At 62.4% G+C, this 922,746-nt stretch carries 887 protein-coding genes, 9 tRNA genes, 1 pseudogene and 4 riboswitches (2 of these 901 only partly in view); of the genes and pseudogenes, 494 read left to right on the forward strand and 403 right to left on the reverse strand.

Features of this window, described 5'->3' with window-relative positions; genetic code table 11:
• Positions 1-219, forward strand: partial view of a hypothetical protein gene (locus H351_RS07760; RefSeq protein WP_029256262.1) — the 3' portion only. Its footprint begins 972 nt before the window's first position; only the last 219 of its 1,191 coding nucleotides appear in the window; the start codon falls outside the window, past its left edge; its stop codon occupies positions 217-219.
• Between the two features lie 8 nt (positions 220-227).
• On the opposite strand, the gene H351_RS07765 is transcribed toward H351_RS07760, so the two are convergent.
• The 4 genes from H351_RS07765 to casG are packed head-to-tail and all read right to left on the reverse strand — an operon-like array spanning position 228 to position 3,774.
• Positions 228-737, reverse strand: coding sequence for a nuclear transport factor 2 family protein (locus tag H351_RS07765; RefSeq protein ID WP_029256261.1), 510 nt, complete (start codon positions 735-737; stop codon positions 228-230).
• Between the two features lies 1 nt (position 738).
• A complete protein-coding gene (locus H351_RS07770) occupies positions 739-1,635 on the reverse strand; it encodes a TIGR03619 family F420-dependent LLM class oxidoreductase (protein WP_029256260.1) in 897 nt (298 codons plus the stop codon).
• A 10-nt stretch (positions 1,636-1,645) separates the two neighbouring features.
• Positions 1,646-2,116: a nuclear transport factor 2 family protein gene (locus H351_RS07775; protein WP_029256259.1), complete on the reverse strand. Its 471-nt coding sequence runs from the start codon at positions 2,114-2,116 to the stop codon at positions 1,646-1,648.
• A complete protein-coding gene (gene casG, locus H351_RS07780; protein ID WP_003940339.1) occupies positions 2,113-3,774 on the reverse strand; it encodes a steroid-24-oyl-CoA synthetase in 1,662 nt (553 codons plus the stop codon). Before casG ends, H351_RS07775 begins: the two co-directional genes overlap by 4 nt.
• Before the next feature lie 254 nt (positions 3,775-4,028).
• Here casG and casI point away from each other — a divergent pair, with 254 nt between their 5' ends.
• From casI to H351_RS07795, 3 genes are read left to right on the forward strand one after another with little or no spacing between them, the layout of a single operon-like run.
• A complete protein-coding gene (gene casI, locus H351_RS07785) occupies positions 4,029-5,660 on the forward strand; it encodes a steroid-22-oyl-CoA synthetase (protein WP_029256258.1) in 1,632 nt (543 codons plus the stop codon).
• Positions 5,657-6,487 carry an SDR family NAD(P)-dependent oxidoreductase gene (locus H351_RS07790; RefSeq protein ID WP_020909144.1) on the forward strand — a complete coding sequence of 277 codons (831 nt, stop codon included), beginning with the start codon at positions 5,657-5,659 and terminating at the stop codon, positions 6,485-6,487. The genes casI and H351_RS07790 overlap by 4 nt, the downstream gene beginning before the upstream one ends.
• A complete protein-coding gene (locus tag H351_RS07795; protein ID WP_029256257.1) occupies positions 6,484-7,365 on the forward strand; it encodes an LLM class F420-dependent oxidoreductase in 882 nt (293 codons plus the stop codon). The genes H351_RS07790 and H351_RS07795 overlap by 4 nt, the downstream gene beginning before the upstream one ends.
• Before the next feature lie 85 nt (positions 7,366-7,450).
• Here the strand turns inward: H351_RS07795 and H351_RS07800 are convergent, their stop codons facing one another.
• Positions 7,451-8,014 carry a GtrA family protein gene (locus H351_RS07800; RefSeq protein WP_029256256.1) on the reverse strand — a complete coding sequence of 188 codons (564 nt, stop codon included), beginning with the start codon at positions 8,012-8,014 and terminating at the stop codon, positions 7,451-7,453.
• Between the two features lie 65 nt (positions 8,015-8,079).
• Entirely contained in the window at positions 8,080-9,285 is a 1,206-nt protein-coding gene (locus tag H351_RS07805) for an enhanced intracellular survival protein Eis (protein WP_020970797.1), read from the reverse strand.
• A gap of 133 nt (positions 9,286-9,418) precedes the next feature.
• Here H351_RS07805 and H351_RS07810 point away from each other — a divergent pair, with 133 nt between their 5' ends.
• Positions 9,419-10,639, forward strand: coding sequence for a fatty acid desaturase family protein (locus tag H351_RS07810; RefSeq protein ID WP_003939858.1), 1,221 nt, complete (start codon positions 9,419-9,421; stop codon positions 10,637-10,639).
• A gap of 4 nt (positions 10,640-10,643) precedes the next feature.
• Here the strand turns inward: H351_RS07810 and H351_RS07815 are convergent, their stop codons facing one another.
• The 4 genes from H351_RS07815 to H351_RS07830 all read right to left on the reverse strand — a co-directional run bounded on the left by H351_RS07815 (position 10,644) and on the right by H351_RS07830 (position 13,754).
• A complete protein-coding gene (locus tag H351_RS07815) occupies positions 10,644-11,312 on the reverse strand; it encodes a methionine ABC transporter permease (protein ID WP_021345548.1) in 669 nt (222 codons plus the stop codon).
• A complete protein-coding gene (locus H351_RS07820) occupies positions 11,309-12,310 on the reverse strand; it encodes a methionine ABC transporter ATP-binding protein (RefSeq protein ID WP_020970795.1) in 1,002 nt (333 codons plus the stop codon). Before H351_RS07820 ends, H351_RS07815 begins: the two co-directional genes overlap by 4 nt.
• Before the next feature lie 12 nt (positions 12,311-12,322).
• Positions 12,323-13,180 carry a MetQ/NlpA family ABC transporter substrate-binding protein gene (locus H351_RS07825; protein WP_029256255.1) on the reverse strand — a complete coding sequence of 286 codons (858 nt, stop codon included), beginning with the start codon at positions 13,178-13,180 and terminating at the stop codon, positions 12,323-12,325.
• Positions 13,181-13,295: 115 nt separating this feature from the next.
• Positions 13,296-13,754: a nuclear transport factor 2 family protein gene (locus tag H351_RS07830; RefSeq protein ID WP_019745302.1), complete on the reverse strand. Its 459-nt coding sequence runs from the start codon at positions 13,752-13,754 to the stop codon at positions 13,296-13,298.
• 130 nt (positions 13,755-13,884) lie between these two features.
• Here H351_RS07830 and H351_RS07835 point away from each other — a divergent pair, with 130 nt between their 5' ends.
• The 6 genes from H351_RS07835 to H351_RS07860 are packed head-to-tail and all read left to right on the forward strand — an operon-like array spanning position 13,885 to position 19,549.
• On the forward strand, positions 13,885-15,051 hold the full coding sequence (locus H351_RS07835) for an acyl-CoA dehydrogenase family protein (protein WP_020970792.1): 1,167 nt from the start codon (positions 13,885-13,887) through the stop codon (positions 15,049-15,051).
• Positions 15,048-15,995 (forward strand): bifunctional MaoC family dehydratase N-terminal/OB-fold nucleic acid binding domain-containing protein, encoded by a 948-nt coding sequence (locus H351_RS07840; RefSeq protein WP_029256254.1) that lies wholly within the window; start codon positions 15,048-15,050, stop codon positions 15,993-15,995. The genes H351_RS07835 and H351_RS07840 overlap by 4 nt, the downstream gene beginning before the upstream one ends.
• A complete protein-coding gene (locus tag H351_RS07845) occupies positions 15,995-17,110 on the forward strand; it encodes an acyl-CoA dehydrogenase family protein (protein ID WP_029256253.1) in 1,116 nt (371 codons plus the stop codon). The genes H351_RS07840 and H351_RS07845 overlap by 1 nt, the downstream gene beginning before the upstream one ends.
• Complete coding sequence (locus H351_RS07850; protein WP_020909133.1) at positions 17,107-17,535, forward strand: MaoC family dehydratase; 429 nt, start codon at positions 17,107-17,109, stop codon at positions 17,533-17,535. Before H351_RS07845 ends, H351_RS07850 begins: the two co-directional genes overlap by 4 nt.
• Entirely contained in the window at positions 17,535-18,713 is a 1,179-nt protein-coding gene (locus tag H351_RS07855) for a lipid-transfer protein (protein ID WP_020909132.1), read from the forward strand. Before H351_RS07850 ends, H351_RS07855 begins: the two co-directional genes overlap by 1 nt.
• A 14-nt stretch (positions 18,714-18,727) precedes the next feature.
• Positions 18,728-19,549 (forward strand): MaoC/PaaZ C-terminal domain-containing protein, encoded by an 822-nt coding sequence (locus tag H351_RS07860; RefSeq protein WP_037120558.1) that lies wholly within the window; start codon positions 18,728-18,730, stop codon positions 19,547-19,549.
• Positions 19,550-19,659: 110 nt separating this feature from the next.
• Here H351_RS07860 and H351_RS07865 read toward each other — a convergent pair whose 3' ends face one another.
• Positions 19,660-20,436: an SDR family oxidoreductase gene (locus H351_RS07865; RefSeq protein ID WP_003940546.1), complete on the reverse strand. Its 777-nt coding sequence runs from the start codon at positions 20,434-20,436 to the stop codon at positions 19,660-19,662.
• Between the two features lie 198 nt (positions 20,437-20,634).
• On the opposite strand from H351_RS07865, the gene H351_RS07870 reads away from it, so the two are divergent.
• The gene (locus H351_RS07870; RefSeq protein WP_020909130.1) at positions 20,635-21,396 is read left to right on the forward strand and encodes an SDR family NAD(P)-dependent oxidoreductase; all 762 of its coding nucleotides are present in this window, start codon (positions 20,635-20,637) and stop codon (positions 21,394-21,396) included.
• Between the two features lie 15 nt (positions 21,397-21,411).
• Here H351_RS07870 and H351_RS07875 read toward each other — a convergent pair whose 3' ends face one another.
• From H351_RS07875 to H351_RS07885, 3 genes are read right to left on the reverse strand one after another with little or no spacing between them, the layout of a single operon-like run.
• A complete protein-coding gene (locus H351_RS07875) occupies positions 21,412-21,756 on the reverse strand; it encodes an SDR family NAD(P)-dependent oxidoreductase (protein WP_019745294.1) in 345 nt (114 codons plus the stop codon).
• Position 21,757: 1 nt separating this feature from the next.
• Positions 21,758-21,937: an SDR family NAD(P)-dependent oxidoreductase gene (locus H351_RS32485; RefSeq protein WP_020909129.1), complete on the reverse strand. Its 180-nt coding sequence runs from the start codon at positions 21,935-21,937 to the stop codon at positions 21,758-21,760.
• Complete coding sequence (locus tag H351_RS07885; protein ID WP_021345538.1) at positions 21,934-22,572, reverse strand: hypothetical protein; 639 nt, start codon at positions 22,570-22,572, stop codon at positions 21,934-21,936. Before H351_RS07885 ends, H351_RS32485 begins: the two co-directional genes overlap by 4 nt.
• A gap of 188 nt (positions 22,573-22,760) precedes the next feature.
• On the opposite strand from H351_RS07885, the gene H351_RS07890 reads away from it, so the two are divergent.
• A complete protein-coding gene (locus H351_RS07890) occupies positions 22,761-23,669 on the forward strand; it encodes a LysR family transcriptional regulator (RefSeq protein WP_029256251.1) in 909 nt (302 codons plus the stop codon).
• A 32-nt stretch (positions 23,670-23,701) separates the two neighbouring features.
• Here H351_RS07890 and H351_RS07895 read toward each other — a convergent pair whose 3' ends face one another.
• Both H351_RS07895 and H351_RS07900 read right to left on the reverse strand, forming a co-directional pair.
• A complete protein-coding gene (locus H351_RS07895) occupies positions 23,702-24,556 on the reverse strand; it encodes an AraC family transcriptional regulator (protein WP_158510638.1) in 855 nt (284 codons plus the stop codon).
• A gap of 19 nt (positions 24,557-24,575) precedes the next feature.
• Positions 24,576-25,478 carry a siderophore-interacting protein gene (locus tag H351_RS07900; protein ID WP_081051142.1) on the reverse strand — a complete coding sequence of 301 codons (903 nt, stop codon included), beginning with the start codon at positions 25,476-25,478 and terminating at the stop codon, positions 24,576-24,578.
• Positions 25,479-25,619: 141 nt separating this feature from the next.
• On the opposite strand from H351_RS07900, the gene H351_RS07905 reads away from it, so the two are divergent.
• From H351_RS07905 to H351_RS07920, 4 genes are read left to right on the forward strand one after another with little or no spacing between them, the layout of a single operon-like run.
• Positions 25,620-26,651 carry a protein kinase family protein gene (locus H351_RS07905; RefSeq protein WP_029256248.1) on the forward strand — a complete coding sequence of 344 codons (1,032 nt, stop codon included), beginning with the start codon at positions 25,620-25,622 and terminating at the stop codon, positions 26,649-26,651.
• Between the two features lie 5 nt (positions 26,652-26,656).
• Positions 26,657-27,643, forward strand: coding sequence for a hypothetical protein (locus H351_RS07910; RefSeq protein WP_029256247.1), 987 nt, complete (start codon positions 26,657-26,659; stop codon positions 27,641-27,643).
• Between the two features lie 9 nt (positions 27,644-27,652).
• Positions 27,653-28,942 carry an adenylosuccinate synthetase gene (locus H351_RS07915; RefSeq protein WP_029256246.1) on the forward strand — a complete coding sequence of 430 codons (1,290 nt, stop codon included), beginning with the start codon at positions 27,653-27,655 and terminating at the stop codon, positions 28,940-28,942.
• Positions 28,939-29,589, forward strand: coding sequence for an NUDIX hydrolase (locus H351_RS07920; RefSeq protein WP_020909123.1), 651 nt, complete (start codon positions 28,939-28,941; stop codon positions 29,587-29,589). Before H351_RS07915 ends, H351_RS07920 begins: the two co-directional genes overlap by 4 nt.
• A gap of 6 nt (positions 29,590-29,595) precedes the next feature.
• Here the strand turns inward: H351_RS07920 and hppD are convergent, their stop codons facing one another.
• Complete coding sequence (gene hppD / locus H351_RS07925; RefSeq protein WP_019745286.1) at positions 29,596-30,801, reverse strand: 4-hydroxyphenylpyruvate dioxygenase; 1,206 nt, start codon at positions 30,799-30,801, stop codon at positions 29,596-29,598.
• A gap of 195 nt (positions 30,802-30,996) precedes the next feature.
• On the opposite strand from hppD, the gene H351_RS07930 reads away from it, so the two are divergent.
• A complete protein-coding gene (locus H351_RS07930) occupies positions 30,997-31,509 on the forward strand; it encodes an Lrp/AsnC family transcriptional regulator (protein ID WP_003939810.1) in 513 nt (170 codons plus the stop codon).
• Here the strand turns inward: H351_RS07930 and H351_RS07935 are convergent.
• Entirely contained in the window at positions 31,497-33,041 is a 1,545-nt protein-coding gene (locus H351_RS07935; RefSeq protein ID WP_029256245.1) for an MFS transporter, read from the reverse strand. The genes H351_RS07930 and H351_RS07935 overlap by 13 nt on opposite strands.
• A gap of 56 nt (positions 33,042-33,097) precedes the next feature.
• On the opposite strand from H351_RS07935, the gene H351_RS07940 reads away from it, so the two are divergent.
• Positions 33,098-33,748, forward strand: a complete 651-nt coding sequence (locus H351_RS07940; RefSeq protein WP_019745284.1) for a TetR/AcrR family transcriptional regulator — start codon at positions 33,098-33,100, stop codon at positions 33,746-33,748.
• A gap of 4 nt (positions 33,749-33,752) precedes the next feature.
• Here the strand turns inward: H351_RS07940 and H351_RS07945 are convergent, their stop codons facing one another.
• Positions 33,753-34,853 (reverse strand): adenylate/guanylate cyclase domain-containing protein, encoded by a 1,101-nt coding sequence (locus H351_RS07945; RefSeq protein ID WP_021345531.1) that lies wholly within the window; start codon positions 34,851-34,853, stop codon positions 33,753-33,755.
• A gap of 206 nt (positions 34,854-35,059) precedes the next feature.
• Here H351_RS07945 and H351_RS07950 point away from each other — a divergent pair, with 206 nt between their 5' ends.
• Together H351_RS07950 and H351_RS07955 are read left to right on the forward strand one after the other, a co-directional pair.
• Positions 35,060-35,779: a DUF6319 family protein gene (locus tag H351_RS07950; RefSeq protein WP_029256242.1), complete on the forward strand. Its 720-nt coding sequence runs from the start codon at positions 35,060-35,062 to the stop codon at positions 35,777-35,779.
• 74 nt (positions 35,780-35,853) lie between these two features.
• Positions 35,854-36,510, forward strand: a complete 657-nt coding sequence (locus H351_RS07955) for a chymotrypsin family serine protease (RefSeq protein WP_020970777.1) — start codon at positions 35,854-35,856, stop codon at positions 36,508-36,510.
• A gap of 13 nt (positions 36,511-36,523) precedes the next feature.
• Here the strand turns inward: H351_RS07955 and ilvD are convergent, their stop codons facing one another.
• On the reverse strand, positions 36,524-38,218 hold the full coding sequence (gene ilvD, locus H351_RS07960; RefSeq protein ID WP_020970776.1) for a dihydroxy-acid dehydratase: 1,695 nt from the start codon (positions 38,216-38,218) through the stop codon (positions 36,524-36,526).
• Positions 38,219-38,360: 142 nt separating this feature from the next.
• Between ilvD and H351_RS07965 the strand changes: the two genes are divergently transcribed.
• The 3 genes from H351_RS07965 to H351_RS07975 all read left to right on the forward strand — a co-directional run bounded on the left by H351_RS07965 (position 38,361) and on the right by H351_RS07975 (position 41,765).
• Positions 38,361-38,702: a hypothetical protein gene (locus tag H351_RS07965; RefSeq protein ID WP_019745280.1), complete on the forward strand. Its 342-nt coding sequence runs from the start codon at positions 38,361-38,363 to the stop codon at positions 38,700-38,702.
• A 103-nt stretch (positions 38,703-38,805) separates the two neighbouring features.
• Entirely contained in the window at positions 38,806-40,494 is a 1,689-nt protein-coding gene (locus H351_RS07970; protein WP_020970775.1) for an alkaline phosphatase D family protein, read from the forward strand.
• Positions 40,491-41,765 (forward strand): alkaline phosphatase family protein, encoded by a 1,275-nt coding sequence (locus tag H351_RS07975; RefSeq protein WP_029256241.1) that lies wholly within the window; start codon positions 40,491-40,493, stop codon positions 41,763-41,765. Before H351_RS07970 ends, H351_RS07975 begins: the two co-directional genes overlap by 4 nt.
• Here H351_RS07975 and H351_RS07980 read toward each other — a convergent pair.
• Entirely contained in the window at positions 41,762-42,319 is a 558-nt protein-coding gene (locus H351_RS07980; protein WP_029256240.1) for a TIGR03086 family metal-binding protein, read from the reverse strand. The genes H351_RS07975 and H351_RS07980 overlap by 4 nt on opposite strands.
• Positions 42,320-42,420: 101 nt before the next feature.
• Between H351_RS07980 and H351_RS07985 the strand changes: the two genes are divergently transcribed.
• From H351_RS07985 to H351_RS08010, 6 genes are all read left to right on the forward strand, one after another.
• Positions 42,421-43,416 carry an aldo/keto reductase gene (locus H351_RS07985; RefSeq protein ID WP_019745276.1) on the forward strand — a complete coding sequence of 332 codons (996 nt, stop codon included), beginning with the start codon at positions 42,421-42,423 and terminating at the stop codon, positions 43,414-43,416.
• 45 nt (positions 43,417-43,461) lie between these two features.
• Positions 43,462-44,733 (forward strand): MFS transporter, encoded by a 1,272-nt coding sequence (locus H351_RS07990; RefSeq protein WP_029256239.1) that lies wholly within the window; start codon positions 43,462-43,464, stop codon positions 44,731-44,733.
• 70 nt (positions 44,734-44,803) lie between these two features.
• Positions 44,804-45,232: a DUF6325 family protein gene (locus tag H351_RS07995; protein WP_020909115.1), complete on the forward strand. Its 429-nt coding sequence runs from the start codon at positions 44,804-44,806 to the stop codon at positions 45,230-45,232.
• A 24-nt stretch (positions 45,233-45,256) separates the two neighbouring features.
• Positions 45,257-45,577, forward strand: coding sequence for an SHOCT domain-containing protein (locus H351_RS08000; RefSeq protein ID WP_019745273.1), 321 nt, complete (start codon positions 45,257-45,259; stop codon positions 45,575-45,577).
• Positions 45,578-45,645: 68 nt separating this feature from the next.
• Entirely contained in the window at positions 45,646-47,553 is a 1,908-nt protein-coding gene (locus H351_RS08005; RefSeq protein ID WP_029256238.1) for an alkyl/aryl-sulfatase, read from the forward strand.
• A gap of 114 nt (positions 47,554-47,667) precedes the next feature.
• Entirely contained in the window at positions 47,668-48,906 is a 1,239-nt protein-coding gene (locus tag H351_RS08010) for an HNH endonuclease signature motif containing protein (RefSeq protein WP_029256237.1), read from the forward strand.
• Positions 48,907-48,975: 69 nt separating this feature from the next.
• Here the strand turns inward: H351_RS08010 and H351_RS08015 are convergent, their stop codons facing one another.
• Together H351_RS08015 and H351_RS08020 are read right to left on the reverse strand one after the other, a co-directional pair.
• A complete protein-coding gene (locus H351_RS08015; RefSeq protein WP_051636504.1) occupies positions 48,976-49,971 on the reverse strand; it encodes an endonuclease/exonuclease/phosphatase family protein in 996 nt (331 codons plus the stop codon).
• A 67-nt stretch (positions 49,972-50,038) separates the two neighbouring features.
• Complete coding sequence (locus H351_RS08020) at positions 50,039-51,460, reverse strand: short-chain fatty acyl-CoA regulator family protein (RefSeq protein WP_029256235.1); 1,422 nt, start codon at positions 51,458-51,460, stop codon at positions 50,039-50,041.
• 167 nt (positions 51,461-51,627) lie between these two features.
• On the opposite strand from H351_RS08020, the gene prpD reads away from it, so the two are divergent.
• From prpD to H351_RS08050, 6 genes are all read left to right on the forward strand, one after another.
• Complete coding sequence (gene prpD / locus H351_RS08025; protein ID WP_029256234.1) at positions 51,628-53,130, forward strand: 2-methylcitrate dehydratase PrpD; 1,503 nt, start codon at positions 51,628-51,630, stop codon at positions 53,128-53,130.
• Positions 53,130-54,047: a methylisocitrate lyase gene (gene prpB / locus H351_RS08030; RefSeq protein WP_029256233.1), complete on the forward strand. Its 918-nt coding sequence runs from the start codon at positions 53,130-53,132 to the stop codon at positions 54,045-54,047. Before prpD ends, prpB begins: the two co-directional genes overlap by 1 nt.
• On the forward strand, positions 54,044-55,165 hold the full coding sequence (locus H351_RS08035) for a bifunctional 2-methylcitrate synthase/citrate synthase (protein WP_020909098.1): 1,122 nt from the start codon (positions 54,044-54,046) through the stop codon (positions 55,163-55,165). The genes prpB and H351_RS08035 overlap by 4 nt, the downstream gene beginning before the upstream one ends.
• A 189-nt stretch (positions 55,166-55,354) precedes the next feature.
• Positions 55,355-56,137, forward strand: a complete 783-nt coding sequence (locus H351_RS08040) for an enoyl-CoA hydratase (RefSeq protein WP_029256232.1) — start codon at positions 55,355-55,357, stop codon at positions 56,135-56,137.
• A gap of 60 nt (positions 56,138-56,197) precedes the next feature.
• Positions 56,198-57,058, forward strand: coding sequence for an SDR family NAD(P)-dependent oxidoreductase (locus H351_RS08045; protein ID WP_029256231.1), 861 nt, complete (start codon positions 56,198-56,200; stop codon positions 57,056-57,058).
• Between the two features lie 10 nt (positions 57,059-57,068).
• Entirely contained in the window at positions 57,069-57,542 is a 474-nt protein-coding gene (locus tag H351_RS08050) for a MerR family transcriptional regulator (protein WP_029256230.1), read from the forward strand.
• A gap of 6 nt (positions 57,543-57,548) precedes the next feature.
• Here the strand turns inward: H351_RS08050 and H351_RS08055 are convergent, their stop codons facing one another.
• The gene (locus H351_RS08055; RefSeq protein WP_029256229.1) at positions 57,549-58,061 is read right to left on the reverse strand and encodes a MarR family winged helix-turn-helix transcriptional regulator; all 513 of its coding nucleotides are present in this window, start codon (positions 58,059-58,061) and stop codon (positions 57,549-57,551) included.
• Positions 58,062-58,156: 95 nt separating this feature from the next.
• On the opposite strand from H351_RS08055, the gene H351_RS08060 reads away from it, so the two are divergent.
• Positions 58,157-59,125 (forward strand): NAD(P)/FAD-dependent oxidoreductase, encoded by a 969-nt coding sequence (locus H351_RS08060; protein WP_029256228.1) that lies wholly within the window; start codon positions 58,157-58,159, stop codon positions 59,123-59,125.
• On the opposite strand, the gene H351_RS08065 is transcribed toward H351_RS08060, so the two are convergent.
• Together H351_RS08065 and H351_RS08070 are read right to left on the reverse strand one after the other, a co-directional pair.
• Positions 59,083-60,003, reverse strand: a complete 921-nt coding sequence (locus H351_RS08065) for a TIGR01777 family oxidoreductase (protein ID WP_029256227.1) — start codon at positions 60,001-60,003, stop codon at positions 59,083-59,085. The genes H351_RS08060 and H351_RS08065 overlap by 43 nt on opposite strands.
• A complete protein-coding gene (locus H351_RS08070; RefSeq protein ID WP_029256226.1) occupies positions 60,000-60,677 on the reverse strand; it encodes a TetR/AcrR family transcriptional regulator in 678 nt (225 codons plus the stop codon). Before H351_RS08070 ends, H351_RS08065 begins: the two co-directional genes overlap by 4 nt.
• A gap of 142 nt (positions 60,678-60,819) precedes the next feature.
• On the opposite strand from H351_RS08070, the gene H351_RS08075 reads away from it, so the two are divergent.
• Positions 60,820-61,224: an EVE domain-containing protein gene (locus H351_RS08075; protein WP_029256225.1), complete on the forward strand. Its 405-nt coding sequence runs from the start codon at positions 60,820-60,822 to the stop codon at positions 61,222-61,224.
• Positions 61,225-61,236: 12 nt separating this feature from the next.
• Complete coding sequence (locus H351_RS08080; RefSeq protein ID WP_029256224.1) at positions 61,237-61,683, forward strand: MarR family winged helix-turn-helix transcriptional regulator; 447 nt, start codon at positions 61,237-61,239, stop codon at positions 61,681-61,683.
• A 6-nt stretch (positions 61,684-61,689) separates the two neighbouring features.
• On the opposite strand, the gene H351_RS08085 is transcribed toward H351_RS08080, so the two are convergent.
• A complete protein-coding gene (locus tag H351_RS08085) occupies positions 61,690-62,343 on the reverse strand; it encodes a TetR/AcrR family transcriptional regulator (RefSeq protein WP_029256223.1) in 654 nt (217 codons plus the stop codon).
• A gap of 93 nt (positions 62,344-62,436) precedes the next feature.
• Here H351_RS08085 and H351_RS08090 point away from each other — a divergent pair, with 93 nt between their 5' ends.
• The 9 genes from H351_RS08090 to H351_RS08130 all read left to right on the forward strand — a co-directional run bounded on the left by H351_RS08090 (position 62,437) and on the right by H351_RS08130 (position 72,195).
• Positions 62,437-62,898 (forward strand): MaoC family dehydratase, encoded by a 462-nt coding sequence (locus H351_RS08090; RefSeq protein ID WP_020909091.1) that lies wholly within the window; start codon positions 62,437-62,439, stop codon positions 62,896-62,898.
• 28 nt (positions 62,899-62,926) lie between these two features.
• Entirely contained in the window at positions 62,927-64,099 is a 1,173-nt protein-coding gene (locus H351_RS08095; protein ID WP_029256222.1) for an acyl-CoA dehydrogenase family protein, read from the forward strand.
• 9 nt (positions 64,100-64,108) lie between these two features.
• Complete coding sequence (locus tag H351_RS08100) at positions 64,109-65,242, forward strand: acyl-CoA dehydrogenase family protein (protein ID WP_029256221.1); 1,134 nt, start codon at positions 64,109-64,111, stop codon at positions 65,240-65,242.
• Positions 65,243-65,373: 131 nt separating this feature from the next.
• Positions 65,374-67,302: a molecular chaperone HtpG gene (htpG, locus tag H351_RS08105; protein ID WP_020909088.1), complete on the forward strand. Its 1,929-nt coding sequence runs from the start codon at positions 65,374-65,376 to the stop codon at positions 67,300-67,302.
• A 158-nt stretch (positions 67,303-67,460) separates the two neighbouring features.
• On the forward strand, positions 67,461-68,000 hold the full coding sequence (locus tag H351_RS08110) for a DinB family protein (RefSeq protein WP_029256220.1): 540 nt from the start codon (positions 67,461-67,463) through the stop codon (positions 67,998-68,000).
• A 92-nt stretch (positions 68,001-68,092) separates the two neighbouring features.
• A complete protein-coding gene (locus H351_RS08115) occupies positions 68,093-69,673 on the forward strand; it encodes an FAD-binding oxidoreductase (RefSeq protein ID WP_024487438.1) in 1,581 nt (526 codons plus the stop codon).
• Entirely contained in the window at positions 69,670-70,587 is a 918-nt protein-coding gene (locus H351_RS08120; protein WP_003940547.1) for a diacylglycerol kinase, read from the forward strand. The genes H351_RS08115 and H351_RS08120 overlap by 4 nt, the downstream gene beginning before the upstream one ends.
• A gap of 46 nt (positions 70,588-70,633) precedes the next feature.
• Positions 70,634-71,461, forward strand: coding sequence for a potassium channel family protein (locus H351_RS08125; protein WP_029256219.1), 828 nt, complete (start codon positions 70,634-70,636; stop codon positions 71,459-71,461).
• 47 nt (positions 71,462-71,508) lie between these two features.
• Positions 71,509-72,195 carry a TetR/AcrR family transcriptional regulator gene (locus H351_RS08130; protein ID WP_021332017.1) on the forward strand — a complete coding sequence of 229 codons (687 nt, stop codon included), beginning with the start codon at positions 71,509-71,511 and terminating at the stop codon, positions 72,193-72,195.
• A gap of 6 nt (positions 72,196-72,201) precedes the next feature.
• Here the strand turns inward: H351_RS08130 and H351_RS08135 are convergent, their stop codons facing one another.
• Positions 72,202-73,386 (reverse strand): metallophosphoesterase, encoded by a 1,185-nt coding sequence (locus tag H351_RS08135; RefSeq protein WP_029256218.1) that lies wholly within the window; start codon positions 73,384-73,386, stop codon positions 72,202-72,204.
• Between the two features lie 123 nt (positions 73,387-73,509).
• Between H351_RS08135 and H351_RS08140 the strand changes: the two genes are divergently transcribed.
• A complete protein-coding gene (locus H351_RS08140) occupies positions 73,510-74,139 on the forward strand; it encodes a GyrI-like domain-containing protein (RefSeq protein ID WP_029256217.1) in 630 nt (209 codons plus the stop codon).
• 3 nt (positions 74,140-74,142) lie between these two features.
• Here H351_RS08140 and H351_RS08145 read toward each other — a convergent pair whose 3' ends face one another.
• From H351_RS08145 to H351_RS08170, 6 genes are all read right to left on the reverse strand, one after another.
• Positions 74,143-74,535, reverse strand: coding sequence for an RNA-binding S4 domain-containing protein (locus H351_RS08145; protein WP_029256216.1), 393 nt, complete (start codon positions 74,533-74,535; stop codon positions 74,143-74,145).
• Positions 74,536-74,559: 24 nt separating this feature from the next.
• Complete coding sequence (locus H351_RS08150) at positions 74,560-75,435, reverse strand: oxygenase MpaB family protein (protein ID WP_029256215.1); 876 nt, start codon at positions 75,433-75,435, stop codon at positions 74,560-74,562.
• A 165-nt stretch (positions 75,436-75,600) separates the two neighbouring features.
• Complete coding sequence (locus tag H351_RS08155) at positions 75,601-76,449, reverse strand: 3-hydroxybutyryl-CoA dehydrogenase (RefSeq protein ID WP_003940434.1); 849 nt, start codon at positions 76,447-76,449, stop codon at positions 75,601-75,603.
• Positions 76,450-76,541: 92 nt separating this feature from the next.
• Positions 76,542-77,699, reverse strand: coding sequence for an acyl-CoA dehydrogenase (locus H351_RS08160; protein WP_003939784.1), 1,158 nt, complete (start codon positions 77,697-77,699; stop codon positions 76,542-76,544).
• Between the two features lie 159 nt (positions 77,700-77,858).
• Positions 77,859-78,551, reverse strand: coding sequence for a TetR family transcriptional regulator (locus tag H351_RS08165; RefSeq protein ID WP_024487439.1), 693 nt, complete (start codon positions 78,549-78,551; stop codon positions 77,859-77,861).
• A 72-nt stretch (positions 78,552-78,623) separates the two neighbouring features.
• A complete protein-coding gene (locus H351_RS08170; protein ID WP_021345503.1) occupies positions 78,624-79,244 on the reverse strand; it encodes a TetR/AcrR family transcriptional regulator in 621 nt (206 codons plus the stop codon).
• Between the two features lie 91 nt (positions 79,245-79,335).
• On the opposite strand from H351_RS08170, the gene H351_RS08175 reads away from it, so the two are divergent.
• Positions 79,336-80,703, forward strand: a complete 1,368-nt coding sequence (locus tag H351_RS08175; RefSeq protein WP_029256214.1) for a cytochrome P450 — start codon at positions 79,336-79,338, stop codon at positions 80,701-80,703.
• Between the two features lie 15 nt (positions 80,704-80,718).
• Here the strand turns inward: H351_RS08175 and H351_RS08180 are convergent, their stop codons facing one another.
• The gene (locus H351_RS08180) at positions 80,719-82,323 is read right to left on the reverse strand and encodes an acyl--CoA ligase family protein (RefSeq protein ID WP_029256213.1); all 1,605 of its coding nucleotides are present in this window, start codon (positions 82,321-82,323) and stop codon (positions 80,719-80,721) included.
• Between the two features lie 131 nt (positions 82,324-82,454).
• Between H351_RS08180 and H351_RS08185 the strand changes: the two genes are divergently transcribed.
• From H351_RS08185 to H351_RS08200, 4 genes are all read left to right on the forward strand, one after another.
• A complete protein-coding gene (locus H351_RS08185) occupies positions 82,455-83,321 on the forward strand; it encodes a helix-turn-helix transcriptional regulator (protein ID WP_029256212.1) in 867 nt (288 codons plus the stop codon).
• A 114-nt stretch (positions 83,322-83,435) separates the two neighbouring features.
• Entirely contained in the window at positions 83,436-84,863 is a 1,428-nt protein-coding gene (locus H351_RS08190; protein ID WP_029256211.1) for an amidase, read from the forward strand.
• Positions 84,864-84,988: 125 nt separating this feature from the next.
• Complete coding sequence (locus H351_RS08195; protein WP_019745239.1) at positions 84,989-85,444, forward strand: DUF6069 family protein; 456 nt, start codon at positions 84,989-84,991, stop codon at positions 85,442-85,444.
• Between the two features lie 13 nt (positions 85,445-85,457).
• Positions 85,458-86,426, forward strand: a complete 969-nt coding sequence (locus tag H351_RS08200; protein WP_020970736.1) for a TIGR00341 family protein — start codon at positions 85,458-85,460, stop codon at positions 86,424-86,426.
• Between the two features lie 75 nt (positions 86,427-86,501).
• On the opposite strand, the gene H351_RS08205 is transcribed toward H351_RS08200, so the two are convergent.
• Positions 86,502-87,743, reverse strand: coding sequence for a DUF1254 domain-containing protein (locus H351_RS08205; RefSeq protein ID WP_197941546.1), 1,242 nt, complete (start codon positions 87,741-87,743; stop codon positions 86,502-86,504).
• Positions 87,744-88,101: 358 nt separating this feature from the next.
• Here H351_RS08205 and H351_RS08215 point away from each other — a divergent pair, with 358 nt between their 5' ends.
• Genes H351_RS08215 through H351_RS08230 form a run of 4 tightly spaced genes read left to right on the forward strand, consistent with a single transcriptional unit; the run spans position 88,102 to position 95,066 of the window.
• On the forward strand, positions 88,102-89,298 hold the full coding sequence (locus H351_RS08215; RefSeq protein ID WP_029256208.1) for an NAD-dependent epimerase/dehydratase family protein: 1,197 nt from the start codon (positions 88,102-88,104) through the stop codon (positions 89,296-89,298).
• Complete coding sequence (locus H351_RS08220) at positions 89,295-91,211, forward strand: hypothetical protein (protein WP_051636503.1); 1,917 nt, start codon at positions 89,295-89,297, stop codon at positions 91,209-91,211. The genes H351_RS08215 and H351_RS08220 overlap by 4 nt, the downstream gene beginning before the upstream one ends.
• 13 nt (positions 91,212-91,224) lie before the next feature.
• Positions 91,225-93,129, forward strand: coding sequence for a glycosyltransferase family 2 protein (locus tag H351_RS08225; RefSeq protein ID WP_051636605.1), 1,905 nt, complete (start codon positions 91,225-91,227; stop codon positions 93,127-93,129).
• Positions 93,130-93,170: 41 nt separating this feature from the next.
• Positions 93,171-95,066, forward strand: a complete 1,896-nt coding sequence (locus tag H351_RS08230; RefSeq protein WP_029256205.1) for an alkyl/aryl-sulfatase — start codon at positions 93,171-93,173, stop codon at positions 95,064-95,066.
• Between the two features lie 21 nt (positions 95,067-95,087).
• On the opposite strand, the gene H351_RS08235 is transcribed toward H351_RS08230, so the two are convergent.
• The 12 genes from H351_RS08235 to H351_RS08290 form a co-directional block, all read right to left on the reverse strand.
• Positions 95,088-95,768, reverse strand: coding sequence for a 3'-5' exonuclease (locus H351_RS08235; protein WP_029256204.1), 681 nt, complete (start codon positions 95,766-95,768; stop codon positions 95,088-95,090).
• A gap of 122 nt (positions 95,769-95,890) precedes the next feature.
• On the reverse strand, positions 95,891-97,024 hold the full coding sequence (menC, locus tag H351_RS08240; protein ID WP_019745236.1) for an o-succinylbenzoate synthase: 1,134 nt from the start codon (positions 97,022-97,024) through the stop codon (positions 95,891-95,893).
• Entirely contained in the window at positions 97,014-97,835 is an 822-nt protein-coding gene (locus H351_RS08245) for a GNAT family N-acetyltransferase (protein WP_029256203.1), read from the reverse strand. Before H351_RS08245 ends, menC begins: the two co-directional genes overlap by 11 nt.
• The gene (locus tag H351_RS08250; RefSeq protein ID WP_021345495.1) at positions 97,813-98,976 is read right to left on the reverse strand and encodes a M20/M25/M40 family metallo-hydrolase; all 1,164 of its coding nucleotides are present in this window, start codon (positions 98,974-98,976) and stop codon (positions 97,813-97,815) included. Before H351_RS08250 ends, H351_RS08245 begins: the two co-directional genes overlap by 23 nt.
• Positions 98,973-102,332, reverse strand: coding sequence for a serine hydrolase (locus H351_RS08255; protein WP_029256202.1), 3,360 nt, complete (start codon positions 102,330-102,332; stop codon positions 98,973-98,975). Before H351_RS08255 ends, H351_RS08250 begins: the two co-directional genes overlap by 4 nt.
• The gene (locus H351_RS08260; RefSeq protein WP_003940215.1) at positions 102,329-103,120 is read right to left on the reverse strand and encodes an ABC transporter ATP-binding protein; all 792 of its coding nucleotides are present in this window, start codon (positions 103,118-103,120) and stop codon (positions 102,329-102,331) included. Before H351_RS08260 ends, H351_RS08255 begins: the two co-directional genes overlap by 4 nt.
• Positions 103,117-104,997: a dipeptide/oligopeptide/nickel ABC transporter permease/ATP-binding protein gene (locus H351_RS08265; RefSeq protein WP_244891460.1), complete on the reverse strand. Its 1,881-nt coding sequence runs from the start codon at positions 104,995-104,997 to the stop codon at positions 103,117-103,119. Before H351_RS08265 ends, H351_RS08260 begins: the two co-directional genes overlap by 4 nt.
• A gap of 1 nt (position 104,998) precedes the next feature.
• Positions 104,999-106,012 (reverse strand): ABC transporter permease, encoded by a 1,014-nt coding sequence (locus H351_RS08270; RefSeq protein ID WP_019745232.1) that lies wholly within the window; start codon positions 106,010-106,012, stop codon positions 104,999-105,001.
• A 65-nt stretch (positions 106,013-106,077) separates the two neighbouring features.
• Positions 106,078-107,679, reverse strand: a complete 1,602-nt coding sequence (locus tag H351_RS08275; RefSeq protein WP_029256200.1) for an ABC transporter substrate-binding protein — start codon at positions 107,677-107,679, stop codon at positions 106,078-106,080.
• Between the two features lie 227 nt (positions 107,680-107,906).
• The gene (locus H351_RS08280) at positions 107,907-109,511 is read right to left on the reverse strand and encodes an ABC transporter substrate-binding protein (protein WP_020970729.1); all 1,605 of its coding nucleotides are present in this window, start codon (positions 109,509-109,511) and stop codon (positions 107,907-107,909) included.
• Positions 109,512-109,655: 144 nt separating this feature from the next.
• Complete coding sequence (locus H351_RS08285; protein WP_037120543.1) at positions 109,656-111,257, reverse strand: PucR family transcriptional regulator; 1,602 nt, start codon at positions 111,255-111,257, stop codon at positions 109,656-109,658.
• 49 nt (positions 111,258-111,306) lie between these two features.
• Positions 111,307-112,221 carry an SDR family NAD(P)-dependent oxidoreductase gene (locus H351_RS08290; protein ID WP_019745228.1) on the reverse strand — a complete coding sequence of 305 codons (915 nt, stop codon included), beginning with the start codon at positions 112,219-112,221 and terminating at the stop codon, positions 111,307-111,309.
• Positions 112,222-112,321: 100 nt separating this feature from the next.
• Here H351_RS08290 and H351_RS08295 point away from each other — a divergent pair, with 100 nt between their 5' ends.
• Complete coding sequence (locus H351_RS08295) at positions 112,322-112,939, forward strand: TetR/AcrR family transcriptional regulator (protein WP_029256198.1); 618 nt, start codon at positions 112,322-112,324, stop codon at positions 112,937-112,939.
• 302 nt (positions 112,940-113,241) lie between these two features.
• Positions 113,242-114,393, forward strand: coding sequence for a magnesium and cobalt transport protein CorA (locus H351_RS08300; protein ID WP_007731382.1), 1,152 nt, complete (start codon positions 113,242-113,244; stop codon positions 114,391-114,393).
• Between the two features lie 87 nt (positions 114,394-114,480).
• Here H351_RS08300 and lppU read toward each other — a convergent pair whose 3' ends face one another.
• A complete protein-coding gene (lppU, locus tag H351_RS08305) occupies positions 114,481-115,098 on the reverse strand; it encodes an LppU family putative lipoprotein (RefSeq protein WP_019745226.1) in 618 nt (205 codons plus the stop codon).
• A gap of 109 nt (positions 115,099-115,207) precedes the next feature.
• Here lppU and H351_RS08310 point away from each other — a divergent pair, with 109 nt between their 5' ends.
• The 13 genes from H351_RS08310 (at position 115,208) to H351_RS08370 (ending at position 128,001) form a co-directional block, all read left to right on the forward strand.
• Entirely contained in the window at positions 115,208-116,254 is a 1,047-nt protein-coding gene (locus tag H351_RS08310) for an ATP-dependent DNA ligase (RefSeq protein ID WP_019745225.1), read from the forward strand.
• Complete coding sequence (gene ligD / locus H351_RS08315; protein ID WP_003940248.1) at positions 116,254-117,294, forward strand: non-homologous end-joining DNA ligase; 1,041 nt, start codon at positions 116,254-116,256, stop codon at positions 117,292-117,294. The genes H351_RS08310 and ligD overlap by 1 nt, the downstream gene beginning before the upstream one ends.
• Before the next feature lie 78 nt (positions 117,295-117,372).
• A complete protein-coding gene (locus H351_RS08320; protein WP_020970725.1) occupies positions 117,373-117,888 on the forward strand; it encodes a DUF6764 family protein in 516 nt (171 codons plus the stop codon).
• A 109-nt stretch (positions 117,889-117,997) separates the two neighbouring features.
• Positions 117,998-119,209 (forward strand): serine hydrolase domain-containing protein, encoded by a 1,212-nt coding sequence (locus H351_RS08325; protein ID WP_029256197.1) that lies wholly within the window; start codon positions 117,998-118,000, stop codon positions 119,207-119,209.
• Between the two features lie 15 nt (positions 119,210-119,224).
• On the forward strand, positions 119,225-119,443 hold the full coding sequence (locus H351_RS08330; protein WP_003939815.1) for a dodecin: 219 nt from the start codon (positions 119,225-119,227) through the stop codon (positions 119,441-119,443).
• Between the two features lie 10 nt (positions 119,444-119,453).
• Positions 119,454-120,335, forward strand: coding sequence for a hypothetical protein (locus H351_RS08335; RefSeq protein WP_029256196.1), 882 nt, complete (start codon positions 119,454-119,456; stop codon positions 120,333-120,335).
• A gap of 81 nt (positions 120,336-120,416) precedes the next feature.
• Positions 120,417-122,099, forward strand: a complete 1,683-nt coding sequence (locus tag H351_RS08340) for an FAD-dependent oxidoreductase (protein WP_029256195.1) — start codon at positions 120,417-120,419, stop codon at positions 122,097-122,099.
• Between the two features lie 216 nt (positions 122,100-122,315).
• Positions 122,316-123,239, forward strand: a complete 924-nt coding sequence (locus H351_RS08345; protein ID WP_019745219.1) for a L,D-transpeptidase — start codon at positions 122,316-122,318, stop codon at positions 123,237-123,239.
• Positions 123,240-123,313: 74 nt separating this feature from the next.
• Positions 123,314-124,288, forward strand: coding sequence for a carbohydrate ABC transporter permease (locus tag H351_RS08350; protein WP_019745218.1), 975 nt, complete (start codon positions 123,314-123,316; stop codon positions 124,286-124,288).
• Positions 124,285-125,187 (forward strand): carbohydrate ABC transporter permease, encoded by a 903-nt coding sequence (locus tag H351_RS08355; protein WP_020970719.1) that lies wholly within the window; start codon positions 124,285-124,287, stop codon positions 125,185-125,187. Before H351_RS08350 ends, H351_RS08355 begins: the two co-directional genes overlap by 4 nt.
• Positions 125,188-125,225: 38 nt before the next feature.
• Complete coding sequence (locus tag H351_RS08360) at positions 125,226-126,557, forward strand: ABC transporter substrate-binding protein (RefSeq protein WP_019745217.1); 1,332 nt, start codon at positions 125,226-125,228, stop codon at positions 126,555-126,557.
• Positions 126,558-126,572: 15 nt separating this feature from the next.
• The gene (locus tag H351_RS08365; RefSeq protein WP_019745216.1) at positions 126,573-127,658 is read left to right on the forward strand and encodes an ABC transporter ATP-binding protein; all 1,086 of its coding nucleotides are present in this window, start codon (positions 126,573-126,575) and stop codon (positions 127,656-127,658) included.
• A gap of 16 nt (positions 127,659-127,674) precedes the next feature.
• Positions 127,675-128,001, forward strand: a complete 327-nt coding sequence (locus H351_RS08370) for a YnfA family protein (RefSeq protein ID WP_029256194.1) — start codon at positions 127,675-127,677, stop codon at positions 127,999-128,001.
• Between the two features lie 68 nt (positions 128,002-128,069).
• On the opposite strand, the gene H351_RS08375 is transcribed toward H351_RS08370, so the two are convergent.
• Positions 128,070-130,028: a M13 family metallopeptidase gene (locus H351_RS08375; RefSeq protein ID WP_029256193.1), complete on the reverse strand. Its 1,959-nt coding sequence runs from the start codon at positions 130,026-130,028 to the stop codon at positions 128,070-128,072.
• A gap of 113 nt (positions 130,029-130,141) precedes the next feature.
• On the opposite strand from H351_RS08375, the gene H351_RS08380 reads away from it, so the two are divergent.
• From H351_RS08380 to H351_RS08390, 3 genes are all read left to right on the forward strand, one after another.
• Positions 130,142-130,591 (forward strand): helix-turn-helix transcriptional regulator, encoded by a 450-nt coding sequence (locus H351_RS08380; protein WP_019745214.1) that lies wholly within the window; start codon positions 130,142-130,144, stop codon positions 130,589-130,591.
• Positions 130,592-130,596: 5 nt separating this feature from the next.
• A complete protein-coding gene (locus H351_RS08385; RefSeq protein ID WP_020909044.1) occupies positions 130,597-131,007 on the forward strand; it encodes a VOC family protein in 411 nt (136 codons plus the stop codon).
• A 70-nt stretch (positions 131,008-131,077) separates the two neighbouring features.
• Positions 131,078-133,438 (forward strand): ATP-binding cassette domain-containing protein, encoded by a 2,361-nt coding sequence (locus H351_RS08390; protein WP_019745212.1) that lies wholly within the window; start codon positions 131,078-131,080, stop codon positions 133,436-133,438.
• 13 nt (positions 133,439-133,451) lie between these two features.
• On the opposite strand, the gene H351_RS08395 is transcribed toward H351_RS08390, so the two are convergent.
• The 6 genes from H351_RS08395 to H351_RS08420 all read right to left on the reverse strand — a co-directional run bounded on the left by H351_RS08395 (position 133,452) and on the right by H351_RS08420 (position 138,904).
• Positions 133,452-134,402: an intradiol ring-cleavage dioxygenase gene (locus H351_RS08395; RefSeq protein WP_029256192.1), complete on the reverse strand. Its 951-nt coding sequence runs from the start codon at positions 134,400-134,402 to the stop codon at positions 133,452-133,454.
• Between the two features lie 66 nt (positions 134,403-134,468).
• The gene (locus H351_RS08400; RefSeq protein ID WP_029256191.1) at positions 134,469-135,395 is read right to left on the reverse strand and encodes a PaaI family thioesterase; all 927 of its coding nucleotides are present in this window, start codon (positions 135,393-135,395) and stop codon (positions 134,469-134,471) included.
• Between the two features lie 44 nt (positions 135,396-135,439).
• Entirely contained in the window at positions 135,440-136,222 is a 783-nt protein-coding gene (locus tag H351_RS08405; RefSeq protein WP_020970714.1) for a pirin family protein, read from the reverse strand.
• 114 nt (positions 136,223-136,336) lie between these two features.
• Positions 136,337-137,083 (reverse strand): pirin family protein, encoded by a 747-nt coding sequence (locus tag H351_RS08410; protein ID WP_020970713.1) that lies wholly within the window; start codon positions 137,081-137,083, stop codon positions 136,337-136,339.
• Between the two features lies 1 nt (position 137,084).
• The gene (locus H351_RS08415) at positions 137,085-138,050 is read right to left on the reverse strand and encodes a pirin family protein (protein WP_020970712.1); all 966 of its coding nucleotides are present in this window, start codon (positions 138,048-138,050) and stop codon (positions 137,085-137,087) included.
• A 131-nt stretch (positions 138,051-138,181) separates the two neighbouring features.
• The gene (locus tag H351_RS08420) at positions 138,182-138,904 is read right to left on the reverse strand and encodes an IclR family transcriptional regulator (RefSeq protein WP_029256190.1); all 723 of its coding nucleotides are present in this window, start codon (positions 138,902-138,904) and stop codon (positions 138,182-138,184) included.
• A 138-nt stretch (positions 138,905-139,042) separates the two neighbouring features.
• Here H351_RS08420 and H351_RS08425 point away from each other — a divergent pair, with 138 nt between their 5' ends.
• The 6 genes from H351_RS08425 (at position 139,043) to H351_RS08450 (ending at position 144,513) form a co-directional block, all read left to right on the forward strand.
• Positions 139,043-139,492, forward strand: coding sequence for a nuclear transport factor 2 family protein (locus tag H351_RS08425; RefSeq protein ID WP_021345469.1), 450 nt, complete (start codon positions 139,043-139,045; stop codon positions 139,490-139,492).
• Positions 139,493-139,541: 49 nt separating this feature from the next.
• Positions 139,542-140,378 carry an SDR family NAD(P)-dependent oxidoreductase gene (locus tag H351_RS08430; protein ID WP_029256189.1) on the forward strand — a complete coding sequence of 279 codons (837 nt, stop codon included), beginning with the start codon at positions 139,542-139,544 and terminating at the stop codon, positions 140,376-140,378.
• Positions 140,371-141,153 (forward strand): SDR family NAD(P)-dependent oxidoreductase, encoded by a 783-nt coding sequence (locus H351_RS08435; RefSeq protein ID WP_020909036.1) that lies wholly within the window; start codon positions 140,371-140,373, stop codon positions 141,151-141,153. Before H351_RS08430 ends, H351_RS08435 begins: the two co-directional genes overlap by 8 nt.
• A complete protein-coding gene (locus tag H351_RS08440) occupies positions 141,150-142,607 on the forward strand; it encodes an FAD-dependent oxidoreductase (protein ID WP_020909035.1) in 1,458 nt (485 codons plus the stop codon). Before H351_RS08435 ends, H351_RS08440 begins: the two co-directional genes overlap by 4 nt.
• A 76-nt stretch (positions 142,608-142,683) precedes the next feature.
• Positions 142,684-143,997 (forward strand): MFS transporter, encoded by a 1,314-nt coding sequence (locus H351_RS08445; RefSeq protein ID WP_007731424.1) that lies wholly within the window; start codon positions 142,684-142,686, stop codon positions 143,995-143,997.
• 27 nt (positions 143,998-144,024) lie between these two features.
• Positions 144,025-144,513, forward strand: coding sequence for a nuclear transport factor 2 family protein (locus H351_RS08450; RefSeq protein ID WP_029256188.1), 489 nt, complete (start codon positions 144,025-144,027; stop codon positions 144,511-144,513).
• 69 nt (positions 144,514-144,582) lie between these two features.
• On the opposite strand, the gene H351_RS08455 is transcribed toward H351_RS08450, so the two are convergent.
• Together H351_RS08455 and H351_RS08460 are read right to left on the reverse strand one after the other, a co-directional pair.
• Positions 144,583-146,223 (reverse strand): ABC-F family ATP-binding cassette domain-containing protein, encoded by a 1,641-nt coding sequence (locus tag H351_RS08455; RefSeq protein ID WP_029256187.1) that lies wholly within the window; start codon positions 146,221-146,223, stop codon positions 144,583-144,585.
• Positions 146,224-146,465: 242 nt separating this feature from the next.
• A complete protein-coding gene (locus tag H351_RS08460; RefSeq protein WP_003940110.1) occupies positions 146,466-147,023 on the reverse strand; it encodes a TetR/AcrR family transcriptional regulator in 558 nt (185 codons plus the stop codon).
• Positions 147,024-147,074: 51 nt separating this feature from the next.
• Between H351_RS08460 and H351_RS08465 the strand changes: the two genes are divergently transcribed.
• The 8 genes from H351_RS08465 to H351_RS08500 all read left to right on the forward strand — a co-directional run bounded on the left by H351_RS08465 (position 147,075) and on the right by H351_RS08500 (position 154,830).
• Positions 147,075-148,034: a DMT family transporter gene (locus H351_RS08465; protein ID WP_029256186.1), complete on the forward strand. Its 960-nt coding sequence runs from the start codon at positions 147,075-147,077 to the stop codon at positions 148,032-148,034.
• Complete coding sequence (locus H351_RS08470) at positions 148,031-149,626, forward strand: amidohydrolase (protein WP_029256185.1); 1,596 nt, start codon at positions 148,031-148,033, stop codon at positions 149,624-149,626. The genes H351_RS08465 and H351_RS08470 overlap by 4 nt, the downstream gene beginning before the upstream one ends.
• A 515-nt stretch (positions 149,627-150,141) precedes the next feature.
• Positions 150,142-150,693: an alternate-type signal peptide domain-containing protein gene (locus H351_RS08475; protein WP_024488239.1), complete on the forward strand. Its 552-nt coding sequence runs from the start codon at positions 150,142-150,144 to the stop codon at positions 150,691-150,693.
• Positions 150,694-150,696: 3 nt separating this feature from the next.
• Positions 150,697-151,251, forward strand: coding sequence for a hypothetical protein (locus H351_RS08480; RefSeq protein ID WP_029256184.1), 555 nt, complete (start codon positions 150,697-150,699; stop codon positions 151,249-151,251).
• Complete coding sequence (locus H351_RS08485; RefSeq protein ID WP_024488237.1) at positions 151,248-151,883, forward strand: signal peptidase I; 636 nt, start codon at positions 151,248-151,250, stop codon at positions 151,881-151,883. Before H351_RS08480 ends, H351_RS08485 begins: the two co-directional genes overlap by 4 nt.
• Positions 151,876-152,472 carry a SipW-dependent-type signal peptide-containing protein gene (locus H351_RS08490; RefSeq protein WP_029256183.1) on the forward strand — a complete coding sequence of 199 codons (597 nt, stop codon included), beginning with the start codon at positions 151,876-151,878 and terminating at the stop codon, positions 152,470-152,472. The genes H351_RS08485 and H351_RS08490 overlap by 8 nt, the downstream gene beginning before the upstream one ends.
• A gap of 82 nt (positions 152,473-152,554) precedes the next feature.
• On the forward strand, positions 152,555-154,171 hold the full coding sequence (locus tag H351_RS32255) for a signal peptidase I (protein WP_244891461.1): 1,617 nt from the start codon (positions 152,555-152,557) through the stop codon (positions 154,169-154,171).
• 41 nt (positions 154,172-154,212) lie between these two features.
• On the forward strand, positions 154,213-154,830 hold the full coding sequence (locus tag H351_RS08500) for an alternate-type signal peptide domain-containing protein (protein ID WP_158024815.1): 618 nt from the start codon (positions 154,213-154,215) through the stop codon (positions 154,828-154,830).
• A gap of 98 nt (positions 154,831-154,928) precedes the next feature.
• On the opposite strand, the gene H351_RS08505 is transcribed toward H351_RS08500, so the two are convergent.
• On the reverse strand, positions 154,929-155,636 hold the full coding sequence (locus H351_RS08505; RefSeq protein ID WP_144440103.1) for a hypothetical protein: 708 nt from the start codon (positions 155,634-155,636) through the stop codon (positions 154,929-154,931).
• 358 nt (positions 155,637-155,994) lie between these two features.
• On the opposite strand from H351_RS08505, the gene H351_RS08510 reads away from it, so the two are divergent.
• Together H351_RS08510 and H351_RS08515 are read left to right on the forward strand one after the other, a co-directional pair.
• Positions 155,995-157,278 (forward strand): hypothetical protein, encoded by a 1,284-nt coding sequence (locus H351_RS08510; protein ID WP_029256179.1) that lies wholly within the window; start codon positions 155,995-155,997, stop codon positions 157,276-157,278.
• Positions 157,278-158,663: a lipase family protein gene (locus H351_RS08515; RefSeq protein WP_420876492.1), complete on the forward strand. Its 1,386-nt coding sequence runs from the start codon at positions 157,278-157,280 to the stop codon at positions 158,661-158,663. Before H351_RS08510 ends, H351_RS08515 begins: the two co-directional genes overlap by 1 nt.
• A 6-nt stretch (positions 158,664-158,669) precedes the next feature.
• On the opposite strand, the gene H351_RS08520 is transcribed toward H351_RS08515, so the two are convergent.
• The gene (locus H351_RS08520; protein ID WP_029256177.1) at positions 158,670-159,893 is read right to left on the reverse strand and encodes a cytochrome P450; all 1,224 of its coding nucleotides are present in this window, start codon (positions 159,891-159,893) and stop codon (positions 158,670-158,672) included.
• A gap of 185 nt (positions 159,894-160,078) precedes the next feature.
• On the opposite strand from H351_RS08520, the gene H351_RS08525 reads away from it, so the two are divergent.
• The 3 genes from H351_RS08525 (at position 160,079) to H351_RS08535 (ending at position 162,966) form a co-directional block, all read left to right on the forward strand.
• Positions 160,079-160,633, forward strand: a complete 555-nt coding sequence (locus tag H351_RS08525; protein WP_029256176.1) for a TetR/AcrR family transcriptional regulator — start codon at positions 160,079-160,081, stop codon at positions 160,631-160,633.
• Between the two features lie 123 nt (positions 160,634-160,756).
• On the forward strand, positions 160,757-161,905 hold the full coding sequence (locus tag H351_RS08530) for an acyl-CoA dehydrogenase family protein (RefSeq protein WP_244891462.1): 1,149 nt from the start codon (positions 160,757-160,759) through the stop codon (positions 161,903-161,905).
• Positions 161,902-162,966: an acyl-CoA dehydrogenase family protein gene (locus H351_RS08535; protein WP_029256174.1), complete on the forward strand. Its 1,065-nt coding sequence runs from the start codon at positions 161,902-161,904 to the stop codon at positions 162,964-162,966. The genes H351_RS08530 and H351_RS08535 overlap by 4 nt, the downstream gene beginning before the upstream one ends.
• Positions 162,967-162,985: 19 nt before the next feature.
• Here H351_RS08535 and H351_RS08540 read toward each other — a convergent pair whose 3' ends face one another.
• The gene (locus H351_RS08540) at positions 162,986-164,509 is read right to left on the reverse strand and encodes an acyl-CoA synthetase (RefSeq protein WP_029256173.1); all 1,524 of its coding nucleotides are present in this window, start codon (positions 164,507-164,509) and stop codon (positions 162,986-162,988) included.
• Between the two features lie 192 nt (positions 164,510-164,701).
• Between H351_RS08540 and H351_RS08550 the strand changes: the two genes are divergently transcribed.
• On the forward strand, positions 164,702-165,739 hold the full coding sequence (locus H351_RS08550; protein WP_029256172.1) for a phosphatidylinositol-specific phospholipase C domain-containing protein: 1,038 nt from the start codon (positions 164,702-164,704) through the stop codon (positions 165,737-165,739).
• 44 nt (positions 165,740-165,783) lie between these two features.
• A complete protein-coding gene (locus H351_RS08555) occupies positions 165,784-166,560 on the forward strand; it encodes a trans-aconitate 2-methyltransferase (RefSeq protein ID WP_020908998.1) in 777 nt (258 codons plus the stop codon).
• A 27-nt stretch (positions 166,561-166,587) separates the two neighbouring features.
• On the opposite strand, the gene H351_RS08560 is transcribed toward H351_RS08555, so the two are convergent.
• From H351_RS08560 to H351_RS08610, 11 genes are all read right to left on the reverse strand, one after another.
• Positions 166,588-167,583, reverse strand: coding sequence for a glycine betaine ABC transporter substrate-binding protein (locus tag H351_RS08560; RefSeq protein WP_019745161.1), 996 nt, complete (start codon positions 167,581-167,583; stop codon positions 166,588-166,590).
• Positions 167,580-168,398: an ABC transporter permease gene (locus H351_RS08565; protein ID WP_003939758.1), complete on the reverse strand. Its 819-nt coding sequence runs from the start codon at positions 168,396-168,398 to the stop codon at positions 167,580-167,582. The genes H351_RS08560 and H351_RS08565 overlap by 4 nt, the downstream gene beginning before the upstream one ends.
• A 2-nt stretch (positions 168,399-168,400) precedes the next feature.
• Complete coding sequence (locus H351_RS08570; RefSeq protein ID WP_020908997.1) at positions 168,401-169,612, reverse strand: ATP-binding cassette domain-containing protein; 1,212 nt, start codon at positions 169,610-169,612, stop codon at positions 168,401-168,403.
• A complete protein-coding gene (locus H351_RS08575) occupies positions 169,609-170,256 on the reverse strand; it encodes an ABC transporter permease (RefSeq protein WP_019745160.1) in 648 nt (215 codons plus the stop codon). The genes H351_RS08570 and H351_RS08575 overlap by 4 nt, the downstream gene beginning before the upstream one ends.
• A 316-nt stretch (positions 170,257-170,572) precedes the next feature.
• Positions 170,573-171,193, reverse strand: coding sequence for a malonic semialdehyde reductase (locus H351_RS08580; protein WP_020908996.1), 621 nt, complete (start codon positions 171,191-171,193; stop codon positions 170,573-170,575).
• A 122-nt stretch (positions 171,194-171,315) separates the two neighbouring features.
• Complete coding sequence (locus H351_RS08585) at positions 171,316-172,521, reverse strand: TetR/AcrR family transcriptional regulator (protein WP_029256170.1); 1,206 nt, start codon at positions 172,519-172,521, stop codon at positions 171,316-171,318.
• A gap of 25 nt (positions 172,522-172,546) precedes the next feature.
• Positions 172,547-174,094 carry an acyl-CoA synthetase gene (locus H351_RS08590; RefSeq protein WP_020970676.1) on the reverse strand — a complete coding sequence of 516 codons (1,548 nt, stop codon included), beginning with the start codon at positions 174,092-174,094 and terminating at the stop codon, positions 172,547-172,549.
• Between the two features lie 29 nt (positions 174,095-174,123).
• Entirely contained in the window at positions 174,124-174,927 is an 804-nt protein-coding gene (locus H351_RS08595; RefSeq protein WP_020908993.1) for an SDR family NAD(P)-dependent oxidoreductase, read from the reverse strand.
• A gap of 29 nt (positions 174,928-174,956) precedes the next feature.
• Positions 174,957-175,337 (reverse strand): MaoC/PaaZ C-terminal domain-containing protein, encoded by a 381-nt coding sequence (locus H351_RS08600; RefSeq protein WP_029256169.1) that lies wholly within the window; start codon positions 175,335-175,337, stop codon positions 174,957-174,959.
• Complete coding sequence (locus tag H351_RS08605; RefSeq protein WP_029256168.1) at positions 175,334-175,789, reverse strand: MaoC family dehydratase N-terminal domain-containing protein; 456 nt, start codon at positions 175,787-175,789, stop codon at positions 175,334-175,336. Before H351_RS08605 ends, H351_RS08600 begins: the two co-directional genes overlap by 4 nt.
• Position 175,790: 1 nt before the next feature.
• Positions 175,791-176,975 carry a lipid-transfer protein gene (locus H351_RS08610; protein ID WP_029256167.1) on the reverse strand — a complete coding sequence of 395 codons (1,185 nt, stop codon included), beginning with the start codon at positions 176,973-176,975 and terminating at the stop codon, positions 175,791-175,793.
• Positions 176,976-177,170: 195 nt separating this feature from the next.
• Between H351_RS08610 and H351_RS32080 the strand changes: the two genes are divergently transcribed.
• The 9 genes from H351_RS32080 to H351_RS08650 all read left to right on the forward strand — a co-directional run bounded on the left by H351_RS32080 (position 177,171) and on the right by H351_RS08650 (position 185,840).
• A complete protein-coding gene (locus tag H351_RS32080) occupies positions 177,171-177,335 on the forward strand; it encodes a hypothetical protein (RefSeq protein WP_158510639.1) in 165 nt (54 codons plus the stop codon).
• A 77-nt stretch (positions 177,336-177,412) separates the two neighbouring features.
• The gene (locus tag H351_RS08615; RefSeq protein ID WP_080909655.1) at positions 177,413-178,672 is read left to right on the forward strand and encodes an MFS transporter; all 1,260 of its coding nucleotides are present in this window, start codon (positions 177,413-177,415) and stop codon (positions 178,670-178,672) included.
• Positions 178,673-178,711: 39 nt separating this feature from the next.
• Positions 178,712-179,869, forward strand: coding sequence for an acyl-CoA dehydrogenase family protein (locus tag H351_RS08620; protein WP_029256165.1), 1,158 nt, complete (start codon positions 178,712-178,714; stop codon positions 179,867-179,869).
• Between the two features lie 17 nt (positions 179,870-179,886).
• Entirely contained in the window at positions 179,887-180,678 is a 792-nt protein-coding gene (locus tag H351_RS08625; protein WP_029256164.1) for an enoyl-CoA hydratase/isomerase family protein, read from the forward strand.
• 46 nt (positions 180,679-180,724) lie between these two features.
• Positions 180,725-182,257 (forward strand): acyl-CoA synthetase, encoded by a 1,533-nt coding sequence (locus tag H351_RS08630; RefSeq protein ID WP_029256163.1) that lies wholly within the window; start codon positions 180,725-180,727, stop codon positions 182,255-182,257.
• A gap of 38 nt (positions 182,258-182,295) precedes the next feature.
• Positions 182,296-183,441, forward strand: a complete 1,146-nt coding sequence (locus tag H351_RS08635) for an acyl-CoA dehydrogenase family protein (RefSeq protein WP_029256162.1) — start codon at positions 182,296-182,298, stop codon at positions 183,439-183,441.
• Between the two features lie 51 nt (positions 183,442-183,492).
• On the forward strand, positions 183,493-184,587 hold the full coding sequence (locus H351_RS08640) for a CaiB/BaiF CoA transferase family protein (protein WP_029256161.1): 1,095 nt from the start codon (positions 183,493-183,495) through the stop codon (positions 184,585-184,587).
• Entirely contained in the window at positions 184,584-185,477 is an 894-nt protein-coding gene (locus H351_RS08645; protein ID WP_037120532.1) for an acyl-CoA thioesterase, read from the forward strand. The genes H351_RS08640 and H351_RS08645 overlap by 4 nt, the downstream gene beginning before the upstream one ends.
• Positions 185,478-185,486: 9 nt before the next feature.
• The gene (locus H351_RS08650; RefSeq protein WP_029256159.1) at positions 185,487-185,840 is read left to right on the forward strand and encodes a winged helix-turn-helix transcriptional regulator; all 354 of its coding nucleotides are present in this window, start codon (positions 185,487-185,489) and stop codon (positions 185,838-185,840) included.
• A 1-nt stretch (position 185,841) separates the two neighbouring features.
• Here the strand turns inward: H351_RS08650 and H351_RS08655 are convergent, their stop codons facing one another.
• The gene (locus H351_RS08655) at positions 185,842-186,258 is read right to left on the reverse strand and encodes a PPOX class F420-dependent oxidoreductase (protein WP_029256158.1); all 417 of its coding nucleotides are present in this window, start codon (positions 186,256-186,258) and stop codon (positions 185,842-185,844) included.
• Between the two features lie 239 nt (positions 186,259-186,497).
• Between H351_RS08655 and H351_RS08660 the strand changes: the two genes are divergently transcribed.
• Together H351_RS08660 and H351_RS08665 are read left to right on the forward strand one after the other, a co-directional pair.
• The gene (locus tag H351_RS08660) at positions 186,498-187,346 is read left to right on the forward strand and encodes an alpha/beta fold hydrolase (RefSeq protein ID WP_029256157.1); all 849 of its coding nucleotides are present in this window, start codon (positions 186,498-186,500) and stop codon (positions 187,344-187,346) included.
• A gap of 190 nt (positions 187,347-187,536) precedes the next feature.
• Positions 187,537-187,740: a PspC domain-containing protein gene (locus tag H351_RS08665; RefSeq protein ID WP_019745155.1), complete on the forward strand. Its 204-nt coding sequence runs from the start codon at positions 187,537-187,539 to the stop codon at positions 187,738-187,740.
• Positions 187,741-187,749: 9 nt separating this feature from the next.
• Here H351_RS08665 and H351_RS08670 read toward each other — a convergent pair whose 3' ends face one another.
• Positions 187,750-188,409: a TetR/AcrR family transcriptional regulator gene (locus H351_RS08670; RefSeq protein ID WP_019745154.1), complete on the reverse strand. Its 660-nt coding sequence runs from the start codon at positions 188,407-188,409 to the stop codon at positions 187,750-187,752.
• Positions 188,410-188,508: 99 nt separating this feature from the next.
• On the opposite strand from H351_RS08670, the gene H351_RS08675 reads away from it, so the two are divergent.
• A complete protein-coding gene (locus H351_RS08675) occupies positions 188,509-190,005 on the forward strand; it encodes an MFS transporter (protein ID WP_003940566.1) in 1,497 nt (498 codons plus the stop codon).
• 49 nt (positions 190,006-190,054) lie between these two features.
• Here the strand turns inward: H351_RS08675 and H351_RS08680 are convergent, their stop codons facing one another.
• The gene (locus tag H351_RS08680; protein WP_020970663.1) at positions 190,055-190,762 is read right to left on the reverse strand and encodes a TetR/AcrR family transcriptional regulator; all 708 of its coding nucleotides are present in this window, start codon (positions 190,760-190,762) and stop codon (positions 190,055-190,057) included.
• 141 nt (positions 190,763-190,903) lie between these two features.
• On the opposite strand from H351_RS08680, the gene H351_RS08685 reads away from it, so the two are divergent.
• Together H351_RS08685 and H351_RS08690 are read left to right on the forward strand one after the other, a co-directional pair.
• A complete protein-coding gene (locus tag H351_RS08685) occupies positions 190,904-191,341 on the forward strand; it encodes a GtrA family protein (protein WP_020908979.1) in 438 nt (145 codons plus the stop codon).
• Between the two features lie 50 nt (positions 191,342-191,391).
• On the forward strand, positions 191,392-192,162 hold the full coding sequence (locus tag H351_RS08690; RefSeq protein WP_020908978.1) for an ABC transporter permease: 771 nt from the start codon (positions 191,392-191,394) through the stop codon (positions 192,160-192,162).
• Here the strand turns inward: H351_RS08690 and H351_RS08695 are convergent.
• The 3 genes from H351_RS08695 to H351_RS08705 all read right to left on the reverse strand — a co-directional run bounded on the left by H351_RS08695 (position 192,140) and on the right by H351_RS08705 (position 195,188).
• Positions 192,140-192,853 carry an NAD(P)H-binding protein gene (locus H351_RS08695; RefSeq protein WP_241896037.1) on the reverse strand — a complete coding sequence of 238 codons (714 nt, stop codon included), beginning with the start codon at positions 192,851-192,853 and terminating at the stop codon, positions 192,140-192,142. The two genes, H351_RS08690 and H351_RS08695, sit on opposite strands and share 23 nt — an antisense overlap.
• A gap of 319 nt (positions 192,854-193,172) precedes the next feature.
• On the reverse strand, positions 193,173-194,654 hold the full coding sequence (locus tag H351_RS08700) for a flavin-containing monooxygenase (protein WP_029256155.1): 1,482 nt from the start codon (positions 194,652-194,654) through the stop codon (positions 193,173-193,175).
• Between the two features lie 75 nt (positions 194,655-194,729).
• On the reverse strand, positions 194,730-195,188 hold the full coding sequence (locus H351_RS08705; RefSeq protein ID WP_029256154.1) for a DUF5990 family protein: 459 nt from the start codon (positions 195,186-195,188) through the stop codon (positions 194,730-194,732).
• A 38-nt stretch (positions 195,189-195,226) separates the two neighbouring features.
• On the opposite strand from H351_RS08705, the gene H351_RS08710 reads away from it, so the two are divergent.
• Positions 195,227-196,381 (forward strand): alpha/beta hydrolase, encoded by a 1,155-nt coding sequence (locus tag H351_RS08710; RefSeq protein ID WP_029256153.1) that lies wholly within the window; start codon positions 195,227-195,229, stop codon positions 196,379-196,381.
• 61 nt (positions 196,382-196,442) lie between these two features.
• Here H351_RS08710 and H351_RS08715 read toward each other — a convergent pair whose 3' ends face one another.
• From H351_RS08715 to H351_RS08735, 5 genes are all read right to left on the reverse strand, one after another.
• Positions 196,443-196,775: a CD225/dispanin family protein gene (locus H351_RS08715; RefSeq protein ID WP_003940071.1), complete on the reverse strand. Its 333-nt coding sequence runs from the start codon at positions 196,773-196,775 to the stop codon at positions 196,443-196,445.
• Positions 196,776-196,847: 72 nt separating this feature from the next.
• The gene (locus H351_RS08720) at positions 196,848-197,375 is read right to left on the reverse strand and encodes a hemerythrin domain-containing protein (RefSeq protein WP_029256152.1); all 528 of its coding nucleotides are present in this window, start codon (positions 197,373-197,375) and stop codon (positions 196,848-196,850) included.
• Positions 197,372-197,938: an FMN reductase gene (gene msuE / locus H351_RS08725; RefSeq protein WP_019745144.1), complete on the reverse strand. Its 567-nt coding sequence runs from the start codon at positions 197,936-197,938 to the stop codon at positions 197,372-197,374. Before msuE ends, H351_RS08720 begins: the two co-directional genes overlap by 4 nt.
• A gap of 8 nt (positions 197,939-197,946) precedes the next feature.
• Positions 197,947-199,005: an LLM class flavin-dependent oxidoreductase gene (locus H351_RS08730; protein WP_029256151.1), complete on the reverse strand. Its 1,059-nt coding sequence runs from the start codon at positions 199,003-199,005 to the stop codon at positions 197,947-197,949.
• An 11-nt stretch (positions 199,006-199,016) separates the two neighbouring features.
• On the reverse strand, positions 199,017-199,520 hold the full coding sequence (locus H351_RS08735) for a MarR family winged helix-turn-helix transcriptional regulator (protein WP_020908970.1): 504 nt from the start codon (positions 199,518-199,520) through the stop codon (positions 199,017-199,019).
• A gap of 158 nt (positions 199,521-199,678) precedes the next feature.
• On the opposite strand from H351_RS08735, the gene H351_RS08740 reads away from it, so the two are divergent.
• Complete coding sequence (locus tag H351_RS08740; protein ID WP_059016329.1) at positions 199,679-200,983, forward strand: HNH endonuclease signature motif containing protein; 1,305 nt, start codon at positions 199,679-199,681, stop codon at positions 200,981-200,983.
• A 91-nt stretch (positions 200,984-201,074) separates the two neighbouring features.
• On the opposite strand, the gene H351_RS08745 is transcribed toward H351_RS08740, so the two are convergent.
• The gene (locus H351_RS08745; RefSeq protein ID WP_029256150.1) at positions 201,075-202,037 is read right to left on the reverse strand and encodes a GGDEF domain-containing protein; all 963 of its coding nucleotides are present in this window, start codon (positions 202,035-202,037) and stop codon (positions 201,075-201,077) included.
• Between the two features lie 175 nt (positions 202,038-202,212).
• On the opposite strand from H351_RS08745, the gene H351_RS08750 reads away from it, so the two are divergent.
• Positions 202,213-203,478 (forward strand): vWA domain-containing protein, encoded by a 1,266-nt coding sequence (locus H351_RS08750; protein ID WP_029256149.1) that lies wholly within the window; start codon positions 202,213-202,215, stop codon positions 203,476-203,478.
• 1 nt (position 203,479) lies between these two features.
• On the opposite strand, the gene H351_RS08755 is transcribed toward H351_RS08750, so the two are convergent.
• The 4 genes from H351_RS08755 to H351_RS08770 form a co-directional block, all read right to left on the reverse strand.
• Positions 203,480-204,571, reverse strand: coding sequence for an alpha/beta fold hydrolase (locus H351_RS08755; RefSeq protein ID WP_029256148.1), 1,092 nt, complete (start codon positions 204,569-204,571; stop codon positions 203,480-203,482).
• A gap of 156 nt (positions 204,572-204,727) precedes the next feature.
• The gene (locus tag H351_RS08760) at positions 204,728-205,354 is read right to left on the reverse strand and encodes a superoxide dismutase (RefSeq protein ID WP_029256147.1); all 627 of its coding nucleotides are present in this window, start codon (positions 205,352-205,354) and stop codon (positions 204,728-204,730) included.
• Positions 205,347-205,919: a flavin reductase gene (locus H351_RS08765; protein ID WP_021332083.1), complete on the reverse strand. Its 573-nt coding sequence runs from the start codon at positions 205,917-205,919 to the stop codon at positions 205,347-205,349. The genes H351_RS08760 and H351_RS08765 overlap by 8 nt, the downstream gene beginning before the upstream one ends.
• 105 nt (positions 205,920-206,024) lie before the next feature.
• On the reverse strand, positions 206,025-206,870 hold the full coding sequence (locus H351_RS08770) for an LLM class F420-dependent oxidoreductase (protein WP_029256146.1): 846 nt from the start codon (positions 206,868-206,870) through the stop codon (positions 206,025-206,027).
• An 88-nt stretch (positions 206,871-206,958) separates the two neighbouring features.
• Here H351_RS08770 and H351_RS08775 point away from each other — a divergent pair, with 88 nt between their 5' ends.
• From H351_RS08775 to H351_RS08795, 5 genes are all read left to right on the forward strand, one after another.
• Positions 206,959-207,870, forward strand: coding sequence for a class I SAM-dependent methyltransferase (locus H351_RS08775; protein WP_037119806.1), 912 nt, complete (start codon positions 206,959-206,961; stop codon positions 207,868-207,870).
• A gap of 244 nt (positions 207,871-208,114) precedes the next feature.
• Positions 208,115-208,972: an ABC transporter permease gene (locus tag H351_RS08780; protein WP_021332086.1), complete on the forward strand. Its 858-nt coding sequence runs from the start codon at positions 208,115-208,117 to the stop codon at positions 208,970-208,972.
• Positions 208,969-210,084 carry a taurine ABC transporter substrate-binding protein gene (locus H351_RS08785; RefSeq protein WP_029256144.1) on the forward strand — a complete coding sequence of 372 codons (1,116 nt, stop codon included), beginning with the start codon at positions 208,969-208,971 and terminating at the stop codon, positions 210,082-210,084. Before H351_RS08780 ends, H351_RS08785 begins: the two co-directional genes overlap by 4 nt.
• Positions 210,068-210,895, forward strand: coding sequence for an ABC transporter ATP-binding protein (locus tag H351_RS08790; RefSeq protein WP_019745131.1), 828 nt, complete (start codon positions 210,068-210,070; stop codon positions 210,893-210,895). Before H351_RS08785 ends, H351_RS08790 begins: the two co-directional genes overlap by 17 nt.
• An 81-nt stretch (positions 210,896-210,976) precedes the next feature.
• Complete coding sequence (locus H351_RS08795) at positions 210,977-211,204, forward strand: hypothetical protein (protein ID WP_021345436.1); 228 nt, start codon at positions 210,977-210,979, stop codon at positions 211,202-211,204.
• Between the two features lie 23 nt (positions 211,205-211,227).
• Here H351_RS08795 and H351_RS08800 read toward each other — a convergent pair whose 3' ends face one another.
• The 6 genes from H351_RS08800 to H351_RS08825 all read right to left on the reverse strand — a co-directional run bounded on the left by H351_RS08800 (position 211,228) and on the right by H351_RS08825 (position 215,880).
• Entirely contained in the window at positions 211,228-211,416 is a 189-nt protein-coding gene (locus tag H351_RS08800; RefSeq protein WP_019745129.1) for a helix-turn-helix transcriptional regulator, read from the reverse strand.
• Positions 211,416-211,826 carry a hypothetical protein gene (locus H351_RS08805; RefSeq protein ID WP_029256143.1) on the reverse strand — a complete coding sequence of 137 codons (411 nt, stop codon included), beginning with the start codon at positions 211,824-211,826 and terminating at the stop codon, positions 211,416-211,418. The genes H351_RS08800 and H351_RS08805 overlap by 1 nt, the downstream gene beginning before the upstream one ends.
• A 90-nt stretch (positions 211,827-211,916) precedes the next feature.
• Positions 211,917-212,435: a GNAT family N-acetyltransferase gene (locus H351_RS08810; protein ID WP_020908958.1), complete on the reverse strand. Its 519-nt coding sequence runs from the start codon at positions 212,433-212,435 to the stop codon at positions 211,917-211,919.
• Positions 212,436-212,454: 19 nt separating this feature from the next.
• Positions 212,455-213,333: an SDR family oxidoreductase gene (locus H351_RS08815; protein WP_029256142.1), complete on the reverse strand. Its 879-nt coding sequence runs from the start codon at positions 213,331-213,333 to the stop codon at positions 212,455-212,457.
• The gene (locus tag H351_RS08820) at positions 213,330-214,871 is read right to left on the reverse strand and encodes a flavin-containing monooxygenase (RefSeq protein ID WP_029256141.1); all 1,542 of its coding nucleotides are present in this window, start codon (positions 214,869-214,871) and stop codon (positions 213,330-213,332) included. Before H351_RS08820 ends, H351_RS08815 begins: the two co-directional genes overlap by 4 nt.
• A 13-nt stretch (positions 214,872-214,884) precedes the next feature.
• Positions 214,885-215,880, reverse strand: a complete 996-nt coding sequence (locus H351_RS08825) for a patatin-like phospholipase family protein (protein WP_051636499.1) — start codon at positions 215,878-215,880, stop codon at positions 214,885-214,887.
• A 129-nt stretch (positions 215,881-216,009) separates the two neighbouring features.
• Here H351_RS08825 and H351_RS08830 point away from each other — a divergent pair, with 129 nt between their 5' ends.
• Positions 216,010-216,600, forward strand: coding sequence for a TetR/AcrR family transcriptional regulator (locus H351_RS08830; RefSeq protein ID WP_019745124.1), 591 nt, complete (start codon positions 216,010-216,012; stop codon positions 216,598-216,600).
• Here H351_RS08830 and H351_RS08835 read toward each other — a convergent pair.
• Positions 216,536-217,660, reverse strand: a complete 1,125-nt coding sequence (locus H351_RS08835; protein WP_244891463.1) for an alpha/beta hydrolase — start codon at positions 217,658-217,660, stop codon at positions 216,536-216,538. The genes H351_RS08830 and H351_RS08835 overlap by 65 nt on opposite strands.
• Positions 217,661-217,679: 19 nt before the next feature.
• Here H351_RS08835 and H351_RS08840 point away from each other — a divergent pair, with 19 nt between their 5' ends.
• Genes H351_RS08840 through H351_RS08850 form a run of 3 tightly spaced genes read left to right on the forward strand, consistent with a single transcriptional unit; the run spans position 217,680 to position 219,690 of the window.
• On the forward strand, positions 217,680-218,444 hold the full coding sequence (locus H351_RS08840) for an MBL fold metallo-hydrolase (RefSeq protein ID WP_020970640.1): 765 nt from the start codon (positions 217,680-217,682) through the stop codon (positions 218,442-218,444).
• The gene (locus tag H351_RS08845; protein WP_029256138.1) at positions 218,441-219,088 is read left to right on the forward strand and encodes an alpha/beta hydrolase family protein; all 648 of its coding nucleotides are present in this window, start codon (positions 218,441-218,443) and stop codon (positions 219,086-219,088) included. The genes H351_RS08840 and H351_RS08845 overlap by 4 nt, the downstream gene beginning before the upstream one ends.
• A 50-nt stretch (positions 219,089-219,138) precedes the next feature.
• A complete protein-coding gene (locus H351_RS08850) occupies positions 219,139-219,690 on the forward strand; it encodes an SRPBCC family protein (protein WP_029256137.1) in 552 nt (183 codons plus the stop codon).
• A 4-nt stretch (positions 219,691-219,694) separates the two neighbouring features.
• Here the strand turns inward: H351_RS08850 and H351_RS08855 are convergent, their stop codons facing one another.
• Positions 219,695-220,765 (reverse strand): LacI family DNA-binding transcriptional regulator, encoded by a 1,071-nt coding sequence (locus H351_RS08855; protein WP_020970637.1) that lies wholly within the window; start codon positions 220,763-220,765, stop codon positions 219,695-219,697.
• Positions 220,766-220,924: 159 nt separating this feature from the next.
• On the opposite strand from H351_RS08855, the gene H351_RS08860 reads away from it, so the two are divergent.
• Complete coding sequence (locus H351_RS08860) at positions 220,925-222,097, forward strand: acyl-CoA dehydrogenase family protein (RefSeq protein ID WP_029256136.1); 1,173 nt, start codon at positions 220,925-220,927, stop codon at positions 222,095-222,097.
• A complete protein-coding gene (locus H351_RS08865; RefSeq protein ID WP_019745117.1) occupies positions 222,094-223,242 on the forward strand; it encodes a CaiB/BaiF CoA transferase family protein in 1,149 nt (382 codons plus the stop codon). The genes H351_RS08860 and H351_RS08865 overlap by 4 nt, the downstream gene beginning before the upstream one ends.
• Before the next feature lie 54 nt (positions 223,243-223,296).
• Here the strand turns inward: H351_RS08865 and H351_RS08870 are convergent, their stop codons facing one another.
• Positions 223,297-224,298, reverse strand: coding sequence for an NADP-dependent oxidoreductase (locus tag H351_RS08870; protein ID WP_003939765.1), 1,002 nt, complete (start codon positions 224,296-224,298; stop codon positions 223,297-223,299).
• A gap of 111 nt (positions 224,299-224,409) precedes the next feature.
• Here H351_RS08870 and H351_RS08875 point away from each other — a divergent pair, with 111 nt between their 5' ends.
• Positions 224,410-225,333, forward strand: coding sequence for an alpha/beta fold hydrolase (locus H351_RS08875; RefSeq protein ID WP_019745115.1), 924 nt, complete (start codon positions 224,410-224,412; stop codon positions 225,331-225,333).
• Positions 225,330-225,761, forward strand: a complete 432-nt coding sequence (locus tag H351_RS08880) for a nuclear transport factor 2 family protein (RefSeq protein ID WP_019745114.1) — start codon at positions 225,330-225,332, stop codon at positions 225,759-225,761. The genes H351_RS08875 and H351_RS08880 overlap by 4 nt, the downstream gene beginning before the upstream one ends.
• A 31-nt stretch (positions 225,762-225,792) precedes the next feature.
• Here the strand turns inward: H351_RS08880 and H351_RS08885 are convergent, their stop codons facing one another.
• Positions 225,793-226,566, reverse strand: coding sequence for an SDR family oxidoreductase (locus tag H351_RS08885; protein ID WP_020970633.1), 774 nt, complete (start codon positions 226,564-226,566; stop codon positions 225,793-225,795).
• A 213-nt stretch (positions 226,567-226,779) separates the two neighbouring features.
• On the opposite strand from H351_RS08885, the gene H351_RS08890 reads away from it, so the two are divergent.
• Positions 226,780-227,706 carry a hypothetical protein gene (locus tag H351_RS08890; protein ID WP_029256135.1) on the forward strand — a complete coding sequence of 309 codons (927 nt, stop codon included), beginning with the start codon at positions 226,780-226,782 and terminating at the stop codon, positions 227,704-227,706.
• On the opposite strand, the gene H351_RS08895 is transcribed toward H351_RS08890, so the two are convergent.
• The gene (locus tag H351_RS08895; RefSeq protein WP_024487295.1) at positions 227,694-228,305 is read right to left on the reverse strand and encodes a phosphoribosylanthranilate isomerase; all 612 of its coding nucleotides are present in this window, start codon (positions 228,303-228,305) and stop codon (positions 227,694-227,696) included. The genes H351_RS08890 and H351_RS08895 overlap by 13 nt on opposite strands.
• Before the next feature lie 86 nt (positions 228,306-228,391).
• Here H351_RS08895 and H351_RS08900 point away from each other — a divergent pair, with 86 nt between their 5' ends.
• From H351_RS08900 to H351_RS08910, 3 genes are all read left to right on the forward strand, one after another.
• Positions 228,392-229,693, forward strand: coding sequence for an alpha/beta hydrolase (locus H351_RS08900; RefSeq protein ID WP_029256134.1), 1,302 nt, complete (start codon positions 228,392-228,394; stop codon positions 229,691-229,693).
• Between the two features lie 91 nt (positions 229,694-229,784).
• Positions 229,785-231,014, forward strand: coding sequence for an acyl-CoA dehydrogenase family protein (locus H351_RS08905; RefSeq protein ID WP_007733810.1), 1,230 nt, complete (start codon positions 229,785-229,787; stop codon positions 231,012-231,014).
• Positions 231,015-231,140: 126 nt separating this feature from the next.
• Positions 231,141-231,737, forward strand: a complete 597-nt coding sequence (locus H351_RS08910) for a CatB-related O-acetyltransferase (protein WP_244891464.1) — start codon at positions 231,141-231,143, stop codon at positions 231,735-231,737.
• Between the two features lie 12 nt (positions 231,738-231,749).
• Here the strand turns inward: H351_RS08910 and H351_RS32085 are convergent, their stop codons facing one another.
• The gene (locus H351_RS32085) at positions 231,750-231,917 is read right to left on the reverse strand and encodes a hypothetical protein (RefSeq protein WP_158510640.1); all 168 of its coding nucleotides are present in this window, start codon (positions 231,915-231,917) and stop codon (positions 231,750-231,752) included.
• Positions 231,918-231,984: 67 nt separating this feature from the next.
• Between H351_RS32085 and H351_RS08915 the strand changes: the two genes are divergently transcribed.
• Complete coding sequence (locus H351_RS08915; protein ID WP_020970627.1) at positions 231,985-232,338, forward strand: VOC family protein; 354 nt, start codon at positions 231,985-231,987, stop codon at positions 232,336-232,338.
• A gap of 88 nt (positions 232,339-232,426) precedes the next feature.
• Positions 232,427-233,719 carry a M18 family aminopeptidase gene (locus H351_RS08920; RefSeq protein ID WP_029256132.1) on the forward strand — a complete coding sequence of 431 codons (1,293 nt, stop codon included), beginning with the start codon at positions 232,427-232,429 and terminating at the stop codon, positions 233,717-233,719.
• 11 nt (positions 233,720-233,730) lie between these two features.
• Here the strand turns inward: H351_RS08920 and H351_RS08925 are convergent, their stop codons facing one another.
• The gene (locus H351_RS08925) at positions 233,731-234,708 is read right to left on the reverse strand and encodes a Dyp-type peroxidase (protein ID WP_029256131.1); all 978 of its coding nucleotides are present in this window, start codon (positions 234,706-234,708) and stop codon (positions 233,731-233,733) included.
• A gap of 250 nt (positions 234,709-234,958) precedes the next feature.
• Between H351_RS08925 and purL the strand changes: the two genes are divergently transcribed.
• The 9 genes from purL (at position 234,959) to purM (ending at position 245,271) form a co-directional block, all read left to right on the forward strand.
• Positions 234,959-237,247, forward strand: coding sequence for a phosphoribosylformylglycinamidine synthase subunit PurL (gene purL, locus H351_RS08930; RefSeq protein WP_019745104.1), 2,289 nt, complete (start codon positions 234,959-234,961; stop codon positions 237,245-237,247).
• Positions 237,248-237,250: 3 nt separating this feature from the next.
• Positions 237,251-239,035: an alpha/beta hydrolase gene (locus H351_RS08935; RefSeq protein WP_029256130.1), complete on the forward strand. Its 1,785-nt coding sequence runs from the start codon at positions 237,251-237,253 to the stop codon at positions 239,033-239,035.
• A complete protein-coding gene (locus H351_RS08940) occupies positions 239,032-239,688 on the forward strand; it encodes a CPBP family intramembrane glutamic endopeptidase (RefSeq protein WP_019745102.1) in 657 nt (218 codons plus the stop codon). Before H351_RS08935 ends, H351_RS08940 begins: the two co-directional genes overlap by 4 nt.
• Positions 239,688-240,077, forward strand: a complete 390-nt coding sequence (locus tag H351_RS08945; RefSeq protein ID WP_003939745.1) for a sterol carrier family protein — start codon at positions 239,688-239,690, stop codon at positions 240,075-240,077. Before H351_RS08940 ends, H351_RS08945 begins: the two co-directional genes overlap by 1 nt.
• A gap of 126 nt (positions 240,078-240,203) precedes the next feature.
• On the forward strand, positions 240,204-241,781 hold the full coding sequence (gene purF / locus H351_RS08950) for an amidophosphoribosyltransferase (RefSeq protein ID WP_003940541.1): 1,578 nt from the start codon (positions 240,204-240,206) through the stop codon (positions 241,779-241,781).
• Between the two features lie 153 nt (positions 241,782-241,934).
• Positions 241,935-242,543, forward strand: a complete 609-nt coding sequence (locus tag H351_RS08955) for an AIM24 family protein (protein ID WP_020970622.1) — start codon at positions 241,935-241,937, stop codon at positions 242,541-242,543.
• Between the two features lie 3 nt (positions 242,544-242,546).
• Positions 242,547-243,224, forward strand: a complete 678-nt coding sequence (locus tag H351_RS08960) for an AIM24 family protein (protein WP_003939918.1) — start codon at positions 242,547-242,549, stop codon at positions 243,222-243,224.
• A 13-nt stretch (positions 243,225-243,237) separates the two neighbouring features.
• Entirely contained in the window at positions 243,238-243,984 is a 747-nt protein-coding gene (locus H351_RS08965; protein WP_019745100.1) for an AIM24 family protein, read from the forward strand.
• Between the two features lie 207 nt (positions 243,985-244,191).
• Positions 244,192-245,271 carry a phosphoribosylformylglycinamidine cyclo-ligase gene (gene purM, locus H351_RS08970; protein WP_003940225.1) on the forward strand — a complete coding sequence of 360 codons (1,080 nt, stop codon included), beginning with the start codon at positions 244,192-244,194 and terminating at the stop codon, positions 245,269-245,271.
• 150 nt (positions 245,272-245,421) lie between these two features.
• On the opposite strand, the gene H351_RS31365 is transcribed toward purM, so the two are convergent.
• The 4 genes from H351_RS31365 to ygfZ all read right to left on the reverse strand — a co-directional run bounded on the left by H351_RS31365 (position 245,422) and on the right by ygfZ (position 248,564).
• Positions 245,422-245,625 (reverse strand): DUF3073 domain-containing protein, encoded by a 204-nt coding sequence (locus tag H351_RS31365; RefSeq protein ID WP_003940337.1) that lies wholly within the window; start codon positions 245,623-245,625, stop codon positions 245,422-245,424.
• Between the two features lie 202 nt (positions 245,626-245,827).
• A complete protein-coding gene (locus tag H351_RS08975; RefSeq protein ID WP_003940365.1) occupies positions 245,828-246,781 on the reverse strand; it encodes an asparaginase in 954 nt (317 codons plus the stop codon).
• Positions 246,778-247,446 (reverse strand): MOSC domain-containing protein, encoded by a 669-nt coding sequence (locus H351_RS08980; RefSeq protein ID WP_037119802.1) that lies wholly within the window; start codon positions 247,444-247,446, stop codon positions 246,778-246,780. Before H351_RS08980 ends, H351_RS08975 begins: the two co-directional genes overlap by 4 nt.
• Positions 247,443-248,564, reverse strand: coding sequence for a CAF17-like 4Fe-4S cluster assembly/insertion protein YgfZ (ygfZ, locus tag H351_RS08985; RefSeq protein ID WP_029256128.1), 1,122 nt, complete (start codon positions 248,562-248,564; stop codon positions 247,443-247,445). The genes H351_RS08980 and ygfZ overlap by 4 nt, the downstream gene beginning before the upstream one ends.
• A 79-nt stretch (positions 248,565-248,643) precedes the next feature.
• On the opposite strand from ygfZ, the gene H351_RS08990 reads away from it, so the two are divergent.
• The 5 genes from H351_RS08990 to cydC all read left to right on the forward strand — a co-directional run bounded on the left by H351_RS08990 (position 248,644) and on the right by cydC (position 255,639).
• Positions 248,644-249,507 carry an aminodeoxychorismate lyase gene (locus H351_RS08990; RefSeq protein WP_029256127.1) on the forward strand — a complete coding sequence of 288 codons (864 nt, stop codon included), beginning with the start codon at positions 248,644-248,646 and terminating at the stop codon, positions 249,505-249,507.
• Between the two features lie 154 nt (positions 249,508-249,661).
• Positions 249,662-251,161 carry a cytochrome ubiquinol oxidase subunit I gene (locus H351_RS08995; RefSeq protein ID WP_029256126.1) on the forward strand — a complete coding sequence of 500 codons (1,500 nt, stop codon included), beginning with the start codon at positions 249,662-249,664 and terminating at the stop codon, positions 251,159-251,161.
• Positions 251,162-251,170: 9 nt separating this feature from the next.
• Entirely contained in the window at positions 251,171-252,214 is a 1,044-nt protein-coding gene (gene cydB / locus H351_RS09000; protein ID WP_003939727.1) for a cytochrome d ubiquinol oxidase subunit II, read from the forward strand.
• Positions 252,215-252,272: 58 nt separating this feature from the next.
• Positions 252,273-253,961 carry a thiol reductant ABC exporter subunit CydD gene (gene cydD, locus H351_RS09005; protein WP_051636497.1) on the forward strand — a complete coding sequence of 563 codons (1,689 nt, stop codon included), beginning with the start codon at positions 252,273-252,275 and terminating at the stop codon, positions 253,959-253,961.
• On the forward strand, positions 253,951-255,639 hold the full coding sequence (cydC, locus tag H351_RS09010) for a thiol reductant ABC exporter subunit CydC (RefSeq protein ID WP_029256124.1): 1,689 nt from the start codon (positions 253,951-253,953) through the stop codon (positions 255,637-255,639). The genes cydD and cydC overlap by 11 nt, the downstream gene beginning before the upstream one ends.
• 233 nt (positions 255,640-255,872) lie before the next feature.
• Here the strand turns inward: cydC and H351_RS09015 are convergent, their stop codons facing one another.
• The 8 genes from H351_RS09015 to H351_RS09045 all read right to left on the reverse strand — a co-directional run bounded on the left by H351_RS09015 (position 255,873) and on the right by H351_RS09045 (position 261,118).
• Complete coding sequence (locus tag H351_RS09015; protein WP_029256123.1) at positions 255,873-256,913, reverse strand: type IV toxin-antitoxin system AbiEi family antitoxin domain-containing protein; 1,041 nt, start codon at positions 256,911-256,913, stop codon at positions 255,873-255,875.
• A gap of 144 nt (positions 256,914-257,057) precedes the next feature.
• On the reverse strand, positions 257,058-257,663 hold the full coding sequence (locus H351_RS09020; protein ID WP_170320401.1) for a heme-binding beta-barrel domain-containing protein: 606 nt from the start codon (positions 257,661-257,663) through the stop codon (positions 257,058-257,060).
• A 291-nt stretch (positions 257,664-257,954) separates the two neighbouring features.
• The gene (locus H351_RS09025; RefSeq protein ID WP_003939797.1) at positions 257,955-258,260 is read right to left on the reverse strand and encodes a DUF1416 domain-containing protein; all 306 of its coding nucleotides are present in this window, start codon (positions 258,258-258,260) and stop codon (positions 257,955-257,957) included.
• 2 nt (positions 258,261-258,262) lie between these two features.
• Entirely contained in the window at positions 258,263-259,096 is an 834-nt protein-coding gene (locus H351_RS09030) for a sulfurtransferase (protein ID WP_020908929.1), read from the reverse strand.
• Positions 259,097-259,170: 74 nt separating this feature from the next.
• Positions 259,171-259,641: a DUF4395 domain-containing protein gene (locus H351_RS09035; protein ID WP_020970613.1), complete on the reverse strand. Its 471-nt coding sequence runs from the start codon at positions 259,639-259,641 to the stop codon at positions 259,171-259,173.
• Positions 259,642-259,771: 130 nt separating this feature from the next.
• Entirely contained in the window at positions 259,772-259,858 is an 87-nt protein-coding gene (locus tag H351_RS32920) for a putative leader peptide (RefSeq protein ID WP_350318872.1), read from the reverse strand.
• A 10-nt stretch (positions 259,859-259,868) separates the two neighbouring features.
• Complete coding sequence (locus tag H351_RS09040) at positions 259,869-260,342, reverse strand: thioredoxin family protein (protein WP_019745090.1); 474 nt, start codon at positions 260,340-260,342, stop codon at positions 259,869-259,871.
• A complete protein-coding gene (locus tag H351_RS09045; protein WP_003939847.1) occupies positions 260,339-261,118 on the reverse strand; it encodes an LmeA family phospholipid-binding protein in 780 nt (259 codons plus the stop codon). Before H351_RS09045 ends, H351_RS09040 begins: the two co-directional genes overlap by 4 nt.
• 141 nt (positions 261,119-261,259) lie before the next feature.
• Between H351_RS09045 and H351_RS09050 the strand changes: the two genes are divergently transcribed.
• The 13 genes from H351_RS09050 to H351_RS09110 all read left to right on the forward strand — a co-directional run bounded on the left by H351_RS09050 (position 261,260) and on the right by H351_RS09110 (position 272,887).
• Positions 261,260-262,012 carry a winged helix-turn-helix transcriptional regulator gene (locus H351_RS09050; protein WP_003939728.1) on the forward strand — a complete coding sequence of 251 codons (753 nt, stop codon included), beginning with the start codon at positions 261,260-261,262 and terminating at the stop codon, positions 262,010-262,012.
• Between the two features lies 1 nt (position 262,013).
• On the forward strand, positions 262,014-262,913 hold the full coding sequence (gene mshD, locus H351_RS09055) for a mycothiol synthase (RefSeq protein ID WP_029256122.1): 900 nt from the start codon (positions 262,014-262,016) through the stop codon (positions 262,911-262,913).
• Positions 262,914-263,106: 193 nt separating this feature from the next.
• On the forward strand, positions 263,107-264,225 hold the full coding sequence (pstS, locus tag H351_RS09060; protein ID WP_019745088.1) for a phosphate ABC transporter substrate-binding protein PstS: 1,119 nt from the start codon (positions 263,107-263,109) through the stop codon (positions 264,223-264,225).
• Positions 264,226-264,287: 62 nt separating this feature from the next.
• On the forward strand, positions 264,288-265,379 hold the full coding sequence (gene pstC / locus H351_RS09065) for a phosphate ABC transporter permease subunit PstC (protein WP_007733846.1): 1,092 nt from the start codon (positions 264,288-264,290) through the stop codon (positions 265,377-265,379).
• A gap of 3 nt (positions 265,380-265,382) precedes the next feature.
• On the forward strand, positions 265,383-266,291 hold the full coding sequence (pstA, locus tag H351_RS09070) for a phosphate ABC transporter permease PstA (RefSeq protein ID WP_003940100.1): 909 nt from the start codon (positions 265,383-265,385) through the stop codon (positions 266,289-266,291).
• Positions 266,292-266,349: 58 nt separating this feature from the next.
• A complete protein-coding gene (pstB, locus tag H351_RS09075) occupies positions 266,350-267,126 on the forward strand; it encodes a phosphate ABC transporter ATP-binding protein PstB (RefSeq protein WP_019745087.1) in 777 nt (258 codons plus the stop codon).
• Between the two features lie 281 nt (positions 267,127-267,407).
• Positions 267,408-267,710, forward strand: a complete 303-nt coding sequence (gene ureA, locus H351_RS09080; RefSeq protein WP_003939800.1) for an urease subunit gamma — start codon at positions 267,408-267,410, stop codon at positions 267,708-267,710.
• Positions 267,707-268,177 (forward strand): urease subunit beta, encoded by a 471-nt coding sequence (gene ureB / locus H351_RS32845; protein ID WP_020908924.1) that lies wholly within the window; start codon positions 267,707-267,709, stop codon positions 268,175-268,177. Before ureA ends, ureB begins: the two co-directional genes overlap by 4 nt.
• Complete coding sequence (locus tag H351_RS09090; RefSeq protein WP_019745084.1) at positions 268,174-269,883, forward strand: urease subunit alpha; 1,710 nt, start codon at positions 268,174-268,176, stop codon at positions 269,881-269,883. The genes ureB and H351_RS09090 overlap by 4 nt, the downstream gene beginning before the upstream one ends.
• A gap of 4 nt (positions 269,884-269,887) precedes the next feature.
• Positions 269,888-270,577 (forward strand): urease accessory protein UreF, encoded by a 690-nt coding sequence (locus tag H351_RS09095; protein ID WP_029256121.1) that lies wholly within the window; start codon positions 269,888-269,890, stop codon positions 270,575-270,577.
• Entirely contained in the window at positions 270,570-271,313 is a 744-nt protein-coding gene (ureG, locus tag H351_RS09100) for an urease accessory protein UreG (protein WP_020908922.1), read from the forward strand. Before H351_RS09095 ends, ureG begins: the two co-directional genes overlap by 8 nt.
• Positions 271,313-272,050 carry an urease accessory protein UreD gene (locus H351_RS09105; RefSeq protein WP_020970608.1) on the forward strand — a complete coding sequence of 246 codons (738 nt, stop codon included), beginning with the start codon at positions 271,313-271,315 and terminating at the stop codon, positions 272,048-272,050. The genes ureG and H351_RS09105 overlap by 1 nt, the downstream gene beginning before the upstream one ends.
• Before the next feature lie 90 nt (positions 272,051-272,140).
• Positions 272,141-272,887 (forward strand): SDR family oxidoreductase, encoded by a 747-nt coding sequence (locus H351_RS09110; protein WP_029256120.1) that lies wholly within the window; start codon positions 272,141-272,143, stop codon positions 272,885-272,887.
• Between the two features lie 75 nt (positions 272,888-272,962).
• Here the strand turns inward: H351_RS09110 and phoU are convergent, their stop codons facing one another.
• From phoU to H351_RS09135, 5 genes are all read right to left on the reverse strand, one after another.
• Positions 272,963-273,658: a phosphate signaling complex protein PhoU gene (gene phoU / locus H351_RS09115; RefSeq protein ID WP_003940130.1), complete on the reverse strand. Its 696-nt coding sequence runs from the start codon at positions 273,656-273,658 to the stop codon at positions 272,963-272,965.
• A gap of 72 nt (positions 273,659-273,730) precedes the next feature.
• Entirely contained in the window at positions 273,731-275,761 is a 2,031-nt protein-coding gene (locus H351_RS09120; RefSeq protein WP_029256119.1) for an LCP family protein, read from the reverse strand.
• A gap of 150 nt (positions 275,762-275,911) precedes the next feature.
• Complete coding sequence (gene dusB, locus H351_RS09125) at positions 275,912-277,054, reverse strand: tRNA dihydrouridine synthase DusB (RefSeq protein ID WP_003939756.1); 1,143 nt, start codon at positions 277,052-277,054, stop codon at positions 275,912-275,914.
• Between the two features lie 81 nt (positions 277,055-277,135).
• Complete coding sequence (locus H351_RS09130; protein WP_003940492.1) at positions 277,136-278,095, reverse strand: acyl-ACP desaturase; 960 nt, start codon at positions 278,093-278,095, stop codon at positions 277,136-277,138.
• Positions 278,096-278,223: 128 nt separating this feature from the next.
• Complete coding sequence (locus tag H351_RS09135) at positions 278,224-279,099, reverse strand: LysR family transcriptional regulator (RefSeq protein WP_029256118.1); 876 nt, start codon at positions 279,097-279,099, stop codon at positions 278,224-278,226.
• 117 nt (positions 279,100-279,216) lie between these two features.
• Between H351_RS09135 and H351_RS09140 the strand changes: the two genes are divergently transcribed.
• Entirely contained in the window at positions 279,217-280,434 is a 1,218-nt protein-coding gene (locus H351_RS09140; protein WP_029256117.1) for an MFS transporter, read from the forward strand.
• Between the two features lie 56 nt (positions 280,435-280,490).
• Here H351_RS09140 and H351_RS09145 read toward each other — a convergent pair whose 3' ends face one another.
• The gene (locus tag H351_RS09145) at positions 280,491-281,081 is read right to left on the reverse strand and encodes a DUF937 domain-containing protein (RefSeq protein WP_029256116.1); all 591 of its coding nucleotides are present in this window, start codon (positions 281,079-281,081) and stop codon (positions 280,491-280,493) included.
• A 99-nt stretch (positions 281,082-281,180) separates the two neighbouring features.
• A complete protein-coding gene (locus H351_RS09150) occupies positions 281,181-281,627 on the reverse strand; it encodes a hypothetical protein (RefSeq protein ID WP_020970602.1) in 447 nt (148 codons plus the stop codon).
• Between the two features lie 99 nt (positions 281,628-281,726).
• Here H351_RS09150 and H351_RS09155 point away from each other — a divergent pair, with 99 nt between their 5' ends.
• A complete protein-coding gene (locus tag H351_RS09155) occupies positions 281,727-282,104 on the forward strand; it encodes an MmcQ/YjbR family DNA-binding protein (protein WP_007733864.1) in 378 nt (125 codons plus the stop codon).
• A 45-nt stretch (positions 282,105-282,149) separates the two neighbouring features.
• A complete protein-coding gene (locus H351_RS09160; protein ID WP_021345398.1) occupies positions 282,150-282,734 on the forward strand; it encodes a hypothetical protein in 585 nt (194 codons plus the stop codon).
• A 1-nt stretch (position 282,735) separates the two neighbouring features.
• Here H351_RS09160 and H351_RS09165 read toward each other — a convergent pair whose 3' ends face one another.
• From H351_RS09165 to H351_RS09175, 3 genes are all read right to left on the reverse strand, one after another.
• A complete protein-coding gene (locus tag H351_RS09165) occupies positions 282,736-283,935 on the reverse strand; it encodes a low temperature requirement protein A (protein WP_029256115.1) in 1,200 nt (399 codons plus the stop codon).
• An 84-nt stretch (positions 283,936-284,019) separates the two neighbouring features.
• Positions 284,020-285,108 carry an NAD(P)-dependent alcohol dehydrogenase gene (locus H351_RS09170; RefSeq protein WP_029256114.1) on the reverse strand — a complete coding sequence of 363 codons (1,089 nt, stop codon included), beginning with the start codon at positions 285,106-285,108 and terminating at the stop codon, positions 284,020-284,022.
• 29 nt (positions 285,109-285,137) lie between these two features.
• Complete coding sequence (locus H351_RS09175) at positions 285,138-285,611, reverse strand: DUF4334 domain-containing protein (protein WP_019745072.1); 474 nt, start codon at positions 285,609-285,611, stop codon at positions 285,138-285,140.
• Positions 285,612-285,731: 120 nt separating this feature from the next.
• Between H351_RS09175 and H351_RS09180 the strand changes: the two genes are divergently transcribed.
• On the forward strand, positions 285,732-286,274 hold the full coding sequence (locus H351_RS09180; protein WP_029256113.1) for a TetR/AcrR family transcriptional regulator: 543 nt from the start codon (positions 285,732-285,734) through the stop codon (positions 286,272-286,274).
• 94 nt (positions 286,275-286,368) lie between these two features.
• On the opposite strand, the gene H351_RS09185 is transcribed toward H351_RS09180, so the two are convergent.
• Both H351_RS09185 and H351_RS09190 read right to left on the reverse strand, forming a co-directional pair.
• Positions 286,369-287,562 carry a PrsW family intramembrane metalloprotease gene (locus tag H351_RS09185; protein WP_019745070.1) on the reverse strand — a complete coding sequence of 398 codons (1,194 nt, stop codon included), beginning with the start codon at positions 287,560-287,562 and terminating at the stop codon, positions 286,369-286,371.
• Complete coding sequence (locus tag H351_RS09190) at positions 287,562-288,233, reverse strand: hypothetical protein (RefSeq protein WP_019745069.1); 672 nt, start codon at positions 288,231-288,233, stop codon at positions 287,562-287,564. Before H351_RS09190 ends, H351_RS09185 begins: the two co-directional genes overlap by 1 nt.
• 425 nt (positions 288,234-288,658) lie before the next feature.
• Here H351_RS09190 and H351_RS31880 point away from each other — a divergent pair, with 425 nt between their 5' ends.
• Both H351_RS31880 and H351_RS09195 read left to right on the forward strand, forming a co-directional pair.
• Positions 288,659-288,925, forward strand: a complete 267-nt coding sequence (locus tag H351_RS31880) for a hypothetical protein (protein WP_134771706.1) — start codon at positions 288,659-288,661, stop codon at positions 288,923-288,925.
• Positions 288,926-288,987: 62 nt separating this feature from the next.
• Positions 288,988-289,839 (forward strand): alpha/beta fold hydrolase, encoded by an 852-nt coding sequence (locus tag H351_RS09195; protein ID WP_029256112.1) that lies wholly within the window; start codon positions 288,988-288,990, stop codon positions 289,837-289,839.
• Between the two features lie 87 nt (positions 289,840-289,926).
• Here the strand turns inward: H351_RS09195 and H351_RS09200 are convergent.
• From H351_RS09200 to H351_RS09210, 3 genes are all read right to left on the reverse strand, one after another.
• Positions 289,927-289,999: transfer RNA gene (locus H351_RS09200), tRNA-Lys, on the reverse strand.
• Positions 290,000-290,011: 12 nt separating this feature from the next.
• Positions 290,012-291,403: an MFS transporter gene (locus H351_RS09205; RefSeq protein WP_029256111.1), complete on the reverse strand. Its 1,392-nt coding sequence runs from the start codon at positions 291,401-291,403 to the stop codon at positions 290,012-290,014.
• The gene (locus H351_RS09210) at positions 291,400-291,891 is read right to left on the reverse strand and encodes a MarR family winged helix-turn-helix transcriptional regulator (protein ID WP_029256110.1); all 492 of its coding nucleotides are present in this window, start codon (positions 291,889-291,891) and stop codon (positions 291,400-291,402) included. The genes H351_RS09205 and H351_RS09210 overlap by 4 nt, the downstream gene beginning before the upstream one ends.
• 405 nt (positions 291,892-292,296) lie before the next feature.
• Between H351_RS09210 and H351_RS09215 the strand changes: the two genes are divergently transcribed.
• From H351_RS09215 to H351_RS09260, 10 genes are all read left to right on the forward strand, one after another.
• Complete coding sequence (locus H351_RS09215) at positions 292,297-292,950, forward strand: TetR family transcriptional regulator (protein ID WP_029256109.1); 654 nt, start codon at positions 292,297-292,299, stop codon at positions 292,948-292,950.
• Between the two features lie 111 nt (positions 292,951-293,061).
• Positions 293,062-293,134 (forward strand) — tRNA-Glu (locus tag H351_RS09220).
• A 135-nt stretch (positions 293,135-293,269) separates the two neighbouring features.
• Positions 293,270-293,343 (forward strand) — tRNA-Asp (locus tag H351_RS09225).
• A 70-nt stretch (positions 293,344-293,413) separates the two neighbouring features.
• Positions 293,414-293,490 (forward strand) — tRNA-Phe (locus H351_RS09230).
• 241 nt (positions 293,491-293,731) lie between these two features.
• Complete coding sequence (locus tag H351_RS09235; RefSeq protein WP_029256108.1) at positions 293,732-295,360, forward strand: ABC transporter substrate-binding protein; 1,629 nt, start codon at positions 293,732-293,734, stop codon at positions 295,358-295,360.
• 179 nt (positions 295,361-295,539) lie between these two features.
• A riboswitch (SAM riboswitch) is annotated at positions 295,540-295,635 on the forward strand.
• Positions 295,636-295,639: 4 nt separating this feature from the next.
• Entirely contained in the window at positions 295,640-296,719 is a 1,080-nt protein-coding gene (locus H351_RS09240; protein WP_029256107.1) for an LLM class flavin-dependent oxidoreductase, read from the forward strand.
• Between the two features lie 29 nt (positions 296,720-296,748).
• Positions 296,749-298,143, forward strand: a complete 1,395-nt coding sequence (locus tag H351_RS09245; protein ID WP_029256106.1) for an NtaA/DmoA family FMN-dependent monooxygenase — start codon at positions 296,749-296,751, stop codon at positions 298,141-298,143.
• Between the two features lie 69 nt (positions 298,144-298,212).
• Positions 298,213-299,574, forward strand: a complete 1,362-nt coding sequence (locus tag H351_RS09250) for an MFS transporter (protein WP_198538408.1) — start codon at positions 298,213-298,215, stop codon at positions 299,572-299,574.
• A 224-nt stretch (positions 299,575-299,798) separates the two neighbouring features.
• Positions 299,799-301,175 carry a putative lipid II flippase FtsW gene (ftsW, locus tag H351_RS09255; RefSeq protein ID WP_020908900.1) on the forward strand — a complete coding sequence of 459 codons (1,377 nt, stop codon included), beginning with the start codon at positions 299,799-299,801 and terminating at the stop codon, positions 301,173-301,175.
• A gap of 114 nt (positions 301,176-301,289) precedes the next feature.
• Positions 301,290-301,922 (forward strand): TetR family transcriptional regulator, encoded by a 633-nt coding sequence (locus tag H351_RS09260; protein ID WP_019745059.1) that lies wholly within the window; start codon positions 301,290-301,292, stop codon positions 301,920-301,922.
• Between the two features lie 3 nt (positions 301,923-301,925).
• Here H351_RS09260 and H351_RS09265 read toward each other — a convergent pair whose 3' ends face one another.
• Positions 301,926-302,711 carry an SDR family NAD(P)-dependent oxidoreductase gene (locus tag H351_RS09265; RefSeq protein WP_051636496.1) on the reverse strand — a complete coding sequence of 262 codons (786 nt, stop codon included), beginning with the start codon at positions 302,709-302,711 and terminating at the stop codon, positions 301,926-301,928.
• Between the two features lie 104 nt (positions 302,712-302,815).
• Here H351_RS09265 and H351_RS09270 point away from each other — a divergent pair, with 104 nt between their 5' ends.
• Positions 302,816-303,556, forward strand: a complete 741-nt coding sequence (locus H351_RS09270) for a VIT1/CCC1 transporter family protein (RefSeq protein ID WP_019745057.1) — start codon at positions 302,816-302,818, stop codon at positions 303,554-303,556.
• A gap of 54 nt (positions 303,557-303,610) precedes the next feature.
• Here the strand turns inward: H351_RS09270 and H351_RS09275 are convergent, their stop codons facing one another.
• The 3 genes from H351_RS09275 to H351_RS09285 form a co-directional block, all read right to left on the reverse strand.
• Positions 303,611-304,501 (reverse strand): universal stress protein, encoded by an 891-nt coding sequence (locus H351_RS09275; protein ID WP_019745056.1) that lies wholly within the window; start codon positions 304,499-304,501, stop codon positions 303,611-303,613.
• 48 nt (positions 304,502-304,549) lie between these two features.
• Positions 304,550-306,085, reverse strand: coding sequence for a CYTH and CHAD domain-containing protein (locus H351_RS09280; protein ID WP_029256103.1), 1,536 nt, complete (start codon positions 306,083-306,085; stop codon positions 304,550-304,552).
• Positions 306,086-306,160: 75 nt separating this feature from the next.
• Positions 306,161-307,084 (reverse strand): pseudouridine synthase, encoded by a 924-nt coding sequence (locus tag H351_RS09285; protein ID WP_029256102.1) that lies wholly within the window; start codon positions 307,082-307,084, stop codon positions 306,161-306,163.
• A 140-nt stretch (positions 307,085-307,224) separates the two neighbouring features.
• Here H351_RS09285 and H351_RS09290 point away from each other — a divergent pair, with 140 nt between their 5' ends.
• From H351_RS09290 to puuE, 4 genes are all read left to right on the forward strand, one after another.
• A complete protein-coding gene (locus H351_RS09290) occupies positions 307,225-309,252 on the forward strand; it encodes a CocE/NonD family hydrolase (protein WP_037119788.1) in 2,028 nt (675 codons plus the stop codon).
• 62 nt (positions 309,253-309,314) lie between these two features.
• Positions 309,315-310,559, forward strand: coding sequence for a DUF6986 family protein (locus H351_RS09295; RefSeq protein WP_020970583.1), 1,245 nt, complete (start codon positions 309,315-309,317; stop codon positions 310,557-310,559).
• Between the two features lie 3 nt (positions 310,560-310,562).
• Positions 310,563-311,549, forward strand: coding sequence for an allantoicase (gene alc / locus H351_RS09300; RefSeq protein ID WP_020970582.1), 987 nt, complete (start codon positions 310,563-310,565; stop codon positions 311,547-311,549).
• Positions 311,550-311,565: 16 nt separating this feature from the next.
• Complete coding sequence (gene puuE / locus H351_RS09305) at positions 311,566-312,495, forward strand: allantoinase PuuE (RefSeq protein WP_029256100.1); 930 nt, start codon at positions 311,566-311,568, stop codon at positions 312,493-312,495.
• Positions 312,496-312,502: 7 nt separating this feature from the next.
• Here puuE and H351_RS09310 read toward each other — a convergent pair whose 3' ends face one another.
• Together H351_RS09310 and H351_RS09315 are read right to left on the reverse strand one after the other, a co-directional pair.
• Complete coding sequence (locus H351_RS09310; protein ID WP_029256099.1) at positions 312,503-313,255, reverse strand: class I SAM-dependent methyltransferase; 753 nt, start codon at positions 313,253-313,255, stop codon at positions 312,503-312,505.
• An 82-nt stretch (positions 313,256-313,337) separates the two neighbouring features.
• The gene (locus H351_RS09315) at positions 313,338-314,588 is read right to left on the reverse strand and encodes an MCE family protein (RefSeq protein ID WP_420876494.1); all 1,251 of its coding nucleotides are present in this window, start codon (positions 314,586-314,588) and stop codon (positions 313,338-313,340) included.
• A 339-nt stretch (positions 314,589-314,927) separates the two neighbouring features.
• Between H351_RS09315 and H351_RS09320 the strand changes: the two genes are divergently transcribed.
• Together H351_RS09320 and H351_RS09325 are read left to right on the forward strand one after the other, a co-directional pair.
• The gene (locus tag H351_RS09320; protein WP_021345375.1) at positions 314,928-315,239 is read left to right on the forward strand and encodes an ArsR/SmtB family transcription factor; all 312 of its coding nucleotides are present in this window, start codon (positions 314,928-314,930) and stop codon (positions 315,237-315,239) included.
• A 99-nt stretch (positions 315,240-315,338) separates the two neighbouring features.
• Positions 315,339-316,514, forward strand: a complete 1,176-nt coding sequence (locus tag H351_RS09325) for an MFS transporter (protein WP_029256097.1) — start codon at positions 315,339-315,341, stop codon at positions 316,512-316,514.
• Here the strand turns inward: H351_RS09325 and H351_RS09330 are convergent.
• The 3 genes from H351_RS09330 to H351_RS09340 all read right to left on the reverse strand — a co-directional run bounded on the left by H351_RS09330 (position 316,481) and on the right by H351_RS09340 (position 319,622).
• Positions 316,481-317,209: an aspartate/glutamate racemase family protein gene (locus H351_RS09330; RefSeq protein ID WP_019745045.1), complete on the reverse strand. Its 729-nt coding sequence runs from the start codon at positions 317,207-317,209 to the stop codon at positions 316,481-316,483. The genes H351_RS09325 and H351_RS09330 overlap by 34 nt on opposite strands.
• A gap of 5 nt (positions 317,210-317,214) precedes the next feature.
• The gene (locus H351_RS09335; RefSeq protein ID WP_029256096.1) at positions 317,215-318,789 is read right to left on the reverse strand and encodes an NCS1 family nucleobase:cation symporter-1; all 1,575 of its coding nucleotides are present in this window, start codon (positions 318,787-318,789) and stop codon (positions 317,215-317,217) included.
• Positions 318,790-318,896: 107 nt separating this feature from the next.
• On the reverse strand, positions 318,897-319,622 hold the full coding sequence (locus tag H351_RS09340; RefSeq protein ID WP_020908886.1) for a GntR family transcriptional regulator: 726 nt from the start codon (positions 319,620-319,622) through the stop codon (positions 318,897-318,899).
• Between the two features lie 196 nt (positions 319,623-319,818).
• Here H351_RS09340 and H351_RS09345 point away from each other — a divergent pair, with 196 nt between their 5' ends.
• Both H351_RS09345 and H351_RS09350 read left to right on the forward strand, forming a co-directional pair.
• Positions 319,819-322,152 (forward strand): ATP-binding protein, encoded by a 2,334-nt coding sequence (locus H351_RS09345; RefSeq protein WP_029256095.1) that lies wholly within the window; start codon positions 319,819-319,821, stop codon positions 322,150-322,152.
• An 88-nt stretch (positions 322,153-322,240) separates the two neighbouring features.
• Positions 322,241-324,601 (forward strand): ATP-binding protein, encoded by a 2,361-nt coding sequence (locus H351_RS09350; RefSeq protein ID WP_029256094.1) that lies wholly within the window; start codon positions 322,241-322,243, stop codon positions 324,599-324,601.
• Here H351_RS09350 and H351_RS09355 read toward each other — a convergent pair.
• Together H351_RS09355 and H351_RS09360 are read right to left on the reverse strand one after the other, a co-directional pair.
• A complete protein-coding gene (locus H351_RS09355; RefSeq protein ID WP_020970572.1) occupies positions 324,576-324,812 on the reverse strand; it encodes a PhlB family protein in 237 nt (78 codons plus the stop codon). The two genes, H351_RS09350 and H351_RS09355, sit on opposite strands and share 26 nt — an antisense overlap.
• A 190-nt stretch (positions 324,813-325,002) precedes the next feature.
• Entirely contained in the window at positions 325,003-325,542 is a 540-nt protein-coding gene (locus tag H351_RS09360; RefSeq protein ID WP_029256092.1) for a C40 family peptidase, read from the reverse strand.
• A 299-nt stretch (positions 325,543-325,841) separates the two neighbouring features.
• On the opposite strand from H351_RS09360, the gene H351_RS09365 reads away from it, so the two are divergent.
• On the forward strand, positions 325,842-326,510 hold the full coding sequence (locus H351_RS09365; RefSeq protein WP_158510641.1) for an alpha/beta fold hydrolase: 669 nt from the start codon (positions 325,842-325,844) through the stop codon (positions 326,508-326,510).
• Positions 326,511-326,673: 163 nt separating this feature from the next.
• On the opposite strand, the gene H351_RS09370 is transcribed toward H351_RS09365, so the two are convergent.
• The gene (locus H351_RS09370; RefSeq protein ID WP_244891465.1) at positions 326,674-328,140 is read right to left on the reverse strand and encodes an MFS transporter; all 1,467 of its coding nucleotides are present in this window, start codon (positions 328,138-328,140) and stop codon (positions 326,674-326,676) included.
• A gap of 203 nt (positions 328,141-328,343) precedes the next feature.
• On the opposite strand from H351_RS09370, the gene H351_RS09375 reads away from it, so the two are divergent.
• The 4 genes from H351_RS09375 (at position 328,344) to H351_RS09390 (ending at position 331,576) form a co-directional block, all read left to right on the forward strand.
• Positions 328,344-329,240 (forward strand): LysR family transcriptional regulator, encoded by an 897-nt coding sequence (locus tag H351_RS09375; protein WP_029256090.1) that lies wholly within the window; start codon positions 328,344-328,346, stop codon positions 329,238-329,240.
• 34 nt (positions 329,241-329,274) lie between these two features.
• Positions 329,275-329,580: a DUF6412 domain-containing protein gene (locus H351_RS09380; RefSeq protein WP_029256089.1), complete on the forward strand. Its 306-nt coding sequence runs from the start codon at positions 329,275-329,277 to the stop codon at positions 329,578-329,580.
• 112 nt (positions 329,581-329,692) lie between these two features.
• Positions 329,693-330,649, forward strand: coding sequence for a membrane protein insertase YidC (gene yidC, locus H351_RS09385; RefSeq protein WP_029256088.1), 957 nt, complete (start codon positions 329,693-329,695; stop codon positions 330,647-330,649).
• Between the two features lie 51 nt (positions 330,650-330,700).
• Positions 330,701-331,576, forward strand: coding sequence for an oxidoreductase (locus H351_RS09390; protein ID WP_020970568.1), 876 nt, complete (start codon positions 330,701-330,703; stop codon positions 331,574-331,576).
• Between the two features lie 78 nt (positions 331,577-331,654).
• On the opposite strand, the gene H351_RS09395 is transcribed toward H351_RS09390, so the two are convergent.
• From H351_RS09395 to H351_RS09420, 6 genes are all read right to left on the reverse strand, one after another.
• On the reverse strand, positions 331,655-332,662 hold the full coding sequence (locus H351_RS09395; protein WP_020970567.1) for an NADP-dependent oxidoreductase: 1,008 nt from the start codon (positions 332,660-332,662) through the stop codon (positions 331,655-331,657).
• Complete coding sequence (locus H351_RS09400) at positions 332,659-333,087, reverse strand: organic hydroperoxide resistance protein (protein WP_003939720.1); 429 nt, start codon at positions 333,085-333,087, stop codon at positions 332,659-332,661. The genes H351_RS09395 and H351_RS09400 overlap by 4 nt, the downstream gene beginning before the upstream one ends.
• The gene (locus H351_RS09405; protein ID WP_029256087.1) at positions 333,084-333,545 is read right to left on the reverse strand and encodes a MarR family winged helix-turn-helix transcriptional regulator; all 462 of its coding nucleotides are present in this window, start codon (positions 333,543-333,545) and stop codon (positions 333,084-333,086) included. The genes H351_RS09400 and H351_RS09405 overlap by 4 nt, the downstream gene beginning before the upstream one ends.
• Before the next feature lie 78 nt (positions 333,546-333,623).
• Positions 333,624-335,006 carry a condensation domain-containing protein gene (locus H351_RS09410; RefSeq protein ID WP_029256086.1) on the reverse strand — a complete coding sequence of 461 codons (1,383 nt, stop codon included), beginning with the start codon at positions 335,004-335,006 and terminating at the stop codon, positions 333,624-333,626.
• A complete protein-coding gene (locus tag H351_RS09415; RefSeq protein ID WP_029256085.1) occupies positions 335,006-336,478 on the reverse strand; it encodes a condensation domain-containing protein in 1,473 nt (490 codons plus the stop codon). The genes H351_RS09410 and H351_RS09415 overlap by 1 nt, the downstream gene beginning before the upstream one ends.
• Positions 336,411-337,943: a condensation domain-containing protein gene (locus H351_RS09420; RefSeq protein WP_029256084.1), complete on the reverse strand. Its 1,533-nt coding sequence runs from the start codon at positions 337,941-337,943 to the stop codon at positions 336,411-336,413. The genes H351_RS09415 and H351_RS09420 overlap by 68 nt, the downstream gene beginning before the upstream one ends.
• 471 nt (positions 337,944-338,414) lie before the next feature.
• Here H351_RS09420 and sthA point away from each other — a divergent pair, with 471 nt between their 5' ends.
• Both sthA and H351_RS09430 read left to right on the forward strand, forming a co-directional pair.
• Positions 338,415-339,827 carry a Si-specific NAD(P)(+) transhydrogenase gene (gene sthA, locus H351_RS09425; protein ID WP_007733953.1) on the forward strand — a complete coding sequence of 471 codons (1,413 nt, stop codon included), beginning with the start codon at positions 338,415-338,417 and terminating at the stop codon, positions 339,825-339,827.
• A gap of 150 nt (positions 339,828-339,977) precedes the next feature.
• Positions 339,978-340,880 carry a hypothetical protein gene (locus H351_RS09430; protein WP_019745033.1) on the forward strand — a complete coding sequence of 301 codons (903 nt, stop codon included), beginning with the start codon at positions 339,978-339,980 and terminating at the stop codon, positions 340,878-340,880.
• A 305-nt stretch (positions 340,881-341,185) separates the two neighbouring features.
• Here the strand turns inward: H351_RS09430 and H351_RS31885 are convergent, their stop codons facing one another.
• Positions 341,186-341,641 carry a hypothetical protein gene (locus H351_RS31885; RefSeq protein ID WP_144440105.1) on the reverse strand — a complete coding sequence of 152 codons (456 nt, stop codon included), beginning with the start codon at positions 341,639-341,641 and terminating at the stop codon, positions 341,186-341,188.
• Positions 341,642-341,691: 50 nt separating this feature from the next.
• Positions 341,692-342,693 carry a helix-turn-helix domain-containing protein gene (locus H351_RS09440; RefSeq protein WP_244891494.1) on the reverse strand — a complete coding sequence of 334 codons (1,002 nt, stop codon included), beginning with the start codon at positions 342,691-342,693 and terminating at the stop codon, positions 341,692-341,694.
• A gap of 364 nt (positions 342,694-343,057) precedes the next feature.
• Between H351_RS09440 and H351_RS09445 the strand changes: the two genes are divergently transcribed.
• Positions 343,058-345,577 (forward strand): helix-turn-helix transcriptional regulator, encoded by a 2,520-nt coding sequence (locus tag H351_RS09445; RefSeq protein WP_029256081.1) that lies wholly within the window; start codon positions 343,058-343,060, stop codon positions 345,575-345,577.
• A gap of 6 nt (positions 345,578-345,583) precedes the next feature.
• Here H351_RS09445 and H351_RS09450 read toward each other — a convergent pair whose 3' ends face one another.
• Entirely contained in the window at positions 345,584-346,339 is a 756-nt protein-coding gene (locus H351_RS09450; RefSeq protein WP_019745027.1) for a MerR family transcriptional regulator, read from the reverse strand.
• 321 nt (positions 346,340-346,660) lie between these two features.
• Between H351_RS09450 and H351_RS09455 the strand changes: the two genes are divergently transcribed.
• Entirely contained in the window at positions 346,661-350,116 is a 3,456-nt protein-coding gene (locus tag H351_RS09455) for an indolepyruvate ferredoxin oxidoreductase family protein (RefSeq protein WP_020970559.1), read from the forward strand.
• A 94-nt stretch (positions 350,117-350,210) separates the two neighbouring features.
• Here the strand turns inward: H351_RS09455 and H351_RS09460 are convergent, their stop codons facing one another.
• The 4 genes from H351_RS09460 to H351_RS32500 form a co-directional block, all read right to left on the reverse strand.
• On the reverse strand, positions 350,211-350,870 hold the full coding sequence (locus H351_RS09460) for an LppP/LprE family lipoprotein (protein WP_029256080.1): 660 nt from the start codon (positions 350,868-350,870) through the stop codon (positions 350,211-350,213).
• Positions 350,871-350,967: 97 nt separating this feature from the next.
• A complete protein-coding gene (locus H351_RS09465) occupies positions 350,968-352,632 on the reverse strand; it encodes an amidohydrolase (RefSeq protein ID WP_029256079.1) in 1,665 nt (554 codons plus the stop codon).
• Between the two features lie 16 nt (positions 352,633-352,648).
• A complete protein-coding gene (locus H351_RS32495) occupies positions 352,649-353,401 on the reverse strand; it encodes a hypothetical protein (protein ID WP_244891466.1) in 753 nt (250 codons plus the stop codon).
• Positions 353,398-353,880 (reverse strand): hypothetical protein, encoded by a 483-nt coding sequence (locus tag H351_RS32500; protein WP_244891467.1) that lies wholly within the window; start codon positions 353,878-353,880, stop codon positions 353,398-353,400. Before H351_RS32500 ends, H351_RS32495 begins: the two co-directional genes overlap by 4 nt.
• Positions 353,881-354,114: 234 nt before the next feature.
• Here H351_RS32500 and H351_RS09475 point away from each other — a divergent pair, with 234 nt between their 5' ends.
• Complete coding sequence (locus H351_RS09475) at positions 354,115-354,744, forward strand: TMEM175 family protein (protein WP_019745022.1); 630 nt, start codon at positions 354,115-354,117, stop codon at positions 354,742-354,744.
• Here H351_RS09475 and H351_RS09480 read toward each other — a convergent pair.
• Positions 354,741-355,325: a CGNR zinc finger domain-containing protein gene (locus H351_RS09480; protein ID WP_019745021.1), complete on the reverse strand. Its 585-nt coding sequence runs from the start codon at positions 355,323-355,325 to the stop codon at positions 354,741-354,743. The genes H351_RS09475 and H351_RS09480 overlap by 4 nt on opposite strands.
• 102 nt (positions 355,326-355,427) lie before the next feature.
• Between H351_RS09480 and H351_RS09485 the strand changes: the two genes are divergently transcribed.
• From H351_RS09485 to H351_RS09500, 4 genes are all read left to right on the forward strand, one after another.
• Positions 355,428-356,330, forward strand: a complete 903-nt coding sequence (locus tag H351_RS09485; protein WP_029256078.1) for an NAD(P)-dependent oxidoreductase — start codon at positions 355,428-355,430, stop codon at positions 356,328-356,330.
• Positions 356,327-357,526 (forward strand): MFS transporter, encoded by a 1,200-nt coding sequence (locus H351_RS09490; protein WP_029256077.1) that lies wholly within the window; start codon positions 356,327-356,329, stop codon positions 357,524-357,526. The genes H351_RS09485 and H351_RS09490 overlap by 4 nt, the downstream gene beginning before the upstream one ends.
• Positions 357,527-357,538: 12 nt before the next feature.
• On the forward strand, positions 357,539-358,054 hold the full coding sequence (locus tag H351_RS09495) for an Rv2253 family sensor-like surface protein (RefSeq protein WP_019745018.1): 516 nt from the start codon (positions 357,539-357,541) through the stop codon (positions 358,052-358,054).
• Positions 358,055-358,168: 114 nt separating this feature from the next.
• Positions 358,169-360,592, forward strand: a complete 2,424-nt coding sequence (locus H351_RS09500; RefSeq protein WP_029256076.1) for an ATP-dependent Clp protease ATP-binding subunit — start codon at positions 358,169-358,171, stop codon at positions 360,590-360,592.
• 52 nt (positions 360,593-360,644) lie between these two features.
• Here the strand turns inward: H351_RS09500 and H351_RS09505 are convergent, their stop codons facing one another.
• From H351_RS09505 to H351_RS09525, 5 genes are all read right to left on the reverse strand, one after another.
• On the reverse strand, positions 360,645-362,537 hold the full coding sequence (locus H351_RS09505; RefSeq protein ID WP_244891468.1) for an FAD/NAD(P)-binding protein: 1,893 nt from the start codon (positions 362,535-362,537) through the stop codon (positions 360,645-360,647).
• A 4-nt stretch (positions 362,538-362,541) separates the two neighbouring features.
• A riboswitch (SAM riboswitch) is annotated at positions 362,542-362,635 on the reverse strand.
• A gap of 78 nt (positions 362,636-362,713) precedes the next feature.
• Complete coding sequence (gene fahA / locus H351_RS09510; RefSeq protein ID WP_029256074.1) at positions 362,714-363,904, reverse strand: fumarylacetoacetase; 1,191 nt, start codon at positions 363,902-363,904, stop codon at positions 362,714-362,716.
• Positions 363,901-364,770 carry a hypothetical protein gene (locus H351_RS09515; RefSeq protein WP_019745014.1) on the reverse strand — a complete coding sequence of 290 codons (870 nt, stop codon included), beginning with the start codon at positions 364,768-364,770 and terminating at the stop codon, positions 363,901-363,903. The genes fahA and H351_RS09515 overlap by 4 nt, the downstream gene beginning before the upstream one ends.
• Positions 364,767-365,966 carry a homogentisate 1,2-dioxygenase gene (locus H351_RS09520; protein ID WP_029256073.1) on the reverse strand — a complete coding sequence of 400 codons (1,200 nt, stop codon included), beginning with the start codon at positions 365,964-365,966 and terminating at the stop codon, positions 364,767-364,769. Before H351_RS09520 ends, H351_RS09515 begins: the two co-directional genes overlap by 4 nt.
• Positions 365,967-366,075: 109 nt before the next feature.
• Entirely contained in the window at positions 366,076-366,627 is a 552-nt protein-coding gene (locus tag H351_RS09525; protein WP_019745012.1) for a MarR family winged helix-turn-helix transcriptional regulator, read from the reverse strand.
• A 104-nt stretch (positions 366,628-366,731) separates the two neighbouring features.
• Between H351_RS09525 and H351_RS09530 the strand changes: the two genes are divergently transcribed.
• Together H351_RS09530 and H351_RS09535 are read left to right on the forward strand one after the other, a co-directional pair.
• Complete coding sequence (locus H351_RS09530) at positions 366,732-367,346, forward strand: TetR/AcrR family transcriptional regulator (RefSeq protein ID WP_029256072.1); 615 nt, start codon at positions 366,732-366,734, stop codon at positions 367,344-367,346.
• 174 nt (positions 367,347-367,520) lie between these two features.
• Positions 367,521-369,119 carry an ABC transporter substrate-binding protein gene (locus tag H351_RS09535; protein ID WP_020908860.1) on the forward strand — a complete coding sequence of 533 codons (1,599 nt, stop codon included), beginning with the start codon at positions 367,521-367,523 and terminating at the stop codon, positions 369,117-369,119.
• 59 nt (positions 369,120-369,178) lie between these two features.
• Here the strand turns inward: H351_RS09535 and metE are convergent, their stop codons facing one another.
• From metE to H351_RS09570, 7 genes are all read right to left on the reverse strand, one after another.
• Positions 369,179-371,443: a 5-methyltetrahydropteroyltriglutamate--homocysteine S-methyltransferase gene (gene metE, locus H351_RS09540; RefSeq protein ID WP_029256071.1), complete on the reverse strand. Its 2,265-nt coding sequence runs from the start codon at positions 371,441-371,443 to the stop codon at positions 369,179-369,181.
• A gap of 159 nt (positions 371,444-371,602) precedes the next feature.
• Positions 371,603-371,811: riboswitch (cobalamin riboswitch) on the reverse strand.
• A 97-nt stretch (positions 371,812-371,908) separates the two neighbouring features.
• The gene (locus H351_RS09545; RefSeq protein ID WP_019745008.1) at positions 371,909-372,346 is read right to left on the reverse strand and encodes a helix-turn-helix domain-containing protein; all 438 of its coding nucleotides are present in this window, start codon (positions 372,344-372,346) and stop codon (positions 371,909-371,911) included.
• Between the two features lie 220 nt (positions 372,347-372,566).
• Positions 372,567-373,196, reverse strand: a complete 630-nt coding sequence (locus H351_RS09550) for a response regulator transcription factor (RefSeq protein ID WP_029256070.1) — start codon at positions 373,194-373,196, stop codon at positions 372,567-372,569.
• Entirely contained in the window at positions 373,193-374,317 is a 1,125-nt protein-coding gene (locus H351_RS09555) for a sensor histidine kinase (protein ID WP_029256069.1), read from the reverse strand. Before H351_RS09555 ends, H351_RS09550 begins: the two co-directional genes overlap by 4 nt.
• A complete protein-coding gene (locus H351_RS09560; protein WP_019745005.1) occupies positions 374,318-375,112 on the reverse strand; it encodes an ABC transporter permease in 795 nt (264 codons plus the stop codon). It lies immediately after the preceding gene.
• A complete protein-coding gene (locus tag H351_RS09565; protein ID WP_029256068.1) occupies positions 375,112-376,068 on the reverse strand; it encodes an ABC transporter ATP-binding protein in 957 nt (318 codons plus the stop codon). Before H351_RS09565 ends, H351_RS09560 begins: the two co-directional genes overlap by 1 nt.
• 45 nt (positions 376,069-376,113) lie before the next feature.
• Positions 376,114-377,061 carry an EamA family transporter gene (locus tag H351_RS09570; RefSeq protein WP_019745003.1) on the reverse strand — a complete coding sequence of 316 codons (948 nt, stop codon included), beginning with the start codon at positions 377,059-377,061 and terminating at the stop codon, positions 376,114-376,116.
• A gap of 68 nt (positions 377,062-377,129) precedes the next feature.
• Between H351_RS09570 and H351_RS09575 the strand changes: the two genes are divergently transcribed.
• Together H351_RS09575 and H351_RS09580 are read left to right on the forward strand one after the other, a co-directional pair.
• Positions 377,130-377,675, forward strand: a complete 546-nt coding sequence (locus tag H351_RS09575) for a CGNR zinc finger domain-containing protein (RefSeq protein ID WP_019745002.1) — start codon at positions 377,130-377,132, stop codon at positions 377,673-377,675.
• Positions 377,676-377,788: 113 nt separating this feature from the next.
• On the forward strand, positions 377,789-379,087 hold the full coding sequence (locus tag H351_RS09580) for an NtaA/DmoA family FMN-dependent monooxygenase (protein WP_029256067.1): 1,299 nt from the start codon (positions 377,789-377,791) through the stop codon (positions 379,085-379,087).
• Here the strand turns inward: H351_RS09580 and H351_RS09585 are convergent.
• Positions 379,084-380,049 carry a proline dehydrogenase family protein gene (locus tag H351_RS09585; RefSeq protein WP_029256066.1) on the reverse strand — a complete coding sequence of 322 codons (966 nt, stop codon included), beginning with the start codon at positions 380,047-380,049 and terminating at the stop codon, positions 379,084-379,086. The genes H351_RS09580 and H351_RS09585 overlap by 4 nt on opposite strands.
• Entirely contained in the window at positions 380,049-381,710 is a 1,662-nt protein-coding gene (pruA, locus tag H351_RS09590; RefSeq protein WP_029256065.1) for an L-glutamate gamma-semialdehyde dehydrogenase, read from the reverse strand. The genes H351_RS09585 and pruA overlap by 1 nt, the downstream gene beginning before the upstream one ends.
• A gap of 195 nt (positions 381,711-381,905) precedes the next feature.
• Here pruA and H351_RS09595 point away from each other — a divergent pair, with 195 nt between their 5' ends.
• From H351_RS09595 to H351_RS09605, 3 genes are read left to right on the forward strand one after another with little or no spacing between them, the layout of a single operon-like run.
• Positions 381,906-383,576 carry a PucR family transcriptional regulator gene (locus H351_RS09595; RefSeq protein ID WP_029256064.1) on the forward strand — a complete coding sequence of 557 codons (1,671 nt, stop codon included), beginning with the start codon at positions 381,906-381,908 and terminating at the stop codon, positions 383,574-383,576.
• Entirely contained in the window at positions 383,573-383,890 is a 318-nt protein-coding gene (locus H351_RS09600; RefSeq protein WP_029256063.1) for a nuclear transport factor 2 family protein, read from the forward strand. Before H351_RS09595 ends, H351_RS09600 begins: the two co-directional genes overlap by 4 nt.
• Complete coding sequence (locus H351_RS09605) at positions 383,890-384,990, forward strand: DNA alkylation repair protein (protein WP_029256062.1); 1,101 nt, start codon at positions 383,890-383,892, stop codon at positions 384,988-384,990. The genes H351_RS09600 and H351_RS09605 overlap by 1 nt, the downstream gene beginning before the upstream one ends.
• 58 nt (positions 384,991-385,048) lie before the next feature.
• Here the strand turns inward: H351_RS09605 and H351_RS09610 are convergent, their stop codons facing one another.
• A complete protein-coding gene (locus H351_RS09610) occupies positions 385,049-386,098 on the reverse strand; it encodes an ABC transporter substrate-binding protein (RefSeq protein WP_037120513.1) in 1,050 nt (349 codons plus the stop codon).
• 373 nt (positions 386,099-386,471) lie between these two features.
• On the opposite strand from H351_RS09610, the gene H351_RS09615 reads away from it, so the two are divergent.
• Positions 386,472-387,560 carry a 3-deoxy-7-phosphoheptulonate synthase gene (locus H351_RS09615; protein ID WP_020908849.1) on the forward strand — a complete coding sequence of 363 codons (1,089 nt, stop codon included), beginning with the start codon at positions 386,472-386,474 and terminating at the stop codon, positions 387,558-387,560.
• 54 nt (positions 387,561-387,614) lie between these two features.
• Here the strand turns inward: H351_RS09615 and H351_RS09620 are convergent, their stop codons facing one another.
• From H351_RS09620 to H351_RS09655, 8 genes are all read right to left on the reverse strand, one after another.
• A complete protein-coding gene (locus tag H351_RS09620; RefSeq protein WP_019744994.1) occupies positions 387,615-388,418 on the reverse strand; it encodes a sugar phosphate isomerase/epimerase family protein in 804 nt (267 codons plus the stop codon).
• Positions 388,415-390,142 (reverse strand): FAD-dependent oxidoreductase, encoded by a 1,728-nt coding sequence (locus tag H351_RS09625; RefSeq protein WP_029256060.1) that lies wholly within the window; start codon positions 390,140-390,142, stop codon positions 388,415-388,417. The genes H351_RS09620 and H351_RS09625 overlap by 4 nt, the downstream gene beginning before the upstream one ends.
• Entirely contained in the window at positions 390,139-391,233 is a 1,095-nt protein-coding gene (locus H351_RS09630; RefSeq protein ID WP_029256059.1) for a Gfo/Idh/MocA family protein, read from the reverse strand. Before H351_RS09630 ends, H351_RS09625 begins: the two co-directional genes overlap by 4 nt.
• Entirely contained in the window at positions 391,233-392,057 is an 825-nt protein-coding gene (locus tag H351_RS09635; protein ID WP_029256058.1) for an aldo/keto reductase, read from the reverse strand. The genes H351_RS09630 and H351_RS09635 overlap by 1 nt, the downstream gene beginning before the upstream one ends.
• Complete coding sequence (locus H351_RS09640; protein ID WP_029256057.1) at positions 392,054-394,006, reverse strand: oxidoreductase; 1,953 nt, start codon at positions 394,004-394,006, stop codon at positions 392,054-392,056. The genes H351_RS09635 and H351_RS09640 overlap by 4 nt, the downstream gene beginning before the upstream one ends.
• 44 nt (positions 394,007-394,050) lie before the next feature.
• Positions 394,051-394,932: a shikimate dehydrogenase gene (locus tag H351_RS09645; protein WP_029256056.1), complete on the reverse strand. Its 882-nt coding sequence runs from the start codon at positions 394,930-394,932 to the stop codon at positions 394,051-394,053.
• A gap of 63 nt (positions 394,933-394,995) precedes the next feature.
• Positions 394,996-396,372 carry an MFS transporter gene (locus tag H351_RS09650; RefSeq protein WP_029256055.1) on the reverse strand — a complete coding sequence of 459 codons (1,377 nt, stop codon included), beginning with the start codon at positions 396,370-396,372 and terminating at the stop codon, positions 394,996-394,998.
• A gap of 139 nt (positions 396,373-396,511) precedes the next feature.
• Positions 396,512-397,429, reverse strand: a complete 918-nt coding sequence (locus tag H351_RS09655) for a LysR family transcriptional regulator (RefSeq protein WP_020970528.1) — start codon at positions 397,427-397,429, stop codon at positions 396,512-396,514.
• A gap of 134 nt (positions 397,430-397,563) precedes the next feature.
• On the opposite strand from H351_RS09655, the gene H351_RS09660 reads away from it, so the two are divergent.
• Positions 397,564-398,256 carry an SDR family NAD(P)-dependent oxidoreductase gene (locus H351_RS09660; RefSeq protein ID WP_029256054.1) on the forward strand — a complete coding sequence of 231 codons (693 nt, stop codon included), beginning with the start codon at positions 397,564-397,566 and terminating at the stop codon, positions 398,254-398,256.
• A gap of 22 nt (positions 398,257-398,278) precedes the next feature.
• Here H351_RS09660 and H351_RS09665 read toward each other — a convergent pair whose 3' ends face one another.
• Positions 398,279-399,052 (reverse strand): hypothetical protein, encoded by a 774-nt coding sequence (locus H351_RS09665; protein WP_019744985.1) that lies wholly within the window; start codon positions 399,050-399,052, stop codon positions 398,279-398,281.
• A gap of 105 nt (positions 399,053-399,157) precedes the next feature.
• On the opposite strand from H351_RS09665, the gene H351_RS09670 reads away from it, so the two are divergent.
• Positions 399,158-399,985, forward strand: a complete 828-nt coding sequence (locus H351_RS09670) for a crotonase/enoyl-CoA hydratase family protein (RefSeq protein ID WP_029256053.1) — start codon at positions 399,158-399,160, stop codon at positions 399,983-399,985.
• On the forward strand, positions 399,982-401,520 hold the full coding sequence (locus H351_RS09675) for an AMP-binding protein (RefSeq protein WP_021332179.1): 1,539 nt from the start codon (positions 399,982-399,984) through the stop codon (positions 401,518-401,520). The genes H351_RS09670 and H351_RS09675 overlap by 4 nt, the downstream gene beginning before the upstream one ends.
• Here the strand turns inward: H351_RS09675 and H351_RS09680 are convergent.
• Entirely contained in the window at positions 401,513-402,145 is a 633-nt protein-coding gene (locus H351_RS09680) for an alpha-ketoglutarate-dependent dioxygenase AlkB (RefSeq protein ID WP_029256052.1), read from the reverse strand. The two genes, H351_RS09675 and H351_RS09680, sit on opposite strands and share 8 nt — an antisense overlap.
• Before the next feature lie 148 nt (positions 402,146-402,293).
• Here H351_RS09680 and H351_RS09685 point away from each other — a divergent pair, with 148 nt between their 5' ends.
• Positions 402,294-402,710, forward strand: a complete 417-nt coding sequence (locus H351_RS09685; protein ID WP_003940106.1) for a DUF7144 family membrane protein — start codon at positions 402,294-402,296, stop codon at positions 402,708-402,710.
• Positions 402,711-402,804: 94 nt separating this feature from the next.
• Here the strand turns inward: H351_RS09685 and H351_RS09690 are convergent, their stop codons facing one another.
• Positions 402,805-403,032 (reverse strand): hypothetical protein, encoded by a 228-nt coding sequence (locus H351_RS09690; protein ID WP_020970523.1) that lies wholly within the window; start codon positions 403,030-403,032, stop codon positions 402,805-402,807.
• Positions 403,033-403,278: 246 nt separating this feature from the next.
• On the opposite strand from H351_RS09690, the gene H351_RS09695 reads away from it, so the two are divergent.
• Both H351_RS09695 and H351_RS09700 read left to right on the forward strand, forming a co-directional pair.
• Positions 403,279-404,070 (forward strand): MerR family transcriptional regulator, encoded by a 792-nt coding sequence (locus H351_RS09695; protein WP_024487274.1) that lies wholly within the window; start codon positions 403,279-403,281, stop codon positions 404,068-404,070.
• Between the two features lie 83 nt (positions 404,071-404,153).
• Entirely contained in the window at positions 404,154-404,615 is a 462-nt protein-coding gene (locus tag H351_RS09700; RefSeq protein WP_029256051.1) for a hypothetical protein, read from the forward strand.
• 24 nt (positions 404,616-404,639) lie between these two features.
• On the opposite strand, the gene H351_RS09705 is transcribed toward H351_RS09700, so the two are convergent.
• From H351_RS09705 to H351_RS09720, 4 genes are all read right to left on the reverse strand, one after another.
• Positions 404,640-405,041: a hypothetical protein gene (locus H351_RS09705; protein WP_021345310.1), complete on the reverse strand. Its 402-nt coding sequence runs from the start codon at positions 405,039-405,041 to the stop codon at positions 404,640-404,642.
• A gap of 127 nt (positions 405,042-405,168) precedes the next feature.
• Complete coding sequence (gene nicT, locus H351_RS09710) at positions 405,169-406,302, reverse strand: Nickel transporter NicT (protein ID WP_037119767.1); 1,134 nt, start codon at positions 406,300-406,302, stop codon at positions 405,169-405,171.
• Between the two features lie 140 nt (positions 406,303-406,442).
• Positions 406,443-406,772, reverse strand: coding sequence for a branched-chain amino acid transporter permease (locus H351_RS09715; protein ID WP_003940007.1), 330 nt, complete (start codon positions 406,770-406,772; stop codon positions 406,443-406,445).
• Positions 406,765-407,502, reverse strand: coding sequence for an AzlC family ABC transporter permease (locus H351_RS09720; RefSeq protein WP_029256049.1), 738 nt, complete (start codon positions 407,500-407,502; stop codon positions 406,765-406,767). The genes H351_RS09715 and H351_RS09720 overlap by 8 nt, the downstream gene beginning before the upstream one ends.
• A 79-nt stretch (positions 407,503-407,581) precedes the next feature.
• Here H351_RS09720 and H351_RS09725 point away from each other — a divergent pair, with 79 nt between their 5' ends.
• Both H351_RS09725 and H351_RS09730 read left to right on the forward strand, forming a co-directional pair.
• Positions 407,582-408,022 (forward strand): Lrp/AsnC family transcriptional regulator, encoded by a 441-nt coding sequence (locus tag H351_RS09725; RefSeq protein WP_020970517.1) that lies wholly within the window; start codon positions 407,582-407,584, stop codon positions 408,020-408,022.
• Between the two features lie 57 nt (positions 408,023-408,079).
• The gene (locus H351_RS09730) at positions 408,080-408,505 is read left to right on the forward strand and encodes a VOC family protein (RefSeq protein WP_003940409.1); all 426 of its coding nucleotides are present in this window, start codon (positions 408,080-408,082) and stop codon (positions 408,503-408,505) included.
• On the opposite strand, the gene H351_RS09735 is transcribed toward H351_RS09730, so the two are convergent.
• Positions 408,502-409,512 (reverse strand): AraC family transcriptional regulator, encoded by a 1,011-nt coding sequence (locus tag H351_RS09735; RefSeq protein ID WP_029256048.1) that lies wholly within the window; start codon positions 409,510-409,512, stop codon positions 408,502-408,504. The two genes, H351_RS09730 and H351_RS09735, sit on opposite strands and share 4 nt — an antisense overlap.
• Positions 409,509-410,699 (reverse strand): pyridoxal phosphate-dependent aminotransferase, encoded by a 1,191-nt coding sequence (locus H351_RS09740; RefSeq protein ID WP_029256047.1) that lies wholly within the window; start codon positions 410,697-410,699, stop codon positions 409,509-409,511. The genes H351_RS09735 and H351_RS09740 overlap by 4 nt, the downstream gene beginning before the upstream one ends.
• 135 nt (positions 410,700-410,834) lie before the next feature.
• Here H351_RS09740 and H351_RS09745 point away from each other — a divergent pair, with 135 nt between their 5' ends.
• The 5 genes from H351_RS09745 (at position 410,835) to H351_RS09765 (ending at position 414,656) form a co-directional block, all read left to right on the forward strand.
• Entirely contained in the window at positions 410,835-411,413 is a 579-nt protein-coding gene (locus tag H351_RS09745) for a carboxymuconolactone decarboxylase family protein (RefSeq protein WP_029256046.1), read from the forward strand.
• A 125-nt stretch (positions 411,414-411,538) separates the two neighbouring features.
• Positions 411,539-411,934 carry a TOBE domain-containing protein gene (locus tag H351_RS09750; RefSeq protein WP_003940157.1) on the forward strand — a complete coding sequence of 132 codons (396 nt, stop codon included), beginning with the start codon at positions 411,539-411,541 and terminating at the stop codon, positions 411,932-411,934.
• Between the two features lie 24 nt (positions 411,935-411,958).
• Positions 411,959-412,768 carry a molybdate ABC transporter substrate-binding protein gene (gene modA / locus H351_RS09755; protein ID WP_019744970.1) on the forward strand — a complete coding sequence of 270 codons (810 nt, stop codon included), beginning with the start codon at positions 411,959-411,961 and terminating at the stop codon, positions 412,766-412,768.
• Positions 412,765-413,574: an ABC transporter permease gene (locus tag H351_RS09760; protein WP_019744969.1), complete on the forward strand. Its 810-nt coding sequence runs from the start codon at positions 412,765-412,767 to the stop codon at positions 413,572-413,574. The genes modA and H351_RS09760 overlap by 4 nt, the downstream gene beginning before the upstream one ends.
• Positions 413,571-414,656 carry a sulfate/molybdate ABC transporter ATP-binding protein gene (locus H351_RS09765; protein WP_029256045.1) on the forward strand — a complete coding sequence of 362 codons (1,086 nt, stop codon included), beginning with the start codon at positions 413,571-413,573 and terminating at the stop codon, positions 414,654-414,656. The genes H351_RS09760 and H351_RS09765 overlap by 4 nt, the downstream gene beginning before the upstream one ends.
• Here H351_RS09765 and fadD11 read toward each other — a convergent pair.
• Genes fadD11 through H351_RS09800 form a run of 7 tightly spaced genes read right to left on the reverse strand, consistent with a single transcriptional unit; the run spans position 414,632 to position 422,901 of the window.
• Positions 414,632-416,434, reverse strand: coding sequence for a fatty acid--CoA ligase FadD11 (gene fadD11, locus H351_RS09770; RefSeq protein WP_029256044.1), 1,803 nt, complete (start codon positions 416,432-416,434; stop codon positions 414,632-414,634). The genes H351_RS09765 and fadD11 overlap by 25 nt on opposite strands.
• Complete coding sequence (locus tag H351_RS09775) at positions 416,431-417,393, reverse strand: SDR family oxidoreductase (RefSeq protein ID WP_029256043.1); 963 nt, start codon at positions 417,391-417,393, stop codon at positions 416,431-416,433. The genes fadD11 and H351_RS09775 overlap by 4 nt, the downstream gene beginning before the upstream one ends.
• 4 nt (positions 417,394-417,397) lie before the next feature.
• Positions 417,398-418,831 (reverse strand): aldehyde dehydrogenase family protein, encoded by a 1,434-nt coding sequence (locus H351_RS09780; RefSeq protein ID WP_029256042.1) that lies wholly within the window; start codon positions 418,829-418,831, stop codon positions 417,398-417,400.
• Positions 418,828-419,328, reverse strand: coding sequence for an SRPBCC family protein (locus H351_RS09785; RefSeq protein ID WP_029256041.1), 501 nt, complete (start codon positions 419,326-419,328; stop codon positions 418,828-418,830). Before H351_RS09785 ends, H351_RS09780 begins: the two co-directional genes overlap by 4 nt.
• The gene (locus H351_RS09790; RefSeq protein WP_029256040.1) at positions 419,325-420,416 is read right to left on the reverse strand and encodes a PDR/VanB family oxidoreductase; all 1,092 of its coding nucleotides are present in this window, start codon (positions 420,414-420,416) and stop codon (positions 419,325-419,327) included. The genes H351_RS09785 and H351_RS09790 overlap by 4 nt, the downstream gene beginning before the upstream one ends.
• Positions 420,413-421,345 (reverse strand): metal-dependent hydrolase, encoded by a 933-nt coding sequence (locus H351_RS09795; protein ID WP_029256039.1) that lies wholly within the window; start codon positions 421,343-421,345, stop codon positions 420,413-420,415. Before H351_RS09795 ends, H351_RS09790 begins: the two co-directional genes overlap by 4 nt.
• The gene (locus H351_RS09800) at positions 421,345-422,901 is read right to left on the reverse strand and encodes a flavin-containing monooxygenase (RefSeq protein ID WP_029256038.1); all 1,557 of its coding nucleotides are present in this window, start codon (positions 422,899-422,901) and stop codon (positions 421,345-421,347) included. Before H351_RS09800 ends, H351_RS09795 begins: the two co-directional genes overlap by 1 nt.
• Before the next feature lie 183 nt (positions 422,902-423,084).
• Between H351_RS09800 and H351_RS09805 the strand changes: the two genes are divergently transcribed.
• A complete protein-coding gene (locus tag H351_RS09805) occupies positions 423,085-423,741 on the forward strand; it encodes a TetR/AcrR family transcriptional regulator (RefSeq protein ID WP_020908817.1) in 657 nt (218 codons plus the stop codon).
• Positions 423,738-424,364 carry a TetR/AcrR family transcriptional regulator gene (locus tag H351_RS09810; RefSeq protein WP_020970505.1) on the forward strand — a complete coding sequence of 209 codons (627 nt, stop codon included), beginning with the start codon at positions 423,738-423,740 and terminating at the stop codon, positions 424,362-424,364. Before H351_RS09805 ends, H351_RS09810 begins: the two co-directional genes overlap by 4 nt.
• 4 nt (positions 424,365-424,368) lie before the next feature.
• Here the strand turns inward: H351_RS09810 and H351_RS09815 are convergent, their stop codons facing one another.
• A complete protein-coding gene (locus tag H351_RS09815; protein WP_029256037.1) occupies positions 424,369-425,547 on the reverse strand; it encodes an acyl-CoA dehydrogenase family protein in 1,179 nt (392 codons plus the stop codon).
• A 187-nt stretch (positions 425,548-425,734) separates the two neighbouring features.
• Between H351_RS09815 and H351_RS09820 the strand changes: the two genes are divergently transcribed.
• Positions 425,735-427,456, forward strand: coding sequence for an FUSC family protein (locus tag H351_RS09820; protein ID WP_029256036.1), 1,722 nt, complete (start codon positions 425,735-425,737; stop codon positions 427,454-427,456).
• On the opposite strand, the gene H351_RS09825 is transcribed toward H351_RS09820, so the two are convergent.
• Positions 427,432-428,394, reverse strand: coding sequence for a sigma-70 family RNA polymerase sigma factor (locus H351_RS09825; RefSeq protein ID WP_029256035.1), 963 nt, complete (start codon positions 428,392-428,394; stop codon positions 427,432-427,434). The genes H351_RS09820 and H351_RS09825 overlap by 25 nt on opposite strands.
• A 277-nt stretch (positions 428,395-428,671) precedes the next feature.
• Here H351_RS09825 and H351_RS09830 point away from each other — a divergent pair, with 277 nt between their 5' ends.
• Genes H351_RS09830 through H351_RS09855 form a run of 6 tightly spaced genes read left to right on the forward strand, consistent with a single transcriptional unit; the run spans position 428,672 to position 435,041 of the window.
• Positions 428,672-429,751, forward strand: coding sequence for an ABC transporter substrate-binding protein (locus H351_RS09830; RefSeq protein ID WP_019744955.1), 1,080 nt, complete (start codon positions 428,672-428,674; stop codon positions 429,749-429,751).
• Positions 429,748-430,569, forward strand: a complete 822-nt coding sequence (locus H351_RS09835) for an ABC transporter ATP-binding protein (protein WP_003940477.1) — start codon at positions 429,748-429,750, stop codon at positions 430,567-430,569. The genes H351_RS09830 and H351_RS09835 overlap by 4 nt, the downstream gene beginning before the upstream one ends.
• On the forward strand, positions 430,562-431,434 hold the full coding sequence (locus H351_RS09840) for an ABC transporter permease (RefSeq protein WP_029256034.1): 873 nt from the start codon (positions 430,562-430,564) through the stop codon (positions 431,432-431,434). The genes H351_RS09835 and H351_RS09840 overlap by 8 nt, the downstream gene beginning before the upstream one ends.
• 31 nt (positions 431,435-431,465) lie before the next feature.
• The gene (locus H351_RS09845) at positions 431,466-432,812 is read left to right on the forward strand and encodes an LLM class flavin-dependent oxidoreductase (protein WP_021332204.1); all 1,347 of its coding nucleotides are present in this window, start codon (positions 431,466-431,468) and stop codon (positions 432,810-432,812) included.
• On the forward strand, positions 432,809-434,041 hold the full coding sequence (locus tag H351_RS09850; RefSeq protein WP_029256033.1) for an MFS transporter: 1,233 nt from the start codon (positions 432,809-432,811) through the stop codon (positions 434,039-434,041). The genes H351_RS09845 and H351_RS09850 overlap by 4 nt, the downstream gene beginning before the upstream one ends.
• Positions 434,042-434,054: 13 nt before the next feature.
• Positions 434,055-435,041, forward strand: coding sequence for an LLM class F420-dependent oxidoreductase (locus H351_RS09855; protein WP_020970501.1), 987 nt, complete (start codon positions 434,055-434,057; stop codon positions 435,039-435,041).
• A gap of 9 nt (positions 435,042-435,050) precedes the next feature.
• On the opposite strand, the gene H351_RS09860 is transcribed toward H351_RS09855, so the two are convergent.
• The 5 genes from H351_RS09860 to H351_RS09880 form a co-directional block, all read right to left on the reverse strand.
• Positions 435,051-435,713 (reverse strand): DUF3239 domain-containing protein, encoded by a 663-nt coding sequence (locus H351_RS09860; RefSeq protein ID WP_029256032.1) that lies wholly within the window; start codon positions 435,711-435,713, stop codon positions 435,051-435,053.
• Between the two features lie 74 nt (positions 435,714-435,787).
• A complete protein-coding gene (locus tag H351_RS09865; RefSeq protein WP_029256031.1) occupies positions 435,788-437,866 on the reverse strand; it encodes an amidohydrolase family protein in 2,079 nt (692 codons plus the stop codon).
• 102 nt (positions 437,867-437,968) lie between these two features.
• Complete coding sequence (locus H351_RS09870) at positions 437,969-439,627, reverse strand: DNA repair helicase XPB (RefSeq protein WP_019744947.1); 1,659 nt, start codon at positions 439,625-439,627, stop codon at positions 437,969-437,971.
• 180 nt (positions 439,628-439,807) lie between these two features.
• Positions 439,808-440,887: an alcohol dehydrogenase catalytic domain-containing protein gene (locus H351_RS09875; RefSeq protein WP_029256030.1), complete on the reverse strand. Its 1,080-nt coding sequence runs from the start codon at positions 440,885-440,887 to the stop codon at positions 439,808-439,810.
• Positions 440,884-442,077 (reverse strand): LLM class flavin-dependent oxidoreductase, encoded by a 1,194-nt coding sequence (locus H351_RS09880; RefSeq protein ID WP_037120507.1) that lies wholly within the window; start codon positions 442,075-442,077, stop codon positions 440,884-440,886. The genes H351_RS09875 and H351_RS09880 overlap by 4 nt, the downstream gene beginning before the upstream one ends.
• A gap of 217 nt (positions 442,078-442,294) precedes the next feature.
• On the opposite strand from H351_RS09880, the gene H351_RS09885 reads away from it, so the two are divergent.
• The gene (locus H351_RS09885) at positions 442,295-442,606 is read left to right on the forward strand and encodes a hypothetical protein (protein WP_029256028.1); all 312 of its coding nucleotides are present in this window, start codon (positions 442,295-442,297) and stop codon (positions 442,604-442,606) included.
• A gap of 54 nt (positions 442,607-442,660) precedes the next feature.
• Complete coding sequence (locus tag H351_RS09890; RefSeq protein ID WP_029256027.1) at positions 442,661-443,311, forward strand: TetR/AcrR family transcriptional regulator; 651 nt, start codon at positions 442,661-442,663, stop codon at positions 443,309-443,311.
• Positions 443,312-443,736: 425 nt separating this feature from the next.
• Here H351_RS09890 and H351_RS32765 read toward each other — a convergent pair whose 3' ends face one another.
• Positions 443,737-443,862, reverse strand: a complete 126-nt coding sequence (locus H351_RS32765) for a hypothetical protein (RefSeq protein WP_019744941.1) — start codon at positions 443,860-443,862, stop codon at positions 443,737-443,739.
• An 87-nt stretch (positions 443,863-443,949) separates the two neighbouring features.
• On the reverse strand, positions 443,950-446,274 hold the full coding sequence (locus tag H351_RS09895; RefSeq protein ID WP_029256026.1) for a helicase-associated domain-containing protein: 2,325 nt from the start codon (positions 446,272-446,274) through the stop codon (positions 443,950-443,952).
• Positions 446,275-446,334: 60 nt separating this feature from the next.
• Here H351_RS09895 and H351_RS32505 point away from each other — a divergent pair, with 60 nt between their 5' ends.
• Complete coding sequence (locus H351_RS32505; RefSeq protein ID WP_019744939.1) at positions 446,335-446,523, forward strand: hypothetical protein; 189 nt, start codon at positions 446,335-446,337, stop codon at positions 446,521-446,523.
• 83 nt (positions 446,524-446,606) lie between these two features.
• On the opposite strand, the gene H351_RS09900 is transcribed toward H351_RS32505, so the two are convergent.
• Entirely contained in the window at positions 446,607-447,170 is a 564-nt protein-coding gene (locus H351_RS09900; protein ID WP_019744938.1) for a transglycosylase family protein, read from the reverse strand.
• Between the two features lie 8 nt (positions 447,171-447,178).
• A riboswitch (cyclic di-AMP (ydaO/yuaA leader) is annotated at positions 447,179-447,388 on the reverse strand.
• A gap of 394 nt (positions 447,389-447,782) precedes the next feature.
• Here H351_RS09900 and H351_RS09905 point away from each other — a divergent pair.
• Positions 447,783-449,180, forward strand: coding sequence for a YncE family protein (locus H351_RS09905; protein ID WP_029256025.1), 1,398 nt, complete (start codon positions 447,783-447,785; stop codon positions 449,178-449,180).
• A gap of 94 nt (positions 449,181-449,274) precedes the next feature.
• On the opposite strand, the gene H351_RS09910 is transcribed toward H351_RS09905, so the two are convergent.
• Together H351_RS09910 and H351_RS09915 are read right to left on the reverse strand one after the other, a co-directional pair.
• Entirely contained in the window at positions 449,275-449,664 is a 390-nt protein-coding gene (locus H351_RS09910) for a YccF domain-containing protein (RefSeq protein ID WP_003939919.1), read from the reverse strand.
• 33 nt (positions 449,665-449,697) lie between these two features.
• Complete coding sequence (locus H351_RS09915; RefSeq protein WP_003940194.1) at positions 449,698-449,925, reverse strand: hypothetical protein; 228 nt, start codon at positions 449,923-449,925, stop codon at positions 449,698-449,700.
• Between the two features lie 215 nt (positions 449,926-450,140).
• Here H351_RS09915 and H351_RS09920 point away from each other — a divergent pair, with 215 nt between their 5' ends.
• The gene (locus H351_RS09920; RefSeq protein ID WP_007733502.1) at positions 450,141-450,554 is read left to right on the forward strand and encodes a cold-shock protein; all 414 of its coding nucleotides are present in this window, start codon (positions 450,141-450,143) and stop codon (positions 450,552-450,554) included.
• 88 nt (positions 450,555-450,642) lie between these two features.
• On the opposite strand, the gene H351_RS09925 is transcribed toward H351_RS09920, so the two are convergent.
• From H351_RS09925 to H351_RS09935, 3 genes are all read right to left on the reverse strand, one after another.
• Entirely contained in the window at positions 450,643-451,110 is a 468-nt protein-coding gene (locus H351_RS09925) for a DUF2771 domain-containing protein (RefSeq protein ID WP_225989529.1), read from the reverse strand.
• Between the two features lie 26 nt (positions 451,111-451,136).
• Positions 451,137-452,831 carry an MFS transporter gene (locus H351_RS09930; protein ID WP_030244200.1) on the reverse strand — a complete coding sequence of 565 codons (1,695 nt, stop codon included), beginning with the start codon at positions 452,829-452,831 and terminating at the stop codon, positions 451,137-451,139.
• Between the two features lie 69 nt (positions 452,832-452,900).
• A complete protein-coding gene (locus tag H351_RS09935; protein WP_051636494.1) occupies positions 452,901-453,731 on the reverse strand; it encodes a glutaminyl-peptide cyclotransferase in 831 nt (276 codons plus the stop codon).
• Between the two features lie 38 nt (positions 453,732-453,769).
• Here H351_RS09935 and H351_RS09940 point away from each other — a divergent pair, with 38 nt between their 5' ends.
• From H351_RS09940 to H351_RS09950, 3 genes are all read left to right on the forward strand, one after another.
• The gene (locus H351_RS09940) at positions 453,770-454,591 is read left to right on the forward strand and encodes a DUF3027 domain-containing protein (RefSeq protein ID WP_019744932.1); all 822 of its coding nucleotides are present in this window, start codon (positions 453,770-453,772) and stop codon (positions 454,589-454,591) included.
• 68 nt (positions 454,592-454,659) lie between these two features.
• Positions 454,660-457,332, forward strand: a complete 2,673-nt coding sequence (locus H351_RS09945; protein ID WP_029256022.1) for a sacsin N-terminal ATP-binding-like domain-containing protein — start codon at positions 454,660-454,662, stop codon at positions 457,330-457,332.
• 6 nt (positions 457,333-457,338) lie between these two features.
• On the forward strand, positions 457,339-457,890 hold the full coding sequence (locus H351_RS09950; protein WP_019744930.1) for a phosphatase PAP2 family protein: 552 nt from the start codon (positions 457,339-457,341) through the stop codon (positions 457,888-457,890).
• Here H351_RS09950 and H351_RS09955 read toward each other — a convergent pair.
• A complete protein-coding gene (locus tag H351_RS09955; RefSeq protein WP_029256021.1) occupies positions 457,880-458,875 on the reverse strand; it encodes an iron-siderophore ABC transporter substrate-binding protein in 996 nt (331 codons plus the stop codon). The two genes, H351_RS09950 and H351_RS09955, sit on opposite strands and share 11 nt — an antisense overlap.
• Positions 458,876-459,010: 135 nt before the next feature.
• Positions 459,011-459,268 (reverse strand): DUF2530 domain-containing protein, encoded by a 258-nt coding sequence (locus H351_RS09960; RefSeq protein WP_019744928.1) that lies wholly within the window; start codon positions 459,266-459,268, stop codon positions 459,011-459,013.
• 102 nt (positions 459,269-459,370) lie between these two features.
• Here H351_RS09960 and H351_RS09965 point away from each other — a divergent pair, with 102 nt between their 5' ends.
• The 3 genes from H351_RS09965 (at position 459,371) to H351_RS09975 (ending at position 462,735) form a co-directional block, all read left to right on the forward strand.
• Positions 459,371-460,825, forward strand: coding sequence for an NCS2 family permease (locus H351_RS09965; protein ID WP_020970489.1), 1,455 nt, complete (start codon positions 459,371-459,373; stop codon positions 460,823-460,825).
• Positions 460,826-460,890: 65 nt separating this feature from the next.
• The gene (locus H351_RS09970; RefSeq protein ID WP_019744926.1) at positions 460,891-461,322 is read left to right on the forward strand and encodes a MarR family winged helix-turn-helix transcriptional regulator; all 432 of its coding nucleotides are present in this window, start codon (positions 460,891-460,893) and stop codon (positions 461,320-461,322) included.
• A 105-nt stretch (positions 461,323-461,427) separates the two neighbouring features.
• The gene (locus tag H351_RS09975; RefSeq protein ID WP_007733487.1) at positions 461,428-462,735 is read left to right on the forward strand and encodes an MFS transporter; all 1,308 of its coding nucleotides are present in this window, start codon (positions 461,428-461,430) and stop codon (positions 462,733-462,735) included.
• On the opposite strand, the gene H351_RS09980 is transcribed toward H351_RS09975, so the two are convergent.
• Positions 462,719-463,267 carry a hypothetical protein gene (locus tag H351_RS09980; RefSeq protein ID WP_029256020.1) on the reverse strand — a complete coding sequence of 183 codons (549 nt, stop codon included), beginning with the start codon at positions 463,265-463,267 and terminating at the stop codon, positions 462,719-462,721. The two genes, H351_RS09975 and H351_RS09980, sit on opposite strands and share 17 nt — an antisense overlap.
• Before the next feature lie 70 nt (positions 463,268-463,337).
• Between H351_RS09980 and H351_RS09985 the strand changes: the two genes are divergently transcribed.
• The 3 genes from H351_RS09985 to H351_RS09995 are packed head-to-tail and all read left to right on the forward strand — an operon-like array spanning position 463,338 to position 465,040.
• On the forward strand, positions 463,338-463,928 hold the full coding sequence (locus tag H351_RS09985) for a TetR/AcrR family transcriptional regulator (RefSeq protein WP_029256019.1): 591 nt from the start codon (positions 463,338-463,340) through the stop codon (positions 463,926-463,928).
• Positions 463,929-463,976: 48 nt separating this feature from the next.
• On the forward strand, positions 463,977-464,783 hold the full coding sequence (locus tag H351_RS09990; RefSeq protein ID WP_029256018.1) for a TrmH family RNA methyltransferase: 807 nt from the start codon (positions 463,977-463,979) through the stop codon (positions 464,781-464,783).
• Entirely contained in the window at positions 464,780-465,040 is a 261-nt protein-coding gene (locus tag H351_RS09995) for a DUF2537 domain-containing protein (protein ID WP_029256017.1), read from the forward strand. The genes H351_RS09990 and H351_RS09995 overlap by 4 nt, the downstream gene beginning before the upstream one ends.
• Positions 465,041-465,060: 20 nt before the next feature.
• On the opposite strand, the gene H351_RS10000 is transcribed toward H351_RS09995, so the two are convergent.
• The 4 genes from H351_RS10000 to H351_RS10015 all read right to left on the reverse strand — a co-directional run bounded on the left by H351_RS10000 (position 465,061) and on the right by H351_RS10015 (position 469,352).
• On the reverse strand, positions 465,061-465,846 hold the full coding sequence (locus H351_RS10000; RefSeq protein ID WP_029256016.1) for a DUF6928 family protein: 786 nt from the start codon (positions 465,844-465,846) through the stop codon (positions 465,061-465,063).
• 52 nt (positions 465,847-465,898) lie between these two features.
• The gene (gene sepH, locus H351_RS10005) at positions 465,899-466,840 is read right to left on the reverse strand and encodes a septation protein SepH (protein WP_019744919.1); all 942 of its coding nucleotides are present in this window, start codon (positions 466,838-466,840) and stop codon (positions 465,899-465,901) included.
• Between the two features lie 199 nt (positions 466,841-467,039).
• Positions 467,040-468,161 carry a phosphoserine transaminase gene (gene serC / locus H351_RS10010; RefSeq protein WP_007733484.1) on the reverse strand — a complete coding sequence of 374 codons (1,122 nt, stop codon included), beginning with the start codon at positions 468,159-468,161 and terminating at the stop codon, positions 467,040-467,042.
• Positions 468,162-468,224: 63 nt separating this feature from the next.
• A complete protein-coding gene (locus H351_RS10015) occupies positions 468,225-469,352 on the reverse strand; it encodes a citrate synthase 2 (RefSeq protein ID WP_003940025.1) in 1,128 nt (375 codons plus the stop codon).
• Between the two features lie 245 nt (positions 469,353-469,597).
• Here H351_RS10015 and pdxH point away from each other — a divergent pair, with 245 nt between their 5' ends.
• From pdxH to H351_RS10040, 5 genes are all read left to right on the forward strand, one after another.
• Positions 469,598-470,311, forward strand: coding sequence for a pyridoxamine 5'-phosphate oxidase (gene pdxH, locus H351_RS10020; protein ID WP_021332218.1), 714 nt, complete (start codon positions 469,598-469,600; stop codon positions 470,309-470,311).
• On the forward strand, positions 470,308-471,573 hold the full coding sequence (locus H351_RS10025; protein ID WP_029256015.1) for an MFS transporter: 1,266 nt from the start codon (positions 470,308-470,310) through the stop codon (positions 471,571-471,573). The genes pdxH and H351_RS10025 overlap by 4 nt, the downstream gene beginning before the upstream one ends.
• Positions 471,574-471,614: 41 nt before the next feature.
• A complete protein-coding gene (locus H351_RS10030; RefSeq protein WP_029256014.1) occupies positions 471,615-472,562 on the forward strand; it encodes an aldose 1-epimerase family protein in 948 nt (315 codons plus the stop codon).
• Between the two features lie 358 nt (positions 472,563-472,920).
• The gene (locus H351_RS10035) at positions 472,921-474,219 is read left to right on the forward strand and encodes a citrate synthase (RefSeq protein WP_003940509.1); all 1,299 of its coding nucleotides are present in this window, start codon (positions 472,921-472,923) and stop codon (positions 474,217-474,219) included.
• Between the two features lie 68 nt (positions 474,220-474,287).
• Positions 474,288-474,650: an FKBP-type peptidyl-prolyl cis-trans isomerase gene (locus H351_RS10040; RefSeq protein ID WP_019744913.1), complete on the forward strand. Its 363-nt coding sequence runs from the start codon at positions 474,288-474,290 to the stop codon at positions 474,648-474,650.
• A gap of 92 nt (positions 474,651-474,742) precedes the next feature.
• Here the strand turns inward: H351_RS10040 and H351_RS10045 are convergent, their stop codons facing one another.
• Both H351_RS10045 and H351_RS10050 read right to left on the reverse strand, forming a co-directional pair.
• Complete coding sequence (locus tag H351_RS10045; protein ID WP_019744912.1) at positions 474,743-475,504, reverse strand: ABC transporter permease; 762 nt, start codon at positions 475,502-475,504, stop codon at positions 474,743-474,745.
• Positions 475,501-476,454, reverse strand: a complete 954-nt coding sequence (locus tag H351_RS10050; RefSeq protein ID WP_019744911.1) for an ATP-binding cassette domain-containing protein — start codon at positions 476,452-476,454, stop codon at positions 475,501-475,503. Before H351_RS10050 ends, H351_RS10045 begins: the two co-directional genes overlap by 4 nt.
• A 93-nt stretch (positions 476,455-476,547) precedes the next feature.
• On the opposite strand from H351_RS10050, the gene H351_RS10055 reads away from it, so the two are divergent.
• A complete protein-coding gene (locus tag H351_RS10055) occupies positions 476,548-477,351 on the forward strand; it encodes a TetR/AcrR family transcriptional regulator (protein ID WP_029256013.1) in 804 nt (267 codons plus the stop codon).
• Here the strand turns inward: H351_RS10055 and H351_RS10060 are convergent.
• Complete coding sequence (locus H351_RS10060; protein ID WP_029256012.1) at positions 477,286-478,269, reverse strand: sugar-binding transcriptional regulator; 984 nt, start codon at positions 478,267-478,269, stop codon at positions 477,286-477,288. The genes H351_RS10055 and H351_RS10060 overlap by 66 nt on opposite strands.
• Before the next feature lie 239 nt (positions 478,270-478,508).
• Between H351_RS10060 and H351_RS10065 the strand changes: the two genes are divergently transcribed.
• The 3 genes from H351_RS10065 to H351_RS10075 all read left to right on the forward strand — a co-directional run bounded on the left by H351_RS10065 (position 478,509) and on the right by H351_RS10075 (position 482,677).
• Positions 478,509-479,339 (forward strand): MIP/aquaporin family protein, encoded by an 831-nt coding sequence (locus H351_RS10065; RefSeq protein WP_021345269.1) that lies wholly within the window; start codon positions 478,509-478,511, stop codon positions 479,337-479,339.
• Between the two features lie 65 nt (positions 479,340-479,404).
• The gene (gene glpK, locus H351_RS10070; protein WP_020908780.1) at positions 479,405-480,913 is read left to right on the forward strand and encodes a glycerol kinase GlpK; all 1,509 of its coding nucleotides are present in this window, start codon (positions 479,405-479,407) and stop codon (positions 480,911-480,913) included.
• Between the two features lie 48 nt (positions 480,914-480,961).
• Complete coding sequence (locus H351_RS10075) at positions 480,962-482,677, forward strand: glycerol-3-phosphate dehydrogenase/oxidase (RefSeq protein ID WP_029256011.1); 1,716 nt, start codon at positions 480,962-480,964, stop codon at positions 482,675-482,677.
• A gap of 64 nt (positions 482,678-482,741) precedes the next feature.
• Here the strand turns inward: H351_RS10075 and H351_RS10080 are convergent, their stop codons facing one another.
• From H351_RS10080 to H351_RS10095, 4 genes are read right to left on the reverse strand one after another with little or no spacing between them, the layout of a single operon-like run.
• Positions 482,742-484,019 carry a sensor histidine kinase gene (locus tag H351_RS10080; protein WP_029256010.1) on the reverse strand — a complete coding sequence of 426 codons (1,278 nt, stop codon included), beginning with the start codon at positions 484,017-484,019 and terminating at the stop codon, positions 482,742-482,744.
• Positions 484,016-484,693, reverse strand: coding sequence for a response regulator transcription factor (locus H351_RS10085; protein WP_029256009.1), 678 nt, complete (start codon positions 484,691-484,693; stop codon positions 484,016-484,018). Before H351_RS10085 ends, H351_RS10080 begins: the two co-directional genes overlap by 4 nt.
• A 12-nt stretch (positions 484,694-484,705) precedes the next feature.
• Positions 484,706-485,269: a hypothetical protein gene (locus H351_RS10090; protein ID WP_020970477.1), complete on the reverse strand. Its 564-nt coding sequence runs from the start codon at positions 485,267-485,269 to the stop codon at positions 484,706-484,708.
• Positions 485,262-485,918: a hypothetical protein gene (locus H351_RS10095; RefSeq protein WP_020970476.1), complete on the reverse strand. Its 657-nt coding sequence runs from the start codon at positions 485,916-485,918 to the stop codon at positions 485,262-485,264. Before H351_RS10095 ends, H351_RS10090 begins: the two co-directional genes overlap by 8 nt.
• A gap of 256 nt (positions 485,919-486,174) precedes the next feature.
• Here H351_RS10095 and H351_RS10100 point away from each other — a divergent pair, with 256 nt between their 5' ends.
• The 7 genes from H351_RS10100 to H351_RS10130 all read left to right on the forward strand — a co-directional run bounded on the left by H351_RS10100 (position 486,175) and on the right by H351_RS10130 (position 493,754).
• Positions 486,175-486,741: a hypothetical protein gene (locus tag H351_RS10100; protein WP_020970475.1), complete on the forward strand. Its 567-nt coding sequence runs from the start codon at positions 486,175-486,177 to the stop codon at positions 486,739-486,741.
• 63 nt (positions 486,742-486,804) lie between these two features.
• Entirely contained in the window at positions 486,805-487,266 is a 462-nt protein-coding gene (locus H351_RS10105; protein ID WP_020970474.1) for an RNA polymerase sigma factor SigD, read from the forward strand.
• A gap of 236 nt (positions 487,267-487,502) precedes the next feature.
• Complete coding sequence (locus H351_RS10110; RefSeq protein ID WP_051636603.1) at positions 487,503-488,426, forward strand: thiamine pyrophosphate-dependent dehydrogenase E1 component subunit alpha; 924 nt, start codon at positions 487,503-487,505, stop codon at positions 488,424-488,426.
• Positions 488,427-488,436: 10 nt separating this feature from the next.
• The gene (locus H351_RS10115) at positions 488,437-489,486 is read left to right on the forward strand and encodes an alpha-ketoacid dehydrogenase subunit beta (protein WP_019744899.1); all 1,050 of its coding nucleotides are present in this window, start codon (positions 488,437-488,439) and stop codon (positions 489,484-489,486) included.
• Between the two features lie 2 nt (positions 489,487-489,488).
• On the forward strand, positions 489,489-491,006 hold the full coding sequence (locus H351_RS10120) for a 2-oxo acid dehydrogenase subunit E2 (RefSeq protein WP_021345263.1): 1,518 nt from the start codon (positions 489,489-489,491) through the stop codon (positions 491,004-491,006).
• 6 nt (positions 491,007-491,012) lie between these two features.
• Complete coding sequence (gene lpdA / locus H351_RS10125) at positions 491,013-492,410, forward strand: dihydrolipoyl dehydrogenase (protein WP_021345262.1); 1,398 nt, start codon at positions 491,013-491,015, stop codon at positions 492,408-492,410.
• 105 nt (positions 492,411-492,515) lie between these two features.
• Complete coding sequence (locus tag H351_RS10130) at positions 492,516-493,754, forward strand: helix-turn-helix domain-containing protein (RefSeq protein ID WP_029256007.1); 1,239 nt, start codon at positions 492,516-492,518, stop codon at positions 493,752-493,754.
• Positions 493,755-493,764: 10 nt separating this feature from the next.
• On the opposite strand, the gene H351_RS10135 is transcribed toward H351_RS10130, so the two are convergent.
• Positions 493,765-494,976, reverse strand: a complete 1,212-nt coding sequence (locus tag H351_RS10135) for a low temperature requirement protein A (protein WP_019744895.1) — start codon at positions 494,974-494,976, stop codon at positions 493,765-493,767.
• Positions 494,977-495,168: 192 nt separating this feature from the next.
• On the opposite strand from H351_RS10135, the gene H351_RS10140 reads away from it, so the two are divergent.
• Both H351_RS10140 and H351_RS10145 read left to right on the forward strand, forming a co-directional pair.
• Positions 495,169-495,396, forward strand: a complete 228-nt coding sequence (locus tag H351_RS10140) for a flavin reductase family protein (protein ID WP_244891470.1) — start codon at positions 495,169-495,171, stop codon at positions 495,394-495,396.
• Positions 495,397-495,417: 21 nt separating this feature from the next.
• Complete coding sequence (locus tag H351_RS10145) at positions 495,418-495,708, forward strand: Rossmann-fold NAD(P)-binding domain-containing protein (RefSeq protein ID WP_029256006.1); 291 nt, start codon at positions 495,418-495,420, stop codon at positions 495,706-495,708.
• A gap of 9 nt (positions 495,709-495,717) precedes the next feature.
• Here H351_RS10145 and H351_RS10150 read toward each other — a convergent pair whose 3' ends face one another.
• Positions 495,718-498,135 carry a lysylphosphatidylglycerol synthase transmembrane domain-containing protein gene (locus H351_RS10150; RefSeq protein WP_019744892.1) on the reverse strand — a complete coding sequence of 806 codons (2,418 nt, stop codon included), beginning with the start codon at positions 498,133-498,135 and terminating at the stop codon, positions 495,718-495,720.
• A 211-nt stretch (positions 498,136-498,346) separates the two neighbouring features.
• Here H351_RS10150 and ppk2 point away from each other — a divergent pair, with 211 nt between their 5' ends.
• The gene (gene ppk2, locus H351_RS10155) at positions 498,347-499,312 is read left to right on the forward strand and encodes a polyphosphate kinase 2 (protein WP_020970466.1); all 966 of its coding nucleotides are present in this window, start codon (positions 498,347-498,349) and stop codon (positions 499,310-499,312) included.
• Positions 499,313-499,325: 13 nt separating this feature from the next.
• On the opposite strand, the gene mgrA is transcribed toward ppk2, so the two are convergent.
• Positions 499,326-500,357: an L-glyceraldehyde 3-phosphate reductase gene (mgrA, locus tag H351_RS10160; RefSeq protein WP_020908763.1), complete on the reverse strand. Its 1,032-nt coding sequence runs from the start codon at positions 500,355-500,357 to the stop codon at positions 499,326-499,328.
• Positions 500,358-500,675: 318 nt separating this feature from the next.
• Between mgrA and H351_RS10165 the strand changes: the two genes are divergently transcribed.
• A complete protein-coding gene (locus H351_RS10165) occupies positions 500,676-502,952 on the forward strand; it encodes a SulP family inorganic anion transporter (protein ID WP_020908762.1) in 2,277 nt (758 codons plus the stop codon).
• Between the two features lie 5 nt (positions 502,953-502,957).
• Here H351_RS10165 and H351_RS10170 read toward each other — a convergent pair whose 3' ends face one another.
• From H351_RS10170 to H351_RS10180, 3 genes are read right to left on the reverse strand one after another with little or no spacing between them, the layout of a single operon-like run.
• Positions 502,958-504,301: a sensor histidine kinase gene (locus tag H351_RS10170; protein ID WP_020908761.1), complete on the reverse strand. Its 1,344-nt coding sequence runs from the start codon at positions 504,299-504,301 to the stop codon at positions 502,958-502,960.
• The gene (locus H351_RS10175; protein WP_003939853.1) at positions 504,298-505,002 is read right to left on the reverse strand and encodes a response regulator transcription factor; all 705 of its coding nucleotides are present in this window, start codon (positions 505,000-505,002) and stop codon (positions 504,298-504,300) included. The genes H351_RS10170 and H351_RS10175 overlap by 4 nt, the downstream gene beginning before the upstream one ends.
• Before the next feature lie 40 nt (positions 505,003-505,042).
• Positions 505,043-505,618 carry a TetR/AcrR family transcriptional regulator gene (locus H351_RS10180; protein ID WP_029256004.1) on the reverse strand — a complete coding sequence of 192 codons (576 nt, stop codon included), beginning with the start codon at positions 505,616-505,618 and terminating at the stop codon, positions 505,043-505,045.
• Positions 505,619-505,707: 89 nt separating this feature from the next.
• Here H351_RS10180 and H351_RS10185 point away from each other — a divergent pair, with 89 nt between their 5' ends.
• Positions 505,708-506,703, forward strand: coding sequence for a hypothetical protein (locus H351_RS10185; protein WP_029256003.1), 996 nt, complete (start codon positions 505,708-505,710; stop codon positions 506,701-506,703).
• Here H351_RS10185 and H351_RS10190 read toward each other — a convergent pair.
• Positions 506,700-507,077, reverse strand: a complete 378-nt coding sequence (locus tag H351_RS10190) for a DUF952 domain-containing protein (protein ID WP_029256002.1) — start codon at positions 507,075-507,077, stop codon at positions 506,700-506,702. The genes H351_RS10185 and H351_RS10190 overlap by 4 nt on opposite strands.
• Before the next feature lie 76 nt (positions 507,078-507,153).
• On the opposite strand from H351_RS10190, the gene H351_RS10195 reads away from it, so the two are divergent.
• Both H351_RS10195 and H351_RS10200 read left to right on the forward strand, forming a co-directional pair.
• Positions 507,154-507,741 (forward strand): TetR/AcrR family transcriptional regulator, encoded by a 588-nt coding sequence (locus tag H351_RS10195; protein ID WP_029256001.1) that lies wholly within the window; start codon positions 507,154-507,156, stop codon positions 507,739-507,741.
• 10 nt (positions 507,742-507,751) lie between these two features.
• Positions 507,752-509,098, forward strand: coding sequence for a cryptochrome/photolyase family protein (locus H351_RS10200; RefSeq protein ID WP_024487266.1), 1,347 nt, complete (start codon positions 507,752-507,754; stop codon positions 509,096-509,098).
• A 4-nt stretch (positions 509,099-509,102) separates the two neighbouring features.
• On the opposite strand, the gene H351_RS10205 is transcribed toward H351_RS10200, so the two are convergent.
• From H351_RS10205 to H351_RS10215, 3 genes are all read right to left on the reverse strand, one after another.
• Positions 509,103-509,471, reverse strand: coding sequence for a VOC family protein (locus H351_RS10205; RefSeq protein ID WP_029256000.1), 369 nt, complete (start codon positions 509,469-509,471; stop codon positions 509,103-509,105).
• Positions 509,472-509,627: 156 nt separating this feature from the next.
• Positions 509,628-510,074 carry a hypothetical protein gene (locus tag H351_RS10210; protein ID WP_020970459.1) on the reverse strand — a complete coding sequence of 149 codons (447 nt, stop codon included), beginning with the start codon at positions 510,072-510,074 and terminating at the stop codon, positions 509,628-509,630.
• A gap of 134 nt (positions 510,075-510,208) precedes the next feature.
• On the reverse strand, positions 510,209-511,447 hold the full coding sequence (locus H351_RS10215) for an MFS transporter (protein WP_020908753.1): 1,239 nt from the start codon (positions 511,445-511,447) through the stop codon (positions 510,209-510,211).
• A gap of 112 nt (positions 511,448-511,559) precedes the next feature.
• Between H351_RS10215 and H351_RS10220 the strand changes: the two genes are divergently transcribed.
• On the forward strand, positions 511,560-512,150 hold the full coding sequence (locus tag H351_RS10220) for a TetR/AcrR family transcriptional regulator (protein ID WP_029255999.1): 591 nt from the start codon (positions 511,560-511,562) through the stop codon (positions 512,148-512,150).
• Here H351_RS10220 and H351_RS32850 read toward each other — a convergent pair.
• Together H351_RS32850 and H351_RS10225 are read right to left on the reverse strand one after the other, a co-directional pair.
• On the reverse strand, positions 512,108-512,335 hold the full coding sequence (locus H351_RS32850) for a GNAT family N-acetyltransferase (RefSeq protein WP_290283637.1): 228 nt from the start codon (positions 512,333-512,335) through the stop codon (positions 512,108-512,110). The genes H351_RS10220 and H351_RS32850 overlap by 43 nt on opposite strands.
• Before the next feature lie 12 nt (positions 512,336-512,347).
• Positions 512,348-512,941: a TetR/AcrR family transcriptional regulator gene (locus H351_RS10225; protein ID WP_029255998.1), complete on the reverse strand. Its 594-nt coding sequence runs from the start codon at positions 512,939-512,941 to the stop codon at positions 512,348-512,350.
• Positions 512,942-513,028: 87 nt separating this feature from the next.
• Between H351_RS10225 and H351_RS10230 the strand changes: the two genes are divergently transcribed.
• Entirely contained in the window at positions 513,029-513,415 is a 387-nt protein-coding gene (locus H351_RS10230; RefSeq protein WP_029255997.1) for a DUF1304 domain-containing protein, read from the forward strand.
• 7 nt (positions 513,416-513,422) lie between these two features.
• On the opposite strand, the gene H351_RS10235 is transcribed toward H351_RS10230, so the two are convergent.
• The 3 genes from H351_RS10235 to H351_RS10245 all read right to left on the reverse strand — a co-directional run bounded on the left by H351_RS10235 (position 513,423) and on the right by H351_RS10245 (position 517,089).
• On the reverse strand, positions 513,423-513,932 hold the full coding sequence (locus H351_RS10235) for a hypothetical protein (protein WP_223304422.1): 510 nt from the start codon (positions 513,930-513,932) through the stop codon (positions 513,423-513,425).
• Positions 513,933-514,233: 301 nt separating this feature from the next.
• Positions 514,234-515,079, reverse strand: coding sequence for a mycofactocin-coupled SDR family oxidoreductase (locus H351_RS10240; protein ID WP_029255996.1), 846 nt, complete (start codon positions 515,077-515,079; stop codon positions 514,234-514,236).
• A 93-nt stretch (positions 515,080-515,172) separates the two neighbouring features.
• On the reverse strand, positions 515,173-517,089 hold the full coding sequence (locus tag H351_RS10245) for a propionyl-CoA synthetase (protein ID WP_029255995.1): 1,917 nt from the start codon (positions 517,087-517,089) through the stop codon (positions 515,173-515,175).
• A 177-nt stretch (positions 517,090-517,266) separates the two neighbouring features.
• On the opposite strand from H351_RS10245, the gene H351_RS10250 reads away from it, so the two are divergent.
• The gene (locus tag H351_RS10250) at positions 517,267-518,538 is read left to right on the forward strand and encodes an MFS transporter (RefSeq protein WP_029255994.1); all 1,272 of its coding nucleotides are present in this window, start codon (positions 517,267-517,269) and stop codon (positions 518,536-518,538) included.
• A 4-nt stretch (positions 518,539-518,542) separates the two neighbouring features.
• Here the strand turns inward: H351_RS10250 and H351_RS10255 are convergent, their stop codons facing one another.
• The 6 genes from H351_RS10255 to H351_RS10280 all read right to left on the reverse strand — a co-directional run bounded on the left by H351_RS10255 (position 518,543) and on the right by H351_RS10280 (position 524,179).
• The gene (locus H351_RS10255; protein WP_020970451.1) at positions 518,543-519,583 is read right to left on the reverse strand and encodes a hypothetical protein; all 1,041 of its coding nucleotides are present in this window, start codon (positions 519,581-519,583) and stop codon (positions 518,543-518,545) included.
• On the reverse strand, positions 519,580-521,067 hold the full coding sequence (locus tag H351_RS10260; RefSeq protein WP_020908744.1) for an acetyl-coenzyme A carboxylase carboxyl transferase subunits beta/alpha: 1,488 nt from the start codon (positions 521,065-521,067) through the stop codon (positions 519,580-519,582). The genes H351_RS10255 and H351_RS10260 overlap by 4 nt, the downstream gene beginning before the upstream one ends.
• Before the next feature lie 93 nt (positions 521,068-521,160).
• A complete protein-coding gene (locus tag H351_RS10265) occupies positions 521,161-522,354 on the reverse strand; it encodes an ABC transporter permease (RefSeq protein WP_019744870.1) in 1,194 nt (397 codons plus the stop codon).
• Positions 522,351-523,247, reverse strand: coding sequence for an ABC transporter ATP-binding protein (locus H351_RS10270; RefSeq protein WP_019744869.1), 897 nt, complete (start codon positions 523,245-523,247; stop codon positions 522,351-522,353). Before H351_RS10270 ends, H351_RS10265 begins: the two co-directional genes overlap by 4 nt.
• 43 nt (positions 523,248-523,290) lie before the next feature.
• A complete protein-coding gene (locus H351_RS10275) occupies positions 523,291-523,836 on the reverse strand; it encodes a hypothetical protein (RefSeq protein WP_020970450.1) in 546 nt (181 codons plus the stop codon).
• Entirely contained in the window at positions 523,829-524,179 is a 351-nt protein-coding gene (locus H351_RS10280) for a helix-turn-helix transcriptional regulator (protein WP_029255993.1), read from the reverse strand. Before H351_RS10280 ends, H351_RS10275 begins: the two co-directional genes overlap by 8 nt.
• Positions 524,180-524,285: 106 nt before the next feature.
• On the opposite strand from H351_RS10280, the gene H351_RS10285 reads away from it, so the two are divergent.
• From H351_RS10285 to H351_RS10295, 3 genes are all read left to right on the forward strand, one after another.
• A complete protein-coding gene (locus H351_RS10285; RefSeq protein WP_029255992.1) occupies positions 524,286-524,705 on the forward strand; it encodes a hypothetical protein in 420 nt (139 codons plus the stop codon).
• Positions 524,706-524,779: 74 nt separating this feature from the next.
• Entirely contained in the window at positions 524,780-525,193 is a 414-nt protein-coding gene (locus tag H351_RS10290) for a VOC family protein (RefSeq protein WP_029255991.1), read from the forward strand.
• Complete coding sequence (locus H351_RS10295) at positions 525,194-525,769, forward strand: TetR/AcrR family transcriptional regulator (RefSeq protein ID WP_007733408.1); 576 nt, start codon at positions 525,194-525,196, stop codon at positions 525,767-525,769. It abuts the gene before it with no gap.
• A gap of 12 nt (positions 525,770-525,781) precedes the next feature.
• On the opposite strand, the gene H351_RS10300 is transcribed toward H351_RS10295, so the two are convergent.
• The 3 genes from H351_RS10300 to H351_RS10310 all read right to left on the reverse strand — a co-directional run bounded on the left by H351_RS10300 (position 525,782) and on the right by H351_RS10310 (position 529,082).
• On the reverse strand, positions 525,782-526,621 hold the full coding sequence (locus tag H351_RS10300; RefSeq protein WP_020908738.1) for an aldo/keto reductase: 840 nt from the start codon (positions 526,619-526,621) through the stop codon (positions 525,782-525,784).
• Between the two features lie 143 nt (positions 526,622-526,764).
• A complete protein-coding gene (locus H351_RS10305; RefSeq protein WP_020970444.1) occupies positions 526,765-528,396 on the reverse strand; it encodes an ABC-F family ATP-binding cassette domain-containing protein in 1,632 nt (543 codons plus the stop codon).
• A gap of 89 nt (positions 528,397-528,485) precedes the next feature.
• Positions 528,486-529,082 (reverse strand): class I SAM-dependent methyltransferase, encoded by a 597-nt coding sequence (locus H351_RS10310; protein ID WP_020970443.1) that lies wholly within the window; start codon positions 529,080-529,082, stop codon positions 528,486-528,488.
• Between the two features lie 130 nt (positions 529,083-529,212).
• Between H351_RS10310 and H351_RS10315 the strand changes: the two genes are divergently transcribed.
• A complete protein-coding gene (locus H351_RS10315; RefSeq protein WP_024487265.1) occupies positions 529,213-530,061 on the forward strand; it encodes an aldo/keto reductase in 849 nt (282 codons plus the stop codon).
• 64 nt (positions 530,062-530,125) lie between these two features.
• On the opposite strand, the gene H351_RS10320 is transcribed toward H351_RS10315, so the two are convergent.
• Positions 530,126-531,277, reverse strand: a complete 1,152-nt coding sequence (locus H351_RS10320; RefSeq protein WP_020908734.1) for an NADH:flavin oxidoreductase — start codon at positions 531,275-531,277, stop codon at positions 530,126-530,128.
• A 203-nt stretch (positions 531,278-531,480) separates the two neighbouring features.
• On the opposite strand from H351_RS10320, the gene ctaD reads away from it, so the two are divergent.
• The 3 genes from ctaD to H351_RS10335 are packed head-to-tail and all read left to right on the forward strand — an operon-like array spanning position 531,481 to position 534,226.
• Complete coding sequence (ctaD, locus tag H351_RS10325) at positions 531,481-533,235, forward strand: aa3-type cytochrome oxidase subunit I (protein WP_046379038.1); 1,755 nt, start codon at positions 531,481-531,483, stop codon at positions 533,233-533,235.
• A 45-nt stretch (positions 533,236-533,280) separates the two neighbouring features.
• A complete protein-coding gene (locus H351_RS10330; RefSeq protein ID WP_019744857.1) occupies positions 533,281-533,754 on the forward strand; it encodes a MarR family winged helix-turn-helix transcriptional regulator in 474 nt (157 codons plus the stop codon).
• Between the two features lie 52 nt (positions 533,755-533,806).
• A complete protein-coding gene (locus H351_RS10335; protein ID WP_042451127.1) occupies positions 533,807-534,226 on the forward strand; it encodes a DUF5313 family protein in 420 nt (139 codons plus the stop codon).
• A gap of 9 nt (positions 534,227-534,235) precedes the next feature.
• Here H351_RS10335 and H351_RS10340 read toward each other — a convergent pair whose 3' ends face one another.
• Complete coding sequence (locus H351_RS10340; RefSeq protein ID WP_081051147.1) at positions 534,236-535,264, reverse strand: NAD(P)/FAD-dependent oxidoreductase; 1,029 nt, start codon at positions 535,262-535,264, stop codon at positions 534,236-534,238.
• 33 nt (positions 535,265-535,297) lie between these two features.
• Here H351_RS10340 and H351_RS10345 point away from each other — a divergent pair, with 33 nt between their 5' ends.
• Positions 535,298-535,924, forward strand: coding sequence for a helix-turn-helix domain-containing protein (locus tag H351_RS10345; protein ID WP_019744854.1), 627 nt, complete (start codon positions 535,298-535,300; stop codon positions 535,922-535,924).
• A gap of 56 nt (positions 535,925-535,980) precedes the next feature.
• Positions 535,981-536,439, forward strand: a complete 459-nt coding sequence (locus H351_RS10350) for a GNAT family N-acetyltransferase (protein ID WP_029255989.1) — start codon at positions 535,981-535,983, stop codon at positions 536,437-536,439.
• A gap of 7 nt (positions 536,440-536,446) precedes the next feature.
• Here H351_RS10350 and H351_RS10355 read toward each other — a convergent pair whose 3' ends face one another.
• From H351_RS10355 to H351_RS10380, 6 genes are read right to left on the reverse strand one after another with little or no spacing between them, the layout of a single operon-like run.
• Entirely contained in the window at positions 536,447-536,989 is a 543-nt protein-coding gene (locus tag H351_RS10355; protein WP_029255988.1) for a P-loop nucleotide/nucleoside kinase family protein, read from the reverse strand.
• A 53-nt stretch (positions 536,990-537,042) separates the two neighbouring features.
• Positions 537,043-537,837, reverse strand: a complete 795-nt coding sequence (locus H351_RS10360; protein WP_019744851.1) for an MHYT domain-containing protein — start codon at positions 537,835-537,837, stop codon at positions 537,043-537,045.
• Between the two features lie 40 nt (positions 537,838-537,877).
• On the reverse strand, positions 537,878-538,465 hold the full coding sequence (locus H351_RS10365; RefSeq protein ID WP_003940118.1) for a GTP-binding protein: 588 nt from the start codon (positions 538,463-538,465) through the stop codon (positions 537,878-537,880).
• The gene (locus tag H351_RS10370; protein WP_029255987.1) at positions 538,446-538,820 is read right to left on the reverse strand and encodes a DUF742 domain-containing protein; all 375 of its coding nucleotides are present in this window, start codon (positions 538,818-538,820) and stop codon (positions 538,446-538,448) included. Before H351_RS10370 ends, H351_RS10365 begins: the two co-directional genes overlap by 20 nt.
• 5 nt (positions 538,821-538,825) lie before the next feature.
• The gene (locus tag H351_RS10375) at positions 538,826-539,242 is read right to left on the reverse strand and encodes a roadblock/LC7 domain-containing protein (protein ID WP_003940329.1); all 417 of its coding nucleotides are present in this window, start codon (positions 539,240-539,242) and stop codon (positions 538,826-538,828) included.
• The gene (locus H351_RS10380) at positions 539,239-542,085 is read right to left on the reverse strand and encodes an ATP-binding protein (protein WP_244891471.1); all 2,847 of its coding nucleotides are present in this window, start codon (positions 542,083-542,085) and stop codon (positions 539,239-539,241) included. The genes H351_RS10375 and H351_RS10380 overlap by 4 nt, the downstream gene beginning before the upstream one ends.
• Before the next feature lie 350 nt (positions 542,086-542,435).
• Here H351_RS10380 and H351_RS10385 point away from each other — a divergent pair, with 350 nt between their 5' ends.
• Positions 542,436-542,972 carry a DUF6630 family protein gene (locus H351_RS10385; protein WP_244891472.1) on the forward strand — a complete coding sequence of 179 codons (537 nt, stop codon included), beginning with the start codon at positions 542,436-542,438 and terminating at the stop codon, positions 542,970-542,972.
• 4 nt (positions 542,973-542,976) lie between these two features.
• On the opposite strand, the gene H351_RS10390 is transcribed toward H351_RS10385, so the two are convergent.
• Together H351_RS10390 and H351_RS10395 are read right to left on the reverse strand one after the other, a co-directional pair.
• A complete protein-coding gene (locus H351_RS10390; protein ID WP_029255984.1) occupies positions 542,977-544,419 on the reverse strand; it encodes a phospholipase D-like domain-containing protein in 1,443 nt (480 codons plus the stop codon).
• Positions 544,416-545,519, reverse strand: coding sequence for an NAD(P)-binding domain-containing protein (locus H351_RS10395; protein WP_029255983.1), 1,104 nt, complete (start codon positions 545,517-545,519; stop codon positions 544,416-544,418). Before H351_RS10395 ends, H351_RS10390 begins: the two co-directional genes overlap by 4 nt.
• A gap of 112 nt (positions 545,520-545,631) precedes the next feature.
• On the opposite strand from H351_RS10395, the gene H351_RS10400 reads away from it, so the two are divergent.
• Together H351_RS10400 and H351_RS10405 are read left to right on the forward strand one after the other, a co-directional pair.
• Entirely contained in the window at positions 545,632-546,363 is a 732-nt protein-coding gene (locus H351_RS10400; protein ID WP_019744845.1) for an enoyl-CoA hydratase, read from the forward strand.
• Between the two features lie 62 nt (positions 546,364-546,425).
• Positions 546,426-547,541: an MBL fold metallo-hydrolase gene (locus tag H351_RS10405; protein WP_029255982.1), complete on the forward strand. Its 1,116-nt coding sequence runs from the start codon at positions 546,426-546,428 to the stop codon at positions 547,539-547,541.
• A gap of 36 nt (positions 547,542-547,577) precedes the next feature.
• Here the strand turns inward: H351_RS10405 and H351_RS10410 are convergent, their stop codons facing one another.
• On the reverse strand, positions 547,578-548,171 hold the full coding sequence (locus H351_RS10410) for a hypothetical protein (protein WP_029255981.1): 594 nt from the start codon (positions 548,169-548,171) through the stop codon (positions 547,578-547,580).
• Between the two features lie 137 nt (positions 548,172-548,308).
• On the opposite strand from H351_RS10410, the gene H351_RS10415 reads away from it, so the two are divergent.
• Positions 548,309-550,813 carry an HAD-IC family P-type ATPase gene (locus H351_RS10415; RefSeq protein ID WP_019744843.1) on the forward strand — a complete coding sequence of 835 codons (2,505 nt, stop codon included), beginning with the start codon at positions 548,309-548,311 and terminating at the stop codon, positions 550,811-550,813.
• 6 nt (positions 550,814-550,819) lie between these two features.
• Here the strand turns inward: H351_RS10415 and H351_RS10420 are convergent, their stop codons facing one another.
• Positions 550,820-551,962, reverse strand: a complete 1,143-nt coding sequence (locus tag H351_RS10420; protein ID WP_019744842.1) for a GGDEF domain-containing protein — start codon at positions 551,960-551,962, stop codon at positions 550,820-550,822.
• A gap of 180 nt (positions 551,963-552,142) precedes the next feature.
• Between H351_RS10420 and H351_RS10425 the strand changes: the two genes are divergently transcribed.
• From H351_RS10425 to H351_RS10480, 12 genes are all read left to right on the forward strand, one after another.
• Positions 552,143-552,334 (forward strand): antitoxin, encoded by a 192-nt coding sequence (locus tag H351_RS10425; protein WP_003940164.1) that lies wholly within the window; start codon positions 552,143-552,145, stop codon positions 552,332-552,334.
• Positions 552,335-552,440: 106 nt separating this feature from the next.
• Entirely contained in the window at positions 552,441-554,084 is a 1,644-nt protein-coding gene (locus H351_RS10430; protein WP_019744841.1) for a Na+/H+ antiporter, read from the forward strand.
• A gap of 15 nt (positions 554,085-554,099) precedes the next feature.
• Positions 554,100-555,317 carry a lipase family protein gene (locus H351_RS10435; protein ID WP_020908720.1) on the forward strand — a complete coding sequence of 406 codons (1,218 nt, stop codon included), beginning with the start codon at positions 554,100-554,102 and terminating at the stop codon, positions 555,315-555,317.
• Between the two features lie 4 nt (positions 555,318-555,321).
• The gene (locus H351_RS10440; RefSeq protein WP_020908719.1) at positions 555,322-555,708 is read left to right on the forward strand and encodes an MmcQ/YjbR family DNA-binding protein; all 387 of its coding nucleotides are present in this window, start codon (positions 555,322-555,324) and stop codon (positions 555,706-555,708) included.
• The gene (locus tag H351_RS10445) at positions 555,705-556,922 is read left to right on the forward strand and encodes a sensor histidine kinase (protein WP_019744838.1); all 1,218 of its coding nucleotides are present in this window, start codon (positions 555,705-555,707) and stop codon (positions 556,920-556,922) included. The genes H351_RS10440 and H351_RS10445 overlap by 4 nt, the downstream gene beginning before the upstream one ends.
• A gap of 51 nt (positions 556,923-556,973) precedes the next feature.
• Positions 556,974-557,765: a LytR/AlgR family response regulator transcription factor gene (locus tag H351_RS10450; protein WP_021332251.1), complete on the forward strand. Its 792-nt coding sequence runs from the start codon at positions 556,974-556,976 to the stop codon at positions 557,763-557,765.
• Positions 557,762-558,133, forward strand: coding sequence for a membrane protein (locus tag H351_RS10455; RefSeq protein WP_003939880.1), 372 nt, complete (start codon positions 557,762-557,764; stop codon positions 558,131-558,133). The genes H351_RS10450 and H351_RS10455 overlap by 4 nt, the downstream gene beginning before the upstream one ends.
• Before the next feature lie 10 nt (positions 558,134-558,143).
• Positions 558,144-559,895 carry a sodium/solute symporter gene (locus H351_RS10460; RefSeq protein WP_019744836.1) on the forward strand — a complete coding sequence of 584 codons (1,752 nt, stop codon included), beginning with the start codon at positions 558,144-558,146 and terminating at the stop codon, positions 559,893-559,895.
• Positions 559,896-560,057: 162 nt separating this feature from the next.
• Positions 560,058-560,420, forward strand: a complete 363-nt coding sequence (locus H351_RS10465; RefSeq protein ID WP_003939976.1) for a DUF485 domain-containing protein — start codon at positions 560,058-560,060, stop codon at positions 560,418-560,420.
• On the forward strand, positions 560,417-562,054 hold the full coding sequence (locus H351_RS10470) for a solute symporter family protein (protein ID WP_003939876.1): 1,638 nt from the start codon (positions 560,417-560,419) through the stop codon (positions 562,052-562,054). The genes H351_RS10465 and H351_RS10470 overlap by 4 nt, the downstream gene beginning before the upstream one ends.
• Positions 562,055-562,127: 73 nt before the next feature.
• Positions 562,128-562,559 (forward strand): type II toxin-antitoxin system Rv0910 family toxin, encoded by a 432-nt coding sequence (locus H351_RS10475; RefSeq protein WP_003939735.1) that lies wholly within the window; start codon positions 562,128-562,130, stop codon positions 562,557-562,559.
• Between the two features lie 120 nt (positions 562,560-562,679).
• Complete coding sequence (locus H351_RS10480; RefSeq protein WP_029255980.1) at positions 562,680-564,335, forward strand: substrate-binding domain-containing protein; 1,656 nt, start codon at positions 562,680-562,682, stop codon at positions 564,333-564,335.
• 1 nt (position 564,336) lies between these two features.
• Here H351_RS10480 and H351_RS10485 read toward each other — a convergent pair whose 3' ends face one another.
• Together H351_RS10485 and H351_RS10490 are read right to left on the reverse strand one after the other, a co-directional pair.
• On the reverse strand, positions 564,337-565,242 hold the full coding sequence (locus H351_RS10485; RefSeq protein ID WP_029255979.1) for an ABC transporter substrate-binding protein: 906 nt from the start codon (positions 565,240-565,242) through the stop codon (positions 564,337-564,339).
• A gap of 65 nt (positions 565,243-565,307) precedes the next feature.
• Positions 565,308-565,580 (reverse strand): WhiB family transcriptional regulator, encoded by a 273-nt coding sequence (locus H351_RS10490; RefSeq protein ID WP_019744832.1) that lies wholly within the window; start codon positions 565,578-565,580, stop codon positions 565,308-565,310.
• Positions 565,581-565,711: 131 nt separating this feature from the next.
• On the opposite strand from H351_RS10490, the gene H351_RS10495 reads away from it, so the two are divergent.
• The gene (locus H351_RS10495) at positions 565,712-567,994 is read left to right on the forward strand and encodes an ATP-dependent DNA ligase (protein WP_029255978.1); all 2,283 of its coding nucleotides are present in this window, start codon (positions 565,712-565,714) and stop codon (positions 567,992-567,994) included.
• On the opposite strand, the gene H351_RS31380 is transcribed toward H351_RS10495, so the two are convergent.
• Positions 567,894-569,435, reverse strand: coding sequence for an MFS transporter (locus tag H351_RS31380; protein WP_029255977.1), 1,542 nt, complete (start codon positions 569,433-569,435; stop codon positions 567,894-567,896). The genes H351_RS10495 and H351_RS31380 overlap by 101 nt on opposite strands.
• 77 nt (positions 569,436-569,512) lie before the next feature.
• On the opposite strand from H351_RS31380, the gene H351_RS10515 reads away from it, so the two are divergent.
• Positions 569,513-570,160, forward strand: coding sequence for a TetR/AcrR family transcriptional regulator (locus H351_RS10515; RefSeq protein ID WP_003940096.1), 648 nt, complete (start codon positions 569,513-569,515; stop codon positions 570,158-570,160).
• A 4-nt stretch (positions 570,161-570,164) separates the two neighbouring features.
• On the opposite strand, the gene H351_RS10520 is transcribed toward H351_RS10515, so the two are convergent.
• The gene (locus H351_RS10520; RefSeq protein ID WP_029255976.1) at positions 570,165-570,887 is read right to left on the reverse strand and encodes a TioE family transcriptional regulator; all 723 of its coding nucleotides are present in this window, start codon (positions 570,885-570,887) and stop codon (positions 570,165-570,167) included.
• 107 nt (positions 570,888-570,994) lie between these two features.
• Between H351_RS10520 and H351_RS10525 the strand changes: the two genes are divergently transcribed.
• Complete coding sequence (locus tag H351_RS10525) at positions 570,995-572,218, forward strand: erythromycin esterase family protein (protein ID WP_081051148.1); 1,224 nt, start codon at positions 570,995-570,997, stop codon at positions 572,216-572,218.
• Positions 572,219-572,223: 5 nt separating this feature from the next.
• On the opposite strand, the gene H351_RS10530 is transcribed toward H351_RS10525, so the two are convergent.
• Positions 572,224-573,348: a serine hydrolase domain-containing protein gene (locus H351_RS10530; protein WP_019744827.1), complete on the reverse strand. Its 1,125-nt coding sequence runs from the start codon at positions 573,346-573,348 to the stop codon at positions 572,224-572,226.
• 250 nt (positions 573,349-573,598) lie between these two features.
• On the opposite strand from H351_RS10530, the gene H351_RS10535 reads away from it, so the two are divergent.
• The 4 genes and pseudogenes from H351_RS10535 (at position 573,599) to H351_RS10550 (ending at position 577,488) form a co-directional block, all read left to right on the forward strand.
• A complete protein-coding gene (locus H351_RS10535; protein ID WP_029255974.1) occupies positions 573,599-574,132 on the forward strand; it encodes an NlpC/P60 family protein in 534 nt (177 codons plus the stop codon).
• A 65-nt stretch (positions 574,133-574,197) separates the two neighbouring features.
• Positions 574,198-574,885 (forward strand): annotated as a pseudogene (locus tag H351_RS10540) (response regulator transcription factor).
• Positions 574,882-575,877, forward strand: a complete 996-nt coding sequence (locus tag H351_RS10545; RefSeq protein ID WP_029255973.1) for a HAMP domain-containing sensor histidine kinase — start codon at positions 574,882-574,884, stop codon at positions 575,875-575,877. The pseudogene H351_RS10540 and the gene H351_RS10545 overlap by 4 nt, the downstream one beginning before the upstream one ends.
• Positions 575,878-575,985: 108 nt before the next feature.
• Positions 575,986-577,488 (forward strand): DUF4153 domain-containing protein, encoded by a 1,503-nt coding sequence (locus tag H351_RS10550; protein WP_232816881.1) that lies wholly within the window; start codon positions 575,986-575,988, stop codon positions 577,486-577,488.
• 73 nt (positions 577,489-577,561) lie between these two features.
• Here H351_RS10550 and H351_RS10555 read toward each other — a convergent pair whose 3' ends face one another.
• Positions 577,562-579,898, reverse strand: coding sequence for an arylsulfatase (locus H351_RS10555; protein WP_029255971.1), 2,337 nt, complete (start codon positions 579,896-579,898; stop codon positions 577,562-577,564).
• A 205-nt stretch (positions 579,899-580,103) separates the two neighbouring features.
• Here H351_RS10555 and H351_RS10560 point away from each other — a divergent pair, with 205 nt between their 5' ends.
• Positions 580,104-580,772, forward strand: a complete 669-nt coding sequence (locus tag H351_RS10560) for a TetR family transcriptional regulator (RefSeq protein WP_029255970.1) — start codon at positions 580,104-580,106, stop codon at positions 580,770-580,772.
• A gap of 50 nt (positions 580,773-580,822) precedes the next feature.
• Complete coding sequence (locus H351_RS10565) at positions 580,823-581,740, forward strand: TauD/TfdA dioxygenase family protein (RefSeq protein ID WP_029255969.1); 918 nt, start codon at positions 580,823-580,825, stop codon at positions 581,738-581,740.
• Between the two features lies 1 nt (position 581,741).
• Here the strand turns inward: H351_RS10565 and H351_RS10570 are convergent, their stop codons facing one another.
• Both H351_RS10570 and H351_RS10575 read right to left on the reverse strand, forming a co-directional pair.
• Positions 581,742-582,704 (reverse strand): formylglycine-generating enzyme family protein, encoded by a 963-nt coding sequence (locus H351_RS10570; RefSeq protein ID WP_037119734.1) that lies wholly within the window; start codon positions 582,702-582,704, stop codon positions 581,742-581,744.
• 49 nt (positions 582,705-582,753) lie between these two features.
• Positions 582,754-582,829 (reverse strand) — tRNA-Arg (locus H351_RS10575).
• 242 nt (positions 582,830-583,071) lie between these two features.
• Here H351_RS10575 and H351_RS10580 point away from each other — a divergent pair.
• On the forward strand, positions 583,072-584,451 hold the full coding sequence (locus H351_RS10580; RefSeq protein ID WP_029255967.1) for an LLM class flavin-dependent oxidoreductase: 1,380 nt from the start codon (positions 583,072-583,074) through the stop codon (positions 584,449-584,451).
• 9 nt (positions 584,452-584,460) lie between these two features.
• On the opposite strand, the gene H351_RS10585 is transcribed toward H351_RS10580, so the two are convergent.
• The 5 genes from H351_RS10585 to H351_RS10605 form a co-directional block, all read right to left on the reverse strand.
• A complete protein-coding gene (locus tag H351_RS10585) occupies positions 584,461-585,477 on the reverse strand; it encodes a winged helix-turn-helix transcriptional regulator (protein WP_029255966.1) in 1,017 nt (338 codons plus the stop codon).
• Positions 585,478-585,558: 81 nt separating this feature from the next.
• Positions 585,559-586,425 (reverse strand): acyl-CoA thioesterase, encoded by an 867-nt coding sequence (locus H351_RS10590; RefSeq protein WP_020908689.1) that lies wholly within the window; start codon positions 586,423-586,425, stop codon positions 585,559-585,561.
• Complete coding sequence (locus H351_RS10595; RefSeq protein ID WP_029255965.1) at positions 586,422-587,246, reverse strand: DUF1295 domain-containing protein; 825 nt, start codon at positions 587,244-587,246, stop codon at positions 586,422-586,424. Before H351_RS10595 ends, H351_RS10590 begins: the two co-directional genes overlap by 4 nt.
• A complete protein-coding gene (locus H351_RS10600) occupies positions 587,243-588,166 on the reverse strand; it encodes an SDR family NAD(P)-dependent oxidoreductase (RefSeq protein WP_020970396.1) in 924 nt (307 codons plus the stop codon). The genes H351_RS10595 and H351_RS10600 overlap by 4 nt, the downstream gene beginning before the upstream one ends.
• A complete protein-coding gene (locus tag H351_RS10605; protein ID WP_029255964.1) occupies positions 588,163-589,374 on the reverse strand; it encodes an acetyl-CoA C-acyltransferase in 1,212 nt (403 codons plus the stop codon). The genes H351_RS10600 and H351_RS10605 overlap by 4 nt, the downstream gene beginning before the upstream one ends.
• Before the next feature lie 123 nt (positions 589,375-589,497).
• On the opposite strand from H351_RS10605, the gene H351_RS10610 reads away from it, so the two are divergent.
• The 3 genes from H351_RS10610 to H351_RS10620 are packed head-to-tail and all read left to right on the forward strand — an operon-like array spanning position 589,498 to position 593,019.
• Entirely contained in the window at positions 589,498-590,730 is a 1,233-nt protein-coding gene (locus tag H351_RS10610) for an acetyl-CoA acetyltransferase (RefSeq protein WP_029255963.1), read from the forward strand.
• Between the two features lie 43 nt (positions 590,731-590,773).
• Positions 590,774-592,291, forward strand: a complete 1,518-nt coding sequence (locus H351_RS10615; RefSeq protein WP_029255962.1) for a carotenoid oxygenase family protein — start codon at positions 590,774-590,776, stop codon at positions 592,289-592,291.
• On the forward strand, positions 592,288-593,019 hold the full coding sequence (locus H351_RS10620; RefSeq protein ID WP_029255961.1) for a VOC family protein: 732 nt from the start codon (positions 592,288-592,290) through the stop codon (positions 593,017-593,019). The genes H351_RS10615 and H351_RS10620 overlap by 4 nt, the downstream gene beginning before the upstream one ends.
• 74 nt (positions 593,020-593,093) lie before the next feature.
• Here the strand turns inward: H351_RS10620 and H351_RS10625 are convergent, their stop codons facing one another.
• The 4 genes from H351_RS10625 to H351_RS10640 are packed head-to-tail and all read right to left on the reverse strand — an operon-like array spanning position 593,094 to position 597,125.
• Complete coding sequence (locus H351_RS10625) at positions 593,094-594,722, reverse strand: long-chain-fatty-acid--CoA ligase (protein WP_020970392.1); 1,629 nt, start codon at positions 594,720-594,722, stop codon at positions 593,094-593,096.
• Positions 594,719-595,774, reverse strand: a complete 1,056-nt coding sequence (locus tag H351_RS10630; RefSeq protein ID WP_029255960.1) for an NAD(P)H-dependent amine dehydrogenase family protein — start codon at positions 595,772-595,774, stop codon at positions 594,719-594,721. The genes H351_RS10625 and H351_RS10630 overlap by 4 nt, the downstream gene beginning before the upstream one ends.
• Complete coding sequence (locus tag H351_RS10635; protein ID WP_019744807.1) at positions 595,771-596,541, reverse strand: SDR family oxidoreductase; 771 nt, start codon at positions 596,539-596,541, stop codon at positions 595,771-595,773. The genes H351_RS10630 and H351_RS10635 overlap by 4 nt, the downstream gene beginning before the upstream one ends.
• Entirely contained in the window at positions 596,538-597,125 is a 588-nt protein-coding gene (locus H351_RS10640) for a nuclear transport factor 2 family protein (protein ID WP_019744806.1), read from the reverse strand. The genes H351_RS10635 and H351_RS10640 overlap by 4 nt, the downstream gene beginning before the upstream one ends.
• 114 nt (positions 597,126-597,239) lie before the next feature.
• On the opposite strand from H351_RS10640, the gene H351_RS10645 reads away from it, so the two are divergent.
• From H351_RS10645 to H351_RS10685, 9 genes are all read left to right on the forward strand, one after another.
• The gene (locus tag H351_RS10645; protein ID WP_019744805.1) at positions 597,240-598,043 is read left to right on the forward strand and encodes an ABC transporter ATP-binding protein; all 804 of its coding nucleotides are present in this window, start codon (positions 597,240-597,242) and stop codon (positions 598,041-598,043) included.
• Positions 598,040-598,753 carry an ABC transporter ATP-binding protein gene (locus H351_RS10650; protein WP_019744804.1) on the forward strand — a complete coding sequence of 238 codons (714 nt, stop codon included), beginning with the start codon at positions 598,040-598,042 and terminating at the stop codon, positions 598,751-598,753. Before H351_RS10645 ends, H351_RS10650 begins: the two co-directional genes overlap by 4 nt.
• 3 nt (positions 598,754-598,756) lie before the next feature.
• Positions 598,757-599,653, forward strand: coding sequence for a branched-chain amino acid ABC transporter permease (locus H351_RS10655; RefSeq protein ID WP_019744803.1), 897 nt, complete (start codon positions 598,757-598,759; stop codon positions 599,651-599,653).
• Positions 599,650-600,738, forward strand: a complete 1,089-nt coding sequence (locus H351_RS10660) for a branched-chain amino acid ABC transporter permease (RefSeq protein WP_019744802.1) — start codon at positions 599,650-599,652, stop codon at positions 600,736-600,738. The genes H351_RS10655 and H351_RS10660 overlap by 4 nt, the downstream gene beginning before the upstream one ends.
• Before the next feature lie 58 nt (positions 600,739-600,796).
• Complete coding sequence (locus tag H351_RS10665) at positions 600,797-602,080, forward strand: ABC transporter substrate-binding protein (protein WP_029255959.1); 1,284 nt, start codon at positions 600,797-600,799, stop codon at positions 602,078-602,080.
• Positions 602,081-602,093: 13 nt separating this feature from the next.
• Entirely contained in the window at positions 602,094-603,815 is a 1,722-nt protein-coding gene (locus tag H351_RS10670) for a class I adenylate-forming enzyme family protein (RefSeq protein ID WP_029255958.1), read from the forward strand.
• Positions 603,812-604,213, forward strand: coding sequence for a nuclear transport factor 2 family protein (locus tag H351_RS10675; RefSeq protein WP_019744799.1), 402 nt, complete (start codon positions 603,812-603,814; stop codon positions 604,211-604,213). Before H351_RS10670 ends, H351_RS10675 begins: the two co-directional genes overlap by 4 nt.
• Before the next feature lie 61 nt (positions 604,214-604,274).
• Entirely contained in the window at positions 604,275-605,228 is a 954-nt protein-coding gene (locus H351_RS10680; RefSeq protein WP_276328037.1) for an LLM class F420-dependent oxidoreductase, read from the forward strand.
• A gap of 65 nt (positions 605,229-605,293) precedes the next feature.
• On the forward strand, positions 605,294-606,094 hold the full coding sequence (locus H351_RS10685; RefSeq protein WP_020970383.1) for a crotonase/enoyl-CoA hydratase family protein: 801 nt from the start codon (positions 605,294-605,296) through the stop codon (positions 606,092-606,094).
• Between the two features lie 46 nt (positions 606,095-606,140).
• On the opposite strand, the gene H351_RS10690 is transcribed toward H351_RS10685, so the two are convergent.
• On the reverse strand, positions 606,141-607,442 hold the full coding sequence (locus H351_RS10690) for an MFS transporter (RefSeq protein ID WP_019744796.1): 1,302 nt from the start codon (positions 607,440-607,442) through the stop codon (positions 606,141-606,143).
• Between the two features lie 266 nt (positions 607,443-607,708).
• The gene (locus tag H351_RS10695; RefSeq protein WP_019744795.1) at positions 607,709-608,896 is read right to left on the reverse strand and encodes an ROK family transcriptional regulator; all 1,188 of its coding nucleotides are present in this window, start codon (positions 608,894-608,896) and stop codon (positions 607,709-607,711) included.
• Positions 608,897-609,090: 194 nt separating this feature from the next.
• Here H351_RS10695 and H351_RS10700 point away from each other — a divergent pair, with 194 nt between their 5' ends.
• From H351_RS10700 to xylB, 3 genes are all read left to right on the forward strand, one after another.
• Positions 609,091-609,321 carry a DUF3263 domain-containing protein gene (locus H351_RS10700; protein WP_020970382.1) on the forward strand — a complete coding sequence of 77 codons (231 nt, stop codon included), beginning with the start codon at positions 609,091-609,093 and terminating at the stop codon, positions 609,319-609,321.
• Between the two features lie 69 nt (positions 609,322-609,390).
• On the forward strand, positions 609,391-609,708 hold the full coding sequence (locus H351_RS10705) for a WhiB family transcriptional regulator (RefSeq protein ID WP_003946343.1): 318 nt from the start codon (positions 609,391-609,393) through the stop codon (positions 609,706-609,708).
• Positions 609,709-609,732: 24 nt separating this feature from the next.
• The gene (gene xylB / locus H351_RS10710; protein WP_029255955.1) at positions 609,733-611,130 is read left to right on the forward strand and encodes a xylulokinase; all 1,398 of its coding nucleotides are present in this window, start codon (positions 609,733-609,735) and stop codon (positions 611,128-611,130) included.
• Positions 611,131-611,137: 7 nt separating this feature from the next.
• Here the strand turns inward: xylB and H351_RS10715 are convergent, their stop codons facing one another.
• Positions 611,138-611,854 carry an HAD family hydrolase gene (locus H351_RS10715; protein ID WP_051636493.1) on the reverse strand — a complete coding sequence of 239 codons (717 nt, stop codon included), beginning with the start codon at positions 611,852-611,854 and terminating at the stop codon, positions 611,138-611,140.
• 142 nt (positions 611,855-611,996) lie between these two features.
• Here H351_RS10715 and cycA point away from each other — a divergent pair, with 142 nt between their 5' ends.
• The 7 genes from cycA to H351_RS10750 all read left to right on the forward strand — a co-directional run bounded on the left by cycA (position 611,997) and on the right by H351_RS10750 (position 620,202).
• Positions 611,997-613,460, forward strand: coding sequence for a D-serine/D-alanine/glycine transporter (cycA, locus tag H351_RS10720; RefSeq protein ID WP_019744791.1), 1,464 nt, complete (start codon positions 611,997-611,999; stop codon positions 613,458-613,460).
• A gap of 122 nt (positions 613,461-613,582) precedes the next feature.
• Entirely contained in the window at positions 613,583-614,353 is a 771-nt protein-coding gene (locus H351_RS10725; protein WP_003946431.1) for a M23 family metallopeptidase, read from the forward strand.
• Between the two features lie 125 nt (positions 614,354-614,478).
• A complete protein-coding gene (locus H351_RS10730) occupies positions 614,479-615,984 on the forward strand; it encodes a glutamate-cysteine ligase family protein (RefSeq protein ID WP_029255953.1) in 1,506 nt (501 codons plus the stop codon).
• Between the two features lie 141 nt (positions 615,985-616,125).
• Positions 616,126-617,019 (forward strand): universal stress protein, encoded by an 894-nt coding sequence (locus H351_RS10735; RefSeq protein WP_019744789.1) that lies wholly within the window; start codon positions 616,126-616,128, stop codon positions 617,017-617,019.
• A gap of 175 nt (positions 617,020-617,194) precedes the next feature.
• The gene (locus H351_RS10740) at positions 617,195-618,235 is read left to right on the forward strand and encodes an LLM class F420-dependent oxidoreductase (protein WP_007727670.1); all 1,041 of its coding nucleotides are present in this window, start codon (positions 617,195-617,197) and stop codon (positions 618,233-618,235) included.
• Positions 618,236-618,593: 358 nt separating this feature from the next.
• Entirely contained in the window at positions 618,594-619,487 is an 894-nt protein-coding gene (locus tag H351_RS10745) for a universal stress protein (protein WP_029255952.1), read from the forward strand.
• Between the two features lie 76 nt (positions 619,488-619,563).
• Entirely contained in the window at positions 619,564-620,202 is a 639-nt protein-coding gene (locus tag H351_RS10750; protein ID WP_019744786.1) for a response regulator, read from the forward strand.
• A gap of 2 nt (positions 620,203-620,204) precedes the next feature.
• Here the strand turns inward: H351_RS10750 and H351_RS10755 are convergent, their stop codons facing one another.
• The 5 genes from H351_RS10755 to H351_RS10775 all read right to left on the reverse strand — a co-directional run bounded on the left by H351_RS10755 (position 620,205) and on the right by H351_RS10775 (position 624,350).
• The gene (locus tag H351_RS10755; RefSeq protein ID WP_021332279.1) at positions 620,205-621,896 is read right to left on the reverse strand and encodes a sensor histidine kinase; all 1,692 of its coding nucleotides are present in this window, start codon (positions 621,894-621,896) and stop codon (positions 620,205-620,207) included.
• Between the two features lie 27 nt (positions 621,897-621,923).
• Positions 621,924-622,619 (reverse strand): hypothetical protein, encoded by a 696-nt coding sequence (locus H351_RS10760; protein WP_029255951.1) that lies wholly within the window; start codon positions 622,617-622,619, stop codon positions 621,924-621,926.
• Between the two features lie 19 nt (positions 622,620-622,638).
• Entirely contained in the window at positions 622,639-622,971 is a 333-nt protein-coding gene (locus H351_RS10765) for a cupin domain-containing protein (RefSeq protein WP_003946336.1), read from the reverse strand.
• A gap of 84 nt (positions 622,972-623,055) precedes the next feature.
• Entirely contained in the window at positions 623,056-623,547 is a 492-nt protein-coding gene (locus H351_RS10770; protein ID WP_029255950.1) for a dihydrofolate reductase, read from the reverse strand.
• A gap of 2 nt (positions 623,548-623,549) precedes the next feature.
• The gene (locus tag H351_RS10775) at positions 623,550-624,350 is read right to left on the reverse strand and encodes a thymidylate synthase (RefSeq protein WP_029255949.1); all 801 of its coding nucleotides are present in this window, start codon (positions 624,348-624,350) and stop codon (positions 623,550-623,552) included.
• Positions 624,351-624,436: 86 nt separating this feature from the next.
• Between H351_RS10775 and cobF the strand changes: the two genes are divergently transcribed.
• The 4 genes from cobF (at position 624,437) to H351_RS10795 (ending at position 628,545) form a co-directional block, all read left to right on the forward strand.
• Positions 624,437-625,177 (forward strand): precorrin-6A synthase (deacetylating), encoded by a 741-nt coding sequence (gene cobF, locus H351_RS10780; protein ID WP_029255948.1) that lies wholly within the window; start codon positions 624,437-624,439, stop codon positions 625,175-625,177.
• A gap of 75 nt (positions 625,178-625,252) precedes the next feature.
• On the forward strand, positions 625,253-626,419 hold the full coding sequence (locus tag H351_RS10785; RefSeq protein ID WP_244891474.1) for a GGDEF domain-containing protein: 1,167 nt from the start codon (positions 625,253-625,255) through the stop codon (positions 626,417-626,419).
• A 43-nt stretch (positions 626,420-626,462) separates the two neighbouring features.
• A complete protein-coding gene (locus H351_RS10790; protein WP_019744781.1) occupies positions 626,463-627,638 on the forward strand; it encodes a GGDEF domain-containing protein in 1,176 nt (391 codons plus the stop codon).
• Positions 627,639-627,678: 40 nt separating this feature from the next.
• Entirely contained in the window at positions 627,679-628,545 is an 867-nt protein-coding gene (locus tag H351_RS10795; RefSeq protein ID WP_019744780.1) for an Fpg/Nei family DNA glycosylase, read from the forward strand.
• Here the strand turns inward: H351_RS10795 and H351_RS10800 are convergent.
• Entirely contained in the window at positions 628,538-629,413 is an 876-nt protein-coding gene (locus H351_RS10800) for a LysR family transcriptional regulator (RefSeq protein ID WP_019744779.1), read from the reverse strand. The genes H351_RS10795 and H351_RS10800 overlap by 8 nt on opposite strands.
• 72 nt (positions 629,414-629,485) lie before the next feature.
• On the opposite strand from H351_RS10800, the gene H351_RS10805 reads away from it, so the two are divergent.
• Entirely contained in the window at positions 629,486-630,718 is a 1,233-nt protein-coding gene (locus H351_RS10805; RefSeq protein ID WP_029255946.1) for an MFS transporter, read from the forward strand.
• Between the two features lie 47 nt (positions 630,719-630,765).
• Here H351_RS10805 and H351_RS10810 read toward each other — a convergent pair whose 3' ends face one another.
• The 6 genes from H351_RS10810 to H351_RS10835 all read right to left on the reverse strand — a co-directional run bounded on the left by H351_RS10810 (position 630,766) and on the right by H351_RS10835 (position 636,768).
• Complete coding sequence (locus tag H351_RS10810; RefSeq protein WP_029255945.1) at positions 630,766-631,545, reverse strand: DUF427 domain-containing protein; 780 nt, start codon at positions 631,543-631,545, stop codon at positions 630,766-630,768.
• Positions 631,546-631,602: 57 nt separating this feature from the next.
• Entirely contained in the window at positions 631,603-632,079 is a 477-nt protein-coding gene (locus H351_RS10815) for a nitroreductase/quinone reductase family protein (RefSeq protein WP_019744776.1), read from the reverse strand.
• A 254-nt stretch (positions 632,080-632,333) separates the two neighbouring features.
• Positions 632,334-634,127 carry a DEAD/DEAH box helicase family protein gene (locus H351_RS10820; protein WP_029255944.1) on the reverse strand — a complete coding sequence of 598 codons (1,794 nt, stop codon included), beginning with the start codon at positions 634,125-634,127 and terminating at the stop codon, positions 632,334-632,336.
• A complete protein-coding gene (locus tag H351_RS10825; RefSeq protein WP_020908664.1) occupies positions 634,127-634,987 on the reverse strand; it encodes an SDR family oxidoreductase in 861 nt (286 codons plus the stop codon). The genes H351_RS10820 and H351_RS10825 overlap by 1 nt, the downstream gene beginning before the upstream one ends.
• Positions 634,988-635,046: 59 nt before the next feature.
• Entirely contained in the window at positions 635,047-635,949 is a 903-nt protein-coding gene (locus tag H351_RS10830) for a dihydrodipicolinate synthase family protein (protein ID WP_029255943.1), read from the reverse strand.
• A gap of 33 nt (positions 635,950-635,982) precedes the next feature.
• Positions 635,983-636,768 (reverse strand): aldolase, encoded by a 786-nt coding sequence (locus H351_RS10835; RefSeq protein ID WP_019744772.1) that lies wholly within the window; start codon positions 636,766-636,768, stop codon positions 635,983-635,985.
• 165 nt (positions 636,769-636,933) lie between these two features.
• Here H351_RS10835 and H351_RS10840 point away from each other — a divergent pair, with 165 nt between their 5' ends.
• Together H351_RS10840 and H351_RS10845 are read left to right on the forward strand one after the other, a co-directional pair.
• On the forward strand, positions 636,934-637,524 hold the full coding sequence (locus H351_RS10840; RefSeq protein ID WP_020908662.1) for a helix-turn-helix domain-containing protein: 591 nt from the start codon (positions 636,934-636,936) through the stop codon (positions 637,522-637,524).
• Positions 637,521-637,946 (forward strand): hypothetical protein, encoded by a 426-nt coding sequence (locus tag H351_RS10845; RefSeq protein ID WP_003946354.1) that lies wholly within the window; start codon positions 637,521-637,523, stop codon positions 637,944-637,946. Before H351_RS10840 ends, H351_RS10845 begins: the two co-directional genes overlap by 4 nt.
• A 7-nt stretch (positions 637,947-637,953) precedes the next feature.
• Here H351_RS10845 and H351_RS10850 read toward each other — a convergent pair whose 3' ends face one another.
• From H351_RS10850 to H351_RS10860, 3 genes are read right to left on the reverse strand one after another with little or no spacing between them, the layout of a single operon-like run.
• Positions 637,954-639,426, reverse strand: coding sequence for a carboxylesterase/lipase family protein (locus H351_RS10850; protein WP_029255942.1), 1,473 nt, complete (start codon positions 639,424-639,426; stop codon positions 637,954-637,956).
• Positions 639,423-640,952: a carboxylesterase/lipase family protein gene (locus H351_RS10855; protein WP_029255941.1), complete on the reverse strand. Its 1,530-nt coding sequence runs from the start codon at positions 640,950-640,952 to the stop codon at positions 639,423-639,425. The genes H351_RS10850 and H351_RS10855 overlap by 4 nt, the downstream gene beginning before the upstream one ends.
• A 29-nt stretch (positions 640,953-640,981) precedes the next feature.
• Positions 640,982-642,391 carry a dihydrolipoyl dehydrogenase family protein gene (locus tag H351_RS10860; protein WP_029255940.1) on the reverse strand — a complete coding sequence of 470 codons (1,410 nt, stop codon included), beginning with the start codon at positions 642,389-642,391 and terminating at the stop codon, positions 640,982-640,984.
• A gap of 82 nt (positions 642,392-642,473) precedes the next feature.
• On the opposite strand from H351_RS10860, the gene H351_RS10865 reads away from it, so the two are divergent.
• Together H351_RS10865 and H351_RS10870 are read left to right on the forward strand one after the other, a co-directional pair.
• Entirely contained in the window at positions 642,474-643,226 is a 753-nt protein-coding gene (locus H351_RS10865; protein WP_029255939.1) for an SDR family oxidoreductase, read from the forward strand.
• Positions 643,226-644,548: an NAD(P)/FAD-dependent oxidoreductase gene (locus tag H351_RS10870; RefSeq protein ID WP_003946361.1), complete on the forward strand. Its 1,323-nt coding sequence runs from the start codon at positions 643,226-643,228 to the stop codon at positions 644,546-644,548. Before H351_RS10865 ends, H351_RS10870 begins: the two co-directional genes overlap by 1 nt.
• Before the next feature lie 3 nt (positions 644,549-644,551).
• Here H351_RS10870 and H351_RS10875 read toward each other — a convergent pair whose 3' ends face one another.
• Positions 644,552-645,055: a COG4315 family predicted lipoprotein gene (locus tag H351_RS10875; RefSeq protein ID WP_029255938.1), complete on the reverse strand. Its 504-nt coding sequence runs from the start codon at positions 645,053-645,055 to the stop codon at positions 644,552-644,554.
• Positions 645,056-645,179: 124 nt separating this feature from the next.
• On the opposite strand from H351_RS10875, the gene H351_RS32770 reads away from it, so the two are divergent.
• Genes H351_RS32770 through H351_RS10890 form a run of 3 tightly spaced genes read left to right on the forward strand, consistent with a single transcriptional unit; the run spans position 645,180 to position 647,287 of the window.
• Entirely contained in the window at positions 645,180-645,656 is a 477-nt protein-coding gene (locus H351_RS32770; protein WP_020908655.1) for a MarR family winged helix-turn-helix transcriptional regulator, read from the forward strand.
• A 1-nt stretch (position 645,657) separates the two neighbouring features.
• A complete protein-coding gene (locus H351_RS10885) occupies positions 645,658-646,509 on the forward strand; it encodes an ABC transporter ATP-binding protein (protein ID WP_020908654.1) in 852 nt (283 codons plus the stop codon).
• Positions 646,469-647,287 (forward strand): ABC transporter permease, encoded by an 819-nt coding sequence (locus H351_RS10890; protein WP_019744762.1) that lies wholly within the window; start codon positions 646,469-646,471, stop codon positions 647,285-647,287. The genes H351_RS10885 and H351_RS10890 overlap by 41 nt, the downstream gene beginning before the upstream one ends.
• A 13-nt stretch (positions 647,288-647,300) precedes the next feature.
• Here the strand turns inward: H351_RS10890 and H351_RS10895 are convergent, their stop codons facing one another.
• Positions 647,301-647,744, reverse strand: coding sequence for a helix-turn-helix domain-containing protein (locus H351_RS10895; protein WP_019744761.1), 444 nt, complete (start codon positions 647,742-647,744; stop codon positions 647,301-647,303).
• 903 nt (positions 647,745-648,647) lie between these two features.
• Between H351_RS10895 and H351_RS10900 the strand changes: the two genes are divergently transcribed.
• Positions 648,648-649,460 (forward strand): FAD:protein FMN transferase, encoded by an 813-nt coding sequence (locus H351_RS10900; protein WP_020970361.1) that lies wholly within the window; start codon positions 648,648-648,650, stop codon positions 649,458-649,460.
• A 1-nt stretch (position 649,461) separates the two neighbouring features.
• Here the strand turns inward: H351_RS10900 and pgi are convergent, their stop codons facing one another.
• Complete coding sequence (gene pgi / locus H351_RS10905; RefSeq protein ID WP_021345178.1) at positions 649,462-651,117, reverse strand: glucose-6-phosphate isomerase; 1,656 nt, start codon at positions 651,115-651,117, stop codon at positions 649,462-649,464.
• Positions 651,118-651,209: 92 nt separating this feature from the next.
• Between pgi and H351_RS10910 the strand changes: the two genes are divergently transcribed.
• The gene (locus H351_RS10910) at positions 651,210-652,664 is read left to right on the forward strand and encodes an NAD-dependent succinate-semialdehyde dehydrogenase (protein ID WP_024487185.1); all 1,455 of its coding nucleotides are present in this window, start codon (positions 651,210-651,212) and stop codon (positions 652,662-652,664) included.
• A 74-nt stretch (positions 652,665-652,738) separates the two neighbouring features.
• On the opposite strand, the gene H351_RS10915 is transcribed toward H351_RS10910, so the two are convergent.
• Positions 652,739-653,065 (reverse strand): chorismate mutase, encoded by a 327-nt coding sequence (locus H351_RS10915; protein WP_019744757.1) that lies wholly within the window; start codon positions 653,063-653,065, stop codon positions 652,739-652,741.
• 316 nt (positions 653,066-653,381) lie between these two features.
• On the opposite strand from H351_RS10915, the gene pcrA reads away from it, so the two are divergent.
• Complete coding sequence (gene pcrA / locus H351_RS10920; protein ID WP_020908650.1) at positions 653,382-655,874, forward strand: DNA helicase PcrA; 2,493 nt, start codon at positions 653,382-653,384, stop codon at positions 655,872-655,874.
• 78 nt (positions 655,875-655,952) lie between these two features.
• Here pcrA and H351_RS10925 read toward each other — a convergent pair whose 3' ends face one another.
• Entirely contained in the window at positions 655,953-656,975 is a 1,023-nt protein-coding gene (locus H351_RS10925; RefSeq protein ID WP_020970357.1) for a M23 family metallopeptidase, read from the reverse strand.
• 232 nt (positions 656,976-657,207) lie between these two features.
• Here H351_RS10925 and H351_RS10930 point away from each other — a divergent pair, with 232 nt between their 5' ends.
• From H351_RS10930 to sucD, 3 genes are all read left to right on the forward strand, one after another.
• Positions 657,208-659,049 carry a hypothetical protein gene (locus H351_RS10930; protein ID WP_244891475.1) on the forward strand — a complete coding sequence of 614 codons (1,842 nt, stop codon included), beginning with the start codon at positions 657,208-657,210 and terminating at the stop codon, positions 659,047-659,049.
• 179 nt (positions 659,050-659,228) lie between these two features.
• Positions 659,229-660,398: an ADP-forming succinate--CoA ligase subunit beta gene (sucC, locus tag H351_RS10935; RefSeq protein WP_019744753.1), complete on the forward strand. Its 1,170-nt coding sequence runs from the start codon at positions 659,229-659,231 to the stop codon at positions 660,396-660,398.
• Between the two features lie 15 nt (positions 660,399-660,413).
• Entirely contained in the window at positions 660,414-661,316 is a 903-nt protein-coding gene (gene sucD / locus H351_RS10940; RefSeq protein ID WP_003946432.1) for a succinate--CoA ligase subunit alpha, read from the forward strand.
• 42 nt (positions 661,317-661,358) lie between these two features.
• Here the strand turns inward: sucD and H351_RS10945 are convergent, their stop codons facing one another.
• The gene (locus H351_RS10945) at positions 661,359-661,994 is read right to left on the reverse strand and encodes an IMPACT family protein (protein WP_020970355.1); all 636 of its coding nucleotides are present in this window, start codon (positions 661,992-661,994) and stop codon (positions 661,359-661,361) included.
• Positions 661,995-662,080: 86 nt separating this feature from the next.
• Here H351_RS10945 and H351_RS10950 point away from each other — a divergent pair, with 86 nt between their 5' ends.
• The 4 genes from H351_RS10950 (at position 662,081) to purH (ending at position 667,077) form a co-directional block, all read left to right on the forward strand.
• Positions 662,081-663,133 (forward strand): DUF5336 domain-containing protein, encoded by a 1,053-nt coding sequence (locus tag H351_RS10950; RefSeq protein ID WP_029255936.1) that lies wholly within the window; start codon positions 662,081-662,083, stop codon positions 663,131-663,133.
• A gap of 121 nt (positions 663,134-663,254) precedes the next feature.
• Positions 663,255-664,799 carry a cell division protein PerM gene (locus H351_RS10955; RefSeq protein WP_081051149.1) on the forward strand — a complete coding sequence of 515 codons (1,545 nt, stop codon included), beginning with the start codon at positions 663,255-663,257 and terminating at the stop codon, positions 664,797-664,799.
• Positions 664,800-664,805: 6 nt separating this feature from the next.
• Entirely contained in the window at positions 664,806-665,525 is a 720-nt protein-coding gene (purN, locus tag H351_RS10960) for a phosphoribosylglycinamide formyltransferase (protein WP_020970352.1), read from the forward strand.
• Positions 665,518-667,077, forward strand: a complete 1,560-nt coding sequence (purH, locus tag H351_RS10965; protein ID WP_029255934.1) for a bifunctional phosphoribosylaminoimidazolecarboxamide formyltransferase/IMP cyclohydrolase — start codon at positions 665,518-665,520, stop codon at positions 667,075-667,077. The genes purN and purH overlap by 8 nt, the downstream gene beginning before the upstream one ends.
• A gap of 76 nt (positions 667,078-667,153) precedes the next feature.
• Here purH and H351_RS10970 read toward each other — a convergent pair whose 3' ends face one another.
• The 3 genes from H351_RS10970 to H351_RS10980 form a co-directional block, all read right to left on the reverse strand.
• Positions 667,154-667,375: a hypothetical protein gene (locus H351_RS10970; protein WP_003946391.1), complete on the reverse strand. Its 222-nt coding sequence runs from the start codon at positions 667,373-667,375 to the stop codon at positions 667,154-667,156.
• Between the two features lie 451 nt (positions 667,376-667,826).
• Entirely contained in the window at positions 667,827-668,795 is a 969-nt protein-coding gene (locus tag H351_RS10975; protein WP_029255933.1) for an alpha/beta hydrolase family protein, read from the reverse strand.
• 27 nt (positions 668,796-668,822) lie between these two features.
• Entirely contained in the window at positions 668,823-669,395 is a 573-nt protein-coding gene (locus H351_RS10980; RefSeq protein WP_007727593.1) for a DUF4126 domain-containing protein, read from the reverse strand.
• A gap of 85 nt (positions 669,396-669,480) precedes the next feature.
• Between H351_RS10980 and H351_RS10985 the strand changes: the two genes are divergently transcribed.
• The 3 genes from H351_RS10985 to H351_RS10995 are packed head-to-tail and all read left to right on the forward strand — an operon-like array spanning position 669,481 to position 673,275.
• Positions 669,481-669,897 (forward strand): VOC family protein, encoded by a 417-nt coding sequence (locus tag H351_RS10985; protein WP_007727590.1) that lies wholly within the window; start codon positions 669,481-669,483, stop codon positions 669,895-669,897.
• A gap of 54 nt (positions 669,898-669,951) precedes the next feature.
• The gene (locus tag H351_RS10990) at positions 669,952-671,328 is read left to right on the forward strand and encodes an ATP-binding protein (protein WP_020908640.1); all 1,377 of its coding nucleotides are present in this window, start codon (positions 669,952-669,954) and stop codon (positions 671,326-671,328) included.
• Between the two features lie 9 nt (positions 671,329-671,337).
• The gene (locus H351_RS10995) at positions 671,338-673,275 is read left to right on the forward strand and encodes a vWA domain-containing protein (RefSeq protein ID WP_029255932.1); all 1,938 of its coding nucleotides are present in this window, start codon (positions 671,338-671,340) and stop codon (positions 673,273-673,275) included.
• 11 nt (positions 673,276-673,286) lie between these two features.
• On the opposite strand, the gene H351_RS11000 is transcribed toward H351_RS10995, so the two are convergent.
• Both H351_RS11000 and H351_RS11005 read right to left on the reverse strand, forming a co-directional pair.
• Positions 673,287-674,312 carry an agmatine deiminase family protein gene (locus H351_RS11000; RefSeq protein ID WP_029255931.1) on the reverse strand — a complete coding sequence of 342 codons (1,026 nt, stop codon included), beginning with the start codon at positions 674,310-674,312 and terminating at the stop codon, positions 673,287-673,289.
• Complete coding sequence (locus H351_RS11005) at positions 674,309-675,256, reverse strand: nitrilase-related carbon-nitrogen hydrolase (RefSeq protein WP_029255930.1); 948 nt, start codon at positions 675,254-675,256, stop codon at positions 674,309-674,311. Before H351_RS11005 ends, H351_RS11000 begins: the two co-directional genes overlap by 4 nt.
• A gap of 149 nt (positions 675,257-675,405) precedes the next feature.
• Here H351_RS11005 and H351_RS11010 point away from each other — a divergent pair, with 149 nt between their 5' ends.
• Complete coding sequence (locus H351_RS11010; protein ID WP_019744741.1) at positions 675,406-676,023, forward strand: TetR/AcrR family transcriptional regulator C-terminal domain-containing protein; 618 nt, start codon at positions 675,406-675,408, stop codon at positions 676,021-676,023.
• On the opposite strand, the gene H351_RS11015 is transcribed toward H351_RS11010, so the two are convergent.
• The 3 genes from H351_RS11015 to H351_RS11025 all read right to left on the reverse strand — a co-directional run bounded on the left by H351_RS11015 (position 676,020) and on the right by H351_RS11025 (position 679,963).
• Complete coding sequence (locus H351_RS11015; protein WP_029255929.1) at positions 676,020-677,546, reverse strand: APC family permease; 1,527 nt, start codon at positions 677,544-677,546, stop codon at positions 676,020-676,022. The two genes, H351_RS11010 and H351_RS11015, sit on opposite strands and share 4 nt — an antisense overlap.
• Complete coding sequence (locus H351_RS11020) at positions 677,543-678,442, reverse strand: universal stress protein (RefSeq protein WP_029255928.1); 900 nt, start codon at positions 678,440-678,442, stop codon at positions 677,543-677,545. Before H351_RS11020 ends, H351_RS11015 begins: the two co-directional genes overlap by 4 nt.
• 90 nt (positions 678,443-678,532) lie before the next feature.
• A complete protein-coding gene (locus H351_RS11025; protein ID WP_003946421.1) occupies positions 678,533-679,963 on the reverse strand; it encodes a gamma-aminobutyraldehyde dehydrogenase in 1,431 nt (476 codons plus the stop codon).
• A 169-nt stretch (positions 679,964-680,132) separates the two neighbouring features.
• Here H351_RS11025 and H351_RS11030 point away from each other — a divergent pair, with 169 nt between their 5' ends.
• Positions 680,133-681,650 (forward strand): PucR family transcriptional regulator, encoded by a 1,518-nt coding sequence (locus H351_RS11030; protein WP_029255927.1) that lies wholly within the window; start codon positions 680,133-680,135, stop codon positions 681,648-681,650.
• Between the two features lie 36 nt (positions 681,651-681,686).
• On the opposite strand, the gene H351_RS11035 is transcribed toward H351_RS11030, so the two are convergent.
• The 7 genes from H351_RS11035 to rpmB all read right to left on the reverse strand — a co-directional run bounded on the left by H351_RS11035 (position 681,687) and on the right by rpmB (position 685,730).
• Complete coding sequence (locus H351_RS11035) at positions 681,687-683,048, reverse strand: flavin monoamine oxidase family protein (protein ID WP_007727552.1); 1,362 nt, start codon at positions 683,046-683,048, stop codon at positions 681,687-681,689.
• Between the two features lie 152 nt (positions 683,049-683,200).
• The gene (locus H351_RS11040) at positions 683,201-683,665 is read right to left on the reverse strand and encodes a hypothetical protein (protein WP_007727550.1); all 465 of its coding nucleotides are present in this window, start codon (positions 683,663-683,665) and stop codon (positions 683,201-683,203) included.
• Positions 683,666-683,684: 19 nt separating this feature from the next.
• Complete coding sequence (locus H351_RS11045; RefSeq protein ID WP_029255926.1) at positions 683,685-684,620, reverse strand: AEC family transporter; 936 nt, start codon at positions 684,618-684,620, stop codon at positions 683,685-683,687.
• Between the two features lie 129 nt (positions 684,621-684,749).
• Positions 684,750-685,007 (reverse strand): 30S ribosomal protein S18, encoded by a 258-nt coding sequence (gene rpsR, locus H351_RS11050; RefSeq protein ID WP_003946414.1) that lies wholly within the window; start codon positions 685,005-685,007, stop codon positions 684,750-684,752.
• Positions 685,008-685,016: 9 nt separating this feature from the next.
• Positions 685,017-685,322: a 30S ribosomal protein S14 gene (gene rpsN, locus H351_RS11055; protein WP_020908632.1), complete on the reverse strand. Its 306-nt coding sequence runs from the start codon at positions 685,320-685,322 to the stop codon at positions 685,017-685,019.
• Between the two features lie 2 nt (positions 685,323-685,324).
• Positions 685,325-685,489: a 50S ribosomal protein L33 gene (gene rpmG, locus H351_RS11060; RefSeq protein WP_019744734.1), complete on the reverse strand. Its 165-nt coding sequence runs from the start codon at positions 685,487-685,489 to the stop codon at positions 685,325-685,327.
• A gap of 4 nt (positions 685,490-685,493) precedes the next feature.
• Positions 685,494-685,730, reverse strand: a complete 237-nt coding sequence (gene rpmB / locus H351_RS11065; RefSeq protein ID WP_020908631.1) for a 50S ribosomal protein L28 — start codon at positions 685,728-685,730, stop codon at positions 685,494-685,496.
• A 104-nt stretch (positions 685,731-685,834) separates the two neighbouring features.
• Here rpmB and mrf point away from each other — a divergent pair, with 104 nt between their 5' ends.
• The 9 genes from mrf (at position 685,835) to H351_RS32260 (ending at position 692,831) form a co-directional block, all read left to right on the forward strand.
• A complete protein-coding gene (gene mrf / locus H351_RS11070; protein WP_029255925.1) occupies positions 685,835-687,088 on the forward strand; it encodes a ribosome hibernation factor-recruiting GTPase MRF in 1,254 nt (417 codons plus the stop codon).
• Positions 687,085-687,339 (forward strand): type B 50S ribosomal protein L31, encoded by a 255-nt coding sequence (locus H351_RS11075; RefSeq protein ID WP_019744731.1) that lies wholly within the window; start codon positions 687,085-687,087, stop codon positions 687,337-687,339. The genes mrf and H351_RS11075 overlap by 4 nt, the downstream gene beginning before the upstream one ends.
• Positions 687,339-687,512 carry a 50S ribosomal protein L32 gene (gene rpmF, locus H351_RS11080; RefSeq protein ID WP_007727540.1) on the forward strand — a complete coding sequence of 58 codons (174 nt, stop codon included), beginning with the start codon at positions 687,339-687,341 and terminating at the stop codon, positions 687,510-687,512. Before H351_RS11075 ends, rpmF begins: the two co-directional genes overlap by 1 nt.
• A gap of 18 nt (positions 687,513-687,530) precedes the next feature.
• Positions 687,531-688,142, forward strand: a complete 612-nt coding sequence (locus tag H351_RS11085; RefSeq protein ID WP_003946409.1) for a trimeric intracellular cation channel family protein — start codon at positions 687,531-687,533, stop codon at positions 688,140-688,142.
• Positions 688,143-688,212: 70 nt separating this feature from the next.
• Positions 688,213-688,899 (forward strand): response regulator transcription factor, encoded by a 687-nt coding sequence (locus H351_RS11090; protein ID WP_003946387.1) that lies wholly within the window; start codon positions 688,213-688,215, stop codon positions 688,897-688,899.
• Between the two features lie 65 nt (positions 688,900-688,964).
• Positions 688,965-690,344 (forward strand): HAMP domain-containing sensor histidine kinase, encoded by a 1,380-nt coding sequence (locus H351_RS11095; protein ID WP_020908630.1) that lies wholly within the window; start codon positions 688,965-688,967, stop codon positions 690,342-690,344.
• A gap of 226 nt (positions 690,345-690,570) precedes the next feature.
• Positions 690,571-692,070 carry a S1C family serine protease gene (locus H351_RS11100; protein ID WP_244891476.1) on the forward strand — a complete coding sequence of 500 codons (1,500 nt, stop codon included), beginning with the start codon at positions 690,571-690,573 and terminating at the stop codon, positions 692,068-692,070.
• An 80-nt stretch (positions 692,071-692,150) separates the two neighbouring features.
• Positions 692,151-692,648, forward strand: coding sequence for a MogA/MoaB family molybdenum cofactor biosynthesis protein (locus tag H351_RS11105; protein ID WP_176720912.1), 498 nt, complete (start codon positions 692,151-692,153; stop codon positions 692,646-692,648).
• Between the two features lie 6 nt (positions 692,649-692,654).
• On the forward strand, positions 692,655-692,831 hold the full coding sequence (locus tag H351_RS32260) for a hypothetical protein (RefSeq protein ID WP_020908628.1): 177 nt from the start codon (positions 692,655-692,657) through the stop codon (positions 692,829-692,831).
• A gap of 59 nt (positions 692,832-692,890) precedes the next feature.
• Here the strand turns inward: H351_RS32260 and mscL are convergent, their stop codons facing one another.
• The 4 genes from mscL to H351_RS11125 form a co-directional block, all read right to left on the reverse strand.
• Complete coding sequence (mscL, locus tag H351_RS11110; protein WP_029255923.1) at positions 692,891-693,313, reverse strand: large conductance mechanosensitive channel protein MscL; 423 nt, start codon at positions 693,311-693,313, stop codon at positions 692,891-692,893.
• Between the two features lie 99 nt (positions 693,314-693,412).
• Positions 693,413-694,159, reverse strand: coding sequence for an SAF domain-containing protein (locus H351_RS11115; RefSeq protein WP_051636491.1), 747 nt, complete (start codon positions 694,157-694,159; stop codon positions 693,413-693,415).
• A gap of 77 nt (positions 694,160-694,236) precedes the next feature.
• On the reverse strand, positions 694,237-694,548 hold the full coding sequence (locus H351_RS11120; protein WP_003946378.1) for an FmdB family zinc ribbon protein: 312 nt from the start codon (positions 694,546-694,548) through the stop codon (positions 694,237-694,239).
• Positions 694,549-694,659: 111 nt separating this feature from the next.
• On the reverse strand, positions 694,660-695,238 hold the full coding sequence (locus H351_RS11125; protein WP_029255921.1) for a 5-formyltetrahydrofolate cyclo-ligase: 579 nt from the start codon (positions 695,236-695,238) through the stop codon (positions 694,660-694,662).
• A gap of 59 nt (positions 695,239-695,297) precedes the next feature.
• Here H351_RS11125 and H351_RS11130 point away from each other — a divergent pair, with 59 nt between their 5' ends.
• The 5 genes from H351_RS11130 to H351_RS11150 all read left to right on the forward strand — a co-directional run bounded on the left by H351_RS11130 (position 695,298) and on the right by H351_RS11150 (position 699,445).
• Positions 695,298-696,209, forward strand: coding sequence for a UTP--glucose-1-phosphate uridylyltransferase (locus H351_RS11130; protein ID WP_019744725.1), 912 nt, complete (start codon positions 695,298-695,300; stop codon positions 696,207-696,209).
• Between the two features lie 125 nt (positions 696,210-696,334).
• Positions 696,335-697,594 (forward strand): molybdotransferase-like divisome protein Glp, encoded by a 1,260-nt coding sequence (gene glp, locus H351_RS11135; protein ID WP_003946353.1) that lies wholly within the window; start codon positions 696,335-696,337, stop codon positions 697,592-697,594.
• A 21-nt stretch (positions 697,595-697,615) separates the two neighbouring features.
• Complete coding sequence (locus H351_RS11140; RefSeq protein WP_007727523.1) at positions 697,616-698,251, forward strand: GNAT family N-acetyltransferase; 636 nt, start codon at positions 697,616-697,618, stop codon at positions 698,249-698,251.
• Positions 698,252-698,518: 267 nt separating this feature from the next.
• Complete coding sequence (sepX, locus tag H351_RS11145) at positions 698,519-699,253, forward strand: divisome protein SepX/GlpR (RefSeq protein WP_020908625.1); 735 nt, start codon at positions 698,519-698,521, stop codon at positions 699,251-699,253.
• A gap of 116 nt (positions 699,254-699,369) precedes the next feature.
• A tRNA-Ala gene (locus tag H351_RS11150) sits at positions 699,370-699,445 on the forward strand.
• Positions 699,446-699,737: 292 nt separating this feature from the next.
• Here the strand turns inward: H351_RS11150 and H351_RS32090 are convergent.
• Both H351_RS32090 and H351_RS32095 read right to left on the reverse strand, forming a co-directional pair.
• On the reverse strand, positions 699,738-699,971 hold the full coding sequence (locus H351_RS32090) for a hypothetical protein (RefSeq protein ID WP_158510642.1): 234 nt from the start codon (positions 699,969-699,971) through the stop codon (positions 699,738-699,740).
• An 8-nt stretch (positions 699,972-699,979) separates the two neighbouring features.
• Positions 699,980-700,618 carry a hypothetical protein gene (locus H351_RS32095; RefSeq protein WP_029255919.1) on the reverse strand — a complete coding sequence of 213 codons (639 nt, stop codon included), beginning with the start codon at positions 700,616-700,618 and terminating at the stop codon, positions 699,980-699,982.
• A gap of 178 nt (positions 700,619-700,796) precedes the next feature.
• On the opposite strand from H351_RS32095, the gene H351_RS11165 reads away from it, so the two are divergent.
• Together H351_RS11165 and H351_RS11170 are read left to right on the forward strand one after the other, a co-directional pair.
• Complete coding sequence (locus H351_RS11165; protein ID WP_003946241.1) at positions 700,797-701,297, forward strand: ImmA/IrrE family metallo-endopeptidase; 501 nt, start codon at positions 700,797-700,799, stop codon at positions 701,295-701,297.
• Positions 701,294-702,295 (forward strand): hypothetical protein, encoded by a 1,002-nt coding sequence (locus tag H351_RS11170; RefSeq protein ID WP_029255918.1) that lies wholly within the window; start codon positions 701,294-701,296, stop codon positions 702,293-702,295. The genes H351_RS11165 and H351_RS11170 overlap by 4 nt, the downstream gene beginning before the upstream one ends.
• 42 nt (positions 702,296-702,337) lie before the next feature.
• Here the strand turns inward: H351_RS11170 and H351_RS11175 are convergent, their stop codons facing one another.
• Entirely contained in the window at positions 702,338-702,754 is a 417-nt protein-coding gene (locus H351_RS11175) for a helix-turn-helix domain-containing protein (protein ID WP_003946231.1), read from the reverse strand.
• A 492-nt stretch (positions 702,755-703,246) separates the two neighbouring features.
• On the opposite strand from H351_RS11175, the gene H351_RS32200 reads away from it, so the two are divergent.
• From H351_RS32200 to H351_RS11185, 3 genes are all read left to right on the forward strand, one after another.
• Entirely contained in the window at positions 703,247-703,390 is a 144-nt protein-coding gene (locus H351_RS32200; RefSeq protein ID WP_162492723.1) for a hypothetical protein, read from the forward strand.
• A 140-nt stretch (positions 703,391-703,530) separates the two neighbouring features.
• Positions 703,531-704,376 (forward strand): SDR family oxidoreductase, encoded by an 846-nt coding sequence (locus H351_RS11180; protein WP_029255917.1) that lies wholly within the window; start codon positions 703,531-703,533, stop codon positions 704,374-704,376.
• A 48-nt stretch (positions 704,377-704,424) separates the two neighbouring features.
• Entirely contained in the window at positions 704,425-704,907 is a 483-nt protein-coding gene (locus H351_RS11185; protein WP_029255916.1) for a DUF2505 domain-containing protein, read from the forward strand.
• Here the strand turns inward: H351_RS11185 and soxR are convergent.
• Both soxR and H351_RS11195 read right to left on the reverse strand, forming a co-directional pair.
• Complete coding sequence (soxR, locus tag H351_RS11190; protein ID WP_019744715.1) at positions 704,893-705,372, reverse strand: redox-sensitive transcriptional activator SoxR; 480 nt, start codon at positions 705,370-705,372, stop codon at positions 704,893-704,895. The two genes, H351_RS11185 and soxR, sit on opposite strands and share 15 nt — an antisense overlap.
• A gap of 5 nt (positions 705,373-705,377) precedes the next feature.
• Positions 705,378-705,866 (reverse strand): heme-binding beta-barrel domain-containing protein, encoded by a 489-nt coding sequence (locus tag H351_RS11195; RefSeq protein WP_020970333.1) that lies wholly within the window; start codon positions 705,864-705,866, stop codon positions 705,378-705,380.
• A 99-nt stretch (positions 705,867-705,965) separates the two neighbouring features.
• On the opposite strand from H351_RS11195, the gene arcA reads away from it, so the two are divergent.
• Positions 705,966-707,183 carry an arginine deiminase gene (arcA, locus tag H351_RS11200; RefSeq protein ID WP_019744713.1) on the forward strand — a complete coding sequence of 406 codons (1,218 nt, stop codon included), beginning with the start codon at positions 705,966-705,968 and terminating at the stop codon, positions 707,181-707,183.
• Positions 707,184-707,193: 10 nt separating this feature from the next.
• Here the strand turns inward: arcA and arsC are convergent, their stop codons facing one another.
• The gene (gene arsC, locus H351_RS11205) at positions 707,194-707,547 is read right to left on the reverse strand and encodes an arsenate reductase (glutaredoxin) (RefSeq protein WP_020970331.1); all 354 of its coding nucleotides are present in this window, start codon (positions 707,545-707,547) and stop codon (positions 707,194-707,196) included.
• Between the two features lie 94 nt (positions 707,548-707,641).
• Here arsC and H351_RS11210 point away from each other — a divergent pair, with 94 nt between their 5' ends.
• From H351_RS11210 to H351_RS11225, 4 genes are all read left to right on the forward strand, one after another.
• Entirely contained in the window at positions 707,642-708,325 is a 684-nt protein-coding gene (locus tag H351_RS11210; RefSeq protein WP_020970330.1) for an SDR family oxidoreductase, read from the forward strand.
• Positions 708,326-708,350: 25 nt separating this feature from the next.
• Positions 708,351-708,710: a GntR family transcriptional regulator gene (locus H351_RS11215; protein WP_020970329.1), complete on the forward strand. Its 360-nt coding sequence runs from the start codon at positions 708,351-708,353 to the stop codon at positions 708,708-708,710.
• A 48-nt stretch (positions 708,711-708,758) separates the two neighbouring features.
• On the forward strand, positions 708,759-709,190 hold the full coding sequence (locus tag H351_RS11220) for a DoxX family protein (protein WP_003946228.1): 432 nt from the start codon (positions 708,759-708,761) through the stop codon (positions 709,188-709,190).
• 84 nt (positions 709,191-709,274) lie between these two features.
• The gene (locus H351_RS11225) at positions 709,275-710,909 is read left to right on the forward strand and encodes a BCCT family transporter (protein WP_019744709.1); all 1,635 of its coding nucleotides are present in this window, start codon (positions 709,275-709,277) and stop codon (positions 710,907-710,909) included.
• A 54-nt stretch (positions 710,910-710,963) separates the two neighbouring features.
• Here the strand turns inward: H351_RS11225 and H351_RS11230 are convergent, their stop codons facing one another.
• Complete coding sequence (locus tag H351_RS11230; RefSeq protein WP_415651038.1) at positions 710,964-712,472, reverse strand: dolichyl-phosphate-mannose--protein mannosyltransferase; 1,509 nt, start codon at positions 712,470-712,472, stop codon at positions 710,964-710,966.
• Positions 712,473-712,546: 74 nt separating this feature from the next.
• On the opposite strand from H351_RS11230, the gene rsmI reads away from it, so the two are divergent.
• Positions 712,547-713,377, forward strand: a complete 831-nt coding sequence (gene rsmI, locus H351_RS11235; RefSeq protein WP_021332320.1) for a 16S rRNA (cytidine(1402)-2'-O)-methyltransferase — start codon at positions 712,547-712,549, stop codon at positions 713,375-713,377.
• Here the strand turns inward: rsmI and H351_RS11240 are convergent.
• Both H351_RS11240 and metG read right to left on the reverse strand, forming a co-directional pair.
• Positions 713,374-714,621 (reverse strand): DUF2786 domain-containing protein, encoded by a 1,248-nt coding sequence (locus H351_RS11240; RefSeq protein WP_202022975.1) that lies wholly within the window; start codon positions 714,619-714,621, stop codon positions 713,374-713,376. The two genes, rsmI and H351_RS11240, sit on opposite strands and share 4 nt — an antisense overlap.
• Before the next feature lie 81 nt (positions 714,622-714,702).
• Positions 714,703-716,301 (reverse strand): methionine--tRNA ligase, encoded by a 1,599-nt coding sequence (gene metG / locus H351_RS11245; RefSeq protein WP_019744705.1) that lies wholly within the window; start codon positions 716,299-716,301, stop codon positions 714,703-714,705.
• Between the two features lie 21 nt (positions 716,302-716,322).
• On the opposite strand from metG, the gene H351_RS11250 reads away from it, so the two are divergent.
• A complete protein-coding gene (locus H351_RS11250; protein ID WP_029255913.1) occupies positions 716,323-717,150 on the forward strand; it encodes a TatD family hydrolase in 828 nt (275 codons plus the stop codon).
• 77 nt (positions 717,151-717,227) lie between these two features.
• Entirely contained in the window at positions 717,228-717,617 is a 390-nt protein-coding gene (locus H351_RS11255; protein ID WP_029255912.1) for a DUF6578 domain-containing protein, read from the forward strand.
• A 36-nt stretch (positions 717,618-717,653) separates the two neighbouring features.
• Here H351_RS11255 and H351_RS11260 read toward each other — a convergent pair whose 3' ends face one another.
• Positions 717,654-718,421, reverse strand: a complete 768-nt coding sequence (locus H351_RS11260; protein WP_019744702.1) for an amino acid ABC transporter ATP-binding protein — start codon at positions 718,419-718,421, stop codon at positions 717,654-717,656.
• The gene (locus H351_RS11265; RefSeq protein WP_019744701.1) at positions 718,418-719,866 is read right to left on the reverse strand and encodes an amino acid ABC transporter substrate-binding protein/permease; all 1,449 of its coding nucleotides are present in this window, start codon (positions 719,864-719,866) and stop codon (positions 718,418-718,420) included. The genes H351_RS11260 and H351_RS11265 overlap by 4 nt, the downstream gene beginning before the upstream one ends.
• Before the next feature lie 236 nt (positions 719,867-720,102).
• On the opposite strand from H351_RS11265, the gene H351_RS11270 reads away from it, so the two are divergent.
• From H351_RS11270 to rsmA, 3 genes are read left to right on the forward strand one after another with little or no spacing between them, the layout of a single operon-like run.
• Entirely contained in the window at positions 720,103-721,227 is a 1,125-nt protein-coding gene (locus tag H351_RS11270) for a resuscitation-promoting factor (RefSeq protein WP_019744700.1), read from the forward strand.
• A gap of 33 nt (positions 721,228-721,260) precedes the next feature.
• Positions 721,261-722,388, forward strand: a complete 1,128-nt coding sequence (locus tag H351_RS11275; protein ID WP_020908607.1) for a transglycosylase family protein — start codon at positions 721,261-721,263, stop codon at positions 722,386-722,388.
• Positions 722,389-722,397: 9 nt separating this feature from the next.
• Positions 722,398-723,297 carry a 16S rRNA (adenine(1518)-N(6)/adenine(1519)-N(6))-dimethyltransferase RsmA gene (gene rsmA, locus H351_RS11280; protein ID WP_029255911.1) on the forward strand — a complete coding sequence of 300 codons (900 nt, stop codon included), beginning with the start codon at positions 722,398-722,400 and terminating at the stop codon, positions 723,295-723,297.
• Between the two features lie 58 nt (positions 723,298-723,355).
• Here rsmA and H351_RS11285 read toward each other — a convergent pair whose 3' ends face one another.
• From H351_RS11285 to H351_RS11295, 3 genes are read right to left on the reverse strand one after another with little or no spacing between them, the layout of a single operon-like run.
• Entirely contained in the window at positions 723,356-725,617 is a 2,262-nt protein-coding gene (locus H351_RS11285; protein WP_029255910.1) for a heavy metal translocating P-type ATPase, read from the reverse strand.
• Positions 725,617-726,531: a hypothetical protein gene (locus H351_RS11290; RefSeq protein WP_020908605.1), complete on the reverse strand. Its 915-nt coding sequence runs from the start codon at positions 726,529-726,531 to the stop codon at positions 725,617-725,619. The genes H351_RS11285 and H351_RS11290 overlap by 1 nt, the downstream gene beginning before the upstream one ends.
• A gap of 7 nt (positions 726,532-726,538) precedes the next feature.
• On the reverse strand, positions 726,539-726,748 hold the full coding sequence (locus tag H351_RS11295) for a heavy-metal-associated domain-containing protein (protein ID WP_003946267.1): 210 nt from the start codon (positions 726,746-726,748) through the stop codon (positions 726,539-726,541).
• 314 nt (positions 726,749-727,062) lie between these two features.
• Between H351_RS11295 and H351_RS11300 the strand changes: the two genes are divergently transcribed.
• Positions 727,063-727,266: a cold-shock protein gene (locus H351_RS11300; protein ID WP_003946232.1), complete on the forward strand. Its 204-nt coding sequence runs from the start codon at positions 727,063-727,065 to the stop codon at positions 727,264-727,266.
• 97 nt (positions 727,267-727,363) lie between these two features.
• On the opposite strand, the gene H351_RS11305 is transcribed toward H351_RS11300, so the two are convergent.
• The gene (locus H351_RS11305) at positions 727,364-728,332 is read right to left on the reverse strand and encodes a helix-turn-helix transcriptional regulator (RefSeq protein ID WP_029255909.1); all 969 of its coding nucleotides are present in this window, start codon (positions 728,330-728,332) and stop codon (positions 727,364-727,366) included.
• A gap of 96 nt (positions 728,333-728,428) precedes the next feature.
• Between H351_RS11305 and H351_RS11310 the strand changes: the two genes are divergently transcribed.
• The 4 genes from H351_RS11310 to H351_RS11325 all read left to right on the forward strand — a co-directional run bounded on the left by H351_RS11310 (position 728,429) and on the right by H351_RS11325 (position 733,063).
• Positions 728,429-729,424, forward strand: coding sequence for an ABC transporter ATP-binding protein (locus tag H351_RS11310; protein WP_037119705.1), 996 nt, complete (start codon positions 728,429-728,431; stop codon positions 729,422-729,424).
• Positions 729,425-729,461: 37 nt separating this feature from the next.
• Positions 729,462-730,238, forward strand: coding sequence for an ABC transporter permease (locus tag H351_RS11315; RefSeq protein WP_019744694.1), 777 nt, complete (start codon positions 729,462-729,464; stop codon positions 730,236-730,238).
• 81 nt (positions 730,239-730,319) lie between these two features.
• Positions 730,320-731,255 (forward strand): 4-(cytidine 5'-diphospho)-2-C-methyl-D-erythritol kinase, encoded by a 936-nt coding sequence (locus H351_RS11320; protein WP_024487798.1) that lies wholly within the window; start codon positions 730,320-730,322, stop codon positions 731,253-731,255.
• Positions 731,255-733,063: an ABC-F family ATP-binding cassette domain-containing protein gene (locus tag H351_RS11325; protein WP_003946255.1), complete on the forward strand. Its 1,809-nt coding sequence runs from the start codon at positions 731,255-731,257 to the stop codon at positions 733,061-733,063. Before H351_RS11320 ends, H351_RS11325 begins: the two co-directional genes overlap by 1 nt.
• Here H351_RS11325 and H351_RS11330 read toward each other — a convergent pair.
• Positions 733,060-733,557 carry a TetR/AcrR family transcriptional regulator gene (locus H351_RS11330; RefSeq protein ID WP_019744692.1) on the reverse strand — a complete coding sequence of 166 codons (498 nt, stop codon included), beginning with the start codon at positions 733,555-733,557 and terminating at the stop codon, positions 733,060-733,062. The two genes, H351_RS11325 and H351_RS11330, sit on opposite strands and share 4 nt — an antisense overlap.
• Before the next feature lie 273 nt (positions 733,558-733,830).
• Between H351_RS11330 and H351_RS11335 the strand changes: the two genes are divergently transcribed.
• Positions 733,831-735,069 carry an HNH endonuclease signature motif containing protein gene (locus H351_RS11335; RefSeq protein ID WP_059016335.1) on the forward strand — a complete coding sequence of 413 codons (1,239 nt, stop codon included), beginning with the start codon at positions 733,831-733,833 and terminating at the stop codon, positions 735,067-735,069.
• Positions 735,070-735,135: 66 nt separating this feature from the next.
• Here the strand turns inward: H351_RS11335 and H351_RS11340 are convergent, their stop codons facing one another.
• Positions 735,136-736,626 (reverse strand): acetyl-CoA acetyltransferase, encoded by a 1,491-nt coding sequence (locus H351_RS11340; protein WP_037119697.1) that lies wholly within the window; start codon positions 736,624-736,626, stop codon positions 735,136-735,138.
• 139 nt (positions 736,627-736,765) lie between these two features.
• Here H351_RS11340 and H351_RS11345 point away from each other — a divergent pair, with 139 nt between their 5' ends.
• Positions 736,766-737,590, forward strand: coding sequence for a helix-turn-helix domain-containing protein (locus tag H351_RS11345; RefSeq protein WP_029255907.1), 825 nt, complete (start codon positions 736,766-736,768; stop codon positions 737,588-737,590).
• 43 nt (positions 737,591-737,633) lie between these two features.
• Here the strand turns inward: H351_RS11345 and H351_RS11350 are convergent, their stop codons facing one another.
• Positions 737,634-739,391, reverse strand: a complete 1,758-nt coding sequence (locus H351_RS11350; protein WP_029255906.1) for an ABC transporter ATP-binding protein — start codon at positions 739,389-739,391, stop codon at positions 737,634-737,636.
• Entirely contained in the window at positions 739,388-741,046 is a 1,659-nt protein-coding gene (locus H351_RS11355) for an ABC transporter ATP-binding protein (RefSeq protein WP_230544055.1), read from the reverse strand. Before H351_RS11355 ends, H351_RS11350 begins: the two co-directional genes overlap by 4 nt.
• A 258-nt stretch (positions 741,047-741,304) precedes the next feature.
• Between H351_RS11355 and H351_RS11360 the strand changes: the two genes are divergently transcribed.
• From H351_RS11360 to H351_RS11380, 5 genes are read left to right on the forward strand one after another with little or no spacing between them, the layout of a single operon-like run.
• A complete protein-coding gene (locus H351_RS11360; RefSeq protein WP_020970316.1) occupies positions 741,305-742,192 on the forward strand; it encodes a siderophore-interacting protein in 888 nt (295 codons plus the stop codon).
• The gene (locus H351_RS11365; protein ID WP_020970315.1) at positions 742,189-743,316 is read left to right on the forward strand and encodes a Fe(3+)-siderophore ABC transporter permease; all 1,128 of its coding nucleotides are present in this window, start codon (positions 742,189-742,191) and stop codon (positions 743,314-743,316) included. The genes H351_RS11360 and H351_RS11365 overlap by 4 nt, the downstream gene beginning before the upstream one ends.
• Positions 743,313-744,362: an iron-enterobactin ABC transporter permease gene (gene fepG, locus H351_RS11370; RefSeq protein ID WP_019744683.1), complete on the forward strand. Its 1,050-nt coding sequence runs from the start codon at positions 743,313-743,315 to the stop codon at positions 744,360-744,362. Before H351_RS11365 ends, fepG begins: the two co-directional genes overlap by 4 nt.
• A gap of 23 nt (positions 744,363-744,385) precedes the next feature.
• Positions 744,386-745,237 (forward strand): ABC transporter ATP-binding protein, encoded by an 852-nt coding sequence (locus H351_RS11375; protein ID WP_234036832.1) that lies wholly within the window; start codon positions 744,386-744,388, stop codon positions 745,235-745,237.
• Positions 745,234-746,274, forward strand: a complete 1,041-nt coding sequence (locus H351_RS11380) for an ABC transporter substrate-binding protein (protein WP_029255904.1) — start codon at positions 745,234-745,236, stop codon at positions 746,272-746,274. The genes H351_RS11375 and H351_RS11380 overlap by 4 nt, the downstream gene beginning before the upstream one ends.
• A gap of 1 nt (position 746,275) precedes the next feature.
• Here H351_RS11380 and H351_RS11385 read toward each other — a convergent pair whose 3' ends face one another.
• Together H351_RS11385 and H351_RS11390 are read right to left on the reverse strand one after the other, a co-directional pair.
• Positions 746,276-747,250: an ABC transporter substrate-binding protein gene (locus H351_RS11385; RefSeq protein WP_029255903.1), complete on the reverse strand. Its 975-nt coding sequence runs from the start codon at positions 747,248-747,250 to the stop codon at positions 746,276-746,278.
• A 71-nt stretch (positions 747,251-747,321) separates the two neighbouring features.
• On the reverse strand, positions 747,322-747,960 hold the full coding sequence (locus H351_RS11390) for a TetR/AcrR family transcriptional regulator (protein WP_020970312.1): 639 nt from the start codon (positions 747,958-747,960) through the stop codon (positions 747,322-747,324).
• Between the two features lie 84 nt (positions 747,961-748,044).
• Here H351_RS11390 and H351_RS11395 point away from each other — a divergent pair, with 84 nt between their 5' ends.
• The 7 genes from H351_RS11395 (at position 748,045) to H351_RS11425 (ending at position 755,932) form a co-directional block, all read left to right on the forward strand.
• A complete protein-coding gene (locus tag H351_RS11395) occupies positions 748,045-749,427 on the forward strand; it encodes an MFS transporter (RefSeq protein ID WP_020970311.1) in 1,383 nt (460 codons plus the stop codon).
• 55 nt (positions 749,428-749,482) lie between these two features.
• Entirely contained in the window at positions 749,483-750,352 is an 870-nt protein-coding gene (locus H351_RS11400; protein ID WP_029255902.1) for an ABC transporter substrate-binding protein, read from the forward strand.
• Positions 750,349-752,238 (forward strand): ABC transporter ATP-binding protein, encoded by a 1,890-nt coding sequence (locus tag H351_RS11405; protein ID WP_244891477.1) that lies wholly within the window; start codon positions 750,349-750,351, stop codon positions 752,236-752,238. The genes H351_RS11400 and H351_RS11405 overlap by 4 nt, the downstream gene beginning before the upstream one ends.
• Positions 752,235-753,971 (forward strand): ABC transporter ATP-binding protein, encoded by a 1,737-nt coding sequence (locus H351_RS11410; RefSeq protein ID WP_020970308.1) that lies wholly within the window; start codon positions 752,235-752,237, stop codon positions 753,969-753,971. Before H351_RS11405 ends, H351_RS11410 begins: the two co-directional genes overlap by 4 nt.
• Positions 753,972-753,992: 21 nt before the next feature.
• A complete protein-coding gene (locus tag H351_RS11415; protein ID WP_019744674.1) occupies positions 753,993-754,634 on the forward strand; it encodes a TetR/AcrR family transcriptional regulator in 642 nt (213 codons plus the stop codon).
• A 97-nt stretch (positions 754,635-754,731) separates the two neighbouring features.
• Positions 754,732-755,232 carry a nuclear transport factor 2 family protein gene (locus H351_RS11420; protein ID WP_020970307.1) on the forward strand — a complete coding sequence of 167 codons (501 nt, stop codon included), beginning with the start codon at positions 754,732-754,734 and terminating at the stop codon, positions 755,230-755,232.
• Positions 755,233-755,257: 25 nt separating this feature from the next.
• On the forward strand, positions 755,258-755,932 hold the full coding sequence (locus tag H351_RS11425; protein WP_029255900.1) for a pyridoxine/pyridoxamine 5'-phosphate oxidase: 675 nt from the start codon (positions 755,258-755,260) through the stop codon (positions 755,930-755,932).
• 15 nt (positions 755,933-755,947) lie between these two features.
• Here H351_RS11425 and H351_RS32855 read toward each other — a convergent pair whose 3' ends face one another.
• Positions 755,948-756,256: a hypothetical protein gene (locus tag H351_RS32855; protein ID WP_283301934.1), complete on the reverse strand. Its 309-nt coding sequence runs from the start codon at positions 756,254-756,256 to the stop codon at positions 755,948-755,950.
• A gap of 55 nt (positions 756,257-756,311) precedes the next feature.
• Between H351_RS32855 and H351_RS32860 the strand changes: the two genes are divergently transcribed.
• Positions 756,312-756,503, forward strand: a complete 192-nt coding sequence (locus H351_RS32860; RefSeq protein ID WP_306294056.1) for a hypothetical protein — start codon at positions 756,312-756,314, stop codon at positions 756,501-756,503.
• Between the two features lie 92 nt (positions 756,504-756,595).
• Here the strand turns inward: H351_RS32860 and pnuC are convergent, their stop codons facing one another.
• Together pnuC and H351_RS11440 are read right to left on the reverse strand one after the other, a co-directional pair.
• The gene (pnuC, locus tag H351_RS11435; protein ID WP_019744670.1) at positions 756,596-757,246 is read right to left on the reverse strand and encodes a nicotinamide riboside transporter PnuC; all 651 of its coding nucleotides are present in this window, start codon (positions 757,244-757,246) and stop codon (positions 756,596-756,598) included.
• Positions 757,246-758,850, reverse strand: a complete 1,605-nt coding sequence (locus tag H351_RS11440; RefSeq protein WP_135000451.1) for a peptide chain release factor 3 — start codon at positions 758,848-758,850, stop codon at positions 757,246-757,248. The genes pnuC and H351_RS11440 overlap by 1 nt, the downstream gene beginning before the upstream one ends.
• 353 nt (positions 758,851-759,203) lie before the next feature.
• Here H351_RS11440 and H351_RS11445 point away from each other — a divergent pair, with 353 nt between their 5' ends.
• Positions 759,204-760,838 (forward strand): fatty acyl-AMP ligase, encoded by a 1,635-nt coding sequence (locus tag H351_RS11445; RefSeq protein ID WP_029255898.1) that lies wholly within the window; start codon positions 759,204-759,206, stop codon positions 760,836-760,838.
• Positions 760,839-760,841: 3 nt separating this feature from the next.
• On the opposite strand, the gene pth is transcribed toward H351_RS11445, so the two are convergent.
• Together pth and H351_RS11455 are read right to left on the reverse strand one after the other, a co-directional pair.
• Entirely contained in the window at positions 760,842-761,414 is a 573-nt protein-coding gene (gene pth / locus H351_RS11450) for an aminoacyl-tRNA hydrolase (protein ID WP_003946229.1), read from the reverse strand.
• A gap of 105 nt (positions 761,415-761,519) precedes the next feature.
• Positions 761,520-762,128: a 50S ribosomal protein L25/general stress protein Ctc gene (locus H351_RS11455; RefSeq protein ID WP_020908579.1), complete on the reverse strand. Its 609-nt coding sequence runs from the start codon at positions 762,126-762,128 to the stop codon at positions 761,520-761,522.
• 290 nt (positions 762,129-762,418) lie between these two features.
• Here H351_RS11455 and H351_RS11460 point away from each other — a divergent pair, with 290 nt between their 5' ends.
• On the forward strand, positions 762,419-763,624 hold the full coding sequence (locus H351_RS11460; RefSeq protein ID WP_019744666.1) for a GAF domain-containing protein: 1,206 nt from the start codon (positions 762,419-762,421) through the stop codon (positions 763,622-763,624).
• On the opposite strand, the gene H351_RS11465 is transcribed toward H351_RS11460, so the two are convergent.
• Both H351_RS11465 and H351_RS11470 read right to left on the reverse strand, forming a co-directional pair.
• Positions 763,621-765,081: an FAD-dependent oxidoreductase gene (locus H351_RS11465; protein ID WP_029255897.1), complete on the reverse strand. Its 1,461-nt coding sequence runs from the start codon at positions 765,079-765,081 to the stop codon at positions 763,621-763,623. The two genes, H351_RS11460 and H351_RS11465, sit on opposite strands and share 4 nt — an antisense overlap.
• Positions 765,082-765,163: 82 nt before the next feature.
• Positions 765,164-766,345 (reverse strand): aminotransferase class V-fold PLP-dependent enzyme, encoded by a 1,182-nt coding sequence (locus H351_RS11470; RefSeq protein ID WP_029255896.1) that lies wholly within the window; start codon positions 766,343-766,345, stop codon positions 765,164-765,166.
• A gap of 14 nt (positions 766,346-766,359) precedes the next feature.
• Between H351_RS11470 and H351_RS11475 the strand changes: the two genes are divergently transcribed.
• The 6 genes from H351_RS11475 to H351_RS11500 all read left to right on the forward strand — a co-directional run bounded on the left by H351_RS11475 (position 766,360) and on the right by H351_RS11500 (position 773,294).
• The gene (locus tag H351_RS11475) at positions 766,360-767,634 is read left to right on the forward strand and encodes an APC family permease (RefSeq protein ID WP_029255895.1); all 1,275 of its coding nucleotides are present in this window, start codon (positions 766,360-766,362) and stop codon (positions 767,632-767,634) included.
• A gap of 78 nt (positions 767,635-767,712) precedes the next feature.
• A complete protein-coding gene (egtA, locus tag H351_RS11480) occupies positions 767,713-768,936 on the forward strand; it encodes an ergothioneine biosynthesis glutamate--cysteine ligase EgtA (protein ID WP_019744662.1) in 1,224 nt (407 codons plus the stop codon).
• Positions 768,933-770,240, forward strand: a complete 1,308-nt coding sequence (gene egtB / locus H351_RS11485) for an ergothioneine biosynthesis protein EgtB (protein WP_029255894.1) — start codon at positions 768,933-768,935, stop codon at positions 770,238-770,240. Before egtA ends, egtB begins: the two co-directional genes overlap by 4 nt.
• A gap of 1 nt (position 770,241) precedes the next feature.
• Complete coding sequence (gene egtC, locus H351_RS11490) at positions 770,242-770,988, forward strand: ergothioneine biosynthesis protein EgtC (protein ID WP_029255893.1); 747 nt, start codon at positions 770,242-770,244, stop codon at positions 770,986-770,988.
• A complete protein-coding gene (gene egtD / locus H351_RS11495; protein WP_029255892.1) occupies positions 770,985-771,956 on the forward strand; it encodes an L-histidine N(alpha)-methyltransferase in 972 nt (323 codons plus the stop codon). Before egtC ends, egtD begins: the two co-directional genes overlap by 4 nt.
• A gap of 132 nt (positions 771,957-772,088) precedes the next feature.
• Positions 772,089-773,294: a PQQ-dependent sugar dehydrogenase gene (locus H351_RS11500; protein ID WP_029255891.1), complete on the forward strand. Its 1,206-nt coding sequence runs from the start codon at positions 772,089-772,091 to the stop codon at positions 773,292-773,294.
• Between the two features lie 3 nt (positions 773,295-773,297).
• On the opposite strand, the gene H351_RS11505 is transcribed toward H351_RS11500, so the two are convergent.
• From H351_RS11505 to H351_RS11530, 6 genes are all read right to left on the reverse strand, one after another.
• Entirely contained in the window at positions 773,298-774,185 is an 888-nt protein-coding gene (locus tag H351_RS11505) for a cyclase family protein (RefSeq protein WP_029255890.1), read from the reverse strand.
• A complete protein-coding gene (locus H351_RS11510; protein WP_021345090.1) occupies positions 774,185-775,765 on the reverse strand; it encodes an SLC13 family permease in 1,581 nt (526 codons plus the stop codon). Before H351_RS11510 ends, H351_RS11505 begins: the two co-directional genes overlap by 1 nt.
• A gap of 78 nt (positions 775,766-775,843) precedes the next feature.
• Positions 775,844-776,500 (reverse strand): hypothetical protein, encoded by a 657-nt coding sequence (locus tag H351_RS11515; RefSeq protein ID WP_024487329.1) that lies wholly within the window; start codon positions 776,498-776,500, stop codon positions 775,844-775,846.
• Between the two features lie 239 nt (positions 776,501-776,739).
• The gene (locus tag H351_RS11520; protein ID WP_019744654.1) at positions 776,740-777,720 is read right to left on the reverse strand and encodes a ribose-phosphate diphosphokinase; all 981 of its coding nucleotides are present in this window, start codon (positions 777,718-777,720) and stop codon (positions 776,740-776,742) included.
• A gap of 72 nt (positions 777,721-777,792) precedes the next feature.
• Positions 777,793-779,244 (reverse strand): bifunctional UDP-N-acetylglucosamine diphosphorylase/glucosamine-1-phosphate N-acetyltransferase GlmU, encoded by a 1,452-nt coding sequence (gene glmU / locus H351_RS11525; protein WP_019744653.1) that lies wholly within the window; start codon positions 779,242-779,244, stop codon positions 777,793-777,795.
• A gap of 90 nt (positions 779,245-779,334) precedes the next feature.
• Positions 779,335-779,405: transfer RNA gene (locus H351_RS11530), tRNA-Gln, on the reverse strand.
• A gap of 154 nt (positions 779,406-779,559) precedes the next feature.
• On the opposite strand from H351_RS11530, the gene H351_RS11535 reads away from it, so the two are divergent.
• The 11 genes from H351_RS11535 (at position 779,560) to H351_RS11585 (ending at position 794,127) form a co-directional block, all read left to right on the forward strand.
• Positions 779,560-780,213, forward strand: coding sequence for a TetR/AcrR family transcriptional regulator (locus H351_RS11535; RefSeq protein ID WP_019744652.1), 654 nt, complete (start codon positions 779,560-779,562; stop codon positions 780,211-780,213).
• A 189-nt stretch (positions 780,214-780,402) separates the two neighbouring features.
• Positions 780,403-781,044 carry a ScbR family autoregulator-binding transcription factor gene (locus H351_RS11540; RefSeq protein WP_003946317.1) on the forward strand — a complete coding sequence of 214 codons (642 nt, stop codon included), beginning with the start codon at positions 780,403-780,405 and terminating at the stop codon, positions 781,042-781,044.
• Positions 781,045-781,330: 286 nt separating this feature from the next.
• Positions 781,331-781,777 (forward strand): holo-ACP synthase, encoded by a 447-nt coding sequence (locus H351_RS11545; protein ID WP_020970291.1) that lies wholly within the window; start codon positions 781,331-781,333, stop codon positions 781,775-781,777.
• The gene (locus tag H351_RS11550; RefSeq protein ID WP_003946296.1) at positions 781,770-782,012 is read left to right on the forward strand and encodes an acyl carrier protein; all 243 of its coding nucleotides are present in this window, start codon (positions 781,770-781,772) and stop codon (positions 782,010-782,012) included. Before H351_RS11545 ends, H351_RS11550 begins: the two co-directional genes overlap by 8 nt.
• A complete protein-coding gene (locus tag H351_RS11555; protein ID WP_020908563.1) occupies positions 782,009-783,199 on the forward strand; it encodes an acyl-CoA dehydrogenase family protein in 1,191 nt (396 codons plus the stop codon). The genes H351_RS11550 and H351_RS11555 overlap by 4 nt, the downstream gene beginning before the upstream one ends.
• Complete coding sequence (locus H351_RS11560; RefSeq protein WP_020970290.1) at positions 783,196-784,152, forward strand: amino acid--[acyl-carrier-protein] ligase; 957 nt, start codon at positions 783,196-783,198, stop codon at positions 784,150-784,152. Before H351_RS11555 ends, H351_RS11560 begins: the two co-directional genes overlap by 4 nt.
• Positions 784,152-785,138 (forward strand): DUF1839 family protein, encoded by a 987-nt coding sequence (locus H351_RS11565; RefSeq protein ID WP_029255888.1) that lies wholly within the window; start codon positions 784,152-784,154, stop codon positions 785,136-785,138. The genes H351_RS11560 and H351_RS11565 overlap by 1 nt, the downstream gene beginning before the upstream one ends.
• A 2-nt stretch (positions 785,139-785,140) precedes the next feature.
• Positions 785,141-787,726: a glycosyl hydrolase 2 galactose-binding domain-containing protein gene (locus H351_RS11570; RefSeq protein ID WP_029255887.1), complete on the forward strand. Its 2,586-nt coding sequence runs from the start codon at positions 785,141-785,143 to the stop codon at positions 787,724-787,726.
• A 128-nt stretch (positions 787,727-787,854) separates the two neighbouring features.
• Positions 787,855-791,481: a transcription-repair coupling factor gene (mfd, locus tag H351_RS11575; protein ID WP_029255886.1), complete on the forward strand. Its 3,627-nt coding sequence runs from the start codon at positions 787,855-787,857 to the stop codon at positions 791,479-791,481.
• A gap of 7 nt (positions 791,482-791,488) precedes the next feature.
• Positions 791,489-792,325: a nucleoside triphosphate pyrophosphohydrolase gene (locus tag H351_RS11580; RefSeq protein WP_029255885.1), complete on the forward strand. Its 837-nt coding sequence runs from the start codon at positions 791,489-791,491 to the stop codon at positions 792,323-792,325.
• 320 nt (positions 792,326-792,645) lie between these two features.
• Positions 792,646-794,127 (forward strand): sugar transferase, encoded by a 1,482-nt coding sequence (locus H351_RS11585; protein ID WP_029255884.1) that lies wholly within the window; start codon positions 792,646-792,648, stop codon positions 794,125-794,127.
• A gap of 14 nt (positions 794,128-794,141) precedes the next feature.
• On the opposite strand, the gene H351_RS11590 is transcribed toward H351_RS11585, so the two are convergent.
• From H351_RS11590 to H351_RS11615, 6 genes are read right to left on the reverse strand one after another with little or no spacing between them, the layout of a single operon-like run.
• The gene (locus H351_RS11590) at positions 794,142-794,696 is read right to left on the reverse strand and encodes a YdcF family protein (RefSeq protein ID WP_029255883.1); all 555 of its coding nucleotides are present in this window, start codon (positions 794,694-794,696) and stop codon (positions 794,142-794,144) included.
• Between the two features lie 33 nt (positions 794,697-794,729).
• Complete coding sequence (locus H351_RS11595; RefSeq protein ID WP_029255882.1) at positions 794,730-795,851, reverse strand: glycosyltransferase; 1,122 nt, start codon at positions 795,849-795,851, stop codon at positions 794,730-794,732.
• Complete coding sequence (locus H351_RS11600) at positions 795,848-796,384, reverse strand: DapH/DapD/GlmU-related protein (RefSeq protein ID WP_029255881.1); 537 nt, start codon at positions 796,382-796,384, stop codon at positions 795,848-795,850. The genes H351_RS11595 and H351_RS11600 overlap by 4 nt, the downstream gene beginning before the upstream one ends.
• Positions 796,381-797,361 (reverse strand): GDP-L-fucose synthase family protein, encoded by a 981-nt coding sequence (locus H351_RS11605; RefSeq protein WP_029255880.1) that lies wholly within the window; start codon positions 797,359-797,361, stop codon positions 796,381-796,383. Before H351_RS11605 ends, H351_RS11600 begins: the two co-directional genes overlap by 4 nt.
• Positions 797,358-798,395, reverse strand: a complete 1,038-nt coding sequence (gmd, locus tag H351_RS11610) for a GDP-mannose 4,6-dehydratase (protein WP_029255879.1) — start codon at positions 798,393-798,395, stop codon at positions 797,358-797,360. The genes H351_RS11605 and gmd overlap by 4 nt, the downstream gene beginning before the upstream one ends.
• The gene (locus H351_RS11615; RefSeq protein WP_244891478.1) at positions 798,392-799,783 is read right to left on the reverse strand and encodes a glycosyltransferase family 4 protein; all 1,392 of its coding nucleotides are present in this window, start codon (positions 799,781-799,783) and stop codon (positions 798,392-798,394) included. Before H351_RS11615 ends, gmd begins: the two co-directional genes overlap by 4 nt.
• Before the next feature lie 379 nt (positions 799,784-800,162).
• On the opposite strand from H351_RS11615, the gene H351_RS11620 reads away from it, so the two are divergent.
• The 7 genes from H351_RS11620 (at position 800,163) to H351_RS11650 (ending at position 809,985) form a co-directional block, all read left to right on the forward strand.
• Entirely contained in the window at positions 800,163-801,425 is a 1,263-nt protein-coding gene (locus H351_RS11620) for a hypothetical protein (RefSeq protein ID WP_144440106.1), read from the forward strand.
• Between the two features lie 192 nt (positions 801,426-801,617).
• A complete protein-coding gene (locus H351_RS11625; RefSeq protein ID WP_127160009.1) occupies positions 801,618-802,922 on the forward strand; it encodes an MATE family efflux transporter in 1,305 nt (434 codons plus the stop codon).
• Positions 802,919-804,355: a hypothetical protein gene (locus tag H351_RS11630; protein WP_029255875.1), complete on the forward strand. Its 1,437-nt coding sequence runs from the start codon at positions 802,919-802,921 to the stop codon at positions 804,353-804,355. Before H351_RS11625 ends, H351_RS11630 begins: the two co-directional genes overlap by 4 nt.
• Positions 804,352-805,155, forward strand: coding sequence for an SGNH/GDSL hydrolase family protein (locus H351_RS11635; protein ID WP_029255874.1), 804 nt, complete (start codon positions 804,352-804,354; stop codon positions 805,153-805,155). The genes H351_RS11630 and H351_RS11635 overlap by 4 nt, the downstream gene beginning before the upstream one ends.
• Entirely contained in the window at positions 805,152-806,567 is a 1,416-nt protein-coding gene (locus H351_RS11640; protein WP_029255873.1) for a hypothetical protein, read from the forward strand. Before H351_RS11635 ends, H351_RS11640 begins: the two co-directional genes overlap by 4 nt.
• Positions 806,564-808,345, forward strand: a complete 1,782-nt coding sequence (locus H351_RS11645; RefSeq protein ID WP_029255872.1) for a tyrosine-protein kinase domain-containing protein — start codon at positions 806,564-806,566, stop codon at positions 808,343-808,345. The genes H351_RS11640 and H351_RS11645 overlap by 4 nt, the downstream gene beginning before the upstream one ends.
• A 254-nt stretch (positions 808,346-808,599) precedes the next feature.
• A complete protein-coding gene (locus H351_RS11650; RefSeq protein ID WP_244891479.1) occupies positions 808,600-809,985 on the forward strand; it encodes a glycoside hydrolase family 71 protein in 1,386 nt (461 codons plus the stop codon).
• On the opposite strand, the gene H351_RS11655 is transcribed toward H351_RS11650, so the two are convergent.
• Positions 809,986-811,218 carry a lipase family protein gene (locus tag H351_RS11655; RefSeq protein ID WP_051636490.1) on the reverse strand — a complete coding sequence of 411 codons (1,233 nt, stop codon included), beginning with the start codon at positions 811,216-811,218 and terminating at the stop codon, positions 809,986-809,988. It abuts the gene before it with no gap.
• On the reverse strand, positions 811,215-812,858 hold the full coding sequence (locus H351_RS11660) for a serine aminopeptidase domain-containing protein (protein ID WP_051636489.1): 1,644 nt from the start codon (positions 812,856-812,858) through the stop codon (positions 811,215-811,217). Before H351_RS11660 ends, H351_RS11655 begins: the two co-directional genes overlap by 4 nt.
• A gap of 336 nt (positions 812,859-813,194) precedes the next feature.
• Here H351_RS11660 and H351_RS11665 point away from each other — a divergent pair, with 336 nt between their 5' ends.
• Positions 813,195-814,466, forward strand: coding sequence for a DUF7159 family protein (locus tag H351_RS11665; protein ID WP_158510643.1), 1,272 nt, complete (start codon positions 813,195-813,197; stop codon positions 814,464-814,466).
• A gap of 15 nt (positions 814,467-814,481) precedes the next feature.
• Here the strand turns inward: H351_RS11665 and efeB are convergent, their stop codons facing one another.
• Genes efeB through efeU form a run of 3 tightly spaced genes read right to left on the reverse strand, consistent with a single transcriptional unit; the run spans position 814,482 to position 817,810 of the window.
• Positions 814,482-815,762 (reverse strand): iron uptake transporter deferrochelatase/peroxidase subunit, encoded by a 1,281-nt coding sequence (gene efeB / locus H351_RS11670; protein ID WP_029255867.1) that lies wholly within the window; start codon positions 815,760-815,762, stop codon positions 814,482-814,484.
• Positions 815,763-816,893, reverse strand: a complete 1,131-nt coding sequence (gene efeO, locus H351_RS11675) for an iron uptake system protein EfeO (protein ID WP_019744631.1) — start codon at positions 816,891-816,893, stop codon at positions 815,763-815,765.
• 14 nt (positions 816,894-816,907) lie between these two features.
• Positions 816,908-817,810 (reverse strand): iron uptake transporter permease EfeU, encoded by a 903-nt coding sequence (gene efeU / locus H351_RS11680; RefSeq protein ID WP_021345071.1) that lies wholly within the window; start codon positions 817,808-817,810, stop codon positions 816,908-816,910.
• A gap of 140 nt (positions 817,811-817,950) precedes the next feature.
• Between efeU and H351_RS11685 the strand changes: the two genes are divergently transcribed.
• The 6 genes from H351_RS11685 (at position 817,951) to H351_RS11710 (ending at position 822,631) form a co-directional block, all read left to right on the forward strand.
• The gene (locus tag H351_RS11685; protein WP_029255866.1) at positions 817,951-818,763 is read left to right on the forward strand and encodes a lytic transglycosylase domain-containing protein; all 813 of its coding nucleotides are present in this window, start codon (positions 817,951-817,953) and stop codon (positions 818,761-818,763) included.
• A 214-nt stretch (positions 818,764-818,977) separates the two neighbouring features.
• Positions 818,978-820,264: a phosphopyruvate hydratase gene (gene eno, locus H351_RS11690; protein WP_019744628.1), complete on the forward strand. Its 1,287-nt coding sequence runs from the start codon at positions 818,978-818,980 to the stop codon at positions 820,262-820,264.
• A gap of 20 nt (positions 820,265-820,284) precedes the next feature.
• On the forward strand, positions 820,285-821,016 hold the full coding sequence (locus tag H351_RS11695; protein ID WP_029255865.1) for an FtsB family cell division protein: 732 nt from the start codon (positions 820,285-820,287) through the stop codon (positions 821,014-821,016).
• Complete coding sequence (locus H351_RS11700) at positions 821,013-821,558, forward strand: DUF501 domain-containing protein (protein WP_020908542.1); 546 nt, start codon at positions 821,013-821,015, stop codon at positions 821,556-821,558. Before H351_RS11695 ends, H351_RS11700 begins: the two co-directional genes overlap by 4 nt.
• Entirely contained in the window at positions 821,555-822,520 is a 966-nt protein-coding gene (locus H351_RS11705) for a Ppx/GppA phosphatase family protein (protein ID WP_029255864.1), read from the forward strand. The genes H351_RS11700 and H351_RS11705 overlap by 4 nt, the downstream gene beginning before the upstream one ends.
• A 34-nt stretch (positions 822,521-822,554) precedes the next feature.
• A tRNA-Leu gene (locus H351_RS11710) sits at positions 822,555-822,631 on the forward strand.
• Positions 822,632-822,716: 85 nt separating this feature from the next.
• Here H351_RS11710 and H351_RS11715 read toward each other — a convergent pair.
• The 3 genes from H351_RS11715 to H351_RS11725 all read right to left on the reverse strand — a co-directional run bounded on the left by H351_RS11715 (position 822,717) and on the right by H351_RS11725 (position 825,509).
• Positions 822,717-823,403, reverse strand: coding sequence for a DUF8020 domain-containing protein (locus tag H351_RS11715; protein WP_029255863.1), 687 nt, complete (start codon positions 823,401-823,403; stop codon positions 822,717-822,719).
• A 944-nt stretch (positions 823,404-824,347) separates the two neighbouring features.
• Positions 824,348-824,542 carry a hypothetical protein gene (locus tag H351_RS11720; protein WP_029255862.1) on the reverse strand — a complete coding sequence of 65 codons (195 nt, stop codon included), beginning with the start codon at positions 824,540-824,542 and terminating at the stop codon, positions 824,348-824,350.
• A 289-nt stretch (positions 824,543-824,831) separates the two neighbouring features.
• Entirely contained in the window at positions 824,832-825,509 is a 678-nt protein-coding gene (locus H351_RS11725; RefSeq protein ID WP_007728823.1) for a TerD family protein, read from the reverse strand.
• A gap of 297 nt (positions 825,510-825,806) precedes the next feature.
• On the opposite strand from H351_RS11725, the gene H351_RS11730 reads away from it, so the two are divergent.
• The 8 genes from H351_RS11730 to H351_RS11765 all read left to right on the forward strand — a co-directional run bounded on the left by H351_RS11730 (position 825,807) and on the right by H351_RS11765 (position 836,155).
• Positions 825,807-828,110: a putative bifunctional diguanylate cyclase/phosphodiesterase gene (locus H351_RS11730; RefSeq protein WP_244891480.1), complete on the forward strand. Its 2,304-nt coding sequence runs from the start codon at positions 825,807-825,809 to the stop codon at positions 828,108-828,110.
• Positions 828,103-830,478, forward strand: coding sequence for a putative bifunctional diguanylate cyclase/phosphodiesterase (locus H351_RS11735; protein WP_029255860.1), 2,376 nt, complete (start codon positions 828,103-828,105; stop codon positions 830,476-830,478). Before H351_RS11730 ends, H351_RS11735 begins: the two co-directional genes overlap by 8 nt.
• A 46-nt stretch (positions 830,479-830,524) precedes the next feature.
• Positions 830,525-831,376 (forward strand): SDR family NAD(P)-dependent oxidoreductase, encoded by an 852-nt coding sequence (locus tag H351_RS11740; RefSeq protein WP_021332745.1) that lies wholly within the window; start codon positions 830,525-830,527, stop codon positions 831,374-831,376.
• Between the two features lie 3 nt (positions 831,377-831,379).
• The gene (locus H351_RS11745) at positions 831,380-832,285 is read left to right on the forward strand and encodes a TIGR03619 family F420-dependent LLM class oxidoreductase (protein ID WP_029255859.1); all 906 of its coding nucleotides are present in this window, start codon (positions 831,380-831,382) and stop codon (positions 832,283-832,285) included.
• A gap of 68 nt (positions 832,286-832,353) precedes the next feature.
• Positions 832,354-833,040: a nitroreductase gene (locus tag H351_RS11750; protein ID WP_020908534.1), complete on the forward strand. Its 687-nt coding sequence runs from the start codon at positions 832,354-832,356 to the stop codon at positions 833,038-833,040.
• A 73-nt stretch (positions 833,041-833,113) separates the two neighbouring features.
• Positions 833,114-834,250: a class I SAM-dependent methyltransferase gene (locus tag H351_RS11755; RefSeq protein WP_029255858.1), complete on the forward strand. Its 1,137-nt coding sequence runs from the start codon at positions 833,114-833,116 to the stop codon at positions 834,248-834,250.
• Positions 834,251-834,427: 177 nt separating this feature from the next.
• On the forward strand, positions 834,428-835,279 hold the full coding sequence (locus H351_RS11760) for a Bax inhibitor-1/YccA family protein (RefSeq protein WP_007728810.1): 852 nt from the start codon (positions 834,428-834,430) through the stop codon (positions 835,277-835,279).
• Between the two features lie 120 nt (positions 835,280-835,399).
• On the forward strand, positions 835,400-836,155 hold the full coding sequence (locus H351_RS11765; RefSeq protein WP_021332748.1) for an enoyl-CoA hydratase/isomerase family protein: 756 nt from the start codon (positions 835,400-835,402) through the stop codon (positions 836,153-836,155).
• Between the two features lie 66 nt (positions 836,156-836,221).
• Here the strand turns inward: H351_RS11765 and H351_RS11770 are convergent, their stop codons facing one another.
• Positions 836,222-837,439: an acetyl-CoA C-acetyltransferase gene (locus H351_RS11770; protein WP_029255857.1), complete on the reverse strand. Its 1,218-nt coding sequence runs from the start codon at positions 837,437-837,439 to the stop codon at positions 836,222-836,224.
• A 121-nt stretch (positions 837,440-837,560) separates the two neighbouring features.
• Complete coding sequence (locus H351_RS11775; protein ID WP_046378939.1) at positions 837,561-838,532, reverse strand: SGNH/GDSL hydrolase family protein; 972 nt, start codon at positions 838,530-838,532, stop codon at positions 837,561-837,563.
• A gap of 71 nt (positions 838,533-838,603) precedes the next feature.
• On the opposite strand from H351_RS11775, the gene H351_RS11780 reads away from it, so the two are divergent.
• From H351_RS11780 to ilvA, 3 genes are all read left to right on the forward strand, one after another.
• The gene (locus H351_RS11780; protein ID WP_003943292.1) at positions 838,604-839,989 is read left to right on the forward strand and encodes a cystathionine beta-synthase; all 1,386 of its coding nucleotides are present in this window, start codon (positions 838,604-838,606) and stop codon (positions 839,987-839,989) included.
• A 44-nt stretch (positions 839,990-840,033) separates the two neighbouring features.
• Positions 840,034-841,206: a cystathionine gamma-synthase gene (locus H351_RS11785; protein WP_007728802.1), complete on the forward strand. Its 1,173-nt coding sequence runs from the start codon at positions 840,034-840,036 to the stop codon at positions 841,204-841,206.
• A gap of 135 nt (positions 841,207-841,341) precedes the next feature.
• Positions 841,342-842,505: a threonine ammonia-lyase gene (ilvA, locus tag H351_RS11790; RefSeq protein ID WP_230544056.1), complete on the forward strand. Its 1,164-nt coding sequence runs from the start codon at positions 841,342-841,344 to the stop codon at positions 842,503-842,505.
• Between the two features lie 6 nt (positions 842,506-842,511).
• Here ilvA and H351_RS11795 read toward each other — a convergent pair whose 3' ends face one another.
• On the reverse strand, positions 842,512-843,306 hold the full coding sequence (locus H351_RS11795; protein WP_029255855.1) for an FAD:protein FMN transferase: 795 nt from the start codon (positions 843,304-843,306) through the stop codon (positions 842,512-842,514).
• On the reverse strand, positions 843,303-843,548 hold the full coding sequence (locus H351_RS11800; protein WP_153211881.1) for a hypothetical protein: 246 nt from the start codon (positions 843,546-843,548) through the stop codon (positions 843,303-843,305). Before H351_RS11800 ends, H351_RS11795 begins: the two co-directional genes overlap by 4 nt.
• Positions 843,549-843,753: 205 nt before the next feature.
• Between H351_RS11800 and H351_RS11805 the strand changes: the two genes are divergently transcribed.
• Entirely contained in the window at positions 843,754-844,854 is a 1,101-nt protein-coding gene (locus H351_RS11805; protein WP_051636488.1) for a C40 family peptidase, read from the forward strand.
• Between the two features lie 86 nt (positions 844,855-844,940).
• On the opposite strand, the gene greA is transcribed toward H351_RS11805, so the two are convergent.
• Both greA and H351_RS11815 read right to left on the reverse strand, forming a co-directional pair.
• Positions 844,941-845,435: a transcription elongation factor GreA gene (gene greA, locus H351_RS11810; RefSeq protein WP_007726385.1), complete on the reverse strand. Its 495-nt coding sequence runs from the start codon at positions 845,433-845,435 to the stop codon at positions 844,941-844,943.
• Between the two features lie 227 nt (positions 845,436-845,662).
• Complete coding sequence (locus H351_RS11815) at positions 845,663-846,088, reverse strand: DUF4307 domain-containing protein (RefSeq protein ID WP_021345049.1); 426 nt, start codon at positions 846,086-846,088, stop codon at positions 845,663-845,665.
• Between the two features lie 303 nt (positions 846,089-846,391).
• On the opposite strand from H351_RS11815, the gene mca reads away from it, so the two are divergent.
• The 3 genes from mca to H351_RS11830 are packed head-to-tail and all read left to right on the forward strand — an operon-like array spanning position 846,392 to position 849,628.
• Entirely contained in the window at positions 846,392-847,270 is an 879-nt protein-coding gene (mca, locus tag H351_RS11820) for a mycothiol conjugate amidase Mca (protein ID WP_020908526.1), read from the forward strand.
• Positions 847,267-847,581 (forward strand): hypothetical protein, encoded by a 315-nt coding sequence (locus H351_RS11825; protein WP_007726381.1) that lies wholly within the window; start codon positions 847,267-847,269, stop codon positions 847,579-847,581. Before mca ends, H351_RS11825 begins: the two co-directional genes overlap by 4 nt.
• 19 nt (positions 847,582-847,600) lie before the next feature.
• Positions 847,601-849,628, forward strand: coding sequence for a thioredoxin domain-containing protein (locus tag H351_RS11830; protein ID WP_029255853.1), 2,028 nt, complete (start codon positions 847,601-847,603; stop codon positions 849,626-849,628).
• Here the strand turns inward: H351_RS11830 and trhA are convergent.
• The gene (gene trhA / locus H351_RS11835) at positions 849,595-850,263 is read right to left on the reverse strand and encodes a PAQR family membrane homeostasis protein TrhA (RefSeq protein WP_020970260.1); all 669 of its coding nucleotides are present in this window, start codon (positions 850,261-850,263) and stop codon (positions 849,595-849,597) included. The two genes, H351_RS11830 and trhA, sit on opposite strands and share 34 nt — an antisense overlap.
• A 172-nt stretch (positions 850,264-850,435) precedes the next feature.
• Here trhA and H351_RS11840 point away from each other — a divergent pair, with 172 nt between their 5' ends.
• The gene (locus H351_RS11840) at positions 850,436-851,203 is read left to right on the forward strand and encodes an isoprenyl transferase (protein WP_003945211.1); all 768 of its coding nucleotides are present in this window, start codon (positions 850,436-850,438) and stop codon (positions 851,201-851,203) included.
• Between the two features lie 6 nt (positions 851,204-851,209).
• Here H351_RS11840 and coaA read toward each other — a convergent pair whose 3' ends face one another.
• Positions 851,210-852,142 carry a type I pantothenate kinase gene (gene coaA / locus H351_RS11845; RefSeq protein WP_003945270.1) on the reverse strand — a complete coding sequence of 311 codons (933 nt, stop codon included), beginning with the start codon at positions 852,140-852,142 and terminating at the stop codon, positions 851,210-851,212.
• Between the two features lie 172 nt (positions 852,143-852,314).
• Between coaA and H351_RS11850 the strand changes: the two genes are divergently transcribed.
• The 5 genes from H351_RS11850 to H351_RS11870 all read left to right on the forward strand — a co-directional run bounded on the left by H351_RS11850 (position 852,315) and on the right by H351_RS11870 (position 858,866).
• Positions 852,315-853,511, forward strand: coding sequence for a hypothetical protein (locus H351_RS11850; protein ID WP_020970259.1), 1,197 nt, complete (start codon positions 852,315-852,317; stop codon positions 853,509-853,511).
• 76 nt (positions 853,512-853,587) lie between these two features.
• Positions 853,588-854,895 (forward strand): serine hydroxymethyltransferase, encoded by a 1,308-nt coding sequence (gene glyA / locus H351_RS11855; protein ID WP_003945195.1) that lies wholly within the window; start codon positions 853,588-853,590, stop codon positions 854,893-854,895.
• Positions 854,896-855,046: 151 nt separating this feature from the next.
• On the forward strand, positions 855,047-856,480 hold the full coding sequence (locus tag H351_RS11860) for an amidase (protein ID WP_019744590.1): 1,434 nt from the start codon (positions 855,047-855,049) through the stop codon (positions 856,478-856,480).
• Between the two features lie 26 nt (positions 856,481-856,506).
• A complete protein-coding gene (locus tag H351_RS11865) occupies positions 856,507-857,223 on the forward strand; it encodes a helix-turn-helix transcriptional regulator (protein ID WP_029255852.1) in 717 nt (238 codons plus the stop codon).
• A gap of 275 nt (positions 857,224-857,498) precedes the next feature.
• Positions 857,499-858,866: a PhoH family protein gene (locus H351_RS11870; protein WP_003945274.1), complete on the forward strand. Its 1,368-nt coding sequence runs from the start codon at positions 857,499-857,501 to the stop codon at positions 858,864-858,866.
• A 60-nt stretch (positions 858,867-858,926) separates the two neighbouring features.
• Here H351_RS11870 and H351_RS11875 read toward each other — a convergent pair whose 3' ends face one another.
• The 5 genes from H351_RS11875 to H351_RS11895 all read right to left on the reverse strand — a co-directional run bounded on the left by H351_RS11875 (position 858,927) and on the right by H351_RS11895 (position 863,748).
• Positions 858,927-859,331 (reverse strand): carboxymuconolactone decarboxylase family protein, encoded by a 405-nt coding sequence (locus H351_RS11875; protein ID WP_019744588.1) that lies wholly within the window; start codon positions 859,329-859,331, stop codon positions 858,927-858,929.
• Positions 859,332-859,361: 30 nt separating this feature from the next.
• Positions 859,362-859,787 (reverse strand): limonene-1,2-epoxide hydrolase family protein, encoded by a 426-nt coding sequence (locus tag H351_RS11880; RefSeq protein WP_019744587.1) that lies wholly within the window; start codon positions 859,785-859,787, stop codon positions 859,362-859,364.
• Positions 859,788-859,804: 17 nt separating this feature from the next.
• Positions 859,805-861,418: a serine hydrolase gene (locus H351_RS11885; protein ID WP_051636487.1), complete on the reverse strand. Its 1,614-nt coding sequence runs from the start codon at positions 861,416-861,418 to the stop codon at positions 859,805-859,807.
• Positions 861,419-861,515: 97 nt separating this feature from the next.
• A complete protein-coding gene (locus tag H351_RS11890; RefSeq protein WP_029255850.1) occupies positions 861,516-863,087 on the reverse strand; it encodes an MFS transporter in 1,572 nt (523 codons plus the stop codon).
• 97 nt (positions 863,088-863,184) lie between these two features.
• Positions 863,185-863,748 (reverse strand): TetR/AcrR family transcriptional regulator, encoded by a 564-nt coding sequence (locus tag H351_RS11895; protein WP_029255849.1) that lies wholly within the window; start codon positions 863,746-863,748, stop codon positions 863,185-863,187.
• 340 nt (positions 863,749-864,088) lie between these two features.
• Between H351_RS11895 and H351_RS11900 the strand changes: the two genes are divergently transcribed.
• Positions 864,089-864,544, forward strand: a complete 456-nt coding sequence (locus H351_RS11900; RefSeq protein ID WP_020908518.1) for a nitroreductase family deazaflavin-dependent oxidoreductase — start codon at positions 864,089-864,091, stop codon at positions 864,542-864,544.
• Between the two features lie 59 nt (positions 864,545-864,603).
• Positions 864,604-865,323 (forward strand): NADPH-dependent F420 reductase, encoded by a 720-nt coding sequence (locus H351_RS11905; protein WP_020908517.1) that lies wholly within the window; start codon positions 864,604-864,606, stop codon positions 865,321-865,323.
• 49 nt (positions 865,324-865,372) lie between these two features.
• On the opposite strand, the gene H351_RS11910 is transcribed toward H351_RS11905, so the two are convergent.
• Positions 865,373-866,776, reverse strand: coding sequence for a class II fumarate hydratase (locus tag H351_RS11910; protein ID WP_019744582.1), 1,404 nt, complete (start codon positions 866,774-866,776; stop codon positions 865,373-865,375).
• 101 nt (positions 866,777-866,877) lie between these two features.
• Entirely contained in the window at positions 866,878-867,912 is a 1,035-nt protein-coding gene (gene glpX / locus H351_RS11915; protein ID WP_019744581.1) for a class II fructose-bisphosphatase, read from the reverse strand.
• A 180-nt stretch (positions 867,913-868,092) separates the two neighbouring features.
• Between glpX and H351_RS11920 the strand changes: the two genes are divergently transcribed.
• The gene (locus H351_RS11920; protein WP_029255848.1) at positions 868,093-868,662 is read left to right on the forward strand and encodes a DUF4245 domain-containing protein; all 570 of its coding nucleotides are present in this window, start codon (positions 868,093-868,095) and stop codon (positions 868,660-868,662) included.
• Positions 868,663-868,683: 21 nt separating this feature from the next.
• Here H351_RS11920 and H351_RS11925 read toward each other — a convergent pair whose 3' ends face one another.
• From H351_RS11925 to H351_RS11935, 3 genes are read right to left on the reverse strand one after another with little or no spacing between them, the layout of a single operon-like run.
• Positions 868,684-868,908, reverse strand: a complete 225-nt coding sequence (locus tag H351_RS11925) for an exodeoxyribonuclease VII small subunit (protein ID WP_019744579.1) — start codon at positions 868,906-868,908, stop codon at positions 868,684-868,686.
• Entirely contained in the window at positions 868,905-870,170 is a 1,266-nt protein-coding gene (gene xseA, locus H351_RS11930) for an exodeoxyribonuclease VII large subunit (protein ID WP_003945258.1), read from the reverse strand. The genes H351_RS11925 and xseA overlap by 4 nt, the downstream gene beginning before the upstream one ends.
• Positions 870,167-870,766 (reverse strand): lipid droplet-associated protein, encoded by a 600-nt coding sequence (locus tag H351_RS11935; RefSeq protein WP_029255847.1) that lies wholly within the window; start codon positions 870,764-870,766, stop codon positions 870,167-870,169. The genes xseA and H351_RS11935 overlap by 4 nt, the downstream gene beginning before the upstream one ends.
• Before the next feature lie 153 nt (positions 870,767-870,919).
• Between H351_RS11935 and H351_RS11940 the strand changes: the two genes are divergently transcribed.
• Positions 870,920-871,933 (forward strand): 4-hydroxy-3-methylbut-2-enyl diphosphate reductase, encoded by a 1,014-nt coding sequence (locus tag H351_RS11940; protein ID WP_003945273.1) that lies wholly within the window; start codon positions 870,920-870,922, stop codon positions 871,931-871,933.
• A gap of 67 nt (positions 871,934-872,000) precedes the next feature.
• Here the strand turns inward: H351_RS11940 and H351_RS11945 are convergent, their stop codons facing one another.
• Positions 872,001-872,957, reverse strand: coding sequence for a DUF6542 domain-containing protein (locus tag H351_RS11945; protein ID WP_029255846.1), 957 nt, complete (start codon positions 872,955-872,957; stop codon positions 872,001-872,003).
• A gap of 217 nt (positions 872,958-873,174) precedes the next feature.
• Between H351_RS11945 and H351_RS11950 the strand changes: the two genes are divergently transcribed.
• A complete protein-coding gene (locus H351_RS11950) occupies positions 873,175-874,350 on the forward strand; it encodes an exonuclease SbcCD subunit D (protein ID WP_020908513.1) in 1,176 nt (391 codons plus the stop codon).
• On the forward strand, positions 874,347-877,325 hold the full coding sequence (locus H351_RS11955) for an AAA family ATPase (protein WP_029255845.1): 2,979 nt from the start codon (positions 874,347-874,349) through the stop codon (positions 877,323-877,325). The genes H351_RS11950 and H351_RS11955 overlap by 4 nt, the downstream gene beginning before the upstream one ends.
• On the opposite strand, the gene H351_RS11960 is transcribed toward H351_RS11955, so the two are convergent.
• Positions 877,326-878,519, reverse strand: a complete 1,194-nt coding sequence (locus H351_RS11960; RefSeq protein WP_003945249.1) for an AI-2E family transporter — start codon at positions 878,517-878,519, stop codon at positions 877,326-877,328. It abuts the gene before it with no gap.
• Positions 878,520-878,671: 152 nt separating this feature from the next.
• Here H351_RS11960 and H351_RS11965 point away from each other — a divergent pair, with 152 nt between their 5' ends.
• Positions 878,672-879,076: a hypothetical protein gene (locus H351_RS11965; RefSeq protein ID WP_019744573.1), complete on the forward strand. Its 405-nt coding sequence runs from the start codon at positions 878,672-878,674 to the stop codon at positions 879,074-879,076.
• A 6-nt stretch (positions 879,077-879,082) separates the two neighbouring features.
• Here H351_RS11965 and H351_RS11970 read toward each other — a convergent pair whose 3' ends face one another.
• The 3 genes from H351_RS11970 to H351_RS11980 all read right to left on the reverse strand — a co-directional run bounded on the left by H351_RS11970 (position 879,083) and on the right by H351_RS11980 (position 883,257).
• The gene (locus tag H351_RS11970) at positions 879,083-879,283 is read right to left on the reverse strand and encodes a YbdD/YjiX family protein (RefSeq protein WP_019744572.1); all 201 of its coding nucleotides are present in this window, start codon (positions 879,281-879,283) and stop codon (positions 879,083-879,085) included.
• Between the two features lie 2 nt (positions 879,284-879,285).
• Positions 879,286-881,568 (reverse strand): carbon starvation CstA family protein, encoded by a 2,283-nt coding sequence (locus H351_RS11975; protein WP_019744571.1) that lies wholly within the window; start codon positions 881,566-881,568, stop codon positions 879,286-879,288.
• A 111-nt stretch (positions 881,569-881,679) separates the two neighbouring features.
• On the reverse strand, positions 881,680-883,257 hold the full coding sequence (locus H351_RS11980; protein WP_029255844.1) for an FMN-binding glutamate synthase family protein: 1,578 nt from the start codon (positions 883,255-883,257) through the stop codon (positions 881,680-881,682).
• Positions 883,258-883,346: 89 nt separating this feature from the next.
• Here H351_RS11980 and H351_RS11985 point away from each other — a divergent pair, with 89 nt between their 5' ends.
• Both H351_RS11985 and ychF read left to right on the forward strand, forming a co-directional pair.
• Positions 883,347-883,850 (forward strand): CD225/dispanin family protein, encoded by a 504-nt coding sequence (locus H351_RS11985; RefSeq protein ID WP_020908510.1) that lies wholly within the window; start codon positions 883,347-883,349, stop codon positions 883,848-883,850.
• Between the two features lie 70 nt (positions 883,851-883,920).
• Positions 883,921-885,000 carry a redox-regulated ATPase YchF gene (gene ychF / locus H351_RS11990; RefSeq protein ID WP_019744568.1) on the forward strand — a complete coding sequence of 360 codons (1,080 nt, stop codon included), beginning with the start codon at positions 883,921-883,923 and terminating at the stop codon, positions 884,998-885,000.
• A 16-nt stretch (positions 885,001-885,016) separates the two neighbouring features.
• On the opposite strand, the gene H351_RS11995 is transcribed toward ychF, so the two are convergent.
• On the reverse strand, positions 885,017-885,979 hold the full coding sequence (locus tag H351_RS11995; protein ID WP_029255843.1) for a pseudouridine synthase: 963 nt from the start codon (positions 885,977-885,979) through the stop codon (positions 885,017-885,019).
• 188 nt (positions 885,980-886,167) lie between these two features.
• Between H351_RS11995 and H351_RS12000 the strand changes: the two genes are divergently transcribed.
• Positions 886,168-886,243 (forward strand) — tRNA-His (locus H351_RS12000).
• A 317-nt stretch (positions 886,244-886,560) separates the two neighbouring features.
• On the opposite strand, the gene H351_RS12005 is transcribed toward H351_RS12000, so the two are convergent.
• Together H351_RS12005 and H351_RS12010 are read right to left on the reverse strand one after the other, a co-directional pair.
• Complete coding sequence (locus H351_RS12005) at positions 886,561-887,625, reverse strand: glycerophosphodiester phosphodiesterase family protein (protein WP_037120448.1); 1,065 nt, start codon at positions 887,623-887,625, stop codon at positions 886,561-886,563.
• Between the two features lie 95 nt (positions 887,626-887,720).
• Positions 887,721-888,590: a PE-PPE domain-containing protein gene (locus tag H351_RS12010; RefSeq protein WP_029255840.1), complete on the reverse strand. Its 870-nt coding sequence runs from the start codon at positions 888,588-888,590 to the stop codon at positions 887,721-887,723.
• 107 nt (positions 888,591-888,697) lie between these two features.
• Here H351_RS12010 and H351_RS12015 point away from each other — a divergent pair, with 107 nt between their 5' ends.
• From H351_RS12015 to H351_RS12045, 7 genes are all read left to right on the forward strand, one after another.
• A complete protein-coding gene (locus H351_RS12015) occupies positions 888,698-889,663 on the forward strand; it encodes an L-lactate dehydrogenase (RefSeq protein WP_020908505.1) in 966 nt (321 codons plus the stop codon).
• A gap of 40 nt (positions 889,664-889,703) precedes the next feature.
• Positions 889,704-890,090 carry a phage holin family protein gene (locus tag H351_RS12020; protein ID WP_019744552.1) on the forward strand — a complete coding sequence of 129 codons (387 nt, stop codon included), beginning with the start codon at positions 889,704-889,706 and terminating at the stop codon, positions 890,088-890,090.
• The gene (locus H351_RS12025; RefSeq protein ID WP_020908504.1) at positions 890,087-890,452 is read left to right on the forward strand and encodes a VOC family protein; all 366 of its coding nucleotides are present in this window, start codon (positions 890,087-890,089) and stop codon (positions 890,450-890,452) included. The genes H351_RS12020 and H351_RS12025 overlap by 4 nt, the downstream gene beginning before the upstream one ends.
• Positions 890,453-890,527: 75 nt before the next feature.
• On the forward strand, positions 890,528-891,022 hold the full coding sequence (locus H351_RS12030; protein WP_029255839.1) for an SRPBCC family protein: 495 nt from the start codon (positions 890,528-890,530) through the stop codon (positions 891,020-891,022).
• A 32-nt stretch (positions 891,023-891,054) separates the two neighbouring features.
• Positions 891,055-892,383, forward strand: coding sequence for a WS/DGAT domain-containing protein (locus H351_RS12035; protein WP_029255838.1), 1,329 nt, complete (start codon positions 891,055-891,057; stop codon positions 892,381-892,383).
• A 20-nt stretch (positions 892,384-892,403) separates the two neighbouring features.
• Positions 892,404-892,967, forward strand: a complete 564-nt coding sequence (locus H351_RS12040; RefSeq protein ID WP_029255837.1) for a mismatch-specific DNA-glycosylase — start codon at positions 892,404-892,406, stop codon at positions 892,965-892,967.
• Positions 892,968-893,019: 52 nt separating this feature from the next.
• Positions 893,020-893,370: a hypothetical protein gene (locus H351_RS12045; RefSeq protein ID WP_003945214.1), complete on the forward strand. Its 351-nt coding sequence runs from the start codon at positions 893,020-893,022 to the stop codon at positions 893,368-893,370.
• Positions 893,371-893,430: 60 nt separating this feature from the next.
• Here the strand turns inward: H351_RS12045 and H351_RS12050 are convergent, their stop codons facing one another.
• A complete protein-coding gene (locus tag H351_RS12050) occupies positions 893,431-895,128 on the reverse strand; it encodes a fumarate hydratase (RefSeq protein ID WP_003945198.1) in 1,698 nt (565 codons plus the stop codon).
• Positions 895,129-895,242: 114 nt separating this feature from the next.
• Positions 895,243-896,364 (reverse strand): winged helix DNA-binding domain-containing protein, encoded by a 1,122-nt coding sequence (locus H351_RS12055; protein ID WP_029255836.1) that lies wholly within the window; start codon positions 896,362-896,364, stop codon positions 895,243-895,245.
• Positions 896,365-896,636: 272 nt separating this feature from the next.
• On the opposite strand from H351_RS12055, the gene H351_RS32775 reads away from it, so the two are divergent.
• The 8 genes from H351_RS32775 to H351_RS12090 all read left to right on the forward strand — a co-directional run bounded on the left by H351_RS32775 (position 896,637) and on the right by H351_RS12090 (position 903,998).
• Positions 896,637-896,762 carry a hypothetical protein gene (locus H351_RS32775; protein WP_019744544.1) on the forward strand — a complete coding sequence of 42 codons (126 nt, stop codon included), beginning with the start codon at positions 896,637-896,639 and terminating at the stop codon, positions 896,760-896,762.
• Positions 896,763-897,092: 330 nt separating this feature from the next.
• On the forward strand, positions 897,093-898,097 hold the full coding sequence (locus tag H351_RS12060; protein ID WP_029255835.1) for an alpha/beta hydrolase: 1,005 nt from the start codon (positions 897,093-897,095) through the stop codon (positions 898,095-898,097).
• Positions 898,094-899,080: an alpha/beta hydrolase gene (locus H351_RS12065; RefSeq protein ID WP_244891481.1), complete on the forward strand. Its 987-nt coding sequence runs from the start codon at positions 898,094-898,096 to the stop codon at positions 899,078-899,080. The genes H351_RS12060 and H351_RS12065 overlap by 4 nt, the downstream gene beginning before the upstream one ends.
• A gap of 85 nt (positions 899,081-899,165) precedes the next feature.
• Entirely contained in the window at positions 899,166-899,645 is a 480-nt protein-coding gene (locus H351_RS12070; RefSeq protein WP_007726307.1) for a VOC family protein, read from the forward strand.
• A 110-nt stretch (positions 899,646-899,755) separates the two neighbouring features.
• Positions 899,756-900,718: an ABC transporter substrate-binding protein gene (locus H351_RS12075; protein WP_223257893.1), complete on the forward strand. Its 963-nt coding sequence runs from the start codon at positions 899,756-899,758 to the stop codon at positions 900,716-900,718.
• 168 nt (positions 900,719-900,886) lie between these two features.
• Complete coding sequence (locus tag H351_RS12080) at positions 900,887-901,585, forward strand: CPBP family intramembrane glutamic endopeptidase (protein ID WP_020908494.1); 699 nt, start codon at positions 900,887-900,889, stop codon at positions 901,583-901,585.
• Between the two features lie 69 nt (positions 901,586-901,654).
• Complete coding sequence (locus tag H351_RS12085) at positions 901,655-903,055, forward strand: amidohydrolase family protein (protein WP_020908493.1); 1,401 nt, start codon at positions 901,655-901,657, stop codon at positions 903,053-903,055.
• A gap of 1 nt (position 903,056) precedes the next feature.
• Positions 903,057-903,998 (forward strand): antibiotic biosynthesis monooxygenase, encoded by a 942-nt coding sequence (locus H351_RS12090; protein WP_020970233.1) that lies wholly within the window; start codon positions 903,057-903,059, stop codon positions 903,996-903,998.
• Here the strand turns inward: H351_RS12090 and H351_RS12095 are convergent.
• On the reverse strand, positions 903,986-904,216 hold the full coding sequence (locus tag H351_RS12095; protein WP_029255832.1) for a PLD nuclease N-terminal domain-containing protein: 231 nt from the start codon (positions 904,214-904,216) through the stop codon (positions 903,986-903,988). The genes H351_RS12090 and H351_RS12095 overlap by 13 nt on opposite strands.
• 888 nt (positions 904,217-905,104) lie before the next feature.
• Between H351_RS12095 and H351_RS12100 the strand changes: the two genes are divergently transcribed.
• A complete protein-coding gene (locus tag H351_RS12100; RefSeq protein WP_029255831.1) occupies positions 905,105-905,887 on the forward strand; it encodes a DUF1906 domain-containing protein in 783 nt (260 codons plus the stop codon).
• Here H351_RS12100 and H351_RS12105 read toward each other — a convergent pair.
• Both H351_RS12105 and H351_RS12110 read right to left on the reverse strand, forming a co-directional pair.
• On the reverse strand, positions 905,874-906,374 hold the full coding sequence (locus H351_RS12105; protein WP_007726289.1) for a nuclear transport factor 2 family protein: 501 nt from the start codon (positions 906,372-906,374) through the stop codon (positions 905,874-905,876). The genes H351_RS12100 and H351_RS12105 overlap by 14 nt on opposite strands.
• Before the next feature lie 235 nt (positions 906,375-906,609).
• Positions 906,610-908,055, reverse strand: coding sequence for an MFS transporter (locus H351_RS12110; RefSeq protein ID WP_029255830.1), 1,446 nt, complete (start codon positions 908,053-908,055; stop codon positions 906,610-906,612).
• A gap of 80 nt (positions 908,056-908,135) precedes the next feature.
• Between H351_RS12110 and H351_RS12115 the strand changes: the two genes are divergently transcribed.
• Positions 908,136-908,600 carry a MarR family winged helix-turn-helix transcriptional regulator gene (locus H351_RS12115; RefSeq protein ID WP_029255829.1) on the forward strand — a complete coding sequence of 155 codons (465 nt, stop codon included), beginning with the start codon at positions 908,136-908,138 and terminating at the stop codon, positions 908,598-908,600.
• On the opposite strand, the gene H351_RS12120 is transcribed toward H351_RS12115, so the two are convergent.
• The 3 genes from H351_RS12120 to H351_RS12130 form a co-directional block, all read right to left on the reverse strand.
• On the reverse strand, positions 908,591-908,992 hold the full coding sequence (locus H351_RS12120; RefSeq protein ID WP_021332779.1) for a hypothetical protein: 402 nt from the start codon (positions 908,990-908,992) through the stop codon (positions 908,591-908,593). The genes H351_RS12115 and H351_RS12120 overlap by 10 nt on opposite strands.
• 78 nt (positions 908,993-909,070) lie before the next feature.
• Positions 909,071-909,814 (reverse strand): Rv1157c family protein, encoded by a 744-nt coding sequence (locus tag H351_RS12125; protein ID WP_029255827.1) that lies wholly within the window; start codon positions 909,812-909,814, stop codon positions 909,071-909,073.
• A gap of 271 nt (positions 909,815-910,085) precedes the next feature.
• Entirely contained in the window at positions 910,086-910,388 is a 303-nt protein-coding gene (locus H351_RS12130; RefSeq protein ID WP_029255826.1) for a 4a-hydroxytetrahydrobiopterin dehydratase, read from the reverse strand.
• A gap of 16 nt (positions 910,389-910,404) precedes the next feature.
• On the opposite strand from H351_RS12130, the gene H351_RS12135 reads away from it, so the two are divergent.
• Positions 910,405-910,830 carry a (deoxy)nucleoside triphosphate pyrophosphohydrolase gene (locus H351_RS12135; RefSeq protein ID WP_029255825.1) on the forward strand — a complete coding sequence of 142 codons (426 nt, stop codon included), beginning with the start codon at positions 910,405-910,407 and terminating at the stop codon, positions 910,828-910,830.
• Here H351_RS12135 and H351_RS32265 read toward each other — a convergent pair.
• On the reverse strand, positions 910,808-910,984 hold the full coding sequence (locus tag H351_RS32265) for a hypothetical protein (protein WP_019744526.1): 177 nt from the start codon (positions 910,982-910,984) through the stop codon (positions 910,808-910,810). The genes H351_RS12135 and H351_RS32265 overlap by 23 nt on opposite strands.
• Positions 910,985-911,308: 324 nt before the next feature.
• On the opposite strand from H351_RS32265, the gene typA reads away from it, so the two are divergent.
• The 6 genes from typA to H351_RS12160 all read left to right on the forward strand — a co-directional run bounded on the left by typA (position 911,309) and on the right by H351_RS12160 (position 917,705).
• Positions 911,309-913,216, forward strand: coding sequence for a translational GTPase TypA (gene typA / locus H351_RS12140; RefSeq protein ID WP_019744525.1), 1,908 nt, complete (start codon positions 911,309-911,311; stop codon positions 913,214-913,216).
• A gap of 151 nt (positions 913,217-913,367) precedes the next feature.
• A complete protein-coding gene (locus tag H351_RS12145; RefSeq protein ID WP_019744524.1) occupies positions 913,368-915,152 on the forward strand; it encodes an ABC transporter family substrate-binding protein in 1,785 nt (594 codons plus the stop codon).
• Complete coding sequence (mshB, locus tag H351_RS12150; RefSeq protein ID WP_029255824.1) at positions 915,149-916,033, forward strand: N-acetyl-1-D-myo-inositol-2-amino-2-deoxy-alpha-D-glucopyranoside deacetylase; 885 nt, start codon at positions 915,149-915,151, stop codon at positions 916,031-916,033. Before H351_RS12145 ends, mshB begins: the two co-directional genes overlap by 4 nt.
• Positions 916,034-916,140: 107 nt before the next feature.
• Positions 916,141-916,299, forward strand: a complete 159-nt coding sequence (locus H351_RS32270; RefSeq protein WP_019744522.1) for a hypothetical protein — start codon at positions 916,141-916,143, stop codon at positions 916,297-916,299.
• 92 nt (positions 916,300-916,391) lie between these two features.
• Positions 916,392-916,808, forward strand: coding sequence for a hypothetical protein (locus H351_RS12155; protein WP_019744521.1), 417 nt, complete (start codon positions 916,392-916,394; stop codon positions 916,806-916,808).
• 51 nt (positions 916,809-916,859) lie between these two features.
• Positions 916,860-917,705, forward strand: coding sequence for a uroporphyrinogen-III synthase (locus H351_RS12160; protein WP_020908485.1), 846 nt, complete (start codon positions 916,860-916,862; stop codon positions 917,703-917,705).
• Here H351_RS12160 and H351_RS12165 read toward each other — a convergent pair.
• Positions 917,665-919,236 (reverse strand): PH domain-containing protein, encoded by a 1,572-nt coding sequence (locus H351_RS12165; RefSeq protein WP_081051153.1) that lies wholly within the window; start codon positions 919,234-919,236, stop codon positions 917,665-917,667. The two genes, H351_RS12160 and H351_RS12165, sit on opposite strands and share 41 nt — an antisense overlap.
• On the reverse strand, positions 919,233-919,736 hold the full coding sequence (locus H351_RS12170) for a PH domain-containing protein (protein WP_020970221.1): 504 nt from the start codon (positions 919,734-919,736) through the stop codon (positions 919,233-919,235). Before H351_RS12170 ends, H351_RS12165 begins: the two co-directional genes overlap by 4 nt.
• A gap of 82 nt (positions 919,737-919,818) precedes the next feature.
• Between H351_RS12170 and H351_RS12175 the strand changes: the two genes are divergently transcribed.
• From H351_RS12175 to H351_RS12185, 3 genes are all read left to right on the forward strand, one after another.
• Positions 919,819-920,007 (forward strand): hypothetical protein, encoded by a 189-nt coding sequence (locus H351_RS12175; protein ID WP_003945217.1) that lies wholly within the window; start codon positions 919,819-919,821, stop codon positions 920,005-920,007.
• 118 nt (positions 920,008-920,125) lie between these two features.
• Positions 920,126-922,684: a bifunctional FO biosynthesis protein CofGH gene (locus H351_RS12180; RefSeq protein ID WP_029255822.1), complete on the forward strand. Its 2,559-nt coding sequence runs from the start codon at positions 920,126-920,128 to the stop codon at positions 922,682-922,684.
• On the forward strand, positions 922,684-922,746 hold the 5' portion of the coding sequence (locus H351_RS12185) for a hypothetical protein (RefSeq protein ID WP_019744515.1). 696 nt of this gene lie beyond the right edge of the window; the window shows 63 of its 759 coding nt (coding positions 1-63); the start codon lies at positions 922,684-922,686; its stop codon lies beyond the right edge, outside the window. The genes H351_RS12180 and H351_RS12185 overlap by 1 nt, the downstream gene beginning before the upstream one ends.

Raw genomic sequence — 922,746 nt, forward strand, 5'->3', positions numbered from 1 at the left:
GTCGAGATAGTGGACCGTTCGCCGCAACCGGAGTCCAATCCGTTCGATCACGGGAATATTCATGTCCCGTCCTACGCTCTCAATGCGATTTTCGACGCGCTCGAATCGGACCCGTTGACCGCAGCGGTCAATGCATTGGGAACGGCAGCAGTCACGTTCGGGAAGGACATCCGCATGTTGTTCGCGAGAGCGCGAGTTGAATTCGACCTCGAAGACTGAACCCCAAGTTATTCAAGGGAACTTCGTAGTGCGCTCAGAGGATCCGAGGCGTCACGACGCCCACGCGGACCAGGCCCTTCGGGGTTGACGAAGCGGCCCTCGTCCGAGCGAGTCCACTCTCGTACGGCCCATCGCTCCTTGATCGCCCAGCGACCGTTGCGACGCTCCATGTGGTCGATGAATCGCGCACCGCTGGTGAAGTTGATCATCCCGATGCCTTCGGGCCCACCCCAGTGTGTGGACATCGAATACGCCTCGCTGATCGCGTGGTCGCCGTGCAGTTCGACCAGATGGTTGCCGATGTGATGCATCGTGCCGCCGATCGCCGAGAGTTTTGGTGTCACCCAGGCGATGTACTCGTCGATGTTGCCGTCGAATCCGGTGTGATGGTCGATCGCATCCGGGTGGTAGGCGCTGCGGACGAGATCGAAGTCGAGGCGGTCGATGCCACGGCAGTACGTCAGAACCACCTCACGGATTGCCTGCTTGTCGATGAGATCTTGCAGTGCCCAGTCCATGTCACGCCTCCTTGATGCTGGTCATCCAGTCGAGTAGTTCTGGTAGTTCTTCGGCAGCGCAATCGAATACGGCGGGTCGGAGAACGACGACGGACGCGCCGCGGGCGAACCAGTCCCGGGCCTTGTCTGCGGTTGCCGAGAGGTCGACGGACCCGTTGTCGCGTCGAACCGGCGCCGCAGACACTTGCACGCGCGCCGACTCCGGGTCACGTTGGTGGGCTTCGAACGTGTTGCGCAACAGTGCAACACTGTCGGTGAACGTTCCCAGATCGGTCGGGTTCACGGTCCAGCCGTCTGCGACGCGTGCGATGCGGTCGAAGTTCCGCCGGCTTGGTCCGAAACCGAAGAGCACCGGTATTCGGGGTTGGATCGGCAGCGGGAGGCTGTGGTAGTTCTCGAAAGCGAAGTCGCGTCCCTGGAAGGTGGCCGGTGCATTGGTCCACAGTTCGCGGCAGGCTGCGACGGTCTCCTCCATGCGCCCGAATCGCGCGTCGAAAGGCATGTTGGTGGCGGTGTATTCAGCTTCTTGCCATCCAACGCCGAAACCCATGACAGTTCGACCTTCGGACAATGAGTCGAGAGTGGCAACCTGCTTTGCAAGCAGGGCCGCCGGGCGAACAGTAGCGATCAGAACCGATACTCCGAGGCGAGCTCGTTCCGTCACCGCGGCGATCGAAGACAGAAATGAAATCGGTTCGTACCAAGGGTGATCCAACGGGAACAGAAAGTTGTGTTCGACTACCCGCTGAGCGTGTGCGTCGGTATTGAACCCGAGGTGGTCGCCGGTGCAGATCAGATCGATCCCGGCACTGTCAGCACGCGTGGCGAAGTCCAGGACCGGGCGGACCTTGCCGTCGAACAGGGCCTCGAGACCCAAAACGTTGACGCCGATTTCCACAGTCGTTCCTCTACAGTGCCCGCTTGGCATGAGCGGACATGTCGCCCATGTTGTCCAAACAGAAGAGCCTCGAGCTGAACTGCCAGGACCCGTCGATGCACGAGAAGCGATCGAAGTAGCGTCCCGACAAAATAGGTTGCAGGGCAATATCTTCGGTACCTTGTATGACCGTGACGTACGAGAGTGCGGACGCCGATTCGTCGTCGACCACGATCCGCGTGTTGGTCAGCAGATGCTTGGTTCGTGGAACCGGCGGATCTCCGTACATCCGAATGAAGCCGCTGCAGGCTGCGAACACTGCGTCGGCGTCGGACGAAATGAGAGTGGTGGCAACCCCGTCCGGTCCGCACTGCCCGTAGTCGGACTGGGCGAACAATGCAGCGACTTCACGCAATCTGCCCGGATCGATCAGATGCGTGTACTCACAGAGCAGGTCACGGATCGCAGACTCGGCGACGATCCGTGACAGCTCCGCGGTCATACGGTGATCTCGCGCCGAACCATCTTGCCGGTTGCGTTGCGAGGCAACAGATCGCTGGTGATGCGCCACTTCGACGGCACCTTGAAGTAGGAAAGTCGCTCGGCGGCATAGTCGCGCAGCTCCGCCTCCGTGGTGGCAGCCCCGGGACGCAGTACAACCACGGCGGACACTTCCTGGCCGAGGTCGGGGTGCGGCATGCCGATGACAGCGCACTCGATCACGTCGGGGTGTTCGTCGAGCGTCTGCTCGATCTCGGTGGGGTAGACGTTCTCGCCACCACGCAGGATCAGGTCGGAACGACGACCGGTGAGACGGAGACGTCCGTTCTCGATGACGCCGAAATCGCCGGTGCGGAGCCAGCGTCCAGGTGCAATTGCAGACTCGGTCGCCTCGTCGTTCTCCCAGTATCCGAGCATGACGAACGGGCTGCGCACGCACACTTCACCTTCGATGCCGTCCGGCAGCCACTCGCCGAAGGGATCGCGAATCTCCATCGAGACGGTGATGATCGGACGTCCGAGAGTGCCTGGGAACTCTTCGAGTTCGGCGCCGACGGCGACCGCAATGGCGGTGCTGCATTCGGTGAGGCCGTAGCTGTCGACCAGAGCATTGCGTGCGAACGGCACCTGCTCCTTGAGGCGTTCCTTGAACGCGGGCGACGACGGCGCAGACGCCAGCGAGAATGCAGTCAACGAAGAGACGTCGTACTTGGCGATGTTGCCGTGTTCGAGTAGCCGCGATGCCATCGTGGGGACAGCACCCCAGTTGGTGACGCGCTCGCGTTCGACCAACCCGAGCACCTTGTCGACGTCGAATCCGCCCTCGGTCAGGATGACGGCACTGCCCGTCGCGAGACGGGGGACCACCAGATTGTGCAGGCTGGCGATGTGGAAGAGCGGGGAGGTGAGTAGATAACGCAATGGGCTCGGCTTGGAAGCGTCGTACTCACGGCCGGTGAATGCAGCGCCGATCGCGTCGCTGTATTTGTGGTAGTCGACGACGGCCATCACGTTGCGGTGCGAGTGGAGTGCGCCCTTGGGGCGGCCGCTGGTACCACTGGTGAACAGGATGACGGCGGGGTCGTCCTCGTCGATGTCGGTGCTCGGCACGTCGGAGCCTGCATATTCCGCGATGAGCGCGGGCAGATCCTCTTCCATGGTGAGGACCGTGATGTCTGCCGGCAGTTCGGGGAGGGCGGCGCCGCGCTTGGCGTCCACGACCAGAACCTTCGGGCGTGAGAGCTCGATCCCGTGGGTGACCTCGCGCGGAACCCACCAACCGTTGAGACCGACAGCGATCGCGCCGAGCGCCTGCGTCGCGAAGAACGTCATGACCCATTCGGGAGTGTTGGCAGCGAGGATGCCCACACGGTCGCCCTTGCGGACTCCGTACTTGTCCCGCAGAGCAGTTGCCAGCGCGGCGACGGAATCGGCGTGCTCGGTGAACGAGATTCGACGATCGCTGGTGACGAGATAGTCGCCGTCGCCCCAGGCGCGAGATGCCGAGATGAGTTCACCGATGGCGTGACCACGGTTCTTCATCACGGGCATTATGGTGCCGAGAACCTCTTCTTCGACGATCTCGAATGGCCCACCTGGACCGGTGAGGCGTGAGACCGCCTGGTCCAGAAGCAACTGCGGATCTGCGGGGGCAGTCATGGAATGGCCTTTCGTATTGTGGCGCTTTTCACGTCACAAAATCTCACGAGAAAATCATATCTGTGGCGGCGGTTACCACTGAGCGAGACTGGGACGGTTCCGGCTTTGAGGCGTCGATACGTTCGAGTCGTATCGCAGTTGGAGTAATCGACATTCCGATATCGACTAGGACACAGGACACGATGACGAACACCGCCACCGAAGCATCTTCGAATGCAGCTCTTGCAGCTCCTCAGCGCGAGGACGTCGCGCAGATGTTGATCGACCGTCTCGGTGATCAGCACCTGGGTCTGCGGACGCGGACGCAGGACTGGAGCTGGGACGAGGTGGTGCGCGAGAGCGCGGCGCGCGGCTCGCTTGCGAAGTCGCTTCGCGCGCCTGGACCGTTTCACATCGGAGTACTTCTGGAGAACGATCCCGAGTTCCTGTTCTGGCTCGGCGGCGCGGCCCTGACCGGGGCCACGATCGTCGGCATCAATCCGACCAGGCGTGGAGCTGAACTCGAGGCTGAGGTTCGGTACGTCGACTGCCAGCTGATCGTCACCGACAAAGCGGGCTACGAGAAGTTGTCCGGCCTTGACCTCGGACTGACCGAAGATCGTTTTGTTCTGGTCGACGACGCGTCATACCCGGACAAGATTTCCGCTCACCAGGTCGAGTCGCCTCAGGTCGACCTCGGCGTCGACGCGTCGACGCTGTTCTTGCTTCTCTTCACCTCGGGCACCACCGGAATGTCCAAGGCAGTGCGGTGCAGCCAGGGGCGTCTGACGCGGTTGGCCTACGCGAACTGCGCCAAGTACGACATCGACCGCGACGACGTCTGCTACTGCTGCATGCCGCTCTTCCACGGCAACGCGTTGATGGCTCTGTGGGCGCCGGCCCTTTCGCAGGGAGCTACGGTCTGCCTCGTTCGTAAGTTCACCGCCTCGGGATTCATGCCGGACGTTCGGTTCTACGGCGCAACATATTTCACCTACGTCGGTAAGGCCTTGGGGTATCTCATGGCGACGCCGGAACTGCCCGACGACATCGAGAACACCCTCACGCACGGCTTCGGGACCGAGGCGTCGCCGGGGGACAAGGCAGAGTTCATCCGCCGTTTCGGTGCGCAGCTTTTCGAGGGATACGGTTCGAGTGAAGGTGCCGGTTCGGTCGTGCTCGATCCGAACCAACCTGCCGGCGCGCTTGGCCGTCCCGCGAGCGAGAACATCGTCATCGTCGATCCCGATACCCGCGAAGAGCGACCCCGCGCGATTCTCGACGAGCACGGTCACGTGCTGAACCCCGACGAATCCATCGGCGAGATGGTCGACAAGGCCGGATCGAAGAAATTCGAGGGGTACTACAAGAACGAAGACGCAATTGCCGAGAAGATTCGCCACGGTTGGTACTGGACAGGCGATCTCGGCTACGTCGACGAGGCCGGGTTCATCTACTTCGCCGGACGTAAGGGTGACTGGATCCGCGTCGACGGTGAGAACACCTCGGCTTTGATGATCGAGCACATCCTGCGTCGGCACCCCAAAGTGATTGCCACGGGTGTCTTCGCGGTACCGGATCCGCGTTCGGGCGATCAGGTGATGGCAGCTGTCGAGGTCGCCGACTTTGCCGATTTCGATCCGGCCGAGTTCGCTGCCTACCTTGCCGCGCAGGCGGATTTGGGTACCAAGGCAGCGCCGCGATTTGTTCGTGTTTCGACTGATCTGCCCGTCACGGGCTCCAACAAGGTACTCAAACGTGAACTTCAAGCCGACCGCTGGCGGACCGACGAACCAGTGTTCCACTGGGTGGGCCGCGGTACTCCCGAATACACGTTGATGACCGAAGCTGACGTGGTGGACCTGGAGAAGGAGTTCGAGACTCACGGCCGCACGCGGTTCCTGTGAGTGGTGTTGCGCTGGTTACCGGCGCTTCCCGGGGGATCGGCCGTGAGTGCGCGCTGGCATTCGCGCGCGCCGGATTCGACGTTGCAATCACTGCTCGCACCGTTCGTGAAGGCGAAGGGCGGGCGGCCCCGCGAACGAGGCAGGGGGAGCAGGTCATTCCGGTACCCGGCAGCCTGGAGACGACGGTTGCCGAGATCGAGTCCTTCGGTGTGCGCGCCTTGGCCGTTCCGATGAATCTGCTCGATCTGGCCTCCGTCCGCGGCGCCGGTGAACGGGTGCTGGCGGAGTGGGGACATGTCGACGTGTTGGTGAACAACGCCTACGCCCAGACGGTCGGAAACATGGACCGGGTGCTCGACATCGAGATCGACGACGCCCAGGCGATGGCGATCGGCAACTATCTGCACCAGCTTGCGTTGATTCAGGTGATACTGCCGTCGATGATCAAGAGCGGCAACGGGGTGGTCGTCAACCTCGCATCTGGTTCGGCGACCCTGGATCCGCCTGCGCCTCCCGGCGAGGGTGGTTGGGGTTTGTCGTACGCCGCGTCGAAGGCGTCGTTCGGACGTATCGCCGGAGCGATCAACTCGGAGTATCGAGGCGCCGGAATCAAAGCGTTCAACCTGAGTCCGGGATTTGTCATCACGGAATCAGGGAAAGCCCGTGGTGGCGCGGACGCGATAGTGGAAGCCGGATTTGCGGCCACACCGGCATCCGTGCCCGCCGCTGCTGCGGTGTGGCTTGCAACAGATCCGGACGCGGACCGGTTCCTCGGTCGCGTCGTGGACGGTCCGAAATTGATGGCGACACTGGAGGAAACGGTATGAAGCTCGGCGTAGTTGTTCCGGTCGAATTGGGTCGAAGTGGAGATCCCGCCTGGATTCTGCAATTCGCCCGTGCTGCCGAATCGTTGGGTTTCGACGAGATCTCGGCCGTGGAGCACTCGGTTGTCATCGCGGATACGGCGAGCGAATACCCGTACTCTCCGACCGGAAAATCTCACCTACCCGATGACTGTGACATCCCGGACCCACTGGAACTACTGTCATTTGTTGCCGGCGCCACAACGACTTTGGGTCTGTCCACCGGAGTTCTGGTGCTTCCCAACCACAATCCGGTAGTGCTTGCCAAGCGCTTGGCGACGCTGGATCGACTTTCGGGTGGGCGATTGCGCATCTGTCTCGGTCTGGGCTGGATGAAAGAAGAGATCGAAGCGTGCGGCGGTGACTTCGAGCGCCGCGGCAAGGTAGCCGATGAGGCCATCGCGGTGATGCGTTCACTCTGGGAGGGCAAGGAAGCAGTCGATTTCGACGGCGATTACTTCTCGTTCAAGGGCGCGTACAGCTGGCCGAAGCCGCACCGCGAATCCGGAGTTCCGCTCTACATCGGTGGACACAGTCTCGCTGCTGCTCGGCGAGCAGGCCGGTTGGGTGATGGTTTCCAGCCGCTGGGACTGGCCGGTGAAGATCTCGACAAGGCTGTAGCGGCGATGAAAGCGGCTGCGGTGAGGGCAGATCGAGATCCTGCCGACGTATCGCTGGTACTCGGTGCGACACTGCCCAGGCTCGACGAAGCGAAACTCGACTGGGCACGCGGGTTGGGAGCCGATCGAATCGTGTTGTCCGCGAGCCGTCGTGGCACGTCGTTGGAATTGATCATCGACGAAATGGCTGAATGCTCGAAGCGGCTGGGGCTCGGCGCGTAGTCCTTCGTCTGATCAGGGATGCGCCAGCCCGTTCAGGACCATCGCGCCACGAAGCGCGAGCGATCGGGTGCGTCGATCCGGGAAGTCAGTCGAGGGCGGTGGCGTCGGTTGTCGGCGTCTTGGTGCCGGGAGTCGCTTCGATGTCGAGAACGACCTGGCTGTCGGTGGCTTCTTCGGGGAAGACGTACCGACGCATGGCCCACCAGCGGAAGGCCGTCGCCAGCAGGGTCCCGATGATCGATCCGCTGATGAAGTCCGCGAAGTTCTCCATCAACACCGACACCTCGGGTTGACGCAGGTGGAACACGTACCTGGAGGTCCAGAGAGGTACCTGGTTGATGGCCAAACCAATACCCGCGACGATGAAGAACAGAGCGGCCTCGTGATGGCGCTGTCGACCACCGCGCTGAGCAAACGACCATTCGCGGTTGAGGACGTAAGACAGAACCGTCGCGATCAGGACCGCAAGGATGTTGGCCGTCACCGGGTGCTGAGGCAGAACCGTCCACTTGATGCCGAAGAACAGCACCGTGGTGACGATGAAGGCGATGCCGCCGACCACCAGGAACTTGAGCATTTCTGCGTGCGGCAGGACGCGCACGAGAATCCGCTCAGGAAGCCTATTGACCATCTTTTCGACAAACGCCATTGTTCGAGGCTAACCCTGAATACGACCGACGGCACAAATCGTCGATGCCCGTGTCGGCAACATCATCAGAATCCGTACCCGAGAATTGCGGGCTTCTCTGCGTTGAAAGCGAAGTCGAAATTCCGGATCTCCCGCGGATCGGACGCGTGGAGTCGGTGCGCCGCCGCGAAGGTCTTGGCCTGGTGCTCGCCCAGGTACAAGCTGCTCAGGACATCAGAGGGCATCGTGATCGCGGGCTCCGCGTCAGTGGCCGTACAGGTGGCCTTGCCGCCCTTGACCTGAAGTGCAAAAGTTCCGCCGGCCTTCAGGAACGGATCTTCGACCTTGACGACGGTGTCCAGGTCAGCAGCATATTCACGAGCCTCGAGAGCCGCGGGCACGTCCATGATGCGCAGCCACAGTCGATCGGAGCGCGTCGTCGTCCGGGCAAGACGGTAGTCCGTCAGCATCAGCCGGAGTGGATCGGCAGGATGTTGGCGTGTCTCGATCCGGGTGACGAGGTCGAGGCCGCAGATCGTGCGCCACAGCGCCGCGTGCGCGTCTTCGGTGATGGTGACGAACTCGTCGATCCGGGCGATGCTGTCGCGGCCCTCGTTCGTGTGCCGGTAAGCGATGTATCCGTCCGCGTGTGTCAGAAAGAACAGTCCGGAGGCGCCGTCACGATCCTCGGACGGGTCGGCGAACATGTGGTCCCAGAGCGGTTGCGGACGCAATTGAGCGCCGGGTGTCAGCAGTCGCCAGCGATCGTAGATCTCGGGTAGAAGCGTCGAGGCAGCTTTGACGTCGACGATCGACACGCCACCGTTGTCGGGCACCTCGGGGCGGAACCGCGCGAAGCGGCGATCGAGGGTGATGCCCTCGCTGAAGGTGGCCGGGCCGTATCCGAAGCGGTTGTAGATGCCGGCCTCGCTGGCCGTCAGGGCGGCAAGTGGTGCTCCGGTCGACTCGATGTGGGCGTGAAGTGCAGTGAACATCGAGCGTAGGACGCCACGGCGACGGTGAGTCGGTGCGACGGATACCCAGGTGATCCCGCGCGTGGGGAGCTGGCGTCCGCCGGGCACGGTGAATTCCATGTCGATTTCGATGGCCACGCCGACGGGTAGGTCACCGTCGACGGCGAGGATGATGTCCTCGGGCTTGTAGAGAGCCTTCGTCAGTTCGCTGACCGCGGGAGACGGGTGAAAACCGAACCCCACCGAGTCGAGTAGTTGGAGAGCCGGCCAGTCGCTCTCGGTAGCGGTGCGGATGGTGATCTTGTTTTCGGGGCTCACGTATATCGACTTTGGCATAGATTGCGTGAAGACGCACATGAATATCGGGGCTGACGTTTCCGCACCGGCTCCCAGGGGTACCGCCCGACGGACCAGTCCTGCGGCACGGAGAAAACCGATACGGAGAAACACTGTGGCGATCACCGACATCAAGGAATATGCCCATCTCACCGAGGAAGACGTCGAAGCGCTCGGGCGCGAGTTGGACGCCATTCGGCTCGACATCGAGGAGAAGCGCGGCGCGCACGATGCTCGATACATCCAGCGGACGATCGCGTTTCAACGCTCTCTGATGGTGGCCGGCCGCATCGTCTTGTTCGCCAGCAAGAAGAAGCCTGCCTGGATTCTGGGGACTGCGCTGCTGGGGGTCGGCAAGATCATCGAGAACATGGAACTCGGCCACAACATCATCCACGGTCAGTGGGACTGGATGAACGATCCCGAGATTCACTCGAGCAACTGGGAGTGGGACAACACCTGCCCGTCCTCGGGATGGAAGCACTCGCACAACTTCACTCATCACAAGTTCACCAACATCGTCGGCCTCGACAACGATGTCGGCTACGGCATCATGCGCGTCACGCGCGATCAGAAGTGGCACGCCGACTATCTCTTCCAACCGATCACGAATTTCGTGCTGGCGACCCTCTTCGAGTGGGGCGTCGCACTGCATCACCTCGAGACCGACAAGCTTCGCAAGGGCGAGGTGAAGTGGTCCGAGAAATCGGAGATGGCCAAGGACGTCGGAAAGAAGATCGCGCGTCAGGTGGCGAAGGATTACATCCTGTTCCCCGCCCTGACCGGCCCGGCGTGGAAGACCACGTTGACGGCCAACGCCGTTGCAAATCTCATCCGCAACTATTGGAGTTACGCCGTCATCTTCTGCGGGCACTTCCCCGACGGTGCCGAGAAGTTCACGCTCGAGGAATTCGAGAACGAATCCCGCGCTCAGTGGTACTTACGACAGATGCTGGGGTCCGCCAACTTTCATGCCGGCCCCGTCATGGCCTTCATGAGCGGCAACCTCTGCTACCAGATCGAGCATCACTGCTTCCCTGACCTGCCGAGCAATCGGTACTCGGAAATCGCGGTGCCGCTGCGGGACTTGTGTGACAAGTACGACCTCCCGTACACCACCGGGCCGCTGTGGAAGCAGTACGGATTGACGCTGAGGACCATCTGGAAGTTGTCGCTGCCCAACAGGTTTCTCTCCGCGTCCCAGGACGATGCTCCGGAGACGCACTCGGAGTTGAAGTTCCGCATCCGCGGCGGAATCAAGGAAGTCTTCGGCGTCGATCCGCAGACCGGTAAGCGGCGCGGCCTGCGAACTGCGATCGCGATGGTGTCGAGCTGATCGGTTACCGCTTGTGTGCCATCGAACGAACTACGAGATCGCCGGTCGACTGGATTGCTTGAACCAACACGATCAAGATCACGACAGCGACGAACAACACCGGGGTGTTGAATCGTTGGTAGCCGTACTTGATCGCGAAGTCGCCGAGACCGCCGGCGCCGATGGCGCCTGCCATGGCCGAGAAACCGATCAGCATCACCGCCGTCAGGGTTGCTCCGGCTACCAATCCCGGAACTGATTCGGGCAGTAGCACTTTGACGATGATGTCCTTGTCGGTGGCGCCCATGGATCGTGCTGCTTCGACGCGTCCGGAATCGACCTCACGCAGTGCGTTCTCGACGACGCGAGCGAAGAAGGGCACCGAGCCGATGGTCAGCGGGACGATCGCTGCCGTCGCCCCGAGCGCTGTTCCGACGATCGCCCGCGTCGCCGGGATGAGGAGGACCAACAAAATGACGAACGGCAGCGAACGGCCGATGTTCACCACGGTGCCCAGTACCGAATTGAGAACGCGGTTCGGACGGATTCCGTCGGGCGCGCTCGCGTGCAACAGAACGCCGAGGGCGATACCGATGATCACGGTGAGCACGAACGAGACGCCGACCATGTAGAGCGTGTCGAGTAGGGCTTCCCATGCTTCGCCCAGGGAATCCTGCCAGGACGTCTTGTTCATGAGAACGTCACCTTCACTCCGCGCTGCGAAAGATGTTCTTCGACAGACTTTCTTGTCTCTTCGTCGTTGGCGAGTCCGGTGTGCGAGGCGAACTCCACGCGAAGGCGGCCGACCTGATGGGCTCCGATGTCCTCGATACCGCCCGAGATCACGGTGACGTCGACATCGAGATCACGCGAGAGTTGGGAAATCACGGGCGAGGTCGACAGCGAATCGACAAAGGTGAGGAGTGCCGGAATTCCGGTCGGGGACGTTCGCACCGTTCCGGTCGGCAGTAGCGCCTCGCCGAGGGGTGAGTCCGGGTCCGCAACCAGTTCGGTGAGCGTTCCCTCGTCGACGATGCGTCCCTGGTCGATCAGGGCGGCGCGGTGACAGATCCGTCGAACCACGTTGAGCTCGTGGGTGATCAGAACGATGGTCACACCCAGACGTCGATTGAGGTCGGCGAGCAGGTCGAGGATCGAATCGGTCGTATCCGAGTCGAGGGCGCTCGTGGCTTCGTCGCACAGGAGGACATCGGGAGAAGCCGCCAAGGCCCTCGCGATCCCGACCCGTTGTTTCTGTCCGCCGGACAGTTGCGAAGGGAAGGCGTCACGTCGGTCTTCCAGGCCGACCAACTCGATCAGCTCGTCGACGCGGGCACGGCGATCTGCCCGCGAGTACCCCGCCACTTCGAGAGGAAAGGCGATGTTGGCGGCGACCGAGCGGGAGTGCAGCAGGTTGAAATGCTGGAACACGACACCGATCCGCTTGCGTGCATCGCGCAACTGCGCCGGGCTCAACGCGGTCAGATCGGTGTCACCCAACAGAATCCGGCCACTGGTCGGGCGTTCGAGCAGGTTGAGGCAGCGCAGCAGAGTCGATTTACCGGCGCCGCTCTTGCCGATGATGCCGAAGATCTCGCCGTCTTCGATTTTCAGGGACACGGAATCGAGTGCATGCAGAACTTTTGTGCCGCTGCCGTATTCCTTGGAGACCGATTCGATCGAGAAGACCATGACGGGTCTCGATCAGGTAGCGCTGGCCGGAATGACCGAGCCCTGGTAGGTCTGCTCGATGAACGTCGCGACGTCGGTGGACGTCAATGCCTCGGCCAACTTCTGCACTCGCGCATCGTTTTCGAGGGAGGTGCGAACCGTCAGGACGTTGGCGTACGGGTTGCCCTCGGCCTTCTCGAGCACCAGTGCGTCCTTGGCGGGATTGAGGCCGCCTTCGATTGCGTAGTTGCCGTTGATGATTGCGAGATCGACATTTCCGTCGTCGAGAGTGCGCGGAAGCTGCGGGGGATCGACCTGGGTGAACGTGAGTCCCTTGGGGTTGTCGATGATGTTCTTCTCGCTGATCTGCGTGATGTCGGTGCCGGGCGCGCCCAACTGCTGATCGAGCTTGATCAAACCGGCCTGCTGCAGCAGGTACAGCCCACGGGCGAAGTTCGTCACGTTGTTGGACAAAGCGACCGTTGCGCCCTGGCGCAGGTCGGCCAGGTTGGTGACCTTCTTGGAATATGCACCGAGGGGCTCGACGTGGACCTTCGCCACGGCGACCAGGTCGTCGACACCCTTTTCCTTCGACCACGATTCCTGGTACGGCACGTGCTGGAAGAAGTTGGCGTCGGTGTCGCCCGCTTCGAGCACCTCGTTGGCGTCGAGGTCGCCGGTGATCTCGCTGACCTCGATCTTGGTGTCGCCGAGCAGGCCCTTTTCTTCGACGAACTTCAAGATCTCGGCGTGCGGAACCGAAGAAGCGACGATGCGAAGGGGCGCGTTCTCATCGGAAGAGTTGTCGCTCGAGCACGCTGCGACGGTTCCGACTGCGACGGCGGCCACTGCGAAGGCAGCGAGGAATCTTCTGGTGCGCGAGCGTGACATGTGAATCTCCAAGACATAGCCGAACGTCACGCCGAGATGGCGTGACAGTTGCTGAACGCTAGCCCGGTAAACCTCCCGTGAGGAGATACAGAATCACCGCGATTTTTTCCTGTACCTATTGTCCGAGCAGGATGACCGGAACGTCCTCGGCAAAATCGACTACCAATTCACGACGCGAGAACAACCAGGTGCCGTCGACCTTTTCGAAGCTGTCCTGATAACGAATCTCGATCCGGTTGTCCCGGTGGCCCTCGCCCCGCGGATAGATGTGGTGAGCGGAGCAGTAGGCCTCACCGTGCGCGGTGGTGGGGCTGTCGAGGTCGAGGATCTGCTGCTCGACGATGTGCCGGGTCGAGTGCAGATGTGAGACGGCGTCGACCACCGAACTGCTGACGACGGTGTTCCCACGTATCTCCGTCGGCGCATCCGTTCCGTTCAATGCCGGCGGCAAGACGAATGCCACGTCGTCAGTGAAGAGAGCCGCAAGGGCGGTGGTGTTTCGGCGGTCGACGGCCTGTGCATACCTGGCGGCCAAGTCGGTGAGAGCGACGCGATCCGAGGAGTCCATGCGCATATCTCACCCTATGTGACGCCGCTCATGTTTCGGCTTCCCGCTCAACGAGACATTCACAGCGCCCACCTGGGCATCTGGTTAGCGTCCAGACCAAGAGTTGCCAGCCATGAATGCCATAGGAGAAACAGCGATGGATCTGAGGGAATCGCCCGAGCAGCAGGAGCTCCGCAAGGAGTTGCGCGCGTACTTCGCGGCGCTGCTGCCGGAAGAGAAGCGTCGCGCGGCCGGCGAGCAAGGTGTGGGCGGCGAGTACTTCCGCGAGATCGTGAAGTTGCTGGGCAAGGACGGTTGGCTCGGTATCGGCTGGCCCAAGGAATTCGGTGGCCAGGGACGCTCCATCGAAGAGCAGTTCGTGTTCTTCGACGAGGTTCAGCGCGCAGGTCTGCCGTTTCCCTTCGTGACGGTCAATACCGTCGGACCGACATTGATGAAGTACGGCACCGAAGAACAGAAGGAACGTTTCCTGCCCGGCATCCTGGCCGGCGACATCGTCTTCGCAATCGGGTACACCGAGCCCGAGGCCGGCACCGACCTCGCGTCACTCAAGACTCGTGCGGTTCTCGACGGTGACGAGTGGATCGTCGACGGCAACAAGATCTTCACCAGTGGCGCCAACACTGCCGACTACGTGTGGCTGGCCTGCCGCACCGACGCTGACGCCCCCAAGCACAAGGGCATCTCGATCCTGATCGTCCCCACCGAGGACGCAGGCTTCGAGTGGTCACCGATCAATACCGTCGGCGGTTTGATGGTGACGTCGACGTACTACTCCGGCATTCGTGTTCCGTCGAAGGACGTTGTCGGCGAGGTCAACGGCGGCTGGCAGCTCATCACGGCTCAGCTCAATCATGAGCGAATCGGCTTGGCGGCCATCGGTGGTCGCACGTACGGTCTGTGGAACCTGGTTCTGGACTGGGCCAAGGAAAACGGCGCCATCAACATCCCGTGGGTGCAGCAGGACTTCGCTCGTACACACGCCAAGCTCGAGGCCATGCGACTGCTGAACTGGAAGATGACGGCAGCCGTCGCGCAGGACACGCTCTCCGGAGCCGACGCCGGCGCTACCAAGACGTACGGGACCGAGACTCACGTCGACGTCTACCGCACTCTGCTCGGAATTCTCGGCTCCGCCGGACGCATCCGCCCCGAGTCTCCGGGCGCTTTGCTTGCCGGTCAGATCGAGCAGATCTCGCGTCAGGGTGTCGTGAACACCTTCGGCGGCGGCGTCAACGAGGTTCTGCGTGACATGGTCGGCACCATCGGCTTGGGACTCGTTCGCGAAAAGAGGGTCAAGTGAGCGACATTTCGGCGCAACTCGACGCTTTTGTCGGCCAGACGCTTGTTCCCACCACCTGGGGACCCGACGAGGTCAACATCCCCATGATCCGGCATTGGGCCGAGACCATGGGCGATACCAACCCCGTCTACCTCGACGACGACGCTGCCCGCGCCACCGGCCGTGACGGCGTCGTCGCTCCGGCTCAGATGCTCCAGGTCTGGATCATGCGGACGTTCACCGACAAGATGGCGGGCAACGACCCGTCGCAGGTGTGGACCGATCTGATCGCCACCCTCGACGCGGCCGGCTACAGCTCCGTCGTGGCCACCGATTCCGATCAGGAGTTCTTCGCCGAACTGCGCCCAGGCGATCGCGTGAACTACACCGAGGTCATCGAGTCGATTTCCCCGGAAAAGAAGACAGGCCTCGGCGTCGGACACTTCGTGACGACGCTCAAGACGTACCGCAACGGCGACGACGAGGTTGTCGGCACCCAACGGTGGCGGACGCTGCGGTTCAAGCCTCAGGAAGCTGCTGCACCGGAGGCACCGCGCGCTCTGCGTCCGCGTCCGGCTCTCAACGCGGACAACGCTTTCTGGTTCGAAGCGGCCAAAGAGCACCGCCTGGTGATCCAGCGCTGCACGTCCTGCAAGACGTTGCGTCATCCCACCGGCCCGATGTGCGGCGAGTGCCAGTCACTCGAGTGGGACACGATCGACGCGTCGGGGCGTGGCACGGTGTACAGCTTCGTGGTCAATCATCACCCCAAGATCGACGCGTTCGACTACCCGCTCATCGTTGCGGTAATCGAACTCGAAGAGGGAACCCGATTGATCGCCAACATGGTGGGTATCGCGCCCGAAGATGTCGTGGTCGACATGCCCGTGGAACTTGACTGGATCGACGCCGACCCGGATCTGACGCTTCCCGCGTTCCGGCCGGCCGTACGCGAGGAGCACTGATGGACTTCAATTTCAGCGAAGAGCAGGACGCGATTCGCTCACTGGCCGACGAGGTCTTCACCAGCAAGGCAACGATCGAGCGCACCAAGGAGATCGAACTCTCCGCCGAGCGCGTCGACCGTGAACTGTGGCGAGAACTCGCGAGTACCGGCCTGCTCGGTATCGCACTGCCCGAGGAGTTCGGCGGCGGCGGGCTCGGCTTGTCCGAGCTGTACGCACTGCTGGAGGAGCAGGGCCGTCACGTTGCGGCCGTGCCGATCTGGGAAACGACCCTTGCGGCATTGGCTGTCAATGAATTCGGTTCCGATTCCCTTCGTGCCGAGCTCCTTCCGAGTGTTGCCGACGGCAGTCGATTCCTGACCGTCGGTCTCGAAGAGTTCGGTCCGTACACGGGCGGCGACCCACTGACCACGGCCGAGCAGGACGCCGACGGCAACTGGACCGTGACGGGTGAGAAGGCAGTAGTGCCGATGACTCACGTCGCAAACCTTGCTCTCGTTTCGGCAACCGCTTCCACCGGTACGGCACTGCTGCTTGTGGATCTGAGCGCCGAAGGAGTGACGCTCGAACAGACGCAGTCCACCAACTGGGAGATCTGTGCCAACGTCACCTTTGCCGGTGCCCCCGCGCAGCTGATCGGTGCGGCCGATGGTACGACGGTTCCGTGGCTGATCGACCGCGTTGAACTGGCGTTGGCAGCAATTCAATGGGGTGTCGGCTCGGGTGCAGTCGCACAGGCTGTCACGTACCTGAACGGCCGCAAGCAGTTCGGCCGTCCGCTGGCGACCTTCCAGGCCGTCAATCATCAACTCGCTGACTGCTACATCGATCTCGAAGCGATGAGGGTGACGCTGTGGCAGGCCGCCTGGCGCATCTCCGAGGGACTGGATCTCGGCACCTCTGTACTCGTCGCCAAGTGGTGGGCCACCGACGGCGGACAGCGCGTCGTGCATCGCACCACGCATGTCCACGGCGGTATGGGCGTCGACACCGACTACCCGGTTCACCGTCACCTCTTGTGGGGCAAGCAGATTGCTGCCACCCTCGGCGGTTCCAGCTCCGATCTCGCGCGTCTGGGTGCGCAGCTCGCATCCGGTGTGGAGGTGCTCGCATGACCGTTCTTGCCGGTCGCAGTTACGCAGACGTCGTTGTCGGAGAGGCATTGCCCGAGTTGGCGATCCCGCTGACCCGCACGTTGATCGTCGCCACGGCAATCGCCACTCGCGATTTTCAGGACGTGCACCACGATCCGAGCCTGGCCCAAGAGCGCGGATCCAAGGATGTCTTCATGAACATCCTCACGAGCAACGGTCTTGTCGGTCGATACGTCACGGACTGGGCCGGATCTGCATCGACCTTGCGCCGCATCGCCATTCGTCTCGGGGCGCCCAACTACCCGGGTGACACCATGACGATGACCGGTGAGGTCGTGTCCAAGGAAGACGGAGTGGTCGTGGTCAAGGTGCAGGGTGCAAACAGCCTCGGCAACCATGCATCCGGCACCGTCGCAGTCGCTTTCAAGGAAGAGGAGAGGCTCTGATGGCGATCAGCCCGCTCTCGGGAGCCGCCGCCATCGTCGGCATCGGATCCACCGAGTTCTCCAAGAACTCCGGCCGCACCGAACTGCAGTTGGCGTGTGAGGCCATCGTCGCGGCACTCGCTGACGCCGGTATCGATCCGTCCGAGGTCGACGGTCTGTCCACCTACACGTCGGAGACGAACGGCGAAGCCATTGTGGCTCGCAACTGTGGCCTCGGCGAGCTGAAGTTCTTCTCGCGCATTCACTACGGCGGCGGCGCCGCGTGTGCCACCGTGCAGCAGGCGGCCATGGCAGTTGCGACGGGTGTTGCCGACGTCGTGGTTTGTTACCGCGCCTTCAACGAGCGCTCCGGTGTGCGCTACGGCCTTGGGCAGCACGATCGACCCATGGACAGCACCGCGGATCGCGCGGCATATGCGTGGATGACTCCGCAGGGATTGTCGACTCCCGCTCAGTGGGTCGCCATGTTCGCCCGCCGCTACATGCACCAGTACGGTGCGACGAGTGAGGACTTCGGACGAGTTGCAGTGGTGGCGCGCAAGCATGCCGCCAACAACCCGGCTGCCTGGTTCTACGAGCGTCCGATCACACTCGAGGACCATCAGAACTCGCGCTGGATCGCCGAGCCTCTGCACCTGCTCGACTGCTGCCAGGAAACCGACGGCGGCCAGGCATTGGTCATCGTCTCTGCCGAGCGCGCAAAGGATCTGGCCAACAAGCCCGTCATCATCAAGGGCGCCGCTCAGGGCAGTAGCAAGGATCAGCACATGATGACCAGCTACTACCGTCCTGACATCTCGGGTATCCCGGAGATGGGCCTGGTTGCTCGTCAGTTGTACGGCCAGAGCGGCCTGACCCCTGATGACATCAACGCCGCGATTCTGTATGACCACTTCACCCCGTTGGTGCTTCCGCAGCTCGAAGAACTGGGCTTCTGCAAGCCAGGCGAAGCCAAGGACTTCATTCGCGAAGGCAACCTCGAGATCGGTGGACGCTTGCCGTCCAACACTCACGGTGGTCAGGTCGGCGAGGCATACCTGCACGGCGTCAACGGAATTGCCGAAGGTGTGCGACTGGTCCGAGGAACGTCGACCAATCAGCCCGACGGCGTCGAAAACGTCTTGGTCACAGCCGGAACGGCAGTGCCCACCAGCGGTCTCGTTCTGGGCGCTGTTTAAGAGAGGAAATGACAGTGACAACTTCGGAAGCTGCGAAGACCGCCGGCGATTGGCGCGGAGCCGATCTCGGTACCCGCACCGTGGCGTACACCGAGCGCGACGCGATCTTGTACGCACTCGCCGTGGGCGCCAAGGCAACCGAGCTGGACCTCGTCTTCGAGGATCAGCTTCGGGTACTGCCGACTTTTGCTCTGACGCTGGCACAGTGGGCTCCCGACGCTCTGGGTTCGGCGGGCGCCTTCGACACCTCGACGGCACTGCACGGCTCGCAAGAGTTGAAAGTGCTTGCTCCGCTTCCGCGTAGCGGTGAGGTGACGTTGAAGGCTTCGGTCGGCGAGGTGTGGGACAAGGGTGCTGCGGCCGTGTTCGAAGTGAAGGTGGAGTGCGAATACTTCGTCGCGACCTGGTCACTTTTTGCTCCCGGTGCCGGCGGATTCGGCGGAGAACGTGGACCCTCACGTCCGGCGGAGCCGACCGGTGAGCCTTCGCTGACCGGTGTGCTGACCACAGCGGAGAACCAGACGGCGATGTACCGGCTCCTGGGCGACAAACACCACATCCACATCGATCCCGAGGCTGCGGCGCGGATCAACCAGCCGCGTCCGATCATGCACGGGCTGTGCACGTTGGCCGCCAGCACACTCGAGCTTGCTCGGGTCACCGGAGTGCATCCGGCTGATCTTGTCAGTCTCGAAGGTCGATTCGCTGCGGCGATCCATCCGGGTGAGTCGCCGTCCATCGTTGCGTGGGGTACTCCCGACGACTTGGCTTTCCAGGTCACCAAGGGTGATCAGGTAGCGATTTCCGGTGCACGAGTGAGCTTCTCCGCTCACTAGTCCCTCCAGACTCAACTGCGGGGTGCTTGACCCCTTGTCGCGCCCCGCAGTTGTTTGCACGAAGAAGCAGCCCCTGAGCGATTCGCTCAGGGGCTGCTCTGTGCTTGTGTTCAGTCCTGATGGGTCGCCATGTAGCGAGCCGGGTACTCACCGCCGCCGTGAACGGCGATGTCGGCGCCGTTGACGTACGAGGAGAGTGGGCTCGCCAGGAACAGGCAGGAGTTGGCGATATCGGCCGGGACGGCCATGCGCTCCATCGGAATGGTCCTGGTGACCGCCGCGCCGCCGTCGGCGCCGTAGACCTCGGCGGCAGCCTCGGTACGGATCAGGCCGGTGGTGATGTGGTTGATCCGGACCTTCGGCGCCCATTCGAGGGCCAATGCCTTGGTCAGAACGAGGAGGCCGGCCTTGGCTGCGCTGTACGCCGCGGTTCCGGGCTGCGGATCGATTGCCGAGACGCTGCCGATGTTGATGATGGCACCGCCGTCGTCCTGAGTCTGCATCACTGCGTTGGCGGCCTGGGCAACGTTGAAGGGTGCCAACAGGTTCAGGGCCACGATCTTCTCGACGAAGCGGGGTGACACCGTCGCAGCATCGGCATCGGGGGAGCCGCCGGCGTTGTTGACCAGGACGTCCAGACGGCCGAAGCGCTCGACGGCATCCTGGACGAGGGCTGCGGCGTCGGCGGGATCGCGGACGTCCGTGGCGCGAAAGGCTGCGCTACGGCCGTCGGCGGTGGGTAGGTTTTCGGGCTCGTTACGGCCACAGACCAGCACGTTCGCACCCGCGGCGAGGAAGGTTTCGGCGATGACGTAGCCGATGCCTTTGGTGCCGCCGGTGACGATCACCGAGCGTCCGCTGAAATCGACGGGGTTGGGCAGTGTCACGGTGGAGCCTTCCTGGTGCGGTGCCGAGCTGAATTGCCGCCCAATGTGATTGACGCGACGTGGTCGCACACCTTAGGGTCAAGCAAGTGCTTGGTTGTTTTGTAGGTCGAGTGTAGACGACAAACGGCGGCAGTCACCAGAATCGACCGGTCCTTCCCGCAAAGGGACCTCTGCGTCGACAGACATTGGAGTAGTCACATGGGCAAGCTCGAAGGCAAAGTTGCACTCATCACGGGTGCGGGTCAGGGAATCGGGCAGGGGATTGCCCTGGCCTTGGCCAAAGAGGGCGCCGTGATCGCCGTTGCCGGTCGCACCGAATCCAAGTTGCACACCACCTGCGGACTACTCGCTGACATCGGTGCGCGCGGTGAGGCCGTGGTTTGTGACGTCAGCAAGAAGGACGACATCACGGCGGCCGTGGACCGAACCGTCGAACTGTTCGGCGGAATCGACATCCTGGTCAACAACGCCAACGACTGCAAGCCAGGCCCGCTCTTGAGCGTGCTGGACGAAGACTTCGAGCGTTCTTTCGCGACGGGCCCACTCGCCACCCTGCGCATGATGCAGGCGTCGTACCCGCACATGAACAGTCGTGGCGGTGGCGTCATCATCAACATGGTCACCTCGGCAGCCGTGCGCTGGGATGCGAGTAACTACGGCGCTTACGGTTCCATCAAGGAAGGCATGCGCTCGTTGACCCGCGCTGCCGCCTGCGAATGGGGCAAGGACAACATCCGCGTTCTCAACGTCGCCCCGCACGCCAAGACCCCCGCGTTGCAGTGGTGGATGGACAAGAATCCGGAAGAGGCGGCGGCTTTTGTCGCGGGTATCCCGCTGGGACGCGTCGGAGATCCCGAGACCGACATCGGTCGTGCCGTCGTCTTCCTCGTCAGTGAAGACGCCGGTTACCTGACGGGTGCCACGATCCCGCTCGACGGCGGTCAGTCGCGCTGGGGCTGACCGCCATCGACCCGATCAGGTCATCACGGCGCCGCCGTCGACGGCAATCGTCTGCCCGGTGACGTTGCGAGCCTTGTCGCTGAGCAAGAACGCGACCATCTCGGCGATATCTCCGGGCGTCTGGGCTCGACCCATCGGAACCATTTGGGCAACAAAAGAATCGAAGACATCAGCATCGGAAACGCCCGCTAGTGCAGCATCGCGCCGACGCAGTTCCTTGATGGTTCGCAGCCACATGTCGGTGAGGATCAGCCCGGGCATGACCGTGTTCGAACGGAGCCCTCGAGTCGCGCCGATCCGGGCGACGCTGTGACTCATCTCGATCACGGCGGCCTTCGACGGCCCGTAGTGCGCGAGCATGTCACCGCCCAAGCGGGCACCGATCGACGCCAAGGCTTTCCAGGCGTGCTGCGGTGTCGGCGAGTGCAGCCTCTTCGATGTCGAGTAGAAGCAGGGTGCCGAAGTCCTCGGCAAGCCGCTCGGCAATAGCGGCGCCCAACCCGGCCGCTGCGCCCGTGACAATGGCTACGGGCGCGCTCACGGCAGGTGCGTTTCGAGCAGTGGGGCAAGCAGTTCGGCTGCGCGCGCTGCCGTGATGACCTCGCTCGGATCCACCTTGGTGACGACTTTCGAAGCAGAATCTTCGTAGACGTGCTCACCGATGAGTCGGCCCTGCTCGTCGTACGGCCAGACGAATGCCAAGGTCCGACGCACGAGATACCAACCGTCGGAGTCGATGCCCGACGACTGTTCGGGGGCTGCGGACGTGGATCCGCCCGATTCGTGCACCGCGCCGAACACCCCGTCTCCGAGGATCGATCCAGGAACGAATTGACTGAAGAGTGTCTCACCCGAGAACCCGCTGTCCGATACCGCGAAGTCGGACTTCCCGGTCCACATGACAAGGGTGTCCGTCTCGGCGAGTGACTGGTAGAAGTTGGTGACGGCGTCCATGCCGTCGAGGACAATCGACTGGCCGTCTTCGAACAACCGGTAGACGGGTTCTTCGACGGTCATGTCCGGCGAGAGGATTTCCTTGTAGCGACCGGAGACCTCGAGCAAGGCGTGGCGTCGGTAGTTACGGAGGATCTTCTGGTGCCGCGGATTGTCGATGGTTTCCAATTGCTTTTCGACGCCATCCATCATGTGGACGAATTCGTGCTCGTACTTGCTCATCACATCTCCTGGTTTCGCAGATTCGGCGGGCTGTCCGGATCTGCGACAACTGTGACCTGGCGAGGCATTCGCTGTACATGTAGATCTTCGTTCGAGAATTGCCAGTTTGCTTAACTCCGCTGTTCAGATACCGTGATGGTCGTCACTTTAAGTCGAGCGGCGGGCCGAAAACAACCGAATGGACGGTAATGAAGAAGGCGAGAAGAGGCGAAGATCTGAATCTGCGTTTGGTGTCCTCGTTGCTCGTCGTCGTGGCGGAAGGGCACTTCGGGCGAGCGGCAGACCGGCTGTTCGTCACCGCGCCCGCCCTCAGTCAGCAGATTCGACGACTCGAGGAGCAGGTGGGAGTCGAGTTGGTCGATCGCAGTTCGCATCCGGTGGTGCTCACCGCCGCGGGTGAGGTGTTCGTCGCGGATGCGCGGCCCGCTCTCGAGTTTGCCGTTCGCGCGATGAACGGTCTCGACGCACTCGAGCGTCGGCGGGCCAGGCGGTTGCGGATCGGATTCATCAACGGGGCTGCCGGGAGTTTGGGGCGTGCGGTGATCGATTCGTTGCACGCGGAGGTGGAGCTCGTCCAGTTGGATTGGTCCCAACAGGTTTCGGCGGTGGCGAGCGCGACCGTCGACGCGGCATTCGTGCGACCGCCACTGCCGGTGCTCGACGGTGTGGTGCTCGAACGGATAGGCGTCGAACCGCGGGTGGTGGCTCTGCCTCGAGGGCACCAACTGGCGGGCCGTACGAGCATCGAGATTTCTGAAATAGATGGGATGGTGCAGGTTTCGAGTGACGGTGCACCACTCGAATGGGTGAAATGGTGGTCGGTGGACCCGCGCCCGAGTGGTGTACCCGTCCGGTACGGTCCCTCGGTCCGCACGATGGACGAAGCACTCGAGGTTGTCGCCAACGGTCGGGCGGTGGTGATAACGGCAGCAACCATTGCCGAGTACTACACCCGCTCGGATATCAGTTTCGTGCGCATTTCCGACATCGAGCAGTGTTCGATCGATCTGTGTACCCGCGAGGGCGACAGCAGTCCGGCAGTGATCGAGCTACGCAAAGCTGTTGCGGCCCAGGGTGCCGGGAGGACCACAAGCTGACGGGAAGGCTGGGTGCCGGAAAGGCCGGGTGATCAGCGAAACCGTTCGCGGTACTGGACCGGGCTGCACTGCCACCGGGACCGGAACCTGCGCGCTGCGTGGCCGGGGTCATGCCATCCAACGGCGCGTGCGGCCCCAGCAACGCTGAGTTCCGTTGTGCGCAACAGGGATGCGAGACGCTCGACGCGCAAAGTTTGGAGATAGGACATCGGGCTGGAGCCGGTGTCGGCAACGAACACGCGGCTCAATTGTGAAGGCGAGAGCGCTACCTCGGCGGCCAGCGAACTCAGAGTCCACGGATGATCGAGGGAATTGTTCATCAACTCGACAGCCTGCTCGACCGTCGCACGGTAACCGCGTTGTTCACTGTGGCTTACCGTGGCGGAGACGAGAGGCTCGAGCACGGAGAACGCTGCGAATAGAAGGGCATATTGCTCGAAAACCCCAGTCCCGAGATCTCGGGATCGGCCCGTCCCTGCTGCGAGTTCGTCAAAAAGTTCGGCCAGTTGTGGGGTGCGGTCGTCGACATCGAGGGTCAGAACGGGCCGAGGGGCGCGCGGCTCCGGTGACACCGCGGCGCCCCAGCCCGGGACTCTCGTGATCCATGACAACTCGTCGGCGAACAGAGTCGGATCCAGAAACACATTGGTAGTCAGCAGGCGGTTCGATTCGAGGCTGTGGCGCGAGCCGGGAGCGAGGATCAGTAGGTGACCCGAACGTATGTCCGTCACGTCGTCGGCACTGCGCTGGACCGCTCGGCCATCTCGAACGAGAGCCAATTCCACGGCGTCGTGGCTGTGTACATCCACGTCGTGGTCGAGGCGAAGATGCGCGGCGTGTACTCGCGGACCGGCGCACTCCGCGGCGTTCGTCGATTTGACGCGCACCACTGCCTCCCCTCACGCTTCACGGCTTCGTCGGTAGGTACTCCACATCGTCGACTGTCAGTTCGTCGAGTTCCTGAGGCGTCAGGTTCCGTCCGTCGGCGACCGCCGCATGCATGCGGGCGAACACGTCGTCGGCCACCTCGTCGGCGTCGGCTTTGCGTTTCCAGTACCCAACGATATGCGAGTTCATCGGGGAGTAGCCAATGTCCCGGCGGAGCAGGTGCCGGACTCCACGGAGGGCACCAGCCTCTCCTGCCGCCCAGACGTAGTCGGGCTGATGTGCCGACAACGCTTGACGGAGTTCCTCGATCATCGAGTCCTCGTCAGAGCCGCGGATCCACCGGGCGCGCCCGTCTGCGGCGGACTCCAGTGGAATTTCATCGTCCGCGGTATCGGCAGTCAGAAGCGCGATCGCCTCTTGATCGGCGGTCAGAGATTCCAAGATCGTCATAATTGCGGGGAGAGCGGAAGCGTCGCCGAGCAACACCAGAGAATGCGCCAGCTCTGGGAGTGGTTGGTTCCCTCCGGCATTGGTCAGTCCGACGACGTCGCCGGGAACGGTGTTCGTGACCCACCTGCCGGCCGGCCCGTCGCTGTGGACGACGAAATCGATGTCGACCTCGCACAGCTCCGGGCGATGCGCGCGGATCGTGTACGTCCGCACTATCGGCTTGGGTGCGTCGTCGGCGTACTCGAAACCGCGAGCTCCGACGGTCGGAATCGTTAGTTCTCGGGCGGCTGCGGCCTCGTCGGCGTCATCGGGCAGAAAGATCTTCACCTTCGGAGCAATGCCTTGGCAGTCGTAGTCGCCGAGTTCGCCGAACGTCACTCGGACGAAATGAGGTCCTATCTCTCGTTTCCTTGTGACGACAGCGCGATAGGTGGTGAATCGGGTGCGGATTGCCGTTGCCGTGTCTTGCATGAAGTGCTCCTTGAAAGCAATTGAAGTTAGGTATACCTATCTTCAGGCGAACTGGATCTCGGTGGTGAGGACGTAGCGCGCATGTACTCGGATTAAATACGCATTCTTGCCGTCTTCGTTTTAGTCGGTTAGACTAAAACCATGAAAACGATCAGCACGGCACTTGAAATCGTCGAGGCAGCACGAGTTTCGGCCGATGTGTTCGGGGGAGACTCCAGTGATCTCGACGCCCGTCGCGCTGCAAAGCGTCGTTTTCATCGGCTCGCCTCCGCCATCCATCCGGACCGGGCGACGCCCGAAGATCGGGTGCGATACTCGGCCGCAACATCTCGGTTGAACGAGCTTTACCGCAGTTGGACAGCGGAGTTCGAGCCGGCAGATTCTCGACCCGTTTATGTCGGCGAGCGGGGCGAGTACACGTTGGGTGGACTGGTAGCGCGCGGCTCGGTCGCTAACCTGTACCGGTCCGATGCCGGTGTCGTACTGAAGATTCCGCGAAACCCTCGGGCGAACTCGATGATCGAGGCCGAACGGAATGTGTTGACGGACATCGAGAATTCGTGCGAAGCCGGTTGGGCAGTCTCGTACTTCCCGCGTTTGATCGATCGAATCACTCATGTGGGCAGCGGCACGAGACGTCAGATCGATGTGTTGGACGATCTGACCGAAGGTTTTGTGAGTCTCGCCGACGTCCGTGAGGCGTATCCAGGTGGCCTCGATCCACGGGACTGGGCGTGGATGCACCGACGGCTACTTCGGGCTCTGGCAGCAGCGCATTCGACTGGTTGGGTGCACACCGCGATTACCGCGGAGAACGTGCTGATCGAGCCTGATCGGCACGGGGTGGTGCTGGCCGGCTGGTCCTTTGCCACCCGTACGGGCAGCCGCCCGGTGGCGACGATCGGTTCCGATCGTGATTCGTACCCACCGGAACTCGGCGAAGGAGCGTCTCCGGCCTGGGACGTGTACATGGCTCATCATTTGATGCTCCGAATGCTGGGCGAGCAGACCCACGAACGGATGAAGGCGTTTGCCGACGGCTGCATGCAGGACAACCCGAGATTGCGTCCCGACGCGGTCGACCTACTTGGCGAGTTCGACGAACTCCTCGATCTTCTCTATGGCCAGCGGACATTTCGTCCGTTCGCCGTTCCATCCACGAAAGGACAGTGATTGTCATGGGCTACGGATACTGGGACGACAACACCTATTTGGCGGGCAAGACTTTTCGTGCCGCACGCGGTGTCGACGATTTCGGTTACACCGATTCGCTTCGGTCGCGTCCGCGAAGCAGTTGGAAAGCGGACCCGACCCTCGACCCCTTCGGCGTCGACAAGCGTGAATGCCGAGACTCGGACGGGCACCCCGATTCTCTCCCGATAGCAGTGCTTTTCGATGTCACCGGCTCGATGGGCGCTGTTCCTCGAATCATGCAGGACAAGCTCGGAAAGCTGCACGGGCTGCTGCAACGCAAGGGATATGCGGATGATCCGCAGATTCTGTTCGGTGGTATCGGCGACGCCGATACCGATCAGGTGCCACTACAAGTCGGCCAGTTCGAGTCGGGAAACGCGATGGACGAGCAGCTTCGGACCATCTTCCTCGAGGGCAACGGTGGTGGTCAGAAATCGGAAAGCTATGAATTGGCAGCATATTTCATGGCACGTCACACCAGTACGGATGCCTGGGAGAAGCGCGGAAGGAAAGGCTACCTCTTCATCATCGGCGACGAGCTGAACAAGCCGCGGCTCTCGGCTCGTCACATCCGTTCGGTGATCGGGGACAAGGTACGTCAGGACGTGTCGGTTCCGTCGATCTACCGTGAACTCGAAGAAAGATGGAACGTCTACTTCGTTCTGCCCGATCAGTCGTCGTACTTCAACGATCCGGAAATCGCGGATCACTGGAAGGCGTTGCTCGGTGAACGCTTCGTCAAACTCGACGACCCCGCCGCGGTGTGCGAACTGATCGCGCTGACGGTCGGAATCGGCGAGGACCGCATCGACCTGCGTGACGGACTGGCGGATCTCCGCGACATCGGTTCAAGAGCTGAAGCCGAGACTGTCGGCAAGGCTCTCGCCCTGATTCCAGGGCGCAGCACCGCGACGGTGGCCGGGTTGCCCCGCGATCTCGGAACCGGCACGGACGATGTCGATTTCGCCTAGAAGGAGAACATGATGGAGCCGTTCGAAGACCGCGATATCGTCGTCGTAGACCTCGGGTTCGGAGATGCAGGGAAGGGAGCAACCGTCGATTGGCTTTGCTCCGATCAAGCCGATCTGAATGTGGCCGCAGTGGTCCGCTTCAACGGTGGGGCACAGGCAGCGCACAACGTGACGGTCGGCGAGCGCCACCACACGTTTTCGCAGTTCGGCTCGGGAACGCTGTCCGGCGTCCCGACGTTGCTCTCGAGATTCGTGTTGGTCGAACCCATCGCGCTCGCACGGGAAGCGCGTGCACTGGAAGCGCTCGGAGTTCGAAATCCGTTCGATCTGATACGGATCGACGCGCGCGCATTGTTGACGACACCGATCCACGTGGCCGCCAACAGGGCCCGTGAGGATGCTCGCGGCGATAACCGACACGGCTCGTGTGGCAAGGGGATCGGTGAGACGGCGGCGTATGCGCTCGAAGTTGCGAGTGCGCCTACGGTGGGAGACTGCCGGCGACCTGATTCCTTGCGTCGTAAGTTGTCGGCGTTGGCCACATTCTACGGACCGTTGATCGCGGAGAGTCGCCACGGGTTTCCGCCGATCGACGACATGGTCGACATGTACGCCGAATTCGGTGCCGTCGTGGACATCGCCGACCCGGATGCGCTGGGCGCGTTGGGTGCCGGTGGTCGTCTGGTATTCGAGGGGGCACAAGGTGTCCTTCTCGACGAGTGGCGGGGGTTTCACCCGCACACCACGTGGTCGACGGTCGAGCCGTCCAACGCGCGAGCGATGACCGACGAGTTGGGCCGGGACAGTTACGTACTCGGCGTCACCCGCACCTACATGACACGACACGGAGCTGGGCCGTTCCCGACGGAGGATCCGGAGCTGGCGAAGGTGTTGCCCGAGCTGCACAACGGGACGGGTGAGTATCAAGGCGGATTCCGGACGGGCCACCTCGACGAGTTGTTGTTGCACTACGCAATCGAGGTGAGCGGTGGCGTCGACGGCTTAGCGCTTACTCATCTCGACGCGATGGATCGCGCGCGGGCTGCAGGCATCCCGATCCACGGGGTGCACGCGTACGAAGGATTGCCGTTCGTTCCCGTCGGAGAGTGGAAGGATCTCGATCACCAGCAGGCGCTGACAGATTCCCTGAAAGCCGTAGGGGTCGTGCCGAAGGAACTTCCGGCCGACCCGGAGGATTTCGCCCGGTATCTGAGCGAGGAAATGGGTGCGCCGGTAGTGCTGACCGCGAACGGTGCCGACCGGGTCGATCGTCAGGTGCGATGCCCAGTGCCTGCATGATGGACGGTGTGGACCAGTCACTTGTCTCGATCGATGTCATCGCGCTCCGGTTCGGCAATCCGGAACCCGGGATGTTGCGATTTGCCGTCACTCCGCGGCAAGCGGAGCCGTACACCGGGCAGTTGGCGCTGCCCGGTGTACTGCTGGGCGCCGGTGAGCGGTTGCAGGACGCCGCCAGGCGAGCCGTGACCACCAAGCTCGGAATTCCCGACGAGAAGATCCTCGTCAGCGGTCAATTGACCGTGTTCGACGAACCCAATCGCGACCCCCGCGGTCCGACGCTCTCGGTGACCATGTGGGCAGTGATCTCGTCGGACGAGGTGCCGGGTTCGGCCGAATGGGTGAGCTGGGACAACCCGGGGGACCTTGCGTTCGACCACAATCGGATAGTCGCCGATACCCGCCCGATCCTTGCTGACACCCTGTTGTGGCGAGATCAGGCTTTCACGCGGGCACTACTGGGTCCGTCGTTTCCGGCGTCGTACGCGCTGGCCGTGGCGGAGGAGCTTTCCGGTGTGCGTCCGGACCCGGGCAACTTGAACCGGACGCTCAAAGCGTTGCCAGGGCTGGAACGTACGGACGAACGAGTCCGGGTCAGTGCCACCGGGCGACCCGCGGTGGTCTGGGCGTGGACCGAAAACAGCTGACCTGCCTCAGAAGTTGCCCCGCGCGGCCTGCTCACGCTCGATCGCTTCGAACAGGGCTTTGAAGTTTCCCAGTCCGAATCCCAGTGAGCCGTGGCGTTCGATGATCTCGAAGAACACGGTGGGACGATCTCCGATCGGCTTGGTGAAGATCTGAAGAAGATAGCCGTCTTCGTCGCGGTCGACGAGGATGCCTCGCTTCTGCAATTCCTCGATCGGAACTCGAACCTCTCCGATACGCGCGCGCAGTTCGGGATCCTCGTAATACGAAGCAGGAGTAGAGAGAAACTCGATTCCTTCGTCGACCAGAGCGTCGACTGCTCCGAGGATGTCGTTGGTCGCAAGTGCGAGATGCTGAGCGCCGGGACCTTGGTAGAACTCGAGGTACTCGTCGATCTGTGACCGCTTCTTCGCGATGGCAGGTTCGTTGAGTGGGAACTTGACTCGGTGATTGCCGCTCGAGACGACCTTGCTCATCAGCGCGGAGTAGTCGGTGGCTATGTCGCCGCCCACGAACTCGGCCATGTTGGTGAATCCCATGACCCGGTTGTAGAAGTCGACCCACTGGTCCATCTTGCCGAGTTCGACATTGCCGACGACGTGGTCGAGGGCCTGAAAGATTCGCTTGGGCGCGCCGTCACGCTTGCGGTACGACGACGTCCGTTCAACGTATCCGGGAAGGTAAGGGCCGGTGTAGCGGGAACGGTCGACGAGGGTGTGCCGAGTCTCGCCGTACGTCGCGATGCTGGCCAGGCGAACGGTGCCGTGCTCGTCGGTGATGTCGTGCGGTTCGCTCAACACCGTCGCGCCTTGGGTGATGGCGTGTGCGATGCACTTGTCCACGTCAGGGACGCTGAGCGCGATGTCGCGGATACCGTCGCCGTGACGGCTGTGATGTTCGATCAGCGGACTTGCCGGATCCACAGCGCCCTTGACGACAAACCGCACCGCCCCACTCTTGAGTACAAACGCGTGGTGGTCGCGGTTTCCCGTCGACGGGCCTGAATAGGCCACCAATTCCATGCCGAACGCGGACTGGAAGAAATGTGAAGTCTGCGTGGCATTTCCGACGATCCATTCGAGGCCGTCCCAACCGCTCACGGGGAAGGGATCGTGATCGCTGTCGTACTCGACCAAGCCGACCAACTGGCGCAATTGCTCCAGATCCAGGCCGGCCAGCTGTTCGTCGTCGGTGAGAGTCTGTTCGACGGTCATGATGAGTCCCCTCTGAGTGCGATGTACACAGCGCGGTGCTCGAGTTATGTTCGGCACTGCCAGTACAAACAGATAAGTCCTTCAGAGGTTGGGTAGTCAACGGAGGTAGTTGAAAGTAGACACAGCGCCGGAATGCGAAGATGGTGGCACTGTTTTGTAGGCAATTTGCATAGTTGAACGACGAGTGGAGCAGACGTGAATCTCGACGCAGTGGATCTGGCTCTGTTGGACGCGATGAACAAGCACCCGAGGGCCGGTGCGTTGGAGCTTTCGCGTCAGGTCAAGGTGGCGCGGGCGACAGTGCAGGCGAGATTGAAAAGGATGGAAGATGCGGGCGTCATCGCCGGATACGCGCCGCACATCAATTTGGCTGCAGCGGGTTTCGGAGTACAAGCATTCGTGACTTTGCAGATCGCCCAGGGGGCGCTCGACACCGTCACCGCGGAACTCGAGGCAATCCCCGGTGTGCTCGAAGCCTTTGCCACCACCGGCTCCGGCGACGTGCTGTGCCGGATTGCCGCTGCGTCGCACGAGGATTTGCAAGCGACGCTGCTCGAACTGAATCGGTCGGGGATAGCCACCCGGTCGACCAGCGTCATGGTTCTCTCGGTTGTGGTGCCGCTCCGGTCGATGCCCCTACTGCAGACTCTGCAATCGGAGCAGACGACCAAGGCCCCGGCATACCGACGAGGCGGTCAGTCTCGCTGACGACCCGGAGCCCAGAATCCCAGAACGATCGCGGATACCCACATGATCGCGGCGAGCGTGAGTGCTCCTTGATCCATGCCTTTGATGAAGGCTTCACGGGCGAATTCGGCCAACTGGGCACCCTGCGGCCCGGCTGCTTCGGCGACATGGAGAGCGGCGGCCAGAGAACCGGATACCGGTTCCTTGGCGGGTTCGGGCAGCAAGTCGACCGCGGGCTGGACGTGATTGCCGTAGCCGGCGGCGAGGATACTTCCCGCCAGTGCAACGCCGATGGCAGAGCCGATCTCACGGGTTGCGTCGTTGACTGCTGAGGCAACACCCTGTTTGGAGTCTGGTGCGTTGGAGACGATCGCAGCAGTGGCGGGGGTTGTCGACAAGCCCAATCCGATAGCGGCTACTACCAAGGGGACACAGACCTCGGCATAGGTCGAACTGGCGTCCAAGCGCGTCAAAAGCGCAATTCCGGTTCCGAGGAAGGCAACACCGGTGGCGGTGAGAGCGCGAAGGCCGATACGCGGAATCAGTAGGGGCGCAACCACGGACAGCGCCATCACCGGCACAGCGATCGGCATGAGGGCGAGCGCCGATTGCAGTGGGGAGTAGTCGAGCACCAGTTGGAGATACTGCACGATCAGGAAGAACAAGCCGAAAGTCGCCAGGAATTGCAGGGTCAGTGACGCTGCGCCGCTGCCGAATGCGCGATTGGCGAACAGCCTTACGTCCAGAAGTGGATGGCGAGTACGTAATTCGACCCAGCTGAATACCGCGGCCATGGCAATTCCGCCGACCAGCAACGCGAGAACTACCGGATCGAGCCAACCACGGGCCGGCGCCTCGATCATCCCCAGGACGAACAGTCCGATCGAGCCGGCGATCAGCGTTGTACCAGGTAGATCGAGTGGAGTTGCCTCCGTGTCCTTCGACGTCACGATCGTGAACGACACCACGAGGATGAGGACCGAGACGACGGCCAGGCTGACGAAAATCGAATGCCAGGACCATTTTTCGAGGAGTAGCCCGGAGACGACGAGTCCGGCGATTGCACCGGACCCTGCGACGCCGGACCAGACTCCGACGGCACGGGCACGCTGCGCCGGCGGGAAACCTGCAGTGAGTAGAGACAGCGTCGCCGGCATGACAAATGCGGCGCCGACGCCGGAGATCACGCGGGAGACGATGATCCACGACGGTTCGTCCGCGAAGACCGGAATCGACGAGCCGGCAGCAAAAACGAGTAGTCCGAACATGAGCAGTTCTCGTCGACCGTATCGATCGCCGAGTGCGCCCGCCGGCAGCAAGAGACAAGCCAGCGTGAGCGTGTACCCGTCCACGATCCACGTGAGCTGGCTCTGTGTTGCACCGGTATCGCGGGCCAAGTCGGGAAGGGCCGTGTTGAGAGCTGCCATCGCTGCGACGACCAGCGCGACGGCGCAGCACGCGACCGTCAGCATCCAGATCTGTCGGATGGTCCACGTGGACTGTTCGAGCGTCGTATCGCTACTCACGAAACCTCCCGATAGAAACAAGACCATCAGTATCGTTACAAGAACAGCAGTTCCACAACCCCCAAGTGGGTATAACTGAGGTTGTGACGGCGGGAATCGACAAGCAGGAAATCGACAAGCAGGTCAGCGACGAGGATCCGCGTAAACAGCGTTCCAGGTCCAGGTTGCTCGACGCGGCGACCAAGCTGCTGGCAGAAGGCGGCGTGGACGCGGTGACGATCGATGCCGTCACCAAATTGGCCAACGTCGCACGTGCGACGCTGTATCGGCATTTCGACAGCGGCACGGAGTTACTCGCCGCGGCATTTGCTCGCCTCTTACCGCCGGTGCCCGAGATGTCCGGGGAAGGTGACCTCCGCGCGCAATTGCTCGAGTTGTTGACCAGTCAGGCCAAGGCCATCGAAAGCGCACCGATCCAGGTGACGGCCATGTGCTGGCTCGGCTTGGGGCCGGAGCTGAAGGGTTACTCGAGCGTCGACGCGCTGTCGACGGACAAGCCCGAATTGCGATCGTTGCGCCAGACGGTCTTCGAGCAGTACCGTCACGCGTTCGATCGGATCCTGCGCTCGCCGGATGCGATCGAAGCGTTGGGGGAGTACGACTACGACGTCGCACTTGCTCAATTGGTCGGACCTTTGGTGCTCACCAAGCTGGCCACGCTGACGCCTCTCGGGGAGGCCGCGTGTGAGCAGATCGTGGACGATTTTCTGGCTGCACGCGGAGTGTCGAGCTGACAGCTCACGGCTCCAGATTGCGTCGTAGCACGTACTGCTCGAGGCGGTCGATGCCGCGCACTCGTCGTGGACGAAGGTGTCGCAGTTTGAAATTGGCGTCCGAGCCGAGCTGGGTGGCCAGCTCGGAGTCGATCAGCACGGTGCCGGGGCGAGCAGAGCTGGTCAGGCGCGCGGCCTTGTTGACCACCGAACCGTAGAGATCTCCGAAGCGAACCAACGTCGGACCCATGGCCAGACCTACCCGAAGCTGTGGATCGTCGTGATCGGCGAGGACCGCCTGCTGGATCTGCAAGGCGATCTCGGCGGCGTGGTGGGGGCTCTCGGCGGCAAACATGACCTCGTCACCGACGGTCTTGACCACCCAGCCGTAGTTGCGTCCGATGATTTCGGTGGACGCGGACTCGAACCGCTCGAGCAGATCGTTGAGTTCGGCGGAGTCGAGGCCGCGAGTCAGCGAGGTGTACCCGACGATGTCGGCGAAACCCACGACCAGAACACGACTCGCGACTTCTTCGCCCGGGTTTCCCACGTTGCGGCCCGTCGACGACGCGACGTGACGCTTCCATACGTACGTCTGCAGAGATTCGACAGCGGGAATGATCTCGGCGCCGAGGCTCAGGACGACATTTCTGATGGCGTCGGGTTCGTGATCCACCGAGTCCGCAAGCTGATCGATGATGTGTGTGCTGATCAGCGATACCTGCCACTCCGCCAACCTCGACATCGACTGTCCGAGAGAACGGGCAGCTGCCACCTCACTGTTCTGCGAGATGACTCCTCGATTGACCATGTCGGTGATGGTCTTGAGGGCGTCGGCGTCTTGCTGCGTGAACATGACCGCGTCGGGATCCTCGTCGACGGCAAAGCCCATCGCCACCCACAGACGATCGGCGCGCTCGCGTGTCACCCCGGCGAAATCCGCGATCTGCGACTGTGTGAAGCAGCGCGGTCCGCCGAGGAGGGACTCCTCGATGTCGGCTTGAATCCGGCTGAGCAGATGAGCATCGACGTCGATCGGCTCAGCAGCGTGAGATTCAGCAGCGTGAGATTCAGCAGGGGCGGGTTCGGTGACCTCGTCGATCCACTCTGACTCCGAACTGCTCACCGTGCTCCTTCTTGCCGCAACGAATTTCTGTCCACCATCTTCCACGCGGTGCCCCGAGAACAGTACTGAATTGGCCGAACCGCCTACGGATCCTCGCGCCCAGGCGGGCGGTGAGAGTCAACACGTCGGTGGCTTGTGCAAGAGTTGCCCCGAGAAAAGCACTGTCGATACTGAAATGCACGAGATACTTCTGAAAGGACCTGCGCATGCCACCCCGTAGACGTTCCGGCGCTGCCGCATCAACGCCGGATCACCTCACTGCGGACAATCTGGCAGCGCTCGCCACGGCTGTCGCCGAAGGCAAGCGCGCCACCGTCTATCTGCGCGAGGCGACTCCCAGCCTGGGGATCGAAGCCGGTACCTCGGCGAAAGTCGTGTCGGTGGACGGCAACACCGTGCTGATTCGTCCCAAGGGCGTCAACGACGAATTGCCTTTCGAGGCAGAGGAATTGCGCATCAACCGCGTCTCCGCGGCACCGGCCAAACCGGCGCCACGGCCCAAACCAGTTGTGGAGTCCGAGCCCCTGATGGAGCCACTCGTAGAGCCTGTTCGACCGAAGCCGCGTGCGCAGCCTGCACCCGCTCCGGTACCGACTACCACTGCTGCCCCTGCCGCGACACCTCGTCCGGCCGTCAAGCGTGCGAAGAAACTGCCGGCCGGCATCAGCGTCACCATCCATGCGGGCGCGGACAACGACTGGAGCGTGACGGTCACACAGGGCGCCAAGCGTCCGGGCAAAGCAGTTCCGGTCGCACCCGATGCGGTCGAGCGAGCTGTCCGCGAGTTGGGTGAGCCCACCGCAATCGAGGCTGTCGAGTCCATCATCGTCGCTGCACGGGACATGGCTGCAGCGCGAGTCGACGAGTTGAGTCGTCAGCTCGAGGAGGCACGCAAGATGCTCGAAGCGCTCGGAGCTACCGACTAGAAACGCTGCGTAGGTCCGCACTTTCCGGGGTATGCGTTTTTTGCAGCGGGGAGATTACCGGCGGAGAGATTGTGATGTTGCAGCGAATTGTTTCGGCTCTGGCAGCGTTGGTCTTGGCACTCGGACTCGGGTTCATCGTCAGCAGCAACGCGGTTGCTGCACCCACGCCCATGGGTGGTGGTTCGGGCATCATCGTCGACAATCAGCTGGTCTGCACGTTGACCACTATCGGTCACGACAACGGCGGCAGACTCGTAGGTATCACCGCAGGTCACTGCGGTGGTCCTGGATCGTTCGTGATCCCGGAAAGCAACGAGGACGCAGGCGTGGTCGGCACGTTCGTCGAGTCGAACCCGGACCTGGACTACGGGGTCATCCAGTTCGATCCGGGCAAGGTCACACCAGTTCGAACGGTGGGCGCGGCAACCATCACCTCGATCGGCGCTCCGGCCAGCTTCCCGGCTACAGCCTGCAAGGAAGGCCGTACGACGGGCACCACCTGCGGCGTCGTCTGGGGAGACCTGAGCGCCGACGCATCCACCTGGACTCAGATCTGCGTCGACCACGGTGATTCGGGAGCCCCGGTCACGGTCGGCACGACGCTGGTCGCGATGGTCAACGCCTACCTCTGGGTACCGTGCCTGGGGCCGGAACTCGGCACCAACATGACCTCCATCGTGGACACGATCAATGCCCACGGAGGCGTCGGCGCCGGGTACCGGCCCATCTAGCTGCGAGCTGGGATCAGCCGCACACTGCTCCACCCGAGGCTGATCCCACGAGCTTGGAGTACTTGGCCAACACACCACGTGTGTAGCGAGGCGGCAACGGCTCCCAGCCCTTCTTGCGGACTTCCAATTCGGAGTCGTCGACCAACAATTCGAGTTGTCCGGTACCCACGTCGAGCCGGATCTGGTCGCCGTCGCGAACGAACGCGATGGGACCGCCGTCGACGGCCTCGGGCGCAACGTGTCCGACACACAGGCCGGTGGTGCCGCCCGAGAATCGTCCGTCCGTCAGCAGCAGGACGTCCTTGCCGAGACCCGCACCCTTGATCGCGCCCGTGATGGCCAGCATCTCACGCATTCCGGGACCACCCTTCGGGCCCTCGTAGCGGATGACGACGACGTCGCCACCAGTGATGGTCCCGTCTTCGAGCGCGTCCATTGCGGCGCGTTCACGTTCGAAAACCCTTGCAGTGCCGACGAATACATCAGACTCGAATCCTGCCGACTTGACCACCGCGCCGCCGGGCGCAAGTGACCCCTTCAGGATCGTGATGCCTCCGGTCGGGTGAATGGGCTTGTTCATCGCCCGCAGGACTTTGCCGTCCGGATCGGGCGGGGTGATGTGCGCCAGGTTCTCCGCAACAGTCTTGCCGGTGACGGTCAGGCAATCTCCGTGCATGAGTCCCGCGTCGAGCAATGCCTTCATGATGACGGGGACGCCGCCGATACGGTCGACGTCCGTCATGACGTGCTTTCCGAAGGGCTTGACGTCGGCGAGGTGCGGGACCTTCGCGCCGACGCGAGCGAAGTCGTCGAGCGTCAGCGGGACGTACGCTTCGTGCGCGATCGCGAGGAGATGGAGCACCGCATTGGTGGATCCGCCGAACGCCATGACTACTGCGATGGCGTTCTCGAACGCTTCCTTGGTGAGGATGTCCCTGGCGGTGATGCCCCGACGAAGGAGTTCGACAACGGCTTTGCCGCTCTCGCGGGCGAATCCGTCGCGGCGACGGTCCGGTGCGGGCGGTGAAGCGCTGCCGGGCAGCGACATTCCCATGGCCTCGGCGGCGCTGGCCATCGTGTTTGCGGTGTACATGCCGCCGCACGCGCCTTCGCCCGGGCAGATCGCCCGTTCGATGGTGTCGACGTCGGCGCGGCTCATCAGTCCGCGCGAGCAGGCGCCCACGGCCTCGAACGCGTCGATGACGGTGACTTCCCGCTCGCTGCCGTCGGACAGTTTGGCGACGCCGGGGAGGGTGGAACCGGCGTAGAGGAACACGCTGGCGAGGTCGAGGCGGGCCGCCGCCATCATCATGCCGGGCAACGACTTGTCGCAGCCGGCGAGAAGAACCGATCCGTCGAGGCGCTCGGCCTGCATGACGGTCTCGACGCTGTCCGCGATCACTTCACGGGAGACGAGGGAGAAGTGCATGCCCTCGTGACCCATCGAAATGCCGTCGGAAACGGAGATGGTGCCGAATTCGAGGGGGAATCCACCGGCCTCCCGGACACCTTCCTTGACGGCCTTGGCAAGGCGATCGAGGGACAGGTTGCACGGTGTGATCTCGTTCCAGGACGAGGCGACGCCGATCTGCGACTTGACCCAGTCGTCGTCACCCATTCCTACTGCACGCAACATGCCGCGCGCTGCGGTCTTTTCGAGTCCGTCGGTGACGTCACGACTTCTGGGCTTGATGTCGGGTTCGGTCATTTTCCAAGCATAGGCGTCAGCGGGATGTCTTTCCGGCAGACGAGCGACTCGAGTTGCCAACAGACGTCGTCCGTCGTGAATAGACTCGTCGCATCGCAGTCGGGGCTGAGTGTGCAGGTGATTGACGTACAGGGGGATTCAGGTGGAGTCGGAACTGATTTCAGCTTTCGGGTTTGCAGTTCTGGCGGCCGTCTTGACCGGTAGTGGTGTCTTCCTGGTTGTTCTGACGGTTCTGCACGAGATTGCCCGGTGGAAGGGCCGCTTCGTATCGGTGTGGGTGACTTTCTTTGCCGCACTGCTGATACTGCCCGTGCTGTTCGGTGCGTTGATCGCCGGCTATTCCGCGTTCTCCGAGATCGACGGGTCCGAGGCTCTGATTCCGCCGGCGTTCTGGATCCTGATCGCGGCCGGGGGTGCACTCGGCGGTTACATCGGAGTCAAGGTCGGTGTTGTTCGAGGCTCGGCCCTCGACTACCGGTTGTGATCGGGATCGACTCGGTCAAACTTTCAGAGAATCGCAGGCGAAGCCTGGGTGAACATCCCGAAGCTCTCTTGAACGGCCGTTCAGGTGCGGGTTCACTCCTAGCGTGCACACGAATGCCTTCGATCGAATATCCAGACGTGGCCTACTGCAGGGATCGGCGGCTCTCGCCGGCGCAGTAGGTCTCGGTGTCGCTTCGGCGAGCCACGCCGGTGCCGAGGTTCCGGGTGGCAGCCCGGGATTCGCGCACGGCGTGGCATCCGGTGACCCGTTGCCGGATGCCGTGATCATCTGGACCCGCATCACCCCAACGGCGGACGCAACGCCAGGTTCGGGCGTCGGGGCGGCGGTGACGCTCAACTGGCAGGTCGCGACCGATGAGGGGTTCGCGAGCGTTGTGGCGTCGGGAAGTGTTGCTGCTTCGGCAGAATCCGATCACACCGCGAAGGTCGACGTCACCGGACTCGATTCGTCGACGACGTACTGGTACCGATTCACTGCGGGTTCGGCTGTTTCTCCGGTGGGACGCACCCGCACGGCTCCGTCGAACTCGGCAGATCTCGATCGTCTCCGCTTCGGCGTCGTGTCCTGCTCCAACTGGGAAGCAGGATATTTCGGTGCTTATCGCCACCTAGCATTCCGCGAAGACCTCGACGCGATCATTCATCTCGGTGACTACATCTACGAGTACGGGCAGGGGGAGTACGGCGCGCGGAACGGATCCGTTCGCCTTCACGAGCCGGCCCACGAGATCATTTCGCTGGCCGACTACCGAATTCGGCACGCGCAGTACAAGACCGACCCGGATCTGGCTGCTCTTCACCTGAAACTCCCGTTCATCACTACGTGGGACGATCACGAATCGGCCGACAACGCGTACCGGGACGGCGCCGAAAATCACACTCCCGGTATCGAAGGCGATTGGGCAGATCGAAAGGCGAACTCGGCCAAGGCATATTTCGAGTGGATGCCTGTCCGCCCGTCGGGTAGTGGTTCGAGCGTTCAGCTGTATCGACGGTTCCGCTTCGGGAATCTGGCCGAGATCTCGATGCTCGACCTGCGTACCTACCGCGACGAGCAGCCGACGATGAAGCAGGTCGACGATCCGTCACGCACCATTACCGGACGCGCACAGATGGATTGGTTGACCAGCGGAATCGTCACCTCCCCGACGCAGTGGAAGATCGTCGGCAATCCGGTCATGATCACGCCCTGCGTGTTCCCGCCGCTGGAACCGGCGACCACCGCGGCGTTGACCGAACTGGTGGGAGTGCCGCAGGCCGGTGTCCCGTACAACACGGATCAGTGGGACGGGTACACCGCCGACCGCACCAGGCTTTTCGATGCGATCACCTCGAACGGTGTGGACAACACCGTCTTCATCACCGGTGACATCCACACGTCGTGGGCTTGCGACCTACCGACCAATGCCGCGAATTACCCAGGCGGGCCGACTGTCGGCGCTGAGTTCGTCGTCCCGTCGGTGACGTCGCCCAACATCGACGACATGCTGAAAGTGCCGCCGCGAACGGTAACCGTTGCGGCAGAAGAAGCATTCAAGGCAGTGAACCGACATGTGCGGTACGTCGAACTGGATTCGCACGGCTTCGGCGTATTCGAAATCGCCCGCGAAGGTACTCAGATGGATTGGTACTACGTCGACGATCTCACCAATCCACAGAGCAATGCGCACTACGCCGTGAGCTACCGTCTACCGGCAGGCGCGGGCAGTAGAGTCTCGCCCACTTCGGCCGCCCTCGATCAGGCCTCGTACCGACCAGGAGTCGACCAGTGAGTATCGAAGTTTCGCGTCGTAGCGTTCTGATCGGTGGAAGTGTTGTCGCCGGAACGGCATTGCTCGGAACGCCCGCTCGCGCGAGCGTTCCCACCAGCGCAGGCATCCCAGACCTGGACGTGCATGTCATCGTCGTCGACGGCATGCGTCCGGACGAGCTGCGATCGGAGCTCACCCCGACGCTGACCGGGCTTGCGGCCGGCGGTATTCACTACCCGGACGCCAGCGCCATCACGATCGCGGAGACGCTGCCGAATCACACGGCGATGATGACGGGAGTGCTGCCGGCGCGTTCGGGAGTGCCTGCAAACTCCGTCTACGATCCGTCCATCGACAAGAAGCGTGACCTCGATCGGCCTTCCGACCTGCAGGCATCGACGGTTCTTGATCGGGTGCGCACCGAACTCGGATTGACCACTGCGAGTGTGCTGTCGAAGCACTACCTCCACGGGCTGTTCGGTGACCGCGCCTCACTGGTGTGGGATCCCCAGCCGCTCGTTCCCGGCACGGAGCACGCGCCGGACAACTTCACGATCGACGCCTTGATCCGTATCGTCGGCGGGAACTCGCCGCGGCTCTCGTTCACCAACCTCGGTGACGTCGATCGGGTTGGGCACCTGGATCTGTCCGGTCCGTCCATCCGGATCGCTCGCACGGCCGCACTTCAGAACACCGACAACCAGGTTCGCCGCTTCGTCGACTTCCTTCATGACACGGGTCGCTGGAATCGGAGCATTCTGATCGTGTTGGCCGACCACTCCATGGACTGGTCGGAGCCCGCGCGGCTCATCGGACTCGATCGACCGCTGAACGCGGACCCGTTGCTGGCAGGCAAGATTCGAATCGCCCAGAACGGTGGCGCAGACCTGATCTACTTCGTCGGACCCGATGGCGAACGGGCGGAAGCCGTCAGCCGGATTCAGCAGATCGTGGATGGTGTGGACGGCGTCGAATCCAGCCACCTCCCCGCCGAATTCGATCTCGGCACCAATGCCGGTGACGTCGTTGCGTTTTGCGCTCAGGGCTGGCGGTTCAGTGATCCGACTCCACTGTCCAACCCGATTCCCGGCAACCACGGCCATTTCGTGACACTGCCCATCCCGTTCTTCCTCAGCGGCGGGCATCCCGCTCTCGACGGTGGACGGAAGATCGACACGCAGGCTCGCACGATCGACGTCGCGCCGACGGTTGCGGCTCTGCTCGGCCTCGGTGCACCTGCCGGCGGCTGGGACGGCGTCGCCCGCACGACGGGCGTGACGCTGAACGTCTAACGAGGATCGCGGCCGGTCAGGGCAATCAGCTTGTCCTGCAACGACGCATCGTCAGGAAGATCGACGGGAGCGGAGAACAGGCCGCTCTCGGCGAGCATGTCGCGCTGCCCGTCGAGGTCGGACCAGACGGCCTCGACGAGGTCTGGATCGAGTCGCTCGTCTGCTCCGACCGCTCGCGCGAGATCCCAGGTGTGGATGGTGACGTCCGAGGTCTGCTGGCGCAGATAGGGTTCCACCTTCACCGTGCCGTACGAGAGGTGAACGTGGGCACTGAGGTCCGTCGATTTCCACGCTTTGATGGCGGCATCGGAGTACTTCTGCCATTCGGTCCACAGGTCGTCCCCGACGGGAACGATGTCCGGTGTCGCCTCGCCGACCGTCAGTCCGGCCAGGAGCGGCGGTACCCACTGCTGCTCCTCGATGACGTGGCGGACGAGGTGTTCGACGTACCAGTCGGAGTCGGGCGTGGGTGCGTTCCAGTCCTCGACTGCGGCGAGTCGTGAACCGAATTCGCGGTGGGCGGTGAGCACGAGTTCGAGCCAATCGAATGCCATCACTCGAGGGTAACCCGATCAGCGTGAGGTTAATCGGTGCGTGAGGCTTCGATTCGGTGAAGACTGTCGAGGTTGTCGCTTAGTCGAATCGAGGAGTTTTCATGACCGTCCCCACCGTCACTCTGGCCGAAGGTCTCACTGTCAGCGCCCAGGGATACGGCGCGATGTCCGTCGCCCCTGTCTACGGCCCGGTGGATCCGGCCGAGGCGCTTGCCACATTGCACCATGCGGTGGACATCGGGATCACGTTCATCGACACCGCCAACGTGTACGGCGAGGGCTCGAGCGAGCGTGCGGTGGGAGAGCTTCTCAAAGACCGCCGGGACGAAGTGCAGTTGGCGACGAAGTTCGGTCTGGTCGGCAACATCGCCAACGGTCAGCGCGGGATCAACGGAGACCCGGCCTACGTACCGCAGGCACTCGACGAGTCTCTGGGACGACTCGGCGTCGATCATGTCGACCTCTACTACTTGCACCGGGTCGACCCGAACGTTCCGATCGAAGACACCGTCGGCGCGATCGCAGAGCAGGTGAAGGCGGGCAAGGTCCGCAACATCGGCCTGTCCGAGGCGACCGGCGATGAACTGCGTCGTGCGTACGGGGTGCATCCGATCGCGGCGATCCAGTCCGAATGGAGCATCTGGAGTCGGGACGTCGAGAACAAGGTAGTACCCACCGCCGCGGAACTCGGAGTCGGATTCGTGCCCTTCTCACCTGTGGGCCGAGGCTTCCTGGCGGGATCGTTCGATGCGGAGACGCTCGGTGACAACGACCTACGCCGACGCTTCCCACGCTTCTCGGACTCCGCGCTCCCTGCTAATCAGAAGGTTCTCGACGTGGTCCGCGCCGTCGGTGAGGAGCTCGGCGCGACGCCTGCACAGGTTTCCCTGGCATGGCTCGATGCCAAGGGCCGTCAGTACGGGTTGCCTTCCGTTTCGATTCCCGGCACGCGGTTCGCTGCACGAGTCACGGAAAACGCCGGAGCGTTGGACATCGTTCTGAGCGAAGACCAGATCGCTCGCCTCGACTCCCTCGCCGCGATCACCGAAGGCTTCCGTTCGGCTGATTTGAATTGGGTCTCTCAGGGCCGCGAATAATCATGTCCTGAGCCTTGCGAAAGACAGGAGTAACATACAGACCCGATGAAAAAAGTGTGGTTGGTCTGGGGTGTCGGTGTTTTTGCCTACGTGATCGCCGTGCTTCACCGCACTTCGTTCGGTGTCTCGGGTCTGTCTGCTGCTGATCGGTTCTCGATCTCGCCCAGCGTTCTGTCGAGCTTCGTCGTGCTGCAGATCGTCGTGTACGCCGGTATGCAGATTCCGGCGGGAGTTCTCCTTGACCGCTACGGTTCGCGGATCATGATCGCAGTCGGTGCGTTCATCATGATGTCCGCGCAGTTGGCTCTCGCCTTCACCGAATCGCTGCCCGTCGCGATCGGTGCACGTATTGCCGTCGGTGCCGGGGATGCACTCACCTTCATCTCGGTGTTGCGGTTGGTACCGCAGTGGTTCCCGCCCCGGCAGGTGCCGTTGGTCTCGCAGTTCACGGGCATCCTCGGTCAGCTGGGCCAGGTGATGTCTGCGCTCCCGTTCATGTTGCTGTTGTCCGGGCCGGGCTGGACTTTTGCCTACGGCAGCGCTGCCGCTGTCGGACTGTTGGCGTTTGCACTGGCGTTGAGTGTCATCCGCGACGTGCCGCCCGGTGCCGACGTGGTCGCCGTGCCGGCCGGCGCCAAGGAGATCGGGCGACAGATCAAGACGGTGTGGATGCGGCCCGGCACCCGTCTCGGGTTCTTCAGTCACATGGGGACTCAGTTCTCGATTACGACGTTCGCGCTGCTGTGGGGTGTGCCGTACCTGAAATCGGCTCAAGGCCTCGACTCCACGACGGTCGGCTCGCTGCTGACGCTGTCGGTCATCTCGGCAATCGTGGCCGGCCCGATCCTCGGCATTCTCACCGGTCGCTATCCCATGCGTCGATCGTGGTTGGTTCTCACCATCATGGTGGCCAGCGCGCTCATGTGGACGATCGTGCTTTCACGAAGCGAACCGTCTCCGCTCTGGTTGTTGACGATCCTGGTGGTCGTCATCTCGGTGGGTGGGCCGGGTTCGGTGATCGGCTTCGACTACGCGCGTACGTCCAACCCGAGTTCGGCGATGGGCACCGCGCAAGGCATGGTCAACATCGGTGGATTCCTCGCTTCCCTCATCGTGATTCAAGTGATGGGCGTAATCCTCGGACACATGGGCGGGTACACGTTCGACGGATTCCGCGTCGCCTGGATGGTGCAATATCCGGTCTGGATTCTCGGCATCGTCGGTGTGCTCGTCACTCGAGGCAAAGCCCGGCGAGCCCTCGCGGCAGAAGGCGTACACGTACGGCCGATTCGCGAAGTCATTCGTCGCAACAAATAACTCGATCGCATCGGGTAATTCATCCCCTGCGGGTGAGGTTCCCAAGCGTCCGAGCCACCAGGCTTGATGGATGAACGACGCAATGAACATCGGACCGGTCGAGCTCGTGGTGCTGGCATTCCCAGGTTCCACTGTGGATCCTGAAGCCGTCGCCGCGCTGCAAAACGTGGTGGAACGAGGTTTTGTCACCCTGCTCGACCTCGTGTACATCGCCAAGGACGCCGACGGACAGGTGTCACAGATCGACGTCGACGAAGATCTCACAGAGATCGGACTGGCGATTCTGTCCATCGAAGCCAAGGCATTGATCAGTGACGAGGATCTGGACGTGGTCCGTGAGTCACTCGAACCAGGAACGTCCGCCGCAGTCATCGTCTACGAGCAGACGTGGGCGCGTGAGCTCGCGTCGACGGTTCGCGGTGGCGGCGGCGATGTAGTCCTTCACGTTCAGATACCGCGCGAGGTAGTCGTCGCAGCGGTCGAAGCAGCATTTCAGTAGCGACAATTACCCAAGGAGTTCGGCATGGTTTTTCGAGGTGGACGCAGAGGGCGGCCGGGGTTGCTCGGCACGGTGGCGCGCACTGCGGTAGTGGCTGGAACCGCAAAAGCGACGTCCAACGCCATGGATCGACGGAGTCAACGGAAGGCCAGCGAGCAGCAGCAGGAATACCAGCAGGAGTACCAGCAGCAACAGCCGCCGCCGCAGGTCGCACCCGTGCAGTCCGTTCCCCCTTCTGGCGCGGACGATCTGGTCTCCAAGCTGCAGGAGCTGGGTCAGCTTCATCAGTCCGGCGTGTTGACCGACGCGGAGTTCGCCGCGGCAAAGTCGCAGTTGCTGAGCTAGTGCCTGCTGGTTCTTGAAGCCTTGAACGGGTTTACCACACTGGACAATTGAGCATGAAAGGCTGATCTATGATCGACCCACGCGCAGCATCGGCCGCAATCGAAGCGGCGAACTCCCGAGTCACCGAGACCCTGCCGTTCTCCGACAAGACCGATTTCACCGATGCCGAGCGCGGGTTCATCGGCGCGCTCGATCCCGGCGTGGTAACCGGACCCGACGGAAAAGTGCTGTGGGACAACGACTCGTACTCATTCCTGGATGAAGAGTGCCCGCCGACCGTCAATCCGAGCTTGTGGCGTCAATCGAGGTTGGTGGCCAAGCAAGGACTATTTGCGGTGACGGATTCGATCTATCAGATACGCGGACTCGATCTGTCGAATATGACCCTGATCGAGGGGGAGAGCGGGATCATCGTCATCGATCCACTGATTTCTCGGGAAACCGCGGCCGCTGGTCTCGCGTTGTATCGGGAGCATCGTGGTGATCGACCGGTTGTCGCGGTGATCTACACGCATTCGCATATCGACCATTTCGGTGGGGTCAAAGGGGTGACCACCGACGACGACGTCGCTGCCGGGCGATGCGTGATCTTTGCGCCAACGGGGTTCGTGGAGCATGCCGTCGAGGAAAACGTCTATGCGGGAACGGCAATGGCTCGACGCGCGGCATACATGTACGGGGCGGCATTGCCTCGAGGTCCTCGAGGTGGCGTCGGTGCAGGATTGGGCCAGACCACCTCCACCGGTACACCGACGCTCATTTCACCGACGGTGTCGATCTCGAAGACCGGTCATACGGAGACGATCGACGGCGTTCGGATCGAGTTCCAGATGACCCCAGGCACCGAGGCGCCGTCCGAGATGAACTTCTACTTCCCGGACTTTCGCGCACTGTGCATGGCGGAGAACGCAACTCATAATCTGCACAATCTGCTCACACTTCGTGGAGCGTTGGTGCGAGATCCGCATGTGTGGTCGGCGTACCTGACCGAATCGATCAATCGCTACGCCTCACGATCCGACGTCGTGTTTGCATCCCACCATTGGCCGACGTGGGGGACCGAACGGCTCACCGAGTTCATGGCATTGCAGCGCGATCTCTACGGGTACCTTCACGATCAGACACTTCGTCGAATCAATCAGGGGTGGACCGGTCTCGAGATCGCCGAATCCATCGAACTGCCAACCGCCTTGGCGCAGGCGTGGCACACACACGGGTACTACGGTTCCGTCAGTCACAACGTCAAAGCCATCTACCAGCGCTACATGGGATGGTTCGACGGCAACCCAGCGCACCTGTGGGAGCATCCACCCGTCGAATCGGCCAAGCGTCACGTGGAGTTCATGGGCGGATCGGCAGAGGTGCTCCGAAAAGCTCGGGAATCGTACGAGGGCGGAGACTTTCGGTGGGTCGCGCAGGTGGTGAACTACGTCATCTTTGCTGAACCGGACAACGCCGAGGCCAAGACCCTGCAGGCCGATACCTTCGAGCAACTCGGGTACGGCGCAGAGAACGGCACCTGGCGAAACTTCTACCTCACCGGTGCATACGAACTGCGCAACGGTTCGGTGGGTACGCCCACAGTTGCTGCAGCTCCTGATATCACCGCAGCGTTGTCGGTGAAGCAGGTGTTCGACGCCGTGTCGCTCCGTGTCGACGGAGTGAGTGCAGCGAATTCCCACATCGTCATCGATTGGAACATCACCGACGAAAACATCGTGCACCGAACGGAACTGAGCAACGGAGTGCTGATCCACTTCGACGTGGAAGGTGGGTCTGCAGATGCCGGGTCTGTGGATGCGACGTTCAGTTTGAGTCGTCTCGGCTTACTCGGTGTGCTGCTCGGTGGTGCGGACCTGGGCGCCGAGATTGCGAATGGCAGTATCACGGTGGCCGGCGACCCGGCGAAACTCGCAGAACTTGCGGGGCACCTTGACGAGCCTGACCCGAACTTTGCGATAGTCACGCCGACGTAGCAGCGTGTGGCAGTCGAATGAGGCTCTATTTCAACGAGTCTCGACTTCTGGGCGCTTCTGAAGTTGTCCGTTTTGTCTCTGGCTATCGAAAGTATGTTCGATTAAACTTTCGGCATGGACAGTCGGGATGCGTGGCAACTGGATGGCGAGGACCTCAAGAGTGAGGTTCTGGATCTGGTGCGTGCCCGGCACGAGTTGCAGTCGCGGTTGGTGTTGCTGATCGTGGAGATGTTTTCCCGTGACGTTCTCGGCGGGAAGGGTTTTCGGGCGATCGCGCAGTGGTTGCATGGTTCGACGAATCTGGAGATCGGTGAGTGCAGTCTGCTGGTCGGGTTGGCGCGGTTGTTGATGCGCGAACCTGTGGTCGGCGATGCGTTTCACCGGGGTGACGTTGATGCGTTGAAAGCCCGTCAGGTGGCGTCGTTTTGTCAGCATCCACCGAAGAACATGACCCTGGCGGATGTGGACAAGGCCCGCGGGATTCTGCTTGATCTGGCATCGAAGAACATTGCGGATTGTGATGCGGTGCGGGCAGCGATCCGGAGGATCGAGAAGCAGTACGGAAAACGCGAGGATGGCGTCCCGGTCGGCGAGGATTCCGAACGTAACGAGTTCTACGCCTCTAAAGGCCTGTACGGCAGAGTGACGGTGAAGGGCGACTTGGATGCTGTGAACGGGGCCCGTCTGATCACGTTGTTGTCGAGTTTGTCGGCGCCGACGCCGGAGAAGGACGGTGTCAAGGACACGCGTACTCCGGCATTACGGCGTGCGGACGGGTTTTGTGAATTGTTGCGCCGGTATGAGCGGGCGGGGTTGGGTCCGATCGAGGGCGGCGTGAAACCACACATCACGGTGACCGCGTCCGCGAAAGACATGACGGACCTTAAAGTTCTGAAAGACCTCTTGCCGTCCACCGAGGAGCTGGGATTTGCGTGGACCGATTGGGTAGGCCCCATCAGTATCGACACCGCCCGGATGCTCGCCTGCGACTGCACAGTCACCCGGATCCTCCTGGATGAGAATGGTGTTCCGCTCGACTGCGGTAAGGAAGCGAGAACGGCGACGGTGCCGCAGCGGCGGGCTCTTGCGGTCCGGGATGGTGGGTGTGCGTTTCCGGGGTGTGGGACTCCGTCGGGGTGGTGCGATGCCCATCATATTGTTCACTGGAATGATGGTGGCCCAACAGATCTCGACAATCTGATCTTGTTGTGCGGTCATCATCATCGGACGATGCACCACACGGAGTGGCGGGTGGAGATCGGTCCGGATCGGAAGTCGGTGTTCTATCCACCGATGTCGGTTGATCCGTATCAGCAGCCGATCGGCGGGAACAGCCCACCGACAGCGGCGTGACCGCGACAACCGAAAACTGATACACCGGGGCACAACCATGCCCCGGTGCTCGCTCAATCCAGGATTTAGTCAAGACAACGTGATGTCGGCAATCAGGCCGTGGTGATCGGATCCCTTGATCTCGATCCGTTCCAAGGATGTCGCCACGGCGCCTTTGGTGATTATGTGGTCGATACCGACCACCGCCGGATACCACTTGTCGGTCGGGTACGTCGGGATCAGGCCGGAACCCAATTGATCGGCGGCGCTGGTGTATCCGTTGCTGAGGAGATTCCGGAACTGTTTGTTCGAGTACGACGCATTGAAATCGCCGCTGACTATCACATTGTCCATCCCGGCGGCTTCGTCCATGTAAGACCCAAGCTTCTGCTGCTCGGCCGCCCACACCGAAGCCGGCGAGATGTATGCCGGTGCCGGATGCACGGCGAACAATGTGGCTGGCTGCGCCAAGCCGACATTCAGCTCTGCGGACAGCGTTTCGGGTGAGAACCCGTCGAGGCTACGTGGATTGGAGAGAGGAAAGCGACTGTAGATTCCGGCCCCGCCACCGCCGTCGGCGTAGGGGATCAGGAACTGGTGGCTCAGAACCTCTTCAAGCCCGGCGGCTTCGAGCGCCTCGACTTCCTGGTACGTCAACTCCTGGACCGTCACCACGTCGACGTTGCGTTCGCGGACCATCGCCACAAGCGACTCCGGATCCGCTGCACCGACCATCAAGTTGGCCTGCATCAACCGAATCGATGGACCGTTCGCAGACGTCGACTCCCCAGTTCCGCCGATGTACAGCGGGCTCACAGACCATCCGAACAGTGCAAGGACGACAAGGGACGCGGCACATACGATCCACTGACGCCCGATACCCGAGACGACGGCACCGATCAGCGGAGCAATCATCAACAAGGGTGCCACTGACGCCAGAACGATCACGATGTTGTGATCGACGTCCAGCTGAGTTGCGATCAAGGCAACCAAACCCGTCACGATTCCGGCCACACCAACCACGGCCGAAAGGCGGCGAAGAACCAGTCGACGAGGGGTCACGGTATCGGGTTGCATGACATCCATCGAAGCAGAAAGGCGCCGTAGCTCCGGGGAAGCGCAGGTGGAGTCGGTGCGCCCTATTGTTTGCGCCCTACTGTTGCGGATACGGCAGATGGCTGCTGCTGTTCTGACTGACGGAGATCGATCGGCCGAGTTGGGGGAAGGCGCGTTGAGAGCACGCTGGTCTGTCACAGACTTTGCATCCCGCGCCGATCGGCACGATGGTCGCGGGGTCGTCCGTCTGGATTCCGTGGGAGTAGACCATGCGATCCGCGTAGCCGATGTCGCAACCGAGTCCGACGGCGAAGTTCCGCTCGGGGGCGAGGTACCCGAGCCCGCCGCTGTGGGTAGTGCGCGCCACCCAGAGGTATGTCCGGCCGTCGGGCATCTTCGCGACCTGGGTGAGGATGCGCCCTGGGCTCGCGAACGCCTCGTGGATGACCCACAGCGGGCAACTGCCGCCGACTCTGGAGAAGTGAAAAGCGGTAGCGGACTGTCTCTTCGAGATGTTTCCGGCGCGATCGGTTCTGACGAAGAAGAAGGGAATGCCGCGCTGGCCGTGCCGTTGGAGTGTGGACAACCGGTGGCAGACGGTCTCGAAGCCGACCTCGAACTTGAGGCTCAGCAGATCGATGTCGTATCGCAAGGCCTCAGCGGATTCCAGGAATTGGGTGTACGGCAGTAGTAGCGCGCCGGCGAAGTAATGCGCGAGTCCGATGCGGGCGAGAGCTGCGGATTCGGCACTCAATGATTCATCGTCGGCGACAAGAGAATCGATCACGTCGGCTTGGGTGAAGAAGGCCAACTGCATCGCGATCTGGAACGCGCGTTGCCCTGCCGACAGACGACGAGCGAGGGTGAGTACCGACTTGTCCGGATCGTAGAAACGCTTGGGGCCGAGCTTGTCTGGTTCGTCGGTCCGGATCGTCACGGTGACGCCGTGCTGATCGCGAAGTAGTCGTGCCAGTTGCAAATCCACTGCGCCCACGGACAATCCGTTATCCACGAACATCTGCTCGGCAGCGTCGTCCAGAACGGCGATGTGATTCTTTCGGTCGTAGAAGAAGTCCCGAACTTCCTCGTAGGGCATGGGTACGAGCGACACATCAGATGCGGCCTCGCCGGACAGTTGCGTCGAGAACTGGTCCAACTGCTCTGTTGCGGCGTGCAAACGACGGTGCAACATCACGAGGGTGCGTCCGACCGCGGGCATTCGGGCCACCAATTCGTCTACCTCTGCCAGCGATACGTCCCCGGATTCCGAGGTTTCGGCCAAGGCGTGATGAACGTCAGCAACGAGGCGTGCGTCGGAATCGGAGGCGAAGAATTGCACGTCGAGATCGAACTCGGCGTTGAGCTTGAGAAGGACGGGGACCGTCAGCGGTCGTTGATCGTTCTCGAGTTGATTGACATAGCTGGGGGAGAGTTCGAGTGCCTTCGCCAGTGCGGACTGTGACAGGTTTCGTTCTTCCCGCAGTCGTCGCAGCCGCGCTCCCGCGTACATCTTCTTCATCGAATCTCCTCGGTGCCGATCGCGTTCACCCTACCGAGGAGCCATTCGCAACATTCGCAACATTGCAGGATCGTTATTGCATAAATAGGCAATTGCGAGGGCCTATCCCGAGGTGAATGAGCTGCGTAGCGTGCAAATAGATACCGAAGCACGTGAGAAGAGGATCGATGAAGACGCATCTCGTACGCACCCACCGCTCTGCCGAAGAGTTCCCCAAGGAAGACCACCTCGCGTGGAAGATCGCGGAAGTTGCGACGGATTCCGTCGAGGTCACCGACGCCACGTCCGACATGATCGTCAACCGGATCATCGACAACGCGGCAGTTGCCGCAGCTTCCCTGGTGCGCCGCCCCGTAGTGAATGCGCGTGCACAGGCGCAGTCTCATCCGTACACACCCGGTTCCACCGTGTTCGGTATCTCGGGTACCTTCTCGCCTGAATGGGCCGCATGGGCAAACGGCGTAGCGGTTCGTGAACTCGATTTCCACGACACGTTCCTGGCCGCCGAGTACTCGCACCCCGGTGACAACATCCCGCCGATCCTTGCCGTCGCTCAGCACGCCGGGCGTGACGGCAAAGACCTGATTCGTGGTCTGGCGACTGGCTACGAGATCCAGATCGACCTGGTTCGGGCTATCTGCCTGCACGAGCACAAGATCGATCACGTCGCACACCTCGGCCCTTCGGCCGCGGCAGGTATCGGAACCTTGCTCGGCCTGGGCACCGAGACGGTCTACCAGGCAATCGGTCAGGCGCTGCACCTCACGACGGCTACACGGCAGTCCCGCAAGGGCGAGATCTCCAGCTGGAAGGCCTACGCGCCGGCGCTGGCCGGCAAGGTTGCCGTCGAGGCAGTCGACCGTGCGATGCGCGGTGAAGGTGCGCCGTCACCGATCTGGGAAGGCGAAGACGGCGTGATCGCCTGGCTGCTCGGTGGCCCGGACAAGGAGTACCACGTTCCGCTTCCGGGTTCTGGTGAGGCGAAGCGCGCCATCCTCGACTCGTACACCAAGGAACACTCCGCGGAGTACCAGAGCCAGGCACCGATCGACCTCGCTCGCCGGATGCGTTCTCGCGTCGGTGATCTCGACCAGATCGCCTCGATCGTCTTGCATACCAGTCACCACACCCACGTCGTCATCGGCACCGGTTCCGGCGATCCGCAGAAGTTCGACCCCACCGCATCGCGTGAAACTCTCGACCACTCGGTGATGTACATCTTTGCCGTTGCGCTGCAGGACGGTACGTGGCACCACGAGCATTCCTACGCGCCAGAGCGTGCACAGCGCCCCGACACGATCGAGCTGTGGAACAAGATCTCCACGCGCGAAGATCCCGAATGGACACGCCGTTACCACTCGACGGATCCGGACGAGAAGGCTTTCGGTGCTCGCGCCGAGATCACCTTGAAGAGCGGCGAGGTCATCGTCGACGAGCTTGCGGTGGCTGATGCGCACCCGCTCGGCGCACGTCCGTTCGCTCGCGATCAGTACGTCGCGAAGTTCCGCACCCTCGCCGAGGGCGTCATCGAGCCGAGCGAACAGGACCGCTTCCTCGACGCGGCACAGCGCACCGCCGAATTGAAGGCAGGCGAACTCGATCAGCTGACCTTCACCGTTTCCGAAGACGTTCTCGCTCGGGCCCCCAAGGTCGCCAAGGGACTCTTCTGATGACGGGCCTCATTGCCGCATCGACGTCTGCAGCCGACAAGCGGATTGCCTTCCGGGCCGGGCTGACGTCCGGAAAGATTCAACGACTCCCCGGTGCGATCAATCCGTTGACAGCCAAGCTCATTCAGGAAATCGGGTTCGAAGGTGTCTACGTTTCGGGTGGTGCGTATTCCGCCGGATTGGCGCTTCCCGACATCGGGCTGACCACGTTGACCGAGGTCGCCGCCCACAGCAAGCAGATCGCGCGGGTCACCGACCTCCCGACGCTGATCGATGCCGACACCGGTTTCGGTGAACCCATGAGTGCTGCCCGCACGGTCACGGTCTTCGAGGACGACGGTATAGCCGGTCTGCACCTGGAGGATCAGATCAACCCCAAGCGCTGTGGGCACCTCGACGGCAAAGCGATCGTGCCTACCCAAGACATGGTTCGCCGAGTTCGTGCTGCAGTCTCGGCACGTCGTGACCCGAACTTCGTCATCTGCGCGCGCACCGATGCTGCCGGAATCGACGGTATCGACGCAGCGATCGAGCGAGCAAAGGCCTACGCGGATGCCGGCGCTGATTTGATCTTCACAGAGGCTCTTGCCACCGAGGCCGACTTCGAGAAGTTCCGCGCAGCAGTCGACACTCCGTTGCTCGCCAACATGACCGAGTTCGGAAAGTCGAACCTCATTTCGGCGAAGACATTGGAAGAGATCGGTTTCAACGCCGTCATCTACCCCGTGACCACCCTTCGTCTGGCGATGTTCGCTATCGAAAAGGGTCTGCGCGAGATTTTTGCGGAGGGCACGCAAGAAGGACTGCTCGGCGAGATGCAGCAGCGCAGCAGGTTGTACGAGATTCTCGAGTACGAGCGTTACAACGAATTCGACAGTGGCATTTTCAATTTCAGCGTGGAGGGGAGTAGGATATGACCGAACAGATTCCGACGATCTACAAGGGCTTGGCCGGGGTTGTCGTCGACACGACGGCTATCTCCAAGGTAGTGCCCGAGACGAATTCGTTGACGTATCGCGGTTACGCAGTGCAGGACCTCGCCGCGAATTGTAGCTTCGAAGAAGTTGCGCACCTGCTGTGGTACGGCGAACTGCCGACACCCGAGCAGCTCGAATTGCTCTGTCTGCGTGAGCGTGCGGCTCGCCGTGCCGATCGATCACTGCTCTCGCTCCTGACCAAGATGCCGGACAACTGCCACCCCATGGATGTGGTCCGTACGGCGATCAGCTACCTCGGCGCCGAGGATCCGGCGGAGGACGACAACTCGGAGAAGGCCAATCTGGCCAAGGCACTGCGGATGACGGCTGTGCTTCCGACCATCGTCGCAGCCGATTTCCGCCGCCGGCGCGGCCAGGATCCCATCGCGCCGCAGTCGGACCTGGGTTTCGCCGAAAACTTCTTGAACATGTGCTTCGGTGCTGTTCCGGAGCCGGCGATCGTAAAGGCCTTCGAGGTCTCGCTGATCCTGTATGCGGAGCACTCCTTCAACGCCTCGACGTTTGCCGCTCGTGTTGTGACGTCCACACTTTCGGACATCTACAGCGCAGTGACGGCTGCGATCGGCACGCTCAAGGGCCCGTTGCACGGCGGTGCAAACGAAGCTGTCATGCACGACATGCTCGAGATCGACGACCCCGACCGCGCAGAAGCCTGGATGTCGGAGAAATTGGCTGCCAAAGAGAAGGTCATGGGCTTCGGGCACCGTGTCTACAAGAACGGTGATTCGCGTGTTCCGACCATGAAGCAGGCGCTCCTCGACGTAGCGGCAGCGACGGACGGCGAGAAGTGGGTGCAGATGTACGAGATCCTCGAGAAGACGATGGTCAGTGCCACCGGAATCAAGCCGAATCTCGATTTCCCCACGGGCCCTGCGTATTTCCTTATGGGCTTCGACGTCGAGATGTTCACGCCGATCTTCGTGATGAGCCGCATCACCGGATGGACGGCGCACATCATCGAGCAGGGGCAGTCGAATGCACTGATCAGGCCGCTGAGTCAGTACTCCGGTGTGCCGCAGCGGACCGTTGTGGCATAACGCTTTCAACAATCGTGGCATGACACCCCACTAATGCTGCGTCGGCGAGGTTCGGTTCTGGCATCACCGTCTCCTGGCCTCGTCGACGCTTCTCCGTTCGCACTATCTGCAACTTCGCACCGAATATTCGCAAAGATACTCGAGTGCAATGTGTTTCGTTTGTTCCTTGCCGGTAATAGCGTCAGTGTCATGACTGAAACGCACGAAGACATCTCGATCATTCGTCATGGCGACACGCTTGACGTCGTGTTCAACCGGCCGGAAAAACACAACGCATTGACTCCTCAGATGTACGACGCCATTGCCGGAGCCTGCCGAAGCGCCGACTCCGACCGCGAGATCCGGTTACTCACTCTCCGCGGGGCGGGGGGAGAGGCGTTCTCGGCGGGTTCCGACATAGGCCATTTTCAGACCTTCTCGAGTTTTCACGACGGGCTCGACTACGAAAGTCGGTTCGTCGGCGTGCTGACCGAACTCGAGAAAGTGCGGGTTCCCACGCTGGCGGTCATCGACGGTGTGTGCGCGGGAGCCGGGCTGTTGTTAGCGGCAGCGTGCGATGTGCGGATCGCGACGCACGGGTCCCGCTTCTGCCTTCCGATCGCGCGCACGCTCGGAAACTCGTTGTCGGTCCATTCCGTGGCGTTGCTGGCGGACAGGATCGGCAGTTCGCGTCTGATGTCGTTGGTCGCTCGGGCGGGGGTCATGTCGAGCGACGAGGCTCTGCGGAACGGCTTCCTCAGCGACTGTGCAACAGAGACCGAGTTCGCGAGCCTGACTGCCCAGGTATCGCGGGAACTCCTTGCGGCTGCCCCGATGACCGTGTGGACGATTCGAGAATCCCTGCGCCGCATCAGGACCCGATCGATCACCGACAACGATGATCTGATGCGCATGATCTACAGCAGTGACGACTTCAAAGCCGGTGTCGACGGTTTCCTTCGCGGCGAGCGACCGGTTTGGGCCGGCGTGTAGCTCGGCTGTAGAACCAAAGGCTTGCGTTGGAGCGCGCTCTAACCCCTAGCGTTGCCGACCATGACAACAAAAACCTGGATCATCACTGGAGTTTCTCAGGGTTTCGGCCGCGAGCTTGCAGTGTCCGCACTTCGAACCGGGGACGCGGTAGTCGCGGCAGTTCGTAGGCCCGAGTCCGTTGCAGATATCGCGTCGGAGCATCCGGATCGGTTCTCGGCGGTGACGTTCGACGTCCGCGACACCGCGGCGGCACCCAGCGTCGTCGAACACGCTCTCGAGCATTTCGGTCGTGTCGACGTGCTGGTCAACAATGCCGGTCGCGGGATGGTCGGCGCGGCGGAGATGGTGGACGATTCGACCTTGCGGGATCTCATGGAACTGCACCTGATCGGACCCGCCGCGTTGGTGCGCGCCGTCCTCCCTTCGATGCGAGCGCAGGGAAGTGGGACGATCGTGCAGATGAGCAGTCAAGGCGGCCGCATGTCGTTTCCCGGCGTCGGGGCGTATTCGGCGTCCAAATTCGCGATTGAAGGCTGGTCGGAGGCCCTTGCCGGTGAGGTCGGGCAGTTCGGCATCCGGGTCATGATCGTCGAGCCCAGCCGATTCCGCACAGCATTCAACACACCTGGCGTTCTGAGCTTCGCCGAATCATCCTCGGACTATCGTGATTTGCTCGATCCTGTTCTGCGGGACATGGCGGCGGCAGACGGTGTTCAGGAGGGTGATCCGGAGAAGGCAGCAGAGATCATCACCTCGCTGGTGCACAGCGAGAATGTGCCACTGCGTCTGCCGCTGGGAAAGGAAGCCGTGGAGCGGATATCCGCGTCGTATCGGAAGAATCTCGCCGAGGTATCCGTCTGGGCTGATCTGGCTCGCAGCGCCGATTTCGCGGATGCTGCCGGACCTGTCCGCCCGTTCTAGGCTGGGAGTCATGGCTACCGAAGACTTGATGCGCAAGGCACTCGAGGCACTTGGGGAAGTGGACGGGCCTATGTCGATCGAGGTGATCCATCGACTCGTCGATACAGGGGATGTTCAGGACCCGATGTCGATCGCCGAAGTGTCAGACCTTCTGGATGTTTCGGCGCATACCCTGCGCTACTACGAGAAGATCGGCCTGGTCACGGTCGATCGTGATTCGAGCGGACATCGTGTGTACGGGCCGGAATCTATTCGCAGGCTGGTGTTTCTGACCCGCATGCGTATCTCAGGCATGGCGATTCGCGACCTGCAGCACTACGTCGAACTGGTCGACGCCGGTGAAGGGACAGTTCCGGAGAGGCTCGACATGCTGCTCGAGCACCGGGACACCGTTCGTCGGCAGATCAAGGAGCTCACGTTGTCTTTGGCTGCGACGGAGTACAAGATTGCGACGTACGGCGGGCGGACCGGAGAGCAGGAGTAGCGCGGGCTACTTCTTGTCCTGCGTTCGATCCAGCCCGCCTTCCATGGATAGCGCCAACTGCTCGAGTGCCGCGAGAATTTTTCCGCGGTCCCGTCCGAGTTCGGTGAATAATTCACCGTGAGCGGCGAGTTCGCGAGGAAAGACGTCATCGACGACAGCGTTTCCCTGGATCGTCATCGTGATCAGTGCAGATCGCCTGTCTTCGGGATTGCTCGTGCGGGAGACAAGGCCTCGCTTCTCCAATCGTGCGAGTGCCTTGCTGACTCCGGCCCGAGACATGCCGAGGCGTTCGGCGAGACGAATCGCGGTGACCGGTTCCTCGGCGTATCGAAGTGGCACAAGCAGTTCGACTTCCGAAACGGTGAGGTCCGCGGATCGGTACACCGGTTCGACGGCGAGTTCGAGAAGCGCCGTGATCCGCTTGAGTTGCGCGACAACTTCCATTGGCGACGTGTCGAGGTCAGGATTGTTTTCGGCCCAAAGGTTGCACGTACGGGAGCGGAGTGTTGGTTCGTTCACGATTCCTCAGTTTTGTTAACTGGTAAACAAATTTGCTAGATTGCCAGAATAGCTCACCGTCTGGGGTGGGACGAACTGCGGGACTGGGGGAGTGCATGAGGTTCGATGTGGTGATTGTCGGTGGCGGTGCGGCGGGGTTGAGTGCCGCGCTTGTTCTGGCTCGGGCTCGGCGGCGAGTGATGATCGTCGATGCTGGTAACCCGCGCAATGGTGTCTCCGAGCACCTGCACGGGTACCTGACGCGGGACGGTGAGAGTCCGACGCAATTACTTGCGGCCGGACGCAAGGAGGTTCTCGAGTACGGCGGCGAAGCGACGACTGGCACCGCAATCGGAATCGAGCGAACGGACGACGGTGGATTTCTTGTGCAAACCGACGCGACTGCGTCGCTGGAGGCACGGACTGTTCTGGTGGCGACGGGGTTACGTGACGAGCTGCCGAACATCGCTGGGCTGCAGGATCGCTGGGGAGTCGACGTTTTGCATTGTCCCTACTGCCACGGGTACGAGGTTCGTGATACGCCGATCGGTGTACTCGGGGGTGACAACAGGCCGTTTACCATTCATCAGGCGTCGTTGGTGCGCCAATGGTCGGACGATGTTGTCTTCTTTCCGAATCGCATCGAGCTGACCGGCACCGAGCGGGAGCGGCTGACTGTGAGGGGGATTCGCATCGTCGAAGGCGACGTGGCCGGGGTCTCGGTGGCAGACGGTCGATTGGACGGCGTCGAGTTGGCCTCCGGTCAGGTTGTTCCGCGGAGTGTGGTGTTTGTCGGTCCACGGTTTGTTCCACGCGACGCTTTGCTGACTGACCTGGGATGTGAAGCTGACGAAAATGGTTGGGTGGTAACTGATCCTGCGGGAAGTACCAGCATGCCTGGTGTATGGGCCGCTGGGAACGTGTCGGACTCGCCTGCACAGTTGATCACCGCCGCCGCCGCTGGGTCGAAGGCTGCAATTGCACTGAATCACTATCTGCTCGAGCAGGATATCGTGCGAGCGGTCGCGACTGCGACCGAACTTCAGCCGACTGTCACCGGAAGCAGCCCTCGCGGGGTCTCCTGAGCGATCTGTTCCAGCGCAGACTCCAACGTCGGAAATTGATACTGGAAGCCGCTGTCCGCGAGCACCCCTGGTGAAACCCAGCGACTCTTCGTCACCAGTTCAGCCTCGGTGCGGATGATTCGTGCGCCGAACTCGAGCATCCAGCCCGGCGTCGGAAACCCGTATTGTCGGCCAAGTTTCGCTCGTACCATCCGCATCATGTCGGTGTTGGTTACCGGATAAGGGGATGCGATATTGACCGGGCCTGAGATCTGCGGATGCTCGTAGATGTGGATGACCGAGCGAACGACATCGGAAATGTGTATCCAGCTGAACATTTGTCGTCCGTCGCCCATTCTTCCGCCGAAACCCATTCGGGCCAGGTTCACGAAGGGGTTGATTGCTCCGCCGCCGGCGCCGAGAACGATCGACATTCGTAACGCGACTTTGCGAACGGGGATTGGGGCTGAGAACAATTCGTGTTCCCACGCCCGCGCGACCGCGACGGAGAATCCCTTACCCAGCTCTCCGTTCTTCTCGTCCATGGGTCGATCCCGCGCGTCTCGGTAGATCGTGCCGGTACTGGCATTCGCCCAGAGCGAGGGTGGCTGCGGCGTACGGGCCAGTGCGCGACCCAACAGTGCGGTCGTTTCCACGCGGGAGGAGAAGATTTCGTCGGCATTGCGCTTGTTGTATCGGCAGCTCACAGAGCGTCCGGAGAGGTTGACCAGCAGATCCGCGGCGCTGAGTACGTCGGCGACACCTTGCTCGTCGGACCACGAGGCATCGCTCGTTCCTCCGCGGCCGATCGTCCGAATCTCGACCCCGTTCGATTCGAGCGCTCGAAGGAGAGATTGCCCTATGTAACCCGACGCCCCACATACAACGACAGTCTTCATGATTTTTTGTTCCGCTCTGGAGAAACGACTTTGGTCATCAGGGCGGCGACGTCGCCGACCAGGCCGCGGGCCACTGGTAGCCGCGCGAGGGTGAGCGCTTTGGCGATGATCGGGACCAAGCCGTCGACCAGGGATCGGGTACGAGTTTGCCCCGGAGACGAGTCGGTGACCCAGTGCAGCGTCACGCCCAGATAGCTGAGCCACAAGAGTGTTGGGAGCTGGGTCTCCAAGGACGCCGGCGTCTTCTGCTTCGACGCCGCCAGTGCTTCGCGCATCAATTCGACGGCCATCGATCTCGCATCACTCGACTCGGCCGAGAACGGGCTGGACGGCGATTCGGTGGGCAGGGCGACGTGCAGAAACGCGCTACCGAACCCGTGATAGGGCCCCATGACATCGAGTCCGGTGTGCAGAACGATCGCGAGATTTTCCGCGAGTGAGCCACCTTTGCGTAGGAGTGGGAGCGCACGCTCTCGGTGATCACGTTGGATGACGAGATACAGCTCGTGAACCAGTTCGTCTTTGCTGGCGAAGTAGTAGTAGGCATTCCCGAGGGAGACACCTGCCTCAGTCGCGATCTTGCGCATGGTCGTCGCTGCGAAGCCTTCGTCGCGGAAGAGCCGCAAAGCTGTTTCCACCAGCTTTTCCCTGGTTTCGATCCCGCGACTGCTCATGGGCTCCCCTTCTTTGAACGTGTTCAAGTTCAGCGTACCTGAAGTTGAACACGTTCAAGAGTTGATCTGTTGCGAGGAAGATAATAAGCGCGCATACTAAATTCATGATTGAACTTGCGATCGGTTCGCCAGGTGGTCGGCGATGAACGCCTGGTTAGGGGTTGTCTCGGCCGAACATGTGCGTCGCGCAGTGGATCTTGGGATCGCGCAGATCGGGCACGGGAAGAGGTCCGGATTGGCGCGGATGAAGGCGGGCGATGTGCTTGTCTACTATTCGCCGGTCGAGTCCATTGGTGATCGAGATCCGTTGCGCGAGTTCACAGCCCTCGGTGTGATCGAAGAGGGTGAGATCTGGCAGGCGGACGAGGGGTGCTTCAAGCCGTTTCGGCGTCGAGTGCGATACGAGCCGTTCACGCCCGTTCCTCTCGGCGACGTACGGAGTCGATTGGCATTGACCTCGACACCGAATTGGGGGTATCAGCTCCGCCGAGGCTTGATTCCGTTGGATGGCAACGACGTCGAGATTCTGCGCTCGGCAACGAGCTGACACACTGACGCTGTGGCGAAGAAACTGGAAACCGACTTCGAGGATGCTGGCGACAGTCCGGGTCTGATGTTGTGGCGTGTCACCAATGCTTGGCAGGCTTCGATTCGCGCGGCGCTGCGGCCTTTCGACCTGACTCACGTGCAGTTCGTTCTGCTCGCCGCACTGACGTGGCTGGACGCGGAAACACCGATAACTCAACGCGATCTTGCCGAGTATGCGCGCACTGATCCGATGATGACGTCACAGGTGATACGGACCCTCGAATCCAAGAAATTAGTCGAACGACGTCCACACCCGACGGACGCTCGGGCACGCTCGGTGGTGGTGACCCAGGCGGGTGCGGCCCTGGCAGGCAAGGCAAATCGTGCGGTCGAAGCATCGGATCGGGAATTCTTTGCCGCTCTCGGGGATCGTCAGGCGGCCTTTGTTGCGATGCTCGGCGTGCTTGACCGAAAGTAGCAACCCTCAGTTTTCAAGGGATAACTCTGAAGTGGTCTGCAGCAGTGCATATTTGGCTTCCAGCCCGTCCAGCAGGGATTCCAGCGCGAGTTCGAAACTGGCGCCGTCGATTTCCGTAGCACGCTCGCGCAACAGATGTGCTCGCGTGAGGTGCGGGTAACGCTCGGCGTAGATCGCCGGATCGTCTACGAATCCGCCGGAGAACGTCGCTGTCGCAGCACCCATGACCACGTACTTGACGGAAGCGCCGATCAGCGTTGCCGTGCGCTGCGGCCATCCGGCCCGCACCAGGCCGCCGTGGATGGCGTTGGCGCGGTCAAGGGCGATGGGCCTGACGCTCGGACCGTAGGCCAAGTAGGGAACGATATTGGGATGCTTGCCCAGGGCGGCGTGGTAGGACCGCGCCCACGTGCACAGCGCACCGCGCCAATCGTCAGAGTCGAAGCCGCTCACGTCGACGGACTCCATGATGACGTTCGCGACGTCGTCGAGTAGCTCGTCCTTGTTGGCGTAATGGCTGTACAGCGATGGTGCTTGCACGCCGAGAACGGTGGCGAGTTTGCGCATCGAGAAGTCGGTCAAACCGTGCTCGTCGACCAGTTTCAGGGCGGTGTCCCTGATGATCGGCTTGCTCAGTAGTGGAATCCGCGGTCGCGCCATCGCACACCCTTTCGTGTGAAAGTACTGGACAACCTTACACCGTGAGTTTATTATCCAATTAACCTAACAGTGTTCGGGAACGTGGAGGATCAGATGACGCGGGTGTTCGAGAACAAGGCCGATCTCCTGGGGGCGGTCGGTGAAACGCTGGGCTCGAGCGAGTGGGTCGAGGTCACCCGCGAGATGGTCCATCAATTTGCCGACGCGACCGGTGACCATCAGTGGATTCACGTCGACGACGAAAGGGCAAAGCGTGAATCACCTTTCGGCGGTCCGATTGCCCACGGGTATCTGACTCTCTCGCTCCTGCCGCTTCTGTCGAAGTCCGTGTACCGCATCGACGGGGCGAAGATGGTCATCAACTACGGGTCCGACAAGGTTCGATTCCCGAGTCCCGTGCCGGTTGGAGCCAAGGTTCGAAACACTGCAGTGCTCTCCGCGATCGAAGAGTTGCCGAACGGTTCGCTGCAGAGTCAGATCACCAACACAGTCGAGATCGAAGGCGTGGACAAGCCAGCCGTTGTTGCGCAGACCGTCGCACGAATCTTGTTCTGAAATCCTGCCAGAAGAAAGCAGACTCCATATGAATCTCGAATTGACCGCTGAGGAAGTTGCGTTCCGCGAGGAGATGCGAAAGTTCTTCACCACCGAATTCTCGCCCGAACTTCGTGCACGTGCAGCGGGATTCGGAAAGCTGACGCGTGCAGACATCGTTGCGGGCCAACAGATTCTGAACGCACACGGACTGGCGGTTCCGCACTGGCCGGTCGAATGGGGTGGCAAGGACTGGACTCCGGTACAGCGCCACATCTATTCCGAGGAAATGCAGTTGGCGTCGGTACCCAACCCGTTGCCGTTCAACGTGAGCATGGTTGGGCCCGTTATCGCAGCCTTCGGCTCGCAGGAGCAGAAGGAAAAGTTTCTCCCGGCGACGGCCAACGCCGATATCTGGTGGTGCCAGGGTTTTTCGGAACCAGAAGCAGGCTCGGATCTCGCTTCACTCAAGACGGCCGCTGTCCGTGACGGCGCGGATTACATCGTCAACGGTCAGAAGACGTGGACTACTCTCGCGCAGCACGCCGAGTGGATCTTCTGTCTGGTTCGGACAGATGCCAGTGCCCAGAAGCGTCAGGCAGGAATTTCGTTCCTGCTCATCGATTTGGCGACTCCCGGCATCACGATTCGTCCCATCAAACTGATCGACGGCAGCGTCGAGGTCAACGAGGTGTTCTTCGACAACGTCCGTGTTCCTGCGGAAAATCTTGTCGGCGAGGAGAACAAGGGCTGGGACTACGCCAAGTTCCTGCTCGGCAACGAACGCACGGGGGTCACACGGGTCGGGTTCTCCAAAACCCTTGTCGCCACGGCAAAAGAGAAGGCGCGGGAGGTTCGCGTCGGAATCGGCACCCTCCTCGAGGATCCGTTGTTCGCGGCTCGGTTGGCCGAGTTGGAAAACGAATTGCTTGCACTGGATTTGACTCAACTGCGAGTTGTGGCGAGTTCGGCAGACGGAAAGCCGAATCCGGCATCCTCGCTGCTCAAGCTCCGCGGCTCCGAATTGCAGCAGGCGGCAACGGAATTGCTGATGGATGTCGCCGGACCGGACTCTCTGCCGGTAGATATCGCCGACATCGACTCGCCGGAGTGGGCGCAGCAGGCGGCGCCGCGCTACTTGAACTACCGGAAGGTTTCCATCTACAGCGGATCAAGTGAGGTGCAGCGCTCCATCATTGCCTCCTCGATCCTCGGATTGTGAGCATCTGACATGAATTTCGAACTCGACGACGAACAGACGATGCTTCGCGACACAACGCGCGAATTACTCAGCCACAGCTACGACGCGGAGAAGCGCAACGCCACCTCGGCCACTGACGAGGGATGGAATGCCTCGGTGTGGAAGCAGTTCGCCGAGCTCGGGCTGCTCGGCCTGCCATTCGCGGAGGCCGATGGCGGGATGGGCGCTGGGCCGGTCGAGACCATGGTGGTGATGACCGAACTGGGCCGCGCGCTTGCACCCGAGCCGTATTTGGGTGGTGTTCTGATCCCCGGTGGGTTGATTGCTGCGATCGGTTCGGCAGATCAGCGGGCGCGACTCCTGCCGGCGCTCAGCGACGGGACCACTTTGTCGGCCTTTGCCCATACGGAACCTGGCACGCGCTGGCCGGTCGCCACTGTCACGACCACTGCATCGCAGGAGGGATCGGGGTGGACGATCACCGGCGTCAAGAACCCGGTTCTGCAGGGCGACAGCGCGCACGTCGTGATCGTCAGTGCCACACTTCCAGGCGGCGGCACCGGGCTCTTCCTGGTGGATGCGGAAGGCTCGGGTGTCACACGGAGCACGTACGCCACCCACGACGGCCGTCGCGGCGCGCAGTTCACGTTCACCGATGCCGCGGCCGAACAACTTGGTGAGGGCGGCGATGTCACGGCGGCGATCGTTGACGCAGAGGTCCGGGCGCAGGCAGCTCTGTGCGCCGAGGCGATCGGCATCATGACCGAGGCGCTGCGACTGACGACGGATTACCTGAAGCAGCGCAAGCAGTTCGGTGTTCCGCTCGCGAAGTTCCAGACGCTGACTCATCGTGCGGCCGACATGTACGTGGCGCTCGAACTGGCGAGCAGCATGAGTCTGTACGCGACCATGGCCATCGCCGACGGAGTGATCGATCCGACCATCGCGTCGCGAGCGAAGCTGGCTGTCGGTCGTGCCGCGCATCAGATCGGTCAGGAAGCAATTCAAATGCACGGTGGTATCGGTATGACAGCCGAGTATCCGGTCGGGCACTACGTCTCGCGGCTGGTGGCCATCGAACACACTTTGGGCGCATCGGACGATCACCTCAGGGTGCTGGCCGGCGGCGTCTCGAACTATTCGATGGTTGACGTCACCGAGTAGATCGGTGGGTGAAGATAACGGGAGGTCATGCGCAGGTCGCGTGGCCTCCCTTGTCTGTGCGGGGGCCGGCCCGCGGTATTCGAGGTCGAGTAAAATCCCTGTGATCAGTCCGAGAAGAGAAAGGGATCGAAGTGACCGCGCATACCGAGCAGCTCGAGTTCCAAGCAGAAACACGTCAGCTGCTGGATCTGATGGTTCATTCAATCTATACGAACAAGGACAGCTTCCTTCGTGAGTTGATCTCCAACGCTTCGGACGCGCTGGACAAACTCCGCCTCGAGTCGTACCAGGACAAAGACCTCAACGTCGACGTCTCCGATCTGCATATCGAGATCGACATCGACAAGGCGGCACGCACCCTGACCATCCGCGACAACGGCATCGGAATGTCGCGTGACGAGGTCGTCGACCTGATCGGCACGCTCGCCAAGTCCGGCACCGCCGAGGTGCGTCGTAAGCTCAAGGAAGCCAAGGATGCAGCGGCATCGGAAGAACTGATCGGTCAGTTCGGCATCGGCTTCTACTCCACGTTCATGGTGGCGGACAAGGTCACGCTGCTGACCCGCCGCGCCGGTGAAGACCACGCGACGCGCTGGGAGTCGACCGGCGAAGGCACGTACACGCTCGAGCATGTGAACGAGGCGCCGCAGGGCAGCTCCGTGACCCTGCACCTGATGCCCGAGGATTCCGAGAACGGCCTGCACGACTACACGTCGGAATGGAAGATCAAGGAACTGGTCAAGAAGTACTCCGACTTCATCGCGTGGCCCATCCGCATGGATGTCGCTCGGACGTCGACGCCAGCCGAGGGCGAAGAGCCCGAGGTCACCATCGAGACCGAGACGATCAACTCGATGAAGGCACTGTGGACTCGCTCCAAGGACGAGGTGTCCGAGGACGAGTACAAGGAGTTCTACAAGCACGTCAGCCACGCCTGGGACGAGCCTCTCGAGGTCATCCCGATGAAGGCCGAAGGTACTTTCGAATACCAAGCGCTGCTGTTCATTCCGTCGACGGCGCCGTTCGATCTGTTCATGCGTGAGCGCAAGGCCGGCATCCACCTCTACGTCAAGCGCGTCTTCATCATGGACGACTGCGAAGAGTTGGTGCCCGATTACCTGCGCTTCGTCAAGGGCGTGGTCGACGCACAAGACCTCTCGCTCAACGTCTCTCGTGAAATTCTGCAGCAGGACCGGCAGATCGCTGCCATCCGTCGTCGTCTGACCAAGAAGGTCCTCTCGACCATCAAGGACATGAAGGCGAACGAGCCCGAGAAGTACTCGACCTTCTGGACCGAGTTCGGACGCGCGCTCAAGGAAGGCCTGATGGCCGATGCCGACAACCGCAAGACGCTGCTCGACATCTCTTCGTTTGCCTCGACCAACAGCGAAGAGGGCGTGACCACTCTCGCCGAGTACGTGGAGCGCATGAAGGACGGCCAGGAACAGATCTACTTCATGACGGGCGAATCCCGTCACCTCATCGAAAGCTCCCCGCACATGGAGGCTTTCAAGGCCAAGGGCCTCGAGGTTCTGGTTCTCACCGACCCGGTGGACGAGATGTGGGTCGACGCTGTCTCGGACTTCGACGGCAAGACCTTCCAGTCGATCGCCAAGGGCGAGGTCGACCTCGACACCGAGGACGAGAAGAAGGCGGCCGAGGCCGAGCGCGAAGAGAAGGAGAAGGAATTCGGCGAGCTGCTGACGTGGCTGACCGAAACCCTGTCCGACGACATCAAGGAAACGCGTCTCTCGACGCGACTGACCACCTCGGCTGCCTGCATCGTCGGCGACGCGTTCAGCATGTCTCCGACGCTCGAGAAGATGTACAAGGCTTCGGGTCAGCCTGTTCCGCACAGCAAGCGCATCCTCGAGCTCAACCCGGAGCACCCGCTTGTCTCGGGTCTTCGGGAGGCGCAGGCCGCCAACGACAATGCGGAGAACCTGACTGAGACGGCTCAGTTGCTCTACGGCATGGCGTTGCTTGCCGAGGGCGGCGAGCTGAGCGACCCGGCGCACTTCACGCGCCTGCTGGCCGATCGTTTGGCCCGCACAGTCTGATCTGGTCCTAGCTGGCTCGAACTCCCGGCACTCACCCTCATTGGTGAGTGCCGGGAGTTTTTTCTTTGATCGTTTTCTAATGAGGACCGTTTCTGTCCGCAATGACTTCTAACGTAGTTCTCACAGGGCAAAGAACCCACGAGCGAAGGAAAAACATCATGAACGCACCGACCACCACCGTCACCGGCGAGCGCGCGGATCTCCTCCAGAGCCTGCGTCAACATCGTGAATTCCTTCTCTTCACGGTCAAGGACCTCACCGACGAGCAGGCTGCTTCGAGGCCGACCGTGAGCGAACTGTGCCTAGGCGGATTGATCAAGCATGTGGGTCAGGCGGAGAAGGGTTGGGTCGACTTCATTCTGGAAGGCCCGGCCGGACTTGGCGGGGACTTCGACCCGACCCAGTGGTCGGAAGAGATGCAACAGGAACGGGCGAACGAATTTGCCATGGTCGAGGGTGAAACCTTGGCAAGCATCGTTTCCGAGTACGAAGGGATCGCGGCCAGGACCGACCAGTTGGTGGCCTCGCTGGACAGCCTCGACATCTCTCATCCACTTCCGAGCGCTCCGTGGTTCGAAGCCGGCGCTCGCTGGTCAGCGCGGCGCGCATTGCTGCACATCATCGCCGAGACGGCCCAGCATGCGGGCCACGCAGACATGCTTCGTGAAGCCATCAACGGCTCGAAGACGATGGGTTGATCGACAGCTCGATCAACCGGGATGTTTACACATCACACAAATATGTAACACTAGTGTCTATGAGCACCGAAAAGTCTGCCTTGCAACCGCCGATGCAGTGGGACGCCTGGGGCGATCCGGCCAAGAAGCGTGAACTGTCGGACGCAGTCACATCATTGTTGACCGGATTTCTCGGTGTGTCCGCACCGACTCGCTCGCGCCTCGCCATCGAAGACGTTCAGGTGACTCCGTCCGCCCTGGCTCAGTCGCACGTCGAGGCGCTGGCTGGGCTGGTCGGGGCCGAGTACGTCAGCACCGAGGATTCGGATCGAATCCTTCGGGCCGGTGGCAAGAGCACCCCGGATCTGCTTCGCCGTCGTAGCGCCGAGCCGCAGGACGCACCGGACGCAGTCGTCACTCCAGGGACAGACGCAGAGGTCGAGCAGGTTCTCCGATACTGCTCTGCCAACCGGATCGCAGTGGTCCCGTTCGGTGGTGGCACCAGCGTCGTCGGCGGGCTCGATCCCATTCGTGACGGGTTCGACGCAGTTCTATCTCTCGATCTGCGCAGGTTCGATCAGCTCGTCGGGTTGGACGAGGAATCGGGCATTGCGACGTTCGGCGGCGGAACCACCGGCCCACGGGCCGAGGAGCTTCTGCGTGAGCACGGTTTCTCGGTCGGGCACTTCCCGCAGAGCTTCCTGTTCGCCACTCTGGGCGGGTTTGCCGCCACCCGGTCTTCGGGGCAGGCGTCGGCTGGATACGGACGCTTCGAGGACATGGTCCAGGGCCTCACCGTTGTCACCCCGAGCGGTGTGGTCGAGACCGGGCGTGCGCCGGCCTCTGCCGCAGGCCCCGATCTGGGTGAGCTTTTTGTCGGCTCCGAGGGGACATTCGGCGTCATCACGCACGTGCGTGTCCGGGTTCACCGCCTGCCCGAGACCACCGTGCGCGAAGGGTGGAGCTTCCCCGACTTCGCCACCGGCGCAGCAGCATTGCGTGAGCTGGTCCAGGAAGGATCGGCTCCGACCGTACTGCGATTGTCCGACGAGGCCGAGAGCGGCGTGAATCTGGCGACCACCGACAAGATCGGCGAGAACGCCTTCACCGGTGGTTGCCTCGGCATCACCACCTACGAGGGCACCGCTTCGCACACCGCTGAACGGATGGCGGAGGCCCGAGCAATTCTCACCGCTCACGGTGGGACTTCGCTCGGTGAGGAGCCCGGAAACAGTTGGGAACACGGGCGATTCGATGCGCCGTATCTGCGTGACGCTCTTCTCGACGTCGGCGCACTGTGTGAAACCCTCGAGACAGCAACCACCTGGGGTAACCTCGCGAACCTGCGCTCCTCGGTCACCGAAGCGCTGACCAAGGCTCTCGTCGAGCAGGGGACTCAGCCGCTCGTCATGTGCCACATTTCTCACACGTACAAGACCGGTGCTTCGCTGTACTTCACAGTAGTCAGCGCGCAGACCGAGGATCCGATCGCTCAGTGGCACAAGGCGAAAACTGCCGCTGGCGATGCGATCATCGCCGCCGGTGGCACGATCACCCATCATCACGCAGTCGGAGCTGACCATCGCCCGTGGATGAAGGACGAGATCGGCGAATTGGGCGCGAATATCCTTCGCGCAGTGAAGAATGCAGTTGACCCCGCCGGCATCCTCAATCCTGGAAAGCTGATTCCGTGACCGAAACCCGCAGTCAGATCGAGAAGGTTACCGTCCTGATCAATCCGATGGCGGGACATGGTCACGCGCCTGCGGCCGGACGCAAAGGTGTTGCGCGACTGCGTGCTCGGGGAGTTGCCGTCACCGAGATTATCGGAACCGATGCCGACGACGCCAAGAAGTTGGCGCGTCGTGCGATCGAGGAGGGTACCGACGCGCTGGTGGTGGTCGGCGGTGACGGTGCCATCAGCATCGGATTGCAGGCTGCCGCGTTGACCGATACTCCTATCGGACTCATCCCGGCGGGCACCGGTAACGATCACGCCCGTGAGTTCGGCATTCCCACAGGCGATCCCGAGGCAGCCGCCGATGTGATCGCCGACGGCGTCGTGCAGCAGTCCGACCTGGCGAAGATCACGCTTGCCGACGGTTCCGTCGTCTGGTCGGGAACGATCATCGCGAGCGGATTCGATTCGCTGGTCAGTGAACGGGCCAATCGGATGTCGTGGCCCAAGGGACCGATGCGCTACAACTTGGCGATGCTCGCCGAGTTGGCGAAGATGAAGCCGCTGCCGTACCGGATCGAACTCGACGACGAGGTCATCACGGTGGACGCGACGCTCGTGGCTGTCGGCAACGGCCGCTCGTACGGTGGCGGCATGCTCATCACTCCGGGCGCGTCGAAGTCTGATGGGTTGCTGGATCTGACCGTCGTCGGGCACGGTTCGAGGTTGCGTCTGGTGCGCCTGTTTCCGCGGGTGTACAAGGGAACTCACGTCTCCTTGGATGCGGTACAGACGTATCGGTCGAAGAAGGTCCGGTTGGTCTCCGAGGGCATCATCGCCTACGCGGACGGCGATCGGGTGGGGCCGTTGCCCATCACGATCGAGGCAGTTCCCATGGCGCTCAACATCTTGACGCACACTCGGATCTGAGTTGGTTCTGCCGGTCACGCGGTAGCAGTGGTGTAAGACTTCTCGGATGAACGAATCGAGGAAGTCGGTGCACCGCCGCACTGCGTGGACGTCGGAGCGGTGGCAGCTCACCACCGACATCCCCTTGACCGCTGCGGCCTGCCTGTTCTTGGTGGCGTACGCGTACCAAGTCCTGGCGCAACCGACTGGCTTCCCGCATCGCCTGACCGAATGGATCATGTGGGCCGCGTGGTTCGTATTTGCCGTCGACTACGCAGTTCGCCTGTGGTTGGCTCCTGCACGCGGTCGCTGGTTCGTCAGGCATCTCTTGGATTTGGCGATGGTGGTGCTACCCATGCTGCGTCCCTTGCGCCTCCTTCGATTGGTCACCCTGCTTGCAATAGTCCACCGCTCGAGCGGGCAAAGCTTGCGTGGACGAGTGGTTGTTTACGCCACCGGGGCTACGGCCTTGCTGATCGGTGTCGCGGCACTGGCCATGCTCGACGCCGAGCGGCACGCTGAGGGCGCCGCCATCACGTCGTACGGGACGGCGTTGTGGTGGGCGATGGAGACGGTTACGACCGTCGGTTACGGAGACATGGCTCCTGTCACTACAACCGGGCGCCTGATCGCCGGAGCGTTGATGATCGGCGGAATTGCATTGCTGGGCATCGTGACTGCCACACTCGCTTCCTGGTTGGTCGAGCGAGTGGCGGAACAGGACGAGGCAGGGCAGGCCGCGACGCGTAAGCAGGTGGCAGATCTGTCCGTGGAGGTCCGAGCTTTGGCCACCCGCACGCACCGAGTCGATCTCGCGTCCGTCGATACCGATTCGCTGCGTCGCGAACTGGCGTCGAGGGGAGTCGTGGCGCAGCATGCACCTTCGGACAATTGACCCGCAGTACAGAAAACAATAGAACGATGGTCTGATAATCTTGCGTGATGGTGGCGACCCATGGATTCCAGCGCGCGCGCAGGCCCGAGCAGATCGAAGCACGTCGGTGCGCGATTCTCGACGCAGCTCGCGCGATGCTCGGGTCCAAGCCAGTCGCAGACATCAGTCTGCGTGAGCTCAGTGAGAGCGTCGGCCTCGCGAAGTCGAACGTGCTCCGGTACTTCGACAGTCGCGAGGCCATCTTTCTCGAAGTGCTCGACGAGAACTGGGTAGCGTGGCTGGACGGGTTGTCCGAGTCGTTGACTCCGACCAGTGACGACTCACCGTTTGCCGCTGAAATTCATGTGGCATCCGCGGTTGCGGAATCGCTTGTCTCACAGCGGTTGCTGTGCGAGTTGATGAGCGTCATGGCCGGTGTCCTCGAAAGAAACATCTCCGTCGACTTCGCCCGTGACTTCAAGAAGCGGGCGACGGTCAACTCGGGAAGGTTTGCGTCGCTGGTTCATTCGCAACTGCCCCATCTCTCGGAGGGCGACGCCGCTCAATTCGCCAAGGTAACCCTGGTGATCGTTGCCGGCTTGTGGCCGACTGCCGAGCCGACGGAATCCATGGTCGTCGTACTGAACGAGATGCAGGCGCCCCCAGCCTCCGACATGTTCGCAGTCGGCCTGCGTGAAGGTCTGATCAACCAGCTCGTCGGGTTGTCGGCGCGAGCGGCAACCCGAACGAGCTGAGAACGATCAGGCGCTGTGCAGCGTCAGAACGGTTATCTCGCTCGGTGCGAACACCCTGAAGGGCGGACCCCAGAATCCGGTTCCCCGGCTGGTGTACAGCTGCGTACGTTCTCCGTGCCTGGTAAGCCCGTGCACCGACGGTTGATCGAGTTTCACCAGAAAGTTGAAGGGCCAGATCTGTCCGCCGTGGGTATGACCGGCGAGCTGCAGATCCACTCCCGCGGAAGCGGACTGAGTAACCTGCTTCGGTTGGTGGGCGAGCATCAGGATCGGCAATTCGGGGTCGGAGCCGGCCAGGGCCATGTCGAAGTTCGCGCCGTGTCCGTCGAGTTTCGATCCCAACGCTGTCGCATCGTCGACTCCGGCGATGACCAGTCTGTCTCCGCCCTTGGTGACGACGAGGTGGCGGTTGTGCAGCGCGTCCCAGCCGATCGAGGTCATGTAGTCGAGCCACTCCTGAGCCTCGTGGAAGTACTCGTGATTGCCGGTCACGTAGACGCGAGCGAGCCCGGCTTCGACCGATGCGAGGGGGGTCGCTTGGCCGAGGCGCTGCTCTACCGTTCCGTCGGCGATGTCACCGACGTGGGCCACGATGTCGGCGTCGAGATCGTTGACTGCCGCGATGACGCGCTCGGACCACTTCTCGCGATTGATCGGCCCGAAGTGAGTGTCGGTGATCGCGACTACCCGAAGTTTGTCCATCCCCGCACCAAGGCGGGGGATGGTGACGTCGACCTGCTTGATCCGTGGCAGTCTCATGGCTTCCCGGTAGCCCCAGATCAGCAGAAGGGCCGAGATGATCAGTGCGGCAACGGCGACAATTCTCGATCGAAGCGGGTCATCCACGCCGCCGACGAGCAGTCCGAGCCTCAGAACTTCGCCGAGCAGGGTCCACACGAACACGACCCAGATGATTCCGAGGAGGGCGTCGCCGATCAGGCGAACTGGATCGCGGTCGGTGTGTCCGTGGCTGAGCACCATACTGGCAGGCAGGGCGATCAAGAGGGTGGCAAACAGAACGGTGCCGAAAACTGCCACCGCCGTCGGCCAGTCCGGCCGGATGAACAAGCTCCACCACGGGTACACGAACAACAGAGCCAAGATCGACGCGACAATCGCGGATATGGCAACGATCCGCAACGGTCTGCGGCGCGGAACTCGAGCGACGTCGGTCGCCTGGGGTGTAGTCACCCCGTCCAGAGTAAAGGTCCACTGGTCTATTAACAAGGGGACAGTGGTCCGCTATCGGGATGTCGGTGTTCTCGGATAGGTTTCCGAACGTTGAAACTCGGCCAGTGATCAGGTGGGTGGCGCATGGAGAAGTACGACGTCAAGAAGGCATACAAGGATCTCTACTCGCCTGGGCGCCGCGATTTTGCCCTCGTGACCGTTCCCCGCTTCGGCTACTTCGGCGTCGACGGTCACGGCGACCCCAACACTGCCACCGAGTACTCCGAGGCGCTCGAAGCGCTGTATTCGGTGTCCTACTCGGCAAAATTCGCGAGCAAGAAGGAATTGGATCGCGACTTCGTCGTTGGCCCGCTGGAAGGGTTGTGGCGGGCAGATGACCCCGAGGTGTTCGTGACACGGGACAAGGCGTCGTGGGATTGGACGATGATGATCTCGCAACCGGAGTGGATCACGGCGGCCGAACTGTCTGCGGCGATTGCAGCAGTCCGAGCCAAAGCCGTCCGGGCCAAGAAGAACGTGGCCGCTCTGGACAAGGTCAGGTTCCTCGAATTGGAGGAGGGCCTGTCCGTCCAGATTCTTCACGTCGGCTCGTACGACGACGAAGCTCCCACCCTGGACCGGCTGCACAACACGTTCATCCCGTCGAACGGCCTGAGCTTCAACGGCGATCATCACGAGATCTATCTCAGCGACGCTCGCCGTACACCGCCCGAGAAACTGAAGACGGTTCTGCGTCAGCCTGTTTCGAGGTAGCGATTACGGCTCGAGGCCGCGCAACTTCTCGAGGTCGCGTCGCTCGCGTTTGGTCGGTCTGCCGGCGCCGCGATCACGTCGCGGAATGGACGCAATCAGTTCGGGCGGTGGTGGGGGCGGCGAATTGTCCTGCAGGCAATCGGCGGCCAGCACCGCGCTGACTCGCTTCGTGATCGGCTTGACCACGACGACAATGCGTTCGATGCCGGATACACGCACCCGCACCTCGTCGCCGGCTTTCACCTGCTGAGCCGCCTTTGCCGACGTTCCATTGACCCGAACGTGTCCCGATCGGCAGGCCGTCGCCGCCTGCGAGCGTGTCTTGAACAGCCGAACCGCCCACGTCCAGCTGTCCACGCGGACACTGATCGCGTCGGAGGGGAGTTGGGCTGGCACGCACTCCAGCCTACCGACGAGTGCTCACAGACCCTGCGCGCGGATGCCCGAGTAGGCGCGCGGTGCATACCGCAGTCGTAGCGGCAGCAGATGCCAGACCCGATCTGTCAATGTCAGGAAGCGGGCGAACCAGAAGTACATCCGTTCGTCGCGCGGAGTCCATTCCCATTCAAGGGTCATGCGTGCCTTCTCCGGCATCAGTGCCTTGCCGATCCAGTTCGCCACGGCCATCGTGGGGCGAGAGCTAAGACGCCACAGCCATGTCGGAACCTTCGGAGCCGGTGCGATGTCGTGCTCGGCGATGTGTGTCGACCACTTCGTGGTGTGGGTGTTGATCAACTGGTTGTCGAGCATGTCTTCCCAGTACATGCGGAAGCTGGCGTAGTCGTCGAAAGCCGGCCGATCGGTGAGTCCGTAACAGCGCCACCAGGTTACGGCCTCACGGACAAGTTGGTCCTTCTGCTCCTGCGTGAACTTCTTGTACGCGAATCGCTCGTTGAAATCGAGAATCACCTCGAAGAACGTGACGTGTGTCCACCAGAAAGTGTCAGGAGCGAGGGCGTGGTAGCGCCCGCCGGTTTCGTCGATTCCTTTGAGATCGGTGTGGAAGTTGCGAACGAGCGTGCCTGTGCCCTCTTCGGTCCGGTCGTACACGACGCCGTAGATGGGCGGCAGGGAGCGGAACAGGCGGTCGAGCGGGTTGTCGAAGAAATTCGAATGATCTTGCAGCGCTCCGCTTACCGCGGGGTGCATGTTCTGCAGGGTGCCTGCGCGTCCGAGGTACAGCAGGCCGCGAACGTCGCCGAAGTGTGTCCATGTCAGGGAGCCGGGGCCGATCGGATCGGCTCGTAGTTCTCGAGGCTTGGGTTGACGAGTGCCGGTGTCCGCATCGCTGCTCATCTGGGTGCCCCTCCGCCTGCCATCATGTGACAACGGTTGTTGTCACATGATGACTTTTGCCGCGCTACACGAATTTGTCAATCGATTCGACAAGATCTGTCCGAAAAACAACTCCGGCCCCTCACCTGCAACAGGTGAGGGGCCGGAAGAGTGAAGCGGTCGGACTCAGGCGTATTCGTAGAACCCGCGACCGGTCTTCTTGCCGAGACGACCGGCGTCGACCATGCGGCGAAGCAGCGCCGGCGGAGCGTAGTGCGGTTCTGCGAATTCCGCGTACAGGGACTCTGCCGCTGCGAGGGCAATGTCGAGACCGACGGTGTCGAGCAGCGTCAGCGGACCCATCGGGTAGCCGCAGCCGCCCTTCATGGCCTCGTCGATGTCTTCTGCTGTGGCGTAGCCGGATTCGAGCATCCGGACAGCCTGGCACAGGTACGGGATGAGCAGAGCGTTGACGATGAAGCCCGAACGGTCGCCCGCGCGAACCGTCTTCTTGCGCAAGGTGTTCTTGGCGTAGTCGGTGACGGCGAGAACGGTCTCTTCGGACGTCGTCAGGCTGACCACGATCTCCACGAGCGGCATGACCGGCACGGGGTTGAAGAAGTGAACGCCGACAACCTGGCCGGGGCGCGAGGTGGCCTTGGCGATCTTGATGACGGGGATCGACGACGTGTTGGTCGCCAGAATGCCTGCAGGCTTGACGATCTTGTCGAGCTTGCCGAAGATCTCGTACTTGAGAGCTTCGATCTCGGGAGCAGCTTCGATCACCAGATCGCGATCGGCGAACTCTTCCATGTCCAGGGTGACGCGGACGCGTGCGATCGCGGCGTCGGCTTCTTCCTGGGTGATCTTGCCCTTGGCTACGCCGCGGTTGATCGACTTGGCGATCCGTTCGCGAGCAGCGGCGGCAAATTCTTCTTTGGTTTCGAGCACCAGTACCGAGCTACCGGCTTTTGCACATACCTCGGCGATGCCGGCACCCATGGTGCCGCCGCCGATTACGCCTACGAGTTCCACGATTCTCCTCAAGATTCTTCAGACAGGGGTCAAGCCCCCGTGCGCGGTTAAGGAGTCTATGGACTGCCTGACCGCGCACAGGGCCGGAGGCCCTACTTCAGTAGCGCACGCGACATCACGACGCGCTGAATCTGGTTGGTGCCTTCGTAGATCTGCGTGATCTTGGCGTCGCGCATCATGCGCTCGACCGGGAAGTCGGTGGTGTAGCCGGCGCCACCGAACAGCTGCACGGCGTCGGTGGTGACCTCCATGGCAACGTCCGAAGCGAAGCACTTCGCCGCAGCGGAGATGAAACCGAGGTTCTTCTCGCCGCGCTCGGCGCGAGCAGCGGAGGTGTAGACCATCAGACGTGCGGCTTCGACCTTCATTGCCATGTCCGCGAGCATGAACTGAACAGCCTGGAAGTCGCTGATGGACTTGCCGAACTGCTTGCGATCCTTGGTGTATGCCAGAGCTGCGTCGAGTGCGCCCTGGGCCAGGCCGACAGCCTGAGCGCCGATGGTGGGACGCGTGTGGTCGAGGGTCTCGAGTGCCGTCTTGAAGCCGGTGCCCGGTTCGCCGATGATGCGGTCACCGGGGATGCGGCAGTTCTCGAAGTACAGCTCAGCGGTGGGGGAGCCCTTGATGCCGAGCTTCTTTTCCTTCGGTCCGACGACAAAGCCCTCGTCGTCCTTGTGGACCATGAAAGAGGAGATGCCGTTTGCGCCCTTGTCGGGATCGGTGACAGCCATGACGGTGTACCAGGTCGACTTGCCGCCGTTGGTGATCCAGCACTTGGAACCGTTGAGGATCCAGTCGTCGCCGTCAGCCTTCGCGCGGGTACGCATCGAAGCGGCGTCGGATCCGGCTTCACGCTCGGACAGTGCGTACGACGCCATTCCGCCGTTCACGAGGTCCGGGAGCACCTTGGACTTGAGCTCTTCGGAACCCTTGAGGATCAGGCCCATGGTGCCGAGCTTGTTCACGGCGGGGATCAGCGAGGAGGAGCCACAGACGCGGGCGACTTCCTCGATGACGATGCAGGTGGCGACGGAGTCGGCGCCCTGGCCGTCGTAAGCCTCGGGAACGTGGATTGCGTTGAAGCCCGACGCGTTGAGAGCGGTGAGTGCTTCCTCGGGAAAGCGTGCGTTCTCGTCGACGTCCTTGGCGTACGGCGCGATTTCCTTCTCGGAGAGTCCGCGGATAGCAGCCCGCAGTTCGTCGTGCTCTTCGTTCAACGCGAAGAGATTGAAATCCGGGTTTCCTGCCATGGGAACGCTCCTTGGTGAAGGTGGCTTGAAGGCGGTCGGTGCGGCTCCGGCGTTACCGACGAGATTCGCGGACAGACCGGTGCCAATGACCCCAGTCAAACACGGCACTGAGTGCCAGGTCAAGGGATGGGCGTGTGAAGTTCCGGTGCACGATCGGTGTCAGCCGAGTTGTTCGTGGATTTTTCTGCTGATCTCCTCGGCGGAGGTGCCCGGGGGAAATGCCACTACCAGCACAGACTTCGATTCTGGCGTGCTGGTCTTGGACCCGGGTGCCACGCCGTACGTCCGCCGAACGTCGAGCAATGCCTGGCTCAGCGCTTCGGCTGTGGCGTCTTCGTCGCCTTTGATCATGCTTCGCAAGAGGTAGTTGTGGCACGCGGTGACAGCTGCGGCAAAACCGACAACCTCGAGGACCGGTTCGCGGGGAACAGCGCTGCGCAGGTAGTCGACGAATAGGCGCTCATAGCGGAATCCGGTGACGAGTTCGCGGTCGCGAAGAGCTGGAACATGCTGTACGACGCGGTATCGCCGCATCGAAAGGTCACGGTTCCGGCGGAAGAAATCGAAGACCAGTCCCGCGGCCTCGCACACGGACGCCCAGGGGTCGGCGGAATCGGACGCGAGGAACTCGGCGACGTGTTCGAGGAGGGACTCGTGATCGGCGAAGATCACGTCTTCCTTGGAGCGGAACTGCCGGAAGAACGTCCGGCGCGACACACCGGCGGCAGCGGCGATCTGCTCGACGGTGGTGGCTTCGTACCCGTTCTCCGAGAACAACCGGATCGCTTGAGACGCGACGTGTACCCGAAACTGTGCGGGGTCAGTTCCGGGCAGGTCTGCGCGTTCACTCATGGGGACAAGTATTGCGCCTGTTCGCACCATTCCGGTGTGGCGGGCAGCAACCGCATGCCGATCGGTTCCATCTCAACGGTGTGCGGTGGACGTGAATTGGTAGGTTGCCGCCTCGACGATCTCGTCAGGGGTAATAGCGATCTCCTCGTTCAGCCACGCGGTGACCAATTCGGCAAGGCCCCCGACGAAGAGCAGTCCGTTGATCTGACCTTGATGAGATGGCCAAGCTCGGTCGCCGTACATTCGCGAGGCTTCGTCCGCGACCATTTGCGCGAAGCCGTGCAGTACCGCGCGCCGGTGTGCGCGAAGGGGCTCGTATGCAGCGGATTCGATCATTGCCACACGCCCCTTGCGGGGATCGTCGGTGAGGAGGGTGACGAACGACGTGATGGCATCTCGTACGCGCTGCTCGAGCGTTCCGTCGCTCGCTCGTAGTGCGGTCAGGCCGGCGTCGCGAACCTCGTCGGCAATTCCGTCCAGGATTGTTTTCAGCAGTTCGTCTCTGCTGGAAAAACTTTCGTAAAAGTAGCGTTCCGTCAACTTGGCTCGCGCACAGATCGCGGTCATCGTGGCGCCTCGACTGCCTGCGACAGCGAATAGTTCCAGCCCTGCCTCTAGCAAGCTCTCGCGCCGCAATGCTGAGCGCTGGTCGCCGCTGAGGCCGGCATACCGCCGCGGCGTCGGAGAAGTCATAGGTCGATATTGACAGACGCAACCACTGTGACGCAGACTACAGTCCATCTGACAGGATGCACTGTCAGATTGAACGAGAGTAGAGGTCGCAGTGTCCAAGATCCTGGCTCGTCCCCCCGTGAACTCGCAGTTGCACCCGATTTCGGGCCGTTCCGGGCTGCCTCTCGTCGGGCACGCTCTTGCATACATCCGCGATCCACTCGCATTGATGCAAGAGAACTGGGATCGATACGGCGAGGTCTCTTGGTTCTCGATGGTCGGTCGGCAGTGGATCGCTGTTCTCGGACCCGACGCGTGCCAGGAAGTGCTGCAGAACAAAGATCGGGCTTTTGTGAACAGCGACGGCTGGTCGGTGCTTATCGGCCCCTTTTTTCACGGTGGGCTGATGCTTCTCGATTCGGAAGAACATCTACGGCATCGTCGAATCATGCAGCAGGCGTTCACTCGGACGCGGATCGAGAAGTCTGTCGACGTTCTCAATCCGGCAATCGACTCGGCGCTCGACACATGGACCCCCACTGACGGATTTCGTGCATACACAGCGCTGAAGGCACTCACCCTCGATCTCGCTACCGACATCTTCATGGGCGGTGCGGAAGGAAGTACCGAAAGCGAAATATCTTCGGTGAAAAAGGCTTTCGTGGATTGTGTGCAGGCGGCTACTTCTCTGGTCCGCTACCGCGTGCCGGGGACCAGATGGAAGCGAGGACTCGACGGCCGCCGGGTCCTGGAAGACTTCTTTCGTCGCTACCTGCCGGCGCGTCGAGCTCGCGCAACCGATGATCTGTTCTCCGTGCTCTGTCACATCGAATCCGAAGCAGGACAACGCTTCAGTGACGACGAAGTGATCGACCATATGATCTTCCTCCTGATGGCCGCACACGACACTTCGACGATCACCCTTTCCACGATGATGCAATATCTAGGTCAATATCCGAAGTGGCAGGACAGGTGCCGTGCCGAGTCGCTCGCTCTGGGGACCTCGACGCCCAGCTATGCAGATCTCGACGGCCTGAGCAGCCTTGACCTGGTGATGAAGGAATGCCTCCGACTCGTCTCTCCCGTACCGGTCATGGCGCGGCGAGCGGTCCGCGACACTCAAGTACGGGGTCACTTCGTGCCTGCGGGAACGTATGTTTCTGTCGCCCCTCACTTCACGCACCACATGGCGCAGTACTGGCCTGATCCCGAGCGTTTCGATCCCGAACGTTTCGCCGAGAATCGACGCGAAGACAAGGTTCATCGGTACGCGTGGGAACCGTTCGGAGGTGGAGTGCACAAATGCCTGGGAATGCACTTCGCCGGCGCCGAGATCAAGGCAATCATGCACCACCTCCTCATGCGCTTCGACTGGAACGTCGACGCAGATTACGTCGCTCCGCTCGACTTCACGTCCTTGCCGTTCCCTTCGGACGGGCAACCTGTCGATCTGCGCCGGCGTCACAGTTCGGTGCGCTGAGACCCTACGGCCGAATTACTTCGACGCACGCAATTGGAACTTGAGAACCTTGCCGGTCGGGGTGCGAGGAAGGTCGAGTGGAAAGACGATGTCGCGGGGAACCTTGTACCCGGCCAGCAATGCACGGGTGTGCTCGACGATGTCTTCGGCGGAAGCCTGTAATCCCTTGCCCAGCACCACGAATGCCTTCGGGCGCTCGCCCCACTTCTCGTCGGGAACGCCGACGACTGCCACGTCGATCACGGCAGGGTGACTCATGATCGCCTGCTCCACCTCGACGGTGGAGATGTTCTCACCGCCCGAGATGATGATGTCCTTCGCGCGGTCCTTGAGCTGGATGTAACCGTCGGGATGCATGACGCCGAGGTCGCCGGAATGGAACCAACCACCGGCAAATGCTTCGGCGGTCGCGGCCTCGTCACGGTAGTAACCGAGCATCACGTTGTTGCCGCGGAGCACGATCTCACCCATGGTCTGGCCGTCGGCGGGAACGTCGTTCATCTCGGCATCGACAACGCGAGCATTTTCGGCCTGCACCATGCCGACTCCCTGACGGGAGAGAAGTGCGGCGCGCTCGGACTGCGGCTTGTCGTCCCAGGCTTCCTGGTACTCGCAGATCGTGTAAGGGCCGTATACCTCGGTGAGGCCGTAGACGTGGACGACGGTGACACCGATGTCTTCGAGTTTTCCGATGATCGTCGGTGACGGGGGAGCGCCGGCGGTGGTGATGCGCAGGGCTTCGACCTTGTGGGCCTGGTCCGCGTCGGCGATGGTGGAGCAGACGGTAGGAGCGCCGCACAGATGCGTCACGCCCAGATTGTCGATGGCGTCCCAGATCGCGTCGGCGCGGACCGCGCGCAGGCAGATGTGTGTGCCTGCGGCCTGAGTGACGGCCCACGGCGTGCACCACCCGTTGCAGTGGAACATCGGCAGTGTCCACAGATACTTCGTCGCTCCGTCGAAGCCGTTGTGGAATGTCTCGCCGAGCGAGTTCAGGTATGCCCCGCGGTGGGAGTACATGACGCCCTTGGGTTTTCCGGTGGTGCCAGAGGTGTAGTTGATGGCGATGCACTGCTGCTCGTCGTCGACGCCCCAGTACAGTGGCTGATCGGCGAGAGCTTCACCTTCGGCAATCAGATCGGCGTACTGCCCGGTGACGATTCCGGTGGGGACCTCCGGGGACGGGACGGTGGAGTCCGGGATCTCGATGATCTCGCGCAGGCTCGTCACGTTCGCCTTGGACGAGGTGACCGAGCCGACGAATTCGGAGTCGACGAACAGGATCGTGGTTCCCGAGTGATCGAGGATGTACTCGAGTTCGGGACCGGCGAGGCGTGAGTTCAGGGCGATCAGGACTCCGCCGGCGAGTGGGACGGCAAAATGCGCGAACAGCATCTCGGGAACGTTCGGCGCCAGGTACGCAACGCGGTCACCGGGCTGAATGCGTTGACGCAGGACGCGGGCCAGCGCTGCGACCTCGTCACCGAACTCTCGGTACGTGTAGGTCCGGTCGCCGTGAATGACGGCGGTGCGATCGGGGAACACCGCAGCGCTGCGCTCGAGAAAGCGCAGCGGACTGAGCGGGGTGTTGTTGGCTGCGAGAGCTGTCGAGACAGACACGGTTCCTCCGAAGGCGACGTGACACGGTTGGTGTCACGGTAGTTGTGATCGGCACTACAAATGGCCTGGATGCACGCTATTGCCCAGTCAAAGGTGCCGCTACCCTCTGAATTGGGTATGTGGAGGTGAGAGTGAGCAGGGTACTGAGACCGAGCGACGACGACGCGTTGCGCGCCGAACTGCGTCGACTGCACCCCCGAACCGAGTTGCCGGTTCTGTTCGGCGGTTGTGTCGACGACCGGTCGCTGACCATCACCGGCTACGTCGGGACTCGTAGCAACATCCTGCGAAATTTGAAGATCGACGCCGAATGCGGACTCGGTGGTCGTGCGATCGCAGAACAACGACCGGGCGCGGTGCAGGACTACGCGAACTCGTCGCACATCACCCATGACTACGACTACGAAGTGGGCACCGAAGCCATCGAATCCTTGATGGCAGTCCCGATCGTCGTACGCGGGGTTACTCGCGGAGCGATCTACGGAGGACTGCGTGCCAACCTGCCGATCGGCGACGTGATCGCCGAGACGATGATGCGATCGTCGTACGCGTTGGCCCGCGAATTCGAGATTCGCGACGAAGTGGATCGTCGGGTGGCGATGCTCGATACCGCTGCGGTGGAACATGGTTCGAATCGCGATGCCCAGATATCCGAAGGGTTGACCGAGAGCGTCCTGGCGCTCGGCGAGATCGCGGCGAACCTCGAGGACATGGCTCTCAGCGCGCAGGTCCTCGCCGTCGAGGCAAAGTTGCGGGCGTTGGCGTCGCCGAACCCTTCCGCGAACACTCCAGTCGTGAACACCGTTGTCCTGTCGCCCCGCGAGCGGGAGGTGATGGGCTACGTAGCTCTGGGACTGCGCAATGCCGAGATCGCCGAGAGGTTGTCCCTGAGCGTCGAAACGATCAAGACGTACATGCGGAATCTGATGGGAAAACTCGACGTCCGCAGTCGGCACGAAGCAGTTGTGGAAGCGCGGCGGCAGGGCTTGATTCTGTAAGGCTGAATCGGTGGGCCGGTCCCGCCAAGCGGAATTTCAAAGCTACGCCTTCGCCATGGTTGGTATGACGGACCTCACTATCGGCAGAGTTCGACACGAGTGATGAGGGCATCGATGCAGGATTTGTTCGACAACAACGACATGACCGGCCTGGCCGAGGCGATCAAGAGCGGCGACGTCTCCGCCAAGGAAGTTCTCGAGTTCAGCCTGGACAGACTCGACGAGCGCAACCCGGCAGTCAACGCGGTGATCAGTGAGCGTCGCGAGGAGGCACGCAACGAGGTATCAGGCGGCTTGCCGGAAGGTCCACTGCACGGCGTCCCGTTCGTGATCAAAGACCTGGGCATGGACGTCGCAGGATTGCCGAGCACCAACGGATCTCGATTGTTCGCCGATGCTGTGGCAGAAAAAGATTCGACGCTCGTGGAGCGGTACCGTGAGGCCGGTCTGGTTGTCATCGGCAAGACGAACACCCCGGAGTTCGGTAAGAATGCGAGTACCGAACCTGCGCTGTTCGGGCCTACCTGCAACCCTTATGCCCTTGATCGTTCACCCGGCGGATCTTCGGGTGGCACGGCTGTAGCTGTTGCCGTCGGGATCGTGCCGGGCGGCCATGCCAGTGACGGCGGTGGATCGATCCGTATTCCCGCATCGGCCTGTGGCTTGGTAGGCCTCAAGCCCAGCCGTGGACGTACTCCGACGGCACCGGCGCGCACGCTGTTCTCGTCGCCGATGAGTGTTCATCACGCACTCACCCGAAGTGTCCGCGACACTGCACTGCTTCTCGATCTCTCCGCCGGACCGACTGTCGGCGATCCTTACGTGATCCTGGCGCCGAAGCGGCCGTATATCGAGGAAGTTGGTGCGGATCCCGGACGGTTGCGGATCGGTCTGAGTAACACTCTTCCTGATGGCACCCCGGTGGACCCGGAGTGCTCGGCCGTCACAACCAGTGTTGCCGGCCTGCTCGAAGAACTCGGTCACGATGTGACCGAGGGTGCCCCGAACTTTCCGCTCGATGCGCTCACCGCCGGGCTTTCCGTGTTGATGGGCATTCCGATGACGATCGAGGTCGACGAACGACTCGAGGCCCTGAACCGCGCAATCCGCGACGACGACCTCGAGCCGATGGCTCGGATGATCTACGACCGTGCGAAGTCCGAAAGTGCGACGAACGTCGTCAAGGCATTGCAGGAACTCGAGCGGGCAGCTCAGGTGATCGGTGCGTTCTTTGTCGATCACGACCTGTTGCTGACGCCGACGATGGCTCGACCGGCAGCTCCGCTCGGTCTGCTCGATACGGCAAATCCCATGTCGATCTGGGAGCATTCGGCCGGGTACAGCGGTTTGACCAGTCCGTTCAACAGTTCAGGTCAGCCCGCGATTTCCTTGCCGATGGGTCATGACACGGCCGGCGTTCCTATCGGCGTGCAGTTGGTGGGTGCGTTCGGGCGTGAAGATTTGCTGATCCGGGTTGCGTCGCAGCTCGAGGTGGCGCGCCCGTGGAGCATTGCCCCAGTGTGGCCGCCCGTCCCGGCGTAGCCCCGGCACCGTCGAAGAGTCGAGAACACCGTACTTTTCACCCGTCGAGGGTGAATGTGGGCCGTCCCGAAACGCATACAGTTCGGAAGGACAGCCCTATCCGGTATCGGTGAAGGAGTCTCTCGATGAGCCAGTTCCAACCAGACAGTCCGGCGACTCCCGCCGTCAATGCAAAACGACTGTGGGCGGGCGGGGCCGCAACTGCGCTCGTCGCGGCCCTGGCCGCGGTCGTCGGACTACTGATCGTGCGGGGAATCCTCGACACTCCGGTCATCACACCGGAGCGGATGCCGGGGAATTCCCAAGCCGGCTCGCTTGCTCTCAGCGCCGCGATTGCAGCGCTGGTCGCTACCGCACTTCTGCATGCGTTGATGGTGTCGACGCCACGTGCGTCGAACTTCTTCGCGTGGATCGGAATCCTCGCAACGATCGCCACGGCGCTGTGGCCGTTCACGATCGCAGCGACTACCGCATCGCGAGTCGCCAGCGCCGCAATCTACTTCGTCGTCGGCATCGCGATCGTCTCGTTGCTCACCGGGGTCGCAGGGTCAGCGCAGACCACTCGCCGTATCGGCGTGTGATGGAGTATCGACCGTGAACGGGGTGGTTCCGCAAGCACAACGGCGCACATTGGCGGAGCTCGACGAAAAGCTCAATTTCTCGGTGGGGGACCGAGATTCGAAGCGATCCGCCTTCTGGGTGATGCTGACGCTGTCTGCCGTGATCGCCGTGGCCGGTGTCGTGGGCGATTCCACGGCAACCGTCATCGGAGCGATGATCGTCGCTCCCTTGTCGACGCCGATTCTCGGGGTCGGGTTGGGCATCACAACTGGCCAAGGCGCTTTGGTGGGGCGGAGCCTGGTCTATGTCGTCGGTGGAATCTGCCTCGTCGTCGTATTGGGTGTCGCGTTCGCTCAGGTATTGCCGAATCCCTCCAACGTGCTGACCAATTCCCAAGTGCTTGGGCGTACTTCGCCGACGTTGATGGACTTGACGGCAGCACTTGCGACCGGTTTGGTCGGGGCCATCGCGATCGCGCGCAAGGATGTCGGCGACGTACTTCCCGGTGTTGCCATCGCAATTTCGCTTGTCCCACCGTTGGCGGTGGTAGGTGTCTGTCTCGGCTCGGGGTCACCGAGTTTGGCGGTGGGCGCGTTTGTACTGTTCGCATCGAACGTGGTTGCCATGATCATCACTGCGACAGGCGTGTTCGTCGCAGCTGGGTACGCGCGCGACGCCGGGATCTTGAAGACGTCGCGGCGGCGGGCATACCTCGTGCTTGCCGCTCTGTTGATCGTCGTCGCGATTCCGATGGTCGGCAACTCCCTGTCGTCGTTGTGGGCGAGGCAGATCGGGAGCGCGGCGCAACAGTGGCTCGCAGACACTCCGGGAGCCGAGGTCACCGATGTCACCTGGCAGGGCAGCACCGCCACCATCGACGTGCTCGGCCCGGAAACCCTTCCCCCACTGGATGAACTGGAGGCATCGATCGACGCACTGATTCCGTGGAACCCGGACGTTCAGATCGTCCATACCGTCGGGACGAGGATCGCGGCTGGGTAACCGTGATCAATCGGTGGCCGTCACGCGTCGAATGTCGGTCGGCAATTCATCGGTGGCTTCAGTCGAGGCGCTCGATCAAGTGACGTCGAAGGACGGTGTCAGGTATTCGCCGTCCTGAACGGCCTTGCTCGGGCCGTACATTCGCATGATGAGGTAGGCGTCTTTCTCCGGAATGGGTAGGAAGTTCGGATTCTCTGCGTTGGCGTCGACGTCCGCGCTCAGCACGATCGTAAAGTAACCGTCGTCGTCCATGATCAGCGTGCGATCGCCGCGACTGTGACGATTGATCGCATTGTGCGCCATCAAGCGATCGTCAGAACCATAGACGGTGAACGACCAGAATTCGCTCACCTCCGGAGGGAGAAGGCGCGCACGGTACGTCTTGCCATGCGCGCCGTTGATCGGTTGCCCGTCGGAGCCTGTCTCGACCTTGACGTACACCGACTCGACCGGTGGCAGCCCCCACTGGCCGAGATACGTTCCCTCGGCGAAGAGATCGCGCGGCCCGTCCTGAAGGTCGGCCCGTGTGCCCAGCAGCTTTCCCGCGTTCGTCATCTCAGGCGCGAGATCACGGATATGTGCCATCCCAAGCTGCTCTCCGCGCTCGGCGGCATCCAGTTGCTCAGGTGTGAATTCAGTTTTCCCCGGCTCCAAACCGATGTCGTGGTACTTCGTCAGCCATTCCGCATCTGCTCGGGCCATTGAACCGGCAGCCAGGACAAAGTTGGTGCGCGCGAGCCAGTTCGTCGATTTCGGATCGGGATAGTCGCGGATTGGTTGCCCCGGGCCAGACACCCCGAGGAACACCGACAGCGTTTCCAACTTCCACTGGTCCTGCAGGTTGCGGGCCGCCTCTAGGTCGTCGCCGCCGGTAGTCATGATGCGGGCCATGACCTTGATCAGATCGGACTCGGAGCGCACAACCTCGTCGACCCCGTCCGGAATGTCACCGTCCCACACACCACTGGCGAACAGGAAGCGTCCTCCTCGCGCACCCCGCGTTCGAGATCCGATCATGGCGTTGGTGTAATGACCGAGGTCCATCGTGTGCAGGATCCAGTACCGCCCCTCGTCGAAGTCCGGGACGGTCACAACCACAGGTTCGGCACCGACATCGAACCATCCCTGCAGGTGCAGCGTGTCGTTGTTGATCGACGGGTGCGCCGTATAGGTGTCATCTGCCAGGTCTCGCAACAGTTGGAACTCGTTTACAGCGCGCCCAGGCTCGATGGTCGTCTCGAACAGGAACTTGTACGCCTCGTCGATCGAATAGGCGTAGAGATACGCATCCCTGGCAAGTTCTCCGGAAATCGTCACGCCAACCACATCCTCGGCTTCGTCATCGAACGGTCACCCGATCCTCGAATCGCGTCCCGGTCTCGAATTGCGGCACAACATGAAACGACAGTCGGCGGAAGAAGTCACTCCCGGACTCGCATCGGTGTTGTCCTCGGGAATACGAGATGACCATACCTCCGAAGCCCGTGTCTACTACCACGTCGATGCTCATGCACGCGATGTTCACCCGTAGTAGGTGAAGTGCATGCGATCTCGGCATTACAGACTGTCGATGTGGTCATGGCATCGCATTGGCTATCGGAGTTCGGGCTACAGGTGAAGTGTGCGAGGCCCCTCTGACTGAGTCCATCTGTCCTCCGCCGAACTAAGGGAGATCATGCGCATACTGATACTCGGTGGTGACGGATTCTGCGGTTGGCCGAGCGCACTGCATCTTTCGGCGCACGAGCATCAGGTGACCATCGTCGACAGTTTTGTTCGTCGTCGAATCGACGACGAACTGCGGGTGCAGTCGCTGACCCCGATTTCGACTCTCTCCGAGCGTGTGCGGGCCTGGTCGGAAGTGACCGGCCGAAGAATCGACGTTGTCGAATTCGATCTGGCCCACGAGTACGACGTTTTACTCGATGTCCTCAGCAAGGTTCGTCCGGAGGTGATCGTGCACTTCGCGGAACAGCGTGCTGCTCCGTACTCGATGAAATCGCCGGAACTCAAGCGCTACACCGTCGACAACAATCTCAACGCAACTCACAACCTGCTTGCCGCGGTGGTTCAGACCGGCCTCGACGCCCATGTAGTTCATCTCGGGACGATGGGCGTCTACGGATACGAGTCGGTGCCGGTAGATCTGCCTGAAGGCTATCTGACCGTGAGTTACCCGGACCGAGACGGACATCTTCATTCACGCGAAATTCTGTACCCGACGGCGCCCGGTAGCGTTTACCACCTCACCAAGTCCTTGGACCAGTTGCTGTTCCAGTTCTACGCGCGCAACGACGGCGTGCGGATCACCGACCTCCACCAGGGCATCGTCTGGGGCACGCAGACGGACGAGACAGCGCTCGATTCCCGTTTGATCAACCGCTTCGACTACGACGGTGATTTCGGAACGGTGCTGAACCGCTTTCTGGTTCAAGCGGCGCTCGGTCATCCCTTGACCGTGCACGGGACCGGAGGGCAGACTCGGGCCTTCATCAACATTCGTGACACAGTGCGGTGCATACGATTAGCCGCAGAATCCGGGGACGCCGTCGACGGCCGGGTACGCGTGATGAACCAGGTGACCGAAACTCACCGCGTCTCCGATCTGGCACGCCTGGTCGCCGAGACGATCGGCGCGCGCATCAGTGAGGTCCCGAACCCCCGCGCCGAGGCTGATGAAAACCTGCTCAGTGCACGCAACGATCACTTGCTCGGCCTCGGTCTGGAGCCGACTCGGCTGGACGCCGGACTGCTGCAGGAGTCGGTGGAAATCGCACAGAAGTATGCAGATCGGGTCGATGTGAGCCGAATACCGTCCACCTCGTACTGGAACAGCGCAAGGAGATCATCTGCCGCAGGAGGCGACGCATGAAAGACGACACAGATGGCCCGGGCGCAGATCCATCTGATGGCAAGCCGGGCTCGGGAGCGAAAGATGCCGAACCCGAGTACTTTCCGGGTGAACGTGGGCGTTCGGTTCCACGATCGGCATGGTGGGTACTTGCGGCCGCCGTCGTACTCTTGCTGGTGTTCGTGTTCGTGCGGCCGTTGTGGTTCACGCGCGACGTCGACGACAACAGCCTCGATGTTCCGGCGGATCGTCACTACACCAAGTCGCTGTCGGGAGCGGGATTCGACGACGGCGTCTGGCTCACCGACGATTCGCCGTCGACGAGTTTCGACGTCACCTTCCCGGTCGATTCGGCGCGGGAACAGACCCGACTGCGATTGACCGGGACGTCGCAGGTGGCCCGGGACAGTGTCGTATTCCTGATCGTGAGGATGGACGGTCAGCAGGTCTACAAGAGTGAGTTGGACACGGGGGAAACCGGATTGGACGTCATGGTCGACGTTCCGGAGCAGTTGTCGAGCGACGGACAGGTGCGCGTACAGGTGCAGGTGCAAGGGACCCTCGACAACCGGACCTGCACACCCGACCACGCGGCCGGAATGCAGGTGCACCTGGACCCCACCAGCGTCGTAGAAGCGGCCTTGTCGGAACCTGTACACACAGTTCGCGACGCCGTCGTCTCCTGGGATCGTCGACTCACCGTGGTCCTGGTCGATCAGAGTGACCAGTGGCGAACCGCCGCAGCACAAATGGGAATCGCGTTGACCCGAGCAGGGTACGAGGTGACGTACTCGGACCGGTTGCCAGGCGACGGCGATGAAAACGTAGTGATGGTGGGCCCGACGGACGCACTCGTCGATCAGGGCTGGTCTGCCCCGGAAGGACAAGCTGAGTCCATCACGCTCGGAAAGGCCGAGGGCACAGCGGTGGTGGCGATGACCCAACCGAACGGTGACTTGATTTCGAGATTCCTCACGACTCCGATTGTGTCCACGGCCGATTCAGAAGGGAGCGATCCGCAAGCGCTCGTGACAAAACCGTTGAGCGGCAACGACGTGGCTCTCGATGCACTCAGCGGTGACACGTCCGTCGTGCAGGTCACCGAAAACCATCGGTGGCGCATCGGGTACTCGCTCGCCGATCTACCCGGCGGGCGTCTACCGCAATCAGTTCGGGTCGGGATGCAACTCCCGGCGTCTCCCGACGACCTCACCTGGATTCTCAACGTTCAACTCAACGATCGGTTGGTCGACAGTCGCCGCCTCGATCGCGCGACCTCGGTGGAGACTGTGATCCCTTTGCCGACGTCGCAGCTACTGGAAAACACCCTGACCCTCAGCATCCAGCGTGACCGTGATCTGGGTGGCTGCGATGTGCGAGTGACCACGTACCCGATGCAACTCGAAACAACTTCTGCTCTTGTGCTCGGTGATGACCCGGGGATCGGATTCACGGCCGTACCGCGAACGCTTGCGCCAGGATTCGCCGTTTATCGACCCGATGCTTCGAGCGTGAGCGCAGTGGACGAACTCAACGCAGTCGTCCCGGTGCTGACGAAGTTCATTCCGAATGGGTACGACCCGGAGTTTCTCTGGAATTCCCAACCGGCATCGGGTCAGCCATTCGTGCTGATCGGGCAAAGCCCGGAAGTGAATCCACCGGTGCGCATCGACAATGGACGAATTCTGGCCGGCCCTGAGCAATCCGCCCTCGACATTTCCTCGTTCGACAACGGCATGGTGGTCGAAACTGCCACCAGTACAACAGGTGCCGGGGGACTCGCCATTCAGTTTGTCGGGGAACCCGGTAAGATTCCGGTACCGCCGTTCGGGACGGAATCCGCTCGACTGATGACGGCTCAGGGCAGCGTCATCGTGAACGCCGACGGCACAACGGGTCCCGGTGCTCCGGCACGTGCGAACGGACCCCGGTGAGTGGGGGAGTGCGATGACTGACGCTTTGCGTGCTCCTGACGAGGACCGTGCGCTGGTCGATCATTTCCGGTCTGTCGACAGCGCGCCGGCCGACTACGCCGTCGATCGGCCGTCGAGCGGGACCAACGGATTTCTGATCACCTTTGCCGGGTTGTCGATCATCGTCATGTGCATCCGAACATTCCTCGTACATTCAGGTTTGACCGACATGCCGCGAGACCTGGTCATCTTTTCAGAGGGACGAGGGAAGGTCGTCTTCCCTCTGCGGCTGTTTCTGATCATGTTCTTCTTCACCTACGCACTCTGCGCCTACTCGAACATCTGGCGCAGAGTATTCCTCGCCTTCTCCCTGCTGGGTAAGTACGCGTTGTTCTGCGTCGCGGTCGACACTGTGGCGTGGTTGCTCCACAACGCCGGGATCATCTCCATCTCCGTCTTCGGAGCTCAGATGATCTCCGGGCTGATCGCCCTCGCGATCTTCCCGCACACCATCCTCCGTCAGGCACAACTTCCCCCGCAGGGGCCGCTGCCACTCGACCCGCGAATACCGCTGAGCGCGTTCCTGAAACTGTCAGGATGCCTGGTACTGGCGATCGCTGGAGCCGCGATCGCATTGCACGTTCTGTACGACCTCGTCGACCTCCTCAAGAGTTGGGCAATTCTCGGAGGTATCGGTGCCGGAGTTTTCCTCATGCAGCAACTCCTGGCGATCTCGACGGCACTGCTCGGAGTACGTGCGCTGAAGAAGTCGCGCGGTCACGAGTTCTCGCCGCCTACGGCAATTCTTGTTCCGGCTCACAACGAGGCGCACGATATCGCCGCTACCATCGCTGCCGTCGACACCGCAGCGCGAACATACCCGGGACGAATCCACCTCTACGTCGTAGACAATGCCTCCACCGACAACACACACGAAGTCGCAGAACAGATCATTGCTGAATGCAGCTTCATCACCGGTACCGTCCTCGACTGCCCGACACCGGGCAAGGCAATCGCACTCAATATGGGAATCGACCACATCACCGAAGAGTTCGTAGCCAGGATCGACGCTGACACTGTCATCGGCCCGGGTTGCCTCGAGACAGCGATGCGACATTTCGCGAACCCGCGCGTCGGCTGCGTCGGTGGGATCCCCATGCCGCGCGAGGAAAAGACCTGGATCGACAAGTGTCGCCTGATCGAGGTGTACATGCGCCACGGCTTCTTCCAGGTCTCACTCGACGGGTATCAGGGCGTCATGGGCATTCCCGGGATGTTCGCGGTCTATCGGCGGAGCCAGTTGATCAAGGTAGGCGGCATGGTGCAGGGGATGAACGGCGAAGACACCGATATTTGCATGCGACTGACAGCTGCCGGTTACCACAGTGTGGCGGATCCGAAAGCTGTGTACTACAGCGAGACTCCGGCGTCCTACGCGCACCTACTCGAGCAGCGAACCCGGTGGTTTCGCAGTATCTACCACCTCGCGGCGCGCAACCGGGCGCTGCTCCTGGATCGGCAGACGATGATCGGAACGTTCGTGTTGCCGTTCAACCTGGTCAACGCCGCACGCCGAGCGATGCTGGCGCCACTGCTCATTTTCGCCTGTATCGCCGGAATCGCATTCCAATCGACATTCACGACTCTGCAATGGCAACCTATCGTCGCGACATTGTTGGGTATGTCGATGATCATGACGGTCGTCGTGTGCCTGGTCTGGCGGCCGAGTTCGGTCAAGTACGTTCCCGCCTACCTCGTCTTCCGTCTGCTTCGCAGCTACTTCACACTCGGATCGACACTGAGCCTGATCTATCCGCCGATACATCCGCGACTGCAACACCCCCGCCTGCGTCGATCACGAGGCCGTCGCAGATCGAAGGAAGCGCGTTTCTCCGCTCGCAGGTCAGACACATTGGTCACGAACATCATTCACCCGTAGAAGGTGAGGTGAGGACGATCTCAGCACGCCAGAATGTCGGTATGGCTACGACATCGAACGCGGCATCCGAGACCATCATTCGTCAGCAGAAGGCGCTTCTCGAAAGTCTGCCTTTTGCCGACACCCAGGATTTTGACGACGCCACTCGCGGGCTTGTTGCTCGCCGTCAACCGAACGCGGTGGCCGCCGAAGACGGAACAGTTCTCTGGGACAACGACACCTACTCGTTCCTGGAAGGAGATGCACCTGAGACTGTGAATCCCAGTCTGTGGCGGCAGTCGAAACTCGCCGCGATCGACGGATTGTTCGAAGTAGTCCCGGGCATCTATCAGGTCCGCGGAATGGACTTGTCGAACACGTCTTTCATCGAAGGCGACGAGGGGGTAGTTGTCATCGACACCCTCCTGTCTGCCGAAACGGGTAAGGCGGCGCTCGAACTCTATCGACAACATCGGGGAGATCGGCCGATCAAGGCGATCGTCTACACCCACTCACACGTCGATCACTTCGGTGGTGTGAAGGGATTCGTCACGCAGGAGGAAGTCGACGGCGGGAGCGTGAAAATCTTTGCACCGGAGGGGTTCGTCGAGCACGCGGTCTCCGAAAACGTGTATGCGGGTACCGCGATGGGACGACGTGCGGGTTACATGTACGGTGCCGCGCTGGCCAGGGGTCCGCAGGGACAAGTCGGTGGAGGTCTGGGACAGACGGTGTCGGTCGGAACCGTCACTCTCATCGCGCCGACCGATACCGTCACCACCACCGGACACGAAGAGACCGTCGACGGTGTCCGCATGATCTTCCAGATGGCACCCGATACCGAAGCGCCGTCGGAAATGTTGATTTACCTCCCCGGCTTCAAAGCTCTGTGTGCCGCCGAAGACGCCACCCACAACTTCCACAATCTCTTGACCTTACGCGGCGCTGTTGTGCGTGATCCTCACGGTTGGGCGCAGTACCTCACCGAAACCATCGACATGTTCGGTGACGACGTCGAAGTTGTCTTCGCCTCGCACCACTGGCCGACTTGGGACAACGACCGCGTCGTCGAATTCCTTGCCACGCAGCGTGATCTGTACGCCTACGTCCACGATCAGACTCTGCGCATGATCAACAAAGGTCTCACCGGACCTGAAATCGCCGAAGAGATCCAGTTGCCACCGTCGCTCGAGAATGCCTGGAGCGCAAAAGGTTACTACGGTTCGATCAGCCACAATGTGAAGGCGATCTATCAACGCTATCTCGGTTGGTTCGACGGCAACCCGGCCAGTCTGTGGGAACACACTCCGGTTGAGCAATCCATTAGGTACGTCGAATTCATGGGTGGCGCCGACGCAGTGGTCACCAAAGCGCGTGATTCGTTCGACGCCGGCGACTACCGTTGGGTCGCACAGGTACTCAATCACGTCGTGTTCTCGGAGCCTGGTCACGCAGGAGCCAAAGCGCTGTTGGCCGACACCTACGAACAGCTCGGTTACGGTGCGGAGAACGGCACCTGGCGCAACTGGTATCTCTCCGGTACCACAGAACTGCGTGATGGCCAGTTCGGCACCCCCACCGAAACCACCGCCCCGGATGTCATCGCGCAGCTGACTCCTGCAATGTTGTTCGACGCCATCGCGATTCAAGTTGACGGTCCGAGTGCCTGGAATGAACGACTGTCCATCGACGTCGTGCTGACCGATGTCGACGAACGCTACCGATTGCGGCTCGCCAACGGAGTCCTGACCTACAGTGCGCACAGTCAAAAGGATCCTGCGGACGCGATCCTGTCCACGACCAAACGATCGCTGCCTGCCTTGGCTCTCGGCGGATTGTCCGCCGAAGGGCTTGCCGATGCCGGCATCGCGCTCACCGGGGACGAGTCGGTTCTGGCGCGACTTGCCGCGGTGTTGGATCCCGGCGACAAGAACTTCGCGATCGTGACTCCCGACTGACGGCGTACTCGATTGCCCGGATCAGGCGATAACGCGAATCGGCCACTGACCGTTGACGTCTCCCACATCCCGGCCCTGGCTGAGTAGGTACTCGGCGAAATCACGCTGGCGCTCGGCGTGCCAATCGGCTTGATCGACCATGAGGTCGAGCCCCAGGAGGTCGGGGAACCGCACGGCCAACTCGCGGGCCAACGCCGCCGCCGCTTTGGCATCGGCCTCGGCTTCGTGCGCCGACTCCAATGAAATTCCGTAGTGCTCGCACACGGCCGCAAGCGTTCGCTTGCCCTTGCGGAACGTATCCATCGCCCGATCGATCACGTACGGATCAATCACCAACCCGGGAACGAATGCGGGCTTGCCGATGCGCAGACCCTCGGCATGAATGACCGTCAGATCATAGGAAGCATTGAACGCCACGACGGCGTGATCGCGCGCCCAGGAATTGTGCAGAGCATCGCGAATCTCTTCGTAGCCCTCGGCGTAGTTCTGGCCGTGCCGCGCCGCGTACTCGGTGCTGATTCCGTGAATAGCCGAAGCGTCGGCGGGGATATCGACGCCGGGATCGAGTAACCACGTGCGTGTTTCGACATTCGAACCGTCGATGACCGCGACGCAGGCACTGACGATGCGAGCATTCGACGGATCCCGCCCCGTGGTTTCGAGGTCGAACGCGCAGATCGGGCGATCGGACCAGCTACTCATCGGGGGCCTTTCGGTGCAGAACGTCATGTCCGAATCACTATGCACCTCCCTACCGACAGAAACGACGAACAGCCACCTCCGCCGGGTGAAGGTGGAGGTGGCTGCTGCGTGACTGTGTGGACCTACAGAGTCTCGGTTCCGACCGTGAAGCGATCCATGACGTCTTCACGTGGAGTCACACCGAAGCCCGGTCCCTGCGGCACGGCGATGTGGCCGTCCTCGATGACAAACGGTTCGGTGATGTCTTCCTTGTAGAAGCGATCGGACGCCGAGATGTCGCCGGGCAGCGTGAACCCGTCCAGCGCCGCGAGGGCCGCGTTGGCGGCGCGGCCGATTCCGGTCTCGAGCATTCCGCCGCACCACACCGCAATACCGTGTGCCGAGGCGAGATCGTGGATGCGCTTGGCTTCCAGATATCCACCGACACGGCTCGGCTTGATGTTGATGACCGAAGCGGCACCGAGCGTGATGGCATCCGCCGCATCCTTGGCCGACTCGACCGACTCGTCGAGGCAGATCGGAGTCGAGAGGGACTGGGCGAGCTTGGCGTGCTGCACCAAATCATCCTCGGCCAGCGGCTGTTCGATGAGGAGCAATGCGAATTCGTCCAGGCGACGGAGCAACTGCGCGTCGACGAGGGTGTACGCGGCATTCGCGTCGACCTGTAGAGGAACGTCGTAGCCGAACTCCTTGCGCACCGCAGCCACGGGAGCGATGTCCCAGCCCGGCTTGATCTTCAGCTTGATTCGCACGTACCCCTGCGACAGATAGTTGCCGACGGTCTCGAGCAGCTGAGGGATGCTGTCCTGGATGCCGACGGACACTCCCGAGGGAACTCGCGTGCGAGTGGCACCGAGGTACCGAGCGAAAGACTGTCCGCGAGCGCGCAATTCAGCATCGAGAATTGCCATTTCGATAGCCGACTTGGACATCTGGTGACCCACGATGTGGTGAAGTACGCTGCCGACAGTCTCGGCGGTGAGCGGTTGATCCGACTGCGACTTACGTAGCGTCGGAACGAGATACTCGCGAAGCATCGCCCGCGCACCAGCTGTGTATTCGGAGTTGTAGTACGGATCGCTGAGCGAGCCGCACTCGCCCCAGCCGACAGTCTCCACCGGACCGTTGGGGCCGTCGGTGGTACCGCTCACCTTCAGGACGAGGGTGTTGCGCTCGAGCTGGGTGCTGAATGACGTGGTGAAGGGGGAGACGAGAGGGATGCGCAGTTCGCGCAATTCGACGGACTCAATGTGCATGGACTTGCTCTTCTCCGGTTGTCTCGCAGATTTTCGTGAACGTGTAATAGCCGCTGGGGTCGAAGCCGGTCGATTGCCATTCCTTCGAGGCGATCAGTGGTTCGAGGTACTCGCGAAGCGCGTGTCGCCAGGCAAAGGCAGAGGCGCGGTCGACTGTTCTCAGATGCTCGATGTCTCGGGGTATTCCGACTGCGATATCGATGCAGTCGGGTGGGATCGGGAGCATTCGAGGCGTACCGTCCTCGGTGGGTTGAAGCACCTTGAATGTATCATTCACGGCCACAGCAGAACTCGGAGATCCGTCGACGTCGAGATCCCAACTGACGAGCATACGATCGCTGGCGTCGCCTGCGTTGATGCCGTCTGCCATTGAACCGTAGAAATCCGGGTTGTATTCGGTCGGTGCGGCACCGAGACGCTGAATGTTGAAATAAGCATTTCGTGCGACCAGTGGATCGAAGGTCCACCGGATCGTCCTGACACCGCGCTCGATGCACCAGTCTCGCTGATGATGCTTGAGGGCGCGGCCGATTCCCTTGCCTGCGTGTCCCGGTAGTACTCCGGCGATGTGTGAGTGCAGAACCTCGCCGAGAGGCTCGACGAAGAATCCGACACAACCACCGATCATTTCGCCTTCGGAAAAGGCTCCCACCACGTAGTGACCACCGTGATGAAGCGCAACCAACATCGCCGTGCCGAAATGAGCCGGTCCGGGACTGGTAGCCCAGATCTCATCGAAAACGGCGGAAAGATCGGCTATTTCGCGATTGTCGACCAGTTCTCGAAACTCAACCGCTTTGCTTTTCGACACGAGGGCCCCCTTCAGACGTGATCGAACGAATAAGGCCCGCAACCAACGCCGTCCTCGGAGCGATTGCGGACACGAGCGCATGCTCGGTCTCGGCGTGTGCACCGCCGCCGACTCCACCGAGGCCGTCGAGGGTGGGGATACCGATACCGGCAGTGAAGTTTCCGTCCGAGGCTCCGCCTACGGCGAGCCCGACGGGAGGAGTCAGATCATGCTCGAGCGCAACACGTTCCGCCAACGCCAGCAACGGTGCGGACATCGTCGCTTCGAGAGGTGGACGGTTGACGCCACCCGAGACCGTGACTACGGCTTCGGGGTGGATTGCCTGCAGGGCTCGGATATTCGCATCGACCCGTTCCTGCTCGGCAGCGCTGGTTGCGCGCACGTCCACATCGACAAAGGCTTCTGCCGGAACGGTGTTGGTGGTGGTTCCGGCCGAAATGACGGTCGGGGTGACGGTGGTTGCCTGCGCAGGCGACGACAAGTCGTTGATCGCGATCACGAGACGAGCCAGTTCTACTGCAGCGTTGATGCCCTTTTCCGGCTCCAGCCCGGCGTGCGCGGCGCGACCGGCAACATGGATCCGATACAGCGACACTCCCTTGCGGACAGTCTTCAGTTCGCCGCCGTCACCGCCGGCCTCGAGAACCAGTACCGCGCCCGCCGCGAGTTTCTCGATCAGTGACCGCGACGTGGGCGAACCGATTTCTTCGTCACCGGTGACCAGGAGTGTGATTCCGTCGAGTGCATCGTCGCCGTGCAACTCTCGGACGATGGCGAGGGCGTGGATTGCCTGAACGACACCAAGTTTCATGTCGAGGCCACCCGGACCTCGAAGTGCGCCGTCGGTGACCGCTGCGGGTAGGCGCGTCAGGGTTCCGATCGGCCACACGGTGTCGTGGTGACCGAGCAGCATCAGCCGCGTCGGTGAGCTGCCGAAACGGGTCACCAGATGGGTTCGGCCTTCCGTCACTATCGACTCCGGTGTCACTCCGAGTCGTTCGTGGACAAGGTCTGACGTCCACTTCGCGCTTCGGGCAACAGCTTCGAGATCGTGCGACGGCGATTCGACTTCGATGAGCGCGATGGCGTCCTCGAGGATCTGAGGAAGTTGGCGCGCGGCCAGATCGCGGAGAATGGTCATCGGTTGTTCACTCGCGGATATGCGCGGCTTCCGACGTGTAGCAATTGTGTACTCCCGTTGTCGGAGAAAGTGATCCGGATCCAACCCGCTGATTGAGGTAGTTGGGTCGCGAATGCTCCAGGCTGAACTTCGATCAGGCTGAGAGAGACGGACTCTGCGCTTTCGGCGTTGACCGAAGGGTCGATGTGGTCAGTGCGGCGGGCGGTCAAGGAACTCCCGGTTCTTTCCAGGACGAAATCGGCAGCAGCATCGCGGTACAGACCGCACAGCGCATCGAGTTTCTCAGGTGAGGACGTGGTGCGGGTGGCGGGGTCTCCAGGCGAAAATGCCGGTGTGACGGCGACGCCGCCGATGGAACCGATCACCTCGGCGAGAAGGTCGCCCGAGAGAGCGTCCATTGCTCCACCGTTGGCCATCAGGACCACGGCTAGACCGCACGACGGCACCACTCGCAAGAACGACTGCTGGCCGAGAGTTCCGCCATTGTGGCCATGAGCCAGTACACCGCCCCAATTGTGCAGCAGCCACGTGGTTCCCATGATGTCTGCAGACGACACGTCACCGATCTGGCGGCGCTCCTCGAGCATCGCCAGATGAGTGGAACGCCGAAGGAGAACCGGGTCCTCGCGCATCGAATCCTGCGCGAACAGAAGAAGGTCCTCGGCGGTGCTGTTGATGAGACCGGCGGGGCCCATCGAGCGAGGGATGAGGAATTGTGGTGTCTGCGCGAGATTGTCGGCACCGCCGACGTGCCCGACCGCAGCGCGGTGCAGTGCCGTCTCCTCGGGCAAGGTCGTGGTCTTGGTCAGGCCGAGAGGCTCGATGATCCGCTCACGCAGAACCGAGTCCCAACTCTTGCCTCGGAGAACCTCGATGATTCGTCCGGCGATGACGAAGCCGGTGTTGCAGTACGACCAATCGGTACCGGGTGCGAAGAGCTGCACCGTCGATGTCAGGGCTGCGACGTATCGCTCGACGCAGTCGTCGCCGCGTCCGCCGTCGATGAAGACGTCACCGTCGATGCCGCTGGTGTGAGTCAACAGGTGGCGAGTGGTGACCGTTTCAGTGGCGACCGCGTCTGCAACTGCGAAGTCCGGCAGAATGTTCCGGACAGGCGAGTCGAGGTCCAGTAATCCTTCTTCGACGAGTTGCATGATCAGGGTGGCCGTCCAGACCTTGCTGATCGAACCCATCTGGAACAACGTGTCGGGAGTGGCCGCGACACCGGTGCGGGTACTGACGACGCCGGACGTCACCACGGTGCGGTCGAAACCGCTGCGGGTAGTGGTCAGAATTCCGAGCGAGGCACCGGGTACCCCGTACTTCGCGCTCAGGGTGTCGAGTCGGTACTGCCAGTAGTCGGGATCGACCGTGGTCAGTGCCGGCGTAGGCGAGAGATGACGTTCGATCCAGTCGACGAGACGGGTGCTGTAATCCAGACGGTGGGAGGGCTGACCCGTCAACACAAAGGCATGCGACGCGTCCGGGAAGACCACCAGTTCGGTCGGGGTGCCGGCCAAACGCAGTCCACCGAACCACTGTTCTGCCTGGTTGACCGGGCAGCGGACGTCACTACCGCCGTGAAGGATCAGGGTCGGTGTCGTCACCTGGGAGACTCGCCCCAGCGGCGAAAGTTCCTGTACCCGAGATGACTGCGGGTCGAATTCGACCGTCTGCAGCAAGATGCCTTCGTCCGAGGGGCCCGCCGTGTTCGCGATGTCGCAGACAAGGCCGCCAGCGACTGCGACGGCAAACCGATCGGTGACGGACGTCAGGGCGCACGTCATGAATCCGCCGTAGCTGTAGCCCGTGAGCACCAGTTGCTTCGGATCGGCCATCCCTTCGGCGACAAGGGTTTCGACCGGCTCGAGCAGGTCTGCGCGATCCGCCTCACCCCAACCGTCACGCACACCGTCGAGGAACTTGTTGCCGTAGCCGTCGCTTCCCCGCGGATTGATCATCAAGACCGTGTATCCGAGCGCGACCAGTTCCGCGTGGTACGCGTGCATCGGGGTGGGTGTACCGGTCCAGGCATTGTGTGGTCCGCCGTGGACGTCCAGAACCAGCGGACCGGCGCCCGTGACGTTCGGGTCGCGCAAGATCCAACCCTGAACACGGGTGCCGTCGCTGATGTCGAACCAACGCTCGGAGGCGACTGGAAACGCGACGGAAGTTGTCAGTTCCGTGTTCAATTCGGTGACGGTTTCGACTGCACGAGTCTCGAGGTCGATGACGGCGACCTCACCGAAGGACGTCGCCGTTGCAAGCGCGACGACGGCCTTCTCGGACGTCAGGGCAAGACCGAAGACCACTGTCTGTTCTCCGGTGAGAAGTGGTGAGACGGAGCCTGATCCGAAATCGACCTTGTGCAGTTCGGCGGAGCCGTGGTTGCGGATGCAGAAGACGATGTCGCCGTCGGCGGTGAAACACGGTGCGCCACCGGGATAACCGGTCCCGCCAGGCATGACGTTTCGGTCGAGTTCGGATGTCAGACTGCGGTCTTCCACTCGCTGGTCGCGGTGCAGGACAAGAAGTTCGTTGTTGTGAATGATCGGCGTGTGCCAACCGACTGCTACGACGGCGTCGCCGACAGGTGTCCACGTAAGTGGTCCGGCGATGCCGCGTGCGTGCCCCAGCATCCGCGGAGCCGAGGCGAGATCAGTCAGCGATACGGTCCACGCGGAGCTCGCCCGTGTCAGATCGGCATTGCCGTCCATCGCCGCGGTGAAAGCAAGTTCGGTGCAGTCGGGGCTGTACGCGGGATGCGAAGCGTCCCAATCGCCGTCCGTCAGTTGCCGAAGCGAGCCGGCGGCCAGATCGAACTCGAACAAGTGCGCCCGAACGCTGCCCCGGACACCGGATCCGTCGACCTTGTAGTTGAGGCGTTTCGCCACCAAGAGGTGTGACGATCCGGCGGCAGTGCGGTCGACCGGGGCACTGAAGGCGATTCGAGCACCGTCGGGAGAGAACACTGGTGCCCCAGCGCCGAGCGGGAGCTGCGCCGTGGTGGTCATCTGAACGGCGGGCCCGCCGGTGGCGTCGACCTTCCACAGTTGCGGTGTGCCCGAGGAATCCGGCCGAACGAAGACCAACAGCGTGGAAACGGGATGCCATGCCGGCGAGGTGTCGGCAGGTCCCGCGGTGAGCTGTAGTTGCGGGGAAGCCAACCAGATCGAGTGCTCGTTGGTATCCGCGGCCGGATTCGCCTCGGTACGTACGTATGCAATGCGTCCCGACGCCGAGACGGCGATGCTGGTCGGTGTAACCACGGACGCGTAATCCTGGATTCTCGCCGAACGACGTTCTTCGGCACGGGCTACGGCAGCGGGGGAGTCGAGAGTGGTCGGCGTTGTCATTGGAACATCGGCTCCCCGAAGGTCGGGATCGCGGACAACAGCTTTGCCGTGTACGGCTCCTTGGGCGAATCGATCACGTCGAGAACCGGCCCGTGTTCGACGATCTCGCCGCCGAGCATGACTGCGACGTGGTCACAGACATAGCGGATCACCGCCAGGTTGTGACTGACGAACAGAACCGTCAGACCCAGCTGCTTCTGCAGATCCACCAACAGATTCAGAACCGCGCCCTGCACGGACACGTCCAGAGCGGAGGTGATTTCGTCGGCAAGCAGAACTGCCGGTGCGGCTGCCAAAGCCCGCGCGAGGGCAACGCGTTGGCGCTGCCCGCCTGACAGCGAGGACGGGTATTCGTGCGCCTTCTCCACCGGCAGTTGGACGGTGGTGAGGAGTCGAGCCACCTCGGCAGCGCGGTCGCCGCGGCTGCGGCGAGCTTTGTCACGACGCTCGGTGGACCGCAGCGCCTCGGCGAGTGACTGGCCGATGGTCATTCGCGGGTCGAGGCACGAGTACGGATCTTGGAAGACCATCTGGATCCGGTGGCGCAGACGAGCGGTCGCGCCGCGGGCGTGAGCGACGTCCACACCGTCGAGAAGGATCTGGCCGGAACTGGGCTCGGCCAAGCCGACGGTTGCTCGCGCCAGTGTCGACTTTCCGGAACCCGATTCACCGACGAGACCGACCACCGATCCGGAGGGGATGTCGAGATTGATGTTCTTGACGGCGTGGAATTTTTTCGAACCGCTACCGAGGTGGACGTTGACGTCACGGAATTCGAGCCTGCTCATCGGATCTCCTCTGCAACAGCCAACAGTTCTTCCAACTCGATGTCGGCGGTGCTCTGCTCGGCATCGAGGCTCTCCACCTGCCAGGCTTCGTCGACGGTGGCAAGCGGCTTGTCGCGATCGGTGCTCATGGTGGGGACCGCGGCGATCAGCGCGCGGGTGTACGGATGCTTTGCACGACCGGCAATCAGATCGTCGACTGCGATGTCTTCGACGATTTCGCCGGCAAACATGACCAGGACACGGGTGCACATGCCGGTGATGACGGCCATGTCGTGCGAGATGAGAAGGATTGCGGCACCGGTTTCTTCGCGAACCTCGTGGAGCAGCCCGAGGACCTCACGCTGAACGGTCACATCGAGCGCAGTGGTGGGTTCGTCCGCGATGATCAGAGCGGGCTTGCCCATCAGACCCATGGCGATCATCGCGCGCTGACGCATACCGCCGGAGAACTCGTGGGGGTACTGCTTCGCACGCCTGGGCGCGTCGGGGATCTTGACGGCGTTCAGTCGCTCGACTGCCGCTTTCTTCGCGTCGACCTTGCTCATACCTTCGTGGAGCCAACCGATCTCGGCGACCTGGTATCCGACCTTGAGAGACGGATTCATGGACGACATCGGATCCTGGAACACCATCGCCATACGTGTGCCGAGTTGGCGGGCAACCTTGCGCGAAGCCGCGTTGTCCGGCCGCTTCCCGTCCTTCATCAGCACGGTGCCGTCGAACTCGATGAGCCCGGCGTCGACCACGGTGGGGTGGTCGGTCAGCTGCGCGATTGCCATGCAACTCAGTGACTTTCCGGAGCCGGATTCACCGACGATGCCCACGGTCTCGCCGCGATGAACTGTAAAACTGATGTTGTCGACGGGGCGACGCCAGTCGTCACCCGCGGGGACTGCGACGGACATGTTGCGGACGGTGAGAACTGCGTCCTCGTCACTGGGCGCCGAATCGGCCTGGGCAGTTTTCCGGTTGATCGGCTTCCACTTCGGCAGGCGACTGCTGATCGGGCTGCGAACTCCCGCGCCGCGAGCAATGGCCTCGCCGAGCAGCGTGAAGGTCAAGCCGGCGAGCACGACGGCGATGCCGGGGGCAAGTGCGGTGGCCGGGTTGACGAAGATCTTCGACAGACCTTCGTTGAGCATCCGGCCCCAGTCGAATGCAGGTGGCTGAATGCCCAAGCCGAGGAACGAGAGTCCGGCGAAGACCACCAGGCCGCTGCCGACAGCGATGCTGGCATTGACGATGAGTGGTTCACGGATATTGGGGAGAATGTGGCGGAACAGCAGCCCCGGCTTGGTGACCCCGAGGATGCGTGCTGCGTCGATGAAGTCGCGTCCGTTGACCGACGAAGCCAGTGCGTACGTCAACCTCGCGAACGGCGAGGCCAGGGCGAGGCCGATGGCGATCACCGCGCTGCCCGCACCCTGTCCGAGAACGACCAACAGGAAGATCGCGAGGAGCAGTCCGGGGAATGCGATGGCGAAGTTGAGGAATGCCACGACCATGCGTCCGACCCAGCGGGGAGCGAGCGTCGGGAGCGTACCGAGTATCAGGCCAATTGTGACACCGAGTGCGACGGCTCCGAGAGCCATGAGCACCGACAGTCTCGCGGCGGTCATCGTGCGCGCGAAGACATCACGCCCGCCGGCGTCGGTGCCGAAGATGTGCTCGGAACTCGGTCCCTGAGAGAGTGCCTTCGGGTTGGCTGCGACAGCGGCGTCACCCCAGATCATCGGTCCGAAGATGACGAGGGCGATCAGAGCGGTCAGGAAGGTGAGGGCCAGGATTCCCAATGGGGTGCGGAACGTTCCGACGATCCAGTGTCGTCGCGGGGGCGTCTTGGGGGCCGCAGTGGGGGCCGTAGGTGAGGTGCTCAACTCAGTTCTCCCGAATTGTGGATCGTGGGTCGATGAGAGCGAGCACCACGTCGACGATGAAATTGATGAGAAGGACGATGGCGCCGTAGATCACGACCAGTGTCTGGGCGAGCGGGTAGTCCTTCTCGGTGATGGATTTGACCAGCGCCATGCCCATACCGGGCCAGGCGAAGATGCTCTCGATGAGCACGGTGCCGGCAATCAGACCACCCAGGAGGAGTCCGGCGAGCGTCAGCGTCGACGTCATGAGGTTGGGCATTGCATGACGGAAGTAGATTCGTGCCACGGGCATTCGCTTGGCGCGCGCCGTACGGATGTAGTCCATGTCCAACACGCCGAGTGCCTCTGCACGGACGATGCGCGACATCGAGGCGATGGCACCGATCGACATGGCCGCGACCGGGAGGATGTAGCTTTCCGGTCCACCTCGGCCGGCGACGGGCAGAACAGGGAACGTGACGGCAAAGAGGTAGACCAGCGCCGTACCGAACATGAACTCGGGGATCACGGCGATGGTGCCCGACGTTGCGGTGTAACCGATCTCGACTCCGCGTCGTCGACCGTTGCGGGTCAGTGCAGCGAAGATGAGGCCGATCGGAATGCCCAGTAGCAGCACCGTGACCACTGTGAGTACAGCCAGTTCGAGTGTTGCCGGTAGGCGGGACGCGATCACCTCGAAGACCGGAGTCCTCAAGGTGATCGAGTCACCGGGATTCCCGCTCAGCAACCCGCCGACGAATCGGAAGTACTGCTGCCACAAGGGAAGGTCGTAACCGAGCTGAGACCTCGTTGTCTCGACCAGTTCGACCGGTGCGTTCATTCCCAGAGCCAACCGAACCGGGTCGCCCGGAATCAGTTGGAGCATCAGGAACGCCGCAGTCACCAGCGCCCAGAGTGAAATCACGAAGGTGCCGAAACGACGCAGAAGATATGCGGGCCAGCTGTCGGACTCGAGCCACTTTGCTCGAGCCTGAGGCGCCGCTTCTGGTTTCGCGGCTTCAATAGTTTGACTCATGGGCTGTCTTTCCGGAGGGCGGGAACAGATGCAGGGCGGGAAGAGATGCTGAGCGGGAAAACGACTTACTGGTAGAGACGCAACGCAGAACCGGTGAGCGTCTTACCGAATGAGAGTCCGGCCTTGTTGAAGTACACGTTCATGACGGAATCTGCGAAGGGCACGGCCGCGATCGTCTTGGTGAGCTCCGACTCGGCGTCGGCCCAAGCGTCACAAGCGTCGCTACCGGTCAGACCGGACGCCTTGGTGGCTGCTGCTTCGTAGGCGGGGTTGCTGACCGATCCGAAATTCTTGCCTGCTGCGGGAACCGGCCCGGCAAAGTACGCGGTGAACGTGCTGGGCAGCGAGGAGTTGATCTGGACCCAGGCGATGTCCCAGGCAGAGTTGTCCTTGCCGCTCAGAATGACGTCGATGATCTTGTTCGAGTCACCCCCGGTCACCTCGACGTTTGCGCCGAGTTCGGACCACGCCGACTGAGCAAGTTCTGCCGCCGCGTTGCGCGGATCGTCGGTGCCGTCGTACACGAGGCGGAGATTGAGCGGCTTGCCATCCTTGCTTCGCTTGCCGTCAGCGCCGGCAGTCCAACCAGCGCCGTCCAGTGTTGCCTTTGCAGCTGTGAGGTCGAAGTCCGGAATGTTGCCTGCGACAGAGTCGTAGACACAGGCGCGCGGTTCGACGGCGACGAGACTGGTTGCCCGGACCCCGTTTCCGGCGGTGATGACCTGAGTGAGGTCGTCGAGATTGACCGCTTGGATCAGCGCCTTGCGCACTGCCGGATCACTGGTGGGGTTGCTGGCGATCTGGTTGAAGTACATCTGGCCTGCGGGTACCGGCCGGCCAACCGAGTCCAGATTGGCTGCCGCGACGCGGTCCTTGTCCGGCCCGGCGATCGGAGCTGCATTGAGTTCACCCGAGAGAAGCTGATTTGCGGCGGTGCTCACGTTCGGTGCCATGGCGGCGATGACCGTCTTGGGGACGCCGGGGGTATCGGAAGCGGTGCCGTCGGGGCCCCAGTTGTAGCCATCACGTCGCTGGAACGTGTAGTGGTCGTTGGCGGCGACTTCGGTGACTTCGAACATGCCGGTGCCGAGCGACTTCTTGTTCGATGCTGTCGGATCTTTCAGCCCGGCCTCGCACAGGATCGGCAGTCGACCGACGTTGAGAAGCAGGAACGGGCTCGGCGCCGCAGTGGTCACCGTGACGGTGCGCGCTGCCGGATCGGCGGTTGCTGTGGCACCGGTCGGAACGGAGGACCCGCGCAACTGTGAACCGTTGTCCGGATTGGCCACGAAGTTGATGTTGTCCGCGACGGTCTGGGAAGTCAGCGTCGATCCGTCGGTACAGGTCACCCCGTCACGGATGGTGAAGGACACCGAGGTCGGGGTCTCTTCCCACTTCTCCGCCAACCACGGTCCGACTTCGCTGGTATCGGGATCTTGGTAGATCAGGTAGTCGTAGGCCAAACGAGACAACTCGGCGGTTGCCTGAGAGGCCGACATGATCGGGTTGAGTGCGCCCGGATCGGCCTGCAGGGCGAAACGGAAGGTCCCGTCCGTGGCCGGTTCACCGCCACTGGCGCCCGAGGACGTGCCTCCCGAGCCACAAGCAGACAACACAAGCGTGAGCCCTGCGGCTGCCGCAAGTGTTGGATAGGAGCGGTGTTTCATGGTGCCTCCGGGATGGAGCTGGGGCCCGAGCGAAAAACGTGAGGGCGCGATTGAGTGTTGACTGCTAAATCTTGGCGCATGACGTGACGCGCATCTCTGTCGATCCTCACGAAAATCGGGTCGATTTTCGTCCGCTCCCACGAAAACCGCCTGGATCGGTGAATACCTGTCCGTATACCGACAGCGACCGGCGAAACACGACGATTTCCCCGGTCGCTACCGGCGGTCTACTGGTACAGGCGCAGGGCCGAACCGATGAAATTGCGGCCGAATGCAAGACCCGCATTGTTGAAGTAGAGAGTCGTGATCTTGTCGGCAAAAGGTACCGCCGAGTTTGCTTTGATGATCTCGGACTCGGCGTCTGCCCAAGCGGCACAAGCGTCCTCGCCCGTCAGCCCGGAAGCCTTGGTGACGGCTGCGTCGTAGGCCGGGTTGGAGATCGACGCAAAATTCATTCCCGCAGCGGGCACAGGACCGGAGAGGAAGGGGACCAGCATGCTGGGCAGCGCGACGTTGATCGGCTCCCACACAACATCCCACGCCGTGTTGTCCTTGCCGCTGAGTGCTACATCGAGAATCTTGTTCGAGTCGCCGCTGGTGAGTTCAATGGTGGCGCCCAGGTCGTTCCACGCGTTGACCGCGACGTCGGCGGCAGCATCGGTCGCGTCACCGAACGTCTCGTAGACCATCCGAATTCGGAGCGGTGTGCCGTCCTTGCTGCGCTTACCGTCCGCGCCGACCTTCCAGCCCGCAGACTCGAGAGTTGCTGCGGCTGCACTGGTATCGAAGTCCGGCAGGTTTCCGGCGACAGAGTCGTAGATGCAGGCCCGCGGTTCGATGGACACCATCGTGGTCGATCTGGTTCCGCGACCGGCCGTGAAGATCTCGGCGAGGTCGTCGAGATTGAGAGCCTGGACCAGAGCCTTGCGGACGGCAGGATCGCTCGTCGGATTGCCGGGACTGTGGTTGAAGAACATCTCGCCCGCCGGAGCAGGCTGCTTGACGGTATCCAGGTTCGCGGCGTTCATGCGATCCTGGTCGGGGCCCGAAACTGCTGCGGCATTCAGATCGCCGGACAACACCTGGTTGGCCGCAGTGCTGTTGTTCGTGATGATGGACGCGACGACATTCTTGGGTACTCCGGCCGTATCCGAGGTGGTGCCGTCCGGTCCCCAGTTGTAGCCGTCGCGCCGAACGTAGGAGTAATGATCGTTCGCGACTGCCTCTGTCATCTGGAACATGCCCGACCCGAAGGTCGTCTTGTTTGCCGCCGTCGGATCCTTCAACCCGGCCTCGCACATGATCGGTATTCGCGCCAGGTTGAGAAGCAGGAACGGAGAGGGCTCCGGAGTCGTGACCGTCACTGTCCGTGTCGCCGGGTCGGCGGTGGCGCTCGCAGTTGCCGGTGCGTACACCCCGCGGAGAGCAGATTTGTTTGCTGCGTTGGTGATGAAATTGACGTTGTCGGCGACAGTCTGGGCAGTCAGAGCGGATCCGTCGGTACAGGTGACGCCGTCGCGAATGGTGAAGGACGCGGAAGTGGTTGTCTCTTCCCATTTCTCGGCGAGCCATGGCTTGGTGACACCGGTATCGGGATCCGGGTGGAGCAGATAGTCGTAGCTCAGACGCGCCAGCTGGTGCGCCGGCGATGCGGCCGTCATCAGCGGATTCAGAGCGCCGGGGTCGGCCACGAGAGCCAATTTGAAGGTGCCGTCCGTGACGGGTTCACCCCCACCCGAACCCGAACCCGACGAGCCACCCGATGAGCACGCGGTCAGGGCAAGAACGGTGCCAGTTGCCGCAGCCAGCAGTGCGTAGGACCGTTGTTTCATGGTGCCTCCGGAAGGTGTAGTCCCGCCCGAGTGACGCGAGGTCTGTCGGGTCAGGAGCAATAAACGATTGCTTGAATCCTCACCCAACAAAAGGAGGAGAACATCGTCCGGATTTACGAATGTTTCGTGAGACTTGGTAGATCGCTACAACGCTGTCGGATAGAAGAGACGAAGCTGGAGCATCAGGCTGAATCGAGTTTCCGGATCATCGAGATCGATTCCGGCAATCCCGGCAAGCTTCTTGAGGCGGTATCGAAACGTGTTGACGTGGATGTGAACCAACGACGCAGCCGCCGGAATGTCGCCGAACGTGTCGAGCCAGGCTCGAAGGGTGTCCACGAGGTTGATGTCGTGAGTGCGGTCGTACTCACGCAGTACCGCGAGCGGACCCGACGCGGTCTCGTTCTCGTCCGCCAGGGCGTCGGAGAGGCGCAGAAGTAGGGAATTGATCTGCACATCGTCGGCGCGCGCGACGGTCCGGCCCGAGGAATTCCACGTCGACCTCAGAACGCGAAGCGCTCGGTCGGCTTCGTCGCGTGACTTCTCCAGCGTCATCACGTCGGCCACTGTCGCACCGATTCCGATGACCACCGACTTTTCCGAACGGGAACGGTCTGCAAACTCCGACGCGATCCGACGCACGTAGTCGTCGTCGGTCTGGTGCCGGGTGTGTGGGATGACGGCGTAGACGGTGCCGCCGATCGCTGCCGCCACCGACAACGGAAATACTTGGTCGAGATAGGTATTGAGTGTCAGGGCCAGTTGATCGACGTCGGCTTCGGCCTCCAACGATGCGCCGGCGCCGCTACGGAAGCCGGCCGCAAGTACGTTTGCTTTCGAGCGGCCGTAGCCCAGTCGCTCGGCCGCTTCCTTGGCCGAAGTGCCGCCGCTCAGTAGCGTGATCACCTCGCCCAACCTCAGCCGTCGTGCGGAATCGGCGGCCAGCTTGGCGCGAAGCAAACTCATCGCGGCTACGCCCGCCGCCTCGACGAGCGTTTTGACCTGCAATTCGTTCGGCTCCTCGTCCAAGATCACCCAGATCGAACCGAGGATCTGGGATGCCGCATGTATTCGCATGCCGACCCGGGGCCTGATGCCCGGCCCGATACCCGGTAGAAATACCGGCAGGGTAGAGCCGTAGATCTTGTTGAAGTACCCCATTGACCTGAGCCGGTCGGAATAGTGCTGCGGCACTTGATGTCCGAGGACGCTCTGCTTACGTGCCTCGTCACCGAAGGCTTGATCCGCCGAAAACGCGAGGATCCGGCTCGACTGATTCTCGATGGTGACCGGGCCGTTCAATACCTGAGCGATCGAGTTGGCAAGATCGAACAGGTCGGCGTCGGCGGCGGACGTGCGGTCCCCGTTGTTGCCGGATTCGAGGATCTCGTTGATCAGCGACGCACTTTGCAGCCAGCTTGCATCCTTGACCATTCCCAGAAGTGCGATATCGGCTTCGGCGACCGCCCGTGCGACGCTTTCGTCGACGGCCAATGGCTCCCTGACGATCAGCGCGACGGCTCCGGCCGAACCGTATTCTTTTACTGCAGTGGCAATGTCGGCCGACTCGGCCAGTCCTGCGCCGAGCACGACGGCGCCCGCGCTGCCTTGCGTAACTCCGGACCCTTCGTGCAGGGTCACTCGGCTGACAGTGCGGGCGTCGTCGACGGTGTCGCCTCCGCTGAGGAACGTCATTCCCAGTCTGTCGACGATGTCGACGATCGAAACTCCCGTTGGTGTGGTCACCACCACACCTTAGGGGGAGCAGGATCGATCAGTCGGCTGGTTGCCCAGCTCAGTTGGCCGGCTGCTCGGCTACAGCTTTCTCGACGAACCGGCGGGTCTGATCGAACGCCGCGGGCACCTGGACGGAATTGGTCATGTCACTGATCTCGGACCACCGTTCGGCGACGACCTCAGGGGAGAGTGCGCCTTCGGGGATGTACACGCCCTGCGACTCTTCCATGCGAGCGATCGCGAAGACGCCGGCGCCAGCGCTGAGGATGGTCTTGGTCGGTGCGTCATCGGAGACCATGAACAGTGCGCCGGGTGAAATCGATTCGGGTGCAAGCAGAGCGAGAGTCTTCTCGTCGAGGAGGTCTTCGGTCATGCGGGTCGCGGCGGTCGGGGCCAGCGAGTTGACGCGGATGCCCTTGCGTTCGCCCTCGATGGCGAGAACGTTCATCAGGCCGACGACGCCGGACTTCGCGGCGCCGTAGTTTGCCTGGCCGAAGTTGCCGTAAATTCCCGACGCCGACGTGGTCATGAGGATGCGTCCGTAGTTCTGTTCGACCATGTGCGGCCAGACTGCCTTGGAACAGATGACGGAACCCATCAGATGCACGTCGATGACTTTGCGGAAGTCGTCGAGCTCGGCCTTGATGAAGGACTTGTCGCGCAGGATTCCGGCGTTGTTGATCAGGATGTCCACGCGGCCCCACTTGTCCACGGCCGTCGCGACCATGGCGGCGACGGCGTCGACGTCGGTGATGTCGCAGTGGTCCGCGATGGCCTCGCCACCCAGCTCGACGATTTCCGCCACTACTTTGGCTGCTGCGGTATCAGCGCCGCCACTGCCGTTGACCGAGCCACCCATGTCGTTGACGACGACGCGTGCGCCGCGTGCGGCGAGGGCCAATGCATGCGAACGGCCGAGTCCGCCGCCTGCGCCTGTGATGATCGCTACCTTGCCGGAAAAATCCAACGACATTGGAAAACCTCTCTGATCTGGGATACTACTCAGTATTACTATGCGATAGCGTGGAAACAGTCAAGGGCCGGCAGGCAGTGCGAATGGGAGTGGAAGTCGAATGAGTAGTGATCTTCAGGACGTGCGATCCGCGATCATCACCAGCGCCGCCGACGCCTTTGCCGAAGACGGTTACGCGGCCACGACCATGGATTTGCTGGCCGATCGAATCGGGGCCACCAAAGGTCTTGTCTACTACCACTTTCGTTCGAAGTTCGACATCTACCTGGCAATCTACGAGCGCGGGATGAGCCTGCTCCGCGCCGAGGTCGAGTCTCGGATCGACGGGGCAGACAGCGGCCTCGCGCGTCTCGAAGCGATGTCGCACGCCCACCTGGTCAATCTCATGACACATCTCGGGTACCACCACACGATCCACCAAGGTGTCCGGGGCCAGATGAACTCCGCGCTCAAGCCGAGGCAACAGCAAGTCCTCGTGGAACTGAATTCGCTGCGACTCGACTACGAGAATCTGTTCGTCGACGTGATGACCGAAGGTGTCGCGGATGGTTCCATTCGTGCGAGCTCGCCGCGAATGGCGGCAAAAGTACTCCTCAGCAGTCTCAACGGCATCGACCTCTGGTACCGAAGGCGTGAAGGGCAGACTTTGGCGGAGACGGAGTCGTTGGCGGACCAGATCGTCGAACTCTTGATCGGCGGATTGCGCGCTGCGAACTGACTGAAAGCTGCATTCGTCGAGCGGGTTTCCTCCGACCGGTTCGTGCTGTCCTGCGGCTTGTCGTTCGGTTTGTCCCGCTCTGACAGTCGGGGTAGCATGTTGGCGTCGTGCGCGGACTTGCGTAGGAATTCAGGGAAGAGGAGGTGTGGCTGTAATGCGTGGCCAACCTCCGAGTACCAACTGAAGCTGTAGCCGCCCGGGTTGTTCCGGTATTTTGCTGCAGCTTCATCGTGTGTTCATCGGCTTCGGCTTTGCTGTGAAGCAAGCGTCGTCGTTCACTCTTCCCTCGAAAGCTGTTCAGCATGCGCGAATTTCGTCGTTCACGTTCGGTACTGCCACGTCGTTCCGCGGGTCTCGGTGACTCACATCCCGGGCACTCGCGTGCCGCACGCACCGTCGTCAAGGCTGCCCCGCCCGAGGCGGTGGCGCCCGTCGAATCGACCGTCGTCAACAGTGGCGTGTACCGCGACGGCGAGCGGATAGCGTCGCCGTCCACGCTGGCGGAAGCACTGTCATGCCTTCCGGATTCGCAGTCGATGGCGTGGATCGGCATGTACCGGCCCGACGACGCCCAGTTGTATGCCGCTGCACAACATTTCGACCTCCACGAACTGGCGGTCGAGGATGCGATTGTCGCACACCAGCGCCCCAAGCTCGAGCGCTACGGCAAGACACTGTTCGTGGTCCTGCGTGCTGCGCGGTACCGCGACGAGACCGAGCGGGTCGAATTCGGCGAGTTGCACATCTTCTGTGGTCCGAACTTCATTCTGACCGTCCGTCACAGTGAATCGCCGGATCTCTCGGCGGTGCGGACTCGCATGGAGAACGATCCTGACCTGTTGCGGTTGGGTACCGAGGCCGTTCTCTACGCCATTCTCGACGCAGTCGTCGACGGGTACGCCCCGGTGGTGGCCGGCCTGCAGAACGACATCGACGAGATCGAAACCGAAGTGTTCAGTGGCGATCCCGGAGTTTCGCGTCGCATCTACGAACTGACCCGTGAGGTGATCGAATTCCAGCGGGCGACGCGTCCGCTGCTGGGAATGCTGCGTGGGTTGTCGGCGGGGTTCGACAAGTACCACACGGACGAGGAACTCCAGCGTTACCTCCGCGACGTCACCGACCATGCGACGACTGTGGTGGAGCGGGCCGACGGCTTTCGTCAGTTGCTCGGAAACATCCTCACGGTGAACGCAACTCTGGTGTCGCAGAACCAGAACGAGGAGATGCGCAATCTGACGCAGGCGAGCTACGCGCAGAACGAGGAGATCAAGAAGGTCTCGGCGTGGGCGGCGATTCTCTTCGCGCCGACGCTTATCGGAACCGTGTACGGAATGAACTTCGACGACATGCCGGAACTGCACTGGCACTTGGGCTATCCGTTTGCGCTCTCGATGATGTTCTTGACGTGTGGAAGTCTCTACACGATCTTCAAACGTCGGGGCTGGTTGTAGAAAGCGACGGCTGTAGAAAGCGCTGTGCGCCTTGCTAACCGAGATCGGTTGACAAGGCGCACAGGTGTTTTCGGGAGGGCGCTCGAATCAGAGCGTTGCGACGCAGACCGTGAACTTACGTTCCGGGTGCTCGAATCCCGAGTCTGCCCCCGAACCGCATTCGTCGATCGAAGTGGAGTTCTGCAGGATTTCGACGACCTCGACTACATTGGTGCCGCTGGTATCCGAGCATTCGATGCGGGCGGGCTCATCCATTCCGCTGCCGAGGTCCATGCATCCGCCGACTACCCAGTCGACGTCGAGACAGACAGCGCCCTGCTCGTCACCCGCGAGGGTCTCGTAGTAGTACGAGTCGACATCGGAGGCACACTGATCAGAGGTGGGAACCTTGGCGACCACCTTGTAGTTGGAATCCTTGCTACCGCAGTCCGCGTTGTCGATTTCCGCGGCCGTCGTGGTACCGCCGAGCTTGACGCAATCACCGATCGACACGTCGATGTCGACGTCGCCGCCGTCGTCCGAGCCCTCCTGGCCGGTGATCTTCGAGGTGGTCGGGGCTGCGGAGGTAGTGGTCGAATCGGCAACCGAGGAAGATGATTCCGCAATGGCTTTCGGCTCGATGTCGGAACCGCAACCGACGGTGAAGGCGGCGATTGCAGAAGTTGCGATCACCGCAGTGCAAAGTCGCCGGACGATTCCGGACATAAGGACCCCTTTGTTGATTCTTGGATAATTCTGTTGGTTCGTAGATTGTTCGGGACCTATTCCAATACATCGGTAGTCGAATTGCCAACCGGACTGTCAGTATGGGTAGGTGGAGCTACCCCTGATGCCGCCGCTTGCCCCGATGCTCGCGAAGGCTGCGGCCACTGTGCCGCCTCAGCCCGAGTCCGGTGACCCGACGTGGTCGTACGAGCCGAAATGGGACGGATTTCGAGCAATCATCTTTCGTGACGGTGACGAAGTGGTGCTCGGATCGCGAGGAGGAAAGGACTTGGCGCGGTACTTTCCCGAGGCGGTGGAAGCCGTCAAGTCTGAATTGCCCGAAAAATGTGTGGTGGACGGAGAACTGGTGGTTCCCCGTGAGATCGACGGTGTGACGCGCCTGAGTTGGGAAGCGCTCTCCGAGCGGATTCACCCCGCCGCGAGCCGCGTCGCATTGTTGTCGGAACAGACGCCCGCGCAATTTGTCGGGTTCGATTTACTGGCGCTCGGGGATCGCGACGTCTCGATCGAGGACTTCGGTGTGCGACGTGCGTTGCTCCTCGATTGCGTCGGTGGCGGGCCGAGTTGCCACGTCACGGCAGCGACGGCCGACAGCGCCGAAGCAATGGCCTGGTTCGAAACCTTCGAAGGCGCGGGTCTCGACGGGGTTGTCGCCAAGAAGCTGGCGGGACCGTACCTGCCGAACAAACGCGAGATGATCAAGGTGAAACACGCCAGGACCGCGGATGTCGTACTGCTGGGCTACCGTCCGCACAAGAGCCAGCCGGGTATCGGGTCGATGCTTCTGGGTCTGTTCGACGGTTCCGAATTGAAGATGATCGGTGGCGCTTCGGCTTTCACCGCGGCGCGGAGGATCGAGTTGTTGGCCGAACTCGAACCTTTGCGCCTCGGGGACGACGTTGTGGCAGAGGGAGAGGCCAGCCGGTGGAGATCGGCCGCAGACCGCTCCTGGATTCCGCTTCGTCCTGAGCGGGTGCTGGAAGTGGCGTACGACCAGATGGAAGGGGAACGCTTTCGGCACGCCGCGCGGTTCCTGCGCTGGCGTCCGGACAGGGTGCCCGACGAATGCACTTTCGATCAGTTGGAGGTTCCGGTGCGATACGACTTCGCGGATGTTCTTGCAGGTGGTAAGTGATGGCGAGTCCCGCAGAGGAACTGGACGTCGACGGGATCGCGGTCCGGTTGTCGAGCCCGGACAAGATCTACTATCCGCAGTTGGGTGAGGACGGCGGAACCAAACGGCATCTTGTCGAGTACTACCGAACGGTGGCGCTGCAGGGTGCAGCGTTGCGGGCGCTCCAAGATCGGCCAACGCATCTTCAGCGATTCCCCGACGGCATCGAGGGCGAAGAGGTTTACCAGAAGCGGCTGCCGGCAAAGCGGCCCGAGCACGTCGAATCCTGCGAGGTCACGTTCCCGTCGGGTCGCAAGGCCGACGTCCTTCGAGTGCGTAGTGCTGCGAACATCGTGTGGGCTGCCAATCTCGGGACTGTCACGTTTCATCCCTGGGCCGTGCGTTGCCCGGACACCGACCACCCGGACGAACTCCGCATCGATCTCGATCCGCAACCGGGGACCGGGTTCGACGAGGCCGTTGCCATCGCGGACGAGGTCCTTCGCCCTCTGCTCGCCGAGTTGGGATTGGAAGGATTTCCCAAGACGTCCGGTGGCCGAGGCCTTCACGTCTACATCCCGCTCGAGGCGCGCTGGGATTTTGTCGAGGTCCGCCACGCGGGTATCGCCCTCGCCCGTGAAGTCGAACGGCGTAGTGCCGATCGCGCCACAACCGCGTGGTGGAAGGAAGAGCGGGGTGAACGGATCTTCATCGACTTCAACCAGAATGCCCGTGACCGGACGATCGCGGCGGCGTATTCGGCTCGTAAGACGCCGATCGCAACTGTGTCCACGCCGGTGACCTGGGACGAACTGCGGGACGTGCACCCAGACGACTGCACCATCGCCACGGTTCCCGGCTTGCTCGCCGATCGTGGTGATCCGATGGAAGCGATGCACGACAAGGCCTTTGCCCTCGACGTTCTGTTGGAGATGTGGGAGAAGGATCTGGCGGCGGGACTTGGCGATCTGCCGTACCCGCCGAACTATCCCAAAATGCCCGGTGAACCCAAACGAGTTCAACCGAGCAAGGACCGAGATAGGAAGAACAAAGACGGGTAGCGTCAGAGGCGGACATATCGGGTAATTCGATTAGACGTCGAATGTACGGTCACGTCGAATGCACTGTGGGGGTTGGATATGGATCGCCGGAAAATGCGAGCAGCAGGCTTAGCGGCGGGTGGCGTGATTCTTGCCGCCTTCGGATTGTCACTCGGTAGCGGAACAGCGTCGGCCGCGACGTTGGATTGTTCGGCGCGCGGCCAAGATCAGACGATCGTCGACGGGTCATCCGCATGCCGAGCGGTGGCAGATCCCTCCAGTTACGCGATTTCACACGTGGAGGGCGATGGCGTCGGCGTCGCCGATTCGCGAGACGGTGGCCGGTCGGCGGGCGTCGGACTCTTCGGCGGCGTTGCTGCAGCGGAGTCGCGCGGTGGGCTGCTTGCCGCCGTTGCGTACGGCCCGGGTTCGCTCGCACTCGGTCGCACAGACTCCTCACCCTTTGCCGTGGTGCTCAGCGGACCTGGCGGCAGAGCGGCGGTGGGTGACGCGGACGTCGGGGCGATCTGCTCGGGTGGTCCCACCCTTGTTTTCAACCTTGCCACAGGTCAGGGATGTGTCAGCGACGGCACTTCGACGTGGGTCACCCCGTGAGTGCACCCCGGTCCTGAGCCTCTTGCGTGACAGTGGTCACAATGGTGTCAAGCTCCTGCCACCGATCCGGTGACCGGACAACTTGAATCAGCGGGGATCGGAGGACGCGATGGCTCCAAATGCACGACGGGGTTCGCTCGCCCGGGTGGAGGTGCCTTCGCGCACCGAGCTGTATGTGGACCGGCGATTCCTTCCCTTGGCCGACCGCTTCTTCGCGATGTATCGCCAACCGCAACAAGGCGGCGGCGCGCTGGTCGTGTACCTGGGCGGCGAGAAAGTTCTCGACATCTGGGCCGGCAATGCCGACCGCGACAGGCGCTGGGACCACGACACGGTGTCGCTTTCCTTCTCGACCGGCAAGGGCGTGGCCAGCACCGTCGTTCATCGACTCGCCGAACGCGGGCTGATCGACTACGACTCTCCGGTTGCTCAGTACTGGCCCGAATTCTCAGGGGCCGGCAAGGACAAGATCACCGTCCGGGAACTGATGTCACATCGCGCGGGCCTTCACCGCGTTCGCGGCCTGATGCCGCATCCCCTCGACCTGATGGACTACGACGCGGTCGTTGCCGCCCTGGCTGCCGAGAAGCCGGATCCGCGTCGGCTTCGAGGCCCCGGCTATCACGCTGTGACCTACGGCTGGTTGGTAGCCGAACTTGTGGCCAGGGTGTCCGGTCAGCCGTTCATCGACGTCGTACAAGCGGAGATAGCGAAGCCCCTCGGCGTCGACGAATTCTGGTACCGCGTACCCGAAACCGAGCGTCCACGGATCGCGAAGCTGTTCCCACATATCAACCCTGCCGGCTTGAACTGGGCCTTCGCGTCGACCGTGCTCTCACACGTCGGTCCGACTCGCGGACTCGCGGAGGCCGCGATGCCGGACGGTTTCGACGTCATGGTGCGCAACCCGGCTGTCCACGACGCCGTCATGCCGGGCTGGAACGGAGTGTTCAGCGCGCGTGCTCTCGCGAAGATGTACGGCGCCATCGCGAACGGCGGCGTGATCGACGGGAAGCGGTTCCTGAAGGAATCGACCATCGACCAGATGTCGACCATCCAGACTCGCGATCGGGATTACGTGCTGGCGGTGCGGCCCAACTGGACTCTCGGTTACCACCCGCCGATCATTGCCGCGCGGCGGCAGCCGCGGAATGCGATAGGCCACTACGGAGTCGGCGGTTCAGGCGCGTATGCGGACCTGTCCAGCGGACTCTCGCTCGGTTTCACCACCAACAGGTTGGGTAGTGCTGTGACAGCTCTCGGTGATCTTCGCCTTGCGAGGCTCGGCGCCGAGGCGCAGGAGTTGGTTCGTCGAATCTGACACGAAGGGAATGCCATGAGCAGCAACGTGTACCGGGTGACCGAGATCGTCGGCTCGTCCACCGAGAGCAGTGACGCGGCAATTCGCACCGCCATCGCCCGGGCGAACGAGACGGTGCGCAACCTCGAATGGTTCGAGGTGGTGGAAACTCGCGGCCACATCGAGAACGGCGCCGTGGCGCATTTCCAGGTCACGTTGAAGGTCGGCTTCCGGCTCGACGGCGACGAATCCTGAACCGTTCTTCATGAGTGTTGATCTCACGGCGGCCGTCGGGTTCATGGCGGGACATGCCAGGACTCTCGATCGGCATCGGCTGAATTTGATTCTCGGACAGGGTGACCGGGCCGCGGCTTGTGCGGCCGTGGACGGTTATCGCAACCCGGACGGTGGGTACGGCTGGGGACTCGAACCGGATCTTCGCTCGGCAACCAGCCAACCTGGCGGAGCGCTGCATGCCTTCGAAGCCTTTGCCGACATCGGAACGCCGACGCACAGAGCGGTCGAACTGTGCGACTGGTTGCAGACCAATTCGCTGGCAGGCGGCGGTTTGCCCTTCGCCTTCCCGATTGCCGACCCAGCCGGTTGTGCGCCCTTCTGGGTGAGCGCGGATCCGTCGGCGCCGTCGTTGCAGATCACCAGCATCGTGTGTGCTGCAGCGGCTCGCGTTGCCGAATTCGACGAGGCCGTCGCCGAACATCCGTGGTTCGCCTCTGCCGTTCGATATTGCCTCGACGCGATCGACGGGGCGGATTCTCTGCATGCCCTCGAGCTCGCCTTTGCCTTGCAGTTTCTCGACGCGGTTCACCGGAACAGTCCCGAAGCGTCGTCGTTGGTGAGCACTCTTGGTTCGCGTATCCCGGCTGACGGCTTGGTTCACGTGGACGGGGGAGCCGAGGGCGAATTCATGCGGCCCCTCGATTTCTCACCGCTTCCTGGCGGTCCGACCCGCGCGTTGTTCGATGCAGCGGTGATCGACTCCGAACTGTCCGCGCTCGCTGCACGGCAAAACGACGACGGCGGTTGGGCGGTGGATTTCGACAGCTATTCGCCCGCCGCGGCGTTGGAATGGCGAGGTCACGCCACCGTGCAGGCGGTATGGCAGCTGAAGCGCAATGGGGTGATCTGAAAACGATTCTCGCGCCAAATTGGAACACGTTATAGTCTGGGAATCAGTTCGTGCTTCGTGTTTCAGGGATAGGGGAATGTCATGGCGTATGTGATCACGCAGCCGTGCTGCAACGACGCCTCGTGTGTTGACGTGTGTCCGGTCAATTGCATTCACCCGACACCGGACGAAGCTCCGTTCGCGACCACCGAAATGCTCTACATCGATCCCGACACCTGCATCGATTGTGGTGCGTGTGTGGACGAGTGCCCGGTCGAGGCGATCTTCCCGGACAACGAACTCGACGAGGACGACGCGCCGTACCTGCAGATGAACGCGTCGTACTTCGAGAAGCATCCGATGGGCCCGGATTGGCCCGAGCCGATCACGATGGCCAAGATCGATCCCGAACTGGGAACGCTGAAAGTGGCGATCATCGGCTCCGGCCCCGCAGCCTGCTATGCGGCGATGGAACTGACCGGCAAGCCTCGCGTCGAGGTCGACATGTTCGATCGGCTTCCCACTCCCTACGGATTGGTGCGCGCCGGCGTGGCGCCGGATCATCCCGGAACCAAAGGCGTCACCGACCAGTTCCGCGCCGTGGTCGCGAAAAAGACCGTGCGCTGCCACTTCAACGTCGAGGTGGGTACCCACATCTCGCATTCGGAACTCTTGGACCATCACCACGCAGTGATCTACGCGGTCGGCGCTGCCGGGGATCGCAAGCTCGAGATCGCGGGCGAGGAACTGCCGGGAAGTCATGCTGCCACCGAGTTCGTCGCCTGGTACAACGGGCACCCGGGATATGCCGATCGGACTTTCGATCTGTCCGGCGAGCGAGCGGTGATCGTCGGAAACGGCAACGTCGCACTCGACGTCGCACGCATCCTGGTGACCGACCCTGACCAGCTGGCGAAGACGGACCTCGCCGAGCACGCATTGGAAGCGCTGCGTAACAGCAAGATTCGTGAGGTCGTCATTCTCGGCCGTCGCGGGCCGGCGCAGGCCGCGTACACCAATCCCGAACTGTTGGCCCTCGGACAGATGGCGAACGTGGACGTAGTCGTCGACCCGATCGAAGCCGAACTCGACGAGGCCAGTCAGGCGTTCGTGGACAGCGATGCCGCGGAGCCGTCCGTGCTGCTCAAGGTCAAGCAGGCGCAGGAATTTGCTTCCCGTACCGCAGATCCTTCCCGCAAGCGGATCGTTCTCCGGTTCCTCACCTCGCCCGTCGAGATCCTCGGTGACGGTGCAGTCTCACAGGTGAGGATCGTGAAAAACGAGTTGGTGGCAACGCCGACTGGTCAACTCTCCGCCCGGCCTACCGAAACCGAGGAGACGATCGACACCTCCCTGGTGCTTCGGTCGGTCGGATACCGCGGCACACCGATGGCCGACTTGCCCTTCGACGACGCTCGCGGCGTGATCCCCAACGAGAACGGCCGCGTGATCGACACCGACACCGGCACGCCGATCCCGGGTGTCTACGTCGCGGGTTGGATCAAGCGCGGACCGACCGGCGTAATCGGCACCAACAAGTACTGCTCCGCCGAGACCGTGTCGATGATCTTCGACGACTTCGCTGGTGGGCGCCTCGCCACGCCGACCGAGGACGCTGACAAGTTGCAGGTTCTGCTGGCAGATCGGTCGCCGGATCAGGTGGACTACCAAGGTTGGCAGCGGATCGACAAGGCAGAACGAGCATCCGGTGCCGCTGCCGGTAGACCGCGAACCAAACTCATCTCCATCGAATCGATGTTGGCGGCTGCTCGCAGCGAGGGATAGCAACGTTTGGGCGAACATCCGAATTGCTCGATTGCCGCATTTGTGTGTTAATGACTATGGAAATGTGCGGTTTGCTCTCTTTGGCGTGCTCGGGCGTGTAGGTGTGCGCCCGGCGGGCGCGTCCGGATGGTGCATCGGCATCGGTACCAGGCGGGTATCGATGCCGGCCGCGCAAAATCCACGTGAGTACGTGGTCATTCGAGCGAAGGTAGTGACATGGGCAGCAAACAGGGTCGTCGGACGTCACGGGTTGCCGTGGCAATCGTCGGAGCGGTGGCTGCCGGCCTGGCTCTCGCCGGACCTTCCGCGGCCGTTCCTCTCTTCCCCGGTGGACCGGACATTCCGTTGCCCGTCATTCCCGGCGTTCCGTACCTCGATCCGGCGATTCCGGTTCCGGGCATCCCGGGTACACCGATTCAGGCTCCCATCGGCGCTCCCAACTTCTCCGCGCCGTCGCTCAACCCGTCCGCGGGTGAGACAGTCGGCATCGCGCAGCCGATCATCATTCGTTTCAACGAGGCAGTCGGCGACCGTGCCACGGCCGAGCGCGCGATTCGCGTGACCACCGATCCTCCGGTCGATGGCAGCTTCTACTGGATCAACGACAGCCAGGTCCGTTGGAAGCCGGCACAGTTCTGGCCGGCGAACATCTCCGTGACCGTCGACGCCGGTGATTCGCACTCCACGTTCAACATCGGTGACGCACTCGTCACCGTCGCGGACGACAACACCAAGCAGGTCACCGTCACCCGCAACGGTGAGGTCGTGCGCACCATGCCGACGTCGTTCGGCAAGCCGGGGCACGAAACACCGAACGGCACGTACATCGTCGGCGAGCAGCTGCGCGACATGTACATGGATTCGTCCACGTACGGCGTTCCGATCGATTCTCCCGAGGGTTACCGCACCTACGTCGAGTACGCGACACGAATTTCCTACAGTGGCATCTTCGTCCATGCCGCTCCGTGGTCGGTAGCGCAACAAGGTTTCACCAACGTCAGCCACGGCTGCCTCAATGTCAGCACCGAGGACGCCAAGTGGTTCTTCGAGAACGCAGGCAAGGGTGACCCGGTGATCGTGCAGAACACCGCAGGTGGAGTCCTCAGCGGCGCCGACGGATTGGGTGACTGGAACCGCTAGACATCGACGAGGAAGGCCCTGCGCGAGAAGTATTCGCGCAGGGCCTTTTTCGTGTCGCGTTCAGCTCGAGTGTCTTGTACGTTCACCATTCATTCGTTGCGAGCGGTCAGACTGCCTCAGTGAGATCGAGTCCGGAAAGAACGCTGCCCACATCAGGCAAGCCAGGTCTGTGGGGCAGACCATGGCGTGATTACGCGCTCTTTGCGCTCTTGGTAGGTCCCAATCTCGCGTTGCTGATCTTGTTCACCTATCGCCCGCTGGTGGACAACATCCGACTTTCGTTCTTCGACTGGAACATTGCGGACCCGAAGGCGACGTTCATCGGGCTGAGCAACTACCGCGAGTGGTTCGGACGAAGCGACACCTGGCAGATTGTCACCAACACAGTGGTATTCACATTGGTCACAGTGGTGGGTTCGATGGTCATCGGTCTGGCGTTGGCCATGCTGCTCGATCGCAAGCTCGTCGGGCGAAACCTGGTCCGGTCGGCGATCTTCGCGCCGTTCGTGATCTCCGGTGCAGCGATCGGTGTCGCGTTTCAGTTCGTCTTCGACCCCAACTTCGGTCTGATCCAGGATCTCCTGCACCGCGTCGGACTCCAATCGCCCGACTTCTATCAGGACCCCCACTGGGCGCTGTTCATGGTGACGGTGACATACATGTGGAAGAACCTCGGCTACACGTTTGTCATCTACCTCGCTGCGTTGCAAGGAGTTCGGCAAGAATTGAACGAAGCAGCCGAAATCGACGGCGCCAAGCCGTGGACCAAGTTCCGCCGGGTTCTCCTACCTCAGTTGCGCCCGACGACGTTCTTCCTCTCCATCACCGTCATGCTCAACTCGCTCCAGGTCTTCGACATCATCAACGTCATGACCCGTGGTGGCCCGCTGGGTACAGGGACGACGACGATGGTCTACCAGGTGTACAACGAGACATTCCGAAACTTCCGGGCGGGCTACGGCGCGACGGTTGCCACCATCATGTTCTTGATCCTGCTGATCATCACCGTCTACCAGGTTCGTGCCATGGATCGGGGAGAAGAGAAATGACAGCGGTAGAGGAAAAGAAAAGCGCTGCTCCGACTTCCGTCGTCCGGCCCGGGCCGGAACGCAAGAACGTGGACCGGCGTGAGGTCGGTGTGAAGATCCTCGGCTACGCGGCAATGGTGATCGCCTTGGTCATCATCGTCCTGCCGCTCTACTGGATCGTGATGACCTCGTTCAAGGAGCGTCCGGAGATCTACACGCAGCCTGCAACGTGGTGGCCGTCGTCGCTGCATCCCGAAAACTATTCCGAAGCAACGACATCGGTTCCGTTCTGGATGTTTCTGCGGAACTCGATAGTGATCACGACGATACTGTCCGCGGCGAAGTTCGTTCTGGGGACTCTCAGCGCCTATGGGCTGGTGTTCCTGCGCTTCCCGGGGAAGAACTTCGTCTTTCTCGGAATCATCGCCGCATTGATGGTTCCGAACCAGATCACCGTGATCTCGAACTACGCGCTCGTGGCAGAGTGGGGCTGGCGTAACACGTTCCAGGGCATCATAGTTCCGCTCGCGGGTGTAGCCTTCGGTACGTTCCTCATGCGCAACCATTTTCTCTCGATCCCTTCGGAGATCGTCGAGGCAGCGCGGATGGACGGCGCCGGCCACTGGCGGCTTCTCTGGCGCGTGGTGCTCCCCGTTTCCGGGCCCACGATGGTGGCGTTCGGCATCATCACGGTGGTCAACGAATGGAACGAGTACCTGTGGCCGTTCCTCATGTCCGACGATTCCTCGGTGGCGCCGCTGCCGATCGGATTGACGCAACTGCAGAACAACGACGGACTCACCAACTGGGGTCCCGTCATGGCAGGAACGGTACTGACGATGCTACCGATCCTGGTGATTTTCCTTCTGCTGCAACGACACATGATCAAAGGCCTCACCTCCGGTGCGGTCAAGGGCTGACAGCTTTTCCCGTCACATTTCTTTCTCGAGGAGCAGTAATGGCAAACATGAACAGGCGCGGATTTCTGAGCCTCGGCGGTGCAATCGCCGCCGGCGCAGCACTGACCGCATGCGCGGGATCCGGTGGTTCCAGCGCTGATGCTGCGGGAACATCCGGTGCGTCGGGTGAGTCCAACACCATCACCTTCTGGTCGAACCACCCGGGTAAGTCCACCGACGTGGAGAAGGAATTGATCAACCGCTTCCAGACCAAGTACCCGGACCTGAAGGTCAACTTGGTGGACGGCGGCAAGAACTACGAAGAGGTGGCGCAGAAGTTCAACGCTGCTCTCTCCGGCGGAGATGTTCCCGATGTGGTTGTGCTGTCGGATGTCTGGTGGTTCAACTACGCACTTGCCGGGGCAATCGAGCCGCTCGACGGACTCTTCTCCGAGGTGGGCGTCGACTCGGCCGACTACGTCGACTCGTTGCTCGCCGACTACCTGTTCCAGGGCAAGCACTACGCACTTCCCTATGCGCGGTCGACGCCGTTGTTCTACTACAACAAGGCGGTCTGGTCGCAGGCCGGACTTCCCGACCGTGGGCCTGCAACGTGGCAGGAGTTCGACGAGTGGGGACCTGAGCTGCAGAAGGTCGTGGGCAACGGCAAGTTGGCACACGGGTGGGGCAACGCGAAGGATTACCTCGGCTGGACCTACGAAGGCCCCATCTGGACCTTCGGCGGATCGTACTCCGACCAGTGGAATCTGCAGCTCGACAACGAGAAGACCATTGCCGCAGGGCAGTTCCTCTCCAGCATGATTCACGACAAGAAGTACGCCGCGGTCTCCACTGACATCGCAAACGAATTCGGTACGGGCATCCTGGCGTCGACCATCGCGTCGACGGGCGATCTGTCCGGCATCAAGAAGACTGCGAACTTCGACTTCGGCACCGCGTTCCTTCCTGCGGTGGACGGAACTCCCGGTTGCCCCACCGGCGGCGCCGGGCTCGCCATCCCGTCCAAGATCTCCGATCAGCGTAAGAAGAACGCGCTCAAGTTCATCGACTTCATCACCAATGGTGAGAACACGGCGTACTTCTCGCAGAACGTCGGCTACATGCCGGTCCGCAAGTCGGCAACGTCGGAGCCGAGCATGAAGGCATTCCTCGACGCGAATCCGAACTCCCGTACCGCTGTGGATCAGCTTTCGCGTACGCGCTCGCAGGACTACGCACGCGTGTTCGTCCCGGGTGGCGATCAGATCATCGGCACCGGACTCGAGCAGATCGCTCTCCAGAAAGCCGACGTCGCATCGACATTCGCCGGCGTTGCCACCCAGTTGCAGCAGATCATCGACCGGCAGATCACCCCAAAGCTGCCGAAGTAGTAGGAGAGAACACTTATGGCCAACGTGCAATTCGCGGGAGTCACGCACCGCTACGAAGGAACCGATCGACCGGCAGTCGACCGTCTCGACCTCGACATCGCCGACGGTGAGTTCCTGGTACTCGTAGGGCCTTCCGGTTGCGGTAAGTCCACCAGCCTGCGAATGCTCGCCGGTCTCGAATCCGCGTCGGACGGCCGGATCGAGATCGGCGGCACGGACGTCACGCATCTCGCGCCGCGAGCACGTGACGTCGCCATGGTGTTTCAGAGTTACGCGCTGTACCCGAACATGACCGTCGAGCAGAACATGGGTTTTGCGCTCCAGAACGCGGGAGTGGGAAAGTCCGAACGGCGCGAGCGGGTACTCGAGGCCGCGCGGATGCTCGAACTCGAACCGCTGCTCGGACGTAAACCGGCCAAGCTGTCGGGCGGGCAACGTCAGCGAGTTGCCATGGGTAGAGCCATCGTTCGCCATCCCAAGGTGTTCTGCATGGACGAACCGCTCAGTAATCTGGACGCCAAACTGCGCGTCAGTACGCGGTCACAGATCGCTGCCTTACAGCGTCGTCTCGGCACCACGACGGTCTACGTCACCCACGATCAGGTCGAGGCGATGACGATGGGGGACCGGGTGGCGGTGATGCTGGACGGTCGTTTGCAGCAGGTGGCGAAGCCGCGGGAACTTTACGACAACCCCGTCAACACCTTTGTGGCCGCCTTCATCGGATCGCCCGGCATGAACCTGATCGAAGCGCCGGTCGAGGGTACCGTCGCAGTGCTCGGTGACCTGCGGATTCCGCTGCCCACCGGGGCGTCCGAGCGGGAGCGGGTCGTCGTGGGAGTGCGTCCCGAGTCGTGGGATCTGGTGGGAGCGTGGCGAAAGGGCTCGCTGGCCGTGGATGCCGACCTGCTTGAAGAGCTGGGCGCCGAATCGTTCGTCTATGCAAAGGGTGCCCCGGATTCGCAGTGGCAGAGCCGATCCGGCCGAATTGTCATTCGCGTCGATCGGAAGATGTCGGTGGCACCGGGGGAGTCGCTTCATCTGCTGCCCAAGGCCGGCGAGGTTTACTTCTTTTCCGCGGAGACCGGGGTACGTCTGTAGCGATACTGTGTGCGGCATGACCGTCGCACGTTCGCTCTTGCTGTTCGTACTCGCCGCGCTGCTCGAGATCGGGGGCGCGTGGTTGGTGTGGCAGGGAATTCGAGAGCACAAGGGCTGGATCTGGGTAGGGCTCGGCGTCATCTCGCTCGGTCTCTACGGTCTTGTCGCGACCATGCAACCCGATGCGAACTTCGGGCGCATCCTCGCCGCGTACGGCGGGATTTTCGTAGCGGGTTCACTGCTGTGGGCGGTGGTGATGGACGGATTCCGCCCGGATCGTTTCGACATCGTCGGTGCGCTGATCTGTCTGGTCGGCGTCGGGGTGATCATGTACGCCCGGTAGGGCCTTCGGCCCCGTGCGCGCTCAGGGAGTCCAGGGGGTCCTTAAGCGCGCACAGGGGCTTGTCCTTGCTACCAGATCTTCACACGCTTCTCCGGCTCCAAATACAGTGCGTCACCGGGCTTGACGTCGAACTCCTCGTGGAACGTGTCGAGGTTGCGGACGACGCCGTTGCACCGGAACTCCGGCGGCGAGTGCGGGTCGACGGCCAGACGGCGAAGCGCTTCGGCCTCACGGGCCTTCGTGCGCCATACCTGCGCCCACCCGAAGAACACGCGCTGCAGACCGGTGAGTCCGTCGATGACCGGAGGTTCGGTACCTTCGGTCGCGATCTTGTACGCCGCGATCGCGATCGACAGCCCGCCGAGATCGCCGATGTTCTCGCCGATCGTGAATTCACCGTTGACGTGGTGGCCCGGCAGTTCCTTGGGCTCGAACTCGTTGTACTGCTCGATGAGAGCCTTTGTGCGCTTGCCGAATTCGCTACGATCCTCGTCGGTCCACCAGTCGACCATGTTGCCGTCGCCGTCGTACTTGGCGCCCTGATCGTCGAAGCCGTGCCCGATCTCGTGGCCGATGACGGCACCGATGCCGCCGTAGTTGGCGGCGTCGTCGGCTGCGGCGTCGAAGAACGGCGGCTGGAGAATGGCTGCGGGGAACACGATTTCGTTCATGCCCGGGTTGTAGTACGCGTTGACGGTCTGCGGCGTCATGAACCACTCGTCACGGTCCACGGGGCCACCCAGCTTGGCCAGGTCACGGTCGTACTCGGCGGCGTATCCACGACGGTAGTTGCCCACCAGGTCGGTAGCCGAGATATCGAGACCGGCGTAGTCGCGCCACTTGTCGGGGTAACCGATCTTCGGGGTGAACTTCTCGAGCTTGGCCAACGCGGCCTCACGAGTCTGCGGGCTCATCCACTCGAGGTCGGAGATGTTGCGGCGGTACGCCTCCTGTAGGTTGGCGACCAGTTCCAGCATGCGGGTCTTCGCCTCAGCGGGGAAGTGACGGTCGACGTAGAGCTTGCCGACGGCCTCGCCGAGCAGATCTTGCACCAGGCTGACTCCGCGCTTCCAGCGCTCACGGTTCTCTTCGGTACCCGAGAGCGTGGTTCCGTAGAAAGCGAAGGTCTCGTCGACCAGCGCCGAATGCAGGTAGGGGGAGCGAGCGTGCAGCACCTTCCACGCTGCCCATGCCTTCCAGTCGTCGAGTGACTCCGACGCCCAGAGTGCGGTGAAGGTGTGCAGGAAATCGGGCTGACGAACCACGATCTCGGCGAACTTCTCCGAATCGGCGCCGAGACCGGACAACCATGCCGCCCAGTCCAAACCGGGGTTCTGCTCGGTCAGTTCCTCGAAGCCCACGAGGTTGTAACTCAGATCTGCGTCACGACGCTTGACGACGTCCCAATGCCCGGCCGCGATCTTCTTCTCGAGGTCGAACACACGCTGTGCGTCGTAGCCGACGCCGGCGAGGGTGAACATCTTGTCGATGTGCGCGACGTACTTCTCGCGGATCTCCGCGTAGTTGTCCTCGCGGTAGTACGACTCGTCGGGCAGGCTGATTCCCGACTGGCTGAAGTGGATCAGGTACCGCTCCGAATTCTTGGCATCGGTGTCGACGTAATGCGAGATGGCACCGCCGACGCCGACGCGCTGGTGGCGTCCGATCACGGTGGCCAACGACGACCGGTCCGGCGCATCGGCGACGGCGTCGAGCTCGTCGTCGATGGGGCTGAGGCCCGCGGCCTCCACGGCGTCGGCGTCCATGAAGCTCGAGTACAGGTCGCCGATGCGCTGTGCATCGGTACCGGCGGCAGAGTTGGACTCCGCGGCTTCGGTGATGATGGTCTGTACGTCTTCTTCGGCCTTGTCGTAGAGCGTCCGGAAGGCCCCGTCGACTGCGCGGTCTGCCGGAATCTCGTATTCGGCGAGCCATTTTCCGTTGACGTGGACGAACAGATCGTCCTGCGCCCGTGTGTCGCCGTCGAGGTGGGTGAGGTCGATGCCTGAGCGATGAGCCGTGGTCATTTCTCCATCCTTACACGATCATGACGAACTGCTCGGTGTGTGCGTGATCGCTCCACACCCCAGTTCATCTCTTGTGCTGGGCAACGTCGGTACCGCATGGCACGATCGAATACGTGACCAGCAGACCTGCCGCAGATCCGCACCTGCAGGACCTCGCGCGACTACGACGCGTGCGTGACCGTATCGACCGGGAGTACGCGCGGCCTCTGGACGTGGAGGCGCTCGCGCGGGGAGTGAACATGTCTGCGGGGCATCTCAGTCGCCAATTCCGTCAGGCGTACGGCGAACCGCCGTACGCATACCTGATGACCAGGCGAATCGAGCGCGCAATGGCGTTACTGCGCCGCGGGGACCTCAGTGTCACGGACGTCTGCTTCGAAGTCGGCTGCAGCTCTCTCGGCACTTTCAGCAGTAAGTTCACCGAATTGGTAGGGGTCCCGCCCAGCGTCTATCGGCGCGAGGCCGAGCAGTCGACGGCCGGAATGCCGTCCTGCGTGTCCAAACAAGTCACCAGACCGATCAGGAATCGAGAAGCGCAGAACCCACAACCGCAATTAACGTGATCGCCATGGACATCACCATTCACTCGAGTTTCCTTCCGCAGGACGACCCTGACGCCGCCCTGAACTTCTACCGCGACACCCTCGGCTTCGAGGTGCGCAACGACGTCGGCTACGACGGGATGCGTTGGATCACGGTGGGGCCGCCCGGCCAGCCCGGCACCTCCATCGTGTTGCATCCGCCGGCCGTCGATCCCGGAATCACCGACGACGAGCGCCGCACCATCATCGAGATGATGGCCAAGGGCACGTACGGCGGACTTCTTCTGGCCACCAAAGATCTGGACGATACGTTCGAGCGGCTTCAGGCCGGCGACATCGACGTCGTCCAGGAACCGACCGAGCAGCCGTACGGCGTTCGCGATTGCGCCGTCCGCGACCCAGCGGGAAACCTGATCCGTATTCAAGAACTGCGCTGAGACCGTCAACTGCGCTGAGACCGTCAACTGCGCTGAGACCGTCGGCGATCGACTGACAGATGGAGACACGATGACTGCCCTGCACACTGCAGACAGCCACGATTTGATCCGCGTGCAAGGCGCGCGGGTGAACAATCTCGAAGACATCAGCGTCGAGATCCCGAAGCGGAGGCTGACGGTATTCACCGGCGTCTCCGGTTCGGGAAAGAGCTCGCTGGTGTTCAGTACGATCGCCGCGGAATCGCAGCGGATGATCAACGAGACCTACAGCGCTTTCGTTCAAGGATTCATGCCGACGCTCGCGCGGCCGGACGTCGATGTTCTCGACGGCCTGACCACCGCGATCATCGTCGATCAACAGCGGATGGGCGTCGACCCGCGCTCGACAGTCGGAACCGCCACCGACGCCAACGCGATGCTCCGCATCTTGTTCAGCCGTCTCGGAAAGCCTCACATCGGTTCACCTCAGGCGTTTTCGTTCAACGTGGCGTCGATCTCCGGAGCAGGCGCGGTCACGATGGAACGCGGCGGACGTCAGACGAAAGAGCGTCGTAGCTTCAAGATCACCGGCGGCATGTGTCCGCGATGTGAGGGACGAGGGGCGGTCAACGATTTCGATCTGACCGCGTTGTACGACGACACCAAGTCGCTCAACGAGAGTGCGATCACGGTCCCCGGCTACAGCATGGAGGGTTGGTACGGCCGGATCTACCGCGGCTGCGGTTTCTTCGATCCCGACAAGCCGATCAAGAAGTACACCAAGAAGGAACTGAACGATCTGCTCTACAAAGAGCCGACCAAGATCAAGGTCGAAGGCATCAACCTGACGTACACGGGTCTGATTCCGCAGATTCAGAAGTCGTTCCTCGCCAAGGACGTCGACGCGATGCAGCCCCACATCCGGGCATTCGTCGAGCGGGCGATCACGTTCACCACCTGCCCTGAATGTGACGGGACGCGACTGAGCGAGGGCGCGCGGTCGTCGAAGATCAAGGGCGTCAACATCGCCGACGCCTGCTCGATGCAGATCAGCGATCTCGCGGAATGGGTCAGCGGTCTGAAGGAACCATCGGTCGCGCCTTTGCTCACGACGCTCGGCGAAACGCTCGACTCCTTCGTGGAGATCGGACTCGGCTACCTCAGCCTCGACCGTCCGTCGGGAACGCTGTCCGGTGGTGAAGCTCAGCGCACCAAGATGATTCGGCACCTGGGTTCCTCGCTCACCGACATCACGTATGTATTCGACGAGCCCACTACCGGCCTGCATCCGCACGACATCGCGAGGATGAACGATCTTCTGCTGCGCCTGCGGGACAAGGGCAACACCGTGCTCGTTGTCGAGCACAAGCCGGAGACGATCGTGATCGCCGATCACATCGTCGACCTCGGGCCAGGCGCGGGTAGCGCCGGTGGAAACGTCTGCTTCGAGGGCACAGTCGATGGCTTGCGAGCCAGCGATACGGTCACCGGGCGTCACTTCGACGACCGGGCCGCCCTCAAGGAGACCGTGCGGGAGTCCACCGGAGCAATCGAGATTCGTGGAGCGAACTCACACAACCTCCAAGATGTAGATGTCGACGTACCGCTCGGTGTACTGGTCGTGGTGACTGGTGTGGCCGGATCGGGTAAGAGTTCGCTGATCCACGGCTCGCTCGCGAAACGCGAGGACGTGGTGTCGGTCGATCAGAGTGCGATCCGCGGCTCGCGTCGGAGCAACCCGGCAACGTATACCGGGCTGCTCGACCCGATCCGCAAGGCATTCGCGAAGGCCAACGGCGTGAAGCCGGCGCTCTTCAGTGCCAACTCCGAAGGTGCCTGCCCGACGTGCAACGGCAACGGCGTCATCTACAGCGACCTGGCGATGATGGCCGGCGTTGCCACTCTCTGCGAGGAGTGCGAAGGCAAGCGCTTCCAGGCGGAAGTTCTCGAATACAAATTCGGTGGCAAGGACATCAACGAGGTTCTCACGATGTCGGTGGCCGAGGCCGAGGAGTTCTTCGGCGACGGTGAGGCCAAGACGCTCGCTGCGCACAAGATCCTCGTACGACTGGTCGACGTTGGGCTCGGGTACCTCACGATCGGCCAGCCGCTGACGACGCTGTCCGGCGGTGAACGACAGCGAATCAAGCTGGCTACGCACCTCGGCGAGAAGGGTGGCGTGTACGTCCTCGACGAGCCGACCACCGGACTGCACCTGGCCGACGTCGAGCAGTTGCTCGGCCTGCTCGATCGACTCGTCGATTCCGGTAAGTCCGTCATCGTCATCGAGCACCACCAGGCCGTGATGGCGCACGCCGACTGGATCATCGACCTCGGCCCTGGAGCCGGTCACGACGGCGGTCGGATCGTCTTCGAAGGCACTCCCGAGGAGCTCGTCGCCGACGGCTCCACCCTCACCGGAAAGCACCTCGCGGCATACGTCGGCGGCTGACCTGGCTCCTACCTCAGGCGTCGATACCCAGGTTGATGACGGCGAGGTAGGAACCGTCCGACTGCTTCTCGACGGTCATGAGGCCGGTGTCGTCGTAGATACCGTCACTGGCGTTGTTCGTGTTGTTCTCACGACCGGTGTGCTCGCTGTACGGGGACTGCAAGTACACCTCGTCGAGAAGGGTCTCGTCGAAGAAGGTCTGCGACGTGAGGACCGTCTTCTTGTCGATGTGAACCTTGACGTGGATGTGGGTGGTGCGGCCCATGTACCAGCCGGGGAAGATCGTTGTGAACTGTGCGATGCCGTTTGCATCGGTGGTCTGGGCACCGCGCAGGTAGGTGCCGTCGTCGGTGGTGGTGGCTTCGGTGTCGCCGACGCTGTACGAACCGTCGGAGGTCTCTCCGGAACCGCCCATACCGCCGCCCATTCCTCCGGGTGCACCTGACGGAGGTTCACCCATCCCGCCGGCCGGGGGAGTTCCGCCGCCACCGCCGCCGCCGTTGGCGCTCAGCGAACCGGATTCGAAGCCGGAGTACACGCCGCCGGCGTCGCAGTGCCAGATCTCGACGACGGCGTTACTGACCGCGCCGATGCTGCCGTCGACGTTGCACTGGCTGTTGTCCTGCACGCGCATTGCCACCTGCAGTGTGGTGCCCGGACGGTCTTCGCGGATGTCGCCGCGAATGGAGTCGACGTCGAACCAGTAGGGGCCCTGTGTCTCTTCCTTGCTCATGACGCACTGCGGTGCTTTGGCCAGAAGTGCGGTGACGGCATCGCCGGACGTGGCCGCTGCGGAAGCGCCGGAAGTGGTTGTCGTCGATGCAGCCGCGGCCGAAGTCGTCGTGGCGGTGCCACTGTTACCGGAACAGGCTGCGATGAGCCCGCCGAGACTGATGGTTCCGCCGAGAGCGAGGGCCCGTCGACGGCTCACGCGTAGCCTGCTCGCTTCGATGTCTTTGTTCACGCCGCTGTACCTCCATTGTGTGGGCTGTTGTCTCAATGGTGGACGGGCGACCTGGTGCGGAACTGGTTATCCGCTGTGAACTTGCTGGGAGAGCATCTGGATGCTCGAGGTGGCCCGTACGTAGACCTGCCCGCCGGCGTCGACGATGCGAGTTTCGATCAGCGCGAGCCTGCGCCCGGCGCGAATCACGGAGGCTTCGGCGCGCAAGACCGGCCCACCGATGTCGGGTGATCGCAGGAAGTCGATCTTGTGGTCGAGGACGCGATAGTCCTGATCGGCGCTGGTCAGGGTCTGTGCTGCCAGTCCCGTAATGGCGTCGACTGCCGAGATGAGGACACCACCCTGCACGGCGCCCAGCGGGTTGGCCATCCAGGCCACGGGTGAGAACTCACCGACGACGGAACCTGGCGTCACGTCGACGACAGCAAGATCGAGTAGCCCGGCGAGCGGTCCGCGTTCGAGTTTGCCGCCTCGGATACCTTCGACGACGTCGGACCCCGACAACCCACTCAGGTTGCTCGTTTTCTCCGGCGTCGGGACCGGTAGCGGCGCACCGTCCACGTAGTCGTCGATTCCGACGACGGGTGGACGCGAGACCACCATTGCGCGGCCGGCCATGACGGCCAGGAGGGTGCCGTTCTCGTCGCGAAGTTGACCGGACGCGAGCCCGACGCCGTCGTCGAGATGCACGAGCGTGCCGGTGGCGCCGACGTCTGCGAGAGCGGGAATGTCGGCGCCCGCGCTGACCGTGACCTGCGCGAGCACGGATTGATGGCCCGAGGTCAGCCCCGAGTACACCGCGCCGCCCATGGCACCGTCGATCATGACGCCGATGGAACCGAGCACCGTCTTGCCACGGTGATCGTGGAAGCGCGGGCCGACTGCCTGCGCGAAGGCCAAGTCGCCCGGCACGACCGATACGGCGCGCACACCCATCAAGGTGTTGAGGGGGTCAAGTTGCGTGACGGGTGCGGCGGAGTTGTCGATGCTCATCCGTCGAGTATCTCCAGCGCACCCAGTCCTGCCGAGACCGGGTCTCAACCACCGATACGTGAATGCATCTCCCAGACGAGGACTTCCGCCCCGGCGTCGGAGGTCAGTTGCTGCCCACCCGAATCGCTCAACCGGACGGCATCACCCTCGTACAGTGTGCCGACGCCCTCCATCTCGGCAGTGCCCTGCGCAACGAAGACGTGCAGGAACGGTGCGCTGGGAAGATTCACGGAGGTGCCGGGCAGAATCCGCGCGACGTGCATGGCGGCGTTCTTGTTGTTGATGCGAATCGCCGAATGATCCTTGTAGCGCTCCATTCCGGAGGCCACCGGGATCAGACCGCCGCGCAGCAGTTCGTCGTCGATCTCGAGTTGTTCATAGCCGGGAGTCAGTCCACCTTCGTCGGGTACCACCCACATCTGGATGAAATGCACGGGGTCGGAATGCTGTTCGCCGCCAATACGCCACGAATCGTTCTTCTCACTGTGCATGATTCCGGTGCCGGCGCTCATGCGCTGGGCGAGGCCTGGATAGATGACGCCGGTGTGGCCGATGGAATCCTGGTGCACGAGCGAACCGCGAAGCACCCAGGTCACGATTTCCATGTCCTTGTGCGGATGGGTATCGAAACCGGTTCCCGCCAGTACGGTGTCGTCGTTGTTGACGAGCAGCAATCCGTGATGAGTGTTGTCCGGATCGTAATGCTGTCCGAACGAGAACGAATGTTTCGAATCCAGCCAGGAGACGCGGGATTTCAAGCGATCACCGGAGCGGTGCACATCGATGTGCGGTGTCGTCCGTGGGGCCTGTGCTCGACCAGATGCCATGGCTCCTCCTTCTGTGCCACCGGGATCCATCACTACCGGATCCACCACTACCGGCATCCACCCTACGACGAACCTGCTGTGTAGTCCGAACATTGGGCGTACTCGGTGGTGTCGTCAGTTCGTCGACGCGTGCATCTCCCACACGAGTATCTCCGCATCGTCGATTCCCTCGACTCGTTGACCGCCAGTGTCCTTGAGTCGCAACGAATCTCCTGGTCCCAGCAATCCGACTCCCTCGACGTCGACAGTGCCGCTGGCGATGAACCCGTGCACGTACGGCGCATCCGGAAGAGATACCGACCCGCCGGTCTCGAGGCGAGCAACATGTAGTGCCGCATGTTTGTTGTGCAGGCCGATGGCGCTGTGACCGCGATGCGCAGGCATCCCCGATGCCAGGGTGATCAGGCCACCGCCGTCGAGTTCGGAGTTGATGTCGAGTTCCTGATAGCTCGGGGTCACTCCGGATTCGTCCGGCGGTATCCACATCTGAACGACGTGAACGGGTTCGGTGACGCGTGAGCCGTCGGCCCGGAAGCGATCGTTGCGCTCGGAGTGCAGGATTCCGGTACCGGCGCTCATTCTCTGCGCGAGTCCGCGATGGATGACGCCGGAGTGCCCAGCGGAATCCTGGTGAACCAGAGATCCGCTGAGCACCCACGTCACGATCTCGGTATCGCGGTGCTGATGAGTGTCGAAACCGGAGCCGGCTTCGATGATGTCGTCGTTGTTCACCAACAGAAGTCCGTGCGCGTACGCGGCGTGATCGAAGTTTCCGGCGAAGGGGAAACTGTGACGCGCGGTGAGCCAGCCGTAGTTGAGGTGCGCACGTTCGGCTGCTCGTTGGACGACCACCGACGACATGTCAGCTCAGCTTTTCGTGTGCTGCCGGGATGGATCCGAGGCGTCCGGCCTGGAAGTCCTCGAAGGCCTGCATGACCTCGGACTTGGTGTTCATGACGAACGGCCCGGCCATCGCGATGGGCTCACGAATCGGTTTGCCACCGAGGATGAATACCTCGAGGGATTCGGTCCGCGAATCCTGGCGATCGGAAGCGGCGACGGTGATGGAGTCACCGCGTCCGAAGACAGCCGTCTGCCCTACTCGAATGGGTCGACGCTCGGCTCCGACCGTTCCTTCGCCGGCGAGCACGTAGACGATGGCGTTGAACTCGGGGTTCCAGGGCAGAGTCAGGCTCGCACCCGGGGCAATAGTGGTGTGGGAGAGCGCGATGGGTGTGTACGTCGATCCGGGTCCGGCGTGGCCGGCGATGTCTCCGGCGATGACGCGCACCAAGGCTCCGCCGTCCGGCGAGGAAAGCAGGGCCACCTTGTTGCCCGTGATGTCCTGGTACCGCGGAGATGCCATCTTGTTGTCGCGAGGCAGGTTGACCCACAGTTGGACGCCGTGGAACAGGCCGCCGCTGAGGACGAGGTGCTCCGGCGGAGTTTCGATGTGAAGGATGCCGCCACCCGCGGTCATCCACTGGGTGTCGCCGCCGCCGATTACACCGCCGCCACCGTTGGAGTCCTGGTGCTCCATGATGCCGTCGATCATGTAGGTGACGGTTTCGAAGCCGCGGTGCGGGTGCCACGGAGTGCCCTTGGGCTCTCCGGGTGCGTAGTTGACTTCGCCCATCTGGTCCATGTGGATGAACGGGTCGAGGGCGGAGAGGTCGATGCCGGCGAACGCGCGGTGGACGGGAAAGCCTTCACCTTCGTATCCGACCGGTGCGGTGGTGATGCTCTTGACGGGGCGGTCGACTGCTGACTCTGCCGGCTCGTCGAGGCGGGGCAGGGCCAAGATGTTCTCGACTGTCACAGCAGGCATGTCGTACTCCTTGTATCCGTGAAGCTGATGTCAGGTAGTTGATTGTTCAACTATCTCATTCGGAGTCAACAAAGTCGAGCCCCGGGTATTCCCGGGGCTCGACTGGTGTTCGGATCAGCCTGTTGTCTGGATCAGCGCAACATGCTGCCGAGGGTTTTTGCCGCTGCCATGACCTCGGCGCCCAGGGCTGCTTGATCCTCGGAGTCGAACACGGAGATTCCGAGGCTGGAGATGGCGTCGCGGCGTCTGCCGGGGATGACTGCCGAGATTCCCAGGACGGACGGGATGACCTCCCCGACGGTCACTGCGTAACCCCGTGCGCGGGCCGCCGTCACTTCCTCTCGTTCCCCGCTCACCGGTGGGAGTGAGGCAAGAATGGAAAGCCCGGCGGAGCCGCGGTCGATCGGATCAACCTGCCCTGGATGAAACGCGACGTGAACCTTGGCGCTGCGCGGTTCGACCACCATCAGTGCGCGCACTTCGGTGTCGCTCTCGCGGACCACCAGGTGTGCTGTCGCCTCGGTGGCCTCGGCAAGTTCTTGAAGTATCGGGCGGGCCAGGGTTCGTAAATCCTGTTCCACCGGTTCGGCGAGGGTGACCAGTCCGGCGCCGAGAGTGACGCGCTTGAAGGAGTCTTTGCGGCACAGGTGATGAGCCTCGAGCGTGCGGATCAACCGATGTGCGACAGTCCGGTGGACTCCCACTCCGTCGGCAATGTCCGTGACTGACAAACCGTGCGGATAGGACGTCAGGAGTTCCAAGATCTCGAGTCCGTGGTGCAGCGTTTTCGACATGCTCGAGTCCACTTGAACTGCGCTTTTGCGCGGTCGGTGTTCCTCGCTCAGCTCTGACATCAAATCCCTTTCTTGACGTTTGTGAGGTATGCCACCTACGCTTTGAACATATCGCACAGTGTGTGCGATTATCGCACACTTTACGGAGCTGCACAACCTTCGGGTGGATGCAGCGCAGCGTGTTCGGAGAGAACCTTCATGAGCAACTATCGCGTCGTGGCAACGGAGGATGTTGTCGCAATCCAACAGCTGTACGGCCACCAGAGTCATTGCATAGACTCTGGGCGCCAGCAGGATTGGGCGCAGACATTCACGGCCAACGGTGAATTTCATTCACCCAGTTATCCGGAACCCGTGGTCGGTTTCGGCGACCTTGCAGCGTTTGCTGCTCGCTTTTACGCTGCTGCGGAAGCCGTCGACGAGGTGCATCGGCACGTTCTGACCAATCTCGTAGTCGAGGCGGTGGACGAGAGTGCTCTCGCAGTGCGCGGGTACCTGCAGATAGTTGCCACCGCTCGCGGCGGCGAATCGCGACTGGTGCGGATGACGACTGTCGATGACCGCGTGGTTCGGGTCGGTGAGGAATGGAAGATCGCCCGCCGCACCGTCTCCCGAGACGACGCACCTCGAGTGTCCGAACAAGGCTGAAGTACCGAAAAGTTTCTTGCACAACAATATTCAGTAGGAGAAGTACATCATGACCGAAAGCTCTGACCAGACGAACCCGGGCCGCACCGTTGTGACGCAGATGTCGGCGGTGTACCCGGAGTTGGCAGGCAAGGTCGCAGTGGTGACCGGCGCGGCTCAGGGTATGGGTGCGACCTTCGCCGAAGGGCTGGCAACACGCGGCGTACATGTCGTCGGCGCCGACATCAACGAAGAGCAGATGCTCGCCACGGCCGCACGAATCAATACGGACCTGGAATCGAATGCACTGGCGGACAAGCCGGGTCGCGTCGTCGGAGCTCGGGTCGACGTCACCAAGCCGGACGAGCACGAACTGCTTGTGCAGTTGGCGTTGAAGGAGTTCGGCCGGGTCGATTTCTGGATCAACAATGCGGGTATCTTCCCGTTCGCGCTGGCCGAGGAGATTACCCCGGAGCAGATCGGCGCAACGCTGAGTGTCAATGTCGAAGGAGTGCTCTACGGTGCTCAGGCTGCGGCACGCCACCTCGGTCCCGGCGGCGCCATCGTCAACATGTCCTCGGTATCTGCGCTGCGTGTGCGGAAGGGGCGAGGCGCTTACTGCACGTCGAAAGCTGCCGTCGCGCACCTCACGGAGTCTCTCGCAGTGGAGTTCGGGGACAAGGGTATTCGGGTCAACTCCATTGCGCCCGGCTACATCGACACGGCGATGACGAAGTGGGTTCAAGAAGATCCGATCGCGCTCGCGAACGCACTCGACGCGGTGCCGCTGCATCGTCTGGGCTCGCCCGAAGAGGTCTTCGGCCCGCTGCTGTTCCTGCTCTCGGACAGCGCGCGCTACGTCACCGGGCACAGCATTGCGGTGGACGGTGGTTCGCGGCATGTCTGAGTCCACGAAATATCCCGGCGTCGTTCTCGTTACCGGCGGTGCTGCCGGGATGGGAGCGCATCACGCGCGCACTCTCGCCGCGCGCGGTTCGCATGTCTGCATTGCCGATGTTTCGGATTCATCCGGCGTGGTCGACGACATTGTCTCCGCCGGCGGATCGGCGTCCGCTCATCTTCTAGACGTCACCGATGCCGAGGCCTGGGACCGGGTTGTCGACGAAATTCGCACCACCCGTGGGGAACTCGGGGGACTGGTCAACAACGCCGGCATCTCGCGTCGGCTCGAATTCATGGACACCCCGAACGACATCTGGGAACTGACCATGAAGATCAACCTCTTCGGTCCGTTCTACGGTATGAAGGCGGTGGCGCCGCTGATGCGCGAGAGTGGTGGCGGATCGATCGTCAACATCTCGTCCATCGCCGGTCAGATCGGATACTTCTCTCCGGCTTACTCGTCGAGTAAGTGGGGTTTGACCGGTCTGTCGAAGTCGGCCGCGGGCAACTTCGCGCAGTGGGGGATTCGCGTCAACTCTGTGCACCCGGGACTGGTCGGTACGGCGCTGCTCGGCGGCGCAAACGACTTCGTCGCCGCGTCACTGAAGTCGGTTCCCTTCGGACGCATGGGAACTCTCGACGAGATCACCGAAGCAGTGCTGTTCCTGCTCTCGAACAGTTCGACCTACACCACCGGTACGGAGCTCACCGTCGACGGCGGGTTGGTGTCGAACGGTCTTTACCACCGCATCATCGCGGAGACTGGAGAACTTTCATGACCGAGCACTGGGACGTCGTTGTCATCGGTGGCGGCGGAGCAGGCCTCGCGGCTGCGGTGTCCGCGGCAGAAGAAGGTGCATCCGTTCTGCTGTTCGAGTCCGAAACCGAACTCGGTGGTTCCACTGCGCTCTCGGCCGGAATCTTCACGGCCGCCGGAACAAGCGTGCAGGCCGGACTCGGCGTCGACGACTCGGCGGAGAAGTTCTTCCAGCACTACATGGACCTCAACCAGTGGATGCTCTCACCCGGATTGATTCGTGCGTTCTGCGAAAACGCGGGTCCGACACTGGAATGGCTCATCGGACTCGGCGTCGAGATTCCGGCGGCGATCTCGGGTAACGCTCACCAACCGGGACTCGCCCAGGCCGGCGTCGAGGACGTCTGGCGCGGCCATGTGCCCAAGGATCAGGGATACGGACTGATTCAGGTGCTGGACAAGGCTCGTCGTAAGCACGGGATCGAGGTCATCTTCGGAACACGGGTGCAGAAGCTGATCGAGGAAGACGGTCGGGTTGTCGGTGTTGTCGCCGACGACATCGAGGTACATGCGGGCGCCGTCGTTGTTGCTTCCGGTGGATTCGCGCAAGATCCGGGCTTGGTGGCGCGCCACTTCCCGGACGCGAACAAGGCCGGAGACGCCTTGTTCGTCGTCGCAGCCGAGGGGAGTCGCGGAGACCATCTTCGTTTTGCCGAAAACCTCGGTGCTTCCGTGGCGGGCGACGGCTGGGGTCTGATGCTGCCCACGGTCTACTTCCAGCGATTCCATCACTGGCAGGCCGGTTTTCCGCCGAAGTCGCGGATCTACGTCAACCAGGACGGCCGTCGATTCATGGACGAGGACAGCTCGTACGCCGTCTCGACCGGCATCATCGACCATCAGGGTGGATACGGTTGGATGATCTTCGACGAGAACGCTCGCGTGAATCTGGCTCCGGGATATGCGGATTGGAATCCCGAACGCATCGAGGAAGAAGTTGCCGCCGGTGGCACGATTCGCGCGGATACGATCGAAGACCTCGCAGTGGCTACGGGTGTTCCGGTTGCGACGTTGACGCAAACCCTGCGTCGATGGAACGACCAACTGCCCAGCGGTCACGACGACGACTTCCTCCGTCATCGCACGCTGCGAAACAAGGGTGCCGTCGGCAACCCGGATCCTATTGCGACAGCACCGTTCTATGCCGCGAAAATCCTTCCGGCGGAGCTCGTATGCACGCATGCGGGAATGGAAATCAACACCGATGCGGCCGTGCTCGGCAGCACCGGAGTACCTATCGAGGGTCTGTACGCGGCCGGTGAGGCCGGCGCCGGAATCCTCGGACTGAGATACGTGGGCGGCGGCAATGCAGTTGCCAACGCTTTGACCATGGGCCGCGTAGCGGGACGTAATGCGGCGAATTACACCAGGACCAGCGCTGAGAGCGCACCGGTCCATTCCATCGCGCACTCCTGACGTCCGACGTCTGCGCGGCACCGAATCCAGTCAGTATCCAATCCAGGCAGGGAACAACATGTCAGAGAATGAGACCATGGCGAGAGCCGAATCCACCGAGGGCAGCAGCGTGGCAACCGAACGACAGTCGACGACGAAGGTAATTCGCGCGGCCATCGTCGGTACCGTCGTCGAGTACTACGACTTCGGTATCTACGGATACATGGCCACGACAATCGCCGCGCTGTTCTTCGTTTCCCACGACCCGAACGCAGCACTGCTCGGTACCTTTGCAGCATTTGCCGTGGCCTTCTTCCTACGCGTACCCGGCGGAATCTTCTTCGGCCACATCGGCGACAAGTACGGCCGAAAGAATGCTCTCTCCTGGACCATCCTTCTGATGGTTCTGGCGACAGCAGGCATGGGCTTGCTGCCGACGTACGCCACGTTGGGTGTGTGGGCCACGTCCATCCTCGTTCTGGCTCGTTGCCTGCAGGGCTTCGCGGCCGGCGGTGAACTCGGCGGTGCCAACGCTTTTGTCTCCGAGTCCGCTCCCAAGCGGTGGCGAGCGACGCAGACGTCGATGGTCAATACCGGCACCTACCTGGGTTCGCTGGCTGCTTCGCTCATGGCCCTCGGCCTGACGTCGGTATTCTCGCAAGAGCAGATCCTCGAGTGGGCTTGGCGTATCCCGTTCCTGCTCAGCCTGCTGATCGGCGGCATCGGTATCTGGATCCGTAGCCAGATGGAAGACACTCCTCAGTTCGAGGAGCTGCAGGACAAGGGTGAGACCAAGAAGCTTCCCATCCGTGAGCTGCTCAGTACCTCCGGCGGCAGCGTCGTCAAGATCATCCTGTTGGGCGCACTCATCACCGGTGGCTACTACATCGCCTCGGTGTATGCCGCGACGTACCTGCAGACCACCGGCGGTCACTCGTCGCGCGTTGCCTTCCTTTCCACCTCTCTTGCACTGGTTCTCGGCGTCATCACGTTGCCGATCTCGGGATACATGGCAGACAAGTACGGGCGTCGGCCGGTGCTGTTCGCTGGTAGTGCCGCCGCGGTGGTTCTCGGAATCCCGATGTTCATGATGATGGCCGGTTCTGGTATCTGGCAGGCGGTTGTCGGTCAGTCGGTGCTCTTCATCTGCGTTTCCGTTGTCAACGGTGCTTCGTACGTGACCTATGTCGAAATGCTGAAAGCATCTGTGCGGTACAGCGGTCTGGCCTTGGGCAACAACGTCACCAACATGTTCCTCGGTGGCACCGCGCCCTTCATCGCCACCTATCTCATCAGCTTGACCGGTAACTCTCTCGCCCCGGCCGGATACTTCGTGTTCTGTGCCGTGATCACCCTCGTCACGGTCTTCTTCATCAAGGAGACCAAGGGCGTTGAACTGCAGGTTGATTGATCACCTCGGGAGAACAGGAGACGTGTTGTGTCCCTCGCTGACAAGCAAGAAATCACCGAAGTTCTGTATCGCTACGCTCGGGCCGTCGATCGGAAAGATTTCGACAGCGTAGCTCTCTGCTACTTCGACGACGCGATAGACAACCACGGTGGTTACATCGGAACCGTCGACGGGCTCATCGAAGACATGAAGCTCAGGCACAAGACGATCGACTCTTCGATTCACTGCATTTCCAACATACTGATCGACGTCAACGGCGATGTCGCTCAGTGTGAGTCGTACTGTTTGTGTTTTCTGCGGCAGGAGCGTTCCGGTACGGATTCGGTGCAGACGCTTGCCACGATCAAGTGCCGTTACGTCGACAGGTTCGAAAGGCGCGGTGGTGAGTGGCGAATCGCCGATCGGATCGTCGTGTTCGACGAATCCCGTGAAGACATGATCGAGAACATCCTGCCCACTGACTGGGTGACGCAACGTCGATCCTTCGACGATCCGGTGTACACCAGGACGCCTTGACCAGTAGTGCAGACGAAAGGCCTTCACACACGATGTGTGTGAAGGCCTTTCGCCTGTTCGTTGGTCGTGTCAGCCCACTGCGTCCGGTGCGGCGACCTCGGTCAAACGGCCGTCCGAGAGCCTGAGCCAGCGTTCGACCTTGACCTCGGCCAGGAATCTCTCGTCGTGGCTAACCACCACGAACGCGCCCTGATATGCATTCAGGGCACTTTCGAGTTGAGCAACGCTCACCAAGTCGAGGTTGTTGGTCGGCTCGTCGAGAAGAAGCAATTGCGGGGCCGGATCGGCGAAGAGAACGCATGCCAAGGTAGCCCGCAGTCGTTCACCGCCCGAGAGTGCAGCGACGGGTAGGTGAGCACCCGCACCCCGAAAGAGGAAGCGCGCCAGGATGTTCATGCGTTCCGGTGCCGGAAGGCCTGGAGCAGACAATGCAAAGTTCTCGGCGACGGTGCGTGCGGGGTCGAGTAGGTCGAGCCTCTGCGACAGATATGCCACCCGGCCGTCGGCTCGCTTGACCTCACCGGAAGTCGGCGCAACATCCCCGTTGACGATGCGAAGTAGCGTCGACTTTCCGACGCCGTTCGGCCCGGTCAACGCGATACGCTCCGGTCCTCGAATGGCCAGGTCAATGCCGGGGTCGGCGAAGATCTCACGATCGCCGAACGCGAATTGCATTCGCTCACCAAGGAACACCATGCGTCCGGCGGGTACGTGAGTGCCTGGCAGTTCGAGCGAAATCGTCTGGTCGTCTCGAAGAGCGCGGCCCGCTCTGTCGAGTCGGTCCTTTGCCGCGTCGACCCGGGCGAGGTGTGTCTCGTTCGCCTTGCCGGCCGACTCCTGAGCATTGCGCTTCATGGTCCCCGCAAAGATCTTGGGCAAGCCCGCGTTCCCGAGATTGCGGGCAGCGTTACTTGCGCGTCGTGAAGCGCGTTCTCGGGCCTGCTGCAGTTCGCGCTTCTCGCGTTTGACGTCCTGCTCGGCGTTGCGGATGTTCTTCTCCGCCACCTCGCGAGCCGAGCGTGCCGCAGCTTCGTAGTCGGTGAAATTGCCACCGTAGAAGCTGATCTCGCCGCTGTGAAGTTCGGCGATGCGGTCCATGCGGTCGAGTAGTCCTCGATCATGGCTGACTACCAACAGACAGCCACTCCAGTCGTCGAGAACGTCGTAAAGTCTGCGGCGCGCGTCAAGGTCGAGATTGTTGGTGGGTTCGTCGAGGAGAAGGACATCGGGGCGTCGCAGGAGTTGAGCTACCAGTCCGAGCGAGACGACCTGCCCGCCGCTCAGAGTGTCGAGACGACGATCGAACGTCATGTCGGCCAAACCGAGTCGGCCGAGTTGGGCTCGGGTCCGCTCTTCGACGTCCCAGTCGGACCCGATTGTCGTGAAGTGTTCTTCTCGTGTGTCTCCGGATTCGACAGCGTCCAGCGCAGCGAGCGTCGGGGCGATGCCCAAGACCTCGGCAACGGTCAGATCGCCCGTCAGTGGAAGGTCTTGCGGAAGGTATCCGAGAACGCCGTCGACGGACACACTGCCGGCGCGTGGGCGGAGTTGACCGGCGATCAATCTGAGCAGAGTGCTTTTCCCGACGCCGTTCTGGGCAACCAGCCCGGTTCGGCCACCGGGCACGGTGAAGGACAATTCGTCGAAGACCGGAGTGTCGTCCGGCCAGGCAAAAGACAGATTCGAGCAAACGATGTAGGTATCGGACATGAATAGACCTCAGGTGTCGTGCGGGCGCGGCAACGCTGCTCCGCAAAAAGTCGGGTAAGTGAACGACAACATGGCCACTACGGCAGCGCTCCGAGGCGTCTGCCGGTGGCCGTCATGCCCGGTTTTATCCGGAGATGTCGAGTTCACCAACCATGTCTGATCCTTTTTGGTCTGTGTGGTTTCATCCGACGATAACAGGAGTCGGCTTCTACATACGAGCGTTGTCTACATGCGAGTGCCGTCTACATACGAGCAATACCGGCGCAGAGAAGTTCGACCAGTCTTCGGTAAACCCGATCCGGGTCGGTGCCGGCCGGTTGACCCTCTACCGATTCGAGGATGCAGAAACCGTGCAGCGCGCTACGAAGAGACCACGCCGCCTGCTCCGAATCATCCGGGCTCAGACCGTATCCCGCGATCACCTTGTTGATGACGTCTACCACCTCGCCGACGGCGGAGACCAGATCGGGATGCGGAGCAGTGGGGTAGCGGTCGGTGATGGCGTAGAGCCCGGGGTGCACCCGGACGAAGGCACGCCATGCGTCTGCGAGCGCCATGACGGCGTCGTCGCGCGAGAGACCAACCGCGGCGGCACGCAGTTGTTCGGCGAGAAGGTTGCGTGCGAGGAGGCTGAGTTGATGGTGGACGTCGTCGACCCCGTCGACGTGTTTGTACAGGGCTGACTGCCGGACGTCGAGGGTCTCGGCGAGTTGACTCAGTACCAGAGCGTCGGCGCCTTTGCTGTCGACCAGGTCGGCTGCGGCAGCGATCACGCGTTCACGGGTAACCGGAGTTCTCATGCACGCATCTTCCCTGTATGACAGGCTTTGCGTCGGTGATACATTATCACCATGAGTGATGAAGTATCGCCACGCGTGCCGTCCGGCGATCAACTACGCCGTCGTGACCTGCGCGTAGTCGTCACCGGTGCATGCATCCTCGGGTTGACCTCGGTGCTCTATGAACTCTCAGGAGTGTCTCCGTCGACGGGTGCCTTCTTTCGGTGTCTCTATGCGCTCATCCCTCTCGGCATACTCGTGCTCGTTCAGCGTCGTCGGTCATCCCGGTCTTCGATCTCGGCGCCCTGGATCGTTAAGTCTTTGCTTGCCGGCGCGTTCCTCGGAATCGATCTGGTGCTCTGGCACGAGTCGATTCATTCGATCGGGGCAGGTCTTTCGACTGTGATCCTGAATTTGCAAGTGCTGTTCGTCGCAATCCTCGGCTACGTTGTTCTGCGCCAACGGATCGGCCGGGAACTGGTCGCCAGCCTTCCGTTGCTCTTCGTCGGAGTTGCTCTGGTAGCCGGGACGAGCACAACGCTCACGGGGTCGAATCCTGCTGTCGGAGTGTCGTTTGCCGTGATCGCCGCAGGCGCCTACGCGGTCTACATCTTCCTGATGGGTCTGGCTACACGGGCGGCGGGTAGAACGGCTCTGCCGATGTTCGTCTCGACGGGAGCCACTGCCCTCACTGCAGGTGCATACGGCCTCGTGAGTGGAACTTTGGATCTGACGCCTTCGCTCGTAGCTCAAGGCTGGCTTGTCCTGCTCGCGTTGGTATCTCAGGTGATCGGGTGGCTCCTGGTGGCCAGCGCCAGTCAGCGTCTGCCTGCCAGTGCAGTCGCCGCCAGCCTGGTGTTGCAATCGGCGTCGGCACTGCTGTTCGGCGCGGTGATGCTTGCACAGACCCCAACTCTCGTCCAACTTGCAGGTGCCGGAATGATTTTGGCCGGAGTGGTTGTGGCGACGCGGATACCTGCGAAGAAGTCCTCGACGACTGTAGTCGGAAAACGAATGGAGACAAGCGTATGACACCGGTGGCTGACCACATCTACATCAACGGCGAGATCAGGACCATGGACGGTGCGGTCGGCGATAACGCCACCGCTGTGGCAGTCAAGGACGGCAGATTTGTCGCCCTCGGAACTGATGCCGAGATCTCGGCGCTGACCGATTCCGAAACCTCCGTTGTCGATCTCGCCGGAGCGGTGGTTGTTCCGGGGTTCATCGAGACGCACCTTCATCCGATGATGTGGGGTTTGATGCTCAGTGGGGTCGACGCAACGACGAGTGCGTGCCCGACCATCGAGCAGTTGATCACGGCGTTGGCCGCGCGGGCGGCGATCACACCAGTTGGCGAGCCCATAGAAGCGTGGGGCTTCGACGACAGCCTCGTGGCGGAGGATCGAGGTCTGACCGTAGCTGATCTGGACAAGGCATCCACTGAGCATCCGATTCTGGTGCGGCACTTGTCTGCTCACGGGATCTATGTCAACTCGGTCGCACTGGAGAAGGCCGGGATCGATGCCACCACGGTCGATCCGGAGGGTGGTGTCATCGTTCGGGACAGCGACGGTGTACCCACCGGTGAACTGTGCGAGGTTCCGGCAATGTCTCTGGTACACGGACTTGTTCCGGATATGAACCCGGATGCGTCCAAGATCGCGATGCTGCGGGCGCAGGAAGTCATGGCTTCGGTGGGCGTGACAAGTTTTCACGACATGTACGTCACAGCCGAGATGTACGAGGCGTACCGGCAACTCGACGCTGATGGTGAACTGCGTCTGCGTGCGCGCCTCTACCTCGGCCACGGGGTGCACGATCAATTGGGTGAACTCGCCGATTCGACAGACCGAGTTCGTGTGGGCGGCGTCAAACTCATTTCGGACGGGTCGATTCAGTTGCACACCGCTGCCCTGACCGAGCCGTACCACGATCTGGGCGGATGCCACTGCGGCGGAATGGCAATCCCGGCAGGCGCACTCGGGGCGCTCGTCGCGGAACATCACGCTGCCGGCCGACAGGTTGCGATCCATACCAACGGTGATCAAGCCATCGATTTTGCGCTGGATGCAATTGCAGCGGCACGGACGGCACACCCGGACGTCGAAGTTTCGCATCGACTCGAGCACGTTCAGACGTTGCGGGAAGATCAGATCGCGCGGATGGTCGAACTCGGGGTGGTGGCGTCGATCTTCGTGAACCACGTCTACTACTGGGGCGACCGGCACCGTGATCGGTTCCTCGGACCGGGTCGTGGCGAGCGGATCAGCCCCGTGGCGTCGGTCGTGGCGGCGGGGCTTGCCTACGCGCTGCATTGCGACTGCCCTGTCACTCCCGTGAACCCGCTCTTCACGATGAACACAGCCGTACACCGTGTGACGCGAGAAGGTCATGTTCTGGGTGCGGAGCAACGGGTTTCCGCGTCCGATGCGTTGGCCGGTTACACAAGCGCTGCCGCCCGTCTCACCGGTGAGTCATCGGACAAAGGTCGGATAGCGGTGGGACTTTTGGCGGATTTTGTTGTGCTCGACGGAGATCCGTTGCGGAGCGCTTCTCGGGAATTGAACGAACTGTCGGTCCTGCGCACGGTTGTCGGCGGTGAGACCGTCTTCGAGGCGTAGGGCCTCCGCCTTAGTTGTTGCTCGATTGTCGCTGCTTTCGAAGTAGCAGCAGTCGAACAATTTCCAAAACAAACCAAAAGTTTGTAGAACCTGTTTCAGTTCATTTTCGGACCCCAAGGACCATCTGGACGAAGGTTACTTCAGCAAACGGGTTGCAACAAAGCGCTAGGTTTTTCCAATAGTCCAGGTGAGAGGCGATTCTGTAGTCAAGTTCAGGTTTCAACAATCTTCTGGACATTCGACCAGCTTTTCGCCAAAAATTACTGATACGTGTGGTAAAAATCTAAACGACGCAAGCGGACGTCGACAGCACGAGAGAGGAATGGCCCGTTCGCGAGAACGGCTCGCAATCTTTCCGCAACACGCTCTCGCTCTGCACTTACCGCTACGACCCCTCACTGACCACGGATGAACGAAACCCTCTGCCCGTACCAGGGCGCACATGACTGGATCCGACCAGCTTTCTCACCCTGCAAGCTCCCCGCCACGGGGACCAGACGAAAAGAGTGTTCTCCATGAACAAGGCAACCAAGGGCGCAGTCGCGGCCGGTGCAGCAGCACTTCTCCTCGCCGGTGGCGCGGGAACCATGGCGGCGTGGAACGCAAACGCGCCTCTGAACGGCGGCACTATTTCTTCGGGCAAGCTGACGCTGACGACCGAAGGAACCCCGTCGTGGACGGTTTCGAACGCAGCTGTCAACGGTGGTACCGCGGCCCCCGTCACCATCAGCACATTCAAGGTTTCGCCTGGCGACGTCCTCACCTACTCCGGCTCCGTCAAGATCGGTGCTGTGGGCAACAATCTGAGCGCGACGCTCAAGGCGGATGCTTCGACGATCACGGGAACCGGCACGCTGAAGGCCGAGATGGCTCCGGTCACGACGGCGACGGTCGGAGCGACTCCGTTGCCGACGAACGGAACAGGCGTTGTCATCACTTCCGCGAACAACGACAACGTCGTCAGCGTGAATGTTGTCTTCGACTTCACGAAGGCTCCAGCAACCAACAGTTCGCAGGACAGCCAGGTCGATCTGACGAACTTCAACGTCACTCTCGATCAGGCCTAAGGCTTGCGTAAGCACTACCGTTGGTGGGCAACTGCCGCCGCGCTGGTCATCGGACTGATCTTTGTATCGGTGCAGCAGACCAGCGCGCGGTGGACGGCCGCTGAAACACTGTCCGGTGGCACGATCCAGTCCGGGATCCTCGACCTGACGGTGGGCAGTGCCGGTAGCGGCCAGAGCAGTTACGACTTCACTGCTCTGGGCGCCACCGGTATGTTCCCCAACGCATATGCACAGGCTCCGTTGACAGTTCACAACTCCGGAAATGTTCCTCTCAATTACCGGATCCAGAACGTCGCGCAGTCTTCCGCTGATGTTCCGCTCTCACTCGCGGTGACGCCAGTGACTTCAGAGGCCGGTTGCCCCGCCCAAGGCACAGCTGCCGGCACCGCGATCTACGACGGGCCCATGGTCGGTGCTCAGGTACCGACAGCTCCGGGATGGCGCACTGTCGCTGCCGGCGGTACCGATATCTTGTGCCTGCGTGGCACTGTCGGTCCTGACGTTGCTTCTGGTGTCTCCACGAGCGTGCACTTCTCATTCGAAGCGGAGTCGGTATGACGCACGCAGTGAAGGGTTCTGATCAGAGAACCGGCGCCTGGTGGTGGATCCGCAATATTGTCTCGTGGGCTCTGCTGCTGGGTGTTCTGGCGATTCTGTTGTCGACGGTCGTTGTTCCACGTTTGACGGGGTCGACGCCCTTCACTGTGTTGACCGGCTCGATGCAGCCCACCTATCCACCCGGCACCCTTATCGTGGTGAAACCGCAGGACGCTGCCCAATTGCAGGCTGGTGATGCGATCACCTACCAAATCGAGTCGGGGAAGCCCGATGTGGTTACGCACCGAATCACGATGGTGCGACTCAACTCCGCTGGTGATCTCACCTTCGTCACACAAGGCGATGCAAATCCGATAGCGGATCAGAATCCCGTTGTACCGGAGCAGATTCGCGGCAAGGTGTGGTACAGCGTGCCGTACATCGGGTACGTATACAACGCCATCACGGGGCAGATGCGCTCGGTGATGCTGACGGTTGTCGTCGGCGCACTGTCGATCTATGCCGTGTTCATGTTCGTCGGGTCGGTCCGTGACCGTACCCGGCGACGTTCTGCGTCTGCAGACCCCCAACCTTCCGAACCGAGTGCGCCGGCGCCTCGAGTTGAGCAGCAAGAAAGGCACAGCCATGTCTAAGCACGAGGAGCAGCAGGCGCCCGCCTCGCTCGGTACACGTCTGGTCCGGGGCGCAACCAGCGGTCGCGCACGCGCGATCATGTCGGTGGGAATTGTCCTGGGCCTCGGTGCCGTTGGCACTCTTGCTGCGTGGACTGACAACGCTACAGCGACTTCCGGCGTATTCAGCACCGGTTCGATCGAGATGAAGCTCAACGGTGACCCGGGAGATCCGACTGCTTACGGCTTCACCGCGTTGACCAAGACGGGCATGATGCCCGGCGACAGTGTCACGGCAACTCTGCCTGTACAGAACACTGGCGCGGCACAGTTCAAATACACCATGGCAGCAACCGCAACAGGCGAGGCCGCGCTTGCCCCGTTTATGAAGGTGACTGTTCTCGATCAGAGTTGCACAACCCTGATTGCCGGCCCGGTCGGCTTGTCGACGACTGCCGCGACTCCGATCATCACAACAGGACGTCAGTTGGCTGCGAATACAGGTTCTGAGACTCTGTGCTTCAAGGTTGCGCTCGATACGGGAGTGCTTTCGGCACAACAGAACAAGTCGATCAATGTTTCATTCCAGTTCGCGGCGACGACGGCCTGAGGTGACCATGTCTGATCACACTACTCCCGGCAGTTCGAGATCGGCACGTGCCGGTCGCGAACTCGCGCTGACAATAGGGGCGGTGGCTGGACTCATCTGTGTTCTCGCCGCCGCGGCATCGATGCTGTTCGGCATCAAGCCGCTCGTCTTTCGTTCGGGTTCGATGTCTCCCGAAATCACCACTGGCTCCTTGGCATTGGCTCGAACCGTGCCCGCCACCGACCTCTCAGTGGGCGACGTCGTAAGCGTCGTCAACGGACAGAGCACGCGCATCACACACCGCGTGTACGAACTTGACCAGCAGGCTGGTAACTCCGTCACGGTGACTCTCAAGGGCGACGCAAATGCCAAGCCAGACGTGGAGCCCTACTTCATCACCGAAGCCGACCGCATTTTCTTCAGCGTCGGGGGCCTGGGCTACGCAATTGCTTGGCTCTCCAGCCCACTCGCGATCTTCCTCGGCGGAGCGTTGGTCGGCGGATTGGTGATCATTGCCTTCCGGCCCAACTCTCGCCGCAAGGATTCGGATGACGGTCCGAGTGGAGGAGTTGGCAGTGTGGACACGGAAGCTGCGGCAACGATGGAGTTTCCGATGGTTTCTTCGAGCAGCGGGACAGGCGGACATCGCTCGGCGTTCTCGCTCCGAAAGCTTGCGGTTCTCGGTGTCTCGGCCTTTGCACTGATCGGTGTTACGCAGGTGAGCGGCACCGCAGCGGCTTTCACAGACACTGCCGTCGCAACGAGTGGTGCCATTACCGTGAGCGGGAAGATCAATCCTGCAACGAGCAGCGTCAGTTGCACGACAAACGGCATAGGTGGCTCTCAATCGTCCACTGTTAAGTGGAGTCACATAGGCCCCCAATATCGCTACGAGGCGCGGTACTACAACGGAAACTCGTTGATGAAAACATGGGGATACGATCCCGGTGTCGGTGCCGCAGTAGGAACCCAGGTCTCATCCACTATCTACTACACAGATGCTGGTTACAGCGTTTTCAACTCATACACGTACACGCTTCGCATCTACACGATCAACCGAATCACGGGCGAATCGTCAACGGACTGGCGAGGGTGGAACCTACGCCAACCTGCGTCTCAGACAAGCATCTATTGCCAAGGTGAGGCAGGCTCGATCGCCGGCGCGGCTGTCGCTGAAACTGAGCAGCTTGCTCGCGGAGTTGCTCCGACAACCGCGACGGCTGCCGAGACCACCACGTCCAGTACACCGACAACGACAGGCACGTCGACGACGGCTCCCACTACGGCTGACGTGACAACCACGACCGGTCCCACCACAACAACGGAGACCTCGACCAGCACTACGACTCAGTCGACAACTCCGACAACGACAACGGATGCAACGACGACAACGGATGCAACCACGACAACCAGCACGACCACGAAGGAAGCGCCGGTGGCATTGGGTGCGGCGCAGACATCGCTGACCGGCTACAGCGCAGCGTTGCTGCAGGACGGTGCCAGCGTCGCAGTGGTGGTCACCGACAGTTCGGGTACGGCGGTGTCGAGCACACCGGTGAGCGCCACGGCGACCGTGATGTGGCAGTCTGACGCAGACGACCTGTGGATCGTGGACGGCGCCAACGTTTATCGAGTCAATGCCGCAACGGGTGTCTCGGAGAAGAACCCCTCCGGCGAAGCTCCCGCAGAGATCGCTGCCTGGATCGACGGGCAGAAGTGATGAATAAAGAACAGAGGGAATTCGGGGACGGGAGAGTTCGGATGAATGATCGTATCGTTCCCGCAAGTCGATGGAACGCGAGACGTACCAGAATGATCGGGGTATCGCTGGTCGTACTCGGCGGAGCGGCATTCCTGACGGGCTGTGCTGATACCGGCTCGCTGGGTTCCTCAGGCGGCGGCAAGCCCACCACGACCACTTCCGTTCCGGCTACGACTACCCCTGTCGTGACTACTCCGGTCGAATCCGGTTCGTTGGCGCTGAAAACCGTCACTGCACCAACATGGACGGATCAGAACGGTCCGATCGACCTTTCGACAATGGTTGTCGTGCCGGGCGACGTTCTGACCTATCACGCCAGTTTCGCGTTGGAGATCAAGGGAACTGAAATGAAGGCAAAGCTGTCGACCAGTGATCTGGGTGTCTCCGGCGGAGATGCTCTGGTTGCCCAGCTGAAGCCGGTCACGGAAGTCAAGCTCGATGGTGTACCAGTGCCGGTCGGTGCGGACGGAACTGTGGTCAGTACGTCGAAGGACGGCAAGATCGTCGATGTGGCAATACGTTTCACCTTCGACAAGGATTCCGCGACAGCGTTGTCAATGGATCAGTCGTTGAACTTGGCGCGATTCGACGTGAATCTGGTGCAGATACCTGCATGATAAGGCGCGGTCGACGCCAGAGTAATAGCTGTTCAGAAGTGAGGCCGGGTAGCAGATTTGCTACCCGGCCTCACTTTGTGAATTGTTGTAGGGGGCGGTTATCCGATGAATGTGACCGACTTGCCGAGCGATCCGACATCAAGCGATCCGGAGCTGGCAGATCCGGTCTTTACTGATCCGGTGTCGAGTGAACCGAAGCTCGCCGACCCCAAATTCAGGGAACCGAAATCGAGTGATCCGGTTCCGCCGGGCGTGACGGGTGTATCGGTGGAATCAAGCGTGAGGTCTACACTCCAGTTCGGCGTAATACTGCCGTTCTGCGACGAATTCCCTGCTTCGAAGGGCATTCCGATGACGAAGGCAACCTTGGCACTTTGGCCCGGTGCGAGGTGGACCGAGTTCAACTGGGTCCTTGGTGTGGCGGCATTGCCGGTGACGGTGAGCGGATTGCCGGCGACGCCGTTTACGTCGACACGAAGGAATGCTTCCATGCCGTCGCTGATTTCGTAATCTCCGACGTAGAAGTGTGCCTCACCTGCGCGGTCCGATGCGTTTCGGACGTAAAATGTGGTTGTGTTGGTCCCACCCGGGATGAGTATGTCTGTGCTCCAGACGATTTTGGAAGCATCTCCCCAGGTCGAGTAGTCCGCGGAGTACTCGATGATTCCACTCTCACCGTCCGCTGCGTGAGCGAGCGACGGCATCAGCGTTCCGCCCACCAGTGCAAGTACGAGGGCCGTGAGTATCCCAATGACTGTGCTCCATAGCGCACCAGGCTTTCGAGATGAGTAACTGATAGTTTTCATAACTCCGAATTCTAGTCGGACAAACGTCCGAGCGTGACGAGTTGTGAGAGCTAACTGTATGTTGTGCAACAATTTTCGGAAGTCTGACGAATCTACTGGGAGGCAGCTGAAAATGAACTGTGATCGGAGCGGATGTGAGCCGCAGATTGGGAGCGCGGATAGCTGGTTGATCGCTTGTCGAGTGGGTTTCGATGCCGGCCATGCGGGGTAAAGGATTCTCATCTGCAATGGCTTCAGTCGCTGTGTAGATGTTGATTCGGCATTTGGTATTTCTTACAGATTCAGCTATCTTACTGCAAAGTAAGTATGAATTCGGCAATCGATCGGGGCGATTGCCGACCTGAGTACGAGGACCGATATGCGGTTAAACCTGGGGGCCGTAGTTCGGCGACGTCGTTGGGCGCGCGACGTATTGGCAGCCACGGCGGCATGTGCGCTGGCGATGTCCGCGTTGCTGTCGGTCCAGACATCAGCCTCGGCGTCCGAACTGGACGAGTATGTGAACTTGCCTTTGGTGAATCGGAATGCCGAACACGGTCCGGGCGGTGTCCATCCCGCGTTGCCGACTGATCTCGGCACCTTGCAAGCCCTTATGGAAGAAGCCCGCGCCAGTGGTCGCAGTCCGGAATCCTATGCGGCCTTGCTGTTTCAGTATCAATTGGTCGCTGCCACGGAAGCCGCCGGAATCGATCTCTCATCGTGGAATCCGCGCGCCGGAGTGTCGGCTAATCGCACGAACCTGGTGAAGTCGTACCGCTACTACGAGGATCTGCAACTCGGTCACCCGGAACTGCAGTGGGCGGGCATGGGCGGACAGGTAGGCGCGGACTTCGGCGGGGGACTGATCGACTTCGAACTGATGGCGGACGTGTACTCGTTTCCGAATCTCCAGCAGGTTGCCAATTCGATAGCTTCTCAGGTCACGGATCAGGTTGGCGTGCAAGCGCTGAACCAATTGCAGGCAGGGCTGCGCGCACTCGCGGCGGTGGGCAGGAACGTCACGGCGGACGACTTGGATTATGTGCTGGGGATGATCCTGGTGATGCAGAAGAACATCTTCTCGGATCTGATGCCGATGCATCAGGCATACGTGGACGAAGGGCTTCCCGCACTGGAGGAAATGCAGAGTGCCGGATTGTTCGGCCAGGATGTCATGGACGCCTGGCGTGATGTCGCGTCCGGTGATTCGAATCGGATCGCACTGGGGAACGTTGCGCTGCTCCAACGCGAGCAAGGGGTGATCATCCGCGACCAGTGGGATACCGTGCGCGCCTACAAAGGTGATGTGGGAGAAGCGATCACCTACGCATCGACCGTTGCCGGCTCGCCCTCGGTCGCCGGCGTGGTCCCGCCTCGCTCGTTCCGGCCCCTCGAGTTCACGACGACACTTGCTGACGGACGCATCGTGAACGTGACGATGCCACTGCCGGATTGGAACTGGTCGGTGTACGAGGACCGGTGGGACTACATCACCTCACAGCTATTGCCGAAGTACCGAGCGATGGTCGAAGAAGATTGGCCACGGCTCGCAGCCACATTGAGTGTTCCCTACGAAATTCAATTGGAGAGCCACCGCCCGATGATGACCCTCCCACAAACTCTCGAATCGGCCCTCTCCAGTTTGAAAGTGACGGTTCAGTGATGTCGGCGGCCACGTACCGAAGGTTTGCGCCGTTGGTAGCGCTGACCGTTGCGCTGGTTCTGCCTGCAACTGCGGGGGCTGAGGTGCCGGACAATGATGTCCCGAAAGACGTGCAAACTCCTGTATCCGAGGAGTTTCGGACCGACACCCCAACTCTGGGAGAGGTATTCAACGGGTTCACCGTCGGTGCTCTCAGTTCAGGGGAGTTCGCATCCGAAGAGGAGATCTTCACTGCTCTCACCGCCGATGATCCGTTTTACGACGAGTCGGTGTTGACCGGCGCCGAGCGTCCCGGTGATCTCCTGAAGTCGAAGAAGGTGGATGTACTGTTCACCGGATACAAACCGGGACAGCTCGACGCCTACAAGATCATGTATGTCACAACCGGAATCGACGGTTCGACGCCGGTAGTGAGCACTGGAATCATGATGATCCCGATCGACGGAACGCCGGCGTCGGAGAAGAAGATCATCAGCTATCAGGAGGCCAACGACAGCGTCGGCGGCTACTGTCATCCGAGTTCACACTGGACCGGCGGCGATCCGCTGGACGGCGCCTCCTGGTCGGCCTTGGGTCCGCTGGCGCTGATGTTCGGAAAAGGTTATGCCGTAGTGATTTCCGACGTCGGGAACAACGGAGACCGTGATCCCCACGGGGTCTTCGCGGGTAAGTTCGCCGGGCACGCCCAGTTGGATGCAGTGCGCGCAGCATTTCAGATGCAGGATTCCGAGCTGAATCCGGATGCGGAGATTGCGTTGTTCGGAATCGCTGGTGGTGGAGTCGGTTCGGCATTCGCCGCCGAATCTGCGCAGTCCTACGCGCCGGAACTCGATATCGTCTCGACAGTCCTCGAGGGCATGGTGATCAAGCCCCGAACATTCATGGAGACAACAGATTCCTCGGTCGGCGCGGGCTTCGGATTTGCGACGCTCCTCGGTCTCGAACCGTGGTATCCCGAGATGAAGTTGAACGACAAGCTCAATCCCGTGGGCCGAGTGATTGCCGACGTGTACCGGGGTGAGTGCCAGATGCCGGCGTACTTCACGCTTCCGTTCGTACCGTTGGCAAGCCTTTTCGCGCCGGGAATCGATCCGATCACAGAACCCAGCTTCCAGCGTGCGTACGACGACAACGTATTGGGCCACGGCGCTCCGGCGTCGAAGGTATTGATAACTTCGTGCGCAAAGGACGACTCCCCGATGTCACTTGTACCGGCAGCTGATGCGCGAGAACTGGCGGACACGTACAGAAGCCGAGGGACGGACGTGAGCTATCAGCCCACCGACTGCAGTATGGATCGCGCAGTCGCGGATCCATACGGTTGGGGGACAGACCTGTTCGGAATGCAGACAATCGATTGGATTGCCCACAATTTCGACAACTGAGTGAAACTATCCGGTGACAGCGAGACGCAAACTCTGATGGCGGCGTACGAACATGCTGGGGACCCAACGTGGCGGGAATTCGGAATCGACTGTGACATGCGAACTGTTTTCGAGAAGTACACCGATGGCGGTCTTTGCTTCCAGTCTGGCCAGCGCGGCCCCGACACAGAAATGTGCTCCCTTGCCGAAGGCGAAATGCGCTCGGAGATTGGCCCGGTCGAGGTTCATCGCGTGTGGCTCGGCGAACGACTCCGGGTCGCGGTTCGCCGAGCCCCACAGCAGTATGAGATGACTGCCGGCGGGGAGCGCCACACCGCCGAGTGTTGTGTCCGCATTGACATGTCGGTGGTGTCCGCGAAAAGGCGACTCGAGTCTGAGCGTCTCCTCCAGGAATGCGCTCACGAGTAGAGGGTCCTCGCGCAGCTGCGTCTGTATCTCGGGGCGCTCGGCGAATAGCCGAGCAGAGCTGGCGATCAGTCCGGCGGTCGATTCGCCACCCGCACCGACGAGTTGCACCAGCATCAGAACGGCCACGTCTTCGCTGAGTTCGCCTGCGTCACAGCAACGGACGAGGTCTCCGAGTAGATCGTCGATCGGGTTTGTCCGCGCCTCACGAAACTTGCTGTAGAGGTACCCGGTGAGTTCGGCCGCCGAGGTGACGACGTCAGTAAACCGTTCCGCCGTCACGATGCCGCTGAGAAGTTCGGTGCTGTCGTAAGACCACGCCAGCAATTGGGGGACGTCGGCTGTCGGCAAGCCGATCAGTGCGGCAACCATCTGCAGTGGGAGGGTGTCCGCTATCGACGTGACCCAGTCGATGTGGCGACCGTCGAAGCCGTTGTCCCACAACTGCTGCGTGTACTCGAGCATTGTCGGCTCGAGTGCTCGTATGCGTTTGGCGACCAGTGTCGGCAGGACAAGTTTGCGATGGTGCTGATGGTCGGGTTCGTCGGCGGTCGCGAGGACATGAACGGCTTGCCCGCCGCCGTTCATGTCGAACGTCACGGCCGATCCGTCCGGTGTTCGAACCAGTACGCCGGTGAGGTTGGAGGAGAAGTCCTCGGTACGGGAAACGGCTTCGGTGACAAGTTCCCACGTCGACACCAGATAGAAGTCGGTATCGGGTATTCGATACACGGGGTGCTCGCGCCGGAGTACGTCGTAGAGCGGGTAAGGGTCGTCGATATTCGACGGGAGGAAGGGGTTGATGTCCAGCGTCGGTGGTGTCACGAATGGAAGATTTCACGGCCGTCGAGGAGAAGTCAACAGGTGGGAAATGCCTCTGAACTGGCATTTTGAGAAAATCTCACGCACTTCAACCCCCTCGTACTTCTCCCAGGTCAGAGGCTCGCGGCCTTCCGTAGCGTTGAGATTTCTGATTGAATCTGTCTCGAGATGAGACGAGGTGACGGAGAGTGACCGGTGTGAACGAGCGCCGCGCCGCCGACTGGTTGGCCGGCGGTAACCGCCGTGAACTCGCAACCGAGCGCATCTTCGCGGCTGCAGCAGAGCTGATTCGAGAACAGGGATTCGATCGGTTCAGTGCCGACGACGTCGCTTCGCGCGCAGGCTGTTCGCGGGCGACGCTCTACCGCTACGTGGGTGGCAAGTCCGCGATCCGTGAGGGGCTGTTGTCGCGAGGTGCGGCGTCCGTGGCGAGCCAGGTTGCGGCTGCCGTCGAATCACTGCGCGGCGACGAGCGGATCGTGGAGTCGATCCTCGTCGCCGTCGACGCGATCAGAGCCGACGCCGCCACGAGCCATGGCCTTGCGGCGGCGCGGGCCAACGGTATCGACGAGTATCTCGTGTCTTCTCCGTTGCTACCGCGTACTGCACTCGAACTTGCTGGATTGGATCCCGAAGGTCAACAGTCGCAGTGGGTGGTTCGGATCGTGTTGATGCTGTTGGCGTGGCCTCTTGCAGACAGGGCCGCCGAGCGACGGATGGTCGAGTCGTTCGTCAGCTCCTGAGCGGGATTCCGTGTTCGTGAACGGTGCATCGGGTCGTCGCTGCTATAGGCGGTTCGGTTCATGCATTCGTTCCTTGGCTCGGTACCCTGAAGCCTGTCCGCTGCCGCGAAGGAGAAAGTCACGATGGTGGTACGCAGTACGTCCATGCGTTTCGACGCAACAGAACTGACGATCGAGGAACTCGCGCTTCAGGCTGAAGTGCGGGAGTACCTCGACAAGCGGCTAACCCCCGGCAGCTACCCCCTCGGACTCGGGATGTCCGGGGCTGTGGATCCGGCGTTCTCGCGAGATCTCGGTAGCCGTGGGTGGCTCGGCATGTCGCTGCCGAAGGAATACGGCGGGGGTGGACGGTCAGCAGTGGATCGATTGGTCGTCGTCGAAGAACTTCTCGCGCGGGGAGCGCCGGTCGGCTATCACTGGATCGGAGACAGACAGTCGGGTCCGAGCATCGCCGCCAACGGCACGGAAGAACAGAAGCGGTACTTCCTTCCCGGTATCGCGAGCGGTGAGTTCTCGTTCTCGATCGGGATGAGTGAACCCGACTCGGGTTCGGACCTGGCATCGGTACGCACTCGCGCCGAACGTGTCTATGGTGGCTGGAAAGTCAACGGCACCAAGATCTGGACCACCGGCGCCTTCCACGCCACACACGTACTCGCCCTGCTGCGAACCTCGGCAGACAAGCACAACGGACTCACTCAGATGATCGTCGATCGCGACAGCGATGGCCTGACCGTCTCACCCATTCCGTTCATCGACGGAAGCGAGGACTTCTGCGAGGTGTCTTTCCAGGACGTTTTCGTGCCGGACTCGCGTCGCCTCGGCGACGTCGGAGCGGGCTGGGGACAAAACACCGGTGAACTCGCACTCGAGCGAGGTGGCGTCGACCGTTGGATGTCGCTGATGCCGGTCCTCGAGAACTGGGCAGCCAACCAGGCGGCGCAGGGCGGCCCCGCGGCCCTGGCCGATCTGGGCTCGATTGCCGCGCGCTGCTGGGCTTTTCGTGGGATGTCGCTGTCCATTGCACGAATGGTCGACGCGGGTCGCTCGCCGGTCACGGAGGCCGCGCTGATCAAGGAAATGGCAACACGCTTCGAACAGGACTGTGTTGCCACCGTGGCACGGCACCTCGGCCGGGCTCCGGACCTTGCATCCGACGACCCGTACGAGTCACTGCTCGCCCGGGCTGTGCTGGTGGCACCGTCGTGGTCGATTCGCGGTGGCACCAACGAAATTCTCCGCACCGTGATCGTGAAAGGGTTGAACCGATGAATTCGGGGTCAGAGATCAACGCGTACACATTCGACGCCGACCTCGAAGCGATGGTCGAGCAATTCTTCGCCGAGAAGTCCGGCACCGAAGTGGTGGCGCAGGCCGAGATCGACGGTCTTCCCAGCGAACTTTGGAACGCAGCAGTGGAACTGGGGTTGCCGCTGGTCGGTCTTCCCGAATCTGTTGGTGGTTCCGGTGGCTCGCTCCTCGACGCCGTGACTGTGCAGCGCGCTGCTGCGAGGCACGCTGCGCCGTTGCCTCTCGCCGAGACTTACCTCGCGGGCAGGCTGGCAGCAGCGGCCGGGCTACCGGTGCCCTCCGGAATCGCAACCGTCGCGCCGGGATCGCAGCGCGACGATGTGCGTCGCACCAACGACGGTTTCCTGTCGGGCACCTTTCACGATGTGCCGTGGGGTAGCGCCGCATCAGTGCTGGCAGCAGTTCTCGGTGATCGCGTTGTACTCCTGAACATCTCCGACGCCGAGATCGGTGGAGGGACGGATCTTGCCGGGCAACCGCGTCAGAGCCTGACGTTCGCAGAAGCGCGGATTGTCGATGGCGACAACTTGGTCGACCCGCGGATTCTCAGCAGGCTCGGCGCGTTCTTGCGCTCGGTGCAGATGTCGGGAGCGATGGAGTCGGTGTCGACGTTGACCCGGCGCTACGTGTCGGAGCGGGTGCAGTTCGGCAGGCCCATCGCGCAATTCCAAGCCGTCCAGCAGCATATCGTCACCCTCGCACAGATGGCATCGATGTCCACACTGGCCGTGGATCGCACGGCGCACGCGCTCACCCGGCGCGACGCCGACTTCGAAGTGTGTGCAACCAAATTGGTGGTTTCGCAGAATGCGCTCGCGAGCGTGCGCGCCGCCCACCAGGCACACGGTGCGATCGGCATGACCCGCGAATACCGCTTGCAACAACTCACCCGACGACTGCATGCCTGGCGATCGGAGTTCGGCGACGAAATCGCGAGCGCCACGCAACTGGGAGAGGCCGTAGCTGCATCGCCGTCACTGCACCGCTTGATCACTGATCCAGAACCGACATTGCAGCTGTAATCCTGACTGTCGTAGAGGATTACGTTGCGTTGCAACGAAGATCGCGCTTCAGTATCTTGCCCGCTGCCGACAGTGGCAATGCATCGACGAATTGGAAGGTACGCGGAGATTTGTAACCGGCGATCAGCGTTTTCACGTGAGCGCGCAGTTCGTCGGCGTCGGCGTCGAAACCATGCCGAAGGACGACTACGGCATGGACACGCTCGCCCCACTGGGTATCGGGCAGGCCGATCACGGCACAGGACGCGACGGATTCATGTTGTGCCAGAGCGTTTTCGACCTCGGTGGAGTAGACGTTCTCGCCACCGGTGACGATCATGTCCTTGATGCGATCGACGATGAACAGGTAACCGCGGGCGTCGAGGTATCCGGCGTCGCCGGTATGCATCCACCCGTCGCGGAGCACTTCTGCGGTCTCTTTCGGTTTGTTCCAGTATCCGAGCATGGCGTGGCTGCCGAACGTGACGATTTCGCCCACCTCGCCGGGTGGGAGTTCCGCGCCGGTCGGGTCGACGATTTTCACCTCGCAGTGCGGCAGTACTCGACCGGCGCTGCGGAGGAGATCACCACCTTCGAGGTGATCAGCCGGGCTCAGCATGCTGATGTGCGCGGTTTCAGTCATCCCGTAGCCCTGCACAAACGAGCTGTTGGGGAACATTTGCATGACTCGTTCGAGAAGCGTCGGCGAAATGGGCGAGGCGCCGTATCTCAGGATCCTGACGCTGGACAAGTCATAGGTGGTCGAGTCTTCGTAGTCGACCAACATCTGAAGCATCGTCGGCACCAGACCCACAGTTGTCGGGCGATGGCGATCAACGGCCTCGAGGAACGTGCGTGGGCTGAAGTTCGGCATGAACACCTGGGTGCCACCCATCAGCGACTGAGCCAACCATCCGACTATCCCGGCGATGTGAAACAGAGGGTTGATCGCGAGGTTCGTTCCGTTGCTGACAGCCACGCTGCCTGCCGCGAGAGTACCAAGCGCCGAGGTCATCAGCGCTTGATGACTGATCATCACGCCCTTCGGCACTCCGGTGGTCCCGCCGGTGTAGAGGAGTAGTGCCAGCGTGTCGCCGCCGACGCGCAGATCGTCGACCGGAGTCGCCTCCGCGATCACCCGTTCATAGTCGAGCATTCCGTCGCGAACCGGGCCGCTGCCGCAGTAGACGACAGTGGTCAGGCCTGGACACGCCTCGCGAAGGGTAGATCCGACGGAAGCAAAGTTCTCGTCCACGAGTAATACCGTCGATCCTGAATCTTCCAGGGCGTACGTGATTTCCGCCGTGCTCCAGCGAGAATTGACCGGACTGGCCACTGCTCCGAACCACCAGCAGGCCAGGAGCGCCTCGTGGTAGTAGTCGGAGTTCGATGCCAAGATTGCGACTCTGTCACCGGTGCGCAGGCCCAAAGTCTGAAACCCTCCGGCGAGTCTGCTCATCCGGTCCACCGATTCCCGGCACGTGCGCAGCCGACCGTCGAAGATCGTCATCACCGCATCGGGTGATGCTCGCAGGGATCGGTGAACGAATTGAGTCAGCTGCATGCGATTCCTTCTGCGGGTGTGGGCCGAGTGCTCCGACTCGGATCAGTTCCAGCCATGATGCTATTTGCCTGATAATTTCCTTCACTCACCGCCTGAGACCGCGCCTCACCATCGATGCTGTCTAGGACGATTGTCCAGTTGTCTCTTCCGATTCCGTCCTGCAGCCGCGTGATTTCTGCGAGAGTGTCGAACATGCGTGGAATTCTGGTAGCCGGTGTGAGTGCATTCGCGGCGGTCGTCTCGGCTCCCACTGCCGGTGCCGAGGCGACTGCGGACCGAGCTCGCTCGTTCTCCGAGACCACGTCCGTCGGCGTCCACAACTCCTACGAGAAGGCGACGTTTCCGTACTTCGCCGACGCTTTGGACTCCGGGGCCTCGCTGCTCGAATTGGATCTGTGGACCAACGGCGGTGGTCCGGACTGGCGTGTCTCGCACATGAATCCGGTGGCGAGTGACAGCAACTGCGTCGGTGCGCAGGACGCATCCGGGTTGCGAAGTGGTCAGCGAGATCAGGGACTGCGCGGATGCCTGGCAGATATGCGGGCGTGGCACGAAGCCGACCCCGAGCATCCTCCGGTGATGATCAAGTTGGAACTCAAGGACGGTTTCACCACCGGCTACGGACGCGGACCTGCCGATCTCGACGCCTTGATCCTCGGGACTCTCGGGGATGCGGTCTTCACTCCATCCGATCTGATGGGTGAGTCCTACTCGACCCCGGATGCCGCCGTCACCGACCGTGGATGGCCGGGCATGTCCGAGATGACCGGCAAATTTCTGTTCGAGCTGATTCCGGGAACGATCGAGGAGGGAAACCCGCTCGACACGGAGTGGACCGACCGGCAGTACGCGACGCACTTGCGAGATCTGTCCGCTGGCGGGCTCGTCCAACTCGGCGCCGCCTTTCCCGCTGTTCACCGGGCGTCACCGGGCGACCCACGAATCGACCGTTACGCCGACCCGGGCATCCGCCCGTGGTTCGTGATCTTCGACGGCGACGCCCTCGATTACACCTCGGGCGTTGGGGATCCGCAGTGGTACCTCGATCGTGGATACCTGCTCGTCATGACCGACGCGCACAAGGTCGCTCCACAGATCGACGGTGCTCATGCCACCGAGGTCGAGGCGAGCGAGCGTCTCGACCGGTTGGCCGGTGATCACGCAAGTTACATCACCGCGGACTGGTCGAGGTTGCCGAACGTACTGTCCACCGTGGTGCCGCGTCGGTGATCTAGAGGGCGGCAATTCTCAGGAACAGGGTGCAGGATGGGTTCATGCGCACTGTCACGTGGAATCCCGAAGTCTACGGCCGCTATTCGGGTGAGCGGTCACGCCCGTTCGTGGACCTGGTGTCACGGGTGGCGACCGAAGACCCGACGCGGGTAGCCGACCTCGGCTGCGGATCAGGTAGCTTGACCGCGATGCTGGGGGAACGATGGCCGGACGCCTCGGTATCCGGTTTCGACTCGTCTCCCGAAATGGTGGCGCAGGCCCCGACAGACCTACCGGGAAACGTCACCGTCGAGTTGGGGGACATCATGTCCTTCGATGCCACGGGTTACGACGTGGTCGTCAGTAACGCTGCATTGCAGTGGGTTCCGAGCCACCGTGAGCTGATCGACCAGTGGGCGGACACCCTGGCATCCGGGTCGTGGCTGGCGTGGCAGGTTCCGGGAAACTTCGATGCACCGTCACATGCGCTCATGCGAAGCCTCGCGGAGTCCGCGGAATGGAGCGAGCGACTGGGCGGCGTCCTACGCGGCCCGGAAGGCGTCGACAGTCCGGTTGCGTACGCGCAGCGTCTGCAGGAGCACGGATTCGACGTCGACGCCTGGGAAACGACGTACGTACACGTGCTGGCCGGTGCCGATCCGGTGCTCGGATGGGTTCGGGGGACTGGACTTCGGCCGGTGCTGGACGTTCTCGGCGAGGCCGACGCTCCGGAGTTCGAGCGCCAGTATTCGGATCTGCTGCGGGAGGCGTATCCCGCAACAGCCGCCGGAACGCTGTTTCCGTTCCGGCGGGTGTTCTGCGTGGGACGCAAGCGGTAACTACTCGGCTGTGCTGCGGTCCGCCGATCACTCAGCGGTGACAAAGCCTTCCGAGACCAGCCAGTCGCGAGCCACGTCCGCCGGCTCCTTGCCGTCGACGTCGACCTGCCGGTTTAGCTCGGTCATCACCTCGTTGGTCAGTTTCTCCGAGATCGGCGCCATGACTTCGGCAACCTCCGGATGTGCTTCCGCGAAGTCCTTTTTCATGACCAATGCCGGATTGTATTTCGGGAAGAACTGCAGATCATCTTCGAGCAGAACGAGATCGAGTGCGATGATGCGACCGTCGGTGGTGAACACCTCGCCGAACTTGCACTGATCGCTGTCGGCTGTCGCCTGGTAGATGATGCCGGTCTGCAGGATCTGGCGCTGGGCACGCGAGGCGTCGAAACCGTATTTCGCTGCCAGGCCGGGGTATCCGTCCTGGCGGACGTTGAACTCGGTCTCGACGCACGTCACCGCAGCGCCGGGATCGGATTCGACCAACTTCGCGTAGTCGGAAACCGTCTTGACGCCGGTCTTCTCAGCGGTCTCCTTGCTCATCGCCAATGCATACGTATTGTTCATCGGCGCCGGATCGGTCCACACCATGTCGTTCGCAGCAAGGTCCGCATCACGGACGGCCTCGAACTGCGCCTGCGAATCGGGAAGCGGAGTCTCGTTGCCGAGGTAGTTGATCCAGCCGGTCCCGGTGTACTCGTACGCAAGGTCGATCTGCCCGTTCAACTGTGCGTCACGGGTGCTGTTCGAGCCCTGGATGTTCGTGAGATCTCGAACATCTGCGCCCGCAGCGGCCATCGCGAATTCGATGACGTATCCGAGCACGATCTGCTCGGTGAAGTCCTTGGAGCCGACGGTCATCTTCACACCCTCGAGCTCCGGAACCGGTTCGATGCTGCCGGGGCCGACAGCCAGGGGCAGTGCGCCACCGGACTCGAGGCCACACGAAGCGACAAGTGTGAGGCCGATCGTGGCAACCGCGACTTTCCAGCCCCACGTTCTGGTGATCGAAGTCTTGGTCATCGTAATCCCTTGGGCCCGAGATAAGTTTCGGCGAGCGCGCCGAGCCAGTCGATCAGCAAGGCCAACGACACCGCCAGTACGGCACCGACCACGAGGGTGACGTTGTCGCGGAGCTTGTATCCGGTGTCGATCAGAATGCCGAGTCCGCCGGCACTGACCAGGAAGCACAGCGTCGCGGTGCCGACTGCCAGAACGAGCGAAGTGCGCAGTCCTGCAAGGATGTACGGGACGGCCATCGGGAATTCGAGTTGACGCAGGACCGTGAGCGAAGACATTCCCTGCCCACGCCCGGCATCGATCAAGGTCTTGTCCACTTGCTGGTAGCCGAGGATGGTGTTGCGCAGCACCGGGAGCAGCGAATAGAACGCGATGGGAAACACGCCGATCCAGAAGCCCGTCGTTCTTGTTGCGAGATAGAACAGCACGAGCAGGCCGATGGCAGGCGCTGCGGCTCCGATGTTGGCTATTCCCACGAAGAACGGTGCCAATCGGGTGAATTTCGGCCTGGTCAGCAGGGTTCCGAGTGGAACTGCGATGGCGACGACGATGATGACCACGGCGGCCGTGATCAGTACGTGCTGCCAGGTCAGTGTGACGATGTTGTCGAGATTGATGCTCGCCTTCTGCGTCGCGTTGAGATCTCGGCTGAATGCCCAGATCAACACGCCCGCAACCAGGATCAGGACGATGACCGGTTGCACATACAGTCGCATCCGTTCCGCACGGCGCGTGGCGGCGTTCTCGGCCGCACCCAGATCGGGGGCGTCCGGTTCCATCTCAGGCGCGGAGACGCGCTCCTCTGTCGTGGCAGTCATGTTCAACCCTCGACGTTCTCGGTGTCTGGCTCTTCGTCGTGGTCGTGCGCATGCTCCTCGCGCATCTCGGAGAGATGGCTGACCAGTGTGTCGATGGTGATGAGACCGACATATTCGCCGCGCCGTCCGGTGACCACAGTGGACGCATTGCTTTCGGCGAGAAGAGCCTCCAAGGCATCCTGCAGGGTGGACTGGATGGACACGGCTTCGCCGATCTCGTTACCGACACCTCGAAGCGTCGACGCATGGGCGAGGTGGCCGGGCGAGACCCAGCGAAGCGGCCGTCCACGCTGATCGAGAATCAGGGCCCACTTCCACTTACGCGCTGCGAGTGCGGTTCTCAAATCATCGACCGAATCGGTTTCGCGGGCGGTGAGGCACTGCTTGAGTTTGATCTGGCGCACGCGTGTCAGGGTCAGCTGCTTGAGCGAGGCGTCCGCCCCGACAAATCCCGCGACCATGTCGTTTGCGGGATTGGCGAGAATCGCCTCCGGAGTGTCGTACTGCATGATGCTGGACTGATTGCCCAGCACGGCAATACGGTCACCGAGTTTGACTGCCTCGTTGAAATCGTGGGTGACGAAGACGATGGTCTTACCCAACTCCGACTGCAGACGCATCAGTTCGTCCTGCAGCAGGCCGCGGGTGATCGGGTCGACGGCACCGAAAGGCTCGTCCATCAACAAGACAGGGGGATCGGCAGCCAGCGCCCGCGCAACGCCCACTCGCTGTTGCTGGCCACCGGACAACTGGCGAGGGTAGCGGTCGCGATAGGTATCGGGATCGAGGCCGACGAGGTCGAGCATCTCGTCGGTGCGAGCTGCGATACGTTTCTTGTCCCAACCGATGAGGCCGGGCACCGTCGCGACGTTCTTCGCAATGGTGAAGTGCGGGAACAATCCTGCCTGCTGGATCGAGTAGCCGATGCCGCGGCGAAGCTTGTCCGGGTCGATGGACAGCGCGTCCTTGCCGTCGATGGTGATCTTGCCCGAGGTGGGTTCGATCAGACGGTTGATCATGCGCATCGTCGTCGTCTTGCCGCAACCCGAAGGTCCGACGAAGACGACGATCTCACCGGCCGGAACAGTCAGTGAAACATTGTCCACCGCTGCAGCTTTCTGGCCCGGGTAACGCTTGGTCACGGATTCGAGAACAATCTCGACCCCGGATACCTTCTGATCTGCAGATACGTCAGACGGAATGGTTTCAGTCATTGCAGCCCCTTCGAAGTAGTGAGACGACCGATGACGACGTAGATTCCGTCGAGAATCAGAGCGAGAATGACGATCAGTACGGTGCCGACCAGCGCTTGAGGAACAGCGTTCGGGCTACCGACACGCGAGAGTCCGGAGAAGATCAGGTTTCCCAGACCAGGACCCTTGGCGTACGCCGCGATGGCGAGGATGCCCATGAGCATCTGTGTGCTGACCCGCATGCCGGTGAGGATCGACGGCCACGCGATCGGCAGCTCGATTCGACTCAGAACATGCATGCGATTCATTCCGACACCGCGGGCTGCATCCGTGATCGCCGGGTTGACCGCATCCAGACCGATGATCGTGTTCCGAATGATCGGGAGCAGGGCATACAAGATCAACGCGGTGATCGTGGGAGCGACGCCGAGACCGAGAATCGGAATGAGCAGTCCGAGGAGGGCGAATGAAGGAACCGTCAGGATCGTGCTGGCCAACGCCGTAGCGATGGAGGATCCCGCCGGGCTCCGGTAGACGAGAATGCCGATGATCACGGCGGCAATCGTCGCGATGATCACGGACTGGATAACTGCTGAAACATGTAGGTACGAGTCGGTCATCAATTGTTGTCGTCGTGCAACGACAAAATCCCATAGGGCGCCCATATTTCCGAACCCACTTTCTTCGGACTTCTGCTCGCTCGAACGTCTTCCCTCGACACCGACCGGCGCACAAGGGCTTTCCCCGCAGCCTCCGTAGGCCGAGGGGTTTCCCTCGACTGTCGTCCAAAAACTGAGATACTGCAACTAATTCCGATTGCAGCGTGTCGGATGTTGTTCTGGACGTGAGATTTTGCGGGACGCGGGCAGGTACCCACTGCGTGCGGAGTTGAAACGTGCTGGAGACAGCAAACGCTCGAGACAGCAATGCGGGAGGGCTCCGGAGAACCCTCCCGCATTGTGGGAACTGTACGAATCGGCCTCAGGCCCAGCTGAGCGCATCCTCATTGGACAGCCGCGGCAGACGGTCGAACCACGGGTTCTCGCCGGGATGGCCGATGTTGACCACCAGGGTGGTCTTGAAGCGTCCGTCCGCGAAGAACTCGCCGTCGATGCCGTCGGCGTCGAAGCCGGCCATCGGGCCGGCGACCAGGCCCTGCGCCCGAATCGCGAGGATCACGTAACCAGCCTGCAGTGCGGCGTTGAACTTGCTGCTCGATGTGGCGGCAGCGTCGTCGGACTCGAAGTAGTCCTTCATCTCCGGACGGATGGGGAACAGTGCCGGAATGTGCTCGTAGAACTTGGTGTCAACGGCAAGAACCGCGACAGCAGGCGCCGATGCGGTCTTGGCCTTGTTGCCGTCGGACATGTGCTCGACGAGGCGCGCTTTGCCCTCCTCCGTACGCACGAACAGCACGCGCAGTGGATTGGTGTTGGCCGCGGTCGGTGCCCACTTCGCGAGCTCCCAGATCGCAGTCAGTTCGTCGTCGGTGACCGGTTCGTTGGAGAAGGAGTTTGCCGTGCGGGCTGCTGTGAAGAGCAGTTCACGGCCGGCTGCGTCGAGCTGCTGTGCGGTAAATGGGGTGGCTGCGTCGAGTGACATCGGTGGTTCCGTTTCCGTTGTAGCTCATCCGAGCGTTACCCGGTAAAGCTAGTTGCTAGTAAAAAGAAAGTACTTGGATACGGTAGCACCAGTCGTAGGGTTCAGCGCTGGGGAGTGACGAGTCAGACCGTCTGGGTGGCGAGAATCCTCACCGCCAGATCCTCGATCGCGCACTGTCGTGATTCGAGTCGGACGCGCGTGAGGTCGTTGATCATGCTGATGGTTGCCAACACCGTCGCCCGTGCATCCGCGGTTTCGTTGCCGAGCAGGTGTACCCACTCGTCGATGTACTCGCGTTGTGCAATGTGCGTCGAGGCCTGCGCTTCTTCGGGCAAGTTCGCTGTTTCTTCGATGAGAATGGCAATCGCGCTGTCAGGTGAGATCACCGAATTGGTGTACGAATGTACGACGCGGGCAATCGCGTCTTCGCGTGAGTCTGCGTTCCTCAAAGCCTGGACCAGGCCGAGCCGGAGTGTTTCGTTCCCGCGGGCCAGAATTGCTTGCAGCACTTCGGCTTTACTTCCGAAATGGGTGTAGATGCTCGAACTCGGAACACCGGCGGCGCTGCCGATGTCGTCCATCGTGACGGATCGGTAGCCGCGTTGATCGAACAGCGTGATTGCGGCGCCCATCAAACTTTCGCGACGCGAAGTGTGGCTGAAGTTCGAAGTCGGCTGCGGCTGTGCCGCCGGCTCCTCGGGAAGGGCCGGAGCGGTACGAACGACATCGAACAACCTGGCCAACAAAGCCTCGAAGCGCTTTCGAGGAAGCGTCGTGCGGTGTCGAGCGGGGCTGAACGCGATACTGGTGAGTGCCCACCCCAGAACGACGGAATCGGGAACCGACAGGTCGGGACGCTCGTGTCGAAGGGCGGCTGCGACCCGGCTCGTGACTTCCCGAACTCCGGCACGCGCCTCCGTTCTGCGCTCAGGGGTCAGGTTACGGGCCTCCTGATCGAAGAGAAGACTACGGAAGTTGTTGTCGAGTCCGTAACGAACCAGTGCCGTGAAGACCACCTTGGAATCGGTTCGATCGACCTCGTCGAGGATCGCGAGGATCGAAGACGAGCCGTCGAGCATTGCCTGCGCGAGGAGTTCCTGCTTGTTCGGGAAGTGGCGGTACAGCGCGCCTGCGGTGATGCCCACCGCAGACGCGATGCCTTCCATGCTGACGTTGTGGTACCCCGAGCGGCCGAACTGTTCACGAGCCTCGGTGATGATCTGCGCCTTGCGGTTGCGTGGGCGCAGCGTCTTCTTCGGGGTCGTTTTCGGCGCGGCCGGCCGGTCCGGCGAGGCCGCAGGTGTGCCGTCCGATGTATCGATCGTCATGGGGCCCTCGAGGTCGGTGGCGTGGTCAGGTGATGGTGCTGGTTGCCAAGTCGGAGAACTGCCTGCGGAGTTCTCTCTTGAGTATCTTGCCAGCCGGGGACACGGGCATTTGCTCGACGATGGTGATACTTCGCGGAGACTTGTAGCCGGCAATCAGCGTCTTCGAGTGTGCGCGGACTTCTTCGCACGTCAGAGACACCCCGGGACGCACGACCAGGACTGCGTGGACTCGTTCGCCGTACTGATCGTCGGGTACGCCGATCACAGCGCAGCTGATCACGTCCGGATGTGTGGCCAGAGCGTTTTCGACCTCCGTCGAATAGACGTTCTCACCACCCGAGATGATCATGTCCTTGAGCCGATCAACGACGAAGAGATACCCGGCTTCGTCCATGTAGCCTCCGTCGCCGGTGTACAGCCAACCGTCGCGCAATGCCGATCGTGTTTCTTCCGGCCGATTCCAGTAGCCGCACATGATGTTGCCGCCGCGGGCGATGATTTCGCCGACCTCACCGCGAGGAAGCTCGTTTCCGTTCTCGTCGACCACCTGAATCTCGACGTGTCCCATCGGCCGACCGGCAGATTTCAGGCGGGTCGCGTCGACGTGATCTTCTGCGCTCAGGCTGGTGAGTCCGGGTCCGGCCTCGGTCATGCCGTACCCCTGCATGAAGGCTGCCTGCGGAAAAGCCTGTTGCGCTTGCCGAAGCAAGGTTTCGGAGATCGGGGAAGCACCGTACTGCACGGCCAGGATGCTGGACAGGTCCCGGTTCGTCCGGTCCGGATGACGAATCAGCATTTGAATCATCGTGGGTACCAACAGCATCGACGTAACTTTGTGCTGCTCGATCAAGCGCAGTGCGGTGGCCGGTTCGAAACTTGGCTGAATCACCAACGTCGCCCCGACAGTGTTACGGCCGATCCAATTTGCCAGCGACGCAAGATGAAACATCGGGGCGGTGATCAGAGCCAGGCCGTCGGTACCAGGCGTTCGATTACTGGCCACTGCGCCGAGGCTCGACGTCACGAGGTTGGCGTGGGTGAGCATGACCCCCTTGGGGTGACCGCTGGTTCCGCCGGTATAGAAGATTCCGGCCAAGTGGTCGCCGCCGAGTCGCAGGTCCGGTGTGGGTTCGCTCGAGGCGATCAGATTCTCGTAGTCGAGAGCGCCGGCCGGCGTCGGCAGTTCGCCGGCATGTATCACTACGGCGAGCTGTGGGAACAACACCCGTACCTCGTCGAGTAGCGGCAGAAAGGTGTCGTCGACGACCAGCACTCGTGTATCGGAATCGTCCAGCGCAAAAGCGATCTCGGCAGCGCTCCATCTGGTGTTGAGCGGATTGACAGCGCCTCCCATCCACCAGGTGGCAAAAAAGTACTCGTGATAGCGATCGGAGTTGAGCGACAGTATCGCGACGCGATCGCCTACCTGCACACCGAGGTCACGGAAAGCGCCCGCAAGACGGGTTACTCTCCCGCCGACCTCGGCGCAGGTGCGGATACGGTCCCCACACACGGTCATGGGTTGGTCAGGGCGTTGCTGCATTGATCGTTGCAGAGACTGAGTCAAGTACATGGGGACCGCTCCTTTCGGGAAACGTGAGGTCAGCGACTGCCGCCGTCGCACACCAGGCATTGGCCGCTGACGTAGTCGGTTTCGGGCAGGCAGAGCGCAAATACCGCGCCGGCCGCTTCGTCCGGACGTCCGGCGCGGCCCAGTGGGATGGTCCGCTCGGCTGCCGCCAGGAGCTGTGGGTTGACGCCGACTTTGATCTCGCGACCCTCGACGTCGATGGTCGAGTTACCGTCCGCCGACGCTTCCGTCAGGCGGGTGTTGATCAGACCGTATGCAACGGCATTGACGTTGACCTTGTAACGACCCCACTCACGCGCAAGGGTCTTGCTCAAGCCGATGATGCCGGCCTTGGCGGCTGCGTAGTTGGACTGTCCGGCATTGCCCACCACTCCGGCATTGGAGGAGATGTTGACAACCTTGCGGTGGTAGTCGGTGGGATTGGCCTTGATGTAGGGCTGAGCGGCGCGCAGGATCTGGAACGGTGCCTTCAGATGCAGATCGAGAATCGTGTCCCACTGCTCGTCGGTCATCTTCTGGATGACGTTGTCCCAGGTGAACCCGGCATTGTTGACGATGATGTCGAGGCCGCCGAAGGTATCGATTGCGGTGTTGACGAATCGATCCGCAAAACCTTCTTCGGTGACCGAACCGACGCACGCCACTGCCTTGCCACCGGCCGCGATGATCTCCTCGACCGTCTCCTTGGCCGGGCCCGGATCAAGATCGTTGACTACGACGCTCGCGCCTTCCGCGGCGAACTTCATGGCGATGGCGCGGCCGATACCGCGGCCGGATCCGGTGACGAGTGCTGTCCTGTTGTCGAGCTTGCCCATGTCGGGGTTCCTTTCGGTAGAGAGAGTTTTCAAGCGGCTACGACGGCGTCGCCGCGCAGGGTGACGGTGCCGTCGGAGAGAGTGACGGCGATATCGAGGTGGGCCAGACCGTCCTCGATCTTGGTGACGGTCCCGGTGCACGTCGGCGTCGCGTGTAGCGGCGTGATGGAGGCAAAGCGAACGCTGTAGGTGCGGATACGTTCCTGCGGAACGTAATTGGTCAGCAATCGACCGAGGTAGGCCATCGAGAGCATGCCGTGTGCGAACACGTCGTCCATTCCGCCGGAGCGAGCGACGTCGAGATCGATGTGCATCGGGTTGTGGTCACCCGAAGCGCCGGCGTAGAGCGCGAGAGTGGTGCGACTGATCTCGGGCAATTCCAGGGAGGGAAGAACGTCTCCTGTTTTCATTTCTGCGCCTTAGGGTTTCGAACGACCAGGGTGTTGGTGAGGCGGGCGATCAACTCGCCGTCGTGGGTGACCTCGGCGGTCCGGACAAGGAAGTCCAAGGCGCCGTTCTTCTTCGAGTACACGTCCGTGACCTTGCCGTTGTAGGCAAGTGTGTCGCCGGCATAGGCGAGTGCGTGATATTCGAAGGACTGCTCGCCGTGCAGGACGTACCTCATGTCGATTTTCAGCGATCGGACCAGGGCAAACGGGTCCGGTTTTTCCATGTCGAGGCAAAACAGGAATGTCGGCGGTACCACCAGGTCACGATGCCCCGCAGCCTTGGCGGCCTCGACGTCTCCGTAGATCGGGTTGGTCTCACCGATGGCCTGGGCGAAGAAGCGCAGGCGTCCGCGCTCGACCAGTGCCTCGTGGCCCGGGATGATCGTTCCGACGACGGACGGATCGAGCGCCATGTCAGCCCACCTTCTTGAAGATGCTGACCACACACGCACCGCCGAGTCCGAGGTTGTGCTGCAGTCCGATTCGTGCTCCTTCGACCTGCCGCTTGCCGGCCTGACCGCGCAGTTGCCAGACCAGTTCGGCGCACTGGGCAAGACCGGTGGCGCCGAGGGGGTGGCCCTTTGACAGCAGGCCTCCCGACGGGTTGGTGACTACTCGTCCGCCGTAGGTGTTGTCGCCGTCCAGGATGAACTTCTCGGCAGTACCTTCGGGCGTGAGGCCAAGACCTTCGTACGTGATGAGTTCGTTGGCGGAGAAGCAGTCGTGCAGTTCGACGACCTGAACGTCCTCAGGTCCGATGCCTGCGGCTTCGTAAACCTGCGCAGCTGCGGCAGCCGTCATGTCGTAGCCGACGACCTTCATCATGTCGCGGTCCTCGAAAGTGCTTGGTGTATCGGTGGTCAGGGCCTGTGCCTCGATCACTACGTCAGCCGCCAGCCCGTGCTTGCGGGCGAACTCTTCGCTGCAGACGACAGCGGCAGCGGCACCACAGGTGGGTGGGCAGCATTGGTAACGAGTGAGCGGGCCGAAGATGTGCGGTGACTCCAGCACCTGCTCTTCGGTGAGAAGATCACGGAAGACCGCGTTGGGATTGTTGGCCGCGTGCTTACGTGCCTTGACCGAGATCTTTGCGAAGGTCTCGGGCTTGGTGCCGTACTTCTCCATGTGGGAAAGTCCTGCGCCACCGAACATCTGGGCTGCGCGCGGTGCGTCGTGGACGCCTTGGATCTCGGTCATCAGATCGTCGAAACGGTACATCGGGGCAGGGCGGTCGTCCCAAACTCGCTTGAGTGCACCGGGTTTCATCTGCTCGAAGCCGACAGCCAATGCGCATTCGACGGCGCCACTTGCGACGGCTTGGCGTGCGAGGAAAAGGGCCGACGAGCCTGTGGCGCAGTTGTTGTTGACGTTGATGACCGGGATTCCGGTGAGCCCGAGACCGTAGATGGCGGCCTGTCCGGCAGTGGAATCACCGTACACATAGCCGGCATAGGCCTGCTGGACCAGCGAGTAGTCGATACCGGCGTCGTCGAGGGCGGCACGGGCGGCGGTCTCTCCCATGACGTTGTAGTTCTCGCTTTTGCCCGGCTTGGTGAACGGGATCATTCCCACTCCGGCAACATGGACTTTTCTGGTCACGATTGTCTCCTAATTGATCGGATGGAAATTTACTTAACACCACGATTCGAGTTTTGTCTACTGGATCACAGTGCGTCTTTACGTGGGACTTTCGTTGCAATTTCCGATGGTTTGCCGAGGTATGTGGATGATTTTGCGAGACTATTGCGTCAGCATGCCGATTGATGATTTACTTTCTGGGCGGCAAGGTGGCGTGTGTCACAGAGTAGGTGCCTGACGGTCGAAGCGGCCACGTCAGGTTCGCACCGCACCGGACCGGTCTCCGAGTCCCGCATCCAGTACTTCGGTGCTGAGATCAGTTCACCCAGCTTCTGTTTCGCATTGCGCTCACTCCGTGGCGCAGTTGTCGCACTTGCCTGAGAGGATCGATGAGAATGACGTTGAGCAAGCCGGCTCTTCCCACCGCCGCACCACCGCGAGAAGTAGGGGAATCCCGAGTGCGGGCATGGGGGCTCACCGGAGTTCTCGTTCTCCTTGTCGTCGTCAACTGGGCTGACAAGGCAGTCTTCGGCCTGGTTGCACAGCCACTGGCCAAGGAATTCGGGCTGACCTCTGCACAGATCGGACTGGTCGGCAGTGCATTCTTCCTGGCCTTCACCGTCGGTGGCTTCTTTGCCGGGGTACTGCACAAGTGGATGTCGCTGCGGTGGTTGCTGGTTCTGCTCTCACTGGGGTGGGCAGCGTCGATGATCCCGCTCGTCGTGGTTGCCGGTTTCGGCATGCTTCTGTTCACGCGCATGATGCTCGGATTCTTCGAGGGACCAGCGGGTGCGCTGGTTCACACGGGTGTCTACTCGTGGCATCCTGCGGAAAAGCGTGGTCTGCCAGGAGCTTTCCTGGCTTCCGGTGCCTCTATCGCGAAGATTGCGATCGCGCCGCTGATGGCCTTGGCTGTAGCCAGTTGGGGGTGGCGAGCAACGTTCGTCATCCTTGCCGGGGTCGGCGTGGTCTGGTGCGTCCTGTGGTTGTTCACCTGGAAAGAGGGGCCGTACATGCAGCGGCCGGTCAGGAAGTCCGAGCGGGAGACCACAACGGCCACAGACTCGGTGGTTGTCGCCAAGGTGCCGCTGACGAAGATCTTCTTCACGCCGACATTCCTCGGTGCGCTTGCCGCGGTGTTCACCATGTACGCTCTCATCACGGTGGTGCTCACGTGGCTGCCGTCGTACTTCGAAGTGGGACTTGGATACTCGCGGGTTCAGGCGGGAACCATGTTCGGCATTCCCAGCATCGCGGGACTGTTCTTCATGTTCCTCTGCACGTCGATCAGTGACAGGCTGATGGCGCGGGGTGCCAGCTCTCGGATCCTGCGCGGTATCGTTCCCGGAATTGCCCTGCTGATCTGTGGGCTTGCCCTCGTCAGCATGCCGTTCATCAAGACTCCGATCGTTGCGGTGCTCGTGGTATCAGTGGGTTACGGCATCGGGACGGTCATCATTCCGCAGTTCAACGCAGCGATCTCCGAAATCTGCCCACCACAGCAAATGGCCTCGGTACTGGGTGTTTTCATGGCTCTGATGGCCACCGGCGGTCTGATCGCTCCCTACCTCACCGGCGTCATCGTCGACAGCGCCGCAACCCCGGCCGAGGGATACGCCACCGCATTCCAGATCTTCGGAATCGCGACTGTCATCGGTGCCGTCATCGCGCTCTGCGCCGTCAACGCCACCCGCGATCGGGTGCGAATCCTCGGCTGAGCACTACTCACTTTCATTTCACAATATCCAGGAGAAACAATGCAGCGCACAGTATTCAACGAAGAGCACGAGGATTTCCGCAAGGTCATCCGTAGCTTCATCGAAGCCGAGGTAGTGCCCAACTTCTCCGATTGGGAGCGCGAGGGCATGGTGCCCCGCGACTTCTATCGCCAGCTCGGCAAGCTCGGCGTTCTCGGAATGACGGTTCCCGTGCAGTACGGCGGAGCGGGTGAAACAAGCTTCAAGTTCCAGGCTGCCCTGACCGAAGAGACGGCTCGTGCGGCAGTCAGCTTTGGCGCATTCGGTGTACACACCGGCCTGGTCCTGCCATACATCCTGACCTACGGAACCGAAGAGCAGAAGCAGCGTTGGCTGCCCGATTTCATCAGTGGCGACATGATGACTGCCATCGCGATGACCGAACCGGGCACCGGCTCGGACCTGGCGGGCATCAAGACCACGGCCAAACGGTCCGAGGACGGCACTCACTATGTTCTCAACGGCGCAAAGACATTCATCACCGGCGGCGTTCAGGCTGATCGGGTTCTCGTGATCTGCCGTACGTCACCGCCGACGGCAGAGAACCGTCGCGCCGGGTTGAGCATCCTCGCAGTGGACACGTCGAGCGAAGGCTACGAGGTCGGTCGCAAGCTCGAGAAGATCGGCATGCGCACTTCGGACACGGCAGAGCTTTCCTTCACCGACGTGCGGGTGCCGGCCGAGGATCTACTCGGTGAGGAAGGCGCAGCGTTCGGTTACCTGGCCAACAACCTTCCGCAGGAGCGACTGATGATCGCGGTCACCCAGACCGCCGCGGCCGTCGGAGCTATCGAGTTCGCTACTGCTTACGTGCGTGACCGCAAGGTGTTCGGCCAGGCGGTGGCGGAGTTCCAGAACACCAAGTTCGTCATCGCCGAGTGCATCGCCAAGGTCGAGGCCGCGCAGTGCATGGTCGACCGGGCTCTGGAATTACACGAGACCGGCGACCTCAGTGTTGCCGACGCCGCCAAGGCAAAGCTGTTCTGCACCGAGACGGCAGCCGAGGTCATCGACAAGTGCTTGCAGCTTCACGGGGGCTACGGCTACATGCTGGAATACCCCATCGCGCGTCTGTACGCGGACACCCGTGTGTCGCGCATCTACGGCGGAACCAACGAAGTGATGAAGACGATCATCGCCAAAGCGGCCGGGTTCTGAACGAATCGAGGGAAACCATGGCAGAGCTTCTCTACGACGTCGATGACGGTGTCGCCACGATGACTCTGAACCGACCGGATCGACGCAACGCGATTACGTACACGCTGCTCACCGAGCTGCAGAACGCGCTTACGTCGGCCGCCGGTGACGAGGCCGTGAGAGTCGTCGTGCTCACGGGCGCCGGAGGGAACTTTTCGGTCGGTCGCGATCAGTCCGGTGATCGGTCGAGCCGTGTAGTGCGGGGTGATTCACAGCAAGAGGATCGCACTCGCTTGCTTGATGTTTCACGGGTGATACCAACTTTGGTGCAGCATCCCAAGCCTACGGTGGCGGTGATTCGCGGTGGCTGTGCGGGCGCCGGCTTGAGTCTCGCTCTGGCGTGCGATCTTCGCTATGCCGGAGCCGATGCGATGTTCAACACGGCCTTCCTGGGGGCTGGAATGTCCGGTGACATGGGAATGGCGTGGTTGCTGACCCGCGCAGCGGGCACATCGAAGGCGCGGGAATTGATGCTGCTGTCCGAACGAATCAAAGCTGATCGCGCTGCCTCATTCGGAATGATTCACGAGGCTTTCGCCGAAGAATCGCTGGAAGCGAGGACTACGGAAATTGTTCAGCGGCTCTCTGTTTCGGCACCGTTGGCAGTGCGTGGTGCAAAGCTGAACCTCGATTCGGCGATGTCGCGGCCGCTGTCCGAATTCTTGATGGACGAAGCCGACCGGCTGATCACGTGCGCGTATTCCGAAGACGTGGAGGAAGCGCGCTCGGCATTCCTCGAGAAACGAGTACCGCACTTCACGGGCCGCTGAAAAGAACTGGAACACATTGTTATCGGGATCAGGAGAGTGAACGAGAATGTACTTGACTCAGGGTTTACATCGGTCGGTCCAGCGTGAACCCGACGCGATCGCCGTCGTTGACGGGCAGCGCCAGTTGACGTTCGCTCAACTGGAGAGTCGCGTTGCGCGATTGGCCGGTATGTTCACGTCGTACGGGCTCGACCGAGGTGACCGGGTAGGGATACTGGCCACGAACTGTCTCGAGTATGTCGAATACTCCTTCGCCTGTGCCTGGGCGTCGATGGTCGCGTCCCCGGTGAACAACCGCTGGAGTCCCGACGAGATGGCATTTCACATCGAAGACGCCGGAATCACAGTGCTTCTCGTGGACGGACCGCGCCTGGCCGCTGCGCTGGAACTGCGTGAACGGTGCGCTGTACTGGAGACCGTGATCGTATTCGGTGCGGCGGATCTGCCCGGCGATACGGTCGACTACGACTCTGCTTTGGCGCTGCACGGTCCGATTCCCGATACTCATGCAGATCCCGATGCATTGGCGCTGCTCATGTACACCGGCGGAACTACAGGCCGCCCCAAAGGTGTCATGCTGAGCGCAGGCCAGATCCTGACATCGGTGCTCGGAGTCCTTGCCGGTAGTGGTGAGCCGAATCTGCCAGGCCGCTCCCTGCACGTGGCGCCCCTGTTCCACCTCGCAGCCTTCGCCGGTTTGGTCCAGGCCTCGGTTACCGGATCCGTGCACGTTTTGATGGGGGACTTCACCGTCGAGAAACTCGTCGAAACCATTGCAGAGAAGGAAGTTACACAATCTCTGCTCGTGCCGACAATGGTGCAAGCGATGCTCGAATACGCTGATCGGACAGGTCTGCCGATCGACAGTCTCACCTCGATCACCTACGGCGCATCGCCGATGCCCGAACCACTGGTTCGGCGCTTGATCGAACGATCACCTGATCTTCGACTGCGCCAGGGCTACGGAATGACCGAGTTGGCCCCGGCAGCAACACTTCTCCGCGACGACGACCACCGCAATCCTGATCACCCGGAACGACTTCGATCAGTGGGACGTGCTGCGCCACACACCGAGGTGCGGATTGTCGACGCAACCGGCACAGAGCTTCCGCGCGGCGATATCGGTGAGGTCGTCGTGCGGGGCTCGAACGTCATGATGGGTTACTGGAACAACGAGGCGGAGACGGCGCACGCGGTGCGCAGTGGATGGATGCATACCGGTGACCTCGGCTTCATGGACGAGCACGGCTACGTGTTTCTCGTAGACCGACTCAAGGACATGATCATCTCGGGCGGCGAGAACGTCTACAGTGCCGAAGTCGAAGCCGCCCTGTCCCAGCATCCCGGTGTGAGCAGTTGCGCGGTCATCGGAGTACCCGACGACAAGTGGGGAGAACGCGTCCATGCAGTGGTGGTGCGCACAGCTGAAAACAATTCGAGCGGTGATGAACTCCGAGATTTTGTCGGCGAGCGTATAGCTCGGTACAAGGCGCCGCGGTCGGTCGATTTCGTCGACGCACTCCCGCTGTCGCCGGTAGGGAAGATCCTCAAGCGCACTCTGCGTGAGACCTACCGGTGACACAGCCATCTTCCCAACATGCTTCCAGGAGTAGAACCGTGATCGACCCACAGATTCGCGACCTCGATTTCGACGCCTACCGGCAGGTGATCCGCGATTTCACCGACAATGAGCTCATTCCTCGTGAGAACGAAATGGTCTCTGCTGGTGAGGTTCCCGCTGACCTCGTGACAAGGATGGCCGAGGTCGGACTATTCGGCATCACGCTTCCGAGGAGCGTCGGCGGATTGGGGTGGACCGTCGAACAGCAGGTGCTGCTGACTTTCGAGTTCACCCGGTCATCGGCGGTGTACCGTTCCCGATTCTCGACCAGTATCGGACTGGCTTCGCAGATCCTCCTCGAATACGGCACCGACGCTCAGCGTGAACAGTATCTACCGGCGATGGCGGCGGGGGAGTGCGTCATGGCGTTTGCTCTCACCGAGGAGCAGGCGGGTAGTGACGCCTCCGCCGTGCGCGCCACCGCTACCAACACCCCGGACGGCTACGTCATCAACGGTGAGAAGCGCTTCATCACCAACGGAGCGTGGGCTGATGTTCTGGTGGTGTTCGCCCGCACCGCGGACGGCGAGATTTCATCCTTCCTCGTAGATCGGGAATCGCCGGGGGTAGAGACCCGGGTGCCTGAATTGATGAACGGTCATGCCGAAGGCCCAGTCGCCGAGATCAGCTTGCGTGACGTTGTGGTGAGCGCCGACCGGTTAATCGGCGGTGCAACAGGTTTGGGGATGATTCACGCGATGCGCGGAATCAACCAGGCTCGCACCCACGTTGCCGCGACCGCAGTCGGTCAGGCGACTCGGATGCTCGCGGAGGCAATGAAATACGCGGGTTCTCGTGAGCAGTTCGACCAACCTTTGGCCGAGTTCGGTGCCGTGCAGGCGATGCTCGGACGCAGCTATGCGGAACTCGAGGCAGGACGAGCGATGATCCTCGACTGCGCCCGTGAGTTCGACCGCGGAACGCCGCCGCGTCATCGGATTGCCGCGGCAAAGCTGTACTGCACCGAGATGGCGTCGGTGGTCGGGGACCGGGCGGTGCAGGTGCTCGGCGGGGTCGGCATCGTCGGCAATCACCCGGTACCGCGTATGTGGCGGGATGTGCGTGCCTTGCGGATCTACGAAGGTGCCTCTCAAATTCACGAACGCAACCTCGCACGGGCTCTGCCGTCATTACTCGGCTGAAAACCGTACCTACACAGATATTTCGACTCGAGAGAGAACAGAGGGACAATCATGGCTCCCACCACAGGCCGCGGACCGCTCGCCGGACTTCGCGTCGTAGAGCTTGCCGGAATCGGTCCAGGTCCCCACGCAGCGACGTTGCTCGCTGATCTCGGCGCTGACGTCGTCCGTGTTCAACGCGCCGGTCGGATCCCCGGTCCCGGTCAGCCACGGGATCAGACCCAGCGTGGGCGTCGTATCTGCGAGGTGGACCTCAAGGACCCTGCCGGCGTCGACATTGTTCTCGGATTGATCGAGCGTGCGGACGTGCTCATCGAGGGTTTCCGTCCTGGGGTCACCGAGCGGCTCGGCCTCGGACCGGAGGTTGCGCTGGAACGGAATCCAGCCCTGGTGTACGGCCGGATGACAGGATGGGGTCAGGAGGGGCCGCTTTCGCAGGCTGCCGGGCACGACATCAACTACATCTCGCTGACCGGTGTCCTGCACGCGATCGGTCGTGCCGGTGAGCGTCCGGTTCCGCCGCTGAACATGGTGGGGGACTTCGGTGGTGGCTCGATGTTTCTGTTGTTCGGAATACTTGCCGCGCTCTTCGAGCGACAGAAGTCCGGGCAGGGTCAGGTTGTCGATGCCGCAATGGTCGACGGAACGCTGGCGCTGTCGCACATGATGTGGAGTTTCCGCGGTCTCGGACGCTGGTCTGACGAACGCGGTGTGAACATGCTCGACACCGGCGCCCCGTACTACGACACCTACGAGACATCCGACGGCAGATACATGGCCGTCGGTGCCGTCGAACCGCAGTTCTATGCACTACTTCTGGCCGGTTTGGGACTTGATCCCGCGACGTTGCCGAGCCAGAACGACAAGAGTGCATGGCCGCACACGAAGAAGGTGTTTGCCGATGTGTTCGCGTCCAAGACACGCGACGAGTGGGCGGCGATCTTCGACGGCACCGACGCGTGTACGACACCGGTTCTGACGTTTGCGGAAGCCTCATCCAATCCCCATGTTGCCCAGCGTGGTTCGCTCGTGGAACTGGACGGGGTCACTCAGCATCGTCCGGCGCCGCGATTTTCCCGCTCCGATCCGGGTCTGCCGTCGGCCCCTGCCGCTGAAGCCGTTGACGCAGGGACGTTGTGGACGTGACGCTCACCGAATCTCGAGAACTCGAGTCCTTCGATCTACACACGTTGCTGAGCCTGGACGACGTCGGACCCGACAGATTCCATGGGTACTGCCACGCTGGCTCTCCCGGGCGCATCTTCGGCGGGCATCTCGCGGCACAGGGCTTGACCGCCGCTGGTCGGACAGTGCCTGCGACTGCGGTGGTGCATTCCCTTCACGGATACTTCCTCAGCTCAGGCGATCCGCGGCAGCCCATCACCTACGAAGTCGGTCGTCTTCGTGACGGACGTACGTACTGGTCCCGTCAGGTCACTGCCCTGCAACTGGGCACGCCGATCTTCACACTGTCCGTGTCCTTCAAACTTCCGGAGGACAGCACCGATCGACAGGGGGAGATGCCCGTCGTACCTGCTCCGGAGGACCTTCCCGATCCATACGAGCGCTGGGCGAGTGCGCGCGCCGACGAGTTCCGCGACAACAAGACACATCGTGCGATGGACATGAGATTCGTTGCCGACGAGGGTGAGCGCGAGCGGGGGTCGGTCGCACAGTCGGTGTGGTTCAAACCGAATCACGCTTTTCCTGACGAACCGTTGTTCCATGCCGGGGTCCTCACCTACGCTTCGGACTTGTCTTTGGCATCGACGGCCTCACTCGACGTCCAGCCCCACCGGTCGTTGATGGTCGGACCTTCGCGAGTGCTGATGGCGTCACTCGATCACGCGATCTGGTTTCACCGACCCTTCCGGGCCGACGAGTGGATGCTCTTCGCTCAGGAAAGCAACTCCGCCACTGATGGTCGGGGATTCTCGACGGGCCACTTCTGGACACGCGACGGCGTCTTGGCTGCAACCGTCGCCCAGGAGTCCCTCTTGCGGCGAGTTGACGGGCCACCGTGGCCTCGGGCCTAGGATGAAGCAATGCCTGGGAAGAGTGAAGCCGAGCACCAACCACGCGTCTGTGACGCGGCGTTGGCTCGCGCTTTCAGCTTTCTCGGCAAACGCTGGAACGGTGTGATCCTGGCGACGCTCCTCGGTGGTCCGGCGGGATTTGCGGAACTCAAGCGTACAGTCGGCAAGATCAGCGACTCCGTGCTCTCGGACCGATTGACCGAACTGGCTGGTGCGGGCCTGGTCACGCGGACCGTCGACGCCGGCCCGCCCATCGCTGTGGAGTACGAACTCACGGCGTCGGGGCAGGCGCTGCTCCCCGCTCTCAGTGAACTGACAACGTGGGCCGCCGAAAACCTGCCACCCGAGAGTTGCCCGAACTGACCTATTGCGTGTGAACAGTCTTGTGAGATTCGTACCAGGTGTCACCTGCCGGTTCTCCCGCCAAGTTCCAACTCCACGAGACTGTCGGCGTGATGCGTGAATAGATTCCGGGACCGACCATTCCTACCCTTTCGATCGGCTGTTCAGCGATTCCGTAGATCCTGATCCCGCGCGCGACAAACGGCTCGAATGACGGCATGTCGTCGATGACGAGGGCTACTTCGAGTTGTCCTGACCCGATATTGCGGAACTTCCTGGTTTTCAGGACGCTCTGGCCGCCCCCGCCGATCCAGAAGTGGGCCCCGTCGTATTCGAAGGCCAATGGAACGACGTCTGGTTGCCCGTGTGGTGAGAGCGTCGCAACGCGCGCCAGTGGCTGCGACTGCATGTATGCGATTTCTTCTTCCGTGAATGCCATCTGTTCTCCTTCGGGGACGAAACACGTACGCAACGTAGATGCAACGTAATCAAAACTAGTGTTCTGGATCACACAGTGTTCGTGTGGTCGAGAGGCCTTTGGTCACGAATCTGTGGGCAGAACGGGTCCTGGTTCGCTACCGGTGGTGGATGAGGACAAGGTTCCGCGGGTTGAGCACACAGCTCGCGGAACCGCCCCACCACGCGCCCCGGCAAGGGCACCGGCCGACAGGAGTTCAGGTGTCCGTAGTTGCGGAAGTCTCGGCGATTGATTTCGCGGAGACCGAATTCGATTGGGCGCAGCGATCGACGCTGATTCGTGAAGTCGACCCACTCGTTCCGGGGCCACCATCCTTGGCGATGTGTCTGAGCGAGCCGACGCGCGGACTGGTCGACATCGCTTCACTGCTTCTCGCGGCTCCTTGGTTGCTTCGATCGCCGCGTGGGGACGGGCATCCGGTCCTCGTTCTCCCCGGATTGCTGACTTCGGACGTGTCGACTCTCGCATTGAGGACGTACCTGAGCTTTCTCGGATACCGGGTTCACGGTTGGAATCTGGGTCTGAACACCGGTCCGACGGCGACGGTGGTCGACGGATTGCCTGCCGCATTGGCCGAGGTAGCCGATCGATACGAGCAGAAGGTGTCGGTGATCGGCTGGAGTTTGGGCGGTATCTACGCTCGAAAGCTGGCGAGGGATCTGCCGGAATCGGTACGTCAGGTAGTGACACTCGGAAGTCCTTTCGGTCTCACCAGTCTGGAGCAGACGAGAGTCGGATCTCTCTACGCTCGTTTGTCCGGTAATCACGCGATACTGCCTCCGGTCGACGGCATCGAATCCGAACAGGGATCGCCTATTTCCGTTCCTGCCACGTCGGTCTACTCCAGGCACGACGGTATCGTTCCATGGCAAGCGTGCTGTGAAACCTCGGCAGGCCTGTCGGAAAGCATTGCGGTGCAAGGCAGTCATATGGGGTTGACCCACAACCCGTCGGCGTTGTGGACGGTTGCCGATCGTCTGGCACAGGACGTGGACAACTGGCAACCTTTTGCGGCTCCGAAACGGCTTCGACGCATGTTTCCCTGCTGAGGTACGAGGCTGGGGTTCGAGGCTGGGGTGTGGGGGAGAACCCTGAGTCCGACGTGGGGACGGACTCGTACCTGAGGACACACCGCGTCGGAAAAGATGGGTCCATGGCCTGATGCGCACAGGTGGATCGGCGGCGGATAGTGGAGGTCGACGCGGATGAACCGCGAGTTCCGTTGAAAGGAAACAACACATGACCTCCCCGATGAAGACCCGCAAGCTCACCCGCGCCCGCTCGGGAGCAATGTTCGGTGGGGTGTGCGCCGGAATCGCTCGATACTTCGGTTGGAAGTCGTCGACTGTCCGCTTGCTGTTCGTGCTCTCGTGCCTGCTGCCCGGCCCGCAGTTTCTGATCTACATCGTGATGTGGATTTTCATTCCTCGTGAGCAGATCTGACCGAACCGCTCAACGGCGGCGGTCTTTCAGGCATTGCTTGGCCTCGTGCAATTCCTCCGAACTCAGTGGAGGAAGGGGGAGTGCGTCACGGTGCAACCCCTCCGTGCGTAGACCGTCGAGCATCACCGAGAGGTATCGACGCCACACGGTCGGGTTGACGGGCTGAGCAAATTCGGTGACTGCGCCCACCATGAAGATGAGGCCGAACAGGTCCGTCGGTACGGCGTCGGGGCGCAGCATCCCGGCCTCCTGGGCCCGGTAGAAGATCCTCTCGACCGACGGTTCGATGATGGATCGTTGGCATGCGACTTGCTCGCATCCCTCGTCGGTTCCGTTCAGGACGTCTTTGAGCCCGCGGTTGACCGACATACGGCTGCAGGCGAATTCGGCAAAGGTGACAAGGCCGTCCCACGGATCCGGATTGGCGAGTGACGCGTCCGCGGCCGCCGCCATGTCGGCGAAGTTCTGTTGGAAGACTCCGTCGATCAATTCTTCCTTGCTGGCGAACCGCCGATAGACCGTTCCGACGCCGACACCCGCGCGCCGGGCGACGTCGTCGAGTGTGACGTCGATCCCTTCTTCGGCGAACAATTCACGTGCGGCGTCGATGATCAACTGCCGATTACGTGCAGCATCGGCGCGAAGGGGGCGCTCCATTGCGGTACTCATGTCCCCACTCTACCCGCCAAGTGGAGACAGCCTCTCCGTTTTCGTGTAGCGTTTTTGCTAACCGGAGAAGCCATCTCCGCATAGGTTGGGCGAGGGACTATGTCAGACATTGCTGAACGGACTGAATTCGAGCAGTCCTCAGCGCCTTCAGGGGACAACCACGCAAAGCGGTGGCTGGTTCTCGCGGTTCTGGGAATTGCGCAGCTGATGGTGGTCTTGGATGCCACCATCGTCAACATCGCGCTGCCTGCTGCGCAGCGCTCACTGGAGTTCGGTGATTCGGACCGCCAGTGGATCATCACGGCATACGCATTGGCGTTCGGCAGCTTGCTGCTACTCGGCGGTCGATTGAGCGACTTGTTCGGGCGCAGGCGAACTTTCATCGTCGGTCTTATCGGCTTCGCAGTGGCTTCCGCCATCGGTGGCGCAGCCGTCAACTTCGAAATGCTTGTTGCCGCTCGTGCCGGCCAGGGCGTATTCGGTGCGCTCCTTGCCCCGGCAGCCCTGTCGCTGCTGTCCGTGACATTCACGGATCCAGGTGAGCGTGCCAAGGCTTTCGGTATCTTCGGTGCCGTTGCCGGCGGCGGTGGCGCCATCGGACTGCTGCTCGGCGGCGCACTCACCGAGTGGGTCGACTGGCGCTGGTGCCTCTTCGTGAATCTCTTCTTCGCGGCGATCGCCCTGGTCGGAGCAGTCCTGTTGCTCGCGCCGCACACCAGTGACTCGCGACCCAAGCTCGACATCCCGGGAACGATCCTGGTGTCGATCAGCTTGTTCAGCATCGTCTTCGGATTCTCGAAGGCCGAATCGGACGGGTGGAGTGCAACTCCCACCATCTCGTGGCTCGTTGCCGGCGTCGTGTTCATGGCGGCGTTCATCTACTGGCAGACCAAGTCCGAGCACCCGCTCCTTCCGCTGCGGGTGGTCCTCGACCGAATCCGGGCTGGCTCGTACCTGGCGATCTTCCTTTCCGGCGCAGGCATGTTCGCAGTCTTCCTGTTCCTGACGTACTACATGCAGCTGATCCTCGGGTACAGCCCGATCATGACCGGCCTCGCATTCATGCCGATGGTGTTCGGAATCGTGACAGCGGCAACGCTTTCGACAGCGGTTTTGCTACCGCGCGTCGGTCCGCGAGTGCTGATCGTGAGCGGAATGGTCATCGCGGCGATCGGAATGACGCTGCTGGCCCAGATTTCCGTGGACAGCACCTATGCAGTCCACATTCTGCCGGGGCTCGTTGTCACCGGACTCGGCATGGGCAGCATTTTCGCCCCGTCGATGCAGGGAGCAACTTCAGGCGTGCACCACGAAGATGCCGGCGTCGCATCTGCCACGGTCAACACGATGCAGCAGGTGGGCGGCTCGATCGGAACTGCACTGCTCAGCACGATTGCAGCCTCGGCTTCCACCAACTACCTGGTGGGCCGCGAGATGAATCCGCTGACCCAGGCACAGGCTGCCGTCGAGAGTTACACCACCACGTTCTATTGGGCCGCAGGCATATTCGCGGTCGGTGCGGTCTTGACCGGACTGGTTCTTCGGAGTGGACTGCTTCCGGATTCGCCGGAAGGTGAACCGGTAATCGCTCACTGACAGCAAATTTCGGGGTCGACGCCATTGCGGCGTCGACCCCGAAATCGAGTCAGCAGTTCTTATCGGGCGATGCCTGAAACCGATGAAGGACGTGATCGAGTTGTTCGGAGGAAAGCGCCGGGACGGGCAACTCGCGATGGCCGGTGCGGGACGCGCAGAGTCCGTCGATCATGAACCCGAGTGCGCGGCGGTAAGCCTGAGGGGCCTCGTCGCCGCCGAACTTCTGGGCCATCTTGACGACCTGCATGAGAAGCGGAATGTCGTTGACTTCGAAGTCGCTCCGCAGGGTGCCCTGTTCCTTGGCGCGATTGACAAGTGCCGCGGTGTGCTGAGCGATCCCGGCGCGCGCGCGAGCGAAAGTGTCGGACGCGAAGCGCCCGTCCATCAGGAGATCGCCGAATCCGCGGTTGTCTGCCATGCGCAGGGAGATCACGTCGAGAAAGTAGACAAGACCTTCCCAGGCGTCTGGCATCTCCCGGGCGGTGGCGGCAATCGTTTCGATCTCGGAGCATCGTGTGTCGAACAGGGCCTGGATCAGCTCGTCCTTGCTGGCGAACCGGCGATAGACGGTGCCGACGCCGACGCCGGCGTGCTTGGCGACGTCCGCCAGCGTGGCGTCGAGTCCTTGGGCAGCGAACACCTCGCGAGCGGAGTTGAGGATGCGCTCGAGGTTGGCCTTGGCGTCGGACCGAAGGCGCGGCTGTGAGCAGTCGGCCGAGGTCCCCGCGTGAGAAGCGTCGGGGTGTGTTGTCGGCATCCTCACAGTCTACGGCACTAAGCGGAATGATCGATTCCGTTAGTGCTATATTACTAAGCGGAACGTGTGGTTCCGATTGTCCGTATGAGAGAAGCCGATATGAGCACGTCTGACATCTGGGTCGGGAGCAATCCGATCTCGATGGTGGGTACGCGGAGTGCAGGTTTCGCGGCAACGAGGCTTCGCGCTCTTGCCGGCGACGGCGCCTTTGCTCAGCTCGTTCGTTTTGCCCTCGTCGGCGGAGCCAGCAACATCTTGTACTTTGCCGCTTTTCTGGCGCTGCGCGGTGACGGAGCGCTGGTCGCCAACGCAGTTGGTGCAGTCTTGAGCACCATTCTGGCCAACGAACTGCATCGCCGGCTCACCTTCCATGCCGCGGATCGCGTCAACTGGTTCACCGCGCAGTGGGAAGGCGGTGGACTCGCTCTGGTCGGGTTGATCGCCAGTTCGGCCGCCATCAGTGCGCTCGGCTTCCTTCTCCCCGGCGCCGACGGACTTCTTCAAGCCGGGCTTGTGATCGCAGTGAGTGGAATTGTCGGTGGCCTGCGATTCGTCGCTCTTCGCGGTTGGGTTTTCTGAGCGGTTCTCGAATTCGAATCGGACTCGGCTCGTAGGGAACACTGTGACCTATGAGCCTTTCGATAGCCGACTCCGGCATCCGTCTGGCTGTGCTCTGCATCGTCATGGCTCTTGTCGCCACGCTCGTCTACCGATTCACCTCTCTCGGTAGCGTTCGGGTAGTCCCCGGCGCACTCGTTCGTGGCGCTCTTCAGTTGGCTGCGATTTCGTTGATACTCGCCGCTGCCTTGGCTCACATCTGGTCAGCGATCCTCGTGCTTGTCGGCATGTTCGCTGCGGCGTCGTTCACCGCTGCACGACGCTGCGGCGCAGGAACGTCCGGAGCGTGGCTGACCATCGCCTTGGCGTCGGGAATCGGTGTGGTTCTGCCACTGATGCTGCTGTCCGGAGTGGTTCCGCTGGAAGGCATCGCTCTGGTGCCGATCGGCGGAATTGTTCTGGGCGGCGCTATGACTGCAACATCGATGGCAGCCAAACGCGGACTCGACGCCGTCGATGATCGATACGGGGAAGTCGAAGCCGCACTGAGCCTTGGATTTTCCCAGCGCGATGCACGGTGGGAAGTAGCCCGCACCGCAGCCTCCGACGCCCTGCTACCGGGAGTCGACCAGACGCGCACCGTCGGCCTCGTGACATTGCCCGGCGCTTTTGTCGGCGTTTTGCTCGCGACGGGTTCGGCCGTTCAAGCCGGTGCCGTGCAAATTCTTGTGCTGGCAGGGCTGCTGTTGGCGCAAACCTGCTCGGTCGCCGTGGCGTTGGAACTCGTCGCCCGCGGCTTCGTCTTTCGAGGTAAGACTGTCAGGCCTGCGCGAGTTCGTTGATCTTGTCGCTGCGAAGGACGCGGTCGGGAAGATCTGGCGTGTTTGCCGCGAGGGTGATCATTGCCCTGCCGATGTTTTCGCTGGTGGTCACGCTGCTGGGCCAGACCTTGCGCAAGAGTGGGTAGAGAGGCACGGAGATTTGATAGAAGGCCTTGTACCACCACGTCTTCGACGGCGATCCCGGGCGCGGACGGATGAATCCGGGCCGGAGGATGTAGGTCGTGAGAGGGAGGGCGAGTAGCGCATTTTCGGTCGCGCCACGTACTCGCTTCCACATGGTCTTGCTGGTTTCGGTGGAGTCGGCGCTTTCGCCGGACACGTAGACGAACACCATCTGAGGGTTCACACCCGACAGTGTTGTGGCGGCGGCAAGCGTGATGTCATGCGTGATGCGGGTGTAGTCGGCTTCGTTCATGCCGGCAGAGGAGACACCGAGGCAGAAGAAGCAGGCGTCCGCGCCGGTCAGATCGGCTTCGATCGCCGAGAAGTCGAGCATGTCGCGGTGAACGATGTCGACGATCTTCGGGGCAGTTGTACCGGACGGATTGCGGCCGACGGTCACGACTTCGTCGATTCGTGGATCGTCGAGGCATTCCCTCAGGACGCTGTTGCCGACCATTCCTGTTGCCCCGAAAACGACGACCTTCATGATGTTCCCCCCGGCGTTGGTTCCACTTTCTGTGATGCGCACACTACGGAACGGTCTGCAGTTCATCCGACCGGAGTGGCCAACTGAACGCTTGACCTGCAATTATGAGTCCATTTTGACGCGACTCGTGACTAAAGTCCCTACAAACCGGCTGGACGGTTGGCTGAAAATAGTTTTATGAACGAAGGAGTTGATGAAATACACGTTCTGGGATCGGAGTCAGCCGGTCGAATGGTAGAGGCGTCGACGATCATCGTTCTCGGTGCGCTCTGTGCCGTGGTCGCAGGTTCTGGCGTGTTCTTTGTCGTCGGATCGATTGGTGGCTTCGCCAGACTGCTCTACCTGGTTGTTCGTGGTCCGCTCAACTCTTGCTCGGTACCGGCGTCGAATGTCGAGCTGGTGCCTTCGAGAACGTCATGTGGTCGTTGATGCTCCCGAACGTGGAGTGAAGACGGTCAAGGATGTAGTTCTGACGCATGTTCCACGGTGACTTCGATCCCTGCTTCGGGAACTGTTCCACGGCACGCATGACGTACCCCGACGCCAGATCCAGGATCGGCCGCTGGTCCATTTCTTCGGTCGCGTGCGGCACGCACTTCGAATAGTCGCGCTTGTCCATCTCCGTCAGCAGTCGGCACACGTACATCGACGTGAGATCTGCTCGCAGAGTCCACGAGGCGTTGGTGTAGCCGACGCACATCGCGAAGTTCGGTACGTCGCTGATCATCATGCCCTTGTAGACGTAACGATCACCGAGGGTGACGAGTTCGCCGTCCACTTCGATGGACATCCCGCCGCACGCCTCCATCTTCAATCCTGTTGCAGTGACGATGATGTCAGCTTCGAGTTCGCGACCTGACGCGAGAAGGATCCCGGTCTCGGTGAAGGTGTCGATGTGATCGGTCTCGATCGAGGCCTTGCCGGATCGGAGGGCTTTGAACAAATCGCCGTCGGGTACGACGCACAAGCGCTGGTCCCAGGGATCGTAGGAGGGTGTGAAGTGAGGATCGAGGGGGATGTCTTTCGGGAGTTGACGACTGATCGCGAGGTTCAGCATCCTCTTTGCACGCGCCGGACTGCGTCGGCACAATTGGTAGAAACTCAGGTTCACTACGACGCTCTTCCATCGAGCGATGCTGTGCGCGAGTTGATTCGGCAGTACCGCGCGAATGGTGTCCGATAATTTGTCGCTGGACGGCAGCGCCAGAATGTACGTCGGTGATCGCTGGAGCATCGTGACGTGGCTTGCGTCCCGTGACATCGTGGGGACCAAAGTGACTGCGGTGGCGCCGCTTCCGATCACAACGACCTTCTTGTCGGAGTAATCGAGTTCTTCGGGCCAGAACTGGGGGTGCACTACCTCACCGGCAAACGATTCACGTCCGGGGAAGTCGGGGGTGTATCCGCCGTCGTAGCTGTAGTACCCGCTGCAGAGATAGAGGAAGTTACAGGTCAATGTTTCGTCTTCGTCGCCGGTCGTGACCGTGACTGTCCAGGTCGAGGTCGCTGACGACCATGATGCGGCCGTCACCTTCCGGTTGTACCGAATCTTCTTGTCGATCCCGTTCTCTCGCGCGGTGTCGCGCACGTACCGCAGGATCGAATCACCGTCGGCGATTGCTTTGGCATCTGTCCACGGGCGAAACGGGTAGCCGAGCGTGAACATGTCGGAATCCGATCGGATGCCGGGATACTTGAAGAGGTCCCAGGTTCCGCCGCTGTTCGCTCGGGCCTCGAGGATTGCGTACGACTTTCCTGGGAGCTCGGTCTGGAGTCGATAAGCAGCACCGATGCCGGACAAGCCGGCGCCGACGATCAGGACATCGAGGTGTTCGGTGCTCATCAGTTCGGACTCCGTATCGACTATGTGGGGCCACCGGCAGAGTTAGTGCTCGATCACCACACTACTGAACGATGCTCAGTAAGGCGAGGAGGACCATGTGATCGTTGGTGGTCGGATTGCCGCGCACAGTGGTTTACCTGCGGCGTCGGTGAGCCCGAGGTCTCCGTGGAGCACACCGGAAGCGTCGGCCTGCTCGACGATGTGCTCGGGGATCGCGTCGAGCATCAGCTTTGCGCGCCGAAACATCTCGAACGTCTGGTCATCGGATACCGTCACCCAGGACAGGTAGATGAAGCGTCCGCGAGGTGGACCCTGGATGTGTGGACCGAGAATGTCCCAGGCACCGGACTTTCGCTCCTGGCTCGCTGTCAGTTCCCATCGCACTGTCTCGGTATCTCCTGGTACGAGGTCGAGGACTTCGTGTGGCTTGCCTCGGCGCTGAACGCCGACGTGGATGTTGCTGCGCCCTTCGAAGGTTGCGGTTTCGGAACACTCACGTCCGGGCAGGCTGTGACCGGTGATGATGATCTGCATATCGACATCATGCTCCGCACAGGTCGGGAGGGGTTGGCGTGGTGAGTCGTTCGGGTAGAACCTTTGTTGCGGCCGTGGTGGCGAGCATTCTGTTGTCGAGTCTCGGCTGGGGGTCAGGTGCTGCCGCGGCGACGACGGACGAACCGGAAGTCGCGGGCGCGCTGGAGTCCTATGGCGAACTCTCGGCCGCAGTGTTTCCGGTCGGCGCCGGTGAGACGCAGCGGGTCGTGTATCGAACTCTGCGTACCGCTGACAGATGGGGAGAGTCGTCAGGGTCCGTGTTTCTGCCGGAAGGTGCCCCACCGGCGGGCGGTTGGCCCGTCATCTCCTATGCCCACGGAACTTTGGGCAGTGCGGATCAGTGTGCACCCTCGTCGACCGGATTCGGTCCGGGCGAGATCGAACCGATCGAACGCTGGTTGGAGCAGGGATACGCGGTAGTCGCTACCGACTACTCGGGACTGGGTACCGACGGGGTGCTGGCCTATCTCGACGGACATGCCGCCGGCGCGAATGCGGTCGACATCGTGCGGGCTGCGCACGAGTTGTACGGCAGTGTGCTGAGTCCGCGGTGGATGGTTGCGGGTTTGTCCGAAGGCGGTCATGCGGCGTACTTCGCGGGACACGAGGCCACCACTCGTGCACCGGAATTGGATTTCCGCGGCTCGGTCGTTGTTGCCGGCCCCACCCATATGGAAGGTTTGTTTCCGTTGGGCGGACCGCTGTTTCCCGACATCGGCATCACCGGGTTGGTGGGATACGCGCTGTACGTTCTGGCCGGGATCGACGATCAACGACCCGAAGAGAACATTCGGGAGGTTCTCTCGCCGCAGGGGATCGAGTGGATGGAAAAGGCTCGGACACTGTGCGCCGGAGATCTCGGCCGCCACATTCGCGCCGAACGAATCCAGTTGAGCTCGTTGTTTTCTCTGTCGGTGTGGACGCCACGCTTCCACGATCTGTTTCGCGAGATGATGCAGGTGCCGGTCGACGGCTACGACCGGTCACTGCGTGTGGTGCAGAGCGTGTCGGACACAACGGTTCCTGTCGCCCTTACCTGGGCGCAACTGGTCGACATGCGTTCGCGAGGAACGCAGTTCGAGTATCAAGAACTCAGCGGAATCAGCCACGGCCAAACGACGGTCGCTTCGATGGACCAGACCATGGAGTTCATCGATCGATTGATGAGGTGATGTTCGGCGGTGTTGTTGTTTCAGTGTTGTTGTTGCGGTGTTGTTGTTTCAGGGTGGTTGTTCAGCGCATACGCCGCGGCCCGTAGTCGTGGCCGCCGTTGGCGAACCACACGATTGCCGCAATCGCGTACAGGATGCAGACCAGGAGTAGTAGCCCGCCTGCGATCCACAGCGAGATCTGACCGAGTCGTTTCACTCGATCGGACGCGTACCGCGACCCGGCCACATCGCCGTCGGCCCACAGCGGATACACGTTGAAGGCGTGCGTGAAAGCGGAGAAGGAGAGCGGCCAGAAGAACAGCAGCGAGACCACTGCCCAACCCGCATTGACGGGCGGTCGAATCGGGTGCTGAGGAACGGATTGCTGGACGGTGGGTTGATCCGGGTTGGTCATGGGGGCTCCTGACATGAGGTGGCCCTTTCGACGCTACTGCGATGGAGCTGAAGAATCACTGAGTGTGCACGATCAGCCGTAATGCCAGTCGCGATCCATCCGTCGGAAGTACGGAAAGAGTGTGGCCTCCTCGAAATCGAGGTGCGACTGCATATGATCCGCCAATTCGGAGATTGCGGCGTGTGCCCGATTGACCGTGGAGGATTCGGTGCTCAGCGCGAGTGACGCACGCTTGGCTTCCGACACGATCTCCCCGACAAGCTTGTGTTCTGCCTGCAGTCGTTCGACCGCAGGGGCCAACTCGGGAAAGTTCCTGGTCATTACGGGGAACATACGTTGATCTTCGATGGTGTGGTGCAGAGTCAGCGTGTTGCAGTAGAAGTCGCAGTTGACCCGTAGTTGCCAGACGAAATCCGCGATCGTCAGATTGTCGATCATTTCGGGTATCCGAGTCAGATCGGCGGTTTCGTCCGACAACTGTTGCAGGGCTTTCTCGAGTACCTCGATATCGGCTCGTAGAGGTTCGTGAACCTGACGTAGCTGTTCGATCATCCTCAGACCGGCAACTGTTGCCGTGTTGTGCGAATGAGGGGCGTTCACGTCAGCGCAACTCGATCCCGCTCCGCGAGCATCCTCGCTACCGGCAGGACGTCCTTTGCTGCCATCTCGATACGCTCGAATACCTCGGGGTTGAGGATAGTCGTTCCGTCGAAATCACCGGAGCTGAGATAGATCCCGACCGGAGCGGTCAGCGCTTGGAAGAAAGCGAACAGTGGACGCAGGGCATGGTCCAACACGAGAGCGTGGCGGTCGCTGCCACCTGTCGCAGCAAGAATCACCGGAGTGTTGGCAAGCGCGTACTGGTCCACGAGATCGAAGAAATGCTTGAACATTCCCGTGTACGAGCCGCGGAACACCGGTGACGCCGCGATGACGATATCGGCGGACTCGACTGCTGCCAGCGCTTCGGCGGTCACTGAGTCGACGTGATCGCGATCCAGAGCAGATGCAAGACCTGGAATCAGATCCACGATCTCGAAAACTCGTGTGTCGATCTGCTCGAAGTCTCCCAAGGTTTCGACGATCAGGTCGACGAGGGCACGAGTCTTGGAGGGTTTTTGAAGGTTGCCGACAACGGCAACAATTTTGAGCGGTGTGCTCATCGAAACTCCTATTTTTGGGAGGACTTCAGTGATTCGATTTCCTTACGCACAACGGGGGCTACTTCGGTGCCGAGGATCTCGATCGCACGCAGCATGTCCTTCTGTGGCACGTTGCCGAACCCCATCTGGATCATGATGCGGTCATGATGGAACAGCTCGTACTGCGCCATCGTCTTGTCGATGATTTCCTGCGGGCCGCCGAGGAAGAACGCACCCGCGGTGGTTGCCTGCGCCTCGTATGCCCTGCGCGGCATGGGAACTCCGTTCCCCCGCTGATGATGATTCTGCATCCACCCGGCCTGGAAGTACGGGTACGACGTGTCGAGTGCTGTTTGCTTCGAGGTATCGACAAATCCTGGCGAAGCAATCGAGACAGCGAGCTTCTTCGGATCGTGTCCGAACTCCGCTGCAGCCCTGCGGTACAGATCGACGAACGGTTCGAACTGTTGGTAACTTCCACCGATGATGGCCAGTGAGAGGGGCAGGCCCAGTTTCGCGGCACGGACGACAGAGGCCGGAGTACCTCCGACTGCGATCCACACCGGAATCTGATGGTCCGGGCGGGGCGTCACGTCACCGTCGATCAGTGGTGCGCGAAGTTGTCCTTCCCAGTTGATCGGGTTCTCGTCGCGCAGTTTCAGTAGTAGATCGAGCTTTTCGGCGAAGAGCTCGTTGTACTGGGACAGGTCGTACCCGAAAAGCGGAAATGACTCCGTGTACGAACCTCGGCCGGCAATGATCTCGGCACGGCCTTCGGAAAGCAGGTCGACTGTCGCGAACTGTTGGAACACACGGACGGGATCGTCGGAACTGAGTACAGTTACGGCGCTGGACAGCTTGATGTTGTCGGTAGCCTGAGCCATTGCCGCGAGCACAACTGCAGGGGCTGAGACTGCGAAGTCGGTGCGATGGTGCTCGCCGACGCCGAAGACATCGAGTCCAACCTGATCGGCAACGGTTGCCTGCTCCACCAAATGGCGAAGGTGGACACCGGGATTCATCATCGCGCCGGTGGTGGGATCTGGGGTGAGTTCACCGAAATGGTAGACGCCCAATTCGAAAGCCATGTTGTTTCTCGCTATCTGTTCGTGGGGGTGATGGAAAGTTGTTCTACGTGCGCATCGCATGCGCCGCCTTGATTCGTGTGATGTGCGGCAAGTCGGGAGAAGAAGCGTTCGAGTACCGGAAGCTCCTCGGTTTCAATGAGATCGGAGAAGTATTCGGCGATCCCTCGCGTGTGTATGGCGGACGCTTTTCGAAGCGTCTTCTTGCCCGCAGGCGTCATCGATACCGTCACGACGCGTCGATCGTTTTCCGGTCGAACGCGCTCTGCCAGTCCTGCCTCGACCAATCGATCGACGACGCGCGTCACGCCACTGGTGGTGACCAGGACCAGTTCGGCCAGATCGCCCATTCGGATCGTGTTTCCCGGCGCTTCGTGCAGTCGGAGCAGAACGTCGTACTGGCCAAGGGTGAGCCCGGTGGTGGTTCGAAGGTCCGCCTCCATCTTGCCGAGGATGACGCTGTGGCTGACCACTAGGTCACGCCAGACGGAACCGCGTCGACGTTCGTCGGTAGTCATCGGTGACAGCCTCCATTTATTTGCGCTCGCAAGTATTGCTTACTCAAATAATACGCCTGGATCGATCGAACTATTCCCCGCTCTCATTTGTGCTGGTAGCAAGGTATTGACTCGAACACGTGTTCGAGTATTGTTTGGGGTGGGGATCGGGGGATTCAATGAGTGTTCTGTTGTCGGATGTGGTCTCGGGTTCTGCGGTGGGGTTGCGCGGACGTCTGTGGCAGTTGTCTGCTTCTGAGTTGCGTGCGGCTGCGGTGTCGGCGAGTGCGGAGATTCTTCGTCTCGAGGCTGTTCGTGTGGCGGTGGTGGACGAACTCTCGATGCGTCCTGATGATCAGGTGATTGCGAGCCGCGGGGTGGGGTGCTGGTTGGCGGCCAACACGATGCTGCAGGTTCGGGACGGGAAGAAGATCGCCGACCTGGGTGCGGCGCTGCGGCCTTTTCCGGCGGTGGCGGCCCGGTTCGATGGCGGGGACTGCTCGTTCGAGCATGCCGTGTTGATCGTGGCGTTCTGCGAGTCACCGCCGAAGGGAATGCCGGACGAAGCGCTCCCTCGCTGTATCGATTTGTTGTTGGCTGCCGCGTCGGGCGTGGAGGCGACAACGACGAAGGTGCGGAACGTGATCGCGACCTTGGAGCGAGTGTTCGAATCGGATGAGATTCCGCCCGCCGAGGATGTGGATCGGAATGAATTGCGGATCGCGTCGACGTTGAATGGTCGGGTGGTGGTGCGCGGCGATTTCGATGCTCTCACTGGTGAAATGTTGTTGTCGGCGTTGTCGAATCTGACGATGCCCACCCCGGCACCCGATGGAACCCCCGATGCCCGGTCGGCGGCGAAGCGGACCGCGGATGGGTTCACCGAACTGATCCGCCGCTACCTCGACTGCGCCAAAACCGGCACCGACGGCGGCCAACGCCCGCACGTGAATGTTCACATCAACGCCCGCGATCTCGCGGAGCATCGGGATTGCGCCGCCGCGCCCTCGCCCGATGGTGGTGGAGTGGCTGTGTCGGATCTTGATGTCGGGCACATGCCCTGGCTGGGGCCGCTGTCGGTGTCGCAGACCAGGCTTCTCGGCTGCGACTGTTTCCTGTCCACCGTGCTGCTCGACGACCACGGGGCGCCGTTGGATGCGAGACCCGGGAAACGGTTGGTCTCTGCGGAGCAGCGAGTGGCGTTGATCGCCCGGGACAAAGGCTGCGCGTTCCCGGGGTGTGCGTGTGTTCCCGCGTGGACGGATGCGCACCATATTCGGCACTGGGCCAACGGTGGCCCGACGGTGATGAACAACCTTGTCCTGCTGTGCCGTTCACATCATCGGTTGATGCACCGCAAAACGGGTTTCGTCGGGAAATGGGAGATCCGGATCGGGGTCGACAACAAACCGTGGTTCATCCCACCACCCTCGATCGACCCCGGCCAGCACCCGCGGCCCGCGAACACCACCTTCAAAACCTGAGGTAGTACTCCTCGGGCACAACAGAACACGGGCCAGCACCGCATCGAAGGGATCCTCCGATGCGGTGCCAGCAGGCCGTGGGGGAGTCGAATCAGTGCTTCGAGCGCTTGTGGCGGTACATCTCGGCATCGGCCGTATCCCAAGTCTCGGAAAGGCTTTGGAACATGGAAAAGTCGGCTCGGCCGATCGAACAACGGACGTCGGCATTCCGGAACGCCTTCTCCAAACACTCGACCAGGTAGTCGACGGCGCGCGGCTGTGTATCGGGCAGAGCGATTCCGAACTCGTCTCCGCCCAACCGTGAAACCACCGCACCAGGGTGCGCGCATGCTGCCAAGATCTTGCCGGCCCGTTGAACATATTCGTCACCCGCGGCGTGACCGAGTTCGTCGTTGATGGTCTTCATGCCGTCCAGATCGACGATGATGATAGATCCCGGATCGGCGAATTGGCGGTACCGGGTTTGCTCGGCCTCGAGGATGCGGTTCCACCCGCGCCGATTGAGAAGACCTGTCAACGGGTCGGTCTCGGCATCGAGTTGCGCAGTTTCGGCCAGTCGCACTGACTGCGCGCGCTGATAGTCGACATCGAGAATCGTTCCGAGGAGTCGGCACAGGAGAGTGAGGAGGGCCAGGTTGTCCTCGAGTACGGAGTCGCCCGTAATCGGGTCGGCGCCACACAGAGTGCCGAAGAGACTGCCGTCGTTGTGAAGGATTGGGATGCTGACGTATGCGCCTATGCCTTCCCACCTGTCATCTCGGGAAAGTGCAGGTACGAGTGCGCGATTCGATGAGACTGGCGGCGCATTTCCGAGGACTACCTCGCTGCACATGGTGTTTTGCCAAGTACGGGTCTCGCCGACTTCGATGTGAAGTGGGTTGGGTGAGACGGTGAGAAAGATTTGATTCGACCCGTCGAACCGCGTGATCGACCACAGTGCCAGCGGAAGATATTCGTCGAGGTAGGACACGATCGAGCGACTGGCGTCGTCGAAATTCGTCAGTGGTGGCAGGAGTGGCAACATCGGGATGGTGCGCGCCTGGCCGTGCGGCATTTGGTGACCTCCTGATCGACCCTAAGATTCTGTCGATGTTCAGGCTCTTGGTCCCGCGTGCGACAAATCTTCCACGAACAGTCTGCCTCGAGAATCCTGGCGATTGCTGAAAGTGTGCTGTGATTCTTCCGACCGCGGGGCCGTTGATTCTTTGGTGGCCCGCTAATCTTCAGGCATGGAGCTGGCGCGTGGAGCGAACACAGTCGTTGACGGAACTTCGCTGAAGGTGGCGGTGAACGGTAGCGCCCCGGGCACGGTGGACCTGATGGTGTTCCAGCTCGACGAACGGAACCAGGTGCGGAACGACGCAGATTTTGTCTTCTTCAATCAGCCGGTGTCGCCCGAAGGTGCGGTGCGCTTGGAGTCCGGCGGCGTCATCGAAATCGACATTGCGAGGTTGCCCGCCGACATCCACCAGCTGAGTGTTGCCGTGGCGCTTGATGCGGCGGCAAACGGAACCCTTTCTGCTGTCGGGGGCCTTGGTGTCGTGGTGGAGCAGCCTGGTTCCACCGCTATCGTGGCTCAGGCTTTGGGTTTGACGAGTGAGAGGGCAGCGGTCCTCGTCGAGATCTATCGCCGCGGCACGGACTGGAAGGTTCGGAACGTTTCGGCGGGTTGGGACAGCGGATTGGCAGATCTGGTCACTGCATTCGGAGTCTCGGTCGACGAGGAACCGCAGAGCCGACCCGACTCGGCTGAATCGGCAGATGGCATTCGGACCGTGCCCGACGAAGCCAAACTCTCGATGGTGAAGCGGGAAAAGCTGGACCTCCGAAAGCGCGAAGTGGCCAAGGTCCTGCTGACCAAGGGTGGCAACGGAATTCGGGCGCGAGTGGTCCTGGTGATCGACAAAACCGGAAGTATGGCCAAGCAGTACCGCACCAGAGTGGTGCATCGTGTTGTCGAACGCATGGTTCCCGTTGCGATCCAGCTCGATGACGACGGCAAGCTGGAGCCGTACTTGTATGCAGTCAGCTTCGTCAAGCTTCCCGAGATCTCTGTCCATGACGCGGAAGAGTGGTCGGATACCTACCTGCACTTGCGCGGCTCGCACGGCGGATTCAACTATGACAAGATCGGCGCCGCAAATCGTGAAGTGCCGATCATGACTGAGATTCTCTCCGGCCTGACACGTGGTTCGGCGCCGACGCTCGTCCTGTTCTTCACCGACGGAGGCTTCAGCGAGCGCAAGGAAATCACGAAATTGATGCGCGAAGCGTCTGGGCTCCCGGCCTTTTGGCAGTTCGTCGGAATCGGCAAGGCCAACTACGGAGTGCTGGAGAAGCTCGACGACCTCGACGGCAGGGTGGTCGACAATGCCGGATTCTTCGCGCTGGACGACATCGACACCGTCGACGACGCCCAGTTGTACACCCGTTTGCTGAGTGAATTCCCGGATTGGCACAAGGCAGCTGTAGCCGCGGGCATCACGACGCCGTGATTTAGCTGGTCGAAACCAACTGCGGTGCATTCTCTTTCAAGAATTCGTCGATGTGCGCCCAGGTGGAGTCTCTCGCGGTGGGGCCGGCAACGAGCCCGAGGTGACTTCCCGGCGCCTTCTCGAACCGGACCGACGGCGCTCCGGTGAGGACCGACGTGATCGCTTCCACCGAAGCGATGGGTGCAATCACGTCGGTGGTGCCGCCGATCGCGAGAACGGGAACGCTCAGAGCTGACAGTTTGATCTCGCGCCCGGCAAGCGTGACAGCGTCGTTGTAGAGATTGTTGCCGAGCATGAGTTGTTCGCAGATCTGCTGAAATGCCTTGCCCGGGTATCCAGGCATGGCTGCCATGAACTTGTCTATCGATTCCATACGAGCCAGGGTCTCGGTGTTGTGAAGATTGCGGACGATGAACCATGGCTTGAGGACTTCGCGCTGCAACGCCGTCACCTTGTAACTCGCCTGAACGAGTGGAGCAGGTAGTCCGCCGACCAGATTGGTCGCGGAGGTGAGCGGGGTATCGCCCGTGTATTTGCCGATCAGCCTCAACGGGCTGATAGCGGGAATCTTCGTGTAATCGATTGGCGTGCCGATTGCCGTGATCGATGCGATCGGAAGGTCGGAGTGAGCGGAGCCCGTGAGCAGAGACATGGTCCCGCCGAGGCTCCACCCGATCAGCGAAACAGGTGCGCCGTCATGTAGGTCCGAGATCGTACGGATCGCTTCCGGGATGATGTCGTCGACCCAGGCCTCGAAACCCATTCCGCGGTCGGAGTACCGCATGGTCCCGTAGTCGAGGAGGTAGGGCGTGTTTGCGCCATCCAGTAGGTGTGCGGCGAGGCTCTGGCCTGCACGAAGGTCGTAGCAGTCGGCTGAAACCGCGAGGGGAGGTACGAGGAGAACCGGATTGCCTCTGGGCGTCCACAATGCGCCGAAGCGATACAGATCGCGGTGTAGACCTTCGCTGATCAGTACCGACGGCGTGCGTTCGGCCTTCTCGACACCGTCGCCGAACGAGAGTCCCCATGCATTGCGCGCTGCGGTGTCCAGCGTCGGACGCCACGTCGCGATCAAACCACTGATATCGAGCACTGGTTCCCCTCGGAGTCGAATCGGCGGACGGCCGAGTCGGCCGCGCTCGGTGTATGTTACCTGCCTTCACATACATCGATCTCGGGGGTGCAAAAACCCAGCTCGGCAGCGGAGCCACCGTGCCGAGCTGGGCTGATCGGGATGATGCGGCAGTGATCAGGCGGGGACGATCAAGCCGGTCGAGGCTGTGGCCGCCGCGTATCGCTGTGCAACGTCTTCCCAGTTGATGACGTTCCAGTAGGCCTTCACGTAGTCGGCCTTGACGTTCTTGTACTGCAGGTAGAAGGCGTGCTCCCACATGTCGAGCATGAGCAACGGAACGATACCGATGCTGATGTTGCCTTGCTGGTCGGTGAGTTGCTCGATGACCAGGCGCTGCCCGACCATGTCGTAGGCCAGTACCGCCCAGCCGGACCCCTGCAAAGTCGTTGCTACAGCGGAGAAGTGGTTGACGAATGCGTCGAAGGTACCGAAGTGCTCGTCGATCGCGGCTGCCAACTCGCCTTCTGGTCGCTCACCGCCGTTGGGGGAGAGGTTCTTCCAGAAGATCGAGTGATTGGTGTGGCCGCCGAGGTGGAAGGCGAGGTTCTTACTGAGCAGCGGCGCCTTCGCGGTGATCGTGCCGTCTTCGCGTGCAGCAGCCAACTGCTCGATTGCGCTGTTGGCGCCCGCCACGTACGTGGCGTGGTGCTTGCTGTGGTGCAGTTCCATGATCTCGCCGGAGATGTGCGGTTCGAGTGCGGCGTAGTCGTAGTCCAGCTCGGGGAGAACGTATTCAGTCATGTGACATGCCTTCCTTTGAGGAAATGTTGTGAGACGAGAGATTTCGATAGGTTCGATCGTGATAGACGAGCGGCGCTGACACGTGCTGCGGATCGATGACGTCGACGACGCGCGCGGTGACAATCACTGCGGAGCCACACGTCGTGGCATTCAAGGGAACCGCCCGCAAGGCGTGGCCCGTGCCGTGCAGGAATGGTTCACCCGTCGACAGAAACGACCAGCGCATGTCGTCTCCGAAGCGCACAGCGCCGCGGGTCGCGAACGTGGCCGCCAGTCGCTCGTTCGCCGAATTTGCCAGGTGAACAACAAAACTGCTTGCGGAAGCAATGACGCTCGCAGAACCACGCAACGACTGCAGTGAGAACGCCAGAACTGCCGGATCGGCGCTGATCGAGATCACCGAAGACGACGTGATGCCGGCCGGGCCGTCATCGCCCGTCGCGGTGATGATCGAGACGCCGGCGGGATGATTTCGGAATGCCTCGACGAATGCGCTTCGGATGGACGGCGCCGAATCAACAGCGACATCCGAAACAGGTTGGGTGCCAACCAATTTTGTCGTCACACTTAGCACCTCTTCTGACTCGGGTTTTGCTGTCGTTGCACTGTCTTGTGCAATACCGACGTTAAAACCTCGAGTGCAGTTGAGGTCAAGGTGCTGTGGCGGACCTCACCGTCCGAGCTTGGCTGCCAGACGTTCCATGTATCCGACCACCTCTTCGGGGCTCTTGTCCGGAGTGCCGAACATCGCCTCCGTGACACCGATATCTGCCCAGTGGGCGAGCTTCTCCGGATCGGGTTTGCCTGCCAGGACGGTTATTTCAGGCTCGCCGACTCTACCTGCTTCGGCCCAGATCTTTCGGAGCAGTTCCACGTTTCCGTCGATCTCCTGCTCGATCGGTGTGGTGATCCACCCGTCGGCAGACTTTGCGATCCACTTGAAAGTCTTCTCGTTGCCGCCGCCGCCCAACATGATGGGAGGACGGGGCTTCTGAACGGGCTTGGGCCAGGCCCAACTAGGCCCGTACTTCACGAATTGGCCGTCGTACGAAGCTTCTTCCTTCGACCACAGTTCACCCATGGCTTCGAGATACTCCCGGAGTGCGGTCCGGCGTTTGTTGGGCGGTACGCCGTGGTCGGCGAGTTCCTCTGCATTCCAGCCGAATCCGACGCCGAAAACCACGCGTCCGCCGGAAAGATGGTCCAGCGATGCGATGGTTTTCGCGAGAGTGATCGGATCGTGTTCGAGGGGGAGGGCCACCGAGGTGCCCAATCGGATGGTGCTCGTGACCGACGCGGCGGTGCCGAGGGCAACCCAGGGGTCCAGTGTGCGCATGTAACGGTCGTCGGGCAATTCTGCCGACTGGGTTCCGGGGTGATCGGAATCCCTCGATACGGGGATGTGAGTGTGCTCCGGAACGTAGAAGGCGTCGAATCCATTCGCCTCCGCAGCCTTTGCTGCATCGGCAGGGCGGATGCCGCGATCACTGGTGAACAGGCTGAGTCCGTAGCGCACTGGTTCTCCTTCGATGGTCCGTCGAAAAACTGTAACCTGTTGCATCTTCGTTCGGATAGGTTTCCAGCCCAGTAAATCGATTGCCGACGTGACCGGAGGCGTGGTGAACTCGGGCGGAGTTGTTGTGGGCCGAGAGGTGGATGCAGTAGAGATGGATGTAGCGGAGATGAATCGGTTGTCGTGGAATGCAGCGACCGTCGCTCACAACAGTCACAAAGGTGACCAAGCACAGTTCTTTCGCAACGGCGGGTCGACCTTGTTTCCGGAAGAAGTGGCGCTGCTCGGCGAGATCGACGGTTCCTCGATTCTTCATCTGCAGTGCAATTCCGGTCAGGATTCGTTGAGTTTGGCTGCTCTCGGTGCCGCGGTGACCGGCGTCGACATCTCGGATTCTGCGATCGACTTCGCCCGAACATTGTCTGCGGAATCCGGCATTGCCGCCGATTTCGAGCGAGCGGATGTATCTGCGTGGCTCCGAGATGCCGGCGCTACCGGGAGGAAGTTCGATCGAGTCTTCTCTTCGTACGGAACGGTGATCTGGTTACCCGATCTCGACGAGTGGGCCGAGGGGATTGCCGGTGTTCTGGCGCCGAACGGTCGATTCGTTCTGGTGGAGTTTCATCCGTTTGCCATGTGTTTCGACGAGAAGTGGTCGCTGACATACCCGTACGGAGGCAGGACTCCCGTGACCGAACCCGGTGGCGTCGGCGACTACGTGGCAGATTCAGCCGATCTCGTCTTGCCGGGCGCTCAGGGAGACGGAGTCGAGAACTTCGAAAATCCCTTCCCTTCATGTGAATTCAACTGGTCCATCGCCGAGGTGCTCGGCGCCCTGCGGCGTGCCGGATTGGCGCTCGAGTCCTTCGACGAGTACCCGTACGCCAACGGTTGGCAAGGATTCGAGGAGATGGCAGAACTCGGCGGCAAGCGTTGGGGAGTCCCGGCCGGACGACCGGAGATACCGCTGATGTATTCGCTGTCTGTTCGCTTGGCCGACTGACGCCTATTTCCCCCGCATTTGCGGGTAATTGCAGACACAGGTAGTAATTACCCCCATGCCCACGACGCCACTGACACGACGCATCGCCGTCGACCTGTGCCGTCTTGGTGCCAACTGCTGTTGCTGTTGATTCCTTCCGACTCTCCTGAGTGAGAATGGCGCCGCTCTGTGCGCCTTCGCCCCTGCATATGCGCTCGTTGCTGCATGTGTGCCGGAATTTTCCGTACGTCGAGGAAGAACAGCGATGTCGACTCCTGTCGAAGCAATAGAACCAACACCAGTCGCGGAACCGAACCGTGAACCGCGTCGGCCGTGGACTTCGAGTGTGACCACTGTCGGACTGCCGGTGCTCTCAGTGATCGCATTCTTGGCCTTGTGGCAGGTCGCCGCGGCGAGCGGCACCTGGAGTGAGACCTTCGTGCCCTTTCCGAGCACGGTCTGGCATGCCTTCGTCAACACGATGACCACGCACGACGGAGTGCGTGGCTACCAGGGGTATTTGCTCTGGGAGCACCTCTACATGACGCTGCGACGGGTGCTGGTCGGTGTGATCATCGGCGTCGGATTGGGCGTGATCCTAGGTTTGGCAATGGGATCGGTGACATGGCTGCGGAGCCTGCTCGAACCGTGGTTGACCTTCCTGCGGGCACTGCCGCCCTTGGCGTACTTCTTCCTGCTGGTGATCTGGCTGGGAATCGACGAGGCGCCGAAGATCACGCTTCTGGCGCTGGCTGCGCTACCGCCGGCAGCAGTGGCCACCACAGCTGCTGTTGTCGCGGCACCCGTCGGGCTGGTCGAAGCTGCCAGGGCGCTGGGAGCCTCACGGGCACAAGTGATCCGAGACGTGGTTGTCCCGTCGGCGCTGCCTGAAACTTTCACGGGCATTCGCTTGTCGGTGGGTATGGCGTACTCGTCAGTTGTCGCGGCCGAATTGTTCAACGGCATCCCCGGAATCGGCGGAATGGTCAAGGATGCAAGCAATTACAACAACACTCCGGTAGTGCTGGTGGGGATCTTCGCCATCGGATTCTCCGGTTTGATCATCGACGGACTGTTGCGGGCTGCTGAGCGCCGCGCCGTTCCCTGGAGGGGAAAAGTATGACCGACAATAAGAAATATGGCAGCATTTCCGAGCCCAGCGGCAATCTGAAGCGCAACAGCAATCCGAACCGCAACGAGGGAAGGGCTTCCCGGACGGCGTTCACGGTGCTGATCGGCGTTCTTGCCCTTGTTCTCGGTGCGTGCTCGGTGGATCATTCGGGCCAGGATTCGTCCAAGGAAACGATCCGTATCGCCTACCAGTCGTTCCCGAGCGGCGACTTGATAGTCAAGAACAATCGCTGGCTCGAAGACGCACTGCCCGAGTACAACGTGAAGTGGACGAAGTTCGATTCGGGAGCCGACATCAACACCGCCTTCATCGCCGGTGAAATCGATTTCGGCGCAATCGGTTCGAGTCCGGTTGCTCGTGGCCTCTCGGCACCGCTGAACATTCCGTACCAGGTCGCGTTTGTTCTCGACGTGGCCGGCGACAACGAAGCCTTGGTGGCGCGCAACGCAACCGGAATCAAGACCGTCGCAGATCTGCGTGGCAAGAAAGTGGCCACGGCATTCGCCTCGACCGCGCACTACAGTCTGCTGGCAGCACTGAACCAGGCCGGACTCAGTGCCGACGACGTCCAGTTGGTGGATCTCCAGCCGCAAGCATCCCTCGCTGCCTGGCAGCGAGGTGACATCGATGCCGTCTACACCTGGTTGCCCACGCTCGACGAACTCCGTAAGGACGGAACACAGTTGATCGCCAGCCGCGAGCTCGCGACGGCTGGAAAGCCGACACTCGATCTTGGTGTGGTGTCGACCGCGTTTGCCAAGGACCACCCCGAGATCGTCGACACCTGGCGAAAGGTTCAGGCCCGCGCGCTCACGACAATCGCCACAGACCCGGACGCGGCAGCGGAAGCTGTTGCCGCGCAATTGGGTGCCTCGAAGGAAGACGCGGCAGCGCAGCTGAAGCAGGGAGTGTTCCTCACTCCCGAGCAGATCTCCTCGCCGGAATGGCTGGGCACCGAAGGCGCTCCCGGGAATCTGGCAGTGAACCTGCAGAGTGCAGCGCAATTCCTGGCCGAGCAGAAGCAGATCGACAGTGTGCCTGATCTGGCGGTCTTTCAGAATGCTCTCTATGTGAAGGGGCTTCCCGATGTCCTTGACCAGTAGCGAGACCGCACAGCAGGCCGCGGGAGGATTCGCTGCCGACCGCCCGGGCGCGATCCGAATCGACACCGTCTCGCACAAGTACGGCCACGGTCGAGAGTCCGTCACGGCACTCGGGCCGGTATCGATCGACGTCGCCCCTGGTGAGTTTCTGGTCCTCGTCGGAGCGTCGGGTTGCGGCAAGAGCACGTTGCTGCGGCTGATTGCGGGTTTCGAAAATCCTTCCAGTGGAACAGTTCAGGTATCAGGATCCGACCCGATTCCCGGGTCGAGTGCCGGCGTGGTGTTTCAGCAACCACGACTGTTTCCGTGGAAATCGGTGGGCGGCAACATCGATCTGGCACTCAAATATGCCGGGGTGACGAAGAGCGAACGCGGGCGAAGGCGCGACGAGCTTCTCGACCGCGTCGGTCTGGGCGGCACAGCGGACCGGCGTATCTGGGAAATATCCGGCGGGCAGCAGCAGCGGGTGGCAATTGCCCGGGCCTTGGCGGCCGAAACGTCGTTGCTGTTGCTGGACGAGCCCTTTGCCGCATTGGACGCCCTCACTCGCGAGCGTCTGCAGGAGGACCTCCGCAGTGTCAGTGCCGAATCGGGGCGAACAAGTGTCTTCGTCACTCACAGTGCCGACGAGGCGGCCTTTCTCGGCTCCCGCGTCGTAGTTCTGACAAGCCGGCCCGGCAAGGTCGCACTGGACCTGAAAATCGATCTGCCACGAACCGGCGTCGATCCCGACGATCTCCGAGGCTCACCCGAATACGCGGCATTCCGAGCCGAAGTCGGCCATGCGGTCAAGGTTGCTGCTGCAGCGTAGGTACCCTGCGCGTCGACTACCAGGTGGCCGCGTCGATAATAGGAAGGAGAACGTGCAGGACACGACGAACAAGGAGTGGTCATGGCAACTGAGGTGGAGTCCGGTGACCTCGTGCAGGCAGCCGGCCATGCGGGTCCGTGGACGGTAGTCGAAGTTCGCCAGGGCATGGCGTTGCTCGAACACAGTGACGGGCACAGGTTGTCGCGTCGAACGACGACGTTGACCGTCGTCCGCAAGGGCTCGGGCAAGAAGACGACGGCGGTCGACGACGGGAAAGACGAAAACGGGTCGCCTACCCTGTTCGACTGATCTTCTGTCAGCCCGAGACGGCGTCAGCTGGAGAAGACGTCGTCGACGCGTTTGTCGAAGTACTCGGCGATTCGGAACGCCAGCGACAGACGCGGGTCGAAGTGTCCCTTCTCGATCGAGATGACGGTTTGGCGCGTGATTCCGAGTGCGTCGGCGCACGCTTGCTGTGACAATCCGGCCGCCGTCCTGAGTTCTTGAAGATTGTTGCGCATCAGATCTCGATCGTGGGGGTGCGGTCCCTCGACACCGCCCAGTACCGAATTCCGAAGTCGACCAGGCCGAGGGCAGTGAAGATCAGGAGCGGCAGTTCGGGAGCGCCGAAGACATTGTGCGCGATCAGCGCGATTCCCATGGCAGTGATCAAGTCTGTGAACGCGCCGAATCCGGCCTTGCGACTCCATTCTGTTTCGACGGTGTCCTCGGGATAGGCGGGAGCCTTGTTCTTTTCGGATGGGAAAAGGGCCCATACCGATCCGATGCAAGCCGGCGCCATGACGATTGCGAAGACGACGAAGGTCAACGTCTTCTGGTCGCCGGCGGTCAGTGCTGCGAAAAAGCCGAGGGTCAGCGTTACTGCGACGCCGATGCCGATAACCAGGCTCCACCGTGCCGTGGTGCTCATGAAGCCTCCCGGATGTAAGAGTTCTTTGACAGGGTTGAGCGTAGATTCACGCACGCCGTATGTCAAAGAACTCTTACATCGCGCTCCGGGTCACGCGATTCCGAAAGGCGCTGCGTATGAAAACTTCCCCGTCTGATCAGCGCGATGTGTGGTGAGCGTTCTGATCTGAAAGTGAGCGCCCCACTCAGCTTCCGGAGACTCCACTCCGACGTCCGTGCTGGTGACGAATCCGAACCGCGGGTAGTACTCGGTGCTGCCCAAGAGTGCGATCAGCGGCACGTCCAGGGCGTCGCACGCGCCGACCACCGCGTGCATCAGTGCCGAACCAACCCCGCTGCGCTGGTTACCCGGGGTGACAGCCAGCGGGCCGAGGCCAACAGCCTCCACGGGACCTACCCATCCGCGTGTCCCGATCACGAAGCCGACGATCTCACCGCCGGCTACGGCGACCAGCGACAACTTCGGTAAGTAGTCGTCCGAGGCGAAGAGTTGGCGTGTCAGTTCGATCTCGTAGGGAGTCTCGCCGGGCGGTGCCTGGTCGGCAAACGCCGCCCCGAGCAGTGAATAGATGGCGTCACGGTCGGAAGAAGTTTCGCGGCGGATGTACATGGCCACGAAACTACCCGGTTCACTTCGGATTGTGCTCCCCGTTTTCGGCCTGACGTGCCACTCGCTTTTCGTAGTCCGCACGCCCGTTCGGATCTACCGATGTCAGTGCGCGGCGATCGTCGATCACCCGGCGGCCGATGTTGATGATCCATTCGGGGGCCAGTGCGTCGACGAGATCCCAGCCCGCAAGGTAACGGGGAACTGCAGTTTCGGCTCGCCGATGCGCGACCGTGTCGACGACGGCCTTGGCCACTACCTCGGGCTCAACCGTCGGCATTCCCTTTCCGAGTGGCACGCCTGACGAGAGGCCGGTCCGCACCGCGCTGGGCAGGATCGCGCTGACGCTGACCCCGGAATCTGCGAATTCGACACGGGCAGAAGCCGAAAGACCCACTGCGCCGAACTTGCTGGCGTTGTACACGGCCATCCCGGGTACCGGAAGTTTGCCTGCCATCGATGCGATGTTGACGACGTGCCCGCGTCGTCGATCCACCATGCCGGGCAACACGGCGCGCATCCCGTGAACAGGCCCCCAGATGTTGACGTCGAGGGTGACTCGACTGGTGGCGTCGGACTCGTCGAGGAAGCTGCCGAGCGGCATCACTCCCGCGTTGTTGACGAGAATGTCGATGTGGCCGAATTCGCCGATCACCTTGGAGACGAACACATCCCAGGAATCGCGTGAGGTGACGTCCAGCAGGTAACCGCGGGCACGTGGGCCGATGGACTCCGCTGTGTCGACGGCCGTCTCCTCGTCGAGATCGCCGACGCATACGAGTGCACCGCGAGTAGCGAACAACTTGGCTGTCGCCCGGCCGATTCCGCGGCCACCGCCCGAGATGACGACGACCGCTCCGTCGAGATCGATCGGCGGGTAGGTGGTGCCGAAGAGGCTCATGCGGTGTACTCCGGTTCCGGACTGGTGGTGGGCTCGGATGGCGTGGGTTCAGGGGGCGTGTTGTCTGACTCAGGGTTCGACGTGTGGTTGTAGGCATACGGATCGAAGTCCCGTAGCCGTCGACGCATGGCGCCGGACGACCACGGCCAGTTGAAACTGTTGCGGCCGTTGACGTCGAAGAAATAGCTTTCGCAACCACCGGCGTTGTAGACCGTGGTCCCCAATGCCTCCTGAACCTGAGAGTTGAAGGCTGCCTGAACTTCCTCTCGCACGTCGATGGTCTGCCAGCCGTGACGACGGGCGTGGCCGATTGCCTGCGCCACATAGTTCAGTTGGGCTTCCAAGATCATGAATGCCGACGTGTGCCCGGTGCCGAGGCTCGGGCCCAGCAGGATGAACGCGTTGGGGAATCCACTGACGGCGGAGCCGAAGTACGCCTGCGGGCTTCCCTGCCAATGATCGTCGAGTGATCGACCTTCTCCGTCGAATACCTTGGATGCGATGGGCATGTCGAGGATGTGGAAGCCCGTTCCGAAGATGATGGCGTCCACCTCCGCCTCCACTCCGTCGGCGCCGATCACGGTGTTACCGCGGATCTGCTCGACGGCGTTGGCATGGACGCTGACGTTGGGTTTGCCGAGGGCCGGATAGTACGAGTTCGACATGAGCAGTCGCTTGCAACCGAGGGTGTAGTCGGGAGTCAATGCCTTGCGCAGCTTCGGATCGCGTACCTGCAGGCGCAATTGGGCTGACCCGAGTTTCTGCACGATTCGCAGAATCCACGGATTACGGAATCCCAATCCGAGCGCTTCCATGATTCCGTATTCGATGCTGCGCAAGGCTTTCTGTGCTCCCGGCACGAATCGCATGACGGACCTTTCGATCCGCGGTACGTAGTGATCAGGTTTGGGAAGAACCCATTGAGCGGTTCGCTGGTAGAGGTGAAGTGCGGAGACCTGGGAGACGATGCGCGGAACGAACTGGACTGCCGACGCTCCGGTTCCTACGACGGCGACGCGTTTTCCGGTCAGGTCGTAGTCGTGATTCCACTGCGAGGAATGAAACACCTCTCCCTCGAACGCTTCCAGTCCGGGTATCGCCGGTGTCAGGGGTTCGTTCCATGGGCCGGCAGCGGCTATCACGAAGCGAGCAGTCAGTTCGCCGCTGGAAGTTGTTATCTTCCAGAGTGATTGCGACGCATCCCATCGCGCGGAGAGCATTTCGACCCCGAAGCGAACGTGTTTGTCGACTCCGTGCGTGCCCGCCGTGGTCTCGATGTATTCGCGGATCTCCGGTTGCTCCGCGAACAAGCGCGTCCAATCCGGATTGGCGGCAAAGGAGTACGAGTACAGACCGGATGGAACGTCGCAGGCGCACCCGGGATAGGTGTTGGCGCGCCAGGTTCCACCGAGGGAGTCGGCCTTCTCGAGGAGTGCGAAGTTGTCGATTCCGAGACGCTGCAGGTGGATAGCCGCGCCGATTCCGGAAATTCCACCGCCGATGATCACGACCTCGAAGTGGTCAGATTCGTTGTTCACTGAGTCTGCGCTTTCACTGGTGGGAACGAGTGGGCTGGAACGGGTGCACATCGAGTTCGCGCTTGACGCTCGCACGTGTTGTACGCAGCGATGATTCGAAGGTGGCGAGCCGTCGGCGCCCGTCCATGAAGTTGGCGCCCATCACGGCAAGGTCGTCGTCGGTGGCATCGATTCGTATGACTCTGGTACCCGCGGAGCGGACCAGTTCGATCTCCTGGTCGAGCCCCTTGGACATGGCATTGCGCAGGGCACCGCGTTCGATACGGGCGGCGCCGCGCGCCGGTCTCAGGGTTCGAGAAGCCATGGGCGCCAGTACAACCAGCTCGTCCAGTTGGAGGGGGAGCAGAAGATCTACCGAAGCCGTGGATGCGGCGCCGCCGTCGATGTACCTGACGCCGTCGATCGTGACGGGTGGAAACCAGCCGGGAATCGCCCACGACGCTCGGAGCGCTTCACCGACGGTCACTTTCGGAGCCCCCTGTGCCCCGAATGCGACCCGTCGCCCCGTTCTGTAGTCCATGGATACCATGTACGCGTTCGGATGTGGGAGCCACGAATCGCCCGGAGCAAGTGATTCGGCGAGCGTAGTGAGCCAGGACGGGTCGCCGCCACCAACCGGTGCGATGCCGCTCATCCGGCTCAGAACCGGAAGGTCTCGACGCGTGAGGAGTCGTGGATTGCCGACGCCCAGTCTCGGAAGTGGCGGGAGCTTTCCGGGCGCCGACGCGATGTGGGTGAGGAGCTCGGGGCGTGCGGCGGCGTTGCCGAGTTGCATGGCAACCAACTCGTCGACACCGACTCCGCTGCCGAGCATCGTCACGAACTCGGCGCCGGCGGACGTCCCGATGATGGCTGCGGCTTCCCGTGGATCCCAGTCGAGCGCATCCCGGACCGAGGCGAGCGCGGCAACAGTCCAGGCAAAACCGAGAGTGCCGCCGCAGCCGATGGCCAAGCCGCGTCTCGGTGCGCTGTTTTGGCGCACGGTGGTACCGGTCACATCTGAAGTCATGTTTCGGAGACTATCAGTATCCGAATAACGTCGGTACCCCAAAATTGGTTTCAGTACTCCACTCGACAACCGTTCGCGGTATTCGGCTACCGTGGGAATCTCGATACCGAGGACCACTGGGAGGTTCCGATGGCGCGATTGACCAGGCAGGAAGCGCAGGCGTTGACCCGCGAGACCCTGTTGGCGACGGCCGTCGAGCACTTTCTCGATCGCGGATACGCCGCGGCCTCTCTCGATCAGATCGCCGAGGACGCCGGGTACTCCAAGGGGGCGGTGTACTCGAATTTCAAGAACAAGGATGAATTGTGTGCCGAAGTTCTCGGCCGGATCAGGCTGACCAAGGTCGGTGAGATCACTGCGCAACTCGGGGCGAAATCGACCCTCGACGATGCGGTGGCTGAATTCGCGCGGTGGGCCGAGCGAACAATCGGGGACCAGAGGTGGACGCTGCTCGAGGTCGAGTTCTCGGTGAGATCGCGGCACAGCGAGGACATTCGGGAGAAGATCGCGGCGGGTGCAGACCAGGTGCGCGGACTGATCGCCGGATTGGTCCAACACCTCACGGAATCCAACGGGGTGACGCCGACGCTGGATCCGGACGCAGCCGCGCTGCGAATGCTCAGCGTCGGAATCGGTTTGGGGCTACAGCGCGCAATCAGCCCAGAGCTTCCCGTCGATCCGCTGGTGGATACGGTGCGGGAAATTTTGTCGGGCGGCTGAGGAGTGCGCGGAGCATGCCGCCGATCTCGGCGACCGCTTCACGGGATCCGGCACTGGGCCCCAGAACGTTGACGAAACCGTGGATGAATCCGGGGTAGCGTCGATCCGTGACATGAACACCGTTGTCTCGCAATCGTGCTGCGTACGCTTCGCCTTCGTCTCGGAGTGGATCGAATCCCGCCGTGATCACGATGGCTGGTGGCAGTCCGGCCACGTCGGGGGCGCGTAGCGGCGATACCAACGGGTCGAGTCGATCGGCATCGTTGCCGAGGAAGCTGGACTCGTAGAAGTTCATATTGGCCTCGGTCAGGAAGAAGCCTTCACCGAACGTCGTTCTCGAGGGAGCCTTCTCGTGAAAGTCGGTAGCGGGGTAGATCAACAGCTGTGCTGCCGGTGGGGTCTTGCCGTCGTCGCGGGCACGCAACGCCACCGTCGCGGACAGGTGCCCGCCCGCACTGTCTCCCCCGACAGCGATGCGCGTCGGGTCTGCCCCGAACTCTTCGGCGCGGTCGACGATATCCTGGTACGCGGCATAGGCGTCGTCTACCGGTGTGGGGAAAGCGAATTCGGGTGAAAGCCGGTAGTCGACCGAGATGACCCGTGCGCCGGAGGTCTCGGCCAACAGGCGACACGGAGCGTCGTGTGATTCGATGCCGCCCTGTACCCAGCCGCCGCCGTGGAAGTAGGCGAGCAGAGCGCCGGTGTCGGCAGTCGGAACGTAGAGCCGGGCGCGGAGCGGGCCGTCGGCGCCCGAAACGGAGATCTCTTCGGTGCGGACCTGCGCGGGTCGGCCGCCCATCATGATCGCGGTTCGGGTGAGATTGGCGCGAGCAGCGGCGAGTGACTGGGGATCGGTGGAATGTGAGGGGAGTGGCCGCGTCTTCGCGAGCGTGAGCAGCAGGTGTGCGTCGGCGTCGAGCGTGTTGCCCTCGATGACGACGGGTGGCCCGGTGATTCGACGTTTCACCGCGCTGGGCAGCGCGAATGCGGCTGCTACCAAGGACGCTTCGGCGCGATCTCGAATGCTGCGGCTGCTGGCCTGCTTCACGGATTCCGACACGTGGCGCAGACTACCAAGCATGACTACTGCGGCACTGTCGATCACGCAGATCGAGAACACACATCTGGTTCGGTGCGGTCACGCCAATTGGGTCCTGGTCGAAGAGGGGGCCGATCTGACATTGATCGACGGCGGATACCCGGCCAACGGCGCCGACGTCGAACGCTCGATCGAGCAGATCGGTCACCAGCTCGGGGATGTTCGGGCAATCCTCGTCACTCACGCGCATGTCGATCACATCGGTGGAATCGCGGACATCGTGACTCGGCTCGAGGTTCCGGTCCTGATGGATCCGTTGGAAGTGCCCCACGCGAAGCGGGAGTACCTGCAACAGTTGTCGCCGGCCAAAGTTCCGTTGCTGTTGTGGCGGCGAGGCGCTCCGAAGTGGCTACTCGACGTGATCGGAGCAGGCGCGTTGAAAGGCGCGGAACTGCCTCGAGCACAGGCCTTTGCGGCAGGTGGTGCGCTGGACGTTCCCGGTCGGATCGTACCGATTCCTACCCACGGGCATACCGACGGCCACAGCGCTTACCTTGTCCCCGAGGCAGGAGTCATCGCGTCGGGTGACGCTCTGGTGACCGGACATGCGACGTCGAGCGTCGCCGGACCACAATTTCTGGTGTGCCCCTTCAACCATGACCGTGGAGCGACGGACCAGGCGTTGGACAATATTGCCGCTGCGCCCGCCGGCGCGCTGTTTCCCGGACACGGGCCGGTCTACGAAGGCAGCTTGGCTGCCGCAGTCGAACAGGCCCGAGCGGGCCGGACAAGGATGCGTCCATGAGTACTGTCGAAACGGTCGACGAAGGCGCGGTGCACGGTTTCCTGCACCGCCCCGAGTCAGTGCCCGTCGCAACCCTGGCATTGACCCACGGCGCCGGAAGTAATTGCGACACTGTGCTGTTGCGTGCTGTCGCCGACGGCTTTGCTGCAGCAGGAGTGCAAGTTCTGCGCTTCGATCTCGCGTTTCGGGTGCGTCGAGCTTCGGGGCCGCCGCATCCGTCGCGTGCTGCGGAGGATCGTGCGGGCATTGCCGAGGTGATTGCCGCTGTTCGCTCGGACTATTCGGTGCCCGGACCCGTTCTGCTCGGCGGACATTCGTACGGCGGTCGGCAGGCGTCGATGATGGCAGCGGAGAACCCGGGACTTGTCGACGGTCTGGTTCTGCTGTCCTATCCACTGCATCCACCGAAGAAGCCCGAGAAGCTCAGAACCGAACACCTGCCCGACCTGAACACACCCGCCGTTGTCGTCCACGGATCGAAGGACGAGTTCGCGACGACGGAGGAGATACAGGCAGCACTCGACCTGGTTCCCGCCGCGACACGTCTGTTGGAGTTCGAAGGAGCGCGACACGACTTGTCCGTGGTGAAATTTCCGGTGGTGGAGGCGACAGTCGCGGCCGCATCGGCTTTGTTCGTGTTCTGAACGCCGAGCGGGCAGTTGCCCGTGTCGGTGGTTCCTGGTGAGATCGAATCATGAGTGCCCAGCCGTATCAGCCCAGTGCCCTGTCCGACGTCACGGTGAGCGTCGACGGGGACGACACAGTCGTCAGCTTCCCTCGGGTGCTGCCGTATCCCGTCGAGAAGGTGTGGGAGGCGATCACCGACCCGGAGATGTTGGCGCAATGGACGCCGTACACCGCCGATCGGAATCTGAGCCGTACCGGTGACGCCGTGATCACCATGCTCACCGAGGACGGTGCCCCCGAAATGTCGCTGCCGGTCACCGTTCACGTTGTGGAGACCACTCGGCGGCTCGAACACGAGTGGGGCCCGGACGAATTGGTGTGGGACCTGACCTCGGTCGAGGGCGGCACCCGCGTCGCACTTACGCAGAGGTCGCGCGCCGAGGGGATGGCGTCGGCACTCGCTGCCGGATGGCATTTGTGCTTCGACGTACTCGATGCCCTTCTGGCAGGCGAGCCCTTCGGACCGATCGTGGGCGAACGGGCGCGCGAGTACGGCTGGGACGCACTCAACTCCGGTTACGCGCGACAGTTGGGCATCGACGAATCTCAGGTTTGGTAGCTGCTCAGAGTTTGCGACTGGCAGGCTTTCTGGTGGAGGCTCGCACGATCAGTTCGACGGGAAGTTTCACGGATTCGACGTTCTTGCCGGAGATAAGTGCGAGTAGGTGCTCGAGCCCGGTCGCGCCGATCTTTCGGGCGGGGGACCTCACCGTTGTCAGGGGCACCGGGAGTTGCGAGACAACCGGAATGTCGTTGTAGCCGACCAGCGCAAGATCGTCGGGAATGCTCAACCCGAGATCACGGGCCACACCGAGTACGCCGATCGCGATGGTGTCGCTCACCGTGAAGACGGCGTCGGGGCGTGAATCCCCACCGAGCAATGTGGCCGCCGCATCGACACCCCCTTGAACTTCGAACTCGGACGCCACTATTCGGTTCGGCGGCAGTTCCAGACCGGCTTCGGTCAGGGCATCGCGGAAACCCGCGACGCGTTCCCGCGACGTGCTGGCGTGATCCGGCCCCGCGATCACTCCGAGATCGCGATAGCCGCAGTCCAGAAGATGCTTCCCCGCGAGGTAGCCGCCGAGGCGGTCGTCGCCGCTGACAAAGGGAAGACCTCGGTTCGGAGACGACGTCGCCGAGTCGATGTGCCGGTTCAGCAGCAGGATCGGGAGTGAGCGCAGGGGGAGCGAGTCGACGAAATCGGTACCCGGCAGGTGGATGCTGCTCAGCATGAGACCGTCGACCTGTCGGCTGACCAGGAACTCGACCGCTTTGCGCTGCGCGTCCAGATCGTCGGGTGGGCTGGAGAGAAGGACGGAGTACCCGGCTGCGGTGGCGGCTTCCTCGATGCCTTGGAACATCGTGGCCACCACGACGTCCGTCAGCCTCGGCATCACGACGCCGATGGTGGTGGTCTTGCGGGTACGCAGGCTGGCCGCCCACAGGTTCGGTTGGTAACCGAGTTCCTCGGCAACCTGACGAACTCGGAGTGCGGAGTCGGACCAACCGTCGGCGGGCTCGGGCTGACGGAGGACCCGCGACGCCGTCGAGATGTGGACCCCGGCCTGGTCGGCGATTTCGCGCAGCGTTGGCGGACGGCCGTTGCTGCGGTTCGACGGATCGGGCGTCATCTGCGTCGGGGCTCCTGGTGTGCGTCGGTTCTGAGCTGGTTCTGAGTCGGTTGGCTGTCCGGGGATTGACGGGTGTGCAACCGGGCTCTACTCTAGGCGATGCAAACGATTGCGCAATCGTTCTCGCAAAGGATTGCGCCCGAGAACACTGGAGGCCCCGTGACCACGCCGCAGTCCCTGTCCGAGCTTTTTGCCATCGACACCCTGCTGGACGCCGAGGAGATCGCGATCCGCGACACGGTCCGCAAGATGGTCGACGATCGCATTCGCCCGCACATAGGTGAATGGTTCGAAGCGGCAGCACTGCCGGCGCGTGAGCTGGCCAAGGAACTGGGCGCGCTCGGCGTTCTGGGCATGCATCTCGAGGGCTATGGCTGTGCCGGAATGAGTGCCACGGCGTACGGGTTGGCCTGCCAGGAACTCGAAGCTGTCGATTCGGGCATTCGCAGCCTCGTCTCGGTCCAGGGCTCACTGGCCATGTTCGCGATCCACCACAACGGAAGTGAAGAGCAGAAGGAAGAATGGCTCCCGCGGATGGCGGCGGGTGAAGCCATCGGCTGCTTCGGTCTCACGGAACCCGATTTCGGATCCAACCCCGGCGGTATGCGAACCAACGCCAAGCGCGACGGCGACGACTGGATCCTCAACGGCACCAAGATGTGGATCACCAACGGCTCCATCGCGGACGTCGCCGTGGTCTGGGCGCGAACCGAAGACGGCGTGCGCGGATTTGTCGTTCCCACCGACACTCCGGGATTCTCCGCCCCCGAGATCAAGAACAAGATGTCGCTGCGCGCGTCGGTCACCTCGGAACTGGTGCTCGAGGACGTGCGTCTTCCTGCCTCGGCGATGCTGCCCAAGGCACGCGGACTTTCCGGGCCCCTCGGCTGCCTCAACGAGGCACGCTTCGGCATCATCTTCGGCGCGATGGGCGCCGCACGTGACTGCCTCGAGACCGCGATTTCCTACGCGCGTGATCGCAAGGTCTTCGACAAGTCGCTCGCCGCGTACCAGATCACCCAGGCCAAGATCGCCGACATGGCAGTCGAATTGGGCAAGGGTCAGTTGCTCGCCATCCACCTCGGACGCCTCAAGGATGCCGGGACGGTTCGCCCCGAGCAGGTCAGTACCGGCAAGCTCAACAATGTCCGCGAGGCCATCAAGATCGCCCGTGAATGCCGCACCATTTTGGGCGCCAACGGAATCACACTCGAGTACCCCGTGATTCGCCACGCCAACAACCTCGAATCCGTTCTCACCTACGAGGGCACCTCCGAGGTTCACCAGCTCGTGATCGGTCGCGCTCTAACCGGTGAAGAAGCGTTCCGGTGACGGTCGACGCTGTCGGAGCGCTCGACGGGCTGGTGATCGCGGATTTCGGTCGCGTCCTCGCCGGCCCGTACGCCACGATGATTCTCGCCGACCTCGGCGCGGAGGTAGTCAAGGTCGAACGTCCGGGTGTCGGCGACGACACTCGTAGTTGGGGTCCGCCATGGGTCGGGGACGAGTCGAGTTACTTCCTGTCGGTGAACCGCAACAAGAAGTCGGTCACTCTGGATTTGCGCGAGCCGGAGGATCTGGAGAGTGCGCGTGAGTTGGTTCGCGGCGCGGATGTAGTGGTTCAGAATTTTCTGCCGGGAACGATGGACCGGCTGGGATTGGGTTACGACTCTGTGCGAGAAATGAATCCGCGTGCGGTCTACTGCTCGATCAGCGGCTTCGGTGGCAACAACTCTTTGCCGGGATACGACCTGTTGATCCAGGCGGTGGGCGGATTGATGAGTATCACCGGCCCCGATCCCAAGTCTCCCACCAAGGTCGGCGTCGCGGTGGTCGACGTCATCACGGGCCTACACGCCAGCGTGGGAATCCTTGCAGCGCTGCGCCATCGCGATCGAACGGGCGAAGGACAGCACGTCGAGGTCAATCTGTTGTCCTCGTTGCTCTCCGCGCTCGCCAACCAGTCGTCCGGCTACGTTGCCGCGGGCGTGGTGCCTCAGGCAATGGGCAATCGACATCCGAGCATCGCACCATATGAGGTATTCGACACCGCGGACCGTCCGCTGGTCCTCGCTGTCGGCAATGACCGGCAATTCGGTTCGTTGACAGAGGTTCTCGGAGTTCCCGAACTTGCCGCGGATGTGCGGTTCATCTCGAACCGGGATCGGGTCGCGCATCGAGAAGAGTTGTTCGATGCCGTCACTGCTGCATTGGCCAAGGGCACTGCAGACTCGTGGTTCGAGGCGCTGACCGAGCGAGGTGTCCCGTGTGGACCTCTCAACGACATCGCCGACGCGATAGCGCTGGCGGAGCGACTGAATCTCGATCCGGTGGTGTCCATCGACGACCCGCGTCGCGATGCACCGACCCGGCAGGTAGCCAATCCGATTCGGATGAGCGGCACGCCGGCAACCTATCGGTCGGCCCCGCCGCGGTTGGGGGAGGACAGCGTTCCCACTCCGTCGGGAGTCAGTTGACCCAAGCGAATCGGCCACCGGAATACCGGTGGCCGATCTGCGTGTGTGGGTGACTCAGCTGACCTTCAGGACCAGCTTTCCGGTGTTCGCACCGGCGAAGAGAAGGTTGAGGCTGTCGCCGAACGCGTCGATACCCCCGTCGACGACGTGCTCGCGGGCAGTCAATTCGCCACTCTTGATCCACTTTCCGATCTGCTCCTGCGCTTCTGCGTAGCGATCGAGGTAGTCGAAGACCACGAAGCCGGCCATCGTGGCCCGATTGACGAGAAGTGACAGGTAGTGCGCGGGGCCTGGCTGAGGCTCGGTGGCGTTGTAACCCGCGATGGCGCCGCAGATGACCACCCGAGCGCCCAGGCGCAAACGGGAGAGAGCAGCGTCGAGAATTTCTCCGCCGACGTTGTCGAAGTACACGTCGATACCGTCGGGAGCGTTGGACTTGAGCGCCTTGTAGACGGATTCGTTCTTGTAGTCGATGGCGACATCGAAGCCGAGGTCCTCGGTGAGCCACGCGCACTTCTCCGGACCGCCGGCGATGCCGATGACCTTGCATCCGTGGAGCTTTGCGATCTGACCGACCAGGCTGCCGACCGCGCCCGCGGCACCGGATACGACGACGGTGTCACCGTCTTTCAGCTTTCCGACGTCGAGCAGTCCGAAATATGCGGTGACGCCGGGGAATCCGAGAGCTCCGAGCCAGGTCGGTAGGGGAGCGATCGATTCGTCGACCCGGGTCACATCTGTTCCGTCGGACACTCCGTACTCGGAAGCGCCGAACGATCCCGCCACGATGTCCCCGACCTGGTAATCGGGGTGTTGGGATTCGGTGATGCGTCCGACGCCGTGGGCGCGCATGACGGAACCGAGCTTGACCGGCGGAACGTACGACTTGACGTCGTTGAGCCAACCGCGCATCGCGGGGTCGAGGGAGAGGTATTCGACCTTGACGACAAACTCACCCGGCCCGGCGGACGGGATCTCGGCGTCGACATATTCCCAGGTGGAAGCGTCGGGAAGTCCTGTCGGGCGGGCGGCGAGGCGTACTTGGCGGTTGGTCATCTCTCCCCTTCGGCGAAACGAATTGAACTTGAGGCCGGATTCAATATAGGTGATGGATCACGAACTGGGAAGAGTTGGATGAACCGATTGACGACTATGTATGTTCGATCGATGAGCAATGTCGTCGAAGACGCGCCTGGTTGGTTCACTCGGGCGCTGGAAGCGCCGGTCGAGACGGGGTCGGTGGAGGTCGAGGGCGCTTCGGTGCACTTTCGGGCTTGGGGGTCGGCGGGGCCGGGAATTGTGCTGATCCACGGCGGCGCAGCCCACAGTCGCTGGTGGGATCACATCGCGCCGCAGTTCGCCGAGGGGCGGCGCGTCGTCGCTCTCGACTTGACGGGCCACGGAGACAGTGACACTCGCGATGCCTACGCGATATCCCAGTGGGCTCGCGAGGTGCTGGCGGCGGCCGAGGCCGGGGGAATCGACGGCAAGCCGATTCTGGTGGGGCACAGTATGGGTGGGATTGTTTCCTTCGTGGCCTCGCATCTGCACGGTGAACTGTTGGACGGCGTTGTCATCATCGATTCGCCACTCAAGGCGCGGACGCCCGAAGAGGAGGCAGCTCGACGCCAGAATGCGTTCGGCCCCAAGAAGGTTTACCCGACCAGGGAAGACGCGATGGGTCGATTCCGCTTCGTTCCGCCCCAGGATTCGGGACTGCCTGCGGTGCGTGACCATGTGGCAGCCACGTCCATGGAGGAAGTCGATGGCGGTTGGTCATGGAAATTCGATCCGAACTTCTTTCTCCGAGTTGGCGCCGAAGATGTTCTCGACAGTGAACCGCGTTGCCGCGTAGCCTATTTCCGAGCTGAGAACGGTATCGTGTCCGATCGACTCATGGAGCACATGCGCGGATTGTTCGGACCGGAGGCCATCGTGGCGGAGATTCCCGAAGCCGGCCATCACGTCATGATCGATCAGCCGTTGCAACTCGTGACCGGGGTGCGAACTGTGTTGAGTGCGTGGGCCGTCGCAAGTCAAGTGCCGGTAAATCAAGCGGCAGGTAACATCGAGGAAAGGGTAGAAGCATGAGCACGGAATTGACGCTCGAACCGAAAGTCGAAGCTGCACTGCAGTTGTGGCACACCATGATCGAAACCGGTGACCTGTCGGCACTGCCGACCATTGTCGCGCCCGACGCGCAGTTCCGATCGCCCACCGGATTCAAGCCGTACCAGTCCGCGGATGCCGTTGTGCTCATTCTCAATACGGTGATCCAGGTGTTCGAGAATTTCGAGTACCACCGTCAGTTCGCCGGAGCCAACGGTCGGCAGGTCGTTCTCGAATTCAGTGCGAACATCGGAGACAAGAGCCTCAAGGGAATCGACATGGTCGAATTCGACGAGGACGGCAAGATCGTCGATTTCGAGGTCATGGTGCGTCCGGCCAGCGGGCTCGCCGCATTGGCTGCCGAGATGGGCCGCAGGCTCGGGCAGACGCTACCGAACTACAAGGCCTGACCTGAGTCCGGCGCGGGCCGGGTCTGCCTGCTCAGCTGGTGCTGAATCCGCCGTTGGAGTGAAGGAGTTGTCCTGTTATCCAGCCTCCGGCGTCGGACATCAGAAATCGGACGAGGTCTGCAGTGTCGCCGGGTGTACCCAGCCGGCCGGCAGGGGTGTGGAGGGTTGTGGCCTGTTTGATCTCCGGTGTCATCCATCCTGTGTCGATCGGTCCTGGGTTGATGACGTTTGCCCTCACGCCGCGTGATCCAAGTTCGACTGCGGCGGCGATGACGATGCGGTCGAGAGCGCCCTTGCTGGCCCCGTACGGAAGATTGTGGGCCGCATGGTCGCTGGTGAGTGCGATGATCCGCCCGGTCACCTGACTGACGTCGCGCTGCTCCGGAAGGCGTTCAGCGAACGCTTTGATCAGCAGCCAAGAGGCGCGGGCGTTGACCGCGAAATGTCGTTCCCAGCTCTCGACGGTGGTATCGAGGATCGAGCTGTCGACGCTTTCGCAATGCGAGAGAACCAGCCCACGAAGGTCATTCCGCGATGCGGCAGCGTCAACGAGCTGTGCGGCCGCATCCGGCGAGGCCAGATCTCCGGGAACCAGGTCGACACGGCTCCCGAGTGCGCGACACTTCTCGGCAACGTCCTGCGGATCGTGCGCTCCGCGGACGAACCCGACGCGTTCGTCATAAGGCGCCCAGTAGCCGATGGTCAGATCCCAACCATCCTCGGCGAGACCCAATGCGAGGCTTGCTCCGATCGACTTGCTCCGGCCGACGCCGGTGATCAACACGGTCCCGCGCTTGTCAGACACTGCTCGCCTCCAGAGATGTCCTGCAATTCAAATGGGGTGAGGTCACTTCAGTTGGAAGCATCACTGTAGCGGGCGAGCTGTCGACTGTATCGAGCGAGCTGTCGCCGTAGGTGCCTCGACCTGACCAGTGTCTTGACACGGCGCTGGTCACAGCGTTTGACTGAGATGCAAGCTCGAGTTGATTCGCCGGACTGTGTCCCGGGAGGTTGACCTATGCGCGGCAATGGAATTGCAGGCAAGGCTTTCTCAGGCGAGGGCTGTAGACGTGGACAAGAATCTCACCGAGCAAGGTCTCATCGCGGGACGGTCTCGGTTCTGGCTTTGGTTGGGGTGTGCGTACTTTCGTTTGCCACCACTCAGATGGCCGGCGCGCAACCGGTTGCAGAGAATGTCGATACCGGGTTCGTGATCCCTTTTGCCGGGGCACCGGTCTACGAGAGCGTCGCGCCCACGCAGATGACTACTCCGGATCAACTCAACCAGCCGCTCGGTCAGCAGACTGCGGAAGAGATTGCCGCGCAGATCGGACTCGAGCCAGCCGACGCTTTGACCGAGGAGCAGTATCGCGACCTCATGGCCGGCGGTGGGGTCGGTGGCAATCTCGAGGATGCCGAGGTGATCGGCGAATGCGCCCGGATTCTCACCAATACGAACGGGCGGCCCCTCTATTCCGGCACTACGCCGTCGGTTCTGGCCAGTTACGGGTTGTACGTGAATCCCGACGGATTGCTGGAGAGTCCGGCTAACGCGGATGCGCCGACGCGACAGGTGAATACGCTGATCGCCCCTGGCGGTTTTGTGGGCACCTGGTTGCGCAACAACGGTGCGACGCACACTCTGATTGCGCTCTATCAGTCGGCATACACGGTGCAGGCAGTCTACGGATTTGCAGCGCAACAGATTTCGGGAGCAGCGCAGCTGGTGACCAACACCAAAGGCGATGTGAGTTCGGAAGTCGGCATGTCGATGGCGCCGCCGCTCTGGATAGTGAACTTCGCACTGCTCTACATCTTGAAGCCGTCACTGGCGGCGGCCATGCCTGCGCACTGGGCTCCCATTCCGCCTGCCGTTGCCGACGCCGTGAAGGCGAGTCCCACCGGTCAAGTCGCCTTCAGTGACTACGCGTCCTATTTCGAGTGATCGGTCTGCCGGACAGCGCTGACGAACTTCTCGATCAAAGCGTGGTCCTTGACGCCCCTCGACGATTCGACGCCGCTGGAGACATCGACGCCCCAGGCACCGGTGGCATCCAGCGCGTCGCGCACGTTCTCCGGGGACAGTCCGCCCGCCAGGATCCACTGGCCGTGCGGGCGTGATTGCTGTTGTGCCCAGTTCCACGGCACCCCGGATCCGGCGTCGGCGCCGTCGATCAGGAGCTCGTCCTCACCGAGGTCGAGGTTGTAACCGTCGCGGACGTTGCTGGAGACAACAGCGCGGATGACAGTGAGGCCGGCGTCGTGCAAGCGCTGCACTTGCTCGGCGTCGACCAGATCGTGAATCTGCACGGTACGAAGTCCGGTGATCTCGGCGATCTCGAGGACCTGATCGATCGGGTTGCCGAGAAATACTCCGATTGCCCGGATGTGTTCGGGGATTCGTGCAAGAAGATCGACTGCGAGTGCGGGGTCGACTTTGCGGACGCTCTCGGCGAAGACGAAACCGATGGCGTCGACGCCCAGGCCCACCGCGAGGTCGACCGTGTCAGCGTCCCGCAGCCCACAGACCTTGATGAATGTCACCTGATACACAGTACTAGCGTCGTCGCCGTACCAGCGTGGTCGTCTAGCCTCGTGCGTGCGACATTTCTACGTGCGAGAGGCTTGACGTGGACTGGCTCTACCGAATCAGTTTGATCTCGGGACCACTGCCGGTGATCCTGACTGTGCTCGGGGTCCTGGGTGGTGTGTGGCTGCTCGGTTCGAGCGTTCGCTGGTACTACCGCAGAGCGGTACCGATCGCGGGGCTGATCGCGCTGGTGATCATGATCGCCGTCTGGATCACCGTCGAAAAGGTGATCGTGCCGTTCCCGGATCCCATCGAGATGTCGATCTACGTGTGGATCGGAATCGGTATCTACGCGCTGCTACTTCTCGGGCCGCGAATCAAAGCGGGCGGAACCGTAGCCAAGGCGGCGCTGTCTGTGGTTGCGACTTTGCTGGTCATCGTCACCGCCGCGACGCAGATCAATCTGGTCTTTGCTGCCTACCCGACAGTGGGAATTGCCTTCGGACACGACGATTTCGACCGCATTTCACTCAGCGAAGTTCCCGGTCCGACGGATCCTGTTGTCACCGGCGATCCCACCGACACGGTGTGGAAAGCGCCGGAAGGCATGCCGATTCGCGGACGAGTCACGACTTTGCCTGTTCCCGGAACGATTTCGGGATTCTCCGCGCGCGATGCCCAGGTGTATCTGCCGCCGTCGTACTTCACCAATCCGCGTCCACTTCTTCCCGTGCTCGTGCTCATGGCCGGTCAGCCTGGCAAGCCCGAGGACTGGCTCCAGGGCGGAAAGCTGACCGCGACAATGGATGCTTTTGCCCGGGATCACGAGGGGTTGGCTCCGGTCGTCGTGATAGCCGACGGAACAGGTTCGCAGATGGCCAATCCGCTGTGCACCGACTCGTCGCAGGGCAAGGTCGGCACGTATCTGGCAAAGGACTTGCCCGCTGCGGTGGCGAATGCGTTCCAGATCGACACGAACCCGAGGGCGTGGGCCATCGGTGGACTCTCCTACGGCGGTACCTGCTCGCTGCAGATGGCGACCAACTACCCCGACGTGTATCCGACGTTCCTCGATCTCTCCGGTCAGTTGGAGCCCTCGCTCGGTGACCGACAGCGAACCGTCGACGAGATATTCGGCGGCGACGAGGCGGCATTCGTGAAGGTGAATCCGATGGACCTGCTGGCGACCCGGAAGTTCCCGAACTCGGGCGGAGTGTTTGTGGTCGGAACAGATGACAACGAGTTCAAGCCCGGCCAGCAAAAGGTGTACGAAGCGGCCAAAGCGGCCGGAATGGACGCCAGATATCTCGAGCTTCCCGGTGGTCACAGCTTTTCGGTGTGGTCGGCCGGCGTCGAGCAGGAGCTGACGTGGATCTCGCAGCGAATGGGACTGATCAGCTGAATCCTGTTCCGGTTTTGGAACGTGTTCTATATTCGGTGTGTGGCTGCCGTTCGGCAGTCTCTCGATCGTTCACCGACTGGAGTTCAGGCACATGTACGAGTGGTCCGACACCGACCTGATGTTCCGCGACGCCTTGCGGGGCTTTATCGACAAAGAGGTGCGGCCTCATGTCGACGAGCTCGAAAGTGGTGCGCTGCCGCCGTTCGACATCATTCGCAAGCTGTACTCGACCTTCGGTCTGGCCGACATGGCACGCGAGGGCCTCGAGAAGTCGCTCGCACGCGAGCGCGGCGATGCTCCGTCCGGTGACGGTGAGAAGTCGAGCGCCTTCAGTGGCGCAGGCAGCATGGGCGTTGTGCTCAACAGCGAATTGGCCGGCGTCAGCCTCGGCCTCGTTGCGTCGTTGGGCGTCAGCCTCGGATTGGCCGCTGGAACTATCCGCAGCCGCGGCACACTCGCGCAGAAGGAACGCTGGCTCCCCGGCTTGGTAACTTTCGAAACCGTCGGTGCATGGGCGATCACCGAACCGGACTCCGGCTCGGATGCTTTCGGCGGTATGAAGTCCTACGTACGCCGCGACGGTGACGACTACATCCTCAACGGCAACAAGACCTTCATCACCAACGGTCCGTACGCCGACGTGATGATCGTCTACGCAAAGCTCGACGAGGGGGACGCTTCGGTTGATCGTCGTGACCGCAAGGTGCTCGCCTTCATCCTCGACAAGGGCATGGAGGGGCTCACACAGAGCCCGCCGTTCAAGAAGATGGGAATGAACTCCTCGCCGACGGGTGAGCTGTTCTTCGACAACGTCCGCATCACCAAGGATCGTCTGCTCGGCGAAACCGAGGACAGCGGAAAGTCCGACGGAAAGTCCAGCGCCAAGGAGAGCTTTGCCGCCGAACGCATCGGCATCGCGTCGCTCTCACTGGGCATCATCAACGAATGCCACCGTCTGAGCATCGAATACGCGAAGTCCCGCAAACTGTGGGGACGTGAGATCGGGCAGTTCCAGCTCATCCAGCTCAAGCTCGCCGAGATGGAGGTCGCTCGAATCAACGTGCAGAACATGGTCTTCAACGCGATCGAGCGCACCGCGGCCGGAGACAAAGTGAGCCTGGCGGAGGCGTCGGCGATGAAGCTGTACTCGTCGCGCGCAGCGACCGAGGTCGCGATGGAAGCCGTACAGCTGTTCGGTGGAAACGGCTACATGGCCGAATACCGAGTCGAGCAGTTGGCGCGTGATGCCAAGTCGCTCATGATCTATGCGGGCAGCAACGAAATTCAGGTCACCCATATCGCCAAGGGCCTCCTGGGCTGACACCGGAACGTTTTCGCTGGTCGGTCGACCGCAGCAGGAAGCGGATAGTCTTGCTGCGGTCGGCGACACCGCGCCGGCGGATCGGAGTAAGCAGTGAACGCGCCAGATCCCACAAATGTTCATCCGATGGCCGGGCAACCACGAGTGGTGTTGCTGAAGCCGTTGATCGACAACCCGTTGATCGAGGTAGGGGAGTACACCTACTACGACGATCCGGAGTTCGCCGAAGAGTTCGAGACTCGAAACGTGTTGCATCACTACGGTCCCGACAAACTGGTGATCGGAAAGTTCTGCGCCCTGGCCACCGGTGTCACCTTCATCATGAACGGCGCGAACCATCGTATGAACGGTGTCTCCACTTACCCGTTCCCGATCATGGGCGGCGATTGGGCCCGGCACATGGATTTGGTGCAGGATTTGCCGTCGCGCGGTGACACCGTCGTGGGGAACGACGTGTGGTTCGGCGGGGACGTGACAGTCATGCCCGGTGTCCGGATCGGCCACGGGTCGATCGTGTCCACCGGCGCAGTCGTAACACGCGACGTCCCGGACTACGCAATTGTCGGCGGCAACCCGGCAACGGAGATCAAGCGCCGCTTCAGTGCTGAAGACATCGAGAAGTTGGTGCGAATTGCGTGGTGGGACTGGCCGATCGAGAAGATCACCCGCCACGTCCGAGTGATCTCGGACGGAAGTGTCGCGGAACTCGAAGCGGTCGAGTGATCTCCGCGCCCGCTAGTTCGTTCGTGTGAGCGAGTAGTTCCGGACATAAAGCAGGGCGGCCGCGAGAAGGCCGACGGCAAGACCTGTTGCGGTGAAGGTGATCAGGTTCGGCTCGAGGTCGAAGTGGATAACGGCGAAGAGTGGTTCTGCAACGCGGTTGCGAAGCGTAGTGAGTCGCATTCGAGGATCGTCTCATCTCAGCCCGAGATCGAGACTCTTTGTCGGTGGCTTGCATTAGCTTGTGCGCATGACTCTCACACTCGGCATGATCACTTTCGACAGTCTCGATCCCGGTCCGCTCGCAACGTGGTGGGCGGCGCAGTTGGGCGGAAACATCGTCGAGGAGAACGACGGTTGGTTCTACATCGTCGCGGTCCCTGACAGCGCCACCAACTTCGCATTCCAGAAGGTCCCGGACCCCACTGCCGGCAAGAATCGCATCCATCTCGATTTGGGGAGTCCGGATCTCGACGCCGAGGTGGCGCGGCTCGTCGAGGCCGGAGCAACCGAGCACCACCGGGAGAACATGGACGGTTTCCGTTGGGTGACGCTCCTCGATCCTGATGGGAACCAGTTCTGCGTGTCCGGTCCTCACGCCTGAGCTGACAGGTTCTGAGCTCACCCGATTCGCGCCCACTGATTTCGTGCCCACTGATTTCGCGGGCACCGATTCGGGCATGATGAGGGGCATGACTTCTCAGACTTCTCGGACCGGGGCCGACGCAGTCGGCCTGTGCAGCTTCGTCGATTCGTCACCGTCGCCGTTCCATGTGTGCGCGACGGTGGCGACCGAGCTGACGGCCGGTGGGTTCGTCGAAGTCCACGAAACGCAGTCGTGGCCCGCCGAGCCCGGACGGTACTTCCTCGTGCGCGGTGGTTCGCTGATTGCCTGGAGCACCGAGGGCGTGGAAAACGCCGCTCCGTTCCGGATCGTCGGAGGTCACACCGACAGCCCGAATCTGCGGGTCAAACAGCATCCCGACCTCACTTCGGCCGGGTGGCAGATGGTGGGCCTCGAACCGTATGGCGGTGCGTGGCTGAACTCCTGGCTCGACCGCGATCTCGGTATCTCCGGCCGATTGAGTGTCCGGGTGGGAAACACGGTGGAGCAGAAGCTGGTTCGCATCGACGACCCGATTCTGCGTGTTCCGCAGTTGGCTATCCACCTGTCCGAAGATCGCAAGGGCGTGACGCTGGATCCGCAGCGGCACCTCAACGGAATCTGGGGAGTGGGTTCGAAACCCAAGTCGTTCATCGGATTTGTCGCCGAGCGTGCGGGTGTAGCCGCGTCGTCGGTTCTCGGCTGGGAATTGATGACACACGATCTTGCGCCCAGCGCAGTCGTGGGGGTGGACAAGGAATTGGTCAGCGCCCCTCGGCTGGACAATCAGGGCACGTGTTATGCAGGGACACAAGCACTTCTGGCCGCAGTCGAGTCACCTGGTCAGCAGGTCCCGGTGCTCGCACTCTTCGATCATGAAGAGGTCGGCAGCATGTCCGACCGTGGAGCTTTCTCAGATCTGCTGAACACCGTGCTCGAACGGATCGTGTTGGGGCGCGGTGGTGGCCGCGAAGAATTCCTGCAGGCGATGGCGGGCTCGGTGTGTGCGTCGGGCGACATGGCTCACGCGACGCACCCCAACTACCCGGACCGCCATGAGCCCGCTCATCGGATCGAGATCAACGGTGGGCCTGTACTCAAGGTGAACCAGAACCTGCGATACGCCACCGATGCGGCCGGTGCAGGCGAATTCGCGCTCGCGTGCGATCAGGCGGGAGTGCCGATGCAGCGCTACGTCCACCGCGCCGATCTGCCGTGCGGCTCCACCATCGGACCCATCACGGCATCACGGACCGGACTGTCCACCGTCGACGTCGGCGCACCCCAGCTCGCGATGCACTCTGCCCGCGAGTTGATGGGCGCGGCAGACGTCCGCATGTATGCCGACGCGCTCGGTGCCTTCCTCACGCCTCGAAGTTAGAGGTCGCGTAGTCAAAGTGCTGAGAGCCCGGCGGGTGCGGCCGGGAGACCCTCGAAGAAGTCGGCGCTCGGTGTGAAGAACATCGAGCCCGTCACGGCCGTCGAGAAGTCGAGTAGTCGGTCGTAGTTGCCGCGGGGGTCGCCGAGAAACATGTTCTCCAGCATCCGTTCGGTGATCGCAGGCGTGCGGCAGTAGCCGATGAAAAAGGTGCCGATCTCGTCGTCACCGAGGCGCCCGTACGGCATGTTGGCACGCAGGATCTCGAGAGCCTTGCCGTTCTCGTCCTTGATTGCGTTGAGCGCGACGTGCGAGTTGGCCGGCTTCACGTCGGACGTCATCTCGATGTCCTCGAGCTTGCTGCGCCCGATCACACCCTCCTGCTCGTCGACGGTGATTGCTTCCCAATCGCGCATCTTGTGGATGTAGCGCTGGATATGGACGTAGCTGCCGCCGGTGAACGCAGGATCCTCGTCGCCGACCGTCACTGCAGCGACGGCGTCGCGGCCGACCGGATTCTCGGTGCCGTCGACGAAGCCGATGAGGTCGCGGTTCTCGAAGTACTGGAAGCCGTGAACCTCGTCGACCACCGTGGCCGCGCCGTGCAGTCGCTTCGTGATCTGCCGAGCCACCTCGAAACACGCGTCCATACTCATCGCGCGGATGTGGAAGAGCAGATCACCGGGAGTCGACGGCGCCGAGTGAACGTCACCCTGCAAAGCGGTGAACGGGTGCAGCAGCGCAGGGCGCTGACCGGCGAACAGTCGATCCCAGGCCAGCGAACCGATGCTCGTCACGACGTCCAAACCCGATCCAGGGACGCGCAGCCCCACAGCCCGCTGCAGGCCGGCGACATCGGCGAGCAGTTCTCGTGTGGTGTTCTCGCCACCCGGATTCACGGTCGCGACCAGGAAAATTGCAGCCGGAGTGAGGGGAGTGGTCACCGACTGGGACTGTGCCGTGAGGTCGGCTTGACGAACATCCTGGGGCATGCGAGACCTTTCGAGGGAAAGAATGAACCGGCCTGACCTTAAGAAAACCGACCGGATTACCCAAACCGGGGCGGGTGTGACGGGCGATACTTCGCAGGCCCGGAGGTGTTGCGGGTGCTGCCGTCTGCGGAAGTCGTCGGCCCACACCGATAGACTGTCCCCCGGCACGTTCTTTCGTTGGGCACATTCGTGGTGTCCCGCTCCGCGCCGGCTTGCCTCTTGACTCCCGTAGGGAAGGGACCACTCTCCAGTGTCTGCTCACCAGGTCGATACCGTCACGCACGCATCGGCTGATCCCGATGCCGCTCAGCCGTTCAAGGAGCTCGGTCTCAAGGACGACGAATACGCACGCATCAAGGAGATCCTGGGCCGCCGTCCCACGGACGCCGAACTGGCGATGTACTCGGTGATGTGGAGCGAGCACTGCTCGTACAAGTCCTCGAAGGTCCACCTCGGATACTTCGGCAAGACCACCACCGACGAGATGCGCGCCAACATGCTGGCCGGTATCGGCGAGAACGCCGGCGTCGTCGACATCGGTGACGGCTGGGCGGTCACGTTCAAGGTCGAGAGCCACAACCACCCCTCGTACGTCGAGCCCTACCAGGGTGCGGCAACCGGTGTCGGCGGCATCGTCCGCGACATCATGGCCATGGGTGCTCGTCCGATCGCCGTCATGGATCAGCTTCGGTTCGGCGCTGCTGACGCCCCCGATACCCGTCGCGTCGTCGACGGTGTCGTGCGTGGTGTCGGTGGATACGGAAACTCCCTCGGCCTCCCCAACATCGGCGGCGAGACGGTCTTCGACGAGTCCTACGCAGGCAACCCGCTGGTCAACGCACTGGCAGCCGGCGTCATGCGCGTCGAGGATCTGCATCTGGCCTTCGCTTCGGGTGCAGGCAACAAGATCATCCTGTTCGGCGCACGCACCGGTCTCGACGGCATCGGCGGCGTCTCGGTCCTCGCGTCGGCGACGTTCGACGACGAGGGTGGAGACACCGGCGGACGTAAAAAGCTCCCTGCGGTTCAGGTTGGCGACCCCTTCACCGAGAAGGTGCTCATCGAGTGCTGTCTCGACCTCTACAAGGCCGGCCTCGTTGTCGGTATCCAGGACCTCGGCGGCGCCGGACTGTCCTGCGCCACCTCCGAGTTGGCTGCGGCCGGCGACGGCGGCATGCACATCAACCTCGAGAAGGTTCCGATGCGCGCCACCGGCATGACCCCCGCCGAGGTGCTCTCGAGCGAATCGCAGGAGCGCATGTGCGCCGTGGTCACGCCCGAGAACGTCGATGCGTTCATGGAGGTCTGCAAGAAGTGGGACGTCCTGGCCACCGACATCGGCGAGGTCACCGACGGTGAGCACCTCACCATCTCCTGGCACGGCGAGACCGTCGTCGATGTTCCCCCGCGCACCGTCGCTCACGAAGGCCCGGTCTACAACCGTCCCGTCGAGCGCCCGGCAAGCCAGGACGCGTTGATCGCGAACACGACCGCCGGACTGAAGCGTCCCGAAACCGACGCCGAGCTCGAAGCGACCCTGCTGAAGATGATCGCCTCGCCTGCCCTGTGCAGCCGCAAGTGGATCACCGAGCAGTACGACCGCTACGTCCGCGGTAACACCGTCCTGGCCGAGAACGCCGACGGCGGTGTCATCCGCATCGACGAGAAGACCGGACGCGGAATCGCCCTGTCCACCGACGCTTCGGGCCGCTACACCGCGCTCGATCCGTACACCGGTGCGCAGCTCGCATTGGCCGAGGCTTTCCGCAACGTGGCAGTCACGGGCGCAACGCCCAAGGCCGTCTCCAACTGCCTGAACTTCGGTTCGCCCGAGGACCCGGGTGTCATGTGGCAGTTCCAGCAGGCTGTTCGCGGCCTCGCCGACGGTTGCGCCACCCTCGGCATCCCCGTCACCGGCGGCAACGTCAGCTTCTACAACCAGACCGGATCCACGGCCATCCTGCCGACGCCGGTGGTCGCCGTCCTCGGTGTGATCGACGACGTTCACCGCCGTATCCCGACGGGCCTCGGACTCGAGCCTGGCGAGACGCTGATCCTGCTCGGCGACACCCACGACGAGTTCGACGGTTCCATCTGGTCGCAGGTCGAGCACGGTCACCTCGGTGGCGTGCCGCCGAAGGTCGACCTCGCCCGTGAGCAGCTGCTTGCGGACATCCTGCTCGCTTCCTCGCGTGACGGACTGGTCACCGCAGCTCACGACCTCTCCGAGGGTGGACTGGCCCAGGCTGTCGTCGAAGCCGCGCTGGCCGGCGAAACCGGTTGCCGCATCCTGATTCCCGAGGGCGCAGATCCGTTCGTGACCCTGTTCTCGGAATCGTCCGGACGCGTCCTGGTTGCGGTTCCTCGCACCGAGGAGACCCGCTTCACCGGTATGTGCACCGCTCGCGGCTTGCCGTGGACGCGTATCGGGGTCGTCGACGAGGGCAGCGACTCCGTCGAGGTCCAGGGACACTTCTCCGTCACGATGGCTAAGCTCCGTGAGGCCTTCGAGGGAACGCTGCCCGCACTGTTCGGGTGATAGATGGTCGATTCCGGAGAACTGACTTCGTCTGACAGCCAGCCGCAGGAACACCACCTGCGGCTGGCTGTTCCCGCATCTCTCGAGAAGTTCGACAACCGCTTCACCGAGTGGGCGTGGGGGCTCCTCAAACTCGACTTCACCGGCATCGCGTTTGCCGCGTTCTTCTTCTGCTGGTCTCTGACGCCGTCGTTGCTGCCGCGCGATTGGCTCTTCCAGGGTCTGATCGGCGGCATCAACTCGGCCATCGGCTACGGCGTCGGCACCGCGATCGGTTGGGCTGTGGAGCGATACCTGCTCAGCGGTCGACGGTGGTGGCCCCTGCCCGAGCCGGTGCCTTCCGCGATCAAGGTCTTCGTACCGGTCGCATCCATCGTCGCGGCGATCATCATGTTGGTCTACGCCGCCGGGTGGCAACGCGAAATTGCGGCGCTGACCGACGCCGAAGGCACGACCACCTCCGGCTACATCCGAACCCTCGGATTGAGCCTCTTCATCGGCGGCCTGCTCATCTCGATCTGGCGGGTCCTCCACGATCTGGTGAAACTGATTGCCCGACAGCTGATGCGGCGGTTCCACTGGTCGCGGTCTGTGGCCAATGGTGTCGGCGTCCTGGTTGTCAACGTCCTGTTCTTCATGTTGGTCGACGGCGTCCTCGTCCGCGGAATCTATGCCGCGACCAACTCGATCTTCAGTCTGCAGAACTCGACCACTCGCGACGGCGTCGTCGAACCGCAGGATCCGATGAAATCGGGCAGCCCCGAATCTGCTGCTCCCTGGGACACATTGGGGTTCGAGGGGCGCAACTTCGTCTCGCGTGGACTGGACGCCCAGGAACTCGAAGCGGCAACCGGTAACCCTGCGATGGATCCGATTCGCGTGTATGCCGGACTCGAAAGCGCCGAAGATCCCGAAGAGCGTATGGATCTGGTCATCAAGGAACTGGAGCGAACCGGCGCCTTCCAACGCAAGGTCCTCGTGGTCATTCCGACGACAGGTACAGGGTGGGTCAATCCCACTGCGGCACAGGCAATCGAGCTTGTACACGGCGGCGACACTGCTCTTGTCGCCAGCCAGTACTCGTACTTGCCGAGTTGGATCTCGTTCCTCGCAGACCAGGAGAAGGCGCAAGCTGCCGGTCGCCTTTTGATCGAGCGGGTACACGAAAGATGGCTTCAGGAACCGGAAGCCACCAGACCGAAGTTCATGGTCTACGGCGAGAGCCTCGGCGTCATGGCCGGCGCGGGGGCATTCGACACACTGCAAGCGGCGCGCGATACCGCCGACGGAATTCTGTGGGTAGGTCCACCGAACGCGACGCAGTTGTGGCGTTCGATCGAGAAGAGGCGCGATCCCGGCACTCCCGAAGTGGCGCCCGTGTACGCGGACGGTCTGGCCGGAGTCCGGTTCGCGGATCGCTCCGAAGACATTCCGACCGACGGTATGACGTGGCCGCAGCCGCGAGTTCTGTTTGTCCAGCATCCTTCCGATCCGGTGGTGTGGTGGTCACCCGACCTCATGTTCAACCGGCCCGAGTGGCTCAAGGAAGTACCGGGATTCGACCGCTCACCGTCGATGAAATGGTTCCCGGTCGTGACGTTCTGGCAGGTGTCCGCAGACCTCGGTAACGCCGCGGGAGTTCCGGACGGTCACGGTCACAATTACGGAACCTCCGTTCTGGACGCCTGGATCAGCGTCGCCCAGCCCGAGGGATGGACGGCCGCAGAAACCGAGCGGGTGCGGTCGGCGTTGGTTGTCGCCGTGAAATCCGAGGGCCCCGAGAAGTGAGGGGAGTCGCCTCGATCGCGCTCTCCGCCGCCGCGATCACCTGGAGCAACGTCGTGCTTCCGGCATTCGGTCTTTCGCCTCGCGCTCGCGCCGTGGTCAACACCGCAGCCGGTCTGTCGGCCATCGGAGTCTTACTCGCGCGTGGTTACACCCGCGAGGAACTCGGATTGGCGCACACCGGAATTCGTGGTGGTGCCCAGTTCGGCGGAGCCGCGGCCGGGGCGGTCCTCACCGGCTACAGCGCCGCTCTGGTTGTCCCGTCCTTGCGTGCGACACTCGCTGCCGACGAGCGAGCAGACGGCCGTGAGGACTTCCTCGAATGGATCATCTTGCACATCCCCTTCGGCACGGTGCTTTCCGAGGAACTGCTGTTCCGTAGCGCGATGTCCGCAGTCTGGAATCGTGAGCTGAACCGTCCCACCGCGCAGGCTGTTCATGCACTGACTTTCGGGTTGTGGCACGTCGCCCCCGCCCGCGGCGCCGGCGACAACGTTCCCGCTGCAGTGGCATTCACCGGCGCGTCGGCACTGCTGTTCGAGTGGCTGCATCGCAGGGGTGGCAGCGTCCTCGCACCGGCATTGCTGCACCTCGCGACCAATGCCGGTGGCGCACTTGCCGTTCGTATCGCTACTCGCAGACAGGGAGTGAACTGATGCCGCCCCGCCGCGCCGTCGACCCCGCCGAATTCCGTGCCGCAGTCCTGGCTGTCGGCCCGTGGCTTCGCGATCCGGAACTTCCGAAGCCTTCTCGCGCCGAACTCGGCGCCGCAGTGAAGATGAGTGCGCGCACTCTCGAACAGATCGCCCCCGGATCGAGCGTCGAGGTGCGGGTGCCGCCGTTTGTCGCCGTGCAATGCATCGAAGGTCCACGTCATACGCGCGGAACCCCGCCCAACGTCGTCGAGACGGACGCTCGCACGTGGTTGCAGATGGTCACCGGATTGCTCGAGTTCTCCGAGGCCGCAGGTGACGGACGAGTCGACGCATCAGGTAGCCGCGCCCCCGAAATTGCGCACTGGCTCCCACTGCTCCGGTTGGCGTAGTGACAGAGACCATCCGGTTCGCTTCGGCGTGATCTGAGGCCCAAGGCTGCCCTCAGGGGAAGTGTGTCCCAAAATGGCCGTAGACTGTGGATGCCCCCCAACCCCTGCCCACAAAGGGAGCGCCCGGTGACTCGTGCCGATCTGTCGGTCAACAGTCCAAATCTCCTCGCTTCGAACCCGTCCGACGAGGACGAGAACGAGCCCCGCGAAGAATGCGGTGTATTCGGCGTCTGGGCGCCGGGAGAGGATGTGGCGAAGCTCACTTATTACGGCCTGTACGCACTTCAGCACCGTGGTCAAGAAGCTGCCGGCATTGCGGTAGCCGACGGCTCCCAGGTGTTGGTGTTCAAGGATCTCGGCCTGGTCAGCCAGGTATTCGACGAGCAGACTCTCGCAGCGATGCCAGGACATGTCGCCGTCGGACATTGCCGTTACTCCACCACCGGTTCCACGACGTGGGAGAACGCGCAGCCCATCTTCCGTACGACCACTGCCGGTACCGGCATCGCGCTCGGCCACAACGGCAACCTGGTCAACACCGCTGAACTCGCGAGCCGCACCCGTGCAGCCGGCCTGGTCAACGACAAGCGCCCCAATGCCGCGACTTCCGACTCCGACCTCATCGGTGGTCTCCTGGCACACGCTGCCGGCGACAGCACCATCGAACAGGCCGCGATGGAATTGCTTCCCACGTTGGAGGGCGCGTTCTGCCTCACCTTCATGGACGAGCACACGCTGTACGCAGCGCGCGATCCGCACGGCATCCGCCCGCTCTGCCTCGGTCGACTCGACCGCGGTTGGGTAGTCGCCAGCGAGACCGCAGCCCTCGACATCGTCGGCGCGTCGTTCGTTCGCGACATCGAACCCGGTGAGCTTCTCGCGATCGACGCAGACGGCGTCCGCTCCTCGCGTTTCGCGAACCCGACTCCCAAGGGTTGTGTCTTCGAGTACGTCTACCTCGCGCGTCCCGACAGCGTCATCGGTGGCCGTTCGGTCCACTCGACCCGCGTCGAGATCGGCCGTCTGCTCGCCAGCGAGCACCCCGCCGAAGGCGATCTGGTCATCCCCGTTCCCGAGTCCGGCACCCCCGCCGCCGTCGGGTATGCCCAGGGTTCGGGCATTCCTTACGGCCAGGGTTTGATGAAGAACGCCTACGTCGGCCGTACCTTCATCCAGCCGTCGCAGACGATCCGTCAGCTCGGTATCAGGCTCAAGCTCAACCCGCTCAAGGAAGTCATCCGCGGCAAGCGGCTTGTGGTGGTGGACGATTCGATCGTCCGCGGTAACACTCAGCGTGCGCTCATCCGGATGCTCCGCGAAGCCGGAGCCCTCGAAATTCACGTCCGTATCGCCTCGCCGCCGGTCAAGTGGCCCTGCTTCTACGGCATCGACTTCGCCTCACCGGCCGAATTGATCGCCAACGGAGCAGGCGGACAGGATGCGACGTTCGAGGAAATGCTCGACGGTGTGCGTCGTTCCATCGGAGCGGACACGCTCGGATACATCTCCACCGAAGGCATGATCGCCGCGACCGAGCAGCCAGCCAGCCGTCTGTGCGCCGCATGCTTCGACGGGACCTACCCGATCGCGCTTCCCAAGGAAACGTCGATCGGCAAGAACGTCCTCGAGGGGATGCTCGAGAGCACCGCAGGTTCGACGGCCACTCGCGACAACGACAACGCGAGCGCGCTCAGCCGCCCCTGAACACCGAAAGCTGCAAAGCGCCGAAAATCGATAGCCGAGAATCTGCCGTCCACAACATGTGGGCGGCAGATTTTCTGTTCCACGACTTGCCGTTCGACGACACGGCATACGTCGTGAGCATCTGGCATAGTGCCCTCCGTGGCGCAACTGAGAATGGATGGGCACCGGGTACTGGTCGCAGACCTGGTGGGGGACACCATCAAAGCGATCAACGGTTCGATGGTGGCGTACGAGGGTGCGATCACCTTCAAGAACGCCGGTATGGGCGGTGGCGGAGGGTTACGTGCCGCGCTGAAACAGAAGGCGGCAGGTGAATCACTGTCCCTGATGGAAGTCAGCGGACAAGGCACCGTCTACTTCGCGGTCGACGCCCAGGACATCACGATCATCGAACTCGACAACGACGCTCTGCACGTGGAAGCGTCACAGTTGCTCGCACTGGTCGGACAGCTGCGAACCGATGTGAAATTTGCCGGCCTCCGCGGCGCAGGTTCCGGACAGGGCTTGTTCACGACGGTCGTCAGCGGCACCGGTCTGGTGGCCGTGCTGTCGAAGGGCGGACCGATCATCGCGCTCGAAGTCAGCCCGCAGTATCCGCTGGTTGCCGATCCCGACGCATTCGTCGCTCACCGCGGCCAGCTCAACCAGAGCTTCGTCACCGACGTCACCTGGCGCTCCGCGATCGGCGGTGGCAGCGGTGAAGCGTTCTCGCTGCGATTCGACGGATCCGGAGTCGTCTACATCCAGCCCGAGGAGCGCTGAACCATGCCGTTGGAATTGGTGAACAGCAAGGTCGTCAAGTCGACCCTCGCGCCTGGCCAGAACGTGCTCGCCCGCACCGGGTCGATGCTCTACTACACCGGTGACGTCCGCTTCATCCCGCACAGCATGGGCGGTGGGCCAGGCGCCATGCCGAACATGGGCGGTATCGCCGGGATGGCCGGCCGCATGATGTCCGGCGAGCATGCACGCATGATGGCGGCCGAAGGTAACGGTGAGGTCTTCTACGGGCACGCCGGCTTGTACGTCGAGGTCATCCACCTCGACGGTTCGTCCATGCTCACCGTCGAAGCCGACCGACTCCTCGCACACGACGGTTACCTCCAGAGTTCGATAGTCGCTCTCACGTCGCAGGGCGGTGTGCGCGGAGCGGTACGCGGAGCCATGACCGGTCAAGGACTGTTCACGACGCAGTTGCACGGACAGGGAAGCGTCGCGGTTCTCTCGCACGGGGGCGCGATTCCGTTGCAGGTCGGTCCGAACAATCCTCAGGTCGTCGTCGACCCGCAGGCATACGTGTGCCACATCGGTCAGATCAACGTCGACATCTCCGCGAACGTCGGCTGGCGCGAGGCCGTCGGCAAGGGCTCGGGGGAGTCCATCCAGCTGAAGATGACCGGCGCCGGCACCGTCTGGGTCCAGGCGTCCGAGCAGAAGTTCTGAGAGGGCAACGAGCATGGGTATCGAAATTCACAATCCGGCAACTCTGCCCGCCAACGACAACGTCCCGGGCAACGACTACGCCTTCTGCGTCGAGATGGCCGGACAACCGTGGTTCACGTCCAAGGGCGCGATGATCGCGTACTACGGAAACATCAACTTCGAGCCGCTCGGGCGCACGAGTATGACGGCGATCGTCGCGGCCAGGTTCTCTTCGCCGCTCTACGCGGACGACTGGGTGCTCGCCCAGGGGCAGGGCAAGTTGATCCTCGGCGACCGCGGATTCAACATCAATTCCTACGACCTCGACGACGGCAACCTCACGATTCGCGCGGCCAATCTCCTCGCCTTCGAGACGAGCCTGGACCTCAAACAGTCCATCGTCCCAGGCTTTTTGACGCTGCTGGGAACGGGCAAGTTCCTGGCGTCGTCCAACGGCCCGGTCATGTTCGCGGAGCCGCCGCTGCGCATCGACCCGCAGGCGTTGGTGGGTTGGGCCGACTGCCCGTCGCCGTCCCATCACTTCGATGCGGACTGGATGCAGAGCTTCCTGGGCGCGGTTCGGGGAAGCATGTTCGGCGCGAATACCGGTGAAGAACGCCAGTTCGATTTCACCGGAGCCGGCACGGTGCTGATCCAGTCGAGCGAGAAGGTCGTCCACGACGGGCACCTCCTCAAACACATCGAATCCGAGACCGTTGCACTCGGGCAGAACAGTCTGCGAGCGCTGCACTCCTCGATCGGTGCGCGGCTGCAGAACTGACGTCTCGGGGTACGCGAGGTCTCACCGAGGGGGCCGGTCCGGTAGCGTATGGGCGTAATCGTCGGTATTTGTGTGCGCGCTCTGGGTCTCGAGTCGAACGATCCATCTCGCGTCACGAGGATTGCAAACACTTCACATTGCAAGACCACTTACCTGTGCACGAGCAATACGTGCTCGCGAGAAATACAAGGCTGGAGTAGTAACCCGATGACCGAGGACAGTCACCGCACCGCAGGCGCCTCCTACGCGGCAGCAGGAGTCGATATCGCCGCAGGCGACCGGGCGGTGGAACTCTTCGCCCCTCTGGCCAAGAAGGCCAGCCGCCCCGAGGTCATGGGTGGCCTCGGTGGTTTCGCCGGCTTGTTCTCCCTCAAGGGTGACTACAAGGAGCCGCTGCTCGCCGCATCGACCGACGGCGTCGGAACCAAGCTCGCTGTCGCGCAGGCGATGGACAAGCACGACACGGTCGGACTCGACCTCGTCGCCATGGTTGTCGACGACCTCGTCGTCTGTGGCGCCGAGCCGCTGTTCCTTCAGGACTACATCGCTGTCGGCCGGGTCATCCCCGAGCGCGTCGCGGAATTGGTCAGCGGCATCGCCGAGGGCTGCATCCAGGCCGGTTGCGCTCTCCTCGGTGGCGAGACCGCCGAGCACCCCGGCATCATGGCTGACGGTGACTACGACCTCTCCGCCACCGGCGTCGGTGTCGTGGAGGCCGAGAAGCTGCTCGGACCGGACCGCGTTCGCCCCGGCGACGTCGTCATCGCCATGGGCTCGTCGGGACTGCACTCCAACGGTTACTCCCTGGCCCGCAAGGTCCTGCTCGAGATCGACCGCATGAACCTGAGCGCACACGTCGACGAGTTCGGCCGCACGCTCGGTGAGGAACTGCTCGAGCCCACGAAGATCTACGCCAAGGACTGCCTGGCACTCGCTGCCGAGACCGACGTGCGCACGTTCTGCCACGTCACGGGTGGTGGCCTTGCCAACAACCTCGCGCGCGTCATGCCCAAGGGCTTGGTCGCCGAACTCGATCGCGGAACCTGGAGCCCCGCTCCGGTGTTCGCGATGATCGCGCAGCGCGGACGCGTCGAGCGCGCCGAGATGGAGCAGACCTTCAACATGGGTGTCGGCATGGTTGCCGTCGTGGCGCCCGAGGACGTCGACCGCGCACTTGCCGTCCTGACTGCACGCCACATCGACTGCTGGACGCTCGGTAGCGTCAAGAAGGCGTCGGACGCCGCTGCAGAGCGTGCGTTCCTGGCCGGAGACCACCCGCGCTTCTAGACCGCAACGTCAGCTGCCCCATCGGAGAGATCCGGTGGGGCAGTTTTGTGTGTACGTACAAGCAGGCGCGAGGCAGAAAATGGAACGCAAAAATGAGGAAGAGCGATCAGCTCTTCCTCATTTCACAGTCTGCGCGGTGGCAGTGCGCGGTCAACGCCGCCAGTCGTCGTAGTCGTCCTCTCGCGCATGCCCTTCCCTATCGGAAGTCTGGTCCGATCGGACACTGCTCCGATGCGAGTTGGTCGATCCACCTGCGAGCTCTCTTTGCAGGCTGTCGAAATCCGTGGTCGGTACGCTGTACTTCAATTCGCGTGCAACCTTGGTCTGCTTTGCCTTAGCCCGGCCGCGGCCCATGGCTGACCCCCTCGCGCTTTCGCGGGGCGGCCTGGGGAATTTGGCGGCCCCGTTTGAGTGTGTAAGTTTCCTGACACACACTCTAGCGTGGAAAAGTCGCTTCCGCTTCCACGAACGCCTCACCGCCGTGTCTGATTGCTCTCACTATGGCCGCGAGCTGCCAGGATGCTGAAAGAACTCGTCAGAACTTTGTGAGAACTGCTCAGAAGTTTCCGGGAATTGCGCGAATCGTCCCCACTCGGGCGTCCCCGCCAAAGACCGGAGCGGATGCGAGAGCCGCCAATTCCTCGGTCCACTCGGTGTTCATTCGCTTGAGCAGAGCTGCCGCCAATGGCAGGAGCGCCCGCTCGTGGCCGTCGTCGATCTTGAGGGCGAAAGCGGAACCGTCTGGAAGCGCTCCGGCGTAGATGCCGTCGTATCCGGTCTTGGAGAACAGACCCGGCACGGCGGACATCAGGCGCTGATCGTTGCGGCCCGTGCCCGAGACGAGGAAGGGGTTTTCGCGGACCGCGTCGGCCACAGCCCGTTCGGGGGAGTCCGGCTCAGCCGAGGGCAGGCGTCCGAATGCCCGAGCCAGGTTCGTGAGCGAAAGCGGGACGATCGGGAGACCACAACCGTCGATGCCGAGTTCCTGCTCTTCCTCGCCGCTGAGATCGAAGATCGTCTCCTGGATCGCGAGTTGGAGGGGATGGGTCGGCTCCATGTACGTCTCGAGCGGCCAGTCGTTCACGACGCACGTCGCGAGCATCGCGGAGTGCTTGCCCGAGCAGGTCATGTAGATCGGACTGGGAAGTTCGCCCGCTGCGATCAGTTCGGCTCGGGCCAGTTCGTTGCCCGGCAGATCGGAGGGGCACTGCAACTGGTCGACACCGAGTTGGTAGCGAGCGAGAAGCGCGGCGACCAATTCGATGTGATCGGCCTCGCCCGCATGTGAGGACGACGCGACGGCCAACTCTTCCGGACTGGTGGGTGCAAAGCCGTTACGAAGCGCAGCGACGGCTTGCAGCGGCTTGTTCGCCGAGCGCGGGTAGATGGGTGTGTGAATCTCCCCGAGTCCGACAACGACCTCGCCGTCGGCGCCGAGAATGACGGCCGATCCGCGATGCACGCATTCGCGGAATCCGGAGCGGACCACTTCCACCAATTCGATACTCACGAGTGCACCTGCGCTTCTGCTTGTTCGACGAACCTCTGGACGCGCGCGGCGACGTTCGGTGCAAGATCGGTGTGTTCTGCGAGGAGCCGTCGGAGTCTCTCGGGGTCGGTTCCGGCGAAGACCTCTCGAACAGTCACGCCGTGATCCGGTACGTGGACTCGGGTGACCGAGTCGCCCGCGGCGATCGTGCCGGTCCGGTTGACGCGAAGGTATGCGCCGACGTCGGTCCGCTCGGTGAATCTTTTGACCCAGCCCTTTTCCGCGGCCCAGATGCCGAAGGTGCCGCACGGGACGCGGGGAGCGGTTACCTCGAGTTCGAGAACGTCCGACGCCTCGGCTCCGGTGGTGTGCCAACGCTCGCCGATCACGGCGTCCGTGACGAGCATTCCGCTGATGTGGAGGTTCTCGCCGAACCACCCCGGGGCGAGCGGTCGGCCCAACTCGTCCGACCATCGCTGCGCTTCGTCGCGCTGATACGCGTAGACAGCTTGGAAGGCGCCGCCGTGGAATTCGGTGTCGCAGACGTAGTCGCCACCCAGGCCGAGTCGGCCGACCGCTACGCGGCCGTCGACGGGACGCTTGTCGATCGCGGTTCGGGGGACTCGCCTGACGCCACTGTCACGTTCGGTGTGGACGACGCAGACCGCGTCGACCATGCCCGTCACTTTCCGCGCAATCGGTTGACAGCCTCACGTCCGGCCTGGGGTGCGTCGTCCGCGACGATCGAATCCGGATCGATGGACGCAGCGCTGGGGCCGGCCATCAGTTCGGTGTCGACCGGAATGTTGCGCTTGATCAGAGCGAGCGCGATCGGGCCGAGTTCGTGATGATTGACGACGGTCCCGACACGTCCGACTGCTCGTCCGCCCGCCGTGATCGGGTCACCCGGTTCCGGGACCGCTTCGGCGCTGCCGTCGAGGTGCAACATGACGAGATGGCGCGGGGGCTTGCCGAGATTGTGAACCCGGGCGACGGTTTCCTGACCGCGGTAGCAGCCCTTGTCGAGGTGGACGGCGCCGTGTTCGGCCGGCCCGCCGATCCAGTGGACCTCGTGCGGGATCGTCCGCTCGTCGGTGTCCAGTCCGAGGCGAGGCCTCCTCGCTTCGACGCGGAGCGCCTCGAAGGCCCAACTTCCGGCGGGCTTGGCACCGGCATCGGTCAGCTTGGTCCACCACGCCGCCAGTTGCTCACGTGGGACGAGCAGATCGAAAGAGTCCTCGGTGGGCCACGGCATGCGGCGGACGAACCCGCCGTCGGCCAGCGCGAGAGCGTCGTAGGCATCGGCTGGTGTCTGCACGCCGATCGCGGAGAGGACAGCCGGGGATTCGGGACCGACCAGGCTCAATACCGCCAGCTCGTTGCCGTCCCGAGGCTCGGCCTTGGACCAGAACACCATCTTCTTCAAGAAGGAGAGGAGGTCGGGTCCGCGGTCGGCTTCGGTGTCGATCCAGGTGACACCGGCCAGGTCCGTCTGCACGAAGTGGTGCTCGACGCGTCCGTTGACATCCAGGCTCAGGTTCTCGGCACTCTTGCCGTCGGGGAGCGCGGCGATGTGCTGGCTCGAAATCGTGTGCAGCCACGTGAGGCGTTCGTCGCCGGGAATGGCGATCACGAATCTGTGACTGCGGTCGACCACCACTGCTGCGCGCTGCGCGGTTCGCTGTTCACCGAGGGGATCGCCGTAGTGCCATGCGACACCGATGTCGGCCGAACCGTCCGGTGCGGTGACCGCGCCGGGGGAAGTCAGAAGTGGGCTGTTGGGCACAAGAGCGTTGTCGACCACAAGACCAGTCTAGGAGTGTGGGCGGGATCGCGGTTACAGGGCGGCCCCGGCGGCTTGGCGGATCGTTAGGGTTGATGGCATGCCTGATCGCGTATTGGTGACTCTCGACCATGAGGTGCTCGATGCTGACGCACCGTTTCTGCACGCCGACGACCTGGCGGTGGTGCGCGGCGACGGAGTCTTCGAGACGCTGTTGGTACGCGACGGTAGGGCGCGGGTGGTCGAGGGACATCTGAGTCGACTGGTTCTGAGCGCGCGGGCACTGGGTCTGCCCGCCCCCGTTCTCGATGACTGGCGTCTGGCGATCGAGATTGCAGCCGAGGAGTGGGGGACAGAGAAGGAAGGCGCTCTTCGTCTTGTTCTGACCCGCGGCCGTGAGAGCGGCGACAAGCCGACAGCCTTCGTGATGGTCGGTCCGGTGGCCGATCGGGTCAGACAGGTCCGCGAATCGGGGCTGTCGGTGATGACTCTCGAGCGAGGTTTCTCGGTCGATCTCTCTGCCCGGGCACCCTGGCAGCTACTGGGCGCGAAGACGTTGTCCTACGCAACCAACATGGCAGCGCTCCGATATGCGGCGAATTTGGGTGCCGACGATGTGATCTTCGTCAGTTCCGAGGGCAATGTGTTGGAGGGGCCACGCTCGACGGTGGTGATCGTTCGGGACAGGACTTTGATCACACCGCCTCCCGCGCAGGGCATTTTGATGGGTACGACGCAGCGTGCCCTCTTCGACGTTGCCGGCAGTGCTCGCTTCGATTGCCGATACGAAACCCTCCGACCTGCGGATTTGATTGCGGCCGACGGAGTGTGGATGGTTTCGAGCGTCACGCTGGCCGCACGCGTCAATACACTCGACGGGCTCGCATTGCCAGAGCCGAAGGTCTCCGAGGAATTCGCGGAATTGGTTGAACGTGCAATTGATTCGGATTCAGCAGGGCGATAGGCGAATAGGAATCGCGACAGGTCTCTACTACATTTGGTAGTAGCAAAGTCCTGCGGTCCAAACCGGACAGCAGTACCGTGTCCGCAGGGGCCGAGCGACTGCCCGCGTCTCGAACCCCGAAGCCTGTCCCAGGGCCCTACTCTCGGAGTAGCCAATGGATACTTTGGACGTCTCCAGGTGGCAGTTCGGTATCACTACCGTCTACCACTTCATCCTTGTTCCGCTGACCATCGGACTTGCACCGATGATCGCGATCATGCAGACGATGTGGGTGGTCACCAAAAAGGACCACTGGTATCGGCTCACCAAGTTTTTCGGCAAGCTTTTCCTCATCAACTTCGCACTCGGTGTAGCCACCGGCATCGTGCAGGAGTTCCAGTTCGGCATGAACTGGAGCGAGTACTCGCGATTCGTCGGTGACGTCTTCGGAGCTCCACTCGCGTTGGAAGGCCTGGTCGCATTCTTCATGGAGTCCGTCTTCATCGGACTCTGGATCTTCGGTTGGGGCAGGCTGCCCAAACTTGTACACCTGGCGTGCATTTGGCTCGTGGCGATCGGCGTCAACGCGTCGGCGTTCTTCATCATCGCGGCCAACTCGTTCATGCAGCATCCGGTCGGTGCGACGTACAACCCTGAAACGGGTCGTGCCGAACTCACCAGCATCTGGGAGTTGTTGACCAACAACACCGCTCTTGCTGCCTTCCCGCACGCGGTTGCCGGCGCCTTCCTGACGGCGGCGACGTTTGTTGCCGGCATCAGTGGTTGGTGGATGGTGCGGAACATGCGCCGCGCCAAGCAGGCTGAGGCCGCCGAAGCCGAGCGTCTCGAAACCGACGCACGAACGATGTACCGTCCGGCAACACGATTCGCCTTGCTCGTCATGATCGTGGCCGGAATCGGCATCATCTACACCGGTGACGTCCAAGGCAAGCTCATGTTCCAGCAGCAGCCGATGAAGATGGCGTCGGCAGAGTCGCTGTGCGAGACCGAGATGGATCCCGATTTCTCACTCCTGACCATCGGAACTCACAACAACTGCGACAGCGTGACTCACGTAATAAAGGTGCCATACGCTCTGTCGTGGTTGGCCGAGGGCAAGTTCACCGGCGTCGAACTGCAAGGCGTGAACCAACTGCAGGAGCAGGCGGAGCAGGACTTCGGACCGGGCAACTACCGACCGAATCTCTTTGTCACGTACTGGTCTTTCCGCGCCATGATCGGCCTCGCCGCCGGTTCGGCAGCACTGGCTCTCGCGGGACTGTGGGTCACACGTAAGGGGCGGGTCCCGGACCAGAAGTGGTTCGGAATCCTCAGTCTCGTCGCGATTCCCACTCCGTTCATGGCGAACAGCGCGGGCTGGATCTTCACCGAGATGGGCCGTCAGCCCTGGGTGGTGCATCCCAATCCGACCGGCGTCGACATGATCAGACTGACTGTCGACCAAGGTGTTTCGGACCACGCGTCGGCTACCGTCTGGGCTTCGCTGATCACCTTCACCCTCCTGTACGGAGCGCTGGGTGTCGTCTGGTTCAAGCTGATCGTGCGGTACGCGAAGGAAGGTCCGTTGGAGCACGACATGCATCCACCGGGCGATACGGATCATGACGAGCCGGAAGATCCGGACAAGCCCAAACAACTGTCGTTCGCGTACTAGGAGGCGATCATGGGACTTCAAGAAGTATGGTTCGTGCTCGTCGCAGTGCTCTTCATCGGTTACTTCGTCCTCGAAGGGTTCGACTTCGGTGTCGGAATGCTCATGCCGATCGTCGGCAGAGGCAGTGACCTCCCGGCAGATACGCGTCGACGGGTGGCGCTCAACACGATCGGCCCGGTGTGGGACGGCAACGAGGTGTGGCTGATCACCGCCGGTGGCGCGATGTTCGCGGCATTCCCGGAGTGGTACGCGACCTTGTTCTCCGGGTTCTATCTGCCGCTGCTGATCATCCTGGTGGCCTTGATCGTTCGAATCTGTGCCATCGAATGGCGAAGCAAGATCGACGACGACAAATGGCGTCAGCGCTGCGACTGGGGCATCATCTTCGGCTCCTGGGTCCCGGCAGTTCTCTGGGGCGTGGCTTTCGCGAACATCGTTCGGGGCGTGGCGATCAACGCCGACAAGCAGGTCGAGTCGGGATTTTTCGATCTGCTCAACCCGTACGCACTGCTCGGCGGTCTGACCACCGCGCTGGTGTTCGCTCTCCACGGCGCTGTGTTCCTGGCGCTCAAGAGTGCCGACGAGGTTCGTGAAGACGCAGTGAAAATTGCTGCACGACTCGCAATTCCGGCTATTCCTGTCGCCGGCGGATTCGTCCTGTGGACGCAGCTCGCCTACGGCAAGGGATGGACGTGGATTCTGGTAGCCGCAGCTGCTGCTGCACTGATCGGCGTCGTCTTCCTGACGCGGGCCGAGCGTGAAGGCTGGGCTTTCGTTCTCACCTGTGTGGCCGTCATCGCCACCGTCGTGCTGCTGTTCGCCTCGCTGTTCCCGAACGTCATGCCGTCGACGCTCGATCCGGCGTACAGCCTCACCATCGAGAACGCGTCGTCGAGTCCGTACACGCTCAAGGTGATGACGTGGGCCGCGGCATTCATGACGCCGGTGGTGATCATCTACCAGGGTTGGACGTACTGGGTGTTCCGACAGCGCATCTCCTCCAAGCAGATTCCGGCGTCGATCGGTCTGCGATTCAAGGAGAAGACGTGGTAGTGGCAAACCCGCAATCACAAAAGATTCGAAACACGAAAGAACTGACGGTCGAATTCACGTGACTATCGAAGTAGGCGACGCTCCCACCACTCGGGAGCGTCGCCGGGGGCCGATCGACCCGCGACTGTGGCGCCATTCCGCCTCTGCGCGCGGCTATCTGATCCTGACGGTCGCTCTGTCGATGGTGAACGTCGTGATGGTCATCGTCGCGGCGCTCATGATCGGCCGAGTGCTGGCCGGAGTGATCACCACTCGAACTGTGGATGTTTCTTCGTGGACAACCGAATTGGTTGTTCTGGCCGCAGCGGTGGCGGTCAGGGTTCTGGGGACCTGGCTGCAGACGAGGTATGCGCACCGGGCGTCGACTCGCGTCGTTGCCGAGATCAAGAACGGCGTGCTGACGTCGGCGACGGCGATGAGTCCGCGCGATCTGGATCCTCGGCGTGACGAGATCGCGACCGTGGTCACCCGCGGTGTCGACGGCCTCGGCCCGTACCTGACGGGATACCTTCCGGCTCTGGTCCTGTCGGTGACACTGACGCCTATTACCCTGATAGTCATTGCGGTGCAGGACATGACGTCCGCGGTCATCATTTTCGTGACGCTGCCGCTGATCCCGATCTTCATGATTCTCATCGGCTTGCTGACGAAGGGTAAGTCGGAGAAGACGTTGGCAGCGATGACCACGCTGTCTTCGCAGCTGCTCGATCTACTTGCCGGACTGCCGACGCTGCGAGCGCTCGGTCGTCAGCAAGGCCCTGCCGAGCGTGTCCGTGAACTCGGTGACGCCCATCGTCGAACGACCATGTCTGCTCTGCGCGTAGCGTTCCTGTCCTCGATGGTGCTTGAACTGCTCGCAACACTCTGCGTCGCATTGGTGGCCGTGAGCATCGGCTTGCGACTCGTGTACGGGGGCATGTCACTCGAGCCGGGGATAGTCGCGTTGATCCTCGCGCCCGAGGTGTATCTGCCACTTCGGATGGTGGGAACCCAGTTCCACGCCGCCGAGGACGGAATGGCAGCAGCCGACAAGGCATTCGAGGTGATCGAGGCGGATTCTGCGGCACCGGAGGGTGGTAGCACGACGGTGGTCGCTTGCGGCGCCGACATCGTCTTCGACGGACTCGGCGTGACCTCTCGTGGGGGAGTCGCACCGTCTCAACTTTCCGCCGTGGCGTCACCAGGGGCGATCACCGTGCTCACCGGTCCCAACGGCTGCGGCAAGTCGACGGCAGTGCACGCGCTACTCGGACTGATCGAACCGAGCAGTGGCCGCGTGACGGTCGCCGGCGTCGATGTCCGAGACCTGGACGAGCACGCGTGGTGGAGTCAGTTGGCATGGCTTCCCCAGCATCCGGTCCTCCTACCCGGCACCGTTCGTGAAAATCTCGATCTCACCGGGGTCGTCGATGCGCAAGCATTGGCTCGCGCTGCTGCTGCGACGGGATTCGACGCGGTATTGGCCGAGCTGCCTGCGGGTGTCGAGACCGTTATCGGCGTCGGCGGCACAGGTTTGTCGCTGGGGCAGCGACAACGACTGGCGCTGACACGCGTGCTCGCCTCCGACCGCGCAGTTCTTGTCCTGGACGAACCCACCGCTCACCTCGATTCCGATTCTGAAGGGACAGTGTTGGCTTCTCTGAGAGCACGGGCGGAGCTCGGCGACACAGTCGTCGTGATCGGCCACCGTCCGAGTGTGCTCGCCGCAGCGGACCGGATCGTCGAGGTGCGCGCTCATGAGAAGTGACGCTCACGATCCGCTTCTGCGTGCTCTTCGGCTACTGGAACTTCGACCACGACGCATACTGACTGCGGTGGCCGCCGGTGTGGCAACACTCGGTAGCGCACTCGCCTTGGCCGCGCTGTCCGCATGGTTGATCACGCGCGCATGGGAGATGCCTCCCGTTCTCGATCTCAGCGTCGCTGTGGTTGCCGTGCGTGCACTGGGAATCTCGCGTGGCGTCTTCCGCTACCTCGAGCGATTGACGACGCACGACGTCGCATTGCGCGGCACCACCGCAGCGCGGTCGAGGATCTACCAGCAGTTGGCGGCGGGAGATCCCGCGGCCGCCGCCGGACTACGACGCGGTGACCTGCTCTCCCGTACGGGCTCCGACGTGGACGCGCTGGGCGACGTCGTCGTCAAAGCGCTGATCCCGATTGCTGTTTCGGTTGTCCTCGCCTTCGCCGCGGTGGGAATCCTGTTGTTCATCTCGGTTCCGGCCGCACTCATTCTGGCTGTTGCGCTGGCGGTGTCCGGGATTGCGGCGCCCTGGCTGTCGGCGCGAGCTGCTCGACTTGCGGAGGCCGACAGTTCAGCTGCCGCAGCGCGATTCAGTGCGTCGGCGGTTACCGCGCTCGACCATTCCGCTGAGCTTCGAGTATCAGGTCGCTTGGATCAGGCGGTGAGCGAGGCTGTGTCCGCCGAGAACGAGGTGGTCGATGCAACCGATCGCGCGGCGGTACCGAGTGCCTTTGCCGCCGCTGCGACGCCCCTGGCAATCGGCGTGAGCGTCCTCGGTGCCCTGCTGATCGGAATTGCGCTGTACGGAACCACCGACATGTCACCGATGTCCATGGGAATCCTTGTACTGCTTCCGCTGTCGGCTTTCGAGGGAACCGCGATACTGCCCAGCGCGGCGGTGGCACTGACCAAGGCGCGGCTGGTGTCGGCTCGCATCATGGCGGTACTCGATCGAGCCGACGCGGAACACGTCGAAGGAAATCGTGCGTGGCCGGAGAACGGGATTCTCAGCGTGCATGCATTGCAGGCGGGTTGGCCCGGGGGAAAAGTGACCGAACCGCTCTCCGTGGATCTTCCTCGCGGTGCCCGCGTTGCCGTCGTCGGGGAGAGCGGATCCGGAAAGACCACCGCACTGATGACGACGGCGGGGTTGCTGCCGCCCGTCGCGGGAACAGTTCGCGTTGGCGGAGTGGATATTTCGGATATCGATCCGGCCGACCTGCGCAGGCACGTCGGGTACTTCGCCGAAGACGCACACCTCTTCGAGACGTCGGTACTCGAGAACCTGCGCGTTGCGCGGGGTGACCTCACCGCCGAGGACGCGGAGAAGGCACTTGCCGCAGTCGGTCTCGGCGACTGGCTGTCGGAACTGCCGGAAGGGCTCGACACCTACCTGGTCGGCGGCATGCGAGCGGTTTCGGGCGGTGAGCGTCGTCGGTTGCTGTTGGCACGCGCGATCGTCTCGCCTGCGGAGGTGCTGCTGCTCGACGAGCCGACCGAGCACATGGACGCGGAGGCCGGCGCTCAGTTGCTCCGCGAGTTGCTCGGTCGCGACGCAACGCTGGTCGATTCTTCGCGAACCGTTGTTGTCGTCACCCACCAACTTCCGGACGGCACAGCAGCTGACCAGGTGATATGCGTCGGAAAAGTTTCTGTGGAAAATACGTTGCCGTCGTCGTGAAGTGGGCGTACTTTCTCCTTTACACAAGGAAGGAGGTGGTCTGAAATTGAAGTACAGACGGACGCGTGAGGTGGCTGCCAGCTAGCCGCAATCGCTGATGGAATTCACTTACCGCGTGAGCGGCCGGCGAATCCCAGGCAGCCACCCGACCCCCGAGCCCCCGATCAGTCCGACCGGGATCCGCGCGAAAGCGTGGGTGTGGCTCGGGGGTCGCTTCGTGCTGTGCGCCTTTATTAACCCCCGGCGGTTAATAAAGGCGCACAGCGTGGACAAGGATTAGGCCCCCACCATCCACCGCGCTCGAGGATCGCTCTGACCTCGGCTGCAGTTCGGCACGAGGCCCCCTCCACCTCCTCCCAACCGAAGACCAGTGTGGCGTTGCCTGACAGTTCGGATGCGTTACCTCGCCGCCGATCCCGCAGTGCAGTCGCCCGAGAAGAGTGGAAGGCAAAACCGTCGAGTCGAACGATCAGTGCGACACCGCAATTGCGGTAGTCGACGTCCTCGTAGAGAGTTCTCCCGTCGACGATGACCGGCGATTGCCGTCGCGCCTCCGGTAAACCGTGTGCGCGCTCGACTTCGATTGCGTAGCGATGTTCGAGTACCGACTGGACGCCGCGATCCAAGAGGTCCAATGTCGAGGACAGCGCTTTGACATATCGCCTCGGCCGGCGGCATTCCATTCGGGTGCGTAGTTCCATCCGGGACACCTTGCACGCCGTGGCCGATCGGACCAGAGAACGAGCGGCGTCGCGAGCCGACGGCTCTGCAACCGCCAGGTCAATTGCGGTGTCGGCCAGCGAAGTACGAGCAGGCTGAGTGGCAACGCCGATGTGGGCCTGAGCGCGTGAACGATGAACGATCACTCCGGGATGGGCAGTGGACCACCCCAACGGAACGGGGCGCGCCGGGGAGCGTTCGGGTCTGACCGTCGGCCTCTGACAGCGTGAGGATCTGCCGTATCGGACAGTGATGTGGACCGGCAGTTCGGACTCGATGTGCGTGAGCCCCCACTCTTCAGCAGCAGTCCGGTGACTCAGGTAGGTCTCTCCGCCGCCGAACAGAAGGGCGGCCTCGAGAATCATTGCTCGGTTGAGTGGGCCGTTGGTGCTGGATTGAACGCCGTGGAGGACGGAAGTCCATTGACCCGATTCGACCAGATGTTGGATGCGCCGCGGTGAATAGCCGAAAGGGCGTAGTTGTTTATTGGTCGCGAGTCCGTGTTGGAAGTCGAAGAGTCTTCGGAGATCAGGATCGATGTAGTCGCAGTTCATGCGAATACCGTGAGATCGCGGTCCGACAGGAATCGGTCGAAACTGCCGCTCCAGTGCCCGCCTGTGGAATTTGTCGGTGCCTGTGGATGGATCTGCTGTGCGCCTTTATTAACCGCCGGGGGTTAATAAAGGCGCACAGCAGAACTAGCCGATGTAGCGGGTCAGCCGCGCCGAGAGGCGCGGTTCCAGGCCACCGTCAGACATGATCCGCTCTTCGACGTACGCGAGGTCGCCGCCTTCGACGATGCCGTAGAGGCGCTTCGCGCCGCCGTACAGTGCACCGGACTGGCTGCGGATCACCACGTCGGTGGCAAGTTCCCACGACGCCTGGGTGAGCGCACGGCCGTAGTACATTTCGACGACGCCGGAGCTGTGGCTGAGCAGGAGTTCGACGACTTCCTGGTTGACGCTGCCCGGGATGCCGTCGCCGCCCATGCGCCAGTACCCGCTCTCGCGCAGATCAGGGCTCACGTACTTGCCCTCGGCGTCGAGACGCCAAGATCTGGACTCCCAATTGAGGTAGGGGCCGCCGTCGTGAGAGATGACGATCTGCTGACCGAAGGCGTAGTCACCGGTCTCGTCGTGCCCTTCGCCTTCGCCGCGCCAGACGCCGACGAGGGGGAGCAGTGCGAGGAGTTCGGGATTGATGTCCGGGCCGAGGCGCAGGTTTGCGGTGTCCTCGGGCAACGGAAGGTCCGGCAGGGTCGGAATGTTGAGCGACGCCGTCGACTTGGAGCGCTCGACGGCGATGGCGACAGCTTCGTCCCCGCTGCCGCGCCTTACGGCACCTGCAGCGGCGGAATCGTCAGCGGTCGCGTCGGACCCTGAATCCGGAGCCTGACTCACGACTCGTCGGTGACCAAGCGGTACACGACGTACACGGAGAACCAAGCGATCATGACGGATGCGAGTGCGAGGAGTACCTCGAAGAAAATGACCACGGGTACATCTTAGACCGCGGCGACCGACCGGAAAAATCGGGAGCCGGAATGCAGAAGGCCCCGCACCGAAGGGGTGCGGGGCCGCCTGGAAAAGCAGGAATTACTTGCTGACGGTCACGTCCACGTTGTGCACGCCCGAGCCCTCGGGAGCGACGGTGGATGTGCCGTTGCCCGAGCTGGACAGTGCACGAACGGTCCACTCGCCCGGAGCGGCGAAGAAGCGGAAATCGCCGGTTCCCGATGCCACGACCTCGGCCGTGAACTCTCCGGAGCCGTCGAGCAGGCGCACGAATGCGCCGCCGATGGGCTGGCCGTCAGCGGCGAGAACGCGGCCGGTGATGACCGTTTCCTTCTCGACGTCGACGCCGGCAGGCAGGGTCTGCCCCTGGGTAGGTGCTCCACACATGATCAGGCTCCCAATTCGATCGGTGCGCCGACGAGTGAGCCGTATTCGACCCAGCTGCCGTCGTAGTTCTTGACGTTGTTCTTGCCGAGGATCTCCTGCAGTACGAACCAGGTGTGGCTCGAGCGCTCGCCGATGCGGCAGTAGGCGATCGTTTCCTTGGTGTCGTCGAAGCCCTTCTCCGCGTACAGCTTGGTGAGGTCGTCGTCCGACTTGAAGGTGCCGTCCTCGTTTGCGGTGGTGCTCCACGGGATGTTGATGGCTCCGGGGACGTGGCCACGCTGCTGCGCCTGCTCCTGCGGAAGGTGGGCGGGAGCGAGGATCTTGCCGGAGAACTCGTCAGGGCTGCGAACGTCGACGAGGTTCTTGCTGCCGATGGCGTCGATGACCTCGTCGCGGAATGCGCGGATCGAGAAGTCGGGGGTCTCGGCCTTGTACTGCGTGGCTTCGCGGTTGACTGCGTCCTTGGAGAGCGGGCGTCCGTCGAGTTCCCACTTCTTGCGGCCGCCGTCGATCAGCTTGATGTCCTGGTGGCCGTACAGCTTGAAGTACCAGTACGCGTAAGCAGCGAACCAGTTGTTGTTGCCACCGTAGAGAACGACGGTGTCGTCGTTCGCAATGCCCTTGGCGGAGAGCAGGTCCGAGAACTGCTCCTGGTTCAGGAAGTCGCGTCGGACGCCGTCCTGGAGGTCCTTGCGCCAGTCGAGCTTGACTGCACCCTCGATGTGGCCGCCGTCGTATGCGCTGGTGTCCTCGTCCACCTCGACAAAAACGGTCTTGGGGGTGTTGAGGTTCTGCTCAGCCCAGTCAGCGGAGACTAGGACGTCGGAGCGAGCCATGGTGTTCCTTTCGATGTGGTCTTGCATCGGTCGATATCTAGCAGGGGTTCAGCGGGGTTGTGTGGCAAGCGTTTTCACGCGGTGGTCGCGCGGCCGGTATTTCGCAGCCTGGCGACGAGTGGGTAGATCTGGCAGCCGAGGCAGATGCCGAACGCGGCGTTGAGCAGGGCCGCGAACAGGGCGAAGCCGGTGGCAACGGTGCCGACGATCGTCGACCCGGCCAGGAAACCGACCGTGCCTGCCAACGCGAAGACGAAGCCGACGAACTGAGCGAAGCGCAACGGCGCCACGGGTTCGCGTTCGCTGACCGGCGAGAGTCGCGGGGCGACGAGCTTGCCGAAGATCTGGCCGTACGGGCTGCGCTTGGGGCCGAGTACCGCTCCGACTGCGAAGACGATCGCCTGCAATGCGAGAACGACGGTGGCGGCGGGCAGAGAGAAGGTCGAGAGGATGAGCGTGAGAACGAGAACGCCGGTGGTGACCCACGCGGCGAACCGAGGTCCGCGGACGTCGACTTGCTCGAGCTGGGCTGTGGTTGTGGACATCGGGAGTGCTCCTGCGCTGGATTGCATGGTGCTTGCCTGGACCGAGAAAAGGGGACGCAAAAGTCCCACTCGGTGGATTGATCACGTGAGCGAAAGCTCGAAGGTCAGAGAGATCTGACGGATGTGGTGATCAGCAACAGGTACAGCAACAGCCCCCGAGGCGGCACAGGTCTACTGCGCGGCGTCGGGTGAGCATCAGCTCGTGGCGGGTTTGCACGTCGGCGAGTTTACCCCGAATTCTCGGATTTTGGCTCGTGGGGTCCGGATAGTGGTACGAGCGCAGCTTTCAGATCGGCTGCGGACGGCACTCCGGACACTCGGAACTGTTCCTCCAGGCCACCGTCGAGGATGAACGTGGTGGGCAGCGACAGGACGCTCATTTCGCGTGCCAGAGCCGGTTCCTTGTCGATGTCGAGCTCGATCTCCACCGGCGGACGGGGAGCGTCCGCCATCGAAACCACAACCTGGCCGACGACGCGGCGTACTGCCGCGCACGGTCCGCACCAGTCGGCGGAGAAATGCAGTACGACGGGCCCGCCGTTCGGCGAAGACACTCCGGCAGAACTCAGCAGTTCGAGGCGGCTGTTCGTGGTGCCGGATGCCGCGGTGGTGGCTCGGACTGCTCCGTTGCGTGACTTGAGAAAGAGCCCGACCGCGACGACGGCGACAAGCGCGACCAGCAGAATTGTGATCCCGGTCATCGGTTCTGCAGCTCTGCGAGATCGATCGTCGTGTTTTCGGCGCTGCCTTCGATCACGATTCTTCCGCCTTCCGCGTAGACCAGGCTCGGCTGAATTCCGTAGGGGAGTGCCTGCGGATCGATCGTGTAGCTGAACAATCCGAGGACCACGGGTTCGAGTGCTGCGGGGATCGAGAAATCGGCTTTGCCCTCCGGACCGAAGTACAGGTTGCTTGCGACGATCTTGACCTGCCCACCTTCCAGAACCAGGTTGGCCTGGACGCTCACTGCAGTCTCGACCGGACCGACGGCAACCGTTCCGGTCAGCACGACGGCCCCCGCGGTGCTCGCGCCCGTTCCACCGCTGCCCCCGGTGCCATCCGACTTGTTGGCCGGCGGCGAAGATACCTGCAGGTCAGGGATGTTGAGCAGCTTTCCGAGGTCGGTGGCGTTGATTCCCATCCGGCCGTCGAGTTTGTCGACGGGGAGCTGGGTGACATTGCCGTTCACGATGTCGGAGAAGGGAACGGTGACCCCGCGCAGGTCGGCTTCGACGGTCACTTCGCCGACCACGTCGCTCTGGACGCCGGTAGCTCTGACGTAGACGTCCTTGTATTTCCCGCCGAGTGCTTGGGTGAGGAAGGGGAACCCATTGAAGGTGACCTCAGGATCCGACTCGAGTGATGCGCCGGTTCGGAGCTCGCGGGAAACCCGGTACTCGGCGTACGCGGCAGCGCCGAAATCGGCCACCAGTCCGAGGCCGAGGAGAAAGACGATGCCGATGATCAGTTTGCGCACCGCACCATTGTGACGGACTCCGGTCGGGGTTCGATGCGACGGCCCCGGTACCAGGCACGCTAATGTAGGGACCGACCAAAAGCGTCGAACTACTCGAGCGTTGCCCTCACGGGTTGCGCGGGCTACTAGATAGGAGGCCGTGTGGAACTGCTCCTCCTCACCTCCGACCCCAACCCGGAAGCTGTACTACCGGCGTTGGCGTTGCTGGCGCACTCGGTTCGGCCTGCCCCCACAGAGGTTTCCTCGCTACTCGAGGCAAGTTCCGCGGACGTGGCATTGGTGGATGCGCGCACTGATCTAGCTGCCGCACGCGGGTTGTGTCGATTGCTCGGAAGCACAGGATCCGCAGTACCTGTGGTCGCCGTCCTCACCGAAGGCGGACTCGTTGCCGTCAACGCCGACTGGGGGTTGGACGACATCCTGCTTCCCGGTACCGGTCCGGCTGAGGTGGACGCCCGATTGCGGTTGTTGGTCGCCCGCAGCGGCGGTGTTGCCAGTCCGGAAGCGTCGGGAAAGATCACGCTGGGCGAACTGGTTATCGACGAGGGGACGTACACGGCACGACTGCGTGGACGGCCCCTTGATTTGACTTACAAGGAATTCGAGCTGCTCAAGTACCTCGCGCAGCATGCCGGTCGGGTATTCACCCGGGCACAGCTGTTGCAGGAAGTGTGGGGCTACGACTTCTTCGGCGGCACCAGGACGGTCGACGTCCACGTGCGTCGTCTGCGGGCGAAACTCGGCACCGAATACGAGTCCTTGATCGGTACAGTCCGAAATGTCGGATACAAGGCAGTACGTCCGACCAGGGCCAAGGGCGGCGCAGCTGCTCCCGTTCAGTTCGAGGACGACGAAGACGTCGACTACGACGCGGCCGACGGATCGGTGGTCTGACGTGGGTTGGACAGATTCACTGCCGGCCGGATCCGCCGAGCAGGTTTCCGCGCTTCTCGATCGCGCGACCGAGTTCGACGGCAAGGCACCCGTGTCGGAACAGGGGCGCCATGCCGTTGCCGGGCGCGGCGCAGCACGACACTTTCTCGAACTCGACGGCGATACGGTCGTCGGTTATGCACAGCTGCAAGCCGGTTCGGACGAGCATCCCGACATGGCCGAGTTGGTGGTCGACCCGCAGGCGCGGCGCCGTGGTATCGGAACCAGGCTTGCCGCAGCGGTATTCGACGAAGGTCGGCCGGGCACGCGAGTCTGGGCGCACGGAAACGTCGACGCCGCAGTGGAATTCGCCAAGAGCCTCGATTTGGTCAGCGTTCGTGAACTCCTCCAGCTGCGTCGACCGCTCGATGCTCCGCAGCTTCCGGAAATCGTTGTGCCCGAAGGTATAACGATGCGGACGTACCGTGGGCCCGAAGACGATTCCGAGATCCTTCGCGTCAACAACGCGGCCTTCTCCTGGCATCCCGAGCAGGGTGGCTGGACCCAGGCGGAGATCGACGAGAGAACGGCCGAAGGTTGGTTCGACCCGGCCGGTCTGTTCATGGCGTTCGCGGACACCGATCCCGATACTCTTCTCGGCTTTCACTGGACCAAGGTGCACGCACCCGAAGGTGACGATCCCGAGCTGGGGGAGGTGTACGTCGTGGGGATCGATCCCGCGGCGCAGGGACGTGGTCTCGGCCGAGTGCTGACTCTCGCAGGCATGCATTACCTGCGCGATCGCGGCCTCGGAACGGTCCTTCTGTACGTCGAAGGTGACAACACTGCCGCCCTCCACACGTACGAGCGACTCGGCTTCGATCGGTTCCACGTGGACATGGCTTACGCTCGCGCGCTCTGACGTCACAGTCGAACACGCAGAAATGTCCAGTCTGTTCATTCTCTGTTAACCATGTGTGGTCCAACCGGACACCGCGCCCGCCTACTTTTCTCTGTGGGCAGCGCCGTGTTGCCTGATGCAGATTTCAATCATTTTGCATCTCATGTCGCCGCCCGATCGTGGGCGTGGCGGTAGCGATTTCCGGAGGATCTTGGTGAATCTCAAGCGCAGTGGTGCCCTGCTCGGTGTAGTGGCCGTGGGCGCCATGACCTTGGCCGCATGTGGCAGCGACAACAACTCGTCGTCGACGGGTGTGGACGCGTCCGCATCGAACGCAACGTGCGAAGGCAAGAGCAACCTCTCTGCCGCTGGTTCCTCGGCACAGAAGAATGCCATGGACCAGTTCGTCGCCACCTACATCTCCGTGTGCCAGGAAAAGGGCAAGACCGTCAACGTCGCCTACAACCCCAGCGGTTCGGGCGACGGTCGCACGCAGTTCATCGCCGGCCAGATCGACTTCGCCGGCTCCGACTCGGCCATCAAGGACGAGCAGGCCGACAAGGCCAAGGAGCGTTGCGTCGGCGGCGAAGCCTGGAACCTTCCCCTCGTCTTCGGCCCGATCGCAGTTGCATACAACCTCGACGGCGTCGACAAGCTCGTTCTCAACGCAGAAGTTCTCGCGAAGATCTTCAACGGTGGCATCACCAAGTGGAACGATCCGGCAATCGCCGCGCTCAACTCCGGTGCTTCGCTTCCCGACGAGAAGATCACCACCGTGATCCGCTCCGATTCCTCGGGCACCACCGACAACTTCCAGAAGTACCTCGACGCGGCATCGAACGGTGCTTGGACGTCGGGCGCAGGGTCCGACTTCACCGGTGGCGTCGGTGAGGGCGCCAAGGGTTCGGCGGGCGTTGCACAGGCAGTTGCCACGGCACCGGGTTCGATCACCTACGTCGAGAAGTCGTTCGCCGATCAGAACAAGCTCTCGGTTGCAGAAATCAACACCGGCTCCGAGGCAGTCGCACTGACCAACGACTCGGCCGCAAAGTCGATCGCAGGCGCGAAGTTCAAGTCCGACGCAACCGGCGACCTGACGCTCGACCTCGCGTCGATCTTCAAGACCAACGAAGCCGGCGCATACCCGCTGGTTCTCGCCACGTACTCGATCGTCTGCTCCAAGGGCTACGACGCGGACACCACCGCAGCAGTGAAGTCGTTCCTGACGAGCGCGGCCAACGAGGGTCAGGCCAACCTGGCCGAGCAGGGTTACGTCCCGCTGCCGGCCAACGTCCAGGATCGCCTCAACGCGTCCATCACGGCAATCAGCTGACCTAGAGACTCGTGCGGACAAGCTCATGGATCTACATTCAGACGTGAAGGAAGTGAGCGCACATGAGTGACGCGCCCATCACCTCGACATCTCGTTCTCCCGGCCCCGCAACCAGCGGGGCCGGGGTGGGCGGTCCGAACGGCACCACGGAGGACACGATTACTTCCACCAAGGCTCCAGAAACCGAGCATCCTCCGAAGGGTGACGGTCCGGGAAGCGGCAACAGCAAGACGGTGACTCGTCCGGGTGACCGCATCTTCAGCTCGCTCGCATCCGGTTCGGCAATCTTCATCACGGTTGTCATCGCGGCGATCGGCGCGTTCCTGATCTGGCGTGCAGTTCCTGCTTTGAGCCGGAACCAGGTCAACTTCCTGACCAGCCGTGAATGGGTGACGCAGAACATCAACGCGATGGCGTTCGGTGTCCTCGATCTTTTCCAGGTCACAGTGTTGGTCTCGTTGTTCGCACTGGTGCTCGCGATGCCGATCGCACTGGGCATCGCGATCTTCCTGACTTCGTACTCACCCAAGTGGCTCACGCGGCCACTGTCGTACACGATCGACCTTCTCGCGGCCGTGCCGTCCATCGTCTACGGCCTGTGGGGACTTCTCGTGTTCGCTCCGGCGATCACCCCGGTCGCGGTGTGGCTCAACGACACTCTCGGCTGGTTCCCGCTCTTCGCCGACGGCAGCGGATCGATCACAGGCGGCGGCACCATCTTCACCGCAGGCATCGTCCTCGCCGTGATGATCCTTCCGGTCATCACCGCAGTGACCCGCGAGGTGTTCATCCAGACCCCGCGCTCACAGATCGAAGCTGCACTCGCTCTCGGCGCCACGCGCTGGGAAGTTGTGCGCACCACGGTCATCCCGTTCGGTAAGTCCGGCTACATCAGCGGCTCGATGCTCGGTCTCGGACGCGCACTCGGCGAGACGATGGCGCTGTACCTGATCCTGCGCACCACCTCTCAGGCCTTCGGCTGGTCGCTGTTCGACGGCGGCTCGACCATCGCCTCCAAGATCGCCCTCGGCTACGCGGAGTTCAACAACGACATCCAGGCAGGCGCGTACATCGCGGCCGGACTGGTGCTGTTCGTACTGACCTTCGTCGTCAACGCGGCTGCCCGCGCAGTGATCGCCGGAAAGAAGGACTGACCCATGACCTCCACTCTGGACCGGCCGGTCAAGGCCCCCACTTTCCAAGGCGTCGGCGCCCGCCGTCGTGCCAAGGACGTCATCGCGACCATCCTGGTGAGCCTGGCAGTCGTCATCGCGCTCATCCCGTTGGTCTGGGTGCTCTTCACGGTCATCGCAAAGGGACTGCCCGCTCTGACGTCGCCCACGTGGTTCACCAACTCGCTGAGCGGATTGACGGCGTCGGCCGACGGCGGCGGTATCTATCACGCATTGATCGGCACCCTGCTGCAAGGCATCGTGTGCGCGGTCTTCTCCATCCCGCTCGGTATCTTCGTCGCGATCTACCTGGTGGAGTACGCCGACCGGAAGTCGAAGCTGGGCAAGCTCACCACGTTCATGGTCGACATCCTCAGCGGTGTTCCGTCGATCGTGGCTGCGCTGTTCATCTACGCACTGTGGATCGCGACCTTCGGCTTCCCCAAGTCCGCGTTCGCTGTATCTCTGGCTCTGGTCCTCCTGATGGTCCCGGTCGTCATTCGCTCCACCGAGGAAATGCTGCGCATCGTCCCGATGGATCTGCGAGAGGCGTCGTACGCGCTCGGTGTGCCGAAGTGGAAGACCATCTCGAAAATCGTTCTGCCGACGGCGCTTCCCGGAATCATCACCGGCGTCATGCTGGCCCTGGCCCGCGTGCTCGGTGAGACCGCGCCGCTGCTGATCCTCGTCGGCTACGCGCCGTTCATCAACTTCGACCTGTTCAACGGCGAAATGGGCACTCTGCCTTCCGTCATGGTCGCCGAGATGAACAACCCCACCGACGCCGGCACCAACCGCATCTGGGGCGCAGCACTGACCCTGATCCTGCTGATCGCGATCCTCAACATCGTCGCGAAGCTGATCGGTCACTTCTCACAGGTCAGAAGCAAGTGATGCGGCCTCGGAACATGTTCGTACTCAACAGCGTCAACAACTCAGTAGGGAGCCGGTAATGGCCAAGCGTCTGGATCTCAAGGACGTCAACATCTACTACGGCAAGTTCCACGCCGTCGCCGATGTGGGCCTGTCCGTCCCGCCCCGGAGCGTCACCGCCTTCATCGGCCCGTCCGGTTGCGGCAAGTCCACCGTTCTCCGTTCACTCAACCGCATGCACGAAGTGATTCCCGGTGCGCGCGTCGAGGGTTCGGTCCTGCTCGACGGCGAGGACATCTACGGCTCGAACGTCGATCCTGTCGGCGTCCGCAAGACCATCGGCATGGTGTTCCAGCGACCCAACCCCTTCCCGACCATGTCCATCAAGGACAACGTCGTCGCGGGCTTGAAGTTGCAGGGCGAGCGCAGCAAGAAGAAGCTCGACGAGGTGGCCGAGCGTTCGCTGCGCGGTGCCAACCTGTGGACCGAGGTCAAGGATCGCCTCGACAAGCCCGGTGGCGGCCTCTCAGGCGGTCAGCAGCAGCGTCTGTGCATCGCGCGTGCCATCGCGGTCTCGCCCGACGTTCTGCTCATGGACGAGCCGTGCTCCGCGCTCGACCCGATCTCGACTCTCGCGATCGAGGACCTGATCACCGAGCTGAAGAAGGACTTCACGATCGTCATCGTCACGCACAACATGCAGCAGGCTGCGCGTGTGAGTGACCAGACGGCATTCTTCAACCTCGAGGCAACCGGTAAGCCCGGGCAGCTCGTCGAGATCGACGACACCGAGAAGATCTTCTCGAACCCGACGCAGAAGGCCACCGAGGACTATATCTCCGGCCGCTTCGGATAGCCCCTGGGATTGCACACTGCACGATGATGTTTCACCCCCGTTTCCAACAGGAGACGGGGGTGAAACTTTTTGGTTGTGGTGATAGTTCCCACTCCGGGGCGCAGAGCTGAGCGTCGTTGGGCGCCCGAATAATTCGATGAGCAGCGTAAGTGCGCCGAGTGGGCGCTGAAGTAGCCGCCGATGTGAATCTCGTGGATATTGACGACGCTTCGGGCAATGCTAATCTCGGCCCGACAGCACGCTGTCGATCGATGTCGTTTCACAACCGGAAGGGCTTGTCAGTGCACCTCACCCCTTCAGATACCGAAAAGCTCCTCCTGAGCGTTGCGGGCATGGTCGCCCGCGACCGCCGCGAGCGCGGGGTACTGCTGAACTACCCCGAAGCGATGGCCCTGATCTCGTGTTGGATTCTCGAGCGTGCGCGTGACGGAATGACGGTTGCGGAACTGATGAACGCCGGTCGGCAAGTGCTCACCCGCGACGACGTGATGGAAGGGGTACCCGAGATGATTGCAAATGTCCAGGTGGAGGCCACTTTCCCGGACGGTCGCAAGCTGGTCACCGTGACGGAGCCCATTCGATGATCCCCGGTGAGGTACGTGTGTCCACCGAACCGCTCGAGTTCGGTACTGACGCGGAAAAGATCACGATGGTCGTCGTCAACGACGGCGACCGCCCCATTCAGATCGGTTCACATCTCCACCTTCCAGCGGCCAACCCGGCGCTGACCTTCGATCGCGAAGCGGCAGACGGCTTCCGGCTCGACATCCCCTCGGGAACGTCGGTTCGGTTCGAACCCGGGGTAAGCAGGACGGTGACACTGATCGCGCTCGGCGGACTCAAAAGGGTTCCGGGCCTGCAGATCGTGCCGGACGAAGACCTACCGACGCATGCGCGTGAGCCCAAGACCGTGATGCCGTTCGGCACGCCCGGTGTCGAGGTCGAAGAACCTTTGCGAGCGTCCTCGGTGAACGTTCGTGTGAGTGATGTTCCAGTCGAGGCGGATTCACCGGACGATGCCGCGACGCCAGTTGAGAGGACAGCCGAATGAGCAGGATCGATCGACGCGGTTACGCCTCCTTGTACGGCCCGACCGCTGGCGACCAGATCCGTTTGGCCGACACAGATCTGTGGATCGAGATCGAGCACGACTACACCGCGACCGGCGACGAGATGGTCTTCGGCGGCGGCAAGAGCATCCGCGAGTCGATGGGCCAGGGCCTGACCACTCGCGACCAGGGCGCTCTCGACGTCGTCATCACCAACACGGTGATCCTCGATCACTGGGGAATCGTCCGGGCAGACGTCGGAATTCGCGACGGACGCATCGTTGCGATCGGCAAGTCCGGTAACCCCGACATCATGGATGGCGTGCACCCCAAGTTGCTCATCGGGCCGAGCACCGACGTGATCGCCGGCGAGGGAAAGATCCTCACCGCGGGTGCGATCGACACTCACGTGCACTTCCTCAGTGAAATCGAGATGATGGAAGCGCTCGCGACCGGTACGACGACGGTGGCGGGCGGCGGAACGGGCCCAACCGAGGGAAGCAAGGCAACCACCGTCACGCCCGGCGCCTGGTCGCTGACGATGATGCACCGGGCCCTCGACCACATCCCGCTCAACGTTCTTCTCCTCGGCAAGGGCAGCACCGTCAGCCATGAGGCCATGCGTCAGGAAGCTCTCGCCGGCGCAGGTGGATTCAAGGTCCACGAGGACTGGGGTTCCACTCCGGCGGCAATCGACGCAGCTCTGCGAGCAGCCGACGAGTTCGGGCTCCAGGTGGCGCTGCACGCCGACAGCCTCAACGAAACCGGCTACGTACAGCACACTTTGGACGCGATCGCCGGACGCGGGATCCACGTGTTCCATGCGGAAGGCGCCGGCGGCGGGCACGCTCCGGACATCATCGTGACGGCAGGTGAGCCGAACGTTCTTCCGGCATCGACCAATCCGACGTTGCCGCACACCGTAAACACGGTTGCCGAGCACCTCGACATGCTCATCGTGTGTCATGCGCTCAATCCCCGGGTTCCGGAGGATCTTGCCTTTGCCGAGTCCCGGATCCGGCCGACAACTATTGCAGCGGAAGACTTTCTGCACGACATAGGTGCCATCTCCATCACCTCGTCCGACGCCCAGGCGATGGGCCGTATCGGAGAGGTGACCCTGCGGACGTGGCAGGTCGCCCACGTCATGAAGGCCCAGTACGGCAAGCTGGGCACCAGCATGCCGGCCGACAACGAGCGTGCGCGCCGTTACGTCGCCAAGTACACGATCTGCCCCGCGGTGGCTCACGGTATCGATCACGAGATCGGATCGGTCGAGGCCGGGAAGATGGCGGACCTGGTGCTGTGGGATCCCGCGTTCTTCGGTGTCCGTCCTTCTGCCGTGATCAAGGGTGGGGCGATAGTTGCTGCGCCGCTGGGTGATCCGAACGCTGCTATCCCGACCCCGCAGCCGGTGTTCGTTCGGCCGGCCATCGCGGCAACTCCGGGATCAGCCCCGCACCTGTCCACGACGTTCGTCTCGCCGATGGCGATCGAGGACGGTCTGGCCGGTCGTCTCGGTCTCACGCGCACCCTTACCGGTGTTCGTCCGACGCGGCACCTCACCAAGGCGGATATGCCGAACAACACGGCACTGCCGTCCATCGACGTCGATCCGGAGACGTTTGCCATCAAGGTCAACGGCGACCTGATCGCGCCCAACCCCGTTGACGTAGTGCCGATGGCTCAGCGCTACATGCTGTTCTGAAACCATGTCAATCGAGATGGCGTCTGCCGAGATAGCATCGATGCTCTTGGCAGACGGGCGTCTGCCTACCGGCGGTCACGCGCACTCGTCGGGGTTGGAACCGGCACTGGCGGGCGGACTCCTACAGAGTCAGGTCCCCGACTTCATTCGCGGTCGACTCGAAACAGTGGGACTTGTCGAGGCCGCTGCAACGGTGGTCACGCGCCGCTGGGCCGTAAGTGCCGGTAGTGCAGGCGAACTCGAGGAGATCTCAAGGGAACTGCTCGCTCGGACGCCCAGCGCACCGCTGCGTGAGGCGTCTATTCAGCTCGGACGTGGACTGGCCAGGCTGGCGTCGCGATTGTGGCCGCAGCACCCCGCGGTCCAGATGCTCATGGCGCTGCCTGGGCATCCGATGCGTCCGCTCGCGTTGGGGGTCTTCACGGCGATCTCCGGGATGGACGACCTACAGGCAGCCAGATCTTGTTTGTACGACGACGCTCAAACGGTGGCGTCGGCGGCACTGAAGCTACTGCCGGTGGATCCGGCAGAACCGGTCGAATGGTTGCTCCGAGCAGCCCCGACCATCGAAACCGTCGCCGCGGCTGCCGTAGCAGTCGAGGGCGTCACAGATATACCCGCAACAACAGGACCGTTGGTCGAACAATGGTCACTCGAACACCACGCTCGATCCAGGAGGATTTTCCGTGCTTGACAACCTGAACAACACCACCACTGCTGCAAGAGGTTTGAGGCTCGGCGTTGCCGGCCCCGTCGGCACCGGCAAAAGTACCCTCATCGCCACCATCTGCCGCGAGCTCGCGTCGGAGTACGAGATCGCGGTGGTCACCAACGACATCTACACCGACGAGGACGCGCGACTGTTGCGCGCGGCCAACGTACTTCCGATCGAGCGCATCGTCGCAGTCGAGACCGGAGCGTGCCCGCACACGGCCATCCGTGACGACGTGACGCCGAACCTCATTGCGGTCGAAGACCTCGAGCGTCAGTTCCATCCCCTCGACATGGTGATCGTGGAAAGCGGCGGTGACAATCTGACCGCCACGTTCAGCCCGGCACTGGTCGACGCCCAGATCTTCTGCATCGACGTCGCGGGCGGCGGAGACGTCGCACGTAAGGGTGGTCCCGGCATCGAGCGGGCAGATCTGTTGGTGGTCAACAAGATCGACCTGGCCCCGTACGTCGACGTCGACGCGGTCCAGATGGTGGCCGATGCCACGGCCGCGCGAGACGGACTTCCCGTTCTCGCGCTCAGCCAGAAGGATCACGCGACGATCGACCAGCTCAGTGCGTGGCTTCGCCAGGTCATCGCAGCTCACCGCGCGGGTAGTCACACCCCGCAGGATCCGGGGCCGATGGCGCCGCACTTCCATGCCGATGAAGAAGACCACGGACACGGTCACGGGCACAGCCACTCTCACGCTCACTGATGCGCACCGGAGCTACGCGGGTCGTCGTCGAGAGAGTGGGTGACACCGCTGTTGCGCGAGAGCTGATCTCGGGCGACTTCCTGGCCCCGCGGTTCGTCGACGCTCGCGGGCTCACCGTGCGAATTGCCTTGGTAGGGCACAGTGCAACGCTGCTGGCCGGCGACGACCTGCGTATCGAATTCGTAGTCGCTCCGGGTACGTGCCTCGAGGTGATCGAGCCGTCGGGGACCGTCGCGTACAACGCGCGTGGCGGCCGGGCGTCGTGGTCGGCTTCGGCGAGCGTCGGCGCCGGTGCGGCGCTGATCTGGCGCGCGGCACCGTTTGTCGTCGCGGGCGGCGCGGATGTGACCAGGCGCGTGGATATTTCACTGGAATCCGATGCGGTTGCGCTGCTCGACGAGATGATCGTGTTCGGCCGGACCGGCGAAACCGGCGGTGCCCTTCGCTCGGATCAGCGCATTACCGTCGACGGTGACGCGCTGCTCGTGGAAACACTCGACCTGCGTAGCGTGCCGGGCCGTTCGCTGCCGGGAATTCTCGGTGGCCATCGCGTGCTCGGTACGACGATGCTGTTGGGGATCAAGACTTCCGACGTGGTTGAAGGGCACGTGACGCCGCTGGCGGGAGCAGGGATGCTGGCACGGGCCGTGGCCGATCACGCACACGAGGCGAGCGCAGCGTTGGATCCGATCTGGTCGCAGTGGCGTGGGCGGGTTTCGCAGAAATACAGCGACTGATTCGCCCGACCGTCACACTTCGGGAGGCTGCGTCGTCCAGTATGTGACCAGGCCGAAGAGAGCCGGGCGCACGGGTTTGACGGAGGCATCATGCGAATTGTTGTTCTGGGCGGAACCGGCCAGATGGGAAAGCTGGTCGTCGAGCAGGCGAAAATCGGGGGCCATGACGTCGTCGCCGCCGCTCGATCGACGGGAGTCGACATCTCTACGGGTGCGGGGTTGGACGAAGCATTTGTCGGTGCCGACGTTGTCATCGACGTGAGTGATCACGTCACCAACAGTGCCAAGAAGGCGATCGAGTTCTTCGAGACGGCAGCGAAGAACATCGCCGCGGCCGAAGCCAGAGCAGGCGTGAAGCATCACGTGCTGCTCTCGATCGTGAACTGCGACGATCCGCAGTTGAAGTCCTTCGGGTACTACCAGGGAAAGGCCGCGCAGGAACGCGCGGTGGAAGCGTCGGGCATTCCCTTCACGATTCTGCGATCCACTCAGTGGTTCGAGTTCGGCGAGAAGACCATCGCGCTCTTCGGACTGGGGCCGGTCGCGATGGTTCCCCGGATGCGCTCCCAACCGATAGCGGCGAAGACCGTCGCCGAGGCTCTGGTGACGTGCGCTCAGAACGGTCCGACCGGGAGGGTTCCAGATCTCGCCGGGCCTGAGGTCCTCGAGATCCCGGCCATGACGCGTGAGATTTTGAAATACCGTGGCCGACGCAAGTGGCTGATCCCGATCTCGATGCCGGGAGCGGGTAAGGCGATGAAGGGTGGGGCGCTGCTGCCCGGGCCGGGATCCACAACTGCAGGACCCACGTTGAAGACCTGGTTACACGAGAACTGAATAGGAAAGGCGGCCGCGCAAGTGCGCGGCCGCCTTTTACTCACGTGGACGGTTGGGTTCAGAGGTCCGGGTAGTTCAGAGATCCGGGTACGAGGTGAGGTTGTCGACCTTCTCGGTGGTTTCCGGCTCTTCGGGCAGCTTGCCGGTCACCAGGAAGATGACGCGTCGGCCGACCTCGACGGCGTGGTCGGCGAACCGCTCGTAGAAGCGGCCGAGCAGCGTGACGTCGACTGCGGCGGCAACGCCGTGCTTCCACTCGCGGTCCATGAGGACGGTGAAGAGGTGGCGGTGGAGGTCGTCCATCGCTTCGTCTTCTTCGCGCAGGCGGGCAGCGCGCTCGGGGTCGCGGGTCTCGAGGACGACCTTGGCGGCCGCACCGATGGAGACAGCGATGCGTCCCATCTCGGCGAAGTAGCCGTTGACCTCTTCGGGAAGCACGTGGTTGGGATGTCGGCGGCGCGCGATCTTTGCGACGTGCAGGGCGAGTGCACCCATGCGGTCGATGTCGGCGACGATCTGGATTCCGCTGACCACCGAGCGCAGATCTCCGGCAACGGGAGCCTGCAAGGCGAGCAGCGCAAACGCGCGCTCCTCGCAAATGGTGCTGAGTTCGGTGATCTTGTCGTGTTCGCCGATTACTTGTTCTGCCAGGGACAGGTCTGCCTGGAGCAGGGACTGGGTGGCGCGCTCCATAGCGGCACCTGCCAGTCCTGCCATCTCGCCGAGCGTGTCTGCAAGCTCGGTCATCTGTTCGTTGTAAGCCACGCGCATGAGGTCAGAGCCTACGTGCCGTGAAAGACCAAGTCACAAGCACCAGGTGAACGCAAGGTGAATGAACGCGTGTCAGTCGCAGGTGGTGTCGCCGGCGTTGACGCTGGCGATGTCGGCGGGCAGAGCCGTCGAGGTGCTGGTGTCGACCGATGTCGGATTTGCCGCCAGGATGGTCCCCGGGTCCGCGGGGGCGACGACGGTGCCGGCGAAATTGCTTCCGACGACGACCTCGATCATGTCTCCCATGCTCGGAGCGAGAACGAGAACCGCACCGGGAATCGACGACGCGACAGTGACCGCTTCAGCCTCGTAACCTGCTGCGTAACGCACGACGGTGGTCGACGCTTGAGCATTCGCCAGGCCGGTGGCTGCGCTGAAGTTGCCGACCGTGGAGATCTGGAAACCGTAAGCAGCGAGGCTGTCGGCGATCGTCGCGGCCTGCCCGGCGATTCCCGACGCGTTGGAGACGTCGACCGAGATGTTGTAGGCGCTCATCGCTTCGACGGAAGTGGCGGCGGGCGGCGTGCTGGATGTAGGAGCGGTTGTCGTGGAACTGGTCGACGACGGTGTGGTGTCCTCGCGCTCTTCACCCGGAAGCGGTTCGTCGTCGATGATCGCCTGGAAGAGGGACTTGATCTCGTCGGTGCGAGGAATCTCGTTGCCCCAGTCGTTGGTGCCGTCCGTGGGGACCGTCAAGAACGTGACCGCGCCCGCGTCGACGTTCTGCAGCGAACGGCCGAGGGTGACCAGCGACTTCGTGTCGATGTTCTCGACGAACGTGTCGCTGGTGAAGGCGTTGATGAATCCGTTGAGCTTGCTCGGATTCAGGAGGACCTGGTTGGACAGGGCCGAGCGGAGCAGCGCCGACAGGAACTTCTGCTGACGGGTGATGCGTCCGTAGTCGCCGTTACCCTCGGCTTCGACGTGGCGCGCACGCACATAGTTGAGGGCGGTACGGCCGTCGAGCATCTGTGTTCCGCCGGATGCGAGGACGGTTCCGAGGATGCCGTCCTCGATCGGTCCGGGGGAGCAGACGTTCACGCCGCCGACGGTGTCGACCATGCGCTCGAAGCCGGCGAAGTCCATTCCGACGAAGTGCCCGATTTTCAGGCCGGACATCTTCTGGATGACCTTCACCAGGCACTTGGGACCACCGAGTGCGTACGTCGCATTGAGCTTGTCGCCGCTGGCTGCCGGGAAGGTTTCGCTGGTGTACTTGCCGGCGTCGTTGTCCCAACCCTGGCAGATCGGACGTTCGACGTCGAGGTCACGCGGGAAGGAGACGGCGACGACACGGCTTCGGTCGGCGGGAATGTTCACCAGCATGACCGTGTCGGCGCGCGCGCCTTCGGCGTCTTCGACGGTTCCGGCGCCGATCTCACCGCTCGCGCCCGCGCGGGTATCGGTGCCGATGATCAAGTATGTCTCGTCGCCGAGCTGGCCCCCGGCGTCGATGATGTCGTCGGACTCGGTGTCGAGTGCCGCAATCTGATCGAAACCGCCTTCGACCGACCGCAGATAACCCCAGACGACGCCGGTCAACGCGAGAGACATGACGGCCAGGAACGCTACTGCCGATCGGCCGATCACTTTTGCGCGATGGCGGCGGCGAATCTTGCTTTGCGCCAGACGGGTAGCGCCGGTGTCACCGACTACCCGCGGCACTGCGGAGGTGACGGGATGTTCTTCGGTGATCCAGTCCGCAGCGGCAGGCGGGACGGTCGGACGCGCGGGAATCGGCCGGGCCGGGGGCGGCGCGGACGCTGATGGAGGTGGAGTCCTGGGTGGCACGGATTTGGTCGGCGCTGCCTTGGGCGGTGCAGCCGGGGCAGGTGGCGGCTTCTTGTCGCCTACCCGACGGACCAACTCGGCGACCGAAACAGAGTCGTCGGTCGGAGGCGAATCCCGGCGGCCGGTCCGTCCACTGCTGCGACGCTCCGGGGGACTGGGTGGTTGCGGTGCTGGTCGCTGGGGTGTGGCAGGACGCTGGGGAGCTGCCGGTTGGTCCGGGCGGGCGTTGCGGAACCGCTTGTCTGCGAGCGGACGTTCCCAGGGGGCGCGGCTCTCGGGCGGAGGTGGGCCCGAATCGTGATCATCACCCACCGATGCAACCTGTCCCGTCGTCGACTGTCAGTAACTCGTCATTCAGATGCCGGCGTCAACCGGTTGTCGACGAAGCTGGAGCCATATTACTGGTGAATCCTGAGTGCTTCACTCAGAAAGTGATGAGAGTAATCCGACGGCGTGTTCTCGCTAGCCACCGGAGTGCATCATGTCAGCCCCCACCGGCACAAGATCGTCCTCGGGATCGTCGAGCCAACCTTCCGGAAGTGCTACCTGACCGGGCGAGCCTTGGCGACCCCGCGGGCCTTCGGCGTCCTTGGGGAACGGGACGTCGTGATCGAGCTGTCCGAGCAGGTCGTCCAGTTCGGACAACGTGCTGACCAACGCCATCGAGACCCGCAGATCCGATCCGACCGGGAACCCACGCATGTACCAGGAGACGTGCTTGCGAAGTTCGCGCAAGCCCTTCATCTCACCGTGGTGTGCGGCGAGCAGCTGGGCGTGACGGGCGATGATCTTGGTGACTTCGCCGAGCGTCGGCGGCGTGGCGATCTGTTGTCCGTTGAGAGCTGCGCTGAGTTCCGCGAACAGCCATGGCCGTCCGAGGCAGCCACGTCCGACGACGACGCCGTCGCAGCCGGTCTCGTTCATCATCCGGGCAGCATCCGAAGCATCGAAGATGTCACCGTTGCCGAGGATCGGAACGTCGGTGACGTGTTCCTTGAGACGCGTGATCTCGTTCCAGTCAGCAGTGCCGGAGTAGCGCTGCGACGCGGTACGTGCGTGAAGTGCGACGGCAGCAGCGCCTTCAGCTGCGGCGATCCGGCCGGCGTCGAGGTGCGTGTGATGTTCGGGGTCGATGCCGACGCGCATCTTCACGGTGACCGGAATATCGGTGCCCTCGGTCGCGCGCACAGCGGCCGCGACGATCTGTCCGAACAGCCGACGCTTGTACGGCAGCGCGGAGCCACCGCCCTTGCGGGTCACCTTCGGGACGGGACAGCCGAAGTTCATGTCGATGTGATCGGCCATGTTCTCGTCGACGATCATCTTCGCCGCGGCGTAGGTCGTATCCGGGTCGACTGTGTACAGCTGCAGCGACCGGGGCGTTTCGGTCGGGCCGAACGTGGTCATGTGCATCGTGGCCGGCTGGCGCTCGACGAGCGCGCGTGCCGTGACCATCTCGCAGACGTAGAGGCCGGACGTGCTGCCTGCACGTTCGAGTTCGAGTTCACGGCACAGCGTGCGGAAAGCGACGTTGGTGACGCCCGCCATGGGGGCGAGGACCACGGGGCTGTGCAGCTCGAGTGAACCGATACGTAGGGATGACATGTCTACCTCTGAACAAATACTTGTGACAATTGGAAGTGCCCGGTACCGAATCCGGTACCGGGCACAGAATAGCTGGTGAAACTAAGAAGCCTGCTGTTCGCGCTTGGCGGCTTCGCGTGCGAGCATGCGATCGCGCTGTTCCTCGAACTTCGTCGCGTTGGCGGCAAGGGTCTCGAGGAAGGCCGCCAATTCTTCGCGCGTGTTCTCGCCTTCGGCGCTGAAATCGTTGCGCTCGAAGATGTTCCACTTGCGCAAGACGGGCCAGACGACCTCGTCGAGGTGCTGGCGAAGGTCGTAGATGCCGTGCTTGGCCATGAGAGCGCCGTTACGACGGAAGTTCGGCATGCCGGCGCCCGGCATCTGGAAGTTCTGGACGATGTTCGCCACAGCCTTGAGCGCCTGATCGGGAGCAAGATCGAGCGCGGCGGCGCAAATGTTGCGGTAGAAGATCATGTGCAGGTTCTCATCAGCGGCGATGCGCTGAAGCATCTTGTCGGCAATCGGCTCGTCGCAAGCCTTGCCGGTGTTGCGGTGGCTGACGCGCGTCGCGAGTTCCTGGAAGGTCACGTAGGCGACCGAGTGCAGCAGGCCGGCGTCGCCCTCGTCGATGGGTGCGCTGTAACCGTTTGTCATGTGTTCCATGCGGAAGCGCTCGAGCTCGACGGGGTCGACTGCGCGCGTGACGACGAGGTAGTCACGCATCACGATGCCGTGACGGTTCTCCTCGGCGGTCCACCGGCCGACCCACGTTCCCCAGGCACCGTCCTGCGAAAAGTTCTCGGCGATCTCACGGTGGTACGACGGCAGGTTGTCCTCGGTGAGCAGGTTGGTGATCATCGCGGCGCGAGCTACCTCGCCGAGCTGTGACTGCTCGAGGCTCCAGTCTTCGCCACCCATGGCTGCGAAGTTACGACCCTCGTCCCACGGAACGTAGTCGTGTGGATGCCATTCCTTGGCCATGGAGATGTGGCGGTTGACGTTCTCCTCGGCAACCGGCTGCAGCTCTTGTAGCAGCTCCAGCTGCGTCAGAATCCTCGTCATTTCTTGCCTCCATGTTGAGTGAATGCGCGACTTCGCCCCAGCCTACGGCACCGTAGGTTTGAAAAGAATGGCATGAAAATTGCTCCCCTCGAGGGATGTTACCGATCCGTAGTTATCCGGGGGCACTTTCACGACCAAGTCGTTCTTTCGACGTAGTCGCGGAACGTCCGGGCGGGATCGGACAGCTCGCGGCTCTTCGACCAGATCAGCCCTATTTTTCGCTGTGCTCCTTCGATCGGTACGTAGACGACTCCTTCGGCCCAGATCGGTGGATCCTGCACCGGCATGACCGAGACACCGAAGGACGCGGAGACCAGTCCGCCGACCGTTGCCAGCTCGCTGCTCTCGAAGACGAAATTCGGAGTGAATCCTGCGGCCGCGCACAGTTCATCGAGAATTCTTCGCATCCCGAAGTTCGGATGCATACCGATGAACGGTTCGTCGGCCGCGTCCGCAAGCTCGACCGAATGCAACTTCGCAAAGCGATGATCAGCCGGAACAGCCAATGCCAGTGACTGCTGGGCGATCTGCATCCATGCCACCTGCGGATCACGCGGCTGCGGCGAGACGACGGCCAGGTCGGACGTGCCGGCGACAATTCTGTCGACCAGGAACTGCGCACTGTCCTGATGCAGTTCGAATCGCACTCCGGGATGCTCGACGCGGTATCCGCGCAGCATGTGCGGCACCAACCAGGTGCCGAACGAGTGGAGGAAGTCGAGCCGGACCGTGCCGCTTTCGGGGCTCGCCAGCGACTGGATTTCGCTCTGCGCCGCGTCGAGTGAGTGAAGAGCGGTGCGAGCGTGTCGGTAGAGGATCTCGCCGTACCGGTTCAGTTCGAGCCGGCGTCCCTGACGGTCGAAGAGCGTCACTCCGATCTGTCGTTCGAGGCGTGCGAGTTTGCGCGAGAGTGTCGGCTGCGACAGGTGAGTCAGATCCGCGGTAGCGGTCACCTGTTGGGTTTCGGCGAGAACGACAAACCATTCGAGGTCTTCGGTCAGCATCACGAACCCAATCTATATACCTATGACGCATATAGAACTCCAAGTTTATGCATTTTCTTTTGTCGAAGCGCGGCGGGAGGATTCTTACCGGAGGTAAGCGATGCCTGGAGGTATGTGGTGACTGTCGAGAATGTGATCGAATCCGAAGTGGTGCCGCTTCGCCGCGGAACACCGGGGTATCGCACGGTGACCGTTGCTTTGTTCGCGGCCGGGCTGTCGACATTCATCTCGATGTACGCGGCACAGGCATTGCTGCCTGCGTTCGCCGAAGGCTTCGACGTCTCGCCCGCGGTGTCTGCACTTTCGGTCTCGGCGACGACGGGCATGTTGGCGTTGGCGATCATTCCGGCCAGTGCGCTCTCCGAGCGGTTCGGTCGCACGCGGGTGATGATCGCGTCGGCGTCGGCGTCCTGTGTGATCGGCTTGTTTCTGCCACTCAGTCCGACGATCGAGGTTCTGCTGATCGGACGCGCGGCGCAAGGCTTGGCTCTGGCGGGGGTCCCGGCGGTGGCGATGGCCTATCTGGCCGAGGAGGTCGATCGCAAGGACCTCGGTGCAGCGATGGGAAGGTACGTCGCCGGCACGACGATCGGTGGGCTGATCGGACGGCTGGTTCCGTCGGCCGTCGTCGATTTCAGTACGTGGCGCTGGGCATTGGTGACTGCGGCCTTGCTGTCAGCGTTGTTCGCGCTCACCATGATCCGGAAGCTCCCCGCGTCGAAGTTCTTTCGCCCGCAACCGGTGTCGGTGCGTGCGATCGCATCGAATCTACGACGCCACCTTGCGAACCCGTCGCTGCGCACGCTTTTCGCCTTGGGGTTCATCCTCATGGGCGGATTCGTCTCGATCTACAACTTCCTCGGGTTTCGGCTCACGGCAGCACCTTTCGGACTTCCCGAAGCACTTGTCGGCCTGGTCTTTCTCTTCTACCTCGCCGGAACTTTCACCTCGGCGGTAGCCGGCGGGGCCTCGGACCGGCTGGGTAGGCGCAGTGTTCTGCTCGGCTCGGTTGTTGTCATCGGTATCGGTCTGGCACTGACCGTTCCGGACAATCTGGCGTTGACTCTCGTGGGGATGCTGCTCTTCACCGGAGGATTCTTCGCGGCGCATTCGGTGGCCAGCGGTTGGGTGGGGCTGATCGCGACCGATCACCGGGCCGAGGCGTCGGCGTTGTATCTGTTTGCCTACTACGCGGGTTCGTCCGTGGCGGGCGCCCTCGCTGGTCTCGCGTACGCGGGCGGCGGTTGGGGTGGGGTCAGTGCCTTTGTGGGCGCGCTGCTGTTGGTTGCGTTTGCATTGTCGCTGAAGATGTTTCGATCTTCGACGGTCGAATGACAGAGCACTGCGGCGACCCCGAACGGGATCGCCGCAGTGCGAATCTGTCGAGCGTCTTACTTCTTGCCGCCGCCGAGGAGGCCGCCGAGCAGGTCACCGAGGCCGCCGCCACTGGATCCACCCAGGATGCCGCCGAGTGCGCCGCCGATGCCGCCGCCGGAATTGCCGCCACCGCCGAGAATTCCGCCGAGGAGATCCCCGAGCCCGCCGCCACCGGAGGCCTGGGTCTGCGCGCCGGCGCCGCCACCGGTGAACTGCTTGGCGAGGTAGGCCAGGACGATGGGAGCGAGGATCGGCAGCAACTGCTTCACCAGATCGTTTCCACCGCCGCCACCGACACCGCCCAGTGCGCTGGCGACCTGATCGGTGTTGCCGCCGAAGATGTTCGAGACGATCTTCTGACCGTCAGCGGTGTCGACTTTGCTGATGTCGACGCCGTCGTCGAGAAGGCTGGTGTCGGCGTGCGACTGCAGCGCACTTTCGAGTGAGGCTGCGCCCGCGGGATCCTGAGCGTTGGCGCCGAGGCCACCGACGAGGGTCGGAAGTGCAGTCTTGACCGCCGATTCGGCAGTTGCCTGGTCCACGCCGAGTTGCTGCGCGATCTGGTCGATGGGGATCTGGGATAGAAGGTCGTCAAGCGATGCCATTTATGCCCTACCTCTTCTGGGGTACTACTCGTCAGTACCCGGCTGTTGCAGACACTAGTGAATGTCGGCGTCGACGGTAACCCTCCGGTTGCCGAGCGGTCAGGCTCGGGTCTTCTCGCGGGGGACCAGACACGCTAGGAGAGCGAGAATCAGTCCGCCGGCCGTCAAGATGAATCCTGTCTGATTTGTCAGGATCGTGGAGTAGTTTTCCCTGATGACATTGTCGAATTGATCGTTCACTCGGTAGTAGAACGTGCCCAGAGTTCCCAATCCCACGATGATTCCGATCCACGCTGAAATACGAGAACCGAACAAAGCGGCGATCAGAATCAATACGGCTGCAGCGAGCAGAAGTATCGCCATCGAACGGTAGAAGGTCACGGACTGATCGCCGAGTTGCTCGATTGCCCACCCGGCCGGAAAACCGTCCCGCAGGTCCTCGAGGCGAACGTTGTTGGGTTTGACCCCGGCCAGTACGTACATGAACGAGCCGACGGCAACGGCGATTCCACAAATGAGCAGAACCAGATGAACTAACGTGCGCATGCCACTCTCCCTGTGTTCGGAGTTCGGTAACGCGGTCGTCGCCGAGCCTAGCGGTGTCGCGGGTGTCAAGCGCGGTATCGAGCGTGCAGAATCGTCTCCATGCCCGACAACATGCGTCGACTCGAAGAGATCTCGTTGTCCCTGCCGGAGGCGGAGCGCGTCGACATCGAAGCGTGGGACGGCCACCCGACCTTCCGGGTCCGCGGCAAGAACTTCGTGTTCTGCAACGTCGAAGCCACCTCCTTGACCGTCAAGTTGAGCAAGGAGGAAGCCGAAGCGGTGGTGGCCACCGAACCAGGCGCAAGCGCTGCCGGCTACGGTCTCGGTCGACACGGGTGGGTTGCGCTCGACATCGGCACCGACGTTTCCGAGGAGAAATGGTCGCAACTGGAGGAGTGGATCTACACCTCGTTCACCCTCGTTGCTCCGAAGCGGCTTGCCCGGATCGTTCTCGATGCGGATGAGGAACGCCCGTAACGGATAGATTCGTCAGTACAGACGCCGACTAGACGAGGATTTGTCATGACGACACCGGAAACTTCACCGGCCACCGAAAAACCGGGCATGCCGCCGTGGGCGAAGAAGGCCATCGGGATCGCAGTGATGGCGGTGGTCCTGGTCATCGCTTACTTCATCCTTGCCGCCTTCCTTCCGCGTTGGTGGGCGCAGCGAATTGCGTCGTTGTCGAACGGCAGCTTCAGCGCCGGAATCGCGTGGGGACTGCTGTTCGGTCTCGTCTGCACCCTGGTCCCGCTCATCTTCTTCCGAGCGGTCTGGCAGGTGCGCAAGCGCAAGCATGCTCGAATCATCCAGATCACGGCTCTCGCGTTGGGTGTGATCTTCGCGCTGCCGAATCTGCTCTCTCTGACAGTTGTTCTCGGCAACAACAATGCAGCGCATGCGGGCGAGCGGATCCTCGACGTCGACGGCCCCGGTTTCCGCGGAGCCTCCGTTGTCGGTGCAGTCCTGGGCGTCGCGTTGTTCCTGGGTCTTGTTGCGCTCGGCTATATGTACAAAAAGCGTGGCAAGGATCTCGACAAGATGCGCGGTGAGCTCAAGCAACACGAGCCGCAGAGTAAGGGCGAGGCTCCAGCCCCGGAAATCTGAGTCAGCTCTTCGACCGAGTACTCAGGCCGACACCGACTCCGACGGTTCCCGCCGCCACCAGTCCGGCGAGCGGGACCGCCCAGTGTCCGGCAAATGTGCAGGCGAGAACCAGGATTGCGCTCACCGGTAGAACAGCCTGCTCGATCCTGTCACGCTTGAAGTGTCGTGAGTGCATGAGCCACACGAAGATCAGGAACATCGCGGCGGGGATCGTGACCGCGGCAGATGCTGCGAACGTCGAAATGTGCGCCTCGCCAACTGCTTCCTCGACGGCTACTTCGATGCCGGCGCCGATGGCCGCAGCGGATCCGAATACGAAGTAGTGCCCGTATCCCCACAACAGGACGGCGCGATTGCCCTGGTTTGCGAGGTACTCGTGGATCGGGACGGCGAAGTAGATCCACAACGCGGAGAACACGATCAGAACTCCGCCGACAGCAATCGGAATCAATAGGTCGGCGGCGTCGAAATCACGAATGCCGGATTGGACCGCGATGGTGGCGGCAGCAATGGTTTCGCCGAGCATGATGATGGTGAAGAGGCCGTAGCGTTCGGCGATGTGTTGCGGGTGCCACGGCGTCTGGTGGTTGCGCTCGGCGATTGCCGGCACCGCGAGTTCGGCGATCATGAGAACGAAGAAGCCGGGTATCCACGCCGACGCCGGCATCAGGAGCAGCACGATCCAGCCGGCCTGGACGATCACGAGCCCGGCGGCATATTGCAAAGCAGTGGTTCGCGCTGCACCGGATTCACCGCTGGCGGCTCGAAGCCATTGGCAGGTGAGCGCAATTCGCATGATGAGGTAGCCGACGATGGCCGTCGTACGGTCGGTTCCGTCGAATGCGTCGGGGATTCCGGCGGCGAAGACGAGCACGCCACAAATCTGTACGAAGGTCGCGATCCGGTAGGGGACGTCGTCCGTGTCGTAGGCAGACGCGAACCAGGTGAAGTTCACCCACGCCCACCACAGCGCGAAGAAGACGAACATATAACCGGCGATGCCGTCGACGTAGTGGCCCTCGGCAACAGCATGCACCAGTTGAACTCCGGCCTGTGCGGCCGCAACCACGAAACACAGGTCGAAGAACAGTTCGAGTGGCGTCGATGCGCGATGGTTCTCGTCGCGGCTGCGTGCGCGCATCCGGATGATCGGCATAACGGCCCGGCCGTGGCCCGCGCCTGTACTGGTGTGTTCTGTCATCGTCCCCACCTTGCTCCGACGTCTAGTGCAGGAGCGCAGTCTAGGGCGAATTCCGTCGGGTCGACGAATGAGACATTTCGCCCCTCACCACACGAGAACGGGTTTGATGACGCGCCCCGACGCTTGATCTTCGACGGCTTTGTTGATGTCGGCGAATGCGTAGCGCGTCACCAAGCGGTCGATCGGAAACCGGCCACCAGTGAAGAGTTCGACGAGTTCGGGGATGAACGTCGAGACTTCCGACTCTCCTTCGATGCATCCTCGAATTGTCTTTCCGCTCAGCATGATGTCGGCCATGTTCACCTCGACCGTGGATGCTCCGAGTCCGACTACCGCCAGTGTTCCCCGTGCTCGAAGTGATGTGACGGCTTGATTGATCACGGAGCCGATTCCGGTGGTGTCGAGGGAATGCGTCGAACCTCCGTCGGTGGCGGCGCGGACCGCGTCGAGCGCATCTTCATTCGAGGGATCGACAGTGACGGCGCCGAATTCCTCGGCGAGTTCGCGCCGCTGCGCAACGGGGTCCACGGCGACCAGGGTGGAAACGCCGGCAGCCCTCGCCGCCAGCAGCGCTGCGAGTCCGACGCTGCCTGCCCCGAAAACGGCAAACGTCGAGTCGGGCTCGGGGCGAAGTAGATTCAGCACGGCACCCGCGCCGGTTTGAAACCCGCAGCCGAGCGGAGCCGCGACGGTCAGGTCCACCGCAGGATCGACGACGACGGTGTTGTCGGCAGAGGCGATGACGTATTCCGCGAAGCTGGACTGGCCGAAGAATGCGGACCGTATCGGAGTTCCGTTTCGCCGGACCGGCGTCGAGCCGTCGGTGCGTGCGCCAGAGCTGTTGAGCCCGTATGAGCTTTCGCAGTACGCCCGATGGCCGCTGAGGCATTGCCTGCAGACACCGCAACTGCGGTAGCTCAGCAATACGTGATCACCAGCCGCGATGTTGTCGATCGACGAGCCAACGGCTTGCACCACGCCGGCGCCTTCGTGTCCGAACACGCAGGGCCCGAGCTTTTCCGGTAGCACCGTCTTCGTGAACAGATCCGTGTGGCACAGGCCTGTCGCGACGATGCGAACCAGGATCTCGTCTGCGCGGGGTTCGTCGATCTCGACGGTGTCGAGTGTGAAGAGGGAGTGCGGGCCGTGTGAGAGCGCCGCTGTCATCTGCATGGCGGACGTCGAATTCTGTTCGGCGCGAATCACGCTCGCTCGAGCAGGAAGTAGTAGTGCTGTCCGCCGTCGAGAACCAACGCCGATTTTCCGTTCATGATGCCCATGAGCGTCGAATCGTCGACTTTCTTGAAATGGTCGAAGATCGGCGCGCCGTCGTAGACCATCGTCGCCGTGACTTCGCCACGAAACTCGATGTTCCACAGACTTGCCTCGCCATTGCCGCTCTTGACGTCGGAGTAGAGGTTGCCGTCTTCGTCTCGGCAGATCAACGGCTTGGCATCCTCGACGGAATTGAAAGTCTTGCCGTACCAGCGGCTCGCGAACAGTTTTTCGTGCAGACGATGACCGGTGGCGAAGTCGTCGCCCTTCCATTCGCCGAGGATTTCTTCGGCGGCAACGGTTTCCAGCGCGGCCCACACTTCGTCGAGTTCTGCTGGTGAAACACCACTTTCCGATCCACGGAGCCGGGTGAATGCGGTTCGAGCGTCATCGAGATTCATGTCTCTCCTTGCGTCGGCGGGTGAGTTGGCCGAAGTTCGCGAACCAAATTGTTCGTCAACTCTGCACGCTACGCCGAACCGGATGGTTCGGCAACGGTCGATTCGTTCTAGGCTGTGAACATGCGCTCAGCAGGGGAAGCCACGAGAGACCGCATTCTGGCGGCCGCAAAGGACGAATTTGCGACGTACGGCCTGGCCGGCGCGCGGATCAATCGGATCGCCGCGCAAGCGCGTGCCAGCAAGGACCGTCTCTACGCGTACTTCGCGAGCAAGGAAGAGTTGTTTTCTGCCGTCACTGAGCAATGGACGTCCGAAACCACAGCGGAGACAGCGCTACGAGGTGATGATCTGCCGGGGTATGCAGGTCGACTCTTCGACAACTACGTCGCGCATCCCGAGAACGCTCGATTGCAGCAATGGGCGGATCTCGAAGCACCGGACGTCATGAGCGAGGACGACATACGAAGCAAGACGTTCCGGCCGAAGGTAGCCGAGATTCGCAAAGGTCAACTCGAGGGACACATCGACCCCGAGTGGAATCCCGCGGAGTTGATTCTGTTGATCACCGACATCGCCCGGATGTTCGCGCTCAAGTCGTCCCGTCCCGTCGCTCAGCGTCGCGAGGCTGCGGTCGGGGCGGTTCAGCGGTTGATCGCGACGTGACGAACCGGATGTGCAACGTGATCAATGGCCAACGCCGCGTTCCCTTGTGCTCTCGCACGAGGGGACGCGGCGTTGAATTCCAGTTCGGAGCGGGTCAGAGCTTGACCGACGGCTGACCACTCCTGATACGACTTACCTCGGATCGAGCGAATTCGACTCGGCCGGTGTTGGTTCCGTGGGAGTCTGCCAGAGCGTCGGCGAGGTCTGCCGCGGCTTCGAGGACGTATTCGGCGCGTTTACGGGCCGCGTGTCCGCCTGCAGATTTGCGGAAAGCCCTGCGTGCCTTGTGGTCGCCGCACAGAGCGACGAATTCTTCGTCCGTGATGACACCACGGTCGACTTCCGGTGCCAGGATGTCGCTCAGGAACTGGCGTTCACGTGGAACCGTCATTCGAAACACGCGGACCACGAGGGTCAATGCAGCGGCGACCATGACAAAGAAGAGCGGAAAGAGGAGTGCATTCTTGCCTTGTGTCAAGGCACCGGCGGAATCCCACAGGCCGTGGAGCAGCATCGCGGTCGCCATCAGCGCGAGTCCGCGCCCCACACGACGCGGTTCCGCCGGCCGTCCCAGTAGATAGACGAGTCCGGCACCGAAGATCGCACTGTACAGAGTGTGTGCGGCCACTCCGAATACCATGCGGAGGATGATCGTCGGCATCGCAGCGCCGACCGGATCGGCTCCGAACTGCGACGCGGCCGAGTTCAAGGCGTACAGAACGTCTTCGAAGATCTGGAAGCCGAGTCCGATGAAGGCGCCGAGGATGAATCCGTCGAATGCGGTGCGCACCAATCGAGATGCCAGTGCGATGAGCAGGAGCAACCCGATGCCCTTGGCGATTTCTTCGGTGAACGGAGCTGTCAGGCCGGGGCCCCAGTCCGATGCCCACGCCTGTCCGAATGTCTTGGCGTACAAGGACAAGATGGCGTCGTTGGCGTTTGCGGCCATCACCCATGTAGCGGCGAAGCTGCCCCACAGGAACGCAACGACGATCAGTTTGACCGGTTGGCGCGCGTACCTGTCGATGTGCTGCGTGAACCACCAGAAGATGGCGCCGTACACACCGAACAGCACCAGCGAAAGCGCGATGGCTTCTCCGTAAGCGCCGGCGGACGACGACAGCAGCGAGAAGAATTTGAAGGCGCCGCTCACCACCAAAGCGAGGTAAACCCAGAAAGCGGCGTTGCGCGGCTGGTAGAACGTGAACGACCTACCCCAACCGGAGTTCTCGATCGCACCGGCGCGGGTGAGGAGATCGTTTGCGGGTTGTGTTGTGGGAGTGCTCATCAGGAACCCTCTCCGGCTCGGTGGCTGATGCTCACGATCATGTGAGCAATGTCGTCCGTGATGGTCGGAGCCACATCGCTCGGCCCGGTGGAGACAACTTCGATGCCTTTTCCGTCGACGACAAATGCTGCGATCACGCCGTCGGCAGTCGAGTTCGAGTAGCTGGTGATGACACCACGAATGCCGCTCGCCGTGGTGATCGAGGAAGAGTCGCCGCTGACGCGCAAAGACTCTGCTGTTGCCAGGGCGTCCGAGGTCTTCTTGATCTGTTCGAGTAGAGCGTTCGCGTCACCGGCGAAGGGTGCCGTGTAGACGGTGAACAGTGCACCGCTGTTCACCAGAGTTGCGCGCTGCGGGAACGAACCGGAGACGGGAGCATCAGTTTCGCGGACCCCGTCTGTGATTCCCCAGCCGACGGCGGGAACGAAGGTGATGCCGTCTTTGAGTTCCATGACATCCCCGGCCACGACTTCGTCGTCGTAGGCGACAGAGTTGTTGACGGCCGGGATGAGGATGCTCATGACTATCGCAACGGCCAGCACTATCGCTGCCGGGATGATGGTCACTCGGTCCAGGCCGAACCATCTACGGTCGACGGGAACCCAGCGATCCTCGGGTTCGAATGGCGTCCGCGGCGGGTCGTCCCGCACTGTGGTTTCCGTTTCGGTCATGTTTGCCCGGGCTTTCGTGAGTGCTTGGTAAGGCGTTCGCGGGCCGCAGTATCCGATTTGTACTGCACGCCGTTTGTGCTGGGTCGACAGCGAATCTGAGGAGTGCGCCTCAGGGGGTAAAAGTACCAAACAGAACGATTCAGGCAGGACGTGAACCTGGACATCGCTTTGGGGGATTTTCGAAAGGCGCCGGCCCCGGCGTCTGCACGATGTTTACGTGATTCTCAGTATTGGTGCGTAGCTTGGTCGTTGGCTCGTTGACGCCCTCGGGATGTTGACGTGCCGCCCAAACTTTTGTTGTCGACTGTTCAGATACTGGTGAGCTAAAGGATCGCGGCCGGCCACCCGTACTGAATATCGTCGACACTCAGCGTGTTCCTTAGACACGCGCACCTGTTCAGTATCTGGAGTGGAACCGTGTCTCAGTGGCCGTGCCAATGAAGATCTCGAAGAAGGTAGCCCTGGTGCTGGTGGCTGCATTCGCGTTGACGTTGGGTTCGGGGGAAGTCGGAACCGCCCGCGCAGACACGTCTGTCCGGGTGAGTGTGGCCGGTCATGTTGTGAGCGCCGGACACTTCGAGCAAGTGCGGCGCCCCAACCGGTGTGTGAAGGCTGGGCCGGGGAAGTCGAAACCGAGCGAGCAGAAGTCCACGAATCGCAGTGGGCGTCGAGGTAGCGGGGGATGCTTCTGACGGTGGTTGCGAAGTTCCGCAATCAGCCGTCCTGAATCTGTAACACGTTCTAATCTTGCGTGATGGACGTGACCTATGAGGGGACCAAACGCGAAGTCGCTACCGACAAGGGGACTTTGCGCTTTCACGAGGCGGGCGATGGTCCGCCGTTGATCCTGTTGCACGGCTCAGGGATCGGTGTGAGTGGTTGGCGGAACTATCGGGGGAACCTCGAGGTATTCGCGAAGCATTTCCACTGCTACATCCTCGAGTTCCCGGGTTTCGGCGTGAGCGATCCCGTCGACGGCCATCCGGTGATCACGGCAGCGTCGTCGGTGATCCGATTCATGGACGCGCTGGGAATCGAATCGGCTGCGATGATCGGCAATTCGATGGGTGGGGTTGTCGGCGTCAACGTCGCGATGAGGTTCCCGGAGCGTGTCTGCAGGCTGGTCACCATCGGTGGCGTCGGCCCGAACATCTTCAGTCAGAATCCAAGTGAAGGTACCCGTCTCCTGCAGGACTTCGCCGACGCTCCCAGCCGTGAGAAGTTGGTTCGATGGCTCGAATGCATGGTGTACGACAAGACTGTCGTCACCGAGGCGCGGATCGAGGAACGATGGGAAACGGCCAACGATCCGGCCTCGCACCAGGCATTGACCGCGATGTACGGATCCAAAGCCTTTGCCGCTCAGCAGCAGATGATGTCCAACTCGGATGTGCCGCCGTACTGGTCGATGATGCACAAGGTGCAATGCCCGACCTTGCTGACATGGGGGCTCGACGACAGGCAGTGTCCACCGGACATGCCGATGATTCCGATGCGACTGATTCCGAACGCCGAACTGCATGTATTCCCGAACTGCGGGCACTGGGTGATGATCGAAGCCAAGGAGGCATTCGAGCGCGTGAGCCTCGAGTTCCTGCTTCGATGACTTGCTGATGCATCACGTGGCACGGATTGATGTGGTACGAACGCACAAGACCCGGCGCCTCCGAATGAGGCGCCGGGTCTGTGTTTGTGCCCCCAGTAGGACTCGAACCTACGACCTGCGGATTAAAAGTCCGTAGCTCTACCAACTGAGCTATAGGGGCGCGGCGCAGAGTCTAACGGGACCGCAGAGTCCGTGAAAACACCACCCCCACCAGAAGGGCGATTCCGATGACGGCGATGGTCCCGCCCGTGCGATGCAGACCCGCGTCGTCGATGGTTCCGCGCATGGTCAGCTCGATGACGACGGCCGCAAGGTTGGCGCCGATGTACTGGATTGTTCGGTACAGGCCGATCGCGGTCCCGACGTCGGCGGAGGTGGTCACCGAGTTGATCAGGTTCTGGTTTCCCATGTTGTTGAAGCCGTTGGGGATGCCCAGGATCGCCGCTATCAGCAGGAGTGCCACAAGGGGAGTCGAACTAGATTCGACAAAGGCGATCAGAATCCCGCCGACAGCCAACGCGGCGGTGCCGATCAGGAGGGTGATTCGTGCGCCGAATTTCCCGTACACCCTGGACGCGGACATGGTCGCGAAGATCCCGACCGCAGCGACGGGCAGCATGAAGAGCCCGGCGCTGATCGGTGACATTCCGCGGGCTACCTGTAGCCACTGGGGGAGTCCGAAGAAGATGCAGTAGAACGCTGTGTAAGTCAGCAGGGTCCGGCCGAGAGTCATGCTCAGTGCGCGGTTTCGGGCGATGGCACGGACGTCGATGAACGCCGAGGTCGTTCGACGTTCCCACCAGACGAACAGGAACACGAAGAGGGCCGTCGACGGGACGAGATACCACTTCGCGTGTTCGGCGAGAGACAGGAGGAAGAGCATCGTCGACGTCGTCAGGGCCAGAAACAGCGTGATACCGAGTGGGTCGAGTGACTTGAACAACGCAGTGGCGCCGGCCCGGTCGGGCAGGGCGGAGTCGCTCGGAGCGGCGAAGAAGACCCATATGGCAGTGACGACGACAAGCGGGAGGTTCACCCACATGATCGACTGCCAACCGAGTGTGCCGACCAGCAACCCGCCGAGAGTAGGCCCCAGCGCGACGACCGATTGAGCGCAAATGGTGAGTGTTGCTATAGCTGAACGGGTTTGAGCCCGGTGACGGTCAGCGTATTCGCGGATGACGGTCATCGCATTCGGATACTGTGTCGCCGTGCCGATCCCAAGCAGAATTCGCGCCGCGATAAGCCAACCCAGCGACGGGGCGAGCGAGCCGAGGATCGATCCGGCAGCGATCAGACCCAATCCCGCCAGATAGACGCGTTTGGCGCCGAGGATCGATCCGAGTCGCCCCGCCGCCGGTGCCGTGACTGCAGTCGCGATGTAGAGAGCCGAGATGACCCACACTGTGCCCGAACTGGAACCGAAGTATGTGGCGATCGGGACGATTGCAACCGCAATCATCGACGAGTTCAGTGCCTGAAGAACGGTTCCCGAACCGAGAGCAAGACTCAGTTTCAGGGGAACGGAGGCTTGGGGTGTCGACGTTTCGACGACGGCGGTCACGGGTTCATCAGTGACTCCTCTGATATCGATGTCGATGCTGGGGACGCGCCCTGGCCTAGTCTGCGCAGGATTCGGCCGGCGATCAGAAGCAAGTCACGCTCAGCTTCGGTGCACTCGGCGTCGATGACCTCGGCCAGCCACTGCGTGCGTTTCGTTCGGTCTTCGTGAAGGGTCGACGTGCCTAGTTCGGTCATCGTGACCAAGGCCGCGCGGCCGTCCGATGGATCCGCCCTTCGCGTCACCATGCCCTGTTCCTCGAGCGCGGCCACGGTCTTTGCGATGGATTGCGGTGTGACGCGCTCGAATTTTGCCAGCTCTTTTGCGGTCAACGGACCTTGTCGGTCGAGGTGGCCGAGAGCTTGGATCTGGCTCGGCGTGAGTTTGTGGTCGTGGCGTTTGGTGCGAAGACGCCGGACGAAGGCACCCAGATCGTCCCAAAGTACGTCGATCTCGTCCCGATCCTTGCTGCAACCCTCGCCATCGTTCATTTAGACAGTCTAACTGTGCTATTTCGATGCTGCCAGCACGGTTTCGACAAAAACTGGGGAATAAACAATCGCATTAGTTGTTTAAAACCTTGGGATTGCCGCTCATCCGTCGGCGAAGCAGTTCCGTCTGCGAGGTCGGATTATCGGAATCTCGGACACGAAAAAGCTCGGATGCGCACCCCCTGCGGCGCACCCGAGCGGCCAAAACCATACCACTTGGTGTCTTTTGGGCATAAAGTCGGTTGTTGTCCCCCGAACAGCCGATTGCCTCTAGTACTTTTGGCGGGTATCGCTCTAGTCCTTACGTAGGGTGTGTTGGAGGGGATATTGTGAGGTTTCGGGGGATGACAGGCGCCGATCACGGCGATTCTGCGTACCAACTCTGCGAGAGGCACAACACCGTAAATGGCACGTCAACAAGAGCGTGCGCGGCGTACCCGCGCCGCCCTGGTCGAAGCGGCTGCAGTCGAATTCGCCAAGCGCGGCTATGCAGCTGCGTCGGTGAACACGATCCTCGAGGGCTCCCGCGCCACCAAAGGCGCCATGTATTTCCATTTCCAGTCCAAGGAAGAGTTGGCGCGAGCGGTTCTGACCTCGGCTATCGAAACCTTCACTGGAATCACTGATCGTTGGGCCAAGAGAACAGACCTCGATCCATTCGTCGCTTTGCACGGGCTTGTGCTCGACATTGCCGAGGTCTTCCGTGCCGAGGTAATCGTGCAGGCGGAATTCCGGCTGATCATCGAGCCGGAGTTCTACAAGGATGTGCAATCGGGTGGCGGGCAGGTCTGGGGAAAGACCGCCTACGAGTTGGCATTGCGCGCCAAGGACGACGGTTTGCTCCGCGACGACGTGGACCCGGAGAAATTCACGCGCGTACTGGCAGCGAGCCTTGCCGGCCAGCGGTACATGGCGGACCTGATTGCCTCGAGTGGCGATCTGGGTGTGTGGTTCGAGGAGTCCCTCGAAGTGGTGCTCGAAGCCATGGCTACACCGGAGTGGTTGGAGAAGTTTCATCGCGACGGCTGGCCACAAGTGGAGTTCCCCGACGCGGAATAGTCCACTTTTCGCCCATGACCAGGCGATTTGTGATTTCCGAACGCTGTGCCATAAGCTATCCAAGCTCCCAACGGAACGCCGTTGGGGTACTAGTTCGGAGAGATCCGGCGGGCCCCCTTCGTCTAGCGGCCTAGGACGCCGCCCTTTCAAGGCGGTAGCGCGGGTTCGAATCCCGTAGGGGGTACGTTTTGCGAAAGCGAAACGATGCAGTATGGTTTGACCCGCACGACACGCTTTGAGATGCACAAATGCCAGGCCAGGACAGTGGTTTGGGAGCGGCTCGAAGATGTAGTACGGTTTCACAGCAAGGAAAAAGCAAGGCCCTGTGGCGCAGTTGGTTAGCGCGCCGCCCTGTCACGGCGGAGGTCGCGGGTTCGAGTCCCGTCAGGGTCGCAAAGCTTTGTTCTCAATCAATTGGTTGAGAACAAAGCAATGCGATAGGCATTCGGTTCGGGTGCCGTCCGGCCAGGTAGCTCAGTTGGTACGAGCGTCCGCCTGAAAAGCGGAAGGTCGCCGGTTCGATCCCGGCCCTGGCCACCATAATTCTTATCGACAAGCTCCAATCTCATGTTCTTCGAACATAAGGTTGGAGCTTTTTCGTGTTCGGATGTCAGTCGCCGTCAACCACTCGGCCCGATCATCTCAGTTGTGCGCATCCTTTGTCTCCGTGAATGTTTCCGGTCACCGGGAACGTGCTGGGCGTCACTCCACAGAGGACATCACTATTAGCCGATTGCGGCCGATCCGTGGCTGCGTCTACTGGAAGTGAGGTGGAATCTCCGTGTCGCACTCGAGATCTTGGCGCATCGGGAAAGTCAGCCGGGTCGCCGTCGCATTGCTCGGTACCGGGGTTCTGTTGGTGGGCTGCGCGAGCAACGGTGACGACAGCGGAACCGATACGACGAACACGTCGGGGGACGTCGTGACCGGCATGGTCAACGAGCAACCGGACCCAGGCGACGCGGTCGCCGGCGGGACCATGACGTACGGCGTGCAGGTGCTCGTTCCCTCACTCGACCCGACCAAGACGGCAGCGCGCGGCGGTTCCGGCGGTGAGGCCTTCGCTGCGGTGTACGACGTCCTGATGAGTTACGACACTGCGAGCGGCGAGTTCGAGCCCAAGTTGGCTCAATCGCTCGATACCAGCGACGACGGAAGCACGTGGACGTTGAAACTTCGCGACGGTGTGAAGTTCAGCGACGGCTCTGCGCTCGATGCCAACGCCGTGATCACAAGCATCGATCGGTACAACGCGGGCAAGGGCAATGGCGCCGAGTTGTGGCTGGCTTCGGTGGAATCGGCGCAGGCAAGCGGTCCCACGACGGTCGACTTCAAGCTGAAAACGCCGTGGATGCGCTTTCCGTCGATGCTCGCTCTCGGGCACGGGATGATCGTCGCCCCGAGTTCGCAGCAAGGCGACAAGTTCACCGCAGTGGGTGCCGGACCCTTCACCGAAGATCTCTTCACGCCGAGCGTCGAGCGAATCTTCAAGGCCAACCCGTCCTACTACGGCGGTGCTCCCAAGCTGGACAAACTGCGGATGGTTGCACTCAACGGTCCGCAGGCCAATCTCGAATCATTGAACAGCGGTCAGCTCGATGTTGCCTACATTCGCGGCCTTACTTCGGCGATCAATTCTGCCAAGTCCGCTGGTTACCCCGGCTACATCGACGTGCTCAACGCCGGTAGTGCCGAGATTGTCAACAATCGTGAAGGCCGACCGGGCTCGGATGTTCGCGTTCGCCAGGCTATCGGCTACGCGCTGGACACCACGTTGATCGATCAGCGCGTGGAAAACGGTGAGGGACTGCCTGGCTCGGAGTTGTTCGGTCCGACGTCGCAATGGCACGTAGACACACCGGGTATTGCCTACGACCCCGAAAAGGCCAAGGAGCTTCTGAATCAGGCGAAGGCAGACGGATACGACGGCACTCTCGACTACGTCGTGCTCAGTGAGCCCAAGGACCACGCGATCGGCCTCGCCGTGCAGTCACTGTTGCAGGCCGTCGGGTTCGAGGTGAACTTGATCTTGGCCAACAACGCCGGCGACATCGTGCAGAACGTCTACGTCAAGCACGATTTCGACCTCGCGCACGCGGGCATCGGAATGTACGAGTCGATACTCGATCTCGGATTGTTCTCCACGACCAACAGCACCTCGATGGCGAATACTGCTGGATATGCGAACCCGGCGATGGATCAGCTGATCGCAGATCTACAACAAGCCAAGGATAATTCGTCGACCCTGGCGATCATCGGCAAGATTCAGACGCTGTGGAACGAGACGGTTCCGTCGGCGCCGATCGGCGGGCTCACGTCGTTCTGGGCTTGGCAGAAGAACGTGCACGGTGTGGTTCCGACTGCAACCGGCATCATGCTGTTCGATCAGGCATGGATGGGCGCGAAGTAGCGTTCCAGCGCACACCGAGAGCCCCGTCCGACGCGAGTCGGGCGGGGCTCTTTGGTGTCTACGTCGGCTAGCGTTGCGCAACCCTTTCGATCAGGATGATTGTATTGAAATATGTTGTAGGTCAATATGATTCGTAAAGTGCGATTTGACTTGTTCAGCGTCGCCCGCATAGATTGCATCCACCATCCAGAGTGGCTGAGAGACCTGGCTCGATGATGCCGCAGCAACCCGCTACCTAACCGCAGTGTGGGTGCTACCGCCAGGACCGATGGAGGACACATGACTGTATTTGCCGTGGGTATCGAACTGGACGGCGAGGGCACTCACCCCGCTGCCTGGCGCCGAAGCTCACACCGCCCGGATCAGTTGCTCACGGGTAAGGCCGTGCGCGATCGCGTCGCGGCTGCCGAGAATGCGGGCTTCACCTTCGCGACGTTCGACGATTCCATCCTCCCTCCGAGTGGTGACGTTGTCGGCCGCATCGATGCCGTCTCCAGGGCGTCATGCGTGGCAGCGACGACCAGCACGATCGGACTGGTCCCCGTCGTCGGGACCACGTACGCCGAACCGTTCCACACCTCTTCGCAATTGGCGACATTGGACTACTCCTCGCGTGGGCGTGGCGGTTGGCTTGCTGTTCCGGTCGAAGACGATGCCGCGGCGAGGGCGTGGGGGAGGGCTCCGGTAACGACGGAATCGGCGCGTCAGCAGGAGCAGCGGGATTCGGTTACCGTCGTGACAGATCTATGGGATTCGTGGGAGGACGACGCCGTCGTCCGTGACTATCTCAGTGGGCGTTTCCTCGAGCGTGATCGTCTGCATTACGTCAATTTCGAGGGCGACACCTTCTCGGTGAAGGGGCCGTCAATCGTTCCGCGGCCGCCGCAAGGCCAGTTGGTGGTGTTCGGCCGCTACGGCGCCATCGAACCACACCAGGCCGATGTTGTTCTCGTTTCCGGTGATTCGGTAGAGGCCATTGCACAGTCGGCTGCCAAGGCGCGCGATGAGGGCGCGTCATTGGTGGTCGCCGAGGTCGATGTGGCGTTCGATACGCCGAATCTGTCTGCGGCGCAGCGGTTGATCGAGCTGAACTCGTACGGGAATTCCGTCGTCACTGGCCGACTGCTCCTGGCTGCAGATCCGGGGGAAGCGGCCGTGGTTCTGAAGGAATTGGCCGGACACCTCGACGGTGTTCATTTTCACCCTCTCGTGATCGACGAGGACCTTCCGGTGCTGGCCAAATTCGTGCTTCCGGCGCTGTCCAAGGCCGGGTTGACGCGACGCCCGGTTCCGGGATCGACTCTGAGGGGCAACCTCGGCCTGCAGCGGCCCGCAAATCGATTCGTCCACTCCTCCTGACTTGACTTCGCGCTAAGGACATTTCGGCTATGACTGCATCACGCTCCGCCGTACCTCGACCCGACGCTCACGTTCACTTCGGCGTCTTCTTCCAAGGGGTCAACCACACCACCATCTGGTCCGATTCCTCGAGCGGATCCCAGATCGACTTCGAGACGTTTCGGCGGTTGGTACTCACCGCCGAGCGAGGTCTGTTCGACGCCTTCTTTCTCGGTGAGGGCCTTCGTCTTCGCGAGCAGAACGGCAAGATTCTCGATCTGGATATCGCCGGCCGCCCCGACGCCATTGCGCAGTTGGCCGCCCTCGCCGGTATCACCGACAAGATCGGGCTGGTCGCGACACAGAACACCACGTACAACGAACCGGCCGACCTCGCCCGTCGACTCTCCGGCCTCGATCTACTTTCCGACGGACGGGCCGGCTGGAACGCGGTGACCACCGACAACGCTTGGACGGGAGAGAATTTCCGTCGCGGTGGTTTCCTCGACCACGCCCTGCGTTACGAGCGTGCCGGACAGTTCATCGAAACTGCACGGGCACTGTGGGATTCGTGGGCGGACGACGCGATCTCGGACTCTCGCACGTCCGAGAACTGGTCGACTCCGGGAGCCGTGAGCGACGTACGCCGCCAGACTTCGCAGTTCGACATCTCCGTGACGCCGACGCTTCCTCGCAGCAGACAGGGACATCCAGTCATCTTTCAAGCGGGCGATTCGCCGACTGGACGCGATTTCGCGGCGACGCACGCCGACGTCATCTTCTCGCGACACGGGACGCATTTCGACGGCGCGCTCGACTTCGCCGACGACATTCGGGCTCGGTTGCGTAGCGTCGGGCGACCGGAGGACGACGTCAAGATCCTGCCCAGCACGCAGATCGTGTTGGCGGAGAACGAGTCCGAGGTCGAAGAGAAGGCGCGGTGGGTCCTCGAAGGTCAGTTCACCGGCCAAACCGCACTGTCCCTTGTCGGATTGGTGTGGGGGAAGGACCTTTCCGACCGAGACCCGGACGGTCCACTACCGGAGGAAGATCCGGTTGCGCGCCCGGTGTCCGAGACGCGCGGTTCCGCACGAGACGGCAACGACCCCATTGCGATTGCACGTGAATGGCGGGCTCTCGCCGAGGCAAAGAATCTGTCCCTACGTCAGGTCGCCATCGAGACCTCGCAGCGTTCGGGTTTTGCGGGCACTCCAGGGCAGGTCGCAGATCAGTTGGTCCATTGGGTGCGCAACGGAGCTTCGGACGGCTTCAACATCTCGCCGTACCTGGTGCCGACCGGCCTCGACGAGATCGTGGACTGGTTGATCCCGGAACTGCAGGAGCGTGGGGCGTACCGCACCGAGTACTCCACGTCGACGCTGCGAGAGCACTTGGGGTTGCGACCGCCGCTCACGCGTCGGGCCGCGTCTGAAGCTGCGGGGTAACGGGTCCTGTCCCACACGGTCACAGCGGCGGCCGAATCCACCAAGCTCGATTCGGCCGTCCGCTGGGAGATCATCGTCTGCGTAGCCGCGGGCTTCACCACCCTTCTCGATTCGGCGGTGCTCGGAATCGGGGTTCCGTCGATCCGGGCGTCGCTGGGCGCGTCGACCTCCGAGGTGCAGTGGATCCTTGCGAGCTATTCGCTGACTTTCGGCTTGGCCCTTGTGCCGGCGGGCCGACTCGGTGACGTCGTCGGGCGTCGACGCTTGTTCTTGGCGGGGCTGAGCATTTTCGCTGTGATGGGAATCCTCGGAGCATGTGCGTCGGATCCGTCGATGATCGTGTTGGCTCGTCTTGGGCAGGGGATCGGCGCAGGCACCATCAGTTCGCAGGTGCTCGGCATCATCACCGACCGGGTGTCTGGAAAGGCTCGGGCGAAGGCGTTAGGCGCGTACAGCACCGCGGGTGGTCTGGCCGGCGTTTCCGGACCGATCCTCGGTGGCGTTCTGCTGAAGTATTCCGACGCCGACTTCGGATGGCGGTTGCTTCTCGTTCTCAACGTGCCGTTTGCCGTGATCACTCTGATTTTGGCGTTTCGCTTTCTGCGCCGTGATCGAACTACCCGATCGGGCGCATCGATCGATCCGGTTGGGCTGTGTCTGCTGGCGACTACGACCGGGCTCCTGTTGTGGCCCATCGTGACCCGAACCAGTGTCACTGTGGCTGCGGCTTTCCTGATCGGTGCGTTCGGCGCTGCCGTTGCCTTCTGGTTCTGGGAACGTCGGTACGCCGAGCGCGGCGGGACGCCGGTACTGCTTCCGTCGTTGATCGCCTCACGGGGCTTCCGGTTGGGTACGACGGTTGCACTCTTCTGGTTCGGATCCATCCTCGCCGTCAACGCGGTGCTCAGCCTCTATCTGATCGAAGGTTTGGGCTTCGCCCCGCTGAGTGCGGCGTTGATCATGACCGGTAGCTCACTCGCGATGGCATTGACGTCGGCTCTCGGATGGCGGCTGGTTGCCAGGTTCGGCCGAAGTGCAGTGGTTTGCGCCATAGTCGGCGAGATCCTTGTCATCCTCGGGTACATCGCAGCGGTCAATCTGATTCCGCGGGAACATCTGATCCCGGTGCTGGTGGTCCTGGCGGTGTTGTCGGGAGTTGCCAGCGGTTTGGTCGACGCGCCCAATCGGGTGCTGACTCTCGAATATGCACCGCCGGGCGCGAACGGTGTTGCGGCGGGTTTCCTTCAACTGTCTCAGCGCCTGTCAGCGACCATCTCGCTGGCCGCGGTATCGGGGTTGTATCTCGGTGTACTCGGATCGTCGCCCGACGGATACGGACGTGCGTTCGGGATCGCGCTTGCCGTCTGCGTGGTCATGTTGACGCTCTCGTTGGCGGGGGCGGTGGCAGACCGACGCCGGCGAAGGACGTGACCTGGTATTTCGTGGGTCTCCATGGACCTCGGGAGGCCGAGCCCGTGTGACTCATGGGACTTGTGTTACCCATGGGTTAGGAGTCGTGGGACGATACTTGTGTGGTGACCGGTCGCAGTGAAGACAAGCCCAACGGTCGCGGGAGTGGAGAGCCAGTTAACTCACCCCGTGGATCGTCGGACAAACGTGACCGCACATCGACACCCTTCCGCGCTCGAACGGCGATGTGGACGAATCGGCCACTCTTCGATTTCCATATGATCGTCGGTCTGGTCGTGCTGATCGTGGCGTTCGGGCTGCTGATGGTGCTGTCGTCTTCGGGCGTCGAATCCTATGTTCTGTCCGGGACGTCCTACGCCCGCTTCTGGCCGCAGTGCATGTTCGCAGCGATCGGTTTGGTGATGTTCGTGGCGGTCGTGCGGTTGCCGACCGAAACGATGCGTAGAGCCTCACCATGGCTGCTGATTCTGTGTCTTGTTCTGCTTGTCCTGGTGCTGATTCCAGGTATCGGCTCGGAACAGATGGGTGCTCGCAGCTGGTTTGTGATCGCGGGTATTTCCTTCCAGCCGTCGGAGCTGGCCAAACTTGCTCTGGCGATTTGGTCCGCGGCGACGGTTGCGTCGTTCATGAACGCGCGGATGGATGTCAACCGTGCGCTGCCGGTGATCGGCGGTACGACGCTGCTGGTTCTGGTTCTGGTGGTGTTGGAGAAGGACCTCGGAACCACGATCACCATCGGCATCATCTTCATGTCGGTGCTGTGGTTCGGGTTGTTCCGGATGAAGACGTTCATCAGCCTCACGCTCGGTTCCGCAGTCGCATTTCTCGTGCTCGGGCTTACTGCTGGTTACCGCTCGGATCGCATCAAGGCTTTCCTCAATCCTGATCTCGACCCGCAAGGCTTGAACTTCCAGAGCACGCAGGCCAAGTACGCATTGGCGAACGGCGGCATCTTCGGTCGCGGTCTGGGGCAGTCCGACGCCAAATGGAGTTACCTCCCTCAGGCGCACAACGACTTCATTTTTGCCGTGATCGGTGAAGAGTTGGGTCTGGTCGGTGCGCTGATCGTCGTTGCTCTCTTCGCCGCGGTTCTGATCGTCGGACTGCGAATCGCGAAGCGGTCGACCGATCCGTTCCTCAAGGTCATGACGGCGACGGCAACGACGTTGATCGTCGTGCAGGCGTTCATCAACATCGCCTACGTCGTTGGCCTGATTCCGGTGACCGGTCTGCAACTACCGCTCATCTCGGCGGGCGGAACGTCGATGATCACCACCTTGCTGATGTTCGGGCTCATCGCGCACGCAGCCTTCCGTGAGCCCGAGGCTGTCGCCTCTGCCGAGAGCAGCGGTCGCGGTTGGATTCCGCTGGTCTTCGGCAAGCCTCGGTTCGGCATTGCCAAGAAGCCACAGACTGACCGACGTCGGCCGCCTGCTCGCCGCGCCCAGCCGGCCCCTACTGGTCAACGCCGACCGGAGCGACGGGCGCCGCAACCCGACCGGCGCCGGACTCAAGCGCCGGGCCGACGCGCACCGTCGCGCGACTGGTCGGAAGATCCACGTAGACGCGGCCGATCCGATCGGCCGCGGCGCGCTTCCTGATCTCGGCCAGTCTTACTGGCGGCCAGCTCGGAAGCGGGCAGTCATGCACCCGACGATTGCGTTGGGCGGCTACATTGGGAGTCGGCAAAACGACGTCTAATTAGGGTTGTGGACATGGCAGGTGGCGACAAGGCAGACCAGTCGGTGGTCGAACGTAGCTCGGTGACCGGACGTCGTACGACGCCGTCGCAACGAGCGCGTTTTCGCCGGATTGTCGACGCCGCAATGGAATCCGCCTCCGAAGGCGGCTACGACGCGGTGCAGATGCGATCGGTCGCCGATCGCGCCGGCGTCGCGATCGGCACTGTTTACCGGTATTTCCCGTCCAAGAACCACATGCTTGTCGTCGCATTGTTGTGGATGTTCGAGGGTTTGCGTGACAGATTCCAGGACTTTGTAATCCCGGGTGAGACTCCGTCGGACCGAATTCTGTTTGTGCTGCGCAAGAATACGGAGGTCCTCGAGACCGATCACCTCCGTTACGAAGCGTTGGTTCGGGCGTACATGTTCGCGGACGCGTCGGCGACTCCGGAACTCAACGCGCTCGGTGGGGTCGTGACCGAGATGTTCGCGAAGGCGATCGGCGTCGAGGAAGTCTCGCAACAGCAGATGGATGCGGTGAAGGTCATCGACGACGTCTGGATGTCGAGTCTGGTCTCGTGGGTTGCCGGCCGGATGACGACGGACGAGGTGATGGCGCACCTCGAACTTGCCGTGCGACTGGTCTTTCGCAAGTTGGGTGGATAGCGCTCAGACGGTGTAGCCGCCGTCGACGTTGAGCTTTTGACCGCTGATGAATCCGGCCGCGTCGCTTGCGAGGAAACATACTGCTTCGGCGATGTCGACAGCTGATCCGAAGCGCTTCAACGGAATTCGGCTCATTGTCACGTCGAGTGCGCTCTGGTCGAGTTCGGCGGAGTTGATCAGTCGCTCCGCCATTCCGTCCGTCAACATGCCTGGTCCTACCGCGTTGAACCGAACGCCGTAGCGTCCTTCCTCTGTGGCGAATCCGCGAACAAGTTGTTCGACAGCCCCTTTGGTGCCTGCGGAGAGTCCGTCGCGCACGGGAAAACGATCCGTTGCCGCGGTTGTCACCGCTACCACCGAACCCGAAGATGCCCGCAGCGCAGGCAGGGCGGTGTGGACGAGTGTGAAGAACGCCGCGGCTTCCTGGTTCAGTTGTTCGGTGAAGAACGCCGGCGTCACGCGTGAGAGGTGCGTCATCGGGACGTGCGGTCCCGCAGCGTGGACCAGTGTCGTCAACGCTCCCAGATCACTGACCGCATCGCGGACGGCGGAGCTGATCGACAACTCGTCGGTCAAGTCGAGAGAGTACGAGTGGGCGAGCACGCCATGCGCTCGAATCTGCTCGCTCAGTTGCTCGGCAGCGTCCTTGTTGTTTCGGTAGGTGAAGGCGACGTCGTGCCCGCGTTCGGCGAGAGTAAGCGCGATCGCCGACCCGATTCCACCGGTTCCGCCGCTGACAAAAGCGGTGCGTGCTGCGCTCACAATGCCTCCAGAGGTGTGCCGTTTCATTACCTAGCAAATGCTTGGTTGGGTTCTGTCTGGGAATATATCAGTACGCGAAGGACAGGCTCAGATTGCTATCGCAACCGGACTGATCGTCCTAATCTGTTGCCATGTCCGGAGACAGTGTGCAGTTGACCGACGGGGCGCCCGGTGGGGAATCGGAACCTCACGCACCGAGTTTGAACAATCGCCTGAACTGGCTGCGTGCAGGTGTTCTGGGGGCAAACGACGGAATCGTCTCGACCGCAGGCCTCGTGGTCGGTGTCGCGGCAGCCACAACCGAGCGCTCCGCGATCTTCACGGCCGGTTTCGCTGGTCTGGTTGCCGGTGCTGTGTCCATGGCGTTGGGTGAGTACGTCTCGGTCAGCGCTCAGCGAGACACCGAACGCGCACTCCTGCAGAAGGAGAAGAAGGAACTCCTCGAGACACCGGAGGCGGAACTCCAGGAACTGACCGAGATCTACGAGAACAAGGGATTGAGTCCGGAGACGGCCCGCCGCGTCGCCGAAGAATTGACCGAGCACGATGCTTTTGCGGCACACGTCGAAGTCGAATTGGGTATCGACCCGGATGATCTCACCAATCCTTGGCACGCGGCGATTTCGTCGGCAATCTCGTTCACGATCGGAGCGGCGATCCCGTTGGTCGCAATTCTGTTGCCGCCGACGGGTATCCGCGTCCCCATCGCCTTCTTCGCAGTGCTGATCGCACTTGCACTGACGGGGACGATCAGCGCGACGCTCGGCGGAGCCCGCAAGACCAGAGCGGTGCTACGAGTGGTGATCGGCGGCGCGCTCGCGATGGCTGTGACCTACGGAGTAGGTCAGTTGGTGGGCACGGGCCTCGCCTGACCCCTGCTGTGCGCCTTTATTAACCGCGGGGGGTTAATAAAGGCGCACAGCAATTCAGGCGCGACAGATCATGACCGGCCCTGGCGCGTGGTGCAGCAGATTCTGGCTGGTCGAGCCCATCACGGCGGCGGCCATCGCACTGCGGCCGTGGCTTCCGACAACTATCAACTGCGCGTCGTCGGCGTACTTGAGCATGACGGGGGCGGCGGCGCCGGGTTCACTGATGCGGGTGACCGGCACGTCCGGGTACTGATCGGCCATGCCGGCCAGGTTCTCTGCCAGCAGTGCCGATTCCTCCTGCTCGACGGCCTCCCAGTCGATGAGGATTCCCGCTCCGCCTTCGCGGAAGGTGGACGAACCCTGCCAGGTGTGGACCGCGATAAGCGGCGCGTCGAACTGATCGGCATAACGAAACGCGTACTCGACGGCCTTCTTGCTCAACGCACTTCCGTCGACTCCGACGATGACGGGACGTTGATCCGGACCGGGATTCTCCGCCGAACCACGCCAGACAGTGACCGGACAGGTTGCGTGATTTGCCACCTTCAGTGCGGTCGATCCGAGCAGCCGCGAGCGCAGTGCGCCGGATCCGGTCGACCCCATCACGATCAGGCGTGCGGTACCCGAGGATTCGAGGATGTGCGTCGACGCCGGGCCCGGTGCGATCTCGGATTCGATGGTCAGTTCCGGGAATTCAGCTGAAATCACCGCGGCGGCGGCATCGATGATCGCTTCGCCGTCTTCGCGGATCTGGCTGAGGAACTGCGACTGCAACATCACTGCAGCGGGACTGTAGATCGGGCCCTCCTGCGGCAGGGCATGCGCCAGAATCAGTCGTGAGTTCACCGCGTTCGCGACCGAGGCTGCCCACCGGGCCGCCGCCGTCGAGGCCTCGGATCCGTCGATACCGGCGACGACGTCCTGGTGTCCTGCAAGTGTGTTCATGTCTACTCCTCTGAAATGATCGAGATCGGTCGACTGGTTGCAGCCTGGTCACCAGAGTGACGACGCTGATTTGACGGCTTCCTTCCACGTCTTGCGGAGCAGTGTTGATTGCCCGTCGGCGATTTCCAGTTCTCGTCGGTAGGCCATGCCCAATCCGAAACTGGTGAGCGAGGTGTGCTGCTGCTCCGCAGCAATTTCGAGCAGATGATGTTGGGCTACAACGGAATCCTGATGCTCGCCGAGAACGTCCTGGAAGTGGCTGAAATGCTTCAAGGCACGCTTGGCCCGGCTCTTCGACACCGGTTCCATGACCTCGATCGCGTACTTCATCCGCTTGGCGCCCTTGCGTGCGCGGTGCATTCGCTCGTCACGCTCGGTGCGGGTATCGGCATCGAAGACGTGATCGACTCGCTTACCGACCTTGTGAGCTAGATGGCGCAGGGTATGAGCCAACTCTCGCGCCGACGCCTTCTTTCCTACACGGTGGGCGGCAGTGTCGAATTCGAGGTCGCCGACGTACTCGTCGAGTCGATCGAGCAGTGTGGTGTAGCGCTCGGAATCGAGCGCTTCGAGGGCGGTTTCCTGTGCGGTTTCACCGCGGGCCGAGAAGTACTCGTCGATTCGAGCGCGCACTGCTTCTCGCTCGGGCATCTCGTCGATTTCACCGAGTCGTTCCACAAGACGCTCCCACTGGACCTCGACGTCGCGGGCGTCACCGAACTTTCCACCGATCCACCGAAGATCCGTGATGAGATCGTCGGTCTTGGGGGAGTGACCGGCGTACGACTGTAGAGCGCTGCGGATACGACGTGCTGCGACCCGGAAGTCGTGAACGGCTTCGTCGTCGGCGCGGCGCGTGCCGAGATCCGCGGCGACCAGTGCGCGCAGTTGTTCGATGAGGTAATTACGCAACAGAATTCGCGGATTCGACGCTTTGCCAGTGGTGACCTCGTGGCCGACGTATGGAGTGACCGAAGTGCCCAGTGCTCGTTTGAGTTTGGACGGACTCGCAGAACGCTCGAGCCCCGCGTCCAGTAGAACCGACTCGATTGCATCGGCAAGGGCTTGCCCGCCTGCGCCTTGTTCGACCTCGACTTCCTGCCACGTCGACTCACCGGAACCGTCTGCCTTGCAGGCGATGACGGTGTCGGAGACCACTTCGGCAAGCAGAACACCGTTTTCGCCGTTGAGTCTGGTGCGCTCCCGATCAGTGATGATCAGGGCGACCGGCACCAGATCGTGACCGCGGATGACCGCCCGGATCAGACTCGCCAGCGGCGAGGGCACATCGGTGCTCTCGTCCGGGGGAAGCTGGATTTCGGTTCTAGTGTCCTCGCCTGCGGGAAGTTTCATGTGCCACCCCGCGTCATCGCCGCCCTCACGCTTGCGCAGCGTGATCTTCTCGGCGAGCAACCGGTAGTCGGCGGTGTCGAAGTAGGTGGCAGAGAGCTGTATCGAGTCGTGGACCGGTTCGCCGACGACACCGGGAAGTCCACCCAGCGCGGGAACTTCCTGCTCGGCCGGCGCCTCGTACTTGCGCTCGATCTCCCGTACGGCTTCGGGTACGACGGCGGTCTTGCTCATCTGGTCTCCTCTTGCGGTGCGGTCTGCGCTTCCATCCTCCCGGTATCGGAGGCGCAGTGGAAGGGTCCGGGGTCCCTACGGCGAGTCGCCACGGCCTGATTCGTCCGGCCAGGACAGGGTCCGCCGACTTTCGAACCGTTGCAGCCGGCCGGTCGTGGGATCCTCGAACTCGAGAACCTTCGACAGCAGGCGCAGCGGGTTCGAATAATCCTCTGCGGCAACGTCGTAGAAGTCGGGATAGAAGTTGTCGCCGTGGATCGGGAGCCCGAGCGAGGTCATGTGCAGGCGAAGTTGATGGGTCTTGCCGGTATGGGGAGTCAACCGGTACCGCGCGAAGCCGTCTCGCGTCTCGATCAGTTCGATCCGCGACTCGCTGTTGGGCTCGCCCTCGATCTCCGCGGCCTTGAGCACGCCGCGTTCTTTCACGATGCGACTGCGCACGATCACGGGAGTGCTCACCTGCGCGTCGTAACGCGCGATGGCCTCGTATTCCTTGGTGACGCGGCGGTCGGCGAACATGGTCTGATAGCCGCGCCGGGCCGCCTGATGCACGGTGAACAGCAGCAGTCCTGCCGTGACGCGGTCGAGGCGATGCGCTGGACTCAACTCCGGCAGATCGAGATCCCGACGCAACCGCACCAAGGCCGATTCGGCGATGTATCGCCCGCGGGGCGTGCTCGCGAGAAAGTGCGGCTTGTCCACGACCAGGATGTTTTCGTCCCGGTAGAGGATGTCGATCTCGAACGGCACCCGCGCTTCGACGGGAGCGTCGCGGTACAGGTAGACGAAACGCCGGGGGGCGAAACCGCTCGTCTCGGTGATCGCGACGCCCTTCTCGTCGACGACCTCCCCGGCTGCGACTTTCTCCCGTAGGCGGACGGCGTCCTGGGGAAACCGTTCGAGCAGGTAGTCGAGCGTCGTCGCCCACATGCCGTCGTCTGGCTGACGGATGCGACTCGGGTTCAGGCCGTCGCGGACGGGAAGGGGAGATCGTGACACATCTTCAAAGCTAGCCGTCCGGGCGGCATCGAGACCTATTGACGACATATGGGACGGAAGTTACTATCCGGTAAGTTCGTGACGCCGGTCACTGTCGTGGGGGCAGGGCTGGGTCATCACAACAGAAAATTGGGGTTTTCGTGAGGACACGACTTCTACGTCGAAGGTCGACAACGATTGCGGTGGGGCTGTGCGTCGTGGGATTGACGGTGCCGAGCGCCGTCGCTTCCGCGGATCCGACGGGAGGGTCGGACGGACAGACCTGGCTCGCGGCCACGGAGACTGCGCCGCAGTATCCGGGCGTCTCCGTCGAGTGGGACGTACCCATCACGATGAGTGACGGCACGGTTCTGCAGGCAAATGTGTACCGACCGGCGGATGCGTCCGGGCGCGCTGTGGAATCGAAGGCGCCTTCGGTTCTCAACATAACTCCTTACACGAAACTGCTGGACACGTTGGTGGATTCAGCTCTGTCGATCCCGCAGGTGGGTGAGACGTTGATGGACGTGGCGAACTCGCTCGACCTCGCGGCGCCGTTCGACGGAGTCTCGGAGTTGACGGGCGTCATTGCCGGCGGAGGCGCCAGGGTTCTCGGCGTCAACCGTGATCTGGTCCAGAACGGATACACGCAGGTAGTGGTCGACGCACGTGGAACCGGCTTCTCCCAAGGTAATTGGGACGTGCTCGGCAAGCGCGAGCAACAGGATTCGGTCGAAGTCATCGATTGGATGAGCAAGCAGGGGTGGTCCGACGGCAAAGTGGGGATGGCCGGAATCTCGTACTCCGCGATCAACTCCGTACAGGCCGCGAGTAACAATCCGCCTGCGTTGAAGGCAATCTTCCCGGTCGAACCAGGCAACGATCTGCTACGCGACATCGTCGGAACCGGTGGAGGACTCGGAGTCGGGTTCATGCCGTTGTGGCTGACCGCGGTCAACGGGCTCAAACTCATTCCGAACGTTCAGGACATCCTGCAAGGCAACTTCGATCCACTGTGGTTGGCGAGCCGCCTCGAGGATCCCGGCACCCTGATTCCTGAACTGGTACAAGCGATGACGGCCCAGAGAATCGAGGACGTGTCACCGTCGACTCTGCAAGTCGCACAGGACGGTCAGTTCTATCAGGACCGATCCGCTGACGTCGGCAACATCACTGTTCCGACGATGGTCTACGGCGGTTGGCACGACATCTTCGCCAACAGCGAGCCGCGGATCTACAACGGAATCGATCTGCCGGCCGGGCAGAAGCAGTTGATCATGGGCAACGGCTATCACGTCACTCCCGGTGGAGGATTCGGCAAGGACGGTGCGCCGCCTCGCCTCGACGTACTCGAACGCGCGTGGTTCGACAAGTGGCTCAAGGGCATCGACAACGGAATCGAGCGATACGGTCCGGTGACGATGTTCCAGCAAGGTGGCGGATGGATCACGGATGATCAGTTCCCGCGAGCGGGCGCGACGTACGAACGTATGTATCTGAACTCCGCGCCCAGCGGAACTGCCGCACACGCGGCCTACGACGGTTCACTGACCAGTGACCAGCCCAGTGCCGCAGCGCGATTGACAGTCGCACCCGGACTGCGAGGCTTCTGCTCCGGTGACGGAACTCAGGGCACTGCCGGGATCTCCGTGGTGCTCGGTGCGTCGTGTTCCAAGGATTCCCGATTCCAGGAAGCGGAGGGTCTGACGTTCACCGGTGAGGCAGTCACGGAGCCGACCTCACTCTCGGGCCCGATCAACGTCCACCTCGAGACAGTCCTGGACGCGACGGACGGATTCTGGGCAGCGACGGTCAACGACGTAGCGCCGGACGGAACATCGACACCGATCACGAACGGCGCGCTGACTGCGTCGCTCCGGGCGGTCGACGATTCCAAGAGCACTCGCTCGGCCAACGGTGACTACAGTGAACCGCACCACTATCTGACGATCGACACGCGTCAGCCGGTGGTTCCCGGTGAGGTCACCGCCGTCGACATCAACATGCTCCCGACGGACGCAGTGCTACAACCCGGTCACCGGCTCCGCGTCGACGTCTACGCTGCCAGCGTGCCGCGATACCTGGCGCTCGGGCCGATGCTTGCCGACGGCCAACTGAAGCCGCAGCACATCGAATTGGCTGCGGATCGGCCGAGCTTCGTCAACGTTCCGTTCGTCGGGGGTCGCTGACCCGGACTGGATCGGCGGCGTGAGAACCTGCGGGCTCGCGGACGTTCTGCGAAGATCGTCCGATGACAGAATCCCGACTCTCCGCCGCCGTCCACGATCGTCTGGACGGACTTCTGGATCCGGTGGACGAGCGGCTCGCGGCCCAGTTCCCGGGAAACCGTGACGAGATCCAGCCCGTGCACACGATTTACGTCAGTGCCGCGGATGCAACCGTCGACACCCCTCGTCTCTGGGGTGAGCAGGCGATCGCGCTTCTCGATTCCCATGCGCATGTGTTCGCCGATCTCGACACGGAGAATGCGCTCGCAGATGTGCGAGTTCAACTCGGCCGCAAGCCGGTCCAAGACTTTCGGATCGATTTCGAGGACGGGTACGGACGCCGCAGCGACGAAGAAGAAGACGCAGCAGCGACGTCGGCCGGGCGGACACTTGCAGCGTTGAGCGCTGATCCTGCCGGGCCGAACTGGGGCGGCATCAGGTTCAAAGGGCTGCCGGCCGGTGAGCGTCGACGCTCGATCAGGACGCTCGAGCTTGTGCTCGACGCGGCCGGCGGAGTGCCGGACGGATTTGTCTTCACCGTTCCCAAACTGCGCGCGGTGGAGCAGGTCACGGCGACGGTGGTGCTCTGCGAAGAACTGGAGAAGGCGCACGGACTCGAGACCGGTTCGCTTCGGTTCGAGCTGCAGATCGAGAGCCCGCAGGCGGTCATCGCTGCCGACGGAACTGTGGCAGTTGCTCAGGCCATCCATCGCGGTGCCGGCCGTCTGACCGGTTTGCATTACGGCACTTACGATTACAGTGCGGCTTGCGGAATTGCATCGCGTCATCAGTCGCTCGAACATCCGGTGGCAGACCACGCAAAGGCTCTCATGTTGGCTGCTGCCGCGCAGACCGGCGTCTGGGTGTGCGACGGGTCAACTCAGGTCGCGCCCGTCGGGAGCGCCACGGCGATCCGCGACGCGATCACTCGGCACCATCGTCTCGTCACGCGGTCCCTGGAACGCGGTTACTACCAGGGGTGGGACATGCACCCCGGGCATCTGGTCACCCGCTGGCTCGCCACGTTCGGCTTCTACCGCAACGCGCTCGGCGCCGCTGCCCCGCGCATCCAGTCGTACCTGGGGCGCCAAGGTGGCGACGTGATGGACGAACCTGCAACTGCCCAGGCGCTGGCAGCGGTGGTACTGCGTGGGCTCGACGCGGGGGCTTATCCAGAATCCGAAGTTCTCCGGCTCGCCCCGAGCGCGGACACCAACGCACTCCACCACCTCGTAGGACGCACCACACCGATCACAGGAGAACACTGACCGATGAGCACCACCGAATTCACCTTGCTGCCCGACCTGGCACTGCGCACCCTCGGCGGAGCCGTCATCTGGGCGAACGACGAGGCATTCGCCGAGCGCGAGGCCCTGATCCGACCAGGTAAAGCCGGATACCAGCCGGCGACGTTCGGACACAAGGGGCAGGTGTACGACGGTTGGGAGACGCGTCGTCGCCGTGTGGCAGGTCATGACGAGGCGATCGTGCGCCTCGGTGTTCCTGGAGTGGTGCGGGGCGTCGTGGTCGACACCGCGTGGTTCAAGGGCAATTACCCGCCCGAGATCTCGGTGGAAGCAATCTCCGTCGACGGGTATCCGGATCCCGTCGACCTGGCCGGATCCGGCGAGTGGACAACCATCGTCGAACGCTCGACCGTGCACGGTGACTCGGAGAATCCGTTCTCGGTGGTTTCGGAGGATCGATGGACGCACGTCAAGCTGACCATTTATCCGGACGGCGGCGTTGCGAGATTCCGTGTTCACGGTGAAGCGCGGCCAGACCCGCGTTTCCTCGATGCCGGGCCGTTGGACCTCGCAGCACTCGAAAACGGTGGCCGCGTGACCGATTGCTCCAACATGTTCTACAGCTCACCGCAGAACATTCTGTTCCCCGGCCGCGCTGCTTCGATGGGGGACGGGTGGGAGACCGCCAGGCGCCGCGACGACGGAAACGACTGGGTGCAAGTACAACTCGCGGGTGAAGGCGTGTTGAGTTTCGTCGAGATCGACACCTCGTACTTCCTCGGAAACAGTCCAGGTGAGGGCGCTCTGACCGGCCGAACTCCGGAAGGGGAGTGGATCGAACTGTTGCCGCGTACGACGCTGCGTCCGGACACGCGCCATCGCTTTCCGATCGATTCCGAAGTTCCGGTCACCGATGTCCGTCTGGACATCTTCCCGGACGGTGGCCTGGCGCGGCTGAGAGTATTCGGCGTACTCACCGACGCTGCTCGCGCTGTGATCTCCGGGCGCTGACGGTAAAGTTGTTGCCATGAGCGACTATCCGCGCGACGACTATCCCCGGGACATGGTGGGGTACGGCCCTCATCCGCCGCATCCGCACTGGCCCGGCGACGCGCGGATAGCGGTTCAGTTCGTACTCAACTACGAAGAGGGAGCCGAGAACAACGTCCTCGACGGGGACGCGGCTTCGGAGACTTTTCTGTCGGAAATGACTCCGGCGGAGGCATTTCCGAATCGACACATGAGCATGGAATCGCTGTACGAGTACGGCTCCCGGGCCGGGTTGTGGCGTGTCCTGCGGACCTTCGAGCGGCGAAACCTGCCTCTCACGGTCTTTGCGGTGGCGCGGGCAATGCAGCGTAACCCGGAAGCAGTCAGTGCTTTTCAGGAGTTGGGTCACGAGATCGCGTGTCACGGATTACGTTGGAAGTCTTACCAATCCGTGGACATCGAGCGTGAACGCGCCGACATGGCCGAGGCAGTCCAGATTCTGCAAGATCTGACGGGTTCGGCGCCTCTCGGTTGGTATACCGGACGCGATTCACCGAACACCCGCGAATTGGTGGTCGAGCACGGCGGCTTCGTCTACGACTCCGATTCGTACGCCGACGATCTGCCGTACTGGGTAGACGTTCCGCGTGGCACAGAGTCGGTGAAGCATCTCGTCGTTCCGTACACGCTCGATACCAACGACATGCGTTTCGCCTCTCCAGCAGGATTTCCCAGCGGCGATCAGTTCTTTGCGCACCTACGTGACGCCTTCGACGTGCTGTATGCGGAGGGAACGGCCGGATCACCGAAGATGCTCTCCGTCGGGTTGCACTGCCGCATAGTCGGCCGCCCTGCCCGAGTTGCCGCCCTCGAGCGTTTCCTGGACCATGTGCAGTCACACGAAAAGGTCTGGATCTCGCGGCGAATCGACATCGCCGAGCACTGGAAGACCATTCACCCCGCGTAATGCGGGGCTATTTGCGCGCCTCGATCAGAAATCGACTCGAGTACGCGACAAAAGATCCGTCGCGACGGATCTGCTGATCGAGTTCCCGGAGCCGGTCCAGATACTGCGCGACGGTGAATCCCGGAACCATCCAGATCACCTTGCGTAAGAAGTAGACAACGGCGCCGATATCGAAGAATTCCATGCGCAGACGCTCGAAACGAAGGTCGACGACGGTGAGCCCGGCCGAAATCGCGTCGGCGCTTTCGTCCTCGTAGTGCCGTCCGCGACGAGCCTGCGGCTGAGGACCGAGGAAGAACTCGACGAGTTCGAACACGCTGGCGTGACCGACATGTTGAGCGAAGTACGTTCCTCCCGGTTCGAGTACCCGAGCGATCTCGGCCCACCACACCGTCGCAGGGTGTCGACTGGTCACCAGATCGAAAGCCGAATCGGCAAACGGTAGCGGTGGCTCGTCCGGATCCGCGACCACCACCACACCTCGGGGACGCAGAAGCGCGGTGGCCTTGGTTACGTTCGGTGGCCAGGATTCGGTTGCCGCCATCACCGGCGGGAGTGTCGGTGCAGCGGCGAGGACTTCGCCGCCGCCGGTCTGGATGTCCAGCGCAGCGCCGGCACCACCGAGACGTTCACCCATCAACCTCTGATACCCCCACGACGGACGCTGCTCCGTGGCGCGCCCGTCGAGCCACGAGAAGTCCCACCCGTCGACGGAGGCGGATTCGGCTTCGGCGACAAGTTCCTCGAAACTTCGTGACATGCTCTGTGACTCGCCTTCAGGCGTTCCTTGCGACATCACATCATCATCGTCGCGGAGCGTCGACGGTGCCAGTTGTTTACGGCTACTTCGGGGTCGCACCGAGCATCGGTGCGAGTTGAGTGGCAATCGGGTTCAGGTTCAGCTTGTCCGGGTCCACCTTGGGCTTGCTGTCCCACGGTTGCGAGGTGTTCGGGTCGGCGAACGCGATGCGGTTGGCGCTCCGAACTCCCGTTTCGCTGCCCTGAGGTGCCTGGCAGTTGGCGGCAGTGTTCAACGGGAAGTTCTGCGTCGTGTCGTCGAAGTTCGGGTCTTTGCGCTTCATCTCGTCGAGGATCGCCATGGTCCCTTCGTAACCGACGGTGCACGAGAGCGGGTTGTTGGTCTCGAGTACCAAGCCCAGATGTACCGTGCCGTCTCCCGGTGCAACGGTGGGCGCCGCCCCGGCGAGGGCAGGCAGGAAGAGCAGGAAGGGCTGCAGCGAGGGCAGTGTCGGGGCGGCTGCCGCTGCAACGGCGGAGAGGTTGGAGAGGTTGGTCGTGAGCGCGGGGCCGGCTTCGGTGACGAGAGAGCCGACTTGTTCGCTGGCCGGTATGCCGTTGTCGATCACGCGTCGGATGTCGGGGTCGCTGGTGCGCAATTGCGCAGTCAGTGCGTCGAGGTCGGTGCTGAACTGCTTGATCGCCGACGATTGATCGGACTGGGTCGTGAGTACCGTCTGGCTGTCGCGGATCAGTCCGAGGGTCTGGGGAAGGGTGTCGAGGCCCGACTGGGAAATCCCCGACAGCGAGTCGGCAAGTACCTGCAGATCTTCGCCCTTGCCGTTGAATGCCGCGCCGAGTTCCTTCGCGACGGTGTGGAGTGCGTCGACCGGAACGGAGTGCACCAGACCGTTGGCGCTGGTCAAGACGTTCTCGATGGGGATCGGCGTGGTGGTCTCGCCCACGGCGATCACCGAGCCGTCTTCGAGGAACGGGCCCTGGTCGGTATCGGGCTGAAGGTCGACGTACTGCTCACCGATGGCTGAGCGATTGGCAACCACGGCTCGCGCGGATGCCGGAATCTGTGGAGCACTGCTGTCGATCAACAGGTCGACTTCGATTCCGTCGGACGTGAGCGACATGTCGCCGACGCGTCCGACGGGTACACCGCGATAGGTCACTTCGGCGTTGGTGAAGATGCCACCGGACGTCGCCAGTTCGGTTTTGACCGTGTATTGGCCGAATCCCAGAAGATTGTCCAGCCGTACGTATTTCGCTCCGACATAGATCGAACCCAGGAGTGCAACCACGACGAGGGCGACCAGCTGCCACTTGGCGAGCTTCGACATCACCATGTGGGGACGGCCCTGAACTGATGCGGTGTGTTCATGGTTCGACTCCCGAATGACTAGCCGGGTACGGCTGGTGTTGAGCGAATTGTGTTCACCCGCGAGCATTCTCGGGCGAACCGGAAACTTCCGGCAATTCGTTGTTGGCGATAACTATAAACAAGTCGTCACAGATAGAAAGTCGGCGCTGAGATTTCCGCAGGTCGTCGAAACGTAAGTGGCACAGCTCACTTCAAATGCGTCGATGTGACGTACGTAGCTTTGCGTCCGAATCGGGCTTGACTTCGCCAAACATATCCATAAAAGTAGATGCGTTCCGGTTGGCGAGGAGAAGGGGTGCGGTCCATGGATGCTTTGGCGATCTTCAAGGCGCTGTCCAACCCGACTCGTCTGCAGATCTTGGAGTGGCTCGCGCATCCGGCGAAGTATTTCGACGAGGACTCGTACACGCAACAGGATCTCGGGTTTCACATCGGAGTCTGTGTCGGTGACATTCAGGGGCGATCGGGACTTGCCCAGTCGGTGATCTCGGGGTACCTGCAGGGCATGAAAGATGTGGGTCTGCTCGAGTCCGAGCGCATCGGGAAGTGGACGTACTACCGACGAAACGAAACCGTGATCGGCGAGTTCAGGGAATTCGTTCGCGAAAAGCTGTAGCGGTCGGATTGCCCTCGTCGGCCGGTTTTGCTCAATCAAACATATCTATATATCTAGATATGTATCTGTCTTGTGTGGCGTAGTAGTAAGGAGTGTGTCGTGAAGTCGAAATTGTTGATACCGGTTCTGGCGTTGGGTGTATTCGGAATCATCACTACGGAGATGGGCATTATCGGGGTTCTGCCTCAGGTCAGCGAAAAGTTCGGTATCACCGCGTCCACTGCCGGATGGTTGGTCGGTGTGTTTGCGCTCGTCGTGGCGGTGACCGGTCCGTTCACGACGCTGATCACCTCGGGAATCAACAGGAAAACCGTTCTGTTGGTGGCGATTGCAGTCTTTGCGGTCTCCAACATGGTGTACGCGAGCACGTCGAGTTTCGAGGTGATGTTTGTATTTCGGATCATTCCCGCCGTGGTTCACCCGGTCTTCTTCGCGCTCGCACTCGCGAGTGCAGTTCGACTGGTGCCACCGGAGGAAGCAACTGCAGCTGTGACGAAAGTATTTGCGGGTGTCACAGTAGGATTCGCATTCGGTGTACCGCTGACGTCGTATCTGGCCGAGAACTTCTCGGTGTCCACGGCTTTCGTTTTCGGTGCAGTGGTCAACGTTCTCGCGTTTCTCGGGATTGTCGTACTTCTGCCCTCGGCTCCGGTGACACAACGCCTGTCGTACGGCGCACAGGTCGGGATCCTTCGCCGGCCGCGCGTGTGGTTGACCATCCTTTCCGTCACCTTCGTCTTCGCAGCCATGTTCTCGGTGTACGGATACTTCGCCGAATACCTCGGCGGAGTGACGGGCATGAGCGGATCGTGGATCAGCGCGATGCTCTTGGCTTTCGGTGTCGTGATGATCTTCGGCAACTTCGTCTTCGGGGCGGTGCTCGCCAAGAGTGTGGTGCGCACGGTTGTGGCTTTTCCCTTGCTGTACATCGTCGTCTACGTGATGCTCTATCTGGCAGGCCCGTACTTCGGTGCGATGGTTGTAGCCGTGTTGGTTTGGGGTGTAGTGCATTCCGGTGGACTGGTGGTTTCGCAGAGTTGGATGGGGCGAGACGCAGTCGACGCGCCTGAATTCGGCAACAGCCTTTTCATCTCGTTCTCCAACTTGGGGATCACGCTCGGAACTGCGGTCGGTGGACTGTTTCTCGCGCATTTCGAAACCCGCCAATTAGTCTGGGCCGGAGTATTGTTCGCGGTCCTGGCAATGGTGACAATCGGTGCTCGACTCTCGCTCGGGCACGTTCACAGCGAGAACGGTGTCAGTGTGCCGGTGTAGATTTTGGGCAGTGGCCGTGTGAACTCGCCGCGCGCACTGGTCGACAGTCCGAGGGTGACCAACGATTGAACCATCGTGACCCCAGCGGCAACGCCGTCGACTACCGGGACACCGAGTTCGTCGGACAAGTCCTGGCACAGGTCCGCCATGCCGGCGCAACCCAGCACGAGGACGTCCGAGTCGTCTTGCTCCAATGCGTCGAAACAGGCTTCCAAGATCACCTTTCGCGCGTCGGGATCACGATCGAGTTCCAGAACCGGAATCTCGCAGGAGTGGATACCCCGGCACCGAGCCTGCATGCCGTACCGGTCCACCAGATCGGCTGCGCGGCCGCGGGTTCGACCGAGGGTGGTCACGATGCTGAATCCGCGTCCCAGGAAACTTGCGTAGTTCATTGCCGCTTCGGCGACAGCTACGACGGGGCCCTTGGCCAGCTCTCTGGCTGCATCCAGGCCTGGGTCACCGAAGCAAGCAATGACGTAGCCGTCGACTTCGTTCTTTTCTCCGGCGGCGATCTCGGCCAGGATTCCGGGGATGCTGAGAGCTTCGTCGTAGTGGCTTTCGATCGACGCGGGACCCATCGCAGGGCTGACGGCCTCGACGAATGTGCCCGAGCCCGCGACGGCCCGGGCACATTCCTCGATCTTGGCGGTCATCGCCCACGTGGTGTTGGGGTTGATCACCTTGATTCTCATGACGATCAGTCGACCGTCACAGTGTCGGGAGAAGAAGCATTCCGGACAGCCAGGGAAGTGCGCGTGGCGAGTAGGTAGTAGACGGCAAATCCGAGCCCGCAACCGATGAACCAGCTGTACTGCGCTGCGGTGTACATCCCGGTGAGGTCCTTGCCCAGGACCGGGACCATTGCGACGACGGCTCCCACCACGGTGGCGATCACTGCAGCAGGATTGTATCCCTTGCTGTACCAGTAGGTTCCGGTCGGCGACATGCTGAACAGTTCGTCGACGATCACCTTCTGCTTGCGCACGAGGTAGTAGTCGGCAATCAGGATTCCGAACAGCGGACCGATGAAGGCTCCGAGGGTTTCGAGCGTGTAGTGGATGACGTCGGGATTGTTGTAGAGGTTCCACGGGGTGATGAGGATCGAGCCGATCGCCGCGATCATCCCGCCGGCGCGCCAGCTGATCTTCTGCGGGCTCACGTTGGAGAAGTCGAAGGCCGGGGAAATGAAGTTGGCCACGATGTTGATGCCGATCGTGGCAATGGTGAAGGTGAGTGCGCCGAGGACGATGGCGAAGGTGCTGTCGATTCGTGCCACTGTTGCGACGGGATCGGTGATCAGTTCGCCGTACACCGGCAGTGTCAACGACGCCGTGACGACGACCAACACCGAGAATACGAGGAAGTTCAACGGCAAACCGAGGAAGTTGCCCTTCTTGACTGCAGCGAACGACTTCCCGTAGCGGGAGAAGTCACCGAAGTTGAGCATCGGTCCGGAGAAGTACGAGACAACCAGAGCGATCGCACCGAGCATGACCGGCACGGCGTCGAAACCGGAGTATTTGACGTCGCCGAGTGTGAGATCGACAGCGCTCCAGCCTGCCTGGTAGATGAGGTACCCGCACAGCATGAACATCACGACGTACACAGCCGGCCCGCAGAAGTCGATGAAGCGGCGGATCGATTCCATGCCTCGCCAGAAGACGCAGGCCTGAAGTGCCCACAGGAGCATGAAACTTCCCCAGCCCAGTGCGGAGAGTCCGGCGAATCCGTAGTCTTCGACGACGGCATACGGTGCGAGTGACGGAAAGAGTTTGATCAGTACGACATCGAGGGCTGCCGAAGCGAGGAAGGTTTGAATCCCGTACCAGGCCACGGCAATCAGGCCACGAATGATTGCCGGGATGTTCGCGCCGAGGACACCGAACACGCTGCGGCAGATCACCGGATACGGTACGCCGGTAACTTGGCTGGGCTTGGCGACGAGATTGCAGAAGAAGTAAACGATCGTGATACCGACCAGCAGGGCGACGAGTACTTGCCAGCTGGCCAATCCCAGTGCGAAAAGACTACCGGCAGTGACATATCCGCCGACGCTGTGTACGTCGGACATCCAGAAGGCGAAGATGTTGTACGACGACCAGGTCTGCTTGCGAAGCGGCGCCAGATCCTCGTTGGTCAAACGAGGGTCGTAGCCCGGTTTGATCAGTCCGCCGCCGACCGGGTGGCCCGCGGCTTCGACGAGGTCGGCCGAGCCGGTTTCCTTTGGGGGAGTTGGGGTAGTGGTCGTTCGGGACGGAAGAATGTCGGTCATGACAGCTCCTGTGCATCAGTGCAGGAAATCAGCGGACAGTGCACGAGCTCTCAGCGTCAGTGATGAAAACTGTGTTGAGAGAAAGGTATCGACGCTGTGTTGCACAGCTATTGCGCAATCGGTATATCTTTCTCGGCCAGTAGGCCGGTGTCTGTCGGCAGAGTCGCGATCACGGTGTTGAGTCGGCGATGATGGATTTCGGAAGCACTCAGAAGAGCGGCTGCGTCCCGACGCAGGAATGCGTCCAGCATCGCGGTGTGATCGGAGTGCAGAACCTGGCGATCGACGCCGGCAACATGGACCATCGGCTGTACCGGTTCGGTGATGTTCCAGGCAGCTTCGAACATGTGCAGAAGTCGAAGCATTTGCGACGGTCGGGTCAGTGCGAGGTGAAAGTTTCGGCTCTCACAGTGATAGGACTGAGAGTCGTCGTAGCGCAACGCGATCTCCAGACGGGAATTCACCTCGACGGCGTGTTCGTGATCCTCTTCGGTGGCCTGCTCGACGGCGACGGCCAATGCAGCTGACTCGAGAGTTTCGCGGACGATGTACATCTCGCGCAGTTCTGCCGGCGTCAACTGAGCAACGGTGTAGCCGAATTGGTGGCGGTGGTCGACCAACGACTCTCCGACCAGGGTCTTCAGCGATTCCCGCACTGGTATTCGGCTGACCCCGAACACATCAGCCACGTCGCCGAGGGGGATCGGGGTACCCGGAGGCGCCGAACCCGACAGAATCACTCGGCGCAGTTCGTCGAGGATCGTTTGTTGTGGACTGCCGGGAGCATCGATTACCAGTTGCGTCAGTAGTACCGATCTGCGGCGCGGTGGCATGTCGGTCTCCCTTCTCGTCGCTGCCAGGGTAGAAATCCGTTGTTTCGGGCGCGTGACACCGGCATGGCCGTCGTGAATCGCATGCGTGAGGGCCGACATTTCGACTGCGATGACGAAGCACAAGTGAGCGCTGCTCAGGGCGACGAACGCGGGGGTAGCGTTGATTTGTAGTGGTTGGCAGAAAGCGAGTCGGTCGATGGCATCCGTTGTGCGATCAGAAGCCGACCAGCGAGTTGTCGGCAACTTGCCGTTGGAGTTGACGAGTTTTGTCGGTCGGCGGCGTGAGTTGGCCGATGCCAGAAGATTGTTCGAGTCGTCCCGTTTATTGACGCTCACCGGTATCGGAGGTGTCGGCAAGACGCGGCTCGCGATCCGGCTTGCGAGTGCGCTCCAGCGGGTGTTCCGAGACGGCGCGTGGTTGGTGGAGTTGGGCGAGCAGACGGATCCAGAACTCCTCGAGGATTATGTCGCCGTGATTTTGGGGGTGCGGCCGGTGTCCTCGTCGGACCCGCTGCACACTGTGATCGACTACTGCTCCGATCGCAGTCTGCTGTTGGTACTCGACAACTGCGAACATCTGGTCGATGCCGTCGCTCTGTTTGCCGGTGCGATCCTACGGCGGTGTGCCGGTGTCAAGATCTTGGCGACGAGCAGAGAATCGTTGGGAATGGGCGGTGAGGTGACGATGCGCGTTCCCTCGCTCACCACACCGCAGCAACAGCCGCGCGAATTCGAGGGACTTGCCCAGTACGAATCCGTGTCGTTGTTCACCGAGCGTGCGGCTTCAGTCGTCCCCGGTTTCACCCTCACTGAGGAGAACAAGCGCGCCGTTGCTCATATCTGTCACGACCTGGATGGACTCCCGCTTCCGATCGAGTTGGCGGCCGCTCGCCTGCGCGGTATGTCGGCGGAGCAGATCATGGATCGGCTCTCGGATCGTTACCGCCTTTTGACTTCTGGTGGACGCGACGTACCGAGTCGTCAGCAGACTCTCCGCTTGTCGATCGATTGGAGTTACGACTTGTGCTCGCCTCCGGAGCAGCAGCTGTGGGGTCGGCTGACAGTATTTTCCGGCGGGTTCGAGCTGGACGCTGCCGAGGGAGTGTGCGGGCAGGATTCGAGTTCGACGGAAGTGCTCGATCTCGTCACTGCGTTGGTCGAGAAGTCCATCCTCATTCGTGAGGAGATCGACGGCACCGTTCGCTATCACCTGCTCGACCTCCTGCGGGAGTACGGACGAGAGAAGGCCGAGATCTCGAACGACTACGTGGAACTTCAACGGCGCCACCGTGATTGGTTCGAAGCGCTGGTTGTTCGTGCGGAAGCCGAGTGGATCAGTGACCGGCAAGCGGCGTGGATCGCACGGCTGGGTCGTGAACAGCACAACGTCTACGACGCGCTGGAGTTTTCGATTTCCACTACCGGAGAGGCGCGATCTGCGACGCGAATGGTCGCTGCGTTGTACAGATTCTGGCTTTCTGGTGGATTGCTTGTGCAGGCACGGTATTGGACGGATCGAGCTCTGAATACAGAGGATCGGGAGCTCGACCCGTTCCGCGTTGATGTCTTGGCCATCGACGCTGTGAATCACGCGATGCAGGGGGAACTCGAACGGGCACAAGCGCTGGTCGACGAGAGTTGGCACCTGGCGAATGCCTTGGCGGACGTACGCGCACGCGGTCTCGCGGCATGGGGTGACGGATACGTCGATACGTTCAGAGGCAACTTCGATACCGCTACAGCCAAGTTGGAATCCGCGTTGACGCTGTTTCGATTGGACGAAAATCTGCTGCATGTGGTGATCGGCCTGGACACCCTGGGGATCGCGTACTTTCTTTCCGGGGCCCTCGATCGCTCGGTGGAGTGCAACGAAGAGACTCTCGCGATCACCGTGCCCGCCAACGAAGTCATGTTCCAGGCTTTTGCGTTGGGAACCCTCGGGCTCGTGGGCTGGCTCCGAGGTGAATTAGATGACGCACGTGATTATTTGACGCGAAGTCTGAGAATTCTCGATGCCCCGATGAACTCGGCGTGGTGTATCGAACCACTGGCGTGGATTGCTGCAGCGCAACGTGATTGGAAGAATTCCGCGGTTCTGCTCGGCGCGGCAGCCATGTATTGGCAGAAGGTCGGGGGTCGGCTGGCGGGCCTGCCGGGTTTGTCGCCGCATCACGACACTGCGGCAGAGACTGCTCGTAGGGCTATGGGTAAGAGTGCTTTCGACAAGTCGTTTCGCAACGGATTTGTGATGTCCGAGAGTGAAGCTGTCGCGTATGCGCTCGACGAGCGTCGCAGTGTTCCGGGTTCATCGTCAACTGAGGCACCTCACCTGACTCGTCGTGAGCAGCAAGTTGCGGAACTCGTTGCGCGGGGCCTGACCAATCGCGCTATCGCGGAACATCTCGTGATCTCGCTTCGTACGGCTCAGGGTCATGTGGAGCATGTGCTGACCAAATTGGGTTTCACCTCCAGAGCGCAGATCGCGGCGTGGTTCGTGTCGACCGAGCAGGAGACCGACTCCCGAGGCTGAGATCGCGGGCAGTGGTGAGCGCTTCTCGGGTGCAGTTCGCGGGGGTAGCGTTGGTTTTGGAGTGGAATCGCAGAAAGCGAGTCGGTCGATGGCATCCGCTGTGCGTGCAGAAGCCGATCATCGGGTTGTCGGTAACTTGCCGTTGGAGTTGACGAGTTTTGTCGGTCGGCGGCGTGAGTTGGCCGATGCCAGAAGATTGTTCGAGTCGTCCCGTTTGTTGACGCTGACCGGCGTCGGGGGCGTGGGCAAGACACGTCTCGCGATTCGGCTTGCGGGTGCGCTGCAGCGGGTGTTCAGCGACGGTACCTGGTTGGTGGAGTTGGGGGAGTTGTCGGATCCGGATCTGCTCGCGGATTATGTCGCCGTGACTTTGGGGGTGCGGCCGGTTTTGTCGTCTGATCCGCTGCGCGCTTTGATCGAATTTTGCGCCGATCGGAGTCTGCTGTTGGTGTTCGACAACTGTGAACACCTGGTGGATTCGGTTGCCCGGCTTGCCGGGGCGATCTTGCGTCGGTGTGCTGGTGTGAAGATTCTGGCGACGTCGCGAGAGTCTCTGGGTGTGGGCGGTGAGGTGGTGATGCGGGTTCCTTCTCTCACTACGCCGGAACTGCGGGGGCCGCGCGCTTTCGATGGGCTGGCTCGGTACGAGTCTGTTTTGTTGTTCGCAGAAAGAGCTGCGACTGTGGTGCCGGGTTTCGTGTTGACCGAAGGGAACCGGAATGCCGTTGCCCGTATCTGCCACGATCTGGACGGATTGCCGTTGCCGATCGAGTTGGCTGCTGCTCGGCTGCGATCTATGTCGGCGGAGCAGATCATGTATCGGCTTTCTGATCGTTACAGCCTTTTGACTTCCGGTGGGCGTGATGTTCCCAGTCGTCAGCAGACCCTGCGATTGTCGATCGATTGGAGTTACGACTTGTGCTCACCGCGTGAACAACGGTTGTGGGCGAGACTGTCGGTGTTCTCGGGTGGGTTCGATCTCGATGCTGCCGAGGGTGTTTGCGGGCAGGATTCGAGTTCGACGGAAGTGCTCGATCTCGTCACTGCGCTGGTCGAGAAGTCCATCCTCATTCGTGAGGAGATCGACGGCTCAGTCAGATACCACCTTCTCGATCTCCTCCGGGAGTACGGACGAGAGAAGGCCGAGTTCTCGAACGACTACGTGGAACTTCGATGGCGCCACCGTGATTGGTTCGAAGCGCTGGTCGTTCGTGCGGAAGCCGAGTGGATCAGCGACCAGCAAGCTGCGTGGATCGCAAGGCTGGGTCGTGAACTGCACAACGTCTACGACGCGCTGGAGTTTTCGATCTCGACGCCGGGTCAGACGCGATCAGCGACGCGAATGGTCGCGGCGCTGTACCGATTCTGGGTTCTCGGCGGTCGGATCGCTTCGGCGCGGCACTGGGCGGATCGAACCCTGAGAGCTTCCGATGGGGAGCCGGACACTTATCGCGTGGAAATTCTGTGTATCGACGCCGTAGCGCATGGGATGCAGGGTGACCTCGTCCGGGCGCGCGGACAGGTAGAGGAGAGTTGGCGCCTTGCCGAGGTCGTGGGAGATGTACGCTCTCGAGGCTTGGCTGGATGGGCGGACGGATATGTCGACACGTTCAACGGCGAATTCGACACTGCCGCCAGGAAGTTGGAGGCTGCCGTATCGCTTTTCCAATCAGCTGAGAATCTAGAGCACAAAGTGGCCGGCTTGATTACCCTCGGGCTCGCTTGCATCTTTACCGGCGCGCTGGAGCGATCGGTGGAGTGTTTCGACGAGTCCCTTGCCATCACCGGACCGCCGCACGAAGTGATGTATCAGGCGTCGGCGCTTAGCAATCTAGGGCTTGTGGACTGGTTTCGAGGTGACCTCGAGCGCGCACGTGACCATTTGGCGCGAAGTCTGCGGGCCACGGCCGCTTCAATGAACTCGGCGTGGTGTATCGAACAGTTGGCGTGGATTGCTGCAGCGCAACGTGATTGGAAGCAATCGGCGGTTCTACTCGGCGCTGCGGCGATGTACTGGCAGAAGGTCGGGAGTCGGCTCGCGGGGCTTCCGATCTTGTCACCCCACCATGACAAGGCGGCAAACGATGCTCAAAAGGCATTGGGTAAGGGTGCTTTCGACAAGCAGTTTCACCGGGGAATTGTGATGACCGAGGGTGAAGCTGTCGCGTACGCGCTCGACGAGCATCACAGAGTCCCGGACACATCGTCGACCGAGGCGATTCGACTTACTCGTCGTGAACTGCAGGTTGCGGAACTGGTTGCGCAGGGCCTGACCAATCGCGCTGTCGCAGAGCATTTCGTCATTTCGCCGCGGACAGCACAGGGGCACGTGGAGCACGTGCTGACGAAATTGGGTTTCACCTCCAGAGCGCAGATCGCGGCGTGGGTGGTATCGACTGCGCAGGAGCGTGACTCGCGCGAGGTCAATGGTTCAGCAGATCGGAGCTGAAGTCCGATTGCAGTTCTCCCCGATCGTCGCCGCACAGGCAGAACACCGGGTACCGCTTACCTAGTTCTCGCCGTTGAAACAATACTCGCAGCGGTCCGGACGCATCCGCGCGCGGGGATTCCGTGAGCAACGTGTACAGCCACGGCCCCTCGTCCAATTCGACGATGGCGAGAACGGTCGTGGGGTCGCCGTGAACCGTTCGCCAGGACACGACAGTGCCGTCTCCGCAACACCGCGTTACGTCCAACCGCGCTCCGCGACACCTGGTGCAGACCGCGCTCGCGGGGGAGAGGATGGCATCACATTCCGCGCATTGGGGGAGTGTCAAGCATTCGGATCGTGATGAACGGCCCGAATATCGTTGCGATACAAGACTTTTTGTCAAGTTGACGTGATACATGTCAGTAGCGCCGGGCGAGATAGTATGGCATCGAGTCCACGGGTGCGCGTTTGACCGACTCCCCGGACGTCGGGGCGTGAAGGACCTCACCGCCTCCGGCATAGATCCCCACATGTTCCCCGCCGTAGTCCAGGACTACGTCACCTGGCTGGAGATCGTCCCGGGAAATCGGAGCTCCGCCGACCGCCTGGTCGTAGGTAGTTCGCGGAATTGAAACGCCCGCTTGTGCATAGGCCCATTGAACGAGGCCGGAGCAGTCGAACGAGTCCGGTCCGGTCGCGCCCCAGACGTACGGTGCGCCGATCTTGGACTCTGCGGCTGCCAATGCGCGGCCTCCATCCGAGGAATCGAAAGCTGACACTTTCGCCGGATTCGTGACGACGGAAACTCCGGCGGTGTTCCAGTCCGGAAGCAAGGGGGCCTGAGCGTTCGCGGTGTCGATACTGACGGCAAGGGTTGTCAGTGAAAGAGCGCCGATGACAAGCGCCCTTCCGAGTGCGTTCTTCGTCGTGCTGGGGCTGGTGAATCGGTGGTGCGACATTTCTCGTGTTGCCTTCGCGTCGGTGCGTCCCGAAGCAGGTATCCGGCTGGGCGTGATCGGGCTTCGGCTTGTGACACACAGCCTGGTTTCGCCTCGACGTGTTCGCGCCGGTCAGTTGGACGGGATGCATACCTGTTTTCGAGTGGCGTGTCGGCAATCGTGACGTCTCGCGAAGTGGCAGAAGAAAGAAGTAGGTACCGATGCAGGTACTACGGTCGTCGCCGCGCCGGTGCGTGCGCGGCAACATCGAGTTCGATACTTCACCCGGAGAAAAACCTCACCTGAACTGGGATTTGATCATGATTGTCTCCGCAAGTCGAACCGATGCATTCATCGAGTGGCGCACCGCCGTGGTCGATTCTCGACCTGTCGACTTCGGCGTCGGTGGGCACGGCGAGACAGTGCTGTTTCTGCACGGTTGGGGGTTGTCCCCTCGCGCCTATGGATCTGCGCTTGCTGCCGTCGTTCACCGGGGATCCAGGGTGATTGCGCCTGCGCTTCCGAGACTTGGCGGTACGGCTGAACTAGACCGAGCCGATCGCAACTTCGAAGGTTATGCGGCGTGGGTGACGCGGTTTCTCGACGCGGCCGGAGTTACCGGTCCGGTGACCGTCGTCGGGCATTCGTTCGGCGGCGGTGTAGCGACAGCAGTGGCGCGGGACTTCCCCACGCGAGTCTCGCGCTTGGTTCTGGCGAACTCGGTTGGTGGTGGCGTGTGGTCGAGTGCTGGTGGTCAGAAGCGCCCGATTCGCGAACGTCCGTGGTGGAACTGGTGTGTGTCGGCGATGGTCGAGGCTGTCGAGTCGGTACACGCTCGCAGAATCCCACAGTTTCGACTCGACGAGTTCGCGTTCAACGCGCTTCGCAACGCCCGTGGAGTGTGGCAAACGGGCAACCTCGCGCGGACTGCGGATCTCATCGATGCACTCGAAGAGATCGCAGTCCGCGCGATGCCTGTTGTCGTGTAGTGGGGAGCTGATGATCATGTGATTCCGCGAACGAGTTTTCATGCTGTCTGCGCCGCCTTGGGTGATCCCGAGGTTCGCGAGGTTCCGGGCAATCACAATTGGCTTATCGACGATGCGGAGTTGTTCGGCCAGGTGTTGACGGAATCACTGGCCGGACGAGCTGTCAGTGCACCTGTTCTGTCTCCTTCGTTCGCGTTCTGTTCGACCACGCGGATTGCGCAGTGACCAGGCAGCCGGCGATCAGGGTGATGATCGCGATGACGCGCACGGCGCTGTCCGCGCCGGTGGTGAAGGCACTCAGGACGGCGTCGTGAGCGAGGGGAGTGTCGGCCATCTCGAGTCCGTCTGCGACCGTGCGTGGCGCGGCGCCGTCTCCGTCGCGCATCGAGTCGGGCAATGCGCTGATGAAACGGCTGGTCAAGATGGTGCCGATGACGGCGACGCCCAAGGCGCTGCCGAATTCTCGTGCCGTCGCCTGCAGTCCTGAACCGACGCCTGCCTGTTCGAGGGGCAGCGAGTCCGCGATGTCGTGAGTCAATACGGGGAGCGCGGCTGCCGCGCCGATGCCGATGACGACGAGCCACAACGCGTAGGCGAAATAGGGAGTGTGGGCTGTGCTGGTCGACAGCCCGAACATGCCGACCCCGATGAACGCGAATGCTGCCGCCACGGTGATGGTGGAACCCAGACGAGCCGAGATCAGCGGCACGAAGCGAGCACCGAACAGCAGTGGAATGGTCAGCGGTATCACCGCCAGGCCGGTGGTGAGAACGCTGAAACCCTTGGCATACTGCAGAAATGATGCGTTGACGTAGAACAGTGCGAACAGGCCGAAGAACGCGACGGTCATTCCCAGGCATCCCGCGCGCAGCAGAGGAAGGCGGAACAACCGCGGATCCAGCAAGGGTTGCTCGACGCGGAGCTCGACGATGATCCATGCCGCATAAAGCGCCGCCGACGCGACGAATGCTGAGATCACCGTGACACTGCCCCAACCACTTTCGGGTCCTTCGATGACGCCGACCAGCAACCCGAACGTCGCCGCCGTCAGCAACACGGTTCCGACGGGGTCGAGACCGCGGTGATTTCGAGGGGTGCGAGGAGCGAGATAGGCGACTGCGGCAGCACCTGCCAACGCGATGGGTACGACGGCGACGAACAACCAGCGCCAGGACCCGGTCTGCAGAAGCGCGCCACCACCGACATTCCCTGCCACGCCGCCGAATCCGGTCGACGATGCCCAAATGGCAATTGCGCGAGGACGCTTCTGTGGGGGAGTCGCGTGCATGAGGATTGCGAGGCTGTTCGACAGAACACAGGCGGCTCCGACTCCGGTGACGCAGCGGCCGATCAGCATCACCGCCACTGTGGGGGAACTCGCGGACACGGCGGCGCCTGCTGCGAAGAGGATCAACCCGATGGTCAGCACCCCTTTGCGTCCGAAGCGATCACCGAGTGCCCCGCAGGGGATCACCAGACAGGCGAAGACCGTGACGTAGGAATCGACGATCCATAGAAGCTGCGTCGAGGAAGGATGCAGAGAACCGGACGTCAGGAGCGGAACTGCCAGGTTGATGGCAGCGACGAACGCAATAACGAGGACGGTGACCGCGCACAACGTTGCGAGCACCAATCCTTGTCGCGCGTCCGAGTTCGCCCGACCCTCCGTCGGTATCGAAGTATTTGTGGACAAGACGCACCTCTTTGCAAAAATTTGTTCTATTGCGGGAGTTGTTGATCGACAGCCAATTCGGCTACTGAAACGACAGTAGGGATCTCGGTAACGTGCGTCTACTGCAAAGATTGCAGTAGATAGTTGCGTATGATGCAACTATGGCGATGGATATGGACCTCAATCTTTTGAGAGTGTTCGACGCTCTGGTGGCGGAGGGCAGTGTCACCGGCGCGGCCGAGCGATTGAACTTGTCGATACCGGCAACCAGTAGGGCTTTGGGGCGTCTCCGGCGTGCGATGGGTGACCCGATCTTTGTTCGTGCCGGGCGTGGGTTGGTACCGACGCCCTTTGCGTTGCGTGCAGCACCTCAGGTCCGATCGCTCCTGGAAGGGGCGCAAGGCCTGTTGATCGACCGCAAGAACTTCGAACCAGCAGAGCTCGAGCGGACTTTCGTGATCCGAATCAACGAGGGCACGGCGGCCAGCCTCACCCCGGCTCTGGTCAGGCGTTTCGCGGCGGAAGCGCCGAACGCTGTAATCCGTTGTATCGGAGAGGGAAACGAGGACGTCGACTCGCTGCGGAACGGTTCGATCGATCTCGATATCGGCGCTGATCCGTTGCCGTCCTCTGATGTGTGCAGTGAGATTCTCTACCGAGAGGGTCATGTGGGCTTGGTATCGAAGTCGTCGCCGTTGGCCCGCACGGCTCAGCCGACACTCGCGCAGTTGTGTGAGCATCCACATGTCTCGACATCCAGACGTGGCCGGACACACGGACCGATCGACGACGCGTTGTCCGCAGTCGGAATGCGCCGGCGGGTGATCGCGGTGGTTGCCTCGCCCGTTGCGGCGGCGCTCATGGCGGCCGACAGCGATCTCGTTGCACTGGTGCCGGAAAGGCTTGCCCGATACTTTGCCGCTCGCCTCGATGTCGCCTGGTTTGCGGTGCCGACCGAACTACCGGCCGTCACCATCCACCAACAGTGGCACGGTCGGCTGGACCACGATCCAGCACACAAATGGCTGCGCGAACAAGTACGTGAGGCAAGCGTCTAGCTGGATTCGGCAGATGTTCTGTACTCTCGCAGTCATGCAACAGCGGAGCACGGGAACGGTGACACGGTCACTGTTGCTGCTTCTGCTGCCGTTCATCGCTCTTCTCGCCGTGCCTCCGCTTGGATCGTCGGGTAGCGCCGCGGTGCTGGGAACTGCGATTGCCGTCTTCGTGGTCGCAGCCCTCGCAACGTCGTCGAAGTACGAACTTCTGCAGCTGTGCGCGGTTTCGGCCACTGGCCCCTCTGATGACGAACGCTGCCTGCGTGGCGCTTTCCGCAGGCAGAGCAGCCCGGACGCGCCCGGCCGTCCACAGCCTCGAGCTCCGGGAATCGGTCTGTAGATCGGCCGTCGGCGGGAGTGAACTCGTCGTAGGTCGGTCAGACGTCTTGCGTCCACGACCATTCCCGCGCTCTCATCTCTCTGAGCGTGCCTCTCGGTGAGGTTCATTCGTCATGCTCGATTTTGTCTACTACCCCGTGTCCGGAATCCTCTGGTTCTGGCACAAGGTCTTTTCACTGATCTCCGGATCACCCGACAACGGCGTCGTATGGGCGTTGTCGGTCGTATTTCTGGTCTTCACGCTCAAGGCTTTGCTGTTCAAACCCTTCGTCAAGCAGGTCCGCACCCAACTGGTGATGCAGAAGCTGCAACCTCAGATCAATGCGTTGCAGAAGAAGTATTCGGGTGACCGGCAGAAACTCACTGTCGAGATGGCCAAGCTGCAGAAGGAACACAACTACAGTCCGTTGCTCGGCTGTCTGCCGATGCTCGTTCAGGCACCGGTGTTCATCGGCCTTTATCACGTCCTGCGATCCTTCAATCGGACTGGAGCGGCATCGCACGTCCCGTTTCTGAGCCCGACCGAACCGATGTCGGTGGCGGACAACGCGAATACGGCCAACTACTTCTTCAGTGCCTCGGACGTGCAGTCGTTTCTCGACGCCAAACTGTTCGGCGCGCCGTTGTCCGCCATGATTTCGAGTCCGGCAGCGCAACTGGAAGCGTTCGGCGACGTCAGCCGTATCTCCATCATTCTGGTTGCCGTACCGCTGATGATCTTCGCCGCCGTCGCTACACATTTCACGTCGCGGGCGTCCATCGCGCGCCAAGTGGACACCGGAACCGTCAACCCTCAAACAGCGATCATGAACAAGCTCGCATTGTGGGTGTTTCCGGTGGGTGTGATCGCTTTCGGTGCTTTCGCGCCCGTGGCGATCCTGCTGTATTTCGTGAGTAACAACTGCTGGACGCTGGGACAACAGCATTTGGTCTACGGCCGGATCGCGGCGGAGCAGAAGGAAGCTGAATCGTCGCCGACACCCGGAGTGACTGCGCCCCCGTCGCCCAGGGTGGCTGCAGCACCGCCGCTGCCGGGTGCAAAGCCGATCCGTGCCAAACGCAAGCGATGACAGAAAATCGACCCCTCCCTACCGGCGGGTAAGGCACGTACGCTGGAATACATGACCAAATGGACCGCAGAAGACGTAGTCGATCAGACCGGCCGCACATTTGTCGTCACGGGGGCGAACAGCGGACTGGGTGAGGTAGTCGCACGGGCGCTTGGCAAAGCCGGGGCCGACGTCGTCCTCGCCTGTCGTGACACCACGAAGGCCGACGCCGTGGCCGCCGAGATCGGACCCAACGCGGTTGTCCGCAAATTGGACCTCTCGGATCTGTCGTCGGTACGAGCCTTTGCCGACGCAACGGAGAAGGTCGACGTCCTGGTGAACAACGCCGGCGTGATGGCGGTTCCGTTTCGCCGGACTGTCGATGGATTCGAAATGCAGATCGGCACAAACCATCTCGGGCACTTCGCATTGACCGGATTGCTGAAGGACAAGCTCACCGACCGTGTCGTGACGATGTCCAGTGCCCTGCATCAGCTCGGAACTGTCGATCTGGACGATCTCAATTTCGAGCGTCGGAAGTACAACCGCTGGTTGGCCTACGGGCAGTCCAAGCTTGCCAATTTGTTGTTCACGTACGAACTTCAACGCAGGCTTGCGGCCTCGGGATCTTCGCTCAAAGCGCTTGCTTCGCATCCGGGATACGCGTCGACGAACCTGCAGGGGCACACCGAGTCGATCCAGGACAAGCTGATGGGAATCGGCAATTCGATCTTCGCGCAGTCTGCGGAGATGGGTGCCCTTCCCGAACTGTGGGCGGCAACCGCACCGGATGCCTTCGGCGGCAGTTACATCGGACCGGACGGTCCGTTCGAGCAGCGAGGTTATCCGAAGGTCGTGGGGTCGAACAAGAAGTCACACGATTCGAAGACAGCCTCGGGCTTGTGGACGCTGTCGGAGAAGTTGACCGGAGTCTCGTTCGGGATCTGATTCAGATATGAAGGTGGCCGCGAACTTCGAGAAGTTCGCGGCCACCTTCATATTCGTTCGAGCCAGATGTTGTTCGGGTTACAGCGTGACAACCATCTTGCCGGTGTTCGCACCGCGCATCAGGTCGATGAACGCTTGCGGTGCATTCTCCAGGCCTTCGACGATGGTCTCGTCCCACTGAATCTTGTTGTCGGCGAGCCACCCTGCCATGTGAGTGCGGAATTCGCCACCGAGGTGACGGTAGCCGCCCACGAGGAATCCGCGCAGTGTGAGCTGCTTGCCGATCACCAGTGCCAGGTTGTGGGGAGCGGTGGGCTTCTCGGTGGTGTTGTACTGAGCGATGGCTCCGCACAGGGCAATCCGGCCACCCTGGTTCATGGCATCGATGGCGGCTTCGAGATGCTCGCCACCGACGTTGTCGAAGTACACGTCGATGCCCTCAGGGGCGGCAGCGGCGAGCAGTTCGGTGATCGGGCCGTCGTGGTAGTCGAATGCCGCATCGAATCCGAGTTCGAGAAGTCGGGCAACCTTCGCCGGTGAACCGGCGCTACCGATTACTCGCTTCGCTCCGAGCAACTTGGCGATCTGACCGACGAGCGATCCGACGGCACCGGCTGCGCCGGAGACGAACACGGTATCGCCTTCCTTGAACTCCGCAACCGCGGTGAGGCCGGCATACGCGGTGAGGCCAGTCATGCCGAGGGCACCCAGGTAGGCCGTCGCCGGCGCGATGGACGTGTCGGCCGGAGTCACTGCGGATCCGTCGAGGATGGCGTATTCACGCCAGCCGAGGCCGTGGACGACAACGTCGCCCACAGCGCGATCAGCCGACTTGGATTCGACGACCTCGCCGACAGCACCACCGTCGAGCGGCGCACCGACCTGGAACGGCGGAAGGTAGGACTTCACGTCGTTCATTCGGCCGCGCATGTACGGGTCGACGGAGATGGCGATATTGCGGACCAGGATCTGGCCGTCTTCGAGTTCGGGGAGTTCTACTTCGGCGGTGGCGAAGTTCTCCGAGGTGGGCCAACCGTTCGGGCGTGAAGCGAGACGGATTTCCCGGCTGACAGTGGTGGTGCTCATTCGTCGTCCTTACTTACTTCGAGGGTGACCTCGATGTTGCCGCGAGTTGCATTGGAGTACGGGCACACCTGGTGCGCCTTCTCCGTCAGCTCGACGGCCTGATCATGGGGCAGATGGGGGAGTGAAACCTCCAGCGTCACAGCGAGTCCGAAGCCTCCTGCGCCGTTGGGGCCGATGCCGACCCGCGCACCGACTGCGGAATCAGCCACGTTGGCCTTCTCGGCGCGGGCGACCATCTGCAGAGCGGAGTGGAAGCATGCTGCGTATCCGGCGGCAAAGAGCTGCTCGGGGTTGGTGCCTTCGCCACTGCCACCCATTTCCTTGGGAATGGCAAGGCCGAGATCGAGGCGTCCGTCCGAGGTGCGAGCGTGACCGTTGCGGCCTTCGCCGGTGGCAAGTGCTTCTGCGGTGTAGACGATGTTCATGACTTCTTCTTTCCGTCGGAGTGGGCGTTGGATGCTTGAAGTGACTCACCGAGACGAGTGAGAACGTCTCGGAGTTCAGTGAGTTCGTCGTTACTCAGACCAGTGGCGCCTGCGAGCTTGGCCGGGATGTCCTCGGCCTTGCTACGCAAGGTGGAACCCGCCTCGGTCAGGTGAATCTCGACGCGACGCTCGTCCGTGGTGAGGCGTCGGCGCTCGATGAATCCCAGACCCTCCAGCCTCTTGAGCAGCGGCGACAGAGTTCCGGTATCGAGATCGAGTGCCTCACAGATCTCACGCACGCCCCGGCCGTCTCGTTCCCAGAGTGTCAACAGGACGAGGTACTGGGGATACGTGATTCCCAGGTCGTCGAGCATTGCCCGGTACGCGGCCGTAGTGGCCCGCGACGCCGAATAGAGGGCGAAGCAGACCTGGTGTTCGAGAGCGAGTGGGTTGGTCACGAGAACAACTGTAGCGCACAGTTAAGTTGTGCACAACAAAGAAGTGTCAAATAGATCTGCGGATGCACAGCCGTCTGGTTACGGCGTCGACAGAATCTCGGATACGCACCCGAGGAAGGTGAACACTGCCTGGGCCGCGGGTGCTGGAAATCGGGTGCGCACTGCCAGCCCGTCGTGGGTGCGTGAGAACCAGAACTGAACGTCGTCGGCGCTCGACACGCGACTGAGTTGCTGCGGATTGATCGGCGCAGGTTGTGAGTCGCCGGGCCGTGATTCGCGGGGGCGAGATCCACCGGGCATGGTCCGGTAGTCGGCGTAGGACACCGAGAAGATGTCTCGGCGAGTGGGCGAAACCTCGGGTCCCAAGCTCCTCAACACTTGTCTCGACGACACGGACGACAGTGAAAGTGCTTCGTGGAAAGCGAGATTGACTGCCCGAGCAGTGCTGTGAAGATCATCCATGCTCGTCACGGTCATGGGTGCATTGGCCACCAGCCAGCCGAAGGTGTGGTTGTGCCGCGGTTCCCGACGCGTGTGAACAGGGAATAGAAGGCGTGTGTCTCGCTTTTCGGTCAATTGTGTTGTGGCCAAACCGATCGACGCAAGAATCGCACCGAACGACGAGTGTCGATGATCGGCGCAGTTCTGGTCGAACAGCTCTGCTTCGTCGGCGTCGAGGAGCATTCGGGTGTCTGTGCCCTGGGGTGACATGGTCCCGGCGGGCAGTCCCAGATCTACGGGAAAATGGGGAGTGTCACCCCCACATGATCGAAGGAAAGACCGCCACCCTGCAATGCGGTGGTCGCCGGGCTCTGGATCCGCGGTTGCCGATTCACGGAAGCAGTAGTTGAGGAAACTCCCGGGCTCGGGCAAGAGATCCGACGCGATCGGATTACGGTCCGCCCGCGTGTATTCACGATACAGAGTGCTGATCTCGGTAATTGCGATGCTCATGGACCAGCCGTCGCAGATGGCATGGTCGAATCCGCAGATCACTGTCGACTGGTCCTCGCGGGTGATGGCCCCGAGAAAGTAGGCGGGAAACGCAAAAGGATTGCACCATCGATCCAAGCGCTCGCCCAAGAGTTCTCGCACCTGTTCCGGCGTTCGCGCATCCGCCACTGTTTCCTCACGGAGGCGCAGATCGACGACATCGGCGACGTCGACGAACAGCGCCGAGGATTCATCCGCTTCTTCGGCCTGGGAGAACGAGCACGACAGGGCGTCGTGACGGGACGTCCATTCCTCGAAGCTGGCCCGGAGTGCGTCCGTGTCGATCGGGCCGGGAACGTCGAAAGTGGCAGCGAGCCAAGTCGTATCGCCGCGGCTCCCGGGAAGATGCAGCTGCTGATTCGAGGTCGGAGGAACCGGATACGTCGATCCGGTGGAGATTTCGCTCGGCGTCCACTGCAGGATGCGGCCCGGCCGTGCCTCGAACCTGTCGAGAAAGGTGATGTGCATCAGGCGGTCTCCACTTCCTGACGTGCATCCGCCTGACGAACGACACAGTAGTCGCCGGTATCGGCGACCGTTCTCAGGACGTTGCGGAGGTGTCGAAGGTACCGATCCACCGATGTGTGCGCTTGCTCGGTATCGGGGAAACTGACCATCACGTACGTACGGTCTTCCTTCCGGTTGATCCACATCGACAGATCACCCGTCGTTCCTGGCCCACCGAGTGCGCGCGCTTCGAGTTCGTCGTGGTGCTCGGCACCTGGAATCAGGCGCATGTCGATGTACGACACCATCGGCGGGACCGAGGTTCCGCCGATGTCGGATCCGGTCAACTTCGACACCTGGGCGATCACCGAGTGAATGGACACGTCCGCGAGTCCCTTCACTGCTGCGCGAGCAGCGTGGGCATGGGGGAGTGCATCGGTGAAGGTGGTGACACCACTCAGCGTGAACGAGACCGGGACGAGATTGATGAACCAGCCTTGAGAAAACAGGTATCTCGGATCGGAACGAGTACCGACTGCGTTGAGCGCGAAGTAGTTCGCTCTGTCAGCAACTTCGATCTCGGTGAGGGCGAGGGCTGCGAAGATCCCCGTGGAGAATCCGACGCCATTGGACTTGCACAGCGCTGCGAACGCGGCTGACTCGTCGCTGTCGAGAACGTCGATATGTGTGCGGGTCGACCGGGTCTGTTCGCCCTGCGCGACGCCGAGGTCGAGGGGGAACGTCGGGAGTTGTCCGGCGTTGGCGGCGAGAATCGAAATCCATTGCTGCACAGGTTCTGCGGCTAGGTCGAGGTTCTTCGCCGCTGCCCGTTCTTCGCCGCTGTACTCGACGTAGCTGCCGGGAGAGGGAAGTTGAGCGTCGATGCCGGCGCTTTCGGCGATGTACAGCGCACGAAGTTCTTCGACGCCCAGCATCAGCGACAGGCCGTCGGTGTGCGAGTGATCGACGCCGTAGTAGATGGTGAAACCGGCGCCGGTGCCGTGCTCGACGGCGCCACTGGTGAACGAAGGCCATTGCAGTGGGCTGGTATCGCCTGCGAAACTTCGGCTGACATGCTCGCGAACCGCATCGGTCGTGTTCAGGGAACCGACGCTGTGCGGCGCGAGTTCGATCGTCGATTCATCCACCACATGACGGTCGATGACCCCGCTGCCGCCAGGATCTTCGGATGGTCTCACCTCGAACCAACTGTGAAGTGTGTTGTGCCGCAAGACAAACGCCTGGACAGCCCGACGCAGTGCCTCCCGATCGAGATCACCGGGCAGAGTGAACGTGAATCCGATCCACGGTGACCAGTCGACGCCTTGTGCGCGCTTGTGATCGGCGGTACGAATGTGTCCCTCTTGGAGGAACGAGAGAGGTTGGTCGCTCAGTGGTGCTCGAGATGCTGCCGTCAGGGACTGCTCAGTAGGCCTGAACTCGGTGAGCGTCCCGGCTTTCGGTGCCCAGAGATCGATGGGTGTCATTTCCATGAGAGTTCTCCTCGATCGGTGCAGCGGTATTGATCGGTACAGCGGTGTTGGTCGGTACAGCGGTGTTGGTCGGAGGTGAGCATGTGTCGGTCGAGAAGGCAAAGTCCTCCATTTCGCGGCGTAGGAGTCCCGCGAACTGATGGATGTGGCGGCTTGTGCGCGCGTTGCCTGGGTGGCGTATGGCCAGATTGAGCCCTTCGGGAGTCCGTGTGAGCCAGATGTAGACGTCGGTTCCCGAATGATCGCGACTACGAAGGCCTCTGGTCTGCCAGCTCGTCCATTGCTCGGCACCAGGAACGTGACGAACGTCCATGTACGAGAGCACGAACGGCAGGTGCTGCGGGGAGTCGATCAGCTCGCACACTTTCGAATACGGCAGGGCCGCTGCGGGGCGGACGCGTCGCATCTCCGTGCCGGCAACCTTGGCCAGATCGCTCACGCTTGCTGCGGGGGCAATCGGAATCCTCACCGGCACAACACCGATGAACCATCCCAGCGATGCGGCCCATCGAAGCTCCGAACGGGTGTGTTGCGGCACCACGACGCGGAATTCGTCTGCACCGGTGAGATCACCGGTCACCTTGGCCGCGCACGCGAGTATCGCGGCCAGGAATCCTTGGTTGCTGCGCTTGCTCGCTTCTGCCAGGCGTTCGGCTCCCCGGGCGCTCAGAAGCCAGGCGGACAGGCTCTGCTGAGGGACTCGGCGTCCGGCGACCGGTTCGGGCAGCGCTGGAAAGAGCGGAGCCTCGCCCTGCGCGTAGAACTCGCGCCACGTCTGCACCGCCGGGTGAGAGCAGTCCGCGTGTCCCACGAGATCTCGTTCCCTGGTGCCGAAGTCGATGTAGCTTCCGGTCTCCGGCGGCGAGGGAGGGCTTCCCTCGCTCGACGAACGGTAGATCGTCTGCAGTTCGTGCGCGGTCAACGCCACCGAATATCCGTCCAGCAGAGCATGATCAGCGGCAAAGACCACGGTGAAATGGTTGGGACCTTCAATCGTCGCGAACTGGTACGCAGGCCACACAAGTGGATCGGTCGACCGGTCGAGCAGTTGCTGCAGATGCGTGAAGACGGACATCGAGGACGCAAGATGTCCGACTTCGTTACCCAGAATTCGGACGTCCCCGGGACCCGCGGTGCGTCGGACTATCGCTTCGCCCTCCATGGCGACTCGTGTCCGGAGCACTTCGTGGCGATCGATCCAGTGATCGAGAGTGGCCGCCCAGATCCTTCGGTCGAGTCGGTCGTGGATACGAAACGAGGTACCCAGCCACGACGGAGTGCATCCGTCGTTGTGATGGTGCGCCTGCCGTTTCGCCTGCTCGGCATGTTTCAAGTGTGCTTCGTGTATGTAGCTGGCGGGACGCTGGTCGACAGGCCACAGCTCGGGCGGATTCACTGCGGCAGGAGTCCACTCGGTGACGGTCCCAGGAGGTAGGGGATAGTCGGCAAGTTCCGTGAATTCCATTGGGAAACCTGATCTCTCGAGATGGCGAAAGGTGGGGATCGTGAACGGGGCGGATGTTTGTAACCGAGAGTGACAGATGATTAGTCAAGGCAAGTAGAACGCGACCCGAGGCTCCGCGCAACTGCTTCGGTGTGGGATGTGACGAGGAACATTCTGCTCGTTATTTCGGACAATTCGAATACTGGACATCCGGTTTACGACCCTGGTCACCTGTCAGTTGATCGATCAATCACTCTGGGGTGAAACAAATTTCAACAGACCGTTGTGAACTCCGTCGGACGGCGAAGAATGTGCGCATGCGAATGTCGGAATATGTTTGTGTGTAGCAATTTTCGTAAGGGTTTGACTGTATCTCTTTTAATTGCAACAGGGTTCGTGTACAGCCGTCGTGCCCGTTCGGCGCGCGGATTGTTCACCGAGTATTGACATGCTCGGCATCTGCCGGTCGTATGCAGACGGTATTTGTAAGCGATGACTGATCCGATGGAATACGACCTGGTTGTGATCGGCTCCGGCCCGGGTGGTCAGAAGGCTGCCATCGCGGCGGCCAAGCTGGGTAAACGGGTAGCGATGGTCGAGAAGGGCAACATGCTCGGGGGAGTGTGCGTCAACACCGGCACCATTCCGTCGAAGACGTTGCGCGAGGCGGTTCTCTACCTCACCGGGATGAACCAACGCGAACTGTACGGCGCGAGTTACCGCGTCAAGGAGAACATCACTCCGGCCGACCTGCTGGCGCGAACCCAGCATGTCATCACCAAAGAAATCGAAGTCGTGCGATCTCAGCTCCTGCGTAACCGCGTCGAATTGTTGGTAGGGGTCGGCTCGTTCGTCGACGAGCACACCATCCTCGTCGAGGACGCCTCGCGCGGAGACAAGATGACGATCACGGCGAAATTCGTTGTGATCGCGACCGGAACGTTGCCTGCCCGCCCGGCGGGGGTGTCCTTCGACAGTCACCGGGTGCTCGACTCCGACGGAATCCTCGATCTGACCTCCATCCCGACCACCATGGTCGTGGTGGGCGCGGGAGTGATCGGTATCGAGTACGCGTCGATGTTCGCGGCACTCGGCACCAAGGTCACCGTCGTCGAGAAGAGAACGTCGATGCTGGACTTCTGTGACCCCGAGGTCATCGAATCGCTTCGGTTCCATTTACGCGATCTGGCGGTCACTTTCCGATTCGGTGAAGAAGTGACGGCCGTCGACGTCGGAGCGAACGGAACGCTTACGACGCTGCGCAGCGGCAAGCAGATTCCCGCCGAGACCGTGATGTACTCGGCGGGACGGCAAGGCCTCACGGCGCCACTCGCGCTGGAGAACGCCGGGCTCGAAGCCGACGAACGTGGCCGTATCTACGTCGACGACAATTTTCGCACCAAGGTCGAACACATCTACGCCGTCGGTGACGTCATCGGCTTCCCGGCGTTGGCGGCGACGTCGATGGATCAAGGTCGACTCGCGGCCTACCACGCCTTCGACGAACCAGGCGCGAAGCTGATGGATCTGCAGCCGATCGGCATCTACTCGATTCCCGAGGTGTCGTACGTAGGCGCCACCGAGGTCGATCTGACCAAGGAATCGGTGCCGTACGAGGTCGGGGTTTCCCGATACCGTGAACTCGCGCGCGGGCAGATCGCAGGCGACACCTACGGGATGCTCAAGATCCTGGTGTCGACGGATGACCTGAAACTGCTCGGCGTTCATATCTTCGGCTCGGGTGCAACGGATCTCGTGCATATCGGCCAAGCGGTGATGGGGTGCGGCGGGACCGTCGAATACCTTGTCGACGCCGTCTTCAACTATCCGACACTGTCCGAGGCGTACAAGGTGGCGGCGCTCGACGTCATGAACAAGATCAGGGCTCTCAAGCAATTCCACTAGGGGTCGGGTGTCCCCAGGTACCGGTCAGGGTCGGTCGGTGTACTTCTCGGGTAGCACTTGTTCGAATACCTGAGGGTGATGTCAGGCCTGGGAAAATAGGGCAGGGTCTACCTCTATGACCATTGCCCATGAACTTCGTGTGGAATTTCGATGCTGATCGGACTGATTGCCGCGATCGTGGCGTGCGTCGGATACGGCGTGGCGTCGGTGTTGCAGGCGTACGGCGCGCGCAAGTCGGCAGCGGCCGCCGAGCAGCGAGGCGAGGCCGGACACGTGACGGCGACGGGTGGCCCGACCTTGCGTTCGACGTTCGCCGCAGCGCTGACGGCGTCGTTCATCCTGGGCACCGTGCTCGATGCGGTCGGATTCGCCGGTAGTGCCATCTCCGCGCGGCTCATTCCACTGTTCTTGTCGCAGACAGTGGTCAGTGCCAATCTCGTCATCACGGCAGTGCTGGGGACCGTGGTCCTGGGCATCCAGTTGCATCGTCGCGACTGGTTCGCGATCGCCGCGGTGATCGGATCGCTCCTGCTGCTCGGTTTGTCTTCGGGTCACGCGGGCGGCGGGAGTTCCAACGACGTCGTCCACTGGGGTGTCCTGGTGGGCTCGGCGTTGATCTTGTCGATCGGTATCGGTTTGATCCGATGGTTGGGCTCACGCGCGGCAGTTGTCGCCGGGTTGATCTCGGGTGTGTTGTTCGGCTGTCTGGCCATTGCCGTACGCGTGGTCTACGGAATCGATCCGTTCGAAATCGGCACGATGCTCCGCGATCCGGCCGGCTGGGCAATCCTCGTCTCGGGCCTGGGCGGTTTCTATCTGCACACGGTGGCGTTGCAACTGGGATCCGTCAACGGAGCGACAGCGGCACTGGTTGTCGGCGAGACGGTCGTTCCGGGAATCGTCGGCGTCGTGGTGCTCGGCGACGCGTCGAGACCTGGCCTGGAATGGCTTGCCATCGTCGGATTCGTCGGAGCGATCGCGGGCGCCGTCGCCGTGGCCGTCTTCGGCGCGGCGAGCCACGAGGGGAAACCTGCCGAAGAAGTGACCGTCTGATGCGATAGCGAATGCGGTGCTGTTCGATCGGTCGAGCGGTAACGGAAACCGCATTTTCACAGATAGTTCTAATGCGCGACCGATGCCTCGCATACGTTGTGCGGTCACAGGCGCCGGGTCGTAGACCGGAGGAAAGTAATGAGCAGCTTGGATATTCAACGTTGGTCGAACGACTTCACGGCGCTGACCAAAGTCATTTCGGAAGGCATCGAGCAGTTTGTTCTCCGGTTCATTTCCAGCTGAAGTGATCTGAGCTCGCTGCCTGGCAAGGAGTTATTGATCTCCACCGCGGTTCGGAGGCCGAATCATGATGAAGCAGAGGTTCTTACGGGGTCTGGGGGGCCTGGGCGGGGGGCGAGCAGGTAGGAGAACACGTACGTAACTGCGGCGATGACCGCCAGTACGATCAAGGACGTCGGGAACCCTGCGGCATCTCGCACCGGGGCACCTGAAGCGGTGACGGCCGCCATGAACACTCCGATTACCAACAATGTCACCGCCAAGGCCGAGCACGCAGCGAACCGATGCTTCCAGCAGCAGACTGTGCGCGCCGGCCATGTGTGGCTTGTTCTCAGGGCGCAGCGCCCGCCTGCAACAGCGCTCGAGCCAACAATCAGCCCGACCAGCGCTCCGATGAAAGCGGGTATGAACAGTCCTACCCAGGACCAGGCTCCATCGCCGACTATCGGGATCATCACGGCGACACCTGTGACCGCGCCTGTGAGCGCAGCCAGACTCAGTTCCTTGTCGACCCAGCTCATGGAACAACTAGAACACAGGCGCGATCCCGAGGCTGTGGAGTATTTCGGATTCAGGGGCTGAAGAACTCGAGTCGACGGTGCAGCCGTGCGATCGACGGGTCCCCGATCGTGTGCCTGCCGTCGGTACGAGCTTGGCTCGGAGTCATCCCGTAGAAGTCTTTGAACGCGCGCGCCAATTGGGATTTCGAGGTGAAGCCACATCGCAGGGCCAACGCGTCGATCGTTTCGTTCGGCATCTCGGCTCTGGTCAACTCGCGGTAGACGAGTTCGAGACGCTTGCGCCGTATGACAAGAGCGATTCCGCCGTCGGATGCGAATGCGCGGTAGAGCTGTGCTCGGGAGACCGACAATGCTGCGCACATGCTCGTCGGGCCGAGCCAGGTCTCCGAGAGATGCTCGGCGATGTAGGCGTACGCACGATCGCGGAGCGAGTGATCGAGCCGCGGCGACAGATCAGGTTCGGCGATACCCAAACTGACACGCAGGAGGGAAGCGACGACGTCCTCGTAGCCGGCCGCAGCATCGGGATCGAGATGCGGTAGCGCGAGTACGACCGATTGCATGCACTGAGCGAGCACGACGGCAGGAACTCCGCGCAGTACCGTCCCGTGTAGAGAACGACCCTTCGACTCCGCTTCGACGAGGGAGCGCGGCGCCAGGAGTGTGATGGTGCGTCCGGTCGCCTCGGTTTCGACGTCAGCAGTCCAGGTTCGCCCGAGGTCGAAGAACGCGATGTCCCCAGGGCGGGCGACAAAATCCACTCCGTCGGCGTCACCACTGACCTGTCCACCGAGGACGACCTGGATCATGTACTGATCGTCGAGTCCGCTCTCGGCGATCACAACTTTGCTGCGGTTGTACTTCTGCGCGTTGAAGGTCGTTTCACCGATCAGCGAGGTCCCGATAGGCAGGGCGGAGATCGAGCCTTGGAGGGGCGTGTCGGCGCCTATCGGCTCGGTGACGAAGAACGGACGCGTGACGACACGCCAGAAGTCGTTGGCGTCCGCAGGGTCCACCGATCGAGTCGACACGCGAATGCGGGCGGAATTCATCGGCACGCGGGCATGATATGTCAGATCCCGCAGGTCGCAGTCACTCTCCCGCAAATAAACGTCAATAGTGACCGAGCCCACATAATGAGACAAATCGGGCGTATTTGTGAGACGGCCAGTGCTCGCGTGTCGCGGTGATTCTGTCTATGTTGTTCGTTATGGGTGGACAGGTTGGGAGTTCGATGCTCGAACGAAATCTCGAGTTCGGCGGGGATCGACTGCTCGTTTGTCGGCCATCATGACATCCACTTCGAATCGGTCGCAGCTATCTCGAGCAAAGCGAAATCCTCGAGGACGGGGCACGCTGCAAAGACGGCTCGCCGGGCGTGGAGCCACGGCGATTCGTCCTCGTCTGCTCGGGTTGATGGAACGCTCAGCGGGCTTGACGGTCATCGATTCGCCGCGTGGGTTCGGGAAGACGGACCTCGCCGCGTTGTGGCTCACGACTCTCGGGCACATGCCCATCAGACCAGTTGTCTGGGTGCCGGCGCCATCGAATCGGATGACCCCCCTCGAGTACTGGAACACTGCGCTCGCAGTGATTCAAGATTCTCTGGAATCACTCGAGGCCCCGCCACGAATGCGCGAGGATCCGGTGGGGGCAATCGAATCACTACTCGACTCGTCGCCCACTCCATTCGTGTTGGTGTTCAACCGCATCGACCTGGTTGAGGGTGACGAGGTGGGACGCCGAATCGTGGATCTGATCGTGCGGCTTCCCGGATTGAAAGTAATCGTCACGCTGCAGGATCGGTCTGCGACGGACTTACTCGAGGACGTCCGCGTGGACGAGTACCTGTGCGCGAACGACCTCAGGTACACGCTCGACGAGTCCACAGTTCTGTTCGCGGAGGCAGGGATCCACCTTCCCTCGGGCATCGTCCATTCGATCTGCGAGCGTGTTGCCGGCGTTCCTGTGCTGATGAAGGTTGCTCTGAGTGCGGTTGCGGGGCTGAGTGAACCGAGTCGTGGGCGCGAACGCGTTCAGCAGCGAGTGGACCAGGCGATCCACGCGTACGTCAGTCGGACCGCTCCTCGATCGGGCAAGTCGCTCGAGTTGTTCGACTTCGCGACTACGATCGCCGCCGCCCGCACCGTCACACCAGAGATCGCTCGTGTCTTGTCCGACGATCTTGACGTGGAGGGCAAACTGGACTTGCTCGAGTCTTTCGGTCTGATCTTTCGGGACGGTCCCGAGGGAGAAGCATCCTGGTACTTTGCGCCGTCAGTTCGACTGGCATTCATGCAGATACGGACCGAACAAGGGGATGGATTCGACGATCCCTTCCAGGTTCTCGTCGATCACGCTCTCGGGACTTCGGATATAGCCGGTGCCGTTCACTACGCCTTGGACGGACGCCATTGGACCAGGGTGCTCGACATACTCGAGCGTCACTGGGCCGATCTTCTGGTCGATCACACCGGATTGGTCCGGACTGCGTTGCAATCCATACCCGGCGACGTACTCAGTTCGAACTCTTCGATTCTGGTGGGCCGTGACCTGCTCGAATCACGCCTACGGCCGCAGTTGGTCAACGGCGATTCGTTGCCGACGGAACCGGCGGAATTGCGTGCGATAGGTGGTAGTTCGCATGCGCACAGCTTGTTGAACGTCGGGACGGTCCAATCGGTTGTGCTGAGAACATCCGGTAAGTACCAACGCTCTACCGAGATCACGCGCAAGTTGGCTCACGTCGTGTACGGACTCGGTGACGAGTCGTTGGGCGCGTTGGGGTCTCAACTGCCCGCCCTGCGCCTGATCTGGGGTGTTTCGCATCAACTGACCGGTGACCTCGGTGATGCCGCGGTGGAATTGCGACTCGCCTATCAGGGTGCGATGGAACACGGTCCGGAGTTCGTCCTGCGGCACGCCGCTGGCAATGCCGCGCTCAACTCCGCGCTGATCGGGGACGTCGCGCACGCGACAGACTGGCTTCACCTCGAAAGCACACACCCGGACGTTTCGGGATGGTTGGGACCGCCCTCGCACATGGGGGGAGCGATCGCGCGGGCGCTGGTGGCGTGCGATCGCGCGGACCTGAATGCCGGCGCTGCCGCGATGGACGCGCTTGCCGAGATCACACCGCCGGGCGATCTGTGGGCGTTCGCGGCCTACACTTACACCAGATTTGCACTGCTGCAATCGGATCCGTTCTCGGGGCTGATTTCGCTCCAGCGCGCAGTGGCAACGCACGGGCACGTGAATCCGTGTGAACGATCACTCGGTGACGCACTTCTCACCGCGGCGCGTATCGATCTTCTGTTGGCGTCCGGGGAGGGTACCAAGGCGCTGGAGGAATCAGTCGCTGCGTCACATACGTTTGCTGTTGTCACGGTTTCTGTCGCTCGTGCGCATCTCCTGACGGGGGCTCCGTCACAGGCATTGGAATTGTGTCGCGAAATCGACTGGAGCGAGCAGTATCTCACGAGGTTTCGGCTCGAGTCCCTGCTGATCGAATGCGCTGCGCTGTGCGAACTGGGGAGAATCCCCGCTGCCGCCAGTCCGTGGGAGGAGGCTCGCGGACTGCTCGAAACCTCAGGTGTCCTGTCGGCGCTGGCGACCATACCGCGTGATCTGATCAGGCAACTGGAAGAGCGGGCCGAGGGCCCGAGCAGTGCCGTCGCAACCTTTCTCGAATCCGAAGTGCCGCAGATGTATCCGGCGGCTATCGTTCAAGTCCAATTGACGAAGCGGGAGATGGACGTTCTCGTGGAACTGGGTCTCGGCATTCCGATCGGCGAGATAGCGCGAAAGTTGTTCGTATCCAACAACACATTGAAGAGTCACCTGCGAGCCCTGTATCGCAAACTCGGTGCGCATTCCCGCGAAGAGGCCGTCGCGGCAGCGCACCGACACAACCTCCTCGGCAGTGGGCAGGACTGATCGACGTCAGTGCAAATTGCGCTCGGAGTAGATCTTCATCGCGTCACGGACCAGCGAAGCGGTGCCTTCTCCGTACTTGTCGTAGTTTGCAGTGAAGCGGGGATCGTCGACGTACATCTGGCCGAGTCCGGTGAAGGCGTCGGCGCTGGGAGTCCTTCCCTGCCAACCGATTTTTATCCACTCGAACTGTCTCTGGGTAATCGTCTGGACGTCGTCGCTTTCCGCGGGTAGGCCCGCTGTCAGTGCTTTTCCGAATGCCGCTGCGATGTCAGCTTGAGCTTGCAGATGTGCTTTCCGGTCCTGCTCGGACATCGACCGCCACCAGTTGTCGCCGCTGGTATAGGCGTCCTTGCCCCAACGCTCGATGACCTCGTCCTTGTATCGGGTGTGGTCGAACCCGTCGAAAACATCTTCCGGCATGAGTGATTCACCTTTCTTCGTCTTGTTCAACGTCCTGTTGACCGATTCGATCTGTCTCGAGATCCGCGTGCGCTCTTGCTCGAGGAGTTCGAGGTGCGTACGCAGCGCGGCGGCGGTGTCGCGTTCACCGGTGAGGACTTCGGCGATGGCCGGCAATCCGAGTCCGAGTTCCCGAAGCAGCAGGATGCGTTGCAGTCGCACCAGGGCGTCTTCGTCGTAGAAGCGGTAGCCGTTGGCGCCGATGCGGCTTGGTTCCAGGAGTCCGAGATCGCCGTAATGGCGCAGCGTTCTGCTGGTGGTACCGGCGGATTTGGCGAGTTCTTGGATGGACCATTCGCTCACGTGGAGTTCCTACTCTCGGATCGGTTGTGCTCATTCAGCATGCAAGTTGACGTTGCGTCAATGTCAAGAAAGTTCTCGGTGTGCATTGTCGGGAACGTTTTATGTCCGTTTCGCCGTATCGCCACGAACGGGTCTCCAACTGATTGATTCGATGACCTAGGTCACGTGATTTGGCTCACAAATTGCCAATTTGAATAGTTGAACAAGCCTCTGTTGACGCTTTCACATACCTCGACCACGATCATCTGAACAGATCGAGTTACGCGGTTGTTGAAAATGCACGGTAGTTGAAATGCACTGCAGACGGAACGGTGGTCCACGATGACTGAACTGGTGTCGGGCGTAGCCCAGGCCAAGCCCTATGACCTCGATGATCGGTACCGGTCGGGATCGGGACCGGTGTTGCTGACCGGTGTTCAGGCAATCGCACGCGGTTTCGTCGAGCAGCACGTTCGCGACATCCGGGCTGGTAAGCGTATTGCCACTTTTGTCTCCGGTTACCAGGGCAGCCCCCTCGGCGGCGTCGACAAGATGCTCCACGGCATGCCCAAGGTTCTCGCGGAACACGACATCACCTTCATCCCCGGCTTCAACGAGGAGCTCGCTGCCACCGCGGTATGGGGAAGCCAGACGGATCTCCCGGCCGGAACCGCGACCCACGACGGCGTGACCGGCGTCTGGTACGGCAAGGGCCCCGGCGTCGACCGCGCTACCGACACCATTCGCCACGCCAACATGTACGGCGTGAACCCCAAGGGCGGCGTCGTCCTGCTGGTGGGCGACGACCCGGCGTCGAAGTCCTCCACGGTTCCGGCGGTCAGCGAGCGCTCGCTTGCCGCGATGGGTGTGCCGGTTCTCTTTCCGCGCAATGCCGAAGAGATCATCACGATGGGTATGCACGCCGTTGCACTCTCGCGGGTGTCCGGTTGCGTAGTAGCGCTGAAGATCGTCGCCGACGTCGCCGACGGTGCCTGGACGATCGACGGCAGCATCGCGGACTTCGACATCGTGGTTCCGGAAGTGCAGTTCGAGGGCAAGCCCTTCGTCTACAAGCAGCGTCAGATGGCTGCGCCGCCGGACAGTGTCATCGCCGAGGCCGATCTGTACGGCCCGCGATGGGATCTTGTTCACGCGTACGGAACTGCCAACAACCTCGATGTGATCGAGGTCAACCCCTCCGGTGCGAAGATCGGTATCGCCGCCACCGGTACAACTTTCGACTCCGTCCGCCAAGCTCTGGCAGACCTCGGCGTCGATGATGCGGCGCTGCACCGCGCCGGGATCCGTCTCCTTCGCATCGGAATGTGCTACCCCGTCGTGGGCGAGAAGATCAGGGAGTTCGCCGAAGGTCTCGAGCAGATCGTCGTGGTCGAGGACAAGACCGCGTTCATCGAAGCTCAGATCCGGGAAGTCCTGTACGGCACCGACGATGCTCCTCGCATCATCGGCAAGCGTGACGGCCAGGGCCGTCTGCTCATGCCTGCCAGTGGTGAACTGACCGCAGGCCGGCTGCTCGCCCCGTTGCGGCGCGTACTGAAGCCGCACGTCGAGCTCAAGCGCACCCTCCCGGCACCGCTGTCACTGAACGTGCTCTCCGCCAAGCGAACCGCGTACTTCTGCAGTGGGTGCCCCCACAACCGTTCCACCGCTATCCCCGAGGGCTCCATCGGCGGCGGCGGAATCGGTTGCCACACACTCGTCACCATGTCCGGCCGTGAGGACAGCGCTGTCACCGGCCTGACGCAGATGGGCGGCGAGGGCAGCCAGTGGATCGGGCAGGCACCGTTCACCGACGTGCCTCACCTGTTCCAGAACATCGGCGACGGCACCTTCTTCCACTCCGGTCAGTTGGCTGTCCAGGCATGCATCGCCGCAGGCGTGAACATCACCTACAAGTTGCTCTACAACGAAGTAGTGGCGATGACCGGTGCACAGGACGCAGAAGGTGCCCTCTCCGTTGCTCAACTCAGCCACAAGCTGACCACCGAGGGCGTCAAGCAGATCATCATCTGCGCCGACGAGCCTTCGCGCCACAACAAGCGCGCCCTGGCCAAGGGCACCAAGCTCTGGCACCGCGATCGCCTCGACGAGGCTCAGAAGGAGCTTCGCGAGATCAAGGGCGTCACCGTACTGATCTACGACCAGCACTGTGCGGCCGACGCTCGTCGCCAGCGCAAGCGTGGCACGCTGCCCACTCGCAACACTCGCGTCGTCATCAACGAGGCAGTGTGCGAGGGCTGCGGTGACTGCGGTGTGAAGTCGAACTGCCTCTCGGTCCAGCCCGTGGACACCGAGTACGGTCGCAAGACGAAGATCGACCAGACGTCCTGCAACACGGACTACACCTGCATGGACGGCGATTGCCCCTCATTCGTGACCGTCGAACTGGTGCCGGGCAAGAAGGCTCCCAAGGCCGCACGTCCCGTCCCGCCCGTCGTCGCAGATCCCGATTTCGGACCGCTCACCAGCACGCAGAACGTGTTCCTCGCGGGCATCGGCGGCACCGGTATCGTGACCGTCAACCAGGTGCTCGCAACGGCGGCACTGCGCGCCGGCCTCGAGGTGGAGAGCCTTGACCAGATCGGCCTGAGCCAGAAGGCCGGACCGGTTGTCTCGCACCTGCGTTTCAGCTCCAGCGCGCTCGAGCCGTCCAACCGCCTCACCCCGGGCAGCGCGGATTGCATCGTCGCCTTCGACCTGCTGACCGCGACGGACAACAAGAACCTCGACTACGGCAACGCCGAGAAGACGGTCTCCATCGCATCGACGTCGCAGACGCCGACCGGAGACATGGTCTACGACAAGGCTGTTCGCTACCCCGAGGAGACGTCACTCCTCGCCCGTCTCGACAAGGTGTCGCGCACCCTGCGCTCGTTCGACGCACTCGCCGCGGCACAGGAGTTGTTCGGTAACACCGCAGCCGCCAACTTCCTGCTGATCGGTGCTGCCTACCAGAGCGGTGGACTTCGTCTGCCGGCCGAGGCCATCGAGGAAGCGATCGGCATCAACGGCGTTGCCGTGGACGCGAACATCGCGGCATTCCGTTGGGGCCGTGCAGCAATTGCCGACACTGCAGCGTTCTCGGCCGTCACCACGCCGGCCAAGTCCGTCCGCGAACCCGTTGTCGCACCGGCTCACATGTTCGCCGGAACCACCTTCACCGGTGAAACCCTGCGACTGGTCGAACTGCGTGCGGCACAGCTCATCGAGTTCCAGTCCGTCAAGATCGCCCAGCGCTACATCGATCAGGTTCAGGCAGTCTGGACTGCTGAACGTGCCGCAACCGAGCGGACCGATTTCAGTGAAGCGGTCGCCCGCGGCCTGTTCAAGTTCACCGCGTACAAGGACGAGTACGAAGTTGCTCGCATGCTGGTCGATCCTGCCTTCATCGAAGACGTCAAGTCGCAGGTGCCGGCCGGGGAGAACCTGACCTACAAGCTCCACCCGCCGATCCTCCGAGTGATGGGCCGCAAGAAGAAGATCGGCCTCGGGCCCAAGTCGCATGTTGCACTGAAGGTTCTGGCCAAGGGCAAGAAGCTGCGCGGTACCAAGCTCGATCCCTTCGGCTACATGCACGTCCGCAAGGTCGAGCGTGAGCTGCTCGCCGAGTACGAGGCCATGATCGCTGATCTCTCTCGTACGCTCGCAACCGACGGCTACGATCGCGCCGTCGAGATCGCGGCACTGCCGGACGTGGTTCGCGGCTACGAGGACATCAAGCTCGGCAACATCGAGCTGTACAAGACTCGCCTGCGCGAACTCGGTGTAGGTGAGTAGGAGCGTCAGCGAGTAGATCGAAGAAGACTGTGCCCCAGCGACCGTTGTCGCTGGGGCACAGTTGTATTCAGAGCTGTATCGTACGGAAACGGGTTCAGGAGGGCGGGAACTGGCCGTCGGCGACCACAGCGCTGCCGTTCCACGTGAAATTCACGATATTCGGTCCGCCTTGAGGGCAGCAGAATGCGTCGTCGTCGAGCAACCATCGGTATTGGACGGACACCGAATTCTTGTTGCTGTCGATGACGTGTGTGTACGAGTACGGCTTGCTGGTAGCCGTGCCCAGGTAAGTCCCGTCGTGGAAGAACAGGACGTGTGACTGATACGTCGCATCGCCCACGCCGTCACCATCGACCGAAACCCAGAGCAGGTCAGGACAATTACCGATCTGCTCCTCGCTCGCGGATCTCGGTATCCAGCTGCCGCCGTTGACGTCGGTTCCCAAGGTACCGATTGCGTCCGTGACGACCGGGGAGTCGACGTCGACACAGGGACCTGAAGCCGGGACGGCAGGCGTCGTCGCCGGCACGGATTCGCTTGCTGGGGTGCTCGATTGCGGCGGGGGAGAACTCGTTACCGTCGTCCCGGATTCGTTTGCCGTCGAGGTCGCCGACGCCGTTGAGCTTGACGCTGTTGAACTCGCCGCCGCCTCGGGTGTTCCTTCGGTCGACCCGCAACCGGCGATCATCAGGGCAGTGGCCGTCACCAGTGCCGAGACAGCGACGGCGGCCGAAATCGGAGCTTTCCTGCGCATGCGTCCTCCAGAGAGTGTGGGTTCACGTGTTCAAGTCCCTCCCTCGTTCTGTCGCCGGGCCGCATGCGTGCGTTATCGAACAACTGATAACGATCAGCTATCGGGCTTCGGTGTTGACGGCTTCGGCGTTTGTGGCTCGAGCGGAGTCGTATCGCACGGATCCGGCAACCACGGTCATCGCGATTTCCGTGGTCAGGAGAGAATCGACCCCTTCGGTGAACGGATCTTGTTTCAGTACGACAAAATCGGCTGCTTTTCCCCGAACCAGTTGGCCGGTCACATCTTCCCACCGGCACGAGTAGGCAGCGTCGCGGGTTGCGTGAGCCAGCGCGTCCGCGAGGGGGAGTGCGTACCCCGGCAGGTTGGGTGCCAGCGACGGATCGATTGCGGATCGACGGGTGGTGGCGATGAACATGTTCGGCAGCGGCGGGTGTGGAGCAGTCGGAGCGTCGGAACCCAGTGCGAGAACCGCTCCGGCCTCGGTGAATTCGGGCCAGGGGTACGCGCGATTCACCCGGTAGTCGCCGAGCATCGCCTGCCAGTTCTCTTGGATAGCAGGGTCAGCGTGAACCGGTTGCATCGAGGCGATGATTCCCAGGCGGGCAAGCCTTTCGACGTTGTCCCGGGTGTTGGACTCCAAGTGTTCCATTCGGTGCCTGCGGGGAATGTCTCCGTTGGCGGCGATCGCGTACTCGAGTGCCGTCAATCCGATCTCCGACGCCTCGTCGCCGATCGCGTGCATCGCGATCTGCAGGCCTGCGGCGTCAGCGGCTGTCACGACGGGGATCAAGGACTCGAGATCCCAGATGGGCTCGGCGTTGGTGCCGTCAGAGTACGGCTCTTTCATTGCGGCAGTGCAGCTGTCGATCACACCGTCGATGATGATCTTGATTCCGGCGATACGGAGCCACGGACCTTGGACGCGCTCGTGGAGTTCGATCACGTCGTGAACTTGTCGGACGTTGTCGGCCTCGTTGTCCTCGCGGGTCATCAGCCAGTGAGCCGCGACGCGCAGCGGCAATGTGCCGTCTCCTGCATCCAATGCTCTTTCCAGCGAAGCTAATTCGTCCGCGCCGAGAGCCATGTCGACCGCGCCGGTCACGCCGTCCTCGAGATAGTGGCGGAACGCGAGCGCGAGGGCGGCGTCCCGGTCCTCGTCGGATGCGAGCTCCGCCAGTTTCGGCCAGACGTAGAGCATCATGGCGGTCTCGTACAGCATTCCGGTGGCTTCTCCGGTGTCCGGATCCCGGCCGATACGACCGCCGATCGGATCGGGCGTGTGCGCGTCGATGCCGAGTTCTCGCAGTGCTGCAGTGTTCACCCAGACCGAATGTACGTCGTTGGCGTCGAGGTACACCGGGCGATCGGGCACGACGGCGTCGATCATCTCTCGCGTCGGGTGCCCTCCATCCAGCGCGGAGAACAACCAACTGCGACCCAGCAGACGTGGTGCGTCCGGGTTCGATTCCGCGAATTGCTTGATGCTGGACTGAATGTCGGCGAGATCGGTGGCATCACGCAGATCCAACTTCTGCAGCGCGAATCCCATCATGACCAAATGTGTATGGGCGTCGACGAAACCGGGTAGCACGACGGCGCCTTGGAGATCGATCACCTCGGCGTCGGGAGCCAGGATATCGGCATAGACGGTTTCGCCCACGAATCTGAGCTTGTGGTTCTCGACGACTATCGATTCGGCCCATCCGTCGTCGGCAGCCGTGAAGATCTTTCCGTTGCGGTAGTGAGTGATGCTGTCATTCATGACTTCTACGTGATCCTTACGCGATGACGGTAGTAGTGATGGCGGCGCTGTGGTGACGATACGCACCCTCGGTACGTGCGGAGAGTCGGGAAACCAAGGCGAACGGGACTAATAGAACGAAGCTGATCCCGGAGATGATGACTCCGAAGGTCGGATACCCGAGGCTGGCCGTCACCGAAGTGCCGAACAGCGGCGCGAACGCGGAGCCGATGAGGTAGGTGCCCAGTAGTGGGGCCGACCATCGGCCGGCGGCGTCGAGCGCGGCCGAGATGGCAACCAAGACGATGAACGTGGCCGCGTAGACAGTGTTCCAGGCGATGACCAGTACCAGGTAGATCGTGGGATCGGTGGTGAGGCTGGCAGACAGCTTCAGGATTGCCCCGAGTATCAGTAGCACGGAGATCGATACTGTCCGACTGACCCGAGAACCCAACGCGGTCAAAGTAACAGCCGCGAGCACGCCACCCGCCGTTGATGCGCTCAGCGCGAGACTCATTTGTTGATCCGAGAGTCCGGCGTGCTCGGAACCCATGATGCCGAGTACTGCCCACAGTGAGTCTTCGCTGATCGCCCAGACTGCAAGCATCGCGAGAAATGCGGTTCCGGCAAAAGTGAGTCGTTTCGCGCTTACCCCGGCGGGGAGAGTGGTGGTCGTCTTGGCGGACTTCGCCGTCTCCGGCGACTCTTTCACCGGGGATGACGGCAACCAGGTGACCGTTGCTGCGGTAGCCAGTGCCAGGACTGCGACGATGCCGAATGCGTTGGTCATGTGTGTGCCGAGGATGGGTATGAGAGCGAGGACGGGGTGACGACGACACGGTTCACGAGGCCGCTGATGCTTGACGCCCGGTCCGGGTTCGTGAGCGCGGCCAGTGCCGCTCCACCAACGGATGCAGATCCGCCAGCGCCGATGCCGCCGACGATGATCGCGGTACACGCGATCATCGTGGACGGTGCGATGGCCGCAACGCCGAATGCGGCTGCCATTGCCATCAGGCTGACGCGGCCGAGGAGATGACGATGCCGACCCGATGCGATACGAGTGGTGGCGAGGCAGGTGAACGCGCAGACCAGCAGCGATGCGGTCAGGACGGCACCGGCGGCGGATTCGGTGACACCGAGGTCCTCGACCATTGCCACGATCATCAGGGGGATGAGGTTCGCGGTGATGAATCCCATGACACCGATGCTGAAGACGGCAATACCGCGGTTGGCGGTGAGTGGAACCCGGTCGGACTGCGTAATCACAGAAGCGTTGATTGGCACTAGGGCAACCCCATGTCCTGAAGGGGGTGGCGGAACCGACCCCTGATGGCGTGATGCGAGTCACTTAATGAATGTGATTCGTTAAGTATGGGGATGGGCCCTGCCTCGGTCAAGAGGTATAACGAATTTGATTCGTTAATTGTATGTTTCGGGATACCGCCTCCCGCAAAGTGGCGTCGCCGGTCTGTTTCTTGTTGTGAGGCTTATGCTTCCGCAATGGCTGAGATTGCGGAACGCACCCGCTACTTCGAGCGCTACGTCACTTTCGTCGACGCGATTGTCGCCATTGCGATCACGCTGCTCGTCCTGCCGCTGGTCGAACTCACCAGTGACCACCACGGCACCACGTCGGAACTCCTGCGCGATCACGCTGCGCAGTTCTATTCGTTCGCCCTGAGCTTTCTGGTGATCTTCCGTCTCTGGTGGTCGCAGCATCGGCTGCTTCGTTTCGTGGTCGACGGAGACAAGGTGGTTGTGCGCGGGCTGGGGTTGTGGGTGATGACCATCGTGTTCTTGCCGTTCCCGACTGCGCTCGTTGCAGCGCCGTCGCAGGATCTCGGAACCAGGGCTCTCTACATCGGGACAATGGCAGCCAGTGCTGCGTGCCTGGCGGTGGTCGCGTGGGGTCTGGTTCGCAACCCTTCGTTGAGCGAAGAGAATGCGAAGCCGCATTTCACCGCTGAAATCGTCACTTTCCTGATCATGGTGGTGGCGCTGCTCGTCAGTGTGCTCGTTCCGGTGACGTCGTACTTCCCGCTGTTTCTTCTCCTGCTGTCGACGCCGATCGAGAAGCTGTGGAACCGAGTGGCGGCGAAATGGAGTCGCGGTGAAGGTGAGATGAGCTAGTCGGCGCGAGCGGTCATCGCGGATTTCTTGGCTTTGTTTCCGCAGATGTTCATCGAGCACCAGCGTCGGTTGTTGCCGCGGCTGGTGTCGACGTAGAGGCCGGTGCACCCGTCGCCCTGGCAGGCTTTGACGCGGTCGTGGTCGGGTCCACCGAGCACCGCGATCGCGTCGGCAGCCACTATCGACAAAGCGTCGCGGATCGGATTGTGTCCGGCTGATTTCCAGAGGGCCCGGCCACTCTCGAGGACGAGGTGGGCATCACCGAGTTCGGATGCGGTGTTGACGATCCCGACATCGGCGCGTGAGGCGCGGCGGTCCTCGCATACGGCGGTTCCGATGCGATGAATGGCCTCACGTAAATCCTGCGCGCCGCGGAGGTCGTCTTCTGTCGCGGTTGCTGGGGTGTCCATCAGATCGTTGGCGCGTAACCATAATTCGAGTCGCTGCGGGCTCGTGAGTCGTTCGAACCTCGAGCCGTTCCGATTGGTGAGGGTGGCGGTGAAGCGGAAGGCGAGCGTGTCGTTGTCGAGTCGAAACACGTCCCGAGCGGATTGATCAGCTCCTGCTTCGTTCACTTTCATCCTCCTTTGTAGCGAACCATCTCAACCGGTTCGACAGCAACTGTACCTGTGTGAGAGTGTTGAACCGTCTTAGATGGTTCAGCATTTTCGAGAGGGAAATCCATGACTTCTGTTTCCGTGGTCGGTTTGGGTGCGATGGGTCGTCCCATCGCTCGAAATCTGATGGGTGCAGGCTTCGACGTGACGGTGTGGAATCGCAGCCCTGAAGCGGTAGCCGAATTGGTCGCGGAAGGGGCGACCGGCGCGAAAACCGTTGCCGAGGCATTCCAGTCCGGTGTTGTGCTGTCGATGTTGGCGGATGATTCGGCCGTGTCTGCGGCCATTCTGGATCCCGCCGTACTCGCATCCGTTCCGACTGGAACCGTGCACGTCAACATGGCCACCGTCAGCGTCGGCCTTGCCAAGCGCGCCGCCGCACTGCACGCCGAGTACGGCATCGGGTACATCGCGGCGCCGGTATTCGGACGCGTTTCTGTTGCTCAGGCTGGCCAGTTGAACATCATCGCCGGCGGCGACAGTTCCCTCCTCGAGCGAGTGCAACCCTTCCTCGACGTCATCGGGTCTCGCACGTGGCCACAAGGTGAGCGTCCGGAGCAGGCCAACATCGTCAAGATCATCGGCAACTACCTCATCCTTGCCGCGATTCAATCCTTGGGTGAGGCAATCACATTGGGGGAGAGGTCAGGTGTGGACGGAAGTCAACTCGTAGAACTGCTGACCTCGACGATCTTCCCGGGGCCGGTCTACTCCAGCTACGGAAACCTCGTCGCGACGCGTCAGTACGAGCCTGCAGGATTCACCACCGCTCTGGGCCTCAAGGATTTGAGGCTTGCGCTCGACGCCGCCGACAGCGTCGATCTGGATTTGCCGTTCGGCGGCGTACTTCGAGGCGTGCTCGCTCAGGCTCTGGCGAACGGTCAGGGCGAGATGGACTGGGCGTCGATTGCAGAACTGGTCCGTTCCGGCCAGTCGGGTGAAGGCAGTCCCGAAACACCGACGAGGTGAGCGCGAACTCGGACGGGACTGCGACTTCGGCACTGGCGGAGACCGATTCCGTCCGGACGCTACCGCTGGCCGGGTTGTCGGCACTCGCAATGGCAGGCTTCATAGCGATCACAACCGAAACCATGCCGGCCGGACTACTGGTGCAGATCGGGTCAGGACTGTCCGTATCTGTCTCCGGTGCCGGGCAATTGGTCACTGCATACGCGTTGGGCTCTGTCGTCGGGGCGGTACCACTGATCGCATTGACCCGAGGATTGCGACGACGTGCTGTCCTGGTGTCGGCGACTGTTGGATTCGGTGTCTTCAATCTGGTGACAGCGCTGTCGTCGAATCTTGTTCTCACCTTGGGTGTTCGGTTTCTGGCGGGCATGGCAGCAGGTGTGGTGTGGGGGTTGCTTGCTGGGTACGCACGCAGGATGGCGCCCCCTCGTCTGCAGGGGCGGGCCGTTGCGGTTGCCTCCGTCGGACAGCCGATCGCGCTGGCAATCGGCGTTCCGATGGGTGCGTGGCTCGGGACCCTGGCCGATTGGCGCGTAGTCTTCGCCGTGATGTCGGTTGCTGCGCTACTTCTGGTCGTGTGGATACTCACGGTGATGCCGGACTTTCCCGGGCAACAAGCGGATCGGCAGCTGTCGGTGCGGAAAGTCCTGGTCCTGCCGGGCGTACGACCGATTCTGTTTGTCGCGTTCTTGTGGATCTTCGCGCACAACATCGTGTACACGTATCTGGCGGCGTTTCTGGATCGCATCGGTTTCGGCGATCGGTTGGGAATCGTTTTGTTCGTGTTCGGACTTTTCGCCTTCGTGGGCATCGGTGTGGTCGGGGTGTTTGTCGACCGGGCCCTTCGAAGTCTCACCGTGCTGAGCTTGGTGGTCTTTGCCGCAGCTTTGACGGCGTTGGGCGTCGGCGGTGACAGCTTCGCAGTGATCGCACTCAGCGTTGCGGTATGGGGCGTGGCATTCGGAGGCGCTCCCACTGTCCTTCAGACTGCGCTCGCCGACACGACGGGCGACGCTGTGGACACTGCGCAATCGGTTTTCGTGACGATCTTCAATGCGGCGATCGCAGCGGGCGGCGTCGTGGGCGGGCTGATCTTGGCGGACAGGGGTGCGGGAGCGTTGCCGTTGGTTTCGCTGGTGCTGATCGTCGTCGGTGTTCTTGTGGTCAGTATCCGACAATTCGGACATAGCTTGTGATTCACTTCACGCATGCGAAAGTCATTGTTGGTGGTTGCTCTCGTTGCTACGTGGTTTGTCGCCGGAGCGATGCCCGCGGGGGCTGCGGATGCGAACTGGTCCGGTGATTACTCGCTCAAGCGTTTCGCCGCGACCAAGACGGGCACAAGTCTGGCCGCCAGCCAGTGGGAGCCGGATTTCTCCGATACATACACGTTCGAGACGGATTGCTCGAGCGGAGTCTGTATCGCCACAGTGGTCGGCGGTCCGGCTCCCGCCAATCCGACGTTGCCGCAGCCTGCGCGATACACCTGGGACGGAACCAGTTGGGTGCACCCCTATGACTGGGAGTGGGATTGCTACCAGGGGGAAGGCGTGCCCAAGGTGTGGGCACCGGCGCACTCCGAGGCGTATTACACACCTCAGCCCGATGGCAGTCTGAAAGGTTCGTGGCGTACCGACATCGCGAGTGGTCCCTGCGAGGGATCGGTGATCATGCACGTCGAGGCGTACCCGGTCGGTCGATCTACCGGATCCTTCGGTAGTTGAGAACGATCTGTGGCCCGAAGGTGTTGAAACAAATCTGAGCCCGCGGGAATTGATCGAGCCCCATGCACGTTAATTGAGTCAGTAACGCTCAACTTTCTGCAAGGAGGCTTCGGAATGCCAGCATTCTTCGGGCCCGAGGGTCCCGGTCGCATCGATATTTCCCGGCTCATGAGCAGGGCCACCCAGCAACTCATGGCTGACGCTGCACGTGTAGCGGCTGCTCGCGGTGATTCGGATCTCGATGCACTGCACGTTCTCCGCGTCATGGCGGAGCAGGATCCGGTCCGCACGCTCATGCAGCGCGCCGGAGCCGACCCGAAATCCGTGGTCGACGCCGTCGACCTGCGGCTGCCACAAGGCCGTGAGCAGGGGGCCTACTCTGCTCCTGCGCTCAGCAGCGCCGTGAAAACCGCTCTACTCGAGGCTCATCAACTGGCCCGAGCCCTGGGATCGACGTACATCGATCCCGAACACCTCTTCATCGCATTGGCTGGTGACCCCGATCATGTTCCGGGTCGTCTGCTCGCTTCGGCCGGCATCACGCCGGAGAAGCTGCAGGCAGCGGTTCAGAATCCTGCAGCCGGTCCAGTCGAAGACGAGTCCACCACACCGACGCTCGACAAGTACGGCGTCGATCTCACCGATCGCGCACGCAACGGCGGCGTCGATCCGGTGATCGGCCGCGCCGACGAGATCGAACAGACCATCGAGATCCTCTCCCGCCGCACCAAGAACAACCCCGTCCTGGTGGGTGAGGCCGGCGTCGGCAAGACTGCCATCGTCGAAGGTCTCGCCCAGCGCATCGTCGACGGGGATGTCCCGGAATCGTTGGTGGGCAAGAGGATAGTCCAGCTCGAACTCTCGAGCATGGTCTCGGGTACTCGCTACCGCGGAGACTTCGAGGAACGGCTGACCAAGGTGATCGACGAGATCACCGCACACAAGGACGAGCTGATCGTCTTCATCGACGAGATGCACACCATCGCCGGTGCCGGAGGCGGCGCCGAAGGTGCGATGGATGCCGGAAACATCCTCAAGCCCAAGCTCGCTCGCGGTGAACTGCACATCGTCGGCGCCACCACGCTCGACGAATACCGCAAGAACATCGAGAAGGATCCCGCGCTCGAGCGGCGCTTCCAGCCCGTACAGGTCGGGGAGCCGTCGATCGAGGACGCGATCGCGATCTTGAGCGGACTGCGCAGTCGGTACGAGGATCACCACAAGGTGCACTACACCGACGAGGCGATCACCGCTGCGGTGGAGCTGTCGGCACGTTACATCGGCGACAGGTTCTTGCCGGACAAGGCAATCGACTTGATCGACCAGGCCGGCGCCAGGCTTCGGTTGAAGACGGCCACCGTGGACACCGCTGCACTGCAGCAACGTCTCGAGCAGCTCGAGAGCGACAAGGAGAAAGCCGTCGCCGATGAATTGTACGAGAAGGCGTCGACCCTGCGTGACGAGATCAACGGCGTCGCAAAGCGTCTCGAGAAGGCAGGATCCTCGGTTCCTTCCGAGGAAACTCCGGATGTGACTGCTGAACAGATCGCCCAGGTTGTCGCCCGTGCCACGGGTATTCCGGCCAGCCAGATGACTCAAGCAGAGAAAGATCGCCTGCGCCGTCTGGAAGAGGAACTGCACGGTCGTGTCATCGGGCAAGATGACGCCGTTCGCGCAATCGCGCGTGCGGTGCGTCGTAGCCGGACCGGTATGAGCGATCCGGATCGTCCCGTCGGTAGCTTCCTGTTCCTCGGACCTACCGGTGTCGGCAAGACGGAGCTCGCAAAAGCTCTGGCTGCCACACTCTTCGGTGACGAGAACAAGATGCTGCGCTTCGACATGAGTGAGTTCGGTGAGAGGCATACGGTAAGCCGATTGGTCGGTGCTCCTCCCGGATATGTCGGCTACGGCGAGGCCGGACAGCTCACGGAACAGGTGCGTCGTAACCCGTACTCGGTGATCCTGCTCGACGAGATCGAGAAGGCACACCCGGACGTGTTCAACACCTTGCTCCAGGTGCTCGATGACGGGCGTCTGACCGACGGCCAGGGTCGGACGGTGGACTTCAAGAACACCGTCGTGATCATGACCAGCAATCTCGGCTCGGACATCATTTCGAGCAAGTCCGGTGGACTGGGCTTCACCACAGGTGATGCAGAGTCGGCGGAGAAGCCACTGCGCGACCGCGTGATGGCCAGGTTGCGCGAATCGATGCGGCCGGAGTTCCTCAACCGCATCGACGAGATAGTGATCTTCCGCAAGCTCGACACCGAGCAACTGCACCGGATCACTGATCTGTTGCTCGACGACAGCCGGAAGCGGTTGCAGTCCAAGGGCATCGACATCGAGTTCACCGCCGACGCAGTGGACTGGATTGCCGAGCACGGGCATCAACCCGAGTTCGGGGCTCGCCCGTTGCGTCGTTCGATTCAGCGTGTGGTCGACGACAAGATCGCCGACATGCTGCTCGATGATCTCCTCGAAGAGGGCGGCAGCATCACCGTCGCGGTTGACGAGGGTGAGTTGGTGTTCAGCTAGGAGGGGCACAGCCCCTGTGAGCGGTTAGGGAGTCTCTGGACTCCCTAACCGCTCACAGGCGCGCAGCGCCCAAAATCTCCGCCGCCAGGGCGTCGTTGTGCCGGAAAAACCCCGCATTGGTACGGGGACGAGGGAAAGCCGCCGACCAGTTGTGGCCTGCAACCCACGGCCCGGCCGCGAAGCGGCGAGGATGAGCTGTGTTGTCCTGGTCGAGAATTCGTGAAGTACCGTCGACGGCGAGCTTCGCCGAACTGTCGACGGTCGCACGAAGTTCGACTGCCTCCCCCCGACCGTGAAGCGTCCGCAGGAGCGAGTCACCGCTCGCGCTGATGGACGCAACCGGCAAGCGTGCTTCGACGAGGGTGTTCGCGGCCACGATGTCGGTGTGCGACGCACTACGAGCGACAAAGATCCCAGCCCCCGTTACCGGGTCGATTTCGGTGGAGAACGCCGAATCCGGCCCGAGGAACTGGACGATGCCGGCCTCGTTGAGCGCGATCAACTGTTCCAGTCGCTCGGGTGGCGGACCACTGGCGATGAAGCTGAAGAACGAATGAAGCCAACCCTCGACGTCCTTGGCGACGGATTCGGCCGGGATTCTGCCGCGCCGCAGCAATTCTCCGACAGTCATGTACGTCGACAGCAGCGCTGAGAAGACAGCGGCGTCGGCGCTGAAATACGGGTCCGACCTCCGCGCGACGTCTGCCGAGATGTATTCGTTGATCCGGGATTGGACCTCGGCAAGTCCGTCGTAGCGCTCACCGCCGAGTGGGCGGTTCAGTCGCTCGAGATCGATACGGTCTTCCGGCTTCGGAACTGCGTTCTCGACCAGTTCCTGCAATCGAGACGATCCCCAAGCCAGCGAGGCGAATTCGGCGTCGAACTCCTCCCAGGTGCCCACCGTCCGATCCGGGTGCGACGCGAACAGTTCGTGATAGTGGGCGCCTGCCAATTCTTTCGACGCCAGCGGCCAGATGTCGTTTCGGAAATCCAACGGCCCGTCGCCGGGCACAAGATCAGCGGTGAAGAACCGGGGTAGCGGTGGCCGCGCGTCGGCGATCGAGTACGAAATCTTGGAGTGGTACGGCACGCCTCGACGAGATCCGGCGTACAACAGAGGTTCCCGACCCGAGGGAGTGTAAGTGAGGGTGCCGTCCTCACCGCGTTCGAAGACGCCGCCGCGGCTCTCGGCGAGGAGAACCATCCAGTCGATGAAAGCCAGCCCGAGCCCGGCGATCAGAACCGGTTCGCGTTCGGGAATGACATCGGCGTCGAGGTCGGCGGTGTATCCCGGACCTACGTAGGTCAACCCGTGCTCGGACGCGAAGCTGGTCAGCGCGGTTTCACGCGGGGCAGCCAACGCATCGGGGTGCCCTTGCGCGAGAAGGACGGCCGTCGCTTCGATGACAACTCCGTCGTCCAGATGAACCGTCTGTATCTCGCCGACGTTCACGATGTCGACCACGGATCGTCGATGAACCCGAACGTCGACGTGCGCTGGTGCAGAGTCGACCGCGGTCTGGAACACCCAGTTCAGGTATCGGCTCTGTAGTGACCTCGATGCAAACGACGACGGGGTGATCATCGGAACTTCTGCCGCGATTTCGGGAAATTCGGCAAGTTCAGTCGAGTGCTCGGCGACCCATTCCGCGAGGGTCGGACCCGGCAGCACCGGGCCGGTCACGGCGGTGGTCTCGTCGGTGAACATCGTGACGTCCGCGGTTGTCGAATTCATCCACAGAAGCGGCGCCTGGCTGCCTCGCCAAATGCGGCCGGCGCCTGCCGGATACGGGTCCACGACGTGAATGTCGATCGGTACGGGATCGGCGTTCACCGATTCGTGAGCGAGGATTCGCTCGAGTACGCCGGTCCCGCGGGGGCCACCGCCCACGATCACGACGACAGCTGCTGTCCCCACTGAGGTACGGGGTCGATCGCCTGGCACGAGTCCTCCATCGGACCTGGCAGAAAGCACCCGCACCTCAGCAGAGGGGGTTGCTGCGACGTCACGGAGCCAGGACTCTCGATCGCTCTGGATGGTTAGTCCAGCTTATCTTCGGAGAATCGTGAGGCAAGGAATTCCGGACATCAGATCAGCGTGAATCAAACAGTTGTCAATCGTTATCTTTCGGTTTGCGTTGCCGGCAGGATCCGAGCGTGAACATCCCCGAAGCCGATTCGTGATCCCCCGACGCCGGGAGCGGTGGCTGAGATGGCGATGGTGTCGCCGTCTTCGAGAAAGGTTCGAGTCTCGGAGCCCACGGTCACGGGTTCCTTGCCACCCCAGGTCAGTTCGATGAAGGCGCCGCGCTGATCCTTGTCCGGTCCGGAAATGGTTCCGGATGCAAAGAGATCGCCGGTGCTCGCTGCTGCGCCGTTGATAGTGGTGTGCGCGAGCATCTGCGCCGGCGACCAGTACATTTGGGCGTAGGGCGGCCGGGAGACGACGTGACCGTTCCAATCGACGGCCAGGTCGATGTCCAACCCCCACTTCTCCTCGCCGCGCAGGTAAGAGAGAGGTTCGGGGTCCTGCACCGGCGTATCGATTCGGGCAGCTTCGAGCGCGAGCAACGGAACAACCCACGCAGAAATGGACGTCGCGAAGCTCTTCCCGAGATTCGGGCCGAGAGGGACGTATTCCCACGCCTGGATGTCCCGGGCGGACCAGTCGTTCACGACGACGGCGCCGAAGACGTGCTCGGCAAAGTCGTCCGGGGTGATGGAATCGCCCATCTTCGAGGGAGTTCCGACGATGAAGCCCATTTCGGCCTCGATGTCGAGGCGGCGGGACGGTCCGAAATCCGGGTTCTCCTGATCGGGTGACTTGCGCTGTCCGCAGGGGCGAACGATATCGGTGCCGGAGACGACGATGGTGCTCGAGCGCCCGTGGTATCCGACCGGAAGGTGCTTCCAGTTCGGCATCAAGGGGGCAGCGTCGGGTCGGAACAGGCGTCCGAGGTTGGTCGCATGATTTTCCGACGCGTAGAAATCCACGTAGTCGGCCACCGCGATCGGTAAGTGCATTGTGACTGAGTCGACGGGAAACACTGCGTCCGAGTCTATTTCGCCGGTCACTAGATCCGTGATCCGATTACGCACCGATACCCACTGATCCCGGCCCAGCGCCATGAACGCATTCAGAGTCGGTTCGGCGAAGACGGAATCTCCCAGTGTCGCTGCGAGATCGACCACCGAGTCGGCGACCCGAACACCAACACGCGGTGATCCTCCGGCGGGGGAGAAGATGCCGTATGGCAGATTGTCGATCCCGAACAACGAGTCGGCGGGAATGTCGATGGTCGTGACGGTCATACGAGTGTTCCTTCGGTTTTGTCGGAGCGGACGATCAATCCGAGACCTTCGAGTTCGGTGAGAGGGTCCGAAATGCTACAGGTCCCGAACGAGAGGAAGCGGCGACGCACCTCGCCGGCCTCGTCCGCGGTCAGTTCGGCCAGGGCTTGCGCGATCGATTCGCCATCGCGTTGCGCCAGAGCAGCAACAACTTCCGAGCGGTCGGCGCCCCGCCTCACAGCGTTGACGGCCACCATGATGTTGAGGAAGCCGTGCTGCTCGAAACCTGTCTCCGGATCGGTATTGCGCACGCCGTGATGCAGTCCCGCGGTCGCCTTGAACGGGATGCCCGCTCGGACAACGGATATCACGGCGTCGGCGAGCTCGTCCTCGTCCGGGTACGCTTCGGCGACAATTCCTCCGGTGCGAAACTTCGCGGAATACCCGGCGGTTTCGAGCGCCGTCAGAAAGTCCACGCGTCGATCACCGCGGGGTACCTCGACAAAAATGTCCAGGTCGGGATGAGCGGCATGGACGGGAGCGAGTTCCTCGAAGGCGGCTTCGGCGTCCAACCCGTCAGGAATTCCCACTTCGACGGCGGCGACGCTGACACCGGGGATAGCGAGCGCGTTCGACAGTGCCGCCGCCGTATCGGCTGGACCGGCCGGCACAGTCAGACTCAGCGTCACCGGGTTGTCAGCTGAAACGTACGCGGCCAGTTCGCTCAATCGCGGCGCGGGAAAGACGAAGGGCCCGACCAGTGCGTCATAGTCCGCCTGCTGGTAGGCCGCGTGGGCCGGAACTGCCTCGGCGAGAGGAGCATTGCCGGGTGGGAAGAGTGCTGCGTCGTCGCACAGGCCGCGCAGGAGTGGGGAGATGATCGTCATTGCTGAGGCCCCCGCCCTGCCCAACTCCAGGCGTACGCTTCGTCTTCACAGGCCAAGGCTCCCTCACCCAATTCGAGGGGCCGGAACGTATCGACCATCACGGCCAGCTCGTCGAAGAACTCGGCGCCGATGCTTCGCTCGTACGCGCCGGGTTGTGGGCCGTGGGCGTGGCCGCCGGGATGAATCGATATCGAACCCTGCCCGATGCCGGAACCCTTGCGTGCCTCGTAGTCACCGCCGCAGTAGAACATGATCTCGTCCGAGTCGACGTTCGAGTGGTAGTACGGCACGGGGATCGACAGGGGGTGGTAGTCGACCTTGCGGGGCACGAAGTTGCAGATCACGAAGTTGTTCCCCTCGAATGCCTGGTGCGCGGGCGGCGGCTGGTGAACACGGCCCGTGATCGGCTCGTAGTCGGAGATGTTGAAGGTGTACGGGTACAGGCATCCGTCCCAACCGACGACATCGAAAGGGTGCGTGGGATAAACCATTCGGGTGCCGACGATGCCCGCCGACGTGCGGTGCTTGACCAGTACCTCGATGTCGGTGCCTTCGGCGATCATGGGCGCGGTCGGTCCGTGCAGGTCTCGTTCACAGAACGGTGCGTTCTCGAGTAGCTGGCCGAAGCGGGAAAGATAGCGCTTGGGCGGGACGATGTGACTGTTCGCTTCGATGGCGTAGGCACGAAGTGGTTTGTCACCCTTGGGGATCCATCGATGCGTTGTGGACATCGGGATCAGGACGTAGTCACCTTCACAGGCCTCGAGTGTGCCGAAGACAGTCTCGACGGTCGCCTCGCCAGATTCGATGTAGACCATCTCGTCGCCGATTGCATTGCGGTACAGGGGAGATGGCGCCGCCGCAACGACGTAGGACAGTCGCACGTCGGCATTTCCGAGGATGAGACGACGGCCGGTTACCACGTCGGTCTCGTTCCAGGTGCTTTCGGGAAACAGCGTGTGGAGTTTCAGATGGCGCAGTTTGAGGGGATGGTTGGGGGTTGTGCTCTGATCGCGCAGTTCCCAGACCGTTGCGTCGACGATGGCCGACGGGATCTCGCGGTGGTAGAGCAACGAAGAATCCGAGGAGAAACCTTCCTCTCCCATCAGTTCTTCGTAGTAGAGGTTGCCGGACTCGTCACGGTGTTGGGTGTGACGCTTCGGTGGGATGTTGCCGAGTTGTCGATAGAACGCCATGACGGGGCTCCTTCTGTGCTGTTCTGCCTGGCTCACCTCCACCAGATAGTAAATACATTAACTAAAATGATGTGATGGGCGCAACCCTTCAAGGGGGTTCGGGTCTATGTCAGTTACGTCCGCGTACGTCGAACTGGCTGCGGTTGGTGATCAGTTTGTCCAGGAGCATGACAAGAATTCGCTGTTCGGCCTCGCTCAGGACGCTGACCCAGGCGTGTTCGCGTTCGTTCTGCTCGCGAAACGCTTCGACCATGGCTTCTCGGCCTTTGTCGGTCAGGTACAGCTGGACCGAACGGCCGTCGTTCTCGGTGGGCCGACGATCGATCAATCCGTCTGCCAGCAGCGACTTGGACAGATTGGAGACCGCTGCCCTACTCATTCCGGTGAGCTCGGCGGCTGCCTTCGGCTCGATCGGACCGGCCAGCCAGGTGACGAACAACAGTCGGAAGGAGGACCATGACCAGCCTCGAGGGCGGTGGATCGACGACTCGAGATCGTACGTGACGACGTTGGAGGCTCGGTTGAGCGTCAGGAGAACCTCGGTGGCGAGCTGATCGCGAAAGCCGTGTTCGGTGGCCAGCTTTTTGTTGGCCAGTTCGATGAACGACCAGAAATTGAGTTCGCCGACGGTTGACTGGTCATCGGTTGTCCGGTCATTCATGGACTAACCCTAGCGCGATCGGCAGGTGATTAATCTATGTACTAGATTTCGGGGTTCTGATGAAACTTCGCAACCTGGCACTGCGGTCGAGGTTCTGAACTATCGTGACGCGCGTGACTGTGCGCAGCGACGAGTTTCCCCTGGATACCGACCTCATGTCGGTGGGGCAACTCGAGCGGAGACGACGATTGACCACGGCGGTGGTCGAGATGCTTGCAGAGATGCCGTCGGATCGAATCCAGATGAAAGAAGTGTCGGAGCGTTCAGGCGTGGCGCTAGGCACTCTCTATCGCTACTTTCCGACCAAACAGCAACTTCTTGCTGCGGCGATGACGGCGTGGAGCGGGCTCGAATCGGCTCGTCGTCCTGAGGAGTCGCGAACAGGCGGCGAAGAGAGCAACGCGTACGAACGGGTTCTGGCACTTCATCGCCGCGAGATGAAGGCATTCGAGCGTAGGCCTCACTTCGCTCGACTCGAGATCGAACTCCATTCGTCCTCGGATCAGTTCGTGATCGAGTCGTTGGATCAGCGCGCGGCTGCCCATCGGAGAATGCTGTTCGAATTGATGGACGGTATTCCGGCCGAGACGGCGCGGGTTGCGGCCGTGGCAATGGGCGGCACGATGTTGACGGCCCTTGCACTGTGGACCAGTGGCCGGATCGGGTTCGCAGAGGCCCAGCGGAACGTCGAAGACGTCATCGGACTGGTACTTCGCTGAACGATGTCACTCTAGAATTCAGTTCTTGTTTCTCTCGCTGTGAATGCGAATCATCGCTGCAGCTTTGTGAAAACGAAGACGAAGGGAGCGTCCTTACCTAGAATTCACTTACAAAACTGCCGGGATGTCCGATCCAAGGATCGACGTGTCCGTGAACTGTGAAAGTGAGTCGCAATGAAGCGCTCGTACCGAGCTCGCTCTCGAATCTGGATGGTTGTCCTGGCGTCGGCGACACTGGTGGTGACGGGGTGCGCCGGTAGCAGCCAAGGTACGACCACGGATGCATCGGACGTGACGGTCGGAGTTGTCGGTGACCAGAACAACGGGGGAGAGCCGCGCTCGGGTGGCACCGTGTCGTTTGCCACCTACAACGGGATCAGCAGTCTCGATCCGGCTGACCGTCAGGACGGCGGCGCTACCGGTGGTAGCGAAATGGCGGCCATCTACGACCTTCTGATGCGCTTCGATACGGCGGCGGGCGAATACGTTCCCCACTTGGCGCAGTCTTTGTCGGCCAACGGCGACAACACGGTGTGGACACTGAAATTGCGCGACGGCGTCACCTTCAGCGACGGCACTCCGATGGACAGTGCGGCAGTCCTGTGGAGTATCGATCACTATCTGCAGAAGAAGGGAACTCACGCGCTGGTGTGGAAGACCACTGTGCGCGAGACGAATTCACCGGATCCGAGTACGGTCGTCTTCACATTGGCGCAGCCGTGGGACGAGTTCCCGATCATGTTCACCACCGGTCCCGGCATGATCGTCGCGCCCTCGTCGATGGCTACCGGCACGTTCACCCCGATCGGGGCAGGTCCGTTCACCGTCGAGAAGTTCGCCTCCCAGGACGAATTGGTGCTCGCTGCCCGTCCGACGTACTGGGACGGGGCACCGTACCTCGAGAAGTTGCGCTTTCCGGCAATCGTCAACGAGAAGAGCAAACTCGAGGGATTGCACACCGACGGAATTCAGGTCGCCTATCTGAAGTCTCCCGATTTCATACACGAGGCTTTCGAAGCCGGTGATCCAGGATTTGTGTACTCGGCCAGCATGGCCGGCGTTCTGGCAATCAATCAGCGCGACGATCGGGCAGCGAAGGACGAGCGCGTGCGTAAGGCGATTGTCGCTGCGGTGGACCCGACTACGTTCAACGAGCGAGTTCAGGGCGGCTTCGGCGAACCCGGCACCGACATGTTCGCGTCGTGGTCGCAGTGGCACGGATCGGTGGCCGGGAACGGCTTCGACCCCGAGGCGGCGAAGAAGTATCTCGCCGAGGCGAAGGCCGACGGTTACGACGGAAAACTGACGTACGTCGGTATGAACGATCCGGCGACGCAGCGCAGCGCACTGACGTTTCAGTCGCTCTTGCAGGCAGTGGGTTTCACGGTCGACATCACCTACGCAACCAGCATCAACGATCTGATTTCCATGCTGTACGCGAAGCATGACTACGACGTGTCCTACTTCGCGTTCAACGTGCTGGAAGAGTCACCGTTCGTGCGTATGTACGGCAACCTGTTCAGCGAATCGCCGTCGAACATTCTCGGCTACAAGAACGCTCGGATGGACGAGTTGCTCGGCAAGTTGCAAACAGCGTCGGGCGAGGATGAGCGGCGAGCCGTCATCGACGATATTCAGACCGTGGTCAACGAGACGGCGCCGATGGCCGTGGTCAACTCCGGCAAGGTTTTCATCCCGTGGCGCGAGAACGTGCACGGAGTGATGCCGAGTGCGGACGGGATTCTGCTCTTCGGCAACACGTGGTTGAGCTGACCCCCCGTGCGCCTTTTTGGTAGTGCCCACCACCAAAAAGGCGCACCGGGGCTTCGCCCCTAAAGCTCCGCTCGTACCACCTTCGCGGCTTCGACGAGGTTACGAAGCGACGCTTCGACCTCGATCGGCCCCCGTGTCTTCAATCCGCAGTCCGGATTGACCCACAACCGCTCGACCGGAACAGCTTTGAGTGCCTCACGCAGTGATTCGGCAATTTCGTCGACGCTCGGCACCCGCGGCGAGTGGATGTCGTAAACACCGGGGCCGACGCCGAGATCGAACCCGACCGAACTGAGATCGTCGAGGACCTCCATGTGTGAGCGTGCCGCCTCGATGGACGTGACGTCCGCGTCGAGGCCGGCGATGGCGCCGATCACCGCTCCGAACTCGGAGTAGCACAGGTGCGTGTGGATCGCGGTGGAATCCGCGACGCCCGAGGTGGCCAACCGGAAGGCGCCGACCGACCAGTCCAGGTAGGCGCGCTGATCCTCGGCACGCAGTGGGAGTAGTTCTCGCAGAGCCGGTTCGTCGACCTGGATGATTCCGATTCCGGCGGCCTGCAGATCGACGGTCTCGTCTCGAATGGCCAGTGCGACTTGATTTGCCGAGTCGGCGAGGGGTTGGTCGTCGCGGACGAACGACCAGGCCAGAATGGTGACGGGTCCGGTGAGCATGCCCTTGACCGGCTTGTCGGTCAGGGACTGTGCGTACGTGATCCAGTCGACGGTCATCTGCTTCGCGCGCGAGACGTCGCCGTACAGAATCGGCGGACGCACGCAGCGGGTGCCGTACGACTGGACCCAACCGTTGGCGGTGGCGAAGAATCCGTCCAACTGCTCCGCGAAGTACTGGACCATGTCGTTGCGTTCCGGCTCACCGTGCACAAGCACGTCCAGGTCCAGCTTTTCCTGGAGCGCAACAACTTCGGCAATTTCGGCGCGCATACGGTTGACGTACTCGGCTTCGTCGATCTCGCCCTTGCGCAGCGCTGCGCGAGCGATGCGGATCTTCGAGGTTTGCGGGTACGAACCGATGGTCGTCGTGGGCAGCGGCGGCAGAGAAAGCAGCTCGTCCTGGGCAGCGCGACGTTCGGCGGCGGGCGCGCGACCGGTCGCCGAGTTCAGCACCGCGTCCAGACGGCCTCGAACACTCGCATCATTGAGTCTGCGATCGTCCTTGCGGGTCGACGCGGCCGCTCGTGCCAGAGCGAACTCGTCCTCCACCGACTCTCGGCCCTGTGTGAGAGCGGTTGCGAGAGTTACTACTTCCTTGACCTTCTCGGTGCCGAACGCGAGCCACGAGCGCAGGGCCTTGTCGACATCGGACTCAGCGTCGAGTGTGTACGGAACGTGCAGCAGGGAGCACGACGTGGAGACGGCAAGCGTGTCCACGCTGCCGAACAAGGCACCCAAAGTGCTCAGTGCCGAGTCCAGATCGGACCGCCAGATGTTTCGTCCGTCGACCACTCCGGCGACGATTAGTTTGCGGGCGAGTTCAGGTACGGAGCCGATCGAATCCTGACCGGCCACCAGGTCGACGGCAAATCCTTCGACGCCGGTGGACGCAAGCGCGGGCAACGCGTCACGCAGCGAACCGAAGTACGACGCCAACAGGATCGACGGCCGCTTAGGCAGCGCTGAAAGCTGTTCGTACGCAGCGCGTGCCGCTTCGATTTCCTCGTCGGTGCGATCGCCCACGAGGGCGGGTTCGTCGAGCTGAATCCAGCTCGCACCGGCCTTCGCGAGCCGACCGAGTAGATCCGCGTAGAGGGGGAGTAGTTCGTCGAGCCGCGAGAGCAGCGGCTCGTCTGTGCCGACAGCCTTCGAGAGCAGCAGGAAGGTGACCGGTCCGATGACGACCGGGCGGGCTGCAATGCCGTCGGAAAGTGCTTCTGCCAGTTCGGACAAGACCTTGGACGGGTCGAGTGCGAACGTGGTGGACGGTGAAATCTCCGGCACCAGGTAGTGGTAGTTGGTGTCGAACCACTTCGTCATTTCGAGTGGCGCGATGGTGTCCGTCCCACGGGCAGCGGCAAAGTAGCGGTCCAACGGATCGGCGACCGACGCGACGCGGTCGGGCAGCGCGCCGAGAAGAACTGCGGTGTCGAGCATCTGGTCGTAGAAGGAGAAGGTATTGACCGGGATGGAGTCGAGGCCCAGGTCACGGAGGTCGGCCAAGCCCTGCCGACGGAGGTCACGGGCGCCAGCCTGCAGGGCGTCGGCGTCGATGCGCCCTGCCCAGTAGCTTTCGGTTGCCCGCTTGAGTTCTCGATGAGGACCGATGCGCGGTGAGCCCAGCACGGTCGAAGTGAATGTTGTTGTCACGGAGTTTCTCCAGATTGCCAATGCATTGATGGCCACTGCCGGCAGACGGGTACACCTCACGAGACCTCGAGTTTCGGCGGACAGTACTGCCCGCACCGCACACGAGGTCCGATGGAGATCTACACGCCCATTCCACGAGGCGGTGGACCGTCGGGCACGGCGTGCCCGACACAGTCGGCAGGTCTTCGGACTCGCGGGCACTCGATCGAGTTGGATCGAACCTACTGGCCGTCGCTTCCCAGGCGGATGCCCAGTGCACATAAACGGCGGTCGTTCCTGCTTACCGCTGCGGGACAGTCCCGGATTTTCACCGGGTTCCCTCTCACTCCGACAGCTTGCGCTGACGGGGCTTCGACGCCGGGAACGGTCTTCGGGGCTCCTCATGACCGCGCCGGGCGAACCAGCTGCATCGACCAGCATAAGGCCAACCCTCCCTGAGCAGTCAAGGAGAGTCGGCGAAGGGCGCTACGCGCGTGACATGTAGGAATTCGAGTCCGGTGGTACGCGCGGAAGATTCTCGGAGGAACGTAGATTCTCCGCCATTTCGACAAGCAGATCCTGCGAAGACGGCGATAGATCGACGACGCGAGAGGTGAGGTTTCGCAGGCGCACGTTGTGCAGCTGTTCGAGGAGAGAGAGGTCCGCCTCGCCGCCCGAGATCGCGGGCGGAGTTTGATCGGACGGGGCGTAGAAGTAGTCCGGATGGACGTTGAAGAAGTGGGCGAGGGCGGCAACCACTTCGGGTGACGGGTTGGTTCGGACGCCGGTGCGCAGTTGGGACAGGTACGGCGTCGAGATGCGGCAGCCGAACTCGGTCATGCCGCGAACGACCATCGCGTTGGTGACGTGAAAGTCGGCAGTCTCGAACAGCGAGTTCAAGCGATCGTTGAACTGGTTCGACATGAGACGTCCCTTCCCCCGTTACGCACAGGCTCCGTCGATTCAATTAACTGCATCATAGCCAGTTATCGAACGATTAGCTGTTTTGGATTCTCGCGAAGGGGGTCGTTTGCAGGGAAAATCCCTAGGGTAGAAGGTCCCTACTTTGAGTGATTTGGACAAATCGCCGTCAAGAATCGAACCGCGAACTATTTGCCGGGGAAGTGGATTCCGGCCACGCGGATCAGAGCCAGCCGTTCGACTCGGCGATTCTGACGGCTTCCGCGCGCGTCGACGCACCCGTCTTACCCATTGCGGATGACAGATGATTTCGAACCGTCCCTGCGGACAAGAAGAGCGCCCCTGCGATGGCTGCCACGGGTGCGCCGTCATGAGCGGCGCGCAGTACTTGGGTCTCACGCTCCGTCAGAGGCGACTCGCCGCTGACGAGGCTGTCGGCCGCAAGGGTGGGATCGACGACGCGCAGTCCGGCGTGGACACGCCTGACTGCGTCGGCCAACTGCCTGGCGGGTGTGTCCTTGACGACGAACCCGCCGGCCCCGGCGTGCAGGGCTTTGCGAAGAAATCCGGGACGTCCGAACGTGGTGACGATCAGGACTCGGGTGTCGGGTGCTGCCTCGCGAAGGGCCGCCGTCGCGGCGATTCCGTCCATGCCGGGCATCTCGACGTCCAGAAGCGCGACATCCGGGTGGTGTTCGAGAACGGCGGCCACAACCTCGTCGCCGCGACCGACCTCGGCCACCACGGAGAGGTCGGATTCCAGATCGAGTAGTGCGGCCAACGCTCCTCGCACGAGCGCCTGGTCGTCCGCCAAGAGCAGCCGTATGGTTGCTCGATCGCCCTGGCTGTTCACTCTGTCTCCTGTTCGACTACCTGAAGTGCAAACCCCTGCGGCTGGGGATGAGTGATGATCACTCGTGCGCCCGACGCTCCGGCGCGCTCGCGCAATCCGATCAGACCGTTGCCGGAAGACGTCGACCCGGCCCCTTGCCCGTCGTCGACGACCGACGCACTATTTTCGTCGACCGTGATCCGGCAGTGGGTCGCACCGCTGTGTCGAACGACGTTGGTGACGCCCTCACGGATCGTCCATGCAAAGAGTTCGCGAAGACGCGTGGGAACCATGTCGGTACTGCTCGGCACCTCGTCCTCGATACCAGCCGCACGCAATGCCTCTCGTGCTCGGGCTATCTCGACGGGAAGAGAAATCCCACGAAATCCTTCGACGGCCGAGCGCACGTCTGCCAACGCGTCACGCGAAAGTCTTTCGAGGTCGTCGAGTTCGTTGCGCGCACGTTCGATATCGACATCGAGTAGGCGATTGGCCAGTTCGGCTTTGATCGTGATGACGGTCAGCGAGTGCCCGAGGATGTCGTGCAGATCGCGCGCCATCCTCGTGCGCTCCTCCATGATTGCCCGCTGCTCCTGCTCTTCGCGTTCATGGAGCATGGCGAAGTTGCGGCTGATCAGGGACATGATGCCCCAGGTCGCGAATGCGGCCGCGCAGACTCCGAGCGAGAGTCCGGAGTAGTTCCCCCACCCGGACGAGAGGCTGACTATCTCCACGGAGGCCGCGAACACCAAGGCGAGAATGCCGCCCGCGACGGTCGGCAGCAGCGTCACCGCTGTCACCGCGAGATACGGTGCGGCTGCCAAACCAGTCGGCCCGACGCTGACGATCATCACGGCGGCCAACGCGGTCAAGGCGGCCAAAGCCAGTGCAGCTTCGCGAATCGTCGGCCGAGTCATTGTCATTCGACGCCGCTGCTGCGTTGTGGCGAACGTGTAGAGATAGAGCGAACCGAAGGCGACCGTCGCGAGAATCCCTGTCCAGCCGCGCAGTTCGTCGCGCAGATTCCATCCCTCGATCAGCGGCCCGCCGAGAAATACCATCCAGACCGCCGCGAAGAGAACGCCGAAACGATTCCGCCGCGGGAGCGCGACGGAATCTTCTCGGTCAGTCGTTTGCGACAACTACACACGCTCCGTATCTCGTTGGAACCGCCAGATCGCTCCGCCGGCGAAGATGGCGAACCACACCAGGATATTGACGATCCAGGTCCAGTGAATGCTATTGCCCGTCAACGGTGCGTGGGCGAGGGCGTTGATGCCGAACATCGGGGTGAACTGTGCGATGGTCGCCCATACGGAACCGTCGGTGAGCGGCACGAAGAGTCCGCCGCCGAAGGCGAGCAGAGCCAGTCCCGGTCCGAGCAACTGCATGACGTTCTCACTGGGGAGTAGATACCCCATGAACAGGCCGAAGGCCGCGAAGATCGACGATCCCAACCAGGCGATCAATGCCGTTGTGAACCAGAGTGATCCGTCCATCTGCGCCGAGGTGAACGCGCCGACGACGTAGACGACAAGGATCGAGACGAGACCGAGCAGCATCGCCATGATCAGTTTGACGGCGATGTAGGCGACCGGGGTCAGGGGAGTCAGCCGAAGTTGTCGGCTCCATCCGGACGCTCGTTCGATCGAGACCATCGCTCCGCCGCTGGTGGTGGCCAGCATCGCGCCGTAGAGAGCCATGCTGATCATGATGTACGCGGCGACATTGCCGTGCCCGATCCCGTGGTCGTCGTCGCCTTGACCGAGACCGAAGACGAGGAAGAAGACAACCGGCATGACGAGCGTGAAGATCATCGTGCGCCGATTGCGGGTCAGGCGACGAAATTCCAGTCGCAGTAGCGTCGTGTTGAATCCGCCGAGAGGTACGACGGTTCGCTCGGCTCCGTAGGTGTTCGCTTCGGTTGCAGTGGTCATCACTTCTGTCCTTCGGAGTTGTTCGACGTGAGTGCGATGAATGCGTCTTCGAGGCCACGCGAGACGATTTCGAGATCGCGAGCCTGGGTATTGGTCAACAGGAACCGTGCAACGGCATCGGTGTCACCCGAGTGCACGAGCAGTGACTCACCGCGCACCTCGACGGCGTCGGAGTTCGGTATGGCTCGCAGGAGTTCGTCGGTGATGCCTGGAACAGTCGCGCGCAGGGTGCGTCCGGACGCCATCGCCTTGACCTCGGCGGTGGTCCCGTCTGCGACCACGATGCCTTGCCTGACCAGGATGATGCGGTCGGCGTAGACATCGGCCTCTTCGAGGTAGTGCGTCGCAAAAAGCACAGTGCGACCGTGATCTGCGTCGGCGCGGATGGCGGACCAAAAGTCCCGACGCCCTTCGACGTCCATGCCGGTGGTGGGCTCGTCGAGAATGAGCAATTGCGGGTTCGACAGCAACGCCATCGCAAATCGCAACCGCTGTTGTTGTCCGCCTGAGCATTTGCTGACCAGGCGATCGGAGATGTCGAGGATTCCGGCTCTCCCCAGCACTTCGTCGACCGGACGGGATTGGGCGTACAGGCTGGCGGTCAGCTGCACCGTCTCGGCAACCGTCAGCTCTTTCAGTAGTCCGCCGGTCTGCATGACTGCGGAGACGAGTCCGCGGGCGATCGCCGATCGCGGTGACATTCCGAAGACGCTCACGTCGCCCGACGTCGGCCGGGACAGGCCGAGGATCATGTCGATGGTTGTCGTCTTGCCTGCGCCGTTCGGGCCGAGGAACGCGACGATCTCGCCGGGGCGGATGCTCAGGTCGATACCCTTGACGGCGTCGACGGTTCCGAAACTCTTGCGAAGTCCGGTCAACCGGACGGCGTCGTGTGCCGATCCTTCAGTGAGTGTGTGCAGTGCCTGTGGTGAATGCCGTGCCTGTGCTGAGGTCATACATAGAATCTGCTCGCTTCGAGGTCGTAATCCCTCGTCCGTCCGTCATTCTTCTGCCATGACATTTGTCATCGGGTCGGCCGGTATCTGTTTCGGTGCAACCTGGCCGAGGCGCGCGAGGACCAACCCCGCGATGATTGCTGCGCCACCCACAGCTTGGAGTGCAGTGACGGATTCCCCGACCAGGATCCACGCGGCGAGGACCGCGCACAGCACTTCGGTCAGCGCTACGAGAGATCCGATTGTCGGCCCCAGCAGCGTGATTGCGGCGATGCCGGTGAGATAGGCAATGACAGTGCTGACCAGGACCAGGACCACCACCGGCAGCCATACGTTCACCGAATGGTCTGCCACGACGGCGTTCGAGGCCGAGAACTGGAGTGGGAGGACGCCGACGAGTCCGAGCGCGCCGATGACCATTGCACTGACCGTGAGCCCCGATGCCGCGAGCACAACAGGATGGAGATCACCGTCCGCACGTTCGGAAATGACGAAATAGACTGCAAGGCATGCCGCGGCGGCCAGTCCCCAGGCGACTCCGACGGCACTGATCTCTGCCGATCCGAAGACGTCGATCACCACGGCGGCGCCGATCATGGCAACCGCCGCACCGAGAAGCGTCTGCACGCTCGGACGCGCGCCCTTGGTTATCCACACCCACCCGATGACGATGATCGGTGCAAGGTACTCGAGAAGCAATGCGACGCCGACCGAAAGATGTTGCACGGCATTGAAGAAGCACAGTTGAACGCCCGAGATCGCGAACACCCCGTACAGCAGTACCGTTCGCGTGTGGGCGCTCACCTGTCGTAGGCGAGGCCATTGGGTGGCTACGGCGATCACCATCATCACCAGTGCGCCGCCGGCAACGCGCGCGAACACTGCGCCGCCGGGGGACCACCCCGATTCGATGAGAGACTTCGCGAACGGGCCCGAGACGCCGAACGTTGCCGCGGACAGCAGAGCGAAGATCAAGCCGTTGCGAGAGTTCACGTCGTCACCCGTCAGGAGTAAAAGCGATTACGATGCTGACATTAGGTTGATAGAGCTCAGGAGTCAAAGTGCATTTTGCTGGTGACACGGAATCGGCGCTCGTCTTCGCCGCGTCGTTGGTCAACACGGCCCGCGGCGGGGCTGAACTGCTTCCGGATCAAGGGGAGCTGACACGGTTTCTCGACGCGGATCATTGGACCGGCAGGCGGGACGGCACGCGGGAGGAATTGACGGCGGTTCGTGCGCTGCGTCCACGACTGCGAAAGTTCTGGGAAGCCGCGGGAGTGGACGACGCCGTCGAGGTGGTGAACACACTGCTGCTCGAATCGGGCGCGAGGCCGCGGCTCACCAGGCACGACGACCTCGGCTGGCATCTGCACGTCACCGCTGACGATTCGCCACTGGTGGACCGGATGGCCGCAGAAGCGGCGATGGGTGTGCTCGATCTGATCCGAACCGACGAATTCTCGCGGTTGCGATGGTGCGAGGCCCCGGACTGCGAAGCGGTCTTCGTGGATTTGTCGCGCAATCGTTCGAAGCGATACTGCGACACCGGAAACTGTGGGAACAGGGCGCACGTCGCCGCCTATCGTGCCCGTAAATCCGGGGCGTGACCAAGCGGTGTTCGGAGGGATAGAACCAGGCTGAGTGAATACCTTGTCGGGAGCCAGGATCGGTCTAGCGTTGTGAATTCGGAACAGATTTCGCGAAGCCAGGAGGATGGTCGGTGGCCGATCGTAGGCGTCCACTCAAGACGGTGACCGGTGTCAGCGGGGCGGTGAGTATCTACGACGCCGCGATCGATCCGACGACTTCGACGGTAACGTCCGCGATCGACGTCGCAAAGACGGCCGAGGCGAACAAGATCGACGGACTGTTTGCCGCCGACCTGCTGAGTTTCGGCGCGCAGGGCGCGATCGGCGCGCAGGAGCCGTTGATCTTCCTTGCCGCGCTGAGTGCGGTCACCACCCATGTGGGGCTGATCGCCACCGTCACGACGACGTTTCATCACCCTTTCAACCTGGCACGGTTGTTCGGCACCCTGGACCACGTCAGCAATGGTCGAGCCGCATGGAATGCCGTCACTTCCTCACTCGGAGAAGAGAACTACAGCGACCTGGACCTGCCGAGTCCGGAGGAGCGGTACGCCCGAGCGGCCGAATCGCTCGAGGTGGTCAACGCGCTCTTCGACAGTTGGAAGCCCGGCGCCCTGACCCGGGGAGAGGGCTCAGCGGTGCTCGATCCGTCGAGGGTGGTCCCCATCGAGCATCGAGGCAAGTACTTCACGGTGCAGGGGCCGCTGAACATCCCCTCCCTGCCGCAGCGTCGTCCGGTCCAATTCCAGGCCGGCCAATCTGCCGGAGGTATCGAACTGGGTGCTCGCTTCGCGGAGGTCGTATTCACTTCTCTCGCAACCTTCGAGGACGCGGTCACCTACACGAAGACGATCCGCGCCCGGGCGGCAGAGTTGGGGCGTGGGGACGAACTGCCACTGATTTTCAGCTCGTTCCACGCAACGTACGGCGCTACCGAAACCGAAGTCGAACGATTGGTCAGAGAAGCCGAGGAATCGACGGACTTCGACGCCGGTCGCACGAGGCTTGCCGACATGTTCGGCGGTGACGTGGATTTCTCGGAATTGCCGCTGGACCGGCCGATCCCGGAGTCGTTGTTGCCGGACCCGTCGTCGGTGAATCGACGACGGGGCCGGGTCGAGATCTTCGGCAAGCTCGCATCACAAGGAAAGACTCTGCGTGAGTTGATCATCGCGTCCAAGGACACCGGCCACTGGGCAGCGGCGGGCACCCCGGAACAGCTCGCGGACGCGATCGAGGAACGATACGACGCGGGCGTACTCGACGTCATCACGCTCGGTGACCTTGCCGATCCGCGTACACGCGATTTCGTCACGAACGGACTGCTACCGGAACTACGCAAGCGCAGAATCGTGGGAACAGATTACGTCGGGGGTACCTTCCGTGAGAACCTCGAGTTGCCACCGCTGCCACCGGTTTCCAGCACCTAGTTGTTGGAGGCGAGTGAGCGCATGAAGAACATGAGGTTGGCCGGCCGTTCCGCCAGGCGACGCATGAAGTAGCCGTACCACTGGCTGCCGTAGGGAACGTAGACCCGCAGGTGATTGCCTTCGGCTACCAATCTGCGTTGTTCGCCGTCGCGGATGCCGTAGAGCATCTGAAACTCGAAATCCTCGGCTGTCCGTTCGGTCAATGTGGCGAGTTCGAGGGCGGCGTCGATCATGGTGGGATCGTGGGAGGCGACCATCGGGTACCCGTCACCTTCCATCAAGACCTTCAGGCAACGCAGGTACGACGCGTCGACTTCGCCGGGCTTTTGGAACGCAACGTCGGCCGGTTCTTTGTATGCACCCTTGCACAACCGAATTCGTGAACCTGATCCGGAGAAGTGCCGGCAGTCGGCCTCGGTGCGGTGCAGATACGCCTGCAGGACCGTGCCGAGCGTCGGGAAGTCGCGGCGCAACTCTTCGACGATGGACAGTGTCGAGTCGGTGGTGGTGTGATCCTCCGCATCGACGGTGACCCACGCGCCCACTTCGTCTGCCGCTGTGACGATTCGGTGAGCGTTCGCCAGGGCGATCTTCTCGCCGTCACCGGGAAGTGACTGCCCTAACGCTGAGAGCTTGAGCGAAACCTCTTGGGTGTGTTGCGTCCCAGCCGCTTCGGAAAGCGTTGCGTACGAGCGGAGAAGGGAGAGATAGGCGTCGACGGTAGCTGTTGCCTGAGCTGGATCGGTAGTGTCCTCGCCGAGGTAGTCGACCGTCACGAACCGGCCACTGGTGAGGATGTCGCGTACGGCTGACACCGCTGCGGGTTCCGCGTTCCCGGCGACGAACCTGTCTACCAGCTTGCGAGTCACGGTCATCCCGGAGACTGTCTTCTCCAGCCGCGACGAGCGTGCCGCCGCGAGGAGTACCGGGCGCAGCGGGTTGCTCAGCGAGACGGCACTCATCAACGGTTCTCGCTCTCGGCTCGATCGACGTCCTGGTGGGGGTAGCGATGATCGGTGGGAGGAACGAAGGTTTCCTTGACGGTGCGTGTCGACGCCCAACGGAGCAGATTCTGCGACGAACCGGCCTTGTCGTTGGTACCGGAAGCCCGCGCACCGCCGAAGGGCTGTTGTCCGACTACCGCGCCCGTCGGCTTGTCGTTGACGTAGAAGTTTCCGGCGGCGAACCGCAGACCGTGGTGAGCTTGATCGACGGCTGCACGGTCGGTGGCGATCACGGCACCGGTCAGGGCGTACGCGGATCCGCTGTCGATACGAGCGAGGATGTCGGCGTACGCATTCGGTGCGGAGTCGTCGTAGACGTGCAGGGAGAGTATGGGGCCGAAGTACTCGGTGCTGAAGGCCTCGTCACTGGGGTCGTCACCGAGCAGGACCGTCGGCGAGATGAAGAATCCTTCGCGGTCGTCGTAGTCGCCGCCTGCTGCGATGGTGAGGCTGCCGGTCGACTTGGCTCGGTCGATCGCGGCGGCATTGCGGTCGAAGGAACGCTGGTCGATGACGGCGCCGCCGAAGTTCGTCAGGTCGGTGACGTCGCCGTACTTCAGTGACGACACTGTGTCGATGAACGTGTCGCCCATCTTGGCCCACACCGATTTCGGGACGAATGCCCGTGACGCGGCCGAGCATTTCTGTCCCTGATAGTCGAAGGCCCCGCGGATCAATGCCGTCGTGAGTACGTCGGGGTCTGCTGAACTGTGTGCGAGTACAAAATCTTTGCCGCCGGTTTCGCCGACGAGACGCGGATACGTCCGGTAGTTCGAGATGTTGGCTCCGACCTCACGCCACAAACGCTGGAACGTTGCGGTCGATCCGGTGAAGTGGATGCCCGCCAGGCGGGGGTCGGCCAGCGCGACTTCGGACACCGTGGGTCCGTCGCCGAGAACAAGATTGATCACCCCGGGCGGGAGGCCGGCGGCTTCGAGTAGTTGCATCGTGAGGTATGCCGCGACGGCCTGCGTCGGTGACGGCTTCCAGATCACGGTGTTGCCCATCAGGGCAGGTGCGGTAGGGAGATTTCCGGCGATGGCGGTGAAATTGAAGGGAGTGATCGCGTAGACAAAACCTTCGAGTGGTCGATATTCGACGCGATTCCACACTCCCGGAGCGGAAACGGGTTGGTCGGCGAGTATCTGACGAGCGAACGCGACGTTGAAACGCCAGAAATCGATCAGTTCGCACGGGGCATCGATCTCGGCCTGATATGCGGTCTTCGACTGACCGAGCATTGTTGCGGCGGCGATGGTTTCGCGCCACGGGCCGGAGAGTAGATCGGCGGCGCGGAGGAAGACCGCAGCTCGGTCGTCGAACGAGAGGTCGCGCCAGGCCGGGGCGGCGAGTGTAGCGGCGTCGATGGCATCACGAATATCCGAGTGCGTTGCGCCCGCAAACGATCCGATGACCGAGCTGTGACGGTGTGGTTGAACTACGTTCTCCCGCTTGCCCTCCGCAGTTCGGTGGACGCCCCCGATGACCTGTCGGATGTCGGTGGGTGCCTCGGCCAGTTCGGTCAGTTTGGTGCGTAGGCGTGATCGTTCCGGGCTTCCCGGCCCGTAATTGTTGACCGGCTCGTTGGAGGGGTGGGGGACATTGGTGACGGCGTCCATGACGATCCTTCGGCAGACTGATGGGTGGGGCAGTTGTCGTGTCGTCATCAGTCAAGCCGAAAGGAGTCGGCGAGTAATCCGCTGATCGGCCAAACTTCTCGGACGCTGTTTGTTCGATCGGCTGAACCATTTCCGCAGGAAAATGCACTATTCTCGAAATTAAGGCGTTGGAACGGTCCGGAAAGTGGGTGGTACGTGGCTATCCGTGAGGTCAGGCTCGACGCGGTCCTTCGGGCGCTGGGCGGATCCTTTGTCGAGCTCGTCTTCGCGCCGTCAGGTGATGACGTCTTCGTCGACTCCGTGGTGTTTGCGGAGGTCGGGGACCTCACACGCCCTGGAACCGCAGACGTCGAATCCTCTGAGCTCTGGCTCGCTGTCGGTATCGGCGCAGCAGAATTGGCAGCCTGGCTGAACCGCGTCGATCAGAAGGGATCAGCGCCTCGGGCCGTCATGTCGAAGGAGGCCTCGGACACGTCGGTGCGCGCGGCGGCACAGCGCGCCGGGATCGCCTTGATAGCAGTCCATCCGGACGCTCGTTGGGATCGATTGTTCACCACGATCCGGGGCGTGCTCGATCATTCGGTATCCCGTCAAGATTCCGAGGACGTTGTATTCGGCAGTGACACAGACTTGTTCGAGCTGGCGCAGAACGTCGCGTCACTCACGCGGGGGATGGTCAGCATCGAGGACGAGCGTTCCCACGTCATGGCTTATTCGGCATCAGGAGATGCTGCGGACGAGCTCCGCCGGCAATCGATCCTCGGCCGTGAAGGACCTCGGGAATACCTCCGGAAGCTGCAGGAGTGGGGCGTCTTCGAAAGCTTGCGGCGAAGTGACGACGTGGTCGAGGTGCCCGCGCACGAAGACCTCGCGATCAGGCGACGGTTGGTGGTTCCCATTCGCAGAATTTCCGAGAACGTCAAGGGGGAGAGCGGTTTCAGTTCTGATCTGCTCGGCACGATCTGGGTTCAGGAAGGCCCGCTTCCCATCGCCGGCGATGCCGAGAGAGTGCTCCGCGGTGCCGCGGCCATTGCAGCTCGGCTGATTTCGCGCATCCGAGACGCGCCGAGTAACGAGGCGATACAGGTTCAGCGCTTGCTCGGGGTTCGCGGCGGCGGCGTCGATGTTCCTTCTCTGGCGGCCTCGTTGTCCATCCCGATGTCCGGACCCGCGATGGTGATCGGCGTGGCGAGTGTCGGGGGCAGCGTGTTGTCGGGTTCGGGTGAGCTCGTGTCGTCGTTGCGCCTGCACGCCAGTGCCTTTCACCGTGAATCGCTGGTGAGTGCATTCGGCGCCCGGATCTATGTGCTGTTTCCGCGAACCCAATCCGTGAAATCCACAGTCTCGTGGACCCGTGAAGTTGTCGCGCGTTTGGACAAGGTGTCGCCCTCGGGTTTACGGGCCGCAGTCTCGTCGCCGGTTTCGACGCTTGCGGAGGTGGCTAGGGCTCGCGCCGAAGTGGATCGGGTCTTGGACGGAACGTCGGGGGATGTTCGTGTGACCACCCTCGCGGACTCGCGCACTCCGGTGCTGCTGGGCGAAATCATGGACGCGATTGCGGCCGACGAGCAACTGCACGATCCGAGAATCGACGCGCTCGACGTCTACGACAGGCGTAACGGGTCGAACATGCGTGAAAGTGTCTCCGTTTACCTCGCGCATTCGGGCGATGTCCGACGCGCGTCCGAGCAGCTTCGCATTCACCCGAACACACTCAGGTATCGGATCAAAAGGGTCGAGGAGATAACAGATACCGACCTGTCCGAGCCCTCGACGAGGCTGTTGATGGAGATTCAGTTGGCGGCGTCCGCTCGCGCAGTGAGTTCGCCGAACCTGTCGGACCCCAGCAGTACTCTTCGCGAATGATCGACTCAGCGAAGGTGCCAGGCGCAGCGCGCGCATATTTCGACGGCGGAGACGTCCGTGACGTGTTCACCGAAGACGCGGTGGTGCGTGACGACGGCCGGACGTATGTCGGGATCGAAGAAATCGTGGCGTGGAAGTCCGCCGTGTCGACGGTGTTCACGTTCACCCAGAAGATCGAGTCGGTCAACACCCCAGGCTCGGCCGTTGTCGTGTCGGTGAAGGTCGAGGGTGATTTTCCCGGAAGCCCCGTCCAGTTGCATCACCATTTTTCTCTCGACGGTGATCGGATTTCCGCTCTCACGGTGTGCCCCTGATGCCCACCGCTGACGAACTGCTCGGGAAATCCGTCGTCGCCGATCTGGCAGGCTGCCTCGAGCGAGCCTCCGGTCAGACACGCCTCGCCCTCGTTCGGGGTAGTACATCCGAATTCGACGGTATGAGTCTCGGCGAACGTACCCGCGTCGTGCGGGACGCGATGACTGCCGAACTGCCTCAGGATCTTCCGGCCTTCGCCGAGATCATCCGCCGTGCGCTTTCAGAGGAGACCTTCACTGGTTGGATGATCTGGCCGGTGACCGAAGCCGTCGCCGTCACGGCGACACGAAGTGGCTCCGAGTCGGACTTCGACGAGGGAATGGCTCTCCTTGCCGAGCTGACGTCGCGTCTGACGGCCGAATTCGCAATTCGCACATTTCTCGAAACGAACCTTGACCGTTCGCTGGCGATCGCACTCACCTGGACCGGCCATGAAGACGAACACGTCCGGCGCTTGGCGACCGAAGGCACTCGTACTCGTTTGCCCTGGGGAAGACGAGTGAAAGAATTGACGGCGCGTCCCGAGTCGACAATCGCCATTCTCGACGAGCTGTATCGGGATGATTCGGAATATGTACGACGCTCGGTCGCAAACCATCTCAACGATCTCAGTCGTGCTGACGCAGCGCTCGCCGTGTCGACTGCGAAGCGTTGGTTACAGACACCGGATTCCAACACACTGAAAATCGTCAAACATGCATTGCGGACGTTGATCAAGGCCGGCGACCCAGATGCTCTGTCTCTTCTGGGGTTCTCGCCGCCCACCGATGTCGTGGTCGAAGGGTTCGTCATCGACCGCGAAATAGTCGATGCGGGTGGAGAACTCACCTTCGACTTCGCCGTCACGAACAACGGCAGCGAGTCCGTCACCGTCGTGATCGATTACATCGTCCACCACGTGAAGGCCAACGGGACGACGACGCCCAAGGTCTTCAAACTGACAACACGAACGCTCGAGCCTGGGGTGCCGGCCCGCATCGCGAAGAGACATTCCTTCAAACCGATCAGTACCCGGAAGTACTACGCCGGCGACCATGCCGTCGAAGTGCAGATCAACGGTGTACGCCAGGTGCGAGGCGAATTCCGCTTGGAGGCGTGAGTGACCCCACCAGGTGTGGCGGGGTCACTCCAGTACCGATCCAATGCCCGCACGGATGTCAGCGCATGACCTGTACCTGTTCGGCGATATCAGCGGCCAGGGCCATCGCAGTCAGAGCGAGGCCGTTGTTGAGGTCGTATCGCAGTTGTCCGACATGGCCGTCCTGGACAGCGCGGACTCGTTTCCACGTCGGCGACTCGGCTTCGACGGCGTCGGGGTTCTGTAGCAGTACGAAGTCGGCCTGGTCGAAGATCGCGAGCTCCTCGAGGCTGTAGAAAGTCGAATCCTTCCGATCGGGTGCGGCATGGGCGGCGTCAGTCAAGACGTTCAGGCCGAGGTCCTGTGCAACCGACACGGCGAACGTGTTGTTCTGCAGCCAGATCTGACCGCTGTCGGCGCCGGCGATCGCAATCGACTTGCCTTCGAGGAGACCACCGATCTTGGCCCGCGCTCGAGCAAGTTCGGCGTTGTATCGGGCGATGACGCGTTCGGCGACTTCGCGGCGATCGAGCGCCGTGAGCTGCGCGGTCATGGCCTGTTTCCAAGACGAGCCCGTCGTGCCCTCGTCAACGACGAGCACCGGGGCGATGTCAGTGCCGAGCAGGCCCTTGTCCTGGTAGTAATCCCACCAGCCTTTCCCGACAACCAACAGATCGGGGTCGTAGCTCAGTATCGATTCGGCATTCGGTTCGTTGTTCGTCCCACCGAGGCGAGCTGCGCCGGCGGGTACCTGTTGCATGAGCTGAGACTTCGGATCCCAATTGGTCGCGACGATCGGGTACTCGGCCAGTAGTGCAAAATCGAGGGCGCCTCGGGCTTCGAGCACCACGACACGCTTGGGGTCCCGCGGGAGGCGGTAGGTCTGGTCCGCGACGACGATGTCGACCCACTCGTCCGAGGCTTCGATGCCGCTGGATTCGCTCGAACATGCAGACAGTGCGCCCAGTGCACCGAGCGCCGCCGCACCGGTCAGGAACCCGCGTCGTGTCAAGGAATCGATCAGACGGGCGAATTCGTCGTCCACATCTTTTGTCGACTGCAAGGGGGTTTCGGTCGCAGAAGGGGACACCGTCGGGTGGAAGGTTTCGGTCGATTCGATCACAGGCATGAGAAGGCGCAGCTCCATCTGATGTTCCGGGCATTGGCAGGTGCCTAACCAACGTATTCGAACTTCGCAGCCGGAGCCTTACTCGAAAGCGCCAACCGCTCAGCGGATTTGGCCATTCTTCACGGACTCGTGCCACGGGACTCGCCCCTCGGATTCGGCTTGTTGTGGAGGGGCGCGCCCATCTGATCCGAACTCGAGGTATGGTGACCGTCATGCAGCGCGTCTATTTCTGGTTTAGCAGGCCGGCCCCGGGTGGGCCTGCCGGCGTAACCACGCGCTGACAACCTCCACCCAAGAGCCGGACTACAGACCGGCTCGCTGGAGTTTCTCTTCATCTCTGGGGTCGGCCTGAGAACAGGAAACCGAAAACCCCATGACTGTCACCATCGACACCACTGCAGCTTCGGACAGCCTCGACGATCAGCGCACTGTGAGTATCAGTCCGCTCGTGTCACCGGCGACTGTTCGTGCTCAGCACGCTCCGGACGAGGTCGCGGCCGCAACCGTGCGCACCGGTCGGGCCGACACGATCAACATCCTCAACGGTGACGACGATCGTTTGATCGTCGTTGTCGGTCCGTGCTCCGTGCACGATCCGGAAGCGGCGATGGACTACGCCCGCCGGTTGGCCGCCAAGGCCGAAGAACTGCGGGACGATCTGCACATCGTCATGCGCGTCTACTTCGAAAAGCCGCGCACCACTCTCGGGTGGAAGGGCCTGCTCAACGACCCCCACCTCGACGGCACGTTCGACATCAACACCGGGCTCGGTATCGGCCGCAAGTTGCTTCTCGACGTGTCGAGTCTGGGCCTGCCTGTCGGCTGCGAGTTCCTTGATCCGATCATGCCGCAGTACATCGCCGACCTGGTCAGCTACGGTGCGATCGGTGCCCGGACCGCCGCCAGTCAGGTTCACCGTCAGCTGTGCAGCGCGCTGTCCATGCCCGTCGGCATCAAGAATTCCACCGAAGGTGATGTGCAGGTAGCCGTCGACGGTACCCGCGCTGCGGCGGCGAGCCATGTGTTCCCCGGAACGGATCTCGACGGCCAGGCTGCCTTGATTCGGACCGCGGGCAACCCGGACTGCCATGTGATTCTTCGTGGCGGCAGCGACGGACCGAACTACGATGCCGAGACCGTCGCGGATACCCTTGCTCGCCTGCGTAAGTCGAACCTGCCCGAGCGCGTGGTCATCGACGCGAGCCACGGTAACAGCAGCAAGGACCACGAGCGTCAGGTCGTCGTGCTGGACGACATTGCCCGACGTCTGACCGAGGGCGAGCAGGGAATCGCCGGCGTCATGTTGGAGAGTTTCATCGAGGCCGGCCGTCAGGACCTGACCTTGGGTAAGGCGGACGAGCTCACCTACGGTCAGTCGATCACCGACGCGTGCATCGACTGGTCCACCACCGCAGCGCAGTTGGACCGTCTGGCGCAGGCCGTTGCGGCTCGGAGGGGCTGACGCCCCCGTGCGCGTTTAGGGAGTGCCTGGACTCGCTAAACGCGCACAGGGCCGCTAGGCCAACACTGCTCGCGTGGCCTCGACCAGGCGCTCCAGCCAGGCGTCGGTGCCGACGGCCTGACGTAGCGGTTCGTTGGGCAATTCGATGCTGACCGGCAGTCCGGAAGGCAGGGTCGACCAGATGTCGGCCAGGGCGATGCCGCCGGTGCCGGGCACCAGACGCTCTTCGCGGGCGTGACGGATCAGTTCTGCGTCATCGGTGGGAGCGGGGGTCGAACCGTCGCACATCTGGGCGTAGTGAAGCCACTCGCGGGGGATGGACGCAAGATCCTCCAGGGTTGTCGCCGAGCGGTCGGTGTGGAGTGCGTCGACCAGGACACTACGAGCCGGACCGTCTGCCGCCGAGACGATCTCGATGGCCGCACGCGCATCGGGCACCGCAGTCCACGGCATGAATTCGAGCGAGGCGACGATGCCGTAGTTCGCGCACAGTTCAGCGAGGCGGGCATAGGAGTCCGTGAGCCGAGCGCGGTCGCGATCGTCGCCGCCCACCAGAACGGCCTTGGCTCCGAGCTGTGCACCCGCTTCGAGAAGCGGAACATAGTCGGCGGGGTCGAAGTCGGCTGCAAGGCGGATGATTTCGAGGTCGAATACCTCAACGGGTGAATCGCCTAGTCGACGCACCAATTCGTTCAACCCCTGCTTGTCCTCGTGCAGGGGGTACGCCGTAGTGCCCGGTGCCGCGGGCATCAGACGGATACCGATGGTGTCGAAGCCGTGCTTTTCGGCCAAGTCGACGTGCTGCATCGGTGCGGTATCGAGCACCGTGAGGGCTGCCAGCCCGAGTGTGAGTGTCATGCGTGCGCTCCAACTGTCTTGGCTCCGGCCAGTTCCCGACCTGCTAGATACCCGAACGTCATAGCCGGGCCGAGGTTGATGCCGCCCGACGGGTAGTGCCCGCCCATCACGCTGGCCTGATCGACGCCGACGGCGAGCAATCCCTCGATGGGGCGGTCGTTGTCATCGAGAACCTGCGACGATGAGTCGGTGACAAGCCCGGCGAAGGTACCGAAACTGCCCGGCACCACCTTCACCGCGTAGTACGGACCCTTCTGTAAAGGAGCGAGCGACGGGTTCGGCCAGGGGTTGGCGGTATCGCCGGAACCCCGGTTGAACGGTGTTGTACCGCGACCGAACTCGGGGTCTTCACCGGCCACGGCCCCGACATTGAATGCCTCGATTGTCTTCTCCAACTGCGTCGGATCAGCGCCGATCTTCTCTGCCAGTTCGCGAACGGTGCGACCACGTGTGAGGTATCCCGAGCGCAGGTACGGCTGGATCGGGATCGGCAGGGGCTTGGCCATGCCCAGCGGGAGGTAGCGCACATACTGCTGATCGGCGATCAACCACGAGCACACTTCTTCGCCCTCAGGAACCTGCTCGACCATCGCGAGTGTGTAGTCGTGGTAGCCGAGTGCCTCGTTGACAAAACGCTTGCCGTTCGCGAGAACTCCGATGACACCGGGCTTTCCGCGGTCGAGGATGTGCGGGAACACCCCTTCCTTGCCGTTGCGATAACGAACGATGGAGACGGGGCAGTACGCGACGGGGGAGGCAAGAGTGCGGTCGATGCGACCACCCACGGATTCGCCGAGGGTGATGCCGTCGCCGGTGGTTGTCTTCGGAGTGAGTGACCAGTGCTCGTTTCCGGTGGGGGTACGGGGGAACAGTTCACGTCGGCGGTCGATGTCCTGGGCGAAGCCGCCGGTGGCCAGTACGACGCCGCGCGTGGCAGTTACCGAGTACGCACCATCCGGACCTTCGAGGCGGACACCGACAACGCGACCGTCATCGTCAGTCTGCAGCGATGTTGCCGACGTTTTCACCCGAATCTCGACGCCGAGATCGAGCGCTGAGCGAAGCATCATGCCGACAAGCGCAGTGCCGTTGACGAGTTGCTGGCCACGACGCTTGGTGGCGAGATCGAACATGTGCTTTGTCACGCGAACGCCACAGTGCACAAATGCTTTCGGCGATCGAGTCGAGTGCAGGAATGCCTGCAGGTCAGGGCCGGCCATGATGCCCATTCCGAGGAATGACGTCTCGTACAACTGTCGACGGAGCAGCGCCGCGACGTCGGGTCCGAGCTTTCGCAAGCTCACCGGTTTCGGTCCGACGGAACGATGACCCGTGCCGGCTCCCGGTGTGTCGCCGTGAATGTCGGCGATCTTGGCTCCGGGAACGAACTTCAGTGCAGTCTTGCGTTCGAAGAACTCGACCATCTCCGGTGCGCCGTCGAGGAGTGCATCCACCTTGGCAGCGTCGAAGTTGTCGCCGAGTCGGTTCTCCAGATATGTCCGCGGCGCCGAACGATCCTCCACAACCCCGTCGGCGATGGCAAACATGTTGCGCGGGGTCCACATCCACCCGCCCGACCAGGCCGTTGCGCCGCCGCAGGTGTCGGCCTTCTCGACAACGAGTACCGACGCGCCGCCATGTGCTGCGGCAATTGCTGTGGAAAGCCCGCCTGCGCCGGAGCCCACGACAACTACGTCGTAGGTGAGGGGGGTACTGCTACTCATTTCTGCTCCTTGGCAGTTGTTGCGAGGGTCGGCGTCGATGTCAGATCGACAACCTTCCCGGTTCGTGACGATTCGTAGATTGCGGCGATGATGGCAAGTGACGCGCGGGCGTCTCGTCCGGTGACGGCGGGTTCGCGCCCGGTCAGGACCGCGTCGGCGAAGTCCTGAACCTGCAGGGTGTGGAAGTCGGTCAGTGCCGCATTGACCGCTCCCACATCGAGATTGGCGTCGATGTCGGCAGAGTACGGCGACTGGAACTCCACTTCGCCGGGCACGGTCCAGATTTCGTTGACACCCTCGTGCCCTTCAGGAAATTCGAGGACGCTGGCGATGGCGCCGGTGCGCCCGATCACTGTCACGCGGTTGCCCAGATTGTGATTGGCACCGGTAGTCGCGGTGACGGTGGCGGTGCCGCCCGAAGCAAAGGAAATTACAGCTGACGCACTGTCCTCGGTCTCGATGTGCTCACCGTGGGTGTGGGTGCGTATGAAGCCGCTGACCGAGACGGCCTCGCCCATGAACCAGGCCAGCATGTCGATCTGGTGCACCGCCTGCGTCATGAGCACGCCACCGCCGTCGGTGTCCCAGCGTCCGCGCCACGCGTCGGCCGAGTAGTAACTCGACGGGCGGTGCAGGATCACCGACGCCTCGCCTAGCGTGGGCAGTCCGATCCGGCCGTCGTCGATGGCGTCCCGGATCCGACGTGCAGCCGGCCAGAATCGGCGTTGGAAGAGCACTCCGAACGTGATACCGGCGCGGTCGGCGGCCTCGATCATGCGGTCGGCGGCAGCAACATCGACTGCGATGGGCTTCTCGCACAACACATGTACACCCGCTTCGGCAGCGGCCACGACTACCTCTTCATGTACCGGGTGTGGCGTGCAAACCGTACAGGCGTCGAGTCCGAGGGCGAGAAGTTGCTCCACTGAACTCACGGCTGCGGGAATGCCGTGCGCTGCCGCGAACTCCTGGGCGCGTCCGAGATCGGGATCGCAGCAGCCGATTACCTCGACGCCGGGGACTTGTTGCAGGGCTCGGGCATGGTTGCCGGCGATCTTGCCGCAGCCGACGATTCCGACTTTCAATGTCATCAGAAATGTTCCTCTGCTTCGACGTCCCGCGCCGCAGACTCGCCGCGGTCGAGACTGTTCAGTGCTTCGATGTCTTCGCCGGAGAGGGTCACGTCGAGTGCTGCCAGGTTCTCGGCCTGACGCGTCGGGTTCGCTGATCGCGCGACCGGAACCACACCCTGCGCGACGTGCCAAGCGAGGACCACTTGAGCTGGTGTGCAACCGATTCGACCGGCGATCTCGCTCACCACGGCGTTGTCGAGCACGTCACCCCGGCCGAGCGGACTCCACGACTGAGTGAAGATGCCAAGTTCGTCGTTGGCGCGGCGAACCGGGATCCGAGCGAGCGACGGGTCCATCTGAATCTGGTTGACTGCCGGTGCTTCGCCGGTTTCGGCGACGACGCGGCGCAGGTGGTGCTCGAGGAAGTTCGACACACCCACGTACCGAACCAGTCCGGCGTCGCGGCAGGCCAGCATCGCCTCGAACGACGCAACGTAACGATCGATTCGCGGGAGCGGCCAGTGGATCAGGAACAGATCGAGTTGATCCAGTCCCAGTCGTTCCAGGCTCTGCTCGAGCGCTCCGCGGATGTCACCGGAAACCTGGTCGTTTCCGCGAAGTTTGGTGGTGACGAACAGTTCTTCTCGCGGTAGAGCAGACTCCGCCAACGCTACGCCGACGGCGTCCTCGTTGCCGTAGATCGCGGCGGTGTCGATGAGGCGGTACCCGGCCTCGATGCCGGAGAGAACCGACTTCGTGGCGTCGGCACCGACCAGTGGCCAGGTTCCGAGTCCGATGGGTGGCAACGCAGTTGCCACCGGTGCGGCTGTGTGTGCGCTCATGCGTGAACCTCCTGACGGGCCGCAGCGGCGGCGGTGATGGTGACGGCAACGTCGGCTGCGGTCACGAGTGCGGCATGGATGGATCCGCCGTCACCGCTCGCGTCGCCGACGGTATGGACCCCGAGTCGTGGTGCCAGTGAACGTAGTTCGGCCAGAAGCTCCGAGCGCGGCTCGACGCCCTGTGAGATCAGCAGCTCGCCGGGGGCGTCGACTTCGCTCAGGACACCGCCTGTCGAGATCGTGACCGACTTAGCGTCGACCTTCGTGACGATCGAGCTCAGGTAGGTCGTGAGGTTCTCACTTGCGGCCAGACGCGGCAGCAGCACAATCTTGCCGCGTCGGCCGACATCGTGTGCGATGGTTTCCTGCGGCCCGATCATGACGACCTGGGTGCCCTTCTGGAGCAGATCGTCTGCGACGGCAGCAGCCTCGCGGTCGGCGCCGAAGATGGTGATTGCACTAGGGGCAGGGTCTCCGGAAACGAGGAATTCGCGGATGTCGCGAACGGTGCGGGTTGCTGCTCCGGGGAGGTCAGTCTCGGGACCGTGCCCACCGGCAGCAAGGACGATCGCGTCGAAGTCACTGTTTGCCAGCAATGCTGCGTCAGCTCTGGTCGAAGTGTGGCACTGCACTCCGAGTTCGGCCAGTTCCACGAGGTACCAGTCTACGATTCGCCCGTATTCGGGATACTCGTGCAGCTTCGATGCCAGAGCGAAGTCGCCACCGAGACTGGGGCGTTCGTCGTACAGGTCGACGCGGTGACCGGCAAGTGCCAGGTCGCGGGCAGCGGCCATTCCGGACGGACCGGCACCGATGACGGCGACCCGCACGGTGGCATCAGCCGGCTTTGTAGGCTGATCCAGTTCACGTCCGACCCACGGGTTGACGGAACAGGGAATGGGGCCGGCGGCCAGGCTGTCGATGCAGTAGTTGCAGGCGATGCACGGCCGGTACCGGCCACCGTCGACAGCGCGATTCGGAAAGTCCGGATCGGCGTGCAACGTACGGGCCATGCTGACGAAGTTCGCCTGCCCGGAATCGATGATCTGCGCGGCGATCTCCGGCGACGTGATGCGTCCGGCCACACCCACCGGGATGTCGAAGTCGCGTTGGTACTGCTCGGAGTACGGCGCGAGGAGTCCACGGGACCATTCACCGGGCTGGATGATCCACTGTCCCGCTTCGTAGTTGCCGGCCGAGACGTCGAGGAAATCGAGTCGGTCGGTGTCGATGGCGTCGATGCGAGAGCGGGTTGTCTCGGCGTCGAGTCCGCCGGCAATGCCTTCGAAGGCTGAGAATCGAAGTCCCAGAGTGATTCCCGGAGCGTGTTCGTGGACGGAGGCGATGACCTTGTTGACGAACAAGGTGGGGTCGGCCCATTCGTCGTCGCGGTGATTGTAAGCAGGGGAGAGGAACTGGTGGATCAAGTACCCGTGGCCACCGTGCAGGGAGATGACGTCGACGCCCGCCTGCTGGCAGCGCGCTGCGGCTTCACCGAAACATTCGATGATGTGCTCGATGTCGTCGGCGTCGAGTTGTTCTGGCATCTCGCCGCCGACAACCAAACACGGAATCGGTGTCGGGGCAACGGGAACAAACCCGCTGACAGAACCTTGCGCCGTACGTCCACCGTGGTTGAGTTCGACTCCGACGAGGGCGCCGTGAGCGTGGATCGCGTCGGCCATCTTCTTGATGCCGGGAATCCGTTCGTCGACGTCGACGCCCATCTGCCGGATGCGTCCCTTGCCGTCGGCACGCACGTAGCTGGCTTCGGTGAAGATCAGTGCAGCACCACCTTCGGCGCGGCGGGCGAGGTACGCGATGTACTCGTCCGTCATGGTGCCGTCGACTTCGCAGTAGTTGCGTTCCATCGGGGCGGACACGAACCGGTTCCGGAGGCGGACGCTGCCCATGTCGAGAGGTTCGGCGAAAGGCGCAGTCACCTTCATCAGTGCTCCTGGTACTTCGCGGGAAAGTAGGTGTTCGGTTGTGCTCATGCGCATGCCGTCTCGGAGAGCAGCTCGCTCAGATGGCTGCGCATGCGATCCGTATCGGCTTCGACACCGGTCAGGAGTGTGAAGGTGTCAGAGGCTTGAGCCACCAGCATCTGCCCACCGTCGAGAACCGCGCATCCGAGAGCAGCTGCAGCGTCGAGCAATTCGGTGTGCATCGGTCGATAAACGATGTCAGCGACCCACAATCCGGAATGCAACGCCGCAGGGTCGAAGGGAGTTCCGGGGTGACCCACCATGCCGATCGGAGATGCGTTGACGACGCCGTCGCACGTCGTCAGGTTGACGGCGATCTCATCGATCGCCAAAGCCGTTGTGCGCGTGCCAGGGAAGGCCGAGGCGACGCGAGAACACACATCGGCAGCGCGATCGGGATCAATATCTGCGATGCGAAGATCCGTGGTGCCGGCGGCGGCGAGTGCGTATGCCACAGCGGAACCCGCCCCTCCTGCCCCGGCAAGCACCACTCGGTCCAAGGCGGCGTCGGGCAAACCGCGCTGCAGTGCTGTGAGGAATCCGCTGTGGTCAGTGTTGTGGCCGATCAAACGGCCGTTGTCGACCACAACCGTGTTGACGGCACCGAGCAACCGCGCGTTGCCGGACAGCTCGTCGAGCGCGTCCACGACAACCTGCTTGCACGGGTGGGTGATGTTCAGTCCGGTGAAATCGCCCGCGACGGCGCCACGCACCACCTCACCGGTTTTCTCGACCGAGATGTTCAGGTTCTCGAGATCGATCAGTTCGTAGCTGTAATCGTCGAGTCCGAGTGCTGCTGCTTCGTGTGCGTGCAACGCGGGCGAGAGTGAGGTGGCGATACCCGACCCGACAAGGCCGATACGGTGACGTGTGTATTCGGTAGTCATGACATTCTCCTGCATAAGTGGGGACGGCCCCTCGCGGCAATTCAGCGCGAGGGGCCGGTCCGGTCAAGCGTTGTTGCTGGTGAGCTCTGAGTCCTGCTTGATCGGCAGGCTCGGCTTCGGTTGGCCCAGTTCTGCTGTGGGCGTGCGGTACGTTTCCGGTCCGGTCATTGCCGCGATGGCGGAGATGACGGCGAAGCCCAGGCACATCCATGCAACCGGTGTCCAGTTGCTCTTGTCTCCGGCCGAGATCGCCTGGGCGATAGCCGGTGTGAAGCCGGCGACAAGGAGTCCGAGCATGAGGCTGACGGCCATTCCGGTGTATCGGACCTTCGCGGGGAACTGCTCCGGGAAGTATGCCGGGTACGTGCCGTTGGGCATCGCGTAGAAGATTCCGATCATGACGATTCCCGAAGCGAAGACCATGGGGACGCTTTGGGTTCCGATCGAATGGAAGAACACGAAGATCATCAGGCCGGCTCCGATGGCGCCGACGACGAAGATGGGCTTGCGTCCGTAGCGATCCGAGAGAATGCCGAACAGCGGCTGAGTCAGTACGGCAACAAAATTGGCGGTCGCGATGGCCCACAGCATCGTGGAGCGCTCGAAGCCGGATTCGACGGCGTACGCCAGGGCGAAGACGTTGACGATGGTGTTGATCATCGCGAAGGTCGAGCTCATGCTGATACGGATCACGGTGCGCCAGTGCGAGCGGAACATCTCGACGACGGGAATTCCGGCCGTCTCGTCCTGTTCCTTGAGTTCCTCGAATACCTCGGGCTCATCCAGGGCGCGACGTAGCCACAGCGCGACGACGGTCACGATGATGCTGAGCCAGAAGGGAACTCGCCAACCCCACGAGTAGAGGTCTTCGTCGGGCAGGCTCGCCACTGGGATGAATACCAGGCTGGAGACGACGATGCCGAACATGATCCCGCTCATGGTGAACGAGGTGAAGAACGAACGACGGTGATCCGGTGCGTGTTCGAGCGTCAGTGCCGAAGAGCCGGGTGATTCACCGCCGGCAGAGAGCCCTTGCAGAAGGCGAAGCAAGACGAGAATGATCGGCGCGGCGATGCCGATCTGGTCGTAGGTCGGCAGGCAACCGACGATGACCGTCGCAACACCCATGAGGAGCAGGCAGGCGAGAAGCGCGTTCTTGCGTCCGTACCGATCGCCGAGGTGTCCCCACAGCACTGCGCCGAGTGGGCGGGCGACGTAGGCCACGCCCAGGGTGCTGATCGAGAGCAGCGTTGCCGTCGAGCCGCCGCCAGGAAAGAAGATCTTGGGGAACACGAGCGCGGCTGCGGAGCCGTAGATGAAGAAGTCGTAGTACTCGAGGGTACTGCCGAGGAAGCCCGAAACGGCGGCGCGGCGCGCATTCGAATTCGGGTGCTCCGCAGTGGAGTGCGTGGAACCGGTGGAGGTGATCGGTGGTGCCATGTGAAGTCCTTTCGTCCCGATGGGCCGGCCGTGGCGGCACGTTTGGTGATGCACCACGCATCGGTGACGTCCCTCACCTTTCGGCGGCTGAGACGACAGTGCCACGAAGGACTATGGCGCGTCCAACACTAAATGAGTCTCAGATAATGACGTTTTTGGTCTCAATCTCCGGCGTCGGCAGAATCTCCTCGGACGTCTCCAGTGCGACGGCGAGTGCATCGGTCATATGCCGGGGTGACCAGGCAATTCCGTGATTCATGAACGTCGGCTCGCCGGTGAGTGGGACGAACACACTGCCAGGTGGGGTGATAGCAGCCATGCCGGACGTCATCAGCGCTACACCGACGCCGGCGGCAACGAGCATGAGGATCATGTACGGATCGGTGATTTCCTGAACCACGCGAGGCCTGAAGTCTGCGTTCATGCAGGCGCGCATCGCGGTTTCCTGGAGGGCGGAGCCGGCTGAGAGCGGGGTGGTCACGAATCCGTCGTCGGCCAATTCGCGGAGATCGATCGCGTCCCTCTCGGCAAGGGGATGGTCGATCGGAAGTACGGCGCCGAACGCCTCCCGTCGGATCAGCCGGGTAGACAGTGATGCGGATTCCACCGGTAGTCCGACGAAGGCGAGGTCGAGGGCGCCGCTCTCGAGTTGAATGACCGCGTCGCGCGTCATGATCCGGCCGAGGAGTGTCAGTTCGACTTCCGGATAGCGCTGACGCAACGCGCGGGTGAGCGGCGGAAGTGCTTGATAGTTGAGCACTCCGGTGAACCCGATCGTGACTCGTCCGTAGACGCCTCCCGACGACGCACGCGTAGCGTGTCGTGCCGTCTCCATGTTCTCGATGACGCGATAGGCGTGGGGGAGAAAGGCATGTCCGCCGGACGTGAGTGCGACGCTGCGAGTGCTTCGTTCGAACAACTTGACGCCGATGTCCTTTTCGAGCTTTCGGATCATCTGGCTGAGTGGCGACTGGGCCATCTGGAGCCGTGATGCGGCCCGCCCGAAGTGAAGTTCTTCCGCAACCGCGACAAACGCGTGCAACCAGCGGGTTTCCATCGCCAAGGCCTCCAGGTATTTGACGTTGACAACAAACGCCATATATTCAGAATTTCTACACAGTGTGATGGCAATTATGCCTGTTTGCAACATAAATTGAGTGCGTAGCGCACAGAAACTCAGGAGTGAATGCGATGCAGGGTTACCCAGAGGGTGTCACCGCGCTCGTTACCGGCGGTGCGAGCGGAATCGGCGCCGCCAGTGCAAAGCTGTTGACGGAGAGGGGAGTTCGGGTGGTAACGGCAGATCTTGCCGAGGGTGCGGACGAACAACTCGACGTGAGTGATCCGACAGCAGTCGATGCGCTTCGAACCAGACTCGGCAGAGTCGACATCTTGATCAACAGTGCGGGAATCGTAGGACCATCAGCGCCACTCGTCGACGTCGACCTCGCGGCTTGGCGGCGTACGTTCCGCATCAACGTCGAAGGGACATTCCTGATGTGCCGGGCGTTCGTGCCGGGGATGGTTGCGTCCGGGTGGGGGCGGGTCGTCAATCTCGCGAGTATTGCTGCCAAGGACGGAAACCCGAATCAGAGTGCATATTCCGCGTCCAAAGCGGCAGTCGTCGCGCTGACGAAGTCGCTCGGCAAAGAGGTCGCCACCGCCGGTGTGCTGGTCAACGCGATTGCTCCCGCGGCCGTGGAAAGTCCTATGAATGCCGGCACCGATCCGGCCATCCTCGCCCGCTCGCAGTCTTTGACGCCGATGGCGCGGATGGGGCGGGCCGACGAGATCGCCGAATTGATCTCCTGGCTGTCGTCGTCGGCGGTGAGTTACTCGACGGGTGCTGTGTACGACGCCAGCGGTGGCCGCGCAACGTACTGAATTACCTTCTGGAAGAAGTCGATCAGAACTGGAGCAGTGACTGCCACAGTTCGCGAGATGCGTCCTGGTACTCGAGCATGTGCGAGATCAGTTCACGTAGTGGCTGCGTCGGTTCGAGTTCTTCCGGAAGGAGCGGATTGCGCACGATGACCGCGATCACCGCGCTGCCCAAGGCAAGTGATTCACGGGCAGCCTCCTCGCGACTGATTGTCGCCAGGCGTGTTTGCGCCTGTGTGAGTGCTTCACGGGCCTCGGCGATGTCGACCAACAGTGCTTCCGAGTTCCAGAGTGTGCGGATTGTCGAATCATCCTCGGGGGCAAGGTGAGCGATTTCCATGACAGCCGATTCGGGGGCGGCGCCGAGTCGGCGGAGAGTGCGGCGGGCGCTGTCCGTGCCGCCGAGCAGATTGTTCGGGCGGACGGCGAGTGTGGGCTTCCACTCCTCGTAGCCCGCCAGGCGCAGCGCCTGATCGTGTCTTCGGGCGGCAGTGCGGTCGCTTCGTTTGAGCGCTGAGTGCTCGACGGCTATCCACGTGCCGTCCCAGGGGCGTATGCGATCGGTACGAGTTCGCCACCCCTCGACCTCGCTGTAGGTGGGGATGCCGTCCGGGTTGAGGACGTACGTTCCACGAGCGGTGCGACGCAGTTTGTTCTCGCGGCACAGGCGGCCCGTTGCCACGCGAACGCTCGATGCGCTGACACCGACGATCTCGCCGGCCCGGGTCAGCACTGCAGTGCTGAACTCGGTGTCCGGACTCGCCGTTGCGAGGTCCAGCACAACTCGGGTTGCGGACATTCCTCGATCAGTTTGTAACAACTTTTGAACAACTCCCGACAAATTCTGTTACAAGTGGCATGGTGGGTACCGGGAAACCTTATCCGCGAGCAGTGAGGAAATATCGTGACCGACTCCGATCGACCAGGTGGCGATGTCTATGTGGAGCGTGACGGTGGCGTCACCGTCATCATGATGAATCGCCCTGATCGCAAGAATGCGGTGGACGGGCCGATGGCGGCGCAGTTGCGTGATGCCTTCCTGGAGTTCGAATCGGACGAGAGTCAGAAGGTGGCGATTCTGTGGGGCGCGGGCGGCACATTTTGTGCCGGTGCGGATTTGACCGCAGTCTCCGACCCCGCCCGCGTGCACGAGTTGCATCCGGAAGGCGGCGGCACCGGCCCGATGGGGCCGAGTCGGTTGGTGTTGTCCAAGCCATTGATCGCCGCCGTCAGCGGATACGCGGTTGCAGGAGGGCTCGAGCTTTCATTGCTCGCGGACCTGAGGATCTGCGAGGAGGATTCCGTGTTCGGAGTCTTCTGCCGGCGCTGGGGAGTTCCTCTCATCGATGGTGGGACCGTGCGACTGCCGCGAATCGTCGGGCAGGGGCGAGCGCTCGACATGATCTTGACCGGTCGCCCGGTCGACGCTCCGGAGGCGCTGGCCTTCGGACTGGCCAATCGTGTTGTTCCAGTGGGGCAGTCACTCCAGGCAGCCAAGGAGCTTGCGCACCAGTTGTCCGCTTTCCCTCAACTCTGCATGCTCGCGGATCGCGCGTCGGCCTACCGATCTTTTGATCTACCACTTGCCGAAGCACTGCGGGCCGAGGGCGTCGCGGGAAATCCCATTGTCATCGCTGAAGGTGTGCGCGGCGCTGCTGCGTTCGCCGCGGGCGCCGGCCGGCACGGCCGGTTCGAGAACAACCCGAATTCGAACGAGGAAACTGAACCATGATGCCCATAACCAGAGACCTGATCGCCCGTGGTGCGCGACAGCACGGATCGCGAACAGCCGTCGTTTTCGGCGATCGATCGATGACGTTCACGGAAGTGGACGAACTCAGCAGCCGATTGGCGCACACATTCATCGCCCTCGGTATCGGGCGTGGTGCACGGGTTGCATTGCTGGTCAACAACTCTCTTGCCAGCGTCCCCGTCGATTTTGCCTGTGTCAAAGCCGGCATCAACAGGGTTCCGCTCAACTCGCGTCTCTCGCTCGACGAGCACGCGAGAATGCTCGAGGACACCGACACCTCGCACGTCGTCTTCGGTAGTGACCTCGCCGACCGCGCCGCTGAACTGTCCGCCAGGTTCCCCGAACGTACGTTCATCGGGCTGGAAACAGGTTCGGCGCGGCAGCGTTCGCTGCTCGACCAAGCACAGAGCATGCCTTCGGACACACCGGACGTCGAGTTAGCTCCCGACGATGTGATCCTGACGCTGTTCACCTCCGGGACCACGGGAACATTGAAGGCCGCGCAGCACACTCAGCGCAGCTACGCCGGCATCTGCCGCAATGTTCTGCTCAATCTGCTTCCGGCGACTCAGGACGACACGATGCTGCACGCGGCATCACTGATTCATGCCAGCGGTGTCTTCGTGCTTCCGTTCTGGCTGCGTGGCGGCAAGACCGTCATCCTTCCCGGATTCGACCCGTCGACCTTCTTGGACTCGATAACCGAGCATCGGGCTACGGCAATCAATCTGGTGCCGACGATGATTCAGATGCTCCTCGAACGCCCTGATTTTGCGAGCGCAGACATCTCGAGTCTGAAATCCGTGATCTACGGTGCGTCGCCGATGCCGCTGGCCACTATCGAACGTGCAATGCAGGCGTGGGGGCAACACCGTTTTCTCCAGTACTACGGGCAGACCGAGGCACCGCTGTGTATTGCAGTCTTACGGCCCGAAGATCACACGGAAGATCGCCTGCTGTCCTGTGGTCAGCCCGCCATCGACGTCGAGATCAGGCTGCTCGACGGCGAGGGAAACGAAGTGCCCCAGGGAGAACCGGGTGAAATCGTGATCCGCTCGCCATCGGCGATCGCCGGATACTTCAATGCACCGGAACTGAATGCGGACACCTTCACCGAAGACGGCTGGGTTCACACCCGTGACATCGGTCAGTTCGACGCCGAAGGATTCTTGTTCTTGAAGGACCGAGCTTCGGACATGATCATCAGCGGCGGATACAACGTCTACCCCCGTGAAGTCGAGGATGCACTCCTGACGCATCCGTCTGTCCGTGAGGTCGCCGTGGTGGGTACCGCCGACGCCAAGTGGGTGGAGGCGGTCACGGCTGTGGTGGTACTCGAGGACGGGACCGTCGAAAACGACGCACTGCAAGCATCATTGGTCGCGCACGTCGGCGAACGACTGGCGTCGTACAAGAAACCGCGTCGGGTTGTTTTCGCAGAATCCATACCGAAGACGGCCGTCGGCAAGCTCAATCGGAAGGCGCTGCGTGACGAACTCCGCGACGCTATCTAACTCCGCGAGTGCGGAATTGAACGCTGATTCTCGGCCCGAGGGCCCGCGCACTCTTCGGGACACAGTGTTCCCACGTGCGTTGGCAGGATCCGCCCATGACGAGTAAATCTCCGTGTCCGAGATTGAAGCGGATGGATTCGCCGCCCCCACGAGGGCGCAATAGGAGCGGGCGAGCCGCACCGAGAGACAGGATGGCCACCATCGTGTCCTCGGTGCGACTTCGTCCCGTATCGTCCCCGTGCCAGGCAACGCTGTCGGAACCGTCGCGATAGAAACACAGACCCGAAGTGGCGAATGGTTCACCGAGTTCGTCGAAGTAGTGACTGCTCAGCGCGTCTTTGGCTTCGGTGAGAAGCGCGTCCGGCAGTGGTTGATTCTCTGCGTAGAAACACACCAGACGAGGGACGTCGACAACGCGGTCGTACATCTGACGCCGTTCGGAACGCCACGGCACCGTAGCCTCCAGATTGTCGAACACGGCCTCCGATCCGGTCAGCCAGGCCGGGCGATGGTCGACCCATGCGCCGGCGGTGAGAATACGTCGCTGCACCGTGCCGTCGAGATCGGCCAAAGAAACGCCGAGGTCACCGTTGTCGAACAGAGACGGTTGCATCGTGGCGGTCATAGGCTCCACCGTACACCGAAATCGAACATATGTTCCCATGAATCTTGATTTGCAGTGCTGGACGGCTGTTCATCCTTGCTGGGTGATGTCCGTCGGCGTGAACCTTTGAATACTGTTCTCACGCTATTTCGCCGAAGAAGGGGACGTCATGACTGCTCCGCACCAATCTCATGCGAACCATCCTGTCCGACAGGGCTTTGCCATCGGGACCACGGTGGCGGCAGCCTGCCTGCTCTTCGTCGCGGGAATCGTCGCGTTGCTCCAGGGCATCGCGGCTCTCGCAGACAACGACCTGCTGATCGTCGGAGTCAACTACACCTTCGAATTCGATGTCACGACATGGGGTTGGATCCACATCGTGCTCGGAATCATTGGCATCGCGGTGTCGCTGGGATTGTTCGTCGGCATGACGTGGGCCCGCGGCATGGCCTTCGTGATCGCGGCGCTCTCGATCGTGGCGAATTTCCTGTGGATGCCGTACTACCCGCTGTGGTCGATCGTGATCATCGCCCTCGACGTCGCTGTGATCTGGGCCGTCGCGACCTGGCGACCTGACGAGGTGTGATCCTCTGACCGAAGTGAGTGGTTCACCTGCGACAGGTGAACCACTCACTTCGCTGTGTCCGGGCCTCCACGGTTGGCCTCATCCCTACGCGGCGTCAGCGCCGTTTCGGTGACTCGCGATCCTGGTTCTCGCGCGGACGCATGTCCTTCGTCGATCGGTGTGGGAAGCCGTGGATCATCGAGCAAGAGATCCAGCAGATCACCACCGTTGCGATTCCGAGTCCGATCGACGCGAATGGTTCCTGCGTGGCCAGCCAGACGCTCAGTCCGATTGCCGTCCCGACGATCAGAATCAGGATGGTGTCGAGTCGTGTCGTTTGCATCGAAATCATCGCCTGGCACAGATTGTTTTCGGCGGCCCGCTGGTTTTGGCGGCCCGCCACCCGGCGAGTGACAGCCGGGGGCAGACCTTGCGCGGCTGACCCCTCGCTCTGGAAATCGCCGCCGCAAGTGATCAATACCCGCGAAATTCGTCTGCGAAACTATTGGCAGGCAGAACAGGACCTTAGGCCTCAAGGCCGGCATGCCGGCCTTGACTATGACGTAGCGTCATAGTTGATGCTGTTCGTATGCGAATCAGCGACGTGGCCAGTGCGGCAGGCACCACTCCGCGGACCGTTCGGCACTATCACCGACTGGGGCTGCTGGCCGAGCCGAGACGACTGTCCAACGGTTACAGAACTTACGAACTTCCCGATCTGGTCAGGCTGATGCGCATTCGTTGGCTCTCCGCCGCTGGCATTCCACTCGGATCCATTGCCGCGATGATCGAACCGAAGCCGATCGATGCACGAGAACCGGACGACTTCGCCGAAGATCTTTCCTCCCTGATCGCGGAGATAGACCGGAAACAGCGCGTCCTCGCAGACCAGCGAGTGCGCCTCCAGGAAATGCTCTCGGCGCGAGGCGCCGGCCGGGTGGTCTCGCCGCTTCCGGTGGAGTTGCTGTCTGCGTTCGACGAGTTGATCGCGTCGTCCCCGACGGATTCGGTTCGGCGTCTGTTCGAGCGTGAACGCGACATGTGGGAATTGGTGGCGATCTCGGGAGCAGCGCCACACGAACTGTTCTCCACGGCTGCGCGATTGCTGTCCGACGAGGGCGACCGGAAGAGAATTGTCGATCTGTACCGTCGTTTCGCCGCTCTGTCTGGGCGCGAGGTAGCCGAGGTTGCAGACGAGATCGCGTACTTGTCGGACGAACTGGAGGAATCACTGGACGGGGTGCTCGGCGATGTGTACTCAGACGGAGACTCCGCAGGTGTGGGATTCTCGGTTGGGATCGCGGACCTGGTGCCCGATCCAGCGCAACGTGAAGTGGTCGCGCGCGTCGCAACACGTCTCATGTCAGGCGGTACGGCGTGATCCGATCACTGTGGTTGCTCTCGACGGGTCGGAGAGACGGAGGTTCCAGTGATACAGCGACTTTCGGCTACGCGAGGGGGACAATGTCGATACCGGTGGCATTTGTTGCGGCGAGTGTGATCGAGGCCGTAGCGATTCACTTCCTGGTGCCGTGGCAGTGGCTTCGCGTCGTGCTGCTCGTTGCAACGGTGTTGTCGCTGATTGCGATTGGCGGTTGGCTTGCCGGACGCGTCGTGCACCCGCACCTCGTCTCGGCTCGAACGGTAGTGTTTCGATCCGGCACGGGCATTCGAGTCGAGGTGGACCGATCACGGATTTCGCGGGCGAGCATGGTCCGAAGGTTCGGTGAGACAGCAAATGTGATTGTCGACGATCGCTTGGTTCTGCCGGGGCCCGACGGCACTGTCGTGGACATAGACTTCGATCGGCCGCTCTCGGTCACGCTCCCGAAACGGCTCTCGAAGGCCAGTCCCACCACGATCGGTGGGCTGCGGTTGCATGTCGATCAACCCGGCGAGTTCTGTGCTGCATTGGCGCCGAACTGAATTCGCAACGATCGTTGGATCCGGTCAGTGCGGAGACCTCGGTGGAAGACCTTCACGGAACGGATCGACAACCAGCCACTGCACCGTGCCACCGACATTCCATAGTGCACCGGGGTTGTCGAGCGAGGCCGCGTACGTTGCCGCAGCTTGGTCGCCGGCGATCTCACCGCTCTCGCCCGACGGCGGGTTGGGCTCGAGGAATTCGGAGGGGTGCGGCCCTGGCCATGCAGGCACGTCGAACGGGGAAATGCTGGTGTCGATGAAGCCAGGTCGATGCACGGTCACCCGGTCGGGAACTTGCTTGGTTCCCGCCGCCACGGCGATCCCTGGTCCTTCGGCAGCTTCGCCGTCGCCGCTACCGCAGCCTGCCACTGCAAGAACAAGTCCCGTGATTGCCACACCCACTACCGCATGACGTATCCGCACCGTTTTCTCCTAGCCGGGGCTCACCCCGTTCGAACTCCACTATTGCATCTCGCCAACTCCGCGGGACGCGTCTTCCGATAAATGTGGGAAACGCACTGAATGTGCGTAGAAGACTCGGATTGCCAAACTATTCAGCGGTCGATCGAGGTGCGGCGGCAACGGATTGTGCCTGCCACCGTTCTTCGATGCGGCCGTACCGCCACACAAGGAGGGCGATCATCCAGGTGGCAACGAAGAGTCCGACGATGATGAAGCCCATCGCGCCGAGATCCAAGTTCCCGATGGCGCCGAGAATCCCGTCGTGAATGTCGAGTTTGTCGGTGAAGATCGAGATGATTTCCTGGGTCCCGATCAGCAGTGCCACTGCCACCGAGAGTCCGGTGATCACCATGTTGTAGTAGATCTTTCGTACCGGCTGGGCAAATGCCCAACCGTAAGCGAAGTTCATGAACGATCCGTCGATCGAGTCGAACAGAGACATCCCGGCGCAGAAGAGTATCGGTAGAACGAGGATCGAATACCACGGGAGCCCTGTCGCTGCCGCGCCGCCGGCGATCACCAACAGTCCCACTTCGGTGACGGTGTCGAATCCCAGTCCGAACAGCAGACCGACCGGGTACATGTGCCAGGGCTTGCGAACCATCTTCATCACCGGGCCCAGGATCTTGTTGAGGGCGCCGCGGCTGTCGAGTTCCTTCTCGAGTTGCTCCTCGTCGAAGGTTCCGGCCTTGTACTTCGTGTACACCCGATGAATCCCGATGAGAGAGAAAAGATTCAGGAGGCCGATCAAGATCAGGAACGTTCCGGAAATGGTTGTGCCGAACAAGCCGGTCCACTTTTCCAGATCGGAGTTGTCGTCGGAAAGGCTGGTGGCAAGTTGCCGCACACCCAACGCCAGAAGTGCGACGAGAACAAAGACGATGGTGGAGTGCCCGAGTGAAAACCAGAAACCGACGGACATCGGTTTCTTGCCGTCCGCCACCAACTTCCGAGTGGTGTTGTCGATGGCGGCGATGTGATCGGCGTCGAAAGCATGGCGCATGCCGAGCGTGTACGCCGTGACACCGAGTCCGATGCCGAAGACACTGCCTTCGATCGTGTAGTGGCCGGGGACAACCAGACCGAGCAGAACTGCCCACCCGACGACGTTGAGTGCTACGACGGTGACGGTCATTCCGATGATGCTTCGACGCTGGCCTCGATCCAGACTGTGCCAAGCGCCGGCGATTCGGGTGCCCGTCGTGGTCATTGTCGTGGACATCGAACCTCACCGATCTTTCAGTCGCGGCCGGCGGCCACCCTACTGAAATCGTATAAGTGTTCAACTGTTCAGATAAGCGCCTGGAGGTTACAAATCACCCATCCGGTAGTAAAACTGCTTTGCTCCCGGATGGGAAACGCTCAGGCAAACACGGTATTGACCAGCGCGACGTAGATCGTCGTTCCGACAACGATGCTCAGGACGGCATTCTTTCGCCACAGGTGCGCGGCGATCGTGGCACACACTGCAATCAGTTCGGGGAGGCCGTGAGACGGGGCGGTGATCGACACCCCTTTGAGTGAATACATCACGAGGATCAGCATGACGCCGGCCGGCATGTAGATGCCGAGGTAGCCGACCAGGGCGGAGGAGCGCAGCGGCATGAGCGCGGCGAAGGGGATTGCGCGCAGCGCGAAGGTGACCACGGCCATGACTGCGACCGCCGCAAAGATGTACGAGGTGTCAGGCATCGATCTCCGCCTTTCGTGAGTCGTAGACAAAGCGGCCGATCAGGAAGAGCACGAAGGCGCCCATTGCAATTGGCAGCATGTGATCCGGGGCTGCGAGCCGGGCGACCAGAGCGCAGGTGACCGCAGCGACCGGCACCGCGAATCCGTTTTGTGCGCGAATTGCCTCGATCGAGAGGACGACGAACAGTGCGGTCAGAGCGAAGTCGAGACCGACTATCGAATCTGGAATCCACTGTCCTGCCGTCGCGCCCAGGATCGCGCCACCGATCCAGTAGCCGTGGAGGTACAGCTGGGAGTAGACGATGACGCGTCCGGTGAGTGCCTTGGGATCGGCAGTTACCGACATCGCATAGGCCTCGTCGGTCAGCGCGAACATGCTGTAGAAGCGGGCGAAGGGGTTGCGAATCTTTTCCAGCGGAAAACTCAAGGCGTAGAACACATGTCGAAAGTTGACCAGCAGTGCGGTCAGAGCGACGTACGGCAGTGGTGTCATGGCCGCGACCATTCCGACGGCGAGAAACTCCAGCGATCCGGCGTAGATCAGCGAGGTGAAAGCGACTGCCCACCAAGGGTTGAGGCCCTGTTGGATCACAAGAACGCCCAGGGCTATCCCGAGTGGGAGCAGGCCGAATCCGACCGGCAGCGACAGTTGGAAGGCGTGCCGCCACGCCGGGGTTCGCGGCGAGAGTTCGACGGCAGGCGCGGCCGTCGACGATGCTGGTTCGATCACGACGCAAATCTATAACAAAGATCGAGGTGATCGATTGCTCAGAATGCCCACATGTTGAACAGTGCGCAATAATAGTGCGATGGATGCCATGGATGACGCAATTTTGTTTCACCTCCGTCAGGACTCGAGTCTGACGAACACGGAATTGGCGGATCTGGTGGGTCTGACACCGTCCCCTTGCCTGCGCCGCGTGAAAAAGCTCGAAGCCGACGGAATCATCACCGGGTACCGCGCGATCGTCAGTCAGGAAGCGCTTGGCCGAGGATTTCAGGTGATCGTCACCGCCGAGATCGGAGTCAACGACCAGGCGACCATCGAGGACTTCGAATCCCAGGTCGCCGCCTTCGACGAAGTGATCGAATGTCGGCGGTTGTTCGGAATTCCCGACTACTTCATTCGGGTCGCGGTGAAAGATCTCGCGACGTACGAGAACTTCATGGTCACCAAGCTCAGCGGGCTTCCGGCTGTCTCGCGGGTGACATCGCTGATCACCATGAAGACCATCAAGAGTGTCGACTGATGCCCGGGCTCGGCTGAACCTTCACTAGGTGTCGGTGGTCGGCGTTAACGTCGGAACATGGGATACGAATTTCAAGTCACAGTAGATTCGGCACATCCGCACGAACAGGCGAAGTGGTGGGCCGCAGCACTCGGGTGGGCAGCGGAGCCCAGCGACGAAGACTTCATCAGGGGCCTCGTCGCTGCTGGTCACGCCAAGGAATCTGACACCACGACCTTCGAGGGAGTTCTCGTCTGGCGCGAAGGTGCAGCCATCAGCGATCCGGAGCATCCCGAACGTCCCCGCGTTCTGTTCCAACTGGTTCCGGAATCGAAGACGGTGAAGAACCGGCTCCATTTCGACATACGAGTGGGCGACAAGCGCGAGGATGTCGCAGCGCACCTCGAGACGGTGGGGGCGACGATCCTGCACCGTGGAGCGCAGGGGCCGAGCGTGTGGATCACGATGACCGATCCCGAAGGAAACGAGTTCTGCGTCAGCTAGCGGTACGAACTCGGAGTGTCGCCGGTCCATCGTTTGAAGGCCCGACGGAACGCGCTGGGCTCGGAGAACCCCAATCGCGCCGAGAGTACTTCGACGGATTCTCCGCGCCGCAAACCAGCGATGGCTACGTCGCGGAGCACTTCCTCGCGCAGTTGATTCAGTGATGTTCCGTCACGCCGCAGCAGTCGACGCAGATGGGGAACGCTGATCGAGAGCATCTCCGCGATCTCCTCGGCCGTGGAGGTTCGCCCCTTCACTCCGAGTTCGAGGACCCGTCGCACCTGCGCCGACGCAGTGCTGTCGTAATCGCGTTCGGACATGAGCTGAATCGGAGATTCTCGGAGGTACTCCTCCAACGTCTCCTCGGTTTGGATGATCGGTGCGCGCATGGCCGAGTTGTCGAACTCCAGTGCCGCTCGCTGCGCGCCGAAGGTGACCGGCGCTCCGAAGATGTAGTCGTAGTCCTGCGCCAACCGCGCATCCGGTGCCGAGTACGGAAATTCGACTGCCCGAAGTCGGACGCGCTTTCCGATCAACCACGCGGAAAATCGGTGCAGCAAGATCAGGACAAAATCGGTTGTGACACGTTCTGCGACATCAGGTTCGGCGACGCCTTCGCGAGCGCGGACTGCGAAGCTCACCCGCGTGCTTTCCTCGCCCTTCTCGATCGACAGTGGGGCCAGAGCCGGTAGCGCACGGATCACGTCGGACATTCGAGCGAACGCTGATCCGAGGTCAGGGCAATGGATCAACGTCAGGCAGATCAATCGGAAAGTGCCACGGGGGACCGGGGCGGATCCGAGGCCGAACAATTCGTCGTCGGTGATCTGCCAGGTGGTTTGAATGAAGGTGGTGACCTGAGTTGGGGTCAGCCGCGCGCGAGCGTCCGACAATGTCTCCAGGTCGATCCCAGCAGCTCGCAGTGCACCAGACAAATCGACGTCGTTGTCCGGCGAGAACGCGAGGTAGCGGTGGACGAATGCGGTCGGGATGGTCCGCGCTGTCATGGGTGCGCTGCTCCTTGGAGCAGGTGGAGACGGCGTGCAGCTTCGGAAAGAATGTGGTCCTGCTTGCAGAAGGCGAAGCGCACCAGGTGCTTCCAATCGTCGCGGTTGTCCGCGAACACGTCGACCGGTACGGCCGCGACGCCGATACGCTCGGGCAGTGCGCGACAGAAATCTCCCGCGTCGGTTTCACCCAACGGTCTGATGTCGGCAAGGAGGAAGTACGTGCCGCCGCCGGAATGCACCGTGAAACCGGCCTCGGTCAGAGCCTTTCCGAGTACGTCCCGTTTGCCCTGCAAGCTCTGTCGAAGTTCGACGACCCACGGCTGTTCGTTGGTCAGCGCGTAGGCAACGGCCGGTTGGAACGGTGCACCGGCAACAAATGACATGAACTGCTTGGCGGCACGGACTCCGTCGATGAGTTCTCGGGGGCCGATCGCCCAGCCGGTCTTCCAGCCGGTGACATTGAAAGTCTTTGCGGCACTGGACACAGTGACGGTGCGCTCACGCATGCCCGGGAGCGACGCCATCGGTGTGTGGGCGAGGCCGTCGAAGACCAAGTGCTCGTAGACCTCGTCACTCAACACGATCAGGTCGCGTTCGCACGCGAGTTCGGCGATCGCTCGAAGTTCGTGATCGGTGAATACGGTGCCGGTGGGGTTGTGAGGACTGTTGACGATCAGCATCTTCGTCTTGGCGGTGATCGCACCGCGCAATGCATCGAGATCGACCGCGAATCCGTCTCCCGCGGCGACCAGCGGAACAGTCCGACGCACAGCGCCTGCCAATGCGACGGATGCAGCGTAGGAGTCGTAGTACGGCTCGATCAGCACTACTTCTTCGCCGGGTTCGACCAGTCCGAGAATTGCAGCACTGATCGCCTCGGTGGCGCCGACGGTGACCAGAACTTCGGAGTCGGGATCGCTGTCGAGTCCGTAGCGGATGCGCCGATCCTCCGCGATGGCTTGGCGCAAGACGGGCATGCCCGGACCGGGCGGGTATTGATTGACGCCTTCGGCGATGGCTCGACGCGCTACTTCGAGCATGGCCGCGGGACCGTCGGTATCCGGAAAGCCTTGACCGAGGTTGACCGCGTCGTGAAGTGTGGCCAACGCTGTCATCTCGGCGAAGATCGTGGATGCGAACGGCTGCAGACGCGAGACGGTGCGGTTGCGGGGCGTCGAAGGCATCTTTGCAGCTTAGTCGGCTGACACCGCATCCTCACATCCGCTCGGACGCGGTGCTTGTCACGTTTGAATCGCCGCCATCGTCCAACTCTGTAGAGAGCATCGAATCCGGTGCCCCAGAACATACGGAGGCTTGCCATGACTCGCATTCCCGCAGTGACACCGTCAGAAGCCAGTCCGTTGATCAAAGTGGCATACAAATTCGCCGCCAGGCAGTACGACGAAGTCCCCGAGCCCTTTGCCGTCCTGGCCAACCATCGGAAATTGTTCGTCGCGGCTGCCCGTCACGAGATGGCCGTGCAGAAGGCGTCGAAGGTGCTGCCGTCGAACATTCGTGAACTGGCCGTCTATCGCGTCGCCTGGACTGTCGGCTGCTCGTGGTGTGTCGACTTCGGGACGATGCTCTCGCGCTTGGACGGTTTGGACATCGACAAGCTGAAAGGGATCGCGAATTACCGGGATTCACCGAATTACAGCGAGGACGAGCGGGCCGCGATCGCCTACGCCGATGCCATGACCGGTGACCCGCACGGGGAGAACGGGGTGACGGACGAGCAGGTCGCGGATCTCGAGCGCAGGTTCGGGCGAGCGGGCGTCGTGGAACTGACCTATCAGATCGGGCTCGAAAACATGCGCGCCCGGATGTATTCGGCGTTGGGGATCACCGAGCAAGGGTTCAGCACCGACTCCTGCCGCGTGCCCTGGGCCGAAGAATGATGCGCTGACTCGTCTAGGGCAACTATCGACAATGCTCCGCAGATACGTGATCATGATTGACCAGTTCACGCATCTGCGGAGGATTTCGGCTTGTTAGGTCCGCACTTGCGACCTACGATCACCTGGTGCCCAACATTCGAATCCGCGAAGCTGCCGGTCTGCTCGGTGTCAGTGACGACACCGTTCGACGGTGGGTCGACGGTGGGCTTCTCACCGCGACGACGGACGACTCCGGCCGCAAGGTCATCGACGGTGCCGAGTTGGCGGGCTTCGCCCGGTCCAACGCCGGACCCGCACCGGCCGATCCGCTCACGGGTGCGAGTTCGGCCCGCAACCGGTTCGCCGGCCTCGTCACCAAGGTCGTCACCGACAAGGTGATGGCCCAGGTCGAAATGCAGTGTGGGCCCTTCACTGTCGTCTCGTTGATGAGTACCGACGCGGTTCGGGAGCTCGGACTCGAGGTCGGGAGTATCGGAGTCGCAATCGTGAAGGCCACCACGGTCATCGTGGAAACGCCGTAGTTCTGAACATACTGGAGGAAATTCGTGAAGCGTGTAGTCGGACTTGTTGCAGCAGGTGCCTTTTCGCTTGCCCTGGTGACCGGTTGTAGTTCCTCCGACAATTCGTCGTCGGAGACGTCGTCGGCCGCTCCGACCACGACCACTTCCAGTGACAGTGCCACGGGAAGCATCACCGTCTTCGCGGCGGCGTCACTCAAGAACAGCTTCACCGAACTCGGCAAGGAGTTCGAGTCCGAGAACCCCGGTTCATCGGTCACATTCAGCTTTGCCGGGTCCTCGGATCTCGTCGCCCAGATCACCCAGGGCGCACCGGCTGACGTGTTCGCCTCGGCTGACGCCGCCAACATGACCAAGGCCACCGATGCCGGTGTCGTCGCGGGGTCGCCCTCGGATTTCGCGAGCAATACCTTGACGATCGTTGTACCGCCTGGCAATCCGAAGGGCATCGCGTCCTTCGCCGATCTGGCAAAGGAGGGGACACAACTGGTGATCTGCGCTCCGCAGGTCCCGTGCGGCGCGGCTACGAAGAAGGTCGAGACGGCCACAGGCGAGACCCTCTCGCCCGTCAGTGAGGAATCGTCGGTGACCGACGTTCTCAACAAGGTAACGTCCGGGCAGGCCGATGCCGGCATCGTCTACGTCACCGACGCGAAGTCCGCGGGTGACAAGGTGCAGACGGTCGCGTTCCCGGAAGCCACCACGGTGGTCAACCTGTACCAGATTGCGGTGCTGAAAGATTCGAAGAATTCGGAAACGGCAACCAAATTCGTCGATCTCGTGAAGGGGCCCAAGGGCCTGGCAGTTCTGAGTGACGCGGGATTCGCTGCCCCGTGACACACCTAAGACCGGCAGCCCGGGCTCCGCTCGGGTTGCCGGTATGGATTTACCTTCCGGCGCTGATCGGCGGAGCGTTTGTCATCGCGCCCTTGGCGGCGATGCTGGCCACCGTGCAGTGGTCGCAGTTCTGGGAACTCGTGACTTCCGAATCGTCGGTTGCCGCGTTGAAACTGAGTTTGAAGACAGCGGCAATGAGCACGCTGCTGTGCATCCTGTTCGGGGTACCGATGGCCGCGGTGTTGGCGCGCAGTCATTTTCGGGGACTGTCCGTTCTTCGATCCTTGATTCTGCTCCCGCTGGTTCTGCCGCCCGTGGTGGGCGGTATCGCGTTGCTGTACACGTTCGGGCGCAAAGGGTTGATCGGTGAGCAGTTGGAAGTGCTCGGCATCCAGATAGCATTCTCGACAACCGCGGTGGTCCTGGCGCAGACGTTTGTTGCGCTACCGTTCCTCGTCGTCAGCCTCGAAGGTGCACTACGCACTGCGGGTACAAGATACGAGGCCGTTGCCTCGACGCTCGGAGCCCGCCCGACCACTGTGCTTCGCCGGGTGACTCTGCCGCTGGTGCTTCCCGGTCTGGTGTCAGGGGCAGTTCTGGCTTTCGCTCGCGCACTGGGGGAATTCGGTGCGACGCTGACCTTCGCGGGGAGTCTGCAAGGGGTGACGCGTACCCTGCCGCTGGAAATCTATCTCCAGCGCGAGACCGATCCGGATGCAGCGGTAGCGCTTTCGCTGGTGTTGGTCGTAGTCGCGGTGGTCATCGTGGTTGCGGTGCGCGGACGCGGATCGGCGGGTTCGTTGTGAGTGGCCTCCACGTCGACATCGAGATTCCGGAGCGCGACGTCGTTGCGACGTTCGACGTCGCGGCGGGCGAGGTGACCGCCATCCTCGGGCCGAACGGCGCCGGCAAGTCGACGGTACTGGCGGCGGTTGCCGGACTGCATCATCCGCGGCGCGGATTGATCGAACTCAATTCCCGCGTTCTCACCGATACCCGTAGGGGAGTCGTGTTGGCACCCCATCGGCGCGGCACTGCCCTACTCGCGCAAGAGGCACTTCTCTTTCCCCATCTCAGTGCGGCTGCGAACGTGGCGTTCGCGCCGCGCAGTGCAGGGCGGTCGCGTCGCGATTCCGCCGAGTCCGCGCGCCATTGGCTGGAGGCAGTCGACGCCGGCGATTTGGCTGACCGCAGGCCTTCACAGCTCTCCGGCGGCCAAGCGCAACGGGTTGCAGTGGCGAGGGCATTGGCTGCTGAACCCGAACTGCTTCTGCTCGACGAACCGATGTCCGCGCTCGATGTCGCCTCCGCCCCCGCGCTGCGGTCGTTACTGCGCCGAGTGCTCAGGACCGGCGATCGCACTGCCGTACTCGTCACGCACGACGCTCTGGACGCACTTGCGCTGGCCGACACGGTTGTCGTCATGGACGGTGGCCGGGTCGTCGAACGTGGTGACGTACGAACAGTTCTGACCCGCCCGCGTAGTGCATTTGCAGCACGGATCGCCGGGATCAACTTGCGCAGCGGCACGATGGCCGGAGACGGAGTGCTCAGAAGTCCGGTCGGGGTGGATATCGCGGGCCAGACGGAGACCGACCTACCGGCCGGCAGTGCCGCCGTGGCGGTCTTCGAGCCGCGAGCAGTGTCGGTCTACCTGGATCCGCCGCACGGCAGCCCACGAAATGCGTTTGCGGTCACGATCGCGGAGATCGAAAACCGAGGCGATGTCGTCCGAGTGCGAGCGGAGGACGAAGCCGGCCAGCCGGGCTTGTCTGCCGACATCACGGCGAGCGCAGCGGCCGAACTCGATCTGGTTCCGGGATCGGCCGCTACGTTTGTGGTCAAGGCCACCGAGACGCTGATCTATGCGCAGGGCGCAGGCTCGTAGACGTCCTCTACGACCGAATCCGCATAGAGGGCTGCAATTTCGGATGCGTACTTCTCGGCTATCGGCTTGCGCCTGAGCTTCATCGTCGGTGTCAGCTCGTCGCCGCCTGGCTCCCAGAACATGGTGAGTACGTGAAACCGCTTGATCTGCTCGGCCCTCGACAGACGCGAGTTTCCCTCGGAGACAGCAGTTGCAACGATGTCGACGATCCGAGCGTCCTTGGCGAGTACCGCGGCCTCGGCCGCAAGTCCCAGTGAGCGTGCCGCTCCGACCGCGGCGTCGGCGCTGAGTGTGATCAACGCTGTGTTGAACTTTCGGCCGTCTCCGATCGTCACGACCTCACCGATCAACGACGACGACGTCTTCACTGCCGTCTCGATGGCGGCCGGTGACATGTTCTTTCCCGACGCGTTGATGATCAACTCCTTCTTGCGATCGATCACCGTGAGGTAGCCGTCCGCGTCGGCGGTGACGACATCTCCGGTCGAGAGCCACCCGTCTGCACTGATCGCTTCGGCCGTTTTTGCCGGTTCGCCGCGGTACCCCTTCATGACCAACGGGCCTCGAACCAGTAGCTCGCCGTCCGCCTCGATGCGCATTTCCATGCCTGGGAGTAACTTTCCGACCGTTCCGAGCTTGGTCGGCTCGGCCGGCGCGGTGCTCGCGATGCATGTCAGCTCGGACATTCCCCAGATCTCCGAGATCGGAACTCCCAGGGCCGCAAAGAATGCCAACGTGTCCGGCGGAATCGGTGCGGCGCCAGAGATGGCCCACTTCAGTTCGGCAAAGCCGAGTTTCGCACGCAGAGCGGACAGGACCATCGTATCGGCTCGGGCGTAGTCCGCTTCCAGTTCGACGGGGACTGTTTCACCGGCTCGCAAGTGTGCGAGACGAGTGCGACCGACGTCGAGTGCCCACTGCAACGCCGCTCGCCGCGCGTCGTCCGGTTCGTTGGCGACAGCCGATTCGACTGCAACTTTCAGCTTTTCCCACACACGGGGGACGCTGCCCCAGATCGTGGGGCGACAGTCCGGAAGCGCGGCCGCTACCTGGCTCGGATCCGGTACGACAGTGATCTGGGTGCCGAACACCATTTGCATGTACAGGCAGGTGAGCCGATCGGCGATGTGCGCCGACGGCATGTACGAGGTGATGCGGTCACCGAATTCGACGGGGAGTACAGCGCTTACGGCGTTGGTTTCGAACAACAGGCATGCATGAGTCGTCTCGACGCCCTTGGGGTTGCCGGTCGTGCCGGAGGTGTAGATCAACGTGGCGACGTCGTTCGGTTTCACCGCACGCCAGGTGCCCTCGAAATCGAAATCCGATGCGGCAGAATTCTTCATCTGCTCCAGGGTCACGGTGCAGGGCTGGTGGACATGCGATTGCGCGTCGACGACGACGATCGTCTCGAGTGTGGCGCCCGAGCGGCGGACCGTATCCACGTACCGGTCTTCGCAGACGAGAACCCGTGCACCGGAATTGGCGAGGATGTAACGGATGGCTTCGGGTGCCGACGTGTTGTAGATGGAGAAGGACGTCGCGCCGAGATGTTGGGCACCGACGTCGATCGGATAGAACTCGATGCGGTTACTCATCATCAGGGCAACCGTATCGCCGTGTCCCACGCCGATTCCGGCCAATCCCGCGGCAACCTCGCGGACCTGTTCGGCGTACTCGCGCCACGTCAGTGTTCGCGCATCGCCGATGTCTCGCAGGGCCACCGCGTCGGGCGCTACCGCCGACACTCGCTGGAAGGCTGCACACAACGTGGTCATGATGTTCTCCTGGATGCCTTTGTCAGGGCTGATGCATTCGTCGGGGCCGCAGCGGTGGTTCTGTCTTCGAGTTCGCGGATCAGGTCGTGTGCCTGTTTGTCCCTGGCCAGATAGCCGTCGGCCAGGACATTGATGAATCCGCGTCCCCACGCCCAGGGTTCCCAGGCAGCGGGGGCAAGGGTCCGCGCGGCGCGGCGCGCGATCGCGTCTGCGATCACCGTGGCGGCACGGTCCGGGGAGATTCGATGACGGAGGGGACCGAGTAGTCGAGCGTCGAGTTTGCGCCCGATCTCGTCGTCGTCGAGTGTGGCGCGTGCAAGTTGTGTATCCACCATCCCGAAGTACGCGATGCCGGCAGTGGCGCCGTAGCCGGCAATCTCGAGACGCAGCGCCCGGCCGAGCGCTTCGACCCCAGCCTTGCTGATCATGTACGAAGCGCCGCCCAAACCGGGGGCGAACGACGCCGCCGATGACACGACGACGATGTGCCCACTGTTGCGGATCACCTCGTCGATGGTCGGATGCACGGTGTTGAAGACGCCGGTGAGATTGACGTCGAGCACACGATCGAAGGCGTCGGGATCGATCTGGCGCAATGTTGCCGGGGGAGGGGTGATTCCGGCGTTGGCCACCACGACGTCGATTCTGCCCAGCTGCTCGATGATCGTTTGCACGGCTGCGGTCATGCCGTCCCGATCTCGGACATCGGCCGTCACCGTCACGACTCGCTGTGACTCGAATGAGCGCTCGGCCGTTGCCAATGAACTTTCGTTGACGTCGACCAGCGCCACGGTGGCCCCACGCCGGTGGAGAGTGCGCGCCAGCGCGGAACCGATACCGTCGCCTCCGCCGGTGATCAGCACGACCTTTCCGGCGACGTCGTAGTCGATTCGGCGTCCGGGCAGTGGAATGCCCAGATCGCGGACTGTTCCCGCAATTGCGGACATGCGTCCCGTCATTGCTTCAGTGCCTTCCGTGTAGAGCGCGGATGAGAACCTTGACCAGCCAGTCGATTCGGGCGGTCCGTCGAAACGTCGTCAGTGGTAGGGGCGAACGGAATCGTTGCCTGGTCATCGACCGGGCATAGGTGAACTCCTTCAGACCATCTGGGCCGTGAACGCGTCCGAAACCAGATGCTCCGACCCCACCCAGTGGCAGGTTGGGAACCGCGGCATACATCACGTAAGAGTTCACCGACGCTCCTCCGGATCGGAGCCGATCGGCAACAGCCACTCCATCCTTGCCGAACACGCTTGCTCCCAATGCATATGGCGACGCATTGACCAACTCCACCGCCTCGTCCATCGAGGCGACCTTGGTGATCGTCATCGTCGGGCCGAAAGTTTCCTCCGTGACGGCGAGGCTGTCTTCGGGGACGTCGACCATGATGGTCGGTTGCACATACTGGCCGGAGATCGAGCCGAGCCCTCCGAGAACGACACGTCCACCTCGAGACACCGCGTCGTCGATGTGGCGCCGGATTACAGCCACTTGCGCGGGCATGGTGATCGGACCGATCTTGTCTTCGGCCCCCGGACCCGCATGAACTCGGGCAGCCAAAGTGATTGTCTTGTCGATAAACTCGTCGTAGACCTGTTCGTGCACGTATACACGCTCGACGCCCAGACAGGTTTGACCGGAGTTGGACAATGCGCCCCACACCGCAGCATCCGCGGCGGCACCAACATTTCCGTCGGCATCAAGGACGAGCGCGTCCTTACCGCCACATTCCATCAACACCGGTGTGAGGGTCTCGGCGCACGCTGCCATGACTTTCTTGCCCGTCGCGGTCGATCCGGTGAACCCGATCTTGTCGACACCGGCCAGGCACAGTGCCGCGCCGACCGAACCGTCGCCTGTGACAACTTGCAGCACAGGATGTTCAGGGACGACCTCGGCAAACGCTCGGACCAACCATTGCCCGACTGCCGGCGCGAACTCACTCGGCTTGTAGACCACGGCGTTGCCTGCAGCCAGCGAGAACGAGAGCGAACCGAGTGGGGTGAAGACCGGATAGTTCCACGGACCGATCACACCGATCACCCCGAGAGGTCGATACTCCACCGAGGCGGCCTGATTGATCGTCAACAAACTGGAGCGGACGCTGCGCCTGCCCAATACCTTTCGGGCATTCTTCGACGCCCACGCGAGATGTTCGAGTGCCATGGCGATTTCGAGCATCGCGTCAGGGTGCGGCTTGCCCATGTCCCGGTGCACGACGTCGGCGAGTTCGGATGCTCGACGAGCGATGATTCCACGCCACCGATCCAGTCGACGAGCGCGTTGCTCGAATGTCAGTTCTGCCCACCACTCGGAAGCAGTTCGGGCGTCGCGCACTGCCTGTGTCACCGTGTCGTCGGACGCCTGTGTGGTCGTGTCGATCTCGGTCGCCGTCATCGTGGAGTTCCTTGAAGTGTGTGGTGGACGGCGCCGTCGGCCCAGCTGCGAGTGACGCGTTCGAGGATCGGTCGGGACAGAGCCAGAATCGGGGCGAACCACGGCTGCGCTTGTACAGCGAACGTCCAGGTGAGGCGGCTGCCAGTCGAAGTCGGTTCCAGCACCAGATCTTCGGCGAAGCGTTTGAACCCCGGCAGTGACGCCGACTCCACGTAGAACGTCATCCGGTGCCCCTCGTCCCAGCGGAAGAATCTCTCGTTCAGTGCAGCAAAAGCGCCGGCGCGCACGGTTCGCGTAGTCCCGATGCCGAATGGTCTGGCCGAGGTCCAGTCGGCGCCGGTGATCCCGCGCGCCCACGACGTGAGCGCTCCGTCCGAGGTCAACGTCTGCCACAAGCTTTCGCACGTCGCTTCGGATTCGATCCGGTGAGTGATCACCAGCGGCGCGGATCGGACGAAGTCTGCGTCGGCGGCCGCAAGAGAGAATTCTCCCCTCACAGGTCCACCACCAAAGATGCACCGGTGGAACGTGATCGACAGGTCAACATCGAATCTGTACGTTCGGATTCGGTGAGCAAGGTGTCTCGATGATCGACGCTCCCTGAGAGCACCCGAACCTTGCACGTACCGCAGAAGCCCTGTTGGCAGGAATAAGCGACTCCGGGAAGTGCACGTCGTATCGCAGCCAAGGCACTTTCGGACTCGCCCACATCGACGGTGAGACCGGTGCGCGCCAGATGCACCGTGAACTCCTTGCCGTCGACTACCGGGAGTGGGGAGAACCTCTCGCTGTGCACCGATCCGGTCGGATTGCCGGCGAAGGTCGCCGCGCGCACCATGTTCATCAGCGGCGCCGGTCCGCACGTGTACACCGCGGCACCGGGATCCGCAGCAGCGACCAGTGTTTCGATATCCGTCGGGCCCAACTCGTCGTCCGGTCGGATGGTTACCCGGCCGCTGGAGTATTCCTCGATCTCGTCGAGAAATGGCATGGCCGTCCGAGTTCGTCCGAGATAATCCAAACGCCACGGGATTCCGCGGCGGTGACAACGTTGCACCATGGGAAGGAGCGGAGTGATCCCGATTCCGCCCGCAACGAAGAGGTACGACGGAGCAGCGACAAACGGAAATGCATTGCGTGGCCCTCGAACGTCCACAACCATGCCGGGTTTCAGCGACTCGTGTATCTCGCGCGAGCCGCCCCCACCCTCGTCGATCCTCCGGACGGCGATCCGATACGAGGACAAGTCGTCGGGGTCGCCGCACAGCGAATACTGTCGTTGCCTTCCCGAGGGGAGAAAGATGTCGAGGTGGGCGCCGGGAATCCACGACGGAAGGGTGATTCCTTCCCCCGGGGTCAAGGTGACACTCAGGACGTCGTCGCACTCTGACCGGACGGACTTCACGTCCAGAGTCATGTCGAACCCGCTGTAGCGGACCGGGCTGGGGCGCGAAAGTATGTGCGCTGCTGGACTTGCTGCAAAGATTCGGCGGTATGCGCCGGTGGCTTGCGCGGCAAACCTCAACGACCGGGTCGGTGTGAAGTCGGGTGCGTCGTGGGAACTGCCGTCAGTCGTCTTGTTCATCCTGCGCTCGCTTCGGAAGAACGATTGGCAGCAGGCGAGCGAGCGAGGTAACGCATGGCGACGTCCATGTCCCCGATCTGGGAAGGATGGAAGCTCGGCCGCAGATACGGAGGAATCTCGGTGATCAGGAATTTCATGTTGGGTACCAGGCCACGACGGGTGGCGCTTATCAGTTGGAGAGGCCACAGTCGGCCCTTCGTCGTGGACGGGTCCTGTCGGAACAGGTAGTTCATCGAGGCGATGAACAGCACGAACAATGTGAAGCTGGCCAGCAGCGCCGTGCGAACGCGTCTGGCGTAGCTGCCGTCCACGTACATGTAGGCGTCGAAGGCTACGTTGCGGTGTTCGACTTCCTCGGCGCCGTGCCACTTCACCATGTCGAGCATCATCGGGTGCATGCCGGCATCTTCGAGGGCGGGATCGGTGAGCAGCCATTCCCCGACCACTGCCGTGTAGTGCTCCATGGCGGCAAACAAGCCGAGACGTTCACAGAGCCAGGCGTGCTTGGCTTTTCCGGTCAATCCTTTGTCGCCCAATATCTTGTCCACGAGCCAGTCCATCCGGCGTGACATCGGTTTCATGTCCATGCCGAGGTCCGCAAGATGCTCGCGTGCACCTTTGTGCGACGACGCGTGTGTTGCTTCCTGGCCGACGAATCCCACCACCTCTTCGTGCAGGCGGGTGTCCTCGATGAGCGGGAGTGCTTCGGCGAGCGTTGCGGACATGGCCCGCTCTCCCTCGGGTAACACGAGATGCATGAAGTTGATGACGTGGGTGACCATCGGTTCGTTCGGCACGTAATGCAGTGGTACGCCGTCCCAGTCGAAATCGACGTCACGGGCGGCGATCGCATGTGCTTCGTCGGTGTAGCGGCGAGCGCCGGACGGTGCGACGACGGGTGTGCCTCGGAAGGCGTTGATGCCGAGCATTATCGGCTCCTCACGGTTTCTCGAGCAGTGGTGAGTGCTGCGGACGAGGCGGGTTGTACCTGCGCGTAGTGAGCGAGGTCGGCTCGTTTGGTCCTGGCGCGGAATGATCGGTTGAATCCGGGATAGAAGGTGTAGTTGCGGCCGCCGTCGACGAGGTAGTAACTACTGCACCCCCCGGCGTTCCACACGCTGGTGGCGAGTCGGCGGTCTGTTGCGCGTACGAACTCGCGTTGCACGTTTGCGCGGACGTCGATGCTGCCGATGCCGCGCTCGTCCATTTGAAGAATGCAGCTCACGATGTACTCGACCTGGGCTTCGATCGTGACGACCTGTGAGGTGTAGACCACGGAATTGGGGCCGAGGATCATGAAGAAGTTCGGAAAACCGCTGATAGTGGTGCCGAGGAAGGCCTCGGCACTGCCGTTCCACGTCTGTGCGAGGCTGCGGCCGTCCTGGCCTCGGATGATGTCGAAAGACGGGTTGTCTCCCATCCGAAAGCCGGTTCCCATGACTATGGTGTCGACTTCCCGGAAGGCGCCGTCCGCGGTGAGAACTCCGCGCTCCTGCACCTCGACGATTCCGTCCGTCACCACCTCCACATTGGGTGACGCCAGCGCGGGATAGTAGGTGTTCGAGAACGTCGGACGCTTGCATCCGAATGCGTAGTGGGGGAGCAGCTTTGCGCGAAGCTCCGGGTCCCGCACCTGCCGGCGAAGGTGTGCTCGGCCGAGTGTGGCCAGCCCTTTGAGCAGTGACGGCTTGTACACGAATCCGGGTACCAGGGCTTCTTGAAGCAGGTCGAGTCCCTTGCGTGCCAGTCGTTGGGTGAGCGGCACCCGCTCGAAGAGAGCGCTTGGCCAGCCGGTCATCGGCTGATCCGGATGCGGCAGGATCCACGTCGGTGTCCGCTGGAACACGGTCAACGTGTCCGCGAGCGGTTGCAGTCTGGGGATGATCTGCACCGCAGAGGCGCCGGTGCCGACCACGGCTATCCGCTCACCGCGAAGGTCGTGGTCGTGGTTCCAGTCCGCGGTGTGGAACATCTGACCACGAAACGATTCGAGCCCGGGAAGGTCGGGTGTGGCGGGGGCACTGAACGGGCCGGTGGCCGCGACCAGGAACTGTGCCTCCCAGACGGTTTCCGCAGTGTGTACCCGCCAGATCTGGGCTTGCTCGTCCCACGAAGCTTCTGTCACGTCCTGGTTGCAGTGGAAATGACCGGCCAGTCCGAAGCGACGGACGCAATCCCGGAGATAGTCGTAGATCTCGGGCTGTAGCGGATACAGCCGCGTCCAGTTCGGATTGGGCGCAAACGAGAACGAGTACAGAATCGACGGGATGTCGCACTGTGCACCGGGGTAGGTATTGACCTGCCAGGTCCCCCCGGGCTCCGCAGCACGTTCCAGAACGACGAAGTCGTCGATCCCGGACTGCTTCAAGCGGACAGCCGTTCCGATGCCGCCGAAACCGGCTCCGATGACGACGACTCGTGTTCGGCGAGTTCGAGTTTCCTCGTCACCGGCCGATGGCCCCGAGGTTGGGTCGATGTCGACCATGTGTGACGCCTCCTGATTGGTGCGTGAACAACTGAACGAAGAGTAAGTCTGACATCAAGTGATGTCAACAGCGATTGATGTCAGAATTGAATTGATTGACATCGTGCGATGTCAGTTCGCTTGCCGAGGTCGCCGCGATAACCTGAGGTCGAGAGCACTGCCGGTCAGTGAGAACATGGGGACATGACGGATACCGAGGCTCGGCGCACAGGCCCGCGCAGGTGGCGTGGGCAGGAACCAGAAGATCGCCGCGCCGCGCGCCGGGCACAGCTGATCGAAGCCGGGTTGCAGATCATGGGCACCGAGGGTGCGGCCGCCGCGACCATGCGTGCGACCTGCCGCGAGGCTGCGCTGACCGAACGGTACTTCTACGAGAGCTTCGCCAATCGTGACGAACTGCTGGTCGCCGTGCTCGACGAGGTCGTTCTCGGGGCACGCGACACTATTCTGGACGCTCTCGAGGCGGCGCCTTCCGAACCGTCGGCCCTGATCCGTCACGTGGTGAAGGCCTTCACCACCTACGTATTCAAGGATCCGCGCCGTGGACGCATCATGTTCGTCGAATCCCAGGCGGAACCTGCGCTGTGGGATCGAGGGCGAGAATTGATGGCGGAGTTCACCAATCCGATCTCCGCGTCGCTCGAGCTGATGTACGGCGGCGAGGCAACCGACTCCGCGAACTCCGAACTCAATTCGGTGGGGCTGTTCGGTGCCCTCGCGTTCATCTATCAGGCGCACACCCCGTCCTCCAAGATCTCTCGTAAGCGTTTGGTGGAACACATTTCGCTCATGGTCGAAGCGCAGGCGACGGTCAACAGCACGCCCGCGAGAAAAGAATGACGTCCGCGTCGGCCACAGGCGGAAAGCGTCTCGGTCCTGAAGACCGGCGTGAGCAGATCATTGTCAGCGCGGCAAAGGTTTTCGAGGAGAAGTCTTTTGCCGACGTCTCGATGACCGAGTTGGCCAAGGCGGCCGGGGTCGGTCGTCCGCTGCTCAATCATTACTTCGGCTCCAAGCGGGAGTTGTACCTCGACGTCGTGCGGCGATTCGTCTTCATTCCTGAAGTGGCGGTGGACCGCATTCCGCGATCGGCGAGCCAGGAGAAGCGGATCGGCGCCGTGATCGATCGGTGGCTCGACGTCGCCTGGCGTCATCGCGACATGTGGATCTCGACAGTCATGTCCGACGACCTCCGCCGTGATCCCGAGATGGACCGGATCCTGCAGGACGCTGACGACGTTGCTGCGCGACGCATGATGGATGCGCTCGAGATTCGACCGAGCGAAGGCAGCGAGGCTGCTGTTCATTCGATGATCGTGGCGTACGGAGGATTGGCGAAGGCCGCCAGTAAGCAGTGGTTGGTGACGGGAGCGCTCGACCGCGAACAGGTGCACCTTCTGCTGGTACGCAGTTTGCTCGCCATCGTGCGTGACGTTCTGCCGGCGTGCGAGGCGGATTCCTGATTGCTCAGAGTGATCTCGCCACGAGGTCCTTCATGACTTCGTTCGATCCGGCGTAGATTCGCTGAATACGAGCGTCGGCGTACATCTGAGCGATGGGATATTCGAGTATGTAGCCGTACCCGCCGTGTAGTTGCACGCAGCGGTCGATCACGGCGCACTGCTGATCGGTGAGCCAGTACTTGGCCATCGCGGCGGTGGTCGCATCGAGCTGCCCGGCAAGATATTTGACGATGCAGTCGTCGATGAACGTTCGTGAGATACGAGCGATGGACGCGCACTCGGCAAGTTCGAAGCGGGTGTTCTGCAGATCGAAGAGCTTTTGCCCGAACATGTTTCGGGATTTGGTGTACTCGACGGTGAGGGCGACTGCACGCTCCATTGCCGCAGTGGCTGCAACCCCACAGATCAATCGTTCGGGCAGTAGCTGCTGCATCAGCTGGGCAAACCCTGTGCCTTCGCGGTCCCCGAGCAGGTTTGTTGCAGGCACCCGCAAGCGGTCGAAGAACAGCTCGGTGGTGTCCTGGCCCTTCTGTCCGACCTTCTCGAGTATTCGCCCGCGCTCGAAACCCGGTGTGTTGTCATCGACCTCGGCCACGATGAGCGACACTCCACGCGCTCCGAGGCTGGGATCGGTCTTGGCGGCAATGATCACCAGATCACAATTGCGACCGTTCGAGATGAATGTCTTTGCGCCGCTGATCAGATAGTCGTCACCGTCGCGGACGGCGCGGGTGGTGATGTTCTGCAAGTCGGATCCGGTGCCGGGCTCGGTCATGGCGATTGCGCCCACCCACTCGCCACTCACCAGCTTCGGTAGCCAGCGCAGTTTGTGCTCGTGATCGGCGTAGGCATTGAGGTAGTGCGGCACGATTCCCGAGTGCACGCCGAGTTGGAGTGAATGATCACCCGCCATGACCTGCTCGTGGAACAGCACGGCGTCGTGCGCAAACGTTCCTCCTCCGCCGCCGTACTCGGTGGGGATCGACATGCCGGCGAGCCCGAGCGTCCCGAGTTCCCGATATGCGGATTTGTCGGGAAAACCCTGGGACGCGAAGCGTTTCTGATGCGGTGTGACGTGTTTGGCGAAGAAGTTCCTTGCCAGGTCGGCCACGGCCTCCAATTCGTCGTCCATCCACGGGGACCGGCGTTCGGTGGTTCGGGTTGCGGTAGATCCTTGCGTCATCGTGATTCTCCCGATCGATGAAGTGCGACCCGCGAGCGGATCCGACTCCACCTATCATCCACACTGTTGACAGAGTGTCAATAACGGGGTGGTCGAATCGACCTCCGGACCCGCCTCGAATTCCACGTCGGCCGCCCGCAAGAATGGGACGACACAGACACGAACAGGCCGGCGCGAAGGATGGGCAGTGGACCCCGAAGAAACATCAGCGGGTCACGAGTCCAACCTCCCGGCTCCGCGGCCGGCGCGCAGCGTCCTGTTCGGATTGCCGCCGGTGGGAAACAGGTACCCCGGAGCGGTTCGCGTCGCCCTCGCCCTGGCGATTCCGGCGGCCATCGCCACACTGCTCGGATTCGGGTCTGCTTCGCTCCTGGTCGGCCTCGGTGCATTTGCATCGATCTACGGTGAGGGTCGTCCGTACCGGAGCAGGTGGAAGGCAGTCGGTATCGCCGCGACGGCGCTGACGATCCTGTCCTTCATCGGGGCATCAGTGGGTGAGCCCGTCCACCGAGCCATCGCCGAGGGAGCGCCGACGGTGCTGCTCGTCTTTGTCGTGCTGATCATGGCCGTCGTGGTGTCGACCTGCGCCTTCACCGTCGACGCGCTTCGATTGGGTCCACCGGGCGCGTTCTTTCTGTTGCTCACCACCGAGATCAGCTCCGTGATCGCCACTCCCGGCCAGCCGCCGGTCGAGGTCGCGATGTGGACGGCAATCGGTGGGATCAGCGCGGTGGTCGTCTCGATGACGGGAATCCTGTGGGCACCGAGAGCTGTCGAACGCAGCGCTGTACAGGCAGCCGTATCGGCCGTTGCGGAGTACACGGACGCTCAGGCGGCGTACGCCCCACCCGAACTCACGCGAGACAAACGCCACGCTGCAGCACTTCGGCTGCACGACGCGTGGCAGTGCCTTTACCGCGGCGCAATCGTCGGGAAAGACCATCCGTTGACCCGTGAACTCGAACGAGCGCAGATCTCGATGGCCAGAGCGATCTCCGACGACCACGATCCGGAGCTCATGGCGGACCCCGCGTTCGACGTCGACGAGGTCGGGGCTCACCCGCCTCTGCCCGATCCGACGATCCGATATCGGTTCCTCCGCGCCTGCAATCCGTCCAGCCGAGCGTCGGTCACGGCACTTCGGCTGTCCATTGCCTGCATGGCCGCGGGAACCCTCACCGTCCTGCTCGGCATCGATCGCCCAGACTGGGCGGTGATCGCCGCGGCGATGGTCCTTCATCAAGGACCGGATCGAATACTGGGCACCTATCGCGGAATTCACCGCATCGGCGGAACCGTCCTCGGGTTGATTCTGTTGGGTGCCATCTACGCCTGGAGTCCGACCGGTCTGTGGTTGGTGGCGGTACTTGCAGTCCTGATGGCCGGGATCGAGCTGTTCCTGGTGCGGAATTACGGGATAGCCGTCATCTTCATCACCGCCCTCGCGATTCTCCTCGGCGCGGCCGGTGGTGCGCACGGGACCGTCCAACATCTGATCCTCAGCCGCATGCTCGAGACTGCAATCGGCGTCGTCGTGGCGTTGGTGGTCCTGTGGACGGTGGGGCGCGGTGCGCATCGACGCACTCTGATCTGGGTCGACGAACGGGCGAGTAGCGTCCTGTTCAAGCTGCTGACCGAAATCCGCGCGAGGCACTATGCACCACAGGCGAATTGGTCGGAGCTTTCGGAGCTTCGACGGGACCTGGACTTCGAACTGCGAGGTAGCGCGATGGCCGGGATCGACGCCGCCCACAACGAACCCGAGTGGGCGTCGCAGCAGTGGAGGACGCACACCGAATTGCATCATCTGGGATCGGATGTACTGCACCGACTGTGGTTCGGAACGCAGGTGTCCAGATCACACCTCGAGGAATGGGAGTCTCGTTACTTGCGTTCGGGTTCGGTGTGATCGAGCATCGGCACAGCGCTGAACTTGGCTGGATTCGCAATATCGTAGGCTGCGCACACAACTCCGTCGCGGACCGTGAAGCCGGCAACGCGAGCGGCGAACTGCGGGTACTGGTCATCCCCTGGTGAGCCGGCGAATACACCGCCGAGCCGTCCGTTGACGAGAACCGGTGACATCGAGAACACCGCTGCCGGTCCGTACTTGCGGGCCAATCCCAGGTAGAACCGCGCCACACGATCGCTGCCGCGCACAATGTTGACAGCCGTGCGGGTCGTTCCGCCTGCGTCACCGATCAGGACGGCATCGGGATCGAGTGCATCGATCACGGCGTTCAGATCTCCACTCGCGATAGCCGTCACCAATCGCTCGACGGCGGCAGCATGCTCCTCGCTACTGACCGGGACCGGCGCCGACGCTGCGGCTTTACGGGCCCGCGAGGCCAACTGACGGGCAGTGGCTACTTCGATGTCGAGGATGCGCGCAACCTCGGCGAAGGGCACGTCGAAGCCGTCATGCAGGACGAAGGCAACGCGCTGAGCGGGAGTAAGGGTGTCCAGGACGACGAGGGCCGCAAAACGATTCTGTTCCTGCGTCACGACGTACTCCAGCGGATCGGGTGTCGCTGAGGGTGTGCCCGCGGTGGCGTCGACGGGCGTGACGATCGGCTCCGGAAGCCACTGTCCGACATAGCTTTCTCTTCTGACTGCGGCCGATTTGAGATGATCGAGGCAGATCCGACCGACAACAGTGGTGAGCCATCCGCGCAGCTCCCGGATCTCGAGGTCGCTTCCTTGTCTCGATTGTGCGACTTGCAAGCGTATCCATGCCTCCTGCACCGCATCCTGAGCGTCGTTGAAACTTCCGGTGAGACGGTAGGCCACCGACGTCAGGTGGCCACGGTGTTGCTCGAAGTCCTGCGCAGTCGTCGGCGAAAGCATGCCCTCATGATACGGACCTCACACATTAAATCCGGCATGAATGTAACCGTTGACCCAGGTAGTGGGTGCCGACGTATGGTTTCGGCACTGCTAACGGCTCGATTCTGTCTTCACATTCATTGGAGTCTCACGTGTTTCGGTCTTTCCCGCTCATGTCGCTCAACTGTTGTCGTTGAACTGACATTCCCCACACCTGCCTGTGCCGAGCGCCGCATACGGCGCTCCGGACAGGTGTAGCCGAGAACTGAACCAATCATCTTCTACAGGAAGCAACTTCATGATTCGCCCTCGTTTCGCGCGCTCGGTAGCCGCGGCCGTCGCCTTTGTCACTCTGTCCAGCCTTGCCGTTGCCTGCTCGGGCTCCTCCGACGAAGTCGTCAAGACCGCCGACGGCAAGACCGTCCTGCGGTACGAGGGCAGCACCGGACAGGTCATCTACCCCGAACTGGCCGCTGACCTCGGCTACTTCAACGACGTGGAGCTCAACTGGATCGGCGATACGACCAGCGGCCCTCAGAGCATTCAGAACGCAGCGACCGGTCAAACCGAGTTCGGTGGAGCGTTCAACGGTGCGGTGGTGAAGTTGGCTTCCGCCGGTTCACCGATCACCTCGGTCATCGGGTACTACGGCTCCGACAAGGAGAGCTTCAACGGGTACTACGTACTCGACGACAGTCCGATCAAGTCGGCGAAGGACTTGATCGGCAAGAAGGTCGGGATGAACACCCTCGGTGCGCACCACGAGTTCGTCGTCCGTGAATGGCTTGCGCGGCAGGGACTTACGCCTGACGAGATCAAGCAGGTTGAATTGATCGTCGTTCCGCCGGTCAACACGGAACAGGCGCTGCGGCAGGGACAGATCGATGTCGCCACCCTCGGCTCGGTCTTCCGTGACTCAGCGCTCGAACGCGGTGGTCTTCGCGAGCTGTTCACCGACGAATCGCTGTTCGGCTCGTTCACCTACGGCACGTTGGTGTTCCGTGACGACTACATCGCGCAGAACAAGGAGGCGGTCGCCGATTTCGTACAGGGAACAGCACGGGCCATTCGCTGGACCCAGACGCACCCACGAGAAGAAGTGATCGCGAAGCTGACGTCGATCATCAACAGCCGCGGACGCAACGAGGACACCAAGCTCATCAGCTACTGGAAGAGCCCAGGAGTCGCCGGTCCCGGCGGAACGATCACCGATACCGAGATCAGCACGTGGATCGACTGGCTCACCCGTAACGGTGAACTCGAAGAAGGAAAGTTGAAGCCGTCGGACATCTACACCAACGAATTCAACCCGTACGCCAACGGAACGTATTCACCCGACAGCGGCGCTGACGGACAGGCACTGGAGGCAGCAAAATGAGCACAGAACCGAAACTACGGCTCGAGCACGTCACCAAACAGTTCGACATTCGTGGGACCGACGAAGTTTTCACCGCGGTCGAGGACATCAACATCGACGTGGCGCCGGGGGAGTTCCTGGTCCTCGTCGGGCCGAGTGGTTGCGGCAAGTCGACTCTGCTGGACCTCCTCGGAGGACTCAGTTCGCCCACTTCTGGTCGAATCCTTCTGGACGGCAAGCAGATCACGGGCCCAGGCTTGGATCGGGGAATCGTCTTCCAGCAATACGCGCTACTTCCATGGCGAACTGCACGTCACAATATCGAGTTCGGACTCGAAGCGAAGGGCGTGAAGAAGAGCGAGCGGCGCGAGCTCGCCGAGCATTACCTCGAACTGGTCGGTCTGCAAGGTTTCGCGGATCGCTATCCGCACGAGTTGTCCGGTGGAATGAAGCAGCGAGTCGCGATCGCCCGCAGCTTGGCATTCGATCCCGAAGTGTTGCTGATGGACGAACCATTTGCTGCGCTGGACGCACAGACGCGAGAGTCTTTGCAGGACGAGCTTCTGCGCATCTGGAAGGCCACCGGCAAGACCATCCTGTTCATCACCCACGGAATCGACGAGGCCATCTACCTCGGGCAACGTGTTGCAGTACTGACTTCGCGCCCGGGGCGCGTCAAGACGATCGTCGACATCGACATCGACCGGTCCGGCGACGACGTGCGATCAGGTGAGGAGTTCCGAGTGTTCCGGCACCGGATCTGGACGCTGCTGCACGGTGAAGTCGAGCGCGCTCGGGCCGGCGAACTCGATCCTGCCAAGGAGGTTGCACATGTCTAGCGCATTGGCGACGCCGGAGGTGGTCGCCACCCCGAAACCGTTGGCCGACAAAACACCTGACATTGCGCAGCGGAGCCAGGCCGGCGGCAAGGCGGCGCGCTACATTGGTTCCACCGCCTGGCGGATTGCCAAGCCGTCGATTGCGATCGCGAGCTTCCTCGGGATCTGGGAAGCGGCACCTCGGCTCGGGCTGGTGGACAAGGTCTTCCTCCCGCCCTTCACCGAAGTTGTGTCCGCATTCTTCACTCTCGCCGAGAACGGACAATTGCAAGAGCATGTTTCGGCCAGTCTGACGCGTGCGCTGACCGGATTCTTCGTGGCCATCGCGATCGCGGTTCCGTTGGGAATCGCGATCGCCTGGTACCGCCCGGTCTCCGACTTCCTCAACCCGATTCTCGAATTGTTCCGCAACACAGCAGCCTTGGCTCTGCTTCCCGTCTTCGTGCTGATTCTCGGAATCGGTGAGGAATCGAAGATCGCCCTGGTGATCTACGCCTGCACCTTCCCGATTCTGCTCAACACGATCTCCGGTGTGCGGACAGTGGACCCCCTGCTGATCAAGTCCGCTGCCTCGCTGGGGTTCTCCTCGATTCGGCTGTTCCAGAAGGTGGTTCTGCCCGCCGCAGTTCCCACGATCTTCACGGGTATCCGCATGGCCGCCGCGTCGTCGATTCTCGTGCTGATCGCCGCCGAAATGGTCGGGGCCAAAGCCGGTCTCGGGTATCTGATCACCGCTTCCCAACTCAACTTCCAGATCCCGAACATGTATGCGGGCATCGTCGCGATCTCGTTGTTGGGTCTGACAATCAACGCGATTCTGGTCCTGATCGAACGTCGGCTCTCGCGCTGGCGCGTCACCACCTGACCACACTTTCACGGAAAGATTCTGCGAACTCATGTCCGAACGACAATTTCATCTGAACGCCTTCCTGATGGGCGTCGGCCATCATGAGGCGGCGTGGCGCCACCCACGCACAAATGCGGCCAACCTTCTGGACGTCAAGCACTTCCAGGAACTGGGGAGAATCGCCGAGCGTGGAAAGCTGGACTCGGTGTTCTTCGCCGACGGTCTAGCAGTCGGCCCGCGGGTCAAATACAACACTCAGGCGATCTTCGAACCCGTCACCTTGCTGTCGGCGATCGCTGCGGCCACCGAGAAGGTGGGGTTGATTGCAACCGCGTCGACCAGTTACAGCGATCCGTACACTCTTGCAAGGAAGTTCGCTTCCCTCGATCACATCAGTGGCGGACGAGGCGGGTGGAACATCGTGACGTCGGCCGGCGCCGACGAGGCCGCGAACTTCGGCCTCGATGCGGTACCGACGCACAGCGGTCGTTACGAGCGCGCCGAGGAGTTTCTCGACGTGACGCTCGGACTCTGGGACAGCTGGGAAGAGGGGGCAGTTGTCCTGGACGAAGAGACCGGAATCTTCGCCGATCCTGATCGTGTCCATCGCATCGACCATGACGGTCAACGATTCACGGTGGCTGGCCCGCTCAATTCGCCGAGGTCTCCACAGGGACGTCCGCTGCTTGTACAGGCCGGTTCCTCCGAGAGCGGTAAGGATTTCGCGGCGAGGTATGCCGAAGCCGTGTTCACCGCTCAACGAACACTCGAGCAGGGGCAGGATTTCTACAACGATCTCAAAGCGCGGCTGATCAAGTACGGGCGTAGTCCCGACGAGATCAAGGTACTGCCGGGCATCGTGCCCTTCATCGCGGATACGGAAGAAGAAGCGAAGGCTCTGGAGCAGTCCTTCACGGACCTGATCTCTCCGGAGTATTCGCTGCGCCAACTCTCGAACATGGTGGGTGTCGATCTCACCGAGCATTCTCTGGATGCCCCGCTGCCACCGTTGCCGGACATCGATCGCATCCAAGGGAACAAGAGTCGATACCAACTCGTCAAAGATCTTGCAGAGAGCGAAAACCTCACCGTCCGTGAATTGATCGGCAAACTCGGCGGTGGCCGTGGGCATCGGACATTTGCAGGGACACCGGAGCAGGTCGCGGACGAGTTGACCGCATGGTTCGACAAGGGCGCAGCGGACGGCTTCAACATCATGCCGCCCTATCTGCCCGGAGGGCTCGAGGTGTTCGTCGACCGGGTCGTGCCGATTCTGCAGGCGCGTGGGCTCTTCCGAACCGAGTACACCGAATCGACCCTGCGGGGCCACTACGGCCTCGATCGTCCGGCGAACCGGTTCTCGCGGGCCGCTGACGCGGCAGAAGTGAGCGCGTGACGGAAACACTGCCCAAGGAACAGCCGGCGATTGCCGGACTCAAGCCACTGGTCACAACGGTTTTCGTGCCGGCGGCTATCTTCGGGATCGGGCAGGGTGCGGCTGCCCCCATCATGGCCGTCACCGCGCGCGACCTGGGCGCATCGGTCGCCGTCGCCGGCCTGATCGTTGCGCTCGGTGGCTTGGGTGCCGTACTCGGTGACCTCCCTGCCGGCCGGATAGTGTCGCGTTTCGGTGAGCGTAGATCGATCATCGGCGGAAGTTCTTTGGGTGCAACAGGAGTGGTGATCTGTCTGCTTGCGCAGACTCCGTGGATGCTCGGTATCGGCGCACTGTTGACCGGACTGGCGAATGCGGTGTGGGGCCTTGCGCGGCAGAGCTACCTCGCCGAGACCGTGCCACTCGGTCTTCGGGCGCGAGCAATGTCGTCGTTCGCCGCGATGTGGCGGTTGGGTTTCTTCCTGGGACCGCTCATCGGTGCCGGCGTGATTCTCCTGGTGGGAGCGCGCGGAGGATTCCTCGTCCAGTTGGTGGGCGTCGTGCTCGCCGGGGCGCTGATGGCCCGCGTTCCCGACCCGCCGCGAAAGGTGCAGGCGGGCAACAGCGATCACGGGCACGTCACCCTCCCGGAGATCCTTCGCCGTCATCGTGCCGCTCTGTCGACGCTCGGGACAGGCTCCCTTCTGATGGGCGCCGCCCGGGCTTCGCGTGAGGCCGTTCTTCCATTGTGGGCATTGCACCTCGGGTTGGATGCAGCCCAGGTGAGTGTGATCTTCGGTATCGGTGCGGCCGTGGACCTGCTGTGCTCGTATCCGGCCGGACACATCATGGACCGATACGGCCGCAGGCTGGTCGCGGTGCCTTCGCTGACGGTGATCGGTGTGTCGTACCTGATGTTGCCGTTTTCGACGGGTGCAGTGGGATTGACCGTGGTCGCTGTCGTGATGGGGATCGGCAACGGACTGGGCAACGGCGTGATCATGACTCTCGGTGCTGATATCGCCCCACCCGAAGAGCGCGCCGAGTTCCTCGCTGCATGGCGATTGACGCACGACACGGGCATGTTCGGTGGGCCGCTCGCGATCGGTCTTCTCGCCGCGGTGTTCCCGCTCGGGTGGGCATTTGGCGCACTGGGCGCGACTTCGTTCGCCGGCGCGGCGATGATGTTCCGCTTCATTCCGGTCTATTCTCCGCGGGTGTCACCCCGGTCGCGCGTCGGGAAACTGTAGGTAGGCTCGCTACATGCGATTCGGACTGTTCGTACCTCAAGGCTGGCGTCTGGACCTGGTCGGCATCGACCCCGCGAAGCAGTGGGAGGTGATGCGAGACTTCACGCTGCGCGCGGAGGCAGGGCCGTGGGAGTCGGTGTGGGTCTACGACCACTTCCACACCGTTCCCCAGCCGACGGAAGAAGCGACTCACGAGGCGTGGACGTTGATGGCCGCACTCGGTGCGTCGACCTCGCGTATCCGACTGGGCCAGATGTGTACCGCCATGAGTTACCGAAACCCGGCGTACCTTGCCAAGGTCGCCGCGACCACCGACCTGATCACGGGTGGACGCGTCGAGATGGGTATCGGCGGCGGTTGGTACGAGCAGGAGTGGCGCGCGTACGGCTACGGTTTCCCCTCTGCCGGTGAGCGTCTGGGCCGCCTCGACGAAGGAATCCAGATCATGCAGCAGGCGTGGTCGACCGGCAGCTCGACGCTCGACGGCAAGTACTACCAGGTCGACGGAGCGCTGTGCCGTCCACTTCCGTTGCAAGAGGGCGGAATTCCCATCTGGGTTGCCGGTGGCGGCGAGAAGGTCACACTCAAGATCGCGGCCAAGTACGCGCAGTACACAAACTTCGACGGCACCCCGGCCGGCTTCGCGCACAAGTCCGAGATCCTGAAGAAGCACTGCGACACCGTCGGTACCGATTTCGATGCCATCGTCCGTTCGGCCAACTACAACGTGGCCATCGGCGCGACGGAAGCCGAGGTGGCTCAGCGGTTGGAGACACTGAAGGACAGACTGACGCCGTTGGTCGGCGAAGCTGCCGCCGATGCGTCGCTCGATGCGTTCCGCGGAATGCCTGCCGTAGGTACACCCGAGCAGATCATCGAGAACCTGTCGGCGCTCAAGGCGCAGGGACTCGAGTACGGAATCTTCTACTTCCCCGAGGCCGCGTACGACACGTCGGGAATCGAGATGTTCGAGAAGGAAGTGCTGCCCGCGCTTGCGTAACCGTTAGGGCTAGCGCAGGGAGTCAGGAAGATCGGCCGGGTTGATCAGAACCCGGCGATCGGGGTGGGTGCGAACTTCTTCGGACTCGGGGATCCGGCTCTGCAGGAAGTTCCACTCGCTCGCACTGACAGCTGCGATCGCGCGTGCCAGCACTGCCGAGTCCTTGGTTCCCCACTCGATCGGCATGGGGCTGACCATCTGCCACGTGTCAGCCTTGCTGCGGGTGGAACGATCCGAACGCAGTGCCACCGACGGAATGCGGTCGCCGACTCGCCACTTCGGATTGAGTCGAACATTGCGGCTGACGAGCGCGTACTTCGGTGCTCCGGCCGCCGGCTTCGCGATGTCGATCAGTGCCGTCAGGGTCGCCGCTCGAGGGTGAACCTCGGTGACGATCGCGGGAACCAGTGGGTTGTCCGCATACAGAGATTCGACGCTTCCCACCTTGCGAGGTGCCCACAAGGCGACCCACAGTGAACTGGCCGCACCGATGGCGAGGACCGCGCCGATGATGATGGACCACACCTCACCCATGCTGATCAGCCAGGCTCCGACCGCGGCGAGGACGATCGCGAAGATCACCGCAGAAATCTGCAGGCGGCGTACGTCGGCCAGTGTGTCGTTGACCGACTTGGCGTGGGCCTTGTCGACGGTGAACTGGAAGTCAGCCACGAAAAAATCCTTCGGGTGGTGCCGGACGATCTAGGACCGGCCCCCGATCTCCCGGGAGCCGTCCACCAGCGTAGCTAGTTTCGCGCGCGCTCCCACATCTGCAGGTAAGCCTCGGCGCCACGGCTCATGTCCTCGATGATCGTGTCGCCGTCGGCGCCCGCAGCAATACGCATGTCCGCGATCCAGTCGGGAATCATCCCGTACTGGGCAACGCCGTCGGTGTTCACGTCGAAAACCCTGGTGCCGGCGCGCTGCTGGTCCATTACGGTGCCGTCGAAGGCGGTGTACGGATATTGGAGCGGATTTTCGGCGGCGTCACCGCGCGGTGCGGCCTGCGGCCCGAAGCCGTTGGTGTCTGCGCCGTAGCCGAAACCGAAGTAGTAGTTCTCGCTTCGCATTGTCCGTGCGTCGCGCCACTGGTCGATGAACCCACGCTCCTCGGGCTTGTCGTCCGATGCGTCCAGTTGCCCGGCGTACAGGGCGACAAATCCGCCGAGCGCGTAGATCCGCTTGTAGAGACTCGGGTCGCTCCAGCTGTGACTGGAAACAACACCGGAATAGTTCGCTGCTTCGAGAATGTCGAGGGCTGCTTCGGCGGTCTTGACGCTCATGTGATCGATGTCCACGATCATCCCTCGGTCCATCAAACCTCGGATCGTGTATGCGCCGAGGTCGGTCAGGCCGCGCGAATTGCATTGCGGACCAGAGGGGTACACCGGAAGCGTCACTCCGGGTGGGAGTACCGCGAGAAGATTCTGTGCGCCGTCGACCTTGGTGGGCAGCACATTGTCCTCGGCAACGCCGGTGCATGGTTCCGACTGCCAGAACTCCCCGGTGCCCAGGTAGTTGCCGATATTGACGGCCACTCCGGTGACGCCGCCGTCGAAACGGGCACCGCCGAGGGCGTTGTCGAACTTGTGCGTGACGATCATCTGCCGAACACCGAGGTCGTACAACTCGTCCAGGCCGCGGTCGATGTCGTCCTCGGTGCACTGCGGAATACCGTTGCGCACAGAGCAACCGAAGGGTTCGGACACCTCCACCCCGAGGGTGACGGCCAGCTTTCCGTCGGCGGCCACCTGCCTGGCCTGTTCAGGGGAGCTCACGATGCGGAACCAACCCCGGCCGGGACCGCCGTACTGGGCGTCGATGTAGTCCTGGAGTTCGCGTGTCTGCTGCGCCTGGATCCGGACGGTCTCCATCTCGTCACAGGGATTTCGCTTACTCGGATACAGCTCGCACAGCACACGGTTGGCGACAAAGAGATTGGTGAAGATTCGCAGACCACCACGCCAGGCACGCTCGACCCACTTGTAGTACGTCTGCTCGTGTGTCAGTGAATCGTGCGCCGGCCAGTCGGCGAAACTCGGCCAGCCGGTGGTGTCGTGAGTTTCGAAGGGATTGCCGTACGACAGAACGTTTTCGAGGAGCGCCGGTATCCCGTCGGGTTGATGGTCCGGGCAGTCGACGAGCGCTGCGGTGACGCCCTGAGGGTCGAAAGGTCGGCCGCAGTGCAGGTTTCCGCCCATGAACTCGGAAGCGTTCATGTGCACGTGTGTGTCGATGAATCCGGTGACTTCACCGTTCGGTCCGATTTCTGCTGGAACGCCGTTTGCGCCCACCTCCGCTTCGGGGAAGTCGGCGCAGCCGTCGCGCGGGATCAGCGTGAACGCAGATTCGGGAACGTCACCGGGATCGGACATCGTGAGCATCAAATCTCGCGAGATCAGTTGACGGCCGTTCGAGGTCGCGGTCAGAACGAACGATTCACCGGTGGACATCACGGTCCAGTCGGTGGAGGGAGTTGCTTCGGAAGTGGCGAGTACCGAGTCCGCGCCGTCGTGCGAGAGCATCGACCCGTCCGGGCCGTACAGCATGAAACGACCCAGCTGGGCCGCATGTAGCCGGAACGGTTCGGCGTCTGCGGCTTTCGTTACGTCGGTGAGGTACGCCGACCCGTCACGACGGACGAAATCACCAGACTCGGTGCGCAGCGCGAAGCAACCGTTCGCAAGTGCGTACACCGAGTTCTGCGCGGTAGGAGCAGGACTCGGTGCCGCGGCGCTGACGCCTGTCGTGGCGACGACGACGGCGGCAGTCAGCAGCGAGATGGTTCCGGCGAGCCGACCCCGTAGACGTGGAACTGAGCGCATGGTGCTGGTGACCCCCGGCCGATGGACACGACTGTGACAGGGGACACTCTACAGATAACTGGACGTATGTCCATTTGATTCTGCAACGTGTTGCAGAAATGCTCAGCCGATTGCAGGTCCGAGCAGGTCATCGGCGTCGGTGATCCGGTAGGCGTAGCCCTGTTCGGCGAGGAATCGCTGACGATGTGCCGCATATTCCGCATCGAGAGTGTCGCGGGAAACCACCGAATAGAAGTGGGCCTGACCGCCGTCGTGCTTGGGGCGCAACAGTCGCCCGAGTCGCTGAGCTTCTTCCTGCCTCGATCCGAAGGTTCCCGAAACCTGCACGGCGACAGACGCCTCCGGAAGGTCGATCGAGAAGTTCGCGACCTTACTCACCACCAGCGTCTGGATCTCACCGTTGCGGAACTGATCGAACAGGATCTCACGTTCCTTGTTCTTGGTGGATCCCTTGATCACCGGGGCGTTCAGGGCTTCGCCGAGTTCGTCGAGCTGATCGAGATACGCACCGATCACCAAGGTCGGTGAATCCGGGTGCTTCGCCAGAATCGACTTCACGACAGCAATTTTGGTGTGCGCCGTCGAGCACAGTTTGTAGCGCTCCTCCGGTTCGGCGACGGCATAGGACATGCGCTCGGCGTCCGTCATCGTCACTCGCACCTCGACGCAGTCTGCCGGCGCGATCCAGCCCTGCGCTTCGATGTCCTTCCACGGAGCGTCGTAGCGCTTGGGGCCGATGAGCGAGAAGACGTCGCCTTCGCGGCCGTCCTCACGAACCAGCGTTGCGGTCAGGCCGAGACGGCGGCGCGATTGCAGGTCTGCCGTCATCCGGAAGACGGGTGCGGGCAGCAAGTGGACCTCGTCGTAGATCACCAGTCCCCAGTCGCGGGAGTCGAAAAGTTCGAGGTGCTTGTACTCGCCCTTCGTACGACGCGTGATCACCTGGTAAGTGGCGATCGTGACCGGCCGAATCTCCTTGCGCTCGCCGGAGTACTCGCCGATTTCTTCCTCGGTCAACGACGTGCGGGCGATGAGCTCACGCTTCCACTGACGACCGGCGACGGTATTGGTGACGAGGATGAGTGTGGTGGCTTTGGCCTTTGCCATGGCTGCTGCGCCCACCATCGTCTTGCCGGCGCCACACGGCAGCACGACGACGCCCGAGCCGCCGGCCCAGAACGAATCCGCTGCCATCTGCTGGTAGTCGCGCAGTTCCCAGTGGCCTTCTTCGAAAGCGAGATCGATCGGGTGCGCTTCGCCGTCCACATAGCCGGCGAGGTCCTCGGCCGGCCAGCCCACCTTGAGCAGCATCTGCTTGAGGCGGCCGCGTTCGCTCGGGTGGACGATCACGGTGTCGTCGTCGACCTTCTCACCGAGCATCGGTGAGATCTTCTTGTGTCGCATCACCTCGGTGAGGACTGCCCGGTCGAGGCTGACCAGGATGAGGCCGTGCACCGGGCTCTTGACCAGCTGCAAGCGTCCGTACCTGGCCATCGTGTCGACGATGTCGACCAGCAGCGGTTGCGGAACTGCGAATCGTGAGAACGAAACCAGAGCGTCGACAACCTGCTCGGCGTCGTGTCCGGCGGCGCGGGCATTCCACAAGGCCAGGGGAGTGATGCGATACGTGTGGACGTGCTCGGGGGCGCGTTCGAGTTCGGCGAAGGGGGCGATTGCCTGCCTGGCATCGCCGGCGCGCTCGTGGTCGACCTCCAACAGCAGCGTCTTGTCGGATTGGACGATCAACGGTCCGTCGGTCACGGAAGCCTCCTAGTGAAACAAACGCGGCAGCCACAGAGCGTTGCACCGCGTTGTCGGCTGACGCCAACCCTGCCATTGTCCTGGTATCGGCGCGCATACGCCAACAGACGACGCTCGCACAGCCAGGAGTAGAGGTGCCCGAGTTCGGGCACCCCTACGTCAACAGAGCAGGACCAACCGCTATTCCGGACGACCTGCAGCGGGCAGGACGAGGATCTTCACGTGCTCGTCGGGTGCGCGAAGAGCCGCAAAAGCGTCCGAAACTCCGTCGAGCCCGACACGGCCGGTAATGATCGCTTCGGCGTCGATCTCGCCGGCGGCCAACCGAGCAAGGGTGATGTCGTACGCGTTCTCGTAGGGGCCATGACCGAAGTTGATCGAGATCCTTCGGAACTGCCCGATGACGGGAACGATGGTCTCGTCGCCGAACGGCGCAGCCAGGACCTGAATCCGCGAGTTGAACGGCAGGGTGCGCATCAGTTCGCCGATGACCCCCGCCCGGCCGCTGCATTCGTAGGCGATCAGGATGCCGTTCGCGGCCTGGCCCACGAGCGGGTTGCCTTCGGCGACCATCTGATTCCACAGTTCGATCGGATCCTGTGTGAAGGGGTCGACGACGATGTCCGCGCCCATCTTCTTGGCGAGCTCGCGGCGTTTGGGGGAGGGTTCGGACGCGATGACGATCTGTGCCCCTCTCGCTTTCGCAGCGACGATGGCACCCAGTCCGATCGTCCCGCAACCGACGACGAGCGCTGAATCGGCCGAGGTGAGGCCGGACTGCTGGAGATGCATCTCGCCGACGTGTAGAGGTTCGGCCAGTGTGGCGTGCTCGAGTGACAGATGGTCGGGAACCTTGCGGACCCAGAATGCGTCGACAACGATGTGATCGCCGAACGCACCGTGGTATTCGTTCGAGTAACCGATGATCGTCGGGATCCCGGTAGCTGTGTCGGTGGCCAAGCCGATGCCGGACACCCGATCGCCGATCATGAAATCGTCTACTGCAGAACCGGTCTCGGAGACGATACCCGCGTACTCGTGGCCCAGCACCACGGGTGCGTCTGGATCGAAGGTGGCGAGCGGGTAGCCACCGTTGTGTGCGACCTCGACGAATCGGCACGGGTCCTTCGACATGCTCAGGTCGCTGCCGCAGATTCCGCAGGCGACGACGTCGATGCGGATCTGATGGGGTGCCAACGGCGGCGCGTCGGCCATCTCGGCGACGGCGAATTCTCCCTGTTGGAATCGGACAGCCCTCATGCGCGCAAGGCTCCCGTCTCGGCCGGTTGGCCGTAGTAGTCGGTATGGGCTTTGGTGATCGCTCCGACCAGCCCGCCGATCAGGTATTCGCGGTTGTCCTCGGCGAACTGCATGCTCGCCTGACGTCCGACATTCCGCTTCCGGAAGTGCGGGACCACCTCGGAGGCGAACAATTCGTAGCTGCGTTTGGTGTCCTCCCAGCTCGCCATGTCCACGTGAAGGATCAGGAACGTGCCGAACCCTCCTGTCTTCTCGATCAGACGCTCGATCTGAGCAATCGCATCTTCGGGCGTACCGATGATCGCCTGACCGAACTCGCCGAGCGTGTCGTTGCGCCACTGGTCGATGATTCCGGCAGGTGTATCTGCCCAGGCCGGGTTCTGGCCGGTCTGTCGATTCACGTAGGAGGCCATCGATCCGATCCGCCGGCTCACGGCGCGCTCGGCCTCGGCTCGGGTCTCGGCGATGAACATCGGATTGACCACACGCCACGTCGCCCGGTCGGCGTGGTGGCCGTGCTCGGCCGAGACCTTCTCGTACACATCCCAGTTGCGATCCAGTGCGTCGAATCCGCTGGGTGAACTCGCCGCGAGTGAGAGCAGGGAGAGCCCGTTCTTGCCGGCGAGCACCGAACCGTTGGGGGAAATCGTCGACGCTGTCACGGTCTCGATGCCGTCCGCACGGTATGTGGGCAGCTGTGCGCGTGCGTCACGCAACGTGAACCAGTCGGTTTCCATGTTGACGACCTCGCCGCGGAGCAACGCGAGAATGGCCTCGAGCGCTTCGCCCTGGCGGCGACGCTGGTCCGACGGGTTGATGCCCATCATGTGTGCATCGAGGGGAATCTTGCCGGGGCCGGTGCCGAAGATGAGCCGTCCGCGCGTCTGCAGATCGAGCTGAGTGATGCGGTCGGCCGTGATCAGCGGGTGGTGATAGGGGAGGGACGTCACGCCTGTGCCGAACTGGATGCGCTCGGTTCGCTCTGCGGCGGCCGCGATGAACATGTCCGGTGCAGGCACGATCTCGGCGCCGGTCGAATGATGCTCACCCATCCACGCTTCTTCGAATCCGAGGTGGTCGAGGTGTGTCATGAGGTCGATGTCGCGTCTGAGTTGCAGGGCGGGATCGGCGTCGAGCGGATGGTACGGGGCGAGGAAGGCTCCGAAGCGGATGGACGATGCGGACCACACGATGACATCTCCTGTCGACAGGGGAGTGATTTGGATCACTCGCTCTGATGGAGATGTCTAACATGGATCAACTGATCCAATAAGTTGAATCTCCCGCACAGTGGGAGGTTGGTAATCACTTGTAGCTCAACGCTATCTGGCGTAATCATGTCGTCTAAGGTTGTTCCAAGTCGATCAACTGAACCAGGCATTTTGAGAAGGAGCGTTGAAAGAGGTCATGCAACTGGACGTCACAATCACCCCCACCTCCTCGACCGTCGAACTGAACGGGGTCGACGACTTCACCAGTCTCTCGGTCGTCGTAGGCGGCGACGATCAATCCGAGACTCTGAGTCGGGCATTGGAACCGTGGGGGGAACTCGAGGACGATCATGTCTGGCTCGACATTGCTCACCTGGAACAAGCCGTCGCGGCCCAGGTCGGAAACGCGCAGTGGAAGCAGAAGTTCTCCGCGATGGTGGACTACGCGCGCGCCCACGGCTGGGTCGATCGCGACAACAGGGTGCGAGCACACCGTGAATCACTCTGACTCCGCGGTCAGCGCTTCGGAGAAGTTCGGCGAGCCCGTGCGAAGCTCGTTCGTATGACCGACTCCCGGCAGAACCGTCAAGGCGACGTGACACGTCTGCGTTTGCTCAAAACTGCTGAACGGCTTTTCGCGACAGAGGGATTGGATGCAGTTTCGCTGCGCGCGGTCAACGCGGCGGCCGGTCTCGGACCGTCGTCCGTCCACTACCATTTCGGCACCAAGGAGGATCTGGTCGCCGCGGTGCTGTTGGACATGGGAACGTCGGTGCGAGATCAGATCAGCGCGAACGTGGACGCCCTAGCCGCGGACAAGGAGCCGCCGACGGTCGAAGCGTTGGTGCGGGCCGTCACGGCGCCATACAAGACACTGCTTCTTCGCCATCGCACGCGGGGAATGCGATGGATCAGAATTGTCACGCAGATTTCGCAGCCGCAGATGTCACGACCGGGCCATCCAGCCCTCGAGGCGACCGAGCTGCACCTTCGTGATCATCTTCTCGACCAGGTCCGTCGTACCTTTCCTGCTACCGATCCCGAAAGGCTCGAGACTCGCTGGGCGGTTGCCTTGATGGGCTTCCTCCAGGCGTTCAGCCGGGCGGACGATTGGAGCGGAAGCAGCAAGCCGCTCGCGCCGGAGCGACTTGCCGACTTCTACGAGGACCAGGTCGTCTTTCTGGTGGGTGGAGTGCGACAGTTATTGGGATGAGCGCCTAATTGATGCGCCTCCTATTTCTGTGCGACCACTGACTTCCGCATTTCCATTACATGAGTAATAGCTTCGGAAATTCCGGATCTATAACCGATATTCTTTTCGGAATCACCCGGAGTGGAATCAAGCTCCGATTCGAGTCTCGTTTGAATACGGTCCAGGGTGTGGATTGTTCTTTTCACGATGGTTGATTCTCTTTCTGCGGTAAATCCGAAAGAAGTATTCCGGATTGCCGAGCGTGTTCGTCGAGGACACACAGTGATGCCAGGGTCATGCCCGCTGCGTAGCCGCGCGAGCGTGCATCAGTTCCTCGACTACGTGACTTGAACAGGTTGAATGTTTCGTGCAGGTGCACGAGGGTGTCGGTGGAGGCAGGCATTGGTCAGCTTCGCAGTCAGCTCGTCTTCCTCTGGACTGTGCTGTCAGCTCCGCTTCCGCTTACGAATGAACTCGGAAGACTCCGTAGTTTTCGCCCGCTTTTCCGCGCGGCGTTCCTTGATCGACTGAGCGGGTTTCTTCATGTTCTTTCCCGGCGCCTTGTCAGCCATTGTCGCTCCTCATTTTTCGAAGTGGCAATCACAAACTGACCTCGACCATACTTCATTTACAGAAAAAAGCCAGTTGCTTCTTTTCTGCTACTTTTTTCCGGAGTCGACGGGGCTGACGGAAGTAATGCGGTGCAACGTGAAACGGCGTACGGCACCACTTGCCGGGTCGAAGGCGTCCAGCTGTCCGCCACCCACGCTGACGGGGTCGACGATGCGATGAGTCGCTACCCCCTGAGCGTCGACATAGCCGATGTTGACGCTCGAATTCTCCCGGGCCGCTGTGGCCAGTAACGCGATGGTGGCGGCATTGTTCTCCCTCGAACCGTCCGTCCGGACACCACCACGGCCCGGGGCGGAAGCGCGGTCACCTGCTCGCATCGTCCGTACCAACGACGCCAATTGATCCGCCGACGGGCTCGCGGGTATTCGCGACGCCGGTCGGCTGCGACGGTTCGGTACACGCGCCCCGCGTGGGCGGAGATCGACCAACGTGCCCGAGGAGTCCTCACCTGCCGGCGCGAATCCGGCTGCGCGCAGCTCGGCCAGGACCTCGCGCAGTGGGGCCTGCGAAATCGCGACTGTGGGAGCCAAGGCGCGCAATGCCAGGGGCTCCGCCACCCCCGAAGCGAGGACCTCCGCCAGCAGTGACGCGTCCTCACATCGAATGAACGACGCCGCCACTCCGGCACGCAGTCGCCCGTGTCGACGGGCGACATCGTCGATCAGATACGAAAGTGATTGGGGAACAGGCGTCTTCGATTTCGAGGCGAACATCGCATGCAGTTCGGTGGCCGTCAGACCGGCGTCGAGCGCACGACGCACGCTCTCCTCGCTGATGCGGTACATGGACGCCGATCCTGCCGACTCGATGTCCGCGACCAGGCTCACCTGCTCGAGCAGGTCCGGTACGAGCGGGCCGGGCGCAACCAGAGTCAGATCTGCCTGGACCAGGATGTAGTCGATGGGCTCGGGTAGCGCGGACTGCATTTCGGCTTCGGCGTCCCCGCCGTGCAGCAAAGCTCGTCCAGGTGACGACAACGCGCCGCGGGCCACCAGCCCGAGGGCGGCGGCCTCGTCCAGAGTCCGCTCGATTGCGAACGTCCGTAGGCGCCCGCTCCATCGCGGGCGTCGCCACGCCAGTAGTCGACTTACCTCGACGGCCGATGCAGTCTGGCCACTGTCGAGTTCGGAGAGCAGCCCCAAAATGGCCTGGCGATCGCGCGGAGCCGCCGGGGCCCGGCCTTCCTCGGACAGTGCCGCGATGGGCTTGTCGGTGGAATCCCTCAGCCCGATCATCCACGGAACTCGCGGTACGTCGACCCAGGCGGACGCCAGCACCTCCCACCGACGCGCTGTGGACGCGTTGAGCCAGCCGTCGACGGCGAGTGTGGGCGTCCAGTATTCGTCCGCGTTGTCCGAGACCGGCGCCGGGTCGGGCGTTCCACTGGCGATGAGCCCGGCTGCCGAAAGCAATTCGACGAGCAGGCTCACTCGCGCTTCGTCGAGATCGGCCGTCTTGGCCACGCGTCGTAGTTCTCGAACACCGAGTCCACCGGCTCGCAGTGCTGGGGCCGGTGCTGCGCCCAGAACAGCGATCACGCTCTCGCATTGGCGTACCAACTCGAGTGCCTCGCCGGCCGCTGCGGCGTTCACGTCCGCGGGTTTGAGTTTGTCGCCCCCGATGACGGGTGCGGTCAGCGTCGTCGGATCGAAAACCGGCTCGCCGCGGATGACCTGACGAACCGTCGCCGGAAGCTCGACGGTCTGCTCGTCGAGCCACCGAAGCAGGCCGGCCGCCAGCAGTCGCTGAACCGGGCGCTCAGGCGGCGTTCCGGGGGCGGCGTCGCGGGTGCGACCGATCGGGCTGGAGTTGGCGAGAGTCTCGAGGAGATCCCGCTCGCGGGTGTCCAGAGCGTCGAGGGCTGCCGAGATCTCGGTCTCGGTCATCGCCTCGGCAGGTTCGAGGGCTCGCCCCACACGCCACGGAATCATCCCGATGACTGCCGGGACGACGCTGATGGGATCGACACCCCAGACGAGGGCGGACTCACGCATCTTCGACAGTGACTTGTCGACGGCCTTCTTGGTGACCTTGCCCTTGCCGGTCAGGGCGCGTTCGGCGATTGCACTGTTGAGCTCCGCCCGCGTCATCGGAGTTTCCTCGGCGCCGGCCAGTGCCAACAATTCGAGAAGACCGAAATCGAGGGTGTCGAGTTCGTCCGCCGCTCGGCTGACCGACGCGCGTTGCTGCGCCCGACCACTGAGAACCACCATCGTGCTCGGCGGCGGTACGGCCAGATCGGGGCGCAGACGCAGCAACTCCGTCAACTCGGCGTCACTGCGCGCCGAGAGCCAATCGGTCAGACTTTCGGCTGCGGAACTGCCCGCCGGGGTGCCACGTGTTTCGGTCATCAGGTATCAGATTAGAGACCTGGTCTGTACGGCGTAACGGCGTCCTGTCAAAATGACTTCGTGGCCAACAATTCGAAGCAACACTATGTAGATCCAGGATGGCCGGAAACTGCAGACGGAGATCACGCAGTGACCGAATTGTCATCGACCCGCGCAGGTGGACTTTCACCCTTCGGCGAGGACACCACCTTTCCAGTTCCGGTGGAGTCACTTCCTTACGTACACCCGCACACCGTCATCAACCGATAACAACTCGACACGAAGAAGGCCCGCACCGATTCGGTGCGGGCCTTCTTGATGTTCGAGCGTCCGAGCGGACAGTCTTACCGGTGTTACTTGAGGAACGTCTTCGCGGTGTCGGCGACTGCGAGGATCTGCGGGTCGACCGGGATGCCGTTGGCCTTGGCGAACGCGATTGCCTGATCGATGGCGTCAGCGACCGGGTGTGCAACGGTCTGAGCGACCTGCTGTGCCGGAGCCGGAGCTGCCTGAGGAGCCGTGGTGGCCGGAGCGGAACGCTCGGTGGCGCCGCTGCTCAGTCCGAGGCTGGAGGAGCAGGACGGCCATGCGCCCCAACCCTGGTTTGCGAGAACACGCTCGGCAACAACGATCTGCTGCTCGCGAGTGGCCTGGTTTGCGGTGGCTGCGTACTGTCCGCCGCCGTGTGCGTTCCACGTGCTGGGGGAGAACTGCAGTCCGCCCTGGTAACCGTTGCCGGTGTTGATGGCCCAGTTTCCGCCGGCCTCACACTGGGCGAGACGATCCCAGTCGGAGTCGGGGGCAGCGCTTGCGGTTCCGGTGGCTGCAATTCCTGCTACGCCCATGATGGCGCCGGTGACGGCGACCTTGGCGACAGTGCGACCGGTGGTGGTGGGCTTGCGATGGCGTCCGCTCATGATGGTCGAAATCCTCTCCACACGCGCCTGCGAGGTCAGCTGTCGGGTTCGGGCTGAGAGGTCGCCCGGCCTCGCCTTTCCTGGCTGGAAAGGGTCTGGCTTCACCCCAAGATTCGGTCTTGCGATCGAACCGGTGTCCACTGGAGAACTTTTCTGTTCTCACAGAGGACTTTGGGTCCCCCGTCCTCGTCCCTGGAATGCTCTGTCGGAAGTCCGGTACCCGCGGGACAAGGCTTGGCGCGGCGGGCCGGAGGTGGCCGAGTTTCCCGGCCGAAAACGACGGTAACGGCTCGAGTCTCTCGTGTCACCATTTGATAACGCGGCGTGGCGAAGGACGTACAACGCGTCACACAAAGCGCAGGAGACTCTTCCCAGGTAGGTGGGGGTGCCTGAGTGAATGTCCGGTTGTGTCCGTTCCGTTATCCATCCGTAATGTGAGCAAGGTCACACGTTATACGGAAATGGAATTCCGGCCGAGTGAGAGGTGCGCCGATCCAGGCCGAAGATGTGTCCTGTGTCTCAACATCGAGATTGAAACTTAGGTTAGGTTTGCCTGACTTGCCCCGAATGGGCAGGGTTCGCAGAGTCTTCCAAAGAAGTAGGGCACCCCTCATGAAACTGCAATACCGTCGGCGTGCGGTCACCGCGTCACTCGCCGTCGCCGCTGCTGCTGTCGGCCTGGCCGTCACTGCTCCCGCTGCACACGCCTCACCCGAGGATCCGACACACGGTGTTGTCGGAAGCTATTCCGCAACCCAGCCCGGCGACATCGTCGTCGACTCGGCAACCCACCGCGGATACATCACGCAGTACGGCGGACCGACCAGCTCGTTGTCCGTCGTCGACACGAACACCGGCAAGTCCGTCGGCACCATCGACGGTGTCGTCGGTTACCCGTCGGCACTTGCCGTGGACTCGGACCTCGGACGCGCATACGTGTCCTCCTCCTACGGCGGCGCGATCTCGATTGTCGACACGAAGACCGGCAAGGTCGAAAAGACGGTCACGCTGAGCGAGAAGAACCCCGACGGGTCGCGGCCGCAGATCAACGATGTCGTCGTCGACCCCACAACACACCGCGCGTACTTCTCGGACTACAAGTCCGGCAACATCCGAGTCGTCGACCCCAACGCCGCCGACGCCGTGTCGAGCATTCTGGTCGACAAGTCCGCAACGCCGACCAAGCTCGCCTTCGACAGTGTCCGCGGCTTCCTCTACATCGCGGACACCAACTTCTTCGACGAGAATTACGGCCGCACGCTGTGGCAGGCGGACGTACGCAAGGGCGGAGCACTCAAGTCGATCGTGCGTGCCGACAACCTCTACCCGGTCGACGTCGATGTCGACACGAACACCGGCAACATCTACATGACCGACACCCGGGCAACCAACCTGTGGGCGATCACCCCGGCCGGCGCGGTTCTGTCGAAGACCACGCTGTCTCCGACCGCGATTCCCAACGGCGTGGTCGTCGACGCTGCTGCAGGCATTGCATATGTCGCGGACGTCATGAACGGACACCTGTGGTCGGTCGATCTGACGACCCGCGCCACCACCGCTCTGACCGATACCAAGATTCCGGCACTGGAGAAGGTCAAAAACCTCGCGCTCGACACCTCGACCGGCGCCATCGCGTCGACGACCAACGGGGGCAAGGTGACCGTCGTTGCCGCGTACCCGCTACCCGCGACCGTCGAACTGCCTGCCGCTCAGGTCGGTAAGGCGTATTCGCACAAGCTCACTGCCGCTGATACCCGGGCAGCCTTTGCGCTCACCAACGGCACTCTGCCCGGCGGACTGTCCCTCGCACAGGACGGCACCATCTCGGGAACCCCCACGGCCGTCGGCAGCGTCACCGTCGAGATCACTGCGAAGAGCGTGCTTTCGCGCGCTTCGAGTGTGACCATCGTGGTCTCCGAGGGTCCGGTCGGCCCCGTTGATCCGGGCAACCCGGGAACGGGTACCGGTTCGCTCGGTAACCTCCCCGGACTCGGTAGCCTCGGCCGCTGATCCGCCTGATACGAGAGAACCCGACCACAGCACCTGCTGTGGTCGGGTTCTTCTGTCTCCGGGCCCGCTTACGCGTAATTGACGCGGTCCACGGCTATGCGTAATTGACGCGGTCCACGTCGACGATCTCCTTGCCGAGCGGCATCAGCGAGATCGGAATCATCTTCAGGTTCGCGACCGCGAGCGGAATTCCGATGATCGTGATCGCCATCGCGACGGCGGTGACGATGTGTCCGATCGCCAACCAGATACCGGCGATGATCACCCAGATGACATTGCCGATCATCGAACCGACGCCAGCGGTCGGCTTGTCGACGACGGTCTTACCGAACGGCCACAGTGCGTAGATGCCGATGCGGAATGCCGCGATTCCGAAGGGAATCGTGATGATGAGGATGCAGCAGATGATGCCTGCGGCGAAGTAGCCCAACGCCAGCCAGAAGCCACCGAACACCAGCCAGATCACGTTCAGGAGGATTCTCATGGTCAGTGACCTTTCGGTTGGAGGCGGGGGTGATCAGCGCACGCGTCGACCGGATCTGAGCGTGTAGACGATGGCCAGAAGGAAGCCGATCGGGCACGCGAGTGCCACCAGGTACAACGCCAGGCCGGGCGGGGTGTCGCTGAAGATGTGGACTGCGAAGATGGCCACGATCGCCAGGAATCCGACGATGAACAGTGCCATCGCTGTACGGAACAGACCGTTTCCGGTGCCGGAAGTGCGCGGGTTCGGTTGAGGGTCCACACCTACGAGGATAGTGCCTGTAAACCTGGGTGCCGACCCGGGTTCGTCACAGGTAGACTGTTAACAGACTGCGCGCCCCGCTGAAGCAAGTGTGGGGCGCGTTCTTTTGCATTCTTCCACCGGAAGCGATGCGAGCAAGGCCATGAGGCTCTTCCGAGAGCCTCCCGAGCACATTGGGGCAGATGCCCCAGTCGAGTGATGAGCAGGTGAACGCGGTGCCGACCGGCAAGGTGAAGTGGTACGACGTCGAAAAGGGTTTCGGCTTTCTGTCGCAGGAAGAGGGCGAGGACGTCTACGTCCGTGCTTCCGCTCTCCCCGAGGGCGTCGAAGGCTTGAAGGCCGGCCAGCGCGTCGAGTTCGGCATGGCTGCGGGCCGCCGCGGTCCGCAGGCGCTGAGCCTGAAGGTGCTGGAGCCGGCGCCGTCGTTGCGGGGCGCTACGGCGACGCGTCGTGAGCCCGTCGAGCGTAAGCACACCCCTGACCAGCTGCACGGCATGGTCGAGGACATGATCACGTTGCTCGAGGCGAAGGTCCAGCCGGATCTGCGCAACGGCAAGTACCCGGACCGCAAGACCGCTCAGCGGATCTCCGAGGTCGTCCGAGCCGTCGCTCGCGAGCTCGATACCTGATCGCTCGATTCGAGCTGCCGTACACGGCTTCGAAACAAAATGCCCTGCACACCAATCGGTGTGCAGGGCATTTTCGTTCTTCCGGGGATCAGGCGGTCTTGATCGACCAGATCAGTAGTCCCTGTTCGCTTCCCTCACCGACGGCGAGGTGGATTTCGACGCCGACGAGTTGCTTGACGGGATCGCTCGAAGATTCGACCGTCACGGCCAGGGCCTCGCCGGGCTCGAAGACTCGGGGTTCGCCGGTCTGGTTGCCGTCGGCATCCTCGTAGACCGCCAGCAGGGCCCACTGCGCATCGGAGACGTCCGTCGACAACGACAGCTGCAGCGGGTAGCCCGCGGGAACGTCGAGTGCGTAGATGTCGCCCACCTGGGCGCACTGGGACAGATCGATGGTGCAGAACCCGGCAGGGTTCGTCTCGATCGTCTTGCCGTGTGCGTATGCAGTGATGACCGGCAGCTTTTCGGGGTCGTCGTTGATGTTCTTGATGATCACGAAAAGAACGGAGACGTAAGCAACTAGTGCCACCACCATCAGGACACTGATCGCTGCCACGATCTTCTTTGTTCTCGAGCGCATCATCACTGCGGAGTACTTCCTTGTCCTCGGTTGGATTTACCGGTGTAAATCACTTCGGTCACTTCTTGTTCGGCCAGATCGGGTCGCTTCCCGCCGAGGCCGGGCAGGAGGCTGCTTCCTCGGTAGCTCAGGAAGGTCTGCAGAAGCCCGATCGTCAGGAACACCGATACAACAGTGAACCCGATCCAGTATTCGGTCGGAAGCAGAACCCCCAATGCGCCGCCGAGTACCCAGCTCAACTGCAGAACCGTCTCGGATCTGCCGAATCCGGATGCGATCGATTCCTCGGGCAGGTCGTGCTGGAGTGACGCGTCGAGTGAGACCTTGGCGAGTGCGCTGGCTGCGGAGGCTACGAGTGTGGCCAGCGCAGCGGTCATCAGGTTGTCCGTCAGCGCTGCGATCACCGCGATGATCCAGACCGACGCAGTGCACCGGAGCACGATCAGTGCGGGCCGGCCGAGCTTGAGGCGCGCACCCGTGGCATTTCCGGCGAAGTTTCCCAGACCGGCCGCTGCGCCGACCAGGCCGAGCATCATGGCTTGCTGGAGCGGCTCGTGATCGGTGCGTGATTTGGCGACGAACGCGATGTAGAGCGTCAGGAAGCCGGTGAGCACGCGAATGGTGCCGTTGCCCCAGAGTCCGATGATCACGGCGCGTCCGAGAGGCTGTCGGACCTTGGCCGGTTTCGCGTTCGGCTGTGGTGGGGCGCTGCCGGCGTGGTGCGCCTCGTCCGGGTGGTAGGTGATGGTCGCGGGAACCTCACCCTCGGTGACTTCGACCCACGACGGGATTCGCATGCTCAGATATGCGCCGAAGACGGTGACGGCGACGGCGAACCACAAGGCTCCGGTGGAACCGAAAGCGAGCGCGAGCGCACCCGCGACGGCGCCGGCGCCGATCGTTCCGCCGATCAACCCGAAGACCGTCAGACGCGAATTGACGCGCACCAGGTCTATTTCCGGTGGTAGGACGCGTGGTGTCACCGCACTCTTGAGTACCGAGAACGATTTACTGAGCACCATCATGCCGAGCGCGGCCGGATAGAGGATCCAACTGTCGAAGTTGAAGACCAGGATCACTGCGAGGAGCGTCCGGATTCCGAACGACGACGCGAGTGCGATGCGGCGGCCGCGCTGCAACCGGTCGAGCATCGGACCGATGAGCGGTGCGATGACCGCGAACGGTGCGATCGTGATCAGGAGATAGAGCGCGACCTTGGTCTTGTCCTCACCCGTCGCCGCCGAGAAGAACAGCGTGTTGGCCAGAGCGACGGAGATCGCGGCGTCGGTGGCGTTGTTCGTCATCACCGCGTAGGTGAGAGCGGTCAGACCGGACTTGTCCGCGCCGTCGGCCTTCGCTGCGCGCTGGAAGGTCGCGATGCCCTTGTTCGTCAGTTCGCGGCTGCGCATCGCTGCGACGCGGGTGACGGTGAGCTTGCGAGGCATCGGGGGAGCCTTGGGGGCGTCCGCACCCGGTGCCTTCGAACCGGACGCGGAATCCGAGTCTCCCCGTGATTCGGGGATCGGGTGCAGCGGCGGCAACGGCGTGCGACGCGCAGCGGGGCGAGCCGAAGGCGGGTAGTTGTCCGGGCGGGCCGCGGGTGGGTAATTGTCGTAACCGGGGTGCACCTGTTGCCCCTCCGGCTCGTCGTGGATTCGCCGAGTTTCGGGGTCGTAGGGTTCGCGCGGTCCGGTCACCACTCAATTCTGTCCTAGTGTCGGCGCGGCTACCACGCACACCCCTGCGAGTCCTGTGTCATGTCGGACTCAGTTAACAAAACGGACTTCGAACATCTGCGGCCAATACTTGCCGGTGAGCAGGAATCGATCGGTACCGGGAATCTGCGCGATGCCGTTGAGAACGTCGACGGTGCTGGTCGATCCATCCGTGACGAGTTCTTCGCGTAGCGCCGATGCGTCGTACACGTTCGTGACGGTGCCGTCCGACGGGTCGATTCGGACGACGGTGTCGGTGGTCCAGACATTGGCGTAGACGGAGCCGTCTTCGGCGCATTCCAATTCGTTCAGCTTGCCGACGGACTCCGAAGATCTGGTGACGTCGACTGTCGAGATCGGCGCAAAGGTTTCGGGATCGCGAAAGGTCAACGTGGCCGAACCGTCGCTGGAGACCAGCCGATCCCCGAGCGAACAGATTCCCCATCCCTCGGTGTCGAGTGGGAACCGCCCACGTTCGGTCAAGGTGTCCTTGTCACGGGCGATGGCGACGCCGTCTTTCCAGGTGAGTTGCCACAGTGTGTCTCCGGCGACAGTGATGCCCTCACCGAACAATGGCGGGTCGAGATCGGCACGCGCAACTTCCGGTCCCGAAGCGGGGGACTGCTCGTCGGAGATCTCGCTCGAGCGCACCCAGGACTGCCCGACGCGTCCGGTGCTTTCGTACAACCGGTTTCCGTCGATCTCGAGGCCCTGCGTGAACGCGTCGGGATCGTGCGCGGACACTCGAACGATCTCGACGGAGCCGGTTTCGGACGTGAGGCTGTCGGGAGCACCGGGGGAATCGGAGCACCCCGCCAGGGCTGACGCGATCACGGCGACCACTGCAAAAGTGCGCACGGAATTGGCGTGTGACCTACTCATCTGCCCAGCATGGCAGCCCAGTGCGTTGCGGACTTGCGGTGGTGCGGCAAACTGGAGGAGTGAGTGTTGCTACTTCTCCAGAGCGTGCAGTGCCGCGCCCAGTACTGGCCGATGCGGTCGAGCTTGCCCGAACGGCAGTCGTCGACCTGCATGAAGGCGGTGTGGGGGCATACCTCGGCGTGACGTCGGAGGACGAATTTGCCGCCACCCATCGATTTGCAGCAGACATTCCCGGATACCGCGGTTGGCAGTGGGCGGTTGTCGTCGCTGCCGGACCGGAGGACACCCGCGCAACTGTCAGTGAGTTGGCGCTGCTGCCGGGTCCCGACGCGTTGGTTGCGCCGGAATGGCTGCCATGGGATCAGCGGATTCGTCCCGGCGATCTCTCCGTCGGTGACCTACTCGCCCCGCCGGCCGAGGATCCTCGGCTCGTTCCCGGCTACGTCGCCACCGGTGACCCGGAAGTCGACGAGGTAGCTCTCGAAATCGGGCTAGGCCGCAAACAGGTCATGAGCCTCGAGGGCCGACTCGATGCCGCGCAGCGTTGGTTCGACGGTGACTTCGGCCCGGAGTCGGAGATGGCCAAGGCTGCCCCGTCGACGTGTGGGCTGTGTGGATTCTTCCTTCCACTGGCAGGTTCGCTGCACGCAGCGTTCGGCGTGTGCGGCAACGAACTCTCCGCAGACGGCCGGGTGGTCAGCGTGTCCTACGGCTGTGGCGCGCATTCGGACACCAGCTTGCCGCTCGGTGCGGGCTCGCCGCAGTTCGACGCATTCGACGACGGAGCAGTCGAGCTGATTGCGGTGCCCGCTCGCCCGTCGAGCGTTGTTGCAGTTGAGGATTCGGTATCCACCGAGTAGAAGATCCGTTCGGCACGGACGCACTCCGCGAGGCGACGCTGCGCGCGTGGTCGGAATCTCCGACGCGATTGCGTGAAGACGCGGCTGCGGAATCCGACCTCGCGAAGGCCGGGTACCGCGACCGTCTGCTCACCGAACTGGCGCAGAACGCTGCCGATGCGGCTGCACGCGGGGGCCTCGAGGGCTCTTTGTGGGTGGACGTGGACGGTCGGACGCTGACCGTCGCGAACAGCGGCCGTCCGCTGGACGAATCCGGTGTTCACGCACTCACGGCGCTTCGTGCGTCGAACAAGGTCGACGCCGACGAAGGCGTGACGGGGCGGTTCGGAGTCGGATTCTCGGCAGTTCTCTCGGTCAGTGACGAGGTTGAACTGCGCTCGTCGGCGGGATCGATTCGATTCTCTGCCTCGCAAACTCTGCGCGAGATCGACTCTCGCGAACTCCCCGTGCCGGAAACCGGTGTCCCCGTACTTCGTTTGGTGTGGCCGTCTGGCGAATTGCCGAGCGACGGTGCTGATTCGGAAGTGGTGCTGACGCTTCGGCCGGACGTCGATGCCGCGGCGCTGCTTTCGCAGATGACACGTGAGGCAGTCGACCTGCTTCTCGAACTCCCGGCTCTCGGATCAATTCGTCTGGGTGAGAAGACTTTTCGGCGATCGGAACGAGTGTTGGAATCCGGTCTCGTCGAGATAGCTATCGGAGATCGCACGTGGTGGCAGTACTCGGCGCCGAACGCACGGTGGTTGGTGCCGGTCCGCGACGGGGTCGTCGAGCCGGTCGCAGACGACGTGCTGCGGGCGCCGACCCGATCCGACGAGGAACTGTCGATCCCCGCGATCATCATTGCCGACATTGCAATGCAACCCGATCGGCGACGCCTCATGCCCGCTGCACCGATCGCTCCGCTTGGCGAGGGGTACGCGAAGTTCCTTGCTGCACTACCTCCTCGGCAGCGAACGGCACTCGTCCCGATCCCTGCCTTTGCCCGCAGCGAAACCGATTCGCTTCTGCGCGAAGCGCTTCTGAAGGAGCTGCAGGAAAACGAGTGGCTTCCGGTGGTCGGTGAACCCGACCGCGCGCCGCAGCGAGCATCCGTGGTGCCCGGGCTCAGTGATGACCTTGCCGAGTTGCTCACCGACATCGTCGGCGGCCTGGTTGTCCCCGAGCTCTCCGGCCCCAAGCACGAGCGAGCACTCGCGGCGGTGTCGACGCACCGCATCGGGCTCGCGCGCATCGCGGAACTGCTCAGCGGCTTGGAACGTGAACCGAAGTGGTGGAATCGACTCTATTCGGCTCTCGAGCCCTTGGTGATCGACACTCTTGCGGTGGAAGAGCTTGGAACACTGCCGGTTCCGCTCTCCGATGGACGAACGGTGACCGGACCGCGGACCGTCGTCGTCGGCGTCGAACTGGGCGAAGACGCACCGTCTGTGCAGTGGACGAGGTTGGTTCATCCTGTCGCGGCGCACCCGTTGCTGTCTCGATTGGGAGCACAGACCGCGAGTGCCACCGACCTGCTGTCCGATCCGGCACTGCGAGCCTTGATCGAAGATGCTGCGGATCAGGATGATTCGGTAGCGACGGAGTTGGCGCAAGTGGTGCTCGGATTGGCGGCCCACGTGGCGCCAGGGGCGCTGCCGTCGTGGATCGGTGAAGTGCTGCTTCCTGATTCGGAGGGCGAATTGCGTTCCGCCGACCAACTTCTGCTTCCGGGCGCTCCCCTTGCAAGCGTCCTGGTCGAGGATTCTCCCTTCGGCATCGTCGACGCTGATTTTGTTCAGCGGGTGGGGGAGCAGGCGCTACGGGTAGTCGGTGTCGGGTGGGGTTTCACGGTGGTCCGTGAGGAATTGCCGTCCGGCCCCGATCACGATCTCGACGCCGAAGACGCATGGTGGGACACCCTCGACGAGGACCCGGAATACATCGAAGCCGTGCGCGATCTCGATCTCGTGGACGAAGACCGCTGGCCGCAGGCGCTGTCGCTGCTGGTCGAGTCGCCGGCGACGCGGGCGCTGCTCACCGACCGTCGTGGATACACGGCGTGGTGGTTGCGTTCGAATGCCGAACTCGGCGGTGAGGTGCTTGGCTTGCTGCGCGCTCCGGGCGATCGCACCTTCGAGGGATTGCTCGATGCTGCCGAACACCCCGACGCCGGATTCTTCTCCGGATTACTGGCATCGGATACCGTCGACGATCCGGAACTGGCTCAGCTGCTACTCGATCGGCTTGCCGACCCACTACGGATGCCGGCCTCCGCCGTCGTCGCGCGGACGCACCGACTGCTGGGTGAGGCAGCGCAGCGACGGGTTCTCGACCTGGAGGAACTGCACCTGCCGCCGTTCGTGCGAGGCCTTTCCGGCGATCTGGTCGATCCCGGCGACGCCCTTGTTCTCGACCGACCGTGGCTGGGAGCGGCACTGCCTGCACAACGAGTGGTGCTCGGCAGTTTCGAGACAGCTGACGCACTGGCAGATCTGCTCGACGTCGCTACGGCGTCCACATCCGTTCACGGACGAGTGAGCAGCACCGGCGTTGTGACGACGTGGGCGAACGAACCACAGGCAGTTCTCGGCTTCGCAGCCCTCGGCCGTGAGGTTCCCGGCGGCGAGGTAGTGATCCATCACGAACTGTCGGTGGAACTGACAGGAGCGGTGGAGGCGACAGTGACCGTGCCGTGGTGGGTGGACTCGGACGGCGTTCATCACGTGATGCGCACGTGGACTCTGCCGCAAGGGATGTGAGGGCAGATGTCTTTTGATCAGTGGGTACTCGACAGTGCAGTGAGCCAGCGGACGGCGTGGCTCGTGGACGTGGTCGACGTCATCACCGACAGCGGCGGAACCCTCGCGTCGTGGCTGATCGCGACGCTGCTCACGATCGTGCTTCTGGTTCGGGGGCTCCGAACGGACGCTCTGCTGATCGCCGGATCGATGTTGACCGGTCTGCTCGTGATGAGCGGATTGAAGCGCATCTTCACGCGAACCCGTCCACCCCTGCCGGAGCGTTTGATCGAAATCGATTCGTATTCGTTCCCGTCGGGCCACGCGATGATGAGCGCGATACTCGCGACTTCGGTTGCCGCAGTGATTCTTCGGCTTGCTTTGCCGAGGCTCGCGAAGATGGCAATGCTCGCGAGCCTCGGCCTGTACACGATCGCTGTCGGATTCTCCCGCGTCTACCTGGCTGCCCATTGGATGACCGATGTGCTGGCAGGTTGGGCGTTCGGGATGGTGTGGGCCGGAGTGTGGATCTGGGGAACTGCGCAGATCAGGAAGCGCCGGGCGCTGGTTACTTCGTGAGTTCGGCGAGTAGTTGGCTTGTCGCCCACGGCAAGCTCAGTGCTGAACTCGCGGTCAGGGCCGCACCGACCTGCGGGGCCTGATCGTCGTTGACGTAGACGACGCGATTGTTCTTGACCACGTCGAGTTGCTGGAAGCCCGGATTGTTTCGGACCGCCTGGGCGGCATCGGGATTGCCGATGACAACGAGACGGTCCACGTCGAGGAGATCTAGTCGCTCGGTGGAGATGGGCGCGTAGAACTCACCGTTCATCAATGCCTCGACCGCGGGAGCAGGTTTGAATCCGAGACTGCCGAGGACCCGTCCGCGGGCGTCCTCGGAGGAGAAGGCGTAGAACTCCGGGGTCGTGTCGACGCTGATGATCACCGCGGTCTGGTCTGCAAATTCCGGGTGAGCGCTTCTGGCGTCGGCGAACTGCTTGTCGATATCGGCGACCAACTTCTCGCCGTCGGCTTCGCGACCCACTGCCTTCGCTGCGGTCTTCGTCGTGATCTGCCACGGAGTTGCGTAGTCGCCGTAGGCCGGATCCTTCGCGACGGTCGGGGCGATCGCGGAAAGTGTGGTGTACAGGTCTTTGTCGATGCTCGAGTAGAGCGCGAGGATCAAGTCGGGCTCGAGCGCAGCGATCTTTTCGACGCTGATCGTGGTTTCGGGATTGCTGCCGACGACGGTCGGTTCGGTTCCGCCCCAAGGGCCGGTGACCCACGGCCACGTGCGGTTGACGTCCGGCTCGCCCGGGTACTGATTGACCATTCCGACGGGCTTGATGCCCAAGGCCAGCAGAGCCTGCTCGTCGTTGTAACCGACAGTGACGATCCGTTGTGGTTCGGAATCGATCGTGGTGCTGCCGAAAGCGTGATCGATCGTGACGGGGAAGGCGCCGCCACCGGAACTCGACGAACTACTTGCTGCGTCGTCGTTCGAACTGCAGGAGACGAGTGCTGTGCCGACCAGGGCGACCAGAGCAACGGATGTCAGTCTCATCCAACGTCCTCGGCTTTTCCAACGATTTCGGTGGGAGATCTTCACGGTTACGTGGTTCCTTTCAGCATTGACAAGCTAAGACCGACACTAGAGTGCAGGGTAGGCTTACCATGCTGGCAGGGTGAATCGACCTGCTCAGTCGACCAGACCGGCGCCCTGTTGTGCGCCCTTGTCACCGCGCACAGCTGCGCGTCGTTGAATGGAGAACAGAGCGAGGCCGAGGAAGCCGACTCCGATACCCGCGTAACAGATCGGGAGTGCATCCGACCAACGATCGCCGCTCACCGCGACCACGATCGTGGCGACCACCCACAACGCGGTGCCGATGATCAGTGCCGGCGCGGGTGCGGACAATTTGCCGATCAGGCTGGTTGTGTTGCGAGTCTCCGTCACAAAATTAACGCTACCCGTACCCCGGTGGCCTACTCTCCCTAGTGCGACCGGCTTCATGTGCGCCGGCACACGGCGACCTACAGCGATGGGGAAAGAACAAACATGGCGGCACCCGGCAAGATCCTCGACACCTATTTCAAGATCAGCGAACGAGGGTCGACGATCTCGACCGAGGTTCGCGGCGGTGTCGTCACCTTCGTGGCGATGGCCTACATCGTGGTCCTCAACCCCCTGATCCTCGGCAGTTTCTCGGCTGACGACGCTGCAGCGAAGACCGACGTTCTCGGCAACATCCTTCCGGTCAACCAGGTGGCTGCGGTCACCGCTCTGGTTGCCGGCCTGATGAGCATCGTCTTCGGTCTCGTTGCCAACTATCCGTTTGCCATCGCCGCGGGTCTCGGCATCAACAGCCTGCTCGCCGTCACCATCGCACCTCAGGTCACCTGGCCCGAGGCGATGGGCCTGGTGGTCATCGACGGTGTGATCATCGTTCTGTTGGCACTCACCGGTTTCCGAACTGCGGTGTTCAATGCGATTCCCTCGGCATTGAAGTCCGCGATCGCGGCCGGTATCGGCATGTTCATCGCCTTCATCGGACTGGTCGACGCCGGATTCGTCCGCCGCATCCCCGATGCCGCCGGTACGACGGTTCCCGTCGGACTCGGAATCAACGGCTCGATCGCTTCGTGGCCGACCGTGGTGTTCATCTTCGGTGTCCTGCTCATGGGTGTTCTGGTTGTGCGCAAGGTTCGTGGTGGACTGCTGATCGGCATCGTTGTCACGACGATCCTCGCTGCGATCATCGAGGCAGTTGCCGACGTCGGACCCTCGCTCGGAACCAACCCCAAGGGCTGGAACCTCAGCATCCCCGCGATCCCGGAGATGCTCGGTGGTATGCCTGATCTGAGCCTGGTCGGCGACGTCAGCATCTTCGGCGCGTTCACCCGCATCGGTGTTCTGGCCGCCAGCCTGCTTGTCTTCACCCTCGTGCTCGCGAATTTCTTCGACGCCATGGGCACGATGACGGGTCTCGGTAAGGAAGCCGGCCTGACCGACAAGGATGGAAACCTCCCCAACGTCGGTCGCGCGCTTGTCGTCGAAGGCGCCGGTGCCATCGTCGGCGGTGGCGCTTCGGCGTCGTCGAACACCGTGTTCGTGGAATCCGCGTCGGGTATCGCCGAAGGCGCCCGCACGGGCCTGGCAAATGTCGTGACCGGACTGCTCTTCCTCGTCGCGATGTTCCTGACGCCGCTCTACTCCGTCGTGCCGATCGAGGCAGCTGCGCCTGCCCTTGTCGTCGTCGGTGCGCTGATGATCGGACAGGTCCGAGACATCGATTTCACCAAGTTCTCGGTGGCACTCCCGGCGTTCCTGACCATGATCGTCATGCCGTTCACCTACTCGATCGCCAACGGCATCGGTGTCGGCTTCATTTCATGGGTGGTCCTGCACGCTGCCAGCGGTGGTATCAAGAAGATCCACCCGTTGCTCTGGATCGTGGCGGCACTTTTTGTGGCCTACTTCACTGTCGGACCCATTACCGACGCCCTTACGTGAAATCAGGGTTGACCGGTATTCGATTACGTGAGCTACCGGCCAGCTCTTGACGTATTGTCTGACGCGTGACCACCGAAACTCGTGCGCTGGCCAGCGATCTTTCCCTGGCTGTAGTGCGTCTCACCAGGCATCTGCGCGGCCGCAGAGTCGACGCTCAGGTATCGCTGACGCAACTGTCCGCTTTGGCGAGCCTGGATCAGTACGGCCCGATGACCCCTGGCGTACTCGCAGCACGTGAGAAAGTTCAGCCGCCGTCGATGACGCGCGTTGTTGCTTCTCTCGCCGAGCTCGGTCTGGTCGAGCGCTCGCCGCATCCCACGGACGGTCGTCAGATCATCGTGAATCTCTCCGACGCCGGGCAGGCGTTGCTCGCGGACGAGACCCATGCGCGTGAGGCGTGGATGAACGAGCAGCTGGCCGGGCTGGGTGGCGAAGAACTCGCGACGCTGCGCGGTGCCGTCGGGATCATCACGGAGATGGTCAACAAGACGGAGTAGTTCCGCGAGTTATGCGGTCGCGTAGCTCCGCTACATAGAGGTCGTTGCCCAAACGAATTACTCGAGGGGCAAGATGGTGGAGTGCCCCGAGACCCCGATTCCGGCATGTTTGCCGCGCTCCACAACCGCAACTACCGCCTTTGGGCTTCCGGACAGATTGTTTCTCTGGTCGGCACGTGGATGCAACGTATTGCCCAGGACTGGCTGGTACTGACGCTCTCGGACGGCAACGCGTTGGCGGTGGGCATCGTCATGGCCTTGCAGTTCGGTCCGACGCTGTTTCTGTCGGTGTGGGGTGGGGTGCTGGCCGATCGGTACGACAAGCGTCGGATCCTGATCTTCACGCAGTGGGCGAGTGCGGTATGCGCACTGGTGTTGGGTCTGTTGGACGTCGGTGGGCTCGTCGCGTTGTGGCACGTCTTCCTGATCGCCTTTGCCCTCGGCTGTGTCTCGGCGCTCGACGCACCGGTGCGTCAGTCGTTCACTATCGAGATGGTGGGCAAGGAACACCTGTCCAATGCCATCGCGCTCAACTCGATGACGTTCAACACGGCCCGCATCGTCGGTCCGGCCATCTCGGGTGTTTTGATCAACCTGATCGGAACCGGATGGGTGTTCCTGCTCAACGTCGCGACGTTCGGTGGGGTCCTCATCGCGCTGTACCTGATGAACAAGAAGGAGCTGATCCCGTCCGAACCGGCGCCGCGTACCAAGGGGCAGGTGCGCGACGGGTTCCGATATGTGTGGGGTCGCAAGGACCTTCGGGTGATCATGGTGTCCGTCTTCATGGTCTCGACGTTCGGCCTGAACTTCGCGATCAGCCTGGCGGTGATGGCGCGCAACACGTTCGGCCTCGAAGCCGACGGTTACGGACTGCTGTCCACGACGCTTGCCGTGGGAACCCTTGCAGGCGCTGCGTATGCCGCAAGGCGCAAGGAAGCGCCGCGGTTGCGGACGTTCCTCGGTGCCGCCGTGGCTTTCGGCGTGTTCGAGGTCGCGGTGGGATTGATGCCTACCTATGCGTTGGTGGCGCTGATGTTGATCCCCACGGGCGCACTGACGTTGACGTTCACGACGTCCGCAATGAACATCCTGCAGATGTCGGTCCCCTCCGAGATGCGTGGGCGGGTGATGGGCATCTACATGCTCAGTTTCCTCGGTGGCACACCGCTGGGAAGTCCGCTGCTTGGTTGGCTCGCCGACTCCGTGGATCCCCGTGCGCCCCTGATCGTGGGCGGAGTGATCTCGCTCGTCTCGGGCACAGTGGCCGGGGTGTACCTGCTACGTAGCGAAGGGCTGAAACTTCGTCTTGCGAGGCCGGAAGACGGTGGCAGGTTGCCGGTGTTCGTCCTGCGTCCGGTGATCGTGTGCGACGCGACCGAACAGGCAGTCGAGGCTAGCCGCGCGCCGTGACCTTCTCGCGCTTGGGAAACACCGTGTAGCTCAGGGCGATTGCTCCCCAGATTCCCAGCACCACTGTCAGCTTGCTGATCCATCCGTCGAGGGCACCCGTACGTGCGGGGTCGTCGACGAGGAAGATGGCCGCGCCGAGAAGTCCGCACGCGATGGCCCAGGCGATCGCGGCTTTGCCGAACTCGCGCCATTCGCGCAGTGCTCGCGCACTCCCGTACTCGGGTGGCGCGACGGGAGCCGGGCCGCCGGCGAATCGGTAGGCGAACCTGGCGTCGGCCCAGGAGATGAGACTGTGCCCGAACGCAACGGAGAATCCGATGTAGGCCGCAGCAAGCCCGTGGGTGAAGTTCGCCTCGCCGCCGCCCCGAAGATCGAGGGCTGTGGCGACGAGCAGGACGACGTCGACCAGGGGTGCGCAGATGAGCAGTGCGGCACCCAGCGTCTTGCGGCGCAGCAGATAGCGGGCGGCGAGACCGGCGGCGATGAACACCCAGAACATGATTTCGCACGCGATGATCAGATGGACGATCATGACATCAGCTCATTTCTAGTACGACTGTGTTAGTGATCGAAAACTAGCACAACTGTGTTAGCTTTGTGAAGTGGTGAAACGAAGCAGCCCCGATGAGCGACGGGAAGAGATCGCCGAGGCTGTCTGGCGTGTGATCCGTCGTGATGGTGTGGCGAGCGCGAGCGTCCGGGCCGTCGCGGACGAGGCGAAGATGTCGACGGGGTCGCTAAGGCACTTCTTCGCGACGCAGTCTGAACTCTTGCTGTTCGCGATGACGCTCGTGACCGTCCGAGTGGAGAAGAGAATCGCCGGCATCGACTTCGATCCCGACATCCGCCGCGCGATCCGCCAGTTCACCGATCAGTTCGTTCCCCTCGACGAAGATCGGCGTGAAGAAATGCAGGTCTGGGAGGCGTTTGCTGCTGCTGCCCAGACCGATTCGACGTTGACGGCAGTGCGTGACGAGACGGACCGGACGCTGTTCGAGCACTATCGAACATTTGTCGAGGCCGTACATGATGCAGGATTCCTGCAGCCGGACGCTTCGGTCGACATCGAGGCGATGAGGTTGCATGCGCTCGCCGACGGGCTCGCGTCGCACGGCGTCGACAATCCCGAGCGAACCAATCCGCAGGTGATCAGCCAGGTGCTCGACGCGCATTTCGCTACGCTGCTGCGCTAGGTCGGGAGTAGTGACGGGGGCCCGCGGTGCGTACGGCACGATAGACCCGTGGTTCACGTCATCGACATCTCAGATCCCGCCGACCCCCGGTTGGATGACTTTCGCGATCTCAACTCCTCGGATCGGCGCCCCGACCTGCCGGAGGGCAAGGGACTGGTCATCGCCGAAGGAGTGTTCGTCACTCAGCGACTGCTGACGTCGCGGTTTCAGCCGATCAGTCTTCTCGGCGTTGAACGACGGCTCCTGGAGCTCGCTGACGATCTCGACGGTGTGGACGTGCCGTTCTACCGTACGAGCGCCGAAGTGATGGCCGAGGTCGTCGGATTCCACCTGAACCGTGGCGTCCTCGCTGCAGCAGCGCGCCCGGCACCACTCACGGTCTCGGACGTGCTGAAGGACGCAAAGACCGTCGTGGTCCTCGAAGGCGTCAACGATCACGAGAACCTCGGCTCGATGTTCCGCAACGCTGCAGGGCTCGGCGTCGACGCCGTTCTGTTCGGGAAGGGTTGTGCTGACCCGCTGTACCGGCGGTCGGTCCGTGTGTCGATGGGGCACGTGCTGCGAGTGCCCTTCGCGCATGTGGCAAAGTGGCCACATGACTTGGATGAGCTGCGTGGCAACGGTTTTCAGCTCATATCCTTGACTCCGAATCCGGAAGCGGTCACTTTGGCCGAAGCGATGACCGGGGAGAAGGTGGCGCTACTGCTGGGCGCCGAGGGGCCAGGTCTGACCGAACATGCGATGCGGGCCACCGACATTCGTGCCAAGATACCGATGGCTCCCGGCACCGACTCGCTCAATGTCGCGACCGCAGCGGCGATGGCCTTCTACGAACGTGTCAGGACCGGCCGGTGACTCTGGACCGCACGCCCTGGTTCACCGGAATCGCGGTGTCGGTATTCGCCGCGATGCTCTCGACCAGCGCCGTCGCGACGTTCTGCATCGCGCTCGGCAACGTGAACGTGCTCCTGGCGGTTGTCGTCAATATCATTGCGGTAGGCGGACTTGCGCCGACCGTGTGGCGCTGGCGAGCCGTCCCCGTGTGGCGATGGGTGGTCTACGGCGCGGTAGTCGGCGTTCCGCTCGGGTGGATCGCAGCGATAGCCGCGTGACTGTGTGATGCTTGTTCGCGCTACTTGAACCCGAAGTACCGGGCGAGGCGACCGCGCGGCTTGGCCACGGGTGCGTCGTGGATCGGCGGCATGTTTTCGGGCGTGGGTATCTCTGTCGGCGCCTGCTCGGGTACCGGTACGGGAGCTGGGGGCGCAGGTTTGGGTGCCTCGCCGGGACGATGAATCTTGAAGCCCCACAGGAGAATCTGCGTTGTGTCGAGTTCGTGTTCTCGCGGCGCGCCGGTGTATCGGAATCCCAGCCACTCGAGGTTGGCGGACTCCGCGAACTGCTGCGGGTGGAACGGAAGTGACTGCGGATCGGGCAGGAACCCGGGCGGGTAACGCAGGGGATGGTTGCCGGCCCAGAATTCCAGTTCCCACGTCTGCGGGATCCCCAGATTTTCGACGATGTCGATCGGGAGGGCACTGAACGAGCGTCGTAGCTCGCCGTTCTCCCACAGTGCAAACGAACCCTGCGCGGTTTCGGGGACGGAGCTGATCAACAGCGTCGAGCCACCCTCGGCCGAAAGGTGCCAGGACTCAGGCAGTTTCGAGGGGACAAATGTGCTGAGTTCGGAACTGCAGACGACGCTCACTCGGCCGTACGCGCCGACGAAGACGTAGCCGGGGCTCACCGTCGCGGCCATCGACAGCGGCTGAGGACCGAGAGACTCGAACTCCTTGTCCGGGTACAGCGACATGGCGATGTTCAGCGCCTCGGTCTGATCCGGCTGTGGGTACTTGCTCAATTCGGTGCGAGCGTCTGCGCCGCCCAGAAACCAGATCGTCGATACCCGTGCAGCCACCGGCAGCCCTCTCTCCTCAGCCTCGCTCGAAAGAAGAATACTTTCCTTCGGGTCAGCGACCGCTGCTGCGGACCCCGAGGAGTACGTCGTCCCACGAGGGAAGAGCAGGCCGTCCGCGCTTGTCCTTGGTCTGCGTCTGCTGCGGAGCGGTTTTCGGGGTCACGTCCGGTGCAGGCTCGGGAACCTCTTCGTCGACGACTGTTTCCGGCTCGACAGCAATCGGCTCGGGCGCCACGATTCGTTCCGCCACCACCGTTCGCTCGGAAGCTGCTGTCCGCTCGGAAACTGCTGTTCGCTCGGAAACTGCTGCGGGCTCCGGCTCGATCTCCGCCACCGGTTCGACGTCGAATCGGGACAGTTCAAGCTGCTGCGGCTCGTTCGAAACCACCGGTACCAGGCCGCGGAGTGGGCGACCGAAGTCGGGATCGATCAAGTCGAATGCCGCGTCGTCGAGTGCGACGATCGTTCCGCCGTGCGCGTCGGGCTGGTAGCGCCAGTGTGCGGCGTTGGTGGTGCGGCCGGCCTGCCACTGCAACTGCGCGACCCACTGATTGTCCTCGTCGCGCCAGGCATCCCAGGTGGCCTCGTCGATGCTGTGGCCGCGGGCGCGGAATGCGTGGGTCACGATTTCGGAGAGGGTGGGAACCGTCGGGCCGTTGTCGCGTACCGGGTGTCCGCCCTGCGCCATTTCCGCGGCGCGGGAACGCTCGAGCAGAACGGGGTACGCAAAGCGCTCGACCTTGCTGATGGGGATCTTCGCTTCTTCGGCGACCTGCTCTACGGAAGCACCGGAACGAATGCGCGCCTGAATTTCGCGGGGACGGAGTTGGCTTTCCATTTCGATCTCAATCTGGCCGAGTCGAGCCACGTCTCCGCGGGAAGCTGCACGAAGTTTGTCATCGGCGGGAAGCCGGAATTTCTGGCCGGTTTCAGCATCTGCGCACACCACATGCGATCCATCGGGTTCAAGTCCGATCACTCGAAGCTCTCGCACATTGACCTCCTTATCGCGCCGGCTCGCGACTTTGCGCCGCGCTCAACTGTAATTCATTCGTGACCATGGACTCGGCAGGACACGCAGGGCGAGATGACCTCGGATCCGACCACCGGTGTGGTAGCTCACAAGGCCTGGCGCAAACGACGCTCGGCCCCCGACATCATGTCGGGGGCCGAGCGGTGAAGCAGTATGAAAATCAGCCGAGCTGAGAAACGACCCAGTCGATGCTCTTGGTGAGAGCGGTGACGTCATCGGGGTCGATGGCCGGGAACATGCCGACGCGCAGCTGGTTGCGGCCGAGCTTGCGGTACGGCTCGGTATCGACGATTCCGTTGGCGCGCAGGATCTTTGCCACCTCGGCAGCGTCGACGTCGTCGTTGAAGTCGATGGTGCCGACAACCTGCGAGCGGTGTGCCGGATCAGCGACGAACGGGGTTGCGAACTCGCTGGCCTCGGCCCAGTTGTACAGGCGCGAGGACGAATCCGCGGTGCGAGCGGTGGTCCAGTCGAGGCCGCCGTTGCTGTTCATCCACTCGATCTGGTTGGCGAAGAGCAACAGGGTGGCCAGGGCCGGGGTGTTGTACGTCTGATCCTTGGAGCTGTTGTCCACGGCGATGGGCAGCGAGAGGAAGTCAGGCGTCCAGCGGCCCGAATCCTTGATCTCCGCGACGCGCTCGAGGGCGGCCGGGCTCATGAGCGCGATCCACAGTCCACCATCTGCAGCGAAGCACTTCTGCGGAGCGAAGTAGTAGACGTCGGAATCGGCGACGTTGACCGGAAGTCCACCGGCGCCCGAGGTGGCGTCGATGGCGATCAGTGCGTTCTCCGAACCCGCGGGGCGCGAGACGGGGATCGACACACCGGTGGAGGTCTCGTTGTGCGCCCAGCCGATGAGATCGACGGACGGGTCGGAGACCGGCACCGGTGCGCTGCCCGGATCGGCGGAAACGACGATCGGGTCACCGATGAACGGGTTGGCCTTGGCGACCGAAGCGAACTTGGAGCTGAATTCGCCGTTGGTCAGGTGCAGCGACTTCTCGCGGATGAGGCCGAATGCGGCCGCATCCCAGAACGCAGTGGTTCCGCCGTTGCCGAGGACGACCTCGTAGCCCTCGGGCAGTGAGAACAGATCGGCGAGGCCGGAACGAATGCTGGCCACAACGTTCTTGACCGGCTTCTGGCGATGGCTGGTGCCGAACACCGAAGCGCCCACCTCGACCAGGGACTGCAGCTGCTCGGGGCGAACCTTGGAAGGACCGCAGCCGAAGCGTCCGTCGGCGGGCTTGAGGTCGGCGGGGATGATCGGTGTGGAGGTCATCGCTTCTTTCTGTTCCTTCACTTGTGTTCTGTACTACCGTGATTGGCGAATTCGAGCGGGGTACTACGCGTGGCTGATCTGGTCCCAGCCCTCGACCGACTCCGGAGTACGGGGCGCCGGGCCGGTGTAGATGGCGGCCGGGCGTACCAGTTTACCGAGACGCTTCTGCTCGAGGATGTGTGCACACCAGCCGGCGGTGCGGCCACAGGTGAACATGGCAGGCATCATGTGCGCGGGAACCTCGGCGAAGTCGAGGATGACGGCGGCCCAGAACTCGACGTTGGTCTCGATCGCGCGATCGGGACGACGCTCACGGAGTTCTGCCAGTGCAGCCTGCTCGAGAGCTGCGGCAGCTTCGTAGCGGGGAGCGTTGAGGCGCTTCGCGGTAGCGCGGAGCACGCGTGCACGGGGATCTTCGGCGCGGTAGACGCGGTGTCCGAAGCCCATGAGCTTTTCCTTGCGGTCGAGGATTCCCTTGACCAGTGCGCGGGCGTCGCCGGTCTTCTCGGTCTCTTCGATCATCGGAAGAACGCGGGCCGGTGCGCCGCCGTGCAGCGGGCCGGACATCGCGCCGATGGCGCCGGAAAGCGAGGCAGCGACGTCGGCGCCGGTGGAGGCGATGACGCGGGCCGTGAAGGTGGAGGCGTTCATGCCGTGCTCGGCTGCCGAGACCCAGTACGCGTCGATTGCCTCGACGTGTGCCGGATCGGGCTCACCCTTCCAGCGAACCATGAAGCGCTCGGTGACCGTCTTGGCCTCGTCGATGCGGCTCTGGGGGACTGCAGGCTGGTAGATGCCGCGAGCGGACTGCGCGACGTACGACAGTGCCATGACGGATGCGCGGGCGAGCTGGTCGCGGGCGGTCTCGTCATCGATGTCGAGGAGCGGCTGGTAGCCCCAGATGGGAGCCAGCATCGCCAGTCCGGCCTGGACGTCGACACGGACGTCGCCGGTGTGAATGGGGAGGGGGAACGGCTCGGCCGGCGGGAGGCCGGGGCCGAAGCGGCCGTCGACGAGAAGGGCCCATACGTTGCCGAAGGTGACCCTCTGGCCGACCAGGTCTTCGATGTCGACACCGCGGTAGCGCAGTGCGCCGCCGTCCTTGTCGGGTTCTGCGATATCGCTGGTGAAGGCGACGACGCCTTCGAGTCCGCTCACAAAATCGTCCGGTATTGCTGCGCTCGCTGCCATTCTCGTGGACTCTCCTCGTTCGAGTGCGCCAGGTCTACAGTCGCACTGCCTCAGCTTCAGTGACTGCGCCTCGGTGCTCGCAGGGATGAGCACGCACCGTGTTTTGTACTGCGCAATCGTCTCGTCCCGATTCGGTTGCTGTCGCTGGTGCGGCTCGCGGTCCGGGTCGGGTCTAGCCACGGCAAACTTTAGCGCGTGCCGCGTAGCCGTTGGCCAGTGAGTACCCGGGAGTAGCGTTCTCGGCTGTGTCGAATGAACGTCAGGACCCGCAGGCGGTGGACAACGAACTCGCGGCCATGCGTGTGGGCTATCCGCAAGCAGGCAGCGAATCGGAGTCCGTCGAGGACCGCATGAGTGCGGAATTGGATACCTCGGTCGTCGAGACCGGTTGGCTGCCCCTCATGCGTCAATGGCTCGTGGACGCCGTCGAAGCTGACGCGCCGGAGCCCAACGCCATGACTCTGTCGACGGTGGACGACGGTGGGCATCCGGCGTCGCGCACCGTGCTCTGCAAAGGGCTCAGCGAAGACGGTGTCCTCTTCTTCACCAACTACGGATCCGACAAGGCTCGTCACCTCGCCGCCCACCCGTACGCGTCGGCCAACTTCACGTGGCTGACCCTTGCCAGGCAGGTGATCGTCCGCGGCACCACCGAGCGCGTGAGTGCTCAACTGACGCAGGAGTATTGGCGAACCAGGCCTCGTGGATCGCAGCTCGGCGCGTGGGCGTCGTCGCAGTCTCGTCCGATCGACTCGCGTGCCGATCTCGACGAGCAACTGCGTGAGGTCGCCGCCCGATTCGGCGTGGACGGTGAGATTCCGGTGCCACCGAACTGGGGCGGGATTCTGATTCGGCCCGAGTCCGTCGAGTTCTGGCAAGGACGCGCGAACCGCATGCACAATCGAGTTCGCACGAGCCTGGTCGACGGACAGTGGTCCGCCGTCCGTCTCCAGCCGTGAGCCGGTTACTCGCGGACACGACTCCGCTCGAGAATCGCGACTATCGACGGCTGTGGACGGCCGGCATCGTCACCGTCATCGGCGCTCAGCTCAGTGTGGTCGCCGTACCGCAACAGGTGTACGAGATCACCCGAAGCTCGGCCTACGTCGGTCTGACGGGAATCTTCGGTCTGGTCCCGCTGGTCGTTTTCGGTCTGTGGGGCGGCGCACTGGCCGACGTCATGGATCGACGACGGCTGTTGATGATCACCTCGATCGGACTCGGTGTCACGTCGGTGCTGTTCTGGATCCAGGCTGCTCTGAACGTGAACAACGTGTGGTTGGTGCTCGGATTGTTCTCGGTTCAACAGGCGTTCTTCGCGGTGAACCAACCGACGCGAGCGGCGATCATCCCTCGGTTGATTCCGGGCAGGCAGTTACCTGCCGCGAACTCGCTGAACATGACTGTCGTGCAGTTCGGTGCAATAGCCGGCCCGCTACTGGCGGGTGTCCTCATACCGTCGGCCGGTCTGCAACTGCTGTACCTGCTCGACTCGATCTTTCTGATCGCCACGTTGTGGGCAGTATGGAAGCTCCCGGCGATTCCGCCGACCGGCACGTCTCGACGGGCAGGATTGAGCGAAGTCCTCGGCGGTTTCACGTATCTCGCGACGCAGAAGGTTCTGCTCGCGTCGTTCGTGGTGGACATCATCGCGATGGTGTTCGGGATGTCGCGAGCACTGTTCCCGGAGATCGCACACGAATCCTTCGGTGACCCCGCCAGCGGTGGTTTTGCGCTCGGACTGCTGTTCGCGGCGATGTCGGTGGGAGCAGTTCTGGGCGGTATCTTCTCGGGTTGGTTGCCACGAGTTCAGTACCAGGGGCGGGCCGTGCTGGTCTGCATCGCGCTGTGGGGGCTGTCCATGGTCGGCTTCGGCGTAGCGGTGTACTTCGCGAGTCCCGGTTCCAGTGTGATTCTGCTCTGGGTGGCGGTCGCATTCCTGGCATTCGGCGGCGCCGTCGACATGGTCTCGGCCGCATTCCGCAGCACGATGCTTCAGCAAGTGGCAACCGACGACATGCGCGGACGACTGCAGGGCGTGTTCATCGTGGTCGTGGCAGGTGGTCCGCGTATCGGTGACGTCCTGCACGGCGGTGCGGCCTTCCTGTTCGGAACCGGTATCGCGGCAGCGGGCGGCGGCTTCCTGGTGATTGTCGGTGTTGTCCTTTCTGCCCTCGCATTTCCGGCGTTCGTTCGCTACAAGGTGGGACGCGCCGTCTGACGTCCTGGTTAACCGGTCGCTCGTGGTGGAAACTGGTACGTATGACTGCGCCGCACAGCACGGGTAGGGGAGGGTTCGAGATCCGTGGTGGCGGCTATCGAGCCGAGATCGCCGCGGCCGGTGCCGGGTTGCGGCTTCTCGACCACGAAGGACCGAACGGTCAGCGCGCGCTGACCGAGACCTGGGCACTCGGCTCGAAGCCACCGCTGTCGGCCGGATTGGTTCTCGCGCCGTGGCCCAACCGAATTCGCGACGGGCACTTCATGTTCGACGGGATCGAGCATCAACTCGAGATCACCGAACCTGCGCTGGGGAACGCGAGCCACGGGTTCGTCCGTCGTCGCAATTGGAGCCTCGTGGACCACACCTACGAGCGCGTCGAACTGTCGGTGGACGTCGGACTGCACAAGGGTTGGCCGTATCCGTTGCAGCTGACGATCGCCTATGAGGTCGGTGCCGACGGGTTGACCGTCACGCATACGGCCACGAACAAGGGTGCGACCTCGTCTCCGTTCGGGCTCGGAATGCACACCTTCATTCGCGCCGGCGACTTTCCGCTCGACGAATGTGCGCTGCATCTGGCCGCAGGCACGCGGTTGCCGATCGATCCGGCGAGGATGCTGCCGAATGCGTATTCGCAGGCAGTCGCCGGTACGGATTACGACTTCCGGACACCGAGACTGCTCGACGGGGTTCAGTTGGACACGCCGTACAGCGCATTGGACGTCGTCGACGGCAGTGGTCGGACGCAACATGAGCTGCTGGCTCCGGATGGAACGGGCACTGCCCTGTGGACCAACCGCGAGTTCCCGTGGATTCAGGCCTTCATCGCAGATCCCGCCAACGACAAGGGGTATCCCGATCGCGGCCGCGCATTGGCTTTGGAACCGATGACCTGCCCGCCTGACGCCTTCAATTCGGGCATCGACCTCCTGGTGCTTCACCCGGGTCAGACGTGGACGGGTAGCTGGGGCATCAAGGTTCTGTGATCCGGCTCTCATACCGTGGGATCGTGTAACGCCGAGTAGGCATCAGCCGATAACGATCGGTTTTCGGTAGCTCGTGTCAGTGCTCCGGACGGTCCGACATTGGTCCCATTCTCGGATTGCTGCCGAGATTTGCAGATCAATGTGGGTAAATGCGCGATTCCGTAGACTGGAGTACCGGTCATGCGAGTGGGAAAACCCAGCCTGGAACGTGTTTCAGTTTCGGTGGGTATGTCGGGTTCGTGAGTACCCGAAAAATAGCCGTGGAGCGACCCTCCTTCGGCACGATCTCTCACGTGCGACTAGTTTCTAGTTGATCGCATGTAGTTACTCGTTGGTTCGAGCTTGAGAGGGATCCTTCGTGCCCGCTGACAATGACACAAAGCCCACGCTTACTTACCCCGGTGGTGAGTACACGATGTCCATTGCCAGGGCAACAGAGGGCAATGACGGCATCGAGCTGGGAAAGCTGCTGGCCACAACGGGGTACACCACCCTTGACCCCGGTTTTGTGAACACTGCATCCACCAGTTCTGCAATCACCTACATCGACGGTGAGAAGGGAATCCTGCGTTACCGCGGATATCCCATCGAGCAGTTGGCAGGTAAGTCGACGTTCATCGAGGTCAGCTACCTGCTGATCTACGGCGAACTGCCGACCGACGCCCAGCTCGAGTCCTTCACGGACCGCATTCGTCGACACACCCTGCTTCACGAGGACCTCAAGCGGTTCTTCGACGGATTCCCGCGCAACGCTCACCCGATGCCGGTTCTCTCTTCCGCAGTGAACGCACTGTCGGCGTACTACCAGGATTCGCTCGATCCCGAGGATCCGGAGCAGGTGGAACTGTCCACCATCCGTCTTCTTGCGAAGCTGCCGACCATCGCTGCGTACGCGTACAAGAAGTCCGTCGGACAGCCGTTCCTGTACCCGGACAACTCGTTGAACCTGGTCGAGAACTTCATGCGTATGACGTTCGGCTTCCCGGCCGAGCCGTACCAGGGTGATCCCGAGGTCGCCAAGGCACTCGACATGCTGCTGATCCTGCACGCGGACCATGAGCAGAACTGCTCCACGTCGACCGTGCGCATGGTCGGCTCGTCGGACGCCAACCTGTTCACCTCCGTCTCTGCCGGCATCAACGCACTGTGGGGCCCGCTGCACGGTGGCGCGAACCAGGCAGTGCTCGAGATGCTCGACGAGATCAAGGCCAGCGGCAGCACCGCAGCCGAGTTCGTCCGCAAGGTCAAGAACAAGGAAGACGGCGTGAAGCTCATGGGCTTCGGGCACCGCGTCTACCGCAACTACGATCCGCGCGCTGCGCTGGTCCGCGAAACCGCGCACACCATCCTCGCCAAGCTCGGCGGCGACGACGAACTGCTCAACATCGCAATGCAACTCGAAGAGGCCGCCCTCACGGACGACTACTTCATCGAGCGCAAGCTCTACCCGAACGTCGACTTCTACACCGGCCTCATCTACCGCGCGATGGGCTTCCCGCCGCGCATGTTCACGGTGCTGTTCGCCATGGGCCGTCTGCCCGGCTGGATTGCGCACTGGCGTGAAATGCACGAGGATCCGGCTACGAAGATCGGCCGCCCGCGCCAGATCTACACCGGCTACACCGAGCGTGACTACAGAGACATTACGTCCCGCTGACGCGGACCTAGCGATATTACAACCCGCTAGCTTTCTGCCCCCTATATTCGCCTCAACGAGGAGGACCCATGAGTAGCAAGCCCGTAATCGAGTTCCAGGAAGGCCCCGCGCCGACCGATCTGGTCATCAAGGATCTGGTTGTCGGAGAAGGCGCCGAAGCCGTTCCCGGTGGCACCGTCGACGTTCACTACGTCGGTGTCGAGTTCGAGTCCGGTGAAGAGTTCGACTCTTCCTGGAGCCGTGGCGAGTCCATTCAGTTCCCGCTTCGTGGCCTGATCAAGGGTTGGCAGGACGGCATCCCGGGCATGAAGGTCGGCGGACGTCGCCAGCTCACCATTCCGCCGGAGCTGGCATACGGCCCCGCCGGTGCAGGGCACCAGCTTTCCGGCAAGACCTTGGTCTTCGTGATCGACCTGCTGGAAGCCAAGTAATTCACTGTGCGCCTTTATTAACCCCCCGCGGTTAATAAAGGCGCACAGCACAAGCAGCCCCGCACCGGCAGGTGTGGGGCTTTCTTGTGTGGTCAGCTCGCGGTCTTTCGTCGGTAGAGCCAGTTCGACCACACGAATCCCGCGGCGGCGATGCCCAGGCACCACGCGAGGGCGATGGCCGCGCTGTTCCCGATCGGCGTGCCCATCAGGAGTCCGCGCACCGTCTCGATGATCGGGGTTACCGGTTGGTGCCGGGCAAATCCCTGCAGCCATGACGGCATTGTCTCAGCCGGTACGAAAGCAGTGCTGACGTAGGGCAGGAACATGATGGCGAAGGTGAATCCGCTTGCAGCCTCCGGGTTCTTGGCCAAGAGCCCCAAAGCTGTCGAGAGGTACGACATGGCAAAGACGAAGGCGACGATCACAGCGGCGACGCCGAGCCAGCGCAACGGATCGCTGGTCGGGCGAAATCCCATGATCAGCGCAACGACGACCACGATCGCCGTAGTCAGGACGTTGCGGACGACGCTGGCCAGTACATGACCGGTCAGGACCGACGACGGAGAGATCGCCAAGGTCCGGAAACGGTCGATGATCCCGTCCTTCATGTCGCTCGAGACGCTGACCGCGGTGGTCGAGGCGCCGAATCCGGCGCACAGAAGGATGATTCCTGGCACGACGTAGTCGATGTACTCGCTACCGGTGTTGATGGCGCCGCCGAAGACGTAGACGAACAGCAGCATGAGCATGACCGGAAGGGCTATCGCGGTGATCATCGAATCCGGACTGCGCAGAACGTGTTTGAGATTCCGGCGGAGCATCACCGCGGAATCGATTGCAATGGTGGAGGTCATCGAACGCTCGCAATCTCGGGTTGGCCTGATCCGGTGAGCGCGAAGAACACGTCGTCCAGATCCGGAGTGTGAACGGAGAACTTCTCGACGGTGATCGACGGATCGTCGATCGAGTCGAGGATGGCTTTGATCGACGGAACCGCCCCGTCGGAAGGGATGTGCAGGGTCAAGGTCTCGGCATTCGAATGCGCCTGCGGCAGTGATGCCGCGGCGAGTTCGAGTTGGGCCAGGTTCTCGAATTGCAGAGCGACATGGCCGCCGGGAACAAGGCGTTTGAGTTCGTCCGGTGTTCCCTCGGCGACGAGGCGACCGCCGCTCAGCACGCCGACTGTATCGGCCAATTCGTCTGCCTCGTCGAGGTATTGGGTGGTGAGGAAGATGGTGACGCCTGACGCTGTGAGTCCTCGAACGATCGACCACATTTCGTGGCGGCTTCGCGGGTCCAGGCCGGTGGTGGGTTCGTCGAGAAAGACGACGTCCGGTCGGGCGACGAGGCTCATTGCGATGTCGAGTCGTCTGAGCATGCCGCCCGAGTAGTCGCCGGCGCGTTTGTCGCCGAAGTCCGTCAAATCGAACTGGTCGAGCAATTCCTCGGCACGGCGACGGGAGTTCTTCCGGCCCAGGTGATTCAGTTCGCCCAGTAGGGTCAGATTCTCGAATCCGGTCAGCAAGGTGTCGACGGCTGCGTACTGCCCGGTCACGCTGATGCGCCGCCGAACATTCTGTGGATCTCCGGGCAGTGAATGCCCCGCGACCGTGACCTCGCCTCCGTCGAAGGGGATGAGGGTGGTGAGAATTCTTACGGCCGTGGTCTTTCCGGCGCCGTTCGCGCCGAGGAGTGCGTACACCGATCCGGCCGGGACCGACAGGTCGAGTCCACCCAGTACTTGTTGATCGCCGTAGCGCTTACGGAGTCCGCGGACCGAGATTGCTGGGATCGTTCCTGACATCGAGACCTCCAAGTAAGAACTGTGTATGTCATAAACTCGTGTTTATAGCGTACACAGTTCTAGGATGATGGCAAGAGCGAAGAGTGGGAGCTTATGGATCGCGGAGCGCTACCGAGAGCAGTTGAACTGGCCTGGGGACTGGACCAGCCGGGAACGCGGGGTCCCAAGAAGGGGCTCAGTCTCGAGCAAATTCTCGACACCGCGATCGAGTTGGCCGACGCGGAAGGTGTCACGGCTCTGTCGATGGGCCGCGTGGCCAAAGCGCTCGGGTTCACGACCATGTCGCTCTACCGCTACGTGGCAAGCAAAGACGAACTGATCGAACTGATTTCGGATCGGGTGATCGGGCCACCGCCGGTGATTCCCGACGGCGTGACCTGGCGCGTCAAGCTCGAGGCGTGGGCGAATCAGGAGTATGTCACGATGCTGAGTCGACCGTGGTGGCTCAAGCTGCCCATCACGGCTCCACCGGCCGGGCCTAACAACATGGCGTGGCTCGACGCGGGTCTGAGCGCCCTCGACGGTGTCGCCCTGAGTGCCGCGTCGAAGTTCCAGGTGGTGACCAACGTGTCGTTGTTCGTCATCGGCCGCGCCCGATTCTCGGCTGACCTGGCTACTCGTTCAGCGCAGTCGGAAGATGACGACGTCGCATACGGTGCTCTCATTGCTCGTGTCATCAATCGGGAGGAATTCCCCCACCTGAGTGCCGCAATCGAGGAGGGTGGCTTCGAGGACGGCAGCCCGGAGGGTGAGGCCGCCGGCGACGATGCCTTCGATTTCAGTTTCTCGCTTGGCTTACTGCTCGACGGAATCGAGAAGCTGGTGCAGCGGTCAGGACACCAGCGCGGTGGCACTGACGTCGTCGATGATCAGGTCGGTGATCAGCCCGCCCCGTAGTGCGCCCTCCAGCGCGGGCAGTTTTGCTGTTCCGGCGACGATGCACACGCGCCTGGCGACCTTCTCGAAAAGGTCCAGTCGTGGGCCGCTCGCGCGCTCGTTGAGTTCGATTCCGCGGTAGCTCCCGTCTGACCGGAAGAACACGGTTGCGATGTCGCCGACTACTCCGTCGCGTCGAAGTGCTTCTGCTTCATCGGGTTCGAGGTATCCGGCGGTGTAGACGTGACTCGGGACGTTGCCGCCCGGTACGCCGATGCTGAAGACTGCCAGGTCCATTCGCTTTTGCATGTCCAGTACGCGTTTAATACTTCGTTCGCGCCACAACTGCTCCCGGGTCTCCGGGTAGTCGAAGAATGCGGGGACCGGAAATCCTTGGGGGAGAGCGCCGTAGGCGTCGGCGATGGTTCTGATGATGTCGCTGGCGTACGAGATTCCGGTGGTGCGAGTATTCGCGGCGCCGTTGAGTTGCACGACGTACGAGTTGTACGTGCGTTTGGGGGCAAGGTGCTTGCTGACTTCACTGAGAGTGGTTCCCCAGGCGATCCCCATCACCATGTCGCTGTCGAAGAACGACGCGAGCAGGCGTCCGGCAAAGGTTGCGACCTTCTCGAGTCGCTCGAGATCGCCCACCAGTTCCGGCACCGTCACCACGTGGGCACGCACTCCGTACCGTTCCGAGAACTCGCGTTCGATGCGAGGAGCCTGGCCGTGCGGGGTGCTGATCTTGATCTCGACGAGGCCTGAGGTGCGCGCGTAGGTGATCAATCGGGAGACGGTGGATCGGGACACCCCCATGTCGCGGCCGATGGCAGCCATGGTCTGGTCCTGGAAGTAATAGAGGCGTGCGGCCTGAACGGCGTCGGCGATGCGAGGGTCCGCTGGATCGGAGGTAGCGGAGTCGGAAGTGGGAGTTTGCATGGGTTCGTCCTGTCTGCACGTACGTGCAAGAGCACTGAACCGAATCTTATCCGAGTAGAACCAGGTTGAGCCGCTCGATCACGCAAAGTCCCAGAAGTGTGTCTGTTACCCGCGTTACGGTGCGCAAATGACGCATTTGCACATATGTGCACGAGCTATGCGTGAATGTGCAATGGGCTTTACGCTACGGGTGCAGCAATCCAAACTATGACATGCATCACAACGAAGTGAGGGTGGGGATGGAGAAAGCCAAGCGATTGGGGCTTCCAGGTGAGTTGGCAGCCGAGTTCGCCGGAACGATGATCTTGATCTTGTTCGGCGTCGGAGTTGTGGCGCAGGTTGTGTCCGGCGGGAGCGGTGGGGGTCTCGGCGGACACGACAGTATTGCGTGGGCCTGGGGACTCGGCGTCATGTTCGGCATCTATGTCGCAGGCCGGGTGACGGGTGCTCATCTGAACCCCGCAGTGACCTTCGCCTTCGCGATCTTCCGGGGATTCTCCTGGCGCAAGGTGCTGCCGTACACCCTGGCGCAGACCGCTGGAGCCTTTGTCGCCGCGTTGATAGTCCGGTGGAATTACAACGACATGCTCAATGCGATCGATCCCGGACACACAACCGCCACCCAGACGATCTTCTCGACGATGCCCGGAAACGGAACGCTTCCGGTCAGTCTCGGCTCGGCTCTGATCGATCAGATCATCGGCACCGCCATCCTGTTGTTCCTCATCGTTGCAGTCACCGATTCTCGTGGAACTCCGCCGCTTGCGAATCTCGCGCCGTTTGTCGTCGGATTGATCGTGGTGGGAATCGGATTCGCCTGGGCGACCAACGCGGGGTACGCCATCAACCCGGCGCGCGACTTCGGGCCACGACTGGCGTCCTTCATCACCGGCTACGGCAGCGCCTGGCGAGATCAGTACGGGAGCTTGTATTTCTGGGTGCCCATCGTGGGACCCCTGATCGGCGCTCCGATCGGAGTGTTCCTCTACGACAAGCTGGTTGGAAGATTCCTGCCTGACGACGAGTCGGCGGAGGAAGCGACCGAGGAGCCGGCGTCGATACCGGCGTGACCGCGAAACATTATCTCTGACAGTCAATCTCTCGTACTTTCTTTCGATACCAAAGGGGTAGCACGATGACGCAGTTCGTAGCCGCGATAGACCAGGGAACCACCTCCACACGTTGCATGATCTTCGATCACAGTGGGCACGTAGTCGCTGTCGAACAGCACGAGCACACACAGATCTTTCCGCAGGCAGGCTGGGTCGAACACGATCCGATCGAAATTTGGGACAACGTCCGCAACGTCACCGCGGGCGCTTTGGCAAACGCAGACCTGACCGCGGCCGATATCGCGTCCGTCGGCATCACCAATCAGCGTGAGACAGCGGTGGTGTGGGAACGCGCCACCGGAAAACCCGTCTACAACGCAATTGTCTGGCAGGACACACGCACCGATCGAATCTGTACTGCACTCGCCGGCGAGGACGGGCCGAAGAAGTACACCGAAGTCACCGGATTGCCTTTGGCCACGTACTTCTCGGGTCCCAAGGTCAAGTGGATTCTCGACAACGTCGAGGGTGCGCGTGAGAAGGCCGAAGCAGGAGAGTTGTGCTTCGGCACGATGGACACCTGGGTGCTGTGGAACATGACCGGCGGCGTCGACGGCGGAGTGCACGCAACCGACCCCACCAATGCGTCGCGCACCCTGTTGATGGATCTCGACACTCTCGCTTGGGATTCGGCGATCTGCGCCGACATGGGCATCCCCGAATCGATGCTCCCCGAGATTCGCAGCTCGTCCGAAACTTTCGGATTCGTACGCGAACGCGGAACGTTGTCCGGTGTGCCGATCGCCGGAATCCTCGGCGATCAGCAAGCAGCGACTTTCGGTCAGGCCTGCCTCTCACCCGGAGAAGCGAAGAACACCTACGGAACCGGCAACTTCGTGCTCCTCAACACCGGCACCGAAAAGGTGATGAGCAAGAACGGTTTGTTGACTACGGTCTGTTACAAGATCGGTGAGCAGCCAACGGTTTACGCGCTGGAAGGATCGATCGCCGTGACCGGTTCGCTGGTCCAGTGGCTTCGGGACAACCTCGGCATGATCGACAACGCGGCCGACATCGAGGTCAATGCGCGCTCTGTGGACGACAACGGTGGCGCGTACTTCGTGCCTGCGTTCTCGGGTCTGTTCGCACCGCACTGGCGCGCGGATGCCCGCGGTGCCATCGTCGGTCTGACCCGGTTCGTGAACAAGGGGCACCTTGCCCGGGCGGTACTCGAAGCGACTGCGTACCAGAGCCGTGAGGTGATCGAGGCGATGAACCTCGACTCGGGCGTCGACTTGAAGGTACTCAAGGTCGACGGCGGAATGGTCGCGAACGAACTCCTCATGCAATTCCAGGCTGATCTGCTCGACGTCGAGGTGATCCGCCCTGTCGTTGCGGAGACCACGGCATTGGGCGCTGCGTACGCCGCTGGTCTCGCGGTCGGGTACTGGGAGAGCGAGGACGACATTCGCAGCAACTGGGCGAAGGACAAGAGCTGGACGCCGTCGATGGATTCGGCCGAGCGTGAGCGGCTGTACGCAGGCTGGCAGAAAGCCGTCACTCGGACACTCGACTGGGTCGACGCAGACTGATAGCGGCGCCCGAATTTCTACCTATTTTCAAGTGAAGGAACCCTTTTCATGAGCACAGCACAAGCATTGAGTCCGTCCTCGCGGGCGGAGTCGCTGAAGAAGTTGGAAGAAACCGAACTCGACGTCCTGGTCATCGGCGGTGGCGTGGTCGGCGCGGGTAGCGCGCTCGATGCCGCAACTCGTGGTCTGAAGGTGGGCTTGGTGGAGGCTCGTGACTTCGCGTCCGGAACGTCGAGCAGGTCCAGCAAGTTGTTCCACGGCGGACTGCGTTACCTGGAGCAGTTCAATTTTGCGCTCGTGTTCGAGGCACTGCGTGAGCGTTCGCTGGTTCTGAACTCGCTGTGCCCGCATCTCGCGAAGCCGGTGCCGTTCATCTACCCGCTCGAGAAGTTGATCGACCGGCCGTACGTCGGTCTGGGCATCGGCGTCTACGACGTGATGGGCGCAGGCCGCGGGGTTCCCTCACACCACAAGCATGTGGGAAAGAAGAAGACTCTCGAGTCGTTCCCTTCCGGAAAGCGCTCTGCTATCAGGGGTTCGGTCAAGTTCTACGAGGGCCAGGTAGATGACGCGCGCCACACGATGATGCTGGCGCGCACAGCAGCCGAATACGGCGCACTGTGCGTCAACAGCACCCGCGTAATCGGTTTTCTCCGTGAGGAGGACCGCGTTGTCGGAGTGAAGGCAGTGGATCTGGAAACGGGTCGCGCGTTCGAGATCCGTGCTCGTCAGGTCATCAACGCCGCCGGGGTCTGGACCGACGAGATCCAGGAAATGGTCGGTGGGCGAGGGCAATTCCAGGTTCGCGCTTCGAAAGGTGTGCACCTGGTCGTCCCGCGAAACCGCATCAACTCCTCTACCGGAATCATCACGCGGACCGAGAAGAGTCTGCTGTTCGTGATCCCGTGGGGAAGCCACTGGATCATCGGTACGACGGACACCGACTGGAACCTCGACCTCGCGCATCCGGCAGCGAGCCGAAGCGATATCGACTACATCCTCGGACATGTCAACAAGCTGCTCCAGGACGAGTTGACGCACGAGGACGTTGTTGGTGTGTACGCGGGACTGCGTCCGTTGTTGTTCGGCGAATCGGACTCGACCAGCACTCTCTCGCGTGAGCACGCGGTGTCGAGTCCGGTTCGAGGGTTGACGGTGGTCGCCGGTGGCAAGTACACGACCTACCGCGTGATGGCCAAGGACGCAGTCGATTCCGCGGTACACGGACTCGAACAGAAGGTGCCGAAGTCCTGCACCGAGCGTATCCAGCTGGTGGGTGCCGACGGCTATTTTGCCGCACACAACAATCGGCATCTCACCGCTGAGCGCACCGGGCTCCACGTTTCGACCATCGAGCACCTACTCGGGCGGTACGGAACTTTGGCTGACGAGTTGTTCGGACTCATCGAGGCGAGGCCTGAACTGGGGCAGCCGTTGGACTCCGCCCCTGAGTACCTCAAGGCGGAGATTCACTACGCCGCGAGTCACGAGGGTGCGCAGCATCTCGACGACATCCTCACCCGTCGTACCCGCATCTCCATCGAGGTGACCGACCGCGGCGACGCGGCAGCCGCGGAAGTAGCCGAACTGGTTGCACCGGTGCTGGGTTGGACTCCCGAGCACATTGCCGAGGAGATCGAACACTACCGGTTGCGTGTTGTAGCCGAGCGGGAATCGCAGGAGCAGCCCGATGACCTGACCGCTGATGCGGCGCGCCTTGGTGCACCGGACGTTCGCACCGGAGTCACTGTCGGACAGGTTTGAACCTGAGACACCACTGATCGGCCGGGACACTGCGTCCCGGCCGATCGGCCGAACTGGCTCGGTGTCAAGCGAACTCGTCTGGCGGGCATTCGGGGAGGTCGATCGTCACCACAGCGCCGCCGTTCGGATGGTTCGAGAAGTTGATACGAGCGCCGATGACCGCCGCTTGCCCGACTACGATCGTCAAGCCGAGGCCCAGGCCCGAGTTCGGGCCGCGTTCGACGCAATCGGTCTGAAATCTCTTCGGCCCCTGACGAAGCCACTCTTCAGTGAACCCGCTGCCCCGATCCCGCACCGTGATGCGGGAGTGATCGACGTCGACATTGATCGGCGGCTTTCCGTGATTTCGAGCATTCAAGATCAGGTTGGCGATGATCCGCTCGAGCCGACGTGCGTCGGTGTACGACACAGGCGTCCCGTGAACTCTCACTTCGCACTCCACCCCGGTGGTGGAAATCGCGTGGTGAACCACCGGTGCCAGTTCCACCGATTGGATGTCAGCCTGCTCGGACGTGGTGTCGAGGCGGGCCACTTCGATGACGTCCTCGGCAAGCCTTCTGAGTTTATGGACGCCGTCGCGCACTAATTCGGTAGGCCTACCTGGCGGCAGAAGCTCTGCGGCGCCGACCAGTCCGGAGATGGGTGTTCTGAGGTCATGCGCGATGTTGGCTGTCACGCGCTTCTCGGCGTCCAATTGTCCCCGCAGCGCATCCGACATTGCGTCGACCGCATCCGCCAGCTCGGTGATCTCGTCGTCGAAAAGCGACCAGGTGACCGAGCGGACGCGGATGTTCGCTCCGGTGGACACTTTGCGAGCCGCACGGGCGGCCGAGCGCAATCGATACGACATCGCGAGTCCAAGCAGCACACCCAGGACGGCACCCGCTGCGATCACTGCGATGGTGGCATTGCGAAGTGTCCGATCGACGCTGGCGATCGATTCCCGCTGCGCGGTGTACGGGACGCGAATCGCCACCACCTGAGTGTTGACGTCGGCAGCAGCCCAGACAAATGGCTGGTCCCCGCTGTCGACAAGGTAGGTGGCACGTTTGCCGCCCGCCACGGCCTGACGCAACTCTTCCGGAACGTCGAGACCATCTGTGGTGGCGCGGAACAGCGCACGCATGCTGCCCGTTTCGTCCTGCAGCACCAGTTGGAGATTGCGATCAGCTGCCGCCCGTGCTGCATCCTCTTGGTTGTGTGAAAAGGTTTGATGCATCACGGTACTGAGCGTGATCGAGGCGACGGCAATCACGAACGTGATGGCCGCCGCGATCTTCCACTGAAACGACAACCGCCTCCCGGTGGACGGGAGCTTGGCGGCGAGATCCCGCGATCTCACCGATGGTTGTCCATCGTGTAGCCGAACCCCCGGACGGTTCGGATCTGTTCGGAGCCGATCTTCGTGCGCAATCGCTGAACGTGAACGTCGACGATGCGCGTATCGCCGCCCCAGTCGTAATCCCAGACGTCCGAGAGCAGTTCGGAGCGAGACCAGACTTTGCGCGGCACACTCACCATGACCAGGAGCAGCTTCATTTCAGTGGGGGTGAGTGCCACTTCGGCGCCCGAACGCGTGACGGTCACCAACTCGCGATCGATCTCCAGATCGCCGAGAGTCACGATGTCTTTCTCCGTACCGGAATGGGATTCGACCCGCCGGAGCACACTTCGGATACGGGCCACCAGGACACCGCTGTCGAAGGGCTTGGTGACGTAGTCGTCGGCACCGGCTTCCAATCCGAGAACGATGTCGACCGGGTCGTCGCGCGCGGACAGCATGATGACCGGCACCGACAGTTCCTCACGAATGCGTCGGCACAGGCTGATTCCGTTCAGGTCGGGAAGCATCACGTCGAGGACGGCGATATCCGGCTTGGCGTCGACCGCCAAATCCATTCCGGTCAACCCACCCGATGCGGTGATCACCCGAAACCCGTTGCGTTCGAGATTCAATTGCGTTGCTTCGCGGATGACAGCGTCGTCTTCGACCAGCAAAATCAACGGATCGGTCATCGGCCTTCGCTTTCATGGGAACGGAACACTCTCAAACCCTTCACCGGTCCACTTGTATGCAGTCGACGATTGACAGAACTCCGGAATGCCGGGGTCTTTGCACAGGTCGACCATGACTGACAATCCTCCGGTTGAGCCGACGACGTAGCGTCCTGGGTCTTGCACTCCGAAGACTTTGTGAGCGCCCGATTCGTCGATCTGGTAGACGAATCCGGCGACCATGAAGCTGACCGGTGGGGCCGGTCGTCCCCAGATGCCGACAGACTCGCAGGTGAAGACATTGACGACGGCATCTTGCCAAACGGCGTCCGTCACGTGGGAGTACCGGATTTCGAAGGGGAAGTTCGCATCCCCGCACAGTCGGAGACTGTCCTTGACCGCATCGGACACTTCCGGGTCTGCTCTGAGGAGGGCAACAGGATCGATGCTCAAGCCCTGTGAGAGATCCGAGGGGTCGAGTGATGCTGCGATATTCGGAGTGGGTTCTGATTCAGGCTCGGTGGAACAGGAGGCGAGAGCAAACGCGACCGGCAGGCAAAGACCGGCGAGCATCGCGCGGCGACGGCGATCAATCACGGATGAACTCCGTTCCATCCCAGTGGAACTCGGTTCGCAGCGGCGGACGCGGGCAACATTCGAACTCCGGTGGCCGCGGATCCGTTTCCAGGACAGACAAACTCGCGGCGCGCTGACCGCTGACGATGAATTTTCCGCGCTCTTCGACGGAGAACAGGCGCTCACCCAGTTCGGGATTGTCTTCACTCGAACCGGCCTTGCCGCTGCGGTAGACGTAGCCGGCGAGGTTGACCGAAATCGATACTCCGGTCCCGGGTTGGTGGGCAGGTTGGCACGGATACACATTCATGACGACCAGTTCGGTCTCCGGCACGATACGAGGTGCGCCTGGATCGAGAAGGATGGATCCGACAGAGATCGGATACCAGTCCGGGCACGATCGGAGTTCTGTCTTCACGCCCTCCGACACCCCTGGGTCGTCGAGAAGCGCACGGCCCAACCTCGAATTCTCGGCAACCCGTCTGGCCAGGTCGGCGGGCTGTGTGACGGACAATCCGGTGGAAGCGACATCGCCTTCGATCACAACACCCTGAGTGGACCCGCATCCGGTGATCACGGACGCTCCGACGGCCGCTGTCGCGAGTGCCGTACCGAACAGCCTGCGAGTGCGGCCTGTTCGGCCCTCGCAGATCTCATTCCGATACAACACTTTCCCCTCCCCGGCCGGTGCGAACTGTCTCATCGGCATGCGCACTTTTCATAGGATCACACGTGATCTCGATATCGGCGTTTCGCCACCCACCGTTACGTAATCGTATGAATGTCGGGACCGTTGAGAGTTGGTACGCGACCGCCGGAATTCTGTTACGAAACCGATGGAATCAGGCTTTTAGAGTGAGTCACGTCGATGTTCGCCATTTGAGGTGAACGGACCCGAATTTCTGTATCGAGGAGCGTGAGAGCACATGCCTGATGTTTTGCTGACCAACAAGTCTCGGCGCCTGCGAGTGTTCCTTGCCGTACTGACGATCGGAAGCGCGTGCGCCATGACCGCGTGTTCGAGTGAAGACACCACTGCACCTGAAAACGGTTCGACGGCTACGTCAGTGGTCGCGGCGTCCGCGACCACACCCCCGCTGACCACGGTGGCACCTACGTCGGAGACAGTCGAAAATTCGAATTCGGCCGGCAGCGCGGACGAATCCACCCCGGGAGTCCCGGCGGGTGGAGCAGCACCGGCCTGGACGCCGGTCTCCGCCAGCACAGTTGCCCCTGCGGCCCCTGGTCCGGCTACCGGGTCGACCAAGTGCACCGATCAGATCAACTATGCGGGCGATCCTCGTTCGAATGCAGAGATCAACAGCATCGGAGAGCAGATGGGTTCATGCCCGGCCCCGCTCCCATCCGGTGCCGTCGAACCCCCCGAGAAGTGCACTGACCAGATCAACTACGGCGCTGACCCTCGTTCCAACGCCGAGATCAACATCATCGGGGAACAAACCGGGATCTGCCCCGAGCCGATACGCCCCTAGCGAGCTCGAAACCTGAGCAGTAGTCGGGAATTCGACCAAGGGTGGAACCAGGGGGAGATCGGAATGACAAGCAGGGCAGGTGGACGTTCGATCGACGGTGTTGCCGACGATGCGTCCCGAGGGGATCGTGACGCGATTGCGGAACTCCTTCAACGCATCGTGCCTCTGGTGACGCGGCGCTGTCGTGCCGAATTGCGACCGGTCGACGCTGACCGTATTGCCGTCGGCATTTGCGGTTCCGTCCTGGCCGATATCCAGCGACGACGACGCGCCGGAGAAGCGTTCCTCGCGCATCTGTACGACGCGATCAGTCGCGAAATCGATTCGCTACCCGCATCCAGTCGACTCACTCTGCCGTTCGGCGATCTGTCGGCCGTCGAACGCAATGTCTTGGTAGCTCGCATCGTTGTCGGTTTCGACGTGCGCGAGACGGCGCTGTCACTGAGAACAACAACGAGCGCCGTCGAACTCGTACAACACCGCGCGCTGTCCAAGATCAGACGCGGCAGCCTCAGCGGCGCCTGAGTCAACGCTCGAAAGTCAACAGCTGCAACCCTTCGCAACTCCCGGCAACCTCACGCAACTCTTTCTCTTCGCCCGTGACCTACACGACACTGCATGGCGACGAGTGATCGAGAACGAGGAGTGTGACGGTGGTTCAACGGACGGCGCAGAAGCCGGCAACGTCAGGATCGAAAAAGACCGGGGCCAAGCCTCATTCAGGGCTGGACCGGGATGCATTGCTGAAGGCGTACGAGAAGATGTCGCGCATCCGCGCGTTCGAGGATCGATTGCACGAAGAGAATGCAACCGGTGACATCCCCGGCTTCATTCACCTCTACTCGGGCCAGGAAGCCATCGCGGTGGGAGTGTGCGAGAACCTGAGCGACGCCGACTACATCGGATCCACTCACCGCGGTCACGGGCACTGCATCGCCAAGGGCTGCGATCTGAACGGCATGATGGCCGAGATCTTCGGCAAGGACGACGGCTTGTGCCGCGGTAAGGGTGGGTCGATGCACATCGCCGACCTGTCCGTGGGAATGCTGGGTGCCAATGCGATTGTCGGCGGAGCACCGTCGTTGGCGATCGGCGCTGCACTGAGTGGCAAGACACTTCGAGACGGCGTCATCGCAGCGTCGTTCACGGGAGACGGTGGATCCAACCAGGGAACCGTCTTCGAGGCGATGAACATGGCTGTGGTGCTGGATCTTCCGATCGTCTTCGTGATCGAGAACAACGGATTCGGTGAAGCAACAGGAACCGACTACGCGGTGGGCGCACCCGACATCGCCGCCCGCGCTGCATCCTTCGGAATGCCTGCCGTCAAGGTGGACGGCACCGACTTCTTCGCGGTCTACGACGCAATGGCGGAAGCATCCGAGCGAGCCAGGACCGGCGGTGGCCCCACCACGATCGAGGCGGCCGCATTCCGTTGGCACGGCCACTTCGAGGGTGACGCGCAGCTGTATCGCACGGCGGAACAGGTTGCGCAACTACGGGAAACCAAGGATCCGCTCAAGAATTTCCGTAGCAGTGTGGATGCGAAGAAGGTCAGCACCGCTGATCTGGACGCGGTGGACGAGCAGTCGCGAGTGCTGGTGGACGAGGCGGTAGCGAAGGCGCGCGCCGCAGCGTACCCACCAGTCGAAAATCTGCTGACCGATGTCTACGTGTCGTACTGAGGAGCCCGAGATGACAAGCGTGGAAGCCACAAACGTGTCGAAGAAGACCTACCGCGAGGCCGTCAAAGAGGCCATCGCTCAAGAAATGCAACGAGATCCGAGCGTCGTCCTGATCGGTGAGGACGTACGCGGTGGGCATGCCGGTACCAATCCCGATCTGGAGACGAAGAAGATCGAGGCATTCGGCGGTGTCCTGGGTGTCACCAAGGGATTGTGGACGGAGTTCGGTTCGGAGCGTGTAATCGATACCCCGATCACCGAATCCGCGATCATCGGAATGGCTGCCGGAGCCGCACTGACCGGACTGAGGCCGGTCGCCGAGCTGATGTTCATGGACTTCTTCGGAGTCTCCTACGACGCGCTCTACAACCAGGCTGCCAAGTTCCGCTACATGTTCGGTGGCAAAGCCAGAACTCCGCTGGTGGTGCGAGGAATGATCGGCGCCGGCTTCTCCGCCGCTGCGCAGCACTCTCAGTCTCCGTACAACGTGTTTGCTGCGGTGCCTGGCCTGAAAGTGGTCGCTCCGTCCAACGCCTACGACGCCAAAGGCCTTCTCATCCAGGCTATTCGGGACGACGATCCTGTTGTGTTCTGCGAGCACAAGGTGCTCTACGACCTCAAGGGCGAGGTGCCGGACGAGCCGTACGCGATTCCGTTCGGCGTCGCCAACTACACCAGGCAGGGCGACGACGTCACGATCATCGCTTTGTCCGCAATGGTGAACCGCGCCAATGACGTAGCGGACAAGCTGGCCGCCGAGGGTATTTCGGTCGAGGTCGTCGATCCTCGTACCGTCTCACCATTGGACGAGGACGGCATCCTCGAATCCGTCGCATCGACCGGACGCGTCGTGATCGTCGACGAATCCGCCGCCCGCTGCGGTTTCGGGCACGACGTGGCCGCGCTGATCGCCACCAAGGGATTCAACTACCTGAAAGCGCCGATCGAACTGATCACGCCGCCACATACTCCGGTTCCGTTCTCACCGACCCTCGAAACTGCCTGGCTGCCTGACGCGGCGCGCATCGAAGAGTCGGTTCGCAAGCTGGTGAGAGCCTGATCATGGCTGACATCAAAGCTATCGACATCCCCAAATGGGGGCTCTCCATGGAGGAGGGGTTGGTCAACGCGTGGCTCATCGAGGAAGGTGACTCGTTCACCAAGGGCCAGTTGATCTGTGAGATCGAGACCAGCAAGATCACCAACGAGCTGGAGGCGCCGTTCGACGGTGTTCTCCGCAAGATCGTCGGCATACCGGGGCAGACTCTGCCCGTCGGTGCCGTGATCGGTGTGTCCGCCGATGCGTCCACGACGGATGCGGAGATCGAGCAGTTCCTCGCCGCTCGCGGCGCAACCGCGCCGGCGGAAGAGCCGGCACCGTCACCAGCTGCCGAACCGGAGGCTCCCGCGACACCTACGGCTACACCCGCTGCGAAGGTGGTTGTTGCAGCGAAACCTGCACCAACCGGTTCCACCGTCGTACCGAGTGTTCTGCAGGGCACGACGCAGAGCGACGTGTTTGCGAGTCCTCGAGCACTCCGACGTGCCGAAGCGCTCGGAATCGATCTCGCCGCCGTAGTGGGTACCGGCCCACTCGGACGGATCAGTGTCCGAGACATCGACGACGCGATTCGTGACGCCGGTGGCACTGTTGCGACAGCAGCGCCGGCCACGAGATCCGGCCTCCCGCTGCGATCAACCGCCGACGACAGTGCCGTGCCTGCCACCCCGGTCGCACGCAGAACTGCCCGATCGCTGGGCGTAAACCTGCACGACTGTCGTCCGACAGGCTCGCGGGGACGCGTCTGCGTCGCCGACGTGCACGACGCCGCTCGTTCCGCGCAGCTCCTGCCAGAAGCGGCGGCTCAGACGGGAACCATTGCCGTCGAACCCGAGTACGACACAATTCCGTTCACGCCCATGCGATCGGCAATCGCGGGCAGGTTGCAGGCGTCCAAGCAGCAGGCTCCCCATTTCCGGCTCACGGCGGATCTCGAGCTCGATGCGCTCCTCACTCTGCGCAAGGAGATCAATTCGACTGTCCCGGCGGTCAAGCTGTCGGTCAACGACTTCATCGTGAAGGCCTGCGCGGCTGCGCTGATGAAGGTGCCGGACGTGAACGTCCAATTCGATGCCGCGAACGAATCGGTTCTTCGATTCGCGTCGGCGGATGTCTCGGTGGCAGTTGCACTTCCGACCGGACTGATCACGCCCATCGTGCGTAGTGCGAACACCAAGTCGTTGGCGGACATCTCCGGTGAGGTGCTCTCGTTGGCCACCAAGGCGAAGACCGGCAAACTCCGTCCCGAAGAATTCCAAGGCGGAACGTTCACGGTGTCCAACCTCGGCATGTTCGGGATCAAGGCATTCGACGCGATCATCAACCCGCCCCAGGGAGCGATCCTCGCCGTAGGTGCGGGGGAGAAGCGGGCCGTGGTGGTCGGCGACAGTGTTTCCGTCCGGACCGTGATGACCGTGACCCTCTCGTGCGATCACCGGGTGATCGACGGAGCCTTGGGCGCGACCTTCCTTCGGGAACTCCAGCGCTTTGTCGCTTCTCCCGCGCTGATGTTGGTGTAAGGGGCTGTGGTGGAAAGCAATACGTCGAAGAAGTACGACGTTCTTGTCATCGGTGGTGGCCCCGGTGGTTACGTGGCGGCGATCCGGGCCGCCCAGTTGGGGTTGAACGTTGCGCTGGTAGAACGTGATCGCCTCGGCGGAATCTGCCTCAACTGGGGTTGTATCCCCACCAAAGCGATGCTTCACGGCGCGGACGTCGCGCATACCTTGAGTGAACTCGACAAATACGGATTCAGTTCGGCGTCTGTCCAGTTCGACATCTCGAAGTTGGTGTCGTTCAGCCGAGGGGTTTCGGAGAAATTGTCCGGCGGTGTTGCCTACCTGATGAAGAAGAACGGCGTAGACGTCATCTCAGGCACCGCGAAGTTGGTGGACAAGGGCGTCGTGTCCGTGGAAGGTCAGACGTATCGAGCCGACCACGTGATCATTGCAACCGGCGCCCGGCCGCGTTCGATTCCCGGGGTTGCCCCCGACGGTGATCGGGTGTGGACCTACTTCGACGCACTCGTCCCGAAGGAACTACCGAAGTCGCTGCTCGTGATCGGGTCCGGCGCGATCGGAGTCGAATTCGCCAGCCTGTACCGCGATCTCGGCACCGAGGTGACCATTGTCGAGATGGCACCACACATCATGCCGGTGGAGGACGAAGAGATTTCGGCGTTCGTTCGCAGGCAGTTCGAGAAGCGTGGCATCACGATTCACACCGGAGCCTCGGTGTCGGCGGTGACCGTCGGCGCCGACGCCGTCGAAGTGAACGTGCAGACGAGCGACGGTGTCCAGGCGGTGACCGTGGACCGGGTATTGGTGGCTGCCGGGATCACCGGCAACGTCGAGGATCTGGGGTTGGAGGCTCTGGGCGTCGAGATCGAGCGTGGTGCGATCGTCACCGACCAGTGGTGCCGTACCAGTGCCTTCGGGATCTACGCGATCGGTGACGTGGCGGGCGCTCCATGTCTGGCGCACAAGGCAAGTCACGAAGCTGTCCTGTGCGTCGAAAAGCTGGCAGGCGTGCCCGATGTTCATCCGCTCGATCGCGACTACGTTCCGGGATGCACGTATGCCCGCCCGCAGGTGGCGAGTCTGGGTCTGACGGAGAAGCAGTGCGCCGGTACTGGTCGCACGCTGCGGGTCGGACACTTCGACCTGCAGGCGAACGGCAAGGCATTGGCGATCGGCGAGGCCGAAGGCTTCGTCAAGACGATCTTCGACGCCGATACCGGGGAACTGCTCGGCGCGCACATGGTCGGTCCGGATGTGACCGAGCAGATCCAGGGTTTCGGTATCGCCCGATCCCTCGAAGCCACCGGCGATGATCTCGCCGAGGTCGTGTTTGCTCATCCGACGCTCTCGGAGGCAATGCACGAGTCTGTGCTCTCGGCACTGGGGAGACCCCTCAACGCATGAGCACAGTCCGCGTGCGTGAACGTCGTCCTACGTTCACGCACGCGGACAACTCTGCAACCGGGTGCAACGCTCGCTTTCGATGACCCCATCACATAGGACTGGAGTGTGATCGGCGCAACGAATCGACTCGAACCGGCCCTGGGTAGTGGTGAAGACCCGGCGCAGTACGCACGTGTTCTCGAATCCGTGTACGAAGCAACGATGTCCGGGCGCAAACCGCCCGCGCGCCCGCGCTCCGTGATCGCCGATTCGTGGTCGCGTCTGCGCGCCCTCGGTCTCGATCCGGAGCGGTGTTCGATCACGAAGACCACTCGTGCCTCGGAGATCGAAGAGAGTCGGGGTGCGGCCGGAATGACGGAGATCTTCGACGAGGCGGTACGCGGTCTGGCACCGCTCGTCGGCCCGGACGACGCGAGTTTGATAGTGGTGGCGGACCGACAGGGTCGCATCCTCTGGCGCCACGGGCCCGGTCGAATGCTGGATCGGGCCGAACGCCTCGGGATGATCGAGGGTGCGTCGTGGTCCGAGGAAGCTGTCGGTACCAACGGGATCGGTACTTCGTTGGCATCAGGTTCGGCAGTGCAGGTGTTCTCGGCCGAGCACTACTCGCGCTCGCAGCATCCGTGGACTTGCTCCGGGGCGACGGTTCGGGATCCGCGTAGTCGCCGGGCGCTCGCCGTCGTCAACGTCGCCGGCGCCGCAGGCACTGTCCACCCGTCGACTCTCGCTTTGGTGGACAGTGTGGCCAGGCTGGCGGAATCCGCACTGCGGGAGAAGCATCGAATCGGATTGGATCGGCTTCGGATGATCTCGGCGTCGACGCTGGCTCGCGCGAGTCAGCCGACAGTGGTCGTGGACCGTAGTGGCTGGGTTGCTGCGGTGGATTCGATGGCGCCGATCTACCGCATCGCACTGCCGAAAGTGATGAGCAGCGGCGAGCATTGGCTCCCGTCACTCGGATTGTGTATGTGCGAGCCACTGCCGGGCGGCTGGCTCATTCGCCCTCAGACGAACCCGGCGTCTGGAAATGTCTGTGCCGAAGTCGAATTGGACCTGCGGGATTCGAATGCGATGGAACTGCGGTACTCCTCGGCCTTGGGAGGTTGGAGTATCGACCTCAGCCCGCGCCATTCGCAGATCCTCTTGGCTCTGACACAGGCGCCCGAGGGCCTCACGGCCTCGCAGCTCGCCTCAGAGTTGTTCGGCGATCCGCGTAAGACGGTGACCGTCCGGGCCGAGATGTCGAGGTTGCGTAAGCGATTGGCTGGAATCGTGCTGGCTCAGCCCTATCGCTTCGACCCGGCGGTGAGGGTAAAGACCGTCCCTGCTGTGCGCCTTTATTAACCGCGGGGGGTTAATAAAGGCGCACAGCAGAGCGGCGCGAACGCCGCACCTGCGCATACTCGTAGCCGTTCTGCCAGGTCACGGTGGCCACCAGCACCCAGATGATCCACGTGGCGCTCATGTGCGTGCCGACAATGCCCATGACGATGGGGATGGCGGTGCAGGGGAGCGCCCAGCCGAGCAGCCACCGTCGGTCCGATCGCGCAAACAGCCCCGCCACGGTGCTGATTCCGAAATAGACTGCGATGCTTCCGCACAACAACCACCGCAGGTTCGCGGGTGTGTGTTCCGCGCCGTGTTCGGTGGCAGCTCCGAGGCCCGCGACCAGAACCGCGATAGCGCCGGTGGTGAAACAGTGCAGTGCCATGTCGATGCGAGCGGGAAACTTCTCGGGCTGCAGGTGCGGAACACCGGCGTGGCCGTAGAGAAGCGAGAGTGCCCACATGCCCGAGAGCAGGACAAACGATCCGACGGCGAGGCTGACCACCGTGGAGTCCCAGGTGAGCTTCGAGGCTGCAGAGATCACGAGGATCACACCCTCACCCAGCACGATGATGACGTACAGGCCCAGCCGCTCGGCAAGATGAGCCCGATCGGAGTGCAGGGCTTCGAGTTCGGGCATCCGGTCGTCCTTGAACCCGCGAACCTTGATGATGCGGTCGAGCTTTTCCTGCGCGTCTTCCATGATCGCGCTGCCGGAGACGACGAACATGATCAGCAGATCGATGGTCACACCGGCGGTCCAGAGCCAGAACCGAGTTTCGCCCTCGAACCAGAACGAGACGATCCACGGGATCACACCGAGAGACATCTGGGCGATCGGCCAGTCCACTACGATCTGGCCGTTGTGCCACACCCGACTCGCCAGCAGGCGTACGGCCACGTAGGCGACAGCGAAGGCCAGCGCATGGTTGTCGTGGATGCCGGCCACGGCCGCCATCATGACGGCCAGTCCGAACATGGCGATCAGCATGCTCGGGATTCGGACGCGGTCGCCGGCAATGTTGCCGTACATCGTGAACGTCGCCCACGCGGTCCAGAACGCGAGATAGAGCAAGGCGTAGAGCGCGACATCCGACCACGACGGCGAACCGTGGAGCAGGTGAGCCAGCTGACCGATACCGGCAACTACGACCAGGTCGAAGAACAATTCGATCCATGACGCGTGTCGCTCGAGCACCGCCTTCTGCTTCGAGTCTGGTTCATTTCCGAGTTCCGACATAAAGCTCAGTATCGGTTATCGGCATCAACAGTGCTGGTAGGCAGCGAACTTGTCCGTTTTTTCGAAGTTGTGCTGATGCTGTCCGCGCTCACGCGCGCGCCGTCAGGGAGGGGCATGCTAAGGCGCAACTCGACGCCGTCGACCACATGACGAAGAAGTACGCACAAGAGTTGGCAGACAAGGGCTGACGTCGTGAACGATCCACAGGGCAACAGGGCGTTGTGTTTTCGAGAAGCCATGGCGCACGTGTGCTCACCGAGGCTGCCGGACGCTCCCATCTGGATCGCGTGCACCGTGGACGCCGTCGTGGACGGTGGTGATCACAAGATCGTGACAGGATCGGTGGACGACGCCTGGCACTGCGAGGCGAATCCACTGACCTATCACCGGCGTGTATTCGGTACGCACTCACCGTCGTGAGTGATCCAGGAAAGGAAAGCCATGTATGTACTGGTGGACAACGGCCGCGTCAGCGTCCGCGATGTGGACAACCTGAAGGCCTTTCACGTCGAGGTGACCGGCGACATCGCCGATTCCGAACTGGACGAGCTCTTGCGCCTTCGGAATTACGGATACGTCAGCGGCGGAAGTGCATTCATCTCGGTAGCCCGTGTTCGCGAGAGCGCCACGGACGTCGACGGAGTGGCGGCGATGGTCGACTACGCCAAGAGCAAGGGCTGGGTCGACGACGACGGTGAAGCGTTGCAGGCGCACATCGTTCGCCGGCAGTAGCGGGAACGCTCAGACCATGTCGTTCTTCTGCAGCCATCGCAGCGTCGGCCAGCCGCAGAACACCGGGAGCCAGCAGGTCAGGACTCGGTAGAGCAGAACCGACGGCACTGCGATGCTTGCCGGCAATCCGAACGCGGACAGGCCACCGATGAGGGCGGCCTCGACGGCTCCGACGCCACCCGGTGTCGGAGCTGCCGAGGCGAGGGTTCCACCGATCATCGTCACGATGGTGACGGTGATGAACGTGGTTCCGCCGCCGAATGCCTCGACGCTTGCCCACAGAGCCAGGGCGGCACCGAGAGTTGTTGCAGCGCTGCCGCCCACGATGATGAGGAATCGGGTCGGGTTTCGTGCAAGTTGGCTCAGTTCACCCAACACCTCGGTGATCTGAGGACGCAGATCGTCGCGCAGCCACCCACGAAGTTTCGGAATGAACATGAATGCACCGAGAACTCCGAGCGCGACGCCACCCGCCAGATACAGAACAGTGGATCCCGGGATGAAGTGCGAGAGGTTTGTATCGCGTCCGGCGACGATCGAGAAGAAGATCAGCAAGCCGACGTGGGTGACCACCTGAACCGTCTGTTGAAGCGCGACTGCGGCCGTTGCACGGACGGTTCCGAGCCCGCCCTTCTGCAGGAACCGCACACTCAGGGCGAGCCCGCCGACTCCGGCCGGAGTTGTCGTCGCGGCAAAGGTGTTGGCCACCTGCATGATCAGGAGGTTGCGGTAACTGACCATCGACGACGCACAGGCCCACAGGGCCGCTGCCGCGCCGACGTACGTCAGTGCGGAGACGCCGAGGCCGAGCAGTGCCCACCACCAGTTGGCTGTCTTCAGCTCCGTGATGAATGCGGGTACCTGGCTGATGAAGGGATAGGCGACGTAGACCAATCCGATGAGCAGAACGAGTTGGATCAGCTGATTGCGACTGAATCGGGTGACCTGTGCGGGAGCGACCTTTTCGATCCCGTTCTTCGCGCCGACCTCGTCTCGGATCTCGGTCATCAATTTTGCGGAATCCTCGGCGGTCCGCCGAATTCGGTTGGGCAACGCCGAGGTGGTCAATCGGCCGGAGGCAGCGAGAATCGTGTCTGCGCCTTGCGCACGAATCGCGGCGTCCACCGCTGCGTCGACGCCGAACAGTGATGCGGTGGCAAAAAGAAGTTGGGCGTTGTCGGACTGCATCTGAACTTCGGTGGCGCCGAATTCGGAGTACGCGTAGCCGCCGAAGAGGATCGTTCCGCCCTCGACGCGAATCTCGGAAGCGCGCAGGTCACCGTGCGCCATCTGATGTACGTGAATGGTGTGCAGTGTTTGCCACAACGCGTCGATCAGTTTGGAGGATTCTTCCTCGTCCGCCTGGTTTTCGACGGCGACGGCAAGTGGGATACCGCGGGGGCTCGGGCGGGCGTACATCTCCCATCCGCGATCGAGCACCGAGATGGCGACGGCTTTGGAACTGGCCAGACCGATGTCGGCGAACGCGATACCCATCAGTGCGCGATGTTCGACGGCGCGCCGAAGCGATCCGTAAGGGGGAGGAGTTTCACGGTTCCGGAACGAGATCCAGCGGAACGTCTGTCGAATTGCTCCGCTGCTTCGCTGGTTCTGTCCGTACAACTCGACAATGAGTTCGTCGAACGGTTCGTCGTCCGGAGCCTTGTCGATGTCGGCGGACATGACCAGCGGGCCGATTCCCGAGGGACTCACGACGCGGAAAGCGGTGACGCGGTAACCACGCCGCGCGAGCACGCGTACTGCAGAGTCCAACGGCACTTCGAGGGCAGGTGTGCCGACGGCAAGAACGATCACCGCGCCGATCAGATAGCCGACGGCGAGACCCAGCATCGATCGGGCGGGAACGATCGAGCTGACGATCAGGTGAATGGGCGCAAACAGCAGAAGCAGCGTCCACCAGGCTCGTCGCCACTTTTTCGGTAGCCACGGACCCGAGACGGTGAGCACCGCCGCGAGCATCGCAATCCACCGCGGATCGTCGAGAAATTGGGACAGGAACGTGGCGTCGAGTCGGTCGGGGACGTCGAGGTGCCACTTGGGTGCGGCGAGTCCTGTGCCGGTGAACGACAGCGCGAGTCCGGCGCACAGGCCGGCAGCGGCGTATCCGGCCAGCAACTTCCATCGGCGCCCCACGATGAGCCCGATCAGAATGGCAAACGGTAACGCCAGGATTGCGATGCCGTAGAGGAGGTACACAGTGTCGGACAGGCTCGGCGACAGCACTCCGACGATGTTGGACACCGATGTTTCGAGGGCGTCCCACTGACTTCGGGTGATCAGAGAACCCGCGATGACGCCGCCGAGCAGCACGGCAGCGATCGCGACCCGCATGATGTCGCTCGTACGGCGGTGCAGTGGTGGCAGGAGGCTTCCCGTTACCGGGATCTCCCGTCCGTCTACTCGCATCTCGCCAGAACTCTCTTCTCTCGGGGGTTACCGACCGTCTCAGTTACCTCGATCAAGGTACCGCGTGGGGGTTCGGCGCCTGGGAAGCCGGACCTGTCGTTACCTCCTCGATGCCAAGCAACATTCGCTTCGGCCCCGCGGCGGAGGGCTTCGGCGCGTAAAATTCACTTTCCGGACGTTCGTTCATTTCGACGACAGGGAGTGCGTATTCATGAGCCCCGACTCCAGCGGTGTGGACGGTCGGGTTCCTGACCTGCCGACCCCGTCGACCAGAATTTCCGTCACCGAGGACTATGCGGCCGAGATCGACGAGCTCTCGAGTCTCAAGCACAAGCTCGGCGGACTCGAGCCGTCAGAGTTCGCGGATGCCTGGAAGCAGGGCTACCCGTACGAGAAGAAGATGTCGCGCCGCGAGTACGAGCGGAAGAAGCGGCGTCTGCAGATCGAGTTGCTCAAGCTGCAACTGTGGGTCAAGGAAACCGGGCAGAAAGTGCTCATCATCTTCGAAGGTCGCGATGCTGCCGGTAAGGGAGGGTCGATCAAGAGGTTCACCGAGCATCTCAATCCTCGTGGTGCCCGGGTCGTCGCGCTCGAGAAGCCCACAGACATCGAGCGAACGCAGTGGTACTTCCAGAGGTATGTCGCACACCTACCCAGCGGCGGCGAGATCGTGATGATGGACCGGTCCTGGTACAACCGCGCCGGTGTCGAACGAGTGATGGGTTACTGCACGCCGACTCAGTACCTCGAGTTCATGAGAGAGACCCCGGACTTCGAGCGGATGCTCGTCAACTCCGGGATCCATCTGCACAAGCTGTGGTTCTCGGTCAGCCGGGAAGAGCAGTTGGCGCGATTCGCAGCCCGTCGAACAGACCCGGTGCGTCAGTGGAAGCTCTCACCGACTGATCTGGCTTCGCTCGACAAGTGGGACGACTACACGCAGGCCAAGGAAGCGATGTTCTTCTACACCGATACCGGGGATGCGCCCTGGACGGTGATCAAGAGCAACGACAAGAAGCGCGCCCGCCTCGAAGCGATGCGTCACGTGCTCGCCAGCTTCGACTATCCCAACAAGGATCACCGGGCAGTCGGTACTCCGGATCCCTTGATCGTCGGGCCTGCTTCGGCCGTATTCGAAGAGGGCGAGCACGTGAACGTGGAGTTGCCTCAGCTCTAGCGCAGGTGATCGCTCAGATCGAACTGGCCTCTGCCCACAGATTGATGCCGCTGTCCTTTGCGTGCTGATCTATGGAGGCCAGTTCGGCTGTGCTGAATTCGAGATTGTCGAGCGCGCCGACGTTGGCTTCGAGTTGGGCGACGCTGGATGCACCGATCAATACCGAGGTGACCCGCGAATCGCGGAGTGCCCAGCTCAGTGCCAGCTGAGCCAGCGACTGGCCGCGGTCTGCCGCGATGTCGTTGAGCGCGCGGATGTGGGTGAGAGCGTCGTCGGTCAACCACGACGGATCGAGTGACTTACCTTGGGCGGCGCGAGAATTCTCGGGGACGCCGTTCAGATACCGGTCGGTGAGCATGCCTTGCGCGAGCGGCGAGAACGCGATGACGCCCACGCCGAGATCGTCGACAGCCGAAAGCAGGTCCTGCTCGATCCACCGATTCAGCATCGAATAGCTCGGCTGGTGGATCAACAAAGGGACCCCCGCAGCGGCGAGCAGTGCGGCGATTTCACGGGTGCGCTCCGGCGAATACGAACTGATACCCGCGTACAGCGCCTTGCCCTGCTGAACGGCACTGATCAGCGCGCCTGCGGTCTCGTCGATCGGAGTCTCGGCGTCGGGGCGATGGCTGTAGAAGATGTCGACGTAATCGACTCCGAGTCGGCCGAGCGACTGGTCGAGGGATGACAGCAAGTACTTGCGCGAACCGCCGAACCCGTAAGGACCGGGCCACATGTCCCACCCGGCCTTCGACGAGATGACCAATTCCTCGCGGTACGAAGAGAAATCCTCACGCAGGATCCTGCCGAAGTTCGTCTCGGCGCTTCCGTACGGCGGCCCGTAGTTGTTGGCCAGATCGAAGTGCGTGATTCCGAGGTCGAATGCCCGCCGCAGGACTGCGCGCTGGTTCTCGATCGGTACGTCGTCGCCGAAGTTGTGCCAGAGCCCGAGCGAGATCGCCGGGAGTTTGAGACCGCTCCGACCGGTTCGGCGGTAGGGCATGGCTTCGTAGCGGTCCTGCGCGGCGACGTACTGATCGGACATGGTGCCTGCCTTCACATCGTTGTGGTTGAGCATTTACTCCCGACCATTATCGCCGACGGCATTCAGGTGTGCTGAACACTCGGGCGACCCGTACGAAAATGCTTGCGGGTTAGAGCAATTCGATCGCTCTTCTGGACCGACGTTCAGGTTCGAGTCACAGTGCCGGGCGGCGGTGACGTCGACCACGTCTGGGTTCGCATCTAAGGGAACGGTAAGGAATCGCGGTTACCATGGTCACAGTCGATCGGCGATACCGATCGCCGATTCGCTTCGAACATGTTGCCCAGCAGCCGGATCCGGGGTCCGGCGAGGAGATCTATGTCGACGCAGTCCGTAGTGCACGCACAATCATCCGCAGACGAAGCCGTCGTGGGGGATTCGTCTCCGCCGGGTGGTGGAAGCCGGCGTTATCTCGAGCAACTGATCAGATACGACGTGCCGGCGTCGCTGGTCGTCTTCCTGGTGGCGCTTCCCCTGTCCTTGGGAATTGCTATCGCCTCCGGGGCACCGATCATGGCAGGTCTGATCGCCGCCATCGTCGGCGGAGTAGTGGCCGGAGCGGTGGGAGGTTCACCGCTGCAAGTCAGTGGTCCCGCAGCCGGCCTGACCGTGGTGGTCGCCGAACTGATCGGCAAGTTCGGGTGGAAAGTCACCTGCCTGATCACCGTCGGCGCCGGAATTCTGCAGATCGTGTTCGGGCTCAGCCGAATTGCCCGTGCGGCACTGGCTATTGCGCCGGTGGTGGTGCATGCGATGCTCGCCGGTATCGGCATCACCATTGCGCTACAACAGGTTCACGTGTTGTTGGGCGGAAGCTCGGCCAGTTCGGCGCTGGACAATCTACGGCAGTTGCCCGCACAGATCGGTGCCCTGCACGTCGAGGACTTGATGATCGGACTCGTTGTCATCGCCACTCTTCTCGGGTGGCGCTATCTCCCCGCGGGCGTCCGGAAGGTGCCGGCGGCATTGGTCGGCATCGTATTGGCAACTCTCGCTTCGCTCCTGCTGCCGATCGACGTCGAACGTATTGCTCTCGACGGGTCCCTGCTGGACTCGATCGGACTTCCCGCTCTGCCCGACGGCCAGTGGCTCGGAGTCGCAACCGGCATCCTGACCATCGCACTGATCGCCAGCGTGGAGAGTCTGCTCTCGGCCGTGGCTGTGGACAAGATGCACTCGGGCCCGCGCTCGAACTTCGATCGCGAGATGCTCGGCCAAGGTACTGCGAACATGGTGTCCGGGGCGATCGGCGGCCTGCCCGTCACGGGTGTGATCGTACGCAGCGCCACCAATGTCGAAGCCGGGGCGAAATCCCGTGCGTCGTCGATCATGCACGGCCTGTGGATCCTGCTGTTCTCGGCCGCGCTGGCCGGGTTGGTGCAGCAGATTCCGAAGTCTGCGCTTGCCGGACTGTTGATCGTCATCGGCATTCAACTGGTCAAGCTGGCGCACATTCGGTTGGCGCGACGCACCGGTGATCTGTGGGTGTACGGCATCACGGTGGTCGGCGTCGTGTTCTTGAACCTGCTCGAGGGCGTGCTGATCGGATTGGCGTTGGCGATCGCTCTCCTGGTGTGGCGGGTCATCCGCGCGTCGGTCACGGCAGAAGAGTTGGGTGACAAGGATTCCGGGAAGTGGCGGGTGCTGGTCGAAGGGTCGTGCACCTTCCTGGTGCTGCCCAAGCTCACCTCGGTACTCGCCGGCATCCCGCCGCGGTCCGACGTCACCGTCGAGTTGTCCGTCGACTTCCTCGACCATGCCGTCTTCGACGTCATCGAAGAGTGGGCGAGGCAGTACGAGTTGGCAGGTGGTTCGGTGATCATCGACGAAGTCGGCTCGGTGAGTATGGAGAGCGCGACCACCGGTCCGCCGAAGCGCGGCGCCGCAGTCACCGACCTGCGCGGATTGCTCGCTCCGTGGGGTAGTTGGCAACCACAGGCTTCGGGAAGGAATCTGAGCAGCCCGCCAGCCTTGCGACCCATTCTCGACGGGGTGTCCAACTATCATCGCCATCGCGCCGAAGCGATACGGCCGCACATGGATCAGTTGCGCGACGGCCAGAATCCCGACTCTCTTTTCCTCACCTGCGCAGATTCGCGAGTGGTGCCGAACATCATCACGAGCAGTGGCCCAGGTGACCTGTTCACTGTGCGCAACGTCGGAAACTTGGTTCCTGCCGGCGGCCGCGATACGTCGGTGGAAGCGGCACTGGCCTTCGGGATCGACGAGTTGGGTGTCAGTTCGGTGATCGTGTGCGGACACTCGGGTTGCGGCGCGATGCAGGCACTCCTGACGAACAGTTCGTCGGAAGCGGGAGTTGTCGGTGAGTGGTTGAGGCATGCGGAGACGAGCTTGCAGGCATATACGAGTGGCCATCCGGTGGCGCGTGCTGCGGCCGAGGCGGGTTTCTCGGAGGTCGATCAGCTCGGAATGGTCAATGTTGCAGTCCAATTGCAGACTCTCGAACGCCATCCTCTGGTCGGTCAGGCCCGTGTGGACGGTCGCCTGCGTATCGCCGGACTGTTCTTCGACATCGGCTCGGCTCGGGTCATCGAAGTGACAGCGTCAGGGATCGGCGAGTTGATCGAGACCTGAAGGGGCTATTCGGGTCCGGGCTGATCCCTGAGTTCGACCAGCAGGCGAGCCCCGCCGAGCGGACTGTCGTGAAATGTCGTACGTCCGCCGTGCAGGGCCGCCTGCTGCGCCACCAGTGCCAGGCCCAAACCGGAACCCGTCTTGCCTGCCGTCGATCCGCGAGTGAAGCGTTCGAAGACGCTCGAGCGTTCCTCGGCCGGTATTCCGCAACCGTTGTCGTCGATCGTGATCGTGACGGTGTCCGGTGAATCGACCGGGCGCGCGAGGGTGATGCGCACCGTGCTCGCGCCGCCGTGGCGGACTGCATTGGTGATCGCGTTGTCGAGGATCAACCGGATTCCACCGGGAAGGGCCCGGATGCAATAGGGGAGTGGGGAATCCACCGTGACGACGCTGACATCGACGCTCGGGTGGTGGCGTCGTGCATCGTCGGCAGCGATGTCGCATACCTCGGTCAAATCGGTGTCCTTGAAGTCCTCAGCCGTCGACAACTCGCCCTTCGCCAGTCGCTCCAGGTCGCGGAGAGTCGATTCGACGCGGCCCTGTGCGCGGGCCAGATCTGTGAGGATCTCACGTCGCTGCTCGTGGTCGAGATCGTGAATGGACAACACTTCGATGTCGGTTCGCATCGCCGTCAACGGAGTTCGGAGTTCGTGAGCCGAGGCGGAAGCAAAGTCCCGAGCGGCAGCAAGGGCCGAGTTGGTCGCGGCCTGTGCCCGGGCGACGTCGCTGAGCATCGATTCTGCTGCTGCGGCAAGCTCGTCCGCTTCACGGATGCCGGAAACCTCGGTGGCGAGATCGGGATCTCGCCTGGCGATCCGGCGGGTCAATTCCACGAGTGGGCGCACCGCCGGGCCACCGAACAACCATCCCAACGCGGCTGCGGCCGCTACGGCTCCGACGCCGAAGAACGCAACCTGACGCTGTTGGTCGACCGTGATGTCCCGCGCCTCGGCATAGGGAACCGCCAGCGAGACCAGGGCATTGATCCCGTCGGCCTCGGCGGTGTAAGCCCGGTACTTCGTACCGTCCACGTCGACGGTCGCCGAGCCGACCGGTAATTCGGGCAGTCGCGTCGGGGTACTGGATTTGACGGTTCCGTCGGTATCGGAGCGGATGGTCACGGAGAACGCTCCGCCGTCTCCGAATGCGCCGAGAAAAGGTCCCGCTGTTGCCGCATTGGCCACGATGACCGTCGATGCCGTCTCCAAGCGACGGTCCAACTGCGCCAAATTGTTTCGTGCGATAGCCAGTGCAACGACCACGCCGAGTGCGATGACGATGAACGTCGCCCCCAGTGCCGCGGCCGCGGCAACGCGAGTTCGTAGTGAGAAGCGGCGACGCTTCACGGGTTCTCCCGAAGCACGAACCCGACGCCGCGAACGGTATGCAGCAGACGAGGTGAACCGCCGGATTCGAACTTTCGACGCAGGTAGCCGATGAAGACGTCCACGACGTTGGTGTCGGCGACGAAGTCGTAGCCCCACACGAGTTCGAGGAGACGTTCGCGAGTAAGCACGATGCCGGAATTGTGAGCGAGCACTTCGAGTAGCTCGAATTCGCGTTTGGTGAGCGGTACTTCCTTGCCGTCGACGCGAACCCGCCGGCCGGAGAGGTCGATGTCGAGGTTGCCGACCCGCAGGGTGTTCGTTCCCTCGGAGTGATCACCGGCCGGAGTGTTGCTGCGACGGAGCATTGCGCGGATCCGGGCAACCAGTTCGGCGAGGACAAACGGTTTGACCATGTAGTCGTCTGCGCCGGATTCGAGCCCGGCGATGCGATCGTCGACCGAATTGCGTGCGCTGAGCACGCAGATCGGGATTTCGTTGCCGGCGGCACGAAGCGCCGTCACCACACCGGTGCCGTCGAGCACCGGCATGTTGATGTCGAGGACTACCGCGTCCGGTCGCTTGTCGGAGATCACTCGGAGCGCGTCGGCGCCGTCCACTGCCGTCAGTACGGTGAATCCCGAGAGCCGCAATCCGCGTTCGAGTGAGGTCAGGACGTCTGCGTCGTCGTCGACTACGAGGATTTTCGGTATCTCGGTCACAGCCCCATTGTGCCTTGCCTGGTACGTCGGGTTTCGCCGATCAGACCGGCAAGTCGGTACCGTCCGGACGCAGACCGGCCATGAACACCGCGACCAACCGCGGGACCAGGTTCGGCATGGCCTCGTCGGACAATTCGATTTGCGGGCGCGTCAGTTTGGCCAGAGCCATGACGAATTCGAGCGGTTGCAGATCGGCGCGAACCAGTCCGGCGCTCTGAGCGGCGCCGATCGTCGCGGTCATCTTCGTTTTCGTCACCTCACGCACCGCCAGAACTTCGGGCGCCAGCTCGGTGAAACTGCGTTCCACCAGTGCGGGAATGAGCGCACCCAGGCGCAGTTCTACGAGGCGGTCCACCAGCGTGTGCCACGCGTTTGTGGGATCGGTGGACATTGCCGTGAGTGCGATGTCGGCAGCCTCGCGGACATCGGTCAGTGTTGCGACGGCGACGGCGGTCACGAGGTCCTCGCGCGTCGGAAAGTTTCGATACAGCGTGGCGATGCCCACTTTCGCGAGTTCTGCGACTGCGTCGAGGGGCGCATCGTGCCCGCGCTCGGTGAACACCGCTCGTGCGGCGTCGACTATTGCGTTTCTGCGTTCACGTGCATCGGCTCGCACATTCACCTCCGGTATTGACAGTTCATCATAACCGGAGGAATATCTTCCACAAACAGTGGAGGAAAAACTTCCACTTAGGGAAGGTAGTTATGAACGCCGAAGTTGAAGCACGGGACCGCAAGAAGTTGGTGGCTGTGGTGTTGGGCTTGTCCGCCGTGATCGGGCTGATGCTGCTTGCCTTCGTACTGCCCTCGGTCAACAGTGGCCCGCACGAACTGAAGTTGGGCATCACCGGTCCAGCTGCGGCAACCGAACAGATCAGCACCTCGCTCGAGGCGAGTAAGCAAGGCGCCTTCGATACTCGAGAATTCGCCGACGCCGACGCCCTGCGTGACGCGATTCGGAATCGCGACGTGGTCGGCGGAATCGCCGTTGATGCCAACGGTCCTCACGTGTTGATCGCGACTGCAGGCGGAACCCCGATCGCCCAGACCCTGACCGGCGTGGCCAACGGCCTCTCGAAGGCCTCGGGGGCACAGGTGCCCGTCGAAGACGTTGTGCCGCTGACTGCGGACGACCCGACCGGTGCTGGGCTCACGGCATTGGCCTTGCCCTTGGTGTTCGGTGGAATCATGCCTGCTGTTGTTCTCGTGCAACTGTTTCCGCGCAGCATTGTCAAGCGAGTGTTGGGCGCTGCCGGCGTCGCGGTTGTCGCGGGTTTTGCACTGACTGCCATTCTGCAGTTCGGCACCAACAGTTTTGACGGAAACTACCTGCTCACCGCGCTCGCACTCACCATGGGCATGTCGGCCATCTCGCTGCCCATTCTGGGACTCGAATCCCTGCTCGGGATGAAGGGATTCGCGTTGGGTGCCGTCACGATGATGTTCATCGGAAACCCACTCTCGGGGATGGCGACAACTGCCGCGTGGTTGCCCGCAGGCTGGGGTGCATTGGGGCAGTTGCTCCCACCTGGCGCCGCAGGAGCATTCGTCCGTTCGATGGCGTTCTTCGACGGCCATGGCGCCGCCACGCCACTTCTGGTGCTGGTGTGCTGGATTGCCGTCGGGATCGCGCTGTGCGTCGCCGCCGGCTGGAAGAAGGCGTCGACCCCCGTGGTCGAACCCGAGGCTGCGCTGGTCTAGCCGGCGGGGCTTGCGTACGGGGTCAGGTCGGGGATCGGCCAGGCCCCGTCAACGCGTTCCACGACCAGTTCGACGACCACGGTGTCCTCGTCCATCGGTAGAGGTCGGAGGATTCGGGGCTTTCCCGCCTCCCATTCGACGTCGATGCCTGCGGAGGTCAGAGCGTCTTGGTCGATGACGGCGACGATCAGTGGCAACGTGAGGTCGCCGAACACCAGATCGAGCACCGAAGCGAGCGCGTCCGGGGTGGTTGCGCGGATGAATCCCGCCTCGTCGTAACTGATTCCGCGCGTCGAGACCTCGTACTCACCGAAACGCTTGCATGCTTCCCAGTCGTCGGCGATGGCGACGTGGACGAGTCGTTGTCCGGTCATGCAGTGCTCCTGTAGTGTTCGAAATAATGAAACGTCAACGTAGCATTAATTGAGTGGCACGGTAGTAGGGGACTTGATGGAGCAACCGCGCAGACGTGGGAGAACCAGCGACGCGGAGCGAGCTGATCGACGCAACGAGATTCTCGACGTTGCGGTCGACTCGTTTCGAGAAGTCGGGTTCGCTCGAACGACCATCGACGCCATTGCCACAGCGGCCGGCGTCGCCAAGCGCACCGTGTACAGCTATTTCGGCGACAAATCCGCGGTCTTCGCTGCTGCTGTTTCGCGTCAGCACGCGTATGTCGAGAACGCCGGTGGCGACCAGTCGGACCTGCTCGCCGCTGCAGTGGACATCGTCGTCGCACTGCACAGCGACAACTCGATTACGCTGCACCGCATGATGATCGGCGAGGCCGTGCAGTTCCCGGAACTGGCCGCCGCGTTCTACGAATCCGGCCCGGCCAAGTCGATTGCCTTTCTGGAGAAGATATTGATCGATCAGCACGGCCAGAAGGCTGCGCTGTGTGCGGATCAGTTGTACACGTTGCTGCTCGGGGAGGAGCACCGGCAGCGACTGCTCGGGCTCGCTTCCGAACCGACAGCAGAACGAGCTGCGCAACTTGCAGCTCGTGCGGTGGGATGCGTTCTGGGATCTGATCGGTAGGCTCGACTGGGTGAGTAACTCTGTGGTCTGGTTTCGACGTGATCTGAGGGTAGGTGACCTTCCCACCCTGAGTGCAGCGTCGGATGCCGGCGGGCGGACGTTGGGTTTGTTCGTTCTCGACGAGAACCTGCTCGGACCGGCAGGCTCACCCCGTCAGGATCAACTGTTCGCCAACTTGACGGCGCTCGATCATCAACTCGACGGAAAACTGATGGTTGTTCGAGGTGATCCGGCGGACGTGGTGCCCCGTGTAGCGGAATCCGTTGGCGCCGAAGAAGTTCACATCAGTGCCGACTACGGACCCTACGGCCGACGGCGCGACGCGGCCGTGGCGGAGCAGGTGGAGTTGATCGCCACCGGATCTCCGTATGCCGTGGCGCCCGGACGCGTCACCAAGGCGGACGGTGATCCGTACAAGGTGTTCACGCCGTACTTCCGTCAGTGGATGGAACACGGTTGGCGGGGCCCCGCGTCGACCGATGCGCAGACGGTCCGTTGGTTCGATCCGAGCGACAAGGAGGGTGGCCCGCGCCGGGTGAGTATCCCCGCGCCATCCGCCTCCGTCAGCGATTTCGTCGGTGAGGTCGGCGCCCTCGAACAGTGGAAAGAATACTGTGAGAACGATCTTGACCGGTACGACGACGAACGAAATCGGCCTGACCTCGACACCACGAGCCGGATGTCGATTCCGCTCAAGTACGGCACGATCCATCCGCGAACGATGTTGGCAGATCTCTCCAAGCGACTGGGCGACGGCGCTCAGGCTTACCGTCGCCAGTTGGCGTGGCGAGACTTCTACGCAGACATCCTGTTTCAACGCCCCGACAGCGCGCGGAAAAACTACGACGACAAGTTCGACCGTTTACGTCACGACGGTGGAGTGGACGCAGACGCCGCCTTCACGGCCTGGTGTGAGGGCAAGACCGGCTTCCCGATCGTGGATGCCGGCATGCGGCAACTCGCGGCCGAGAACTGGATGCATAATCGGGTGCGAATGATCGTCGCGTCTTTTCTGGTGAAGGACCTACACATTCCGTGGTGGCGTGGCGCACGGTTCTTCATGTCGCATCTGGTGGACGGTGACTTGGCCTCCAATCAGCACGGGTGGCAGTGGACTGCAGGGTCGGGCACAGATGCTTCGCCCTTCTTCCGCGTCTTCAACCCCATCACGCAGGGAGAGAAGTTCGATCCCGACGGCACATACGTCCGTCGGTGGGTTCCCGAACTCCGCGATGTTCCCGGGAAGGCCGTCCACTCGTTGAAGGCGATGCGCCCGGTCGACTACCCGGACCCGATCGTCGATCACGCGCATGAGCGTGAGGAAGCCTTGCGCCGGTACGGCGAGATCAAGGGCTGAGTGCTCAGTGATCTGCGGGCGCTACGCGGAGGCGGTTTCCGTCCAGATCTGAAATGACGAATGTCAGACCGAAGACATCTTCGTTTGGCTCTTCGACGACCTCAATTCCCTTGGCCACCCACTCGTCGTAGATCGCCCGAATCTCATTGCTCCCGCCGTCGACCAATATGCCGACTTCGAAATTGCGCGGAGTCGCGGGATCGAGGTCGCGGGACTTGCCGCTCCACAGTGCAAGGACCACGCCGCCGCCGAGGTCGAAGGTCATGTACCGAGGGCTGAGGACCGCAGGCTTCGCGTCGAACAATTCGCCGTAGAACGCTGCTGCGGAGGCGGCATCGCTGACGTAGATCAGAAACTGGTTGGGTAGTCGCACTGTGGTTTTCCCTCTCCCGTTGATGTTCGGGCCACCGGCAGCGGGGCGTGTGCCTGGTCGTGCGGGGCTGTGTTCAACAATCCCCGCGCGCCGGACGAATGTCCAAGAACAAGTGCGTCTGAGAGGCAGATGGATTACTTATGACGACTGCTGCAGTCACACCGCACTGAGGTGGTACCCGACGCTCAGGTTCGGGTAGTAGCCGTCGATGTAGCTCGAGATGAAGTAGTGATCAGGGTCGGTGGTGCGAGTTCCGTCGGTGTCGAACTGCGGATAGTCGTTGGCCATGAAGACGGCTTGTCCGCCGCCGGGAGTGGAATAGACGACGTCGACCGTCAGGCCGCGCGGGTCCTGGTTGTATGCCGTGACGATCTCGGTCTCGTGGGGCGCGAGCGACTGGCGTGGGCTCTGCATCCACTGTCCGTAGGGGTTGTCGGCGCCTTCGAGATGAATTGTCTGTTCGGTGTCGTTGCTGATCGTCATCGTGATGGTGTTGCCGGTCGTGGGAAGAGTTCCGGCACTGGCGATTCCGCTCAATCCCAAAGTGAGGGCGCCGGCGGCCAGAGCTGTGATTGCGGCAACTACATAGCGTGGGTTCGTCATCGTCGGTGTCCTTTGTCCGGGTGAGCGTTCGGTTGGCTCTCTCGAAGACAACTATGTCGGAGCGGATCGATGTCGTATGTCCACTTCCGGGACCCTGTGCAGGAGGAACGGTGTGTCCACCGATCGGGGGACACCTACTCCGACACGGAGACAGCTTCGACCTTTCGCTCGCCGGTGACCAGCAGTCCGATCAGTGCGGCGGCCGCGAGAACCATGACGAGTGCGCCGTAGCCACGCGTCGTATCCACCAACCCCACCTTGCCGACCAGGTAGCCGGCCAGCAATGCCGGAAGGCTGTTGGCCAGATATGCGATGACGTAGACGGTGGACAACAACCCCGCGCGTTCGTGGTTCTCGGCCAGCGGCATGACAGTGAGGATGGTTCCCTGGAATCCTGCTCCGAAGCCGATCCCGGCAACAGCCGTACCAACCAGAATCAATACTGCAGAGGATGTTTCAGCACCGATGAGTGTGACGGCCACCCCGAGCACCAAGGCGGTTGTTCCGATCAGCATCACGGTTCGGCCGCCGAGTTTGCGGAAGGTGAGCACCGCTGCGGCTCCGAATCCCGTCAGTGTTGCGACCATGATGGCACCGATGAGCGAGCTGTGAACGTCAAGTGCGTTGCGCGCCAGCGCCGGTCCGAGTGAGAGGTAGAAACCGCCCAGCGCCCAGACCGCGATCAGGCACGGTGCGGTGAGCGCAATCATGGTTCGGGCCTCGCGAGGAACAGCAAGGGTGGGGCGTAGCGACTGCCAGGCTCCGGGGCGTCCGCCCGAAGTCTCGGGAGCGGCCCAAACCCCGAGGATCTCGAGGACGACGAGTACGAGAAGGACCAGGTAGACAGTGCTGGTTGGCCTGGGCAGGTGCTCGCTGATGAGACTCGAACCCACGGCTCCGACGGCAAGCCCCACCGTCGGAGCAACGCTGTTGATGATCGATCCGCGTCCCGGAGTGCGTTCGAGGTCGATCAACGCCGAACCCAAAGCGCTGATTGCAGCGCCGGTGGCAACACCCTGCACGACCCGGGCGATCAACAGAATGGTCAAACCATCGGCCGAGGCGAACAGGGCGAGCGAGACCGCCTCCAAGGCGAGCGCTCCGAGCAGGACCGGGCGCCTGCCGATGTGATCGGACAGGGATCCGGCGGTCAAGAGCGTGGCGAGCAATGCGAGAGCGTAGATGCCGAACACGAGCGTCGACGCGAGCGAGGAGAATCCCCACAACTGTTGATAGTGCTCGTACAACGGTGTCGGGGTCGCGGAGGCGCCCAGGAACGTAGCGATGATGACGGCGATGAGTGTGAAAGCGGCGCCTCGCCCCAAGCGTGGGCGTGAAGTGCTCTCGGTCGGTGGTGAAATGGTCGTTGTCATTGTCGTAGCGCTTCCCGTGCGGGTGGTGAAGACTTCAAACGCAAATACTTTGCGTTTGGGACGCTACGCCTGGCCGTAGCCTAATGCAACATCTTTGCGTTAGTATTGATTTATGAGTCCGTCCGCAGGTCCGCGCCCCGGTGGCCGCAGTGCGCGCATCCAACAGGCAGTGCATGCGTCGGCGCGTAAGTTGTTGGAACAGCGTGATCGGGCAGAGATCACGGTGCCGATGATCGCAACCGATGCGGGTGTGACCCCGTCGACCATCTATCGGCGGTGGGGCGACATCAACGAAGTCTTTGCCGATGTCTCGATCGAGAGATTGCGACCGGACGCCGACCCGCGTGAAACGGGTTCGCTCCGAGGGGATCTGACGATCTGGGCGCAGGACTATCTGGAGGAGATGTCTGCACCCGTCGGTCGCGCATCGCTGCGAGATGTGCTGATGAGCGACGACCAGACGCACGCACCGGACGGCACGAAGAAGTTCAAGTGCGCCTTTTTCTGTCGGACACAGATCGACGTGATACTAGCTCGTTGGCCGGAAGCTGCTGACGTGGATGGTGATTCGGTAGTGGACCAAGTGGTTGCACCGATCATCTACCGAATTCTGTTCGACCTCGAACCGGTCGCGCCGCAGCGAGTTGCGGAATTAGTGGATCAGACACTTGCGCTCGCGGCGCGGGTCGGTGCCGAAGGCTGATCGCTACGTAGTCGGGCGTGGACATGCATGTCGTGCCAGCCGTCGGCGTGCCTGGCGGAGCCTCGTCGAACACCTTCTTCGCTGAAGCCTGCTTTGGTGGCGACTCGGCACGATCGTGGGTTGTGGATCGAGTGTGCGAGTTCCAATCGATGAAACCCTACTTCGCGGAATGCCCACTCGGACAGTGCGGTTACGGCCTACGTGTTCCGGCTCTGCCACTCTTCGTTCAGGCGGCGCGCAGATTCCAGAGTTGCGATCGCCTCTTCGGTGTCAACTCGCGCGAGGACCAGTGCACTTACTGTGCAGGAGAGAAGGATTCGAGTGCGGTCTGAGAGCGTGGCGTCTGTCTCGGTCGGAAATGTGGCTTGTAGCCCGCTGCGAATTGCAACGGCAAGTTCTTGCCGATAGGCGCGGATCACGGCTGCCACCGCATCGTCGTGCGCGCCGAGTCCGGCAGCCGTATTGAGAAGTAGGCAACCGCGCCGAGGCGAGTCGGCGGTCATGGTGCCGATCGCGTGCTCAAGCGAGTAAAGGTAGTCGTCGACGGCGTCTGCCCCGGGATTTGTCGTGAGGCCGCGCAGACGTGGCCGGATGACATGTTCGAGGTACATCTGCACGGCGGCGTCGAACAATCCGCGCTTGTTGGTGAACGAGTTGTAGAGACTTGACCGACTCAGCCCCGTCGCGGATTCGAGGTCGCCGAGTGAGGCGCCTTCGTATCCGCGTGCCCAGAAAACGTCCAACGCGGCAGCGACCACGGCTGTTGTGTCGAATTCTTGTGATCTGCCCATCAAAGCCTCGCTCTTTCTGTATCGTTCGGTCCAGTATATATTGGACCGAACGATACAGAATTCACTCGAAGCAACAGGAGCTCACCGATGAACGTCGCCGGCTACATCTTCGCGGGACTGGCCGCAGCAGTGCACGTGTACATTTTTGTCCTCGAATCGATTCTCTGGACGGCCCCGAAGACCCGCGCCACGTTCGGCGTGAAGTCCGAGGAAGAGGCGATCACCACGCAGCCGCTCGCCTTCAACCAGGGCTTTTACAACCTTTTCCTGGCGATCGTGTCGGCGGTCGGCATCGTGATTGCGGCGACCGGCTCCGCGTCGGTCGGAATTGCCCTCGTCCTGGCAGGCACAGGATCGATGGTTGCCGCGGGACTGGTGCTGATTCTCTCGTCTCCCGACAAAGCCCGCGCAGCCGTCGTGCAGGTGCTTTTCCCAGCTATTGCCGTTGTTCTGCTGGTAATCCACCTGCTCTGAGTGGTCTCTATCCGCCGCCGAGCACCAGTGATTCGATCAACGCAAAAGCCCCGTTGAGTGCTCCACAATCGAAGGCTTCGGCCAGGGCGTATCCGATGACAAGTTCGTCGGTGCTCGGCGTGCTCGACCAGACTGCGTCGGTCTGTCTGGGATCGGATTCCTCGTTCTTGGAGAAGTGCCCGATCCGCAATCCGTCGCGGGTGAATGCACTGTTCGCGTCGTCGACTGGGGCGAAGTTCAAACTCACGCCGTCGACGAGTGCCGAGACAGAGTACGAGCGACGGGACAGAAACCCTTTGCCGACAGTGAGTTCGACTTCGTCGCCACCGACAGTGAAGAACAAGTCGGCGGCGGCGCGCGTTCCGATGGGTGTGCCTTCGCGGCGCGGGGCATCGACTCGACGCGTCAACAGAGCGTGTGAGTTGCCGTTTCGGACGTCGACGACCCCCGTGTCGACATCGAACGAGATCTCGACTTTTCCGTGAATCGGGTCCATTACGGCGTATTTGACCGTCACTGTGCCTACCCCCTGTAAGTGTGAACTCGGGTCCATAATACGTGGTGGGAGCGTTGTCCAGTATGCCCGAATCCAAAAAAATAGTGCCGAATGACGCGCGTTTGCGGCCAAATGCTTCTACGCTGGGTCTTGGGTTTGTTGCGCATCCCACAACGGTTTTTCCCACGCCAGACGAGGAGCGCCTATGAGGTTGTCGACTACTTGTTCTGTTGCTACGAAGGCTTGATCAAGCCGGAATTGCCTCTGCCGGATGGTGCTCGAGACCCATCCGGCAGAGGCAATTCTGCATCAGTTCGGGCCTTCAGCCGCCGGCGAATTTTTCCGAGGTGCCGAGATCGATCGGCAACGCAATGCCGGTGATCCCGCGCCCGGCCGGCCCCACCAGATAGAACACCGCATCCGCAATCACTTCGGGGTCGACCCATGGGTGGGGAAGCAGATTCAGCTTCGACATGATCGGAGCGGTATCGGCGAGGACAGGATTCTCCAAGTCTGGACGGAACGCACGAACCATCGGTTCGTTGTCGATCATCGTCGTTCGCACATTGCCCGGGTGTACAGAGTTGACCCGAATGTCCGCCCAGCCGAGTTCGTTGGCCAGAGACTTCGCCAACCCCCGAACGGCGTGCTTCGACGCGGAATAGTGTGCGATACCCGGCACGCCTCGAAGCCCGGCCATCGAGCTGATCAACACGACGGATCCACCTCGATTGCCGTTCATGATGTGCGGAATCGACACCTTGGTCGTCAACCAAACGCCGGTGACGTTGATGTCCATCAGCTCGCGGAACTCTTCGGCGCTCAGGTCCCAGGACAATTTAGCCGACGCCGCGATTCCCGCGTTGGCGATCACGATGTCCAGTCGGCCGAGCTTCTCGACTCCGGCGTCGACCGCTGATTTCAGGGCATCGAGGTCGCGAGTGTCCGCGACGGACGCGACGATGCGCCGGCCCTGAGCTTCGACCAGGGCGACGGTCTGGGCGAGGTCGGCTTCGGTGGCCATGTCGTACCCCGCTGTTGCGACCGGCGCGCACAGATCCACCGCGATGATGTCCGCGCCCTCGGACGCGAGCTTGACGGCATGTGCGCGCCCTTGACCGCGCGCCGCTCCGGTGATGAATGCGACCTGACCGTCCAAATTGCCCATCGAACTTCCCCTGCCCGTCTGAATCGTTGAAAACTGGAACGTGTTCATACTGCTACGTTCGATGCGAGCCAGGCAGGGGAATTCTCTGAATCCTTATCCGCGAAGGAGTTTGGACAACTCGTCCAGTACGCTCGCGTCCTCGATGGTCGACGGGACCGTGTACTCCTCGTTGTCGGCAATCTGCCGCATGGTCTTGCGGAGGATCTTGCCGGAACGAGTCTTCGGTAGTGCAGCGACGACGGTGACGTCCCGGAACGTGGCGACGGCACCGATCTGGTCTCGCACCCGGGCGACCAGTTCCTGTCGGAGTGTTTCGGGATCGATGTCGACGCCGGACTTGAGCACGACGTAGCCGCTGGGGCGTTGCCCCTTGAGTTCGTCGTGAATGCCGATGACCGCGCATTCGGCGACAGCCGGGTGGCCGGCGACGACGGCCTCCATGCTTCCGGTCGAAAGGCGATGTCCGGCAACGTTGATCACGTCGTCACTTCGTCCGAGCACGAAGACGTAGTTGTCCTCGTCGATGTATCCGGAGTCGCCGGTGAGGTAATAGCCGTCGAAAGTCGACAGGTAGGACTTCACGTACCGGTCCTCGTCACGCCACAGTCCGGCGAGTGTTCCGGGAGGAAGCGGCAGGCCGATCACGATGTTGCCCTCGGTGCCCGGACCCACGAGTTCGCCCTTGCCGTCGACGATTTCGACGCGGTATCCGGGGCAGGCGACGGTGGGTGAGCCTGCTTTGATCTCCATCGGTTCGAGGCCGCGCAGGTTCGCGCAGATGGCCCAACCGGTTTCGGTCTGCCACCAGTGATCGACCACCGGGCGATCGAGAATCCGAGTAGCCCACTCGTAGGTGTCGGGATCCAAGCGCTCGCCGGCCGCGAACAGTGTGTCGAGCGACGAGATGTCGTACTTGGCAAGCTCTTTTGCATCCGGGTCGGCCTTGCGGACCGCGCGGATCGCTGTCGGAGCGGTGAAGAGTGCCGACACTTTGTATTCGGAAATGATGCGCCAGAATGCACCTGCATCGGGGGTCCCGACGGGCTTGCCTTCGTACATGACCGTCGTAGCTCCGGCGAGCAATGGCCCGTAGACGATGTAGGAGTGGCCGACCACCCAACCGACGTCTGAGGCGGTCCACCAGACCTGGCCGGGGCTGATGTCGTAGAGATTCTTCATCGTCCACGTCAGGGCAACGGCATGGCCACCGTTGTCCCGGACGACGCCCTTGGGCTTACCGGTCGTTCCCGAGGTGTAGAGAATGTAGAGCGGATCCGTCGCGGCGACCGACACCGGGTCGGCAGGAGTTGCATCAGCGATCAGCTCGTCCCAGTCGAACCAGGCTGCGGCACTTGACTTGTAGTCGGCAGCTGCGCCGGGAATCTGCTCGCGATTCTTCACGATCACGGTGTGCGCGGGCGTGGCGGACAGTTGCAGAGCCTTCTCGACCATCGGCAGGTACTCGATTGTTCGTCCGGGTTCGAGGCCGCCGGACGCCGTCACGAGCACCACTGGACCGGCGTCGTCGATACGGGTTGCGAGTTCCTTGGCCGCAAAGCCGCCGAACACCACCGAATGCACCGCGCCGATTCGCGCACACGCGAGCATCGCGATCGCGGCCTCGGGGATCATCGGCATGTAGATGATCACGCGGTCGCCCGCCACCACACCCTGATCTTTCAAGACGCCGGCGAAGAGTGAGACCTGCTCGAGCAATTCGGCGTAGGTGTAGGTCGTCTTGGCTGGGACCATCGCGGAGTCGAAGATCAGCGCGGTCTGATCGCCGCGGCCGTCGCGGACGTGCCGATCGAGGGCATTGAAGCTGGTGTTGAGCGAAGCATCCGGGAACCAGCGATAGATCGGCGCGGCAGAATCGTCGAGAGCCTTCGTGGGGGCGACATCCCAGTCGACGGCACGCGCAGCGTCGAGCCAGAACTTCTCCGGCTGATCCATGCTCTCGCGATATGCGTCGGCATACGTGGTGTGGGACGCCTGCTCGGAAGAGCTCATCGACGTGTGTCCTCTCGTGAACTTCGCTTACCGGTGACCTGAAACACCTTAGGTCACCGTCAGTGCGGTGCGCCTCAGTAGCGGTGCGGGTACCGTCCCTTTGCGCCGGGCGGGCCTGTCCCGTCGGCCAGTGGCGCGTAGGGGTGGGATAAGCCAGGGACGGAAAGGGGGATCGATGTGACAGGTGCAGCGCAACGCGCAGGCTTCTGGGGAGTACTCGCTCTGCGTGACTTCCGACTGCTGTGGACCGGCGACGCAGTCAGCGGTATCGGAAACGGTGTCACGACCGTCGTACTGCCGCTGGTCGCGCTTCGCGAACTGGACGCGAGTAGCTTCCAGATCGGTGTGCTGGCATCGGCAGTGTGGTTGCCGTGGTTGATCGTCGGACTACCTGCCGGTGCCTGGATCGACCGGCTGCCACGGCGTCCGATCATGATGATCGCGAACGCTGCGTGCGCGCTGCTCTTCGCGAGCCTCGCGATCGCCGGCTTCCTGGAGGCGATGACATACGGCCACCTGCTCCTGGTCGCGCTGCTCACCGGTACAGCCACGGTCTTCTTCCAGGCGGCCTATCACTCGTATCTCCCCACGGTGCTCGCCGAAGCGGATCTTGTCGAAGGGAACTCGAAGATTCAGGGCGCCGAGGCCGCAACTCGGGTGATCGGCCCAAGCGTCGGTGGGCTGGTGGTTGCAACTGTCGGGCTTGCGGCCGGTCTGGTTGTCGACGCGTTCACGTTCGCCTTCTGCTTCGTATGCATCTGGCTGATTCGTGTGCAGGAGACCGTCCATCGCGGACAGAATCAGCGAGAACCGTTGCGACGGCAGATTGCGCTCGGACTGCGATTCGTCGCCGGTGATCCGTATCTGCGGTCGATCGTCGTCTACGGCACTCTGCTCAATTTCGGTCTCACCGGGTACACCACGATTCAGATCGTGTTCTTGGAAAAGACGGTTGGTGTGGGGGAGTTCGGACTCGGGCTTCTCTTGGCGATTGTCGGGGTGGGCGGAATTGTCGGATCGATGATCGCGCGCCCGCTCGGCCGCAGATTCGGCACTGCCCGAAGCGTTCTCATCTGTCAGTTGGTAACGGGACCGTTCATCCTGTTGGCGCCTCTGACGACGTACGGTGCCGGCCTGTTCTGGTTCTGCATCGGCGGCATGGTGATGGTTGCGGGTGTCGTGTCGTGCAACGTGGTGCTCGGCAGTTTCCGTCAAAGTTACTGTCCGCCGGACCGCCTCGGACGAGTAGTGGCAACGAGTATGTTCCTGCTGCACAGCAGCATTCCGCTCGGTGCGCTGACGGCAGGCTACCTCGGCGACGCGGTGGGACCGCGCGGGACGATGTGGATCATGGCCTGCCTGATCGCGCCGTGTGGATTGGTCCTGCTCTTCAGCCCGCTCCGCGGGATCCGCGATCTACCGAGTCGGCCGGCGATCTCGCTGCGGTAGAGAATTACTGCGGTAGAGCCGCGGCGGCCTCTTCGCTTCGAATCGCGATGCGAAGAGTCGCGAGCATGAACAGTGACACTGCGAAACCGAAAAGCGCGCCGAACTGGTCCTGCGTGAACAGATAGACCTGCGTCACCAGAAGGCTCACGATGAGGGATGCACGCAGGAGTCTCAGGGCTCGCAGGTACGGACCGCGGAAGAGGAACCACACTCCCAGGACCACAAGAACTCCGGTTGCGACGGTGGAGATCTGGACCACCAGGTCGGAGACGTCGTCGGCCTCGACGACGTTCTCGGAAACCAACGCGTAGATCACCTGGACAATCGCCAGAAGAGCCTGCAGTACGAACAGGGTCAGTACCAGTCGGCGGACGACACGGTGCCGGAGCAGTTCCTCAGCACGGTGGAAGAACGCGTTGCGGCCACGAGTGATCTTCGATTCGATACCGCCGGTCGGCGGAGTCTGTGAATGCAGGCCGGCTTTGATCGAATCGACGAGGTCGGTGAGGCTGCGGTCTTCGACGCCGTCGAGTACGCGGAGGGCGTGGTTGTACTGGATCTCGTCGAGCTGACCGAGAGCGAGGTCCGAGAGCGCTCGCGCCCCGATGGCGAGCCGATGACGATCATTCATTCCGCGCCGAATCACCACCTCGCGCGCGGCAAGATAGAAGAGAACGAAGACGACGTACATGATCGCGATGGCAGGTTGGTAGAAGTAATCGACGTCGGCGGTGACGAATTTTCCGACCTCGTCGATGAAGAGACCGAATCCGATTCCGCCGACGAGCGTGGCCAGGTCACGCGTGCGAGAGCCTTCGGTGATGGCGGTCGCGACGATGGCGACGGCCATCAGCAATCCGCCCCAGAGAACGTGTGCGATATGGAGGGCGCCGCCCCCGATCTGGGGATAGCCCGTTGCCGCCAGATAAGCGCGGGTGATCAACACGGTCGCGACGCCGGCGAACAGGAACAATTCGAAACGAGCGAGTGCCGCGCGGTCGTAACTGTGCGGCAGCGTCAGCGCATTCCGGTCCTTCGTCGTCATTGCGGAACTCCCAGGTTTCGATAGCGCGCGATACGGGAGGACTGGCGATCGGTGTCCGACTCTTCGGCAAGCACGAAGAGTTCGTGCGCTATCGCAGCCCCTACCCTCTTGGAGAATTCCACGGGTTCGTCGGCCGCGTCAGGCGTTTCGGGAATGATCGCGTCGATTACGCCGTCTCGAAGCAGATCCAACGAACGAATGCCCTGCGCTGCCGCCATCTCCGGTGCGTGACTGATGTCGCGATGTACGATCGCGCTTGCGCCTTCCGGCGGCAGGGGAGCGAGCCACCCGTTCTGTGCCGCGAGTACCCGATCGGCGGGCAGCAGCGCGAGCGCCCCGCCGCCTGTTCCCTGACCGAGCAACACCGACACTGTCGGGGTCTTCAGCGTCACGAGGTCGGCGATGCAACGGGCGATCTCAGGGGCCAGTCCACGTTCTTCAGCTTCTTTGGACAGCGACGCGCCCAAAGTGTCGATCACGAGGACAAGCGGGAGTTGTAGTTCTTCGGCAAGTTTCATGCCCCGTCGCGCTTCCCTGAGCGCGGCCGGTCCCATCGTGGTGAGCGCGGATTGGCCACTGCGGTCCTGGCCGAGCAGGATGCACGGAAAGCCTCGGAAGCGGGCGAGCGAGAGCAAGATCGTCTTGTCGGTTTCACCCTGCCCGGTGCCGCTGAGCGGTACCTGTTCAGTTGCGGCATGGCGGAGCAACTGCCGGATGCCGGGTCGATCGGCCCGGCGCGAGAGCATCACCGACTGCCAGGCGGGAACATCGGGAATCTCGGGTGAGGGAATCGGGTCCGTGGCCGCCGGGGCCGGGGGATCGGTGAGCACGCACAACGCTCGATTGACCAGCAGACGGAGGCGGTCGACGGGTACGACGCCGTCGATAACGCCGTTGCGATACAAGTTTTCGGACGTCTGGATACCGTCGGGAAACTTTTCGCCGTACAGCGATTCGTAGACACGGGGTCCGAGGAATCCCACCAGAGCACCGGGTTCCGCGACGGTGATGTGGCCGAGGGATCCCCACGAGGCAAAGACCCCGCCGGTGGTGGGATTGCGCAGGTATACCAGGTAGGGCAGGTGTGCCGCTTTGTGAACAGCCACTGCCGCAGCGATCTTCACCATCTGAACGAAGGCGACGGTGCCCTCCTGCATCCGCGTTCCGCCGGAGGTGGGCGAGGCGAGCAGCGGGAGTTGTTCTGCCGTAGCACGTTCGACGGCGGTCACGATCCGCTCGGCCGCGGCGACTCCGATGGAACCGGCGAGAAAGCTGAATTCACAGGCAATTACCGCGACTCGACGGCCCCGAACCGTACCGACACCGGTGACGACGGACTCGTCAACTCCGCTCTTTTCGCGGGCCTTCGCCAGGTCTTCTGCGTATTTCGGGCCAGGTCCGACGTCGACGGGCGGGGAGTCCCAAGAGACGAAGCTCTCGGGATCGAGTACCGCAGTGAGTAGTTCTTCGGCCGAGATTCGCACAACGTCCTCCAAGTAAGCAGCACCCCGTCCAGGATGAACCTACCTGGACGGGGTGCCGCCGGGATCGCGTGGCGCCAGTTGTGCGCCGGAGAATCAGCGTCCGAACGCCTCTTTCCATGACACGACCTTGCCGATACGAAGGATGGAGCGCTGGTAGATCTTTGCCGCGATCATCGACAGCGCAGCAGTTACGACCAGCATCAGCAGAATCGTTCCCACGATCTGGAACGGAGAAGCAACGCCGGCGGAAATGCGCAGGGGCATGAGGATTGCCGAGAACGGCGGAATCCAACTCAACACGTTGCTCAGGGTTCCTTCTGGATTGCTCACCGAAACGAAAGCCACGCTGACCATCGCCATGACGAGCAGCGCGAGAGGCATCGCGGTGGCGTTGACGTCCTCCTGCCGCGAGACCATGGACCCGGCGGCGGCGTACAGCACGGCGAAGAAGAGGAAGCCGAGAATGAACCACCCGAGAGTGCCGAACAGAACGCCGATTGCGGTGCCCGTCACGGTCAGGACGCCCGTCGCCAGTCCGGTGGCGACGCCCGCGACGGCATAGGCAGCCATCTGCATCAGGCCGACAGCACCGATTCCGAGAACCTTGCCCCACAACAACTGCAGCGGACGAAGAGTGGAGAGCAGCAGCTCGACCACGCGACTGGACTTCTCCTCGACGACGCCCATCGCCACGTACGTTCCGAACAGCAGGATCTGCATGTACAGGAGCACCACAGCAGCGATCGACATCGCTATGCGTTGGCCCTGTTCGGGATCCGGGGGATCGATGGCATCGATGGTGACCACTGCGGTGGACGTGGCTTCGGCGAGCTGTGCCGGATCGATCCCCGCGGCGGAGAGCGCATTCGATTGTGCCTGTTGTGCAACGGAACTCTCGATGACGGCGCGCAGATTCGTGGGCACTTCCTTCTTGGTCACGACAGTGACGCCGCCGCCCGATCCAGCGATCACGGCCACGTCGAGGTCGCCGTCCTTGACCTGGTTTCGTGCGGTTCCGTCGTCGGAAACCTCCGTCACCGTCACCGGATTTCCGAGGGTGTCGCCGATGGACACCATCGTGGCACTGAGTGATTGGTTGCCGACCAAGCCGATCTTCGACTTGTCCTCGTCGCCGCCGGAGAAGAGTGAGAAGGCGATGATGCCGCCGACGATCGCGACCAGAATGATGACGTTGCTGATCACAAAACTCTTCTTCGAGATCTGCGTCATGAATTCGCGTCGGGCGACCAACCCGATGGCTCGACCTCCGCTCAACTGGTTGCTCATGCGGCTACTACCTCTCGGAACAGATCGGTCAGTGACGGACGTCGTAGCGTGAACTCGTGCACCGGTCCGGTTTTCAACGCTGCATGCAGGATCTGCTGATCGTCGGCGGTTCCGTCGACGCTCAGGAGCGTTCGACCGTCGAGGTGGCTCAGTGTGGTGACACCGATCAGATGGTGTGCCCAACCGACCGGCGCGTCAGGGGCGAAGACTTCGATTCGGCCGTCGCCCTTGCCTCGTAGTTCGTCGACGGTTCCGATCTCTCGCATGCTGCCGCGGCTGATGATGCCCACGCGATCGCACAAGCGCTCCACCAGATCCAGCTGATGGCTGGAGAAGATTACGGGAACACCGGTGCGAGCCTTCTCGACCAACACGTCACTCATGACATCGACCGCTACGGGGTCAAGGCCCGAAAACGGTTCGTCCAGAACGAGTACCGCTGGATCGTGAACCAGCGCGGCCGCGAGCTGCACACGTTGCTGATTACCGAGGGACAGGGAGTCGACGGTGTCCTTGACGCGTTCGGCGATACCCAGACGTTCGGTCCATCGCTCTGTCGCCGCGTGCGCGTCGGCTTTCGAGAGCCCATGTAGCTCGGCCAGATAGGAAAGTTGCGCGCCCACCTTCATCTTGGGGTAGAGGCCGCGTTCCTCCGGCATGTATCCGATAGTGCGACGCACGTCGAGGTCGACGGGTTTGCCGCCGAGGCGAACTTCCCCCGAATCTGCTCCGAGCACACCCAGCGCAATGCGCATCGTGGTCGTCTTGCCGGCGCCGTTGCTGCCGACGAATCCGAAGATCTCGCCTGGTCGCACTTCGAAACTCAGGTTGTCGAGTGCAACGACGTCGCCGTAGCGTTTCGAGATGCCGTCGATCGTGAGGGTGGCTGACATGGGTCCTTCCCATCGGTCGAGTGGTGCGCTTCGGAAATACGGGTCAGAGGTCGAACTCTTCGGAATCAATCGGATCCGGGTCTGGATTGGTCCACGAGAGAATCATCGCGGGCGTGCACGCGCCGATCAGCATTGCAGTCAGTGCCAATAAACCTCCCGAGTAAGGCAGTCTCTCTACATTCCACTGCACCGACGAGGTGAAAATGAGGAAAATGGCGACAATGAAGACCAACGATTGAGTCACGCTCAACCCGACGGAACGGGCGTCGTTGCGTTGCTGGATCTCCCATTCGTCCAGAGCATGCCGCGGCGCATCCCCTTGCCTGCCCGACACGATTTGAAGTGAAGACCACGTCGGTAGGAACAACAGGGTGAGGACCGGCCATGCCACCGCGAACAGTGGGTTGAACAGGCACGCTATGCCGATGGCAACCATCGTGGCGAACAGGACTCCGAGGGCGATGACGAGCATCCGCCGACGTCGACGGGTTCGCCAATTCGGGAGCCAATGTCGGAACGTCTCCTCGTTCTGCAGGAACCGCCGAGTGCGGTGGGCCTGGTAGCGGTCGATCAGATTTGATTCAGGCACTGGGCTTTTCACTCCCCTCGGTAGTGCGGTCAGATCGGTAGACCTCCGTCGACGGTGCATTCCGGTAGACCTCCGTCGACGGTGCATTTCGGTAGACCTCCGTCGACAGCGGCCCGAACTCCGTCCGGGAGAACACCGCTTCGACCGGAAGGTCGAACACCCAGCAGATCCTGAACGCGAGATCCAGGCTGGGGTAGTGATCGCCGCGTTCGAGCGCCCCCACCGTCTGCGGGTTGACGTCGACGAGTTGTGCAAGCTGGGCCCGACTCATCTTCCGCTCGGCGCGAAGCACTCCGATGCGATTGAAGATGGGGAGCGCGTCTTCCCGTCGGACTGGGCTCATGCATCAAAGTGTTGTAAAAACCCAACAGTTTGTCAACATGAACCGCGAAGATGCCGTTTCTGGGTGGTGTCGGCGGATAGGGTTCGGGCAACAGAAGGGGCGTCGCATGGTGGTCGAAAAGTTGGTGCTCGAGAAGTCCTGCCTCGTCGTGCAGGTGCGCGAGGACGGTAGCTACAGCGTGGGACCGCAAGGGCGTGAAGTGGTCTGGCGCGATGCGATGGAAAAAGGTGCCGTCATCGGTATCGGTCAGCACACTCCAGGAGACGTTGAGGGTGAATCGTGGTGGGTCGTGTACGGCCAGTCGGACGCCGGCGCAGACGTCACCGTTCGACTCGAGGATGGATCGCACGTGCCGGTGGGCCGTATCGGTGAGATTTTCGCCAGTGAATGGGTGAGTACCCCGCAGCAGGCCTTGCTGTATCGGTCCGATCGCCCGGTGGAGTCGCAGCCCACCAATCTCTCTGTTCTGTTCGCCAGGCCGAAGTTCATGCCCAAAGCGGCGTTTCCGGAGAATGATCGCTTGTAGTTGCAGCGAGCTGCCGTCGGGAGGCTGGCGGCTATCTTCTCGAAACATTACAGTACGTACTGTACTGTTTGGGAATGACAACTTGGCCGAACGACCTCGCAGTAGTGCAAGTGCGCATAGCGCGACCCACCGACAGGCTCGACGACGTGATTGCGTTCTATCGCGACTGTCTGGGATTGCCCGAGCTCTACCGGTTCTCCGGTCATGCCGGGTACGACGGAATCATGCTGGGGCTGCCGGATTCGAACTATCACCTCGAATTCACGACCCACGAAGACGGAAGCCCGTGCCCGGCGCCGACGCAGGACAACCTGTTGGTGCTCTACTTCGCCGGCGAGTCGGCGATGTACGAGGTAGTTCAGCGGTTGGGTGAAGCAGGGCACGAACCCGTTGGCGCCGAGAATCCGTACTGGGAGGAGAATGCGGGGATGACTTTCGAAGATCCCGACGGCTGGCGTCTGGTGCTCATGCCGCGACCGGTGCTGTAGATGGTGCGCGCCCGCGACGAGCGGATCGACGACGCCGTACTGGCGGCAACCCTGGAGTTGTTGGGGGAGAACGGTTATGCGGAGCTGTCGATCGGTTCGGTGGCGACGAGAGCCGGCGTGCACCGACCCGCCATCTACCGGAGATGGCCGTCGAAGCGGCATCTGGTGGTCGACGTCGTCGTGGCGCACATCGGCACTGATCCAACGCCGGACACCGGCGATCTCAGGGCAGACCTGGTCGCCGGCATCACGACATTGGTTGTGGGGCTGAGCGAAACGGTAGTTGGGCGGATCCTGCCCGCGTTGGTCGCGGATCTGGCGGCGGACCCGGAATTGGCGCGGGATTTCCAGTCGGCATTCTTTCAGCCACGACGCGATTCCACTGCGGCAGTGCTGGAATCGGCGCGGCTACGCGGCGACATTCGGAGCGACTTCGACCTGGACTTCGTCCTGGATGCCCTGGCGTCGCCGATCTATTACCGAGCGTTGTTCCGTCACTTACCGCTGGACGCGCTCCTGGCCGAGCAGTCCGTCGATTCCGTGCTGCTGACGTTGACTCCCCACGAAAATTCCTGAAGCCGTTTCGATTCAGTTCAATTCGACTGGGTCGGGTCCGACACGGCTGTCGGTGTTCAGCGCTGCGATGGCAGCTGACTCGTCGGTATCGAGTGCGAAGTCGAAGATTGCGGCGTTGTCGCGCATGCGGGCAGGTGTCACCGACTTCGACAGAACGGTGTGTCCCTGTTCGAGATGCCAGCGCAGAATGATCTGCGCTGGGCTCTTTCCGTGTGCTGCAGCGATTTTCCCGATGGTCGGGTCGTCGAGGATAGTTCCCTGTCCCAGTGGGCTCCATGCCTCGATTTCGATGCCGCGACTTCGCGCGTACTCCCGTGACGCGTGCTGTTGCAGTCTGGGGTGCAATTCGATCTGGTTGACGGCCGGGGTGATCGAGCTGTGCTCGGCCAGCAGTTCGAGGTGCTCCGGCAGGAAGTTGGACACGCCGATCGCACGGGCACGGCCGGAGGCGAGGATCTCCTCGAAAGCGGCCCACGTCTCCACGAACAGGCCCTTTGCCGGTGCCGGCCAGTGGATCAGATACAGGTCGACGAAGTCGAGGCCGAGCTTGTCGAGGCTCGTGTCGAACGCGGCGAGCGCTCGGTCGTGGCCCTGATCGTCATTCCACAACTTGGTGGTGACAAAAAGCTCTGACCTCGGAACACCCGAACTAGCGATGGCGCGGCCGACACCGGCTTCGTTTCCGTAGATTGCGGCCGTGTCGATGTGGCGGTAGCCGATCTCGAGAGCGGTGGCAGTGACCTCTTCGGTCTGTGCGTCCGGTACCTGGAAAACGCCGTACCCGAGTTGCGGGATGGTGATCGGTTCGCCGGTGGTTCCGTGAGTCAGTGTGCGGTCGGGGATCGACAACATTGAAGAGCGCCTTTCAAGACTGGGTGTGGCGGTTCGAAGGGCGATCGTGTCGCCCGTGACCACCTATGCCGCGCATGCAACTATTGCGTGCGCCTGATAAATAGTTGCACACGCGGGTTGTCTGCGCAAGCAGAGTCGGTTGGCTATTCCTCGAAGAGCTGTCCGTTCTCCATTCGCCACCGGCGCGTGCTTCGGGTGGACTGCAGCATGCGTCGATCGTGAGTGACCAGGAGGAGGGTTCCCTCGAAGGATTCCATCGCCTGCTCGAGCTGTTCGATCGCCGGAAGGTCGAGATGGTTCGTCGGCTCGTCCAGTACCAGTAGGTTCACGCCGCGAGCTTGGAGCAAAGCAAGTGCAGCCCTTGTTCTTTCGCCGGGGGACAGGGAAGCGGCAGATCTGAGTACGTGGTGTCCGCGCAGGCCGAACTTGGCGAGCAGAGTACGGACATCGGCATCGGGCCAGTCCGGAACCTGAGCGCCGAAGGCCTCGACGACTGGTTGATCACCTTCGAACAATCCACGCGCCTGATCGATCTCACCGATCGCGACACCGGAACCCAAGGACGCGATGCCCTCGTCTGGGACGAGTTTGCCGAGCAAAACGTTCAGGAGGGTGGTCTTGCCTGCCCCGTTCGCGCCCGTGACGAGGATTCGATCGCCCCAGTCGATCTGTGTCGTGACCGGACCGAACGTGAACTGACCGCGCGTTACCTTGGCACCATTCGTGGTTGCGACAACGGATCCGGACCGCGGAGCCGCCGCGATCTCCATGCGAAGTTCCCACTCCTTGCGCGGTTCCTCGACCACTTCGAGTCGCTCGATGCGACGTTGGGTCTGGCGTGCCTTCGCGGCTTGCTTCTCCGTCGACTCGGTCCGCAATCCGCGTCCGATCTTGTCGTTGTCCTTGGCCTTACGACGCGCATTGCGGACGCCGTGTTCCATCCAGTTGCGCTGCATCTGTGCGCGATCTTCGAGATCGGAGCGGGTGCCTGCGTATTCCTCGAACGCCTCGCGTGCGTGCTGGCGGGCGATCTCGCGTTCGGCGAGGTACGACTCGTAGCCGCCGTCGTAGACGGCGATGTCCTGTTGTGCCAGATCGAGTTCCACGATCCCCGTGACGGTGCGCGAGAGGAACTCGCGATCGTGGCTCACGACAACCAGCGCCGCTCGGGTCTCGGCGACAAATCGCTCCAACTGCTCGAGACCCCGCAGGTCGAGATCGTTGGTGGGTTCGTCCAACAGGAGAATGTCGTAGCGCGAGAGCAACAGCGACGCGAGCCCGGCGCGTGCGGCCTGACCGCCGGACAGTGCCGTCATGTGAGCTTCGAGCGGAACTCCGAGCCCGAGTTCTTCGACCACCTTCTCGGCGCGCTCGAACAGATCGGCGCCGCCGAGAGCGAGCCAGCGTTCGAGAGCCGGAGAGTACAGATCCTCCTCCGCTTCAGCCAGGGTTTCGGCCGCGGCGTTCATGACCGCCTCGGCGTGCGCGACGCCGGTGCGTCGGCCGAGGAACTCGAGGACGGTCTCGCCCTCGATGCGGTCGGGTTCCTGCGCGAGATAGCCCACCGCAGCGTCTGGCGGGCTGAGGATGATCGAACCTTCGACGTCGGCAGTTCCGATTCCCGCCAGTGCAGTGAGAAGCGTCGACTTGCCGGCGCCGTTCGCGCCGACGAGGCCGATGACGTCGCCGGGCGCGACGGTGAGATCGAGGTCGGAGAACAGAGTGCGTTCTCCCCGGGAGGCAGAGAGGCCGCTGATGCGCAGTGTTGCAGTCACCTGAGAAGTATCCCCGGCGCTGTGCGCCTGTGTTAATCGGTGCTGTGCGCCTTTATTAACCGCGGGCGGTTAATAAAGGCGCACAGCAGTCAGTCACGGACCAGGTGGTACCAGCACGGATGTGCCGCACGGACCGGAAGTGGCGATTCACTCACGTCGGCGGCCGTACTCGAGGCAATCGACCAACCGTCGAATACTCGCATGACGTCCTCCTCGGAGACGCCATGTGGCATCGGCCAACGGTGACCTGGCCCGAATGCGAACATCACCATGGACGCCCCGGGTGCGGTGATCGCGTTGACCGACCTCCCGTAGTCGCGTCGTTGATGATCGGTGAGCCCGTGAAAGCAGCCGATGTCGAGCACCAGCATGTGCCCGCCGTCGACAGCAATGTGCAGGTCTGCCGCGTCCTCGTGGAGGAACCGGACGTCGACGTGTGCTTCACGCGCGTGAATGCGCGCTTTGTCCAGCGGTTCCTGTTCGGCGTCGACGCCGGTGACGTGCCACCCGCGTTGCGCCAGCTCGATGGAATGGCGTCCGGTGCCGCAACCGATATCGAGTGCACGGCCACCTTCCGGGAGGGGAATCGCATCCAGAAGGCCGGACAGTTGAGCGTCGAAGCCGTGACCGGTGTGCTCCCATGGAGTGACGCCGACCTTGTAGGCGAGACGATATCCGAGATTCATCGCTCTCTCTTTTCTCGAGGCGATTCGATTACTTGTATTCCAAGGTAGACCGGCATTTCGGGTGCGACAAGGGGCCGAAGAGGAGGTTCGGTGGGGAATGCCTCCTGGCGCCCGTGCGTTGGATCCACATATGACCGAGACCAACGATGTGACCTCTGTACCGACCATTGTTCTGAACGACGGTAAGACGATCCCCGCACTGGGATTCGGTGTGTTCCAGGTTCCGGACGACGAGACGCAGGAAGCCGTCTCCACCGCTCTGAAGGCCGGTTACCGCAGTATCGACACCGCCAAGATCTACGGCAACGAGGTGGGCGTCGGCCGCGCGATCGCCGAATCCGGCATCGCCCGCGAAGACCTGTACATCACGACAAAACTGTGGAACGACGATCAGGGCTACGACTCGACGCTTGCCGCCTTCGACGCCAGCCTCGACAAGTTGGGTCTCGACTACCTCGATCTGTACCTGATCCACTGGCCGGTTCCGTCCAAGGACCTGTACGTCGAGACCTTCAAGGCATTCCAGAAGCTAAAGGCGGACGGACGGGTTCGATCCATCGGCGTCTCCAACTTCACCATCGAGAACCTCGAGCGTGTCATCGGTGAAACCGGTGAGGTGCCGGTCCTCAACCAGATCGAGCTTCACCCCAAGTTCAACCAAGCCGAACTGCGCGCTTTCCACACCGGCAAGGGAATCGCGACGGAAGCGTGGAGCCCGCTCGGCCAGGGAACTGTTCTCGGTGACCCCGTCATCACCGCTATCGCCGACGCTCATGGCGTCACCGCGGCTCAGGTGATCATTCGCTGGCACCTGCAGATCGGAAACGTGGTGATTCCGAAGTCGGTGACCCCCGAACGTATCGCCGCAAACTTCGATGTCTTCGGATTCGAACTGACGCCGGAACAAATCAACGCGATCGGTGCTCTCGACGACCCGGCCGGCCGCATCGGCCCCGACCCGGTCACGCTCGGCAGCTAGAACTTCCGGTAGACCCACGAACGGCACTCCCGCAATCGTGGGAGTGCCGTTCTGTCGTGCGAGGTCAGTTCAGGTGCGTGCGATGTTCTGCAGTGAATGCGATGTGCTCGTCCGCGCGTCCGGTGCGGAGCTTCTCGACCCACTCGGGATCGGCGAGCAGCGCGCGTCCGATGGCAACCATGTCGAATTCACCTCTATCGTACTGAGCTTCGAGACGCTCCAGCCCCGTGACAGCCGATGCGGCGTCGCCGGTGAATGCCGTCGTGAACACGGAGTCGAGTCCGACCGAGCCGACGGTGATGGTCGGCAACCCGGTCAGCTTCTTCGTCCAGCCGGCGAGGCCGAGCTTGCCGTCTTCACCGTCGAGTTCAGCGAACGCCGGTTCCCAGTGGCGCCTCGTCGACGGATGCAGAACGTCGACGCCGGCGTCGACCAGGGGAGTGAGGATGCGGCCGAGTTCAGCCGGGCTCTGGGCGATACGAGCGTCGTAGTGGCCGGACTTCCACTGTGAGAATCGGTAGACGATCGCGAACTCGTTTCCGACAGCCTCTCGGATTGCGGCGACGACCTCGGCTGGGAAGCGGGTGCGGGCTTCCAGTGATCCGCCGTATTCATCGGTGCGGACATTGGTTCCGGCCCACAGGAATTCGTCGAGCAGGTAACCGTGCGCTCCGTGCAACTCGAGACCGTCGAAACCGGTGTTCTTCGCGTTGAGTGCGGCGTCGACCCACGACTGCTTCAAGGTGTCGAGATCCGAGGTGGTGAATTCTCGTCCCAGACGGGTGCCGTCCAGCGCCAGGCCGGAGGGGCTGACGGTTTCGACCTCGGGGTTCAGACGCGAGTTTTCGCCGCGCTCGACTCCGAGGTGCCACAGCTGAGGAATGATCGATCCACCCTCGGCGTGCACGGCGTCGACTACCGACTTCCAGCCGCCCAGGCTCGAATCACCGTAGATGCGCGGTACGCGGGTGTGCGGGCCGGCTGCCGGGTCCGGGATATAGGTGCCTTCCGTGATGATCAGGCCGACCCCGCCCGCTGCGCGACGACGGTAGTACTCGGCCACGTCGGCGCCGGGGATTCCGTCAGGAGAGAAGGCGCGAGTCATCGGGGCCATCGCAAAACGGTTGCGCAACGAGAGTGATTTGACCTCGAAAGGCTCGAAGAGGCCGCGCAACGCGGGGGCCTCGGGTGCTGTCGATGTGTCGGGAAGAGTCACGGGTTTGTTCAACGCGGCGGACCCTCGACCTATTCCGCCGCCTGACTTTATCTCACCGAAATCTGCAAAAGGTTGCGTACGTTCGGTTTTCGATTGATGTCCACGTCGACCAAACTTAGTTTGTGCATTAACTATTAACATGCGATATGGTCGTGCGGAAAGTTCTTGAGGGTGGTATCGAGCACGAAAGAGGACGCGCGAGCATGACAACAACGGTGCCGGACGAGCGGACCGGAGAGCTGGAGCCGATTCCGGAGCGGCCGTACCCGAAGCGTCGTGATCCCAAGGGGTCGTGGATGTTCGACATGATCAAGACCACCGATCACAAGAAGATCGGGATCATGTACATGATCACGGCTTTCGTGTTCTTCTTGATCGGCGGCCTGATGGCCCTGTTCATGCGTGCGGAACTGGCTGTCCCCGGGATGCAGTTCCTCTCGAACGAGCAGTTCAACCAGTTGTTCACCATGCACGGCACGATCATGTTGCTGCTGTACGCGACGCCCGTCGTTTTCGGCTTCGCGAACTACATACTTCCGCTGCAAATCGGTGCCCCGGACGTGGCCTTCCCGCGCTTGAACGCATTCGGCTTCTGGCTCTTCACTTTTGGTGGTTTGATCGTACTCGGCGGATTCCTCACGCCGGGCGGCGCTGCCGACTTCGGTTGGACTGCGTACACCCCGCTGTCGGGTGCGGTGCACAGCCCCGGCGTCGGAGCCGACCTGTGGGTCTTCGGACTGACAGTAGGCGGTCTCGGCACTATTCTCGGTGCGGTCAACATGATCACCACGGTGATCTGTTTGCGCGCACCAGGCATGACGATGTTCCGGATGTCGATCTTCACCTGGAATATCTTCATCACCAGCATCCTGATCTTGATGGCGTTCCCGCTACTGACCGCCGCATTCATGGGACTGTTCGTCGACCGCCATCTCGGTGGACACATCTTCGACCCAGCGTCAGGTGGAGTTCTGTTGTGGCAGCACCTGTTCTGGTTCTTCGGGCACCCCGAGGTGTATATCATCGCGCTGCCGTTCTTCGGCATCGTCTCGGAGATCTTCCCGGTCTTCAGCCGTAAGCCGATCTTCGGATACACCGGTTTGGTTTACGCGACACTGGCGATCTCAGCTCTGTCCATCGCGGTGTGGGCTCACCACATGTATGCGACGGGTGCTGTTCTCCTGCCCTACTTCTCGTTCATGACGTTCCTGATCGCCGTGCCGACAGGTGTGAAGATCTTCAACTGGATCGGCACGATGTGGAAGGGGCAGTTGACCTTCGAATCGCCGATGCTGTTCTCGGTCGGCTTCCTGATCACCTTCCTCTTCGGTGGTCTGTCGGGCGTTATTCTCGCGAGTCCGCCGATCGACTTCCACGTCACCGACACGTATTTTGTTGTCGCCCACTTCCACTACGTGGTCTTCGGTACGGTCGTGTTCGCCACGTACGCCGGTATCTACTTCTGGTTCCCGAAGATGACCGGTCGCATGATGGACGAGCGCCTCGGCAAGTGGCACTTCTGGACCACGTTCGTCGGCTTCCACGGCACTTTCCTCGTCCAGCACTGGCTCGGTGGCGAAGGTATGCCCCGTCGTTACGCTGACTACCTGCCCTCGGACGGATTCACGGTGCTGAACTCGGTGTCCACGATCTTCGCCTTCGTGCTCGGCGCGTCGACACTGCCGTTCATCTGGAACGTTTTCAAGAGTTACCGCTACGGCGAGGTGGTCACCGTCGACGATCCGTGGGGTTACGGAAACTCGCTGGAGTGGGCGACCACCTGCCCACCGCCGCGTCACAACTTCACCGAGTTGCCGCGCATCCGTAGCGAGCGTCCGGCGTTCGAGCTGCACTACCCGCACATGGTGGAGCGAATGAGGGCGGAAGCGCACGTGGGCCTCACCGGGCAACCCACGTCGACGTTGGAGAAGAGTGACGATCGTCGCCAGATTGATTAGTGCGATAATAGTTACTGCACTAATCAATCTGGTAACATCGGATTCATGACGACGAAGGCTCCGCAGACGCAGATGGACGATCCGCTGGCTCTCGACCGGCAGGTGTGTTTTGCACTTGCGGTCGCGAACCGGGCAGTCCTGTCCGTCTACCGGCCACTGCTCGAGCCGATGGGCCTCACACATCCCCAGTATCTGGTGATGCTTGCCCTGTGGGGGAAGTCGCCGATGGCGGTCAAGGAAATCGGGCAGGCATTGCAGCTCGATTCGCCGACACTCTCGCCGCTCCTCAAGCGACTCGAGGCGTCCGGGTTGATCACGCGAACCCGTAGCCGCGCCGACGAACGTCAACTCGACGTCGACCTCACCGAAGCCGGTGTGGCACTGCGTGACGAGGCGGAGAAGATACCGCCGGCGGTTGTCGCGAAGCTCGGCGTCAGCCTCGCCGAACTCGAAGAACTCCACAACGTTCTGACGCGGGTCAACGAGGCCGCGCTCCGCGCCGGCGCTTTGGACCAATGAGAGAAATGTGATGACCACATCTGAAAGAAACGTGACGACTGCGTCAAGACCGATGCGTACCGAACAGGTGACTTCCGTGACTTCCAAAAAGCAACGCACGAGCCCGAATCCCCTTCAGTGGTTGGGTTATTCAGTGGGGCGCAAGTTGCCCGATTCGATGCAGGACTGGGTGCGAAACGACCTGATCGGTGACTGGGCTGTGCCACGTCACCTGATCCGCAGCATGGTGCCGTTCATTCCCGTCTTCGCGGCCTTCATGCTCTTCCCCGGGCCGTGGGCCCTGCGGGCGTCGATGGTGCTGCTCGGAGTGCTTCTGGCGCTGTTCTATTCGGTCTCCTACATGGCTCAGAACAGGTCGCGTCGCCTTGAGCGTCACGGTTTGCCTTCCGACCTCGAGAACCCGAAGAAGATCTCGCGCCACGACGCCGAGAAGGCCGCCTACGAGAAGTTGCACGGCGGCCCCGCGACCTAGACGCTTCGGTCAGATGCCGTGAAGGGCGCTGCCGCCGTTCATCTCGCAGACGCCCTGCTCCATGGCCGCCGAGAAACCACCTTCAGGGTCGGTCGAGCGAAGAGCCGATTCGACGTCCTGCTCTACCAGGTATCCGTTGATTGCGATCGCCGCGGTTGAACCTGCAGCCGCAGCATTGATTACCTGTGCGCGAGGGTCGACGACGTTGCCGGCGCCCCAGATACCGGGAACACTGGTGGCGCCGGAATGATCGACAGCCACGAATCCCGTGGGGCTGGCTTTGCAGCCGAGTCGCGTCAGATGTGCGTCGTTCGGAACGAAACGCGGCGCAACGAACAGTGCTGAGCGCGCAACCAGTTGGCCGTTGTCGAGTTCGACGGCTTTCAGTTTGCTTTTCTCGCAGACCAATCCAGATACCGATCCGTCGGCAACCGTCACTCCTCGGGCAGCCAGTCGCGCGCGTTCGTCGGGGGTGAGCGAGATCTTGTCGGGGAAGAACGTCACATCCGACGACCACTGTCGGAGTAGAAACGCCTGGTGAAGTGACATCTCGCGAGCGTCGCCGCCGAGAACGCCGATCGGTTGGTCGCTGATCTCGTACGCATGGCAGTACGGGCAATGGAGCACGCTTTGCCCCCAAAGCTCCTGGATTCCTGGTATTTCCGGGAGTGAATCCCGTAGGCCGGTGGCAACCAGCACAGTGCGAGTTTCGAGCGTCGTGCCTCCCGACAGTTCGACGACAAAGCCGGGTTCGATACCGCGCCAGGAGATGTCGACTACGTCGTCGCGATTGAATTCGACTCCGTACGTCTGTAATTCGCTGCGTCCGACGGCGAGCAACTCACCTGGCGCCATGCCGTCTCGCGAGAGGAAGCCGTGCATGTGTGCTGCCGGTGTGTTGCGCGGTTTGCCGGAATCGATGACGGCGACCGAGCGCCGAGCACGACCCAACACCAGGGCTGCACTGAGTCCGGCGGCGCCACCGCCGACGATCACGGCGTCGAGGATCTCTGTTTCAGTGTGTGTTCGCATGAGCACAGATTGCTCGCGGAGGAGGTTCGTCAGCAACTAATGTTGCCATTTCTGGGAATCGTCGTCAGACTCGGCACCATGAATGTCAACGGTCCGCACATCGATGCCGCCATCTCGCAGATCGGCGCGCGCCTCAAACGCATTCGTACACAGAGGAACGTCACGCTCACAGCGCTGTCCGAGTCCACCGGTATTTCGAAGAGCACCCTGTCGAGGCTCGAAGCGGGGGAGCGTCGACCCAGTCTGGAGTTGCTGCTTCCGATCGCGCTTGCCCACCAAGTGCCGTTGGACCAACTGGTTGCGGCACCACAGGTCGCCGATCCACGTATCCAGAGTGCGCCTCGAAGCGTCAGTGGGCGAACGGTATTGCCGCTGACTCGGCAACCCGGTGGGCTGCAGGCATTCAAGATGACCATCCCGGCAAGCCAGACGGACCCCGACCCGCAAGTGCACGACGGCTACGAATGGCTGTACGTCTTGTCGGGGAGGTTGCGGTTGGTGTTGGCCGATCACGACATCGTGATGGGTACGGGTGAAGCTGCTGAATTCGACACCCGAAACCCGCATTGGTTCGGTAGTGACGGCGGCGGCCCGGTCGAGGTACTGAGTCTGTTCGGCCCCCAAGGAGAACGCATCCACGTACGGGCCAAGCCTTCGCCGAAGTGATGGCCAGTCATACTTTCATTCGATGCTGCCGGAAGCGAAGAGGACAGTGAGGATCCGTGCGAATCGAAATTGACGACCTTAGTCGGGATGTGGTCCGTGCTCTACTGGCCGAACATCTCGCCGACATGCATGCGACCTCGCCTGCGGACAGCGTTCACGCGCTGGACATCACCGGGCTGACGGATAGCTCCGTGACCATGTGGACGCTGTGGAGCGAAGGTGACGATCTACTCGGTTGTGTTGCACTCAAGGAACGGTCGTCGACCGGTGGCGAGATCAAGTCGATGCGAACCTCATCGGTAGCTCGAGGGCGTGGCGTGGGTACGCGACTTCTTCAACACGTCGTGGACGAGTCGAGACAACGAGGTTACCGGCAACTCGAATTGGAGACCGGCACACAGGACTTCTTCGATCCGGCACGCCGACTGTATGCGAGATTCGGGTTCGTCCCGTGTCCACCGTTCGGAAACTACCGCGAAGATCCGAACAGTGCATTCTTCGTTCTCACCCTGTGAGCAGCTCTCATTCGGTGAACATTCTGGCAGTTATTCGTCGTACTGCGCTCTCGGAGTTCATGATTGCGGTGTCGAGCACGAGCCGTTCCGTGGTCCACGGCTCGTAGTCTCGATCCAGGATTTCCTGCCACGTAGGTAGTACAAGATCCGGGATGTCGACGACTCGCCGTTCTGCGCGTCTGCGATGCTCGTCGGGATCCGAACAGATGACTTCGACACTGAGCAAGCGCGCCGAATTATGTTGTGCGGTAGCGGACCAGGCGTTTCGTGTCGCCTCGACTGGGTTGACGCATTCGACCACGACCGAGAGTCCCAGTCGCAATTGTTCGGCGGCGAGCGCGTACCCGGTGATGTATCCGGCGGTCCCGGATACATCAGCGATACCGCTGCGGATCAGCGACTGTTCGATGGTATCGATCCGCACGTAGGGGATCTTGTGATGCTGAGCAAGCACCCGCGCGATCGTCGATTTGCCGGTGGCCGGCAAACCACCGATCACGACCAGTGCCGCGTCGGCCGACGGCTGGGGGTTGTGTACGGCATCCACCATCCCCGCAATGTACGGGGCGTCGTCGATTCACATCGACTCGCCCCGTACTCCTCTCAGTTCGAGGTCGCGAACTCTCGTGCTTCGAACGCCAGGTCGTCGGCGGCGGATTCCATCCGTGCCGTCGCACGGTTGGGTGCTGTCAGCACGGCGACAATCGGAACTGCCAACGCCAGCAGGCCGAGAACGAAGACAGGGAAGAGGAATGAGAACACTTCGAGTCCCTGCGGCGCCGGGGCTGCCGCGTCGTGAACAACCTCGACTGCGGCCATTCCGGTGTAGTGCATACCGACGACGGCGATGCCCATGATGATTCCGGCGACAAAACGCAGAATCGTGGACTCGAGCACCATGGTGAACCACAGTGCAGCGGTTCCGGCGACGACTGCGATGAGAACCGACAATGCAACGAAGAGCAGGTCGTAGTGGATCTCACCCTGAAAGCGCAAGGCGCGCATGCCGGTGTAATGCATGATGTTCACGGCGAGACCGGTCACCACGCCGCCGATCAGAAGCCGCGTCCAGCGGAATTCGGTCCCGATGATCAGCAGACCGACAAAAACAGCACCTACTGAGATGATCGCGGAGATCACGGTCCATCCGAGGTTGTATCGAATGGGACTGCCGGGGACTGCGAAGCCGAGCATGGCGATGAAGTGCATCAGCCAGATGGCGACACCACCGATCGACAGGGCAGCCATGGCGAGCCATCGCATGCGTGTGGCGGTTGTCGTCGCCGACGCTGAATGCCTGGTGCACGCCAGGCCGACTACCGACCCGACCACGGACACGACGTAGGCGAGCCCGAGCAGCCAGATTCCCATCGAGAAATGGTGCATTTCATCCGACATGCCAGTTCCTTTCGGCGACGATTCGCATCTGGTGATTCATCTAGACGACTGCTTCAGCTGCAAGTCGTTCGAGGGAGTACTCGGTGACGGCGATCAGCGCGCGTTTGGCCGATTCGCGGTTTCGGGCGTCGATCTCGATCATGGGAACGCGGTTGGGTAGCGCCAATGCCTGCCGGAGGTCGCTCGCCGAATGGATTGGTGCGCCGTCGAAACGGTTGACCGCCACAATGAACGGGAGCCCTCGCGCCTCGAAGAAGTCGACTGCAGCGAAGCTGTCTTCCAGACGGCGCGTGTCGACCAGAATGACCGCACCGATCGCACCGGTGATCAAGTCGTCCCACATGAACCAGAAGCGGCGCTGTCCCGGGGTTCCGAACAGATAGAGGACCAGGTCGTCGGCGAGAGTGATGCGCCCGAAGTCCATCGCGACCGTCGTGGTGCTCTTGTCGGGAGTGGAACCGAGATTGTCGATACCGTCGCTGGCGTCGGTGACCATTGCCTCCGTGCGAAGGGGGACGATTTCAGAGACGGTCCCCACAAGCGTTGTCTTGCCAACACCGAAACCCCCGGCGATCACGATTTTTGTCGATTTCACGCGAGACGATGAGTCAGAGTGCCCGAAGTCCACTGAGGGTCCTTTCGATCAGTTCGCGTCGCTCGACTCGAGATGCGTCGCTTCGCAGAGTGGCATGTATTTCCAGTGATCCGGCTACTACGAGGTCGGCAACCAGTACCCGCACGACTCCGATCGGAACACCGAGGTGGGCAGCGATCTCGGCAATCGAGATCCGCTTCTCGCAGAGTGCGACGATCGATGCACGAATATCCTGCGGTGCAAGATTGTTCGAGACCACGTCCTCGATCGTCGCGATGATCGCTTCGAGCGGGAGGTCGATGGACGGCAGGGTCCGACCTTCGGTGAGCGCGTACGGCCGGACCAAGCTGGGTTCGGCGTCGTCGTACTCGGATTGATGGTGAGGCATCGAACTCAAATACCCTGCGACGTTCGCGGGGCAATGTCCATCGTGGTCCCGACGCGATCGACGAGAGTCGCCATTTCGTAACCGATCTGGCCGATGTCGCATCCGGCGACAGCGAGGGCGGCAAGGTAAGCGCCGCTACCGACGCCCATGAGAAGCAGGTAGCCGTTCTCCATCTCGACGACGGACTGCATGACGGCCCCACCGTCGAAGAGGCGTGACGCCCCCGCGGACAGGCTGGCGAGTCCGGAAGTGACAGCGGCCAATTGATCCGCCCGATCGAGCGGAAGGTGTGTGCTCGAGGCGGTCAACAACCCGTCGGCTGAGACAATGATCGCGTGACTCACACCCGGCACGTCTCGGGCAAAAGCCGAAACCAGCCAGTCGAGTGCGCGGGGAGTCTCTTGGGCTCCGACAGTGTTCACTGTTCTCCTTCATCGTTGTGCAACATCGTGGACGATTCGAAAGACTGTCCGCCATCGGGCTGATGGTCGGCGGCGCGCCGACGCCCTCGTTGTACTCCGGATTGGTAACTGCTCCAACCACGTTGGACGTCCGCCGGATTGGATGCATGGCGCTGCGCCGTACCGCCTCCGCCGACGGCACCAGGAACCAGGCGGGCTCCGCGGTCTCGAATGGGCAGACCGGAATCGGCGATCTTGGTGACCGGCATCTCGAACGAGGTCCGAGCGGCCAGCCAGCCTTGATCCGCGTCGGTGGTCCACGAACTGCCGGTGGAAGCCGCTGAAGTCTCCGCCGTCGGATCCACGAGCCACTCCGACACCATCCGGGCGAAAATCGGCATCGTGGTCGGAGCAGAGGCTACGCCGTTCGAGTTGCCGTCGCCCGCGCCGTCAGCCCTCGCCGATGAGCGAGCAGAGAGCCCGTCACGGGTGCGTGAGGAGAAGAATGCCGCAGTATTTGTCGGCGTCGGGGCTGAGAGCCGGTGCCGCGGCGGCGGGGTTGTCGACGGTTGTGGACCCACCGGGATCTCGGGACCCTGTGCCGGCGAGGTGAATTCCGGCGACGGAGTACGAACGGGAAGGGACGTCGATGTGCTTGTGCCCTCGGGATCGGGCAGAGGAGCGAAGGACGACACCGAGGTGGCGGGTGCAGCAGTGGTCGGAGTCGAGGTGCTGACTGCCGGTACTCCACTTGTGCCCGGAGTGCGACGTGGCAATCCCGAAGGCGCTGTTGCCGTAGGAGTGGATTGCGGTGTGATCGGGGCGAACGTCTCGGTCCGATCGGTACTGTTACCGGGCGTTCGACGCGGGAGATCAGCGAAACTTCTGGTCGCAGGCCGCGGGGGTGCGGAGTCGGTCGGGACGGGCTGTGACCATGACGGTGCAGGCGGTGTGGGAGGGGGAGTCCGATCGAGCGTGGGAACGGGTCCGGTTCGCGGCGTGCGGATCTCGGGTCCCCGAGACGAATCGAGTATCGACGTCGGTAGGAGCACCGTTGCAGTGATGCCGCTGTGCGTCGATGACGTTGCCGTCGGGCGCAGGCGCACAGAGATGTTGTAGCGACGGCTGATTCGGCTCACGACGAACAAACCCATGCGACGCGCTGTATCCGCGCTCATCTCGCCGCCGGCGGCGAGGCGCTCGTTGGCATCGAGGATATCGGCAGGCGACATGCCGATACCGAGATCTGCGATCTCGACGATCATGGAGCCGTCGATAGTGCGGGCAGCGTTGATGGAGACGGTGGTCTCCGGTGGGGAGTACCGCAGAGAATTGTCGAGCAGCTCAGCGATGAGGTGAACGACGTCCGGGGCAGCATGACCGGTGACGACTCCGGGCGGGATCTGCCCGAGTTCGACGCGTCGATACTCCTCGACGCCTGATACCGCGGCGCGAAGCGTATCGCCGAGAGCGACGGGGGCGGTCCTGGCGCGGCGTACATCGGTTCCGGCGAGGACCAGCAAGTTGTCGCCGTTTCGACGCATTCTCGCGGCGATGTGATCGAGCCGGAACAGATTCTCGAGGCGACGCGGGTCGTCTTCGTCCTGCTCCAACTGTTCGATCAAACCGAGTTGCTGGTCGACGAGGGACTTGTTGCGCCTCGACAGCGTTTCGAACATGTCGTTGACCTGGCGCCGCAGGGTGGCCTGCTCGCCGGCAAGCGTGATGGCCTGACCGTGCATGTCGTCCACCGCGCGCGCAAGCTCGCCGATTTCCTCGTGGGTGCGGATCGGGACACGGGCGAAGTCGAGTTCGTCGGTACTGGCACCTGCGCGAATTCGTTCGATCGCGTCGGGGAGTCCGCGTCGTGCGGCCTGCAATGCGGCAAATCGCAACCGGCGGATCGGATCGATGAGCGATCGGCTGATGACGAGGGCGATGGCCAGTGCCAGCAGAACCGCGCCGAGCACGATTGCAGTGTCACGGAGTGCTGCGGTTCGTGCTGCATTGGATTCGGCGGTGACGGTGTCGCCGAACTCGGTGACGGTGGTGTCGGTCAGGCTGTTGTACTGGTCGTTGCCGGATTTCAGATCGGCGCCGACGCGACTCCCCAGAGGAGAGGTCGACGGCGTTGATCCGAGGGCGTTGATCCGGTTCTGAGCAGAGTTGCTGAGGGTCTGGACGGTGTCGTTACTCCCGTCGATGGCCAGAATGTTGTTCAGAGCGACCAGTTCGGCACCGGCAGCACTGACCATCGACGTACGAGCTTGCTGGTCCGGATCACCGGAGCCGAAGAGGATTCGTTGTTCGGCCAGCGCTCGTCGCGCTTCCCAGAGTGCGGAGAGTCGACCACCTTGTTCGCGCAGGACAGGGCGTTGAGAATGCTCGACGACGCTGGTGAAGGTGCTCGAGAGTGCGCGCGAGACTTCGCCGACCCGCGAAACCAAGCGTGCGGGAGCCACCGCGCCGGCGGCGATCTCCTCGGTGATGGAACGGCTCTCGGCGAGCGCCGAAGTCACTTGGTCGTTGAGGTCGCCGTCGGACTGGAACGCGCGCGCGGCGTCTACCAGTTGGTCCATTGCGTCCGAAACTGCTTGTGTTGCCGGGCCGGTGTCAGTGCGTGCCGATGCGGCTTCGGCGAGTTCGTACAGTGCGGATTCGAGGTTGATCGCCGCGGGCACTGCGAGGGCACGCTCGGACGAGGAACTCAGCTGTGCGGCTTCTTCGAGTTCTGTCTGAACTCGAAGTGCGCCGAGGACGACGGCGACGATCATCGGCAATGCGAGAACGGCGATGACCTTCCATCCCAGGCGCCATTCGCCGATCGACCACCAAGAGGTTGTCGTGTGTGAATCGTGTTTCATGCGGAACATGGCCCCTTCACGTCAACCCCCCGTGGGTCATTGCCCGAACCCCTTCAATCCGGTTTGACCAGAAGGGGTAGTTAGCTGAACGGTAACAGACTGTTCGCTGGCTCGCTACATCCCAGTTGGCTTCATGGATCGCCGATGACTATATCCGGATTGTAAGGCCAGGTGAAAGGGTAAACGGACAAGTGCGGCGAATGGGATAGCCGGGTTGTTCGATTCGGTAACTCGTCGACTCGTTGATATGCGGCGCGCGGGAATCTCCGGAGGGATCTGACTCAGGACCTGACATCGAAGACACGTCCGAACGAGGCGCACTCGCATGTCAGACTGTGGAAACCGCACCGATGACCGAATCGAACCTTGGAGCCATAGTGGGTGGACCTGCTCGCGACGCGTTGCGCGCGATCGCCGAACTGCTAGCCCCTGACAGCACTGTCGTCATCGACCGTGTGACTCTCGCGATCGACTATCCGGAACGGTATGTCGAAGTACAGAACGAGCTGTACTCACAGACGCTCGAGAAGCCGCACCCGGAATTGGCGTGGTTTGCTCTCGTCGACGCGTTGCACGACCGAAAACTCCTGGTCTGGGTGGACTGGAACGAGGACGCTGCCGAGGTTCTCGGTCAGCTGAGAGCGCTCGCGTCGGCGCCGGCAGGATCGTGGGAGTGGGCGCAGAGTCTTGCCATGGCCTTCGATCGAGCTGCCGGACTCGAATCGCTTCTCGCTCGAGTTGGCGACAACATCACCGAGACGGGCGTTTCACTTGCCTGGCTCGACAGCGACAGCGATACGTTTCTCATCGCGCTCGTCCCGAGTGTTCACGGTGCAACACTCGTCGAACTCGCGCTGGCAGCCGGGCACTGCGTGCGCGTGTTCTAGAGTCTCAGCGTTTGCCGAGCAGGCGGCGCAATCCTTCGATTCGATCGCTCAGTCTGGGCGGCGTGCGCTCGGGATCCATCAGTGCATTTTCTGCGAGCACGTGGTCTTCGCCGTCGACTGTATTCCGGTCGAATTCGCGCAGACTGCGAGCGTCGGAGGTCGAGAGAGCGCGAACCGTCGACAACAGTGACTGCTCACCCAACGCGTCGTCGACTTCTTCCTCGGTGACGTCGAGGTGCTCGCTGAGTAGCCGGCGCCTCAATCCGATGATCGAGGCGCGCAACTCGACATCTGCGTCGTCGTTGGATTCGACGGCGATGTCGCACTCGGTGTCGAAGCCCATCGAACGGTTGTTGAGGTTCGACGACCCGATTCGCAGGAGGCGATCGTCCATCACGAGGACCTTGGCATGCACGTAAATTGGTGCGCCGGAAGAGGTCACGGGATAGAACGCACCGAACCGGTCGTGGATATCGGCCGACCACAGCAAATGCAGCAGGTCGTGGCGTGCCCCGTCCATCGCCTTTTGTTCGAGCCATCCATCGGCATTGCGCGGAATGACCAGAACGATCTGCGGCCCGTCGGCCTCACGTAGACGCGCGGCAATCGCCTCGGCCAGCGTGCGTGAGGCGAGGTACTGGCTTTCGATGTACAGCGTGTGTTCTGCCCCGGCGATGGCCGCGAGATAGAGCGCCTCGATCTCGCGTACCTCTGTGCGTTCGCCTAGTTCCGGCAGCGTTCTGGCGATGGCCACGTCGACGACGCGCAAGGTAGGAGCCAAATTGACCGGCCACGGCGTCGCCGTGCTCTGGACCGGTGGGAGGTCCTCTCCGGTTGCGGATTTCCAGCGTGCCCGCGCTAATTCGCCGATGGCCGCGGCAGCATTGCCGTCGACCGCCGTGGTTGCGTCATGCCAAGGGCCGTAACGTCTTCCGCTCGGTGTGATCCGGTAGTCGTTGCGGTCGACGTGATCCGAGGTGTCCCAGCGGTCCACCGTCATGTCGATGCCGCCGCAGAACGCCAGAGCGTCGTCGATGACGATGATTTTCTGATGGTGCGCCGCACCCACGGGATGGGCGCCGTCGATCTCGAACCGCAGGCGCTCGTCGGTCAGCCAGTTGGACACGAAGACGGGAGTCATGCCGCGCCCAATTGCGGTGAACGCGCCGATGTTCCATTTGAGTACGAGGATTTCGAGGTCGGGTTTCTCGCGGACCAGCCAGCGGAGGAACATTCCCAATCGGTTGGGGCCGTCGAGCGTCTGCTTGCCTGGTTCGAGTTTGATGCGCGTGTCGAAGTCCCAGCCGATCAACATGATTCGCTTTTCCGCTTGCAGCATTGCGGACTTCGCATGATGAAAGTAGTCAGCGGCGTCGACGATGCAGGCAAGATTGTCCGCCGGTTCGATGCGCCAGCAGGTTTCGCCCGGAATCAGTATTCTGTTCATTCGCCGATTCCCAGGTACGCGGTCAGTTCGCGCGCTGCCGCTTGGCCGGCGCGGTTGGCTCCGATCGTCGACGACGACGGTCCGTATCCCACCAGGTGCACGCGAGGGTCCGCTTCGACCTGCGTGGCGAGGCGCCCGGTCATCGGGATTCCGCCACCCGGTCCGCGCAGGTGCAACGGCGCCAGGTGATCGAGTGAGCTACGAAAACCGGTGCACCACAAGATGACATCGGCGTCGACGACGGTACCGTCGGCCCACTTCACGCCGTTCGGAAGAATTTCGGAGAACATCGGCAGTCGATTCATCACACCACGCTCTCGCGCTGCCCGGATGGCAGGCGTCACGGGGAGGCCGGTCACCGAGACAACGGATCCCGGTGGCAGGCCGCGTCGTACACGATCTTCGACCATGGCAACCGCATCGCGGCCGATGTCCGGCGTGAACGGCTCGTCGCGGAACTCGGGTTCGCGCCGCGTCACCCAGGTAGTGGTCGTGACGCGTGAGATCTCGTCGAGCAGTTGGACGGCCGAGATACCGCCGCCGACCACCACAACATGTTTGCCTTCGAACTCCGCGGCGGTTCGATAGTCCTTCGTATGGAGTTGTCGGCCACGGAAGGACTCGGCCCCGCGATAGTGGGGGATGAAGGGGCGCTCCCAGGTTCCCGTCGCGTTGATCAAGCCTCGCGCCGCGAACACTCCCTGGTCGGTTTCGATTCGCAGTCGCTCTTCCCTCGGACACACCACTCGGGTATGTACCGGGCGGTGGACGGGAAGTTCGAATTGCTTTTCGTACAGTTCGAAGTAATGGGGGACCGCCACCGATGCAGGCACTTGTTCGGCGTCTGTACCGGTGGTTTCCGCGAAGGACATTCCCGGGAGGTCGTGCACACCGTTGACGGTGCTCAGTGTCAGGCTCGGCCAGCGGAACTGCCACGCTCCGCCCGGACCGGACGCATGATCGAGCACCACGAACCCCGATTCGGGTTCGATTCCGAACTTGCGCAGGTAGTACGCGGCGGAGAGTCCGGCCTGTCCGGCGCCGATCACCACCACGTCAACCGGGTGTGGTTGCTGTGCGGCAAGGTCGTCTGTACTCATCGGTAATCTAACCTCCTGATGTACAGAACTTAGCTGCAGAGAAGTATGCGGACGGTAGCGGCGCCTCGGAACTCCCGTGTGTCGAGCCTTCCAGAAACGAAAGTGAGCGGACATGATCGGGTTCTCCCGTGACGGCAACGTCGTGACCATCGAGTTGCAGCGTCACGAGCGTCGTAATGCGCTCAGCGCCGAACTCTGCATTGCAATACGGGACGCGATGAACGCGGCAGTCGCCGAGCATGCGCACGTTGTCGTCATCACCGGTGAGGGATCGGCGTTCTGTGCAGGCGCGGACCTGTCCGGCGACGTCTACATGGAGGGCTTCACCGACCGCTTGTTCGAAATGCTCCGGTCGATCGACACGGCGCCCATCCCCGTCATTGCCGCTGTCAACGGTCCGGCCATCGGCGCCGGTACCCAGCTGGCCATCGCGTCGGATCTGCGCGTCGTGGCACCGACCGCTCGCTTCGGAATCCCCGCGGCCACCCTCGGAGTCTCGGTGGACAAGTGGACCATGCGTCGGCTCGCGTCGCTGGTCGGCGGCGGTCCGGCGCGTACCATTCTGCTCGGCATCGAACAGATCGGCGCCGAGGAAGCTTTCACGCGCGGTCTCGCCAACAAGCTCGGAACCCTCGACGACGCTCAGGAATGGGCGCACCGCATCGCCAATCTCGCACCGCTGTCGTTGCGGCACATGAAGATGGTTCTCAACGACGACGGCACCATGGAGGAACAGTCTCCCGAGCAACTCGACGCCCTCCACGCCGCCTGGCTCAGCGAGGACGTCCAGGAAGCCCGCGCCGCCCGCATCGAGAACCGCCCTCCCGTATTCAAGGGAAAGTAAAGCTCGTTGCAGGGAAAACAGGCACCAGGCACGCGGGACAGATAGTGGCTACGCTCGTCTGAATGAAGAAGACGACGGTTCTCGGAGTTGCGGCTGTTGCCGCGGCGACAGGGTGGGTGGCGCGAGCCGCATGGGGAATCCCGACGCAGATCGGGGCGTCGCGAAACACAGTGCAACCGTATGCGGCGATGTCCCCGCGATACCGGGACCGCCAGTTCCACAACTCGGAGCCCAGCAGCACTCTGGTTCCGGGCACCGATGCCGGGATGTTCAAGTCGATGGCTACACGGGGGTCGACGGGTCGGCCGCGTCAGCCGATTCCGTTGGCAACTCCGCTGGCGCCGTCGGTAGCGGGTGACGCGGCCGTGACGTGGTACGGCCATTCGAGTGTTCTCGTCGAGGTCGACGGTTACCGCGTTCTCGCCGATCCGGTGTGGAGCGAACGCGTATCACCCTCGGCCACAGTAGGTCCCGCACGTATGCATCCCACTCCCGTGGCCTTGGCTGATCTACCGACGGTAGATGCGATAGTCATCTCGCATGATCATTACGACCACCTCGACATGGCGACGGTCAAGATTCTGACTCGCACCCAGACCGCTCCGTTTGTCGTTCCGATCGGTATCGGGGCTCACCTGCGGCACTGGAAGGTGCCAGAGAACCGGATCGTGGAATTGGACTGGGACGAGTCGACAAAAATCGACGACCTGGTCCTCACGTGCACCGAGGCTCGTCACTTCTCCGGTCGTGGCCTCGTCCGGAACACGACGCAGTGGGCGTCGTGGGTATTCGCCGGTCCGAAACACCGGGTGTTCTTCGGCGGAGACAGCGGATACACATCACGTTTCGAACAGTTGGGTGAAACCTATGGGCCTTTCGAGCTGACGCTTCTCCCCGTGGGCGCGTACGACGTGCGCTGGCCGGACATTCACATGAATCCGGAAGAGGCAGTGCAGACACACATCGACCTCAACAAGGGCGACGGATCGCGCGGTGTCTTCGTACCGATCCACTGGGCGACCTTCAACCTCGCGTTTCACTCGTGGTCGGAGCCGATCATTCGCCTCAACGAGTCGGCCGCAGAGGCGGGCACAACAGTGTCGGTCCCGATGCCTGGCGGCAGGATCGACGCGTTGTCACCGACACCGCCGTCGAAGTGGTGGATACCGCTGGGCTGACTGCGGCCCTTGCTCGAAAGTCACCCGGGATCTTCCTCAATCCAGTCGGATTCCGAACCAACCCCCACGTTGGTACTGCAGTTGATGTGTCACGTGTTCACTGGTGAGGTCGGGATCGGGTTGTCGTTTCGGTTCCCATAGTTGTGTGACACTTTCGGATGCGGATGCGGATGCGATGCCTTCTCCGTCGAGGGTGACAACCTTCTCGTCCATTCCCAGCTGAGGCCATGCAGTTGCGACATCGATCGGCCCGGCAGGCGGTATCGGAGCCAGCAAATACTCACCGCGCACTGAGCCCGAGCGGCTTTCAGCCGTGCGTAACTCCAGCAGCGAGCCTCGCGTTCTTTGCGCGGTGGTCACCGATGATCCGTCCGCGAAACCGAGGCCGAGGAGTAGCGGCGCGCTGAAATGTGTGAACGTGGGACGCCCGTCGTAAGTGCCGAGACTCAGCGAGAGTGCCGGATCCTCGTAGCGGGCATCAATCGCGAACATCATCCCGAACGAGTAGACGCGAATCGCCGACAACCAGACAACCACGTTGTCGGTCCGGTTGAGGTCGAGAGAAATCGGCAGGTCGACGGGCCGTTCGCACCGAAGCGCCTCGTCGAGACCGTTGTAGACGTATTTCATACCGTTCCTCGATGGCCTTCTCTGCTCGTTCCGACCAGCATCGCAGAACCGCGGCCCACGGGTGTGATCTTCGTGTAGCCGTCATTGCCACACGAGTCCGACCCTGATTAGTTGCTCCGGGTGCGTAATCTTTGACCATGGCTCACGAGCACACCAGTTCAGAAGAGACAGCAGTGGCGGTAGCGCCTGAGCGATTGCCGGACGACGTCGACGTCGCCCGCGGTCTGACCGCCGATCAGGTTGCAGCAAGGATCGCGTCGGGACAAACCAACGATGTACCGGACCGGGCGTCCCGCTCGGTCAAGGACATCATTCGCGGCAACGTCTTCACTCGCATCAACGCGATCCTGACCGTGTTGTTGGTGATCGTGCTCGCGACGGGTTCGATCATCGACGGCATGTTCGGGTTGTTGATCATCGCGAACAGCGGTATCGGCATCATCCAGGAGATCCGCGCCAAGCGCACGCTCGACGCTCTGGCCATCGTGAGTCAGGCCAAGCCCATGGTCAGGCGTGACGGCGTCGCCGTGGCAATGGCGCCCAAAGATGTTGTGCTCGATGACATTATCGAACTCGGATCCGGTGACCAGATAGTCGTCGACGGTGAGGTGGTCAGTTCTGCCGCACTCGAGGTCGACGAATCGCTGCTCACCGGTGAGGCTGATCCGGTTCACAAGGCGAGCGGCCAGCAAGTGCTGTCGGGCAGTTTCGTTGCCGCAGGTAGCGGCGCGTACCGCGCCACCAAGGTCGGTGGAGATGCATACGCGGCCAAGCTGGCCGAAGAGGCGAGCAAGTTCACCCTCGTGCATTCGGAACTGCGCAGCGGTATCGACAAGATCCTGAAATTCATCACCTATCTGATGATTCCGGCGGGAGCGCTGATCATCTTCAATCAGCTCTTCACGATCGGCTTGCCGATCCGACCCGCGCTCAACGGCATGGTGGCAGCGCTGGTTCCGATGGTTCCCGAAGGCCTTGTGCTCATGACGTCCATTGCTTTTGCGGTCGGGGTCATCCGATTGGGCAAGCGCCAGTGTCTCGTTCAGGAGTTGCCGGCGATCGAAGGCTTGGCCCGTGTCGACGTGGTGTGCGCGGACAAGACCGGAACGCTGACCGAGAACGGCATGCGTCTGTCCGAGGTCGATGTCGCACCGGGTGGATCAGGGGAGTCTGCAGTCAAGTCCGCGTTGAGCGCGATGGCCGCGTCCGACCCTCGCCCCAACGCGAGCGTTCTGGCGATTCGCGAGTCTCTCTCCGACGATTCCGGTTGGGGCGAAGCCACCGCGCTCGCGCCGTTCTCCTCGGCGAAGAAGTGGAGTGGCCAGTCGTACGGCAGTCACGGCAACTGGGTGCTCGGCGCCCCGGACGTGCTGCTCGATCCCGACTCGGAGATGGCCCGCAAGGCAGAAGAAGTGGGTTCGAGCGGGCTTCGTGTCCTCATGCTCGGCAGCAGCAACCTTCCCGTCGACGACGCCGACGCGCCGGGCACAGTCACCCCTGAGGCTCTGGTCGTACTCGAGCAGAAGGTGCGTCCGGACGCGCAGGAGACGTTGGAGTACTTCGCCAGCCAGAAGGTCGCGGTCAAGGTCATTTCCGGCGACAACGCGGTTTCCGTCGGTGCCGTTGCCGGTTCCCTCGGGCTCGAGGGTGGTGACCGTCCCATCGACGCGCGGGATCTTCCCAGCGATCAGGAAAAGCTGGCGGACACTCTCGACGGAGCAACGACGTTCGGTCGAGTACGACCGGATCAGAAGCGGGAAATGGTCGCTGCCTTGCAGTCTCGCGGACATACCGTCGCGATGACCGGTGACGGCGTCAACGACGTGCTCGCCCTCAAGGACGCCGACATCGGAGTCTCGATGGGTTCGGGCAGCCCGGCTACCCGAGCCGTGGCCCAGATCGTGCTGCTGGACAACAAGTTCGCGACGCTCCCGTACGTCGTCGCGGAAGGCCGCCGAGTGATCGGCAACATCGAGCGTGTGTCGAATCTGTTCCTGACCAAGACCGTCTACTCGGTGGTGCTTGCGTTCCTGATCGGCATCACCGGCGTCCTGTCCCAGGTCTTCGACTTCGAACCGCTGCCGTACCCGTTCCTGCCCCGCCACGTCACGATCGCGGCGTGGTTCACGATCGGTATCCCGGCCTTCATCTTGTCTCTCGCCCCCAACAACGAGCGCGCCCGAACCGGTTTCGTCTCCCGCGTGATGCGTCTGGCGTTGCCGTCGGGCCTGATCATCGGCATCACCACGTTCATCTCCTACGTGTTGGCTTACCAAGGCCCCGACCAGACGGAGACCCAGAAGATCCAGGCCGGAACCAGTGCACTCATCACGTTGATCATGATCGCCGTGTGGGTCCTGGCCGTCGTTGCTCGGCCGTACGTGTGGTGGAAGCTCGTTCTGATCGGCGGATCGGTTGCCGGGTACCTCATCCTGTTCGCGCTGCCGTTCACTCGTGAGTTCTTCAAGCTGGATCCGAGCAACGTCGCTGCGACGACGCTCGCGATCACCCTCGGCGCTATCGGCGTTGTGCTCGTGGAACTCTCGTGGTGGATCAGCGCACGCCTGCACGGGGAGAAGCGGAAGATTTTCGCGACGCCCGACGACCTGCCCGGCGAGCATCACCACGCCCACAGTGAGTAAGTAGTTTCAGCGCCTGAACATCTGCACCCAGGCAATGCGATCGCCGCCGCGCTTCTTGGCCCGGTACATCGCATTGTCTGCGTGCTCGATCAGTTCGTTGACAGCCCGATCCGGTAAGTCCGCCTCGGGACAGAGGTAGACGCTGACGCCGGTACTGGCGGATACGGGATAGGGATCGGAGTCGGACGAGACCGCCGAATGTATCTCGGTGGCAACCTGTTCGATATCTCCTCGATCGACTCCGCGCAGGACGACGAACTCGTCGCCGCCGATTCGCGCCACCACTGCCTCAGGCCCGGCGGCAGCGATGAGGCGGTCGGCGACAGCGGTCAACGCGTCGTCACCTGCCACGTGACCGTGCGTGTCGTTGAGGATTTTGAACGAGTCGACGTCGATGAGCAGTGCGATCAGAGCCTGCGTTCGATCACTGCGCAGCAGATGCTGTGCCTCGTCCTGGAGTCCGCGGCGATTGAGTGTCGCGGTGAGGTAGTCCCGGTGGGCGTTGCGTGCGTCGTCGGTCAGGCGCAGCCAGACGATCTGCAGAATCCACGCGGTGGAGAAAACCACACCGGCAACCATCAGATAGAGATTCACGACCACCCAGTCGTCGTTGACCGGCTCGGACATCGCCATGGCAGCGAGCGTCGTGCAGACAGCAAGAGCCCAGCCGATGTGGGTCACGGCAACACGCGGACTGTGAACTATCGCCGCGTAGAAGCCGATCATGATGAACAGGACGCAACCCAGCGTTCCGACGAACGCTGTGCGAACCGCGAAGAAGAGCGTGACGGCGAGCCAGAGGTCGGCCCAGACGACAAAGGCCACGGATTGGCGCCAGGTGGGCCACGATTCGTTTCGCACCCAACGGCAACCGGCATAGACCCCGCTGATGGTCCCGACTGCGAGGATGGACCGTGCAAGGGCGGAATCGGAACCGAAGCGGCTCAACTGCATGGTCGCCGCGATCAGCGCGAAGAGAAAACACCACACCGCGACTAATTTGCGTCCGGGAACGGTCAGCCCGCGAGTGTCGAGGAATCGGGGGAGCCAGGTGTAATCGGTGCGATCCGACCACCACCGGGACAGCAGTTCACGCGTGGGGTGGGGGTCGCTCCCCGTCCCGCGCAGTCCTGCATTCAATCCGGGCACCTGTCGATGTCGATGGGTGATCAATCAGCTATTGGCGGGTTAACGCTACCTCGAGTTGCGCGCGGCTCGAACGCACGGACCTGCTTTCTGGCGTAGAGGCCGTCGACCTGTGAGAATCGAAGGGCGCGGAGGAACGATTCCGCCGAAGGATGTGCGTCAGCACCGGGAGAGGACACGGACATGGGTTTCTTGGACAACGTCAAGGGATTGGTCGAAAAGGGCCAGGAGCTCGCAGCGGAGAACTCCGACAAGGTTCACGACGCGATCGACAAGGTGGCCGACATCGCCGACGACAAGACCGGAAACAAGTACGGCGATCAGATCGACAAGGCAGCCGAGGCCGCCAAGAAGGCTGTTCCCGAAAAGCAGTAAAACCGGATTCGGCCATACCGTTGCTCAGGGGCCCGTAACCGAAAAGGTTGCGGGCTTCTGTGCGTCCGCTGGGTGAACTCCCAGGGTCGGCGGGCAGAATGAACGCGTGAACTTCACCTGGATTCTGCTGGTTGTCATTGCCGCCATCGCAGTCACCGGGCTGTCCAATCGACGAAACCTGCAGGCCCCGCTGGTCCTGGTGACCGTGGGCTCGGTCGCCTCCTTCATCCCCGGTATGCCGCGGCCCGAACTGGACCCCCACGTCATTCTCGGTGTGGTCCTGCCGCCGCTTCTCTACTCGGCAGCTCTCAAGTTCTCGGTCGCGACCTTCAAACGCAACCTTGCGCCCATTCTGCGTCTCGGCGTCGGAATGGTGCTGGTGACGGCGTTCGTGGTTGCCTTCTTCGCCGAATGGATGGTTCCCGAGTTCACTATCGGCGCCGCCCTCGTGCTCGGAGCTGTGATCGCGCCGACCGATGCCGTCAGCGCGGTGGCGGTCGGTCAGAAACTCGGGCTCCCGAAACGAGTCATCGCCATCCTCACGGGCGAAGGGCTCGTCAACGACGCGACCGCGCTGACCCTCTTCACCGTCGCGGTCGCTGCCGTGACCGGAACGCGAATTGCGACGGATTCGCCCCTGTTGTTCTTCGCGTACGAAGTAATCGGCGGCGTTGTCGTCGGCTTGGTGCTCGCGTTTGTCGTCAAGTTCGTTCGCGCCCGCATGTACGACTCTCCACTCGAAACCGGCTTGGGGCTGGTCCTTCCGTTCGCTGCCTACCTGGCCGCTGAAGAACTACACGCGTCCGGTGTTCTGGCCGTCGTGGTTGCTGGTCTGGTGATCGGACACTATTCGACGGACGCGTCGATCATGACCAGGCTGCAGGAGCGCTCGGTGTGGTCGAGCCTGGACACGCTCCTCGAGATGTTCGTCTTCGCGTACATGGGGCTGCAACTGAGCTTCGTGATCGACGATGTTGTCGCCGACGGGCTTCCGGTGCTTCACGTGTTCGCGTACGGTCTGGCAGTCCTGGCCGTGGTCATCGTGATTCGGCCGGTGTGGCTGTTCCTGAGCTACTCCCGTGTGCGATTCGGTGTAACTCTGCGCCGTGATCGCGAGAATCAACTGACGTGGAAACAGAATCTGGTGGTCTCGTGGGCGGGAATGCGCGGTGTCGTCACTCTTGCTGCGGCCGGCGGTATCCCGTTCGCGCTCTCGTCCGGCGAGCCGTTCCCCGGACGCGGCGTCATTCAGGCGATCGCGTTCATCGTCGCGGTCGGGACACTGCTCATCCAGGGATCGACCTTGCCGTTCCTGATTCGTCGCCTCGACGTCGCGGATCCCTATGAACAATTGCGTACCCAGGAACAGATGGAGTTGGCACGCAACATTTCTCGCAAAGCCGGTGAGAAGGCGTTGGCAGACGCGGCTGCGCACCCTCCGTCGGGGATCGACGGAAAGGAATTGCAGGCAATCGTCGAGCGCGTACGCCGCTCGATGCAGGCGAGGCTTCAACTCCAGGAGGTCGACGAGGACGCCGATCGCGAGGCCGCCTTGTGGAATGCGGGAGCGCTCTTCGACAAATTCCGGCATCAATCCCTTCGCTCGCAACGAGTCGCACTGATCGCCGCGCGCGACGACGGAGATCTCGACGACGAGGTATTGCGTACCGTATTGGAAGGACTCGACATCGAAGAGGCTGCAGCCGAGGAACGTGTCAGGCGTCGCCGAGCAGGCAGCGCGGGCAAATAGAGGGGAACACTGCGTATGACGGTTCGGAGTTCGAGGGTTCGCGCAGGCTGGGGAGTCGTGGTGGCGAGCGCGCTCCTCGTGAGCGTCGGCTGCGGATCGGATGCCTCGCCAGATGTCTCTGTTACCGACAACGCAACCACGACGACCCCGCCGGTCGAGAGCAGCGCGCAACGCGGCGTCGTGTTCGACAGTGAACCCTTCACCAGCACAGCCGAAGTGGCGGCGTCCGGAGCGAGCGCGGTGAAAATCCTGTACGGCTCCACCTCCGGTATCGACGGCCGGGAGACCCAGGTATCGGGAACCGTGTTCACACCGCCTGGAACGCCGCCGGAGGGCGGTTGGCCGATCGTCTCCATCGGCCATGGCACGACGGGTATTTCGGACGACTGTGCGCCGTCGACCTCGCCGACCCTCTTCGGCACGATCGGCCTGGTCGCGCCGTTCCTCGACTCGGGATACGTGGTCGCTGTATCCGACTTCGAGGGCCTCGGCACTCCGGACCCGCATCCTTACCTGCAACCGGACACCGCGGCGTTCAACGTCATCGACGCGGTTCGAGCGGCGCGCAACGTCGTTCCGGACACCTCGACTCGGTGGGCAACTCTGGGGCTTTCCCAAGGCGGGCAGGCTTCCTGGGCAGCAGCCGAGGAAGCCGACGCCTACGGCGACGGACTCGAATTCGTCGGTGCAGCAAACCTGTCCCCGGCAGCGGACATCTCGCCGATCATCTCGAGTGATTCCGAGGTGAATCTGTCACTGCCACAGCAACTGCTGCTGCCCTATGTACTCGAAGGGCTGTCCCTCACCCATTCGGAGCTCGAACGAACCGACTACGTGCGCGGCGCATTCGAGCAGAACTACGACCTGCTCACCTCGTGCCTGACCTCTCGCGCGACGGAGAAGTTGGGTCTTGTCGGAAAGGTGACGCCCGCCGACACCCGGCCAGCTACCGCCGAGGACGCGGACCGAATTCACGCGTGGCTCAGCGACGTTGCTCTCCCACGTCAACGCGCGAGCGGGCCGATGTACGTAGTCGTCGGTACCAATGACAACCTCATCCGTCCGGAATGGACCGAGGCGGCCGTCGAACGTGCCTGCGCCGAGGGTGACGTCATCGAATTCCAGGCGCGACCGGGCGAAGGTCACGCGGACGGCGCCGCTGTGCCGGGAGCTGTTGCGTGGGTGAAGGATCGATTTGCAGGTGTTCCGGCACCGAATACCTGCGGGTCGTGAATCGATGACGGCGTCGGCACGAATCCGCGCTCTTGCACTGGCATTGCCAGAGGCAACCGAGCGGGTCAGCCACGGTGAATCGTCGTGGTTCGTGCGCAAAGCGCCGCAGTTCGTCACCATGGCAGATCACCACCACGACGATCGCCTCGCGATCTGGGCCGCGGCCCCACCTGGGGCGCAGACAGATTGGGTCAGTCGCGATCCGACGAGGTTCTTCGTCCCCCCGTACGTGGGTGGCCGGGGATGGATCGGTGTGTACCTCGACGTTCCGAGTGCCGACGAGACCGAGGACGAGAAATTCTGGAACGACGTAGCCGACGTCGTCGAAGATGCGTACCGCACGGTGGCTCCGAAAACACTGATCCGGAAACTGGACGAGGATTCGCGTTGAGTCCGGCCGTGGTCGCGCTTCTCAGCGTGCTGATTCTCGCAGTGGCCGGGGCACTGACAGCGGTGTGGATGCGCACCAGACGTGAGGTGACCACCCCCACCGAACGTGCCGTCCATGCCGCGCTCCATACGGCTTCACTTGCCGCGCGGCCACTTCGGCGTGGACTCGACAAGAATTCGGCCGCCGAGGCGGCGCCTCACCTACGCGAGCTGACCGGCGGTTCCGGTCTGGGCCTCGCAGACGCGTCGGGAAATCTGCTGGCGTGGGACGGCCGTCACGAAGCGTTGTCCGATCAATTCCACGACGCCGCCATTCGCGCGATCGAAGGCGAACGCCGGGTGCTCGTCACCCACTCGGACCTGGTGCGCGGACCGAGCGATCACCATGTGCGAGCGCTGATCGCTCAGCCCCTGCTGATCGAGGACATCGGCGTGGTCGGCGTGCTGGGAATCGTCACCAGCGAAGACCCGTGGCCGGGAATGCTCGGAGCGGTCACCGAGGTGGCTCGATACGCCTGCAGCCAGATCGAACTCGCCGACCTCGACGCGTCCAGAGCCCTGTTGGATCGCGCCGAAGTGCGTGCCCTCCGCGCGCAGATCAGTCCCCATTTCATCTACAACGCGCTCAACACGGTCGCGTCGTTCGTCCGAACCGACCCGGCGCGGGCCCGAGAACTGATCCTCGAGTTCGCGGACTTCACCCGGTATTCGTTCCGATCTGCGGGTGAGTTCACCCTGCTTGCCGACGAGCTACGCAACATCGATCGTTACCTGACCCTCGAACGCGCGCGATTCGGGGAGGCGCTGAACGTCCGCCTTCAGATAGCACCCGAAGTGCTCAACGTGGTTCTTCCGTTCCTGGCTCTCCAGCCGCTGGTCGAGAACGCGGTTCGTCACGGCATTTCGAGTAAGCCGGAGGGCGGGACCGTGAGCATCGTGGCCGCGGACGAGGGACCTGACTGCATCATCAGCGTCGAGGACGACGGTGTGGGGATGGACCCTGAACTACTGCGTTCCGGCTCACTTGACGCCATCGAGTCGGGATCGGGACGACCCAGCGCACGCGAAGCTGCTCACGTCGGTTTGGCCAACGTCGACGACAGACTTCGTGCCGCGTTCGGCAACGACTACGGACTCGTGGTGGAGACAGCGCCGGGTGCCGGTACGAAGGTCAGCATGCGTGTTCCCAAGTTCAAGCAGGGTATTCACGTCTGATTCTCGCCTTCGATGATCAGGCTGAAACCGTCGTGGGAACATGGACCTGTTGTGAACGAGACTGACACTGATGCCCAGCTGACCGTCCTTGCCGTCGACGACGAGAAACCAGCCCTCGACGAGCTGGCCTTCTTGCTGCGCGCCGAGGACTCGGTGGCGCACGTTCACACGGCATCGGATGCGACGACTGCGTTGCGGATACTGCGCAGTGGAAGCATCGACGCGGTATTTCTCGACATCAACATGCCCGGACTCGACGGTCTCGAACTGGCCGGCATCCTCTCCAATTTCGCGACGCCACCACCCGTGGTGTTCGTGACAGCGCACGACGATCGAGCGGTTGATGCATTCGACCTCGGTGCCGTCGACTACCTACTCAAACCGCTCCGAGAGGAGCGTCTCGCTCAGGCCGTTCAACGGATCGTGGGGTTGGCCGGGCGCACCAAGAGCGAGAACAAGCCCGAATCTGCGTCCACCGACGAGGTGATCCCGGTGGAACTGGGCGGCGTTACGACGCTCGTTCAACGCTCCTCGGTGGAGTGGGTGGAAGCCGACGGGGACTACGCGCGTTTGCACACCGCCGGGAAGTCGCACCTGGTACGCATCCCGATCTCGACACTCGAATCACGCTGGGCCGACGCGGGCTTCTTGCGCGTGCACCGCTCCTACCTGGTGTCTTTGGCGCTGGTCACCGGCATCCGCACAGTAGGCAGCGGATTGGTGGTCTGTCTGCGCCCGCACGGAGACAAGCCTCCCGTCGAACTTCCGGTCAGCCGCAGACACACCCGTGAACTCAAGGATCGACTGGTTCGTGCGCCCAAGCAGAGCTGGTTGTCACGGTGACGTCGCAGTCCGATCCTCCGCAGCGTGAGCGCGTTGTGTTGGCGCAACGTAGTGGCGCACGGATCGTCCGTACGCGGGTGGAGGTGCAGGAACAGACCGAAGTCGGTGACGCCATGATCCGCGGTCTCGTTCGCGCGCAGTTGGGACTGGCGATTCGCCTTGCCGTCGTCGCAGCCGGGCTCCTGTGTGCGGTACCGCTTCTGACGCACCTCTTCCCGACACTGTCGGAGGTCGCAGTCCTGGGCATCCGGTTGCCGTGGCTCGTGATGGGCGGCGCCGTGTATCCCTTGCTGTTGACCACAGGCTGGGTGTTCGTGCGTCGTGCGGAGCGAAACGAGCAGGACTTCAACGACATCGTGGACGACTGAGCGCGGCGCTGTGGGAGGACAACCTATCCCGGTGCTGACGGTGCTCGGCATCGTTGCGGCGGCCGTGGCAACCGTGGCTATCGGAATCTACGGCGTTCGGCTCGCTCGTACCACCTCGGACTTTCTCGTCGCGTCCAGAACCGTCAGCGCGCGGTGGAATGCGACGGCCATCTCCGGTGAGTACCTCTCCGCTGCTTCGTTTCTCGGCGTGGCCGGGCTGGTCGCGAAATACGGCGCCGACGCCCTCTGGTATCCCATCGGATTCACCGCCGGATACCTCGCCCTGCTGCTGTTCGTCGCAGCACCGCTTCGGCGTTCCGGTGCATACACCGTCCCCGATTTCGCCGAATTCCGTCTCGGCTCACCGCGATTGCGCAAGCTCGCAATGCTCGTCGTCGCGATGGTGTGCATCCTGTATCTGATTCCACAGTTCCAAGGCGCGGGACTGACGCTCAACATTCTGCTCGGGGTTCCCAGCTGGATCGGCGGCGTTGCTGTCGGGGTCATCGTCATCGCCAACGTCGTCGGCGGCGGGATGCGCTCGATCACCTTCGTTCAGGCCTTCCAGTACTGGCTGAAACTGACTGCCGTCGCGATTCCCGCTGTGGCACTGACCTTCTACTTCTTCGGCGATCATCACGACGTCGGCGCGTCGATGCCGCCGACGGTCACCACTGCGACGACCGTCGACATCACCACCGACGTCGTCGTCCAGGTATCCGAGCCGGTGACGGTCAGCGGCGGCACAGTCGACGGGCGAGTGGTCGAAGGAACCGTGACACTGGGCCCGGGGGAGCACACCCTCGGTGAAGGCATGTCCATGGTTCTCGACGCGGGAGCCGCGGTTCCCGTCGTCGCCGGAGCGCCCGCGCAGAACTCGGATTGGATCACCCCGGGTTGGGGTTTCGGCGGGCCGCACCCGATGTATCAGGTGTACTCGCTGATGCTCGCGACCTTCCTCGGAACGCTCGGCCTGCCTCACGTTCTCGTCCGGTTCTACACCAACCCCGACGGCCGGGCCGCTCGTCTGACCTCGCTTGCAGTTGTCGGTCTGGTCAGCGTGTTCTACCTGTTTCCGACCCTCCTCGGCGTCTTCGCTCGCCTGTACGTTCCGCAACTTCTGATCACGGGCACCTCCGACGCCGCGGTGTTGCTGCTGCCGGGTTCGGTGTTCTCGGGGTGGGGCGGACAGCTGCTGGCAGCCCTCGTCGCGTCAGGTGCCATTGCCGCCTTCTTGTCGACGTCGTCCGGATTGCTCGTCAGCATCGCGGGCGTCGTCAGTACCGATGTTCTCCGCGGACGAGTTCGAGACTTCCGTATTGCAGCGCTCCTGGCCGGGCTCGTTCCGCTCGTGCTGTCGCTGGCGGTGGTGTCGGTCGACCTCTCGAGAACCGTCGGGTTGGTGTTCGCGGTCGCCGCGTCGACGCTCTGCCCACTGCTCGTGTTGGGTATCTGGTGGCGCGGTCTGACTGCCGTCGGCGCGGGGGCGGGGATGGTGGTCGGTGGATGTGTTGCGGGCACTGCCGCCACTGTCGCCGTCCTGGGTGGTTTGTCGGAGGACGTCCTCGGTGGCTGGCCGGCAGCCATTTTCGCGTTCCCGGCCGCGGTGAGCGTGCCGCTGGCGTTCCTCACGATGATCGTCGTGAGCAAGGTGTCGTCGAAGCAGATACCGGCAGATATTGCGCGAATCTTCACGCGGATGCACGCCCCGGAACGGCTCGGAATGGGCTCCGATCGCGAAGACGATCTCCGCCAACCCTGACTTTCACCGCCCGAACCCTCTGCCGTTGGTCGCGCCTGCCTGACCGTTCGGCGCAGCGCGCGACTGCTCACCGTGTGACTGGCGCCACAGCATCTTCATGTGACTCCGATCTCACTAACGTCTGTGCGTAGTTCACTTCACACGCGAGGCGAGGAGCCGGCAGTGTCCACAGCAGAAATCAGTGAGGGGTCGCCGCAAGAGCGACGCACCCCGGATGCCCAGGCATTCATAGACATGCAAGCGAGTCCCGAATTTCAGGAACTCCGAACGCGTCTGCGCAAGTTCGTTTTCCCCATCACTGCATTCTTCCTGCTCTGGTATGCGGTGTACGTCGTCCTGGCTACCTATGCCCACGACTTCATGGCCACCAAGGTCCTCGGCAACATCAATCTCGGCATCATCCTCGGTCTCGGGCAATTCGTCACGACCTTCGCCATCACCGCGTGGTACGTGAAGTTCGCCGGTCGTGAGCTCGATCCCCGCTCCGCTGCCATCCGTGAAGAACTGGAAGGTCCCGCACAGTGATCACCACACTCGCCGCGTCCGGAACGGACGTAGGAAACCCCGCCTTCAATATCGCGATCTTCCTCGCGTTTGTCGTCGTGACCATGACGCTGGTCATCCGCGCCAGCCGGACCACCAAGAAGGCGTCCGACTTCTACACCGGCGGTGGACAGTTCACCGGCCCGCAGAACGGGTTCGCCATCGCCGGCGACTACCTCTCGGCGGCATCGTTCCTCGGTATCGCAGGTGCGATCGCCGTGTACGGCTACGACGGATTCCTGTACTCCATCGGATTCCTTGTCGCCTGGTTGGTTGCGTTGCTTCTGGTCGCCGAATTGCTCAGGAACACCGGCAGATTCACGATGGCCGACGTCCTGAGCTTCAGGCTCAAGCAGCGTCCGGTGCGCATGGCGGCAGCCCTGTCCACCCTGGCCGTTTCCCTCTTCTACCTTCTTGCCCAGATGGCCGGCGCCGGTGGACTTGTCGCCCTGCTGCTCAACATCGACGGCAAGGTGGGACAGTCGATCGTCGTCGCGATCGTGGGTGTGCTGATGATCGTGTACGTCTTGGTCGGCGGCATGAAGGGCACCACCTACGTACAGATGGTCAAGGCAGTTCTGCTGGTTGCCGGAGCCGGAATCATGTTCGTACTCGTTCTGTGGGCAGTGCGCGGCAACTTCTCTCAGTTGCTCGCCAATGCGCAGGACATGGTCAACAGTTCCACCACCAAGGGTGTGCAGGGACGAGACATCCTCGGACCCGGTGCCAAGTACGGTCTTTCCGGAATGACGAAGCTCGACTTCATCTCTCTCGGAATCGCTTTGGTGCTCGGCACTGCGGGCCTGCCGCACGTGCTGATGCGCTTCTACACGGTGCCCACTGCCAAGGAAGCTCGCCGCTCGGTGACCTGGGCGATCGCGCTCATCGGTGCCTTCTACCTGTTCACGCTGGTTCTCGGTTACGGCGCGGCCAGCATGGTCGGACCGGACAAGATCTTGGCAGCACCCGGTAAAGAGAACGCGGCCGCTCCGTTGCTCGCCTTCGAGCTCGGTGGCACCATCTTCCTCGGCATCATCTCCGCGGTGGCGTTCGCGACCATCCTCGCCGTCGTTGCCGGTCTCGCGATCACTGCTTCGGCGTCGTTCGCTCACGACATCTACGCCAGTGTCATCAAGCGCGGCAACGCAACCGAGGAGCAGCAGGTTCGAGTTTCTCGAATCACCGTCGTGGTCATCGGACTCGTCTCCATCGTTCTCGGCATCATGGCGATGGGGCAGAACATCGCCTTCCTGGTGGCCCTCGCCTTCGCAGTGGCGGCCTCGGCGAACCTACCCACCCTGCTGTACTCGCTGTTCTGGAAGAAGTTCAACACCACCGGTGCGCTCTTCAGCATCTACGGCGGTTTGGTCAGCTGCTTGACGCTGATCGTGTTCTCCCCGGCAGTGTCGGGCAAGCCGTCGTCGATGTTCCCGAACTCCGACTTCGCCTGGTTCCCGCTCTCGAACCCCGGCATCGTCTCGATCCCGCTGGCATTCGTCCTCGGCATCGTCGGTACGTACATCGGACGCAACAAGATCGAAGATCCGGCAAAGCAGGCGGAGATGGAAGTTCGCTCCCTCACCGGCGTCGGCGTCGAAAAGGCTGTCAGCCACTAAGAGGGGCAAAGCCCCGTGCGTCTTTCTGGTACCTCTGGTTACGGAAAAGGCGCACGGGGCTTATTGTTCTGCCATGGCAAAGCTCACAGTGAAAATCGACGTCCCGCTTCCTCCTCAAGAAGTGTGGGACAAGGCCTCCGATCTCAGCGGCTACGAAAACTGGCTCGTGGTTCACGACGGATGGCGCAGTGAACTTCCCGAGCAATTGGGTGTCGGCACCGAGATCAGCTCGGTCGTGACGGTGAAAGGCCTGCGCAACCGTGTTCGGTGGACCATCAAGAAGTACGACGTCCCGAAGGCGATCTCACTCAAGGGAGACGGCAAGGGCGGGGTCAAGCTCGGTCTCGAACTCGACGTGAAGGCAAAGGGCGACGGGTCGGAACTCGCGCTGACAGTCGAGTTGGGCGGCGCGCCGTTGTTCGGCCCGATCGGTTCGAGTGTGGCGCGGGCGCTCAAAGGCGATGTGGAGAAGTCACTGGCCCAGTTTGTCCAGATCTACACCTAGTTTGTGGAGATTTCCACATAGAGCTACTTCACCGCTAACATGAGTTAGGATTCTTTTCGGCGGGATAAACCGGGCATCAGTTGGTTATTGATGCGGGTCCCGCCGGAAAGGATTCGATCAATGTCGTCTCGTCATGGGTACGGCGCACCACCTGCGTCCATGCCTCGATCCGTGCAGGTTCTGATCGGACTCTTGGCGGTAGTTGCAGTCGGTGGAACGGCAGCATTCGCCGTGACGTTCAAAAGCGTCAGCGACAAGGGAGAACTCGGTGCGGGCGCCGCTGCAGCTGCGACGGCAACCAACTGTGACAACCCGGAAACCGTGACCGTGGCGGCCGATCCGTCGATCGCCTCGGGACTCGAAGCTGTCGCCGCTGCCATCCCCGCCGCGGATCTCGGATGCAGCTCGCTCAGCGTGACGCCGCAAGATCCCGTGCTCACCGTCGCGGCGATCGCCGACGGTACGGCGCCCGCACTGTGGATCCCTGATTCGAGCGAATGGCTGGACAAGGTTTCGGCGAGCGGGCAGGAGATTCGCCGGATCAGTAACTCGGTCGCCTCCACCCCGGTTGTCGCCGTCTCTGCGCCGGGTACCGAGGCACCCGGCGCATGGACGGATGTCCTCGGCGCTCCATCGCTGCACATCGGCGATCCCCTGACCAGTGCCGTCTCCAGCGCGCCGATCGTGGCGGCCTTTGCCGAGACCCAGTCGCGGGGCGGGGACCTCACATCCATTTCGGCAGCCCTGGTGCCGGTGGCACAAGCGCAGTACGGAAATCTGAAGGAAACCGGTTCGACCGGGCGCATCCAAACCGTGGACGCGTCCGGCGGAACCGCGGTGACTACCGAGCAGACCTTCGAGGCTTATCTCGCCGCACATGCGGACAGTCGACTCACCGCGTCGGTACCGTCGTCCGGTTCGGTCTTCATGGACTACCCGATGGCAAGTGTGGGTGCAGACTCGTCGGCTGCGGACGACGCCGGCAAACTGCTGGCGGCAGCGCTGGCATCGGACACCGGGCGCTCCGTACTTGCCGGCCTCGGGTTCCGCGGCGCGGATCAGGCCCCACCGGTAGCCGGTGGAGTGGGAAAGGTTGGCTCGCTGGTGCCGTCCGATCCGTCTGTGGTCACCAAAGCGCTTGCGCGGTACGAGATTCTGTCCAGGCCTTCCCGCGCGCTGGCAGTTGTCGACGTCTCGGGGTCCATGGACTACATGCAGGACGGGGTCACTCGAATGGCCGCGACGGCGCAGGCCGGTGACATCGCGATCCGAATGTTTCCTGCCAACGCACAATTGGGTCTCTGGGCGTTCTCCGTAGACCTCGGTGACGGGACGGACTACCGCGAACTCGAACCTGTCGCCCGTATGGATGCAACTGAAGGTGGCACGGATCATCGGAGCAAACTGCTGTCTCGGATCGACAACCTCTCTTCGATCGTCGGCGGCGGAACAGGTTTGTACGACAGCGTTCTCGCCGCGTATCGGTCCATGCAACAGTCCTACGATCCGGCCTCGATCAATTCGGTGATTCTGCTTACCGACGGTGCCAACGACGATCCGTCGGGTATCGCCCTGCAGGAACTTCTCGACACCCTGACTCGCGAGCAGGACCCGACGCGGCCGGTACCGATCATCACCATCGGTGTCACCGATGATGCCGATACCGATGTGCTCGAGCAGATTTCGACTCTCACCGGCGGTAACAGTCACTTCGCTCCGACACCGGCAGACATCCCGAAGGTCTTCGTCGGCGCGATCAGTGGGCGCGCCGGCTGAACTACTCGAGAACGGGTGCGTCGGCGCTGTCGGTGATCCATTCGGTTGCGAGCTTCTCGAGGGTTCCGTCGGCGTAGAGCGCATCGACTGCCGCGGAGACGCACTCGGTCAGCGGACTGTTCTTCTCGAGCACCAAACCGAAGAATTCGGTGACTGCGTTGGGCCGCGGAAACTGACCCACGATGACCGACCCGGGCAGTTCGTTCTCGGTGATGTGGAATCCGGTCGGGATGTCGACGACCAATGCGTCGATCTTGCCCGCGGCCAGCGCAGCTTTCGCGTCGTCCGTGGTCGCGAACTCGCGTGGCGCAGTGGTCGGAACAATCGTGTCGGTGATCGCCGCGAGGCTGGTGGAACCGGTCTGAGCGCCCAAACGGTAGCCGGCCAGATCCGCAAGATTCTTTGCACCGGCGGCCTTGCTTCCGCGTGAGGCGATCACCGACTGCGCCACTGCGTAATACGGCGAGCTGAAGTCGACGTTCGCGCGGCGATCCCCGGAAATCGTGAACTGATTGACGTCGAAGTCGAAATCCTTGGGGCCTGGTTTCAATGCGTCGTTGAAGGCGACAGTGGTGAAGCGAACCTGGTCGGTGTTGTACCCGAGCTTGTCGACGACCGCCCGGGCCACCGCACCCTCGAGGCCTTTGCCGTTCGACGGATCGTTGTCGACGAACCACGGCGCGTACGCCGGTGAGTCAGTGGCGATGGTCAGGACACCGTCTTCGAGGGTGGTCCCGCTCTGGGGTCCGCACTTGTCCACTGCGGTGGTCGAGGGAAGTTTGGTGAACGCCTCGGGAACCGTGGTGGTGGTATCTGCTGCCGCAGGTGCCTCCGGCTGCGACGAACACGAGCCCAACAAGATCGAGGAAGCGAAGATCGCGGTCACGGCAACTGCGCGTCGTGTCATAGGCACTAGGCCATCTTGCCTGTTTGTCCGGTCTGGACGTGACGGGGGTCTCGTGTGAGCGGAGTTCACGCAGCTGAGCGTCGCAGTGCAAGGCGCTCCGACGGTGTCGTCCCACCCCAGACTCCGTGCGGTTCAGCGGTCTCGAGTGCAAAGGTCAGGCAGTCCCGAATGACCGGGCAGCGGAAGCACACCTGCTTCGCGGAACTCTCCCGTGCAGCCCGATTGCGTCCGCGCTCTTCACCCGGCGAATAGAACACCGCCGGGTCCACTGTTTTACAGGTGGCGAACATCCGCCAGTTGTTGTCCACCAACGGCTCCACGGAACTGCGAACTGTCATCGTGGTCTCCTCTCCCATCGAGAATCCAGTCTTGCCCGTGGCCTGGCACAGCGGCAGGTTTCCGATCCATCAGATTTCTACTGCCAGACGCAGCGCTATCCAGACACAGCGCTATCCAGCACAATGAGGAAATGGCAACGACGGATCGGGGTCAGATCACTCTCGACGGCACAACCGTGTCCGTGACCAATCTGGGCAAGATCCTCTACCCCGAGAGCGGCACCACGAAGGCCGAAGTCATCGACTACTACACCCGTATCGCCGCAGTCATGCTTCCGCATGTCGTCGGTAGACCTGGTACTCGTAAGCGTTGGCCCAACGGTGTGGACGGTCAGTCCTTCTTCGAGAAGAACCTGGCGTCGTCTGCCCCGCAGTGGCTCACGCGTGCGTCGCTGCAACATTCTGATCGCGTCGTCACTTACCCGATTTTCGATTCCGTTGCATCCCTGGCGTGGCTGGGGCAACAGGCGGCACTCGAATTACACGTTCCCCAATGGCGATTCGACGGTTCCGAGCGTGGTCCGGCGACACGACTGGTATTCGATCTCGACCCGGGCGAAGGCGTCGGATTGGCCGAGTGCGCCGAGGTGGCGAGGTCGATTCGAGATCTGGTCGCAACTCTGGGGTGGACGGCCTATCCGGTAACCAGTGGTAGCAAGGGAATCCACCTCTACGTACCACTGGATCGAGCCTTGGACGGCAGTGGTGCGTCGACTGTCGCCAAGCAGATCGCCACCGGGCTCGAGAAGCTTCACCCGGATCTCGTCACCGCGACGATGGCGCGAAATGTCCGGGCAGGCAAGATCTTCGTTGACTGGAGTCAGAACAACGCAGCCAAGACCACCATTGCGCCGTATTCGATGCGCGGTCGCGATCAACCCTATGTTGCCGCGCCGCGCAGTTGGGACGAACTCGACGATCCGAAACTGCGCCACCTGCTGTTCGACGAGGTTCTGGAGCGCGTCGAATCCGACGGTGATCTGCTGGGCGATCTGGATCCGCCGGTCTCGGCGGCTGTAGCCGATACGTTGACGCACTACCGCAACAAGAGGTCGGCCGACCGGACTCCGGAGCCGATCCCTGCTGCAGTGGACAAGGAGACAGCGGGCAATACCTTTGTGATTCAAGAACATCACGCCAGACGATTGCATTACGACGTTCGTCTCGAGCGGGATGGTGTGCTTGTGTCCTGGGCAGTCCCGAAGGGTGTGCCGACCAGTGCCGGAGAAAATCGGTTGGCCGTGCACACCGAGGATCATCCGCTCGAATACGCCACATTCTCGGGCACGATTCCGAAGGGGGAGTACGGCGGCGGTTCGATGACGATCTGGGATTCCGGGACGTACGAGACCGAGAAGTGGCGTGAAGACGAGGTGATCGTGCGCTTGAGTGGGGAGCGGGTGCAGGGACGCTTCGCGCTGATCCGGACAAAGGGTGATCAGTGGTTGATGCATCTGATGAAGGATCAGAACGCGAGTTTCGGAACGGAGTTTCCCAAGAATCTCGAGCCGATGCTTGCCACCGCTGGAACGCTCGAAGGTCTCGACCCGCAGGAGTGGGCCTTCGAAGGAAAGTGGGACGGGATTCGAGTGATTCTCGAATATCGTTCGGGCACAATGTCGCTTCGCAGTCGCGCGGGTAACGACAAGACCCGGGACTATCCAGCCCTTGCCGGGTTGGCCGAGGTGCTGGACGGTCATGACGTGGTTCTCGACGGTGAGGTGGTGGCGTACAACGACGCGGGAGTTACAGATTTCGGCCTCCTCCAGCGAGGTGGGGAACCGGTGTTCCTGGCCTTCGATCTTCTGTACCTCGACGGAGTGTCTTTGCTGCGGAAGTCCTATTCGGATCGCCGCACCGTGTTGAATGCGTTGGCGGGCAAGGTCGGTGAGCTCGAGGTACCACCGCAGATCGAGGGCACGGCGGAGAACGCCTTGGAGGTGAGTACCGATGCCGGGTGGGAAGGGATTGTCGCCAAACGTCGTGCATCGGTCTACCTTCCAGGGCGGCGGGGGTCGAGTTGGATCAAGGTGAAGAACTGGCGCACCCAAGAGGTGGTGATCGGTGGGTGGCGCACCGGGCAGGGCAATCGAGCGCAGGGGATCGGGGCGCTGCTCATGGGAATTCCGGGCGAGGATGGATTGACCTACGTGGGGCGCGTCGGTACCGGCTTCAGTGATCGTGATTTGGAGTCACTGCTTGCGGTGCTGGAACCGTTGCGTCAGAAGGAAAGTCCGTTCGAGGAGGAACTTCCAGCAGACGACCGCAAGGGTGCGGTGTGGGTGAGGCCTGAACTCGTCGGTGAGGCGCGGTTCATGGATTGGACGGCGACCGGACGCCTTCGCCACCCGAGTTGGCGGGGTCTGCGGGAGGACAAGAAGCCGGGCGACGTGGTGCGGGAAACAAGGCAATAACGGCCAACGCGCCGAGGAACGCTGCTGCGGCACAGATCTGGATTCCCATGCACATCGCCGAAGTGTAAGCCTGATTCGCTGCTTCGGCCACAATGCTCACCGGGGGAGCGTCGGCGTGGATCTGCGCCAGATCGACTGTGGAAGTGCCGACTCCGGGTTCGAAGCGGGACCGGAAAACCGTTGCTACGACTGTCCCGACGACGGCGACGCCCAGAACTCCACCCAATTCCCTTACGACACTGTTGATCGAACTTGCCATCGCAGCCTGCTGGGGCGCAACCGACGACATCGACGCAGTTGTTGCCGGAGCCATGACCAGCCCCATCCCGGCGCCAACCAGTGCCATGATCGCAGCCAGGACCCCGAACGGTGCGTACCTACCCGCGGCGATCGACAAGACCAACAGTCCCACGGACATGACCGCGAGGCCGCCCGCGATCGAACTGCGCACCCCGAGTCGGCCAACCACACGATCGCTGCTGGAGGCGACAGCCGCCATCACCAGTGCAAACGGAACTGCACCGACGCCGGCAACCAATGGACCGTAACCGCGAACGAATTGGAGGTATTGCGTGTACGTGAAGAGAACACCGAACAAGGCGAAGAACGTTGCGGCCAAGATGGCATTGGAGATGCTGAACACTCGGCTGGTGAAGATGCGCACGTCTGTCATCGGCGCCGGGGCCCGCAGCTCCCACCATACGAACCCGGCGAGAAGTGCTGTTGTGCTGACGATCTCCAGCACCGTGATGGGCGACGACCATCCGCGAAGGCTTGCTTGGGTGAGGGCATCCACGATCAAAGCCAGTCCGCCGGCGGACAACAGGAGTCCGGGGATGTCGAAGGAACCCTTGACCATTCCTCCTGCTGAGGGCACAAGAGAAACCGTCGCGGCTATCACAACGGCGACCAGTGGGACGTTTATCCAGAAGACGCTTCCCCAACTGAAATGTTCGAGAAGTACGCCACCGGCCACGGGGCCGATCGCGATTCCCAGTCCGGCGGTTGCAGACCAGATTCCTATCGCCCGGCCTCTCTCGTGCGGGGCGAACATCGAGACGACAAGTGACAGCGTCGCCGGCATGACCAGTGCGGCGGCTGCCCCCATCACTGTTCTCCAGCCGATCAGCTGCAACGACGTGTGAGAGAGGGCAGCGAAGGCTGACCCGAGAGCGAACAAGGTGAGGCCGGTCAGAAGTATCCGACGGTGACCGAATCTCGCGCCGAGTCCACCTGCCGTGATGAGCAAGGCGGCGAACGCCAATGTGTATGCGTTGGTGATCCATTGCAGGTCGACGGTGGTCGCCCGCAGTTCGCGGGCAAGGGTCGGGATAGCGGTGTTGAGGATGGTGTTGTCGATCGTGACTACGACGAGGGATGTGCAGAGGGCGCCCAGTGCTGCCCATCGTCGCCGGTCAGTGGGTTCGAGGGAATTCATCATGTCCTTACGAATGTAACCTTACGAATGTTTAGTGATGAGAACGTACCCCCTCGCCTTACATGTGTAAAGTTTGTCGGGTGAGTGATGTTTCCGAAGATGCCGATGAAACTGGGACGAGTGGTTCTCGGAGTACTCGCGCCCGAAATCCGAGAGGAAGCGGCGCACGGCTCCGCGGAGAGATCGTCGCCGCAGCGGCGACGCTCATCGCCCGCACCGGATCGGATCAGGCGGTGACGCTCCGATCAGTCGCTCGCGAAGTCGGGATATCCGCACCATCTATCTACGGACACTTTTCCGATCGCGATGCCATTGTCGAAGCGGTGGTCTCCGAATCGCTGGAGCAGTTGCATCTCGCCGTGGCCGACGCCGTTTCCGCGCACCCCGACCCGGTCGAGGGTCTGTATGCCGGGTGCTCGGCATACGTCGAGTTCGGCATTTCCGAGCCCGCTCGGTATCGGGTCTTGTTCGGGTGGTCCAGGCCGAAAGGTCAGTCACCACAATCGGATACGCGAGGACTGGCCGCCTTCAACACGCTGGTGACCAACCTCGACGCGTGCGTCGCCGCTGGGAGGTCGGCCAGCACAGACACTTTTGTCGATGCGGTATCGATCTGGACTTCGCTGCACGGACAGGTGATGTTGCGGGCCGATCTCCCGGAATTCCCGTGGCCGTCGACCGACACCGTCGGTGAGATGGTGAGGAGCCTTGCGCGGCTTGTGAACTGACACCTCAACCGTTTGCTGATCGGCAACCAGGCGAGGTCTGATCCAGCATCGTGAGATAGGCATCGAGCTGAGCCGCGCCGGCGAGAAGGTTGCGACTGCGTGTGGCCAGCCGGTCTTGCCAGGATTGGAGGAACGCTGCCAATGAGTCCGCTCCGCCGGCCTCGCGCAGCGAATCGAGAAACTGGGCGACTTGCGACAGTCGGTAGCCGCCGCGCCGCAGCTGCCGCGCGATCTCGGCGTCGCGCACACACTCCGGACCGTATTCGCGATAACCCGTTGCTCGTTCGCGCTCGGGGTGCAGGATGCCGTGCTCTTCCCACGTGCGCAGTGTCGCCGGATGAACGCCGAGACGGCGCGCAAGCTCACCGACCGTCAGCGCTGGACCGTGGACCAGTGCCGGTGCCATGGTGGACAGAGTCCCCAGCGTTGCGGCTACCTCGGTGCGAGTTCCTCGCTCGGCGAGCAGTGTCACGTGTGCACTGTCGATCAGGCGGTAGGCGGACTCGGTGTCGCCCTGGTTGGTCGCACGCATGATTTCCGTGGCCCGCTGGTGGCCGTGACCGCCGCGCAATGCGAGGAAAGTTCGCAGGGCCTGCGCGTGCACTGGGGTGTATCGCCGGTAGCCGGAGTTGCTGCGCTCGGTCGGAGGAAGGACGCCGGCGTCGTCGTAATTGCGGATCGCCTGTGCGGACAACCCGTGTTCACGGGCAAGGTCGATGGGCCGCACTGATCACCTCCGATTGAGGCTTTTCGCGGTATGCCCCAGGTAATTGTTGTAAAAGTTTCACTCGAATCTTCAACGATACTGTCGAAGGCAGTCCACCTTCGAAAGGGATGATCATGTCCACTGCCCCAGCGCTGAGTGAGTTCGGCCGCCAACTCGAAGACGCGGCAAGTCTTGGTCGTGCCGTCGACGAACTGCTCGCAGCGCGAAGCGAGGTGCCGGCTCTGCTGGCTCTCGGCGAGCCGACTCATGGGATCAAGGCTTTTCCGTTGCTGCGCAACGAACTTCTCGGCCAACTGGTCGAACGAGGATATCGGTCGATCGTGCTCGAAACAGATGCCTTTGCGGCATTGCTTGTCGACGGCTACGTGAACGGGGGAGAGGCGGACATCGAGAAGGTGCTCGCCACAGGCTTCAGCCACGGATTCGGCGCGGTACCGGGAAACCGCGAACTCGTCGAATGGCTACGCGAGTACAACGACGGCCGCGCTCCGGCTGACCGAGTTCGCTTCTACGGCTTCGACGCTCCGGTGGAGTACTCCGGTGCACCGAGCCCGCGCCGCGCACTGTCTGCGGCAGGTGACTTCCTGCCCGCCGCGTTGCGGCCGCAATCTCTCGACGACGCCGACCTTTTACTGGGTCAGGACGCCGACTGGACCAACCCGGCGGCGATGTTCGATCCGGCTGCGTCCGTCGGCAACTCCGATCATGCTCGCGCTCTGCGCATCATTGCGGACGACCTCGGCAGCGTCCTGCGGCGCGCCGCACCAGTGCTGCGACCCGCCGACCCGGCCGGGTACGACCTGGCCCTTGCACATTCACGCACCGCTCTGGGGCTCTTGCGCTATCACTCCGCGATGGCGAGTTCCGCTCCTGATCGCATCGGAACACTGCTCAGTCTGCGTGCCGAGATGATGGCCGAGAACCTGCTGGCGGTCGTCGCCCAGGAGCAGCGACGCGGGCCGAGCCTGCTGTTCGCACACAATGCCCATCTCTTGCGAGTGCCGTCCGACATGCCGGTCAACGGCGACGTGGTCAGTTGGGGGAGCGCCGGCTCACTTGTCGGACTTGTCCTCGGGGAGCGTTACGTATTTTTGGCAACCGACGCCAACCCCGACAGTGATCCGGGCACTCTGCAGGGAGCGTTGGCCGATGCGACCGGTCGGCGTGCCCTGTTCTCGACTCCGGCCCTGCTAGCCGCGCTCGGCCCGTCGATCACCGCGGGAGAAGCGATCCTGCCAGGGCATCTGCCGCTGAAACCTTCGGAGTTGGACGGCGCCGACGCGGTCATCTTCGTCGCGGATACCGACGGGCAGCGTCATCAGTACTGGTAACAGCGTCAGGGGCAGAGCGCGTGCGAGAGTATCGCGACGGTGTCCGGTTGGTCCTTCGGCGTCGACGTCAGCGTCACGGTGAACGCACGATCCGGCGTCGCACCGGACAGCGTGTAGTACCCGTAGATCCCGCCACTGTGGCCGGTATAGGTGACGCCGCAGGGAAGTTCGGTGGCGCCGACGCCCATCCCGTACCCGAGCCCCTCGGCTTCGGTGGCGCCGACCTGAGGGGTGGTCATCTCGGCAAGCTGCTCGGCCGGCACCACCTGCCCGTCGAGTAGCGCACGCCAGAAGGCGTTCAGGTCTGTGCCCGTCGAGACCATCGCTCCGGCAGACCAGGGGATCGACGGTTCCGTGCGGGAAACATCGGTCAGGCCACCATCGAGATCCTGATAGCCCGTCAGGTGATCGCCCCTGATGTCGCGCTCACCGGCCGCCGGGAGGTACGTGTCTTCCAGGTCCAGCGGGTCGAGTATCCGAGACTGAAGTTCGTCGGCGTAGCTGCGGCCGGTCACCGATTCGACGAGCATTCCGAGAACGATGTAGTTGGTGTTGGTGTAGACGAACGACGTTCCGGGGACGAATTGCGCCGGTTTGCCGAGGGCGATGGCGACCGCGGCGGACGGCGTCAGCGTTCGGTCCTCGTTTGCGGCAATCCATTCGTCGGCGCCGGGTTCTCCGGCGAACTCGGGTAGGCCGCTGCGATGTTGCAACAGTTGCCGCACGGTGATTGCGCTACCGTCTGTGCCACTGCCGTCCATGTCACTGCCGTCCATGTCACTGCCGTGCAGTAGGCCCGGGAGGTACTGCTCGATCGGTGCGTCGAGGTCGACCTTGCCTTCGGCCACCAACTGCAGGACGAGTGAAGCGGTGAATGTCTTTGTCACACTTCCGATCCGGACCCGATCATTCTTGCCGATCGAATCGCCGTTGGTCCGATTGGGTACGCCGCTGGTCATGACAGCCGTCGTGGTGCCGTCGTCGAGTGTTGCGATCGACCCGACGACACCCGACCTGGTGAGTCCGTCGAGATCCGATTGAATCTCCACTGCGCGCTGGAGCGTCGAGCAACCGATCAGCGCCGTGGTGGCTCCGATGATGACCGCGGCGACAAGGAGGTATGAGCGCATGATTTCGAATCTAGGGATCCGCCGGCTCCGACGGATCCAGGAAATCCCCGATCATTCCCTGATCTTTGCCAGGCCGGGACGTAAGGCCTGTTTGTCGAAAACCGACAAATGGGATCAATGATTCCTGTCCGAACACCACGTCTACGCCGTTAACATCCGAACGAAGTGTTTGTTTTCACGTGTCTTACCAGTTCACGGCTATCGAGGTGCGCTGCCGCGCGCCGAAACGACTCCCACGAAGGACGGATGCATGAAGAAGTCGACACTCCGCACGGGAACGGTCGCTGCTCTGCTGACCGGAAGCGTCCTGTTGCTCTCCGCTGCCCCCGCCTCGGCCGACCCGGGAAGCCTCGGTAGCGGTGGCAGTAGCGGGAGCTCCGGCAGCCTGGGAAGCGCAGGAAGCATCAGCAGCGGATCAGCCGCCCTCCCCATTCCGAGTCCGGCAGGCCTGATCGCGCTGGCAGCAGCGAGCACTCAGACCGGAAAGCCCTACCAATGGGGCGGAGTCGGGCCGAACTCGTGGGACTGCTCCGGGCTGGTGCAATGGGCGTTTCGGCAGGCCGGAGTGAATCTGCCACGGACCAGCCAACAGCAGGCCAACGTCGGACAGCCGGTTCCTCGGTGGGCCCTCGCGCCCGGCGACGTCATCACCTTCTACCCCGGTGCGACGCACGTCGGCATCTACGCCGGATTCGGAATGGTGTTCAACGCCTACGGAGTTGGTGTTCCGACCGGACTGACGCCGCTGGCGGATCTGCCGATCAACAACATCCGCAGGTTCTAGAACCTGCACAGAACCTTCACAAGTCCTCCCAGGTTCATCCACGAGGGCCGAATACAGTCAGTTCCATGAGTCAGCGAAGAGTGCTCGTGGTCGACGACGAGGTCAGTATCTGCGAGTCCATCGCAGCGAGGCTGCGTGCCGAGGGCTACGACGTCGAGTTGGCATTCGACGGCCCCAGCGCTGTGACCCGCTGCGAGCAGATGGATGCCGACCTAGTGGTGCTCGACGTGATGATGCCGGGATTCGACGGCCTCGAAGTTTGCCGCCGCATCCAGGCCGTGCGCCCGGTGCCCGTGCTGATGTTGACCGCTCGTGCCGATGAAACCGACATGCTGATCGGTCTCGGCGTCGGGGCCGACGATTATCTGAGCAAGCCGTTCAGCATGCGTGTCCTCGTCGCCCGTGTTCAGGCATTGCTTCGGCGCGCTGATCGTGCGGAGCACGCTGCTCGCCCGGTGGCCGACTTGCTCGAGTTCGGCGACGTCGTGAATCGACCTGACCGAACGTCGAGTGCGTCGTGATACGCAGGAAGTCCACCTGACTCGCACCGAATTCGATCTCATCGCCTACCTGGCGGAGCGGCCGCGAGCGGCGATCCCGCGGGAGTCGCTGCTCGAGGAGATCTGGGGCTGGGGTGAGGGAGCGGGTAGTCGGACCGTCGACAGCCACGTCAAGGCTCTACGACGCAAGCTCGGACCTTCCGTGATCCGGACCGTTCACGGCGTCGGGTACGCCTGGGACGTGCCGCGATGAGCGGCGTCGACCGACTCTTTGCACGGTGGCCGCGGCCGCTGGACCCGATGCGATCGTTCAAAGTGAAGGTCGGCCTCCTGGTTGTCGCAGCGCTGTTGTTCGCCGCGGGCGGTTTCTGGCTGACGTCGCAACAACCGTTTCGTTTTGCTCTCCTGACGGCGTTGGTTGTCGCTCTCGGAGTTACACAAGTGCTCGCACACGGAATGACGTCACCGCTTCGCGAGATGACGGCCGCGGCGAAGGCGATGGCGCGCGGCGATTATTCGCGGCGGGTGCGAGCGACTTCCCGCGACGAGGTAGGCGAACTCGCCCATGCGTTCAATCGGATGGCCGAGGACCTCGGGGCCGACGACCGGTACCGCCGCGAGTTGATCGGCAACGTCTCCCACGAATTACGGACGCCCATCACCGCTTTGCAAGCCATGCTCGAAAACGTTGTCGACGGTGTCGAAGAACCGGATCCGGCGATGATGAAATCGGCGTTGCGGCAGACGGAACGACTGGGAGCGCTGGTGGCCGACCTTCTCGACCTCTCGAAACTCGAGGGCGGCGCTATGCCGTTGAAGCGCCGCCGTTTCGAGGTCGAGCCGTTCCTACGTGAGCTGTCGAGTGTGAGTGCGGGCGACATCGAGATAGACGTCAAGCCTCCGAAATTGTCCGTGGTAGCCGATCCGGATCGCCTCCATCAGGTGGTGACCAACCTGGTGGACAACGCGGTTCAGCACGGGAACGTCGACACGAAAGTTGTCATCCGAGTACGTACCGGCAGTGCAGGGGAGTTGGTGCTCGATGTCCACGACGACGGCCCCGGCATCGAGCCACAAGCCCGTGAGCGAGTGTTCGACCGCTTCATCCGCGGCGGATCGACCGACGGGGGTACCGGGCTCGGCCTCGCGATCGCGAAGTGGGCGGTCGAATTACATGACGGCAGGATCGCCGTCGTCGATGCCCAGTCGGGCTGCTGCATTCGAGTAGTGCTGCCGCAGAGCTGAATCAAAGTTTCCAACGAGATCGAGAGATCTCGCGATGGCGCATGCCTTCATCAGGCATTCGCCCGTAGTTCCGAACCCGAAATTTGAACCCGAAACATGGGAGATCACATGAGCGCTCCAATAGTCATTCCGCCGAAAGCGCCGATACCGGTTGCAAAACCCAAGCGACCCAGCCGGTTCTGGCGTCCCGATCGCACGTCGATGGCCACCCGCTCGATGCTCGTCGGCGCGAGCGGCGTTGGGGCGCTGGCGGCCCTGATCCTCGATCCAGGTTTCGTGAGTATCGCGTACGTCATCGTCGGTGTCGGCGTGGTGATCGTGTTCGGGATTCTGACGCCGCCGCGGATGTCTGCGACGCAGTGGGCCGCCGCGATGGGGATGCTCGCACTTCTGGGCGTTGCCGCCGTTCGCGGTGCGGAGTGGTTGGTGTTCCTCTGCGTCGTAGCTGCGTGGGTTCTGTTCACGTGGACTCTGATCGGCGGGCGGACGTGGACCGGAATACTTCTGGGAATGTTCGCTCCCTGGCGGGCACCCCACCGTACGGTCAACTTCGTTCGTCGTCGAAAACTTGCTACCCGCTCTGCTCCGCGGGTGCCGGCGGCGCGAGTTGTCGTCGTGAGCGCAGTGTCGATTCTTCTCCTGCTGATTTTCGGATCTTTGTTCGTGAGTGCGGATCCGGAGTTCGCGAAGATCTTCGGCGGCTTCGCTCCTGCCATCTCGGTGTCGAACCCGGGGGCACGGATCTTTGCCGGCGTGGTGATGGCGTTCGGCACGCTGGTTGCGGTGTACCTGCGTCGCAGAACGCCGACGGTGGACGCGTTTGCACCTGCGCCGGCGACGCCGTTGCCGATGTGGGAGTGGGCGGTCCCGCTCGGAGTGCTCAACGTGCTGTTCCTCGGTTTTGTTGCAGTACAGACGAAGACGCTGTTCGGGGGAGACGAGCACGTACAGGTGACCGATGGACTGACCTACGCGGACTACGCGCGTGAGGGTTTCTGGCAGCTCATGGCGGTTACCGTGCTGACGCTGCTCGTCATCGCCGTCGCAGTGCGGTACATCGACCGCCGCGACGCTGGATCGAGGCGTCTTGCCCGCGGACTGCTGGGTGCCCTGTGTGTCTTCAGCCTGGTGATCGTAGCGTCCGCTGTGCACCGGATGTGGTTGTACGAGAATCAGTACGGTTTCACGGTGCTCCGGGTCAGCGTCTTCGCGACAGAGTTGCTTCTTGGCTTCGTGTTCGTGTTGTTGCTCGTCGCAGGTATTCGGATGTCCGGGAAGTGGCTGCCCACAGCTGTTCTCGCCACTTCGGCCGTCGCGCTGCTTGCCTTCGCGGTGTTCAACCCCGATGCGTACATCGCGCAAAAGAACGTGGAGCGGTTCGAGGGCGGCAAGAGCATTGACGTTTCCTACTTGCACGGGCTCTCCGTCGACGCGGTACCTGCCTTGGATCGTCTACCGGAACCGCAGCGTTCATGTGCCTTGAGCAGATATCGATTCGGAGTGCCGGGTACCACTGCGCCCTGGGAGTTCAACGCAGCGCGTGAGAAGGCGCGCGACATCCTGGAAGCTCGCCCGGTCGGGCCGTGCCTGCAGATGTACACGGTCGGATAGACGCAGGGCGATTGTGCAGGCGCACGGCAGGTATCGCGCGCGGCTGCACAATCGGCGAGCGTCGCCTGTTCGATCAGTGCACGGCGAGTGAGATTTTCTCTCGTTCCTCCGCGGACACCACGTCGCGGGTGGAGCGTAAGTCGATCGTCACGCTGCTGAGTTTGCCGCCGTAGCGGAACGTGCCCTTGTCCGCGAACTCTTCCGCGACCGGGCTTCCCCGGTTGATGCCGACGTCGAGCTGTTCGTTCATGCTGAAGATCGCCCGAGTGGTCTTCTCGATCCGGCCCTCGGAGACCACCTCGCCGTCGACGCTCAGGGTGGCGGTTCCACCCTTGCCGATTCCGCCGCCGTCGTACTCGAAGTGGACGGACACCTCGCGCGCATCGGGTGCCAGCGGGTTGCGCCCACGCACGAAGGTCCGACCACCGCCGCTGAAGTTGTAGCAGTAGACGGGGACGGAATCGAGTATGTACAAAGCGAATCCGCCGAACCGGCCACCGAGGCTGACCAGCATGCCGTCGGCGACGCTACCCAGACTCGCGGTCAGCGTGTACGAGCGGTTGAAGAACGTCGGCGCGGCTTTCTCGACCAGACCGTTCATGTGTGGGTACAGCGTGAGGGTCTTGCGGCCCATCATCGGATGCGGGGGTCGTGATTCCGCGGTGGCGTGGCGACCGACCGTTCTGTCGTCCAGCGGCAACACCTGATATTTGGCCGCCTCGACGAGGAACTTTTCCTTGAGCCGGGCCAGGATCTCGGGATGCTCGTCCGCGAGATCGCGGGCCTGCGACCAGTCGACCGAGGTGTCGTACAGCTCCCAGCGGTCTTCGCTCATCGGTGTGAGCTCGAGGCCGTGAGTGGCCATCAGCCAGGGTGCGCGGTGGGCCGTGACTGCGGTCCAACCGTGATCGTAGATTCCGCGGTTGCCGAAGATCTCGAAATACTGTGTGGTGTGGCGCTCTTCGGCGTCGGGCTCGGCGAAGGTGTAGTTCATCGCCACGCCTTCCATCGGTTTCTGGGCGACCCCGTCGACGCTGGTCGGTGCCGGAATGCCGGCAGCTTCCAGGATTGTCGGCGTGATGTCGACGCAGTGATGCCACTGCTCCCTGATTCCTGGCTTGTCGATCCCCTTGGGCCAGTGGGCGATCAGACCGTTTCGGGTACCGCCGTAGTGGGACGCAACCTGCTTGGCCCACTGGTACGGGGTGTCGAGAGCCAGAGCCCACGACGCCGGATAGTGCGGGTAGCTGGTTTCGGTCCCCAATTCGTCGTAGCGCGCCAGTACGTCGGATGTCGCACTCTTGTAACCGTTGAGGCCGGCGAGGTAGTTGAACGAGCCCTCCATGCCGCCCTCGGCGGAGGCGCCGTTGTCACCCATCATGTAGAGCACCAGAGTGTTGTCGAGTACACCCATTTCCTGCAACCGGTCGACGAGCCTGCCTACCTCGTCGTCGGTGTGCTCGAGAAATGCCGCGTACAACTCCATCAAACGGGCCGAGACCTTCTTCTGGTCGTCGTCGAGTTCGTCCCAGTGTGGGAGCCCCGGAGCCCACGGGGCCAACTCGGTGTCAGGAGCGACGACGCCCAGTTCCTTCTGCTTGTGGAGGGTGATCTCACGTTGGCGATCCCACCCGTGATCGAATTCGCCGACGTACTTGTCCAGGTAGCGGTCCGGGACCTGAAGTGGAGCGTGGCACGCGCCGAAGGGGAGGTAGCAGAACCACGGCTTGTCCGGGTCCATCGTGTTGACGCCCTCGACCCATTCGATCGCGTGGTCGACGAGATCTTCGGACAGGTGGTAACCCTCCTGTGGCGTCTTGGGTAAGTCGACCATCGTGAAGTCCTCGTAGAGAACCGGGGTGAACTGATCGGACTCGGCACCGAGAAAACCGTAGAATTTGTCGAAACCCTCACGGACCGGCCACCGATCGAACGGCCCGGCAGCGGTGGTCTCCCACGTCGGGGTCTGGTGCATCTTGCCGAAAGCGCCCGTCGCATAGCCGTTTCCCTGCAGGACGCGTGCGACCGTGGCGGCAGAGGCGGGGCGGGTCCCGTTGTATCCCGGTGCCGCGTTGGCCATTTCGGAGATGACACCCATACCGACACTGTGGTGGTTGCGCCCGGTCAGTGTGGCGGCACGCGTCGGCGAGCACAGAGCCGTGGTGTGGAATCGGCTGTATTTCACGCCGGTTTCGGCCAAACGCTCGGCGGTGGGGGTGCGGCACGGGCCACCGAACGCGGAGGGTGCGCCGAATCCGACGTCGTCGATCATGATCAGCAGCACGTTCGGGGCCCCGACCGGCGGGCGAAGCGGTTCCGGGCGGGTGTACGGGGGATTCTGATCGGGGTAGTACACGGCGGCCGCGACGTTCGGCGTCTCGGGAATGATCGGGATGGAATGGCGATTCACCAGCAGGCTCCTTGGCGTGTGCAAAACCGGGTCGATTAAGCAGTCGTCTTAATTTGGAGCGTATCGATCGGAATTCAGTTGGCGGCGTAGGTCTCGCTGACTGGGACAATCACCCCTGTGAGTGGTTAAGGAGTCCCTGCACTCCCTAACCGCGCACAGGGGGTGGGTCTTGCGGAATTAAGACAGTGACTTATATGGTCGGTGCATGCCCGCCTCGTTGGATGCCAAGAATGCCATGATCGCCGTCGCCGAGCGGATGTTCGCCGAGCACGGTATTCACGAAGTGTCCATGCGGGACGTGGCGACTGCGGCCGGGCAGCGCAACAACTCTGCAGTTCAGTATCACTTCGGCGGGCGAGACGGTCTGGTGCTGGCCGTATTCCGGCATCGGATGGATCAGATCAATGCAGCGCGACTGACGTATCTCGACGACGTCGACGCCAGTGGGCGGACCGACATGGTCCGTGCTTTGGTCGAAGCCTTCCTGTATCCGCTTGCCGATTTCATGGCGACGGTCGACGGGTCCAACTATGCGCGGTTCATCGCGAGAATTTCACCGTCAGTCGATACACAGAGTGCTGAGTTTCGCGAGGTCAGTGAAGGAATCAACGAGGTTGTCGGCAGGTTGACGCGGGCGTTGCCGCATCTGCCCCGCCGCGTCGCGGTTGAACGGATCGATCTGACGTTCAACATGAGCGTCTCTGCTCTGGCCATCTTCGAGCAGCGCCGCGAAGACGAAAACCCGGTTGTGCAGGCAGATTTCGATACGACGGTGGATCATCTGGTCGATCTCGCGGTAGGAGCACTGACCGCGCCCCAAAGCGCACACAAACGCACACGAGCAAAGCGGGTGCACGCGTCGACTGACGTGTGACCCCGCGACACGTCACGACACGACACGACACGACAGGACGGAGTCATTCGATGGCTACCCTTACATCATCACGAACAGTCCAAATCGGCAATCACACAATCGAATTCGGACCACGCGGAATGAGGCGCAATCCGGAAGGCGTTGAATCGAGGCCGTACGAGCGGTTCACTCTGACACCCGTCACACCGTTCATCGGTGCCGAGATCAGCGATATCGACTTGCGTGATCCGTCGGAGGAGCAGATCGAGGACGTGCGCCGGGCCCTCCTCGAATGGAAGGTCGTGTTCTTTCGGGACCAGCCGATTTCGAGCTTGAATCATCGTGACTTCGCGGCCCATTGGGGTGAACTCGAGGTTCATCCACTTCTCCCGCAGGGAGAGGTTCCGGCAGTCGTCAGATTCGAACGCGGAGAGGACAGTCCAGGAACCGAGAACATCTGGCACGTCGACGTCACCTGGACGAAGACGCCGCCACTCGGTTCAGTACTTCGGGCGATCGACGTACCGCCTGCCGGTGGTGACACGCTCTGGGCCGATATGGGTAACGCCTTCGACTGCCTCCCCGACGAGATCAAGGACTTGATCGACGGCAAGGACGCCATCCACGATTTTGTACCGTCCTTCGGACGCGGCATGAGTCCGGAGAAGTTGGAGCAGATGAAGGAGCAGTACCCGCCGGTTCTGCATCCGATGGTGCGTAAGCATCCGGAGACCGGGCGTAAGACTCTGTTCGTCAACAGCCTCTTCACCACCCACATTCCGGATATGGATCCTGTCGAAGGCAACGATCTGCTCAACCTGCTGTTCGCGCAGGTCAAGGTCCCGGACTTCCAGTGCCGCTTCAAGTGGGCGCCGAATTCCATTGCCTTCTGGGACAACCGGGCCACCCAGCACTACGCTGCGAGCGACTACTTCCCTCATCGCCGCGTCATGGAGCGGGTGGCCATCCTGGGGGACCGGCCCTTCTGATCTACTCCTGCGGAATGCGGATGATGCACCGGAAGCCGACGTGGCAGGTCGAGGACTCCTCGGATTCGCCCTGCCGCGCGGCGGGGCGATATCGCAAGCAGTAGTTCGGTGCACACAGATGTGAGCCGCCTTTGATCACCCGTCGTGCGTAGGGTTGGCCGGCCAAGGCCTCGGTGGCGAACTCCGCGCGGGGATTGCGAGGAATGCAGCACGACGAGACCGGCGCGACGTTCTTGGAACTGTGGGCGTGGTCGGACGTGTAGTGATCGGCCGTCCATTCCCACACGTTCCCGGCCATGTCGAGCAGTCCGTAGCCGTTTGGCCGGAACTTTCCGACCGGAGCGGTGCGCTCGTACCCGTCCTCGAGCAGGTTCTCCCAGGGGAACTGGCCCTGCCATACGTTGCCACCGGGCCGCCCGCCCGGAGAGTCGTGATCGCCCCACACGTAGGCCTGGCGATCGAGTCCGCCGCGGGCGGCAAACTCCCACTCGGCCTCGGTCGGGAGTTCCTTGCCGGCCCACGCGGCGTAGGCCTGGGCGTCGAAGTACGACACGTGGGTGACGGGGTGCCGTTCACGTCCCCCGATGTTGCTGTCGGCGCCCTCGGGATGGCGCCAATCGGCGCCGGGGGTGAACGACCACCACTGGGTGTAGTCGTCGAGTGAGACCGGGCCGGGTGGTGAAGTGAAGACCAACGATCCCGGGACGAGGAGGGCTGGATCGGCGTCGGGATAGTCGGCGGCATCCGGGGCGATTTCAGCAGTGGTGACGTGGCCGGTTGCCTTCACGAAGCGTCGGAACTCGGCGACTGTCACCGCCGTCGTGTCCATCCAGAATCCGTCGACGGTGACCTGGTGAACTGGGCGTTCTTCCGGATAGAAGTCTTCGGAGCCCATCCAGTACGTCCCACCCGGGATCAAAGACATGTTCTTCGGTGGAGTTGCCGTGGAGTGAGGCGTCGTCATGAATTCAAGAATGGCACGTTGGTCACGCCGATGTGGGGAGAGTCCCACCTGGTGCCCTCGGCAGGATTCGAACCTGCGACCCTTCCTTTAGGAGAGGAATGCTCTATCCCCTGAGCTACGAGGGCGGGGAGCGTACCGACAAGTGCTGAAAACCCTGTGCTGCCGGGGTTTTCGCTTCCCGATACTGCTGTTGCATCCGATCGACCTGTCGGCACGAAGCCTCGGGCGTCACAGCTGCGCTAGTCAGTGTAGCGGCCCGCCGACGAGGTCGCGAAGTCGACGGTATCGCCGGGTGCAAGCAGGAGCCGAACCGATCGCACTGATCGCAATGGTGGTCACTGCGGTGCAGGCACGGCATGGTGCGGGAATGACCCGCAGAATCCGCTTCAACGCCTTTGCCATGAACTGCGTCGCCCACCAATCGCCAGGTCTGTGGCGCCACCCGGAGGACCAGTCGTCCAGGTACACGGATCTGAGGTACTGGACGGAATTGGCGAAACTCCTCGAGCGTGGACGATTCGACGGGCTGTTCCTGGCCGACGTGTTGGGAACGTACGACGTGTACGGCGGCAATCACGACGCAGCACTGCGGCAGGGCGCGCAGGTACCGGTCTCGGACCCGCTACTGCTGGCCTCGGCGATGGCGGCCGTGACCGAGCACTTGGGCTTCGGTATCACCGCAGGTACAGCTTTCGAGCATCCGTACCCGTTCGCTCGGCGCTTGAGCACCCTCGACCACCTGACGAACGGGCGAATCGGGTGGAACGTGGTCACCGGATACCTCCCGTCGGCCGCACGGAACATGGGCGAGGACGACCAACTCCAGCACGACGATCGCTACGACCACGCGGACGAGTACCTCGAAGTTCTCTACAAGTTATGGGAAACGTCGTGGGAAGACGACGCGGTGGTGCGTGACAGAACCACCGGGGTCTACACGGACCCCTCCAAGGTTCATCCGATCGAGCACGAAGGCAAGCACTTCACGGTTCCGGGCATCCACATCTCCGAACCTTCTCCGCAGCGGACGCCGGTCATCTTCCAGGCCGGCGCGTCGCCACGCGGGGTTCGGTTCGCCGCGGAGAATGCGGAGGCGATCTTTGTGGGTGCACCGACAAAGGCGATTCTCAAAGACACCGTTGCCCGAATCCGAAACGAACTGACGAAGGTCGGGCGCGATCCGTACTCGGCCCGCATCTACACACTGTTGACGATCATCACCGACCGAACCCCCGAGTTGGCCCAGGCGAAGCTCGAGGACTACCGCAGCTACGCGAGTAGTGAAGGTGCACTCGTTTTCACCTCGGGGTGGATGGGAATTGATCTCTCCGGATACCGGGCGGACGAGCCGATCGGGAACGTCGAGAGCAACGCCATTCAATCCGCGGTCGCATCGTTTCGTCAGGCCGACGAGAAGGGCGGCGAATGGACGGTGGGAGACATCGCGGAGTGGGCGGGTATCGGCGGGCTCGGCCCGATCGTTGTCGGTTCCGGCGCGGAGGTCGCCGACGAGTTGCAGGAGTGGGTTGCCGAGACCGACGTCGACGGTTTCAATCTCGCGTACGCGGTGACTCCTGGAACCTTCGAAGACATTGTGGAGCATGTGATTCCGGAGCTGACGAGGAGGGGCGCCTACCAGAGCGACTACGAAGCGGGGACGCTGCGCAACAAATTGTTCGGGCGAGGGGACAGGCTGCCGCTCGAACACCGAGGCCGGAGCTTCGACCGGATCCGCACTGCCGGCTGAGTGGGGATCTCAGGACCAGCCGGACCCCGGCACGTGCACCGAGGTGGTGAGGTCGATCGCCTCGATGTCCGAAGACCTCAGTTCCTCACCACACGCACTACAACCCAGCCTTGCTTCGAACCGCTTTCCACACGCCTTGTGATGGAGAACGATGTCCGGACCGTCCGCGGATCTGAACCAGCGCTGACCCCACGAGATCATGCACATCACGACGGGGAAGTACGCGGTTCCCTTGTCGGTGAGTCGATACTCCGACCACTGTGGGCGATCCGGAAGCGGCCGCGTTTCCATCACACCGATCTCGGTGAGGTGCTTCAACCGATCGGCGACGATTGCCGGCGGCGCACCGGTGATCTCGGCGAACTCTCCGTAGCGACGGGCACCGCGGAAAGCTGCCCCGATGATCGCTGCCGACCAGCGATTGCCGACGAGTTCCATCGTGTGAGCCAGGATTTCCGGTCGGCGTTCGGACTTGGTGGAGCGGCGCCTCGACGTTGCTTCGGGCACACTGCGTGAGAAGTCCCCACTCGGCCCCATTCGGGAGTCCAGGGATCGCACGTCCGCGTCCTCGCCGCACTCCTTGCAACGCAGGATCGGAGTGAAGTCGTTTCCGCAGGTGCTGTGCCGCAGCGGCGGTAGTGGCGCGATTTCATTCGGTGCCCACTGCTTCTCCCACGACCACATGGTGATGAGGACCGGCCAGATCGACTGGCCTTTGCGAGTGACCGAGTATTCGTGCCTCGGCGGGTTCTGCTGGTACTCCCGGCGCTCGAGCATTCCGCCGGCCGTCAGGACTGCCAACCGTGAGGACAGCACGGAGTTGGAGATTCCCCCGAGAGCCAGCCAGTCGTTGTATCGACGCGATCCCAAAAGGGCGAACCGCAGAATCCAGAGGTTCCACTCGTCTCCCAGTAGCCCGAGCGTGACCGCCAGTGCGTTGGGTCCGCCCGCAGGCAACTCGGTGACGCCCACCGACGGCGTGGGTGTCGGAGATCCGGCCGACGCCGAAGATCCGGTTGCATTCACTCGTACCACCCCGAAATCATAGGCCGCGAACCCTGCGGCACCGCGAGACCGTACCGAGTGGTCTGCAGAAAGAGTCGGGAATCACTCGATACGGGCAATGAGTAACGCTTCCTGGGTGATTTGGCAGATCTGGAGTCCGGACTGATCGAAGACCGCGGCATTCACGACTGCTCTGCCGGCATGAGCAGTGGGTGTCGAATGCTCGAAGAGGAGCCACTCGTCCGCTCGCACGGGACGCTGAAACCACATCGTGTGATCGAGGGACACGCCCGTCCAATCCGTATCGAGCGAGTGCTCCTGCCCGATGTCGTAGCCGTGCGGAGTCAGCGCGGTTGCCATCAGCATCAGATCACTGGCATAGGCGAGAGCAGCGACGTGAATCAGCGGATCGTCGCTCAGTCGCTGAGCCGAACGCATCCAGATGTTGCGCGGAGGCGCCGCCGAATGCGTCGTGGGGGACTGCGAATCGAGGGGGGACACACGAATCTCGATGGCGGAGAACTCCTCCCACACCTCACCCAGCCCACCGTCTGCCTCGGCCAACTCCTGCAACGTCACGCACTCAGCGGGCGGGAGTGCGGCGGGTACGGCGCGACTGTGAGTGATGCCCTCGTCGATCGAGGAAGCAGAGACCGTCGAACGGCAGACGAGTCGTCCGTCCTGGTGGACGTCGACGCCTCTGGTGGACAGGCGTTTTCCATCCCGAAGGCGATCTACCGAGAACTCGGTTGCGCGATTCGTCGACCCCGGGCGAAGGAAGTGCGTGTGGACGGAACTGATCGCTTTGCCGTCGGTAACCGTGTGCCCGGCTGCGAGAATCGACTGGGCTACCAGTTGGCCGCCGAACAATTGAGGTAGACGAACACCGTCGTTCGACCCCTGCCACCGGTCCGGGCCGGTCGATTCCAGATCGAAGACGTCGGCGAGACCACTCGTGGGGGCGCTCACGACGCGTGGTTTCGTGCCGGACGGGGCGGACGGGGAAAGAAGCCACTGGTCCGGGCGACGTAGTCGTCGTAGGCCTGGCCTTTGCTCTTGCGCATGCCTCGTTCGAGCAAGGCCTTACCGCTGTAGCTCACCAGTAGTTTGATCATGACGATCGGCGAGACGATCGTGATCAGCGCCAATGGATCACCAAGCGCGAGGATGAACAGTCCGACCCAGACACATGCGTCGCCGAAGTAGTTGGGATGCCGGGTCCAGGCCCAGAGTCCACGATCCATCACCATTCCCGAATTGGCCGGATCTGCCTTGAATCGGGAAAGTTGGTAGTCACCAACCGATTCGAAGACGAAGCCGACGGTCCAGACTGCGATGCCGATCGCGCCGATGACTCCGAGGGCGCGAAACTCGTACATCGCGAACTGGACGGGCAGCGACACCACGAGAATGAGAACGCCCTGGAGGCCGTAGATTTTGCGAATCAGGAACGGAACCAGCGGTCCCTGTTGATGTTTGAGTAGGGCAGTGTAGCGCTTGTCCTGCCCGTGCCCACGGTTTCGGAAACCGATGTAGAGGCCGAGTCGCATTCCCCACACCACGGTCAGAGCCAGCACCACGAGGCGACGCAGATCGTTGCCGTCCGATCCGATGGACGTCAGGTACGAGACGACGGCGACGACGGCGAAGCCAGGCCCCCAACAGATGTCGATGATCGAGTGATTGTTCATCCGGATGGCTACGGCCATCACGACTGCGATGAAGACGAGCACGGCGAGTGCGCTCACACCGAAGTTCAGTGCAAGGTCGCCCAATGGGATGTCGGTCATGCGCGCGCTTTCTGATTGTGGTGGTCGAGCAGTTCGGAAGCGAAGTCCGCGAAGGCTTCCTGTGCGCTCGGATAGGTGTGAGGAGTGCCGAGCCGGCTGGTCACGAGCAGTGCGTCGAGCGCTTTGGCATCGAGTTCTGTGGTGGTGGGCAAGAATTCGGTCGAGCCCTCGACGGCGTCGGCCGAACGCACTCCGTTACCTGCGGTGACGATCACCTGCCCGTTGGTCGTGGACTCGGGATCGACGAGAGCAGTGACCACCGGGGCTACCAGGTCGGCCCCCATGATGTCGATGAATCGTGGGTCCATTCCGGACTCGGTCATCTGCGTAGTGGCATAGGGCAGTACGACATTGGTGAACACATTGCGACTCGCGCCTTCGCCGGCCGCGGTGCGGCCCAGTGCGATGACGGCACCCTTACTGGCGGCGTAGGCGGACACGGTGGGTTCGCCGTGCAGTCCTGCGGTCGAGGCAATCATCACGATGCGCCCGAATCCGGCTTCGCGCATGACTCGGGAGGCTTCAGCGGCAACCAGCGCGGTCCCGACGACGTTTGTCGTGATGACGGTGCTGAGGTTCTCGGCGGTGGTGCGATGGAGCATCTGTGGACCGCTGACCGCGGCGCTGGTGATGCAGAAGTCGAGTCGTCCGAACCGAGTGAGAGCGTCGTCCACCAACTTTCGACCGACCTCGGGGTCGGTGACGTCGTCGTGGTTGGCGACGGCGTGGCCACCGGCTTCGAGGATTTCGTCGACGACCTGATCTGCAGGGCCCCGGCCGCTCCCGTCGAGTGTGCGATTTCGATTGTTGACGATCACCGTGACCCCTCGGCTCGCGAGATGCAGTGCGACGGCACGGCCGAGGCCCTTACCCCCTCCCGTGACGACGGCAACGCGGCCCGAGAGTGAACTGGCGGTCACGAGGCGATCCGTTCGACGAGCACCGCGACTCCGACACCGGCGGCGCCGCTGACCGCGGCCACACCGTAGCGTCCGTCGCTCCGTACCAGTTCGTCGACGCACGCGCCGACGAGAATTGCTCCGGTGGCGCCGAATGCATGGCCCATCGCCATCGTGCCTCCGTTGGGGTTCATGCGGTCCGGCCCGGCGTCAAGATCGCGGCGGAACCGTAGGCAGAGCGCGGAGAAGGCCTCTGCGAACTCGAACACGTCGATGTCCTGTGGACGAAGCCCGGCTCGAGCGATGACTGCCTCCACGGCGCTCTGGCCCGCCGTGAGCATGAGAACCGGATTCACCGAAGTCGAGGCGGATCCGATGATCCGTGCGCGAGGGGTCAGGCCGGCTCTGGCCGCGGCTTTCTCGGATCCGAGGAGTAGTAGTGCTGCGCCGTCGGCCATGGCGGGAGAGGATCCGACGGTGTGCAGGTGTTCGATCTTGCCGACCTCAGGGTAGGCGGCGAGCGCGAGTGCATCCTGACCGGCGGCGCCGAGCCCTTCGAAGGCCGGAGGCAGCGCGGCGAGTCCCTCTGCCGTCGTCTCTGCCCTGACCAGTTCGTCGTGCGCGATTCCGGCTTCACCATTTCTGCCGGGAACGGGCACAACGGACCGCTCGAATGCGCCGTTGCGCCAGGCCTCGGCAGCCTTGTGCTGGGTTTCGACGCCGTACGCATCCAACTCGTCGCGGGAGTACCCCTCGATCGTGGCATTCAAGTCGGCGGCAACACCCATATGGATGGAGCCGATCCGCGCGATGGTTGCCGGGTCGGTCCACAGCGGTCCGCGATCACTGAACATCGGAGTGCGGGAGACGCTTTCGACGCCACCGGCCACGACGAGGGAGACGTCGTCGCTGCGAATGCGGGCTGCGCTCTGGCCGACTGCGTCGACGCCGGATGCGCAGAAACGATTGAGGGTCGCGCCGGGAACGGAATCGCCCCAACCGGCAAGGAGTGCGGCAGTTCTCGCGATGTTCGCGCCCTGCTCGTCCACCTGCGATGCGCAACCGAGAACGACGTCGTCGATCTGTTCTGCGGCGAGGTTCGTTCGACCCTGCAAAGCCTTGGCCAGGTGGACGACAAGATCGACTGGGCTGTGTTCGTGGAGGGCACCTCGCGTCGATGCTCGGCCGCGCGGTGTGCGCACGTAGTCGAGGACAAAAGCATCAGTCATTTTCAACCCTTCAATTAGTAGAGTTACTCTGCTAGTTGTAGTACGGTTGCGATGAAATTACAACCGCCGATGCACGGGTATCTCGGTGACGTCACCGATGCCGGATCGGCAAGGGGAGAGGTCATGACTGTTTCGAACATTTGGATTCTCGGCGGGTACCAATCCGACTTCGCACGGAACTTCACCCGTGAGGAACTCGATTTCGCGAACCTTGCCGAAGAGGTGGCGAACCACACCCTGGCCGCGGCGAAGGTTCCTGCCACCGACATCGAGGTGATCCACGTCGGTAATGCCTTCGGTCAATTGTTTGCCGGCCAAGGTCAGCTGGGTGCGATGCCCGCCACCGTGCATCCAGATCTATGGGGTGTGCCCTCGTCCCGGCACGAGGCGGCGTGCGCATCGGGCAGTATCGCTGTACTTGCGGCGATGGCAGACCTGCGCGCCGGCAACTACGACGCGGCTCTGGTGATGGGTATCGAACTGGAGAAGACGGTTCCGGGTGATGACGCGGCCGGACATCTGGGCGCTGCAGCCTGGGTCGGACACGAAGGTCAGGAAGCAAAATTCATGTGGCCGTACATGTTCGATCGTGTGTCGAAGGAGTACGGGCGGCGCTACGGGATCGACGAATCTCACCTTCGCGCGATCTCGCAGATCAATTTCGCGAACGCGAAGAACAACCCCAATGCACAGACACGCGGTTGGGCGGTACCCGATCTGCTCGGGAATGCAGGCGGCGACGACGCCACCAATCCTGTTGTGGAAGGCGGTGTTCGACGATTCGATTGCAGCCAGGTGACCGACGGTGGCGCCGGGGTTGTGCTGGTGACGGACAAGTACCTCCGTGAGCACCCGGGTGCTGCGGCGACTCCGCTGGCCCAGATCGCGGGCTGGGGTCACCGGACTGTTGGTTTAGGTCTCGAGCAGAAGCTGGCCCGCGACGCCGATAATCCCTACGTGATGCCACACGTTCGGGATGCGGTGATGGGTGCCTTCTCCCGGGCCGGAGTCGACCTGGCCGGGATAGACGGGATCGAAACACATGATTGTTTCACGGCGAGTGAGTATCTCGCGATCGACCACATCGGTCTGACCGCGCCCGGCGAGTCGTGGAAAGCCATCGAGAGTGGTGACATCGCCATGGGCGGCAAGCTACCGATCAACCCCAGCGGCGGTCTGATCGGCGGTGGTCATCCGGTGGGTGCCAGTGGTGTTCGAATGCTTCTCGACGCGGCCCATCAGGTGACGGGAAAGGCCGGCGGTTTCCAAGTCGAGGGTGCGAGCCGCTTTGCGACGCTCAACTTCGGTGGAAGTACGGCCACCACCGTCAGTTTTGTCGTCGACGCAGTTTCCTGAAAGTGCAGCCCAGCCTTTCCCCATCAGTCGAAAAGAGAATTCAATGGACGTCGAAATCGTAGGCAAGTTGTTGTCCACCCTTCCCGCCGATGACGATCACCCGTATCGCACCGGCCCGTGGCAACCCCAGACCACCGAGTTCAAAGCGGACAACCTCGAAGTCGTATTCGGTGAGGTTCCGAAAGGCCTCGACGGTGTCTACCTGCGCAACACCGAGAATCCGCTCCATCCCTCGATGAAGGCTTATCACCCGTTCGACGGCGACGGAATGATTCACATCGTGGGCTTTCGTGACGGAGAGTCGTTCTACCGCAATCGATTCGTACGGACTGACGGGTTGGCGGCCGAGCAGGATGCCGGCGGCGCCTTGTGGGCCGGACTCGCCGAGTCTCCCAAACTCAGTCGCCCCGAGGGCGGCAAGGGTGCGCGCACCCGGATGAAGGACGCGTCCAGCACCGACGTCGTCGTTCACCGGGGGACTGCTCTCACCAGCTTCTACCAGTGCGGAGATCTGTATCGTCTCGATCCGATGTCGGCGGAGACACTCGGAAAGGAAAGCTGGAACGGCAAGTTCCCCTTCGAATGGGGTGTGTCCGCGCATCCGAAGGTGGACGACAAGACCGGAGAAATGCTGTTCTTCAACTACAGCAAGGAAGCGCCGTACATGCACTACGGCGTCGTGGACTCGGCCAACGAGTTGGTCCACTACGTCGACGTCCCGCTTCCCGGTCCGCGCTTGCCACACGACATGGCCTTCACGGAGAACTACGCGATCCTCAACGACTGCCCCTTGTTCTGGGATCCGGTTCTACTGGAGAAGGGTGCGCACGTCGCGAATTTCCATCCCGATATCCCGCTCCGTCTCGGAGTCATCCCACGCCGCGGAAACACCGCTGACATCAAGTGGTTCGAGGCCGATCCGACCTACGTCCTGCACTTCGTGAACGCCTACGAAGAGGGGGACGAGATTGTTCTGGACGGTTTCTACCAGGGTGATCCGGAGCCGTCGGACAACGGTATGGGCAATCAGTGGGAGCGCGCCTTCCGTTTCCTCGCTCTCGATCGCATGCAGACCCGGCTTCACCGCTGGCGTTTGAACCTGGTCACCGGAGCCACGCGTGAAGAGCAACTCAGTGACTCGATCACCGAATTCGGCATGATGAACGGCAATTTCGCGGGTGAGAAGTACCGATACGCCTATGCGGCTTCTGGTAAGCCGTCGTGGTTCCTGTTCGACGGCTTGGTCAAACACGACCTGCTGACGGGGAACGAGGAACGATTCTCCTTCGGTGACGGCGTGTATGGAAGCGAGACCTCGATGGCACCACGCGTGGGTGGTACCGCCGAAGACGACGGCTATCTCATCACGTTGACCACCGACATGAACGAGGACGCGTCCTTCTGCCTGATCTTCGACGCTGCCCGCGTCGGAGACGGACCATTGTGCAAACTTCGCCTTCCCGAACGGATTTCGAGTGGCACCCACTCGACGTGGGCGCCGGGTGCCGAGCTCCGACGCTGGCAGAGTGCCGGCACCGCAGCCGAAGCGGTCGGACTGTGACGGGCACGCACGACGCGGGCACGTGGGAGATCCTGCGGCAGGTGGTGATCGGTGCACGAGACCTGGACAAGACCGGTCAACAATTACGTGAAGCGTTGAATCTGGCACCAGGATTCGCAGATCCACTGCTCGAAGACATCGGTTTGGCCGACGAGACCTTGGCCGTCGGGCCGCAGGCATTTCTCGAGATCGTCGCACCGGTCGACGAGACGGGCTCGCTGGCGAGATGGATCCGCAAGGGCGGAGGGGAGGGCGGCTATGCACTCTCGATCCAGGTTTCGAACATCGAGCCCTATCTGGAACGTGCAGCTGCGGCCGGTGTTCGGACGGTGGCAGATCTCGAGGCCTACGGTCACCGGATCGTCCAACTTCATCCCGGTGATCTCGGACTTCTCGTAGAACTCGACGAGATTCCCGACGCCGACGAGTGGTTCTGGGACCAGACGGAGAAGGAGGTTTCCCTCGATCCACGGGTCGACGACATTCTCGGCGTCGACGTGTCCTCTCCCGATCCGGCCAAGACGGCGGCGCTGTGGGCCGAAGTGTTCGGCAAGAAACTGGATTCGGCGCAATCACTCTCGATTGCGCTGGGGTCCCGCGCCGTGTCGTTCGTTCCGGGCGAGCGGTCGATGCTCAGTGCGGTCGATCTGGCGGCGTCGATCGGAGCGAACACCGTCGAGCCCGGCCTGATCGTCGGCGGCGTCGAATTCCGGATTCACCCAGGCTGAGCGAGCTTCACATCGAACGACAGAAATCGGGGCCGATCGCTCAAAGCGACCGGCCCCGAATTCTTGTCATGGACTCAAGCGAAGTCCTGTCGCAAACGAGTCTTGAGAAGCTTCCCACTCGCGTTGCGTGGCAGTTCCTCGATGAACTGAACTGCACTGGGGCACTTGAAGTGTGCCAGTCGCTCGCGTGACCACTCGATGATCTCCGCTTCGGTGACAGCCGAATCGCCGGAACGAACGACCACCGCAATGGGAGTCTCACCCCACCGATCGGAGTGAACGCCGACTACCGCGACCTCCCGAATGCCGGGGTGGCCGGAGAGAACGCTCTCCACCTCGGCGGGATAGACGTTCTCACCGCCGGAGACGATCATGTCCTTGAGGCGGTCGTGGAGGTAGAGATACCCGTCCTCGTCGAACGATCCGCCGTCTCCTGTTCGGAGCCAGTCGCCGTCCAACATGGTGGCCGCAGTGGCTGCCTCGTTGCGCCAGTAGCGCCTCATGACATGAGCGCCGCCGATGACCACCTCGCCGCGGGTACCGACCGGGACGTCTTCGAGCGTCACGGGATCGACGATGCGGATGGGTACGCCGAACATCGGTTGCCCGACGGACTTCAACCGATGCGCGGTCGACTCGTCGGTCGCCCGATGATCTTCGGGGGTCAGCATGGTGACGCCGCCAGTCGACTCGGTGAGTCCGTAGGCCTGCAGGAAGCTGCATCCGAAAACCTTGGTGGCGTCCTGTAACAGGGGTAGCGGCATGGGCGCCGCTCCGTAGACCAGGAACTGCAGGGCACTCCAATCCGCCTCGCGTACAGCAGGAAGGGAGGTGAGGACGCTGATCACCGCGGGAACAGCGACCGCATGAGTCACCCGGTACTCCTGCATCAGCGCCACCAGCTCCAGCGGACCGGCGATGGTCTTGAGAAGTAGAGCGCCACCGCCGAGCGTCGTGACGAGAGCGAGACCCAGCCCCGCCACATGGAAGAACGGGACCGGGCACATGGCCACGGAATCGGTGTCGAGATCGAGCAGGTGATACATGGTCGCGAGGGCGCGGCCGAGGTTCGCGCCGGTGAGTTCGATTCCCTTGGGGTGGCCGGTGGTTCCCGACGAGTAGAAGATCAGCGCGGTATCGTCGGGAAGGCGTGACACTCCTGGGTCGTCGTCCCCTGCACCGGAGAGCCAGTCGTTCCACGAGACCGAGTTTGCGGAACCGTCCACCGTGACGACGGTCCGGACGCTACCGACCGCCGCGGCGACGTCGGAGAGGCCCTCATCGCCTGCTCCGAGTACGACGACGGTCGGCTCGCTGTTGCTCAGGATGTAGTCGACCTCGCCCGGTGCCAGCCGATTGTTGACGGCCGTCAGAATCGAGCCCATCTTCGAAGATCCGTACAGGACGGAGAGGAAAGACGGTGCATTGGCGCCGATGTACGCCACCCGGTCACCTGTTCGAACACCATCGCGTAGAAGTGCATTCGCGACACGATTTGCTTCGATGTCCAGCTCGCGGAAACTGGTACGGCCGTCATCGGAGATGACGGCCGTGCTCTCCGGACTGGCAATCGCCCGGCTGCGCAGCAAGTCTTCGAGATTCTGCACGGGGCGACCATCGGGTAGGAGCGCGTTCACAGAAGGTTCGCGGGTGGCGGGTTCACGGGTGGCAGTCGAACCTACGGCCGTCGGCTGAGTGGTCATGCTGAATGCTCCAATCTGAAGGGGGCAAAGACAGGGGGTTCGAAAATGCCTGTGGGAGCAGCGATTACATGCTCGACGGCGCGCAGTGCCGGGCCCGCAGTGATGAACTGACCGGCGGTTGTCCGGCTGTTCGGATCTTGTGGTTCGACGAGATTGACGGTCATCACGATCTCGGGTTTGCCGTACAGGTGGACTTCCCACTGATCGCGCCCCGCGTATTCCTCACGATCGGGTTCCATGGTCCAGATGATGGCCAGAGTGAGGAACTGCTTTCCGTCGACCATTGCGTGCCAGCGCCATTCGGTGGTTCCGACGGTTCCGGCGGCGATGCGTCCGGCGGCCACGTCGAGATCCGTTCGCGCCGCAACGACCCTGTGATCGGATACGACCTCGTCGTAGGTGATCCCCAGACGTTCGCACATGAACGCGATGGTCTCCAGATACAGCGACGCGTACAGCGAGGGCAACGGCCCGGTTCCGTCCAGTTCCTCCGGGGGCGAGCCCATTCCCATGACGGTGAATGCGAAGTCGGGGTCAGGCATGCCGCGAGCGTCGAGCACCTCGTCGATCGTGATGCGGTCCAGTTCGATCGATGTTCCCGTCAGAGCCAATGCCAATCGCTCACCGATGACGCCCGGGCTCACTCCGACACCGAAGAGCGTCGAATCGCCTTCCTTACATGCTTGGGCGAACATGTGCTCGCGCTCGGTGCCGTGTGCGCGGGGGAAGTGCTGCCCGGCCGTCGTGATCACGTTGATCCCGGCGCGAAGCAGACGGCACAAATCGTCGTCGTGGCGTTCGTACGGAATCTGCAAACGCGGACTGTGGATGAGAACCTGGGGGCGCGAGCGGATGATCTCGTCCACGTCTCGTGTGGCGATCACGCCCGTCGGTGCGCGTCTGGCTATGTCGCCGGCATCGCGCCCGGCCTTGGCGTCGCTGTAGACGTACAGGCCGACCAACTCGAGGTCGGGACGATCGATGATTCCGCGAAGCGCGGTCTTGCCGATGGCGCCGGTCGCCCACTGGGCAACACGAATCGGATCGCTCATGATCGAGTGGTCAGTTCGCCGGCGAAGAGGAGCTTGCCCAGTCCGCGTTCGTACCGAATCGGGTCTCGAGCCAGACGCGCACGGGCGTCGATTGCCATGAAATCGGTGTCGCACGTCCACTCGCCGCGTTGCATGGCGGCGAGTCCGGTCGCGGCGATGTCGAGGGGATTTTCCTTGTGGCCCTGCACGTGTGAAGCCATGCGGGTGTCGACACTGCCGACGATCAACGAGGTGACGGTGATGCCGTGCGGTTCGAGTTCGGCACGGGCGATGCCGCCGAGCGACAGAGCAGCCGCCTTGGCCGGTGAATAGCCGCCCATGAAGGCGGTTGGTGCGATTGCGGCGACTGACAAGACGTTGACTATCGATCCACCGCCGCGGGCGGCGATGACCGGCGCGAAGGCTCGGATCATCGTCAGCGGTCCGAAGTAGTTGACCTCCATCTCGGCGCGAGCGGCCTCTCGGTCGTCGGCCTCGATCAGCCGATTCCCGGTGAACAGCCCGGCGTTGTTGACGACGACCGTGGTGTCACCGCACGCCGCGGCGGCAGTGTCGACGAGTCCTGGATCGGTGACGTCGAGTTCGACGATGTGCGCACCGGTGGCTCGGAGCTCGGCCGGCACCTCGTCGGGATTTCTCACCCCCGCATAGATTTTGGCTGCGCCCATCAACTTCGCCTGTTGGACGAAGGCCAACCCGAGGCCTCGATTGGCGCCGGTGACGAGGACGGTCGCACCCTCGACCGGAGTTCCGCGAAAGGTTGTCATGAGTTCTCCTGTGTCTGTCGGGTGTAGATGAGGTCGTCGGGGAATTTCTTGCTCTTCTTCAATGACGTTTCAGGCGCGAGCATCCCGAAGATCCAGCCTTCGGCTGTGGCCATGTCGTGGTTCCAGTCCCACCGCAGTGCGCGGTGGCGGATTCCCCACCTGCCGTCCTCGAAACCGAAGCGGTCGATCAGGCGCGCCGCGGTGAGTGTGTCGGCTATGCCGTCCGAGGTCTTGATTCGCGCGAAGGCAAGCACGTAGGACTCGACGTGTGCTGTATCCCCGTCGAGTTCGACCAAGACGTTGGTCATTGCGTGGGTGGTCAGTGACCGTGGGTGGGTGATGGCCCCGGCGATGTGGTCGATGTAGTCGTCGGCGGTGCCGGTGAAGACACCCCCGTGGTCTTCGGTTGCGCCGGGCAGATAACACCGCCTGGCGTCCTCGACGTCGCCGCGGTCTGCGGCTCGGAGGAAACGAGCCAGAACCTCGTAGATTTCCTGCTTGGCGACGAGAGCGTCGACCGGGCTGTAGTCCCTGACGTCTGGGCCCCCGCCGCTGTCGACTGCGTGAATGTTGTTGGACCTCACGATGATGTCCCTTCTCGGCTCCGGATCGGGGGCCGCACGTTGACGGAGTGCCTCTGTTTACTGTAGTAATCTCTATCACACTGTTAATTGAAGTGTCATGAGGAGGTGAAACCAATGCTTGGAAACACACCACCCGCACAACCTGGGAATGCACCGGTCGTACTCACGCTTTCCGATGTGTCGATCGAATTCGGCGGAGTCACGGCCCTCGACGCCGTCGGATTCGACGTCCGCGCGGGTCAGATCTGCGGACTCATCGGGCCGAACGGCGCTGGTAAGACCACGCTGTTCAACTGCATCACAAGGATTTACGAACCGAGTCGCGGTGTCATCACCTGGCAAGGAACCGACCTGTTGGGATTGCGTCCCTATGCGTTGGCATCTGCAGGAATCGCTCGAACTTTTCAGAATCTCGCGCTGTTCGGCGGCATGAGTGTCTTCGACAACACCATGGTCGGTGGATCGTCGCGAGGTCGCTTCGGGCTCGTGAGTGGGCTTCTCGGCCTGCCTCCGGCGCGTGCGCGAGTCCGAGAACTTCGAGAGAAGGCCTGGTACCTGCTCGAACGTCTCGAACTCGTCGACGTCGCGAACGCACCCGCGTCCGGTCTACCGTTCGGAACTCTCAAGCGTGTCGAACTGGCACGGGCATTGATGTCCGAGCCCTCGCTGCTTCTGCTGGACGAACCTGCCGGCGGGCTCACGCACAGTGAAGTCAAAGAACTGGGAGAACTGATCGTCTCGCTCCGCGACGACTTCGGCTTCGGCGCGCTTCTGGTCGAACACCACATGGGATTGGTGCTCGGGATCTCCGATCACGTTGTCGCCCTGAACTTCGGCCACAAAATTGCCCAGGGAACCCCGGCGGAGATCCAGCAGGACGACGCCGTGATCAACGCGTACCTGGGACGTGCCGCATGACCCTGCTGAGCGTCGACGATCTGCACGCCGGTTACGGGCGAGGCAATGTACTGCACGGGATTTCGCTCGACGTGGAACCCGGCGGGGTCGCTGTCGTCCTCGGCGCGAACGGTGCAGGCAAGACCACCATGATGCGCGCGCTTGCCGGATTGATCCCGCATCAGGGAACGATCACCTTCAACGGGTCGCCGTTGGGATCCAAACCTGAACGCGCTGTGGCCGCCGGCGTCAGCCTTGTCCCACAGGGCCGCGGAACTCTCGGTCAACTGTCGGTGCGTGACAACCTGCTCGTCGGCGCTGCCCTTCGTACGGACAAGGCGGAGATCGAAGCCGACATCGAGCGGTGGTGTGAGACATTCCCCGTGCTCGCGAGGAGGTCCACACAGTTGGCCGGTTCGCTTTCAGGCGGTGAACAGCAGATGCTCGCGGTCGCACGGGCATTGATGAGCCGTCCCACCCTTCTTTTGTGCGACGAACCGAGCCTGGGTCTGGCGCCCATCGTCATTGCCGAATTGTTCGACACGCTCGGTGCGATCAACCGCAGCGACGGAACTGCACTGCTGATCGTGGAACAGAACGCCGATCTCGCGATGAAACTCGCCTCGAAGGTCTTCCTGCTCGACGTAGGCACCATCGTCGCTGCCGGAACGCCCGAGGAATTTCGTTCCGACGACGTCGTGCGCAGCGCTTACCTCGGGTACCAGGAGTAAACGGTGACACTCTTTCTCGAACGACTCATCTCCGGATTGACCAACGGATCGATCTACGCAATTCTCGCGCTGGCACTAGTGGTGGTGTTTCGCGCCACCGGCACGATCAACTTCGCGCAGGGCGAGTTGGCCCTGTTCACAACCTTTGTCGCCTGGTGGCTGACGACGATGTCCTGGCCGATCTGGTCGGCGATCGGAGCGGCCCTGGCTTTGGGGTTCCTGCTCGGAGCATTGATGGAGCGTCTGCTCATCCGGCCGGTTCAGCGTCGAAGCGACATGGCAGTGCTGATCGTGGCACTGGGATTGTTCACCGGGCTCAACTCGTTGGCCGGAATGCTGTGGGGGAGCGATACGAAGATCATGCCGAGCCCGTTCCCCAACGGTCCGACCGACTACATCTCGGTGGGGGGTGCGCGTGTTTACGGCGACGCACTGGGCGTACTGGTGGCGCTCGTTGTCCTACTTGTGTTGATGTCCTTGCTCTTTCGCAAGACGAGAGTCGGTCTGCACATGCGTGCCGTCGCGGACAATGCCGAATCTGCCACTCTCGCCGGAGTTCCGACCAGCCGGATACTCGCAATCGGTTGGGGAGTAGCAGCTGCCATCGGTGCCCTGGCCGGTGTCCTGGTCACTCCGCTCTCGCCGCAACAACTCGGTCTCACGACCATGTTCCCGATCTTCATCGCAGCATCCGCCGCAGCGCTGTTCGGCGGCCTGGACAGTCTCGTCGGCGCCGTGGTCGGCGGGTTGACGATCGGTGTCCTGGAATCGATGCTCAGCGGCTACATTTCGGTCATCGGCGGCTCGCTGCAGCAGACATCCGCCCTGTTGATCATCGTGGTGATCCTCTTCGTCAGACCCAATGGACTGTTCGGTACCAAGAAACTGGAGCGGGTATGACGACGCTTGCCGAGAGAAATGAACCCACCGTCGCCGAAAAGGCAGTCAGGCGACCGCGGGTAGTGGTCGCCGGATCGACGTCGTACCGGATACTCCAGTTGGTTCTGCTGGTGGCTGCCGTGTGTGCGTTGCTTCTCGCGTCACAGAGCGCGCCGTTTCGCGTGGGGCAGTTCACGAGCGTCTTCATCATCGCGATTGCCATTGCGGGACTCAATATCGTCAGCGGATACACCGGACTTCTGTCGATCGGCCATTCTGCCTTCTTCGGCCTGGGCGCGTACACGACCGGCGTTCTGATCGTCGATCGCGGATACTCGCCGTTGACCACGATCCCGATGGCGGTCGTATTGTGTTTTGTATTAGGGCTTCTCGTCGGTCTTCCCTCGTTGCGGATCAAGGGGCTGTATCTGGCTCTCGTGACACTCGCCGTCGCTGTGGCATTTCCCGAGGTGATCCGCAAGACCGGGGATCTGACCGGTGGTGCCGCCGGAATGGTGGTTCGCGCAAATCTGCTCGTTCCGCCGAAATGGACGGGTCTGACCCGAGCCGACACCTACCTCTGGATCTTTTGGGTGTCGGTGGTGACTCTGGCGATCGTCATGCTCCTGATTCGCAATCTCGTCAAGAGTCGATTCGGTCTGGCTATGGTCGCGGTGCGTGACAACGAGATCGCGGCGAGCGCAAACGGCATCAACGTCGCGCGGGTCAAGATTCTCGCTTTCGGGCTTTCCGGCGCGATCACGGGCCTGGCAGGTTCGCTGTTCACGATGTACATCGGCGCGCTCTCACCCGAATCCTTCTCGCTGATGAAGTCGATCGAGTTCATCACCGGACTGGTGTTGGGTGGAATCGCAACCCAATTCGGCCCGATCGTTGGGGCAACGGCAGTGGTGTTCTTGCCGTACTACACCGGAAGCGTCACCGACGGCCCCGTGTCGGGAGTGGTGTTCGGCGCGGTGCTGATCGCGATCGTGTTCTTGATGCCGGACGGAATCGTCGGACGGATCAACAGCGTGCTCCGACGGTTCGTCCTCGTGGTTCCCGCAGATCATCCCAAGTATCGCGAGGGTGAACCTCGCACTTGAGTGCCGTCTCCCTCGCCCACTCTCGTTTCCCTCAACTCACAGCAAGGAACTGGACGATATGAAAAGGCAGACCACGATTCCCGCAGTCATCGCCGCTGCGGCACTACTCCTTTCGGCCTGCGGAGGTAGCTCCGACGCAGAGAGCAACACGTCGACATCGGCCGGCGCAGTATCGGTCGACGACTGCAGTGATCCCAGCGGTGCCGCAGCGCCGATCACCGACAAACTCACGGTGGGATGGAGTGGGCCGACGTCCGGCCCGCTCGCCGACGCCGTCGGCAACGTGATCGAAGGCATGCGAGCACGGTTCGAGGTGGAGAACGCGGCCGGCGGCATCGGCGGCGTCAAGCTCGACGTCGTGGTCAAGGACGATGCATTCTCCCCGGAGCGCGCCAAAGCCAACGTCGGAGAGTTCATTCAGAAGGACAAGGTCGACGTTCTGGGCACCTTCGGGGCCGGGCAGTTGAACGCCATCGCGGACGATCAGACCACTGCCTGCGTGCCGCTGCTCTTCGCGCAGGCAGGCATGCCCGAGTTCCGGGTCATCGAAGACTTCCCGTGGACCACGGAGTATCTACCGGATCCGGGCGTCGAGATGGAGGTAGTGGTCGAGAGCTTGAAGAAGAAGTATCCGAACGGCGCCAAGGTCGCACTGGCCACGAACCAGACCGAGTCCGGACAGGGAATCGCCAACGGCTTCAAGTCCGCGATCGAAGGAACCAACTTCGAGATCGCGGCGGAGGAGGCGCTGACCGACCCCAAGACGGCGGCTTCGACTCTCAAGGCCAGCGGCGCCGAGGTTTTGGTGGTCGCCGGTGTCACTACCGACTGCCTCGCGATCACTCAGGCGATCGGACGTGTCGGATGGAAGCCCGACACCGTAATTCAGCCGTCGAACTGCGTCGACGGTGCGACCCTGTATGCACCCGCCGGTGATGCTGCGGACGGGCAGCAGGTGATGGTGTGGCTCAAGGATCCCAACAACGCTCTCTACAAGGATGACGCGGCGGTGCGCGACTATCTCGCCGGTGCAGCGGCTCACGGTGCAGATTCCCCGACCAACAGCTACACCGTGAACGGCTGGGCCATCGGTGACCTGTTGGTGGACAACTTCACTCGGGCCTCTCAGTCATCCGACGGACTCTCACGTGCCACCATCATGAGTGCCGCGCGAACGCAGGACTACCACCCGCCGATGTTCATCGACGGAATCAAGTTCACGATGACCGCGGATCATGCGTTGGGAATCCTGGCCTTTCAGCCGTTCGAGTGGAATGCCGCTACTCAGGCGTTCGAGAAGCAGGGCGACGTGATCGACATTTCCGGCCGTTACGAGAACTGAATCGAGTGCGCGAATGAACAAGACACACAGGGGATTGCATCCTCGCGTCAAGGTGGACGAATACACCTCGAAAGGGTGGTGGTCCGACGAGACGATCGATCACGTGTTCCGGGTGCAGGTGCGGACCCGAGGGGACGAGCTTGCCGTAGTTGATCCGGCGAACCGCAGCGAGTTGTCCGGCGGAGATCCACGACGCCTCAGTTGGAACCAACTGGAGAGCGAAGTCATCTCGCTCGCTGCGCGCTTCACCGAGGCAGGCTTGGCCCGGGGAGACGTTCTGGGCGTTCAGATGCCTAACACCGTCGAACTGGTCGAGGTCTACCTTGCAGCGTGGTCGCTGGGGATCGTGGTCTCACCCTTGCCCATGCAGTACCGCGAACGTGAAGTGGAAGGAATGGCCAACCAGGCGGCGTTTGCAGCATTTGTCACCGTGCCCAGCTTCGGCGACAGATTCCCGGCTACCGAGATCGCTGCAATCAGATCCCGAATTGCCTCTCTGAGATCGGTATTCGCCTACGCTCCCGAATCAGAGCTTCCGGCTGAGCTTCCTACCGGCGTCGTGGGGCTGAGTCCTCGGGCAGCCACCGAATCGCAGCGAAGTGCTCTGGACAGACGAAACACCGAAGATCCGAACGACCCCAACGACGCGATGACGATCTGTTGGACCTCCGGAACCGAAAGCGAACCGAAGGGGGTCCCACGTTCGCACTACGAGTGGCTGGCCATCTGCTGGGCCACGATCGATGCTCCCGACATCGTCGTCGACGACGTCCTGCTTAACCCGTTCCCGATGGTCAACATGGCCGGAATCAACGGAATGTTCCTGCCCTGGCTCCGCACGGGATGTGTACTGGTACAGCACCACCCGTTCGACCTTCGAGTGTTCCTCGGGCAGATCGAGGCCGAGCGGGTTACATACACGGTAGCGCCGCCTGCTCTGTTGTGGATGCTGCTCGCCGACGAGTCGATGCTCGCGGCGGTCGATCTGTCGAGCTTGACGCGGATCGGTTCGGGTTCGGTGCCACTGCAACCTCCGATGGTGCGGGGATGGCAGGAGCGATATGGAATCGGAGTCATCAACTTCTTCGGGTCCAACGAAGGCATCAGTCTGCTCTCCTCGCCTGCAGACATGCCGGATCCGGACGACCGCGCACGGTACTTCCCTCGTTTCGGTGTCGAGAACTTTCGCTGGAGCACCAGGATCTCGGACTGGATGGACGTTCGCTTGGTCGACGTGGTCACCGGCGAGGACATCACCGAAGTCGGACACCCGGGTGAGTTGCGAATCAGCGGACCGACAGTCTTTGCCGGCTATCTCGGCGATCGGCCGTCACCGTTCGACGAACGCGGATTCCTGTGCACCGGAGATATCTTCGAGATTGCCGGTGATCACGGACAATTCCTCCGCTACCTGGATCGAGGCAAGGACCTGGTGATCCGCGGTGGAATGAACATCGCTCCAGCCGAACTGGAGGGGTTGATCGCCGAGCATCCGGCCGTCGCGGACGTGGCCGTCATCGGCGACCCCGACGAAGTGCTCGGTGAGCGCGTCGCAGCAGTGGTGACACTTCGACCCGAGACGGAACTCGAACTCGATGCTCTGGTTGCGTTCCTGAAAGACAAGCGCATCGCGTCGTACAAACTTCCCGAGCGGCTGGAGATTCGGAAAGAACTGCCGCGCAATTCGACCGGAAAGATCCTCAAGCGTGAGCTTCGACAGAAGAGTGTGGCATGAGTGTGATGAACGACAGTGACAAGCTTGCGTTGGCGCGTGAGATGTTCCAAGCGTGGGACGTCATGGACTGGGCACGCGTCGTCGACCTGTTCGCCGAAGACGGTGTGCTCCACAGCGTGATGCAGGAACCTCTTGTCGGCAAGGAGGCTGTAGCGGGCCGAATTGCATTGCTGGCAAGCAAGTGTGAACGGATCACCCTGAAGATCGAGTCGCTCGGCGTGATCGACGGCAGGGTTTTTGTACAGCGAGTGGACGATTTCCACTTCGACGGGACCCACGGCGTCGTTCCTGTTGTCGGAATCCTCAGCATGGCAGACGGGCTGGTCACAGAGTGGCTCGAATACTACGACCGTCCGACACTCTTGAAGGGAATGGGTCTTGTCTCCGATTTCGAATAGCGGGATTTCGAATAGCGGGATTTCGAATAGCCGACTGCCGACGATCGATATCTCCCTGGGCTTGTGGCAGGACCGTCCGCCGCGGGAGGTGACCACTACTGCACGCCTCGCCGACAAACTGGGGTTCGGCCGAGTGTGGGTGGGGGAGATGGCGACGTACGACGCCTTTGCTCTGGCGACGTCAGTCGGCGCCGGCTTCGAGCACTCCGAGTTGGTGGTCGGCCCGCTCGCGGTGACGGTTCGTGATCCGGCGATGATCGCGATCGGGGCGGCGTCGGTAGCCGACCTGACCGGGCGTCACGTGTCGATAGCGTTGGGCACGTCCAGCACTGTCGTGGTCGAAAAATGGCATGGGCGAAGCAGATCCGGGGCAGCACGTGCACTCGCGGAGTCCGCCCGCGGTGTGCGAGCGCTCATGAACGGCGAGCGGGGCGAAGTCGCCGGAACGGTGATGCGGACCAGCGGATATCGGCTGCGACTTCAGCCGCCGGGTGGGCGGCTGATCGTTGCAGCTTTCGGAGACAAGGCCCTTCGCGCCGCGGTGGAGTTGGGCGACGAACTGGTGCTCAATCTGGTCAGCCCGGAGCAAGCGGGGCGCCTGATCGCACGGTGCAAGGAAATCGCGGCTGAAATGGAAACGCCAATGCCCCAGGTGTCGGTTTGGGCGCCGGCGGCCGTGGCAACCGAAGGCCCAACTCAGATGTCGATCGATCAGCTCAGACGTGGGCTTGTGCCGTATCTCGCTGCCCCCGGGTACTCGGACATGTTCGTGCGAGCAGGGTTTGCATCCGTGATCGAGGCAGCCAGTGCCGGGACCGCGCCTCGAGAGATCTTGAGTCAGGTCTCGGACGCGATGGTCGCGACAGTGGGAATCGTGGGAACCGCGGCCGATGCGCGCGAGCAACTCGAGGCGTATCGAGCGGTCGGTGTGGACACCGTCGTGGCCGTGCCTTCATCCACTGATTCGGATCCGGCCGGGCAAGTGACGATGGAACTTCTTGCCGAGATGGTATGACGAATCCCCGACGAACTTACTCTCAGGTAAGTTCGTCGGGGATATGTCGAATCGGAGGAGTTGCCGTGAGTGATCGTGTTCGTGTCGAGGTAGTGCAGTCGGTGGCGTACGTGACGTTGAACCGGCCGGAGAAACTCAACGGTCTCGATCTGGACATGCTCGACGCGCTGGTGGACGCGGCCCGAACGATCAGAACTGATCGTTCGATCCGGGGCGTGGTTCTGCAAGGCGCGGGCGACGCATTCTCGGCCGGATTGGACTTCGCTTCTGCCGGCAAGCAGCCGAGCCGGATGGCCAAGGCCTTTGCGAAATTTCCCGGTCAGAAGACCAACCTCTTTCAACGTGCGTGCTGGGTGTGGCGCGAATTGCCCGTGCCGGTCATCGCGGTCGTTCACGGCCACTGCTTCGGCGGGGGACTGCAATTGGCGCTCGCCGCAGACTTTCGATTCACCACCCCTGATTGCACGTTCTCGGTGATGGAGGCGAAGTGGGGATTGATCCCCGACATGACCGGAACGGTCACGATGCGCGAACTCGCGGCGATGGACGTCGTGAAACGCCTCGCCATGACTGCTGAACTGTTCGATGGAAATCAGGCTCTCGAGTGGGGGTTCGTGAGCGGAGTAAGTGACAATCCGATCAAACCGGCACAGGAACTGTTGTCGCAGATCATGACTCGCTCGCCGGACGCCGTCGCAGCGACGAAGACGTTGCTGCACAAGACCTGGAACCGATCGCCACGCGGTGCGTTCTGGATCGAATCGCGGATCCAACTGGCGCTGATGAGAGGCAAGAACCACAAGATCGTACGCTCCGCGAATACTGCGAAGACGTTGCCGGAGTTCGCCATTCGAAAGTTCGGCTGACAAACTCCGGCATCGCGTCGCCGTGGGGCGTTCTCATTCAGGCCGATTACACCATCAGATCTCGTCCAGATCGGTCCTTGATGAGCATCGTGGCGACGAACGACACTGCGGCCAACAGGGCGAGATAGATCGAGATGGCAAGAGTGCCACCGGTCTTGCCGAGGAGCCATTGGGCGACGGTGGGAGCAAAGGCGCCGCCGAAAATGGTGCCGACGGCGTAGGAGATCGACGCGCCGCTGTAGCGGATCGAAGCTGGGAACAGTTCGGCGAACAATGCCGGTTGAGGTCCGTACGACAGTCCGAGTCCGACCGAGAACAGGATCATTGCCACGTAGATCCAGCCGAGATTGCCGGTGTCGATGAGGAGGAAGAACGGCACCGCGAAGAGGATCATTGCGAGGTTGCCGACGTTCATCACCGTGGTGCGGCCGCGCCGATCCGACCAGTAAGCGCCGATCATGGTGAAAACGCCCCACGTGACTGCACTTGCGAGCGTGGCAATCAGTAGTTCGGTCTTACCCAGGCCGTAGGTCTTGGTTGCGTACGCGACGATGAATCCGCCGATCACCATGTAGCCGTTGCCGTTTGTGCCGATGAAGGAGAGGGCCGCGAGTACGACCTGCTTCGGGTGTTTCTTGAACAGAGTTCGGATAGGCGTGTTGCTCTCGGTGCGGCGTTCCTTGAGTTCGGCGAACACGGGTGACTCGCTGACCTTGCTTCGAATGTAGAAGCCGACGCCGATCAGCACGACGCTGAGCAGGAACGGCACTCGCCATCCCCAGGTGGTGAACTGTTCGTCCGTGAGGGTGAACGTGCACAGTGCCAAAACGCCGGTGGCGAGCAACATTCCGAGCGGTACGCCCATCTGGACGAACGCTCCGAAGAATCCTCGACGCTTGGTGGGTGCGTGTTCGACGGCAAGAAGAGCAGCCCCACCCCATTCGCCGCCCGTCGAGAATCCCTGCACGATTCTGAGAAGGATCAACAGGATCGGCGCCCAGATCCCGATCGAGGCATACGTCGGCAGCGCGCCGATGAGAACCGTCGCGGCCCCCATCATCGCCAACGTCGCGACCAGGACACGTTTACGGCCGAGTCTGTCGCCGAGATATCCGGCCACGATGGCGCCGAGAGGACGGAAGACAAAGCTGATGCCGACCGTGACGTAGGAGACGATCTGGCCTGCCGAGCCCATCGGCTTGAAGAACAGGTCGGCAAAGATCAGGGCTGCGGCTTGGGCGTAGATGAAGAAGTCGTACCACTCGACGGTGGTGCCGACCATCGACGCCATCGCGGCGCGGTCGTACTCCTTCGCGGCGGGCTTGGTGCCAGTTCTGGTTGTGGTCATCGAGCTACTTTCTGCCAGTCACGTGGTTCACCGGCGCGGTGAACTGCGAAGTCGGAACAGGGGAAAAACGCTGTTCGATCTGCGACGTTGCCGGTGTGCTCGGTGCATGCTTTTGGCTGACTCGGAGCGTTCCTGCGCGATCTCATTGTCGATATTGGCAACCGAATGATCGGTAGGTAATGAATTATGCAGAAGTGTGAGCGTCAACACAAGGGGTGCCGGAAAGGTCTGATTATCTGGTGCAGAGCATGCGAGAAATCAGTTGCTCAGGTGTGGAGCGACGCGGCGATCCGCAGGTCGATTTCCCTGGCGCTGAGCAGATGGTCGAGGACGAGAACCGCACAACCGAGGATCCCGGATTGTGCGCCGTGGCTGACCGAAGCGATCTGAAGCTTTCGGGTGGCAAGCGCCGTTGCGTTGCCGTAGACGGACTCCCGAAGTCCGGCGAGGAAGAGCTCGTCTGCCTCGGCCATGTCGCCGCCGATGATCAGGACCTCGGGATTGAGGAGGTTGACCGCGCCGGAAATGACGTCGCCGATAAGTCGGCCGCTGCTTCTGATGAGCCGGCGGGCTTCGCTGTCGCCGTCCAGGGCGAGGCGGACAACGTCACGCACGTGCCCGACGCTTCGGCCCTGATCTCGGAGGGCGTGCACGAGAGCCCAACCGCTGGCGACGGTTTCGACGCAGCCGACATCGCCGCAGCGACACTTCATGCCCCGCGCTGCAGCGGTTTTGGTATGCCCGATCTCGCCGGACGCTCCGAGTGAACCGCGTTGGAGGATTCCGCCCATGACGATTCCTGCGCCGAGGCCGGTTGACGCCTTGATCATCAGGAGGTTGGGCGCACTCTCCCGTCGTTCGCTCAATTCGGCCAGGGCCATCACGTTGGCATCGTTGTCGGCGAACAGTGGCGCCGTGGTCACCGATGCCAGATAGGGGGCAAGAGCGACGCCGTCCCATCCCGCCATCATCGGAGAGTCGAGGCTCGCTCCCGCGGCGACGTCGACCGTTCCGGGAATGCTCAGTCCGATTCCGATGACCTCGGTAGACGCGCGGTGGACCTGGGCCAGTAGTGACGAAAGATGCTCGGCAATTTCGGGCATCAGTTCGTCGGGGCCGACCCCGACCGACTTGTCGATGTCTTCTGCCGCGAGGATCGTGCCCGCCAGGTCGGTGACGGCAAGTTGTGCCCGCGATCGACCGATTGCCACGACGAGAACCACGCCGGACGAGTTCGCGAAGGTGAGAGTGGACGGCGGCCGGCCGCCCGTCGACGGGCCCTCGTCGTCATCGGCGATCAAACCAAGCGATTGAAGTGCTGCAACCCTGGCCGATACCGCCGTCCTGGACAGGCCGGTGAGCTTCCCGATCTCGCTGCGCGTGGTCGCGGAACCGCTGCGTATCAGCGTGAATACCTCTCCCGCGGTAGCCGGAGTCGTGGACGGTCGGGTCATTGTCCTATTCAAGCATTCCTCGTCGGTAACTTCAGCGTGCGAAAGTTCGCATACTTTGTCCACAAAAAGACGTAAGTAGGTCTTGTGAAAAAGCAGAAGTAGGCATAGTCTGTGTCTTGACTCACTGCCACGGGCGTCCGAGGAGACGAGTCGCAGTTTCTGTGAAGCAGGGCGCACAAACAGGGGAGAACCTGATGAGCCGCACCGATACACAAGAGATCGTCGAGTTCGCACGTAAGTGGCAGCAGTTCGACGGTGGACCTGACGAAGAGATCTTTGTAACCTTCGGCCTCGCCCCGGACGAGTATTTCCGCAGGCTGCAGGCAATTCTCGACGACGGCGTCGTAGCGCTGACTCCGCCGGTCACCGGCGAACTCGCAACGGTCTGTGCACATCGACTCGGCCAATCGGCCAGGCGTCGATAAGCCCGACCCGGCGTCAGCCCAGAGTCACCCGAATCCGTTTCACCCGAGTAAGGAATTGAGGTCGCCATCATGCACAAGCACCTTCCGATGCCGTACCCGACCGCCGAAGTGTGGGACTGGCAGCTGCAGGGAGCGTGCCGTGGGCACGATTCCGCGGTCTACTTCCACCCGGACGGCGAGCGTGGACACGCTCGCGAGAACCGTGAACGCAATGCCAAGAAGGTCTGCGCGACGTGCCCTGTACTCCAGCAGTGCCGCGAACACGCACTCTCCGTCCACGAGCCTTACGGCATCTGGGGTGGAATGACGGAGACCGAGCGCGCAGAATATGTGCGATCGCTGCGTAAGCGCAGCAACCGGATGCCCGCGGTCGCCAACGCGAGCTGACGGTCCTTCGGAAAGGACGCCAGTGTGACCCTCGTAGCCGGTATCGATTCGTCTACCCAGTCGTGCAAAGTCATTGTCCGTGATGCCGATTCGGGAGAACTGGTACGAGAAGGGCGGGCGGCCCATCCCGTCGGTACCGAGATAGATCCGACATGCTGGCTCGAGGCGATGGACAATGCAATCGCCGCGGCGGGTGGGCTCGGCGACGTCGCAGCGGTATCCGTCGGAGCTCAACAGCACGGCATGGTGTGTCTGGACAGCGGCGGTGAGGTCGTCAGGCCGGCGCTGCTGTGGAACGACACTCGTTCGGCGAAGGCTGCGACGGATCTGGTCGAAGAACTCGGCGGATCGAAGGCGTGGGCCGATGCCGTTGGCGTAGTTCCGGTCGCCGCGGTCACGGCAAGCAAGCTTCGATGGCTCGCAGATCACGAGCCAGGCAACGCCGATCGCACTGCCGCGGTGTGTCTTCCGCATGACTGGCTGTCCTGGAAATTGGGCGGGTCCGGTTCAATCGAGGAGCTCGCCACAGACGCGGGCGACGCAAGTGGAACCGGCTATTACGCTGCCTCGACGCGCGAATACCGTACCGACTTGCTGGCGTTGGCATTTCGCGATCGCACCCCCCATGTTCCCCGAGTTGCGTCGCCGAACGAAAAGATCGGAAGCACCGGCTCCGGGGGAATCATCGGACCGGGTACGGGTGACAATGCCGCAGCCGCACTGGGTTTGGGAGCAGTCCCCGGTGACGTGATCATCTCGATCGGAACATCCGGCGTCGTGTCGGCTGTATCGTCCACCCCCACACACGATCCCAGTGGAAACGTGGCAGGATTCGCGGACGCAACCGGCCTGCACCTGCCGCTGGTGTGCACTCTCAACGGCGCGCGCATTCTTGATGCGACAGCATCCATTCTCGGTGTCGATCACGCCGAACTGTCCCGGTTGGCGCTGACCGCGCCCCTCGGAAACGACGGGCTGGTCATGATTCCGTACTTCGAGGGCGAGCGGACGCCCAACCGTCCTGACGCCACGGGGGCAATGCACGGTTTCCGCTTGCAGAACTCGACGCCGGCGCACTTTGCGCGTGCTGCAGTCGAAGGGCTCCTGTGCGGCTTGGCCGACGGTGTCGACGATCTGATTCGCCAGGGCGTCGAGGTGAAGCGAGTTCTCCTCGTAGGAGGCGGAGCGAAGTCTCGTGCTCTCTGTGAGATCGCGCCGGCAATTCTCGGAGTCCCGGTCGTGATCCCTGCTCCGGGTGAGTACGTCGCCGAAGGGGCATGCAGGCAAGCAGCATGGGCACTGTCCGAGGACACGCAGCCACCGGTGTGGCCGAAACCGGACGAGCGGCGATTCGACGCCGAACCAGCTCCCCATGTGCGTGAGCGCTACGCGTCGCTGCGTGAACTCACCGAAGGCGTCTGAGCGCTCCTTACAGAAGGCCGAACTTTCGAACTGCGTCGAGTAGCGCGTGCGGGCGTTCGGTCGTCGGCAGGGGATCGACGAGGGCGAACTGGCAACCGACGTCTCGGGCAGCGCCGTCGGCTTCGTCGCTGTCTCCGATCATCAGGGTCTGTGCTGCATCCACATCCAGCTGCGCCAGGGCGTATTCGAAGATCGCGGGTTCCGGTTTGACTGCGCCCACCTCGAACGACAGGACGAACTCGTCGACCCAGACGTCCCAGCCGCGGTCGACGAACGCCGGACGGATGTCGAAGGCGATGTTGCTCAGGACTGCGGTGCGTATGCCCTTCTCCGACAACGACTTCAGGACCTCTCCGGTATCCGGGTACGGCGACCACTGGTCCGGATCGACCAGAAGCGCGTAGAAAGCCTCGGCGCGAACCGGATCGGGCACTCCGGACTTGCTCAACACGTCGAGGTAAGCCTGACGATGCAACTTCGGATCCCGGTCGCGGTTCTCCCACGCGTAGATCCCGGCTTCGTCCATTTCGACGGTTCGGCCCACCGGCGCGGTCATCCGACGCATGAGCTCGGCTTGAGCGTGCACGTCGAGGGGGTCGCCCTGGTGATCGACGAGGTGCTCGGTCCAATCGTCGCTCTCCTCCAAACGGAAGAGGGTTCCGGAGAAATCGAACAGCGTCGCGGCGATATGTCCGTCTTGATGGGCCGTGCTGTCAGTGTTCACCTCGACAGGTTATCGGCGTCCGCTTTCCGATGCTTGATGTGAGCCAGTGCACGCGTACTTTGAGAGAGCACATTTTCCGAGGTTCCCCCGACGGGCACGATTTCGATGCCCCGGATGAACCGTATGACGAGGGGGATCCTCCGTGTCCGACCACGCGAATACACCAGACCTGACGAAGCCGTCCGGCGAAGACCCCCACCTCTCACGTCAGCTGTCCAACCGGCATATCCAGCTGATCGCCATTGGTGGTGCCATCGGCACCGGACTGTTCATGGGATCGGGCAAGACGATCTCGCTTGCCGGGCCCTCCGTGATCTTCGTGTACATGATCATCGGCTTCATGCTCTTCTTCGTCATGCGGGCGATGGGGGAGTTGCTGCTCTCGAACATGGCGTACAAGTCGTTCTCCGACTTCGCCGCGGATCTGCTGGGCCCCTGGGCGGGGTTCTTCACCGGATGGACCTACTGGTTCTGCTGGATCGTCACCGGCATCGCGGACGTCATCGCGATTTCCGGATACTTCAAATACTGGTGGCCAGGTCTCGCGGCATGGATACCTGCTTTGCTGACGATCGCGGCGCTGCTGCTCCTCAATCTCCCGACCGTTCGCGCCTTCGGTGAAACAGAGTTCTGGTTCGCACTGATCAAGATCGTCGCCATCGTCAGCCTGATCATCGTCGGCATCGTCATGGTCGTCTCCGGGTTCACGGCGCCGAACGGTGCCACCTCGGGTATCGACAACCTCTGGAACGACGGCGGCATGTTCCCGACCGGATTCATGGGCTTCGTGGCCGGCTTCCAGATCGCCGTGTTTGCCTTCGTGGGCATCGAACTGGTCGGCACCACCGCCGCCGAGGCGAAGGACCCGGAGAAGAACCTGCCGAAGGCCATCAACTCCATCCCCATTCGTGTCCTGCTGTTCTACGTCGTTGCACTGACCGTGATCATCGCGGTCACTCCGTGGCGCGAAATCAGCGCAGACAAGAGTCCGTTCGTCGCCATGTTCACACTCGCCGGCCTCGGCATCGCTGCATCTGTCATCAACTTCGTCGTGCTGACCTCCGCTGCGTCTTCGGCCAACTCGGGTATCTACTCCACCTCGCGCATGGTGTTCGGCCTTGCGCAGGAGGGCGACGCACCGCGGGCACTCGGCAAGCTGAACTCGCGCAAGGTCCCCGCGAACGCCCTGATGTTCTCCTGCATCTTCTTGCTGGCGTCGCTGATCCTGCTGTTCTCGGGCGATTCCGTGATCGAGGCCTTCACCGTCGTCACGACCATCTCGGCGCTGCTGTTCATGTTCGTGTGGACGATCATTCTGGCGAGCTACATGGTGTACCGGAAGCGTCGTCCGCACCTGCACGAGGCGTCGAAGTTCAAGATGCCCGGCGGCATCGTGATGTGCTGGGTCGTGCTCGCGTTCTTCGTCTTCATCCTCTGGGCGCTGACCACCAAGGACGACACCCTGCAGGCACTTGTCGTCACACCGATCTGGTTCGTGGTTCTGGGTATCGCGTGGGCGATCATTCGTCGCCGACCCGCTCACCGGGCACGATACGACGCATTCAAGTCAGAACTGGACGCCAGCCGACAGAACGGCGAGAAATAGTTTTGGTCAAGATCGGGTAACGGTGGCGGCCGCCTTGATCAAACTGTTACATTCTTCGGCAGACAGAGGAGCGGGCTTCATCAGAAGGACGCTGCACGCCGACGACTGACGGAGTACACACTGTGGGAAACCACCACCGCACGGGCAATGACGATGTTGTCTTCGAGATCGATCCCGAGGCAGCAAGCGGCCGCCACCGCACCCCGTCGGCTGGCCCTGGTGCCGGTGTCAAGGCGGGTGTCGTAGCTGCGGCTACCGGTGCACTCCTCGTCGGTGCAGGCCAGATGGGTGCAGGAACCGCTGCTGCGGCGCCGGCAACACAGACCATCGCCGGCATCGAAATCCCGCAGGGTCTGCTCCCCGAGGGCGTTGTCGTTCCGGCTGAATTGGCGGCACTTCCCGCTCTCGACATTCCCGAGCTTCCCGATTTTGCTGCCGATCTCAACACGCAGGCACAGCAGTTCCTCGCGGGGATCAACCCCGGCACCTCTGCTCGCACCGTGCAGCCGGTGTCCGGAACGCTGACCTCCACCTTCGGTTCGCGCTGGGGAGCACACCACGGCGGTCTCGACATCGCGGCTCCGATCGGTACGCCGATTCTGGCTGCAGCAGACGGCCAGGTCATCGACGCCGGCCCGGCGTCAGGTTTCGGCCTCTGGGTTCGCGTCCAGCACGACGACGGCACGGTCACCACGTACGGCCACGTCAACGACTACCAGGTCAACGTCGGCCAGCGCGTCAATGCTGGCCAGCAGATCGCCACAGTGGGTAACCGTGGCCAGTCCACCGGCCCGCACCTGCACTTCGAGGTTGCCGAGAACGGCGCAAAGGTCGACCCCGCAGCGTGGCTGCAGGCTCGCGGCGTGGCTGTCACCTGGGTAGACAACTCGTAAGAGAAACTTTCGGAGAACTGCGGTGGCGTCGGGAAATTCTTCCCGGTGCCACCGCAGTTCTCGTTTGTCGGTGACACCGGCCGGATAGCCTTCAGTGACGTTGATCGTCGAAGGGGGAATGCGCGATGGGTGCAGAAGTCACGGCGCGAGAATTCACGCGGGCGGACCGTAGGCTCTTTCGCAAGAAAGTGCGGTCATGCGTCGACGCCATGAAGCAGATGCTCGACGGTGGTGACTTCCGAGACGCCGTTGACAAGCCGGCGCCGCTGCTGGGCATGGAGATCGAATTCAACCTGGTGAACGGGGACATGGCTCCTGCGATGTCCAACCGTGAAGTGCTCGAATCCATCGACGACGCTGCGGTTTTCCAAACCGAGCTCGGACAGTTCAACGTCGAGATGAACGTTGAACCCGGCCCACTCACCGGTGATGCAACTTTCGAATTGGAAAAGAAACTGCGCGCCTCCCTCGACGTCGCAGACGCGCGAATCCATGCGCACGACGCCGAGATGGTGATGATCGGGATGCTGCCGACCCTGCAACTCGAGCATCTCGATCGAGAGTGGATCACCGCGAACCCGCGTTACGAATTGCTCAACGAGCAAATTTTCACCGCTCGAGGCGAGGACATCGAACTCGACGTCGAAGGCGTCGCGCTACCTGGCAGCGACGTGGAAATTCTTCGGGCCGATACCAATTCGGTAGTCCCGGAGGCGGCATGTACGTCCATGCAGTTGCATCTCCGCGTTGCGCCGGAAGAGTTTGCCGCGCATTGGAATGCCGCGCAGTGTCTGGCCGGCGTACAGGTGGCGTTGGCGGCCAATTCTCCTTTCCTGGCAGGCAAGGCGCTCTGGCACGAATCGCGCATCCCGATCTTCGAGCAGGCCACGGACACAAGAACTTTCGAGCTGAAGAACCAAGGTGTGCGGCCGCGGGTGTGGTTCGGTGAGCGGTGGATCCACTCGGTGCTCGACTTGTTCGAAGAGAATTCACGGTACTTCCCGGCCCTGCTGCCTGACGTGTCGGACACCGATCCACTGGAAGTGCTCGCGGCGGGCGGGGTTCCGGAGTTGAGCGAGCTTCAGATGCACAACGGCACGGTCTATCGCTGGAATCGTCCGGTGTACGACTGCTCGGATGGCAAGCCGCACTTGCGTATCGAGAATCGAGTGCTGCCGGCCGGACCGACTGTCGTCGACATCATGGCCAATGCGGCCTTCTACTACGGCACAGTTCGGGCGCTGGTGAACGCGGAGCGGCCACTGTGGTCGCACATGTCGTTCCATGCGGCAGAAGAGAACCTGCACATCGGCGCCAAGTACGGACTCGACGCAACTTTGTACTGGCCGGAGATCGGTTGGGTCGGTGCCGACGAGTTGGTCCTGCGAAGGCTGCTGCCGTTGGCGTACGAGGGTTTGGCGGACTTCGGATTGTCCGCCGCGGCCCGCGATCGGTATCTCGGCGTCATCGAGGGGCGGTGCCTGAATCGGCAGACCGGTGCCGCCTGGCAACGAGAGCACGTGGCGCGCGCGGAGGCCTCGGGCGCGGACCGCTCGACTGCGCTCACCGGAATGCTCCGCGGTTACGTCGAGAACATGCGGGCGGGAGATCCCGTTCACACCTGGTCCTGATTGCTCTGCTAATTCTCCTATCCGTCAACAGTTTCGGGGACCTAAGTCCCCGAAATGTAGAGGGGGCGACCCCAAAAAAGCCGGACAAGTGGGATGGTTAGAGTGAAAGTGGCTCGGTTACTTCTTCAGGAAGGTGGGCACATGAGTTCACGCGAACATAACAGTGTTGTTGTCGGAGTCGAGGGTTCGGACACTGCGTCCACTGCGCTCCGCGAGGCCGCGAAAATCGCCGCCCAGCGCGAATTACGACTCGACATCATCCACGCTCTCGACTTCGCGCCTTACGGTTTCGGCGGACCGTACGTCGACGCGGGTGGGGTGTACGAATGGGTCGAAGAGGCGGGAAAAGCGATCTTGGCAGAGGCGGAACAATTCGCCCATGAGATCGATCCGAAACTCGAAGTTCACACCGAAATCGCCATCGGCAGCGCAACTCAGTGGTTGATCGAGAGTTCGGCGCAGGCCAGGCGGGTCGTTGTCGGAGCGTCCGCTTCAGGCAAGGCGGCGACGGCAGTTCTCGGCAATACAGCGGTCGGTGTTGCCAGTCACGGCAAGTGCCCGGTCATCGTCGTGCGGGACCGCGACGGCGCAGTGCCTTCGGAGGGACCCGTCGTGGTCGGCGTCGACGGCAGTGCGCTCAGCGCGCAAGCAGTGGGCGCGGCATTCGAGGAAGCAGCGTTCCGCGGTGCCGAGTTGGTGGCGCTGCACGTGTGGAGTGACCTCGGTAGCGCGGCATTCGAAGACCCGAGGGCAGCTGCGCTCGCCCCGCAGTCTCTCGAAGAGGAAGAGCACGCAGTACTCAGCGAGAGCTTGGCCGGTTGGTCCGAGCAATACCCGGACGTGAAGGTCCGGCGCGAGGTATACCTCGACAACCCGCGAGGACGGCTGCTGGACTGGTCGGCAAAAGCGCAGCTTGTTGTAGTCGGCAGCCGTGGCCGTGGCGGATTCCGTGGCATGCTCCTCGGCTCGACCAGCAATACTCTGATCGCTTCGGCTAAGTGCCCCGTCATGGTGGTTCGTCCCGAAGAATCCTGACCTCTCCAGGTTCTCCCGCTACCCCGTTCGTTTCGGTCATCGAATACGAACGGGGTAGTCACATGAATGCGGACTCATGTTCCGTAGTGTTCGATGTGAGTTAAGTGTTCGATGGGAGTACCAAGGCTGTGTGCGCGTCGCACACGGCGGCAATCGTCTGGATTGGGGTTACAACGTGCGTATCGGTATGGGTTTGAACTACAGCGGCGGGTTCGCCGAAACCGTCGAAGAGGTCGGTGACCTGGAGAAGGCGGGCCTGGACATCGCCTTCGTTCCGGAAGCGTATTCCTTCGACGCGGTCAGCCAGCTCGGTTACCTGGCGGCCAAGACGTCCACCATCGAACTCGCTTCGGGAATCTTCCAGATCTACACCCGTACGCCCTCGTTGACCGCCATGACGGCAGCGGGCCTGGACTTCGTCTCCAACGGTCGCTTCGTTATGGGCCTGGGTGCTTCCGGACCGCAGGTGATCGAGGGATTCCACGGCGTCAAGTACGACGCTCCGTTGGGACGCACGCGTGAGGTCGTCGAGATCTGCCGTCAGGTGTGGCGCCGCGAGAAGGTCGAATACCAGGGCAAGTACTACCAGGTTCCGCTCCCTGCCGAGAAGGGCACCGGACTGGGCAAGCCGCTCAAGCTGATCAATCATCCTGTGCGTGAGCGCATCCCGATCCTGATCGCTTCGCTCGGACCCAAGAACGTCGAACTGACGGCTGAGATCGCCGAAGGCTGGGAACCCATCTTCTTCCATCCGGAAAAGGCAGCAAGCGTATGGGGCGAGCCGATTGCGAAGGGCAAGGCCAAGCGCGATCCGAGCCTCGGCGAGCTTCAGGTGTACGCGTCGCCGGCCCTGGCCATCGGCGACGACGTCGACCACATGCTCGACTGGGTGCGCCCGAGCCTTGCGCTCTACATCGGCGGCATGGGCGCCAAGGGCAAGAACTTCTACAACGACCTCGCGGTGCGATACGGCTACGAAGAGGCCGCCGAGAAGATTCAGGATCTCTACCTCGCGGGCAAGAAGGACGAGGCCGCAGCAGCGGTCCCGGACGAGCTGGTTCGCGCCGTGTCATTGATCGGTCCCGAGAGCTACGTCAAGGAACGCGTCGCAGCCTTCGCCGAAGCTGGCGTCACGACGCTCAACGTCACGCCGTTGGCGGCCGATCGCAACGGCCGTGTTCAGCTGATCGAGAAGTTCCGCAAGATTTGTGACTGACCCTGCCGTGCGCCTTTATTAACCGCCGGCGGTTAATAAAGGCGCACAGCAGAGCGGGTGATTCGGGATCTCTTGCGCACGAAACCCGATTTTCGGCGCTTTCATATGGGACTTTTTTCACTTCTGACCGGTCGGGTTCTTCGCCTAACGTGGATCGAGTAGCCAGGGTTTGCGTGCGAATCCGGCACCGGTGGCCTCGTTGACGCCCGAAAGGGATGTTGGCGGGGCCGTTGCCGCAGTCCACCCGAACTCCGAATGTCCGATTCGGGACTCGCGTCGGCTGATGAATCCTTTTTGCCGTCATTGGGCAATAGTGTGAGGGCGAAGAGATTCTCTGGTCGATCGTGGAGGGACGAACATGAGTGCAACCAAACCCGTAGTCGTGGCAGTGGACGGCTCGGAATCGGCGTCGTCGGCTGTCGTCTGGGCCGCTCGAACGGCGGTGGCGCTCGGTCGTCCGCTGCACATCGCGACGGTGGTGCACATCCCCGCTTTCTACTACTCCGAGCCGTACCTCGCCGAGAGCTTCAAGGACGAACTTCGCCGCACTGCCACCGCTCGTCTGGACAGCGCGCAGATCCTCGCGCGACAAAGCATCGACGACGACCTCCAGATCGTCACCGAACTACTCGACGGCAGCGTCTCCGATCGCCTGATCGAATTGTCCAAGGGCGCGTACATCATTGCGCTCGGGCCCCGCGGGCATGGTGAATTCACCGGATTGGTCGTCGGTTCCGCGACGGTGTCGGTCGTCTCGCACGGCGAATCTCCGGTGGCGGTAGTCCGGGGCCGGACGCTTGATGGTCGACCGCCGACCGAAGGTCCTGTCGTCGTCGGCGTCGATGGATCCGAAAGCAGCATCGAGGCAGTCGAGCATGCTTTCGAACAGGCATCCGCTCGGGGTGCAACATTGATCGCCGTCAACGTGTGGAGCGATGTGAGCGTGCAGCCCTCCCTGGGCGCCACCCCCGACGATCCACTGTGGAGCAGCATCCAGACAGGTGAGGAAGTTGTCCTTGCCGAGCAATTGGCTGGTTTCACCGAGCGCTACCCAGACGTCGTCGTCGAGAGAGTCGTCGCGCGTGACCGTCCGGTCCGCGTTCTCAGTGAATACGCGGAGACGGCGCAATTGATCGTCGTCGGCAGTCGCGGGCGCGGCGGATTCGCGGGAATGCTCCTCGGATCGACCAGTCGGGCACTGCTCCATACTGCGGATTGCCCGGTTCTCATCGTCCGGCACGTCAACAAGTGAAGAGAATGCATTCAATGACTTTTGAGTCCACCGTCTCCGGTACCGTTCGACGTGAGATGTCTTTTGGAGGGGATCGATGACAACGCGGATATTCCTGGTCGACGATCACGAGATCGTCAGACGCGGATTGTTCGACCTACTCGGCGGGGTCGAAGACTTCGTGGTGGTGGGTGAGGCCGCATCCGTGGGAGAAGCATTGGCTGCGGTACCGCAGAGCAATGCCGACGTCGCGGTTCTGGACGTACGGCTGCCGGACGGCAACGGCGTCGAACTGTGCCGCGAACTGCGCTCGATGCTGCCCAACCTGCGCTGCCTGATGCTCACGTCGTACGCGGACGACGAGGCACTACTCGACGCGATCATGGCGGGCGCTTCGGGATTTGTCCTCAAACAGATTCTCGGAACCGATCTGGTCGCTGCGGTCCGCACAGTCGGGCGCGGCGGTTCACTGCTCGACAGTCGGGCGACGGAGGCGCTGATGCAGCGGATCCGTAGCGACCGCACAGCTGATCCGTTGGCCGAACTTTCCGATCAGGAGCGAGCAGTCTTCGACCTCATCGGAGAGGGACTCACCAACCGGGAGATCGGCGCGCGATTGTTCCTCGCGGAGAAGACAGTCAAGAACTACGTGACGCGTCTGCTCTCGAAGCTGGGCATGCAGCGTCGTACTCAGGCTGCGGTGCTGGCCACCGAAATCCGCAGCGGCAGTCGATAGGTCTACCGACCGGACTTCGGTCGATTCGAGTTGGTGCGCCCGAGCGGTACTCGCCAGAGCAGGCGTGCACCGCTCGGATCGTGGTTGACGATCGTGCACGTACCGCCGCAATGTTCGGCACGGCGCTCGAGATTGTGAAGTCCACTCTTGTGGAAGTCGGAGGGGAGTCCGACGCCGTCGTCCTCGATCGTGATCGCAAATTCGACGTCCGCGGTGACTGCGATGGTGATGTGGTGTGCGTGTGCATGCCGAAGGACGTTGCTCAGCCCCTCACGCAGCACAGCTTCGGCGTGCTGGTGGATCCCGGGATTCACCAGAGTGTCGATGGCGCCGGAGAATTGGACGCTGGGGGTCACGGCGGACTGTGCGGTGGCGTCGCCGATGACATCGAGGAGGCGTCGGCGCAGGCTCGACGAATCGGTGGCTGTGGGAGTCTGCAGATCGAAGATGGTTGTCCGAATCTCGCGGACTGTCTTGTCGAGCTGTTCGAGGGATCGTTTGACAATCGCGCGCGCCGACTCCGGGAGGGTCTCGTCCGGAAGCGTGCTCTGCAGGCTCATTCCGCTCGCGAACAGTCGCTGGATGACGTTGTCGTGCAGATCTCGTGCGATGCGGTCGCGGTCCGCGAGAACCGACAACAGGCGTTGCGCCTTTTGTTTCTCGTCGAACTCGATTGCAACGGAGCCGAGTTCGGCCATCGACTCGATCCGGGTCAGTTCGTCGTGATCCCAGTGCGTGTTGGTCGAGTTCGACGCCACGATGACCGCGCCGACTACACCCGAGGCGACGCACATCGGTGCCACGACCGCACTTCCGGCCGACGGCACCAGTTCGGTGAGTGCGCCTAAAGTGGTGAGTACCTGTAGCTTTCGAGTGCTCCGCACCACGTCGAACGGATAGGTCGTCGCTGGAATTCTGACTCCACGTGACGTGGTTCGGGCGCTGGCCGCAGCGTGAACCTGTGCGTATCCGTTCTCGCAGATCACCACGATCACGTCGTCGACGCCGGTCAGGTCCCGAACGCGACTGGCAAGAAGTTGCAGGCCGTCCTCGAGCGAGTCACCGGCCAGCAACCGCGAGCGAATGGCAGATGTTGCGGTGAGCCATCTTTCACGAGTTCGTGACTGCTCGAACAGCCGTGCGTTTTCCACAGCGATGCCGGCTGCGATGGCGAGGGCCTCGAGAATGACCTCGTCTTCTTGGGTGAACTCGGCTTTTCCGCGCTTCTCAGTCAGGTAGATGCTTCCGAACACCTTTCCTCGCATCATGATCGGCGCCCCGAGGAAACTCTCCATCGGTGGATGATTCGCGGGGAATCCCACCGATTCGGGATGGTCGCCGAGATGCGCCACACGCAAAGTCTGCGGGTGATTCATCAGAACACCCAGAACGCCATGACCTTCGGGGAAATGCCCCATGGTCGCCCGTTGGGACCCGGAGATTCCCTCGTACACGAATTCCGAGAGCCCGCCCCCCGGCGCCGCAACCCCCAGGGCGCCGTAGCGGCAATCCAGAACCGTTGTCGCAGAGGTGATGATCCGTTGGAGAGTCAGGTCGAGATCCAGACCTGAACCGACCACCAGGACCGCCTCGAGCAGACGGTGGAGTGTCGGTATGTCTGCATTGGAATCGCCCAGGCGGTCGAGCAACTCGCCGAACGTGCGTGCCGGACTGTGACCCGATGCTTCGACCATGGTCGAAGCATATCGCCTCGCGGAACGTCAGCCCTCCTGACGGCGACCTTCCCACCACGACGACCAGTGATGCTTGATTTCGTCGAACTCGTCATCGCTCAGGTCGTAGGTGGTCAGCAGGATGGACATGCCTCCGTCTGGCCGCTGCGGAGTTACCGACTGGGTCGCGACAGAGAGTAGACCAGGGCCGAGATCTTCGACTGTCAACCCGAATTGGTGATCGGTGACGTAGTCGACGACGCCTTCGAAATAGTCGCCGGGAGCGATTGTCGCCGCGTACCGACTTCCCGCTTCCAATTCGATTTCGGTGAGCCCGAGGACGGTTGCCGCATTCTCGCCAGGGAGCAGCAGGCCGTCGAGATAGATGGTTCTTCGCTCAGCGAGTCCGTGGTGCTCCACTGCGAATCTGAGCAAGTGGAGGAACGTCGTCCATCCCTCGGTGATGTCGTCGTACCAGTCGTCGTCGGCAGATTTGGCCGGCCGATCGATGCGGACGACCGTCTTGCCGTCTTGTTCGAGAAGTGAGAAGCGGTCACCGTTTCCGAGTTTCAGCGTCAGTGCCTCGGGATCGGCCTCAGCGGTGGAGTAGATCTGGGCGATTTCGTCGTCGAGACCGTCGTACTCCCAGCCGAACCAACGACGAATCAGCGACGGGTCGCGCAGGGCGGGCCACAGAACGGACGGGGCTGCGACGATGGACACTTCGATCACGGTTTCGCTCACCCGGAAGACGGTACCGACTTCAACCCTTCATAGCGACGGTGAGCAGAAATGCAACGTCTTCGAGCGCTTCGACGCTGTGGCGGTCGGCCGGCACGGTGAGGAAATCACCGGTGGATCCTTTCCACTGGTCGCTCCCACACACAAGATTCAGCTTCCCGCTCAGGACCAACAGTGTGGCTTCGCCCGGACTGTCATGTTCGGCGAGGCTCTTGCCGGCGCTCAGGGCGATCACCGTCTGTCGCAGGCTGCGCTGGTGGCCGCCGTAGACGGTTTGTGAACTGCGACCGCTGGTCGCCGAGCCCGCCAGTTTCAGCTGTTGGCGAGCGAGAGCGGTCAGTGACTTCTTGTCCATCGAAGACCTCTCGGAAGCGGTGAATGTCGTTCTTGGAGTATGACCGACTCACTCGCGAGGTGCCTCGTTATCGGCGGAAGTCGGTCAGCGCGTGTATTCCAGCCAGCGGAAGCGCAGCCCGCTCTTCTCCGAGGTCTGCCAGGGCTCGTCGGACTTCAGGTTCCATTCGGGGCCGATCTCGGGAGCAAAGGCATCACCGGCGATGTCGAGGTCGACCTCGGTCACCAGGAGATGCGTCGCGAATGGCAGTGCAGCCGAATAAATTTGCCCGCCTCCGACGACAAATACGTCACCGTCCGGCAACGCCAAGGCGTCGTCCAGCCTGTGGACTACCTCGGCGCCTTCGGCTTGCCATTGCGGATCGCGCGTGACGACGATGTTCCGACGCCCGCTGAACGGCCGGAACTTCAGTGGAATGGAGTCCCAGGTGCGCCGTCCCATGATCACCGGATGTCCCATGGTGACGCGTTTGAAGTAAGCCATGTCCTCGGACACGCGCCACGGGATCGAGTTGTCGACGCCGATGACGCCGTCGTGGGCCTGCGCCCAGATGAGGGTGACTGTGCGATCGGTCATCGTCAGACCGCTACCGGCGCTTTGATCGCGGGGTGGTGCTGATAATCGACGATCTCGACGTCCTCGAAGGTGTAGTCGAAAATGGAGTCGCGTTTGTTCAGCTTCAGGGTCGGCAACGGAAGGGGCTCGCGACCGAGCTGCTCGGTGACCTGGTCGACGTGGTTGTCGTAGATGTGGCAGTCGCCGCCGGTCCAGACGAACTCGCCGACACCGAGTCCGGCCTGCTGGGCCATCATGTGGGTGAGCAGCGCGTAGCTGGCGATGTTGAACGGAACGCCGAGGAACATGTCGGCGCTGCGCTGGTACAGCTGGCAGGAGAGCTTTCCGTCGGCGACGTAGAACTGGAAGAAAGCGTGGCATGGAGCCAGCGCCATCTGCGGAATGTCGGCGACGTTCCACGCCGAGACGATGATCCGCCGCGAATCGGGGTTGGAGCGCAGGGTCTCGACGGTCTGCGTGATCTGGTCGATGTGCTCGCCCGAAGGGGTGGGCCAGCTACGCCACTGGACGCCGTAGACGGGGCCGAGTTCGCCGTTCTCGTCGGCCCACTCGTCCCAGATGGAGACGCCGTGCTCGTGCAGCCACGCCACATTGGAGTCGCCGCGCAGGAACCACAGGAGCTCGTTGACGATCGACTTGAGGTGGACCTTCTTGGTGGTGACGAGCGGAAAGCCGTCGGCAAGATCGAAACGCATCTGGTGACCGAAGATGCTGCGGGTGCCGGTTCCGGTTCGATCGGATTTGGCGGTACCCGTCTCCATGACGAGCCGGAGGAGGTCTTCGTAAGCAGTGGAGACAGTCACGGGAATCAGTCTAGGGCCTGCCTTGCCGTGCGCCTTTATTAACCTCCCGCGGTTAATAAAGGCGCACGGCAATATAGCCTCGGCACATGCGCGAACTCTTGGTGATCGGTATCGGTGCGGGTGATCCCGACCAGGTGACGGTTCAGGCGATCAAGGCCATGAACAGGGCCGATACGTTCTTCATCATCGGAAAGGGTGACGAGAAGCAGGCTCTGGTCGACTTGCGAACCGGCATCCTCGACGAGCACGTTCACCTCGACTACAAGGTGGTCGAGATCACGGACCCGCCGCGGGACCGAACCCCGACCGATTACGAGGGGGTTGTCGAGGACTGGCACGAGCGTCGGGCCGCGAAATTCGAAGCGGAATTCGCGGCCGAACCTGGCGTCGGAGCGATTCTCGTCTGGGGTGACCCCTCCCTCTACGACAGCACTCTGCGGATCGTCGAGCGCGTGCTCGCTCGCGGGAGAGTGACGTTCGACTACTCCGTCATCCCGGGAATCACCAGCGTGCAGTCGTTGGCTGCACAGCACCGAATCGTCCTCAACCGAATCGGCGAATCCATCCACATCACGACCGGCCGCAAACTGGCCGAGGGATTGCCCGACGGCGTGGACAACGCCGTCGTCATGCTCGACGCGCATTGCACTTTCACTCAGGTGGCCGAAGACCATGCCGAAATCTGGTGGGGGGCATACCTCGGAACCGCGGACGAGGAGTTGATTTCCGGCAACCTGCGCGACGTCGAAGATCGGATCGTCGCGCGCCGGGCGGAGCTGCGCGAGAAGCACGGTTGGATCATGGACACGTACCTCGTTCGGCGCTGACACCGACCGTGGATTTGCGGCCTCGATCCTGCGCTCTTGATCCCGAACGACGGTCTGCGCACCTATGATCTGCGCATGACATCGTTCGGGCAGGACCGACTGCAGTCGATTCTGCCCGCGCCGCGTGGCCGTGAAAAATCAGCTGTGAAGTCGGCTTTCGACCTTCTCGTTCAGTGGTATCGGCGTCCTGATCAATTCGACAGTTTCAATCGATACCTCGCCACGAAGGGCCTGGAGCTAGCCGTCCGATTGCTGGTCATCGGTTCCCTGACGACGGTCATCGTTGCGATGACTCTGCTGCGCTTCAGCGACGCGGGCGTGCACAACCAGGTCACCAGCGTCGTCAACGCCGTCATCATCGGAGTCACGGTCGCGGTGATCGTGCTCTTCTGCCTTCTGCCCGAAATCACGCGTCGGTGGTCGTACTTTTTTGTCGCCTATTGCGAGGTCGGCGTATTCGTCGGTGTTTTCTTGAACAACGACCCCTTCATCGGGTTGATCCAGTGCGTGCTCTTGATACTGATCGGTGGTTACATCGCGTATTTTCACAACGCGAGACTCCAGGCGATTCACATCGCTCTGTCCATCGTGGTTCTGGCAGTGGTCGGCCGAAAGGTCGCGGTCTACGCGGATCCTGCGTTGGCCACCGCACTGTGTCTGATCATCGCCACCGGGATCGTGGTCATCCCGTTCGCCTGCCAGTTCGTCCTCTCACTTCTCGGCTCCGACGCGGACAGTTCGGATGTGGATCCGTTGACCGGCCTTCTGAATCGGCGCGGGCTGCAGCGAGCTGTTGTCGAAATGGGGGCAACGGGGCATGCGTCGAGCAAGTCGTCGTATGTCGTCGCGATCGTCGATGTCGATTCGTTCAAGAGCGTCAACGACTCGCGGGGGCACGAAGAAGGCGATCTCGTACTTCGTCAGATTGCTGATCGACTGCGGTGGTGCGGCGGCGAGAAGGCGCTCTTCGCCAGATTCGGTGGGGACGAGTTCGTCTTGGTGGACACGATCGACGTCGATGCAGCGCCCGCATTCGAGGACAATCTACGAAGGCACCTCCGAATCGACGATCGTGATCCGGCGGTGACGACCAGCGTCGGAGTCGCGATCACCTCTGCCGAATGGTCTTCGATCATTTCCGACGAGGAATTGACGGAACTGTTTCGAGTAGCAGACGCCTCGATGTACCGCGCGAAGGCCGCCGGCGGCGATCGAGTTGTGATGTGGGACGGCAAACAGTGAGAATTGTCTGATTGCGGGGAGTTGACTGGATTACCCTGACCCTATGGAATCTGCCGAGAGTGTGGAGCGTTCGGACGCCGTCGCGTCTCAACGACCGCTCTCCGGCCCCGCATTCCGGCTGATCTCTTCTCAACTTGTCGATTGGTATCGGCGTCCGGACCAATTCGACACCTTCAATCGCTATCTCGCGGACAAAGGGTTGACCGTCGCCTCGCGGTTTCTTGTCGTCTGCTCGTTGGTGCTGGTCACCGTGATCATGTTCTTGACTCGCTTCAGTCCACAGGGACCGACCACTCCGCACGCGCGCACCGCGAACGCAGTCATCATCGTCATAACCGTGATGATGGCCGTCGCCCTCTCGACGAGGCGCAACCTCTCCCGTTCCTGGTCATACGCCTTTGTGCTCTATTCGGAAGTGGGAATAGCGGCCGCAATGCTGTTGTATTCCAATCCACTTGCGGCACTGGCACATGCCGTGATGTTCTCGGTGATCGGCGGATACATCGCGTTCTTCCACAATGCTCGAATACAGAGCCTTCACATGCTGTGGGTATTCGTCGTAGTCATCGGCATTGTGACGCGCATTTCCGTTGTCGAGAACTATTCGGATGTTCCGGTTCTGATCGCTTTGACAGTTCTCGTCGGCGCGGCGATCTACGTGATCCCCTTTGCCTGTCAGTTCATCTTCTCCATCCTCGGCACCGATGCGCTGAATTCGCAGTTGGACCCACTGACCGGACTACTCAACAGGAGGGGACTGGCCGACGAGGTGCGACTGCTACTGGAGCGGTCGTACGCGAATTCGGCGCTTGTCGTTGTCGCCGCTGTCGACATCGATCGATTCAAGACCATCAACGACGAATATGGGCACACAGTCGGGGACGCTGTGATCGAGAAGGTCGGATCGAGACTGGTCGAATGCGCCGGCCCGGCGGCCTTGATCGCACGGATCGGCGGCGACGAGTTCATCATCGTCGATTCGGGCGATCAACGCTCGGTCGATCGACTCGAACAAGAACTTCAGCGATCAACGGTCACTGCTCCCGACCATTCCGAGGTCGCCCTGAGCGTCGGAATCGCGAAGGTCGCAGGTCCTTTCGAATCGCCGGACGATGCACTCATCGCCTATCCCACTTTGCTGCGACGTGCAGATCGCGCGATGTACGCAGCGAAGGCGCGCGGTGGACACTCGGTGGTTCTGCTGACCGAAACGGACTGAGCACACGGTGAGTGTCCGTGGTCGGCGTTAGTCTGATGCCATGCCTGAACTACCCGAGGTGGAAGCGCTGGCAGGGTTCCTTCGTCAGCACGCGGTCGGCGCAGTAGTGGGACGCGTCGATATCGCTGCATTGAGTGTGCTCAAGACCTTCGATCCGCCGATCACGGCTTTGCAAGGGCGTGACGTCACGGGCGCCGCCCGCTTCGGGAAACATCTGGCTCTGGATTGCGACGGGTTGTGGTTGGTCACGCATCTCTCCCGTGCCGGTTGGATGCGGTGGCTCGATAATCCGTCGCCAACGCCGCCGAAGCCGGGGAAGGGGCCGTTGGCGCTGCGCGTTCATTTCTTCACACCTGAAGGGTTGACGCCGGCATTCGATCTCACCGAAGCCGGCACCAAGAAACGCCTCGCCGTGTGGGTGGTGAACGATCCGCAGGAGGTTCCTGGCATCGCCCGGTTGGGGCCGGACGCGATGGCTGTGACAGAAGCTGAGTTCGCAGAGATTCTGGGCGGGACGTCGGCGCGGATCAAGAACTCGATAGTCGATCAGTCGCTGATCGCCGGCATCGGGAACGCCTACTCGGACGAGATCCTCCACACCGCGAAACTTTCGCCATTCGCGACCTCGTCGAGGCTGACGCCGGAGCAGATTTCGACGCTGTATGCCGTGATGCGGTCCACGCTGGCCGACGCGATCGAGCGTTCGGAAGGTCAGGACGCGGCCCGGCTCAAAGGTGAGAAACGCTCGGGAATGCGAGTACATGCGCGCACCGGACTTCCCTGTCCGGTGTGCGGTGACGTCGTACGCGAGGTGTCGTTCGCGGAGCGTTCTTTTCAATACTGTGCGACGTGCCAGACAGGCGGTAAGCCGTTGGCGGACAGGCGAATGTCGAAACTGCTCAAGTAGCGAACTGCGCCGCGAGTAGTTCGACGAATTCACGGGCCAGCGCCGACGAATGGGTGGGTTCGGTAATTGCGTGGACGATCCGATGCGGGGCATCGGTGATCGGAATACAGACCAGTTCGGGATGTAGGGCGCTCATGGACTGGGGGAGCAAACCGACACCCAGGCCGTTGGCGGTCAGTGAACAGATCAGGTCCACCGAGTTGGCTTCGAGCGTTTTTCCGCGTGGGACCTGTGATTCGGCGAAGGCTTGGTCGGTTTGGACACGGGCCTCGCTGCCGGAGGCGAAGTCCACGAGAGTGTGATCCCGTAGGTCTTCGAGTCTGATCGACGAGGCCTGGGCAAAGGGATGGTCGGGAGCAACAAACGCTGCGGTGGGTTCACTCCACAACGGTGCGGCGGCAAAGCTCTTGGGTAAGCGACCTGCGGCCAATCCGACGATGCCGACGTCGATTGCGCCGGACCGGACTCCTTCGATAACTACTTCACTGCCGTACGGTCGCGCGGTGATGTTGATTGCAGGGTGGCGGCGTGTCAGATCTGCCAGCGCACGACCGACGTCGACGCGCCCCGCCGAGGTGATGGTGCCGACCGTCAGCCGCACTTGCTCGTTGCTCCGTGCCGAGACATCACTGACCAGTCTCGACACGGCGCCGAGCACCTCACGGGAGCGGGCGACGAAAACCTCCCCGGCAGCAGTCAGGCCGACGTTTCGACTGTTGCGGTTGAACAATTCGACTCCCAGTTCCTTTTCGAGGTCTCTGATCTGGGCACTCAACGCGGACTGTGAAACGTGCAACCGCGCGGCAGCACGGCTGAAGTGTCTGTCTTCCGCGACTGCCAGGGCGTAGCGGATGTGACGTAGTTCCATTGCACCAATCTATCGCTTCTGGAGATAGATCATGCATATCTATCTATTGGACGCACGTCGGTGTGGGCGGTCATGCTTGACGACATGATTTCAAGCGACGCGCGTCCGAGGCTCGGACTACCGATAGTGCTGCTGATGGCTGCAGCGACGGGTCTGTGCGCGGGCGGTAACTACTTCAATCAGCCACTTCTCGATTCCATTTCGGATCACTTGAACGTCTCGGCCTCCGCAGCGGCCGCGACGGTGACCATTGCACAGGTCGCGTATGCACTCGGATTGATACTTCTGGTTCCGGTAGGCGACATGGTCGACCGACGCAAGCTGACGGTAGGGCTCATGCTGCTGGCGGCGACGGGTCAAGCGGTCAGCGGATTTGCGCCCAACTTTGCCACGCTTGCCGTGGGAATCGCAGTGGCAGGGGTCTTTTCGGTTGCTGCCCAGGTGCTGATTCCGTTTGCCGCCTCACTGGCCGAACCTGAGAGGTCCGGTGAGGTGGTCGGAACGATCATGAGCGGACTGCTGATCGGAATCCTGTTGGCGCGCAGTGTTGCCGGCGTGCTCTCCGGACTGGGAGGTTGGTCGACGGTCTACAAGGTTGCGGCGGTTCTGATGGTGGTGATGGCCGTGGCGCTGTGGCGATCTCTGCCTGCCGATTCCGTCGATCGCCCGAAGGCAAGCTACGGAGCAACGCTCGCGTCGGTAGGGAAGTTGGCTGCGACCTTGCCGCGCCTGAGAACTCGATCGGCCATGGGCGGGCTGGCTTTTGCTGCCGTCAGCACCGTCTTCACGACAATGGCCTTTCTTCTCTCGGGCGAATTCGGCTACAGCGATACTCAAATCGGCCTGGTCGGACTACTCGGCGTGGCGGGAGCGTTGATGGCGACCGTGGCGGGCAGACTGGCCGATCGGGGACTGGGTCAGGTGGCGACGGGCGGAGCTATCGCGATTCTGTTGGTGTCGTGGCTTCCCTTTGCCTCCGGTGCCACGCATATCGTGTGGTTTCTTGTTGCCATCGTTCTTGCCGACCTCGCGCTGCAGGGAGTGCACGTCAGCAACCAGAACGTGATCTACGCCCTCGTCCCCGAAGCGCGTTCGCGTGTGAACTCGGTGTACATGACCACCTACTTCGTGGGTGCCGCCGTGGGCTCGGCTGTGGGGTCGATGGTGTGGAAGTCGTACGGCTGGAACGGAGTATGTATCGCCGGGTTGGTCTTCTCCGTTGCAACGGCGTTGGTGTGGATGCACGATCGCCGGCTGGAAAAGGCTGAACTGCGAATCCCGGAATCCCTTGTCTCGGTGGGATAGGCACCCGCACCTTCTCGGATCCCGCACCTGTCAGATTTCGGCGCCTGTCAGATTTCGGTACCGTCCACCAGGATCTTGCCGACGCGTTCGGGATAGAACGACACGTGGTTGTCGATCCCGGACGCTTCGGCGGTGGTGAACGGATAGAACCACGCCAGATCCTCGATCGGTGCGAGTTCGGTTGTGCCGGTGAAGGACAGATACGACGCAGTGCCCTTGTACGGGCAGGCCGTGGTGGTCGGGGACGGCACAAAGTACTCGCTGCGGACGTCGATTCTCGGAATGTAGTACCGCGTGGGCAGTCCGGTTTCGAACAGCAGTCTGGGTCGTGTCGTCTCGGCGACCAGTACGTCGCCGACAAAAACCTGGACGTGTCGGGACGAGGGGAGTGCGTCGATACGTACGTATGGATCGCGGGCGTGGACAAAGACCTGTTGATCCTCCTCGTACCAGGCGTCCATGCGATCCCAGTAGAACGCGACGTACTCACTCAGGTCCAGGGAACCGTCGAACTGTTCGGGGTAGGACCAGACGGCGTCCTCGGCCCGGCGATCCCCGATCTCGATCGTCCAATAGGTGGCGTCACCTTTCCATGGGCAATGGGTGGTCGTCGACGTCGGGACGAGGAATTCGGTGCGAACGTCCGCGCGAGGGATGTAGTACATCGGCAGGCGGCCGCGTTCGAAAAGGTACACCGAACGAGTGGTGTCCGCGACGGCGTGACCAGCGAAGAATGCTCGAATGCGGCGGGGGTTCGGCTCCAGTGCGATCCGCCCGTTGGAAGCTGTGATCTGTGTGTCTTCTGCGTGAGTCAGTGCTGTGGACATTCGCGAATGCTCCTGAGATCGGCAGGGTGGTCCTTCCCATCCTGCGCCCGGCAGCAGCTATTTGACAGGTTGGAGTCGAAATACGCGGATCTGGCGCCCGAATGCTCGATCGGCGTAGGTTTCGTACGGTGGCCACGTGGTGGTCGCGAGCTTCCACAGCTTCTTACGCGTGGCGCCCTCCGCCAGACTCGCACCGACCGGTATTTCGACACCCTTCACTGTCACGATTGCGGTGGGATTTGCCATCAAATTGAGTGTCCACGCTGGGTGCGTATCCTGCCCCCAGTTGGATCCGACGACGACAAACGCATCGCCGTCGGGTGCGTACAGGAGTGGTGTGGTGCGAGAACGGCCGGTCTTGCGGCCAGTGGTGGTGAGCAGTAGCTGTGTCACGGTGTTCTCGCCGACGAGTGAGAGCTTGCCGCCCGACACTCTCTGCACTGCTCGATCGAGCGGAACCAGATCCTTGCCGAGATCCGAGAACCATTGTGTATGGCCGACATTGCGCATCAATGACCGGTAGATATTGCGCATAGGACCCCTCGGTTTCTCGGCACTGTTTCGAGGCTGGTGCACCTCGACTCGAAAGAGTCTGCCACGTCAGGTCACAGATACCTGAGTCCCAAGGTCCCGAAAGGAATGAAGCGGTCAGCCGAATTCGGTTATGGTGGAGTGGAATTGGGGCATACCTCCGAAACCGTTCGTGTGCGCGCGTTGGACGGCCATTGGAAGGTCAAGCCCCGTGGTCAAGCCCCCGTGGTCAAGACTCCGAGGTCAAGACTCCGAGGTCAAGCCTCCGTGGTCAAGACATCGGGCTCTAGCCACTCGACGCCGAGCAGTTCGGACAGCGACCGCAGACCGGATCGATCACCACCTTTCAGACCTGTGACCGAATTGAGATTGCGCAACATGACCGTGGCGACGTCCTCTTCCTTGGTGCCCACGCCGAAGGGTATGACCCATGGACACGTCTGGTAGTCGCGGTGTGACCGACCGAATGTCTGTTCTGCCGCGATCCCTGAGTATCGCGGTTGATGAAAGATTCCCGTCCGTGGCAACGAGGACGCGTGAGTGCCGTCGGGGAGTGCTTCGTTGGCGTGGAGCGAGATCGAGGTCGTGACATTGAAGACGATGACCGGTGCATCCCCGCGTTGAAACCGCAGACGTTGACCCTCCTTGTCCGGCACCGCGCCGAACAGTTTTGCCACCGAGATCCCGGCGTCTTCGATCATCTCGACCAGTGGATCGCCTGCCGTGGAGACGAATTCGACGGCCACCAACACCTGTTTGCCTGCCTTGACCTGCGCCTGCGCCCACTGGGCCGTCGATTCGGCGCGGATCATGCCCGCCTTCTGTCGATAGCGCAGAACAAGCGCACGGCCCCGCGCGATGTTGCGGCTCTTGCGGGCCAATCCCATTTCGTAGGCGTACTCGGCCCACTCGGTCTCGTACTCGGCGCGCTGGGCATGCGTGAGGTCGATCGGCATACCGTCGAGCGGAACGGGTCCCCACGGAGTCGGTCGATGAATCATCAAGGGCGGTTTGCTGTTCGACATCCATCCACGCACGGTCTCGAGCGCCTGGGATTGCAGGGTCGCTGATTCCTTCGCCTCTGCGCTCCACGTCCACTTCCCGTAGGACTTGTCCAGCGGAAGGCCGGACTCGACAAGCCTGGCACCCAGGTCGGACCAGTACTCCGAAGGTTCTGAATGCAGCTGCGCAAAAAGCGGCGCCAGGTAACGCTGATCTGCCGGCGTATGTCCCGGTGTTGCTGTCACGGACAGGACGAACGGCGCTTGCTCGTGTGAATTGGAAAAGCGCGCAACCTTCTCGAAGGCAGCTGTGCGCTGTGTGTCGTTGCTGTACAGCTGGGCCTCGTCCGCGATCACCACGCCGAAGGTGTACTTGGGACGGCCGTTTCGCGCGATCAGCTTCTTCAATTGGTCAGGCGACATGATCAGCCAGCGGAATCCGCCGTCGCCCACCGATGCGATGGAATAGCGCCAATGCGGAATGGTGATCTGTGCGGGTCGATCGACGAGGACGAGGATGTTGGTTTCGCCGCGTTCCTCGGCAATCGTCTTGGCCGACATCACTGCGATCAGCGTCTTACCCAGGCCGGCATTGTCTGCCAACAGAAATCCGCGTTTGCCGGCCCGAGCAGCGTCGACGACGGCCGCAGCCCCCGAAACCTGCTCGGGCCGAGGAATTTTGGGTGCAGCAACCGGGCGTTCGCCGGTGCTGTCATTGATGTCGTCCTCGACCCACTGCTGATACGAGAAGGGGAGTGCCTTGAACGGAGCGAGTTCTACAGGCAACTCCGTGCCGACCCACGCGTAGCTCTTCCATTTCTTGACGAACTGCGCACCAGGCGCCGGCGTCCGAAAGGGTACGTCGAGAAGCCAGACTCGTTCGCCCGGAGCGGCTGTCGGAACGTCGGGCATCACAGCGCGTGATCGTTTCTTTGCGACAGTCTTCTTCGCGGCGGTCTTTTTGGTTGCACTCTTCTTGGGTGCAGCCTTCCTCGGTGCAGCCTTCTTTGCGGCAGCCTTGCGTGCCGTGGTTGCTTTGCGTGGTGGCATCAGGCGGTTTCTGCTGTGAGGAATTCACGCAGCGTGAGCGCAGGCCGGCCGACAAGGTCCTCCACGGTGCTCGTGATCATCGCCAATTCACCCTGCGCGATTGCGGTGTACGTCGACACCCAAGCATCGAGCTCCCAATCGGGTGCGTTGTACGACGCCCGCGACTTGTAGGCTTCCTCGAGCGTTTCCTCGACGTACGTGGTCCGCTTGCCGGTGACCTCGGTGATGATGCTCGCGGCCTCGGAGAGCGTCAGTGCCTCGCGTCCGGTCAGGTTGTACGTCTGTCCGACATGAGAATCCAGATCCTGCAGAACCGACACGGCGACGGCAGCAATGTCGGACCGCGCTACCGCGCCGACAAGACCGTCACCTGCGGGTCCGCGGATCACACCGTCTTCACCGGCGAGAGCGGGTAGGAAATCGAGGTAGAAGCTGTCGCGCAGGAAGGTGAATGCGAGTCCGGAAGCGCGGATATGTTCCTCGGTGATCCAGTGATCGCGAGCGAGCGTGAACGTCGCGTCCGGAGCGGCACCGAGGAAAGACGTGTAGACGATGTGCCTGACCCCGGCCTCCGCTGCGGCGTCGATGAAGGTGCGGTGCTGATCCAGGCGATCTGCGCTTTCGGCCGCCGAGACCATGAAGAGGGTGTCGATTCCGGCCAGAGCCGCGAGAGCGCTCTCCTGATCCCCGTACGTGGTCTCGGCCGAATCGGCACCGGGGAGCTGCGGTAATCGGTTGACCGACCGTGCGATCAGTCGCTGCGGGACACCGGCGTCGGCCAACGACCGGGCAACCAGTCCGCCGATATGACCGGTAGCGCCGGTGACGGCGATCCTCGCAGACCGTGAATCTACGGACATGGTGCCCCTCCTTCGGTCGGTGTGCATCCCATCTTGCCGGAACCCACTCCCACGTCAGGTCACGACGCGACGATTACACCGCGAGCCACCGACAGAGCGTCGGACAAAGCTGTCCTGGTGTTGTCGTCTAGGGGCAGCAGGGGCCGGCGGGGAAGGCCGGCGTCGACGCCGAGAAATTCCAACCCGGCTTTGACCGTCGACGGCAGTCCGCGACTGACGAGGACCTTCAGTAGTGGCTCGATCTTGTCGAATACAGCGCCGGCACCCGACCGATCACCGGATTCGAGTAGACGCCAGAAGTGCACCACCTGTTCGGGGGCCAGACACGGGGCTGCCGTGCACCATCCGCTTGCACCGGCAGAGAAAGATTGCAGTGCAAGAGGATTGCTGCCGTTGAAGAAGGGGATCGTGCCACCGCTCAGTTCGTTGATGCGGTTCATCCGGGTGATGTCGCCGGTGGATTCCTTGATCATCGTGATGCCGTCGACGGTGGAGACGAGGTCGACGAGAAACTCCGGCGACATGTCGATCCCTGTGGTCGCGGGATTGTTGTAGATCATCGTGGGAATGTCGACGGAATCGGCGACCGCACTGACGTGTTCACGAATCTCCTGCTCACCCAGATGCCAGTACGACGTGGGGAGGATCATCATTGCGTCGGCACCGGCGTCTGCCGCGATCGATGCTCGGCGGAGTGCTCCCGCCGTCGTCAGATCCGACACTCCGACGACGGTGGGGACTCGTCGGTCGACGTAGTCGACAGTTTCCCGGGCGACCGACTCCCATTCGGCGTCGTCGAGATAGGCGCTCTCGCCGGTGCTGCCGAGTGGGGCTATCGCGTCGACACCACTGCTGATCATGCTGTCGAGGAGCGTGTGTAGCGGCTTGGGATCGAATGCTCCGGTGTCCCGGTCGAACGGGGTGATGGGGTAGGCGACGATTCCCTTGATTGTGCTGCTCATGGGGTTCTCTGTTCTGTTGGTGGGAAACGAAATTCAGTTGGTCAGTGCGTCGGGATGGTTGCGGAGAGCCCGACGGGCGTAGTACGCGAAGTTCGCCTCGCTGCGCCGAGGGGTCAGTGTCCAATCGTGAGCCTCCTTCGCCAGGCGAGGCGGTAGCGGCTTGATGTCGCCGGCAGCCATTGCCAGCAACTGCAGCCGTGCGGCCCGCTCGATCAGATGCCCGAGGGAGCATGCTTCTTCGACCGTGTTGCCGACGACGAGTTGGCCGTGGTGGGCGAGCAGAATTGCCCGCTTGTCGCCGAGCGCAGCCGAAATGATCTCGCCCTCTTCGTTTCCCACGGGAACTCCGGGCCAGTCGGCGAGAAATGCGCAGTCGTCGTAGAGGGGCGCGATGTCCATTTGGGAGACGACGAGGGGAATCTCGAGCATCGACAACGCCGTCGCGTGCAGTGGGTGTGTGTGGACGATGCAGTTGACGTCGGGTCGGGCGCGGTAGATCCAACTGTGGAACCTGTTGGCGGGGTTCGGCATGCCCTCCCCGTCGAGGACTTCGAGGTCCTCGTTGACGAGCAGGAGGTTGTCCTCGGTGATCTCGTCGAACCCGAGGCCGAGTCGCTGGGTGACAAACGTGCCAGGCTGCTCACCGCGGGCGGAGATCTGGCCGGCGAGACCGGAATCGTGGCCGGCGTCCGACAGTGCGCGGCAGGTCAGTGCGATCTTCTGTCGAAGTGTCCAACTGCCTGTGGTTACTTCGGTGAGCATTTTCGTCTCGGCGGTGGCCATGAGTTCTTGCTTGCTCGCATGCATCGTGTCGGTCATGGGGTGTGCCTTTCTCGGGGCCCGGAATCAATGACATTCAGTCACCTATAGGACACAAAGTGTCATATAGGACGGAAATGTGCAACCCTCAGTACGAGAGTCGCTGATCGTCGCAGGTCAATGTGTTGGTAGGGTGATGACACAAAGTCTCGTGAGGGGAACCGAATGGCAGCGTTTTTGCGAACACATCGGCGTCGCGCCGGTCTGACGCTCGAGGGCCTGGCCGAGCAGACCGGTCTGACGAAGAGCTATCTCTCGAAGGTCGAGCGGGGTATCAGTACCCCGTCGATCGCGGTGGCGCTCAAAATTGCACGGGTGCTCGATGCCGATGTGGGACAACTGTTCTCGGACAGTATGGAGGGCAATGCCATGACGATCGTGCGCGCCAAGGACCGCGTGATCGACCCGGCTTCCTCCGTGCAGTCTTCCGTCTACGATCCGATCGCGCCCTCCATGGTCGGAAAGGCCATGCAGCCGTTCGTGGTTCATCCGGCGTCGGTGATGGGTCCCAAGTTCATGGACCACACGGGAGAGGAGTTCGTGTTCGTGCACTCCGGATCCGTAGAATTCGAAATCCCCGGACAGACGATGCACCTCGACGCCGGCGACAGCCTGTATTTCGACGCGAATACGCCACACCGGATGCGATCGGTGTCGGCAGATCGTGCGGTGGTGCTGGTTGTCGTCTACGACAATCCTTCGACTGGATCACCCAGCGGTGACTCACTGGAAGCGCACTGCGGAGTGAGCAGATGACCCTGGGGATCGACACGACACTGACGCTGCTCGCGGCCGGTCTGATCTTCCTTCTCTCCCTGTGCCTGGGAATCTGGAAGTACCGACAGATGGCCACCTCGGATAATCACCTCGCCCATCCGTATGTCGACATCGCCCACCGCGCAGCCCTGATGTACTCGTTTGCGACGCTGCTGATCGCGGTGTTCGTCGAACTCAGTGCGTGGCCGACGTGGATCAACCTGACCAGTGCCGCAGTGGTCGTGTTCTTCTTTCTCGCAGCGATTTTCAGCTACATCGCTCACGGTGCGATGAAGGACACCGACAATCAGTTCGAGTCCGCCGGTCCGCCCCTGCACCTCGGAATGTTCCTGCTGATTCTCGGTGAGGTGGGCGGATTCGCGGTCCTGCTCGCAGGTTTCGTGAAAGGCCAGTTCTTCTGACCGGGCTTCAGCGTCGGTGCTCGTAGCCGATCCAGGCGCGTCGACGCTCACCCATCGGGTCGTTCTCCACTCTGGACGTCTCGTCGAAGATCATCGTTTGCCGCTCCGGGACGGAGTAGGCGGGCCAATCCTGGTCCGGCACTCCGTGTCGGGCGAAATGGATCCAGTGGCGCTGCACGGTGGAGGTCACCGCGGCCAGTCCGCGACGTCCACCGACCGCGGTCAAGGCCGCGGTGAGTGCATCCGAACGGCCGAAGACCGCAAGCAATTCGGTGGCATGGGTAGCGCCCATGCCGATGAGTCTGAGCAGGCGAGGCGCAAAATCGTAGCGGTAACTGTAGGTAGGAGCTACCTGGCAATGGCCCTGTGCGCACAGTATTGCCGGTTCCCAGAAGGTGATGTCGCCGCCGAGATCGGCGGCAGCGAAACGATGCGGATACGTGGGATACGCCGCGAGCGCACGTGCTTTCACTTCAGGGGTGGTGTGGGAGAACATCTTCTCGATCCGAACCGGGTTGGTAGGCAAGATGTCGAGAACGCGCGGAAAGATCCGCCCCTCATGGAGATTCGAACCGACGAGCAGCGGAACGGGGTGGGCCCGTCCGGCGGCGAACACGTCGAGCGGGTGTTCGGGAAGAATGTCGTCACCCACTACAGGGGCGAATGCCCGTGTTCCGGGTTCTTCGTCCGCGCCGCGTCGCGCAAGTTCTTCGCCGGCGTCGACCAGTTCCTTCACCGAAGCGGAGCGCAGCCACGAGGCAGGATCGGTTTCCGGTGCGTCCGCGATCTCGAGGAACTCGCGCGCCCATCGCTGCGCTCGATCCTTTCCGTATGCCGAAGCAGTCGGCGGACTTTGAGCAATGGCCCGAGCAAACAACCCTCGGGCCGCGGGCGTTGCCATCAGAGTGGTGACAGCGTTGGCGCCGGACGATTCACCGAAGACGGTGACGGCGTTCGGGTCGCCACCGAAAGAGGCGATGTTGCGCTGGACCCACGTCAGCGCGGCGATCTGATCGCGCAATCCGAGGTTCGTGTCGAATGATTGTTCAGCAGTGGAATACTCACTGAAATCGAGGTAGCCCAAGGCGCCGAGACGATATTGGATCGAGACGTAGACGATGTCGCCACGTTCGACCAGGCTCGTTCCGCGGTACATGGGCGTCGACGGATTCCCGCCGTTGTACGCGCCGCCGTGAATGAAGACCATGACCGGTCGCAACGAATCCGACGGTACCTGCGGGGCCACGACATTGACGAAGAGTGAGTTCTCGTCGAAGTTGCTCTTGCGCTGCGGAGACGGAGAGCCGAATGCTTCCGCCGGGCGGACACCATTCCAAGCCTCGACCGGCTGTGGTGCGCGAAATCTCCAGCGGCCGGTCGGGGCCGCTGCGTAGGGGATTGCTCGCCAGGTGCGCAGTCCTCGATCGAGGCGCCCACGTACGACCCCGGAATCGAGAGTGATCTCGAGGGGGCTCGTCACGGTAGGGAGATGTCGGTGCCGTGGCTACGGTAACCGCTGTATCCCGACCAGGCCAAGCGTTGTTCACGTCTGGGATCGTTCTCGACGCGGACGATCTCGTCGAAGATCATGGTCCTACGCTCCTGCGCGTCGTAACGCGGCCACGACCCGCGCGGCGAGCCGTGCTTGGCGAAGTGAAGCCAGTGTCCCTGAACAGATTCGGTGACTGCGCGCAGTCCGCGCCGACCGCCGGGAAGGGTGAGGCCGCGCCCGACAAGGGTGTCGCCGATACCGAAGACCGCGAACATCTCGAAACCGTGAGTGGCGTCGAGGCCGAGCCAACGCATCATGGTCGGCGCAAAGTCGAATCGGTAGGCGTACGTCGGCGCCGTTTGTGCGTGAGCCTGCATCAACTCCACTGAAGGGTGCCAGAACGTGACGTCTCCACCGACATCGATCGCGGACTGCTCGTCGGGATAGCCGGGATAGGTTGCGAGGATGCGCTTTCCGGCCTCGGGATCGGTGAGAGCGAACATGGTGTCGATGCGCGACGGGTTGGTCGGGAGTGCGTCGAGCACCTTCGGGAACAGCGTTCCCTCCCGTCTGTTGGTGCCGATGATCATCGGAACCTGGTGTGCCGATCCTTCATTGAATGCGTCCAAGGGGGAGCGCGGCAGGAAGTCGCCGTCGACGACCGGACCGAAGGGATGTAGTCCAGGCGTGTTCGCCAGTACCTCGGCGCCGAGTCTGCTGCCTGCTCGGCCCAATTCGACGGCAGTCGCCGAGGTCAAAGCCTTCGCGGGCGGTAGACCGGAATTGAGGATCTCGACGAAACGCGCACCCCAGGCGTGCGATCGCTGCGTGCTCGAGACCAGATCAGGAGCCGAACTCTCGGCGATCGCACCAGCGAACAGTCCCTTGGCAGCCGGAGTAGCCATCAAGGTGGTGACGGCAGTGGCTCCGGCGGATTCACCGAAGATCGTGACTTTTCCAGGATCCCCACCGAAGGCAGCGATATTGCGCTGCACCCATTGCAGGGCCGCGACCTGATCGCGCAGTCCGAGGTTGGAATCGAATGCCCGCTCGGCCGTGGAGAAGGGTGTGAAATCGAGGTATCCCAGAGCACCGAGGCGGTAGTTGATCGAGACGTAGACGATGTCGCCGCGTTCGACGAGGGACACACCGGAGTACAAGCCGGTAGCCGAGGTCCCGATGGTGTTTGCCCCACCGTGGATGAAGACCATGACCGGAAGCGGGGTGTTACCGGCGTTCGCTGGAGCGAGCACGTTGAGTGTCAGGCAGTCCTCGCTGCTCGGCTGGTACTTCCCGGGCGAAAGCAGCAGCCCCTTCTTGTGCTGGACCGAGGCGTCGCCGAACCTGGTCGCGTCGCGTTCTCCGGTCCATGGTGTGACCGGCTGTGGCCGCGTCAGACGCAGTGTTCCGACCGGCGGCCGGGCGTAGGGAATTCCGCGCCAGGCACGAAGTTTTCCCACCCGGCGGCCGCGTAGGGTGCCGTCGGCCGTGGTCACAAGTATGTCGGACGCCATGTCGCGACTATACGTACTTCGGGATCGCGTCAGCGGCGAGCCTCCAGCAATCGAAGCCAGACCTCACTGACCGTCGGATACGAGGGCACCGCATGCCAGAGAGTTTCGAGTGGGACGGCGCCGACGACCGCGATTGTCGCCGCGTGCACCAGTTCGGACACTTCGGGCCCGGCAAAAGTAGCGCCGAGGATCACGTCGGTGGCCTTGTCGATGACCAACTTCGCGCGCCCGGAGTAGTCGTCGCGCAACAGCGAGGATCCTGCCACGGCCAGTTCGATCTCCACGACTTCGACGTCGTAGCCGTCGTCGCGAGCTTTCTTCTCGGTGCGTCCCACCCACGCGATTTCGGGTGAGGTGAACACCACCTGGGGGACCTGTCCGTTGTCCGCCGACGCCGTGTACCGAGGTCCCCTGAGTCCGCGGCTCTCGGCCCGCGCGGCGATGACGTCTCCGCAGACTCTCGCCTGATACTTGCCCATGTGGGTGAGGGGAGAGCGGCCGTTGATGTCGCCGACGGCGTAGAGCCACTCACCTTGGGCACAGAGGTGATCGTCAGTGGTGACGTACTTGCCGTCCTCGAGGCCGATGACGGACAAGCCGAGATCGGCAGATGTCGGCCCGCGGCCCGCCGCGACGATGACCTCGTCGACCTCGATCACACCGGAAGAGGTCTCGATGCTGACGGGTCCACCGTGGATGTGGCCCTCACCGGTGTCCTTGGCGTCGGGTCGCGACACCGAGTTGACGGCGGTGCTCAGTCGAACGTCGACGCCGCGGGCGCCGAGTGCTTCGGCAACCATCGTCCCGGCAAACGGTTCTGCCGATTTCAACAGAGCATCGCCTCTCACGAGCAGTGTCACGTGAGCGCCGAACGACGACAACCACGTTGCGCACTCCGTTGCGACGACTCCGCCGCCGATGACCGCCACCCGCGACGGAACCTCGTGGAGATTGGTCGCATCGCGCGACGTCCACGGGAGCGCCTCACGCAACCCCGGCGTCCTCGGGACAGTGGCAGTTGTGCCCGTGGCGAGTACAACGGCTTGGCGGGCGCGGAGCTTACGGGTCCCGTCGACGGTCACAGCGCGCTCGCCGTCGATCACCCCGTGGCCTTTGATCACGGTGATTCCCGCGGAGGTGGCCCAGTCGACCTGGGACGAATCGTCGTGGTTGTGGGTGAACGAGTCGCGGCGTTTCAGGACGGCCTCGACGTCCAGCGGTCCGGCCGGGATCCCGGGCAAAGCGTCGGCCGCCTCGAGGACCTGCCCCGGGCGCAGTAGCGCCTTGCTGGGCATACAGGCCCAATACGAGCATTCACCGCCGACCAGTTCGTGTTCCACGATTGCGGCGGTGCGATTACTTCCGGCGATGGCGTACGCGGCGGCGTTCTCGCCGGCGGGCCCACCGCCGATCACGATGACATCGAATTCGTCGGTCATGGCTCCACGGTATGTCGGATCGGTCCGAGTTCGCTCGGTTACCGCCGGGTACGAGAACTCGAAGATGGTTACAGTTGCACCCATGACGCGGCAGAAGATTTTGATCACCGGTGCCAGTTCGGGTCTGGGTGAGGAGATGGCCAGGAGATTCGCCGCGGCCGGTCGCGACCTCGCGTTGTGTGCCCGGCGGACGGATCGTCTCGACACGCTGCGTGGGGAGCTGGTGGCGCAGTACCCGTCGATCAGCGTCGCAGTGCGCGAACTCGATGTGACCGAACACGATTCCGTCGTCCGGGTTTTCGGTGAGCTGCGCGACGAGTTGGGTGGCCTGGACCGGGTGATCGTGAACGCCGGGCTCGGCAAGGGCGCCAAGATCGGAACCGGAAAAGCGCACGCGAATCTTGCAACAGCGCAGACGAATTTTGTCGGCGCGCTGTCGCAGTGTGAAGCTGCGCTCGAGATCTTCCGCGCGCAGGACGCCGGACACCTGGTTCTCGTGTCCTCGATCAGCGCGGATCGGGGGCTACCAGGGCCAAAAGCGACCTATTCGGCAAGCAAGGCCGGGGTAGCGGCTCTTGGTGAGGCGCTCAGTATCGAGTTGGCGCGCACACCTATTCGCGTCACCACCCTGCTGCCGGGCTTCATCAAGACCGACATGTCCGCCGGCGCCGGCGACGACGCAGCGCTCATGGCCAGTTTGGACGAAGGCGTCAGTGCCATGGTCGACGCCATCGAGAAGGAAACCACCCGAGCGGCGCTACCCGGCCTCAAGTGGCAAGGGATAGATGCGGCCCTACGATTCCTGCCCAACTCCGTGACAGCGAGGTTTGTCTGATGAGCATCCACATCTCGAACGGTAAGCCCCGAGTAGTGATCGTCGGTGGCGGTTTCGGTGGACTGTACGCAGCGAGACGACTCAAGAAGGCCGACGTCGAGGTGGTTCTGATCGACCGAGGGACCAGCCACGTCTTCCAGCCACTGCTCTACCAGTGCGCCACGGGTCTGCTCTCCGAAGGGCAGATCGCAAGTCCGTTGCGTCATCTGCTCGAGGACAACAAGAACACGAACGTCGTTCTGGGCGAGGCCAAGTCGGTGGACGCCGACGCCGGGATACTGACGGCCAGTCGCTTCGACGGGTCGACCTTCGAATTGCCGTACGACTACCTGATCGTGGCGGCTGGAATGCGCCAGTCGTACCACGGTCAGGACGAGTTCATCAAATGGGCGCCCGGCATGAAAACCCTCGACGACGCTTTGGCGATCAGACGCAGTCTCATTGCTGCGTTCGAGATGGCCGAATCGCTCCCGACAGCGGAAGAACGTCGACCGTGGCTGACATTCGCCGTGGCGGGCGGCGGACCCACCGGCGTCGAATTAGCCGGACAGATCCGCGAATTGGCAATGCACGCGCTCACAAACGAGTTCCGGTCCATCGACCCGGACGAGGCAAGGGTACTGCTCTTCCACGGCGACGATCGGGTGCTCCCTTCGTTCAGTCGCAAGCTCTCGGCCGCAGCCAAACGTACTCTCGACGGGATCGGCGTCGAGACTCACCTCGGCGTGCACGTCACCGACGTGTGCGAGACCAGCATCGAGACGACGGACAAGAAGACAAAAGAGAAGCGGCAGTACGAGACCCGCACGATTCTGTGGACCGCGGGCGTCGAAGCAGTGCCGTTCGCCGAGGCACTGGCCACGGCGCTGGGTGTGAAGCAGGTCGGCGGTGGCCGCATCGAGGTGGAAGCCGATCTGACCGTTCCCGGCCACCCGAACGTCTACGTGGTGGGCGACCTCATGTCGCGGGACAAACTTGCCGGGGTGGCCGAGGTCGCGATGCAGGGTGGTCGGCACGCCGGTGCCCGGATCGCTGCAACCGTGGAAAACGGCGTGCCCAGCCGAAAACCGTTCAAGTACCGCGATCTTGGAACTGCGGCCTACATTTCGCGACGCCACGCGTTGCTTCAGGCAGGGCCGGTCCAGTTGTCCGGGTTCATCGGATGGGTGTCATGGGGAATCATCCACATCGCGTTCCTCGCGGGTTTCCGCAATCGCGCCAGCACGGTGCTGAACTGGGGCGCAACCCTCGCGTCGAAAACGCGTCGGGAACGGGCAATCACGTACGGCGACCCCGAAACCGCGCGGCAGCCGTACAACTGAGGGTTACTCAGTCTTGAACACGGGGTTTCCGGCGGCGTCGATCATCCACCACAGGCTGCCGACGCTCTGTCCGAGCATGTCTCCGGGAACCTTGTCGTCGAGGTACCGATAGACGGGCTTGCCGTTGACGGTGATCTGGAAAGATCCTTCAGGCCCGTCGACAGTGTCGATGACGGCGTCGATTCCTTCGACGATCGGCGAATCCGTGACCGAGGTGACCGCCGGCCAGTAACGCAGGCACGCTTCGTCGCACGACCCGGCTTGTGAGTTCTCCTCGTCCGGGTTGTAGACGTAGACGGTCATGCCCTCGCCGTCGACGGCGATCGTCCCGAGTGGGGAGTCGGCGGTCTTCAGCAGGGGTGCATCAGCGGCGGCGGGTGGCGACAGCGACGTCGCAACGGCAGTGACGTTGTCTGCGCTGTCCCCGGAATCGAGGGCGTCGGGCGAGCAACCGGTGAGGATCAGGGCGCTACTCGCAACCGTCGCGAACAACCACTGTCTGCGCATGACGTCTCCGTTCTGGGCGGGAGTGCTCGGGACAAGCAATCGGGGATACCCGTTGCGGACGAGCTGAAAACGCCGGGCGTCCTGACTCCTCGACAATAGCTCTGTTACAGAGCTATTGTGAGGTGTGGATGAAATCGGAGCAGATCACAGGCTTTCGGATGATGTCCTGGAGACGCTCGGGCAATTGCGCCGGGGCACGAGGAAGGCATCGGGGCGACCATTTGCAGAACGACCGCTCGGCGGCGCCCAAATCGAACTCGTCAGGCTGCTACGGCGCAACCCGGGTCTGTCGGTGGCTGAGGCTGCCGGGCGATTGGGTGTCGCGGCAAACACGGTGTCCACCCTGGTTCGGCAGCTCGTCGACGATGGAGTGATCGAACGGGTTGCCGACGAGGCTGATCGACGCGTCGCGCGATTGGTCCTCTCGGACGAGGCGCGCGCCCGCGTCGAAGTGTGGCGTGATCGCCGGAGTGTGATTGTCGGTCAGGCATTGTCGAGTCTGACCGGAGAAGACAGGGCGAGGATCGAGGCTGCGCTACCAGCCCTGTCGCGATTGGCGAGCGCTCTGGCAGCAGCCGGATCAGAAGGTGAGGGGCAGTGAGATGCTGACACAGTGGTGGAAGAGCCGAGCGGCAGGTTCACCCGACCCCGGCGCACACGCGGTCGAGATCGACTCGGTTACATACAAGTTCGGCGACCACCGCGCGGTGGACAACCTGAGTCTGGTCATCAACGCGGGGGAGTGCTTCGGCCTGCTCGGTCCCAACGGTGCAGGAAAGACTACGACGATCAGATTGCTCAACACGTTACTTCCTCTGCAAGACGGTGATATTCGGATTCTCGGTCGCTCAGTTCGTACCGAGGCGATGACCATTCGGCGCTACCTCGGATACGTGCCACAACAGCTCTCGATCGAAAGCGCATTGACCGCGCGCGAGAACGTGACCTGGTTCGCGCGACTGTACGACGTTCCGCGGTCCGAACGACGCGAGCGCGTCGACCAGGCGCTCGAGATGGTGGACCTGCTCGATTCAGGCGATCGCCTGGCGTCGAGTTTCTCCGGCGGTATGGTGCGACGGCTCGAACTTGCGCAGGCGCTGGTGAACCGACCGTCGCTGCTGGTACTCGACGAACCGACGGTGGGGCTGGATCCCATTGCCCGCGAATCCGTCTGGCAGCGAGTGGCGGAGATGCAGAAGCAGTACGGCATGACTGTGCTGCTGACGACGCACTACATGGAAGAAGCCGAGGAGCTGTGTGATCGTGTTGCGTTGATGCATCACGGTGAACTTCGGGCGGTGGGCGAGCCGAGCGAGTTGGCCGCCGAACTGGGGCCGGAGGCCACTCTCGAAGACGTGTTCCGTCACTACACCGGCGACGACCTCACCGGCGACAAGTCAGGAGGTCTCCGCGATGTCCGCAGTGCCCGTCGCACAGCGCGCCGCTTGGGCTGATCCCACTACCAACGGTTTCGCTCGATTGCTCTCGAGAATTTACACATTCTGCCTCGTGGAAGTTCAGAAGTTGCGGCACGACCGATCTGAATTGGTCACGCGCGCAATCCAGCCGATCCTCTGGTTGGTGATCTTCGGCCAGACGTTCAGCCATATCCGAGCGATCCCCACTGGCGACGTACCGTATCTCGACTTTCTCGCGCCCGGCATCATTGCGCAGTCCGCTCTTTTTGTTGCGATCTTCTACGGAATCCAGATCATCTGGGAGCGTGACGCGGGAGTCCTCACCAAATTGATGGTCACGCCGACGCCGCGCGCAGCATTGGTGACAGGTAAGGCATTCGCCGCCGGGATCCGCGCAGTCGCCCAGGCAATGGTGGTCGTCATCGTGGCGGCGCTGTTGGGCGTGAGTATGACGTGGAACCCGCTCAAACTGCTCGGGGTCGTATTGGTCGTTGTCCTGGGTTCAGCGTTCTTTGCCTGCTTGTCGGTCGCGATCGCGGGAATCGTGCTCAAACGAGATCGATTGATGGGCATCGGGCAGGCAATCACCATGCCATTGTTCTTTGCGTCCAACGCGCTGTACCCGGTCGAACTCATGCCGACGTGGGTTCAGTGGCTCAGCCGCATCAACCCGCTGAGCTACGAGGTGTCAGCACTACGCGGTCTACTCATCGGAATGCCGACCAACTATGTCGTCGACTTCGGCGTGCTGATCGGGGCAGCGCTGCTCGGAATCGTCACCGCCTCGGCACTATTGGGCCGCTTGACTCGCTGATCTTCGCACTGGATCAGTCACGAGTGAACGGTGGGGCGTACGTGCTGCAATCCGGAGGTACGGCCGGGAGTCCTTCGGACGAGCGAAGTTTCTCCGCAATCGACGAGAGTAGGTCCTGCGATTCAGGGGAGAGATCGACCGCTTTCATAGCCAGAGAACGCAATTCGCTGTCGTGGAACTCTTCGACAACCGAACGGTCTTCTTCCGGAATCAGTTCGGGATCTTGGCGAGGCGTCGGGCCGAAGAAGTACTCTGCTGCTACGCCGAAGTAATCGGCCAATGCCAAAACGACTTGCTCTGACGGATTTGTGCGCACACCGCTCCGGAGCTGAGAGAGGTACGGTGTCGAAATCTTGCATCCGCGTTGTGAAAGGGCTTCCACAACTTGTGCGTTGGTGAGTCTCGGGGCTGTGGCCGGGTACAAGGCGTTCAAGCGGTCCTTGAATGAATCGGTCACAATTCCTCCCTCGAGCGTGACCCAGCGTCACAGCTACTTCGCAGTTTTCACATAGTAGACGACACGGTTATTCTGGACTCCGGTCGAAAGTCCTTTCACCTGCGGATATTTGGCGCGGAGAGATTCCAAAGACTTTGTAAAGTATGTGATTTACGCCGCGTACTGACCGTTCGTTTTGCCAACGGACGTGCGGGTGGCGTATAAGCAAAATGTCGGTGGTTACGCCGTTGTGCTGCAGGTTCTTTCGGCCGGTCCTATGTAGCTGCGTCGATGCATTGTGGCCCTGTTTGTAACGTGCGAGCACTGCCGCCGGGCGCCGGGCGTCACTCTCTCCGGCGGTTGGCGCGCCGCGTGTTCGGAACTCTTTCTCGGTGCTCTGCTCGGCGCTCGCACGTAGTGATGGGCGCGTATTTTCTCGGCAGTCGAGAGTGAGCGGGCAGGTGTGTCGACCTGTCGAAAGTGGCGCGCGTCGAAAGCGGCCGATTGGTATGTCATCGACGTTGGAACACAGTGCTTCTCGTCAGTCGCCGCTATCTCCTGCGGTGATATCAGCGTCGCCCGGACGTGTTTTGCGGCAGACCGAGCTCGAGGCGCAGCGTCCCGGCACGACATGTCGAGCGTCGCCTCTGCGTCTTTCGGATCGGAATAGCCCGCTGCGCCGGTAGTAGTCGACGTCCGTCGACATCGGGTGCGTGTCAGGACCCTTCGAAGGACTACGCGGCTTGCACACGGAGGGCGACAGTCCGGGCGGCAATTCTGTCGCACAGATCTACCATCAGCCCCTGCCGTGCGCTGCTCCTCCTGCAGGATGCGTGCCTCGGCCTCGGAAGCGGCTTATGGCACGGGGCTTGCTGACCGGCGCATACTGGTTACAACGCGGTGTGTTCGAAGGGCAGGACTGACATGGTCAGTGTCGAGAAGTGGGCGATGTGGGATTCCGCCGTGGAGGTGGATGTCACCGAAGGCGCTGCGCTGCCCACTGCGCACGCGTTGATCGCAGCTGCCATCGACGAGACCGAGGCGGTGTGCGACCTTCGCCGGGGCGACGCCGAGATTCACGCCGTCAACCTCGCTCAGGGAACTCCGGTCAAAGTGACTCGGCGTATGTCTGCTCTCTTGCGGTCGGCGCTGTGGGCGGCTCGTATGACCGGCGGCGCAGTCAATCCGCTTGCCGACAACTACTCCGAGGACGAGTCCATCCCTCCGGTCCACCCGACCCCGACGTTCGAGGACGTACAGCTCGACGGCGACGTGGTGTACGCGCCCTGGGGTGCGTCGTTCGACATCACCGGAGTTGCCAAGGCAGACACCGTCGATCGCGCCGCGCAGATCGTGGCTGCCGAACTGCAATGTGGTGTTGCCGTACGGATCGGCGACGTGATCGCCACGGCCGGCCATGCACCGGCCGGTGGCTGGCAGATTCCGGTACCGGGCAGCGAGGAAGTCGAACTGATCAACGGAACCGCGATGGCGACGGCGCGGGCGGTAGAGCTGCCCTCCTGGGAGCCGAACCAGGAGCGTCCCTCCACGGAATGGGCGCAAGTCTCGGTGATCGCGGACGACGCGGTGTGGGCGTACGCCGCGAGCGAAGCAGCGTTGATCCGGGGTATCAGCGCCATCAAATGGGTTGAACAGCAAGAGCTTCGCGCTCGGCTCGTCGACCGATCCGGACGTGTGTACGCGACGGAGAGTTGGTTCGGCCCTGCTGCCGCGTGAATCAGGCCCGTCCGCGCTCCTTGCGGTACCAGTGCACGAGTGCGTCGGTGGACGTGTCGCCGAGGTCGCCTGGTGCCTCTTCGGAGGAGAGTGCAGGTCCCAGTTCCAGTGCCTGCGTCTTGCCGAGTTCGACGCCCCACTGATCGAACGGATTGACACCCCACACAGCACCTTCGACAAATACCTGGTGCTCGTAGAGTGCGATCAACTGACCGACGACCGAGGGCGTCAATTCCTTGGCCAGGATGGTGCTCGAAGGCCGGTTGCCTGGCATCACCTTGTGCGGCACCAACTCCGGGGCCGTGCCCTCTGAAGCGATTTCTTCGGCAGTCTTGCCGAAGGCGAGAACCTTTGTCTGAGCGAAGAAGTTACTCATGAGCAGATCGTGCATGGATCCGGTGCCGTCCGCCGTCGGCAGATCGTCGGTGGATTCCGCGAAGCCGATGAAATCGGCGGGCACGAGCCACGTGCCCTGATGCAGGAGCTGATAAAACGCGTGTTGGCCGTTGGTCCCCGGCTCGCCCCAGAAGATCTCACCGGTGGACGTGGTCACCGGTGAGCCGTCGGCGCGCACCGACTTGCCATTGGACTCCATGGTCAGCTGCTGCAGGTACGCGGGAAAGCGCAACAGGTCGTTGGAGTAGGGCAGCACTGCGCGGGACTGAGCGCCGAAGAAGTTGGAGTACCAGAGTCCGATGAGCCCGAGGAGAACCGGCGCGTTCTGCTCGAGCGGTTGGTTTCGGAAGTGCGTGTCGATCTGGTGGAAACCGTCGAGGAATTCGGCAAAACGAACGGGTCCGACGGCGCACATGACCGACAAGCCGATCGCCGAGTCGACGGAGTAGCGCCCGCCGACCCAATCCCAGAATCCGAACATGTTCGCGGTGTCGATGCCGAACTCCGCCACGCGATCACCATGGGTGGAGACTGCGACGAAATGCTTGGCTACGGCCGAGACGTCTTCGCTGCCCAGACCGGCGAACAGCCAACGCTTTGCCGCCGTCGCGTTGGTGAGCGTCTCGAGGGTGGAAAACGTCTTGGACGCGACGATGAAGAGCGTCGTCTCCGGATCGAGGTCGTCGAGCTGCCCGACCAGGTCGACCGGGTCGATGTTGGAGACGAACCGAACGCTGATCCCGGCGTCCGCGTAGTGCCGTAGCGCGCGATAGACCATCACGGGCCCGAGATCGGAACCGCCGATGCCGATGTTGACGATGGTGCGGATGCGCTTGCCGGTGGCGCCCGTCCACTCGCCACTGCGCACCCGATCCGCGAAAGCGCCCATCGCGTCCAGAACTTCGTGAACGTCCGCGACGACGTCCTGACCGTCGACGGTCAGAGCAGAATCCTTCGGCAGACGCAGTGCTGTGTGCAGCACGGCTCGGTCTTCCGAGCTGTTGATGTGATCGCCCGCGAACATCGCGTCGCGTCGTGCCTCGACGCCGGCCTCGCGGGCCAGCTCGACGAGTAGCGCGAGAGTCTCGCGGCTGACGCGATGCTTGCTGTAGTCGATGTGAAGATCACCGGCGTCGATCGTCAGCTCTCGCCCGCGGGCTGGATCGTCCTGGAAGAGTTCTCGCAGGTGAACGCCTTCGATGTCGGCGTAATGAGCGCGCAGTTTCTGCCAGGCTGAGGTTCCGGTGATGTCAGTGCTCACGATCATCGACTTTAGTGGCACAAGCTGGAAACTTCCGCGTGAGTCTCGCTGGCGGGCAGACGGACGCGGCTCCGACGAGCATCATGGAACCCATGGACACATTCGAATTCATTCGATCAGTTCCCACCCAGTTGTTCGTCGGCGGCCGGTTCGTGCCCGCGGAGAACAACGCGACCTTCCCGGTGGCGGATCCGGCGACCGGAAAATCGTTGACCGACGTCGCCGATGCGAGCCCCGCGGACGCGCTGCGCGCTCTCGACGAAGCCGTGGCCGTCTCGTCGAAGTGGGCGAGCACACCTGCGCGCGAGCGTGGTGAAATTCTGCGAGCCGTCTTCGAGAAGATCACCGAGCGCGCCGAGGACGTGGCGCTGCTGATGACCCTCGAAATGGGCAAGGCACTCGCCGAGAGCCGTGCCGAGGTCAAATACGGCGCCGAGTTCTTCCGGTGGTTCAGCGAGGAGGCCGTTCGCATCGGCGGGCGCTACACGCCGGCGCCGGCGGGCAACGGCCGGATCCTTGTCACCAAGGCGCCGGTCGGACCGTGTCTGGCCATCACTCCCTGGAATTTTCCGTTGGCGATGGGCACCCGCAAGATCGGACCGGCGTTGGCCGCCGGCTGCACGATCATCGTCAAGCCCGCCTCGGAGACCCCGTTGACGATGCTGCTGCTCGCTCAGCTCATGGCCGAAGCAGGGCTGCCCGACGGAGTCCTCTCGGTGTTGCCGACATCGAAATCCGGTGAAGTGACCGGCCCTCTCATCGACGACCCTCGACTGCGCAAGCTCACCTTCACCGGCTCCACCGGCGTCGGCAAGATGCTGGTGGAGAAGTCCGCGAAGCGATTGCTCCGCACGTCGATGGAATTGGGTGGCAATGCGCCCTTCGTCGTGTTCGACGACGCGGACGTAGACAAGGCAGTCGAGGGTGCGGTACTGGCCAAGCTTCGCAACGGAGGCGAAGCCTGCACCGCCGCCAACCGGTTCCATGTCGCCAACGCCGTGCGTGAGGAGTTCACGACCAAGCTGACCGAGAAGATGGCGGCGTTCACGATGGGACCGGGTACCGACCCGGAGACGAAGCTCGGCCCGCTGATCAACCAGAACCAGCTCGACACGGTCGCAGAGTTGGTTGCAGATGCGGTGGATGCCGGGGCGAAGGTTCGACTGGGCGGTAAAGCGCCAGGTGGTGAGGGTTACTTCTATCCGGCCACGGTGTTGGCCGACGTTCCGGCGAGCGCGCGGATACTGAAGGAAGAGGTGTTCGGACCCGTTGCCGCGATCACCGGCTTCGACACCGAAGCCGAAGGCATCGCGGCCGCCAACGACACCGAGTTCGGATTGGCTGCGTACATCTTCACGAGGGATCTCGACCGTGCGCTTCGGGTCTCCGACGCACTGGAATCAGGAATGATCGGCGTCAACCGAGGAGTGATCTCGGACGCGGCAGCGCCGTTCGGCGGTGTGAAGGAATCCGGATTCGGCCGCGAGGGCGGGACCGAGGGGATCGAGGAATACCTGAACACGAAGTACATCGCGCTCGAGAACTGATACACACACGAACGGCTACATCGGGACTGCCAGAGGCATCCGATGTAGCCGTTCGCAAGTAATCTGGGTGTGCGCTAGTGGCCCAGGCGTCCGCGGCCCAGGCGCAGGAGCAGCATCGCGAGGGTGTGGCCTTCCTGGCCCAGCTCGTTGAACCGTTCGAGGACCTTCATCTCTCGGCTGTGCACCAGACGCGGACCACCCGATGCCATCCGGGTACGGCCGATGATCTGGGAGACCTCGGAGCGGCGTTTGATGGCCGCGAGGATCTCGGCGTCGAGACGGTCGATTTCTTTCCGTAGTTCGTCGATCTCCGCCTCACTCTGGGGGATCTCGACGTCTGTCGGCGCAGTGTTTACAGTATTTACAGTATTTCCATTGGGGGCTGCAGCCTGGGTGCTCATTGCTATTCGTCTCCTCTTCCTACTGCGTGGATCGTGGTCTCGGCTCGGGTCGTTACCGATCCAGGCACACTGACGAAAATGCCCCGGATCCGATTCGGACCAGGGGCGGGTGAGCTGTTCAGATCACGTGCACCGAGGTCCGGGGCACGTAAAGTAACGCCACAGCGGGCCGACGGGGTCGGCCGTGTTGTCGCGAACGGAAATGCTGAACATAGCGTCCAGTTTGCCATGCTCGACACAGGTAATCCAAGTGCCTCTACCAGCAGGTGGACGCACTGACGACCGTGTCGGTGGACGCCGGTAGCGTGGACAGGCGATGAACACGTACCCAGCACTCGGTGAGCACGACGGACATTCCCAGCACGACGGGGGCGGCGCGCGGGGACATGGCGCGGGTTCGGACGCCCTCCTCGAGGGTCTCAACCCGCAACAGCGCGAGGCCGTGGTCCATGCCGGTTCGCCGTTGCTGATCGTCGCGGGCGCCGGCTCGGGCAAGACGGCAGTGCTGACGCGTCGCATCGCCTATCTGCTGGCCGAACGGGGTGTCACCCCCGGTCAGATCCTGGCCATCACGTTCACCAACAAGGCTGCGGCCGAGATGCGCGAGCGTGTGGCAGCTCTTGTCGGACCGCGTGCCAACGCCATGTGGGTATCGACGTTCCACTCCAGTTGCGTGCGCATCCTGCGAGCACAGGCGGCGCTCCTGCCCGGTTTGAACTCGAATTTCTCGATCTACGATTCCGACGATTCGCGTCGACTGCTGACGATGATCTCGAAGGACCTCGAGCTCGACACCAAACGATTCTCCGCGCGGCTTCTCGCCACTCACATCTCCAATCTGAAGAACGAACTCGTCGGACCGGAGGAGGCGGTTGTCGCAGCCGATCAGGATCCGGCCGAACTGCCGCGACTGATCGCCAAGGTCTACGGCCATTACCAACAGCGGTTGCGTGCGGCGAACGCACTCGACTTCGACGATCTCATCGGTGAGACCGTTGCGCTTCTCCAGGCGTTTCCCCAGATCGCCGAGTACTACCGCCGCCGCTTCCGTCACGTGCTCGTCGACGAGTACCAGGACACCAACCACGCGCAGTACATGCTGGTGCGTGAACTGGTCGGCGGTGCCGGAGAGTCCGACCATGCCGTTGCCCCGGCCGAATTGTGCGTCGTCGGTGACGCCGATCAGTCGATCTACGCATTCCGCGGAGCCACTATCCGCAACATCGAAGAGTTCGAACGCGACTACCCGGACGCTCGGACCATCCTTCTCGAACAGAACTACCGTTCGACGCAGAACATTCTGTCTGCGGCCAACTCCGTGATTTCCAAGAACACCGGCCGACGTGAAAAGCGTCTGTGGACCGATTCGGGTGAAGGTGAACTGATCGTCGGCTACGTTGCAGACAACGAGCACGACGAAGCATCTTTTGTCGCCTCGGAGATCGATCGGCTGGTGGACCAGGGCGAGACCAAGTTCGCCGACATCGCGGTGTTCTACCGGACCAACAACTCCTCACGCGCGCTCGAGGAGATCTTCATTCGACTCGGAGTGCCGTACAAGGTGGTCGGCGGCGTTCGCTTCTACGAGCGCAAGGAAGTTCGGGACATCGTCGCGTATCTGCGCGTCCTCGCCAACGAAGACGACACCGTGAGCCTGCGACGCATTCTCAACACGCCACGACGCGGTATCGGTGATCGAGCCGAAGCCTGCGTCGCCGTGCACTCCGAGCATCGCAACATCAGCTTCGCCGCCGCACTGCGCGACGGCGCGGAAGGCAAAGTGGCGCTGCTCAATACGCGGTCACAGAAGGCCATCGCGTCGTTCCTCGAGATGATGGACGGGCTGCGGGCCCTGCTGCCGACGCCGGCCGCCGACGAGGACGAACCCTTCGAACTCGGTGACATCGGTGAGGTCGCCGAGGCGGTGCTCGAGCGAACCGGCTACCGCGCCGAGCTTGCGGCCAGCAGCGATCCACAGGACGGCGCGCGGCTCGACAACTTGAACGAACTCGTCAGCGTGGCAAGAGAATTCAGCTCCGACGCACGAAACGCGGCCGGACTGATCGATCCGGACGACGAGGAAACCGCAGCAATGCGTGAAGGCGAACCCGATCCGGGTTCGCTCGCCGCCTTCCTCGAACGGGTATCACTTGTCGCCGACGCCGATCAACTGCCGGACTCCGACGACGGCGTCGTGACGATGATGACGCTTCACACCGCCAAGGGCCTCGAGTTCCCGGTCGTCTTCGTCACCGGTTGGGAGGACGGGCAGTTCCCGCACATGCGCGCCCTCGGTGATCCGGCAGAGCTGTCCGAAGAGCGTCGACTCGCTTACGTCGGCATCACCCGTGCCAGGCAGCGCCTGTACCTGACGCGCGCGATCATGCGTTCGGCTTGGGGACAACCGATCCAGAACCCGGCGTCGCGGTTCATCCAGGAGATCCCGGAGGACCTGATCAATTGGCGCCGTGAGGATCCGGGCACCGGTGGTGGATTCGGAAGCGGCAGGCCGGGTTACGGCAGCGGAAGCCGATACGGCAGCCAGGGCGGCCAGGGATACGGTGGCGGGCAGAACTACGGGGGAGGGTCCGGCAAGGCTGCGTCGACTCCCAGTTTCGGTGCCGCGCGTGGCCGCAACAACGTTCTGGTCCTTGCCACGGGTGACCGCGTCAGTCACGACAAGTACGGTCTGGGCACCGTGTTGGAAACCAAGGGCACCGGACCAACCGCGACGGTCACCATCGACTTCGGTAGCGCGGGCAAGGTGCGGTTGATGCTCATCGGCGGTGTGCCGATGGTCAAGCTGTAGAAGACAGACAAAAAACTTCCGGCCCGTACCTGGAAAGGTGCGGGCCGGAAGTTTTTGTCAGAAGCGTTGCGCTTGCGGTCAGTCCTGCTCGATACCGAGGCTGATGCCGCGTGATGCGAGCCAGGGGAGGGGGTCGATCTTGTTCTCGCCGGCGAGGTGAACCTCGAAGTGAAGGTGGGGGCCGGTGGAGAAGCCGCGGTTGCCGACAGTGGCGATCTGGTCGCCGGCCATGACCTGCTGACCGACGGTGACGGTGGACGTGTCGATGTGGCCGTAGACGGTGATCGTTCCGTCTGCGTGCTGTAGGCGTACCCACATGCCGAATCCGGAAGCCGGACCTGAATCGATGACCTTGCCGTCGGCGACTGCGACGATGGGCGTCCCGATCGGGGCGGCGATGTCGACGCCGGCGTGCAGGGTGCCCCAGCGGGTGCCGAAGTTGGACGTGAACGTGCCGACTGCCGGCAGGACGAACAGCGGGCGACGGGCAGCTGCTTCGCGTGCTGCGCGCTCGTCACTGAAACGCTGGCCCTTGGCAAGCAGGTTGCTGAACTGGGAGAGGTCGGTCGGTGCTGCGACGTTGAGGACCTGGGGAGCGTCGGCCTCGGTGGTGGCTGCCGTGGAGGTGGCCGGAGCGAACTGAGCGGCCTGCGGTTCTGCGGTGGTGCCGATCGCGGAGGACTCGTTGGCGAGTGCAACTTCCGAGTGGTCGGCGGCGGAAGAGGAACCGTCGTTGACAACTGCCTGGCCCGCGGCGACAACTGCGCCGGCTGCAACTGCCAGAACGGCGGCGCGGCCCTTGAGAGCAGAGGGAGGGGTGGGGAGTCGGTGAGCACCGCTGCGGCGAACCGGAGATTCGACATCGACTGTCGGTGCGGAAGAGGCGTAAGTGGGGGTGCTGATCACGTCGGACTCGACGAACTCGTGAGAGTCGGAATCTGACGACGTGGAGGATGAATTTCGAGTGAACATATCGGTAGAGATCTCAGAACTTTTGGTCTCGGTGTAACGCCTGGCCGAGTGCGTTGGATAAGTGGTCGTGACCTCGTCTGGAGCTGAGTTCGAGAACCTACTAGCGGTGAACTGGCTGCGGTGATGCATATGCCGGTTCTCTCCTCGAGTTCGTGATCAGCCCGTGACTTAGACCGACTGACGGTAACGAAATGATTGCGATGGGCGCAAGCCGTAGCGGAAACCTGTCCGATTATGTGACGTGCCTCACAGCTTGACCTGGGAATATGTCGATACGGGCAAAACGGACGAATCATCTCGTTTCGTGATCACGCGTGTCACAACCGGATCACCGGTCCATTCAGGCACTACCGTCGATCGAGTGTCCACAACACCTGGAACTACGTCGCAGGCGCGTTTCGACGACCCCGGAGTGAAGTCCGGGGCGCCACTCGCGGCGGTAATCGGACTGCTCGGTGCCGTCGGAGTGGCGGCCAGTCCCGTCGTCGGAGTCGGGAGTGGCCGCGGGGTCGACACGACGGGGGCTCTTGCTTCTGCCGCTCTCTTCGCGGCCGTCTGCACGATCATCGTGCCGTTGGTTGCAGTGCTCACCTCGGGCCGCAGGCCCGCCTTCGCCGGTGGACTCCTGGCCGGTATCGGGGCGGTGTCGCTCGGAGCGGCAATTCTCGACGTCCAGTTGTTCGTCGACGCAATCGATGCAAACCGCTTGGACCTTTTCCGTCCGATTTCGGCGGGTTCGATCGATGCGGGTCCTGGCGCTTATCTCGCGCTCGCGGGACACTGCCTTCTTGTCCTGTCCGGGGTGCTCGGACTTGTCGCCGTCCATCGTGAATCGGAACGGGACGGATACGGCAGCGCTCGCGCCGCGGAATTCGACGGGCGATCGGTTGGCGGACGGATCGGCGCGTGGCCGACAGCGCTGCTGATTCTGGCTGCTGTGGTGTTCGTGCTCTCCCTGTTCGGGCCGTCCTTCAGTTCGCAGGATCCGATCTTTCTGGTCAAACCGCTCGTCGACTCGGCGTCGGCCACCGCCGTCGGTACAGGATTGCTCGGCGTCGCGGTGCTCGTTGTGGTCGCGGCGGCGTTGACGTCCATCTCGCTGCCGGTGGGCTGCGGCGCCCTGATCGGTGTCGGCCTCGGCGCACTCGCAGTCAGTGGAACCAGGGTGATGGCTGGGTTCGCGGCCGGCGATCGGATCGGCGTCGGTTCGGGATCCGTGGTCGGGGCACTGGCCGCCGTGGTCATCGTCGTGATCGGAGTTTCAGCGCCTTACCTCGCATCCAGGCGTGAAACGGATGCGATTCCCGCTGAAAGTGTGGTCCGCGCGCCTGCGAAGACAACAAAGGGTGCGCTCAAAGCAGCGATGGTGGCTCAGTCCCGGGCGGCGCAAGCGCGGGTCGACAGACTTCACCGCGTCGCCGGTACCGCCGCAATCATCACTGCGGCTGTTGCGGGCGTCGGCTCGGCTTTGCCTGTCCTGTCGTTGCCGGACGGAATCCCGGAGCCGTCGATGCTGTCGTCTCGAGTTGTCCTGCTCGCGGCTGCCGTATTGCTCCTCGCCGCGCTGGGCCTGTTTGCCCCGGGCCGCGCCGCCGTGGTGCGTCCGGCCGTCGGAGTGCTGTGGACCACCGTCGTGATGGGCGTCGCGGCTGTGATGCAGTCGGCGGTCATCGCGACGGACGTACCAGGCGTCGGGTTAGGTGCCGGCGCCTTCGTGCTTTGTGGCGCGGCTCTCCTCGCTGCGGCGACGGGACTGCTCGTCTGGCTGGCGGGAAGCGCAGAACGTGAAGACGTCGACACGTCGGTAGACGGCGGTTCGAGAGGGCTGGTGCTTCTCGTCGGTGGGATCGGCGCAGTCGCAGTCCTGATCGGGACCGCGCTTCCCCTCTATCGGGGTGACGCCTACACAGCGGCGTCAGTTCTGGAGTGGCCGTGGGGAATTGACGTCTGGGGGCAACTGCTCGTCGGCGTGACCGTCGTGATTGCCGCGGTGATCGCAGCGTCTGCGCGGCCGGCTCGAGGCGCGGCATTGCTGATCGGATCTGCCGTGGCAGCTCTGGTGTACGTCAGTGAGTGGCCGCTCACCTCATCGCGCATATCGGACGCAACCGTGGGGGTGGGTGCGATCACAGCGGCCACGGGCATAGTGTTGCTTCTCGTTGCAGCGTTCTCGAGCGCAAGAATCAGTGAGACTGATGCTTGACAAATTCGGTGTGGCCACCTTGCTCGATCGGTGAGGCGTGCCTCATTGCGCATTTGCGCGTGACTTGGGCCACATAGCATCAGTGCGGGCGCAAACCGAACGCGGCAACTGGTTAAAGTCCAGAACAGACCCGCTCCTACCCCTCGAGCGGGTGACAACGCAGACGAGACGGTGAGCAGATGGATCTCTTCGAATACCAGGCGAAGGAACTCTTCGCCAAGCACGGAGTGCCGACTTCGGCTGGACGTGTTACAGACACAGTCGCCGGCGCACGCGAGATTGCCGAAGAAATCGGTAAGCCCGTGATGGTGAAGGCACAGGTCAAGGTAGGCGGCCGCGGCAAGGCCGGTGGCGTCAAGTACTCGCCCGACGTGGATGCCGCAGTGGCAAACGCCGAGGCAATCCTGGGCCTGGACATCAAGGGCCATGTCGTCAAGAAGCTGCTGGTCGCAGAGGCAAGTGACATTGCCGAGGAGTACTACATCTCCTTCCTGCTCGACCGCACCAACCGCACCTACCTGGCCATGTGCTCGGTAGAGGGTGGCGTCGAGATCGAGGTCACCGCCGAGGAGAACCCCGACGCTCTCGCCAAGATCCCCGTCGACGCAGTCAAGGGCGTCGACCTCGCGTTCGCGCGCAGCATCGCCGAGGCAGGAAAGCTGCCCGCAGAGGTGCTCGACGCAGCGGCCGTCACGATCCAGAAGCTGTGGGAGGTCTTCATCAACGAGGACGCACTCCTCGTCGAGGTCAACCCCCTCGTTCGTACGCCTGACGATCAGATCCTCGCCCTCGACGGCAAGGTCACCCTCGACGAGAACGCAGCGTTCCGTCAGCCCGGCCACGAGGCATTCGAGGATCGCGACGCTACCGATCCCCTCGAGCTCAAGGCCAAGGAAAACGACCTCAACTACGTCAAGCTCGACGGTGAGGTCGGAATCATCGGCAACGGCGCAGGCCTGGTCATGTCCACCCTGGACGTCGTCGCATACGCCGGCGAGAACCACGGTGGCGTCAAGCCCGCCAACTTCCTCGACATCGGCGGCGGAGCTTCCGCTGCAGTCATGGCTGCCGGCCTCGACGTCATCCTGAACGACGCACAGGTCAAGAGCGTGTTCGTCAACGTCTTCGGCGGCATCACCGCGTGTGACGCAGTTGCCAACGGCATCGTCGGCGCACTGAAGACCCTGGGCGACGAGGCCAACAAGCCGCTCGTCGTTCGCCTGGACGGAAACAACGTCGAAGAGGGTCGTCGCATCCTCGCCGAGGCCAACCACCCGCTGGTCACGGTCGTCGCAACCATGGACGAGGCCGCCGACAAGGCCGCCGAACTCGCTCACGCAGCGAAGTAAGGGACTCACAGAACAATGGCAATCTTCCTCACCAAGGATTCAAAGGTCATCGTCCAGGGCATCACCGGCGGCGAGGGCACCAAGCACACCGCTCTGATGCTCAAGGCCGGCACCCAGGTCGTCGGCGGCGTCAACGCTCGCAAGGCCGGCACCACGGTCTCGCACGTTGCTGCTGACGGTTCCCCTGTCGAGCTCCCCGTCTTCGCGACGGTCGAAGAGGCAATCAAGGAGACCGGCGCAGACGTCTCCATCGCATTCGTTCCCCCGGCCTTCTCGAAGGACGCCATCGTCGAGGCCATCGACGCGGAGATCCCGCTCCTCGTGGTCATCACCGAGGGCATCCCGGTTCAGGACTCCGCTTACGCTTGGGCGTACAACGAGTCCAAGGGCAAGAAGACGCGCATCATCGGACCGAACTGCCCCGGCATCATCACCCCGGGTGAGGCCCTCGTCGGCATCACGCCCGCCAACATTGCAGGCACCGGCCCCATCGGCCTGGTCTCCAAGTCGGGCACCCTGACCTACCAGATGATGTACGAACTCCGTGACTTCGGCTTCTCCACCGCCATCGGCATCGGCGGCGACCCGGTCATCGGAACCACCCACATCGACGCCATCGAGGCGTTCGAGAAGGATCCCGAGACCAAGGTCATCGTGATGATCGGTGAAATCGGTGGCGACGCGGAAGAGCGTGCAGCCGATTACATCAAGGCCAACGTCACCAAGCCGGTCGTCGGCTACGTGGCTGGCTTCACCGCTCCCGAAGGCAAGACCATGGGCCACGCAGGCGCCATCGTCTCCGGTTCCTCGGGAACGGCTCAGGCAAAGCAGGAAGCTCTCGAAGCTGCAGGCGTGAAGGTCGGCAAGACGCCGTCCGCCACTGCTGCTCTCGCTCGCGAGATTCTTCAGTCCCTGTAAGGGGCTTCGCCCCCGTGCGTGGTTAGGGAGTCTCCGGACTCCTTAACCACGCACAGTGGTATCGACCCACATCGACCCGGCAGGTTCCAACTGCCCGGCACCGGATGTGATGGATGCGACGATCGAGTCGAGATCGTCGGCGTCACCGGCGGCGAGCGTCATCACCGCCTTCGATCCGTACGTAGTTCCGAGCACCGAGACGCCCCGCGCTCTCAGTTCCGCTTCCACCCGACCGGCCTCTGAGTGCCGGATCGCCAAAGTGCGCAGGATCTTCCTCTCCCTGGCCACAAGCTCGGCCGAATCGAGAGCAACCGAGACGGCTCCCGAATACGCGCGGACCAATCCACCGGCGCCCAGCTTGATTCCGCCGAAGTAGCGCGTGACGACAACAATCACATCGACCAGATCTCGAGACTTGAGAACCTGAAGCATCGGCACCCCAGCTGTCCCGCCTGGTTCGCCGTCGTCGTGTGCACGCTCGACGCGTGAGTTCGCTTCGTATCCGATCACGAAAGCCGAACAATGATGGCGCGCATCGGGATACAGCGACTTCTGCTCCGCGACGAACTCCGTGGCGGCCTCGGCGTCGTCGATCCGGCGAAGCGCGGCGATGAATCGTGAGTGCTTCACCTCGGTTTCGACGACATGGTCGGCGCCGGGCGCGAGGGTGAAGGGCATCTGCCCATTGTCTCCTGTCGGTGTTAGCGTGCGAAGTCGAGACACATACGCTGGTAACCATCGAAGACCGTCTACGAGGAGAAGTCATGACGTTCACGCCGCAAGGGCCCAGCTTCGGGCCACCGAATCAGCCGGCAGCGGGCGGTGGAACCAAGAATCTCGGATTCATCCTGCTCATCGCCGTCGCGGCACTCGGCCTGATCAATTTCCTACTCGGTTTTGCGCCTTTCACGTCGATCAGTGGAAGCAGCAGCGGCATCGGTAGCGGTCTGGATACCAGTTCGAGCTTCTTCGAGTCGAGCATCTACGGCCTCGGATTCGTTTTCGCCGGCGGTGTGGTCGCAGGCGTATCGCTCCTCCCGAAGCAGTCGTATGCAGGCATTGCCGCAGCGCTCACCCTCACGGGTTTCTTCGCTTTGGTGTTCGCCGCGTTCTCCGTAGGTACCAGCGACTACGTCGACATCAGCCTCGGTTGGGGTCTGATCATCGTGCTGATCCTCTCGTTCGTGCAGACGGTCGTCGCAGTCGCCGCGTTGTTGTTCGAGATCGGAATCCTGAAGGCTCCCGCGCCGCGTCCGGTAGCTCAGCAGTACGGTCAGCCGCAGGGCTATGGCCAGCCCCAGGGCCAGGCGCCGGGGCAGGCGCCAGGTCAGCCACAGGGATACGGACAGGCTCAGTACGGCCAGCCGCAGCAGGCTCAGCAGCCGGGCCAGTACCAGCAGAACCCGCAGTACGGGCAGGCGCAGCAGCAGGGATACGGGGGAGCGCACACCGCCCCCGCCGACCCGACTGCTTCGCAGCCGCCTTACGGCCAGACTGCGTCTCCCTACGGTCAGAACCCGGTGCAGAATCCCGCACAGACCGACTCGTCCGCGACGACGTCGTCTTACTATCCGCTGACCTCGCAGCCCGCGAGTCAGCCGAACCCGAGTTACTCGTCGGATCAGTTCACCGCTCCGCGCGGTTACGGCCAGCCGTACAACCAGCAGCAGACTGGCTCGACCGAGCAGCCGACGGGCTTCGAGCCGCCCACTTTCGAAGCGCCGACGCCGTCTGCTGAGCCTGACCAGGGCAGCAGCGATTCCGCGGCCGAGACCAAGGTCTTCGGCTCGCAGAACCCCGACGAGCGTCAGCAGTAGTACTACTTCGTTTCACGAACATGAATGTGGCCTCCGACCCGCTGCGGGTGGAGGCCACATTCCGTGAGCCCGACGGCGCGCCTGAGTGCGCGGCGCACTATCGAGTGAAACCCTCGAGGGGATGAGTTCTTTGATTGATGGCACCCGGTCCCGTCCCGCGTCCTCACGACCCGGACGTGGTCGTACTGGCGGCGGCCGCGTCGGCGGCGGTCGCCCGGCACCGAACCCGGACCTGGCGCGCAAGCTGCTGACGGTCGCCTTCCGGCCGTCGGGTCTGACGATGCTGCTGATCGCGGCTGTCGTTGTGGTCACCTTGGTATCGGCGAGCAGCGACCTGACCGGAACCTTCGGCGCCATTGCCACCACATGGTTGGTCATCCACCAGGTGCCGGCGACTATCAGCGGCGTCCAACTCGGTGTACTGCCATTGCTTCCGACGGCCGTCATGATGTGGGTGGTTGCACGCCGATGCGCGTCGACTGCGGTGCACACCGACTCCCGTGACGACACCCTCCGCCTGGTGGGGGCCGCGGTAGCCGGACCGTTGACTATCACGGCAATCGCTCTCGCCGTGGTCGCCGACGCCTCCGCAGCCATTCCGCTGTCGAGCCCCAACACGTTGGCCGCTTTCGGCTGGGTCGCCGGGATTCACCTGATCGCCGCGTCCGTCGGTGTTGCTGCTGCGCACTGGGATCGCGTCGTCGCCGAGATTCCGCCGTGGGCATCTGCCGCTGTTCGACCGGCAACGGCTGCGTCGGCAGCGCTGTTGGCTGCGGGCGCCGTGGCCGTCGTGGTGTCACTACTCGTGTCCTGGTCGACGGTCGGTGACCTACTCGCGCGCGGCAACGGGTTTGTCGGCGTACTGGGATTGACGGTGTTGTCGCTGCTCTATCTGCCGAACCTCGTGGTCGGCGCAGCCGCGGTGATGACGGGATCGACGGCCGATTTCGGCAATGTCTCCATCAGCGTGTTCGGCAACATCGGCGGTGACCTGCCACCCTTGCCCCTTCTCGGAGCGATTCCGGAAGGCGTCGCCGGTGGAATCTGGCCCGTGTTGTTGATCGTTCCGGCAGCGGTGGGCATGATGCTCGGCCGTGATTGCGCTCGACGCATCGCCGGGCAGGACAGCGTGCTCGCAGTGCTGACGGCAGCTGCCGGTGCCGGCGTCGTCATGGCGCTGCTCGCTCTTGCTGCCGGGGGAGACCTCGGGCAGTTCGGCACCGTGGAGGTCCTGTGGTGGGGCTTCGGTCTTCTGACTTTTGCGTGGCTGGGATTGTTCGGAACGGTCTCGGCGCTGTTCGCGATGTGGTTCTCACACCGCGGACACATGAAGGACGAGGTTGCGCCCCCGACGGCTGAACCGGCTCGAACAGTCGAGCCCGAACTTGCGATCACGGCTACGGCCACCCCGGAAGACGAGGACGACGAGAACACGGGCGAAGTGCTGGCCCAGGAATCTGCGGTCGTTGTCACCAAGGTCGTCGAAGCGGAAATCGTCGAGGAATCAGGCGAACCCGTGCAGGTAGTGACAGAGGAAACCGTCGAGATCGAAGTAGTCGACGCCGAGGTTGTCGCGGCACCCGAGGTGGACCCCACAGCCGACTCCGCAGCCGGGGCCGAGCCGGAGACCGACCTGCCCTCGAAGCCGCAGAAGTCCAGCGACTAGGCTGTCATGCGGCCGATACTCCGGCCGCATCATCTTCCAGTTCTCAGGAGTAGTGCGCTGACTGCCTCGGCCGACAATCCGCAGCCGACAATGCCCGACGGGGTCCAATTTCGCGACTCGATCGCGCGGGTAGTCGTACTCGCTTCCGGCGCGGGAACCCTGTTGACTTCGCTGATCGACGCTTCGCACGCCGAGGGATACCCCGCCGAGATCGTTGCCGTCGGTGTAGATCGTGACTGCCTCGCCGCCGAGCACGCTGCGGATTCGAAGATCCCGTCCTTCAAGGTCTCGATCAAGACTTATGAAAATCGTGCCGCCTGGGACGAGGCGCTGACAGCGGCGGTGGCCGAGCACGAACCCGATCTCGTGGTCAGTGCAGGCTTCATGAAAATCCTCGGCCCCAGCTTTCTCGCGCGTTTCGGCGGCCGAATCATCAACACTCATCCCGCGTTGCTGCCTGCCTTTCCCGGCGCGCACGCGGTTCCCGACGCTCTGGCGTACGGCGTGAAGGTCACCGGTTCCACGGTGCATCTCGTCGACGGCGGAGTTGATACCGGGCCGATCTTGGCGCAGGAAGCTGTGCCGGTGCATGACGACGACACCGAGTCTTCGTTGCATGAACGCATCAAAATTGTGGAGCGACGGTTGTTGGCGGACGTCATCGCCGCTGTTGCTACGCGCGGAGTGGTTTCCGATGGACGAAAGGCCGTGATCCCCAGTGAGTGAACGCAAGGCTGTGCGCCGTGCACTTGTCAGCGTCTACGACAAGAGTGGTCTGATCGAGCTGGCCACGGGCCTGCACGAGGCCGGTGTCGAGTTGGTCTCGACCGGTTCGACCGCGTCGAAGATCGCCGACGCCGGAATCCCCGTGACCCCGGTCGAGGCTCTGACCGGATTCCCGGAATGCCTCGAAGGCCGCGTGAAGACGCTGCATCCGCGCGTCCATGCCGGCGTCCTCGCCGATACCCGCAAGCCGGATCACCTCGCTCAGCTCGAGGAACTCGGCATCGCGACCTTCGAATTGGTCGTCGTGAACCTGTACCCCTTCACCGAGACGGTTGCCTCGGGCGCTAGCCCGGACGAGTGCGTCGAGCAGATCGACATCGGCGGCCCGTCGATGGTGCGTGCTGCAGCCAAGAACCATCCGTCGGTTGCCGTCGTGGTCGATCCGGCTCGGTACGCCGATGTCCTGACGGCCGTTGCCGGTGGCGGATTCACCTTGCGTGAGCGCACTGTGCTTGCGGCGCAGGCGTTCCAGCACACTGCGTCGTACGACGTCGCTGTTGCAAGCTGGATGACGAGCACGATCGCAGCTGACGAGGACGGTTCGCTGTTCCCCGCCTGGGTCGGTGCTACCTGGAACCGCAGCGCTGTCCTTCGCTACGGTGAGAACCCGCACCAGGACGCCGCGCTGTACGAAAACCCGGCTGCGCCTGCAGGTTTGGCTCAGGCGGAGCAGTTGCACGGCAAGGAGATGTCGTACAACAACTACACGGATTCCGACGCAGCGTGGCGTGCAGCTTACGACTTCACTGATCCGGCCGTCGCAATCATCAAGCACGCCAACCCGTGTGGCATCGCCATCGGGACCGACATTGCCGACGCCCACCGCAAGGCGCATGCTTGTGATCCGGTCAGTGCTTTCGGTGGTGTCATCGCAGCCAACCGTGAGGTCACCGTCGAACTGGCAGAGCAGATCGCCGATATCTTCACCGAGGTTGTCATCGCGCCCTCGTACGAAGACGGGGCTGTCGAGGTTCTGCAGCGTAAGAAGAACATTCGTGTTCTGAAGGCTGCCGCTCCGACCGCTACCGGAATCGAACTGCGTCCGATCTCTGGCGGTACCTTGCTCCAGCAGCGCGACGTTCTGGACGCTGACGGCGACAACCCGGTTAACTGGACTCTCGCCAACGGTGAGGCTGCAGATGCCGAGACTCTCGCAGACCTCGAATTTGCTTGGCGTGCCAGCCGATCGGTGAAGTCAAACGCGATCCTGCTGGCCTCCGGCGGCGCGTCCGTCGGCGTCGGTATGGGCCAGGTCAACCGCGTCGATGCAGCGCATCTTGCTGTTCAGCGAGCCGGTGACCGCGTCGTAGGTTCGGTTGCGGCCTCGGACGCGTTCTTCCCGTTCCCTGACGGTCTGCAGGTTCTTCTCAACGCCGGCGTCAAGGCTGTTGTGCAGCCGGGTGGTTCGGTTCGCGACAACGAGGTGATTGCCGCGGCCAAGGAAGCCGGTGTCACTCTTTATCTGACCGGTGCGCGCCACTTCGCGCACTAACTTTCTGCTTCGGTAGCGGGCCTCGACTCCTCAACGGGAGTTCGGGGCCCGTTCTGCTTTCAGGCTGCCCGTTCTTTCAGGCTGCGCTGCTGTGGGTGCCCTGGAGTTCGCGGGGTGAGCCGGTGATGACGACGCGTGAGGCTCCGCGACTGCGGATCTCGCTGATCAGTGCGCCGAGGGTGGCTTCGTGGGCAGCATCGGAGTGCGAAAGATCCAGGGTGACGGCGTATCCGGTGAGGTCACCCGGCAGATCGACATACGGCGGCGCGATGGACAGTTGGTTGACTCGAAGTTTCATGTGGTGCTCCTGCGTGTGAAAGGTAAAAGAAAAGGCACCCGAGGCGTTTGCCCTGGGTGCCCGAGAACGAATCCGGTGAAACTGGGGATCATTCTCGGGGTACACCGCGCTTGTTGCCCATGTGCTTGGCCGACATTGCGGCCGAAAAAATGTGCTTGCCTGCGGTGCAGCTGCGCCACGAAGGTACGGATGCAAAGTTCGGGTGTAGCGACATGACGTCCGTTCCTTTCTGTGTGGCGTTGCTGGTTAATGGATGACCGTACAGCACGGATCGAGGGTTCGCACCAATAAAAAGCGCCGCGAACGTAAACTCCGGGTGGCTTCTGTCCCCGGGTTCGCTGGATTGAGAGAGCCTTTGTTGCAGGTCAGGCGTAGAAAGCGGAAGTCCCTCCGCGATGGTTCGCGGAGGGAACTTTCTACCCGAAAAAGAGGACGTTCGGTCTGTACGTGATCAGGAGAACGAGCGGACCCACGCTGTGAAGGGCTCCGCGAACTCTGCCGAGTACGGAAGCGGAGCGACGTAGTCGGCCCCGGTGGACTGTTCTTCGCCGATGTCCTTGAGTACGAAGTTGGCGTTGCGCATCCGCACTGAAGTCAGCGCGGTATGTGAGAGCGCGGCGTCGAGTGCCGCGACGTCGGAGGGAATTACTTGGATGTCCTTGTCCGAGCAGCTGGTGAGAACGGGCATGCCTGCCGGCAGTGCCGCTACGAGCGCAACCGGGTCCAGTGCGTCTTCCTCGGCGAGTGCCTTGGCATTGGCGTGAACGAGTCCCGCGTTCTGCAGCGGTTCGGGTAGATCATCCGGAACTGTGCCCTCGGATCGAAGAGACTCGACGGCGTCGGCGAGCGCTACGCGCAGTTCGTCAGCCAGTTCGACCGGCAACTGTCCGGCGCCGACGACGGCGTCGAGCTGGCGGTGAATCTGCGTCGTGAGTAGATCGAGAAGCCTGACGCTCAGTGGCTCGAGCAGTGCGAGGGCGCTGACTCTTGTGCCCTCTTTCGCCGTGGCAAGTGCCAGCGCGACGACGGCGCCGTCGCTGTGTCCGACGACGAACAGTCGCTCGGGATCGACGCCGGGTTGTCCGGCGAGGTAGTCAAGTCCGTCGGAGGCGGCGTCGACGAATGTGTTGAAGCCGAGATCGGCGATGTCCTCGATCTCGTAGTCGCCGAGGGCGGTTTCGCCGCTGCCGAGCTTGTCGTAACGCAGGCTTGAAATGCCTTGATTTTCAAGAAGATCCGCGATGAACCGCAGAGTTCCGATGTCGCCTTCGAGGAGCGCGCTGTCGCCGTTTCGGTCGGTGGGGCCGCTGCCGGCCAGAATCAGCGCGGCCGGCGCCGGGGAGTCGGGTGAGGCTGCCAGGCGAAGGCTCCCGTACAGGGTGACGTCGCCGGATTGGAACGAGATCTCGGTGTCGGACATGACGACTTGTCTACCAGGTCCGCAGGTTCAGGCGGTGCGCAGACTCCGGACACGTCGCCATCCGCGCCAACTGAACCACAAGAGTGCGGCGAGCAGCGGAATGATCAGGAGCGGCAAGATCATCGCGATCAACGAGGTGAAGAAAGTCAGCACATCCTCGATGACGGAGACGACGGGATTCGCCAGTCCACCGGTAGTGGCCGTACTGACCGCGCGAGTGCCGGTCTGGGCGGCGCTGAATGTCAGCGCCGTCGGCGCTCCGACGATGATGCCCGCCAACGCGGCCATCGCAGGGTCGAGATGGCTGAAGGCCGCCCAGGCCGCGATCACTCCGGCGATGGGTCCGGTGACGTTCCCGATCACCGAGAGTGCGTTGTCCACGAAGGGAATGAGGTCGGCACCCAGTTCGACCACCGCGGCTATTGCCAATGCCACCAGCGCGCCGGTGGATCCGATCCACCGCATCGACTCGCCGACGGTGATCCCGAACAGTTCGAAGTGGACGGCAGCGCTGAGCATCAGCAGCGGCAGGAAGGTTCGCATTCCGGACGCTGCGGCGAGTCCGAGACCGAGCATGGCGGGCAACACCCAGGTATCCATGGGTGGAGTTTAGGTCTACTGTGCGCCTTTATTAACCGCCGGCGGTTAATAAAGGCGCACAGCAAAGTCTCGGAAAGGACCTTTCATGGCGACAAACCCGCAGCCGATGTTCTTCCTCAACCTGCCCGTCAAGGACCTCGGCAAGGCCACCACCTTCTACGAGGGCCTCGGATACTCCAAGAACACGCAGTTCTCCGACGAGAATGCGTCGTCGATGGTCATCAGTGACACCATCGTCGTGATGCTGTTGGCCGAGCCCTTCTTCAAGACCTTCACCACCAAGGGCATCGCCGACACCTCGACGTCGACGGAAGCGCTGCTCGGTCTCTCGGCCGAGACCCGTGAGGCCGTCGACGCCCTCGTCGACAAGGCGCTCGCGACCGGCGGTTCCGAAGGTAACGCGACGCAGGATCACGGCTTCATGTACAGCCGCAGCTTCCAGGATCCCGACGGCCACATCTGGGAAATCATCTGGATGAATCCCGAGAACATCGAGGGCTGAGCGACCGAACTTCCTCGGCGAGAGGCGAAACCCCGCAAACACTCGTAGCGTGGAGTGGTGACTGTCGCAAAAACCCTCGGAGAGCTACGCGCCTCCGGACACGTACAGCGAAGTGTCAAGGAAGAACTTCGAGAGAACCTTCTCGCCGCGTTGCGGGACGGCCGTGACCCCTGGCCCGGGATAGTCGGGTTCGAGGACACGGTCGCCCCGCAACTCGAGCGGGCGCTGATCGCCGGCCACGACGTGGTTCTGCTCGGCGAACGCGGTCAAGGAAAGACGAGGTTGCTTCGCACTCTCGGGCTCCTGCTCGACGAGTGGACCCCCGTCATCGAAGGCTCCGAACTGGGGGAGCACCCGTACGAGCCGATCACACCGGCTTCGATACGTCGAGCCAAGGAACTGGGTGACGACCTCCCGATCGCCTGGCGACATCGCAGCGAGCGGTACTCCGAGAAACTGGCAACGCCGGACACCTCGGTCGCCGACCTGATCGGAGACGTCGACCCGGTCAAGGTGGCCGAAGGTAGGAGCCTCGGCGATCCGGAGACCATTCACTTCGGTCTCGTGCCCCGCGCGCATCGCGGAATCGTGGCCATCAACGAGCTTCCCGACCTCGCCGAGCGCATCCAGGTCTCCTTGCTCAACGTGATGGAAGAGCGGGACATCCAGGTCCGCGGGTACACGCTTCGGCTTCCGTTGGACGTCCTTCTGGTCGCGAGCGCGAACCCTGAGGACTACACCAACCGCGGGCGCATCATCACACCGCTCAAGGACCGCTTCGGCGCCGAAATTCGCACTCACTACCCCGTCGAGTTGGCGGGTGAGATCGCGGTGATCGAGCAGGAGGCGCACCTGGCCGCGGAGGTGCCTGACTACCTTCTCGAAATTCTTGCCAGGTTCACGCGCTTGCTACGCGAATCCACCTCGGTGGATCAGCGATCGGGTGTGTCGGCACGATTTGCCGTCGCCGGCGCGGAAACCGTCAGTGCAGCGGCGGTACGACGCGCGGCGGTGCTCGGCGAGGCCGATCCTGTTGCACGGCCCGTCGATCTCGAGTCCGTGGTCGAGGTTCTTCGCGGCAAGGTCGAATTCGAATCCGGTGAAGAGGGACGGGAACTGGAGGTGCTCGAGCACCTGCTGCGTCGCGCGACCGCCGATACGGTTCGGGTACGACTCGGCGGAATCGACCTCGGGATGTTGGTTGCTGCTGTGGAGACGGGCAATACGATCGTCACCGGTGAATCTGTCACGGCCAAGGCGTTTCTCGACGAGCTTCCGGACCTCGAGGTCCTGGACGAAGTAGCCGAACGCCTCGGCGCGCAATCCGACGGCGAGCGTGCCGCCGGTGCCGAACTTGCCCTCGAAGGGCTTTACCTCGCGCGCCGGATCTCCAAAGATCAAGGCCCGGGCGGCCGCTCGGTGTATTCGTAAGGGGCAGTGATGATCCACAATCCGCGGTACGGGCCGTACGACGGTGGTCCCGATCCGCTGGCGCCTCCGGTAGATCTGCGCGATGCCTTGGCAGCAATCGGCGACGACGTGTTGTCAGGCACGTCGCCGCGCCATGCCCTCCGGGAACTCCTGCGCCGCGGAAACCGAGACATGCGCGGGCTCGACGACCTTGCTGCCCAGGCGAACCGGCGTCGACGTGAGCTGCTACGCCGCAACAATCTCGACGGAACGCTCGACGAGGTTCGTAAGCTTCTCGACAAGGCGGTGCTCGAAGAGCGCAAAGAACTGGCACGTGCTCTCGACGACGACGCACGATTCAACGAAATGCGGATCGAGGAGTTGCCACCGTCCACAGCTCAGGCCGTGCAAGATCTGGCCGACTACAACTGGCGCAGCGAACAGGCTCGCGCGGATTACGAGAAGATTCGTGATCTGCTCGGACGTGAGGTCCTCGATCAACGCTTCTCGGGAATGAAGCAGGCACTCGAGGACGCTACCGACGAGGATCGTGAGCAGATTCGCCAGATGCTGGCAGATCTGAATCAACTGCTCGATGCGCACTCTCGGGGCGTCGACACTCCGGAGCAGTTTGCGGAGTTCATGGACAAGCACGGGCAGTATTTCCCGGACAACCCGCGCAACGTCGACGAACTTCTGGATTCGTTGGCGCAGCGCGCGGCGGCCGCACAACGATTGCGTAACTCGCTCTCGCAGGAGCAGCGTGACGAGTTGGATGCGTTGGCGCAGCAGGCGTTCGGTGATCCGAGTCTGATGAGTGAGCTGAGTCAACTCGACCAGTTCCTTCAGGCGGCTCGGCCGGGTGAGGACTGGGAAGGTTCGCAACAGTTCCGCGGCGACAACGGAATGGGGTTGGGTGAGGGGACCGGTGCCCTGCAGGATATCGCCGAGCTGGAATCGCTGGCAGATCAACTGTCGCAGCAGTATGCAGGCGCAGCGCTCGACGACATCGACCCCGAGCTACTCGCGCGGCAACTCGGCGACGAAGCGGCCGCTGATGCTCGCACCCTGGCCGATCTCGAAAAGGCTTTGCAGGAACAGGGTTTCTTCGATCGCGCACCAGACGGTCAATGGCGCTTGTCGCCCAAAGCCATGCGACAGCTCGGACAGACCGCTCTGCGTGACGTCGCCGGGCAACTGTCGTCGCGAACCGGTCAACGCGATACGCGTCGGGCAGGTGCGATGGGCGAACCGACCGGAGCTTCCCGCGAATGGGAGTTCGGGGACACCGAACCGTGGGACGTCACGAGAACCATCACCAACGCCGTCCTACGTGACCCGGGCCGAATGCCGGTGCGGCTGAGCGTCGTCGATGTCGAGGTGGCCGAAACCGAACAGCGTAGTCAGGCTGCGGTGGCTCTGTTGGTGGACACGTCGTTCTCCATGGTGATGGAGGATCGCTGGGTGCCGATGAAGCGCACCGCCCTGGCACTCAATCATCTGGTGAGCACGCGGTTTCGCAGCGACGAGCTGCAGTTGATCGCCTTCGGACGCCACGCGCACGTACTGAGCCCGTCGGAGCTCGCCGGTTTGGACGGCGCGTGGGACCAGGGAACCAACCTGCACCACGCACTGTTGTTGGCGACCAGACACCTTCGACGCCATTCCAATGCGCAGCCGGTGGTATTGATCGTCACCGACGGTGAGCCGACGGCTCATCTCGAAGCGGACGGAGAAGCCAGGTTCGACTACCCGCCGAGTGCTCGAACCCTCGGTTTGACGGTTCGAGCACTCGACGCCGTGGCCAGGCTGGGCGCCAAGGTCACGTTCTTCCGCCTCGGTGAGGATCCAGGTCTGGCCAGGGTGGTCGACCGGATGGCGCACCGGGTGGGTGGACGCGTCATCGCGCCGGACCTGGACGGCCTCGGCGCAGCCGTCGTGAGTGACTACATGCGAGGTCGCCGTTAATTCTGCCGCCGTCAGTCTTGTTCAGCGGGCTGGTGCTGGGTGATGCAGTGGATGCCGCCGCCACGTTCGAACAACGGTCTGGCGTCGACGGTGACGACAGACCGTCCGGGGTAAGCGGCTGACAGGATCCGGGCCGCTTCGGCGTCGGCCGGATCGTCGAAGCTGCAGGCGATCACTCCACGATTGACCACGAGATGGTTGATGTAGCTGTAGTCGACGAATCCCTCGTCGTCGCGCAGGATTTCGGGTGCAGGCACCCGAATGACCTTCCACGGCCGGCCGCCGACGTCCGTCGAGCTTTCGAACAACTCGATGATCGTCTTGCTGACGGCGTAGTCGGGGTGCACCGGATTGCGTTGGTCATGGACGAGTACCACTCCGGGGGAAGAGATGGCAGCGACGATGTCGACGTGTCCGCGCGTTCCGTACATCTCCTGATCGCGAGTCAACCCGCGGGGAAGCCAGATCACGTGCTTGGCGCCGATGGTGCGGGCGAGTTCGGCCTCGATGTCGGCCTTCGTCAGGTCGGGGTTTCGTCCCGGATCGAGTTGGACGGTTTCGGTGACCAAGACGGTGCCGAGACCGTCGACCTGAATACCGCCGCCCTCGTTGACGATTGGTGAGTCGATCAACTGGGCACCGGATTGTTCGACGACAAATGCGCCGATCTTCGAGTCCTTGTCCCACTGCGCCCACCCCTGTGCGCCCCAGCCGTTGAACACCCAGTCGACTCCGCCGAGACGGCCTTCGTCGGACAGGACGAACGTCGGCCCGATGTCGCGCATCCACGCGTCGTTGAGAGGCGCCTCGACGATGTCGACCTTCTCGGACAGATACTTTCGTGCTTCTTCGACTTCGGCGGGATCGACGACGACGGTGACCGGCTCGAATTCTGCGACGGCGTGGGCGACGGCCGCCCACGTCGAGCGCGCTTCGTGCTGTTCCTCGGCGGTGTCGCCGAGGGAGTACCCGGCGCTGGGGTACGCCATCCAGGTGCGTTCGTGCGGTTCACTTTCCGCGGGCATTCGCCAGGTCATCGGTTGGCTCCCACAGTGTTCACCGGTGCGGTCAGAGCCGAGTAGGTGTCGGGTCGGCGAGTGGCCAGGAACGGGAACAGTGCAAGCCAGTCTTCACGTTGCCGAAGATCGAGATCGGCGACCAGCACTGCTGATTCGTCGCGGGGAGCCTGAACGAGGATGCGTCCGTACGGATCCGAGATGAAGGAAGAACCGTAGAAGGTGATGAGACCTTCACTGCCGTGGCGATTGGGAACAACCATGAAGGTGCCGTTTGCGATACCGTTTCCGACGATCACCTGCTGCCACAGCGGTTGGGTGTCGAAGTTCGGGTGATCGGGCTCGGAGCCGATCGCCGTCGGGTACACCAGAACCTGGGCGCCGGCGAGGGAGTATGCACGTGCGACCTCCGGGAACCACTCGTCCCAGCATGTCGGGAGGCCGAACTTCGCGCCGAGTGCCTCGTGGACGGGGTATGCGTCCTGCGCCGGACCGCCGCGGAAGTACGTGTCCTCGTAGTATCCGGCCGTCACCGGAATGTGGAGCTTGCGGGTTCTGGCGAGAAGCTCACCTTCGGGCGAGACGAGGATCGCGGTGTTGAATCCCAGTCCGTCCTCGGCCTCACTGCGCTCGTACAGCGATGCGTGGACGAGGACCTGGTTCGCGGCGGCGGCTTTGGCGGCGAAGGCGAGAGTGGGTCCGGTGAGCAGGTCTTCCGCTTCGCGTCCGGGATTGTCGCCGGCCGGGGTGGAGGCGGGGTAGCGGCTGAGCGTCAGCTCCGGAAGAAAGACCACGGAAGCGCCCAGCTTCGCTGCGGACGCAATGCCCTCGCTCAATTCGGTGTAGAGGTCGTCTTGGTCCTCGTGCCAGCGATGTTGCACGAGACCTACACGCAGAGGTGTGGACGTGGACGGCGTAGTCGCGGCCAGAGACTCGGGTGGGGTGAGGGCGGTGATCGTCAGCATGGGGTTTCCTCGGTGCTCGGGTATTCGACGTTCAACGTAAAACGAATGTGATTCGTTAAGTATGGTGGGTGAGCGCTGATTGATCAAGGACTTTCGAGGAATTGTTTTTTGCGGCGCCCCGAACGGTGTGGATCACTACAGGAGGACATATGCCGCGGCCATCGCAACGACTGCTCTCACCGGCGATCATCACCGAGGCAGCGATCGAGTCGGTGGACGAATCCGGCGACTTCACCATGCCGGGACTCGCCGCACGACTGAAGGTGCGACCGTCGTCGCTCTACAACCACGTTTCCGGACGGGCCGAGATCGTCGAACTGATGAGGGCTCAGCTGATGGCGGGAATCGACGTGGAGTCGGCCTCGGGATCCTGGAGCGAGACCGTCTCTGCGCTGGCAGCCGAGTACCGGCGAAGCTACGCAGCACATCCTCGCCTGATTCCGCTCTTCACCGCCCAGACGGTGCAGGCCGGTGTGGCGTTCACCCTGTACAACGCGTTGGCGCAGGCATTCGCCGATGGTGGCTTCGACCCGGCTCAAACGCTGCACGCAATCACAACCGTCGACAGTTTTGTTCTCGGTTCGGCGTTGGATCTGGCGGCGCCGGATGTCCAGTGGGCGTCGGGGCCCGAGGCTAACGACGCGATGAAGGCGGCGTTGGCAACATCCGGGAAAAATCCCGAACGTGCCGACGCCGCCTTCGAATTCGGCTTGCGCGTATTGATGGCGGGCCTGATCGCGCAGGCCCCCGAACCTACTGTCTCCTAGGACACGCTGAGGTCGTTCTCGTCGCGCAGAGCCTCCGTGTCGCGGTTGAGGGTCTTGCCCTCGAAGAACTCGGGATTGCGCACTCGCATGACCATCATCAGTACCGCGCCGAGGATGAGAATTCCGAAGCCGAGGAAGAAGACCAGGCCGATTCCGCCGATGGATGCTCCGCTGGCGTTGTCCGGATTCATACTCTCCTGGACCGAAATGACGAACACCGCAAGCAGCATGAGACCACCGATGAGTGGGAACGCGAGCCGGAAGACGAAGTTTCGTACGCTTTCGAAGAGCGTCTTGCGGAAGTACCACACGCACGCGAATGCCGTGATGCCGTAGTACCAGCAGATCATGATGCCGAGTGCGGCGATCGTGTCGAGCAGCGCACTTTCGGAGAGGAACGTGACGGCGCTGTAGAACACTGCCGTCACCGCGCCGGCCACGACAGTGGCGTACGACGGCACCAGGAATCGAGGCGAGACCTCGGCGAGCTTCTTGGGGAAAGCTCCGTATGCGCCCATGGCGAGCATGGTTCGTGCGGCGGGCAGGAACGTGGTCTGCAGGCTCGCAACGGAAGAGACGAAGACTGCGAGGAAGAGGAGCATTCCGCCCCAGTTGCCCAGGACCGGGTCGGCCAGAGCGCCGAAGACGTTCTCGGAGTTGTCGGGATTGCCGAGACCGAGGCCTTCCTCGCCGACGCCGGCGTACATCATCGCGGCAACGGCGACCAGCAGGTAGGTCAGGAGAATGGTTGCGACACAGAGCAAACCGGCGCGGCCCGGGGTCTTCTTGGGGTTCTTCGACTCCTCGCCCAGCGTGAGACAGGTATCCCAGCCCCAGAACGCGAAGATCGATCCGGTGAGTCCGATGACAAACGCACCGATGGCGAGTCCGCTGAACGGGTTGAACCAACTCAGGTCGAAGGACAATCCGGCCGGGGCATCGCCGGCGCCAACGTGAACCAGTGCAACGACGGCGAAGACGACCAGCAGCACCATCTGGAAGCCGACGAGCGCGAACTGTACCCGCTCGCTGGTAGTGATTCCTCTACTCGCTATCCAGGTGGCCAGGGCGATGAAGACGAGTGTGGTGCCGACATTGACAAATTTGTTGCCCGGCAGATCGGCGATCGACGGATTGTCGACCACTCGCGCGATGAACAGATAGAAGAAGTCGACGGCAATGGCAGCAAGGTTCGAGAGCACGATGATGGTGGCGATGACCATGCCCCAGCCGCACATCCAACCGACGTACGGCCCGAATGCCTTGGTGGACCACGTGAATGACGCGCCGCAGTCAGGTGTGTCGGAGTTCAATTCGCGGTACGCGTACGCGGTGAGGAACATCGGGATGAAGCCGGCGATGAAGATGGCGGGCATCTTGAGGCCGACCGCGGCGACGATCAATCCGATGCTGGCAGTCAGGGTGTAACCCGGTGCCACGGAGGAGATTCCGAGTACGGCGCCGGAGATCATGCCGATCTTGCCGGTAGCGAGTCCTTTGGAACTCAGTTCGGTGCTGGTCATGACAGTGCCTCCGGCTGGGTGAATTCGTGCTTGGGCACTACGACCATGGGAACGGGCAGCACGCGCAGCATCTTGGCGGCGGTGGAGCCCAGGAAAAGTTTGCGGGGCTGCGCGAGACGGCTGGAACCGACCATCACGAGGTCGCCGTCTTGCCAGTCCAGTTGACGCACTGCGGATTCCACTGTTGAACCGTCGGCGATGATGACCTCGATGGGGAACTCGGCGGGGAGCGCCGCTCTTGCGATGTCAAGCGTGTCCCGAGCGTGGTTTCGTGCACGTTCCCTGGCCGACTCGGCGGTGTCGCGGTGATCGCGCAGATCGTTCTGGGGGTCGAGTGCCACGAGCGAGACCAGTCGCAGCGGAACCTGCATCAGTTCGCTGGTACGTACGGCGGTGTTCAAGACGACGTCGGCGCCGACGCGGGTACCGAGCGCGCAGGTGACCTCTCGTATTGCGGTAGCCGCCGAATGCCGCGTTCCCCGAGGCGCCAGTGCTACCGGGACGTGGGCGGAGTGCAGCAGTTCGGTCGAGACCGAACCTATCGCGTGACGGCCGAGCAGACCGTCGCCGGAAGCTCCCACCACGATCGCCAGCGCGCTCAGTCGGTCAACCTCGTCGAGCAGGCCCTGAGCAAACGACTCGTGGAAGCTCAGGTGTACTTCCACCTGGATGTCCTCGGGCACCGATGCTTTCGCCTCGGCGAGCCAGTCGTGTGCACGTGCGGCGAGAATGTCGTCGTAGCCGGCTTCCGAGGGAACCTTGGCCGGCAGTGACCGATCCGGTGGGAGGACCATGCAGATGTCGAGTTGCGCGCCGAGACTGCGCGCGAGCTGGGCCCCGAGGACCAGCCCGTCTTTACCGCTGGGTGTGGCGAGGTATCCGACGATAAGGCGCATGGTGGCTCTTTTCCGGATTGGAGGAATCTGCTGTGCGCCTTTATTAACCGCGGGGGGTTAATAAAGGCGCACAGCAAGAGGGGCGGCAACTCAGTCGTGCGAGCTCATGACGTGCTTGAGACGGGTGTAGTCCTCGACTCCGTAGGCCGAGAGATCTTTGCCGTAGCCGGAGTACTTGAAGCCGCCGTGCGGCATCTCGGCAACGAGCGGGATGTGGCAGTTGATCCACACCGCACCGAAGTCGAGAGCGGCGGAGACGCGTTGCGTGACACCGTGATCCTTGGTCCAGATGCTCGAGGCCAGGCCGAACCGAACGTCGTTGGCAAGCGTGATCGCCTCCTTCTCGTCGGAGAAGCTCTGGACGGTGAGGATGGGACCGAAAGTCTCTTCCTGCACGATGTCGTCCGATTGCGCGACGCCGGTGATGACGGTCGGCTCGAAGAAGAATCCGGTTTCGCCCGAACGCTTTCCGCCGGTAACGATCTTGGCCGACGCCGGCAGGTTCGCGATCTTGTCGCTCACGGCGTTGAAGTGGTTGATGTTGTTGAGCGGGCCGTAGAAAGCATCAGGATCGGAAGGCGCGCCGGGGCGCAGCTTCTCGGCGTTCCGGACGAGGGCTTCGACGAGCTGATCGTGGATGGACTCGTGAACGATCACGCGAGTGGCCGCGGTGCAATCCTGGCCACCGTTGAAGAACGCTGCCTCGGCGATACCGGTGGCGGTCTTCTCGATGTCGACGTCGCCGAAGACGATCGCCGGCGCTTTGCCGCCCAGTTCGAGGTGCGCGCGCTTGAGTTGCTGCGCTGCGGACACGGCGACAGCGATGCCCGCCCGCACCGAACCGGTGATCGAGACGAGACCGAGGGCCGGGTTCTCCACCAACGTCGCGCCGGTTCCGCCGTTGCCGAGCACGACGTTGAACACGCCGTCCGGCAGGATGCCCTTCGAGAGCTTCGCCAGGACCAGCGTGCTGCCCGGTGTGGTGTCGCTGGGCTTGAGGACGATCGTGTTGCCGGCCGCGAGGGCGGGCCCGATCTTCCACAGCGCCATCATGAACGGGTAGTTCCAGGGAGTGACCTGGCCGACGACGCCGATCGGCTCACGACGGACGTAGGAGGTGAAACCCTCCATGTACTCTCCGGCCGCCTTGCCCTCGAGAAGTCGTGCGGCTCCGGCGAAGAACCGCATCTGATCGGCTCCGACCTTGACCTCTTCGTCGGCGATCATCTGGTGGGCCTGGCCGGTGTTGGCGCTTTCGGCTGCGACGATTTCGTCGCTGTGCGCTTCGATGGCGTCGGCGAGTTTGAGGAGTGCGGCCTGCCGCACGCTTGGTGTCGTCTTACCCCAGGTCTCGAATGCGCGCTGTGCTGCTTCGACGGCGGCGTCGACGTCTTCCTTGGTGGAGACCGGCGTACGCCCGACCACACTCTCGTCCACGGGGTTGATCAGGTCGAGTGTTTCCGTCGCGGCCGAGGCGACGAATTCACCGTTGATGTAGTTCTCGAGTACGACGATCGACATCGGTACCGGTTCCTCTCGAGGTCGAACGAGTTCCGGCCGAGGTGATCAGCACGGAACTCGCACTTTGTGGGGCGTGTGTGAGCAAGTGTGCGCTGACTCACAAGTAAAGGCAGCTGCCAAAAAGGTGAAATCTTTGATCCCCGACGCGCCGAGTTGTACAGTCCTGCCCATGACGATCGCTGTGCGGTGGATGTTGGCGCAGCCGGATCTCGCGCTGGAACTCAAAGGTGGGGCGCGGGGTGTCGGTCGCGAAATCACATTTGCGCACGCCACGGAGCTGCTCGACCCGTTTCGATGGTTGACCGGCGGCGAATTCATCCTCACCACCGGCATCCGATTGCCGTCCACTCAGCAGAAGCGCGGCCGCTATCTCCGGATGCTCGATGCGGCGGGTGTAGCGGCGGTGGGATTCGGAACCGGGCTGTCGTACCCCGAGGTCCCGGCCGATCTGGTGGCCGTCGCCGACGAGATCGGACTCCCGCTGATCGAGGTGCCGCTGCCGACGCCGTTTGCTGCCGTCGTCAAGCGCGTTATGAGCCGGTTGGCAGAGCAGGAATATGAAGCTGTCCTCCGGGCGTCGCGGGCGCAACCGCGGATGACGCGTGCCGTCATTTCCGGCGGAACTGCCGCAACCGTGCGTGAACTGGCGATCGCAACCTCGGCGACGGTGCTTCTTCTCGACGTCGCCGGACGAGTTCTCGAGAGCTCACCTCAACTGCCGACGGACGACGTGATCGACGAACTGCGAGCAACTCTCGGGGGCGGCGCATCCAGCAGCGTGACGCTTGCAAGGTCTGGAGCGTCGATCGCGGTGCAGCAGATCAGCGTCGGGCGAACGCCGTACGGATACCTGGCGGTGATCAGTGCTTCGGCGCTCAGCTACGTCGATCAGATACTGCTCGGTCACGCGAACTCGTTGCTGGCGTTGGACTTCGAGAAACCTGCGCGCTTGCGCGCCACTCAGGATCAGTTGAATTCGCACGCCCTCGGGCTGCTGCTCACCGAAGACCGCGACCCGGCACCGGCGTGGCAACAGATCCGGCAGGCCGCCGACGGCGAGGGAATGATCCGAGGGTTGACAGTTCTTGCCGACACGTCCGACGTAGCGGGACGCGTCGGAGTCGAGATTGCCGAGTTCATGAACAAGGCAGGGCGGCAGTTGTTCTCGCGGATCAACGACACTCGCGTCACAGTGCTGCTGCGTGGAACCGACGACGTCCAGTTCGCCCGGGAGCTACTGGGCGGGGTATCGAGGTCCGATCTTCGCTCACTTCGTGTGGGCCTGAGTGCGCGACGGGTGGTCGCAGCGCTGGCCGTCGCCGTCGAACAGTCGCAGCTGTGTGCGTCTGCGGCGGAAATCGGTGGCGAGCCTTTGGAATTCGCGGCGCTGACCGGAAGTGTGCTGCTGTCTTTCGATTCGACGCGTGAAGTGCTCAACACTCTGGCGGAAACGATGATCACACCGATCGAGGACTACGACCGTGACAACGGCACCGAACTGCTGGCGTCATTGCGGGCATTTCTCGAGGCCAACGGGCACTGGGAAGCGGCAGCCATCACGATGGGCGTCCACCGGCACACGCTGCGAAGCCGAATGGCGAAGGTGGAGAGCTTGATCGACTGTCGACTCGAGGTAGCGAGAGTTCGTGCGGAACTGCTGCTCTCGATCATTGCCCGGCAGTCGTGACTGCCGGGCAATGATCGAGACTTGGCAAAGTGGCCGTCAGGCCTTGCTGCGGGCGATGATGTCGGCGGCGGTTCGCTGCCCCATCCGAACAGCACCGTCGACGTGCTGGTACCCCTCGGCTGCGATGTCGGAGCACGAGAAGTGGATCGGGCCGACGGGTGTGCGGGAATCCGCGCCGTATCGGTGCAGGCCACCGAGGTCGAAGCTGGCCGCGTACGCACCGCGGGTCCATTCCTCCGAGCCCCAGTCGGATTCGTAGTACACAACAGGTTCTTCGGCCTTCGGGCCCAGGTAGCGGGCAAGTGAGGCCAGAATCGTGGCCTTACGCTCCTCGACGGAAAGCTCGAACATCGCGTCGGCCTTCTCGTCGGAGACGAAAGCGACCAGTGTGCCGCGATCGTCCTCGTGGTTGGTGTTGTCGTACACCTCCTGTACTACCTCGGACGCGCCGAAGCCGGTGCCGGAGAGGCCGTCTTCGCGCCAGAAAGGCGTCTCGTACACCGCGTGCACCTTGATGACGAGGCCGAGGGACTGGTGCTGGTGCATCTGGTGCTGACGACGCGGCAGCGGGGGATCGTACGAGATCCGGGAGTAGAGGTTGGGCGGTACGGCCAGGATCACTCGGCTTGCCTCGACGCGAACATCGCCGTCCGCCAACACCGTTGCACCGGATTCGTTCCACTTCACCGTTCGCACGGGTGCGTTGAGGAAGACGTCGTCACCGAGGGCCTCCGCCATGCGGATCGATACCTGCTGCATTCCGCCGATCACTCGCTTGTCGAGGATGAAGTCCTCGTCGACGAGGTGGGAGAACGAGCCTGCCGAAGCGGCCATGAGTACGGCCTGCAGGGCAGAGAACGAGTGGGCGGGCTTGGTGAGCATGCCACCGGCGATGAAGAGGCCGATGTTGTCACGTGCCTCGGCGTCGTCGGACTGATTGATCAGCCACTGCTTGAAAGAGACTGTGTCGAGATCGCGGGCGAGGGGATGTGCCCACGGTTCCTCGGCGCCGATCTGTGCTGCGAGATCGTCCATCTCGTCGATGAGACGGTCCATCTCCTTCTTCGTGGTGTCGTTCGTGGGGAAGGAATCACCCGTGTACTGCGTCCGCTCACCTGCCGACGAGATGTAGACGGACTCGCCCTCGCGGTAGCGCTCGAAAGTTTTCAGGCCGAGTTCGTCGAGCAAGGAGATCAGCGCGGTCTGGTCGGGGGAGACCCACTGGCCGCCGATTTCCAGAACTGCTCCGTCGATGGTGTCGGTCCACGTGCGGCCGCCGACGCGGTCGCGCGCTTCGATCACAGCGACGGTCAAACCGGCCTTGCGCAGCGCGGTTGCAGCTGCCAGGCCAGAGGGGCCGGCGCCGACGATTGCAACGTCTCTCTGGAGAGTAGGCACTTGCGAGCTCCTTCATGTTGAGCACCGCTCGAGTCGAAAGCTGCCGACGAGCGAGTGCACGGGTGTCGGTTTTCAGTCTGTCCCGACGAGACGCACACCACACCTGACGAAACGGAGTGTTCGATCGGTGATCTTGTGCCGTTTAGGCGCGGCTAGCCGTTGATGACGTGACGATCGCCGAGCGGTCGGCTCAGCGGAACGTCCAGGCTGCCGAACACGGCAACCAAGATGCACATCTTGTCCGCGGCCTCCGGCAATGCTCCGGTTCGGAGCGTGACGATCACCGTCGTATCAGTCTCTTCGACGGTTGCGTACGCGCCGTAGCACTCCGGAGTACCGGTCACGAAGTGGACTGCCACCGTGTGATCGTCGACCTCGGACCACGATTCGAACATGGTGGCCGTCGCACCCACGATGTCGGTGCGGCTGTCGAACTCCGTGCCCATCTCGCTGTCGTCGACCTCGTCGGGAACGGGGGTTCCGAGCGACCAGTCGGCGGGACTTGCTTCGTTGGCCGCCATCGGATTCGGAGCAGCAACCGGCCCCGTTGTCTGGGCCCCGACGGAGCATCCGGCCACAGCAAGGCAGGCCAGAACGGCGAGGGTTAGTACACGCATGAATCCACCGTAACCCTGCTCAAGCGAGTAGCGCCGTGACCAGCGCAATCGCCGGTATCGACGCCAAAGTGGTGACAAAGGCGCTGTCTCGGGCGAGGACCATTCCGCGCCGATATCGGCTTGCGTAGATGAAGACGTTCTGTGCCGTCGGCAACGTCGAGACGACCACGATGGCGAACAACTGATGGCCGTCGATGCCGAGGAGGAAGTGCGCCATCAGGTAAGCCAGCACTGGTTGGACGACGATCTTGAGGGTCGACGCAAGCGCGACGTCCCGGCGCGGACTGGAGCCCTTCTCGAGCACTCGTACGCCGTACAACGAGAGTCCGAATGCCAACAGTGCGCCGGGGACCGACGTGGCGCCGATCAATTCGAAAGGCTGCATCAAGGGTCTCGGCGGTACCCAACCGATCAACGCCACGATCAACCCCGCAGCGCCCGCGAGCACGATCGGATTCTTGAACGGAGCGGTGACAGTGTCGATCAGTGACAGTTTTTCGGCTTCGCCCCGCAATGCCGTGAGATCGAGGATCGTCAAGGCGATCGGGGAGTACACGACGATCTGGAAGAGCAGGAGCGGCGCGACGAACGTGGCATCGCCGAGCACGAACACCGCGATCGGGATTCCGAGGTTGGCCGAATTCACATACGACGCCGACAGTGCGCCGATAGTCAGTTCGGGCAGCGGCCGATCGAGCCAGATCTTTGCAACGACGACGTACAGAGCGCCGACGGCAAAGGCAGTAGCCGACGCGACCGCGAGCGTCGGCGAGAAGATCACCGACAGATCGGACGACGCGAGGGTGGTGAACAGCAGGGCAGGCGTCGCGACGAAGAAGACGAGTCGACCGAGAACGAACTGTCCTTGGCTACCGAGGGTACCGAGACGGCCGAGCAGATACCCGACCGCGATGACGACAAAAATTACGGTGAAACCCGCAACAACTCCCGACACGCTGCGGGCACCTCTCGACTGGAATGAACGACCTCGGGAAATCTTAGTCCGGGCAACAAAAAGGCCGCGCAGCCGATTGACTGCGCGACCTCTTCGGTACTTCTACGTGTGACTACCGAGCACGTATGACTACCGTGCGGCGGTGAAGGGAAGCAACGCCATTTCGCGTGCGTTCTTCACTGCAACGGCGACCTGACGCTGCTGCTGCGGGGTCAGGCCCGTGACGCGACGGCTGCGGATCTTGCCGCGGTCCGAGATGAACGTGCGAAGCAAGTTGATGTCCTTGTAATCGACATGCGTGATCTTCGCTGCGAACAACGGGTTCTTCTTGGGCTTACGACCCTCTACGGGGCGTGGCTTCTTCGACGGTGAACGCTTGACTGCCATCCGACTTCCTTACCAGCTCGACTTGTGTACGCCAGGCAGTTCCCCACGGTGCGCCATTTCTCGCACGCGAATCCGGGAGAGCCCGAACTTCCGCAGGTGGCCGCGCGGACGTCCATCCGCAGCGTCTCGATTGCGCAATCGTACCGGACTGGCGTCGCGTGGTAGACGTTGCAGGGTCGCTTGGGCCTTCGCGCGCTCCTCGGGTGAGCTTTTCGGGGAGCGGATTGTCTCCTTGAGCGCCGATCGTTGCTCCGCGTATCGCTCGACGATGACCCGTCGCTGGTTGTTCTTGGCGATCTTGGACTTCTTGGCCATGCCTACTTCTCTTCTCGGAAATCGACGTGCTTGCGCACCACGGGGTCGTACTTCTTCAGTACGAGGCGATCGGGGTCGTTGCGACGGTTCTTGCGGGTCACGTACGTGTACCCGGTGCCCGCCGTGGACTTGAGTTTCACGATCGGGCGGATCTCGTTGCGTGCCATCTGCTCAGACCTTCTCGCCGCGTGCGCGGATCCGGGCGACGACGGATTCGATGCCGTCGCGGTCGATCGTCTTGATGCCCTTGGTCGAGAGGGTGAGCGTGATTCGACGACCCTCGCTGGGCAATACGTATGTCTTGCGCTGGATGTTCGGGTTCCAGCGACGATTCGAACGCTTGTGGGAGTGCGAGACGGATTTTCCGAACCCCGGCACACGTCCGGTCACTTGGCAGTGAGCCGACATGGGTGTTCCTTTCAACTTGCAGATGACAATCGTTTTCGACAATGCGGTGAGATCAATGTAGCGTTCAACCTCGGTAATGACAATCATTCCCAGAAAGGCCCGCTGTGAACACGATCCTGGACGGCAGGACTCCGCTGGTCCTGGTCGCCGGCATGAGCGAATCCACTCCACACACCGCACGAGCGTTGCTGCGAACCGGAACTGTTCTGGTTCACCACGACCTGAGCCACGTCCGTGAAGGGGTGGTCCGGCGGACGGTCACCTCGATGACCGGGGGCACCGGGTCTGCCGGCACGGTGTCCGAACGCGAGACGATCCTCGAGCTCGCGCACGGCTGCGTCTCCTGCACCCTGCGCGAAGACTTGCTACCGCTGCTGCGTCGCCTTCACTCGCACAGTTCGGTTCAGCGGATCGTCTTGCTGCTTGACCGCCAACTCGAACCCGAAGCGCTGTGCTGGGCGATCGAGCATGTCGTCGTGACCGGCGTCGTCGGCCAATTGGACGGACCGGCGCAGCGTGACTGCCGCGTCGACGCCGTCGTGACGTGCATCGACGCCCAGACCTGGCTTGCCGACGCCACCGGCGACGAAGCCCTCGACGACGACCGCACCCTGGCTCAGGTCGTCGTCGGGCAGGTCGACTTCGCCGACGCTCTCGTACTGCGCGGGTCCGATGGACTCGACGGCTGGCAGCGGTCCCGCTTGAACGCGGTTCTCGCGCGCATTGCTCCGCGGGTACCCGTCTTCGATGAGGGAGACGACATCGAGGCACTGCTCCTCGAGGTGCCTGCGGATGCGCGACGCGGTGAGCTGGCCGACGCTCACTCACCGCTGTTGCGTCGTCAGCCGCCGCTCGACGACGACGGCGGAGTGATGCTCGTCGAGTTCACTGCGAACCGGCCGTTCCATCCCGAGCGTCTGCACGAGGCGATCGACGTCCTGCTCGAAGGTGTCGTCTATTCCCGCGGGCGCGTCTGGGTGGCGACTCAACCGGGCGAAGCGCTCTGGCTCGAATCGGCGGGCGGTGGCCTGCGAGTTGCAAGCGCGGACACCTGGCTGGCCGCGATGACGCCGCAGCAACGTGAGCGCGTTCCAGCCGAGCGCCGTGCGCTCGCGGCCCTGAAATGGGACGAGCGTTTCGGCGACCGTGACACCTCGATGGTCGTTCTGACGTGCGGTGCGAATCCGCTCGAGATCGACCGAACACTGCAGCACGCCCTGGTCACCGACGAGGAGTTGGCCGACGAAGCGTCGTGGACCACCTGGGAAGACCCGTTCGGAGAGTTCCACGAAGACCCGTGCGACGAATCCGAATCACCTTATGCCGAAACCGAATCAACGCGAGAGGGAAACGAATGAAGAAGCAGATGCACCCCGACTACCACCCGGTGGTCTTCCAGGACGCCAGCACCGGCAAGAGCTTCCTGACCCGATCGACCGTGACGAGTGACCGCACCGTCGAATGGGAAGACGGTGGCACGTACCCGCTGCTGGTCGTCGACGTCACGAGCGACTCTCACCCGTTCTGGACCGGAGCGCAACGTGTGATGGACACCGCCGGACGCGTCGAGAAGTTCGAGCGGCGCTACGGAAAGCGCAAGGCACTCTGATGGCCGTTCCCAAGCGCAAGATGTCGCGTTCCAACACGCGCAGCCGTCGTGCCCAGTGGAAGGCGACGGCGCCCGATCTGGTCGAGGTCACGGCCTTCGGCCAGACCCACCGGGTGCCTCGGCGACTGGTCAAAGCAGTTCGGCTCGGGGTGATCGACCCGAGCCGCATCTGACCGTGCGATCCTTGGCCGGTGCTGCTGAGGATCCTCGAACTGGTGGGCATCGTGGCGTTCGCGGCCTCGGGTGCCCTGGTGGGCGTCACCAAGCGACTCGACATCTTCGGGGTGTGCTCGGTGGGTGTGTTCACCGGCATCGGCGGCGGTATCGTCCGCGACGTTCTCCTCGGCGTCCATCCGCCCAGCTCTCTGAGCAGTTGGCCGTACTTCGGAACCGCCGCCGCCACCTCACTCGCCGTGTTCTACCTCCACGAGCCGCTCAATCGACTGCGTCGTGAAATCCTGGCGCTCGACGCACTGGGGATGGGCTTGTTCGCGAGTACCGGCGCCGTCATCGCGCTGGACAACAACGCCAGTTCGCTGGCGGCGACGTTGATCGGTGCGACCGCGGCGATCGGCGGCGGAGTGATCCGCGACGTCCTCGTCAACGAGGTACCGCTGCTCCTGCACAAAGACCTGTACGCGGTTCCCGCACTGCTCGGCGCTGCGTTGGTGGTCACAGTCTCGCAAGCCGGACTGTCCACCAACGCCGCGCTGGTGTGCGGCACGGCGTTCGCCGCGGTGTTCAGACTGCTTGCGTTATGGCGTCATTGGAGCCTGCCCGGGCCCAGGCGAACCCGGGACTGACCGCGACACGCCGGAGGCCGGAATCGGACCCTCTCAGCCGCATCTCAGCACTTCAGTCCAAACTGTCGGTATGCGTATTTTGGTGGTCGACGACGACCGGGCGGTTCGCGAGTCGCTTCGGCGGTCGCTCAGCTTCAACGGCTACACGGTCGAGCTCGCGGTCGACGGGCTCGACGCACTCGAGAAGATCCTCGCCAACCGGCCGGACGCCGTCGTGCTCGACGTCATGATGCCGCGACTCGACGGACTCGAAGTGTGCCGTCGTCTTCGCAGTGCCGGCGACGACCTACCCATCCTCGTGCTCACCGCCCGCGATTCGGTCAGCGAGCGAGTCGCCGGCCTCGATGCCGGAGCGGACGACTACCTGCCCAAGCCCTTCGCTTTGGAAGAGTTGCTTGCCAGGTTGCGTGCACTACTTCGCCGCACCGCGCCCGATCTGGACGCCGATTCCGAAATGATGGCGTTCGAGGACCTCACCCTCGACCCGGTCACCCGTGAGGTCAAGCGCGGAGAGCGATCGATCAGCCTGACCCGCACCGAGTTCTCCCTCCTCGAAATGCTCATGGCCAACCCGCGTCGCGTGCTGACCCGTGGACGCATTCTCGAAGAGGTGTGGGGGTACGACTTCCCGACGTCCGGCAATGCGCTCGAGGTATACGTCGGCTACCTGCGTCGCAAGACGGAAGCCGACGGCGAACCGAGGTTGATCCACACTGTCCGCGGAGTCGGCTACGTCCTGCGGGAGACGCCTCCGTGATCACCGCTCCGTTCGGCAAGAACGCCGAACCGAAGAAATCCTCCACCACCCAAGCGTCCGTCGAAATGCGCCCGCCGATGCCACTGACCCGTTCGGTGTCATTGCGTTGGCGTGTGACGCTCCTCGCTGCGTCGGTGGTGGCCATTGCCGTCGCAGTCATGGCGATTGCGGCGTACGCGGTGGTTTCGCGTGCGCTCTACGCGGACGTCGATCACCAGTTGCGTACCAGGGCGGCGGTGCTCATCGACAGCAATGTCGTGCGATTCGATCCTCGCTACATCTCCGGTGCGACGCTGTACACCACCGACATCAGTGTGGCCCTGATCTTCTCGGACCTGAGCACGTACCAGCCGCCCGGTTCCGACGTGCCGATCGGTGAAGCCGAAGATGCCGTAGCGCGTGGCGAATCGGATTCTTCGCTGCGAACCGTCGACGGTCAGCGAGTGCTTGCTCAACGGACGCATGACGGAAGCACTTTGGTGATCGGTCAGCGGCTCGCGCCGACCGTTGCGGTACTGGATCGGCTGGCCTGGGTTCTCTTCGTGGTCGGCGGGTGTGGCGTCATACTTGCTGCGGTGGCGGGTACTACCGTGGGCCGCACCGGTTTACGGCCCATCGCCAGGCTGACTGCCGCCACCGAACGAGTCGCCCGGACTGACGATCTGACGCAGATCCCCGTTACCGGCAGCGACGAATTAGCGCGCCTGACAGAGAGTTTCAACACGATGCTGCGGGCGCTCGCCGAGTCCCGTGAGCGTCAGTCGCGCCTCGTCGCGGACGCCGGACACGAGTTGCGCACACCGTTGACTTCGTTGCGTACCAACATGGAATTGCTGATCGCGTCCAGTCGCCCCGGTGCGCCGCAGATTCCCGACGAGGACATGGCGGAACTTCGTGCCGACGTCGTCGCGCAGATCGAGGAACTGTCGACTCTGGTAGGTGACCTTGTCGATCTGGCCCGCGAAGACGCGCCCGAAACCGTGTACGAGCGCGTAGACGTCAGCGACGTCGTCGAGCGTGCGCTCGAACGAGCGCGGCGCAGGCGCAACGAAATCGAGTTCGAAGCGGTCACCACTCCGTGGTACGTCTACGGAGATCAAGCGGGCCTGTCGCGTGCGGTGCTGAACGTCCTCGACAACGCTGCGAAATGGAGTCCGAAGGGCGAACAGGTACGCGTCGAAATGCGTCCGGTCGGCCAAGGATTGTTGGAATTGACCGTAAGTGATGCGGGACCTGGCATTCCGGAGGAGGATCGGGAGTTGGTGTTCGATCGTTTCTACCGGTCGACCGCGGCACGTTCGATGCCGGGATCGGGTCTGGGACTTGCGATTGTGCGTCAGGTAGTCGTCAAGCACGGCGGCACCATCGCGATCGACGAATCCGATCGTGGGGGAGCGCTTGTTCGTATCGTGCTTCCCGGCGAACCAGGGCCGAGCGCCGAGTAGCGTGTTCTGTAGACCCGTTGGTCCCGTGCTTCGGTGACTGACGTCACGAGTTAATGCGTTCGGCCCGAGAGTCTTTCGGGCCGAGCCGACAACACCGGATTTTCACGTCGAACTCTGGGTAAAGTGACAGGCACGTCTCAGCGCCTTCTCAGCAGCGCAAGGCAGCATTGTCGGCAGAACAGTTGTGACTGCCCGTCCGGTGGTCACCGTAGACGAAAGCGAGCCGATGACCGAGGACCGTAACGTCGGGCCGACCCGGCCCGAGCAGCCCAACAGCGAGCCCACCACCCAGGCGCAGCCGACAGCACCTCAAGCACAGCCTCCCGTGCCGCCGCAGCAGCCTCAGGGGCAGGCGCCTCAGCAGCCGTACCAGCCGACCGAATCCTTTGCCCGACCCACTGAAGGCCGACCCACCGAAGGCCGGCCCACCGAAGCCTTCGGGCAGGCGCAGCAGCAGCCCACGCAGGCTTTCGGCCACCCGCACGGTGCCCATGAGGCCGCGTACCAGCAGAGCGCCCCGTACGGCGCACCCAACCCTGGTGGCCCCGGCGGCCCGAACGGTCCGGGCGGCCACAACCAGATCCCCGCACCGCTACAGGGGCCGAACTCCGGTTCGACCACCACAAAGCCGAAGTCGGGACGCATGGCGCTGGTTGCCGGCGCTCTCGCCCTGGTCCTGGTCAGTGGTGGTGTCGGTGGCGTGGTCGGTGCCGTCGTCGCGGACCGCAACGGTGGAACCGCGACGGTCACCAACTCTCTGAACGCTCCGAAGCCCACTGCGACCAACACGTCCAACGCTCCCGCCGGCTCGGTTCAGGCCGTTGCCTCGAAGGTGGTGCCGAGCGTCGTGCAGATCGAGGTGGCCACCGCGCAGGGACAGGGCGGTGAGGGTTCCGGTGTCATCCTGTCCTCCGACGGTCTGATCCTGACCAACAACCACGTTGCCGGTGCTCAGGGAGCGCAACTTCGCGTCGCGTTCTCCGACGGAACCAAGGCCTCGGCCACCCTTGTCGGTGCCGATCCCGTCTCCGACATCGCCGTCATCAAGGTCGACGGCCGCAACGACCTCACCCCCATCGATCTCGGGAACTCCGGCGACGTCCAGGTCGGACAGCAGGTTGTGGCCGTCGGGTCCCCGCTCGGCCTTGCCGGCACGGTCACCGAAGGCATCATCTCCGCACTCGATCGCCCGGTGTCCACGAGCGGCGAGTCCGGCAACCAGAACACCGTCATCGACGCTCTGCAGACCGACGCGGCGATCAACCCCGGCAACTCCGGCGGCGCCCTCGTCAACATGGACGGCCAGCTGATCGGCATCAACACGGCGATCGCCTCGCTCGGAGCGTCGTCGGGTACCCAGGGCGGTTCCATCGGCCTCGGTTTCGCCATCCCGATCGATCAGGCACGCCGCGTCGCCGACGAACTGATCAAGACCGGCAAGGCGACTCAAGCCATGATCGGCGTGACCGTACCGTCGCAGGACAACGCCGACGGCGCAACCGTCATGGATGTCACTGCTGACGGGCCGGCCGCCAAGGCCGGTATCCCGAAGGGTGCAGTCATCACCAAGGTCGACGATCGTGTTGTCGCAGATGGTGATTCGCTGATCGCGGCAGTGCGTTCACATGCTCCCGGCGACAAGGTCTCGATCACGTACAGCGACGGCGGGCAGACCAAGACCGTCGACGTCACGTTGGGAACCGCGGCAGCGCAGGGCGGCCGATGATGTCCGGCGATCAGCAGACGATCGACCCGATCTTCGGCCAGATCGCAACGGCGTCGGGATCGGACACTACGGTAGGAGTCATGGAACTCGAAGCCACATCGGCCGGCCGCGCTCTGGTCGTCATCGTCGACGATCGCACAGCCCACGGCGACAACACCGACTCCATCGGTCCACTGGTTACGGAACTGCTGAACGAAGCGGGTTTTCTCGTCGATGCGACGGTCGCCGTCGCCGCCGACGAAGTGGAGATCCGCAACGCTCTCAACACCGCAGTCATCGGTGGCGTCGACCTCGTGATCTCGGTCGGCGGTACCGGGGTATCCCCGCGTGATGTGACTCCCGACGTGACCGCAGAGGTTCTCGATCGCGAGATCCCGGGAATTGCCGAAGCACTTCGCGCTTCCGGTCTGTCGGCCGGATCGCTCGAAGCAGGATTGTCCCGCGGCCTCGTCGGGGTTTCGGGAAGCACCGTGGTCGCCAATCTGGCGTCGACCAGGCCGGCAATTCGCGACGGCATGGCAACCCTGACGGCTTTGGCGAGTCACGTCATCGCCGAGCTGTCCAGCCTCGAGGGCTGAGTCAGCTTGTCGGAGCAACCAGATACCCCGAAGAAGCCGCCAGTCGACAAGAAGCGCCTGGCGCACATCTTCGGGGACGTCTTTCCCGAGACGACGTCGGACGAGCGGGGTCCTGAAGGTTCCTCGCGATCCTCGGACGACGACTGGCTGCGCAGTCAGCGGCCCCCGCACCACGGCGGTTGAGAAGTAAATCAGGCCCTCGGACAAATGTCCGAGGGCCTGATTTGTTCTGTGAGCGCTGCCTATTCGAGCGTCTTGGCGTGAGCTCCTGTGTCGGCGCCACCGGCATTGGCGGAGAGGATGTCGCGGATCTGGATGAGCAGATCGGTTTCGCTGGCTTCCTTGTCCTCAGGCTCGGAGACGAACTTCTTCTTTGCCGCATTCGCGGGAACGATCAGCACGAAGTAGACGACCGCCGCGATGATGATGAAGTTGATGATCGCGGTGACCACGGCGCCGAAGTTCAAGAACGTCTCAGCGGTGTCACCCGTCAGCTGAATGCCCCACCCGTATTCGTTGCCGCCGCCGATCGAAGCGACGAGTGGGTTGATGATGTTGCTGGTGAATGCCGTGACGATGGCGGTGAAGGCTGCGCCGATGACCACTGCGACGGCCAGGTCGAGCACGTTTCCGCGAAGCAGGAAATCCTTGAATCCCTTGAGCATGTCGGTGTCCCCTCGAGTCTCCGATGGCAAGTGCCAGATGGTCCGTTGATACCGAACCGACTGGAAAAATCCTAGAGGAGCTTCGGACGCTTTGTGCGGTCAGCGGAATGTCACGGTGATCGCATTGGACAGGGATGCCGCGGCAACGACGTTGGCTGCCGGTGTCGGCAGAGCCAGCAGAATCACCTGTTCCTGCTGGTTACGTGTACTTTCCGACGTGGTGACCAGCGCGACTACTGCTCCCGCCGCAAGAATCTGCGGGGCCTTGTCGGCGATTGATTCGTTGGGTGTGTCGGGGTGGGATGTGTCAGTGCGGGATGTGTCAGGGCCGACGGTCAGGACGTCGACGACATCCCCGCTGCGCAACATGTCCGCGACGGCTGCATCGGCCAATCGGACGGGGACGATACGGGCGTCGTCGGTTCCTACGGACAACCCGGCCAGCCGTGGGCTGAGAACGCGCACGTCGGTGACGGTTTCTCCGGAGCGAATCGGGCCGGCAACGGTTCTCCCGACCACCAGGTCGGTATCGGAGACAACTCCTTCGGGAAGTTGTTTCGAGTCGATCTCTCGGATCTCGACATCCGAATCCGCGATCACCTGTCCGGGAGTGAGATCGCGACTCGAGACAACTACGGCGACCGTATCGGTCGCGGGATCGCCTCGGAAGAAGAGAACGACGCCGAGTGCGGCCAGGGCAACGGCTGCGATCTTGCGGACTGTCGCCGTGCGGAATCGTGTGCCGCGTGTCAGTTCGACGACGCGATCGAAGGTGCTCGGGCTGAGATCGAGCTGGGCGCGCAGTGGATCGGAGCGCCTCGGCGAGCGAGAACGTGCTGACGGCATTCATGCACGTTAGGGCCGGAAGCGGTGCTTCCGGCCCTAACGATGTGAAACTGTGGACAACCCGGAGGTTGTGGAAATCAGCTTGCGGCAGCCTTCGCGGGCGCCGGCGTGCTGGTCGACGAACTCGATGTCGAAGAGGAGTCCGACTTGGACTCGGACTTCGCAGCGGGTGCCGAATCACTCTTGGCGGGCTCGCTCGCAGTCCCGGAGCCGCCGCGGCTGTCGGTGCGGTAGAAGCCGCTGCCCTTGAACACGATGCCAACAGAGTTGAACAGCTTGCGGAGCTTGCCTGAGCAAGCTGGGCAGACCGTCAGCGAATCTTCGCTGAAGGACTGGACGATGTCGAAACGGTTGTCACATTCCGTACATGCGTATGAGTAGGTGGGCACCGGGCTTCCTCCGCACTGTGATGTTCGAGCAGCCGCGTATTTACACCGCAGCCTTTAGCACTCTACAAGTGACAGTGCCAACAGCGCTAATCAGGGATCTATTCCCGCAGATCAATCGCCTTTGAGTTGCGTGAGGCCGCCGCGCGGCGTCAATGCCCAGCCCATGGGAATGTCGTGGTCGTCGGCAGGCAAGGCCTCGACGAGTTCGGAGTCTCTGACAATTGCCACGAGCCGAGTCTGTGGTCCGACCGACCCGAGCGTCCGGTCGTAGAAGCCTGCGCCGCGGCCGAGGCGTGTTCCACGAAGATCCACCGCGAGAGCAGGGATCAGCATGCATTCCACGTCGGACAGGGTTTCCGGTGGTAGGACGGGTCCGGCGGGCTCCCGAATGCCGTACTTCGCGGGGCGCAAACCGTCGGCACCGCTGTATTGAACCCAGGACAACGGTCCGGGTTCTCCGGTGATCGGAAGTAGTACACGCTGCGCGATCTCGGCAACGGCGTCGAGCAAGTCGGTGGATCCTGGTTCGGTGCGGGTGGGGACGTACGCACAGACGGTTGAGCCGTCGACAATCACTGAACGTATGTGCGTGATCAACGCCGCAGTTTCCGTGTTTCGAGTGTGCTCCGAGACTGCATCACGTGCTGCGAGTGCGATTTGTCGCCATTGTGCTTTTGTCTGAGGTGTCACCCCGCAACGATATTCGTCGTGCTGACCGAGCGGTAACAAGCGGCGGCTAAGGTGTTGGCATGACAGACGTTGTCGCTAGCAGCACGAGGGCCTTCCGTACGGCCGTGGTTCCCGCAGCCGGACTTGGTACGCGTTTCCTGCCTGCCACCAAGACGGTTCCGAAAGAATTGCTGCCGGTCGTGGACACACCGGGTATCGAACTGGTGGCGGGTGAAGCTGCGGACTCGGGAGCCGAGCGGCTCGTCATCGTGACGTCCCCGGGCAAAGACGGAGTGGTTGCGCACTTCGTCGAGGATCTCGTGCTCGAAAGCAAGCTGGAAGCGAGCGGAAAACTTGCTGCCCTGGCAAAGGTGCGCAAAGCGCCGGGTTTGCTCGAAGTCGATTCCGTGATTCAGGAGCAGCCCCTCGGCCTCGGGCACGCAGTCGGTTGCGTCGAGTCGGTTCTCGACGACGACGAAGATGCCATCGCGGTCCTTCTGCCCGATGATCTCGTACTCCCGCGTGGCGTCCTGGAGATCATGGCGCGAGTTCGGGCCAAGCGCGGCGGATCCGTTCTCTGTGCAATCGACGTTCCCAAGGACGCAGTGAGCGCTTACGGCGTCTTCGACGTCGAGATCGTTCCCGACGCGGTCAATCCCGACGTCCTCAAGGTCGTCGGCATGGTCGAGAAGCCGGCTGTGGAAGACGCGCCGTCGACCTTTGCCGCTGCGGGTCGCTATCTGCTCGATCGTGCGATCTTCGACGCACTTCGCCGCATCAAGCCGGGAGCCGGCGGTGAGTTGCAACTCACCGACGCCATCGCTCTCCTGATTTCCGAGGGTCATCCGGTTCACGTGGTGGTGCACCGCGGAACGCGTCATGACCTGGGCAACCCCGGCGGGTACCTCCGCGCTTCGGTTGACCTGGCACTCGACAGTGACGATTACGGTCCGTCCTTGCGTAAGTGGCTCGCGGATCGGCTCGACCGCTGAGCGTGTCGCCACGGTGGTTGCTCGCCCGATAACGCAGTATCAATGTGCTTGTCCCTTTTCGAAGGCAAGGCATCATGAGCTGACGGATATCACCGAATTTCCAGACACAGGAGGACGCGGACCAGATGCGGTCGGTTGAGGAGCAGCAGACCAGGGTTACCGCTGCTGCAGTGGCACCCCGTCCGGTTCGGGTCGCCATCTCGGAGGCGCAGGGACTGCTGTGTGCCGAGGAAGTGGTGACCGAACGCCCATTGCCGGGATTCGATCAAGCTGCCATCGACGGTTACGCGGTTCGCAGTGTCGATGTCGCCGGCGCTGGAGCCGACCTCCGCGGCGAGGACGGCGAGCCTACGGACCTCAGCTTGCCGGTGGTCGGCGAGGTGACGGCGGGCTCACGCCAACCGATCCGGTTGCAACCGCGTCAGGCCGTTCGAGTCGACACGGGCGCGCCGCTGCCCACGCTGGCCGACGCCGTGCTCCCGCTCGAAAACACCGACGGTGGTCGCGCTCGCGTTCGGATCTTCGAGCCGGTGCGTTCGGGCGATTACGTTCGCCGTGCAGGCGACGACGTCCAGCCGGGCGACGTGGCCGTTCGGGCAGGCACCATCATCGGAGCCGCGCAGGTCGGTTTGCTTGCCGCGGTCGGTCGCGACAAAGTGCTCGTCCATCCGCGTCCGCGTCTCTCCGTCATCAGCGTCGGTGGAGAACTTGTCGACGTGGATCGCACGCCGGGGCCTGGTCAGGTCTACGACGTCAATTCGTATGCCCTCGCCGCCGCAGCGCGCGATGCCGGCGCCGACGTCAACCGTGTGGGAATCGCAGGCAACGACTCGCGCCGTCTTCGCGAAGTAGTCGAAGGACAGCTGATTCGCTCGGAAATCGTTGTCATCGCCGGTGCCGTGGGCGGCGGAGCGTCCGACGAGGTTCGTGAGGCGCTTGCCGACCTGGGGACACTCGAGGTGGAGCGCGTTGCCATGCATCCGGGATCAGTGCAGGGCTTCGGCAAGCTGGGACGAGACGAGGTTCCGACCTTTCTCCTACCGTCCAACCCGGTAAGCGCACTGGTGGTATTCGAAGTCATGGTTCGCCCGCTGATCAGAATCGCGCTCGGACGCCGCCAGCCGATGCGGCGAGTAGTGAAGGCGCGCACGGTGGGAACGATCACGTCGATTGCCGATCGCAAGGGTTTCCTGCGTGGTCAGCTGATGCGTGACGAAGCGACGGGGGAGTACCTGGTGCAGGCACTCGGGGGTGCGCCCGGTGCGTCCTCACATCTCCTCGCGACCTTGGCGGAAGCCAATTGCTTGGTTCTTGTCGATCGAGACGTCACCGAAGTGCACATCGGTGAAGAAGTCGACGTAGCTTTTCTCGCCCAACGTGGGTAACGCCGACCCGAGTGGGGTGTGATGTCAGTCCATCCAGGATGGCCGGAAGATCTCGGCCCACTGCGAGTGCCCGCGGGAGTGGTGACCGTCCGCCCCGTGAAGCTCCGTGACGCTGCTGTGTGGAGTCGCCTCCGCATTCGCGATCGCGAGCACCTGGAGCCGTGGGAGCCCACCGGAGAGTCGCCCTGGGATGCTCGCCACCACATCACTGTCTGGCCGTCCCTGTGCGGGAATCTTCGCTCCGAGGCGCGCAAGGGCCGGATCCTTCCCTTGGTGATCGAACTTGACGGGAAGTACTGCGGGCAGGTCACCATCGGAAATGTCGTGCGCGGCGCTCTGCGGTCCGCCTGGGTGGGCTATTGGGTCGCCTCGCACGTCACCGGTGGGGGCGTAGCCACAGCGGCCGTGGCGCTCACACTCGATCACGCATTCTCGAAGGTCGGTCTGCATCGAGTGGAGGCGACCGTTCGGCCGGAGAACGCGTCGAGTCGCGCAGTCCTACGAAATGTTGGGTTCCGGGAGGAAGGTCTTCTCAAGCGCTATCTCGATGTCGACGGCCAATGGCGTGATCATCTTCTGGTCGGAATGACCATCGAGGAAGTACCCACCACCGTCGTCGACAGATTGGTGCGGTCCGGACGCGCTTCGTGGGTGTGACCAATACGGCGCCACGAGCGTGAGAAACGCGAGCTAAACGGCAGTTACCGCTGAGTAGTCCTACTTTCGGCCGGAAAAATGTGGTTTTTGATTCAACCAGAACTTGAGACTTTTGGGACTGAACCGGAAGTTCAGTTCGGTACGCGTGTGACACATGAGTATGGTGGGGTTCGGCGCGTCGGCAACGATGCGAGGGCGTCGGCCGTTAACCTTGACTCGTCAACGGCTGGCATAGGTGCTGGTAGGTGATCGGGAGGAGGCCGCGGCATGCCTAGCTCATTCGTGTGGATCGGGCTGGTGGCCGTGTGGCTGTTCGTCCTGGTGCCGATGCTTGTCAACAAGCGCCCCAGGATCCGGCAGACGAGTGACGCGGCGCTCGCGACTCGAGTACTCCACCGCGGCGACAGCAACCCTGTTCAGCGCGGGCCGGCAGCAGGACATCGAAGCGATCCGAACTGGCAACCAGAACCAGTGCGCAGCAGCTACGACGCGGAGGACCAGATGGACACTCACGCAGAAGACGACTACACCGGCGGTCGTGCACCGGTCGGAGAATTTGTTCCCGTTCGGCGCGGCCGAGGCGGATTCGACCCCGAAGCGGATGCCATCGCCCGGGAGGCGCGGTACGCATTCCGTCAGCGGACATTGCTGGGCCTGGCATTCGTCGCGATTCTCTCGGGCGCTCTCGCATTGATCATCTCGCCGATGGTGTGGTGGTTGTTTGTGCTGACCGTGTGCGGCCTCGGTGGGTACATGGCGTACCTACGTCGGCAGGTTCGGATCGAGCAGGAGATTCGCCGCCGTCGTACCGAACGCCTCAACCGATCGCGACTCGGAGTCGAATCGCACACCGACGAAGAGTTGCGCCTGATTCCGGCGCGACTGCGCCGGCCAGGAGCGGTTGTCCTCGAGGTCGATGACGAAGATCCGGTGTTCGATCACCTGGATCACTACGAAGAAGAGATCAGGCACACCGAGATGCGTCGCGCGTCCGGTCAGTGACCTATCTCGGTCGATCTTCTGGGCAGATCTTGTCGGGCCGAAAGTTCGTGTCGGGTGATTCCAACGGGAGTATTCGTTCCTGTTAGAGTTGCCGAGCACCGCTGAGGCGGTGGCACGGGGCTGTGGCGCAGTTGGTAGCGCGCTTCGTTCGCATCGAAGAGGTCAGGGGTTCGATTCCCCTCAGCTCCACCAAGAAGTACCAGCAAAAAGGGTCTTTCAACGAAAGTTGAACGGCCCTTTCCTGCATTTTCAGAGCCTGCCCGAATTGCGAAGATTTAGCTCGAGTGTGCGCCGTTTCATACGATTGCGACCGCTGATCCGGACCGTTGAGCTTCCAAGTGAGGGATGATCCTTGGGCGGATACATGTTTGCCGGAAATGTAACGAGGGTGTGTCCGGTGCGATAGGCACGATGAGTCTGCCGCAGTTTTCCGCAGGTCGGACGTATGTGTCGGGGAGGAATGTCGATGAGCCAGCCACGACGGCTAGCGATGATGCTTGTTGCTGTGATGTGCCTGATGGGTATCGGCGTCCTTGCCGTATCGGTCTTCCCTGCCATCGTCGCCGCCCAACCTGGCGGCAACAGTGGCGGTGGAAACAACGGCAACGGAAACGGCAACTACGGCAACAACGGCAACAACGGCAACAATAACAACGGCAACAACGGCAACAACGGTGGCGGTAACAACGGCAACGGCAACGGCAACTACGGCTGGCATTGCCACCATCACAACTGCGGTACAACGGTAATTCCGACGCCGACCACGACTGAGCCGACCACGACGACTGAGCCCACGACGACGACTGAGCCCACGACGACGACTGAGCCCACGACGACTGAGCCCACGACGACGACTGAGCCCACGACGACGACTGAGCCCACGACGACGACTGAGCCCACGACGACGACTGAGCCCACGACGACGACTGAGCCGACCACGACGACTGAGCCCACGACGACTGAGCCCACGACAACTGAGGCCTCGACCAACCCTTCGGCGTCGCAACGTCCGAGCAGCAGCGCTTCCCCTGCGACCAACGCAACTTCGCAGACCGAGAGTTCATCGAGCGAAGCAGCCTCCGAGACGACGCAGTCCCCTTCCGAGTCGCAGTCGAGTTCCGAGCCATCCTCGGAGGCCGCGGTTCCGCCGGCTGGACCGTCTGATCCGCAGGGGCCGTCAGCGGGCGGCGGTGCACCTGCACCCTCTGCCGGTGGACCGGCGAACGCTGCGCCGGGCGCAGTCGCAGCACCTTCGGCGCCCGAGGTTCTGGCCGCACCGGCACCCGTAGCTCCCCAGGTACCGTCGAGCGCTCCGAACGTCGCGAGTCCCAGTGAGAACCCGCAGGCATTCCCGACGGCGTTCACTCAAGGCCTTCCGCCGATTCTCAACGCTGCCGCCGTCGCAGGCGGTGTGGGCGGAATGGCAGTCGTAGCGGCGGGTGCGGGAGCAATGACTTTTCGCGGAGCATCGTTGCAGAAGGCACGTTTGGCTGCCGCACGTGCCGAATTCCTGGCACCCGGATCACAGGGAGGTGCGTGAGTCGTGCCGGACAGACGTTCACATCGCCGCGTTCTGGCCGCGGTGGATGCCGTATGTGACGCAGCAGCGTCGTCGGAGGCTGTGTCACTGCTTACGGTGGTGCAGACAGTCGCTCGCGAGCGTGGGCGCCCGATCGAGATCGATCTGGAAACCCCGCTCGCCACCGGAGTGTGCGGTCAGCGCCGGGCCTACGACGACCACGACGTCATCGTTTTGGCTCCCGGGCTACCCAATGTCGAGCGAACTCTGGCACATGAGTTGGGGCACATAGTGTTTCGGCACGAGGGTGCCGAGATCGCCGAGGCGACGCTCGAGGTCAGTGACGATTTGATCGCCTACATGTTGAGTCAACGTTCTCTGCGGCGCAACGAACCCGTGCCGATGGATGACATCGCGGAGTGGGAAGCCGAGACGTTCGCGTCGATGTTGATCATGCGTCTGCGAACGATGAGTGGCCGTGGGACACCGCTGTCGGTGTTGCGGTACGACGAGGCGATCGGATGATCTTTTGGGCTGTGGCCCTTCTCGTCTGGGTTGCAGCCGGCGCGAGACTGGGTCGAGTTGTCGCGCGCACCGCGACGCCGTTGCGAATGTCGATGGTCTTCGCAGGCTTCTCGGTCGCATTGTCGTCGACGGTCATGGTGCCGGCGGTGTGGGACATCGTCGATCGAATTGCGCCGGAGCAACATGCCGCAGCGATGATCGTCATCGTCTTGTGGACCGCGTTGTCCGCGGCCAGCGCAGTCGGCGCCGTGTCTGCCTGGCCGGTGATGTCGCGTCCAGCCATGCGCGGTCTCGCCACGGTGCTGTACTCGGTGGGGCTGCTGGTGGCGATCGCGGTTTTCTTCGGATACCCAGCGCCGGCTCTGATCTTTATCATCGTCGCTCTGTCCCTTGTCATTTCGACGGGGCTACGGCACGTTGCCTGGGCGCCGTTGGGGCGCGGAATCGCATTGATCGTGACAGGTTCGTCGATCTTGCTTGTCGTGGTCGTCGTGATGCTGGTCGAATCGATCGGTGGCACCAGCGCACTCGAATCGGATATCTGGACGGGCGCAGGGGTGTGGTTCATCGCTGCCTCGAGTGTTCTGATAGCGCTCGGCATCACGTGGGTGCTTCTCGAGACCTGGTTACGTGCCCGACGAGATCTGTACCGGCTGCGGCGGATGCACGCGCTTCTCGTCAAGCGATTCCCCGAGGTTGTCGACGCGGACAGTGCCGGAAGTACGTCAGTACTCCGGGCATCGGACATGATCGCCCAGATCATGGATGCGATGTACATACAGTCCGGCGCCGGGATGTTCGACGTCGGTGGACAGGAACCACCCCGGGCAGTTACCGCCCATGCAGGAATACTTGCGGGGTGGATCGCGGATCCATTGGCCTCGGATGTGTTGGACACCAGATGGATTGCGCCACCTGAGAAGATGTCGGCGCGCCGATGGGTGTTGTTGTTGGCGAAGGAACTCGATGAAACGACAAAAGTAGGTCGACGTTCGTAGTCGACCTACTCCATGTCATTTCAGTGCTTCAGCACATTTGCATCAGCGTGACGCGTCGGGCGGAACCTCTGGCAAACCCTCACTCGCGCGGAGCTTTTCAGCCATCGTGGTGAGCAGATTCTGCGATTCTTCCGACAGGTCGAATGCGCGGCTCGAGAGGCGGCGAAGGCCGTAACCTTGGAGCTGCGAGAGCAGTTCGAGGTCGTGATCGATCTTGGCAGCGTAGATGTCGTTGAAGAAGTAGTCGGGCTTCACCTTGAAGAACCGGGCGAACGCAGCGACTGTCTCGTCCGAGGGGTTGGTGCGCTGTCCCGAGCGGAGCTGCGAGATGTACGGCTTGGAGATCTGATGGCCGTCTTCGATGAGCGCTGCCGCAACCTCGGCGTTGGTGTGGGGTTTGCGCCCCGGAGGATGAACACTGTCGAACAGTTTGTTCAATCGTTCTGCAAAGTCAGCCATTGTGAACCGCCCCGTAATCCTCTCTAGCTAGCAATTGTCCGTTCAGTGAATCCTACGGTATCACGCGGATAACCGATCGGTAGCTCACCGTAGTCTGTTTAGTGGACCAGTTGTCAAATGTGTCCGAGATTCGTTTCGTTCGGCCATTGAGTGCTCAGCTATGTCTCAGCGCACATTGAGTATCGGCCGCACGAAGATTGTGCAGCTACGGTCGCGCTATTCGAACCTTCCATTACTTGGTTAATGTGCCCAGTATCAAACCTTTTACCCGTTTTGGCGATATTAGCTAAGCGTTAGCCTGGTTTTTCATATGTGTTCCGAAAGGAAAACCGCAGTTCAGTGACGGTGTGGAGTGATGCGGTTGCAATTATGGCGACTGTTCGCGATGTTGCTCGAATCACTTCGGGGTTGAACCTTGAACGGTTTGCCGGAATGCAATCTGCGCTAGCTAAACCCCCTGCGTAGGTGCAGAATTGTGATATGAAACACACGATGAGCGATGACGAACTGCGCCGCGCGATCCGTGAAATCCAGGATCGAGCCCACGACGCACGCAAGCGTGGGGACGATGTAGCGGCGGAAGAACTCGACCGTACGGTCAGGGGCTATCAAGAGCTGATGGCTCAGCGTCTGTAGCTGTCGGTGGGTTCGGCGACTGCCACCGAGGTCGTGGGTTCTGGCATGCTCACGGCCGATGCGTGTTTCGGGGCGGCCGCACAACGCGTGCGTAGACTTTCCCGCATGTCCACAGTACGAGTGCGGGGGAGTGTCGATCCATGTCAGTAAGGTCGCTCGAGGGTAAGAAATGCCTGATCACCGGCGCTGGTAGTGGGATAGGACGCGCAACTGCACTGCGGGCATCCGAGGCCGGAGCCGAATTGTTTCTCACTGATATCAACGACCGTGGATTGCAAGAGACTGCCGCAATGGTTGGTGCCGGAGGGGGCACGGTCAGTTTGGCCAAGGCACTCGATATCTCGGATTACGACGAGGTCGTGAAATTCGGTACCGAGATTCACACTCAATTCTCTCCGATGGATGTCGTCATGAATATCGCCGGCATTTCAGCGTGGGGAACTATCGAGAACCTCGAGCATCGGCACTGGAAGTCGATGGTTGACGTCAACCTGATGGGACCGATCCATGTCATGGAGACGTTCGTTCCGCCCATGATTCGCGCCGGCAAGGGTGGGCACCTGGTCAATGTGTCTTCGGCCGCTGGGCTCTTGGCACTGCCGTGGCATGCCGCTTACAGTGCGAGCAAGTTCGGCCTTCGCGGGGTCTCCGAGGTGCTGCGATTCGATCTGAAGCGGCACGGAATCGGCGTCAGTCTGGTTGTGCCTGGTGGGGTGAAGACGCCTTTGGTGGGAACCGTGGACATCGCGGGTATCGACCGGGATGACCCGCGGGTCAAAAAGCTCACGCACCGGTTCGAGAAGCGCGCGGTCTCCCCGGAGAAGGTGGCGTCGTGCATTCTGCGGGGAATCGAGAAGAACACGTACCTCGTGTATACGTCGAATGACATTCGATTCGGATACTGGTGGGCCCGCAAATTCGCACCGCCTTACGAGTTCGTGATGCAAAAAGCGAACGACCAGTTCAGTAAATTGCTCAAGCGATGAGCATTAACTCAGACGGGACTTTTATCTAGTCGAATAGGGACCAAAGTCATGCCGAAGAGTTTTCACTTCGATATCGAATTCAAATATCCGATCGACGACGTGCATCGAACTTTGACAGACCCGAGTTATTGGAAAGTCCGACTCGGAGACCTTTATGCCACCTCGGACATCGAAGTTGGAGACGGATCGATCGAAGTATCCGTGTCCGAGGAAATCGACTCCGCCTCCCTCCCGACCCTGGTCGCCAAGGTTGCGCCGAGTCGACTCGGTCTGACACGGGTCGACCACTGGGGGCCTCTGTCTGACGGGAAGGCCGCAGGGTCGGTCACCGGGATCGCGCACGGACTACCGATACGAATCGAGACGACGCTCGACCTCACCGCCGCCGAGTCCTGCACGCGACTGGTCGTCGACGGGACGGCCGAAGTGAAGATGCCGATCATCGGCGGCCAGATCGAGAAGTTGCTGAAGAAGACCGTCGAGGACTTGCTGGGGCGCGATCGGGACGCTGTCGAGTCATTTCTCGCCTGAGTCGGCGCCGAAATCCACCTCCAGAACGCGTGCACCTGGGCCGGCGGCAGCGAGTTGATCGTGAGGGTTTGCGAGGGCGCATCCCTCCAGTGAGAGACACCCGCAACCTATGCAACCGGTGAGATTGTCGCGTAGTCGTTCCAGTTGCTCGATGCGGAGATCGAGGTGGCGCCGCCATCCGGTCGACAACCGTTCCCAATCTGCGCGGTTCGGGGTACGGCCTTCAGGAAGTGTGCCGAGGGCTTCCCGGATTTCCGACAGCGGAATGCCGACGCGTTGCGAGATTCTGATGAAGGCGACGCGTCGAAGCGTGTCTCGTTGGTATCGACGCTGGTTGCCGCTGGTCCGGCGACTGACGATGAGGCCTTCTCGTTCGTAGAAATGCAGGGCCGAGACGGCGACACCGCTGCGCTCGGAGAGCTGGCCGGGCGTAAGTTCCTTGGCTTTCCACGACGGCATCTCCATGGCGACTACCGGTCCGTCGCCCGGTGGAGGGTGGCGTGGAGATGATGCGTCAGCGGGGTGTCGCCGTGCGCCATCCACAAGTCGTAGGTCAGGGTGTCGCCTTGGACGCGCATGACTCGCCGGACGTCGTGAACCGGTTTTGCGTCGGGCGATGCTGCGAGCGTGAGACGGGTCAAGGCGAGAGTGCCTTCGGAGTCGACGGTGCCGCGATGGATCTCCACAAATCCGGTGGGCTGGCTGACCAGCAGTTCGAGCTCACCACCAGGTGTCGGGCGCAGGTATCCCGATTCCATGTGAAGTGGTCGGCCGTCGGGGAGCCCACGAGTGCGCGACGAGTAGGTGACAAACGGTTTCGGTGTCGGAGCGAACTCGATCTCCTCGGAGTACTCGAAGTCGTCGATGGTGGGGAAATGTCCGGCTCCAGCGCCGACCCAGCGCCCGGTGAACCTGTCGATTCCGGCGCCACCCAGCGCCGCCTGATCCGTGCTACTCATTGCGTGGTCCTCTCGCCTGCGTCGGATCAGACGTTACGCGGGAAGATATGGCAGCTGCTCATCCCTGCTGGGTGGGGCCTACGGGATTAGTGTTCACTCATGAACGCTTCTGGCTCCGTCCCCCTCGGTGTCGATTCCGAGGTGGGCCGATTGCGATCGGTCATTCTTCATCGTCCGGGCGACGAGTTGAAACGATTGACTCCGCGCAACAACGACGAGCTGCTGTTCGACGCGTTGCCGTGGGTGGACCGCGCGCAGGAAGAACACGATCAGTTTGCGACCGTCCTTCGTGAGCGCGGCGTCGAGGTACTGCTTTTGTCCGATCTCCTCACCGAGGCGCTCGAGGTCAGTGGCGCAGCGAGGATCCAGGGAATCGCGGCCGCCGTCGACGCACGCAAGATCGGCCACGCGCTCGGGCAACACCTGGCTGCGTACCTGCGAAAGGTAGAGCCGAAGGAGCTGTCGTCGATCCTTACTGCCGGAATGACGTTCGACGAGCTGCCGATCGACGCCGGCTCGACCTCGTTGGTGCGCAGGATGCATCACGGCGGTGACTTCGTGATCGACCCGCTGCCCAACTTGCTCTTCACCCGCGATTCGTCGTTCTGGGTCGGGCCACGGGTCATCATCACGTCCTTGGCGTTGTCAGCGCGAGCTCGCGAATCCTCGATCACGGATCTCGTCTACGCGCATCACCCCCGATTCAAAGGCGTGCGCCGCGCGTACGAGTCGCACACGGCTCCTGTCGAGGGAGGTGACGTGCTGCTTCTCGCGCCGGGGGTGATCGCGATCGGTGTCGGTGAACGTACATCACCCGCCGGCGCAGAAGCATTGGCGCGTAGCGTGTTCGACGACGGTCTCGCCCACACGGTGTTGGTTGTTCCGATCGAGCAACGCCGAGCGTCTATGCATCTCGACACGGTCTGCACCATGGTCGAGGCCGACGCGGTCGTCATGTATCCGGCCATTCAGGACACATTGGCAGCGTTCACCCTCCGCAAGGAAGACGACGGGGTGAGTATTCGCGGTGCGACGCCGTTCCTCGAAGCGGCAGCCGACGCCATGGGAATCGGAAAACTTCGAGTGATCGACACCGGACTCGACACGGTGACCGCCGAGCGTGAGCAGTGGGACGACGGCAACAACACGTTGGCCGTCGAACCGGGCGTCGTCGTCGCTTACGAGCGCAACGTCGAAACGAATGCCAGGCTGGAGGCCTCGGGTATCGAGGTTTTGCGAATCGCGGGTTCCGAACTGGGCTCCGGTCGCGGTGGACCTCGCTGCATGTCCTGCCCGATCGCCCGCGATCCGCTGTGAGCGGTAGACGTCAGAGAATCTCTTCCACCTTGGCTGCCGGACGCGCGAGCACCGTGCCCTTGTCAGTGACGACGAATGGGCGTTCGATCAGAATTGGGTGCTCGATCATCGCGTCGAGGATCTCGGATTCGGAAGCGTCGGCGAGTCCGAGGTCCTTGTACTGCGTTTCGCGCTTGCGAACCGCTTGACTGGGCTCGAGGCCGGCGTCGGCGATGAGTTTTTCCAGCTCGGATCGGGTAGGCGGAGTATCGAGGTACTTGACAATGGTGGGTTCGATGCCGGCTTCCCGGATGAGCCCGAGAACGGTCCGCGAGGTGTTGCACCGTTGATTGTGGAAGATGGTTGCAGATGCCATGTTCGTCATTCTGCCTCTGCGTCCGAACTCGTGGGACAAACAGGGGAACAACGGGCCGCTCCGGAGTGCTGCACCTGAAGCACCGACGTGTGAGGAGAAAACGATGACGGAACATCGAAGTGTGGACGAACGACGCGTGGTCATTGCCGGCGGGCACGGCAAGATCGCGCAGCACCTGACGTACCTGCTGGCAGGACATGGCGATCGGCCGGTAGCGCTGATCCGCAACTCCGCGCACGAGGGTGCGGTCCGCACACTCGGCGCGTTCCCCGTGGTGATCGATCTGGAATCCTCCACGGTCGAGGAAGTTGCGAAGGTACTCGACGGTGCCGACGTCGCGGTCTTCGCCGCGGGCGCCGGACCTGGTAGCTCGATCGAGCGCAAGGACTCCGTCGACCGAGCTGCGGCGGTGCTGTTGGCCGATGCCGCCGAGAAAGCGGGAGTACGTCGGTTCATTCAGATCAGCGCCATGGGTGCCGGTGACGAAATACCGGAGAACACCGACGAGGTTTTTGCCGCCTACCTGCGGGCGAAGACGGCAGCGGAGGAAGACCTGAAGACAAGGTCTTCGCTGGATTGGACGATTCTTCGGCCAGGCCTTCTGACGGACGACGACCCGACCGGCGAAGTATTGCTTGCGCAGCCGCCCGTCGATCGAGGCTCTGTGCCTCGAGCCGATGTCGCCGCGGTCGTCGAAGCGCTCATCGATGCGCCGTCCAGCGTCGGCAAGACATTGGTTCTGACCTCCGGCCCGCATACGATCCGCGAGGCGATCGAGGGCTTGTGACCGAGAAGATACGACGAGGGTGACGATGAAGATCGCAATCGAACACGATTCCTCCACAGCTCCGTACGACCAACTGCGGCAACAGATTATCGAGCAGGTTCACGGCGGCGGATTGATCGCGGGAACCAAGATCCCGACGGTGCGAGCGTTGGCCTCGGAGCTGGGATTGGCGGCCAACACCGTCGCGAAGGCTTATCGCGCGCTCAGCGATCAGGGCGTCATCGAAACGAGGGGAAAGCAAGGGACATTCATCGCTTCGGGGACCGATCCGGTGCAGGCGCAGGCCGAGCAGGCGGCGACCGCGTTTGCGCATAGGGTCCGCTCGCTCGGGTACTCCGACAGTGAGATCGTCGCCATGGTGGAGTCGGCATTGAGAGGTGCATGACACAATGTTTAAGTTGACGCTTCAACTTAAAGCTGTCAGTCTTGGCTCATGAATTCGTCGATTGCTCGTGACCTCGGACTCCTCATCGCCCGTGTCGGCCTCGGGATCATCTTCATCGCCCACGGCTGGCAGAAGTTCTTCACCTACAAGATCGCCGGAACGCAGGCCGCGTTCGAAGGGATGGGCGCCCCGCTCCCCAAGATTTCTGCGGTTCTGGCTGCATCCATCGAACTCGGCGGCGGAATCCTGCTCATCGCGGGTCTGTTGACCCCGCTCGTCGGCGCGCTGCTGTTCCTCGACATGGTCGGCGCGTTCTTCATCGTGCACGCGGACAAGGGTGTCTTCATCGACAACGGTGGCTACGAACTCGTCGTCGCACTCGGTGTCGGATCGCTCTTGATCGCTGTGATCGGCGCAGGACGCATCAGCATCGACGGATTGATCGGCAAGGGCAACGGTTGGGTTAAAACCCCAGCTTGATCGGGGTGAGAAGGCGGGTTCAACGGACGTTGAGCCCGCCTTCCGGCTTGCTTTTGGCCCATAAAGTGACGAACGTAGTCATCTATGGTGACGAAATCTGATCGATCCGAACAAGATTCCGGGGCCAACGAAGAGCGCCCGGAGACGGGCTTTACTCGAGTAGGCGTTCGGACCGACTACGTGGTGTTTTCCGTGGCGGCTGCCGCGGTGCTGGCTATTGTCGTGTGGGGCCTCGTAGCTCCCGACAACCTCGATTCGGTAACCGGAAGTGTTCTCGGCTGGTTGGTGACGAACATCGGCTGGCTCTTCGTACTCGCAGCTTCGGCTTTCGTGCTGTTTTCCATCTACCTCGCGGTCAGTCGATTCGGCGACATTCCGCTGGGCAAGGACGGTGAGAAGCCCGAGTTCCGAACCGTCAGCTGGATCGCGATGATGTTCAGCGCCGGCATGGGGATCGGCCTGATGTTCTTCGGTGTCGCGGAACCGCTTGCGCACTACGTGACTCCGCCTCCCGGCACCGACGGTGGCGTCGGAACTGCCATGGCCACCACCATGTTTCACTGGGGTCTTCATCCTTGGGCGATGTATGCCGTTGTGGGCCTTGCCATTGCATACGGGTCGTATCGCCGAGGACGCAAGCAACTGTTCAGTTCGGCCTTCATTCCGTTGCTCGGTCGCAAGGCCGAAGGGCCGATCGGCAAGGTCATCGACATCCTGGCAATCTTTGCCACACTTTTTGGTACCGCAGCATCTTTGGGGCTCGGCGCACTTCAGATCGGCTCCGGTTTCGAGGTAGTCGGCTGGATGGAAGAAGCCGGCGTATTCCTGCTCGTGGCCATCGTTGCGGTGCTGACCCTGGCATTCGTCGCTTCGGCAGTTTCCGGTGTGGCCAAGGGAATTCAGTGGCTCTCCAACATCAACATGGTGCTCGCGCTGATCTTGGCCCTGTTCGTGTTCGTTCTCGGGCCGACCGTGCTGATTCTCAATCTGCTCCCGACGACCATTGGCGCATACGTTTCCGACCTCGCCCAGATGTCCGCCCGCACGGGTGCATCATCGAATCCTGAAACGGGCGCGTGGCTTTCGTCGTGGACGATCTTCTACTGGGCATGGTGGGTGTCTTGGACGCCGTTCGTCGGCATGTTCCTGGCACGCATCAGCCGCGGCCGCACGATCCGCCAGTTCATCGTCGGCGTCATCGCCGTTCCCACGACTGTCAGCTTGCTCTGGTTCGCGATCTTCGGCGGCGCGGGCATCGGCGAGGAACGTGACGGAATCGGCTTGTCCGGCCGAGGCTCGGAAGAGGCTCAACTGTTCGGCATGCTCGACAATCTGCCGTTGGCCGGAGTGACGACTGTCCTCGTCATGCTGCTCGTGGCAGTGTTCTTCGTTTCCGGCGCAGACGCTGCGTCGATGGTGATGGGGACGCTCTCGCAGCGCGGAACGCTCGAACCGAGTCGCTGGGTCGTGGTCTTCTGGGGCATGTTGACCGGTGGCGTCGCGGCGCTTCTGCTGTGGACCGGTGGCTCCGAAGCGCTCGACGGCTTGCAGACCATGACGATCATCGCTGCGGCGCCGTTCGTGCTGGTCATGATCGGACTGTGCTTCTCGCTGTACAAGGATCTTTCGCACGACCCGATCATCATTGCGGCGAAGGAGCAGAAACGTGCTCTCCTACGCCCGAGGCGGGGACGTCGCGTCGGTAAGCCGACAGAGTAATCGTGAAGCGAAGGAGGCACCGAACCAGGTTCGGTGCCTCCTTCGTCTGTCCCACTATTTCCAGCTAGGCAGCCACAGATGGTTTTGCCACGATTCCGGCGTGATCGGCATGGCGGTGAGTATCGGCCAGAGGTAGACGAAGTTGGCCACGACCAGACCGATGTACAGACTGACCGCAAGAAGTCCGGTGGTACGACGCTCGACGGACGCGCTCGCCTTGCCCAGAACATCGCCGAGGACCAGCGCAAATCCCATGACCATGAACGGGGCGAGTGCAACTGCGTAGAAGTAGTACATCTGGCGGTCGAGCGTCGCGAACCACGGAAGGTAAGCGGCGCCGTAGCCCGTCAGGACCACGGCGTATCGCCAGTCCCTGCGCACGAACGTCTGCCAGATCGCCCACGCCAACATCGGTAGTGCCAGCCACCACATCGCCGGTGTGCCGATCAGCATCACTGCCTTGACGCAGCTGGCGGCCCCGCAACCGGTGACCTGCTCGCCGTCGGCGTAGTAGTAGAGCATCGGTCGTAGCCCCATCGGCCACGTCCACGGTTTCGACTCCCACGGGTGGTGGTTTCCGGCGGAGTTGGTCAGACCGGCATGGAACTGGAGAACGTTTCCGCTGTAGTACCAGAGTGAACGCAGTGCGGAGGGAATGAAGCTCCACGTGCCGCCCTCACCGATCTCGTTACCGACGGCGTGACGGTCCACGCCGGTCTCGCTGGTGAACCAGGCCCAGTAGCTCGCGAGGTACACACCGAGCGGAATGACCACCAGCGCATACAGAGCTGGACCGATGTCGCGAACCGCGGTGCCGACCCAGGGGCGCTGCACGCGGTATGCGCGGCGCGCTGACAGGTCGAAGGCAACACTGAGCAATCCGAAGAACAGAATGAAGTACATGCCGGACCACTTGGTTCCGCATGCCAGACCGAGCAGGATGCCGGCGCCGAACCGCCACCACCGGAAACCCAGCCGTGGACCCCAGGCGGAATCGCCGATTCGACCTTCCTCGTATACCTTCGCCATTCGTTCGCGGACTTGGTCGCGATCGACCACCAGGCATCCGAGCGCCCCAAGGACGAAGAATGCCAGGAAGATGTCGAGCATCCCGAGGCGTGAGGAGACGAAGGTGACGCCGTCCACGATGAGCAGGATTCCGGCAATCGCCCCGATCAGCGTGGACCGCGTCATGCGGCGGACGATCCGGATGATCAGCAGGACCATCAGCGTCCCGACCAGGGCTGACGAGAATCGCCACCCCCAACCGTTGTAACCGAAGAGTGCTTCGCCGATCGCGATCATCTGCTTACCGATCGGCGGGTGCACCACCAATCCGTAACCGGGATTGTCCTCGATGCCACCGCCGGTCAGAACTTGCCAGCCCTGCGGAACGTAGTGCTTCTCGTCGAATACAGGTGTGCCGGCGTCGGTCGGGTAGGCGAGCATCGTGAAGCGGGTGATCGCCGCGATGGCGGTGATGAAAGCGGTGACGATCCAGCCGCGCAATCTGTCGGTCGGGCCGAAATCAGGATCCGGTACCAGCGGGCCGGGACTACGCACTACCCGATCGCTCGTGGCGGGCGTTGGCCGCTCGTCCGTCTGCACAGTCACCTGGCAATCGTAGGCTGTCAGGTATGACTGGTCGTTTGGTACTCGCCGCAACACCCATGGGAGATGTCGGTGACGCATCCCCGCGTCTTCGGTCTGCTCTCGCAACCGCCGACGTCGTCGCTGCGGAGGACACACGACGCACCAAGTCTCTGGCGTCCGCGCTCGAGGTAACCATCACCGGGAAGATCGTCAGTTTCTACGACCAGGTCGAGATTTCGCGGCTGCCCGCGTTGGTCGCCGACGTGGCCGAAGGCAAGACCGTCCTGCTGGTCACCGATGCAGGCATGCCGTCGGTCAGTGACCCCGGATATCGCCTCGTTGCCGCCTGCGTAGCCGAGAACCTCGCCGTCACGTGTCTCCCGGGCCCGTCGGCGGTCACGACGGCGCTGGCACTCTCGGGTTTGCCGGTGGAGCGGTTCTGCTTCGACGGATTCCCGCCGCGAAAGCAGGGGCAGCGCAAGACCTGGCTTTCGGCCCTGGCAACCGAGCAGCGAGCGTGTGTGTTCTTCGAAGCACCCCATCGCCTTGCCGACTGCCTCGCAGATGCTGTGGAAGTTCTCGGGCCCGATCGCCGCGCGGCCGTGTGCCGGGAATTGACCAAGACCTACGAGGAAGTGAAGCGCGGCACTCTCGGAGAGTTAGCTACTTGGGCGGCCGAGGGCGTTCGCGGAGAGATCACGGTGGTGCTCGAAGGCGCAGTGCTGGTGGCATCTGATCCTGCCGATCTGGTCGACGAGGTGGAAAGGCTGGTCGAGGGGGGAGCACGATTGAAGGACGCGTGTGCTCTGGTCGCAACGGCCGGAGTCTCCAAGCGTGAGTTGTACGAGACGGTCCTGGCCGCTCGAAAGGACTAGCGGGAGCGGTTCACGGCGGGTGCGCCGGGACGCAGGTTGGCGTCGTCGGCTGCAGCCTGGCCAGCGTGCCAGCCTTCGGCGTCGACGGACCGTCCGCGAGTTTTGCGGGTTGTCGGGAACAATCGATCGAATTCGGCGTCGACGGCCTCGGAAGTGGTGGCCAGGATCGGCAGAAGATCCGCGACGTCCATCGATGCCGCGTCGGCCGCTTCGGCGGTGGCTTTGGTGCCGGCGTCTCGCAGACGGTGTCCGATGCGGCTGGCGAACCCGGCCAGGAATCCCTTGCGGAACGAGGTGGTGCGTGAGCCGCCACGATTGCTCGAGTCGGCGAATTGCATTGCACGGGTTGCCTGTACGAGCAAGGAAGTGAACAGCATGTCGACTTGCTGAAGGTCGACCGGAGTGCCGACGACGGTCGCGAGTGCGATGTCGCTGAACCAGACAGTCCTGACTCGATTCGATTCGCCGATCTCGGTCAGGAGGTGAACCTTTTCCTTCACGTACGGGTTCTCGATGTGAATGCGTCGGGCATTCACGGATGTGTCGGTGACCCCGGCGCGAGAGTGGAGCAGCGCGGAATCGATGGCGTACCGGGTCATCAACTCCTGAGCCTTCGCGGTGAAAATCTCGGCTTCTTCCGCGAAGTTGGTGGCTTCCGCTTTGGCGAGTAATCCACGAATTCGCTTGAGTACCTTGGCGTCGACCTCGGTATCGCCGACGCCGGCATAGCTGGTGTCGGTCCGTTGCGACGGCCAGGTGGATGGTGGCGCGAGCAACACCGTCCACTGAGGTAGGCGCATCCACGATCGCGCAACGTCGACGATCTGCGAAACAAGGAAGTAGGGATCCTGGAACAGAAGGCCGGCCGCGAGGGAGCGAAAAACGTCGTCGTCCACGGTGATTCGAGAAGCGATGCGTCGAGACTTCGCATACTGCTCGCCGATCGTCTGCAACTGCCCCACCCATTCGAGCGGTGCGCGATCGGAGGCGCGCGACGCTTTCGCATCGAACAGGATGGTGGTGGCGGCGAGATCGGCGTCGGACGCTTCTTTGCTTCGACGCGCCAGATGAATCAGATCCGCCGGCTGCCATCCGCGGTCGTACGCCGCGGACAGTTCGGAAACGAGATCTCGCACCGCGGAAACGGATTGAGGGCTGACCTCCTGAGTGGACACCCGCGCTCCGTTCCATGGCAGTGTCTGCGCCGAAGCGCTGGTTCGAATGTATGTTCTATTCGTCGTCATGGCTGGAGTGTGCACGTGGGGTCCGACACATCCGCCTGTAACCGGATATCTCGGACCCCACGTGCGGCACTTTCGCTTAGCTCATTCCTCGACGAAGCGGGGGAAAACTGGCGCCGGAGCAGGCAGTTTCCGGTTCGCGTCGATGCGTACCGCGATGTCGGCGAACTGTCGGTTCTCTTCGCTCTGGCCGAGCAGATCGAGGATGCGTGACGCCGCGTCGGGCATCACCGGCTGAACGAGAAGCCCGACGATACGGACCACTTCGAGCGTCACGTACAGAACCGTCGCCATGCGTGCCGGATCGGTCTTACGCAGAACCCACGGTTCCTGCTTGGAGAAGTACCGGTTGGTCTCGCCGAGCACGCCCCAGATGGCTTCCAGCGCGAGGTGTAGAGCCTGCACGTCGAACTCGCTGCGGCACTTGGCGAGCAGGGCATCCGCCGATGCCAGCATCGCCAGGTCGTCCTCGGTGAACTCACCGGGGGTGGGTACCTGGGCGTCGCAGTTCTTCGCGACCATCGTCAGCGAACGCTGCGCGAGATTGCCGAGTTCGTTCGAGAGATCAGCGTTCATGCGCGTCACGATCGCTTCGTGACTGTAGCTGCCGTCCTGACCGTACGAGATCTCGCGGAGCAGGAAGAAGCGGACGGCGTCGAGGCCGTACTGATCGACCATCGCGATGGGGTCGACGACGTTGCCGACGGACTTCGACATCTTCTCGCCCTTGTTGTACAAGAAGCCGTGGACGAACACCCGCTCCGGCAGCTCGATGCCGGCAGACATGAGGAATGCCGGCCAGTACACGGTGTGGAACCGCGTGATGTCCTTGCCGATGATGTGCAGGCTCGCGGGCCAGAACTTCTTGAACTCCTCCGAATCGACGTTCGGGTAACCCACACCGGTCAGATAGTTGGTGAGGGCGTCTACCCAGACGTACATGACATGGTCCGGGTCGCCCGGGACCTTGACGCCCCAGTCGAACGTGGTGCGCGAGATCGAGATGTCCTTGAGGCCGCCCTTGACGAAGCTGACGATCTCGTTGCGGCGTGTTGTGGGGGCGATGAATTCGGGGTGCTCTTCGTACAGCGCGAGGAGACGCTCCCCGTACGCCGAGAGACGGAAGGTGTAGTTCGACTCCTCGGTCCACTCCACCGGGGTGCCGGTCTCGGTGGACTGACGGGTGCCGTCCTCCAGAAGCGTGGTCTCGGCTTCGGTGTAGAAGGCCTCGTCCCGAACCGAGTACCAACCCGAGTACGTGTCGAGGTAGATGTCGCCCGATGCGGCCATCTTCTCCCAGATCGCCTTGCTGGCGACCTGGTGATCAGCGTCCGTGGTGCGGATGAACCGGTCGTACGAGATGTTCAGGACCTTGTCGAGATTCTGGAACACGTCGGAGTTTCGAGCCGCGAGTTCGCGTACGTCGATGCCCTCTTTGATCGCTGTCTGCTGCATCTTCAGACCGTGCTCGTCGGTACCGGTCATGAAGAACACTTCATGACCGTCCAAACGCTTGAAGCGGGCGAGCGCGTCCGAGGAGATGTACTCGTACGCGTGGCCGATGTGCGGAGCGCCGTTGGGATACGCGATCGCTGTCGTGATGTAGAACGGCGATCGTTCCGCGCCTTCCGGGGCGGCGGAGTCCGGGCGCGGGGTCTGGGAGGGTGAGGCAGGCACAGTCATGGTGGGCTTACTCTATCGGGCGTGAGCAAAGACCGTCCCGCCCCCGATGCCCCTGAGCCCTTGTCGCCTCTGATCGACGCCCATACGCACCTCGACGCGTGTGGCGCACACGACGCTGCGACCGTGGCCGAAATAGTCGATCGAGCCGAGGCCGTCGGCGTCGGACGGGTCGTCACGGTGGCCGACGACCTCGATGCTGCACGCTTTGCCGTCGACGCTGCGAACTGGGATTCGAGGGTTTACGCAGCCGTCGCAATCCATCCGACCAGGGCGAACGTCCTGGATGCCGACACCAGGGTCGAGATCGAACGGTTGGCGTCCAATCCGCGGGTCGTCGCGGTGGGGGAGACCGGGCTGGATCTCTACTGGCCAGGCAAGCTCGAAGGGTGCGCCACGATCGAGGAGCAGGTCGACGGTTTCCGGTGGCACATCGATCTGGCGAAGCGTCTCGGTAAGACGCTGATGATTCACAACCGCGAAGCCGACCAGGACTTGCTGCGGGTGCTGAACGAGGAAGGCGCGCCGGAGACAGTGGTGTTCCACTGCTTCTCCTCGGATTCGGAGATGGCGCGGGAGTGCATCGCCGCCGGGTACGTGTTGAGTTTTTCGGGAACCGTGAGTTTCAAGAATGCGAAGGCGCTGCGTGAGGCCGCGCTGTTGGTGCCGTCGGATCAGCTGATCGTCGAGACGGATGCGCCGTTCTTGACGCCGCACCCGTTCCGCGGTGCGCCCAACGAGTCGTACTGCCTGCCGTACACAGTGCGTGCGCTCGCAGACATCCGCGGCGAGGATCCGCAGGCCCTGGCAGCGGCGTCCACGGCGACAGCGGAGCGCGTTTACAAGCTCTGACGCTATTCTGGTTCGACAGGTAACTCCGCGCCCGGGATCGTCGTGTCCCGGTCCGTCTACTGCGCGGGGTATTTCAGATGAATGACTACAACGTGGTCACAGTCCGCATCGAAACGTGGGAATTAGAGTGCTGTGCACCGTTGCCGGTGGTCGGCGAAAAATCTTCGTGGGCTTTGCACCCGATACCTGACTCGCTGTGGTTCGACGGGTCGGTTCATGGAGGAATCTTTCCCGACGACGTGGAACCTACTGCCGGGATCGTTCTCTCGATCCGACTCGAGCGCGGGGAATTTGTCGAACAAGAACCCAGACACTGGGTGTTGGTACCTGGGAGCATCGATCACGTTCGAGTCGAGAAGGTCCCACCACATTTTCGCGGCATGTCGTCGCTGGTTGCCGGTCGGCGTGGCTGGATGGAGACGGCCGTTGTCGTCGAATTGGCCACCACCCGTGCGCCTTTCCGGTAGTCCCCACTACCAAAAAGGCGCACAGGGGGCTTGCCCCTACAGGACCTTCGCCAGGAAGTCCTGGGTGCGCTGCTGCTGGGGGTTGCCGAACAGGTTCTCCGGCTTGCCTTCTTCGACGATGTATCCATCGGCCATGAAGATGACTCGATCGGAAACCTCACGGGCGAAGCCCATTTCGTGGGTTACGACGACCATGGTCATGCCCTGCTTGGCGAGGTCACGAAGCACCTGCAGAACCTCTCCCACCATCTCCGGGTCGAGAGCGCTGGTGGCCTCGTCGAAGAGCATGATGTCCGGGCTCATCGCCAGTGCGCGGGCAATGGCCACGCGTTGCTTCTGCCCACCGGACAGGCTGGCGGGCTTGGCATCTGCCTTCTCCGCGAGACCGACCTGGCCGAGCAGTTTGACGGCGATCTCGCGAGCCTGATCCTTGGTCGATCGCCCGGTCTGCACCGGGGCGAGCATCACGTTTTCGACGACGCTCATGTGTGGGAACAGGTTGAAGTGCTGGAACACCATCCCGATGTGCTGGCGCACCTTGTCGATGTCGACGTCCTTGTTCGTGAGGTCGAACTGGTCGACGCGCACGGAGCCGGCGGTGATGTCTTCGAGGCGGTTGAGGCAGCGCAGGAAGGTGGACTTACCCGAACCGGAAGGCCCGATGACGCAGACCACTTCACCGCTCTTGATGTCGACGTCGAGGCCTTTGAGGACCTCGTTGTCGCCGAACGACTTCTTCAGTCCCTTGACCGAAATCTTGACCTCGGTGTCGGACTTGCCCATGTTGACGGCTGTTTCGGTCACTTGTTGATCCTCTTCTCGAGGCGGTTCGACAGCTTGGTGAGCGCCATGATGATGATGAAGTACATGACGCCGATGATCAGCCACATGTTGAACGACTGGAAGTTGCGCGCGATGATGATGCGCCCTGTCTGAGTGAGCTCGGCGAGTCCGATGACCGACAGGATCGACGTGTCCTTGAGGGTGATGACGAACTGGTTGATGTACGACGGGATCATCGTGCGAATTGCCTGCGGCATGATGACTTTTCGCATCGACTTCATGTAGCTGATGCCCAGGCTTCGTGACGCCTCCATCTGTCCCTTGTCGACGGACAAGATGCCGCCGCGGACGATTTCAGCCATGTACGCACCGGCGTTGAGCGAGAGCGTGATGATGCCTGCGGTGAAGGCGGACATCTGGAAATGCAGGGCTGCCGGGATGCCGAAGTAGATGAAGAACGCCTGCACCAACAGCGGTGTGCCGCGGAAGATGTCGACGTAGGTCGTGCCTATACCTCGGACGAACATGTTGGTGGACACGCGGCAGAGACCGAAGATCGCACCCAGGACCAGAGCGATCGCGATCGAGACGACCGAGAGAACGATCGTCAACCACAGGCCCTTGAGGAGCTGGGGATAGGTGCTCTTGATCAAGCCGATGATGGAGTTGTCCGACGTCGACGCGCCCTGACCGAGGTAGGTCGAGACGATTTCGTCGTACTGGCCGTCGTCGCGCAGGTTCTGCAGTCCAGCGTTGAACATCTGGAGCAGTTCGGCGTTCTGCCCCTTGTTGACGGCGAAGCCGTAGCTCGCACCCACCTCTTTTTCGGTGACCGTCTTGAGGCCGTTGCCCTGAGTGATGCCGTAGGCGAGGACGGGGTAGTCGTCGAAGACTGCGACGGAGTTTCCGGTGCGGACCTCGTCGTACATGCTGGCGGAGTCGGCGAAATAGACTGTGGTGAAGCCGTATTGGTCCTTGATGGACTCGGCGAAGCTGGCGCCCTCGGTGCCGTTCTTGACCGCGACGCGCTTGCCCTTCAGATCCTCGTACGCCTTCACGTCGTTGTCGGTCTCGAGGACTGCCATCTGCACGCCCGACTCGAAGTACGGGTCGGAGAAGTCGAAAACCTGCTTGCGGGCGTCGGTGATGGACATGCCGGCGATGACGCCGTCGGCCTGCCCGGCCTGCACGGCCTGAAGCGCAGCGTCGAAGCCGAGCTGCTTGATATCGACCTTGAAACCTTGGTCCTCGGCGATCGCGTTGAGGAGATCGATGTCGATGCCGACGAGTTTGCCGTCTTCGTTCTCGAATTCGAACGGGGCGAATGTCAGATCGGTGGCGATCGTGTAGGTGCGACCGGGTTGCGCGCTCGCGATTCCGGGGGCGAACAGCGCTGCGATCAGCGCCAGCAGGATGGCCAGGATCGGCCACCTGGCATTACGTGGTCTGTCGAATCTTCTTCGCACTATCGCCCAGCTTTCTTCTGTCGCGCCCGGGATCGCCGGACTGCTTTGAACCAGACGAGAACATACTGCGCCCAGAGCTGAATCGATACACGGGTATCGGAGCCGGAAAGTGCAGAACACACGACACGCCGTTGCCGTTCCGTGACAAAAGTCGCATTTCGTTGTGATTTGGTTGCCGATACAACGCTCGGTCGTTACCGTATTGTGATCGAACGTCGTCTGCCTTGGGATTTCCTGTGTCGCCTTTTGCCAAGATCAACTCCACGAAGTCACCACTTCTCTATTCAGTGGTGGGTGCGTTGCTTCTGACGCTCATTGTCGGAGGTGCGCTCGCCGTGGTTCGGCACAAGACGATCACCCTCGACGTCGACGGCGACATGATTTCGCTGTCCACGATGTCGAGCAGCGTCGGTACCGCTCTCGAGGACGCCGGATACCCGGTCGATCCCAAGGACGCGCTCGCTCCGAGCGCCGATTCCTCGCTGTCCGACGGCGATACCGTCGTACTGCGCCGTGCCCGTGAGTTGGCGCTGACCGTGGACGGTCAGCCGACGACCATCTGGACCACGGCATTGACGGTCGACGAGGCATTGAAGCAGGTAGATGTTTCCGACGACTTCGCAGTCTCGGCTTCGCGCTCGCATCGTCTGCCCCTCGAACGCACCGAGCTCGACGTCGTCAGCCCGAAGACCGTCAGCGTCAGCGACGGTGGTGCTCCGGCGGCCGAGATCAAGCTCGCCGCCGTGACCGTCGGTGATCTTCTCGCGGCCAAGAATGCGCCGCTCGAGCAGGCCGACTCGGTGGTTCCCACCGCTGACACACCCGTTACCAACGGCCTGACCATCCAGGTCACCCGCGACCGCACGGACACTCGCGTCGAGACGCAGCCGATCGCGCCGCCCGAGAACAAGGTCGAAGATCCCGAGCTCGAGAAGGACAAGACCGTCGTCGAAAACCCGGGTGTTGCCGGCGAGCGCACGGCCACCGTCGAGGTCAAGACCGTCAACGGCGTCGAGGCTGGACGAACCGAACTGTCCGCGACAGTGATCAAGGAACCGGTCGCAGCAGTGGTGAAGGTCGGAACCAAGCAGACTTCCGCGCCCGCTGTGTCCAACGCGTCGACGTGGGACTCCATTGCTCAGTGCGAAGCGACCGGAAACTGGGCCATCAACACCGGCAACGGTTTCTACGGAGGACTTCAGTTCACCCAGAGCACCTGGGAAGCATTCGGCGGCGGTCAGTACGCAGCGCGCGCCGACCTCGCATCACGTGAACAGCAGATCGCGATCGGCGAGAAGGTCCGCGCCGGTCAGGGCTGGGGTGCGTGGCCGTCCTGCACCAGCAAATTGGGCCTGCGCTGACGCGCCCACACTCCACACAGAACTCAGGAACCCATGTCACCGTTCGCCAAGATCAACTCGACCAGGTCGCCGTTGTTGTACTCGGCGATCGCCGCTCTTCTCCTGACGGTTCTCGTGGGTGGCGTTCTGGCCGTCGTCCGGCACAAGACCATCACCCTCGACGTCGACGGTGAGCAGATTCACCTGAGCACCATGTCGACCAACGTCGACGGCGCTCTCGAGGACGCGGGTTACCCGATCGGTGACAAGGACGCGGTTGCTCCGGCGGCCGACGCGTCGCTGTCCGACGGCGACACCGTGGTGCTCCGTCGTGCTCGTGAGATCACGCTGACGGTCGACGGTCAGCCGCAGAAGCTCTGGACCACCGCCTTGACCGTCGACGACGCGCTCAAGCAGTTGGATGTCTCAGCGGATGTGCACGTGTCGGCGTCGCGCTCGCAGCGTCTCCCGCTCGACGGCGCCGCGCTCGACGTCTTGACACCGGTCGTCGCAAAACTGGTCGACGGCGCAAATGCGGCGGCCGACGTGCGTATCGCGGCACCGACGGTGGGCGAGTTCCTTACGGCCAACGGCACTCCGCTCGAGCAGTCGGACACGGTGGTTCCCGCCGCCGACGCTCCGCTGACCGAGGGCCTCGAGGTCACGGTGACGCGCAACCGCACCGAGAACAAGGTCGAGACCTTGCCGCTCGATCCGCCGGATCAGCGCATCGAGGATCCGACGATGAACCAGAGTCGCACGATCGTCGAGAATCCGGGCGTTCCCGGCGTGCGTGACGTGACGTTCGCCGTGAATCTCGTCAACGGTGTCGAGGCCGGACGTACACAGGTATCGGAGACGATCACCACACCGGCGCAGCCGAAGGTCGTGCGCGTGGGAACGAAGCCGGGCACCGAGGTGCCGCCCGTGGAGAACGGTTCGACGTGGGACGCGCTCGCGCAGTGCGAGGCCACCGGCAACTGGGCTATCAACACCGGCAACGGTTTCTACGGCGGCGTGCAGTTCGACCAGAACACGTGGGAACGGCAGGGCGGGTTGAAGTATGCGCCTCGCGCCGACCTCGCAACCCGTGAGGAGCAGATCGCGATCGCGACGCAAACGCAGCGCACTCAGGGCTGGGGCGCATGGCCGTCGTGCTCGGGTCGCCTCGGACTGGGATAAGTTCTACTGGTGTCAGACGCCGAACAATCGAACGAACCCATCGCTACTCCGCGCGGGCAGGCAGCCCTGCTCGGTCCGGTCGAGGTGCGCGCTCTTGCCGAGGAATTCGGTGTCCGGCCCACGAAACAGTTGGGGCAGAACTTCGTTCACGACGCCAATACCGTGCGACGCATCGTCACCACGGCAGGCGTCACTCGTGACGATGTCGTTCTCGAGGTGGGGCCGGGTCTCGGTTCGCTGACGATGGCGCTGATGGACGTCGTCGATCGTGTGATCGCGGTCGAGATCGATCCCAACCTTGCGGCTCGCCTTCCCAAGACGGTCGCCGAGCGAGCGCCGGAGCTTGCCGATCGACTGACCGTCGTCGAAGCGGACGCGATGCGTGTGCTGCCTTCACAGATTCCAGGCGAGCCGACCGCGCTTGTCGCGAACCTCCCGTACAACGTCGCGGTGCCGGTGCTGTTGCATCTGTTCGCATCGCTCCCGAGTCTGCGGACCGCACTCGTGATGGTGCAAGCCGAGGTTGCCGATCGCCTGGCGGCTGATCCGGGAAGCAAGATCTACGGCGTTCCCAGCGTCAAGGCCAACTTCTTCGGCGAGGTTCGCCGCGCCGGTGCCGTCGGACGCAACGTGTTCTGGCCGGTGCCGAAGGTGGAATCAGGTCTGGTTCGTATCGACCGGTATGCGGAGCCGCCGTGGCCGCTGGACGAGAAACACCGCAAGCAGGTTTTTGCGGCGATCGACGCCGCATTCGCGCAGCGCCGCAAGACTTTGCGTGCCGCGCTCAGCGGGTGGGCAGGTTCGCCTGCCGAGGCCGAGCGACGGCTCCTCGCTGCCGGTATCGAGCCACAGACACGTGGCGAGATGCTCGACGCAGCAGCCTTCGTTCGGCTGGCTGGAGGCGAATAGCCCCGTGCGCGGTTAAGGAGTGCAGGGACTCCCTAACCGCGCACAGGGGCTTGCCCCCTTACTTGAACCGCCGCAACCTCAGGCTGTTGCTCACCACGAACACACTGCTGAATGCCATTGCGGCACCAGCGAGCATCGGGTTGAGCAGGCCGGCCGCAGCCAGCGGGATCGCTGCCGTGTTGTAGGCGAATGCCCAGAACAGGTTGCCCTTGATGGTCTTGAGCGTCTTGCGGGACAGTCGAATTGCATCGGCTGCCGACCGCAGGTCACCTCGAACCAGGGTGATGTCGCTGGCCTCGATTGCAACGTCGGTACCCGTGCCCATCGCCAGACCGAGATCGGCCTGAGCCAGGGCCGCCGCGTCGTTCACGCCGTCGCCGACCATGGCTACGACGCGTCCTTCCGCCTGCAGCTTCTTGACGGCGTCGACCTTGTCCGCCGGCATGACCTCGGCGAAGACGGTGCTGATCCCGACCTGATCCGCCACGGTGCGGGCAACGGTGGCGTTGTCACCGGTCAGCAGAACCGGTTCGAGGCCGAGTGCCTTCAACTGCGCGATTGCTTCGGCGCTCGTGTCCTTGACCGCGTCGGCGATCACGAGGACGCCGTGCGCCTTACCGTCCCAGCCCACCGCGATTGCGGTGCGCCCGGCCTTCTCTGCTTCAGCTTTCGCGTCACGGAGATTTTCCGGCAACGGCATCGACCAGTCGGCGAGCAGCGCGTCTCGGCCGGCAACAACGGCATGACCGTCGACCATTCCCTGCACGCCGCGACCGGCGACGTTCACGAAATCCTCGACCGCAGGCAATTCGCCCACGGCTTCGGTCGCACCCTTCGCGATCGCAGCGGCGATGGGGTGCTCGGAGCGATGCTCGAGTGCACCGGCCAGCCGAAGGACCTCGTCGACGGTTGTTCCTTCGCCCACCACGGTGTCCAGCAATGTCATCTGACCGGTGGTGACGGTCCCCGTCTTGTCGAGCACGACGGTGTCGACTGCGCGCGTCGATTCGAGCACCTCGGGTCCCTTGATGAGGATTCCCATCTGGGCTCCGCGGCCGGTGCCCACCAACAGAGCTGTGGGCGTTGCCAATCCGAGAGCACAGGGGCACGCGATGATCAGGACGGCGACCGCAGCGGTGAATGCCATCTCGATGGGGTTGCCGGTACCGAGCCAGTAGCCCAGTGTCGCAACGGCAATCGCGATGACGACCGGTACGAAGATGCCGGCGATTCGATCGGCGAGGCGCTGAACTTCGGCCTTGCCGTTCTGGGCGTCTTCGACCAGTGCCGCCATCTGGGCGAGTTGGGTGCCGCTCCCGACTCGGGTGGCCTCGACGGTCAAGGTTCCACCGACATTGACGGTGGCCCCGACGACGGTGTCTCCGACACCGACCTCCTCCGGGACGGATTCGCCGGTCAACATGCTCATGTCGACGGCTGAGCGGCCTTCGGTGATGATGCCGTCGGTGGCGATCTTCTCGCCGGGCCGAACGATGAAGGAGTCGCCCGCTGCCAGTTCTTCGGCGGGGATTCGTACTTCGACGCCGTTTCGCAGTACCGCGACGTCTTTTGCACCGAGTTCCATGAGCGCGCGTAGTGCGGCGCCGGACGTGCGCTTGGACTTGTGCTCGAAGTAGCGTCCGGCGAGCACGAACGTGATGACGCCCGCGGCAACCTCGAGGTAGATGTTGGCGCTGCCGTCCATCCGGTCGACCGTCAGTCTGAACGCGTGTTTCATTCCCGCTTCGCCCGCGGTGCCGAAGAACAGTGCATACAGCGACCAGACGAACGCTGCGATGGTGCCCAGCGAGATGAGCGTGTCCATCGTTGCGGCGCCGTGACGCAGGTTGACCCAGGCAGCCCGGTGGAAGGGAAGGGCCGCCCACACGATGACCGGTGCGGCCAGCGTGAGGGAGAGCCACTGCCAGTTGTCGAACTGCAACGCAGGAATCATCGCCATCGCGATGACCGGCACGGAGAGCAGAGTCGAGATGATCAGGCGGGTACGAAGCTCGCGCAGATCACGATCCTGCGGGGTTTCCGCATCCGGGTCGACGGTGTCTGGCGCGCTGGGCGGTTTCGGGAGCGCGGCAGCGTAACCGGCATTCTCGACGGCGGTGACCAAATCTTCGACGGGTACCCCGTCCGGGAAGGTGACCTTGGCTTTTTCCGTCGCGTAGTTGACGGTGGCTGTGACGCCGTCGATCTTGTTGAGCTTCTTCTCGATTCGTGACGCGCAGGAGGCGCAGGTCATTCCGGTGATCGCGAGTTCGACGCTGCTCGAGTTGGCAGCATTGTCGACCGCAGTCGGTGACGTCATCAGTGCCCTCCCTCGTGATTGTCTGGAACTGAAGCTGCGGAAGTGCCTGCATCAACAGTGAATTCGGCGGTGCGAACCACGCCCTCGTGCTGGAAGTCGAGGAACAGTCGGTATGTGCCTTCGCTCGGCGCCTGTGCGTGGAAGGAAACGTCAGGACCGGGAGAAGTGACGCCGTCGCCCGGTTCACCCTCGGGGTGAACGTGCAGGTAGGCGAGGTCGCCGGTGCGAAGCGCAACAAGATGACCGTAGGCACCGAGGTACGGATCGAGATCGGTGACCGGGGCTCCGTCGCGAGCAACGCTCAGCGTGATCGGGCCGCCGGCAGTGGTCAGATCACCGTCGAGAGTCACGGTGTATCCGTCGACGGTTGCGGTCGCGCTCTTCGCGGGCAGCGGCGCAGGAGTGAATTCGCCTGCCACGTCGAAGTTTCGGCCGAGTGTCAGTTGGGTGCCGTCGGTGGGATCGAAGTCCGCGAAGACTCGGTAGGTGCCGGCGACGGGCCAGGTCCAGTCGATCGACCAGGTGCCGTCTGCGGCGAGAGAAGGATGTACGTGGCGGAATTCGCTGGTGTCGTTTCGGACGACGATGAGGTGGAGCTTCTTCTCGTGCAGGAGGTCGAAATCGACGACGGGCTTGTTGGTGCTGTCGAGAATCCGGAAGGTCAAGGTTCCCGGCTCCCCAGCTCGACCGGGTGCGGTCACGTCGGTGAGTGTGTATCCGCCGGAAGAGACTTCGAGCCCTGCGGGTGTCGCCGAATCCATGCCTGGCATCGATTCAGCGGTTGATTCGTGGGTGCTGTGCTGGGTAGTGGACATGTCTATCGGGCTTCCGATTGCGGCCCCCACGCCGAGGGCGGCGCCGAAGACGGCGACCAACCCTACGGCGTAGGTGGCAAGTGTTGTCGAGGTGCGCACGGCTGACTCAGCTTGGTACGACTGCGTAGCCGGCTTCGTCGACCGCTGCGACGACGTCGGCTGCGGAGACGGGGGCATCGCTGGTGACAACGACGCGTCCGCTCGCCAATTCGACATCCACCGCGGTTACGCCCGCGATGTTGCCGATCTCTTCCTTGACGGATCCGACGCAGTGTCCGCAGGTCATTCCGGAAACGGTGTATTCGGCGGTGGTCATCGCAGATCCCTTCGCTTGTGTAAAACTCATTTTACGGATACCCGGTGTAGGTATCTCCCTGGGACTGAAGGTACCCCCAGGGGGTATGCCTGTCAACGGGTTGGGCAGTGACGAAGGCCTCAGGGAAGACAACAGGGCGGATGTGTGGTCTACTTGTGTTGGTCGTAAGTGTTTGTGTTTGTGTTTCCACGCTCGCAAATGGTTAGGTTGCGAGCGTTTGGACATCCTCCACGGATTTGTCTCAGAACGGTCGTAGTAAGTGACCCGGGCGGTCGAAGCGACTGCCTGTTGACACTGTGTTAGAGGAGATTTACATGGCAGAGGGCATCGTGAAGTGGTTCAACTCCGAGAAGGGGTTCGGCTTCATCGCTCCCGAAGACGGCAGTGCTGACGTCTTCGTTCACTACTCCGAGATCCAGAGTGGCGGCTTCCGCACTCTCGAGGAGAACCAGCGCGTGGCGTTCGAGATCGGTCAGGGCAACAAGGGCCCGCAGGCCACCGGCGTTACCATCGTCTAAGACGTCCATGTGAGTCGGGCAACCGACGCATGACGTACTGACAAGACCCCAACTCTTCGGAGTTGGGGTCTTGTTGCATTTTGGGTGAAAAGTGCTCTCACGCACCGAGATAACGCTGAGCGGCCACTGCCGTTTCGGCTGCGATCGCGCGGCATTCCTCGCGGAGTTCGGGTGGATTCACAACGGTGAAATCGACGTCGAAAGCCCTGAGCCACATTGCGATCGACCGTAGGGTAGTGCCCGAAAGCACTATGACGCAACGCCCTTCGTCGGTGGACTCCACTGATCCCCACTGCTCATTGACCATTGGTGCTATCTGCTCGATGGGTGCATGCAGTAGAACTGTTGCGCGCGTGGAGGAATAAGCCCGGGCGACGCCGCGCGAAACGAAGTCTGCCGCGCCACCGGCCGGTAGTTCCCGCGGCGTGAACCGCGGACCGGTGGGAATCTTGGGTTCCATCCGGTCGACGCGGAACGACCGCCAGTCTTCGCGAGATAGATCCCAAGCCACCAGATACCACCGAACACCCGACCGCACGAGCCTGTACGGTTCCACCTCGCGTCGGCTCTGGGTGCCGTCGTGAGTGCTGTAGTCGAATCTCAAACGCTCGTGGTTGTGGCATACGGACGCGATGGCGGACAGTACCGACGCATCGACTGCGCTCGCGGCGGGCTCGCGTGGCACGACGTCGATCGACAGCGACTCCAGACGGTGCCGCAGCCTCGACGGCATGATCTGCCGCAGCTTCGCCAGCGCGCGCATCGAAGCCTCGCCGATGCCGACCACAGAGCCGGTCGCTCCGGACTGCAAAGAGAGCGCCACCGCGAGCACTTCTTCGTCATCGAGCTGTAGCGGGGGCATCTCCGCGCCCGCTCCCAGGCGATATCCACCGCCGACGCCGACCGTCGCGTCGACCGGGTAGCCGAGATCGCGGAGGCGGTCCACGTCACGTCTGACTGTGCGCGGGGTGATCGCGAGCTTGTCTGCGAGTTCGGCACCGGACCAGTCTCGACGTGTCTGGAGCAGTGACAGCAACCGCAGTAGGCGAGCCGATGTCTCCTTCATGGCAAGAAGTCTGCCAAACATTTAGGACCCAATGCGTCCTCAATTGAATTTAGGTTGGTCCACATCCGACCAGTCGAGAAGAAATTGGGGCACATCATGAGTCGCATCAACAACGGCAGACCGATGATCGAGACGGAGGCGCTCACCAAGCACTTCGCCCAGGGCAAGAAACTCGTGGAAGCAGTCAAGGGAGTCACTCTCGACGTAGCGGAGGGCGAGTTGGTTGCCTTGCTTGGGCCGAACGGTGCCGGAAAATCGACGACGTTGCGCATGCTGACCACCTTGCTCGAGCCCACTTCCGGTACTGCGCGGATCGCAGGATTCGACATCGCTGCGGCACGAAACGAGGTGCGCTCCAGCCTCGGATACGTCGGACAGGGGAACGGAGCCGGCCACAACCAGCGGGTTCGCGACGAGTTGGTGACGCAGGGGTTGTGCTACGGAATGCCCAAGGGCGACTCGCAGGTCCGGGCCGACGAATTGCTGCGTGATCTCGAACTCACCGAATTGGGTACTCGAAAGGTCAGTACGCTGTCCGGCGGGCAGCGACGGCGGCTCGATATCGCTCTGGGCCTGGTCCATCGCCCACCACTCCTGTTCCTCGACGAGCCGACCACGGGCATGGACCCGCAGAGTCGGGCCAACCTCTGGGACCACATCCTGCGGTTGCGGCGAGAGATGGGCACGACGATCGTGCTGACCACGCACTACCTCGAAGAAGCGGATTCGATGGCAGAGCGGGTCATCGTCATCGACGAAGGCACTGTCATCGCGGACAACACCGCTGCCGCACTCAAAGCGGATCTCGCGGGGGATCATCTTCTGCTCACCTTCGACAGTGCCGAAGCGGCCGCCATCGCGGCGTCGGTGGCCGAGCAACTTGTCACTGTGCGTGACGTCACGGTCGAGGCAAGCTCGGTGAGTATCCGTGCCGGCGAGGGTGATTCGACGCTACCGGTATTGCTGCGTGAAGCCGATACCCACGGCGCCCGCGCAGTCACTGCGGACATCACCAGGCCGACTCTCGACGACGTTTTCCTCACTCTCACCGGCCGCAGCCTGCGCGAGAGCGCCGCCGCGGTTGCTTCCTAGAACTACGACGAAGAACTACGACGAACAGGAATCCGCCATGACAATCACACTCGATACCCCACGTAGCGCGCACGGCAACATTGTTCGAGACAGCGCGATCGTGATGGGCCGTGAACTGCGGCCGATGTTGCGTGACCCGGTCAGCGTCATCTTCAGCCTCATCCAGCCCCTGATCCTGTTGGCCCTGTTCGGGCCTCTGCTCAAAGGGGTCCCGGGTACCGGTGACGGCGTATGGAATTGGTTCATCCCCGGTGTATTGGTGATGATCGCGATCTTCGGCACGACGATGACCGGTTCCAACCTTCTGATGGAGATGCAGCAGGGATCCCACGAGCGAATGTTGGTGACTCCGCTCAGACGCTCTTCGTTGTTGATCGGGAGGGCATGCAAGGAGATGGTTCCGCTTGCCGCGCAGGCGATTCTGATCATTCTTGTTGCGCTACCGCTCGGATTGGACGTCAATGCAGCGGGCGCTGCGCTCGGAATCGTCCTGCTGGGAGTGTTCGGCGTCGGACTCGGTGCGCTCTCGTACGCTCTCGCTCTGGCTGTGCGGGAGCAGGATTGGATGTTCTGGGTCGTTCAGCAGACGCTGATGTTCCCGCTCCTGATCCTGTCGGGAACCATGCTTCCACTCGATGACGCACCAGGTTGGATGAAGGTCCTCGTGAACATCAATCCGCTGGGCTACGTCGTAGACGCCGAGCGGGCTCTCTTTGCCGGTGACTTCGCGTCGGGCAGCGTTCTGGCAGGAATCTTCGCTGCCGTCAGCGTGGCTGTGGTCGGGCTGGGGATAGGCGTGCGCGCGGTGAAATAGCGTGGGTGTGCTTGCTGTCGGATGGGGTGCGGCGGTCGCAGGTTTTCGCCCAGGTGTTCGCAGCGCCTATTGTTGTTCCTTGTGCTCTCCGTCGTTCCTCGCCCCGTAGTTGTCCGGGCCCCGTCCAAGGTGAATCTCCACCTTGCCGTCGGGGACCTGCGAGACGACGGCTATCACGAACTGACGACCGTTTTTCAGGCATTGTCGCTGGCAGACACCGTCACGGTGGCGCCTGCGGACACCTTGACCGTGCGGGTGATCGGCGACGACGCCGCGGCCGTACCGACCGATCGCACCAATCTCGTGTGGCGTGCCGCCGAGATGCTGGCGGCCGAGGGTGGCGTGGCCCCGAATGTCGAGATCGTCATCGAGAAGGGCATTCCCGTCGCAGGCGGTATGGCCGGCGGGAGCGCCGACGCGGCAGCCGCGTTGGTTGCGCTCAATTCGTTGTGGAAACTCGACTTCTCGCGGCCTGATCTCGACGCCTTCGCGGCACGTCTCGGGAGTGACGTTCCGTTCTCGCTGCACGGTGGCACTGCCCTCGGGACCGGTCGCGGTGAACAACTTGTCCCCGTCTTGACGCGCCGCACCTTTCACTGGGTGTTGGCGCTGGCCAAGGGAGGCTTGAGCACGCCGGTTGTCTTCCGGGAACTCGACAAGCTTCGCGCCGAAGGCACACCGAATCGATTGGGTACCGCTGACGAGTTGATTCACGCGCTCACCACCGGTGACCCTCATGTGCTCGCTCCGCTGCTCGGAAACGATCTGCAGGCGGCAGCACTCTCACTCAACCCGGATCTACGACGGACGCTGCGAGCGGGTGTCGAAGCCGGAGCTTTGGCCGGCATCGTCTCCGGCTCCGGACCGACATGCGCCTTTCTCTGCGCCGACGCACAGTCCGCGGTGGAAGTGAGCGCAGAACTTGCGGGAGCGGGGGTGTGCCGCACCGTTCGCGTGGCGAGCGGACCCGTTCCCGGAGCACGAATACTCGACAATGCGGCAAAGGGACAGCACTGATGGCGAATCTGATCAATCTGGAAAACGTGTCGAAGTCTTTCGGCGTCAAGCCGTTGCTCGACGGGGTCTCCCTGGGCGTGGAGGAAGGCGAGCGCATCGGTGTCGTCGGCCTCAACGGTGGCGGCAAGACGACCATGCTCGAAGTCCTCGCGGGTGTGGAGCAGCCGGATTCGGGACGCGTGAGCCGCGTCGGCGGATTGCGCATGGCCGTCGTGACGCAGCGCGGTGTGTTGCCTCCCGGCTCCACGGTCGGTGAAGTAGTCCTGGGGCCGCTCGGAGTGGCTCAGCACGAGTGGGCCGGCGATGCTCGAATTCGTTCAGTGCTCTCGGGTATCGGCATCGACAACTTGGGCGCCGGCGGCGAGCGGTCCGCATTGGACGCCAAGGTCGACGGCCTGTCCGGCGGTGAGCGTCGCCGCGTGGCTCTCGCTGCGGCTCTGGTTCAGGACCTCGACCTGCTGGTGCTCGACGAGCCGACCAACCACCTCGACGTCGAAGGTGTTCAGTGGTTGGCCGAGCACCTTGTCTCGCGTCGCAGCGCGCTTGTCGTCGTGACCCACGATCGCTGGTTCCTCGACACCGTCGCCACTCGCACCTGGGAGGTTGTCGGCGGCGGCGTCGAAAGCTACGAGGGTGGCTACAACGACTGGGTGTTCGCCCGCGCCGAGCGTTCGCGTCAGGCCGACGCTTCCGAAGAGCGTCGACGCAACCTTGCGCGCAAGGAACTCGCATGGCTGCGCCGCGGCGCGCCGGCCCGTACATCGAAGCCGAAGTACCGCATCGAGGCCGCGGAGGCCTTGATCGCCGACGTTCCGGCACCTCGTGACGCGGTGGCACTTGCGTCCTTCGCCCAGCGTCGACTCGGCAAGGTTGTCATCGAACTCGAAGACGCGCGTCTGGAGACCCCGGACGGCCGCGTACTCGTCGAGGATCTGACCTGGCGGCTCGCTCCGGGGGAGCGTGTAGGCCTGGTCGGTGTCAACGGCTCGGGCAAGACGACTCTGCTGCGGACGCTGGCCGGTGAACTCGAGCCCGCAGCAGGCAAGCGCATTCAGGGGCAGACCGTCCACATCGGTTGGCTCAAGCAGGAACTCGACGATCTGCCGACCGACATGCGCGTACTCGACGCGGTCAAGGACGTAGCCGAGCGAATCACGCTGGGGGACAAGGAAGTGTCAGCCGGTCAGCTGGCTGAGCGGCTGGGCTTCACACCGGCGCGTCAGCGCACCCCCGTCGGCGATCTGTCCGGTGGTGAGCGCCGCCGTCTGCAGTTGACGCGTGTCCTCATGGCCGAGCCCAACGTTCTGCTTCTCGACGAGCCCACCAACGATCTCGACATCGACACGCTTCAGCAACTCGAGGATCTGCTCGACGGCTGGGCGGGCACCATGGTGGTCATCTCGCACGACCGGTACCTGATCGAGCGCATCTGTGACACCACCTGGGCTCTCTTCGGTGATCGCAAGCTCACCAACCTGCCGGGTGGTATCGAGGACTACCTGCGTCGACGCGCAGCGATGGGGGACGGCGACAACCCGTCGGTGGCCTCGACGGCGAGTGGTGCGTCGAAGAGCAAGCAGGTCCGCGACGGTGCCGCGGATCGCGCTGCACGCAAGGAACTTTCGAAGCTCGAGCGATCCATTGCGAAGTTCGACGACCGCGAGAAGAAGCTGCACGCTTCCCTCGCCGACGCAGCCACCGACCCGGACAAGCTGCAGAAGCTCGGGGCTGAACTCAAGCAGGTCATCGCGGACAAGGAAGCCGCCGAGGAGCAGTGGATGGAGCTGTTCGCCGAGCTGGACGGCTAGGGGAATTTCGCTCCGAACTTCTTGAAGATTCGCTCTGGATCCACACTCTCCGGTGCTTGCTCGCGTAGCAGTGCGTCCAGCACGATCCCGTCCAGTGCTGCGACCAACTCCGTTGCATCGGACGATGTCATGCCGCGTTCGACCAAGATGTCGACAAACCGATCCCGACCACGCACCAGTTCCACTGCGAGGTCGGGATCGTGGAATGACGCGATGATCAGTTCGTAACGCGCCCGGGTGCGGCCGGATTCAGGCCCCAGCCACCGGGCCACTTGTTGCTTCGGCGTCTCGCCTGGGCGAGGAAGATCGCCGTCCAGAAGGTGTCGCACCACCTCGACTATCAGTCCACGTTGATTTGCGAAGTAGTGCCGTGCGCTGCCGTGTGGCACGCCTGCCTCGTCTTCGACGCCTCTCATCGACCAGGCTCGAAACCCAACCCGGCCCAGCAGGTCGAGCCCGGCGTCCAGAAGTGCTTCTCGCGTCGATTTCTCCACGCAGAGAAGATACCGTGATACGTTCTTCTCCGCGTGGAGAAGTTCTTGAACTGGGTTGAACTCACTGGGGGTGAAGCATGGTCGTCTTTTTCGACATCCTGCTCGTGCTGTGTGTTGTTGCGATTGTGTGTTTTGCGGGGTATGTCTTCTATCGCGTGATATTGGACGACTAGGTGAATGTTGATGTACTTCAACAGGTCTCGAGTCTTCATGTTCCTGAAGTTGTCCGCTTTGTCTCTGGCTATCGAAAGTATGTTCGATTAAACTTTCGGTATGAACAGTCGGGAAGCGTGGCAACTGGATGGCGAGGGCCTCAAGAGTGAGGTTCTCGATCTGGTGCACGCCCGGCACGAGTTGCAATCGCGGATGGTGTTGCTGATCGTGGAAATGTTTTCCCGTGAGGTTCTCGGCGGGAAGGGTTTTCGGGCGATCGCACAGTGGTTGCACGGTTCGACGAATCTGGAGATCGGTGAATGCAGTCTGCTGGTCGGGTTGGCGCGGTTGTTGATGCTCGAACCCGTTGTGGCGGATGCGTTTCACCGGGGTGATACTGATGCGTTGAAAGCCCGTCAGGTGGCGTCGTTTTGTCAGCATCCACCGAAGAACATGACCCTGGCGGACGTGGACAAGGCCCGCGGGATTCTGCTCGGGTTGGCGTCGAAGAACATTGCCGATTGTGATGCGGTGCGGGCAGCGATCCGCCGAATCGAGAAGCAGTACGGCAAGCGTGAGGACGGTGTTCCGGTCGGCGAGGATTCGGAGCGCAACGAGTTCTACGCCTCGAAAGGCTTGTACGGGCGGGTCACTGTGAAGGGTGATCTGGATGCGGTCAACGGGGCCCGTCTGATCACGTTGTTGTCGAGTTTGTCGGCGCCGACGCCGGAGAAGGACGGTGTCAAGGACACGCGTACTCCGGCATTACGGCGTGCGGACGGGATTTGCGAACTGTTGCGCCGGTACGAGCGGGCGGGGTTGGGCCCGGTCGAAGGCGGGGTGAAACCGCACATCACGGTCACCGCGTCCGCGAAAGACATGACGGACCTTAAAGTTCTGAAAGACCTCCTGCCGTCCACGGAGGAACTCGGGTTCGCGTGGACGGATTGGGTGGGCCCGATCAGTATCGACACCGCCCGGATGTTGGCGTGCGACTGCATAGTCACCCGAATCTTGTTGGACAAGAATGGTGTTCCGCTCGACTGCGGTAAGGAAGCGAGAACAGCGACCGTTCCGCAGCGGCGGGCTCTTGCGGTTCGGGATGGCGGGTGTGCGTTTCCGGGGTGTGGGACTCCGTCGGGGTGGTGCGATGCCCATCATATTGTTCACTGGGGTGATGGTGGCCCAACGGATCTCGACAATCTGATCTTGTTGTGCGGTCATCATCATCGGACGCTGCACCACACGGAGTGGCGGGTGGAGATCGGCCCGGATCGGAAGTCGGTGTTCTACCCACCGATGTCGGTTGATCCGCACCAGCATCCGATCGGTGGGAACAGTCCGCCCACCGCGGCGTGAATCGCGACAACTGAAGACGTGAGCACCGGGGCACAACCATGCCCCGGTGCTCACGGCTGTCGACCGTCAGAACGTGAGCGTGAGCTTCCCGTTCTCGTCGCTGATGTGAACGGTCCGTCCGATCGACGGCGGGTTGTCACCGCGAAGCTGGGTCAGTTCGGCGGCATTCTCGGGACCGGTATGACCGGCGACGCGGCCGCCGTCCGGCGTTGTTGCAATCACGAACCCGATCTCAGGCTCCCCGGTGCGACCGTATTCGACAGAGGCAGTGACGATTTCTGCAGTGCCCTGGTAATCGGTGATCAGTTCCGGAGCTTCCGCGGTCAAAGCACGTGCGTCGGGGTCACCGACGTACCCGTCGGCATGAGCGGTGGCCGACAGCAGTACGCAGTGCTGGTATGTGAGGAATCCACCGTTGGCGTGGACGAGGGCAAGGTTCGCGCCGTCGCGAATTCGCCTGGTGACTTCAGCGACGGAATGCAGGGTGTAGCTGTTGAGCGGTCCGCCGAAGAACGAGTGACCTCCGGTGACGCTTGGGATCGCGGTATCGGGAAGTCCGAGTTCGCGGATCAACAGCTTGGGCACGATCGGGAAGCAGCTGTAGGCATCGACGATGTCGAGTGCGTCGGCGCCGACTCCGGCACCATCGAGTGTGCGATGTACGGCGTCATGCATCGCGGCCGAGCTGTCGAAGCTGTTGCGGCTGAGGATGTCCAACGGATCACTCGCACCAGCGCCGCCCCAGAGGTACACCAGTTTGCTTTCATCGATCCCGAACTCGCGGGCCGTCGACAACGAGCAGACGACTACGGCCGCAGCCTGATTGACGAAGGGCATGGCGTTGAGCATCAGTGGGTACGGCTCGGAGACCATCCGATTGCCAGGTCCGACGGTACCGATCTCGTCTGCCGATCGGATCTCCGACGTCCAGGAGGCGGGATTCTTCGATGCCAGTTCCGAGAAGGCGGCGTACATCTTCGCGGACCAGGCGAGCGATTCGCGGGCGCCGTGGCCGTCGGCAGCACTGAAACAGTTCTCGAAGAGCGGGTAGACGCGCGTCGGCACGATGAAACCGGCGCGCTGCATTTCAGGGCTTCCCAGGTCGGCCGGATCGAATCCGGGAGGCCCACCGGGCGCAGCGGTCCACCCGATCGAGTCGGGAGCGACTCCGGACTTTCGCAGCGCGGTGCTGCTGGCGTGCGATTCGCCGCCCACGAGCAGAGCAGCCGAGGATTCACCGCGAGCGATGGCCGCGCCGATCCGATCGAGGAGTGCCGCCGGCCAGTGGCCACCGATCGGCGAGGTAGAGGTGACAGTGGGGGTCGCGCCTAATCGTGAGGCAAGCAGCCCGGGGAGATCGTCGTACGACCAGCTGACCGTCTTGATCGCGAACACGGAATCGATCTGTGTTCCCAGCTCAGCGCGTCCACTGTCGTTCAATGCGGCGACGGTGGCGTCGTGAATCAAGTCAAGAGGTTCGCGGTGCCCGTCGGCAGGATTCCAGCGCAGATCGCCGACGCCGACGATGACCGGGATTCGTGATGCGTCAACCATCATGTACCTCTCGTTGCCGACCCGTAGCCGGGAGTTGCAGTCACGATATCGGGGACTCTGGTATGTGTAACTCTGGGGTCACAGTCAACAATTTTCGGGTTCCTATTTAGGTATGCCTAACGAAAGTCCTATACTCGTCTTCATGACAGCTGTGGCAGAGAGAATTTCGGTGCCCGTGGGGCCGCGTTCCATCGATCACCCCTACTCGATGACAACGGTGACTCTGAAGCTCTCTCATCAGCGGCAGTGGGCCCCGCATCGTCATCCTGAACATGAGCTGATCTGGGGAAACTCCGGTGGAATGCTCACGGTTGTCGCTGACGGCATCACCTGGGAGGTGCCGCCTTCGGCCGGACTGTGGCTGCCTGCCGGGGCGTTGCATGCCGTGAAGGCGGGCCCAGGTACCGAGTTCTTCTGCACGTACTTTCGGCCTGAGGCGCACGCCGCGCCGTCGGGTGTTCCGGGCTTGTTCGGTGTCAGCGCTCTCCTGCGTGAGGTACTCCTGCACATGCATCGGCGGAACATGCCCGACGAGGCGCGCAGTCGCGCCGAGCGGGTGGCCTTCGACATGTTGCAGCCGCTCGAAGTTGCTGCGGTGGAGGTTCCGATGCCGACCGATCCGCGAGCGTTGTTCGTTGCCGAAGCGTTGGTCGCCAATCCGGCAGATCAGCGGTCGCTGTCCGAATGGGCGCTGACGGCCGGCGGTAGCGTCCGTACACTGACGCGTGTGTTCGCTCAGGGTACGGGAATGACCTTTGCGCAGTGGCGAATTCAGGTTCGAGTCCGCGCAGCACTGACTTACCTGGCTGCTGGCGTGCCGGTTTCGGTTGTCAGTAGGCGGGTCGGATACGAAACTCCGAGTGCTTTTGTCGCAGTGTTCCGCCGGGTCACCGGCCGGACACCCGGCAGCATGATGAACAAGGGGAGCGTGACTCCCGAATCGGTGCCGTATCTCCTGCACGCTTGAGTTAGGTTGCACCGGGCGGAAGTGCCCGGTGCAACTGTCGCGGTCAACGCCGCGGCGCGGACCACGCTTCCCACAGTTCCGCGTACCGACCCCCGAGGTTGACCAACTCGTCGTGAGAGCCGTGCTCGACGACGCGGCCGTCGTCCATCACCAGGATCTGATCTGCGTCGACGGCCTGTGAGAGTCGGTGTGCCACTGTGACAGCAGTGCGACCCCGGGTCAGAGCCAGAGCGGCATCGTCGAGGACCTTGGCTCCGGCGCTGCCCGCTTCGGCGGTCGCCTCGTCGAGAATCAGCAGCGGCGGATCCAGTAATTCGATTCGTGCCAACGCAAGTTGTTGGGCCTGTGTTGCGGTCAGCCGGTGTCCACCGTCTCCGACGACGGTTTCGAGTCCGTCCGGGAGTGCCCGCAGCCAATCGGAGGCGCCGACGGTATCGAGCGCTGCGATGATGTCGCTGTCGGTTGCCGACGGGTCGGCCAGCCGCAGATCCTCGGCCAACGTGCCGGCAAAGACGTGGACCTCCTGAGTCACGAGGGCCACCGCGCTCCGAGAGGTCGACGGTGGCAGTTCGTTCCGGGGCACCGTCCCGATCTTCACGACGCCTTCGGTCGGTTCGTAGGTCCCCGCGACCAGTTTTGCGACTGTCGATTTTCCGGCTCCGGTAGCGCCGACGAGTGCCGTGACGGTTCCTGCCGGAAGGGTGATGTGGATGTCTCGCAGAACAGGAGCGTCGCCGCTTCGGTACGAGAATGTGACGCGTTCCAAAGACGCCGAGCTGTCGACAGGTTCCTGCGGATCGGTCGGTGCGGATGGCACGGGCGCAAGGGTGACTCCGACCAGGCGAGCCAACGCGATTGTGCCTTCCTGCAATTCGTCGAACACGCTGAGAACTGCGCCCACCGGATCGAAGAGGCGGTGGAAGAACAGGGCGGCGGCGGTGGCGGCGCCGATGCTGATCTGACCGTCCTTCACCAGCCAGAAGCCTGTGATCAGCACAGCGGACAGGCCGATGAACTCCGCGATGTTGAGCCGGCCGAAGAATCTGGTGCGTAGACGCGTGGTCAACAAGCTCAGGCGGACGGCGGCCATCGATCGAGATTCGATCTGTTCGAGATGCGGCCGGGCCAGGCGAAGCGATCCGACGGTGTCGGAGTTGCTCAGCGAGTCCAGGAGCTGTTGCGCACGTGCACCTTCTGCCTCCCGCTCCTCGCGGTAGACCGGTGCCGACCTCGAGAGGTACCAGCGCAGCGCCTGGATCTGGATGGGTGCCGCGATCACCGCGGCGACGGCGAATCGCCAATCGAGGCTACCCAATCCGATCAGCGTCAACACGATGGTCAGTGCCGCGGTGGCAAAAACCGGAAGTGCTTCGGATACGGCCCGAGTCACCAACCGCACGTCGCCGGTGATGCGGGAGACCAGGTCTCCGCGCCCGGCGCGTTCGACGTCGCTCTGCGGAAGGTCGAGAACCCGGACGACAACTTCTTCGCGCAGGTCGGCGACAACGCGCTCGCCGACGCCGGCGAGCAGGTAGTTGCTCACTCCGACGAGAAGGGACGAGGCAACCGCGATGCCGACCAACGCGAGAGTCAGTGTGCCGATGCGAGAGACAGCGTCGCCGTCTCCGTCGGTCACGGCGTCGACCATGGCGCCGAGGACCAGCGGTGTGAGCAGACCGATCGCGGTCGCGGCGGTCAGGGTGACGACTGCTGCGATCGCGGAAATCCGGTGGGGTCCCATCAACCGAAGTGCCGCGCGGCGAGCTTGTTTCGGTGTTGCGGTGGGGAGTAGTTCGTTCACAGCTCGATCACCCGATCGCAGATATCGAGCAGCACGGGGCTGCTGGTCAGGAGTATTGTGGCGTGCGCCCCGCGTACCTCGGCGATCCCGCGAGCAATGCGCGCTTCGGTGACGGAGTCGACGGCAGTGGTGGGATCGTGCAGCACCAGGACGGGCGCTTCGCTCGCCAGTGCCCTCGCCAACGCGATGCGCTGACGCTGTCCGCCGGACAAAGAATTTCCTTGCTCGGTGACTCGGGTGGCGAGGCCGAGCGGCAGTGCCGAGATCACTTGATCTGCGGCGGCAGCGGCGATGGCCTCGTCGTTGCGGCGACCGATCGGTGCGAGGGCGTCGATGTTGTCGCCGACTGTGCCGATGAACAGTGCCGCGTCGTGCGGTGCTGCCAGAACGTGAGTGCGAAGTTCGTCGATGTGCAGCTCGTGAATGGCGTTGTCGCCGAGATGAATTGTTCCGCTCGAAGGCTCGATTCGACGCGCCAGTGCGTCGACCAACGCATCCGCCCATGCGGCATTCTCGGTGACGATGCCGATGATCTCGCCGCGTTTGACGTCGAGATCGACTGGTGACGCTCCGGCCAACACGACGTCGCGCAGCGTCAGGAACTCGGAGTGATTCAGGGGCACAGGTGCACCCGCGGGAGTCACAGCCTCGGTGGTCCCGAGAAGTGCTGCGACGCGGTTGGCGGAAGCACGCGCCCGTGCCAGGCCGGCGCCGAAGTAGATGATGTCGATCAACGGACCGCGAAGGAACTGTGCCAGACCCACCACGGCAACGAATTCACCGACCGAGATGCTCCCGGACGCTGCCATCCGTCCACCCACGTACGCGATGACGGCGAGGAAAGCACCGGCGATCGCAACATTGGCGGCGGAGTACATCGCTTGGTATCTCTGTGCGCGAAGGGTTGCTTCCAACGAAGTCCGGCTGGCTCCCCGATACCGCTGAGCTGCAGCATCTCCGGCGCCGATGCCGGAGAGGATTCGGAGTCCGGAGAGCAGATCTGCGGCCAGGGCACCGGCCTTGGCGCCCTGCCATTGATCGGTCTCGGCTCGGCGTTCGAGCGGTCGACTGACCACCTGCATGAGAGCCAGCACCGGGGGCGTACCGAGAATGACGAGCAGGCCGAGTGGCACCGAGATCACCAGAAGCGAAATCGCGGCGGTCAGCACTCCGCAGGCGGCCGCAAGTTTTGTGCTCAGCGTGTGGGTGAATCCGGCCACCGAACCCGCGTCGGATGTTGCAATCGAGTAGACCTCGCCAGGCATGCGCCGCGGCGACATGCCGTGCGGATCGAGGCCTCGGCGCGCGATGTCCATCCGCAAGCGATGCGCACCGTGCTCGGTGACGGAATCGGAGATGCGTGCCGCGAAGCGCCAACTGAGCAACAAGCCGGTGAAGAGAATTCCGAGAACGAGGATCCACTTTCCGAGTGCGGCGGCATCGCTGGTCGCGACAGCACGGTCGATCACCGCACCGATCACTACCGGCACCAACGCTTCCGCGACCTGGTGGCCGGTGAAGCCGACGGACGCCGCCGCCAGCTTGGCTCCGCGACCTTCGGAAGCGATCGCGCGAGTGATTACCTGGCGCGGCGTGATCGCCGGGCCGGTTGGGGGACCGTTTGTCTCGGCCGAAAGAAGTGGTGTCGAAGGCACTGGGTCCACGCTAGGGATCGTGGGCGGTAGTCAGAAGTCACACCGGTGCCAATACTTGTCGTGAACAGGCCATATGTATTGCGTTGGCCGAATTGCGATAGTAGTTGGCCCCGTTGCAGCTGAGAAGGCATCGACTCATCGACAACACTGCAATAAATTAAGGTCTACCTTACTTAGCGCGGGTTAACTATGTCCGGAAGTCGGATTTGATCCTCGTGTTCGGGTCCGGTTCATGTTCCATCGATGTTGGAGATTGTTGTGAGTCTTGTGTTCGGCGAGGTACTTCACAAGGAGTACGTGACCCCGGGAATGGTTCGTATCGTGTTCGGAGGGGAGGAGCTGACCGCCTTCGAAACCACCGGTACCGGTGACGAATACCTGCGCCTCCACTTCCCGGTCCCGGCTACAGGCGAGTTCGTTCTACCGGCGGAAGATCCGGACGCACCGCGCGGTTGGCGGTACCCGGAGGGCGAGGAACCATCCCCGTGCCAGCCGTACACCGTGCGACGGTTCGATGCCGAAACCAGCCGAATGACAATCGACTTCGTCGTTCACGAGGGCGGAATCGCCAGCGACTGGGCGCAGAAAGCCGAGATCGGTGACAAGTTGGCGATCGGCGAGTCTCGTGGCCTCTACGAGCCGCCGGCCGACGCACGCTGGCAGGTGTTCGTCGCCGACGCAACCGGACTCCCCGCACTCGGTCGTCTGATCGAACAGTTGCCGGCCGGTATGTCGGCCAAGGCGATCGTCGAGGTGGTGGACGAGTCGCACAAGCAGCAGATCACCTCGGACGCCGACGTCGAGTTCATCTGGCTGGTCGGCAGTGGCAACGGTGTTGCACCGTCGAAGCTCCCGGACGCGGTTCGCGCGATGAACCTGCCCACCGAACTCGGATACGTGTGGGTGGCAGGCGAGAGCACGATGCTCCGTGACATCCGCAAGTACCTTCGCCACGAACTGAAGTTGCCGGGTGAGCAGTACAAGGTCATCGGCTACTGGACGTACAAGGCAGAGGTCTGGAACGCGAAGTACGAGGCCCTCGACGAGAGTGTCCGCGCGGCACTCGATGCGGCCTGGGAATCGGACCGCGACGAGGAAGAGATTCGCGACGAGGTCGAGAAGACTCTAGAGAGCGCCGGCTTGTGACCGTTGGATTAGACAAGAGTGCCGTCGACCAGAGTGCGGCTGACGAGAGAGCCGTCGACAAACACACCGAAGAACTGATCGACGAGTCGCTGCAAGAGAAGCAGAAGCAACCGGACGGCCTGGTATCGACCAACTCTCGTCGTATGGCGGGTCTTCTGGTGTGCCTGGTGGTGCTCGCCGCCGTGCTCCTTCTGAGCATTGCGGTGGGATCGAAGACCATTCCGTTCGGCACGGTCATCGACGCGCTGGTGAACTACGACGACTCGAACGATCACGTGATCATCCGTGACCTGCGGCTGCCGCGTACTCTGCTCGGTCTGATCGTCGGCATGGCGCTCGGCGTGGCCGGTGGCCTCATCCAGGCGATGACACGAAATCCCTTGGCTGACCCCGGAATTCTCGGTGTCAATGCCGGAGCAGGCTTTGCGATGGTTGTCGCCGTCGCGGTCTTCGGCCTGACCAGCATCTGGTCGTACATCTGGTTCGCGTTCCTCGGAGCGGTGATAGCCACGGCGATCGTCTACACGCTGGGCTCGATCGGTCGAGGTGGTGCGACGCCCATTCGGCTGACGCTTGCCGGTGTTGCCATCGGCTCCGTGCTCGGCGGCATCTCGTCCGGCATCACCTTGCTCAACCCGACCGCCTTCGATCAGATGCGCCAGTGGAATGCCGGCTCACTCAGCGGACGTTCGTTGGAAATCGTTCTGGCCGTTGCCCCCTTCATTCTCATCGGACTCTTCCTGGCGCTCGCGTTGGCGCGCCAACTCAACGCGGTGGCCTTGGGTGACGATCTGGCACGTTCGCTCGGTGCCAACATCACTCGTACTCGTATCCTCGGTGTCATCGCGGTGACCTTGCTGTGTGGCGCAGCGACAGCGGCGGCCGGGCCGATCGGATTCGTCGGTCTGATGGTTCCGCACGTCGCAAGATGGTTCGTCGGACCGGATCAGCGATGGATTCTCCCGTACACGTTGGTGTGCTCGCCGATTCTGCTTCTCTTCTCCGACGTCGTCGGCCGAATCGTGCTGCGCCCGGGTGAACTTCAGGTCGGCATCGTCACGGCATTCATCGGAGCTCCGGTGCTGATCATGCTGGTGCGTCGAAGCAAGGTGAGCGGTCTGTGAGCATCGATTTCGGGCGCCCCACCACGGTGGTGCGCTCACCCAAAGAAGGCTGGTCCGCGCGGATCGACGTCCGCACGGTCACGGTCTGCCTCATCCTCGTTGCGCTTGCACTGGCGATCGGTGTCATCGCCCTCGGTAGTGGTGACTACCAGGTGCCGATCGGGGACGTCCTCGGCGCACTGTTCGGCGAGGCTCCCGCGCGTATCCACATGGTTGTCGTGGAATGGCGTCTGCCCCGAGTTCTGTTGGCGCTGATGCTCGGTGCGGCACTCGGCATGAGCGGTGCGATCTTCCAGTCGCTCACCAGGAACCCGTTGGGTAGCCCAGACATCATCGGCTTCAACTCCGGTGCGTACACGGGCGCCCTTGTGGTCATCCTCCTCATCGGTGGTACTTACTACGAGATCGCAGTCGGTGCTCTGGTGGGCGGAATCGCGACCGCAGCAGTGGTTTATCTCCTTGCGTACAAGCGTGGTGTGCAGGGATTCCGGTTGATCATCGTCGGTATCGCCATCAGTGCGATGTTGGGCTCGGTCAACACCTGGATGATTCTCAAGGCGAAACTTGACGACGCCATGGCCGCGGCAGTGTGGGGTGCCGGTTCGTTGAACGGTCTCGGCTGGACTCAGGTGTGGCCGGTGGTCGTCGTGCTGGCCATCCTCGTTCCGCTGATCCTGGTGTTGGGCAGGCGGATGCAGATGCTCGAGATGGGCGACGACGCCGCCAAGGCGCTCGGCGTCCGGGCCGAACCCACGCGGCTTTCCCTGGTTGTTCTCGGAGTCGCTCTGACGGCCATGGTGACAGCAGCGGCCGGACCGATCGGGTTCGTCTCGCTGGCGGCTCCGCAATTGGTGAGGCGATTGACCGGTAGTGCCGGAGTGACCCTGCTGCCGTCGGCAGCAATGGGTGGCGCGTTGCTGATGGTCAGCGACTGGGTGGCGCAGCGAGCTTTTGCACCGACACAGTTGCCGGTCGGCGTCGTCACCGTCTCCATCGGTGGCATCTATTTCGTATGGCTTCTCGCGCGAGAGGCACGTAAGCAGTGATCGGTGAAGGAACGAGGAACAGCGTGAACGAGACAAGTACGGCCGCCGTCGTGGCTGAAAGGACGAATCGGCTTCGCGCCGAGGACGTCACGATCGGTTATGACAAGCGCGTCATCTCGGAGCACCTCGACGTCGAGATCCCCGACGGTGGCTTCACCGTCATCGTCGGTCCCAACGCCTGCGGCAAGTCGACGCTTCTGCGTGCGTTGTCGCGGTTGCTCAAGCCGACCACCGGCAAGGTCCTTCTCGACGGCAAAGCGATCACGTCGTACCCGGCCAAGGAAGTTGCGAGGCGGCTCGGGCTTCTGCCGCAGACGTCGATCGCCCCGGACGGTATCAAGGTCGCCGATCTGGTTGCGCGAGGACGTTATCCGCATCAGAAGCTGATCCGTCAGTGGTCGCGAGAGGACGAGGCCGCCGTCATCAAGGCGATGGAGGCAACCAAGGTCACGGATCTGTCGGCAAGGCCGGTCGACGAACTGTCCGGTGGTCAGCGCCAACGTGTCTGGGTCGCGATGGTTCTCGCGCAGCAGACTCCGTTGGTGCTGCTGGACGAGCCGACGACGTTCCTCGACATTGCGCATCAGATCGAGCTTCTGGAGTTGTGCCGCGATCTGAACGAGAACGACGGGCACACGCTGGTGGCTGTGCTTCACGATCTCAATCACGCGTGCCGCTACGGAACTCACATCATCGCGATGAAGGACGGCGCCGTGGTCGCCGAGGGCCCGCCCGCGGAGATCATCACCGAAGAACTGGTGCAGGAGGTGTTCGGCATGGCGTGCCGCATCATCGACGATCCGGTTTCCCACACACCACTTGTCATTCCGCTGGGACGCGAGCGTCAGCGAAACATCGAAGGAGCAAAGGTATGACACTCGTCCTGGATACGCAGGTCACCGATTCGGAGTGGGCTCAGATCGTCGACCGCATTTCACGGCGCCGATTCTTCGGTGGCGCAGCCGGTGTGGCTGCAGCACTGGCGCTGAGTGCGTGTGGAACTTCCGATGCCGAGTCGGACTCGGCCAGTGACACTCTCCCGTACACGTGGGGCGAGTTCAGCGGCGACGTTCCGCGCGACCCCAAGCGCGTTGTGGTGCTGGACGGCCGCGTCGACCTCGAATTCGCGATGATGATGGACTACCCGATCGTCGGTTCGGGGAACTTCTGGTTCCCCGATGCCAAGGCAGGATTCCAGTTTCCCGGCCGTACCATCGAGGACGCGAGCTTCGTCAACGTAGCCGGCGATTTCTCCACCAATTTCGAGGCTCTGCTCGCTCTCGAACCCGATCTGATCGTGATCACTGCGATCGGCTACACGAGTGACTGGTACGGCACCGAGCGCTTGTCTTCGATCGCGCCACTGTTGGTGGTCGGCGACGACGTCGAACCGATCGCCGGACACCCGGTCGACTGGCGAGGTGCGCTGATGGCGCAGGCGAGCCAACTCGACCGTGTGGCAATCGCCGAGGCTTCCATCGCGGAGTACGACGACAAGCTCGCGAGACTGCGACCCATGTTGCAGGAGAAGCTGGGCGGAAAGAAGATCGTGTTGGGCGTTCAGACGCCGACCGGATTCCTTGTGCATCAGCGGAATCTGCGGATCAGTGTTGCAATCGATGCCGGCCTGGACGTGCTTTTCCGTGACGACGACAATGCAGAGAACTCGTTCGAGTTGTCGTTCGAGCAACTCGACACCTTGGCTCCGGCGGATGTGATCATCGCCCAAGCTCGCGATCAGGAAGCGCTCGACGCGATCAAGTCGCAGCCGACGTGGCAGCGGTTGCCTGCAGTTCAAGCGGGCAACGTGTTGACCAGCGACGCGCGATACAACCAAGGATTTGCGCTCACCGCGGCCATCTTCCTCGACGTTCTCGAGGAAGCGGCCGGGCGAATCACTGCTGGGCAGTAATTCAGGCGACGTTGCGGGCTTGGTCGAGTAGTTGTGCAACCTGCTCGAACCAGGCGCCGTAATTGGCGTAGGTGTTGGGACGCTTGTCGTCGAAGTCGATCACCTGGTTCGCGGTCACCGCGGGCAGCTTGACGAACACGGGTGATACTGCGAATGCTTCTGCCGACTTCGCGAACTGGAACACGATGTCCGCCGGGTAATCCGGGACCTGCTCCCAGCTGAGGTCGGCCCAGCCTTTGTCGCCTCCCGGTCCGGTGAACTTCACACCGAGTTCTTTCAGATAACCGAACTGGGCGAGCGCCGTTGTGCCTGCGTACAACTCGGAGCTGTCACCGTTCAGGGCGAGGACTTCGATGTCGTCGACCTTGCCCGCGGCAGTTCGGATGCGCTCTGCACCGGATTCGAATGCTTCCTTGCCCTCGCGTGCTGCGGCTGTGTCGGTGTTCCCGCCGAGAGCTTCGGCGAGTGCGGCGTATTCGCTCAACACGTCCGGTGTCGAGGCTCCGGAGAACTTGACGCCGACAAACGGTGCAACATTGTTGACGGTGTTGCCCATCGGCTCGTCCCACCAAGTCCATCGCGTCGGGTCGTCGCTGTTGCCGTACCCGATGACGAGGTCGGGGTCCAGTGCCGCAAGTGCTTCCGCGCTGAGTTCGCCTTCACGGCCGACGACCGTCATGGTCGACTCGTCGGCATGATCGGTGACGTCGGGATTGCCGACGCCGTAACCGAAGATGCCGACCGGCCGAATACCGTAGTCCCACAGCGCAGCAGCGGAATACGCGTCGACGACGATCCGCTCCGGGGCGTGATCGAGGGTGATCGTGTTTCCGTATCCCGTTGTGTAACTCCAGGACTGGTCGGCGGACCTGGTCTCGGTAGAAGGTGATGCGTCGCTACTTCCGCAACCGGTGAGCAGGAGTGCGGCGACGGCGGGTAGTGCGGCGAATCCGGCGAACCGGCGGGTGAGTTTCATGAAAACCTTCCGAACATGGCGAACTAAGCTAGGTAAGCCTAACCTGATGTTCCGTTCGGGTGTTCTCCGGGTCAGGCGCCCTGCCACATCTGAAGCCATTCGCTCCAGGATGGGGGAGTGATCGACGGTTGAGGTGTTCCGCCACGAAGTCCGTCGAGCATGAAATCGAGATAACGCGTGTGTATTTCGGTGGCTCGATCGCCCTCGATCGGCAGAGTCGGCCGCAGATGCACTGTCATGAGCATGACGTCTGCAGCAGTGAAGCCGGGCGGGACTTCGCGAGTGTCGACGCAGACGTCGACCATGGATTGCAAGGCGGCCTCCAATTCTTCGGCGGCACGAGTGACTTCGGCGTGTTCAGGCAACCTGCCGCCGAGGACCGGAATGAGCGGTCCCACCGATTCGGTGAGATATCGCAAGAAGAACGTCTTCAATACGGCTTCATCGGTTTTCGCGGTGCTCACGCACTCTCGGGCAAGGGTGGCGAGGTGATCGATCGCCCAGACGCGCAGGGATTGCGCCAGTTCCTCCTTGCCTCGGTATCGGCGATAGATGCTGCCGACGCCCACTCCGGCCCGTGCGGCAATCGCCGATACCGGTGCATTCCAACCCTGTTCGGCAAAAATCTCGCGCGCTGCTCGCAGCACGGTGACGTCGTTGTCTGCGGCTTCTCGGGCGCGTCCGGGGAGGCTCGCATTCTCTTTCGCCATTCCCACAGGCTAGCAATGCATGGTTTACTCAATCGGAACGGAGTGTTCCGTTCCGATTCGATTCATGATTGGAGGAAGGTGTCGATGACGACCTTGGCAGAGGCGCCCACGCGATCCGGGAGCCGGATGATCGCAGCCCTGGCTGGAGCGGTACTCGTCTACTCGCTCATGCAGACGATGCTGGTACCGGCGTTGCCGGTGTTGGGTGAGCATTTCGACACGTCCGTGGCGGTGACCGGGTGGATTCTTACGTCCTATCTGTTGGCGGCCGCGGTGATGGCTCCGATCGTCGGGGCAATGGGTGACCGGTTCGGCGACAAGCGAGTTCTGGTGATCGTTCTGATCATCTTTGCCCTCGCCACATTCGCCGCCGCGGCAGCGCCGAACATCGGGGTGCTGCTCGTCGTTCGGGCCGTCCAGGGAGTGAGTATGGCGAGCTTCCCGCTCGCGATGGCAGTGCTGCGGAGAACGGTACTGGGCGCCGAGTTGTCTTCGGGGATAGGTTGGCTCGCTGGGACTTTGGGAATCGGTGCCGGAAGTGCACTGGTGATCGGCGGTGTCATTCTCGAGTATCTCAGTTGGCAGTGGTTGTTCGTGATCACCGGGATCTTGATCGTGCTCGCATTGGTCGCGGTGGTGGCCGTGGTTCCGGGTTCGCATCGCCGGCCGGGTATGCCGACGGACTGGGCCGGTGCCGGAGCACTGGCGTTCGGGTTGGTGAGCCTGCTCCTGGCGATCACCAAAGCCTCCGACTGGGGAGTTCTGTCGCTCGGATTCTGGGGTCTGGTTGTGATCGCGTTAGTTTCGTTCGCGACACTGATTGCCGTCGATTCCCGCCACGACGCGCCGATTGTCGACATGCGAGTCTTTCGGGACAAGCCGATGATGATCACCAGCGCACTCACTCTGGTGTTCGGATTCGTGCCGTACATCTTCTACCTCTGCCTGCCGCGGATCCTCCAGGCGCCGGACACGTCCACGTACGGAAGCGGATTCACTGTCGTGCAGACCGGGTTGGCGCTCTTGCCTGCCGCTGTACTGGTCTTTCTCGGCGGGCGTTTGACGCCGGCTCTGGCGCGGCGATACGGGCCGCGAGTACCGGCGGTGACAGCGCTGGCACTCATGGCGACGGGCGCGATCGGACTCGCAATCTGGCCGAGTTCGGTGGTTGCGATCGTGCTGTTCTTCTCCCTCGTCGGGTTGGGGAACGGCGTGGGGTTCGCGGTCTGTGCTCTGTTGGTTGCTTCGATCGTCCCGCCATCGGAGATGGCAGCGGCCAGTGGTGTCAACAGCGTGATCAGGACCGTGGGATCGGCGGTGGGTGCGCCGGTGACCACAGCAGTCCTGGCGATCGGTATTTCCGGTGATTCGTTCGGGGCGGCGTTCGTGATGGGCGCAGTCATCAGTGTTGTCGCGTGTCTGCCGGCGTTTGCACTTCCGGTGACGAGGGCTGCACAAACGGCTTGAGTTATTGTAGGCTCCCCTAATCGAGACAGTGTGTAACTAAAGCAGGGAGAGAAGGATGCGGCAGCAGTGGGGCGCACTGGACGAGTTCGCAGCACTCAACGCGCTCACACTTGGGGTCAAGCCCGATACGGTCTTTGCCACCCTGCAATCACAGGCGGCGAAGGAGATCTTGCAGAGCGAGGGCATAGAGGTCATCGACAAACCGACGTTCTTCGAGTCACCCGACGTCGAACAGATCGCAGCAGTCGATCCTGACAGAATCCTGCTCAGTGACGTCGGCTCGCTGACGTCGATCACGGCTCAGGCCAACGAGATTGCCCCGACGACGGTGCTCGCCTATGCGGCGCCGTGGCGCGAAGTTCTGAATACCGCGGCGACTGCACTGGGTCGAGAGTCCGAAGCTCGCGAAATCGTGTCGAGGCTCGAGACCAAATTTGCCGAAGTATCCGGAACGGTCGAGGCGCAACCGCAGACGTTGTCCGTGCTGGTGGGATTCTCCGGCGGCATCTACACCGTCATTCCACAGTCGCCGATGTCCTCGATCATCGAGGAAGCCGGTTTCAGGCGTCCACAAGCCGAACTCGACGCGAAGATCGGACCGAACACAGGTGTTGCCACGTCTTCGGTGTGGGGCGAGGAGGTCGGGCAGCACGCGGCGGACGCGATGGTCGTGACCTCGGGAAACATCTACGACGGCGCACTGGTACACGCAAATCCGTTGTTCAACGAGATCCCTGCGGTGCAGGCCGGGCGCGCGGCAGACGTCAGCGGCGAACTCTGGTTCGGCAGTTATCCCTTCGCGGTCTACTGGATCCTCGAAGACCTCGAGGCACTTGCCGATCGCACACTCACCGGCGCGGAGCTCCAAGGACGCATCGCATCCGACGCCGACGCAGTTACCCGATGGAAGGCGTTCTCGAAATGACGACGACACAGGCCACGAAAGCAGACATTTCATCTGAAGAGGCCGACGTATCACAAGGAGCGGCGGCCGAAGCCTCGCAAGCCAAAGCTGAAGCGGCGGAGCACAAGAGCGCGCTTCGCGAACTCCTTGCTCCAGTGCGCACGCGGACCACCATCGCGATGGTGATGCAGGTGATCGCCGCGGTCGCCGCCATCGTGCCGTACGTGGCCATCGCCGAACTGGGTAAGACGCTGATCGTGGGCGGTGACGTCGACTCGTCCCGTGTCTGGACGATCGTGTGGGTGGTCGTCTTCGGTCTGGGTATGCGTGCGTTCTTCGGAGGCGGTGCGTTGATCGTGACGCACTTCGCCGATGTGAATCTGCAGGCGGTGCTGCGGCGTCGAATCGCAGCGACTCTCGGTCGACTTCCCTTGGGCTGGTTCACCTCCCACTCGTCCGGAACCGTGCGCAAAGCCGCGCAGAACGACATCTCCGATCTCCACTACCTGGTTGCGCACAGCGCCGTCGAGACCACCGGAGCCATCGCAGTGCCGCTCGTCGGACTCGGCTACGTGATCTCGATCGACTGGCGTCTGGGATTGGTCGCGATTGCCACGCTCCCGATCTACATGATCGCCTACGCGATGATGACCAAGGACATGGCCGTCAAGATGAGCCGGATGAATGAGGGCATCGCGGCCATCAGCAACACCATCGTCGAGTTCGTCACCGGTATCGCAGTGGTCAAGACCTTCGGTCAGGACAAGCAGTCACACTCCCGGTACCGCGACGCCGCCAAGGCATTTGCACTCTCGTACGAGGGCTGGGTTCGCCCGATGCTCCGGACCGAGGCGCTGGCCTCGATTGCATTGAGCGCACCGGTAGTGCTGGTGGTCAACCTTGGCCTCGGCTCGTGGTTCGTCCACTCCGGATGGGTGTCACCCATCGATGTGCTGACCAGTTCTCTTGTCGCGATGGTGATTCCGGTGTCGGTGACGACCATCGGTTTCGGTATGCAGGCTCGCCGAGAGGCAGCCGCCGCTGCGGCGCGACTGATTGCGCTGTTCTCGACCGAGGCGCTGCCGGAAACCGATCATCCGAAAAGTCCCGTGGGGAACGAAGTTCGATTCTCCGGAGTTTCTTTCGCCTACGACGACGGCGCCGACGTTCTGACCGACATCGATCTGACGCTGCCGGAGGGCACGGTGACGGCGTTGGTCGGACCTTCGGGTTCGGGTAAGTCGACGCTGGCAACGCTGGTTCCGAGGTTCCACGACGTACGTGCCGGATCCGTGGCCATCGGTGGTGCCGACGTCAGGGACGTGGCGACCGACGAGCTGTACCGCCACGTCGGATTCGTTCTGCAGGACGTGCAGCTGGTCGAAGCGACCGTGCTCGACAACATTCGGCTTGCCCGACCGCAGGCGACTTCGGCCGAGGTGAAGGCCGCTGCCGCAGCCGCGCAGATCGACACCCGAATCGAAGCGCTCCCGAGAGGCTACGACTCCGTAGTCGGGGTCGACGCCAGATTCTCGGGTGGTGAAGCCCAAAGAGTCTCCATAGCGCGTGCGATTCTCGCGGACACTCCTGTTCTCGTGCTCGACGAAGCAACCGCTTTCGCCGATCCGGAGTCCGAAGCCGATATCCAGGAGGCGTTGTCGCGCTTGACGGTCGGCCGCACCGTGCTGGTGATCGCGCACCGGTTGGCATCGATCGTGAGCGCCGATCAGATCGTGGTCCTCGACGCCGGACGGATCGTGGAGAAGGGCACGCACGATCAGCTTGTGGCGAGTGGTTCAACCTATGCCCGGATGTGGGCGAGTCACAGTCGGGCCGACTCGATTGAACACAGTCGGGCCGACAGCATCGCTGGTATGTCTGACGCAGCAGGAAAGGCCAACTCATGATTCGCGACCTCTTCCGGATACTCGGCCCGCAGAATCAGGGCCGTTATCGCGAGTTCCTGGTGTGGGCAGTGTTGTACGGCGTGATGCAAGGTTTGGCAGTGGCGCTACTGGTCCCGGCGGTGCAGGCACTGTTCGATCAGGACTGGGGCAGTTTCCTTCGGTGGCTCGCAGCTATGGCCGTGTGCGCTGGGATCAGTTCGATTGCGCATTACCTGCAGGCGATGAAGGGATTCGAGTCGGCCCTCACGCTGCTGAGGACTATGCATCTGCGCCTGGGAGATCATCTCGTCACTCTGCCGCTCGGCTGGTTCGGTGCCGGCCGACTCGGCCAGGTATCGCAGGTTGCCAGCAAGGGCACCATCTCGGTGATGGGGGCGGCTGCGCACCTGATGACACCGATCATCTCCGGAATTGCCAGCCCGGCAACCATTGTCGTGTGCATGCTGTTCTTCGACTGGCGGCTCGGGTTGGCGCTGGTGGTCAGCGTTCCGATTCTGTTCGCGGCAGCTGGATTTGCCTCGACGATGACTGCCAAGGCCGACGATCGGGCACATGCCGCAGCCGTCGAATCGAACAATCGAGTGCTCGAATACGCTCGTTGCCAACCGGTCCTGCGTGCTTTCGGACGCACACACGGGGTGTACGAACCGCTCGACGACGCGATCGAAGCGCAACACACTGCGGGTCGTTCACAACTGTGGTTCGTGGTGATCGGGTCCGTGGTCAACGGGATCGCCCTGCAATTCGTCTTCTCTGCCGTGATCATCCTGGGTGCATTCCTCGCGCTCGGCGGCGACATCGACCCTGTCACGTTGATCGCGCTACTCGGCCTGACCGCACGGTTCATCCAACCGCTGGGTGAGATCGGCGAGTTCGGCGGTGCAATCAGAATGGCACGCAACGAAATCCGTCGGATGTCCGAGATCCTCGAAGTGGAACCACTGGTAGAACCCGATACCAGCGGGCAGCCGACGGGGGAGACGGCCGTGCAGTTCGACGCCGTCGACTTCGGCTACGCGGACGGTGGGCAGGTGCTGCGGGACATCTCCTTCGAGGTGCCGCGGAAGTCGCTGGCGGCGTTGGTCGGTCCGTCAGGGTCTGGCAAAACCACCGTCACCCGGCTGATCTCGCGCTTCTACGACGTCGACTCGGGGGTGGTACGTGTCGGCGGCGTCGATGTGCGGGACCTCACGAGTGCCGATCTGATGTCGCAACTGTCCTTGGTTTTCCAGGACGTGTACCTCTTCGACGACACGTTGATCGCGAACATCCGCCTCGGTCGCCCCGAAGCCACGGACGAGGAGGTCTTCGACGTGGCTCGGATCGCGGGCGTCGCGGAAATCGTCGAGCGACTTCCGCGGGGTTGGGACACCCGCGTCGGTGAGGGTGGGACGGCACTGTCCGGTGGAGAGCGGCAGCGGGTCTCCATTGCGCGCGCACTCCTCAAACGCGCACCTATCGTTCTGCTCGACGAGGCGACGGCCGCGCTCGATCCCGAGAACGAGGCCCATGTACAGCGTGCGATGCAGGAACTCGCCAGTGAAAGCACACTGCTCGTGATCGCGCACAAGCTGTCGACCGTCGTGGCCGCAGACCAGATCATCGTGCTCGGTGACGACGGGTCGATCGTCGAAGTGGGAACCCACGAAGTTCTGCTCGCAGCCGGTGGGAACTACGCCGCGTTCTGGAACCAGCGCCACCGTGCGTCGGGATGGCGGTTGGTAGCGGGCTGAGCAGGTGGCAGGCTGAGCAGAATGCAAACCGGAAAGAAGACGGGGCGGCCGCCGACGTTGTCGACAGTGGACATCGTCGAGGCCGCCCTGGCTGGTGATCTGAGTGAATTGACCATGCCGAGTGTGGCAAAACGTCTGGGCGTCAGCCATTCTGCACTTTATCGCTACTTCGCGGACCGTGAAGCGCTGCTGCGGGCTTGTGCGGATCACGTTGTGCGTCAGACTGTATGGCCGGACACGGATCGTCCGTGGCGTGAGTTTCTGACGGATTTGTGCGACGTTCTGTGGTCCTCGTTCGAGCGCTATCCAGGTCTAGCCCAGGTCGGTCTCGCAGTTCCGGGCACGCCACCGGCGATAATCGAGATCGTGGAGAAACTGGTCGGTTCGTTGACTGCGCAGGGTTTCACACCACATGACGCGGTCCTGGCCGTGGACTTCATCTCCGAGGTGACCATGACGCAGTTCGCAATGATGGCGGCGATGGACAAGACCGTGAGCTCCGCGGATTCGCGTTCTGCGCGCCAGGCGTATCAGGAGAGTTGGAATGCGTCGGAGTCGTTGGTCGAGGGGATCGGCGACGAATCAACGTGGCACGGGCGAGGTTGGTTGGACGAGAAGATCACGATCATGCTCGACGGCCTGGAAAAGCGTGTTATCGGCTGACATTTCTACTAGCTTTGAGAGTAATGCCCGTTTCGGCGTGATACAGGCTAATGTGCACACATAGGACGGGTGGTTGCTGCACCGGGAGGCGGGGATCATGGATCTCGAAGCGATTGTTCTCATCCAAAGACTCAAGTACCGATACGCACGCGCCTTGGACACCAAATCGTGGGTCGAATTCGCCGACACTCTGACCGTCGACGCCACCGCGATCTACGGAGAACAACTCAGTTTCGATTCCCGAGATTCGTTCGTCTCCTTCCTCGAGAACACCCTCGGATCACACGTCATCACTGAACATCAGTGCGGGCAACCCGAGATCGACGTCGACGGAGACACCGCAACCGGGATCTGGTGCCTCGCGGACACTGTGGTGATCCCCGAAGACGGCATGCTTCTTCGCGGATCGGCCTTCTATCACGACAGATACACCCGCTGCAGCGACGGTGAATGGCGAATCTCCCACACGAGCTACGAGCGGACCTGGGAATCGGTGGTGGCGCTCGCCGACATGCCGAGTTTCCGATTGACGTCCAACAAGTGGGCGCTGCTGCAGCAACCGTCGTTCGGCGACTCGGTAGTTCGCAACGTCTCCTGAGGCCGCCCGCGATTAGAGTCGGCTCATGGTTGATGCAGATTTTTCGCTGCCTGACGTACGGACGTGGATTCGCGGTATCCCCGCACTGACCGGAACTCCGCCGCCCGCGCCTGAACATTTTCCGGAAAAGCCGGGAGAGTTGTTCCTCGACTGGCTCCGTGCGGCCGTGGCCTTCGGCGTCGTCGAGCCACACGTATGTGCGCTCGCGACCGTCGACAGTGACGGTATGCCCGATTCCCGCTTCCTCATCCTCAAGGACGTGACCGAGGGTGGGTTCTGGTTTTCGGGTTCAGCTGCTTCGCCGAAAGGCATTGAGCTGAAAGAAAATCCGCGAGCATCGCTCGCCTTCTACTGGCGTGAGACGGGCCAGCAGGTCCGGATTCGCGGGTTGGTTCGCGAGGGCGACGACGCACTTCGAAGCCGAGACTTCGTCGAACGCTCCGTCACTGCGAGAGCGGTGGCGACCGCAAGTAAGCAGAGCGAGGTGCTCGAAGACTTAGGGGCGTACGACGCCGCAGTGGCCGCTGCGGAAGCAAGAATCAGTGACGACCCAGGGTTCGTGTCGGAGGACTGGCGTGCGTGGTGCCTCGAGCCGGAGTCTGTCGAGTTCTGGCAGGCAGACTCCGGGCGTCGGCATCAGCGATGGTTGTACCGGCGCGGCTCGGACCGAGCATGGACACGAGCAGTGCTGTGGCCCTGAACAGCTGGGTCGAGCTCAGCTGGCGCTGATCTCCGGCGATACGAGGTTGACGACGATCGACTGTCCACCGAGCTTGGCGTGGATTTCGGGATGTTCGAACCCCGAGGACAACAGGTAGCTGCCGAGCATCGTGAGCAACTCGTCCAGATCCATCGTGGGATCGGAGGAATGCGTGCTCGAGGGTGAGGCCTGATTCGCGATGAGTTCGGTGTGGGTGAGTCGACCGGCCACTCGAACGGCGGCTACACCCATCGCGTCGCGCCGTACGACGGTGCGACTCCGAGTCTCGAGTGTCCTCGATGATTCGCGTGTTGAAGCTGGCACTGAAAGGTCCTCTCCGCTGCTGTGTGCGGCCGTGGTTCGGGTAGGAAGCGGAAACGTGAATGCATCCGATTGCTTGGGTGCGGTCGACAGAAAATCCGCTGTGGCGGTGGCACTGCTGGAACCGTTGCTCGTGGAAAGGTTGCTCGCAGAACCGTTACCCGTGGGAAGGTTGCTCGCAGAACCATTACTCGCGGAACTACTGGCTCTCGATCCGTTGCCGGAACCGTTGGGGCCCGTTATTCCGTGAGAATTCTTGTCTTCCATTGTTCGCTCCTGATGCCCGTAAACAGACCGCTGGTTTGCTTAATCGACGCAAACATACCAGGAGTCTGTTTACTGTTACACCCCTTGTGGAGTTCGGCGTTGAATGCGCAGCCACATCGCGAAGCCCCACAGAACGAAGAATGCATAGACCAGATAGAGGATCGCCGACGGGTAGTACCCGGCCCGGAATAGAAGGGGAACGCCGACAGCGTCGACGCCGATCCAGATGAGCCAGAACTCGGTCCAGCCGCGTGCCATCCCGTACGTCGCGAGGATCGAGCCGGTGAAGATCCAGGCCTCCGCCCACGCTCCGTACGAGCCGAGAAGGTCAAAGATCCAGGCGAAAGCGATTGTGCCGCTTGCCATGACGGCGATCATGGCGACTCGCTCGCGAGTTGTCGCCCAGTGGGGCAAGACTGCGCGACCGGAGTCACGTGCCCCACGTCGCCACTGGGTCCACCCGTAGACGCTGACGGTGATGAACAACAACTGACGGCCGGCCTGGCCGTAGAGATTGAGCTCTTGCGGCGTGTGGAAAAGTGCGCCCATGAAGACCGTGAACAACAAGGCATTTCCGGCTATACCGACAGGCCACGCCCATACCGAGCGTCGCGCGCCCGCGATCGCGGAGCCTATTCCGAACGCGTTTCCGATGATCTCTCGCCAGAGAATCGTGGCGCTGCCGATGTGCAGTTCAGCGTCGAACAGCGCCTCGATCAGGCTCATCAGTCCGCAGCAGCGACGAGGGGTTCGAGCGTCAGATCCGGGAGTTCCTTCTGGATGTACTGCAGGCGCCACTTGTCACTGACAAGGGCGAGCAGGACACCGTCGGATCGGGTGAAGACCTCCACACCGCGCTGACGGTTCAGTTCGACCTCGGACGCGGCGTCGGTACGGCGGGCCAATGCGTAGCCGAGTGGTTCCATCTTGGCCTCGACGTTGAACTCGGCCTTCATGCGCGCTGCGACGACCTCGAACTGCATCGGGCCGACAGCAGCCATGACGGGGGAGGCGTCGCCGCGGATGTCGTTGCGGAGAATCTGGACGACGCCCTCGGAATCGAGTTGATCGACTGCACGGCGGAACTGCTTGTACTTGCCGGCGCTTTCGGCGCGCAGGATCGAGAAGTGTTCCGGCGCGAACGACGGGATCGGCGGGAACTCCACCTTCTTCTCGGTGTACAGCGTGTGGCCGGGTGCGAGTGCGGTGGCGTTGACGAGGCCGACGACGTCGCCGGGGAACGCGGATTCGACGGTGGAACGTTCACGGCCGAATACCGTCTGCGCGTACTTGGTCGTGAAGGGCTTGCCGGTTTGAGCATGTGTGACAACCATGCCGCGCTCGAACACGCCGGAGACGATGCGCATGAACGCCAGACGGTCACGGTGCGCGGTGTCCATACCGGCCTGCACCTTGAAGACGACCGCGCTGAACGGATCGGTGACCTCGCGCGGCTTGCCGCTGAGGTCTTCGCGGCCCCGCGGCGGCGGCGCCAATTCGACGAGAGTGTCGAGGATCTGGCGGACACCGAAGTTGAGCATCGCGGACGCGAAGATCACCGGGGACGTCTGACCGGCGAGGAACATCTCCTGATCGTGGTCCTGGCCGGTAGCGGAGAGCAGTTCACTCTCCTCGGCCGCGGTCTCCCACTCGGAGCCTTCCTTGGCGAGCGCCGCGTCGGCGTCCATGACCTCTTCGGGGGCGATCTTCGCGCCGCCTGCGGTACGGGTGAAGCGGACGTACTCGCGAGCCTCACCGTCTTCGCCGCGCCGCAACAGTCCTCGGAAGTCGCCGGCGATGCCGACGGGCCAGTACAGGGGAGTGGGCGTGAGGCCGATGCGTTCGCTGATCTCGTCGAGCAGTTCGAGAGGAGTCTGGCCGGGACGGTCCCACTTGTTGATGACCGTGATGACCGGAATGCCGCGGTGACGGCACACCTGGAACAACTTGAGCGTCTGCGGTTCGAGGCCCTTGGCAGCGTCGATGAGCATGACGGCTGCGTCGACGGCGGTCAGGACGCGGTACGTGTCCTCGGAGAAGTCGGAGTGACCGGGGGTGTCGACGAGGTTGATGACGTTGATCTGCTCGTCCGGGGTCTCGGACGAGTGGTAGTTGAACTGCAGTGCGGTGGAACTGACGGAAATGCCGCGGGCCTTCTCCATCTCCATCCAGTCCGAGACCGTCGACTTGCGGCCGGCCTTGCCGTGGACGGCACCAGCCTCGGAGATCTTCTTCGCGTGCAGTGCCAGCGCTTCGGTGAGTGTCGACTTACCGGCGTCAGGATGCGAGATGACGGCGAAGGTGCGGCGACGCTCCGCCTCGGCGGACAAGCCCTTGGTCGTCGTCGTGACCGCGACCGACCCGCCCTCGGTTGAATCGGGGCCTTCGGTGTCGGACTGGACAGTCGAGTCGGAAGGGACGGTCGAGTCGGACGGGGTAGTCAACGAAGAACCTCTCGAAGTGGGCGTCGGTGCCGGCGACGTGCCGGTGCGCGGACAGGTGGAGAGTGCGGCAGCACAACAGAGAAAGGATACTCGCAGACCACGAGGCAGTAGCCACTGCGGCGTAACACTCGGCGAACGATCGCTGATTATCAATGTATGTGTGTGTTCGAACACACAGCCATTTGTGTCCTGCGAAGAGTTGCACTGAATCGAAGAGTGACACTGACCGAGGAGTTGCGTTGAGCAAGTTCACCGAAGAGATGTACGCGACCGCCGCAGTCACCGACCGCGGCCTGGTGACGGGAGAGCCCGACAACGCTTTCCGTCAGACCTGGGGCGACATCCACCAGGAAGCTCGGCGCATGGCCGGTGGCCTGGCCGAGGTCGGCATCGATCGCGGCGTCGCGATCGGCATTCTCGCCGGACAGCCCGTCGACATCGCGCCTGCCTGCCAGGCGACGTGGATGCGCGGTGCGTCGGTGACGATGCTGCATCAGCCGACCCCCCGAACGGATCTGGGCGTCTGGGCTCAGGACACCGAGACGGTGATCGACATGATCTCCGCAAAAGCCGTCATTCTGGGTGCACCATTCGACGCGGCCAGGCCGCTCCTCGAAGAGCGTGGCATCACCGTCGTGACGGTGGACGAGCTTCGTGGCGGAACGTCGATCGATCCCGTGGAGACGGCCGAATCGGATATCGCACTCCAACAGTTGACGTCAGGTTCCACCGGTTCGCCCAAGGCCGTGCAGATCACGCACGAGAACTTCTACACAAATGCGTACGCGATGATCAACCGCATCAAGTTCTCCATCGAGGACGACGTGATGGTGAGCTGGCTTCCGCTCTTCCACGACATGGGCATGGTCGGCTTCCTGACGGTTCCGATGCAGGTGGGCGCCGAGGTCATCAGCATCACGCCGATGGATTTCCTGCGCACCCCGGTGCTGTGGGCGGAACTCATGGGCAAGTACGGCGGAACTGTCACCGCCGCACCGAACTTCGCGTACTCGCTCTTGGCTCGTCGACTCGCACAGGCAGAAGACGGGGCAGTCGACCTCTCCAGCGTCCGATACATGTGGAACGGCGCCGAACCGGTGGATCCCGACACGATGGATGCCCTCGCCGAGGCCGGTGCGCGTTTCGGTTTGAACCCGACCGCGCTCGCTCCCGTGTACGGAATGGCGGAAACCACGCTCGCCGTGTCGATTCCGGATCCCGATCAAGGTCAGGTCCTCGACTACGTCGATCCCGACTTCCTCGAGTCGATGTCTCGGGCGGTGCCGTCCAATCGCCCCAACGCTCGTGCCCTCGCCACACTCGGAAAGATGGTGCCTGACCTCGAGGGACGCATCGTCGACCGCGACGGCCAGGTACTTCCGGCCCGCGGCGTCGGAATCATCGAGGTTCGCGGCAAGGCAGTGACCCCCGGTTACGTCACGGTGGAAGGTCACAAGCCGGCGCAGGACTCCGACGGTTGGCTCGACACCGGTGACGTCGGGTACTTCACCGAAGAAGGACTGGTCGTGGTGTGCGGGCGAGTCAAGGACGTCATCATCATGGGCGGCCGGAACGTGTACCCCACAGACATCGAACGGGCGGCCGGAAGCGTTGCCGGTGTGCGCCCGGGAAATGCCGTCGCAATCCGTCTCGATGCCGGCCAGAAGCGTGAGAGCTTTGCGGTCGCCGTCGAGACCAACGCTTTCGAAGATCCGGAAGAGGTCAAGCGCATCGAGCGCGAAGTGGTCCACGCCGTGGTTGCCGACGTCGGTGTCCGACCTCGCGCCGTTGCGGTTCTGGGCCCCGGCAGTATTCCGAAGACGTCGTCGGGAAAGCTCCGCCGCGCCAATTCGGCTGCCCTGCTGGGTAACTGACTGTCAGTGCAAGCGGTTCTGTGCGGCTTCGAGCCCGAGTTCGAGCAGTAGCTCCACTGCATCCGCAGCTTCTTCGCACACGAGATCGAGTTCTTTTCGCTCCGTGGACGAGAACGGCTTGAGAACGTAGTCCGCCGGGTCCATTCGGCCCGGCGGGCGACCGATCCCGACGCGCGTGCGCAGGTAGTCCTTGGTGGTCAACGAACTCGAAATGGACCGCAGACCGTTGTGTCCGCCTTCGCCGCCGCCGAGTTTGAGTCTGATGGTCCCGAAATCGAGATCCAGTTCGTCGTGGACGACGATGATGTTCGCGGCATCGACCGAGAAGAATCGCGCGAGACCGGCGACCGCGCCACCCGAGAGATTCATGTACGAGCGTGGTTTTCCGAGAATCACACGTCGGCCGGCGAGGCGACCTTCGACGATTTCGGCGCCACTCTTCTTGTGTACGTTGAACTTTCCGCCCATGCGCCCGGCAAGGGTGCCGGCGACCATGAAGCCGACGTTGTGCCGGGTCTTCTCGTACTGCGGGCCGGGATTACCCAGGCCGATGACGAGGGCGGTATCTGTGCTCAACGGACGCTACTTTCTGGCTTGTTTTTCCTGCTACGCACGAACGGCGCGTCACTCCGAATCGGAATGACGCGCCGCGCGCAGTGAGTTCTGTTGGAACCGAGAGGATCAGGCCTCTTCTGCAGCCTCGTCGGCGGCGGGAGCTTCTGCGCCCTCTTCGAGGTCAGCCTCGGTCGGTGCAGCAACGACGTTGACGATCAGGGTGTCGGCGTCAGCCTGCAGGACGGAGCCGGCGGGCAGTTCGAGCTGGCTTGCCAGGATCTGGGTGCCGATTTCGAGGCCCTCGACCGAGACCTCGATCTGCTCGGGGATGTGGAGGGCGTCTGCCTCGATGGAGATGGTCGATGCATCCTGCGCGACCATGGTGCCTGCAGCAGCGTCACCGACGACTACGACGTGAACGTCGATGGTGACCTTCTCGCCCTTCTTGATGACGAGGAGGTCAGCGTGCTCGATGTAGCTGCGGATGGGGTGCACGACGACCGACTTGGTCAGTGCAACCTGCTCCGTGCCCTCGATGTCGAGGGTGAGGATGGCGTTGGTGCCCTGTGCGCGGAGGATGCGAGCGAAGTCGCGAGCCGGCACGTTGAGGTGGCGGGGATCTTCGCCGTGGCCGTACAGAACCGTGGGGACCTGGCCGTCGCGACGTGCGCGGCGAGCTGCGCCCTTGCCGAATTCGGTGCGGACGACGGCGACGAGGTTGTTTTCTTCAGACATGATGAAACGGCTCCTACAACTCACGGGGTTCGTGCTCGGTTTACTGACGTGTGGTTTTGCCTGCGGCAAGGCGGACAGGCGCGCACACGGCCAGGAGCGAAACGCTCGAGCTGAGCCGTAGCCGCGTCGATCACGGTAAACCTGCAACGTGTGGAACTGCTGCGATTCACCCTCGCCGAGACAACTTTGGATACGTTACCGGAGTTTGCTCCCCGCCGCTAATCGCAGGTGGTGGGGACCTGGCCGTGTGGACGTGGTTCGCGTCACATCGAAGGCGGTAGCCTGACGGAGTGACCACCGTGGGGAGCGCTCCCGAAGGCAGTCGGCTCGGTGCCGTCGTGCCGGGTACCGACCTGTCGCAGCATGCGCGCCTTCTGAGCCGGGTGCACGACGCAGTTCTCTCGGGGCAGGAACCACCGGCGCAGCCGCGGACCGTCGTGGCGCGATCGTGGTCGCGGGTGGCTGCGGGTGGGCTCGCGCCCGATCATTGCGGCGCGTCCGCTGTCGCCGATTTCTCCGAGTTGGAGTCGAGGCGTTCGCGTACCGCGCTGCGCAGCGTTCTGCCCGAACTGCGAACCACGCTCACCGAGGTCGCCGAGGACGCAGGCTTCATCGTGGTCGTTGCCGACGCCGACGGTGTCCTGCTCTGGCGCGAAGGGGCGAAGACCGTCAAACGTGCGGCGGACGCACTCGGGTTTGCCGAAGGCGCGCGCTGGTCGGAGCAGTCGGTGGGTACCAACGCGATCGGTACCGCGCTGATCGAAGATTCTGCGGTGCAACTCTTCTCGGCCGAGCACTATGCGCCGACGCATCACAATTGGTCATGTACCGGCTCGCCTGTGCACGACCCCCGGACAGGCGAGATCCTGGGTGTGGTGGACATCAGCGGGTCCGCAGCCTCGGTGCATCCCACCACTGTCGCGCTGGTTCGCACCGCGGTTCGCCTCGCGGAGGCGACGCTGTGGCGCGAGCATGCAGCTCAGCTCGATCGCCTGCGCTCGCGGGCGGCGCCATTGTTCGCGGCGGGCACGGGTCCGGCATTGGTGGTCGACGAGTTCGGCTGGGTGGCCGGCGCCAGCGGGATTGCCGCGCCTGACCGGGTGGCGGCACCCAGTGCGGGAAAGCCCGTCATCGTGCCAGGTCTTGGGATGTGTCTGCCTGAGCCGCTCGGTGACGGCTGGCTGTTGCGCACCGGCGTCGGCGGGCCGGTGATCGAGCTCGAGCTGTCACTCGGTGCATCGCCGCAGGTGACGGTCCGTGGTGATGCAAACTGGACGCGCGCGCTTTCGCCGCGTCACGCTCAGATCTTGCGTGCGCTGGCAGCCGTGGGATCGGCTGGCGTGGATGCCGCAGGCCTGAGCGAAGTGCTCTTCGGTGATCGCGAGCATGTGGTGGCAGTGCGCGCCGAGGTGTCCAGATTGAGGAAACACCTCGGCGCGGTTCTGCAGACTCAGCCGTACCGCTTTGCCGACGGCGTGCGGGTTGTGGTGACCTAGCGCGCTGCGCTGATTCCGGCACGACGTCCGAAGAAGCTGCCGTCGCCGAGACTGGTTCCGCTGGCGTAACCACCTGCGCAGACACCGGACGTGCAGCGCCCCGCTGCGAATAGTCCGGGGATCGGCGCACCCGAGACGTGCAGAACCTCGGAATCGACGGTTGTCTTCAATCCTCCCAGCGTGAATCCGCCTGTGCGGCCACGTAGATCGATTGCCGCGAACGGGCCGACGATCGGCTTGACCCACTCGGACTTCTTGCCGAGCACCGGGTCGGACCCTTCAGCCGCGTGACGGTTGTAGAGGTCGACGGTCGATTGCAGCGATCCGGCGGGAAGCCCCATCTCGGCTTCGAGTTCCTCGACGGTTTCCGCCACCCAGGTCGGCTGCGCCCGCAACTGCGCACTGGACGATTCGGCATTCATGCCTTCCTCGTACGCAGCTTCGTCGATCACGAGGAATGCCTGGTTGTCCTGCTGGAACAGTGTTGCCTGTCCGATGCGGCCCGGGTAGGTGTCTTCGGGGATGTATCGCTGACCACGGCCGTTGACAAGAATGCCGCGCACCATCAACTGTGGGTCGCAGAAGAACGCGACCTCGGTGGCGTCCATGTGTGCGGTGTCGGCGCCCAGAGCCTGACCGATCTGGATTGCGCGGCCGTCGTGCGCTTCGATCGAGGCCGCCGGGTGGCCGAAGATACGCGGTGCGTTCGAGCGCACCATCTCGTTGTTGTACGCGAAACTGCCCATCGCAAGCACGACGCCTTTGCGGGCACGAATCGCGACGTCCTTGCCGTAGCGCTTGGCGACAACTCCCACGACCCGATCGCCGTCGACCACCAAAGTCTGGACACGCAGATCGTATTCTGCACGGACACCGAGCTTTTCGGCCGTCTCGACGAGTGGCTTCATCAGCATGTAGCCGCCGCCCTGCTCGCCGGTCTTCTTCTCGCTCATCTGCGGGACGTGTCCGCGGGGCGCGGGATCGACGAGCGCGTTGAACGGTGCGGCGTTTTCGCCGCCTGAGTACATGAGGCCGTCGTCGTACGGCGGTTCCCAGCCGGGCTGACCCCAGAACGATTCCTTGAACGGGACGCCGGCGTCGACGAGCCAGTTGTAGTGATCGACGCTGCCCTCGCAGTACGCGTCGATCTTCGTGTCGTCGGTTCCGGGGCCGAGCGCTGCCTTCATGAACGTCTTCATGTTCTCGACCGAGTCCTCGAACCCGCACGCCTTCTGCAACGGCGTTCCACCGCCCAGGTAGATGAATCCACCAGCCAGTGACGCGGCTCCGCCCCAACCGCCCGTCCGCTCCAGGACGAGCACCTCGGCGCCCGCACGCGCTGCTTCGATCGCAGCGGTGACGCCGGCGATGCCGTATCCCGCGACGACGACGTCGGCCTCGTAGTCCCAGGTGGTGATGTCTGCAGCGGAGATCGGTCTGACGGTCGGGTCGGCCATGCGAAGCGTCCTTTCGGAAGACGAAACTACTGATCGCCACACAGTTGCAGTTTCGACTTCCGCGGATCAGGTGTGGTCCCGGTCAACGGGAGGTTTGTAATCTCCTGACCGCGCCAAGGAATGCGTCCAGGTCCGCTTCGTCGACGAAGTAGTGCGGCGATGCGCGAACCACGGCGTCGAGCCCGCGTGCATCCATGTCGAGGAGCGTGGACCCGCGACCGCTGACGGTGACGGTGATGTTCTGTGCTGCAAGCTGATCCCGCACGAGGTGCTCGGAAAAACCTTCGACGGTGAAGGAAACGATGCCGCTCAGCTGGGTTCCTCGATCGTGGACGTCGACTCCGGGAATCGATGCCAGCCCTTGCCGCAGCGCGACTGCTCTGGATTCGATCTGTGCCCACACCGTGTCGGTGCCGATCGAGAGCAGATAATCGGCGGCGACGCCAAGACCCAGGCGCGCAGCGACACTCGTCTCCCAGAGTTCGAATCGTGTTGCGTCCGGTGCGGGGACGAAGCTGTTCTCGCTCGTCCATTCCGCTCCGTGCAGGTCCATCGCAGCGGGTTCGAGCGCGTCGACGAGTCCGGGGCGGACGTACAGGAATCCGGTTCCGCGTGGCCCGCGGAGCCACTTGCGGCCGGTGGCGCTGAGGGCGTCGATGCCGAGTTCGGTGACGTGGATGGGCAACTGGCCGAAGGACTGGCACGCGTCGAGCAGAACGAGAGAGCCATGGGCTCTGGCCAATTCGACGACCTCGCGGACGGGGTTGATCAGGCCGCCGTTGGTGGGGACGTGGACGACGGAGACGAGGCGAACCCGATCGTCGAGCATGTTCTCGAGTGCGTCGAGGTCGATGCGTCCGTACTGATCGCTCGGGATGATCTCGACGTGGGCGCCGGTCGAACGCGCCCGCCCCAGCGCGGCGATGGCGTTGCTCGCGTATTCGACTCCGCTGATGAGGATTCGATCACCAGGTCCGAGCGAAACCGAGGCGAAGAAGTCGTTCCACGCGCGGGTCGCGCTGTCCGTCAACGCGATATCGGTTGCCTGAGCGCCGATGACCCGGGCCAGCGAATGCGGAACAGCAGCCAGGGCGCCGCTCTGACGAGCAGCTGCGACGTATCCGCCGACGTCGGCTTCACGTCGCAGGTGCTCGATCATCGTGGTCAGCACCGGCTCGGGTGGGAGCGAGGATCCCGCGCTGTCGAGGAACACCTTGTCGAGGCATCCGGGAGTGTCGCGGCGGATCGTGTCGAGATCGAACATGGCACCTTCCGTTCATGTCGGTGTGGTTCAAACTACCTGTGAACGAAGCTGTCCCGATGGAGCGAAGGCTGGGCACGTCCGATGCCGTGGTGATCGGCCTCGGCGCGATGATCGGCGCCGGAGTCTTCGTGGTGTTCGCGCCCGCTGCCGCGGTGGCCGGTACCGGGTTGCTTGTGGGCCTGGCGATTGCAGCGTTCATCGCATTCTGCAACGCGACGTCGTCGGCGCAGCTTGCGGCCAGATACCCCATGTCGGGTGGGACCTACGTCTACGGACGTGAGCAGCTCGGACCATGGTGGGGGTTTGCCGCAGGCTGGTCGTTCGTGATCGGGAAGACCGCGAGTTGCGCGGCAATGGCCCTGACTTTCGCGACGTATGTTGCGCCTACCGCCTGGCGTGTTCCCGTCGCGGTATTGGTGGTGGCGGCGATGGTTGCAGTCAACTACCGCGGAGTGACGCGGACGGCGCACATGGCCAGGGTGATCGTCGCTGTGTCGGCGACAGCACTGTGCGTAGCGCTGCTGGTTGCCGTCGTCGGTCCTGGTGCAGTGCGCGAGCTCCCGGATCTCACGTTCGGGTCGTGGTACGGAATCCTGCAATCGGCGGGGCTGCTGTTCTTCGCCTTCGCCGGCTACGCCAGGATCGCAACGCTGGGGGAGGAAGTGCGCGATCCGCGCCGCACGATTCCGCGGGCGATCCTGATTGCTCTCACCGTCGCCGTCATCCTGTATGCACTGGTAGCGGTGGTGCTGTTGGTGACGATGGGGCCTGATCGGCTGGCGAACTCGGCACGGCCCTTGGCCGATGCAGTGGGCGCGACCGGGTGGAACTGGGCGGTTCCCGTAGTGGTGATCGGTGCCGCGGCGGCATCGGCGGGGGCGCTGCTGGCTCTGATCGCGGGGGTGAGCCGTACGGCGATGGCGATGGCACGCGAGCGTGATCTGCCGGTTGCCCTCTCAGCAGTCCACCCACGGTTCGAGGTACCTCACCATGCGGAACTTGTGGTCGGTGCTGTCGTGATCGTTTTGGTGTCGACAACCGATCTTCGTGGGGTGATCGGCTTTTCGTCGTTCGGAGTGCTGCTCTACTACCTCGTCGCGAACGTGAGTGCGTACAGCCAGCGCGGGGTGGACCGGATGTATCCGAAGTGGCTGCAAGCGGTCGGCGCGGCTGGTTGTGTCGTTCTGGTGGTCACACTTCCGTGGATCGCGGTTGTTTCCGGGGTAGGTGTTGTTCTGGCCGGTTGTGGGTACCGGTGGATACGACTGAAGAAATTCAACGACACGTAACACCACAAAGGGTGCATCTCGGACGTTGGCGTTCTATCGTCGGTAGCGACCGCGAAGACCGCCCGAAGGGGAAGTCGAATGGTGACAGCAGCGTTGACAGCAGCACAGACCACGCAGGTGGATTCGCGTCCTGCGGCCGAGGCCTACGTCGGTGGTGTGTGCTTCAAACAGGGGCCACCCCGCTTGGTAGGAGCTGAGCTCGAGTGGCTGACCAGCCACGTTCCCGGTGGAGAGAGGCCGTCAGCCGCGACTCTGGCAAGGGCACTCGGGCGACATGCACCCACCAGTATCGACCCGGATTCACCGGCGGCACCGCTTCCGCGTGGCAGCCTCGTCACCGTAGAACCTGGCGGACAAATAGAACTCTCCTCAGCGCCGCGCACGTCCGCTCGCGAACTGTGTGACTGCCTCGACGACGACCGTCGTACTCTCGAAACACTCCTCGCGCCGTACTCCATCGAAATCAGTTCGGCGGCGGCCGACGTCGCCCGCCCACCTTCCCGGATTCTCCGGCTGCCGCGTTATTGCGCAATGGAATCCCGCTTCGCCGGGATAGGACCGTACGGCACCTTGATGATGTGCAATACCGCGGCAGTACAGATCAGTGTCGATGCCGGCGGCAGCCCGGAGTCCATCGCCCAGCGTTGGCGGCTCCTCGGGGACATGGGCCCGGCTCTCATCGCAGCGTTTGCGTGTTCTCCACGCTTGCAAGGGGTTCCGAAGGGAGATTGGGCGTCCCAACGCATGCGGACGTGGCTCGAACTCGATTCCTGGCGAACGGTCGCAGTCCCGCAAGTGCAGGACTACGCCGGCTGGGCGCTCGATGTTCCGCTGATGTGTGTGCGAAACGAGGGTGACGATTGGACGGCTCCGCGGGGTGCCACTTTCGGAGACTGGATAGACGGCGCTGTGGATGCCGAGATCGGACGCCGACCCGTCTGGGCAGACTTGGACTATCACCTGTCTACGCTGTTCCCGCCGGTTCGCGCCGTCGGGCATCTGGAGGTTCGCTACATCGATGCGCAGCCGGGAGATCTGTGGCGAGTACCGGTAGCAGCGATCGACGCGTTGCTGTCCGGGCCTGCCGTGATGAGGGAGGCCAGTGATGCTGCAGCATCTACGGCCGGGCGGTGGCGAGACGCGGCGGAGTACGGATTGGACGATGTCGAACTGCGTTCGGCTGCAACCTCTCTGATGTCGCTTGCCGCGTCGTATGCGCCGGAGCCGCAGTTCGTTCGTCTTCTCGATGCCGCAGCCGAACGGTGTTGTCGCGCAATCGTGCCCGGTGAGAGCGACACATGACGGGGGAGATCACCAAGGAAGCGGTCGAAGCCGTACTTCTGCGAGCGCGTGAGCGGTCGACTCTGCTCACCGACTGCGTCGACGATACCGAATTGATCGCTCAGCATTCCCCGTTGATGAGTCCACTCGTGTGGGACCTGGCTCACATCGGCAATCAAGAGGAACTCTGGTTGGTGCGCGACGTCGGTGGCCGCGATCCGGTGCGTAGCGACATAGACGAGCTGTACGACGCTTTCAAGCATTCGAGATCGTCGAGACCCACACTTCCCCTGCTCAACCCGGCCGAGGCGCGCGAATACGTACGTACGGTCCGTGGAAAGGTCTGGGATGTGCTCGAAGCCAGCACGTTCGGTCGCACAGAACTCGACGTGGACGGTTTTGCCTTCGGGATGATCGCGCAGCACGAGCAGCAACACGCCGAGACCATGCTCGCGACCCACCAATTGCGTTCGGGACCCACGGCACTCGTTGCGACTCCCGCTCCGCAAGCGGCCCGCATGCCGGAACTCGACGAGGTCACCATCGCGGCCGGCCCCTTCGTCATGGGGACCGACGACGAACCGTGGGCACTCGACAACGAGCGCACTGCGCATCAGGTCTATCTCACCGACTTCGCGATCGACAGATTCCCGGTCACGAACGGGCAGTTCGTCGAATTCATCGAGGACGGCGGGTATTCCCGACCGGAACTGTGGTCTCGCGACGGTTGGCGGCATCGCGTCGACGCGAAACTTCGTGCACCCCTGTTCTGGGAACACGACAGTTCGGGTTGGTGGCACGAGACTTTCGGCGTCGAGGCTCCGGTTCCGCCGGACAAGCCGGTAGTGCATGTGAGCTACTACGAGGCTGAGGCCTACGCCGGCTGGGCAGGCAAACGGCTTCCCACCGAGGCGGAATGGGAAAAGGCCGCGCGCTGGGATCCGGAATCCGGAAGATCACGACGGTTCCCCTGGGGGGACGTGTCCGCAGACGAGAATCTCGCCAATCTCGGTCAACGCCATCTCGGCCCCGCCGGCGTCGGTTCTTACCCAGCAGGGGCGTCAGCAGCGGGTGTCGAGCAGTTGATCGGCGACGTATGGGAGTGGACGTCTTCGGGTTTCCATCCGTATCCGGGTTTCCGGGCATTCCCGTATCGGGAGTACTCGGAGGTATTCTTCGGCGGCGACTACAAGGTGTTGCGAGGGGGATCGTTCGGGACCGACAGCGTTGCCTGTCGTGGGACGTTCCGTAACTGGGACCATCCGATCAGGCGCCAGATCTTCTCGGGTTTTCGTTGCGCCAGAACGATTTCGGGTAGACCCTGACATGTGTCGGCACCTCGGGTATCTCGGGCCGGCACGTTCGGTTCGTGAACTCATCCACGACGGCGAGAACTCACTGATGCGACAGTCGTGGGCACCTCGCGAGATGCGCGGCGGCGGGACCATCAATGCCGACGGATTCGGTGCGGTGTGGTGGAACGGTGGAAGACAGGGACGGTACCGCAGTATCTCGCCGATCTGGTCGGACCCGACAGTCGACGAGACGTTGTCCCACATCGGTTCCGGAGCCGTCCTCGCCGCCGTGCGTTCCGCGACGGAGGGGATGGCCGTCGAGATCGGTGCCTGCGCACCGTTCGTCGACGGAACCTACGCTTTCAGTCACAACGGAGCGGTATCCGGTTGGCCTGGATCACTCGCAGACTTGGCGGCAGAAGTTCCGGCCGTCGAACTGCTGAAGATGCCCGCCCCGACGGATGCTGCCTTGTTGTGGACAGTGCTTCGGCATCGGTTGAAGTCGAAGCCCGCGGAGGTCGCCGTGACGAGCCTCGTTCACGATGTGGCTGCGGCGGCGCCGGATTCACGATTGAACCTCCTGTTCGGCGACGGGCAGGAACTGTGGGCCACGGCGTGGGGCCACACGTTGTACACGCGGGTCGACGAGTCGCGGGCCCTGATCGTTTCCGAACCGTTCGATCGATCCCCGGACTGGGAGCAGGTGCCGGACCGGCACATCGTCTGCGCGCGTCCCGGCCATGTGATCATCACCCCGATCCCGATGGGAGAAAAATGAAAACCCCTACGCTCGAGGTTTATCTGACACCGGCCGAATCGGTCGACGCACTGCGAGCCGAGGCCAGGGAGGGGCTCAGCGCAACGCCGAAGTGGCTCTCGCCCAAATGGTTCTACGACGCGCGTGGAAGTGAACTGTTCGAGGAGATCACGGCCTTACCCGAGTATTACCCCACCCGTACCGAACGCGGCCTGCTCACGCAGTACGCCGACGAGATCGCGGCGTTGACCGAACCCGAGATCCTGATCGAACTGGGTTCAGGTTCCTCGGAGAAGACGCGGTTACTCCTCGACGCGATGACGGCTCGCGGAACTCTGCGAACGTATGTACCGCAGGATGTTTCGGTGACGGCCCTCGAAGGCGCGGCGCAGCAAGTCGGTGCCGAGTTTCCCGGAATCGACGTGCTCGGAGTGGTCAGCGATTTCACGGGTTCGCTGCATCATCTGCCCGGTGGTGGACGGCGCGCGGTCGCTTTTCTCGGCGGAACTCTCGGTAATCTCGTTCCCGCAGAACGAGCCGAGTTCCTCTCGGGGATCGCAGCGGTGCTCGCTCCGGGGGAGAACCTGATCCTGGGTGTGGGATTGGTGATCGATCCGGCTGTTCTCGTGCCCGCCTACGACGACGCTGCCGGCGTGACTGCGCAGTTCAACCTCAACGTTCTCGCGGTCCTGAACAAGCAACTGGGAGCGAACTTTCCCTTGGAAGACTTCCGTCACGTCGCGCTCTGGGATGCCGAGAACCAGTGGATCGAAATGCGGTTGGAAGCACTTCGTGAACTCTCGGTGCATATCGACGACCTGGATCTGGAGATCACCTTCGCAGCGGGCGAGCAGCTGCGCACCGAGATCTCGGCGAAGTTCACCGAGGACGGGATTGCCGCGGAGCTCGCATCCGCGGGATTTGGGGTACGGAAGGTGTGGACGGATCAGGATCAGCGCTTCGCGCTGTTGTGCGCGCAGCGGGCGTGAGCGTTCACTAATCGACTCGAAACGCGGGTTTCCGCGTCTGGGAAGGACTTCTGTGCGCTCGGTTCCGGCAGCGCAGACCGATTTGTCTGTTTATAGTGAGGCGCAGAACGGTTTCCGACCCGAGGAGAACGCGTGCGTCATCCGAAGCTCGCCGCATTGACCGTGGCCCTGACTGCAGTACTGGTGATGCCGGTAACGCAGAGCGTGGCTCAACCCTTCCCCTTCGACCCCGGCAGTTTCGGCAACGGCAGTACCGGATCGCTGGGCGGTGACGACCCGGACATTCCCATAGAGAACACCCTCCCGCAGCTGTCGGTCACCACACTCGTCGACGGACTCGATCACCCCTGGGACGTCGTGGCAGCCCCGGACGGCGCGATCCTGACGGGACAACGGTCCGGTGGATTCTTCGTTCGCCGAGGCGACAACACGACAGGTCCAGTCTCTGCTGACCTTTCGGATCTCTACGCTCAGTCCGAAACCGGGCTCATGGGCATCGCGCTTGCTCGCGACTTCGCTCAGTCGCGCACCCTGTACACCTGCCAGGGATTCAGCGCTGGGGGAGTCACGGACGTTCGAGTGATCTCGTGGACCGTCGACGCCGGATGGACCGCCCTCACTCGAACCGGAACCGTATTGCCAGGAATCCCGGTCTCGTCCGGGCGTCACGGGGGTTGCCGAATTCTGGCGGCCCAGGACGGAACGCTGTTCGTCGGGACGGGTGACACCGCGACGCCGAGCGTTCCGCAGGATCCGAATTCGTTGGGCGGCAAGGTCTTGCACATCAACGCCGACGGATCTCCAGCAGCGGGGAATCCGAATGCAGGCAGCCCCGTCTACACGCTCGGGCATCGCAACGTCCAAGGCTTGGCCGTGCAACCTGGAACCGGCCGGGTCTACTCGGTTGAACAGGGCACAAGCGTCGACGACGAAGTCAATCTGCTTACCCCCGGCGGAAATTACGGCTACCGCCCGGATCGGCTTCCCGGAACGTACGACGAATCCGTGCCGATGACCGATCCGGTGCGAGTGCCGGGAGCAATTGCGGCGGTGTGGCGTTCGGGTAGCTCCACGTTGGCTACCGCCAGCGCTGCCTTCACGGGCGGAGCCGCGTGGGGTGCCTGGGACGGTGCGCTCGTAATAGGTGGTCTCAAGAGCAAGGAACTGATTTTCCTCCGCCTCAGTGCCGACGGACGCTCGGTCGACGCGCAGACCTTCGGATTGGTGAACCAGTTCGGGCGCTTGCGCTCGGTGACTCCGACGCCGGACGGCTCGCTCCTGGTGACCACCGACAACGGAGCAGGCGACAAGGTGCTGCGGGTGACGCCAACGCCCTGATCTTCAATACCAGGCGATGACCCGGCACGGACCACCCGAACCACCCGCATGCGTCGGCGCTCCCACCATCACCGTGGCGCCGACGGCCGGAAGTGCGGACAGGTTCGCGAGGGCTTCGACTGCGTACTTTCCTGAGCCCAAAGCGCTTCGGTGAGCCCCGTGGGTGGTGCTTCGGCCCGCGTCGATGCTGAGAGTGTCAGAACCCACGGCCACTATGTCGCGCTCGCGGACGAGAAAGTCGATCGCTTCGGGGGCGAATCCCGGAGTGTGTTGCACGCCGTGTACATCTCGATTCGTGAAGGCTCCGCCGGCACCGGCCCGGGTATCCCAGCCCGAGTTCATCGCCACCAGGCTGCGAGGAGAGATCGTCCCGTGGACGGCTTCCCAATCGAGGATGTCCTGGAGGGTGAGCAACGCGTCAGGGTCGACGGCGGCTCGGGCGCTGATATCGACGACCGCAATCGGTACGACGAGGTCGGCGACCGGAATCTTCTCGACGGTGATTCCGTCCGCACTGGCGTGCGCGGGCGCGTCGATGTGCGTACCGGTGTGTTCCTCGAGGCGGAGTTCGTTGAGGTAGAAGTTTCCCCCGAAACCAGAGGACCCGAGCGAGCCCAGGGACCCGCCGGCGTCGGCGATCTTCGCCAGGTTCCTCATCTCGAACGAGCGCGCGCCCGGCCACACCGGGAAATCCGGCGTCAGTACATGGGTCAGATCGACGATGGTCCGACCCGATGGCGCTGCCGACGCGATGGGCTGCACCGCGCCGGCCACGACGGTCGCACCGAGCGCAGTAGTGCCGAGCGCCGCGAACATCGATCGTCGGCTGACTTTCCTGCCCTCTCGTCCGATCGATTCGTAGACCTCCGACAACACCTTCGGTGAGCACATCAGAAACTCCAGATCACTGGGATCAACACCGTCGCAACTACCAGGAACCACAACAACATCGGGAGTCCGAGCTTCCAGTAGTCGCCGAACTTGTATCCGCCAGGTCCCATCACCATCATGTTCGCGGGAGTGGCGACGGGCGTCAGGAAGGAGGCTGCGGCAGCGACGGTCACCGTCATCAGAAGGGGCAGCACCGAGATATCGAGTTCGCTGGCGACCGAGATGGCGATCGGCGTGATGATCAGCGCGGTCGCGGTGTTGCTGATCAGCTGACCCAGCGTCGCCGTCACGACGAAGAGTCCGGCGACGACGACATACGGGCTTGCACCACCGACGACGTCGACGAAGGCATGAGCGAGTTTCTCGGCTGCGCCGGTCTGCTGGATCGCGGTCGAGAGCGGGATCATTCCGCCGACGAGAATCAACGTGGTCCACGAGATGGACCGATGCGCTTGCTCCACGCTGATCACTCGTAACAAAACCATCGCACACGCCGCGAGGAGTCCGGCTATCGCCGACGGCACCAATCCGAAGGTCAGCAACACGACCATCGCCGCGACGACGACGAGGGCGATGACCGCGCGAGTTCCCAACGGCGCTGCCTGCTTACGGATCTGACCAGGTGCGTCGACCACGAGGACATTCGGATCGACCGCGGTGTGGGTGTCGAGATCGTCCCAGCTGCCTTGCAGGAGGAGCGTGTCACCTGCCGCCAACTTGACGCCCTTCGGGCCGCAGTCCTCACCGGCACGCTGGACCGCGAGGATCACCAGATCGCCACTGTCGGTCACCATGCCGGGAAAAGCCCTGTCGCCGATCATTTCCGAGCGCGGCGGGATTATCACTTCGACCACACCGTCGTGCTTGGTGATCAAGGGCTCTGCGGACGGCGCATCCTTGCCCATCAACTGATACTGCTTCGCGAGGGTCTTGGCGTGCCGACTCAGGTCAGGCGACATCGACGTCCCCGCACGATGGGGGAGGACGTGAGGACCGAGAAGTACGGCGATCGCGATCGTTCCCAATACGAGCGGCGCACCGACCAAGGTGAAACTGAAGAACCCGAAAGCACCGGCCCCGGATTCCTCGGCGGCTTCGGAAACGATGATGTTGACCGGTGTTCCGGTCAAGGTGAGCATCGAACCGGCATGGGCGGCAAATGCCAACGGCAGAAGCAGTTGTGACGTCGACTTACCGAGACGCACTGCCAAGACGACCACCATCGGCACCAACGCGGCTACGGCTCCGTTGACGCTGATCAATGCGGTCAACGCGGCAACCAGCAACATGATCGCACTCAAGAGACGGACTCGGGATTCACCGACTTTTGCCAGCAATTTCTCGCCCGCCCACGTGGTGACACCGGTGGCGTCGAGGGCTTCGCTGACGACGAAGAGCGCGGCGATGAACACCACCGTGGGATCGCCGAATCCGGCAAGCGCCTGCTCCATCGTGATGACACCGGTGGCGTAGAGCGCCAGGGCAGTGCCGATCGCGATGATGCCGACCGGGATTCGGCCGATCACGAACAGCGCCACGACCAGTGCAAGCACGACAAAGGTGATGGTGATGTCATTCACGATTCGTAAAGGTACCTGCTCATACAGAACGGCCCCGTCTCGCAAGGGAGACGGGGCCGTGGGACGGACGCGAAGGAATTAGTTGGAGGCGGCGATGCGAGCCTTCTCGAGAGCGGCCAGCGTGCGAAGAACCGTGGCCTTCTGCTTGTTGAGATCGCTCAGTCGCGCGCGCGCCGGCAACCCTTGTGCGAGTTCGGCGACCTTGATCTGCTCGTCGATCGAACCGAGCTGATCGAGAAGCCCTAGGACGCGAGCCTGGAGCGTGTCGATGTCCACGGTGTCCGTCTTGACCGGAGCGGCAACGCGCGTCGCTGTGCCCGTGCTGGCGGGGCGGGAAGCCCGTGCGGGTGACGTGTCGGCGACAACCGTTGCGGCACGGGGCCGAATTGCCTTGCGAACGGCGGCCGCATCGGGAAGGACGTCCATGCGGATCTCGTTCAGAACTCGGCGAGCCTCGCGAGCGTTGACGCGGTACTCGCGTTCTTCGTCGTCGTCGGACTGCAGCGTGCCGCCGAGCGGGCGCAGACCGTACATACCGAGGAAGCGCTTCGCGTCGTCGATGATGCCTTCGTTTTCACGACATTTTCCACAGCGGGGTTCGTTGCGGAACATGTCCACGGAGTTGTCGTCTCCGCACCAGACACAAGATCCTGGGCGCCACCGCCGGATCGTCGGAACTGATGAATTCAGGGAATGAGATTCGGGCCGGGATTCCAGGGTTTGCGCGTCGATCACGACGAGCCACACTAGGCGAAGATTGCGGCGCGGTGAACACCGCCCCAACATCGACCTGGGTTTCTGGTCGTGGGCGTGATCAAGATCATGCTGAATGCCGTATTCGGTGGTATTCGTGTGTCCCACAGGTGGTTTCATGATGACCGGGTGGTCTGTTTCTGTGGTGTTCACGAAGACGACGACGGGCGCGTACCAGTGACCGTGAAGTCACAGGTACGCGCCCGTAGAGCAGCGTGAGACTAGGCGCTGCCGTTGAACAGCGAAGTCACAGAACCGTTCTCGAAAACTTCCTTGATGGTGCGAGCCAGCAGCGGTGCGATGGACAGCACCGTCAGCGTCGGGAACTTCTTCGACTCGTCGATCGGAAGTGTATTGGTGACAACAACTTCCTTTGCGCCACACGTCGACAGGCGCTCGGCAGCAGGGTCGGAGAGGACGCCGTGGGTTGCAGCGATGACGACGTCACCCGCTCCGGCCTCCTTGAGTACCTTGACCGCGCCGGCGATGGTTCCGCCGGTGTCGATCATGTCGTCGATCAGGATGCAGGTGCGACCTTCGACATCACCGACGACGCGGTTGGACTTGACCTGGTTGGGTACCAAGGGATCGCGCGTCTTGTGAATGAACGCCAGCGGCGCTCCGCCGAGCGAGTCGGCCCATTTCTCGGCGACGCGAACGCGGCCCGAGTCGGGGGAGACCACCGTGATGTTCTCGAGGTTGTAGCCCGCGCGAATATGGTTGGCCAACTGGCTGTGTGCGTGCATGTGATCGACGGGGCCGTCGAAAAAGCCCTGGATCTGATCGGTATGAAGGTCGACCGTGATGATGCGATCGGCGCCGGCAGTCTTGAGCAGGTCAGCGATCAGGCGAGCGGAGATCGGCTCGCGTCCGCGGTGCTTCTTGTCCTGGCGGGCGTACGGGTAGAACGGAAGAACGGCGGTGATGCGCTTTGCCGATCCACGCTTGAGAGCGTCGATCATGATGAGCTGCTCCATCACCCACGTGTTCAGCGGTGCCGGATGACTCTGCAGGACGAACGCGTCGGAGCCGCGAACCGACTCTTCGAATCGAACGAAGATCTCACCGTTCGCGAAGTCGCGCGCGGTCTGCGGGGTGACGCGGATGTCGAGTTCCTTCGCCACCTGCTCCGCCAACTCGGGATGTGCGCGACCCGAGAACAACATCAGGTTCTTCTGGTTGTCGATCCAATTCGCAGTCACTGGTTCATGCCATCCTTTTGTACTTGCCGGTCGATCTGGTGGTGATCTGTGCTGTCAGGTAGTGCAGGGCTGTCAGGTTGTTGCAGGGCCGTCAGGTTGTGCAGCTGCTGCTGCAGCATCGGCCGCGGGCGTGCCGGGACGATTCTTCTGAACCCAGCCCTCGATGTTGCGCTGCAAACCACCCGAGACGGCAAGCGCCCCTGGCGGTACGTCGTTTCGCAGAACGGTTCCGGCCCCGGTGTATGCGCCGTCACCAACGGTGAGCGGGGCGACGAACATCGTGTCGGAACCGGTTCGCACATGCGACCCCACCACAGTACGGCTCTTGTTCACGCCGTCGTAATTGACGAAGACGCTCGAAGCCCCGATGTTGCTGTGATGGCCGATGGTGGCGTCGCCGACGTAGGTAAGATGCGGAATCTTCGAATGCTCGCCGATGTCCGCGTTCTTCGTTTCCACGTATGCGCCGATCTTCCCGTGGTCACCGAGGCGTGTAGCCGGCCGCAGGTAGGCGAAAGGACCGACGGTCGCGTCGGCTCCGATCACGGAGTCGGTCCCGTGGGAGCGGACGACTTGCGCGCGCTCACCGACGCTCACGTTGTCCAAGGTGGTGTCGGGGCCGATCACGGCGTCCTCGCCCACCGACGTTGTGCCGGTCAACTGAACTCCGGGCAGGAGCGTCACGTCCTGTGCGATGTGCACGCCGCAATCGATCCACGTGCTCGCCGGATCGACGACGGTGACGCCGGCACGCATCCACGTCTCGAGGATCCGACGGTTCATCTCGCGGGCGAGCGTCGAGAGCTGCACGCGGTCGTTGGCGCCCGCGACGAGAACCGAATCCGCGATGTGCTGCGCGCGAACACGCTTGCCCGCGCGACGGGCGATCATGATCACATCAGTGAGATAGAACTCGTGCTGTGCGTTGTTGGAGTCGAGAGACGCCAGCGCATCGCGCAGAGTCTCGAAGTCGAAGGCGTAGACACCTGAATTGACCTCGGTGATCGAGCGCTGCGAATCGGTGGCTTCCTTCTCTTCGACGATGGCGTTGACTTCGCCGTCCGTCGTACGAAGGATCCGTCCGTAGCCGGTGGGGTCGAGGGCCGTCGACGTCAACACCGTGACCGCAGCCGCAGGGGCGGCAGTGTGCTGAGCGAGGAGGTCTGCGATGGTCTTGCCGTCGAGCAGCGGCACGTCGGCGGCCGTCACGAGTACGGTTCCGGCGAAGTCGGCCGGCAGACCTTCAAGTCCGCAACTGACGGCGTGCCCGGTGCCCTTCTGCTCGTCCTGAACGGCGACGGTGACGGGCCGGCCCAGTTCACCCGCGACTGCGTTGACTGCTTCGGTGACACGCTCACGATCGTGACCGACGACGGTCACCAGGTGCGTGGGGTTCAGTGAGGTTGCCGCGTGAAGCGAATGTGCCAGCATGCTACGTCCGGCGAGAGTGTGGAGGACCTTGGGAGTCTTCGACTTCATTCGTGTACCGGCACCCGCTGCGAGAACGATCACGGCGGTCTGCACTGGTTTGAGCTCCCTCTGTCGATCAAACTGTCGATCAAGCTGTCGATCAAGACACGCATTTCCGCTCGGAAAATGCATGTTGTTCACCAGCTCCGCCGCCAGGACTCGAACCTGAACTATCTGAACCAAAATCAGAGGTGCTGCCATTACACCACGGCGGATTGCCACGCATTGCCGAGCCTTGCGGCCGAACGCGCGCAAGAATAATCGCATGCCGACCCGCCGTAGGTCGAACCGCTCCTCTGATTGGGTCCCCGAAGTCCCGATAGGCTGAGCGTCCACAGCAGTAATTTGTGTGTCGGCGAGAGGAAGACAATGGCGGCGGTGTCCGGTTCGGGTGGCGGGGATCCAGTTCCCGAACGAGTGACACGGATCCGGATGACCGGTACCCAACGTCGGCAACAACTGATCGAGATCGGGCGGGCATTGTTCGCCGAACGGGGATACGAAGCGACCTCGATCGAGGAGATCGCCCAGCGAGCAAACGTGTCCAAGCCGGTCGTGTACGAGCACTTCGGCGGCAAGGAGGGGCTTTACGCCGTAGTAGTGGACCGGGAGATGTCGCGACTCCTCGAGATGATCACGTCTTCGCTCTCGCAAAATCGCTCGAGAGTTCGAGTCGAGCGGGTTGCGTTGGCTTTGCTCACCTACGTGGAAGAGCACACTGACGGATTTCGGATACTCGTGCGCGATTCGTCCGTTGTTGCGCCCAGTGGGACGTATTCGAGCTTGCTCAACGATGCGATCAGTCAGGTGGGCTACCTGCTTGCGGGGGACTTCTCCAGACGCGGTTTCGACCCCGGACTAGCAACGATGTACGCACAGGCGCTTGTCGGCATGGTGTCCACTACGGCTACTTGGTGGCTCGACGAGCGGACTCCGTCGAAGGAAGTTGTCGCCGCTCACCTCGTGAATTTGTGTTGGAATGGGCTGACGAATCTGGAAGCCGACCCACAATTGGAGGGTTAACCAGGCGCGCCTGCCGCGCAGAGATGGATCGCGGTCTAAGCTGTGTTCGCTGTATCACGATCGTTTGATGGGCAAATGTCTCATTTGTTTGCAGGGTGGGTTGAATGCCGAACCGTGCCTTCCATTTTGACGCTGTGAACGGGTAAGACCAAGGATTCGTTCGATGTGTGGTGATTGGAGGCCGGATCGATGGTGAGGCAAGAACGGGCAGAAGCCACCCGTGATTCGGTGCTGCGCGGAGCAGCGGGTGTGTTCTTGCGCCTGGGTTATGCCAATGCCAGCTTGAGCGAGATCATCGCCGAGTCGCAGGTGACCAAAGGCGCGCTGTACTTCCATTTCGGGTCCAAGGAAGAACTCGCGCGGGCGGTGATCGACGAGGGTTCGGCGCGTTTCGACGCAAAATGTGAGCTCTGGTTGGACCGTCGCACTCCCGCACTCGAGTCGCTGATCGGTATTTCGTCGGTCATCGTCGACATCGGTGCGCATGACGCCATGGTTAGAGCAACGTTCCGCTTGTTGGTCGAGATCGGGGACTATCGGGGCTCCGGGCCGGCGACTCTGGACGTGTGGCTCGATATTTACCGTGAACTTGCCAGCCGTGCGGCAGACGAAGGTGATCTGCGTTCGGACGCGGATTCTGCTGACATCGCTCGTTTCCTGTTGGAAGTGGCGTCCGGAGTTCGGCTGATGGCAGCCGCGACCGGGACCGTTCGTGAGCTTTCGGACTCCATGAAGGCATCGTGGAACCTGATACTCCCGATCGTGGTCCCGGAATCGAAAGTGGAGTACTTCAGGCAATTCGCGGCCCGCCGCCTTGCCAGCGATCACTGAAATCACTGACTCTCCGCACTGCTCCTTTGGCCAGTTTGCTGCAAATGTCCTGGTAGCGACATTGTTCTCTTTGTTCTGCATTCGAAACAAACTAAGAGTATGTTTATAGTGTTGATGGGAATCTGGAAGTCTGATCTTGCCCATCATCTTCGGATTGCGGTATGTTCTACCGGTAGCTGAAGAATTGCTGAGAATGAAGGTTTGTCAGGGCAGGGTGACGGCGTCGGCGCACCGGGCAGCATAGGGGGCTGCCCGGCGTGCACGACCCCAGATGGGGAGTCAACAGATGGGTGACACTGCGCCGACGCCGATGCTCGATATCGGCCCGCGGATCGGCTGTGACGTAGTGAACGTCGTGGATGTCACTCGAAGTATCGAACTCTTCGGGCGGAGGTATCTCGATCGGACCTTCACCCCGCACGAATTGCAGACGTGCGCCGGGCCGGCGCGGGATCAACGATTGGCTGCACGCTTCGCCGCCAAAGAGGCTGTTGTGAAGGTGCTCAGGCCGGGTGACGTTCCCGTCCCGTGGAATTCCATCGAAATCACTCGGGCCGAGTGGGGTGGTTGTGGGGTGACGCTCTCCGGCAATGCCGCGGAACTCGCGCGGGCCCAGGATCTGCACGATTTTCAAGTATCTATCTCGCACGAAGCGGACGTGGCCATCGCAATGGTGATCGCAACACGCTCGGGCGCTCGCATCGAAAAGAAGGACGACATCGCTGATGATTGATCAGGCAATTCGGAAAGTGCTCGTCGAGCACGGTCGGCTGGCAGTCGACGTGAGCACGATCGATGGAGAGGCCGATCTTTACGAGTTGGGTTTGACGTCGCACGCGAGCGTGAATGTCATGTTGGCGCTGGAGGATTCGTTCGACATCGAGTTTCCTGACGAGTTGTTGCGGAAGAGTACTTTCGCAAGCGTCAAGGCGATCGAGGGTGCGTTGACGGAGTTGGGTGCTGCATGAACGCTCCGCAATCGCAGTGCGCCACCGGGACAGCCCTCGAGCGGGCCACACGGTTGGCCGACGAAGTTGCAGCGGTGTGGGCCGACGAAGTCGATGCCGAGGCAAGGTTTCCGCGTGAAGCTGTCGACGCCATGCGAAGCGAACGGCTGCTGTCGGTAGCTGTGCCGAGGGAACTAGGCGGCGAAGGACTCTCGCTGCAGGAAGTGTCGCAGATCGCCCGTGTGATCGGAACACGCTGTGCAGCAAGCGGAATGATTTTCGCGATGCATCAGACGCAAATCTACTCGTTGGTCAAGCACGGCAACACCGAAGCGCTACGCGGGTTTGTCGAAGAAACAGTCGACAAGCAACTGCTGTTGGCATCGGCAACCACTGAGCTGGGAATCGGTGGTGACGTCAGCCGGAGTTACTGCGCGGTCGAAGACTTGGGCGGTCATCTGCTGTTGATCAAGAACGCGCCTGTCATTTCGTACGGCGAACACTCCGACGCGATAGTCGTGACGGCTCGGCGAACCCCGGAGAGTCAGCCGAACGATCAGGTTCTCGTTGTGTGTCGTACCCCAGACCTGACGCTCGAACGCACCACCGAGTGGAACACGCTGGGACTCAGGGGAACTTGCAGTCTTGGTTACATCCTTCGGGCCACCTCGACGCCCGAGATGGTCGCCGACGTACCGTATTCCGATATCTCCACCCATACGATGCTTCCGGTCTCGCACGTCGTCTGGAGCTCGGTGTGGTTGGGAATTGCCGACGCTGCAGTCGAGAAGGCACGCAAGTACGTGCGTGCCGCCGCCCGCAAGCAGCCCGGAGTCACTTCCCCCGGAGCGCTGCGGCTCGCCGAAGTTGCTGCTTCGGCACAACAATTCGCCGATCTCGTCGACGCCTCTGCACGCAGGTACGACCGCGCAGTCCACGCTGCGGAAGGCGCCGCCGATTTCGAGGCGACGGGAGCGGTGGGCTTTTCGCTCGCGATGAACAACCTGAAAGTCACAGCCTCCACCGCGGTGGTGGAAATCGTGGGGCAGACAATGCTGATCTGTGGCATCTCGGGATATCGCGAGGACACCGAATTTTCGCTCGGTCGGCACCTTCGTGACGCGCACGGCGCAGCGGTGATGGTGAACAACGATCGAATCATGGCAGGTTCAGCGCACATGGCTATCGGATACCGGGGAACGCTATGACGACGGAGAATGTGACAACCGAGACTGTGACAGGCGAGACCGATCTGGATCGGGCTCGGGCTGCATTTCAACGCGAACTGCTCGTCGAAGGACTACTCGTCGAGACAGAGGTACCGGGACTCTACGGGCGTTCCGGCGTGTTCGAGGACATCGTCGACGGTATCGACCGAGTGGTGGTTGCAGCGGGGCCAGGCGACGCCGCGACTCGGCTGCGGTTCCCGCCGGTGTTCCCTCGTAGCAGTTTCGAGCGCACCGACTACATCGCTTCGTTTCCCAACCTCACCGGCGCCATCAACACCTTCGCTGGTTCCAATCGCGATCACGCGCGACTGCTGGCCGATCGCGCCGACGGACAATCGTGGGATCGCCACCTCGAGCCGACCGAGACCATGCTCGTCTCCGCAGCGTGCCATCCTGCCTATGCGCGATACACCGGAGTTCTCCCCGAAGGCGGGGTGCTGCTGGACATCTACGGTTTTTGCTTCCGGCACGAACCGGCGATCGATCCGGCTCGCATGCAAGCGTTTCGGATGCACGAGTTCGTGACGATCGGTGACGCCGCGGCAGCGCGAGCGCATCGCGAGCACTGGATCGAGCGGGGGCTCGAGGTGCTCGGCCGGCTCGAACTCGACGCCACCCCGGTGATTGCCAATGATCCTTTCTTCGGACGCGCCGGAAAGATGCTTGCAGCCAACCAGCGTGAAGAGAATCTCAAGACGGAACTGACGGTTCGGCTCTACGGAGATCTCGACGAGGGCACGGCGATCGTGTCCGCGAACAACCATCTCGACCATTTCGGTGTCAACTTCGACATCCGAACGGCGGAGGGGGAGGTGGCGCACAGCTCGTGCGTCGGCTTCGGGATGGAGCGAATCGCGTTGTCCTTGTTGCGGACTCATGGTCTTGATGTGGCTGCGTGGCCAACCTCCGTACGCGAACGAATGGGCATCTGATGTCCCGGCTCATCGACATTTCACCTGATCGCTACCAACCCCATTCGTTGCACCAGGACGACCGGGTGTGGGCGCAGACCAACTGCTATACGGATCTGTGGATCGAAGTGTTGCATTCGCTGGGATTGGACCCCGTCCCGGCATTGGCATGTGCCTTCTCATCGCGGTTCGACGGGACTCAGTGGACGTTCCTCAAGCTCAAGGCCGAGGACATCTACGCGCTGTACGGAATCGAAGTCGCCGAGATGAACGTCTGGCGGGCACCGCTGATCCATGTCGAGGACAACCTCGCGGTTGGAATGCTGTCGACGGTTGAAGTCGACGGATACTGGCTTCCCGACACTCTCGGAACGAGTTATCACGAGGGGCACACCAAGACCACGATCGTGCCCAATCGGATCGATCGCGTTGCCGGCGAGCTCGAGTACTTCCACAACAGTGGGTACTACGTGCTGCGAGGCGACGATTTCTCCGGCGTCTTCGATCTCGATCGTTCCTCACTTCCTTCGTTCGTGCCCTACGTCGAACAGATCAGGTTGAATCCGGTTCACGCGACCAACGCCGGAAACATCGCCGAAGTGGCTCGGCGGAACGTAGCGGTTCGAGCGGCGGGTAATCCCGTGCGAGAGCTGGGACGCCGGGTGATCGACGACCTCGAATGGGTGCAGGGGGCGGGTATGGATGCCTTTCACCTCTGGTCCTTCGGGCTACTTCGTCAGTGCGGTGCCAGCGCGGAGCTGGCAGCCGACGCCAGCGAGTTTTTGGACACTGCAGGTTTCTCCGGGACAGGCGAAGCTGCGCCAGATTTCCGAAAAGTGGCGTCCGGGGCCAAGAGCGTGCAGTTTCAGATGGCGCGTGCCTCCAGGGGCCGCGCGGTGGACCCGCGTGAGCAACTCGACGAGATGGCCGTGTCGTGGAAGAGGGCGATGGAAGTCGTTGCCGACACGATCGGCGTCGACTCGCATCGACACTTGAGGTTGGTCTAACAGTGCCTCGTTCGTCAGCAGACCTGCTGGCCGGCGCGATATGGCGATGCGCTGCAACCGAACCCGGATCCATATCTGATCCGGGTGCCCTCGAAACCGTGACCGAGTGGGCCGCAGCGTCTGTGCCTGGGACAGTCGTTGGTGCGATACAGGCGGCGCAAACGGACGCCGGACGCACGAAGTCCGTTGCATCGTCGTCGGTTTCATCATCGTCTGTTGCATCATCGGACTGGTGGTTCGTGACTACCGTGGCCACGACCGGTGAGGGGTCGTGGCTGCTCCAGTTCGACGGTGTGACGGCGTTTGCCGATGTCTGGATCGGCGGCGTCCATGTCGCGTCCACTGAATCCATGTTCACGCCTGGGGAAGTGAGCATTCCGGCCGTAGTCGGCGCTGGTAAACGCGTCCAGGTCGCTATTCATTTTCATTCTCTGTCCGCGATTCTGAGATCGAGGCGTCCTCGAGGACGTTGGCGCTCGTCGATGGTCCGTGAACAGGGTCTTCGGTGGATCCGAACCACGATGCTCGGTATGGCTCCCGTATTCAGTGGCGTTCCGGTACCGGTGGGACCGTGGCGGGGTATCCGGTTGTTGGACAAGGGAGTTGCCGCCGTAGTCTCGGCTGTCAAGCACGCGAGTGTTGACGGCACAACCGGTCACGTTGCCGTCAGCGCTCGGCTCACCGGATTGCCGGCCTCGCTGGAGTACGTGACCGTGCGCGTCGGCGAACACTCGCGACAATTGGCTGTAATTGCCGGACCGGACGGATTCCTCGAGGTGTCCGGCGTCGTCGAAGTGCCGGACGCGCAGTTGTGGTGGCCGCACACTCATGGCGCTCCTCGCACGTATCCGGTGACGATAGAAACGATCGGAGTCTCCGAGCATCTCGGTTCAGTGGGCTTCCGGACGGTGGAGGCCGACAGATCCGATGGTGGATTCCGTTTGAATGTCAACGGCATCCGGGTGTACTGCCGTGGTTCGGTGTGGGTGCCGACCGACCCGATCTCGCTTCAAGACGACGCCGGCACCACTCGTGTCTTGGAACGCCTGGCTGAGGCGGGCCTGAACATGATTCGAATCCCGGGGACGATGGTCTACGAGAGCGACCACTTCTGGGAGGAATGCGCGCGACTGGGCATTCTCGTGTGGCAGGACATGATGTTGGCGACGCTTGATCCGCCCGACACCGACGAATTCTTCGAACTCGTTGCAGCAGAGGTCACCGCGTTCTTGCACAGAGTGCGTGGAAATCCCGCTTTGGCAGTCTTCTGCGGCGGCAGCGAGACCGAACAGCAGCCGACCATGCTGGGCTTGGTCGATCAACACATCCCGCTCATTCATTCGAGACTGCCGGAGCTGATCTCGGCGGTGGCACCTGAACTCGAATACGTGACGTCGTCGCCCTCGGCGCCTCGCGGGGGAGAGCAATTGGCAACGCATGTCGGAAGCGGGGTCGCCCACTACTTCGGGGTGGGTGCCTATCGTCGTCCACTGGCCGACGTGCTCAGCGCGCGAGTACGTTTTGCGACCGAATCATTGGCATTTTCGATTCCACCGTCGAATGCCGTGATCGAGAACGAATTCGGTTCGCTCGCCGTCGCAGGGCACCACCCGGCATGGAAAGCCGCGGTGCCGCGGGACAACGGATCGTCGTGGGATTTCGAGGATGTTCGGGATCACTACGTCCACGCGCTTTTCGGCGAAGACGCTCGTGAAGTCCGGTGGTCCGACCCGGAACGCTATCTCGACCTGGGGCGAGCAGCCGTATGTGAGGCGTTCGCCTCGACGCTCGGCTACTGGCGTCGCCCGGATTCTCGGTGCGACGGCGCCTTGACACTCGCACTGCGAGACCTGGAGCCCGGACCGGGATGGGGGGTCCTCGATTGGAGCGGCAGCCCCAAGGCTCCGTGGTTCGTGCTCCGTAGGAGCGCCAAACCGATCGCGCTCCTCGTCACGGACGACGGTATGGACGGATTGAGGCTCGACGCGATCAACGAGACTGCCGAACCTGTCGTCGGCGAGATCAGGTTTCGAGCGCACAGTCGGTCAGGTGTCGTCCCAGTCGACGTCGCGCTACCGGTCAAGGTGAAATCGCACTCGAGTCTGACCTGGTCCGTGGACAGCCTTGTCGGCCGTTTCACCGACCTCACTCACGTCTTTCAGTTCGGGGCGCGGACATACGACGCCGTCACCGTCACACTCGAAGACGAAGACGGAGAGATGGTGGACGAAGTGGTGCACCTCCTGGGGAGCCCGGCACGGCCCCTCGAGCGGTCGGTCGGACTTGTCGCCACGGCGCGCAACGTCGGCGACGAAGAGTGGGTAGTCGACGTCACGACGGATGCTTCCGCCCAATACGTTGCCCTCGAACTGCAGGGCTTCGAGCCCGAAGACTCCTGGTTCCACCTCGCGCCGAACGGTCGCAGGACTGTACGTCTACGGAGAACCAGCCAGGCAACGAAGGTAATCGGCCGGGTTCGGGCGCTCAACTCTCACACCAGCGTGGCCGTGGCACCGCCGAGCGCCCCGGCCACCCGATCTTCACCGGCCAAGCGGACGACGAAGAAGCCGAGCGTTACGGGAAACTGAACGGATCGGACTGCGCTGCGAGATCGCGCACCGATAGAATCGAACCGGCGCACAACTCTGCCTCGGTGGAGATCTTGCGCTCGGGCTGTGCGTCCGCAACCCGTCATCACTGTTCAGGAGCGCGTTCGTTGACTTCCTTGTCCTCTGCCCAGACTGCGCTCGCTGGACTCGCCGAGGTCGCCCTCGCAGACGCCGCGTTCACTCCAGTGATCGACTCGATCGGTGCGCCTGCCCTGGACATCGTGGCGCCGAAGCCGGCTCGACCATTCATCGCCGCTGCACTTGCCGCGCGCACTCCGGTGCTGCTGGTGACGGCCACCGGTCGCGAAGCCGACGATCTGACGTCAGAACTCACCGAGATGCTCGGTGGAGGCGTCGCGCAGTTCCCGTCGTGGGAAACATTGCCGCACGAGCGACTGTCGCCGAGCGCGGACACCGTCGGGCGACGGGTGGAGGTACTGCGCCGACTCGCCAGACCAGACGACGCCTCGTACGGCTCGCCTCTCCGGGTGATCGTGACCACGGTGCGCTCTCTCGTTCAGCCGATGGCGCCGGGTCTTGGCGAGATCGAGCCGATCACGTTGCGCGTCGGCACCGAGATCGATTTCGATTCTGTTCTGGTTCGCCTGGTGGAGATGGCGTACAGCCGTGTCGACATGGTGGGAAAGCGTGGTGAGTTCGCGGTCCGCGGCGGCATTCTCGACCTGTTCTCGCCGACGGCGGATCATCCGGTACGTATCGAATTCTGGGGTGACGAGGTATCGGAGCTTCGGTACTTCTCTGTCGCCGATCAGCGTTCGCTACCGGACGTCGACGTCGATTCCGTGATCGCGCCGCCGTGTCGTGAGCTGATTCTGACAGCTGATGTTCGCGATCGAGCTGCGGCACTCGCTGCTGAGAATCAGGCTGACGCGTCGTTGGTCGAGATGCTGGACAAGATCTCGGCAGGCATCCCCGTCGAGGGGATGGAAGCTCTGCTCCCGGTTCTCAAACCCGGTGAACTGCAACTACTTTCCGATGTCCTTCCGGTAGGGGCGCACATCCTTCTGTGCGATCCGGAGAAGGTGCGCACCCGCGCCACCGATCTGGTGCGCACCGGCCAGGAATTCTTGGAAGCGTCGTGGACGGCGGCGTCGATCGGCGGCGCTGCACCGCTCGACACGTCGATCCTCAACGGCGGGGGAGTCGATCTCGGTGCCTCCGCATACCGGTCGCTTCGTCATGTTCGCGAATCTGCCGAAGCTGCCGGCCGTCCGTGGTGGACGGTCAGCCCGCTGGCTTCGGGAAATGGTGAAGAACTGGAAATCCCGGTTCAGGCGGCACCGCAGGTACGTGGTTCCGACGACCTCTTGGCCGAGCTGTTCGTCAGCCTCCGGGCACACGTGAGCACGGGCGGTCGCGCGGCGATCGTGGTGGCAGGCGCCGGCACAGCAAGCCGAGTCGTCGAGCGACTCGGTGAAGCCGAAGTACCCGCCAAGATGCTCGAAGGCGGAGCGACCCCTGCCCGCGGACAGGTCGCGGTGCTCCGCGGGTCTCTGCACGACGGACTGGTACTCGCCGGCGACGACTCGACGCCGGGGATGGTGATCGTCACCGAGTCCGATCTGACGGGCAACCGCGTTGCTGCGGTCGGCGACGGAAAGCGCTTGCCGGCCAAGCGCCGCAATCAGGTCGATCCCCTCGCGCTGTCTGCAGGGGACATGGTCGTGCACGATCAGCACGGTATCGGCCGGTTCGTCGAGATGGTCGAACGCACCATCGGCGGGGCGCGTCGTGAATACCTGGTCATCGAGTACGCGCCGAGCAAGCGTGGTCACCCGGGTGATCGTCTGTTCGTCCCGATGGAATCGCTCGATCAACTCTCCCGGTACGTCGGTGGAGAGTTGCCTGCGCTGAGCAAGCTCGGTGGATCCGACTGGGCGAACACCAAGCGTAAGGCCCGCAAGGCGGTTCGTGAGATCGCGGGTGAGTTGGTTCAGCTCTACGCTGCGCGTCAGGCGGCCCCGGGGCATGCGTTCGGCCCGGACACGCCGTGGCAGAAGGAACTCGAAGACGCATTCGCCTTCACCGAGACCATCGACCAGTTGACCGTCATCAGTGAGGTCAAGGCCGACATGGAGAAGCCGGTTCCGATGGACCGGGTGGTGATCGGTGACGTCGGGTACGGCAAGACGGAGATCGCCGTTCGTGCCGCGTTCAAGGCAGTCCAGGACGGCAAGCAGGTGGCGGTACTGGTCCCGACGACTCTGCTTGCACAGCAACATCTTCAGACATTCACCGAACGAATGGCGTCGTTCCCGGTGAAGGTGCGAGGGCTGTCCCGTTTCACCGACGCCAAGGACTCGAAGGAAATCATCGCCGGCATGGCCGAAGGCGAGATCGACATCGTCGTCGGTACTCACCGGTTGCTGCAGACCGGTATTCGCTGGAAGGACCTCGGGCTTGTGATCGTCGACGAGGAACAGCGATTCGGAGTCGAGCACAAGGAACACATCAAGGCACTACGCACCCACGTCGACGTCTTGACGATGTCGGCTACCCCGATTCCTCGTACTCTCGAGATGAGCATGGCCGGGATCCGTGAGATGTCCACGATCCTCACACCGCCGGAAGAACGTCATCCGATCCTCACTTACGTCGGCGCGTATGCGGACAAGCAGGTTGCCGCGGCCATCCGGCGTGAACTTCTGCGCGACGGTCAGGTCTTCTACGTACACAACCGTGTCAGCTCGATCGACAAGGCGGCCAAGAAGATCCGTGAACTCGTCCCGGAGGCTCGCGTCGTCGTCGCGCACGGTCAGATGAACGAGGACACTCTCGAAAAGACCGTGCAGGGCTTCTGGGAACGCGACTTCGACGTGTTGGTCTGTACCACGATCATCGAAACCGGTCTGGACATCTCGAACGCGAACACACTGATCGTCGAACGTGCGGACTCGCTTGGCCTCTCGCAGTTGCATCAGCTCCGCGGACGCGTCGGGCGTAGTCGTGAACGTGGATACGCATACTTCCTGTACCCGGCCGAAAAGCCGTTGACGGAAACGGCATACGACCGACTGGCAACGATTTCGCAGAATTCGGACCTCGGCGCCGGTATGGCAGTCGCGATGAAGGACCTCGAAATCCGTGGAGCCGGAAACGTTCTGGGCGCAGAGCAGTCCGGCCACGTCGCGGGCGTCGGGTTCGATCTGTATGTCAGGCTGGTCGGCGAGGCGGTCGAAGCCTTCCGGGCTGCAGCCGACGGCAAACCGATCACCATGGACGAGGGCACGAAGGAAGTCCGGATCGACCTACCGGTGGACGCGCACATCCCGCCCGACTATGTCACCAGTGACAGGCTCAGGTTGGAGGGGTACCGCAAGCTCGCTGCGGCAACTGATTCCGACGGCATCGCTGCCGTAGTCGAAGAACTGGTCGATCGCTACGGCCCACTGCCCGAAGAGGTTCGACGGCTGATCTCGGTGGCCAAGCTTCGACTGCTCTGCCGCGAGTACCAACTGGAGGAAGTCGCCGTCACCGGAACTCAGCTCAAGATCTCGCCGATGTCACTGCCCGATTCCAAACAGATCAGGCTCAAGAGGATCTATCCGAGCGCGCAGTACCGGGCAACGACCGGGCTCGTGCAACTCCCGCTGCCTCGCACCGGCGGAGTCGGCTCGGATCGCCTGCGGGACGTCGAACTACTTCAATACATCGCGGACTTCATCTTGGCGATAGACGGGCGCGCCGCCGGTGCCGTCCTGGTCGAGGCGTGAGCACACGGTGAACGAATCGCCCGTCGTCGTACTGCTCGATCCTTTGCGGCCGCATGTCTTTCCGCTGGAGGCGCTCCCGTTCCTGTCCGGCGCGATCGATATCGACCCGGACGTTCCCGACTCGGTACGCGGCGCATTGCCGGCCACGACACCCGGCGCGGCGGTGACTGTGATGATGGACACCGCCGAGCCGAAGATCGAGGCGTTGTCTGCCGCTGGGGTAAAGATGATTCGCGCCGAACCCATTCACGGCGATCGACTGGTGGAAGCGGCGTCGATCATGGACCGGTTGTGGAATCGCGGCGGTTGGGAGTCGACCCAGACGCACGAGAGCCTGTCGGTTTACCTCGTCGAGGAGACCTATGAGGTACTAGACGCGATTCGAAGCGACGACGAGAGCGATCTCCGTGAGGAACTCGGCGATCTGTTGCTCCAGGTGTTGTTCCACTCGCGGATCGCTCAATCTCACGGCGTTTTCGAATTGGACGACGTGGCCGGCGCACTGATCGCGAAACTCGTGCATCGCAGCCCGCACCTGGTCAGTTCCGGAGTGGTCGATATCGCTGAGCAGGAGCGGGCGTGGGACGCTTTGAAGGCTGCCGAGAAGGCGCGCGCGTCGTCCATGGACGGCATCGCTCGGTCGCAGCCGCCGTTGCTCCTCGCCGAAAAAGTACTGAGCAGGGCCGCCAAAGCCGGTGTGATCGAAAGCGCCGACGAAGCTGATCTGGAAGCTTCGATCGAACAGTGCCGACGCGCCGACACTGCACTCCTGGGCGCCCTGGACATGCTGATCGCCGACATTCGGATTCGTGAGGGAAGACGTCTCGAAAATGTGGAGGATTAGCCCACTTTGACGTAATTGCCCGGTAATCATCTGGCAACCGGGAAATAGCCTGGACTCGGTGAGTGCAGTTGAAACAAACCTAAGGTATGTTTACGTACGAAATGAGCAACACTGGGTCGTTTTATCGCACGAAGTGGCCCTTGATCGGCAGTTATGTAGGGGGGTCCGATGACGGTTCGTTTCTGCACTGCGAGCAGCGAGGTACGGCAACCGGCGGGGTGTTGCCGTACCTGGAGGCTCGCAGTGGCTACCGATCAGCGATCCGCTGAATCCGTTCGACCCGCTGAAGTCATTCGAATGACTAGAAGGACTGATGGCAAATGAGCGTTCATGCTGAGGTGGAGAGCCGGTCGGCAGCATTGCAGGATTCCGCTCATGTCGGCACCGACTGGCGTCGGGCATACCGGAAGCGGATTGCCGTGAGCGATTCGATCACGGTTCTGTTCGTGATCGCGCTCGCACAGATCGGCAGCATGTGGCCGCATCCCATCGAGTGGCTGACACCACTCAAGGTGATTGCGTCTGCAGCGCTGGGAGGGCTGTGGATGATCGCGCTCGCACGCGGACGCAGCCGTCATCAGTCGATGCTGGGCGAGGGCAGCGACGAGTACGAGAAGGTGCTGCTCGCTACCGGCCAAGTCTTCGGAGTGGGCGCATTGGCCGGGATCATTCTCGGCGTAGGAATCGCGCGTAGCTATCTCATGATCGCACTGCCCGTCGGGCTCGCTGCGCTGCTTCTCGGGCGCTACCTCTGGCGACGCGACATTCGAAAGAAGCGTGCGAGCGGGGATTGCCGCAACTCGGTGCTGTTGGTCGGTGGACACGCGTCCGTCGTTGCCACTACGCGAGCCTTCGTGCGGGACTCCTCGGCAGGCTACGACGTTGTGGGAGCGTGCATTCCGCGTCGGGCGACCGCGCTGGACGATCAGATCGTCGTCGACGGCGCAGCGGTCCCGGTATTGGGCAACGAGTTCGAGGTGGTCGAGGCAATGCGCGCAAGCGGCGCAGACACCGTCATCGTCACCGGAACCGAAGACCTCGGGCAGGTGGGCATACGCAAGCTGATGTGGGACCTCGAAGCCGAGGGCGTCGACATGGTGGTTTCACCGGTCGTAGCCGACGTGTCGAAGGCTCGCTTGATGTTTCGCCCGGCGGCGGGACTCCCGTTGATTCACGTTGCGCGACCGCGCTACCAGGGCGCCAACCGGCTTGCGCCCGCTGTTTTCGACGCGGTGTTCTCGATGCTGATGATCCTCCTCGTGGCGCCGGCCATGGTCGCCGCCGCCGCTGCGGTCAAGTTCACGTCGAAAGGCCCGGTGTTCTACAAGGCAGAACGCATCGGCCTCAACGGGAAACCGTTCCCTATGTTGAAGTTTCGTACCATGGTGGAAGGCGCCGATCAGCAGGTTGTCGATCTGATGGGGGACAACGAAGGCGCGGGAGGCGTGTTGTTCAAGATGCGGGAGGATCCACGAATCACGTCCGTCGGCAAGATCCTTCGTCGATTGAGCATCGACGAGCTACCACAGTTCTTCAACGTCATTCGCGGCGAGATGAGCGTTGTCGGTCCGCGGCCGCCGTTGCGGCGTGAGGTCGAGATGTACGACGACGAGGTTGCCCGGCGCCTGCTGGTCAAGCCTGGCATCACCGGCCTCTGGCAGGTAAGTGGTCGCAGTGATCTCTCCTGGGAAGAATCTGTTCGTCTCGACTCGTCGTATGTGGAGAATTGGTCTGCGGCGCAGAATATCTCGATCATCACCAAGACCGTATCCGCAGTGCTCAGGAGTGACGGAGCGTACTGACCTGCCAGAGGCAGTCAGCATTCCTGGAACTGGGCGCGAACATACCCGGCGGTTTGCCACACGTAGTTCGCGGCCCAGACCCAGACCGGAAGTGGTCGGGGGTCAGCGACTACGTCGATGTCACCGTCCCAGCAACGGTTGATGATGTAGCGACTGCGAGAGACATGGGGAACGAAGGTCACAACGATGACGCGCTTCCATCCCTGTGCCTCTGCGCGACGCCGAATCTCCTGTCCTTCACCACGCGTGGTCGACGGATCTGGCTTGAAACAGCTGACCTCGAAGTCGTAGGTTCCCTCGCATATCGCGTTGATCTTCGGATCATTGCTTCGATACGGATTCGAAAAGATGATCTGGGGCGCGTAGCCCTGCTCGGCCAAGGACAGCCCGTACTCTTCTCTGCCGTCGTGATCACCGCCGAGAACAACTATCGCGTCGGCCATTTCGGGTGTGTCGATCACCGGATCGACGTAGACCGGCCAGCCGGCGGCAGTGATTGCAGTAAGTCCGCCGACAATCCCGCTGAGAACGAGTATGCGTCGACGGACCTTGGGGCGAGTGGATTTCACAATTACTTCCTGTAGTGCAGATGTGGGAGCCGCTCAGAGCCCGTACTGGGTTTCGAGCACCGCACGAACAGCAGGCATTCCTAGTCGTTCGCGAGCAACATTTCGCGCGCGGGCGCCCATCTCTGCTGCGACGACGGGATCCTTCAAGAGCGACGAGATCGCCGCAGTCAGTGACTCGGTGGCGTTGTCGATCACGAGGCCACAGCGACCGTCGCGAATCAGTGGTGCGAGGCCACACGTGTCGGTGACGACTACGGGCAGTCCAGCGGCCATCGCTTCGAGTACGGACATTGGGAACGGCTCGTTCACGGAGGGCAAGACGTATACCGCGGCTTGACGAAATCGTGCGGCAGACTTGTCGAACGGAAGTGGGCCTTCGTACCGGATGACACTGCTGTGCCCGGAGCGGTCGATCAGTCGGTTGACGGCTTCTGCTTCGCCCTCATCCGGTCCGACTATCGAAAAGTGCGCCGTGTGTCCGCTGTCCAACAACTCTTTTGCGGCTTCGACGAAGACCTGGGGTCGCTTTCTTGCCTGTAATCGTGCGAGGTACAGGACCTCGGGCGGGTCGCATCTGTCCACAGGCGGCGACTCGAGGTCTTCCGCCTCCGGAATCCCGTTGTTGAGTTCCACCAAGTTGAGGCGACCGTCTCCGACAACGGACTGCAGGTCTGCATGTTCTCGTTCGGTGAGATAGAACACTGTCCGTGCGCGTTTGAGGACCGGGATCGTGAGAGCAGCGTCCAACGGTCTTGCCAGCAGCTTGTCTGTTTCGTCGATCATCCCGTGAGTCTGTGCGAAAACTGGAATGCCGTATGCAAGAGCCAACTTGGCGGCAGGAAGGGTCACCAGGTCGCGCGCGAGATGAATGTGCACGACGTCGAATTCTCGGATGTGCTTGCGAAGCCACACAAGCATCGACGGCGCGCCGATTCCCGCGTACCCGATCTTGGGGATCACGGTTCGCGCCGGAAACAATTTCAGAGCGATACCCTGCTCGCGTGTCGGGGGCACCGCGTACCCACGCTCACCTGCGACAATAGTTACGTCATGGCCATTGTCCTGCAATGCTTTCGACTGATTGAGGGCGACCCTGATAGGCCCTCCGTAAGCGGCGTCCGGTGAGAAGAGAGTGACGATCTGCAGTATCTTCATCGTGCAGCGCCGGCCCGTGGCGCCAACATCGTGGTTCCGGCGGAAACATCGGACGTCACCAAAGCCGTCGCGCCGACGATTGCGTTGTCCCCGATCGTTACACCTCGGAGTATCGTCGCGCGGGCGGCGATCCATGCCTGGTCGCCGATGACGATGGGGGCATTGTCGAACTCGAATGTGGGACTTCGGTGATCATGACTGCCCGTACACAGGAGGACATCCTGCGAGATAGCCGTGTTCGCCCCTATCGTGACGGGTTCGAGATTGAGTATCCAGGTTCCCTCGCCGATCCACGAGTCTGCTCCGACCGTGAGCTTCCACGGCCAGTGGATACGGACGCGGTGCCGAATCAGGACCCCGTCGGCGATGTCTGCACCGAACCGCCGGAGAACTGCAACGCGTATCCCGTTGGGGCACCACCAATGAGAAAGCAGTACACCGGAAATCACGAGCCAGGAGATTTGAACCAGCGGACCGCGTCCCTTGTCGTATCCGGCACCGGTGAATCCGGACAGAGTGCGGATTGTGCTCACAGTCGGACCGCTGCAGACGAGTCCCGTACGTGTTCGCGATACCAGGCAACGGTCGACTCGATGCCCTCGCGGGTTGAGATCTGTGGTTGCCAACCGGTGGCCATCAGTGTGGACACGTCGAGTAGTTTGCGCGGTGCACCATCGGGCTTGCTTGTGTCCCAGTCCATTCGGCCTTCGTATCCGACTGCTTCGGCCACAATGTTTGCGAGATCTTTGATGGTTTCGTCGTGACCGGTACCGACGTTGATGTGTCCGGACTCGTCGAAGGTGTCGAGTAGGTGAAGGAGTGCGTCGGCCAAGTCGTCCACGTGGAGGAATTCTCGACGTGGGCTCCCAGAACCCCAGTTCGTGACGGATTCAACTCCATCCTTCTTGGCTTGGTCGAGACGGCGGATCATCGCAGGAAGTACGTGCGAAACATTCTCCGAGAAGTTGTCGCCGGGTCCGTACAGGCTTGTCGGCATCGCCGAGATCCAGGGCAACCCGAACTGCCTGCGAACGGCCTGGACCTGGATGATTCCCGCAATCTTGGCGATCGCATATGCGTCGTTGGTCGGTTCGAGATGGCCGTTCAGTAATTGATCTTCGGTGATCGGCTGTGGTGCCAGGCGCGGGTAGATGCACGAGGACCCGAGGAACAGCAATCGACGCACGCCGTGCCGCAGTGCTGCGTCGAGCACGTTGGTCTGGATCTGGAGGTTGTCGGAGATGAAGTCGACCGGATATGTGTTGTTCGCGACGATTCCCCCGACCTTCGCGGCAGCCAAGACAACGCACGACGGTGTGGTGGCTTCGAAGAAGGCGAACACGTCTGCGCGGTTTCGCAGATCGAGTTCGGCAGATGTGCGGCCGATCAGGTCGGTGAAGCCACTCTGCTCGAGCTTGCGCCACAGCGCGGATCCCACTAGCCCCTTGTGTCCGGCGATGTATGTCGGGGCGCTGCGATCAAGAGGTGCAATCGATTTCGTCGTGATCATGAGAGCGAGATCTTCCAATCAGGGAGATGTGGCGTGTCGATCCACGGTGTGCCGGCATGTGCCAATGCTGCGATGTCGGCGTCCATCATGATTCGAGCCAATTCTGGGGTCTGTACTGTCGCTTTCCAGCCCAGTTTGTCCTCGGCCTTGCCTGCGTCGCCGACCAGAGCGTCCACCTCTGTCGGGCGAAGGTAACGAGGATCGAACTTGACGTACTTCTGCCAGTCGAGACCAACATGTTCGAAGGAGGCCACGACAAAATCCTGGACCGTGAAGTTTCCTCCAGTGGCCAACACGTAGTCATCTGGTTCGTCGACTTGAAGCATCCGCCACATACCCTCGACGTACTCGGGTGCGTAGCCCCAGTCCCTTACCGCGTCCAAATTGCCCAGGTACAGCGAATCTTCGATCCCGGCCTGGATCCGCGCGACTGCACGCGTGATCTTTCTCGTGACGAATGTTTCACCGCGGCGGGGTGACTCGTGATTGAAGAGGATCCCGTTCACCGCGTGAATTCCGTACGCTTCGCGATAGTTCCTGGTGACCCAGTACGAGTACACCTTCGCAGCACCGTACGGCGATCGCGGATAGAACGGGGTGTCCTCGTTCTGTGGAGGCGGACTGGCTCCGAACATTTCCGAACTCGAAGCCTGGTAGAAACGGCACTGCAATCCCGTCATGCGGACTGCTTCGAGCAAACGAATAGACCCGATTCCGGTTGTGTTGCCGGTGTGTTCGGGCTCGTCGAAGCTGACCCGCACGTGCGACTGCGCAGCGAGGTTGTACACCTCGTCTGGTGCGATCTTCGACAAGAGCGTGACGAGTCGTGCGCCGTCGGACAGGTCACCGTAGTGCAAGAACAGCCGTGCGCCCTGTACGTGAGGGTCCTGATAGAGGTGATCGATGCGTGACGTGTTGAAAGTTGATGCGCGTCTGATCAATCCGTGTACTTCATAACCTTTGGCCAACAACAGTTCTGCCAGATAGGAACCGTCCTGTCCGGTGATCCCTGTGATGAGTGCGCGTTTGGTCATCGAGCGTCAGCTGCCTTGTCTGTGTTCGTCGTCTTCGGATCCGAGTCGAGATGTGCGTCGAGATGTGTGACGTGTTGTTTCGAGTGGCTCGCGTGCTGACTCCGGCCGGCCACCAGGTCGCGGATCCACTGTTCGCATTTGTCGATGGACGCGGTTTTACCGACCGCGGTAGCGCAGTACCGGACCCCGGCGGCGCCAAGTCTGGCGGAGGTCTCCGCGTCGCCCGCGAGTTGTAGGGCCGCGGTGAGCAGGCCGGCGGGATCGCCGTTCTGCGTGACGACGCCGGCACCGGAAGCACGGATCTCGTCAGCAGTCGTGGATGCCACGTCGGTCGCGGCGACGATCGGGGTACCGCTGCTGAAGTACGACGTCAACTTGCTCGGCACTGCCATCCCGACGATTCCGGGTGCCTCGTTGACCAGTAGAACGTCAGCGGCGGCCATGGCAGTACGGAAGTCCTGGTCGTCGAGTGGACGGACGAAGTCGATTCGATTGACTCCCACTGCCGCGGCTTCGAGGTTCGGTCGCTGATTGCCGTCGCCGACCAGAACGAATCGGATGGGCAGATTCTGCTCGTCGGCGAGTCGAGCCGCCTCCACCACATTCTCTAAACCTTGCTTCACGCCCATGTTTCCGGTGTGCAGAACTATGGTTTCGTCGGGCGACCACCCGAATCTGGTGCGTGCGGCGGTGAGATCGTCCACATCGATCGGTGCCACATGCGTCCAGTTCCGAACGACGGTGACTCGTTCGCGTGGGACGTGAAGTTCGTTGACGACGTGGTCGACGAAACGGTCATGGACGACGGCGATTCCGTCGGCGGACTTCACGACAGCCGCCTCGAGCTTCGACGTTGCGCGGGCACTGCGGCCTGTCATCGCGCCGGTCTCCACGACGCCTTGTCCGTACAAGTCGTGGACCCAGACCCCGATGGCCGGACGTTTGGGCGTCAGCCGAGCACGTCCGAGGACCATCGCAGTGGCCAGCAATGCCGGACTGGTACACACGATCACATCAGGTGTGTTCCACCCGGAGCTGGCGGCACGTGCGCCGAAACTCAGCTCCATTTTGATTCGTCCCAATGCGTTCGGTGGGTTCGGCACGAAGTGGCGGCGTCGGTGAACATGAACGCCGTTCACGACCTCGTCTATCGACCGTCCCTGATACGAAGCGTCGATTTCCCATGCCGGATAGTGCGGGTACCCGGTGACAACGTGCACCTCGTGTCCGCGCTCACCGAGCGATTCGGCAAGGTCCGTCATGTACGGAGCTATCCCCGTGGTTTCCGGCGCGTAGTTGATGCCGAGGATTGTGATGTTCAGCGAGCCGACAGTGGCACTTGTCGGTAACTCGGGAATCGCCGAATCGTCGACAGGGTGCTCGTGCATCTGGTCGGTCTGTGTACTGATGACGAACCTCCGGTTGGGAAAATGCGCGTTAAACAGTCAAACGGTTTTATTCAAGCTATTTAAGCGCCAGTAGGGCGGTTTATCAACCTGGTCAGCTGGATGGACTCGACAAAATGGGCGAATCGCCCTGGCGGATTCCGAGATGCAACCGTCTGGACGACTGATTTAGCCGAAAAATAACTGGATGGATGTGATTCTGGTGATAGTTGCGTCGAGGTGGGTGGTGTGCGTCCGGGCGGGTCCAGATTCTGCGCTCTCGCACCATGTGCAATTCTGTGCTCATGCAATGGTCTGCGTGAATGTTCGATCGCACTTTGACCGTCTTGCGGTTTGTTGTGTATTCAGCGGCAGAGGGGAAATGATGAGGTCTGATCCGTGGGGGAACATCTACTGCTGCAATACTCAGCAGGCGTTTGCGACAGTTGTACCGTCAGTAGTCGACGACGCGATTTCGGTGTGGATCAGCAATGTTTTCGATCCCGCGGACGACATCCGTGTGCGCGTCGTGCTGGTGCGCCGAGTCGATGAATCCGAAATCGAACCCGAGCATCTGGTGCTCGACGACGTGGCAGGCGATCTCCCCGACGAGTTCGACACCGTCGATGTCGACGAATTCAACAAGGTCTTCGTGAGTTTCTTCCACAACAGTCGCCTCGTCGACCCGTCGACAATCGTGTTGGTTGTAAGTGCCGGAATGCTCGGACTGATCTACTCGCACCGATTCGGTGACGAGACCGTGTTCATGCCGAAGTCGGAACGACTCTTTCTGGCATTGAGTGGGTTGAGTCCTGACTATGCGCCCGATCGTCAGGACCGGCGGCCGTTGACTGCGCGCAGGATCGTCGAGGGCGGACTTCGGATGTCCGTCGCTCGTCCCAAAGCATCTTTCGGCGCGATACGGCAGATTGTCGGTATGCGGAACGAGGTTCCGCGTCCTGTTGCTCGCCCGGACGAGTCGGGCATTGATGCATTGGATTCACGCGCGTGGTGGTATTTCGCTCGGCTCGAGGGCAGTACTGATCGCAAATTGCCGTCGGTCTACTTCTACTGCGCACTACTCGCCGCGTTGGGACGTGGGGCTCACGAGAGTCATCACGTGGTGGCGGACCTTCGCTCGTATTCCCCGGTTCTCGGGCTCACCGATGGGAATGCGTTCAGTCACATACCATTTCGGGCCGATTGGTCGGTCGATGACCCTGCGGACGTAGCGCGTGAACTGTCGTCGCGAATTCGGTCGGGTGAGGCGCTGATCCGTCGATCAGTAGGCGAGGTGGTCGCGCGCGCAGCTGACTACAGGCACGGATCCAGCGGTGGGGCCGGCGAAGGTGACGAGATTGTGGAACAGCCTCTGACCACCAGTATGTCGTGTTTTCGTTTCCCAGCCGATCGACCGTATGCGAAGCTGGATGGCCGACTCGTGTACTCCGGTGGCATGCAGACCTACGCCCCGAACGCGCTGTCGATCAACATTCGGGCGACTGGGAACGTCTCCGATTGCACGTTCAGTCATTCCGGTGGACATGTCGCGAAGGCCTCATTGATGGCGGCGGTGAAGACTGCCGCTGGCCTGTCGGGTGCCGACGTCACGATGGAAACAGGATTTCACTTCGGCGAGCGATAGCGGAAACCTGCGTCCCACGGTGCGTCTGCAGGCACTTCGTACTCCTCGGCTACTTCGCAGTAAACAATCCTATAGACTGTTTTGAGTGAACTGAGCCGACCGATGGTTTCAAATCGATCTCGGTCTTGAAATCTCGGTCGCGGAACATCGAAGTCTCGGAGTGCAGCGAGCGCAAGGGGGGAGGTGAGAGACGTGGCGGGTCTCAAACTGCGCGTGCTGTTCAGCGCGGGTGATCAGGTGCTGTCCAGTGTCAGCAACGCGTTGATTCTGTTCGCGATGGCAGGCCCGTCGTCCGTGAGTGAGTTCGGTCTGGCGATCCTCGTTTTCTCCATCCTCACGGCTGCGCTCGGATTCGTTCGAGGCGCAGTGGGCACACCGCTGCTGTTGATGAGTGCATACAGCCGCAACAGGATTCGCACGGAGAGCAGACATGCGACCTCGGGTGCGGCCTTCTTCGGAATCGTAGTCGGGATCGTTGCCCTCGGAGTCTCTGTTTTCCTGCACGAACCGCAGGTGGGGATTGCATACGCCGTCGCCGCACCGGTTGTCCTCGCGCAGGATGCCTTGCGGTTCACCGCGATGTCGATGGGAGAACCGGAACATGCGTTCTTCAGCGACGCGTTGTGGGCCAGTGTGGCGTTCGGTGTGCTTGTCGTGACTTGGCTTCGACCAGAGGCACTTTCGATCGCTGAGATGATCTGGCTGTGGTCCCTCGCCGGAGCGCTTGCACTCGTTTACCTGATGATTCGCGTACAGACGCTACCGCGACTGACTGGTCTGTATCGCTGGTGGACGTCGTTCTGGACCCATCGAATCCGGTTCGGATTCGAGAGCGGTATCGACCAACTGGCCGCAATCGTGATCGTCGCGGTGTCCACAGCCTTCATCGGAACGGTGGCTGCCGCGTCTTTGCGCGGAGCAGTGACCGTCCTGGGTCCGTTCGCCGTGCTGATCAGCTCGCTACCACTGATCGTCATTCCCGAATCCGTTCGGGCCGGCCACACCGCGCGCCAGGTGTGGAGCACACTGCGCTATGCAGCGTGGCTCACATCCGCGATGGCGGCAACGATCGGATTTGCCGCTCCCTTCCTTCCAGATGCACTCGGCCGGGTCGTTCTCGGAGAGTCCTGGGCCGAGGCGCGCCATGTCCTGCCGTTTCTCGGACTCGAGTACGCGGCGATCTGTTGGATAGCGGGCGTTTACAATCTTTACCGCACTCAAGGAGCCAGTGGACGACTGCTCAAACTGCGAATCGTCCAGAGTCTCACGGCAATTGTCATCTGCAGTGCGGCTGCAGCCCTCACTGGAACCGCGGTCGGAGTCGCGATCGGACTGGCGCTCTCATCCATCCTGGTCGCAGTCTGCCTGGTGGTTGCTGCCCAACGGAAGCACTCTGGCCGCGAAAGCCCTGCGATCGTGCCGTCCACTGTTGATCGTTCCGAACCCGGCGACCTGCGCCGAACACGAACAGGCGCACTGGCCGGGACGACCACGTGAAAACAATTTCCAGCGGGCGGACAAAGCCTCACGAGTTCGCGGAATTCGACGTCAGTCGGCGAGACTCGTTGATGCCACCACTGATTGCGATCTGGACCGCGGTGATCATGGTGATCATCGTGCCTTTCGCAGTCGTCGAGTTCACTCCGACACCCCCAGGGCGCGTGTGGATGGCGGTACTTGCCGTCACCACGATTTCGGGATTGCGCTACGCGTGGATTGTCGGCGAGGGCTTTCGTCGGCTCGTCGAGATGTCGTTCTGGGTCTTCACCTATGTCTTCATGGGTCTTGCCCCACTTGCTCAGCTCCGCCTGCGAGAGATTCCTCCTACGACGCCGCGAGTGGATCCGTCCCTCAACTCGACGGCGGTCTCGATCGTCCTTCTGGGGATCGTCGGCTTCCTGGTGGGATTAGTGTTCTCCGGTGCGGTCTGGCGTCGAATCAGAGACACGCGATGGGGAAACGCCACGAGCGTGCGTGTGGATCCCGTTCGGGTTTTGATTCTTGCCGGTTGCGCCCTGGTCGCCAACGCGTACTACATCAAGAAACTCGGTGTAGGGACGCTTCTGTCGAGCCGAAGTGCCGTGGTGGAGCAGGCGAGTGCGTCGCTGGGGCAATCCACGGTCGCCAGCATCATCGGCGCCGTCGCGATGATGTCCTTGCTCGTCGCATTCATCGCGGTGGTCAAATACCGTGATCAGAATCCCGGAGCGGATCGTCTGTTTCTTCTCTGCGCCATCGTGCTCGGAGCCGTGTTGTTGTTGACGTTCAATCCGATCTCGAGTGCGAGGTATCTGTTCGGTACTGCAGCACTCGCCGTGGCGGCACTTTTCGGACTCTTCGCGACCCGCGTTCGATTCCGTGTGGTTGCCCTGCTTGCCGTGGCGGCACTTGTCCTGGTCTTTCCGCTCGCCGATGCGTTCAGGTACAGCACGTCGGCACAGTTCAAGACAAGCTCGCCTCTCGAATCGCTCACGTCTCCGGACTACGATGCATTTGCGCAGGTCAACAACACCGTCAACTTTGTGAATACGCACGGGGTTACCGATGGCAAGCAGGCACTCGGAGTTGTTCTTTTCTGGATTCCGCGGACCATCTGGCCCGGCAAAGCTACGGACACGGGCATCCTGCTCGCGGAGAGCCGCAACTACACGGTCAAGAACCTTTCTGCGCCGTTGTGGTCCGAGTTGTTCGTCAACGGTGGGTGGATCGCGTTGATAGCCGGAATGGTTGCTCTGGGCCTGATCGCAGGGATTCAGGACAGAAGAATCGAAATGTCGCTGCGCCAGTCCAGGGCGCCGACGATTCTTGCCTGCATCCTGCCCTTCTACCTGATCATTCTTCTCAGAGGGTCCCTGCTGCAAGCGATGTCGTACTTCCTCGTCATCATCGGCTGTGCATTCTTCGTCTCACGACGGGAGGCGACTCGATGACTCGGACGAGCCGATTCTCGTCGAGAATCTCTGCCCGTCGCCCGCTGGAACTCGTGGGTCTTGTTCTACTGGTGGTATTGGTCGTCTGTGCGACGGCGCTGGCCGTGCGTCAGAATTCGGCTGCCGAAAACGGCCGGTCCGCCCTCACCTCAGCGACCACGGTTCCTCAGTTGCCGCCGGACACAGCGCCGGCATCGATGTGGTTCGGCGACAGCTTCACTGCGGGCATCAACGGAATCGGGCTCGGGGCGTACCCGAGAATCATCTGCGTCCGGATGGGGTGGGACTGCAATGTCGATGCACAGGGAAGCACCGGTTTCGCCAACGACGGCGCACCGGAGTATCAGGGAACTACAACACGATTCGCGAATCGACTACCGGTGTCGATCGAGCGGAATCGAGCGGACATCATTTTCGTGGACGGTGGGCGAAACGATCTGCACATGAGTCCGATGGATTTGTTTCCCGTCATGACGTCGTACATCGACGCTGTCCGGGATGCATGGCCGGATGCGCGTCTGGTGATCATCGTGCCGACATACGTCACACCAGTGCCGTACGAAGGATACGAGCAATTCGTGTCAGCGCTGCGAAGTTACGGGGAATCGGTTGCCGCGACCGTGATCGATCCCGTTGCAGACGGTTGGTACGCCGACGTCGACCTCGAATCACTGAAATTCGAGGACGGTGTACATCCGAATGCAGTGGGGAATGCAGTGATTGCTCAGAAGCTGGTGGAATCGCTGACTGCCTCCGGTGTGATTCGCGACGGCGCGCCCAATGGTGGGATTCTCCGATGAACCCGTCCCGTTTCTTCGAAGTCCTTCGTGACAGGTGGATTGTCGTCGGCATCTCGACAGTGCTCGGCCTGCTGGTAGGCGTTCTGTTGACAATGCTCACGCCGACCACTTTCAAGTCCTCGACCGAACTCTTTCTCACCACGCCAGGGTGGGGAACACCGACCACTCTGGGCAATGCCGATTCGAGCCCTTTCCAAGGTGACGAGTTCTCGCAGCAACGAGCCGGTACGTACACGCGTCTGGCGGAAGGTGCCGACTTCTCGGCCCGTGTCGCAAGTCGTCTGGGCGAGAGTGGTCTTCGTGACGTCGAGAGCCTTTCGGTTCGCGTTGTGCCCGACACCGTGTTGCTCGAAATCTCTGGGACCGCCGACAGTGCAGATCGGGCGCTGCAACTGACGAACGCGGCTTCGGATGAGATGAACGAGACGATCCGGCGGCTCGAGACGCCGAGTGGGACTTTGATCCCGACGGTTCAGCCGCTGACTGTCGTCACGGCGTCAGCACCGACGAGCCCGTCTGGCCCGCAGACGATTCCGAACCTTCTTCTGGGGTTGGTCGTCGGATCGATGGTTGGAGTGACTGGTGTGATCTTGGCTGCTGCGAGGTCGAGAGCAGTTCAGGGTGTCGACGAATTGGCGGCCTGGACGGGTCTACCTGTGCTCGAGTCCATCCCGTACCTCGGTGACAGGGGACTGTCCGCCGAGGAAGGTGCTCAGTCGGCATCGAGAAGTTCTTTCGAGAGACTGCAGTTCAACCGAGATCTCATCGGGTCAGGCACGCCGGCATCACCTGTGCTCGTGACCGCTGCCGAAGAGGGGGAGATCAGCAGGTTCGCAGCTGGCGGTATCGCCGATGCTGCTTGCGCTCTGGGGTATTCGGTGGTTCTCGTCGACTGCAACTTCCGATCCTCGCGTGCTCATATCGAGTTGGGGGTCACCGACATCGTCATGTCGGACAGCGTCCTCGACGATGTTCTGATCTCGACACCGCTGCAGCCGACTCTCCTCCGGAGCGGTTCGCCGACCGAAACTCCCGAGCGAGTCTTCGAGTCGGAGTCGTTCGGACGCATGTTGCGAGATCTGAGTGCCAGGTTCGACGTTGTGGTTGTCTTCGACTCCGGCGGGACGCAGTACGCTGACTCGAGCCGATTGGCCAAGGTGTGTCGTTCGATAATCCTTGTCGTTCAGTCTCATTCGACGAACAGGCAGGACTTGATGACGAAGATTCACGATCTGGAAATCGCAGGTGCGAAAATCGAAGGTTCGGTCCTCCTGACCACCACACGCCGAGGGCAGCGAGGGGCAGTGTTGCCCGGCGGTCGGCCCGAAACAACTGACTCGGTGGCAAGTCACACGCCACGGCGCGACGGAGACACACGCACACAGCGGTCTCCAAGAAAGGCGAACACATGAATGCACTCAGCTCTGCCGCGCGAATCCTGAGGCGGGGGTGGGCAGTACCTGTCTTCGCGGTGTTCGGCTTGATCCTCGGTGTTTTCATGGCCATTTCGAGTCCGTCTTCGTACACGTCGACAACTGTGCTGTTCATCGGCTCGCCGATCAGCGCCGACTCGGCCGGTGCCTATCAGGGCGATCTGTTTTCTCAACAACGAGCGGCGACCTATGCCCAATTGTTTTCGAGCGACGATCTCGCGGTCAAGGTGATCGACGACCTGGGTCTTCCAATGAGCGGACACGAGTTGGCCTCGCAGGTCTCGGCGGCAGCAGTGGAGAAAACTGTGCTCTTGCAGGTCTCTGTCACGGATTCGACGGCCGAAGGATCGGCTGGTATCGCCAATGCGTATGCGAAGAATTTTGCACAATATGTCGGGCAGTTGGAGACCCCTAACGGTGGTGGACGTCCGAATACGTCTGTCCAGGTGGTCACCGAGGCGAACGCTGAAGATGCCAGTGGGGGTTCGAATCTCGTGATGACGTCCCTGTTCGGCCTCGTCGGTGGCCTGGTCGTCGGCGTCGGCGTCCGGGTGCTCCTCGGGCGGCTCGATCGATCCGTTCGAAGCGCTTCCATGCTCTCGGCCGTTGCGGGTGTACCGATTTTGGCGACAGTTCCGGAATCGGCTTCGCGGGGATCTCACGCGTTGACATTCCCCGCCGACGGCGCGACCGCCTATGCCGAGTCGATACGCAAGCTCAGGACAGGTATCGAGTTCGCCGGCCCGAGTGCCGACGCGATCCGTTCGGTCCTTATCGCCTCGCCTCGGTACTCGGAGCCTGCGGGGTGCATCGCAGCCGATCTCGCGGTTGTCCTGTCCGAAGCGGGACGTCGAGTACTGTTGGTGGACGGTGACTTGAGGTCGCCGAGCTTGGATTCATACTTGGGGATGAAACCGGCAGCCGGCTTTTCCGACGTTCTTGCCGGCGCAATTCCGCTCGTGGACGCGCTCGTTCAGGTACCTGGTCGCTCATTGACCCTGCTGCCCGCCGGCTCGATACGATCCGATTCCGGTGACGCCATCGCATCGGTCTCAGCACGCGAGGTGCTTTTGGAGGTCACCGAGAATTTCGAATACACGATCGTCGTGGGCCCACCTTTGTCGCTCTATACCGATTCGACTGTGATCGGCTCAGTCGTCGACGGTGTGGTTCTTGTTTCAACACAGAGTATTTCGTCGGTGGACGAGGTAGAAGGGGCAGTGGCCACTCTGCGCGCTGCCGGCGCGAACTTGTTGGGTGCTGTGCTGACGGGTGGCGGACGTAGTGGCTCGGTCAAGGGCCGTAGCCGAGTGAGAGTGGTCGACAAGCCTTTGCCGAGCGAGCCTCCGGTGAATGATGCATCGAATGACCGAGTCGGCGCGTGGCCCCCCGTCGAACGGGGAGCCGCTGCGCATTCGGTCCATACAGAACCGGGCATGGGCTCGACCGGGAAGAATGAAGTGGACAAGCATGATTCGGCCGATTCCGGTGAATCTATTGCCGACGGTGTGCGAATCGATTTCGACGAATGGGAGCCGGCAGAGACCGAAGAGCGCTACACGCGGAGTGATCTGGACAGTCCCACGGTGGCGATCCCGCGCTCGATGCTCCGGACGAAAGTCGCGCCGAAGGTAAACCGGTCGAGCGACGAGTTGCCGACCGATGAGCGGCAGGTAAGATCACCTGGTGAAAGCGGCGATTCCGATTCCATGTCGAGTCACCCCACGCAAGCTTCGGATTCTGTGCAGCAGAATTGAATTGGAATTCGATTTCCAGGTTCGGGATGTCAACGTCACCGGACATTGCGGCGTAAGGCCGTGTGTGAGAAGGGGTGGCTGATTCGGTGAACGCCGATGCTCGAAAACGGAAATGGGTGAGTATCGAAGGTTCGCGGGGCAGGAAATTTCGTGCAGTTGCAATCGGCATTGCGCTGGTGTCGTCAGCGCTTCTCGTAGCGGCCGGCCTCAGGCTCTCTGGTGGAGTGGACCCAAACGCGAGGGTTGACGCGGCGGTGTCATCACATCCCGCCGTCGAGCTTCCGGACAACGGACAGTCGACCGGCAAAATGGTCTTTGCGCACTACTTCCCGCCGTATCCCCTTTCGATCGACAACCTACCGTCGGGCGAAGACTATTACGCCACTCAGTATCTCAATCCGAACGGTGAACGAGGTGCATACGCTGCATTCGGAGGGTTTCTTCGAGACCGGCCACAACCACGGCCCGTTTCAGCTGACCCACAGTGGAGGCAGCGAGATCTCGAAGATGAAGTGCGGCAGGCAATCGACGCAGGAATCAGTGGGTTCTCGGTTGACATTCTGACGAAGTCGTCGAACCCGTTGTGGTCTTCGTCCGTTCCGTCCGAACTTCTCGCCGCTTCGGCTGCGGTTGATCCTGCGTTCGAAATAATGCTGATGCCGGATATGAACGGCGAACTCGGCACATTGGACCCCGCGAATCTGGCAGGCGAGTTGTCGCAGTACGCGTCATCGCCGTCGGTTTTTCGATTGACGGACAACCGGGTGGTGATTTCGCCGTTTCTTGCCGAGAAACACGACCCGGCGTGGTGGTCGCAGTTTCTCGAAATCATGAAGGCCCGCTACGGGATCGAGGTGGCCTTCGTTCCACTCTTCCTGAACTCCACCACGAATATGGATTCATTCGCGTCGATAAGCTACGGAATGTCGACGTGGGGTGGACGTAACCCTTCCTTCAATCCAGTGACGGACACCGGGATCGGCTCGCCACTGGATCAGGTGAACCGAGCGCACGCTCTCGGCAAGATATGGATGCAGTCGGTCTCGTTCCAGGATGCGCGTCCCAGACAATCGGTTTTCGACGAAGCGCAGAACACTGGGAATCTCCGAAACACCTGGCAGATTGCGCGCGAATCGGATAGCGAATGGGTGCAACTAATTTCGTGGAACGACTACAGCGAAGGTACGGCGTTTGCACCGAGCGAGGGGCACGGTCGTGCGCTGCTCGATCTGAACGCATATTTTGTCGACTGGTTCAAGACCGGAACGGCACCGGCGATTACACGTGATATCGCGTACGTCACCTATCGGAACCAGCTGTCGTCCGCGCAACCCGCACTACCCTCGGTATCGCCGATGATTCTGCGTGCGGGGTCGTCCCCGGTTCGCGACACGATCGAGGTTTTGACCTTCTTGGTCGATGGTGCCGAAGTGAAAGTTACGGTCGGCGGTACGACGACCACGTGCAGGGCCGATACAGGGATGGACATCTGCACGGTTCCATCGGCAGTCGGCGCCGTCTCGGTCAGCGTGGTTCGGAACGGGACGGAAGTGTCTTCGGCGAAGACACATGCCGACGTCGCATCCACTCCTGCGGTTCAGAACATGGAGTACCTGGTCGATTCGAGTTTTCGACGATAGTCAGCAGTCCGACGGCGGTGGCTCGCCTCTGAAGCGCGCTTGGAGCCAGACTGCGGTCTCGGACCCCGGATCCAGATTGTTGTGAGTTTGGCCTGCCCTGACGATGTGCTGCACCGAATCGCCGAACGCACAGGCATTGTCGACGGCCTCTTGCACCCACTGCGGGCGGATCGTCTGATCAGCGTCGCCGTTGATGACCAGGAGTGGTCCTCCGGCCGGACGCTGCGGAAGGGCGATCGATGTGAGCCAGTCGCGCAGGACTGCTCCGGCCTCGTCGGAGCTCGGCAGGGTATCGGCGGGATTCAGTCGTGATGCTTGTTCGCCGCGTTCTTTCAACGCCGGGCCCGCACATGCCAACCACATCTCAGAGTTACTCGACAGCGCACCGTGTAGGTAGTTGCCTGGATCGGTGCCGGGTCGAGCGACGGTCAGCCCAGATACTACGTACGACATCATGATCTGCTGTTCATGCGTCAGCCACTGCGACTGGGCCAAGTCGGCGAGCTTGGAAAGATCTGCGGCCGGAGCCAGCGCTACCGATCCGACAAAATTCAATTCGGGCGCGTAGAAACCGGACAACTCTGCCGCCGCCCATGTGGCTTGCCCACCGATCGACACGCCGAGTCCTGCCCATTTCCCGGACGTGTCCGGGACCATTTCTCGCGCCGCGCGAACTCCGTCGATCAGGTTGAACGCGCTGGTGTTCGGATCGAGGTACGGGGTGATGTCGCCTGCCGGACCCAACCCTTGGTAGTCGGTCATGACTGCCACGAATCCCAGTTTCATCAAAGGGACGATCGTACTCGCGTAGCCCAGGAGATCCGGGTGCATCGAAGGTCCGCACTCCGCAGTCACTCCCGTTGTGCCGTGACCGACGGTGACAACAGACCGCCCGCCGGGTGGTGGATCGCCTTCCGGAACGAAGACGACTCCAGAGACGATCGTTGAGCTTCCGTCCGTGCCTGAGGTTGATCGGTACGTGATCTGGTGGGCAGTCGCGCCCACGCCGGTTATCAGTGGATCGACGTTGTCGAACGCGGACGTGCTTTCGAGTTTGCCTCTGGCCGCGACGGCGTCGGCGCTGATCGAGGGAAGAGGTGCGGACGTCGGAGCCGGTTCGGCGGGCGCTGTGTCGGAAGCGCAACCGGTCAGAAGCGCCGCGGTTGTCGCTGCAACGACTACGAATACGTAGGACGACGTTCGAATTCCGTCCCGGGTAGACGTGCGCATCATGCTCCGAGTCCCTCCTTGTCGTGCTTCGACACGGCGAGTCTTCGGTCTCCGAACGCATCGAGTGCAGAGGCAACTATCAACCGGCCGACGCGTTCTCGAGAACTGCGATGGAACAGATTGTGATCACCGGAGCCTGAGAACAAGACGTGCGGGGGATTCTTCGACCTCGAAAGACGCGTGACACCTTGTCTGCCTCTGTTCGCCTCGAACCACGCTTCGTCTTCAGGCGCGAGGGACACTGCGGTCTTCGTCCCGCGGCGGGTCAAGGTGCGAAGCATCGACTCAGGGGCGTTGACCAGTCCGAGGAAGCCGAGACCGAGCCACAGCGGGTAAGGCACGTATCGCTGGGCTCGTCGTCCGGCATTGCGAATTGTTCTGGCCACGAGGAAAATTCGGTTTGCAACGTCAGACTCCATTGCATCGACATGTGCTTTCTTCACTGGTGGTCGTCGATTGTTGATCGACCAATTCACGATGTTGAGAAGCACCACGGACCGTGCGCCGCGCTGGCTTGCCACGTAGGCACCCATCCATGCGCCGGAACACATTCCGACGTGCATCCGGCGGGACGGCGGTACGTCGAGAGTGTCAATCAGATCCAACACATTGCGGCGCGCTTCCGGAGACACGATGGGGGTGTTCTCGTCGGTGAGGACAGTTCCGCTGTCTCCTGTGCCCATCCTGTCGAAGCGAACCGAGCGGATGCCGTGCGCTGCGAGAGTTCGAGCGGACTCGACCCACAGCCTGGCCGGCCCGATCCGGTGTTCGTTCGCGGTGCTGTGAAAGACCGCAGTGGCAGCGTGACTCGTAGTCGTGCGGGAGGCGGTGGAGATTGCAAAGAGTGATCCGGTGGACCGTCTTTCCAAGGTTTCCCAGACTTCTTCGCCGTCGTCAGCCGTCGCGACATGCGCCGCCGACGTGATCTCTGGGTCCACGACAGTCTTGTCCTCGCCGAATTGGCGTGACACCCAACTCGAAATCTGTTTGATGTCGTGCGTTGGCACCGAGAGTACGAAACTGCTGGGGGATACGAACTGATTCTGGCGTTCGACGAACATGCGTTCTGCGCCGGATCGCTCGAGCATCCGAACAGTGCGGGGCGAAGCAGCGAATTCAGGGCGAATCGCGGCGAGGACCTTCGTCGAGGAACCCGGATCGAGGGTGCTGAGGTCGAGTCCGGAAAGGTCTTTCACCGCAGCGGAATCAAGCACGCCGCCGACGATGGACGTGCAATCGTCGTGGTGAGGGTCGTCGTCGACCGAAACGCGGTACAGCGAAGTCAGTTCGCGAACGTAGGACCGACCGGATATGACCGGATCCCACAAGACCATCGCACGTAGGTCGCCAAGCGTATCGACGGTGGCCGCCGCGATCAGTGCCCCTGCGCGCAAACCTGTGACGGCAACGGACTCGATGCCCGCGCGCCGCGCGTACGCAACGGCTGCCGCAACGCTGGCTTGCCATTGCGAAACGGCGAGCGGGTCGTCCTGGCGGCCGGATGAATCACCCTGTCCTGCATAGTCGAAACGAAGCGCGAGGAATCCGTGCTCGGCAAGTTCTTGGGCGAGTTGGCGTAGTCCCCGGTAAGCGCTGATGTGTTCCTTCGCAAGGGGTGGACATATGACGACGGCGCCGCGCACGGCACCATCCGAAGGCAGGTGAAGCGAGGCGAACAGAGCCCTATCGCCTGGGCCTGGAATCCAAGTGTCAATCGTGCGAATCCCGGTCGGTGTCTGGCGGTGGCGGAAGTGTCGAGGGGTGGTCTCCAGCGGGGTGAGATGAGGGACGTGTAGTGCGGACATCGCGCTTGTCATGTTGGCCATCGACTTGTTCAAGGACCTCTCCACACATTGATTCAGCTTGCCAGTTTCGCGTAGTTCTCCGGTTTCCCGAGGATCCGGTAAACTTCCCGCTACGGATAACATACCGCAAGTATGTTTTGCGACGAATAAGCAGTGCAAGAGTTGGATATGGGGGTGCGTACAGCGATGGATCCAGTGTTCGGTGCGTCGTTGGGCGCTGCATCGGTTCGTATTGTTCGGGCCGACTCTCAGCCGGAAACCGGATCCGCGAGCGGTCGATTCCTGACTCGGACGGTAGACGCATACGACGCCTCTCCGGTGAGGACAGCCGCGATTCACCTAGTTGCTGCGGTTCGCGGGGACACGTCACGGATGGTCATCGCGGTTCCTGACGAGCGGCAGAACGTGGCGCTCGAATCAGAATTGCGTGCCCGAGGTATCGAGGGTGCTGTCACGGTGTCGGAAGCGGTGGCCGTTGTTGCGCTGGTACGGACTTCGGGTGCGGCCGAGGGTTTTCGGTTACTTACAGTTCTCGATATCGGTCGAACCGGGGTGACTGTCTCGATGATCGAGATCGGAACCGCGACAACTATCGCGTCCACGCGGTCGACGGCGCTCGCTGGTGACAGACTCGACGGGGTAGTCGTGGAGTTACTCTCCGCAACCACGGCTGATGCAACCCTCGACGCTGATGCAGCGTTCGACGCCCGCGAAGTCAAGGAATACCTCGCCAGTGGCTCCCGTCGTGCGCAGGTGATGCCCGTTCCCGAATCCATGTGCATCCGTTTTGATTCGGTTGTCACGCGGGAAGTCGAAGACACGCTGATGGTGATCCGAGAAGTTGCGGCTCGAGCCCGGTGTGTCCCTGACGCTTTGGTTCTCGTCGGAGGAGGCGCCCGAATTTCACTGGTGGAGAAGATACTCGAGCGGGAGTTTTCGGTACCGGTGATCAGGCCGGCCGAGCCCGAGCTCGCCTCGGCCAAGGGTGCAGCATTGATAGCCGAGGTCTTACATCAGGAGCACCTCAGCTCGGAAGTCGCGGTTTCGGAAGTGGCGGTTTCGGAAGTCTCGGTTTCGGGCGTCTCCGACTCGGAAATCGCAACGGATGCGGTAGACATGTCTTCCGATCAGGCCGTTGTGCGCAGTGTCGGTGAAACCGAGGAAGGCACGGAATCGGATTCGCTGCCTACTGGTGGGCTTGGGAGAATGCAAATCCTTGTGGGCGTTGGGTTCTCGCTGGTTGCACTGACCAGCTTCCTCGCGTGGGCGGTGCTGCGCCCGTTCTCGGATCCTGCGCAGGCGGAACCACCGCTGACCCAAACAACGGAGATTGTCGCGCCGGTACCTACCGCCGAGTTGTTGCCGCCGACCACGACCAAGGCAATCGATCCACTGACCGAGCGGAATCGGGCACCGGTCAATTTGGTGCGTTCGTGGAGATACTGAACCCGGAGACGCGCATCAGGTGAACAGCTGGGAACTCCAGTCCTTGCCGTCGGCGAGACCGCCGGGGCAAGCGAAGACCGCAGAACCGACGTGCTGGATGTATTCGTTCAGCGCATCGTGTCGTGAAAGGTTTTGCTGCATCGGAACAAACTGCTCGACCGGATTCCGGCAGTACGCAACGAAAAACAGTCCCGCGTCCAGGTGGCCGAAGCCATCGGAGCCGTCCGTGAAGTTGTATCCGCGGCGCAAGATCTGAATCCCACCGAGTTCCTCGGCAGAGGCCAGGCGCACGTGTGAATCCTCCGGGATGACGAAGTCGTGGCCCATTTTGGAATCGAGATCGAGTTCGTCGAACTCGTCTTTGGCGCCGAGTGGCGCTCCGCTGCGTTTGGAGCGGCCGATGACAGCTTCCTGTTCCTTGAGTACTGCGCGATCCCACTGCTCGATCAGCATGCGGATTCGTCTGGCGACGAGGAATGATCCGCCTGCCATCCAGGCCTGATCGTCAGTGGGATCAACCCAGACGTGCTGGGCGAGTGCGTTTGGATCTTCCGCCTTGATGTTGGCTGTTCCGTCCTTGAACCCGAACAGATTTCGTGGTGTCGCCTGCGTCGTCGAGGTCGAGGACGTTCGCCCGAACCCGAGTTGTGACCACTTGACCGACGCGGTCCCGAAAGCGACTCGCGCGAGGTTGCGGATCGCATGGACGGCAACCTGGGGATCGTTGGCGCACGCTTGGATGGCGATGTCGCCCCCGCTGCGATTCGGATCGAGGTTGTCCGCGCGGAAGTGGGGGAGATCGAGCAGGGCAGCAGGTTTCTTGTCTGCGAGCCCGAAACGGTCGTCGAAAAGTGACGGTCCGAATCCGATGGTCAGGGTGAGTTGCGACGGCGCGAGATCGAGTGCCTCACCGGTATCGCTCGGTGGCGCGTACGGACCGTCGCCGGTCGCTCCGTCCTCGGTTGCTTCCTGACCCGCTGTCATTCGTTCGGCCATCGCCGTCCACGTCTGCAGCAGCGTGATCAGTTCGTCGCGCGACTTCGTCGTCACATCGAAAGCGACGAAGTGCATGCGATCCTGGGCCGGCGTCGTGATGCCTGCCTGATGCTCGCCGCGGAATGCCACCACGTCTGCGTGATCGGTGCCGGAATTCTCGTCGGCGGTCACCCGCCCGATGACGGCACCGGCACCGGCCAGGACGGCGCCGGCCCCCACGGCGCCGAACAGTCGGCGCCGTGAGACCGCATGCGGTGCTGCGTTTTCCGCAGCGGGTGTGCCTTCTGGTGAATCAGTCATCTACTGTCCCGCGACTACTTCCTGGACCTGGCTGACCTCGGCGGACAGAGCATCGATTTTACGCGAGAGTTCTTGACGCTGCGCTTCGGTGACGGTGTCGTAGTACACGAATCCGTCCCCGACCCGGAACTGCGCCAGAGCGGCGTCGAGGTCGGCGAATCGGTCCGCGATGCGCTGGGCGAGCTCGGGATTACGTTCCTGCAGAATCGGGTTCAGTGCCGCGATCGCCGCTTGTGAGCCGTCGACGTTGGCCTGGAAGTCCCACAGGTCGGTGTGCGAGAAGATGTCTTCCTCTCCGGTGATCTTGGAGGTCGAGATCTCGTCGAGCAGTCCTTGGGCGTCGCCGGCGATCTTGGTTGGGTCGATCGTGTAGTCCTCGGCGTTCACCTGATCAGCAAGATACTGAATGTCTTCGAGCAGTTGATCGGCGACTGCGTTGGTATCCGGCTGAAGTCCGGTAACCCACAAATCCTTCTCGAGGCGGTGGAATCCCGTCCAGACCTGACCGGGCTCCAGGTCCGCTTCGCGCAGGTCAAGCTTGGGATCGAGTTCGCCGAAGCTCTCGGCTTCGGGCTCGATGCGCTCGTAGTAGGTACGTGCGATCGGGAACAGTGCCTTCGCCTGGTCGACGTTGCCGGACTGGACGGCGGCGACGAACTGAGCTGCGGTGTCCTGCAGCGCGACGATCTGGCTGCGGATGTACCGCCGGTAGCCGTCGGCAGCTTCGGCGAGTTGTCCGCTCTCGTCGGTGGCCGCCTGCGAATCGCCCGTGACGACGAAGTCCTGACGGATGCCGGTTCCGACCATGCCCGGCTTGCACGCGAGTTGATAGGTCGCAGCCTCGGGGAGAGAGACGATCAGCTGCCGGGTAAGGCCGGGGCCGATGTTCTCGACTTCGCCCATCGCTCGATCACCTTCGGCGAAGACGTAGAACTCGGTGACCTTCGAGCCGTTGTTCGTCACCTGGAACGTCGAACTGCCAGTGGTTCCGGTGGTGGCACTGACGTCACACGAATCGTCGGTGGCCGTGACGACGATGTCGCCGTCGCTCGCCGTCGTCTTCTCGGTGCACGCGGCGAGGGAGAAGGGAAGTACCGCAGCCGTGGCCAGTACGAGGGTGGATTTACGCATGTCGGCAATGCCTCTCAGGATTTTTCGGGAACGTGTGTGTCGTGCGCCGGCGGGGCCGTCGGCTCGGTTGGCTTCGACGGAAGGGGACGCAGGAAGAGTGCTAGGACGACTACGAGGTAGACGACCCACGCGACGGCTTGCAGGACCGTCGGATCCGGGCGGAAGTTGAAGATTCCGGCGAGGACGGTGCCGTACCAGGTCGACGGGTCGTAGCCGGGCGTCAGGTTGAACGCGAGATTCGAACCGCCCGGAAGCACATTTCCGGTCTGTAGAGCGCGAACACCGTACGAGAGGATTCCGGCGGCTACGACGATGAGGAAGATCGCCGTGTACCGGAAGAAGGTCGTCAGGTTGAGACGGAGGGCGCCGAAGTACATGGCGACGGTCAAGACGGCGGCCAGGAGAATTCCGAGGAGCAGTCCGACCAACGGCCAGGAGCTGCCTGCGGTGTTCTCGGCGTATCCGACCATGAGCAACGCTGTCTCGACGCCTTCACGACCGACCGCGAAGAACGACAGCGACAAGATGGCGACGGGGCCGGCGATCAACGCCTTCTCCATCCCCGCTTTCAGATCGCCGGAAATGTTCTTCGCAGCCGTGCGCATCCACAGGACCATGATCGTGACGATGACGACGGCGACCAGGGAGGCAACGCCCGCGATGATCTCTGCGGTCAGGCCGTCGACCGTCGACGTTCCGTAGTGGATCGCGAAAAAGATGATCGCCACCATTGCGACGGCGATCGCGACGCCGAGCCACACCCATTTGAGTGCATCCCTGCGCTGAGCTTTCACGAGGTAGGCAGCGAGAATCATCACCACGATGCCCGCTTCGAGGCCTTCGCGCAGACCGATCAGGCCACTACCGAATAACTGGGTGGCAACTGATGGTGTGCTCGCGGCAGCGAGTACCGACACGGGCACGGGCGACTCCTGACTGAGTGAGTGCGACAGCTTCTGCCGAACGTATGAGGCTAGGCCAGCCTTAACTCAGAAGAAGATACTCCACAATCGGTGGTGAACCACGCCCTGACCTGTACTTTTGCTGTTCTTTACCAATGGATTCGGGAGTACTTCGCTCGCATGTGGATGATGGAAGGGTGTACCGAACTCCCGCAGCCCGCAGAAGTCCCCGGCGTCTCTCGAGAGTCGTAGCCGCAGTAGCTGCCGGAACAGCCTTGCTGGGCGCAGGCATCGTGGCGTGTGGATCGAACGAACCGAAAGTAGCCATTCCGGAGGGCATACCCCCAGGTACCGGCTCTCCGACGCCACCGATCGACATCAATGCCCCCGGCCGCAGTGCTGATCAACTCGCCGACTGGGCCGCGGGATTGTCGGACGACATCGGGATCGGGACCACGGCACTCGAGGCGTACGGGTACGCCGCTGCGGTCATGGCCGAGACGCTTCCCAGCTGCGGAATCGGGTGGACGACATTGGCCGGTATCGGCAGCGTCGAGAGCCGACACGGGACCTACGACGGTTCGTCGGTCGATGCGTTCGGCCAGGTCGCCCCGGCCATTCGGGGAATCCCTCTGGACGGTGGCCCGGGAGTTGCCGAGATCCCCGACACCGACGGCGGGGCGATGGACGGCGATCCAGTGCACGACCGTGCGATGGGGCCTATGCAGTTCATCCCTGAGACGTGGCTCAAATGGGGAGTCGACGCCAACGGCGACGGCCGGGTGGACCCGGACAACATCGACGACGCTGCCCTCACCGCCGCTCGTTACCTGTGTGCACGCGGGGGAGACCTCACCGCCGCTGCCGGGTGGCAGCAGGCGCTCATGGCGTACAACCTCTCGGGCGACTATCTCGCGCTCGTTCGTGATCGTGCGTCGGCGTATTCAGTCGGGGTACGGCCGGACTGACGGCGATCGATCCGCAGGTCGGGACCGTGACCGCGCGTCGATAAAGAAGCCTTCGGCCCGTGCGGTTAGGCTGTGTGCTGGCACTACAGAGGTGCTGGCACTGCAGAGGCCCAGCCGCGATCGTGGTCCTCTTTCGACCGGAGGGGTCGGAGCCCAAGTGTCAAGCACGCAGAGCGTGCCCCAATGCGAAGCCCATTCGAAGGAGAACCACACAGTGGCCAGTATTGAGCAGGTCGGAGCTCGCGAGATCCTTGATTCACGTGGCAACCCCACGGTTGAGGTCGAGGTTCTGCTCGAAGACGGAAGTTTCGCCAGGGCTGCGGTGCCGTCCGGTGCTTCCACCGGTGAGCACGAAGCCGTCGAACTGCGCGACGGTGGCGCACGCTACGGCGGAAAGGGCGTCGAGAAGGCCGTGGAGGCTGTGCTCGGCGAGATCGCTCCGGCCATCATCGGCATCGACGCAACCGAGCAGCGCACGGTCGACCAGGCGCTGCTCGACGCAGACGGCACCCCGGACAAGTCGCGTCTGGGCGCAAACGCTCTGCTCGGTGCCTCGCTTGCCGTGGCTCGCGCCGCTGCCGAGTCCTCGGGGCTCGAGCTGTTCCGCTACGTCGGTGGCCCCAACGCTCACGTTCTCCCTGTCCCGATGATGAACATCCTCAACGGTGGCGCGCACGCAGACACCGGTGTCGACGTCCAGGAGTTCATGGTTGCTCCCATCGGCGCACCGAGCTTCAAGGAATCGCTGCGCTGGGGTGCCGAGGTCTACCACTCCCTGAAGTCGGTCCTCAAGGAGAAGGGCCTCTCCACCGGTCTCGGTGACGAAGGCGGATTCGCGCCCGACGTCGCAGGCACCAAGGAAGCGCTCGACCTCATCACGATCGCCGTGAACAAGACAGGCCTCAAGCTGGGCACCGACGTCGCGCTCGCTCTCGACGTCGCCGCCACCGAGTTCTACACCGACGGCACCGGCTACAAGTTCGAGGGCAAGAACCGCACCGCGGCCGAGATGGCGGCGTTCTACGCCGAGCTCATCGACGCCTACCCGCTCGTTTCCATCGAGGATCCGCTCGACGAAGACGACTGGGACGGCTGGGTCGCACTCACCGATCAGATCGGCAACAAGGTCCAGCTCGTCGGCGACGACCTCTTCGTCACCAACCCCGAGCGCCTCGAAGAAGGCATCGTCAAGGGTGCGGCAAACGCACTCCTGGTGAAGGTCAACCAGATCGGCACTCTGACCGAGACCCTCGACGCCGTCGATCTCGCTCACCGCAACGGCTACAAGACGATGATGAGCCACCGTTCCGGCGAGACCGAGGACACCACCATCGCCGACCTCGCGGTTGCCGTCGGCAGCGGTCAGATCAAGACCGGTGCTCCGGCCCGCAGCGAGCGCGTTGCCAAGTACAACCAGCTGCTGCGTATCGAGGAGAACCTCGGCGACGCAGCACGTTACGCCGGCGAGGTTGCGTTCCCGCGCTTCGCTTTCGAGGCCTGACGGAAATCTAAGATTCAGTAGTGTCTGCACAGCGCGGTAAGCCACGATCCCCCGGCGGAAGTCCGGGGGGTCGTGGTTCCCGTCGTGGGGACACACCGTCGCGTGCGCGTCGTGACAGCGCTCGACGCCCACGCGCGTCGGAACCGGCATCTTCGGTCGATCCGGCAGCAGTTGATTCCGCTGCGACAGACCCCGCGCAACCGGGGGTCGCCGCCGAGAAAGCGTCGGCGCGTGGGTCGAGGTCGGCCCGGGGGAAGAGCGGAACCAACAAGTTCTGGTCTCGGCTTCCGAAGTCGGACAACACCATTTTCGGCTTGTCCACCAGTCGGGCCGTTGTGCTCGCGATGGTTGTGCTCATGCTGGCGCTGACACTGGCAGTGCCGCTGCGTACGTACATCAGCCAGCGTTCGGATGCCGCGCAGGTGGCGGCCGAACGTCAGGTGCTCGAGGAAGAACTGCGAAAGCTGCAGGGCCAGAACGCGCGCTTCGACGACCCTGCGTACATCGAAGCTCTTGCACGAGAACGCCTTCGGTACGTCAAACCGGGCGAGACCCCGTTTCAGGTTCAGCTTCCCGGCGACTACAAGGAACCCGAGAAGAAGCAGGAAAAGGAAACACCGCTGACAGGTCCGTGGTATCGCGATCTGTGGCAAACGATTTCGGAACCGCCAGTGGTTCCCGAGACGACGACACCGGCCCCGATGCCGTTGGCGCCGATAGAGCCAGAAGAACAAGGAGTACCCACCGGGTGAGCAACACGTCCGAAAATTCCCCACAGGTTTCACAAGCGGATCTCGACGCCGTTGCCGCTCAATTGGGCCGTGAGCCACGCGGAGTGATCGAGATCGCGTACCGCAGCCCGGACGGTCAGCCCGGCGTCGTCAAGACTGCCCCCAAACTTCCGGACGGAACACCGTTCCCGACGTTGTACTACCTCACCGACCCGCGACTGACGGCCGAAGCGAGCCGTCAGGAATCCGCCGGCGTCATGCGTGAAATGACCGAACGCCTGACCCAGGATCCGGAACTTGCCGCGGCCTACCGGCGGGCATACGAGTCGTACCTTGCCGAGCGGGACGCGATCGAATCTCTCGGAACCGACTTTGCCGGTGGCGGGATGCCGGATCGCGTCAAGTGCTTGCACGTGCTGATGGCGCATTCGCTTGCCAAGGGTCCCGGCGTCAATCCGCTCGGTGACGAGTCCGTTGCCTTGGCCGGCCACGGAAAGCTCCGCGGAACTGCAATTCCCGCGGACTGGCCTGGCATCGACGACGCCGACACCGCCGACCGGTGACTCGCCGTGTTGCCGCAGTCGATTGCGGTACCAACTCCATTCGACTGCTGATCGCCGACGTCGGCGACGACGGCCGTCTGGTGGATGTCCGGCGCGAGATGCGCGTCGTGCGACTGGGTCAGGGTGTTGATGCGACAGGGACATTCGCGCCCGAGGCCATCGAACGCACCCGGGTCGCGCTGGTCGAGTACGCGTCGATGATCGCCGATGCCGGAGCAACCGCCGTTCGAATGGTCGCGACGTCGGCTACTCGCGACGCTGCGAATCGGGAAGACTTCTTCACGATGACGCGGGACGTGCTCGGTGCGGTGATTCCCGGATCCGGAGCGGAGGTGATCACCGGCGACGAAGAGGCGCGACTCTCGTTCGGTGGTGCTGTGGGAGAACTTGATCCCTCCGAGGGCCCCTTCGTGGTAGTCGATCTCGGCGGTGGGTCCACCGAAGTTGTCCTCGGCGACGCGTCGGGCGTCCAGGCTGCGTACTCCACCGACATCGGCTGTGTGCGCGTCACTGAGCGGTGCCTACCGTCGGATCCGCCTACGGCAGAGCAGGTTTCCGAGGCGACGGCTTTTGCGACCGCGAAATTGGCCGAGGCATTCGAGGCCGTGCCCGTCGAGAAGGCGCACACCTGGGTGGGTGTCGCTGGAACCATGACGACGCTGGCCGCGATTGCTCAGGAACTTCCGGAGTACGACGCCGAGAAGGTGCACCTGTCGAGGATTCCGTTCAAGCAACTTTTCGACGTGTGCGAGCGACTTACCGCCATGCCTCGGGTTGATCGCGCCGCCTTCGGCCCGATGCATCCGGGGCGGGTGGACGTCATCGGCGGCGGAGCGATCATCACCACGGTGTTGGCTCAGACATTCGAAGCCAAAGCCGGGATCACCGAACTGGTTGTCAGCGAACACGACATCCTCGACGGCATCGCGATGTCGATAGCTCAGACCCACCCGATAGTCTGATTCCCGACGCACCCGACCAGTCGGGTGCGTCAAGGCCCCCATAGCCCAATTGGCAGAGGCAACGGACTTAAAATCCGTCAAGTGTCGGTTCGAGTCCGACTGGGGGCACCAAGTAGATCCGCCTGCACATTGAATCGAAAAACCCCGCTCGTCCTCATACGGACGGGCGGGGTTTTCCTTGGAGTGGCGCAAGTGGCTACTGAGCCCAGACGGTCGTCCCTGCAGGCGCATTCAGTGTGTTGACGAGATCGATGCCGGCTACGACAGCCGCGCCGCCGCCGCCGAGGATCGTTCCGGCGACACCGCCGATTCCGGCTCCTGTTGCGAGGCCACCCAGGCACAGTGCCGCAGCGACGGGGAGTCCGACGATGGTCAAGCCCAGCGGAGCGCCGACAGCGCAACCGATTCCGGCGCCGACGATGGTGCCGAGCAGGCTGCCGACCTGAGTGCCGAGACCGAGCTGACTCTGGAAGTGCGCAATCGCCCGATCATTCTCCTCGGGCGAGGCTACCGGCGTCCATTCCTTTGCCGCAGGCGCACTCTCGGGTCGAGGTGTTGCCTTCGCCGAATCGGTGATCGGTGTCAGTGTGAGGGTCTTACCGTCTTCACTGATCGTGCGATCGAAGGGGAACTGCAGATCCCCGAGGTTGTATGCGAGAGGCAGGGAAACAAGGTCGGCTCCCTTGCTGTCCTGCAAGACAACAGACTTGCCGTCGCCGGACACCTTGAACAACCCGGCATCGATGGTGGTGACGATCGACTTGTCGACGATCTTCGCTTCGTAATTCACGTCGGTTGACGGATCAGCTGATGCGATCCCTGTTGATGCTCCGACTGCAGCGACCGCTAGAGCAGTCACAGCCGCCTTCTTGAAGAAACCCATAGTTCAACCCCGTGTTCGCCTGCGTGTGCTCGCAGAAACTCGACAACTTCGGACATTGGTAAACCCCCGACAAAGCCTTCGTATTAAAGCAGACCGAAGTGACAGAAGGGATAGTTGCGCTCGGGCTGACCGGAAGCGGCCGGTGCAATCGAATTTGCAGTGTGCAGTACCAAGGTATCGAACGTGTGTGCGAAAATGTGGAGATGCGGCTAACCGAGCGATCCCCGGACCGCTGCGCGAACGGACACCCGCTGACGGCCAATACGTGCCTCGTCGGCTGGGAGGTTTGCGGGTGTGCCTCGACCGAGAATGGCGGGCATCGGACCCATTACTGCAGGCGCTGCGGTGAAACTGTCCGGACGCCGGAGTGCGTAGGCGTGAATCCGCAGAAGAGTCGGTGGAGTTGAAGTGCTGTTACGTTGTGTTTCAAAGAGATTCGCGAGAGCCTCACCCGGCGGATTGGTGCCGGGTGAGGCTTGTGGATCAGGTAGGCGGGGCGACGGGTGCGTCGCTGCTTCCTCCCGAGCTCCCGCTCGACGAGCCGGTGCCGAACAGTAGGCCGAAGAAGCCGGAGATTGCGCCGAAGAAATCGAACATGGGCGAGCCTTTCGTGAGGACGAATGCGGTCACGACAAGTGGCCGACTTGTGGTGGTGTTCAGAGAAGTTCCGTCGACATTGACGGCAAAGGCGTCGGACGAAGGCCGACTGCCGGATGAAATGTACGATTCGTCCCGGTTTGATACAAGTCTTTCCCGAGTAACAGTTACTTGAGGCTTGAATTATCGGGGGTGCCTGCCTGATCTGGGGTGCCCTGCCTGCTTGGGTGGGGCAACCAGGCAGGGCGGTGGTTGGCCGTCCCTCTCAATACCGACCTACGGCGAACCATTGGCGTTGAAGGTACCCACACTTCGTGACGCTCGCCACTTACGTACCAGTACCTTCGTTAGCCGAGGTCAGTGGTGGCGACGACGGAGGTCACCGACGTCCCCGCGGGGACGTGGTTCATGGAGAAATCGCGGTCCCGGTCAGGGTTGACGACGCTTGCCAGCAGGAGCATGGCGGCGACAAAGAGAACTCCCGCGGTGAGGTAGGCGATTCTCACGGGCAGGCGCGGGCGTCGATCTGAATTCGTGGACATTCACGTTCTCCATCGGTACATGTTGGACGAACGCTTAGTTTAACGATCAACTAATAAAAGGGTCCGAACAGTGACGCAAGATACGAAAAGACCCTCGATCTCGGGGGAAATCGAGGGCCTTTCCGGTCGAACGTCGGTGTCGCCAAGCACATAGCGTCACCGACCCACTATCGGTGTCGAGCGTGACCCCTCATGTCCGACCCCACTTCTCGACACTATCCAGTAACTTGCGACATTGTGGACGATTCAGACATTGTCATTCGGTTGGGGGACACCCCGCCCGCGACACCTACTTTCGTCCAGCCGCCCATTTCATTCCCCAGTTGTAGGCCCGATCGAGATCTGACTGACTGCCGTTGATGTACTGAACTTCGCGGGTCACCGTCACGCCCTGACCTGAACTCTGGATGAGAGCGATTGCGCACAACCGCTCCTGGTTGCTGGCCGAATCGAGCCGCACTTCCACCTCGGGGCCGTTGGTGGGATACAGGGTGACGACGCCGTCCACGGCCGCCCAGTTGGGGGCGCCGTCGTAAATCATCGCGAAGATCAGGATTCGCCGGAAAGCGCTTGGGTCACCGAGATTGACGTGCATGTTCTCGCCGCCGGTGTTCGCACCACTGCGGTCGTCGCCGTCGAGGGAGATGTAGGGCGGAGAAGTCAGTGAACCGAAACTGTTGCCCAAGGCCTGAACTACTCCCTTGGACCCGTCGGCAAGTTCGTACAGGCATCCGAGGTCCAGGTCGACCGCGCCAGAACCTGCGCCGGCGAGTTTGGCGAGGAAACCGGTCTTCTTCGGTGGTGCTCCCTGCGACCAGTTGAGGTTCACCCGCATATTGCCTTGTCGTTCACCCGCCTTCGCGAGGTTGACCGTCGGTGCCGATTTGGTGAGCGTGATCTTGCTCAGGCTGACCGGTGCTTGCGACGGAGTGGACTCGCCGGAACGTCGGGTGTAGTCGATTGCCATCGTGATAGTCCTTGTCTGAACTCGAATGAGTCCGATCGTGTTACCCGTCGAGGAATCTCCACCGACGTGATCGGCGATCTCCGGCCATTGTCCCTCATGTCTGATTTCAACCCATCCGCATCAAACTTGCCGCACCAACTACCGGCAGACCAGTAGTTTGCTGATTACTGTGTCTGTGGGCAGACCTGACTCCGAAATAGGTCGGACGTACTGGTTGGCACCGCAGTGCCTAATTACGAGAGAATTGCTGAGTCGGACGTCCGATTCGAATTGAGTCGTGGGAGCGGGAGGTAAGTGATGTCGGTCCTGTCTCTTCTGCAACCCCACCAGAGAGAAAGATTGACGCCCGCGCAGCGCGATGACGTCACTCGTGAGCAGATAGCCGTCACCTTCGGCGTGCTGCCGTGGGCCGCTGCTGTCCACCTCGTCGTCACACTCGGGCTGACGTTGTATGTGATTCCGCCGGACAGCGGACCGTTGCCGCGCCTGTGGCCATTCCTGTCCGGAGTGATCGGGCTGGTGGGGATGTGCGTCGGTCTCGCCATTCATTTCAACCTGATCGCACCCACGTACCGGATGTCCTACGCGTTTCTCATCGTCGAATTTGCTGTAGTCGGGATCCTGTATTCCTCGCTCGCCCTGGTCCTGTACCCGATCCTGGATGACTCCGGCGACCTGATCCTGATAGCGGTCACCACATCCATCACCGGTGCCGGAGCCGTGGCCACCGCGATGTTGCGGATGGTGGGGGTCACCTGGATCCTGTCCAATATGGTCATCCTCGGGGTGGCATTCTGGCTTCAACCGGGGCCCGAGTTCGAACGAATTCTCATTGGAATGATCGCCTACGGCGCAGCTCTGATCGGCGGCACGATAGTGGTCTCGGGCAACCTGGAATCTCGCTACCGAGCTGAATTGAGCGCCGCGTCGGAACGATCGGTTGTGCAGATGCTTCTCGAAGATTTCGAAGGCAACGCGGGGGACTTCGTGTGGGAGACCGACCAGAAAGGCAAGTTCAACCGAATCCCGACGCGGCTCGCGGTCGAAGCGGGGCTGGACTCCACCGAGTTGCAGGGAACGGCGTGGCAGGACCTGTTCATGGAGTTGGGCACCCTACGGATCCCCGGCGGAATCGATGCGCTCATGGAGTTGCAGAAAGCCCGCCACACGAAGACCGCATTCGTCGACGTGCTCGTTCCGGTCCGAGTGCACGGTGAAATCCGGTGGTGGCAGATCTCCGGACGCCCGCGCCCCGGCCGCACGCCTGACGAGTTCGTCTGGCGGGGAGTCGGTTCCGACGTCACGGAAGTGAAACTGCAGAGTGACGAGATCGTGCGGATGGGTCGGGTGGACGCACTCACCGGCATGCCGAACCGGCACAGCTTCTGGACCGAGCTCGAGCGACTGCTGCGTGATCCGTACACAAGCGAAAGTGGTCTCGCGTTGGCGATGCTCGACCTCGACAACTTCAAATCGGTCAACGACACACTGGGTCACACCGTTGGCGACGCGGTTCTGCGAGAGGTCGCGGATCGCCTGTCCGAGGCCGGCGGGATGTCACAGCTGTTCGCACGTCTGGGTGGAGACGAGTTCGCGATTCTTTTCACCGATGTAGGTGACAGTTCGCAAGTTCGTACTCTGCTCGGCCGCTACATCGAAACTCTGCATGAGCCGATCACAGTGGCCGGCACGCGGTTGGAGATCGGATGCAGCATCGGGTACTACCTCCCCGCCGAACTGCCGTCCTCCGCCGACGAAATGATGGGCGCTGCGGACCTCGCGTTGTTCGCGGCAAAGGAATCCGGGCGCGGGGCCGTGCGTGAATATCGAGACTCGATGAAGTCCGTGGCCGATCGGCGGGCCCGCCTGCTCGAAGATCTGGGAAACACCGTCGCGGAGAAGGACCTCGAACTCGAGCTGCTGCCCAGGATCGACGTGCTCTCCCGCGAGATCGTGGCCGTGGAGGTCCGCGTGGTCTGGCACAACGCCCGCCTCGGAGCTGTGACGTCCGCCGAATTCATGAGCGTCGCAGACGACACCGGTTTGGCTTATTCACTAGGAACGACCGTCTTCGAGCTGGCGTGCGAGGCGGCGTCGCGTCTTCCTGATCACCTGCGGGTAGCCGTCGCGGTATCGACGCGTCAGCTCGAATCGGATTCCTTTGTCGACTCGATAGGGGATTCGCTTCGACGATCGGACGCCAGCGCACATCAGCTCGAGCTTCAACTCAACGAATCCTCGGCGATCACCGACGAGTCCAAGTCTGCATTGCACGCCATTGCAGACATGGGAATCGCGCTGACCGTGGACGAGTTCGGTGCCGGATTCTCCTCGCTCGCATCACTGTCCGGCCTTCCGTTCACCCGAGTCCGGATAGAACGCTCCATTTCGGGTGCGGCGCCTGGTGGACGGCCGATTCTCGAAGCTGTCGTGGATCTGGTCGACGCGCTGGGAATGGAGGTCGTCGTCTCGGGAGTCGACGGTGAGGAGGACTTGAAGTCCGTGGCCGCTGCAGGGGTGAGGACTGTTCAGGGATACATCGCCGGCGGGGTCATGTCGGTCGACGCGGTCGCAGCGGCGGTAGCAGGCCGACGTGGATGACCCGGCGGTACTCCGTAGGCGTCGTGTCGAGACGTCTGTGCGCAAGCTCGGTCGCAGCGGCACGGAACAAAACCTCTCGGATTACGATCGCCGCCGCTTACTCGATCGACGCCTGCGGTTCACCGCGCGCGTACTTCCGTGGTCGTTTCTGACTGCGGCGGTTGCGTTGTCAGCGATCGTGGTGCTCCTGCCGGTGGATGCCGGATGGTTCAGCTTCGCCTGGTCGAGTGTCATGCTGTTGTCGAGCGCTGGGTTCAGTGTCTATTGGCTCCGGCGCTCGAGTATGGGAGTCTCAGAGTCCCAGACCACCGAATTGGTGGTGCTCACAGTCGAAATCATTGTCTGGGGAGTGCTCCTGGCGTGCTTGGCTCTCGTTCTCTTCCCGATGCTCGATCCTGGTGACGAATTGGTACTGAGCTCGACGTTGATCGGTGGGATCGCGGTCGGCGTGTTTCCCACCATGATGTTTCGCGGAATCACTGTCGTCTGGATCAGCCTGGTGGGAGTCGGGCTGGCCGGGGCGTTCTGGACGGAACCGGGCACATCGCGTTTCGTGCTGATCGGGGTGCTGGTCATCTTCGTAGGTTCGCTCTACAGCGGAACTTTGCTGTTGGCCAACCTCTTCGAGAGACGGCTACGCGCCGAACTCGTAGCCGAGGACGAACGAGATCTCGTCGAATTGTTGCTCAACGATCTCGAAGACGGAGCGCAGGATTGGCTCTGGGAAACCGATTCGCGCGGTATCGCCAGTACCGTGTCGTATCGATTTGCCGAGCAGGTCGGTTTACCGGCAGCGCAGATTCGGGGCCGCACCATGCACGAGATCCTGATCGGGATCGGCGCATCTCGAACAGATGCGGGCAGGAAGTCCCTTGATCTTCTCACCGCGAATTTTCAAGCCGGGACGGCGTTTCGGGACCTCACCATGCAAGTTGTCGTACGGGGCGATACTCGCTGGTGGTCGATGTCAGGTCACCCCGCCAGCGGCGACGGGGCGGACTACGGGTGGCGCGGTGTCGGATCCGATATCACGCACTCTTATCATCAGCGTCAAAATATCTTGCGACTGGCGGAAGTCGATTCGCTGACCGGGCTCAAGAATCGGTACAGCTTCAACTCTCAGCTCTCGTCGAGGCTTCGGGACGGACGCAGAGTGTGGTTGGCGATTCTGGACCTGGACAACTTCAAGTCGATCAACGACCGGTTGGGACACCACGTCGGAGACGACGTGCTTCGCGATGTTGCGAGCAGGCTGCACAGCGTTCTGCGATCGAACGAGATCTGTGGGCGACTGGGGGGTGACGAGTTTGCCATCGCCTTCGACGACATCGCGAGTGCAGATGAGGTGGAGGAACGATTCCAAACGATTCTCGACTCATTCGAACGACCATTTTCACTGGTCGGCAACCAGATTCGCATTCGTGCCAGTCTGGGGTACGGCTCGATGCCCGACGACGCCGACAGCCTCGAAGACCTGGTGATTGTTGCGGACCTCGCGCTCTACCACGCAAAGGAGAGCGGTCGGAACCAGATTCGCGCCTTCGATGCGACTTTGCGGGATCGTGCGACAGGTCGGGCCAGAGCACTGTTGGATCTTCGTCGTGCGTTGATCGACGAAGAGTTCGAGTTGGTCTATCAACCGCAGGTTTCAGCCGCGACGGGAGTTGTTGTCGGGTTCGAGGCTCTGCTGCGTTGGAACCATCCGACTTCAGGTCTCGTCTCGCCGGGAGACTTCATTTCGGTCGCCGAGGAAACTGGCTTGATCGTGCCGATCGGTGCAGGTGTTTTGCGGGCTGCCTGCACGGCAGCGACAACGTGGCCGGAGGACATTCGGGTTGCCGTCAATGTTTCTCAGGTGCAACTGCGTTCGAGTCGATACGTCGAATCGGTACGCCAGACACTGAACGAGGTGAACCTCCACCCCAGCCGACTCGAGATCGAAGTGACCGAATCGCTGGTCATCGATGACGCCGACCGAGATGTGTTGGTACAGCTCTCGGCGCTCGGAATCGCGATTGCGATGGACGACTTCGGTACAGGGTTCTCCTCGGTTGCCAGCTTGGCCCGGCTGCCGCTCGATCGGTTGAAGATCGATCGGGCGTTCGTCGCACCGCTGGACGCGGATCCCTCGAATTCGAGGTTCGCTGTCCTGCGAGCCGTCATCGCGATTGCCAAATCTCTCGGGCTGGACACCGTTGCCGAGGGCGTGGAGACGGAGAGGCAGCGCGCGATAGTGACGGAGTGCGGATGTGACGTGATCCAGGGGTACTTGGAGGGAATGCCGATACGGGCAGCCGAGATTCCGGACTATTTGAATGAGCGACCAGGCGGTCCGAGCAGGCTGGGTGTCGCGGCTACCACTGAGTGAGAACTTTGCGCCCGTTTTGGCGATCGATGTGTGACGGTACGCCGAAGTGATTCACATCGAACTGCAGAAGGGTGTCTTCGTGGTGGTCGGATCGGCGTACTTCCCAGGGCCGATGTTGGTGGGTAAGAAGGCAGTGGTCACAGGCGGTTCCCAGGGAATCGGCGCAGCGATCGTTCGAGCATTTGCCTCGCATGGCGCGTCAGTTCTGGTTGTGGACATGGCACCGCTGGGCGAGGTCGAATTCGACTCAGCTGCAGGTGGTTCGATCAACCATCTCGAGTACGACGTGCGTGCGCAGGAAGTCCCCGTCGCGTTGACCGAGTTCGCGCCGGACGTTCTGGTGAACAATGTGGGTCATTTCCTGAACCCGCCGACAGCGTTCACCGGTACGGATCCAGGATTCTGGTCCGAGGCGGGCAACATCAATTTCGATCACGTCGTGCGCCTGACCCATGCCCTGCTTCCCGGCATGATCGATCGCGGAGTCGGTGGATCGATCGTGAACCTGACGACGGTGGAGGCGCATCGAGCGATCCCGGGCCACACCATGTACTCGGCATACAAGGCCGCGCTGACGCAGTTCACCAGAAGTCTTGGTGTGGAGATCGGTCGAACCGGAGTGCGCGTCAACGCCATTGCCCCGGATCTGATCGAGTCGGTACAGGTGCCGTATCGCAGGATCGTCCCTGCCGACGACTGGGACAAGTGGCCGGGGTGGGCGCCGCTGGGTGGACCGGGCCAGCCGGTCGACATTGCCGGCCCCGCGCTGTTCCTGGCTTCAGACCTGGCGAGATACATCACCGGAACCGTCATCCACGTCGACGGCGGCTCGCACGCTGCCGGAGGCTGGTTCCCCACCGAAGAAGGCGGCTGGACCAACCGGCCCCGAAAGGCTTGACACATGACAACTTTCAGTCTGAACGTTCCTAATTTCGGCACCACTCTCGCGGAGAACTCCTACGGGAAACTCGTGCAGGTCTGTCAGAGCGCGGAAGCTGCCGGCTTCGACCGGGTCCTCGTCACCGATCATGTGGTGATGGGCTCGGACAACTCGGCATACACGTGGTCGGCGTTCCCCACCGAGCCTGACGCCAACTGGCTCGAACCGCTGACCGTCCTGGCTTTTGTTGCCGGACAGACGAAGACAATTCGCTTGGGGACCGGAATCGTCATCGCGGCGCTTCGCGGGGGAGCGGTACTTGCCAAGACTGCCGCGACACTCGATCTGCTGTCCGGCGGCCGCCTCGACCTTGGCGTCGGAACCGGTTGGCAGGAAAGCGAATACGACGCTGTCGGTATGGACTTCGGTAAGAGGGGGCCGTTGCTCGACGACGCTCTCGCTGTGTGCCGGGCCCTGTGGAGTTCGGCGCCGGCGAGCATCGACACTCCTCGTCTGAAGTTCGACGACGTGTATTGCGCGCCCCGTCCAGCCGCTGGAATCCCGATCTGGGTATCCGGTTCGCTCTCCAAAGCCGTCGTACGACGCGTCGCAACCTGGGGTGACGGGTGGATTCCGATCATGGGCGCCGCGGACGACGACCTACGTGAAGGGATCGATGTCATCGGGAAGGCCATGGCGGATCTCGGACGCGATCCAGCGGAATTGCAGGTCCGTGGGCGACTGACCGTTGTTCGCGGGGCTGACGGTTCGATCGATCTCCCGGCGACGATGATCGGTGCCGAACAGCTGCTCGAATCCGGTGCTACCGATGTGCTGGTCGCGCTGGCAGCTGTTGATCCGGATCCGGACACGGCGATATCGGAGTTCGGCGAGCTGGTGTCGGCCTTCGCAAAGGTGACCCGATGACTATTGCGTTGAAGCGATAGTTCTATCGTGCGAAGTGTTGTAGTGCAGCCTGATCGAGGAGAGAACACATGACCGAGAGCATCGTCGTGGATACGAGCCTGGAAGGGTTGCTCGATGCCCGGATCAGCTGCCGCGCCTACGAGGACCGTCAGGTGCCACGTGAGGTGATCGAGGAGATCCTTCGGCTGGCGCAGAAGACGCCGTCGTGGTGCAACACGCAACCGTGGCAGGTTGCGATCACCGAAGGGGAGGGCACAGAGCGATTCCGCGCCGGCCTCGGTGAGTACGTGATGGCCAACGCCCAGGAGTCGGACTTCGAGTTCCCCCGCGAGTACCAGGGCATCTACAAGTCGCGTCGGTTCGACTGTGCGATGGCGCTGTATTCGAGCGTCGGAATCGAGCACGGTGACCGCGCCGGTTCCGCGGCACAGACGATGAAGAACTTCGAGCTCTTCGGCGCTCCCCACGTCGCGATCATCACCACCGACGAGGCATTGGGCACCTACGGCGCTGTCGACTGTGGGTTGTACGTGAACAGCTTCCTGCTCGCGGCCCAGAGCCTGGGGGTGGCCACCATTCCGCAGGCGGCGCTCGCGGGTAGCTCCAAGTTCATTCACGAGCACTTCGGCATCGACGACACTCGCAAGGTCGTGTGCGCGATCTCGTTCGGGTACCCCGACACCGACCACCCGGTGAACGGATTCCGCACCGAACGCGAAACCGTCGACAACGTCGTGCAGTGGATGTCGAACTGATGTGGATGTCGAACTGATCACCTGCTGGTCGGGGGATTGAGTGTTGCGTAGTTCCACCTGAAAGACTGGTGGCATGTCCGACACACCCGAACTGTTCGATCGTCTGCGCCGATTTCCCGATGTCGAGGCACCCAATCTCTTTGCCGTCGACGCGGCTGATCGTCTGATCCTCGACGAGGCCGCCGACGCTCTGGCCGCAGCGCCGACGGGCACCGTCGTCGTGATCGGCGATCACTACGGCGCGCTGACCGCCGGTGTTGCGCTCGTTCACGGAATCGCCGGCGTACGGGTTCACCAGGATCCGCTCACCGGAGAGTTGGCCCTCGCCAACAACGCGCGCGAACTCGGTTTCAGTGACGCCTTCACCTCCCACGGACTGGACGAGGAGTTGCTCAGCGGCGCCCGCGTCGTGCTCATGCAATTGCCGCGTAGCCTCGCTGAACTTGCCGAGATCGCTCAGCTGATCGCGCTCCACGCCGACCCGGCGGTTCGTGTCTTCGCCGGTGGGCGTGACAAGCACATCACCCCGGCGATGAACAAGGTTCTCGGCGAATCGTTTTCCGACGTCAGCGCCTCGCGTGGGCGTCAGAAGTCCCGCGTACTCAAGGCATCGGAACCGAAGGCCGATGTTGCCATCACGTTCCCGATGACCGAACGCCTCGACGAGTTCGACCTCGACGTCGTTGCTCACGGCGCCGTGTTTGCCGGTGCGAGCCTGGACATCGGCACCCGGTTGCTCCTGGAGAACCTCGGAAAGATTGCGGTCGATCCGCTGAGCGACGTGATCGATCTGGGTTGTGGCAGCGGCATTCTCGCGGCGGCGATCGCGCGTAAGTTCCCGGATGTCCACGTGATCGCAACGGATCAGTCCTCGGCAGCCGTCGCTTCGGCTCTGGCGACCGCAACTGCTAACGGCGTCGGCGATCGGGTCAGCGGCCTGCGCGACGACGCCGTGAGTTCGTTGCCCAGTGCGAGTGCCGATCTGGTTCTGTTGAACCCGCCGTTCCACGTCGGCGCGGCGGTGCACACCGGCGGAGCACTCAAGATGTTCGAAGCCGCCGGTCGCGTCCTGCGTCCGGGTGGCGAGTTGTGGACTGTTCACAACGCGCATCTGGGGTATCGCGAACCGCTGAAAGCCGCGGTGGGACCGAGCGAGGCGATGGCGAAGAACGCGAAGTTCATCGTGATGAAGTCGGTCAAACCGTCCTAGTATCGAAGAGTGTTGATCTTCCGGAAATGCGCCGGGAACTAAAACCGACGCTTCGACGTTGTAAATTACGAGTGCTTTACTTTTAGTTAGGTACACGGACCGTGTCGGAAACTCGGATCCGTACGGCGAACCCGCGACGCACCCGTCGTAGGCCACCACGATGAAGGGATGATCACGGTGCGCACCACCAGCAACCCGGTGTTCCGCAATCTGCCCAAGCAAGAGGGCAACGGATACGCCTCGTTCGGATCTGCGACGGCGGGCGCCTCGCAGGCAACCCAGCAGTTCGGTCAGCCGCAGTACGCTCCGGCCGAGCCGTACCAGACCGGTCCCACCTCGCGGGCCATGACGATCGACGACGTCGTCACCAAGACGGGCATCACGCTCGGTGTGCTGACGATCTCGGCACTGGTGTCGTACTTCCTCGTCAACAACAACGCCGACCTTGCAGCCCCGCTGGTCATCGGCGGCGGTCTCGTCGGCCTCGTTCTGGTTCTGGTCGCGACGTTCGGTCGCAAGATGGACAACCCGGCAATCGTGTTGGCGTACGCCGTCGCCGAGGGTCTGTTCCTCGGTGCGCTGTCGTTCATGTTCACCGATATTCAATTCGGTGGCGTCGGCGGATCGGCACTGATCGCGCAGGCAGTCCTCGGCACCTTCGGCGTGTTCTTCGGCATGCTCGTGGTTTACAAGACCGGCGCGATTCGGGTGACACCGCGTCTGACGCGAATGATCATCGGCGCGTTGATCGGCGTTGTCGTTCTGGCGCTCGGCAACCTCGTCGCGAGCTTCTTCGTCGACGGCGGACTGGGACTGCGTGACGGCGGAACGCTCGCCATCATCTTCAGCCTCGTCTGCATCGGCATCGCAGCCTTCAGCTTCCTGCTCGACTTCGACGCCGCTGATCAGCTGATCCGCGCACAGGCCCCGGAGAAGGCAGCCTGGGGCGTCGCATTCGGCCTCACCGTCACCCTGGTCTGGCTGTACGTCGAGATCCTGCGTCTGCTGAGCTACTTCAACAACGACTAGTTCGCGAGTCGTTCCGTAACACGAAGAAGGGCCCCACTCGGGGCCCTTCTTTTGTCGTCTGTGGGCGGTTACGGTGCTTGGATGCCTAGCAACTGCTTGGTTTGGAGCGAAGGGGAGCGAATGTCGACAAACACCACCGAACCCGTGCTGGTGGCGGATGCCGGAGCAGTGCGAACGCTGACCTTCAACAATCCGGGCCGCCTGAACGCTTTCGATGCGGCCGGCTTTCGAGCGTTGACCAAGGCGCTTGACGACGCGGCGTCGGACGAAGCCGTGGCCGTGGTGATCGTCGAGGGCGCAGGCAAGGCATTTTCCAGTGGCGTCGACCTACGCGCACTCGCCGAACCAGGCACCGACAATTCAGACTTCGGCAATGCATTCGCGCCGCTGATCGTTGCGCTGGCGGAGTTCCCGAAGCCATTGATCGCCGCGGTGCACGGCGCTGCCGTCGGCATCGGCCTGACCATGCTGCTCTACTGTGACGTCGTCTACGTTGCCGAGAACGCACGCCTGCGGGCACCGTTCACGTCGCTGGGTACAGCTCCCGAAGCTGCCAGTAGTTGGTTGCTGCCCAAGGTGATCGGAACGCAGCGCGCCGCCGAGCTGATCCTGTCGGCCCGGTGGCTCAGCGGCGTCGAAGCTGCCGCCTACGGACTGGCGACAGCCGCCGTACCGGCCGACCAGGTACAGGCACGTGCCCGCGAGAGTGCCGAGCAGATTGCCGCCAACATCGGACCGGCAGTCCTTGCCGCCAAGCGACTGCTCCGCCACGGTTGGGCCGACGAAGCCCGCGCCGCTGTGCAGCGTGAGGACGACGCTGCACGAGCGTTGATTCGCGAGTTGGGGAGTTTTGCTCGGAAATTCACGACTACCTGAAACACGACCACACGAAAGCGGCCGCCCGGCAGAAGCCGGGCGGCCGCTTTCGACGTGCTCAGGGGATCAGCTGAGGCGCTCGATCACCATTGCCATGCCCTGTCCGCCGCCGACACACATGGTCTCGACGCCGAAGGTCTTGTCCTGCTCCTGCAGGTTGTTGATCAGGGTGTTGGTGATGCGGGCACCTGTCATACCGAAGGGGTGACCCAGGGCGATCGCGCCACCGGAGATGTTGAGCTTGTCCTCTTCGATGCCCAGTTCGCGAGCGGATCCGAGGACCTGCACGGCGAATGCCTCGTTGATCTCGAACAGGTCGATGTCGGAGATCGACTTGCCGGCGATCTTCAGGGCGTTCTTGACGGCCTGGATCGGGCCGAGGCCCATGATCTCGGGGGACAGGCCCGAGACGCCGGTGGAGACGATGCGAGCGAGCGGGGTCAGGCCGAGTGCCTTCGCCTTGGTGTCGGACATGATCACCAGTGCGGCTGCGCCGTCGTTGAGCGGGCAGGCGTTGCCGGCGGTGACGGTGCCGTCGGGGCGGAAGACGGGCTTGAGGCCGCTGATGCCCTCGTAGGTGGTGCCGGCGCGGGGGCCGTCGTCCTTGGAGACGACGGTGCCGTCGGCGAGCGTGACGGGCGTGATCTCACGCTCGAAGAAGCCGCGAGCGATGGCTTCCTCGGCGCGATTCTGGCTGCGCACTGCCCAGCGGTCCTGGTCTTCGCGGGTGATGCCGGTGGCCGAAGCGACGTTCTCGGCGGTCTGGCCCATGCCCAGGTACACGTCGGGGATCAGGCCTTCTTCGCGAGGATCGGTCCAGGCGACTCCACCCTCGGCGAGCTTGGCGCTACGAGCCTGCGCTGCGTCGAAGAGCGGGTTCTTGGTGTTGGGTAGGCCGTCGGCGTTGCCCGTGATGAAACTGGAGACGGACTCGACGCCGGCGGAGATGAAGACCTCGCCCTCGCCTGCGCGGATGGCGTGCAATGCCATCCGGGTGGTCTGCAGCGAGGAGGAACAGTAACGGTTGACCGTCACACCGGGGAGGAAGTCGTAGCCGAGCTGAACGGCGACGACGCGGGCGATGTTGAAGCCCGACTGGCCGGCGGGCTGGCCGCAACCGAGCATGAGGTCGTCGATCTCGGTGGGGTCGAGCTCGGGGATCTTTGCCAACGCGGCGGCAACCATCTGAGTTGCGAGGTCATCCGGGCGGATGTCCTTGAGCGAACCCTTCATTGCGCGGCCGATGGGCGACCGTACTGCTGAGACGATTACTGCCTCGGGCATGAAAACTCCTTTTGTGTACTGCTCGTGGGCGGCTTGAAACGCCGTCGAGCAGGGCAAGTTGAATGCAGCTTCGACTTACAATTTACGTTGCCGCTCCCAGATGGTGGTCACGCAGTCTCACTCAGTTGACGTCGGGGCGCTGAACTGCGGGTTTGGTGCGTCTCGCGAAGGCTTTCCACTGAGTTGCCGCTGCCGTCAGTCGGGCCGCGACGGTGCGAGCTTGCGCCGCCTCCGAGACGTGGGGAAGTTCGGGTAGCGGGCCACCCTGCCACTCACCCAGAGCCGACGCGAGAACCGGGACGATCTGCTTCGCCGCGAGTTCGTAGCCGGCCGCCGACGGGTGGAAACGATCAGCCGAGAACATCGTGTCGGGCGAGGCCAGGAATTCCTTGGCCAGCAGGTCGGCTAGTGGAACGGGATGACCCCCGGCGTTTCTGGTCGCGGACGCCTGGGCGAGCGCGAGACGATGACCCCATTCACGCACCACGGAGCGCAGTGGTTGCGGGATAGCCGTGACCACCCCCAGATCCGGGCAGGTGCCGACAACAACGACGGCGCCACTCTCGCGTAGCCGTCGTACCGCGTCGCCGAGGCGTTTTGCCGAAGCATGAATTGCGTTCTTGGCCGTGACGTCGTTGGCGCCGATCAGGATCACGGCAGCATCCGGGGGAGGGCCGGCGACGAACATGGCGTCGACCTGCCCACTCAACCCGCGTGAGGTGGCGCCGCCGATGGCCTTGGTGCTCAATCGGATTCGCTTCCCGGTTTCACTCGCAAGCAGCTTCGCGACCTGCACACCCGGAACTTCCGACGCCGTCAGTGCGCCGACGCCGGCCGCAGACGAATCGCCGAAGATCATCAAGTGGAGGTCGAAGGGCACGGCCCGCCACCAGAGTTCCGGGTTGTCGGCGCCGGGTGCGTACACCCCGTCCGCCTCGGGTGGCTTGGCGATATTGCGACCGATCACCCCACGGGCCGCCCCCGCCTGCGACATCAGATAGTTGTAGCCCAACCAGGAGAGCGTGCCTGCACTCGATCCGGCCACCACCGTGGCCACCGACGCTTTCAGTCCGGTTCGACTCACACTTGCCAATCTAGCCGGATTGCACCACCTTCGCCCGACGTCCGCGCGCACCGTTTTCTTTCATCTGGGAACATGGACGAATGCGCATCGCGGAACACGTCGTCGACCTCATCGGCAACACCCCACTCGTCAAGCTCACGTCCGTCACGGGCGAAAACTTCGGCACGGTGGCAGCCAAGGTCGAATACCTCAACCCTGGCGGTAGCTCCAAGGACCGCATCGCCGTCAAGATGATCGACGCAGCCGAGGCTTCGGGTGAACTGAAGCCTGGCGGCACCATCGTCGAGCCGACTTCGGGCAACACCGGAATCGGCTTGGCACTCGTGGCGCAAAAGCGTGGATACAAGTGCGTTTTCGTCTGCCCCGACAAGGTCAGCGAAGACAAGCGCAACGTCCTGCGTGCCTACGGCGCCGAGGTGGTCGTGTGCCCCACGGCCGTCGCACCGGACAACCCGAACAGCTACTACAGCGTCTCCGACCGCCTCACCCGTGAGATCCCCGGCGCCTGGAAGCCCAACCAGTACTCCAACCCGGGCGGACCGGAGAGCCACTACGAGACCACCGGTCCCGAGATCTGGGCCGACACCGACGGCAAGATCACGCACTTCGTCGCGGGCGTCGGCACCGGCGGCACCATCACCGGCACCGGCCGCTACCTCAAGGAAGTTTCGGGCGGCAAGGTCAAGGTCATCGGCGCAGACCCCGAAGGCTCCGTCTACTCCGGCGGCACCGGTCGCCCGTACCTGGTCGAAGGCGTCGGCGAAGACTTCTGGCCGTCGGCATACGACCCGTCCATCCCGGACGAGATCATCGCCGTCTCGGATGCCGATTCCTTCGAGATGACGCGTCGCCTCGCCCGCGAAGAGGGACTGCTGGTCGGCGGTTCCTGCGGTATGGCCGTCGTCGCTGCCCTCGAAGTAGCCAAGCGCGAAGGCCCCGACGCTCTGATCGTCGTCCTCCTCCCGGACGGTGGCCGCGGCTACCTGTCCAAGATCTTCAACGATCAGTGGATGGCGTCGTACGGATTCCTGCGCACCCCACTCGACGGCAAGACCAACGTCCCCACCGTCGGCGACGTCCTGCGCGGCAAGTCGGGCGAGCTGCCGGACCTCGTTCACACTCACCCGTCGGAGACTCTGCGCGACGCGATCGAGATCCTGCGCGAGTACGGCGTGTCCCAGATGCCCGTCGTCGGTGCGGAACCGCCGGTCATGGCAGGCGAGGTCGCCGGAAGCGTGTCCGAGCGAGATCTGCTGAGCGCGGTATTCGAAGGCCGTGCGCACCTTGCGGATTCCGTCGAGAAGCACATGAGCAAGCCGTTCCCGCTCATCGGTTCCGGCGAGCCGGTCTCGGCTGCCACGAAGGCGCTCGGTGACACCGACGCACTCATGGTCGTCGACGACGGCAAGCCGGTCGGTGTCATCACGCGCCACGATCTCCTGGGTTTCCTGAGTTCGGATTCCTGAGTACGGATTCCTGCGCCGGTGCCGGCGCCATTAGGCTGGGGACCATGAGTGAGCAACGCAGCAAGGCCGACAACATCAGCTGGCAGGGTTTCTCCACGAAAGCGGTGCATGCGGGTTACGAACCCGATCCGCTGACCGGCGCGGTCAACGTGCCGATCTACGCAAGTTCCACCTTCGCCCAAGACGGCGTCGGTGGAATGCGCAGTGGCTTCGAGTACGCGCGAACGGGCAACCCCACCCGTCGCCCGCTCGAGGCGAACCTTGCCGCGCTCGAATCCGGAACCTACGGCCGAGCGTTCAGTTCGGGAATGGCGGCCACCGACTGCCTGCTCCGTTCGGTACTTCGACCGGGCGATCACCTGGTCATCCCCGACGACGCGTATGGCGGAACCTTCCGTCTCATCGACAAGGTGTTCACGCAGTGGGGGATCGAGTACACCCCGGCTCCGGTGTCCGACGTCGATGCGGTGCGCGCGGCGATGAAGTCCAACACCAAGCTGGTCTGGGTCGAGACGCCCACGAACCCGCTGCTCAATATCGGTGACATCGAGCTCCTTGCCGAGGTCGCCCACGAGGGCAACGCAAAGATCGTGGTGGACAACACCTTCGCGTCGCCGTACCTGCAGCAGCCGCTGCAGCTCGGTGCCGACATCGCGCTGCACTCCACGACCAAGTACATCGGCGGACACTCCGACGTGGTCGGTGGCGCTCTCGTCTGCAACGACGAAGAACTGGATACCGCGTTTGCGTTCCTGCAGAACGGATCCGGCGGCGTTCCCGGCCCGTTCGACGCGTTCCTGACGTTGCGCGGAATCAAGACACTGGCGCTGCGCATGGAGCGTCACAGTGACAACGCGGAGAAGGTCGTCGAATTGCTCGACGGCCACCCCGCGGTTGCCAGCGTCATCTACCCGGGCCTGGCTTCGCATCCGTCACACAAGGTCGCGGCCAAGCAGATGCGACGCTTCGGCGGCATGATCTCCGTCCGCCTCAAGGGCGGCAAGGCGGCAGCTCTCGACCTGTGCTCGCGCACCGAGATCTTCACGCTGGCAGAATCTCTCGGCGGCGTCGAATCCCTCATCGAGTTCCCCGGCGCGATGACCCACGCCTCGACGGCCGGTTCCGCTCTCGAGGTTCCCGACGATCTGGTTCGCCTGTCGGTCGGCATCGAAGACGCTTCCGATCTGGTCGGCGACATCGAGCAAGCGCTGTCCTGATCTTCGCTCTACAGTAATTCGACTTCGAATCTGCAGTGCGCCTTCACACCTCACGAGGGTGTGGAGGCGCACTTTCTGGAGGCATGCGTGAATCTCGAACAGATAAAGGCTGCACAGCAACTGCTCGCCCCGGTCATGCGACGCACCCCGGTCGTGGCCTCGCGAGTGTTGTCCGAAACCACCGGCTTCGCCGTGAGCTTGAAATGTGAAAACCTGCAGCGCACCGGCTCTTTCAAACCGCGCGGTGCGTACAACCGCATTGCCAATCTTTCCGCAGAGGAACGGGCAGCGGGCGTGGTGGCGGCCAGTGCCGGTAACCATGCGCAGGGAGTTGCCTGGTCTGCAACAGAACTGGGAATCAAGTCGACCGTCTTCATGCCGACGGGTGCGCCGCTGCCGAAGTTGGTGGCCACCAAGGCATATGGAGCTCAGGTCCACCTGCACGGTTCGACTGTCGACGACGCGCTCGTGGCCGCTCGCGAATTCGCGGACCGGACCGGAGCGGTTCTGGTCCACCCGTTCGATCACGAGGACGTCGTGGCGGGGCAGGGGACTGTGGGGCTCGAAATCCTCGAGCAACTGCCTGAGGTCGGCACTATCCTCGTCCCGACCGGCGGCGGTGGGTTGATCGCCGGAGTGGCCGCAGCAGTCAAAGCTGTACGCCCGCAGGTCCGCATCGTCGGAGTGCAGGCCGAGACGGCGGCTGCCTGGCCGGCGTCGTTGGCAGCCGGGAAGCCGACCGCCTTGGCGTCGATGTCCACGATGGCAGACGGTATCGCCGTTGGCTGCCCGGGCGAGGTTCCGTTCGCCGAAGTTGCCGCCCATGTCGATGCCGTGGTGACGGTCAGCGAGGAAGCGCTGTCCAAAGCGCTCCTGCTGTGCCTCGAACGCGCCAAGCTCATCGTCGAACCGGCCGGCGTTGCGGCCGTTGCGGCCTTGATGACCTGCTCTCCGGAGGAGCTGGGACTGACAGGGCAGGTGTGCGCCGTGCTTTCCGGCGGCAACATCGATCCGCTACTTCTCACGCACGTCATCTCGCACGGTCTGCGAGCGGCCGGACGGTTCCTCGGCGTTCACATCACCATCGACGATCGGCCGGGCGCACTGGTCTCGTTGCTCGAAGTGGTTCGAGCGAACGGCGCCAGCGTGGTCGACGTCATCCATTCCCGTACCGGTGGCGAACTCGCGCTCGACGAAGTGGAAGTCTTCCTCACCGTCGAGACACGGGGTCCGGACAACAAGGCGGAACTTCTCACAGCCTTCGACCGTGCCGGCTACGCCGTACGACTGCAGAACTGACGCGACTTACTCGTCAGGCCAGCCGCCCAGAACCGTTACGCGATACTCCTGGTCGACCAGCCTGGCGGGTACGTCGAGTTGATGTAGCCAGTCGATGGCCGAACCGCCCATGCCGACCGCAACCCGACTGAATGCGGCGGCCTGGGCGCAGGAGGGCGCAATCACCGACACCGTGCGCCACATCGGCGTCGCCGTCGATTCGCGGTGCAGTGGTTTGACGGTGCTGGCCGTGGCGATCCCGCAGTCGGAAGGAAGCGCTACCTGGCACGTCGGGTCGCCGGGCAGGTCTTGAACCTGAATCTGCCAGCCGTCTTCCGGCGCCGGGCCGGCAACCGCGATGTCCCCGCCGAGGCCGACCAGTACTCCGCACCCGAGAAGCGTGGCGGTGGATGCCGCGCAGTGGTCCGCTGAACTGGCGCGGGCCGTCGCGGACAGATCGAGAACGACGTCGTCCGGGCTGTACACGCGGTTGTTCTCGACGCGAATCTTCCACCAGGAGTGAGGGTCTGCCGACCCGGCCGTCGGCGTGAGTTTGCCGTCGGTCAGTCGTGCGACAGCCAACGCGTCTTCGAGGAAGTGCGCGAACATCGGGGTCACGGCGACGCCGTCGACGTTGCTCGCGGCGCAGACATAGGTACGAATCTCGGAGTCGGCACGATCTCGATTGGTGGCAGCGTCGGCAGCGGTGAGGTATCCGCGAACCAGGCTGGCCGCGGAGGGAAGGACCTCAGGGTCGGTGACGACGACCCGGGCCTGCACACCCCACGTGAGCCACTCGGAGGCCGAGCGCGGAGTGCTCACGAACCGTTGGAGACGGCATCCGGGGTTCCGAATCCGGCGACCACGACGGGCCGCTTCGCTACGGGATTCTTGGTGTGAGAAGCCGAGGTGTCCGGCGCGAGTGCCGTGGCAGTGGGAGAAGAAACGAGTGAAAGTCCGCCGCTTGCGAGCGCTCCCGCCACAGCCGTGGCTGCGAGGGCGAGGCGAACGGGTCGATACACCGTAGTGCGTCCCCGGGCGGGTCGTGGCCGATCGTCGCTCATGCACTCAGCTTGCACGCCGAACCTGAGAAAAGCCTTGGTGTCTGTAGTCATTTGCGTAACGCCCACCGAGATAAATGAGACATTGGTTACAGGAGTCGCGAGACTGAGCCGTGTCGAATGCATGTTCGAAAGGGTAGATGTTCGCACCGACAAGTTTCGGGTACGACCACGTACGTAGATTTTCAGAGGTTTATCGGAGGTTCGGATGGCAGTCGGTGTCCTGGCGATCGCTGTGTCGATCGGCACCGCACTGGGCGTGATGAGTGGAACTCTCGGAGCGCCCGCACAAGTCGAGAAGAACGAGTCTTCGAATGCTGCAGTCTCACTTGCAGCCTGGAACGGACCGGCACGAACTCAGGACACACCTGAGGGAATCGTGCCTTCCGTACCCTCCAACTTTCCGGGAGCGACATTGGCGCCCGTTGGAGCGGTGGCGGTGTTCGCGCCGTGGATCAAGAAGGCCGGTGCTCTGTGCTCGGAGATCACGCCCGCGGTGATCGCTTCGCTGTACTCGGTCGAGAACGGATTCAAGTACGGACCCGATACCGACATCTCACCGGAAGGTGGGCGCGGGCCTGGCCGCTTCACCACCGCAGCGTGGACGGCATACGGCAAGGACGGTGACGGCGACGGAAAGATGGACATCCTGGGCGTTGCCGATCCGGTGATGACAACCGGATACCGGTTGTGCGATCTCGTGAAGCAAGCGCAGTCCTGGCAGAAGTCCGGTGAGGTCGAGGGCGATACCGTCGACCTCGCGCTCGCTGCCTACGACGTCGGGCCGGACGCAGTTCGCGAAGCGGGCGGCGTTCCCGCCGACAAGGCGGGCGAGGTTCCCGCGGAGCAGGCGGTCGCCGCTCCGTTTGTCGCACAGATCAAATCGTTGCAGGACTCGTTCGCTCTGATGCTCGCACCCTTCGACTACAACAACCTCGCCGCTGCCGTTGGCGGCGTCGTCGAGGCCGGTCTGAAGTTTCTCGGATTGCCGTACGTGTGGGGCGGCGGAAACATCAACGGGCCCTCGATGGGCGGGTTCGACTGCTCGGGTCTGACGTCGTACGCGATCCACGCGGCCACCGGAGTGACTCTGCCCCGGACCTCGGAGACACAGTGGGGCGTCGGCGTCGAGGTCCCGCTGGATCAGGCGCAGCCCGGTGACCTGTTGTTCGGCAACTGGCAGGCAGGCGGTCCCGGCCATGTGGCGATCTATGTCGGGAACGGACAGATGCTTCACGCACCCACATTCGGTGACGTGGTGAAGGTCGGCCCGATCTTCGCCGGCATGAAGGCTCGCCGCGTGGTGTGAGTGGGCCGGAACTGCAACGCCGACAGAGCAAGAAGCGCCACCCGACCGAGTCGGGTGGCGCTTCTTTTCAGAGCTGGTACAGCCGATCAGCTGTGGTAAGGCTCCGCGCTCAGCAGCGTGACCTTCATGGTGCTGCCGTTGGGCAGGTTGTACTCACGCGTGTCGCCGACCTTGGCTTCGAGCAGCGCGCCGCCCAGCGGTGAGTTCGGGGAGTAGACCTCGAGCTTGGCGTCACGTGCGCCTTCTTCGCGGGTAGCGATGAGGAACGTCTCGGTGTCACTCTCGTCGCCGTCGTAGTAGACCTTGACTACGGATCCGGGCAGTGCAACACCGGACTGAGTGGGGGCCTCGCCGACCTTTGCGCTGTTCAGCAGCTCCTGGAGCTGGCGAATGCGGGCTTCCTGCTGACCCTGCTCTTCGCGGGCAGCGTGGTAGCCGCCGTTCTCTTTCAGGTCACCCTCTTCGCGACGCTCGTTGATCTCGGCGGCGATGACCGGGCGATTGGCGATGAGCTGGTCGAGTTCGTTCTTGAGCCTGTCATGTGATTCCTGGGTAAGCCAGGTCACCTGGGTCTCGGTCATCTCGATCACTCCCTAGTAGTCGGAGCCGGGGGCTCCCTCGACGATCGCTGCAACAGCAGCGAACAACGACTCGGAAGCACCACCAGGGATGCAACCTTGCCGTCAAACCTTGCGTCAATGCAGCAATACACGGTTCCACCCGGAACCGTGTATCGGGCAATTCTATCACGCATGACTACCCGCCCTGTCCGGCGCCAAACGTCCGGCAGGGTGGATGCGTTCCGAGGTCAGCTCTTGGTCAGGTACTCCGGAACGTCGAAGCTACAGCCGTAGACGTCGGCCATGCCCGGCGGCTGGGACGTCTTGACCTCGGTGTTGAACTCGAGGGTCTGATGCTCGGAGGACGGGACGTAGACCTCACGTCGTCCGGTTTCGGATCCGTCCTTCGAGCGAGCGCGCACGATGCACATCGCGTCACGTGACGAGTCGTCGCGTGTGACGGTGAAGCGGATCTTCACCGTGGAGTCGTTGGCGATGTCGAACGAGATGGTCTCGGTCTCGATTTCCTTGACCGCAAATTTTCCGTACGCGTAGTACGCGATTCCGCCGCCTACGACGATGACGAGTGCGGTCAGAGCCCACACCATCCACTTGCGGGGACTGCTCGTGCGAGTTGTGCTCGGGTACCGATCTTGGGGAAGCGGTTTGCTCATCACTCTGCTCTCGAAGACTCGAGTTCACGTGTCGTGCAGCAACTGACTGTGTCCCGCCGAATTACCGAAGGGGTCACGGCTGCGCCAGGAACTCTCGGGTGGAACTATAGAGGACGTGTCCCGTCGCGCCGTCGGTAGGTTTGTCGGCAGTCGGTACGTTTGACGGCAACCACCCGGAGTAATCCGAGCGGTGCACAGCGTGTGACTCGAAGACTGCCGGTGACGGCTACAGGTGAACTGCCGGTGACGGCTACAAGTGAACTGCCGGCAACGGCTACAGGTGAAGTTGAGGTGAACGAACACGTGAGCGGATTCCGGCTCATGGCCGTCCATGCCCATCCCGACGACGAGTCGAGCAAGGGTGCGGCCACCACCGCCCGTTATGCAGCCGAAGGCCACGAAGTGATGGTCCTGACGCTCACCGGGGGTGAGCGTGGCGACATTCTCAACCCGGCCATGGACGTTCCCGGTGTCCGCGATCGAATCAGCGAAGTTCGCCAGGAGGAGATGGCCGAGGCCGCTCGCATCTTGGGCGTGAAGCAGCGCTGGCTCGGTTTCGTCGATTCCGGGCTCCCCGAGGGTGATCCTCTTCCTCCGCTGCCCGAAGGGTGCTTCGCCCTCGTTCCGCTCGAAGAGTCGACGCGCGCTCTGGTCAAGGTGATTCGCGAGTTCCGTCCCCACGTCGTCACGACGTACGACGAGAACGGCGGATACCCGCACCCTGATCACATCCGGTGCCACGAGGTGTCGATGGCTGCCTACGAGGCCGCTGCCGATCCCGAGTACTTCCCCGAGGACGGTCAGCCGTGGGAAATCAAGAAGGTCTACTACTCGCACGGATTCATCCGTAAGCGCCTCGAACTCTTCCAGGAGGAGTACGAGCGTCGCGGTGAGCCGTTCCCGATGGCGGACTGGCTCAAGAAGTGGAAGACCGAGCGCGGCGACATGATGGTCCGGGTGACCACTCAGGTCACGTGCGGCGACTACTTTCCCCAGCGTGACGACGCTCTGCGTGCGCACGCGACGCAGATCGATCCCAACGGTTCGTTCTTCGCTGTGCCGCTCGATATTCAGCAGAAGATCTGGCCCACCGAGGAATTCGAGCTCGCCAAGACGCGGGTCACCACGTCCATTCCGGAAACCGACCTGTTCGCAGGTCTCGAAGAGGACGCTCAGAAGTGAATGCTCTGTCCGCCGAGGTAGTTCTCGGCACCACACAATTTCTTGCTCAGACCCCGAGTAACCCATCCGGCCCGGAGTTCGGAAAGTCGTCTCCGGTCGGCCTGCTGGTGATTCTTGCGCTGCTCATCGGTGTGATCCTCTTGGTTCGGTCGATGAACCGCCAGCTCAAGAAGCTGCCGGAAACGTTCGAACCGGATCATCCCGAACTCGATCAGCAGGCAGACGAAGGCACCGACCGGGGAGCGATCACAGCTCCGAGCCCGGCGGAACCGAACGTCTCTACCGAGAAGAAGCCGAAGCAAGAATCCTGAGACGAACGAGGTAGCGACGATGGACCCACGGCTGCGGAACAACCTGGGTGGGTCCTCGAGCCCCTACCTGCGTCAGCACGCCGACAATCCGGTCCACTGGCAACAGTGGGGCGAAGAGGCGATGGAGTGGGCGCGCGAGCGCAACGTGCCGATCCTCCTCTCGATCGGATACTCGGCGTGCCACTGGTGTCACGTCATGGCGCACGAGTCGTTCGAGAACGACGAGATCGCGGCTGTCATGAACGCGAACTTCGTCTGTGTGAAGGTGGACCGCGAAGAACGTCCCGACATCGACGCCGTCTACATGAATGCGACGGTCGCGATGACCGGTCAGGGCGGCTGGCCCATGACCTGTTTTCTGACTCCCGACGGTTCACCGTTCTACTGCGGCACGTACTACCCGCCGACGCCTCGCGGCGGAATGCCGTCGTTCACACAGCTTCTCGAAGCGATAGCCGACACCTTCACGAATCGGCGCGACGAGGTCGACAACGCGGCACAGTCGATCGTCACGGAACTTCAGCGCGCGTCTGGCGGAATTCCGTACGGCGGAGCGCCTATCGACGCCGAGTTGCTGAACGCGGCGGGTCGATCGATCCTCGGTGACGAGGACATCCCGCGCGGGGGATTCGGTGGGGCACCGAAGTTTCCACCGTCGGCATTACTGGAGGGGCTGCTCCGACAGTTCGAGCGAACGGGTTCGGGCGAGATCCTCGGCGGCATCGAGCGCACCGCCGAAGCAATGGCACGTGGCGGTATCTACGACCAGTTGAGCGGAGGATTCTCGCGCTACTCGGTCGATGCCGAGTGGGTGGTTCCGCACTTCGAGAAGATGCTTTACGACAACGCGTTGCTCCTGCGGTTCTACGCGCACTTGGCGCGGCGAACCGGATCGGACCTGGCCACCCGCATAGCCAGGGAGACCGCAGGATTTTTGCTCTCCGATCTGCTGACCGAGAACGGTTGCTTCGCTTCGGCTCTCGATGCCGACACCGACGGCGTCGAAGGCCTCACGTACGTATGGACGCCGACGCAGCTGGTCGAGGTACTCGGTGCGGAGGACGGGCAGTGGGCGGCGGACTTGTTCCGGGTCACCGATACCGGAACCTTCGAAGAGGGTGCGTCGGTGCTGCAATTGCTCCGTGACCCCGACGACTGGTCGCGCTGGCAGACGGTCTCCGACGCTCTACGCGCCGCCCGGGCTCAGCGTCCACAGCCTGGCCGCGACGACAAAGTGGTGACGGCCTGGAACGGGTTGACCGTCACGGCTTTGACGGAAGCGGGACTTGCCCTGGACCGACCCGACTGGATCGCGGCGGCGGCCGAGTGCGCTGGCGCTCTTCTCGACCTTCACCTGGTGGACGGTCATTTGCGTCGCGCTTCCCTCGGCGGGGCTGTCGGCACCCCGACGGCAGTGCTCGAGGATTACGCAATGTTGGCCACCGGCCTCCTGGCTCTCTACCAGGCAACGGGATTCGCGCGGTGGCTCGATGCGGCGCAGCAGTTGCTCGACGTCACGCTCGACCACTTCGCCGATCCGGCCGAGCCGGGAAGCTGGTTCGACACGGCCGATTTCGCGGAGTCCCTCGTCACACGGCCCCGAGACCCGTTGGACGGCGCGACGCCGTCCGGTGCGTCGAGCGTCGCGGAGGCTCTGTTGACCGCGGCGGCGTTGACCGATGCCGATCGATCCTCTCGTTACGCCCAGGCCGCGGCGGACGCGCTGGCGAGGGCCACGCTGCCGCTCGAGCGTGCGCCCCGGTCGGCGGGACACTGGCTCACAGTGGCGGAAGCGTCGTTGCGTGGTCCGATACAGGTTGCCGTCGTCGGGGAAGGTTCGCTGTTGGCCGATGCCCGGCGGCTTGCCCCGGGCGGTGCAGTAGTTGTCGGCGGAGCGCCGGATTCTTCACCGCTGCTTGCAGATCGCCCCCTTGTCGACGACGGTGAAGCCGCGTACATCTGTCGGGGATTCGTGTGTGATCGGCCGGTGACGACGGTGGTGGAACTGGCGAATCAGTTGAACACGACGAGCCATACCGCGATGTAGTGGCAGATCGCTGCAATGACAGTGGCAGCGTGGAAGAACTCGTGATGCCCGAACGTCGTCGGCCACGGGTTGGGCCATTTTGTCGCGTACAGAATTGCGCCGACGCTGTAGAAGATTCCGCCGACGAGCAGCAGCACCATCGGCGCCACACCGACCTGGTGTGTCAGTTCACCGACCACGGGAACGATCGCCCAGCCGAGGAGAAGGTAGAGCGGTACCCCCACCCATTTCGGCGCGGTGGGCCAGAGCATCTTGAGGGCAACGCCGGCCAGTGCACCTGCCCACACGATCGCAAGAATGATCTTGCCGGTGTGGGTGGGAAGGCCGAGCATGGCGAACGGTGTGTAGCTGCCGGCGATGAAGAGAAAGATCATCGAATGGTCAGCACGCTTCATCCACGTACGGCCCTTGACGGTCTGCCACTGGATGCGGTGATACGTCGCGCTGATGCCGAAGAGGCCGCAGATCGTGATGCTGTAGATCGCGGTTGCCCAAGCCGCCTTGGCGCCCACCTGAGCGCCGGCTACGGAGACGAGAACGATGCCCGCGACGACGGAGACACCGAGCGCCCACAGATGGATCCAACCGCGCATGCGTGGTTTGACCGGAAGCTCGTCGAGCCCGAATGCCGTCATGTGCAACCCCTCTCGTTCCGTGCTGTTGCGAATTACGTAACCTACGGTACCGTAGGTTACGCACCAGTAGCATAACCTACCTGCGGGTTTTCGACGCGTACAAAAAGCGTGACGGCGCTCGCATGTGGCTGCCACTGCCGGGCGTAGTCTTTGACACCATGGTGATGTCACGGTGAATCTGCGCGGACTGCTGTACAGCATCTACGAGCGACGGCTCCTCAGTCATCTCGACGGTCTCGCGCACCCACGGCACGTAGCCGTGATGTGTGACGGAAACCGGCGATGGGCTCGCGAGAACGGCTTCACCGATGTAAGTCACGGGCACCGCATGGGCGCGCTCAAAATTGCCGAATTGCTCGAGTGGTGCGACGCCGCCGGAATCGAGATGGCAACCATCTACCTGCTCTCGACCGAGAACCTGCGCCGCGAGCCGGAAGAGCTCGACACCCTCCTCGAAATCATCACCGACGTCGTCGAAGAGATCTCCGGGCCCGGCAAGAACTGGAGTGTGCAGATCGTCGGTGCTCTCGATCTTCTGCCTCCCGAGCAGTCCAGGCGCTTGCGGGAAGCGGCGGCGGGGACGAGCGGCCGAACCGGGACACATGTCAACGTCGCGATCGGATACGGCGGGCGTCAGGAGATCGCCGACGCCGTCCAATCGCTCCTGCGCGACAAGATCGGTGCGGGCCTGAGCGGCGACGAACTGATCCAGGCCGTCACGGTCGACGGCATCGACGGGCATCTGTACACGTCGGGACAGCCCGATCCGGATCTGGTGATCCGCACCTCCGGCGAGCAGCGGCTCTCCGGATTCCTGTTGTGGCAGAGCGCTTATTCGGAGATCTGGTTCACCGAGGCGTACTGGCCCGAGTTCCGTCGAGTCGACTTTCTTCGAGCCTTGCGTGACTACGCGGCGCGCCACCGCCGGTTCGGCGCCTGAGCCGTCTCAGAGCTTGCGCAGGCGCAGCCGGTTGATCGTGTGATCGGCGTCCTTGCGCAGTACCAGGGTTGCGCGGGGGCGGGTGGGGAGAATGTTCTCCACCAGGTTCGGGTGATTGATCGAGTTCCAGATCTCCTTCGCCGCGATGGTCGCGTCACGGTCGGAGAGGCCGGAGTAGTGGTGAAAGTGAGCGTTCGGATCGGCGAACGACGTGTTGCGTAGCGCGAGGAACCGCTGGATGTACCAGGCTTCGATGTCCTCGATACGGGCGTCGACGTAGATCGAGAAGTCGAACAGATCGGAGACCATCAGACGCGGGCCGGTCTGCAGGACGTTGAGGCCCTCGATGATGAGGATGTCAGGCTGGCGGATCAGGTGGTACTGGCCCGGGATGATGTCGTACGACGTATGCGAATAGACCGGCGCCGCTACCTCTTCCGCCCCGGACTTGACTTCGGTGACGAAGCGCAACAGCTTGCGGCGATCGTAACTTTCGGGAAAACCCTTGCGGTGCATGATGCCCCGACGCTGGAGTTCCCTGGTCGGATAGAGGAATCCGTCCGTGGTGACGAGGTCGACGCGTGGATGGTGGTCCCAGCGGGCCAGGAGAGCTTGCAGCACACGAGCAGTCGTGGATTTTCCGACCGCGACCGAACCGGCGACACCGATGACGAAGGGCACCTGACGGTCGGGATGCTTCTCACCGAGGAACGTCGCGGTGGCCGCGAACAGCCGTTGGCGTGCCGCCACCTGCAGGTGGATCAGACGTGCGAGGGGGAGATAAACCTCGGCAACTTCTTCGAGATCGATCTGCTCGCCGAGACCACGCAGGCCGTACAACTCGTCCTCGGTCAACACCAGCGGCGTCGACTTACGCAGTGTCCGCCACTGCTTGCGGTCGAACTCGACGTAGGGACTCGATTCGTTGGTGCGCGCCATCAGCCCAGCTCACCGGCATGTAGTGAACCCGGGGCCCGGCGGACGAAACAGCTATGCGAGCAAGCCAGGCGCGTGTGCGCACGATCCGAGTGCATAGTCGGATTGTGCTCGGTGCCACGTCCGGGACTTTCGCCGGGTGGCATTCCGGAGCGAGCGGCTAGGCTCGGTCGTTATGGATCCAGACACACTTGTTCGCCAATATCTGCTGCTCGGACTGGGTTTCGACCGTCTCGAAGACGGGTTCGTCGACGCGTTCACCGGTGACCCCGCGCTGCGTAAGCAGATCGAGAGCGCCCCGAAGCCCGATCCGCGTGAACTTGCCCGCACGGCACGTGAATTGCGGGGCGAGCTGGCCGGAAGTGGTCTGAATGCCGAGCGCGCTCACTTCATCGACGTTCACCTTCGCGCCCTGGAATGCTCCGGGCGCAAGTTCGCGGGTGAGGACATCGGCTTCGTGGACGAGGTGGAGGCGTACTTCGACGTACGAATCGAAAAGGGAAACGAGGACGCCTACAGCGACGCGCACCGGTTGATGGGTGAAGTTCTGCCCGGTCCGGGACCGCTGGCACAGCGAGTGCAGGCGCATCGCAAGGCCGACGAGATCCCCGCGGCGAGACTGAACGAGTGCGTCGAGGCAATGTCGAGTGCGCTGCGCGATCTGGTCCGCGGCACGTTCGGGCTTCCGGCGTCGGAAACCGTCGAATACGAAGTGGTGGGGGACAAGCCGTGGTCCGGCTTCAACTACTACCTTGGTGACTACCGCTCCAAGGTTGCGATCAATTCGGATCTGCCGCAGTTCATGGCCAACCTGCCGCGGCTGATCGCGCACGAGTCCTACCCCGGCCATCACACCGAGCATTGCCGTAAGGAAGCCGGTCTGGTCGGTTCGGGTCAGCTCGAGCAGACACTGTTCCTGGTCAACACGCCGCAGTGCATCATGGCCGAAGGCCTCGCAGATCTGGCGCTGGAAGCGATCGTCGGTCCGGAGTGGGGCTTGTGGGCGCAGGACATCTACGCCGATCTCGGCTTGTCTTTCGACGGGGAAAAGGCGCAACGGCTCTCCGCCGCGTCGGGGCAACTGCTGAGTGTTCGTCAGGATGCCGCTCTGATGTTGCACGACGAGGGGCGCAGCCTCGACGACGTGGCACTGTTCCTCGAACGGTGGTCGCTGTCGACGCCGGAACGCGCTCGCCAATCGCTCAAGTTCCTGTCTTCACCGCTGTGGCGGGCGTACACCAGCACGTATGTCGAGGGATACCGGCTGCTCGGGGGCTGGCTGGACGAGGTGCCGGTGGGCGCAGAGCGCACCGAACGCTTCCGCAGGCTGCTCGACGAGCCGCTGGTCCCCAGCTCTCTGCGTGCTGCCTAGTGCCGGGTGGAGACGGCGGGAGCGAACTTCGTAGACTGGACGCATTCGTTTCCGCATCCAGCTTGGAGATTCCTCGATGACCGCTGTGCCCGGCTCCGACGTCAACTCTGCATCACTTGCCGAACTCGACCCCGAAGTCGCCGAGGCGATGGCTGGTGAATTGGCTCGTCAGCGCGACACGCTCGAGATGATCGCGTCGGAGAACTTCGTTCCCCGCTCGGTTCTGCAGGCTCAGGGCAGCGTCCTGACCAACAAGTACGCCGAGGGCTACCCGGGACGTCGTTACTACGGCGGTTGCGAGCACGTCGACGTCATCGAGGATCTGGCGCGCAACCGTGCGAAGGAACTCTTCGGTGCAGAGTTCGCGAACGTTCAGCCGCACTCGGGCGCACAGGCCAACGCTGCTGTTCTGATGGCACTGATGAACCCGGGTGAGAAGCTGCTCGGCCTCGACCTTGCACACGGTGGTCACCTCACGCACGGCATGAAGCTGAACTTCTCCGGCAAGTTGTACGACGTCGCGTCCTACGGCGTCAGCAAGGAAGATCACCGCATCGACATGGACGAGGTGCGCTCGATCGCCCTCGCCGAGAAGCCGAAGGTCATCGTTGCCGGTTGGTCCGCGTACCCGCGTCAGCAGGACTTCGCGGCGTTCCGTGCGATCGCCGACGAGGTCGGGGCGTACCTGTGGGTGGACATGGCTCACTTCGCCGGACTGGTTGCCGCAGGCCTGCACCCGTCGCCCGTCCCGTACGCGGATGTCGTCTCCTCGACCGTCCACAAGACACTCGGTGGACCGCGTTCCGGCCTGATCCTGGCGAAGAAGGAGTGGGCCAAGAAGCTCAACTCCGCTGTCTTCCCGGGTCAGCAGGGTGGACCGCTCATGCACGCCATCGCGGCCAAGGCAGTCACCTTCAAGATCGCTGCCGGTGAAGAGTTCAAGGATCGTCAGGCACGCACCCTTTCCGGTGCGCGCATCCTTGCCGAGCGTCTGGGCAACAAGGACGTCGCAGACCAGGGCATCAGTGTCCTGACCGGCGGCACAGACGTCCACCTCGTTCTCGTGGACCTGCGTAACTCGCAGCTCGACGGCCAGCAGGGTGAGGACCTTCTGCACGAAATCGGCATCACGGTCAACCGCAACGCTGTTCCGTTCGATCCCCGCCCGCCGATGACCACCTCCGGTCTGCGTATCGGTACCGCAGCGTTGGCCACCCGCGGATTCGGCGATGCCGAGTTCACCGAGGTCGCCGACATCATCGGTACCGCTCTGGCCGGCAACGCGGATCTGCCGGCGCTGCGTGCGCGCGTCGCCAAGCTCGCCCTCGACCTTCCGCTGTACGACGGTCTCGAGAACTGGGGCCTGCTCAGCAAGAACGTCTAGGTATTCCTTCACCGACGGCCCGGTCCCTTTCGAGGGGCCGGGCCGCTGGTTTTTGCCAGTCGCGGATTGTGGCATCGGTCACATGACCGATGGTGGCCGAGTTCGGCGCTTCCTAGCCTGAGAGCATCACCCCTCCGGCGAAGGAAACCCCATGACCGAACAGAATCTGCATTGGCTCTCCGCTACCGAGATGGCGGCGTCGGTCGCGTCGAACAGTCTCTCGCCCAACGAGATTGCCGAAGCGATGATCCAGCGCGTCGACGCCGTCAATCCGTCGATCAACGCGATAGTGCAGTTCGATCGTGAGCAGGTCACGCGCGACGCGGCCGAACTCTCACGGCAACAGGAATCGGGCGAGAAACTCGGCCCGCTGCACGGTGTTCCGTTCACGATCAAAGATCTGACGGCGGTCGACGGGCTGCCGACCACGTTCGGGATGAAGCCGATGGCCGACAACATCGCGACGGGAAATGCCGTCGTCGTGGACAGGCTGCGCGGCGCCGGCGGACTGTTCCTGGGAAAGACGAACACTCCCGAAAGCGGTTACTACGGTGGCACGGACAACCACCTGTACGGGCCGACGCACAACCCGTGGAAGCTCGGCAACAGCGCGGGCGGGTCCAGTGGCGGTGCGTCGGCTGCCGTGGCTGCAGGCCTCGGGCCACTGGCCGAGGGCAGTGACGGCGCCGGATCGGTGCGTATCCCGTCGGCGCTCTGCGGGGTCGTCGGGCTCAAACCGACCACCGGCGTCATTCCGCAGACCATTCTGGCCGGGCGGTTCTACAACTGGGCGTACCACGGTCCGATCACCAGGACCGTCGCCGACAACGCGCTGATGCTCGACATCATGGCCGGGCCGGACAATGCGGATCCGCTCTCGATCGAGCGTGCGGAGACCTCGTACGTCGAAGCGGCGAAGGGCGACGTGAAGGGGCTTCGCGTCGCGTGGTCGACGAATCTCGGCCTCGGCCATGTTGATCCGGAGGTGCTGGCGGTGTGCCTCGACGCGCTGGCGGCATTCGAGGAATTGGGTGCCCAGATCACCGAGGCCACCCCGCAGTGGGGAAATCCGTCGGAGTCGATGTGGAACGGCATCTGGGTTCCCGGTTTCGCTTCCGAATACGACTTGCTCGACTGGGAGAACCAGCGCGGCGAGGTCGACGACAACCTGATCGAGATCATGCACGAGGCCGAGCGGCTCACCGGTGTCGACGTCGGGCGGGCCGACGCATTCCGCGGCGTCATGTGGGACACGTGGACCACGTTCATGAACGACTACGACGTGTTGGTCTCGCCGACCTTGGCTTCGGCCACGTTCCCGCTCAGTCAGTTCGCGCCGTCGTGGCTCGAGGGCGCGTCGTTGCGTGAGCAGTTGCTCGATTGGCTCTTCACCTACCCGTACAACATGCTCAACAACCCCGCGATCACCGTGCCGGCCGGATTCACCGCCGACGGTCGACCGGTGGGGCTGCAGATCGCCGCACGCCACCGCCAGGACGCACTGGTTCTGCGGACTGCCGCGAACTTCGAAGCGGTGCGTCCGTGGGCGGACAGGAAGCCGGCCGATTCACTGGTGGTGGCCTAGCTCACACGATTGGCTAGATTGGTGTGATGACGTCTGTACTGCCTGATCGCGGCGCTGGACCTGACATGTTCGCGCCGCGATCGCCGGCGGCCGGGGCATACGGCATTCTCGGCCTGTGCGCCGAAGAACTCCGCACACGTGGACTCGCGTACTCGGCTGCGGCGGTCACGTACCGGGACCCGTCGAGCGGACGGCATCGGGCTCTGGCGAGTTCCGGATACGACGCCAGGGTGCTCGAGTTCCTGCTCGACGACTTCGTCGCCGATCGCAATCTCTTCGGCATCATTCGCGAGGCTTCGGGCGTGCCAGTGTTCTGGCAGGACGTGCCACGATTCGAGCAGGTCGAGATGGTTACCGATGTTCTGCGGCCGTCCGGGTACGCCGAGGGCGCGTCGGTCGCATTGGGGTTCTCCGGCCGTGAGGTGACCGGATTGCTGCACATGAGCTTCGCGGATTCCGGCGTCGTCGATCGCGTGCGCGAGGTGGTGGCGGCGTCCAGCGCGGCCTGCTCGCGCGTCGTGGGGGACCAGGTGGCGCTCGATCGTGTCCATCTGAGCCCACGGGAGATCCAGGTACTGCAATTGGTGGCCAGGGGCGCGGGCAATGTCGAGATCGCCGAGGAGTTGTTCGTCAGCCGTCGCACCGTCGCCACCCACCTCGAGAACATCTTCGTCAAGACCGGAACCAATTCGCGGGTTCAGGCAGCGGTGCGCGCCGCGAAGTGGGGTCTGATCGAGTCCTGAGTGACGCTGAATCACACGAGTGGCATTTTGTTACCTGGCGTTCACCAGATGTGCGGCTCGTTCCGTGGCGCGAGTGTCCGATCCGCAGTACCGTCGGCAGTAACGAGTAACCAGAAGTTACTTGTGCGGGAGGTTCTGATCGTGACTGAAACACTCAGTACGAGAGGGCCGGCGCCCGGCCCTTGTTTCAGCTGACACAGCGTCACCTGACACCAGAGCCGTCCGGCCCAGCGAGCTGAGTTTGCGCGGGTGCCGCGCAGACCTAGGAGCCCAACGTGACTGCATCACGCTCCGTCTCTGCCCACTCGGCCCGGGCTGATCTATCAGCCGGGAATCATTCGGGAGATGCACTTCGCACGTACGTCTTGGATACCTCGGTACTACTGTCCGATCCATGGGCTGTCACTCGATTCGCCGAACACCACGTGGTACTGCCACTGGTCGTGATCAGCGAACTCGAAGGCAAGCGACACCACCACGAACTGGGATGGTTCGCCCGAGAATCGCTCCGCATGCTCGACGATCTCCGGATCGAATACAGCCGCCTCGACCGTCCGGTACCGATCGGCACCGAGAACGGGACACTGCAGGTCGAACTCAATCACACCGACCCTGCGGTCCTACCCGTCGGATTCCGCACGGACAGTAACGATTCGAGGATTCTGGCGTGCGCGCTGAACCTCGCGGCGGAGGGCAAGGACGTAGTCCTCGTCAGTAAGGACATACCGCTTCGTGTGAAGGCAGGCGCGGTGGGACTACCTGCCGACGAGTACCACGCTCACGACGTCGTGCCATCCGGATGGACGGGCATGACCGAGCTGGACGTCGCCTCGACGGACATCGACGAGCTGTTCAACGAGGGTTTCCTGGACCTTGACGAAGCACGAGATCTGCCGTGTCACACGGGTCTTCGTCTGCTCGGTGGCTCGTCGAGCGCCCTCGGTCGGGTGACTCCCGACAAGCGCATTCAGTTGGTGCGCGGTGAGCGTGAGGCGTTCGGGCTGCACGGCCGCTCCGCCGAGCAGCGCATTGCGCTCGATCTCCTCATGGATGAGAGCATCGGCATCATCTCTCTCGGCGGCAAGGCAGGCACCGGTAAGTCGGCCTTGGCTCTGACAGCAGGTTTGGAAGCCGTTCTCGAGCGCCGCACCCAGCGCAAGGTCGTCGTCTTCCGTCCGCTGTATGCCGTTGGCGGACAAGAACTCGGCTACCTTCCCGGTAGTGAGAGCGAGAAGATGGGCCCGTGGGCTCAGGCCGTTTTCGACACTCTCGACGGGTTGGCTTCGCCAGAGGTTCTCGAAGAGGTTCTCGCCCGCGGAATGCTGGAAGTGCTGCCGCTGACGCACATTCGCGGTCGGTCGCTGCACGATTCGTTCGTGATCGTCGACGAAGCGCAGTCACTCGAACGAAATGTTCTGCTGACAGTGCTTTCTCGTCTGGGAACCGGCTCGCGGGTGGTTCTCACGCACGACGTCGCGCAGCGTGACAACCTGCGAGTGGGTAGGCACGACGGAGTTGCGGCCGTCATCGAGAAGCTCAAGGGGCACCCGCTTTTTGCGCACATCACACTCACGCGCAGTGAGCGGTCGCCGATCGCCGAGTTGGTGACCGACATGCTCGAGGAGTTCGGCCCTACTTCCTGAGAAGCGATCTCCCCGTGCGGACTTCGGTCTGCACGGGGAGATTCTTGGGTTTTCAGTAGTTCAGTTTTGCAGCGGTCCGAGTTCGTTGTCGAGAACTTCCTGCACCACACGCATTGCCGCCAGCCCCGCCGGTGCGCCGCAGTACGCGCTCGCGTGGATCACGGTTTCGACGATCTCGGTGCGCGTCAAGCCGTTTCGTAGTGCTCCGCGTACGTGGCCTTTGAGTTCGTTCTCCGCGCGCAGCGCGATCAGCATCCCCAGATTGATCAGACTGCGGCTGCGGCGATCGAGTCCGGGACGCGTCCATACCGAACCCCAGACGTTGGCCGTCACGAAGTTCTGCAGTTCTTCGCTGTCGGTGCCGCGGGTGCGCTCGAAGGCGGCGTCGACAAAATCGGCCCCCATGACTTCGGTGCGCACAGCCAAGCCGGCGTCGAAGGAGTCAGGCGTGGTGTTCTCGGGCATGGCAGGTTCGCTCGCTTTCGGCAGGTGATTTCAGGCCGGAGCAAGCCTACTTCGTGTCCCGCTCCCGACGACTGCACGGCCGACCGCGGTCACCACACCCCACGCGACGTCTCGCAGACTGAAGTAGTCACGCCAGACGGAGACCTTGCCGTCGCGCAGTTCGAAAGTTCCGCACACCCAGAATTCGATGCGCAGCGGCCCGACGGTCAGGATGTCGGTGCGTTCGGTGAGCACCGTGGACTCGTCGCCGACGATGTGGTGCATCTCCGCCTCGAATTTCAGTGAAGGCTTGGTGACCAGACGAAGCGCTCGCACGACGGTCTTCTTGCCTCGCAGAGTGGGGAGCGAGACGTTCTGCCAGACGATGTCGTCTGTCATCAATTCGGCTGCTGCGTCCACGTCGAAATCGGTGAGGGCCGCGAACATTGCGTTCACCGTGGCTGTCGAACTACTCATGGGGTGTCCTTGGCTGATTATTCGGCCGGTGTTGCCCGGATGAAGGTACCGAGATGATCGTGATCGAAGTACTCCAAGGTTAGCGAGTTTCCGTCGAAGGTGGCCTTCGAGACCGTCCCGGCCGGTGCGTTCTCGCCGCTGAGCGGGAACGTGAAGGTGTTTCCGTCCCAGTGGGTCAGCGGATACGTCACCGCCGCGGGACCCATCGTCAAGGTCAGCGCACCGTTCTGCTGTGTCACGAGTGCGGGACCCCAGTACGGGTTGCCGTAGTCGCCGGTCAATTGGTTTGTCGGTGGGGCAGGCGCGGGGGAGGTCGGCGGTGTCTTCCCGGCAAGTTCGCCCTCGGGATCGGCTTGTGAGGCAAACGCCGCTTCGTACAGCGGGCGCCACTCGCGGGTGATCTTCCCGAACTGCACCAGATCGGCGAACTCGGCGGTCAAGGTCTCCGCGACGCCGGTGGGCGTGCCGTTGGTCAGAACGACGATGCCGACGTCAGCGGAGGGAATCGTCACGAAATTTGTCCCGGCTCCGACCAGGAAGGCGCCGGAGTGGCTGGCGGTGACACGGCCAGCGGCGCTGTCGGAAACGTTGAACCCGTAGCCGTAGAAGCCGGAGCGTTCCCCGATTTCCTGCGCGTGGCGCGAGACGATCTCCGGGTTCACTGCGGGCACGAGCGCATCCGTCTGAACGACCTGCTGCCCCTGATACTGACCGCCGGACAGCACCATGTCCAACCACTTGGCCATGTCGTTCGCCGAGGAGCTGACTCCACCGGCGGGGGATTGGGCGTCGGCGTCCCGAACCGGCCCTACCTTGTACTTTCCGTCTTCGAGGATATGGCCCACTGTTCGATTTTCTCGGGCCTGGTAATCGGCGAACCGCGAAGACGTCGATGTCATACCGAGCGGGCCGTAGATCGTGTTCTGCGACAGCGTTTCCCAATCGGTGCCCGCCGCAGCTGCAACGGCCTCAGCGCCGGCTGTGACGCCGAAGTTCGTGTACTCGTATGTGATTCGGAATGGATTGAGCGGTAGTTGGCGAAGCTTCTCGATCACCTGGGCCCGGTTGTAGCCCAGGTCCTCCAGTCCGTCGCCGGCGTGGTCCGGTAATCCCGACCGATGCGTGTAGAGATCGGAGATCGTGAGGTGGTCGGTCACCCACGGATCGCCAAGCGCAAACCCCGGCAGTTTCGAGATCACCGGAGTGTCCCAGTCGACGGTCCCGATTCCGACTTCGTGGGCGACCACCGTGGCTCCTACCGACTTCGACACCGATGCCAGTTGGAACACGGTGTCGGCATCGACGGTGGCGCTCTTACCCAACTCGCGAACCCCGAATCCCTTTGCATACACAGTCTTACCGCCGTGCACCACGGCCACAGCCATGCCGGGAACACCCGAACTTGCCATGAGATCGTTCGCGAGGCCGTCGAGCTTTCCGACCGCGTCGTCGATTTGCCCGTCCGGGATCGGCACCCCGGCGTCGAGACCGGGGCTGGCGTCGCTGACGACCGGCCTGGGCGCTGAGGTGGTGTCTGAATCGGACGAGCATCCGGCGAGCAGGGCGACCGTCAGTACTACCGGAATCGCCGCAGCCGACAGTCGCGAGCTGTTTCTACTGGTGATGGACACGAGATTCTCCCTAGCAGGGCTGTCGTCGGTACCACTCGGTCAATCCAGTATCGGGGAACGGCGGGCTGAGATACGGACAAATCGGGAAACCTTGTAGCTACTTCGGGGTCTTGGTCGCCAGACTGCCGAGAATGGAGCCTTCTGTGACCGGCTTCCAGGGGAGCAACAACGCGACCAGCAGCGCGGTGATCAGTGCTGCGCCGACCGTGAAGTACGACGCGATGGCGAAACCTTCCAGGCACGCGGCCTTCATCGTGTAGATCAGACTGTCCTTCTGCTGCTCGAAGAGCGGACTGATGTCGCGCGAGCGGATCTCGATGACGCTGAGCACCGACTCACGAGCGAAGCCCTTCTCCTGTGCCGACATCACGGCGTCGGGAATGGCGTCGACGATCGGAGCCACCTTGGACGTGTAATACGAGGCGACGATCGAGCCGATGACGGCGACGCCCAGGGTCCCACCGAGTTCACGCGTCGTGTCGTTGACTGCCGAGCCTGCGCCGGCTTCGTCGAGGGGTACCGAGGACATGATGGAGTCCGTAGCCGGTCCCTGGACAATCGCGAGGCCCAGACCCATGAGAACCATCGAGATCACGACGGGTCCGAGGTAGGGCGTCTCGACGGTCGTCTGGCCGGCCAGGAACATGCCGCCGCTGAGGACGAGGAGGCCGAACACCATCACTGCGGTCGTGCCGAGTTTCTGTGCCGCCAAGGTGGCAACTGGGGCGCCCACCGCAACAGCGGCGGCGAAAGGCAAAGAGTGGATGCCGAATTCGAGTGGCGAGTATTCGCGAACGCCCTGAAAGTACTGCGTGATCAGGAACAAGAACCCGAACATGCTGAAGTAGCTGACCGCAATAGCCAAGGCGGGGAATGAAAACCGCCGGATTCGGAAGAGATTCATGTTCAGGATCGGCGCATCGGTGCGCAGTTCCCATGCGACGAATGCCGCCAACAACACTGTTGCAGAGAGGTATCCCGTGATGCTGAACGGCGACACCCATCCGCGATGTGGCGCGTCGATGATGGTCCACACCAGAATAACGATGCCGAGGAGCGACAAGATTGTTCCGACGAAATCGAATCGGCCGACGTGAAGCGCCTTCGATTCCGGAACAACCAGCAGCACACCGACGATGACCAGCAACGCAGCCGGAACGTTCATCCAGAACACCGAGTGCCAGGAGAAGTGCTCGAGAAGCCAACCGCCTGCCGTCGGGCCGATGGCAATCGCGAAGCCGGCCATTGCGGTCCAGGCCGCGATGGCGATGGCTCGTTCTCTGGCGTCGGTGAAGATGTTCGTGATCATGGCCAGGGTGGCCGGAAAGACCGCTGCGGCAAAGACACCCATGGCAGCGCGCGCCATGATCACCTGTTCGAGGTTGGAAGCCAAAGCGCCGACGAGCGACATCGCGCCGACGCCGATCAGACCGATGATCATCACTCGGCGGCGTCCGAAGCGGTCACCCAGGTGGCCGAAAGTGAGTAGGAACCCGGCGAAGGTCAACGTGTACGCGTCGACGATCCATTGCAGGTCACTGACGCTGGCGAACAGGTCGACGCTCATCGTCGGCAGTGCGACGTTGACCACTGTGTTGTCCAGCACGACAAGGAGTTCGGCGAGGCAGATGAAGATCAGCGCAGTGAATCGACGGGACTTGGTCATCATGGGCACCGAGGGCGCCGGTGCAAGTGTGTGAGACATGTTTGTACGCCATCTCTGCTCCTGCGCGGACGGCAGCAGCGGTTGGAAGTAGAGGGGTTGGTCAGCTCGGGGAGACCAGAGCCTTGAGGTGCGCGCCGATCCGATCGAGAGGCGCGGTGGTGTGCTGAGCTTTTGCCATCAGAGTCGCGCCTTCGATCGACGCGATCACGACGGTTGCCCACTGTGCTGCAGTCTCGGACGGCTGTCCCTGCTGCCAGAAGAACGATGTGAGAAGCGATTCCCACGAGGTGAAGGATTCGCCCGCAGCAGTTAATGCCGCCGGCGTCGACGCGCCCTCCACCGCCGCGGCTGCGACCGGACAGGAGGAGGTGAAATCGCTCTCTACCAAGCTGTTTCGAAATATTGTGACAACCGCGTCGATGATCTCCGGTGGGGAAGACTGAGCGATCATCGAACTGATGGCGGCGCTGACGCCTCGGCCGAAGTAGGCAACTGCTTCGCCGGCAAGCTGTCCTTTGCCTTCGGGAAAGTAGTGGTACACCGACCCGCGGGGAGCTCCCGAGCGTTCGACGATCTCGGTGAGCGAGGTCGTCGCGATCCCGTGTTCACGGAAGGCATTGATGGCGCCGACCAGCATCAGAGTGCGGGAATCGGAGTCGGCCATCCCGCCATCGTATGCAATCGCAGAGCTGTTCGATTCATCTGGTGCCGCTGATTCTCTTGGTACTCCCCACTTGCGACGCGCTGCGGCGATCGGACAACGCGTCTGCGGGCCGGTCATGGCAACGAGGTGTCTCGAGGTGTGTTCATCACTGCCTCCCAGTATGTCGATCGGTATAGGAACGAATCTGAGACTAGATGTAACCGACAGACACAGTCAAGTGTTGTGTGCAGGTAGTGGGTATTGATCGATATTCATGGTGGCAAAACTCCCGGATCAGTGGTTATATCGTGCGGTATAGAGCTGTTGCTTCGAGCGCCAGCTCCGGAGGAGAGGAAACGGCATGCCGGTACCGACGTCAGTTGCACGAAAACGAAGAATCGAAGTCGCAGTCGGGAAGTATTTCGCCAATCCGCTGGTCACCGGATTGAATCGGATCGGTTTGATGCCGTCGTTGATGACCGAGATCGAGACGGTTGGACGCCGAACCGGTCTGACCCGCCGAGTGCCCGTTGCGATCACCTACGACGGCGACGAGGCGTGGGTCATCGCGCAGCACGGCATCGACAGGGGCTGGGGCGCCAATATCTCTGCGACGCCGAAGGTTCGGATCCGTCGCCGCGGCGAGTGGGTGGACGGACAAGCCCAGATCATGCCGGACGACGACGTCCCGGCGCGGGTGAAGACATTCACGTCGGGGAAGTTCAGATCGGCGCTGACGGCCTCGGCCTTTCGCGGATTGCAGACCGATCCGGTCAGTGTTCGCATCAGGCTCGAACTCGATCCGTCAACCGATTGAATCAACGGGAGTTGAAGTAGTCGGTACGGAATGACCCGGTGCGTTCTCGTCGTTGACGAATGCAGCGGTGGCGCGATCGCCACTACACACGACGAAGGAGCAGGGTCATGCGCATCGGAATCATCGGAGCCGGTCAGATCGGTGGCACGCTCACACGTAGGCTCGCTGCGCTCGGTCACGACGTGCGCGTCTCGAACTCGCGGACACCGGACACCCTTGCAGAACTGGAAGCGGAGACGGGCGCGAAGGCAGTCCGCAGCACCGAGGCCGCCGAGGGCGCCGAGCTGGTCATCGTGAGCATCCCGCAGAAGAACGTGGTCGATCTACCGGCGGGGATCCTCAGCGGTGCGGTCGCCGGTGCCCCGGTCATCGAGACCAACAACTACTACCCGCAACAGCGTGACGGTCTGATCTCGGCCATCGAGGACGGACAGACCGAAAGCGGATGGGTGCAGGAGCGCCTGGGTGTACCGGTATTCAAGGCGTTCAACGGAATCTGGTGGAAGCATCTCCTCGAGAAGGGGCTCCCCGAAGGTGCAGAGGGGCGCATTGCGCTACCCATCGCCGGCGACGACGACGCGAACAAGCAGGTCGTGTTCGATCTGATCAATCAGTTGGGCTTCGATCCTGTCGATGCGGGAACGATCGACGATTCCTGGCGTCAGCAGCCGGGAACTCCGGTGTACGGCAAGGACTTCGATCGTGAAGCGACGTTGAAGGCATTGGCCGAGGCGAGCCCCGATCGCACCGACGAATGGCGCGCAACCACTACGGTGTAGGGAAAAGAGTGGCGGTTTCCGAAGTGGAAACCGCCACTCTGTTGTTTGTTCAGTCCTTGACCTTCGCCATCGCCAGAACGTCGAGACGCTTGTCGAGTTCTTCCTCGCTCAGCTTGTCCGGGACGAGTCCGCGCTCGATGACGACCTGGCGGATCGTCTTCTTCTCTTTGAGCGCCTGCTTCGCGACAGCCGCGGCTTCCTCGTAACCGATCGCCGAGTTGAGGGGCGTCACGATCGACGGTGACGATTCGGCGAGTGTCTTGAGGTGCTCCTCGTGCGCGACCAGTCCGCTGACACACTTGTCGGCGAACAGTCGAGAGACGTTGGCCAGCAAGGTGAACGACTCCAGCAGGTTGCGTGCCATGACCGGGATGTAGACGTTGAGTTCGAACGCTCCGGCAGCGCCGCCCCACGCGATGGCGGCGTCGTTTCCGATCACCTGAGCCGCAACCTGAGTGGTTGCCTCGGGCAGGACCGGGTTCACCTTGCCGGGCATGATCGAGCTACCCGGCTGCAGATCGGGGAGTGCGATCTCGCCGAGTCCGGTCAGCGGACCCGATCCCATCCACCGAATGTCGTTGGCAATCTTCGTCAGTGAGACTGCGATGGTCCGCAGCGCGCCCGATGCTTCGACCAGTCCGTCGCGCGCGGCTTGCGCTTCGAAGCTGTTCTTCGCCGGAGTCAGCGCGTCGACGCCTGTCGACTTGACCAGCTCGGCAACAACTTTGGGGCCGAATCCATCCGGAGCATTGAGACCGGTGCCGACTGCTGTTCCGCCGATCGGCAACTCGCCGAGGCGGGGGAGTGTTGCGTTGACGCGCTCGATGCCGGCCTCGATCTGACGTGCGTAGCCACCGAACTCCTGACCGAGCGTGACCGGCACAGCGTCCATCAGGTGGGTGCGTCCGGATTTGACGACGGTCTTCCACTCGGACGCCTTCGTGGCAAGCGCAGCATGCAGATGTTCCAGTGCCGGAACAAGATCGGTGACCGCTGCTTCGGTAGCTGCGACGTGCGTGGCGGTGGGGAAGGTGTCGTTGGAGGACTGCGACATGTTGACGTGATCATTGGGGTGTACGTCCACGCCCGCGGCCTTCGCGATGGACGCGATGACCTCGTTGGCGTTCATGTTCGAGCTGGTTCCCGAGCCGGTCTGGAAGACGTCGATGGGGAACTGATCGTCGTGCTTGCCTTCGGCGATCTCGTTCGCGGCGGCGATGATTGCGTCGGCCTTGTCCGCGTCGAGCAGTCCGAGGTCCTTGTTGACCTGCGCACACGCTGCTTTCAGCAAGCCCATTGCGCGGATCTGGGTGCGCTCGAGTGGGCGCCCGCTGATCGGGAAGTTCTCGACTGCACGCTGGGTCTGTGCCCGCCACAGCGCGTCGATGGGCACCCGAACTTCGCCCATGGTGTCGTGTTCGATTCGGAACTGTTGATCGTTGCTCTCCGTCATGGCTCCACATTGCCACTTTTGGAGGGCGGGTAGGGGACTACGTCCCCCGTGAGCGGTTAAGGAGTGCAGGGACTCCCTAACCGCTCACGGGGCGGAGCCCATCAGAACGTCGGGGGAACCGCGCCCTCTTCGCCGTCGAAGTCGACGGAGCTGTACTCACGCAGCTTCTCGAGACGGTGGTACGCGTCGATCATGCGAACGGTGCCGGACTTGCTACGCATCACGATGGACTGCGTGCTGGCGCCGCCGCCGTAGTAGCGGACACCGCGCAGCAGGTCACCATCGGTGACGCCCGTGGCGCAGAAGAAGACGTTCTCGCCGGAGACGAGATCTTCGGTGGTCAGGATCCGATCGAGATCATGACCGGCGTCGATGGCCTTCTGGCGCTCTTCGTCGTCGGTGGGTGCGAGCTTGCCCTGCAGCGATCCACCCATGCAGCGCATGGCTGCTGCGGCGATGATGCCCTCAGGCGTTCCGCCGATGCCGACGAGCATGTCGGTGCCGGACTCGGGACGCGCTGCGGCGATGGCGCCGGCAACGTCACCGTCGGAGATCAGACGGATACGAGCGCCGGTGTCGCGCACGTCCTGGATCAGCTGGTTGTGACGCGGGCGGTCCAGGATGCAGATCGTGATGTCGGAGACCGACGCCTTCTTGACCTTGGCGACGCGCTTGATGTTCTCGGCGATCGGTGCGCTGATGTCGATGACATCTGCAGCATCCGGTCCGACAGCGATCTTCTCCATGTAGAAAACGGCCGACGGATCGAACATCGCGCCGCGCTCGGCAACAGCCAGAACGGAGATCGCGTTGGGCATACCCTTGGACATCAAGGTGGTGCCGTCGACCGGGTCGACGGCGAAGTCACAGTCGGGACCGTCGCCGTTTCCGACCTCTTCGCCGTTGAACAACATCGGCGCTTCGTCCTTCTCGCCCTCACCGATGACGACGATGCCGCGCATCGAGACGGAGGAGACGAGCTGACGCATAGCGTCGACGGCTGCTCCGTCGCCGCCTTCCTTGTCGCCGCGGCCTACCCAGCGGCCGGCAGCCATAGCACCGGCTTCGGTGACTCGGACCAATTCGAGTGCGAGGTTACGGTCCGGGGTCTCACGATGAGTGCTGCTGGCCGTCATGTGCGGTGCCTCCTGGCGCGGTCGCGGTCGACGGGGTGTGTCGACGCAGTGGTTTCTTCAGGCGTCATTGTCCCAGATGGGAGCGGCTACGTGCGCTGTCGGGTCGCCGCTGCGACGTTTTGTCTCGCTCGAAGGGGACCGGGAATCGTATCTACTGCGCAGTACCTGGATACTGGGGGTGTGGCATCGAAGAAACCCCGCATTCTCGAAGACAACAAAGACATGGTCTGGTCTCTCGTACCGTTGGTGCTGTTCTGCATCATCATTGCGGGCATCGCCAGCCAGTGCACGTTCAGTCCTGGCGGCCCGACGCAGGGGCCTATCCCGAGCGTCGACGTGGACGCTGCTCTGAACTACGACGCGAAGGAACTCGGATTTCCCATCCGTAATCCCGGTGTTCCGGACGGGTGGACCCCGAACTCCGGCAGTCGCAAAATCATCTCCGGCGACGGTGGCGGAGATTCGAGCACTGTGGGATTCATCACGACCAGCGGTCGCTACATTCAGCTGACACAGAGCAACGCCGAGGAATTCCCGTTGGTGTCACACGTTGCCGGTGGACAGCGATTCGCGACCGGAGTCGAGACCGTCGGCGCCGATACGTGGAACGTCTTCGGCGGCGAAGGTGTCGAGTCGATCTGGGTCACGGACGTCGGGGATGTTCGCCTGTTGCTCACGGGCGCGGCGACGCCGGACGAGTTCCGGATTCTTGCCGAGAAGGTCGGCGCAGCGCAGCCGATCACGCCATAGGATTTCCGGTCGGAGCGGACGTTACTCGTCCGCTTCGGCCAGAGCCTTTTCGACGCGAGCCCTGGCGCCGGCCAAATGCTCTTCACAGCGCTTGGCCAACGCTTCGCCTCGCTCCCACAGTGAGAGTGACGCGTCGAGGTCCAGGCCGCCCTGTTCGAGAATCTTCACGACGCTCACCAATTCGTCGCGGGCTGCTTCGTAGCCGAGTTCGTTGATGTCGGTGTCGGTGTCGGTGGCGTTGCTCATTTTTCTCTTCCCATCACTGCGGCGCGAACGGCGCCGTCTGCAAGTCGAACTCGAATCTGGGTTCCGGGTGGCGCGTCCTCGACCGAGCGCAGAACCTCCGGATCGCCGTCGGCGACAACACGTTGCACGACTGCGTACCCGCGGGCCAGCGTCGCGGCGGGGCCCAGCGTGGTGAGCCGGGCGCGCAGATGCTCGATCGTTCGGGACTCGGAGTCGATCAACCGAGTCACATCGCGTCGCCCGGCGGCCTGGAGCCTTTCGACCTCTTCGGCGCGACGGTCCACCGCGAGCAGTGGTGATGCCATGACCGGTCGAGTGCGCAACTGTTCGATCAGGTGAGACTCACGCTTGACCCAGCTGCGCAGTGCCGCAGCGCTGCGGTCACGAAGATCGGCAACCAGAGCAGCTTCCGCAACCGCGTCGGGTACGACGCGCTTGGCCGCGTCGGTGGGTGTGGCTGCGCGCAGGTCGGCGACGTGGTCACTGAGCGGGCTGTCCGGCTCGTGGCCGATGGCACTGACGATCGGCGTCGTGCAGGCCACGATGGCGCGGCACAGCGCCTCGTCGGAGAACGGCAGGAGATCCTCGACGCTACCGCCGCCGCGAGCGAGGATGATGACGTCGACTACCGGGTTGGCGTCGAGTTCCTTCAGCGCTTCGATGATCTGGGGAACAGCAGTCGGGCCCTGCACCGCGGTGTTACGCACCGCGATAGCCACTGCGGGCCAACGACGGTGGGCGACCGAGACGACATCCTTTTCGGCCGCGCTGGCTCGGCCCGTGATCAGGCCGATCGTGCCGGGCAGAAACGGAAGAGGCCGTTTGAGTCTCGGATCGAACAAGCCCTCCGCGGCGAGCAAGGCGCGCAGTCTCTCGATGCGGGCCAGCAGCTCACCGATACCCACGGCGCGAATCTCGGTGACACGCAACGACACCGTTCCGCGTCCGGTGTAGAACGAGAGCTTGCCGAACATCACGACACGCGAGCCCTCGGTCAACGGCACCGGAGAGTTGTGCAACAACTGTGGTGAGCATGTGATCGACAGCGACATGTCTGCCGACGGATCACGCAGAACGAGAAAGGCCGTTCGGGTACCGGGGCGTGCATTGATCTGTGTGATCTGACCTTCGACCCAGATGCTGCCGAGTCGATCGATCCAGCCGGCGACCTTGGCGGAAACCGTGCGGACCGGCCACGGCTGTTCAGCGCTGCTGGCGCCGGACGATCGCTGCGATGAAGCGGGGGGCGTTGCGGAAGTCACTTTGCCTTGGCTGTGGTGATGCGGTTGGTGAGCATGGTCTGGAACGGTGCGCGGGCGAGCGTCGCATTCTCGTAGTCCAGGACGGCGGTCAGCTCGTCGATGCTGAGCGTCCGGATGCGCGCACGGAGCTGTGCGAGTGTGAGGTTGGGGTAGTCGAGTTCGGTGACGATCTCGGGCTCTTCGGCAGGTCCGTCCGTCGTAGCTGCCGCGGATTCGGACTCGGCGCCGGGTGTGGGCTCCTCGATGGGGGCAGTCGGCTCGAGCGAGTAGAGCGCGAAGCGTCCGGCGTTGGTCGGGGTGTCAGCGGTGGTCGCGCCGGTGGTCGACGCCGAGTCTGCGGGAGCGTCGGCGTCCTCGTCGAAGACCGCCCACTCGGGCTGTTCGTCCTCGGAAGACCAGTTGATCAGTGCAAATGCCTGATCGCCCTTGATCGCCAACGAGGTGATCGACTGCTGCACGCGCATGCTTGTCTGCAGCATCTGGCTCACGGCGGTCATCGGCAGGGCGACAGCGGTGGTGGGCAACTTCTTTGCCTCTTCCATCGCGGTGACGGCGAGTCCCGCGGCAACGCGCGCCACGAACGGTGGTCGGATCATTCCCACAGCTTGCCGCAAAGCTCCGACAATCGGTAGCCGACTTGCCTGTGACGGCCGTACTCGTTTACTTCGGAACCTTCGATCGGAGCCCGAAACCGAGGTGTTCACGTTTGCCGGAGTGTCTCACGTTCGAGGTGCCAGTAGGCTGGTCACATGTCTTCGGCTGTTCCTCTCAATCTCGGTATCGCGCACTCGGCTGATTCGCCGTCCACCCGCAAGGGCAGCGCCAAGCGCGTGCTCCTCGCCGAGCCTCGCGGCTACTGCGCCGGCGTCGACCGCGCGGTCGAGACCGTCGAGAAGGCGCTCGAGAAGCACGGCGCACCCATCTACGTGCGTAAGGAGATCGTCCACAATCGCCACGTCGTCGAGACGCTCGAAGATCAAGGCGTGATCTTCGTCGACGAAACCGACGAGGTTCCGGAAGGATCACTCCTCGTGTTCTCAGCGCACGGTGTGTCTCCGGCCGTCCACGACTCGGCCGCCGAGCGGAACCTGCGCACGATCGACGCTACGTGCCCCCTGGTCACGAAGGTGCACCAGGAAGCAAAGCGATTCGCTCGCGACGATTACGACATTCTCCTCATCGGCCACGAAGGCCACGAGGAGGTCGAGGGCACCGCAGGTGAGGCTCCCGATCACGTCACCATCGTCGACGGCCCGGATTCGGTCGACGCAGTCACGGTTCGGGACGAGTCGAAGGTCATCTGGCTTTCCCAGACCACACTGAGCGTCGACGAGACGATGCAGACCGTCGCGCGCCTGCGTGAGCGTTTCCCCAATCTGCAGGACCCGCCGTCCGACGACATCTGCTACGCCACGCAGAACCGTCAGGTCGCGGTCAAGGCGATGGCTCCCGAGTGCGATCTCGTGATCGTGGTGGGTTCGCGGAACTCGTCCAACTCGGTTCGCCTGGTCGAGGTCGCGCTTGGTGCAGGCGCTGCTGCGTCGTATCTGGTCGACTACGCCCGTGAGGTCGATCTCGCGTGGCTCGAGGGTGTCCAGACCGTCGGCATCACGTCGGGCGCATCAGTGCCCGAGGTGCTCGTGCGCGGCGTGATCGAACTTCTTGCCGAGCATGGATACAACGACGTTCAGCCCGTCACCACAGCCAACGAGACCTTGGTGTTCGCTCTTCCCCGTGAATTGCGAGCAGCGCGCACGTCCTAGAACAAGAAAATGCGGGGCACCTTCCATCTGGAAGGTGCCCCGCATTTTTTGCTACTGGGCTCGTCTGTCAGGGCTCTTCGCGATCGCGATACCGAACTCGCGGCGGCGGATACGCGGGAAGATCGACTCCGGGTGGGCGGCGGCGAGGGGGCAGCGGCGGCGATACGTCGTCACCCGAAGCGAAGAAGGGCTCCATCCGCTCCTCACGCCTGGGCGACGGACTGGGCTCGGGCGCCCGGCGGCGACCGTACGACGGGTAGTCGTCGTCTGCTGTCGGTCTGCTGTCCGGCTGAGGGCGACGCGTAGGCGGTTGGTGCGTGCGATCGACCCTGGGCGGCAGTGGGCTTCTCCGGGGCGGCAGCGGGCGATCGTCTTCGATCGGTTCGCGCCTGGGAGCGCTTCGGTAAGCGGGCTGTTCGTCCACCTCGGGGGCGCGGCGACGCGGGGGCCCGGGGACGGGCGCGTCCGAGACTCTGCGGCGACGCCCGGTCTCGGGCGCGGATTGTTCTCGCGTGGCAGCCGCAGAGGATTCTCGAGTGGCGGTCGCCGAGCGGCGGGAGCGGGTCGAGCGCGCAGGCCCGGTGGGACGCTGATTGAGCAGGAAGTACCGGAAACCGCCGACTATCAGCACGACGACGGTTGCGGCCAACATGATCGGAAAGCGGTTGACCAACGGGTACGCGATGTTGATCGCGATGTCGCGCAGTGCGGTGCTGTTGTCCTTGCCGATGAGCGTGTGCCCGATCGGCACCGCAGCGAAGAGCAGCAACGGAGGTTGGGCCATCGCGGTGAAAAGAGCCTTGTTCGAAGCGGCAACCACAGCGAAGAGACAGCCCAGGAAGTAGAACGTCGAGAACACCGCGGTGAGCTCGCCGCCGCCTCCGGTTGCATCGATCAGTACGCCGACGGCGGTGACACCGGCAGCAAGCAGGATCACTCCCCACCAGGGCAGGCCGGGGACGGTCACGATGAGCGATCGCTTGTCCAGCGGTACCCCGGAGCGAGCACGTTGGGTTGCAGACACATAACGACATTAGCGGTTCTTGCGTTGTCGGCCGTGTTTGTGCGGGTCGTGGCTGGCGCATTTATCGACGCGATGGCGCGATGGTTTCGGGTTCTTCGCCAAACGAACCGGACGGATTGTGTGCAGGGTCACCGGACGTTCGTGGGTTGGGGCACACCGTCGAAGCCGTCAGCGTGGGAGATCGGCAGTGTCGGTGGGCTGCTCTACCGTCGGATTCATGAAGATTCTGCACACCTCCGATTGGCACATAGGTCGCACGTTTCACGGCGTCGATCTGTTGGCCGATCAGGCTAGTGTGCTCGGTTCCATCGCGGATTCCGTCCGCGAACACGGTGTTGACGTCGTGGTCGTGCCCGGTGACATCTACGACCGCTCAATTCCCAGTTCCGACGCGGTCACGGTGTGCAATCGAGGCTTCGAGGCAATCCGGGCGGCCGGAGCGGTCATCGTCGCCACGTCCGGCAACCACGATTCCGCGGTGCGGCTCGGTGCCGGGGCGTCCTTTGCAGCTGCCGGCGGATTGCACTTGATCACCCGAGTCGGCCAGATCGGTACTCCGGTGATGCTCAGTGATCAGTTCGGACCTGTCGCGTTTTACGGGATTCCGTATCTCGAGCCGGAGATCACGCGCGTCGAGTTGGACGTGCCCCGGGCTCGTACTCATTCCGACATCCTCGGTGCGGCAATGTCGCGTGTTCGGCGAGACCTCGCCGAACGAACAGCTACCGATCCGTCGACTCGGTCGGTACTGCTCGCGCATGCCTTTGTCGTGGGCGGTGAGGCGTCCGAATCGGAACGCTCCATTTCGGTCGGCGGAGTGGAGACTGTCGCAGTGGGCGAGTTTGCCGGTGTCGACTACGTTGCGCTGGGGCATCTGCATTCGCCCCAGATGCTCTCGGAGAGTGTCCGCTACTCAGGTTCACCGTTGCCGTATTCGTTCGGTGAGCGCAGCCACCGCAAGGCTGCTCTTTTGATCGAACTCGACGCAGCCGGTCTGTCGTCGGTGCAGCGCCTCGATCTTCCGGTGATTCGAGGGCTGAGCCAGGTGACGGGAACTCTCGAGGAACTTCTCACCGAGTCGAAGTACGCCGATTCCGAGCAGTGCTACGTCTCCGCTTTGCTCACTGATCCGGTTCGTCCCGTCGATGCCATGAGGCAGCTCCAGGCACGTTTCCCCTTTGCCGTTCACCTCGAATGGCAAAGGCCGGAAGGACAATCGGATCTCAAGTATCGCGACGCGGTACGGGGTCGAACCGACATGGAGATCGCCCGTGGCTTTGTCTCGGCCGTGCGTAGTGACCCGTCCGAGCGGGAGGTCACGTTGATGGCCGAAGCGCTCAGCGCTGCCGCGCGCGCCGAGGAGTCCACGGTAGAACTGAGTGAAACCGCGTGAGGCTTCACAAACTCGAAGTCAGCTCTTTCGGGCCCTTTGCCGACACTGTCGAGGTCGACTTCGACCGATTGGGTGCAGACGGGCTGTTCCTTCTGCACGGCGACACCGGTGCAGGCAAGACCACGATCCTCGACGCGGTTTCCTTTGCCCTGTACGGGCGGGTTCCGGGTGCGCGCAACGAGGGCAAACGGCTACTGTCCGATCATGCGCCTGCCGGTTCGGTGCCGCGCGTGGAACTCGAAGCGACCATCAGTGGTCGCAGAATCAAACTTGTTCGTAGTCCAGAGTATTCGCGCCCGAAGAAGCGTGGCGCCGGTTCGATCACGGAGAACGCAAAGGCCACACTGACGTGGTTGGACGGCCGCGGCGAAAACCTTTCGCGCATCCCTGACATCGGTGACGAGATCAACCGCCTCATGGGCATGAGCGCTGATCAGTTCTTCCAGGTGGTGCTCTTGCCGCAGGGTGAGTTCGCCAAATTCTTGCGTGCCGAGAGCGACGAGCGAGGCAAACTGCTCGAGCGTCTGTTCGACACCAAGCGGTTTGTCTCCGTCGAGGCATGGTTCGACGCCAAGCGAAAGGCAAGTGCGACCGCGCTCGCGGCCAGGGAGCAATCCGTGCGGCTGCTGCTCGCGAAGGTCGAGACAGCTGCGGGACTCGAGGTGGGCGCCGAGGCACACCCACTGGAATGGTCGCGCAAACTCCTCGCCGAGGCTCAGGACACCCGCGATGCAAGTCTCGCGGAGCTGGTGACCGCGAAAGATGCAGCAGCCGAGGCTAATCGGGTTCTGTCGGCGGCGCAGCGAACCGCAGATCTGGTAGCTCGCCGTAATCGTGCGACCGCTGAACTCGCAGCATTCAATACGGGCGCCTCCCAAAGAGCTGTGATCGGCGCCGAACTCGAGACCGCCAAGCATGCACTACCGGTGGCCGCTGTCGCCGGCGATGTGGACGCTGTCGGCTTGCATCTCGCTGCCGCACTCGAATCGATGACCACAGCGATGTCGACCTACTCCGCACTCGACGGTCCGGAGATTTTCGTGCCGGAGGTGTGGCCACCCACCGACGATGAGCGTCAACGCGTCGTAGCTCGGATCCGGACCTGGCGTGACGAGATCGTTCGCCTGGACGCAATGGCGGAGGACGCTCGCCGAGCCGATGCGGCAGAAGCCGAGATCGAGAAACTCGGAGTTCGGCGAGACTCCCTGTCCGAGCGCATCGATGCCATCGCGGTTGAACGCACACAACTGCCAGAACTGGTGCGCTCGGCCGGCCAACGACTGGAGGATGCGCAACGCGCTCACGCGGCTCTGCCTGGCCTCGAGGCTGCACTCGTAAAAGCGTCGGATGCTGCGACAGCGGCCCATGAAATCGTTTCTCTGCGTGCACAAGCCGAGAAGATTCGTGTGCAGGTGTTGGATGCGCGCGACGCCCATCAGAGTGCTCGCGGGCGCTGGCTCGACCTCGTGCAAAAGCGTATCGAGGGCATGGCGGCGGAGTTGGCGAGTTCACTCGCGCCTGGTGACCCATGCCAGGTGTGTGGTTCGCGTGAACACCCTGCGCTGGCTCAGTCGGATGTCGTCACGGTCACCGAGCCCGATCTGGAAGCCGCGTCAGCGGCCGAGCGTGCGGCCGAGAAAGCCCTCAGCAAGGTGGCCGATCGCCAGGTAACCGTCGAACGTGACATCGACCGGGTGATCGCGCGCGGCGGAGACGGCGATTCCGAAGAACTCGACAGGCTCCGCGCCGAGGCACGGAACGCCGTCGACGAGGCGACACACTCTGCCGGTCAGGTTGGAGTGCTGGCACAAAAACTTGCGCAACTCAATGGGCGTGACACCGAACTACAACAGGAATCCGCTTCTCTGACAGCCGAATTGGCGGCACTTGCCGAGCGTAGGACGACTCTGTCAGCGACGGTCGAGCAGATTCGAGCGGCGATCGTTGCTGCGGTGGGAGAAGATTCGACCATCGCTGCTCGGCGCTCGCGGTTTGACGGCCTTGCCTCCGCTGCCACGGCGGCGTCCGAAATGCGCGACGACGCCGTTCGTGCGCAGGCCCGATCGGCGGAACTGTCGGCCAAACTGGCCGCTGCGGCGGCCGCTGCCGGATTCGATTCGGTCGAGACTGCGATCGGAGGGGTGAGATCGCCTGCCCGAATCGCGGCGATCGAAACGGAACTCGCCAAGGCGCGTGACCTCGAGGTTGCCGCCCGGACTGTCCTCGACGACCCCGAGGTTGTTGCGGTGGGTGAAGTCGAGACCGTCGACGTGGACGGCCCTCGCGGCCTCGCGCTTCAGTGCGCCGAGGTAGTGAACGCGACTGTTGCGGCCGCTTCCCTGGCCGAGAACCGTGTGTCGGATCTCGAACGGTTCAGCGGACAACTCGAGAAGGCCTACGAGGCGGTTGCACCTGAGCGTGAACTGCACGACGAACTCGCTGCCCTCGCAGACGTGATCGCTGGTAAAGGTCAGAACAGTCGGAAGATGTCGCTGCGAGCGTATGTGCTCGCTTCGCGGTTGGAAGAGATCGCCGTGTCGGCATCGGTTCGGCTGCAGCGGATGTCCGGGGGACGGTACGAGTTCGTGCACAGTGACGAGGCAGGATCTCGGGGTCGCCGCGGCGGTCTGGGACTCGACATCCGGGACGACTTCACGGGCGTCGTTCGCTCGGCGAAGACGCTCTCGGGCGGTGAATCGTTCTTGGCGTCATTGTCTTTGGCGCTCGGACTCGCCGATGTGGTTGCGGCGGAGTCCGGCGGAATCGTTCTCGACACGATGTTCATCGACGAAGGATTCGGCACCCTCGACGCCGACACCCTCGATTCGGTGATGGCTGTGTTGGACGAGCTTCGCGACGGAGGACGAGTGGTGGGCATCGTCAGTCACGTGGACGAGATGAGGCAGCGAATCCCGAGTCGCCTGCACGTCATTCGCGGACGTGCAGGCTCCTCGGTGAAGGTGATCGCGGGCTGATCAGGCCTTTTTGTTCTCTACCTCTGACTCGGCGTCGTCGTCCTGATCTTCGAGGATGTCCGAGGCATCGCCGGCGGGCATCGGCTCGTTGTCGCTTGCGCGTTCGTCGATCTGCTCTCCGATGTAGCGGATGACAACTGCTGCAACAGCGGCGACGGGCACTGCGAGGAAGGCGCCGACGATGCCGTACAGCGAGCTACCGGCGGCCACGGCAAGCAGCACGATAACGGCGTGGAGTTTCATCGACTTGCTCTGCAGCACAGGCTGAAGGACATTTCCTTCGATCTGCTGAACGGCCAGGATGATGATCAGGACGATGATGGCGGTGGTGAGGCCGTTTGCCACCAACGCAACCAACACGGCCAGGGCGCCGGCGACAAACGCACCGACGATCGGGATGAATCCACCGATGAACGTCAGAATTGCCAGCACCGGTGCCAGCGGGACCCCGAGGATGAGCAATCCGGCGCCGATGAAGACCGCGTCGATCAGGCTCACCAGTGCTTGAGTCCTGATGAATCCGCCGAGCGTGTCCCACATGCGGGTGAGGACCTCTTCGAGATGCCGACCGGCGCGGCCGCCGCCGACAGCGTGCAGCCAGGGGATGAACCTCGGTCCGTCCTTGATGAAGAAGAAGGCGAGAATCAGGACCAAACCGAGCGTGACCAACAACGAGCTCGCCGTGCTCACACCGCTGAAAACGCCTGAAGCGATGGCGGTTCCACTTTCCTGCACCTTCGTGATGACGGCATGGACTGCGTTGTCGATCTGGTCGTCCTTCAGATTCAGTGGCGGACCCTGGAGCCAGTCCTGAACCTGATTGATGCCCTCGGTGGTCTTGTTCGCGAGCTCGGGGGCCTGGCTGACCACTGACGGAACGATGCCTGCGATCACACCGGCCAAGATTCCGATCGAGAGGACCAGGGTGATGCCGGCTGCCGCGGCCGGTGGCATACCGCGCTTGATCATTCCGCGGGTCGGCGGCCACATGACTGTCGCAACGACGATTGCCAGAGCCACCGGCAGGATGATGACCCAGAGCTTTTCGATCAGCCAACCGAAAATCCAGGCGCCCAGCGAAATCGATGCCAACACCAACGACCACTTTGCGAGCCACATACCCCCTTGCCCGATGATCTCGCCGCGGTCGCGCTTTCGCACCCCTGCGGACGTCCCCTTGTCTTGCTCGCTCACTGATCGTCCTTTCCGTCGGCGCAGGGATCTCCTCGCCGATGTGAGAATCCGGTGATCTAGCTGAGCTGATCGTAACGACTGCATGCGATAACTCGTGTGTTGCGCTTCAATACTGTGTTTTGAAGCATGCCAGGCGGACTAACATTTCCGTCATGAGAATCGCAGCAGCAGTCGGGGCAGCAGCAATCGTCGTTCTCGGGCTCACCGCGTGTAGCACCGAGGATCAGGACAACGCGCAGAACAAGATCAGCGAGGCAGTCACGAGCGGGCAGCAGGCGCTCGAGACGGCGAAGCAGTCAGCGGGCAACGCCATCGACCAGGGCAAGACGGCGCTGTTCGTCGCCACCTTCCGTGGGGCTTACGCACCATTGGCGGAGAACCGCGACGACGCAGACATCGAGGAGATCTTGACGACCACGTGCACGGAGGTCGCCAACGGCACGGACGAGGCGGAGGTCAAGTCCAAGATCACCGACCTGGCCGAGAACAACGGCAACAAGCCCACCGACGAGCAGGCCGGCCACATTTACGAACTCGCGAAGGCCACCTGCCCCTGACCGGATTCAGCAGCAGCGGGCGCCCGGGTTGGCGTCGGCTGCTGCATGCCGGCGGCGCCAGAACTCTCGTTCGCTGATCACCGGTGAGTCGGCGTGGTGGCGTCGGGTGTGCTCGACGTAGCGCTGATAGTCGAGATCGCCCATCACCGAGCGAACCCACCACAGCGTTCCGCGGAACGCTGTGGTGAGTTTTGCCGTCATGGTCATGGTCAGTGCCCACCTCCGTGCGCGGCGCCGGGTGCCCGGACTTTCCCGGCTTTGATGAGCTCGTCCCATTCCTTCTGGATTTCCTTCTCCGCGGGCGTCGGAATGAAGCTTGCGGGACCGAAGATCTTCGACGGTTCCTCCGGGGACTCGGTGGTCGGCAGCCCACCGGCCCGGATTGCCTTGGCACATACGATGATCCCGGCGATGACCACGACGATCACCAGAGACGCGAAGATGATCGAGAGCGTGCCCTGAATGAAGGTGTTGCGGATGACGGCATCGATGGCCTCTGGAGTCTTCGCAGAACCGTGCGCCGTCTCACCTGCTGCCTTCGCATCCTTGAACACGTTGTGCTGAGCCCAGTAACCGATCGCGGGGTTGTCGGAGAAGATCTTCTGGTACGACGCGGTCATAGTCACGACCAGGTCCCACACCAATGGCACGCCGGGGATCCAGGCCCATTTGAACAGGCCCTTCTTCATGACGATCGTCATGACCACCGTCAGTGCGATCGCGGCCAGAAGTTGGTTGGCGATGCCGAAGAGCGGGAAGAGCGTGTTGATTCCGCCGAGTGGATCGGTGACACCCATGAGCAGGATCGCGCCCCACGCAGCGACCACGATCAGCGAGCACAGCCACGCACCGATGCGCCACGACGGGTCCTTGAACTTCTTTGCCGGACCGCCGAAGTTGCCGAGCGAGTCCGAGAGCATGAATCGAGCGACGCGAGTGCCGGCATCGATCGTGGTGAGGATGAAGAGAGCCTCGAACATGATCGCGAAGTGGTACCAGAACGATTTCAGCGAGTCGCCGCCGAAGACGTCGCTGAGCACTTCGGACATGCCGAACGCGAGCGTCGGGGCGCCGCCGGTTCTCGAGATGATCGATTCTTCCCCGACGGCCTCGGCTGCCTGCGTCAGCACGTCCGGTGTGATGGGGGCGGTGCCGAGGGGCAGATTGTTGACGTATTCGGCTGCGGTTTCCGGTGTTCCACCGGTCAGCGCCGCGGGAGCGTTGAGTGCGAAGTACAGGTGCTGATCGAGGATGCAGGCGGTGACCAGAGCCATGATCGCGACAAACGATTCGGTCAGCATGCCGCCGTACCCGATCATCTTGGTCTGGCTTTCCTTCTCTAGCAGCTTCGGCGTCGTGCCGGACGCGATCAGCGCGTGGAAGCCCGAGAGTGCGCCACAGGCAATGGTGATGAATAGGAACGGGAACAATGAACCGGCAAAGGCCGGGCCTTCGCCGTTGGAGGCGAACGGCGTCACTGCAGGCATGTTCAGCGCGGGTCGTGCGACCAGAATTCCGATGGCCAGCAATGCGATGGTGCCGACCTTCATGAACGTCGACAAATAGTCGCGCGGTGCCAGGAGCAGCCAGACCGGCAGCACCGAAGCGGCGAATCCGTACGCGATCATCAGCCACGCAATGGTGACCTTCGAGAGTGTGAACCAGTCTGCGCCCCAACCGGTATCGGCTACCCAACCACCGGAGACGATGGCCAGGAGGAGTAGGACGACGCCGATCAGGGAGACTTCGGAAACCTTGCCCGGCCGCAGATACCGCAGGTACACGCCCATGAACAGGGCGATGGGGATGGTCATCGCGATCGAGAACACACCCCACGGGGACTCGGCGAGCGCATTGACGACCACAAGTCCGAGCACCGCGATGAGGATGATCATGATGACGAACACGCCGATCAATGCGGCGACGCCGCCGACGAGGCCGAGTTCTTCGCGGGCCATCTGACCGAGGCTGCGCCCGCGGCGCTTCGACGAGATCCACAGGACCATGAAGTCCTGCACCGCCCCGGCGAACACCACGCCGACGATGATCCAGATCGTTCCCGGAAGATATCCCATCTGCGCGGCCAGGACGGGTCCGACCAGGGGACCGGCACCGGCGATTGCCGCGAAGTGGTGACCGAACAGCACCCGACGGTCGGTCGGCATGTAGTCGGCGCCGTTCTCCATGATTTCGGCGGGAGTTGCGACGTCGTCGCGGGGCTTGACGATCTTGCGTTCGATCAACCGCGCATAGAAGCGGTAGGCGATCAGATAGGTACAGATTGCGGCCAACACGAACCACACGGCGCTGATGTGTTCACCGCGGACGATCGCAATCATGTACCAGGAGCCCGCGCCGACCAGTCCGAGAACGAGGAAGACGACGCGCGCAGTGGTGGAAATGGGTGTTTTGTCGATGACGCCGACAGGTGGCAGGTCAGGATCGGTTTTCAGGTACTCGACATTTGGTTCCGGCGCAGTCGTCAAGCTCATCGTCGAACTCCGTCCACTAGTGCAGTGTGGCCGCCGTCACAGCGGGCCATCTGTCACTGTAGGACCAGACGGGTGAATCCGCGCGATCTGTGGCGCGGGAGTCGACCGGCGTCAGAATCGGTGAGCGTCGGCGTCGATCCAATCGGTGAGCCAGCTCTGCGGCGGGGAGTCGAGCAGTTCGCCCGGCATCAGCCAGTCGAACAGGTCGGCATAGGTACGCGTGGTGAGACCGTCGACGCGGCGGTTGAGCATTCCCGGTTGCAGTTGGTCGAACGAATCGATGCCCATCGACGCGATCATCTGTTGTGCGCTGGCGACAGTTGCCTTCTGGAAGCGGTAGACGCGCTCGCTCTTGTCGGGGATGTCGAGTGCGCGGGTGCGTGCCGGATCCTGAGTGGCAACGCCGACCGGGCAGCGGTTTGTGTGGCACATCTGGGCCTGAATGCAGCCCACTGCGAACATCATTGCGCGGGCAGCCATCGTGAAGTCTGCGCCTTGGATGATGCGTTTGACGATGTCGGAACCGCTCGCCACCTTTCCGGAAGCGCCGACTTTCACGAGAGCGCGCAGACCGGTTCCCACCAAGGCGTTGTGCACGAGCATCAGGCCTTCGGTCAACGGCATGCCCATGTGGTCCTCGAATTCCACCGGACCTGCGCCGGTGCCGCCTTCGGAACCGTCCACGATGATGAAGTCGGGCGTGATGCCGCGTTCGATCATCGCCTTGCAGATTCCGAGGAATTCACGACGCGAGCCGACGCACAGTTTCATACCGACTGGCTTGCCTCCCGACAGTTTTCGCAGGGTCGCGATGAAATCGACCAGTTCGACCGGAGTGCTGAACGCGGTGTGCGCGGGTGGCGAAATCACGGTCTGGCCGACGGGTACCCCGCGGGTTTCGGCGATTTCGGGTGAGACCTTGACTCCGGGAAGCACGCCACCCAACCCGGGTTTCGCACCTTGCGAGAGCTTGATCGAAATGGCCTTCACCTGATCGAGGCCGGCACGCTCGGCAAACCGGTCAGGATCGAATCGGCCGTCCTCGGTTCGGCATCCGAAGTATCCCGAGGCAATTTCCCAGATCAGATCGCCGCCGTGTTTGCGGTGATACGGACTGATCGCGCCTTCGCCGGTGTCGTGGGCGAAGCCGCCTTTGGCGGCGCCGGCGTTGAGGGCCTCGATTGCGTTGGCGGACAACGACCCAAAGCTCATCGCGGAGACGTTCAATAGAGCGATGTCGTACGGCTTCGTGCAATCGCGTCCGCCGAGGCGAACTCGCGGAACGGTGTCGGGGGCGGTCCGTGCGCGAATCGAATGCGTCATGAACTCGTAGCCGATCGCATTGACGTCGCGCTCGGTCCCGAAGGGCTCTTCCGCCAGTGTTCCCTTTGCCCGCTCGTAAACCAGATCTCGCGTTTCGCGATCGAATGGCATTCCATCGGTGGATGATTCGACGAAGTACTGCTGGATCTCCGGTCGAATCTTCTCGAGGAGGAATCGCGCGTGCCCCAGGACCGGATAGTTACGGAGGATGCTGTGGGACCTCTGAGTGAGGTCATAGGTGCCCATCGCCGCCAGCGCGAGAGTGACGACAGCGATCACCCACCATCCGGGCGAGGCGACAATTGCGAGCGCGGCGGTGCCGAGACCCACTATCCATATCAAGAGCACGATCAGCATCCGAGTCACCTCGAGAGCGTAGGCGCCCACTGTGACACGGCAGCGGTAAGTCTCCACTAGGTTCTGCGATAGAGAACCGAATCCGACTCTTTGGGGGAATGATGACCGAACCGCAATATCCGACCGACCCGCAGGATCCGAAGGAGCAGCAGTATCCGGCGGGCCAGCAGTATTCAGCCGGTCAGCAATATTCAGCAGGCCAGGAGTATCCGACGGGCCAGCAGTACCCAACCGACCCGCAGTACTCAGCCGGACAGCAGTATCCGACCGGTCAGCAGTACAGCGCGACCCAGCAGTACAGCGCCGCACCCACGTACGCGGCGCCCCAGTACGGTCCGCCGAAGTCCAACGCGGGATGGGCCGTCGCGTCGATCCTGTTCTTCTGGCCTATCGCGTTCGCCGCGTTCAACCATCTCCACGACATCTACCCGAAGTGGGCGATGGGCGATCACCAGGGCGCGCAGTACGCGTCCGAGCGGGTGAAGAAGCTCGGGCAGATCTCGCTCCTCATAGCCGTCATCTGCTGGGTGCTGTTCATCGCGTTCTACGTCATCTTCCTGGTTGCGATCGTGTCGTCCGTCGATTCGTATACCTACAACTGATCACCTGCCGCGACGTGACGGTGGGGCGAGTACCCGTCACGTCGCCGCGAGGCCGTAGAATCCACAGACCGTGAGCCTTACCCTCGGAATCGTCGGACTGCCCAACGTCGGCAAGTCCACCCTTTTCAATGCACTGACCAACAACGACGTGTTGGCAGCGAACTACCCGTTCGCGACCATCGAACCCAACGTCGGCCTGGTCGAGCTGCCCGATCCGCGGCTGCAGAAGCTCGCCGAGATCTTCGGCTCCGAGCGCATCCTCCCCGCGACCGTGTCGTTCGTCGACATCGCGGGAATCGTGAAGGGCGCGTCCGAGGGCGCAGGCCTTGGCAACAAGTTCCTGGCCAACATCCGTGAAGCGGACGCCATCTGCCAGGTAGTTCGCGTCTTCGCCGACGACGACGTCATCCACGTCGACGGCAAGGTCGACCCGGCCTCCGATATCGAGGTCATCGAGACCGAGCTCGTGATCGCCGACATGCAGACCTTGGAGAAGGCTCTCCCGCGTCTGGACAAGGAAGCTCGCAAGAACAAGGAGCTCAAGCCGGCGCACGACGAGGCACTCAAGGCCCAGGCCTTCCTCAACGAGGGCACGACGCTGTTCAGCGTCAAGGACAAGCTCGACTTCTCGCTGCTGCGTGAGCTGAGTCTGCTCACCACCAAGCCCTTCCTGTACGTCTTCAACGCCGACGAGTCAGTGCTCACCGACGCAGCGAAGGTTGCGGAATTGCGCGCATCCGTCGCACCGGCCGACGCTGTGTTCCTCGACGCGAAGGTCGAGCAGGAACTCCTCGAGCTCGACGAGGAAGACCGCCAGGAAATGCTCGACTCGATCGGTCAGACCGAGCCGGGCCTGCACGCTCTCGCGCGCACCGGCTTCCACACCCTCGGACTGCAGACCTACCTGACGGCTGGTCCGAAGGAAGCTCGCGCCTGGACGATCCACAAGGGTGACACCGCGCCCCAGGCTGCCGGCGTCATTCACACCGACTTCGAGCGCGGCTTCATCAAGGCTGAAATCGTGTCCTTCGACGACCTAGTCGAGGCGGGTTCCATGGCCGCAGCCAAGGCTGCAGGCAAGGTTCGCATGGAGGGTAAGGAATACGTCATGGCCGACGGCGATGTGGTGGAGTTCCGCTTCAACGTCTAAATCCGGCTTCTGGTCCTCACCCCACGGGCAACTCGCTGAGCGTCCGACGTGTCACAAACCGCCGCGCTCTCCCAGTCAACGGGTCGGTGAATTCGAGTTCCCTCGCGAGCAATTGGAGTGGGAGGGAATGATCGTCCGGGGCGTCGGGAAGCAGGTCGGGGTATCGCCGGTCGCCCAGGATCCCGGCGCCGAGAGCTGCCAGATGCACCCGTAACTGGTGCATCCGTCCGGACTGCGGACGTAGAACCGTGTGCAGCACAGCACGTCCGGAGGCGCTCACGCCCATCCCTCGCGCCTCGATCGTGGTCTCGGAGTTGGGTTCACGGCTGTCGTCGACGACGGCCCGCAACTCGCCGCGTCGAGCTTCGATGTGGTTGCGGTAAACGAGAGGGACGTCGAGCGCTGGCGCATCCTGGCCCCACCGGGACGGTCGCGCGGACACCGCCTCGTAGACCTTCGTGACCTGCCGCTTCTCGAACAGTGACTGGTACGCGCCGCGCGTCGCGGGGCGGGCCGAGAACATCACCACCCCTGCGGTGCCGCGGTCGAGTCTGTGGATCGGGGTCAGATCTGGGTTGTCGAGACGAACCCGCAGTCGGACGAGCGCCGACTCGCGGAGGTAGCGCCCGCTGGGGGTGGTCGGGAGAAAATGTGGCTTGTCGATGACGACGAGATCGTCGTCGATGTGCAGGATCTCCTCGTGGAACGGCACGGGGTCCTCCGCCGGCAACTCACGGTAGTACCAGACGAACCGGTGCGCGCTGAGTTCTGTGCTCCGGCAGATCGACTGGCCGTCGATACCCACGAACTCGCCGTCGTCGAACCGCTGATACAGGTTTTCGGCGTCCAGATGGTCGAACTTGGCTACGACGTACTCGGCGATCGTCGTCCACGGCCCAGAGAGCGGGATGCGTAGGCGCGTCGGGCCAACCCCGTTCTTGACGGGCAGCGGTGGGGACATGGGCACGCAGGTCATCATCCCATCGACAGCTGGTCAGCGGTGATTCGGCGTGGCCTTGTCGGAGACGTCCCCGCGGGGACGCGGGGACCAACTCAGAGCGGTGATCGCCCAGAGATCGTCGAGTGGAAAATCAGTAGCGCGGACGAGATGCGGGCCCGTATGGTTCGGCAGAGAAAGATCGCGGTCGAAAAGCGCTGCGGTCCATACCTTCTGTAGCTCAATTGGTGAGAGCACCCGACTGTGACTCGGGCGACGGCGGATCGTAACCGCCCAGAGGGACCAGCTCAGAGCCCAGAGGGACCAGCTCAGATACGGCTGAGGTCGGGCCTCTAGGCGCAGAGGCCGGCAGCCCTTTGCCTGCACAGTTGTCGAACCAGCCTGAGCCGGTATTCCCTGAATCGCCGGACAGCATTCCAGTCGCCGGCCATTTCCGCGTCGGCAAGTAGGTATTCGCAGTTGTCCAACTGATCCTTCAAAGACATCATCAGGATTCACCTCCGATCGCCCGAGCAAGTACCTGTCCAGGATGCGTCCGGCGACACCCCGTTGACATCGGCCGAAGTACCTGTTCAGGTACCTGCTTCGGTGCGCGGTGGAGGTTACTTCTTGACCGCAGGCGCTGGTAGCGGCATACCGCGCTCGGACAGGACGGCGCGGAGACGGTCGGGGTAATCGGTGATGATTCCGTCGACACCCAGGTCTATGAGGGCGTGCATGGTGGCGGGATCATCGACGGTCCACGGGATGACCTTCATGCCACGCGCATGTGCGCTCGCGATCATGTCGGCAGTCGGGTACAAGGCGAAGCCGGGGTCGCCGACCTTTCCACCCTGGGGAGTTCCTTGGACAGGGGAGTAGGCGGAGGCGCCGAAGGTTGCCACCGCCGAGATGCCGTCGCCACCGAAATCATCGATGTCCAGACCGCCGAGCCACGGTGACGCTCCGTCCTTGCCTACCTGGAGAAAGTCACCGTTGGTGAGCGCGACCACGGGCACACTCGGCGCGAGTTGACGGGTGAGCATGAGCGAGCCCCAGTCGAAGCTCTGAATGGTGACGCTGTCCAACAATCCGGCTGCCCGGATCGTATCGAGGACTACAGAGGCGAACTGCTCACGCGGGGCGGTCTCGTGGGGCGCTCCCGCTTCCACCTTGGTCTCGATGTTGAGCTTGATTCCGGGTGCGTTGTACGACTTCACCAGAGCGAGCACTTCTTCGAGTGTCTGCATTTTCGCTCCCGGAACATTTTGCTGCTCAGGGTATCCGGCAAGGGGGAGCGTGCCACAGTCCATGGTCTCGATCTGTTGCAGGCTCAGCGTGTTGACGAATTTGCCGACGTACGGGAACTCCGGGTCGCCGGTAGTGGCGGGCTCGGTGTCGAGGCATTTCTTGTTCGAGATCATACGATCGTGCGTGACGACAGCGATCCCGTCTTCGGTGATCTGGGTATCGAGTTCCAGTGTGCTGACGCCCATTTCGAGAGCATTGGAGAACGCGGCCAGGCTGCTCTCCGTGTACAGGCCGAGCCCGCCGCGGTGGGCTTGGACGTCGAACGTCGAAACCGGCTGGGGTGCTGAACTACCGAACGAACCGGACCAGTCGAGACTGCCGGTTGGCGATGCGCCGGCCGGGGTCGCCAGGGCGGTGAGGGGGAGTGCGACGGTCACGGCGGCACACGACAATATTCTGCTCAGTTGCATGAAAGGAACGTAAGGGCGTCGAATGGCTCGCCGGGGTTCGTTAGGTAAACTAACGGTAAAAGTCAGGCTGCGTGAACGCGCTGCTCGACGCCGTTTGCCTGGACCTTCATCCACGACGCCAGAAGCTCGCACCCGGTCAGTCCGCTCTCGTCGAGAGGTTCGATCGCGTAGCTGATGTGTCTACCGCCGCGAGGGTTCTCCAGCTGAAAGCGGTTCAGGTTCAACCGCGTCGGCAGATAGCCGAGGACTTCGAGGAACGCGGTGCGAATGCGTCGTAGATCGGTGCGCCACTGTTTCGGACTGAAACGAGTCTTCTGCGCATTCTGGAAAGCATTGCTACGAAGTAGTTCCCAAACTTTTTGTGCCCACACGCGTGCCTGGGAGAAGGACATCCAGCGCGTCAAGTCTGCGATGTCGCGAATGTAGCTGTCGTCGCTGGCATTACAGATCATGTCCTGTGGGTGCCCGATCCACTTGACCGGAATCCACGGCTGGACTTCGGGTCCGTCGCCGGCAACTCCGTGTCCCTCGCAACCTTCGATGACGCCGGTCGGTTGTTGTGGATCGGAGATCAGTCCGACTCCGATGATGTTGGCGCCGTTCAGCGTCGGAGAAGTCGTCGGAGAAGTAAATGTCGGAAGAGCCGCGCGGATCACGGTGCATCCCTGTGAGTATCCGATCAGCATGACCGGGCCGTCTATCTCTGCGATTGCGGTCGAGAGGGCCTTCACACCCATCGCGGTGCTGTGCCGAAAGCTCAGGCCGCCGTCGGCGACCGGGCCGTACGACGCGGGATAGGCGACCCAGCGAGAATCGAATCGACTGTCGAGTTCGTCGGTGACGGCACTGAGGAGTCCGCGCACACGCGCGCCGTGGTCGCCGACGTGGGATTCGCCGGTGCCGCCAACTGCAAGAACGGTTACCTCAGCCATGCCAGCGATGATCCACGTCAATTCTGAGAGGTCGGCTTCCAAACCCTGAGAAGAGACTGGCAATCCGTTGTGCTGCGAAATCGTTATCGAGCGAGCACCATTTACCCATGACGACGCCGAATCGTTCGTCCAGGCGAAAAGTGTCCGTTGTCGGTGCGGGAAGCGTCGGCACTGCGATTGCGTACGCGTGCTTGATACGCGGATCAGCCGACGCGCTCGCCCTCTACGACACCAACAGTGCAAAGGTCCGCGCCGAAGTTCTCGATCTCAACCACGGCACCCAGTTCACACCGCCGTGCACCGTCGAGGGAGGTGATGACATCTCGGTCACCGCGGGATCCGACTTGGTCGTCGTCACCGCGGGCGCAAAACAGCATCCCGGCCAGTCGCGGCTCGAACTTGCCGCGGTGAACGTCAAGATTGCACAGACTCTGACCGAACAACTATTGGCGGTGTCACCGGACGCGGTTCTACTCTTCGTCACCAACCCGGTCGACGTGGCGACCTACGCAGCGATCCAGGCTGCGGGACCGTCGTACCGCAGCCGAATTTTCGGATCAGGGACGGTGCTCGACACGGCCCGATTGCGATTCCTGCTGGCCACGGAACTCGGAGTCGCGGTCGAGAACGTCCATGCCTTCATCGTCGGCGAGCACGGGGACTCCGAGATTCCGCTCTGGTCGAGCGCAACCATCGGCGGAGTGCCGGCCACCTCGTTCGTGGGACCGTCGGGCGGAGTCCTCGGCCCCGACTTACGCGCGAATGTCGCGAAGTCTGTGGTCGAGAGTGCCTACGAGATCATCGAAGGAAAGGGTGCGACCAACCTCGCCATCGGATTGTCGAGCGCATTCATCGCGGAAGTCGTGTTGCGGGACGAACAACGGGTTCTTCCGGTATCGACCTTGCAGACCGGTGTCCACGGACTCGATCGCGTTTGCCTGTCCCTTCCCACGATGGTCGGTCGTGCGGGTGCCGGTCGAGTCCTCGAGGTACCGCTTTCAGAAAAAGAGGCTTCGGGGCTCCGATCTTCTGCCCGTACATTGCGAGAGGTGCAGGAATCTCTGGGATTGTGAATATCTGTTCTGCTCGATATCCGACATATAGGATCAACAAATGATCAGCTTCCTGATTCGCGCCGCGATCTTCCTGGGTTCTGCCGCTGTCGGGCTTCTTGTTGCGTCGTTGATTCTTTCGGGCTTCTCGGCGCCCACATCCGGATTCATCGTTGCGGTCGTGATCTTTGCGATAGCGCAGTCGGTCCTGGCGCCGTTCATCGCGACAGTGGCAAAGCGCCACGCACCAGCATTTCTCGGCGGAATCGGATTGGTGTCGACGTTTGTCGCTCTGTTGGTGGCGTCGCTCTTCTCCAATCTGTCGATCTCCGGTGTCTCGACGTGGATTCTGGGAACAGTCGTCGTGTGGCTGGTAACAGCACTTGCGACGCTGGTGCTTCCGTTGTTGTTCGTGCGTAAGAAAGTTCAGGAGAAGAAGGCTCAGTGACGCGTCCGAACATCGGTATGGACTACGCAGTCCTGGACTGCCCGGATCCGGCTGCATTGGCCAACTTCTACGTCCAGGTCCTCGACTGGAAAAGCGTTCGGGACGAAGATGATTGGCACGTGATCGAAGGACCCGCCGGCGAGCGGCTCGCGTTTCAGCTTGCTCCGGATTTTGTTCCGGTCGACTGGCCGACATCCGGCGTCGGAATCCATCTGGATCTGCTCGTCGATTCTCTCGACCCCGCGGAGGCTTGGGTGATCAGCCTGGGTGCGCAGCGGGTGACCGGCATCCCGGAGCATCAGACTTTCCGCGTCTACCGCGACCCGGTCGGTCACCACTTCTGCCTGTGTCTGCGCGACTGAGTGTCGACTCGCCCCGATCTCGTCGACCGTGGATAATTCCGAACACTTGTCACGCCCGAGAATTGGAGATCGACGATGGCTTCGCAGAATTCCGACGAATTCCTGGTAGAACGTACGACGATCGTCAAGGCAGAAGCATCGGTCGTCTTCGCGTTGATCAACGATTTCCACCACTGGACGCAGTTCTCGCCCTGGGAAGGTCTCGACCCGGCAATGCAGCGCACGTACGCGGGTCCTGACGCGGGCGTCGGGGCTTCGTACGCCTGGGCCGGAAACAAGAAGGCAGGCTCCGGTTCGATGGTGATAACCGAATCCGTCCCAGACGAACGCGTAGTTTTGGACCTGGCCTTCCTCAAGCCGTTCAAGGCACAGAACGTCACCACCTTTCTCATCTCTCCGAATGCAGGTGCCTCTCCCAATGCCGGTGAAGTTCAGGTGACGTGGAAGATGACTGGAAAGAAGAATCTGTTCTTCAAGATCTTCGGTTTCATCTTCAGCATGGACAAGCTCGTCGGAAAGGATTTCGAGAAGGGCCTGTCCCAGCTGAAAGCTGCTGCCGAAAAGGGCTGACGAGCCGGTGGTACCGTCTCCCGGTGTTACGGATGACGCCCACCGATGCCCAAACCTTCTGGATTTCGGAGAAGATCCCCAACGATCAACTACTGCTCTACTGTTTCGACGGGCAGAGCCAGTCGATCGACGAGCTACGACGCTCGGTGGTGGAACGAGCGTCGCTCATTCCGGATCTCAATGTTCGGATTCGTGAATCACCGTGGCATCTCGACTATCCGCTCTGGTATCCCATGCCGGTCGATGCCTCGTTGGTGAGAGTGCATGAGCTGCCGGATGACTCGTGGCCATCGTGTATTCACGGAATCGAAAAGCTTCTCGAAAACCACGTCGACCCGCGTGAGTCCCCGTGGACGCTTCACCTGTTCCACGGCGTCACCGGCGCGCCGCGTTGTAGCGGCCCGGCGCTGATCGCAGTTCTGCAGGTCGCTCATTCTCTGGCGGACGGCAAACGCGCGTCGGCGATTGCTCGCCAGCTGTTCTCGCCGCAACCGCCCGCGCAGCAGAAGACGGACGTGCGGCGTAGCGGATCAGCCGAGATTCTGGGCCGCGCCGCATTGCGCCTGCCGGGTCAACTCGTTTCGCTGTTCCGCGACGGACGGGCTGGGCACCGAGCGCAGTTACAGCTGCAGGCGGACACCGAATCGGGAGTTGTTGCGCCGCAGGCGGCGAGCCGTCCCAAGGTGCGCTCCAACATCCCGCCTGGACCTCACCGACTGGTGCGCATGGTCGTGCGGGACAGCGCAGATTTCCGTGGCGACGGCGTATCCGTCACAGTCGGAGCGATGACAGCCATCTCGGTAGCGATGGCGAATTACCTCACCGAGCGAGACGGCTCGGTACCGCCGGAACTGGGAGCTGAGGTGACCATCGCCAAGGCGGGTACACCCACGGCGCGCAACCACTTCCGCAATGCAGGTGTCGGGCTGTTCCCGGATGTCGATGACCTCCGTGAGCGAGCCCAACGGATCAAGGCGTCGATGGCCGAGCGTCGCGCACGGGCATCCCATCCGTCCAGCGCAGCTTCGGATCTCGCGCTGAACGCGGTTCCCGGCCCGCTGGTCCGTTGGGGCGTGCAGCAATACGATTTCACGGCAGTGCCCGACGAGGTCACCGGCAACACCGTGGTGTCGAGTGTCGCGCGCGGTGACGCGGATCTGATGCTCGGAGGCGGCGTCGTTCGGTTCACAGCAGGCTTCCCGAGTTTGTCACCGGTCATGTCCTTGACCCACGGCGTACACGGGATCGGGGACACGGTGACGATCAGCATCACCAGCAGTCCGGCCTCGATCGCGGACATCGACGTGTACGAGCAGATGATGCACGACGCGATCGACGAGGTACGCGAAGCACTGTCGTGACGGCCTGATGTACTGGGAGCATGGGATTCACGCGCGCCGAGCTGGAGTCTTTCCGAGACGCCGAGATCGAGGATCTGATCGGGCCGAATTGTCGGCTGTTGTTCGTCGGTATCAATCCGGGACTGTGGACTGCCGCGACGGGCGCGCATTTCGCGAGGCCGGGTAATCGGTTCTATCCGGCACTGCTGCGGGCAGGCATCATCGAGCATGCGATCGATCCCTCCGCGGGTATGTCGGACGCTGACACACAACATCTGATCGATCGGGGAGTGGGGATCACCAACTTGGCGGTGCGGGCAACTGCGCGCGCAGATGAATTGACGTCGGAGGAGCTCGCAACAGGCGGAGTCCGGGTCCGAAACATCGTGCGCGCAACCAAACCAGTAGTCGTTGCCTTCGCCGGGATCACCGCCTATCGAACAGCTTTCGGTGACAAGAAGGCGAAGGCCGGGCGCCAAGACCGTGATTTCGAGGGGGCAAAACTGTGGATCGTGCCCAATCCCAGTGGCCTCAACGCACACGAGACGGTGGACACCTTGGCAGCGAAATATCGTTCCGCCGCATCCGAAGCCGGACTTCTCTGAGAGAAGTCGCAGTTCCGTTCGGCCAGAACAAGGTACAAGTTAAAGTGCTTGTATGTCTGTTCTATACAACGTCTTTGTAGTGATTCACCTACTCGGTATGGCTGCCCTGGTCGGTAGCTACTTCACCGTCCTCAAGGCTCCTTCGATCACCGAGGTCATGGTGTGGGGTGCCAGGATGCAGTTCGTGTCCGGCCTGATCATCGTCGGCTTGGGCGAAGGCGCGCTGGACAAGAACTACATTCACGCGAAAATCGCTGTGAAGCTGGTGCTTTCGCTGGTGATCGTGGCGCTGGCCGAGATCACCCGGGCGAAGCAGAAGAAGGGGCAACCCAATCCGAATCTGGTGCACGTCGTCGGCGGGTTGTCGATCGTAACCGTATTCGTGGCCGCGCTCTGGACCTGACAAAGACACAAAAGAGCCCCGGCGATCGAAACTCGCCGGGGCTCTTTGCTGTTGACGCGTCTACAGGCCCGGACGCTTGCCGATCGTCAGGGTCACTTCACCGGTGTGGGCGAAGAAGTCGTTGCCCTTGTCGTCGACGACGATGAACGCGGGGAAGTCCTCGACGTCGATCTTCCAGACGGCTTCCATACCCAGTTCGGCGTACTCGAGGATGTCGACCTTCTTGATGCAGTCGAGTGCCAGGCGAGCCGCCGGTCCACCGATCGATCCGAGGTAGAAACCTCCGTGGGTGTTGCAGGCGTCGGTAACCTGCTTGGAACGGTTTCCCTTGGCCAGCATGATCATCGAGCCACCGGCGGCCTGGAACTGCTCGACGTACGAGTCCATACGGCCGGCCGTGGTCGGGCCGAACGAACCGGACGCCATACCGTCGGGCGTCTTGGCTGGGCCGGCGTAGTACACCGGGTGATCCTTGAGGTACTGCGGCATCTCTTCACCTGCGTCGAGACGCTCTTTGATCTTGGCGTGCGCGATGTCGCGTGCCACGACGAGCGGACCGGTGAGCGACAGACGAGTCTTCACCGGGTGCTTGGAAAGCTCGGCGAGGATCTCGGCCATCGGCTTGGTGAGGTCGATCTTGACCGCAGCACCCTTGCCGGTACCCGAAATGCCATCGGTCTCTTCGTCGAGTTGAGCGTCCGTGACCTCGGGCAGGAAACGGCCCGGGTTGAATTCGAGCTGTTCCAGGAACACGCCCTCCGGCGTGATTTTGGCCTTCGCCTGTCGATCGGCCGAGCACGACACCGCAATGGCGACGGGCAATGAAGCGCCGTGGCGGGGGAGTCGAACGACGCGGACGTCGTGGCAGAAGTACTTACCGCCGAACTGTGCGCCGATGCCGATCTTCTGCGTGAGCTCGAAGACCTTCTTCTCGAGTTCGTGATCGCGGAAGCCGCGGCCCGTAATGGCGCCTTCGGTGGGGAGCTCGTCGAGGTAGTGCGCGGACGCGTACTTGGCTGTCTTCATCGCGAACTCGGCCGACGTGCCGCCGACGACGATTGCAAGGTGGTACGGCGGGCAGGCAGCGGTACCGAGCGAGCGGATCTTTGCCTCGAGGAACTGCATCATCGAGTCGGGGTTCAGGATCGCTTTGGTTTCCTGGTACAGGTAGGACTTGTTGGCGCTGCCGCCGCCCTTGGCCATGAAGAGGAACTTGTACGAGTTCTCATGTCCGGCAGCAGTATCGGCGTACAGCTCGATCTGCGCGGGCAAGTTGTTGCCAGTGTTCTTCTCGTCCCACATCGTGATGGGGGCGTTCTGCGAGTAGCGCAGGTTCAGACGCGTGTATGCGTCGTAGACACCGCGGGCAATGGACTTCTCGTCGTCGCCGGGGGTGAGTACGTGCTGTCCACGCTTGCCCATGACGATGGCGGTTCCGGTGTCCTGGCACATCGGCAGAACGCCGGCAGCGGCGATATTGGCGTTCTTGAGCAGGTCGAGCGCGACGAACTTGTCGTTGTTCGACGCTTCGGGATCGTCGAGGATGCTCGCGAGCTGCGTCAGGTGATCCGTGCGCAGGTAATGAGAGATGTCGTGCAGCGCCGTTTCGGTCAGCAAGCGCATCGCTTCCGGCTCGACCTGAAGGAAGGTGCGGCCGTCCGGTCCCTCGACTGTCGACACCCCTTCGGTGGTGAGCAATCGGTACTCGGTGGTGTCATCACCGATCGGCAACAGGTCCTCATAGAGGAAGTCGGCCATCATCTCTCCTGAACAAGGGTGCGTGCGAAGGTCGCATTCAGGTTATCGTTGGGGGTTTCCTTCTCCGAATCGGGGCGGGTGTGAGCTGGAATTATCCGGATGCCACTGGCTCGATCAAGATACTTCGACCAGTTCGGAGAGCTCGACGCCGCGAAATTCGGCAAGTATTTCGGCCTGCTCGGCCACTGCTGCACGGGCCGATCGTGACCACGTTCCCCACGGGGTGATCGCGACCTTCAGCTTCTTTCCGGACGCCCGCGGTCGCCACAGTCCGGTGATCGTGCCGCCGACCACCACCGTGCCCGGTCGCCCGAGGGTCGGCCACACCGTCTTCTGGGCGGCCGGATCGGGCACCAGGGTCTCCCGATCCTTGAGCTGTACATACGGATCGAAAGGCCCGAGCAAGCGCGTACTCGAATCGGAGGGGGAGCCGAGCAAGTCTTCGCGGTCTTGTTCGAGAATCCACCGCTTCTCGCCGTTCACCTCGATCTCCTCGGCATCGACGGGCCAGTGGGCTTTGACGTCCTTGACCGGGGCATCGAGAAACGACGCGACGTGAGCAGGAGTGGCGGGGCCGTAGAAGCGCAGATACCCGCGAATCACGTCGAAGCGGGGATCGGCGTCTGAACCTGAGGCTGTGTACGGGCGTCGGCGCCAACCCGGAATGCGTTCGAGCATTGGGGGAGATGTGCCCGGCTGTAGCTCGAGGCCTGCCTGAAGTGCCGCGAGCCGGAACGGCATCTCGTACAGATGAGTGGCGTTGCACGGGCGGCAGAATCTCAGAAAGGGCTCGGTGACCCGCGTGGTCAATTGCGCGGACATCTCGCCCTTGACGGTTGGTTTCGAGACGATGTCCCGCATCGCAGTAGCAACTGTTTGCAGGGCACTCAGCGTCGGGATGCCAGCGGCCTTCAGGGGCCGATTCGCGTCGTAAATGCGCTTGGCTGCATCAGCCTCGCTGAACGGCGACGTGGCGACGGCGATGGCAGGCAGGTCGCCCCGACGGTAATAGTGGGGAGCGCCGCGCAACGTCCAGGCAAGAGCGAGCTCGGTGACGTCGCCGCGGACGCCGCGGATCCGCAGGGCCCAGGCGGCTCCGTCAGGTCCGGTGTTCTGAATCCCGAGATCGAGAATGCTGCAATCGCTGTGATCGGCGTCACCGGCAGCCGCTCGGTCGAGTTGATGACGGTGCCACCGGAAATTAGCTACCTGCGTGAGTGAGGTTGCGCTAGACATGATTTCAGTTTACTGGTGGGTAACCGCAGGATTTGGGACAGTTGATCAATGCGACGACAGAATTGGTGAAATTCGACCGATTGTCCGGAATTTTTTCAGTAGCAGACCTTATTAGTCGAAATAATGACCCCATTGTCGGAATCCTTTGCCAACTGGTCGTTCGTATGATTACTGTTACCCACGTCACGGATACATTACAGATGTGACGCAGCTGTCACAGCACTGTCGGGTGCTTTTCGGCAGCTGACCTCTGACCTCTCAAGGAGATTCACATGGGTTCAATGGAAGGAATTCTCGGCGCTGTTGTTCAGGGCCTGGGATCACTGTTCAGCGCTGACGGTCTGCTCAAGACCTTCATGGGATCGGTAGAGACCATCTCCAAAGACCCCACCCCCTAATTCAGCGCGACATTGCCACGCCCGCTCCGGGTGTAGTTACTTCAATTTCGACAAACTGCAGGAGGAAACTCATGGGATCTCTCGGTGAAGCCATCGGAAGCGTCAACAACCTCGGTCAGCGTCTCGTTGACGCACTGACCACGCTCAGCGGCGGCACGGTTACGCCCAAGTAAGCGTCGTCTGACGAGAAAGGCTCACGCACTCGGTGCGTGAGCCTTTCCGCGTCGATCGGAACTAGGTCGACCGGATCGAGTTTTTCCGATCACGTCGGGTTTGCCTCTTTCGGCCGGTACCGTTCGAAAGGTTCCGCTGCCGAAGAGAGTGACCCGGATGATCGAGACTCGTGCTTTGCGAACGGTTTTCCGCGTCTTCGTGGCGTTGGCCACGGCAGTATGTGGGCTCCAGCTCCTCACGGCACCGGGTCACGCTCAGTCGGTGGACAGCAGGCTGGTCGACATCTCGGTGTACTCACCGTCGATGGGGCGCGACATTCCGTTGCAGGTCTTGCGGCCGGCTGATACCTCGACGCCCGCTCCGACGCTCTACCTACTCAATGGAGTGGACGGAGGAAAAGACGACGCGACGTGGTCGGTGCGGACCGATGCACCGAAGTTCTTCGCGGACAAGCACGTCAACGTGGTCACCCCTCTCGGTGGAGCATTCAGCTACTACACCGATTGGGAGCGGCCGGACCCCGGCCTCGCGAAATCCGGCAACAACAACGGGGTCAACATGTGGACCACGTTCCTGACGGAAGAACTACCGCCAGTCATTGATTCGACGTTCGGAACGACCGGCGAGAACGCACTTGCCGGCTTGTCGATGGCAGGCACGTCGGTACTGGATCTGGCTATGGCGGCGCCCGCGCTGTACAACAGTGTCGGGTCCTTCAGCGGGTGTGCGATGACGAGTCCAGGCATCGGTCAGGACTTCGTGAAACTCGTGGTCGCAGTGGGTGGTGGCAACGCGGAGAACATGTGGGGTCCGTACGATGGCCCGGGTTGGCCGGCTCACGATCCGGTTGTCAACGCGGACAAGCTACCTCGAATCCCGATGTACATCACTACCGCAACCGGGATTCCGGGTCCGTACGACACGCTTGCCGATCCACGGATCGACAACGACGTCAGAGATTTGGCGTTGCAGCTTGTACTCGGTGGCGGAATCGAGGCGGCAACTCACTACTGCACCACCCAGCTTGCGGACAGGACGAACGCATTGGATATGAACAACATTCGCTACAACTTCAAGCCGGCAGGAACGCATTCATGGGGATACTGGGAAGACGACTTACACGACTCGTGGCCGATGATCGCCGCGTCGCTCGGCGTGTGAGGCCCCATCGAGCAAGCCTTCGAAGCGTCGTTCTCGTCGGCGCGCTCGCCTTGATTTCACTACTTGCGTTGCCCTCGACCGCGCTCGCCGACGAGACCCCGAAGATAACAAGTGTCACCGAACTGTCTTCGCGCTTGGTTCTTCTCGACGTCGCGAGTCCCGCCATGGGGCGCACCATGCAGGTGAAAGTACTGCTTCCTGCCGACCGCTCGGAACCGCGCGGGACGCTGTATCTCCTGGACGGCAATTCCGGGCAGATCGAAGAGAACAACTGGCTGGCTCCGGCTAACGGCGATATCGTCCCGTTCTTTGCCGACAAGAACGTGAACGTCGTACTCCCCATCGGTGGAACCGGCACCATGTACACCGATTGGCAGGAAGACCACCCGAAATTCGGTCGTCTGAAATGGGAGACGTTCCTCACGAAAGAGCTTCCCCCACTGATCGACACGAGATTCGCAACGAACGGGCACAACGCAATCGGCGGGATCTCGATGGGCGCAGAGGCCGCGCTGATCCTGGCCCAACGCTCGGCCGGGTTGTACGACGCGGTCGCGGGCTACAGCGGCTGCTACACAACCGTCGGAGGATTCGGCAAGGCGTTGACCGATCTTGTGGTCATCAACGGAAATGCCCGTTCGGAGCAGATGTGGGGTCCGGCCGGCAGTGAGGCTTGGCAAGAGCACGACATTTTCGCCAATGCCGACAAGCTGCGCGGCACCAAGGTGTATCTCGCCTCGGGATCGGGACTACCAGGCCCGCACGAAACTCTCGATACTCCTGCCCTGGGCCGGGTACTGGTCGTTGGCGGGGTCATGGAACTGGGATCGAACCTGTGCACCGACCAGATCACGCAGGTGTTGCGCGATCGCGGAGTCGATGTCACCCGCAGCGCTCAACCGGTGGGGACGCACGGTTGGCCGTACTGGCGCGACGAACTCGTTCGCTCCTGGCCGATGCTCGACTCTGCGTTGTCGGCTTGAGTAATTCCTTGCGATGAGTTTCCGCTTCGGGCCGGGTCTATAACCCTGTACACCTGATTCGTAACCTCATCGACAAGGACAGAACATGCCTTCCATCACTCCCTGTTTGTGGTTCGACAACCAAGCAGAAGAAGCAGCGAACTTCTACATCTCGGTGTTCGGTTCCGGGCAGATCCTGGGAATCGAAAGATACGTCGAGGGATCGCCTTCCGGAATGCCGGCGGGATCGGTGATGACCGTCAGCTTCGAGCTCGGCGGTCAGCGATTCACCGGATTGAACGGCGGACCGATGTTCACGTTCTCGGAAGCAGTGTCGTTCGAGATTCCGTGCGTCGATCAGGCTGAGGTCGATCACTACTGGTCCAGGCTGACCGAAGGTGGGGAAGAGGGCCCGTGCGGATGGGCCAAGGACAAGTTCGGATTGTCCTGGCAGGTAGTCCCGAATCGTCTTCTCGAACTGATGAAGGATCCGGATCGGGCCAAGGCACAACGCGCGACGGACGCGATGATGAAGATGAAGAAGATCGACATCGCGGAGCTCGAACGGGCCGCAGACGCGTCCTGAACACGATCTGGCCGATGGGCGACAGCCTTCGTTAGCTGATGCTAGCCTTCCCTAATTCTCGCTGGAGCGTTGGAGGAGTGCTGGTAACCATGCGAATCAAAGTCTCTCGAATGAAGATTGCAGTCACCGCCTTGGCGGCCTCGCTCGCCGTCGCCGGGCTTGCCGGCTGCAGCAGCGACAGCGCTGACGCACCCGCGGAGGCGGGAGCAACCGTCTCGACCATGTTCGGCGACGTCGAGGTCCCGGCCAACCCGCAGCGCGTCGTCGCGCTCGGTTGGTCGGACGCCGAGACGGCACTTGCCCTCGGAACACAGCCGGTCGGTGTCGCGGACTGGATGGCGTTCGGTGGCAAGGGTGTCGGACCCTGGATTGCGGACGAGTTCACCACGGACCCGAAGATCCTCGGAACCATGGACCTGAGCATCGAGGACGTCATTGCTCTCGACCCGGACCTGATTTTGTGGACGAGAAGCGACAACACGCAGGCCACCTACGACAAGCTCAGCGCCATCGCGCCGACGGTCGGGCCGCCGCCGGGTCTGGCCACTGCGTACGGGACGACGGTCGAGCAGCAGACCGAACTCGTCGCGAAGGCTCTCGGCAAGGAAGCAGAAGGAAAGGCGCTACTGTCCGGCCTCGACGCCAAGTTCGACGCTGCAATTGCCGCCAATCCGAGCTTTGCGGGTAAGACAGCGGCCGTCGGCGCCTACAGTTCCGACGGTTACGGCGCGTACGTACCCGGCGACGCACGCGCAGACTTCATGACGCGCCTCGGCTTCACGATCCCGACGGCGATCACCGAAAAAGCCACCGGAAACTTCTACATCCCGGTCGCCAACGAGAACCTGAACTTGTTCGACGCGGATCTCACGGTTCTGTTTCCGATCTTCCTCGACAGCAGTGCGTTTGCGAACGATCCGCTGCTGCGCGCAATCCCGTCGGCCCAGGAGGGACATCTGTTGATCCTCGATGACCCGGCACTCGTCAATGCGTTCTCGAGTGGCTCGGTACCGGGGTTGACCTACGCAATCGACAACGCCGTTCCGAAGTTTGCGAGCACGCTCGGCGCCTGATCAGAGGTGTTTCGGGACCTGCCCGTCACTGTGAGCGTGTTCGCAAACAGTGGCGGGCAGTTCTCGTGCGTCAGTACACTGGAAAAAGTGAACTTTCAGCTAACGAGCGGCGGCCCAGTGGAGATCGGTCCAGTGGAGATCGAAGCGACCGCTCCTCGTTTTCCGCGGATGCATGCATACGTGGATATCGCTGTTGTGATCGTGGTGCTGGTGGGAACCAATCTGATCGCGCATTTCACCACCGCCTGGGCAAGCATCGCGACGGTACCCATCTCTGCTCTCGTCCTGTTGGCGCTCACCAAGCGCCGGGGAATGGGGTGGGCGGAATTGGGGCTGTCCCCTCGTGACCTGCGGCGAGGTTCGAAGTACGCGCTTGCCGCCGTCGGCCTGGTACTGACGGTTGTCGCCGTCGGCGCTCTGCTTCCGCTCACACGTCCTTTCTTCATGGCGGATCGCTACGCCACTATTTCCGGCGCGATCATCGCGTCGATGATCGTGATCCCGCTGCAGACCGTCATTCCCGAAGAGTTGGCTTTCCGTGGGGTCCTGCACGGCACGTTGAACCGGGTCAGTGGATTCCGCGGCGTCGCCGCTGCCGGTTCTCTGATGTTCGGACTGTGGCACATCGCGTCGTCGATGGGTTTGACCAGTGGTAACGAGGGGCTGTCCGGCTTTCTCGGTACCGGAGTGGTCGGCCAGGTCGCCGGCATCCTCGGAGCCGTTCTCGCCACCGCTGCGGCCGGTCTCGTATTCACCTGGCTTCGTCATCGCAGCGGCAGTCTCATTGCGCCGATTGCTCTGCATTGGTCGTTGAACGGTGCAGGTGCGCTGGCTGCGGCTCTTGTTTGGCATGCAACTCTTGCTTGATCCCAATATCTGACAAAAAGGACAGCATTCGCCGCGCGGCGCCGGGTAGTTTTGTGCTTTGCTCAGTAAGTGACGCACCTTCATCGAGGCCATGTCTTCCACATTTCCGGTCGTCCGACGGTTGAGGATGCGGCGCAGTCGCTCGTCTCGATCCCCGACGGCGTCTTGGCGATCGACGATGCCGGAACGATCGTCTACTGCGGAGAATTCGAATCGCTCCCCGGAGACCTCGCGGGCGGCGAAATTCACGATCATCGACCGGGTTTCCTGCTGCCCGGATTCGTCGATGCCCACATTCATTTCCCGCAGACCTACGCCGGCGATGCGTACGGCGGCGGCCAACTCCTCGAGTGGCTCGACCTGTGCGTCTTTCCCTCCGAATCGAGATTCGCTGATCCGGAGTTCGCCCAGCACGCTGCCGAGGCCTTCTGCGCTCGCCGAATCGCCACGGGAACGACGGCCGCGATGGTGTTCGGATCGGCCTTCCCGCACGCACAGGACGCATTGTTCAGTGAAACTCTGAATCGCGGCCTTCGAGTGGTCAGCGGCCGCGGGATTCAGACCACCGGCCCGGCGTCCGCTGCCGCGCTGATCACCTCGGAAGAGGACGCGATCAGACTCACCCGCGAGGAGATCGACAAGTGGCACGCGGCCGACACCGGCGACGTGAACACCGCACTCATTCACGTTGCAGTGGTTCCTCGCTTCTCCCTCGCGGTGACAACACGGACGCTGAAAGACTTGGGGGAGTTGTACGACTCGGTCCGTGACCGAGGCGTCTACTTCCACAGTCACCTCAATGAGAACAATCGGCCGGGAACCGGCGAGGTGGCAACCACACTCGCCGAGTACGAGGTCGAGACCTATCTCGACACGTACGACGGCAAGTTCCTCCCCGGCTCACAGGTCGGCGGAAAGAGCTTTCTGGGTCCGCGCGCGATACTCGCGCACTCGGTGCACTGCCAGGACTCCGAACTCGCACGCATGGCCGAGACCGGAACCTCGATCGCACATTGCCCGACGTCCCAGCAGTTTCTCGGCTCAGGCACCATGCCGTGGAAACGAACCGTTGCGTCAGGGGTCAACATCGCGATCGGATCGGACTTCGGCGGCGGCGACGAGTGCCTGCTCACCCGAGTCCTCGGCGACGCCTTCAAGGTTCATATCTCCGAAGCCGGCGACGACGGAGTGTCGATGCACCCCGCCGAACTGCTGTTCACCGGAACACTCGCCGGTGCTCGCGCGCTGGACATGGAGAACCGGATCGGCAACTTCGACGAGGGCAAAGAGGCCGACTTCCTGGTGATCGATCCCTCCGGGTGGCCGCCGCTCGCCGGGCTCGTCAACCACGGAACGCGTTCGGATGATCCGATACTCGCCCGCGACCAGACGCTCTTCGGCCTCCTGATGGCAATGCGCGAGCCCGCGATTGCGCACGTATACGTGCAAGGGCGCCGGGTGTCGGGCTGACGTGTCCGCAACCGCCATCACCGGGTATCACCGAACGAGTTCGGGATTCCGGGCGTGGGTCGAGCGTGCGGCCGAGACCGCCGGTCGATTCGACGGCTACCTGAGCTGTGGCATCAGTGATCAACCGGAACCGGTGTCGCACGGCATGTCTGTCACATTCGACAGTGCCGACGATCTTCACCGTTGGCTGGAGTCGAGTGATCGCCGCGATCTCGAAAGAGCTGCTGCGGCAACGGGAATTCTGGCACAGACGAGTGATCTGGTCCTCGTCGACGGAGTTCTGCCGCCGCCCGGTATCGGCGTGTACGACCACGTCGTCGTCGTGGGTAAGGAGAACGAGTTTCTGCGAACGCAACGCCATCTCATCGATCTCAGTTCGCGATTTTCCGGCTACGAGTCGGTGATGTTGTTGCGGTCGGTCACCGACTCCACCCAGTGGAAGTCCGTCCTTCGGTTTCGGACCGAGCAGCAATTGGCGGAGTGGATGGCGTCGCCCGAAAGGGCCGCGGCACTGCCGAAACTGCGAGCCGAGTTGGCCGAGGACTTCACCGAGACCACGCGGTCGACACCGTTCGGTACGATTCTGCGCACGGAAAACGGGCAGACCCGTGCGACGCCGAATTGGAAAACGGCGATGATCATCCTGCTCGTTCTCTATCCGACAGTGATGACGCTGTCACGATTTCTCGGTCCGCTGCTCGACGGGATCGGAGCGCCGCCGTGGCTGTCGATGTGGTTGAGCCAGATAGTCAGCGTCGGCGCCATGACGTGGTTCCTGATGCCGACGGTCACCAGGTGGTTCCGCCACTGGCTCGACCCGGTCGACGGCGCCGTTCCCCGCACCAACTGGCGCGGTGTCGCAGCGGTAATTGCGGTGTACGTCGTGACTCTGACGCTCTTCGCCTCCGTGAAGTGGCTGCAGTTCTGGGACTACTTCGACTGAATCCGGCCTCGGCGGAAGTAGGTGAGCGGCCCGAAGAAGTTGACGAAGATGATCGCCGCCCACTTCTTCTTGCTGCCGTTGACCGTATCGGCAGGGCGTCGCGCCAGGTCTGTCCACGCGGCGATCGCCAACAGGGACTGAATCGTTGCGAGCAGGGCGGCGACGCGGCGCTGCGCGGGTGACAGCTCACTCCAGGATTTCTTTTTTGTGAGGTTCATGAACTCCACTGTGCCCTCGAACGTCCGATTGGTGTCGAGATAGGGCTGCTATCGGTGCCTGGAGTTCCGCAAATCGGTGTGAATAGCGTCACCATGATGACCGCTAGGTACGGTCCCGCGGTCAGTCGGGATGGTCGTTTTCGGCGTAAAGATCTCGCTAACTCGAACTGTGGCTGAATGTTTGCGCCCGGACTAAGCTCGCGTGGCCACATTGCCGCGAGGGATTTGGCCAATCTGCTGGTACGCGCTCTAGCGGGAGCAACGCCCCCTCTGTTAAGTAAGGCTTGCCAATCTTGTGGTCCGCCTACAGGTTTGATGCTGCGAGATAGCTGTTATCGGGAACGATGTTCGGAATACGTCAATAAATCGTCCGTAGGTGACAGTTTGATCACTGCCGGTGGGCGTCACCTGTGTGTATGTCCGTGTCCCGAAGGGGTCGAAATGTAACGTCCCGGACACATTTGGTGTCGCGGAAGTAACGGAAGACCTCTACTCTTATCGCCAGCAGCCACTCACGTGGCGGCAATCCTCTGGACCGTATCTTCGACAGGAGCACATCGCATGAGCAGCGCAGAATTCTCGGATGCCTTCACCTTCCTCAACGACTTCTTCAGCAACGCGTCTGATCTCTTCAGCGCTCTGAGCTTCTTCACCTCGCTCAGCTGATAGCTTCCGGCCGCTAGGCCGACTCAGTGGCCCCCGAAGACGATGTCTTCGGGGGCCACTGTTGTCTGTCTGACTATCTGTCTAGCGTCCAATTTGGTGACAATGTGAGCATTGTTGGCCAAGTGCATGGCGGGGTTGATGTGACTGTGGTGGAATGCGAGCGAAAGAAGATAGCTTGCCTGCCCGCCACTTCCAGCGGGACACGCCGATGATCGGAGCTTTGTGCACGTCTCGCGAAGAAACCTCTTCAAGTACGCAGCGGCTGGATCGGCAGCTGCCGGACTCGCTGCATTGAGCGGTACGACGTCGGTGGCCAATGCCGGTTCGCTGGGGACCCTGCTCGATTACGCCGCCGGTGTGCCGTCCGCTCAGGCAATCAAGGCCGCCGGGTATGCAGGCGCCATTCGATATGTCTCGGATAGGCGCCCGGGAGCCGATTGGATGGTCGGCAAGCCCGTACTGGCGCGGGAAACCGACGCGTTGACGGCGGCCGGACTCCAAGTCGTTTCCTGCTATCAATTCGGCAAGGGCGGAACGGCGGACTGGCGCGGGGCTCGCGAGGCAGGCAAGCGTCATGCTTCCCGTGGCCTCGAACTACACGCTGCGGCTGGTGGGCCGTCCGGTCGGCCGATTTACGCGTCGATCGACGACAACCCGACCAGTACCGAAATCACTACACTGATCTCGCCGTACCTCGAGGGGTGGGCCTCGGTCGTCGGCAACGGAGCACTCGGTATCTACGGAAACACGCGCGTGATCGACGCAATGATCAGCGCCGGCGTCGGAACCTGGTTCTGGCAGCACAATTGGGGTTCGCCCGCAGGGTATGTGCACCCGAGGGCAAACCTGCACCAGTTCGAGATCGACAAGCGCAAGGTCGACAGCGTCGGCGTGGATCTGAACTCGATCCTCACTCGCGACTACGGGCAGTGGTCGTTGGCCGGCTCGGTCGGGCCGGCCCAACCGGTTGGTTCCTCGTTACCGACAGGATCTATCGCACCATAGCGCCGAATTTGGCGAGCCAGGCCTTGGCGTCATCGGGGAGGGTGCCCGCCGCTTCGGCGGCGAGGCACCATGCTTTTGCCATCGACAGGAAGTTCATCGGGTTGTAGGCGTCTTCTTCGCGAGACCACAATCCGTTGCCGGCGTAATGCAGGATCGTGATGTTGGCGGCTCCGTGCTTGGATCCGTCGCCCGGATCCTCCATCGGGTTGTCGATCTCGCACACGATCCATCCGCGCTGCTCGTCGACGACGAACCAGTTGGCCGGGAATTCGGTCATGCGGTGCCCCGGGAACTCTGTCATCGTGCGAGTGACCCACTTGCGTACAGCTTCTCGGCCATTGAGGGTTCCGAAAGCGTGTTCCACGTAGACGACGTCCTCGGTGAACATGTCCGCGAAGGCGTTCCAATCGCCGGAACGAGTGCACTCGACAACGGTGTTCTGGTACCCCGCGAAGGCGTCTTCGAGTTCGGTACGCGTCCAGGTCATGAAGGGCTCCTCGGTTTGTCGTCGCTTCAGATTAGAACACGTTGCAGAATTGATTGTCGGCGATTCGATGCAGAAGAGTTCTGCGGTACCGTCGTTGACGGGTCGGGGACCCATTATGTGAGAGGGCACCACGTGGAGATCATCATCAATTTCATCTACACACTTTTGTCGAAGTTGCAGACTGGCAGCATCGAAGGCTCTTCGGAGAAGTGAGTCCTCTGCCGGGTTGATTCCCTTACGTGACTTTCTGTTTGGGAATCAATCCGGCGAACACCATCGTCACAGCGGCGGCGGCGATGGAAATCAGGAACGTGGCACGAAATGCCTCGAACGAGGGGATCACTGCGGTGCCGACGGTGATGGTCATTCCGGCCAGAACGACGCTCACGATCGCGGCAGACGTCGACGTGCCGATCGATCGCATCAAGGAGTTCAGTCCGTTCGCGGCTGCAGATTCCGTGATGGGGACTGCTCCCATGATCAGGGCGGGCATGGCCGAGTAAGAGAGCCCGACGCCCGCGCCGATGAACATTCCGGCCACGGCGACCTGCCAGACGCTCGACACCGTGAAATATGCAAAGGCATAACCCAATCCGATGACGAGGGCGCCAAGCATCAGCGTGATTCGTGGGCCACGCCACGCCGAAATGCGAGCGGAGACGGGTGAGAGTGCCATCATGACGAGTCCACCGGGGGCCAGTGCGAGTCCCGCTGCGACCATGGACAGTCCGAGTCCGTAGCCGGTGGACGTCGGTGCCATGAGGAGTTGGGGCAGCGTCAAGGAATTGCCGTACATGGCAAAACCGACGGCGATCGAGGCGAAGTTGGTGAAGAGAACCTGAGGCCGGGCCGATACGCGGAGGTCTACCAGCGGTGCGTTGCGTCGAAGTTCCCACCATCCCCAGACGAGGAAACTGAGAGCGGAAACTGCCAGGAGGCCCAGGGTTTTCGGGTCGCCCCATCCCCAGGTTCCGCCTTTGGTGATGGGGAGTAACAGAGTGATCAGACCAACGGTGAGGCCGAACGCTCCGACGAAGTCGAAGCGTCCCGGGCGTCGTACCGTCGATTCGGGAATCACGAACGCAACCAGTGCGATGCAGATCAGCCCGAACGCTGCCGAAGTGACGAAGAGGAAGTGCCAGTTGGCATTCTGAGCGATCACCGCAGCGATCGGCAGTCCGATCGCACCGCCGACGCCGAGGGTGGCGCTCATGACCGCCATAGCTCCGGCCACTTTCTTCGGTGGAAGAACATCACGAATGATTGCTATGCCCAATGGAATTGCCCCGACCGATGCTCCTTGAAGAGCGCGGCCGACAACGAGCACGATCAGTGAAGGTGCGATCGCACAGATGGCCGAGCCCAAAACGACCATCCCGAGACTGACGAGCAGCATTCGCTTCTTGCCGAACATGTCGCCGAGGCGCCCGCTGATCGGCGTGATCACCGCGGCGGCGAGGAGCGTTGCGGTGACCGCCCACGAGGTGTCTGCGGGAGTGGAGTTCAGCAGGTGAGGCAACTGCGGAATGATGGGGACTACCAGCGTCTGCATCAAGGCGACGACGATTCCGCACAGCCCGAGGACAGTGAGTACGGGACCAGAATGGGCGTAGTTCGTGGCCGTGGTTTTCTTGTCCGGGGATTTCTCGTCGACGCTCGACGAATCTGCGTGAACGGACATTCGGCTCCCGCCATGGCGTGTTCGGTTTCGGTGCGTTCGCCCCAGTGTGCACGCTACACATCGTGTGTATTCTGCACAATATGAGTGTGGATCGGGAACCCGAACTGGTGAATATCGAGTACGAGTTGACCCTGCTCTCGCGCTATCACGCGCTCGCTCAACGGGCGGAACTTCATCTGGACCGGTCCGCGTATCTACTGCTCGGACGACTGGAATTGCAACAACCGATGAGCCTCAAGGAGCTCTCCTGTGCCTTCTCGCTCGACATCTCGACCATCAACCGGCAGATCGGCGCGCTGAGGCGGCAGGGTCTGGTGGAGCGGGTGGAGGATCCGGACGGTGGGCTGGCGCGAAAGGTTCGGCCGACGGTGCAGGGTCTGTCGAAACTTCGTGCAGATCGCGAACATTCGACGGCCGGCGTCGAAAAGGTCTTGCGTGAGTGGACGCCGGAGCAGCGCCTCGCGCTCGGTGACCTACTGCGGCAATTCAATACCTCGGTCGAGTCCTTGGAAGGCCGCGAATGGCCGCGACCGAATCAGGTCTGAGAGTGCGAGACGGACCGCAGCGATCGATCCGGATCGCTCGAATCCGATTCCGGCGCAATGACAACAAGTTTCGGATGTTCCTCAGGTGCTGCGTGATTTCCACGCCAGGAGAGCAGTGACCAGCGTGAGAGGCCGGACAGTGCCGACCCGAGGCTGGCGAACGAGCCCGAACTCAGCACCGACGCCGTAGACCCGATGCTTCCGATGGAGAGGAAAGAGCCGACGCTACCGATCGACAGGATCGAGTACGCCGATCCGATCGAGAGAATGGACCCCTCGGATCGGATGGACAGTATCGATCGACTCGACTTGTGAGACCGTATCGACTGGTCGTCTGGGCTCGATGCCTTGTCTGGACGGCCATGCGTGATGTCCACTCGTAGATGTCCCATCTATCGGGTCTATCACGGTGATCGGAGATGCAAAAGGGACCCGCCGAAATTCGGCGGGTCCCTTTCACAAGACTTCGATCAAGCGACCGCGAACATACCCACGGTCGGGAGGAAGCTGCAGGTGATGCGATCTGCGCCTTCCGGCTGGGTGGTCAGCGAACCGCTGATCACCGAGAGGACGCGTCCCGGACCTGTATCGGCAATAGCCGACAAGGTGGCGGGACCATCCGGGTTGATGCGCGACGCGTTGGTCAGGTTCTGGGTGGCGCTGCGCTGGTTGTCGATGTTGACCCACGTTACGGTCATCGGCACCGGCTGGTCGTCGACGGCGGGAGCCGTTCCGAGGGCGGTGAAGACGAATCCAGCCTGACCGGCAGCGGGGCCGGGAGGAGGCAGGTGAGCCGGGCCCGGAACAGCAAGCGCGGTTCCGACCGAATCGGCGGTGGCCGAGATGCAGCCCTTGCCAAGCGTCGGGTAGAGGAACTGCGCGATGACGGGGGCGTTCTCGTTCGGGATTTCCGGTCCGCCGCCGCCGCTGCCGTCGAGGAAGGTGATGACCTTCTCGAGGGTGGCTTTGATCTCGGGCGGAATGCCGGGGGAGTTCAGGATCGCGCGAGCTTGGTCGAGCAACGCTTGCTGCGGGCCGCCGGCGACGTCAGCCGGACCTGCAGCGGCGCCGATGATGGCGGGCGCAAACGAGGCGAGGAACTCGATCGGCACACTTTCGGGTGCGGGCGGTGCTGCCGGATCGGCCATTGCCTGTGCCGGCAATGCCAGTCCTGCTACTGCGGCAATAGCGACGGCGGTGAACGCCTTTCGCATACCTCGGGTTCGAAGCACTGTTTCCCCATCCTTAGTCATACCGCGCGGGCGCCTAGGCGAGCTCCGCGTTTGACGGCTCGAGGGGTCACTCTATGTACAGAGCCCCCGGGTTGTACAGCTGTTCAGTTGCTGAGCAGCTACGCACCGGGGGGAGTCTATGGCATGACCGGCCTCGATCGTGATTTACGGCGACCATACCTGTGACTGAAGTGATCTATGTGAAAGTTGATGCAACTGTTACGTCAGATTGCGAGGTTTGTTTACTCGGAGATCAGTCGAAACGGACCGAATCGTCGACGAGTACGTCAATTCGACGGGCAAGGTCGAAGTCCAGTTCCGTGAGACCGCCCGCCGAGTGTGTCGAAAGCGTGTACGTGACCTTTCGCCAGCGAACGTCGATGTCGGGATGATGATCTGCGGCCTCGGCGACTGCCGCGATGCGTTGAAGAAGCGCGATCGCATCCGGGAAAGTCGCGGAATCGACGGTACGAGTGATCGAGCCTGGCGACAGCTGCCAGGCCGGCAGTTCGTCGAGAGCGCTTTGGATCGCGGAGTCGGACAACAAAGTGGCCATACTCCATCATGGTGCGATGAGTGATGTGCCTGCAAGGGATCGCGAAGTTGTCGCCGGTGCGATCTTCCGTGGGGGAAGGCTGCTCCTCGCGCAGCGGACGAGTCCGCCGGCGTTGGCCGGTCGCTGGGAACTGCCGGGCGGGAAGGTCGAGGAGTTCGAAACGCCGCAGGCTGCGTTGGCCCGCGAGTTGCGCGAGGAGCTTGCGGTAGAGGTTCGATGCGGAGCAAGAATCGGCGTCGATGTGCAACTGTCGGCCGGGTTGGTCCTGCGGGCGTACCGGGCGGAGTTGGTGTCCGGCGAACCGGTCGCGCTCGACCACGCTCAGTTGGCATGGGTCGATGCCGAAGAACTCTTGTCGATGGATCTGGTCGACAACGATCGAGCCTGGATCCCCGAACTGCTCGAGGAGTTGAGGGCGCTTACGCCGCGCGGGCCTTCTTGAGACCGGCTTTCAGTTCCTTCTTGGATGCGCCCTCGTTCTCGAGCTTCTTCATCCGCATGATGACGACGGGGCACTTGATGCACCGTGTCTTCTTCCGGCAGCACTTCTTTTTCGGCTTGAGCTTCGAGACCTTGCTTGCCTTGATTTTTCCCATGTGACGCTGCGGCTTTCCTGTTTCACTCCGGCGGAGAGCCCGCTCTTGGAACGAGGTTAGCGTACCCTTAAACGCCCTGTTTCACCAGGTCGTAATCCTACTCGCTTCAGCGTGGTGCAGATCACTATTGGCTGGTGGGGGCGGTGATAGAGGCCGCACAATGCAGGAGTATCCGCTCGGAGCGAGTAGTATTTACTAGGCCGCGGTGCCTATTCAGGCGATTCGTGCCCTGATTCGGATCACACACTCGTGCAGCGGCCACCAGAAGAGCCGTGCGACTTGACTTTCGCGTGGCCGAATCAACTCAGCCAGGAGAGCCATCGCGTGACCACCACCAGCTTCCGTAACGTTGCCATCGTCGCACACGTCGACCACGGCAAGACCACCCTCGTCGACGCCATGCTTCGTCAGTCCGGCGCGTTCGAGGAGCGCGCCGAGCTGGTCGATCGCGTCATGGACTCCGGCGACCTAGAACGCGAGAAGGGCATCACGATCCTCGCGAAGAACACCTCGGTGCACAAGCGCAACGAGGATGGTTCGGTCACCGTCATCAACGTCATCGACACCCCGGGCCACGCCGATTTCGGTGGCGAGGTCGAGCGCGGTCTGTCCATGGTCGACGGCGTCGTCCTGCTCGTCGATGCGTCCGAGGGCCCGCTTCCGCAGACGCGTTTCGTGCTGCGTAAGGCACTTGCTGCCTCACTGCCCGTCATCTTGGTTGTCAACAAGACCGATCGTCCCGATGCTCGCATCGAAGAGGTTGTCTCCGAGGCTCAGGACTTGCTCCTGGACCTCGCGTCCGATCTCTCCGACGAGGCCGCCGAAGCTGCCGAGCTTGCGCTCGGGCTGCCGGTTCTCTACGCCTCCGGCCGCGAGGGCAAGGCTTCGACGGTGCAGCCCGAGAACGGTCAGGCTCCCGACGCCGAGGACCTCACCGCTCTGTTCCAGGTTCTGATGGAGTACGTCCCGGCCCCCAAGGGCACGGTCGACGCGCCGCTTCAGGCTCACGTCACCAACCTCGACGCGTCGGCATTCCTCGGTCGCCTCGCGCTGGTTCGCATCCACAACGGCGAGCTGCGCAAGGGCCAGACCGTGTCCTGGTGCCGCGAGGTCGACGGCGAGCCCGTCATCACCAAGACCAAGATCACCGAACTACTCACCACCATCGGTGTCGAGCGTGTTCCCGCCGAGGTTGCGCTTGCCGGCGATATCTGCGCTGTTGCGGGCTTCCCGGACATCATGATCGGCGACACGCTCGCCGACCTCGACAACCCGGTTGCGCTGCCTCGCATCACTGTCGATCAGCCGGCTATCTCGGTCACGATCGGTACCAACACCTCACCGCTGGTCGGCCGCGTCAAGGGCCACAAGCTCACCTCGCGCATGGTCAAGGCTCGCCTGGACCAGGAGCTGGTCGGTAACGTCTCGCTCAAGGTCCTCGACATCGGACGTCCCGATGCCTGGGAGGTCCAGGGTCGTGGAGAGCTCGCGCTCGCCATCCTCGTCGAGCAGATGCGTCGCGAAGGCTTCGAACTGACCGTCGGAAAGCCGCAGGTGGTCACTCAGACTGTCGACGGTAAGATCCACGAGCCTTTCGAAGAGCTGACCATCGACAGCCCCGAGGAGTACCTCGGTGCCATCACTCAGCTTCTGGCCAACCGCAAGGGCAAGATGGTTCAGATGTCGAACCACGGTCAGGGCTGGGTTCGTATGGAGTTCATCGTTCCTTCGCGTGGTCTTATCGGCTTCCGTACGGAATTCCTCACGGATACCCGCGGAACCGGCATCGCCAACGCCGTCTTCGACGGGTACGGCCCCTGGGCCGGCGAGATTCGTGCACGCCACACCGGTTCTCTCGTGTCGGACCGTTCCGGCACAGTGACGCCGTTCGCCATGATCCAGCTGGCTGACCGCGGAACCTTCTTCGTCGAGCCCGGCGCGGACACCTACGAGGGTCACGTCGTCGGTATCAACCCCCGTCAGGAAGACCTCGACATCAACGTCACCCGCGAGAAGAAGCTGACCAACATGCGTCAGTCGTCCGCAGACGTGATGGAGACCCTCGCGAAGCCCATCAAGCTCGAGCTCGAAGCGGCCATGGAATTCTGCTCCGGCGACGAGTGCGTCGAGGTCACCCCCGAGGACGTCCGCGTCCGCAAGGTGCATCTCAATGCAACCGAGCGCGCTCGCGAGCGTTCGCGTAGCAAGTCTCGCGACAAGGCTGCTCTGTAGTCTTTCGTCGGTTACCACCTGACAGGCGGATGTGCCTTTCAGCCGAGTTTTCGGCGGAAAGGTACATTCGCCTTCATGGTTTCCGGGCGAAAGTTCTGCCCGGAAATCGAGTGCGAAGGGGCGACGCGGCCCCGTACGGAAGGAATTGTCTGTGGCCTCAGGACGTCGCTACCTGGCGTTGGCAGTGGCAGTGACGGCGTTGTCGCTGACCGCGTGTACGGCCGATCCGCCGCCTCCGGTCGAGAGCACCGAAACCGTCAAGCCCACACCGACTCCGGTCGTTCCGGCGATGAAGCAGGTCACCGTGGCGATCGACGAGGTAGGAGGCGGATTCAACCCGCACCTGCTCGCGGATCAGTCGCCGGTCAACTCCGCAGTCGGCAACCTCGTGTTGCCCAGTGCGTTTCGCCCGATCAATTCGCCGACGCAGCCTGGTGCGACGGAGTGGGCGATCGACGATTCTTTTCTCGTTTCGGCTGAAGTGACATCAGAGGCTCCGTTCACTATTCGCTACCAACTGCGCAACGAAGCCCAATGGTCGGACGGCGCTCCCATTGCGGCAGAGGACTTTCGCTATCTCTGGCAGCAGATGATCTCGGTTCCCGGTGTGGTCAACCCCGCCGGCTATCAGATGATCGACGACGTGAACTCGTCCGGCGGTGGCAAGACGGTCAACGTCGTGATGCGTGCGCCGTATCCGGCGTGGCGAGAGTTGTTCACCGATATTCTTCCATCCCACCTGATCAAGGACACTCCCGGCGGTTTCAGCACCGGTTTGAGTGAGGGGATTCCGGTGTCTGGAGCCCACTTTCACGTGCGCTCGGTCGACCGTGGTCGAGACGAAATCGTGCTGGAACGCAACGACCGATTCTGGGGCAAGCCTTCAGATCCAGATCAGATAGTTCTGCGACGCGGAGGAACGGCTTCGCAGTTGGCGGATGCACTGCGTACCGACGATGCTCAAGTGGCGCAAGTTCATTCGGGTAGTGCCACGGATATTCAGCTTTCTGCAATCCCGGGTGTCAGTACTGCATTCTCCTACGTTCCGCGCACTCTCGACATCAACGTCAATGGGCGCAGTAAGAACTTCGCGGACGTTCGGGTGCGTAAAGGTGTTCTGGGACTGCTCGATCCGGACCTGCTCGCCGTAGTGGCGGCCGGGAGTGAATCGGCGTCGGCCCCGGTGAAAGCTCAGATCCTCGCTCCGTCGGATCCGGGATATGCGCCAACCGCGCCGCCGAAACCGACCAGAGAGCAGGCGCTGGGCGAGCTGACCGCAGCCGGCTACTTGACAGCACCGCCAACCGGAATCGTCACTGGCACTGGAACGGTCGGATCGATCGTCCGGGACGGCGCTCAGTTGACGCTGCTGATCGGCGCTCCCGAAAACGACGACATCGCGATCGCCGTGGCAAACACCGCTGCCGACGAATTGCGTGACGTGGGGATCCTGGCGACCGTCGAATCGGTGCCGCCGGAGGAGCTCTACGGCGAGGATCTGACTACAGGACGCGTCGACATGATCGTCGGTTGGAGCCGAGCAGGCGCCGACACCGCAACTTCACTGGCCTCCCGGTTCAGTTGCCCGACAGCGCCTTCCACTCCTGCGACAGGTTCGGCGGTACCCACACCGACGCCGTCGCAGTCTCCGGAGCCCGTCCGAACGACAAGCGTCGAGGCTCCGAGCAACCTGTCCGGGCTGTGTGATCCGGCGTTGCAAGGTCGGATCGACGAAGCGCTCAGTGGCATCGGGGATCTCGGGTCGTTGATCGCCGATGCGGAACCCAAGCTGTGGGATCTGGCGGCGGTTTTGCCGATCGTGCAGAGCCGAGCGCTGGTTGCAGTCGGGACCGGAGTCGAGGGCGTGGTCCTCGACGGGCCGGTGCAGGTGGGGATATTCGGAAACGCTACGGACTGGGTGAGGGTGGCAAAGTGACCGCGTCGGCGAAGCGACTTCTGTTGGTGCACGCACATCCGGACGACGAAACGATCACCACCGGTGGCACTATCGCGCGTTACGCGTCCGAAGGCGCCGACGTCACGGTCCTCACCTGCACGTTGGGGGAGGAAGGCGAAGTGATCGGTGACGCGTGGGCAGGGCTCGTGGCTGCCGAGGCCGATCAACTCGGGGGCTACCGGATCGCGGAACTGAGCGCTGCTTTGTCGGCTTTGGGCAGTGCCGCTCCTCGCTTCCTCGCCGGTGCCGGTCGTTATCGCGATTCCGGAATGATCGGCACGCCTTCGGCCGCCAATCCCCGTGCTTTTGTCAATGCTCGACTCGACGAGGCAGTCGGCGCGGTGGTCGCCGTCATTCGTGAGATTCGGCCGCACGTCGTGATCACGTACGACCCCAACGGAGGCTACGGGCACCCGGATCACATCCAGGCACACGCGATCACGACAGCGGCCGTGGAAGCTGCAGCAACGACCGCATATCCCGAGGCCGGCGAGCCGTGGTCGACTCCGAAGTTCTACTGGACCGTGACCGAGCGCAGCGGACTCGAACGCGGCATCGCTGCGATTTCCGAGTTCCCGGAGAACTGGCGTCTGCCCGAGCCCGGTGAATTGCCGAGCGTCGAGGACTCAGACGTGACGACGGCAATCGATGTTCGAGGCGTCATCGATGCGAAGGCGAGGGCATTGAGCGCCCACGCCACTCAGGTGACGGTAGCCCCGAGTGGAGCCGAGTTCGCATTGTCGAACAACGTGGTCCAACCGATCCTGACGGTCGAGCATTTCGTATTGGCCGCCGGCACGCTCGGTCCGGTGGGTGAGGACGGTCGCGAGCGCGATCTGTTCGGCGGGCTGCACAGCTGACCTGGGCGTGGGCTCACAGGCATTGCGATCGACGCCGTAGTGGTGTGTGATGCGTGTCACCGGATGGGTGGTCCTTTCGGTAACAGCAAAGCCTGGGGGCTGAAGAAATGTACAACTGGGACCTGCAGAACCAGATCGTCGCCTTCGTCGATTCGTTGCGTCCGATGGCCGGTTACTACCACGACATGTATTACGGATCGCTCTACGCATTTGCAGATCAGCAAAGTCATCTGCTGACGCTGCTCGGGTTCCCGCCGGTTCCCTGATCGACTTCGTGCTTTTCGGGCGCGAGCCGGGGTGCTTGTCGGGAGGGACCCCGCGCTCGCGCGTTGGCCGTCGATAGACCACTATCAAAACCATGATCACGGCCGAGAACAACACAGACGCTTCGACAGAAACGTCGCTGTCGTGGCTCGACCCCATCATCCTCGGTGTCCTGATTTTCGACGGGTTCTTGTGCGCGGTGTTGTCAGTCCTGTTCTTGCCGACTCATCTCGGTACGACCGCATTTCCGATCAGCATTCTCGTGGCAGCGACCGCGAACCTCGTATTGGTGATCGCCGCCCGCACGGTTACGACGCCGGGTATGGCCGCATTGCCGCTCGCCGGTTGGATCGTCGGGTTCTTGGTGTGCATGGTCGGCGGTCCGGGCGGCGACGTGCTGGTGCTCTCGTCCCCTCTGACGTTCTTACTGCTGGTCGGCGCAATCGCTCCGGCCGCGGTTTTCCTCTTCAAAGTAGCGATCAACAGGCTTGCCACCCTCAGTTCGCAATAGTTCTCGGCGCGCGCGTAGGAAAGTAACCCATCCATAAGGGACACTCAGCCTGTGGCTGAAGATGATCTGGCGGGTGCGACTATCGCCTTGACCGCAGAACGGCGTGTCGAAGAATTTGCGACGCTCCTCGAACGTCGAGGCGCGGAGATCGTGCGGACACCGGTGATCCATGTGCTGCCGTTGGTGGACGATCGAGACCTGCGCACTCAGACGTCCGCGTTGATTGCCGATCCACCGGAATTGGTCGTGATCAGCACCGGAATCGGCTTTCGGGGTTGGCTCGACGCCGTCGCGTCGTGGGGTTTGACCGACGAGTTCCTCGGAGCTCTGGCCCGGACGCGCATCATCGCCCGCGGCCCCAAGGCGACGGGCGCCATCCGGGGCGCCGGACTGCGTGAGGAATGGTCGCCTTCGGGTGAGTCGTCCGAGGAAGTTCTGGAACACCTCGGAAGCGAGGGAGTGGCAGGCTTACGCGTCGCGGTCCAGTTGCACGGCACCATCACCGAATGGGAGCCGTTGACGGACCTGAGCGCATCCCTCGCCGACATCGGCGCGGTTGTCACCCCGGTGTCGGTCTATCGGTGGATCCGGCCGCCGGATCAGTCACCGGTCCGCGCGTTGGTCGCTGCAGTTCGTTCCGGTGCAATCGACGCACTGACCTTCACCAGTGCCCCCGCGGTCTCCTCGATGCTCAGCACGGCCAAAGAGATGGGCGAGCTGGAGCGGTTCGTCGCAGCTATGCGCGGACCGGTACCGACCTACTGCGTCGGACCGGTGACGGCCGCCCCGCTGGAGTTGCTCGGCGTTCCGACCATCCAGCCGGAGCGATCGCGTCTCGGGTCGCTGGCGAGGCTCATCATCGACGACCTGCCCAAACGTCGCCACCGCCCGGAGTGACGGCTTCGATCAATGCCCACGCGTTCTCGGCGGGGAGATCGATCACCTCGTAGCTTCCGGTGCCTGCTGGCGTCGCGGCGATGACGGTTGCCACGCCTGCGCGTCGCTGGAAGAACGTCTCGCGCACCGTCCATCCGATGACACCTTCGGATTCGAGGCTGTGGCGCTGGCGATCGAGCGAGCCGCTTCGGGTGATCAACCATCCCGGCAGGACTGCGTGGCCGAGGCCGTTGTATCGGTCGTAGGCGAGGGCAGCGCCAGCGATGGCGAGTACGGCGACCCCGAACCACGCGTAGATCGGGACATCCAGACCAGAAGCCGTGCACGCCACGCAGACCAGAAACGCTACTGTCGCGAGAAACAGTGCCCTGGTGTACCGGCGACGCCGCGCGGCCGGGCCGTGCGGGATCAGCGGGGCGGACGCCTGACGTGAATCACCGATGACGGTGGCCATCACTCGCTCGGCTTCCCTGCGTGGTCCCTGTGGGAGCAGCAGCGAAGATTCCTTCTTCTCGGCGCTGACCCCGGTCATGATGGCGTCGAGCCGCGCGCCGCGGGCCAATCGCAGCAGAAGCGGTTCTTTGAGCGTCGTGCCGCGGAGGCGGGCGCGGTCGAGTGTGGTTTGCCGAGTTTTCAACAGGCCGTGACTGACATGCAGGATGCGGCCGTTGTCGGTGAGTTTCATGTTGCCGAACGCGATCAGGTACTGGACGCAGGCGAGTGCACTCGACAGCACCAGCAGCACGACGAGTGCGATGACGACAAGCAGCGCGATGCCGAGGCTCTCAAGTGAGTCGAAGCTGTCGCTTACTGCCGACGATTTCGCGACGGCAGTGCCGATGCCGTATTGGAACGAGATGCCGATGATCGCTGCGATGATGGCGATTCCGGTGAACGAAAAGGGAGCGTAGCGAACCCAACTGGGCTCCCAGTGACCGATCTCGGTGTCGACCGGTTCGGCGATGTTCTCGACCGGTGTGCCCGGGGTTTCCAGTCGCCGTGCCTGTTGCGCGCCGGCCAACAGTGCGGCACGTAGGTCCGGAACCAGGGCAGTCGAGAGGGCATTGAGTTCGAACTTGTTCGAATCGTGGCCGATCCCGGCGCGCTGGCCGGTCCCGATGCGCACGATCGACAGCCCGAGTAGTCGGTGCATGACCCCGGCCTCGACGTCGACGGATCGGATGCGGCTACGCGGGACGGAGAGCAGCTTTTTCTGGAATACCCCGGTGCGCAGTTGTACGTGAACGGGCCCGATTCGGTACGTGGTGGTGAAGTACCGCAACAGACCGAAGACGACGAGCAGAGTGACGACGCCGAGTCCCCACCAGTGGTTTCCGGATTGGCTGCCGAGAACTACGGAGACGAGCAGGACCGGGAGCAGTTTGACGACTTCGTTGACGGGGTGGACCAGAAGCATGCGGCGGTCGAGGCGGAGCCATGGCTGTTCCTCCTCGGCTGCCTCGGCAGCTGCCGTTTCCGCCTCGACCGGGATTTCGATCGCGGTCGGGTCGCCCAACTGCTTCTCGTTCACGTTGCGTCTCCCACGTTGGTGCCCGCGATCTCCGTCAGTTGGGCCACTGTGCGGTCGGCGATTTCCTGGTCGAGCGCGGAGATCTTCACAGCCCCGGCCGACGACGCCGTAGTGACGGTGACGGTTGCCAGACCCAACATGCGGTCGATCGGTCCGCGTTCGGTGTCCACGGTCTGCACGCGCGATATCGGTGCGATCCGTCGTTCCTGGGTGAACCACCCCGTGCGTGTGTACACCGCAGTGTCACTGATCTCCCATCTGTGTACGCGATACCGCCACGCCGGAACCATCAGAATGTAGGTGGCCGCGAACAGGACGGTGACTGCGAAGACCAGGCCCACCACCCAGGACGGGATTCCGGGTATCAAGACGGCACAGACGATTTCGGCGACGATGACGGGTACCCAGAACAGCGAGGCAGTGATTGCCCACAGCCTCGGGGCTTTGGCGCTGGGTCGCCATAACGGGTCGGCCATGGTCAGCGGTTGCGGGGCAGTCATGGGCACTACTTTGGTCGAGTGAGGGGCGATCTGTCGACATCGGCCCTATCGTGGAGTGTGGCGACTGCGAAGGGAGCACGTGATGACCGAACAAGATGCGACATTCGACCCGGAGGCTCCGGAATCAGATGCGCTCGAACAATCGACACCCGTAGATCCGAACGCCCCCGAAGAACCCGATCTGACCGACATTCCACTCGACGCGCCAGTGGCTGACGTGGTGGATCAACGAGTCGAGGTCGCGGTCGACGACGACTACCGGCCGTCGTGATCGAGGCCGTGTCGGGGCGGTAAGGCCTCCTACTTCTGGCACCGGGTGGCACTAGTCGTCCCACATGGCGCATGATCGCTAGGTGAACCGAACTGGTGATGACTCCGGCAAACCCACCATGCTTCCGATGCCAGGTATTTCCGCGTCCGCCTCGTCCAGTCCGTCGCCCGGCCCGTCAGCGTCGGCGATGCGGCGAGTTCTCCGTCGCGCACGCGATGGAGCGACCCTGAACGTCGACGAGGCGGCAACGCTGCTGCAGGCGCGGGGAACCGATCTGACCGATCTGTGTTCCTCGGCAGCCAAGGTTCGCGATGCCGGGCTGCTGGCAGCGGGTCGGCCGAACACCGTGACGTATTCGCGGAAGGTTTTCATTCCGCTGACCCGTCTGTGCCAGGACAAGTGCCACTACTGCACATTCGTCACGGTGCCCGGGAAACTGCGTGCCGCTGGGCACGGCATGTTCCTGGAGCCGGACGAGGTTTTGGACATTGCCAGGGCAGGCGCCGAATTGGGCTGCAAGGAAGCGTTGTTCACTTTGGGTGATCGCCCCGAGGCTCGCTGGCCGGAAGCAAAGCAGTGGCTGGACGAACGCGGCTACGACTCCACCCTCGACTACGTGCGGGCGATGTCGATCCGGGTACTCGAGGAGACCGGACTGCTCCCGCATCTGAATCCCGGTGTGATGAGCTGGCAGGAACTCTCGCGGCTCAAGCCCGTTGCGCCGTCGATGGGCATGATGCTCGAGACGACCGCAACCCGCCTGTTCACCGACAAGGGCGAATGCCACTACGGCAGCCCGGACAAGGACCCGGCGGTTCGGCTACGCACCCTGACCGACGCAGGCCGACTGAACATCCCGTTCACCACGGGAATTCTTGTGGGCATCGGGGAGAACTTCCTCGAGCGTGCCGAATCGATCATGGCGATACGCAAGTCGCAGAAGGCGTTCGGGCACATCCAGGAAGTGATCATCCAGAACTTCCTGGCCAAACCTGATACCGCGATGCGCGATACCCCTGATGCAGGACTCGACGAGTTTCTCGCGGCCATCGCCGTCGCACGCCTGCTGCTCGGGCCGACGATGCGGATTCAGAGTCCGCCGAATCTCGTCTCGAACAGCGAGTGCCTCGCACTGCTCGGCGCCGGTGTGGACGACTGGGGCGGGGTGTCACCGTTGACCCCCGATCACGTCAACCCGGAGCGTCCGTGGCCGAATCTCGCGACCTTGGCGGAGATCAGCACCGAAGGTGGCTTCACCCTGACCGAACGGACTGCGGCTCAGCCGGCATATGTCCTGGCCGGGGCTCCGTGGATCGATCCGCGCATTGCGGGCCACGTGCAGGCACTGGCGGACCCCAAAACCGGCCTCGCCCGGCCCGACACCAAGCCTGTGGGTCGACCGTGGCAGGAACCGGACGAGTCGTGGGAATCGAGCGGACGCGTCGATCTCAATACCGAGATCGACACGGACGGGCGCAACACCGAGACCCGCAGTGACCTGGGCAGTGCGTTCGGCGACTGGGAGACCGTGCGCGAACAGGTCCTCGAGCTGAGTGCTCCGATTCGCGTCGACACCGATCTGCTGGCTGCGCTGCGCAGTGCCGAACGCGACCCGGCCGGATGCTCCGACGACGAGTACCTGGCCCTTGCCACGGCGGAGGGCCCGGGCCTGGAAGCTGTTGTGGCACTGGCGGATGCGCTACGCAAGGATGCCGTCGGCGAGGACGTCACCTACGTGGTGAACCGGAACATCAACTTCACCAACATTTGCTACACGGGCTGCCGGTTCTGTGCATTCGCGCAGCGCAAGGGCGACGCCGACGCCTTCACGCTGTCGGCAGAGCAGGTCGCCGACCGTGCGTGGGAAGCGCACGTCGCCGGCGCGACCGAGGTGTGCATGCAGGGCGGTATCGATCCGGAACTTCCCGTCACCGGTTACGCCGACCTGGTCCGGGCCGTCAAGAAGCGCGTGCCGTCGATGCACGTCCACGCGTTCTCGCCGATGGAGATCGTCAACGGTGCATCGCGCAGCGGTGAAAGCATCAGGGATTGGCTGACCGCTTTGCGTGAGGCGGGCCTGGACACCATTCCCGGTACGGCAGCGGAGATCCTCGACGACGAGGTGCGCTGGATCCTCACCAAGGGCAAACTGCCGACGGCGGAGTGGATCGAAGTGGTCACCACGGCCCACGAGGTGGGACTGCGGTCGAGTTCGACGATGATGTACGGGCATGTCGATCAGCCGCACCACTGGGTCGGGCACCTGAACGTTCTTCGCGGAATTCAGGACCGTACAGGAGGATTCACGGAGTTCGTGCTGCTGCCGTTCGTTCACCAGAGCGCGCCGCTGTACCTGGCGGGCGCTTCACGGCCAGGGCCGACCAACCGGGACAACCGCGCTGCGCATGCACTGGCACGCATCATGCTGCACGGTCGTATCCCCAACATCCAGACCAGCTGGGTCAAGCTCGGGATCACCGGAACGCAGATGATGCTCAACGGCGGAGCCAACGACCTCGGCGGAACGCTGATGGAGGAGACGATCTCGCGGATGGCAGGCTCCGAACACGGGTCCGAGAAGACCGTCGCAGAACTGCGCGCCATCGCCGAGGGAATCGGACGTCCGGCGCGCGAACGAACCACCACACATGCACGACGCGAAGGAGCGATTGCCTGATGGCTGACGTACTGGGGGACCGCAAGGTCGTCGAGGTTCTCGATCGAGCGGTGTGGGGGATC

Source organism: Rhodococcus erythropolis R138 (genome assembly GCF_000696675.2).
GTDB classification, from domain to species: Bacteria; Actinomycetota; Actinomycetes; order Mycobacteriales; family Mycobacteriaceae; genus Rhodococcus_F; species Rhodococcus_F erythropolis.

Coding starts and splice junctions, on each gene's coding strand:
- H351_RS07765 (WP_029256261.1), bottom strand. CDS start 737: ATGGACTGGGCACTGCAAGATCTCATCGACAAGCAGGCAATCCGTGAG.
- H351_RS07775 (WP_029256259.1), bottom strand. CDS start 2,116: ATGACCGCGGAGCTGTCACGGATCGTCGCCGAGTCTGCGATCCGTGAC.
- casG (WP_003940339.1), bottom strand. CDS start 3,774: ATGACTGCCCCCGCAGATCCGCAGTTGCTTCTGGACCAGGCGGTCTCA.
- casI (WP_029256258.1), top strand. CDS start 4,029: ATGTTGATCGACCGTCTCGGTGATCAGCACCTGGGTCTGCGGACGCGG.
- H351_RS07795 (WP_029256257.1), top strand. CDS start 6,484: ATGAAGCTCGGCGTAGTTGTTCCGGTCGAATTGGGTCGAAGTGGAGAT.
- H351_RS07800 (WP_029256256.1), bottom strand. CDS start 8,014: ATGGCGTTTGTCGAAAAGATGGTCAATAGGCTTCCTGAGCGGATTCTC.
- H351_RS07815 (WP_021345548.1), bottom strand. CDS start 11,312: ATGAACAAGACGTCCTGGCAGGATTCCCTGGGCGAAGCATGGGAAGCC.
- H351_RS07820 (WP_020970795.1), bottom strand. CDS start 12,310: ATGGTCTTCTCGATCGAATCGGTCTCCAAGGAATACGGCAGCGGCACA.
- H351_RS07825 (WP_029256255.1), bottom strand. CDS start 13,180: ATGTCACGCTCGCGCACCAGAAGATTCCTCGCTGCCTTCGCAGTGGCC.
- H351_RS07830 (WP_019745302.1), bottom strand. CDS start 13,754: ATGCGCATGGACTCCTCGGATCGCGTCGCTCTCACCGACTTGGCCGCC.
- H351_RS07835 (WP_020970792.1), top strand. CDS start 13,885: ATGGATCTGAGGGAATCGCCCGAGCAGCAGGAGCTCCGCAAGGAGTTG.
- H351_RS07845 (WP_029256253.1), top strand. CDS start 15,995: ATGGACTTCAATTTCAGCGAAGAGCAGGACGCGATTCGCTCACTGGCC.
- H351_RS07850 (WP_020909133.1), top strand. CDS start 17,107: ATGACCGTTCTTGCCGGTCGCAGTTACGCAGACGTCGTTGTCGGAGAG.
- H351_RS07855 (WP_020909132.1), top strand. CDS start 17,535: ATGGCGATCAGCCCGCTCTCGGGAGCCGCCGCCATCGTCGGCATCGGA.
- H351_RS07870 (WP_020909130.1), top strand. CDS start 20,635: ATGGGCAAGCTCGAAGGCAAAGTTGCACTCATCACGGGTGCGGGTCAG.
- H351_RS07875 (WP_019745294.1), bottom strand. CDS start 21,756: ATGCTCGCGCACTACGGGCCGTCGAAGGCCGCCGTGATCGAGATGAGT.
- H351_RS07885 (WP_021345538.1), bottom strand. CDS start 22,572: ATGAGCAAGTACGAGCACGAATTCGTCCACATGATGGATGGCGTCGAA.
- H351_RS07890 (WP_029256251.1), top strand. CDS start 22,761: ATGAAGAAGGCGAGAAGAGGCGAAGATCTGAATCTGCGTTTGGTGTCC.
- H351_RS07900 (WP_081051142.1), bottom strand. CDS start 25,478: ATGCAAGACACGGCAACGGCAATCCGCACCCGATTCACCACCTATCGC.
- H351_RS07905 (WP_029256248.1), top strand. CDS start 25,620: ATGAAAACGATCAGCACGGCACTTGAAATCGTCGAGGCAGCACGAGTT.
- H351_RS07910 (WP_029256247.1), top strand. CDS start 26,657: ATGGGCTACGGATACTGGGACGACAACACCTATTTGGCGGGCAAGACT.
- H351_RS07915 (WP_029256246.1), top strand. CDS start 27,653: ATGATGGAGCCGTTCGAAGACCGCGATATCGTCGTCGTAGACCTCGGG.
- H351_RS07920 (WP_020909123.1), top strand. CDS start 28,939: ATGATGGACGGTGTGGACCAGTCACTTGTCTCGATCGATGTCATCGCG.
- hppD (WP_019745286.1), bottom strand. CDS start 30,801: ATGACCGTCGAACAGACTCTCACCGACGACGAACAGCTGGCCGGCCTG.
- H351_RS07935 (WP_029256245.1), bottom strand. CDS start 33,041: ATGGTCTTGTTTCTATCGGGAGGTTTCGTGAGTAGCGATACGACGCTC.
- H351_RS07950 (WP_029256242.1), top strand. CDS start 35,060: ATGCCACCCCGTAGACGTTCCGGCGCTGCCGCATCAACGCCGGATCAC.
- H351_RS07955 (WP_020970777.1), top strand. CDS start 35,854: ATGTTGCAGCGAATTGTTTCGGCTCTGGCAGCGTTGGTCTTGGCACTC.
- ilvD (WP_020970776.1), bottom strand. CDS start 38,218: ATGACCGAACCCGACATCAAGCCCAGAAGTCGTGACGTCACCGACGGA.
- H351_RS07980 (WP_029256240.1), bottom strand. CDS start 42,319: ATGGCATTCGATTGGCTCGAACTCGTGCTCACCGCCCACCGCGAATTC.
- H351_RS07985 (WP_019745276.1), top strand. CDS start 42,421: ATGACCGTCCCCACCGTCACTCTGGCCGAAGGTCTCACTGTCAGCGCC.
- H351_RS07990 (WP_029256239.1), top strand. CDS start 43,462: ATGAAAAAAGTGTGGTTGGTCTGGGGTGTCGGTGTTTTTGCCTACGTG.
- H351_RS07995 (WP_020909115.1), top strand. CDS start 44,804: ATGAACGACGCAATGAACATCGGACCGGTCGAGCTCGTGGTGCTGGCA.
- H351_RS08000 (WP_019745273.1), top strand. CDS start 45,257: ATGGTTTTTCGAGGTGGACGCAGAGGGCGGCCGGGGTTGCTCGGCACG.
- H351_RS08005 (WP_029256238.1), top strand. CDS start 45,646: ATGATCGACCCACGCGCAGCATCGGCCGCAATCGAAGCGGCGAACTCC.
- H351_RS08010 (WP_029256237.1), top strand. CDS start 47,668: ATGGACAGTCGGGATGCGTGGCAACTGGATGGCGAGGACCTCAAGAGT.
- H351_RS08015 (WP_051636504.1), bottom strand. CDS start 49,971: ATGGATGTCATGCAACCCGATACCGTGACCCCTCGTCGACTGGTTCTT.
- H351_RS08020 (WP_029256235.1), bottom strand. CDS start 51,460: ATGAAGAAGATGTACGCGGGAGCGCGGCTGCGACGACTGCGGGAAGAA.
- prpD (WP_029256234.1), top strand. CDS start 51,628: ATGAAGACGCATCTCGTACGCACCCACCGCTCTGCCGAAGAGTTCCCC.
- prpB (WP_029256233.1), top strand. CDS start 53,130: ATGACGGGCCTCATTGCCGCATCGACGTCTGCAGCCGACAAGCGGATT.
- H351_RS08035 (WP_020909098.1), top strand. CDS start 54,044: ATGACCGAACAGATTCCGACGATCTACAAGGGCTTGGCCGGGGTTGTC.
- H351_RS08040 (WP_029256232.1), top strand. CDS start 55,355: ATGACTGAAACGCACGAAGACATCTCGATCATTCGTCATGGCGACACG.
- H351_RS08045 (WP_029256231.1), top strand. CDS start 56,198: ATGACAACAAAAACCTGGATCATCACTGGAGTTTCTCAGGGTTTCGGC.
- H351_RS08050 (WP_029256230.1), top strand. CDS start 57,069: ATGGCTACCGAAGACTTGATGCGCAAGGCACTCGAGGCACTTGGGGAA.
- H351_RS08060 (WP_029256228.1), top strand. CDS start 58,157: ATGAGGTTCGATGTGGTGATTGTCGGTGGCGGTGCGGCGGGGTTGAGT.
- H351_RS08065 (WP_029256227.1), bottom strand. CDS start 60,003: ATGAAGACTGTCGTTGTATGTGGGGCGTCGGGTTACATAGGGCAATCT.
- H351_RS08070 (WP_029256226.1), bottom strand. CDS start 60,677: ATGAGCAGTCGCGGGATCGAAACCAGGGAAAAGCTGGTGGAAACAGCT.
- H351_RS08075 (WP_029256225.1), top strand. CDS start 60,820: ATGAACGCCTGGTTAGGGGTTGTCTCGGCCGAACATGTGCGTCGCGCA.
- H351_RS08085 (WP_029256223.1), bottom strand. CDS start 62,343: ATGGCGCGACCGCGGATTCCACTACTGAGCAAGCCGATCATCAGGGAC.
- H351_RS08090 (WP_020909091.1), top strand. CDS start 62,437: ATGACGCGGGTGTTCGAGAACAAGGCCGATCTCCTGGGGGCGGTCGGT.
- H351_RS08095 (WP_029256222.1), top strand. CDS start 62,927: ATGAATCTCGAATTGACCGCTGAGGAAGTTGCGTTCCGCGAGGAGATG.
- H351_RS08100 (WP_029256221.1), top strand. CDS start 64,109: ATGAATTTCGAACTCGACGACGAACAGACGATGCTTCGCGACACAACG.
- H351_RS08110 (WP_029256220.1), top strand. CDS start 67,461: ATGAACGCACCGACCACCACCGTCACCGGCGAGCGCGCGGATCTCCTC.
- H351_RS08115 (WP_024487438.1), top strand. CDS start 68,093: ATGCAGTGGGACGCCTGGGGCGATCCGGCCAAGAAGCGTGAACTGTCG.
- H351_RS08125 (WP_029256219.1), top strand. CDS start 70,634: ATGAACGAATCGAGGAAGTCGGTGCACCGCCGCACTGCGTGGACGTCG.
- H351_RS08130 (WP_021332017.1), top strand. CDS start 71,509: ATGGTGGCGACCCATGGATTCCAGCGCGCGCGCAGGCCCGAGCAGATC.
- H351_RS08140 (WP_029256217.1), top strand. CDS start 73,510: ATGGAGAAGTACGACGTCAAGAAGGCATACAAGGATCTCTACTCGCCT.
- H351_RS08150 (WP_029256215.1), bottom strand. CDS start 75,435: ATGAGCAGCGATGCGGACACCGGCACTCGTCAACCCAAGCCTCGAGAA.
- H351_RS08160 (WP_003939784.1), bottom strand. CDS start 77,699: ATGGCAGGAAACCCGGATTTCAATCTCTTCGCGTTGAACGAAGAGCAC.
- H351_RS08165 (WP_024487439.1), bottom strand. CDS start 78,551: ATGAGTGAACGCGCAGACCTGCCCGGAACTGACCCCGCACAGTTTCGG.
- H351_RS08170 (WP_021345503.1), bottom strand. CDS start 79,244: ATGACTTCTCCGACGCCGCGGCGGTATGCCGGCCTCAGCGGCGACCAG.
- H351_RS08190 (WP_029256211.1), top strand. CDS start 83,436: ATGCAGGATTTGTTCGACAACAACGACATGACCGGCCTGGCCGAGGCG.
- H351_RS08195 (WP_019745239.1), top strand. CDS start 84,989: ATGAGCCAGTTCCAACCAGACAGTCCGGCGACTCCCGCCGTCAATGCA.
- H351_RS08215 (WP_029256208.1), top strand. CDS start 88,102: ATGCGCATACTGATACTCGGTGGTGACGGATTCTGCGGTTGGCCGAGC.
- H351_RS08220 (WP_051636503.1), top strand. CDS start 89,295: ATGAAAGACGACACAGATGGCCCGGGCGCAGATCCATCTGATGGCAAG.
- H351_RS08225 (WP_051636605.1), top strand. CDS start 91,225: ATGACTGACGCTTTGCGTGCTCCTGACGAGGACCGTGCGCTGGTCGAT.
- H351_RS08230 (WP_029256205.1), top strand. CDS start 93,171: ATGGCTACGACATCGAACGCGGCATCCGAGACCATCATTCGTCAGCAG.
- H351_RS08235 (WP_029256204.1), bottom strand. CDS start 95,768: ATGAGTAGCTGGTCCGATCGCCCGATCTGCGCGTTCGACCTCGAAACC.
- menC (WP_019745236.1), bottom strand. CDS start 97,024: ATGCACATTGAGTCCGTCGAATTGCGCGAACTGCGCATCCCTCTCGTC.
- H351_RS08250 (WP_021345495.1), bottom strand. CDS start 98,976: ATGACCATTCTCCGCGATCTGGCCGCGCGCCAACTTCCTCAGATCCTC.
- H351_RS08255 (WP_029256202.1), bottom strand. CDS start 102,332: ATGACAACGCCGACCACTCTCGACTCCCCCGCTGCCGTAGCCCGTGCC.
- H351_RS08260 (WP_003940215.1), bottom strand. CDS start 103,120: ATGAGCAGGCTCGAATTCCGTGACGTCAACGTCCACCTCGGTAGCGGT.
- H351_RS08270 (WP_019745232.1), bottom strand. CDS start 106,012: ATGAGTCAAACTATTGAAGCCGCGAAACCAGAAGCGGCGCCTCAGGCT.
- H351_RS08275 (WP_029256200.1), bottom strand. CDS start 107,679: ATGAAACACCGCTCCTATCCAACACTTGCGGCAGCCGCAGGGCTCACG.
- H351_RS08280 (WP_020970729.1), bottom strand. CDS start 109,511: ATGAAACAACGGTCCTACGCACTGCTGGCTGCGGCAACTGGCACCGTT.
- H351_RS08290 (WP_019745228.1), bottom strand. CDS start 112,221: ATGTCGTTGGATTTTTCCGGCAAGGTAGCGATCATCACAGGCGCAGGC.
- H351_RS08295 (WP_029256198.1), top strand. CDS start 112,322: ATGAGTAGTGATCTTCAGGACGTGCGATCCGCGATCATCACCAGCGCC.
- H351_RS08300 (WP_007731382.1), top strand. CDS start 113,242: ATGCGCGAATTTCGTCGTTCACGTTCGGTACTGCCACGTCGTTCCGCG.
- lppU (WP_019745226.1), bottom strand. CDS start 115,098: ATGTCCGGAATCGTCCGGCGACTTTGCACTGCGGTGATCGCAACTTCT.
- ligD (WP_003940248.1), top strand. CDS start 116,254: ATGGCGAGTCCCGCAGAGGAACTGGACGTCGACGGGATCGCGGTCCGG.
- H351_RS08320 (WP_020970725.1), top strand. CDS start 117,373: ATGGATCGCCGGAAAATGCGAGCAGCAGGCTTAGCGGCGGGTGGCGTG.
- H351_RS08325 (WP_029256197.1), top strand. CDS start 117,998: ATGGCTCCAAATGCACGACGGGGTTCGCTCGCCCGGGTGGAGGTGCCT.
- H351_RS08330 (WP_003939815.1), top strand. CDS start 119,225: ATGAGCAGCAACGTGTACCGGGTGACCGAGATCGTCGGCTCGTCCACC.
- H351_RS08335 (WP_029256196.1), top strand. CDS start 119,454: ATGAGTGTTGATCTCACGGCGGCCGTCGGGTTCATGGCGGGACATGCC.
- H351_RS08340 (WP_029256195.1), top strand. CDS start 120,417: ATGGCGTATGTGATCACGCAGCCGTGCTGCAACGACGCCTCGTGTGTT.
- H351_RS08345 (WP_019745219.1), top strand. CDS start 122,316: ATGGGCAGCAAACAGGGTCGTCGGACGTCACGGGTTGCCGTGGCAATC.
- H351_RS08355 (WP_020970719.1), top strand. CDS start 124,285: ATGACAGCGGTAGAGGAAAAGAAAAGCGCTGCTCCGACTTCCGTCGTC.
- H351_RS08360 (WP_019745217.1), top strand. CDS start 125,226: ATGGCAAACATGAACAGGCGCGGATTTCTGAGCCTCGGCGGTGCAATC.
- H351_RS08365 (WP_019745216.1), top strand. CDS start 126,573: ATGGCCAACGTGCAATTCGCGGGAGTCACGCACCGCTACGAAGGAACC.
- H351_RS08370 (WP_029256194.1), top strand. CDS start 127,675: ATGACCGTCGCACGTTCGCTCTTGCTGTTCGTACTCGCCGCGCTGCTC.
- H351_RS08375 (WP_029256193.1), bottom strand. CDS start 130,028: ATGACCACGGCTCATCGCTCAGGCATCGACCTCACCCACCTCGACGGC.
- H351_RS08385 (WP_020909044.1), top strand. CDS start 130,597: ATGGACATCACCATTCACTCGAGTTTCCTTCCGCAGGACGACCCTGAC.
- H351_RS08390 (WP_019745212.1), top strand. CDS start 131,078: ATGACTGCCCTGCACACTGCAGACAGCCACGATTTGATCCGCGTGCAA.
- H351_RS08400 (WP_029256191.1), bottom strand. CDS start 135,395: ATGAGCATCGACAACTCCGCCGCACCCGTCACGCAACTTGACCCCCTC.
- H351_RS08405 (WP_020970714.1), bottom strand. CDS start 136,222: ATGGCATCTGGTCGAGCACAGGCCCCACGGACGACACCGCACATCGAT.
- H351_RS08410 (WP_020970713.1), bottom strand. CDS start 137,083: ATGTCGTCGGTGGTCGTCCAACGAGCAGCCGAACGTGCGCACCTCAAC.
- H351_RS08415 (WP_020970712.1), bottom strand. CDS start 138,050: ATGCCTGCTGTGACAGTCGAGAACATCTTGGCCCTGCCCCGCCTCGAC.
- H351_RS08420 (WP_029256190.1), bottom strand. CDS start 138,904: ATGTCAGAGCTGAGCGAGGAACACCGACCGCGCAAAAGCGCAGTTCAA.
- H351_RS08425 (WP_021345469.1), top strand. CDS start 139,043: ATGAGCAACTATCGCGTCGTGGCAACGGAGGATGTTGTCGCAATCCAA.
- H351_RS08430 (WP_029256189.1), top strand. CDS start 139,542: ATGACCGAAAGCTCTGACCAGACGAACCCGGGCCGCACCGTTGTGACG.
- H351_RS08435 (WP_020909036.1), top strand. CDS start 140,371: ATGTCTGAGTCCACGAAATATCCCGGCGTCGTTCTCGTTACCGGCGGT.
- H351_RS08440 (WP_020909035.1), top strand. CDS start 141,150: ATGACCGAGCACTGGGACGTCGTTGTCATCGGTGGCGGCGGAGCAGGC.
- H351_RS08445 (WP_007731424.1), top strand. CDS start 142,684: ATGGCGAGAGCCGAATCCACCGAGGGCAGCAGCGTGGCAACCGAACGA.
- H351_RS08455 (WP_029256187.1), bottom strand. CDS start 146,223: ATGTCCGATACCTACATCGTTTGCTCGAATCTGTCTTTTGCCTGGCCG.
- H351_RS08460 (WP_003940110.1), bottom strand. CDS start 147,023: ATGAGAACTCCGGTTACCCGTGAACGCGTGATCGCTGCCGCAGCCGAC.
- H351_RS08465 (WP_029256186.1), top strand. CDS start 147,075: ATGAGTGATGAAGTATCGCCACGCGTGCCGTCCGGCGATCAACTACGC.
- H351_RS08470 (WP_029256185.1), top strand. CDS start 148,031: ATGACACCGGTGGCTGACCACATCTACATCAACGGCGAGATCAGGACC.
- H351_RS08475 (WP_024488239.1), top strand. CDS start 150,142: ATGAACAAGGCAACCAAGGGCGCAGTCGCGGCCGGTGCAGCAGCACTT.
- H351_RS08485 (WP_024488237.1), top strand. CDS start 151,248: ATGACGCACGCAGTGAAGGGTTCTGATCAGAGAACCGGCGCCTGGTGG.
- H351_RS08490 (WP_029256183.1), top strand. CDS start 151,876: ATGTCTAAGCACGAGGAGCAGCAGGCGCCCGCCTCGCTCGGTACACGT.
- H351_RS08500 (WP_158024815.1), top strand. CDS start 154,213: ATGAATGATCGTATCGTTCCCGCAAGTCGATGGAACGCGAGACGTACC.
- H351_RS08505 (WP_144440103.1), bottom strand. CDS start 155,636: ATGAAAACTATCAGTTACTCATCTCGAAAGCCTGGTGCGCTATGGAGC.
- H351_RS08510 (WP_029256179.1), top strand. CDS start 155,995: ATGCGGTTAAACCTGGGGGCCGTAGTTCGGCGACGTCGTTGGGCGCGC.
- H351_RS08515 (WP_420876492.1), top strand. CDS start 157,278: ATGTCGGCGGCCACGTACCGAAGGTTTGCGCCGTTGGTAGCGCTGACC.
- H351_RS08530 (WP_244891462.1), top strand. CDS start 160,757: ATGGTGGTACGCAGTACGTCCATGCGTTTCGACGCAACAGAACTGACG.
- H351_RS08535 (WP_029256174.1), top strand. CDS start 161,902: ATGAATTCGGGGTCAGAGATCAACGCGTACACATTCGACGCCGACCTC.
- H351_RS08540 (WP_029256173.1), bottom strand. CDS start 164,509: ATGCAGCTGACTCAATTCGTTCACCGATCCCTGCGAGCATCACCCGAT.
- H351_RS08550 (WP_029256172.1), top strand. CDS start 164,702: ATGCGTGGAATTCTGGTAGCCGGTGTGAGTGCATTCGCGGCGGTCGTC.
- H351_RS08555 (WP_020908998.1), top strand. CDS start 165,784: ATGCGCACTGTCACGTGGAATCCCGAAGTCTACGGCCGCTATTCGGGT.
- H351_RS08560 (WP_019745161.1), bottom strand. CDS start 167,583: ATGACCAAGACTTCGATCACCAGAACGTGGGGCTGGAAAGTCGCGGTT.
- H351_RS08565 (WP_003939758.1), bottom strand. CDS start 168,398: ATGACTGCCACGACAGAGGAGCGCGTCTCCGCGCCTGAGATGGAACCG.
- H351_RS08570 (WP_020908997.1), bottom strand. CDS start 169,612: ATGACTGAAACCATTCCGTCTGACGTATCTGCAGATCAGAAGGTATCC.
- H351_RS08575 (WP_019745160.1), bottom strand. CDS start 170,256: ATGGGCGCCCTATGGGATTTTGTCGTTGCACGACGACAACAATTGATG.
- H351_RS08580 (WP_020908996.1), bottom strand. CDS start 171,193: ATGTCACTCGACGCAGCCACCCCATTTACCGCACAGCAGCTCGACGCA.
- H351_RS08585 (WP_029256170.1), bottom strand. CDS start 172,521: ATGACGATCGATACATCGGACGGCACACCTGCGGCCTCGCCGGACCGG.
- H351_RS08590 (WP_020970676.1), bottom strand. CDS start 174,094: ATGTACTTGACTCAGTCTCTGCAACGATCAATGCAGCAACGCCCTGAC.
- H351_RS08595 (WP_020908993.1), bottom strand. CDS start 174,927: ATGGGCAAGCTCGACAACAGGACAGCACTCGTCACCGGATCCGGCCGC.
- H351_RS08600 (WP_029256169.1), bottom strand. CDS start 175,337: ATGAAAACAGGAGACGTTCTTCCCTCCCTGGAATTGCCCGAGATCAGT.
- H351_RS08605 (WP_029256168.1), bottom strand. CDS start 175,789: ATGGCGCTCGATCCGTCCGTCGTCGGAACGATCATCCCGGGCCACGAG.
- H351_RS08620 (WP_029256165.1), top strand. CDS start 178,712: ATGCAGCGCACAGTATTCAACGAAGAGCACGAGGATTTCCGCAAGGTC.
- H351_RS08625 (WP_029256164.1), top strand. CDS start 179,887: ATGGCAGAGCTTCTCTACGACGTCGATGACGGTGTCGCCACGATGACT.
- H351_RS08630 (WP_029256163.1), top strand. CDS start 180,725: ATGTACTTGACTCAGGGTTTACATCGGTCGGTCCAGCGTGAACCCGAC.
- H351_RS08640 (WP_029256161.1), top strand. CDS start 183,493: ATGGCTCCCACCACAGGCCGCGGACCGCTCGCCGGACTTCGCGTCGTA.
- H351_RS08650 (WP_029256159.1), top strand. CDS start 185,487: ATGCCTGGGAAGAGTGAAGCCGAGCACCAACCACGCGTCTGTGACGCG.
- H351_RS08655 (WP_029256158.1), bottom strand. CDS start 186,258: ATGGCATTCACGGAAGAAGAAATCGCATACATGCAGTCGCAGCCACTG.
- H351_RS08665 (WP_019745155.1), top strand. CDS start 187,537: ATGACCTCCCCGATGAAGACCCGCAAGCTCACCCGCGCCCGCTCGGGA.
- H351_RS08670 (WP_019745154.1), bottom strand. CDS start 188,409: ATGAGTACCGCAATGGAGCGCCCCCTTCGCGCCGATGCTGCACGTAAT.
- H351_RS08675 (WP_003940566.1), top strand. CDS start 188,509: ATGTCAGACATTGCTGAACGGACTGAATTCGAGCAGTCCTCAGCGCCT.
- H351_RS08680 (WP_020970663.1), bottom strand. CDS start 190,762: ATGCCGACAACACACCCCGACGCTTCTCACGCGGGGACCTCGGCCGAC.
- H351_RS08685 (WP_020908979.1), top strand. CDS start 190,904: ATGGTGGGTACGCGGAGTGCAGGTTTCGCGGCAACGAGGCTTCGCGCT.
- H351_RS08690 (WP_020908978.1), top strand. CDS start 191,392: ATGAGCCTTTCGATAGCCGACTCCGGCATCCGTCTGGCTGTGCTCTGC.
- H351_RS08700 (WP_029256155.1), bottom strand. CDS start 194,654: ATGAGCACCGAACACCTCGATGTCCTGATCGTCGGCGCCGGCTTGTCC.
- H351_RS08705 (WP_029256154.1), bottom strand. CDS start 195,188: ATGCAGATCATCATCACCGGTCACAGCCTGCCCGGACGTGAGTGTTCC.
- H351_RS08715 (WP_003940071.1), bottom strand. CDS start 196,775: ATGACCAACCCGGATCAACCCACCGTCCAGCAATCCGTTCCTCAGCAC.
- msuE (WP_019745144.1), bottom strand. CDS start 197,938: ATGAGCACACCGCTCAAAATTGTTGCCGTTGTCGGCAACCTTCAAAAA.
- H351_RS08730 (WP_029256151.1), bottom strand. CDS start 199,005: ATGGCTTTCGAATTGGGCGTCTACCATTTCGGTGAACTCACCCCAGAT.
- H351_RS08735 (WP_020908970.1), bottom strand. CDS start 199,520: ATGACTACCGACGAACGTCGACGCGGTTCCGTCTGGCGTGACCTAGTG.
- H351_RS08740 (WP_059016329.1), top strand. CDS start 199,679: ATGAGTGTTCTGTTGTCGGATGTGGTCTCGGGTTCTGCGGTGGGGTTG.
- H351_RS08745 (WP_029256150.1), bottom strand. CDS start 202,037: ATGCCGCACGGCCAGGCGCGCACCATCCCGATGTTGCCACTCCTGCCA.
- H351_RS08750 (WP_029256149.1), top strand. CDS start 202,213: ATGGAGCTGGCGCGTGGAGCGAACACAGTCGTTGACGGAACTTCGCTG.
- H351_RS08760 (WP_029256147.1), bottom strand. CDS start 205,354: ATGACTGAATACGTTCTCCCCGAGCTGGACTACGACTACGCCGCACTC.
- H351_RS08780 (WP_021332086.1), top strand. CDS start 208,115: ATGTCGACTCCTGTCGAAGCAATAGAACCAACACCAGTCGCGGAACCG.
- H351_RS08785 (WP_029256144.1), top strand. CDS start 208,969: ATGACCGACAATAAGAAATATGGCAGCATTTCCGAGCCCAGCGGCAAT.
- H351_RS08790 (WP_019745131.1), top strand. CDS start 210,068: ATGTCCTTGACCAGTAGCGAGACCGCACAGCAGGCCGCGGGAGGATTC.
- H351_RS08795 (WP_021345436.1), top strand. CDS start 210,977: ATGGCAACTGAGGTGGAGTCCGGTGACCTCGTGCAGGCAGCCGGCCAT.
- H351_RS08800 (WP_019745129.1), bottom strand. CDS start 211,416: ATGCGCAACAATCTTCAAGAACTCAGGACGGCGGCCGGATTGTCACAG.
- H351_RS08805 (WP_029256143.1), bottom strand. CDS start 211,826: ATGAGCACCACGGCACGGTGGAGCCTGGTTATCGGCATCGGCGTCGCA.
- H351_RS08810 (WP_020908958.1), bottom strand. CDS start 212,435: ATGTACATCCGCCGCGAAACTTCTTCCGACCGTGACGCCATCTATTCA.
- H351_RS08815 (WP_029256142.1), bottom strand. CDS start 213,333: ATGAGCCTCTTCGGCACCACCTACCCGCCGATCGATCTCGACGGAGCG.
- H351_RS08825 (WP_051636499.1), bottom strand. CDS start 215,880: ATGACTTCAGATGTGACCGGTACCACCGTGCGCCAAAACAGCGCACCG.
- H351_RS08830 (WP_019745124.1), top strand. CDS start 216,010: ATGGCGCGATTGACCAGGCAGGAAGCGCAGGCGTTGACCCGCGAGACC.
- H351_RS08840 (WP_020970640.1), top strand. CDS start 217,680: ATGACTACTGCGGCACTGTCGATCACGCAGATCGAGAACACACATCTG.
- H351_RS08845 (WP_029256138.1), top strand. CDS start 218,441: ATGAGTACTGTCGAAACGGTCGACGAAGGCGCGGTGCACGGTTTCCTG.
- H351_RS08850 (WP_029256137.1), top strand. CDS start 219,139: ATGAGTGCCCAGCCGTATCAGCCCAGTGCCCTGTCCGACGTCACGGTG.
- H351_RS08855 (WP_020970637.1), bottom strand. CDS start 220,765: ATGACGCCCGATCCGTCGAACCGCAGCAACGGCCGTCCGCCAACGCTG.
- H351_RS08870 (WP_003939765.1), bottom strand. CDS start 224,298: ATGACCAACCGCCAAGTACGCCTCGCCGCCCGCCCGACAGGACTTCCC.
- H351_RS08875 (WP_019745115.1), top strand. CDS start 224,410: ATGAGCAATGTCGTCGAAGACGCGCCTGGTTGGTTCACTCGGGCGCTG.
- H351_RS08880 (WP_019745114.1), top strand. CDS start 225,330: ATGAGCACGGAATTGACGCTCGAACCGAAAGTCGAAGCTGCACTGCAG.
- H351_RS08890 (WP_029256135.1), top strand. CDS start 226,780: ATGCGCGGCAATGGAATTGCAGGCAAGGCTTTCTCAGGCGAGGGCTGT.
- H351_RS08905 (WP_007733810.1), top strand. CDS start 229,785: ATGTACGAGTGGTCCGACACCGACCTGATGTTCCGCGACGCCTTGCGG.
- H351_RS08910 (WP_244891464.1), top strand. CDS start 231,141: ATGGCCGGGCAACCACGAGTGGTGTTGCTGAAGCCGTTGATCGACAAC.
- H351_RS32085 (WP_158510640.1), bottom strand. CDS start 231,917: ATGCGACTCACTACGCTTCGCAACCGCGTTGCAGAACCACTCTTCGCC.
- H351_RS08915 (WP_020970627.1), top strand. CDS start 231,985: ATGACTCTCACACTCGGCATGATCACTTTCGACAGTCTCGATCCCGGT.
- H351_RS08920 (WP_029256132.1), top strand. CDS start 232,427: ATGACTTCTCAGACTTCTCGGACCGGGGCCGACGCAGTCGGCCTGTGC.
- H351_RS08925 (WP_029256131.1), bottom strand. CDS start 234,708: ATGCCCCAGGATGTTCGTCAAGCCGACCTCACGGCACAGTCCCAGTCG.
- H351_RS08935 (WP_029256130.1), top strand. CDS start 237,251: ATGGTCGATTCCGGAGAACTGACTTCGTCTGACAGCCAGCCGCAGGAA.
- H351_RS08945 (WP_003939745.1), top strand. CDS start 239,688: ATGCCGCCCCGCCGCGCCGTCGACCCCGCCGAATTCCGTGCCGCAGTC.
- H351_RS08955 (WP_020970622.1), top strand. CDS start 241,935: ATGGATGGGCACCGGGTACTGGTCGCAGACCTGGTGGGGGACACCATC.
- H351_RS08960 (WP_003939918.1), top strand. CDS start 242,547: ATGCCGTTGGAATTGGTGAACAGCAAGGTCGTCAAGTCGACCCTCGCG.
- H351_RS08965 (WP_019745100.1), top strand. CDS start 243,238: ATGGGTATCGAAATTCACAATCCGGCAACTCTGCCCGCCAACGACAAC.
- purM (WP_003940225.1), top strand. CDS start 244,192: ATGACCGAGGACAGTCACCGCACCGCAGGCGCCTCCTACGCGGCAGCA.
- H351_RS31365 (WP_003940337.1), bottom strand. CDS start 245,625: ATGGGCCGCGGCCGGGCTAAGGCAAAGCAGACCAAGGTTGCACGCGAA.
- H351_RS08990 (WP_029256127.1), top strand. CDS start 248,644: ATGCCTGATCGCGTATTGGTGACTCTCGACCATGAGGTGCTCGATGCT.
- H351_RS08995 (WP_029256126.1), top strand. CDS start 249,662: ATGGATACTTTGGACGTCTCCAGGTGGCAGTTCGGTATCACTACCGTC.
- cydB (WP_003939727.1), top strand. CDS start 251,171: ATGGGACTTCAAGAAGTATGGTTCGTGCTCGTCGCAGTGCTCTTCATC.
- cydC (WP_029256124.1), top strand. CDS start 253,951: ATGAGAAGTGACGCTCACGATCCGCTTCTGCGTGCTCTTCGGCTACTG.
- H351_RS09015 (WP_029256123.1), bottom strand. CDS start 256,913: ATGAACTGCGACTACATCGATCCTGATCTCCGAAGACTCTTCGACTTC.
- H351_RS09025 (WP_003939797.1), bottom strand. CDS start 258,260: ATGTGTGGAGCACCTACCCAGGGGCAGACCCTGCCTGCCGGCGTCGAC.
- H351_RS09030 (WP_020908929.1), bottom strand. CDS start 259,096: ATGGCTCGCTCCGACGTCCTAGTCTCCGCTGACTGGGCTGAGCAGAAC.
- H351_RS09035 (WP_020970613.1), bottom strand. CDS start 259,641: ATGTCCACAACCACAGCCCAGCTCGAGCAAGTCGACGTCCGCGGACCT.
- H351_RS09040 (WP_019745090.1), bottom strand. CDS start 260,342: ATGACCGGGATCACAATTCTGCTGGTCGCGCTTGTCGCCGTCGTCGCG.
- pstC (WP_007733846.1), top strand. CDS start 264,288: ATGAGTGACGCGCCCATCACCTCGACATCTCGTTCTCCCGGCCCCGCA.
- pstA (WP_003940100.1), top strand. CDS start 265,383: ATGACCTCCACTCTGGACCGGCCGGTCAAGGCCCCCACTTTCCAAGGC.
- pstB (WP_019745087.1), top strand. CDS start 266,350: ATGGCCAAGCGTCTGGATCTCAAGGACGTCAACATCTACTACGGCAAG.
- ureB (WP_020908924.1), top strand. CDS start 267,707: ATGATCCCCGGTGAGGTACGTGTGTCCACCGAACCGCTCGAGTTCGGT.
- H351_RS09090 (WP_019745084.1), top strand. CDS start 268,174: ATGAGCAGGATCGATCGACGCGGTTACGCCTCCTTGTACGGCCCGACC.
- H351_RS09095 (WP_029256121.1), top strand. CDS start 269,888: ATGTCAATCGAGATGGCGTCTGCCGAGATAGCATCGATGCTCTTGGCA.
- H351_RS09105 (WP_020970608.1), top strand. CDS start 271,313: ATGCGCACCGGAGCTACGCGGGTCGTCGTCGAGAGAGTGGGTGACACC.
- H351_RS09110 (WP_029256120.1), top strand. CDS start 272,141: ATGCGAATTGTTGTTCTGGGCGGAACCGGCCAGATGGGAAAGCTGGTC.
- phoU (WP_003940130.1), bottom strand. CDS start 273,658: ATGCGCGTGGCTTACAACGAACAGATGACCGAGCTTGCAGACACGCTC.
- dusB (WP_003939756.1), bottom strand. CDS start 277,054: ATGTCATCCCTACGTATCGGTTCACTCGAGCTGCACAGCCCCGTGGTC.
- H351_RS09130 (WP_003940492.1), bottom strand. CDS start 278,095: ATGACGAGGATTCTGACGCAGCTGGAGCTGCTACAAGAGCTGCAGCCG.
- H351_RS09135 (WP_029256118.1), bottom strand. CDS start 279,099: ATGCTGACCGAAGACCTCGAATGGTTTGTCGTTCTCGCCGAAACCCAA.
- H351_RS09145 (WP_029256116.1), bottom strand. CDS start 281,081: ATGGCATCGCTTGACGACCTTCTATCCCAGATCCCCATCGACCAGATC.
- H351_RS09150 (WP_020970602.1), bottom strand. CDS start 281,627: ATGCGCACGTTAGTTCATCTGGTTCTGCTCATTTGTGGAATCGCCGTT.
- H351_RS09155 (WP_007733864.1), top strand. CDS start 281,727: ATGCCCGACAACATGCGTCGACTCGAAGAGATCTCGTTGTCCCTGCCG.
- H351_RS09160 (WP_021345398.1), top strand. CDS start 282,150: ATGACGACACCGGAAACTTCACCGGCCACCGAAAAACCGGGCATGCCG.
- H351_RS09165 (WP_029256115.1), bottom strand. CDS start 283,935: ATGACAGAACACACCAGTACAGGCGCGGGCCACGGCCGGGCCGTTATG.
- H351_RS09170 (WP_029256114.1), bottom strand. CDS start 285,108: ATGCAGATGACAGCGGCGCTCTCACACGGCCCGCACTCCCTCTTCACA.
- H351_RS09175 (WP_019745072.1), bottom strand. CDS start 285,611: ATGAATCTCGATGACGCTCGAACCGCATTCACCCGGCTCCGTGGATCG.
- H351_RS09180 (WP_029256113.1), top strand. CDS start 285,732: ATGCGCTCAGCAGGGGAAGCCACGAGAGACCGCATTCTGGCGGCCGCA.
- H351_RS09185 (WP_019745070.1), bottom strand. CDS start 287,562: ATGAGCACTCCCACAACACAACCCGCAAACGATCTCCTCACCCGCGCC.
- H351_RS09190 (WP_019745069.1), bottom strand. CDS start 288,233: ATGACCGAAACGGAAACCACAGTGCGGGACGACCCGCCGCGGACGCCA.
- H351_RS09195 (WP_029256112.1), top strand. CDS start 288,988: ATGGACGTGACCTATGAGGGGACCAAACGCGAAGTCGCTACCGACAAG.
- H351_RS09210 (WP_029256110.1), bottom strand. CDS start 291,891: ATGAACGATGGCGAGGGTTGCAGCAAGGATCGGGACGAGATCGACGTA.
- H351_RS09215 (WP_029256109.1), top strand. CDS start 292,297: ATGGCACGTCAACAAGAGCGTGCGCGGCGTACCCGCGCCGCCCTGGTC.
- H351_RS09240 (WP_029256107.1), top strand. CDS start 295,640: ATGACTGTATTTGCCGTGGGTATCGAACTGGACGGCGAGGGCACTCAC.
- H351_RS09245 (WP_029256106.1), top strand. CDS start 296,749: ATGACTGCATCACGCTCCGCCGTACCTCGACCCGACGCTCACGTTCAC.
- ftsW (WP_020908900.1), top strand. CDS start 299,799: ATGTGGACGAATCGGCCACTCTTCGATTTCCATATGATCGTCGGTCTG.
- H351_RS09260 (WP_019745059.1), top strand. CDS start 301,290: ATGGCAGGTGGCGACAAGGCAGACCAGTCGGTGGTCGAACGTAGCTCG.
- H351_RS09265 (WP_051636496.1), bottom strand. CDS start 302,711: ATGAAACGGCACACCTCTGGAGGCATTGTGAGCGCAGCACGCACCGCT.
- H351_RS09270 (WP_019745057.1), top strand. CDS start 302,816: ATGTCCGGAGACAGTGTGCAGTTGACCGACGGGGCGCCCGGTGGGGAA.
- H351_RS09275 (WP_019745056.1), bottom strand. CDS start 304,501: ATGAACACACTTGCAGGACACCAGGACGTCGTCGCCGGTATCGACGGA.
- H351_RS09280 (WP_029256103.1), bottom strand. CDS start 306,085: ATGAGCAAGACCGCCGTCGTACCCGAAGCCGTACGGGAGATCGAGCGC.
- H351_RS09295 (WP_020970583.1), top strand. CDS start 309,315: ATGACAGAATCCCGACTCTCCGCCGCCGTCCACGATCGTCTGGACGGA.
- alc (WP_020970582.1), top strand. CDS start 310,563: ATGAGCACCACCGAATTCACCTTGCTGCCCGACCTGGCACTGCGCACC.
- puuE (WP_029256100.1), top strand. CDS start 311,566: ATGAGCGACTATCCGCGCGACGACTATCCCCGGGACATGGTGGGGTAC.
- H351_RS09310 (WP_029256099.1), bottom strand. CDS start 313,255: ATGTCACGAAGTTTCGAGGAACTTGTCGCCGAAGCCGAATCCGCCTCC.
- H351_RS09315 (WP_420876494.1), bottom strand. CDS start 314,588: ATGGTGATGTCGAAGCTCGCCAAGTGGCAGCTGGTCGCCCTCGTCGTG.
- H351_RS09320 (WP_021345375.1), top strand. CDS start 314,928: ATGGATGCTTTGGCGATCTTCAAGGCGCTGTCCAACCCGACTCGTCTG.
- H351_RS09330 (WP_019745045.1), bottom strand. CDS start 317,209: ATGAGAATCAAGGTGATCAACCCCAACACCACGTGGGCGATGACCGCC.
- H351_RS09335 (WP_029256096.1), bottom strand. CDS start 318,789: ATGACCGACATTCTTCCGTCCCGAACGACCACTACCCCAACTCCCCCA.
- H351_RS09340 (WP_020908886.1), bottom strand. CDS start 319,622: ATGCCACCGCGCCGCAGATCGGTACTACTGACGCAACTGGTAATCGAT.
- H351_RS09345 (WP_029256095.1), top strand. CDS start 319,819: ATGGCATCCGTTGTGCGATCAGAAGCCGACCAGCGAGTTGTCGGCAAC.
- H351_RS09350 (WP_029256094.1), top strand. CDS start 322,241: ATGGCATCCGCTGTGCGTGCAGAAGCCGATCATCGGGTTGTCGGTAAC.
- H351_RS09360 (WP_029256092.1), bottom strand. CDS start 325,542: ATGTCGCACCACCGATTCACCAGCCCCAGCACGACGAAGAACGCACTC.
- H351_RS09365 (WP_158510641.1), top strand. CDS start 325,842: ATGATTGTCTCCGCAAGTCGAACCGATGCATTCATCGAGTGGCGCACC.
- H351_RS09375 (WP_029256090.1), top strand. CDS start 328,344: ATGGCGATGGATATGGACCTCAATCTTTTGAGAGTGTTCGACGCTCTG.
- H351_RS09380 (WP_029256089.1), top strand. CDS start 329,275: ATGCAACAGCGGAGCACGGGAACGGTGACACGGTCACTGTTGCTGCTT.
- yidC (WP_029256088.1), top strand. CDS start 329,693: ATGCTCGATTTTGTCTACTACCCCGTGTCCGGAATCCTCTGGTTCTGG.
- H351_RS09390 (WP_020970568.1), top strand. CDS start 330,701: ATGACCAAATGGACCGCAGAAGACGTAGTCGATCAGACCGGCCGCACA.
- H351_RS09395 (WP_020970567.1), bottom strand. CDS start 332,662: ATGAGCACCACCACTGTCAGCCGGGAAATCCGTCTCGCTTCACGCCCG.
- H351_RS09400 (WP_003939720.1), bottom strand. CDS start 333,087: ATGAACATCGTCTACACCGCAGAAGCACTTGCCACCGGCGAAGGCCGC.
- H351_RS09410 (WP_029256086.1), bottom strand. CDS start 335,006: ATGCACATCACCTTTCTCGACAGGTTCGAGGCACGGCCGGGCCGCATC.
- H351_RS09415 (WP_029256085.1), bottom strand. CDS start 336,478: ATGGAAATGACACCCATCGATCTCTGGGCACCGAAAGCCGGGACGCTC.
- H351_RS09420 (WP_029256084.1), bottom strand. CDS start 337,943: ATGGAATTCACGGAACTTGCCGACTATCCCCTACCTCCTGGGACCGTC.
- sthA (WP_007733953.1), top strand. CDS start 338,415: ATGACTGATCCGATGGAATACGACCTGGTTGTGATCGGCTCCGGCCCG.
- H351_RS09430 (WP_019745033.1), top strand. CDS start 339,978: ATGCTGATCGGACTGATTGCCGCGATCGTGGCGTGCGTCGGATACGGC.
- H351_RS31885 (WP_144440105.1), bottom strand. CDS start 341,641: ATGAGCTGGGTCGACAAGGAACTGAGTCTGGCTGCGCTCACAGGCGCG.
- H351_RS09440 (WP_244891494.1), bottom strand. CDS start 342,693: ATGAATTCCGCCCGCATTCGCGTGTCGACTCGATCGGTGGACCCTGCG.
- H351_RS09445 (WP_029256081.1), top strand. CDS start 343,058: ATGGAACGCTCAGCGGGCTTGACGGTCATCGATTCGCCGCGTGGGTTC.
- H351_RS09455 (WP_020970559.1), top strand. CDS start 346,661: ATGACTGAACTGGTGTCGGGCGTAGCCCAGGCCAAGCCCTATGACCTC.
- H351_RS09460 (WP_029256080.1), bottom strand. CDS start 350,870: ATGCGCAGGAAAGCTCCGATTTCGGCCGCCGTCGCTGTCTCGGCACTG.
- H351_RS09465 (WP_029256079.1), bottom strand. CDS start 352,632: ATGAATGACAGCATCACTCACTACCGCAACGGAAAGATCTTCACGGCT.
- H351_RS32495 (WP_244891466.1), bottom strand. CDS start 353,401: ATGACCAACGCATTCGGCATCGTCGCAGTCCTGGCACTGGCTACCGCA.
- H351_RS09475 (WP_019745022.1), top strand. CDS start 354,115: ATGGCTGAGATTGCGGAACGCACCCGCTACTTCGAGCGCTACGTCACT.
- H351_RS09480 (WP_019745021.1), bottom strand. CDS start 355,325: ATGAAAGTGAACGAAGCAGGAGCTGATCAATCCGCTCGGGACGTGTTT.
- H351_RS09485 (WP_029256078.1), top strand. CDS start 355,428: ATGACTTCTGTTTCCGTGGTCGGTTTGGGTGCGATGGGTCGTCCCATC.
- H351_RS09495 (WP_019745018.1), top strand. CDS start 357,539: ATGCGAAAGTCATTGTTGGTGGTTGCTCTCGTTGCTACGTGGTTTGTC.
- H351_RS09500 (WP_029256076.1), top strand. CDS start 358,169: ATGCCAGCATTCTTCGGGCCCGAGGGTCCCGGTCGCATCGATATTTCC.
- fahA (WP_029256074.1), bottom strand. CDS start 363,904: ATGACCGTCACGACCATCGACATTCCCGCCGACTCGTTGTTCGGGATC.
- H351_RS09515 (WP_019745014.1), bottom strand. CDS start 364,770: ATGACGATCATCTCCCCACTCCTGCGCGGCCTGTGCGACGACGCAGCA.
- H351_RS09520 (WP_029256073.1), bottom strand. CDS start 365,966: ATGGCGTTCTATCGACAACTCGGCAACATCCCACCGAAGCGTCACACC.
- H351_RS09525 (WP_019745012.1), bottom strand. CDS start 366,627: ATGAATGACCGGACAACCGATGACCAGTCAACCGTCGGCGAACTCAAT.
- H351_RS09535 (WP_020908860.1), top strand. CDS start 367,521: ATGAAGCGCTCGTACCGAGCTCGCTCTCGAATCTGGATGGTTGTCCTG.
- H351_RS09545 (WP_019745008.1), bottom strand. CDS start 372,346: ATGTCGAACCAGTTCAACGATCGCTTGAACTCGCTGTTCGAGACTGCC.
- H351_RS09560 (WP_019745005.1), bottom strand. CDS start 375,112: ATGACCACTGCAACCGAAGCGAACACCTACGGAGCCGAGCGAACCGTC.
- H351_RS09565 (WP_029256068.1), bottom strand. CDS start 376,068: ATGACCTCAGCACAGGCACGGCATTCACCACAGGCACTGCACACACTC.
- H351_RS09585 (WP_029256066.1), bottom strand. CDS start 380,049: ATGAGTGCCGTCTCGCTGAGCAACCCGCTGCGCCCGGTACTCCTCGCG.
- pruA (WP_029256065.1), bottom strand. CDS start 381,710: ATGGACGCCGTCACCAATGTCCCCCACCCCTCCAACGAGCCGGTCAAC.
- H351_RS09600 (WP_029256063.1), top strand. CDS start 383,573: ATGATCGACTCAGCGAAGGTGCCAGGCGCAGCGCGCGCATATTTCGAC.
- H351_RS09605 (WP_029256062.1), top strand. CDS start 383,890: ATGCCCACCGCTGACGAACTGCTCGGGAAATCCGTCGTCGCCGATCTG.
- H351_RS09610 (WP_037120513.1), bottom strand. CDS start 386,098: ATGCCTGTGATCGAATCGACCGAAACCTTCCACCCGACGGTGTCCCCT.
- H351_RS09615 (WP_020908849.1), top strand. CDS start 386,472: ATGACTGTCACCATCGACACCACTGCAGCTTCGGACAGCCTCGACGAT.
- H351_RS09620 (WP_019744994.1), bottom strand. CDS start 388,418: ATGACACTCACACTCGGGCTGGCAGCCCTCACGGTGCTCGATACCGCA.
- H351_RS09625 (WP_029256060.1), bottom strand. CDS start 390,142: ATGAGTAGCAGTACCCCCCTCACCTACGACGTAGTTGTCGTGGGCTCC.
- H351_RS09630 (WP_029256059.1), bottom strand. CDS start 391,233: ATGACATTGAAAGTCGGAATCGTCGGCTGCGGCAAGATCGCCGGCAAC.
- H351_RS09635 (WP_029256058.1), bottom strand. CDS start 392,057: ATGAGCGCACACACAGCCGCACCGGTGGCAACTGCGTTGCCACCCATC.
- H351_RS09640 (WP_029256057.1), bottom strand. CDS start 394,006: ATGAAGGTGACTGCGCCTTTCGCCGAACCTCTCGACATGGGCAGCGTC.
- H351_RS09645 (WP_029256056.1), bottom strand. CDS start 394,932: ATGACTACCGAATACACACGTCACCGTATCGGCCTTGTCGGGTCGGGT.
- H351_RS09650 (WP_029256055.1), bottom strand. CDS start 396,372: ATGGCACCACCGATCACCTCCACCGGTTCCACGCACTCCACTGCGGAG.
- H351_RS09655 (WP_020970528.1), bottom strand. CDS start 397,429: ATGGAAACCCGCTGGTTGCACGCGTTTGTCGCGGTTGCGGAAGAACTT.
- H351_RS09660 (WP_029256054.1), top strand. CDS start 397,564: ATGCAGGGTTACCCAGAGGGTGTCACCGCGCTCGTTACCGGCGGTGCG.
- H351_RS09665 (WP_019744985.1), bottom strand. CDS start 399,052: ATGTCCGCAACCCGAGTTGTGCTGGACCTCGCAACGGCGAGTCCGGAC.
- H351_RS09675 (WP_021332179.1), top strand. CDS start 399,982: ATGATGCCCATAACCAGAGACCTGATCGCCCGTGGTGCGCGACAGCAC.
- H351_RS09680 (WP_029256052.1), bottom strand. CDS start 402,145: ATGACCGCCACGATGCAACCGTCTCTGTTCGACAACGGTGACCTCGGC.
- H351_RS09685 (WP_003940106.1), top strand. CDS start 402,294: ATGACTGCTCCGCACCAATCTCATGCGAACCATCCTGTCCGACAGGGC.
- H351_RS09690 (WP_020970523.1), bottom strand. CDS start 403,032: ATGCAAACGACACGACTCGACACCATCCTGATTCTGATCGTCGGGACG.
- H351_RS09695 (WP_024487274.1), top strand. CDS start 403,279: ATGCGAATCAGCGACGTGGCCAGTGCGGCAGGCACCACTCCGCGGACC.
- H351_RS09700 (WP_029256051.1), top strand. CDS start 404,154: ATGTCGATACCGGTGGCATTTGTTGCGGCGAGTGTGATCGAGGCCGTA.
- nicT (WP_037119767.1), bottom strand. CDS start 406,302: ATGTCCACGACAATGACCACGACGGGCACCCGAATCGCCGGCGCTTGG.
- H351_RS09715 (WP_003940007.1), bottom strand. CDS start 406,772: ATGCCTGACACCTCGTACATCTTTGCGGCGGTCGCAGTCATGGCCGTG.
- H351_RS09725 (WP_020970517.1), top strand. CDS start 407,582: ATGGATGCCATGGATGACGCAATTTTGTTTCACCTCCGTCAGGACTCG.
- H351_RS09730 (WP_003940409.1), top strand. CDS start 408,080: ATGGGATACGAATTTCAAGTCACAGTAGATTCGGCACATCCGCACGAA.
- H351_RS09735 (WP_029256048.1), bottom strand. CDS start 409,512: ATGACAGCGCGGACCATCCCGACCGCATTCGTCCACCGCTACCTCGCG.
- H351_RS09740 (WP_029256047.1), bottom strand. CDS start 410,699: ATGCCTTCGACGCCCCGCAACCGCACCGTCTCGCGTCTGCAGCCGTTC.
- H351_RS09745 (WP_029256046.1), top strand. CDS start 410,835: ATGACTCGCATTCCCGCAGTGACACCGTCAGAAGCCAGTCCGTTGATC.
- fadD11 (WP_029256044.1), bottom strand. CDS start 416,434: ATGACCACGTTGTGTGCAGCCTTCCAGCGAGTGTCGGCGGTAGCGCCC.
- H351_RS09775 (WP_029256043.1), bottom strand. CDS start 417,393: ATGACGGGACGCATGTCCGCAATTGCGGGAACAGTCCGCGATCTGGGC.
- H351_RS09780 (WP_029256042.1), bottom strand. CDS start 418,831: ATGACGGCGACCGAGATCGACACGACCACACAGGCGTCCGACGACACG.
- H351_RS09790 (WP_029256040.1), bottom strand. CDS start 420,416: ATGAACAAGACGACTGACGGCAGTTCCCACGACGCACCCGACTTCACA.
- H351_RS09795 (WP_029256039.1), bottom strand. CDS start 421,345: ATGCTCGGCATCAACGCCTTCCGAGGCACACCCGTCGTCGCACCGTCC.
- H351_RS09800 (WP_029256038.1), bottom strand. CDS start 422,901: ATGGTCGACATCGACCCAACCTCGGGGCCATCGGCCGGTGACGAGGAA.
- H351_RS09805 (WP_020908817.1), top strand. CDS start 423,085: ATGACGGATACCGAGGCTCGGCGCACAGGCCCGCGCAGGTGGCGTGGG.
- H351_RS09810 (WP_020970505.1), top strand. CDS start 423,738: ATGACGTCCGCGTCGGCCACAGGCGGAAAGCGTCTCGGTCCTGAAGAC.
- H351_RS09815 (WP_029256037.1), bottom strand. CDS start 425,547: ATGACGCAAGGATCTACCGCAACCCGAACCACCGAACGCCGGTCCCCG.
- H351_RS09825 (WP_029256035.1), bottom strand. CDS start 428,394: ATGCTTTCGCCGACGACTGCGCAGGACTTCGAGCAACACCGTGGCCAC.
- H351_RS09830 (WP_019744955.1), top strand. CDS start 428,672: ATGATTCGCCCTCGTTTCGCGCGCTCGGTAGCCGCGGCCGTCGCCTTT.
- H351_RS09835 (WP_003940477.1), top strand. CDS start 429,748: ATGAGCACAGAACCGAAACTACGGCTCGAGCACGTCACCAAACAGTTC.
- H351_RS09840 (WP_029256034.1), top strand. CDS start 430,562: ATGTCTAGCGCATTGGCGACGCCGGAGGTGGTCGCCACCCCGAAACCG.
- H351_RS09845 (WP_021332204.1), top strand. CDS start 431,466: ATGTCCGAACGACAATTTCATCTGAACGCCTTCCTGATGGGCGTCGGC.
- H351_RS09855 (WP_020970501.1), top strand. CDS start 434,055: ATGCGATTCGGACTGTTCGTACCTCAAGGCTGGCGTCTGGACCTGGTC.
- H351_RS09865 (WP_029256031.1), bottom strand. CDS start 437,866: ATGCGCTCAGTTCCACGTCTACGGGGTCGGCTCGCCGGAACCATCTCG.
- H351_RS09875 (WP_029256030.1), bottom strand. CDS start 440,887: ATGAGGGCTGTCCGATTCCAACAGGGAGAATTCGCCGTCGCCGAGATG.
- H351_RS09885 (WP_029256028.1), top strand. CDS start 442,295: ATGCAACTGGACGTCACAATCACCCCCACCTCCTCGACCGTCGAACTG.
- H351_RS09890 (WP_029256027.1), top strand. CDS start 442,661: ATGACCGACTCCCGGCAGAACCGTCAAGGCGACGTGACACGTCTGCGT.
- H351_RS32765 (WP_019744941.1), bottom strand. CDS start 443,862: ATGGCTGACAAGGCGCCGGGAAAGAACATGAAGAAACCCGCTCAGTCG.
- H351_RS09895 (WP_029256026.1), bottom strand. CDS start 446,274: ATGACCGAAACACGTGGCACCCCGGCGGGCAGTTCCGCAGCCGAAAGT.
- H351_RS09900 (WP_019744938.1), bottom strand. CDS start 447,170: ATGAGCGGACGCCATCGCAAGCCCACCACCACCGGTCGCACTGTCGCC.
- H351_RS09905 (WP_029256025.1), top strand. CDS start 447,783: ATGAAACTGCAATACCGTCGGCGTGCGGTCACCGCGTCACTCGCCGTC.
- H351_RS09910 (WP_003939919.1), bottom strand. CDS start 449,664: ATGAGAATCCTCCTGAACGTGATCTGGCTGGTGTTCGGTGGCTTCTGG.
- H351_RS09935 (WP_051636494.1), bottom strand. CDS start 453,731: ATGAGTAGGTCACACGCCAATTCCGTGCGCACTTTTGCAGTGGTCGCC.
- H351_RS09950 (WP_019744930.1), top strand. CDS start 457,339: ATGTCTTTTGATCAGTGGGTACTCGACAGTGCAGTGAGCCAGCGGACG.
- H351_RS09955 (WP_029256021.1), bottom strand. CDS start 458,875: ATGAGACTGACATCCGTTGCTCTGGTCGCCCTGGTCGGCACAGCACTC.
- H351_RS09965 (WP_020970489.1), top strand. CDS start 459,371: ATGGCGGCACCCGGCAAGATCCTCGACACCTATTTCAAGATCAGCGAA.
- H351_RS09975 (WP_007733487.1), top strand. CDS start 461,428: ATGTTTGCCGCGCTCCACAACCGCAACTACCGCCTTTGGGCTTCCGGA.
- H351_RS09980 (WP_029256020.1), bottom strand. CDS start 463,267: ATGATCGTCCATCTGATCATCGCGTGCGAAATCATGTTCTGGGTGTTC.
- serC (WP_007733484.1), bottom strand. CDS start 468,161: ATGACCTCCACACCGATCATCCCCGCCGACCTCAAGCCCGCCGACGGA.
- H351_RS10015 (WP_003940025.1), bottom strand. CDS start 469,352: ATGGCAGCGAGCGCAGCAATACCGGACGATTTTGTGAGCGGACTCGAA.
- H351_RS10030 (WP_029256014.1), top strand. CDS start 471,615: ATGACTGCGCCGCACAGCACGGGTAGGGGAGGGTTCGAGATCCGTGGT.
- H351_RS10040 (WP_019744913.1), top strand. CDS start 474,288: ATGAGTAGCAAGCCCGTAATCGAGTTCCAGGAAGGCCCCGCGCCGACC.
- H351_RS10045 (WP_019744912.1), bottom strand. CDS start 475,504: ATGACCTCCACCATTGCAATCGATTCCGCGGTGATGCTCCGCCGGAAT.
- H351_RS10050 (WP_019744911.1), bottom strand. CDS start 476,454: ATGTCAGGAACGATCCCAGCAATCTCGGTCCGCGGACTCCGTAAGCGC.
- H351_RS10055 (WP_029256013.1), top strand. CDS start 476,548: ATGGATCGCGGAGCGCTACCGAGAGCAGTTGAACTGGCCTGGGGACTG.
- H351_RS10060 (WP_029256012.1), bottom strand. CDS start 478,269: ATGCAAACTCCCACTTCCGACTCCGCTACCTCCGATCCAGCGGACCCT.
- H351_RS10065 (WP_021345269.1), top strand. CDS start 478,509: ATGGAGAAAGCCAAGCGATTGGGGCTTCCAGGTGAGTTGGCAGCCGAG.
- glpK (WP_020908780.1), top strand. CDS start 479,405: ATGACGCAGTTCGTAGCCGCGATAGACCAGGGAACCACCTCCACACGT.
- H351_RS10075 (WP_029256011.1), top strand. CDS start 480,962: ATGAGCACAGCACAAGCATTGAGTCCGTCCTCGCGGGCGGAGTCGCTG.
- H351_RS10085 (WP_029256009.1), bottom strand. CDS start 484,693: ATGACCGATCCGTTGATTTTGCTGGTCGAAGACGACGCTGTCATCCGC.
- H351_RS10100 (WP_020970475.1), top strand. CDS start 486,175: ATGCCTGATGTTTTGCTGACCAACAAGTCTCGGCGCCTGCGAGTGTTC.
- H351_RS10105 (WP_020970474.1), top strand. CDS start 486,805: ATGACAAGCAGGGCAGGTGGACGTTCGATCGACGGTGTTGCCGACGAT.
- H351_RS10110 (WP_051636603.1), top strand. CDS start 487,503: ATGTCGCGCATCCGCGCGTTCGAGGATCGATTGCACGAAGAGAATGCA.
- H351_RS10115 (WP_019744899.1), top strand. CDS start 488,437: ATGACAAGCGTGGAAGCCACAAACGTGTCGAAGAAGACCTACCGCGAG.
- H351_RS10120 (WP_021345263.1), top strand. CDS start 489,489: ATGGCTGACATCAAAGCTATCGACATCCCCAAATGGGGGCTCTCCATG.
- H351_RS10135 (WP_019744895.1), bottom strand. CDS start 494,976: ATGTCGGAACTCGGAAATGAACCAGACTCGAAGCAGAAGGCGGTGCTC.
- H351_RS10145 (WP_029256006.1), top strand. CDS start 495,418: ATGTATGTACTGGTGGACAACGGCCGCGTCAGCGTCCGCGATGTGGAC.
- H351_RS10150 (WP_019744892.1), bottom strand. CDS start 498,135: ATGCGAGTAGACGGACGGGAGATCCCGGTAACGGGAAGCCTCCTGCCA.
- ppk2 (WP_020970466.1), top strand. CDS start 498,347: ATGAGCCCCGACTCCAGCGGTGTGGACGGTCGGGTTCCTGACCTGCCG.
- mgrA (WP_020908763.1), bottom strand. CDS start 500,357: ATGTCCGATCAGTACGTCGCCGCGCAGGACCGCTACGAAGCCATGCCC.
- H351_RS10165 (WP_020908762.1), top strand. CDS start 500,676: ATGTCGACGCAGTCCGTAGTGCACGCACAATCATCCGCAGACGAAGCC.
- H351_RS10185 (WP_029256003.1), top strand. CDS start 505,708: ATGAACGCCGAAGTTGAAGCACGGGACCGCAAGAAGTTGGTGGCTGTG.
- H351_RS10190 (WP_029256002.1), bottom strand. CDS start 507,077: ATGACCGGACAACGACTCGTCCACGTCGCCATCGCCGACGACTGGGAA.
- H351_RS10195 (WP_029256001.1), top strand. CDS start 507,154: ATGGAGCAACCGCGCAGACGTGGGAGAACCAGCGACGCGGAGCGAGCT.
- H351_RS10210 (WP_020970459.1), bottom strand. CDS start 510,074: ATGACGAACCCACGCTATGTAGTTGCCGCAATCACAGCTCTGGCCGCC.
- H351_RS10215 (WP_020908753.1), bottom strand. CDS start 511,447: ATGACAACGACCATTTCACCACCGACCGAGAGCACTTCACGCCCACGC.
- H351_RS10220 (WP_029255999.1), top strand. CDS start 511,560: ATGAGTCCGTCCGCAGGTCCGCGCCCCGGTGGCCGCAGTGCGCGCATC.
- H351_RS10225 (WP_029255998.1), bottom strand. CDS start 512,941: ATGGGCAGATCACAAGAATTCGACACAACAGCCGTGGTCGCTGCCGCG.
- H351_RS10230 (WP_029255997.1), top strand. CDS start 513,029: ATGAACGTCGCCGGCTACATCTTCGCGGGACTGGCCGCAGCAGTGCAC.
- H351_RS10240 (WP_029255996.1), bottom strand. CDS start 515,079: ATGGGCAATTTGGACGGTCAGGTCGCATTCATCACCGGAGCGGCGCGC.
- H351_RS10245 (WP_029255995.1), bottom strand. CDS start 517,089: ATGAGCTCTTCCGAGCAGGCGTCCCACACCACGTATGCCGACGCATAT.
- H351_RS10255 (WP_020970451.1), bottom strand. CDS start 519,583: ATGACGACGAAGGACCGGAATGCGCTGACGCTGCCGCACAGTTACGAC.
- H351_RS10265 (WP_019744870.1), bottom strand. CDS start 522,354: ATGAGCAACCAGTTGAGCGGAGGTCGAGCCATCGGGTTGGTCGCCCGA.
- H351_RS10270 (WP_019744869.1), bottom strand. CDS start 523,247: ATGTCAGCCACCCTCACGATCGACGGCATCTCGAAACGCTACGGCGAC.
- H351_RS10280 (WP_029255993.1), bottom strand. CDS start 524,179: ATGAGCCCAGTCCGACGGGAAGACGCGCTCCCCATCTTCAATCGCATC.
- H351_RS10285 (WP_029255992.1), top strand. CDS start 524,286: ATGGTGGTCGAAAAGTTGGTGCTCGAGAAGTCCTGCCTCGTCGTGCAG.
- H351_RS10290 (WP_029255991.1), top strand. CDS start 524,780: ATGACAACTTGGCCGAACGACCTCGCAGTAGTGCAAGTGCGCATAGCG.
- H351_RS10295 (WP_007733408.1), top strand. CDS start 525,194: ATGGTGCGCGCCCGCGACGAGCGGATCGACGACGCCGTACTGGCGGCA.
- H351_RS10300 (WP_020908738.1), bottom strand. CDS start 526,621: ATGTTGTCGATCCCCGACCGCACACTGACTCACGGAACCACCGGCGAA.
- H351_RS10310 (WP_020970443.1), bottom strand. CDS start 529,082: ATGAATCTCGGATATCGTCTCGCCTACAAGGTCGGCGTCACTCCATGG.
- H351_RS10315 (WP_024487265.1), top strand. CDS start 529,213: ATGACCGAGACCAACGATGTGACCTCTGTACCGACCATTGTTCTGAAC.
- ctaD (WP_046379038.1), top strand. CDS start 531,481: ATGACAACAACGGTGCCGGACGAGCGGACCGGAGAGCTGGAGCCGATT.
- H351_RS10330 (WP_019744857.1), top strand. CDS start 533,281: ATGACGACGAAGGCTCCGCAGACGCAGATGGACGATCCGCTGGCTCTC.
- H351_RS10335 (WP_042451127.1), top strand. CDS start 533,807: ATGCGTACCGAACAGGTGACTTCCGTGACTTCCAAAAAGCAACGCACG.
- H351_RS10345 (WP_019744854.1), top strand. CDS start 535,298: ATGTTGCCATTTCTGGGAATCGTCGTCAGACTCGGCACCATGAATGTC.
- H351_RS10355 (WP_029255988.1), bottom strand. CDS start 536,989: ATGGTGGATGCCGTACACAACCCCCAGCCGTCGGCCGACGCGGCACTG.
- H351_RS10360 (WP_019744851.1), bottom strand. CDS start 537,837: ATGTCGGATGAAATGCACCATTTCTCGATGGGAATCTGGCTGCTCGGG.
- H351_RS10370 (WP_029255987.1), bottom strand. CDS start 538,820: ATGCCTCACCATCAATCCGAGTACGACGACGCCGAACCCAGCTTGGTC.
- H351_RS10380 (WP_244891471.1), bottom strand. CDS start 542,085: ATGAAACACGATTCACACACGACAACCTCTTGGTGGTCGATCGGCGAA.
- H351_RS10385 (WP_244891472.1), top strand. CDS start 542,436: ATGACCGAATCGAACCTTGGAGCCATAGTGGGTGGACCTGCTCGCGAC.
- H351_RS10390 (WP_029255984.1), bottom strand. CDS start 544,419: ATGAACAGAATACTGATTCCGGGCGAAACCTGCTGGCGCATCGAACCG.
- H351_RS10395 (WP_029255983.1), bottom strand. CDS start 545,519: ATGAGTACAGACGACCTTGCCGCACAGCAACCACACCCGGTTGACGTG.
- H351_RS10400 (WP_019744845.1), top strand. CDS start 545,632: ATGATCGGGTTCTCCCGTGACGGCAACGTCGTGACCATCGAGTTGCAG.
- H351_RS10405 (WP_029255982.1), top strand. CDS start 546,426: ATGAAGAAGACGACGGTTCTCGGAGTTGCGGCTGTTGCCGCGGCGACA.
- H351_RS10410 (WP_029255981.1), bottom strand. CDS start 548,171: ATGAAATACGTCTACAACGGTCTCGACGAGGCGCTTCGGTGCGAACGG.
- H351_RS10415 (WP_019744843.1), top strand. CDS start 548,309: ATGGCTCACGAGCACACCAGTTCAGAAGAGACAGCAGTGGCGGTAGCG.
- H351_RS10425 (WP_003940164.1), top strand. CDS start 552,143: ATGGGTTTCTTGGACAACGTCAAGGGATTGGTCGAAAAGGGCCAGGAG.
- H351_RS10435 (WP_020908720.1), top strand. CDS start 554,100: ATGACGGTTCGGAGTTCGAGGGTTCGCGCAGGCTGGGGAGTCGTGGTG.
- H351_RS10440 (WP_020908719.1), top strand. CDS start 555,322: ATGACGGCGTCGGCACGAATCCGCGCTCTTGCACTGGCATTGCCAGAG.
- H351_RS10475 (WP_003939735.1), top strand. CDS start 562,128: ATGGCAAAGCTCACAGTGAAAATCGACGTCCCGCTTCCTCCTCAAGAA.
- H351_RS10480 (WP_029255980.1), top strand. CDS start 562,680: ATGTCGTCTCGTCATGGGTACGGCGCACCACCTGCGTCCATGCCTCGA.
- H351_RS10485 (WP_029255979.1), bottom strand. CDS start 565,242: ATGACACGACGCGCAGTTGCCGTGACCGCGATCTTCGCTTCCTCGATC.
- H351_RS10490 (WP_019744832.1), bottom strand. CDS start 565,580: ATGACAGTTCGCAGTTCCGTGGAGCCGTTGGTGGACAACAACTGGCGG.
- H351_RS10495 (WP_029255978.1), top strand. CDS start 565,712: ATGGCAACGACGGATCGGGGTCAGATCACTCTCGACGGCACAACCGTG.
- H351_RS31380 (WP_029255977.1), bottom strand. CDS start 569,435: ATGATGAATTCCCTCGAACCCACTGACCGGCGACGATGGGCAGCACTG.
- H351_RS10525 (WP_081051148.1), top strand. CDS start 570,995: ATGATCATGTCCACTGCCCCAGCGCTGAGTGAGTTCGGCCGCCAACTC.
- H351_RS10530 (WP_019744827.1), bottom strand. CDS start 573,348: ATGCGCTCATACCTCCTTGTCGCCGCGGTCATCATCGGAGCCACCACG.
- H351_RS10535 (WP_029255974.1), top strand. CDS start 573,599: ATGAAGAAGTCGACACTCCGCACGGGAACGGTCGCTGCTCTGCTGACC.
- H351_RS10545 (WP_029255973.1), top strand. CDS start 574,882: ATGAGCGGCGTCGACCGACTCTTTGCACGGTGGCCGCGGCCGCTGGAC.
- H351_RS10550 (WP_232816881.1), top strand. CDS start 575,986: ATGAGCGCTCCAATAGTCATTCCGCCGAAAGCGCCGATACCGGTTGCA.
- H351_RS10560 (WP_029255970.1), top strand. CDS start 580,104: ATGCCCGCCTCGTTGGATGCCAAGAATGCCATGATCGCCGTCGCCGAG.
- H351_RS10565 (WP_029255969.1), top strand. CDS start 580,823: ATGGCTACCCTTACATCATCACGAACAGTCCAAATCGGCAATCACACA.
- H351_RS10570 (WP_037119734.1), bottom strand. CDS start 582,704: ATGACGACGCCTCACTCCACGGCAACTCCACCGAAGAACATGTCTTTG.
- H351_RS10580 (WP_029255967.1), top strand. CDS start 583,072: ATGACCCGCAGAATCCGCTTCAACGCCTTTGCCATGAACTGCGTCGCC.
- H351_RS10595 (WP_029255965.1), bottom strand. CDS start 587,246: ATGACCGACATCCCATTGGGCGACCTTGCACTGAACTTCGGTGTGAGC.
- H351_RS10605 (WP_029255964.1), bottom strand. CDS start 589,374: ATGACTGATGCTTTTGTCCTCGACTACGTGCGCACACCGCGCGGCCGA.
- H351_RS10610 (WP_029255963.1), top strand. CDS start 589,498: ATGACTGTTTCGAACATTTGGATTCTCGGCGGGTACCAATCCGACTTC.
- H351_RS10615 (WP_029255962.1), top strand. CDS start 590,774: ATGGACGTCGAAATCGTAGGCAAGTTGTTGTCCACCCTTCCCGCCGAT.
- H351_RS10625 (WP_020970392.1), bottom strand. CDS start 594,722: ATGACCACTCAGCCGACGGCCGTAGGTTCGACTGCCACCCGTGAACCC.
- H351_RS10630 (WP_029255960.1), bottom strand. CDS start 595,774: ATGAGCGATCCGATTCGTGTTGCCCAGTGGGCGACCGGCGCCATCGGC.
- H351_RS10635 (WP_019744807.1), bottom strand. CDS start 596,541: ATGACAACCTTTCGCGGAACTCCGGTCGAGGGTGCGACCGTCCTCGTC.
- H351_RS10645 (WP_019744805.1), top strand. CDS start 597,240: ATGCTTGGAAACACACCACCCGCACAACCTGGGAATGCACCGGTCGTA.
- H351_RS10650 (WP_019744804.1), top strand. CDS start 598,040: ATGACCCTGCTGAGCGTCGACGATCTGCACGCCGGTTACGGGCGAGGC.
- H351_RS10660 (WP_019744802.1), top strand. CDS start 599,650: ATGACGACGCTTGCCGAGAGAAATGAACCCACCGTCGCCGAAAAGGCA.
- H351_RS10665 (WP_029255959.1), top strand. CDS start 600,797: ATGAAAAGGCAGACCACGATTCCCGCAGTCATCGCCGCTGCGGCACTA.
- H351_RS10670 (WP_029255958.1), top strand. CDS start 602,094: ATGAACAAGACACACAGGGGATTGCATCCTCGCGTCAAGGTGGACGAA.
- H351_RS10675 (WP_019744799.1), top strand. CDS start 603,812: ATGAGTGTGATGAACGACAGTGACAAGCTTGCGTTGGCGCGTGAGATG.
- H351_RS10690 (WP_019744796.1), bottom strand. CDS start 607,442: ATGACCACAACCAGAACTGGCACCAAGCCCGCCGCGAAGGAGTACGAC.
- H351_RS10695 (WP_019744795.1), bottom strand. CDS start 608,896: ATGACCCGACCGTCCACGACTCCGGCTACCGCGGGAGAGGTATTCACG.
- H351_RS10700 (WP_020970382.1), top strand. CDS start 609,091: ATGAGCCGCACCGATACACAAGAGATCGTCGAGTTCGCACGTAAGTGG.
- H351_RS10705 (WP_003946343.1), top strand. CDS start 609,391: ATGCACAAGCACCTTCCGATGCCGTACCCGACCGCCGAAGTGTGGGAC.
- H351_RS10730 (WP_029255953.1), top strand. CDS start 614,479: ATGGGTGCAGAAGTCACGGCGCGAGAATTCACGCGGGCGGACCGTAGG.
- H351_RS10735 (WP_019744789.1), top strand. CDS start 616,126: ATGAGTTCACGCGAACATAACAGTGTTGTTGTCGGAGTCGAGGGTTCG.
- H351_RS10745 (WP_029255952.1), top strand. CDS start 618,594: ATGAGTGCAACCAAACCCGTAGTCGTGGCAGTGGACGGCTCGGAATCG.
- H351_RS10750 (WP_019744786.1), top strand. CDS start 619,564: ATGACAACGCGGATATTCCTGGTCGACGATCACGAGATCGTCAGACGC.
- H351_RS10755 (WP_021332279.1), bottom strand. CDS start 621,896: ATGGTCGAAGCATCGGGTCACAGTCCGGCACGCACGTTCGGCGAGTTG.
- H351_RS10765 (WP_003946336.1), bottom strand. CDS start 622,971: ATGGACAAGAAGTCACTGACCGCTCTCGCTCGCCAACAGCTGAAACTG.
- H351_RS10770 (WP_029255950.1), bottom strand. CDS start 623,547: ATGACCGATCGCACAGTCACCCTCATCTGGGCGCAGGCCCACGACGGC.
- cobF (WP_029255948.1), top strand. CDS start 624,437: ATGCGCGAACTCTTGGTGATCGGTATCGGTGCGGGTGATCCCGACCAG.
- H351_RS10785 (WP_244891474.1), top strand. CDS start 625,253: ATGACATCGTTCGGGCAGGACCGACTGCAGTCGATTCTGCCCGCGCCG.
- H351_RS10790 (WP_019744781.1), top strand. CDS start 626,463: ATGGAATCTGCCGAGAGTGTGGAGCGTTCGGACGCCGTCGCGTCTCAA.
- H351_RS10795 (WP_019744780.1), top strand. CDS start 627,679: ATGCCTGAACTACCCGAGGTGGAAGCGCTGGCAGGGTTCCTTCGTCAG.
- H351_RS10800 (WP_019744779.1), bottom strand. CDS start 629,413: ATGGAACTACGTCACATCCGCTACGCCCTGGCAGTCGCGGAAGACAGA.
- H351_RS10805 (WP_029255946.1), top strand. CDS start 629,486: ATGCTTGACGACATGATTTCAAGCGACGCGCGTCCGAGGCTCGGACTA.
- H351_RS10810 (WP_029255945.1), bottom strand. CDS start 631,545: ATGTCCACAGCACTGACTCACGCAGAAGACACACAGATCACAGCTTCC.
- H351_RS10815 (WP_019744776.1), bottom strand. CDS start 632,079: ATGCGCAATATCTACCGGTCATTGATGCGCAATGTCGGCCATACACAA.
- H351_RS10820 (WP_029255944.1), bottom strand. CDS start 634,127: ATGCCACCACGCAAAGCAACCACGGCACGCAAGGCTGCCGCAAAGAAG.
- H351_RS10825 (WP_020908664.1), bottom strand. CDS start 634,987: ATGTCCGTAGATTCACGGTCTGCGAGGATCGCCGTCACCGGCGCTACC.
- H351_RS10830 (WP_029255943.1), bottom strand. CDS start 635,949: ATGAGCAGCACAATCAAGGGAATCGTCGCCTACCCCATCACCCCGTTC.
- H351_RS10835 (WP_019744772.1), bottom strand. CDS start 636,768: ATGACCGACACGATGCATGCGAGCAAGCAAGAACTCATGGCCACCGCC.
- H351_RS10840 (WP_020908662.1), top strand. CDS start 636,934: ATGGCAGCGTTTTTGCGAACACATCGGCGTCGCGCCGGTCTGACGCTC.
- H351_RS10845 (WP_003946354.1), top strand. CDS start 637,521: ATGACCCTGGGGATCGACACGACACTGACGCTGCTCGCGGCCGGTCTG.
- H351_RS10855 (WP_029255941.1), bottom strand. CDS start 640,952: ATGGCGTCCGACATACTTGTGACCACGGCCGACGGCACCCTACGCGGC.
- H351_RS10860 (WP_029255940.1), bottom strand. CDS start 642,391: ATGACCGACGAATTCGATGTCATCGTGATCGGCGGTGGGCCCGCCGGC.
- H351_RS10865 (WP_029255939.1), top strand. CDS start 642,474: ATGACGCGGCAGAAGATTTTGATCACCGGTGCCAGTTCGGGTCTGGGT.
- H351_RS10870 (WP_003946361.1), top strand. CDS start 643,226: ATGAGCATCCACATCTCGAACGGTAAGCCCCGAGTAGTGATCGTCGGT.
- H351_RS10875 (WP_029255938.1), bottom strand. CDS start 645,055: ATGCGCAGACAGTGGTTGTTCGCGACGGTTGCGAGTAGCGCCCTGATC.
- H351_RS10885 (WP_020908654.1), top strand. CDS start 645,658: ATGCTGACACAGTGGTGGAAGAGCCGAGCGGCAGGTTCACCCGACCCC.
- H351_RS10890 (WP_019744762.1), top strand. CDS start 646,469: ATGTCCGCAGTGCCCGTCGCACAGCGCGCCGCTTGGGCTGATCCCACT.
- H351_RS10900 (WP_020970361.1), top strand. CDS start 648,648: ATGGTCAGTGTCGAGAAGTGGGCGATGTGGGATTCCGCCGTGGAGGTG.
- H351_RS10910 (WP_024487185.1), top strand. CDS start 651,210: ATGGACACATTCGAATTCATTCGATCAGTTCCCACCCAGTTGTTCGTC.
- H351_RS10915 (WP_019744757.1), bottom strand. CDS start 653,065: ATGAGCACCCAGGCTGCAGCCCCCAATGGAAATACTGTAAATACTGTA.
- pcrA (WP_020908650.1), top strand. CDS start 653,382: ATGAACACGTACCCAGCACTCGGTGAGCACGACGGACATTCCCAGCAC.
- H351_RS10925 (WP_020970357.1), bottom strand. CDS start 656,975: ATGCATCACCGCAGCCAGTTCACCGCTAGTAGGTTCTCGAACTCAGCT.
- sucC (WP_019744753.1), top strand. CDS start 659,229: ATGGATCTCTTCGAATACCAGGCGAAGGAACTCTTCGCCAAGCACGGA.
- sucD (WP_003946432.1), top strand. CDS start 660,414: ATGGCAATCTTCCTCACCAAGGATTCAAAGGTCATCGTCCAGGGCATC.
- H351_RS10945 (WP_020970355.1), bottom strand. CDS start 661,994: ATGCCCTTCACCCTCGCGCCCGGCGCCGACCATGTCGTCGAAACCGAG.
- H351_RS10950 (WP_029255936.1), top strand. CDS start 662,081: ATGACGTTCACGCCGCAAGGGCCCAGCTTCGGGCCACCGAATCAGCCG.
- H351_RS10955 (WP_081051149.1), top strand. CDS start 663,255: ATGAGTTCTTTGATTGATGGCACCCGGTCCCGTCCCGCGTCCTCACGA.
- purN (WP_020970352.1), top strand. CDS start 664,806: ATGCGGCCGATACTCCGGCCGCATCATCTTCCAGTTCTCAGGAGTAGT.
- H351_RS10970 (WP_003946391.1), bottom strand. CDS start 667,375: ATGAAACTTCGAGTCAACCAACTGTCCATCGCGCCGCCGTATGTCGAT.
- H351_RS10975 (WP_029255933.1), bottom strand. CDS start 668,795: ATGTCCGACACCGAGATCTCGTTCCAATCCGGCGACGTCACCCTGTAC.
- H351_RS10980 (WP_007727593.1), bottom strand. CDS start 669,395: ATGGATACCTGGGTGTTGCCCGCCATGCTCGGTCTCGGACTCGCCGCA.
- H351_RS10985 (WP_007727590.1), top strand. CDS start 669,481: ATGGCGACAAACCCGCAGCCGATGTTCTTCCTCAACCTGCCCGTCAAG.
- H351_RS10995 (WP_029255932.1), top strand. CDS start 671,338: ATGATCCACAATCCGCGGTACGGGCCGTACGACGGTGGTCCCGATCCG.
- H351_RS11000 (WP_029255931.1), bottom strand. CDS start 674,312: ATGACCTGGCGAATGCCCGCGGAAAGTGAACCGCACGAACGCACCTGG.
- H351_RS11005 (WP_029255930.1), bottom strand. CDS start 675,256: ATGCTGACGATCACCGCCCTCACCCCACCCGAGTCTCTGGCCGCGACT.
- H351_RS11010 (WP_019744741.1), top strand. CDS start 675,406: ATGCCGCGGCCATCGCAACGACTGCTCTCACCGGCGATCATCACCGAG.
- H351_RS11015 (WP_029255929.1), bottom strand. CDS start 677,546: ATGACCAGCACCGAACTGAGTTCCAAAGGACTCGCTACCGGCAAGATC.
- H351_RS11020 (WP_029255928.1), bottom strand. CDS start 678,442: ATGCGCCTTATCGTCGGATACCTCGCCACACCCAGCGGTAAAGACGGG.
- H351_RS11025 (WP_003946421.1), bottom strand. CDS start 679,963: ATGTCGATCGTCGTACTCGAGAACTACATCAACGGTGAATTCGTCGCC.
- H351_RS11030 (WP_029255927.1), top strand. CDS start 680,133: ATGACGATCGCTGTGCGGTGGATGTTGGCGCAGCCGGATCTCGCGCTG.
- H351_RS11040 (WP_007727550.1), bottom strand. CDS start 683,665: ATGCGTGTACTAACCCTCGCCGTTCTGGCCTGCCTTGCTGTGGCCGGA.
- rpsR (WP_003946414.1), bottom strand. CDS start 685,007: ATGGCAGTCAAGCGTTCACCGTCGAAGAAGCCACGCCCCGTAGAGGGT.
- rpsN (WP_020908632.1), bottom strand. CDS start 685,322: ATGGCCAAGAAGTCCAAGATCGCCAAGAACAACCAGCGACGGGTCATC.
- rpmG (WP_019744734.1), bottom strand. CDS start 685,489: ATGGCACGCAACGAGATCCGCCCGATCGTGAAACTCAAGTCCACGGCG.
- rpmB (WP_020908631.1), bottom strand. CDS start 685,730: ATGTCGGCTCACTGCCAAGTGACCGGACGTGTGCCGGGGTTCGGAAAA.
- H351_RS11075 (WP_019744731.1), top strand. CDS start 687,085: ATGAAGAAGCAGATGCACCCCGACTACCACCCGGTGGTCTTCCAGGAC.
- rpmF (WP_007727540.1), top strand. CDS start 687,339: ATGGCCGTTCCCAAGCGCAAGATGTCGCGTTCCAACACGCGCAGCCGT.
- H351_RS11090 (WP_003946387.1), top strand. CDS start 688,213: ATGCGTATTTTGGTGGTCGACGACGACCGGGCGGTTCGCGAGTCGCTT.
- H351_RS11095 (WP_020908630.1), top strand. CDS start 688,965: ATGCGCCCGCCGATGCCACTGACCCGTTCGGTGTCATTGCGTTGGCGT.
- H351_RS11100 (WP_244891476.1), top strand. CDS start 690,571: ATGACCGAGGACCGTAACGTCGGGCCGACCCGGCCCGAGCAGCCCAAC.
- H351_RS11105 (WP_176720912.1), top strand. CDS start 692,151: ATGGAACTCGAAGCCACATCGGCCGGCCGCGCTCTGGTCGTCATCGTC.
- mscL (WP_029255923.1), bottom strand. CDS start 693,313: ATGCTCAAGGGATTCAAGGATTTCCTGCTTCGCGGAAACGTGCTCGAC.
- H351_RS11115 (WP_051636491.1), bottom strand. CDS start 694,159: ATGCCGTCAGCACGTTCTCGCTCGCCGAGGCGCTCCGATCCACTGCGC.
- H351_RS11130 (WP_019744725.1), top strand. CDS start 695,298: ATGACAGACGTTGTCGCTAGCAGCACGAGGGCCTTCCGTACGGCCGTG.
- glp (WP_003946353.1), top strand. CDS start 696,335: ATGCGGTCGGTTGAGGAGCAGCAGACCAGGGTTACCGCTGCTGCAGTG.
- H351_RS11140 (WP_007727523.1), top strand. CDS start 697,616: ATGTCAGTCCATCCAGGATGGCCGGAAGATCTCGGCCCACTGCGAGTG.
- sepX (WP_020908625.1), top strand. CDS start 698,519: ATGCCTAGCTCATTCGTGTGGATCGGGCTGGTGGCCGTGTGGCTGTTC.
- H351_RS32090 (WP_158510642.1), bottom strand. CDS start 699,971: ATGCCAGCCGTAGTTGCCGTTGCCGTTGCCGTTGTTACCGCCACCGTT.
- H351_RS11170 (WP_029255918.1), top strand. CDS start 701,294: ATGATCTTTTGGGCTGTGGCCCTTCTCGTCTGGGTTGCAGCCGGCGCG.
- H351_RS11175 (WP_003946231.1), bottom strand. CDS start 702,754: ATGGCTGACTTTGCAGAACGATTGAACAAACTGTTCGACAGTGTTCAT.
- H351_RS32200 (WP_162492723.1), top strand. CDS start 703,247: ATGAGCGATGACGAACTGCGCCGCGCGATCCGTGAAATCCAGGATCGA.
- H351_RS11180 (WP_029255917.1), top strand. CDS start 703,531: ATGTCAGTAAGGTCGCTCGAGGGTAAGAAATGCCTGATCACCGGCGCT.
- H351_RS11185 (WP_029255916.1), top strand. CDS start 704,425: ATGCCGAAGAGTTTTCACTTCGATATCGAATTCAAATATCCGATCGAC.
- soxR (WP_019744715.1), bottom strand. CDS start 705,372: ATGGAGATGCCGTCGTGGAAAGCCAAGGAACTTACGCCCGGCCAGCTC.
- H351_RS11195 (WP_020970333.1), bottom strand. CDS start 705,866: ATGAGTAGCACGGATCAGGCGGCGCTGGGTGGCGCCGGAATCGACAGG.
- arcA (WP_019744713.1), top strand. CDS start 705,966: ATGAACGCTTCTGGCTCCGTCCCCCTCGGTGTCGATTCCGAGGTGGGC.
- arsC (WP_020970331.1), bottom strand. CDS start 707,547: ATGACGAACATGGCATCTGCAACCATCTTCCACAATCAACGGTGCAAC.
- H351_RS11210 (WP_020970330.1), top strand. CDS start 707,642: ATGACGGAACATCGAAGTGTGGACGAACGACGCGTGGTCATTGCCGGC.
- H351_RS11215 (WP_020970329.1), top strand. CDS start 708,351: ATGAAGATCGCAATCGAACACGATTCCTCCACAGCTCCGTACGACCAA.
- H351_RS11220 (WP_003946228.1), top strand. CDS start 708,759: ATGAATTCGTCGATTGCTCGTGACCTCGGACTCCTCATCGCCCGTGTC.
- H351_RS11225 (WP_019744709.1), top strand. CDS start 709,275: ATGGTGACGAAATCTGATCGATCCGAACAAGATTCCGGGGCCAACGAA.
- rsmI (WP_021332320.1), top strand. CDS start 712,547: ATGACTGGTCGTTTGGTACTCGCCGCAACACCCATGGGAGATGTCGGT.
- H351_RS11240 (WP_202022975.1), bottom strand. CDS start 714,621: ATGACGACGAATAGAACATACATTCGAACCAGCGCTTCGGCGCAGACA.
- metG (WP_019744705.1), bottom strand. CDS start 716,301: ATGACTGTGCCTGCCTCACCCTCCCAGACCCCGCGCCCGGACTCCGCC.
- H351_RS11255 (WP_029255912.1), top strand. CDS start 717,228: ATGAATGACTACAACGTGGTCACAGTCCGCATCGAAACGTGGGAATTA.
- H351_RS11275 (WP_020908607.1), top strand. CDS start 721,261: ATGTCACCGTTCGCCAAGATCAACTCGACCAGGTCGCCGTTGTTGTAC.
- H351_RS11285 (WP_029255910.1), bottom strand. CDS start 725,617: ATGACGTCACCGACTGCGGTCGACAATGCTGCCAACTCGAGCAGCGTC.
- H351_RS11295 (WP_003946267.1), bottom strand. CDS start 726,748: ATGACCACCGCCGAATACACCGTTTCCGGAATGACCTGCGGACACTGC.
- H351_RS11300 (WP_003946232.1), top strand. CDS start 727,063: ATGGCAGAGGGCATCGTGAAGTGGTTCAACTCCGAGAAGGGGTTCGGC.
- H351_RS11305 (WP_029255909.1), bottom strand. CDS start 728,332: ATGAAGGAGACATCGGCTCGCCTACTGCGGTTGCTGTCACTGCTCCAG.
- H351_RS11310 (WP_037119705.1), top strand. CDS start 728,429: ATGAGTCGCATCAACAACGGCAGACCGATGATCGAGACGGAGGCGCTC.
- H351_RS11315 (WP_019744694.1), top strand. CDS start 729,462: ATGACAATCACACTCGATACCCCACGTAGCGCGCACGGCAACATTGTT.
- H351_RS11325 (WP_003946255.1), top strand. CDS start 731,255: ATGGCGAATCTGATCAATCTGGAAAACGTGTCGAAGTCTTTCGGCGTC.
- H351_RS11335 (WP_059016335.1), top strand. CDS start 733,831: ATGAACAGTCGGGAAGCGTGGCAACTGGATGGCGAGGGCCTCAAGAGT.
- H351_RS11340 (WP_037119697.1), bottom strand. CDS start 736,626: ATGATGGTTGACGCATCACGAATCCCGGTCATCGTCGGCGTCGGCGAT.
- H351_RS11345 (WP_029255907.1), top strand. CDS start 736,766: ATGACAGCTGTGGCAGAGAGAATTTCGGTGCCCGTGGGGCCGCGTTCC.
- H351_RS11380 (WP_029255904.1), top strand. CDS start 745,234: ATGACACTCGTCCTGGATACGCAGGTCACCGATTCGGAGTGGGCTCAG.
- H351_RS11385 (WP_029255903.1), bottom strand. CDS start 747,250: ATGAAACTCACCCGCCGGTTCGCCGGATTCGCCGCACTACCCGCCGTC.
- H351_RS11390 (WP_020970312.1), bottom strand. CDS start 747,960: ATGGCGAAAGAGAATGCGAGCCTCCCCGGACGCGCCCGAGAAGCCGCA.
- H351_RS11395 (WP_020970311.1), top strand. CDS start 748,045: ATGACGACCTTGGCAGAGGCGCCCACGCGATCCGGGAGCCGGATGATC.
- H351_RS11400 (WP_029255902.1), top strand. CDS start 749,483: ATGCGGCAGCAGTGGGGCGCACTGGACGAGTTCGCAGCACTCAACGCG.
- H351_RS11405 (WP_244891477.1), top strand. CDS start 750,349: ATGACGACGACACAGGCCACGAAAGCAGACATTTCATCTGAAGAGGCC.
- H351_RS11410 (WP_020970308.1), top strand. CDS start 752,235: ATGATTCGCGACCTCTTCCGGATACTCGGCCCGCAGAATCAGGGCCGT.
- H351_RS11415 (WP_019744674.1), top strand. CDS start 753,993: ATGCAAACCGGAAAGAAGACGGGGCGGCCGCCGACGTTGTCGACAGTG.
- H351_RS11420 (WP_020970307.1), top strand. CDS start 754,732: ATGGATCTCGAAGCGATTGTTCTCATCCAAAGACTCAAGTACCGATAC.
- H351_RS11425 (WP_029255900.1), top strand. CDS start 755,258: ATGGTTGATGCAGATTTTTCGCTGCCTGACGTACGGACGTGGATTCGC.
- pnuC (WP_019744670.1), bottom strand. CDS start 757,246: ATGAGCCTGATCGAGGCGCTGTTCGACGCTGAACTGCACATCGGCAGC.
- H351_RS11455 (WP_020908579.1), bottom strand. CDS start 762,128: ATGTCTGAAGAAAACAACCTCGTCGCCGTCGTCCGCACCGAATTCGGC.
- H351_RS11465 (WP_029255897.1), bottom strand. CDS start 765,081: ATGGCCGACCCGACCGTCAGACCGATCTCCGCTGCAGACATCACCACC.
- H351_RS11470 (WP_029255896.1), bottom strand. CDS start 766,345: ATGTTCGATCTCGACACGATCCGCCGCGACACTCCCGGATGCCTCGAC.
- H351_RS11475 (WP_029255895.1), top strand. CDS start 766,360: ATGTCGGTGTGGTTCAAACTACCTGTGAACGAAGCTGTCCCGATGGAG.
- egtA (WP_019744662.1), top strand. CDS start 767,713: ATGGTGACAGCAGCGTTGACAGCAGCACAGACCACGCAGGTGGATTCG.
- egtB (WP_029255894.1), top strand. CDS start 768,933: ATGACGGGGGAGATCACCAAGGAAGCGGTCGAAGCCGTACTTCTGCGA.
- egtC (WP_029255893.1), top strand. CDS start 770,242: ATGTGTCGGCACCTCGGGTATCTCGGGCCGGCACGTTCGGTTCGTGAA.
- egtD (WP_029255892.1), top strand. CDS start 770,985: ATGAAAACCCCTACGCTCGAGGTTTATCTGACACCGGCCGAATCGGTC.
- H351_RS11505 (WP_029255890.1), bottom strand. CDS start 774,185: ATGTGCTCACCGAAGGTGTTGTCGGAGGTCTACGAATCGATCGGACGA.
- H351_RS11535 (WP_019744652.1), top strand. CDS start 779,560: ATGGCGGCGGTGTCCGGTTCGGGTGGCGGGGATCCAGTTCCCGAACGA.
- H351_RS11540 (WP_003946317.1), top strand. CDS start 780,403: ATGGTGAGGCAAGAACGGGCAGAAGCCACCCGTGATTCGGTGCTGCGC.
- H351_RS11545 (WP_020970291.1), top strand. CDS start 781,331: ATGGGTGACACTGCGCCGACGCCGATGCTCGATATCGGCCCGCGGATC.
- H351_RS11550 (WP_003946296.1), top strand. CDS start 781,770: ATGATTGATCAGGCAATTCGGAAAGTGCTCGTCGAGCACGGTCGGCTG.
- H351_RS11555 (WP_020908563.1), top strand. CDS start 782,009: ATGAACGCTCCGCAATCGCAGTGCGCCACCGGGACAGCCCTCGAGCGG.
- H351_RS11560 (WP_020970290.1), top strand. CDS start 783,196: ATGACGACGGAGAATGTGACAACCGAGACTGTGACAGGCGAGACCGAT.
- H351_RS11565 (WP_029255888.1), top strand. CDS start 784,152: ATGTCCCGGCTCATCGACATTTCACCTGATCGCTACCAACCCCATTCG.
- H351_RS11585 (WP_029255884.1), top strand. CDS start 792,646: ATGAGCGTTCATGCTGAGGTGGAGAGCCGGTCGGCAGCATTGCAGGAT.
- H351_RS11595 (WP_029255882.1), bottom strand. CDS start 795,851: ATGAAGATACTGCAGATCGTCACTCTCTTCTCACCGGACGCCGCTTAC.
- H351_RS11605 (WP_029255880.1), bottom strand. CDS start 797,361: ATGATCACGACGAAATCGATTGCACCTCTTGATCGCAGCGCCCCGACA.
- gmd (WP_029255879.1), bottom strand. CDS start 798,395: ATGACCAAACGCGCACTCATCACAGGGATCACCGGACAGGACGGTTCC.
- H351_RS11615 (WP_244891478.1), bottom strand. CDS start 799,783: ATGCACGAGCACCCTGTCGACGATTCGGCGATTCCCGAGTTACCGACA.
- H351_RS11620 (WP_144440106.1), top strand. CDS start 800,163: ATGATGAGGTCTGATCCGTGGGGGAACATCTACTGCTGCAATACTCAG.
- H351_RS11635 (WP_029255874.1), top strand. CDS start 804,352: ATGACTCGGACGAGCCGATTCTCGTCGAGAATCTCTGCCCGTCGCCCG.
- H351_RS11640 (WP_029255873.1), top strand. CDS start 805,152: ATGAACCCGTCCCGTTTCTTCGAAGTCCTTCGTGACAGGTGGATTGTC.
- H351_RS11645 (WP_029255872.1), top strand. CDS start 806,564: ATGAATGCACTCAGCTCTGCCGCGCGAATCCTGAGGCGGGGGTGGGCA.
- H351_RS11655 (WP_051636490.1), bottom strand. CDS start 811,218: ATGATGCGCACGTCTACCCGGGACGGAATTCGAACGTCGTCCTACGTA.
- efeB (WP_029255867.1), bottom strand. CDS start 815,762: ATGACTGATTCACCAGAAGGCACACCCGCTGCGGAAAACGCAGCACCG.
- efeO (WP_019744631.1), bottom strand. CDS start 816,893: ATGCGTAAATCCACCCTCGTACTGGCCACGGCTGCGGTACTTCCCTTC.
- H351_RS11685 (WP_029255866.1), top strand. CDS start 817,951: ATGGATTCGGGAGTACTTCGCTCGCATGTGGATGATGGAAGGGTGTAC.
- H351_RS11715 (WP_029255863.1), bottom strand. CDS start 823,403: ATGGGTTTCTTCAAGAAGGCGGCTGTGACTGCTCTAGCGGTCGCTGCA.
- H351_RS11720 (WP_029255862.1), bottom strand. CDS start 824,542: ATGTCCACGAATTCAGATCGACGCCCGCGCCTGCCCGTGAGAATCGCC.
- H351_RS11725 (WP_007728823.1), bottom strand. CDS start 825,509: ATGGCAATCGACTACACCCGACGTTCCGGCGAGTCCACTCCGTCGCAA.
- H351_RS11730 (WP_244891480.1), top strand. CDS start 825,807: ATGTCGGTCCTGTCTCTTCTGCAACCCCACCAGAGAGAAAGATTGACG.
- H351_RS11745 (WP_029255859.1), top strand. CDS start 831,380: ATGACAACTTTCAGTCTGAACGTTCCTAATTTCGGCACCACTCTCGCG.
- H351_RS11750 (WP_020908534.1), top strand. CDS start 832,354: ATGACCGAGAGCATCGTCGTGGATACGAGCCTGGAAGGGTTGCTCGAT.
- H351_RS11755 (WP_029255858.1), top strand. CDS start 833,114: ATGTCCGACACACCCGAACTGTTCGATCGTCTGCGCCGATTTCCCGAT.
- H351_RS11765 (WP_021332748.1), top strand. CDS start 835,400: ATGTCGACAAACACCACCGAACCCGTGCTGGTGGCGGATGCCGGAGCA.
- H351_RS11770 (WP_029255857.1), bottom strand. CDS start 837,439: ATGCCCGAGGCAGTAATCGTCTCAGCAGTACGGTCGCCCATCGGCCGC.
- H351_RS11780 (WP_003943292.1), top strand. CDS start 838,604: ATGCGCATCGCGGAACACGTCGTCGACCTCATCGGCAACACCCCACTC.
- H351_RS11785 (WP_007728802.1), top strand. CDS start 840,034: ATGAGTGAGCAACGCAGCAAGGCCGACAACATCAGCTGGCAGGGTTTC.
- ilvA (WP_230544056.1), top strand. CDS start 841,342: ATGCGACGCACCCCGGTCGTGGCCTCGCGAGTGTTGTCCGAAACCACC.
- H351_RS11800 (WP_153211881.1), bottom strand. CDS start 843,548: ATGAGCGACGATCGGCCACGACCCGCCCGGGGACGCACTACGGTGTAT.
- H351_RS11805 (WP_051636488.1), top strand. CDS start 843,754: ATGGCAGTCGGTGTCCTGGCGATCGCTGTGTCGATCGGCACCGCACTG.
- greA (WP_007726385.1), bottom strand. CDS start 845,435: ATGACCGAGACCCAGGTGACCTGGCTTACCCAGGAATCACATGACAGG.
- H351_RS11815 (WP_021345049.1), bottom strand. CDS start 846,088: ATGAGCAAACCGCTTCCCCAAGATCGGTACCCGAGCACAACTCGCACG.
- H351_RS11830 (WP_029255853.1), top strand. CDS start 847,601: ATGGACCCACGGCTGCGGAACAACCTGGGTGGGTCCTCGAGCCCCTAC.
- trhA (WP_020970260.1), bottom strand. CDS start 850,263: ATGACGGCATTCGGGCTCGACGAGCTTCCGGTCAAACCACGCATGCGC.
- coaA (WP_003945270.1), bottom strand. CDS start 852,142: ATGGCGCGCACCAACGAATCGAGTCCCTACGTCGAGTTCGACCGCAAG.
- H351_RS11850 (WP_020970259.1), top strand. CDS start 852,315: ATGGATCCAGACACACTTGTTCGCCAATATCTGCTGCTCGGACTGGGT.
- glyA (WP_003945195.1), top strand. CDS start 853,588: ATGACCGCTGTGCCCGGCTCCGACGTCAACTCTGCATCACTTGCCGAA.
- H351_RS11860 (WP_019744590.1), top strand. CDS start 855,047: ATGACCGAACAGAATCTGCATTGGCTCTCCGCTACCGAGATGGCGGCG.
- H351_RS11865 (WP_029255852.1), top strand. CDS start 856,507: ATGACGTCTGTACTGCCTGATCGCGGCGCTGGACCTGACATGTTCGCG.
- H351_RS11875 (WP_019744588.1), bottom strand. CDS start 859,331: ATGCCCGAGAACACCACGCCTGACTCCTTCGACGCCGGCTTGGCTGTG.
- H351_RS11880 (WP_019744587.1), bottom strand. CDS start 859,787: ATGAGTAGTTCGACAGCCACGGTGAACGCAATGTTCGCGGCCCTCACC.
- H351_RS11890 (WP_029255850.1), bottom strand. CDS start 863,087: ATGATGACCAAGTCCCGTCGATTCACTGCGCTGATCTTCATCTGCCTC.
- H351_RS11895 (WP_029255849.1), bottom strand. CDS start 863,748: ATGGCCGACTCCGATTCCCGCACTCTGATGCTGGTCGGCGCCATCAAT.
- H351_RS11900 (WP_020908518.1), top strand. CDS start 864,089: ATGCCGGTACCGACGTCAGTTGCACGAAAACGAAGAATCGAAGTCGCA.
- H351_RS11905 (WP_020908517.1), top strand. CDS start 864,604: ATGCAGCGGTGGCGCGATCGCCACTACACACGACGAAGGAGCAGGGTC.
- H351_RS11910 (WP_019744582.1), bottom strand. CDS start 866,776: ATGACGGAGAGCAACGATCAACAGTTCCGAATCGAACACGACACCATG.
- glpX (WP_019744581.1), bottom strand. CDS start 867,912: ATGACGGCCAGCAGCACTCATCGTGAGACCCCGGACCGTAACCTCGCA.
- H351_RS11925 (WP_019744579.1), bottom strand. CDS start 868,908: ATGAGCAACGCCACCGACACCGACACCGACATCAACGAACTCGGCTAC.
- H351_RS11935 (WP_029255847.1), bottom strand. CDS start 870,766: ATGATCCGACCACCGTTCGTGGCGCGCGTTGCCGCGGGACTCGCCGTC.
- H351_RS11940 (WP_003945273.1), top strand. CDS start 870,920: ATGTCTTCGGCTGTTCCTCTCAATCTCGGTATCGCGCACTCGGCTGAT.
- H351_RS11950 (WP_020908513.1), top strand. CDS start 873,175: ATGAAGATTCTGCACACCTCCGATTGGCACATAGGTCGCACGTTTCAC.
- H351_RS11965 (WP_019744573.1), top strand. CDS start 878,672: ATGAGAATCGCAGCAGCAGTCGGGGCAGCAGCAATCGTCGTTCTCGGG.
- H351_RS11970 (WP_019744572.1), bottom strand. CDS start 879,283: ATGACCATGACGGCAAAACTCACCACAGCGTTCCGCGGAACGCTGTGG.
- H351_RS11975 (WP_019744571.1), bottom strand. CDS start 881,568: ATGAGCTTGACGACTGCGCCGGAACCAAATGTCGAGTACCTGAAAACC.
- H351_RS11985 (WP_020908510.1), top strand. CDS start 883,347: ATGATGACCGAACCGCAATATCCGACCGACCCGCAGGATCCGAAGGAG.
- H351_RS11995 (WP_029255843.1), bottom strand. CDS start 885,979: ATGATGACCTGCGTGCCCATGTCCCCACCGCTGCCCGTCAAGAACGGG.
- H351_RS12010 (WP_029255840.1), bottom strand. CDS start 888,590: ATGGCTGAGGTAACCGTTCTTGCAGTTGGCGGCACCGGCGAATCCCAC.
- H351_RS12015 (WP_020908505.1), top strand. CDS start 888,698: ATGACGACGCCGAATCGTTCGTCCAGGCGAAAAGTGTCCGTTGTCGGT.
- H351_RS12020 (WP_019744552.1), top strand. CDS start 889,704: ATGATCAGCTTCCTGATTCGCGCCGCGATCTTCCTGGGTTCTGCCGCT.
- H351_RS12030 (WP_029255839.1), top strand. CDS start 890,528: ATGGCTTCGCAGAATTCCGACGAATTCCTGGTAGAACGTACGACGATC.
- H351_RS12035 (WP_029255838.1), top strand. CDS start 891,055: ATGACGCCCACCGATGCCCAAACCTTCTGGATTTCGGAGAAGATCCCC.
- H351_RS12040 (WP_029255837.1), top strand. CDS start 892,404: ATGGGATTCACGCGCGCCGAGCTGGAGTCTTTCCGAGACGCCGAGATC.
- H351_RS12045 (WP_003945214.1), top strand. CDS start 893,020: ATGTCTGTTCTATACAACGTCTTTGTAGTGATTCACCTACTCGGTATG.
- H351_RS12050 (WP_003945198.1), bottom strand. CDS start 895,128: ATGGCCGACTTCCTCTATGAGGACCTGTTGCCGATCGGTGATGACACC.
- H351_RS12055 (WP_029255836.1), bottom strand. CDS start 896,364: ATGTCTAGCGCAACCTCACTCACGCAGGTAGCTAATTTCCGGTGGCAC.
- H351_RS32775 (WP_019744544.1), top strand. CDS start 896,637: ATGGGTTCAATGGAAGGAATTCTCGGCGCTGTTGTTCAGGGCCTGGGA.
- H351_RS12060 (WP_029255835.1), top strand. CDS start 897,093: ATGATCGAGACTCGTGCTTTGCGAACGGTTTTCCGCGTCTTCGTGGCG.
- H351_RS12070 (WP_007726307.1), top strand. CDS start 899,166: ATGCCTTCCATCACTCCCTGTTTGTGGTTCGACAACCAAGCAGAAGAA.
- H351_RS12075 (WP_223257893.1), top strand. CDS start 899,756: ATGAAGATTGCAGTCACCGCCTTGGCGGCCTCGCTCGCCGTCGCCGGG.
- H351_RS12080 (WP_020908494.1), top strand. CDS start 900,887: ATGCATGCATACGTGGATATCGCTGTTGTGATCGTGGTGCTGGTGGGA.
- H351_RS12095 (WP_029255832.1), bottom strand. CDS start 904,216: ATGAACCTCACAAAAAAGAAATCCTGGAGTGAGCTGTCACCCGCGCAG.
- H351_RS12105 (WP_007726289.1), bottom strand. CDS start 906,374: ATGACCTGGACGCGTACCGAACTCGAAGACGCCTTCGCGGGGTACCAG.
- H351_RS12110 (WP_029255830.1), bottom strand. CDS start 908,055: ATGTCCGTTCACGCAGATTCGTCGAGCGTCGACGAGAAATCCCCGGAC.
- H351_RS12115 (WP_029255829.1), top strand. CDS start 908,136: ATGAGTGTGGATCGGGAACCCGAACTGGTGAATATCGAGTACGAGTTG.
- H351_RS12120 (WP_021332779.1), bottom strand. CDS start 908,992: ATGGGACATCTACGAGTGGACATCACGCATGGCCGTCCAGACAAGGCA.
- H351_RS12125 (WP_029255827.1), bottom strand. CDS start 909,814: ATGCGAAAGGCGTTCACCGCCGTCGCTATTGCCGCAGTAGCAGGACTG.
- H351_RS12130 (WP_029255826.1), bottom strand. CDS start 910,388: ATGGCCACTTTGTTGTCCGACTCCGCGATCCAAAGCGCTCTCGACGAA.
- H351_RS12135 (WP_029255825.1), top strand. CDS start 910,405: ATGAGTGATGTGCCTGCAAGGGATCGCGAAGTTGTCGCCGGTGCGATC.
- H351_RS32265 (WP_019744526.1), bottom strand. CDS start 910,984: ATGGGAAAAATCAAGGCAAGCAAGGTCTCGAAGCTCAAGCCGAAAAAG.
- H351_RS32270 (WP_019744522.1), top strand. CDS start 916,141: ATGTACAACTGGGACCTGCAGAACCAGATCGTCGCCTTCGTCGATTCG.
- H351_RS12155 (WP_019744521.1), top strand. CDS start 916,392: ATGATCACGGCCGAGAACAACACAGACGCTTCGACAGAAACGTCGCTG.
- H351_RS12170 (WP_020970221.1), bottom strand. CDS start 919,736: ATGACTGCCCCGCAACCGCTGACCATGGCCGACCCGTTATGGCGACCC.
- H351_RS12175 (WP_003945217.1), top strand. CDS start 919,819: ATGACCGAACAAGATGCGACATTCGACCCGGAGGCTCCGGAATCAGAT.
- H351_RS12180 (WP_029255822.1), top strand. CDS start 920,126: ATGCTTCCGATGCCAGGTATTTCCGCGTCCGCCTCGTCCAGTCCGTCG.